The 918,026-nt window shown below is 55.2% G+C and carries 828 protein-coding genes, 5 tRNA genes, 15 pseudogenes, 2 riboswitches and 1 other annotated feature (2 of these 851 cut by a window edge); of the genes and pseudogenes, 386 read left to right on the top strand and 462 right to left on the bottom strand.

Going from position 1 to position 918,026, the window contains the following annotated elements; genetic code table 11:
• A protein-coding gene (locus tag F3J29_RS08165; protein ID WP_166864789.1) for an ABC1 kinase family protein crosses the window boundary here: on the bottom strand, positions 1-1,637 show its 5' portion. The gene continues 4 nt to the left of window position 1, outside the view; the window shows 1,637 of its 1,641 coding nt (coding positions 1-1,637); the start codon lies at positions 1,635-1,637; its stop codon lies beyond the left edge, outside the window.
• 208 nt (positions 1,638-1,845) lie between these two features.
• Positions 1,846-2,973 carry an acyltransferase family protein gene (locus F3J29_RS08160; RefSeq protein WP_166864787.1) on the bottom strand — a complete coding sequence of 376 codons (1,128 nt, stop codon included), beginning with the start codon at positions 2,971-2,973 and terminating at the stop codon, positions 1,846-1,848.
• A 574-nt stretch (positions 2,974-3,547) separates the two neighbouring features.
• Between F3J29_RS08160 and sufA the strand changes: the two genes are divergently transcribed.
• The 7 genes from sufA (at position 3,548) to ldtE (ending at position 10,177) form a co-directional block, all read left to right on the top strand.
• Positions 3,548-3,916, top strand: a complete 369-nt coding sequence (gene sufA, locus F3J29_RS08155) for a Fe-S cluster assembly scaffold SufA (protein ID WP_039292468.1) — start codon at positions 3,548-3,550, stop codon at positions 3,914-3,916.
• Between the two features lie 8 nt (positions 3,917-3,924).
• The gene (gene sufB / locus F3J29_RS08150) at positions 3,925-5,406 is read left to right on the top strand and encodes a Fe-S cluster assembly protein SufB (RefSeq protein WP_061274056.1); all 1,482 of its coding nucleotides are present in this window, start codon (positions 3,925-3,927) and stop codon (positions 5,404-5,406) included.
• 16 nt (positions 5,407-5,422) lie between these two features.
• Positions 5,423-6,169, top strand: coding sequence for a Fe-S cluster assembly ATPase SufC (sufC, locus tag F3J29_RS08145; RefSeq protein ID WP_008456510.1), 747 nt, complete (start codon positions 5,423-5,425; stop codon positions 6,167-6,169).
• The gene (gene sufD, locus F3J29_RS08140; protein WP_166864784.1) at positions 6,144-7,424 is read left to right on the top strand and encodes a Fe-S cluster assembly protein SufD; all 1,281 of its coding nucleotides are present in this window, start codon (positions 6,144-6,146) and stop codon (positions 7,422-7,424) included. Before sufC ends, sufD begins: the two co-directional genes overlap by 26 nt.
• Positions 7,421-8,641, top strand: coding sequence for a cysteine desulfurase SufS (sufS, locus tag F3J29_RS08135; RefSeq protein WP_166864781.1), 1,221 nt, complete (start codon positions 7,421-7,423; stop codon positions 8,639-8,641). Before sufD ends, sufS begins: the two co-directional genes overlap by 4 nt.
• Positions 8,642-8,652: 11 nt before the next feature.
• Complete coding sequence (gene sufE / locus F3J29_RS08130; RefSeq protein WP_166864779.1) at positions 8,653-9,069, top strand: cysteine desulfuration protein SufE; 417 nt, start codon at positions 8,653-8,655, stop codon at positions 9,067-9,069.
• A gap of 109 nt (positions 9,070-9,178) precedes the next feature.
• Complete coding sequence (gene ldtE, locus F3J29_RS08125; RefSeq protein ID WP_166864777.1) at positions 9,179-10,177, top strand: L,D-transpeptidase LdtE; 999 nt, start codon at positions 9,179-9,181, stop codon at positions 10,175-10,177.
• Between the two features lie 65 nt (positions 10,178-10,242).
• Here the strand turns inward: ldtE and F3J29_RS08120 are convergent, their stop codons facing one another.
• From F3J29_RS08120 to F3J29_RS08110, 3 genes are all read right to left on the bottom strand, one after another.
• On the bottom strand, positions 10,243-10,479 hold the full coding sequence (locus F3J29_RS08120) for a major outer membrane lipoprotein (RefSeq protein WP_008456504.1): 237 nt from the start codon (positions 10,477-10,479) through the stop codon (positions 10,243-10,245).
• 309 nt (positions 10,480-10,788) lie between these two features.
• Positions 10,789-12,201, bottom strand: coding sequence for a pyruvate kinase PykF (pykF, locus tag F3J29_RS08115; protein WP_166864774.1), 1,413 nt, complete (start codon positions 12,199-12,201; stop codon positions 10,789-10,791).
• A gap of 371 nt (positions 12,202-12,572) precedes the next feature.
• Positions 12,573-12,649: transfer RNA gene (locus F3J29_RS08110), tRNA-Val, on the bottom strand.
• A gap of 215 nt (positions 12,650-12,864) precedes the next feature.
• On the opposite strand from F3J29_RS08110, the gene F3J29_RS08105 reads away from it, so the two are divergent.
• Positions 12,865-13,974: an FAD-dependent oxidoreductase gene (locus F3J29_RS08105; protein ID WP_166864771.1), complete on the top strand. Its 1,110-nt coding sequence runs from the start codon at positions 12,865-12,867 to the stop codon at positions 13,972-13,974.
• A gap of 7 nt (positions 13,975-13,981) precedes the next feature.
• On the opposite strand, the gene F3J29_RS08100 is transcribed toward F3J29_RS08105, so the two are convergent.
• Positions 13,982-14,923, bottom strand: coding sequence for a LysR family transcriptional regulator (locus F3J29_RS08100; protein WP_166864769.1), 942 nt, complete (start codon positions 14,921-14,923; stop codon positions 13,982-13,984).
• A gap of 72 nt (positions 14,924-14,995) precedes the next feature.
• Here F3J29_RS08100 and F3J29_RS08095 point away from each other — a divergent pair, with 72 nt between their 5' ends.
• Both F3J29_RS08095 and F3J29_RS08090 read left to right on the top strand, forming a co-directional pair.
• A complete protein-coding gene (locus F3J29_RS08095; protein ID WP_166864766.1) occupies positions 14,996-15,928 on the top strand; it encodes an alpha/beta hydrolase in 933 nt (310 codons plus the stop codon).
• Positions 15,929-16,025: 97 nt separating this feature from the next.
• Positions 16,026-16,391 (top strand): RidA family protein, encoded by a 366-nt coding sequence (locus tag F3J29_RS08090; RefSeq protein ID WP_286175190.1) that lies wholly within the window; start codon positions 16,026-16,028, stop codon positions 16,389-16,391.
• Between the two features lie 35 nt (positions 16,392-16,426).
• Here the strand turns inward: F3J29_RS08090 and F3J29_RS08085 are convergent, their stop codons facing one another.
• The 4 genes from F3J29_RS08085 to mdtK form a co-directional block, all read right to left on the bottom strand.
• The gene (locus tag F3J29_RS08085) at positions 16,427-16,567 is read right to left on the bottom strand and encodes a hypothetical protein (protein WP_166864760.1); all 141 of its coding nucleotides are present in this window, start codon (positions 16,565-16,567) and stop codon (positions 16,427-16,429) included.
• 199 nt (positions 16,568-16,766) lie between these two features.
• Positions 16,767-16,843, bottom strand: a tRNA-Val gene (locus F3J29_RS08080).
• Positions 16,844-16,860: 17 nt separating this feature from the next.
• A tRNA-Val gene (locus F3J29_RS08075) sits at positions 16,861-16,937 on the bottom strand.
• Between the two features lie 154 nt (positions 16,938-17,091).
• Complete coding sequence (gene mdtK / locus F3J29_RS08070; protein WP_166864757.1) at positions 17,092-18,465, bottom strand: MdtK family multidrug efflux MATE transporter; 1,374 nt, start codon at positions 18,463-18,465, stop codon at positions 17,092-17,094.
• 237 nt (positions 18,466-18,702) lie between these two features.
• Here mdtK and F3J29_RS08065 point away from each other — a divergent pair, with 237 nt between their 5' ends.
• The gene (locus tag F3J29_RS08065) at positions 18,703-19,347 is read left to right on the top strand and encodes a riboflavin synthase subunit alpha (RefSeq protein WP_166864754.1); all 645 of its coding nucleotides are present in this window, start codon (positions 18,703-18,705) and stop codon (positions 19,345-19,347) included.
• Positions 19,348-19,397: 50 nt separating this feature from the next.
• On the opposite strand, the gene gmuD is transcribed toward F3J29_RS08065, so the two are convergent.
• The 3 genes from gmuD to punC all read right to left on the bottom strand — a co-directional run bounded on the left by gmuD (position 19,398) and on the right by punC (position 23,665).
• Positions 19,398-20,789: a 6-phospho-beta-glucosidase GmuD gene (gmuD, locus tag F3J29_RS08060; RefSeq protein ID WP_166864751.1), complete on the bottom strand. Its 1,392-nt coding sequence runs from the start codon at positions 20,787-20,789 to the stop codon at positions 19,398-19,400.
• A gap of 226 nt (positions 20,790-21,015) precedes the next feature.
• Positions 21,016-22,164, bottom strand: coding sequence for a cyclopropane fatty acyl phospholipid synthase (gene cfa / locus F3J29_RS08055; RefSeq protein ID WP_166864748.1), 1,149 nt, complete (start codon positions 22,162-22,164; stop codon positions 21,016-21,018).
• A 298-nt stretch (positions 22,165-22,462) separates the two neighbouring features.
• Positions 22,463-23,665, bottom strand: a complete 1,203-nt coding sequence (gene punC, locus F3J29_RS08050; RefSeq protein ID WP_166864745.1) for a purine nucleoside transporter PunC — start codon at positions 23,663-23,665, stop codon at positions 22,463-22,465.
• A 114-nt stretch (positions 23,666-23,779) separates the two neighbouring features.
• Between punC and punR the strand changes: the two genes are divergently transcribed.
• A complete protein-coding gene (gene punR, locus F3J29_RS08045; RefSeq protein ID WP_166864742.1) occupies positions 23,780-24,718 on the top strand; it encodes a DNA-binding transcriptional activator PunR in 939 nt (312 codons plus the stop codon).
• Here the strand turns inward: punR and purR are convergent.
• Positions 24,715-25,740, bottom strand: coding sequence for an HTH-type transcriptional repressor PurR (gene purR, locus F3J29_RS08040; RefSeq protein ID WP_166864740.1), 1,026 nt, complete (start codon positions 25,738-25,740; stop codon positions 24,715-24,717). The two genes, punR and purR, sit on opposite strands and share 4 nt — an antisense overlap.
• A 292-nt stretch (positions 25,741-26,032) precedes the next feature.
• Here purR and cydH point away from each other — a divergent pair, with 292 nt between their 5' ends.
• Positions 26,033-26,122 carry a cytochrome bd-I oxidase subunit CydH gene (gene cydH / locus F3J29_RS08035; RefSeq protein WP_008456477.1) on the top strand — a complete coding sequence of 30 codons (90 nt, stop codon included), beginning with the start codon at positions 26,033-26,035 and terminating at the stop codon, positions 26,120-26,122.
• A gap of 89 nt (positions 26,123-26,211) precedes the next feature.
• Here cydH and sodB read toward each other — a convergent pair whose 3' ends face one another.
• Complete coding sequence (gene sodB / locus F3J29_RS08030) at positions 26,212-26,793, bottom strand: superoxide dismutase [Fe] (protein ID WP_166864736.1); 582 nt, start codon at positions 26,791-26,793, stop codon at positions 26,212-26,214.
• Positions 26,794-26,952: 159 nt separating this feature from the next.
• Complete coding sequence (locus F3J29_RS08025; RefSeq protein WP_166864733.1) at positions 26,953-27,798, bottom strand: C40 family peptidase; 846 nt, start codon at positions 27,796-27,798, stop codon at positions 26,953-26,955.
• Positions 27,799-28,160: 362 nt separating this feature from the next.
• Here F3J29_RS08025 and F3J29_RS08020 point away from each other — a divergent pair, with 362 nt between their 5' ends.
• On the top strand, positions 28,161-28,505 hold the full coding sequence (locus F3J29_RS08020) for a Grx4 family monothiol glutaredoxin (protein WP_008456474.1): 345 nt from the start codon (positions 28,161-28,163) through the stop codon (positions 28,503-28,505).
• A gap of 41 nt (positions 28,506-28,546) precedes the next feature.
• On the opposite strand, the gene rnt is transcribed toward F3J29_RS08020, so the two are convergent.
• From rnt to F3J29_RS07995, 5 genes and pseudogenes are all read right to left on the bottom strand, one after another.
• Positions 28,547-29,206: a ribonuclease T gene (rnt, locus tag F3J29_RS08015; protein WP_008456473.1), complete on the bottom strand. Its 660-nt coding sequence runs from the start codon at positions 29,204-29,206 to the stop codon at positions 28,547-28,549.
• 275 nt (positions 29,207-29,481) lie between these two features.
• Complete coding sequence (gloA, locus tag F3J29_RS08010) at positions 29,482-29,889, bottom strand: lactoylglutathione lyase (RefSeq protein WP_166864730.1); 408 nt, start codon at positions 29,887-29,889, stop codon at positions 29,482-29,484.
• Positions 29,890-29,977: 88 nt separating this feature from the next.
• Positions 29,978-31,075: an alkene reductase gene (locus F3J29_RS08005; RefSeq protein WP_166864727.1), complete on the bottom strand. Its 1,098-nt coding sequence runs from the start codon at positions 31,073-31,075 to the stop codon at positions 29,978-29,980.
• A 53-nt stretch (positions 31,076-31,128) separates the two neighbouring features.
• Positions 31,129-31,728, bottom strand: a complete 600-nt coding sequence (locus F3J29_RS08000) for a TetR/AcrR family transcriptional regulator (protein ID WP_008456467.1) — start codon at positions 31,726-31,728, stop codon at positions 31,129-31,131.
• Between the two features lie 75 nt (positions 31,729-31,803).
• Positions 31,804-32,442 (bottom strand): annotated as a pseudogene (locus tag F3J29_RS07995) (phosphoethanolamine transferase domain-containing protein); the annotation flags it as partial.
• Positions 32,443-32,609: 167 nt separating this feature from the next.
• Here F3J29_RS07995 and F3J29_RS07990 point away from each other — a divergent pair.
• Both F3J29_RS07990 and F3J29_RS07985 read left to right on the top strand, forming a co-directional pair.
• Positions 32,610-32,849 carry a DUF1289 domain-containing protein gene (locus F3J29_RS07990; protein WP_008456463.1) on the top strand — a complete coding sequence of 80 codons (240 nt, stop codon included), beginning with the start codon at positions 32,610-32,612 and terminating at the stop codon, positions 32,847-32,849.
• A 55-nt stretch (positions 32,850-32,904) separates the two neighbouring features.
• Complete coding sequence (locus F3J29_RS07985) at positions 32,905-33,801, top strand: aldo/keto reductase (protein ID WP_166864725.1); 897 nt, start codon at positions 32,905-32,907, stop codon at positions 33,799-33,801.
• 3 nt (positions 33,802-33,804) lie between these two features.
• Here the strand turns inward: F3J29_RS07985 and F3J29_RS07980 are convergent, their stop codons facing one another.
• From F3J29_RS07980 to F3J29_RS07970, 3 genes are read right to left on the bottom strand one after another with little or no spacing between them, the layout of a single operon-like run.
• Positions 33,805-35,826: an FUSC family protein gene (locus tag F3J29_RS07980; protein ID WP_166864723.1), complete on the bottom strand. Its 2,022-nt coding sequence runs from the start codon at positions 35,824-35,826 to the stop codon at positions 33,805-33,807.
• Positions 35,826-36,683 (bottom strand): efflux RND transporter periplasmic adaptor subunit, encoded by an 858-nt coding sequence (locus F3J29_RS07975; RefSeq protein WP_166864719.1) that lies wholly within the window; start codon positions 36,681-36,683, stop codon positions 35,826-35,828. Before F3J29_RS07975 ends, F3J29_RS07980 begins: the two co-directional genes overlap by 1 nt.
• 4 nt (positions 36,684-36,687) lie before the next feature.
• Positions 36,688-36,924 carry a DUF1656 domain-containing protein gene (locus F3J29_RS07970; RefSeq protein WP_008456455.1) on the bottom strand — a complete coding sequence of 79 codons (237 nt, stop codon included), beginning with the start codon at positions 36,922-36,924 and terminating at the stop codon, positions 36,688-36,690.
• A 176-nt stretch (positions 36,925-37,100) separates the two neighbouring features.
• Between F3J29_RS07970 and slyA the strand changes: the two genes are divergently transcribed.
• The 9 genes from slyA to F3J29_RS07930 all read left to right on the top strand — a co-directional run bounded on the left by slyA (position 37,101) and on the right by F3J29_RS07930 (position 45,305).
• Complete coding sequence (slyA, locus tag F3J29_RS07965) at positions 37,101-37,547, top strand: transcriptional regulator SlyA (RefSeq protein WP_039292504.1); 447 nt, start codon at positions 37,101-37,103, stop codon at positions 37,545-37,547.
• A gap of 219 nt (positions 37,548-37,766) precedes the next feature.
• Complete coding sequence (locus F3J29_RS07960) at positions 37,767-38,768, top strand: MsnO8 family LLM class oxidoreductase (protein WP_166864716.1); 1,002 nt, start codon at positions 37,767-37,769, stop codon at positions 38,766-38,768.
• A complete protein-coding gene (locus F3J29_RS07955; RefSeq protein WP_166864712.1) occupies positions 38,765-39,886 on the top strand; it encodes an amidohydrolase in 1,122 nt (373 codons plus the stop codon). The genes F3J29_RS07960 and F3J29_RS07955 overlap by 4 nt, the downstream gene beginning before the upstream one ends.
• A gap of 46 nt (positions 39,887-39,932) precedes the next feature.
• Positions 39,933-41,246 (top strand): LLM class flavin-dependent oxidoreductase, encoded by a 1,314-nt coding sequence (locus tag F3J29_RS22935; protein ID WP_502706551.1) that lies wholly within the window; start codon positions 39,933-39,935, stop codon positions 41,244-41,246.
• Between the two features lie 18 nt (positions 41,247-41,264).
• Positions 41,265-42,197: an ABC transporter substrate-binding protein gene (locus F3J29_RS22930; RefSeq protein ID WP_502706550.1), complete on the top strand. Its 933-nt coding sequence runs from the start codon at positions 41,265-41,267 to the stop codon at positions 42,195-42,197.
• Between the two features lie 10 nt (positions 42,198-42,207).
• Positions 42,208-42,717, top strand: a complete 510-nt coding sequence (locus F3J29_RS07945; RefSeq protein WP_166864710.1) for a GNAT family N-acetyltransferase — start codon at positions 42,208-42,210, stop codon at positions 42,715-42,717.
• 9 nt (positions 42,718-42,726) lie between these two features.
• Entirely contained in the window at positions 42,727-43,653 is a 927-nt protein-coding gene (locus F3J29_RS07940; protein ID WP_166864707.1) for an amino acid ABC transporter permease, read from the top strand.
• Positions 43,637-44,410 carry an amino acid ABC transporter ATP-binding protein gene (locus tag F3J29_RS07935; RefSeq protein ID WP_166864705.1) on the top strand — a complete coding sequence of 258 codons (774 nt, stop codon included), beginning with the start codon at positions 43,637-43,639 and terminating at the stop codon, positions 44,408-44,410. Before F3J29_RS07940 ends, F3J29_RS07935 begins: the two co-directional genes overlap by 17 nt.
• 1 nt (position 44,411) lies before the next feature.
• Positions 44,412-45,305 carry a transporter substrate-binding domain-containing protein gene (locus tag F3J29_RS07930; RefSeq protein WP_166864702.1) on the top strand — a complete coding sequence of 298 codons (894 nt, stop codon included), beginning with the start codon at positions 44,412-44,414 and terminating at the stop codon, positions 45,303-45,305.
• Positions 45,306-45,493: 188 nt separating this feature from the next.
• On the opposite strand, the gene F3J29_RS07925 is transcribed toward F3J29_RS07930, so the two are convergent.
• Positions 45,494-45,958, bottom strand: coding sequence for an outer membrane lipoprotein (locus tag F3J29_RS07925; protein WP_008456437.1), 465 nt, complete (start codon positions 45,956-45,958; stop codon positions 45,494-45,496).
• 291 nt (positions 45,959-46,249) lie between these two features.
• Between F3J29_RS07925 and anmK the strand changes: the two genes are divergently transcribed.
• The 5 genes from anmK (at position 46,250) to pdxY (ending at position 50,981) form a co-directional block, all read left to right on the top strand.
• Positions 46,250-47,374: an anhydro-N-acetylmuramic acid kinase gene (gene anmK / locus F3J29_RS07920; RefSeq protein WP_166864699.1), complete on the top strand. Its 1,125-nt coding sequence runs from the start codon at positions 46,250-46,252 to the stop codon at positions 47,372-47,374.
• 91 nt (positions 47,375-47,465) lie between these two features.
• Complete coding sequence (gene mliC, locus F3J29_RS07915; protein WP_166864697.1) at positions 47,466-47,789, top strand: C-type lysozyme inhibitor; 324 nt, start codon at positions 47,466-47,468, stop codon at positions 47,787-47,789.
• A 57-nt stretch (positions 47,790-47,846) separates the two neighbouring features.
• The gene (pdxH, locus tag F3J29_RS07910) at positions 47,847-48,503 is read left to right on the top strand and encodes a pyridoxamine 5'-phosphate oxidase (RefSeq protein ID WP_166864694.1); all 657 of its coding nucleotides are present in this window, start codon (positions 47,847-47,849) and stop codon (positions 48,501-48,503) included.
• A 264-nt stretch (positions 48,504-48,767) separates the two neighbouring features.
• Positions 48,768-50,042 carry a tyrosine--tRNA ligase gene (gene tyrS, locus F3J29_RS07905; RefSeq protein WP_085541816.1) on the top strand — a complete coding sequence of 425 codons (1,275 nt, stop codon included), beginning with the start codon at positions 48,768-48,770 and terminating at the stop codon, positions 50,040-50,042.
• A 78-nt stretch (positions 50,043-50,120) separates the two neighbouring features.
• Positions 50,121-50,981, top strand: a complete 861-nt coding sequence (gene pdxY, locus F3J29_RS07900; RefSeq protein ID WP_166864691.1) for a pyridoxal kinase PdxY — start codon at positions 50,121-50,123, stop codon at positions 50,979-50,981.
• A 171-nt stretch (positions 50,982-51,152) separates the two neighbouring features.
• Here the strand turns inward: pdxY and gstA are convergent, their stop codons facing one another.
• From gstA to ydgT, 11 genes are all read right to left on the bottom strand, one after another.
• Positions 51,153-51,755: a glutathione transferase GstA gene (gstA, locus tag F3J29_RS07895; RefSeq protein ID WP_166864688.1), complete on the bottom strand. Its 603-nt coding sequence runs from the start codon at positions 51,753-51,755 to the stop codon at positions 51,153-51,155.
• Positions 51,756-51,864: 109 nt separating this feature from the next.
• Positions 51,865-53,370 carry a dipeptide/tripeptide permease DtpA gene (dtpA, locus tag F3J29_RS07890; protein ID WP_166864686.1) on the bottom strand — a complete coding sequence of 502 codons (1,506 nt, stop codon included), beginning with the start codon at positions 53,368-53,370 and terminating at the stop codon, positions 51,865-51,867.
• 607 nt (positions 53,371-53,977) lie between these two features.
• Positions 53,978-54,613 (bottom strand): endonuclease III, encoded by a 636-nt coding sequence (gene nth, locus F3J29_RS07885; RefSeq protein WP_166864683.1) that lies wholly within the window; start codon positions 54,611-54,613, stop codon positions 53,978-53,980.
• Positions 54,613-55,302 (bottom strand): electron transport complex subunit E, encoded by a 690-nt coding sequence (locus tag F3J29_RS07880; RefSeq protein WP_166864680.1) that lies wholly within the window; start codon positions 55,300-55,302, stop codon positions 54,613-54,615. Before F3J29_RS07880 ends, nth begins: the two co-directional genes overlap by 1 nt.
• Positions 55,299-55,925 (bottom strand): electron transport complex subunit RsxG, encoded by a 627-nt coding sequence (rsxG, locus tag F3J29_RS07875; protein WP_166864678.1) that lies wholly within the window; start codon positions 55,923-55,925, stop codon positions 55,299-55,301. Before rsxG ends, F3J29_RS07880 begins: the two co-directional genes overlap by 4 nt.
• A 9-nt stretch (positions 55,926-55,934) precedes the next feature.
• The gene (gene rsxD, locus F3J29_RS07870; RefSeq protein ID WP_166864675.1) at positions 55,935-56,987 is read right to left on the bottom strand and encodes an electron transport complex subunit RsxD; all 1,053 of its coding nucleotides are present in this window, start codon (positions 56,985-56,987) and stop codon (positions 55,935-55,937) included.
• On the bottom strand, positions 56,988-58,943 hold the full coding sequence (gene rsxC, locus F3J29_RS07865; RefSeq protein WP_166864672.1) for an electron transport complex subunit RsxC: 1,956 nt from the start codon (positions 58,941-58,943) through the stop codon (positions 56,988-56,990).
• Positions 58,936-59,514, bottom strand: a complete 579-nt coding sequence (gene rsxB / locus F3J29_RS07860) for an electron transport complex subunit RsxB (protein ID WP_166864668.1) — start codon at positions 59,512-59,514, stop codon at positions 58,936-58,938. The genes rsxC and rsxB overlap by 8 nt, the downstream gene beginning before the upstream one ends.
• Entirely contained in the window at positions 59,514-60,095 is a 582-nt protein-coding gene (gene rsxA / locus F3J29_RS07855) for an electron transport complex subunit RsxA (RefSeq protein WP_008456422.1), read from the bottom strand. The genes rsxB and rsxA overlap by 1 nt, the downstream gene beginning before the upstream one ends.
• A gap of 77 nt (positions 60,096-60,172) precedes the next feature.
• A complete protein-coding gene (locus F3J29_RS07850) occupies positions 60,173-60,613 on the bottom strand; it encodes a DUF2569 family protein (RefSeq protein ID WP_039302439.1) in 441 nt (146 codons plus the stop codon).
• Positions 60,614-60,691: 78 nt separating this feature from the next.
• The gene (gene ydgT / locus F3J29_RS07845) at positions 60,692-60,925 is read right to left on the bottom strand and encodes a transcription modulator YdgT (RefSeq protein ID WP_166864665.1); all 234 of its coding nucleotides are present in this window, start codon (positions 60,923-60,925) and stop codon (positions 60,692-60,694) included.
• A gap of 339 nt (positions 60,926-61,264) precedes the next feature.
• Between ydgT and F3J29_RS07840 the strand changes: the two genes are divergently transcribed.
• A complete protein-coding gene (locus F3J29_RS07840) occupies positions 61,265-62,305 on the top strand; it encodes an oxidoreductase (RefSeq protein WP_166864662.1) in 1,041 nt (346 codons plus the stop codon).
• Positions 62,306-62,340: 35 nt separating this feature from the next.
• Here the strand turns inward: F3J29_RS07840 and F3J29_RS07835 are convergent, their stop codons facing one another.
• Positions 62,341-64,056, bottom strand: coding sequence for a ShlB/FhaC/HecB family hemolysin secretion/activation protein (locus F3J29_RS07835; RefSeq protein ID WP_166864659.1), 1,716 nt, complete (start codon positions 64,054-64,056; stop codon positions 62,341-62,343).
• An 88-nt stretch (positions 64,057-64,144) separates the two neighbouring features.
• Entirely contained in the window at positions 64,145-65,395 is a 1,251-nt protein-coding gene (locus tag F3J29_RS07830) for a collagen-like triple helix repeat-containing protein (protein WP_205246658.1), read from the bottom strand.
• A gap of 445 nt (positions 65,396-65,840) precedes the next feature.
• Here F3J29_RS07830 and F3J29_RS07825 point away from each other — a divergent pair, with 445 nt between their 5' ends.
• Positions 65,841-66,839, top strand: coding sequence for a bile acid:sodium symporter family protein (locus F3J29_RS07825; protein WP_166864656.1), 999 nt, complete (start codon positions 65,841-65,843; stop codon positions 66,837-66,839).
• Between the two features lie 18 nt (positions 66,840-66,857).
• Here the strand turns inward: F3J29_RS07825 and add are convergent, their stop codons facing one another.
• From add to malX, 10 genes are all read right to left on the bottom strand, one after another.
• Positions 66,858-67,859: an adenosine deaminase gene (add, locus tag F3J29_RS07820; RefSeq protein WP_166864654.1), complete on the bottom strand. Its 1,002-nt coding sequence runs from the start codon at positions 67,857-67,859 to the stop codon at positions 66,858-66,860.
• A 120-nt stretch (positions 67,860-67,979) separates the two neighbouring features.
• On the bottom strand, positions 67,980-68,441 hold the full coding sequence (locus F3J29_RS07815) for a GNAT family N-acetyltransferase (protein WP_166864652.1): 462 nt from the start codon (positions 68,439-68,441) through the stop codon (positions 67,980-67,982).
• 134 nt (positions 68,442-68,575) lie between these two features.
• Positions 68,576-69,403, bottom strand: coding sequence for a class I SAM-dependent methyltransferase (locus F3J29_RS07810; RefSeq protein ID WP_166864650.1), 828 nt, complete (start codon positions 69,401-69,403; stop codon positions 68,576-68,578).
• Positions 69,404-69,688: 285 nt separating this feature from the next.
• On the bottom strand, positions 69,689-70,747 hold the full coding sequence (locus F3J29_RS07805; protein WP_166864647.1) for a terpene synthase family protein: 1,059 nt from the start codon (positions 70,745-70,747) through the stop codon (positions 69,689-69,691).
• Between the two features lie 26 nt (positions 70,748-70,773).
• Positions 70,774-71,325: an isopentenyl-diphosphate Delta-isomerase gene (idi, locus tag F3J29_RS07800; protein ID WP_166864645.1), complete on the bottom strand. Its 552-nt coding sequence runs from the start codon at positions 71,323-71,325 to the stop codon at positions 70,774-70,776.
• Positions 71,326-71,374: 49 nt separating this feature from the next.
• Complete coding sequence (locus tag F3J29_RS07795) at positions 71,375-72,442, bottom strand: methyltransferase (protein WP_166864643.1); 1,068 nt, start codon at positions 72,440-72,442, stop codon at positions 71,375-71,377.
• A gap of 375 nt (positions 72,443-72,817) precedes the next feature.
• Entirely contained in the window at positions 72,818-74,293 is a 1,476-nt protein-coding gene (locus F3J29_RS07790) for a peptide MFS transporter (protein ID WP_166864640.1), read from the bottom strand.
• A 190-nt stretch (positions 74,294-74,483) separates the two neighbouring features.
• Positions 74,484-75,914: a CehA/McbA family metallohydrolase gene (locus tag F3J29_RS07785; RefSeq protein WP_166864638.1), complete on the bottom strand. Its 1,431-nt coding sequence runs from the start codon at positions 75,912-75,914 to the stop codon at positions 74,484-74,486.
• Between the two features lie 131 nt (positions 75,915-76,045).
• Entirely contained in the window at positions 76,046-77,218 is a 1,173-nt protein-coding gene (locus F3J29_RS07780; RefSeq protein WP_166864635.1) for a MalY/PatB family protein, read from the bottom strand.
• A gap of 64 nt (positions 77,219-77,282) precedes the next feature.
• Entirely contained in the window at positions 77,283-78,872 is a 1,590-nt protein-coding gene (gene malX / locus F3J29_RS07775) for a maltose/glucose-specific PTS transporter subunit IIBC (protein WP_008456400.1), read from the bottom strand.
• 185 nt (positions 78,873-79,057) lie between these two features.
• Between malX and F3J29_RS07770 the strand changes: the two genes are divergently transcribed.
• Positions 79,058-80,092, top strand: coding sequence for a Mal regulon transcriptional regulator MalI (locus F3J29_RS07770; protein WP_166864632.1), 1,035 nt, complete (start codon positions 79,058-79,060; stop codon positions 80,090-80,092).
• A gap of 662 nt (positions 80,093-80,754) precedes the next feature.
• On the opposite strand, the gene F3J29_RS07765 is transcribed toward F3J29_RS07770, so the two are convergent.
• Positions 80,755-82,338 carry a YdgA family protein gene (locus tag F3J29_RS07765; protein WP_166864629.1) on the bottom strand — a complete coding sequence of 528 codons (1,584 nt, stop codon included), beginning with the start codon at positions 82,336-82,338 and terminating at the stop codon, positions 80,755-80,757.
• Positions 82,339-82,464: 126 nt separating this feature from the next.
• Entirely contained in the window at positions 82,465-83,640 is a 1,176-nt protein-coding gene (manA, locus tag F3J29_RS07760; RefSeq protein ID WP_166864626.1) for a mannose-6-phosphate isomerase, read from the bottom strand.
• 206 nt (positions 83,641-83,846) lie between these two features.
• Here manA and fumA point away from each other — a divergent pair, with 206 nt between their 5' ends.
• A complete protein-coding gene (gene fumA, locus F3J29_RS07755; RefSeq protein ID WP_008456390.1) occupies positions 83,847-85,493 on the top strand; it encodes a class I fumarate hydratase FumA in 1,647 nt (548 codons plus the stop codon).
• 53 nt (positions 85,494-85,546) lie between these two features.
• A complete protein-coding gene (fumC, locus tag F3J29_RS07750; RefSeq protein ID WP_166864623.1) occupies positions 85,547-86,944 on the top strand; it encodes a class II fumarate hydratase in 1,398 nt (465 codons plus the stop codon).
• 3 nt (positions 86,945-86,947) lie between these two features.
• On the opposite strand, the gene tus is transcribed toward fumC, so the two are convergent.
• From tus to ydgH, 6 genes are all read right to left on the bottom strand, one after another.
• Positions 86,948-87,877 (bottom strand): DNA replication terminus site-binding protein, encoded by a 930-nt coding sequence (tus, locus tag F3J29_RS07745; protein WP_166864621.1) that lies wholly within the window; start codon positions 87,875-87,877, stop codon positions 86,948-86,950.
• Positions 87,878-88,004: 127 nt separating this feature from the next.
• The gene (gene rstB, locus F3J29_RS07740; protein WP_166864618.1) at positions 88,005-89,300 is read right to left on the bottom strand and encodes a two-component system sensor histidine kinase RstB; all 1,296 of its coding nucleotides are present in this window, start codon (positions 89,298-89,300) and stop codon (positions 88,005-88,007) included.
• Between the two features lie 28 nt (positions 89,301-89,328).
• The gene (gene rstA, locus F3J29_RS07735) at positions 89,329-90,057 is read right to left on the bottom strand and encodes a two-component system response regulator RstA (protein WP_008456384.1); all 729 of its coding nucleotides are present in this window, start codon (positions 90,055-90,057) and stop codon (positions 89,329-89,331) included.
• A 77-nt stretch (positions 90,058-90,134) separates the two neighbouring features.
• Positions 90,135-90,866, bottom strand: coding sequence for a dihydromonapterin reductase (folM, locus tag F3J29_RS07730; RefSeq protein ID WP_166864615.1), 732 nt, complete (start codon positions 90,864-90,866; stop codon positions 90,135-90,137).
• A 24-nt stretch (positions 90,867-90,890) separates the two neighbouring features.
• Entirely contained in the window at positions 90,891-92,273 is a 1,383-nt protein-coding gene (locus F3J29_RS07725) for an amino acid permease (protein WP_008456382.1), read from the bottom strand.
• Between the two features lie 188 nt (positions 92,274-92,461).
• The gene (ydgH, locus tag F3J29_RS07720; protein WP_166864612.1) at positions 92,462-93,406 is read right to left on the bottom strand and encodes a DUF1471 family protein YdgH; all 945 of its coding nucleotides are present in this window, start codon (positions 93,404-93,406) and stop codon (positions 92,462-92,464) included.
• A gap of 544 nt (positions 93,407-93,950) precedes the next feature.
• Between ydgH and pntA the strand changes: the two genes are divergently transcribed.
• The 4 genes from pntA (at position 93,951) to potE (ending at position 101,138) form a co-directional block, all read left to right on the top strand.
• The gene (pntA, locus tag F3J29_RS07715) at positions 93,951-95,480 is read left to right on the top strand and encodes a Re/Si-specific NAD(P)(+) transhydrogenase subunit alpha (RefSeq protein ID WP_166864609.1); all 1,530 of its coding nucleotides are present in this window, start codon (positions 93,951-93,953) and stop codon (positions 95,478-95,480) included.
• 10 nt (positions 95,481-95,490) lie between these two features.
• Complete coding sequence (gene pntB / locus F3J29_RS07710) at positions 95,491-96,879, top strand: Re/Si-specific NAD(P)(+) transhydrogenase subunit beta (RefSeq protein WP_166864606.1); 1,389 nt, start codon at positions 95,491-95,493, stop codon at positions 96,877-96,879.
• A gap of 499 nt (positions 96,880-97,378) precedes the next feature.
• The gene (locus F3J29_RS07705) at positions 97,379-99,682 is read left to right on the top strand and encodes an Orn/Lys/Arg family decarboxylase (RefSeq protein WP_166864604.1); all 2,304 of its coding nucleotides are present in this window, start codon (positions 97,379-97,381) and stop codon (positions 99,680-99,682) included.
• A 31-nt stretch (positions 99,683-99,713) separates the two neighbouring features.
• Positions 99,714-101,138, top strand: coding sequence for a putrescine-ornithine antiporter (potE, locus tag F3J29_RS07700; protein ID WP_166864601.1), 1,425 nt, complete (start codon positions 99,714-99,716; stop codon positions 101,136-101,138).
• Between the two features lie 111 nt (positions 101,139-101,249).
• Here potE and uspE read toward each other — a convergent pair whose 3' ends face one another.
• From uspE to ogt, 3 genes are all read right to left on the bottom strand, one after another.
• The gene (uspE, locus tag F3J29_RS07695) at positions 101,250-102,200 is read right to left on the bottom strand and encodes a universal stress protein UspE (RefSeq protein ID WP_166864598.1); all 951 of its coding nucleotides are present in this window, start codon (positions 102,198-102,200) and stop codon (positions 101,250-101,252) included.
• Between the two features lie 133 nt (positions 102,201-102,333).
• Positions 102,334-103,086 carry a fumarate/nitrate reduction transcriptional regulator Fnr gene (gene fnr, locus F3J29_RS07690; protein WP_008456375.1) on the bottom strand — a complete coding sequence of 251 codons (753 nt, stop codon included), beginning with the start codon at positions 103,084-103,086 and terminating at the stop codon, positions 102,334-102,336.
• A 192-nt stretch (positions 103,087-103,278) separates the two neighbouring features.
• Positions 103,279-103,794 carry a methylated-DNA--[protein]-cysteine S-methyltransferase gene (gene ogt, locus F3J29_RS07685; RefSeq protein ID WP_166864595.1) on the bottom strand — a complete coding sequence of 172 codons (516 nt, stop codon included), beginning with the start codon at positions 103,792-103,794 and terminating at the stop codon, positions 103,279-103,281.
• A 435-nt stretch (positions 103,795-104,229) separates the two neighbouring features.
• Here ogt and smrA point away from each other — a divergent pair, with 435 nt between their 5' ends.
• Complete coding sequence (smrA, locus tag F3J29_RS07680) at positions 104,230-104,793, top strand: DNA endonuclease SmrA (protein WP_166864593.1); 564 nt, start codon at positions 104,230-104,232, stop codon at positions 104,791-104,793.
• Positions 104,794-104,817: 24 nt separating this feature from the next.
• Here the strand turns inward: smrA and F3J29_RS07675 are convergent, their stop codons facing one another.
• Positions 104,818-105,741, bottom strand: coding sequence for a LysR substrate-binding domain-containing protein (locus tag F3J29_RS07675; protein WP_205246656.1), 924 nt, complete (start codon positions 105,739-105,741; stop codon positions 104,818-104,820).
• A 379-nt stretch (positions 105,742-106,120) separates the two neighbouring features.
• Here F3J29_RS07675 and hglS point away from each other — a divergent pair, with 379 nt between their 5' ends.
• Together hglS and F3J29_RS07665 are read left to right on the top strand one after the other, a co-directional pair.
• On the top strand, positions 106,121-107,464 hold the full coding sequence (hglS, locus tag F3J29_RS07670; protein WP_166865051.1) for a 2-oxoadipate dioxygenase/decarboxylase HglS: 1,344 nt from the start codon (positions 106,121-106,123) through the stop codon (positions 107,462-107,464).
• 41 nt (positions 107,465-107,505) lie between these two features.
• A complete protein-coding gene (locus F3J29_RS07665; protein ID WP_166864587.1) occupies positions 107,506-109,008 on the top strand; it encodes a carboxylesterase/lipase family protein in 1,503 nt (500 codons plus the stop codon).
• Here F3J29_RS07665 and F3J29_RS07660 read toward each other — a convergent pair.
• Positions 108,995-109,849: a LysR family transcriptional regulator gene (locus tag F3J29_RS07660; RefSeq protein WP_166864584.1), complete on the bottom strand. Its 855-nt coding sequence runs from the start codon at positions 109,847-109,849 to the stop codon at positions 108,995-108,997. The genes F3J29_RS07665 and F3J29_RS07660 overlap by 14 nt on opposite strands.
• Before the next feature lie 118 nt (positions 109,850-109,967).
• Between F3J29_RS07660 and F3J29_RS07655 the strand changes: the two genes are divergently transcribed.
• The 4 genes from F3J29_RS07655 (at position 109,968) to rimL (ending at position 114,586) form a co-directional block, all read left to right on the top strand.
• Positions 109,968-111,137, top strand: coding sequence for a pyridoxal phosphate-dependent aminotransferase (locus F3J29_RS07655; RefSeq protein ID WP_166864581.1), 1,170 nt, complete (start codon positions 109,968-109,970; stop codon positions 111,135-111,137).
• A 12-nt stretch (positions 111,138-111,149) separates the two neighbouring features.
• Entirely contained in the window at positions 111,150-111,926 is a 777-nt protein-coding gene (locus tag F3J29_RS07650) for a transporter substrate-binding domain-containing protein (protein ID WP_039292649.1), read from the top strand.
• Between the two features lie 254 nt (positions 111,927-112,180).
• Positions 112,181-113,836 carry a glucan biosynthesis protein D gene (locus F3J29_RS07645; protein WP_166864578.1) on the top strand — a complete coding sequence of 552 codons (1,656 nt, stop codon included), beginning with the start codon at positions 112,181-112,183 and terminating at the stop codon, positions 113,834-113,836.
• Positions 113,837-114,031: 195 nt separating this feature from the next.
• Complete coding sequence (gene rimL / locus F3J29_RS07640) at positions 114,032-114,586, top strand: 50S ribosomal protein L7/L12-serine acetyltransferase (protein WP_166864575.1); 555 nt, start codon at positions 114,032-114,034, stop codon at positions 114,584-114,586.
• On the opposite strand, the gene ydcK is transcribed toward rimL, so the two are convergent.
• A complete protein-coding gene (ydcK, locus tag F3J29_RS07635; protein ID WP_205246655.1) occupies positions 114,583-115,509 on the bottom strand; it encodes a YdcK family protein in 927 nt (308 codons plus the stop codon). The two genes, rimL and ydcK, sit on opposite strands and share 4 nt — an antisense overlap.
• A gap of 113 nt (positions 115,510-115,622) precedes the next feature.
• On the opposite strand from ydcK, the gene tehA reads away from it, so the two are divergent.
• Both tehA and tehB read left to right on the top strand, forming a co-directional pair.
• Positions 115,623-116,615, top strand: coding sequence for a dicarboxylate transporter/tellurite-resistance protein TehA (tehA, locus tag F3J29_RS07630; protein WP_166864571.1), 993 nt, complete (start codon positions 115,623-115,625; stop codon positions 116,613-116,615).
• Complete coding sequence (gene tehB, locus F3J29_RS07625; protein ID WP_166864568.1) at positions 116,612-117,205, top strand: tellurite resistance methyltransferase TehB; 594 nt, start codon at positions 116,612-116,614, stop codon at positions 117,203-117,205. The genes tehA and tehB overlap by 4 nt, the downstream gene beginning before the upstream one ends.
• Before the next feature lie 174 nt (positions 117,206-117,379).
• Here the strand turns inward: tehB and pepT are convergent, their stop codons facing one another.
• The gene (gene pepT, locus F3J29_RS07620) at positions 117,380-118,609 is read right to left on the bottom strand and encodes a peptidase T (RefSeq protein ID WP_166864565.1); all 1,230 of its coding nucleotides are present in this window, start codon (positions 118,607-118,609) and stop codon (positions 117,380-117,382) included.
• 119 nt (positions 118,610-118,728) lie between these two features.
• On the opposite strand from pepT, the gene F3J29_RS07615 reads away from it, so the two are divergent.
• Positions 118,729-120,324, top strand: coding sequence for an ABC transporter substrate-binding protein (locus F3J29_RS07615; protein ID WP_166864560.1), 1,596 nt, complete (start codon positions 118,729-118,731; stop codon positions 120,322-120,324).
• 127 nt (positions 120,325-120,451) lie between these two features.
• Here the strand turns inward: F3J29_RS07615 and celB are convergent, their stop codons facing one another.
• The 3 genes from celB to F3J29_RS07600 all read right to left on the bottom strand — a co-directional run bounded on the left by celB (position 120,452) and on the right by F3J29_RS07600 (position 123,534).
• Positions 120,452-121,819 carry a PTS cellobiose transporter subunit IIC gene (gene celB / locus F3J29_RS07610; RefSeq protein WP_166864557.1) on the bottom strand — a complete coding sequence of 456 codons (1,368 nt, stop codon included), beginning with the start codon at positions 121,817-121,819 and terminating at the stop codon, positions 120,452-120,454.
• Between the two features lie 91 nt (positions 121,820-121,910).
• Positions 121,911-123,212, bottom strand: coding sequence for a 6-phospho-beta-glucosidase (locus F3J29_RS07605; RefSeq protein ID WP_166864554.1), 1,302 nt, complete (start codon positions 123,210-123,212; stop codon positions 121,911-121,913).
• A 16-nt stretch (positions 123,213-123,228) separates the two neighbouring features.
• Positions 123,229-123,534 carry a PTS sugar transporter subunit IIB gene (locus F3J29_RS07600; RefSeq protein ID WP_166864551.1) on the bottom strand — a complete coding sequence of 102 codons (306 nt, stop codon included), beginning with the start codon at positions 123,532-123,534 and terminating at the stop codon, positions 123,229-123,231.
• A gap of 250 nt (positions 123,535-123,784) precedes the next feature.
• Between F3J29_RS07600 and F3J29_RS07595 the strand changes: the two genes are divergently transcribed.
• Both F3J29_RS07595 and F3J29_RS07590 read left to right on the top strand, forming a co-directional pair.
• On the top strand, positions 123,785-124,900 hold the full coding sequence (locus tag F3J29_RS07595) for a MurR/RpiR family transcriptional regulator (RefSeq protein WP_166864549.1): 1,116 nt from the start codon (positions 123,785-123,787) through the stop codon (positions 124,898-124,900).
• An 88-nt stretch (positions 124,901-124,988) separates the two neighbouring features.
• Positions 124,989-125,657 carry a DUF3313 domain-containing protein gene (locus tag F3J29_RS07590; protein WP_166864547.1) on the top strand — a complete coding sequence of 223 codons (669 nt, stop codon included), beginning with the start codon at positions 124,989-124,991 and terminating at the stop codon, positions 125,655-125,657.
• A 48-nt stretch (positions 125,658-125,705) separates the two neighbouring features.
• Here the strand turns inward: F3J29_RS07590 and F3J29_RS07585 are convergent, their stop codons facing one another.
• On the bottom strand, positions 125,706-126,605 hold the full coding sequence (locus tag F3J29_RS07585; protein ID WP_166864543.1) for a DMT family transporter: 900 nt from the start codon (positions 126,603-126,605) through the stop codon (positions 125,706-125,708).
• A 172-nt stretch (positions 126,606-126,777) separates the two neighbouring features.
• Here F3J29_RS07585 and F3J29_RS07580 point away from each other — a divergent pair, with 172 nt between their 5' ends.
• Positions 126,778-127,650, top strand: a complete 873-nt coding sequence (locus tag F3J29_RS07580) for a helix-turn-helix domain-containing protein (RefSeq protein ID WP_166864540.1) — start codon at positions 126,778-126,780, stop codon at positions 127,648-127,650.
• Here the strand turns inward: F3J29_RS07580 and F3J29_RS07575 are convergent.
• Positions 127,630-128,796 (bottom strand): benzoate/H(+) symporter BenE family transporter, encoded by a 1,167-nt coding sequence (locus tag F3J29_RS07575; RefSeq protein WP_286175186.1) that lies wholly within the window; start codon positions 128,794-128,796, stop codon positions 127,630-127,632. The two genes, F3J29_RS07580 and F3J29_RS07575, sit on opposite strands and share 21 nt — an antisense overlap.
• A gap of 94 nt (positions 128,797-128,890) precedes the next feature.
• Here F3J29_RS07575 and F3J29_RS07570 point away from each other — a divergent pair, with 94 nt between their 5' ends.
• The 11 genes from F3J29_RS07570 (at position 128,891) to F3J29_RS07520 (ending at position 140,094) form a co-directional block, all read left to right on the top strand.
• Complete coding sequence (locus tag F3J29_RS07570; protein ID WP_166864534.1) at positions 128,891-129,430, top strand: helix-turn-helix domain-containing protein; 540 nt, start codon at positions 128,891-128,893, stop codon at positions 129,428-129,430.
• Positions 129,431-129,501: 71 nt separating this feature from the next.
• A complete protein-coding gene (locus F3J29_RS07565) occupies positions 129,502-131,466 on the top strand; it encodes a peptidase U32 family protein (protein WP_166864531.1) in 1,965 nt (654 codons plus the stop codon).
• Between the two features lie 368 nt (positions 131,467-131,834).
• Entirely contained in the window at positions 131,835-132,974 is a 1,140-nt protein-coding gene (gene arnB, locus F3J29_RS07560; RefSeq protein ID WP_085541763.1) for a UDP-4-amino-4-deoxy-L-arabinose aminotransferase, read from the top strand.
• Between the two features lies 1 nt (position 132,975).
• Positions 132,976-133,956 (top strand): undecaprenyl-phosphate 4-deoxy-4-formamido-L-arabinose transferase, encoded by a 981-nt coding sequence (gene arnC / locus F3J29_RS07555; protein WP_166864527.1) that lies wholly within the window; start codon positions 132,976-132,978, stop codon positions 133,954-133,956.
• Positions 133,956-135,938: a bifunctional UDP-4-amino-4-deoxy-L-arabinose formyltransferase/UDP-glucuronic acid oxidase ArnA gene (gene arnA, locus F3J29_RS07550; protein ID WP_166864523.1), complete on the top strand. Its 1,983-nt coding sequence runs from the start codon at positions 133,956-133,958 to the stop codon at positions 135,936-135,938. Before arnC ends, arnA begins: the two co-directional genes overlap by 1 nt.
• The gene (gene arnD / locus F3J29_RS07545; protein WP_166864520.1) at positions 135,935-136,831 is read left to right on the top strand and encodes a 4-deoxy-4-formamido-L-arabinose-phosphoundecaprenol deformylase; all 897 of its coding nucleotides are present in this window, start codon (positions 135,935-135,937) and stop codon (positions 136,829-136,831) included. Before arnA ends, arnD begins: the two co-directional genes overlap by 4 nt.
• Positions 136,832-136,835: 4 nt before the next feature.
• Entirely contained in the window at positions 136,836-138,497 is a 1,662-nt protein-coding gene (gene arnT, locus F3J29_RS07540) for a lipid IV(A) 4-amino-4-deoxy-L-arabinosyltransferase (protein WP_166864517.1), read from the top strand.
• Positions 138,494-138,817 (top strand): 4-amino-4-deoxy-L-arabinose-phosphoundecaprenol flippase subunit ArnE, encoded by a 324-nt coding sequence (arnE, locus tag F3J29_RS07535; protein WP_166864514.1) that lies wholly within the window; start codon positions 138,494-138,496, stop codon positions 138,815-138,817. The genes arnT and arnE overlap by 4 nt, the downstream gene beginning before the upstream one ends.
• Entirely contained in the window at positions 138,817-139,212 is a 396-nt protein-coding gene (gene arnF, locus F3J29_RS07530) for a 4-amino-4-deoxy-L-arabinose-phosphoundecaprenol flippase subunit ArnF (protein WP_205246654.1), read from the top strand. Before arnE ends, arnF begins: the two co-directional genes overlap by 1 nt.
• Positions 139,213-139,267: 55 nt before the next feature.
• Positions 139,268-139,855, top strand: a complete 588-nt coding sequence (locus tag F3J29_RS07525) for a flavin reductase family protein (RefSeq protein WP_166864511.1) — start codon at positions 139,268-139,270, stop codon at positions 139,853-139,855.
• Positions 139,852-140,094 carry a DUF2164 domain-containing protein gene (locus F3J29_RS07520; RefSeq protein ID WP_166864508.1) on the top strand — a complete coding sequence of 81 codons (243 nt, stop codon included), beginning with the start codon at positions 139,852-139,854 and terminating at the stop codon, positions 140,092-140,094. Before F3J29_RS07525 ends, F3J29_RS07520 begins: the two co-directional genes overlap by 4 nt.
• A gap of 28 nt (positions 140,095-140,122) precedes the next feature.
• On the opposite strand, the gene F3J29_RS07515 is transcribed toward F3J29_RS07520, so the two are convergent.
• Both F3J29_RS07515 and F3J29_RS07510 read right to left on the bottom strand, forming a co-directional pair.
• The gene (locus tag F3J29_RS07515) at positions 140,123-140,662 is read right to left on the bottom strand and encodes a shikimate kinase (RefSeq protein WP_166864503.1); all 540 of its coding nucleotides are present in this window, start codon (positions 140,660-140,662) and stop codon (positions 140,123-140,125) included.
• A gap of 10 nt (positions 140,663-140,672) precedes the next feature.
• Positions 140,673-141,593, bottom strand: a complete 921-nt coding sequence (locus tag F3J29_RS07510) for a LysR family transcriptional regulator (protein ID WP_166864500.1) — start codon at positions 141,591-141,593, stop codon at positions 140,673-140,675.
• Between the two features lie 148 nt (positions 141,594-141,741).
• Here F3J29_RS07510 and F3J29_RS07505 point away from each other — a divergent pair, with 148 nt between their 5' ends.
• Genes F3J29_RS07505 through F3J29_RS07495 form a run of 3 tightly spaced genes read left to right on the top strand, consistent with a single transcriptional unit; the run spans position 141,742 to position 144,872 of the window.
• Entirely contained in the window at positions 141,742-143,277 is a 1,536-nt protein-coding gene (locus F3J29_RS07505) for an MFS transporter (RefSeq protein ID WP_286175184.1), read from the top strand.
• A 33-nt stretch (positions 143,278-143,310) separates the two neighbouring features.
• Positions 143,311-144,426, top strand: coding sequence for an alkene reductase (locus F3J29_RS07500; protein ID WP_166864497.1), 1,116 nt, complete (start codon positions 143,311-143,313; stop codon positions 144,424-144,426).
• A gap of 17 nt (positions 144,427-144,443) precedes the next feature.
• Positions 144,444-144,872 (top strand): hypothetical protein, encoded by a 429-nt coding sequence (locus F3J29_RS07495; protein WP_166864495.1) that lies wholly within the window; start codon positions 144,444-144,446, stop codon positions 144,870-144,872.
• Between the two features lie 32 nt (positions 144,873-144,904).
• On the opposite strand, the gene F3J29_RS07490 is transcribed toward F3J29_RS07495, so the two are convergent.
• From F3J29_RS07490 to F3J29_RS07480, 3 genes are all read right to left on the bottom strand, one after another.
• A complete protein-coding gene (locus F3J29_RS07490) occupies positions 144,905-145,720 on the bottom strand; it encodes a MetQ/NlpA family ABC transporter substrate-binding protein (protein WP_166864493.1) in 816 nt (271 codons plus the stop codon).
• A gap of 95 nt (positions 145,721-145,815) precedes the next feature.
• On the bottom strand, positions 145,816-146,484 hold the full coding sequence (locus F3J29_RS07485) for a methionine ABC transporter permease (protein ID WP_166864491.1): 669 nt from the start codon (positions 146,482-146,484) through the stop codon (positions 145,816-145,818).
• Positions 146,477-147,499: a methionine ABC transporter ATP-binding protein gene (locus F3J29_RS07480; protein WP_166864488.1), complete on the bottom strand. Its 1,023-nt coding sequence runs from the start codon at positions 147,497-147,499 to the stop codon at positions 146,477-146,479. The genes F3J29_RS07485 and F3J29_RS07480 overlap by 8 nt, the downstream gene beginning before the upstream one ends.
• Positions 147,500-148,009: 510 nt before the next feature.
• On the opposite strand from F3J29_RS07480, the gene F3J29_RS07475 reads away from it, so the two are divergent.
• Positions 148,010-149,698 (top strand): sensor histidine kinase, encoded by a 1,689-nt coding sequence (locus tag F3J29_RS07475; RefSeq protein ID WP_166864485.1) that lies wholly within the window; start codon positions 148,010-148,012, stop codon positions 149,696-149,698.
• On the top strand, positions 149,692-150,411 hold the full coding sequence (gene btsR / locus F3J29_RS07470) for a two-component system response regulator BtsR (protein WP_166864482.1): 720 nt from the start codon (positions 149,692-149,694) through the stop codon (positions 150,409-150,411). Before F3J29_RS07475 ends, btsR begins: the two co-directional genes overlap by 7 nt.
• A 10-nt stretch (positions 150,412-150,421) precedes the next feature.
• Here the strand turns inward: btsR and yjiA are convergent, their stop codons facing one another.
• The 3 genes from yjiA to F3J29_RS07455 are packed head-to-tail and all read right to left on the bottom strand — an operon-like array spanning position 150,422 to position 153,814.
• Entirely contained in the window at positions 150,422-151,387 is a 966-nt protein-coding gene (gene yjiA / locus F3J29_RS07465) for a GTPase (RefSeq protein WP_166864479.1), read from the bottom strand.
• Positions 151,388-151,400: 13 nt separating this feature from the next.
• Positions 151,401-151,604 (bottom strand): YbdD/YjiX family protein, encoded by a 204-nt coding sequence (locus F3J29_RS07460; protein WP_008460696.1) that lies wholly within the window; start codon positions 151,602-151,604, stop codon positions 151,401-151,403.
• Between the two features lie 56 nt (positions 151,605-151,660).
• Entirely contained in the window at positions 151,661-153,814 is a 2,154-nt protein-coding gene (locus F3J29_RS07455) for a carbon starvation CstA family protein (protein WP_166864476.1), read from the bottom strand.
• A 465-nt stretch (positions 153,815-154,279) separates the two neighbouring features.
• Between F3J29_RS07455 and cueP the strand changes: the two genes are divergently transcribed.
• Complete coding sequence (gene cueP / locus F3J29_RS07450; protein ID WP_166864473.1) at positions 154,280-154,834, top strand: copper-binding periplasmic metallochaperone CueP; 555 nt, start codon at positions 154,280-154,282, stop codon at positions 154,832-154,834.
• Between the two features lie 42 nt (positions 154,835-154,876).
• On the opposite strand, the gene F3J29_RS07445 is transcribed toward cueP, so the two are convergent.
• A complete protein-coding gene (locus tag F3J29_RS07445; RefSeq protein WP_166864470.1) occupies positions 154,877-155,440 on the bottom strand; it encodes a helix-turn-helix transcriptional regulator in 564 nt (187 codons plus the stop codon).
• 692 nt (positions 155,441-156,132) lie between these two features.
• Between F3J29_RS07445 and pgaA the strand changes: the two genes are divergently transcribed.
• From pgaA to pgaD, 4 genes are read left to right on the top strand one after another with little or no spacing between them, the layout of a single operon-like run.
• Complete coding sequence (gene pgaA / locus F3J29_RS07440) at positions 156,133-158,574, top strand: poly-beta-1,6 N-acetyl-D-glucosamine export porin PgaA (protein WP_166864468.1); 2,442 nt, start codon at positions 156,133-156,135, stop codon at positions 158,572-158,574.
• A gap of 8 nt (positions 158,575-158,582) precedes the next feature.
• Positions 158,583-160,598, top strand: a complete 2,016-nt coding sequence (gene pgaB, locus F3J29_RS07435) for a poly-beta-1,6-N-acetyl-D-glucosamine N-deacetylase PgaB (protein WP_166864465.1) — start codon at positions 158,583-158,585, stop codon at positions 160,596-160,598.
• Positions 160,591-161,919 (top strand): poly-beta-1,6-N-acetyl-D-glucosamine synthase, encoded by a 1,329-nt coding sequence (gene pgaC, locus F3J29_RS07430; RefSeq protein ID WP_166864463.1) that lies wholly within the window; start codon positions 160,591-160,593, stop codon positions 161,917-161,919. Before pgaB ends, pgaC begins: the two co-directional genes overlap by 8 nt.
• On the top strand, positions 161,919-162,374 hold the full coding sequence (pgaD, locus tag F3J29_RS07425) for a poly-beta-1,6-N-acetyl-D-glucosamine biosynthesis protein PgaD (protein ID WP_166865041.1): 456 nt from the start codon (positions 161,919-161,921) through the stop codon (positions 162,372-162,374). Before pgaC ends, pgaD begins: the two co-directional genes overlap by 1 nt.
• Before the next feature lie 45 nt (positions 162,375-162,419).
• Here the strand turns inward: pgaD and F3J29_RS07420 are convergent, their stop codons facing one another.
• Positions 162,420-163,325 carry a LysR substrate-binding domain-containing protein gene (locus tag F3J29_RS07420; protein ID WP_166864460.1) on the bottom strand — a complete coding sequence of 302 codons (906 nt, stop codon included), beginning with the start codon at positions 163,323-163,325 and terminating at the stop codon, positions 162,420-162,422.
• A 117-nt stretch (positions 163,326-163,442) separates the two neighbouring features.
• On the opposite strand from F3J29_RS07420, the gene F3J29_RS07415 reads away from it, so the two are divergent.
• Positions 163,443-164,060, top strand: a complete 618-nt coding sequence (locus F3J29_RS07415; protein ID WP_166864457.1) for a LysE family translocator — start codon at positions 163,443-163,445, stop codon at positions 164,058-164,060.
• A gap of 7 nt (positions 164,061-164,067) precedes the next feature.
• Here F3J29_RS07415 and F3J29_RS07410 read toward each other — a convergent pair whose 3' ends face one another.
• Entirely contained in the window at positions 164,068-165,156 is a 1,089-nt protein-coding gene (locus tag F3J29_RS07410) for an AbrB family transcriptional regulator (RefSeq protein WP_166864454.1), read from the bottom strand.
• A gap of 191 nt (positions 165,157-165,347) precedes the next feature.
• Between F3J29_RS07410 and F3J29_RS07405 the strand changes: the two genes are divergently transcribed.
• Positions 165,348-165,956, top strand: coding sequence for a TetR/AcrR family transcriptional regulator (locus tag F3J29_RS07405; RefSeq protein ID WP_166864452.1), 609 nt, complete (start codon positions 165,348-165,350; stop codon positions 165,954-165,956).
• Between the two features lie 7 nt (positions 165,957-165,963).
• Here F3J29_RS07405 and F3J29_RS07400 read toward each other — a convergent pair whose 3' ends face one another.
• The gene (locus F3J29_RS07400) at positions 165,964-167,103 is read right to left on the bottom strand and encodes a DSD1 family PLP-dependent enzyme (RefSeq protein ID WP_166864449.1); all 1,140 of its coding nucleotides are present in this window, start codon (positions 167,101-167,103) and stop codon (positions 165,964-165,966) included.
• A 93-nt stretch (positions 167,104-167,196) separates the two neighbouring features.
• Between F3J29_RS07400 and F3J29_RS07395 the strand changes: the two genes are divergently transcribed.
• Positions 167,197-168,102 carry a LysR family transcriptional regulator gene (locus F3J29_RS07395; RefSeq protein WP_166864447.1) on the top strand — a complete coding sequence of 302 codons (906 nt, stop codon included), beginning with the start codon at positions 167,197-167,199 and terminating at the stop codon, positions 168,100-168,102.
• Between the two features lie 2 nt (positions 168,103-168,104).
• Here F3J29_RS07395 and F3J29_RS07390 read toward each other — a convergent pair whose 3' ends face one another.
• Positions 168,105-168,956, bottom strand: a complete 852-nt coding sequence (locus F3J29_RS07390; RefSeq protein ID WP_166864444.1) for an MBL fold metallo-hydrolase — start codon at positions 168,954-168,956, stop codon at positions 168,105-168,107.
• Positions 168,957-169,193: 237 nt separating this feature from the next.
• On the opposite strand from F3J29_RS07390, the gene F3J29_RS07385 reads away from it, so the two are divergent.
• The 3 genes from F3J29_RS07385 (at position 169,194) to F3J29_RS07375 (ending at position 171,776) form a co-directional block, all read left to right on the top strand.
• Positions 169,194-170,096, top strand: coding sequence for a LysR substrate-binding domain-containing protein (locus tag F3J29_RS07385; protein ID WP_166864441.1), 903 nt, complete (start codon positions 169,194-169,196; stop codon positions 170,094-170,096).
• A 42-nt stretch (positions 170,097-170,138) separates the two neighbouring features.
• Positions 170,139-171,101 (top strand): D-2-hydroxyacid dehydrogenase family protein, encoded by a 963-nt coding sequence (locus tag F3J29_RS07380; RefSeq protein ID WP_166864438.1) that lies wholly within the window; start codon positions 170,139-170,141, stop codon positions 171,099-171,101.
• 192 nt (positions 171,102-171,293) lie between these two features.
• A complete protein-coding gene (locus F3J29_RS07375; RefSeq protein WP_166864436.1) occupies positions 171,294-171,776 on the top strand; it encodes a glutathione peroxidase in 483 nt (160 codons plus the stop codon).
• A 207-nt stretch (positions 171,777-171,983) separates the two neighbouring features.
• Here F3J29_RS07375 and F3J29_RS07370 read toward each other — a convergent pair whose 3' ends face one another.
• The 9 genes from F3J29_RS07370 to F3J29_RS07330 all read right to left on the bottom strand — a co-directional run bounded on the left by F3J29_RS07370 (position 171,984) and on the right by F3J29_RS07330 (position 181,915).
• Entirely contained in the window at positions 171,984-172,541 is a 558-nt protein-coding gene (locus F3J29_RS07370) for an Imm63 family immunity protein (RefSeq protein WP_353620537.1), read from the bottom strand.
• A 15-nt stretch (positions 172,542-172,556) separates the two neighbouring features.
• Complete coding sequence (locus tag F3J29_RS07365; protein ID WP_166864433.1) at positions 172,557-172,979, bottom strand: hypothetical protein; 423 nt, start codon at positions 172,977-172,979, stop codon at positions 172,557-172,559.
• A gap of 354 nt (positions 172,980-173,333) precedes the next feature.
• Positions 173,334-173,627: a YciI family protein gene (locus tag F3J29_RS07360; RefSeq protein WP_166865036.1), complete on the bottom strand. Its 294-nt coding sequence runs from the start codon at positions 173,625-173,627 to the stop codon at positions 173,334-173,336.
• A 173-nt stretch (positions 173,628-173,800) separates the two neighbouring features.
• Positions 173,801-174,832 (bottom strand): methionine synthase, encoded by a 1,032-nt coding sequence (locus F3J29_RS07355; RefSeq protein WP_008459294.1) that lies wholly within the window; start codon positions 174,830-174,832, stop codon positions 173,801-173,803.
• A 25-nt stretch (positions 174,833-174,857) separates the two neighbouring features.
• A complete protein-coding gene (locus F3J29_RS07350) occupies positions 174,858-175,835 on the bottom strand; it encodes a DUF1852 domain-containing protein (RefSeq protein WP_008459291.1) in 978 nt (325 codons plus the stop codon).
• A gap of 243 nt (positions 175,836-176,078) precedes the next feature.
• Positions 176,079-179,147, bottom strand: a complete 3,069-nt coding sequence (locus tag F3J29_RS07345) for an efflux RND transporter permease subunit (protein WP_166864431.1) — start codon at positions 179,145-179,147, stop codon at positions 176,079-176,081.
• Positions 179,147-180,259 (bottom strand): efflux RND transporter periplasmic adaptor subunit, encoded by a 1,113-nt coding sequence (locus F3J29_RS07340; protein WP_166864426.1) that lies wholly within the window; start codon positions 180,257-180,259, stop codon positions 179,147-179,149. The genes F3J29_RS07345 and F3J29_RS07340 overlap by 1 nt, the downstream gene beginning before the upstream one ends.
• A 78-nt stretch (positions 180,260-180,337) precedes the next feature.
• Positions 180,338-180,955 carry a TetR/AcrR family transcriptional regulator gene (locus F3J29_RS07335; RefSeq protein ID WP_166864424.1) on the bottom strand — a complete coding sequence of 206 codons (618 nt, stop codon included), beginning with the start codon at positions 180,953-180,955 and terminating at the stop codon, positions 180,338-180,340.
• A gap of 81 nt (positions 180,956-181,036) precedes the next feature.
• Complete coding sequence (locus tag F3J29_RS07330; RefSeq protein WP_166864420.1) at positions 181,037-181,915, bottom strand: LysR family transcriptional regulator; 879 nt, start codon at positions 181,913-181,915, stop codon at positions 181,037-181,039.
• Positions 181,916-182,022: 107 nt separating this feature from the next.
• On the opposite strand from F3J29_RS07330, the gene budA reads away from it, so the two are divergent.
• The 4 genes from budA to F3J29_RS07310 all read left to right on the top strand — a co-directional run bounded on the left by budA (position 182,023) and on the right by F3J29_RS07310 (position 187,331).
• Positions 182,023-182,802, top strand: coding sequence for an acetolactate decarboxylase (gene budA / locus F3J29_RS07325; RefSeq protein ID WP_166864416.1), 780 nt, complete (start codon positions 182,023-182,025; stop codon positions 182,800-182,802).
• A gap of 23 nt (positions 182,803-182,825) precedes the next feature.
• Entirely contained in the window at positions 182,826-184,505 is a 1,680-nt protein-coding gene (gene alsS / locus F3J29_RS07320) for an acetolactate synthase AlsS (protein WP_166864413.1), read from the top strand.
• A 19-nt stretch (positions 184,506-184,524) separates the two neighbouring features.
• Positions 184,525-185,295 (top strand): (S)-acetoin forming diacetyl reductase, encoded by a 771-nt coding sequence (locus tag F3J29_RS07315; protein WP_166864410.1) that lies wholly within the window; start codon positions 184,525-184,527, stop codon positions 185,293-185,295.
• A gap of 143 nt (positions 185,296-185,438) precedes the next feature.
• Complete coding sequence (locus tag F3J29_RS07310) at positions 185,439-187,331, top strand: potassium transporter Kup (protein WP_166864407.1); 1,893 nt, start codon at positions 185,439-185,441, stop codon at positions 187,329-187,331.
• Here the strand turns inward: F3J29_RS07310 and F3J29_RS07305 are convergent.
• Positions 187,328-187,909, bottom strand: coding sequence for a TetR/AcrR family transcriptional regulator (locus F3J29_RS07305; RefSeq protein WP_166864404.1), 582 nt, complete (start codon positions 187,907-187,909; stop codon positions 187,328-187,330). The genes F3J29_RS07310 and F3J29_RS07305 overlap by 4 nt on opposite strands.
• Positions 187,910-187,950: 41 nt before the next feature.
• Entirely contained in the window at positions 187,951-189,456 is a 1,506-nt protein-coding gene (locus F3J29_RS07300) for an MFS transporter (protein ID WP_166864403.1), read from the bottom strand.
• 187 nt (positions 189,457-189,643) lie between these two features.
• On the opposite strand from F3J29_RS07300, the gene F3J29_RS07295 reads away from it, so the two are divergent.
• Complete coding sequence (locus F3J29_RS07295; RefSeq protein WP_166864400.1) at positions 189,644-190,258, top strand: alpha/beta hydrolase; 615 nt, start codon at positions 189,644-189,646, stop codon at positions 190,256-190,258.
• 49 nt (positions 190,259-190,307) lie between these two features.
• Here the strand turns inward: F3J29_RS07295 and F3J29_RS07290 are convergent, their stop codons facing one another.
• Positions 190,308-191,342, bottom strand: coding sequence for an AI-2E family transporter (locus F3J29_RS07290; RefSeq protein ID WP_166864397.1), 1,035 nt, complete (start codon positions 191,340-191,342; stop codon positions 190,308-190,310).
• 254 nt (positions 191,343-191,596) lie between these two features.
• Here F3J29_RS07290 and F3J29_RS22925 point away from each other — a divergent pair, with 254 nt between their 5' ends.
• The 6 genes from F3J29_RS22925 (at position 191,597) to mrdB (ending at position 196,864) form a co-directional block, all read left to right on the top strand.
• On the top strand, positions 191,597-191,695 hold the full coding sequence (locus F3J29_RS22925) for a protein YdgV (RefSeq protein ID WP_502706549.1): 99 nt from the start codon (positions 191,597-191,599) through the stop codon (positions 191,693-191,695).
• Between the two features lie 107 nt (positions 191,696-191,802).
• Entirely contained in the window at positions 191,803-192,177 is a 375-nt protein-coding gene (mdtJ, locus tag F3J29_RS07285) for a multidrug/spermidine efflux SMR transporter subunit MdtJ (RefSeq protein WP_166864394.1), read from the top strand.
• Positions 192,164-192,493: a multidrug/spermidine efflux SMR transporter subunit MdtI gene (mdtI, locus tag F3J29_RS07280; protein WP_166864392.1), complete on the top strand. Its 330-nt coding sequence runs from the start codon at positions 192,164-192,166 to the stop codon at positions 192,491-192,493. Before mdtJ ends, mdtI begins: the two co-directional genes overlap by 14 nt.
• A 133-nt stretch (positions 192,494-192,626) precedes the next feature.
• Entirely contained in the window at positions 192,627-194,780 is a 2,154-nt protein-coding gene (locus F3J29_RS07275) for a bifunctional diguanylate cyclase/phosphodiesterase (protein WP_166864389.1), read from the top strand.
• A 194-nt stretch (positions 194,781-194,974) separates the two neighbouring features.
• Positions 194,975-195,616, top strand: coding sequence for an ATP-dependent Clp protease proteolytic subunit (locus F3J29_RS07270; protein WP_166864386.1), 642 nt, complete (start codon positions 194,975-194,977; stop codon positions 195,614-195,616).
• 135 nt (positions 195,617-195,751) lie between these two features.
• Entirely contained in the window at positions 195,752-196,864 is a 1,113-nt protein-coding gene (mrdB, locus tag F3J29_RS07265; protein WP_166864383.1) for a peptidoglycan glycosyltransferase MrdB, read from the top strand.
• A gap of 51 nt (positions 196,865-196,915) precedes the next feature.
• On the opposite strand, the gene F3J29_RS07260 is transcribed toward mrdB, so the two are convergent.
• From F3J29_RS07260 to ynfM, 5 genes are all read right to left on the bottom strand, one after another.
• Positions 196,916-197,722: a trypsin-like serine peptidase gene (locus F3J29_RS07260; protein ID WP_166864380.1), complete on the bottom strand. Its 807-nt coding sequence runs from the start codon at positions 197,720-197,722 to the stop codon at positions 196,916-196,918.
• Positions 197,723-197,820: 98 nt separating this feature from the next.
• Positions 197,821-197,901, bottom strand: a complete 81-nt coding sequence (ydgU, locus tag F3J29_RS22920; protein WP_483862443.1) for a small membrane protein YdgU — start codon at positions 197,899-197,901, stop codon at positions 197,821-197,823.
• Between the two features lie 115 nt (positions 197,902-198,016).
• On the bottom strand, positions 198,017-198,442 hold the full coding sequence (gene asr / locus F3J29_RS07255) for an acid resistance repetitive basic protein Asr (RefSeq protein WP_008459254.1): 426 nt from the start codon (positions 198,440-198,442) through the stop codon (positions 198,017-198,019).
• Positions 198,443-198,594: 152 nt separating this feature from the next.
• Entirely contained in the window at positions 198,595-200,079 is a 1,485-nt protein-coding gene (locus tag F3J29_RS07250; protein WP_166864377.1) for a carboxypeptidase M32, read from the bottom strand.
• Positions 200,080-200,153: 74 nt separating this feature from the next.
• A complete protein-coding gene (gene ynfM, locus F3J29_RS07245; protein WP_166864374.1) occupies positions 200,154-201,404 on the bottom strand; it encodes a multidrug efflux MFS transporter YnfM/SxtP(Kp) in 1,251 nt (416 codons plus the stop codon).
• 99 nt (positions 201,405-201,503) lie between these two features.
• Between ynfM and ynfL the strand changes: the two genes are divergently transcribed.
• The 3 genes from ynfL to bioD all read left to right on the top strand — a co-directional run bounded on the left by ynfL (position 201,504) and on the right by bioD (position 204,568).
• Entirely contained in the window at positions 201,504-202,406 is a 903-nt protein-coding gene (gene ynfL, locus F3J29_RS07240) for a multidrug efflux transcriptional activator YnfL/SxtR(Kp) (protein ID WP_166864372.1), read from the top strand.
• 125 nt (positions 202,407-202,531) lie between these two features.
• Positions 202,532-203,749 carry a sugar metabolism global transcriptional regulator Mlc gene (gene mlc / locus F3J29_RS07235; protein ID WP_166864369.1) on the top strand — a complete coding sequence of 406 codons (1,218 nt, stop codon included), beginning with the start codon at positions 202,532-202,534 and terminating at the stop codon, positions 203,747-203,749.
• 123 nt (positions 203,750-203,872) lie between these two features.
• Complete coding sequence (gene bioD / locus F3J29_RS07230; RefSeq protein ID WP_166864366.1) at positions 203,873-204,568, top strand: dethiobiotin synthase; 696 nt, start codon at positions 203,873-203,875, stop codon at positions 204,566-204,568.
• Here bioD and clcB read toward each other — a convergent pair.
• The 9 genes from clcB to F3J29_RS07185 all read right to left on the bottom strand — a co-directional run bounded on the left by clcB (position 204,521) and on the right by F3J29_RS07185 (position 213,538).
• Complete coding sequence (gene clcB, locus F3J29_RS07225; protein WP_166864363.1) at positions 204,521-205,813, bottom strand: voltage-gated ClC-type chloride channel ClcB; 1,293 nt, start codon at positions 205,811-205,813, stop codon at positions 204,521-204,523. The two genes, bioD and clcB, sit on opposite strands and share 48 nt — an antisense overlap.
• A 96-nt stretch (positions 205,814-205,909) precedes the next feature.
• A complete protein-coding gene (osmV, locus tag F3J29_RS07220; protein ID WP_166864360.1) occupies positions 205,910-207,055 on the bottom strand; it encodes an osmoprotectant ABC transporter ATP-binding protein OsmV in 1,146 nt (381 codons plus the stop codon).
• 33 nt (positions 207,056-207,088) lie between these two features.
• A complete protein-coding gene (locus F3J29_RS07215; RefSeq protein WP_166864357.1) occupies positions 207,089-207,286 on the bottom strand; it encodes a hypothetical protein in 198 nt (65 codons plus the stop codon).
• A gap of 11 nt (positions 207,287-207,297) precedes the next feature.
• A complete protein-coding gene (gene osmW, locus F3J29_RS07210; RefSeq protein ID WP_008459235.1) occupies positions 207,298-207,936 on the bottom strand; it encodes an osmoprotectant ABC transporter permease OsmW in 639 nt (212 codons plus the stop codon).
• A 9-nt stretch (positions 207,937-207,945) separates the two neighbouring features.
• Positions 207,946-208,851 (bottom strand): glycine betaine ABC transporter substrate-binding protein, encoded by a 906-nt coding sequence (locus F3J29_RS07205; protein ID WP_166864354.1) that lies wholly within the window; start codon positions 208,849-208,851, stop codon positions 207,946-207,948.
• 18 nt (positions 208,852-208,869) lie between these two features.
• Positions 208,870-209,586: an osmoprotectant ABC transporter permease OsmY gene (gene osmY / locus F3J29_RS07200; RefSeq protein ID WP_166864351.1), complete on the bottom strand. Its 717-nt coding sequence runs from the start codon at positions 209,584-209,586 to the stop codon at positions 208,870-208,872.
• Between the two features lie 312 nt (positions 209,587-209,898).
• Complete coding sequence (dmsD, locus tag F3J29_RS07195) at positions 209,899-210,525, bottom strand: Tat proofreading chaperone DmsD (protein ID WP_166864348.1); 627 nt, start codon at positions 210,523-210,525, stop codon at positions 209,899-209,901.
• A gap of 90 nt (positions 210,526-210,615) precedes the next feature.
• Positions 210,616-213,057 carry a selenate/tellurate reductase subunit YnfE gene (gene ynfE, locus F3J29_RS07190; RefSeq protein WP_166864346.1) on the bottom strand — a complete coding sequence of 814 codons (2,442 nt, stop codon included), beginning with the start codon at positions 213,055-213,057 and terminating at the stop codon, positions 210,616-210,618.
• 208 nt (positions 213,058-213,265) lie between these two features.
• The gene (locus F3J29_RS07185; RefSeq protein WP_166864343.1) at positions 213,266-213,538 is read right to left on the bottom strand and encodes a DUF1161 domain-containing protein; all 273 of its coding nucleotides are present in this window, start codon (positions 213,536-213,538) and stop codon (positions 213,266-213,268) included.
• Between the two features lie 106 nt (positions 213,539-213,644).
• On the opposite strand from F3J29_RS07185, the gene F3J29_RS07180 reads away from it, so the two are divergent.
• From F3J29_RS07180 to F3J29_RS22645, 8 genes are all read left to right on the top strand, one after another.
• A complete protein-coding gene (locus F3J29_RS07180; RefSeq protein WP_166864339.1) occupies positions 213,645-214,355 on the top strand; it encodes a YnfC family lipoprotein in 711 nt (236 codons plus the stop codon).
• Between the two features lie 171 nt (positions 214,356-214,526).
• Complete coding sequence (locus tag F3J29_RS07175) at positions 214,527-215,924, top strand: ATP-binding protein (protein WP_166864337.1); 1,398 nt, start codon at positions 214,527-214,529, stop codon at positions 215,922-215,924.
• Complete coding sequence (locus F3J29_RS07170; protein ID WP_166864335.1) at positions 215,911-216,573, top strand: response regulator transcription factor; 663 nt, start codon at positions 215,911-215,913, stop codon at positions 216,571-216,573. Before F3J29_RS07175 ends, F3J29_RS07170 begins: the two co-directional genes overlap by 14 nt.
• The gene (locus tag F3J29_RS07165; RefSeq protein WP_166864332.1) at positions 216,570-217,388 is read left to right on the top strand and encodes a DUF2861 family protein; all 819 of its coding nucleotides are present in this window, start codon (positions 216,570-216,572) and stop codon (positions 217,386-217,388) included. Before F3J29_RS07170 ends, F3J29_RS07165 begins: the two co-directional genes overlap by 4 nt.
• Before the next feature lie 89 nt (positions 217,389-217,477).
• A complete protein-coding gene (locus F3J29_RS07160; protein ID WP_166864330.1) occupies positions 217,478-218,665 on the top strand; it encodes a glycoside hydrolase family 5 protein in 1,188 nt (395 codons plus the stop codon).
• Between the two features lie 126 nt (positions 218,666-218,791).
• Complete coding sequence (paaX, locus tag F3J29_RS07155) at positions 218,792-219,718, top strand: phenylacetic acid degradation operon negative regulatory protein PaaX (RefSeq protein ID WP_166864327.1); 927 nt, start codon at positions 218,792-218,794, stop codon at positions 219,716-219,718.
• 14 nt (positions 219,719-219,732) lie between these two features.
• Positions 219,733-220,329 (top strand): phenylacetic acid degradation protein PaaY, encoded by a 597-nt coding sequence (gene paaY, locus F3J29_RS07150; protein WP_166864325.1) that lies wholly within the window; start codon positions 219,733-219,735, stop codon positions 220,327-220,329.
• A gap of 49 nt (positions 220,330-220,378) precedes the next feature.
• Positions 220,379-220,690, top strand: a complete 312-nt coding sequence (locus F3J29_RS22645) for a hypothetical protein (protein WP_205246652.1) — start codon at positions 220,379-220,381, stop codon at positions 220,688-220,690.
• Between the two features lie 25 nt (positions 220,691-220,715).
• Here the strand turns inward: F3J29_RS22645 and azoR are convergent, their stop codons facing one another.
• Entirely contained in the window at positions 220,716-221,321 is a 606-nt protein-coding gene (gene azoR, locus F3J29_RS07145; RefSeq protein WP_166864322.1) for an FMN-dependent NADH-azoreductase, read from the bottom strand.
• Between the two features lie 213 nt (positions 221,322-221,534).
• On the opposite strand from azoR, the gene hrpA reads away from it, so the two are divergent.
• Entirely contained in the window at positions 221,535-225,434 is a 3,900-nt protein-coding gene (hrpA, locus tag F3J29_RS07140) for an ATP-dependent RNA helicase HrpA (RefSeq protein ID WP_166864319.1), read from the top strand.
• 33 nt (positions 225,435-225,467) lie between these two features.
• Here hrpA and F3J29_RS07135 read toward each other — a convergent pair whose 3' ends face one another.
• On the bottom strand, positions 225,468-226,124 hold the full coding sequence (locus tag F3J29_RS07135; protein WP_166864315.1) for an O-methyltransferase: 657 nt from the start codon (positions 226,122-226,124) through the stop codon (positions 225,468-225,470).
• Between the two features lie 67 nt (positions 226,125-226,191).
• The gene (locus F3J29_RS07130) at positions 226,192-228,489 is read right to left on the bottom strand and encodes an FdhF/YdeP family oxidoreductase (RefSeq protein ID WP_166864312.1); all 2,298 of its coding nucleotides are present in this window, start codon (positions 228,487-228,489) and stop codon (positions 226,192-226,194) included.
• Positions 228,490-228,675: 186 nt separating this feature from the next.
• On the opposite strand from F3J29_RS07130, the gene F3J29_RS07125 reads away from it, so the two are divergent.
• Positions 228,676-229,218, top strand: a complete 543-nt coding sequence (locus F3J29_RS07125) for a GNAT family N-acetyltransferase (protein WP_166864309.1) — start codon at positions 228,676-228,678, stop codon at positions 229,216-229,218.
• On the opposite strand, the gene F3J29_RS07120 is transcribed toward F3J29_RS07125, so the two are convergent.
• On the bottom strand, positions 229,174-229,389 hold the full coding sequence (locus F3J29_RS07120) for a hypothetical protein (protein ID WP_166864306.1): 216 nt from the start codon (positions 229,387-229,389) through the stop codon (positions 229,174-229,176). The genes F3J29_RS07125 and F3J29_RS07120 overlap by 45 nt on opposite strands.
• Before the next feature lie 226 nt (positions 229,390-229,615).
• Here F3J29_RS07120 and F3J29_RS07115 point away from each other — a divergent pair, with 226 nt between their 5' ends.
• The 8 genes and pseudogenes from F3J29_RS07115 to cybB all read left to right on the top strand — a co-directional run bounded on the left by F3J29_RS07115 (position 229,616) and on the right by cybB (position 236,438).
• Positions 229,616-229,867 (top strand): HTH domain-containing protein, encoded by a 252-nt coding sequence (locus F3J29_RS07115; RefSeq protein WP_045782434.1) that lies wholly within the window; start codon positions 229,616-229,618, stop codon positions 229,865-229,867.
• 105 nt (positions 229,868-229,972) lie between these two features.
• Entirely contained in the window at positions 229,973-231,622 is a 1,650-nt protein-coding gene (locus F3J29_RS07110) for a putative bifunctional diguanylate cyclase/phosphodiesterase (protein WP_166864303.1), read from the top strand.
• A gap of 164 nt (positions 231,623-231,786) precedes the next feature.
• On the top strand, positions 231,787-233,481 hold the full coding sequence (locus F3J29_RS07105) for a methyl-accepting chemotaxis protein (protein WP_166864300.1): 1,695 nt from the start codon (positions 231,787-231,789) through the stop codon (positions 233,479-233,481).
• A gap of 127 nt (positions 233,482-233,608) precedes the next feature.
• Positions 233,609-233,887 (top strand): VF530 family protein, encoded by a 279-nt coding sequence (locus F3J29_RS07100; RefSeq protein ID WP_166864297.1) that lies wholly within the window; start codon positions 233,609-233,611, stop codon positions 233,885-233,887.
• A 2-nt stretch (positions 233,888-233,889) separates the two neighbouring features.
• Positions 233,890-234,288, top strand: a pseudogene (gene fos / locus F3J29_RS22640) (fosfomycin resistance glutathione transferase); the annotation flags it as partial.
• Positions 234,280-234,735 carry a GNAT family N-acetyltransferase gene (locus F3J29_RS07095; protein ID WP_166865033.1) on the top strand — a complete coding sequence of 152 codons (456 nt, stop codon included), beginning with the start codon at positions 234,280-234,282 and terminating at the stop codon, positions 234,733-234,735. The pseudogene fos and the gene F3J29_RS07095, both read left to right, overlap by 9 nt.
• An 86-nt stretch (positions 234,736-234,821) precedes the next feature.
• Positions 234,822-235,616 carry a YdcF family protein gene (locus F3J29_RS07090; protein ID WP_166864294.1) on the top strand — a complete coding sequence of 265 codons (795 nt, stop codon included), beginning with the start codon at positions 234,822-234,824 and terminating at the stop codon, positions 235,614-235,616.
• A 285-nt stretch (positions 235,617-235,901) separates the two neighbouring features.
• Positions 235,902-236,438 carry a cytochrome b561 gene (gene cybB / locus F3J29_RS07085; protein WP_166864291.1) on the top strand — a complete coding sequence of 179 codons (537 nt, stop codon included), beginning with the start codon at positions 235,902-235,904 and terminating at the stop codon, positions 236,436-236,438.
• A gap of 10 nt (positions 236,439-236,448) precedes the next feature.
• Here cybB and F3J29_RS07080 read toward each other — a convergent pair whose 3' ends face one another.
• Positions 236,449-237,345 (bottom strand): AraC family transcriptional regulator, encoded by an 897-nt coding sequence (locus F3J29_RS07080; protein ID WP_166864289.1) that lies wholly within the window; start codon positions 237,343-237,345, stop codon positions 236,449-236,451.
• A gap of 124 nt (positions 237,346-237,469) precedes the next feature.
• Here F3J29_RS07080 and F3J29_RS07075 point away from each other — a divergent pair, with 124 nt between their 5' ends.
• On the top strand, positions 237,470-238,357 hold the full coding sequence (locus tag F3J29_RS07075) for an SDR family oxidoreductase (RefSeq protein ID WP_166865031.1): 888 nt from the start codon (positions 237,470-237,472) through the stop codon (positions 238,355-238,357).
• 41 nt (positions 238,358-238,398) lie between these two features.
• Here F3J29_RS07075 and F3J29_RS07070 read toward each other — a convergent pair whose 3' ends face one another.
• From F3J29_RS07070 to F3J29_RS07050, 5 genes are all read right to left on the bottom strand, one after another.
• Positions 238,399-240,666, bottom strand: a complete 2,268-nt coding sequence (locus tag F3J29_RS07070; protein WP_166864286.1) for a TonB-dependent receptor domain-containing protein — start codon at positions 240,664-240,666, stop codon at positions 238,399-238,401.
• 91 nt (positions 240,667-240,757) lie between these two features.
• A complete protein-coding gene (locus tag F3J29_RS07065) occupies positions 240,758-242,866 on the bottom strand; it encodes a S9 family peptidase (RefSeq protein WP_205246651.1) in 2,109 nt (702 codons plus the stop codon).
• A gap of 81 nt (positions 242,867-242,947) precedes the next feature.
• Complete coding sequence (tolA, locus tag F3J29_RS07060) at positions 242,948-243,736, bottom strand: cell envelope integrity protein TolA (protein ID WP_166865025.1); 789 nt, start codon at positions 243,734-243,736, stop codon at positions 242,948-242,950.
• A gap of 7 nt (positions 243,737-243,743) precedes the next feature.
• Positions 243,744-244,616 (bottom strand): ChaN family lipoprotein, encoded by an 873-nt coding sequence (locus F3J29_RS07055; protein WP_166864283.1) that lies wholly within the window; start codon positions 244,614-244,616, stop codon positions 243,744-243,746.
• A 209-nt stretch (positions 244,617-244,825) separates the two neighbouring features.
• On the bottom strand, positions 244,826-245,623 hold the full coding sequence (locus F3J29_RS07050) for an SDR family NAD(P)-dependent oxidoreductase (protein ID WP_166864281.1): 798 nt from the start codon (positions 245,621-245,623) through the stop codon (positions 244,826-244,828).
• A 116-nt stretch (positions 245,624-245,739) separates the two neighbouring features.
• Here F3J29_RS07050 and F3J29_RS07045 point away from each other — a divergent pair, with 116 nt between their 5' ends.
• Positions 245,740-246,684, top strand: a complete 945-nt coding sequence (locus F3J29_RS07045; protein WP_166864278.1) for a GlxA family transcriptional regulator — start codon at positions 245,740-245,742, stop codon at positions 246,682-246,684.
• Between the two features lie 71 nt (positions 246,685-246,755).
• Positions 246,756-247,295: a dihydrofolate reductase family protein gene (locus F3J29_RS07040; RefSeq protein WP_166864275.1), complete on the top strand. Its 540-nt coding sequence runs from the start codon at positions 246,756-246,758 to the stop codon at positions 247,293-247,295.
• 98 nt (positions 247,296-247,393) lie between these two features.
• Here the strand turns inward: F3J29_RS07040 and F3J29_RS07035 are convergent, their stop codons facing one another.
• The 3 genes from F3J29_RS07035 to F3J29_RS07025 form a co-directional block, all read right to left on the bottom strand.
• Positions 247,394-247,780, bottom strand: coding sequence for a hypothetical protein (locus F3J29_RS07035; RefSeq protein ID WP_166864272.1), 387 nt, complete (start codon positions 247,778-247,780; stop codon positions 247,394-247,396).
• 81 nt (positions 247,781-247,861) lie between these two features.
• A complete protein-coding gene (locus F3J29_RS07030) occupies positions 247,862-249,229 on the bottom strand; it encodes a PepSY-associated TM helix domain-containing protein (protein WP_166864269.1) in 1,368 nt (455 codons plus the stop codon).
• Between the two features lie 77 nt (positions 249,230-249,306).
• Positions 249,307-249,684, bottom strand: coding sequence for a DUF2946 domain-containing protein (locus tag F3J29_RS07025; RefSeq protein ID WP_166864266.1), 378 nt, complete (start codon positions 249,682-249,684; stop codon positions 249,307-249,309).
• 261 nt (positions 249,685-249,945) lie between these two features.
• Here F3J29_RS07025 and F3J29_RS07020 point away from each other — a divergent pair, with 261 nt between their 5' ends.
• Together F3J29_RS07020 and F3J29_RS07015 are read left to right on the top strand one after the other, a co-directional pair.
• Entirely contained in the window at positions 249,946-250,221 is a 276-nt protein-coding gene (locus F3J29_RS07020) for a metal/formaldehyde-sensitive transcriptional repressor (RefSeq protein ID WP_166864264.1), read from the top strand.
• Positions 250,222-250,249: 28 nt separating this feature from the next.
• Positions 250,250-251,368, top strand: coding sequence for an S-(hydroxymethyl)glutathione dehydrogenase/class III alcohol dehydrogenase (locus F3J29_RS07015; protein ID WP_166864261.1), 1,119 nt, complete (start codon positions 250,250-250,252; stop codon positions 251,366-251,368).
• 72 nt (positions 251,369-251,440) lie between these two features.
• On the opposite strand, the gene katG is transcribed toward F3J29_RS07015, so the two are convergent.
• From katG to F3J29_RS07000, 3 genes are all read right to left on the bottom strand, one after another.
• The gene (katG, locus tag F3J29_RS07010; RefSeq protein ID WP_166864258.1) at positions 251,441-253,615 is read right to left on the bottom strand and encodes a catalase/peroxidase HPI; all 2,175 of its coding nucleotides are present in this window, start codon (positions 253,613-253,615) and stop codon (positions 251,441-251,443) included.
• Between the two features lie 264 nt (positions 253,616-253,879).
• Positions 253,880-254,437: a spermidine N1-acetyltransferase gene (speG, locus tag F3J29_RS07005; protein WP_008459155.1), complete on the bottom strand. Its 558-nt coding sequence runs from the start codon at positions 254,435-254,437 to the stop codon at positions 253,880-253,882.
• 65 nt (positions 254,438-254,502) lie between these two features.
• Entirely contained in the window at positions 254,503-254,901 is a 399-nt protein-coding gene (locus F3J29_RS07000) for a DUF1283 domain-containing protein (RefSeq protein WP_008459153.1), read from the bottom strand.
• Positions 254,902-255,004: 103 nt separating this feature from the next.
• Between F3J29_RS07000 and F3J29_RS06995 the strand changes: the two genes are divergently transcribed.
• A complete protein-coding gene (locus F3J29_RS06995) occupies positions 255,005-255,331 on the top strand; it encodes a YnfA family protein (protein ID WP_166864255.1) in 327 nt (108 codons plus the stop codon).
• A gap of 67 nt (positions 255,332-255,398) precedes the next feature.
• Here the strand turns inward: F3J29_RS06995 and ydfG are convergent, their stop codons facing one another.
• Complete coding sequence (ydfG, locus tag F3J29_RS06990; protein WP_166864252.1) at positions 255,399-256,148, bottom strand: bifunctional NADP-dependent 3-hydroxy acid dehydrogenase/3-hydroxypropionate dehydrogenase YdfG; 750 nt, start codon at positions 256,146-256,148, stop codon at positions 255,399-255,401.
• A gap of 135 nt (positions 256,149-256,283) precedes the next feature.
• On the opposite strand from ydfG, the gene dcp reads away from it, so the two are divergent.
• Complete coding sequence (dcp, locus tag F3J29_RS06985; RefSeq protein WP_166864248.1) at positions 256,284-258,332, top strand: peptidyl-dipeptidase Dcp; 2,049 nt, start codon at positions 256,284-256,286, stop codon at positions 258,330-258,332.
• Between the two features lie 233 nt (positions 258,333-258,565).
• Here dcp and F3J29_RS06980 read toward each other — a convergent pair whose 3' ends face one another.
• Both F3J29_RS06980 and F3J29_RS06975 read right to left on the bottom strand, forming a co-directional pair.
• The gene (locus F3J29_RS06980; protein ID WP_166864245.1) at positions 258,566-259,222 is read right to left on the bottom strand and encodes a class I SAM-dependent methyltransferase; all 657 of its coding nucleotides are present in this window, start codon (positions 259,220-259,222) and stop codon (positions 258,566-258,568) included.
• A gap of 98 nt (positions 259,223-259,320) precedes the next feature.
• Positions 259,321-259,989 (bottom strand): epoxyqueuosine reductase QueH, encoded by a 669-nt coding sequence (locus F3J29_RS06975; protein ID WP_008459139.1) that lies wholly within the window; start codon positions 259,987-259,989, stop codon positions 259,321-259,323.
• A gap of 102 nt (positions 259,990-260,091) precedes the next feature.
• Between F3J29_RS06975 and F3J29_RS06970 the strand changes: the two genes are divergently transcribed.
• Positions 260,092-260,643: an AAA family ATPase gene (locus tag F3J29_RS06970; protein WP_166864242.1), complete on the top strand. Its 552-nt coding sequence runs from the start codon at positions 260,092-260,094 to the stop codon at positions 260,641-260,643.
• 32 nt (positions 260,644-260,675) lie between these two features.
• Here F3J29_RS06970 and F3J29_RS06965 read toward each other — a convergent pair whose 3' ends face one another.
• Positions 260,676-261,065, bottom strand: a complete 390-nt coding sequence (locus F3J29_RS06965; RefSeq protein ID WP_008459134.1) for an acyl-CoA thioesterase — start codon at positions 261,063-261,065, stop codon at positions 260,676-260,678.
• Between the two features lie 117 nt (positions 261,066-261,182).
• Between F3J29_RS06965 and F3J29_RS06960 the strand changes: the two genes are divergently transcribed.
• Positions 261,183-261,371 carry a YdiH family protein gene (locus tag F3J29_RS06960; protein WP_008459131.1) on the top strand — a complete coding sequence of 63 codons (189 nt, stop codon included), beginning with the start codon at positions 261,183-261,185 and terminating at the stop codon, positions 261,369-261,371.
• A 43-nt stretch (positions 261,372-261,414) separates the two neighbouring features.
• On the opposite strand, the gene F3J29_RS06955 is transcribed toward F3J29_RS06960, so the two are convergent.
• Both F3J29_RS06955 and F3J29_RS06950 read right to left on the bottom strand, forming a co-directional pair.
• Positions 261,415-262,038 (bottom strand): LysE family translocator, encoded by a 624-nt coding sequence (locus F3J29_RS06955; RefSeq protein ID WP_166864239.1) that lies wholly within the window; start codon positions 262,036-262,038, stop codon positions 261,415-261,417.
• A gap of 79 nt (positions 262,039-262,117) precedes the next feature.
• Positions 262,118-262,981 (bottom strand): LysR family transcriptional regulator, encoded by an 864-nt coding sequence (locus tag F3J29_RS06950; protein WP_166864236.1) that lies wholly within the window; start codon positions 262,979-262,981, stop codon positions 262,118-262,120.
• 88 nt (positions 262,982-263,069) lie between these two features.
• Between F3J29_RS06950 and F3J29_RS06945 the strand changes: the two genes are divergently transcribed.
• The 3 genes from F3J29_RS06945 to F3J29_RS06935 all read left to right on the top strand — a co-directional run bounded on the left by F3J29_RS06945 (position 263,070) and on the right by F3J29_RS06935 (position 265,976).
• Positions 263,070-263,525, top strand: a complete 456-nt coding sequence (locus F3J29_RS06945) for a multidrug/biocide efflux PACE transporter (RefSeq protein WP_166864233.1) — start codon at positions 263,070-263,072, stop codon at positions 263,523-263,525.
• Between the two features lie 101 nt (positions 263,526-263,626).
• Positions 263,627-265,045: an aldehyde dehydrogenase family protein gene (locus F3J29_RS06940; RefSeq protein WP_166864230.1), complete on the top strand. Its 1,419-nt coding sequence runs from the start codon at positions 263,627-263,629 to the stop codon at positions 265,043-265,045.
• Position 265,046: 1 nt separating this feature from the next.
• Positions 265,047-265,976, top strand: coding sequence for an AraC family transcriptional regulator (locus tag F3J29_RS06935; protein ID WP_166864227.1), 930 nt, complete (start codon positions 265,047-265,049; stop codon positions 265,974-265,976).
• On the opposite strand, the gene tam is transcribed toward F3J29_RS06935, so the two are convergent.
• Positions 265,973-266,731 (bottom strand): trans-aconitate 2-methyltransferase, encoded by a 759-nt coding sequence (gene tam / locus F3J29_RS06930; protein WP_166864224.1) that lies wholly within the window; start codon positions 266,729-266,731, stop codon positions 265,973-265,975. The genes F3J29_RS06935 and tam overlap by 4 nt on opposite strands.
• 66 nt (positions 266,732-266,797) lie before the next feature.
• Here tam and F3J29_RS06925 point away from each other — a divergent pair, with 66 nt between their 5' ends.
• On the top strand, positions 266,798-267,088 hold the full coding sequence (locus F3J29_RS06925) for a hypothetical protein (protein ID WP_166864221.1): 291 nt from the start codon (positions 266,798-266,800) through the stop codon (positions 267,086-267,088).
• Between the two features lie 39 nt (positions 267,089-267,127).
• On the opposite strand, the gene ydfZ is transcribed toward F3J29_RS06925, so the two are convergent.
• Complete coding sequence (ydfZ, locus tag F3J29_RS06920) at positions 267,128-267,331, bottom strand: putative selenium delivery protein YdfZ (protein ID WP_039296773.1); 204 nt, start codon at positions 267,329-267,331, stop codon at positions 267,128-267,130.
• A 270-nt stretch (positions 267,332-267,601) separates the two neighbouring features.
• Here ydfZ and F3J29_RS06915 point away from each other — a divergent pair, with 270 nt between their 5' ends.
• Positions 267,602-268,504 (top strand): alpha/beta hydrolase, encoded by a 903-nt coding sequence (locus F3J29_RS06915; protein ID WP_166864218.1) that lies wholly within the window; start codon positions 267,602-267,604, stop codon positions 268,502-268,504.
• Between the two features lie 148 nt (positions 268,505-268,652).
• Positions 268,653-268,910, top strand: coding sequence for a MafI family immunity protein (locus F3J29_RS06910; RefSeq protein ID WP_166864215.1), 258 nt, complete (start codon positions 268,653-268,655; stop codon positions 268,908-268,910).
• 45 nt (positions 268,911-268,955) lie between these two features.
• On the opposite strand, the gene F3J29_RS06905 is transcribed toward F3J29_RS06910, so the two are convergent.
• From F3J29_RS06905 to ftrA, 3 genes are all read right to left on the bottom strand, one after another.
• Complete coding sequence (locus tag F3J29_RS06905; protein WP_166864211.1) at positions 268,956-269,315, bottom strand: RcnB family protein; 360 nt, start codon at positions 269,313-269,315, stop codon at positions 268,956-268,958.
• A gap of 192 nt (positions 269,316-269,507) precedes the next feature.
• Complete coding sequence (gene mgtS / locus F3J29_RS06900; protein WP_008459108.1) at positions 269,508-269,603, bottom strand: protein MgtS; 96 nt, start codon at positions 269,601-269,603, stop codon at positions 269,508-269,510.
• A 121-nt stretch (positions 269,604-269,724) separates the two neighbouring features.
• Positions 269,725-270,729: a transcriptional regulator FtrA gene (gene ftrA, locus F3J29_RS06895; RefSeq protein ID WP_166864208.1), complete on the bottom strand. Its 1,005-nt coding sequence runs from the start codon at positions 270,727-270,729 to the stop codon at positions 269,725-269,727.
• A gap of 65 nt (positions 270,730-270,794) precedes the next feature.
• Here ftrA and F3J29_RS06890 point away from each other — a divergent pair, with 65 nt between their 5' ends.
• The gene (locus F3J29_RS06890; protein WP_166864205.1) at positions 270,795-271,184 is read left to right on the top strand and encodes a rhodanese-like domain-containing protein; all 390 of its coding nucleotides are present in this window, start codon (positions 270,795-270,797) and stop codon (positions 271,182-271,184) included.
• Here the strand turns inward: F3J29_RS06890 and F3J29_RS06885 are convergent.
• Positions 271,181-271,924: a sulfite exporter TauE/SafE family protein gene (locus F3J29_RS06885; protein WP_166864202.1), complete on the bottom strand. Its 744-nt coding sequence runs from the start codon at positions 271,922-271,924 to the stop codon at positions 271,181-271,183. The genes F3J29_RS06890 and F3J29_RS06885 overlap by 4 nt on opposite strands.
• Positions 271,917-272,276, bottom strand: coding sequence for an antibiotic biosynthesis monooxygenase family protein (locus F3J29_RS06880; protein WP_166864199.1), 360 nt, complete (start codon positions 272,274-272,276; stop codon positions 271,917-271,919). The genes F3J29_RS06885 and F3J29_RS06880 overlap by 8 nt, the downstream gene beginning before the upstream one ends.
• A gap of 75 nt (positions 272,277-272,351) precedes the next feature.
• Between F3J29_RS06880 and F3J29_RS06875 the strand changes: the two genes are divergently transcribed.
• Positions 272,352-273,032, top strand: coding sequence for an ArsR/SmtB family transcription factor (locus F3J29_RS06875; protein WP_166864196.1), 681 nt, complete (start codon positions 272,352-272,354; stop codon positions 273,030-273,032).
• Positions 273,033-273,136: 104 nt separating this feature from the next.
• On the opposite strand, the gene F3J29_RS06870 is transcribed toward F3J29_RS06875, so the two are convergent.
• Complete coding sequence (locus F3J29_RS06870) at positions 273,137-274,054, bottom strand: bestrophin family protein (RefSeq protein ID WP_166864193.1); 918 nt, start codon at positions 274,052-274,054, stop codon at positions 273,137-273,139.
• A gap of 124 nt (positions 274,055-274,178) precedes the next feature.
• Positions 274,179-275,717 (bottom strand): methyl-accepting chemotaxis protein, encoded by a 1,539-nt coding sequence (locus tag F3J29_RS06865; protein WP_166864191.1) that lies wholly within the window; start codon positions 275,715-275,717, stop codon positions 274,179-274,181.
• Between the two features lie 195 nt (positions 275,718-275,912).
• Between F3J29_RS06865 and F3J29_RS06860 the strand changes: the two genes are divergently transcribed.
• Complete coding sequence (locus F3J29_RS06860) at positions 275,913-277,250, top strand: esterase-like activity of phytase family protein (RefSeq protein ID WP_166864188.1); 1,338 nt, start codon at positions 275,913-275,915, stop codon at positions 277,248-277,250.
• 143 nt (positions 277,251-277,393) lie between these two features.
• Positions 277,394-278,152 carry an alpha/beta fold hydrolase gene (locus tag F3J29_RS06855; RefSeq protein WP_166865022.1) on the top strand — a complete coding sequence of 253 codons (759 nt, stop codon included), beginning with the start codon at positions 277,394-277,396 and terminating at the stop codon, positions 278,150-278,152.
• Between the two features lie 195 nt (positions 278,153-278,347).
• Here F3J29_RS06855 and F3J29_RS06850 read toward each other — a convergent pair whose 3' ends face one another.
• The 4 genes from F3J29_RS06850 to F3J29_RS06835 all read right to left on the bottom strand — a co-directional run bounded on the left by F3J29_RS06850 (position 278,348) and on the right by F3J29_RS06835 (position 287,048).
• Positions 278,348-280,078: an ABC-F family ATP-binding cassette domain-containing protein gene (locus F3J29_RS06850; RefSeq protein ID WP_166864185.1), complete on the bottom strand. Its 1,731-nt coding sequence runs from the start codon at positions 280,076-280,078 to the stop codon at positions 278,348-278,350.
• A 480-nt stretch (positions 280,079-280,558) separates the two neighbouring features.
• Positions 280,559-282,700, bottom strand: a complete 2,142-nt coding sequence (locus F3J29_RS06845; RefSeq protein ID WP_166864182.1) for a virulence factor SrfC family protein — start codon at positions 282,698-282,700, stop codon at positions 280,559-280,561.
• Positions 282,697-285,669 (bottom strand): virulence factor SrfB, encoded by a 2,973-nt coding sequence (locus F3J29_RS06840; protein ID WP_166864179.1) that lies wholly within the window; start codon positions 285,667-285,669, stop codon positions 282,697-282,699. The genes F3J29_RS06845 and F3J29_RS06840 overlap by 4 nt, the downstream gene beginning before the upstream one ends.
• 2 nt (positions 285,670-285,671) lie before the next feature.
• A complete protein-coding gene (locus tag F3J29_RS06835; protein WP_166864176.1) occupies positions 285,672-287,048 on the bottom strand; it encodes an SrfA family protein in 1,377 nt (458 codons plus the stop codon).
• Positions 287,049-287,327: 279 nt separating this feature from the next.
• Here F3J29_RS06835 and F3J29_RS06830 point away from each other — a divergent pair, with 279 nt between their 5' ends.
• From F3J29_RS06830 to F3J29_RS06815, 4 genes are all read left to right on the top strand, one after another.
• Positions 287,328-287,879 (top strand): flavodoxin family protein, encoded by a 552-nt coding sequence (locus F3J29_RS06830; RefSeq protein WP_166864174.1) that lies wholly within the window; start codon positions 287,328-287,330, stop codon positions 287,877-287,879.
• Positions 287,880-288,026: 147 nt separating this feature from the next.
• Positions 288,027-288,485, top strand: coding sequence for a MarR family winged helix-turn-helix transcriptional regulator (locus F3J29_RS06825; RefSeq protein WP_166864171.1), 459 nt, complete (start codon positions 288,027-288,029; stop codon positions 288,483-288,485).
• A gap of 48 nt (positions 288,486-288,533) precedes the next feature.
• Positions 288,534-289,595 (top strand): HlyD family secretion protein, encoded by a 1,062-nt coding sequence (locus tag F3J29_RS06820; RefSeq protein WP_085540814.1) that lies wholly within the window; start codon positions 288,534-288,536, stop codon positions 289,593-289,595.
• Positions 289,585-290,646 carry a DUF2955 domain-containing protein gene (locus F3J29_RS06815; protein ID WP_052050320.1) on the top strand — a complete coding sequence of 354 codons (1,062 nt, stop codon included), beginning with the start codon at positions 289,585-289,587 and terminating at the stop codon, positions 290,644-290,646. Before F3J29_RS06820 ends, F3J29_RS06815 begins: the two co-directional genes overlap by 11 nt.
• A gap of 2 nt (positions 290,647-290,648) precedes the next feature.
• On the opposite strand, the gene F3J29_RS06810 is transcribed toward F3J29_RS06815, so the two are convergent.
• Complete coding sequence (locus F3J29_RS06810; protein ID WP_166864168.1) at positions 290,649-291,167, bottom strand: Lrp/AsnC family transcriptional regulator; 519 nt, start codon at positions 291,165-291,167, stop codon at positions 290,649-290,651.
• A gap of 100 nt (positions 291,168-291,267) precedes the next feature.
• Between F3J29_RS06810 and F3J29_RS06805 the strand changes: the two genes are divergently transcribed.
• From F3J29_RS06805 to F3J29_RS22845, 12 genes are all read left to right on the top strand, one after another.
• A complete protein-coding gene (locus tag F3J29_RS06805; RefSeq protein WP_166864166.1) occupies positions 291,268-292,467 on the top strand; it encodes an MFS transporter in 1,200 nt (399 codons plus the stop codon).
• Positions 292,468-292,615: 148 nt separating this feature from the next.
• The gene (locus F3J29_RS06800) at positions 292,616-294,214 is read left to right on the top strand and encodes an ABC transporter substrate-binding protein (RefSeq protein WP_166864163.1); all 1,599 of its coding nucleotides are present in this window, start codon (positions 292,616-292,618) and stop codon (positions 294,212-294,214) included.
• 259 nt (positions 294,215-294,473) lie between these two features.
• Positions 294,474-294,746, top strand: a complete 273-nt coding sequence (locus F3J29_RS06795) for a DUF2526 family protein (RefSeq protein ID WP_166864160.1) — start codon at positions 294,474-294,476, stop codon at positions 294,744-294,746.
• Positions 294,747-294,887: 141 nt separating this feature from the next.
• Positions 294,888-296,684 (top strand): allophanate hydrolase, encoded by a 1,797-nt coding sequence (gene atzF / locus F3J29_RS06790; RefSeq protein ID WP_166864157.1) that lies wholly within the window; start codon positions 294,888-294,890, stop codon positions 296,682-296,684.
• 11 nt (positions 296,685-296,695) lie between these two features.
• Entirely contained in the window at positions 296,696-300,316 is a 3,621-nt protein-coding gene (gene uca / locus F3J29_RS06785; RefSeq protein ID WP_166864154.1) for an urea carboxylase, read from the top strand.
• 4 nt (positions 300,317-300,320) lie between these two features.
• On the top strand, positions 300,321-301,001 hold the full coding sequence (locus F3J29_RS06780; protein WP_166864151.1) for a GntR family transcriptional regulator: 681 nt from the start codon (positions 300,321-300,323) through the stop codon (positions 300,999-301,001).
• A gap of 32 nt (positions 301,002-301,033) precedes the next feature.
• Complete coding sequence (gene urtA, locus F3J29_RS06775) at positions 301,034-302,305, top strand: urea ABC transporter substrate-binding protein (protein ID WP_166864148.1); 1,272 nt, start codon at positions 301,034-301,036, stop codon at positions 302,303-302,305.
• Between the two features lie 168 nt (positions 302,306-302,473).
• A complete protein-coding gene (gene urtB, locus F3J29_RS06770; RefSeq protein WP_166864146.1) occupies positions 302,474-304,045 on the top strand; it encodes an urea ABC transporter permease subunit UrtB in 1,572 nt (523 codons plus the stop codon).
• Positions 304,045-305,118 carry an urea ABC transporter permease subunit UrtC gene (urtC, locus tag F3J29_RS06765; RefSeq protein ID WP_166864143.1) on the top strand — a complete coding sequence of 358 codons (1,074 nt, stop codon included), beginning with the start codon at positions 304,045-304,047 and terminating at the stop codon, positions 305,116-305,118. Before urtB ends, urtC begins: the two co-directional genes overlap by 1 nt.
• The gene (urtD, locus tag F3J29_RS06760) at positions 305,118-305,915 is read left to right on the top strand and encodes an urea ABC transporter ATP-binding protein UrtD (protein WP_166865019.1); all 798 of its coding nucleotides are present in this window, start codon (positions 305,118-305,120) and stop codon (positions 305,913-305,915) included. The genes urtC and urtD overlap by 1 nt, the downstream gene beginning before the upstream one ends.
• 9 nt (positions 305,916-305,924) lie before the next feature.
• On the top strand, positions 305,925-306,623 hold the full coding sequence (gene urtE / locus F3J29_RS06755) for an urea ABC transporter ATP-binding subunit UrtE (RefSeq protein ID WP_166864140.1): 699 nt from the start codon (positions 305,925-305,927) through the stop codon (positions 306,621-306,623).
• Positions 306,624-306,717: 94 nt separating this feature from the next.
• A complete protein-coding gene (locus tag F3J29_RS22845) occupies positions 306,718-307,896 on the top strand; it encodes a GNAT family N-acetyltransferase (RefSeq protein ID WP_166864137.1) in 1,179 nt (392 codons plus the stop codon).
• A 14-nt stretch (positions 307,897-307,910) separates the two neighbouring features.
• On the opposite strand, the gene F3J29_RS06745 is transcribed toward F3J29_RS22845, so the two are convergent.
• Positions 307,911-309,122: an MFS transporter gene (locus F3J29_RS06745; RefSeq protein ID WP_166864134.1), complete on the bottom strand. Its 1,212-nt coding sequence runs from the start codon at positions 309,120-309,122 to the stop codon at positions 307,911-307,913.
• 199 nt (positions 309,123-309,321) lie between these two features.
• Between F3J29_RS06745 and eamA the strand changes: the two genes are divergently transcribed.
• A complete protein-coding gene (gene eamA, locus F3J29_RS06740; protein ID WP_166864130.1) occupies positions 309,322-310,224 on the top strand; it encodes an O-acetylserine/cysteine exporter in 903 nt (300 codons plus the stop codon).
• A gap of 43 nt (positions 310,225-310,267) precedes the next feature.
• Here the strand turns inward: eamA and marB are convergent, their stop codons facing one another.
• Genes marB through marR form a run of 3 tightly spaced genes read right to left on the bottom strand, consistent with a single transcriptional unit; the run spans position 310,268 to position 311,366 of the window.
• Positions 310,268-310,480, bottom strand: coding sequence for a multiple antibiotic resistance regulatory protein MarB (gene marB, locus F3J29_RS06735; RefSeq protein ID WP_166864127.1), 213 nt, complete (start codon positions 310,478-310,480; stop codon positions 310,268-310,270).
• A 38-nt stretch (positions 310,481-310,518) separates the two neighbouring features.
• Positions 310,519-310,911, bottom strand: coding sequence for an MDR efflux pump AcrAB transcriptional activator MarA (gene marA, locus F3J29_RS06730; protein ID WP_008459033.1), 393 nt, complete (start codon positions 310,909-310,911; stop codon positions 310,519-310,521).
• 20 nt (positions 310,912-310,931) lie between these two features.
• The gene (gene marR, locus F3J29_RS06725) at positions 310,932-311,366 is read right to left on the bottom strand and encodes a multiple antibiotic resistance transcriptional regulator MarR (protein ID WP_008459031.1); all 435 of its coding nucleotides are present in this window, start codon (positions 311,364-311,366) and stop codon (positions 310,932-310,934) included.
• A gap of 187 nt (positions 311,367-311,553) precedes the next feature.
• Here marR and F3J29_RS06720 point away from each other — a divergent pair, with 187 nt between their 5' ends.
• On the top strand, positions 311,554-312,222 hold the full coding sequence (locus tag F3J29_RS06720) for a MarC family NAAT transporter (RefSeq protein WP_166864123.1): 669 nt from the start codon (positions 311,554-311,556) through the stop codon (positions 312,220-312,222).
• A 47-nt stretch (positions 312,223-312,269) separates the two neighbouring features.
• Here the strand turns inward: F3J29_RS06720 and F3J29_RS06715 are convergent, their stop codons facing one another.
• Positions 312,270-313,469: a sugar transporter gene (locus F3J29_RS06715; RefSeq protein WP_166864120.1), complete on the bottom strand. Its 1,200-nt coding sequence runs from the start codon at positions 313,467-313,469 to the stop codon at positions 312,270-312,272.
• Between the two features lie 196 nt (positions 313,470-313,665).
• Here F3J29_RS06715 and F3J29_RS06710 point away from each other — a divergent pair, with 196 nt between their 5' ends.
• Complete coding sequence (locus F3J29_RS06710) at positions 313,666-314,457, top strand: PhzF family phenazine biosynthesis protein (RefSeq protein WP_166864117.1); 792 nt, start codon at positions 313,666-313,668, stop codon at positions 314,455-314,457.
• 139 nt (positions 314,458-314,596) lie between these two features.
• Here F3J29_RS06710 and ptrR read toward each other — a convergent pair whose 3' ends face one another.
• A complete protein-coding gene (gene ptrR, locus F3J29_RS06705) occupies positions 314,597-315,466 on the bottom strand; it encodes a putrescine utilization regulator PtrR (protein ID WP_166864115.1) in 870 nt (289 codons plus the stop codon).
• Positions 315,467-315,567: 101 nt separating this feature from the next.
• Here ptrR and sad point away from each other — a divergent pair, with 101 nt between their 5' ends.
• The 3 genes from sad (at position 315,568) to glsB (ending at position 319,759) form a co-directional block, all read left to right on the top strand.
• On the top strand, positions 315,568-316,959 hold the full coding sequence (gene sad, locus F3J29_RS06700; protein ID WP_166864112.1) for a succinate-semialdehyde dehydrogenase: 1,392 nt from the start codon (positions 315,568-315,570) through the stop codon (positions 316,957-316,959).
• 202 nt (positions 316,960-317,161) lie between these two features.
• Complete coding sequence (locus F3J29_RS06695; protein ID WP_166864109.1) at positions 317,162-318,763, top strand: methyl-accepting chemotaxis protein; 1,602 nt, start codon at positions 317,162-317,164, stop codon at positions 318,761-318,763.
• 69 nt (positions 318,764-318,832) lie between these two features.
• Positions 318,833-319,759: a glutaminase B gene (glsB, locus tag F3J29_RS06690; protein WP_166864106.1), complete on the top strand. Its 927-nt coding sequence runs from the start codon at positions 318,833-318,835 to the stop codon at positions 319,757-319,759.
• Positions 319,760-319,768: 9 nt separating this feature from the next.
• Here glsB and F3J29_RS22725 read toward each other — a convergent pair whose 3' ends face one another.
• Positions 319,769-319,891: a hypothetical protein gene (locus F3J29_RS22725; protein WP_286175181.1), complete on the bottom strand. Its 123-nt coding sequence runs from the start codon at positions 319,889-319,891 to the stop codon at positions 319,769-319,771.
• 316 nt (positions 319,892-320,207) lie between these two features.
• On the opposite strand from F3J29_RS22725, the gene F3J29_RS06685 reads away from it, so the two are divergent.
• The 7 genes from F3J29_RS06685 to F3J29_RS06655 all read left to right on the top strand — a co-directional run bounded on the left by F3J29_RS06685 (position 320,208) and on the right by F3J29_RS06655 (position 326,850).
• A complete protein-coding gene (locus F3J29_RS06685; RefSeq protein ID WP_166864104.1) occupies positions 320,208-321,689 on the top strand; it encodes a GGDEF domain-containing protein in 1,482 nt (493 codons plus the stop codon).
• 84 nt (positions 321,690-321,773) lie between these two features.
• Positions 321,774-322,826, top strand: coding sequence for a diguanylate cyclase (locus F3J29_RS06680; RefSeq protein WP_205246648.1), 1,053 nt, complete (start codon positions 321,774-321,776; stop codon positions 322,824-322,826).
• Between the two features lie 57 nt (positions 322,827-322,883).
• Positions 322,884-323,363, top strand: a complete 480-nt coding sequence (locus F3J29_RS06675) for a GGDEF domain-containing protein (RefSeq protein ID WP_166864101.1) — start codon at positions 322,884-322,886, stop codon at positions 323,361-323,363.
• A gap of 247 nt (positions 323,364-323,610) precedes the next feature.
• Complete coding sequence (locus tag F3J29_RS06670; protein ID WP_166864099.1) at positions 323,611-324,006, top strand: CesT family type III secretion system chaperone; 396 nt, start codon at positions 323,611-323,613, stop codon at positions 324,004-324,006.
• A gap of 12 nt (positions 324,007-324,018) precedes the next feature.
• On the top strand, positions 324,019-324,960 hold the full coding sequence (locus tag F3J29_RS06665) for a hypothetical protein (protein ID WP_166864096.1): 942 nt from the start codon (positions 324,019-324,021) through the stop codon (positions 324,958-324,960).
• A gap of 337 nt (positions 324,961-325,297) precedes the next feature.
• Complete coding sequence (locus F3J29_RS06660; protein ID WP_166864094.1) at positions 325,298-325,822, top strand: GNAT family N-acetyltransferase; 525 nt, start codon at positions 325,298-325,300, stop codon at positions 325,820-325,822.
• A 92-nt stretch (positions 325,823-325,914) separates the two neighbouring features.
• On the top strand, positions 325,915-326,850 hold the full coding sequence (locus F3J29_RS06655; RefSeq protein WP_166864091.1) for a zinc-dependent alcohol dehydrogenase family protein: 936 nt from the start codon (positions 325,915-325,917) through the stop codon (positions 326,848-326,850).
• Positions 326,851-326,853: 3 nt separating this feature from the next.
• On the opposite strand, the gene dsbG is transcribed toward F3J29_RS06655, so the two are convergent.
• On the bottom strand, positions 326,854-327,600 hold the full coding sequence (gene dsbG, locus F3J29_RS06650) for a thiol:disulfide interchange protein DsbG (protein ID WP_502706555.1): 747 nt from the start codon (positions 327,598-327,600) through the stop codon (positions 326,854-326,856).
• Between the two features lie 128 nt (positions 327,601-327,728).
• On the opposite strand from dsbG, the gene F3J29_RS06645 reads away from it, so the two are divergent.
• The 3 genes from F3J29_RS06645 to F3J29_RS06635 are packed head-to-tail and all read left to right on the top strand — an operon-like array spanning position 327,729 to position 329,317.
• A complete protein-coding gene (locus F3J29_RS06645; RefSeq protein WP_166864085.1) occupies positions 327,729-328,211 on the top strand; it encodes a GNAT family N-acetyltransferase in 483 nt (160 codons plus the stop codon).
• A gap of 11 nt (positions 328,212-328,222) precedes the next feature.
• Positions 328,223-328,864 (top strand): ECs1377 family protein, encoded by a 642-nt coding sequence (locus F3J29_RS06640; RefSeq protein ID WP_166864083.1) that lies wholly within the window; start codon positions 328,223-328,225, stop codon positions 328,862-328,864.
• A 60-nt stretch (positions 328,865-328,924) separates the two neighbouring features.
• Positions 328,925-329,317, top strand: a complete 393-nt coding sequence (locus F3J29_RS06635; protein WP_166865014.1) for a VOC family protein — start codon at positions 328,925-328,927, stop codon at positions 329,315-329,317.
• A gap of 9 nt (positions 329,318-329,326) precedes the next feature.
• Here the strand turns inward: F3J29_RS06635 and F3J29_RS06630 are convergent, their stop codons facing one another.
• A complete protein-coding gene (locus F3J29_RS06630; RefSeq protein WP_166864080.1) occupies positions 329,327-330,736 on the bottom strand; it encodes an MFS transporter in 1,410 nt (469 codons plus the stop codon).
• A 140-nt stretch (positions 330,737-330,876) separates the two neighbouring features.
• Here F3J29_RS06630 and F3J29_RS06625 point away from each other — a divergent pair, with 140 nt between their 5' ends.
• Both F3J29_RS06625 and F3J29_RS06620 read left to right on the top strand, forming a co-directional pair.
• Positions 330,877-331,818, top strand: a complete 942-nt coding sequence (locus F3J29_RS06625; RefSeq protein ID WP_166864077.1) for a LysR family transcriptional regulator — start codon at positions 330,877-330,879, stop codon at positions 331,816-331,818.
• Positions 331,819-331,988: 170 nt separating this feature from the next.
• Positions 331,989-332,375 (top strand): VOC family protein, encoded by a 387-nt coding sequence (locus tag F3J29_RS06620; protein ID WP_286175179.1) that lies wholly within the window; start codon positions 331,989-331,991, stop codon positions 332,373-332,375.
• 98 nt (positions 332,376-332,473) lie between these two features.
• Here F3J29_RS06620 and F3J29_RS06615 read toward each other — a convergent pair whose 3' ends face one another.
• Positions 332,474-332,644 (bottom strand): hypothetical protein, encoded by a 171-nt coding sequence (locus F3J29_RS06615; protein ID WP_166864072.1) that lies wholly within the window; start codon positions 332,642-332,644, stop codon positions 332,474-332,476.
• A 179-nt stretch (positions 332,645-332,823) separates the two neighbouring features.
• Between F3J29_RS06615 and F3J29_RS06610 the strand changes: the two genes are divergently transcribed.
• A complete protein-coding gene (locus F3J29_RS06610) occupies positions 332,824-333,273 on the top strand; it encodes a hypothetical protein (RefSeq protein WP_166864069.1) in 450 nt (149 codons plus the stop codon).
• Between the two features lie 38 nt (positions 333,274-333,311).
• On the opposite strand, the gene F3J29_RS06605 is transcribed toward F3J29_RS06610, so the two are convergent.
• The 3 genes from F3J29_RS06605 to F3J29_RS06595 all read right to left on the bottom strand — a co-directional run bounded on the left by F3J29_RS06605 (position 333,312) and on the right by F3J29_RS06595 (position 336,868).
• The gene (locus tag F3J29_RS06605; RefSeq protein ID WP_166864066.1) at positions 333,312-334,322 is read right to left on the bottom strand and encodes a glycosyltransferase family 9 protein; all 1,011 of its coding nucleotides are present in this window, start codon (positions 334,320-334,322) and stop codon (positions 333,312-333,314) included.
• A 288-nt stretch (positions 334,323-334,610) separates the two neighbouring features.
• The gene (locus tag F3J29_RS06600) at positions 334,611-335,270 is read right to left on the bottom strand and encodes a DUF1345 domain-containing protein (protein ID WP_166864063.1); all 660 of its coding nucleotides are present in this window, start codon (positions 335,268-335,270) and stop codon (positions 334,611-334,613) included.
• A 287-nt stretch (positions 335,271-335,557) separates the two neighbouring features.
• Positions 335,558-336,868, bottom strand: coding sequence for a serine hydrolase domain-containing protein (locus F3J29_RS06595; RefSeq protein WP_166864060.1), 1,311 nt, complete (start codon positions 336,866-336,868; stop codon positions 335,558-335,560).
• Between the two features lie 142 nt (positions 336,869-337,010).
• Between F3J29_RS06595 and F3J29_RS06590 the strand changes: the two genes are divergently transcribed.
• Positions 337,011-337,922, top strand: a complete 912-nt coding sequence (locus F3J29_RS06590; protein WP_166864057.1) for a LysR family transcriptional regulator — start codon at positions 337,011-337,013, stop codon at positions 337,920-337,922.
• 428 nt (positions 337,923-338,350) lie between these two features.
• Positions 338,351-338,884, top strand: a complete 534-nt coding sequence (locus F3J29_RS06585) for a hypothetical protein (protein WP_166864054.1) — start codon at positions 338,351-338,353, stop codon at positions 338,882-338,884.
• An 85-nt stretch (positions 338,885-338,969) separates the two neighbouring features.
• Here F3J29_RS06585 and F3J29_RS06580 read toward each other — a convergent pair whose 3' ends face one another.
• On the bottom strand, positions 338,970-339,569 hold the full coding sequence (locus F3J29_RS06580; protein ID WP_166864051.1) for a helix-turn-helix domain-containing protein: 600 nt from the start codon (positions 339,567-339,569) through the stop codon (positions 338,970-338,972).
• 247 nt (positions 339,570-339,816) lie between these two features.
• Between F3J29_RS06580 and F3J29_RS06575 the strand changes: the two genes are divergently transcribed.
• Positions 339,817-340,443 carry a response regulator gene (locus tag F3J29_RS06575; protein WP_166864047.1) on the top strand — a complete coding sequence of 209 codons (627 nt, stop codon included), beginning with the start codon at positions 339,817-339,819 and terminating at the stop codon, positions 340,441-340,443.
• An 82-nt stretch (positions 340,444-340,525) separates the two neighbouring features.
• Complete coding sequence (locus F3J29_RS06570; protein WP_286175178.1) at positions 340,526-344,050, top strand: ATP-binding protein; 3,525 nt, start codon at positions 340,526-340,528, stop codon at positions 344,048-344,050.
• A gap of 30 nt (positions 344,051-344,080) precedes the next feature.
• On the opposite strand, the gene F3J29_RS06565 is transcribed toward F3J29_RS06570, so the two are convergent.
• From F3J29_RS06565 to F3J29_RS06535, 7 genes are read right to left on the bottom strand one after another with little or no spacing between them, the layout of a single operon-like run.
• Positions 344,081-345,220: a hypothetical protein gene (locus tag F3J29_RS06565; protein ID WP_166864043.1), complete on the bottom strand. Its 1,140-nt coding sequence runs from the start codon at positions 345,218-345,220 to the stop codon at positions 344,081-344,083.
• 14 nt (positions 345,221-345,234) lie between these two features.
• Positions 345,235-347,802, bottom strand: a complete 2,568-nt coding sequence (locus F3J29_RS06560; RefSeq protein ID WP_166864041.1) for a fimbria/pilus outer membrane usher protein — start codon at positions 347,800-347,802, stop codon at positions 345,235-345,237.
• 32 nt (positions 347,803-347,834) lie between these two features.
• Positions 347,835-348,590 carry a fimbrial biogenesis chaperone gene (locus F3J29_RS06555; protein ID WP_166864038.1) on the bottom strand — a complete coding sequence of 252 codons (756 nt, stop codon included), beginning with the start codon at positions 348,588-348,590 and terminating at the stop codon, positions 347,835-347,837.
• Positions 348,587-349,309, bottom strand: coding sequence for a fimbrial biogenesis chaperone (locus F3J29_RS06550; protein ID WP_166864035.1), 723 nt, complete (start codon positions 349,307-349,309; stop codon positions 348,587-348,589). Before F3J29_RS06550 ends, F3J29_RS06555 begins: the two co-directional genes overlap by 4 nt.
• 4 nt (positions 349,310-349,313) lie before the next feature.
• Positions 349,314-349,877: a fimbrial protein gene (locus F3J29_RS06545; RefSeq protein ID WP_166864032.1), complete on the bottom strand. Its 564-nt coding sequence runs from the start codon at positions 349,875-349,877 to the stop codon at positions 349,314-349,316.
• On the bottom strand, positions 349,852-350,553 hold the full coding sequence (locus F3J29_RS06540; RefSeq protein ID WP_166864030.1) for a fimbrial biogenesis chaperone: 702 nt from the start codon (positions 350,551-350,553) through the stop codon (positions 349,852-349,854). The genes F3J29_RS06545 and F3J29_RS06540 overlap by 26 nt, the downstream gene beginning before the upstream one ends.
• Before the next feature lie 55 nt (positions 350,554-350,608).
• Positions 350,609-351,157 (bottom strand): fimbrial protein, encoded by a 549-nt coding sequence (locus F3J29_RS06535; protein WP_166864027.1) that lies wholly within the window; start codon positions 351,155-351,157, stop codon positions 350,609-350,611.
• A gap of 464 nt (positions 351,158-351,621) precedes the next feature.
• Between F3J29_RS06535 and F3J29_RS06530 the strand changes: the two genes are divergently transcribed.
• From F3J29_RS06530 to F3J29_RS06520, 3 genes are read left to right on the top strand one after another with little or no spacing between them, the layout of a single operon-like run.
• Entirely contained in the window at positions 351,622-352,758 is a 1,137-nt protein-coding gene (locus F3J29_RS06530; protein ID WP_166864023.1) for a polysaccharide export protein, read from the top strand.
• A complete protein-coding gene (locus tag F3J29_RS06525) occupies positions 352,752-353,192 on the top strand; it encodes an arsenate reductase/protein-tyrosine-phosphatase family protein (protein WP_166864020.1) in 441 nt (146 codons plus the stop codon). Before F3J29_RS06530 ends, F3J29_RS06525 begins: the two co-directional genes overlap by 7 nt.
• A gap of 12 nt (positions 353,193-353,204) precedes the next feature.
• Entirely contained in the window at positions 353,205-355,400 is a 2,196-nt protein-coding gene (locus F3J29_RS06520; protein WP_166864017.1) for a polysaccharide biosynthesis tyrosine autokinase, read from the top strand.
• A gap of 25 nt (positions 355,401-355,425) precedes the next feature.
• Here the strand turns inward: F3J29_RS06520 and F3J29_RS06515 are convergent, their stop codons facing one another.
• Together F3J29_RS06515 and F3J29_RS06510 are read right to left on the bottom strand one after the other, a co-directional pair.
• Positions 355,426-359,037, bottom strand: coding sequence for an ATP-binding protein (locus F3J29_RS06515; RefSeq protein ID WP_166864014.1), 3,612 nt, complete (start codon positions 359,035-359,037; stop codon positions 355,426-355,428).
• 7 nt (positions 359,038-359,044) lie between these two features.
• Positions 359,045-359,668 (bottom strand): response regulator, encoded by a 624-nt coding sequence (locus F3J29_RS06510; protein WP_166864011.1) that lies wholly within the window; start codon positions 359,666-359,668, stop codon positions 359,045-359,047.
• Between the two features lie 507 nt (positions 359,669-360,175).
• Here F3J29_RS06510 and F3J29_RS06500 point away from each other — a divergent pair.
• The 3 genes from F3J29_RS06500 (at position 360,176) to F3J29_RS06490 (ending at position 363,888) form a co-directional block, all read left to right on the top strand.
• Positions 360,176-360,784 (top strand): nucleotidyltransferase domain-containing protein, encoded by a 609-nt coding sequence (locus F3J29_RS06500; RefSeq protein ID WP_166864009.1) that lies wholly within the window; start codon positions 360,176-360,178, stop codon positions 360,782-360,784.
• 642 nt (positions 360,785-361,426) lie between these two features.
• The gene (locus tag F3J29_RS06495; RefSeq protein ID WP_112959230.1) at positions 361,427-363,031 is read left to right on the top strand and encodes an AAA family ATPase; all 1,605 of its coding nucleotides are present in this window, start codon (positions 361,427-361,429) and stop codon (positions 363,029-363,031) included.
• Positions 363,028-363,888 carry a hypothetical protein gene (locus tag F3J29_RS06490; protein ID WP_166864006.1) on the top strand — a complete coding sequence of 287 codons (861 nt, stop codon included), beginning with the start codon at positions 363,028-363,030 and terminating at the stop codon, positions 363,886-363,888. The genes F3J29_RS06495 and F3J29_RS06490 overlap by 4 nt, the downstream gene beginning before the upstream one ends.
• 128 nt (positions 363,889-364,016) lie before the next feature.
• Here F3J29_RS06490 and F3J29_RS06485 read toward each other — a convergent pair.
• Positions 364,017-364,942: pseudogene (locus F3J29_RS06485) on the bottom strand (IS630 family transposase).
• Between the two features lie 217 nt (positions 364,943-365,159).
• Between F3J29_RS06485 and F3J29_RS06480 the strand changes: the two are divergent.
• Positions 365,160-370,928: an AAA family ATPase gene (locus F3J29_RS06480; protein WP_166864003.1), complete on the top strand. Its 5,769-nt coding sequence runs from the start codon at positions 365,160-365,162 to the stop codon at positions 370,926-370,928.
• Between the two features lie 163 nt (positions 370,929-371,091).
• Here the strand turns inward: F3J29_RS06480 and F3J29_RS06475 are convergent.
• Both F3J29_RS06475 and F3J29_RS06470 read right to left on the bottom strand, forming a co-directional pair.
• Positions 371,092-372,323: pseudogene (locus F3J29_RS06475) on the bottom strand (IS3-like element IS150 family transposase); the annotation flags it as partial.
• A 573-nt stretch (positions 372,324-372,896) separates the two neighbouring features.
• A complete protein-coding gene (locus tag F3J29_RS06470; protein ID WP_166864000.1) occupies positions 372,897-373,457 on the bottom strand; it encodes a hypothetical protein in 561 nt (186 codons plus the stop codon).
• Positions 373,458-373,553: 96 nt separating this feature from the next.
• Between F3J29_RS06470 and F3J29_RS06465 the strand changes: the two genes are divergently transcribed.
• Positions 373,554-373,886, top strand: a complete 333-nt coding sequence (locus F3J29_RS06465) for a helix-turn-helix domain-containing protein (RefSeq protein WP_001300511.1) — start codon at positions 373,554-373,556, stop codon at positions 373,884-373,886.
• Complete coding sequence (locus F3J29_RS06460) at positions 373,870-374,064, top strand: MbcA/ParS/Xre antitoxin family protein (RefSeq protein WP_001300905.1); 195 nt, start codon at positions 373,870-373,872, stop codon at positions 374,062-374,064. The genes F3J29_RS06465 and F3J29_RS06460 overlap by 17 nt, the downstream gene beginning before the upstream one ends.
• Positions 374,065-374,094: 30 nt before the next feature.
• Here F3J29_RS06460 and F3J29_RS06455 read toward each other — a convergent pair whose 3' ends face one another.
• The 9 genes from F3J29_RS06455 to leuC form a co-directional block, all read right to left on the bottom strand.
• Complete coding sequence (locus F3J29_RS06455; protein ID WP_001214167.1) at positions 374,095-374,538, bottom strand: hypothetical protein; 444 nt, start codon at positions 374,536-374,538, stop codon at positions 374,095-374,097.
• Entirely contained in the window at positions 374,538-376,901 is a 2,364-nt protein-coding gene (locus F3J29_RS06450; RefSeq protein ID WP_166863997.1) for a hypothetical protein, read from the bottom strand. Before F3J29_RS06450 ends, F3J29_RS06455 begins: the two co-directional genes overlap by 1 nt.
• The gene (locus F3J29_RS06445) at positions 376,898-378,406 is read right to left on the bottom strand and encodes a tyrosine-type recombinase/integrase (RefSeq protein WP_240746246.1); all 1,509 of its coding nucleotides are present in this window, start codon (positions 378,404-378,406) and stop codon (positions 376,898-376,900) included. Before F3J29_RS06445 ends, F3J29_RS06450 begins: the two co-directional genes overlap by 4 nt.
• A gap of 31 nt (positions 378,407-378,437) precedes the next feature.
• Positions 378,438-379,757 (bottom strand): site-specific integrase, encoded by a 1,320-nt coding sequence (locus F3J29_RS06440; RefSeq protein ID WP_166863994.1) that lies wholly within the window; start codon positions 379,755-379,757, stop codon positions 378,438-378,440.
• Between the two features lie 772 nt (positions 379,758-380,529).
• Complete coding sequence (locus F3J29_RS06435; protein ID WP_166865008.1) at positions 380,530-381,252, bottom strand: CDP-diacylglycerol pyrophosphatase; 723 nt, start codon at positions 381,250-381,252, stop codon at positions 380,530-380,532.
• Positions 381,253-381,669: 417 nt separating this feature from the next.
• Positions 381,670-382,605 carry a LysR substrate-binding domain-containing protein gene (locus F3J29_RS06425; RefSeq protein ID WP_166863991.1) on the bottom strand — a complete coding sequence of 312 codons (936 nt, stop codon included), beginning with the start codon at positions 382,603-382,605 and terminating at the stop codon, positions 381,670-381,672.
• Between the two features lie 19 nt (positions 382,606-382,624).
• Entirely contained in the window at positions 382,625-383,548 is a 924-nt protein-coding gene (locus tag F3J29_RS06420) for an alpha/beta fold hydrolase (RefSeq protein WP_166863988.1), read from the bottom strand.
• 6 nt (positions 383,549-383,554) lie between these two features.
• Positions 383,555-384,169 carry a 3-isopropylmalate dehydratase small subunit gene (leuD, locus tag F3J29_RS06415; protein WP_166863985.1) on the bottom strand — a complete coding sequence of 205 codons (615 nt, stop codon included), beginning with the start codon at positions 384,167-384,169 and terminating at the stop codon, positions 383,555-383,557.
• On the bottom strand, positions 384,170-385,594 hold the full coding sequence (gene leuC, locus F3J29_RS06410; protein WP_166863982.1) for a 3-isopropylmalate dehydratase large subunit: 1,425 nt from the start codon (positions 385,592-385,594) through the stop codon (positions 384,170-384,172).
• 303 nt (positions 385,595-385,897) lie between these two features.
• Here leuC and F3J29_RS06405 point away from each other — a divergent pair, with 303 nt between their 5' ends.
• Entirely contained in the window at positions 385,898-387,223 is a 1,326-nt protein-coding gene (locus F3J29_RS06405; protein ID WP_166865005.1) for a glycoside hydrolase family 10-like protein, read from the top strand.
• A gap of 50 nt (positions 387,224-387,273) precedes the next feature.
• On the opposite strand, the gene F3J29_RS06400 is transcribed toward F3J29_RS06405, so the two are convergent.
• The 3 genes from F3J29_RS06400 to F3J29_RS06390 form a co-directional block, all read right to left on the bottom strand.
• Positions 387,274-387,834, bottom strand: a complete 561-nt coding sequence (locus tag F3J29_RS06400) for an RNA polymerase sigma factor (protein ID WP_166865002.1) — start codon at positions 387,832-387,834, stop codon at positions 387,274-387,276.
• Positions 387,835-387,839: 5 nt separating this feature from the next.
• Positions 387,840-388,301 (bottom strand): hypothetical protein, encoded by a 462-nt coding sequence (locus tag F3J29_RS06395; RefSeq protein WP_166863979.1) that lies wholly within the window; start codon positions 388,299-388,301, stop codon positions 387,840-387,842.
• Between the two features lie 79 nt (positions 388,302-388,380).
• Positions 388,381-388,935, bottom strand: coding sequence for an NAD(P)H-dependent oxidoreductase (locus tag F3J29_RS06390; RefSeq protein ID WP_166863976.1), 555 nt, complete (start codon positions 388,933-388,935; stop codon positions 388,381-388,383).
• Positions 388,936-389,023: 88 nt separating this feature from the next.
• Here F3J29_RS06390 and F3J29_RS06385 point away from each other — a divergent pair, with 88 nt between their 5' ends.
• The gene (locus F3J29_RS06385; protein WP_166863973.1) at positions 389,024-389,911 is read left to right on the top strand and encodes a LysR family transcriptional regulator; all 888 of its coding nucleotides are present in this window, start codon (positions 389,024-389,026) and stop codon (positions 389,909-389,911) included.
• A 7-nt stretch (positions 389,912-389,918) separates the two neighbouring features.
• On the opposite strand, the gene F3J29_RS06380 is transcribed toward F3J29_RS06385, so the two are convergent.
• Positions 389,919-390,974: an NAD(P)H-dependent flavin oxidoreductase gene (locus tag F3J29_RS06380; RefSeq protein WP_166863970.1), complete on the bottom strand. Its 1,056-nt coding sequence runs from the start codon at positions 390,972-390,974 to the stop codon at positions 389,919-389,921.
• Positions 390,975-391,065: 91 nt separating this feature from the next.
• Here F3J29_RS06380 and F3J29_RS06375 point away from each other — a divergent pair, with 91 nt between their 5' ends.
• Complete coding sequence (locus tag F3J29_RS06375; RefSeq protein ID WP_166863968.1) at positions 391,066-391,914, top strand: LysR family transcriptional regulator; 849 nt, start codon at positions 391,066-391,068, stop codon at positions 391,912-391,914.
• On the opposite strand, the gene F3J29_RS06370 is transcribed toward F3J29_RS06375, so the two are convergent.
• Both F3J29_RS06370 and F3J29_RS06365 read right to left on the bottom strand, forming a co-directional pair.
• On the bottom strand, positions 391,897-393,072 hold the full coding sequence (locus tag F3J29_RS06370) for a YbfB/YjiJ family MFS transporter (RefSeq protein WP_166863965.1): 1,176 nt from the start codon (positions 393,070-393,072) through the stop codon (positions 391,897-391,899). The two genes, F3J29_RS06375 and F3J29_RS06370, sit on opposite strands and share 18 nt — an antisense overlap.
• 122 nt (positions 393,073-393,194) lie before the next feature.
• Positions 393,195-395,879, bottom strand: coding sequence for an ATP-binding protein (locus F3J29_RS06365; protein WP_166863962.1), 2,685 nt, complete (start codon positions 395,877-395,879; stop codon positions 393,195-393,197).
• Positions 395,880-395,987: 108 nt separating this feature from the next.
• On the opposite strand from F3J29_RS06365, the gene F3J29_RS06360 reads away from it, so the two are divergent.
• Positions 395,988-397,199: an MFS transporter gene (locus F3J29_RS06360; protein ID WP_166863958.1), complete on the top strand. Its 1,212-nt coding sequence runs from the start codon at positions 395,988-395,990 to the stop codon at positions 397,197-397,199.
• 48 nt (positions 397,200-397,247) lie between these two features.
• Here the strand turns inward: F3J29_RS06360 and F3J29_RS06355 are convergent, their stop codons facing one another.
• Positions 397,248-398,267, bottom strand: a complete 1,020-nt coding sequence (locus F3J29_RS06355; RefSeq protein WP_166863955.1) for a Ppx/GppA phosphatase family protein — start codon at positions 398,265-398,267, stop codon at positions 397,248-397,250.
• 177 nt (positions 398,268-398,444) lie between these two features.
• Here F3J29_RS06355 and F3J29_RS06350 point away from each other — a divergent pair, with 177 nt between their 5' ends.
• The gene (locus F3J29_RS06350) at positions 398,445-399,251 is read left to right on the top strand and encodes a 5'-nucleotidase, lipoprotein e(P4) family (protein WP_166863952.1); all 807 of its coding nucleotides are present in this window, start codon (positions 398,445-398,447) and stop codon (positions 399,249-399,251) included.
• Positions 399,252-399,357: 106 nt separating this feature from the next.
• Here the strand turns inward: F3J29_RS06350 and F3J29_RS06345 are convergent, their stop codons facing one another.
• Positions 399,358-399,993, bottom strand: coding sequence for a DUF421 domain-containing protein (locus F3J29_RS06345; protein WP_166863951.1), 636 nt, complete (start codon positions 399,991-399,993; stop codon positions 399,358-399,360).
• 9 nt (positions 399,994-400,002) lie between these two features.
• Positions 400,003-400,449 (bottom strand): DUF3290 domain-containing protein, encoded by a 447-nt coding sequence (locus tag F3J29_RS06340; RefSeq protein ID WP_166863949.1) that lies wholly within the window; start codon positions 400,447-400,449, stop codon positions 400,003-400,005.
• A 208-nt stretch (positions 400,450-400,657) separates the two neighbouring features.
• Here F3J29_RS06340 and F3J29_RS06335 point away from each other — a divergent pair, with 208 nt between their 5' ends.
• Genes F3J29_RS06335 through F3J29_RS06320 form a run of 4 tightly spaced genes read left to right on the top strand, consistent with a single transcriptional unit; the run spans position 400,658 to position 403,688 of the window.
• Positions 400,658-401,047, top strand: coding sequence for a RidA family protein (locus tag F3J29_RS06335; RefSeq protein WP_166863947.1), 390 nt, complete (start codon positions 400,658-400,660; stop codon positions 401,045-401,047).
• A gap of 23 nt (positions 401,048-401,070) precedes the next feature.
• Positions 401,071-402,045 carry a threo-3-hydroxy-L-aspartate ammonia-lyase gene (locus F3J29_RS06330; RefSeq protein ID WP_166863944.1) on the top strand — a complete coding sequence of 325 codons (975 nt, stop codon included), beginning with the start codon at positions 401,071-401,073 and terminating at the stop codon, positions 402,043-402,045.
• Positions 402,046-402,062: 17 nt separating this feature from the next.
• Positions 402,063-402,710: a helix-turn-helix transcriptional regulator gene (locus tag F3J29_RS06325; RefSeq protein WP_166863941.1), complete on the top strand. Its 648-nt coding sequence runs from the start codon at positions 402,063-402,065 to the stop codon at positions 402,708-402,710.
• Positions 402,711-402,743: 33 nt separating this feature from the next.
• Positions 402,744-403,688 carry a dienelactone hydrolase family protein gene (locus F3J29_RS06320; protein WP_205246645.1) on the top strand — a complete coding sequence of 315 codons (945 nt, stop codon included), beginning with the start codon at positions 402,744-402,746 and terminating at the stop codon, positions 403,686-403,688.
• Here F3J29_RS06320 and F3J29_RS06315 read toward each other — a convergent pair.
• The 3 genes from F3J29_RS06315 to F3J29_RS06305 all read right to left on the bottom strand — a co-directional run bounded on the left by F3J29_RS06315 (position 403,681) and on the right by F3J29_RS06305 (position 406,055).
• A complete protein-coding gene (locus F3J29_RS06315) occupies positions 403,681-404,364 on the bottom strand; it encodes a helix-turn-helix transcriptional regulator (protein ID WP_353620535.1) in 684 nt (227 codons plus the stop codon). The two genes, F3J29_RS06320 and F3J29_RS06315, sit on opposite strands and share 8 nt — an antisense overlap.
• A 115-nt stretch (positions 404,365-404,479) precedes the next feature.
• A complete protein-coding gene (locus F3J29_RS06310; protein ID WP_166863935.1) occupies positions 404,480-405,049 on the bottom strand; it encodes a YbhB/YbcL family Raf kinase inhibitor-like protein in 570 nt (189 codons plus the stop codon).
• Positions 405,050-405,140: 91 nt separating this feature from the next.
• Complete coding sequence (locus F3J29_RS06305) at positions 405,141-406,055, bottom strand: LysR family transcriptional regulator (protein ID WP_166863932.1); 915 nt, start codon at positions 406,053-406,055, stop codon at positions 405,141-405,143.
• Between the two features lie 124 nt (positions 406,056-406,179).
• On the opposite strand from F3J29_RS06305, the gene F3J29_RS06300 reads away from it, so the two are divergent.
• From F3J29_RS06300 to F3J29_RS06290, 3 genes are read left to right on the top strand one after another with little or no spacing between them, the layout of a single operon-like run.
• A complete protein-coding gene (locus F3J29_RS06300) occupies positions 406,180-406,917 on the top strand; it encodes an SDR family oxidoreductase (RefSeq protein ID WP_008458914.1) in 738 nt (245 codons plus the stop codon).
• Positions 406,918-406,942: 25 nt separating this feature from the next.
• The gene (locus tag F3J29_RS06295) at positions 406,943-407,839 is read left to right on the top strand and encodes an SDR family NAD(P)-dependent oxidoreductase (protein ID WP_166863930.1); all 897 of its coding nucleotides are present in this window, start codon (positions 406,943-406,945) and stop codon (positions 407,837-407,839) included.
• Between the two features lie 60 nt (positions 407,840-407,899).
• On the top strand, positions 407,900-408,160 hold the full coding sequence (locus F3J29_RS06290; protein ID WP_166863928.1) for a hypothetical protein: 261 nt from the start codon (positions 407,900-407,902) through the stop codon (positions 408,158-408,160).
• Positions 408,161-408,262: 102 nt separating this feature from the next.
• Here F3J29_RS06290 and F3J29_RS06285 read toward each other — a convergent pair whose 3' ends face one another.
• The 3 genes from F3J29_RS06285 to F3J29_RS06275 form a co-directional block, all read right to left on the bottom strand.
• The gene (locus F3J29_RS06285) at positions 408,263-408,784 is read right to left on the bottom strand and encodes a phospholipase D family nuclease (protein ID WP_166863926.1); all 522 of its coding nucleotides are present in this window, start codon (positions 408,782-408,784) and stop codon (positions 408,263-408,265) included.
• A 173-nt stretch (positions 408,785-408,957) separates the two neighbouring features.
• Entirely contained in the window at positions 408,958-409,506 is a 549-nt protein-coding gene (locus F3J29_RS06280; protein WP_166863925.1) for a GNAT family N-acetyltransferase, read from the bottom strand.
• A gap of 49 nt (positions 409,507-409,555) precedes the next feature.
• Positions 409,556-410,464 (bottom strand): LysR family transcriptional regulator, encoded by a 909-nt coding sequence (locus tag F3J29_RS06275; protein WP_166863922.1) that lies wholly within the window; start codon positions 410,462-410,464, stop codon positions 409,556-409,558.
• Positions 410,465-410,574: 110 nt separating this feature from the next.
• Between F3J29_RS06275 and F3J29_RS06270 the strand changes: the two genes are divergently transcribed.
• The 5 genes from F3J29_RS06270 (at position 410,575) to F3J29_RS06250 (ending at position 415,778) form a co-directional block, all read left to right on the top strand.
• Positions 410,575-411,810, top strand: coding sequence for an MFS transporter (locus F3J29_RS06270; RefSeq protein WP_166863920.1), 1,236 nt, complete (start codon positions 410,575-410,577; stop codon positions 411,808-411,810).
• A 10-nt stretch (positions 411,811-411,820) separates the two neighbouring features.
• Entirely contained in the window at positions 411,821-412,687 is an 867-nt protein-coding gene (locus F3J29_RS06265) for an NAD(P)-dependent oxidoreductase (protein ID WP_166863918.1), read from the top strand.
• Positions 412,688-412,857: 170 nt separating this feature from the next.
• Positions 412,858-413,637 (top strand): alpha/beta fold hydrolase, encoded by a 780-nt coding sequence (locus tag F3J29_RS06260; protein WP_166863916.1) that lies wholly within the window; start codon positions 412,858-412,860, stop codon positions 413,635-413,637.
• A gap of 75 nt (positions 413,638-413,712) precedes the next feature.
• Positions 413,713-414,390 (top strand): heavy metal response regulator transcription factor, encoded by a 678-nt coding sequence (locus F3J29_RS06255; RefSeq protein ID WP_008458900.1) that lies wholly within the window; start codon positions 413,713-413,715, stop codon positions 414,388-414,390.
• Positions 414,387-415,778, top strand: coding sequence for a heavy metal sensor histidine kinase (locus tag F3J29_RS06250; RefSeq protein WP_166863914.1), 1,392 nt, complete (start codon positions 414,387-414,389; stop codon positions 415,776-415,778). Before F3J29_RS06255 ends, F3J29_RS06250 begins: the two co-directional genes overlap by 4 nt.
• 9 nt (positions 415,779-415,787) lie before the next feature.
• Here F3J29_RS06250 and F3J29_RS06245 read toward each other — a convergent pair whose 3' ends face one another.
• From F3J29_RS06245 to cscK, 6 genes are all read right to left on the bottom strand, one after another.
• Positions 415,788-416,396 (bottom strand): GNAT family N-acetyltransferase, encoded by a 609-nt coding sequence (locus F3J29_RS06245; protein ID WP_205246644.1) that lies wholly within the window; start codon positions 416,394-416,396, stop codon positions 415,788-415,790.
• A gap of 38 nt (positions 416,397-416,434) precedes the next feature.
• Positions 416,435-417,442 (bottom strand): LacI family DNA-binding transcriptional regulator, encoded by a 1,008-nt coding sequence (locus tag F3J29_RS06240; protein ID WP_166863912.1) that lies wholly within the window; start codon positions 417,440-417,442, stop codon positions 416,435-416,437.
• 30 nt (positions 417,443-417,472) lie between these two features.
• Positions 417,473-418,882 (bottom strand): sucrose-6-phosphate hydrolase, encoded by a 1,410-nt coding sequence (locus F3J29_RS06235; RefSeq protein ID WP_166863910.1) that lies wholly within the window; start codon positions 418,880-418,882, stop codon positions 417,473-417,475.
• Positions 418,879-420,252, bottom strand: coding sequence for a sucrose-specific PTS transporter subunit IIBC (locus F3J29_RS06230; RefSeq protein WP_166863908.1), 1,374 nt, complete (start codon positions 420,250-420,252; stop codon positions 418,879-418,881). The genes F3J29_RS06235 and F3J29_RS06230 overlap by 4 nt, the downstream gene beginning before the upstream one ends.
• A 63-nt stretch (positions 420,253-420,315) precedes the next feature.
• Positions 420,316-421,833, bottom strand: a complete 1,518-nt coding sequence (locus tag F3J29_RS06225) for a carbohydrate porin (protein ID WP_166863906.1) — start codon at positions 421,831-421,833, stop codon at positions 420,316-420,318.
• 155 nt (positions 421,834-421,988) lie between these two features.
• Positions 421,989-422,912, bottom strand: coding sequence for a fructokinase (gene cscK, locus F3J29_RS06220; protein WP_166863904.1), 924 nt, complete (start codon positions 422,910-422,912; stop codon positions 421,989-421,991).
• A gap of 220 nt (positions 422,913-423,132) precedes the next feature.
• Between cscK and F3J29_RS06215 the strand changes: the two genes are divergently transcribed.
• A complete protein-coding gene (locus tag F3J29_RS06215; RefSeq protein WP_166863902.1) occupies positions 423,133-424,830 on the top strand; it encodes an NAD-dependent malic enzyme in 1,698 nt (565 codons plus the stop codon).
• Positions 424,831-424,876: 46 nt separating this feature from the next.
• Here the strand turns inward: F3J29_RS06215 and F3J29_RS06210 are convergent, their stop codons facing one another.
• On the bottom strand, positions 424,877-425,770 hold the full coding sequence (locus F3J29_RS06210; protein ID WP_166863900.1) for a LysR family transcriptional regulator: 894 nt from the start codon (positions 425,768-425,770) through the stop codon (positions 424,877-424,879).
• A gap of 109 nt (positions 425,771-425,879) precedes the next feature.
• Between F3J29_RS06210 and F3J29_RS06205 the strand changes: the two genes are divergently transcribed.
• Together F3J29_RS06205 and F3J29_RS06200 are read left to right on the top strand one after the other, a co-directional pair.
• Positions 425,880-426,857 carry an NAD(P)-binding domain-containing protein gene (locus tag F3J29_RS06205; protein ID WP_166863898.1) on the top strand — a complete coding sequence of 326 codons (978 nt, stop codon included), beginning with the start codon at positions 425,880-425,882 and terminating at the stop codon, positions 426,855-426,857.
• 190 nt (positions 426,858-427,047) lie between these two features.
• The gene (locus F3J29_RS06200) at positions 427,048-427,500 is read left to right on the top strand and encodes an SgcJ/EcaC family oxidoreductase (protein ID WP_166863896.1); all 453 of its coding nucleotides are present in this window, start codon (positions 427,048-427,050) and stop codon (positions 427,498-427,500) included.
• Positions 427,501-427,597: 97 nt separating this feature from the next.
• Here the strand turns inward: F3J29_RS06200 and F3J29_RS06195 are convergent, their stop codons facing one another.
• Positions 427,598-428,707 carry an ABC transporter substrate-binding protein gene (locus tag F3J29_RS06195; protein WP_166863894.1) on the bottom strand — a complete coding sequence of 370 codons (1,110 nt, stop codon included), beginning with the start codon at positions 428,705-428,707 and terminating at the stop codon, positions 427,598-427,600.
• Positions 428,708-428,953: 246 nt separating this feature from the next.
• On the opposite strand from F3J29_RS06195, the gene tyrP reads away from it, so the two are divergent.
• The 4 genes from tyrP to F3J29_RS06175 all read left to right on the top strand — a co-directional run bounded on the left by tyrP (position 428,954) and on the right by F3J29_RS06175 (position 434,198).
• Complete coding sequence (tyrP, locus tag F3J29_RS06190) at positions 428,954-430,165, top strand: tyrosine transporter TyrP (RefSeq protein WP_166863892.1); 1,212 nt, start codon at positions 428,954-428,956, stop codon at positions 430,163-430,165.
• A 191-nt stretch (positions 430,166-430,356) separates the two neighbouring features.
• A complete protein-coding gene (locus F3J29_RS06185; protein ID WP_205246643.1) occupies positions 430,357-432,498 on the top strand; it encodes a TonB-dependent siderophore receptor in 2,142 nt (713 codons plus the stop codon).
• A gap of 1 nt (position 432,499) precedes the next feature.
• Complete coding sequence (locus tag F3J29_RS06180; RefSeq protein WP_166863889.1) at positions 432,500-433,597, top strand: ABC transporter substrate-binding protein; 1,098 nt, start codon at positions 432,500-432,502, stop codon at positions 433,595-433,597.
• 103 nt (positions 433,598-433,700) lie between these two features.
• Positions 433,701-434,198: a P-loop nucleotide/nucleoside kinase family protein gene (locus F3J29_RS06175; RefSeq protein ID WP_166863887.1), complete on the top strand. Its 498-nt coding sequence runs from the start codon at positions 433,701-433,703 to the stop codon at positions 434,196-434,198.
• 28 nt (positions 434,199-434,226) lie between these two features.
• Here the strand turns inward: F3J29_RS06175 and pptA are convergent, their stop codons facing one another.
• The 4 genes from pptA to betI form a co-directional block, all read right to left on the bottom strand.
• Positions 434,227-434,457: a tautomerase PptA gene (pptA, locus tag F3J29_RS06170; protein ID WP_039293536.1), complete on the bottom strand. Its 231-nt coding sequence runs from the start codon at positions 434,455-434,457 to the stop codon at positions 434,227-434,229.
• A gap of 102 nt (positions 434,458-434,559) precedes the next feature.
• A complete protein-coding gene (gene betA / locus F3J29_RS06165) occupies positions 434,560-436,245 on the bottom strand; it encodes a choline dehydrogenase (protein WP_166863884.1) in 1,686 nt (561 codons plus the stop codon).
• A 19-nt stretch (positions 436,246-436,264) separates the two neighbouring features.
• Positions 436,265-437,737, bottom strand: coding sequence for a betaine-aldehyde dehydrogenase (betB, locus tag F3J29_RS06160; protein ID WP_166863882.1), 1,473 nt, complete (start codon positions 437,735-437,737; stop codon positions 436,265-436,267).
• A 17-nt stretch (positions 437,738-437,754) separates the two neighbouring features.
• Entirely contained in the window at positions 437,755-438,348 is a 594-nt protein-coding gene (gene betI / locus F3J29_RS06155; protein WP_166863880.1) for a transcriptional regulator BetI, read from the bottom strand.
• 291 nt (positions 438,349-438,639) lie between these two features.
• Here betI and F3J29_RS06150 point away from each other — a divergent pair, with 291 nt between their 5' ends.
• Complete coding sequence (locus F3J29_RS06150) at positions 438,640-440,682, top strand: choline transporter (RefSeq protein WP_166863878.1); 2,043 nt, start codon at positions 438,640-438,642, stop codon at positions 440,680-440,682.
• A gap of 3 nt (positions 440,683-440,685) precedes the next feature.
• On the opposite strand, the gene F3J29_RS06145 is transcribed toward F3J29_RS06150, so the two are convergent.
• Positions 440,686-441,639: a GlxA family transcriptional regulator gene (locus tag F3J29_RS06145; RefSeq protein ID WP_166863876.1), complete on the bottom strand. Its 954-nt coding sequence runs from the start codon at positions 441,637-441,639 to the stop codon at positions 440,686-440,688.
• Positions 441,640-441,752: 113 nt separating this feature from the next.
• On the opposite strand from F3J29_RS06145, the gene F3J29_RS06140 reads away from it, so the two are divergent.
• Positions 441,753-442,394, top strand: coding sequence for an HD domain-containing protein (locus tag F3J29_RS06140; protein ID WP_166863874.1), 642 nt, complete (start codon positions 441,753-441,755; stop codon positions 442,392-442,394).
• Positions 442,395-442,808: 414 nt separating this feature from the next.
• Here F3J29_RS06140 and F3J29_RS06135 read toward each other — a convergent pair whose 3' ends face one another.
• Both F3J29_RS06135 and F3J29_RS06130 read right to left on the bottom strand, forming a co-directional pair.
• Positions 442,809-443,621 carry an arylamine N-acetyltransferase family protein gene (locus F3J29_RS06135; RefSeq protein WP_166863872.1) on the bottom strand — a complete coding sequence of 271 codons (813 nt, stop codon included), beginning with the start codon at positions 443,619-443,621 and terminating at the stop codon, positions 442,809-442,811.
• A gap of 75 nt (positions 443,622-443,696) precedes the next feature.
• Positions 443,697-444,314 carry a glutathione S-transferase family protein gene (locus F3J29_RS06130; protein WP_166863870.1) on the bottom strand — a complete coding sequence of 206 codons (618 nt, stop codon included), beginning with the start codon at positions 444,312-444,314 and terminating at the stop codon, positions 443,697-443,699.
• A 71-nt stretch (positions 444,315-444,385) separates the two neighbouring features.
• Between F3J29_RS06130 and F3J29_RS06125 the strand changes: the two genes are divergently transcribed.
• A complete protein-coding gene (locus F3J29_RS06125) occupies positions 444,386-445,465 on the top strand; it encodes a LacI family DNA-binding transcriptional regulator (protein ID WP_166863868.1) in 1,080 nt (359 codons plus the stop codon).
• A gap of 110 nt (positions 445,466-445,575) precedes the next feature.
• Entirely contained in the window at positions 445,576-448,647 is a 3,072-nt protein-coding gene (locus F3J29_RS06120; RefSeq protein ID WP_166863866.1) for a beta-galactosidase, read from the top strand.
• A gap of 97 nt (positions 448,648-448,744) precedes the next feature.
• On the opposite strand, the gene kduD is transcribed toward F3J29_RS06120, so the two are convergent.
• The 4 genes from kduD to F3J29_RS06100 form a co-directional block, all read right to left on the bottom strand.
• Positions 448,745-449,506 (bottom strand): 2-dehydro-3-deoxy-D-gluconate 5-dehydrogenase KduD, encoded by a 762-nt coding sequence (gene kduD / locus F3J29_RS06115; RefSeq protein WP_166863863.1) that lies wholly within the window; start codon positions 449,504-449,506, stop codon positions 448,745-448,747.
• Between the two features lie 27 nt (positions 449,507-449,533).
• Positions 449,534-450,370, bottom strand: coding sequence for a 5-dehydro-4-deoxy-D-glucuronate isomerase (gene kduI / locus F3J29_RS06110; protein WP_166863861.1), 837 nt, complete (start codon positions 450,368-450,370; stop codon positions 449,534-449,536).
• Positions 450,371-450,491: 121 nt separating this feature from the next.
• Entirely contained in the window at positions 450,492-451,484 is a 993-nt protein-coding gene (gene kdgT / locus F3J29_RS06105; RefSeq protein ID WP_166863859.1) for a 2-keto-3-deoxygluconate transporter, read from the bottom strand.
• 112 nt (positions 451,485-451,596) lie between these two features.
• The gene (locus F3J29_RS06100; RefSeq protein WP_166863857.1) at positions 451,597-452,394 is read right to left on the bottom strand and encodes an IclR family transcriptional regulator; all 798 of its coding nucleotides are present in this window, start codon (positions 452,392-452,394) and stop codon (positions 451,597-451,599) included.
• Positions 452,395-452,699: 305 nt separating this feature from the next.
• Between F3J29_RS06100 and F3J29_RS06095 the strand changes: the two genes are divergently transcribed.
• Positions 452,700-453,170 (top strand): NanQ anomerase/TabA/YiaL family protein, encoded by a 471-nt coding sequence (locus F3J29_RS06095; protein ID WP_166863855.1) that lies wholly within the window; start codon positions 452,700-452,702, stop codon positions 453,168-453,170.
• Positions 453,171-453,217: 47 nt separating this feature from the next.
• Here the strand turns inward: F3J29_RS06095 and F3J29_RS06090 are convergent, their stop codons facing one another.
• The 12 genes and pseudogenes from F3J29_RS06090 to F3J29_RS06045 form a co-directional block, all read right to left on the bottom strand.
• On the bottom strand, positions 453,218-453,568 hold the full coding sequence (locus F3J29_RS06090; RefSeq protein ID WP_166863853.1) for an MmcQ/YjbR family DNA-binding protein: 351 nt from the start codon (positions 453,566-453,568) through the stop codon (positions 453,218-453,220).
• 30 nt (positions 453,569-453,598) lie between these two features.
• Positions 453,599-453,832 (bottom strand): annotated as a pseudogene (locus F3J29_RS22715) (hypothetical protein); the annotation flags it as partial.
• A 223-nt stretch (positions 453,833-454,055) separates the two neighbouring features.
• Positions 454,056-454,319, bottom strand: coding sequence for a hypothetical protein (locus tag F3J29_RS06085; RefSeq protein ID WP_166863851.1), 264 nt, complete (start codon positions 454,317-454,319; stop codon positions 454,056-454,058).
• Positions 454,309-454,779, bottom strand: a complete 471-nt coding sequence (locus tag F3J29_RS06080) for a hypothetical protein (RefSeq protein WP_166863849.1) — start codon at positions 454,777-454,779, stop codon at positions 454,309-454,311. The genes F3J29_RS06085 and F3J29_RS06080 overlap by 11 nt, the downstream gene beginning before the upstream one ends.
• Positions 454,780-455,367: 588 nt before the next feature.
• Positions 455,368-455,451 (bottom strand): annotated as a pseudogene (locus tag F3J29_RS22710) (hypothetical protein); the annotation flags it as partial.
• Positions 455,452-455,586: 135 nt separating this feature from the next.
• Entirely contained in the window at positions 455,587-456,957 is a 1,371-nt protein-coding gene (gene etsC / locus F3J29_RS06075) for a macrolide efflux RND transporter outer membrane subunit EtsC (protein WP_166863847.1), read from the bottom strand.
• Positions 456,958-456,960: 3 nt separating this feature from the next.
• Entirely contained in the window at positions 456,961-458,901 is a 1,941-nt protein-coding gene (locus F3J29_RS06070) for a MacB family efflux pump subunit (RefSeq protein WP_166863845.1), read from the bottom strand.
• Positions 458,898-460,085, bottom strand: coding sequence for a macrolide efflux RND transporter periplasmic adaptor subunit EtsA (etsA, locus tag F3J29_RS06065; RefSeq protein WP_166863843.1), 1,188 nt, complete (start codon positions 460,083-460,085; stop codon positions 458,898-458,900). The genes F3J29_RS06070 and etsA overlap by 4 nt, the downstream gene beginning before the upstream one ends.
• 191 nt (positions 460,086-460,276) lie before the next feature.
• Positions 460,277-461,680 (bottom strand): heavy metal sensor histidine kinase, encoded by a 1,404-nt coding sequence (locus F3J29_RS06060; protein WP_166863840.1) that lies wholly within the window; start codon positions 461,678-461,680, stop codon positions 460,277-460,279.
• Entirely contained in the window at positions 461,677-462,363 is a 687-nt protein-coding gene (locus F3J29_RS06055) for a heavy metal response regulator transcription factor (RefSeq protein ID WP_166863838.1), read from the bottom strand. Before F3J29_RS06055 ends, F3J29_RS06060 begins: the two co-directional genes overlap by 4 nt.
• Positions 462,364-462,365: 2 nt before the next feature.
• Entirely contained in the window at positions 462,366-465,422 is a 3,057-nt protein-coding gene (locus tag F3J29_RS06050; RefSeq protein WP_166863836.1) for an efflux RND transporter permease subunit, read from the bottom strand.
• Complete coding sequence (locus F3J29_RS06045) at positions 465,419-466,546, bottom strand: efflux RND transporter periplasmic adaptor subunit (protein WP_166863833.1); 1,128 nt, start codon at positions 466,544-466,546, stop codon at positions 465,419-465,421. Before F3J29_RS06045 ends, F3J29_RS06050 begins: the two co-directional genes overlap by 4 nt.
• Before the next feature lie 210 nt (positions 466,547-466,756).
• On the opposite strand from F3J29_RS06045, the gene ansP reads away from it, so the two are divergent.
• Entirely contained in the window at positions 466,757-468,205 is a 1,449-nt protein-coding gene (ansP, locus tag F3J29_RS06040; protein ID WP_166863830.1) for an L-asparagine permease, read from the top strand.
• Positions 468,206-468,297: 92 nt separating this feature from the next.
• On the opposite strand, the gene F3J29_RS06035 is transcribed toward ansP, so the two are convergent.
• Genes F3J29_RS06035 through F3J29_RS06025 form a run of 3 tightly spaced genes read right to left on the bottom strand, consistent with a single transcriptional unit; the run spans position 468,298 to position 470,112 of the window.
• Positions 468,298-468,957, bottom strand: coding sequence for an anti-sigma factor (locus tag F3J29_RS06035; protein WP_166863828.1), 660 nt, complete (start codon positions 468,955-468,957; stop codon positions 468,298-468,300).
• A complete protein-coding gene (locus F3J29_RS06030) occupies positions 468,954-469,508 on the bottom strand; it encodes an RNA polymerase sigma factor (RefSeq protein WP_166863826.1) in 555 nt (184 codons plus the stop codon). The genes F3J29_RS06035 and F3J29_RS06030 overlap by 4 nt, the downstream gene beginning before the upstream one ends.
• A gap of 43 nt (positions 469,509-469,551) precedes the next feature.
• Positions 469,552-470,112, bottom strand: a complete 561-nt coding sequence (locus F3J29_RS06025) for a fasciclin domain-containing protein (RefSeq protein ID WP_166863824.1) — start codon at positions 470,110-470,112, stop codon at positions 469,552-469,554.
• A gap of 227 nt (positions 470,113-470,339) precedes the next feature.
• On the opposite strand from F3J29_RS06025, the gene pqqU reads away from it, so the two are divergent.
• Both pqqU and F3J29_RS06015 read left to right on the top strand, forming a co-directional pair.
• The gene (gene pqqU / locus F3J29_RS06020) at positions 470,340-472,487 is read left to right on the top strand and encodes a TonB-dependent receptor PqqU (RefSeq protein ID WP_166863822.1); all 2,148 of its coding nucleotides are present in this window, start codon (positions 470,340-470,342) and stop codon (positions 472,485-472,487) included.
• 43 nt (positions 472,488-472,530) lie between these two features.
• A complete protein-coding gene (locus F3J29_RS06015) occupies positions 472,531-472,986 on the top strand; it encodes a GNAT family N-acetyltransferase (protein ID WP_166863820.1) in 456 nt (151 codons plus the stop codon).
• On the opposite strand, the gene F3J29_RS06010 is transcribed toward F3J29_RS06015, so the two are convergent.
• Entirely contained in the window at positions 472,963-473,862 is a 900-nt protein-coding gene (locus F3J29_RS06010) for a LysR family transcriptional regulator (RefSeq protein WP_166863818.1), read from the bottom strand. The two genes, F3J29_RS06015 and F3J29_RS06010, sit on opposite strands and share 24 nt — an antisense overlap.
• Before the next feature lie 114 nt (positions 473,863-473,976).
• Here F3J29_RS06010 and F3J29_RS06005 point away from each other — a divergent pair, with 114 nt between their 5' ends.
• From F3J29_RS06005 to yidZ, 3 genes are all read left to right on the top strand, one after another.
• Positions 473,977-474,489 carry an SRPBCC family protein gene (locus F3J29_RS06005; protein ID WP_166863816.1) on the top strand — a complete coding sequence of 171 codons (513 nt, stop codon included), beginning with the start codon at positions 473,977-473,979 and terminating at the stop codon, positions 474,487-474,489.
• 204 nt (positions 474,490-474,693) lie between these two features.
• Entirely contained in the window at positions 474,694-475,878 is a 1,185-nt protein-coding gene (locus tag F3J29_RS06000) for an MFS transporter (protein WP_166863814.1), read from the top strand.
• Complete coding sequence (yidZ, locus tag F3J29_RS05995) at positions 475,847-476,827, top strand: HTH-type transcriptional regulator YidZ (protein WP_166863812.1); 981 nt, start codon at positions 475,847-475,849, stop codon at positions 476,825-476,827. The genes F3J29_RS06000 and yidZ overlap by 32 nt, the downstream gene beginning before the upstream one ends.
• Positions 476,828-476,902: 75 nt before the next feature.
• Here the strand turns inward: yidZ and F3J29_RS05990 are convergent, their stop codons facing one another.
• Positions 476,903-477,478, bottom strand: coding sequence for a PadR family transcriptional regulator (locus tag F3J29_RS05990; protein WP_166863811.1), 576 nt, complete (start codon positions 477,476-477,478; stop codon positions 476,903-476,905).
• Between the two features lie 11 nt (positions 477,479-477,489).
• A complete protein-coding gene (locus F3J29_RS05985) occupies positions 477,490-478,254 on the bottom strand; it encodes a siderophore-interacting protein (RefSeq protein ID WP_166863809.1) in 765 nt (254 codons plus the stop codon).
• A gap of 261 nt (positions 478,255-478,515) precedes the next feature.
• Between F3J29_RS05985 and F3J29_RS05980 the strand changes: the two genes are divergently transcribed.
• Positions 478,516-478,737 carry an HP1242/YdcH family protein gene (locus F3J29_RS05980; protein ID WP_166863807.1) on the top strand — a complete coding sequence of 74 codons (222 nt, stop codon included), beginning with the start codon at positions 478,516-478,518 and terminating at the stop codon, positions 478,735-478,737.
• 50 nt (positions 478,738-478,787) lie between these two features.
• Here F3J29_RS05980 and F3J29_RS05975 read toward each other — a convergent pair whose 3' ends face one another.
• The 3 genes from F3J29_RS05975 to F3J29_RS05965 all read right to left on the bottom strand — a co-directional run bounded on the left by F3J29_RS05975 (position 478,788) and on the right by F3J29_RS05965 (position 481,836).
• On the bottom strand, positions 478,788-480,176 hold the full coding sequence (locus tag F3J29_RS05975; RefSeq protein WP_166863805.1) for a hypothetical protein: 1,389 nt from the start codon (positions 480,174-480,176) through the stop codon (positions 478,788-478,790).
• A 106-nt stretch (positions 480,177-480,282) separates the two neighbouring features.
• Positions 480,283-480,594: a N(4)-acetylcytidine aminohydrolase gene (gene yqfB / locus F3J29_RS05970; protein WP_166863802.1), complete on the bottom strand. Its 312-nt coding sequence runs from the start codon at positions 480,592-480,594 to the stop codon at positions 480,283-480,285.
• 39 nt (positions 480,595-480,633) lie between these two features.
• A complete protein-coding gene (locus F3J29_RS05965) occupies positions 480,634-481,836 on the bottom strand; it encodes an NAD(P)/FAD-dependent oxidoreductase (protein ID WP_166863800.1) in 1,203 nt (400 codons plus the stop codon).
• A gap of 172 nt (positions 481,837-482,008) precedes the next feature.
• Here F3J29_RS05965 and F3J29_RS05960 point away from each other — a divergent pair, with 172 nt between their 5' ends.
• The 3 genes and pseudogenes from F3J29_RS05960 to F3J29_RS05950 all read left to right on the top strand — a co-directional run bounded on the left by F3J29_RS05960 (position 482,009) and on the right by F3J29_RS05950 (position 484,905).
• Positions 482,009-482,515, top strand: coding sequence for an RrF2 family transcriptional regulator (locus F3J29_RS05960; RefSeq protein ID WP_166863798.1), 507 nt, complete (start codon positions 482,009-482,011; stop codon positions 482,513-482,515).
• 265 nt (positions 482,516-482,780) lie between these two features.
• Positions 482,781-483,740 (top strand): annotated as a pseudogene (locus F3J29_RS05955) (PLP-dependent cysteine synthase family protein); the annotation flags it as partial.
• A 22-nt stretch (positions 483,741-483,762) separates the two neighbouring features.
• Positions 483,763-484,905: a trans-sulfuration enzyme family protein gene (locus tag F3J29_RS05950; RefSeq protein ID WP_166863794.1), complete on the top strand. Its 1,143-nt coding sequence runs from the start codon at positions 483,763-483,765 to the stop codon at positions 484,903-484,905.
• Positions 484,906-485,028: 123 nt separating this feature from the next.
• Here F3J29_RS05950 and F3J29_RS05945 read toward each other — a convergent pair whose 3' ends face one another.
• Entirely contained in the window at positions 485,029-485,685 is a 657-nt protein-coding gene (locus F3J29_RS05945; RefSeq protein WP_166863791.1) for a GntR family transcriptional regulator, read from the bottom strand.
• A 184-nt stretch (positions 485,686-485,869) separates the two neighbouring features.
• Between F3J29_RS05945 and F3J29_RS05940 the strand changes: the two genes are divergently transcribed.
• From F3J29_RS05940 to F3J29_RS05910, 7 genes are read left to right on the top strand one after another with little or no spacing between them, the layout of a single operon-like run.
• Positions 485,870-487,363, top strand: a complete 1,494-nt coding sequence (locus F3J29_RS05940) for an ABC transporter substrate-binding protein (RefSeq protein WP_039293428.1) — start codon at positions 485,870-485,872, stop codon at positions 487,361-487,363.
• On the top strand, positions 487,360-488,220 hold the full coding sequence (locus F3J29_RS05935; RefSeq protein ID WP_166863789.1) for an ABC transporter permease: 861 nt from the start codon (positions 487,360-487,362) through the stop codon (positions 488,218-488,220). Before F3J29_RS05940 ends, F3J29_RS05935 begins: the two co-directional genes overlap by 4 nt.
• Positions 488,220-489,134, top strand: a complete 915-nt coding sequence (locus F3J29_RS05930) for an ABC transporter permease (RefSeq protein WP_166863787.1) — start codon at positions 488,220-488,222, stop codon at positions 489,132-489,134. The genes F3J29_RS05935 and F3J29_RS05930 overlap by 1 nt, the downstream gene beginning before the upstream one ends.
• A complete protein-coding gene (locus F3J29_RS05925) occupies positions 489,131-490,465 on the top strand; it encodes a M20 family metallopeptidase (protein WP_166863785.1) in 1,335 nt (444 codons plus the stop codon). Before F3J29_RS05930 ends, F3J29_RS05925 begins: the two co-directional genes overlap by 4 nt.
• A gap of 36 nt (positions 490,466-490,501) precedes the next feature.
• The gene (locus F3J29_RS05920) at positions 490,502-491,500 is read left to right on the top strand and encodes a 1-aminocyclopropane-1-carboxylate deaminase/D-cysteine desulfhydrase (protein WP_166863782.1); all 999 of its coding nucleotides are present in this window, start codon (positions 490,502-490,504) and stop codon (positions 491,498-491,500) included.
• 1 nt (position 491,501) lies between these two features.
• Entirely contained in the window at positions 491,502-492,497 is a 996-nt protein-coding gene (locus tag F3J29_RS05915; RefSeq protein WP_166863780.1) for an ornithine cyclodeaminase, read from the top strand.
• Positions 492,487-493,305, top strand: a complete 819-nt coding sequence (locus F3J29_RS05910) for a sulfurtransferase (RefSeq protein WP_166863779.1) — start codon at positions 492,487-492,489, stop codon at positions 493,303-493,305. Before F3J29_RS05915 ends, F3J29_RS05910 begins: the two co-directional genes overlap by 11 nt.
• A 269-nt stretch (positions 493,306-493,574) precedes the next feature.
• Here F3J29_RS05910 and F3J29_RS05905 read toward each other — a convergent pair whose 3' ends face one another.
• The 6 genes and pseudogenes from F3J29_RS05905 to F3J29_RS05885 form a co-directional block, all read right to left on the bottom strand.
• A complete protein-coding gene (locus F3J29_RS05905; protein WP_166863777.1) occupies positions 493,575-493,844 on the bottom strand; it encodes a hypothetical protein in 270 nt (89 codons plus the stop codon).
• A 287-nt stretch (positions 493,845-494,131) separates the two neighbouring features.
• Positions 494,132-494,539: a hypothetical protein gene (locus F3J29_RS05900; RefSeq protein ID WP_166863775.1), complete on the bottom strand. Its 408-nt coding sequence runs from the start codon at positions 494,537-494,539 to the stop codon at positions 494,132-494,134.
• Between the two features lie 47 nt (positions 494,540-494,586).
• Positions 494,587-495,120 carry a DUF2514 family protein gene (locus F3J29_RS05895; RefSeq protein ID WP_166863773.1) on the bottom strand — a complete coding sequence of 178 codons (534 nt, stop codon included), beginning with the start codon at positions 495,118-495,120 and terminating at the stop codon, positions 494,587-494,589.
• Between the two features lie 838 nt (positions 495,121-495,958).
• A complete protein-coding gene (locus tag F3J29_RS22835) occupies positions 495,959-496,315 on the bottom strand; it encodes a DNA gyrase (RefSeq protein WP_353620543.1) in 357 nt (118 codons plus the stop codon).
• Between the two features lie 237 nt (positions 496,316-496,552).
• Positions 496,553-496,870, bottom strand: a pseudogene (locus tag F3J29_RS22830) (anthrax toxin-like adenylyl cyclase domain-containing protein); the annotation flags it as partial.
• Between the two features lie 611 nt (positions 496,871-497,481).
• Entirely contained in the window at positions 497,482-499,110 is a 1,629-nt protein-coding gene (locus F3J29_RS05885) for a dipeptide ABC transporter ATP-binding protein (RefSeq protein WP_166863769.1), read from the bottom strand.
• Positions 499,111-499,261: 151 nt separating this feature from the next.
• Here F3J29_RS05885 and F3J29_RS05880 point away from each other — a divergent pair, with 151 nt between their 5' ends.
• Positions 499,262-500,245: a nickel/cobalt transporter gene (locus F3J29_RS05880; RefSeq protein WP_166863767.1), complete on the top strand. Its 984-nt coding sequence runs from the start codon at positions 499,262-499,264 to the stop codon at positions 500,243-500,245.
• Positions 500,246-500,254: 9 nt separating this feature from the next.
• Here F3J29_RS05880 and F3J29_RS05875 read toward each other — a convergent pair whose 3' ends face one another.
• From F3J29_RS05875 to patD, 4 genes are all read right to left on the bottom strand, one after another.
• Positions 500,255-500,428 (bottom strand): GhoT/OrtT family toxin, encoded by a 174-nt coding sequence (locus tag F3J29_RS05875; protein ID WP_008461495.1) that lies wholly within the window; start codon positions 500,426-500,428, stop codon positions 500,255-500,257.
• Between the two features lie 82 nt (positions 500,429-500,510).
• The gene (locus F3J29_RS05870) at positions 500,511-501,239 is read right to left on the bottom strand and encodes a YnfC family lipoprotein (RefSeq protein ID WP_166863765.1); all 729 of its coding nucleotides are present in this window, start codon (positions 501,237-501,239) and stop codon (positions 500,511-500,513) included.
• Between the two features lie 131 nt (positions 501,240-501,370).
• Positions 501,371-501,817 (bottom strand): peptidoglycan-binding protein LysM, encoded by a 447-nt coding sequence (gene lysM / locus F3J29_RS05865; RefSeq protein ID WP_008461492.1) that lies wholly within the window; start codon positions 501,815-501,817, stop codon positions 501,371-501,373.
• A 69-nt stretch (positions 501,818-501,886) separates the two neighbouring features.
• Entirely contained in the window at positions 501,887-503,320 is a 1,434-nt protein-coding gene (patD, locus tag F3J29_RS05860; protein WP_166863763.1) for an aminobutyraldehyde dehydrogenase, read from the bottom strand.
• A gap of 281 nt (positions 503,321-503,601) precedes the next feature.
• On the opposite strand from patD, the gene F3J29_RS05855 reads away from it, so the two are divergent.
• Entirely contained in the window at positions 503,602-504,030 is a 429-nt protein-coding gene (locus tag F3J29_RS05855; protein WP_166863761.1) for a TOBE domain-containing protein, read from the top strand.
• 45 nt (positions 504,031-504,075) lie between these two features.
• Here the strand turns inward: F3J29_RS05855 and F3J29_RS05850 are convergent, their stop codons facing one another.
• Positions 504,076-504,867, bottom strand: coding sequence for a polysaccharide lyase family 7 protein (locus F3J29_RS05850; protein ID WP_166863759.1), 792 nt, complete (start codon positions 504,865-504,867; stop codon positions 504,076-504,078).
• A gap of 143 nt (positions 504,868-505,010) precedes the next feature.
• On the opposite strand from F3J29_RS05850, the gene F3J29_RS05845 reads away from it, so the two are divergent.
• Positions 505,011-505,883: an MBL fold metallo-hydrolase gene (locus tag F3J29_RS05845; protein ID WP_166863757.1), complete on the top strand. Its 873-nt coding sequence runs from the start codon at positions 505,011-505,013 to the stop codon at positions 505,881-505,883.
• A gap of 27 nt (positions 505,884-505,910) precedes the next feature.
• Here the strand turns inward: F3J29_RS05845 and F3J29_RS05840 are convergent.
• From F3J29_RS05840 to F3J29_RS05785, 12 genes and pseudogenes are all read right to left on the bottom strand, one after another.
• A pseudogene (locus F3J29_RS05840) lies at positions 505,911-506,441 on the bottom strand (GNAT family N-acetyltransferase).
• Positions 506,428-507,855, bottom strand: coding sequence for an aminotransferase-like domain-containing protein (locus tag F3J29_RS05835; protein WP_166863755.1), 1,428 nt, complete (start codon positions 507,853-507,855; stop codon positions 506,428-506,430). The pseudogene F3J29_RS05840 and the gene F3J29_RS05835 overlap by 14 nt, the downstream one beginning before the upstream one ends.
• Before the next feature lie 131 nt (positions 507,856-507,986).
• Positions 507,987-509,294, bottom strand: a complete 1,308-nt coding sequence (locus tag F3J29_RS05830; RefSeq protein ID WP_166864989.1) for an ABC transporter substrate-binding protein — start codon at positions 509,292-509,294, stop codon at positions 507,987-507,989.
• A gap of 7 nt (positions 509,295-509,301) precedes the next feature.
• Complete coding sequence (locus F3J29_RS05825) at positions 509,302-510,375, bottom strand: ABC transporter ATP-binding protein (protein ID WP_166863753.1); 1,074 nt, start codon at positions 510,373-510,375, stop codon at positions 509,302-509,304.
• Positions 510,376-510,380: 5 nt separating this feature from the next.
• Positions 510,381-511,205, bottom strand: coding sequence for a glycerophosphodiester phosphodiesterase GpdQ (gpdQ, locus tag F3J29_RS05820; protein ID WP_166864986.1), 825 nt, complete (start codon positions 511,203-511,205; stop codon positions 510,381-510,383).
• Between the two features lie 11 nt (positions 511,206-511,216).
• Complete coding sequence (locus tag F3J29_RS05815) at positions 511,217-512,104, bottom strand: carbohydrate ABC transporter permease (protein WP_166863751.1); 888 nt, start codon at positions 512,102-512,104, stop codon at positions 511,217-511,219.
• Positions 512,094-512,969, bottom strand: a complete 876-nt coding sequence (locus F3J29_RS05810) for a carbohydrate ABC transporter permease (protein WP_502706548.1) — start codon at positions 512,967-512,969, stop codon at positions 512,094-512,096. The genes F3J29_RS05815 and F3J29_RS05810 overlap by 11 nt, the downstream gene beginning before the upstream one ends.
• A 182-nt stretch (positions 512,970-513,151) precedes the next feature.
• Positions 513,152-513,454, bottom strand: coding sequence for a hypothetical protein (locus F3J29_RS05805; protein WP_052045593.1), 303 nt, complete (start codon positions 513,452-513,454; stop codon positions 513,152-513,154).
• Positions 513,455-513,559: 105 nt separating this feature from the next.
• Complete coding sequence (locus F3J29_RS05800; protein ID WP_166863747.1) at positions 513,560-514,375, bottom strand: ABC transporter permease; 816 nt, start codon at positions 514,373-514,375, stop codon at positions 513,560-513,562.
• Positions 514,372-515,205, bottom strand: a complete 834-nt coding sequence (locus tag F3J29_RS05795; protein ID WP_166863745.1) for an ABC transporter permease — start codon at positions 515,203-515,205, stop codon at positions 514,372-514,374. Before F3J29_RS05795 ends, F3J29_RS05800 begins: the two co-directional genes overlap by 4 nt.
• A 56-nt stretch (positions 515,206-515,261) precedes the next feature.
• Positions 515,262-516,401, bottom strand: coding sequence for an ABC transporter substrate-binding protein (locus tag F3J29_RS05790; protein ID WP_166863743.1), 1,140 nt, complete (start codon positions 516,399-516,401; stop codon positions 515,262-515,264).
• Between the two features lie 27 nt (positions 516,402-516,428).
• Positions 516,429-517,457: an ABC transporter ATP-binding protein gene (locus tag F3J29_RS05785; RefSeq protein ID WP_166864983.1), complete on the bottom strand. Its 1,029-nt coding sequence runs from the start codon at positions 517,455-517,457 to the stop codon at positions 516,429-516,431.
• A gap of 161 nt (positions 517,458-517,618) precedes the next feature.
• Between F3J29_RS05785 and F3J29_RS05780 the strand changes: the two genes are divergently transcribed.
• From F3J29_RS05780 to F3J29_RS05770, 3 genes are read left to right on the top strand one after another with little or no spacing between them, the layout of a single operon-like run.
• Positions 517,619-518,389 carry an MBL fold metallo-hydrolase gene (locus F3J29_RS05780; protein ID WP_166863741.1) on the top strand — a complete coding sequence of 257 codons (771 nt, stop codon included), beginning with the start codon at positions 517,619-517,621 and terminating at the stop codon, positions 518,387-518,389.
• An 8-nt stretch (positions 518,390-518,397) separates the two neighbouring features.
• Complete coding sequence (locus F3J29_RS05775) at positions 518,398-519,405, top strand: LacI family DNA-binding transcriptional regulator (RefSeq protein WP_502706547.1); 1,008 nt, start codon at positions 518,398-518,400, stop codon at positions 519,403-519,405.
• A 9-nt stretch (positions 519,406-519,414) separates the two neighbouring features.
• Positions 519,415-520,185, top strand: coding sequence for an inositol monophosphatase family protein (locus F3J29_RS05770; RefSeq protein WP_166863737.1), 771 nt, complete (start codon positions 519,415-519,417; stop codon positions 520,183-520,185).
• Positions 520,186-520,205: 20 nt separating this feature from the next.
• Here F3J29_RS05770 and F3J29_RS05765 read toward each other — a convergent pair whose 3' ends face one another.
• From F3J29_RS05765 to F3J29_RS05755, 3 genes are all read right to left on the bottom strand, one after another.
• Complete coding sequence (locus F3J29_RS05765; RefSeq protein WP_353620532.1) at positions 520,206-520,622, bottom strand: SH3 domain-containing protein; 417 nt, start codon at positions 520,620-520,622, stop codon at positions 520,206-520,208.
• A gap of 49 nt (positions 520,623-520,671) precedes the next feature.
• Positions 520,672-521,457, bottom strand: a complete 786-nt coding sequence (locus tag F3J29_RS05760) for a chitosanase (protein WP_286175168.1) — start codon at positions 521,455-521,457, stop codon at positions 520,672-520,674.
• Between the two features lie 181 nt (positions 521,458-521,638).
• Positions 521,639-523,804 carry a C10 family peptidase gene (locus tag F3J29_RS05755; RefSeq protein ID WP_166863735.1) on the bottom strand — a complete coding sequence of 722 codons (2,166 nt, stop codon included), beginning with the start codon at positions 523,802-523,804 and terminating at the stop codon, positions 521,639-521,641.
• Between the two features lie 508 nt (positions 523,805-524,312).
• Between F3J29_RS05755 and F3J29_RS05750 the strand changes: the two genes are divergently transcribed.
• The 8 genes from F3J29_RS05750 (at position 524,313) to F3J29_RS05715 (ending at position 531,684) form a co-directional block, all read left to right on the top strand.
• Positions 524,313-524,735 carry a GIY-YIG nuclease family protein gene (locus F3J29_RS05750; RefSeq protein WP_166863733.1) on the top strand — a complete coding sequence of 141 codons (423 nt, stop codon included), beginning with the start codon at positions 524,313-524,315 and terminating at the stop codon, positions 524,733-524,735.
• Positions 524,736-525,246: 511 nt separating this feature from the next.
• Positions 525,247-525,603, top strand: coding sequence for a hypothetical protein (locus F3J29_RS05745; protein ID WP_166863731.1), 357 nt, complete (start codon positions 525,247-525,249; stop codon positions 525,601-525,603).
• 542 nt (positions 525,604-526,145) lie between these two features.
• Complete coding sequence (locus F3J29_RS05740) at positions 526,146-526,376, top strand: hypothetical protein (protein ID WP_166863730.1); 231 nt, start codon at positions 526,146-526,148, stop codon at positions 526,374-526,376.
• 170 nt (positions 526,377-526,546) lie between these two features.
• The gene (locus tag F3J29_RS05735) at positions 526,547-527,773 is read left to right on the top strand and encodes a M12 family metallo-peptidase (RefSeq protein ID WP_166863728.1); all 1,227 of its coding nucleotides are present in this window, start codon (positions 526,547-526,549) and stop codon (positions 527,771-527,773) included.
• A gap of 924 nt (positions 527,774-528,697) precedes the next feature.
• Positions 528,698-530,092, top strand: coding sequence for a cytochrome ubiquinol oxidase subunit I (locus F3J29_RS05730; protein WP_166863726.1), 1,395 nt, complete (start codon positions 528,698-528,700; stop codon positions 530,090-530,092).
• Positions 530,092-531,105, top strand: a complete 1,014-nt coding sequence (gene cydB / locus F3J29_RS05725; RefSeq protein WP_166863723.1) for a cytochrome d ubiquinol oxidase subunit II — start codon at positions 530,092-530,094, stop codon at positions 531,103-531,105. Before F3J29_RS05730 ends, cydB begins: the two co-directional genes overlap by 1 nt.
• Complete coding sequence (locus tag F3J29_RS05720; RefSeq protein ID WP_166863721.1) at positions 531,105-531,227, top strand: DUF2474 domain-containing protein; 123 nt, start codon at positions 531,105-531,107, stop codon at positions 531,225-531,227. Before cydB ends, F3J29_RS05720 begins: the two co-directional genes overlap by 1 nt.
• 169 nt (positions 531,228-531,396) lie before the next feature.
• Positions 531,397-531,684 carry a YdgH/BhsA/McbA family protein gene (locus F3J29_RS05715; RefSeq protein ID WP_008461440.1) on the top strand — a complete coding sequence of 96 codons (288 nt, stop codon included), beginning with the start codon at positions 531,397-531,399 and terminating at the stop codon, positions 531,682-531,684.
• Between the two features lie 38 nt (positions 531,685-531,722).
• On the opposite strand, the gene F3J29_RS05710 is transcribed toward F3J29_RS05715, so the two are convergent.
• Genes F3J29_RS05710 through nfrB form a run of 3 tightly spaced genes read right to left on the bottom strand, consistent with a single transcriptional unit; the run spans position 531,723 to position 537,243 of the window.
• A complete protein-coding gene (locus tag F3J29_RS05710) occupies positions 531,723-532,637 on the bottom strand; it encodes a DUF4434 domain-containing protein (protein ID WP_166863719.1) in 915 nt (304 codons plus the stop codon).
• Positions 532,637-535,021: an NfrA family protein gene (locus F3J29_RS05705; RefSeq protein WP_166863716.1), complete on the bottom strand. Its 2,385-nt coding sequence runs from the start codon at positions 535,019-535,021 to the stop codon at positions 532,637-532,639. The genes F3J29_RS05710 and F3J29_RS05705 overlap by 1 nt, the downstream gene beginning before the upstream one ends.
• Positions 535,018-537,243, bottom strand: coding sequence for a cyclic di-3',5'-guanylate-activated glycosyltransferase NfrB (nfrB, locus tag F3J29_RS05700; protein ID WP_166863714.1), 2,226 nt, complete (start codon positions 537,241-537,243; stop codon positions 535,018-535,020). Before nfrB ends, F3J29_RS05705 begins: the two co-directional genes overlap by 4 nt.
• Before the next feature lie 316 nt (positions 537,244-537,559).
• On the opposite strand from nfrB, the gene F3J29_RS05695 reads away from it, so the two are divergent.
• Positions 537,560-537,889 carry an SMR family transporter gene (locus F3J29_RS05695; protein WP_008461433.1) on the top strand — a complete coding sequence of 110 codons (330 nt, stop codon included), beginning with the start codon at positions 537,560-537,562 and terminating at the stop codon, positions 537,887-537,889.
• A 38-nt stretch (positions 537,890-537,927) separates the two neighbouring features.
• Here F3J29_RS05695 and F3J29_RS05690 read toward each other — a convergent pair whose 3' ends face one another.
• Positions 537,928-538,476 (bottom strand): helix-turn-helix domain-containing protein, encoded by a 549-nt coding sequence (locus F3J29_RS05690; protein ID WP_166863712.1) that lies wholly within the window; start codon positions 538,474-538,476, stop codon positions 537,928-537,930.
• A gap of 106 nt (positions 538,477-538,582) precedes the next feature.
• Between F3J29_RS05690 and F3J29_RS05685 the strand changes: the two genes are divergently transcribed.
• The 9 genes from F3J29_RS05685 (at position 538,583) to F3J29_RS05645 (ending at position 547,587) form a co-directional block, all read left to right on the top strand.
• Positions 538,583-539,242 (top strand): AzlC family ABC transporter permease, encoded by a 660-nt coding sequence (locus F3J29_RS05685; RefSeq protein ID WP_166864975.1) that lies wholly within the window; start codon positions 538,583-538,585, stop codon positions 539,240-539,242.
• Positions 539,242-539,565, top strand: coding sequence for an AzlD domain-containing protein (locus F3J29_RS05680; protein ID WP_166863710.1), 324 nt, complete (start codon positions 539,242-539,244; stop codon positions 539,563-539,565). Before F3J29_RS05685 ends, F3J29_RS05680 begins: the two co-directional genes overlap by 1 nt.
• Positions 539,566-540,045: 480 nt before the next feature.
• Positions 540,046-540,285 (top strand): DUF2554 family protein, encoded by a 240-nt coding sequence (locus tag F3J29_RS05675; protein ID WP_039302993.1) that lies wholly within the window; start codon positions 540,046-540,048, stop codon positions 540,283-540,285.
• Positions 540,286-540,403: 118 nt separating this feature from the next.
• Positions 540,404-542,029, top strand: a complete 1,626-nt coding sequence (locus tag F3J29_RS05670) for a TIGR04028 family ABC transporter substrate-binding protein (protein ID WP_166863708.1) — start codon at positions 540,404-540,406, stop codon at positions 542,027-542,029.
• A 9-nt stretch (positions 542,030-542,038) separates the two neighbouring features.
• Complete coding sequence (locus F3J29_RS05665; protein WP_166863706.1) at positions 542,039-542,983, top strand: ABC transporter permease; 945 nt, start codon at positions 542,039-542,041, stop codon at positions 542,981-542,983.
• A complete protein-coding gene (locus F3J29_RS05660; RefSeq protein WP_166863704.1) occupies positions 542,980-543,840 on the top strand; it encodes an ABC transporter permease in 861 nt (286 codons plus the stop codon). Before F3J29_RS05665 ends, F3J29_RS05660 begins: the two co-directional genes overlap by 4 nt.
• Positions 543,837-545,456 (top strand): dipeptide ABC transporter ATP-binding protein, encoded by a 1,620-nt coding sequence (locus F3J29_RS05655; protein ID WP_166863702.1) that lies wholly within the window; start codon positions 543,837-543,839, stop codon positions 545,454-545,456. The genes F3J29_RS05660 and F3J29_RS05655 overlap by 4 nt, the downstream gene beginning before the upstream one ends.
• Complete coding sequence (locus F3J29_RS05650) at positions 545,453-546,499, top strand: putative FMN-dependent luciferase-like monooxygenase (protein WP_166863700.1); 1,047 nt, start codon at positions 545,453-545,455, stop codon at positions 546,497-546,499. Before F3J29_RS05655 ends, F3J29_RS05650 begins: the two co-directional genes overlap by 4 nt.
• Positions 546,496-547,587, top strand: a complete 1,092-nt coding sequence (locus F3J29_RS05645) for an alkylhydroperoxidase domain protein (RefSeq protein ID WP_166863698.1) — start codon at positions 546,496-546,498, stop codon at positions 547,585-547,587. Before F3J29_RS05650 ends, F3J29_RS05645 begins: the two co-directional genes overlap by 4 nt.
• A gap of 69 nt (positions 547,588-547,656) precedes the next feature.
• Here the strand turns inward: F3J29_RS05645 and paaK are convergent, their stop codons facing one another.
• The 11 genes from paaK to paaA are packed head-to-tail and all read right to left on the bottom strand — an operon-like array spanning position 547,657 to position 557,171.
• A complete protein-coding gene (paaK, locus tag F3J29_RS05640; RefSeq protein WP_166863696.1) occupies positions 547,657-548,973 on the bottom strand; it encodes a phenylacetate--CoA ligase PaaK in 1,317 nt (438 codons plus the stop codon).
• 23 nt (positions 548,974-548,996) lie between these two features.
• Positions 548,997-550,205, bottom strand: a complete 1,209-nt coding sequence (gene pcaF / locus F3J29_RS05635) for a 3-oxoadipyl-CoA thiolase (RefSeq protein WP_166863694.1) — start codon at positions 550,203-550,205, stop codon at positions 548,997-548,999.
• The gene (paaI, locus tag F3J29_RS05630) at positions 550,202-550,627 is read right to left on the bottom strand and encodes a hydroxyphenylacetyl-CoA thioesterase PaaI (RefSeq protein WP_166863692.1); all 426 of its coding nucleotides are present in this window, start codon (positions 550,625-550,627) and stop codon (positions 550,202-550,204) included. Before paaI ends, pcaF begins: the two co-directional genes overlap by 4 nt.
• On the bottom strand, positions 550,617-552,041 hold the full coding sequence (locus F3J29_RS05625) for a 3-hydroxyacyl-CoA dehydrogenase (RefSeq protein ID WP_166863690.1): 1,425 nt from the start codon (positions 552,039-552,041) through the stop codon (positions 550,617-550,619). The genes paaI and F3J29_RS05625 overlap by 11 nt, the downstream gene beginning before the upstream one ends.
• Before the next feature lie 2 nt (positions 552,042-552,043).
• Entirely contained in the window at positions 552,044-552,832 is a 789-nt protein-coding gene (paaG, locus tag F3J29_RS05620; protein WP_166864972.1) for a 2-(1,2-epoxy-1,2-dihydrophenyl)acetyl-CoA isomerase PaaG, read from the bottom strand.
• On the bottom strand, positions 552,832-553,599 hold the full coding sequence (gene paaF / locus F3J29_RS05615; RefSeq protein WP_166863688.1) for a 2,3-dehydroadipyl-CoA hydratase PaaF: 768 nt from the start codon (positions 553,597-553,599) through the stop codon (positions 552,832-552,834). The genes paaG and paaF overlap by 1 nt, the downstream gene beginning before the upstream one ends.
• Complete coding sequence (gene paaE, locus F3J29_RS05610; RefSeq protein ID WP_166863686.1) at positions 553,599-554,666, bottom strand: 1,2-phenylacetyl-CoA epoxidase subunit PaaE; 1,068 nt, start codon at positions 554,664-554,666, stop codon at positions 553,599-553,601. The genes paaF and paaE overlap by 1 nt, the downstream gene beginning before the upstream one ends.
• Before the next feature lie 7 nt (positions 554,667-554,673).
• A complete protein-coding gene (gene paaD, locus F3J29_RS05605; RefSeq protein ID WP_166863685.1) occupies positions 554,674-555,168 on the bottom strand; it encodes a 1,2-phenylacetyl-CoA epoxidase subunit PaaD in 495 nt (164 codons plus the stop codon).
• A 10-nt stretch (positions 555,169-555,178) separates the two neighbouring features.
• Complete coding sequence (gene paaC / locus F3J29_RS05600) at positions 555,179-555,934, bottom strand: 1,2-phenylacetyl-CoA epoxidase subunit PaaC (protein WP_166863683.1); 756 nt, start codon at positions 555,932-555,934, stop codon at positions 555,179-555,181.
• Positions 555,935-555,942: 8 nt separating this feature from the next.
• Complete coding sequence (gene paaB, locus F3J29_RS05595) at positions 555,943-556,230, bottom strand: 1,2-phenylacetyl-CoA epoxidase subunit PaaB (protein ID WP_166863681.1); 288 nt, start codon at positions 556,228-556,230, stop codon at positions 555,943-555,945.
• Between the two features lie 11 nt (positions 556,231-556,241).
• Complete coding sequence (gene paaA / locus F3J29_RS05590; protein WP_166863679.1) at positions 556,242-557,171, bottom strand: 1,2-phenylacetyl-CoA epoxidase subunit PaaA; 930 nt, start codon at positions 557,169-557,171, stop codon at positions 556,242-556,244.
• Between the two features lie 284 nt (positions 557,172-557,455).
• Between paaA and paaZ the strand changes: the two genes are divergently transcribed.
• Together paaZ and tynA are read left to right on the top strand one after the other, a co-directional pair.
• Complete coding sequence (gene paaZ / locus F3J29_RS05585) at positions 557,456-559,501, top strand: phenylacetic acid degradation bifunctional protein PaaZ (protein ID WP_166863677.1); 2,046 nt, start codon at positions 557,456-557,458, stop codon at positions 559,499-559,501.
• A 472-nt stretch (positions 559,502-559,973) separates the two neighbouring features.
• Positions 559,974-562,247, top strand: a complete 2,274-nt coding sequence (gene tynA, locus F3J29_RS05580) for a primary-amine oxidase (RefSeq protein ID WP_166863675.1) — start codon at positions 559,974-559,976, stop codon at positions 562,245-562,247.
• A gap of 71 nt (positions 562,248-562,318) precedes the next feature.
• On the opposite strand, the gene F3J29_RS05575 is transcribed toward tynA, so the two are convergent.
• Both F3J29_RS05575 and F3J29_RS05570 read right to left on the bottom strand, forming a co-directional pair.
• Positions 562,319-562,921 carry a hypothetical protein gene (locus F3J29_RS05575; RefSeq protein ID WP_166863673.1) on the bottom strand — a complete coding sequence of 201 codons (603 nt, stop codon included), beginning with the start codon at positions 562,919-562,921 and terminating at the stop codon, positions 562,319-562,321.
• A 297-nt stretch (positions 562,922-563,218) separates the two neighbouring features.
• Positions 563,219-563,908, bottom strand: a complete 690-nt coding sequence (locus tag F3J29_RS05570) for a class I SAM-dependent methyltransferase (protein WP_166863671.1) — start codon at positions 563,906-563,908, stop codon at positions 563,219-563,221.
• Between the two features lie 450 nt (positions 563,909-564,358).
• On the opposite strand from F3J29_RS05570, the gene F3J29_RS05565 reads away from it, so the two are divergent.
• The gene (locus tag F3J29_RS05565; RefSeq protein WP_166863669.1) at positions 564,359-565,210 is read left to right on the top strand and encodes a hypothetical protein; all 852 of its coding nucleotides are present in this window, start codon (positions 564,359-564,361) and stop codon (positions 565,208-565,210) included.
• Between the two features lie 34 nt (positions 565,211-565,244).
• On the opposite strand, the gene F3J29_RS05560 is transcribed toward F3J29_RS05565, so the two are convergent.
• The 5 genes from F3J29_RS05560 to F3J29_RS05540 all read right to left on the bottom strand — a co-directional run bounded on the left by F3J29_RS05560 (position 565,245) and on the right by F3J29_RS05540 (position 588,797).
• A complete protein-coding gene (locus F3J29_RS05560) occupies positions 565,245-566,420 on the bottom strand; it encodes an HlyD family type I secretion periplasmic adaptor subunit (RefSeq protein ID WP_166863667.1) in 1,176 nt (391 codons plus the stop codon).
• Entirely contained in the window at positions 566,417-568,597 is a 2,181-nt protein-coding gene (locus F3J29_RS05555) for a type I secretion system permease/ATPase (RefSeq protein WP_166863665.1), read from the bottom strand. The genes F3J29_RS05560 and F3J29_RS05555 overlap by 4 nt, the downstream gene beginning before the upstream one ends.
• Positions 568,598-568,737: 140 nt before the next feature.
• On the bottom strand, positions 568,738-584,970 hold the full coding sequence (locus F3J29_RS05550; protein ID WP_166863663.1) for an Ig-like domain-containing protein: 16,233 nt from the start codon (positions 584,968-584,970) through the stop codon (positions 568,738-568,740).
• 136 nt (positions 584,971-585,106) lie between these two features.
• On the bottom strand, positions 585,107-586,450 hold the full coding sequence (locus tag F3J29_RS05545; RefSeq protein WP_166863661.1) for a TolC family outer membrane protein: 1,344 nt from the start codon (positions 586,448-586,450) through the stop codon (positions 585,107-585,109).
• Positions 586,451-587,294: 844 nt separating this feature from the next.
• Complete coding sequence (locus F3J29_RS05540; protein ID WP_166863659.1) at positions 587,295-588,797, bottom strand: aldehyde dehydrogenase family protein; 1,503 nt, start codon at positions 588,795-588,797, stop codon at positions 587,295-587,297.
• A 190-nt stretch (positions 588,798-588,987) separates the two neighbouring features.
• Here F3J29_RS05540 and feaR point away from each other — a divergent pair.
• Positions 588,988-589,902, top strand: a pseudogene (feaR, locus tag F3J29_RS05535) (transcriptional regulator FeaR).
• Positions 589,903-589,973: 71 nt separating this feature from the next.
• Here the strand turns inward: feaR and F3J29_RS05530 are convergent.
• Genes F3J29_RS05530 through F3J29_RS05520 form a run of 3 tightly spaced genes read right to left on the bottom strand, consistent with a single transcriptional unit; the run spans position 589,974 to position 593,145 of the window.
• The gene (locus F3J29_RS05530) at positions 589,974-590,297 is read right to left on the bottom strand and encodes a YdbL family probable chaperone protein (RefSeq protein WP_166863657.1); all 324 of its coding nucleotides are present in this window, start codon (positions 590,295-590,297) and stop codon (positions 589,974-589,976) included.
• A 14-nt stretch (positions 590,298-590,311) separates the two neighbouring features.
• The gene (locus F3J29_RS05525; RefSeq protein WP_008461390.1) at positions 590,312-590,503 is read right to left on the bottom strand and encodes a YnbE family lipoprotein; all 192 of its coding nucleotides are present in this window, start codon (positions 590,501-590,503) and stop codon (positions 590,312-590,314) included.
• The gene (locus tag F3J29_RS05520) at positions 590,500-593,145 is read right to left on the bottom strand and encodes a YdbH family protein (RefSeq protein ID WP_166863655.1); all 2,646 of its coding nucleotides are present in this window, start codon (positions 593,143-593,145) and stop codon (positions 590,500-590,502) included. Before F3J29_RS05520 ends, F3J29_RS05525 begins: the two co-directional genes overlap by 4 nt.
• 212 nt (positions 593,146-593,357) lie before the next feature.
• On the opposite strand from F3J29_RS05520, the gene F3J29_RS05515 reads away from it, so the two are divergent.
• A complete protein-coding gene (locus tag F3J29_RS05515; protein ID WP_166863653.1) occupies positions 593,358-594,347 on the top strand; it encodes a 2-hydroxyacid dehydrogenase in 990 nt (329 codons plus the stop codon).
• A 120-nt stretch (positions 594,348-594,467) separates the two neighbouring features.
• A complete protein-coding gene (gene hslJ / locus F3J29_RS05510; RefSeq protein ID WP_008461387.1) occupies positions 594,468-594,905 on the top strand; it encodes a heat shock protein HslJ in 438 nt (145 codons plus the stop codon).
• Here the strand turns inward: hslJ and F3J29_RS05505 are convergent, their stop codons facing one another.
• On the bottom strand, positions 594,906-595,172 hold the full coding sequence (locus F3J29_RS05505; protein WP_008461385.1) for a putative hemolysin: 267 nt from the start codon (positions 595,170-595,172) through the stop codon (positions 594,906-594,908).
• 335 nt (positions 595,173-595,507) lie between these two features.
• On the opposite strand from F3J29_RS05505, the gene nifJ reads away from it, so the two are divergent.
• Complete coding sequence (nifJ, locus tag F3J29_RS05500; protein ID WP_166863651.1) at positions 595,508-599,035, top strand: pyruvate:ferredoxin (flavodoxin) oxidoreductase; 3,528 nt, start codon at positions 595,508-595,510, stop codon at positions 599,033-599,035.
• Between the two features lie 283 nt (positions 599,036-599,318).
• Here nifJ and dbpA read toward each other — a convergent pair whose 3' ends face one another.
• Together dbpA and F3J29_RS05490 are read right to left on the bottom strand one after the other, a co-directional pair.
• Entirely contained in the window at positions 599,319-600,692 is a 1,374-nt protein-coding gene (dbpA, locus tag F3J29_RS05495; RefSeq protein ID WP_166863649.1) for an ATP-dependent RNA helicase DbpA, read from the bottom strand.
• 152 nt (positions 600,693-600,844) lie between these two features.
• Positions 600,845-601,348 carry a DUF1543 domain-containing protein gene (locus tag F3J29_RS05490; protein WP_166863647.1) on the bottom strand — a complete coding sequence of 168 codons (504 nt, stop codon included), beginning with the start codon at positions 601,346-601,348 and terminating at the stop codon, positions 600,845-600,847.
• A gap of 177 nt (positions 601,349-601,525) precedes the next feature.
• Here F3J29_RS05490 and F3J29_RS05485 point away from each other — a divergent pair, with 177 nt between their 5' ends.
• Positions 601,526-601,945, top strand: coding sequence for a DUF2000 domain-containing protein (locus F3J29_RS05485; protein WP_166863645.1), 420 nt, complete (start codon positions 601,526-601,528; stop codon positions 601,943-601,945).
• 39 nt (positions 601,946-601,984) lie between these two features.
• On the opposite strand, the gene F3J29_RS05480 is transcribed toward F3J29_RS05485, so the two are convergent.
• Positions 601,985-602,212 (bottom strand): hypothetical protein, encoded by a 228-nt coding sequence (locus F3J29_RS05480; protein ID WP_166862033.1) that lies wholly within the window; start codon positions 602,210-602,212, stop codon positions 601,985-601,987.
• A gap of 87 nt (positions 602,213-602,299) precedes the next feature.
• Between F3J29_RS05480 and F3J29_RS05475 the strand changes: the two genes are divergently transcribed.
• Entirely contained in the window at positions 602,300-602,830 is a 531-nt protein-coding gene (locus F3J29_RS05475; RefSeq protein ID WP_166863643.1) for an RES family NAD+ phosphorylase, read from the top strand.
• Between the two features lie 11 nt (positions 602,831-602,841).
• Here the strand turns inward: F3J29_RS05475 and umuC are convergent, their stop codons facing one another.
• Together umuC and umuD are read right to left on the bottom strand one after the other, a co-directional pair.
• A complete protein-coding gene (umuC, locus tag F3J29_RS05470; RefSeq protein WP_166863641.1) occupies positions 602,842-604,113 on the bottom strand; it encodes a translesion error-prone DNA polymerase V subunit UmuC in 1,272 nt (423 codons plus the stop codon).
• Between the two features lie 2 nt (positions 604,114-604,115).
• Entirely contained in the window at positions 604,116-604,535 is a 420-nt protein-coding gene (gene umuD / locus F3J29_RS05465; RefSeq protein ID WP_166863639.1) for a translesion error-prone DNA polymerase V autoproteolytic subunit, read from the bottom strand.
• Between the two features lie 211 nt (positions 604,536-604,746).
• On the opposite strand from umuD, the gene F3J29_RS05460 reads away from it, so the two are divergent.
• Both F3J29_RS05460 and F3J29_RS05455 read left to right on the top strand, forming a co-directional pair.
• The gene (locus F3J29_RS05460; protein WP_166863638.1) at positions 604,747-606,783 is read left to right on the top strand and encodes a prolyl oligopeptidase family serine peptidase; all 2,037 of its coding nucleotides are present in this window, start codon (positions 604,747-604,749) and stop codon (positions 606,781-606,783) included.
• A 130-nt stretch (positions 606,784-606,913) separates the two neighbouring features.
• Positions 606,914-607,312 carry an ACT domain-containing protein gene (locus F3J29_RS05455; protein WP_166863636.1) on the top strand — a complete coding sequence of 133 codons (399 nt, stop codon included), beginning with the start codon at positions 606,914-606,916 and terminating at the stop codon, positions 607,310-607,312.
• Positions 607,313-607,356: 44 nt separating this feature from the next.
• Here the strand turns inward: F3J29_RS05455 and F3J29_RS05450 are convergent, their stop codons facing one another.
• On the bottom strand, positions 607,357-608,193 hold the full coding sequence (locus F3J29_RS05450; protein WP_166863634.1) for an alpha/beta fold hydrolase: 837 nt from the start codon (positions 608,191-608,193) through the stop codon (positions 607,357-607,359).
• A 424-nt stretch (positions 608,194-608,617) separates the two neighbouring features.
• Positions 608,618-609,706, bottom strand: a complete 1,089-nt coding sequence (locus tag F3J29_RS05445; protein WP_166863632.1) for an acyltransferase family protein — start codon at positions 609,704-609,706, stop codon at positions 608,618-608,620.
• A gap of 334 nt (positions 609,707-610,040) precedes the next feature.
• Between F3J29_RS05445 and F3J29_RS05440 the strand changes: the two are divergent.
• Positions 610,041-610,322 (top strand): annotated as a pseudogene (locus F3J29_RS05440) (tyrosine-type recombinase/integrase); the annotation flags it as partial.
• 48 nt (positions 610,323-610,370) lie between these two features.
• Entirely contained in the window at positions 610,371-611,306 is a 936-nt protein-coding gene (ttcA, locus tag F3J29_RS05435) for a tRNA 2-thiocytidine(32) synthetase TtcA (RefSeq protein ID WP_166863631.1), read from the top strand.
• Between the two features lie 34 nt (positions 611,307-611,340).
• Here ttcA and ynaL read toward each other — a convergent pair whose 3' ends face one another.
• From ynaL to F3J29_RS05420, 4 genes are all read right to left on the bottom strand, one after another.
• Positions 611,341-611,499, bottom strand: coding sequence for a proline-rich small protein YnaL (ynaL, locus tag F3J29_RS22915; protein WP_269320697.1), 159 nt, complete (start codon positions 611,497-611,499; stop codon positions 611,341-611,343).
• A 268-nt stretch (positions 611,500-611,767) separates the two neighbouring features.
• The gene (gene zntB, locus F3J29_RS05430) at positions 611,768-612,751 is read right to left on the bottom strand and encodes a zinc transporter ZntB (protein ID WP_085540792.1); all 984 of its coding nucleotides are present in this window, start codon (positions 612,749-612,751) and stop codon (positions 611,768-611,770) included.
• Between the two features lie 159 nt (positions 612,752-612,910).
• On the bottom strand, positions 612,911-613,177 hold the full coding sequence (locus F3J29_RS05425; protein ID WP_166863628.1) for a DksA/TraR family C4-type zinc finger protein: 267 nt from the start codon (positions 613,175-613,177) through the stop codon (positions 612,911-612,913).
• Between the two features lie 72 nt (positions 613,178-613,249).
• Entirely contained in the window at positions 613,250-614,869 is a 1,620-nt protein-coding gene (locus tag F3J29_RS05420; RefSeq protein ID WP_166863626.1) for a peptide ABC transporter substrate-binding protein, read from the bottom strand.
• Positions 614,870-615,037: 168 nt separating this feature from the next.
• On the opposite strand from F3J29_RS05420, the gene mpaA reads away from it, so the two are divergent.
• On the top strand, positions 615,038-615,745 hold the full coding sequence (gene mpaA / locus F3J29_RS05415) for a murein tripeptide amidase MpaA (RefSeq protein ID WP_008461364.1): 708 nt from the start codon (positions 615,038-615,040) through the stop codon (positions 615,743-615,745).
• 5 nt (positions 615,746-615,750) lie between these two features.
• Here the strand turns inward: mpaA and ycjG are convergent, their stop codons facing one another.
• Entirely contained in the window at positions 615,751-616,716 is a 966-nt protein-coding gene (gene ycjG, locus F3J29_RS05410) for an L-Ala-D/L-Glu epimerase (protein ID WP_166863624.1), read from the bottom strand.
• A 138-nt stretch (positions 616,717-616,854) separates the two neighbouring features.
• Between ycjG and tpx the strand changes: the two genes are divergently transcribed.
• Positions 616,855-617,361 carry a thiol peroxidase gene (tpx, locus tag F3J29_RS05405; protein WP_008461361.1) on the top strand — a complete coding sequence of 169 codons (507 nt, stop codon included), beginning with the start codon at positions 616,855-616,857 and terminating at the stop codon, positions 617,359-617,361.
• A 51-nt stretch (positions 617,362-617,412) separates the two neighbouring features.
• On the opposite strand, the gene tyrR is transcribed toward tpx, so the two are convergent.
• The 7 genes from tyrR to pspA form a co-directional block, all read right to left on the bottom strand.
• A complete protein-coding gene (gene tyrR / locus F3J29_RS05400; RefSeq protein ID WP_008461360.1) occupies positions 617,413-618,975 on the bottom strand; it encodes a transcriptional regulator TyrR in 1,563 nt (520 codons plus the stop codon).
• A gap of 226 nt (positions 618,976-619,201) precedes the next feature.
• Positions 619,202-620,269, bottom strand: a complete 1,068-nt coding sequence (locus F3J29_RS05395; protein ID WP_166863622.1) for a YcjF family protein — start codon at positions 620,267-620,269, stop codon at positions 619,202-619,204.
• Positions 620,266-621,663 (bottom strand): YcjX family GTP-binding protein, encoded by a 1,398-nt coding sequence (locus F3J29_RS05390; protein ID WP_166863620.1) that lies wholly within the window; start codon positions 621,661-621,663, stop codon positions 620,266-620,268. Before F3J29_RS05390 ends, F3J29_RS05395 begins: the two co-directional genes overlap by 4 nt.
• A 111-nt stretch (positions 621,664-621,774) precedes the next feature.
• Entirely contained in the window at positions 621,775-622,005 is a 231-nt protein-coding gene (gene pspD, locus F3J29_RS05385) for a phage shock protein PspD (RefSeq protein ID WP_085539994.1), read from the bottom strand.
• 211 nt (positions 622,006-622,216) lie between these two features.
• Entirely contained in the window at positions 622,217-622,576 is a 360-nt protein-coding gene (gene pspC, locus F3J29_RS05380) for an envelope stress response membrane protein PspC (RefSeq protein WP_166863618.1), read from the bottom strand.
• Positions 622,576-622,800: an envelope stress response membrane protein PspB gene (gene pspB, locus F3J29_RS05375; protein WP_045782743.1), complete on the bottom strand. Its 225-nt coding sequence runs from the start codon at positions 622,798-622,800 to the stop codon at positions 622,576-622,578. Before pspB ends, pspC begins: the two co-directional genes overlap by 1 nt.
• Before the next feature lie 61 nt (positions 622,801-622,861).
• Positions 622,862-623,530 carry a phage shock protein PspA gene (pspA, locus tag F3J29_RS05370; RefSeq protein ID WP_038471992.1) on the bottom strand — a complete coding sequence of 223 codons (669 nt, stop codon included), beginning with the start codon at positions 623,528-623,530 and terminating at the stop codon, positions 622,862-622,864.
• 172 nt (positions 623,531-623,702) lie between these two features.
• Here pspA and pspF point away from each other — a divergent pair, with 172 nt between their 5' ends.
• From pspF to pdeR, 10 genes are all read left to right on the top strand, one after another.
• Positions 623,703-624,701, top strand: a complete 999-nt coding sequence (pspF, locus tag F3J29_RS05365; protein WP_166863616.1) for a phage shock protein operon transcriptional activator — start codon at positions 623,703-623,705, stop codon at positions 624,699-624,701.
• Between the two features lie 114 nt (positions 624,702-624,815).
• On the top strand, positions 624,816-626,456 hold the full coding sequence (sapA, locus tag F3J29_RS05360) for an ABC transporter substrate-binding protein SapA (protein ID WP_166863614.1): 1,641 nt from the start codon (positions 624,816-624,818) through the stop codon (positions 626,454-626,456).
• Positions 626,453-627,418: a putrescine export ABC transporter permease SapB gene (sapB, locus tag F3J29_RS05355; RefSeq protein WP_166863612.1), complete on the top strand. Its 966-nt coding sequence runs from the start codon at positions 626,453-626,455 to the stop codon at positions 627,416-627,418. Before sapA ends, sapB begins: the two co-directional genes overlap by 4 nt.
• Positions 627,405-628,295 (top strand): putrescine export ABC transporter permease SapC, encoded by an 891-nt coding sequence (sapC, locus tag F3J29_RS05350; protein ID WP_008461347.1) that lies wholly within the window; start codon positions 627,405-627,407, stop codon positions 628,293-628,295. Before sapB ends, sapC begins: the two co-directional genes overlap by 14 nt.
• Positions 628,295-629,287, top strand: a complete 993-nt coding sequence (sapD, locus tag F3J29_RS05345) for a putrescine export ABC transporter ATP-binding protein SapD (RefSeq protein WP_166863610.1) — start codon at positions 628,295-628,297, stop codon at positions 629,285-629,287. Before sapC ends, sapD begins: the two co-directional genes overlap by 1 nt.
• Complete coding sequence (sapF, locus tag F3J29_RS05340) at positions 629,287-630,093, top strand: putrescine export ABC transporter ATP-binding protein SapF (RefSeq protein WP_166863608.1); 807 nt, start codon at positions 629,287-629,289, stop codon at positions 630,091-630,093. Before sapD ends, sapF begins: the two co-directional genes overlap by 1 nt.
• Positions 630,094-630,369: 276 nt before the next feature.
• Positions 630,370-631,161 carry an enoyl-ACP reductase FabI gene (fabI, locus tag F3J29_RS05335; protein WP_039294025.1) on the top strand — a complete coding sequence of 264 codons (792 nt, stop codon included), beginning with the start codon at positions 630,370-630,372 and terminating at the stop codon, positions 631,159-631,161.
• A 211-nt stretch (positions 631,162-631,372) separates the two neighbouring features.
• A complete protein-coding gene (locus F3J29_RS05330) occupies positions 631,373-632,548 on the top strand; it encodes a CMD domain-containing protein (protein ID WP_166863606.1) in 1,176 nt (391 codons plus the stop codon).
• Positions 632,549-632,633: 85 nt separating this feature from the next.
• Positions 632,634-634,568 (top strand): exoribonuclease II, encoded by a 1,935-nt coding sequence (locus tag F3J29_RS05325; RefSeq protein WP_166863604.1) that lies wholly within the window; start codon positions 632,634-632,636, stop codon positions 634,566-634,568.
• A 195-nt stretch (positions 634,569-634,763) separates the two neighbouring features.
• Complete coding sequence (pdeR, locus tag F3J29_RS05320; RefSeq protein WP_166863602.1) at positions 634,764-636,755, top strand: cyclic di-GMP phosphodiesterase; 1,992 nt, start codon at positions 634,764-634,766, stop codon at positions 636,753-636,755.
• Here the strand turns inward: pdeR and F3J29_RS05315 are convergent.
• Complete coding sequence (locus F3J29_RS05315; protein WP_166863601.1) at positions 636,752-637,621, bottom strand: crotonase/enoyl-CoA hydratase family protein; 870 nt, start codon at positions 637,619-637,621, stop codon at positions 636,752-636,754. The genes pdeR and F3J29_RS05315 overlap by 4 nt on opposite strands.
• A gap of 222 nt (positions 637,622-637,843) precedes the next feature.
• On the opposite strand from F3J29_RS05315, the gene yciZ reads away from it, so the two are divergent.
• Positions 637,844-638,026 carry a protein YciZ/DeoL gene (gene yciZ, locus F3J29_RS05310; protein ID WP_166863599.1) on the top strand — a complete coding sequence of 61 codons (183 nt, stop codon included), beginning with the start codon at positions 637,844-637,846 and terminating at the stop codon, positions 638,024-638,026.
• A 298-nt stretch (positions 638,027-638,324) separates the two neighbouring features.
• Here the strand turns inward: yciZ and fsa are convergent, their stop codons facing one another.
• Positions 638,325-638,987 (bottom strand): fructose-6-phosphate aldolase, encoded by a 663-nt coding sequence (fsa, locus tag F3J29_RS05305; protein ID WP_166863597.1) that lies wholly within the window; start codon positions 638,985-638,987, stop codon positions 638,325-638,327.
• Positions 638,988-639,123: 136 nt separating this feature from the next.
• On the opposite strand from fsa, the gene F3J29_RS05300 reads away from it, so the two are divergent.
• The 4 genes from F3J29_RS05300 to osmB all read left to right on the top strand — a co-directional run bounded on the left by F3J29_RS05300 (position 639,124) and on the right by osmB (position 643,738).
• On the top strand, positions 639,124-640,023 hold the full coding sequence (locus F3J29_RS05300; protein ID WP_166863595.1) for a glycyl-radical enzyme activating protein: 900 nt from the start codon (positions 639,124-639,126) through the stop codon (positions 640,021-640,023).
• Between the two features lie 5 nt (positions 640,024-640,028).
• Positions 640,029-642,461, top strand: coding sequence for a formate C-acetyltransferase/glycerol dehydratase family glycyl radical enzyme (locus F3J29_RS05295; protein WP_166863593.1), 2,433 nt, complete (start codon positions 640,029-640,031; stop codon positions 642,459-642,461).
• Between the two features lie 43 nt (positions 642,462-642,504).
• On the top strand, positions 642,505-643,263 hold the full coding sequence (yciT, locus tag F3J29_RS05290) for a DNA-binding transcriptional regulator YciT (protein ID WP_166863591.1): 759 nt from the start codon (positions 642,505-642,507) through the stop codon (positions 643,261-643,263).
• A gap of 256 nt (positions 643,264-643,519) precedes the next feature.
• Positions 643,520-643,738 (top strand): osmotically-inducible lipoprotein OsmB, encoded by a 219-nt coding sequence (gene osmB, locus F3J29_RS05285; RefSeq protein WP_008461331.1) that lies wholly within the window; start codon positions 643,520-643,522, stop codon positions 643,736-643,738.
• Between the two features lie 129 nt (positions 643,739-643,867).
• Here osmB and yciH read toward each other — a convergent pair whose 3' ends face one another.
• The 5 genes from yciH to pgpB all read right to left on the bottom strand — a co-directional run bounded on the left by yciH (position 643,868) and on the right by pgpB (position 647,511).
• On the bottom strand, positions 643,868-644,194 hold the full coding sequence (gene yciH, locus F3J29_RS05280) for a stress response translation initiation inhibitor YciH (protein ID WP_166863589.1): 327 nt from the start codon (positions 644,192-644,194) through the stop codon (positions 643,868-643,870).
• Positions 644,194-644,931, bottom strand: a complete 738-nt coding sequence (pyrF, locus tag F3J29_RS05275) for an orotidine-5'-phosphate decarboxylase (protein WP_166863587.1) — start codon at positions 644,929-644,931, stop codon at positions 644,194-644,196. Before pyrF ends, yciH begins: the two co-directional genes overlap by 1 nt.
• A 193-nt stretch (positions 644,932-645,124) precedes the next feature.
• Positions 645,125-646,294 (bottom strand): lipopolysaccharide assembly protein LapB, encoded by a 1,170-nt coding sequence (gene lapB / locus F3J29_RS05270; RefSeq protein WP_166863585.1) that lies wholly within the window; start codon positions 646,292-646,294, stop codon positions 645,125-645,127.
• Positions 646,295-646,300: 6 nt separating this feature from the next.
• Complete coding sequence (locus F3J29_RS05265) at positions 646,301-646,606, bottom strand: LapA family protein (RefSeq protein ID WP_166863583.1); 306 nt, start codon at positions 646,604-646,606, stop codon at positions 646,301-646,303.
• 149 nt (positions 646,607-646,755) lie between these two features.
• A complete protein-coding gene (gene pgpB, locus F3J29_RS05260; RefSeq protein WP_166863581.1) occupies positions 646,756-647,511 on the bottom strand; it encodes a phosphatidylglycerophosphatase B in 756 nt (251 codons plus the stop codon).
• Positions 647,512-647,717: 206 nt separating this feature from the next.
• Here pgpB and ribA point away from each other — a divergent pair, with 206 nt between their 5' ends.
• On the top strand, positions 647,718-648,308 hold the full coding sequence (gene ribA, locus F3J29_RS05255) for a GTP cyclohydrolase II (RefSeq protein ID WP_166863579.1): 591 nt from the start codon (positions 647,718-647,720) through the stop codon (positions 648,306-648,308).
• A 49-nt stretch (positions 648,309-648,357) separates the two neighbouring features.
• On the opposite strand, the gene acnA is transcribed toward ribA, so the two are convergent.
• From acnA to topA, 6 genes are all read right to left on the bottom strand, one after another.
• Positions 648,358-651,033, bottom strand: a complete 2,676-nt coding sequence (gene acnA, locus F3J29_RS05250; protein ID WP_166863577.1) for an aconitate hydratase AcnA — start codon at positions 651,031-651,033, stop codon at positions 648,358-648,360.
• Between the two features lie 228 nt (positions 651,034-651,261).
• Positions 651,262-651,360 carry a small membrane protein YmiC gene (gene ymiC, locus F3J29_RS22700; RefSeq protein ID WP_273969969.1) on the bottom strand — a complete coding sequence of 33 codons (99 nt, stop codon included), beginning with the start codon at positions 651,358-651,360 and terminating at the stop codon, positions 651,262-651,264.
• A gap of 157 nt (positions 651,361-651,517) precedes the next feature.
• Positions 651,518-651,688 carry a YciX family protein gene (locus F3J29_RS05245; protein ID WP_166863575.1) on the bottom strand — a complete coding sequence of 57 codons (171 nt, stop codon included), beginning with the start codon at positions 651,686-651,688 and terminating at the stop codon, positions 651,518-651,520.
• 2 nt (positions 651,689-651,690) lie between these two features.
• Complete coding sequence (locus F3J29_RS05240; protein ID WP_500784344.1) at positions 651,691-651,849, bottom strand: YmiA family putative membrane protein; 159 nt, start codon at positions 651,847-651,849, stop codon at positions 651,691-651,693.
• Positions 651,850-652,162: 313 nt separating this feature from the next.
• Complete coding sequence (gene cysB / locus F3J29_RS05235) at positions 652,163-653,137, bottom strand: HTH-type transcriptional regulator CysB (RefSeq protein ID WP_166863573.1); 975 nt, start codon at positions 653,135-653,137, stop codon at positions 652,163-652,165.
• A 198-nt stretch (positions 653,138-653,335) separates the two neighbouring features.
• Positions 653,336-655,933, bottom strand: a complete 2,598-nt coding sequence (gene topA / locus F3J29_RS05230; protein WP_166863571.1) for a type I DNA topoisomerase — start codon at positions 655,931-655,933, stop codon at positions 653,336-653,338.
• Positions 655,934-656,333: 400 nt separating this feature from the next.
• On the opposite strand from topA, the gene F3J29_RS05225 reads away from it, so the two are divergent.
• Positions 656,334-656,585, top strand: coding sequence for a YciN family protein (locus F3J29_RS05225; protein WP_166863569.1), 252 nt, complete (start codon positions 656,334-656,336; stop codon positions 656,583-656,585).
• Positions 656,586-656,637: 52 nt separating this feature from the next.
• Here F3J29_RS05225 and sohB read toward each other — a convergent pair whose 3' ends face one another.
• Positions 656,638-657,687 carry a protease SohB gene (gene sohB, locus F3J29_RS05220; RefSeq protein ID WP_166863567.1) on the bottom strand — a complete coding sequence of 350 codons (1,050 nt, stop codon included), beginning with the start codon at positions 657,685-657,687 and terminating at the stop codon, positions 656,638-656,640.
• A gap of 256 nt (positions 657,688-657,943) precedes the next feature.
• Between sohB and F3J29_RS05215 the strand changes: the two genes are divergently transcribed.
• Together F3J29_RS05215 and cobO are read left to right on the top strand one after the other, a co-directional pair.
• A complete protein-coding gene (locus tag F3J29_RS05215; RefSeq protein ID WP_166863565.1) occupies positions 657,944-658,705 on the top strand; it encodes a YciK family oxidoreductase in 762 nt (253 codons plus the stop codon).
• Positions 658,702-659,292: a cob(I)yrinic acid a,c-diamide adenosyltransferase gene (cobO, locus tag F3J29_RS05210; protein WP_166863563.1), complete on the top strand. Its 591-nt coding sequence runs from the start codon at positions 658,702-658,704 to the stop codon at positions 659,290-659,292. The genes F3J29_RS05215 and cobO overlap by 4 nt, the downstream gene beginning before the upstream one ends.
• Before the next feature lie 189 nt (positions 659,293-659,481).
• Here the strand turns inward: cobO and rluB are convergent, their stop codons facing one another.
• The 8 genes from rluB to rnm all read right to left on the bottom strand — a co-directional run bounded on the left by rluB (position 659,482) and on the right by rnm (position 666,151).
• The gene (rluB, locus tag F3J29_RS05205; RefSeq protein WP_166863560.1) at positions 659,482-660,369 is read right to left on the bottom strand and encodes a 23S rRNA pseudouridine(2605) synthase RluB; all 888 of its coding nucleotides are present in this window, start codon (positions 660,367-660,369) and stop codon (positions 659,482-659,484) included.
• A gap of 130 nt (positions 660,370-660,499) precedes the next feature.
• Positions 660,500-661,165, bottom strand: a complete 666-nt coding sequence (locus F3J29_RS05200; RefSeq protein ID WP_166863558.1) for an amino acid ABC transporter permease — start codon at positions 661,163-661,165, stop codon at positions 660,500-660,502.
• Positions 661,158-661,889 (bottom strand): amino acid ABC transporter ATP-binding protein, encoded by a 732-nt coding sequence (locus F3J29_RS05195; RefSeq protein ID WP_166863556.1) that lies wholly within the window; start codon positions 661,887-661,889, stop codon positions 661,158-661,160. Before F3J29_RS05195 ends, F3J29_RS05200 begins: the two co-directional genes overlap by 8 nt.
• A gap of 14 nt (positions 661,890-661,903) precedes the next feature.
• Complete coding sequence (locus F3J29_RS05190) at positions 661,904-662,551, bottom strand: amino acid ABC transporter permease (protein WP_166863554.1); 648 nt, start codon at positions 662,549-662,551, stop codon at positions 661,904-661,906.
• A gap of 3 nt (positions 662,552-662,554) precedes the next feature.
• The gene (locus F3J29_RS05185; protein ID WP_166863552.1) at positions 662,555-663,319 is read right to left on the bottom strand and encodes a transporter substrate-binding domain-containing protein; all 765 of its coding nucleotides are present in this window, start codon (positions 663,317-663,319) and stop codon (positions 662,555-662,557) included.
• Positions 663,320-663,835: 516 nt separating this feature from the next.
• Positions 663,836-664,624 (bottom strand): MerR family transcriptional regulator, encoded by a 789-nt coding sequence (locus F3J29_RS05180; RefSeq protein ID WP_286175158.1) that lies wholly within the window; start codon positions 664,622-664,624, stop codon positions 663,836-663,838.
• Between the two features lie 10 nt (positions 664,625-664,634).
• Entirely contained in the window at positions 664,635-665,255 is a 621-nt protein-coding gene (locus F3J29_RS05175) for an L-threonylcarbamoyladenylate synthase (protein ID WP_166863550.1), read from the bottom strand.
• Complete coding sequence (rnm, locus tag F3J29_RS05170) at positions 665,252-666,151, bottom strand: RNase RNM (protein ID WP_502706554.1); 900 nt, start codon at positions 666,149-666,151, stop codon at positions 665,252-665,254. Before rnm ends, F3J29_RS05175 begins: the two co-directional genes overlap by 4 nt.
• 138 nt (positions 666,152-666,289) lie before the next feature.
• Positions 666,290-666,387, top strand: a sequence feature (Trp leader region).
• A 21-nt stretch (positions 666,388-666,408) separates the two neighbouring features.
• On the opposite strand from rnm, the gene F3J29_RS05165 reads away from it, so the two are divergent.
• The 6 genes from F3J29_RS05165 to F3J29_RS05140 all read left to right on the top strand — a co-directional run bounded on the left by F3J29_RS05165 (position 666,409) and on the right by F3J29_RS05140 (position 674,359).
• Positions 666,409-667,971 carry an anthranilate synthase component 1 gene (locus F3J29_RS05165; protein ID WP_166863546.1) on the top strand — a complete coding sequence of 521 codons (1,563 nt, stop codon included), beginning with the start codon at positions 666,409-666,411 and terminating at the stop codon, positions 667,969-667,971.
• Positions 667,971-669,566 carry a bifunctional anthranilate synthase glutamate amidotransferase component TrpG/anthranilate phosphoribosyltransferase TrpD gene (gene trpD / locus F3J29_RS05160; protein WP_166863544.1) on the top strand — a complete coding sequence of 532 codons (1,596 nt, stop codon included), beginning with the start codon at positions 667,971-667,973 and terminating at the stop codon, positions 669,564-669,566. Before F3J29_RS05165 ends, trpD begins: the two co-directional genes overlap by 1 nt.
• A gap of 4 nt (positions 669,567-669,570) precedes the next feature.
• A complete protein-coding gene (gene trpCF, locus F3J29_RS05155; protein ID WP_166864969.1) occupies positions 669,571-670,932 on the top strand; it encodes a bifunctional indole-3-glycerol-phosphate synthase TrpC/phosphoribosylanthranilate isomerase TrpF in 1,362 nt (453 codons plus the stop codon).
• A gap of 12 nt (positions 670,933-670,944) precedes the next feature.
• Positions 670,945-672,135 (top strand): tryptophan synthase subunit beta, encoded by a 1,191-nt coding sequence (gene trpB, locus F3J29_RS05150; protein WP_008454293.1) that lies wholly within the window; start codon positions 670,945-670,947, stop codon positions 672,133-672,135.
• Positions 672,135-672,941 carry a tryptophan synthase subunit alpha gene (trpA, locus tag F3J29_RS05145; RefSeq protein ID WP_166863541.1) on the top strand — a complete coding sequence of 269 codons (807 nt, stop codon included), beginning with the start codon at positions 672,135-672,137 and terminating at the stop codon, positions 672,939-672,941. The genes trpB and trpA overlap by 1 nt, the downstream gene beginning before the upstream one ends.
• 368 nt (positions 672,942-673,309) lie before the next feature.
• Positions 673,310-674,359 carry a hypothetical protein gene (locus F3J29_RS05140; RefSeq protein ID WP_166863539.1) on the top strand — a complete coding sequence of 350 codons (1,050 nt, stop codon included), beginning with the start codon at positions 673,310-673,312 and terminating at the stop codon, positions 674,357-674,359.
• An 84-nt stretch (positions 674,360-674,443) separates the two neighbouring features.
• Here F3J29_RS05140 and ompW read toward each other — a convergent pair whose 3' ends face one another.
• Positions 674,444-675,076, bottom strand: coding sequence for an outer membrane protein OmpW (ompW, locus tag F3J29_RS05135; RefSeq protein WP_166863537.1), 633 nt, complete (start codon positions 675,074-675,076; stop codon positions 674,444-674,446).
• Positions 675,077-675,363: 287 nt separating this feature from the next.
• Between ompW and F3J29_RS05130 the strand changes: the two genes are divergently transcribed.
• The 4 genes from F3J29_RS05130 to yciA are packed head-to-tail and all read left to right on the top strand — an operon-like array spanning position 675,364 to position 677,537.
• The gene (locus F3J29_RS05130) at positions 675,364-675,774 is read left to right on the top strand and encodes a YkgJ family cysteine cluster protein (RefSeq protein ID WP_166863535.1); all 411 of its coding nucleotides are present in this window, start codon (positions 675,364-675,366) and stop codon (positions 675,772-675,774) included.
• A gap of 28 nt (positions 675,775-675,802) precedes the next feature.
• Positions 675,803-676,546, top strand: a complete 744-nt coding sequence (locus F3J29_RS05125; protein WP_039294109.1) for a YciC family protein — start codon at positions 675,803-675,805, stop codon at positions 676,544-676,546.
• 59 nt (positions 676,547-676,605) lie between these two features.
• On the top strand, positions 676,606-677,142 hold the full coding sequence (locus tag F3J29_RS05120) for a septation protein A (RefSeq protein WP_166863533.1): 537 nt from the start codon (positions 676,606-676,608) through the stop codon (positions 677,140-677,142).
• Positions 677,142-677,537: an acyl-CoA thioester hydrolase YciA gene (gene yciA, locus F3J29_RS05115; protein WP_008454281.1), complete on the top strand. Its 396-nt coding sequence runs from the start codon at positions 677,142-677,144 to the stop codon at positions 677,535-677,537. Before F3J29_RS05120 ends, yciA begins: the two co-directional genes overlap by 1 nt.
• A gap of 38 nt (positions 677,538-677,575) precedes the next feature.
• Here yciA and F3J29_RS05110 read toward each other — a convergent pair whose 3' ends face one another.
• The gene (locus F3J29_RS05110) at positions 677,576-678,502 is read right to left on the bottom strand and encodes a LysR family transcriptional regulator (RefSeq protein ID WP_166863531.1); all 927 of its coding nucleotides are present in this window, start codon (positions 678,500-678,502) and stop codon (positions 677,576-677,578) included.
• A gap of 78 nt (positions 678,503-678,580) precedes the next feature.
• Here F3J29_RS05110 and F3J29_RS05105 point away from each other — a divergent pair, with 78 nt between their 5' ends.
• Complete coding sequence (locus tag F3J29_RS05105) at positions 678,581-679,234, top strand: SDR family oxidoreductase (RefSeq protein WP_166863529.1); 654 nt, start codon at positions 678,581-678,583, stop codon at positions 679,232-679,234.
• A gap of 268 nt (positions 679,235-679,502) precedes the next feature.
• On the opposite strand, the gene tonB is transcribed toward F3J29_RS05105, so the two are convergent.
• Complete coding sequence (tonB, locus tag F3J29_RS05100) at positions 679,503-680,228, bottom strand: TonB system transport protein TonB (protein ID WP_166864966.1); 726 nt, start codon at positions 680,226-680,228, stop codon at positions 679,503-679,505.
• Positions 680,229-680,452: 224 nt separating this feature from the next.
• Between tonB and F3J29_RS05095 the strand changes: the two genes are divergently transcribed.
• On the top strand, positions 680,453-680,749 hold the full coding sequence (locus tag F3J29_RS05095; protein ID WP_166863527.1) for a YciI family protein: 297 nt from the start codon (positions 680,453-680,455) through the stop codon (positions 680,747-680,749).
• A gap of 85 nt (positions 680,750-680,834) precedes the next feature.
• On the opposite strand, the gene F3J29_RS05090 is transcribed toward F3J29_RS05095, so the two are convergent.
• Entirely contained in the window at positions 680,835-681,014 is a 180-nt protein-coding gene (locus F3J29_RS05090) for a YciY family protein (protein ID WP_008454259.1), read from the bottom strand.
• Positions 681,015-681,160: 146 nt separating this feature from the next.
• Here F3J29_RS05090 and cls point away from each other — a divergent pair, with 146 nt between their 5' ends.
• Positions 681,161-682,621 (top strand): cardiolipin synthase, encoded by a 1,461-nt coding sequence (gene cls / locus F3J29_RS05085; protein WP_166863525.1) that lies wholly within the window; start codon positions 681,161-681,163, stop codon positions 682,619-682,621.
• A 37-nt stretch (positions 682,622-682,658) separates the two neighbouring features.
• A complete protein-coding gene (locus tag F3J29_RS05080) occupies positions 682,659-682,988 on the top strand; it encodes an HI1450 family dsDNA-mimic protein (protein ID WP_008454257.1) in 330 nt (109 codons plus the stop codon).
• A 33-nt stretch (positions 682,989-683,021) separates the two neighbouring features.
• Here the strand turns inward: F3J29_RS05080 and F3J29_RS05075 are convergent, their stop codons facing one another.
• From F3J29_RS05075 to F3J29_RS05045, 7 genes are all read right to left on the bottom strand, one after another.
• The gene (locus F3J29_RS05075) at positions 683,022-683,867 is read right to left on the bottom strand and encodes an ion transporter (protein ID WP_166863523.1); all 846 of its coding nucleotides are present in this window, start codon (positions 683,865-683,867) and stop codon (positions 683,022-683,024) included.
• A gap of 51 nt (positions 683,868-683,918) precedes the next feature.
• Positions 683,919-684,923, bottom strand: a complete 1,005-nt coding sequence (gene oppF / locus F3J29_RS05070; protein WP_039294149.1) for a murein tripeptide/oligopeptide ABC transporter ATP binding protein OppF — start codon at positions 684,921-684,923, stop codon at positions 683,919-683,921.
• The gene (locus F3J29_RS05065) at positions 684,920-685,933 is read right to left on the bottom strand and encodes an ABC transporter ATP-binding protein (RefSeq protein ID WP_039303721.1); all 1,014 of its coding nucleotides are present in this window, start codon (positions 685,931-685,933) and stop codon (positions 684,920-684,922) included. Before F3J29_RS05065 ends, oppF begins: the two co-directional genes overlap by 4 nt.
• Positions 685,934-685,943: 10 nt before the next feature.
• Positions 685,944-686,852 carry an oligopeptide ABC transporter permease OppC gene (gene oppC, locus F3J29_RS05060; RefSeq protein WP_085540125.1) on the bottom strand — a complete coding sequence of 303 codons (909 nt, stop codon included), beginning with the start codon at positions 686,850-686,852 and terminating at the stop codon, positions 685,944-685,946.
• A 12-nt stretch (positions 686,853-686,864) separates the two neighbouring features.
• Complete coding sequence (gene oppB, locus F3J29_RS05055) at positions 686,865-687,785, bottom strand: oligopeptide ABC transporter permease OppB (protein ID WP_008454251.1); 921 nt, start codon at positions 687,783-687,785, stop codon at positions 686,865-686,867.
• 108 nt (positions 687,786-687,893) lie between these two features.
• Positions 687,894-689,525, bottom strand: coding sequence for an oligopeptide ABC transporter substrate-binding protein OppA (oppA, locus tag F3J29_RS05050; RefSeq protein WP_166863521.1), 1,632 nt, complete (start codon positions 689,523-689,525; stop codon positions 687,894-687,896).
• A gap of 803 nt (positions 689,526-690,328) precedes the next feature.
• Positions 690,329-690,976 carry a YchE family NAAT transporter gene (locus tag F3J29_RS05045; protein WP_008454247.1) on the bottom strand — a complete coding sequence of 216 codons (648 nt, stop codon included), beginning with the start codon at positions 690,974-690,976 and terminating at the stop codon, positions 690,329-690,331.
• 476 nt (positions 690,977-691,452) lie between these two features.
• Between F3J29_RS05045 and adhE the strand changes: the two genes are divergently transcribed.
• Positions 691,453-694,125: a bifunctional acetaldehyde-CoA/alcohol dehydrogenase gene (gene adhE / locus F3J29_RS05040; protein ID WP_166863519.1), complete on the top strand. Its 2,673-nt coding sequence runs from the start codon at positions 691,453-691,455 to the stop codon at positions 694,123-694,125.
• A gap of 119 nt (positions 694,126-694,244) precedes the next feature.
• Here the strand turns inward: adhE and tdk are convergent, their stop codons facing one another.
• Positions 694,245-694,850 carry a thymidine kinase gene (tdk, locus tag F3J29_RS05035; protein ID WP_166863517.1) on the bottom strand — a complete coding sequence of 202 codons (606 nt, stop codon included), beginning with the start codon at positions 694,848-694,850 and terminating at the stop codon, positions 694,245-694,247.
• A 555-nt stretch (positions 694,851-695,405) separates the two neighbouring features.
• Between tdk and hns the strand changes: the two genes are divergently transcribed.
• Entirely contained in the window at positions 695,406-695,813 is a 408-nt protein-coding gene (gene hns / locus F3J29_RS05030) for a histone-like nucleoid-structuring protein H-NS (RefSeq protein WP_008454242.1), read from the top strand.
• 755 nt (positions 695,814-696,568) lie between these two features.
• Here the strand turns inward: hns and F3J29_RS05025 are convergent.
• The 4 genes from F3J29_RS05025 to rssA form a co-directional block, all read right to left on the bottom strand.
• Positions 696,569-697,909 carry a UDP-glucose dehydrogenase family protein gene (locus tag F3J29_RS05025; protein WP_166863515.1) on the bottom strand — a complete coding sequence of 447 codons (1,341 nt, stop codon included), beginning with the start codon at positions 697,907-697,909 and terminating at the stop codon, positions 696,569-696,571.
• A gap of 24 nt (positions 697,910-697,933) precedes the next feature.
• Positions 697,934-698,842 (bottom strand): UTP--glucose-1-phosphate uridylyltransferase GalU, encoded by a 909-nt coding sequence (gene galU, locus F3J29_RS05020; RefSeq protein ID WP_166863513.1) that lies wholly within the window; start codon positions 698,840-698,842, stop codon positions 697,934-697,936.
• Between the two features lie 202 nt (positions 698,843-699,044).
• Complete coding sequence (gene rssB / locus F3J29_RS05015) at positions 699,045-700,058, bottom strand: two-component system response regulator RssB (RefSeq protein ID WP_166863511.1); 1,014 nt, start codon at positions 700,056-700,058, stop codon at positions 699,045-699,047.
• A 102-nt stretch (positions 700,059-700,160) separates the two neighbouring features.
• A complete protein-coding gene (rssA, locus tag F3J29_RS05010) occupies positions 700,161-701,069 on the bottom strand; it encodes a patatin-like phospholipase RssA (RefSeq protein WP_166863509.1) in 909 nt (302 codons plus the stop codon).
• Between the two features lie 114 nt (positions 701,070-701,183).
• Here rssA and F3J29_RS05005 point away from each other — a divergent pair, with 114 nt between their 5' ends.
• The 4 genes from F3J29_RS05005 to F3J29_RS04990 all read left to right on the top strand — a co-directional run bounded on the left by F3J29_RS05005 (position 701,184) and on the right by F3J29_RS04990 (position 703,001).
• Entirely contained in the window at positions 701,184-701,639 is a 456-nt protein-coding gene (locus tag F3J29_RS05005; RefSeq protein WP_166863507.1) for a YchJ family protein, read from the top strand.
• A 63-nt stretch (positions 701,640-701,702) separates the two neighbouring features.
• On the top strand, positions 701,703-702,545 hold the full coding sequence (purU, locus tag F3J29_RS05000; protein WP_166863504.1) for a formyltetrahydrofolate deformylase: 843 nt from the start codon (positions 701,703-701,705) through the stop codon (positions 702,543-702,545).
• Between the two features lie 157 nt (positions 702,546-702,702).
• A tRNA-Tyr gene (locus F3J29_RS04995) sits at positions 702,703-702,787 on the top strand.
• A gap of 129 nt (positions 702,788-702,916) precedes the next feature.
• Positions 702,917-703,001: transfer RNA gene (locus F3J29_RS04990), tRNA-Tyr, on the top strand.
• Positions 703,002-703,230: 229 nt separating this feature from the next.
• Here the strand turns inward: F3J29_RS04990 and crcB are convergent.
• The 12 genes from crcB to F3J29_RS04930 form a co-directional block, all read right to left on the bottom strand.
• Entirely contained in the window at positions 703,231-703,608 is a 378-nt protein-coding gene (crcB, locus tag F3J29_RS04985) for a fluoride efflux transporter CrcB (protein ID WP_166863503.1), read from the bottom strand.
• Positions 703,609-703,662: 54 nt separating this feature from the next.
• The gene (eno, locus tag F3J29_RS04980; RefSeq protein ID WP_166863501.1) at positions 703,663-704,952 is read right to left on the bottom strand and encodes a phosphopyruvate hydratase; all 1,290 of its coding nucleotides are present in this window, start codon (positions 704,950-704,952) and stop codon (positions 703,663-703,665) included.
• Positions 704,953-704,962: 10 nt separating this feature from the next.
• The gene (locus F3J29_RS04975; protein ID WP_166863499.1) at positions 704,963-705,394 is read right to left on the bottom strand and encodes a universal stress protein; all 432 of its coding nucleotides are present in this window, start codon (positions 705,392-705,394) and stop codon (positions 704,963-704,965) included.
• The gene (locus F3J29_RS04970; RefSeq protein WP_166863497.1) at positions 705,391-706,302 is read right to left on the bottom strand and encodes a DHH family phosphoesterase; all 912 of its coding nucleotides are present in this window, start codon (positions 706,300-706,302) and stop codon (positions 705,391-705,393) included. The genes F3J29_RS04975 and F3J29_RS04970 overlap by 4 nt, the downstream gene beginning before the upstream one ends.
• A 79-nt stretch (positions 706,303-706,381) precedes the next feature.
• Positions 706,382-706,451, bottom strand: a riboswitch (Fluoride riboswitch).
• Positions 706,452-706,487: 36 nt separating this feature from the next.
• Entirely contained in the window at positions 706,488-706,916 is a 429-nt protein-coding gene (gene arsC / locus F3J29_RS04965; RefSeq protein ID WP_166863495.1) for a glutaredoxin-dependent arsenate reductase, read from the bottom strand.
• Between the two features lie 10 nt (positions 706,917-706,926).
• Positions 706,927-708,216 (bottom strand): arsenic transporter, encoded by a 1,290-nt coding sequence (locus F3J29_RS04960; RefSeq protein ID WP_166863493.1) that lies wholly within the window; start codon positions 708,214-708,216, stop codon positions 706,927-706,929.
• A gap of 69 nt (positions 708,217-708,285) precedes the next feature.
• Complete coding sequence (locus F3J29_RS04955) at positions 708,286-708,627, bottom strand: metalloregulator ArsR/SmtB family transcription factor (RefSeq protein ID WP_166863491.1); 342 nt, start codon at positions 708,625-708,627, stop codon at positions 708,286-708,288.
• Between the two features lie 133 nt (positions 708,628-708,760).
• The gene (gene narI, locus F3J29_RS04950) at positions 708,761-709,438 is read right to left on the bottom strand and encodes a respiratory nitrate reductase subunit gamma (protein ID WP_166863489.1); all 678 of its coding nucleotides are present in this window, start codon (positions 709,436-709,438) and stop codon (positions 708,761-708,763) included.
• Complete coding sequence (gene narJ, locus F3J29_RS04945; protein WP_166863487.1) at positions 709,438-710,142, bottom strand: nitrate reductase molybdenum cofactor assembly chaperone; 705 nt, start codon at positions 710,140-710,142, stop codon at positions 709,438-709,440. Before narJ ends, narI begins: the two co-directional genes overlap by 1 nt.
• Positions 710,139-711,677: a nitrate reductase subunit beta gene (gene narH / locus F3J29_RS04940; RefSeq protein WP_166863485.1), complete on the bottom strand. Its 1,539-nt coding sequence runs from the start codon at positions 711,675-711,677 to the stop codon at positions 710,139-710,141. Before narH ends, narJ begins: the two co-directional genes overlap by 4 nt.
• Positions 711,674-715,420 carry a nitrate reductase subunit alpha gene (locus F3J29_RS04935; RefSeq protein ID WP_166863483.1) on the bottom strand — a complete coding sequence of 1,249 codons (3,747 nt, stop codon included), beginning with the start codon at positions 715,418-715,420 and terminating at the stop codon, positions 711,674-711,676. Before F3J29_RS04935 ends, narH begins: the two co-directional genes overlap by 4 nt.
• 346 nt (positions 715,421-715,766) lie before the next feature.
• Positions 715,767-717,158: a NarK family nitrate/nitrite MFS transporter gene (locus F3J29_RS04930; protein ID WP_166863481.1), complete on the bottom strand. Its 1,392-nt coding sequence runs from the start codon at positions 717,156-717,158 to the stop codon at positions 715,767-715,769.
• 308 nt (positions 717,159-717,466) lie between these two features.
• On the opposite strand from F3J29_RS04930, the gene narX reads away from it, so the two are divergent.
• Together narX and narL are read left to right on the top strand one after the other, a co-directional pair.
• Positions 717,467-719,260: a nitrate/nitrite two-component system sensor histidine kinase NarX gene (narX, locus tag F3J29_RS04925; RefSeq protein ID WP_166863479.1), complete on the top strand. Its 1,794-nt coding sequence runs from the start codon at positions 717,467-717,469 to the stop codon at positions 719,258-719,260.
• Positions 719,257-719,907 (top strand): two-component system response regulator NarL, encoded by a 651-nt coding sequence (gene narL, locus F3J29_RS04920; RefSeq protein ID WP_166863477.1) that lies wholly within the window; start codon positions 719,257-719,259, stop codon positions 719,905-719,907. The genes narX and narL overlap by 4 nt, the downstream gene beginning before the upstream one ends.
• A gap of 6 nt (positions 719,908-719,913) precedes the next feature.
• Here narL and F3J29_RS04915 read toward each other — a convergent pair whose 3' ends face one another.
• A complete protein-coding gene (locus F3J29_RS04915) occupies positions 719,914-721,314 on the bottom strand; it encodes a YchO/YchP family invasin (protein WP_166863475.1) in 1,401 nt (466 codons plus the stop codon).
• Between the two features lie 161 nt (positions 721,315-721,475).
• Here F3J29_RS04915 and F3J29_RS04910 point away from each other — a divergent pair, with 161 nt between their 5' ends.
• From F3J29_RS04910 to F3J29_RS04900, 3 genes are all read left to right on the top strand, one after another.
• Complete coding sequence (locus F3J29_RS04910) at positions 721,476-721,829, top strand: DsrE/DsrF/TusD sulfur relay family protein (protein ID WP_166863473.1); 354 nt, start codon at positions 721,476-721,478, stop codon at positions 721,827-721,829.
• Positions 721,830-721,939: 110 nt separating this feature from the next.
• Complete coding sequence (locus tag F3J29_RS04905; protein WP_166863471.1) at positions 721,940-723,727, top strand: methyl-accepting chemotaxis protein; 1,788 nt, start codon at positions 721,940-721,942, stop codon at positions 723,725-723,727.
• 223 nt (positions 723,728-723,950) lie between these two features.
• Positions 723,951-724,196: a DUF1883 domain-containing protein gene (locus tag F3J29_RS04900; RefSeq protein ID WP_166863468.1), complete on the top strand. Its 246-nt coding sequence runs from the start codon at positions 723,951-723,953 to the stop codon at positions 724,194-724,196.
• 32 nt (positions 724,197-724,228) lie between these two features.
• Here F3J29_RS04900 and F3J29_RS04895 read toward each other — a convergent pair whose 3' ends face one another.
• On the bottom strand, positions 724,229-724,924 hold the full coding sequence (locus F3J29_RS04895) for a gamma-glutamylcyclotransferase (RefSeq protein ID WP_166863466.1): 696 nt from the start codon (positions 724,922-724,924) through the stop codon (positions 724,229-724,231).
• A 572-nt stretch (positions 724,925-725,496) separates the two neighbouring features.
• Here F3J29_RS04895 and chaA point away from each other — a divergent pair.
• The gene (chaA, locus tag F3J29_RS04890; RefSeq protein ID WP_166863464.1) at positions 725,497-726,600 is read left to right on the top strand and encodes a sodium-potassium/proton antiporter ChaA; all 1,104 of its coding nucleotides are present in this window, start codon (positions 725,497-725,499) and stop codon (positions 726,598-726,600) included.
• Positions 726,601-726,760: 160 nt separating this feature from the next.
• Here chaA and kdsA read toward each other — a convergent pair whose 3' ends face one another.
• The 6 genes from kdsA to hemA are packed head-to-tail and all read right to left on the bottom strand — an operon-like array spanning position 726,761 to position 732,067.
• Complete coding sequence (kdsA, locus tag F3J29_RS04885; protein WP_166863463.1) at positions 726,761-727,615, bottom strand: 3-deoxy-8-phosphooctulonate synthase; 855 nt, start codon at positions 727,613-727,615, stop codon at positions 726,761-726,763.
• A gap of 24 nt (positions 727,616-727,639) precedes the next feature.
• Complete coding sequence (gene sirB1, locus F3J29_RS04880) at positions 727,640-728,449, bottom strand: invasion regulator SirB1 (protein WP_166863460.1); 810 nt, start codon at positions 728,447-728,449, stop codon at positions 727,640-727,642.
• A gap of 2 nt (positions 728,450-728,451) precedes the next feature.
• Complete coding sequence (locus F3J29_RS04875) at positions 728,452-728,841, bottom strand: SirB2 family protein (RefSeq protein ID WP_008454190.1); 390 nt, start codon at positions 728,839-728,841, stop codon at positions 728,452-728,454.
• Between the two features lie 20 nt (positions 728,842-728,861).
• Positions 728,862-729,692: a peptide chain release factor N(5)-glutamine methyltransferase gene (gene prmC, locus F3J29_RS04870; protein WP_166863458.1), complete on the bottom strand. Its 831-nt coding sequence runs from the start codon at positions 729,690-729,692 to the stop codon at positions 728,862-728,864.
• Positions 729,692-730,774, bottom strand: coding sequence for a peptide chain release factor 1 (gene prfA / locus F3J29_RS04865; protein WP_166863456.1), 1,083 nt, complete (start codon positions 730,772-730,774; stop codon positions 729,692-729,694). The genes prmC and prfA overlap by 1 nt, the downstream gene beginning before the upstream one ends.
• A 36-nt stretch (positions 730,775-730,810) precedes the next feature.
• Positions 730,811-732,067, bottom strand: a complete 1,257-nt coding sequence (gene hemA / locus F3J29_RS04860) for a glutamyl-tRNA reductase (protein WP_166863454.1) — start codon at positions 732,065-732,067, stop codon at positions 730,811-730,813.
• A gap of 202 nt (positions 732,068-732,269) precedes the next feature.
• Here hemA and lolB point away from each other — a divergent pair, with 202 nt between their 5' ends.
• The 4 genes from lolB to dauA all read left to right on the top strand — a co-directional run bounded on the left by lolB (position 732,270) and on the right by dauA (position 736,634).
• Positions 732,270-732,893 (top strand): lipoprotein insertase outer membrane protein LolB, encoded by a 624-nt coding sequence (lolB, locus tag F3J29_RS04855; protein WP_166863452.1) that lies wholly within the window; start codon positions 732,270-732,272, stop codon positions 732,891-732,893.
• 2 nt (positions 732,894-732,895) lie between these two features.
• Entirely contained in the window at positions 732,896-733,762 is an 867-nt protein-coding gene (ispE, locus tag F3J29_RS04850; RefSeq protein ID WP_166864963.1) for a 4-(cytidine 5'-diphospho)-2-C-methyl-D-erythritol kinase, read from the top strand.
• 125 nt (positions 733,763-733,887) lie between these two features.
• Entirely contained in the window at positions 733,888-734,835 is a 948-nt protein-coding gene (prs, locus tag F3J29_RS04845) for a ribose-phosphate diphosphokinase (RefSeq protein ID WP_008454180.1), read from the top strand.
• 116 nt (positions 734,836-734,951) lie between these two features.
• Positions 734,952-736,634: a C4-dicarboxylic acid transporter DauA gene (gene dauA / locus F3J29_RS04840; protein ID WP_166863450.1), complete on the top strand. Its 1,683-nt coding sequence runs from the start codon at positions 734,952-734,954 to the stop codon at positions 736,632-736,634.
• A gap of 15 nt (positions 736,635-736,649) precedes the next feature.
• On the opposite strand, the gene F3J29_RS04835 is transcribed toward dauA, so the two are convergent.
• Both F3J29_RS04835 and F3J29_RS04830 read right to left on the bottom strand, forming a co-directional pair.
• Complete coding sequence (locus tag F3J29_RS04835; protein WP_353620542.1) at positions 736,650-736,940, bottom strand: tautomerase family protein; 291 nt, start codon at positions 736,938-736,940, stop codon at positions 736,650-736,652.
• Positions 736,876-737,616 (bottom strand): SDR family NAD(P)-dependent oxidoreductase, encoded by a 741-nt coding sequence (locus F3J29_RS04830; protein WP_166863448.1) that lies wholly within the window; start codon positions 737,614-737,616, stop codon positions 736,876-736,878. The genes F3J29_RS04835 and F3J29_RS04830 overlap by 65 nt, the downstream gene beginning before the upstream one ends.
• A 117-nt stretch (positions 737,617-737,733) precedes the next feature.
• Between F3J29_RS04830 and F3J29_RS04825 the strand changes: the two genes are divergently transcribed.
• The gene (locus tag F3J29_RS04825; RefSeq protein ID WP_166863446.1) at positions 737,734-738,645 is read left to right on the top strand and encodes a LysR family transcriptional regulator; all 912 of its coding nucleotides are present in this window, start codon (positions 737,734-737,736) and stop codon (positions 738,643-738,645) included.
• On the opposite strand, the gene F3J29_RS04820 is transcribed toward F3J29_RS04825, so the two are convergent.
• Both F3J29_RS04820 and ychH read right to left on the bottom strand, forming a co-directional pair.
• On the bottom strand, positions 738,602-739,654 hold the full coding sequence (locus F3J29_RS04820; protein ID WP_166863444.1) for a MerR family transcriptional regulator: 1,053 nt from the start codon (positions 739,652-739,654) through the stop codon (positions 738,602-738,604). The two genes, F3J29_RS04825 and F3J29_RS04820, sit on opposite strands and share 44 nt — an antisense overlap.
• 123 nt (positions 739,655-739,777) lie before the next feature.
• Positions 739,778-740,056 (bottom strand): stress-induced protein YchH, encoded by a 279-nt coding sequence (gene ychH, locus F3J29_RS04815; protein WP_008454166.1) that lies wholly within the window; start codon positions 740,054-740,056, stop codon positions 739,778-739,780.
• A 274-nt stretch (positions 740,057-740,330) separates the two neighbouring features.
• Between ychH and pth the strand changes: the two genes are divergently transcribed.
• From pth to F3J29_RS04795, 4 genes and pseudogenes are all read left to right on the top strand, one after another.
• Complete coding sequence (pth, locus tag F3J29_RS04810) at positions 740,331-740,915, top strand: aminoacyl-tRNA hydrolase (RefSeq protein WP_166863443.1); 585 nt, start codon at positions 740,331-740,333, stop codon at positions 740,913-740,915.
• Positions 740,916-741,054: 139 nt separating this feature from the next.
• Entirely contained in the window at positions 741,055-742,149 is a 1,095-nt protein-coding gene (ychF, locus tag F3J29_RS04805; RefSeq protein ID WP_166863441.1) for a redox-regulated ATPase YchF, read from the top strand.
• A 212-nt stretch (positions 742,150-742,361) separates the two neighbouring features.
• Positions 742,362-742,654: pseudogene (locus F3J29_RS04800) on the top strand (Arm DNA-binding domain-containing protein); the annotation flags it as partial.
• A 226-nt stretch (positions 742,655-742,880) separates the two neighbouring features.
• Positions 742,881-743,831: a hypothetical protein gene (locus tag F3J29_RS04795; protein WP_166863439.1), complete on the top strand. Its 951-nt coding sequence runs from the start codon at positions 742,881-742,883 to the stop codon at positions 743,829-743,831.
• 180 nt (positions 743,832-744,011) lie between these two features.
• On the opposite strand, the pseudogene F3J29_RS22910 reads toward F3J29_RS04795, so the two are convergent.
• Positions 744,012-744,193: pseudogene (locus F3J29_RS22910) on the bottom strand (IS91 family transposase); the annotation flags it as partial.
• Positions 744,194-744,315: 122 nt separating this feature from the next.
• Here F3J29_RS22910 and F3J29_RS04790 point away from each other — a divergent pair.
• Positions 744,316-744,657, top strand: a pseudogene (locus F3J29_RS04790) (ArsC/Spx/MgsR family protein); the annotation flags it as partial.
• 524 nt (positions 744,658-745,181) lie between these two features.
• On the opposite strand, the gene F3J29_RS04785 reads toward F3J29_RS04790, so the two are convergent.
• From F3J29_RS04785 to F3J29_RS04755, 7 genes are all read right to left on the bottom strand, one after another.
• Complete coding sequence (locus tag F3J29_RS04785) at positions 745,182-746,618, bottom strand: purine-cytosine permease family protein (protein ID WP_166863438.1); 1,437 nt, start codon at positions 746,616-746,618, stop codon at positions 745,182-745,184.
• 328 nt (positions 746,619-746,946) lie between these two features.
• Entirely contained in the window at positions 746,947-747,348 is a 402-nt protein-coding gene (locus F3J29_RS04780) for a DUF6515 family protein (protein WP_166863436.1), read from the bottom strand.
• Positions 747,349-747,553: 205 nt separating this feature from the next.
• On the bottom strand, positions 747,554-748,189 hold the full coding sequence (locus F3J29_RS04775) for a carbonic anhydrase (protein ID WP_008454155.1): 636 nt from the start codon (positions 748,187-748,189) through the stop codon (positions 747,554-747,556).
• 156 nt (positions 748,190-748,345) lie between these two features.
• Positions 748,346-748,930, bottom strand: coding sequence for a cycle-inhibiting factor (locus F3J29_RS04770; RefSeq protein WP_166863434.1), 585 nt, complete (start codon positions 748,928-748,930; stop codon positions 748,346-748,348).
• 207 nt (positions 748,931-749,137) lie between these two features.
• Positions 749,138-750,598: a hypothetical protein gene (locus F3J29_RS04765; RefSeq protein ID WP_166863432.1), complete on the bottom strand. Its 1,461-nt coding sequence runs from the start codon at positions 750,596-750,598 to the stop codon at positions 749,138-749,140.
• Positions 750,599-750,685: 87 nt separating this feature from the next.
• Entirely contained in the window at positions 750,686-751,393 is a 708-nt protein-coding gene (locus F3J29_RS04760) for an SDR family oxidoreductase (RefSeq protein ID WP_166863430.1), read from the bottom strand.
• A gap of 92 nt (positions 751,394-751,485) precedes the next feature.
• Entirely contained in the window at positions 751,486-752,853 is a 1,368-nt protein-coding gene (locus F3J29_RS04755; RefSeq protein ID WP_166863428.1) for a formimidoylglutamate deiminase, read from the bottom strand.
• Between the two features lie 107 nt (positions 752,854-752,960).
• Here F3J29_RS04755 and hutC point away from each other — a divergent pair, with 107 nt between their 5' ends.
• A complete protein-coding gene (gene hutC, locus F3J29_RS04750; RefSeq protein WP_166863426.1) occupies positions 752,961-753,722 on the top strand; it encodes a histidine utilization transcriptional repressor HutC in 762 nt (253 codons plus the stop codon).
• Complete coding sequence (locus F3J29_RS04745) at positions 753,719-754,273, top strand: HutD/Ves family protein (RefSeq protein WP_166863424.1); 555 nt, start codon at positions 753,719-753,721, stop codon at positions 754,271-754,273. Before hutC ends, F3J29_RS04745 begins: the two co-directional genes overlap by 4 nt.
• A 42-nt stretch (positions 754,274-754,315) precedes the next feature.
• On the opposite strand, the gene F3J29_RS04740 is transcribed toward F3J29_RS04745, so the two are convergent.
• From F3J29_RS04740 to F3J29_RS04705, 8 genes are read right to left on the bottom strand one after another with little or no spacing between them, the layout of a single operon-like run.
• Positions 754,316-755,077: an enoyl-CoA hydratase-related protein gene (locus tag F3J29_RS04740; RefSeq protein ID WP_166863422.1), complete on the bottom strand. Its 762-nt coding sequence runs from the start codon at positions 755,075-755,077 to the stop codon at positions 754,316-754,318.
• Positions 755,070-755,963, bottom strand: a complete 894-nt coding sequence (locus F3J29_RS04735) for a 3-hydroxyacyl-CoA dehydrogenase family protein (protein ID WP_166863419.1) — start codon at positions 755,961-755,963, stop codon at positions 755,070-755,072. Before F3J29_RS04735 ends, F3J29_RS04740 begins: the two co-directional genes overlap by 8 nt.
• A gap of 16 nt (positions 755,964-755,979) precedes the next feature.
• On the bottom strand, positions 755,980-757,176 hold the full coding sequence (locus tag F3J29_RS04730; protein WP_166863416.1) for a CaiB/BaiF CoA transferase family protein: 1,197 nt from the start codon (positions 757,174-757,176) through the stop codon (positions 755,980-755,982).
• Positions 757,169-758,728, bottom strand: coding sequence for an HAL/PAL/TAL family ammonia-lyase (locus F3J29_RS04725; protein WP_166863414.1), 1,560 nt, complete (start codon positions 758,726-758,728; stop codon positions 757,169-757,171). Before F3J29_RS04725 ends, F3J29_RS04730 begins: the two co-directional genes overlap by 8 nt.
• Before the next feature lie 9 nt (positions 758,729-758,737).
• Positions 758,738-759,622, bottom strand: coding sequence for an ABC transporter substrate-binding protein (locus F3J29_RS04720; RefSeq protein ID WP_008454135.1), 885 nt, complete (start codon positions 759,620-759,622; stop codon positions 758,738-758,740).
• A 33-nt stretch (positions 759,623-759,655) separates the two neighbouring features.
• The gene (locus F3J29_RS04715; protein WP_039303879.1) at positions 759,656-760,336 is read right to left on the bottom strand and encodes an ABC transporter permease; all 681 of its coding nucleotides are present in this window, start codon (positions 760,334-760,336) and stop codon (positions 759,656-759,658) included.
• 3 nt (positions 760,337-760,339) lie between these two features.
• A complete protein-coding gene (locus F3J29_RS04710) occupies positions 760,340-760,984 on the bottom strand; it encodes an ABC transporter permease (protein WP_166863412.1) in 645 nt (214 codons plus the stop codon).
• The gene (locus F3J29_RS04705; protein ID WP_166863410.1) at positions 760,981-762,078 is read right to left on the bottom strand and encodes an ABC transporter ATP-binding protein; all 1,098 of its coding nucleotides are present in this window, start codon (positions 762,076-762,078) and stop codon (positions 760,981-760,983) included. Before F3J29_RS04705 ends, F3J29_RS04710 begins: the two co-directional genes overlap by 4 nt.
• Before the next feature lie 495 nt (positions 762,079-762,573).
• Here F3J29_RS04705 and hutU point away from each other — a divergent pair, with 495 nt between their 5' ends.
• The 5 genes from hutU (at position 762,574) to gap (ending at position 768,413) form a co-directional block, all read left to right on the top strand.
• The gene (gene hutU, locus F3J29_RS04700; RefSeq protein ID WP_166863408.1) at positions 762,574-764,250 is read left to right on the top strand and encodes a urocanate hydratase; all 1,677 of its coding nucleotides are present in this window, start codon (positions 762,574-762,576) and stop codon (positions 764,248-764,250) included.
• Between the two features lie 54 nt (positions 764,251-764,304).
• Positions 764,305-765,513 (top strand): imidazolonepropionase, encoded by a 1,209-nt coding sequence (hutI, locus tag F3J29_RS04695; protein ID WP_166863406.1) that lies wholly within the window; start codon positions 764,305-764,307, stop codon positions 765,511-765,513.
• Positions 765,506-766,312, top strand: a complete 807-nt coding sequence (gene hutG, locus F3J29_RS04690; protein WP_166863404.1) for an N-formylglutamate deformylase — start codon at positions 765,506-765,508, stop codon at positions 766,310-766,312. Before hutI ends, hutG begins: the two co-directional genes overlap by 8 nt.
• A gap of 31 nt (positions 766,313-766,343) precedes the next feature.
• On the top strand, positions 766,344-767,324 hold the full coding sequence (locus F3J29_RS04685; RefSeq protein ID WP_166863402.1) for a GlxA family transcriptional regulator: 981 nt from the start codon (positions 766,344-766,346) through the stop codon (positions 767,322-767,324).
• Positions 767,325-767,402: 78 nt separating this feature from the next.
• The gene (gap, locus tag F3J29_RS04680) at positions 767,403-768,413 is read left to right on the top strand and encodes a type I glyceraldehyde-3-phosphate dehydrogenase (RefSeq protein WP_166863400.1); all 1,011 of its coding nucleotides are present in this window, start codon (positions 767,403-767,405) and stop codon (positions 768,411-768,413) included.
• An 86-nt stretch (positions 768,414-768,499) separates the two neighbouring features.
• Here the strand turns inward: gap and mqo are convergent, their stop codons facing one another.
• Positions 768,500-770,158, bottom strand: a complete 1,659-nt coding sequence (gene mqo, locus F3J29_RS04675) for a malate dehydrogenase (quinone) (protein WP_205246635.1) — start codon at positions 770,156-770,158, stop codon at positions 768,500-768,502.
• Between the two features lie 301 nt (positions 770,159-770,459).
• Positions 770,460-771,020: an NADPH-dependent FMN reductase gene (locus F3J29_RS04670; protein ID WP_166863398.1), complete on the bottom strand. Its 561-nt coding sequence runs from the start codon at positions 771,018-771,020 to the stop codon at positions 770,460-770,462.
• A 96-nt stretch (positions 771,021-771,116) separates the two neighbouring features.
• Here F3J29_RS04670 and F3J29_RS04665 point away from each other — a divergent pair, with 96 nt between their 5' ends.
• Complete coding sequence (locus F3J29_RS04665; protein ID WP_166863396.1) at positions 771,117-771,887, top strand: helix-turn-helix domain-containing protein; 771 nt, start codon at positions 771,117-771,119, stop codon at positions 771,885-771,887.
• Here the strand turns inward: F3J29_RS04665 and F3J29_RS04660 are convergent.
• Positions 771,851-773,272, bottom strand: coding sequence for an MFS transporter (locus F3J29_RS04660; RefSeq protein ID WP_166863394.1), 1,422 nt, complete (start codon positions 773,270-773,272; stop codon positions 771,851-771,853). The genes F3J29_RS04665 and F3J29_RS04660 overlap by 37 nt on opposite strands.
• Before the next feature lie 108 nt (positions 773,273-773,380).
• Here F3J29_RS04660 and F3J29_RS04655 point away from each other — a divergent pair, with 108 nt between their 5' ends.
• The 9 genes from F3J29_RS04655 to F3J29_RS04615 all read left to right on the top strand — a co-directional run bounded on the left by F3J29_RS04655 (position 773,381) and on the right by F3J29_RS04615 (position 786,258).
• Positions 773,381-774,259: a helix-turn-helix transcriptional regulator gene (locus tag F3J29_RS04655; RefSeq protein ID WP_502706546.1), complete on the top strand. Its 879-nt coding sequence runs from the start codon at positions 773,381-773,383 to the stop codon at positions 774,257-774,259.
• Positions 774,260-774,743: 484 nt separating this feature from the next.
• Positions 774,744-775,238 carry an SH3 domain-containing protein gene (locus F3J29_RS04650; protein WP_166863392.1) on the top strand — a complete coding sequence of 165 codons (495 nt, stop codon included), beginning with the start codon at positions 774,744-774,746 and terminating at the stop codon, positions 775,236-775,238.
• A gap of 120 nt (positions 775,239-775,358) precedes the next feature.
• Positions 775,359-776,318 (top strand): hypothetical protein, encoded by a 960-nt coding sequence (locus F3J29_RS04645; protein ID WP_166863390.1) that lies wholly within the window; start codon positions 775,359-775,361, stop codon positions 776,316-776,318.
• Positions 776,319-776,356: 38 nt separating this feature from the next.
• Positions 776,357-777,739, top strand: coding sequence for a serine/threonine protein kinase (locus F3J29_RS04640; protein ID WP_166863388.1), 1,383 nt, complete (start codon positions 776,357-776,359; stop codon positions 777,737-777,739).
• Between the two features lie 64 nt (positions 777,740-777,803).
• Complete coding sequence (locus tag F3J29_RS04635; protein ID WP_286175149.1) at positions 777,804-778,964, top strand: merozoite surface protein 3b; 1,161 nt, start codon at positions 777,804-777,806, stop codon at positions 778,962-778,964.
• A gap of 54 nt (positions 778,965-779,018) precedes the next feature.
• Complete coding sequence (locus F3J29_RS04630; protein ID WP_166863386.1) at positions 779,019-780,479, top strand: coiled-coil domain-containing protein; 1,461 nt, start codon at positions 779,019-779,021, stop codon at positions 780,477-780,479.
• Positions 780,479-781,879, top strand: coding sequence for a DUF6384 family protein (locus F3J29_RS04625; RefSeq protein ID WP_166863384.1), 1,401 nt, complete (start codon positions 780,479-780,481; stop codon positions 781,877-781,879). The genes F3J29_RS04630 and F3J29_RS04625 overlap by 1 nt, the downstream gene beginning before the upstream one ends.
• A gap of 202 nt (positions 781,880-782,081) precedes the next feature.
• Positions 782,082-783,839, top strand: coding sequence for an alpha,alpha-trehalase TreA (treA, locus tag F3J29_RS04620; RefSeq protein ID WP_166864950.1), 1,758 nt, complete (start codon positions 782,082-782,084; stop codon positions 783,837-783,839).
• A 241-nt stretch (positions 783,840-784,080) separates the two neighbouring features.
• Positions 784,081-786,258, top strand: coding sequence for a TonB-dependent siderophore receptor (locus F3J29_RS04615; protein ID WP_166863382.1), 2,178 nt, complete (start codon positions 784,081-784,083; stop codon positions 786,256-786,258).
• 64 nt (positions 786,259-786,322) lie between these two features.
• Here the strand turns inward: F3J29_RS04615 and F3J29_RS04610 are convergent, their stop codons facing one another.
• The gene (locus tag F3J29_RS04610) at positions 786,323-786,574 is read right to left on the bottom strand and encodes a GlsB/YeaQ/YmgE family stress response membrane protein (protein ID WP_016536859.1); all 252 of its coding nucleotides are present in this window, start codon (positions 786,572-786,574) and stop codon (positions 786,323-786,325) included.
• 236 nt (positions 786,575-786,810) lie between these two features.
• On the opposite strand from F3J29_RS04610, the gene ycgR reads away from it, so the two are divergent.
• Entirely contained in the window at positions 786,811-787,542 is a 732-nt protein-coding gene (gene ycgR / locus F3J29_RS04605) for a flagellar brake protein YcgR (RefSeq protein ID WP_166863380.1), read from the top strand.
• 1 nt (position 787,543) lies between these two features.
• Here ycgR and emtA read toward each other — a convergent pair whose 3' ends face one another.
• Positions 787,544-788,155 carry a membrane-bound lytic murein transglycosylase EmtA gene (emtA, locus tag F3J29_RS04600; RefSeq protein WP_166863378.1) on the bottom strand — a complete coding sequence of 204 codons (612 nt, stop codon included), beginning with the start codon at positions 788,153-788,155 and terminating at the stop codon, positions 787,544-787,546.
• 95 nt (positions 788,156-788,250) lie between these two features.
• Here emtA and ldcA point away from each other — a divergent pair, with 95 nt between their 5' ends.
• Positions 788,251-789,162, top strand: a complete 912-nt coding sequence (gene ldcA / locus F3J29_RS04595; RefSeq protein ID WP_166863376.1) for a muramoyltetrapeptide carboxypeptidase — start codon at positions 788,251-788,253, stop codon at positions 789,160-789,162.
• 83 nt (positions 789,163-789,245) lie between these two features.
• Positions 789,246-790,916 (top strand): annotated as a pseudogene (locus F3J29_RS04590) (potassium/proton antiporter); the annotation flags it as partial.
• A 247-nt stretch (positions 790,917-791,163) separates the two neighbouring features.
• On the opposite strand, the gene dadX reads toward F3J29_RS04590, so the two are convergent.
• Together dadX and F3J29_RS04580 are read right to left on the bottom strand one after the other, a co-directional pair.
• The gene (dadX, locus tag F3J29_RS04585; RefSeq protein ID WP_166863374.1) at positions 791,164-792,234 is read right to left on the bottom strand and encodes a catabolic alanine racemase DadX; all 1,071 of its coding nucleotides are present in this window, start codon (positions 792,232-792,234) and stop codon (positions 791,164-791,166) included.
• Between the two features lie 11 nt (positions 792,235-792,245).
• A complete protein-coding gene (locus F3J29_RS04580; RefSeq protein ID WP_166863372.1) occupies positions 792,246-793,544 on the bottom strand; it encodes a D-amino acid dehydrogenase in 1,299 nt (432 codons plus the stop codon).
• 325 nt (positions 793,545-793,869) lie between these two features.
• Between F3J29_RS04580 and F3J29_RS04575 the strand changes: the two genes are divergently transcribed.
• Positions 793,870-795,402: a SpoVR family protein gene (locus F3J29_RS04575; RefSeq protein WP_166863370.1), complete on the top strand. Its 1,533-nt coding sequence runs from the start codon at positions 793,870-793,872 to the stop codon at positions 795,400-795,402.
• A gap of 207 nt (positions 795,403-795,609) precedes the next feature.
• Here the strand turns inward: F3J29_RS04575 and fadR are convergent, their stop codons facing one another.
• Positions 795,610-796,329 carry a fatty acid metabolism transcriptional regulator FadR gene (gene fadR, locus F3J29_RS04570; RefSeq protein WP_039303942.1) on the bottom strand — a complete coding sequence of 240 codons (720 nt, stop codon included), beginning with the start codon at positions 796,327-796,329 and terminating at the stop codon, positions 795,610-795,612.
• Between the two features lie 228 nt (positions 796,330-796,557).
• Here fadR and nhaB point away from each other — a divergent pair, with 228 nt between their 5' ends.
• The gene (gene nhaB, locus F3J29_RS04565) at positions 796,558-798,123 is read left to right on the top strand and encodes a sodium/proton antiporter NhaB (protein WP_166863368.1); all 1,566 of its coding nucleotides are present in this window, start codon (positions 796,558-796,560) and stop codon (positions 798,121-798,123) included.
• A gap of 145 nt (positions 798,124-798,268) precedes the next feature.
• Positions 798,269-798,799, top strand: a complete 531-nt coding sequence (gene dsbB / locus F3J29_RS04560; protein ID WP_166863366.1) for a disulfide bond formation protein DsbB — start codon at positions 798,269-798,271, stop codon at positions 798,797-798,799.
• A gap of 49 nt (positions 798,800-798,848) precedes the next feature.
• Here the strand turns inward: dsbB and F3J29_RS04555 are convergent, their stop codons facing one another.
• The 6 genes from F3J29_RS04555 to F3J29_RS04535 form a co-directional block, all read right to left on the bottom strand.
• Complete coding sequence (locus F3J29_RS04555; RefSeq protein WP_166863364.1) at positions 798,849-799,088, bottom strand: putative hemolysin; 240 nt, start codon at positions 799,086-799,088, stop codon at positions 798,849-798,851.
• Between the two features lie 24 nt (positions 799,089-799,112).
• The gene (gene ymcF / locus F3J29_RS22905; RefSeq protein ID WP_502706553.1) at positions 799,113-799,322 is read right to left on the bottom strand and encodes a cold shock small protein YmcF; all 210 of its coding nucleotides are present in this window, start codon (positions 799,320-799,322) and stop codon (positions 799,113-799,115) included.
• Between the two features lie 98 nt (positions 799,323-799,420).
• On the bottom strand, positions 799,421-799,867 hold the full coding sequence (gene ycgN / locus F3J29_RS04550; RefSeq protein ID WP_008454079.1) for a cysteine cluster protein YcgN: 447 nt from the start codon (positions 799,865-799,867) through the stop codon (positions 799,421-799,423).
• 89 nt (positions 799,868-799,956) lie between these two features.
• Complete coding sequence (locus F3J29_RS04545; RefSeq protein ID WP_085540087.1) at positions 799,957-800,616, bottom strand: fumarylacetoacetate hydrolase family protein; 660 nt, start codon at positions 800,614-800,616, stop codon at positions 799,957-799,959.
• Between the two features lie 90 nt (positions 800,617-800,706).
• Entirely contained in the window at positions 800,707-801,768 is a 1,062-nt protein-coding gene (locus F3J29_RS04540; protein WP_166864944.1) for a lytic murein transglycosylase, read from the bottom strand.
• A 75-nt stretch (positions 801,769-801,843) separates the two neighbouring features.
• Positions 801,844-802,119: a YcgL domain-containing protein gene (locus tag F3J29_RS04535; RefSeq protein ID WP_166863362.1), complete on the bottom strand. Its 276-nt coding sequence runs from the start codon at positions 802,117-802,119 to the stop codon at positions 801,844-801,846.
• A gap of 126 nt (positions 802,120-802,245) precedes the next feature.
• Between F3J29_RS04535 and minC the strand changes: the two genes are divergently transcribed.
• Genes minC through minE form a run of 3 tightly spaced genes read left to right on the top strand, consistent with a single transcriptional unit; the run spans position 802,246 to position 804,072 of the window.
• Positions 802,246-802,956 carry a septum site-determining protein MinC gene (gene minC / locus F3J29_RS04530; protein WP_061272282.1) on the top strand — a complete coding sequence of 237 codons (711 nt, stop codon included), beginning with the start codon at positions 802,246-802,248 and terminating at the stop codon, positions 802,954-802,956.
• Positions 802,957-802,980: 24 nt separating this feature from the next.
• Positions 802,981-803,793 (top strand): septum site-determining protein MinD, encoded by an 813-nt coding sequence (minD, locus tag F3J29_RS04525; protein WP_008454070.1) that lies wholly within the window; start codon positions 802,981-802,983, stop codon positions 803,791-803,793.
• Between the two features lie 3 nt (positions 803,794-803,796).
• Entirely contained in the window at positions 803,797-804,072 is a 276-nt protein-coding gene (gene minE, locus F3J29_RS04520; protein WP_008454068.1) for a cell division topological specificity factor MinE, read from the top strand.
• 140 nt (positions 804,073-804,212) lie between these two features.
• Here the strand turns inward: minE and rnd are convergent, their stop codons facing one another.
• From rnd to yoaA, 5 genes are all read right to left on the bottom strand, one after another.
• Positions 804,213-805,334, bottom strand: a complete 1,122-nt coding sequence (gene rnd / locus F3J29_RS04515) for a ribonuclease D (RefSeq protein ID WP_166863360.1) — start codon at positions 805,332-805,334, stop codon at positions 804,213-804,215.
• A gap of 69 nt (positions 805,335-805,403) precedes the next feature.
• On the bottom strand, positions 805,404-807,089 hold the full coding sequence (fadD, locus tag F3J29_RS04510; protein WP_166863357.1) for a long-chain-fatty-acid--CoA ligase FadD: 1,686 nt from the start codon (positions 807,087-807,089) through the stop codon (positions 805,404-805,406).
• 201 nt (positions 807,090-807,290) lie between these two features.
• Positions 807,291-807,884, bottom strand: a complete 594-nt coding sequence (locus F3J29_RS04505; protein ID WP_166863355.1) for a Slp family lipoprotein — start codon at positions 807,882-807,884, stop codon at positions 807,291-807,293.
• Between the two features lie 42 nt (positions 807,885-807,926).
• Positions 807,927-808,622 (bottom strand): tRNA (adenosine(37)-N6)-threonylcarbamoyltransferase complex dimerization subunit type 1 TsaB, encoded by a 696-nt coding sequence (tsaB, locus tag F3J29_RS04500; RefSeq protein WP_166863353.1) that lies wholly within the window; start codon positions 808,620-808,622, stop codon positions 807,927-807,929.
• 68 nt (positions 808,623-808,690) lie between these two features.
• Positions 808,691-810,601, bottom strand: a complete 1,911-nt coding sequence (gene yoaA, locus F3J29_RS04495) for a DNA repair helicase YoaA (RefSeq protein ID WP_166863351.1) — start codon at positions 810,599-810,601, stop codon at positions 808,691-808,693.
• A 128-nt stretch (positions 810,602-810,729) separates the two neighbouring features.
• Between yoaA and F3J29_RS04490 the strand changes: the two genes are divergently transcribed.
• Entirely contained in the window at positions 810,730-811,074 is a 345-nt protein-coding gene (locus F3J29_RS04490) for a RidA family protein (RefSeq protein ID WP_039294440.1), read from the top strand.
• A 21-nt stretch (positions 811,075-811,095) separates the two neighbouring features.
• Here F3J29_RS04490 and F3J29_RS04485 read toward each other — a convergent pair whose 3' ends face one another.
• Positions 811,096-811,296: a YoaH family protein gene (locus F3J29_RS04485; protein WP_166863349.1), complete on the bottom strand. Its 201-nt coding sequence runs from the start codon at positions 811,294-811,296 to the stop codon at positions 811,096-811,098.
• Between the two features lie 62 nt (positions 811,297-811,358).
• Here F3J29_RS04485 and pabB point away from each other — a divergent pair, with 62 nt between their 5' ends.
• The 3 genes from pabB (at position 811,359) to sdaA (ending at position 814,874) form a co-directional block, all read left to right on the top strand.
• Positions 811,359-812,726: an aminodeoxychorismate synthase component 1 gene (pabB, locus tag F3J29_RS04480; RefSeq protein WP_166863347.1), complete on the top strand. Its 1,368-nt coding sequence runs from the start codon at positions 811,359-811,361 to the stop codon at positions 812,724-812,726.
• Between the two features lie 3 nt (positions 812,727-812,729).
• Entirely contained in the window at positions 812,730-813,326 is a 597-nt protein-coding gene (locus F3J29_RS04475; RefSeq protein WP_166863345.1) for a CoA pyrophosphatase, read from the top strand.
• Between the two features lie 183 nt (positions 813,327-813,509).
• A complete protein-coding gene (gene sdaA / locus F3J29_RS04470) occupies positions 813,510-814,874 on the top strand; it encodes an L-serine ammonia-lyase (RefSeq protein WP_166863343.1) in 1,365 nt (454 codons plus the stop codon).
• A 110-nt stretch (positions 814,875-814,984) separates the two neighbouring features.
• On the opposite strand, the gene F3J29_RS04465 is transcribed toward sdaA, so the two are convergent.
• Complete coding sequence (locus F3J29_RS04465; RefSeq protein ID WP_166863340.1) at positions 814,985-815,845, bottom strand: LysR family transcriptional regulator; 861 nt, start codon at positions 815,843-815,845, stop codon at positions 814,985-814,987.
• Positions 815,846-815,940: 95 nt separating this feature from the next.
• Here F3J29_RS04465 and F3J29_RS04460 point away from each other — a divergent pair, with 95 nt between their 5' ends.
• On the top strand, positions 815,941-816,945 hold the full coding sequence (locus tag F3J29_RS04460) for a nitrilase family protein (RefSeq protein WP_166863338.1): 1,005 nt from the start codon (positions 815,941-815,943) through the stop codon (positions 816,943-816,945).
• 210 nt (positions 816,946-817,155) lie between these two features.
• The gene (gene pdeD / locus F3J29_RS04455; RefSeq protein WP_166863336.1) at positions 817,156-818,754 is read left to right on the top strand and encodes a cyclic di-3',5'-guanosine monophosphate phosphodiesterase PdeD; all 1,599 of its coding nucleotides are present in this window, start codon (positions 817,156-817,158) and stop codon (positions 818,752-818,754) included.
• Position 818,755: 1 nt separating this feature from the next.
• On the opposite strand, the gene yoaE is transcribed toward pdeD, so the two are convergent.
• Positions 818,756-820,318 carry a CNNM family cation transport protein YoaE gene (yoaE, locus tag F3J29_RS04450; protein WP_039304001.1) on the bottom strand — a complete coding sequence of 521 codons (1,563 nt, stop codon included), beginning with the start codon at positions 820,316-820,318 and terminating at the stop codon, positions 818,756-818,758.
• Between the two features lie 474 nt (positions 820,319-820,792).
• On the opposite strand from yoaE, the gene manX reads away from it, so the two are divergent.
• The 5 genes from manX to mntP all read left to right on the top strand — a co-directional run bounded on the left by manX (position 820,793) and on the right by mntP (position 824,969).
• Positions 820,793-821,758 carry a PTS mannose transporter subunit IIAB gene (manX, locus tag F3J29_RS04445; RefSeq protein WP_166863334.1) on the top strand — a complete coding sequence of 322 codons (966 nt, stop codon included), beginning with the start codon at positions 820,793-820,795 and terminating at the stop codon, positions 821,756-821,758.
• Positions 821,759-821,821: 63 nt separating this feature from the next.
• Positions 821,822-822,622 (top strand): PTS mannose transporter subunit IIC, encoded by an 801-nt coding sequence (gene manY / locus F3J29_RS04440; protein WP_166863332.1) that lies wholly within the window; start codon positions 821,822-821,824, stop codon positions 822,620-822,622.
• 12 nt (positions 822,623-822,634) lie between these two features.
• On the top strand, positions 822,635-823,486 hold the full coding sequence (locus F3J29_RS04435; RefSeq protein WP_008454033.1) for a PTS mannose transporter subunit IID: 852 nt from the start codon (positions 822,635-822,637) through the stop codon (positions 823,484-823,486).
• A gap of 59 nt (positions 823,487-823,545) precedes the next feature.
• The gene (locus F3J29_RS04430; protein WP_166863330.1) at positions 823,546-824,004 is read left to right on the top strand and encodes a DUF986 family protein; all 459 of its coding nucleotides are present in this window, start codon (positions 823,546-823,548) and stop codon (positions 824,002-824,004) included.
• Positions 824,005-824,202: 198 nt separating this feature from the next.
• Positions 824,203-824,390, top strand: a riboswitch (yybP-ykoY riboswitch).
• A gap of 6 nt (positions 824,391-824,396) precedes the next feature.
• The gene (gene mntP / locus F3J29_RS04425; protein WP_166863328.1) at positions 824,397-824,969 is read left to right on the top strand and encodes a manganese efflux pump MntP; all 573 of its coding nucleotides are present in this window, start codon (positions 824,397-824,399) and stop codon (positions 824,967-824,969) included.
• On the opposite strand, the gene rlmA is transcribed toward mntP, so the two are convergent.
• From rlmA to mgrB, 7 genes are all read right to left on the bottom strand, one after another.
• Positions 824,970-825,773 carry a 23S rRNA (guanine(745)-N(1))-methyltransferase gene (rlmA, locus tag F3J29_RS04420; protein WP_166863326.1) on the bottom strand — a complete coding sequence of 268 codons (804 nt, stop codon included), beginning with the start codon at positions 825,771-825,773 and terminating at the stop codon, positions 824,970-824,972.
• Between the two features lie 55 nt (positions 825,774-825,828).
• Positions 825,829-827,574 carry a peptidoglycan DD-transpeptidase FtsI2/PBP3(PARA) gene (ftsI2, locus tag F3J29_RS04415; RefSeq protein ID WP_166863324.1) on the bottom strand — a complete coding sequence of 582 codons (1,746 nt, stop codon included), beginning with the start codon at positions 827,572-827,574 and terminating at the stop codon, positions 825,829-825,831.
• Between the two features lie 231 nt (positions 827,575-827,805).
• Positions 827,806-828,015 carry a transcription antiterminator/RNA stability regulator CspE gene (gene cspE / locus F3J29_RS04410; RefSeq protein WP_001062678.1) on the bottom strand — a complete coding sequence of 70 codons (210 nt, stop codon included), beginning with the start codon at positions 828,013-828,015 and terminating at the stop codon, positions 827,806-827,808.
• A gap of 12 nt (positions 828,016-828,027) precedes the next feature.
• The gene (locus F3J29_RS04405) at positions 828,028-828,171 is read right to left on the bottom strand and encodes a DUF2627 domain-containing protein (RefSeq protein WP_008454022.1); all 144 of its coding nucleotides are present in this window, start codon (positions 828,169-828,171) and stop codon (positions 828,028-828,030) included.
• 543 nt (positions 828,172-828,714) lie between these two features.
• Positions 828,715-829,716 (bottom strand): MBL fold metallo-hydrolase, encoded by a 1,002-nt coding sequence (locus F3J29_RS04400; protein ID WP_166863322.1) that lies wholly within the window; start codon positions 829,714-829,716, stop codon positions 828,715-828,717.
• Between the two features lie 16 nt (positions 829,717-829,732).
• Positions 829,733-830,014, bottom strand: a complete 282-nt coding sequence (locus F3J29_RS04395; RefSeq protein ID WP_166863320.1) for a YebO family protein — start codon at positions 830,012-830,014, stop codon at positions 829,733-829,735.
• A gap of 54 nt (positions 830,015-830,068) precedes the next feature.
• Positions 830,069-830,212: a PhoP/PhoQ regulatory lipoprotein MgrB gene (gene mgrB, locus F3J29_RS04390; protein ID WP_008454016.1), complete on the bottom strand. Its 144-nt coding sequence runs from the start codon at positions 830,210-830,212 to the stop codon at positions 830,069-830,071.
• Positions 830,213-830,371: 159 nt separating this feature from the next.
• Here mgrB and F3J29_RS04385 point away from each other — a divergent pair, with 159 nt between their 5' ends.
• Entirely contained in the window at positions 830,372-830,611 is a 240-nt protein-coding gene (locus tag F3J29_RS04385; RefSeq protein WP_166864940.1) for a YobH family protein, read from the top strand.
• A 42-nt stretch (positions 830,612-830,653) separates the two neighbouring features.
• Here the strand turns inward: F3J29_RS04385 and kdgR are convergent, their stop codons facing one another.
• On the bottom strand, positions 830,654-831,445 hold the full coding sequence (kdgR, locus tag F3J29_RS04380) for a DNA-binding transcriptional regulator KdgR (protein WP_166863317.1): 792 nt from the start codon (positions 831,443-831,445) through the stop codon (positions 830,654-830,656).
• Between the two features lie 175 nt (positions 831,446-831,620).
• On the opposite strand from kdgR, the gene F3J29_RS04375 reads away from it, so the two are divergent.
• Positions 831,621-832,994 carry an MFS transporter gene (locus tag F3J29_RS04375; RefSeq protein WP_166863315.1) on the top strand — a complete coding sequence of 458 codons (1,374 nt, stop codon included), beginning with the start codon at positions 831,621-831,623 and terminating at the stop codon, positions 832,992-832,994.
• A 45-nt stretch (positions 832,995-833,039) separates the two neighbouring features.
• Here F3J29_RS04375 and htpX read toward each other — a convergent pair whose 3' ends face one another.
• The 4 genes from htpX to msrC form a co-directional block, all read right to left on the bottom strand.
• The gene (gene htpX / locus F3J29_RS04370) at positions 833,040-833,921 is read right to left on the bottom strand and encodes a protease HtpX (protein ID WP_045784648.1); all 882 of its coding nucleotides are present in this window, start codon (positions 833,919-833,921) and stop codon (positions 833,040-833,042) included.
• A gap of 191 nt (positions 833,922-834,112) precedes the next feature.
• Positions 834,113-836,158, bottom strand: a complete 2,046-nt coding sequence (prc, locus tag F3J29_RS04365) for a carboxy terminal-processing peptidase (protein ID WP_166863313.1) — start codon at positions 836,156-836,158, stop codon at positions 834,113-834,115.
• A gap of 20 nt (positions 836,159-836,178) precedes the next feature.
• On the bottom strand, positions 836,179-836,862 hold the full coding sequence (gene proQ, locus F3J29_RS04360) for an RNA chaperone ProQ (protein ID WP_039294493.1): 684 nt from the start codon (positions 836,860-836,862) through the stop codon (positions 836,179-836,181).
• 104 nt (positions 836,863-836,966) lie between these two features.
• Positions 836,967-837,455: a free L-methionine (R)-S-oxide reductase MsrC gene (gene msrC / locus F3J29_RS04355; RefSeq protein ID WP_166864937.1), complete on the bottom strand. Its 489-nt coding sequence runs from the start codon at positions 837,453-837,455 to the stop codon at positions 836,967-836,969.
• A 146-nt stretch (positions 837,456-837,601) separates the two neighbouring features.
• Between msrC and yebS the strand changes: the two genes are divergently transcribed.
• The 5 genes from yebS to F3J29_RS04330 all read left to right on the top strand — a co-directional run bounded on the left by yebS (position 837,602) and on the right by F3J29_RS04330 (position 843,752).
• Positions 837,602-838,846 (top strand): membrane integrity lipid transport subunit YebS, encoded by a 1,245-nt coding sequence (yebS, locus tag F3J29_RS04350; protein ID WP_502706545.1) that lies wholly within the window; start codon positions 837,602-837,604, stop codon positions 838,844-838,846.
• On the top strand, positions 838,815-841,448 hold the full coding sequence (locus tag F3J29_RS04345) for a PqiB family protein (protein ID WP_166863309.1): 2,634 nt from the start codon (positions 838,815-838,817) through the stop codon (positions 841,446-841,448). The genes yebS and F3J29_RS04345 overlap by 32 nt, the downstream gene beginning before the upstream one ends.
• A gap of 78 nt (positions 841,449-841,526) precedes the next feature.
• Entirely contained in the window at positions 841,527-842,984 is a 1,458-nt protein-coding gene (gene rsmF / locus F3J29_RS04340; protein WP_166863307.1) for a 16S rRNA (cytosine(1407)-C(5))-methyltransferase RsmF, read from the top strand.
• Between the two features lie 96 nt (positions 842,985-843,080).
• On the top strand, positions 843,081-843,320 hold the full coding sequence (locus tag F3J29_RS04335; RefSeq protein WP_008453991.1) for a YebV family protein: 240 nt from the start codon (positions 843,081-843,083) through the stop codon (positions 843,318-843,320).
• A gap of 240 nt (positions 843,321-843,560) precedes the next feature.
• A complete protein-coding gene (locus tag F3J29_RS04330) occupies positions 843,561-843,752 on the top strand; it encodes a YdfD/YebW family protein (protein WP_166863305.1) in 192 nt (63 codons plus the stop codon).
• 16 nt (positions 843,753-843,768) lie between these two features.
• Here the strand turns inward: F3J29_RS04330 and F3J29_RS04325 are convergent, their stop codons facing one another.
• From F3J29_RS04325 to yobA, 6 genes are all read right to left on the bottom strand, one after another.
• Complete coding sequence (locus F3J29_RS04325) at positions 843,769-844,302, bottom strand: GNAT family N-acetyltransferase (protein WP_205246633.1); 534 nt, start codon at positions 844,300-844,302, stop codon at positions 843,769-843,771.
• Positions 844,303-844,316: 14 nt separating this feature from the next.
• Positions 844,317-845,564: an MFS transporter gene (locus F3J29_RS04320; RefSeq protein ID WP_166863303.1), complete on the bottom strand. Its 1,248-nt coding sequence runs from the start codon at positions 845,562-845,564 to the stop codon at positions 844,317-844,319.
• A gap of 258 nt (positions 845,565-845,822) precedes the next feature.
• On the bottom strand, positions 845,823-847,319 hold the full coding sequence (locus F3J29_RS04315) for a SulP family inorganic anion transporter (protein ID WP_166863301.1): 1,497 nt from the start codon (positions 847,317-847,319) through the stop codon (positions 845,823-845,825).
• Between the two features lie 544 nt (positions 847,320-847,863).
• Positions 847,864-848,208, bottom strand: coding sequence for a YebY family protein (locus F3J29_RS04310; RefSeq protein WP_008453983.1), 345 nt, complete (start codon positions 848,206-848,208; stop codon positions 847,864-847,866).
• 28 nt (positions 848,209-848,236) lie between these two features.
• On the bottom strand, positions 848,237-849,112 hold the full coding sequence (gene copD / locus F3J29_RS04305) for a copper homeostasis membrane protein CopD (protein ID WP_166863299.1): 876 nt from the start codon (positions 849,110-849,112) through the stop codon (positions 848,237-848,239).
• 5 nt (positions 849,113-849,117) lie between these two features.
• Entirely contained in the window at positions 849,118-849,492 is a 375-nt protein-coding gene (gene yobA / locus F3J29_RS04300) for a CopC domain-containing protein YobA (protein ID WP_166863297.1), read from the bottom strand.
• A 141-nt stretch (positions 849,493-849,633) separates the two neighbouring features.
• Between yobA and F3J29_RS04295 the strand changes: the two genes are divergently transcribed.
• The 3 genes from F3J29_RS04295 to exoX all read left to right on the top strand — a co-directional run bounded on the left by F3J29_RS04295 (position 849,634) and on the right by exoX (position 851,423).
• Positions 849,634-849,864: a DNA polymerase III subunit theta gene (locus F3J29_RS04295; protein WP_166863295.1), complete on the top strand. Its 231-nt coding sequence runs from the start codon at positions 849,634-849,636 to the stop codon at positions 849,862-849,864.
• A 129-nt stretch (positions 849,865-849,993) separates the two neighbouring features.
• Positions 849,994-850,722 carry a carbon-nitrogen hydrolase family protein gene (locus F3J29_RS04290; protein WP_166863293.1) on the top strand — a complete coding sequence of 243 codons (729 nt, stop codon included), beginning with the start codon at positions 849,994-849,996 and terminating at the stop codon, positions 850,720-850,722.
• 29 nt (positions 850,723-850,751) lie between these two features.
• Positions 850,752-851,423: an exodeoxyribonuclease X gene (gene exoX / locus F3J29_RS04285; RefSeq protein ID WP_166863291.1), complete on the top strand. Its 672-nt coding sequence runs from the start codon at positions 850,752-850,754 to the stop codon at positions 851,421-851,423.
• Here exoX and ptrB read toward each other — a convergent pair.
• The 3 genes from ptrB to F3J29_RS04270 all read right to left on the bottom strand — a co-directional run bounded on the left by ptrB (position 851,420) and on the right by F3J29_RS04270 (position 854,750).
• On the bottom strand, positions 851,420-853,477 hold the full coding sequence (gene ptrB / locus F3J29_RS04280) for an oligopeptidase B (protein WP_166864931.1): 2,058 nt from the start codon (positions 853,475-853,477) through the stop codon (positions 851,420-851,422). The genes exoX and ptrB overlap by 4 nt on opposite strands.
• 124 nt (positions 853,478-853,601) lie before the next feature.
• Positions 853,602-854,276, bottom strand: coding sequence for a tellurite resistance TerB family protein (locus tag F3J29_RS04275; protein ID WP_166863290.1), 675 nt, complete (start codon positions 854,274-854,276; stop codon positions 853,602-853,604).
• 123 nt (positions 854,277-854,399) lie between these two features.
• Positions 854,400-854,750 (bottom strand): YebG family protein, encoded by a 351-nt coding sequence (locus F3J29_RS04270; RefSeq protein ID WP_166863289.1) that lies wholly within the window; start codon positions 854,748-854,750, stop codon positions 854,400-854,402.
• A gap of 136 nt (positions 854,751-854,886) precedes the next feature.
• Between F3J29_RS04270 and purT the strand changes: the two genes are divergently transcribed.
• Complete coding sequence (gene purT, locus F3J29_RS04265; RefSeq protein ID WP_166863287.1) at positions 854,887-856,065, top strand: formate-dependent phosphoribosylglycinamide formyltransferase; 1,179 nt, start codon at positions 854,887-854,889, stop codon at positions 856,063-856,065.
• Positions 856,066-856,132: 67 nt separating this feature from the next.
• On the opposite strand, the gene kdgA is transcribed toward purT, so the two are convergent.
• From kdgA to zwf, 3 genes are all read right to left on the bottom strand, one after another.
• Positions 856,133-856,774 carry a bifunctional 4-hydroxy-2-oxoglutarate aldolase/2-dehydro-3-deoxy-phosphogluconate aldolase gene (gene kdgA, locus F3J29_RS04260; protein WP_039294543.1) on the bottom strand — a complete coding sequence of 214 codons (642 nt, stop codon included), beginning with the start codon at positions 856,772-856,774 and terminating at the stop codon, positions 856,133-856,135.
• Between the two features lie 52 nt (positions 856,775-856,826).
• The gene (gene edd / locus F3J29_RS04255; RefSeq protein WP_166863285.1) at positions 856,827-858,638 is read right to left on the bottom strand and encodes a phosphogluconate dehydratase; all 1,812 of its coding nucleotides are present in this window, start codon (positions 858,636-858,638) and stop codon (positions 856,827-856,829) included.
• A 256-nt stretch (positions 858,639-858,894) separates the two neighbouring features.
• On the bottom strand, positions 858,895-860,370 hold the full coding sequence (zwf, locus tag F3J29_RS04250) for a glucose-6-phosphate dehydrogenase (RefSeq protein WP_008453964.1): 1,476 nt from the start codon (positions 860,368-860,370) through the stop codon (positions 858,895-858,897).
• A gap of 376 nt (positions 860,371-860,746) precedes the next feature.
• On the opposite strand from zwf, the gene F3J29_RS04245 reads away from it, so the two are divergent.
• The 8 genes from F3J29_RS04245 to msrA all read left to right on the top strand — a co-directional run bounded on the left by F3J29_RS04245 (position 860,747) and on the right by msrA (position 870,913).
• Positions 860,747-861,616: a MurR/RpiR family transcriptional regulator gene (locus F3J29_RS04245; RefSeq protein WP_166863283.1), complete on the top strand. Its 870-nt coding sequence runs from the start codon at positions 860,747-860,749 to the stop codon at positions 861,614-861,616.
• 127 nt (positions 861,617-861,743) lie between these two features.
• Positions 861,744-863,186 carry a pyruvate kinase gene (gene pyk, locus F3J29_RS04240; RefSeq protein ID WP_008453961.1) on the top strand — a complete coding sequence of 481 codons (1,443 nt, stop codon included), beginning with the start codon at positions 861,744-861,746 and terminating at the stop codon, positions 863,184-863,186.
• 220 nt (positions 863,187-863,406) lie between these two features.
• Positions 863,407-865,509 (top strand): TonB-dependent siderophore receptor, encoded by a 2,103-nt coding sequence (locus F3J29_RS04235; RefSeq protein WP_166863282.1) that lies wholly within the window; start codon positions 863,407-863,409, stop codon positions 865,507-865,509.
• A gap of 41 nt (positions 865,510-865,550) precedes the next feature.
• A complete protein-coding gene (locus tag F3J29_RS04230; RefSeq protein ID WP_286175145.1) occupies positions 865,551-866,480 on the top strand; it encodes an ABC transporter substrate-binding protein in 930 nt (309 codons plus the stop codon).
• Entirely contained in the window at positions 866,473-867,228 is a 756-nt protein-coding gene (locus F3J29_RS04225) for a class I SAM-dependent methyltransferase (RefSeq protein ID WP_166863278.1), read from the top strand. The genes F3J29_RS04230 and F3J29_RS04225 overlap by 8 nt, the downstream gene beginning before the upstream one ends.
• Positions 867,229-867,232: 4 nt before the next feature.
• Complete coding sequence (locus tag F3J29_RS04220; protein ID WP_166863276.1) at positions 867,233-868,228, top strand: FecCD family ABC transporter permease; 996 nt, start codon at positions 867,233-867,235, stop codon at positions 868,226-868,228.
• Positions 868,229-868,417: 189 nt separating this feature from the next.
• A complete protein-coding gene (locus F3J29_RS04215; RefSeq protein ID WP_286175144.1) occupies positions 868,418-870,178 on the top strand; it encodes a cytochrome c biogenesis protein DipZ in 1,761 nt (586 codons plus the stop codon).
• Between the two features lie 15 nt (positions 870,179-870,193).
• Positions 870,194-870,913, top strand: a complete 720-nt coding sequence (msrA, locus tag F3J29_RS04210; protein WP_166863274.1) for a peptide-methionine (S)-S-oxide reductase MsrA — start codon at positions 870,194-870,196, stop codon at positions 870,911-870,913.
• Positions 870,914-870,967: 54 nt separating this feature from the next.
• On the opposite strand, the gene lpxM is transcribed toward msrA, so the two are convergent.
• The 3 genes from lpxM to znuA all read right to left on the bottom strand — a co-directional run bounded on the left by lpxM (position 870,968) and on the right by znuA (position 874,354).
• Positions 870,968-871,948, bottom strand: coding sequence for a lauroyl-Kdo(2)-lipid IV(A) myristoyltransferase (gene lpxM, locus F3J29_RS04205; protein ID WP_166863272.1), 981 nt, complete (start codon positions 871,946-871,948; stop codon positions 870,968-870,970).
• 123 nt (positions 871,949-872,071) lie between these two features.
• Positions 872,072-873,394 (bottom strand): murein DD-endopeptidase MepM, encoded by a 1,323-nt coding sequence (mepM, locus tag F3J29_RS04200; RefSeq protein ID WP_008453947.1) that lies wholly within the window; start codon positions 873,392-873,394, stop codon positions 872,072-872,074.
• Between the two features lie 15 nt (positions 873,395-873,409).
• Entirely contained in the window at positions 873,410-874,354 is a 945-nt protein-coding gene (gene znuA / locus F3J29_RS04195; RefSeq protein WP_166863270.1) for a zinc ABC transporter substrate-binding protein ZnuA, read from the bottom strand.
• A gap of 79 nt (positions 874,355-874,433) precedes the next feature.
• Here znuA and znuC point away from each other — a divergent pair, with 79 nt between their 5' ends.
• Together znuC and znuB are read left to right on the top strand one after the other, a co-directional pair.
• A complete protein-coding gene (znuC, locus tag F3J29_RS04190) occupies positions 874,434-875,186 on the top strand; it encodes a zinc ABC transporter ATP-binding protein ZnuC (protein WP_166863268.1) in 753 nt (250 codons plus the stop codon).
• Positions 875,186-875,971: a zinc ABC transporter permease subunit ZnuB gene (znuB, locus tag F3J29_RS04185; RefSeq protein ID WP_166863266.1), complete on the top strand. Its 786-nt coding sequence runs from the start codon at positions 875,186-875,188 to the stop codon at positions 875,969-875,971. Before znuC ends, znuB begins: the two co-directional genes overlap by 1 nt.
• A 55-nt stretch (positions 875,972-876,026) precedes the next feature.
• On the opposite strand, the gene ruvB is transcribed toward znuB, so the two are convergent.
• The 6 genes from ruvB to aspS all read right to left on the bottom strand — a co-directional run bounded on the left by ruvB (position 876,027) and on the right by aspS (position 881,281).
• Complete coding sequence (gene ruvB, locus F3J29_RS04180) at positions 876,027-877,037, bottom strand: Holliday junction branch migration DNA helicase RuvB (RefSeq protein WP_166863264.1); 1,011 nt, start codon at positions 877,035-877,037, stop codon at positions 876,027-876,029.
• Between the two features lie 8 nt (positions 877,038-877,045).
• Complete coding sequence (ruvA, locus tag F3J29_RS04175) at positions 877,046-877,657, bottom strand: Holliday junction branch migration protein RuvA (protein ID WP_008453936.1); 612 nt, start codon at positions 877,655-877,657, stop codon at positions 877,046-877,048.
• A gap of 82 nt (positions 877,658-877,739) precedes the next feature.
• The gene (gene ruvC, locus F3J29_RS04170) at positions 877,740-878,261 is read right to left on the bottom strand and encodes a crossover junction endodeoxyribonuclease RuvC (RefSeq protein WP_166863262.1); all 522 of its coding nucleotides are present in this window, start codon (positions 878,259-878,261) and stop codon (positions 877,740-877,742) included.
• Between the two features lie 40 nt (positions 878,262-878,301).
• Positions 878,302-879,042, bottom strand: coding sequence for a YebC/PmpR family DNA-binding transcriptional regulator (locus F3J29_RS04165; protein ID WP_166863260.1), 741 nt, complete (start codon positions 879,040-879,042; stop codon positions 878,302-878,304).
• Positions 879,043-879,065: 23 nt separating this feature from the next.
• Positions 879,066-879,509 carry a dihydroneopterin triphosphate diphosphatase gene (gene nudB, locus F3J29_RS04160; protein WP_008453929.1) on the bottom strand — a complete coding sequence of 148 codons (444 nt, stop codon included), beginning with the start codon at positions 879,507-879,509 and terminating at the stop codon, positions 879,066-879,068.
• Positions 879,509-881,281, bottom strand: a complete 1,773-nt coding sequence (aspS, locus tag F3J29_RS04155) for an aspartate--tRNA ligase (protein WP_166863258.1) — start codon at positions 881,279-881,281, stop codon at positions 879,509-879,511. The genes nudB and aspS overlap by 1 nt, the downstream gene beginning before the upstream one ends.
• Positions 881,282-881,549: 268 nt before the next feature.
• On the opposite strand from aspS, the gene F3J29_RS04150 reads away from it, so the two are divergent.
• The 5 genes from F3J29_RS04150 (at position 881,550) to cmoB (ending at position 885,148) form a co-directional block, all read left to right on the top strand.
• The gene (locus F3J29_RS04150; RefSeq protein ID WP_166863256.1) at positions 881,550-882,116 is read left to right on the top strand and encodes a hydrolase; all 567 of its coding nucleotides are present in this window, start codon (positions 881,550-881,552) and stop codon (positions 882,114-882,116) included.
• Positions 882,113-882,931, top strand: a complete 819-nt coding sequence (locus tag F3J29_RS04145; protein WP_166863254.1) for a DUF72 domain-containing protein — start codon at positions 882,113-882,115, stop codon at positions 882,929-882,931. Before F3J29_RS04150 ends, F3J29_RS04145 begins: the two co-directional genes overlap by 4 nt.
• 70 nt (positions 882,932-883,001) lie before the next feature.
• A complete protein-coding gene (locus F3J29_RS04140) occupies positions 883,002-883,397 on the top strand; it encodes an MAPEG family protein (RefSeq protein WP_008453920.1) in 396 nt (131 codons plus the stop codon).
• Between the two features lie 39 nt (positions 883,398-883,436).
• The gene (cmoA, locus tag F3J29_RS04135; protein ID WP_166863252.1) at positions 883,437-884,180 is read left to right on the top strand and encodes a carboxy-S-adenosyl-L-methionine synthase CmoA; all 744 of its coding nucleotides are present in this window, start codon (positions 883,437-883,439) and stop codon (positions 884,178-884,180) included.
• Complete coding sequence (gene cmoB / locus F3J29_RS04130) at positions 884,177-885,148, top strand: tRNA 5-methoxyuridine(34)/uridine 5-oxyacetic acid(34) synthase CmoB (protein ID WP_166863250.1); 972 nt, start codon at positions 884,177-884,179, stop codon at positions 885,146-885,148. The genes cmoA and cmoB overlap by 4 nt, the downstream gene beginning before the upstream one ends.
• Before the next feature lie 47 nt (positions 885,149-885,195).
• Here the strand turns inward: cmoB and F3J29_RS04125 are convergent, their stop codons facing one another.
• Positions 885,196-885,474, bottom strand: a complete 279-nt coding sequence (locus F3J29_RS04125) for a YdgH/BhsA/McbA-like domain containing protein (RefSeq protein ID WP_166863248.1) — start codon at positions 885,472-885,474, stop codon at positions 885,196-885,198.
• Positions 885,475-885,699: 225 nt separating this feature from the next.
• Positions 885,700-886,449, bottom strand: a complete 750-nt coding sequence (gene cutC / locus F3J29_RS04120; protein WP_166863246.1) for a copper homeostasis protein CutC — start codon at positions 886,447-886,449, stop codon at positions 885,700-885,702.
• A 91-nt stretch (positions 886,450-886,540) separates the two neighbouring features.
• Here cutC and F3J29_RS04115 point away from each other — a divergent pair, with 91 nt between their 5' ends.
• On the top strand, positions 886,541-887,680 hold the full coding sequence (locus F3J29_RS04115; protein ID WP_166863244.1) for a MalY/PatB family protein: 1,140 nt from the start codon (positions 886,541-886,543) through the stop codon (positions 887,678-887,680).
• Here the strand turns inward: F3J29_RS04115 and F3J29_RS04110 are convergent, their stop codons facing one another.
• Entirely contained in the window at positions 887,681-888,247 is a 567-nt protein-coding gene (locus F3J29_RS04110) for a VOC family protein (protein WP_166863242.1), read from the bottom strand. It abuts the gene before it with no gap.
• Positions 888,248-888,491: 244 nt separating this feature from the next.
• Here F3J29_RS04110 and argS point away from each other — a divergent pair, with 244 nt between their 5' ends.
• Positions 888,492-890,225 (top strand): arginine--tRNA ligase, encoded by a 1,734-nt coding sequence (argS, locus tag F3J29_RS04105; RefSeq protein ID WP_166863240.1) that lies wholly within the window; start codon positions 888,492-888,494, stop codon positions 890,223-890,225.
• Positions 890,226-890,284: 59 nt separating this feature from the next.
• Here the strand turns inward: argS and bglB are convergent, their stop codons facing one another.
• The 15 genes from bglB to F3J29_RS04030 form a co-directional block, all read right to left on the bottom strand.
• Positions 890,285-891,424 carry a beta-galactosidase BglB gene (gene bglB, locus F3J29_RS04100; protein ID WP_166863238.1) on the bottom strand — a complete coding sequence of 380 codons (1,140 nt, stop codon included), beginning with the start codon at positions 891,422-891,424 and terminating at the stop codon, positions 890,285-890,287.
• Between the two features lie 4 nt (positions 891,425-891,428).
• Complete coding sequence (locus F3J29_RS04095) at positions 891,429-893,012, bottom strand: MFS transporter (RefSeq protein ID WP_166863236.1); 1,584 nt, start codon at positions 893,010-893,012, stop codon at positions 891,429-891,431.
• Between the two features lie 249 nt (positions 893,013-893,261).
• Positions 893,262-893,657, bottom strand: a complete 396-nt coding sequence (flhE, locus tag F3J29_RS04090) for a flagellar protein FlhE (protein WP_166863234.1) — start codon at positions 893,655-893,657, stop codon at positions 893,262-893,264.
• Positions 893,658-893,660: 3 nt separating this feature from the next.
• Positions 893,661-895,739, bottom strand: coding sequence for a flagellar biosynthesis protein FlhA (flhA, locus tag F3J29_RS04085; protein WP_039304164.1), 2,079 nt, complete (start codon positions 895,737-895,739; stop codon positions 893,661-893,663).
• A complete protein-coding gene (flhB, locus tag F3J29_RS04080; RefSeq protein ID WP_008453902.1) occupies positions 895,732-896,883 on the bottom strand; it encodes a flagellar biosynthesis protein FlhB in 1,152 nt (383 codons plus the stop codon). The genes flhA and flhB overlap by 8 nt, the downstream gene beginning before the upstream one ends.
• 143 nt (positions 896,884-897,026) lie before the next feature.
• Positions 897,027-897,677, bottom strand: coding sequence for a protein phosphatase CheZ (gene cheZ / locus F3J29_RS04075; RefSeq protein WP_008453901.1), 651 nt, complete (start codon positions 897,675-897,677; stop codon positions 897,027-897,029).
• A gap of 10 nt (positions 897,678-897,687) precedes the next feature.
• Complete coding sequence (gene cheY / locus F3J29_RS04070; protein WP_008453900.1) at positions 897,688-898,077, bottom strand: chemotaxis response regulator CheY; 390 nt, start codon at positions 898,075-898,077, stop codon at positions 897,688-897,690.
• Positions 898,078-898,096: 19 nt separating this feature from the next.
• The gene (locus F3J29_RS04065; RefSeq protein WP_039294605.1) at positions 898,097-899,146 is read right to left on the bottom strand and encodes a protein-glutamate methylesterase/protein-glutamine glutaminase; all 1,050 of its coding nucleotides are present in this window, start codon (positions 899,144-899,146) and stop codon (positions 898,097-898,099) included.
• Positions 899,143-900,009: a protein-glutamate O-methyltransferase CheR gene (cheR, locus tag F3J29_RS04060; protein ID WP_166863232.1), complete on the bottom strand. Its 867-nt coding sequence runs from the start codon at positions 900,007-900,009 to the stop codon at positions 899,143-899,145. The genes F3J29_RS04065 and cheR overlap by 4 nt, the downstream gene beginning before the upstream one ends.
• Positions 900,010-900,028: 19 nt before the next feature.
• Positions 900,029-901,633 (bottom strand): methyl-accepting chemotaxis protein, encoded by a 1,605-nt coding sequence (locus F3J29_RS04055; protein ID WP_166863230.1) that lies wholly within the window; start codon positions 901,631-901,633, stop codon positions 900,029-900,031.
• A 42-nt stretch (positions 901,634-901,675) separates the two neighbouring features.
• Positions 901,676-903,343 (bottom strand): methyl-accepting chemotaxis protein II, encoded by a 1,668-nt coding sequence (gene tar, locus F3J29_RS04050; RefSeq protein WP_166863228.1) that lies wholly within the window; start codon positions 903,341-903,343, stop codon positions 901,676-901,678.
• A gap of 126 nt (positions 903,344-903,469) precedes the next feature.
• Positions 903,470-904,426, bottom strand: coding sequence for a Csu type fimbrial protein (locus F3J29_RS04045; RefSeq protein ID WP_166863226.1), 957 nt, complete (start codon positions 904,424-904,426; stop codon positions 903,470-903,472).
• Positions 904,427-904,461: 35 nt separating this feature from the next.
• A complete protein-coding gene (locus F3J29_RS04040) occupies positions 904,462-906,741 on the bottom strand; it encodes a fimbria/pilus outer membrane usher protein (RefSeq protein ID WP_166863225.1) in 2,280 nt (759 codons plus the stop codon).
• A 55-nt stretch (positions 906,742-906,796) separates the two neighbouring features.
• A complete protein-coding gene (locus F3J29_RS04035) occupies positions 906,797-907,516 on the bottom strand; it encodes a fimbrial biogenesis chaperone (protein WP_166863222.1) in 720 nt (239 codons plus the stop codon).
• A 14-nt stretch (positions 907,517-907,530) separates the two neighbouring features.
• Positions 907,531-908,061, bottom strand: coding sequence for a Csu type fimbrial protein (locus F3J29_RS04030; protein WP_166863220.1), 531 nt, complete (start codon positions 908,059-908,061; stop codon positions 907,531-907,533).
• Positions 908,062-908,717: 656 nt separating this feature from the next.
• Here F3J29_RS04030 and F3J29_RS04025 point away from each other — a divergent pair.
• The gene (locus F3J29_RS04025; RefSeq protein WP_166863218.1) at positions 908,718-909,983 is read left to right on the top strand and encodes a dicarboxylate/amino acid:cation symporter; all 1,266 of its coding nucleotides are present in this window, start codon (positions 908,718-908,720) and stop codon (positions 909,981-909,983) included.
• Positions 909,984-910,192: 209 nt separating this feature from the next.
• Here the strand turns inward: F3J29_RS04025 and cheW are convergent, their stop codons facing one another.
• The 6 genes from cheW to flhD form a co-directional block, all read right to left on the bottom strand.
• Positions 910,193-910,687, bottom strand: a complete 495-nt coding sequence (gene cheW, locus F3J29_RS04020) for a chemotaxis protein CheW (RefSeq protein WP_008453882.1) — start codon at positions 910,685-910,687, stop codon at positions 910,193-910,195.
• Positions 910,688-910,715: 28 nt separating this feature from the next.
• Positions 910,716-912,740, bottom strand: a complete 2,025-nt coding sequence (cheA, locus tag F3J29_RS04015; RefSeq protein WP_166864925.1) for a chemotaxis protein CheA — start codon at positions 912,738-912,740, stop codon at positions 910,716-910,718.
• Between the two features lie 10 nt (positions 912,741-912,750).
• A complete protein-coding gene (motB, locus tag F3J29_RS04010; protein ID WP_166863216.1) occupies positions 912,751-913,680 on the bottom strand; it encodes a flagellar motor protein MotB in 930 nt (309 codons plus the stop codon).
• Positions 913,677-914,567, bottom strand: a complete 891-nt coding sequence (gene motA / locus F3J29_RS04005; RefSeq protein WP_008453872.1) for a flagellar motor stator protein MotA — start codon at positions 914,565-914,567, stop codon at positions 913,677-913,679. Before motA ends, motB begins: the two co-directional genes overlap by 4 nt.
• A gap of 125 nt (positions 914,568-914,692) precedes the next feature.
• A complete protein-coding gene (gene flhC, locus F3J29_RS04000) occupies positions 914,693-915,271 on the bottom strand; it encodes a flagellar transcriptional regulator FlhC (protein WP_039294634.1) in 579 nt (192 codons plus the stop codon).
• Positions 915,272-915,274: 3 nt separating this feature from the next.
• Positions 915,275-915,625, bottom strand: a complete 351-nt coding sequence (gene flhD, locus F3J29_RS03995; RefSeq protein ID WP_205246632.1) for a flagellar transcriptional regulator FlhD — start codon at positions 915,623-915,625, stop codon at positions 915,275-915,277.
• A 938-nt stretch (positions 915,626-916,563) separates the two neighbouring features.
• Between flhD and uspC the strand changes: the two genes are divergently transcribed.
• A complete protein-coding gene (uspC, locus tag F3J29_RS03990) occupies positions 916,564-916,983 on the top strand; it encodes a universal stress protein UspC (RefSeq protein WP_166863213.1) in 420 nt (139 codons plus the stop codon).
• An 816-nt stretch (positions 916,984-917,799) separates the two neighbouring features.
• A protein-coding gene (locus F3J29_RS03985) for a non-heme ferritin-like protein (RefSeq protein WP_166863210.1) crosses the window boundary here: on the top strand, positions 917,800-918,026 show its 5' end (the start). 277 nt of this gene lie beyond the right edge of the window; 227 of the gene's 504 nt are visible here — the first part of the coding sequence; it begins with the start codon at positions 917,800-917,802; its stop codon lies beyond the right edge, outside the window.

The following is a 918,026-nucleotide window of genomic DNA, read 5'->3' as shown; positions in this document are numbered from 1 at the left end:
CGCTTTAACAACCGAATAATCAGCCATGCGCTGCCCGCGACGGCACACAGCAAGCCGAGCACAGGGAAAACTGGGATACCGAACAGCGTCCAGTTCAGCCCGAACAGCCACGGCGTGACCACGACCGTCAGGGCGGCTAAAACAATAGCGAGAGCCAACGTGGAAGCGGCCCGTTCAAGCGACTTTCCGAGCTGGTTAATATTCTCTACGTTAATGTCTGCGTGTAATTTACCGTGCCGTAGCCTGTGCATCACAAGGCGCAGGGTTTGCGGTAGCGCATCGCTAGTTTCCAGAAGCTGGTTGCCAAGTTTAAGCAGGCGCCTGCGGCTCCCGAGGCGGGTATAGCGGTTTAACATCTCCCGCTTAATCACCGGGCGAAGAATGCGGATAATGTCGAACTGCGGATCCATTTTCAGCAATACGCCGTCCGCGGTGATCAGCGCCTTAAACAACAAAACTAAATCAGGCGGCAGCGCCAGCTGGAATTCCCGGGCGGTGGAAAGCATATCGGTCAGTGCTTTCCCCAGCTGTAGCGGGAGGTTGCCCTGTTTTTGCAGAAAATAGCTGGCTGCAAGTTCCAGTTCGGTAAGAGCTAATGCATCCTGGCCACACCACGCGATGAGGGCATCGACAATACCGCTGGCGTCACGCTCGCTGATGGCATAAATCAACGATAACAGCTCGTCGCGCCGCTCCGGGCTCAGGCTTCCTACCATGCCGAAATCGATAAAGCCGACCCGGTTACCTGGCAGAGCCATAACGTTGCCGGGATGCGGATCGGCGTGGTAAGCCCGCAGTTTAAAGAGCATATTGATAAACGCCGTCGCGCCTTTATGCGCCAGTAGCGGGCCGTCGAACCCGGCGGCGGCAAGCTGCTGCCCGTCAACCGGCGCCACGCCGGGTAAAAATGCCTGCACCATCAGCGTGGGGTGACACCACTCCCAATAAATCCTCGGGATGGCGACGTCGTCAGAGTCGGCGAAAAACTGATAAATCTTTTCCCCGTTGGCCGCCTCGTGGCAAAAATCCAGCTCCTGATTCAGGGCGTTTTCCAGATACCGCACCAGCATCACCGGCTGAAAGCGAGCCAGCCCCGCGCTCTGCTGCTCCAGACTTTCCGCCAGGTAGCGCAGTAAACGCAGGTCGGCCTTGAGAGGCGTTTCAATGCCGGGGCGCTGAATTTTGACGATAACCTCGTCGCCGTTTTTTAGCGTGGCCCGGTGAATTTGTGCTATCGAACCGCTGGCCAGCGGGGTTTCATCGAAGGCGGCGAAAACCTCCGCAGGCGAAGCCCCGAGCGTCGCCACGACGAAGGGTTCAAGCTTTGGCCAGGTCAGAGGGCTGGCGCCTGAATTTAACTGGCTAAGCGCTTCCGTCCATGCGGGTTCAAGCAGGTCGCTGCGGGTCGAGAGGATTTGCCCGAGTTTAACGAACGTCGGACCCAGTTCTTCCAGCGCTGCGCACAGGCGCTGCGGCATCGGTAAAGCATCGTGTTGGCTGCCGCCACGTATTTTGTCATGCAGCGAGGCCAGACCCAGAAAACGCACAATGTCCTGCAATCCATAGCGGAGTAAAACGCCGGTGATTTCCTGCAGCCTCACGCGATCGCGGGCGGTAACCATAATCATTTTCAGCATCAGGCTAAGCTCCTTTTTTCTTAACAGGAGAATAGTTGATAAATCAGAAGAGGGAATTGCGCCGGGGATACAACAAATGCTGTGACTGAAGTAAACCGGATGAGCGAAAAGCCTGAGTTGTATCTGAAGTTTGCTCAGGGTACTGCCACTGATGTGGCAGTACTTATTGATTTGGCGTCACCAGGAGAAAGTGACTCCATTTTCTATTTCAAGGATTTATAGTAGATGATGTGTAAGTTGTATCTCGGTGTTTTCCATAAAGTAGGGATACAATTTTTTTACCAATAGCAATTGAAGGTTTTTCAACAAAGTAATAAACCGGTATGGCAAAAGCAATCGATACTGATAGCAATAACAGGAATCGTGGAACGCCCAAAGACTCCGGATAGATAGTAAGAACGGAAGAGTTATTGTCGAATATCCCTATTGCAATAACGTGAGTGAGATAAAGTGAGTACGATATTTCACCCAGGAAAAGCAGTGTCTTATTTATCGTCGGTGATGTTAGTTCATAGGCGAGACATCCCGTTATAAGTATTATCGCCCAAAAACCGTACCCGGAAAGCCCAATGCCAGACTTATAGCCTGACAGGAATAATACGGTATATAAACTACTGCAAACAAAAAACACATAAAGGCAAAGGTTTTTGTTTATCGCTATATTACTGTTTCTGATTGCATCATAAATACTGTAAATCCACATGCCGCATACAAACAGAAGCATCATTGGTGAGCCAAGGGTGTAGCCAATTACCGTCATAACACTGCGGTCTGTTTGGGTGACAGGAATGATGCCGGAAAGATTTATGCCACCAGTTTGTAATATCGTAGAATATAGATAGATAGAAATTATTATTGCTGAACAGATTTTGACTCTGTGCTTGTGTGATGCTGCCAGAGCTACCGTGAATAATGCGTAGAATGTGACTTCAAAAAGAAGTGTCCAGGCAGGGAAAAGTAAATTATATCCGAAGTAAGGGGCGCTTCCGCTGTAGTCGCGCGGCAGAAGAAATGCCGAGCGAACAAATGCATCAATGTGAAATTCAGGAAATACAAATAGTTGATACGCAATAAGCGAGACAAAGAATAATGGGTAGACTCTGAATAATCTGCGAATTGCAAATTTCCCAACTTTATTTTCTTCGTTTTTTTTAGAAGAGAGGCAAATTATAAATCCGCTTATAACAAAGAACAGATCTACGCCAGCAGGGCCGCTTAAGAAAAGCAAATCTCCGAGATTACTTTGCGCATAAACTCCATTAAGCGTACCTCTGATGTGAAACATCACGACAATAAGCGCAGCGATGCCCCTAAGCATCTGAATTGTGAGAACCATGAAAATTAACCTTCGAAAAATTTAATGAATGATAACAGTTCATTTACGAGCTGGTAACGGACAAAATTGATAGGTCATCCATGGGTAAAAAAGTTAGCGAAAAGCAAATTAAAATTTATATGCCATTGATTTTTATTGATTTAATTTTATTTTTCGAGGCGGAGGAGGCGACTTTTTTGGGGGCGCTATAGAGACATTCGGAGGCCTGGAGGCACAAAAAAGGCTCTATTACTTCTTATTTGTCTTAAGGCGAAGCTTTCTAACCCCCCCGTTCTGTATCTAAGTACCAGATTTTAAGCTTTTCGAGCCTCCAATCACATAAATAGATATTTTCTATACATCTTTTCCCTTGCCTGACTCAGTCGTTTTTCATCTTTGATATTTCCTTTTACACCAGTGGCTTAAACAGCTCTTTTCGCCATCTGCAAGAGTTTCGTGACGGTCTATCCTTAGTAAAGACGCCCAAAAAACCAGCGTTTCGCGAATACCCCTGTTTTCATAACGTTGTATTGATAATTGTTATCATTAACATAAGGGTATCGGCCTTCGGGCGCAGAGAATGATGAGGTGAAGAATGGATGTGCAAACCGGTTCCTTTGACCCTAATGATTTTGCCTGGCAGGGGCTAACCCTGACCCCGGCCGCCAGCGCGCATATTCGCGATCTGGCCGCAAAACAACCCGAGCTCAAGGGCATCCGCCTGAGTATCAAGCAGACGGGCTGCGCTGGCTTTGGCTACGTGCTGGATACCGTCACCGAGCCGAAGCCGGACGATCTGGTCTATGAGTTTGACGGTGCCCGTCTGTGGGTGCCCCTTTCCGCCATGCCTTTTATCGACGGCACGGAAGTGGATTACGTGCGTGAAGGCCTGAATCAGATTTTTAAATTTAATAACCCGAAAGCGCAGCACGAATGCGGCTGCGGCGAAAGCTTTGGGGTATAGGCGGTACTATGTCTCGTAATACTGAAGCAACTGACGATGTCAAAACCTGGACCGGCAACCTCAATTATAAAGAGGGCTTTTTCACCGAGCTGCAGACCGAGCAGCTGGCGAAGGGCATAAATGAAGAGGTGGTTCGGGCAATCTCTGCCCGTCGTAACGAGCCAGACTGGATGCTCGAGTTTCGTCTCAACGCCTTCCATGCATGGTTAAAAATGGAAGAGCCGCACTGGCTCAAGGCGAACTACGACAAACTGAATTACCAGGATTACAGCTATTACTCTGCGCCATCCTGCGGGAGCTGCGACGACACCTGTGCGTCCCAGCCCGGCGCCGTGCAGCAGCCGCCTAACGCTTTCCTGACAAACGAAGTCGAAGACGCGTTCAAGCAACTGGGCGTGCCGGTGCGCGAAGGCAGCGAAGTGGCGGTTGACGCCATTTTTGACTCCGTTTCGGTCGCAACCACTTACCGTGAAAAACTCTCTGAACAGGGCATTATTTTCTGCTCCTTCGGCGAGGCGATTCACGATTACCCTGAACTGGTCAAAAAATACCTGGGTACCGTGGTGCCGTCTAACGATAACTTCTTCGCCGCGCTTAATGCCGCGGTGGCCTCCGACGGCACCTTTATTTACATCCCGAAAGGCGTGCGCTGCCCGATGGAGCTGTCCACCTATTTCCGGATCAATGCGGAAAAAACCGGCCAGTTCGAACGCACGATTCTGGTGGCGGATGAAGGTAGCTATGTGAGCTACATCGAAGGTTGCTCCGCGCCGGTGCGCGACAGCTATCAGCTTCACGCTGCGGTGGTGGAAGTGATTATTCACCGCGATGCGGAAGTGAAATACTCCACGGTGCAAAACTGGTTCCCGGGGGATAACAACACCGGCGGCATTCTGAACTTCGTCACCAAACGCGCCCTGTGCGAAGGTGAGAACAGCAAGATGTCCTGGACGCAGTCGGAAACCGGCTCCGCCATCACCTGGAAGTATCCGAGCGTGATCCTGCGGGGCGATAACTCCATCGGCGAGTTTTTCTCCGTGGCGCTAACCTCCGGTCATCAGCAGGCGGATACCGGCACCAAAATGATCCACATCGGCAAGAACACCAAATCGACGATCATTTCGAAGGGGATCTCCGCCGGCCATAGCCAGAACAGCTATCGTGGCCTGGTGAAGATCATGCCCACCGCGACCAACGCCCGTAACTTCACCCAGTGCGACTCGATGTTGATCGGGCCGGACAGCGGGGCGCACACCTTCCCGTACGTGGAGTGCCGCAACAACACGGCGCAGCTGGAGCACGAAGCCACCACGTCGCGCATTGGTGAAGATCAGCTGTTCTACTGTCTGCAGCGCGGTATCAGTGAAGATGACGCCATCTCGATGATCGTCAACGGGTTCTGCAAAGACGTGTTCTCAGAGTTACCGCTCGAATTCGCGGTGGAAGCACAAAAATTATTAGCCATCAGCCTCGAACACAGCGTCGGTTAAGGATTAAGGGAAAACTATGTTAAGCATTAAAGATTTACAGGTCAGCGTTGAGGATAAAGAGATCCTGCGTGGCTTAAACCTCGAAGTGAAGCCGGGCGAAGTCCACGCCATTATGGGGCCAAACGGCTCCGGCAAAAGTACCTTATCCGCCACGCTTGCCGGGCGCGAAGACTATGAAGTGACCGGCGGTTCGGTGCAGTTCAACGGCAAAGACTTGCTGGAACTGTCGCCGGAAGACCGCTCCGGCGAAGGTATTTTTATGGCCTTCCAGTACCCGGTGGAAATTCCCGGCGTCAGTAACCAGTTCTTCCTGCAAACCGCGCTGAATGCGGTGCGGGAATACCGGGGTCTTGAGTCGCTGGATCGCTTTGATTTTCAGGATTTGATGGAAGAGAAAATCAAGCTGCTGCAAATGCCGGAAGATTTACTCACCCGTTCGGTGAACGTCGGCTTCTCCGGCGGTGAGAAAAAGCGTAACGACATCCTGCAAATGGCGGTGCTGGAGCCCGAGCTATGCATCCTCGATGAAACCGACTCCGGGCTGGATATTGATGCGCTTAAAATTGTTGCCGAAGGCGTTAACTCGCTGCGCGACGGAAAGCGTTCATTTATCGTGGTTACCCACTACCAGCGCATTCTGGACTACATCAAGCCGGACTTTGTTCACGTGCTGTATCAGGGGCGCATCGTGAAATCTGGCGATTTCAGCCTGGTGAAACAACTGGAGGAGCAGGGTTATGGCTGGCTTACCGAACAGCAGTAACGGCAACGCGCTCCAGCAGTGGCATCATCTGTTTGAAGCTCAGGGAACCGGCCGTTCGCAGGTGGCTCAGCAGCATATGCAGCAGCTGTTGCGTCTGGGGTTACCGACGCGCAAGCATGAAAACTGGAAGTACACGCCGCTCGATGGGTTACTGAACAACCAGTTTGTACTTGCGCCTCAGTCGCCTATAAGTGCACAACAGCGTGACGAGCTTGCCCTGCCTGTAGACGCGCTGCGGCTGGTGTTTGTGGACGGACATTTCAGCGCAGAACTGAGTGATGACATCGCTGACAGCGGTTTTGTGATTAGCATTGATGATAACCGCCAGACGCTGCCCGCGCCCGTTCAGGGAGAAGTCTTCCTGCATCTGACGGAAAGCCTGGCGGAGACCGTGACGCATATCCGCGTGGCGCGTAACACGCAGCCTGAAAAAGCGCTGTTGCTGATGCACGTCACGCGCGGTAGCGCGGCGCAGGAGATGGCGACGGCGCATTACCGCCACCACCTGACCCTTGAGCAGGGCGCTCAGGCCACGGTGATTGAGCACTTTGTCAGCCTTGACGAGGCGGCGCATTTTACCGGCGCACGGTTTACCGCCGAAGTGGCCGCCAACGCGCAGCTCAGCCACTACAAGCTGGCGTTTGAAAATGCCGCCAGCTACCACTTTGCGCACAACGATCTGCTGATTGAGCAGGACTCAACGGTAAGCAGCAACAGCTTCCTGTTAGGGGCCGCAGTGCTGCGCCACAACACCAGCACGCAGCTTAACGGCGAAAACAACCAGTTGCATATCAATAGCCTGGCGCTGCCGGTGAACAACGAAGTGTGCGATACCCGAACCTGGCTTGAGCATAACAAAGGCTACTGCAACAGCCGCCAGCTGCATAAAACCATCGTGCGTGATAAAGGCCGGGCGGTGTTTAACGGCATGATCAAAGTGGCACAGCACGCGATCAAAACTGACGGACAGATGACCAACAACAACCTGTTGCTTGGCCGCCTGGCGGAAGTGGACACCAAGCCACAGCTGGAAATCTACGCCGATGACGTGAAGTGCAGCCATGGCGCGACCATTGGGCGCATTGATGACGAACAGATGTTCTACCTGCGCTCCCGCGGCATCAGCGAACAGGCTGCGCAGCAGATGATAATTTTCGCCTTTGCCGCAGAGCTTACTGAAAGTATTCGCGACGAGGCCTTAAAACAGCAGGTGCTGGCGCGTATCGCTCAGCGATTTGCAGGGGGCCAGGCATGAGTTTTTCTATTGAGCAGGTCAGGGCCGATTTCCCGATTCTGAGCCGCGAGGTCAACGGGCAACCGCTTGCCTATCTGGACAGCGCGGCCAGCGCGCAGAAGCCGCAGATTGTTATCGACGCCGAGCTTGAATTTTATCGTAATGGGTATGCCGCAGTGCACCGGGGCATTCACACGCTGAGCGCGGAAGCAACCACGCTGATGGAAAACGTGCGCAGCCAGGCAGCGCAGTTTATCAACGCCGCTAAGCCGGAAGAGATCGTCTTTGTGCGTGGCACCACCGAGGGGATAAACCTCGTGGCCAACAGCTGGGGCAATGCTAACGTGCAGGCCGGGGATAACATCATCATCAGTGCCATGGAGCACCACGCGAACATCGTGCCGTGGCAGATGCTGTGTGAGCGTACCGGCGCAGAGTTGCGCGTCATTCCGCTGAATCAGGACGGCACGCTGCAGCTTGATGTCTTCCCGACGCTGATTGACGATCGCACAAAACTGCTGGCGATTGCCCATGTTTCTAACGTGCTTGGCACCGAAAACCCGGTGAAAGAGATGATCGCCACTGCGCATCAGGCGGGCGTCAAAGTCCTCGTGGATGGTGCTCAGGCGGTGATGCACCACGCCACCGATGTTGCGGCGCTGGACTGCGATTTTTATCTTTTCTCCGGGCACAAAATTTACGGGCCAACGGGGATTGGCGTGCTGTACGTGAAAGAAGCCATTCTGCAGGATATGCCGCCGTGGGAAGGCGGTGGGTCGATGATTGCTACCGTCAGCCTGACCGCGGGGACGACTTACGCCGCCGCCCCGTGGCGCTTTGAAGCTGGGACGCCAAACACGGCTGGCATTATCGGCCTTGGGGCAGCGTTGAGCTACGTTGAAGGGCTGGGCATGGACGCGATTGGCGAGTATGAGCGCAACCTGATGCGCTATGCTCAACACGCGCTGCAGGCCGTGCCTGATTTGACCATCTATGGCCCGGCGGAGCGCCGTGGTGTGTTGGCGTTTAATCTCGGGAAACATCATGCCTATGACGTCGGCAGCTTCCTCGACAACTACGGCATTGCGGTTCGCACCGGACACCATTGCGCCATGCCGCTGATGGCGTTCTATAGCGTACCGGCCATGTGCCGCGCCTCCTTTGCCATGTACAATACCGAACAAGAAGTGGATCGCCTGGTCGCCGGCCTGCAGCGCATCCACAGCCTGTTAGGATAACGGAGACGGTCATGGCCACGCTGCCGGATAAAGACAAACTGCTAAAAAACTTCAGCCGCTGCGCGAACTGGGAAGAGAAGTATCTCTACATAATTGAACTGGGCAGCCGCCTGCCGGAGCTGGCGGCGGAGCAGCACAAGCCTGAGCATATTATTCAGGGCTGCCAGAGTCAGGTGTGGATAGTCATGCACCAGCAGCCCGATGGAGTGATTACCCTTGAAGGTGACAGCGACGCCGCTATTGTTAAAGGGCTGATCGCCATCGTATTTATTCTCTATCAGCAGATGACGCCGCAGGATATCGTGGCGTTTGATGTGCGCCCGTGGTTTGAAAAAATGGCGCTCACCCAGCATCTGACCACCTCACGCTCTCAGGGGCTGGAAGCGATGATTCGCGCAATTCGCAACCAAGCCACCAATCTTCTTTAAGTTAGCTAAACTTAATCATACCTATGGTCCTGTTTTGCGAGGCGGTTTTCTGCCTCGCTTGTCTTTCAGCCTGCTGGTGCCCGCCAGCGCGACTACAGGAATAAAAAGTATGAAATACGCGTCTTTACTCACACTAGCCATTATCGGCGCACTGAGCGCCATTCAGCCCGCTTTAGCCCTTGATTATCCCTTACCGCCGGAAGACAGCCGCCTGATTGGTCAAAACCAGACTTATACCGTGCAGGCAGGGGATCGTAACCTGCAGGCTATTGCCCGGCGTTTTGACACTGGCGCTATGCTGCTGTTGGAGGCCAATAACACTATTGCGCCTGTGCCAAAACCCGGCACGGTGCTGACCATCCCCAGCCAGCTACTGCTGCCGGACGTGCCGCGCGAGGGGATTGTGGTGAATCTTGCTGAGCTGCGGCTGTATTACTTCCCGCCGGGCCAAAACATTGTGCAGGTTTATCCGATTGGTATTGGTCTGCAGGGGCTGGAAACGCCGCTGATGACCACCAGGATTGGGCAAAAGATCCCGAACCCGACCTGGACACCTACCGCCGGCATTCGCCAGCGATCCCTGGAGAAAGGGATCAAGCTGCCGCCTGTCGTGCCTGCCGGGCCGAATAACCCGCTGGGGAGATTCGCCATGCGGCTGGCCTACGGCAATGGTGAATATCTGATTCACGGCACGAGCGCGCCGGATAGCGTGGGGCTGCGCGTTAGCTCAGGCTGTATCAGGATGAATGCCCCCGATATTAAAGCGCTGTTTGAGCAAACGAGAACCGGCACCACTGTGCGGGTAATTAACGATCCGGTGAAATTCTCCGTTGAGCCAAACGGCGTTCGTTATGTCGAAGTTCATCGACCTCTTTCTCAGGATGAGCAGCAGAACACGCAAACTATGCCTTACGTGCTCCCCGCTGGTTTTAGCGAGTTCCGGGCTGGTAACGGTGTGGAGAAGGCGTTAGTAGAGCAGGCGCTTTACAGGCGCGCAGGGTACCCGGTGGTAGTTTCTGCGGGGCAAACACCTGCGGCAACGACGGCGGTGCAGTCTGCCAGGAATGGCGTGGTAAATGCTGAAGAGGCTACGAGCGCGACGCAGTAGCAGGTGGGATAAATGACAGGCAAAAAAAATGGCGCACATTGTGCGCCATTTTATACCAGTGACTCTTACTTACGGTAAGAGTGAGCCTGGTTGTCCAGACGCTGGTTAGCGCGAGCGGCGTCGTCTTTAGCAGCCTGAACGTCAGAACGCACTGCGTTCACGTCGTTGCTCAGCTGATCAACTTTAGCGTTCAGAGTCTGAACGTCAGAAGACAGTTGATCGATTTTAGCGTTAGAAGAACAACCTGCCAGCATAGTAGAAGCCAGGATTACCGCGCCCAGTACCAGTTTAGTACGATTCATTATTAATACCCTCTAGATTGAGTTAATCTCCATGTAGCGTTACAAGTATTACACAAACTTTTTTGTGATGAGAATAATTTTTTGTCGGGAATACCCCTAAATTTGATCGTTCGCTCAAAGAAGCACCGAACGGAGCTGGAAAGTTAAAAAAAAGAGAGAAAACAGGGGAATTTCATCGGATTCATCTTAATTAAGAGTAAGCTTAAATAGTAAAATCCGATTTGCATTTTTATTAAGATCTGACTGCAAGTGATATAAAAAAAGCGCCCTAAGGCGCTTTTTTGGCAATTAAACTTGTTAACAAGTCAATTACAGAACGTGTACCGAGGCGGTGTTAGTGGTGCCGCTTGGAACCAGCGCACCGGAAACCATCACCACGATGTCGCCTTTACGAGCCAGGCCACTTTCCAGCGCGACTTCTTTACCCAGGCGGTAGAAGTCGTCGGTGGAGGCGATTTCTTTCACCATCTGGGTGACAACGCCTTTGCTCAACACCAGCTGACGCGCGGTCACTTCGTTGGTGGTCAGCGCCAGAATGGTCGCGTTCGGGAAGTATTTACGTACGGCTTTAGCGGATTTGCCGCCCTGGGTTGCAACCACGATCAGCGGTGCTTCCAGTTTTTCTGCAGTTTCAACCGCGCCACGGCAAACGGCTTCGGTGATGCGCAGTTTACGGCTGTCGTTGCTGTTGTCCAGGCGGCTGGTCATCACGCGGTCGGTACGCTCGCAGATAGTTGCCATGATGGTCACGGCTTCCAGCGGGTATTTACCTTTTGCAGACTCACCGGACAGCATCACTGCGTCGGTGCCGTCGATGATGGCGTTAGCAACGTCACCGGCTTCCGCACGGGTAGGGCGCGGGTTTTTGATCATGGAGTCGAGCATCTGGGTTGCGGTGATAACCACTTTACGTGCACGAACGCATTTCTCGATCATCATCTTCTGCGCGAAGATAACTTCTTCCACCGGGATTTCAACGCCCAGGTCGCCACGAGCAACCATGATGCCGTCAGACGCTTCGAGGATCTCGTCGAAGTTGTTCAGGCCTTCCTGGTTTTCGATTTTGGAGATGATCTGGATCTTCTCGCCGCCGTGGGCTTTCAGGTGCTCACGGATTTCAACCACGTCAGAACGTTTACGGATAAAGGAAGCTGCCACGAAGTCAACGCCCTGCTCGCAGCCGAAGATCAGATCCTGTTTGTCTTTCTCAGCCAGCGCCGGCAGCGCGATGGACACGCCCGGCAGGTTAACCCCTTTGTTCTCGCCGAGGTCGCCGTTGTTCAGCACTTTACAGATAACTTTGTTGCCTTCGATAGCGGTAACTTCCATGCCGATCAGGCCATCGTCCACCAGAACGGTGTTGCCAACGGTCAGATCATTGGTGAAGCCTTCGTAGGTCACTGCCACGATTTCGCTGTTGCCAACCACGGATTTGTCGGTGGTGAAGGTGAAGGTCTGGCCAGCTTTCAGGGAGACGTCGTTACCGCCTTCCAGCTTGATGGTACGGATTTCTGGCCCTTTGGTGTCCAGCAGGATAGCGGCTTTTTTACCGGTTTTAGCAACCACATTGCGCAGGTTTTTAATGCGCTGGCCGTGTTCTTCATAGTCACCGTGGGAGAAGTTCAGACGCATAACGTTCATGCCCGCGTCGAGCATTTTAGTCAGCATCTCTTCGGATTCGGTTTTTGGACCGATGGTGCAAACGATTTTAGTCTTTTTCATGACAGTCTTATCTATAAGTTGAGGAGGATTGTTGAAATCGTGTTCCGGGAGACCGGGCTGCCGGAGCTTAAAAGAATACTGTGGTGTTGAAAGTGGCACCTGGTAAGGATAGGTGACAGAAATAAAGCGTGCAGAGGAAAGTGTGCTTGTGGTTCAGCAGGGGAGAGCGTTAGACGATGTTGTTGTATAAAAAAGGAGTCCAATGAGCTGAAACCATTCAAGTTAAGAACGGGCGTAGTATAGATAAATCTGGCTGGAAAAGGAATCAAAACCGTTGATTCAGCGACGGAGTGCACAGTTTTACAGCGAGTTGTTATAGGCGCGTTGCCAGATGTTTGAGAGTTTTGAGAAATGATGAAAACAAAAAGAAATGGTGCGTTCAATTGGACTCGAACCAACGACCCCCACCATGTCAAGGTGGTGCTCTAACCAACTGAGCTATGAACGCATTTAACACGATTGATAAAACGATAACCGACTGAATTGATTATTGTTTTAACTTCTTAAGCGAGAAGTGACAACATTATGACGGGCGATCGGGATGTTGACAAGCCCCGCAGATACCGTCTGATGAATGTTTGAGCTTTTTATGCTTGTTCTGGCTGGCGTTTCAATCTGGCTGCTGATAAAACCGTTTCTTCTCCGACAGTCAGAGGCATTTTTATGATAACCATTATTGGCGCTGGTGTAGCGGGGCCGCTGCTGGCTTACATGTTGCACCGCCAGGGTATTGCGGTCTGTATTCTTGAGGCTGATGCTTCTCTCGATTCACGCCATCAGGGTGGCATGCTCAATCTGAACGAAGGCACGGGGAAACCTGCACTTCGAGCGGCGGGATTGTATGAAGCCGCAATGGCTCTGGTGTTGGAGGGGGCGGATGCAACTCTGATGCGTGATAAAAACGGCCATATCTTGTATCAGGATGAAGGTGATGGCTCCCGCCCGGAAGTTGACCGCGGCGCGTTGCGCAAACTGGTGGTAGAGGCGTTGCCCAAGGGGATCATCCGTTGGAACAGCCGGGTAACGTCAGTCGAACGACAGGGCACAGGCTTTCTTCTCCAGCTAGAGAACGGCAGTACGCATGTTTGTGATGCCCTGGTAGGCGCCGATGGTGCGTGGTCGAAAGTCAGGTCTTTGTTAACGGGACAGAAACCGCTTTATTCCGGAATAACCTTTGTTGAGCTGCGTTACCCGAACGTAAGCCAGCAATATCCTGCGGTGAAAGCGCTGGTGGGCAAGGGGTCGCTGTTTGCTCTGAGTGAAGGTCGGGGCATCATGGCGCACTGTGAACCCGGTGACGAGGTTTCAGCCTATGCCGCCATTCCGGTGCCGGAAGCGCAATCTCGCGGGGGCTTTTCCCATGATGAACTGGTTGAACACTTCCGCGAATGGGGCGAATGTTACCGCGAGATGTTAGTGCAAAGTGAGGGGCCGATGGTTACCAGGCCAATCTATGTGCTACCCACCGGGGAGTTCTGGGCGGCAAAGGGAAACGTAACCCTAATTGGCGACGCCGCGCATGTCATGTCGCCTTTTGCCGGGGAGGGCGTGAATCTGGCCATGGCAGATGCGGTCGATCTCGCCCATGCTGTTGCTGCCCGGCCCACGAATCTGCCCGCCGCATTCAGGGCGTATCAGGAGGCAATGGCCGCGCGAACCGAGCGCTTTCAGCGGGAGTCTGCGGCGAATTTTGCGATGGGGTTCGCGGCTGATGCTCCCCGGGAGCTGCTGGCGTTGTTCACCGGGTTAGCATCGCAGGAGGCTGAGCAATAATCCCCAATCAGCCGCCAGGATGTTGTGAAGGGGCCAGATACTCCACCAGGCTGTCGATAAACAGCCTGACTTTGGCCGCCAGATGTTTTCGATTAGGGTATACCACGTTCACGCTCAGAGGTTCGCCGCCAGATTCAGGCAGTACAGGCGCCAGCTTGCCCTCGGCGACATATCCGGCCACCAGAAAAGCGGGCAGAAAAGCAATGCCCAGGCCTTCAACGGCGGCGGCACAAATGGCTTCTCCGCTGTCGAAGCGTATCCTGCTGTGCCCTTCTATCACCACGCTTTCATGGCTGGCCGTAAACACCGTCCACTCTGCCGTCTGCGGGCTCAGGCCGTATATCAGCCGCTGGTGATGGCGAAGATCTTCCGGCACGATGGGTACACCTGAGCGGGCAAGATAGTCCGGAGAAGCAAACAGATGAGGGCGGATGCGCTGTACGGTTCGCGCAATAAGCTGCGAATCTTTCGGTAAATCACCCAATCTGAGGCTGAGATCGAACCCCTCCGCGATGAGATCCACCACGCGGTCGGTGAAATTGACTTCTATATCGAGCCCCGGCCACGCCGCCATAATCTGTTTTAGAAAGGGCAGCAGTACGACTTTGCCCCATGTTTCCGGGACGCTGAGCCGGAGCACGCCGCCGGGGCTGGAAAAATTCGGCCGCACGCTGGCTGCTGCTTCTTCAATATCCTGCAAAATCTGCACACAGCGTTCATAAAAAACGTAGCCATCCCGGGTCAGGGCGACGCTTCGCGTTGTGCGGTTAAATAACCGTGTTTCCAGCTGGGCTTCAAGACGTGCAATCGCTTTACCCGCGGCGGAACGGGTTAATCCCAGCGCCTTTCCTGCGGCAACAAAGCTCCCGCTTTGCGCAATGGCCACGAAAATACGGAGGCTGCCGAGATCGAGGTCTGGATGGTTTTTGGTGCCTGAGCGAATCGGCATTGGAGAACCTCTTTCGTCAAATTATCAAGCATAATTCTTTTTGTTTAATAAAAGTAGACAATGGAGAAAGGTATGCTGCCTGATAACGCGCAAACTGTACTTGAGGGCTGGATAAAAGCCGCCGGGCCTGTTGTGAACAAGGTATACGGCCAGTCTGGTGCTGACTGGAAAGACGTTCGGGCTGACTACGTGAAGCAGCTTGATACGTTGTTCCCTGCGGTGGAGGGCGTAACCTACGCTGAGGCCGACCTGGGCGGCAGCGGCGCAATGTTGGTCACGCCGGAGGAGGCTATTGATGGCCGGGTGATGCTTTATATTCACGGTGGTGGCTACGTTCACGGTGGGGTAGATGCCTATCGGGGATTAACCGGGCGTTATGCTTACGCCTTGAAGGCTAAAGTGTATGCGGTAGATTATCGTCAGGCTCCGGAATTTCCGTTCCCGACGCCGATCGATGATGTATTCCAGGCCTACCGAAGCTTACTCGAACAGGGCGTTAACCCGCGCTCACTGATTATCTCGGGAGATTCCGCGGGGGGCGCGATGGTTGTCACGCTGATGCGCAAAGCGCGAAATGCTGGCCTTGCGCTACCTGCCGCCGCAGTAGCTATTTCTCCATGGGCTGATTTAACGCACAGCGGCGCATCTGCAAAGACGCGGGACGGGTTGGATCCTTTATGCAGCGTAGCGTTCCTGAATCAACTGGCACGAAGTTTCCTTGCCGGAGAGCTGCCCACGCATCCGGATGCCTCTCCGGTCTTTGCCGATGTACACGGGCTTTCTCCCACGCTGATACAGGTTGGGGAAAACGAGGTGATGCTAAGCGACGCCATCCGCCTTGCGTCCCATATGAGTGAAAGCCGGGTTCGCACCACGCTGGAAGTTTGGCCGGAAATGTTTCACGTCTGGCATTTGTTTGCCGGGATATTACCGGAGGCAGACCAGGCGCTGAGAAACGCGATAAGATTCCTTGAAGATGCGCTGGCACCAACCAACATCGATTGAGATAAAAAAGACGTATCTGCTGGCGAGTAAATTGTGCGCCTTTAAATAGTTGGGAGAGACAGTCGTGTCAGACAGAGAAATTATTATGCCCCCTGCTATGCAAGTACTTGCTGAGCATGCGGGTTATGCGCCTGCGGTTGTCGTTGGCAACACGGTGTATTGTGCCGGGCAAGTGGGGCGCACGTCTGATTTACAGGTTATCGCTGACCCAAGAGCTCAGTTTACTGCCTGCTGGGAAAATCTGCGTCTGGTCCTTCAGGCTGCGGGCTGCGGCTTTGAAGACGTTGTGGAAATGACCACCTATCACGTAGACATGAAGGAACATATGGATGTTTTTCGGGAGGTAAAAGACGCTATGTTTCCGAGGGGGTACTGTGCCTGGACCTGCGTCGGCGTGTCTGAACTGGCGCGCCCGGGACTGTTGGTGGAAGTGAAGTGTATTGCCGTGAGAAGAACGGCGTAACGTAAAAAAGCCGGCTGAATAAGCCGGCTTTTTTATCAGATTTTGCAGGCGTCGCCGCAGTCATCATCGGCTACAACGGCCTCAGCTTTTTTGTCTGCGTCTTCCTGGCGCTCGGCGTTGCGCGCTGCGGCTTCATCTAACCCGGAAAACACCAGATTCTCGAGATCGATTTCCATAAGTCACCTGTCGTGGTTTAGTGAATAACTCGCTTTATGATATGCAACCTTTAGGGCTTTCGCATCTCAAAACACCGTCTGACGCTCAAAACGCTAAAATTGACGTTTCACGCACTACAGACTGGCGTGTAAAAAATGAAATTTGGAATTTATCAAATTTAAGAAAAGCGAATAAAGAAGGGAACTGCTTTAGCAAATATGGTGCGTCCGAGTGGACTCGAACCACCGACCCCCACCATGTCAAGGTGGTGCTCTAACCAACTGAGCTACGGACGCACTGATATATTTGAAAATGGTGCGTTCAATTGGACTCGAACCAACGACCCCCACCATGTCAAGGTGGTGCTCTAACCAACTGAGCTATGAACGCATTGTTGTCTTGGCGACAGCGGGGACGAATATTAGCGATACACCTCGGGGCTTGCAAGGGGAAACTCGCAATTTTATTCCAGATTTCACGCGATTGCCGAGCATCTGCGCAGAATGGGGAGAAAGTAGCCGCTTATGCGGCTACGGTTGTTTAATTAACGTGCTGCGCGCTGCAGGATAGTAACGGACGGCTGACGCTGCAGCCAGCGCATGCGCAACATCATCAGAATCGCGGCGGAGGTCAGGCCGATAATAAAGCCGATCCAGAACCCAGCCGGGCCCATCGGTTCAACGATCCAGTCGGTTAATCCCAGAATATAGCCGCTTGGCAGGCCCAGCACCCAGTACGCGATGAACGTAATAAAGAAGATCGAGCGCGTATCTTTGTAGCCACGCAGAACGCCGCTGCCAATCACCTGGATTGAGTCGGAGATCTGGTAAATGGCCGCCAGCAGCATCAGATGTGCCGCCAGCGCGACAACTGCCGGATTGTCGTTGTACAGCAGGGCAATGTGCTCCCGGAAAATAACGGTAAACAACGCGGTGCACATCGCCAGACAAATGGCCACGCCAACCCCGGTGCGGGCGGCGATTTGTGCATCCAGAGTTGAGCCCTGCCCAAGACGGAAACCGACGCGAATCGTTACCGCAGCCCCTAAAGAGAGCGGCAGCACAAACATCAGCGAGCTGAAGTTGAGGGCAATCTGGTGCCCGGCAACGTCGGTGATACCCAGCGGGGAAACCAGCAGGGCGACAACGGCAAACAGCGTAACTTCGAAGAATAACGCCAGTGCAATCGGCAGCCCGAGCTGGCTCAGGCGCTTAACCACCGCCCAGTCCGGCTTGCTGAAACCTTCCGGGTTTTTGATGTCGCGCATCGAGCGGGCTTTTTTAATGTAAGACAGCATGCTGAAGAACATCACCCAGTACACCGCCGCCGTTGCCACGCCGCAGCCCACGCCGCCCAGTTCTGGCATACCGAAATGGCCATAAATAAAGATGTAGTTAACAGGAATATTGACCAGCAGGCCGATAAAGCCCATCACCATGCCCGGTTTGGTTTTAGCCAGGCCTTCGCACTGGTTGCGTCCCACCTGGAAGAACAGGTAACCCGGTGCCCCCCAAAGTAGCGCGCGGAGATAGCGGACGGCTTTATCCGCCAGCTCAGGGTCGATATTGTGCATCGCGTGAATGATATGGCCTGCGTTCCACAGCACCACCATCACTAGTACGGAAACCATACCCGCCAGCCAGAACCCCTGGCGAACCTGGTGCGCAATGCGATCGCGTCGCGCCGAACCATTGAGTTGCGCAACGGTTGGCGTTAAGGCCAATAGCAGCCCGTGGCCGAACAGAATTGCGGGCAGCCAAATGGAGGTGCCGATAGCCACGGCGGCCATATCGGTGGCGCTGTAGCCGCCGGCCATCACGGTATCGACGAATCCCATTGCAGTTTGAGCGACCTGCGCGATGATGACAGGTATCGCCAGGGCAAGGAGCTGGCGAGCTTCGGTGAGGTACTTCTGCATGTTTACACCTGATTATTTTTATATGTATGAGAGACTAAAAAAGCCGCCAAAACAGGCAGCAAGAAGATTAACTGGGGAAATAGCCAGTCTATTGTAGCGGGAGTTTATTTATACGCCAGTCAAAAATAAAGCCAGCGCACGCCCCGCACTGGCAAGCTGATTTTCCAACTGTTAAAGTGCGAAAATGTCTGTTGATGGCGGTAGCGTTACCGTCTGCGAATTGCCAGGAGTTTTGAGATGTTTACAGGTATTGTGCAGGGCACGGCGACCCTGGTTTCTATTGATGAAAAACCGAATTTCCGTACTCACGTCATTGATATGCCGAATGAAATGCTGCCCGGTCTCGAAACCGGAGCTTCGGTGGCGCATAACGGCTGCTGCCTGACCGTAACCGAAATCGACGGCAATCGCGTCAGCTTTGATTTGATGAAAGAGACGCTTCGAATCACCAATCTCGGTGAGCTCAGCGTGGGCGACAGCGTGAACGTTGAGCGTGCGGCCAAATTCAACGATGAAATTGGCGGGCATTTAATGTCGGGCCATATTATGACTACGGCCGAAATATCAAAAATTCTGACTTCGGAAAATAACCGTCAGATCTGGTTTAAGATTCAGGATAAGACCCTGATGAAATATATCCTTTATAAAGGTTATGTGGGCATCGACGGGATCAGCCTGACGGTGGGCGAGGTGACCGCCACGCGTTTTTGCGTGCATCTGATCCCTGAAACGCTTGAGCGCACTACGCTTGGTGCTAAAAAACTGGGGCAGCGCGTGAACATTGAAATTGATCCGCAAACCCAGGCGATTGTCGATACGGTTGAACGCGTGCTGGCGAGCCGTGAAGCGGCTATGGTGGCGGCAGTGCCTGCCAGTGAATAAGCGCTCTTAAGCCAAATAAAGACGGGGCCTTATGGCCCCGTCTTTATTGGCTAATCCTGCTCGTTAAACCCGTTTTCGGCTGCGGTTCTCATAAACCACTCGCCGCTTTTCTTAATTGTGCGCTGCTGGGTATTAAGATCCAGCGACACAAAACCATAGCGGTTTTTGTAGGCGTTGCACCACGACCAGTTATCGATAAAGGTCCACATGTGGTAGCCAAGGCAGTTGCTGCCCTCGCTGATGCCCTTATGCAGCCACTTCAGGTGGTCACGGACGAAGTCAATCCGGTAATCATCGTTGATTTGGCCGTTGTCGATAAAGCGCTGTTCGTTTTCAACACCCATGCCATTTTCTGAAATATAGCAGGCCGGATTGCCGTAATTTTCACGCAGATTGGTGAGAATATCGTAGATCCCGCGCTCGTAGATTTCCCAGCCACGATAAGGGTTCATTTTGCGACCCGGCATTTCGTAGGACTCAAAGAACCACTCCGGCATAAATGGACTTTCCGGATTCACCAGCGTGTCGCGGCACTTAATGCGGCGCGGCTGGTAGTAGTTAATCCCCAGCAAATCTACGACGCCCGCAGCGAGCAGGGCTTTGTCCTCAGGCTGACAGGCCGGCAGTTTCTCGTGCTCTTTCAGGAACGCGACCAGCTCAGCGGGGTATTCACCGCGCAGTGCCGGGTCGAGGAAACTGCGGTTAAACATCAGGTCGGCCAGGTTGGCGGCCTTTACGTCAGCCGGATTTTGTGAACGAGGGTAAGATGGCGTCAGGTTGAGAATGATGCCAATTTGGCCGTCATCGTTACGGGCATGGTAAGCCTTGACCGCCTTAGCATGGGCAAGCATGGTGTGATAGGCGACGGTCACCGCGCGGTTGAAATCCACCACGTTAGGGTAGTGGTAGTCATAGAGGTAGCCGCATTCAACCGGAACAACCGGCTCATTAAAGGTAAACCAGTGCTTCACCCGGTCGCCGAACAGTTCGAAACAGGTATTGGCGTAGGCCGCGTAAGCGTCAACTACTTCACGGTTTTCCCAGCCACCTTTTTCCTGCATCACCATCGGCATATCAAAGTGGTACAGATTAATAAATGGCTTAATACCCTGAGCCAAAAGTTCGTCAATCACCTGGGTATAGAACTCAACCGCCAGCGGGTTGACTTCCCCCGTGCCGTCGGGAATCAAACGTGCCCAGGAAATGGAGGTACGAAAAGTATTGTGATTGAGCTTTTTCAGCAGGGCGATGTCCTGCTTCCAGCGCTGATAAAAGGTTGAGGTGTTTTGCGGCCCGACGCCGTGGTGGAAACGGTTAGGCTGCTCGGCGAACCATCGGTCCCAGATGGTTTCAGATTTGCCAAAGCTCAGCGCTTCACCCTCAGTTTGTGGGCCTGAAGCAGCGCTGCCCCACCAGAAATGCTCAGGAAATGCGTATTTCATCGTTGTCCTCACGGTCTGACCTGCCATCTCCGACAGGCAATCATTGATACGGCTAATGTTCAGATTGTCTGTGATTGATGAAACCGGTTTCTATCATGGGAAATGATATCTGTTAAGCAGATCAAGCCGCTAAGCGCAGACAGGGCTAAACCTGTGAGGTTGATCACATTGGTGCGCAAAGAGAGACAATTGAAAAGAAGAAAACCCGGCATTCACCGGGTCTGTTTTAACGTGGGACTCGCAGGCCGTGCTCAATACCCCGGCTGAAAACAACCTGCCAGAGCTGAATGTCACGCGCCCGGAAAGCGCCGGCGCAGGCATTCAGGTAGTAGCTAAACATCCTTTTAAAGCGCTCAGAATAGTTACCTTCGATTTCGGGCCAGGTTGCCAGAAAACGCTCATGCCAGGCCATCAGCGTTTTGTCATAGTCGGCGCCGAAGTTGTGCCAGTCTTCCATCACAAAATGCGGCTCGCTGGCGTCGGCAATCTGCCGCACCGACGGCAGGCAACCGTTCGGGAAAATGTACTTATTAATCCATGGATCGACATTATTGTCGGTCTTTTTAGAACCTATTGTGTGTAGCAGGAAAATGCCGTCCGGCTTGAGGTTGCGGTCGGCAACATCGAAGTAGGTGGCATAATTTTTGGGTCCGACGTGCTCAAACATCCCGACGGACACAATGCGGTCAAATTGTTCGTTCAGGTCGCGGTAGTCCTGCAACAGGATGGTGACATCCAGGCCTTTGCAGCGCGCCTGCGCCATTTTTTGCTGTTCCGCGGAAATTGTGACGCCAAAGACGGATACGCCATAGTTACGTGCAGCAAATTCGGCCAGACCGCCCCAGCCGCAGCCGATATCCAGCAGCTTCATACCGGGTTTCAGCTGCAGTTTTTCGCAGATCATTTTGAGCTTGGCATCCTGCGCGTCGCTGAGATTTGTCGCTTCTTTCCAGTAACCGCAGGAGTATTGCATGTGCTTGTCCAGCATCCGGCTGAACAGATCGTTGCCAAGATCGTAATGCTCTTTACCGACTATCCATGCGCGTTTCTTAGACTGCAGGTTAACCAGCCTTGCCGCCGCAATACGCAGGGTATCTTTGAAATGGTGGGGGAGCTGGTTTTCCAGCCCGGCACGCAGGACTTTTGTGAAAAAGATATCCAGCCGTTCGCATTCCCACCAGCCGTCCATATAGCTTTCGCCAAGGCCGAGAGAACCTTCCTGCAGAACGCGTTTAAAAAAGTTCGGGTTTTTGACCTGAATATCAAAGGGGTTTGGGCCGTTGAGGGTGATGCCTGCCCGGCCCAGCATTTCATTTGCGATACGATACCATTCGTTATCTCGTACGCTCACTTCTTCTATACACGATGAACTCATAGCTTCTCCATCACCTTGTTGTGATCAGAACCTTAAAACAGCGTAGACGCTATTCACGGCTTGTGAGAACTCTCACGGAAAATTCCGCGTGCCTGATATCCGACGTAGAACAGAGAAAGGGGGGATTCTCCCTTACTGAAAGGCCATCCATGGAAAAACGGAAGCGCTCCGGCTTCCGCAAAAAATAAAATTGATAAGGCTTATAGTAGAACCGCAATTACTATAAGCCCGTTTTATTGATGGTTCAATGGAATATTGTTAGCAAGCTAATCACACAACATTCACATTATCATGCAGGTTACTGTGCCTGGGGCAGTTCGCTGTGACCCGTGTTTTGCACTTTGCGTTGGGTCGTGTGCTGCAGCGCATAGCCAAGGCCAGCAAGCAGGACTGTCGCCAGCATCACGCTGGTGGTGGTCAGCAGCGGCGTCGTGACCAGCCAGGAAACCATCAGGCTGGCCAGGAAGCAAAGGCCTAGCTGCAGGGTGTTTTGCAGGGCTGCGGCTTTCCCGGTTGCCTGTGGGAAAGGCAGCAGGGCAGAGGCAACCACGATAGGGTAGATGGCGCCGTTCGCCGCGGCCATTACGCAGAACGGTATAAGCAGCAGCGTCAGATCAGCATGGCCGCTCACCGCCACGCCCCAGGTCGCTATCACGCTCAGGGCATACAGGGCCAGCAGCCACGGCAGCAGCTGTTTGCCGCTCCACTTTTGCAGCGCACTGCGGCAGCCATAGCCACCGACCAGGAAAGCGACAGTCTGTGGCATATAGCTCAGGCCAATCGCCGCGGGGCTGTAACCCATCTCATTCAGGATAAACGGCGAGCCGGTGAGCCAGGCGAAAAAGCTGGCGGAGCAGGCGGCATAAATCAGCACGTTGCCGCCGTAAACGCGGGAACGTAATAAGGAGAAGAAGCTGACCTTATTGTCTTCGGTTTGCTCGTGGCGCTGAGTCCGGGGCTTGAGGCGCAGCGTGGGGATCATCAGCAGCAAAGCAACGGCGAACAGCACGGCGAAAATGGCCTGCCATTCAAAATGGTTCAGCAGCCAGCTGCCGAGCAGCGGAGCCAGCGCCGGAGAAAGCCCGACCAGCGGCATGATGGTGGCAAAAATGCGGCCAGCGCGGTTGGCGGGGTAATAGTCAGTCACCAGGGCCTGCCAGCTAACTGCGGCCGAGCAGACGCCCACGGCCTGAACAAAGCGCAGCACCAGCAGCGAGGTGGCATCCTGCACCCAAAGCATCCCGATACAGCCGACGGCAAACATGGCCAGGCCAATCAACAGCACAGGTTTACGCCCGAAACGGTCGGAAAGCGGGCCCCAGATTAGCTGGGCAAAAGCAAAGCCGGCGAGGAACAGACTCAGGCTGGCACTCACGGCGGAAGCGGTAGTGCCCAGATCTTGCTGAATGGCGGCGAAGGCGGGCAGGTACATGTCGGTGGCCAGGAAACCCAGCACGCTCAGTCCCGCAAGCCAGATAAGAAATCCCTTGGATGGTTGCATATTTCACTCTTGATTTTGATAGCAGGTTAACGGGGCAGGAGTCTACGGAGTGCAAAACCGCTTGTGAAACGCTAATATTTGCAAATTGCATTCAAATTTTTTGCAGGCAGAAATATGTGGTCTGAGTATTCGCTGGAAGTGGTTGATGCCGTGGCGCGAAACGGTAGCTTTAGCGGTGCGGCCCAGGAGCTGCATCGCGTGCCTTCTGCCATCAGCTACACGGTGCGTCAGCTTGAAGAATGGCTTGCCGTGCCGCTGTTTGAACGGCGTCACAGGGACGTTGAGCTGACCGCCGCCGGGGCGTTTTTTCTCAAAGAAGGTCGTTCTGTTATCAAAAAAATGATGGCAACGCGCCAGCAGTGCCAACAGATAGCCAACGGCTGGCGTGGGCACTTGTCCATTGCGGTAGACAATATTGTTAAACCTGAACGTACCCGCCAGCTGGTGCTGGATTTTTATCGTCACTTTCCGGATATCGAATTACGTGTCTCCCAGGAAGTGTTCAACGGCGTGTGGGACGCGCTGGCAGACGGGCGAGTTGAGGCGGCGATTGGCGCCACGCAGGCAATCCCGGTCGGGGGGCGCTACGCGTTTCGGGATATGGGGGCGCTGAGCTGGCGCTGCGTGGTCTCTGCTGACCATCCGCTTGCGCAACGGGAAGGCATCATTCTGGATGATGACATCCGTCCCTGGCCATCCCTTGTGCTGGAAGATACTTCCCGTTCGTTACCCAAACGGATCACCTGGCTGCTGGACAACCAGCGTCGCGTAGTCGTGCCGGACTGGGCTTCCGGGGCGGATTGCCTGACGGCGGGATTATGCATTGGTATGGTGCCGACGCACATTGCGCAGCCGTGGCTCGTCAGGGGGGACTGGAAAGAGCTGATGCTGGAGAATCCGTTCCCGGACGCGGCCTGTTGCCTGACCTGGCGGCAGGATGATGCCTCGCCCGCGCTAAGCTGGCTGCTGGACTACCTGGGTGACAGTGAGACGATGAATCAGGAGTGGCTGCAGGAGCCGGGTAATCTATTCCCGGCTCCCGAAAAGGCTTAGCGGCGGTAATCGCGGAACGGGCCGTCGGCCACCGAGCGACGTTCAATCAGACGCGGATGGACTTCAATCGTCTGCGACTCTTCTCGCTTATTAATGATACGGTCGAGCAGCATGTTAAACGCCGTTTCGCCCAGGCGCTCTTTCGGCTGGTGAATGGTGGTCAGCGCCGGAGAGAAATAGCGGGCGTTGCGCACGTTATCGTAGCCGATGATAGAAATGTCCTGCGGCACGCGCAGCCCCATTTCGTCCGCGGCACAAATCGCACCCATGGCCATAATATCGCCGCCGCAGAAAACAGCCGTAGGGCGATGAGGCTGGTTAAGCAGTTGCTGCATGGCGCGATAACCGGACTCCGGTTCGAAATCACCCTGAACCACCCAGTTATCCGGCACCTTAATATTGGCTTCATCGAGCGCTTTCAGGAACCCGGCATGGCGGCCGCCGCCGGTATTACGCTCCAGCTGGCCCGGTATAGCACCGATATCTCGATGGCCACGTTCAATCAGATACCGTCCCGCCAGGTAGCCACCGTGGAAGGCATTATCGACCACAGAGTCGGTAAAGTCGGCACGGGCTTCGCCCCAGTCCATGACCACCATCGGAATATGGCGGTACTCTTCCAGAGTTGAAAGCAGCGTGTCAGGGTATTCGGAGCACATGACCAGCAGCCCGTCCACGCGTTTTTGCGCCATCATGGACAGGTAAGCGCGCTGCTTTTCAAAGTTATTGTGCGCGTTGCCCAGAATCAGCGTGTAGCCTTTGGCGAAACAGCTGTTCTCAACGGATTCTATAATTTCCGCAAAATATGGGGCTTCGCTTGAGGTGGCGAGCAGGCCGATAGATTTGGTGTGGTTGACCTTCAGGCTGCGCGCCACGGCGCTCGGCGAATAGTGCAGCTCTTTGATGGCTGCCCAGACGGCGTTGCGCGTCTCTTCCGCCACAAAACGGGTCTTGTTAATGACATGTGACACAGTGGTAGTGGAAACGTTTGCGCGCTTCGCTACGTCCTTAATCGTTGCCATTAGATGTCACTCCAGACCATATCGTAAACTCCTGATAACTCATGTGTTAAACGTTTGCCTTCGCTAACTCCTGGGGCAACACGTTGGTTGCAGGCCTGTCGGGGATGCGACATACAGCGGGAGGAGGGCGTTGCCGGGCGATACGCGGTAAATTAGCGAAGGATTTTGGCTTATCCCGGGGCAAAGTGGAAGAGGGAAAACCGATATCTGTGCAAATCCAGCAGGATTTTTATCGCTAATTGTGGGAAAATCACCCCACATACACTTTGTAGGGAAATAAAAGGAGCTTACGATGAGTACCGATCTGAAATTTTCCGTGGTGACGACGGTTATCGTCCTGAGTCTGATTGTTGCCGGGGCGCTAACGGCTGTTCTGCACTGATTTAATAAGGGCCGCGAAAAGCGGCCCTTCTCTTATGTCACTAAAGAAGATAAACCTCGTTTTCCTCCTTCGTGACTAACCGCTAAAAATTAGCCCGCCAGATTTTGCGCAACAAAGTTCCAGTTAACCAGCGCCCAGAAATGGTCGAGATAAACCGGGCGCGCGTTGCGGTAATCAATGTAGTAAGCGTGTTCCCAGACGTCCACGGTCAACAGCGGTTTCGCTCCGGCTGTGAGCGGAGTCCCTGCGTTAGAAGTCGAAACGATAGCCAGGCTGCCGTCGCTATTCTGCACAAGCCAGGTCCAGCCGGAGCCAAAGTTTTTAATAGCCGCTTCGGTGAATTGTTTTTTAAAGGCTTCCACGCTGCCAAAGGCCTGATTGATCGCGGCCAGCACCTCACCGGTTGGCTCTCCACCCGCATTGGGTGCCAGACAGTGCCAGTAAAACGTATGGTTCCAGACCTGAGCCGCGTTATTGAAGATACCGCCGTCGGACTCTCGCACGATCTCTTCCAGCGTTTTACCTTCAAACGGGCTGCCTTTGATCAAATTATTCAGGTTAGTGACGTAGGTTTGGTGGTGTTTGCCGTAATGGTATTCGAGGGTTTCGGCTGAGATATGCGGTGCCAGCGCATCTTTAGCATAGGGCAGGGCGGGTAGTTCGAACGACATGGCTTCACTCCTTGTTATTTTGCTTCACAATATAACTACAATTTGTGTGGTTATAAGGTTAGCAAATTACGAGGATGCAAAAAAGCGAAATGAAACAGCCCGTTGCCGGGCTGTTAACATTTTAATCAGTCTGCCTGCCCCAAAAGGGCGCGGATAAGATTAACGAATAGTTTTTGGCGTCATTACCCGGCGGGCACCCACGTAGTGGCGCTGCCAGTAATCTTCGCTCAGGGAGGTGATCTGAATATCACGGCCGCTGCGAGGGGACTGAATAAACTTCCCGTTTCCAACGTAGACGCCAACGTGATCGGCGGTGCCACGGCCCTGGGTGCGGAAGAACACCAGATCGCCGCTCTCCAGTTCGCCGCGGTCAACGGAAGAGGCATCACGCAGGTGATACATTTCATTGGCAGTGCGTGGAATGCGGATATTCACCAGATCCTTATAAGCGTAATAAATCAGCCCGCTGCAGTCGAAACCTGTGCGTGGGGAAGTCCCCCCCCAGCGATACGGTTTTCCAATTTGCCCCATCAGCTTGTTCATGGCCGTTTTTTGCGCTTTCTGCACGCGCACTTTATGCGCCTGCGCGATAGTCAGATTTTTTTCCGACTTCACTTTAACGCACTGCTTTTTATGCCCTTTACGATGAGTGCATTTTTCAGTGTAGGCGAGGGTGGAAACGGTTGGCTGTACGGCTATTTTCTGAGAGGTTTTTTTGCTGCTAGTTTTAGCGAGGGTGCTGCTTTTGCCTGAGGTGGTGTGTTTTGCCACTTTGGCTTTCGCCGGTGAGGTTGTTTTTTTACCGGACTTCTTTGTGGAGGCTGTGCTGACCTTCGGTTTTGCTTTCTCTTTACCCTTGTTGCTTTTACTGGTTGTTGTCTTGGCCGAATGGCCTTTTTGTGCAACAGGATGGCGGGCGTGCTCGGACGCCTGCGCCAATGGAGTATAGGGCAAAGCAAATAGCAGAGCACATAGCGTGATAGAGATTTTATTTATCCGCGCCACTCGTCAATCCCCTGATAAATGAAGACAAGATGCTAACCATCATGCCTGCGTATGATTTTTGCGAAACCCGACGATTCTAATGCATAAAAGCCGATAATGTTAATAGGCAAATACTATTTAACGGTCAAAAGTGGAAGCTATAGCTAAAAAATTAGCCATTCCAGGGTGTTATCCGCTGTTTAATTGATCTCGAATGAAGCAAATTGCTCATTTTCGCGCGCCGTAAAAGTGTTATTCTTAAGGTATGTTTGCGCGCCAGGCGGGGGAAAGAGAAACCCTGATAAAAATGGTGTTTTATGCCCGGGGCGCAACTGGCTACAATGGCAGGCTATTGCCGTATTAAGGTTTGAGGAAGCAAGACAATGAGCACTATTGAAAAAATTCAACGCCAGATCGCTGAGAACCCGATTCTTCTCTATATGAAAGGTTCCCCGAAGCTGCCGAGCTGCGGCTTCTCCGCTCAGGCCGTTCAGGCGCTGTCCGCCTGCGGCGAGCGTTTCGCCTATGTGGATATTCTACAGAACCCGGACATTCGTGCTGAGCTGCCAAAATACGCTAACTGGCCAACGTTCCCGCAGCTGTGGGTGGACGGTGAGCTGGTCGGCGGCTGCGACATCATCATCGAGATGTACCAGCGCGGCGAACTGCAGGCGCTGATTAAAGAGACCGCAGAGAAGCACAAATCTGAAGAGCCGGGCGCAGAATAATTTCGCCAGCCAGTAAAAAAGCGACCCTAAGGTCGCTTTTTTTATGCTTCAGATTCCGGTTCGTCGGCCAGCGGCAGCGGCCAGCCGCCGAGGCGCTTCCAACGGTTGACGATTTCGCAGAATAGCAGGGCGGTTTGCTCGGTGTCGTACAGGGCGGAGTGGGCCTGCGAGCTGTCAAACTTTTGGCCGGCGGCGATGCAGGCTTTGGCCAGCACGGTTTGCCCCAGCACGAGGCCGCTCAGGGCCGCGGTATCAAACGTCACAAACGGGTGGAACGGGTTGCGTTTCAGAGAGGCTCGCTCTGCCGCTGCCATCATAAAGCTGTGGTCGAACGTGGCGTTGTGCGCCACCATAATCGCCCGGCTACAGCCGCTGTCTTTAATGCCTTTTCGCACGGTTTTGAAAATCGCGTGCAGGGCATCGTATTCGCTGACGGCACCACGCAGGGGGTTATGCGGGTCAATACCGTTGAACGCCAGGGCCTCAGGCTGCAGGTTCGCGCCCTCAAACGGATCGACATGGAAGTGCAGCGTTTCGTCGGGGGATAACCAGCCGTCTTCATCCATCTTCAGGGTAACGGCGGCGATTTCCAGTAACGCATCGGTTTTAGCGTTAAAACCTGCGGTTTCAACGTCGATAACTACCGGATAAAAACCACGAAAACGGTCGCACAGGCCATGCAATTGCGTGTTGTCTGACATCAGCTTCTCTTAATACGGGGAAAATGCAGCGCGCATTATGGCAAATTTCGGGGAGTGTTGCAGTAAAGGCCGCACAACGTGCGCCTTCAGGGTATGAATAACTCACCAACAATAGGAGAGGCGGCCCGAAGTCATTATGAAATAAACCAGAAAAATCAATTCATTGATTTTCATCTGTTAACCACAAAGAGGGAAAAACCACGCCTTTTCCCTCTTTGTGAGCAACCTTCAGGGCGCACAGCACGCCCCTTGGTTTGACGCTAATCGCCTGAAAATCAGTTACCCAGGCCTTTACCCGCGTGCTTCTCTTCGATCAGCTCGATTTTGTAACCGTCCGGATCTTCAACAAAAGCGATGACGGTGGTACCGCCTTTTACCGGGCCGGCTTCACGGGTGACGTTGCCGCCGTTATTGCGAATGCGTTCGCAGGCTTCTGCGGCGTTATCCACGCTCAGCGCGATGTGGCCGTAAGCCGTGCCCAGGTCATAGCTGTCCACGCCCCAGTTATAGGTCAGCTCGATAACAGCCGTGTCGCTTTCATCGCCATAGCCGACAAACGCGAGAGAGTATTTGTACTCGGTGTTTTCGCTGGTACGCAGCAGTTTCATGCCCAGCACTTTGGTGTAGAACTCGATGGAGCGTTGCAGGTCGCCAACGCGCAGCATGGTATGAAGTAGACGCATAAAATCCTCGTCGAATGAGACAGTTATTTCTGGAGTCGTTGAGTATAGCGGCGTTTGTGCGCCGCTATCAATGAAAGGTACTGCGGAGTTACAGCGTTGGGTAGTCGGTGTAGCCTTCCGCGCCGCCGCCATAGAAGGACTCAGGACGCTGTGGGTTCAGCTCGGCATTTTTGTGCAGGCGAGCGACCAGGTCCGGGTTGGCGATGAAGGAGCGGCCGAACGCCACTGCGTCGATCAGGCCTTTGCCGATCAGATCTTCCGCTTTTTCCGGGGTATAGGCACCAGCGCCAACGATCACACCGCTAAAGCGCTCACGGACTTTGGCACGGAATGCTTCGGTGTACGGTTCGCCACCGGCCCAGTCCGGCTCGGACATATGCAGATAAGCAATGTCGCGTTTGCCCAGCTCTTCAATCAGGTACAGCGCGTCAGCCTCTTCGTCCGGCCCGTTGTCCACGTTCTGGAAGGAGCCAATCGGTGATACGCGGATCCCGATGCGGTCGGCACCCCATTCTTTGATCCCGGCATCAACCACTTCCAGCACCAGGCGAGCGCGGTTCTCGCGGCTGCCGCCGTATTCGTCGGTACGGTGGTTAGAAGAAGGAGACAGGAACTGATGCAGCAGATAGCCGTGGGCAGAGTGCAGCTCAACCAGGTCAAAACCGGCGTCACGTGCATTGCCAATTGCCTTGCGGAAGTCATCCACGATGCCCGGAATTTCGTTCAGTTCCAGCGCGCGAGGCATGGAAGTATCTTCGCGAACGGCGTTGCCGTTTTCGTCACGCAGCGAGGTACGGGTCCCGGCACTCAGCGCGGAAGGCGCGACCGGAGCCTGCTGTCCTGGCTGAAGGGTAAAGTGGGAAATACGGCCGGTGTGCCACAGCTGCACCGCCATGTGGCCTTTTTCAGCGTGTACGCCCGCGGTGATTTTTTTCCACGCGGCGACTTGCTCTTCGCTGTGCAGACCCGGAGCGCCGGCGTAGCCTTTAGCCTGGGCGGACATCTGGGTTGCTTCGCTGATGATAAGCCCGGCGCTGGCGCGCTGGCGGTAATATTCACCCATCAGCGGGGTTGGGATATCGCCTGGCTCAATACTGCGCAGGCGCGTCAGCGGAGCCATAAAGATACGGTTTGGTACGGTAATAGCGCCAACTTTGAGCGGCGTAAACAATTTATCTGCTGACATGGTGTTTCCTCAAGTAGACCGGTCGTCTAGTAATTCAGTAAATAAAAAACCTGTCAGGCGACAGGTTCTGCCAATAGGATTCTTACGTGTGCTAGCGCGCTTTCCAGCGGCAGCGCGCTGCGGGAAATTTTTGCCTGCAGGCTGGCGCCTACCCACAGCGAGTACAGCACCATGGCCTGCTCCAGCGCTTCGCCTTCAAAGCGCAGGCTTTTTTCGCTGCGGCCTTTCTCCAGGGCATCAGCAAGTAGAGAGATTAGCTGTGAGCCGCCGTTATTCAGCGCGCCACGCATATCTTCCGAAAGATCACAAACTTCTGCTGAGAGTTTCACTATCAGGCAGTTACTCAGGTTTCCGCTCTGGCAGAAGTAGCTCAGCATATCCTGGTACCACTTCAGCAGACGCTGGCGATAATTGCCTTCGCCGTGCGAAAAGTGTTCCGCCACGCGCAGATTAGAAGCCTGGTAATAGCGCTCCAGCATTGCCACGCCAAACGCTTCTTTTGAGCGGAAGTAGTGGTAGAAAGAGCCTTTGGGCACTTCTGCGGTGCGCAACAATTCGCTTAACCCCATGCCGGTAAAGCCCCGGGCAAGGCACAGCCGCTCGCCAATGGCGAGGAGATGTTCGCGAGTGTCGTGTTCAGGATGTCGATTCATGCGCTCAAATGTAGTAGACCAGTCAGTCTAATGCAAGGGGAGGCGGCCAATTTTTTTAAGACAACGGGTGCATCAGCCCTTATGGGCGTCGGCCAACCAGCGTTCTTTGCTGTAGCGGCTAATGGCGCTGATGTAGTTTGCGGGCGTCACCATTTTCACCACGCTTTTATTGTTCCGGAACAGCGAAGCGTAGTCTTTGTAAAACACGGCGGCGACGAGGATTATCACCAGCAAGCCGGCGAGAATACCGACCAGGCGAGTCAGCGCGATATGCCACCAGCGCGCCGGCTGGACCTTCACCACGGCAAGCAGCAGGGCGGGGATAATGCCCAGCAAGGCCAGCCAGCTGAACAGTTGCGGCGTCACCAGCGCCGCGGCTTTGTGAGAGTCTGTTTCAAACACGCTGACCATCATTTTTTTATCAATGACGGCGCCGTAGGTGAACATAAAATAGTTGCTGGCAGCGCAGCCGATAACCAGCAGCACCAGCACGGGCTTACGCAGCCAGGGCAGGTTAACCACGCTGAAAATCATTAGCCAGCCGCAGAACAGCACCACCGGCACCGAAGCGGCAAACAGCCAGCTATGGAGAGAATCCGGGGCAATTAGCTGCCAGCTGCGATGAATAAAAAGAGAATTGATCAGCGTGAAGAAAAAGGCGCAGCAAAGATTAAATTGCGTATCGTTACACTGTAACTTTTTCAAAAGGTTCATATAAGCCGTGAATGCAAAACAGAATATTCTCTATCCTGGAGAGAGAAGATTAGTTGAACCTTAATTTTCAGCCGCTTTCCGCCGGGGGGCTATTTTTTAGCCGTCCCGCTTGCATCCAGGACAGAGTCAGGCTTCAATTGATGCAAAGTCGTTAATGAGGTGGGTTAGTGTCTGAGCAGCTAGAGTTCTTCCCCATTCAAAGCCCCTGCCGCGGGATCTGCCAGTCGGATGAACGCGGGTTCTGCCGTGGCTGTATGCGCAGCCGGGACGAGCGTTTCCAGTGGCAGCAAATGAGCGACGCCCAAAAGCAGGACGTGCTGCGCCTGTGCCGCCAGCGCTTATTGCGCAAGTTACGAGCAAACAAGCCAAATTCTCCTGAAGAACCCGAGCAGCCCTCACTGTTTTAATCATTTCACGCCGCTATACTCGGGGCAGTTTTTTCCCTTTTTGAGGTTATTTTTTATGGTACAGCGTATTACGATCGCCCCTCAGGGCCCGGAGTTTTCACGCCTGGTCATGGGCTACTGGCGTTTGATGGAATGGAACATGTCCCCGCGTGAGCTGGCGAGCTTTATTGAAGAGCACGTTGAGATGGGGATCACCACGGCGGATCACGCCGATATTTACGGCGGTTACGCTTGTGAAGCGGCCTTCGGCGAAGCTATGCGCCTGGTGCCGCACCTGCGCAGCAAAATGGAGATTGTCACCAAGTGTGGCATTGCCACCACCGCGAAGCCAGAAAACGCCCTTGGCCACTACATTACCGATCGCGATTACATCATCAGCAGCGCAGAAGGCTCGCTGAAAAAACTGGCCACCGACTACCTGGATTTGCTGCTGATCCACCGTCCGGATCCGCTGATGGACGCTGACGAAGTGGCAGAAGCCTTTACCGCGCTGCATCACAGCGGCAAAGTTCGCCATTTCGGCGTCTCCAACTTTACGCCGGCGCAGTTCTCCCTGCTGCAGTCCCGCCTGCCGTTCACCCTGGCAACAAACCAGGTTGAACTTTCGCCGGTGCATCAGCCGCTGCTGCTGGACGGTACGCTGGATCAGCTTCAGCAGCTGCGTATTCGCCCGATGGCGTGGTCCTGCCTTGGCGGCGGCCGTCTGTTTAACGACGATGAATTCCAGCCGCTGCGCGCCGAACTGCAGAAAGTGGCGGAAGAGCTGGGGGCTGACACCATCGAGCAGGTGGTTTATGCCTGGGTGATGCGCCTGCCATCTTCCCCGCTGCCGATCATCGGCTCCGGCAAAATCGAACGTGTGCGCTCAGCCATCCATTCGCTGTCTCTGGAAATGACTCGCCAGCAGTGGTTCCGCATCCGTAAGGCCGCGCTCGGCTACGACGTGCCTTAATCGTTACTGACCGCCTGCCAGAGTTCCGGCAGGCGGTGCCTGTTCCAGCTGCGACAGCGAGCAGTAAAGCCGCCAGATAATTCCCGCCAGTTCCCGCGCCGCCGGGTCGTGATGATGCGACAGCGTGTCGCACATTCTTTGCAGTTCTTTCAGTGATTCCGCCAGCGGTCTTTGCAGTACACCCCGTTCACTCATCACGTCCCGTAGCGTGTGCAGGCAAACGTCCCTGACCACCGACAGCGGGTCGGATCGCGTTTCCCAGCCGCGCAGCTGCCAGACCACGTGCGAGCAGTTGAGCAGTACTACGCCCCAGCGCAGAAGCCAGCGGCGGGCCGCTTCTTCTTTGCTGCTGCTAAGCTGGCTGATGTGGTGGTACACCAGCGACTCAAACTGGCTCTCGCTGTGCTGCGGTTTGCGGCTGAGCTGGTCGATAAACCCGCGCCGCAGCGCCCGAATATGGCGGCGGCTTCGGCGAGTGTCGGAGCTGGGGCGTAGCACCGAAAAAGCCAGCCATGAAATGCCCACGCCGAGGACTTTGGCGAGGTTGTCATTCATAAACCCGGCAAAGTCGTACACCGGCGGATTGCTGACCGACAGAAACGATCCCATAAAGACAATGAGCTGCCCCCAAAGCGCAGCGCGCTTTGCCTGCTGGAGCTTAAGTAATTGCATGGTGAGCAACAGCGGCAGCAGAAAAATAAGGAACTGCCACAGCTGGGTGACCTGAATCATCAGGCCAAATTTCACCAGAAAACTGAACAGAGACAGCCAAAGCAGAGTGCGCATTAGCAGCGTGAGGGAGCCGAGCGGCGAGGCGACCGAAGAGTAGAGCACACAGCTAATAGCGGCGAGGGACAGCGCCCCGCCGCCGGACGCCCACTGGGTACCGATGCACCAGGCGCCGGTCAGGGTAATCGTCGCGAAAGTGCGCACGGCACTCCACAGCGCTTCGGCATTGTCGGTATGGCGCGCCAGCGGCGGGGCTTCTGGCGGCGTAATCACCGACACCGGCGTGGCGTTTTCCAGCTCTCTTAGCCAGCGGCTGCTATTGAGATAAAGCCAGCAGAAGTAGCGCAGGCGGTGCCAGAATGCCTGATGGCGATAATCGTCCTGTGAATGGGGGGCAATTTGTTGCAGTAGCCTGGCGACGGTGTACTTATCGGCGTTGGGTTTTGCCAGCTCCCGCAGCAGGCTATCCAGCACCGACCAGATATGAGTGGGTGCTTCCGGCCAGTTGAGCAGCATCCGGCGCAGGCTGGATATCACGCTGGTCAGCCGCAGCTGCTGGTGGAGCAGGTAGTTCAGCAGGTTGTTCTGGCGGCGGAAGCGGTAGTGGCTCCAGAATGCCTGAATGCGCAGCAGGTTCATGGTCAGGATCTGGCCGATAATCCCTTCATGTGCGGTGCGAATGGCGTCGGTGGTTTCCGGCTGCCAGAGCAGGCTGGCGTGCTCAAGTAGCCGGGCGTGCATGTTCTTCAGGGCGCTAACCAAAGCGCTGCCGTCCGAGGTGCTTGGCAGCACCATCATCATAAAGCCGCCGCACAAGATCCCGACCACAACTTCGCACACGCGGGCCTGGGCGATGTCCCATAGCTCCGTCGCTTCCACGGTATTGATCATCGGGAAGGCGATGATGGCGGCGGTGTACCCGGCGAGCATGAACGCGTAGGCCACGTTATTTTGAAAATGGCTGGAGGCCCAGGTACAAAGCGCCAGCCAGCTTGCCATGGCGAAGGTAAACAGCCAGGGATCGTTCAGTGCGTTACCGGCAATCATTAACGAGGCCGCGGCCCCAATAAAACTGCCGGCAATCCGCCCCAGACTTTTGCTTATCACACCGCCAACGGTGGGGAAGCTCACCACGGCGGCGGAGGTCATCGCCCAATAAGGCTCGTCCAGATTCAGGCCGTAGGCAATCGCCAGCGCCATACCCATGGCAATGGCGTTGCGCAGCGCATAGCGCCATTGCCCGCCGGTGGCTTTTCCCCACGGCGTGTTATGCCACGCCAGAAAGCTGAGATTCATCAGGGCTGAACGCTAACGGTGCAGGTGGTGCCCGACACCAGTGTCACGCCTTCAGGAATGGCATCCAGGCTAATACGCACCGGCACCCGCTGCGCAAGGCGAACCCACGGCACGTTCGGCTTAATATCCGGAACCAGGTCGCTGTCGCTTTCTATGCTTTGGTCGTAGATCGCGCGGCCAATACTTTCTACTTTGCCGCTCAGCTTTTGGTTGCCGTTGTACAGCACTATCTGCACCGCGTTACCCGGCTGAATGCGGCGCAGCTTGGTCTCTTCGAAATAGCCCACAACGTAAAACGAGTGGCTGTCCACCAGCGCGAAAACCGGCTTGCCTTCGCTGGCGTAATTCCCGACGCGGGAGGTCAGGTTGGTGACCCAGCCGTCCACCGGAGCAGTGACCGTAGTTTGCGAAAGCTGCCACTGCGCCTGCTCAAGCGTGGCCTGGGCGACTTTCACCGCCGCCTGCATCGCTTTGACGTTAATGTTGGCGGTGTCCATGTCTTCGGCAGAAATGTAATTGCGCGGCAGATTCTGGCGGCGGTTTGCCTCGTTGCTGGCTTTGGCCAGATCGGACTGAGCCTTAGCCAGCTGCGCCTCTGCGTTCAGCACCGCAATGTGATAAGGCGTCGCGTCGAGGGTGAATAGCGAAGTGCCTTTACTCACAAACTGGTTGTCTTTCACGTTCAGGGTCACGATGGTGCCGGAAACCTGTGGCGTGATGCTGACCTGTTCGGCGCGCACTTTGCCGTCACGCGTCCAGGGCGACTGCATGTAATAGTTCCATAATAGCCAGCCTGCCAGCAGCGCGGCGGCAAAAACGATGAGGGTAGAAAAATATTTTATTGTTTTGATATTCATTGCGTTACCACATCACCAAAAGAGCCATGCCGGCGCTGACGGACAGCGCGAAAAGGGATAAGTCCATCAACGTGGGGTGCCAGATCTCGCCGGAGTATATCCAGTCGCGCAGCAAACGGTGGACGATAAGCCAGATAAAAAAGCCGACAAACACGGCCTTGAACAGCGGGGGAAAGTAGACAGAGGCCCCGACCACAAGATCCTGAAGCGGGAAGCCGGACGGGCTAAAAGTGAGACTCACGTAGTGATAATCCTTTAAAAAACGGGGGTGGCTGCCGTTTCCCCTCACTTAGATGTAGAATAAAAGTATAGCTGGTTGCATAACTTCAGTGAAAGTAAGGGATTTGTTTTTAACAATTAATGCCTGCACAATAGTCTAAAATCAGTATAATAAGTTAGCAAGCTAATTATAAGGAGATGAAATTGGAATCGCCATCGCCATTAGGTTCGGATCTGGCTCGCCTGGTACGCATCTGGCGTGCGCTGATTGACCATCGCCTGAAACCTCTGGAATTGACACAGACACACTGGGTAACGCTGCATAATATTCATCAGCTGCCGCCAGATCAGTCACAGATTCAGTTGGCTAAAGCGATCGGCATTGAGCAGCCATCACTGGTTCGTACGCTCGATCAACTCGAAGAAAAAGGGTTAATCTCGCGCAAAACCTGTGCAAACGACCGTCGGGCAAAACGAATTAAATTGACCGAGCAGGCTGCGCCTATCATTGAAAAGATGGAAGGCGTGATAAACGAAACGCGAGGAGAAATCCTGTCGGGCATTACTCGCGAAGAGCAGGCGCTGCTAAGCAGCCTGATTAGTCGGCTTGAGCAAAATATTATTGAACTGCAGAACCGGGATTAATCCCCCAGGTTGAACCAAAGCCTCACTGGTTATCCGGCGGGGCTTTTTTTTGCCTGACGATCCGCTGACGGGGAAAATATCCCCCTGGTAGCAAATTGCTGAGCGAGCGTATGAGTTTGTTTATCTCTATTTCAGAAGTCTAAATGTAAATTAATTGTTTCTCACCGCCGTCCCCGGCTTTTAATAATGCAGGCATGTTTATAACAATGAGCCTGCATTATGTCTTATCGCATCAGTATCCTGGATAAAAGCCCGCTTGCGCCCAACGACAGCGCGACCGATGCCCTGGCCCGTACGCTGCATCTCGCGCAGCAGGCAGAAACCTGGGGCTATCACCGCTTCTGGCTGGCCGAGCACCACAACACGCCCCAGCTTGCCAGCCCTTCGCCGGAAGTGCTGATTGCGTGGATTGTCGGACAGACTCGCCGGATTCGCGTGGGCTCCGGCGGCGTGATGCTCCAGCACTACAGCCCTTACAAAGTGGCCGAAAACTTCAATCTGCTGTCGTCCCTCGCGCCAGGCCGCATCGATCTCGGCGTCGGTAAAGCGCCGGGCGGCCTGCCGCTGTCGACGCAGGCGCTGCAGCACGGGCAATCGCCGGCGGCAAAAGGCAGCTTTGATGAACAACTCACGCAGCTTGACGACTGGCTCTCACGACGCGAACCCGCGACGGACGAAAGCGTTCGCGCCACGCCATTACCGGCTCAGCGCCCGGAAGGGTTTTTGCTGGGCGCAAGTTTGCAAAGCGCCCGGCTGGCCGCCAGCCTGGACTGGAACTTTGTCTTTGCCGCCCATTTAAACGGCGATAAAACACTGCTGCGCGACGTAGTGACCGACTGGAAAAAAAACAGTCGCCGCGACGTGCTGGTGGCCGTGCAGGCTATCGTGGCACGGGATGCCGGGCGTGCGGAAGATCTTGCCCGGCAGGTGGAAATCTGGGGCGTGGAGCTGGAAAACGGCCAGCGCGTGAGCGTGGCAAGCGAAGAGCAGGCCCACAGCTTTGCCCGCCAGTCAGGCAGCGCGCTGCGTAGCCTGACGCGGCGTGAACCTTCGCTGTTGAAAGGCACGCCTGAAGCGGTGCGGGAAGCGCTGCAGGCGCTGCACGAAGAGTACGGCATCGATGAATTTATTATTGATACGCCGGTGGCAGAAGGAGCAGAGCGTCTGGCTTCGCTGCAGCTGCTGGCAGAGGCCCACGCGGTTGCGGAGGTGGCTGTATGACGTTTGCTCAGCAACTGATCGACTGGCGCCGGGAACTACATCGGTTCCCGGAATTATCTCTTGAAGAGGTGGCAACCACTTCGCGCATCCGCGACTGGCTGCAAAGCGCGGGTATCCGCCTGCTGCCGTATTCGCTTCACACTGGCCTGGTGGCTGAAATTGGCGAAGGCGAGAACGCCATTGCGCTGCGGGCCGATATCGACGCGCTGCCCATTGAAGAAGCCAGCGGCGTGGCCTTTAGTTCGCAAAATTCGGGCGTGATGCACGCCTGCGGGCATGACGTTCACAGCAGCGTGATGCTGGGTGCGGCGCTGCTGCTTAAGCAGAACGAAGCGCAGCTTAACGGCCGGGTTCGCATTCTCTTTCAGCCCGCGGAGGAGCGTTTCGGCGGGGCAACCACGCTGGTCAAGGCCGGCGTGCTGGAAGGGATCTCTGCCATTTTTGGCATGCACAATGAGCCAGGCCTGCCGGTCGGGGCGTTTGCCACTCGCGGCGGCCCGTTCTATGCCAACGTTGATCGGCTGGTCATTCAGGTTCGGGGCAAAGGGGCACATGCGGCGCGCCCGCATGAAGGGAGAGACGCGATATTGCTTGCCAGCCAATTAGTTACCCTGCTGCAAAGCATCACCAGCCGGGAGGTCAACACGCTGGATTCGGCCGTGCTGAGCATTACCCGTATTGCGGGCGGAAATACCTGGAACGTGCTGCCAGAAAGCGTTGAGCTGGAAGGCACGCTGCGTACCCACAGCGCCAGCGTAAGGGAAGCGATCAAAGTGCGCGTTGTTGAGATTGCTTCTGGTCTTGCCCGCGCTTTTGGGGCGGAAATCGACGTCACCTGGCATTTGGGACCAGATGCGCTGGTTAACGATGCGCGCTGGGCAGCATTTGCCAGCGAAGTGGCCGTCGCGGAAGGTTACGCCACGCATCATGCCGATCTGCATCTGGGCGGCGAGGATTTTGCGGTTTATCTCCAGCATATTCCCGGCGCGTTTGTCAGCATCGGCAGCGACAGCCGTTATGGGCTTCATCATCCGGCCTTTAACCCCGATGAAAGGCTCATTGAACCCGCAGCCCGTTATTTCGCCCGGTTAGCACAATCGGCGCTACAACAACTTTAACTCTAATTAGCGATGGCGGATTTGAACATTCGCATAAGGATAAGGCATGTCTGTAAAACGACAATTACGACTGGGTACGATATTACATGGCGCGTCGGGAAATATGTCGGCCTGGCGTCATCCTGCTGCGGTAGCCGACGCCAGTATTAATTTTGAGTTCGTCAAACAAACGGCATTCAAAGCGGAAGAGGGGAAGCTGGATTTTATCTTTGTGGCGGACGGACTTTATATTAACGAAAAATCTATCCCGCACTTTTTAAATCGTTTTGAGCCGCTGACGGTATTATCCGCCCTGGCGAGCGTGACACAGCATTTGGGCCTGGTGGGAACATTGTCGACGTCCTATAGCGACCCTTTTACCACGGCGCGCCAGTTTGCGAGCCTCGATCATCTGAGCAACGGTCGCGCGGGCTGGAACGTGGTCACCTCTCCGCTGGAAGGATCGGCTAAAAACTTCTCCAGAACCCAACATCCGGAACATGCGCTGCGCTATCGCATCGCCGATGAATATCTGGACGTCGTGAAAGGGCTCTGGGATTCATGGGAAGAAGATGCTTTTGTGCGCAATAAAGAAAGCGGGCAGTTCTTCGCCCCTGAAAAGCTACACGCGCTCAATCATCAGGGCGATTTTTTCCAGGTCGCCGGGCCGCTGAACATTGGCCGCACGCCGCAGGGCAGGCCCGTTCTGTTCCAGGCTGGCGCTTCGGAAGACGGCAAAAAGCTGGCGGCTAAACATGCCGATGCCATCTTTACTCATCATGAATCGCTCAGTGAGGCGAAAGCCTTTTACCGGGATGTGAAAAACCAATTGGAAGGACAAGGCCGCGTGGCCGACTCGCTGCACATCTTCCAGGGCGTGAGCGTCATCGTCGGAAAAGATGCAGAGGACGCCGAACAGCAGTACCAGACCACCGCCGCGCTGGTCTCCGTCAGCGATGCCCTGAACTATCTCGGCCGCTATTTCGAACACCATGATTTTAGCCAGTATCCGCTGGACGAGGCTTTTCCCGATATCGGCGACCTGGGCCAGAACAGCTTCCGCAGCACCACCGACGAGATCAAACGCAGCGCCCGCGAGCGTGGGTTAACCCTGCGCCAGGTCGCGCTTGAAGCCGCCAGCCCAAGGCCGCGTTTTTCGGGGGCGCCTGAGCAGGTGGCGGACGGTCTGCAACAGTGGTTTGACGAACGAGCGGCCGACGGATTCATTATCCAGGGCGGCACGCCGGACACCTTCCCGCGTTTTGTGGAGCAGGTTGTGCCTGTACTTCAGGCTCGAGGTCTTTTCCGCACGGAATACCCCGGCACAACGCTGCGCGAGAGTTTTGACCTTGCGCAACCCGAAAATCGCTACGGCAAATAAAAAATAAAGAGAAAAACTATGCGAAAAACATCCCTGTTGCTGGCTATCGCGCTGGCATGGACGCCGCTGACCTGGGCAAATGACGTGACGATTAACGGCACCGGCGTGAGCCTGGAAGCCAACAAAGCGCCGATCAATACCGCTAAAAATCCTCAGGCCATCGCGCAGTTACCCAAAGATTATCGATTTGCCGTGCCCGGTAAATTTACCGTGGCAGTGGCCGCGCTCAATTCGCCGCCGCTGACGGTTTTTTCTGATGACAATAAAACCCTGCTCGGCAGTGAAGTAGACATTGCTCGTCTGGTCGCCGACAGCCTTGGGCTGGAACTGAACGTGGTCCCGACGTCATGGGAAGACTGGCCGCTCGGCGTGGCTTCCGGGAAATATGATGCCGCGATCAGCAATATTACCGTCACCAAAGAACGCAAAGAGAAGTTCGATTTCGCCACCTACCGCAAAGACTCGCTGGGCTTCTACGTGAAGTCCAGCAGCCCGATTAAATCGCTTACCCACGCGGAAGATATCGCCGGGTTACGCATCGTCGTTGGATCCGGCACTAATCAGGAAGCGATTCTGCTGGCGTGGAATGCTGAAAACGAAAAGAAAGGGCTGAAGCCGTTTACGCCGGTGTACACCAAAGATGATGCGGCGCTCACGCTGGCGCTTCAGTCCGGGCGGGCCGATGCCTGGTTTGGACCGAACGTGACCGGGGCATGGAAAGCGGCGCTGACCGGCAAAACGAAGCTGGTGGGCAGCGTGGACGGTGGCTGGCCGAAAGCGGCACACATTGCGGTGACGCTGAAAAAAGGCGGTGGCCTGGTGGAACCGGTGCAGACGGCGCTCAACGGCGCGATTCAACAGGGCGATTACGACAAAGTTTTAAAGCGCTGGGGCGAGGGCGTGGAGCGTATTCCTGCCTCGGAAGTTAATCCCGCCGGCTTAGGCGACTGAGGAGACGCATATGAGCGAATATTTTCGCGTTTTGTCCCCGGAAGCGCCGGAGCTTCAGCCGATCATTAGCGGCCTGTTTGGCGAATATGCCGCCCGCTACGGGGATTTTTTCTCCCGAGATGCCGAAGTGGAGCTAACCGAGTGGTATCTGCCGCCTCAGGGTATTTTTATCGTGCTGGAGCGCGAGGGTGAAATTATTGCCACCGGGGCCTATAAGCCCTACGACCAGAAAACCGCCGAGATCAAACGTATCTGGACGAAAAGTACGCTGCGCAAGCAGGGCCTGGCCGGACGAGTGGTTCGCGAGCTGGAGCGACTGGCCCTTCAGGCTGGCTACAGCCGCATTTATCTTACTACCGGCTTTCGTCAGCCGGAGGCCGTCAGGCTTTATCTGAGCGAAGGCTACGATCCGCAGTTCAGCCTGGAGGTTGACCCCGAAACGTTCAGCCTGCCGCCCTACGACGGGCGGCTACGGTTCACTAAAATCTTAGCGCTGGAAAGCCTGAGTCAAACGGCCTGAGGAGTGACGATGAAAACGTCTGAAACCATTAAAGTGGTGCCCGCGCGTTACCCGCTGCGTACCGTGGGGGCAGTGATTGCGCTGTTTGTGCTGGCGGTGGTGGTGCAATCCGTCGCGTTTAACCCTCGCTGGGAGTGGGGCGTTTTTGCCCACTGGTTTTTTGACCCGGTCATTCTGGAGGGGCTCGGGCAAACGCTATTATTAACGCTGCTGGGCACGGCGCTGAGCGTGGTACTCGGTGGATTGCTCGCGCTGGCAAGGCTCTCTTCTTCCTGGCTGTTGAGCAGCCTCGCCTGGAGTTACATCTGGCTGTTTCGCTCCCTGCCGCTGATTGTCGTGCTGATCGTGCTCTACAACTTCTCTTACCTGTACGACACGCTGTCGATTGGGGTGCCGTTCACCAGCATCGTCTGGGGCAGCTACGACACGATTAACGTGCTGGGGCAGTTTTCTACGGCGGTGGTGGGGCTGACGCTGGTGCAAAGTGCCTACACCGCAGAGATTGTTCGCGGTGGTTTTCTGGGCGTGGATCACGGGCAATACGAAGCCGCCGCGGCGTTAGGTCTGCCCGCGTGGCGACGCACCGTGAGGATTATTCTGCCGCAGGCGCTGCGCACGATCCTGCCCGCCGGGTTCAACGAAATTATCAGCCTCGCCAAAGGCACGGCGATGGTTTACGTGCTGGCGATGCCGGAGCTGTTTTACACCATCCAGATGATCTACAACCGCACGCAGCAGGTGATCCCGCTGCTGATGGTGGCGGCCGTCTGGTATCTGGTGATCACCAGCGTACTGTCGCTGATTCAGTACCTGGTTGAACGCTCGCTGGCCCGCAGCGAACGCCGCTCCGCCATCAACCAAACGCGCACCGCCCGCAGCGCTGCGCCGTCCACAGCCCCCGTTGCCCAGGAGCCGGTCCATGCCAACCTCTCATAACGGCCATATTTCCATTACCGGCGTCAGCAAATATTTTGGTCGCCATAAGGCGCTGGATGATGTCTCGCTTGAGATCCCGCCGGGCACGGTGACGGTGATCCTCGGGCCATCCGGTTCCGGTAAATCTACGCTGTTGCGCACCATCAACCACCTTGAGCGGGTGGACGAAGGCTTTATCCAGATTGACGGCGATTACATTGGTTACCGCCTGAAAGGCGACAAACTTTACGAACTGAAAGAAAAGGAGATCCTGCGCCAGCGGGCCAACGTGGGCTATGTCTTTCAGAACTTCAATCTGTTTCCCCACATGACGGTGCTCGAAAACCTGATTGAAGCACCGATGGCCCATAAACAGCTGAGCCGCAAAGAGGCGGTGGAACGTGCGTATGAGCTGTTGGACGTCGTCGGGCTGCGCAACAAGGCGGATGCCTGGTCGCGGCACTTATCCGGCGGGCAGCAGCAGCGTATTGCCATTGCCCGCGCGCTGGCGTTGAGCCCACGGGTGATGCTGTTTGATGAGCCAACGTCAGCGCTCGATCCTGAGCTGGTCGGCGAAGTGCTGGACGTGATTAAAAGACTGGCTCGTTCGGGCACGACGCTGGTGGTCGTCACGCATGAAATCGGCTTTGCGCGGGAAGTGGCCGATCAGGTGGTGTTTATGGTGGACGGTAAAATTGTCGAGCAGGGAAGCAGCGACGAAGTATTAAATCGCCCGCAGCATCCGCGCACCCGCCAGTTCTTATCGAAGGTGCTGTGAGATGAAATATGGATTTATCGCGCTGCTGGTCTCTTTTTCCGCTTTGTCCGCGCAGACGAATATTGACCTTGTTGCCAATGAAAAGCCTTTGAGCGTGGCGCGGGATGAAAAGGCGATTGCCAAAATCCCCGCAGGCTACAGGTTTGTCGAACCCGGTACATTGACGGTGGCTATCTCCGCGCTTAACTCTCCGCCGCTGGCGCTGCTGGCCAGCGATAATCGCACGCGCATAGGCAGTGACCCGGACATAGCCCGTCTGCTGGCCGGTAGCCTGGGTCTGAAACTGAAGCTGGTGCCGACCGCGTGGGAAGACTGGCCGCTGGGCATTACCTCCGGGCGCTATGATGTGGCGCTGGTAAACATTGCCGTGACGGAACAGCGGAAGGAGAAATATGATTTTGCCACCTATCGCGTGGACTCGCTCTCTTTTGCGGTGAAGGCCAGCAGCCCGATTCAGTCTATCGCTAAGGCAGAAGATCTCGCCGGGCGGAAGGTTATCGTCGGGTCAGGCACAAATCAGGAACGTATTCTGCTCGGCTGGAATGCAGAAAACGAAGGTGCCGGGCGCGAGCCTGCCTTGCCGGTGTATGTGACCGACGATGCCTCCGCCAACCTTTATATTCAGTCTGGCCGGGCCGACGTATTTTTTGGGCCGCAGTCAATCACCGCCTATAAAGCCGCGTTAACCGGCACCACGCGCGTGGTCGGGCTGGGGCCGAAAAAGGCCTATGTGGCGACGACAACGAAAAAGGGCAACGGGCTGGTGTACGCCCTGCAGGCGGCGCTGGATGGCGCTATTCAGCGGGGAGAGTATCAGCAGGTGCTTGCGCGGTGGGGGGAGCAGGGAGAGGAAGTGGCCCAGTCGGAGGTGAATCCGCCCGGCATTACTTACTAATGGATAAGGCAGACGGCTGACTTATCTCTGGTGAGAGAAAAAGTTCCAGACTGTTAGTTTAAAAAACAGGAAAATCAGGTTATTGATTTTCGGCTGATAAACACAAAGAGGGAAAAAACACGCTTTTCCCTCTTTGGCAGCAAGTTAAGGCCCGCAATGCGGGCCTTAACTCATTTGGCGATGTTGTCTTAGCGAGGCGCAACGGTGATGTTGTTGCCGCTGCCGGAGATGGCTACGCGCTGGCCAACGGAGTAACGGGTGTCACCCTGTTTTTGCACGGCGATGATGGTCTGGCCGTCATCTTTACGGATTTCCAGCTCAACGCCTTTGCTGTTGCCCATTGCGCCGCCGACGGCATCACCCGCCAGGCCACCGGCTACAGCGCCGCCTGCGGTTGCCAGAGTACGTCCGGTGCCACCGCCGACGGTGTTACCCAACAGGCCACCCAGTACCGCACCGCCGATAGCCCCGATAGTGCTATTGCTGTCGCTGCCTTTGATGGTCACCGCGCGAACGTGGGTAATGGTACCGTAGGTTACGGTTCTTACCTGTTTCGCTTCAGACGCGTTGTACACATCGCCGGACAGCCCTTCGTTGGCGCAGCCAGCAAGGGTGAAAGCAACCAGTGAAACTGCCAAAATACGTGAAATCATTTGTACCTCTCCTGTGAACCATCAACGCTCGGTGAGCATCCGTTATGACTAAATTATATGGCAATTCCTGGCCATAGTTCATGTTTGTTCTACAACAATCCTGTAAAAATAGTAAATCAAATGTCTTTAACAACAATTAAACCGCCGCGCTGTGCGAGTTTTGCTTAAATGCCGTACCGCTTTCTGCCGCGACTGACACAGATTATTAATTAAAATTATTAATAAATCATAATATTGCGTGCTAGTTTAACCACATCAATTTACCGCCCCGGCGAGAATAAGGAGTGACGGATGAAGTCAGGTCGTTATATAGGCGTGATGTCAGGCACCAGTCTGGATGGTATCGATGTGGTGCTGGCTGCTATCGACGAACATCTGGTCGTTCAGCAGGCGAGCTACAGCCACCCGATGCCGCTGGCCATCAAAAACGCGGTTCTTGCCGTTTGCCAGGGACAGCAACTCACGCTGTCCCAGCTAGGCCAATTGGACAACCGGCTGGGTAAATTGTTCGCCGAGGCGGTACAAATCCTTATTAAGCGCGAAGGGCTACGGCCAGAAGACGTCACGGCCATTGGCTGTCACGGGCAGACCGTGTGGCATGAGCCGCAGGGTGAGGCCGCCCACACTATGCAAATTGGCGACAACAATCAAATTGCGGCGCTGACCGGCATTTCCGTCGTCGGCGATTTTCGCCGCCGCGATATGGCGCTTGGCGGGCAGGGCGCCCCGCTGGTGCCGGCGTTTCACCAGGCGCTGCTGGCGCATCCGGTTGAGCGCCGGATGGTCCTGAACATCGGCGGCATTGCCAACCTTTCTTTGCTGATCCCAGACCAGCCGGTCAGGGGCTACGACACCGGGCCTGGCAATATGCTGATGGATGCGTGGATCTGGCGCCAGCGAGGGAAAGGCTATGATAAAGACGCCGAATGGGCGAGCCAGGGTAAAGTCATTCTTCCTTTATTGCAGCAAATGCTGAGCGATCCTTACTTCGCCGCGCCAGCCCCCAAAAGTACGGGCCGCGAATACTTTAACTATGGCTGGCTTGAGCGCCAGCTTGCGGTGTTCCCGGCGCTTGCCGGAGAAGATGTGCAGGCCACGCTCGCTGAACTGACGGCGACAACTATCGCCGAGCAGGTACTCCTGAGCGGTGGCTGTGAACGTCTCATGGTGTGCGGCGGGGGCAGCCGTAACCCGCTGCTGATGGCGCGCCTCGCTGCGCTGCTGCCGGGTACGGAAGTGACGACGACCGATGAGGCCGGGATCAGCGGGGACGATATGGAAGCGCTGGCGTTTGCCTGGCTGGCCTACCGGACAATGTCCGGCCTGCCGGGCAACCTGCCTTCGGTGACCGGTGCCTCTGAGGCCACCATCCTCGGCGCTATTTATCCTGCTAATCTGCGCCATAATCAGAGTTAACTGAAATTATCTTCATCCCACTGCCGCTAAACTGCTAGCGTTAAGGAGGGCGCAGGCCCTCCAGGGATAACAAGATCTTCAGGATACTCAGATGAAAAAACTGCTCGTTGCCACCGTGCCAATGCTGCTCGCCGGCTGTAGTTACTACAACGCTTTTCTCGAAAAAATGCATACCGATACCCTGGCGTATCAGTGCGATGAACAACCGCTCACCGTGAAGCTGAATAACGACAAACAGCAGGTTAGCTTTGTCTACGATAACCAGATGCTGAACCTGACGCAGGGGCTTTCCGCGTCCGGCGCGCGTTATACCGACGGCGTTTACGTCTTCTGGTCGAAGGGCGACAGCGCAACCGTCTACCGTAAAGATACTATCGTGCTGAATAATTGCCAGCTACAGACGGCCAAACGTTGAGATTTCTCAGGGTGGAGAGCACAATAGCTTCACCCGAGGATAGCCTGATGTAACGCCATGTCTGATAACGACTCTTTGCAACAGATTGCGCATTTGCGCCGCGAATACACCAAAGGTGGCCTGCGCCGCCACGATCTCACCGACACGCCGATGCCGCTGTTTGAACGCTGGCTGGCTCAGGCCTGCGAGGCCAAACTTGCCGACCCGACCGCCATGGTCGTGGCCACGGTTGACGAAAACGGGCAGCCGTATCAGCGCATCGTCCTGTTGAAGCATTTTGATGAAAAAGGGCTGGTGTTTTACACCAACCTGGGCTCCCGCAAGGCGCACCACATCGAACACAACCCCTGCGTCAGCCTGCATTTCCCGTGGCATATGCTTGAGCGCCAGGTGATGGTGCTGGGCACCGCCGAGCGTCTGTCCACCATTGAAGTGTTGAAATATTTCCACAGCCGCCCGAAGGACAGTCAGATAGGCGCCTGGGTATCGAAGCAATCGAGCCGCATATCCGCGCGCGGCGTGCTGGAAAGCAAGTTCCTTGAGCTGAAACAGAAGTTCCAGCAGGGCGAAGTGCCGCTGCCGAGTTTTTGGGGCGGCTACCGCGTCAGCATTGATCAAATGGAGTTCTGGCAGGGCGGTGAACACCGTCTGCACGACCGCTTCCTCTACCAGCGTGACGGAGCTGCCTGGAAAATAGACCGCCTCGCGCCGTAATGTCAGGATTTTCAGCTTAAGGGCTGGTGCTAACTGCGCCAGCCCTTTATTCTATGTGCCCCGTAATACTTCAAGCTGCAGATGCGTTAACTGCACTCGCTTACCCCAGCCACTTATTTAAGTAAGCTCCCGGGGATAACTGAGCTTGTCGCCTTTCTGCAACGCGAATTATTTAGGGGCGGACACTCAAAATGAATTCTTTCGCCAGTGGGCGAAAAGCCGTGTACCGGCAAAGGTGCAGTCGTATTAGAGATGGAGAATTTGATGTCGAACATCAATTTGATCAAACAATTGCAAGAGCGGGGCCTGGTGGCCCAGGTGACGGATGAGGATGCGTTAGCAGAGCGACTGGCGCAAGGGCCAATTGCACTCTATTGCGGCTTCGATCCGACCGCCGACAGCTTGCATTTGGGCCATCTGGTTCCACTGCTGTGCCTGAAACGCTTTCAGGAAGCAGGCCATAAGCCGGTTGCCCTCGTGGGCGGCGCCACCGGTCTTATCGGCGACCCAAGCTTCAAAGCCGTTGAGCGTAAGCTGAACACCGAAGATACCGTGCAGGAGTGGGTGGAAAAAATCCGCCGTCAGGTTGCGCCGTTCCTCGACTTTAACTGCGGTGATAATTCTGCCGTCGCCGCAAACAACTACGACTGGTTTGGCAGCATGAACGTGCTGACCTTCCTGCGTGATATCGGCAAGCACTTCTCTGTTAACCAGATGATTAACAAAGAAGCGGTAAAACAGCGTCTGAACCGCGACGACGTGGGGATCTCTTTCACCGAGTTCTCTTACAACCTGCTGCAGGGTTACGACTTCGCCTGCCTGAACAAACTGCACGGCGTGGTGCTGCAGATTGGCGGTTCTGACCAGTGGGGCAACATTACCTCCGGTATCGACCTGACCCGTCGTCTGCATCAGCAGCAGGCTTTCGGCCTGACCGTGCCGCTGATCACTAAATCCGACGGCACCAAATTCGGTAAAACCGAAGGCGGCGCGGTCTGGCTTGATCCGAAGAAAACCAGTCCGTACAAGTTCTACCAGTTCTGGATCAACACCGCGGATGCCGATGTGTATCGCTTCCTGAAGTTCTTCACCTTTATGGACATTGCAGAGATCAATGCCCTGGAAGAAGAAGACAAAAACAGCGGGGCTGCACCTCGCGCCCAGTACGTGCTGGCCGAGCAGGTCACCCGTCTGGTGCACGGTGAAGAAGGTCTGACCGCGGCCAAGCGCATTACCGCCAGCCTGTTTAACGGCAACCTGAGCGAACTGAGCGAAGCCGACTTTGAGCAGCTGGCTCAGGACGGCGTACCGATGGTTGAAATGGATCGCGGTGCCGACCTGCAGCAGGCGCTGGTGGATTCCGAGCTGCAGCCATCCCGTGGCCAGGCGCGTAAAACCATCTCGCAGAACGCAATCACCATCAACGGTGAAAAACAGTCTGACCCGGAATACACCTTCACCGAAGGCGACATTCTGTTTAACCGTTACACCCTGCTGCGCCGCGGTAAAAAGAACTACTGCCTCGTCTGCTGGAAATAAGTTATCGGAATAGAAAAGCACGGCTTATGCCGTGCTTTTTTTTAGCAAGCACAACACCTGGCGATACCTGAGTCGAAAATGAAAAACATTCTTGCCATCCAGTCCCACGTGGTATTTGGTCACGCCGGTAACAGCGCCGCCGAATTCCCGATGCGCCGCCTGGGCGCCAACGTCTGGCCGTTGAACACGGTGCAGTTCTCCAACCACACGCAATACGGGCAATGGACCGGTACGGTGATGCCCGCCAGCCACCTGAGCGAGATTGTGCAGGGGATTGCGAATATCGGCCAACTGGAGCGCTGTGATGCGGTTCTGAGCGGATATCTGGGCTCGGCTGAGCAGGGCGAACATATTCTTTCCATTGTGCGTCAGGTAAAAGCGGCTAACCCGAAGGCAAAATACTTCTGTGACCCGGTGATGGGCCACCCGGAGAAAGGCTGTATCGTGGCGCCTGGCGTGGCGGAATACCACACGCGCTACGCCATGCCTGCCAGCGATATCATCGCGCCGAACCTGATTGAGCTGGAAATTCTCAGCGGCCACAGCGTAAACAACGTGGACGAAGCCGTGGCGACGGCCCGGGAGCTGATTGCTCAAGGGCCGGAAATTGTGCTGGTGAAGCACCTGGCGCGCGCAGGCTACCAGCAGGATCGTTTTGAAATGCTGCTGGTGACGGCGGACGAAGCCTGGCACATCCATCGCCCGCTGGTGGACTTTGGCGAGCGCCAGCCGGTTGGCGTGGGTGACGTGACCAGCGGCCTGCTGCTGGTTAAGCTGCTGCAGGGGGCAACGCTGCGTGAAGCGCTGGAGCACGTTACGGCGGCGGTGTACGACATTATGGTCGTCACCAAACGCATGGCCGAGTACGAACTGCAGCTGGTTGCGGCTCAGGACGGCATTGCCAAACCCGAGCATTACTTCACGTCGGTGAAGCTCTGAAATAAAAAACGCCCTCAGCAGAGGGCGTTTAGTTTCTGACAAAGAGGAAAAAAACGTGGTTTTTCCCTCTTTGTCGTTATCAGCCGAAAATCAATGACTTGATTTTCCTATTCTTTTACCGAACTGACCGGTATCACTTCTCTCGCCGACGTTTTGCTATCCAGGCCTGATTTAAATGCCTTCGGCGGTGAGCGCCGCAGACACCGCCGGGCGCGCCTTCATGCGTTCAATGTAAGCTTCAATATTCGTCAACCCTGTCAGATCCAGCTTCAGACCATAGGCCCAGCGCAGCACGGTAAACAGGTAGGCATCCACCACGGTGAAGCGAGTCCCCATCAGCCACTGCTTGTCCTGCAGCGACTCGTTCACATAGTGGAATTTCTTCTCCATCTGCTTGCGAACCACGGCCTTGAACTCTTCGGGAGTCGCCGGGTTGAACAGCGGAGAGAAGCCTTTATGCAGCTCGGTTGCCACATAGTTCAGCCACTCCAGCGTGTGGTAGCGAGTCATGCTGCCCGCCGGGGCCAGCAGCTGGCGGTCAGGCACCTTATCCGCCAGGTATTGCACGATAGCCACGCCCTCGGTCAGCAGGGAGCCGTCATCCAGCACCAGCGCAGGTACCTGCCCTTTGGGGTTAATGGCGAGAAAATCGTCACCGTTTTCGGTGCGTTTGGTCGCGAGGTCAACTTTCACCAGCGAAAAGTCCAGGCCAGATTCACGCAGGATAATGTGTGGGGAGAGGGAACAGGCACCGGGCTTGAAATACAGTTTCATGACGAACTCCTTTAGGGCGCTAAGATAACTTATGTTAGTGCGGTCGCCGGGAAAAAAAAAGCCGCCAGCTGTGAGGCCGACGGCTAAATAATCATTTTTCCTGGAGAAATTACGCGGTAGCGGTTTCGTTAACCTTTTCGGTTTTGTCTTCGCTCAGCGTCATGCGGTTCAGCTTCGGCGCGGTCAGGAGCATCAGCACGGCAATCACGCCGGTGACGATACCGATCTGCATAAAGACACGGCCGTACACTTCCAGAGACTGCAGCGGATCGGTCACGTTTTCCGGTACCGCCATCAGGCCTGCAACTTTACCGGCGATGATTGCTGCCCCAGCAGTCGTCAGGAACCAGCTGCCCATGATGAAGCCCATCAGGCGTTGTGGTACCAGCTGTGCCACCATTGCGAGGCCCAGGCCGGAGATCATCAGCTCACCAATACTCTGCAGCGCATAGCTCAGAATCAGCCAGTTTACGGACACAATACCCGCTTCGTTAGCGAACTTCGCGCCAACCGGCAGAACCAGGAAGGCGAAGGAGCACAGCACCATCCCGATGGCGAACTTGTGCGGCATCGGCAGGCGGTCGCCCATTTTGTTGTAGATAGCGGCGAGAATCGGGCTACCAATCATGATCCAGAACGGGTTCAGCGCCTGGAACTGCTCGGCTTCGAAAGTGATGCCCAGAATTTCGTGGCCCACGTTGCGAATAGCGAAGAAGTTCAGGGAGGTTGGCATCTGGCTATAAAGCACGAAGAAGACGATAGCTTCAACCATCAGGATGAAGGCCACGATCATCTTGCGGCGAGCCGCGCCTTTCATTGCAAAAGCTTCTTTCGCGAAGATCAGAACGATACCCAGAGCCACAACGCCCAGTACGGCGCGAGCAATGCCCTGGTTGTGCAGCAGCCAGGTTGCCACGGCAATCAGCACCACAACGCCTGCGATGGTGGCCATCAGCTTACCGAAGTGCACCGGTGCGAAGTCAGGCTTAGAGCCATAGTTCTTCACCCACTTCTTACAGAAGATGAAGTTCACCAGGGTAATCAGCATACCCACGAAGCTCAGGGAGAACGCAGTGCTCCAGCCATACTGCGCCGCAAGCCATGGCGTGGCGAGCATAGAGAAGAAGGAGCCGATGTTAATGGACATGTAGTACATGGTGAATGCACCGTCCAGACGCGGGTCGTCTTTCTCATAGCAGGTTGACAGCAGCGCGGAAGGGTTAGCCTTGAACAGGCCGTTACCTACGGCGATGGTTGCCATACCGATATACACCACGCTCACGTCGTGGCCGGAGTAGGCCACAAGGGCGTAGCCGATAGCCAGTACGACGGTACCAAGCATGATAACGCGTTTGGTGCCGAGGACTTTATCGCCCAGCCAGCCGCCAATCGCGACCAGGCCATAAACAAGGGCGCTAAAGGAGGAGAACAGCGTGATGGAGTCCGCTTCGGACATGCCCAGCATTTTGACCAGGTAAACGGCCATGATGCCTTGCAGGCCGTAATAGCCGAAACGCTCCCAGAGTTCGATAGAGAAAATCAGGTAGAACGATTTAGGTTGCTTAAAGGCGTTTAGACTAACGCTTTCTGCTGGTTCTTTGTTTGCAGTCGACACATATACCTCTTTTTTTACATCCCGCTTTAATTAAGGGGCTTGCTTATGTCTTACCGCATGGGTAAGCATTTTTCTTGTTATTAGGAAGGAAAAACGGGGGGTAATGTTCACTATCCAGGGGTTGCAGGCAAGTGGTTTGTAATAATCTGTTACATATATCCCAGGCGAGATAATGCGCCATTAGATGAATTGTTATTCAGCGTTAAATTTTACCAATTCATTTATTAACGATTTTTTGTCTTTTTTCAAAGCGATTTTTTAACATTATAGTTATATGTTCTGCTTTAAAAGCCTAAATGCAGTGTTAATGACCACAATATTCAATATGTCTGGCCTATTGTATTACCGTAGATCCATTATTGCTAACGATAGCAAGGCCTTAATGGTGTTTTCGTTACCATTCTGCAACCTCAAGTTATCAAAGTGATGCAGATCACAAATTTATAGAAATTTCTTATCGCAAAAAAACGATTAACCTGGTGAGCCGATTATTGAGCGGACAATATAAAATCATCCCGCGTTATTTCCGGCATAAAAGTGTGCAAAAAGGGCGTTTATAAGGCGGGGAGGTACAAAGGAAGCCCGAGGCTGGCCCCGGGCGAAGCGATCAGGCGTCAACCTTCTCTTTGAATTCACAGAGATCTTCGATAATGCACGAGCCACAGCGCGGCTTGCGTGCGATGCAGGTGTAGCGGCCGTGGAGAATAAGCCAGTGATGGCAGTCCACCTTAAATTCTGCCGGAACCACCTTCAGCAGTTTTTCCTCTACCTGCTCGACGTTTTTCCCGGCAGCAAACTGAGTGCGGTTACACACCCGAAAGATATGCGTATCGACGGCAATTGTCGGCCAGCCAAAGGCCGTATTCAGCACGACGTTGGCGGTTTTACGGCCTACCCCCGGCAGCGCCTCAAGCGCCGCACGATCCTCTGGAACTTCGCCACCGTGCAGGTCAAGCAGCATGCGACAGGTTTTGATCACATTCTCTGCCTTGCTGTTAAACAGACCGATGGTTTTGATGTACTCCTTTACGCCCTCCACGCCAAGCGCCAGCATCGCCGCCGGGGTATTGGCGACAGGGTAGAGCTTTGCCGTCGCCTTGTTCACGCTGACGTCGGTGGCCTGAGCCGAAAGCAGAACCGCAATCAGCAGCTCAAAAGGGCTGCTGAAGTTGAGTTCGGTTGTTGGGTGGGGATTGTTGTCTCTCAGGCGGGTGAGGATCTCAACGCGCTTGCTGTTATTCATTAAGCCTTCTCTGCATTGCCTGCTACGGCGGCGGCGCTTTCGCGAGCCCGACGTGCCTTCATTTTTTCATCAATGAGGTATTTTATCGCCAACAGCATACCCAGGCCAATAAAGGCGCCCGGCGGTAGCATGGCGAGCAGGAAAGGCGTGTCGGTATGGAAGACTTCAATGCGCAGCACTTTCGCCCAGTTGCCAAGCAGGCCGTCTGCGCCGTCAAACAGGGTACCGTTACCAATGATCTCGCGAATAGAGCCTAAAACAAACATTGCGCTGGTGGCGCCCAGCCCGGTGGCAAATCCATCCAGCGCGGCATAAGGCACGCTGGCCTTTGCCGCATAGGCTTCGGCTCGCCCGACGACAATACAGTTGGTGACGATGAGGGGGATAAAGATCCCCAGCGACTGGTAGAGCCCAAAGGCATAAGCGTTGATCAGCATCTGCACGATACTGACCACCGAGGCGATGATCAGCACGTACACCGGAATACGAATCTCTGCGGGCACCCAGCGGCGCAGGGCGGAAATTGTCCCGTTGGTCAGCGTCAGTACCAGCGTGGTTGCCAGCCCAAGCCCCAGGGCGTTGGTGGCGGTGGAGGTGACGGCCAGCAACGGGCAAAGGCCCAGCAGCTGAACCAGCGCCGAGTTATTTTTCCACAGCCCGTTTATCAGGACGCGTTTTGTTTCGCTCATTGTTGTTCTCCACAGGCCGGCAATTCATTGAGCTGCGCAGGCAGGGTTTCTGCAAACAGGCCCGCGCGCTTAACGGCATTGACTACCGCGCGCGGGGTAATGGTTGCCCCGGTAAATTGCGTGAACTGCCCGCCGTCTTTTTGGACCGCCCAGCTCGGATCGTTACTGCCCTGAATGCGTTTGTTCGCAAAGTGGGTGATCCAGTCGCTCAGGCGCAGTTCTATTTTATCCCCAAGCCCCGGCGTTTCGTGGTGTTCCGTTACGCGGGTGCCGAGAATGGTGCCGTTAAAATCGGCGGCAACCAGAATCTGTATAGCACCAGAATAGCCGTCCGGCGCGGTGGCTTCCATCACTACGGCAACGGGCTTGTCGCCTTTACGCGCCACGTAAATATGTCGGGCGCCTTTGCCGAGCGGGGAATCCTTCACCAGCAGGCAGCTGTCCTGAATAGGGTTATCGTAGACATCATCCGCAATCACCTGGTCAAACAACATTTTTTGCTGTAGCGCCGATTGCCGGGCGATTGTCGGTTTGGTGAGTTCGTTGACCAGCGCCGTCAACCCGGTAAACAGAGCGGCAAACAGCGCCAGGGCTACGCCATGCTTTTGCATTGTTTTAAACATAGCGTCTCCTTAGCGGTGGCCGTACGCGCGAGGGCGGGTGTAGTAGTCGATCAGCGGCACGGTAATATTACCCAGCAGCACGGCGAATGCCACGCCATCCGGGTAACCGCCATAAGTGCGAATCAGCCAGACCAGCAGGCCAACCAGCGCCCCGAAAATCAGCCGGCCACGGTTGGTCGTTGAGGCGGTAACCGGATCGGTCAGGATAAAGAACGCGCCGAGCATGGTCGCGCCGGAGAACAGATGCACCATCGGCGACAGGCATTTTTCCGGGGCAATAACCCAGCCGAGCGTGGCGCAGACGGCCAAAGCCGCCAGGAAGCCCGCCGGGATATGCCAGCGGATGGTGCCGCGCCACAGCAGGAACAGGCCGCCGGCCAGGTAAGCCAGGTTAACCCACTGCCAGCCGAGGCCCGCCAGCGCGCCGCCATAGATTGGCGCACTCAGAAGTTGCTCCGCGGAGTGCCCCGCATGCAGGCCGGTTTTGAAGGTGTCCAGCGGCGTGGCCTGGCTGATGCCGTCAACGCCCATGCGCAGCGTATCCATGGTTCCGCCCGTAGCGGTTGCGCCGTGGAAAATCACCTGCAGGCTGTCAACAAAACCCGGCACGTTGGCGGCGATGGACTGCGGCGGCAGCCACGAGGTCATTTGCACCGGGAAAGCAATCAACAGCACAACGTAACCAATCATCGCCGGGTTAAACGGGTTATTGCCGAGGCCGCCATAAAGCTGCTTGGCAATGATGATGGCAAACACCATCCCGACAACCACCATCCACCATGGCGCGAGAGGCGGAATACTGATCCCCAGCAACAGGCCGGTGAGCAGCGCCGAGTTATCGGCAAGGTGGTTTTGTACGGATTTTTTGCGCAGACGCAGCACCAGCGCTTCGGCGGCCATAGCGCTGACGATCCCCAGCACAACCTGAATCAGCGTTCCCCAGCCAAACCAGTACCACTGCATCGCGATGCCGGGCAGGGCGGCGAGACAAACCAGCATCATAATCCGCGCGGTGCTGCGCTGATTATGGGTAAACGGGGAGCTTGCGATTTTAAAAACCATTTATTCCTCTGGAGACATCTGAGCGGCTTTACGCGCCTGAACGCGGGCAATTGCCGCCGCCACTGCAGCTTTGCGTGGATCTTGTTCTTCTTGTGGGGCGGATTGTTCGCTGTCCGCTTTCTGCGCCGCCTTGCGCGCTTTGGCGCGGGCGATGGCCGCTTCGACGGCGGCCTTACGCGGATCAACGGCTTCTTGCTCACCGGCAGTTGGCTCAGCGCTTTCCGCGTTTTGCGCCGCCTTGCGCGCTTTGGCACGGGCGATCGCGGCTTCAACGGCAGCCTTACGCGGATCGGTTTCGGTGCTGCTCGCCGATTCTGCCTGTTGCGCTTTCTCTGCCTGGCGCGCGCGCGCTTCAGCTTTACGGGCTTCTCGGGCGGCAATCATGTCGCTATTGTCCGGCGTACTGCCGGCTTTCACCACTATAGGTTCGTCGCTGGCCTGCGCTTTTTTGCTTTTTACGCGGGCAAGGGCGGCCTGAATGGCATCATTGTCTTTCTCAGTCGGCTGAACCGCGGCATTTTTATGGCGCTCAAGGCGAGCGGCTTTCTCACGCTCCAGCCTTTCCTGACGTGCCTCAAAGCGAGCCTTAGCCTCAACGGTGCGTTTGGCTTCCAGCTCAATCTCACGGATTTCGGCCTTTTCCTGGCGGAAGTACTGCACCAGCGGAATATTGCTTGGGCAAACGTAGGCGCAGGCCCCGCATTCGATACAGTCAGACAGGTTGTAGGCGGTGGCTTTGTCATGCTGCTGGCCTTTGCTGAACCAGTACAGCTGCTGCGGCAGTAAATCGGCCGGGCAGGAGTCCGCGCAGGCGCTGCAGCGAATACAGCCTTGTTCTTCTTCCTGCTCCCCCATTTCAGCCGGCGACGGAGCCAACAGACAGTTAGTGATTTTCACTACCGGGACATCAAGCCAGGGCAGAGTGAAGCCCATTAGCGGCCCGCCCATAATCACTTTTTGATCCTGTCCTGGCCGGAAGCCTGCAAAGCTGAGCAGGTGGCTGACCGGCGTGCCCAGACGCGCCCAGACGTTGCCCGGCTGAGTTACTGATTCGCCGGTTAAGGTGACGACACGCTCGGTCAGCGGTTCGCCGTCGATGACCGCACGTTTAATGGCATACGCGGTGCCGACGTTCTGCATCAGAATGCCGATGTCGGACGAACGGCCCCCGTGTGGCACCTGCTTGCCGGTTAAAATCTGCGTCAGCTGCTTGGCGCCGCCGGACGGGTATTTCGTCGGGATGACCCGCAGCTGCATATCGTGGCTATTAGCCAGCACCGCCCGCATCATGGAGATCGCCTGCGGCTTGTTGTCCTCGATGCCAATAAGAATGCGCTGTGGCTTAAGAATATGGGCCAGAATACGCACGCCTTCGATAATTTGCGCGGCGCAATCCTGCATCAGGCGGTCGTCAGCGGTAATGTAGGGCTCGCATTCGGCGGCGTTAACGATCAGCGTGTCAATTTTATCGCCGCCGCCCTGCAGTTTGCTACCGGTTGGGAACCCGGCGCCCCCGAGCCCGGCCACGCCGAACTGGTGAATGCGTTCAATCAAGGCCTCGCGGCTCTGGCTGCGGTAGTCGCTCCAGCCCTCTAACTCAATCCAGCGGTCTTCACCGTCAGCATCAAGAATGACGCTAAGTTCGGCGAGGGCAGAGGGGTGCGCCGTTGAGTGCGGCTCAATAGCCTTAATGGTGCCGGAGGTTGGAGCGTGTACCGGCAGCATACGCCCACGCCCACGGGTCAGAGGCTGGCCGCGCAGCACATAATCACCGGGTTTGACGCACAGTTCACCTTCCGCGCCGATGTGCTGCTTCAGCGGAATCACGAGCTGGGAGGGCAGCGGAACCTGGCGCAGCGGCGTGCCGTTGGACTGGGTTTTCATCTCCGGCGGGTGAATCCCCCCGTCAAAGTCCCAAATTCTGTCTTTTTTAAAGCGATTGAAGATATTAAGCATGGTTATCCGCCGGGATCATACGCACCGGGATGGTCTGCAAATCCCATTTCCAGCTTTCGGTCGTCGGGCTGACGGGGATCAGGTCGATGCAGCGGGTAGGGCAAGGGTCGACGCAAAGGTTACAGCCTGTGCACTGGTCGGCGATCACGGTATGCATGGCGCGGGTCGCGCCTACAATCGCGTCAACGGGGCAGGCCTGAATGCATTTTGTGCAGCCGATGCAGTTTGCTTCGTCAATCACGGCGAGCATGCGCACTGGCTCTGCGGCGGTGGCGTCGCCGTCAATCGGCTGGGGCTCCACGTTCAGGGCGCTGGCTATCTTCAGCATTACGGCTTCGCCGCCCGGCGCGCAAAGGTTGATTTTCGCGCCCTGGTTGCCCACGGCCTCTGCGTAAGGACGGCAGCCTGGGTAACCGCACTGGCCGCACTGGCTCTGGGGCAGCAGTTCGTCAATGCGGTCAACAATCGGATCTTCTTCTACTTCAAAGCGGCGAGAGGCATAGCCCAGGATCAGGCCGAACAGCAGCCCCATCAGCGTGACCGAAATAATGGCCATCCACAACGTTGTCATCAGAACTTCACCAGCCCGCTAAAGCCCATAAAGGCGAGGGCCATCAGGCCTGCGGTCACCAGCGCGATAGCGTTGCCGCGAAACGGGGCTGGAATATCGGCTACAACCATACGCTCGCGAATGGCCGCGAACAGCACCATCACCAGCGAGAAACCCAGGGCGGCGGAAAAACCGTACACCGCCGACTGCAGGAAGTTATGGCCCAGGTTGATGTTGAGCAATGCCACGCCGAGTACGGCGCAGTTGGTGGTGATCAGCGGCAGGAAGATCCCCAGCAGGCGATAAAGCGCGGGGCTGGTTTTACGCACCACCATTTCGGTGAACTGCACGACAACTGCGATAACCAGGATAAACGCCAGGGTGCGCAGGTAGATCAGGTCCAGCGGCACCAGGATAAGTTCGTCAATGATCCACGCAAAAATAGAGGCGAGCGTCATCACGAAGGTGGTCGCCAGCCCCATGCCGATGGCGCTTTCCAGTTTTTTGGAAACCCCCATAAACGGACACAGACCAAGGAACTTCACCAGCACGAAGTTATTGACCAGCACGGTACCCACAAAGAGCAGCAAATAATCTGACATGATTCGACCTGAAACAAAAAAAGCCGCCTATTATCGACGAATCGGCGGGCGGCGACAACGGGCTATCTATAGGGTTATTACGGGTTAATGAAGGTCTGCTTCACTCGCTTCGAGCGCTTCAAGTAGGGCACCAGTAACGCAGCCGCAAGCAGAGAAGGCAGCAGCAACTGAACCGCGACCTTGTCGCTGACCGGCGAAAATGCGAAGGATTTAATTGCCAGCAGCACGGTGAGCAGCAGCCACAAAATATAATGACGAACCACATTCTGGCGGCGTTTAAAGAACGCGATAGTCAGCCAGAGAGTATAAGCCCACATTGCCATCGCGCAGCCAACGGACAGGCTGAACAACAGCGTTGTTTTGGCGTCTGCGCTGCCCAGCGCCTCGCGCGCTGCCGGGGACAAAATCATCATCAGGAAACTTAACAGCGCCACCGAGCTGCTGAGCAACGACATCAGTAGCCAGGCCAAAGGGGCAAGGAGCCAGCCAGCAATGCGCGGGGGTTGGGGCGTCGTCATGTGTCCTCCCGATTTTAAATAAGGTGAATAAAGCGGGGGGATTATAAGGGATTTTACCGCTAATGCTACCGGCAGCGGCTATACAACGTAACGCCAGACCGTTTTCGGCACGCATCCGAGGTCAAACAGGCGCCCGCCGGAAGCCAGTTCGGCCCTGCGGTGATCGGCCGCACGGTACATATTCATGATTTCCTGGCTGTCGGTCAGGGTGTAATTCAGGTGGTCAAAAAGCTTTTCCAGATTTTCCTGCGAGCTTATTTTGCGGAATTTCATCAGGTAGTCCAGGGCACTAAGGGATGTTGCATTTTCCATGGCGGGTATCAATTAATCACGGTCGGCGGATTGAGTGGCGATGATAATCGCAAACGCGGTCGCGGCTTAGCGCTATTATTACTCGACGGAACAATTAGGAGTTTTCTTTGCAATGGCCAGGAATATCGCGCTTTGGACGACATAAAATCACCTCAGTTTTAATGTTCCCAGGCCGTACTGGCGAAATGAAGACAGTGATTTAAAAGCCATAATAACTGTCAGGATGATTAGCAATAATGGCGGTCTCCCGCCTGGGTAATACGCAATCCAGAAACTTGCGGTTGTCGCCCGCCGGGGGATAGGGTGAAATGCCGGAGTTCATTAAAGAGAGGAAAACACATGAGTGATACCATCCGCGTCGGGCTTATCGGTTACGGCTATGCCAGTAAGACGTTTCATGCGCCGCTGATTTCCGGTACGCCAGGAATGATCCTCGCCGCAGTTTCCAGTAGCGATGCTGAAAAAGTGCACGCTGACTGGCCGGGAATGAAGGTCGTATCCGATCCTCAGCACCTGTTTAAAGATCCCGCCATCGATCTGATTGTCATTCCTACTCCAAATGATACCCACTTCCCGCTGGCCAAAGCGGCGCTAGAGGCGGGAAAACACGTCGTCGTTGATAAGCCTTTCACCGTCACGCTATCCCAGGCGCGGGAGCTGGATGCGCTGGCTAAAAAGCTTGGCCTGCTGCTGTCCGTGTTCCACAACCGCCGTTGGGATAGCGATTTTCTGACGGTGAAAAATTTGCTGGCGGAAGGGACGCTCGGCGAAGTGGCCTATTTTGAATCCCACTTTGACCGCTACCGCCCGCAGGTACGTAACCGCTGGCGTGAACAGGCGGGCGTTGGAAGCGGTATTTGGTACGATCTTGGACCGCATCTGCTTGACCAGGCCATCACCCTGTTTGGGCTGCCAGTCAGCCTGACCGTGGACCTCGCGCAGCTTCGTTCCGGGGCGCAGGCGACAGACTACTTCCATGCCGTGCTGGCTTATCCGCAGCGTCGTGTTGTGCTGCATGGTACGCTGCTGGCGGCGGCGGAAACTGCGCGTTACATCGTGCACGGCACGCGCGGCAGCTACATTAAGTACGGTCTGGATCCGCAGGAAGATCGCCTGAAAGCGGGTGAGCTGCTGCCTCAGGAAGACTGGGGTTACGATATGCGTGATGGCGTGCTAACGCTTGCCCAGGGCGAGCTAATGGACGAGCAGACGCTGCTGACCGTGCCGGGGAACTATCCGGCTTATTATGCGGGAGTGCGTGATGCTCTGGCCGGTAAAAGTGAGAATCCTGTCCCGGCAGCCCAGGCGATTCAGGTCATGGAGCTGATTGAGTTGGGCATCGAGTCCGCTAAAAAACGCGCGACGCTGAACCTTGCCTGAGAATAACCCTCACCGGGAACGGTGAGGGTTTATCCCTAGTGCAGATTATTGAAGTTGTAGGTAAACGTCAGGCTGAAGCGCACGTCCCGACGACTGCTGTCGCTGGGTAAATCAGCCAGCGGCCTGGCCGCCTCAACGGAGACGGAATAATGGCGGCTGTCGCCCACCGTTACCCCGGTTGCAATCGAGGCCAGTCTCTGGTGACGAAAGCCCGGCTGGTTGAACCAGGTCTGGGCGGTGTCGGCCACGACATAGGGCTGTACCGTGTTAATCCAGACGCCTTGATCGAGGCTATGAAGATAGCGCATTTCAACCTGCCCGCCGTAGCCGTAATCCCCGCTGGCCTCGCCGTCGGGATATCCCCGACCAAAACGCTGTGCACCGAAGCTTACGCGCTCGGCTTCGGGCAAATTATTGTTCGACCAGTCCCCCTCCAGCGACGTACTCAATCGCCATTTTGGCGCGACCAGCCACGCGGCATCGACGTTGCCCTTCCAGCGCGTAAAGTTGAGATTCGTGTTTAAGCCCGGCGTGACGCTGGCCCCAAAGGCATCAATACCTTTACGCAGGGTCAGGCGAGCACTCCAGTTGGCGGTGTCGTACTCGCGGTAGCCCCAGGCTGAAAACTCTGCCGCCGGGTAGCGAGCACGCTGGCTGACGCCGGGCAAATCAATGGTATTGCCGAAGCCGTTGGCCCGAAGCGCATAATCGTCGCGCTTATCGACATAATCCAGCCCGCCGCTGACCGAAAACTGCTTCTTGCGCTCAAGCAGCAGCGGGTAGCTGAAGGCTATTCCCCCGGTGTACTGGGTGGTTTTTTCCTTTGCGTCGATAGAAATGTTCTGCGGCAAATAAAGCAGCGGCGTGTAGTCGCTGGGATTTTCTCGATAGAAACTGCCTTTCAGCTGCATCAGCAGGCCGTTATCCATGAGGTATTGCTGATAGTTGGCCCCAAAGTAGGTCTTTTTCGTGCTGCTATCCAGCGGCACCAGCGTGGCAAGCCCCAGCTGATCGCCGTGGCTGGTAAGGTTGCTAAGCGTGCCGTTAATCAGCGCCAGATTTGAGCCTTTGCGCGTGTCTATCGTGGAGGAAATATCCCAGATATGAGGCTGGGTGGCGTCGACTTTCATATCCGCCGCACCGTAAATGTTATTGGGCAACGCGGCATTGGCTTCCACTTTTGTCGCCGGCGTGCGCTGCATCAGCAGGCTGTAGCGGTCAAACGTCGCCTGACTGAGGGGTTTTTCATTCATCATTAGCGCCGACAAGCGGCTTAAGCGTTCGCCCGTATTCGCGTTATCGCTTTTGATGTTGCTGTGCGCGATATAGCCTTCAACCAGCACAATACGCACCGTGCCATCATGGAAATTGTCGCTCGGCAGGTAAGCGTAGGACAGCGGCAGGCCATCCTGCTGATAGCGCTGGGTGATGGCGTTGGTTAACGTTATCAGCTGGGCCAGCGGGACTGTTTTGCCGACCAGCGGCATAAACGGCTGAGCCAGCGAGTCAAGTTTATAGCGCGTGCCGCCAATAAACTGCAGATGTTTCACCGCGATCGGCGTCTGCGGGGTTAGCTGCGGCACCGGTAGCGCGGTTTTCACCTCTGCCCGTTTTTGCGGGGCGGCCGGTATTGCAAGAGAACGTGCGGCTTTAGCGGGGTTATTGGGGTCGATAAGCGTGGGTGACATATCGGCGTAGCTGATACTCAGTGTGGCTCCGTACAGCAGCAGTATACCCAGACGATTGTCCATGATGAGCTCCCTTAACTGCGCAGCGAAGAAAATGCTGTGAAAAAAGTGCTCCCGCCGTTACCACGGGAGCACATGTGCCCGACAGGCACTATTTGGTTTTCAAAAGCCCGCCGACCGCGCCGGTAAGCCCGACCTGCTGCCCTGAGCTGGTGTTACTTCCCGTGGCGCTGGCGTTAACGTTGGTGGTTAACGAAGACGTCAGCCCGCTAACGGTGGTACCAAGGTTGGTTACCAGGCCGTTACCTCCGACGCCGACCGAGCCGGAAGCACCCGCTGAAACTGAGCCTGAGCTCCCGCTCCCGCTGGTTTGCACCGGTTTCACCAGCGCGCCGCTGTCCGTCACAACCTGCCCGGTATTCTGGACTACCTGCCCGACGCCACCCAGAGATGGGTTGCTGCCGCTTATATTCGAGCCCAGACCGCTAACGGCTCCCCCTGTGGTGGTCAGCAGGTTACTCACAGGCGTACCCAGCCCGGTGGCGCCGCCCACGGCCTGGGTGGCTTTCTGCGTATCTGAAAGGGTGGTGTTAACCAGCCCCGTTGCGCCAGTTGTCAGGTTGGCTACCCCAGGGCTTTGCACCGTCTGGGTGAGGGCATTCCCCGTACCGGTTACGACTTGCCCCGCAGTATTAACCAGTCCACCTGCTGCGCCGGTTAGCCCGCTGGCGGGGGTATTGGCCGTGGAGCTTGCCAGATTTGATCCAACGGCCGAGACCGTGGTTCCCAGGCCCGATACGGCATTCGTCGCGCCAGTTACCGTGGTGCCCACCCCATTAGGGTTGTTCGCATTGCCAAGGCCGTTTACTACGCCATTACCGACGGTTGAAATGGCGCTGCCGGTACCGCCCGCGGCTACGGCAACCGTCGAGGTGACCGGATTGTTCACCGGCAACTGAGAAGCCACGCCGCTGACCGTGCTGCCAACGCCGCTCACGACGCCGCCGGCATCACCGATAATGTTATTACCCGCACTATTCGCGACGGTTGTTCCGCCACCCGTACCGCCACCAGTACCCGTTCCTCCGCCAGTGCCGGTGCCTGTCCCGCCACCCGTACCCGTTCCTCCGCCAGTGCCGGTGCCTGTCCCGCCACCTGTGCCCGTTCCTCCGCCAGCGCCCGTGTCTGTACCACCTCCCGAGCCCGTTCCTCCTCCGGAACCATTACTGCCTGAGCCGCTACCGCCGTTGCTTGCGGTGTCTGTGCCGGTGGTACCGGCAGACCCGGCCGTTTTCGCCGTATTGTGCGAACTCCCGCCGCCGCCGCTACAGGCGGACAGGGAGAAGGCAAGAAGTACCGCCATCGCAATAGCGCTGAGGCGGCCAATGTTATTTGAGCGCATAGCAATACTCCACTATTAGCACGCCGGACGGCGTATTAATAAGTGTATGGCGTATTTTAATCACCGCCACATCACGGGGCTTATAATATGGATTTAAATTTCCAAATGGGATTTTTGTCGTGTTTTTAGATTTTTAAATCGAATGTCACTGCTATTAATGTTTTTATTATCATTAGGTTATGTTTTTACCAAAAGGTAAAAACATTTTTATGGGAATTGGCTTGATTTACCCGAAATTGTCTTCTTTAAATAGCTTTAAAATTAAGCCGTGCTGTATTCATATTTTCGTTTTAGTTACGCTTAATTGATGCCGTTTCGCTTTAAGAAAAAACGATGTAAACCCATTGTGCATTTTTTAGAAGTTTGCAGAATTGTTAACTCGCCAGCGCGGCCGATTTGTTGCAAAGTAACAGCCATATTGATGTCTGGCAGGTAGAGGAACGGGATGGGTTGGCTACAAAAACTAAAAATTGATAATTTTTTACTGATAATGATTGGCGTGGTGATCGTTGCGTCGCTGTTCCCGTGCGAAGGGATAGTGAAAACCGGGTTTGAATACCTGACGACGTTTGCCATCGCGCTGCTGTTCTTTATGCATGGGGCGAAACTCTCCCGCGATGCCATTGTGGCGGGCATGGGGCACTGGAAACTTCACCTGGTGGTGTTTCTCAGTACGTTTGCGCTGTTCCCGCTGCTGGGGCTGGCAATGGGCTTTCTCTCTCCGGCTATTCTGAGTCAGCCGCTGTATATGGGCTTCCTCTATCTTTGTGCACTCCCTGCGACTGTGCAGTCGGCCATCGCCTTTACTTCCGTTGCCGGAGGCAATGTGGCGGCGGCGGTGTGTAGCGCTTCTGCATCCAGCATCCTGGGGATCTTCCTCTCGCCGGTTCTGGTCGGGGCGCTGATGCAGACTCAGGAGGGAGCCACCGACACGCTGCATGCTATTGGCAAAATCATTATGCAACTGATGGTGCCGTTTGTTATCGGGCACCTTTCCCGACCGCTGATTGGCAAATGGGTGGATCGTCATAAAAAGCTGATTGGCCTGACCGACAGATCGTCTATTCTGCTGGTGGTCTATGTGGCGTTTAGCGAAGCGGTCGTCGAAGGCATTTGGCATCAGGTTAACGGTTTCTCGCTGCTGATGGTGCTGGTTTGCTCTCTGGTGCTGCTGACGATTGTGCTGGTGGTGAATACGCTGGCGTCGCGGCTGCTGGGCTTTAATACGGCTGACGAAATTACCATAGTGTTCTGCGGGTCGAAGAAAAGTCTGGCTAACGGCGTGCCGATGGCCAATGTGCTGTTTCCCGCCAGCGCGGTGGGGATGATGGTGCTGCCATTAATGATTTTCCACCAAATCCAGCTGATGGTTTGTGCCGTCCTGGCTCAGCGCTATGCCCGCAAAACTGCGGAACAAAAACGACAGCTGGAATCCGCGTCCTGACGCCAGCTGCCGGTATTTTTACGCCGCCTTAACCTTAGCGACAAGCGCCTGTTTTTCGGCTTCGCTCAGGAACGCAATCTTCAGGCCATTTTCCTGCGCGGTGCGAATGTGCGCCGCGCTGAGGCCGGCCTGAGGTGCCGCGACGTTATACTCATGAATAATATCGATGCCCTGAACCGCCGGGTCATCGGTATTGATCGTGGCCAGCACGCCGCGATCGAGGAAGGCGATCAGCGGGTGTTTGTCCAGGGCCGCAACGGTGCTGGTCTGAATATTCGACGTCAGGCAGGATTCAATGCCGATTTTATGCTCGGCCAGGAAATCCATCAGCGCCGGATCTTCAACCGCTTTTACGCCGTGGCCGATACGCTCGGCGCCCAGCTCGCGGATAGCCTGCCAGATGCTTTCTGGCCCGGCAGCTTCCCCGGCATGCACGGTGATCCGCCAGCCAGCGTCCCGCGCACGATTAAAGTGATTCAGGAACAGGCTGCCCGGGAAACCGAGTTCGTCTCCGGCTAAGTCCAGGGCGGTAATGCTGTCGCGATGGGCGAGCAGGGCATTCAGTTCTGCTTCACAGGCCGCTTCACCAAAGGTACGGCTCATAATGCCGATCAGACGGGCTTCAACGCCAAAGTCCCGACAGCCCTGGCGTACACCTTCAATGACGGCTTCAACCACGCCGGCGACCGGCAGGTTATGGCTCATCGCCATATAGCCCGGCGAGAAGCGCAGTTCCACATAGTGCAGGCCGTTGCGGGCGGCATCTTCAATATTTTCCCAGGCGACGCGACGGCAGGCTTCGAGAGAGCCCAGTACTTTCACGCCCCAGTCCAGCTTCTGCAGGAAGCTGACCAGATCGGGTGCAGTTTCAACGACCTGAACGTGAGGGCGCAGGGTTTCGAGGGTGTTGGCAGGTAAAGATAAATTAAACTGGCGGCCGAGATCGAGGATGGTTTGCGCACGAATATTGCCATCAAGGTGGCGGTGCAAATCGGTTAACGGCAGGGTGGTATCAATCATGGTCGCACTCTTTTTTTGATTAAAGTGCGACGTATTATAAAAAGAAATGGAGGGCAATTGCTACGGCTGTCAGCATTTTGTTGCGCAAACGTCCCTGTCGCGCTGTTCACCGACAAATACTTATTGCAGGGTCAGTTTGTAGCCCAGATGACTGGCCTCAAAACCCAGATGGTCATAAAAACGGTGCGCATCCGTGCGTGTTTTATCGGTTGTGAGCTGCACGAGGTGGCAGCCTCGTTTCTGGCACTGTTCTACAGCCCAGGTAAACATCTGTTTGCCAAATCCTGTGCCTCTGTGCGAGCGCGCAATACGCACCGCTTCAATTTGTCCTCGCCATGCCCCTTTCCGCGCTAAGCCTTGAATAAAGGTCAGCTGTAGCGTCCCGATCACCTCATCTCCCGATACCGCCACGGCAAGCAGCTGATTTGGATCGGCATCGATCGAATGAAAAGCAGCAATATAACGCTGATCTAAGGGCTGACTGGGATCCTCTCTCAGGCGACCCAGGACGTCGTCGGCTAACAGGGCGATAATGGCGGGCACGTCGGCAAGCTGCGCTTTTCGAAAGAGTATTTCGGTCATTGACTGGCTTCCATCAGGAGAGGGAGAAACGCTTGAGCCGGTAAATATTATCACAGCCAGCTTTCGGGGCTGGCTGTTTTTTGTCCCTATAACGATTTGTTTGTAAGCATATTTAAATAAATAATCTCGTTTTATCAGCCGGTTTCGCGCAAGGAGGCTTCGCCTTGTTTTATTGCGCAGGTGGCGATAAACGTCGGCATAAACCGATCAATTAAGAAACGCGGGTTGGGTTGTTTATCTTCATAAAATCCTGTGAGCAGGAAGCCCGCCTCAAGCTGGCCGCCGATCTGTTCGTCCAGAGAGTGGCCAAAGACGACGGCTTCCCCCCGCGCCCGTTTCGCCGCCAGCTCTTCAGGCGTTAAATCATCGACGTCGGAATAGGGCAGACTGAATCTGGGGCGAATAACCCCCTGTTCAGCGTAGTGTGCCGCGCGATCGCCAATAAAAACGACCGGATTAAAAAAGCTGGATATCAGTTTTCCGCCTTTCGCTAAAATCCGGTAGCAGCCGCGCCAGACGGGGCGAATATCTGGCACGTACTGGTTTGATATTGGGTGGATAATGTAGTCAAAGCTTTCATCAGCGAAACGGGAGAGATCGCGCATATCTCCCTGGGCGAAAGTCAGCGTCAGATTGTCCCGTCGCGCAACAAACCGGTCTTTATTGAGCTGCTCCTGAGAGAGGTCAAATACGGTTACGTCCGCCCCGGCAGCGGCGAGCACAGGCGCCTGCTGGCCCCCGGCCGATGCCAGGCAGAGAATACGTTTCCCCTGCACGTTTGGCAGCCAGCTGGCGGGCAGCCTGCCTGGGGTTAAATGAATCTGCCACTCGCTGCGGCGAGCTTGAGCGATGATGTCGCTGCCGACAGGCTGCGACCATTCGCACTGCTGGCGGGCAAGGGCATCCCATGCGGCGCGGTTGTGCGCGAGTATGTCGGAAGAAGGGGTAAAAGTATCAGGCATCTTATTTTCCTCTTGGGAGTGAAAAGCAGAGCCAGGGAATACCGAACGGCGGCAAGATGTGTGGCAGAAACCACAGCCGAAACTGCAAAAATAAACAGCAATGCGTATTCACACTGGCATAAGTCAGTAAGCGAGCGCATTAGTTGTTCATTTCGTTGCAAACCTCGGGAAGGATTTAACAGGAATTTGAGTCTAGCCCCCGTCGCCAGGGCTGTCAACGGGCCGACCGCCGGGGGCCAGACTACTCACCTTCAGGCTCTGGAGCCGTCGCCCCTGAGCCGGGACTTAATCCCTGCGCAATGGGGCCTGAAACAACTCATGCTGCATGGCGCTGATATTTTCTACCCAACTCAGCGGCTGCCCCTGCCGGCTGTCTTCAATGTCCGCATAGCGCGGCGTTGAGAGCGAAAAGTCGAGATTGGCTCGCATCCAGTGGGCCATGCCTTCAACGTACCGGCGAATGGTTTCCCGCTGGGCCTGCTTGAGCGGGGACTCTTCCAGCAGGGTTTCAAGCCGCTGGCGCGTGGCAATAAAGAGATTCTGCCTGTCGAGAACAAACCGATAAATACTGGCCACCGCTTCCTCACGGCTGCAGCCCACATTTTCCTGCCAGACCAGCACCAGGTTATTCACGTCGCCTCGTGACCGCTCCTTCTCGAAGGAGAAGAGGTCATTACTCATGCAGATGACGTCGATAGTGCAATTTTTTAGCAATTGCAATTCGAGGCTGTCGGCAACGATGGCCGGAATTTCGTCGTTGAGGCAAAACTCAATGATGTCCAGCACCACGCGCACGGCCCCGGTATCGCGGCGAATCTCAATAAAAGTCAGCACGCCGGGTAAAGCCTCTTCGCTTCTGGCCGTGACCTCCCAGCGCAACGAACTGAGATAGTTACGAATATTCTGGCTAAAGCGCCGCCGCTGCTCCGCGCTCAGGCGTCGGGCATATTCCTGCCAGAGCGAGACAAAAGCGCGTTCGACCGGGCTTTGAGGCAGGATTTTCGCTTCCTCGTCCGAAAGGGCAAGCTTCAGCAGGCGGTCGAGAATAAAATCGGCCTGCGCTTTCTGGTGCCCCAGGCAGCACTCATCCAGCTGATCGTCAAATAAAAAGAGCCATACCAGCCAGTTAATGGCGATCTTAAGGTCGTACGGCGTTGCGTTGGGGTAAGCCCTGGCGGTGAGCTGTGAAAACCCTGAGCGATCAAGGCGCTCGATGGCCTGTTCCCCCTGGACTAAGCCCATCTCCAGTAGCCAGCGGCGGGATTCCGCCCAGCTGCTATCGTGGCTGAGGTTCAGATGGGTGGTAAAAGGACAATAAAATTCGGGCAGGCGAAGTGCGCTCATCGTTATTTTCTCAAAAACAGTCGGGATCAGGATACGGAAGAGAGGAGTTGGTTATGCCAGCTTTCGGGGCGTAACGAGCGGGACTTTTCCATGATAGTGATAAACCAGGCCGCGAACGTTTCTGGCCGTCTGGCAAGCTGCCGCTGAATACTTTCCAGCCTCAGCCACTGCCAGCTTTCCACTTCCGCCGGGTTAGCGCGCGGCTGCCCGCTAAATAGCCCGATGTAGAGATGATCAAATTCATGCTCCACCATCGTGGGGGAAACCGCTACGCGATAGGTAATATTCCCGACCGGGAGCAGGGCGCAGTCAAACCCCATCTCCTCTTTTAATCTGCGCCGCGCGCCGTCTACGCTCGTTTCTCCCGGGCGGGGATGACCACAGCAGGTGTTGGCCCACAGGCCCCCCGAATGATATTTACTTTTTGCCCGACGCTGGAGCAGCAGCTCTCCCGCCGGGTTAAAAATAAAAACTGAAAAAGCACGATGCAGGAGCCCCTCAAGATGGGTGGCTATCTTTTCGCCTTCCCCTATTGGCCTGTCCTGGCTGTCCACCAGGATCATTTTCTCTGTCGACATCTATTTATCTTCCTTTCAGCCCCTTTCGGGGCCGGCGTGTTTCTCGAGGCTAGCGGGGCTTAACGACCAGCAGGGTATGGAATCCCGGCGTTTTAATTCGCTGCTCAAGGCGTAAATCCGCCTGTTCAAGCAAATGCCGATACTCCGCCTCGCTGCGCTCGCGCCCGTTAAGGAAGGTTAGCATTACCAGGTCCAGGAATTTTGCATAGTCGGGCTGGTTATCGCCGGCAAGCAAATGTTCGAAGATCAACAGTTGTGCGTCGGCATGCATCGCCCGGCGGCAGTTACGCAGGATCTGCAGGGCCTGTTCGTCTGACCAGTCATGCAGGACATGGCGCAGAATATAGGTATCCGCTCCGGCAGGGATGCCACTAAAAAAGTCTCCTGCCTGCCAGGTCAGGCGAGGATTAAGTCCGCCGGTTTGCCTGTCGATCTGAGTAATTACCTCGGGCAAATCAAACAGCGTGCCGGTCAGGTGTGGATTTGCATCGAGAATTCCGGACAAAAACTTACCCAGTCCGCTGCCTATGTCGAACAGTTGTCCAGAGGCACTGAAATCAAAGGCCGCGAGCGCATCGTCAAGGCCCGAAGCCGAATAGGAGGTCATGGCACGGGCAAAAATATCTCTGGCCTCCGCGTCCTGGCCCAGGTAATCAAAAAAGGGCTGGCCATAGATTTTATCGAATACGGGGCCGTCCGCCGCCAGGGCCACATCCAGTTGCTCAAAACAGCGGTTAACCTGCGCCGATCCCATAAAGCAGGCCCAGCCGTGCAAAGAGTCCGGCCGCTCGCTGTGCAGCGTGGCGCTCAGCGGCGTGTTGCGATATCCCTCTTCGGTTTCAAAAAAAATCCCGCAGCTGGCAAGGGCCCGCAGCAAACGTTTTAGCGCCTGGGGCCGGCAGCCGCTTTGCCGGGCAAGCACTTCCAGACTCAGGGTCTGTTCACCCAGAGTATCGGCCAGCTTCAGCCGGGCTGCGGCGGTGATGGCATGGACCAGCAGAGATTGCATCCCCAGCAGAGCTAACAGACTGTTCCGTGGCGTGTTATGCATAGGATCGTGGTGCTGCTCTGGCGACGGGTTGCCGGCGGCGAGAGTGGGAGTAAGCGTGTGGCTCATACAGAATAGACCTGACAGCGTGCAATAATCGTGGGGGAATGGCCGGCTAATGACAAAATGCATTAATCCGGGCCGTATTATCGGCTTATCCTTGCGGGGTACGGATCCTGACTGCAGACTGCGCCGCGATAAAAACAATTTAAAAAGAGTTGGTTACAGGGCTTTGTCGGCGCTGGAGACAAGCTATATCAGGCCTTATCGGGCAGGTAATAGCGTTTGTTTATGGCTTGAGGTAAGTCGCAGAATTGCGCAGGAAGTTCCGGTTAGATGAACATAAAACATTCATCAACACCGGTTCAGGCGGGAAAAGCAAGGCGTGGTTCGGGTAATGATAAGCAATAAAACCTGGCGCGAGTCAAACCCGCGCCTTATTTGTTAAGCGTGTGCGGCGCGTTTTTCTTCTATCAGGCGGCGTAGCAGCGGGATTAGCAACAGCAAAATAACGCCGGTAGCGACGGAGCCCCAGCCCAACTGGCTAAACACTTTGCTGTAACCCGGGTCGGTCAGCAGCGGCGTGCTGCCGCTGTTTTGCGGCATGCGGCCAGAAACATACCCCGCCAGTACGGACGCCACGCCCGTGACCATCATCCAGCAGCCCATCATCAGGCCCTGCAGGTTAGCCGGAGCCAGTTTGCCAATCATCGAGTAGCCCACCGGGGAAATCAGTAGCTCGCCGATGCTCTGCAAAATGTAGCTCAGCACAATCCATTTTAGCGCCACCATACCGTCCGCACCCGCCAGGGAAATACCCAGCGGTAGTAACAGCATGCCAACGCCCATACAGAACAGCGAGGAAGCAAACTGGGCGGGTATATCGATACGCACGCCGCGATCGCGCAGGCGTTTGAACAGCCAGGCCATCAGCGGGCCACCGATCACGATGACGACAGTGTTGATGTTTTGCAGCCACTGAGGGGAAACGTTCCAGCCGAAAGCGCGCAGGGTAACGTTATGCTCGGCAAACAGCGTCAGCCCCATGGGTGCCAGCTGGTACAGCGACCAAAACACCAGCGAACCGGCGGCCAGCAGCAGGTAAGCTGCCATGCGGCGACGTTCGTGCTTGCGAGGATGGCGGGCGGTCATGACGCACAGCGACAGGAAGACCAGGGCACCCAGCACGATGACGAACGTGCTGCTGAATTCGGTATGGCCTAGCAGCAGGCGCAGAACGGGAACCAGAAGAATCAGGATCAGCAGGCCAAAAGCCATGCGCAGATAAAACCCTTTCCCTTTGATGTGCTGCAGCGGCGTGCTGATATCTGCCAGCACCGGCCAGCGTAGCAGGGTAATGACCACGGCGGCGACGTTGCCGAGGGTGGCAAACAGGAACAGCGCCCGGTAGCTTTCGGTCAGCTGGTAGTAGCCCGCCACGGTAAAGCCGATAAAGAAGCCCAGGTTCATCCCGGCGTAGTTCCACAGGAAGGCGGCTTCGCGGCGATCGTCATCCGGCGCAAAGCGCTGGGTCAGCATCATGTTCAGGCAGGTCACGTTCAGCCCGCTGCCGCTCAGGAACATCGCCAGCCCCCACCAAAGGCCCGTCAGGCCCGCGTCGGCAATCAGATAGCAGCCCGCAACCTGCAGCAGCATTCCCAGCACAAACAGATTCCGGTTACTCAGATAGCGCCCACCGAGGCAGCCGCCAAACAGGTGCAGCCCGTAGTTGAATGCGCCGAAGATCCCCATCATGGCATCGGCCTGGCCTTCGCTAAAGCCCAGTCGCTTGGTGACGTACAGCACCAGCGTGGAGTAAAGCACCGCAAAGCCCAGGGTGGCGAACATCTGAATAAAGAACAACGCGCCCGAGCCGGGAGGAATGGCCTGATGCGAGGCGTGGCCGGAAGATAAACTCATATTGTCTCTCTCAACAACAAAAAAACCCGGGAAGCGGGGCGTCACCGGGTCTTAATTTCTATGACTATGATGAGGGAGCATTTTCGTCGCTTTTAGCGGTTTTATGCAAAGCAGAACGACTAAATATTCACATTAAATAATTTCAAAATTTTACAAACCAAAAAGATAACCAGACGAAAGTGCTTAAAAATCACTCCGAATCGGTGCTGCGGGGAAATTCAAGGTGGCCGGTCACCTCGCCCCAGGTTGCGCCGACAGGCGAGAGAAACAGCGGATGCTGAGCGCAGTAAACCGGATTGATCATCCCCTCCAGCGTGCCGTCCTCACGGCGAATATCCCAGCGAATCCACGCATGTTGGATCATATCAGCGTGGATATCTTGCGGCGTGTTTTCCAGGGGATATTCAGCCAGAATACCCGCTTCCGATACGACCTGGAGCGTGTAGCGCCGTTCACTATCTTTTACCGCCACGGTCAATACGATCTGTTTGCCATCGGCAGCGTCGCCCGGCAGCAGCGCGCCGTCATTCAGGCTGAACGTCAGGCCGCAGCGGCGCTCGAAGTAACAATGCCCGCTTTTGATGGCGGCAAGAATGGCCTCTCCGCTGAGCGCCCCGGCATAAACCCAGGTTGCCGGGTCGCCGTAAATAGACGGCTCTGTTGCCTGCGGATAGCGCTCGTGGGGCTGCATATGGCAGTCGCTGCCCCCGACGGCATATACCCGGTGCCCCGCGTTCCACAGCGTGGTGAAGATCTCGACCACCTGCTCGTTCGCGGTGGTGGCGTTTTTCCAGGTTGGGTCGTTGAGCACTTCCAGGACGTCGATATCCGCCATCGGCATGTCGTTATACAGCCAGCTCCACGGGTGCAGCATGGCGTGGTTTACGCTCAGTACGCTTTCTGGCCGCTTGAGCGCAATACCCTGCGTCAGCAGACCGCGGCTGCTGTAATCGGCCTGGAACATATTCAGCGTTGCGGCGGGGCCGTGAACGTTCAGGTGGCCTTTGTCGGCGGTGACTTCAATGCTCGGCAGCAACAGCACGCTATCGTGCTTCGGAAGGCAGGCGTGGGTCAAGTTGTGTTCCGTCAGGAAGAAGAAATCCAGCCCCTGCGAGGCCATAATCTCCAGCGCCTCAGGTAGCGTGTTATTCCCGTCGGACAGCGTTGTATGGCCGTGGAGGTCGCCGCGGTACCAGCCGGGGCGGTCGCTGAGCGAGCGCTGATAGTCAAAAATGACCCGATGGTCCGGGCCCAGCACGTCTTGTTTTTCAAAATCGACGGGGGAGGCCAGCGCGTCAAAGCTGATGTCCAGCCGGTAACTCATTGGCTGCGGCGAGCGGCTTTCGCCAATCACGTTATAGATATGCAATTGCCATTCTCCGGCGGGAAGTTCGCCCGGCAGAGCACCGACCGAAGCCCAGTCCGCGCAGACTGTCAGCACCTTTTCCGGTTTTTGCAGCATCACCGAGGCTCTTAGCTGCTGGCGGCTGTCGTAAAGGTAGCAGTAGAGGTGCCCGGTACGCAGCGTCGTGCCCGTCAGGCTAATTGCCGGGGTATTTTCTGCGACAGGGAAGGTGTGGACGGCATGACCGAAGGGAATTTCACCGGAAAAAACGTGCATGATTTGCTCCTGTTTTTAATGGTGAGGAGCATACCGGGGACGGGTGAAGATTGTGTGTCGGTTGGGTGTCGGAAACATGACGGGAAGGTGAATGCGGCAGAAGAAAAGGGGAGCGCGCTCCCCTGAAATGATTATTGCAGCGAGCGAATGCCGGCGATAAGCCGCTCGACGCCGGCCTCAAGTTTGACTCGCGGACATCCGGCGTTGAGGCGTACAAAACCGTTACCCTCTTCACCGTAGGTATAGCCCGGCATAATGGCGACCTTCTGCTCTTCAATAAGCACTTTCTGCAGCGCTCTGTCGTCCAGCCCCAGCGGGCGTAAATCAATCCAGGCCAGATAGGTTGACTGCGGCGGCTGCCAGTTCAGCTCCGGGAACGCCTGGTTCAGCCTGTCGGCCACGAACTGTAGATTGCTTTGCAGGTAGTCCCGCAGCGCATCCAGCCAGGGCTGACCTTCGCGGTAGGCGGCGATATGAGCCACTATTGCCAGCACCGCCGGAGAGGAAAGGCCGTCCTGCCCTTTGAGTACGTTCAGGTATTGCTGGCGGTCGTCCGCATTATGTATCAGGCCATAAGCGCCAGTGAGCGCGGGGATGTTGAAGCTTTTAGAGCCGGAGGTGAACAGCGCCCAGCCGTCGTGCCCGACGTCGCACCACGGAATATGGCGGTTTTCGCCCCACACCATATCCATATGGATCTCATCGCTGATAACCCGCACGCCGTGGCGTGTGCAGAGTTCAGCCAGGGTTTGCAGCTCTGTCCGCGTCCAGACTTTGCCTGTCGGATTATGCGGGCTGCAAAGCAGCATGATTTTACATTCAGGCCTGGCGAGCAGGGTTTCCAGCTCCGCCATATCGCAGTGCCAGCCTTGTGCCGTTTTTTGCAGCGGCGCGCTCAGAACCTGACGCTGGTTGCCTTCAATTGCTTTGTAGAACGCATCGTACGCGGGGGTATGAATCAGCATGCCGTCGCCCGGCTGCGACCACTGGCGTATAAGCTGCGAAACCATGTAAATCACTGAAGGACCGTAGACTACGCTCTCCGGGTCGATGCTGCTGCCGAAACGCTGCTGATACCAGTGGGCGATGGCGGAGAGAAAATCGTCGTTCTTCCAGCGGCTATAGCCGAGCACGCCGTGTGCCAGCCGTTTTTGCAGGGCATCAAGAATGCAGGGCGCGGTGGGGAAATCCATGTCGGAGATGGTGAAGGGCAGCAGGTCGGCCGCGCCAAAGCGGTCAGCGACATAGTCCCACTGGGTGCACCAGGTGCCGTGGCGATCTACCGGAACAGAAAAATCAAACATAAAACCTCACAGCTTTTTCCCTTTTAGTCAGCAATCAAAGAGCGCCGAAGCGCTCTTTGTTCCATTAAGCCTCGACGGTTCGCATCAGGCCGACCATTTCATCTTTCACCGACTGAACCTGAGGGCCGATAACCACCTGCAGGTTGTGCTCGTTGAGCTTCACCACGCCGATGGCGCGGTTGGCCTTCAGCGCTGCGGTATCCACCAGCGACATATCTTTAACCGACAGGCGCAGGCGAGTGATGCAGTTATCCAGCGTCGAAATGTTATCGCTGCCGCCCAGCGCCGCCAGAATAGCCGGCACGTTATAGCCGGATTTCCCCGTGTGGCCGCCAACCGGTTTTTCTGCGGTAGTGGTTTCAATATCACGCCCTGGGGTTTTGATATTGAAGCGGGTAATGGCGAAGCGGAAGATAGCATAGTAGCCAGCGAACCACACCGCGGCCACAACCGGCACCATATACCATTTGGTGGACAGGCCGTGCAGCACGCCGAAGACGAAGAAGTCAATAATGTTGCCGTCGGTGTTGCCGATAGTCACGCCCAGCACGGACATCATGGTGAAGCCAATCCCGGTCAGCACGGCGTGAATCAGGTATAGCACCGGCGCGACGAACAGGAACAGGAACTCGATAGGCTCGGTAGTGCCACCCACCACGCAGGCAATCACGCCGGAGATCAACAGCCCTTTAATTTTATGGCGATTTTCCGGGCGGGCGCAGTGGTACATCGCCAGCGCGGCACCCGGCAGACCGCCGAGGAAGGCTGGCATTTTACCCTGAGACAGGAACTGCGTTGCGCTTTCAGAGAAGCCGTGGGTGGTCGGGCAGCTCAGCTGCGCCTGGAAGATAGTCAGCGCGCCGCTCACGGTGTGACCGCACACGTCCATGGTGCCGCCCGCTTCGGTGAAGCGAATCAGAGCCACCAGAATGTGCTGCAGGCCGAACGGCAGCAGCAGGCGTTCCCCGGTACCGAAGATCATTGGCCCGAAGATACCTGCACTGTGGATCATGTAGCCCAGGGCGTTGATTCCGGCGGCAAAAATTGGCCAGATCAGCGGGATAACCAGGCCAACCAGCCCCATCACCAGGGTGGTAATAATGGGCACAAAGCGGGTGCCGCCGAAGAACGCTAACGCGTCCGGTAGGCGGATATTGTGAAAACGCTCGTGCAGCAGATAAACAATAATCCCGGCAATGACTGCGCCGAGAATACCGGTATCAATAGACTGAACGCCGAGCACGCTTTGAATGTTGTTGGCTTTGAGGATTGCCGCATCGGTCGTTGGCAGGATGCCTTTGGCGGTCAGCCAGAAGTTTACCGCGAGGTTCATCACCATATAGCCGACAAAGCCGGCGAAGGCGGCCACGCCTTTATTTTCACGCGCCAGGCCCAGCGGGATGGCGATACAGAACATCACCGGCAGGAAGCTGAACGCGAATGAGCCCATTTTGCTCATCCAGGTAAAGATCAGCTGTAAAACCGGGTTACCCAACCACGGGATCTCGGTAACAACGTCATGGCTGCTCAGCGAGCTGCCGATCCCCAGCATGATGCCGCAGAACGACAGCAGCGCCACCGGCAGCATAAAAGTCTTGCCGAGGTTTTGGAAAAACTCCCAAAGCGATTTTTTTTGTGGTGTATTAGCCGCCATCACGACTCCTTGACCCGGTTAAAATGAGGTGTTGTGTAGTAAAGTTTGAAAATGATAAAACGTTTTACCCAATTTTATCGTGAGGACGATCGCAGAATTACCGCGCATAATGAAGTTGAATGTGCCAGCATTAGTAAAACGTTTTATCTTTATATTTATCGATTCACGGAGGATCTGACTTAACGATGTCGACGCTGACCAAAAGAATCACTATCAACGAGGTTGCCGAGGCCGCAGGTGTCTCGGTGACCACGGTATCGCTGGTGCTTAGCGGTAAGGGGAGGATCTCCACCGCCACCGGTCAGCGGGTGAATGAGGCTATCGAAAAGTTAGGTTTTGTCCGTAATCGCCAGGCCGCTTCGCTGCGCGGTGGCCAGAGCGGGGTGATTGGCCTGATTGTCCGCGACCTCTGTAATCCTTTTTATGCGGAGTTAACCGCCGGGTTAACGGAAGCGCTGGAGCAACAGGGGCAGCTTCTGTTTCTCACCCAGAGCGGTAGTCAGGGGCAGCACATGCAGCGTTGTTTCGACACGCTGGTGGCCCAGGGCGTGGACGGCATTATTATCGCCGGCGCGGCAGGCCAGGGCGCGGATCTACGGGATATGGCGATACAAAATAAAGTGCCGCTGGTCTTTGCCTCACGAGCGAGCTATCTCGATGAGGTTGATATTATCCGCCCGGATAATATGCAGGCGGCGCAAATGGTGACCGAGCATCTGATTAAACGCGGGCATCAGCGTATTGCCTGGCTGGGCGGGCGTAGCTCGTCGTTAACGCGTGCTGAGCGGCTGGGCGGCTTTTGCGCCACCCTGATGCAGCATGGGTTACCTTTCCACAGCGACTGGATCCTTGAGTGCGAGCCGAGCCAGAAGCAGGCGGCGGATGCCATCACCGAACTGCTGCACAACTTCCCGACCATCAGCGCGGTGGTTTGCCACAACAGCACCGTGGCGATGGGGGCCTGGTTCGGCCTGACCCGTGCGGGCTGGCAGATGGGCGGCGGCAGCGTGGACAGTTATTACGACCGGCACATCGCGCTAGCAGGCTTTGCCGAAGTCACAGAGGATGACCTGGACGACGTGCCGATGACCTGGGTGACGACGCCTGCGAGAGAAATTGGCCGCAGCGCGGCACAGCGTATTCTCCAGCGAGCCCAGGAAAGCGACGTCGTGTTCAGCAATCAGATTATGCCCGCCCGGTTAATTACCATTAAAAACTAACTTTTTCAGGAACAGCATGAATTAATCATGCCGATAGCGCATCTGTCGCTTATACAGATTTTCCTTTGAAATCTTACGGGAGATATCTTTCGCTTCGCAGTGATTCCGTTCACCCGTAGATCAATTTCCCATGTACGTTCAGAGCACGGTGAACGTGTCAGGGGGCATTACGCCATGCCCCCTGACAACCCCCAGCGCCCGGCAAGCTCATCGCCGCAGAAGCGGTAAACCCACCGGCTATCACCCAAACATTCGGGGTCGTTCGCGATGCGTTCCCGACGATCGCTCTCTTTCGCTGTTCCCGACAGCTCAACCCCGCCTGAGTTGGGTCATCACCGGGGGCGATGAGAGCCGGGGACAAATCTCCCCTCACCCCAGCCCTCTCCCCAAAGGGGCGAGGGAGAAAACAAAATCTACGGGAAACATTGTGTATTCCCTCTCCCTTCCAGGGAGAGGGTTAGGGTGAGGGTAAAAGAAGCCGAGACGTTGTGGCCGAGAGCGTCGGGAACGCATCTCAGCCGACCCAGGACTGGAAGTGAACGGAACTTTAGCCGCTTCACCATAGAACGTATTTGTGGCTAAGGGCTTGCTTGGGGATGAAGGATTTACTGTTGACCCGACAGAAACTAAAAAACCCGCCATCTGGCGGGTTTTTGTAGGGTTTATTGCAGTGGTGCCGGGGCGGCGTCCGGAGAAGCATCGTCTCCCGGCGCTTCGTCCTGTGGCTGCGGGACGGCATCGCTGTCGTTATCCTGCAGCGCCGGTCCACCCATGCCTGCCGGCAGCGCGAACATGCTGAACAGCTCGCCCAGCGACATCTGTTCGCCGTTCAGGGAGGCTTTGCCATTACCGTATTGCAGGCTGGTGGTGATGTTATCGCCGTCAACTTTGGTGACGCGGAACATCTGGCCCATGGCGGCGAGGCCCTTGATCTGCTGGCTGGCGAGTTTGTCTGACTCTTCCGGGCTATAGCCTTCCAGCTGTGCAACCTGGGCCATCAGCCCCGTGGCCATCGGCATGGGGATAACCAGTTTTGCGTCGAGAGATTTCACGTAGCGATCCAGCTGCTCTTCAGCCGAATTGGCCGGGCCGGTTGCGCCCTGTGGATCTTTCATAAACAGGGACAGGTTAAAGGTTGATTCGCCTTTCGTGTTCTTCCAGCTCAGCGGGGCGACGGTAATGATTGGGTTGCCCTTCAGCAGCAGAGGCAGATTGGCGCTAATCAGCTCCACGGACTTTTGCTGATAGAGCTCAGGGTTTTGCTGCAGCGCCGGGTCGGCCATCAGCTGCTGTACGCCAGCGTTGTATTTCTGCGTAAATTCGCGTAGTGCGGCGGCATCAATATTGCCAAGCTTAAGCGTCAGCTTGCCGCTGCCCATATTTTGATTCTGGACTTTCAGTGCATCAAGGCTATAGTCGAACTGCCCGGTAAAGTGCTTTTTATCGTCCTGTAAGTCAGACTTTGCGTTCAGGTTAAAGCCTTCAACGACGGCAATTTCTTTGCCATCCACCACCATGGACAGCTTATCAATACTTGCTTTCTGCGAGCCTACGCGCTGGTCAAACAGGCTACGTTTGCTGTCGCCGTCGGTTTTGATCCCGTTGAAAGAGAGCTGTACGCGCTGGCCGTATTCGTTAACGGTGTTCACAAGGCCGCTGTCGGCCGAGCCGGACAGGGCGATTTCATTGCCTGCGCCGTCCACATCGGCGGTGAACTTGCCGCCGCTAAAGCTGAACTTGTCTTCCCCCTCGGTGGCATCAATGGCCGCCAGAGCGATATCCGAAGACGTTGCCCCGCTGTAGCCCACGCGGGTTTCCACGCCGATAAGCGGTTTATCTTTGGTCAGCGTGAAAAGATGTTTGGTCACGTCGTTATTCACCAGTTCGGTGTGGATCGACGCCATGCTCGGGATCAGGTTGAATTTCTTCAGCTGCGCGAACGGGAAAGGACCATGGTCGATGGTTTCGTTGAATAACACGCTTTGGTCCGGCGTGAGCAGGGCGTTTTTGGTCCCGGCAGCCTGTTTAACAACCAGCTGTACCGAACTGTGGAAAAGTCCACGTTTGTAGTCCTGATAACTGAGGACCAGCCCTGATTCCGGCGCCGAGTTTTTAATTTCAGCATTGGCGTTATCAATCATTTCGGCCATACGGCCTTCGAGCTGCTTACCCGTAAACCAGGCCCCGCCGGTCCATACCACGCCCAGCGCAACAATTACCCCAACCGCAACCAGAGATTTTTTCATCGTGTCATTATCCATGTATAGAAGCCGGCAGCCGTCCCCCACCGGGCGAAAGAAAAACGCCCGTTACCAGGCGTTTTCGTCAACGTGCTTACTAGCTTAGCAATACGCGCTAAAAAGATCAGTAAGTTAAAGTTTATTAAACACTCTTGCTACCCGGCCAACGCCGCTGACGGCGATTGGCGATTCGGCGGCGCTAATAAACGCAGACTCCCCCGGCTTCAGCTCCAGACGCTGCTCGTCTTTAGTCAGCACCGCTTCTCCTTCAACGCAGAACACAATGGCGGCACTTTGCTGTGCCAGCGTGGCTTCCTGCGTGCTCAGGTCGTGCAAAGAAAAGGCAAAGTCATCCACAGGAATAGGGAAGTCCAGCTCGCTGCCGTTTTTCTGCGGCTGGGTAAGCAGCTGGTTGGCCGGTTTTGGCTCAAATTTGACGTTGGCTACCAGTTCAGGAATGTCGATGTACTTCGGCGTCAGCCCGGCACGCAGCACGTTGTCAGAGTTGGCCATCACTTCCAGCGCCACGCCGTTCAGGTAGGCGTGTGGGGTTTCGGCGAACAGGAACATTGCCTCGCCCGGCTCAAGCTTAACCACGTTCAGCAGCAGCGGGGAGAAGAGACCGCTGTCATCTGGGTAAAACGCGGAGATCGCGCGAATGGTCTCCCACGGCTCGCCCTGCTGGCTGTTCAGGGCCGCTTTTAGCACGCCGAGCGCCAGAGATTTCTCTTCACCCTGCATATTCAGCAGACCAGCAAACAGCTGCGCCAGGCTTTCGGCCCCTGGCTGCTGGAGGAAATGGGCAATCAGCGGATGTGCGCCAGAAACCGGCTGCAGCAAAGAAACAATGTCAGAGAATTCGCGGAAAGCGTTCATCGCGAGGAACGGCGTCAGGGCAAAGACCAGTTCAGGTTTATGGTTAGGATCTTTGTAGTTACGTTCTGCGGCATCAAGCGGAATACCCGCTGCATTTTCTTTGGCAAAACCGATTTCAGAGGCTTTTTTGTTCGGATGAACCTGGATGGAAAGCGGCTGGGCGGCGCAAAGGACTTTGAACAGGAAAGGCAGCTCGCCAAAACGCCCGGCAACGGATTTCCCCAACAGCGCTTGTTTGTCGGCGTCAATCACATCGCGCAATGCGTGCGGTTGCCCGTTGGCATCGAGCACTTTTGAACTACTCTTTGGGTGAGCGCCCATCCACAGTTCGGCCATGGGCTTATGCTGCGGGTTGGCGATGCCGTACAGTTCCGTTAGCGCCGTTTCACTTCCCCAGGCATAATTTTGTACCGCATTGATCAATTTTTGCATCTCAGGTCCCTGTCATCATTGAATCGAAGTTTCAGTTATTAAACCAATTATCCGCGGGGAAGTAACCAGGGCAACAAAAAGTCGTATTAGTCTCAGTTTCTGTTAAAAAATTGTGTAGCATGTTATGACTTGTTTTTGGAACGCAGCGTAAGATCCTGCGCTGAAATATAAAAATTAACGTTACTGTTGTCGCAAGTGAGAGAAATATGTCGAATAAACCCTTCCATTACCAGGAGCCTTTTCCGCTCCAGAAAGACCCGACCGAATATTACCTCCTGAGCTCAGACTATGTTTCCGTCGCCGAGTTTGACGGCCAGCAAATCCTCAAGGTTGACCCTCAGGCACTGACGCTGCTGGCTCAGCATGCCTTCCACGACGCTTCGTTTATGCTGCGCCCGGCGCACCAGCAGCAGGTGGCGGACATTCTGAGCGATCCGGAAGCCAGCGAGAACGATAAATACGTTGCGCTGCAGTTCCTGCGTAACTCAGATATTGCCGCCAAAGGTATTCTGCCGACCTGCCAGGACACCGGCACCGCCATCATCATGGGTAAAAAGGGGCAGCGCGTCTGGACCGGCGGCGGCGACGAAGAAGCGCTGTCTCGCGGCGTCTACAACACCTTTATTGAAGATAACCTGCGCTACTCCCAGAACGCCGCGCTGGATATGTACAAAGAGGTGAATACCGGCACCAACCTGCCGGCGCAGATTGATCTCTACAGCGTGGACGGCGACGAGTACAAATTCCTGTGCATCGCCAAAGGCGGCGGTTCGGCTAACAAAACCTATCTCTATCAGGAAACCAAAGCGCTGATCACCCCGGCGAAGCTGAAAGATTACCTGGTGGAGAAAATGCGCACCCTGGGCACCGCAGCCTGCCCGCCGTATCACGTGGCGTTTGTTATCGGCGGTACCTCTGCCGAAGCGACGCTGAAAACCGTGAAGCTGGCGTCAACCAAGTACTACGACGGCCTGCCAACCGAAGGTAACGAATACGGTCAGGCGTTCCGCGACGTGCAGCTGGAAGAAGAGTTGCTGAAAGAAGCGCAGAATCTTGGCCTGGGCGCGCAATTCGGCGGCAAATACTTTGCCCACGACATCCGCGTCGTTCGTCTGCCGCGCCACGGCGCATCCTGCCCGGTTGGCATGGGCGTGTCCTGCTCCGCTGACCGCAACATTAAAGCCAAAATCAACAAAGACGGTATCTGGCTTGAAAAGCTCGAGCACAATCCGGGCAAGTACATCCCGGAAGAGCTGCGTCAGGCCGGGGAAGGGGAAGCCGTGAAGGTCAACCTGAACCGTCCGATGAAAGAGATCCTCGCCCAGCTGTCCGACTTCCCGGTGTCCACCCGTCTGTCGTTAACCGGTACCATTATTGTGGCGCGTGACATCGCTCACGCTAAACTGAAAGAACGTCTCGACAACGGCGAAGACCTGCCGCAGTACGTGAAAGATCACCCGATTTATTACGCAGGCCCGGCTAAAACGCCGGACGGCTACGCCTCCGGCTCCCTGGGGCCAACCACGGCGGGCCGCATGGACTCCTACGTGGATCAGCTGCAGGCCAACGGCGGCAGCATGATCATGCTGGCCAAAGGCAACCGCAGTCAGCAGGTGACCGATGCCTGTCACAAACACGGCGGATTCTACCTGGGCAGTATCGGTGGGCCGGCGGCGGTGCTGGCGCAAAATAGCATCAAGAGCCTGGAGTGTGTGGAGTACCCGGAACTGGGTATGGAAGCCATCTGGAAAATCGAAGTGGAAGACTTCCCGGCGTTCATCCTGGTGGATGACAAAGGCAACGACTTCTTCCAGAAAATTCAGGCCTCACAGTGCTCTCGATGCGTTAAGTAATACTCAAGCCGCCGCCTATAGTGGCGGCTTTTTTTATCGCAAAGGAGAAAGGCATGACATCCAGTCGCAGTGAAAAAGACTCAATGGGCCCGATCGACGTCCCGGCAGATAAACTGTGGGGGGCGCAGACCCAGCGTTCACTTGAGCACTTCCGCATCTCTACCGAGAAAATGCCGACCGAGCTGATTCGGGCGCTGGCGCTTACCAAGCGCGCGGCGGCGAAGGTCAACGTTGACCTCGGCCTGCTGCCCGCCGAGCGCGGCACGGCCATTATCGCGGCCGCAGATGAAGTGCTGGCAGGAAAGCATCCCGGTGAGTTCCCGCTGGCTATCTGGCAGACCGGCTCTGGCACCCAAAGCAACATGAACATGAATGAAGTGCTGGCGAACCGCGCCAGTGAAATTCTGGGTGGCGTACGTGGGATGGAGCGACTGGTGCACCCGAACGACGACGTGAACAAAAGTCAGAGTTCGAACGACGTTTTCCCGACCGCCATGCACGTGGCGGCCATTATCGCGGTACGTGAACACCTGCTGCCGCAGCTAAACGTGCTCAGGCAAACGCTGGCCAAAAAGGCCGAAGCCTTTAAAGATATCGTTAAAATCGGCCGTACCCATCTGCAGGACGCCACGCCGCTGACGTTGGGGCAGGAGATCTCCGGCTGGGTGGCGATGCTTGAGCATAACCTGAAGCACATCGACCATAGCCTGCCGCATCTGGCGGAGCTGGCGCTGGGGGGTACGGCGGTGGGCACTGGGCTGAATACCCACCCTGAATACGCGGTGCGCGTGGCAAAAGAGCTGGCTGACTTCACGAAGCAGCCTTTCGTCACGGCGCCAAACAAATTTGAAGCACTCGCCACCTGCGATGCTCTGGTTCACGCGCATGGCGCGCTAAAAGGGCTGGCCTCGTCGATGATGAAAATTGCCAACGACGTTCGCTGGCTGGCTTCCGGCCCGCGCTGCGGGATTGGCGAGCTGTCGATTCCTGAGAACGAGCCGGGAAGCTCTATCATGCCGGGCAAAGTGAACCCGACCCAGTGTGAGGCCGTTACCATGCTGTGCTGCCAGGTGCTGGGGAACGACGTGGCGGTGAACATCGGCGGTGCGTCCGGTAACTTCGAGCTGAACGTTTATCGCCCGATGGTAATCCATAACTTCCTGCAGTCCGTTCGCCTGCTGGCCGACGGCATGGAAAGCTTCAACGACCACTGCGCGGTGGGCATTGAGCCTAATCGCGATCGCATCAGCCAGTTGTTGAACGAGTCGCTGATGCTGGTGACCGCACTTAATACCCATATCGGCTATGACAAAGCGGCAGAAATTGCCAAAAAGGCGCATAAAGAGGGGCTGACCCTTAAAGCATCGGCACTGAAGCTCGGCTATCTGACCGAGGAAGAGTTCGACGCCTGGGTTCGCCCTGAGGATATGGTCGGCAGCATGAAGCCGTAAGTTTTACGTTTCGCAGTACAGATGCAGCCGCGGGATAATCAGTCTCAGCGGCTGCGCTTTAGGCTTATAGCGGTGCTGAATGTTTTCGGCATCGTAATTCAGCAGCTCTCCTAAATCGGGTGGGGTTTCACCGTTTTCCTGTTTACACAACACAATCAGCGGAGAAGGGCAGGCATACTGCACCTGCTTTTGCTGCGCCTGGTACCACACGCGAGCCACGGGCTGAACCTTCACCGGGCGCTTGATTTTCAGCCGTGTGTTTTCCGGCAGTCGTTGCACTTCATCCATTTCCTGCCTCACGCGCTCGGCCCACTGCTCCTTCGTCCACGGCGGCACGGCTCGACCGGCATTCAGGCTTTTTTCCAGCATCTCCAGCACCTGCTGGCGGCTAAGGTTTTTGACAATCTGTTTATTCGCCCAGCCAAAACGCACGGTGTCCGGCGTTTCAAGCAGGGTAATGGCGCGGTAGGCGTTCAGGGTAAGCAGGCCGGGAATATGGCGATGAACCCATTCAAAACGCTGAGCTGAGGGGAGTTCCGACTCGACGCTGATCATCTGCTCCAGCGCGTATTTCAGCTGGTTAATGCTTTCCAGGAGGTCGGAAGTTTGTTGGTGCTGTTCTTCGCTGACCGAATAACAGAGCGCGCCGGGTAAACGCACGGCGGCCTTGGTGCTGATTTTTTCTGACTGCTGCTGGATAAACAGCCGCGTAAAATGGGCGACGGCGGCGTGATGCGCCTCCAGACCGACGCGCTGGGTGACTTCGATCTTCCGGAGCGGATCGTGCTCTTTGCTTTTTTCTATTTCCGGCAGCGTAAATACGCGCCCGCTGAGCAGCCGGAGCTGACCGAGCTCTGCCCTGAGCACCGCCAGGCGCTGCTCCAGTTCCCGGAAGGTTGACGTTAAGCGTTCAATAAGGTCGTAGCGTGGCATAGCGACTCACATTAGTTACAACATACTTATAAACTGTAGCAACAGGACGCGGCATCAGCAACTGTGAACTTTGCGCTTAGCAGGGAGAAATTGCCCGGCAAGGGAACCGGGCGGGTGGATTCAGACGTCAGGAAAGGTATGTGGTATTGACCGGCCACGAAAAACAGAAGCTGGCGCCGCCTAGAGGACTGCTTTCAATGGTGACGTGCCCCCCCATCGCCACGGCAATAGAGTGGACTATCGCCAGGCCGAGGCCGCAGCCGCCGGTTGCTCTGTCCCGGCTGGGATCGAGCCGAACGAAGGGTTCGAATACGCGAGCGCGCTCTTCCTCGGGAATACCGGGGCCATCATCTTCTACCTGTAAATGAGCGATGTCGTCTTCGCGCCACAGGCTGATACGCAGCTGCTGTTGGCTGTAACGCAGGGCGTTATTGATCAGGTTATCCGTGACTCGCTCCATGAGGCGCAGATCCAGCGCGCCATAGTCAATGGCGTTGACGGTGTCTGTCTCCAGCGTAATCCGGCGCTGACGGTGAATGAGCTGTACGTCGGCAATATGCGTTTCCATCCAGCTGGCAAATTTAACGTGTGCCAGATGAAGCTCGGTTTGCGGGCGGTCGAGGCGCGCGTAGGTCAGCAGTTCGTCAATCAGCGCTTCCAACTGGCCAATATCCCGATTGAGCGCCAGAGATTCTTCTTCGCTAAGGTTATCGCTCATTTCAAGGCGATAACGCAGGCGAACGAGCGGGGTACGCAGCTCGTGGGCAATGCCGTCAATCAGCTGTTTCTTACTGGCAATCAGGGCGTTGATGTTATCGGCCATTTGGTTAAAGGCGATGCCCAGCCGTTCAAAGCTTGAGGCGTTATCAAAATGGATGTGCTCATCGAGATGCCCTTTACCAAATCGCTGGGCAGCGCTTTCCAGTTTGAGCATGTCCTGCCAGTGTGGCCGCATCCAGATGAACACCGGGAAGGCGAGCGAGATGGCGATAAATGCGATCAGGCCAATATCCAGTAGCCGCATCTGGTGCAGATAAAACAGATACGGAATAGGGCCAACGGCCAACACGTAGTGGCTGCGTGGGATGCGCTGGATGAATGTATATTCTTCGTCCAGCGCCACGATTTCGCCTTCCCGGAGGTGGCGCGCGGCAACGTCATCGAGTTTGAACTTGCTCATCGGCTCAATATTGAGCTTAAAAGAGAGGTTCAGGTCGAGATCGTTGATCGTTTTATTCCAGTCCCGGGGTGGAATTTCACGTAGCTCGCTGCGCATCAGGTACAGCGAGCTTTTCATTAAATCATCCAGCGACTGGCGTCCCGCCCGCTCGGCGGTGAACTTATACACCAGCCCGACCAGCATGGTCATCACCAGGAAGCAGACAAACAACAAAAGATAAAACTGTACAAACAGCTTTTTCATTGCTCGTTACCGTCCAGTCCGTATTTCATCAAGCTTCGCTTTCCCAGGCGTGAGGAGCAAATAAATAGCCTTTGTTGCGCACGGTTTTGATGCGGAAGGGTTCAGTCGCATTATCCAGCAGCTTTTTACGCAGGCGGGAGATGGCCACATCCACGCTGCGATCCATGCCGTCATAGGTCACACCACGCAGATTTTTTAATAAGGCATCACGATCCATTATCTGACCGGCGTGCGTGGCAAGTTCCCACAGCAGATCGAAATCCGCAGTCGACAGCACGACGTTTTCATCCCCAAGCGTTACCTGGCGGTTTAGCGGGTCAATGCACAGCGTGCCAAAACGTATCGCTTTATGCGGCTTGAGGTTGCTGGCCGTTGTGTCTGCAGTTTGTTGCGCGGAAACACGCTGGCGAAGGTGTAACCGTAAACGCGCCAGCAGCACCGCAGGCGGCGTTGTTTTTAAAATGTAGTCATTTGCGCCCATTTCCAGCGACAGAATATGATTCATATCGCTGTCCAGGGATGTCAGCAGAACAATCGGGCCATCCCACTGCGGGCGTAGGTCGCGGCATAGCGTCATCCCGTCTTTCCCCGGCAGCATAATATCCAGCAGCACTAAATCCGGCTGCTGTTGCTGGATAACCGCTTCGGCGCGGTCACCGCGGGTTTCAACGATAACGTCAATGTCATGTTTCCCGAGATAGGCGGCTATCAGGCCGCCAACTTCCGGGTCGTCTTCCACGTAAACTATTTTGCTCATAATCCGCCGCGTCGGCTTTTAAAATTTGAACATACAATGATGCAATAGATTACACCATTAATGGTTGGTAAACAGCGTTAGCGTAGGTGCCGGCCTCCGTCAACGGCATGACTTCTGCCGGTGACATAGCGGCTGGCCAACAGATACTCAACCAGACGCACAATTTCCTGTTCACCCGGGGCGATTTTCATTAACGATTTGTTAAGAGAGCGCTGGCGATAATCGGCATCGTCGTCGGTATTAAACATGATCAGGGCAGGTGCGATGGCGTTGACCTTGACTTCCGGGGCCAGTTTAAGCGCAAAAGAGAGCGTCATGTTTTCAAGCGCCGCTTTACTGGCGGCGTAAGCGATATGTTTGTCGCTGCCGCGCTCCGCCACGTAATCAGTCAGATGGATGATATCGCTCCCCGCCTGACCGTGTCCGCGCAGCAAACTCTCCAGCTCATGGTTAAGTAAGTAGGGCGTGGCAACATGAATCTGCATCATTGCCTGGAGCGTATCGCACAGGGCCGTGTCGCGGGTTTCTGGTTTCCATTCGCTGGCATTATGAATGATGGCGCGCAGCGCGGGCGTGAGCGACTTCACCCGTTCAGCGAATTCAAGGATACCTTCATTCGTTGAAAAGTCGGCGTACAGGCAAGTAGCACCGGCCTGCTCAAGTTTGTCGACAGCGGGATGGCGAGTGCGATAGCTGACAATTACCGGCTGAGATTTAGCCAGAAAATGCTGGGCCAGTGCCAGGCCAATACGCTGGCCTGCACCGGTGATAAGAATGGGTCGGTTAATAACTTGGTTCCCCTTATCCACAATAGCCGCCGGGGAAAGGATTCGTTACCCCACCAGCATCCACGTTGCCGGAAATGCTGCCAGCAGCATCAGGCAAATCATCGTTCTTTCTTTTAAATTTAGCGACTTTTCGTGCGTATGGGTACGACGCGCGTAAATAAAGACTAACAAACCAGGCGCATACAATACGACTGAAAGCAGCAGGTGCATCGGGCCCGACGCGTAAAGCAGCCACAAACCGTAAAGGCAGGCTCCAAAACCAATCGCCTTGTGCAGAGGGCGGGTCGCGATTTTCAGCAGGTATGCACCCACCAGGAAATAAGGCACCAGAATCATTTCTGAGGCGATGGTTAGCAGCGTGTTGTAGTCCGACCCGGTCAGCCAGATCAGCACGAGGCACACCTGCACGCTAATATTCGTCAGCCAAAGGGAAGCCGACGGTGCGTTGTTTTTGTTCTGACGGGCAAACATTTTGGGGAAAGCTTTATGGGTTGCCGCCAGCAATGGCACTTCTGCAGCCATAATTGTCCAGCTCAGGTACGCGCCGCACACGGAAACAATCAATCCGGCAGCAATAATCACTTCCCCCCACGGGCCCATCATTTCGACCATCAGGCCAGCCATCGACGGATTGCGCATTGCAGCAAGCTCAGGGCGAGCAACTACGCCGAGTGAAAGTAGGGTGACCAGCAGGTAGACGCTGAGTGCGGCAATGACAGCCAGAAGCGTTGCTCTGCCAACGTCTTTTTTATTTCTTGCTCGTGCGGATACCACCACGGCCCCTTCCACGCCGATAAAGACCCAAAGGGTAATCAGCATGGTGTTTTTCACCTGTTCCCAGACGGGAACGCCGAGTTTAATACCGGTAAAATCGAGAGAGAAGGTAGATAGCTTAAAAGCAACTGCCGCCAGTACCACAAACATCCCCAAAGGCAGCAGCTTCGCAAGCGTTGCGACCAGGTTGATGCTGGCCGCCGTTTGTACGCCTCGCAGCACCAGCCAGTGCACCATCCATAACAGCACTGATGCGCCAACGATGGATTGCCAGGTATTGCCGTCACCAAACAGGCGCAGCTCAGGCGTGTCGGTAAAGAAGCTCAGGGCGGAGAAAACAATGACCAGGTAAGAAACGTTGGCGATTACCGCACACAGCCAGTAACCCCAGGCAGAGAAAAAGCCAATAAGCTCCCCAAAACCCTCACGCGCGTAGGTGAATATTCCGCCGTCTAAATCCGGTCGTAATCGGGTAAGCACCAGCATCGCCAAAGCCAGAAGGAGAATGCCTACGCCAGTGATCGCCCAACCGATCAGTAACGCAGCCGGACTCGCAACGCTTGCCATATTTTGCGGCAGGCTAAACACGCCCGCGCCGAGCATGGAGCTTAATACCAGCGCGGTGAGCGCTGCGAGGCCAAGTTTCTTTTCCATACGCATCCTGTTGAGGTCAGAAGTGTTCCAGCATAATTATTTTGCTTTTTCGCATATAAATGGAGGATCACGCTAAGGCGCGGGATTTTACGGAGTGTGCACACTGCTTGCAATGCGCGTGGTGCGATAAAATGATTTGAGTGCACAAAAAAGGGCAGCGGAAGCTGCCCTTTGATGAATAGTGTATCTTATTTAAACAGGTCTGCGCTGACGGTTAAGTTGTTACCTTGTTCCTGCCACTGGCGAGTGATGTGGTAGAACTTAGCGCCTTTATCGGCTGCACGCTTCGCAACCTGGTAGGAAACTTCGGTCATGCTGCTGAAGTTACCGGTGAACTTAATACTGTCAAACGGCACCATCTGGGCAGCCGTTATCTTGTTTACTTCCTGTACTTTGGTGCCGTTTGGAAGTGTTACGGTATAACGTGTGCCCTGAGATGACTGGGTTTCAAAGAAACGGCCCACGTCGGAAGAAGGCGTTTCTGAAGAAGCCACGCCTGGGATTTCCACATTTTTGGCAGCAGCACCGCCCGCAGCGAGCGCGGCTTTACCGGCTTCGGAGTTTGCTGGCAGCAGATCCGGACTTTGAACAACACGTTTTTTAGCGTCAGCTTTATAGATAAACGCCGTTACGCGCTGGTTGCCGCCCTGGTTTGTATCGACCTGACGGACAATAAAGAAGGAGGCCGCCCCTTTTTCGCGTGCGGCTTTAGTAATGGCATCGTTAACGTCCGGTTGGGTACGGAAGAACCCTTGAACGGTGACGGTATCAAAAGGTTCAAGACCATAAGCCTGGTCTTTCGGCAGTTCCATCACGCCATTGATGACACGGTTCTTCGGCGCATCGGCTTTAGGTGCATCATTCTTATAAACATCAGCCACGACGCGGGAGTTGCCGCTTTCGCCCATTGCGCTGGTGTCCAGCACGTAGAAAGAGGCGGCCCCGATAGCGTCTGCGCGGCGAGAAACGGCGGCAACAGCATCGCCGATAGCATTAAAGCGGCCTGTGATAGTGATTCGATCGTACGGCTTAAGTGCGGCCGCCTGCTCTGGTGTCAGTTCGGTCGCCGCCTGAGCGGACAGCGAGGTGACGGAAATAAGAGCTGACGCCAGAAGGGTGTTCTTGAGATTCATAAAAATAATCCTTCGCCTTGCGCAAAATGAATACAGGTACTTCTCTGATTAAGACCGATTAGCTGCCGATTATGGCTTGAAATAACGTCCTTGTCTGCGGCATTTTTCGCGCCTTGTGCCTTCCCGGCGATGAATAACCGTGACAAACGTTATTAAGTTAAAAAAAGAGGCACTCACCGCTAAAACTGATAAAGCTTATGACTTTTTTGGTTAAAATGTTGTTAAAAATGATTTTTATTACGGCGTAGAATCATGTCTTACCGTCCAGGCTAAGCGTATTATCAGGCCTCGGCGTGTAAATAAAGATTAAAACAGCTGTCTGAGTGCATGATGACTGAATTTTTGCGATAAAAATAGAAATACCAGGATACGGATGTAGATCACAGTCGTTATTTTCAGTAGGTTATAAAAAGTTTGTTACAGATGTATTTTTTGTTGAAGTGGTAATGGAACAGATATCTGCCTGTGCATGCGGGCGGATGCTTGCGTCTGGCCATGGCAAGGTCTGGCAAACCATCATCAAAAACAGATGGAAGGGAATACTATGCGTATTGGTGTACCAACAGAGCGGTTGGCCAATGAAACCCGTGTAGCAGCCACGCCGAAAACGGTAGAGCAGCTGATTAAACTGGGGTTCACTGTCGCCGTTGAAAGCGATGCGGGAAAACTGGCAAGCTTCGACGACGAAGCTTTTGAGCGCGCAGGCGCGATCGTTGCCAGCGCTGATGATGTCTGGCAGTCGGACATTATCCTTAAAGTTAATGCTCCGCTGGATAATGAAATTGAACTTGCCCGTGAAGGTTCGACGCTTGTCAGCTTTATCTGGCCGGCGCAAAACCCGGAGCTGCTTGAAAAACTGGCAGCAAGGAACATCACCGTTATGGCGATGGACTCAGTGCCGCGTATTTCACGTGCGCAGTCGCTGGATGCGCTTAGCTCTATGGCTAACATCGCCGGTTACCGTGCGATTGTGGAAGCCGCGCATGAATTTGGCAGGTTCTTCACCGGGCAAATCACCGCTGCCGGTAAAGTCCCGCCGGCGAAAGTGATGGTTATCGGTGCGGGTGTTGCGGGTCTGGCGGCGATTGGCGCGGCCAATAGCCTTGGGGCAATTGTTCGCGCGTTTGATACCCGCCCGGAAGTGAAAGAACAGGTGCAAAGCATGGGCGCCGAATTCCTCGAGCTGGACTTCAAAGAAGAAGCAGGCAGCGGGGATGGCTATGCGAAGGTGATGTCCGAAGCCTTTATCAAAGCCGAAATGGCGCTGTTTGCTGCCCAGGCGAAAGAGGTGGATATTATTGTGACCACCGCACTGATTCCGGGCAAACCTGCGCCGACGTTGATTACCCGTGAAATGGTGGATTCCATGCAGCCGGGCAGCGTGATTGTCGATCTCGCGGCTCAAAACGGCGGCAACTGCGAATACACCGTTGCGAACCAGGTCACCGTGACCCCGAACGGGGTGAAGGTCATTGGTTATACCGATCTGCCGGGCCGTTTGCCGACCCAGTCCTCCCAGCTTTACGGCACTAACCTCGTGAACCTGCTCAAGCTGCTGTGCAAGGAAAAAGACGGCAATATCACCGTCGATTTTGATGATGTTGTCGTGCGCGGCGTGACCGTTATTCGCGAAGGTGAAGTCACCTGGCCTGCGCCGCCGATTCAGGTGTCAGTCCAGCCTCAGGCCGCAGCAAAACCAGCCGCGGAGCCGGTCGAAGAGAAAAAACCAACGTCTCCATGGTTTAAATATGGCCTGATGGCGCTGGCGATTATTCTGTTTGGCTGGTTCGCGAGCGTGGCGCCAAAAGAGTTCCTTGGTCACTTCACCGTCTTTGCGCTGGCCTGCGTGGTGGGCTACTACGTGGTATGGAACGTTTCCCATGCTTTGCATACGCCGCTGATGTCGGTAACTAACGCCATTTCGGGGATAATCGTGGTGGGCGCGCTGCTGCAAATCGGTCACGGCGGCTGGGTCAGCTTCCTGAGCTTCATTGCGGTACTGATCGCCAGTATCAATATTTTTGGTGGTTTCACCGTCACTCAGCGCATGCTGAAAATGTTCCGGAAGAACTAAGGGGTAACATATGTCTGGTGGATTAGTTACAGCTGCATACATTGTTGCCGCGATCCTGTTTATTTTTAGCCTGGCTGGCCTGTCCAAACACGAAACCTCAAAGCAGGGCAACCTGTTCGGTATCGCGGGGATGGCGATTGCGCTGGTGGCGACCATTTTTGGCCCGGAAACCGGCAACGTCGTGTGGATTATCATCGCGATGGTCATCGGCGGGGCGATTGGTATTCACCTGGCGAAGAAAGTCGAAATGACCGAAATGCCGGAGCTGGTTGCCGTGCTGCACAGCTTTGTGGGCCTGGCGGCGGTGCTGGTTGGCTTTAACAGCTACCTCGATCACGGTCCTGGCCTTGAGCCGATCATGGAGAATATCCACTTAACGGAAGTCTTCATCGGGATCTTCATCGGGGCAGTGACCTTTACCGGGTCTATTGTCGCCTTCGGCAAGCTGCGCGGTAAAATTTCGTCTAAACCGCTGATGCTGCCAAATCGTCATAAGCTCAATCTGGCGGCGCTGGTGGTTTCCTTCGCGCTGCTGCTGGTGTTTGTGCGTACAGAAAGCGTTGGCCTGCAGGTTCTGGCCGTGCTGGTGATGACTATCATTGCGCTGGCGTTTGGCTGGCATCTGGTGGCGTCCATCGGCGGGGCAGACATGCCGGTTGTGGTGTCGATGCTTAACTCGTATTCCGGCTGGGCCGCAGCGGCTGCGGGCTTTATGCTCAGCAATGACCTGCTTATTGTCACTGGTGCGCTGGTGGGGTCTTCTGGTGCCATCCTGTCCTACATTATGTGTAAGGCGATGAATCGCTCGTTTATCAGCGTGATTGCCGGCGGTTTCGGTACCGACGGTTCTTCAACCGGTGAAACGGAAGAAGCGGGTGAACACCGTGAAATCAGCGCGGAAGAAACGGCTGAAATGCTGAAGAATTCCACGTCGGTGATCATCACCCCAGGCTACGGCATGGCGGTGGCACAGGCGCAGTATCCGGTGGCAGAAATCACCGAGAAGCTTCGTGCTCGCGGGGTAAAAGTGCGCTTTGGGATTCACCCCGTTGCAGGGCGTTTGCCTGGCCACATGAACGTTTTGCTGGCTGAAGCGCGAGTGCCATACGATGTGGTGCTGGAAATGGACGAGATCAACGACGATTTCGCCGATACCGACACCGTGCTGGTTATCGGGGCGAACGACACCGTGAACCCGGCTGCTCAGGACGATCCGCGTAGCCCAATCGCCGGTATGCCGGTGCTGGAAGTGTGGAAAGCGCAGAACGTGATAGTGTTTAAGCGCTCGATGAATACCGGTTACGCAGGCGTACAGAACCCGCTGTTCTTTAAAGAGAACACCCAGATGCTGTTTGGTGATGCCAAAGCCAGTGTCGAAGCGATTCTGAAAGCGCTGTAAGCGTTAGCCGTCTTGTGAATGCCGCCCAAATGGGCGGCTTTTTTTTGGGGTATGGATCAGGAACGAAAACGCACGTTCAGGCGCAATCAGAGCGAAGTCGCAGCGTGTGATATTTTACAAAACAAGCAGATCTGGAGGAAGAAGGTATTGAAAGGATCTCAAGAAGATTTTTTTAGTTCTAGAAATAAACAATCACGCCATTTGTCATCATCCTGTAAAAATATTGATTTCAGCGCATTGGGTTATCATCGGGAAAAATCGTCTGTATATCCTGAAAGCCACTAAATTTATTCAGGCCTTTCTCTGAGGCTGTTAAACATCCCATAGCTGTAGATGTAAAAATACGCAAGAAATGATTTAAAGATTTCTGTTAACGCTATCTGATACAGCATGGTCTATATTGGAGAGTGGTATACGATAAAGGTGATTCAACATTTCATTTTGAATATAAATTGTCTGTTTTTATTGAAAATAAAATCGCACAATCCCGGAGGTTACTATGGATATTCGCAGTGAAAGGATAATATCGCTCAAGGCGTTAATTGTTCATAATTCCGCCTGTCATGTTAGCGTAGTCAATGATTCTATTTCTAATCTTATTAATGCGTTAAACAGTAAGGATGTCGCCACTGTTTTTGCCGATTCTGCTGATGACGCTGCCGCGGTTTTAAATAATGATGAAACCATTGAGCTCGTACTCCTCGATTGGGTAATGAGTGATAGTGAACAGAATAATGAATCGGCAAAGAGAGTAATACAATCTCTTCGACGTAAAAATCAGTCCATCCCTTTATTTCTATTATTAGATAATCGACAGGCTGAGAATTTAAATCATGAAATAATGCGTGAAACTGATGAATTAATTTGGGTTCAAGAAGATACACCTTTTTTCCTGGCAGGTAGGATTCATTCGGCTATTTTAGCTTATCGGGATAAAATTGTTCCGCCGCTGACTCGTGCAATTTTTGAGTTTGCGGAAAAATATGAATATTCATGGCATACCCCAGGCCATGCCGGAGGGACGGCATTCATGAAATCGGCCGTTGGCCGGGCATTTCATGATTATTTTGGGGAAAATCTTTTGCGCTCCGATCTTTCTATTTCCGTCGGAGAATTAGGGTCTCTGCTGGATCATAGCGGTCCGATTGGTGATAGCGAAAAGTTCTGCGCTCGGGTATTTGGCGCGGACAGGGCCTATACCGTTACCAATGGTTCTTCCATGTCCAACAGAGTCATTATGATGTCTTCCGTAGCCCGTGACGACTATGCCCTGTGCGACCGTAACGCCCATAAATCTACGGAACAGGCCCTGACGATGACGGGCGTCATCCCAACGTATTTGATGCCTTCGAGAAACTACCTCGGCATTATTGGGCCGGTATATGCCCGTCAACTGAGTGGAGATGCAGTTAAAGAAGCTATCGCTTCAAATCCTCTCGCCACAGATAAGAATAAAAAACCGCTGCACAGCATTATCACAAATTCGACCTATGATGGCCTGACCTACCATGTGCCTACGGTTATTAAGCAGCTCAACAGCAGCGTCGATCGTATTCATTTTGATGAGGCATGGTACGGCTATGCGCGATTTAACCCGCTCTATGCAGAACGGTTTGGCATGTATGGGGAACCCGATGATTATCCAAGGGATTTGCCCACAATTTTCACTACAACCTCAACGCACAAGCTGTTAGCTGCACTTTCGCAGGCCTCGCTGATTGGAGTGCGGGATGGACGAAATTCGGTTCCTCATGAACGCTTCAACGAAGCTTATATGATGCATGCCTCGACGTCGCCGCTGTATCCGATAATTATGGCTAACGAAGTTTCGGCAGAAATGATGCGGGGGCAAAGTGGTCAGCACCTTACTACAGAATCAATTACTGAAGCGGTTCGTTTTCGCCAGGCCGTCAGGCGTATTCGAAGAGAACTTCAGGAAAATGACGACTGGTTTTTCTCCACCTGGAATGCAGACTTTGTCCCCGACCCGGAGTCCGGAAAGAAAATTTCTTTTGAAGATGCGCCCCTGTCTCTTTTAGTTACCGACCCGCGTTGCTGGGAATTGCGAGAGGGTGATATATGGCACGGTTTTAAGGGAATCGAAGACGGCTACTGTATGCTGGATCCGATAAAAGTATCCGTCGTGATGCCTGGCGTGGCGACGGATGGCTCACTTGAGAACGCCGGCATTCCTGCTTCACTGGTGACTGCTTTTCTGAGCCAGAAAGGCATTCAAGTTGAAAAGACCACTGATTTCACCATTCTGTTTCTTTTTTCCCTTGGTATTACCAAAGGGAAATACGGAACATTGATCAATGCATTACTCAAATTTAAAGATGCATACGATAACAATATTCCGGTCAAACACCTCCTTTATGCACATGAAAACGAATGCCCTGAAGCGTTCAAAAATAAAGGATTGAAAGATCTTGCGAATGAAATGTTCCTCTTTTTCAAAGAAACAGATCTCATAAAGGTTCAGGAGAAAGCTTTCACCATATTACCGAAGCCGATACTCACCCCAGCTGAGGCTTATATCAGACTCGTACACAACGATATTGAAACAGTTAGCGTGGATGATCTTTACAACCGCACTCTTGCGACCGGTGTTGTTCCTTATCCGCCGGGCATTCCAATGATCATGCCAGGCGAGAACGCGGGAGATAAAGATAGCCCATACATCAGATATTTGCAGATTCTGCAATTATGGGATCGGCGATTCCCAGGTTTTGGCCATGATATCCATGGTGTAGAGAATAAAAATGGGGTTTATTACGTTCAATGCCTAAAAGAAAGCATCTAACGGTAACCCAGTTAGCTGCAGGAGAGTGAATATGGCAATTAAGAAAATGAGTGTCACTCAGCTAACCATGTTGACTGCCATCAACATGTTAGGATCGGGAATAATATTACTACCGACTAAGCTGGCTCAAGTCGGGAATATTTCGATAGTATCCTGGGTGATTACTGCCGTGGGTTCAATGGCGCTGGCCTGGGCTTTTGCCTGCTGCGGTACGATGAGTAATAAGCTTGGTGGCATGGGCGGTTACGCTGAGTATGCCTTTGGTAAGGCGGGGAATTACATTGCAAACTACACCTATGGCGTTGCGATCGTCATTGGTAACGTCGCGATATCCATCACCGCCGTGGGTTATATTATTGGGCTATTCAATATTGATCCTAATCCTCTGCAAATTGGATTAATGACGATAGGGCTCTTATGGTTAACCACGTTTGCTAATTTTGGTGGGGCCAGCATAACCGGTAAAATTGGTGGCGTCACCGTTTGGGGGGTGATCGCGCCGGTCGTGGTGGTATCGACGGTTGGATGGTTCTGGTTTAAACCCGAAATATATGCCGCAGGCTGGAACCCTCATAACAGCACGCTACTTGATGCCGCAGGCTCTTCTGTAGCCATCACGCTGTGGGCCTTTCTTGGGCTCGAATCAGCCTGCGCGAACAGTGATGCAGTGGATAATCCTAAAAAGAATGTACCCATCGCCGTGCTCTTCGGGACATTGGGCTCTGCGGTTATCTATATCGTGTCGACCAACGTCATTGGCGGCATTATTCCCAACGCTGAACTTGCCAGTTCAAACGCGCCGTTTGGCCTGGTATTCGCCACGATGTTTACTCCCATGGTAGGGAATATCATCACGGGTCTGATGATTATCGCCTGCATCGGTTCCTTACTTGGCTGGCAGTTCACTACTGCACAAGTCTTCAAGAGTTCTGCGGAAGTGGGCTATTTTGTGCGAATTTTCGCTAAATGTAATAAGAGTGGAACCCCCATCGCAGGAATGCTGATTCTGTTGGGGATTCAAACCATTCTGGGTTGGTTTTCAATTCCCGCCAGCCCTGACGGGACTCGCTACGGCTGGATTCATCATGTAGCCAGCGGTAATCTGGGTGTCTCTGACCAATTTTCAACGGTAGTTGACCTGTCGGTCGTCACGAATCTTATTCCCTATATCCTGTCTATGGCGGCCCTGGTAACCATTCAGGAAATCAACCGGGTACCGAGCCGTAAGGCTCTGTTGAATAACGCAATCGCAGGGATTGGGGCTGCGTACAGCTACTTTGCGTTAGTGAATTCTGGTGATAAGGCTTTGATGTACGGGGGCGTAGCCACCATTCTTGGCTTTACATTGTTTGGCGCCGTCAGTGCCAGATTTGTGAAGGGGGAACAACTTGTACATCCGGACCGGGTTATCACTGGTGAAGAGGATGTGCCGGCTATTCCGTACCGGGATAAGTAAAAGGCCCGTGCTCGGGCAGAATAGCGGGAACGTATTCGGCTCCAAGCACTGACCAATAAAAACCCCGCAGGTAAATGGACTGCGGGGTTTTTACTTGAATGGATGGCGACATCAGTCGTCTTCCGGGTCGTCCATTTCGACCGGCGTCTGGTAATCGTCCGGTTTTATTACCAATAAATCACAGCGCAAATGGTCGATAACCTGTTCTGCGGTGTTGCCCAGAAACGCTGCGGAAAGTCCCGTTCGCCCAACGGTGCCGAGTACCACAATCCCGGCCTGAAGGTGTTCGGCCAGATCCGGGATCACCTCTTCCGGCAGCCCTTTCTCAACGTGCGTCATCTTTTCATCAATGCCGTATTTCTGACGCAGCGCCTTCATGGCAACAAGATGCTGGCCGCGAATGGCGTCGTTATAAACGCTCGGATCAAAATCAGGCAGCTCAATGGCAATGTTGATGGGGGTAACCGGATACGCGCCAATCAGGTGAACTTCGGTATGGTTGACATCATCCGCCAGCTTCAGCGTCTCTCTCACCAGTTTTTCATTCAGCGCGTTGTGGTAAAGCTCTTCGCTGGCAAGGTTCACCGCCACCAGCGCCTTACCGCCTTCCGGCCACGGCTGGTCTTTGACCATCCACACCGGGCAGGGGCATTTACGCAGCAAATGCCAGTCGGTTGGAGTGAAGATCACGGCTTCCAGTTTGTCATGCTGGTGCGCCATTTTTAGCAGCAGATCGTGCCCGCCGGCGATCACTTCCTGGATGATGGCTTCGAACGGGCGGTTATGCCACACCACCTTGATATCAATGGGGATACCGGCTTCGATGTAGTAATGCGCCTGTTGTTTAATCCAGGCCGTTCGCTGGCTGATAACCCCTTTGCGCATCGCGGTGCGTTCATCGGGCGACAGAAGCGTGGTCATTTCGTAGGAAAAATCATAGATAGGCAGGAAGGCTTTGATCCTGCCGCCAATCCGTTGATGCAAATAAACAGCACGCCGCAGGGCAGGTTGATCGTCCTGGTTAGGATCAATCGCGACTAGCATGTTTTGGTAGTTTGCCATACAGGTCTCCTTACAACTGCTTAACCACAGTCTGTGAAGTAAGATTAACCCATAAGAAAGGAATGAAACAGGTGGAGAGCCCTTGCCGGATCAATAAAAGGGATAAAAGCCGATCCGGCAAAGGGAATGGTTATCAGGCAACACTGCGCGACTGGCCCGCGAGGTCGGATAACAGATCGATATTCTCGATAGTGATGTACTTGCCTTTCACCGCCAGCATACCGTTTTTCTGGAAGCGACCCAGCAGGCGGCTGATGGTTTCTACCGTCAGACCCAGATAGTTACCGATGTCGCCGCGGGTCATGGTCAGGCGGAACTCACGCGGTGAGAAACCACGCTGCGCAAAGCGGCGAGAAAGATTGTAGATAAACGCCGCCAGGCGCTCTTCGGCATTCTTTTTCGACAGCAGTAAAATCATGTCCTGGTCGCCTTTAATTTCGCCGCTCATCAGGCGCATCATCTGCTGGCGCAGACTCGGCATTTTACCGGACAAATCGTCAAGCGTTTCAAACGGGATTTCACAAACCATCGACGTTTCGAGTGCCTGAGCAAAGCTCGGGTGATGGCCAGTGCCGATGGCGTCGAAGCCGACCAGGTCGCCCGCGAGGTGGAAACCGGTGATTTGCTCATCGCCTTGCTCGGTAATCGTGTAGCTTTTGATGGTGCCGGAGCGAATAGCGTACAGCGATTTCAGTTCATCACCTGCTTTAAACAGGGTTTGACCCTTTTGAATCGGCTTTTTACGCTCGATGATATTATCAAGCTGATCGAGTTCATGCTCATTAAGCGTGAAGGGGATGCATAATTGACTGATGCTGCAATCCTGGCAATGGATAGCACAACCGCCAGACTGAATTCGTCGAATAATACGCTTTTCAGGGATCATAGATATGCTCGGACCGTAATTGATATTGGTCAATTTTAACATCTTTTTCGCGATCAGGTAAGTCTGGCAGAACGTTATCCGGACAATAATAAAGGAAGGGAGTTAAAAAAGGACCTTCATCTTGTTGAATTCCCTGAAACATTAAAATGCAGCTACTCTGTTTTGGAATAAATAGCCGCACTTTTGGCACCATTACAGCAATAAATAACCTTCATGGCGCAGCAGCCACTCTTTTCGCGCCACGCCGCCCGCGTAACCGGTCATCGTGCCGTTTCGACCAATGACGCGATGGCAAGGCACCACAATACTCACCGGGTTTGAGCCGTTCGCGGCGCCGACTGCGCGGGCGGCGCCAGGGCGGCCTAGCTGTTCCGCCAGCTCGCCATAATGCATCACTCGCCCGCAGGGAATATCGCGCAGGGCCTGCCAAACCTGGCGCTGGAAATCCGTACCTGCCGTCGCCGTGGGCAGAGTATCAATCACCGCCAAATCCCCAGCAAAATAGTCACTTAGCCTGTCGCTAAGGCCTCCGGGGTTACGGCTGCTGACGCGTTGAAACCCTTGTTTCCCATAGTGAATATTCAGCAACTGTGCCATGCGGTCGCTGTGTTCTTCCCATTCCACGGCCCGAAGCCTGAACTGCTCGTCGCAAAGGATCCACAGCGCCCCAAGCGGGGTGTCAATCTTATCTTCCAGTATTGTCAGCACGGTATTACTCCGTTTTTTGTCAGGCCTGAACGAGTGCGCGGCCCATTTTGAGGCTGAAAAGATAACATGCCCGTAACGGCGTCAGCCAGACCTCAAAAGGATTATCACCCTGTCTGGATCCCCTGACGAAAACGGTAGAGAGTGAAAATAATGGCCGGACGTGGAGAAAAAAGTTTGATAACTTCCCTGGCGCATCACCCGAAATAGTTATCACCTCCTGTCTGCTTTTGGCGATGATTATTTCCGGGGTGAAAAGGATAATAATTTATTTTATTTACCTTTCTTTAACGTAAATGCAAACTTTATATTTTCATTTTAAAGAGTCGGTGACATAAATAATTTGCCAACTATTCTGGAATATCTCCCACGGCTGTCCCGTTGAGCCTCAGACAGGGCGGGGTTATAGTAGCGGCAGCTAACTCAGGAGGATTGACCGTGAACCTTGACGACAAATCGCTTTTTCTTGACGCCATGGAGGATGTCAAACCGCTGAAAAACTGTGCGAACAGCCAGTGGATCAAACCTCAGAAAGAGAGCATTGGCGTAAAGCCAGATCCTGTCCAGCTTGATAACTTTCTCACCACCGATTTTCTGGACATCATTCCTCTCGACATGCCGCTGGAGTACAAACGTGAAGGGCTGCAGAGCGGCGTGCTGGACAAGCTCCGGCTCGGAAAATACAGCCAGCAGGCAAGCCTGAATCTGCTCCGCCAGCCCGTAGAGCGCTGCCGGCAGATGCTGTTTGCCTACATTATGCAGGCAAAGCAGGATGGCCTGCGTAATCTGCTGATCGTGCACGGCAAAGGGCGAGAAGATAAATCCCATGCCAACGTGGTGCGGAGCTTCCTTGGGCGGTGGCTGGCCGAGTTTGACGAAGTCCAGGCTTTTTGCGTGGCGATGCCGCATCACGGCGGCAGCGGGGCCTGCTATGTTGCTTTAAAAAAATCAGAGCAGGCCAAACTGGAAACCTGGGAGAAACACGCCAAACGAAGCCGTTGAGCGGCGGGATGGGGGCTATTTCCCTCAGGACGGCATTGATTTACGAATTGAAGAAAGCAAAATTTGCGCCGCCGTTGAGAGCTGGGTGTCCACCCGCGTAAGGATCCCGATAGGTTCCCCGACGCCCGGAATCGGGACAGGAAGCGCGGTCAGCGTACCCTGGCGCAAATCGTCCTTCACCGCGCCAGAAGGGACAAACCAGACATAGTTGTAGTCTACGGTCAGCTGTCGGGAGAGCGAGGCCGACAGCGTTTCGATGCAGGTTGAAGGCAGCTTGCAGCCCTGTGAAGCGAGCAAAGATTCCGCGTTGTCGCGCGGCACGGTGCCCTGGGGGGAAACCACCGCTGGCCATTCCATCACCCGGCTAAGGGTAATATTTTCATGCAGCAGCGGGTGATTAGGGCGAACAACCAGCTTGAGAGACTCAAGGAACAGCAGTTCATAGTTCAGGCCCGTCATCAGCTCAGGGTCGGACATGCGCCCAATCCCTAAATCCAGTTCTCCTGACTTCAGCCCCGCCAGCAGCATGGTGTTATTCATGGTGCCAACCTGCAGGGTAACGTCGCTCTGTTGCTTATGAAACTCGCCGATCACCGTCGGTAAAATGCCCAGCGCGGCGGTAGGCAGGGCGCCAATCCGTATCACATCAGAAGGTCGGTTTTCCCGGCGAACAAACGACTGCCCGGCATGATTCAGGGCATCAAGCACTTTTACCGCATGGGTTAAAAACTGCTCGCCGGTGAGCGTGAGCTGCGCGCCTAACCGCCCGCGTTCGAACAGGCGCGTACCGGTGAGCTGCTCCAGTTCATTGAGGGTTTTGGAGAGCGCCGGCTGGCTCAGGTTAAGAGTTTCAGCCGCGCGACCCAGTGTTCCCTGCTGTGCGACGGCTACGAAAGTATGTAAATGGCGCAAGCGAATGCGCTGACTGAAGAGACCATTTTTTTCCATAAGCGATGTTAAAAACAGTCCGGCTTCGCTGACAAGCCCTGGTGTTGAATTTTGATAACTTGATTGCAAAATATTATTAACATTTAGCTATGACCAGGCAGATAACCGATTTAATTCAGAGCAGATTATTTCGACAAAGTGGAGGCTAATTTGCTGAAAAGTGACGCGAGTCTACAGATTTTAACACGGCCTGTTTTAGTTAATTTTTTGTTAATTTATACTCTTTGTTATGGCCATTCTTCATAACGCAGTGTTATGTAATGCGCTGAAAAAATTACTTTTTAGGCGCTGCAAAGCAGATCACAAAATGGAAATTCTTCCTGATAAGTGATCTACCAGGTTCTACGCTTTCAGCACTATCCACTGGAGGCATGACATGATGGCGAACACCCTTACGGCCGATGAGATTCGGGACAAATTTTCGCAAGCTATGTCGGCGATGTACCAGCAAGAAGTTCCGCAATACGGCACGCTGTTAGAACTTGTGGCGGATGTAAACCTGGCGGTGCTGGAACACGATCCTGAGCTGCACCAGCAACTCGAAAATGCCGACGAGCTGGCAAGATTAAATGTGGAACGCCACGGCGCAATTCGAGTAGGTAAGGCCGGGGAACTTGCCGTGCTGAAGCGAATTTTCGCGGTGATGGGCATGCACCCGGTGGGCTACTACGATCTTTCCCAGGCCGGCGTGCCGGTGCATTCCACGGCGTTCCGCCCGATTGACGACCAGGCGCTGGCGCGGAATCCCTTCCGCGTGTTTACCTCTTTATTGCGTCTCGAGCTTATCGATAACCCGACGCTCAGGGCGCGTGCTGCCGCCATTCTCGACAAACGCGACATCTTCACTCCCCGCTGCCGCGAAATGCTCGATCTCCACGACAGTCAGGGCGGTTTTAGCGAGACAGAAGCGAACATCTTTGTGGCCGAAGCGCTGGAAACCTTCCGCTGGCATCAGCATGCCACGGTTGACGCCGACACTTACCGCGCCCTGCACGACGAACATCGCCTGATTGCCGATGTGGTTTGTTTCCGTGGCTGCCATATCAACCATCTCACGCCGCGCACGCTGGATATTGACCGCGTTCAGGCGCTGATGCCCGAGCGGGGCATTTCGCCCAAAGCCATTATTGAAGGGCCACCTCGCCGTGAGCGCCCCATTTTGCTGCGTCAGACCAGTTTTAAAGCGCTGGAAGAGCCTATTTTGTTTGCCGGTGAGCATCACGGCACGCACACCGCCCGTTTTGGTGAGATTGAACAGCGCGGCGTGGCGCTGACGCCTAAAGGCCGCGCGCTGTATGATGAATTATTGCTCGAAGCGGGTAACGGCACGGACAATCTAAGCCATCAGCAGCATTTGCATGAGGTGTTCAGCCGCTTCCCGGACAGCGACGCGCTGCTTCGTCGACAGGGGCTGGCCTATTTCCGCTATCGCCTGACGCCGGTAGGGGACATGCATCGGCAGTCCATCAAACCGGGCGACGATCCGCAGTTGCTGATCGAGCGCGGCTGGCTCATCGCCCAGCCTATCATCTATGAAGATTTCCTGCCGGTTAGCGCCGCGGGCATCTTCCAGTCGAATTTAGGCAGCGACGGCGGGCAGCGGCAGCACGGGCACGCCAGCCGCAGCGAGTTCGAAACGGCGCTTGGCGAGACGGTGGCCGATGAGTTCAGCCTTTATCAACAGGCGGAGGATCGCAGCAAACGTCGTTGCGGTTTACTGTAAACGCGTTACCCTGCTGGAATGTCAGCCACAAGGAACAGCAGATGGAACACGTTGTTAACGTCGCTCAGGGTCAACTGAGCGGCGTCCTTCAGGGGGATATTGCGGTGTATCGCGGTATTCCTTTTGCCATGCCTCCCATTGAAAACCTGCGCTGGTGCGCGCCTCAGCCGCCAGAAAACTGGCAAGGTATTCGCGTTGCCGACACTTTCGCTCCGGCCTGCTGGCAAAGCCTGGAATACTGCAAAGCCGTCGGCGGCGGCGATCCGGGGCAGTTCTCAGAAGACTGCCTTTATCTCAATATCTGGACACCCGCCCGGCGAACAGACCAGCCTTTGCCGGTAATGGTCTGGCTGCACGGAGGCGGCTTTACCATCGGCGCGGGTTCTCTACCTCCGTATGATGGCGCCGCGCTGGCCTCGCGGGGCGTGGTGTTAGTGACGGTGAACTACCGGCTCGGGCATCTGGGCTTTTTTGCTCATCCCGCGCTGGACGAAGAAAACCCGGACGGGCCGATTCACAACTTTGCCTTGCTCGATCAGATAGCCGCCCTGAAGTGGGTGCGGAACAACATCGCGGCCTTTGGCGGTGATGCCGGCAACGTCACGCTGTTTGGCGAGTCAGCAGGTGCTCGCAGCGTGCTTTCTCTGCTGGCGTCGCCTTTAGCCAGCGGCCTGTTCCACAAAGGGATTATACAAAGTGCCTATACGCTGCCGGATGTCGATCGTCGTAAAGCATTGAAGCGCGGCGTGGCGGTGGCAGAACATTTTGGGTTGAAAAATGCAGACGCAAAAGCGCTGCGTTCCCTTCCCGCCAGTGAGTTATGGGCGCTTGAAGCCCCGTTAAATATCGGACCGACGCCCATCAGCGGCGATATTGTTTTGCCTGAACCAATGCTGGAGACGTTTTTTGCCGCGCGGCAGCACCGCATGCCGCTGATGGTAGGCAGCAATAGCGATGAAGCCAGCGTGCTGAGCTACTTCGGGATAGATCCCGCCGGGCAGGTTGAGCTTCTGCGTCGGGAAAAGCGTCTTGGTTTGGGGCTTATCAAGCTGCTGTATCCTGGCGTTAAAGGCGACGCTGAGCTGGGGCGTCAGGTGTGCCGGGATATGGCGTTTACCACGCTGGGTTTTGTGGTGATGCAGGCGCAGCAGCGCGCAGGCCAGCCCTGCTGGCGGTATTATTTTGACTACGTGGCGGAGGCCGAGCGTGAAACCTACGCCAACGGCACCTGGCACGGCAACGAAGTGGCTTATGTCTTTAACACGCTGCAACTTTCCCCGCCCGCAAATGAATATGTGACTGAGCGAGACCTGCAGTTTGCCGCTCAAATTGGCGATTATTGGGTCAGCTTCGCCCGCAGCGCCAGGGCGCACAGTAAAGCGCTACCCGGGCCGATAAGCTGGCCCGCCAGCACCAAAGGGCGGGACCGCACGCTGCGGCTGGGCGTGCATCTACGGGCGCAGTTTAAGGTAGAAAATCGCTTTATGCGGCTGAGAATGCAGTTATTTAAGCGAGTGATGAAACACCATGTCAGCCTGGACTGAGTAACGCATTGCAAAATGCCTCCAGCCCGGCGGCGCCTTCGCTGCCGGGCTTCACCGCCAGCCTGTAGCTGGCCCCGGTTTTTACGCTCCCGGCAAAAGGCCGGACTAACCGCCCGGTAAGAAGATCTTCGGCCACCAGCGTTTCATCTGCGATGGCTATCCCAAACCCCTGAATGGCGGCGCTGATCGCCAGATCCATAGTGTCGAAATGCTGATTTTTCTGCATCGACTGCCGCGGTGGCGAAGGGTTATTTGCAAGCCATAATGACCAGTCGGTGCGATCGCGAGTCGGGTGCAGAAAGGTCAGACGCTCCCAGTTGCTCGTCTCCGGCAGCAGCAGCGCCGGACTGATAACCGGCGTCAGGCTTTCTTCAAACAGCAGCGCGCCGCTTTTGGCCTGCTGCCCGAACACGATGGCGGCATCAAACGGCTCGTTTTTGAAATTGACGCCGTGCTCCACGGTCGTGGTCAACGCGACCTGGATCTCCGGCATACGCTGCTCAAGCTGAATCAGCTTCGGCACCAGCCAGCGCATGGCGCAGGTGGGGGCCTTAAGACGAAGAATCTCAGGCCTGTGACAGGCTCTGTCGGCCACGTCCAGCAGCGTGTTAAAGGCGCTCTGGAGATCGGGCAGCAGGGCGCTACCTTGCGGCGTGAGGCGTAACCCGCGTGCATGGCGCTCAAAAAGTGCGAATCCCAGCCACTGCTCCAGCGCCGCAATTTTTCGGCTGACGGCGCCCTGCGTCAGGCAAAGCTCTTTTGCCGCCCGGGTGAGGTTCAGGTGCCTGGCCGTGACCAGAAAAGCATCGAGAGTATTAAGGGGAAAATTACGCCGGGTCATGATGCTCTCCGCTGAGCTATGCATTTTTTGCATGGCTATTATGACAACAATTCGATTGTCGTGGCAATGGCAGCAAGATTGAATAGTTATGCAAATCGCATCATGTTCAGGAGCCGCTATGGCCATACAAACCCCGGTACAACAACGTTCAAAATTGCCGGACGTCGGAACCACGATTTTTACGGTGATCGGCCAGCTTTCCGCGCAGTACAAGGCGATAAATCTTTCTCAGGGGGCCCCCAATTTCCCCTGCGACCCGAAACTGATTGCCGGCGTCACCAAAGCTATGCAGGAAGGGCATAACCAGTACGCCCCGATGACCGGCCTGGCGTCCCTGAAACAGCTGATTGCCGACAAAGTGGCTAGCCTCTACGGGTCGGTTTATGATCCTGTCGACGAGGTTCTGGTCACCGCCAGCGCCAGCGAGGGGCTGTATTCCGCTATCAGCGGCCTGGTTCATCCCGGCGATGAAGTTATCTATTTTGAGCCTTCTTTCGACAGCTACGCGCCGATTGTCCGCCTGCAGGGCGCCAAACCGGTGGCGCTCAAGCTAAGCCTGCCGGATTTCACCGTTGACTGGGACGAAGTGCGGGCGGTGATTACGCCCCGCACGCGGATGATCATCGTGAACACGCCGCATAACCCAAGCGGGCAGGTATTTAGCGCCCATGACCTCGAAATGCTGGCGGCGGTAACCCGCGACACCGACATTGTGATCCTGTCCGATGAAGTCTATGAACACATCGTCTTTGACGGCAAAAACCACCACGGCATGGCGACACACCCGCAGCTTGCCGAACGCAGCGTGATTGTCTCGTCATTCGGCAAAACCTTTCACGTCACGGGCTGGCGGGTCGGGTATTGCCTGGCCCCGGCGGCGCTGATGGATGAAATCTGCAAGGTGCATCAGTTCCTGATGTTCTCCGCCGACACGCCGATGCAGTATGCGTTCGCCGACTATATGAGCGATCCGCAAACGTATCTTTCACTGGCGGCGTTTTATCAGCGCAAGCGTGATTTAATGCAGTCTTTGCTGGCCGATTCGCCGTTTGAACTGCTGCCGAGCGGGGGATCGTTCTTCCTGCTGGCCCGCTTCGGGCACTTCAGCGATGAGTCCGACAGCGAGATGGTGAAGCGGTTAATCACCGATTACGGCGTGGCGACCATTCCGCTCTCCGCGTTTTATACCGACGGTACCGACAATAAAATTATCCGGCTTTCATTTGCCAAAGATGAAGCCACATTACGGGCGGGCGCTGAGGCGCTGTGCCGGGTTAAGCCACGCTGATAAGGGGTCATGATGAAAAAAGTGTATGCGCTGAGTTTGCTGCTTGGGCTGTGTTCTTCGTTTTCGGCGCTGGCCGCCGGCGAGCTGCGCTATGGCCTCGAAGCGGAGTATCCCCCGTTTGAAAGCCGCAACAGCGCGGGGGAGCTGGAAGGGTTTGACGTCGAGCTGGGGAAAGCCATTTGCCAGGCGGCCAGCCTGAAATGTACCTGGGTAGAAACGTCGTTCGATTCGCTGATCCCGGGGCTGGTGGCGAAGAAGTTTGACGCCATCAACTCGGCAATGAACATCACCGAGCAGCGTCGTAAAAGCATTGACTTTACCCAGCCCATCTACCGTATTCCGTCTCAGCTGGTGGGCAAAGAAGGCAGCGGCCTTGAAGCCACGGCGGAAGGGCTAAAAGGCAAAACCATCGGCGTGCTCCAGGGCTCCATTCAGGAAACCTATGCCAAAGAGCACTGGGAAAAGCAGGGCGTCAACGTTGTGTCTTACAAAGACCAGAACATGGCCTGGGCTGACTTGCTGAATGGCCGTATTGATGCCTCGCTGGTGATGTCCGCGGCGGGTCAGGCGGGCTTCCTCAGCACGCCGCAGGGCAAGGGCTTTGGCTTTATCGGCAAACCGGTCAGCGACGACACCATTCTCGGCAGCGGGATTGGCTTTGGTCTGCGTAAAGGTGACACTGTCACTAAAAAAGAGCTGGATGCGGCCATTGATAAGGTAAAAGCCGATGGCACCGTGACGAAGCTTGCGCAGAAGTTCTTCCCCGGCATCGACGTCAGCGTAAAGTAAGCTTTAACAGGGCTCGTCGGCACGCTGGCTGACGAGCCTTTAACGCTTTTTTCGCCAGGCAATGGTGAATTTTTCGGTGATATCTGGTTTCCTGAAAAAAAACCTTCGTTCCTCCCCCAAACGTCTTCTCCGCCCATTGGATTCACTGTGAATTTTGTCTAGAGTGTGCGGTCGTACAGGTAGCAGTCTCTTGCCGCTGTTCTTCCCGCCGGGAGGAGCAAAACACATCGACACATAAGGACGATTTCTCAGGCATGAATCGCAGACGTTTTATCCAGGCCTCTATGGCTCTCGCCGCTGCCTGCGGCACGCCAACCCTTGCCACGCTGTTCTCCCGAAGCGCCTTTGCCGCCGAATCCGGCATTGCCGACGGGCACTCAACCGCCTTCGATTTTGCGGTGCTTCAGGGCATGGCGCACGACCTGTCGAAAAAACCGTGGGGCGGTGCACCGCGCGCGCTGCCCAACACCCTGGCTAACCTGACGCCTCAGGCCTATAACGCCATTCAGTACGACGCCGATCATTCGCTGTGGAACAACATCGAAAACCGCCAGCTTGACGTGCAATTTTTCCACGTCGGCATGGGGTTCCGCCGCCGCGTCAGAATGTTCTCGCTTGATTCCGCCACCCACCAGGCGCGCGAAATCCACTTCCGCCCGGAATTGTTTAACTACAACAATGCCGGCGTAGACACCAAACAGCTCGAAGGCCAGACGGATCTCGGCTTTGCCGGCCTGAAAGTCTTCAAGGCACCGGAACTGGCGCGCCGTGACGTGGTCTCCTTCCTGGGGGCGAGCTACTTCCGTGCCGTAGACAGCACCTATCAGTACGGCCTTTCCGCCCGTGGCCTCGCGGTGGACACCTTTACCGATACGCCGGAAGAGTTCCCGGACTTCACCTCGTTCTGGTTTGAAACGCCGAAAGCTTCCGACACCACCTTTGTGGTGTACGCCTTACTCGACAGCCCAAGCGTGACCGGTGCGTATAAATTTATTATCAGCTGCGAAGCCGAGCGCGTGGTGATGGAGGTGGATAACCACCTTTATGCCCGGAAAGACGTCAAGCAGCTGGGCATCGCGCCGATGACCAGCATGTTTGCCTGCGGTACCAACGAACGCCGCACCTGCGACACCATTCACCCGCAAATTCATGACTCCGACCGCCTGGCCATGTGGCGCGGTAACGGCGAGTGGATTTGTCGCCCGCTGAATAACCCGCAAAAACTGCAGTTCAACGCCTTTATGGACGAGAACCCGAAAGGCTTTGGCCTGCTGCAGCTGGATCACGACTTTGCCAGCTACCAGGACATCATGGGCTGGTACAACAAGCGTCCGAGCCTGTGGGTGGAGCCGCGTAACAAGTGGGGCAAAGGCACCGTTGGCCTGATGGAAATCCCGACCACCGGTGAAACGCTCGACAATATTGTCTGCTTCTGGCAGCCGGAAAAACCGGTCAAAGCCGGGGACGAGTTCGAGTTTAAATATCGCCTCTACTGGAGCGGTCTGCCGCCGGTGACGACGGATCTGGCCCGCGTTTACGCCACCCGCACAGGCATGGGCAGTTTCCCGGAAGGCTGGGCGCCGGGCGAACACTTCCCGGATAAATGGTCTCGCCGCTTTGCCATTGATTTTATCGGGGGCGATTTGAAAGCCGCCGCGCCGAAGGGGATTGAGCCGGTGATTACGCTCTCCAACGGCGAAGCGAAGCAGGTTGAGATCCTCTACGTCGAACCGTTTGACGGCTACCGCATTCTGTTTGACTGGTACCCGACCAACGACGCCACCGACCCGGTTGAGATGCGTATGTTCCTGCGCTGCCAGGGCAAAGCCATCAGTGAAACCTGGCTGTACCAGTACTTCCCGCCGCCGCCGGACAAACGTAAATACGTCGACGACCGGGAAATGCGTTAATGACCCCAGCCCCGCCGCGTAAAAGCCGCGGGGCTTTTTTATGCCCGTTTCACCATCTCGTCCTCTTATTGCATAAATACGCTTTCATAATGAATTTATATATCCTCGATCCTGAATGCATTTTAAATTCCGTGCGTTGGCTCAAAAAAGTGACATAAGATAACTGTCACCTTCTAATAAAAGCAGGAGTCGCGTGTGGAACAGCAGCAGGTCTGGCAGGATGAAGTGATTACGGTTAATGATGACATTGAACTGCATTCGGTGAATGAGCGGTTCGTGAAGGACGTTTTTGCCCTGGTTCAGCGCAATAAAAGCTGGCTGCAGAAGGCGATGAACTGGCCGCAGTATGTTGTTTCCGAGGACGATACCCGCAAAACGCTGCAGGGGAACTATGTGCTCCACCATAAGGGCTACGCGAAGATGTTTATGATCCTCTATCGCGGCGAGCTGGCGGGCGTCTTTTCCTTTAACCAGATAGTCCCGACCGACAAAACGGCCTACATCGGCTACTGGCTAAGCGAGGACCGGCAGGGCAAGGGGATCGTTTCCGCCGTGATTGAGGCGGCGATCGGCAAGTATGCGGGGGAAGGGACCCTACGCCGGTTTGTCATCAAATGCATCGTCACTAACCGGGCCAGCAACCGGGTGGCCCAGCGCAATGGCTTCGCCCTTGAAGGCTGCCTGAAACAGGCCGAGTTTCTGAACGACGAGTTCCACGACCAGAATATTTACGGGCGCATTGCTGATTAAAAAATGCCATAAAACGGCGTGCGGGTAATTCGCTGTGCGCCGTTAATATCCTTCATGCCGCGAAGATGAATCAGTTCGCCGCCAAAGCCTTCCACCGCTGCCTCATCATAGATTTGCACGTTATTTTCGATGAGCACGTTACCCATCACTTTCGCCTCGCCATACACCTGCACATTGTTGTCCAGCAAAACGGGGCCGCCGATGAGCGCCGCATTCCCGTAAACCTGGACGCGGTGCTTGAGCACGCAATCGCCTTCGATGAGGGCGTTGCCGTAAACTTTAGAAGAGTAGCGGATGGTCGGGATCTGGCTGTCGCCGCTGCCGGCGATGATGCGTGCATTGCCTGAGATTTGGGCGCAGTCGCAGACCCAGACATTGTTCTCTGCATTGCCTTCAATAACGGCGTTATCGAAAATGGCCGAACGGTGTTCAACAAAGGCATTGTTCACTCGTGCGTGGCCATAGATTTGTGCCTGATGGACGATGCGTGAGGCCAGCACCGTAGCGCTCCCGTAGATTTGCAGCCGCATTTCCGTATCTTCTGTTAGCCCCAGCACGGCAATCACCTGGCTCTGCTGCAACACGCGGGCCGAGCCCGAGATAAAGCATTCGCCGCTGATGCGGGAATCTTCGACCTGCGCCTTACCTCCCACTTTTGCACGATGGCATATTTCGGATTCTCCGAGGATTTTCGCATCATCTTCAACGCGTGCACCTTTCCAGACCAGGGCGTCAGGCTCAAGCCAGCAGGTTCCCGCGTGGCTCAAATTCGCCTCTTCTTCAATCCAGCCACCGCATTGCCCGGCCTCAATATCGCCAAAGGCGTAAAGCGCCTCAATTTGCCAGAGCCGAACTTGCCGCTGTTCGCCCTCGTGGTGATAATCATGAAGGCGCGAAACGTCCGTGAGCCGGTATTTTTTCATGGTAATTTCTCGCTGTGCACTGCTGATAAACGTAGCAGGTAATTCACTGATGTAGCGTTTGATGGCGCAATCGCATAAAATGCATTTAAAATACATTTTAAAAAATAAACAAAATGAATAAACCGACCGCCGGTAGCTTTATCAATCTCCCCGCAGGCTACTTCGGCATGGTGCTGGGTATCATCGGCATGGGATTTGCGTGGCGCTATGCCGCCACAATTTGGCCAGTGCCATCATTCGTGGGTGAAGTACTGGTGGCGCTAGCCGCAGGCATCTGGTTGCTGCTGGCGTTGGCTTTCCTCGCGAGGCTGGTACGCTACCCGCACAGCGTGATTGCAGAAATCCATCATCCTTTAATGAGCAGCTTCGTGAGCCTGTTCCCGGCGACAACCATGCTGGTGGCCATCGGCGTGGCGCCTTATCTGCGCCCGCTCGCTGCAGTGATGTTTGGCTTTGGTGCCGTGGTGCAGCTTTGTTATGCCGCCTGGCAATCGGCGGGATTATGGCGGGGTACACACCCGCAGGATGCCACAACGCCCGGGCTGTATTTGCCCACCGTCGCCAATAACTTTATCAGCGCGATGGCCTGCGGCGCCCTCGGGTATCACGACCTTGGGATCCTGTTCCTTGGGGCCGGTGTTTTTTCCTGGCTCAGCCTGGAACCGGCGATTTTGCACCGTATGCGCAGCGCCGGGGAACTGCCCACGCCGGTACGCACCTCGCTGGGCATTCAGCTTGCCCCTGCGCTGGTGGCCTGTAGCGCTTACCTTGCCGTGAACGGCGGCGTGACGGATTTCTTTGCCAAAATGCTGTTTGGTTACGGCCTGCTGCAACTGCTCTTCATGCTGCGCCTGATGCCCTGGTACCTGGCCCAGCCGTTTAATGCCTCCTTCTGGAGCTTCTCATTCGGCATTTCGGCACTGGCCACCACGGCGCTCCATCTGAGCGTGGGCAGCGGGGACGGGCTGTTTCACGTCATTGCCGTGCCGCTGTTTATTTTTACCAATGTGATTATCGGCCTGCTGCTGGCCCGCACTTTCATCCTGCTCATTCAGGGGAAGCTTATTGTGCGTGCCGCCCTGCCGCCAAAAAAGGATCTGTCATGACCGAGAAGTCTGAAAGCTACTACAGCGAAAAATACGGCTTAACCGCTACACACTCTGACGTGCTGAACGCCGTGAAAAACGTTGCGCCCGGTAAAACGCTGGATCTTGGCTGCGGCGGCGGGCGCAACAGTCTGTACCTGAACCAGAAAGGGTTTGACGTTACCGCCTGGGATAAAAACCCGATGAGCATCGCCAGGCTGAATCAGATTATCGAGACGGAAGGGCTGAAAAACATTGCCACCGCCGAGGTGGATCTGAACCAACTGAGCTTTGACGGCGACTACGACTTCATTCTCTCTACCGTGGTGATGATGTTCCTTGAGCGCAGCACGATCCCAGGGCTTATCGCCAATATGCAGCGCTGCACCAAACCCGGCGGCTACAACCTGATTGTGGCGGCCATGGATACCGAGGATTTCCCGTGCACGGTCGGTTTCCCGTTTGCCTTTAAAGAGGGTGAACTGCGGAACTACTATGAAGGTTGGGACCTGATTAAATACAACGAGGACGTGGGGCAGTTGCACAAGACCGATGAGCACGGCAACCGCATCAAGCTGCGTTTTGCCACGATGCTGGCACGTAAGAACTAAATGTAAAAATTAACCCTCACCCCGGCCCTCTCCCTGAAAGGGAGAGGGGGAAATCAGAGCTATACAAGAAAATTGTGCTGTTTCTTTCACCGCAAATCGCGGGAGTGAAGCTAAGTGGGATTTCTGTCCTGATTCCCTCTCCCCTTAGGGGAGAGGGTTAGGGTGAGGGGCAAATTACTTCGCCGCCAGCAGGCAAAGCTTCAGCGCCACATTGTAAGACGCCTCAAACGCCCGCAGCGGTAAAAACTCAAATCGAGAATGGAAATTGTGCGCGCCAGTAAAGAAGTTCGGCGTCAGCAAGCCTTTAGCCGAAAGCGCAGCGCCATCCGTGCCGCCGCGCATGGGGATCACCTTCGGCTCAATCCCCAGCTCATCCAGGGCGGCAAAAATCAAATCAATGGCCCGGCGATCGTCGGTAATGGCGTTACTGATGTTGCTGTAGGTATCGCTGAGGCTGAACTCCACGCGTGCGGTCGGGTACTGCGCGGCAATCTTCTGCGCCACTTCGCCAATTTGCTGTTTGCGGCGTTCAAAGTTGGCCAAATCGAAGTCGCGAATATTGGCCTTCAGCAGCGCTTCGCTTTGTGAAGCCTGCATCCCGTTAAACCAGACGTAGCCTTCACGCCCTTCGGTGTGCTCAGGCGTTTGTTGGCGGTCAAAATGGCTAATGTAGTCCATCGCCATCAGCAGCGGGTTAACCAGCACGCCTTTGGAGGACATCGGGTGGCTGGTCACGCCGGTGAATTTCAGCTCCGCGTGGGCGGCGTTGAAGTTTTCATACACCACTTCGCCCAACTCGCAGCAGTCAATGGTCCAGGCGAAGTCCACGTCAAAACGCGCCAAATCCAGCGCTTTGGCGCCACACAGGCCAATTTCTTCATCCGGGACGAAGGCCACCACGATGTCACCGTGCTGGTGCTCCGGCGCCAGGTTTTCCAGCAGCGTCATCACCACCGTGACGGCGGCTTTGTTGTCCGCGCCCAGCACGCTGGTGCCGTCGCTGAAGATAATCTCTTCGCCAGGATAGGCGTTGATTTCCGGGTGCTCCGCCGTGCGCAGCCAGATGTTCTCTTTGGCGTTCAGGCATAAATCCTCCCCGGTGAAGCGCAGGATTTGCGGATGGATATCCGGGGAAAGGCCAACGTCAACGGTATCAATGTGCGTAATAAACCCCACGCGTGGTGCGCCGGCCACGTTGCCTTTCTTCACGGCGGTAACCGTGGCGTGCTCATCAATCACAATATTTTCAAGGCCCAGCGTGCGCAGTTCTTCCGCGAGCAGGCTGGCCATTTCGTGTTGCCCTGGGGTACTGGGCAGGCTGCTGACGCGCGGATCGCTTTGGCTGGTCACCGCCAGATAACGAAAGAAGCGCCGGGTGAGCTGCTCGCGGAGCGACGAAGGCATAGTGTTTCCTTATTGTTCGATGTTGTTTGTTGGCAATGTAAATTTAATGTTATTTATTAAGGCGCTTTGCACAAGCTTTATTCATTCAGGGTCAGGACAAACACCACAGGAAGACAGCGATGAAAACAAAGATTACAACGCTTGCACTTGCCGTAGCGGCGCTCTCCATCAGTACCAGCGTGGCGGCCAGCACGCTGGTTTATTGCTCCGAAGGCTCACCGGAAAACTTCAACCCGCAGCTTTACACCTCGGGCACCAGCGTGGATGCCAGCGCGGTGCCGGTGTATAACCGGCTGGTAGACTTTAAAGTCGGCACCACGGAACTGCAGCCCAGCCTGGCAGAGAGCTGGGACGTCAGCGAAGACGGAAAAGTCTATACCTTCCACCTGCGCAAAGGCGTTAAGTTCCAGAGCAACAAATACTTTAAGCCCACCAGGGACTTCAACGCGGACGACGTCATTTTCTCGTTTATGCGCCAGAAAGACCCTAAGCATCCGTACCATAACGTTTCCAACGGCAACTATTCCAATTTTGAAAGCCTGGAGTTTGGCAAGCTGATCACAGCGATTGATAAAGTGGATGACAACACCGTGCGCTTCACGCTGGCGCACCCGGAAGCGCCGTTTGTCGCGGATTTGGGCTGGTATTTTGCCTCGATTCTCTCTGCCGAATACGCCGATGCCATGATGAAGGCCGGCACGCCGGAGCGCGTTGATTCTGACCCTGTCGGCACCGGGCCGTTTGAGCTGAAGCAGTACCAGAAAGACTCCCGCATTCTCTATACCGCTTTCCCGGATTACTGGCAGGGCAAATCAAAAATCGACCGTTTAGTGTTCTCCATCACGCCGGACGCGTCGATCCGCTACGCCAAACTTGAGAAAAATGAATGCCAGGTAATGCCGTTCCCGAACCCGGCGGATTTGCCGCGCATGAAGGAAAACAAAGACATCACCCTGATGCAAAAAGCGGGACTGAACACCGGTTTTCTTGCCTTTAATACCCAAAAATCGCCGTTCGATAACGTGAAAGTGCGCCAGGCGCTGGCCATGGCGATTAACAAACCTGCCATCATCGAAGCGGTGTTCCACGGCACGGGCATCGAGGCGAAAAACCTGCTGCCGCCGGGCGTGTGGAGCGCGGACGATAAGCTCAAGGATTACGATTACGATCCTGAAAAAGCGAAAGCGCTGCTTAAAGAAGCCGGGTTCGCCAACGGCATGAGCATTGATTTGTGGGCGATGCCGGTTCAGCGTCCGTATAACCCGAACGCGAAACGTATGGCAGAGATGATTCAGGCCGACTGGGCGAAAGTTGGCGTGACGGCGAAAATCGTCACCTACGAATGGGGCGAATACCTCAAGCGAGTGAAGGGCGGGGAGCACCAGGCCGCGCTGATGGGCTGGACGACGGCCACCGGCGACCCGGACAACTTCTTCGGGCCGCTGTTTACCTGCACGTCGGCCAACGGCGGGTCTAACTCATCCAAATGGTGTTACCAGCCGTTTGATAAGCTGATTCTTGAAGCGCGTGCCGAGGGGAACCACGATAAGCGCGTCGAACTCTACAAAGAAGCGCAGCAAATGATGCACGACCAGATGCCTGCGGTGATGATTGCCCACTCCACGATTTTCGAGCCGGTGCGTAAAGAGGTGACCGGGTATGAAATTGACCCGTTCGGGAAGCATATTTTCTATCAGGTGGATGTGAAGAAGTAGCTGGACTGAAGGTCCCTCTCCCAGAGGGAGAGGGAATAAAGAAGATAACATGTCGTTTTTCCGCCCTCTCCCATTTGGGGTGAGGGCCGGGGTGAGGGCTTTTCCTCTTTCGGACACAAATAAACCGCTACACCGGACTACGCTCGCTCACCGCCTCCACTGGCGCAGTTGCCGTCGCCTGATTCGCCTGTTGCTCTTCGCGGAACTTCAGGTTATCCCAGACCCGGAAGAACGGGTAATACATCACCAGCGAGATAGCCAGGTTCACAATCTGCAGAATCGAACCGGAAACATGGCCGCCTGTCGCTAAATAGCCGCTGACGATAATCGGCGTGGTGAACGGAAGTGCAATCCCGGCAGGCGGCGCTACCAGACCCGTTGCCATCGCCGTGTAGGAGACAATCACCAGCACTACTGGCGTCAAAATAAACGGCACCACCAGGTAAGGGTTCATCACCAGCGGAATGCCAAACACCATCGGTTCGCTGATATTAAACAGGCTGCCCGGCGCGGCAATTTTACCCAGTTGCTTCATTTGCACGCTGCGGCTGCGGATCAGCATAAAAATCACCAGGCCCAACAGCGCACCAGTCCCGCCGGGAGCGATCCACAGGTCGTAGAATTGCTGCGTGATGATGTGCGGGATTGGCAGACCGTTCTGGAACGCCGCCAGGTTCTCGGACATATTGGTCAGCCAGACCGGGCGGATAAACACCAGCACGATGGTGTCGCCGTGCAGGCCGAGCGTCCACAGAATGCCAATCAGGATCACCGACACGATCATCCCCGGTAACGAGCCGCCAATGTGGCTCATCGGAATGCCGACCAGATCGGTGATCATGGTGTTAATGTCACCAAACGGCGTGGCCTCCACCAGCAGGCGAAGCGCCAGCACCACGGCCAACACGCAGAAACCCGGCACCAGCGCGAGGAACGATTTTGCCACCGCAGGCGGCACACCCTCCGGCATGCGGATCACCAGATTACGGTTGCTGATAAAACGGTAAATTTCGGTAGAAAGCAGGGCGATCAGAATCGCGACAAACAGCCCCTGGCTACCAATTTGCCCCATCGGCAGCACGCCTTTTACAAACTCAGCGGGCCCGCCGGACGGCGGAGTGAACATAATGTTCTGCGGGATGGTCATGATAAAAGCGACCAGCGACACCGCCCCGGCGGTGAGCGGGTCGATGGTGCGGTATTTTTCGGCCAGGCGATAGGCGATACCGAAACTCGAAATAATCGCCATGATGTCATAGGTCGCTTTAACCGGATAAAGCAGCTTGCTTTGCCACGTCGCGCCGAATAAGTCGGTCATTAGCTGGGGGTAACCCGGCACCGGCAGATAAGCGAAAATCAGGAAGAACGAGCCAATCAGCATGAACGGCATGTTCAGAATGATCCCGTCGCGAACGGAAAGCACGTGCTTTTGCCCGGCGATTTTCAGCGCCACCGGCAGCACATATTTTTCAAGAAACGATTTCTTTGCGGACACGGTTACCCCTGTCCCGGCGCATGGCCGGGCATTATTGTTATTGATTTCTGTTGTGGGGTGAGCGTAAAGCATCGCCCACCGGTAAGCGGCGCTAATTAAACTGCGGCAGCCACGCCTTGTTGCTTGCAAGCACTTCGTCGAGCAACGCCTGAGCGATATTCACGTCAGCCACCAGCGGGTTCGCTATCAGGGCCAGGAGCGCCTGCTGCTTATCGCCGTGGACCGCCGCTTCAATCGTCAGCCGTTCAAAGTCTTTCACCTGCTGGGTCAGGCCATTCATCAGAGGAGGAAGTTTGCCGAAGGCCAGAGGATGAGCCCCCAGCGCGTCGATCACGCAGTTGGTTTCAATCACCGCATCGTCCGGCAGCCCCTGAATAGCACCGTTGTTGGCGGTATTCACCACCATTTGCTTGCCGAGGTTATTGTGCAGGGCGTCGATAAGCTCCAGAGCCACTTCCGAATAGAACGAGCCGCCGCGCTGGCTAAGCTGCTCCGGCTTTTTGTCGAGCTGTGGGCTGGCGTACAGCTCAAACAGCTCGGCCTCGACTTTCATCACCTGCTCGGCGCGGGTGCCTTTCCCGTTAGCCGCATCCGCCAGCTCGTCTTTGAGCATGGTGCGGGTTTGCCAGAAGTAACGATGGTACGGGCAAGGGATGGCTTTCAGGGCGCGCAGCAGGGCGGGCGGCCACGGAATCGCTTTGATGTTGTTCATGGAAAGCTGCTCGCCGTCGCACAACATTTCAATTACCTCGGCGGTTGCATCCCGGCCATCGGCAATCACTTCGTGCACCCATACCATGTGGTTGAGCCCGGCGAAACGCAGCGTGACTTTGTCGTAAGGCAGCTGGAGCATGTCGGCGATGGTGTGGTGCATGGTCACCGGCACGTTGCACAGGCCAACAATGTTGGCGGAGCTGTAGCGGGACACTGCCTCGGTGACGATCCCCGCCGGGTTGGTGAAATTAATAATCCACGCATTCGGAGCCAGGCGCTCAACGCGTTTAGCAATGTCCAGCATCACCGGAATGGTTCGCAGCGCTTTTGCAAAACCGCCGACGCCGGTGGTCTCCTGGCCCAGCAGCTCGTGGCTGAGGCCCAGTCGTTCATCGGCGGCGCGAGCGGGCAGTTGCCCCACGCGCAGCTGGGTTAGCACAAAGCTGGACCCGGCAATCGCGGCGTCCGGCTCGTAATGCACCGTCACGTTGACCTGCTCCAGCCCTTTGCTGTCGAACATGCGGCGAGCCAGCGCGGCGATGATGTCAACCTTCTGGCGGCCCGCCTCTACATCCACCAGCGCCAGCTCGGTCATCGGTAGGGCGGCATGGCGCAGAATCAGGCCTTCAATCAGTTCCGGGGTATAGCTGCTGCCCCCGCCCACAACGGTAATTTTCATTGGTTTCTCCCGGTTGTCAGGCCATCAGAGTAATGGCTTTATCCAGTACGCGGTCGCCGCGCATCGTGCCGTAATCCATCATGTCGATCACCGCAACCGGCTTGCCGAGAGGCGCCGATAGCTCGGAAAGCCGGGCCAGCTCGAACTGCACCTGAGGGCCAAGCAACACCACGTCGGCGCTCTGGAGGTGGCTTTCAATTTCGGCGACAGAGACGGCGTCAATTTGAACGTCCAGGGCGCGTTTCGTGGCCTCGGTGCGCATTTTCTGCACCAGCATGCTGGTGGACATTCCCGCGGCACAACACAACATGATCTTTTTCATTACCTTTATCCTTCAAATTGAAAACGTGTTTCAAACAACAGCGCGTTAATTCAGCATGTATGAAAATTATTTTCATGACCGTGATCTGCGTTGGATTATTGGTTTCCCGAATGTTAAAGGAATAACAAGACTTTTACGGCGAAGGGAGAAACAGCGGGAAAGGTATCGTGGCAAAGTTAATTGAAAAATAATTTCAACGGATTATGATGATTTATCCGCCTGCGACGCAGACACAAGGAACCTTTTAGCGATGGATATTGTGTATCACCTGGTTCATGGGTTAGCCGATTCTTCTCCCCAGGAAACGCGGCTGGCCCGCTTTTTTCTGGAGAATTTCTTCCAGCTACCGGACGCGACCATGGAGCAACTGGCGGCGCGCGCGGGTGTCAGTCAGGCCACGCTCCAGCAGTTCGCGCGCACCATTGGCTGCAGCGACATGAATGATTTCCTCGGCCAGGTTCGTCACCAGCAGCACGACAGTCGGGTACAGGATTTGCTGGCAGCGCCCTCTCAAATGCTGGGGGATGCCGCCTGGGTGGACAACGACACGCTGCAGTTTCTGGCCAACCGGGGCGGCGTGGCTAAAGATGTGCTGGAGCGCTTTTCTCATTCCATCGGGCGGGATACGGAGGGCGACATTATCAGCCGTATCCGCCAGCGGCTGGCGGAGTTCAGCCAGCAGGAAGCGAGAGTTGCGCAGGCCATTCTGCACGATCCCGCCTTTGCGTCGTCGGCGACAATCGACCAGCTTGCCCAGGCGGCGGGCGTCAGTCCGGCCACGATTACGCGCTTTGCCAGAGCCGCAGGCTGCGATGATATCCGTGATTTACGCATGAAGCTGGCGCAGGCCAGCACGGCCATGCCGGGCAGTGAGCTGCCCGCGTCCTGGCAGCGGCAGTTGAGCGGCATTCAGCAGTCGCTCACTCAGCAACTGGAAACGCTTCCGGAAACCAATGTTTCGCGCGCCATTTCGCTTTTGAAGCGAGCGAAAGCGATTCATATCTTTAGTGCGGGGGCGGCAGACACGCCTTTTTCCAGCCTTTTGCAGTACCGGCTGCTAACGCAGGGCCAGCCCGCCAGCGTTTGTTATGATCCTGCGCTAATGAGCTTTACCGCCTCAATGCTGAATCGCGAACAGGCGATGATCGTCTTTGCCAGCTCGGCACCGGACAACGCACTGCAGGCTGCAGTGCAGCAGGCCCGGCGGCAGGGCGCAGCCATCGTTATGGTGACAAAAGATCCCGCCAGCGCAGTACATGCCGGGGATGTCTGGCTGACGCCCGGTGAAGGGCGCTATGGCGCGTTATTGATTATCGACCTGCTCTGCGATGGCCTTGCCGCCGCCGGCGATGAGCGCGAGATCTGAGTTTTGACATCAAGACGGCTTAACCCCCACACAATGTATCGTTTTTTGCTATACCTGAATGGCTTATACCCACAAACAGGATCAAACGATGCGGAGCAAAACGTATTTTAAAGTGGCTTGTCTGGTCGGTTTATTCGCGCTGGCGGGGTGTGCTTCAAAAACCACCGCGCCGGAAAAATACTCTGGGTTTCTAAAAGATTACTCCGGTCTGCAGGAGACAAAATCAGCTACCGGTAAAACCGTTATGCGCTGGGTTGACCCGAACTTCAAACCCGGCAACTACGACAGCCTGGTCTACAATCCGGTGGTCTACTATCCGACGCCAAGGCCGACGACCCAAATAGGTCAGAACACGCTGGATGGCCTGCTGGCGTACACCAACACAAAGCTAAAGGCCGCGGCGGCGCAGCGTAAACAGCTGGTCACGACGCCAGGCTCGCACAGCCTTATTTTCCGGGGCGCGATAACCGGCGTGGACAGCAGCAAAGAAGGGCTGCAGTTCTATGAGGTGATCCCGATTGCGATGGTTGTCGCGGGCACGCAAATGGCCACCGGGCACCGCACCATGAATACCGATCTCTATTTCGAAGGCGAACTGATTGATGCGGCGACCAATAAGCCCGTTTTACGCGTGGTGCGTAAAGGCGAAGGGAAAACGCTCAGCAACGAAAATGCCAAAGTCACCGTCGATACCCTGAAACAGGTGGTGGATGATTTGGCCACCGACGCTACGATGTTTGACGTGCCGAATAAATAACCTTTTTTGCAAACAAAAACCGCAGCCATGAAAAGCTGCGGTTTTTTATTATGCCAGTTTTCTCCGCCGCGGCAGCCACTGTTCCGGCTTAGCGAACATCACCAGGTTGCCCAGCAGAATCATCACCAGCCCCAGCACGGCGTTAGCGTGCCAGACGTAACCTTCGTAAAGCGTCGACAGCGTCAGCGCCACCAGCGGGAAGAGTAGCGTACTGTAGGCGGCCTGGCTCGCCCCGATGCGGCCAACCAGGGTGAAGTAGGCGCCAAAGGCAATCACCGACCCAAAAATCGCCAGATAAAGCAGGGAGCCAATGTAGCGCACGGTGAAATCCGGCATAAACGATTCCCCGCTCGCCAGCGCCACCACGCCCATAATTGCGGTGCCGTAAAACATCGCATAGGTATTGGTGGATAGCGTTTCCAGGCCCCGGCTTTGGTGACGGGCACTGATCATATTCCCCAAAGAGAAGCCAAAGGTGCCGAGCGCGCTAAGGCCGATGCCGATCAGCAGCGAAGGCGCCATTTGTGTGGCCGCAAGATCGTGCCAGAACAGGGCGATAATTCCGGCAATCCCCAGCGCGGCGGCGGGCAATACGCGGGGAGACGGTTTCTTGCGGAAGAACAGAAAATTGTTGAAGGCGTTGAACAGTACCGCCATCGAGAAGATCACCGACTCCAGGCCGGAGCTGATATAGGCCGCCGCGTGGTAGAAGCAGAAGAAGTTGAAGCCGAACACGCACGCGCCCTGCAGGACGCAAAACAGATGGTCTTTTAGGCCGATACGTTTGAGGCGGCCCAGCGCGAGCAGCACCACGAGCATCACCACCGCCGCCACGGCAAAGCGCCAGAAAATAGACACGGGGACGGAAACGACCCCCTGTTGCATGTAAATGGCTATCCAGGTCGTTCCCCAAATCACCACCACCAGAATATAAAGCAAAGCGTTCATTGTTGTTCTCGTCAGTCAAAGCCAGATGATGAGTCTGCTTTTTTTCCGCCGCGGCGGCTTTCATCCTGGCCGGCGACTTGCATATTCTTGCGGTTTTTTTTCGCGGCGGCAGTGGCGACGGCGGCGCGCAGTCCTTACACTAGCCATTATGTTCCAGAAGCCGATTCCTGCTATGACCGCGCCATACCACGCCTTTGAAAACCTGCAGCAGCATAAAGCCCGCCTGAACGGCAGCGTTCAGCTTGGCTCAGGGATTCAGCTTGCCGCCTGGTCAAACGGAAATGACTGCATTACCCAGCGCTGCGATCACCACACGCTGAGCCTGTACGTGACCGAAGGGTACGAAACGTATCAAAAAACGAGCTCAGGCTGGCGCAACGGCGGCGGGCCGGATCGCTTCTGCATTATGCCGGAAGACAGCGAATCAACCTGGGACGTGCGGGATGACTTCTCGTTTGTGCACCTGTACTGCACCGACGAGCATTTGAAAGAGATTGCCGCGCAGATTTGGGACCGCGGCCCGGCGGCCATCAACCTTGATGAAAAAACCTTCGCCGACGACCCGCGCATAACCCAGCTTTATCGCCATTTCCTGTTGAGCAGCGACTGGCAGCAGCGGGCGAATCACCTAACGTTAAGCACGGCTTCTACGCTGCTGTTGACGCATCTGGTGCAGCATTACAGCAGCGTGCAGTGGAAACTGCCGACGGTGCGTGGCGGACTGGCACCCGCGGTACTGCGTAATGCCCAGGCGTATATCGAGCAGAACCTGAGCGAGGCGCTGACCCTGGGCGAACTTGCCCGACTGGCGGATCTCAGTGAATATCACTTTGCGAGAATGTTTAAACAGTCCACCGGCCTGGCGCCACACCAGTACGTGATGCAGCGCAGAATGGCGAAGGCGGAAATGCTGGTTCGCCAGGGAAAACTGCCGCTGACGGAGATCGCTATGGCCTGCGGATTCAGCTCGCCGAGCCACTTCAGTAACCGCTTTAAAAGCGTCTTTGGCGCAACGCCCTCGCAGCTACGCGCGCTTCAGCCTTGAAAGCGCGGTGTAGCAAATCCCCCCGGCGATCACCCCCCAAAATGCAGAGCTGACGCCGAGCAGATTGACGCCTGAGGCGGTCACCAGGAATGTCACGATGGCGGCGTCCCTGTCGCGTTCGTGGTTCAGTGCCTGGTGCAGGCTTCCGGCAATGGTGCCCAGCAGGGCAAGCCCGGCGAGAGTATGGATCCAGGCGAGCGGCAGCGCCGTCAGCAGCGTCGAAATCGCCCCGCCAAACACGCCGGCCAGTAAATAAAATACCCCCGCAGCGGCGGCGGCAAGCCAGCGTTTGTCCTTGTCCGGATGGGCTTCCGCACTCTGGCAAATGGCGGCGGTAATGGCGGCGATGCAAACCGAAAATACCCCGAACGGTGCCAGCAGCAGGGCCATTAACGCCGTTACGACAATCAGCGGTGAAACCGGGACTTTGTAGCCGGAGGCCGCCAGCGTGGCGACGCCGGGGGCATTTTGCGAGGCCATCGTCACCAGGAAGAAGGGTACGCCGATGCCCAGCAGGCTGGCGAGGCTAAATGAGGGGGCGATGAATTCAGGCGTCACGACAGAAACCGGAACGCTTCCGGCGTGAAGTTCGCCGCTGATAAAGCAAATCAGCAGGCCAGCCAGCATGGCGACAACGACGGCATAGCGCGGGGCAAACACTTTTGCCAGCAGCCAGCCGGCCAGCATACTGATGCACAGCAAAAAGTGACCCTGTAACGATGTAAAGGTGTCGAGACCAAACCGGAGCAAAACCCCGGCCAGCATGGCAGCGGAGAGCGTAGGGGGGATCAGGCGCATCAGCCTGGCGAACAGCCCGGTGAGGCCACAAATCAGGATCAGCCCAGAAGCGAATATAAAAATGCCCACCGCGTCGTTCAGGCTGTAGCCCGGCAGGCTGGTGGCCAGCAGCGCCGCGCCCGGCGTGGACCAGGCTGTGAGGATCGGCGCGCGATACCACAGCGTTAACCCCAGCGTACTGATGCCCATTGCCAGGCCCAGCATTGTCAGCCAGCCGGCAATTTGGTGCGGGTTAGCGCCTGCGGCATCTGCCGCCTGCCAGATAATGGCGGCGGAACTGGCATAGCCGACCAGGACGGCCACAAAACCGGCGAGAACGGTGGGAAACGGGGGAAGATAAAGGCGCATAGTGGGCTCGTTGTGCGTTATAGCGTCCGGGGAATATAGCATCGTGCGTTATAGCGCACAAGGCGCTATACTGCGCCCTCAACGGGAGGAAAGAATGGACATAGCGCAACATCTGGCGAACACCCTGAAAAGCCTGCGTCAGGCCAGAGGCTGGAGCCTGACCTTCGCGGCGGAACAAACCGGCGTGTCGAAAGCGATGCTCGGGCAGATCGAGCGCAACGAATCCAGCCCGACCGTCGCCACATTATGGAAGATTGCCACCGGCTTTAACGTGCCGTTTTCGGTGTTCCTTGAAGCCGGTTCCGCGCCCGTACGCCCGGTCTTTGACCCGCAGCACCGGGAAATGGTGGTGGTGCCGCTCTTTCCTTACGATCCACGCCTGCGTTTTGACCACTTTTCTATTCGTCTCGCCCCCGGCGCGCTCAGCGAATCGTCGGCGCACGATAGCGGCGTCATTGAGCATGTGGTGGTCATAAGCGGCGCGCTGGACATGAATATTGACGGAGAATGGCAGACGTTGCTGGCCGGGGCGGGCTTAAAATTTCACGGCGATCGTCCCCACGCTTACCGTAATTCAGGGGCCGATGAGACGCATTTTCATTCGCTGATTCACTATCCGCTCACGACGGCATAATCCCTCTGTTTTTGCGCGGGGGAAGTGACTACAATAGCCGCCTTTCGCCCTTACAGAACACGACAAATTTTATGCGCCTGCACGCAAATCAACTTGAATTACTCAGTCCTGCCCGTGATACCGCCATCGCCCGCGAAGCCATTCTCCATGGTGCGGATGCGGTTTACATCGGTGGGCCTGGCTTTGGCGCTCGCCACAACGCCGGCAACAGCCTGCAAGATCTGGCCGAACTGGTGCCGTTTGCCCACCGCTACGGGGCGAAAATTTTTGTTACCCTGAACACCATTCTGCATGACGACGAACTGGAGCCCGCGCGCTCGATGATTGTCGACCTGTACGAAGCCGGGGTTGATGCGCTGATCGTGCAGGATATGGGCGTGCTGGAAATGGATCTGCCGCCGATTGAGCTGCACGCCAGTACCCAATGCGACATCCGTAGCGTGGAAAAAGCGAAGTTTCTGTCCGATGCAGGTTTCTCGCAAATCGTGCTGGCGCGCGAGCTGAACCTGCAGCAAATTGCCGCCATTCACCAGAATGTTGACGCGACGATTGAATTCTTCATTCACGGCGCGCTGTGCGTGGCCTATTCCGGGCAGTGTAATATTTCCCACGCCCAGACCGGGCGCAGCGCCAACCGCGGCGACTGCTCACAGGCCTGCCGCCTGCCGTACACCCTGAAAGACGATCAGGGCCGCGTCGTGGCCTATGAAAAACACCTGCTATCGATGAAAGACAACGACCAGAGCGCCAACCTGGCGGCGCTGGTCGAGGCGGGCGTGCGCTCCTTCAAAATTGAAGGGCGTTATAAAGACATGAGCTACGTGAAAAACATCACCGCGTACTACCGCCAGCTGCTGGACGAGCTGATGGAGGGGCGCAGCGATCTGACCCGCGCATCTTCCGGCGTAACATCGCACTACTTTATTCCGTCCCCGGATAAAACGTTCCACCGCGGCAGCACTGATTATTTCGTGAACGAGCGCAAAATAGACATCGGTGCGTTTGACTCACCGAAATTCGTTGGCCTGCCGGTAGGCGAAGTGCTGAAAGTGAGCAAAGACCACCTCGACGTGACCACCACCGACACATTGACCAACGGTGACGGCCTGAACGTGCTTATCAAGCGTGAAATTGTCGGCTTCCGCGCTAATACGGTGGAAAAAACCGGAAAAAATCAGTATCGCGTCTGGCCAAACGAAATGCCGGAAACGCTGAAAAAGGTGCGCCCGAACCACCCGCTGAACCGTAATCTGGATCACAACTGGCAGCAGGCGCTGCTGAAAACTTCCAGCGAGCGCCGCGTGGCGGTGGATATCGAATTGAGCGGCAGCCAGCAGCAGCTGGTGATGAAAGCCACCAGCGAAGAGGGCGTCAGCGTCAGTCAAACGCTTGTCGGTCAGTTTGACGTTGCCAATAACCCGCAGAAAGCGTTCGACAGCCTGCGCGATGGCCTGACCAAGCTGGGCCAGACCATGTACTCCGCGCGGAAAGTGAACATCTTGCTGGAAGAAGCTTTATTTGTGCCAAACGCCCAGCTTAACCAGCTGCGCCGTGATGCCATTGAGTCCCTGACCGAAGCGCGTCTGCAAAACTACCAGCGCGGAACGCGAAAAGCGGTGAGCGTGCCGCCGCCGGTCTACCCGGACAGCCATTTAAGCTTCCTGGCGAACGTGTATAACCATAAAGCGCGCGAGTTTTATCACCGCTACGGCGTGCAGCTGATTGACGCTGCGTATGAGGCGCATGAAGAGAAAGGCGAAGTGCCGGTGATGATCACCAAACACTGCCTGCGCTTTGCGTTTAACCTCTGCCCGAAACAGGCGAAGGGGAATATTAAAAGCTGGAAGGCAACCCCAATGCAGCTGGTGCACGGCGACGAAGTGCTGACGCTGAAATTTGACTGCCGCCCGTGCGAAATGCACGTCATCGGCAAAATGAAGAACCATATCCTGAAGATGCCGCTGCCGGGGAGCGTGGTGGCATCCATCAGCCCGGACGATTTGATGAAAACGCTGCCGGGGAAAGCGAAGCGTTAATTTCACAGCTTATTATTTAAAACCGCCTGCTTCAGGCGGTTTTTTTAACCACTCAGGGAGGATGCATTATTATTTGTCACTTACGGAATTATTCCGCTATTCAACAAACATGCCTTAACCATGATATTCAGATGACAAGCTGGGGTTGTGAAGGGCATATGCCCGTCAGCCGATGCTTAACGTCACGATTTTTCGTTATATCTCATTTTCTTAATACTGTTCTAAGATTTCTTTGTTAAATTCTTTTCATTGAATAGTCGTTTAGCTAAAAATGCTGTACTTCCTGAGTGTTGTACTTTTATTTAATTAGCCTGATTCATTATCCCGTCAGCTTTTGGCGTTTAGCGATTTAATAAGGAATCCACGTAATGAGTGATTTTCTGCCTTTTTCACGCCCGGCGTTAGGTGCGGAAGAAATTGCAGCGGTAACGGAAGTCATGCAATCCGGCTGGATCACGACCGGGCCGAAAAACCAGGCGCTTGAGAAGGCATTTTGCGACTTAACCGGCAATAAACATGCCATTGCGGTAAGCTCGGCCACCGGCGGGATGCACGTTACCCTCATGGCACTGGGGCTGCAGGCAGGTGACGAAGTGATTACACCTTCACTGACCTGGGTCTCCACGCTCAACATGATTGTGCTGCTGGGCGCCGAACCGGTGATGATTGACGTCGATCGCGACACTCTGATGGTCACGCCTGAAGCCATTGAAGCGGCCATTACCCCTCGCACCAAAGCGATTATCCCCGTGCATTACGCTGGCGCACCTGCCGACATAGATGCTATTCGCGCGATCGGTGAACGCCACGGCATTCCGGTGATTGAAGATGCTGCTCACGCAGCGGGCACCGAATACAAAGGCAAGCACGTTGGCGGCAAGGGCACGGCTATCTTCTCTTTCCACGCCATCAAGAACATGACCTGCGCCGAAGGCGGCCTGATCGTCACCGACGACGACCAGTTTGCTAACCGCATTCGTAGCCTGAAATTCCACGGTCTGGGCGTAGACGCCTTTGACCGCCAGACGCATGGCCGCGCGCCGCAGGCCGAAGTGATTTCTCCGGGGTTCAAATACAACCTCGCGGACATTAACGCGGCTATCGCGCTGGTGCAGCTGGGCAAACTGGAACAGATCAATATTCGTCGTCAGGAAATCGCCGAACGCTACCTCAAAGAGCTGGCCGACACGCCATTCCTGCCGCTTGCCACGCCGACCTGGCAGCACCGCCATGCCTGGCACCTGTTTATTATTCGCGTGGATGAAGCCACCTGCGGTATTTCCCGCAGCGGCCTGATGGAAGCGCTGAAAGAGCGCGGCATCGGCACCGGCCTGCATTTCCGCGCGGCGCACACCCAGAAGTATTACCGCGAGCGCTATCCGCAGCTTCAGCTGCCGAACAGCGACTGGAACAGCGAGCGTATTTGCTCTATTCCTCTGTTCCCAACCATGACCGACGATGACACTTCCCGCGTCATTACCGCCTTACGTGAAATAGCAGGACTTTAAGATGATGACCCCGGAACCGATCAAGAAAGTTTCCGTTGTGATCCCGGTGTACAACGAACAGGACAGCCTGCCTGAACTGCTGCGTCGTACCACTGAAGCTTGTCAAAAGCTGAACCGCGATTACGAAATACTCCTCGTTGATGATGGCAGCAGCGATGACTCTGCCGCCATGCTGACCCGCGCGGCAGAAGCCCCGGACAGCCATATCGTCGCGGTACTGCTGAACCGTAACTATGGCCAGCACTCGGCTATCATGGCGGGCTTTAGCCACGTCACCGGCGATCTTATCGTCACCCTGGATGCTGACCTGCAAAACCCGCCGGAAGAGATCCCACGCCTGGTTGAGAAGGCCGATGAAGGCTATGACGTGGTGGGCACCGTGCGCCAGAACCGTCAGGACAGCTGGTTCCGCAAGCGTGCGTCAAAAATGATCAACCACCTGATCCAGCGTACTACCGGTAAAGCCATGGGCGACTACGGCTGTATGCTGCGCGCCTACCGCCGCCACATCATCGACGCGATGCTGCACTGCCACGAACGCAGCACCTTTATCCCGATTCTGGCCAACACCTTTGCCCGTCGTGCCATCGAGATCCCGGTGCACCACGACGAGCGTCAGTTTGGCGACTCGAAGTACAGCTTCATGCGCCTGATCAACCTGATGTATGACCTGATCACCTGCCTGACCACAACGCCGCTGCGTTTACTTAGCGTCGTCGGCAGCATTATCGCACTGTCCGGCTTTGCCCTCGCGGTACTGCTGGTGGTGTTACGTCTTGCTCTTGGCCCGCAGTGGGCGGCGGACGGGGTGTTTATGCTCTTCGCCGTCCTGTTCACCTTTATTGGTGCCCAGTTCATCGGAATGGGGCTGCTGGGTGAGTACATTGGCCGTATCTATAACGACGTGCGTGCTCGCCCTCGTTACTTTATTCAACGCGTAGTTAGCAGTGAAACCGCTTTATCTTCAGAGGAAAATCAATAATGAAAGCAGTTGTTTTCGCCTATCACGATATGGGCTGTGTGGGTGTTCGTGCCCTGGTTGAAGCAGGCTATGACATTGCAGCAATTTATACTCACCCGGATAACGCCGCTGAGAATAACTTCTTTGGTTCGGTGGCCCGCACGGCGGCAGAATTCGGCATCCCGGTTTTTGCGCCTGAAGATGTGAACCACCCGCTGTGGGTCGACCGCATTAAAGACGCGCAGCCTGAAGTGATTTTCTCCTTCTACTACCGCAATCTGCTGAGCGAAGAGATTCTGGACTGCGCTTCCGTCGGGGCATTTAACCTCCACGGCTCTCTGCTGCCTAAATTCCGTGGCCGCGCGCCGCTGAACTGGGTGCTGGTGAAAGGTGAAACCGAAACGGGCGTTACCCTGCATCGCATGGTGAAACGCGCGGATGCGGGCGACATCGTTGCTCAGGAACGCGTGGCGATTGCCGCAGAAGATACCGCCCTGACTCTGCACCACAAACTGTGCGAAACCGCGAAATCCCTGCTGGCGAAAAGCCTGCCGGTGATCAAAACCGGTCACTTCCCGCAGACCGCTCAGGATGAATCCAGGGCGACCTATTTCGGCGGCCGTTCACCAAAAGATGGCGCGATCAGCTGGGAAGGCTCTGCTGCAGAAGCCAACAACCTGGTACGTGCGGTGACCGAACCGTGGCCGGGCGCGTTCAGCTACGTGGGCGGCGGCAAATTTATTATCTGGAAAAGCCGCGTACTGGAAAGCAACAACGGCGCGAAAGCGGGCACCGTTATCTCCGTTAATCCATTGGTGATCGCCTGCGGCACCGGTGCTCTGGAAGTGGTGACCGGTCAGGCTGAAAACGGCGTGTACATGCAGGGCTCCCAGCTTGCACAGTCTCTGGGCCTGGTCAGCGGCGCAATTCTGAGCAGCAAACCTGTTTCCGCTATCAAACGTCGTACCCGCGTGCTGATCCTGGGCGTAAACGGCTTTATCGGTAACCACCTGACCGAACGCCTGCTGCGCGATGACAACTTCGAGATCTTCGGTCTGGACATCGGTTCCGACGCTATCTCCCGCTTCATCGGTAACGATCGTTTCCACTTTGTGGAAGGTGACATCAGCATTCACTCCGAGTGGATCGAATACCACATCAAGAAGTGTGACGTTGTTCTGCCGCTGGTAGCCATCGCGACGCCAATCGAATACACCCGTAACCCGCTGCGCGTGTTCGAACTCGACTTCGAAGAGAACCTGAAGATCATCCGCGACTGCGTGAAATACAAAAAACGCATTATCTTCCCGTCTACCTCCGAAGTGTACGGCATGTGCACCGACGCCTCGTTTGACGAAGATAACTCCCCGCTGATCGTTGGGCCAATCAACAAACAGCGCTGGATCTATTCCGTGTCCAAGCAGCTGCTTGACCGTGTTATCTGGGCATACGGCGAAAAAGAAGGGCTGCGTTTCACGCTGTTCCGTCCGTTTAACTGGATGGGCCCACGTCTGGACAACCTGAACGCCGCGCGTATCGGTAGCTCCCGTGCCATTACCCAGCTGATCCTCAACCTGGTTGAAGGTTCTCCGATCAAGCTTATCGACGGCGGCAAGCAGAAACGCTGCTTCACCGACATCGGCGACGGCATCGAAGCGCTGTTCCGCATTATTGAAAACAAAAACAGTAACTGCGACGGCCAGATCATCAACATCGGTAATCCGGACAACGAAGCAAGCATCAAACAGCTGGCAGAAATGCTGCTGGAAAGCTTCGAACGTCACCCGCTGCGCGACCAGTTCCCGCCGTTTGCCGGTTTCCGCGAAGTGGAAAGCAGCGCGTACTACGGCAAAGGCTATCAGGACGTTGAGCACCGTAAGCCAAGCATCCGCAACGCCCAGCGCCTGCTGGACTGGACGCCTGAAGTGCACATGGAGAAAACCATCGACGAAACGCTGGACTTCTTCCTGAAAACCGTTGAGCTGACGGACCCTGCTTCATGAGAAAAGTCGGCCTGCGTATTGATGTCGACACCTGGCGAGGCACCCGTGAAGGGGTGCCAAACCTTCTGGAGACGCTAAGTCTACACTCGACTCAGGCAACCTTTTTCTTCAGCGTTGGGCCAGACAACATGGGGCGCCATCTGTGGCGCCTGATCAAGCCTAAATTCCTGTGGAAGATGCTGCGCTCCAACGCAGCATCGCTGTATGGCTGGGATATTCTGCTGGCGGGTACCGCGTGGCCGGGGCGCGTGATTGGCGCGGGCAATGCAGTGGTTATCGCGGCGGCGGCGGACCACCATGAGGTGGGCCTCCACGCCTGGGATCACCATGCCTGGCAGGCCTGGGCGGGCGTCTGGGAACAGGACAAGCTCGAACAGCAAATTCGTCTTGGTCTGGATGCGCTGCAGAAAATTGTAGGGCAACCCGTAAGCTGCTCGGCGGTGGCGGGCTGGCGTGCTGACCAGCGCGTGGTGCAAGCCAAAGCCGCTTTCCCGTTCCAGTACAACAGCGACTGTCGCGGTACCGCGCCGTTTATCCCTGTTCTGCCTGATGGCCGCGAGGCTGCGGTACAAATCCCCGTGACGTTGCCCACATGGGACGAAGTGATTGGTACTGAAGTCAGTAAAGATAACTTTAACCGTTTTATCCTGGATAAAATTCACCAGGACAGCGGCACACCGGTTTACACCATCCATGCCGAAGTCGAAGGGATGGTGATGCGAGATTCCTTTAGTGAATTGCTGGCGATGGCTGCCGCCGAGGGGGTTCAGTTCTGCCCGCTTAGCGAGCTTCTGCCGGACGATTTATCCACGCTGCCGAGAGGCAAAATTGTGCGCGGGACAATTCCAGGCCGCGAAGGCTGGCTGGGTTGCCAACAACTTATAGAGTCGTGAACCGATGAAATCTGCAAAATATGGAATGACCCTTCTGGTCTGTTTTGCCTTGCTTTACCTTGTCCCTCTGGAGTTTCGTCACCTGTGGCAGCCGGATGAGACGCGCTATGCGGAAATCAGCCGTGAAATGCTGCTGTCTGGCAACTGGATCGTTCCTCATTTCCTTGATCTGCGCTATTTCGAAAAGCCGGTGGCGGGGTACTGGATCAACAACATCAGCCAATTCATCTTCGGTCATAACAATTTTGCCGTGCGTTTTGGTTCCGTGTTTTCGGTGACCCTGAGCGCGCTGCTGACCTACTGGCTGGCGTTCCGCCTGTGGCGCGATAAAACGGTCGCGGTGCTGGCCGGGGTTATTTTCCTCACCTGTCTGTTGGTCTACGGCATCGGCACTTATTCCGTGCTCGACCCGATGATCACCCTGTGGCTGACGGCGGCGATGTGCAGCTTCTGGCTGGCCAGTACCGCACAGACCACCGGCGGTAAGATTGGCGGTTACGTGCTGCTGGGCCTGGCCTGCGGCATGGGCGTGATGACCAAAGGGTTCCTGGCGCTGGCGGTGCCGGTGATTGGCGTCCTGCCGTGGGTGATTGCACAGAAACGTTGGAAAGAAGTACTGCTGTTCGGGCCGCTGGCGGTGTTGAGCGCCGTGCTGATCACGCTGCCGTGGGCGATTGCTATCGCTAAAGCCGAGCCTGACTTCTGGCACTACTTCTTCTGGGTGGAGCACATTCAGCGCTTTGCGGAGAAAGACGCGCAGCATAAAGCCCCGTTCTGGTACTACATTCCGTTCCTGATAGCGGGCTCACTGCCATGGCTGGCGCTGCTGCCGGGGGCGCTGAAAAGCGGCTGGAAAAGCCGGGGTGAGCAGGGCGGAGCATTCTATCTGCTGGGCTGGGTTGTGATGCCGTTGCTGTTTTTCAGTATCGCAAAAGGCAAGCTGCCGACCTATATCCTACCGTGTTTTGCACCGCTGGCTATTCTGATGGCGCGCCACGCGGTTGAGCTGGCGAAAAACGGTTCCGCTATTTTACGCGTCAACGGCTGGATTAACCTGCTGTTCGGGTCGGTCTGCGTTATTACCGTCGCCTTCTTCCTCGCACCGTGGGGCCTGGCAAGACATCCTGTCTATGCCGCCAATGAAACGCTGAAAGTGGTACTGGCGTGCGTGGCATTTGCTGTCTGGGCGCTGTTCGGTCTTCTGACCCTGAGCCAGACGGCTAAACGCTGGTACTGGGCGGCGCTGTGTCCGCTGGGCCTGGCGCTGCTGGTGGGCGTGGTGATTCCATCCAAAGTGGAAAATTCCAAGCAGCCGCAGGCGTTTATCCATGAGATGCGCCCGCAGCTGGAAGACAGCCGCTACATCTTCACCAACAACGTCGGCGTTGCCGCCGGGGTGGCCTGGGAGCTGAAGCGCAGCTACATCAATCTTTATAATAATGCGGGCGAGCTGCGCTACGGCCTTGACTATCCGGATGTGTCCAATCGCTATGTGAGCGGCGATGAGTTCGCCTCCTGGCTGGCGGAACACCGTAAACAGGGCAAAGTGTCGCTGATGCTGCTGGTATCGAATAACACCGATCTGAATGACCTGAAGCTGCCGGAGCCGGACCATCGGGCCAACAGCGGGCGATTCGTGCTGTTTGAGTACGACGCGCAGCCATGAATATTGCGTTGATTATTCTGGCCAGTTTGCTCAGCTGCGGCGGGCAGCTGTGCCAGAAGCAGGCGGCTCAGGGGGCGGGGCGCCGCCACCTGATACTGTGGCTTGGGTTAAGCGTGATGCTATTAGGGCTGGGGATGCTCGTCTGGCTGCTGGTACTTCAGCACGTGGAAGTGAGCATCGCTTACCCCATGCTTAGTCTCAATTTTATCTTTATCACCCTTGCCGCACGCTGGATCTGGAAAGAGCGGATTTCCGCACACCACTGGCTGGGCGTGATGCTGATTATTCTGGGGATTATCGCGCTGGGAGGACACGCCTGATGGGCTATATCTGGGCGTTAATGAGCGTGCTGCTGGTCAGCGGGGCGCAGCTCAGCATGAAATGGGCGATGATACAGTTTCCTCCCGCTGCACCGAGCCTTGAGTTTATTAAGGCCGTGCTGTTCGGCGGCTATGGGCTTCTGGCGCTGATAGGTGGCCTGGCGGCTTATGCGTTTTCCATGGGCTGCTGGTACATGGCGCTGAAGCGCATTCCTCTCAGCAAAGCGTATCCACTTTTAAGTCTGAGCTATGTGCTGGTGTGGTTCGCGGCTATAAACCTGCCGTGGCTCAACGAAGCGTTCAGCCCGGGAAAACTTCTCGGCGTGGCGGCAATTTTCGTCGGCCTGGTGCTGATTTGCCTGCCTCATCAGCTACGTCACAAAAAGGAAAAGTAATGCGCTAATTGTTCAGGCAAACTGACGGCAACCTGATGAAAACCGGATGTGAAGTATGAACCCACATATCATTGAAGTGCCGTTAGAAAAGTCTTACCGCCTGATCAACCACGGCCCAACCGTGCTGGTGTCTGCCCACCATAATGGCGTGGACGATGTGATGACCGCCGCCTGGGCCTGTGCGCTGGATTTTACCCCATCCAAGCTGATGGTGGTGCTGGATAAAATCACCGCCACCCGCACGCTTATCGAAAACAGCGGCACCTTTGTGATTCAGGTGCCCTGCGCCGCCCAGCTCAAAATGACCCATTTCCTGGGCACCCACAGCCTGAAAGAGATGCCCGACAAGCTCGAACAATCCGGCGTGGAGCTGTTCCGCGCCCCTGGCCACAGCGTGCCGCTGGTAGCAGGCTGCACGGCCTGGATGGTTTGCAAGCTGATCCCCGAACCGCATAATCATCAGGCTCACGACCTGTTTATCGGTGAAATTATTGCTGCCTGGGCTGACGATCGCGTTTTCCAGAACGGCCACTGGTCGTTTGAGACCTCACCGCCGGAATACCGCAGCCTGCATTACATTGCCGGCGGCCAGTTCTACGCCATCGGTGAATCGCTGGTGGTGCCGGGCGTGGCGGCGTCATGAAAAAGATTGAATTATCCGCCGAGGAGTATCGCCAGCTGAGCGACTTCATCACCGACTGGCTGGACGACAAGCACGACCTGCAGATCGGCCAGTTTGAAGCCGAATTCTTCCTTGATGAACTGGTGAAAAAAATGGCTCCAGCGCTTTACAACAAAGGGCTGGACGATGCGCTGGCGGTAGCCCAAAGCAACATGCTAACGCTGGAAGAGCTGCTGGATTTAGAAAAGATCGTCGATTAGTTTTACCTGGGGCAAGCGGGAGCTTGCCTTAGTGCTTCCGCTCTGCCAGCCGTTGGGCAATAAGGTTGGCAATCACATCCGGGGCTGCGGTCGAGAAAATCTGAATATCGCCCTGTGACATGTAAGGCGCAAAACGCTGGCTTAGCTTCTCTGTTTCTCCCGCTTTTTTCAGGTCAAACCCCCGTTTTAGCTGCCGTGCAACAAGGGTGTTTAGCGTCTCCTGATAGTCGCGTGAGGGCATCAGCAGTACTGAAGTGCCCGACTGCTGTACTCGCTTTTTGTTGGCCTCCACGATATCTGCCCGGATATCGGTCGCCAGAAACCCCGAAGAAAGAATAAAGACTGTGCTGGCGTGGGCTTCTTTGAGCAACGTATCCAGCAATTTTGCATTCTCTTCAAGATAGCTTTCATAACCCTGCGAGGAGATAAAGGCGCGAATATTCATGTGGCGAAGACAGAACTCATCATCAAGATCTCTCGCGTCATAGCCGAGCTTCAGGGCAAGTCTGGCACCCACCGTGCTTTTACCGGCTCCGCCAGGACCAATAAGAAAGATAAAGTCAGGCATTTTTTCTCGTTTATTCTTCGCTATTCAGGCCGATATTTTGCCGCTGTGCCAGAATAAAATCGCTGATAAAGTCGACAAAAACGCGGATCTTCGACGAAAGCTGTTTCCCCGCAGTCCAGACCATCTGGAACTGTCCTGGTGCTTTCAAATAGTCACCCAGCAGCGGCTGCAAAATGCCGCTCGACAACGGCTGTTCAATCATAAAGTCAGGCACGGCCCCGATGCCCAGGCCATTAATGATCGCGCTGCGCACTATTTCCATGTTGTTCGAACTGAATACGGTGCGGGTGCGAACGTCCGCCAGTTCAGATAAGTCACGGAGCGGCCAGGGCTGCAGCTTGCCGGTGTTCACATAGCGGAAACGAATTCCGCAATGCCCCTCCAGTTCCCGGGGCGATTGCGGCACGCCATGCCGGGCAAGATAGGCTGGGGAAGCACAGAGGATAAGCTGCAAAGAGGGCAGCGCGCGACGCATCAAGCGAGAGTCCGGGAGTTCGCCGGTTCGGATGGCGATGTCCATGTCCTCGTCAATCAAGTTTACCAGCCTGTCGCTGAAATCCAGGTCGAGATCGATGTCCGGATAACGGCGAACGAAAGCGATAATTGCCGCTTCAAACAGGCTGTGGCTGGCGGCGGGCAAGCTAACGCGCAGGCGGCCCTGGGGCGTTTCACTGGCATGGGAGAGCAGGGCATCCGCCTCATCCAAATCCTGCAGAATGTGCCGGCAGCGCTCAAAGTAAACCCTGCCTTCGGACGTCATCTGCAGGCTGCGGGTGGTGCGGTGAAAAAGCCGCACCCCAAGCTGTTCTTCAAGCCTCGTAATCCCTTTTCCCACCGCCGAAGCGGAAAGCCCCAGAGCTTGTCCGGCGCGGACAAAACTGCCCAACTCTGCGGTGCGGACAAAATAGATCAGGCTGGACAGGCGATCCATAGTGATACCTCTATTCGAGCGTTTTAGTCCGTAATGTTCGGACGTTTTATCATTTTTGTCACAGAAAAACACCCGCTACTCTGCAGACTATCCCACCTGCTTACTGCAGGCCCAATTCCTGGATTGTGACTTTCCGCTAAGGATATGAATGATGGCCGTTACCCGTTCTCACCCGTCGCAAGAACAGCTCCTGACGCTGGTCGCCGTGTGTCTTGCCTCGATCACTATGCCTTTTAATTTTACCGCCGCTGCCGTGGCCTTACCCGCTATCGGGCAAAGCTTCCACGGCTCGAGCATGGCGGTTAACTGGGTAGCTAATGCGTTTATGTTGACCTTTGGCAGTTGCCTGATGCTGGCGGGCGCGCTTGCCGACAGCTACGGGCGTAAACGCATGTTTGCCGGGGGGATTGCGGCCTTTGCGTTACTGTCAGCCGCGCTGCTTGCCGCGCCAAACTTGTTTGTTTTCGACCTGCTGCGTGGGGCGCAAGGGATTGCCGCCGCTATCGCGTTTTCCGGCGGGATGTCGGCACTGGCGCAGGTTTTTGACGGGACCACCAGGATGCGTGCCTTCAGCTTCGTCGGCTGCAGTTTTGGTATTGGTCTGGCGTTTGGCCCCGTGGCTGCGGCGGTAATGATAGATCTCTTCAGCTGGTCAATTGTCTTTATTCTACTGACCCTGGTGGCAGGCATTGCCTGTTTTCTGGCCTGTCGCTATATGCCTGAATCCCGCAATCCAGCGGCAAACGGTATCGATTGGGCCGGGGCCGTGGTGTTTACGTGGACGCTGGGTGTTTTCACTTATGCCGTTCTGCGCGTGCCGGAGGTTGGTTGGGGGGATGCCTTCAACCTGGCGCTGTTTGCGGTGACCACGATTTCACTGCTGGTATTTATTCGCATTGAACTGCGCGTTCAGCAGCCGATGCTCGACCTGACTTTATTCAAGTTTCCCCGTTTCGTTGGCGTTCAGCTCCTCGCTGCTGCTCCGGCCTATTCCTTTGTTGTTCTGCTTCTGCTCTTACCGCTGCGCTTTGTTGGCGTGGAGGGAATGCCGGTGCTTGAGGCCGGACGGTTAATGATTGCGCTCTCTGCGCCTCTGTTGTTCCTGCCGATTATTGCCGGTTACCTGACCCGCTGGTTCTCTGCTTCCATCCTGTGCGGAGTAGGGTTGCTGGTTTGCGCGGCCGGATTATTGTGGCTCAGCCGTATTCCGGGCGGGGCATCTGCGTGGCAGTTTGCCCTGCCGATGTGGACGATCGGCTGCGGGATAAGCCTGCCCTGGGGATTGATGGATGGCCTGGCGGTGAGTGTGGTGCCCCGCGAGAGGGCGGGCATGGCAACGGGTATTTTCAGTACCACGCGGGTGGCCGGGGAAGGGATTGCGATGGCAATTGTGAGCGCGCTGCTCTCTTCACTGATGGCAGATAACCTGCACCAGGCGGTGTCCGCTAGCCCTCAACGGTTGGCACATGTCGCGCAAAGCGTTGTTACCGGTGATGTCGCGACCGCAGCGACATCGCTGCAGGGCGTGACGTATAAAGCGATTGCCGCCAGCTACGACGCGGCGTTCAGCGACCTGTTGCTGCTGTTGATGAGCATCACATTGCTGGTCGCACTGGTGGTGTTTTTATTTCTGGACAAAAAACAAACCGGGGATGAAACCCGGCCACAAGCGACGGCGAGTTGATCGCCATTTTAAGTCAATAGTGAGAATGCAACGATGACCACACATGTCAAAGATCTGTTCAGCCCGCTGCGGGCCGGCAGGCTCAGTTTACAACATCGGGTTGTGATGGCGCCGCTAACCAGAATGCGTGCCTCCGGGCCAGAAGGCGCGCCAGATGCGCTTAACGCCGAATACTACGGCCAGCGCGCCAGCGAAGGCGGCCTGATTATTACCGAGGCGACGAATATTTCGCTGCAGGGGAAAGGCTTTCCGCAAACGCCGGGCATCTATAGCGAATGTCAGCTGGCAGGCTGGAAAAAGGTTGTGGAGGCCGTGCATCAAAAGGGCGGCGTTATTTACCTCCAGCTCTGGCACACGGGGCGTATTTCTCATCGCAGTCACCACCCAGAAGTCCCGTCGATTGCTCCCTCTGCTATTCGCCCTGCAGGTGAAGCTCTGGATGCTAACTTCACACCTCAGCCGTTTGCTACACCGGCAGCCCTTGAACTCTCGGCCATTCCTGCGGTGATTGAGGAGTATCTCGAGGCGGCACGGAGAGCGAAAGCTGCGGGTTTCGACGGCGTGGAGTTGCATGCGGCGAACGGTTTTCTCATCGATCAGTTTTTGCAGGACAAAACCAATCAGCGCACGGACGAATATGGCGGCAGCGTGGCAAACCGAATGCGTTTCATGCGCGAAGCGCTTGCGGCGCTGCGGGAGGTTTATTCCGCCGGAGAAATCGGCGTCAGGCTTTCCCCGTTCGGCAAGCTGGGAGACATAGGCGACAGTAACCCGCTGGCGCTGTTTACGGATATTGTCACCTGGCTTTCAGAACAGCAGATTGGTTATTTGCATCTGTTGGAGCCGCGAGCCAACACCGGGCTAAATGAAGAGCAGGATATGACGCAGCCAGCCTCTGTTGCCGCACTGCTACGGCCCTATTTTGACGGCGCTATTATTGCTTCAGGCGGTTTTAGCCGCGACTCAGCGAATGCGCTTATTGCCGCAGGAGATGCGGATGCCGTGGCCTTCGGGCGGGCGTTTATTGCTAACCCTGATTTGCCTTATCGCCTGCGGATCGGAGCCCCTTTAAATGCCTATGACCGTTCCACGTTTTACGCCGGAGATGCCCGCGGTTATACCGATTACCCGGCTTTGTCACATGACTGATCAATCAGGAGAGTCTTATGTTATTTAACGACACCGCATCCCCCATTCCTGACGTGCAGGGGCCGCCACCCTGGCTGGCAATACTCGCCGATGAGGCGACTCTGCAAGGTGTGGTGCTGAAAGCGCCTGTTCACGGTAAAACGGCAATACTGGAAATCCTGAAAACGGCCATTCCGCTGTATGACTTCCAGCGTTTTACTTACCGGGATTATGTCAACGAACGGTTATTTATGGAGTCTTACCGCGCAAGCGTCGACGGCGTAGCCGTGGAGTGCGCCGTTTGGGTGCATATCAATGAGCAAGGGCAGGCAGATTCGCTGATGATTCACCATCATCCGCTGCCTGCGGCGCTCTATTTTTCCCAGCGGATGTGGCAGCAGGTTGATGACAAGTACCGCGAACTTTACCTCAGCCCGGAGGAGTACGCGGCGCTAACGCGCGGGTAGGAAGAGGGGCGCATTGCGCCCCTTTTGCCGTATTACTGGCTAACAGGCACAACCGCGCCGTGATATTTCTCGTTGATCCAGTCCTGAATCTGCTTAGAGTGCAGGACTTTCACCAGTTCGACGATGTCATGCTTTTTCACGTCGGCGCGGTGCACGGTAATGATGTTGGCATACGGGTTGCCTTCACTGCTTTCGACGGCAATGGGATCTTTGATCGGGTTCAGGCCTGCATCCAGCGCGTAGTTGGCGTTGATCACTACCGCATCGCCTTCGTTGTTGGCGTACATTTGCGGCAGCAGGGCGGCTTCAATATCCGCTTTAAACTGCAGGTTTTTCGGGTTGCTGGCGATGTCGCTGATGCGCGCGTTAACCGGCTTCACGCCAGGTTTCAGGGTGATGACGCCTTCGTGCTGGAAGATGGCCAGAATGCGGCCTTCTTCGGCCACCGAATCACGGAGAATGATTTTGCCGTTCTGCGGCAGATCCTTCAGGCTTTTATATTTCTTCGAATAGATGCCGATAGGCTCCACGTGGATGGCGCCGGCGCTGACGAAATCGTAGTTTTTATCGCCTTTATGATCCTGCAGCACCGAATCCAGATAGGGCTGATGCTGGAAGTAGTTGGCGTCAATTTCATGTTCGGCCAGCGCAGTATTCGGCAGGATGTAGTCCTGGAAGGTTTTGATCTCAAGATCGATGCCTTCTTTCGCCAGAATCGGCTTCGCCTGTTCGAGAATTTCCGCGTGCGGGACGTTGGAGGCGCCCACAATCAGTTTTTCAGCGGCGCTAGCGTGAAGACTTAACGCGGTTAAAGAAGCCAGAGCTAACATCATAAACTGTTTTTTCATTATTTCGTCCAGTCGTGATTAGTGATTAAAAGTGCATTGCCGTGGAATTCCAGGCGGCAGAGTGCGTCTCTGTCGCCCGAAAGGTGTAAAAGCCGTTAGCGTTTATCGAGCAGGCTGGTGATGCGGTCGCCGATAAACTGAATAATGAAAACGATCGCTAAAATAGTGGCCGTGGCCACCAGCGTGACGTCATTATGGTTACGCTGGAACCCTTCCAGATAGGCGAGGTTGCCTAAGCCGCCGGCGCCGATAACCCCGGCCATGGCGCTGTAGCTCACCAGCGCAATCAACGTGACGGTCATCCCGGACACCAGCGCCGGAGAGGATTCCGGCAGCAGCACGCGGAAAATCAGCGTGTGGGTTTTGGCCCCCATCGAGCGCGTGGCTTCGATAACGCCTTTATCGACCTCGCGCAGCGCAATTTCCACCAGGCGAGCGTAGAAGGGGGCGGCTCCGACAATCAGCGCCGGAAGCGCGGCGTTGGTGCCGAGAATGGTGCCAACCAGCGTTTTTGTGAATGGGATCAGCAGGACGATCAAAATGATGAACGGGATCGAGCGGAAGACGTTGACCAGCACGGTCACCACCGAGTAAACCAGCCGATTCTGCAGCAGTTGACCGCGAGAAGTGAGAAACAGCAGCACGCCGAGGGCGATGCCAAACGCTAAGGTTGCCACTCCCGACCAGGCCGTCATGTAGAGCGTTTCGCCCGTGGCGGCCCACAGCCTGTCGAGTTTTAAATGCGGGAAGTATTGCTCAAGCATGTCTAATAACCTCAGTCTCTACCCGCTTGTGATTCAGGTATTGCACAATATTGTCTAGCTGGCTGGCGTCATCCATATGGACGTACAGTTCGCCAAACTCGCCGTCTACCGTCTGGGTGATGTTGCCGTGCAGGATATTCAGCGCGACGTTGAAGCGCTGAATAACATCGGCAATGACCGGCTGCCGGGCTTCGCCGCCCGGGAAAATAAGCTTCACAATGCTGCCGCTGACGCCCTGAACCCAGAGCGGATTGAACGGTTCTGCGGGCGTATTTTGCCCCGCGATCTGACGCACAAAAGTTTGCGTAATAGGCTGCTTCGGGTGGGTGAAAATATCCAGCACCGGGCCTTCTTCAACGATTCTGCCGTTTTCCATCACCGCCACGCGCTGGCAAATTTTGCGCACCACATGCATCTCATGAGTAATGAGTACGATGGTTAAGTTGAGCTGGCGGTTAATGTCGAGCAGCAGATCGAGAATCGCGTCAGTCGTTTGCGGATCCAGCGCCGAAGTGGCTTCGTCGCACAGTAAAACATCCGGGTTATTGGCCAGCGCGCGGGCAATGCCGACTCGCTGTTTTTGGCCGCCGCTAAGCTGAGCAGGCCAGGCGTTTTCGCGCCCCTCCAGCCCCACCAGCTTAATCAGTTCGTTAACGCGGTGCTGAATCTGGTTTTTATTAACACCGGCAATTTGCAGGGGAAAGGCAATATTCTCGGCAACGGTCCGGGACCACAGCAGATTAAAGTGCTGAAAGACCATGCTGACTTTTAGACGAGCCTGACGGAGCTGTTCGCCTCTGGCCTGGGCAATATCCTGCCCGGCGACAACGATCGATCCTGACGTGGGTTTTTCAAGCCCATTTAATAATCTGATTAACGTGCTTTTACCCGCGCCGCTGTAGCCGATAATGCCGTAAATCTGCCCTTTATTGACGTTGAGATTAATATTATCGACGGCGGTAATTACGCCACGTTTGCTGGCAAATATTTTTGATACGCCCGAAAGAACGATCATTATTCTGATCCTTAACTGCTGAAAATTTTCGCAACGCAACAGCATGATATGCTGATGGCTGGCTGGCGTGCGCGCGCCGCGTTATGGGCGTTGAGCCATGGTTATCTGGCTGATACTACCTGCTAATACCGTTGGGCAGAAGAATATAAAAATATGACTTATAGCTGTAGGAAATATAAGTAAGTTAAGATTCTATTCCGATTGGGACTAATGCTCTTTAGCAAAAATATGGCATTGCTTATTGTCAAATTGGTTAATTAGATGCGTTCAAATATTACTCAAAAGAGGGCGAAAGTGATAAATAATGAACTGACTATGAACAGGCTTTATTAACGATCCGTGGGTGGTTGATAATTGCTCTATTTGATTTTTTTAGTTTTATATCTGTACTCGTTGCTACTGTTTTCACCGTTATTTTTCGTCCCAAATTTAACAAATCTGCGCCATGCCCCGGAAATTCTAGTCTCATCAAGGTATCTTTCCCGCCTCGAGAGCGGAGATTGTCTGAAGATGTACGAATTCAATTTAGTCCTGCTGCTTCTGCAGCAGATGTGCGTGTTTCTGGTCATAGCCTGGTTAATGAGTAAAACCAGACTGTTTATCCCTCTGATGCAGGTGACCGTGCGCCTGCCGCACAAGCTGCTGTGCTACATCACCTTCTCGGTTTTTTGCATTATGGGTACCTATTTTGGCCTGCATATCGAAGGTTCCATTGCCAATACGCGCGCCATTGGTGCCGTGATGGGCGGCCTGTTAGGCGGGCCGGTGGTGGGCGGGCTGGTGGGGCTAACCGGCGGGCTGCATCGCTACTCTCTCGGTGGAATGACGGCGCTGAGCTGCATGATCTCCACCATTGCGGAAGGACTGATTGGCGGGTTAATCCACAGCGTTTTAATCCGCCGGGGCAGGACGGACAAACTGTTTAGCCCGCTGGTTGCCGGCGCGACGAGCTTTGTTGCCGAACTGGTGCAGATGATCATCATCCTGCTGATCGCGAGACCTTTTCAGGACGCTCTTCACCTGGTGGAAAGCATTGCCGCGCCCATGATGGTCACCAACACGCTGGGTGCCGCCATGTTTATGCGCATCCTGCTGGATAAACGCGCGATGTTTGAGAAATACACTTCCGCGTTCTCCGCCACCGCGCTAAAGGTCGCGGCCTCAACCGAGGGGATTCTCCGGCAGGGTTTCAACGAACAAAATAGCCTGAAGGTGGCGAAGGTGCTGCACCAGGAGCTGGACATCAGCGCCGTGGCGATCACCGACCGGGAAAGACTGCTGGCGTTTATTGGCACCGGGGCGGATCACCATCTGGCGGGCAAGCCCATTTCGTCGAGGTATACCTGGCAGGCCATCGAGAATAACGAAGTGGTTTACGCCGACGGCAATGAGGTGCCTTATCGCTGCTCGCTGCATCCTAACTGCAAGCTGGGGTCGACGCTGGTTATCCCGCTGCGGGGAGAAAACCAGCGGGTGATTGGTACCATAAAGCTCTACGAGGCGCGCAACCGGCTGTTTAGCTCGATCAACCGCACGCTCGGCGAAGGGATTGCGCAGCTGCTGTCGGCGCAAATCCTTGCCGGGAAATATGAGCAGCAAAAAGCGCTGCTGGCGCAGTCCGAGATCAAGCTGCTGCATGCCCAGGTGAACCCGCATTTCTTATTTAACGCACTGAACACGCTGAAAGCGGTGATCCGCCACGACGGCGACAAAGCAGGGCAGCTTGTGCAGTATCTCTCGACGTTTTTCCGCAAAAATCTCAAGCGCCCGTCTGAAGTCGTCACCCTTTCCGATGAAATTGAGCATGTGAATGCCTATCTGCAGATTGAGCTGGCGCGTTTCCAGACGCAGCTGGCGGTGAACTGGCAGGTGCCAGACGAGCTGGCAAATCAGCGTTTGCCGGCCTTTACGCTACAGCCGATTGTTGAAAACGCCATTAAACACGGCACTTCCCAGCAGCTAGGCAACGGCATGATTACCATTCGTGCCCGTACTGAGGGAAAAGACGTGCTGGTGGATGTTGAGGATAACGCCGGGTTGTACCGGCCAAATGAGAACGGTAACGGGCTGGGAATGAATCTGGTGGACAAGCGACTGCGGGCGAAGTTTGGGGAGGATTATGGCCTGGCCGTGAGCTGCGAATCCGATCGTTTTACCTGTATCACCGTGCGCCTGCCCGCCGAGGAGTTGGTATGTTAAGAGTATTGATTGTGGATGATGAACCGCTGGCGCGTGAGAACCTGCGCGTCCTGCTTGAGAACGACGGTGAGATTGAGATAGTCGGGGAGTGCGCCAACGCGATAGAGGCGATCGGTGCGGTGAATAAGCTGCGCCCGGACGTGCTGTTTCTTGATATCCAGATGCCGCGCATCAGCGGGCTGGAAATGGTGGGCATGCTCGATGAGCGGCACCGGCCGCGAATTGTGTTTCTCACCGCTTTTGATGAGTACGCGGTGCAGGCTTTTGAAGAGTGCGCTTTTGACTATCTTCTCAAACCTATTGAAGCGCAGCGGCTGCAAAAAACGCTGGCTCGCCTGCATCAGGAGAGCGAAGCGCAGGATGTTTCCCGCCTGCCGGAAAGCCAGCAATTGCTGAAATTTATCCCGTGCAGCGGCCACAGCCGCATCTGGCTGCTGCAGATGGAAGAGGTGGCCTACGTCAGCAGCCGGCTGAGCGGGGTGTATGTCACCAGCCGGGATGGCAAAGAAGGCTTTACCGAATTAACACTTCGCACGCTGGAAAGCCGCACGCCGCTGCTGCGCTGCCACCGGCAATATCTGGTGAACATGAATTATTTGCAGGAGATCCGCCTGGAAGATAACAGCCAGGCAGAGCTGCTGCTGCGGGATGGCCGCACCGTGCCGGTGAGCCGCCGCTATTTAAAGTCACTGAAAGAGGCGGTGGGGCTTTAAGGGGAGTCCTCTATGCGCCAGGTTTTAATCCGGCAAAAGCGTCGCGGATTTCGGCCTCCGGGAGCGAGACGCCGATGAACACCAGCGTGCTTTCCGGCGTTTCGTCCGGCTGCCACTCGCGGTCCCAGTCGGCGCTGTAAAGGCGCTGTACGCCCTGGAACAGCAGGCGGCAGGGCTGGTCTTCGATCCACAGCATCCCTTTGTAGCGGAGCAGGTTGTTGGCGAAGCCGGACAGCAGGTTCTCCATCACGGAAGACACTGCGGACAGCGCAACCGGGTAGTCCAGGGTCACCACAATGGATGAGACCTCATTTTGCTGCGGAGCAATACGGTGGAAGCGAGGCTTCGTCGCCACGACGTTTTCTTCCAGCATAAAGCCGCGGGTGTTAAACAGCAGCGCAAGGTCAATATTGCCGTGCAGGATAGGGTAAACCGGCGCTCGCGCATTAATGCGCTGCAGGCGCTCAATGAGTTCCGCTGATTCACCGGCCACATCAGTTTTAGTCAGTAAAATGCGATCGGCGTAGCCGATTTGTGACTGGGCGAGCGGGAACTGATCCAGCTGAGAGCCGGCATGTACCGCGTCAACCAGGGTGATGACGCCGTCGAGCAGGTAGCGCTCGCAGATGATTTCATGGGCGAAAAAGGCCTGCAGGATAGGGCCGGGATCGGCCATGCCCGTGCATTCGACGATCAGCCTGTCGAAATCAATTTCACCTTTGTCCCGGCTATCAAGCAGGTCCAGCAGGGCATCTTCCAGCTCGCTCGACCGCGTACAGCAAATGCAGCCGTTGCTTAGGGTGGTAATGCGGGTGGCGCGATCGCCAATCAGCTGGCTGTCGATAGGCGTTTCGCCAAATTCATTTTCAATAACGGCGATTTTCTCGTCCTGCTGGGTATGCAGGATATGGCGTAACAGGGTGGTTTTCCCTGCGCCAAGAAAGCCGGTTAATACGGTTACTGCAATCGGTGTCATCGCGTCCTTCCTGTTAACAGCAGCGCATGCCGCCTTTACCATCTCCGCCGTAGCGCGCCTGCTGGCGTTCCCGGAAGAATTCTTTGTAGGTCATGGGCGGCTGGTCCGGGTGGTTCGTCTGCATATGCAGCACGTAGGTGTCGTAGTCCGGGATGCCAACAAGCATCCTCGCCGCCTGGCCGAGGTATTTTTTTGCAGCGCCTAAGTTATCAAACATTCGTCGCTCCTTTAGTGATTTAAGCCCCGCTAATGCGGGGCTGTCATATGAAGCGATCAGTGTCCGGAAGAAATCTTAATGCCTTCTTTCGGCACCGGCTGGTAAGGCGTTTCTTTGTCCGTCGGCTGGTCGGATTTACCTGCCTCTTTCCAGGCCTTAATGCCGTAGAAAATGATGCTGTAAACCACCACCAGGAACAGAATGCTCAGGCCCGCATTGGTGTAGTTATTGACGACAATGTGGTTCATGTTGGCGATGTCTTGTGCCGTCAAATCTGCCCCACCGGCGGCGATACGCGCCTTATACTGGTTGGCCATGAAGAAGAAGCCTTCCATCTGCGGGTTGCTGCTGAACAGCTTCAGGCCCAGCGCCCAGGTGGTGCAGATAAGCAACCAGACCGCAGGCACCACGGTGACCCAAATGTACTGGGTACGCTTCATCTTCACCAGCACCACGGTGGCCAGCACTAATGCCACGGCCGCCAGCATCTGGTTGGAGATGCCGAACAGCGGCCACAGGCTCTTCACGCCGCCCAGCGGATCGACCACGCCCTGATACAGCAGGTAGCCCCAAAGTCCCACGCAGCCAGCGGTACCGATGATACCGGCCACCAGCGAATCGGTTTTCTTCAGGAACGGGATAAAGTTGCCCAGCAGATCCTGCAGCATAAAGCGGCCAGAACGGGTGCCGGCATCCAGCGCGGTCAGGATAAACAGTGCTTCAAACAGAATACCGAAGTGGTACCAGAAGCCCATGTCGGCGACCGGCACAATTTTGTGGAACACATGCGCAATCCCGACGGCAAGCGTAGGCGCGCCGCCTGCGCGGTTAAGCACGGAAGGTTCACCGATATCTTTTGCCGTTTGCAGGATCTGCTCAGGCGAAATCACGAAGCCCCAGGAACTGACGGTGGCGGCCGCGTGCGCGGTCACTTCCTTCAGCTGCGCCATAATCATCGGCGCGTTTTCCCCGCCCAGCTCGTGCAGGTTTGGCATGGTAAAGCCCAGGCCCGCCGGCGGTGTGTTCATGGCAAAGTAAAGACCTGGCTCAATAATAGACGCAGCCACCAGGGCCATCACGGCCACAAATGACTCCATCAGCATCGCGCCGTAGCCGATAAAGCGAGCGTCGGTTTCACAGGCCAGCAGTTTTGGCGTGGTGCCGGACGCGATAAGCGCGTGGAAACCGGATACGGCCCCGCAGGCAATGGTGATAAACAGGAACGGGAACAGCGCGCCTTTCCACAGCGGGCCGGTACCATCCACGTACTGGGTAATCGCCGGCATTTTCAGCTCTGGATTCAGGATAACGATACCAATCGCCAGGCCGACGATAACGCCGATTTTCAGGAAGGTCGCCAGGTAGTCGCGCGGGGCGAGGATCAGCCAGACCGGCAGCAGGGCGGAGACAAAGGCATAGCCGATGAGCGTAAAGGTAATGGTGGTATCTTTAAAGGTCAGCGCCGGGCCCCAGTAAGGGTCGTGGGCAATCACGCCCCCGAAGTAAATCGAGGCGACCAGCAGCACAATCCCGATAACGGACACTTCACCGACCCGGCCCGGGCGAATAAAGCGCATATAAATGCCCATAAACAGGGCAATCGGCACCGTCGAGCAAACGGTAAATACGCCCCACGGGCTTTCAGCCAGCGCTTTCACCACGATAAGAGCCAGCACGGCCAGGATAATTATCATGATCAGGAAGCAGCCAAACAGGGCAATCGTCCCCGGCACGGGCCCCATCTCTTCTTTGATCATCTCGCCAAGGGAAGCCCCGTTTCGGCGCGAGGAGATAAACAGCACCATAAAGTCCTGAACCGCCCCGGCCAGTACAACGCCTGCCAGTAGCCAGAGAACACCGGGCAGATAGCCCATCTGCGCCGCCAGCACCGGGCCCACCAGAGGCCCGGCCCCGGCTATCGCCGCGAAGTGGTGGCCAAACAGAACGTTACGGTTGGTTGGGACATAGTTCAGTCCGTCGTTATTGATCACGGCAGGCGTGGCGCGCGTAGGATCCAGCTTCATCACTTTCTGGGCGATGTAGAGGCTGTAGTAGCGGTAAGCCACCAGATAGACCGACACCGAGGCGACAACTATCCACAGGGCGCTGATGTGTTCCCCCCGTCGCAAGGCGACGACGGCCAGACAGCAGGCCCCGATGATACCCAGAATCACCCAGGGTATGTGTTTGAAAAATTTATTTTTATTCATAATTCATCCGTTTGTCAGCCCCGGCGTGATGCCTGTTCGCCGTCTGGCCGAACCTGGTTGTTGTAAAAGAAGGGCATAAAAATAGCCCAGCTATAGCGTGACGATTTTTGCCGCAAGAGAGGAAAAAGAGTGGCCGAGTGGTCGTATTCAGGCGTAAGCGGTTGTGGGGCAGGCTAAGCGGTTTTTACCTGAAGCTAACTTGCTGAAAAGTGTGATTTAGATCCCATACAGAGGCGCTGACGGTGAAGTCATGGGGCAACCCATGCGCTCACCAGGATAAGCGTCAGCATGATGGCGCTTTTCTTCCGTCGGAAAGGCCGGGAGAACTTGATAGAAATCAATTAAAGTATAATAAATACATTGCTTTACTTTTCTTTTCCGTCAGGCCTTTGACCTTCCCCCTGGGGGAAGGTGTAACGTCCGCGCCAGTGATTTCAGGCCCCTTACTTTCTAAAAGGAAATAGAATGAAAACTCACGCGATAACGACGTTGCTGACGCTGACGCTGACGCTCAGTGGCACCGCTCTGGCGTCAACCCCGGAAGCCAATGCTTTCCTGGCCAGACACGGGCTGGTGGGAAAAACCGTTGAGCAGATGGTGGAGGCTATCGACCAGTCTCCGCAGGCTCGTCCGCTGGGCTACAGCGCCGGGATCACCGGCCGCGAGCTGGTGCTTTCTGACGGGCAGCAGAAGTTTAGCTACCCGCTGGGAGATAAGTTTTATCTGTCGTTTGCGCCTTATCTGCGGCAAACGCACCCTTGTTTTAATCACAGCCTCTCCGGCTGCCAGGGGGAGCTGGCCAATACGGCTTTCGACGTCAAAATTACCGACAAAGCGGGTAACGTCATTCTGAATAAAACCCTTACCAGCCAGCCGAACGGATTTATCGGCGTGTGGCTGCCGCGTAATACCGAAGGAACGGTCAGCGTCAGCTATCAGGGCCGGACTGCGCATTCCGCTTTTGCTACTTTTAATGACAGCCAGACCTGCATGACCACGCTGCCGCTGCTGCAATCCTAAGTCCGACGGGCGGCGGCTATCCCGACGTAACCGCCGCCTGAATCACGGATAGTTGTTTTCTTCGTCGGTATAAATCAGCAGGCAGGCCTCGTTGAAGTTAGCCAGCCCCAGTCTTCCGTAAAGCTCATTCCGCCTGCGATAGAGACTTTTTAGAGATGTGTTGAGTTTTTCCGCCACGGTTTCCATGGGCAGTCCCTGCCTGAGCCACGCCATCATCACTCGCTCCTCCCGACTCAGGCGCATGGCATAAAACCATTCCCCCGCCTGGCGGTCGAGCTTCACTTTTTGCAGCACCCAGAACAGGGCTTCAACGTCACGGTGCGGTATCGACATATCAACGCTCCACTTTTGCCTGAGCGGGAAAAGTTCAGTGTGGCGCATATCCAGCACTATGCAGCGCACCGGTGCCTCAGCCTTCTCTGCGCTGGTGATGATGTTTTCCCACTGCGCCAGCGGTAACCGGCTATCCACCAGGATAGCGTACTCTTTGTAGCCGTAGCTAAAACTCCTTCTGCCCACGGAGTGCAGCAGAATGACGTCGGGGAAATAATTTTTTATTCCCTGGTAAAGATAGCGATCTTGTGTGATCAAAATGGTGGCACCCATCGCAGCGTATCCCTTCAATATTGCTCGAATCCAAATGCCCGATCATGGAAACCATGTGCGCGGCGCTTCTCTCTATTTCATGATAAATAAGCTAACTTACCTCCAGGTAAGTTAGGCGGTATTTCAACTTATTGTTGGGCAAGATGTTAGGGGCGCGAAACTATCCTTCTTTATTTCTGATGTGTAAAATTATAAATAAAAAGAAATAAGAGAGAAGTAACCGGTTTTTAAATTAGGATTCTTTGCCAGGAAATCTCTTGATTAATACATTGAATTTCCCCTGAACCTATCATCACAAACATCGTTCGTAACACGGTTTTATTTTTATTTTTATAAATTAATTATTTAAATCAGTATATTATGATTTTTGTGTTGTGAGGTGGTTTGTACATTCCAAAGCGGATACAGAGTATTCTTAAAAGTATCTCTTTGGCCTTCAGAGCGTGTTCACAAAATTATTCATGGTGACTTATCATTCCTGCTGTCTGACCTAATGTGTAATCAACGTTATTTTGAGTTTGTTCCTAATGCCTGGTGCAGGGAAAAACGTTAGACCAGAGATGCCTGTGCAAATAAATGTTCCGGGTCTCAATAGGATTTTACCGTGTGAATTTCATCCGCTAATGCCGATATCAGGTATTCAAAATGCGGCGGATAAACCATGCTCATTCATAATGGAATAATAGATATTTATGGAACAGCGGCTGAGTATCAATAAGTTATTCTTTTATCGCGGCGTAAAGCTCTCGTTATTTTTAATCATGCCGGGATTGCTTCCAGCGCAAGGGATGGGGGCAACATCGCGCTATGACAGCCAGGTATTACAGGCGCGAAACGGGGATTATCAACCTCTGCTTGCTGCGTTAGAGCACGAGGCGCAGCAAAGGGCGCTCAACCCGGGACAGGTGGCTGACTGGCTGCAGGTCGCCTCCTGGGCGGGGCGTGATAACGAGGTGGTCAGCGTCTGGCAGCGTTACCGTGGCCAGACGGCAATACCTGCCAGGGGGGTTGCCGCCGCAGCGCAATCCCTGCGGAATCTTCATCGCTGGACAGAATCACTTTCCCTGTGGGAGCAGGCGCTTCGGCTTTCTCCCGCTAACGATGACTACCGCACAGGGAGAATCAAAACGCTGGCCGACGGGCAAAAAGCCTGGCAGGCCAGAGATGAAGCCCTGCGTTTAGTCGAAGAAAAACCGACGCTGGCGCATTGGCAGACGCTTTCTTATGTCTATCTGCGGCAGGGCAAGACCTGGGACCAGTTGCTTAGCGACACGCGAGCCCTCGCGCTTGCCCCGGCGGATAAAATTGCGCTGCAAAATTTGATATCCAGCCTGACCGTGAACAGGGTGAATACGCCGGCGCTTGCGTTAGCCAGGCAAGCGCACCTTCCGGCAAATGAGCGCCGAACTCTGGAACTTAACGCGTTGGCCGAAAAGGTGCGCATGGCTGAAATCTCTCCGGGAGAGGAAAAAGCGCGCTTTACCGTCGCGCAGCGCGCGTTGGATCGTTACGACGCCTTGCTCGCCAGGTGGCGCGGCAATCCTCAGGCCAGGCAGGACGTCACCAGAGCGCGAATAGACCGGCTTGGTGCGCTCTATGCCCATAATTATTACCCAAAAGTCATTCAGGAATATGAAGCCCTGGCTTCAGAAAACGTGCGTGTCCCGCCCTGGGCTTTGCGCTGGGTTATCGCGGCTTACCTGGCAGAAAAGCAGATAGAAAGCGCGCAGGCGCTGACGCCGGATCTGTTCAGCGGCGCGGCGAATGAGAACGAGCAGGCGATGTTTTATGCCTTGCTGGACAGTGGACAGTACGACGCTGCCGCTCGTTATCTGCAAAACCTGACTCAGACAACGCCTTATCGTCGCTACGTGCCGGGTTTCCCGAATCCCGTACCGAACGATCGCTGGCTGGAAGCCAAAACGCTCTCTCTGCAATACCTCTTATCAACCAATGCGCTGCCGGAAGCACAAACGTTGTCCCGGCGACTGGCCAATACCGCGCCGGGTAATCAGGGATTACGTATTGATTATGCCAGAGTTTTGCAGGCTTGCGGGCTGCCGCAGGCCGCTGAACGAGAGCTAAAAAAGGCGGAGGTGCTTGAGCCGTCCAGCCTGGAGCTGGAGCGGCAGCAGGCTTATGTCGCACAGGATCTGCACGAGTGGCGGCAAATGGATTTGCTGACCGACGATGTGATGCTGCGCTCTTCGTGGGATATCGGTTCTCAGCGGCTGAAGCGCATGCGCGATGTGCATCGAATGTCCGAGCTGCGTGTTAACGGCCAGCAGGGGCTCCACTCTGATACGCCCGTTAGCGGCGCGCACGATTTTAGCTGGGATATGGCGATTTACGGCCCACCGGTAGCCGACAGCTGGCGGCTGTTTGGCGGTAACCGCTTTAACAGCGGGCGTTTTGAAGAGGGAAAGGGATCCAGCCGCAGCATGTTCGGAGGCATCGAGTGGCGGCCGCGCAATAGCTGGGTCGAACTTGAACTGGCGAACAACAACTTTAACGGCGGCAATAAGCCCGGTGGGCGCGCCTCGGCCTGGCACAGCTTCAGCGACAGCTGGCGAGTCGGTGGGGAGGTTGAACGTCTGGCCCGGGCAACGCCGCTGCGGGCGTTGCGCAACGGGGTAAGTGCGAATCAGGCCAACCTGTGGGTACGCTGGCACCAGAATGAACGCCGTGAATATCAGGTTACTACCGCGACCAGTTGGTTTTCAGACCATAACCACCGCCAGGAATACACTTTCCAGGGCCGGGAACGACTGTGGCAGACGCCGCGGATCGCGCTCGACCTGCAGCCCGGCGTGGCATACAGCAGCAACAGCAAGACCGACACGGCGTATTACAGCCCTAAATGGGACTTATCCGCCGCGCCGACGCTCGCCGTTAATCACGTGATGTACCAGCGCTATGACACCGTCTGGAGCCAGCAGATTAGCGCCGGAGCGGGCGTTTACCGGCAAAGAAATTACGGGGCGGGGGCGATGACAACCCTGGGGTATGGCCAGCGTATCCAGTGGAACAACGTCCTCGACACCGGGGCCATGCTGAACTGGGAAAAGCGCCCCTGGGACGGCAAGCGGGAAACGCATCTCGCCGTCGCTTTTGATGCCAATTTACGATTTTAAGGACACACATGCTGACCAACAGTTTTCGCCTCGGCCTGATCGTTTTGGGCTGGTTATTGACCTTTTCTGGCCTGGGCGCGCAGGAGATCCATTTTCTGCCGCCAAACGAGCGGCCGCAGCCTGAAGCCAGCCGGCCCTGGCCGAAGAACCATTTTTTGGTATTGGCTTACCATGACGTCGAAGACAGCGACCCCGATCAACGCTATCTGGCTGTGCGCACCAGCGCCCTCAACGAGCAAATCAGCTGGCTGCTGCAAAACGGCTATCGCGCGGTAAGCGTGCAGGCGATTCTGGACGCCCACCGGGGCGGAACGCCACTGCCGCCGAAGGCATTTTTACTGACCTTTGATGACGGTTACAGCAGCTTTTACACCCGCGTCTGGCCGCTGCTCAAAGCTTATGATGTGCCCGCGCTTTGGGCACCGGTGGGCAGTTGGGTGGACACGCCGCCAGGGAAAAAAGTGGATTTTGGCGGGTTGATGACCGCCCGCGATAAGTTTGCCACCTGGGATATGGTGCGTGAGCTTAGCCAGTCCCCGCTGGTTGAGATTGGGTCGCACACCTGGGCTTCACATTACGGTATTCAGGCGAATCCACAGGGCAGCCGCGAGCCTGCCGTGGCTAACCGGGCGTGGAATAAAGTCACCGGTCAGTATGAAAGCGACGAGCAATTCATCCGGCGTATTGACGACGACGTGCACCAAATCAGCCGTAAAATTGAGCAGGTCAGCGGGAAAGCGCCTCGCGCCTGGGTCTGGCCCTATGGCGCGGCCAACGGCACCTCGCTTGGCGTGCTCAAAAAGCAGGGGTATCAGATGGCGTTCACGCTGAACGATGGTCTCGCCGACGCCCGCGACCTGGATAACATCCCGCGCGTGCTGATCTCGGGCAACCCGACGCTTAAAGCGTTCGCCAGCATAGTGAGCCGAGTGCGGGAGCCCGATCCGGTGCGCGTTATGCATGTGGATCTCGACTACGTCTACGACCCGAACCCGGTACAACAGGCGAAGAATATTGATGCGCTGGTGCAGCGTGTGTATGACATGAAAATCAGCCATGTCTTTTTGCAGGCGTTCTCGGACCCGCTCGGCGACGGCAATATCAAATCGCTCTTTTTTCCCAACCGCTGGCTGCCGATGCGCGCCGACCTGTTTAACTTCGTTGCCTGGCAGCTACGTACCAGAGGCGATGCCAAAGTGTTTGCCTGGCTGCCGGTGCTCTCTTTTGATCTGAACGCCGCGCTGCCCAGGGTACAACGCTGGGACGCCGCCAGCGGGAAGGCTCAGCGGGCCACCAGCCCTTATCTGCGGCTTTCTCCATGGAACCGGCAGGTTCGCCACCAGATAGTCGATATCTACGAAGATCTCGCCCGACATGCAGTGTTTGACGGCATTCTTTTCCACGATGACGCACTGCTCACCGACTTTGAAGATGCCGGGCCGGACGCCATGACCGCGTACCGGCAGGCAGGATTCCAGGGCAGTATCGGCGACATTCATCAAAACCCTGCCGAACTGCGGAGCTGGACGCGTTTTAAAAGCCAGACGCTGATCGCCTTCACGCGCACGCTGACCGATGCGGTACGAAATATTCGTGGCCCGCAGATAAAAACTGCCCGAAATATCTTTGCGCTGCCGATTCTGGAACCAGAGAGCGAGACCTGGTTCGCCCAGAACATTGACGATTTCCTTGCCGCTTACGACTGGACGGTGCCGATGGCGATGCCGCTGATGGAGTCCGTGCCGCTGGAAGAGAGCAACAGCTGGCTGGAGCGGCTAATTAAAGCCGTCGCGGCGAAGCCTTCGGGAATGAATAAAACCATTTTTGAGCTTCAGGCGCGCGACTGGAAACACCCGACGCAGAAAGGCATTGCCGACAAACAGCTGGTGGAATGGATGCAGCTGCTGCAGCTGAACGGCGTGAAGCATTACGGCTACTACCCGGACGACTTCATCAATAACCAGCCTGATATTTCACATATCAGACCTGAAATTTCCTCTTACTGGTACCCAAACAATGACTGATCGTCTTCTTTCCTTGCTGATTCTGGGCCTGGTTTTTGGGCTGCCGCTCGGTATGGCGGCGGTGTTTACCGGGAAAATCCTGCTGGACTTCGTGTTCTTCTGGCCACTGTTCATGTCGGTGCTGTGGATGACCGGCGGGCTCTATTTCTGGTACCGGCTGGAACGCCACTGGCCGTGGGGCAAAGACGTTCCGCCGCCGCAGCTGGAAGGTAATCCGCTGATTTCTATTCTGATCCCGTGCTTTAACGAAGGTAAAAATGCCCGGGAAACGATCGAAGCCGCGCTGGGACAGCGCTATACCAACATCGAAGTCATCGCCATCAACGACGGCTCTCGGGATAACACCGCCGGGATCCTGAACCAGCTTGCGGGGGAATACCCAAAACTACGAGTGATTCACCTGGCGGCGAATCAGGGCAAAGCTGTGGCACTCAAAGCCGGGGCCGCCGCCGCACGCGGGGATCTGCTGGTGTGCATTGACGGGGACGCCTTACTGGAGCGGGACACGGCGGCTTACCTGGTGATGCCGCTGATTCGCCACCCTAACGTGGGCGCCGTGACCGGGAACCCGCGGATCCGCACCCGCTCGAACCTGATTGGGCGCATCCAGGTCGGCGAGTTTTCTTCGATAATCGGGCTGATTAAACGCACCCAGCGTATTTATGGCCGTGTCTTTACCGTTTCCGGCGTGATAGCTGCTTTTCGCCGCCAGGCGCTGGCGGACGTGGGTTACTGGAGCCCGGACATGATCACCGAGGACATTGATATCAGTTGGAAACTGCAGTTGCATCACTGGACGCTCTATTTTGAGCCGCGCGCGCTGTGTTGGATCCTGATGCCGGAAACGCTCAAAGGGCTTTGGAAACAGCGACTGCGCTGGGCGCAGGGTGGGGCGGAAGTGTTTCTGGTCAACCTGCGTCGTCTGTTCCGCTGGGAGCACCGGCGGATGTGGCCGCTGTTTATGGAGTACGTGCTGTCGACGGTCTGGGCCTTCGCCTATGCGATAACCATCCTGCTGTTTATTGCCAGCCACCTGACCACGCTGCCGGCAAACCTGGTGGTTGAAACGCTCTTCCCGCCGGCGTTTACCGGGCTGCTGCTGGGCGTGATGTGCCTGATGCAGTTCCTGATCAGCCTGTTCATTGAGCGGCGCTATGAAAAGCGGATTGCCGGGTCGTTGTTCTGGATTGTCTGGTTCCCGCTGATGTACTGGATGATCGGTCTGTTCACCACCCTGGTGTCATTCCCGAAAGTGATGCTTAAACGCCGCCGCGCCCGCGCGCGCTGGGTAAGTCCTGACCGTGGAAAAGGAAGAATATGATGCAGACCAACACGCTGATTTTGACCGAAGAGCGGCTGGGGCCGAGGCTGTTCGATGGCCTGATAACCGCTATTGCCTGGGCCGGGTTTCTGTACTTTGTGTGGAAAAACTTGCTGCTGCAGCTGATGTTATTGCCCGACCAGCGCGGGGAAATCGTCGCGCAGTCGCTCAATTCCGTGCTGCTGTACCTGCTGATTGCCGCCATCAATGGCTGGCTGCTGATCCTCTGGTATCAGTACAGCCTGCGCAGGTACAGCGACCGATACCTCGATGGACACAAACCGTTTCAGCCTGGCGACCTGGCCCGCAGCTTTAACTTGTCGACGCAGCTGGTTTCCGAAATGAGCCGCTATAACCAGTTAACGGTTTATCACGACCAGATTGGGCAGATTATCGATCTTAAAAATAATCGGGCGGAGAGCGAGGCGGATCTTCCGGAAAAGCGGTCTGTATAGACCTTCGTCAGATGGGGGTTCTTAGAGCCCTTCTGCCGGAAGCCTTCAGCGCAGCAGCGTCAATGTATCTGGCAACCGCCTGGGAACAGCTTCTTTTAGGGCATCGCCCAGCAGCGTTATCTGGGCTACACGCGCCGAGTGCTTCGGCCAGACCAGCCAGTAGCCTTCCCCGCTGGCAATCGCTTCGCCAAAAGGCAGCGCGAGCTGGCCGCTTTCGATTGCCGCCTGGCATAACAACGCATCGCCGATTGAAACACCGTGGCCGCTGATGGCCGCCCGAATGCCCTGTTCCAGCGTGTCGAATACCGCGCCACGTGCAATATTCAGCTCGCTGAATCTTCCGGTATGTTTTAGCCATCTTCGCCAGTCACGGCGGTCGGGAGAGGGATGGATCAGCTCGCAGCGAGAAATGTCCATCCGGGCCTGTTCAACCAGGGTCGGTGCGCAGACCGGCACCAGCCACTCGTCGAACAGCAGGCGGGCGTCCGTCCCTGCACCAAACCGGCCGTCACCCAGCAGAATAGCGCAGTCATACGGCTCGCGCGTAAAGTCCACGCTATCGGTATCCATCCACACGCTGGTCATTTCAATTTCAGGCGTAGCGTGCCGCTGGCGGAAGGCGCTTAGCACATCCAGCAGCCAGCGCATGGTCAGCGTTGACGGTGATTTTAAGCGCAGTTTACGGTTGCCGCTGCGAAATGCATGGCAGGCCTGATCCAGCCGATGAAAGCCCTCCGAGAGCTGCATCGCCAGCGCGTTACCGGCGGCGGTAACCTCGACTTTGGGGCCATTACGGTGAAACAGCTCGCATTCGAACCAGGCTTCAAGCGTGCGGATATGTCTGCTGACCGCGCCGGGTGTGACGTTTAATTGCGCGGCGGCTTTGCTGAACGAACCTGACCGGGCGGCAACCTCAAACGCACGCAGCGCGTACAGCGGGGGCAGCGTCATAATAGCGCCTCTATTGTGAGTATTACTCACATTGAATCGCAGTTTTTTCCGTTTTTCAACTCCCGAAACAGAGGGTTTAATGCATCACAATGAAAACGATTGTGAGAATTTTGCACTATGAATCTTCCCCTGCTGGGCGCCTATACGCTCGCTGTCTTTATGCTGATCCTGACGCCGGGACCGGTTGTTGCCCTGGTGACCGGCACGGCGGCACGACACGGCAGCAAAAAAGCGTTTCTGACCGTCCTCGGGACCAACAGCGCTTCGCTGGTGCTGATTGCCTTTGCGGCCATGGTGCTGGCGGGCATTGTTTCTCTCTCGCCGCTGCACCTGTCTTTGTTGGGCCTGGCGGGCTCGGTGTTTATTGGTTGGGGGGCTATCGCCAGTCTGAAAAGCAGGCATGAAGGAGGCGGTGAAAAAACGGCAATAAGCGATGGGGGAGGACTCTTAAAAGGCTTTGTGGTTGGCGTTTCTAACCCGAAAGACATTCTGTTTTTTGTCTCTTTTTTCCCTCAGTTTATGGCGGTTACCCAGGATTTTAGCGCCAGTATTCTGACCCTCTCCCTGGTGTGGATTGCGCTTGATTTTGCCATCCTGGCGCTTTATATCCTCACCGTGCAGCGCTGGGGGCCTGAGCGGCACGGTAAGTTGCTCGACCGTCTGTCAGCGCTGTTTCTGCTCGCCGTGGCGCTGTTTGGCCTGGTCTACAATGCCCGGGCGCTGCTCTCGTTTTGAGAACGATTCATCTCCTCGCCTGTCGCTGCATGATATTACCAATGATCGGCCCGAAAGCGACCAGAATGAGGAACCGGGTCATCTGCATCGACATCACGAAGGCGATGTCGATGTGCTTGCTGGAGGCGGCGATAATCGCCACGGAATCCGCGCCGCCGGGGCTCATGGCTAAATAAGCGGTGAGCGGGTCGATATCGGCCACGACCACCAATCCCGCCGCCATCAGGCCGCAAAGGGCAATCAAAATCACAATGCTGACCGCGATGCGCGGCAGTACCTGGGCGGCATGTTTTAACAGCGGACGCGTAAATTTCAGCCCAATGCGCCAGCCGACGATGGTGTATGCCAGCACCAGTACCCACTGCGGCAGCGCGATCTCTATCCAGTTATTCTGCGAGAGCACCACGCCGGCCACCAGCGTAATCAACAGCGCTCCGGCAGGCAAACGCAGCAGTTTGGCCGCAATACAGCCGAAGGCAATAAGCCCGAAAGTTTCAGCCATCGCAACGTAAGAGCCGTGTGCAAAAAGATCGATCGTCGCAGATGTGGCAGGGACGTGCTCACCTGAGACTTTCATCAGCACGGAAGCGACGCTTGCTACCATAATCACCCGCAGATATTGCATGGCGGCGACAAGCTGCGTGTCGGCGCCGTTGGCTTCGGCCATCAGCGTCATGGCCGTGGCGGCGCCGGGGCTTAATCCCCAGAGTGCGGTGGTGCCGGGCAGGATACGCATGCGGGTCATTATCCAGCCGAGCAGCATACAGATAAAAATCACTGAAAAGACGCAGACAATAAACAGCAGCCAGTGAGCGCCGAAGGTATCGGCGAGGCTGCGGGGCATTTTGCTGGCAATCATGCAGCCGATGATGCCCTGCGCAATGAGAAACAGCGTACCGTTGGGCTGAATTTTTGCGCCGTTCAGGGAGACGACAATCCCGGCGGCCATCGGCCCGAGCAGCAGGGCGGCAGGAATATTCAGCCAGGTAAGCAGCCCGCCGAAAAGCGCGGTGGCAATAATCAGCGTGCTCCACTGCATACGCTGCGGTGACAGCAGGCGATAACCGTTAGGTGTGGCAGGATCTTGTTTCTTCATCGTTGTATAGCCGCCCGCAGCGCGGAAGAATATTCGGTTTAAGCTGGCTCACGCCGGAGTCGTGGCTTACACTCTGGGAGAGTTAAGTTATGCGAGGTTGTCCTCGCATAAATCAGATTCTAGAGGATGCCCTCGCATATCTCAATGGGCGTTATGCGAATAAATGTTAGCGGATTGATGCGAAATATTTTATGACGAAACCAGCGCCCTTAGCGGCAAACCAGCCTAAACGCCTGCGTGGCCATCTTCGCGTGGCGGCGATAACCGAAGCGGCCACACGACTCTTCGGCGAGAAGGGCTTTGACGCCGTGACCATGACCGAAATCGCCGCCAGCTCCGGCACGGCCATTGGCTCGCTGTACCGGTTTTTTCCGAACAAAGAGTCGCTGGCCGACGCGCTGCTGCTGGAGTACACCCGCGAAGTGATCGACCGGCTGGAAGTGCTGGAAGCCAGCGTTGCCGGGGTCGACATTCCCACCGCGGCGGATCTGTTCACTCGCTTTGTGCTTTCGCTGCAGTCACAGCGAACCTTTGCCCTGAGGCTGGTGGAAGAGCGTGGCGAGCATGAAGCGGCCCGGCTCCAGTTCAGGGACGCCATGCGCGGCGGGTTCTCCACCGCGCTGCAGGTTGTGCTCCCCAGTTTATCCGCCGACCGTGCTGGGCTGATGACCGTCGTCATTCTGCAAATGCTCAAAGGTGCGGCGGCGGCCAATCTGCAGAATGACGCAGAGCGTAAAGCGGTGCTCAACGAAGCGCAGGCGCTGCTGGAGCTGTACCTTTTAACGGAACAGGCGAAGTAGAGGCAGGTTACCAGCCCACGATCCGCGACCAGACCTCTTGCCCCAGACTATCTTCGCTCAGAACCTGATACCGCTGGTGCATAGCGGCGGTGGCGCAGGCGTGGTTGGGCAGAATGCGCACCCGGCTGCCGACGGGGAAATCATCGACGGCATAGGCTGAACTGTCCGGCAGGGCAATGATGCCGTGTTCCTGGTTGGTGGTGGTGACCAGCAGGTTTTCGTAAGGATCGCCGTTCAGGCTGCAGACCTGGCCGTAAGCGTAGTCCTGACTTTGCGCCGCCGTGCCTCTGTCGCGGGAAAGCGCCATCCATCCGGCATCAATAAATATCCAGCCTTTCTCTCTGTTATGGCCAATAATCGTGGCGACAACGCTAAGCGCAATATCCTCCAGGCGGCAGACGCCGACGTTTTTCATCACCAGGTCGAAGGTGGTAAACACCCCGGCTCTGACTTCATTTATGCCGGTGAGATCGTCCGCAAAATGGGCTGTCGGCGTGGCGCCTACGCTTAATACGGGACAGGCATAGCCCTGCGCACGCAGGCGGTTTCCGGCGGTTTTAATCGCGGCACATTCGGCTCTGGCGGCCGCGAGAATAGCTTCGTCCGTGCGGCAGCTATAGGATTCCCCGGCGTGAGCCAGCAGCCCGGTCAGCGTCGAGCCGCTTGCCTCAATGATGCGGGCCAGGGTCAAAAGAGCGTCACTGTGCGGCGGCAATCCGCCCCGGTGGCCGTCGCAATCCACCTCAATAAATACCGAAAACTTGAGGCCGTACGCCCGGCTGTATTCGGCCACGGCGCTAGCCTGCGGTTCGCTGTCGAGCAGAATGTGCAGGTTCACACCTTTAGCCATCAGCGCCGCCACGCGGGGAAGTTTATGGGGCGCGATGCCGACGGCGTAAAGCAGGTTGGTGTATCCCGGGGCGGCAAACGCTTCCGCCTCGGCGAGCGTGGAAACCGTGGCCGGGGAATCGCTTTGCTTCAGCAGGTAGCGGGCGGCCTCAATGGAGCGCAGCGTTTTCAGGTGCGGCCGGACCTCGCCGCCTAAAGCCTGAATCCGGGAGTAAAGCCGCTTAATATTGCGCAGGTATTTGTGTTTCTCGATCAGCAAAAAAGGGGTTTCAAGGGTAGTTATCCAGTCGGCGGACATAGCGGGTCTCCTGTGGGGTGAGGCTGCATCTTGTCATCCGGCTGGTTAGGTATAAATTAATATAAAATCAATTAATGATTAGGCCTAAACTTAATGATAAACAGCGACGATCTGGCTTTCTTCCGTACTATCGCCAGCCACGGCACGCTGGCCGCCGCCGCAAGGGCGATGAACGTCACGCCGCCCTCCGTTACGCAGCGGCTGCGCGGGCTGGAACAAAAGCTTGGCGTCGACCTTATTCTGCGCCCCTCGCGGCAGGTTTCACTCACCGATGAAGGCTCGCTGCTGCTGAGCCGGGCAGAAAAAATACTCACTGAGCTGGCTGGCCTGCAGTCTGCCCTGGACGACAGGCGGCAGCAGGTCAGAGGCAAGCTGCGCGTGCTGGCCCCGCTGGGATTCGGTAACGACTATATTGCGCCGCTGCTGGGGGAATACGCCGCGCGGCATGAAAGCCTTGAAGTGGAGTTGACGCTTTCCGACGACCCGCACTGGGCCACGCTGCACAAATGGGATCTGGTGATTTTCATCGGTGAGCTACGCGACTCCAGCATGCACTGCATTAAGCTTGCGCCCAACCAACGCTTTATCTGCGCTTCCCCGGCATATCTGAACCGGAGAGGGACGCCGCTTTCGCCGGAACAGCTGGTGGAGCACGACTGCATTGCGCTGCGGGAAAACAGCGAAGACGCCACGCTGTGGCGTTTTTCCGGCCCACAAGGGGACTGCCCGCAGCGGATCTCGCCCAGGTTGTCCAGCAACGAAGGGCGAGTAGTCAAAGAATGGGCGCTGGCGGGCAGGGGGATCATCATGCGCTCCGAATGGGATGTACTGCCGCAAATTCACAGCGGCGAGCTGGTGAGACTGTTGCCGGAATACACGCTGCCGGATGCGGATATCGTGGCGCTGAGCGGTACTCCGCAGGCAGAACGAAGCCCCCGGGCGCAAAAGTTTATCGAGCTGCTTAAGGCGCGGTTAGCGGCGAGGCCCTGGGGGGAATAGGCTCAGGCGATTGGCGCCAGGGTATAGGAAATAGCATCTCCATCATCAACCATGCCAAGGGTAGCAAAGCCTGCCCGGTCCAGATGCATGCCTGCAATCAGCAGTTTTTCCCTTGCGGCTTGTTTCAGCACTTTTTTCCGCGTTTGTTCGGCTTGCACCGGATCAACGTCAAAGAGAATAGAGGCGCCAGGCAGCGCAGATTGAATGTGGGGATAATGAACGATGTCTCCCCATATGAGTAAGCTTTTATCATCCGCATCAATGCGAAAGCCGGTGTGGCCCGGCGTGTGACCCGGTAACCAAACCGGGAGGACACCCGCTGTGATTTCACGCTGGCTAAAAAAATGTAGGTTCTGGGCATAGGCCTCTAATGTTTGACGTGCCAGCCTGAAGTTAAGCTTGCCCCGTTCGTTGGCGCCTGTTTGTTTTTCATCATCCCACCAATATTCTGCTTCCAGAGGGTGCAAATAAAGTTCCGCCTGTTTATATACAGGGTTTCCTTCAGCATCCAGCAGGCCGCCAATATGGTCAGGATGACAGTGACTCAATAAAACCATGTCCACGTCATCAGGCCCGACGCCCAGGGCGGCAAGATTTGCTCTCAATTGCCCACCAACGTTATTCCGTCCCCCCGTACCTGTATCCACCAGCAGGGTTAGACCCTGCCCGCGAATCAGGTAAGCGTTAATGTGAATATTACCGGGCTCAGCCAGGCCTGCGCTCTGCTGGATGGCTTCTGCTTCTGCGATGTCGATGCCAGAGAGTAAATCCAGACTAGCGGGCATAGAGCCATCACTTAAGGCGGTAACCAGAAAATCGCCAATCTGGCAGGACGGAAAAGATGAATAATTCATAAAGACCTCAGGGGGAGTTCAGGAGAGAGACCCGGTTTTTATGCCTGACGGCGGTGGAGCAAAATCATTCGACGCTTGCTCACTTCCAGAAACATGACATCGACAAATTTCCGCAGGCGTAAATCAGCTTAATGATTTTTTGTCATGCTACTGGCTATGCTTCGGCAAATGAATCGACAATATTTCATTGATCAGTGATATTTAGTCACTGATTGTTCATTGTCTGTCTGGAGGCGTATGCGTAGAAAAATTCCCAGCAGTACATCTCTGCAAGCTTTTGAAGCGGCGGCCCGGCACGGTAACTTTGCCCGGGCCGCCGAGGAGCTTTCGCTGACGGAAGGGGCCATTAGTCGCCAGATTGCACGCCTTGAATCGTTACTGGATTGTCGACTATTTGACCGGACAGGGAGCCGAGTGAAACTCAACCCTGTCGGGACGCGTTATGCCTCTCATGTTCGCGAAACGCTTAAGCGAATGGAAAGAGACACTCAGTACATCATGGGGATGCCCAGGGACAGCAGGAGTCTGGATATTGCCGCCCCGCCGACATTTTCGAGCCGGTGGCTTATCCCCCGGCTGAGCCGTTTTGCCGCTTTGCATCCGGATATCACGTTAAATATTGCCGCCAGAACCGATCCTTTTGTTTTGAGCGGCAGCGGTTTTGATGCCGTAGTGCATTTTGAACATGCCGCGTGGGCCGGGATGCGCGTGCAATTTCTCTTTGAGGAAAAACTGGTTCCCGTATGCCACCCGGGTTTGTTAACAGATCATGAGGGAAAGGGGCAGTTGAAGGATTTACCAAGAATTCACCGACGACTGAACCCGGATGCCTGGCATCACTATGCCCGTGCAACGGGCATAAGCCTTGATAATCTGGCGCAGGGGGTCCGGTACGATCTTCATGAAATGGCCATTGCTGCCGCCCTGGCTGGGCAAGGCGTTGCCCTGGTACCACGTATGTACGTTGCACAAGAACTCGATAGCGGAAGGCTGGTCGCTCCCTGGCCGGAATCAGACTCGTTGAGTAAAAAATTCTGTTTAGTTAAACCGGTGGAAACGGGAATAAACGAATCTGCATTAAGCGATTTTGAGCGCTGGCTACTGGGCGAAATAAATACGCAAACAGGGACATTCCGCTAATATAGTGACGCAGCCTATAGCGTAATACCATTAAGGTGAATAATGACTATTCAGGTTTTAATTCCAGATGATTATCAGCTTGCCACTCAGGCACTCACTTTTCTCCGCAGCCATGATAAGTTCCGCTGCACGTCACTGGGGGATTTAACGAAAGCCGCTCAGGCAGACGAGGCGCTTTTGAATGCTCAGGCATTAATCCTTATTCGTGAAAGAACCGTGGTCGATGAGGCATTTTTACGCCGGACTCCGAATCTAAAGCTGATCAGCCAAACGGGTAAATTAGCAAGAAATGTTGATATTGAAGCCTGTACACGGGCAGGTGTTGCGCTGGTTGAAGGGGTGGGTTCTCCGGTGGCTCCGGCAGAATTAGCCTGGTTATTGATTATGGCCTCGAGGCGTAAACTGGTCTCCTCAGTGAATGCGATGAGAGAAGGGCGATGGCAAACGGAAATAGGATCTGCGGTTAGTCAGCAAGTCATCGGTATTCTTGGGTTCGGCAAGATAGGTAAACGCCTTGCAAGTTATGCGCAGGCATTTGATATGCAGGTTCAGGTTTGGGGAAGTGAACGGGCTAAGGAGGAGGCGCGGTCTGCCGGATTTCTGGTGCCGGAAAATCGTGAACAGTTTTTTGCTACATCCGATATTGTCACCGTGCACCAGCGTTTAGTGGCGCAAACAGAAGGTAATATTACCTTTGCCGACCTGTCTGCGATGAAAGCCGACGCCTTGTTCGTTAATACCAGTCGTGCGGAGCTGGTTGCGGAAGGGGCACTTTACGAAGCGCTAAAACAGGGGCGCCCTGGCTATGCTGCGCTGGATGTTTACGAGGATGAACCTGTTTATAACACAACTCACCCTTATTTAAGTATGCCGAATGTATTGTGTACTCCTCATCTTGGCTATGTAGAACAGGCCAGTTACGATTTATATTTCAAAGTGGCGTTTGATAATGTCATTAGATATTTCGAAGGGGATAGATCACAGGTGATAAATTTATCCTTTTGATAATCGATGGCGTGCAAAATAGATAAAGTTAGATGTCACTGGAGTGCTGGCTAATTTGCACTCCTCTCTGTGAATAATGTGGTAACCGGGGGGGGGTATAGGTGAAGATGATATTTGATTTCATTTTTCTCTCTGGTTGCCCACGCTGTTTTTATTGAAAGCATCGAGTAAGCGAGTGCTAAGGAACCCAACATGCAGCCTTTTCATCAGCTGACGGCCACCAGCCTGACTGGCCAGCAGGTCGCTTTGTCCGATTACGCCGGTAAGCTGGTGCTGGTGGTCAATACGGCCAGCCAGTGCGGCTTCACGCCACAGTACGCAGGCCTTGAGGCGCTCTATAAGAAGTACGCCGCGCAGGGGCTGGTGGTGCTTGGTTTCCCCTGCAACCAGTTTGGTAAACAGGAACCCGGTGACGCCGACGAAATCTCGCAGACCTGCCATATTAATTACGGTGTCAGCTTCCCGATGTTCGCAAAGGTCGAGGTCAACGGCACCGCAGCGCATCCCGTGTTTCGTTATCTGAAGAAAGAATTGCCTGGCGTGCTGGGCGGGCGGATCAAGTGGAACTTCACAAAGTTCCTGATTGGCCGGGACGGAAAACCGCTGAAGCGTTTTGCTCCGTTCACTACCCCGGAGAAAATGGAAGCTATAATCGTGGCGGCACTTAAAATCTGAGGTGCCCGTCATTGGAAAAGTAATGCTATCTGTGCGACGTGAAAGGGCTAAGTGAAGAACAGGGTGATGCAAAAAACTGGCGATCTCTCAATCAGGTGCTGCGGATATACGTTGCACAAGAGCTTGGCCTCGGAAGGCTTGTCGGCCCCTGGCCGGAAGCAGCCTATAGAGTAATACCATTAAGGTGAATAATGACTATTCCAGAGGTTATACGTGAAGATGAGATTTGATTTCATTTTTCTCTCTGGTTGCCCACGCTGTTTTTATTGAAAGCATCAAGTAAAATCGCTTTCTAAAATACGCCGTCCTGAACTCTTCATCAGGCGAGGCGTGTGTAGCAGCGTAACTTGAAGCTAACGCATTGACGCCGCAACTAGTAAACCAATAAAGAATTTCCTCATCACTTGGCGTTACCTTTCGTGTGATCTCCATACCTCGCTCGTTCACCACAAAATGATATTCCTGGTCATGAATCTCCAGGTAGGGTGTCGCGAAATAGTCAGGCTTATCAGGAATAATAAAGTAATGGTTTGGCCTGACGCCGCCCCCGAGTTGCTCGCCAATAGCCAGAAGCTCAGCTCTCAGCGTTTCGATAGTTTTCATTGTGCGATGTTCAACATGTCGGTTCTCCCTCACTCCAGGCTGGGTGTTTAAGTTTTTTATTAATACACCAGTGTTCAATGAAAGTTTGAAGTCTACCCATCCACCAGGAGGATCCCATTCTCCCCGAGCAGAAATGATATCGCCATCAATATCATCTATCACTACGCCATCAATAGCCTATGAAAATGTTACCTGCATTTCTGGTTGAGATTTAGCCCATTCGATAACCTCGTCTGAGGGCACTGTTTTTCCAGAACAGAAATCGACGAGATAACCCTCGGATAATTTTGTCAGGCAGCTTGCAGCTGCGAGTGTAGCAACGGCTCCAGAGGCAGGTGCCCTGGCGCAAAATGTGATATCGAAGTTCAGGGATCTGGATAAGTTAAGTTCATTGAGCACCTCGTTATCCAGGTCGCTGGCGTAATATTCGAAGCCAGAAATTACGCCGTTAACTGAACAGCGCAGGAATCCACTGAACGTTAGTAAGGCGATATCGCTGTCAAGCTCACAGGGAAACCCTTGCTGTAATATCTCTTCTTTCCACTCTTCTGGCGTCGGTAGGTTGTGCGTGTGTAAATAAACACCGAAATCACGAGACATATTTAACTTGCCCTGATTTGAACTTAGTTTTTCGACGAAAAATAGGAGCGTGCCGAACCGCAGATAACGAAAGCGATAATGATGCTGATCAACCAGGGGATCTTCGAACCATAAAAGAAACGATTGCCAATCTCGTTTCCCAGAGTAAAACACGTAAATATCGTAGCACCTGAGTACCAGGCTCGGATAAAGTCTCTTTTCTTGAGCATCTTATAACTTCTCGAATGTCGAATACCAGGATGCTACTGCTGACGCGGGTAAAAAATCAATGACCACAACCTGACAATATTGGTAGTTATCAAACGTTATGCGCAATTATGTTTGGCATCGCTGGAATGCTGATTCGGACTTAAGTTAAAAAACAACGTCCAGTAACTGCGTTTTCATTGTGGCTTCAAAGGGCAGAATTTCAGCTGTAGCAATGTTGAGTTTCTGGAATGGATCCTGGCTAAGGCGGGCTTCCAGAGACTCAATGCTGTCACATTTTGCAAGAATCACGCCGCCATTACGGGGAATTCGCCTGCCTGACGCAAGAAATACTCCCTCTGCGTAACCTTTCTTCAGCCACTCAACATGAGCAGGAATTTGAGCGTCAACTTCTTCTAACGGTTTTATATAAGTGAGAACAACAACGTAAATGATGCTCATCATAAGATCCTGATGTAAGAAACCGCGGGTTTGTGAGTCATTTATAAATGGACAGACGTACGAATGCAAAGCCCGGCAGGTTGCTCGTTTTAAGCTATGAGAGTAGACGCTATCGTACGGAATAAAAAACCTGGCGATCTCTCAATCGCCAGGCGGGTTGCAAAGACTTTAGGTTATTTACCCAGAATCTCTCTGCGCACGATCTCTGCCCCGGCACTCAGGGCGTGCAGTTTGCCTCTGGCCACATGGCGCGGCAGCGGAGCCATACCGCAGTTGGTAGAAGGGTAGAGATTTTCGGCATCAACGAACTGCAGCGCTTTGCGCAGGGTGTTGGCCACTTCTTCCGGGGTTTCAATGGCGTGGTTGGCCACGTCGATGGCGCCCACCATCACTTTCTTGCCGCGAATCAGCTCGAGCAGATCCATCGGCACGTGGGAGTTGTGGCACTCCAGCGAAATGATGTCGATGTTTGAGGTTTGCAGCTTTGGAAACGCCTCTTCGTACTGGCGCCACTCGGAACCCAGCGTTTTTTTCCAGTCGGTGTTGGCTTTGATGCCGTAACCGTAGCAGATGTGCACCGCGGTTTCGCACTTCAGCCCTTCGATGGCGCGCTCCAGCGTGGCGATGCCCCATTCGTTCACTTCGTCGAAGAAGACGTTGAAGGCTGGCTCATCGAACTGAATGATGTCCACGCCGGCGGCTTCCAGCTCTTTCGCTTCCTGGTTCAGGATCTTGGCGAATTCCCAGGCCAGTTTTTCGCGGCTTTTGTAGTGGTTGTCATACAGCGTGTCGATCATGGTCATCGGGCCAGGCAGCGCCCATTTGATTGGCCGATCGGTCTGTTTGCGTAGGAACTTCGCATCTTCCACAAACACCGGTTTTTGACGAGCCACGGCGCCGACCACGGTCGGGACGCTGGCATCGTAGCGGTTACGAATGCGCACGGTTTCGCGTTTCTCGAAATCCACGCCGTCCAGGTGTTCGATAAAAGTGGTCACGAAGTGCTGGCGAGTCTGCTCGCCGTCGCTGACGATGTCGATATCGGCCAGCTGTTGTTCGTGCAGCGCCAGGCGCAGGGCGTCCTGTTTACCCTCAATAAGTTCCTGATCCTGCAGCTTCCACGGCGACCACAGCGTTTCAGGCTGAGCCAGCCAGGACGGTTTTGGCAGGCTGCCGGCAGTGGACGTAGGCAATAATCTTTTCATGTCGAATAACCTTGTATTTGGTGTCTCAAAGAGGGTAGTTAGCAGACCACTGCTCTAAAATTGTTTGGTACGGTTTGATGAAGTGCTCTTCAGTAAACTTCCCTTGTTCGATGGCCAACCGGCTGCGTTCTTCACGATCGTAAACAATTTGAGTAAATGAATGATCCTGGTGGTTCAGGCTTGGCTGGAAGCACAGCCCGGCCGGAGAATTCGCGTTGTAAATCTCAGGGCGGTAGATCTTCTGGAACGTCTCCATGGTGCTGATGGTGCTGATAAGCTCGAGGTTCGAGTAGTCATTCACCAGGTCGCCCGTGTGGTAGAAGGCAAACGGCGCCACGCTGTTGGGCGGCATGAAATAACGAGCCTTCAGCCCCATTTTGTTGAAGTAGAGATCGGTCAGGGAAGATGAATCCTGTTCATATTCAATGCCCAGCACCGGGTGGCGGTTCCCGGTCTGGCGGTAAACGTTTTTGCTGGAAACGCTCAGGCAAATCACCGGCGCTTTATTGAAATTTTCTTTGTAGGTGTCTGAGCCAACGAAGTGTCTGAACAAGTTCCCGTGCAGCACGCCGTAATCTTCCGGGATGGTGAATTCTGCGCGATCCTGGTTGTACGCTGGCAGCAGGACGCTGAAATCATAGTCGCGAACGTAGGAAGAGAAGTTGTTCCCGACAATGCCTTCGATGCGCTGGCCGGTTTTCTTATCCAGCACGTGAGTTTTTAAAATCTCAATCGCCGGGAAGGTCTTGCCGTTGCCTTCGACATCCAGCTCAACGGAAATAATTTCAAGTTCAACGCCGTAGCGGTCGGAAGTGGGGTTGTCCCAGTTCGCCAGGGAGTTGAAGCGGTTATCAATCATGATCAACGCGTTACGCAGGTTCTCCTGACGCTTCTCGCCGCGGGCCAGGTTGGCAAAATTGGTTGTGATGCGCGTATTCCCTGACGGGTTGTAATTCTCATCAAAAACAATGCTCTTAAGAGTAAAAGTAAACGCTTTAGTCATGGTAATCCGGCACCTTAGTTCTGTTTTTTGCCTGTATCTACTGCTTGATTTCTCACAGATAACCTTTAGTTAGCTGTGGTTTTACCTGTCAGTAATCTTCACATTGCATGTCGTTAACAATATTGCATCTTTTATGCCTGAGTCACAGTTTTAGTAAAAGTGATTTAATTTCATTAGAACATGAGCGGTGTTCATGATTTGGAATATGGCCCGGAGAGGAGTCCTCCGGGCCTGATGAATCGGTCAGTTATCAACCTTTGGCGGGCGAATTTTAAACCAAATCGCATACATGGCGGGCAGGAACAACAGCGTCATAAAGGTGCCGCCAAACGTCCCGCCGATAAGTGTGTAAGCCAGCGCCCCCCAGAATACGGAATGGGTCAGGGGAATAAACGCCAGAATCGCCGCCAGGGCGGTGAGCAGCACCGGGCGGGAACGCTGGATAGTGGCTTCAACCACGGCATCAAAAGACGTCAGCCCCGCCTGCTCGTTATGCTTAATCTGGCCGATGAGGATCAGCGTGTTGCGCATCAAAATGCCTGAAAGCGCAATCAGCCCCACCAGGGCGTTGATGCCGAACGGCTGATTGAAAATCAGCAGCGTCGGCACCACGCCGATAAGCCCCAGCGGGCTGGTGGCAAACACCATCAGCATGGCTGAGATCGACCGAACCTGAAGAATAATCACCAGCAGCGTCAGGGCTATCATGATCGGGAACAGCGGAGCCATTGCCGTCGTGGCCTTGCCGGACTCCTCAATGGCGCCCGCTTCTTCAAGGCGGTATCCCGCCGGGAGTTCAGCCACAATCGGTTGAATTTGTTTCATGATAGCCGTCGACACATCCGGCGGCTGGAGGCCATCGGCCACATCGCCGCGCACGGTAATGGTTGGCGTCCTGTCGCGACGCCGGAGCACCGGATCTTCCATCACAACCTCAACTTTACCGATTTGCGAGAGCGGCACTTTTTGCCCGTTTGCGCCGATGAGCGTTAAGGCGGCGAGCTGCGCCGGATCGTCCCTGACGCTGCCGCGCGCCCGGCCCGTGACCTGCACAGAGCGAATATCTTCCCGCACTTCGGTCAACGGCGCGCCGGAAAGCAGGAACTGTAATTGCTGCGAGACGGAAGCGGTGGTTAAGCCCACGGCGTAAAGCCGGTCCTGGTTCAGGGTAAAATGTAGCGTAGGCACCCGAGAGCCCCAGTCGATGTTCACGGTGCGCATCAGACCGCTTTGATTCATCACTTTTTCAACCCGTGAAGAAATCGTTCTGAGCACGTCCGGATCTGGCCCCATCACGCGAAATGCCACCGGGTAGGGCGTATAAGGCCCGAAGACCAGTTGGGTGACGCGCACCTGCGCCTCCGGTGCCAGGCCGTTGCTGATGGCCTGCCGCAGCCGCATTTTCAACGCTTCTCGCGCATCGGGATCGGGCGTGAGGATCACGATTTTTGCAAACGAAGGATCGGGCAGCTCGGGCGCCATGGCCAGGTAGAAACGCGGCGCGCCCTGGCCAATGTAGGAGGTGACGATTTTTGACTCTTTCTGCGCGCTCAGCCATTTCTCAATGCGTTCGGTAGTCTTCGTCGTTTGCTCGATAGACGTCCCGTAAGGCAGCTGAACTTCCACCAGCACTTCCGGGCGGTCTGAGATCGGGAAGAATTGTTTCTTTACCACGGCCATTCCGGCTATCGCCAGTACAAACAGGCCGATGACCGAACCGGCGGTCAGCCACTTGCGGGCGATGACTTTTTTGAGTAACGCGCGAAAGCGATTGTAGTTTTTGCTGGTGTACAGCGCGTGTTCTGCCAGCGCGGCTTTGTGCATATCCGGGAGCAATTTGACGCCGAGGTAGGGCGTGAACACTACGGCCACCAGCCAGGATGCTATCAGCGCGATGCCCACAATCCAGAACATGTTGCTGGTGTACTCCCCGGCGGTAGAGTGGGCGAAGCCGTTCGGCATAAAGCCGATGGCGGTTACCAGCGTGCCCGCCAGCATGGGCGCGGCGGTGTGGCTCCAGGCATAGGCAGAGGCCTTCACGCGGCTATAGCCTTCCTCCATTTTCACCACCATCATTTCAATGGCGATGATAGCGTCGTCCACCAGCAGGCCCAGCGCCAGAATAAGCGAGCCTAAGGTTATCCTGTCGAAGTTTTTATCGGTGGCGGCCATGACGATAAACACCACCGCCAGCGTCAGCGGCACGGCGGCGGCAACCACGATGCCTACTCGCCAGCCCATGCTGATAAAGCAGACCACCATTACCACCAGCAGGGCGACAAAAAACTTCACCATAAACTCATCCACGGCGGAGCTGATGTTCACTGACTGATCGCTGACTTTACTGAAGCTCATGCCGAGCGGCATCGTGTCGTTGATTTTACGGGTTTCCTGATCCAGGGCTTTGCCCAGATCAAGCCCGTTCCAGCCGTCACGCATGACCACGCCGAGCAGCAGGGCCGGCTCGCCGTTGTTTCTGACGAGGAACGTGGCCGGATCTTCATACCCGCGCTCGACGTCGGCGACATCGGAGAGTTTCAGCGTTTTCCCCTGAGCCACGATGGGGGTATCGCGGATTTTTGAGAGCTGATCCAGCGCGCCATCCACGCGGATAAACACCTGCGGGCCAGCGGTTTCGATTGAGCCTGCAGGGGTGAGCAGGTTCTGGTTGCTCAGCGCCTGAAAGATGTCCAGCGGCGAAACACCAAGCGTGGCAAGCCTGTCATGAGAGAACGAAACAAAAATGCGTTCAGCCTGTTCACCGATAATATTTACTTTTTTCACGCCGGGGACGTGCAGCAATTGCTGGCGCAGGTTCTCGGCGTCACGCACCAGCAGACGCTGCGGCTCGCCTTTTGCTTTCAGGGCAAAGAGCGCGAAGGTCACGTCCGAAAATTCGTCATTCACCAGCGGGCCAATCACGCCATCAGGCAGATTTTTGGCCTCATCGCTGATTTTTTTCCGCGCCTGGTAAAACGCCTCCGGTACGTTGGCGGGCAGCGTACTGTCTTTTAGAGAGACCACGCTGTAGGCAAGGCCCGGGCGGGTATAGGTTTCCGTGCGGTCGTAGTCGTCCAGCTCCTGCATTCTTTTTTCAAGTGGCTCGGCCACCAGATCCTGCATTTGCTGCGCGGTTGCTCCCGGCCAGGCGGTGATCACGGTCAGCTGTTTCACCGTAAAAGGCGGGTCCTCGGCTCGGCCCAGTTTAAAGAACGCGATGATCCCGGCCAGCGTGATGAGCAGGATCAGGAACAGCGTGACTGATTTTTCACGCACCGCGAGGGCCGAAAGGTTAAAGCGAGAATCGCTCATTAGGGTGCTCCCGCCAGATCGGTGGTGCTCTGTGCGAGCGGCCTGACTTCTTCGCCTTCGTGCAGCAGGTGTGCGCCGAGGGCGACGATGCTGGCGTGGCTGTCAATATCGGTTGCAACAATGGCGGATTCATCGGTGATGCGGCGGATGCTCACCGGGTGCCAGCTAACTTTGGCCGGTTTACCGCTTACCACCCAAATGCCGGTGCCTTTCTCTTTCCCTGCGTCATAGAGCGAGGCCAAAGGCACAATCACGTTTTGCGACGGGGAGCCCGCATCCGGGATGGCGACCGTGACGGTGCTGCCGAGCGGGGCCTGGGCAAGTGCGCCAGCGAGCACAAACTTCGCTTCAAATGTGCGGGTTTGAGGGTCGGCGGCGTTGGAAAGCTGACGTAAGGTAGCGGCCACGGGAGCGCTATCTGAACCGTAAAGATGAGCCTGAGCTACGGTGCCCAGCGCCGGGCGCAGCGTTTCCGGCAAATCGACGACCGCTTCACGCTGGCCCGCCCGGGCCAGGCGAATCACTGCTTGCCCGGCGGCGACAACCTGGCCCGGCTCGGCCAATGTGTCCACGATCACGCCGTCAGAATCTGCCGTCAGCACCGCATAATTCATGGCGTTTTTAGCCACGTTGGCCTGCGCAATCGCTGCCTGCAGATCCGCTCTGGCGCTGTCGGCCTGGGCTTTGATTTGATCGTACTGCGAGGCAGAAATTGCGCCACTGCCGACGATGCTTCTGTAGCGAGCTTCATCGGCGGCGGCCTGTTTAGCGCGGGCTTTGGCGGCAGTCACGGCCTGATCCTGCGCTTTAGCCTGCAGGCTTAAGTCCTGCGGATCCAGCCGGAGCAGAGGCTGGCCGTTTTTCACCGTCTGGCCCTTGTCCACCAGGCGCTCAAGGATTTTGCCCGGCACGCGAAAACCGAGGTCGCTTTGAATTCGGGAGGCGACAATGCCGGTAAAAGCGCGGGCGTTGTCGCTGGCGGACTGAACCGCGACCACGCGAACCAGCGGCGGCTGAGTGCGCGGATCCGCTGGCTGAGATGAGTCACCGCAGGCGGTGAGCGCCGAGCACAATAGCGCCACGGCGGCCGGAAAAGGCTTAAGACGAAACATACGTTCCCTTATAAACGCGGAGCAGGAACGCAGATAATTATTCAAGTGACCAATTTAGTCAATGGTCACAAGGTGCGATCAGGGCATCAAACTTTTGATGATAAGCGCGGGCAAAAGCAGTTCAGCCTGTTTAGCCAGCTCGAGGTTGTATTGCAGCTGTATCGGGCTGATATACGGCAGCATGACGAGAAAAACGGCGTTAACGGTATCATCCATCGGGCTGCGGCGCTCAAATTCGCCGGACTGACGGCCTGCATGAATAATGGTGGTTAGCACTTCCCGCAGCTGTAGCTTGTAGCGTTCGGCCGAAGGCCAGTTTTCCAGGCACGAGACAATGGCGATGTCGTGCAGTTTCCGGTCATAGAAGAACAGATCGCTGCCCGCGGCGATTAAGGCGCAGAACATCGCCCGTAGCTTAGCCGATGCACCGGGGGTGTCATCCACCGCCTGGCTGACGATTTCCATCATTTTTGTCAGGCGGTTGTCGCAGATAACTTCGCCAATTTCCTGCTTGGATTTAAAAAACTTGTAGATATAAGCCTTGGAATAGCCGATGGCTTTGGCCAGGTCGGAAACCGTTGTTTTTTCAAATCCGTAGTGGCCGAAGAATTCGGTCGCCGCCTCGATAATCTGTTCCCTGACGCTGTGTTCCGCAGGCCCTCTGGTTTCCCCGCCCTGGACGTGAGTTTCAGACATACTTTCTCCCTGTGTTCGGATTTGTGAATGGTGACTATTGTAGCATCAGGTCACTCAGGGAGCGATGTCATTGCGGCCAGGCTAGTGGGCGAACAGCTGAATAAAGCGTTTCACCGACGGGGAACGTTCAAACTGTCGCCAGGCCAGCGCAATGTCCGTTTTCACCTGATCACCGCGAATTGCGTGGAAGGTGACGTTCGGGCAGGCGATGCAGGTCATCGATTGGGGAACCAGGGCGAAGCCGAAGCCTGCCGAGACCATGCTTAACGAGGATGAGATTTGGGATGCCTGGCGAGCGCTTTTCAGATCGATACCCGCCCGCAGGCAGGCGTTATACATCAGTTCATACAATCCGGGAGCCACTTCTTCCGGGAAAAGCACCGGCGGGACATCGGCCAGCGCCTGGAGCGCCAGTTCTTTCTCCCCTGAAAGAGGATGATCCTTGTGCAGGGCAATCATCATTGGCTCTTCGTCAATCAGCTTAAGGCTAAACCGCTTGCTGCTTTCGCAGGGCAGGCGCACAAACGCCACGTCCAGCAAGCCATCATCCAACTCCTGCATCAGACCCGCCATATTGGTTTCCCGCTGACGTAGTTCGATGGCCGGATAGTGCGCCTGAAACTGACGCAGCAGAGAAAAAATCTTTGGATTAAACGCATTTGAACTGGTTATTCCGAGCGACAGCTTGCCGTTAATACCCCGGGCAATGCCGCGGGCTTTCTCCAGCGCCGCATCGCTGTGGGCCAGAATCTGGCAGGCATCCTGATAAAACGCTTCTCCCGCATCCGTCAGCTCCACGCCTCTGGTCAAGCGGTGCAGCAGGGGCGTACCCACTTCACGTTCCAGCCGCTGAATTTGTTGGCTAAGGGGAGGTTGTGAAATACCCAGCAGTTCGGCTGCGCGGGTGAAGTTGTGCGTCTGGGCGACGGCGACAAAATAGCGGAGATAGCGAAGTTCCATATCAAAAACGTCTCAAACCAGAAGGGCTTTTATATTGGAACTGTGAGCTGGATCACGTCAACATTTAATTAAAGTTTCTTAACCTTTAGCCAGAGGGAATGAAAGCCATGAGCGATCTAACTCTATGTTCCTGCGAAGAAAGTCTTTTAGAGATGGTCGAGACCTTTGCCTCAGCCAATAAAGAAAACATGATATATCAGACTTCATTGATGAGCGCATTGCTGAGCGGCGTCTATGAAGGGGAAACCACCATGGCCGACCTGCTTAAGCACGGTGACTTTGGCCTGGGGACCTTTAACGAGCTGGACGGCGAGATGATTGCCTTTAACAGTAACGTGTATCAATTACGGGCGGACGGCAGCGCGAGAGCAGCCAGCCCGCAGCAGAAAACCCCGTTTGCGGTGATGACCTGGTTTAAACCTCAGTACCGCTTGCGCATCAATAGCCTGACCAGCCGCCAAAAACTGCACGAGATTATCGACGCAAAAATTCCCTCCGATAACCTGTTTTGTGCCCTGCGCATCGACGGTCATTTCCACCACGCACATACCCGCACGGTACCGCGCCAGAAGCCGCCATATCGCGCGATGACAGACGTGCTGGACGACCAGCCGGTGTTCCGCTTTAACGGCCGTAAAGGCGTGCTGGTTGGGTTCCGCACCCCACAGCATATGCAGGGCATCAACGTGGCGGGCTATCACGAACACTTTATTACTGATGACCGCCAGGGCGGCGGGCATCTGCTCGATTATCAGCTGGAGCAAGGCGAGCTGACCTTCGGTGAGATCCACAAGCTGATGATCGATCTTCCGGCAGACAGTGCATTTCTTAACGCCAACCTGCACCCCGAAAATCTCGACGCGGCTATCCGCGCGGTTGAAAACTAGCGTTCCCTGAGGAGATGTGAGCCATGAATAATAAAAAACCTTTGCGCCAGTGGGCGCACGGCGCTGACATGGTAGTCAGCCAGCTTGAAGCTCAGGGCGTGAAGCACGTCTTTGGGATCCCAGGGGCGAAGATTGATAAGGTCTTTGATTCGCTGAACGACTCGCCGATTGAACTTATTCCGGTCCGCCACGAAGCCAATGCGGCCTTTATGGCGGCGGCGGTGGGGCGCATCACCGGGAAAGCGGGCGTAGCGCTGGTGACCTCCGGCCCTGGCTGCTCAAACCTGATAACCGGCATGGCAACCGCCAACAGCGAAGGTGACCCGGTTGTGGCGCTGGGTGGCGCGGTGAAACGTTCCGATAAAGCCAAACTCGTACACCAAAGTATGGACACCGTGGCGATGTTTAGCCCGGTGACGAAATATTCGGTAGAAGTGCCTTCTTCGGACGCCATTGCGGAGGTGGTTTCAAACGCTTTCCGCGCCGCCGAGCATGGTCGTCCCGGTAGTGCCTTTGTCAGCCTGCCGCAGGACATCAGCGACGGCCCGGCAACCGGGAATATTCTGCCTGCCAACGGGGCGGTGAAAGCCGGTGCAGCGCCTGACGCCGCTATTAACGATGTGGCGAAACTTATCTCGCAGGCCAAAAATCCTGTATTCCTGCTTGGGCTGATGGCAAGCCAGCAGGAAAACAGCGCGGCGCTGTTCCATCTGCTGGAAAAAAGCCATATCCCGGTCACCAGCACCTATCAGGCCGCAGGTGCCGTGAATCAACAGCACTTTTCTCGTTTTGCCGGGCGCGTGGGGCTGTTTAATAACCAGGCCGGCGATCGCCTGTTACAGCTTGCCGATCTGGTTATCTGTATCGGCTACAGCCCGGTGGAATATGAGCCAGCGATGTGGAATACCGGTGATGCCACGCTGGTGCATATCGACGTTCTACCTGCTTATGAAGAACGTAACTACGTGCCGGACGTCGAGCTGGTGGGCGATATCGCCAGCACGCTGGACAAGCTCACCGCCCGCATAGAAAAACCGCTGATCCTTAGCCCGCGTGCGTCAGAAATCCTGGTGGACAGGCAGCACCAGCGTGAACTGCTGAGCCGCCGGGGCGCACAGCTGAATCAGTTTGCACTCCATCCGTTGCGCATCGTCCGGGCGATGCAGGACATCGTCAACGACGACGTGACCCTGACCGTCGATATGGGCAGTTTCCACATCTGGATTGCCCGGTACCTGTATAGCTTCCGCGCGCGCCAGCTGATGATCTCCAACGGGCAGCAAACCATGGGCGTAGCGCTGCCGTGGGCCATTGGCGCGTGGCTGGTGAATCCGGACCGCAAGGTGGTTTCGGTGTCCGGCGACGGCGGGTTCCTGCAGTCCAGCATGGAGCTGGAAACGGCGGTGCGCCTGGGTGCTAACGTGCTGCACATCATTTGGGTGGATAACGCCTACAACATGGTGGCTATTCAGGAAGAGAAAAAATATCAGCGTTTATCTGGCGTGAACTTCGGGCCGGTGGACTTCAAAGCTTACGCGGATGCTTTCGGTGCACGGGGCTTCGCGGTGGAAAGTGCGGAAGCGCTGGAGCCGACTTTACGCGCCGCCATGGATGTGAAGGGTCCTGCGGTGGTCGCCATTCCGGTTGATTACAGCGACAACCATTTGCTGATGAGTCAGCTGCACCTCAGCCAAATTCTTTAAACTACAGAAGGATATTGTGATGAAAAAAGTAGCATTGGTTACCGGAGCCGGTCAGGGGATCGGGAAAGCTATCGCGCTGCGCCTGGCCAAAGACGGCTTTGCCGTCGCCGTGGCGGACTACAACGCCAAAACCGCAAAAGCAGTGGCGGACGAAATTAACCGCAACGGCGGCCGCGCGCTGGAAGTGACTGCGGACGTGTCCGACCGCGATCAGGTCTTCGCCGCCGTTGAGGCTGCCCGCAAAGGACTGGGCGGGTTTGATGTCATCGTCAACAACGCTGGTGTAGCCCCTTCTACGCCTATCGAGGAGATCACCCCGGAAATCGTCGATAAGGTCTATAACATCAACGTGAAGGGCGTAATTTGGGGTATTCAGGCCGCGGTTAAAGCCTTTAAAGCCGAAGGCCACGGCGGGAAAATCATTAACGCCTGTTCCCAGGCGGGGCACGTGGGTAACCCCGAGCTGGCGGTTTACAGCTCCAGCAAATTTGCCGTGCGCGGCCTGACCCAAACCGCTGCGCGTGACCTGGCCCCGCTGGGCATCACCGTGAACGGCTACTGCCCGGGGATTGTCAAAACGCCGATGTGGGCCGAAATCGACCGCCAGGTGTCTGAAGCGGCGGGTAAACCGCTGGGCTACGGCACCGCCGAGTTCGCGAAACGCATCACCCTGGGCCGTCTTTCTGAACCAGAAGATGTGGCTGCCTGCGTCTCTTACCTGGCCAGCGCGGATTCCGATTATATGACCGGCCAGTCGCTGCTCATCGACGGCGGGATGGTCTTTAATTAAAAAAAGGTTTTAATGTGGAGTACCTTTTGGCCCGGCGGGGAACCGCTGGGCCTTTTTTATTTACCCCTGTTTATCTTCAGTTTTTTATCCACCTCTATACTTTGTCATGGCAACGGCCAGAAAAATCACAGAAAGGACTGGACATGACAAACCTGTCGCAGGCGGACGGCGCGGAAGCCGCCGGGACAACGCCGCATAAATTTATCCTCGCAGGAAGCGCCCTCGGCGTGGTGTTTGGCGATATCGGCACCAGCCCGCTGTATACCCTGAAAACGGTGCTGCTGTTATCCGGCAACGATCCGACCCCGTCGGTTATTCTGGGGCTGCTGTCGCTGATTATCTGGACGCTGATCCTCATCACCTCGGTGAAGTATGCGATGTTTGCGATGCGCATCGACAACCACGGTGAAGGCGGCATTATGGCGCTGATGTCGCTGCTGGTGGCGAGAGACAAAGGCTCGCGCTGGGTGGTGCTGGCGGCTTTATTGGGCGCGGCGCTGATCTACGGTGACGGAGCGATTACGCCCGCGATTTCAGTACTCTCCGCCATTGAAGGGCTGAATATTATCCTGCCGGAGGCTGAAACCTGGGTGCTGCCAATTGCGGTGACGATTCTGGTGCTGCTGTTTGCCGTGCAGCCTTTTGGCACGGCTAAGATAGGTAAAGTTTTCGGGCCGATTATGACGCTGTGGTTTATTTCTATCGCCGGGCTTGGGATTTGGGGTATCGCGCAGCATCCGGCCGTGCTGCAGGCTATCAATCCCTGGTACGGCCTGCAGTTTCTCGTCTCTAATGGTTTTGTCAGTTTTATGGTGCTGGGCGGCGTGTTTTTGTGCGTCACCGGGGCGGAAGCGCTGTATGCCGACATGGGACATTTCGGGAAAAAACCTATCTGGATGGCATGGTACGGCGTGGTCTTCCCAAGCCTGCTGCTGAACTATGCGGGGCAGTCGGCGCTGATCCTTTCCGGGGCCGATATCACCCAGAATATCTTCTTCCGACTTTGCCCGCCGGCACTGCTGATCCCGCTGGTGATCCTTGCCACGCTGGCCACCATTATTGCCAGCCAGGCAATTATCACCGGGGCATTTTCGATGACCCGGCAGGCAATACAGCTGGGCTGGCTGCCGCGCCTGCGTATTCGCCAGACGGCGGCGGAAAGCTACGGGCAAATTTATATCGGCGTGATCAACTGGCTGCTGATGGGCGTCACGCTGTTCCTGACGGTGTTCTTCAGGTCGTCTGAGAACCTGGCGGCGGCTTACGGGATTGCGGTGTCTCTTACCATGCTGATGACCTCCGGGCTGCTGTACGTGGCGATGCGTCACATCTGGCAGTGGCGACGGCTGACCAGCGCGCTGGTGGCGGGGGGCTTTTTGATTGTCGATACCAGCTTCCTGATCGCTAATCTGATCAAGGTGCTGGAGGGCGGCTATATTCCGCTGCTGCTGGCGGCGATCGTCTGTACGACAATGCTGGTCTGGCACCGTGGCGCGGCGGCGGCGTCCAACGCTGTGAATGAAAAGGTTATCGATGTGAATACCTTCTTCGCCGCGCTGAAAGAGCGGGGCGTTCCGCGCGTGCAGGGCTCTGCGGTATTTCTGACCAAAACGCGCAACGGTATTCCGCCGGTGATGCGGTGGCATGTGGCACGCAACCACGCGCTTCAGGAGCAAGTGCTTTCGCTCACCATTTCAATCATGAATGTGCCGCGCGTCCCGGCTGGAGAAAGGCTGGTGATCGTGGAACAGGCACCGAATTACTGGCGCGGTATCGCCCAGTACGGCTTTATGGAAAGACCACACATTCCTGAACTTATGGCGAGACTGGGAGAGATGGCGTGTGCCTTCCGCGTGGAGGACGTGACCTATTATCTGGGCCATGAAACTATTGTGGCCCGGGAGGACGGGCAGGGCATGCCGGGCTGGCAGCGTAAGTGCTTCGCGTTTATGGTGAGAAACGCCACGCACGTGACGCACTATTACCGCCTGCCGAGCGACAGCGTGGTAGAAATCAGCCGCCGGATAGCGATTTAGCCGGCACCCAGGACCAGGCGAATAAAACTGTCGATGTCGTCCAGCGCCAGCTGCCTGTCGGCGGGGGCTGAGGCGACCAGCAGTTTGTCGGCGTAGCCGTTGAGCAGGGCGCTGAACTGGCGCGTGGCTCTGGCAGCATCCACCGCTTTGAACACGCCGGCCGTAATGCCTTCATCGACGATATCGGCCAGCACCTTTTCCCATTTTTGCGTCATCACCAGCGCAAGTTCGGCCCATACGTTGCTGTGCGCCGCCTGGTGCCAGAGAGCGCCATAAAGCTGCCAGACGGCGTCCGGCGCGTGTGGGAGATAGGTGTGGATCAACCGTTGCAGCTTATCTTCCGGGGAAAGCGTGTTGGTTTCATCGGTAAACGTGTGCAGATCGGCCATCAAAAACGCCGTCATGGCTTCAACGCAAAGCGTTTGCCAGTCGCTGAAATAGTGGTAAATGTGGCTCCGTGAAATACCCACCCGCTCGGTAAGTTCGCGGGTGGTCACTTTCTCAATACCTTTCTCAATGAACAGCTCAATGGCCCCGCTCAGGATTTTGCTTCTTAGCGTGTCCGGTGCTTCTTTCATGACGTTTCCACGGTTATCTGAATGGCTGATGGCGCATCTTATCAGTTTTTAACTCGCTGGCTGGACAGCTTTTCCGGCTGGCGCAGCACATATTTCAAGATCGCGGTGCTGACGGCGACCAGCACCGCGGCGCAGATAATCACCGTCAGATAGGCGTGGCCGAAGGCGTTTCGCGCCAGCTCTTTCAGCAGGTCGGCGCTGGCTGTGCTCATCGATCCGGCAAGGTGCAGCGCTTCATCCAGGCTGTCGTACGCGCTGTTTCCTGCGACCAGGCCCTCAGGCAACACCAGGCTTGCGCTGTAGACCGCGGTCATCAGGCCGCCCAGCAACGTCACGCCAAGTACGCCGCCCATTTCCCATGAGACATCCTCAATCGCGGCGACCATGCCGGCTTTTTCTTCCGGGGCGTTTAGCATGATAGATGTTGATGCGGCGGTAAACGCCACGCCCAGCCCAAGCCCGATGACAAACAGCGCGGCGAGCTGTGGCGTCAGACTGTAATCGGCCAGCAAAGCCATACCCGTCATACCCATCGCTGTCACCAGCAGGCCGAAGACCATAAGTTTGGCGCCGCCCCAGCGCGGCAGCACGATACCCGCCAGCGGTGAAGCGAGGGCCGAGCCAATCGGGATTGGCAGAATCGACAGCCCCGCTAACAGCGGCGTCAGGCCCAGAACAAGCTGCAGCCGCTGAGTCAGCACCAGCTCGATGCCGGTGAGCGCAATCATAGTAATGATGGCGACGCTAATGCCGCTGGCGAACATACGGTTGCGGAACAGCGAAAAATCGATCATCGGATGCTCAGCCCGCTGCTGGCGGCGGACAAACAGCGTTAAAAAGAGCACGCCAGCCAGCAAAGAACCGGCCACGATCGGCCACGAGGCGTCCATCTTGCTGAGTTCTTTGAGCGCGTAAATCACGCCCACAAGCCCCAGCATAATCAGCAGCGATGCGGTGAAATCACAGGGACGGCTGGCGTTTCCCGCATCCCGTGGGATCAGGAACCAGGCAAAAACGATAACCAATAGGACGACCGGTACGTTAATCAGGAAGACCGATCCCCACCAGAAGTATTCCAGCAGCACGCCGCCAATAACCGGGCCAAGCGCCGCGGCGGCAGAAGCCACGGCAGACCAAATGCCGATGGCCAACGCCCGCTCGCGCTCGTTGGTAAAGACCTGGCGCACGATGGCAAGCGTGGCTGGCATCATCATCGTTGCACCAATAGCCAGAAACACGCGCGAAGCGATCAGCAGTTCAGCCGTGGGCGAATAAGCCGCGCACAGTGAAGCGAGGCCGAAAACGGGGAGTCCGGACATAAACAGCAGCTTGTGACCAAGTCGGTCGCTCAGCATGCCCGCGCCGGGAAGCAGTCCCGCCGCCACGAGCGGATAGGCGTTAATGATCCACAGTTTTTCAGACGCCGTAGCGTTTAAGGCCTGGGTGAGCCTGGGCAGGGCTGTATAAAGCACCGTCATATCAATAATGATCAGGAAAAGCGTGCTGGTCAGGATCGCCAGAATCAGCCAGCGGTTACTGAAGCGCATGGTAAATGCCTCTAAAAAGCTAAATTTGAGCGGTTGCTCAAGCGCGAAATATACTTGAGCACTTGCTCAAAAACAAGCGCGACATTGCCGCGTATTTAGCGGCGGTTGACTTGTTGTAGAGGGGGCGAACGCGATAAGGTAGCCGCCTGCGAGGATATTTATTCAGGTTTGAGCACAGGGCAGGGAAATGAAAAAACTGATTGTGATGTTACATGGGGTAGGGAGTTCCGGGGCCGATCTCGAGGGACTGGGGCTTTTCGTCCAGCAGGTGATGCCGGAAGTGTTATTTGCTTCACCGAACGGCAGCGAACCTTTTGACGGCGGCGGCGACGCCTGGCAGTGGTTCAGCCTTGACGGTGTGACTGTACAAAATCGACCGCAGCGTGTTGTCGAGGCCCGCGCTGCGTTTGATGCGAAGCTGGAGGCTATTTTTAAGCAGCATGACGTGACGCCGGGCAAAGATCAGGTGATCCTGCTGGGGTTCTCCCAGGGTTCTATTATGGCCCTGGATGTGCTGGCCACCTCCCGTTACCCACTGGCTGGCGTGGTCGCGTTTTCCGGACGCCTTGCGTCACCCAAGCCGTATCACGTGGCGGCAGATGCGTCGGCGCTGTTGATTCATGGCATGGCGGATCAGGTGATTCCGTGGGCTGAGAGTGAAGCGGCAGCCGCTGCGCTAATTGAAGCCGGGGCGGAAGTCGAAACGCTGTTTGAACCCGGCGTGGTGCATACCATTAGTGCGGATGGGGTGTCGCAGGCGTTGGGGTATATTGCGGAGCGTTTTGAGTTAGATCCGGAGTGATTTTTCCCTCTCCCTAACCCTCTCCCAAAGGGAGAGGGAATAAAAATCTTCAGGACTTGCTCATATCACTCAGCAGCACCGCAATACTTTTCCCACCTTCCGTTTGCTCCAGAGCAATCTTCACCGCAATCGTCAGCGGTACAGACAGCAGCATACCGACCGGGCCAAGCAGCCAGCCCCAGAAGATAAGCGACAGGAAGACCACCAGCGTGGAGAGTCCAAGCCCCCGGCCCATCATGCGCGGCTCCAGGATATTGCCAAACACCAGGTTAATCAGAAGATAACCCGCCACAATAATCAGCGCTTCATACAGCCCATTAAACACCAGCACTTGTACCACCGGCGGAATAGCCGCCAGCACTGAGCCGATGTTTGGAATATAGTTGAGTGCGAAGGCCAGCAGCCCCCAGATAAAGGCAAAGCGGACGTCAAGGGCGGCAAGCATGCCCCAGACGACAAGGCCGGTGACGATGCTGATGGCCGTTTTTAGCACCAAATAGTGGCTGACGCTATCCAGCGCACGCTGAATGGCGCCCATGCCTTCTTCCGGACGAGCCATTAGCTGCTGCAGCTTGCGCGGCAGCTGTGGAACCTCAATCAGCATAAATACCACGGTCAGCAGCAGTAAAAAAATAGACGTCATTGCGTTGGAAAGCTGCGTCAGCAGACCGGTAACCAGCGTCATCAGGGCATTAGGATCGACATACTTCATTAACTCATCGACAGAAACAGAGATCCCCGCGCGCTGCAGCCAGGGTTCAAGGGTTTTTAACGGTACTACCAATGAAGAGCGATACTGCGGCAGGGTGCGCGCAAGTTCGTTTAGCGAAGTGCCGAGATAGGCCAGCAGCAGCACCATGCTCAGAATAATGACGACAATCACCAGGCTGATGGCCAACACGCGCGGCACTCTCAGCCGCTCAAGGCGACGAATCAACGGGTTGAGAATAACGGCAATAAATAACGCCAGAATAAATGGCACGATGATGTCGGCGGCCGCTTTAATACCCACCAGAATAATGACCAGCATGCCCAGCATAATCACGGCTTTCAGTGCGTTGAGTGTAATGATTGGTTTTGCCATTGTGGCTGGTTCTCCAGTGTGCGGGCGGGGGAAATAATACACCACCGTTAAAATAGTCATCCCTTTATTACGTTATTTTAAACGTTAAAAACAGTTTATTACATCGTGTTTTTACTGCCACGTTGCGTAAAGGAGTGTAAAGGTCAGGCGCTAACATACCGATTTATGGTATAAAATCGGCGTGTTTAACTACTGAGGACAATTTTCTATCCGCAACTGATGAGAAGCAACACCGCGGGTAAGTTGGAAATATTATGGACAATACGTTCAGCACTTCATTCAATCAGCATCCTGTTTTTATCACGTCTACATCTTCACTCTCTGGTGAGCAGCACTGGCGCAACGCGCTATAGTCCCTTTCTTCTGACATTTTTTCTGTTTCTTTTATTTGCCCTTGCTCGTCGCACGACGTGACTTGTTGGTTTTTTGCATCTTTATTTTCTCTGTCAGGAGAGAAATCATGATTTATTGGATTTTATTGGGCTTAGCCATCGCTGCCGAAATTACCGGTACCTTGTCAATGAAATGGTCAAGCGTTAACGAAAGTAATATGGGGTATATTTTCATGCTGGTCATGATCGCGATATCCTATATTTTTCTGGCGTTTTCGGTTAAAAAAATCGCCCTTGGTGTGGCATATGCTATGTGGGAAGGCATCGGTATTCTGTTTATTACGCTCTTCAGCGTCATGCTATTTGATGAGCCCATTTCACCGCTAAAAATACTCGGCTTGACCACGCTGGTTATTGGTATTGCGCTGATTAAGTCGGGTACGCGAGATAAAAAATCACGCCCGGTGATGTCAAAGAAAGGGGATCATCATGCAGTCGTTTGAGTGGGTACACGCTCTGTGGCTAACCTTAGCCATTATTCTGGAAATCGTCGCCAATATCTTTTTAAAACAATCTGATGGTTTCAAACGCCCGGTTTACGGCGTGCTGTCTCTGCTGGCCGTGCTTGCCGCGTTTAGTGCCCTGGCTCAGGCCGTTAAAGGCATCGAGTTATCCGTCGCCTATGCGCTCTGGGGCGGATTTGGTATCGCCGCCACCGTGGCCGCGGGCTGGATCCTCTTCGGCCAGCGCCTTAACCGCAAAGGTTGGATTGGCCTGAGTTTGTTGCTGGTAGGGATGATTATTATCAAAATTGCCTGATCCATCACGCTGCCCGTTAATTATTCGGGCAGCGCTTTCCTCAGGGTGTATTACGCTTATTTTACGGCAAAAGCACTTCTCTAAATCAAAAGCCAGAAACCTTCACGTTATTTCACTTAGAAGAGAGCTGAAATTGCGTAATCCTCTTAGCTGGAAAAGCACGCCCGTTGCTGGAGCCCTGTTTGCTATGGTGTTTATGGCCGGCATCGGGCTGATCGTGTCTATTATCGCGCTCCTCTACCTTTCACTTCACCTTATCAGCAGTAAAACCAACGAGATAGATGAGCATCGAAGCGCACTGTCGGTACAAGGGGCCATACAGACCTCGGTAAACCGCGTGTGGGCGTTGGTGATTGATAATGCGGTCTGGGACGATGCCGTCAATCAAGTTTATCGCCCTGAGCTGAACGTTAACTGGCTGTATAACACCTGGGGCGCGGGTTACAAAATCAATAACCTCTATGACGGCGTGTATGTGCTGGATGAAGGGTTCAATGTGCTCTGGGGCTCGTTTCGTGGGCAACGCGTGACGGGGCAACATATTTCTCAACTTGGGAAAGGATTTGAGTCCCTCGTTTACCAGAACGCGCAAACGCTGAGAGATGACAAAAAAATTTTTGCCGGGATCACGCAAACTGAGAGCGGCATTTCGTTTATCGGCATCGGGCTGATTCGACCTATGCTGGGACGGCTGGAGGTTCACGACGCCACGCGTCGTTACCTGGTGATTGGCCGTCAGATTAATAACGCGATGCTAAAAGAGTTGGGGAACACCTTTCAGATTGAAAATCTGCGCCTGACGCCTACGCCATCTGATTCTTCAAGTGTCCCGCTGAGCAGCGCCTCCGGTGAAACTCTGGGGTATCTAAGCTGGCAGCCAAGACAACCCGGGGCCGAGGCAGCCCACGCCGCTTCGGCGGACATCATACGCATAGCGGTGCTGGCGGCGGTGTTAATACTGGTCTTTATCACCATCAGTAGCCTGGGACTCTATAAGCTGGCGCGGGGTGAAAAGCAGGCGAGAAATATCGCGTTGACCGACTGGCTCAGCCATTTACCCAACCGACGAGCGCTCATCGAGCGGCTGGCAACCATCAGTAAACGGGGCGATAGCGACGAAAAAAGTGTGGTATTTATCGATCTCGATGGTTTTAAGGACGTGAATGATATTTACGGGCATGACAAAGGCGATCAGTTAATCGTGACCATTGCCGATGCGCTTCGCGATCGCGTGCCGCAAAACGGCATGCTGGTGCGTATGGGAGGGGATGAATTTGCCATGATGATTGGCGGAGCGCGCGCCGGGGAACACTCGGCGGCTTTTGCGGGTGCAGTCCTGGATTTCCTGAGCCAGCCCGTCCCCGTGGGGGAAAGCACTCTTCATATTAGCGCCAGCATAGGGATTGCTTCGGGCTCGCTGGTGGATTGCAGCAGCTCGGAGCTGTTCCGCCGCGCCGATATCGCTATGTATCACTCTAAAATAACCGGAAAGGGGCGCACGACTTATTATGATGCGGCGTTAAATAACGTGCGCGAGCGCCGCTTAACCATCGAGAATGACATTCGCGCGGGCCTTGTACGGGATGAGTTTGAGGTCTGGTACCAGCCGATTATTGACGCACGTAGCCAGGCGATGGCCGGTGTGGAAGCGCTGGTGCGCTGGCCGCGCCGCCCCGGCGGAGAGCTATTGCCAGATGAGTTTATTCCGGTGGCTGAAACGAGCGGTCTTATCTATTCGCTCGGACTGTTTGTGCTCCGCCGGGCGTGCTGTGATTTGGTGCCCCACGAGAATCTACGGCTGTCGGTTAACATTTCTCCGGCGCAGTTCCGCGACCCGGAATTTGAAGACAAGGTCGCCCGGGTACTTCAGGAAACTGCGTTCCCTGCGCAACGGCTCGAACTGGAGGTGACGGAAAGCTATGTGCTGGAAAACCCGGAGCGTGCCCTCGCGGCAATTCGCAATCTTAAGTCTCAGGGGACGGCGGTGGCGCTGGACGATTTCGGCAACGGCTATTCGAGCATCGGCTATTTGCGCCGTTTTAACTTTGACACCATCAAAATAGACAAGTCCCTGGCCGGCCTGGTGGACAGCGATGAACAAGCCCTGGCGCTGGTGAACGGAACGGTTCGCATTGCCACTGCACTGGGTATGGCGGTGACGGCAGAAGGCGTGGAAAACCAATCCCAACTGAAGCTGCTTTGCCTGGCGGGCTGTGACCGACTGCAGGGCTATTATTTCAGCCCGCCGAAGCCGCTGGCGGTCATTTTGGCGCGACGCCCGGCGTAGTGGTCTATTAAATTATTGGTTAATATTACCTGCTATTACAGAGGGTTATTTTATTTTTTATGTTGTTGGTTTTTTTTCTTTTCTATATTAACTCTTTGTTTAATTTCTGGTTATAAATCACCTTGTTTTTGCAATCCCATGTTATAAGCTATGAAGAAATGGAATGTTAAATTGAGTTTATCAAGGAGAGACATGTGAAAGCCGCAATACACCTGATCATTACAGTGTTAATTTCGTATTCTTCATTTGCTGCAGCGCAGCCAGTGGAAGATAAAAATAAAATAGCCAAAATTTATTATACCGGGGAAATGCAACCTTCGGCCGTATCGAGGCTGGTCAGCGTTTTTGATGAAGTTAATAAAAATAATGATGTAGAAAGAATTTATCTCTACATCAATAGCTATGGCGGCGATATGGATGCGGGCTTGATGGCCGCTGCTGCCGTCAGAAGCTCTGCTATCCCCGTAACAACCGTGGCTATGTCCACCGTCGGCTCTTCAGCAACGATCATGTTTTGCGCCGCAGACGACAGGCGTTCATTGCCTGAAGGCAGCCTGTTCCTGCACCCGGCCTCTATCTCACATCAGGGAGATGTCAGGCCAGCAGATGTGGCTTATCTTGAAAAAGAAACACGTCGTTTCAATGAGATGTTTAAAAAAACGTATCGGGCATGTACAAAACTTGATGATGCCAAAATAGCCGAGATATTGCATAGCGAGTATAACCTTACAAACTATTCTCCCAGTGAAGCAATGGCCGTAGGGTTAATATCTTCCGTAGATAAAAAAATAATACCAGCCACCTACAGCTACGCTATCACCAGCAGCGCGAATTAATAGTCGAATATTACCGGGTAAACTATCGGGTCATGACCTGGATATGGAAATAACGCTGAGGGCAATCCACTAGTTTGTCCCGGAAAATATATCAGGAACCATGCCTGAATTACCTTATGGTGGCAGGGGTATTACATGGAAAATATTCATCAGAAAAGAATGTTTTGGCTAAAGATTCATCTTGATGCCTCGCTGCTGCTGTTGATTATGCTGCTGCTTGCCTACAGCGCGTTTGTAATGTGGAGCGCCAGCGGCCAGGATCCTGGGATGATGGAGCGCAAAGCCGGGCAGATTGCGATGGGGCTTATCGTGATGATCGCCATGGCGCAAATCCCTCCTCGCTTCTATGAACGATCCGCCCCCTGGCTCTTTGCCCTGTGCGTTATTTTACTGCTGCTGGTGGATAGCATCGGGCAAATCAGTAAAGGGGCTCAGCGCTGGCTGGATCTCGGCGTTATTCGTTTCCAGCCTTCTGAAATCGCAAAGATTGCCGTCCCGCTGATGGTGGCGCGGTTTATCAATCAAAATCCCTGTCCTCCATCGCTGAAACATACCGCCATCGCCCTGGCGCTGATCTTTGTTCCCACCTTGCTTATTGCGATGCAGCCCGATCTCGGGACCGCCGTTCTGGTGGCCACATCCGGTCTTTTCGTGTTGTTCCTGTCCGGCATTAGCTGGCGGATTATCGCCGCTGCTGCCGCGCTGATTGCGGTGTTTATTCCGGTGCTGTGGTTCTTTCTTATGCATGACTATCAGCGTGAACGCATCATGATGCTGTTGGATCCGACCCGCGATCCGCGTGGGGCGGGCTATCACATTATTCAGTCAAAAATTGCTATTGGTTCCGGCGGTCTGGTAGGGAAAGGCTGGCTGCACGGCACACAGTCGCAGCTGGAGTTTTTACCGGAGCGGCACACCGACTTTGTGTTTGCCGTTCTGGCGGAAGAGCTGGGCTTTATCGGCATTTTAGTGCTGTTGGCGTTGTATCTGCTGTTGATTATGCGTGGGTTGATCATCGCCGCTCAGGCTCAGACGCTTTTTGGCCGCATGGTTGTCGGCAGCCTGATACTGATTTTGTTCGTTTATGTGTTTGTGAACATCGGTATGGTGAGCGGAATCTTGCCGGTAGTAGGTGTTCCGCTGCCGTTAATAAGCTACGGAGGCTCGGCGCTGATCGTGCTAATGGCCGGGTTTGGCATCATTATGTCAATACATACGCACCGCAAGATGATGTCAAAAAATGTTTAGCCGCCGGGCAACCGTTATTGCTACGGTGCCCGACGGTATCGGGTTGAGCGCTTATTGTGCCAGCGCTTCCAGCCTGTCGCGGAAGCCGGTGACTGAAATGGCGCGGTTGTCAGCTCTGTATCTGTCTTTGGCTGCCGGGGCGGAACTTTGCACCGCAATCAGCTGCCAGCCCTGATCGGTTTTCAGCAACAGCGGTGAACCGCTATCGCCGGGGAGGGTATCGCACTGGTGCGACAGCACGGATGCCTGCGCCCAGCCCGTCACCAGGCAGTTACTGTGGGTATACAGGTCGTCGAGATGATCCAGCGGGTAGCCAGACTGCGTCACTTTGCGATCCTGCGTCTTTAATGCTTCGGTTAGCGCGTCTTTGTCGCCGGTGAACAGCGGTAGCGGCGTGATGCCCGAAGGCGGATTGCGGATAATAATCAGGCCAAAATCATAAGGTGCCGCGCCAGAGGGAACCAGCCATCCGTCACCGTCCGCCTTAAGGCGGCGACCGAGGGATTTATCTACGCGGCCTTCGATATCATGGATTTCATAGCGCCATTGCCCTTTATGGGAAATAAAGCGCAGGGCGATGGCTTTGTCTGCCTTGCCACGCGGCGGCTGCAGCAGGCAGTGCCCGGCAGTTAAGGCCAGATGAGGTGAAATAAGGGTGGCGGTACATAAGTTGCCGCTGGCGGTTTCCAACTGGCCAATGGCATCCCAGGGGGCATCCTCAGGATTGGTCACGCGAATACGGTCATCTTTGCCGAAGAACAGCGTTTTAACGTTCGCCGGGCTGTCGTCTTCGTCCGCGTGAGCGAGTTGAGGTAAAAGGATCAATGCTCCTAAAAACAACACAACACTTTTGCGCATAGCTCTCTCTGAAGGGGCTAATAATTATGGTTTTTATAGATGCAGTAACTATAGTCGGAACGGACCGAAAGTGGGAGTGAAAACAGCAGACTACGCTATCAGAGCCAGAAGCTCAGCGTAATAATACCGCAGATGATCAGCAGGGCGAGGATTAACTCGAAACTGTAGCGTCGCAACATTATCCGCACTCCAGAAATAAGTACGTGCTAAAGGCTGTGCCTTATTCCTAATAAAACACCCGGCAAGCCGGGTGTTTATGTAAACGCTTCAAGCTAACGGGTCGCCCCGTTTAACTTATGCTGCTGGCTGTGCAGCTGGTTTAGCAGCGGCTTTGTGATGTTTTTTCACGTGTTTTTTAGCAGCCTGAGCTTTCTGTGCAGCTGGTTTTACTGCTTTTTTGTGGTGTTTTTTAGCAGCCTGTGCTTTCTGAGCAGCGGGTTTGGTTGCTTTTTTGTGGTGCTTTTTAGCAGCCTGAGCTTTCTGCTCGGTCGCTGGTTTAGCGGCTTTTTTGTGTTTCTTTTTAGCAGCCTGAGCTTTCTGAGCGGCAGCTTTTTTGTGTTTCTTGTGATGCGTTACTTTTGCAGCTGGCGCTTTAGCAGCAGGAGCAGCAGCGGTGGTTGCTGGAGCAGCAGCTGGAGCGGTAGCGGTGGTGTCAGCAGCGAAAGCGGCAGAAGACAGACCCATAGCAGCGGCAACAACCAGAGCTAATACTTTTTTCATTTCGACATCCTCGAATTTGTTTGTGTGTCAACCCCACTGCGGGGCCGTTGAAATGAACTATAGGCTGGGGAATCAAAGTGTTCAGTGAGTGATTGGTATCGGCATGTAACGTAATGTACAACGCCGGGTACAGGCGACCCGGCGTGAGGGCATTAAAGGTAACGAGACTCTAAATGTTTACGGAAATACAATGGGTTAAGGTCTTCCCCGGTCGCGTTGGTTATCAGCTGTGAAGTGGTGAAACGGCTGCCGTGCTGCCAGATGTTTTGCTTTAACCAGTCAAATAATGCGGTGAAATTCCCACTGGCGATCGCCTGGTCCAGATCCGGCAGCGCGCGTGATGCCGCGCTAAAGAGTTGCGCCGCGTACATCGCGCCCAGCGTGTAGGACGGGAAGTAGCCGAAAGCCCCATCGGTCCAGTGAATATCCTGCATACAGCCATTACGGTAATTGCCTTCGGTGGAGAGGCCCAGCCAGGACTGCATCTTCTCATTCCACAGCGCCGGAATGTCATCCACCTCGATATCACCGTCGATCAGCGCCCGTTCAATTTCATACCGCAGCACAACATGCGCAGGGTAGCTGACCTCGTCGGCATCGACACGAATATAGCCGCGCTCCACCTGCTGATTAACATTGATAAAGTTGTTCAGCTCGAACGCCGGCTGCGGCCCAAAACGCTCAATCACTTTAGGTAACAGCAGTTTCAGGAACGGCGCGCTGCGCCCAAGCTGCATTTCAAAGAACAGGCTTTGGGATTCATGAATGGCGGTAGAACGCGCCAGGGCAACGGGCTGGCCGAGCCATTCCCGTGGCAGGTTTTGCTCATAGCGGGCGTGGCCGGTTTCATGAATCACGCCAAACAACGAGCTGAACATCTCGTCTTCGTTATAGCGAGTCGTGATTCGCACATCTTGCGGCACGCCGCCGCAGAAAGGATGCGCGCTGACGTCAAGGCGGCCGCCGTTAAAGTCAAAGCCCAGCAGCGCCATGGTATCCAGCCCAAGCTGGCGCTGGGTTTCGGTGGCGAAAGGCCCCTGTGGCGTCAGCATGTTTTCTTTGGCCTGTTTATCAACCACCTTCTGGAGCAGATCCGGCAGCCAGCCGCGCAGATCGCCAAACAGCACGTCGAGTTTGGCGCTGGTCATGCCGGGCTCATAGATGTCCAGCAGCGCATCGTAGCGGGAAATGCCTTTTGCCTCTGCGCGCAGACGTGCCTCTTCGCGGCTGACCCGCACGACTTCCTTCAGGTTCGTGGAGAACCCCTGCCAGTCGTTGGCCGGGCGCTGGGTTCGCCAGCCGTGTTCGCAGCGCGTACCGACCAGCGATTTCTCTTCTACTAATGCATCCGGGAGCAGCACCGCTTCCTGGTAGTGACGAGTCATTTCACGCAGGTTGGCACGCTCCACATCGTTCAGATCTTCCTGAGCTGCGGCCTGGAGCAGGGTGGCAATTTTCTTGTCGGTCAGGATCTGGTGCTTAAGCACGCTGAGTTCAGCGAGAGCCTCGCCGCGCGCCTGGCTACCGTTAGCGGGCATCATGGTGGACATGTCCCAGCCGGCAATGGCTGACAGATGATCAAACCGGGACAGACGCTGGAAGGTACGGGTCAGGTGATTATAGTTTTGCTTTTCCATATGGCCTCGTGAACAGGTTGTTAACACTAAAGAAAATAGCATTAAGCGTACCTGAACACGAGAGCGGCAGCAGGTTAGTGCGCCTTATGGTGCAAGCGGGTGGCAACCAGCAGGGCGAGCAGCAGCAGCGAGCCGATAAACGCCGCCACGCCGCTCCAGCCAAACTGGTGCCAGAACACGCCGCCAAGAGTACCCGCGAGGCTGGAGCCAAGGTAGTAGCTGAACAAATACAGTGATGAAGCCTGGCCTTTGGCCCGGCGTGCGCGTGGCCCAATCCAGCTGCTGGCCACCGAATGGGCGGCAAAGAAACCGGCGGAGAACAGCAGCATCCCGGCAAAAATGACAATCAGCGAGGAGAAAACGGTCAGTGCCAGGCCAAGGAACATAATGGCCGTGAAGCCAATCAATACGGGGCCGCGGCCATATTTCGCGGTCATTGCGCCCGCTTTAGGTGAACTCCATGTCCCGGTCAGGTAGGCGACGGAAAGCAGGCCCACCACCGCCTGGCTCAGAAACCACGGGGCTTCCATCATGCGGTAGCCAATGTAGTTAAAGAGGGTGACAAACGCCCCCATCAGCAGAAAGCCTTCCGCAAACAGTAGCGGCAAACCCGGGTCCCGCCAGTGCAGGCGGAAGTTAATAAACAGCGTTTTGGGGCGCAGACTGGAGGCGCGAAAATGCTGCGACTGCGGCAGAATCTTCCAGAACATCAGCGCTGAGGCAAGGGCAAAACAGCCGATAGCCGCGACGGCAATGCGCCAGGTAAAGAAGTCGGTGAGTACCCCGGCGATCAGGCGGCCGCTCATTCCGCCAATCGAGTTCCCGCTGATGTACAGGCCCATCGAAAATGCCACCACGCTCGGGTGCATCTCCTCGCTGAGGTAAGTCATGCCCACGGCGGCGACACCGCTAAGGGACAAGCCGATGAGCGCGCGCATGATCAAAATGCCGTGCCAGCTGGTCATCAGCGTCGACAGTAAAGTACAGCAGGAAGCCAGCAGCAGAGCCGTAACCATGACCTGTTTACGCCCAATGGCGTCCGACAGCGGGCCGGTAAACAACAGCCCGATAGCCAGCATCGCAGTGGAAACCGAAAGCGAAATACTGCTGCTTGCCGGACTGACGCCAAATTCATGAGAGAGCACCGGTAAAATGGGCTGGACACAATAGAGCAGGGCAAAGGTAGCCAGCCCGGCGGAAAACAGCGCCAGCGTGACGCGCATAAATTGAGGGGTACCGCGTTTGATATAGCTGACAGAAGGGGCAGACCGGCTTTCGTCAGCATCCTCTGTCGGGACAGGGCTGACGGTAGTTGTACGACTCAAGGGAGATCCTTACGCAGGTGTTAACTTATTTTTTACAGAGTAGAAAAGTGTAAATGTTATGTCTAATATATTAATAATCTCAAATGATACTTTAAACATATGAATATCGAGTTACGCCATCTGCGCTACTTCATCGCCGTTGCCGAAGAGCTGCATTTTGGCCGGGCGGCCGCGAGGCTGAGGATCTCCCAGCCTCCACTTAGCCAACAAATTCAGATCCTTGAAGAGCAAATCGGCGCTCGCCTGCTGGCGCGAACGAACCGCAGCGTTAACCTCACCGCGGCGGGTCAGCAGTTTCTCGCCGACGCCAGGCAAATTCTCGGCCAGGTGGATGCCGCAGCCGCGCGTGCGGCCCGGCTGCATCAGGGGGAGACCGGTGAGCTGCGCATTGGCTTTACCTCCTCCGCACCGTTTATTAAGGCCGTTTCTGACAGCCTTTCCCGCTTTCGGCAGCGCTATCCTGACGTGCATCTCCAGATGCGGGAAGTGAACACCCGGGAGCAAATTACTCCCCTGAATGAGGGCGAGCTGGAGCTGGGATTGATGCGTAATACGCGCCTGCCGGATACCCTGAACTGGACGCTTATCCTGCGTGAACCCCTGCTGGCGATGGTGCATCGCGATCATCCCCTGGCCTGCAGTCGTTCGGTATCGCTGACGCAGCTTGCGCAGGAGCCGTTTGTTTTCTTTGATCCGCACGTAGGCACCGGGCTGTACGACGATATTATCGGGCTGCTTCGCCGGTATAATATTGTGCCGTACATTACCCAGGAAGTGGGCGAGGCAATGACGATCATTGGGTTAGTGTCCGCCGGGCTGGGGGTTTCCATTCTGCCAGCTTCATTCCAGCGCATTCGCCTGACTGATGTGGTATGGCTGCCCATTGACGAGCCAGAGGCGCAGTCTGAGCTGTGGCTGGTCTGGCCGAAGCATCGGGAATTATCGGAAGCGGCGAAGCGCATCTCGGCGCTGCTGACCGAGGCCTCCTGGGCGTTAAAATAGACCAAATGTGGCGGTAATATGTGCGGTAAATCACAACCCTACGTAAATATTTGACGACCCCACTTGAAGTGTTTCACCATAGCCTAAAAGTTTATTTCGAAGCGCGAAAATAAAGGGAGTACCACGTGGTTGCTGATAGTCAACCGGGCCATATCGATCAGATAAAACAAACCAATGCTGGGGTTGTTTATCGCTTGATTGATACCCACGGTCCGGTGTCGCGTATCGATCTTTCCCGCCTGGCGCAGCTGGCTCCGGCCAGTATCACCAAGATTGTGCGGGAAATGCTTGAGGCGCATCTGGTACAGGAAACGGAGATTCAGGACCCCGGCAGCCGTGGCCGCCCCGCGGTGGGCTTAATGCTTGAAACAGAAGCCTGGCATTACCTCTCAATTCGCCTGAGCCGCGGTGAAATTTCACTGGGACTGCGCGACCTCAGCAGCAAGCTGGTGGTGGAGGACACGGTGGCGTTGCCGACCGACGATCCGCAGCCTTTGCTGGAGCGCATCATATTCCAGGTCGATCAATTTTTTATTCGCCATCAGCAAAAGCTCGAGCGCCTCACCGCCATCGCCATTACGCTCCCGGGCATCATTGATACCGTTCGCGGCGTGATTCACCGCATGCCGTTCTACGATGTCTGCGATATGCCGCTGGGCGAGGTCCTGGGCAATCACACCGGCGTTCCGGTCTTTATCCAGCACGATATTAGCGCCTGGACCATGGCCGAAGGGCTGTTTGGTGCCTCTCAGGGCGCAAGAGATGTGATTCAGGTGGTGATTGATCACAACGTTGGCGCAGGCGTTATCACCGATGGGCGTTTGCTTCACGCGGGCAGCAGCAGCCTGGTGGAAATTGGCCACACGCAGGTCGACCCTTACGGCAAGCGCTGCTACTGCGGCAACCACGGCTGCCTGGAAACCATTGCCAGCGTCGAAAGCGTGCTGGAACTGGCGCAGCAGCGTATGAGTCAGTCAATGGGCTCGATGCTGCACGGGCAACCGCTGAGCGTTGAATCCCTGTGTGATGCCGCGCTGAGCGGAGATCTGCTGGCCAAAGATATTATTATCGGCGTCGGGCAAAACGTGGGCCGCATTCTGGCCATCATGGTTAACCTGTTTAATCCGCAAAAAATTCTTATCGGTTCGCCGCTTAACCGCGCCGCCGCCATCCTTCACCCAGCGATTACCGACTGCATTCGCCAGCAGGCATTGCCCGCCTATAGCCGACACACCGTTGTGGAAGGTACGCAGTTTGATAACCGCGGCACCATGGCCGGGGCGGCGCTGGTAAAAGATGCAATGTATAACGGCTCTTTATTAATTCGTCTTCTGCAGGGCTAATCTTCGGCCCTGATTCACCAAAAATTGCGCTATCTCAATCTGGCTACAGCCCCATTCTTTTAGACTTTCCCGCGTTAGTTTTTCTCTTTATTTATCTGGCTAGCATTACCTCGGGAGACAGTCATGCTTAAGCGTTTCTTTATAACGGGTACGGATACTGCCGTAGGGAAGACGGTGGTGTCACGAGCCTTACTGCAGGCGTTGTCGGCCAGCGGGAAAAGCGTCGTCGGCTACAAGCCGGTCGCTAAGGGCAGTAAAGAGACGCCAGACGGGCTGCGCAATAAAGATGCGCTGGTACTGCAAAGCGTCTCCACGATTAAACTGCCCTATGAAGCGATCAATCCTATCGCGTTAAGCGAAGAAGAGAGCAGCATCAGCCATCACGGGCCAATCAACTATTCTCTGCTGTCGGGCGGCCTGCAAAGGCTGGCCGATCAAATGGACCACGTTGTCGTCGAAGGGACCGGCGGCTGGCGCAGCCTGATGAACGATCTTCGTCCGCTGTCGGACTGGGTGGTACAGGAACAGCTGCCGGTACTGCTGGTGGTGGGGATTCAGGAAGGGTGCATTAACCATGCGTTGCTGACGGCGCAGGCCATTGCCAACGACGGGCTGCCGTTTATTGGCTGGGTGGCGAACCGCATCAATCCGGGCCTGGCGCATTACGCGGAAATTATCGACGTGTTGAGCAAAAAACTGCCGGGGCCGCTGGTCGGTGAACTGCCGTACCTGCCCCGGGCCGAACAGCGCGAGCTGGGAGCCTATATCGACCTAGCCCGGCTGCGTAGCGCTCTGACGGTAGACCGACTGCGGGCGTAGCCAGCGCGAAAGCGTGGAGGCAATCACGCAGGTCAGCAGCAGGCCGGGGAGCAGCGTAAACTCCCCGGTCATTTCACAAATCATCAGCGTTGCCATAATCGGCGCGTGCGTCGTGGCCGCCAGCAAAGACGCCATTCCCGTCAGCCCCAGCAGTATCATCAGCGGCTCTCCGCCGCCCCACAGGCCACAAACCTGGCCAAACAGCATGCCCAGCGCCGCCCCCATAAACAGCGTGGGCGTAAATACGCCACCCGGCGCGCCGGAGCCGCTGCTTGCCATCACCGCCAGCAGTTTGCACAGCAATACTCCACCGACAAACAGCAGCGCGGGCGGGCTGGAAAGAAACGACTGCACCACGCTGTAGCCGTTGCCCCAGGCCGTCGGAGTCACCAGCGATAGCAGGCCGACAACCAGCCCGCCGAGCGCCAGTTGCAGCGGTGGCGAAAGCTTAAGTGAACGAAACAGCGCGCTGCTTTGCGCCAGCAGCCACAGAATCAGCGGCCCGAGAACGCCCGCGGTTAACCCCAGCAGCGCCATTAGCCCATAATGCGATGGCTGCGGTGGGGCAAGAAGCGTCACGATATACAGCGGCGCCTGCCCGCCGTTCAGCAAATGCGTCATCAGCAGGGCGCTGACGGCGGCAATCACCACCGGCCCCAGCGAGGCAAGCATCAGTGAGCCAAACAAAATTTCCGCAATAAACAGGCTGCCCGCCAGCGGCGCATGATAGGCGCTCGCCATCCCGGCTGCGGCCCCGCAGGCCACCCAAAGCTTCCACTCTTTGTCCGGGGTAAAGCGTTGGGCAAACAGCGAGGCAAAAACCGTGGCCAGAAGAATCATCGCCCCTTCGCGCCCGATTGCACTGCCGCTGGCGACCACGATCAGCGATGCGGCAGATTTCACCAGGCTGGACGGCACGTCCAGACGACCATCGCCGGTTTCGATGGCTTCCATATAGTCGGTGGGGGCAGAAGGGCGCTGGCGAGTGGCTCGTTGCCAGCGCCACAGCAGAAGTCCGGCCAGTAGGCCACCGGCGGCAGGCGTCAGGACGCGTCGCCAGGGCTCGAGTGCGGCAGCGGCAGCAACCAGGCTGCCGCCGTGATCGCCGAGGAAGACGTTTTCAAGCAGATACATGGCCTGCCGAAATAGCCAGACCACCAGCGCGGAAGCCAGGCCAATGAAGACCGCAATCACCAGCCGGCGAAGCATCTCTCTGATGTCGGGAAAGGCTTGTATTCGGTGCATAGCGCATAAGATGGCGAAATAATGGCGCTATTGTGAGGGAGAATGTCGATAAGCTCAAAGGAAAATGCGCCGCCGTAAAGCAGCGCATCAGGTTGATTAACTTTGTTGGATATTCAGCGCCCGACGCGTGCGGCCTGAGCTGAGATAATCGGCAATGTAATCCTGCGAAATTTCTCCGCTGTAGCGGCCCTCTTCATCGGTGATCGGCATCCAGACCATATTGTGCTCATAGAGCTTAGAAAGCACGATGCGTAAGTTTTCCTCCGCGCGGCCGGTGACGCGGAAAGGGTGAAGGAGGTCGGTACAAGTCCCCGTCGCGCCCCGCGCTTCACGCCGCTTAACGAAGCCCAGCGGTTTACCTCCGGCGTCCACGACGGTGATGGAACGCATGTCGTTGTCATCCATGGTGGCGAAAGCTTCCGCCAGCGGCGTAGATTCACGAGCGGTAATCGTGGGCTGCTGGTCGGTCACATCCCCGGCCTGTACCAACAGCAGTCGCTTTAGCGTGCGGTCCTGACCAACAAACGACCCGACGAAGTCGTTGGCCGGTTTCGCCAGCAGCTCGTCCGGGCTGGCACACTGCACAATTTTACCCTGGCGGAAGACCGCAATCCGATCGCCCAGCTTCAGCGCCTCGTCGATGTCGTGGCTGACAAGCATCACTGTTTTTTTAAGCTGACGCTGCATCTCGAGAAACTCGTTCTGAATGGTTTCGCGGTTAATCGGGTCAACCGCGCCAAAAGGTTCATCCATCAGCAGTACCGGAGGATCTGCCGCCAGGGCGCGGATCACGCCGATACGCTGTTGCTGGCCGCCGGACATTTCGCGCGGATAGCGGTTAAGGAAGCGGTTAGGATCGAGGGCAACCATGCTCATCAACTCCTGGGCACGTGTCTTGCAACGGGCTTTGTCCCAGCCCAGCATGCGCGGCACAACGGTGATGTTCTCTTCAATCGTCATGTTCGGGAACAGACCGATTTGCTGAATAACGTAGCCGATATTGCGGCGCAGAGTGACGGTATCGAGATCGTTGGTGTCCTGGCCGTTGATTAAAATCTTGCCGCCGGTGGGTTTTATCAGGCGGTTGATCATTTTCAGCGTGGTGGTTTTTCCGCAGCCGGAGGGGCCGAGCAGCACGCACATTTCACCTTCGGGCACGTTCAGGCTGATATTGTCGACGGCGTTAAAGGTCTGGCCATTTTTCTGCACAAATTGTCGCGTGAGGTTTTCAAGTTTTATCATTATCGAGTCCTCTCTGGCGCTGGTCTCAGCGCCTTAATTCATAAGCTTGTGGCGGGAGTCATCACACTTCTGCTTCAGACGCTGCATCGCGTCCGGCGGCATAGGTGCGGTCATCATATGGCGATAGTTCATGCACTCTGGGGTGTCCTGAGGCGGTTTGGACGCTGGCCGGGAAGCGCAGGCGGTCAGCAGCACCAAAGACGCAAGCATAAAGAGTCGGACGAAATGCATAGCGGCCTCTTTTACCATTTAGTGAAATGCAGCTGCAGGCGATGCAGCAGCCAGTCGAGCACGATGGCTAACAGGCAGATCATCACCGCCCCGGCAATCAGCATGCGGATGTCACTCCCGCCGATGCCGTTAAGCAGCAGCAAGCCCAGACCGCCCGCGCCAATGACGGCGGCAATGGCCATGACGCCAATGTTCATCACCACAGCGGTTCGAATTCCGCCAAAAATTACCGGCAGCGCCATGGGGATTTCCACCCAACGCAGGCGCTGCCAAAACGTCATGCCGATGCCTCGTCCAGCTTCACGTAGCCCCGGCGGCAGGCTATCCAGCGCGGTGTGGGTATTGCGAACAATTGGCAGCAGCGAGTACAGGAACACCGCCGTCACCGCCGGAACGACGCCGATCCCCTGACCGATCAGCGAAAACAGGGGGATCATCAGGCCAAACAGCGCCACGGACGGAATGGTGAGCAAAATAGTGGCAAAGCCGAGTATCGGCGTGGCAAGCCATTTATGGCGCACGATAAGAATGCCCAGCGGCACGCCAATCAGGATTGCCAGACCGACGGCGATCAGCACCAGCCACAGGTGATGCAGGGTGAGTGAGCCAATATACCCCGCGTTATCAATCATATAATGTAACGTTTCCACGATACCTCCTCAGAGCAAGCCTTTCTGCTGCAGGAATTCACGGGCCACCTGCTGCGGGGTTTCATGGTCGATATCAACTTTAGCGTTCAGGGTTGTTATCACCTCATTGTTCAGTTCGGACGAAAGGGTGTTCAGCGCCTCCTCAAGGCCCGGATGCGAGTCCAGCACGTCTTTACGCACCACAGGCGTGACAGCGTAACTTGGGAAGAAGCCCTTATCGTCCACCAGGGCTTTCAGGTCAAAGCCCTTCATGCGCCCGTCGGTGGTGTAGATCAGGCCGGCATCAACGAACCCGTCGCGGATGGCGTTATAGACCAGGCCGGGATCCATCTGGCGGATCTGCGGGCGGTCCAACGGCATGTGGTACACCTGCTGCAGCGGCTTCAGGCCGTCGCTGCGCCCGGCAAACTCCAGATCCAGGCCCAGCATCCAGTTATGTTTTGGGTCGGTCTGGCGCACATGTTCGATGCGCTCCACCAGCTGCGACATCGTGATAATGCCTTCTTTTTCTGCCCGTTCGCGCTTCATGGCAAAGGCGTAAGTGTTGTTCATCTCCGCGGGTTTAAGCCAGACGAGACCCAGCTTTGCATCCAGTTTTTTGACCGTGTTGTACGACTCTTCCGGCGTCATTCGCTGATTAATGTGGTTAAAGATAATCAGCGAGGTGCCGGTGTACTCCCAGGTCATATCAATCTGCTTGTTGATCATCGCATTGCGGGAAATTACGGTGGCAATGTTGGTCTGCGGCGTCACCTGAAAGCCCTTTTTAGCCAGATACTGCGTGGTCATGGCCGACAGAATATGCTGCTCGGTAAAGCTTTTGGTCGCCAGAATCAGCGGTGCGGCCTGAGCCTGGGTGGCGATAAGGGAGGCTGCGGCAAACGCCGTAGTTAGCATCCGTGAAAGCAGTTTCATACACGCTCCTTATTGTTGTTATTGGGCGGTGTGGGGGCTGAGCACCCGCCCCAGGCTGGCAAGCGCTAAGTCGAGGATGAGCGCAAACAGGGCCGTTGCCACGGCGCCGAGTATCAGTGTTGGGAAATCGTTCAGGTAAATCCCCGGGAAAATAAGCTCTCCGTAGCTGCTCGCGCCGATAAGAAAGGCCAGCGGGGCGGTGCCGACGTTGATGGCCGTAGCAATGCGCACGCCGGAGAGGATCACCGGCCAGGCGTTGGGAATTTCAACCTGGCGCAGCCGCTGGAGTTTGGTCATGCCAATTCCGTTGGCGGCTTCTATCAGTGATGGTGGCACGCTGCACAGTCCGGCATAGGTATTACGGACGATGGGAAGCAGTGACGCGAGGAACAGGGCAACGATCGCGGGTTTGTCACCAATGCCGATAATCACCATCGCCAGCGCTAACACCGCCAGCGGCGGCAGCGTGTTGCCGATGTTGAAAATTTGCATCACGTACTCGGCCCAGCGGCGCGCGCCAGGGCGGCTGAGCAATATTCCGCTGGGAATACCGACCAGCAGGGCGAGCGCCATTGAGCTGAACACCAGAATCAGATGCTGCTGCCCGAGATAGAGTAAATCGACCTGCCGGGCTTTAAGGGTGTCGAGGCCGATGCCCCAAACCACCAGAGCAAGCACTAAAATCAGCGCCACCAGCCCAAGTAAGAACCGTGTTGCGAAGGATGCGTTTTGCATTGCAGTGTGTCTCCCTGTGTGCACGCGTTATCGCCGCCGGGGAGGCGGCCTGTTGTTATGCCATGTGTCGGCAGGGTGTCTGGAGCTATAGCAACGCAGCGGGAAGGATTCCAGTTTAAGGGACAATTAAGAGGCTAATGATTCAGTCGATAAACTGATGCTCAGGCCTTATGGCATCTGGCCTGTGGATGAAAAGTAAAGATTTGTCTTAAAAATGTTAACGCAAGGTGACGTTGTCACATTTGATAACTGCAGAAACCCTCGTTTTTTCAGGAAACCGGGTGCATCCGGCTTCCTGAAAATCCAGGATTCTTAGAAATGCAGCTCTTTGCTGGCGACGGGCATCAACATATCGTTTTTCCAGCCGGAGAGCGTCAGTTTTGCAAGTTCACCCAGGCCAATATAGAAATCATTCGCTGCGTTTTCGGTAAGCAGACTCAGATAACGTTCGGCCCAGGGCAGCAGATGCCAGGCCAGCAGTTCATCCAACGGCTGCCGCAGCCCCTGGTCGGCCAGCCAGGCCGCCAGCATCAGCATTAAGCCAAAATGATCTTCAGGTTCGTTTTGTTCCGTTTGCGGGGCAAAGCCCTGTTCGCGCATCCATTGACGAAGCTCCAGCAGTGAGTCGCCAAACAGCACGTTTTCTTTGTCGAGATAGACCGAGCCCCACGGTGGCGCCGGCAGCGCATAAGGGCCAATAAACAGGCGCTGGAACTCTTCGCTTATCGGCGTAGCCTGGTCGGCCTGGCCCGCAGCCATCAGCGGCGCAAGGGACGCCAGCGCTGGGGTCTGGAACGGCCATTCGCGAATCCAGTCCGGTGCGGCAAGCATCGCCATCAGCGCGGCGCTGTCCGGGTGGTTGGGGGCATGATAAAACAGGGCTCCGAGCACCCGGCCGCTAAGCGCTATCGCCGGCAGGCGTTGTTGTTCAGAGAGCATTTTCATTCCTTTTAGTCGGGCACCTGACTCCGCTTTGCGTCGCGGGCGCCAGGCGAAAACAGGCAAAGCGACAAGGCTTTGCCATCACGTTTAAATCTTCTTAATTTCAACCAGATTGGTATGCTGCGGATTGCCTTTCGCCAGCGGCGAAGGGCGGTGCGTAGTCAGTGTATTAATGCAGGCGCCGTGGTCAATGCGGTCCCCGTTCATGTCGGCGTCGTGCCAGGCGCCCTGGCCCATGGCGGCAACGCCAGGCATGATGCGCGGGGTGACCTTCGCCTCAATATGCACTTCACCGCGCCCGTTAAACACGCTGACTTTGTCGCCGTTGGCAATGCCGCGACGTTTTGCGTCGAGCGGATTAATCCAGACTTCCTGACGTGCGGCAGCCTGCAGAACGTCGATATTGCCATAGGTTGAATGGGTTCTGGATTTGTAGTGGAAGCCAAACAGCTGGAGAGGGAACTCGCTGCGCTGCGGAGAGTCCCAGCCTTCAAAGGTGGAGGCATACACCGGCAGCGGGCTGATGGTTTCGTCTTTTTCCAGCTCCCAGCTGGCGGCAATCCCGGCGAGTTTGCTGGAATAAATTTCAATTTTCCCCGACGGGGTTTTGAGCGGATTAGCCTGAAGGTCTTCGCGGAAATTTTTGTAAGCCACAAAATGGCCAGCCGGATCTTTACGCTTGTAAATCCCCATCGCGCGCAGCTCTTCATAGGCAGGCAGCGCCGGATCTTTTGCCAGCATTTTAGCGTACAGATATTGCAGCCACTCGCGCTGGGTTCGCCCTTCCGTGAAGGCCTGATGCACCCCGTCTCCCAGGCGTTTAGCCACTTCGCTCATCATCCAGTAGATAGGCTTGCGCTCAAACTTAGGCGCGGTGGCGGGCTGGATGAAAATCAGGTAGCCCATATTACCGGCGTAATCGTTAGGAATAATGTCCTCCTGCTCAACGGTCATCAGGTCCGGCAGCAGGATATCGGCGTATTTCGCCGACGACGTCATGAAGTTCTCAATCACCACAATCATTTCGCACTGCTTATCGTCCTGCAAAATGGCGTGGGTTTTATTGATGTCGGAATGCTGGTTAATAATCGTGTTGCCGGCATAGTTCCAGATGAACTTGATCGGCACGTCCAGCTTCTCTTTCCCGCGCACGCCGTCTCGTTTGGCCGTCATTTCGGGGCCGCGAGTGATGGCGTCCGTCCAGCTGAAGCAGGAGATCTGCGTTTTGACCGGGTTTTCCAGCACCGGCATACGTTCAATGGTGATGGTATAGGTGGATTCACGCGCGCCGCTGTTGCCGCCGTTGATCCCTACGTTGCCGGTGAGGATCGGCAGCATGGCGATGGCGCGTGAGGTCAACTCGCCGTTGGCCTGGCGCTGCGGCCCCCAGCCCTGGGCAATGTAGGCGGGTTTGGCGCCAGCAATTTCGCGCGCCAGCTTGATGATTCTGTCCACCGGAATGCCGGTAATCGCGGACGCCCACCGTGGTGTTTTCTCTATCCCGTCGTCGCCTTGACCCAGAATATAAGCCTTATAGTGACCGTTGCGTGGGGCATCGGCGGGCAGGGTTGTCTCGTCATAGCCGACGCAGTATTTATCCAGGAAGGTCTGGTCGACCAGATTTTCGCTAATCATGACGTGGGCAAGCCCGGCCACCAGCGCGGCATCCGTTCCGGGGCGAATAGGGATCCATTCATCTTCCCGGCCTGCTGCGGTGTCGGTGTAGCGCGGGTCGATAACGATCATGCGGGCGTTGGAACGTTCGCGAGCCTGTTCAAGGTAATAAGTGATCCCGCCGCCGCTCATACGCGTTTCTGCCGGGTTATTGCCGAACAGGACGACCAGCTTGCTATTTTCGATATCCGAAGTGCTGTTGCCGTCATTGCTGCCGTAGGTGTACGGCATGGCGCAGGCAATTTGGGCGGTGCTGTAGGTGCCGTAGTGGCTCAGAAAACCGCCGTAGCAGTTCATCAGCCTGGCGACCAGCGAGGCGTAAGGGGAAGAGCGGGTGATATTCCCCCCGACAACGCCGGACGAGTAATTAATGTAGACCGCTTCGTTGCCATATTTTTCAACGGTCTGCTTCAGGCTGTGGCTGACTATCTCCAGCGCTTCGTCCCAGCTGATGCGTTCAAATTTACCTTCTCCACGCTTGCCTACGCGCTTCATCGGGTAATTCAGGCGTTCCGGGTGGTTGATCCTGCGGCGGATGGAGCGCCCGCGCAGGCAGGCGCGAACCTGGTGGTCGCCATAGGTGTCCAGTCCGGTATTGTCCGTTTCAACCCAGTAAACTTCTTCGTCGCGAACGTGCAGCCGCAGGGCGCAGCGGCTGCCGCAGTTAACCGAGCAGGCTCCCCAGACAACTTTGTCTTTATTTTCCGGCGACAGGGCGTCAGCAACCGCGGCCGCGGCGCTACGCATACCAAAAGGCAGCGAAATGCCGCCTGCGGCGAGGGCCAGGCCGCCAATGGCTGATGATTTTACCAGGCTGCGGCGGCTAATCCCGCCTGGATGATTGAGGTTCGACATCGCTCTCTCCATGACTTTTTTGTCGTGTGGAAGACGTTATTATTTGAGTTTATTTATTGTTTGGTGATTGCTGAAGCTGCCCGTCAGGGGGCGCTCGGGGGAAGAGTGTTACTTAATTAGGCGTAGACGTTATTAACGCCAGTCAAAGTTGCGGTGGATGAGGGGAAATAGATGAAGGAAAGCAGGGTGCCCGGCACCCTGCAGGGGATTATTGCGGTTCATTTTCCGGCGCAGCGCCGCCCGCGATGCGGGTATAAACGATTTTTTGCGTGTCGTTCGCACAGTGGCCGACGACCTGGCCGCCGGCTTTGTCTGCCTGATCGTTAGGTACGATAGTGAGGGAGAAGCCTGACTCAGGCACGCCGTTATTGACAATTTTCTGCTGAATCTCCGCTTTCACTTTTTCGCAACTGCCCTGTGCGGCCAACGCCGGTGCGGCAGCGATCAGCAGTATCGTGCTTAACCAAACGGTACGTTTCATCATCTCTTCCTTATGTTGAGTTGAACGTTAAGAATAGCGCTTCTAGTGTAAAGTGTTGTATTTGCTTATATCATGTTATGACATAAAAACAGGAGAGCGGCAAAACGTGAAGAAAATCATTACCCTCGGTGCGCTGGTTTTGAGCCTTGTAGGCTGCGATAACTCGACGTCGCCGCAGGCGTACACGCCGGAAATGGCCAGTTTTTCTAACGAATTTGATTTCGATCCGATGCGCGGCCCGGTAAAGGATTTTAGCCAGACGCTGATGAACGACAAAGGCCAGGTTTTGAAAAGGGTCAGCGGTACGCTGTCGGAAGAAGGCTGCTTCGACACGCTGGAATTTCACGACCTGGAGAACAACAGCGGGGCATCGCTGACGCTCGACGCAAACTACTATGTTGACGCTGTTAGCCTTGAAAAACGCGTCCGCCTGCAGGGGAAATGTCAGCTTGCCGAACTCCCTGCCGCGGGCATCAGCTACGACACCGACGACAACGACTTTGTGACCGCCGCCAAAGGCAAAGATGTGCTGGTGACCTATAAGTACGACAGCGAAGGCTATCCGCTGGGGAAAATCACCAAATCGAAAGACAGCGAGCTTGCCATCGTGGCGAAAGCCGGTGTCGATAAAAAGAAAAAGCTGGATTACAGCGCGACAACCAGCCTGAACGGCAAAATCATCGGGGTGGCAAAGCAAAGCTGCGATTATGACCGCCATTTCAACTCGCTGTCCTGCGATCTGGAAATGACGGATGATTCCGTCACGCCGCCAAAGGTGGACCATTACACCATTAAAAATACGGTGGAGTATTATTGATCGCGTCGGTGTTACAAATGCCGGGTGTCCTTCGATCCCCGGCGTATCCACCGGCTGACAAACTTAATCCTTTCTTGCGGCGCAATCGGCGAGATAAACATGCTGCCAGCCAGGCAGCTTTCCACCCGCTCATAAATTAAGGCCTTTCTCGTGACCCGGAGATTTGTCCCGTTGTTTCATTACGCGATGCTCTGGCTGTGTGCTGCCCTTTGGCTGCATGCAGGTTCGGCTCGTGCGACGGAACTCGACGAGGATCTGGCCCGCTTTAGTGCGGCATTAAACCAGTCAACCCCGGCGGCGCAGGTCTCGCTGCAAACCCTTCAGCAGCTTGATGCGGCGCTGCTCAAGCCCGAATCCATGTATCCTCAGTTTCAGGCCTGGCCGCTGCCGGACCTCACGGCGCTTTACCATCTGGATAGGCGCTGTACAAGCGAGGTCGAACTCTCGGCTACGGCGAAATCATTCATTGCAGCGTTATGCCAGGCGAATATACCGCCTGCGTCCTGGTTCATCGCGAATCCGCTCTATCCGCTTGGGGGAAGCAGCGCCTGGCAGTATATCCTGCGCCATCCGGGAGCGGCCGCCGCGCTAAAAAACTCGCTGCATGTACGGGAAAGACCGGACGATCTGGCGGGCATTGGGACGCTGTCCGATGACAATCTTGACGCCTTGCTTGGGGGCCAGCACTGGCTGCTGCAAAACGGTCAACTCTGGCGATTCAGCCAACAGCAATGGCAGCGCTATGAGGCGAAGGTCTGGCAGCCTCTGGCCCGACAGTCCGATATCGAACTGGTTAACGCCGGGGGGCGCTGCGATATGCGAACGGGCGCGCTGTGCGTCAATGCTCGCGAAGCTTACGGGAACGTCTGGCGCTGGCTTTTTGGCCTGCTGGTGCTGTTTACCGCGTCGGGGTTGATATGGATGGCCTGGCAGCGGAGGCAACTGCGTGAGCGTCAGCGGTTTATCACGCAAATGCTGACCCACGAACTGCGCACGCCCATCGCTCAACTGAGCAACGTGGTCGAACATTTTCGCCGTGACTTCGACCGGTTGCCGGAAGGTGCCCAGCTTAATTTTGTGGCTCTGGCCGACACGCTGCAGCGGATGCGGCAGATGGCTGAAACCAGCCAACACTACCTGATAGCGGAGCATCAGCGGGAAGCGCTGGAAACGCCGACTCAGGTCCGGCTCAGCGACTGGCTCGATCACTTGTGTGCGGATCGGGACGGGCTGACGTACTGCCTGGACGAAAACATGATCGTGGGCGTGTCGCTCTACTGGAGCAGCCTGTGTCTGACGAATTTACTGGATAATGCGTTCCGTCACGGAAAGCCTCCCGTGCACCTGACGGTGCATAAAACCAGAACGCACCTTACTTTCCAGGTTAGCGATAGCGGAAATATCACTCAAAACCCGCTGCTGAACAGCCGCCGTTTACGCTGGTCAAACAGCAGTCTTGGCCTTGGATTGACCATTGTTCAGCGCGTTGCTCATCGCCTTCACGGCAAGTTGACGTTCAGCCCCGCGCCAACCACGTTTACCCTGGAGTTGCCGTATGAACCCGACTAAAGCGCATTCTTTGTTGTTAATTGAGGACGATATCGCGTTGGGCGAAGGGCTGGCGGCATTTTTGCAGCAGGAGGGGTTCAGCTGCCGCTGGCTGCGAAACAGCGCGAATGTCCTCGAACATTGGTATCAGGCGGATTTGGCGATTCTCGACCGCCAGCTTCCTGAAGGCGACAGTCTGCGGTTTTTGCCTCAGTGGCTGGCAAAAAAAGCCCTGCCGACGATCGTGCTGACGGCAAAAGTGAGCGTTGAAGAGCGGGTGGCGGGGCTGGAGGCGGGCGCGCGTGACTATCTGAGCAAGCCGTTTGCTCACGTTGAGCTGCTGGCCCGCATCCGGGCACAGCTTCGCCCCCTGGGCGACGGGCTGCTGGTCTGCGGGGAACTCAGCTTACTTCCGGCGCGGCAAATTGCGACCTGGCAGGGAAAAGAGGTCGCGCTGACGGCAACCGAGTTTGCGCTACTGGCGATGCTGATGCAGATGGCGGGGCGCGTGTTTACCCGGGATGAATTGCTCAATCAGGTCTGGGGCTATCAACGTTTTCCGTCAACCAGGACTGTCGATACGCATGTTTTACAGTTACGGCAAAAACTGCCGGGCCTGCCGATTACAAGCGTGCGCGGGATTGGCTATCGGCTGGAGTTAGCGAAATGAAACTGCGACTGTCAGCCCTGCTGACCGTCTCCTCGTTCAGCGTCGGTGCAACGTTGCCCCAAACGCCGCTGGAGCCCGTATATCATCAGCTGTTTAACCAGCAAGACGATCTTGCCAACAGGCAACTGATTGATGTCTGGCCGCGGCTGGGCAGCGAGGCACAGCGGCAGGCCTGGAAAGAGGCGCTTAATGCCGTGGTCAGTCGGCAATGCGGCAAAGATCTTTCCACGGCGGTTCCTGAGTGGCTGGACGACTTAACGCTTACGTTGATGCAGCGTGATATGCCGCTTAACCGAATTTATCGCATAACTTTGAGTGGAAAGAGCCCCCGCCAGGATATTAACGTTGGCCTGATGCTGCCCGATGGCAAAAAAGCGTTCGCCGCAGTGCCGGTGCAATATGAAGCGGAAAGTGAGTTTCGGATCGAAAGCGAAGAGTTTACTCAGCCGCTGAGCGAAGGAGTCTATCTGCTGACCGTGTCGAGCGGCGGGCAGCAATGGCAGCAGCCTCTGGCGTTACAGGGTATTGGCGGGTTAACGCAGATCCAGCTTCACGATCGCGCCATTACGCTCACTACGCCGCAGGTGTCTCCTGCTTGCCCCAAACCCTGGCTTGAGCAAACGCTGCTTAATCGCAGCGACTATAACCAGATTTGGTGGGCAAAAAGCGACCAGCTGACGCTGGTGCCCTGGCCTGCGAAGCCTGCCGAAAGCGTATGGGCCACGGTGGCCGTGGTAAGCGCGGAAAACCGGGGCAGCGTGGCGGTACGAACCGAACACCGCCTCGCCGGCCCGCTGGCGACGATGAAAAACTAAGGCCCACGCCGCTATCCTGACATTCCTCTGACAATCGACGCCCGCTAACCGGCAATACTGCGGCCTCTTTCGTTACTGAGGTATTTGTCATGAAACTCAAAGCACTTTGGGCGGGGCTGGCGCTGCTCTCTGGTTCCGCCTTTGCCATGGACAGCATCGCCTTCTGGAATTCGCCGCAGCACGGCGGCAACAGTTTTAACCGTCTGCCGCCCGATCAAGCCTATTTCACCGCCCTTAAAGGCTATGGCGCCAGCTGGGTACGGCTGTCCTGGGACAAATGGCAGCCGGAACAGCGTGATTATTTGCTGGGGAATGCCGACCACTATCAGGGGCTGATGACGCAGGATCTTCGTACCCTGAAAGAGACGCTGGCACGCGCTCACGCCGCCGGGCTTAAAGTGGTGATTACGCCGCTTTCGCTGCCAGGGATGCGCTGGGCGCAAAACAATGATGGCCGGTTTGATGACCGGCTGTGGCAGGATAAACGTTTCTGGCAGCAAAGCGCCCAGTTCTGGCGTGACCTGGCCGGGCAGCTAAAAGATAATCCGGCGATTGCCGCCTACAACCTGATTAATGAGCCTGCGCCGGAGAAACGGGCCGGCCTGCCGGAACATGCCTCTCTGGAAGAAATGCAAACCTGGTACAAAGCGCACCAGGGCACGGCCAGAGACCTTCCGGCGTTCTATCAAACCGTGATCAACGCGATTCGCGAAGTGGATAAGACAACCCCTATCATGGTGGATAGCGGCTGGTATGCCGCCGCCGACAGCTTTAGCTACTGGCCTGCCGCCCTGAGTGATAACCGCGTGCTTTACAGCTTCCATATGTATGAACCCTACGACGCCACCAGCGCGCCAAACCTCAAACGCCTGAAACCCTATGTCTATCCCGGCGTTGTTCCGTTTGGCGGCAAGCAGGAGAAATGGAACGGGGAGCGCGTGGCCGGGTATCTGCAGCAGCCGTTCTGGTGGGCTAAGCAGCGTGGAGTCGCGCAGAATCGTATGGTGGCGGGGGAGTTTGGCTGTATGCGCCAGCTGGCCGGGTGCCGTCAGTATCTCGAGGATGTTCTCAGCGCGCTGGATAAAACGCAGGCGCACTGGGCATTCTACAGCTTTCGCGAAGATGCCTGGGACGGCATGGATTATGAGCTGGGAAAAAGGAAAGTGCCCTGGTCGTACTGGCAGGCAATGGATGAGCATAAGCCGGATACTTTACCGCGCCATGCCACGCCTGAGTTTGAGCCGATTAGCCGCCGCCTGGGGCCGTCGACGCGTTAAGTTATGCGTTACGTTAAAGTGAGGGGGTTGAGATTTTTTGAATCATAAGGCCTAATTCAATGCCGGTCGCCCGCTTTATTATGCTATGTTTTTTCTCTGAAATTCCCATAGCGGCAATGAGGCAGGATGAGCAGCAAACTCGACACTTTTATTCAGCAGGCCGTCAGCGCGGTGCCCATCAGCGGCACGTCGCTGATTGTCTCTTTGTACGGCGATGCGCTGGCTCATCGAGGCGGCGAAATCTGGCTGGGTAGCCTGGCGGCGATGCTCGAGCCTCTGGGATTCGGCGAACGTTTTGTGCGCACGTCTCTCTTTCGCCTCAATAAAGAGGGCTGGCTGGACGTGGAGCGAGTGGGGCGACGCAGTTTTTATCGCCTGAGCGATATGGGCCAGAGGATGACCCGCCGCGCCGAGTCGAAAATTTATCGCGCCGGGCAGCCGGCCTGGGACGGAAAGTGGCTGCTACTGCTTTCCGAAGGGCTGGAAAAAAACACGTTACAGCAGGTGAAGAAACAGCTTATCTGGCAGGGATTTGGGGCGCTCGCACCGAACCTGATGGCTTCACCCTCGCAAAATCTCGCGGATATCCAAAGCCTGCTGCATGAGGCGGGCGTGGCTGAACAGGTCATCTGTTTTGAGGCTGAATCGCCGCTACAAACGTCCCGCGCGGCACTGAGATCCCGCGTGGAAGAGTGCTGGCTGTTGACCGACAAAAACGAACGTTATGCTGAATTTATCAACTCTTTTCGCCCGCTTTTACCGCTGCTGCGTGAGGCAGAAAGCGATGAACTAACGCCGCAGCGCTGTTTCCACATTCAGCTGCTGCTGATCCACTTCTATCGCCGCGTCGTACTGAAAGATCCGCTGTTGCCGGATGAACTGCTGCCGCCGCACTGGCTGGGGCAGAACGCCCGCCAGCTGTGTATCAATATCTATCAGCGGGTCGCCGCCGGCACGCTTACCTACGTCAGTGAGCTGGGCGAAACCTCGGTGGGCGACTTGCCCGCTCCGGTGAGCGGTTACCAGAAGCGATTCGGTGGACTCACCCCGTAAAATAAGGAGCCCGTATGTCCATTTATCAGATTGATGGCCTGACGCCTGTCGTGCCGGAAGACAGCTATGTTCACCCGACCGCGGTGCTGATCGGCGATGTTATTCTCGGGCACCGCGTTTACATTGGCCCGAATGCCAGCCTGCGCGGGGATTTTGGGCGGATTATCGTCGAAGACGGGGCGAATGTGCAGGACAACTGCGTAATGCACGGTTTTCCTGAACAGGACACCGTTGTTGAACAGGATGGCCACATCGGGCACGGCGCCATTCTGCACGGCTGCCGGATTGGCAAAAATGCGCTGGTGGGCATGAACGCGGTGATCCTGGATGGGGCTCACATTGGCGAGAATTCGATTGTTGGCGCGGCGGCTTTTGTTAAAGGCAAAGCGGAATTCCCGGCGAATACGATGATCATCGGCAGCCCGGCGAAAGCGATACGTGAATTACGGCCTGAAGAGCTGGCCTGGAAGAAACAGGGCACGAAGGAGTACCAGGATTTGGTGATTCGCTGCCAGCAAACGATGCATCAGGTGGAGCCGCTGCGTGAGGTTGAGGCGGGGCGGAGGCGTCTGGTGTTTGAGGATTTGCACCAGCCTAAGACGAGCGGTTAATTCCCCTCACCCCGACCCTCTCCCCAAAGGGGCGAGGGAGAAAACAGGTTTGGAGAATAATGTTTATCCTCTCTCCTCAAGAGGGGGAGAGAAAGCGGACCTGGAGAATATTGTTTATCCTCTCTCCCCAAAAGGGCGAGGGAGAAAACAGGTTTGGAGAATATTGTTTATCCTCTCTCCCCAAAAGGGCGAGGGAGAAAACAGGTTTGGAGAATATTGTTTATCCTCTCTCCTCAAGAGGGGGAGAGAAAGCGGACCTGGAGAATATTGTTTATCCCCTCTCCCCAAAAGGGCGAGGGAAAAAATAGGTTTGGGGAATATTGTTTATCCCCTCTCCCTTTTAGGGAGAGGGTTAGGGTGAGGGTCAGTCACTCAGAGAGCAAATCTTACGCCGTAACGATGCTGTCGATAGCTGCTTTCGCGTCAGTCTGTGCTTTAGCCGCTACTTCAGGGCCATAGCCAAAACCTTCAGCAAACACGTAGTTTACGTCGGTGATCCCAATGAAGCCCAGGAACACGTTCAGGTAAGGCACCAGCAGATCGGTTGGGGTGTCTTTGTGGATCCCGCCGCGGCTGGTCACAACCAGCGCACGCTTACCGGTCACCAGACCTTCAGGGCCTTTCTCGGTGTAGCGGAAGGTCACGCCAGCGCGAGCCACCAGGTCGAAATAGTTTTTCAGCTGGGTAGGGATGTTGAAGTTGTACATTGGCGCGTTGAAGACAATCACGTCGTGCGCTTTCAGTTCGGCAATCAGCTCATCAGACAGGGCCAGAGCTTCCTGCTGACGCGGGGTCAGCGCGGCATCGGAAGGGCGCAGAGCACCGACCAGTTCGCCATCCAGCACTGGAATTGGGTTTGCCGCCAGGTCACGAACGGTAATTTCGTCAGCGCTGTGTTTCTCACGCCATTGTTCAACAAAATAGTCGGACAGCTGGTTGGACTGAGAGTAACCTGCCAGGATGCTGGATTTCAGAACTAATACTTTGCTCATGGGATGATTCCTTAGTGTTTGGTCAGTCGGACAGTGTGCCCGTTCTCTAAGGCTTACTGTATTCACAATCCGATGACAGAGATAGCGCAATATATCGAACCCTATATTCGAATTTATTGAACAAGGCGCTGGAAATCGGGGTGTGATAAAATAGCGGAAATTAACGCCGTGACTTATCCGGTTGTGCCCGGTAGCGAAATAACGATAGATAAAATGGAAATGACAAAACCCTCGCTGTCCTCTTTGTTCGCCCGTCTTGAAGGGCTGATGCTCCGCGACAGACAACGCTTTTCTCGCCGCCTGCACGGCGCGAAGAAAATTAAAAATGCTGACTCTCAGCAGGCCTTATTCGACACGCTGGCCGCAGAAATTGACGCCGCGGCAGGTAAAGTGCTGCTGCGTGAAGCCGCGCGCCCGGCGATTACCTATCCTGAAAATCTTCCGGTTAGCCAGAAGAAACAGGATATTCTGAACGCCGTGCGCGACCACCAGGTAGTGATCGTGGCAGGTGAAACAGGCTCCGGCAAAACCACTCAGCTGCCAAAAATTTGTATGGAGCTGGGGCGCGGTGTAAAAGGGCTGATCGGCCACACTCAGCCTCGTCGTCTGGCGGCGCGTACCGTGGCTAACCGTATTGCGGAAGAGCTGCAAACCGAACCCGGCGGTTGTGTAGGTTACAAGGTGCGGTTCTCCGACCACGTCGGCGACAACACGATGGTCAAGCTGATGACGGACGGGATCCTGCTGGCGGAAATCCAGCAGGACAGGCTGCTGATGCAGTACGACACCATCATCATTGATGAAGCGCACGAACGCAGCCTGAATATCGACTTCCTGCTGGGCTACCTGCGGGAACTGCTGCCGAAGCGGCCCGATCTTAAAATCATCATTACCTCGGCAACCATCGATCCGGAGCGTTTCTCTCGCCACTTCAACAACGCGCCAATTATCGAAGTGTCAGGCCGTACTTACCCGGTGGAAGTGCGCTACCGCCCGATGGTGGAAGATAACGACGATACCGACCGCGATCAGCTGCAGGCTATTTTCGACGCGGTGGATGAGCTGGGCCACGAAAGTTCGGGCGATATCCTGATCTTTATGAGCGGCGAGCGTGAAATTCGCGACACCGCTGATGCGCTAACTAAGCTCAACCTGCCGCATACGGAAATTCTGCCGCTCTATGCGCGCCTGTCTAACAGCGAGCAGAACCGCGTTTTCCAGGCGCACGTTGGGCGACGCATTGTGCTGGCGACCAACGTCGCGGAAACCTCATTGACCGTGCCGGGGATTAAATACGTTATCGACCCAGGTACGGCCCGTATAAGCCGCTACAGCTACCGTACTAAGGTTCAGCGCCTGCCGATCGAGCCGGTGTCTCAGGCTTCGGCCAACCAGCGTAAAGGTCGCTGCGGCCGCGTATCGGAAGGGATCTGTATTCGTCTTTATTCCGAGGATGACTTCCTGTCCCGCCCGGAATTTACCGATCCGGAAATTCTGCGTACCAACCTGGCGTCGGTCATTCTGCAAATGACGGCGCTGGGGCTGGGGGATATTCAGGCATTTCCGTTCGTTGAGGCGCCGGACAAGCGCAACATTCAGGACGGCGTGCGCCTGCTTGAAGAACTGGGCGCCATTACCAGCGATGAAGACCATAGCGTTTATAAACTGACGGCCTCTGGCCGCCAGCTTTCGCAGCTGCCCGTCGATCCGCGCCTTGCCAAAATGGTGCTGGAAGCGCAGAAATTTGGCTGCGTGCGTGAGGTGATGATCATTACCTCTGCGCTCTCCATTCAGGATCCGCGCGAGCGGCCGATGGACAAACAGCAGGCCTCGGACGAGAAACATCGCCGCTTCCACGACAAAGAGTCTGACTTCCTGGCCTACGTGAACCTGTGGAATTACCTGGGCGAGCAGCAAAAAGCCCTCTCTTCGAACCAGTTCCGCCGCCAGTGCAAGCTGGACTTCCTCAACTACCTGCGCGTCCGCGAATGGCAGGATATTTACACCCAGCTGCGCCAGGTGGTGAAAGAGCTTGGCCTGCCGGTGAACAGTGAACCGGGTGACTTCCGCTCGGTGCACTCGGCGCTGCTGACGGGGCTGCTGTCCCATATCGGGCAGAAGGACACGGAAAAGCAGGAGTACACCGGGGCGCGTAACGCCCGTTTTTCTATCTTCCCCGGCTCCGGCTTATTTAAAAAACCACCGAAATGGACGATGGTCGCCGAACTGGTGGAAACCAGCCGCCTGTGGGGGCGTATTGCCGCCCGCATCGACCCGGAGTGGATTGAGCCGCTGGCGCAGCACCTGATTAAGCGCTCCTACAGCGAACCGCACTGGGAGAAAGCCCAGGGCGCGGTGATGGCGCAGGAAAAAGTGACCCTTTACGGCCTGCCGATTGTGGCGGCGCGGAAAGTGAATTATAGCGACATTGATCCGGCGCTGTGCCGCGAGCTGTTTATTCGTCATGCGCTGGTCGAGGGCGACTGGCAGACCCGCCACGCGTTCTTCCGCGACAACCTCAAACTGCGGGCGGAAATCGAAGATCTGGAACATAAATCGCGCCGCCGCGACATTCTGGTGGATGACGAAACGCTGTTTGAGTTTTATGACCAGCGGATTGCTCACGATGTGATTTCTGCGCGCCACTTCGACAGCTGGTGGAAAAAGACCAGCCGCGAAACGCCGGATCTGCTGAATTTTGAAAAAAATATGCTGATCAGGGAAGGCGCGGAGCAGGTCAGCAAGCTGGACTATCCGAACTTCTGGCATCAGGGCAACCTCAAGCTGCGCCTGACCTATCAGTTTGAGCCAGGCGCTGACGCCGACGGCGTGACGGTGCATATCCCGCTGCCGCTGCTGAACCAGGTTGAAGAGTCTGGTTTTGAGTGGCAAATCCCCGGCGTGCGCCGCGAGCTGATTATTGCCCTGATCAAATCGCTGCCGAAGCCGGTGCGCCGCAATTTTGTGCCGGCCCCGAACTACGCGGAGGCGTTTTTAGGCTGGGCTACGCCGCTGGAATTGCCGCTGCTGGACAGCCTTGAGCGCGAATTCCGCCGCATGGCGGGCGTTACCATTGACCGGGAAGACTGGCACTGGGATCAGGTTCCCGATCACCTAAAAATGACCTTCCGCGTGGTGGATGAGCACAACAAAAAGCTGAAAGAAGGCAAAGATCTCAGCGAGCTGAAAGGCGGCCTGAAGGATAAAGTGCAGCAGACGCTTTCCGCCGTGGCGGATGATGGCATCGAGCAGAGCGGGCTGCACATCTGGAGCTTCGGCTCGCTGCCGGAAAGCTATGAGCAGAAACGTGGCAATTACCGGATGAAAGCTTTCCCGGCGCTGGTGGATGAAAAAGAGAGCGTGGCGATTAAGCTGTTTGATAACCCGCTCGAGCAGCAGCAGGCGATGTGGCGCGGGCTGCGCCGTCTGTTGTTGCTGAACATCCCGTCGCCGGTGAAATATCTGCACGAAAAGCTGCCGAACAAAGCCAAGCTGGGTCTTTATTTTAACCCGTACGGCAAGGTGCTGGAGCTTATCGACGACTGCATTTCCTGCGGTATTGATAAACTGATTGCGCAAAACGGCGGGCCGGTCTGGAGCGAAGAAGGGTTTGCCGCGCTGCACGAGAAAGTGCGCGCCGAGCTGAACGACACGGTGGTTGAGATTGCCAAACAGGTGGAGCAGATCCTCACGGCGGTGTTTAACATCAACAAACGGCTGAAAGGGCGCGTGGACATGACCATGGCGCTTGGCCTGTCGGATGTTAAGGCGCAGATGAGCGGCCTGGTTTATCGTGGTTTTGTCACCGGTAACGGCTATAAACGCCTCGGCGATACGCTGCGCTATCTGCAGGCAATCGAAAAACGGCTGGAAAAAATGGCTATCGATCCGCACCGTGACCGCGCGCAGATGCTCAAGGTGGAAAGCGTGCAGCAGGCCTGGCAGCAGTGGCTGAACAAGCTGCCGCCGGCCAGTCGCGAAAACGAAGAGGTGCAGGAGATCCGCTGGATGATCGAGGAGCTGCGCGTCAGTTATTTTGCTCAGCAACTTGGGACCCCGTACCCGATTTCCGATAAGCGTATTTTGCAGGCCATGGAGCAGGTCGCACTTTGAACCCAGGCCCTTTCCTCAGGAAAGGGCCTGGCGCTATTTCACTCTTGCCAGCGTAAAACCATCCCAGCCTTTACTGCCGACCGTTTGGAGTGCGGTGGCAGAAAGGCGCGGGTTGTTGCCCATCAGTTCAATAAAGGTGCGTACACCCTGGACGCGGTCATCAGTGCTTTCGGGGTTGGCAACCTCGCCGTCGCGGACCACGTTATCACCGATGATTAACGTCCCGGGACGCGAATATTTCAATGCCCATTCCAGATAAACCGGGTTGTTCGGCTTATCGGCATCAATAAAAATTACATCGAACGGTGCGTCGTGGCCTAAACCGGCCAGCGTTTCTGCCGCTGGGCCAACATGCAGGTCAATCTGTTTTTCCAGCCCGGCAAGCTGAATGTTCCTTTGCGCAACTTCGGCATGATGAGGGTCGGCTTCAAGGGTGATTAGCTTCCCGTCAGCGGGCAATGCTCTTGCCATCCAGACGGAGCTGTACGCGCCCAGCGTCCCAATTTCCAGAATCTTTCTCGCGCCAGTCATCTCCACCAGCAATTGCAGGAATTTCCCCTGGTTCGGGGCCACATCGTGGGCAGGCAGCCCGGCGGCATGATTATTGGTCAGAATTTGCTGGAAAACAGCATCGGAAGGGATCAGGGAATGAACGAGGTACTCATCAACATCGGACCATTTTTTCTGCATCGCTTACTCCATGTTTAGAGATAACATTTTCCCTCTCGCTTTGCGGGAGAGGGAATGGGATATCCGATCAGGCAATACGCTGCGTATGCTCCGCTTCGCTGCGGGTGATTTTCACCGGCACGGATTTTGACGTCGGCGTGCCCGTACCGTCCCCGACGCTGCCGAGCGGTACCAGCGGATTGGTTTCCGGGTAATAGGCCGCGAGATTTCCGCGCGGGATATCATAGGCCACCAGCTTAAAGCCGCTAACTTTACGGGTGATGCCGTCATGCCAGATGGTTTCTATATCGACCTTATCGCCATCGTTCAGACCGAGTTCACCCATATCATCAGGATGAATAAACAGGATTTCACGCTGGCCGTACACGCCGCGATAACGATCGTCGAGGCCGTAAATCGTGGTGTTGTACTGGTCGTGAGAGCGCAGCGTTTGCAGCGTGAACGGGGCTTCCACACCTTGCCACAGCGAATCCGGCAGCGGGGCATTGCTGAACTCAGCCTTGCCGCTTGGCGTATTAAAGCGCAGTTCTGCCGCCGCGTTGCCGAGGTAGAACCCCCCGGGTTCTTCGCAGCGCTGATTGAAATCTTTAAAGCCAGGTAATGTGGCGGCGATATGATCGCGAATCAGATTGTAGTCGTCGGCCAGCGCCAGCCAGTCCAGTTTGCTTCTGCCCAGAACGGCATCAGCGATGCTGGCCACAATTGCGGTCTCAGACCGCTGGGTGTCCGCAATAGGCTTGCCGATGCCTTCAGAGGCGTGAACCATGCTAAAGGAGTCTTCGACGGTGACAAACTGACGCCCGGAGACCTGCATGTCCTCTTCGGTACGACCAAGCGTCGGCAGGATCAGCGAGGCTTTACCCGGTACCAGGTGGCTGCGGTTCAGCTTGGTGCTGATGAACACGGTCAGGCCGCAGCGGCTGATGGCTTCTTCCGTGCGCGGGCTGTCCGGTGCCGCAGCGGCGAGGTTGCCGCCGAGCGCAATCAGCACTTTGATTTCGTCACGCAGCATCGCGGCCAGGGCTTCAACGGTATTGTGGCCATGTTCGCGCGGAGGCGTAAAATCAAAATGTTTGGCCAGGTTATCGAGCAGGCTTACCGGCGGCTTTTCATCGATCCCCATCGTGCGGTTACCCTGCACGTTGCTGTGGCCGCGCACCGGGCAAAGGCCCGCACCCGGCCGGCCTAAATGGCCGCCCAGCAGCTGCAGGTTGACGATTTCCCGCACGGTATTCAGCGAGTGTTTGTGCTGGGTGATGCCCATAGCCCAGGTAAAAATTACCCGCTTTGAATGCTGCCAGATTGCCGCGGCGTCGCGAAGCTGCAGTTCGCTCAGGCCGGACTGCCGGGTGATTTTTTCCCAGCTGGTTTCATCGATGGCGGTAAACCAGGCCTCAACGCCGTGGGTATGGGCATCAATAAACGTCAGGTCGAACACGCCGTCTTCACCTGCAGTAATCAGGCGGCGATGGGTTTCCAGCAGCGCTTTTGCCATACCGCGAACCGCGGCCATGTCGCCGCCAAGATTTGGCTGGTAATAGTTGGTGCTGATGGTGCCCGCCAGCGGGGTGATGACTTCCAGCGGTTTTTGTGGGTCGGCAAAACGTTCAAGGCCGCGCTCGCGCAGCGTATTGAAAGTGACTATTTGCGCTCCGTTTTCTGCCGCGTGCCGCAGGCTGTGCAGCATTCGCGGGTGGTTGGTGCCGGGATTCTGGCCAAACACAAAAATGGCATCGGCTTTGTCGAAATCATCCAGCCGGATGGTGCCTTTCCCGACGCCGATACTGCGTTTTAGCCCGCTGCCGCTGGCTTCATGGCACATGTTTGAGCAATCAGGGAAATTGTTTGTGCCCAACATGCGGCCAAAAAGTTGATAAAGATAAGAGGCTTCATTGCTGGCGCGGCCTGAGGTGTAAAGCTCAATCTGGTTGGGATTATCCATCGCCTGGATATGTTGCGCAATCAGGCTTAGCGCACTGGCCCAACTGATGGGCTCATAGCGATCGGTTTGTGGATTGTAGCTGAGCGGTTCGGTCAGGCGGCCCTGATATTCGAGGAAGTAGTCGCTTTGCTGATAGAGTTTGCTGACGCTGTGCCGGGCAAAAAATTCGCTGTCGATAAAGCGGCGAGTCGCTTCCCAGGTGACCGCTTTGGCGCCATTTTCGCAGAAGCTGAAGGTGCTTTTGTTATCGTCACCCCAGGCACAGCCCGGGCAATCAAAGCCTTTGGCTTTGTTCATGCGCATCAGGTTGCGCAGGTTTTTCAGAGCATGTTTGCTGTCGATGACGAAGCGGGTGGTCGCTTCGAGAGAACCCCAGCCGCCCGCTGCGGCCTGGTAAGGCTTGATAGCCGATTTGAATTTCATATGGCAGGTGTCACTTGTTATGGTTGATTGCGCAATAACACAGATGAGTTGCTTACCTTTAGTTTACTCCTGATTAACATTTGTGGAAGCGCTAACGTCAATCGGCCATCAACGAAACGGCCAGGACTTACTGAAGCAGGCTGTTAAACTGCGCGGTATTAATGTCAATAAACGAAGGGAATAGTGATGCTGTATGCCAGTGATATTAGGGATATTGAAGAACTGCAGCGCATTGAGACAGCCGCTGCGCGCCGTTTTCTTGCGGTGCCCGAACTGGCTTTTTTAGCCTCCGCTGGGGTAACGCGTCGTGAGGTTCACGCGGCGGCCATCGAAAACAACCTCGCCTGGAAGGTGGCCGGGAGCGACGGCAGGATCCGGGGGTTTTGCTATTGCGAGCGGCACGAGGATTCGCTTTATCTGGCTGAGATATCTACTCACCCGGATTTTCAGCGCCAGGGGATTGGGGCTATGCTGCTGGCTGAAGTCAAACGCAGGGGGCTGGCGCTTGGCGTCAGCCAAATCACGCTGACAACTTACAGGGATGTGAGCTGGAATGGCCCCTGGTATGGACGCCACGGTTTTGTCGTTATCAATGAGGCAGAGTTAACGCCGGCGCTTGCTTGCTGCCTTGCGCACCAGCGCGAAGAAGGCCTGATGATTTTACCCCGTTGCGCAATGCGGTATCTACTCGGGGAGGGGAAGCCCCCGGTCGGTAAACCATTTTTGTAGCCGCGTGAGCTGGCGGATGTGGTAGCCGATGGCCAACTCTTCGTACAGCGTCGACGGTGGCGTCAGCGGCGCGACATCGGGTCTGCCGCTCAGGATGGCCCGTCGGGCCTGATGCCAGGCCCGTTGTTTCATCTCAATTTCATCTGGCCTTGTTACCCGATGTTTACTCACGGTCATAGTCTGCCTGCTTATGGTGAGGCGCGATTATACCCTGCAAAGACGTCAATATGTTGTCCGATCTCCACGGGTGTTAATTTTCGTTCAAAAAAACCTAGCCTTGTCATAATGTTGCGTAATAATTACCCAGCAGACGCGCGATATATTCTGCTAATAGCTGACACGACCTGTCATTTGTTCGCGCTAACATTCCTGACACCGACTTGCAGGAGAAACACTCATGACCCCCCCCGAAAAAAGCACGCTGCTTGCCAACAGAATTGCCGGTATTTTTTGTGAAATGCTGAGCTGCGAGCGCGTGTCCCGTCACCAACTGGCCAGTAAGTTTGGCGTAAGCGAACGGACGATATACCGGGATCTCCGGCGGCTAAGCAACTATGTTTATCATGTGGGGGACGATCAGTACGCCCTCAGCCGGGAAGTCACCCAACAGCTGGAAAGCTACCTGCAGCGGGTAAAACGAGAGAAATGATCTTGTGGCGGCGATAACGCGCTTAAAGCGTCATGGCTACGCCGCCGATAATGCGATAAATTACTCTTTTTCCTAATGAAAAACCACAATCAATCCAAGGGCAAGATGCGTACTGAAAGCTTAACTGATATCGCCTATCGTCACTTTGTGGAGAGCGTAAAAGACTACGCCATCTACATGCTGAACATTGATGGCACCGTAGCCACCTGGAACGAGGGGGCGCTGCGAGCGAAGGGATATCTGCGCGAGGAAATTGTGGGGCAGTTTTTTGGCGTTTTCTACAGTGAGGCGGAGCAAAAAAGCGGGCTGCCCGAGCGTAATCTAAATATCGCGCTAAAAAACGGAAAGTTTGAGGGGGAAGGCTGGCGATACCGGAAGGACGGCAGCCGTTTTTGGGCACATGTGGTCATTGATGCCATCTACGATGAGCATCACACGTTGCTGGGCTATGCCAAAATTACCCGGGATATTAGCGAGCAGAAGGTGGTGATCGACAAAATCTCGTGGCTTGCCCGCTATGATGCGCTGACCGGGCTTCCTAACCGCGTCGAATTCTTCAGCTTTGTGGAGAAACTGTTCACTGAGTCTGACTATAACCACATTGCTATTTGCACCGTTGATCTTGATAAATTCAAAGAGATCAACGATACCGAAGGGCATTTAGTCGGCGACCAGCTTTTGCAGCGAGTTTCATCCTCGGTGCTTAAAGCGATGGAAAAAGATGAGATTGTTGCTCGTTTCGGTGGCGACGAATTTGTTGCAGCCAAACCTTATAATCACGATGACGAGCTGCGGAATTTCACCGAGCGTTTGCACTGTTGTTTTGTCGGCAAACAGATTTTTGCCCACAGCGAAATTACCGTCAGCGCCAGTATCGGCGTGGCGGTTTATCCTGATGACGCTACGGATATCAATACGCTTATCAGCAATTCAGATCTGGCGATGTACCGCGCCAAAGCTAATCTGGATAACAAGATCTGCTGGTATGAAAAAGACATGGACGAAAAAACGCGGCTGCGGAACCTGATGGCCGCGGATATTCGTCGTGGCATTAAAGAAGGGCAGTTCTTCATTCACTACCAGGAAAAACGCTCGCTGAAGGACAAGTCCATTACCGGCTATGAAGCCCTGCTTCGCTGGAACCACCCGGAACAAGGTCTTATCCCGCCGGATGAATTTATCCCCATCGCCGAGGAAAGCGGGGCCATTGTTCCGCTGGGCTATTGGGTGATTGAAACGGTATGCAACGAGTCGCTGGCCAATAAGCTGGACAAAAAAATCTCGATCAATATTTCTCCAGTCCAGCTGCGTAATCTCAGCTTTATCGACAATGTCCGCGACATTTTAATGCGAACCGCGTGGCCCATAACGCTGCTTGAGTTTGAGGTGACGGAGACGGCGTTCATCATTAATAAAAAGCTGACGTTTAATATCCTGCATCAGTTCCAGAAAATGGGGATCAGCATTGCGCTGGACGACTTTGGTACCGGATATTCGTCTTTGAGCACCCTGCGGGAATTCCATTTTGACGTCATCAAGCTGGATCGTAGCTTCCTGACGAACGTGGAAAGTAACTTCCAGGCGCGCTCTTTCGTACGCGCGATAATTTCGCTCGGCAATTCCATCAATACGCCGCTGATTGCCGAAGGTGTAGAAACCAACGAGCAGCTTCGTATTCTGGAAGAAGAGGGATGCACCGAAATTCAGGGTTTCCTGTTTGGTCAGCCGGTAGATATTAAAAATCTTCACCGCTGAAAGCGCGGGCAGAATAGCGGCTGGCACAAACCTGTGATCCACTTAACTCTCCGGGACTTCTTTGAGCTGCATTAACGCAAATCTGTGACGTAGCGCGTAATGTTTTTCCGCGCCGGGGCCGATGACCGTTGAAGGGAATTCCCCATACAAAGAGAGTCACGGACATGTCGATAAAAACTCTGACCCCACAAAACGGCGTGCGCTTCTGGCATCACATCCGGCTGGTGCCGCTGTTTTCCTCTATCCTCGGCGGCATTCTGCTGCTGTTTGCGCTTTGCATCGGTTTCGCCAGCTTTTTTCTTATCCAGGGCGACCGCGCGCTTCAGGACGTCACCGAAGAAATCCAGGTGCGAATGGGGCTGGCGGACAGCGCCAACCATCTGCGTACGGCGCGTATCAACCTGATCAACGCCGGGGCCGCAAGCCGCGTGGCGGATATGGATCAGGTTAAGCAGAACGTGGCCAACGCCGAAGGGCTGATCAAGCAGGCGCAGGCTGGCTTCAGCACCTATATGGCGCGAAAAGTGAAAACGCCGGCTGACCAGGCGCTGGACAAAGGATTGCAGGATGATTTTGCGGCTTATCTCGACAAAGGGATGAAGCCAATGCTGAAGTTTGCAAAGAACGGTATGTTTGAGGCGATCATCACCCATGAAAGCGACGTGGTGCGCAAGCTGGACGCCGATTACGATGCCAAACTGCAGCAGGCCGTCAATATTCGTACCGACCGGGCAAACGCCCTGAGAGAGCTGGCCGACAGCCGCACCCGAACCAGCGTGGCGATGATGGCCGGAGCCTTTGCGATAGCGCTGTTTATGACGGTGTTCACCTTTATCATGCTGCGCCGCGTGGTGATTGGCCCGCTGCAGCGCGCCGCGAAACGCATTGAACACATCTCTGACGGTGATTTGACGCTGCCGGCGGAGGCGACCGGCAACAGCGAAATTGGCAAACTCAGCCAGCACCTGCAGCATATGCAGCAGCAGCTGGTCAGCACCGTCAGCACGGTGCGCGAAGGGGCCGAGGCTATCTATCAGGGTTCGAGTGAAATTTCTGCCGGGAATACCGATCTCTCTTCCCGCACCGAGCAGCAGGCGGCGGCAATCGAACAAACCGCCGCCAGCATGGAGCAGCTGACCGCCACGGTGAAACAGAACGCCGACAACGCGCATCACGCGACGAAGCTGGCGGAAGATGCCTCGCAGAAGGCTACCGACGGCGGCAGTATTGTTTCGGGCGTGGTCAGCACCATGGACAATATCTCGGCCAGCTCGAAGAAAATCTCTGAGATCACCTCGGTGATCAATAGTATCGCTTTCCAGACCAATATTCTGGCGCTGAATGCCGCCGTGGAAGCGGCAAGGGCGGGGGAACAGGGGCGTGGTTTCGCCGTGGTGGCAAGCGAAGTGCGAACGCTGGCACAGCGCAGCGCTCAGGCGGCAAAAGAGATTGAGGGGCTTATCGGCGAATCCGTGTCGCTGATCGACAGCGGCTCCCGCCAGGTGGCGCAGGCCGGTACCACGGTGACCGGGATTGTGGAGGCCGTCCGCCGCGTGACCGATATTATGCTGGAAATTGCTGCCGCTTCGGATGAGCAGAGCCGTGGCATTCAGCAGGTCGGGCAGGCGATACACGAAATGGATAACGTCACGCAGCAAAATGCCTCGCTGGTGGAGGAGGCGTCAGCCGCCGCCGTTTCTCTGGAAGAGCAGGCCGCTCGCCTGACGGAGGCGGTCGGTACCTTCCGGCTGACGACAAGTTTCGCCGCTGCGCCGCAAAAACAGGCCGTCGTTACTTCTCCTGCGTCCTCCACGGTTCGGCCTGCAACGGCCTCTGCCGACAACTGGGAAACATTCTGACCGATCTCTCCCGCGGCTCAGCAATGGGCCGCCTCTCACTTCTTTTCGTTTCGCCTCCGCACCCAGTTGCGCCCTACCTTTAGAATCAGTAAGGTGTGCGCAAATTGACGATATAGCCGGAAAAAACATGAGTTCAAAAGATCCGCTGCACGGCGTGACGCTTGAAGCGTTGCTTAACGCCCTGGTCGAACGTTACGGCTGGGCCGAAATGGCGCGGCAGGTAAATATCAACTGCTTTAAAAGCGATCCCACCGTTAAGTCCAGCCTGAAGTTCCTGCGCCGCACGCCCTGGGCGCGTAAAGAAGTGGAAGAGATGTATATCGCCTCTCTCGACGAGCCTGAGGCCAGACACGACGCACCGGCGGACAGCCCCTGGGCTAACTGGCAGGCAAAAAATAAGGAATAACCATGTTAACCGGCCTGAATCACCTGACGCTTGCGGTGCGCGATCTGGCGCGGAGCCTGGCGTTTTACCAAAGCCTGCCGGGTATCAGGCTCCATGCGCGCTGGGAGGCCGGGGCCTATCTTTCCTGCGGTGATTTATGGCTTTGCCTTTCTCTGGATGCAAAGGCCGGTGAGCGGCCAGTGCATTACACCCACTACGCGTTCAGCGTGAGCGCAGAGGCCTTTCCCCGAACGGTTAAGGCGCTGGAACAGCAGGGCGTCCGCGTATGGAAAGACAATCGCAGCGAAGGGCATTCCTTCTACTTCCTTGACCCGGATAACCACCAGCTTGAGCTGCACGTCGGGGATTTAGCCAGTCGCCTGGCGGCCTGCAGGGTAAAACCCTACTCTGGGATGACATTCCAGGAGGCGGGGATTGCCGTGCGGCAGGCCTCTCTGGAGGAAATCCTCGCGCTTTACCACCGTCTGCCGGAATTTGAAGATTGCAGAAGCGCGGCGGATCTTCAGGCTCGCCTGGCGGGGAACCAAACCAGCCAGCTCATTGCCCGTGTCAACGGCGTTCCCGCCGGGTTTAAGCTCGGCTATGCGCTCGGCGAGACGGAATTTTACAGCTGGCTGGGTGGCGTTTTGCCTGAGTTCAGGCGGGACGGCGTCGCTCAGGCCCTGCTGGTCGAGCAGGAAAAGTGGGCAATCGAGCAGGGTTACCGCACGCTGACCGTGAAAACCCGCAACAAATTTCGCGGCATGCTAATGATGCTGCTTAAAAACGGCTATCAGCTTATTGAGATTGCGCCGAAGGGCGACCCGGACGATTACCGCCTGCTGCTGCGAAAATCGTTCCCTGGCTGAAACAGCGCTTTCAGCCGCATCTGATTGGCGTGTAACCTCGACCGGGTTAGGCTACACGCTGGTTTTTAACCGGGAGGATCCCGCTCATGATGACATCCCCAACCTTGAGTCAGCCGACAATTCAGGCCGTGAATACGCTCGGCCAGTGGCTGGCGCAGAGCGATTTTACAGGCACACCGCAGGCACAGGATGCCGATCTGATTATCCTGGCCGGTAACGCCGTGATCCCAACCCTCGAGGCCGCGTGTGAGTTTGCCGCCAACAGTGAAAAACCGCTGCTCATCACCGGCGGTATAGGGCATTCCACGACCTACCTCTACGCGGAAATCGCCCGCCACCCGCGCTACAACACGATTCCTACCACGGGCCGTGCCGAAGCGGCGATCATCCAGGACATTGCCCACCAGTTCTGGAAAGTCCCGAATGAGAAGATCATCACCGAAGAGAAATCCACCAACTGCGGGGAAAATGCTCGCTTTAGCGTGGACAAAATCGCCGAACTTGGCCTCAGTCCCGGGCGCGTGCTGATAGTCCAGGATCCAACCATGCAGCGCCGGACCGTGGCGACTTTTGCTCGCGTCTGGCAGGGCAACGCGCAGGCGCCGGAATGGCTAAGCTGGCCTGGCGTGATTCCTGAATTAGTCGAGGGAGAGCAGGGCACTGTTTTTGCCGGAGAAGCTGAAGGTTTATGGCCGATTGAGCGCTACGTTTCGCTGGCGCTGGGTGAAATCCCTCGCTTACGTGATGACGCAACCGGCTATGGTCCGCAGGGGCGGGACTTTATCGTTCATGTCGATATCCCGCCGCAGGTGATGGCCGCCTGGCACGCACTCCAGCAGGATATGGCGCTAAGCGCGTTGATTCGCGAGCGGGGGCTGTAATCCCGCTGGCTTTGCTCTGAGTAACGTTAAGGCTAAAAAATTACAGGCTGAAACAAATTAACGGCCATAATATGTTGATGTTCATCATCTTTCTGACAAATTATCTGGTAGTAGAAGAAATACCGGAAGGCTCGTTAAAAACAGGAAAATCAATTCATTGATTTTCGGCTGATAACCACCAAGAGGGAAAAAACGCGTTTTTTTCCTCATTGTCAGCAATTTTATACTCTTTTAATGTTTCTTCGTTATCCTGGCATTCAACGTTATTTCAGGGCAGGGTCTCTCATGCGGACTAAATATACCTCGGTACAGATTTCGATCCACTGGCTGGTTTTTCTGCTGGTGGTGGGGGCTTATTGCGCTATGGAACTGCGTGGTTTTGCCCCGCGTAGCTACCGACCGCTCATTAACTCTATCCATTTCACCTGCGGCATTTCCGTGCTGGTGCTGATGGTGGCCCGCCTGCTGGTGCGCATTAAATACCGCGCGCCGGCCATCGTGCCAAAGCCGCATCCGGCGGTGACCGGTATCTCTCATCTGGTTCACACGATTGTCTATCTGATGTTTATTGCGCTGCCGGTGCTGGGCTTCCTGGCAATGTACTACCGCGGCAGTGACTGGGTGGCCTTTGGGTTACAAATGCCGGTGGCGGCGGTACCGGATGAAGATCTGGAATTCAGCATCAAATCCTGGCATGAGCTGCTCGCCAACACCGGCTATTTCGTGATTGGCCTCCACGCCTTCGGCGCCTTATTTCATCACTACGTCTGGAAAGACAATACGCTGCTGCGGATGATGCCCGGCAAACGCGAGCAGCCCTGACTGCCTGCCGTTAGCCTTTTGCATACTGCCTGGGTGAGCAGCCCATCACCCGCTTGAAAGCCTTTCCGAACGCGCTTTCCGATTCATACCCCAATTCCACAGCAATACGCGCCAGAGAATCACCCGACTGGCGCAACCTGTCGGAAGCCAGCATCATCCGCCAGCGCGTCAGGTAATCGATAGCGGATGCGCCCGTCACCGCTTTAAACCGGGCGGCAAACGCCGACCGCGACATCCCCACGCGCTCCGCCAGTTTTTCCAGCGTCCAGTTGAAAGCGGGCTCTTTATGCATGCAGGTCAGGGCCAGACTGAGCTGTTTATCCGCCAGCGCATACAGCCAGCCGACGGCGGGTTGCTGGGCTAAGTGCAGCCTCAGAGCCTGAATCAGCATCATCCAGGCGAGCTGCTGGACGATAAGCGCGCTGCCGGGGCGAGGCTGGCGGATTTCATCGGTCATTTGATCCAGCGCCCAGCGCATGGCGGCCTTACTTTCAGGCTGCTGAATGCAAACGACCAACGGCAAAGAACTCAGCAGCAGATCGGCCGCTTCCCCGCTCAGCACAAAATGGCCCCCGACCAGGAAACAGCTTTCCTGCTGGCCGGGGACGACGTCAGGCCCCAGCTTCCCTGCCTGGCGCAGCGTGTAGAAATCTACAGGTGCGGTATCAAGCCCGGTCGCCAGGCAAAAAGGCGGCCCCGGCGGCAGAAGATAACAGTCGCCGGCCTGCAGCAGCAGCGGCTCGCTTATACCGTCCACGGAGAGCCAGCAGCGGCCTGACACCACGGCATAACACTTGATGCCGGCATGCTCAGGCCACTGGATGGACATCTCCTGATGCAGCGCCACGCCGCCGGAGGCATAGCTTTGGGGTTTCAACAGCGAAAGCAGTTCAGACAGCGGATCCATAGCAACTCCGGACGATGAGACTAAAAATGACGACTTTTGAACATTGTTCGTCTTGCTTTCTCTGTTTACAGTAAATCCCGTCGGACGGCAACTCAGTCCTCAGTGACGGTTTGGGATAATGACTATGCGTATTTTTGTCACCGGTGCGACCGGTTTTCTTGGCTCGGCCATCGTTCAACAGCTGCTTGCCGCCGGGCATCAGGTTCTGGGGCTAACGCGTTCTCAGCGTGGGGCCGAGGCTTTATCATCCTGGGGCGCAAAAGCACATTATGGCGATCTGGATGACCTCGCCAGTTTGCAGCACGGGGCAGATCTTGCGGATGCAGTGGTTCACACCGCGTTTAATCATGATTTTTCTAACTTTGTCGCCAACTGCGAAGCGGACGGGAAAGTGATTGCCGCTATGGGGGACGCGCTGGTGGGATCGGCCCGCCCGATGGTGATCACCTCTTTTGTCGCTATGGGCGCGACTGAACCGGGTAAACCGGCGACGGAAGAGGGGTATAACCTCCAGACGCCCAATCCGCGTAAGGCCACGGAAGTTGCCGGGGTCAGCCTGCTTGAGCGGGGCGTTAACGCCTCTTTTGTACGCCTGCCGCAGGTGCATGACACCTTCAGGCAGGGGCTAATTACGCCGCTTATTGAGCTGGCTCGCGACAAAGGCGTGGCGGCATATGTTGACGAAGGCAAAAACCGCTGGTCGGCGGTGCACCTGAGTGATGCCGCTCGGCTGTATGTCCAGGCGGTAGAGAGAGGCGTGGCGGGGGAGCGCTACAATGCCGTGGCGGAAGAAGGGATCGCCACGAAAACGATCGCCGAAATGATTGGCCTGGGGCTTGGCGTGCCGGTTCGCAGTATCGGGGCTGACAAAGCCAGCGACCATTTTGGCTGGCTGGGGCGTTTTGCCGTACACGATATGTCGGCCTCAAGCGCAATCACGCAGCAGAGAACCGGCTGGCGGCCAACCGGGCCTGGGCTGATCGAAGATTTGCAGAAGATGAAATACCGCTAATTAACCATCGCCCGGCCTAAAACCGGGCGATGGGCTGACAATCAGAAGCGAATCTCGCCGCCAAAGATCCAGGTTCTCCCGCGCGCGGTGTTTGCCCGGCTGGCGTCATCTCCAGGTCCTGGCATCATATTGAGCTTGTTCAGCGCCTCGGAGTAATCCCGGTTCATCAGGTTTTGGACCGTGAGTTTCAGCATCAGATTACGGTTCACCTCATAAGTGCCGTAGAGATCGATAATGGTCGGGATCTGCGGTAAATCCTCTTTAACGATAGCCCCGGTATGCTCATCGGTTTCAAAATCAGGCGACAGCCGCCGTGCTTTACCGGTGTACTTCACTATCGTCCCCAGGGTCAGAGCCTTATCGAAGAAACGCACCCCGGCATCCAGCGTCATATATTTCCGCGGCAGCTCGGTAATATCCCCCGCGCCGAAATAGGTGCTGGCGATAGAGGTGGGCTGGTCGGTCTGCTGCTGACTGAAGGAGAGGCGGCTAAAGGCGAACCCTGCGTCGTAATCCATCTCCAGCTCCACGCCGTGAGCGGTGACGCCGCTGGCCGAGTTCACGTAAATGTACATATTGTCGCTGTACTCGTCGCTGATGTCCGCCCAGTCATTGCCAAGCACTTCGGTCATGCTGCATTTTCGTCCGCTGGAGCAGACCTGGTAAGATTCGCTGTAAATATAGTTCTGGATCCTGCTGCGGTAGGCCAGCGCCTTAAAGCGCAGCGAGTCCTGCTGAACGAGCAGATCTTTGGTGTCGATATTAAAACCGGCCTGCCAGGTTTCCGCGCGCTCAGGCTTCAAGAACGGGTTCATGGACGCGCCGCCGGAGTTGGAGAAAAACATCTCCTGAATATTTGGCGCACGCATCGATTTACTGTAGCCGACAAAGGGCTGAAGCCACGGCGTAACCTGGGCCGACAGCTGTGCCGATGGGTTGAAGCCGCTTTCTCGCTCATCAACGTCGTAACTTCCCTGGGGGACACAGATAACGCGTTCGTCACAGGGCGGTTTATGGCCGGTGATTCTGTTGCGCGTGTAGTTGAGGTTCAGATCGGCCTGCCAGATACCGCGCGTCACCTGTAGCCCGGTATATAACGCCGAAATATCCTGCCGCCCGGAAGGCGCGAACGGATTGTTTTCGATCGCCTCGTGGTTGGTTTTCTCATCGCCTGCGGCAGCATTAATGAGTTTAGTGTAACGGGTACGCATTAACTTGCTGCCCAGCGTAAACGCCAGATCGTTATCGCCCAGGCTAAAACGGCTGGTGTTGTTTACGTCCAGCGCATCGGAACGGTTTTGCGCGGAGGTGCTGTAAAAAGTAAACAACGAACCATCGCGGTATTTCTGATCGCCGCGGCTGGTGCTGGCCGTGACGTTAAAATCAATCAGCTCAGAGAACGGGGCGTAATGATATTTAATATAATAATCGTCGCTGGTGATATCGCGGCGGGAGAATCTATTTTCATAGGTTCTGGCCGACAGCTCGACGCTATTAAATTCATCAGGCTTAATATCCATTTTATAAAGCTGCGATTTCGGATTCTGCTTCATAAATTTATCGTAACCAAACTCTTCGCTATTGATGCCGGAGCCGTTCGAGAAATTAGAATAAATAGAACTGCCGCTGATGGCGGCCATCGCACCAAAGCTCCCGGTGTCGGTAAAGGCGTCCGTTCTTCCGGCCGCCGCAATCATTCCGCTGCGCCCGATCCCGTTGCTGCCCACCGAGAAGCGCGACCGCACCCCGTAATCATTTCCCTTAAATATCACGTCATCGACGCCGAGGGTGCGCATATTTGCGCTGCCGGCAAGGGCGTTGATTCCCGCGGAACCGCTGCTGTCCCCGCGCGTAACGTCCACGCCGACCAGGAAATTCGGGTCTATAAGCACCCCGGCCTGGTTGTTAGTGGAGCCGTGTACGGTCGTGCCGGACGTGGTGGTGCCATAAAAGCTTTGGGTAATGCCGTCCACCATGGTGTTCACGCGGCCAAAGCCGCTCATCCCGCGAATATTAACGCTCACCGTGCCCTGGCCGGGATCGATTTGGGTATAGGTGCCAGGCATGCTGCGCAGCGTGGCATCCAGAGATTGCAGGTTTTTATCCGTGGCGCGTGAGCTGGTTGCGCCTGGTTTTTCCAGCGCCTCTTGCTCGCGGGTGATATTCCCGGCGGAAACATTAAGTGGGCTAAATACCGCCGAGCCTTTTTTATTCCCGCTGTTTATTTCATTATTGTCTTGTGCCGCCCCGCCGGCGCTGAGCAATAGCATGCCCGAGCCGATAGCAACGGCCAGTTTATTAACGTTCATACGTGTCCTTGAAGTATTATAATAAAATAAAGATTATTTTTATTATTATGTCGCCCGCTAGCAGCCTTCCCGTTAAGGGAAGGCTTCCAGGTTAGCGCTGTTTATCTGCCTCCAGAATAAAACTGTACTCAAGGGCGGTATTTTCCAGACGTTTTATTCGGCCTGATTTACCGCCGTGCCCGGCCTGCATTTCGGTCAGCAGAAGGATTTTGCCAGGCCCCCGCTGGTTTTCACGTAGCTTCGCAACCCATTTTGCAGGCTCCCAGTATTGCACCTGCGAGTCGTTAAGGCCGCTGGTCACCAGCAGATTAGGATAGGACGAAGGCTTAACGTTATCGTAAGGACTCCAGGATTTGAGCCGCAGATAGTCCGTTTTACGGTGCGGATTGCCCCATTCGTCATATTCTCCCACCGTGAGCGGCAGTGATTCGTCCAGCATGGTTGTTACCACGTCGACAAAAGGCACCTGCGCGACCACGGCATTAAACAGCGTGGGTTGCTGGTTAATCACGTTGCCCATCAGCAAGCCTCCGGCGCTTCCGCCCATAGCGTATAGTCTGCCAGCCTGGCCGTAGCCCAGTTCAACCAGCCCGTGGGTCGCATCGAGAAAATCATTGAAGCTGTTGGGCTTGTTTTCCAGCTTCCCCTGTTGATACCACTGCTGGCCCAGTTCACCTCCGCCGCGAACGTGCACGATAGCGAACACAAAACCACGATCGAGCAGGCTGAGCCGGTTGGCGCTGAAGGCCGGATCCATGCTCATTCCGTAGGCACCATAGCCGTAAACCAGCAGCGGGCTGTGGGCCGGTTTAAACATTTTTTTGTTATAAACCAGCGAGACGGGCACCTTCACGCCGTCGCGGGCGGTGATCCAGATCCGCTCGCTGTGATAATTCTGCGGCGAGCTGTTATTGACCTCCTGGCGTTTAAGCAGGGTGCGTTCACCGCTGGCCAGATCCCATTCATAGGTGCTGGTGGGCGTGGTCATCGAAGAGTAGCCATAGCGCAGCTTGCCGGCCTGTGGCTCCGGGTTATAGCCGAGCCAGGCCATATAGCTGGCGTCATCAAACTGCAGCGTCTGCTCACCGTGGTTCAGCCAGTTGATCTTGCGTATCTGGCTCAGCCCGTCCTGGCGTTCTGCCACCACCAGCCAGTCTTTAAACAGGGTGAATCCTTCCACCATTTTATTGGGTTGGGGCGCAACCACTGCCAGCCACTTATCGCCGGGCGCGTGGCTTTTATACAGCCCAAAATTGGCATTTTCCTGGTTCGCTCGCAGGTAGAACTCCCCGGCAAAATGGTCAAGATAATATTCAATCCCCGGTCTGCGGGTGGCGAAAAGCACCGGGGGCTCTTCGGGGTTATCCGCATCGATCAGGCGGGCTTCCGATGAAGTGCTGGCGCTGAGCGTAATAATTAAATAGCGATCCGAAGCCGAACGGGAAAGCCCGAGGTAATAGCCGCCGTCAGCCTCTTGATAGACCAGCACATCCTCGGCGACAGGCGTACCGGGGCGGTGCCGCCAGACCTGCGAGGGCACCAGCGTTTGCGGATTATTGCGGATGTAAAACAGGTAGCGCCCGTCGTTAGACCAGACCATATTCCCGGAGGTGTTTTCGATTGCGTCGGGGAGCCATTGCCCGCTGTTTAAATCCCGCAGCGAGAGGCGGTACTGGCGGCGGCCCGTCGTGTCCTCGGCAATCGCCATCATCTGATTATCCTGGCTGACGACAAGGCCGCTTAGCTGGTAATAGTTCTTGCCTTTGGCGCGCAGGTTGCCGTCCACCAGCGTTTGCCAGTCACCTTCGCCCCCGACGGGCTGTCGCTGGCTGACGGCGTATTCCTGGCCAGCCAGATAAACATCCTGATAGCGATAACCGTTTCGCTGGAAGGGCACAGAGCGGTTTTCCGGGCTCATGCGTGCGACCATTTCCCGATACAGCGTGTCCGTTAACGCTGCGGACGGTTTCAGTACCTCGCGGGCGTAGTTATTTTCCTCCTCAAGGTGACGCCGCACTTTCGCGTCGCTGCGGCTGTCATCCCTGAGCCAAAAATAGTTATCCACGCGGACATCGCCATGCTCAATAAGCGGGTGGGGAATTTTGGGCGTAGCCGGGGGCTGCGGCGCGTCGGCGATAGCCCAGCTGGCAGACAGCGAGCAGACGAGGAGCAGCGGCGTGGCTTTCCATAGTTTTTCCATGTGGCGTCCTTAATGTCGGGCGATGGGGCGCCCTGCCGAATATTCAGCATAAAGTTAACGTTCAGGTTGTGGGGCTTAGCGCTAGCTTCGGCTAAGTTCCGTCAGGTCGAAATTGATTGGCATCGTGACGTTATACACGCCTCCCTTTAAGCGCTCCGCGGGGGGCTTTGGCAGCGGCTGGGCGCGGTCTAAAACGGCCACGGCTTCCCGATCAAGCGAGCGCGTTCCCGACGAACGGGTCAGCGAGCTGGCAACAACTGCTCCACCTGCATCCACGGTAAACGTCACCACCGCCACGCCCGTTCTGGCTCGCTGGCGGGCATCGCCGGGGTAGCGCTTGAAGCGGTTGAGATGGCCTTTGACCCGGCTCTCCCAGCTATCCTGCTGGCTGTGTTGTTTCTCGGCATCGCTGTGGTAAGGCGCAGCAATACGCGAGGACACCACGCTGGGCTGAGGAGCGGCATTGGTCGAGATAGCCGCCTGGCTGCTGTCGCTGGTTTGCTCTTTGACGTTGCGCGGCGGACGCGGTTTTTTCTTCTCGCCTTCGGCGGCTTTTTTTCGACGGGTCATTTCAATCACCGCATCTTTGGCTATCGGCAAAGGCTGTTGTTGCTTGTCTTCGGCCTGCTGCTTTTCCTCTGCCGCCGCTGACTCCTGCTGGGCAATACCTACCGGAAGCGGGACTGGCGTCGGCGGGGCTTCGATATCGTCGGCCCATTGCAGCATCACGGCGGGCGCAGGCTGCAGGGCAGACGGCGTGTCAGAGACTTGCCAGATGAGCGCTAAAAAAAGGCCCCCGTGGAGAAGCAGAGAAAGCGTAAAACCCGCGCCGCCTCTGCCCGCCAGAGATGTATTAAGCGTGTCCGTCATCCACGGTTTACCGTTTTGCCGGAGCAGGGGCGACGAACCAGACATAGTCAGCCTGGTCTGCCGTGATGCTCATGCCTTTTTCCGCCAGCATCAGCACAACCGGCTTCGAGGCGGGAGACAAGTCCTCCATATGCAGCGGCACGCCGATGCTCCTGGACGCATGATATCCGCCTGCGATCAGTAAGGCGGGCGTCGGGGCGCTCAGCAACTGTTGGGCCATATAGCGGTCGCGCTGCTGCTGAATGGCCAGCATCGACGTCAGCTGTTGGCCTTCGATATTGCCCCCGTGCATGGCAACGATCGTTTCTTTCAGCGCGGCCTGTACGGCGGGCGCGGTTGATTTTTTCCCTTCCGGGAAGCGCGGAGTTTTATAGAGGCGCATTACTTCATCGCGGTTGATATTGGCGTTGAGTAAGGGCGAGGGCGCGCGCAGAGCTTCGGTCACGACGCCGCCATACATCGCCCACGGCCAGCCTTTCTGCCAGTGAAGCAGTTCCTGGATTCGGCTGTCCCGCACCTGCGGATCCTCTTTTAGCCAGGCTTTTACCTGGTTGATGCGCGGCTGCTGGCTGGCGGTCAGCATCTCCAGCAAGACGCTGCCCTGAGGGCGCTCTTTTTGCAGATTCTGCAGCAGCCAAAGCTCAATCTGATGATGTTCGGCGTTATCGTGCTTTTCGCCGACGATAAGCCGCTGAGCGCCGGCGAGCTTGACCAGCAGCTGCCGGTCGGTCAGCGGCTCACCGCTGTGTAAATCAATGATTTGCCCCTGCGTGACGTCGACATGGCTTGCCGCTTGAGGAGGGAGAGTGGTTTGGCTGCAGGCGCTGAGGCCCAGGCTGGCTAACGCTATCAAAGACGTAAGGATCAATTTTTTATGCATATCTTTTGCCCGGAGGTAGCCTTCACTGGCTGTTAGTCTTGATGTCGATCAATTTACCGCGGGCAGGATGTTAACAAATAAAACATTTAAATGATACTCATTATCATTTAAATATTCTTACGGGCAGGTGATTTGAGCGACAGTAAGCGTTGATAACAGCAAAAATGCCGCCTGAGGGCGGCATCTGTAGGGCAAAATAGCGTGAGCGGTTAGCGGGCGTAACGCGGCGCTGGCTGAGAAGCGCTCAGATGCGAGCTAATCACCCGGCGTTCAGCCTCCCAGTTATCCCATTCGCGGCCATCCTGTAACGAAGGAATGGTCACCTTCTCACCGGCATCAAGGCCGGCGAGCGCGGCATCCACCATATCTTCCGTGCTCATCACCCAGCTTTGCGGCAGATTTTCGTGGCCGCCCACGCCGGCAATATTCCAGAAATCCGTGGCCGTGGCGCCAGGCAGCACGGCCTGAATACGCACGCCGGACTCCGCCAGCTCCTGCTGCAAAGAGTGGCTGAATGCCAGCACGAACGCTTTACTGGCCCCGTAAACGCCGTTCAGCAATTCAGGGGCAATAGCGACAACCGAAGCAATGTTAATAATGGTGCCGTGGCGGCGGGCGGCCATTGCCGGGGCGGCCGCATAGGTCAGGCGAGTTAACGCAGTCACGTTGAGGTCTATCATCGCGGTCATTTCATCCACGCTGGATTCCAGCACGCTTTCTTTTGAGCCAAAGCCCGCGTTATTTACCAGCAGCGTAATAGACTCGTCGTTTTTTAGCCGCGTTTCGACCTGCAGCAGCTCTGTCGCGTTACCCAGATCGGCGGGAACGACCTCCACCGATTGCCCGCTTTCTTCACGAATGCGCCGGGCGACCTGGTTCAGACGGTCCGTGTTACGAGCCACCAGAATCAGGTTATAACCGCGTTTAGCCAGGCGGGCCGCGTAGACGGCGCCGATCCCGCCGGATGCACCGGTGACGAGGGCTGTGCCCGTAGATGTGTTGCTCATTGTGTAGCTCCTGAAAAGGGGTTAATGGACGAAAGCAACATTAACACTGGCTTTTTGTGTCTCAAATGTCATATAACCGTCTTTTTATGACACCATCAATCACGGCGGTCTGCCACATGCAAAAGGTCGGTTTTGTTGTTACTCCCGGGTATTCCACCATGGGATTCGCCGTCATTACGGCATTTGAAGTGGCTAACCTGATGGCGAGCGAGCCGGTGTACGAGCTGCATTTGCTGTCTGAGCAGGGCGGCGGGGTGCCTACGTCGGCAGGGTTTGAGGTGATGACTGAGTCAATGGCGGATACGCAGTACGATCTCCTGCTGTTTGGCGCCACGATGGAACAGGCTTCCCCCGCGACGATTGATTTTGTTCGCCAGGCGGCGGTCTATGCGCGCCGCGTGGCCGCCGCCTGCCTCGGGACCTTTTTATTGGCCGAAGCCGGGTTGCTGGAGGGCCGGCGGGCCACCACGCACTGGATGTATGCGCGAGATCTGCAGCAGCGTTTTCCGGGCATCAGCGTGGAAGAAGATAAGATTTTTATTTGCGACGGGCCTTACTGGACCTCTGCGGGGATGACGGCGGCCATCGATCTTGCGCTGGCGCTGATTGAAGACGATCTTGGGGCAGACATCGCGCGCACTATCGCCCGGAAGCTGGTGCTCTATCATCGGCGCGCCGGTGGGCAGTCGCAGTTTTCCTCCCTTCTTGAACTGGAACCTAAATCTGATCGTATTCAAAAAGTGATGACTTACGCCCGCGCGCACCTGGAAAACGCCTTGAGCGTGGAAGAGTTAGCGGCAGTAGCAAATTTATCGCCCCGGCAGTTTAGCCGCAGCTTTCAGGCCGAAACCGGGCAGTCGCCCGCTCGCGCGATCGAACACCTGCGCCTGGAGTCCGCCCGGATGCTGCTTGAAACCAGCGCCCGCTCTATCGATGAAGTGGCCCGGCAAACCGGATTTGGCGAGCGGGACAGAATGCGCCGGGCGTTTCTTCGCGCCTACGGCCAGCCGCCGCAGGTGATACGCCGCCAGGCGCGAGGAGATGAAGAACTGCAAGCCTAAATCTGGCAGTGGCGATGTGTGTTTATCTCTGTATTATCAGGCGAATAATTGTCTGACAGAGAGAGAACAGTATGGCCAATTTAGTCTATTACGTCGCCGCGACGCTGGATGGTTACATTGCCGACCAGCAGCATCAGCTGGACTGGTTGATGAATTTCCCGCTGGGGGACGACGCCACGCCATACGATGCGTTCTATCAGACCGTCGGGGCGGTGATTATGGGGGCGGAAACCTACAACTGGATTCTGGAAAACTCGCCAGAGGCCTGGCCCTATGCCGATGTCCCGGCATTTATCGTCACGCATCGTTCGCTCTCGGTGCCCGCAGGGCAAAATATCACGCTGGTGCAGGGTGAAGCCGTCAACATTGCCGCGCAAGCCCGCGAAGCCGCCAAAGGCAAAGATGTCTGGCTGGTAGGCGGAGGTAAAACCGCCGCTATGTTCGCCGAAGCCGGAGCGCTGCAGCGCCTGTTTGTCACCCAGATCCCGGTCGTTATCGGGGCGGGGATCCCGCTGCTGCCGGTGAGTAAGGCGTTGAGTTTCTCTGCAGTGAATCAGCGCGTGCTAAAGAGCGGAGCCATCGAGTTTAATGCTGATGTGAGTAAGGTGTAGAAAACTATTCAGGTGATAGGTTTATTTTTCGCCGCTTACGCCATCTTTGTGAACGATGGCGTAAGGTAGCCAATAACGGTAGCAACCCAGGATGGTTTTTACTTCCGATATAAATTGCCCTGGCCAGACCTCGCTCGCCCCCAGATTTCTTCATCCGTCAGCGTGGTTTCAATTAGCTCGATGGGAGCCCCATTGTCGTTAATGACGGCCACAAAAAAGTCATCAATGGGTTCATACGGCTCCAGGATGACATCCTCTCCTTCGATAGCCTTTGACAGATTATCAACTTTGAACGCCACGTGTGGCACGGTTTTTAGCAGAGGATGCAGCGGTGATTCATCGGTAAATCTGTGCCACTGGACGCGAAATTTACCCGGATTATCGGCGGTATACATCCCGGCTTTTTCACTGTAGGTACCTTCAGTCAGACCATCCTGCAAGGGAATACCAAAATGATGGAAGGTGTAAGTTACGTCAGGCTTCATGCTGCCTCGCTGATTGGTTTCGTCACTGTTTTCGATATAGCCCAGCCATTGAGCTGGCTGGGCTGAATACGCATTTTGCCATTACTCCGTCTGGCGCGCGGCAGAAAAATCGTTGGCCCGGCGCCAGCGAACCACATCGACGCCAATAAACATAAGCAGGCTGACGCCGAGTACCGGCATGGCAACACCGAGCAGAATCGCAATCATCAGAACCGATACTCTTCCACGGAGGGATAAATCGTACCAGCCCTGCGTCAGCGTCAGGAGCGGATTGTACCTGGCAGGCGTGGGGCGACGTATCCACCACAGGCGGTAGCCCATGACAATCATTACGCATAAGCCTGTACCGAAAGTAATCAACAGCAATTGATTAGCCAGGCCAAACAGCACGCCCATGTGAAAGTCCACGCCCCATCGGGTCAGCTTTGCCATCAGGGGAAACGTTTCAAATCTGGTGTGGTCCACGATTCGCATCGTGGCAACATCGATAGCCACAGCGTCGACTTGAGTCGGCCAGCCGCGATCAATTTCTGTCACAGTCCAGGCTTTGTCGTGACTTTTGGCTGGCCTTATCTCGATAGCGTTTGCATCAATCCCGGCGCTTTGTGCTAACTGACGCGTTTTATCAAACAGGGAAAGATCCGGCGACATAGCCATGTTCATGGGCATAGTCATCCCGGCATGATGTTCTGCATGCAGGTCCTGCGCACCGTTTGTGCCGCTGAGTTGCGTTTTAAGCTGAGGGGTTTCCCAGCTGAATGCCGCTCGCAGCAGATCCACATTGCCGCCTGCCCACTGCGACCAGGTTAAACCGGTGGCAGAGAACACCAGCATACCTGCCAGCAGTAACCAGCCGAGGGTCACATGCCGGCGGCGGGTACGCTGGACAAGATTATTCATTCGGCGTTTGGGGCGGGTATAAAACCAAAGTGCGATCCCGCCACAGGCGACAATCCACATCCACGAGGCGGCTAATTCACTGTAAAGTCTGCCTGTTGAGCCTAATAGCAGAGAGCGATGCGCATAATCTATCCATTGACGCAAAGGCAAAATGCCCGAGGTGCCATAGACCGTCATGTCTCCCTTTACGGCCAAAGTGATGGGATCGATGAATATAGCCCGGCTTTCAGAATTCCCCAGGCCCGGCGTGTTAAACATTACGCGGGTTGTCACGCCGGGGAGCATTCCCGGACGAACGGCGTAGAGCGGCAAATGATCGCCCGTGACTTGCCTGGCTACGGCAATCTGTTCAGCAAGAGAGTGAGCTTCACCGCTGGTGTTTGCCGTTAGCGCATCATGATAAATAAACTGCTCCAGTTGAGGCGTGGCAACGTAAAGCGTGCCCGTTAGCGCTGCTATAAAAATAAAAGGCCCTACAAATAAACCAATAGCAAAATGCAAGCGACGCAGAAAATTTATCCAGGCCGCGCGCGGGGTGCAGGTGGTCATACTTTTCCTTAATACAAGCAAAACGAAGTTATGGCGTTAAAACGCCCATATTTTTAGTTTTCAGCAGGTAAAGTCGTTTATGCCGGAGGCGCGCGAGGATGAGGGTAAAGCCAGGCAAAGAAATGCCGTATTTCGAGTAAAGGTGATGAGGGTTGAAAGCCCTGGAGCAAGAAAAGAGTATGAAGTGGGGTAATTAGCTCTGGCTGTATGCCTGGCATATGCGACAGCAGTACACAGTAACCGCAGGCCTCAGCGCGATCGATGGGCATCAAAACCGGTTTATGCCCGGCGTGGTGCTCATCCATTTCCATCATAGAGTGATGCATCATCGCCATTGGCGATTTCTGCAGAGAAATCGAGACGAGCGGCGCCAAAACGATCAGGGCAAGCGCAAACAGCGCCAGCCCTGTGGCGATAACTCTGCTACGACCACGATGAAATCGATTCTCTGCCATTCTTCCCCCAGACTGCCGGAGGAGTGTAAATGATTTGAGGCGGTGAGGTTAACAAATGTTGTTAGTGCTGGCGCTGGCCTGCTGTTTCTTCAGATTAAAAAGAAGGACCGCCCAGGGGATATGGCGGACACATGAACCCCGATAGATTCGCTGAATTTGTTAATTTTCCCACAACCGACTGATAATTAGATAAAATATAAAGTTATCAATAACCTAAAAATTAAGGTACTATACCCCCCTACAGTATCTAAAGGGGCGGTTATGCCACATTCTGCGGAAGACAAAAAACGCATCTTGACCCGCGTCAGGCGCATTCGCGGCCAGGCCGAGGCGCTTGAGCGCGCGCTGGAAAACGGCGATCCGTGCCTCGCCATTTTGCAGCAGATCGCTGCCGTTCGCGGGGCAGCCAACGGCCTGATGGGCGAAATGATGGAAATTCACCTTAAAGACGAGCTGGTGACCGGCGACACCTCCGAAGAGCAGCGTGCGCTGCGGATGGCGGAAGTCGGGAATTTGCTGCGCTCTTATCTAAAATAAAAACACCCTCACCAAAAGGAACAAAACAATGAAATCACGTGCTGCGGTGGCCTTTGGGCCGGGTAAACCTTTAGAAATTGTTGAAATCGACGTTGCGCCCCCGCAAAAAGGTGAGGTGCTGGTGAAAATCACCCACACCGGTGTGTGCCATACCGATGCTTTCACGCTGTCCGGTGACGATCCGGAAGGCGTATTCCCGGCGGTGCTGGGCCACGAAGGCGGCGGCATCGTGGTGGAAGTGGGCGAGGGCGTGACCAGCCTGAAGCCGGGCGACCACGTTATTCCGCTCTACACCGCAGAATGCCGCGAGTGTAAGTTCTGTAAATCCGGCAAAACTAACCTCTGCCAGGCCGTCCGCGCCACGCAGGGCAAAGGCCTGATGCCGGATGGCACTACCCGCTTCTCCTACAACGGCGAGCCAATTTATCACTACATGGGCACCAGCACCTTCAGCGAATACACCGTGGTGGCGGAGATCTCCCTGGCTAAGGTCAACCCTCAGGCACCGCTGGACAAAGTGTGCCTGCTTGGCTGTGGCGTGACCACCGGCATCGGCGCGGTGCACAACACGGCGAAAGTGAAGGAGGGCGATACCGTGGCGGTATTCGGCCTCGGCGGGATTGGTCTGGCGGTGATTCAGGGCGCGGTGCAGGCTAAAGCCGGGCGAATCATTGCCATTGATACCAACCCGGAGAAATTCATCCTCGCGCGTGAAATGGGCGCCACCGACTGCATTAACCCGAAAGATCACGAGCAGCCGATTCAGGATGTGATCGTTGCGCTGACCGACGGCGGCGTGGATTACAGCTTCGAATGCATCGGCAATGTGAACGTGATGCGTTCCGCGCTGGAATGCTGCCACAAAGGCTGGGGTGAGAGCGTGATCATCGGCGTGGCTGGCGCAGGTCAGGAAATTAAAACCCGTCCATTCCAGCTGGTGACAGGCCGCGTCTGGCGCGGTTCAGCGTTCGGGGGCGTTAAAGGCCGTACTCAGCTGCCGGGCATGGTGGAAGAGGCGATGGCGGGTAAAATCAATCTCGATCCGTTCATTACGCACCGTATGCCGCTGGATAAGATTAACGAAGCGTTTGACCTGATGCATGACGGTAAATCCATTCGCACCGTGATCCACTTCGGCGAAGAGTAAGCCGTAAAAAGGGAAGGCGCAGGCCTTCCCTTGTTGAGATAAAAACAGGAGGCCAAAAGCCTCCTTTTTGTTTTACTGCTGCAGGTCGAAACGGTCGAGATTCATCACCTTCGTCCACGCGGCGATAAAGTCTTTGACGAACTTCTCTTCGGCGTCCTGGCTGGCATACACTTCCGCCAGGGAGCGCAGCACGGCGTTAGAGCCAAAGACCAGATCGGCGCGGGTGCCGGTGTATTTCACTTCCCCGCTGAGACGATCGCGGCCCTCAAACACCTCGGAGCCTGCGTCAGCGGCTTTCCATTCGGTGCGCATATCCAGCAGATTGACAAAGAAATCATTCGTCAGCTCACCCGGGCGAGAAGTCAGCACGCCGTGCTGGCTTTCATCGTAGTTAACGCCCAGCGCGCGCAAGCCGCCGATTAAGACCGTTAACTCAGGTGCCGTCAGCGTCAGCTGCTGCGCCTTGTCGATCAGCAGCGCTTCGGTTGAGGTGGCGTTCGCAATGCGGCGATAGTTTCTGAAGCCATCGGCGGCCGGTTTCAGCAGCTCGAAGGACTCGATGTCGGTCTGCTCCTGAGTAGCGTCCACGCGTCCCGGGGTAAACGGTACCTTGCTGTGGCTGGCTTTCTCAATGCCCACCACGCCGGCCAGCACGATGATATCCGCCAGAGACGCCTTACCGGAGGCCTTTTGAATTGCTTCCAGCACCGGCAGAGCACGGGCCGCCACGGCGTTGACTTCCCAGCCGCGCTGTGGAGCAAGAGCCAGTCGCGCCCCGTTGGCACCGCCGCGCTTGTCACCGCCGCGGAAGGTTGAGGCAGAGGCCCAGGCCACCGAAACCAGCTCGCTGACGGATAGGCCGGAATCCGCAATCGCAATTTTCAGCGCGTCGATATCGGCGCTGGACGGCGCGTGGATGGCTTTCGGCAACGGATCCTGCCAAATCAGATCTTCTTTTGGCACTTCCGGGCCGATGTAGCGCGCTTTTGGCCCCATATCGCGGTGCGTCAGTTTATACCAGGCGCGGGCGAAGGCTTCGTTGAAGGCCTGCGGATCGTTCAGGAAGCGGCGAGAAATTTTCTCGAACTCAGGATCGAAACGCAGCGTCAGGTCGGTCACCAGCATCGTTGGTTTACGTTTTTTGGACGGATCAAACGGGTCAGGAATAATATCCGGGCCGTTGGTTGCCTCAAACTGGATGGCACCTGCCGGGCTGCGGGTTTGTACCCAGTCGTAGCCGAACAGGTTTTCGAAGAAATAGTTGCTCCACTGGGTTGGCGTTTGCGTCCAGACGACTTCGAGGCCGGAGGTAATGGCATCCGCGCCGGCGCCGCTCTTGTAGCTGTTTGCCCAGCCAAGACCCTGCGCCTCAAGCGGAGCATCTTCCGGATCTGCACCAACGTGAGTGGCGGCCGCAGAACCGTGGGTTTTGCCGAGCGTGTGGCCCCCGGCGATCAGGGCGACAATCTCTTCGTCGTCCATCCCCATGTTGCCGAAGGTGGCGCGGATAGCTGGCGCCGCGGAAAGCGGGTCGCCGCTGTGCTCAGGGCCTTCCGGGTTGACGTAGATCAAACCCATTTCGGTTGCGCCCAGCGGGGCCTGTGCCAGCGATTCCGGGTGACGGTGCTCAAGCCACTCTTTCTCAGCCCCCCAGTTAACGTCGAGATCTGGTTCCCAGACATCTTCGCGCCCGGCACCAAAGCCGAAGGTGCGGAAGCCCGCATTTTCCAGCGCCACGTTACCGGCGAGAATAATCAGGTCTGCCCAGGAAATTTGCTGACCATATTTTTGTTTAATGGGCCAAAGCAGGCGGCGGGATTTATCGAGGCTGACGTTATCCGGCCAGGAGTTAAGAGGCGCAAAACGCTGTTGACCGCGTCCGGAGCCACCGCGACCGTCGCGGGAGCGATAGGTTCCTGCACTGTGCCACGCCATACGGATAAAGAGACCGATATAGCTGCCCCAGTCGGCAGGCCACCAGGATTGAGAATCCGTTAACAGCGCTTTGATGTCGCCTTTCAGGGCGTAATAATCGAGTTTGCTAAATTCTTTGCGGTAGCTGAAGTTTTCGTCCAGCGGGTTGGAGCGGTTGGAGTGTTGATTCAACAGGTCCACGCGCAGCTGGTGCGGCCACCAGTCCTGGTTGCTGGTTCCCTCGCCGGCGATATCCGTGCTCTGGCCGTGGTTAAATGGGCACTTTCCTGCGCTCGCTGAGGAAGCATTGTGTAAGTCAGTAGAATTGCTCATTTTGCTCTCCGTTATATGTATGCCCGACAACGATAATCTCTACGATCGATAATTAATATCTGGATGGGCCTACGAATTTGATAGCCGTTGCCTTTTAAACGCAAAATTTTACAGCCCTATTATTTTAGTTCTGATTGAGTGGTTTGCAGGAAAAACCCGTCTGATTGTCTGGAAAATAGACGAAGCGGCAAGAAGACTGGTGAGAGAAACAGGGGAAGGACAGATGAACGCTCGCGCAGGGCGGCATTCATCTGTGAAAAGCGGTTACTGAGCCGTCGGCTTCAGCAGGGTTTTTTCCGGGGTTTTCTGCGCCAGGAACTGCTGCTGGAAGATGCACATCCGAATGGCATCGCGGTACTGGCCGTTAATAAAGAACTCGTGGATCAGCTCGCCTTCCACGATAAAGCCCAGCTTTTTGTAGATATGTACCGCTTTTTCGTTCTCTTTATCGACAATCAGGTAGAGCTTATAGAGATTGAGCACGGTAAAGCCGTACTCCATGGCCAGTTTGGCCGCGCGCGAAGCGAGTCCTTTGCCCTGGAACTCCGGCGTGATAATTATCTGAAACTCCGCCCGGCGGTGGATGTGGTCGATTTCGACCAGCTCAACCAGCCCGGCATTCACGCCGTTGCAGTCGATGACAAAGCGGCGCTCGCTCTGATCGTGAATATGTTTGTCATACAGGTCAGACAGCTCCACGAAGGCTTCGTAAGGCTCTTCAAACCAGTAGCGCATGACGCTGGCGTTGTTGTCCAGTTGATGGACGAAACGGAGATCTTCGCGCTCAAGCGGGCGAAGACGAATAGGCAGTTCGTTACTCATAGCAAATCCTTGCGCTGATGATGGTGAGGCTTCTTAAGCAGAAGCCTCGTTTGAGATGGGCACTATTATGGATTGATCGCGCGGCCGGTGCGGCGATCCAGGCAGCGCAGGGTGTTCGGCTCCCAGTAGGCGTTCACGTTGGCGCTCTGCTGGCATTTGTCGAAGGTATCCTGGGCGGCATCTTGTTTGGCCCAGTCTTTGTCTCCGCGCGCCGACTCACGGTCGAACACTTTTTCGTTATGGCGGTTGATCTTCTGGCGCAGGGTACGGGTGTCATTCCACTGCTCTTTTTCTTCCGCTGCGCGCTGGCGGGTCAGGGAGTTCTCCTGACCACCGACGCCGTTCGTTCCGCCCGGAACAACGATCACGTTAGTATCGGCCTGGGTTGGCATAGAAACCATGAATGCAGCTCCCAGCAAGGCTAACGGCATCCATGACAAAGACTTACGAAGGATTGAGTTCATTGCGATTTCCTTTTTAGTTTAATAAAACTAATCATATCATTGAGGCTGATTCGCGCCTAATGTCAGAGTTAGTGGGCATCATTATTACTGAAGAAAAGACAATATGATCAAAACAACGTTGCTATTTTTTGCCACCGCTTTGGCGGAGATTATTGGTTGTTTTCTGCCCTGGCTATGGCTTAAACGCAACGGCTCTCCGTTGTTATTGCTGCCAGCGGCGCTGTCGCTGGCGATTTTTGTCTGGCTTTTGACGCTGCATCCCGCGGCCAGCGGGCGCGTCTATGCGGCCTACGGCGGGATTTATGTGGTGACGGCGTTGCTCTGGCTGCGCGTGGTCGACGGCGTGAAGCTCAGCGTTTACGACTGGACCGGAGCGGCCATTGCTTTCTGCGGGATGCTGATCATCGTTGCTGGCTGGGGCCGGGCCTGATCGCTATGTGATCAGATAAAAAAAACGGGGCTGCAATGGCCCCGTTTCACGATGACTTTCGCCAGAATTACCCTTCGCGATGGACGCTCAGACCGGCAAACGTCTGGCTGACCGGCATCATTTCCAGGGTGTTGATATTGACGTGTTTCGGCAGCGTAGCCACCCACCAGACGGCTTCGGTAACGTCTTCCGGCGTCAGCGCGTTGGCGTTTTCGTAAGTTTTTCCGGCTTTGTCATCGTCGCCCTTAAAGCGAACGTTGGAAAACTCGGTGCCGCCCACCATGCCCGGTTCGATGTCGGTCACGCGAACGGCTGTTTTATGCAGGTCGGTACGCAGGTTCAGGCTGAACTGGCGCACGAAGGCTTTGGTCGCCCCGTAGACGTTGCCCCCGGCGTAAGGCCAGCTGCCCGCCGTAGAACCGATATTAATAATGTGGCCGCGATTGCGCTCGACCATGCCCGGCAGCACGGCGCGGGTCATATAAACCAGGCCTTTGTTGTTGGTGTCGATCATGTTTTCCCAGTCATCGACGTTGGCTTTATGCGCAGGCTCCATGCCCAGCGCCAGCCCGGCGTTATTGACCAGGATATCAATCTGTTGCCAGTCGGCCGGCAGGGACGCCAGCGCTTCTTCTATTGCCGCGCGATTGCGTACATCCAGCTGCAGCGTAACCAGGTTGTCGCCCAGCTCTTCTTTAAGCTCCAGCAGGCGTTCCTGACGGCGGCCGGTGGCAATAACCTTATGGCCATTCTTAACGAAACGGCGGGTAATGCTTTCACCAAAGCCCGCGGTAGCACCCGTAACCAGTACAATCATCTCTCTGTTCCTCAACGCTTTTGTCTGGCACTACCTTAGCACGCTAACGGGCCACGGTAATCTTAGTTTTTCTTTTAAAATACGAGTCTAAATGCGCTATAACTACCCCCACATTCAGGTCACCGGGAGTAGAGGATGTTGCAGAGCAACCCGTTTTTCCAGCCGAGTTTATTGCCTTATCAGGCCCCACATTTCGATGAGATAACTAACGAACATTATCGACCGGCTTTCGATGAAGGTAAGCGCATCAAGCGCGAAGAAGTTGCGGCCATTGCCGCTGATCCGGCGGCGGCGACGTTTGAAAATACCTACCTGGCGCTGGAGAAAACCGGCGCGATGTTGGGCCGAGTGACCACCGTGTTCTACGCCATGACGTCGGCACATACCAGCGATTTCCTCCAGCAGCTTGATGAAGAATTCTCCACCGAACTGGCTGAGCTTGCCGATGAAATTCGCCTGAACGACACCTTATTCGCCCGGCTGAATCGCGTTTATCAGCAGCGCCACGACCTCAATCTGGATGCGGAATCCCTGCGGCTGGTGGAGGTGACCTGGCAGTCGTTCAAGCTCGCGGGTGCCACGTTAAGCCAGCAGGATAAAACGCAGTTGAAAGCGCTAAACAAAGAAAGCGCTCAGCTCACCAGCCAGTTCAACAATCGTCTTCATGCGGCGGATAAAGCCGGCGGGCTGGTTGTGGACCAGGCTGAGTCGCTTCAGGGTCTTAGCAGGGCGGAAATTGCGGCGGCGGCACAGGCGGCGGCTGACAAAAACCTGCCGGGGAAATGGCTGCTTCCTCTGCTGAATTTCACCCAACAGCCCGCTTTACAAAGTCTGAGCAACCGCGCCACGCGAGAAGCGCTTTTTGAGGCTGGCTGGATGCGTGCCCAGCGCAACGATGCGAACGATACCCGTTCTATCGTTGCTCGTCTGGCTACGCTGCGGGCTGCTCAGGCTCAGCTTTTGGGCTTTGAAAACTATGCGGCATGGAAAATGGCCGACCAGATGGCGAAAACCCCTGATGCGGCGCTGCGCTTTATGCGGAATATTGTTCCTGCGGCCACCGGGCGCGCCCGACGCGAGCTGAAAGATATTCAGGACGTGATTGATGCGCAAAATGGAGGATTCCAGGCCAGGGCATGGGACTGGCAGTTTTACGCTGAGCAGGTGCGTAGCGCGAAGTACGATCTCGATGAAGGGCAGATCAAACCGTATTTTGAACTCAACGGCGTGCTGACCAACGGTGTGTTCTGGGCCGCCAGCCGGCTCTTCGGGCTGCGTTTTGTGGAACGTTTTGATATCCCGACTTACCACCCGGATGTTCGCACCTGGGAGATTTTTGATAACGACGGGCGCGGCATGGCGCTATTCTACGGTGATTTCTTCGCCCGCGACAGCAAAGGCGGCGGGGCGTGGATGGGGAACTTTGTTGAGCAATCCACGTTGTTTGACGCCATGCCGGTTATCTACAACGTTTGCAACTACACCAAACCGGCCAGCGGCGAGGCCGCGCTAATTTCCTGGGACGATGTCATCACGCTGTTCCACGAGTTTGGCCACACGCTGCATGGCCTGTTTGCTACCCAGCGCTATGCGAGCCTTTCAGGGACCAACACGCCGCGAGACTTTGTGGAGTTCCCTTCGCAAATTAACGAGCACTGGGCAAGCCATCCCGAGGTGTTTGCTAATTACGCGCGGCATCACCAGACCGGCGAGCCAATGCCGGAGTCGCTGCGCAGTAAACTTTTCCGCGCCGCGCAGTTCAACAAAGGCTACGACATGACCGAACTGCTGGCGGCGGCGCTGCTGGACATGAACTGGCACAGCCTGGCGCCAGACACGGCCATCGACGACGTGGCGCGTTTCGAAGCTGAAGCGCTGGAAAAAGAGCACATCAATCTGGCCGAAGTACCGCCTCGCTATCGCAGCAGCTATTTTGCCCATATTTTTGGTGGCGGCTACGCGGCGGGTTACTACGCCTATATCTGGACGCAAATGTTAGCGGACGACGGCTATCAGTGGTTTGTCGAGCAGGGTGGGCTCAGCGCCGAAAACGGCCAGCGCTTCCGGGAAGCGATTCTCTCAAGGGGCAACAGCAGCGATCTGGAAGCGTTGTACCGCGGCTGGCGAGGGCACGATCCGCACAGCGAGCCGATGCTGAAAAACCGCGGGCTGGCGGAGCAATAACATTGAAGAAAGCGCTCTCACTAGTGTAGCCGCAGTGAAATCGCACTTAACGCAAACTGCAAAGCCCTGATTTGCGTTAAGTGCCTTAAAAATCAAACAGAATATATCCGTGCAATTTACAAGGTTGCTGGCTATAAATTGCAAACCTGCTCGGGAAAAAGCAGGGTACTTCTGGGTTATTTTGAACGATTACGGGGCCTGATCGATGTCGGCAGGCTCCCGGATTTTCCCTCTTAATCGCGGCGTCCGCTGGCGGTAAATAACGCGACTGTTCCTTCAATTTTTACGTCGACCCGTTCGAATCTCGCGGTCAAAACATCCTTTAGCAGCCCTGCTGAATCTGGCCGATTAGAAAAGATCCCTTTCTTGTTATAAACGTTCATTAGTTTGCGGCCAAAAGCATTGTGCGCCACGCCTTCACCCAGAATCGTCGCGCCAAAGAGCGTACCTTCTGTTTTAAGCGCACGGGCGATGTTATCTATCGCCAGCGCTTTGTCATTGAGCGAACCTGGCAGGCAGTGCAGCAAATAGAAAAGTGAAATGGAGTCAAAACGATCGTGCCAGCTCTGCGGCAGGGGCTTAAAAACGTCATGCTGCAGATGGTCTTTGACTCTGTGGCCCGCTTTTGCCGAGGCCGCCTGCAGGCTGCTGGCGTTCAAATCCATCAGGGAAAGTTCAACGGTGGCAGGCAGGTGAGGCAGGTAATAGCCCGTTCCCACGCCGATATCCAGATGATTGTCGCCGGCGTGGGCCTTGAAATGCGGGAGAAGAACGGTGTCCGTCGGGCAACGCCAGGCGTACTGATTTGAGATCTTTAACACCCACCAGTCGTAAAGTTTTAGCGTGACGGGATTGTAAGCCCTGGCGCCAGCGTCAGTATTATTTTGCATAGTTCCCTCTGGTAATAATTCAAAGAGGAAATTAAAACAGCTGCCCTTATTACGGGCAACCGTTAATTAATGCAAAAATGTGTCAGTCATTCAGCGGGTTAAGCCTGAGATGACTCATCGTCTTTGCCGTAGAACAGCTTGCCGATTTTAATCATCGGACGGTTATTGGCTTTCCGGTGCAGGTTTGTGTCGCGCAGGGAATAGACGCAGCCGCAGTATTCCTGCTGGTAGAACTGTTCGCGCTTGCTGATTTCAATCATCCGAGCGGAGCCACCCTGTTTGCGCCAGTTGTAATCCCAATAGCTCATGCCTTCATAAGGCGCGGCGGCGCGGTGCCCGCAGTCGTTAATCTGCTGCATGTTTTTCCAGCGGGAAATCCCCAGCGAACTGCTGATGACATTAAATCCGTGCTCATGGGCGTAAAGTGCGGTACGCTCGAAACGCATATCAAAGCACATGGTGCATCTCACTCCACGCTCCGGCTCCCACTCCATCCCTTTCGCACGCTCAAACCAATTATCGGTATCGTAATCCGCATCCACAAACGGCACGCCGTGCTGTTCCGCAAAGCGAATGTTTTCATCCTTGCGCAGTAAATACTCTTTCTGCGGGTGAATGTTTGGGTTGTAGAAGAACACGGTGTATTCGATACCGGACGCGTGTATGGCCTCCATGACTTCACCCGAGCAGGGGGCGCAGCAGGAGTGCAGCAGCAGTTTCTTCTCGTTGTTAGGCAGGTTCAAAACCGGCCGGATAAATTCTTGCATGCGGGTGATCCTAAGTCTTATTCACTTTTTTGCCAGAGGGTAGCAGGAACGAGGGCGTGGAATCACCATAAATCAGTAAAGAAAATAATGTTTGGGAGGTTTATGAACAATATTCAGGTGAAACGCGTGGTGCTTACCGGCGGGCCAGGTTCCGGGAAAAGTACTCTTATTAATGAGCTCAAGCGCCGGGGTTTTGATTGTCAGCCGGAGGCCGGGAGGAGCATTATTCAGCACCAGCAGCAAATTGGCGGGCACGCCTTACCCTGGCAGGATCCTGCGGCATTTGCTGAGCAGATGCTTGGGTGGGAAATGCGCTCCTGGTATGGCGCAGACGAAAAACAGACTTATTGTTTTTACGATCGCGGCGTGCCGGACATCCTGGGTTATCTCACCCTGATGCAGTTGCCCATTCCGGATCATCTGTTGGAAGCCGTTAGACGGTTTCCCTACCATTCTGATATTTTCCTGGCGCCGCCCTGGAAGGCTATTTATGCCGGGGATGCAGAAAGAAAGCAGAGCTGGGAAGAGGCGGTGCAGACGGCTGCAATCATGGCTGACACTTACGGCAAGCTAGGGTATCGGTTAATCGTGTTGCCGGAGGGGAGCGTGGAGTGGAGAACAGATTACATCCTCCAGGCGCTGGAGGAAGGTTAGCGAAGAGCGCGGTTGCCCTTCGCTAATCGATGTTAAAGCTGTTCCAGTGCGTTCAGAACGGCTTCCGGCATGGAAGGGCGGCCATTGGCCAGGCAGGTGGCGACAAACGTCGCTTCGGCATAGACCACACCGTCAACTTTGATCTGTTGGGCAAAGTTGACGCGATTGCGTTTTTCGTTGCGTTCAAGCTGGCAGGTGACTTCAACGTTGTCGCCTTTCTGCAGGCTTTTACGAAAACGCAGGGAGTACTCCAGCACCATGTAGAGCTTGCCCTGGCGAAACTCTTCCTCGATATCAATGCCGAGCGCCTCGCGCATGTAGGCGTGGCGCGTCCACTCCATGTAAAACGGATAGTACAGGCCGTCGACTACGCCCTGAAAATCAATATGGCTTTCATCCACTTCATAATGCTTAGAAAACATGTTTCAGTCCTGATGTTGTTATGTCAGTTGTGCGCCAGAAATCCGGCATTGGCTGTTTTTTGCACAGCGCGTTAGTGGTACAATAGTGTCGATTTCACAACCCAACAGAGGATTACCATGGACACCGAGATAACCCCAACCACCTTAGCGTTTGAATTTCTTCGCCGTGAACAAGAGCAGTTAACCCCCGCGCAATTCCTGATCCGCCTGCAGCAGCTCAAGCTGGAGTTTGCCGATCTGCTGGGTTTAACTCACCTTGAGCTGCGTGAAGAGATTTTCCATGCGCACCGGTTGGGGATTCACTGATCCCTCTCTGTCTGAGCCACCGCAAGCGGTGGCTTTCTGTTTTTTAGCGTGAGAAGAAAATCAGCTTCAGCCCCAAAATCCCCATCACGCCGCCCGCTAAGCGGTCAATCACGGTTTTAAAACGCAGGTAAGCATTGCGCGGCTTCTCTGAAGACAGCACCAGCGTGACAATCGAATACCATCCCGCATCAATCACAAAGCACAGCACCGGCAGCACGACGTAGTAAAACGCCGGGATCTCGCGCGGCAGCAGCGCGGTAAAAATACTGGCGAATACGACGGCGGTTTTGGGGTTGCTCAACTGCGTGAATAGCCCATCGCGGAAGGTTGCCACCATGCTTTTATCGCTTTTGCCCACCGCACCCACGTGCAGCGGTTCGCGCGAGTGTTTGATTATCTTATAAGCCAGCCACAGCAGATAAAGCCCGCCGGCTATCTTGATCCCGGTATAAGCCACCGGTACCGCCAGCAGAAAAGCCTGCAGACCCAGCAGCGCCATCAGCGAAAATGCCGCCGCCCCGACGCCGGTACCCAGCGCGGTCACCAGCCCATGCGCGCGTGAACGCGCTACGGCATTTTGGGCGACATAAACAAAGCTTGGGCCGGGGCTCATGGCGCCCAGCGCGATGGTGGCGGTAATAGCAAAAAGGGGAGTGATAACGCTCATTTACGGGATCCTGTTGGTGGAATAATGTTTTTTAACCTGAAATCCGTGTGGGTGACAACCGCAAGTGTGTGCCGAGTTATTACCGCCGCTCGCGCAGCCGGTCTATCAGCCAGCGGCCAGCTGGCCCAGGCGGCGTTTTGTTCGACCAGGCGACATCCACCTCAAGATTTTGCGGCCAGCCTTCCACCTTCAGCGGCTTAAGCACGCCGTGTCCAAACTGGTTAACCAGCCAGCTCGGCAAAATTCCCCAGCCAAAACCCTGTTCCGCCATTTCAAGCAGCAGAAGTAAAGATGGGGACGACCAGATAGGGCCGCGTGCGGCGACCTTGCCGGGACGCACAAAGGTCTTAAGCACCAGCTGCCGCACGGTATGTAGCTCATCCATTCGCACCTCTGCCTGCTTCGCCAGCGGATGATCGCGATGGATGAAAATGGTCATTTCTGCGCCGACCTGAAGGCGGGCGACGGTGATATCCGGCGGGTAACTTTCCTGAACCCGCAGGACGCCGACGTGGGCGCGGCCAATCTGCAGGCTATCAATCACGTCTTCATCCTCAGCAATAATGCATTCAAATTCGATGTCCGGGTAACGCCCGGAAAACTGCTGCAGGATGGATTCGTGGTGGGCGGTTTGCCACATGTCGGAAAGCACAAACGTCAGGCGCGGTTCGACGTTGTCGGCCAGCCTGACGGAAACTTCATCCAGCCGCTCGCTGGCGGCAAAAATAGCCTGTACATAGGGCAAAACTCGCTGCCCGTGCGGGGTAAGCGTGGGCTGCCTGGCGTGGCGATCGAATAGCGTCACGCCGAGGTCAGCTTCCAGGTTGGCAATAGCGCTGCTAATAGTGGACTGGCTCTTTTTCAGCTTGCGTGCGGCGGCGGAAAAAGAACCCGTTTCAACGGCCTGTAAAAAGGCTTCCAGTGATTCCGGGGAGTAACGCATAAACTATCGCTTTTATCGATGGCTGTTAGCTATATCATATCAATAATTACGATGATAATGGCGACCTTGTGAAAAAGGAGTCATCAAAATGAAATCGCAAAACAACAGAAGCCTGTCTGAGCGCATTGTGCATGCCGTCGGCTTCGAGGCTATCGCCATCGGTATCTGTGCGCCAACCGCCGCCTGGCTAATGAACAAACCGCTTTTCCAGATGGGTGCGCTGGCTATCATGCTGTCCACCGTCGCGATGGTCTGGAACATTATTTACAACGCCGGGTTTGATAAATTTTACCCGCCGTCACTCAAGCGTGGTATGGGCTTGCGCGTTGCGCACGCGCTGGGCTTCGAAGGGGGTTTTATTCTGATTGGCCTGCCGCTTGCCGCCTGGATGCTGAATGTCACGCTGCTGCAGGCGCTGATGGTAGAGATTGGTTTCTTCCTGTTCTTCCTGCCGTACACCGTGGCTTATAACTGGTGTTACGACTGGCTGCGCGCCAAACGTTTTCAGAACGTGGCCAGCAGAGAGATGAAAAAACAGTCCTGATTTGCAGGATTGTGCAAGCATCAAACAGGATTGCGCTACAGGAAAACGGGCGTGTTCGACGACACTTTAAGCGTCAGACACAACCCCCTGGAGCGCAATAAATGAGAACCATCGATACCCTCTATATTAACGGTCAGCACGTCACGCCCCACGGCACTGAGGTGCTGACCTTAATTCATCCCGTCAGCGAACAACCTGTCGCTCAGGTTCGCCTGGCAGACGAAGAAGACACCCGCCTCGCCATTGCTGCGGCAAAAGCCGCATTTCCGCAAATGCGCCTTTCCAGCCGCGAACAAAGAATGATTTGGCTCCAGCTGCTGCACGACGCCGTAAAAGCCCGTGAAGACGAGCTGGTGGAGACCATGGTGGATGAATACGGCTGCCCGGTCGCTTTCGCCCAAAGCACCGTGGCGCGGTCCTACAACAGCTTCCTGCAGGCAATCGATCTGCTGAAAGACTACGCTTTTGAATCACAGGCGGGGATGGCGAAAGTGGTCATGGAGCCGCTGGGCGTGGTTGGGCTCATTACTCCCTGGAACGCTAACTACGGCTTTATCGCCGGCAAACTGTCGATGGTGATTGCTTCCGGCAGCACCGCCGTTATCAAGCCCAGCGAGCTCAGCGCCCGGCAAACGGCGATAATGACGGAATGCCTGCATGCCGCCGGGCTGCCCGACGGCGTGATTAATATCGTTACCGGCCTGGGTAATGTGGTTGGCGCGGAAATCACGCGCCACCCGGATGTGGCTAAAATCTCGTTCACTGGCTCAACGGCGGTGGGCAAAACGATTGCCCGTGACGGGGCGGCAACCATGAAGCGCGTCACCCTTGAACTGGGCGGCAAATCTGCCAACGTGCTGCTGGACGATGCCGACCTCGATACCGCCATTCCGCTGGCGCTGCAGGTGATGAGCTGGAACAGCGGCCAGGCCTGTATCGCAGGGACTCGCCTGCTGGTTCCGGAAAGCAGGCTGGCAGAGGTCAAAGCGCAAATTCTCAAACACCTGCCTGGTCTGGTACCCGGCAACCCGCGGGATCCGAAAACCAACATCGGTGCCGCCGTGACCGCCCGCCAGTACCAGCGCGTGCAGGAGTATATTCGCAGCGGGGTTGCCGAAGGGGCGGAACTGCTTTGCGGCGGAGAAGGGCGTCCCGAAGGGCTGGCAAGCGGTTACTTTGTGAAACCGACGGTGTTTGTGAACGTGCGCAACGACATGACCATTGCCCAGCAGGAAATTTTTGGCCCGGTGCTGTCGGTAATTACCTACCGCGATGACGCAGAGGCGGTGCAGATAGCCAACGATACGGTTTACGGCCTGCAGGCCTACGTGAGCGGGAAAAATGCTGAACGCACGGCAGCGGTTGCCAGCCAGCTCATCGCCGGGCGCGTATTCGTCAACGGTGTTTATGATGAACCGCTCGCGCCGTTCGGCGGGTTTAAACAGTCCGGACTTGGCCGCGAATTTGGCACTTACGGGCTGGCGGCGTATCTTGAACCCAAAGCCATCATGGGGCAGTAATATGCAATCAACCGAGCGGCCTTCGGGCCGCATTATTGAAGAACTCCACCAGCGTGTAGCCCGTCGTTATCCGGCGGGCGGCAGCGGGATGAAAGAGCTGGGCTGCGCGCTGCCGTGGCTCAGCTTTATTCGCATCGAACAGCCGACATTGCTCAATCGCGGGATGCTTTCCCCGTCCATGTGTATGGTGTTGCAGGGCAGCAAAAAGATGCTTATTGGTGACAACGTCACGGAATATGGCCCCGGCAGCTATTCGCTGGCCGCCGTGGATATGCCGGTCTCCGGGCAGGTGACCCGCGCCAGTGAAGCAGAGCCTTACTACGGCGTGCGCATCGACCTTGACGGGAAAGAAATTGCCGACCTGATCATGAACATGAACGTGGTGCTGCCGGACGGCAATGGGGAGAAAACCGGGGCCTGGGTCGCCGCCGCGGAAGAAGAGCTCCAGGGTGCTTTTCTGCGCCTGGTCAGGCTGCTGGACACCCCGCAGCATCTGCATGCCCTCGCGCCGCTCATCAAGCAAGAAATTCTCTACAGGCTGGTCATCGCGCCCGCCGGCGCATCGTTCTGGAAACAGGCGCTGGGCTGGGCGCAGGGCAAAGGCGTAGGGGAAGCCATTAACTGGATCAAACAGAATTATGCCGAGCCGCTGGTCATTGATGAGCTGGCGAAGCGCGTCGGCATGAGCGCTTCCAGCCTGCATCACCGTTTTAAAGCTCTGACCATCATGAGCCCGCTGCAGTACCAAAAACAGCTTCGCCTGCTGGAGGCACGACGCCGTTTATTGAGCTGCGAAGGCGATGTGGCAAGCGTCGCCTGGAAGGTGGGCTATGATTCCCCCTCCCAGTTTAACCGGGAGTATCGCCGGGCATTTGGCGCGTCGCCGCTGCAGGACATTGATGCCCTGCGCCAACAGGGCACTTCATTCTAGGCCGTTTTCCGCGCCACAATAAACAGGCGGGGAAACGGCATCAGCACGTTGCCGTCATGCTGTTTGCGATAGGCGCGCTGCAGCAACTGGTGGTAGCGCTCAAGAAACGCCTCCTGCTGAATGGCGTCCAGCCCGTGCAGGTAAGGGCGCAGGCCCGTCGAGCTTAACCACTCGATGATGGCGCGGGCGGACGGCATGACGTGGAAATACGTCGTGCGCCAGATATCCACCGTGCAGCCGCTTTCGGCCAGCAGATCGTAATACTCCTGAGCCGTCAGTAAAGCTTCGCGGCTCGAGCGTGAGATCCCCAGCTCATCCGCAACCTGGCGCATCAGGGTATGCGTGGGTTCCTGCCAGTTATCGGGCATTTGTACCGCCAGCACGCCGCTGTCTGCCAGCTGTGCGGCGAGATGTGGGAAGACCTGTTTATGGTTGGCTATCCACTGCAGCGATGCATTGGCGAAAATCACATCCTGCTTCACGGCGGGCTGCCAGCTGGCAATATCCGCTTCTTCAAAGCGGCAGTCGGGCAGCGCGGTACTGGCTTTGGCGAGCATCGCGGGAGAGTTATCCAGCCCGGTGATCGTGGCCTTTGGCGCCAGATTACGCAGCAGTGCCGTGGAGTTGCCTGGGCCGCAGCCTAAATCGGTATAGGTGTTTGCGCCAGGGTGGTTAATTCGGGCAACCAACTCAGCGGCCGGGCGGGTACGTTCAGCTTCAAACTGCAAATAGAGCGCGGGGTTCCAGTCCTGCATCGTTTTATCCTCGTTGCTTTGCTAACATTGCCGACAAATTATTTTATACGCTATTGAAGGTAACGCATGGCTAAACATCCGGTTGGCAAATATTTGAGACTAGAGCTCACCCATAACGACAATGACCTGCTGATTTATGTGGTGAAGGGCAGCCGCATCGAAGATATGCCGCCTGACGAAGATGAGGATTACCCGGGGGAAATGCATCTGGCGATGCCGAAAATGAACCGGGAGCTGGACGCCGAGCTGGCACGTTTGCTGGATGAAGCATCCGGTGGCGACGTTATCGTCATTATCTGTGCCGCCGACAGCGTGTTTGAGCACGGATTTTCGCAGGTCAGAGCGCGGCGCAAATAACATCCGTTACCCGGCGGCAGGCCGGGTAATTTTTAGCAATCAGTGTAAGCCCAGGCGGAATAATTCCGTCGGTTCAAATTGCCCTTCACAACCTTCCACTTCCACGCATTTACTGCGGCGAATTTGCTCGGCATTTTTACCTTCACCGTGAATGGCTTTAATCAGCCCGGTTTTGCCCGTGCCGTTAATCAAAACGCGGCTGCCGGTGGTAATGGCATTTCGGTTGCGGTCCCAGGTCATCATCATGTAGAGCACTCCTCTTAACGAATGAAACAGTTTGACCGGAGACTATTTAAGGCCGATGCGCGGCAGGATTCATTAATCAAAATCAAATTGTATGATGAACTGGTTATTATTTTGTGATGCATAAAGTGGACAGAAAGATTTCCACCAGGTGGTATTTCTCCATAATTAGCGCAAGCGAAACGGCTGGTTACGTATTGCTGGTTTAGAATATGATTTCAGACACACTCTTTTGGCATAGTGATTAACCTGTGTTGTCAGGAGCTTACTATGGATCGTCGCCATTTTATTACCTGTGTTACCGCGGGTTTGCTCGCGGCTAAAGCGGGCGTTTCTTTTGCTGCATCGGGCGTGAAGCGTTCGGCTATTCCGCTGTGGAAAGGCACGCCACCGGGCGGGGGTGGGCCGGCAGGGAGTATTCAGACGTCGGCGCGCGGGGCGCAGAGCAATATTGCGCTCCCGACTCTGACCGTGATTGAACCCGAATCCCCTAATGGCCAGGCCGTGCTGGTGGCTGCGGGTGGGGGATATAAGCGTATTGAAATGGGATCAGAAGCCTGGCCTGCGGCGGAATGGCTGGTGGCGCGAGGGTATACCGCGTATGTGCTGAGCTACCGTTTGCCTTCGGAAGGATGGGCTGACGGCAATCTGGTTGCTTTCCAGGATGCACAGCGCGCGTTAAGAATCGTGCGCGATCGTGAACATAACGTCAGCGTGCTGGGCTTTTCCGCCGGTGGGCATCTGCTTGGCCTGGCCGCCACGCGACCCGATTACCGCTCGTATACAAAGCAGGATCGTTTAGACGAGAAACCCGCCTTTGCCGACCGTGCGGCGTTAATTTATCCGGTCATTACGCTGGAAAAACCTTACGAGCATACCTCTACGCATAAAATTCTGGTCGGCAAAGATGCTTCATCAGCCGAGAACGCCGCCTGGTCCGTGCAGAATTATGTCACCCCGCATTCGCCGCCGTTTTTCCTGGTCCAGGCCGAAGACGACCCAATTTCCGACCCGCAGAATACGCTGATTATGGCGGCGGCCTGCGAGCAGCAGCATGTGCCGGTAGAAATGCACCGCTACAGCAGCGGCGGCCACGGTTTCGGCATGGGGAAACCCGGCACACCGACCGTGAAATGGCCCGATCATTACGCGAAATGGTTGGCGAAAAGTTAGTGTCGGATCGTTATCTGAAATAAGTATTACGCACGCCTCTCAAGAAATTTCCCCGCAATCCGATATCCATAGGGATGTATTTCGGCAGGATGCCGTTTCCCATTCCCAATGATGGCACGCAAATAACAATTAACTTTACGTGGTCAATATGGATATCAACGAAAAAATCAAAACCTTTGGTGAGGCTCTTAAAAACCGGCTCGATTCGTCACTCATTGACTTCGCGCTGGAATATATCGACTTCGCAGAAAATGTACTGGCTTTTGAAACGCTGTGCGGACATATCGCAAATTATCAGGTGCGTATTAGCCCTGATGAGTACAGGCAGGTACTGGATATTGCGGGACTCCTGGAGATCGATAATCAATATACTGAAATCGATCCCCTGAGAAATTTATTAAATTAAACCCTTTCGGTGTTAAGGATATCCAGCCTCAGGGTTGGATTATCCTTAGTGCTGATAAAATATATCGCCAGCCATTGCCTGAAGGATCTTTCCTTCGGCGTCGGTAATTAAGACATAATTGCCGCCCATGTAGGTCCAGTGGCTACCGGCCTGTGGCGCAGGGAGATGGCGAAGCTGCCAGCTTTTGATGTTATAGGGTTCGGTCCGGTAGATGTCGGGTGCAATGTCGCCGATCTTGTACATTTTGAAATCTGAGGAGAATTCTTTCAGTTCATAGGACTGTGCCGACGTGCCCGGTGCCGTCGCCTTTAGCTGCTTATCACCTGAATAGGCAAAGGCCAGAGTGGGCAGCGCGCCCGCGAGCCATACCGCTGTTAATACCGCTACTTTTGTTGACTTGCGCATAAATTCTCCAGAGTGAATCCAGTCTGCTTTTGTTGATTCCGTATAGGAAGACAACAAATTGTGCCGATTTACTCATTACGCGCTGTATTTTTTTGTTAGCAAATCCTCCACCGCAGTGGAGCAGAAATGAAAACGCCTCCCGGAAAGTTTATTTCGCGAGAGGCGTCGTAGGTGGGGGAAGGTCACCGTTCATTAGTCATCCCATTTGTGGCTAAACCAGGCGGCAAGAAAACCGGAAAATAAGATGAATCCCAGTACTGCCATAAATACGTTCATGTTCCCTAACATAGTTAATCCTCCAGATTACTGCATTTCTATAGAAATACCTCGCGTGATAAAAAAGGGTTTACTCAGATGAGTGGAGCTATCATACCGTACACAACTTAAACAATCCCTAACCGCAGGTAAATTATTCGTTTTGTGAAGTAAATGAGTTTCTGTATGTGCCGGGGGATGTCCGAAGATGTTTCCGGAAGTGGTGACGCAGCGTCGCCGCCGAGCCAAATCCCGTCTGTTCGGCAATATGTTCTATCGGCTGCGTACTGTTTTCCAGCAACTCCCGGCAGCGTTTAAGGCGGGTTTGCAGCAGCCATGCGGCAGGGGTGATGCCCGTCGCGGCTTCGAAGCGGCGTAAAAAAGTCCGCGGGCTCATGCCGACAAAGGCGGCCAGGCTTGCCACCGAGTGCCGTTCGCTTAAATGGCGCTGCAGGTGATCAAACAGCGGCGCAAACCGCTCACCTTCGTACTCTACGGGGACTGCTTGTTCGATAAACTGCGCCTGGCCGCCCTCGCGATGAGGCTGCACGACTAAGCGCCGGGCAACGCTGTTGGCCGCTGCGGCACCAAAATCCCGGCGCACCAGATGCAGGCCGAGATCGATGCCCGCCGCGCTGCCCGCCGAGGTCAAAACATCCCCGTTATCCAGGTAAAGTACGTCAGGGATCACCTCGATCTTCGGGTATCGCGCCTGCAGTGCTTCCGTGTAGCGCCAGTGCGTGGTTGCTCGTTTGCCATCAAGCAGGCCTGTTGCCGCCAGCACAAACACGCCGGAACAAATGGACATCAGGCGGGTGCCGCGCGCATGTGCCGCCCGCAATGCCGCAATAAGCGATTCCGGTACGGGCTCATTGATGCCGCGCCAGCCAGGAACCACAATCAAACTGGCTTCAGCCAGCAAATCCAGCCCGCCATCAACCGCCAGACGAATTCCGCCTGTAGCCCGCAGCTCGCCGGGCTCAATGCCGGCGACGGCAAAGCGATACCAGTTAGCGCCCAGCTCGGGGCGCGGCAGGCCGAAAATTTCTACGGCAACGCCGAATTCGAACGTGCAAAGGCCGTCGTAAGCCAGCGCAACGACAAGAGGATTGTTAGGCAAGGCGAGTGTTTTTGTCATGATATTTACGCTAATCGTCATTTGTGCCAGCTGTCAAGGTTCAGTCACTGCGTCAGAATCACAGCACACACCAAAAGGAGATAAACATGAGCTACGTGACTGATTACCCTGCGGCTGACCCGGAAACCGTCGCCGCCCATTACCTGCACAAGCTGTCGCTTGAAACCGACTGTGCCGACGTCAACGCGGCGATCCAGAGCGGCGAACCAGATTTTGTGCTGCTGCACGTGGTGGGTTCTGATGAAACATTTGCCCGACGGCACCTGCCGGGGGCTATTCATTTACCCCATCGGCTTATCACCGAATCCCGCATGGCCGAATGGCCAGACGACACGCTGTTTGTGGTGTACTGCGCCGGGCCGCATTGCAACGGTGCCGACCGGGCGGCTCTGAAACTGGCGCAGCTCGGCAGACGAGTGAAGGTGATGCCCGGCGGCATCACCGGCTGGGAAGATGAAGGTTTGCCTTTCGCCTAAATCAGCGCGCGGAGCACCATATCACCGCCAAGCAGAACGAGGCAGATCAGGAAGCCACGTTTGAAGGCCAGTGGGCTGATGCGCTTGCGAATACGCTGCCCGGCAAACAGGCCAATAAGCGAGGCGACAACCGCCATGACGGATGTGCTAATGGCTATTTCCTGCAGCGCGCCGTGCCACCAAAGTCCGGCGGCCAAAGCCAGCGTGGAGAACGTAAAGGACAGCCCGAGCGCCTGCACCAGTTCATCGCGCTCAAGCCCCAGCGACTGAATATAGGGCACGGCGGGGATCACAAATACGCCCGTGCCACCGGTCAATAAGCCGGTGAGGAGACCAATCAGCGGCGAAAGCCAGCGTTCGTGGCGGACCGGGATATGCAGTGGCCTGGCAAAAAGTGTCCATAAGGCATAGACGATGAGGGCTATGCCCAGGGCAACGGTGGTTGCGTAGCTGCTGCCCGAAGCCAATAAACTGCTGCTGCCCAGAGTGCCCAACACAATGGTTAGCATCATCGGCCACAGGCGTTGCAGCAATGCGGCCAGATTGCCCCCTTCATAAAGCTGGAAGATATTGGTCAGGAAAGAGGGTAAAAGCAGCATGCCAGCCGCCGCCACCGGAGAAATCAGCGATCCTAAAATCCCCATGGCGACGGTAGGCAACCCCATGCCCGTGACGCCCTTGACGGTGCCTGCGAGAACAAAAGTAGCGGCAATGGCCAGGCTCAGGCTGAGATCATTCATTCGTGCTTTCCTTATGTGCGTTGCGGCTGTCCTGCGGAGCCTGCTCGCGCTCAAACATGCCGTAATCCCGGATCACGCCCGCCACCCTGAGCCGGTAATCGCTAAAGATCGAGTCACGTCCCTGGCGCTGAACGCTGCGGTGTAATTCTTGATTGCGCCATTGCAGCACGGCGGCCTCATCGCGCCAGAACGAAAGCGACAGGATTTTTCCAGGTTCGCTAAGGCTTTGAAAACGTTCAATGGAAATAAACCCATCAATATCGGCAAGCAGGGGTTTTAGCTCTGCCGCCAGTTCAAGATAGCGGCTATAGTGTCCTTCTGCAGGCAGGACTTCAAAGATTACGGCGATCATCAGGTTGCTCCTTATTGTTATCTCCTGCTAACCCTAATCCATCGTCAGACAGGACGCTTCGCTGAGCATCGAAATATGGAAACAGATTTTCTCGAAACCCGGCTTGCCGCCGTTGCCGCCGCCATTGCGGATAAAACCCGGGCCAGTATGCTGTGCGCGTTAATGGATGGCCGGGCCTGGACGGCAACCGAACTGAGCATCATGGCTAATGTGGCACCGTCCACGGCCAGCAGCCATCTGGCAAAGTTAATGGAGCAATCGCTGATTGCCAGCGTGCAGCAGGGGCGACATCGTTACTACCGGCTTCACAGCAGCCAAATTGCCGGGGCGCTGGAAGGATTAATGGGGCTGGTTGGCCGCGATGACGCGACTATGCGCACCAAAACGCCGGGTAATCTTCGCTACGCCAGAACCTGCTATGACCATATGGCGGGAGAGATCGCCGTGGCACTCCATGACGCACTCTTTCGCCTTAACTGGCTGGAGGGTGAAGAGTATGTGGTCACCGCCAGGGGGAAAGAACAATTGCTGCTTCTGGGCGTAAACGTGGAAAGTGGGGCCTCGCGCCGGCGCTACGCCTGCGGCTGTCTGGACTGGAGCGAAAGACGCGAACATCTGGGTGGGCAGCTAGGCAAAGCGTTGCTGCACACCTGCGAACAAAAAGGGTGGATGCGGCGGGATCTGGTCAGTCGTGAGCTGCACGTGTCCGAGAGCGGGAAGCGCAAGCTGGCAGGATTGTTTGGAGTGGCGTTTTGACAGAGTTTTCACCTCTGCCCAATGGGAAAAGGGAGAAGATAGCCGACGGGAAGCATAATTGATCCCCTCTCCCTGAAAGGGAGAGGGTTAGGGTGAGGGTAAAATCAGCTCAGCCTATAATACCGGTTAGGCTGCAGCGCCTCCGGCTTCTCCGCCTCATCGTTCATATCCCGTAAATCACGCTCAATCGCCACGCAAATAGCATCCAGCGGCAGGTCGTTGTCCTCGGTACCAAACGGATCTTCCAGCTCTTCGGCCAGCGAGTCGAGGGAAATAAAGGTATACGACACAAACACGGAAACAAACGGCGTCATGTAGTGCAGATCGGTCACCAGAGCAAACGGCAGCATAATGCAGAAGATATACACCGTGCGGTGCTGAATCAGGCTGTAAGCGAAGGGCATCGGCGTAGAGATAATGCGCTCGCAGCCGCCGGACACCGCCGACAGTTCGTTCAGGTGATTGTCCAGGCTGCGCCATAGCACGTCGGAAATCACGCCTTGCTCGCGCTGCTGGTTCAGCCAACTGCCCATCAGCATCAAAATACGGTTACAGGGCGCATGGCTTGCGCTGACCCAGGCCAGATCCTGCGGGGTCAGGTAACGACTAAGCGTTTCCTGCTGCGGCTTTTTGCGCAGCGACATGCGCAGGCTGTTGCAAAAGGCGACCTGTAAATTCACAAACCGCTGCACCGTTTCGGGCTGATCCCCCGCCAGCGTTTTCACCTCGCGTAACAAAGAGCGCGAGGTGATGGCCAACTGGCCCCACAGCAGACGCGCTTCGTTGAAGCGTGCGTAGCAGGCGCTGTTGCGGAACCCGAGAAAAATGGCGATAGCCACGCCGAGAATGCTGAACGGTGCGATGGTGAGCTTGATCCCGAGGGTTTCGTACCACGGCAGGAAAAAAATAACGCTAATAGAAAGCAGCAGATTCAGCAGCAGGCGGGAATAGATTTTTTCCAGTACCGAGCCGTGCCAGACGAACAGGCGAGCCAACCAGTGTTGATGCGGACGAACGATCATGATGAGTAACAGACTAGTAACAAGAGACTGTATTTAACGGCAGACTGTGACGCAGATCAATCTTTATCGCTACAGAAACTTAACAAAGGCTACCCCAACGCGCGTTGAGGTAACCTCCATATCATCAGGCGAGTTTAAACACCGAGACGGCTTCATTAAGCTGCTGCGACTGATCTTTAAGGGAATGCGCGGCGGCAGAGGCCTGCTCAACCAGCGCGGCATTTTGCTGGGTAACCACGTCCATTTGCAGCACGGCCTGATTAATCTGCTCAATACCGCGGCTCTGCTCGCCGGTAGAGACGGCAATCTCAGCCATCAGCGTGGTGACCTGGGTAATCGAGGCAGAAATGCGCTTCATGCTTTCCCCGGCGCGGTTCACCAGCTCGCTGCCGTTGGTGACCTGCTGGCCGGACAGCTCGATCAGCTCTTTAATTTCTTTTGCCGCCACGGACGAACGCTGGGCGAGATTACGCACCTCGGCTGCAACTACCGCAAAACCACGGCCTTGTTCCCCTGCGCGAGCGGCTTCAACCGCCGCGTTAAGGGCAAGAATATTGGTCTGGAAGGCGATGTCTTCGATGATGGAAATAATGCTGTCGATTTTGCCGGAACTGGTTTCGATATTGCGCATAGAGCCGATGACCTGGTCGACGATTTGCTGACCTTCGCTGGCCGCCGCGCGCATACCGTTAGCCAGCGTATTGGCCTGATGCGAGCTTTCTGACGTCCGTTTAACCGTGACGGTCAACTGCTCCATGCTGGCCGCCGTTTCACCCAGCGACGCCGCCTGCTCTTCGGTGCGGGCGGACAGGTCGGTATTGCCCGCCGCAATCTCTTCTGATGCGTAACCAACGGTGGCGCTGGATTCGCGTACCTGGCTGATGATTTCGGTGAGCGAGAGGCGCATTTGCTCGAGGCTGTGCATCATCTGGCCGATTTCATCATTGGATTTGATATCAATGGTACGGTGCAGCAGGCCGTTGGCAATTTCAGCGCAGTGGGCCTTCGCGGTGTCCAGCTCTTTGAGGACGCGAACTTTCAGCAAAACAAACACGGCGGCAAGAATCGCGATAAACAGCGCGGCAAACAGGCCGATGGCGACAAAACTCGACTGAAAACCTGCCTGTGCGTCGGCGTTAAGCTGGTGTGCGTGTTGCTCCCGGAATGCCAGCAGCTTATCCAGCGTGATTTCGAACCCCCGATCGAGCGCCGGGATGCTGCCCGTGACCAGTTCCGCGCTGCGGGCTTTGTCATTGGCCTGGGCGGCCTCTAACAGAGGCTGCAGCCCACCGTCACGATAGGCGAGCCAGGCCGCTTTATAGTCATCGGCGAGCGCTTGTTCCCCGGACTGTTTCGTCGCTTCAAGGTAAGCCTTAAAGCTGGTGTCTGCTTTACCCAGCGCTTCTTTTGCCCCAGACAGGCTCTGGCTGGCCTGCTCGGCGTTGCCGGATTCCATCTCCTGAATGGCCTGCATGGCGCGAACGCGCATCGTGCGGCTGTGGTTAATGGGGTCAATGACGGATAACACCACGCGTATTTCGCTGTTGACGTCATTGAGGGCGTGGTTGCTGCGGGTAAGGGACCAAATGTTGGAGGCCGTGCTGGCGAGAAAAATCAGCAACAGCGTGCTGAAAACCAAAATCGAAAAACGCCTGACTGACATACTAAATCCTTAAGTCGGTGAAATATTCTTATCCCAGGCCGCGCTGAAGAGCGTTCAACACCGCTGGCTGTAGGGTTATCGGCAGCAGGAAGGGGATATTTACCGGGCGGGAAATTTAGAGCACGAAGTGTAATCTTACTGTCATCTGGCTATTTTATAACTCCGGTACCTCAACCACCGATATATATAAAAACCATGAAATTAAAAACACTTGCCTTACTTTGCAGTACCGTATTCCCTCTGGCTGGTCACGCTGCGGATGCGCAGGTTGACCGTTACGTTGTCACGTTCCCGCAAGGGGACAGCGTGGCCTACAAAGGTGAATATGCCGCCAACTTCCCGCACGGACTGCCGGTAGGCGTTGGCTCGGGCCTGACCTTTATGGGCAAGCAGGGCGACGACCTGATCTTTACCACCGTGACGGATCGCGGGCCCAATGCTGACTCGCCGAAAGCCGGGAAAAAAGAGTCCAAGATTTTTGCAAATCCTGACTTCACGCCGCTGCTGATGACCATCCGCGTTGGCAACGGCAAAGCCGAAGCCATCGACGCGAAGCCGCTGCATGATGCGCAGGGGCCGATTAGCGGGCTGCCGCTGCCGGAAGGGCTGATTGGCGCAACCAATGAAATTGCCCTGAGCGATACGCTCCAGCAGCTGAAGAGTGACCAGCGCGGGCTGGACACCGAAGGGATCACGCCGGACGGTAAGGGCGGTTACTGGCTGTGCGACGAGTACGGCCCGTTCGTTATCCATGTGGATGCCGACGGCAAAATCCTGAAAAAATATGGCCCGCAGGCCGCGCACGGTGAACAGGGCGTGGCGGGCGGATTGCCGAATATTGTCAAATGGCGCCAGCCTAACCGTGGGTTCGAAGGCATCACCCGCATGCCGGATGGTCGGATTATTGCGGCGGTGCAGAGCACGCTGGATATTGACGGCAAAACCAAAAACAGCGCGCAGTTCACGCGCCTGGTAAGCCTTGACCCGGCGACCGGTAAAACCGAAATGTACGGCTACCCGATCGACGTGGACGTCTATAAAAAAGCGAAAGATGCCAAAATTGGCGACATCGTGGCGCTGGACAACCACCGCCTGCTGCTGATTGAGCAAGGCGGCGACAAAAACAAACAGATGCGCAACCTGGTCTACGTGGTGGATCTCAACGGCGCGTCCGATCTGGCCGGTTTTGATAAGGAAAAAGCCCCAGAGTTTGACGATGCTGAGCAACTGAAGGCGCGCGGCATCAAGCTGGCGAGCAAAAAAGAGGTTGCCGACCTGCGCAAGCTGGGCTGGCAGCAGGAAAAAGCCGAAGGCATGGCGCTGATTGATAATCAGACGATTGCGGTGATCAACGACAACGACTTTGGTCTGCAGGCCGTGCTGGCGAATGCCGATGACTACCAGGTGGACGGCAAAGGTCACCTGCTGAAAGACGGCGCGGAAGTGGCGACCAAAATTGAGCTGAAGCCGCTGGAAAAACCAGAATCACAAAACGATTTCTGGGTGATTAAGCTGCCCGAACCCCTGAAGTAATGTCTGCCCTTGCTCCTTTGTCGCCTGCGGCAAAGGAGCAAGCCCTAAAGCCAGGCCGGCCAGGCGCATTTTAGAGAAAGGAGTGGCAGGAAAATACGGTATACTGTATATAAACACAGTTATTGTAAGAAAAGGGAATGCTGATGCAAAACTTCTTCTCCGCCACGGCGCAATGCCGGGTGCGCTATCTGGATTTACCCGGCGGGGGCGTACCGCTCCTGTTCATTCACGGCCTTGGCTGTGCGTCCTCTTATGACTATCCCCGCGTGGTCAGCGATCCGGCCTGGTGTTCCCGGCGCAGCATTCTCATCGATCTCCCCGGCAGCGGGTACAGCGACAGGCCGCAGTCTTACGGCTACAGCACCCGTGAACAGGCAAGCGTTGTGGCCGATCTGGTGGAGCATTTAGGACTAAATCGCTTCTTTATCTATGGTCACAGTATGGGCGGCAGCATCGCGATTGAAGTGGCCGCCGCCATGCCGGGGAAAATCGCGGGATTGATGGTGTCGGAACCTAATTTTCGCGCCGGCGGCGGGATGTATAGCCGCATGATTGCCGCGCAGACCGAAGACGAATTCGTGGCTGATGGCTACCAAAAAGCAATCGCGGCTAACGCGGAAAATCCGTGGTCGGGCAGCTTGCAAAATAGCGATCCCAGGGCTGTATGGCGCGCCGCCGTTAGCCTGGTAAGCGGCATCGAACCGGACTGGTATCAGCTTTTTGCTCAGCTAAAAATCCCCAAAACGCTTATTTTCGGTGAGCTTTCGCTGCCGGATGACGATTTCACCGCTTTCCAGCAGGCCGGGGTGACGACCGCCATCGTACCGAGCGCCGGGCATTCCATGTCGTGGGATAACCCGGCCGGGCTGGCGCGGGTGCTGGCCGAGCAGTGCAGAGCGTAATAAAAAAGCCATCCCGAAGGATGGCTTTTGGTGACAGACGAAGAGGAAAAAAGCGTGGTTTTTCCCTCTTCGTGGTTATCAGGCCGAAAATCAATGACTTGATTTTCCTGTTTCTTTTGACGGATCGTCTGGTATTTCTTCTATTGATAGAGGTTTGTCAGCGGCCTGAAGCCATCCCGAAGGATGGCTTCAGGTTTAAATCGCTAATTTTTTATTTAACGTCTCAATCTCTGCCCGCCACTGCTTTTGCAGCGCAGGTTTCTGGTGCTTTTCCTTGCGCGCCACGTCCTCCGCCAGCTTTTCTTCCAGTTCGATAAGCCGCTCCAGCAGCGCATCGCTTTCTCGCCGGGGCTGAGCCACGGCCTGCTCTGGCTGTGGTTTTGCACCGGCCACCGGCTGCCCGGTTTCCCCGGCGGTCAGCAGGGCGTAAAGCGCGTCCAGGTCGTGCCATTCGCTCAACGTGCCGTTATCCACCAGCCAGAAGCGATTACAGCCTTTGGCGATCAGCTCGCGGTCGTGCGTCACCAGCAGCACGCCACCTTCAAAGGTTTGCAGCGTTTCCGCCAGCGCCTCTTTGCCTTCCATGTCAAGGTGGTTGGTTGGCTCGTCCAGCATCAGCAGGGAGTAGCGGGCCAGCGTCAGGCCAACAAACAGCAGCCGTGAGCGTTCGCCGCCGCTCAGTGTACTGACGGTTTGCTGGTGCCGCAGCCACGGGAATCCGGCGCTGATTAACGCCATTTTCCTGTCCTGCTCGCTGAGTGGGGCAAAAGGTTCCAGCGCCGCCAGCAGCGAATCACCGTCGTTAAGCTGGTGCAGCGTCTGGTCGTAATACCCCAGATGCACCCGAGGATGCAGGCGAATAGCGTCCTCACGCTCTGACTGCTGGTACTGCTGCCAAAGCAGGCGCAGCAGAGACGACTTGCCACAGCCGTTCCGGCCTATCACCGCCACGCGGTCGCCGCTTTTCACTCGCTGTAACGGCAGCGTGAATAGAGGTTCACACTCCGGCGCAGGCCGAACGTTTAGCGCTTCCAGCTCCAGGAGTCTGTCGGCAATCAGCGCTTCGCCTTTCAGCTTAAGCTGCCACTGGCTGCCCGCCGTGAGCTCAGTTTGCTCGTCCTTCAGCCGGTCAATGCGCTTTTCCATCTGCTTGGCTTTTCGGGAAAGATCTTCGTTGTCGTAGACCCGGCCCCAAATTGCCAGCCGTTTGGCGCTGGCGGTGATGCGGTCGATTTCCTTTTGCTCCGCCTGATGGCGGTGGGCATCGGTTCTGTCCCGTTCCTCCAGCGCACTGCGCGCCTGAGAACACGGTAGCGCAAAGAAATGCAGCGAACGATCGCGCAAAATCCAACTGCCGTTGGTGACGTTATCCAGCAGGCTGCGGTCGTGCGAAACCAGCACGAAGCTGCCGCTCCAGCCGCGCAGGAACTGTTCCAGCCACAGCAGCGTGGGCAAGTCCAGGTGGTTGCTGGGCTCATCCAGCAGCAGTAAATCTGGCTCGCTTATCAGCGCTCGCGCCAGCAGCAGGCGAGTATGCTGGCCGCCGCTCAGCGTGCCGGAAGTCAGCCGCCAGTCCGTTTCGCTAAAGCCCATGCTTGCCAACAGCGCTTCTGCCCGCCAGCGTTCGCTATCTCGCTGGTTATCCTCAATTTGCGCCAGCACGGCATCGAGCATGGTCATCGCGTGGAGGCTTTCCGGCAGATGCTGTTCAACCCTTGCCATCAGGCAGCTAGCCGCACGCGTCACCGAACCACTGGTGGGCGAAAGGGTGCCATCCAGCAGTTTCAGCAGGGTGCTTTTACCGCAGCCGTTATGACCGATCAGGCCAATACGGTCGCCTTTTTTCAGGGTAAAAGTGATGGACTCCAGCAGTGAACCGAAAGCGGTGTCAAGGTGCAGAGATTGGGCGGTTAATAAAGTGCTCATATGTGCTTACTCAAGAGTTATGGCGTGCAAACGCCTCGTCGTATAACGCTGACGATAACCCGGTAAGCCCGAGAGAAGGGATTCAGTAAGTTTCTTCGCTCAAGCCGAAGTTATCGCAGCACGGAACCGATAACGCTTGAGCAGAGACGATCGCCAAAAGTATGCGAACGGTTAAAGCGCTCACAAGACATCATGGGGATCCTCCTTATATATATTGAGTGAATGGGTGGGCGGATTGTAGCGGGAAAGTTAATGGGTTGCCACCTGCCAGAATTTGTTACGAATGCATTTAACGGCGGCGTCGCTGCTTACCCTCACCCTAACCCTCTCCCTGGAAGGGAGAGGGAATAGATGACCTACTGTTTTGACCTGTTGTTTCTCCCTCTCCCTGAGGGAGAGGGAATAACCCCCGTTCCCCGCATCTGTTTTCCCCCTCGCCCCTTTGGGGAGAGGGCCGGGGTGAGGGGCTGGCGCCCCAATTTACCCCAGTAGCTTCACCAGCGTCTGCCGCTGCTTCTCGTTAATATCCAGCGGATTTTGATAGCCGATATTCTCCGTTGCCCGGGTATACAGCGCGACCAGCCAGTCGTAGACGTAGCTGGCGTTGCCGCGCGTTGGCTGCTCGCCCAGCTTTGTCAGACGGCGGCTGATATCCGCCTGGGCGGGTGGGGCAAACACGGCCTGGCCTTTATTGACACGGCTTGCGGGGCGATCGGCAACCGGCACGCTGGCGTAGCCCAGCCAGGCAATAAAATCGCCCAGTACGGTGCTGGCGCGTGAAATATCCAGTTCAAGCCCGGCATCGCCGTTTTGCATGCTGCGTTCCAGCCTCAGTGGGACATCCAGCCGGTAGCTGGCGACGATCAGCGTGTTGCACAGGGCCTGAAGTTGAACGCTGTCCAGGCCAAACTGGTGCGCGGCCTCCCGGCGCTGGCCCAGCAGACGCAGGTGGTTAACCCAAAGCTGATGCACGGCGCGGGCGTAGCTGATGCCTTCGGTTTGAGGCGCGAGGCGCTCGGCCGCGTCGGCAAACAAGTCTATCTCCAGCGCAAAGCCTTCCGGTTTAGGCTGATGCTGCTGTTGGTGCTGCAGCCATATCTGCTGCAGAGCATCCCTGGAGGGCACAAGGCTTGCCAGCAAATCACCGTGCTGGGTCGCTCTGGCCTGCAGGGCACGCACCAGATCTTCCGCCTGCTGGCGAGCCTGTTGTGGCGTGGCCTGCTGCGCGTCAATAAAACGCTGGAACAGCTCGACGGTGTGCGTTTCCAGGTCACCGCGCAGGGCGGCAAGGCGCTGTTCACGGCGGCCAGGATTTAGCGCATCAGTTAACCATTCCAGCAGGCGATGCATGTTTCTGCTGTCGAGCGCCTGCAGCGTGCCCCAGCGCTTGCCCGGGCTACCGATCAGGCGCTGAACGCCGTCATCCAGGCTGGCACCCAGCGTAAAGCGGGCGTCAAACGGCGTAATGGCCCAGACCAGGCCCGGCAGCGAGCTGTGCCCCGGACTTTGGGTGCTGTCTACCCACCGCGCCAGCGCTTTCCCCGTTGCCTGAACTTCACTGCGTTCGCTGACGGCGTTACATACCAGCAGCGTGTCCGGCTGAAGGCGAGTGGTGTACCAGCTTAGCTGACCTGCGGGGATATCCAGTAAATCCACGTTGCTCAGCGCCGGGGGCTGACTGAGGGTGAAAATAACTTCGGCGCACAGTTGCGCGAGGTCGTTCTGCGGCAGGCTGAGGTGTGACCCAGGCTGATTTCCCACCAGCGGGCAAACCATCACATCCGCCTGTTCCGGTGCGTCTTCCGGGCCGGAAGGAATGAGAAAACCTTCGGCAGGCAGCAGGAAACTGTCCACCACGAGGCTTGCCGGAGCCAGAACCTGTTCCACGCAGCCCAAATGTTGCAAGGCCTGCGCCAGCCGCAGCCAGGTTTCCGTCAGGGCGCTATCTTCGCCCCACAGCAGGGCGAACAGCAAGGCGCGATCTTCGGTCGAAAGATAAGGCGCAAGCTCGGCCATTCGGTAAACCAGTCGCTTATCCAGGTGATTCTGGCGGCGCTGGAGGCGATGGTAGCCGTCCAGCAGATCGGCGGTTTGCTCCCGGGTTAATCCTGGCGTAGCTGCGGACAGACGGCGGGATTCAAGTTCGGTCAGCCGCAGGGCAACCGCGCTTGAGGTTGCGAGGCGCGGTGCGTCAGAGGCGTGATACTGGTTGATAAACTGCTGTGCGAGTTCGGCTTCGCTAAACAGCGTCAGCAGCAGCGGATAATTCTCTACCTCAAGGGGCTGTTGGGCGCTGAAACGCACCGCCATCGCCGCTGGCATGTGGCCTGGGTTGATGTGCGTCAGGTAGTCCAGGCGCTTGTCACCGAGCTGAATATCAATGCGGCCATTCGGGCTGCCCTGCAGGGTGTTCAGCAGATGATTTTTGCCGTCCAGGGCGTGACCATAGATCCCCAGCGTCAGCGGGGTGTCCTCCAGCGCGCTGATGCGGCGGTGGCGTTCGCTGAGCTGTTGAAGGCGGGCCAGCAGGGCGTCTGCTTCATTGTCGAGCAGCGGCGAAAAAGTGCGGGTCATCTGAACCCAGTTCACCAGATGGCTGAGCGTGGTAGTTAGCTGCTTCATTTTTGATATACGCTCCCGCTGTCTATCCAGTAATGCGTCGCCCCGCTGTAGCTGCCGGCGAGGGTGTTCAGTTTAAAACTCAGTTGATCGAGCGGGACTTTGCTGCCGTCCGACAGCCAGGCTTCGGCAAGGTGGAACGACTCGGCCTCGCGGGTCTGCTTCAGGCGCACGTTCAGCACGCCGTCTCCGGCGATAGATTTCGCCAGCTGCGGCGAGTTAATCGCCAGCGTGTAGAGCGGCGTGGCTGGCCAGCGGGCGTTATCCAGCTGACGGAAGCCCAGGCAGGCGTTGCCGCGCAGCGGGAAGTGGACTCGGGTGTCCAGGCTTGCCTGCGGGCTGTCGAGATCGATATCCCGGTACCAGACGTTGTCTTCCAGCAGCCGGTCGTTGCCGTCCAGCATGCCCAGGTAGCGCACGGTGGAATAGGCCTGAATATCGGCGGCTTTAAAGTTAAAGCTCGGCAGGCGCAGATCCATCGCCAGGCTGCACAGCATCGCACCCACCGCGGCGGTAGATTTTGGGTTTCCGATTCGGCCCTGCTGGCTGAAGGGATACCATTCGTGCGTCTGGTAGTTATCGAGCCAGACAATGCGGTTAACCGGTACCGGCTGCAGGTGGCGCAGCAGCGCCTGCACGCCCGGCAGGCAGCCCGGCCGCCCCGTGACCAGCAGCACGTCGCAGCAATAATGGTTGATCACTTCGCACAGCGCCTGCAGCGGCGCAGTGAGGGTAAACTGGCCCGCCAGCAGCGCATCCTGCAGCGCGGCAATTTCCGCCTGCAGCGGTACGCTCATGATGTCAAACTGCGGCGCGTCGGCGGGCAGCTCATGCTGCACGGCCTGCTGAACGTAGTTGATCACGTTGCGGGTTGGCTGCAGGGTCAGTAGCTCGCCGAAGGTTGCTTCCAGTACCGCATTCGGCTCTTCCGGGTCGCTCTCTTCCCAGAAAGAAAGCACCGCATGGCCGAGCGGAATAAACAGCTGGAGCGCGGTTTGCTGGCGTAGCGTGGCGCGGGTGTCCATGCGGCCGGATTCCCCAAACAGCGTGGTCATCAGGCCTGGCGCATCGGCGACGCCCGCTTTGTGGATGTGGGCCTGCAACGCAGGCAGGACGCAGCGCTGAATCACATCCAGCAAAATATCGTCCCCGGCGACCTTAAAGCCTTCGCGGAACAGCAGGCGCGGCGCGATTTTCACGTTGCTGCCCACGCCGTCGTCCAGTTGATACTGGGTGATCGCCATATCGGTTGTGCCGCCGCCGATGTCAATCGACGCCACGCGCAGGGTTTTGCCGACGGGTTCGTCCGGCGTCAGGGCGCGGTCAGGCCGGGCGAGGCTTTCAAAGAAGCGCCCGGTTTGCCCGGCGTAGTTCACCAGCGCCTCGTTATACAGCCAGACCAGCTGGCCGCAGGTGGCTTCGTCCCACTCCATCTGCACGTCCGGCACCGGCACGATACTTTTCTTTTTGTCGCGCTCGAGGGTGAAGCCTTCGTCGGTCGGGTGCCAGTCCATCGCTTTCCATACCAGGCCGACGGCCTCCTGCATACGCTGGCGGAACAGCTCACGTTCCGGTTTTGGCATAGCGGAAGGTAAAGTCAGAATCAGGTTGCGCAACTGGCGAGGCGAGGTCGGGTGCCCCATGCTCTGGCGGGAGCCAATACTGTTGATTTGCATCAGCGCCTGGGAGAGCAGCTCGCACAGCATCAGGGTCATCAGCGAGCTGCGGCTGTACTGCGGCGAAAACACCGGCAGGCGTTCGTCCATCGGCAGGGCGTACAGCGGCTGACCGTCGTCGTTCATCAGGTTCATTAGCGGGAATGCGGTCGCCAGCGGCTCACGCTGGGTTTTCACGCCCATCTGGCTGAAGCGCCAGTCCTGGCTGGCCGGCGTGACGTCCCACAGGTAGCGGCGCGGGCTGGAGATCCCGCTGGCGCCTTCGGTGCCCAGTCGAGCGCAGGCCATGCGGCGTGCCTCGTCGCCCACGCGGGCAATCGACGGCCAGACAAAGGCGTCGTCGCGCCCGCTTTCAACGGAAAAGTGCTGCTTGCCGAATTTCGCTTCGCTGAACTCCAGGCGGCTGGTAAACATCGCGTCGTTGATCAGCTGCGGTTCGCTCAGGGAGCGGATCTGCAGCTCGGCGGTCTGGCGCAGGCCATCGTTCTCCTCGCCGTGATCTTCGATCAGCACGCCGCAGGTGTGGGTGTTCCCCACATCCAGCACCAAATCTACGTCAATCGGCGGGGATTGCAGCGTGGCGGTGACGATCTTCACTTCCGGCACGGCCAACTGGTTGCCGATAAGTTCCAGAATGTTCAGGTAGTGAGCCTGGTATTCAAAGGCTTTCATCGCGGCGGCGAGTTCACGCTCGGTGCGCTCTTCCACGCGGGTGGCAAACTGGGTGAAGGTTTCGCGCAGCCAGCCGTCCACCCAGGTCTGATCCAGGAAATCTTTGATCTCGTGGTTGTGCCAGGCCAGCGCAAAACGGGCACCGTTGCGGACGTCATTTTCCGTCGGCGCCAGATGCGCGGCGGGGTGATCGTCCGCGTAAATTTTGCTGTCCAGCGCGAGGCTGATGCGCACCGTATTCCCCGCAGAGTCCGGTGTCTCCAGAACTCGTACCTGCACGCGGGCCCAGTTGTCCGGGCCGCCCACAAAGGTACGCGGCGGGTTAAAGCGCAGGAACGGCAGCGGCAGCCAGGTCTTGTCCATCACCCGCAGGGAATGGCCAAGCGTAATGGTGCTTTCGGGTTTCACCACTTCTGGCGCGGTGCCGTTTTCGCCCGGCAGGGTAAATTTGCCGGGCACAACATCGTAATCAAGGCGTAATAGCGGGCCGTTGGCCGTCTGGCGTACAAAGCGCCCGGCGTGGGCGGCGTTAGTCTGCGGCGCAAGGCCAAAGTCCAGGAACTGAATGCCGCTGTCTTTGATGAGCGTGACGCTCGGCTTGTAGTGAAAAAGGGTCGCCAGCATGATCAGTTACTCACTCTTCGGAAGGTGATCGGTATGACTTTGTCGCCTTCATAGCGGCCGGTGCAAACGGCGGCGCCGTTGCTGCCGGTTTTACAGGTCACTTCCGGCATCGGGTAGCGGCTGCCGTCGCTGCAGCGAGCGCTGCCGCGGGTTTTAATCATCAGCGCGCCGTTCTGGTGCAGGCCAGAAAACATCTCCGCTTTACAGACAATGTTATCGCCGTGCACCAGGCGTACCGTGCCTTTGTTGTTGGCTATCTGGTAGCGCAGGCTTGGCGCTTTACCGGTGATCGGGTCACTGAAATCGATCTGTGCTCGCCAGGTGCCGTTGAGGAATTTAGTGGAGCCAATTTTCACGGCTTCTGCCGGGAGAATTAACGCATTTTTCGGCACGTCTGCGGCAACGGTAATTGGCTCAGGATTTTCTTCCGGCGCGGCAACCGGCGCTGGCTCAGGCTTAGGCGGCACCACAACTTCGGCTGGCGTCAGCGGCAGGGTCGTTTTGGCGACGTCGACGGCCTGTATTGGCGCTGGCGCAATAGGTTTAGGCGGGACTTCGGCCTGGGCGGTTGCCACCGGCGCGGTCTGGTTCCCGCTAAGCAGCAGATAACCCACCGGGGCCGCAATGGCGAAGGCAATCACCGCGGCGACCGGCAGCAGCCAGCGGCGGCGCGGTTTCGCTGCTACAGGGGCAGGTTCCGGGCTCGGGGCCGGTTTTTCTTCTTCGGCTGCGGCTTTTTTCACTGCGGTGAGGCTATAAACCGGAGAATCATCATCCACCTGAACCGCCATCGGGGTTTCAAGCAGCGGCTTTTCTGGCTCGCTAATTTCTACCGGCAGCGGCTCTGGCTCCGGCATCGCTTCCTCAGGGATAAACGTAATTTCAGGCTCGCGCGGCTCCACCACCCGTAGGCATTCCAGCACATCGTCCCGTGCGCCCTGGTTAAGATTCACGAACCCCCAGAAGGTGATCACCGGCTTGCCGTTCACCAGGTAGACGTGCTGGCTGCCGGGGAACTGCAGAGCTTTTTCCAGCAGGGCGCCAAAGAGTCGAATCGAGGTTTTCTCCGCCTGCTGGCAGCGCGCGCTGAGCGAGGCTACGTTGGATAAGCAATTATCCAGATAGCGAAGGGCAGTGCGGCGCTCTTCGTCGCTGGCGGCTGCCCAACTGGTGACGCTGCCTTCCTGAGGCGCATACCAGTCGACGCGGTCGCCTTCGTCGTTGGGCTGGGGAATGGCCAGTGCATCGGCGACGGCCTGCTGTTTACGAAGGCGTAATGTTTCGCGTATTTGAAACGCGGAATCAAACACTGCCTGACCGTTTTCGCCCAGCGCGAGAAAGTCATCCAGGCATCCGCTGCGCAATAATGTTTTTGCCACGTCATCAATCCTGCTGTTAACGGCTCACCCGAGAGCCATCTTCACGCTTTCCAGTTTAACGAAGCGGCCCTAAGTCAAACGGCAGAAGAGACGGCAAAATGGGTAAATTATCTGGCTATTAGACAAATCAGGGCGGTTTGAAGCCGGCGATACTTACCCGGAAGTAAGTCACTTACTGACAGGTAACTTCTTGACCAGAAAGAAAAAGAGAGACACGATGAACCCCGATTTTGCGGCCTTCTGGCCGGGGCTTTCCCTCTAACCATGTCGAGAAAAATTATGGCTAAAATCGTTGTTATTTACTTTTCCGGGTACGGTCACACCAAGCGTGTGGCAGAGCACGTTGCCCAGGGGGCAAACGCCGACCTGGTCGCCGTGGACAGCAACGGCGATATTCAGGAAGCGGACTGGCAAAAACTGAACGACGCCAAAGGGATCATCTTTGGGGCGCCGACCTACATGGGCAACGTGCCGTGGCAGTTCAAGAAGTTTGCCGATGCTTCCTCCAAAGTGTGGTTTACCCGCGGCTGGCAGGACAAAGTGTTCGGCGGCTTCACCAACAGCGCCAGCCTGAACGGCGACAAGCAGGTGAGCCTGCAGTGGATGCAAACCCTGGCCTCTCAGCACGGCGGCATTTGGGTGAGCCTGGGCCAGCTGCCTTCGAATACCCTGGCGGCAACCCGCGAAGACGTGAACAACCTGGGCGGCTCGGTCGGGCTGCTGGTGCAGTCTCCGTCTGACGCAGGCGCCGAACAAATTGCCCAGGGCGACCTGGACACCGCCGTCAAATACGGCGCACGCGTGGCGGATATTGCTGCCCGCCTGAGCTAAAGAATCCCTTCTTTTCTAAAGCGCCTGCGGGCGCTTTTGTCTTTGCCACTTCCTCAGTAATTACCCCTGGTTATTGTCAGTTGTATTCACCAAATAAATACTTATCATGATAATTATCATAGTGACTATATACATGGGGATTATCTGATGCATGACGATAAGTACGACATTGTCGATTTTCCTGACCGCCCTCTGGGGATGCGCCTGGCGATGCTGGTGCGGCTGTGGCGTGGCATCGTGGATGATGCCGTGGCGTTTACCGGCCTGACTCAAAGCAGCTGGACGACGCTGATGCAGCTCAGCGTAGCGGGGCAAAAAATCACCGTCACGGATCTGGCCCGGGCGCAGGGCATCGATCTGCCGCCGCTGACGCGCACGCTGGCACAGCTGGAAAAAGAGGGCTATGTCACCCGCACGCCGGACGAAAAAGACAGACGGGTGAAATTTATCTCCCTCACGCCTGCGGGCCAAAAAGCAATTAAGGCGGTTAGCGAAACGGTGGAGCGCTGCCAGGCCCAGGTTGCACAGGGCATTCCGGCGCAGCAAATAGAACAGTTCAGCCAGACGGTAAACCTGCTGGCCGCCAATATGATCAAAATTCGATAGTTCTTTCACGCCCGGTCTCCCGGCGTGTTTATCATTTAGCGAGTAGTTATGACCCCTGAACAACGATTTACCCGCTGGGTAAAAGTCACGCTGGCGCTGTTTGCCGCCATGTTTTGCTATTTTCTGGCCGCCGACATCTGGGTGCCGCAAACCCCGGACTCCACGGTTATGCGCGTGGTGACCCCGGTTTCATCCCGCGTATCGGGCTACGTGACGCATATCTACGTCAGCAATAACAGCGTGGTGAAGAAAGGGGATGTGCTGTTCGAGATAGACAATAAGCCTTACCAAAATCAGCTCGAACGCGCGGAGATTGCCTATCAACAGGCGATTCTCGACAACCAGCAAATTGACGCCCAAATTAGCGCCGCTCGGGCAAAAATCAAAGCCGCTCAGCTGGATGCCGACAACGCCGGGCGCAGCTATCACCGCTTTAACGGGCTTAGCAGCGGCAACCTGATTTCTAAACAGGATCTGGATGCGGCCTTTACGCGCTGGCAGAGCGCGGTGCAAAACGTCAACAATCTTCAGGCCGCGCTGGCGCAGCTGGTGATTTCGCGGGGGGAACGCGGGGACCAAAACGTCACGCTGCAAAAATACCGTAACCTGCTGAATGACGCCCGGCTAAACCTGGATTACACCCGCGTGGTTGCCAGCAGCGACGGTATTATCAGCAATTTACAGCTGAAAGAGGGCTGGTATGCCGGGGCGGGTTCTCCCGCGCTGGCGCTGGTTAACGACAAGCTCGATATTGTGGCCGACTTCCGGGAAAAAAGCCTGAGCAAAACCCGGCCAGAGACAACGGCGGATATCGTATTCGACGGGCTGCCGGGGCAGGTTTTTAAAGCCAGGGTCACCAGCAAAGATGCGGGCGTTTTGCCGGGGCAGCAGGCCATCAACGGGCAGCTTTCCGCGCCGGAAACTTCAAACCGCTGGGTGAGGGACGCGCAGCGCATGCGCATTCATTTGCTGCTTGAAGACGGGAAAACGCCAGATCTGCCGGCGGGCGCGCGGGCCACGGTGCAGCTCTACAATTCGCCTTCCGCCTTCGCGTCGTTTATCGGCGGGATGCAAATCAGGCTGGTGAGCTACCTGCATTATGTTTATTAAATTTATTCTTGGCCCGCTGAAGCGCAATGCGCCGACGCCGTTCAGCGGCAATGATTTCCGCCATATGCTGCGCATCGTGATGGCGGGCTGCGTGGGGATGTTTGTCTACAGCTGGGTTAACACGCAGTACGGGGTGTTCTACGTGGTTTACCCCATCATGCTCACCGGGCTGGTGCCTGTTTTTAACGGCCATATTGCCCGACAGATGATCGCCAATGCGTTGCTGAACTGCGTGGAAATGACGCTGCTGTTTGCGGTGCTGGCGAATTACCCGCTGCCAATGACGCTGATTGTCTTCCTGATGTACATGACGCGCTTCTACCTGATGAGCCGGGGGCCGCTCTTTCTGTTTGGCTCGATGGGCGTGGTCTGCTTAAGCGTGATGGCTAATTTCCTGAGCTACCCGACCACCGACATGAGCGACCTGATGTTTTCTAACATCATTGGCAGCCTTCTGGCGGTGGGGCTGTCGGCGCTTAGCTGTTATTTGCTGCCGGACGTAGAGCCGCGTAAGCCGCCCCCCGCGATTCAAAAAGACGGGCCACGGGTGATGCATGAAACGCTGCTGGCCTCGTTAACGGCGACCATCTTATTCACCGTGTTCCAGGTCTACACGCTGAATGACTCCCTGGCCGCGCTGATGGCGGGTATTTTTGCGCTGTTCCCCATGCATTTTCGCGGGGCGATTCTTTCGTCCTGGTGGCGCATTGTCGGGGTGATAGCCGGGTGCCTGTACGCGATTCTGGTGCAGCTGGTGATCTACGATTTCAGCCGCCATCTGATTTTGCTGATGCCGCTGATTAGCCTCGGCCTGCTGCTGGCCGCGCGAATTCACGTGTTTGAGAAGGTCGGGCCGGGCGTGGGCTTTTCTATTCTGACCACGCTGGCGCTGATGTTCGGGCAATACATGCACCCTAATCAGGATATCGTTTTTAGCGCGCTGTACCGTATTTCATCGGTGTCGGTGGCGATTGTCGGCACCCTGGCCGTGACCTTTATTATCCATAAGATACTGAATAACTTTGCCTCAACGCGCTATATCGTGAAATGACGCTAGTCCTGTTCCGGCCAGTCGCGGGTAATGCCCGGCTGGACAGGACGTTCAAGATAGGTAGACAACACGATATACGTCCTGGTCGCCACCACGCCGTTGATCTCATACAGATGCGCCAGCAGCGCTTCAAGCGCCCTTGAGTCCTCGGTGCGAACCTTCAGCAGCATGGACGTGTCTCCGGCGACGGAATGGATCTCTTCCACTTCCGGGTAGGCGGAAATTCGCAGCAGATCCGGCGTTTTCCCCCAGCCTTTGGTATCAATGTGAACAAACGCCAGCAGGGATTTGCTGATGGCCTTCGGGTCGAGCAGGGCCGCCGTCTGCCGGATCGCCCCGGAACGCTTCAGGCGTTTGACCCTTTCGTGGACTGCCGGGGCGGAAAGCGCGACCTTTTCGCCGAGTTCGGCGTAGCTGATGGTCGCATCCTCCACCAGCGCGCCTAATATTCTTCGGTCAGCGGCATCGAGAGTTCGCTCTGCTGCACCGTTCTGCTTAATACTGTCTGTTTCTTTTTTCATATTGCCCCTGGCTAATGACGCTGAATTTCATTCGGATAAAATTAGTTTTTATCGAATCTAAGTCAAGCCTAATCCTTACCAGGAAGTAACAGGAAGCAAAATGAAAAACAGCCAGTGTCTGGAACTGCATCCAGAGCCGTCTCTGTCTCCCGCCAAAGCCGTGTATGTGTTGACCGGCTGCGTCGGCGTTATCGGCGCTAACTCAATGGTGCTGGGGCCTATTGCGCCGGCGGTGGCATCCTCTATCGGGACGGGGGTGCCCACGGTGATGATGGCCGCGGCGGCTTTCGGCCTGGGAACGGCTGCGAGCGCACTTTTCCTGGCGCGTTTGATAGACCTGGTCGGGTCTGCGCGAATGCTCAAATTCACCATGATGCTGCTGGGCGCGGCGCTGTTGTTGTGCGCCGCTTCACCTTCCGTGACGGTCTTCATCGCCGCCCAGCTGATTGCCGGGCTGGCGTCAGGGATCGCGCTGCCCGCGATTTACGCCAGCGCGGCCGCCATCGCGGAGCCGGGGCGTGAAAGCCGGACGATCGGCAAGGTGCTGACCGGCTGGACGCTAAGCATGATCGCCGGCGTGTCGTTTTCCGTGGTGCTGACCGAACTGTTCAGCTGGCGCGCGGTGTATGTGTCCGTAAGCTGTCTGGCCGCTCTGGCGCTGATCGCGCTCGTCAGGTTGAACATGCAGGATCGCCCTGCGGCAGGCATTGCGCCTTCACCGCTGTCTGCCCTGGGGCTGCCGGGTATCAAGTCGTTGCTGGTGGTGTGCGGCGCGTTTATGACCGCGTTTTACGGGATTTATGCTTATCTTGGCGATCATCTTCATCAGGATCTCGGCCTGCCGGTGACGGCCAACGGCGGGGTAGCGATTGCCTATGGGGCGGGGTTTGGCTGTGCCGCCTTGCTCAGCGGGATAGTAGATCGGTTTGGCCCCAAACGCCTGATGCCGCCGGTGCTTCTGGTGGCCGCCTTCGTTTACCTGGGCCTGGCGATGCTCGGCGGTTCGCTGGTGGGGGTTATCTGCCTGCTGTTTGTGCTGGGCCTGGTGAACCATTTGGGCGTGAACTTGTTGATTCAGCGCCTGACGGCCATCGACCCGGCCAAACGCGGCACGTTGATGGGATTAAACAGCGCCGTAACATACCTGGCGGTGTTTGCCGGCAGCAGCAGTTACGGGCCACTTTATACCGAAAATGGGTTTACGACGATTTCGCTGGTCTCCCTGGGGTTGATGGTCATCGCGGTGCTGACCTGCCTGTGGCGTGATTTTGCCGGGCAGGGCGTGAAGGTTGTGGGCTGAGCCACTTCGCTGGGCGCCCGCGTTAACCGCCACAATTGTATAGAAAGGAAGGGTTTGTCATTTGCTTGTCGCCCTGGGCTGTGCTGTTATTACTGTGAGAAATAATAAGTAGCTCAACCATTTGGCAAGCAAATAAAAGGCAAACAGTATGTCTAAAGGAAAAACACTGCTCGGCCTGCTGCTGAGCGCGCTCCTCCCGGCAGGAAGCGCGATGGCGGCGGGCAACAGCACGCTGGTCTACTGCTCCGAAGCCTCTCCTGAATCCTTCAACCCACAAATTGCCAGCTCCGGCCCAAGCTTTGTCGCCAGCTCGCAAACGCTGTACAACCGCCTGATTGATTTCAGCCTGACCGACAACACGCCGGTGCCGTCGCTGGCGACGGAATGGAAAATCAGTCCCGATGGCAAAACCTATACCTTCACCCTGCGCAAGGGCGTGAAGTTCAACAGCAACAAGTTCTTTAAGCCGACGCGCGACTTCAACGCAGACGACGTGGTGTTCTCGGTCATGCGCCAGAAAGACGCCAATAATCCGTATCACAAGGTGTCGCAGGCGAACTACGAATACTTTAACGATGTCGGCCTCGACAAGCTCATTGTGGACGTTAAAAAGCTGGATGATTACCACGTCCAGTTTACCCTGAGCGAGCCGAATGCGGCATTTCTCGCCGACTGGGGCATGGACTTTGCCTCTATTTTGTCCGCCGAATACGCGGATGCGATGCTGAAAGCCGGTACGCCGGAGCGCGTGGACAACAACCCGATCGGCACCGGGCCTTACGCGCTGCAGGACTACAAAGTTGATTCCGTGATTCGCTATGTCGCCAACCCGAATTACTGGAAAGGTGAAGTCCCGACCAAACACCTGATTTTCTCCATCACGCCGAACGTGCAAACCCGGCTGGCGAAGCTGCAGAAAAATGAATGCCAGATTATCCCGGCGCCAGCCCCGGTGCAGTTCGATGCCATCAAGGCGGATAAAGACCTGGCGCTGCACAGTATCGACGGCCTGAACGTCGGGTATCTGGCGTTTAACACCAGCAAGAAGCCGTTCGATAACGCGCTGGTGCGCCAGGCACTGAACTACGCGGTGGACAAAAAAGCCATCGTGAACGCCATCTTTATGGGCTCCGGCTCGGTGGCAAAATCGCCAATCCCGCCAACCATGCTGGGCTACGACAAGGATCTGAAAGACTACGGATACGACCCGGAAAAAGCCAAAGCCTTGCTGAAGCAGGCCGGGCTGGAGAAGGGCTTTGATACCGATCTGTGGTCCATGCCGGTGCAGCGTCCGTACAACCCGAACTCGCGCCGTATTGCGGAGATGATCCAGAGCGACTGGGCAAAAGTGGGCGTGAACGCCAAAATTGTCACCTTCGAGTGGGGCGAATATCTGTCCGGGATGCGGAAAGGGGAACACGCCTCGGCGCTGTTTGGCTGGATGTCCGATAACGGCGACCCGGATAACTTTGCCGATACCCTGCTGGGCTGCGGCAGCGTTGCCAGCGGTTCGAACGTCGCCCGCTGGTGTGACAAAAACTACAATTCACTGGTTCAGAAAGCGAAGCTGACCAGCGACCCGGCCGCCCGCGCGAAGCTCTACGTCCAGGCGCAGGAAATTTACTATCAACAGGCGCCGTGGATTGCGCTGGCGAACGGTAAAACCTTCTACGCAACCCGCAGCAACGTGAGCGGCTATACCGTTAGCCTCGCCGGGAGTGACTTCTCCAAAGCGAAGCTGGATTAAATTTTATTAACCCTCACCCCGGCCCTCTCCCTGAAAGGGAGAGGGGGAATAAAGAGGCTGGCTCTTATATTCGCTCGACCAGGCAGGGAGAGAGGAATAAAGAAGCTGTTTTTTTGTTCCCTCGACCTGACAGGGAAAGGGGGAATACAGATGCCAGTTTTTTACCTCCTCTCTCAGGGGAAAAGGGTTTCTCTTTTATTCCCTCTCCCCTTTGGGGAGAGGGTTAGGGTGAGGGGCAAAACATGATAAGGAACACGCCATGACCCATCTTGCAGACGTTATCAGCCGCGTAGACGACGCCATAGCGAAAGACATCATCATTCCTATGAACGAACTGCTGATTGAACTCAGCGACGACGCGGAGCTGACGCGGGAAGACCGCTATGCCCAGCAGCAGCGGCTGCGTATCGCCATTGCCCACAAAGGCAATCACCATAAAGAAGAAACCGAAGAGCGCCGCGAGCAGCTGACCCGCAGCGGTACCATTATCTTCGCCGCCAGATATATCCCCTTAATTATTCATTCGCACTAAAATAACGCCCTGCGACAGTGCCTTAAATATAATAAAAGCTTATTTAAAAATATAAAAACCTTAAAAATCATTAGGTAATTTATGTTGGCATTGTAATTGCTTTAGCTATTCCATCTTGTATACCAGGTGGGATGCCAGCTTATGTCAGTTGCTTTATTGTCGCAGTGGATCGCCGATTACCAGCTGCAGCCGGAAAGGTTGCCCGACGCATACCAGCAATTAATGGCAAATATTTCACGGCAGGATAATGCGTGGATTTATATCGCCAGCGAACAGCAAATTAATGAGCAAATAAAGGCGTTATTGCAGGTCATTAATGAGGGGGAAAAAACGCCGACGGATTTCCCGCTATTTGGCGTGCCGTTTGCGGTTAAAGACAATATTGACGTGGCCGGGATGCCAACCAGCGCCGCCTGCCCGGTATTTACTTATCATCCCGCCAGCGATGCGACGGTGATTGCGCGCCTTCGCGCCGCAGGCGCCGTTGTCGTAGGCAAAACTAACCTCGACCAGTTCGCGACGGGCCTGGTCGGCACCCGATCGCCATATGGCGCGGTGGAGAACAGCTTCAACCCGGACTACGTCAGCGGTGGCTCGAGTTCAGGCTCCGCTTCCGTGGTGGCTCGCGGGCTGGTTTGCTTCTCGTTAGGGACGGACACCGCAGGCTCCGGGCGCGTCCCTGCCGGGTTCAACAACATCGTCGGCTTAAAACCAACCAAAGGCTGGCTCTCGACGACGGGCGTCGTTCCGGCCTGCCGCCTCAATGATTGTGTATCTGTCTTCGCCCACTCGGCGGCGGATGCAGCCCTGGTCGCCCGTGTGGCGGGGGGGTACGATCCGCTCGATCCTTACTCTCGCTGTAATCCCAATACCGCCCCGGCTCGCTTCAGCCCGCGCCTGCGCTTTGCCATTCCAGACCGTCTGACATTCTTTGGCGACAAACTTAGCGAAGAGGCTTTTCAGCTGGCGCTGGAGAGATTAATGGCCATGGGTGCGGAGCTGGTGGCGGTAGATTTCAGTGATTTCACCCGGCTGGCGGAACAGTTGTACAACGGGGCGTGGGTGGCCGAGCGCACCGTCGCGGTGAAAGAGATCCTCGAAAAACACCCCGAGGCGATGGATCCCACCGTGCGCGGGATCGTCGCCAGCGGGCTGAGTTTCACGGCCTGTGATGCCTGGCAGGCGGAATATACCCGGGCCGAGCTTGCCCGCCGCATTCAGCAGCAGCTTGCCGCGTTTGATGCCCTTGTGGTGCCGACATCGCCGACGATTCACACCCTGGCTGAAATGCGCGACGAGCCGGTGGCCTATAACTCGCAGTTTGGTACCTACACCAACTTCACCAACCTGGCTGACCTGAGCGCGCTGGCGCTTCCGGCGGATTTCCGGGCCGACGGCCTACCCGCAGGGATCACGCTGATTGCCCCGGCCTGGCACGATGCCGCGCTCAGCCATTTTGGCGCGCAGTGGCAGGCGCAGCTTGATCTGCCCGCCGGCGCAACGTCCCAGAAATTGCCTGAACAGCAGACCATCACGCCTGCCGGCAGCTTCGTGCGCGTCGCTGTTGTAGGTGCCCATTTGCGAGGGATGCCGCTGAACCACCAGCTCACCGGCCGTAACGCCGTCTTTGTCGAAGAAACCTATACGGCAGAAACCTATCGCCTTTACGCCCTGGCCAACACTCAGCCACCGAAACCGGGCCTGGTACGCGCCGCCGAAGGGCTGCCGATTGCCGTTGAGCTGTGGGATATCCCGCTGGCGCGCTTCGGCGAGTTTGTCGCTGAAATTCCCGCGCCGCTGGGTATCGGCACGCTGATCCTGCAGGACGGGCGCAGCGTGAAGGGCTTCATTTGTGAACCGTGTGCGACAGAAGGCGCCACGGACATTACCGCATGGGGCGGCTGGAAAGCCTGGCTTGCTCGTCAACCTGGCGCTTGAGGAGAGGGATTATGTTTAGCAAGGTTTTGATTGCCAACCGCGGTGAAATTGCCTGCCGCGCCATTCGCACGCTGAAGAAAATGCACATCACCAGCGTGGCCGTTTATTCCGAGGCCGATGCCAGCGCGCAGCACGTGATTGATGCCGATGAGGCGATAGCGCTGGGCGGAGATAAAGCCAGCGACACCTATCTGAATATCGAGAAAATACTGGCGGCGGCTAAAGAGAGCGGCGCGGAGGCGATTTTCCCCGGTTACGGCTTCCTCTCGGAGCGGGCAGAATTTGCCGAGGCCTGTGAAGCGGCAGGGGTTGTTTTTATCGGGCCAACGGCGCGGCAAATCAGTGATTTTGGCCTGAAGCACCGCGCCCGCGAGCTGGCTTCCGGCGTAGATGTGCCGATGACGCCGGGCACCGGGCTGCTGACATCTCTGGCAGAAGCACGGCTGGCGGCCACGGAAATCGGCTATCCGGTGATGCTCAAAACCACGGCAGGCGGGGGCGGGATCGGCCTGACCCGCTGCGACAGCGAACCTGCGCTGCTCGAGGCCTGGGAAAGCGTGAAGCGCATGGGGGCGCAATTTTTCAGCGACGATGGCGTGTTTATCGAGCGTTTTGTCGACAAAGCCCGGCACCTGGAAGTGCAGATCTTTGGCGATGGCAAAGGCAAGGTTGTTGCCCTGGGGGAGCGTGATTGCTCGCTGCAGCGCCGCAACCAAAAAGTGGTCGAGGAAACGCCCGCTCCAAATCTGCCGCAGAGCACGCGCGAAGCGCTGCACCGTGCCGCCGTGGCGCTGGGTGAATCCGTGAATTACCGCAGTGCCGGAACCGTGGAGTTTATCTACGACGCGGCGCGGGATGCCTTTTACTTCCTGGAGGTGAACACGCGCCTGCAGGTTGAACACCCGGTAACCGAATGCGTCACGGGGCTGGATCTGATCGAATGCATGGTTCTGGTGGCGGCAGGCGCGTCGCCGGACTGGCAAAAAATAGCCGAAGCGCCTCAGGGGGCGGCCATTGAAGTCCGCATTTATGCCGAAGACGCGCTGAAAAACTTCCAGCCGTCGCCGGGCGTATTAACCGATGTTTATTTCCCTGAGGGCGTGCGGGTTGACGGCTGGGTCAGCACCGGCAGCGAAGTCAGCGCGTTCTACGATCCGATGATCGCCAAGATCATCGTTCACGGCGAAGACCGCCTGCAGGCGTTAAGTAAACTGAACGCTGCGCTGGACGCCACTCGCCTGCACGGGATCGCCACCAACCTCGATTATCTGCGCCAGATCGTCCGCCTGCCGGAATTTAAGGCCGGCGTAATGTGGACGCGCCTGCTGGATAGCGTGAGTTATCAGGCGCAGGCCGTGGAAGTGCTGGAGCCGGGCACCTGGAGCAGCATTCAGGACAGCCCTGGCCGCCTTGGATATTGGGATATCGGCGTGCCGCCGTCCGGGCCGATGGATGATTTTGCCTTCCGTCTGGCGAACCGCATTGTCGGCAACCATCCGTCGGCCGCCGGGCTGGAATTTACCCTGCAGGGGCCGACGGTGCGCTTCCACAGTGAAGCCACCATCGCGCTGACCGGCGCGCCTTGTCCGGCGACGCTTGATGACCTGCCCGTGACCTTCTGGCAGCCGACGGTGGTCAAAGCCGGGCAGATCCTGACGCTGGGCAGGGCGACCAGCGGCTGCCGGACCTATCTTGCGGTGCGTAACGGTTTTGACGTGCCGGTCTATCTCGGCAGCCGTTCCACTTTTGCCCTTGGCCAGTTTGGCGGCCATGCCGGGCGCACGCTGCGTGTGGCCGATGTGCTGGCTATTTCTCAGCCTTGCCTGCCGGCCTGCACCACGCCCGCGCCGATAAGCCTGCCGCAGACCCCGGAACCCGCGCTGATCCCGCACTATGGCGAATTGTGGGAGATAGGCGTGCTGTACGGGCCGCACGGCGCACCCGACTTCTTCACGCCGGAGTCGATGGAGACCTTTTTCAACGCTGAATGGCAGGTTCACTACAACTCTAACCGCCTCGGTGTACGCCTCGTCGGGCCTAAGCCTGAGTGGACGAGAGCAGACGGCGGCGAGGCTGGGCTGCATCCCTCCAACGTGCACGACTGTGAATATGCCATCGGCGCGGTGAACTTTACCGGCGACTTCCCGGTGATCCTGACGCGCGACGGCCCAAGCCTCGGTGGGTTTGTTTGCCCGGTGACGATTGCCAAAGCGGAATTGTGGAAAGTCGGGCAGGTGAAACCGGGCGACCGCATTCGTTTTCACGCCATCAGCTTTGAACACGCGCAGTCGCTGGAGATTGCTCAACAGGTGGCGGTGACCAATCTGTGCGCCGGAGCAAGCCTGCCGGATCTGCATCCTTCGATTGAACCCGGCGCGACGACCAGCGCGGCGATTCTGGCGGAAATTCCCGCTCAGGCTGCGCTACCGGCGGTGGTTTACCGGCAGGCGGGTGATAACTATGTCCTGATCGAATATGGCGATAACGTACTCGACCTGGCGCTGCGGCTGCGCATTTACCTGCTGATGCAGGCTATTAAGCAGGCGGCGCAGACGGGCATTGAGGAGCTTTCCCCCGGCGTGCGTTCGCTGCAGATCCGCTATGACAGCCAGCATATTTCCCAGAGCCAGCTGCTCACGCTGCTGCTGAGCATTGAAAAGCAGCTGGGCGATGTGACTCAACTGAAAATTCCGTCGCGCATCGTGCATTTGCCGCTGGCCTTTGAGGATAGCGCCACGCTGGCCGCGGTGGAACGCTATCAGCAAACGGTGCGGGAAGAGGCGCCGTGGCTGCCGAACAACGTGGACTTTATTCAGCGCACCAACGGGCTGCGAAGCCGCGACGAGGTGAAACAGATCCTGTTTGACGCCAGCTACCTGGTGCTCGGCCTGGGCGATGTGTATCTCGGCGCACCTTGCGCCGTGCCGCTTGACCCGCGTCATCGCTTGTTGAGTTCGAAGTATAACCCGGCGCGGACGTGGACAGCAGAAGGCACGGTAGGAATTGGCGGGATGTATATGTGTGTCTACGGCATGGATTCGCCGGGGGGCTATCAGCTGGTAGGCCGCACGCTGCCCATCTGGAACAAATTCCTCAAAAACGAACAGTTTGGCGACGAACCGTGGCTGCTCAAGTTCTTCGACCAGGTGCGTTTCTACCCGGTGAGCGAGGAAGATCTAACCGCGTTCCGTACGGCGTTCCGGGAAGGGCGTGCGCAGGTTGCGATCGAAGAAGTTGAATTTGATTTTGCCGAATATAGCCGTTTTCTGGCGGACAACGCCGACGAGATTGCCGCTTTCCGCAGCCGCCAGCAGGAGGCTTTCCTGAGCGAAGTCGCGCACTGGAAAGAGCAGGAAAGCGCGGCGGTCGAGAGCGCGCTGATGGCGGCGGATCAACCGGAGGAGGAGCAGGCCGGGCAGCTCGTCAGCGCCGATCTGAACGGCAATATCTGGAAGATTCTGGTTGAGCCGGGGCAAAGCGTGAAGCAGGGCGAGCCGCTGCTCGTCGTTGAGGCGATGAAAATGGAGCTGCTGGTTAGCGCCCCGTGCGACGGTAAGGTGGTGCGGATCCAGTGTCAGCAGGGTCGACCGGTGGGGCCTGGGGATGCGCTGCTGTGGCTGGAGGCGGTGTAGCACTATGCCAAAGCGACCAGAAGCCGTAGCCGAACGCATCTACCAGCAGCTCAAACAGGAAATCTTCGACTTCCTCCTGCTGCCGGGGGATCGCTTTAGCGAAAACGAAATTGCGGAGCGCATGAGCGCCAGCCGCACGCCGGTTCGCCAGGCGCTTTACGCCCTGCAGCAGGAAGGCTATGTCGACGTTCAGCCCCGCAGCGGCTGGCAGATCCGCGCGGTCGACTTCGATCATCTCGAGGCGCTTTACGATCTGCGCATCGTGCTGGAGCTGGAGGCGGTGAAACGGCTTTGCCTGCGGGCAGACTCCGTTTTCCCGCTGCCGCTGCAGGCGCTGAAACAGTTTTGGCTGGATGACGCGCCGCTGGCTGAGGGAATGAACGTCGCGCCGTACGACGAGGCTTTTCATATGACGCTGGTCTCTGCGGCGGGCAACCCTGAAATGGCGAGGGTTCACCGGGAGATCACCGAAAAAATTCGCATTGTGCGCAGGCTGGACTTTACCCGTAAGACGCGCGTCAGCGCGACGTATGCCGAGCATGGGCAGATCCTGCTCGCCGTTAGCGACCGTAACCTTGAGGAGGCACAAACCCGACTACACGACCACATCGCCGCCAGTCAGAAAGAGGTTCGTCAGATAACGCTTCATATGCTGCACCAGGCCCGGCAATTCAAGCTGAGCTAATCACTTATTGTTTCTTCAGGGGAGTCAGACTTATGCAACGTCGTACCTTTGTTAAAGCTTTCGCGCTTTCCGCTTCGTTTGTCAGCTTCGGATGGGCCTTCGCCGCCCAGGCGGCGGACACCATCAAAGTCGGGATCATGCATTCGCTGTCGGGCACCATGGCTATCTCAGAAACGCCGCTGAAAGACGTGGCGTTAATGACCATCGACGACATTAATGCGAAGGGCGGCGTGCTGGGGAAAAAACTTGAGCCGGTGGTGGTTGATCCGGCGTCTAACTGGCCGCTGTTCGCTGAAAAAGCCCGCCAGCTGCTGAGCCAGGACAAAGTGGCCGTGGTCTTTGGCTGCTGGACGTCCGTGTCGCGCAAATCCGTGCTGCCGGTGTTTGAAGAGCTGAATGGCCTGCTGTTCTATCCGGTGCAGTACGAAGGGGAAGAGATGTCGCCGAACGTGTTTTATACCGGGGCGGCACCTAACCAGCAGGCGATCCCGGCGGTGGAATACCTGATGAGCGAGGACGGCGGGGCGGCTAAACGCTTCTTCCTGCTGGGTACGGACTACGTTTATCCGCGCACCACCAACAAGATCCTGCGCGCCTTCCTGCACTCTAAGGGCGTTCAGGACAAAGATATCGAAGAGGTCTACACGCCGTTTGGCCACAGCGATTACCAGACCATTGTGGCCAATATCAAAAAATTCTCCGCGGGCGGTAAAACGGCGGTGATCTCCACCATCAACGGCGACTCCAACGTGCCGTTCTACAAAGAGCTGGCGAATCAGGGCCTGAAGGCGACCGACGTGCCGGTGGTGGCCTTCTCCGTGGGTGAGGAAGAGCTGCGTGGCATCGACACCAAACCGCTGGTGGGCAACCTCGCAGCATGGAACTACTTCGAGTCCGTCGATAACCCGACCAACAAACAGTTTGTGAGCGAGTGGAAGGCATACGCCAAAGCCCACAACCTGCCAAACGCCAATACCGTAGTGACCAACGACCCAATGGAAGCCACTTATGTCGGCATCCATATGTGGGCGCAGGCCGTAGAGAAAGCGGGCACGACAGACGTGGATAAAGTCCGTGCGGCGATGGCCGGGCAGACCTTCAAAGCACCGTCCGGCTTTACCCTGACGATGGATGCGACCAACCACCATCTGCACAAGCCGGTGATGATTGGTGAGATCGAAAGCAATGGCCAGTTCAACGTGGTGTGGCAGACCGATAAGCCTGTGCGCGCCCAGCCGTGGAGCCCGGTTATTCCGGGGAATGATAAGAAATCTGATCTGCCGGTGAAGACCGTCAGCAACTGATGTTCGACCATCCGGTCATTTTTATCCTCATCCCGGCCCTCTCCCTGGAAGGGAGAGGGGGAAAAGCGTTGATAGCCTCTGCATTTTATTCCCTCTCCCCTTTGGGGAGAGGGTTAGGGTGAGGGGCTGGCCGAGAGGCATCAGGGTGAAACCACTCAGGAGAACGCCATGACATTCGCAACACTGGCCCGGCTGCTGCTGGTTGTGGCCGCAATATTGCCGGGACTAGCCGCCGCCGGGGATACAGAAACGTTTGCGGCGGCAAACCGCACGGCGCAGGCAGACCTGCTTCAAAGCTGGACGCTGGCACCCGATCCGGTTCGTCTGCCGCTGCTCAATGCGCTGCAGCAAGAAACGCTGGTCACCGACGGGCATTCGGCTTTTAACCTGGTGGGTAATGTGCTGACGCCGTTGGGCGACGAAGCGCAACCGCAGGGCGAGACCAAAAAACTTCGTTTGACCAACCGGCTGCGCGTTTTGGTCGGCGGGGCGCTGGCCAGTCATCAATTAATAAGTGACAGTGTCACTACTCGTTTGAGCGCCGCGAAAGCCTTGCAGAAAGAGGCTCCACCGGAATTGCTGCCCGTTTTACAGCAGCGGATGAGCGCAGAAAAAGAGCAAAGCGTGCGGGACGCGCTGGCGCTGGCCGCCGCCCGCCTTGAGCTAGCCAGCCCGCAGGCCGCCGTGCGCCTTGAGGCAGTTAAGCTGCTCGGCAAGTCCACCGATCCGGACACCGAAGCGTGGCTCAAGCCTTTAACCGAGGCGGGCGCTGAGCCGGATGCCAACGTGCGGCAGGCCGCCACTGACGGACTGCGTCAAATCGAACGCCGCCAGATGCTGGGCGATATCCTCGGCCAGGCCTTTATGGGGCTTTCTCTGGGATCGATTTTGCTGCTGGCCGCGCTGGGGCTGGCGATCACCTATGGCCTGCTGGGCGTAATCAACATGGCGCATGGCGAAATGCTGATGCTGGGAGCCTACTCGGCCTGGGGCGTACAGGCCGCCTTTCAGCAGTTTGCTCCAGCGTGGCTGGCGCTCTATCCGCTGGTTGCCCTGCCGGTGGCTTTTGCGATCACCGCCGGGATTGGTATGGCGCTTGAACGCACGATTATCCGCCATTTATATGGCCGCCCGCTGGAGACGCTGCTGGCGACCTGGGGCATCAGCCTGATGCTGATTCAGATAGTGCGTATGCTGTTTGGCGCGCAGAACGTGGAAGTGGCTAACCCCGCCTGGCTGTCCGGCGGGCTGCAGGTACTGCCGAACCTGACCCTGCCGTGGAACCGCCTGGTCGTGCTGGGCTTTGCGCTGCTGGTGCTGCTGTTTACCTGGCTGCTGCTGAATAAAACGCGGCTGGGGATGAACGTGCGAGCTGTGACGCAAAACCGCGCGATGGCGGCCTGCTGCGGCGTTTCGACCGGACGTGTGGATATGCTCGCCTTCGGCCTTGGATCTGGCATTGCCGGGTTGGGCGGCGTGGCGCTGTCTCAGCTGGGTAACGTCGGCCCCGAACTTGGGCAGGGCTACATTATCGACTCCTTCCTGGTGGTGGTGCTGGGCGGCGTCGGGCAGCTAGCCGGAAGCGTGGCGGCGGCGTTCGGGCTGGGCATCTTCAACAAGATCCTCGAGCCGCAAATCGGCGCGGTGCTGGGCAAAATTTTGATTCTGGTGCTGATTGTACTGTTTATTCAGAAACGGCCACAGGGGCTGTTTGCGCTCAAAGGGAGGGTCATTGACTGATGAGTATGCCGCTGACTTTAACGCTCGGGCATAAAGCGCCGCGCCTGACTTTGGTACTGGGTACGCTGCTGGTGGTTTTGCTGCTGGCGCTGCCGTTCCTGACGCTGTTGCCTGCGAACAATCCGCTTAGCCTGTCGACCTACACCATGACATTGATCGGCAAGATCCTCTGTTATGCCGTCGTCGCGGTGGCGCTGGATTTGGTCTGGGGCTACGCCGGGTTGCTTTCTCTCGGGCACGGCCTGTTTTTCGCCCTCGGCGGCTACGCGATGGGGATGTATCTGATGCGCCAGGCCGCAGGCGACGGGCTGCCCGGGTTCATGTCCTTTCTCTCCTGGAGCGAGCTGCCGTGGTACTGGTCCGGCACGCAGTACTTCGCCTGGGCGCTGCTGCTGGCGATGGCGATTCCGGGACTGCTGGCGTTTGCTTTCGGCTACTTCGCCTTTCGCTCAAAGATTAAGGGCGTGTACTTTTCGATCATGACGCAGGCGTTGACTTACGCCGGAATGCTGCTGTTTTTCCGCAATGAGACCGGCTTCGGCGGTAATAACGGGTTTACCGGCTTTACCACGCTGCTGGGGATGCCCGTTACAGCGGTTGGGACGCGTATCGGGCTGTTTATCGCCACCGTGCTGCTTTTAGTGGCGAGCATTGGCCTCGGCTTCTGGCTGGCGCGCAGCAAGTTTGGCCGGATTCTGACGGCGGTGCGCGATGCGGAAAACCGCCTGACGTACTGCGGGTACGATCCCCGTGGCTTCAAGCTGCTGGTGTGGACGCTTTCTGCGGTGCTGTGTGGCTTAGCCGGGGCGCTGTACGTGCCGCAGGTGGGCATCATTAACCCGGGCGAAATGTCGCCGACCAACTCTATTGAGGCCGCCATCTGGGTGGCGCTGGGCGGACGCGGGACGCTGATTGGCCCGGTGCTGGGCGCGGGGCTGGTTAACGGAGCGAAAAGCTATTTCACCATGGCGGTGCCGGAGTACTGGCAGCTGTTTCTCGGCCTGATTTTTATTCTGGTGACGTTGTTTTTACCGCGCGGGGTGATTGGCCTGCTGCGCAAAGGAGAGAAATGATGCAGCCTGCCGAATCTCTGTTTACCCGCCAGTACCCCACGGATCGCTTTCGCGAGCAGACCGACCCGGTGCTGGCGCTGGAAAATATCAACGTTAACTTCGATGGGTTTCAGGCGTTAACCAACCTGTCGCTGAACATTGGCGTGGGGGAGCTGCGCTGCGTGATTGGCCCCAATGGTGCGGGAAAAACCACGCTGATGGACGTGATCACCGGCAAGACCAAACCCCATAGCGGCAAGGCCTTTTACGATCAGTCCATCGATCTGATGCGGCTGGAGCCCATTGAAATCGCCCGACGGGGAATCGGCCGAAAATTTCAAAAGCCTACGGTGTTTGAGGCGCTGACGGTCTTCGAGAACCTTGAGATCGCACAGAAAAACGAGAAATCCGTGTGGGCGAGCCTGCGGGCGAAGCTTAGCGGAGAACAGCGCGATCGTATTGATGACATGCTGGCGACGCTGCGGCTGACCGGGGAGCGCCATCGCCGGGCAGGGCTACTGTCTCACGGGCAAAAGCAGTTCCTCGAAATCGGCATGTTACTGGTGCAGGAACCGCATTTGCTGCTGCTGGACGAGCCTGCGGCGGGCATGACCGATGCGGAAACCGAGTACACGGCGGAGCTGTTTCGCAGCCTGGCGGGGAAACATTCGCTGATGGTGGTTGAGCACGATATGGGCTTTGTGGAAACCATTGCCGACCACGTTACCGTGCTGCATCAGGGGCAGGTGCTGGCGGAAGGTTCCCTGCGCGAAGTGCAGGCGAATGAACAGGTTATTGAGGTCTACCTTGGCCGTTAAGGAGCAAACATGCTGCAGGTGAATGAGCTTAACCAGTATTACGGCGGCAGCCATATTCTGCGCGGCGTCAGTTTTGAGGTGCGCGTGGGGGAAGTGACCTGCCTGCTCGGGCGTAACGGCGTGGGGAAAACCACGCTGCTGAAAAGCCTGATGGGTCTGGTGCCGGTGAAAGGCGGCAGCATTAGCTGGCAGGGGAAAAACATCACCCAGCGCAAGCCGCACCAGCGTGTCCAGGCCGGTATTGCCTACGTGCCGCAGGGGCGTGAAATCTTTCCGCGTCTGACGGTGGAAGAAAACCTGCTGATGGGGCTGTCACGCTTTTCCGGGCGCGAGGCAAAGGCTGTCCCGGACGAGATTTATCAACTTTTTCCGGTACTAAAAGAGATGAAGCTCAGGCGGGGCGGCGATCTCTCCGGCGGGCAGCAGCAGCAGCTGGCGATTGGCCGCGCCCTGGCCTGTAAGCCACAGCTGCTGATTCTGGATGAGCCGACGGAAGGGATCCAGCCGTCAATCATCAAAGAGATAGGCCAGGTGATTCGCCACCTCGCCGGGCGCGGGGATATGGCCATTCTGCTGGTGGAACAGTTTTACGATTTTGCCGCAGAGCTTGCGGACCAGTATCTGGTGATGTCGCGCGGGGAGATAGTCCAGCGCGGGCACGGCAGCGCTATGGAACAGGAAGGCGTCCGGGGGCTGGTGGCGATATAAGTGGTCTGCCAAAATTAAGTGATTGTGGTACTTTTGGCTGAACCTCTGTGCGCCTATAGTTTTCGGCATTCACCATCGAATTCCAGAGGTTAGCATGTCTTTTACCGTCAACAGTTTCCAGCAGCCGATTGGCTTATCTCTTCCTGACTGGCAGCGCCGCCCGCTGCCGGCGCGCGTCACGTTAAACGGGCACTTTTGCCGCCTTGAGCCCCTAAGTGCGGCTCAGCATGGGGCACAGCTTTGGCAGGCCTGGGCTCAGGCTGAAGATGCGCGCGGCTGGACTTATCTCAGCGTCGGGCCGTTCAATACCGAAGTCGATTTTATGCAGTACATTGCCGGGGCAGAAAAAAGCGCCGATCCTTTTCATTTTGCCGTGGTGGATAACGTCAGCGGCCAGGCGCTCGGCACGCTGTCGCTGATGCGCATTGATCCGGCGAACGGCAGTATTGAAGTCGGCTTTGTGGTGTTTTCGCCGTTGCTGCAGCGTACCGCTCTGGCCACGGAAGCCCAGTTTTTGCTGATGAAGTATGCGTTTGAAACGCTGGGCTACCGCCGCTATGAGTGGAAGTGCGACAGCCTGAACGGGCCATCTCGCCGCGCGGCGCTGCGTCTGGGCTTCCGTTTTGAAGGTGTGTTCCGCCAGATGGGCATCTACAAAGGGCGTACCCGCGATACGGCGTGGTTCTCTATCACCGATGGCGAGTGGCCGCTGGTGAAAAGCGCGTTTGAACGCTGGCTTGCCGCGGACAATATGCCTCACGGCGAACAGCGTGCTGGGTTGGCGGCTATTCGTGCCGAACTGAGCAGGCAGACAAACGAACCTGCAGGCCTGGTGGATGTGCGCCCGTTAACGGCGGGCGACCGGGCGCAGTGGCAGGCGCTCTGGCAGGGCTATCTGACCTTTTATGATGCTCATATTTGTGACAGCGTCACGGATTTGACCTGGGAACGTATGCTGGATGCGCAGGAGCCGCTGTGGGGATTCGGGGCTTTTGACGACCAGGGCACGATGCTTGGTTTCACTCACTTTCTCTATCACCGCAGTACCTGGTCAGCAACTAACTACTGCTACCTGGAAGATCTGTTTGCGGCACCGCTTGCCAGGGGCAAAGGCGTTGGCCGGGCGCTGATTGAAGCGGTACGTCAGCATGCTGGAGCCAACAACAGTTCGCGCCTGTACTGGCATACCCATGAAACCAACGCCACGGCGCAGACGCTGTATGACAAAGTGGCGAAGAAATCCGGCTTTATCAAATACGAAAAAGACGTGTAATCACCAGCGCCTCGTCAGGCCGTTATGGGCTGGCGAGGCGGCGTATTCATGCCGATCACGATGGCGTAATAAGCCAGTAAAATTGTCCCCATCAGCACCACAAACAGCATGTAAGGCGGCAGCCAGCTCAACAACAGCCCGGTGACCAGCGGGTTACAGGCCCCGCCAAGCCAGCCGAGCTGCTGGGCGGCAAAGTAGCTTGATTTCATCCCCGACGGCGCGATGTTGTCGACAAGCATGTATTCCCCCGGCGCGTAGATAAGCTCCCCAATGGTAAACACCAGTGAAGACAAGCCCCACAGCCACAGATTAGTGCCAGAAATCATAAAGCCGCCGAGGCCGCAGACGAAAAACAGCGTCCCGTAGAACATCATCTTCTTGATGTTATCGGGGCGAATGTTTTTCCCGAGGAAATACTGAAAAGCGACAACCACAATGGCGTTGACCGACAGCACGACGCTGACCACTTTTTCTGCCAGCCCGGTATCGCCGATAACAATGGAATACTGCGACAGGCAGCCGGCGAACGCGCCGTAAACCATCGAGCCTAAAAATGCCGAGGTCGTGAACCACATCAGCTGTTTGTCGCGCAGCATCATGCGCGGCGAGGGCAGAACTTTGTCTTCCACACCCGTGGCGCTGGTGCTTCCCGGCTGGCTTTGTACGTAGCGGATAATCATCAAAATCGGCAGCAGGGCGGTCATGGCGGAGAGCCAGAACGGCAGATTTGTGCTGTACATCACCACAAAGGTGCCGATCGGCGGGCCAACCGTCCAGCCAACGTTGACGAAGGTGTAGTTGAGGGAGAAGATTTTGGGCTTCAGGCTGATGTCCAGCGTCTCGGAAAACCACGCCTTTACCACCACGGAAAACACGGTGTAAGAGCAGTTGATAATCGAGTAAAACAGCACCACAAGCCCGGCGCTATGCACCAGCGGAATAACGGCAAAACCGCCGAGGAAGATGACGATAGCCAGCAGCATCGCCTTTTTCTTATCAAATTTGTCCGCGAGGATGCCAAACCACAGGCTGAATATCACCCCGGCCACCAGCGCGATAGTAATCGCCAGGCCGATATCTTTCAGCGCCATGTGGTATTCGCGCGAAAGATAAATAGTCATAAACGGCAACGTCAGGCCGCGCCCGATAGTCAGCAGCAGCGACGAAATAAGTAACACAGTTGTTGCAAGTTGTTTGCCTGCAAACAAATTTCTTAGGGCGGTCATGTCAGCCTGTTTTAGTCATGGTGAGGTAAGAGAGCGAGAAAGATTTATCACGAAAAATCAGCCTGGTATAGCAACCAGATTCGGCATAAGCACGATACAACACATCTGTACCCCTGACAAAAAGTGGGATCTGTATCTATTTACTTAGGGCGATAAGGTTTATTTTTTTACAAATTGATAATAAATACAGGACGGGACAATGACGCGTAAAGATGGACTGCTGGCGCTGCTGGTGGTGGTGATTTGGGGCGTGAATTTCGTGGTGATCAAGCTGGGGCTGCACAATATGCCGCCGCTGATGCTGGCTGGGCTGCGTTTTTTGCTGGTGGCATTTCCTGCACTGCTGTTTGTGGCCCGGCCAACGCTGCCGTTCCGGCTGCTGGCCGCCTATGCGCTGACTATCAGCTTCGGGCAGTTTGCCTTCCTGTTTACCGCGATTAAATTCGGTATGCCCGCCGGGCTGGCTTCACTGGTGCTGCAGTCTCAGGCGTTTTTCACCATTATTCTGGGAACGTTTTTCTTTGGCGAGCGGCTGCAGGCTAAGCAGTTGGCCGGGATAACCCTGGCGGTCTTCGGCGTACTGGTACTGATTGAGGGCAGTTTCGAAGGCCAACACGTCGCGCTGCTCGGCTTTATGCTGACGCTGGCGGCGGGGATGAGCTGGGCGTTCGGCAATATTTTTAACAAAATGATCATGCAGCACGAGCAGCGCCCGGCGATCATGTCGCTGATTGTCTGGAGTGCGCTGATCCCCGTGCTGCCGTTTTTTGCGGCAAGCTGGCTGCTGGATGGCCCGGCAACAATGTTGCAAAGTCTGGTGAATATTGATCTTACGACCATCCTGTCGCTGATCTACCTGGCGTTTATCTCCACCATTGTGGGCTACGGTATCTGGGGCACGCTGTTAGGGCGCTATGAAACCTGGCGCGTGGCGCCGCTGTCGCTGCTGGTGCCGGTGGTGGGTATGGCAAGCGCGGCGCTGCTGTTGGATGAAAAACTGACGGTAATGCAGCTGCTGGGGGCGGTATTGATTATGGGCGGGCTGTATATCAACGTCTTTGGGCTGCGGATGGGGCGCTCGGTGAAGCGGGCTTCATCCTGATATTCGCGGCACCCGCCCAGCATCGGGCGGGTCAGCCTTTATCTTACGAACGCGAATGACCGTGGTAGTACGGGGAACCCAGTTCTTCAGAACGTTCAGCGGCGGTTTGCTGCGGGCCTTTAGACAACTGCCCGCCAGAGCAGGTTATCATGTTGCCGTAGTTAGCCTGAGTGGCGTTAAAGCTGCCGGATTGCTCCGCAAGAGCGTGAGTTGATGCCAGCGCCAGAATGAGCGCGGCTGCGGAGATGACTTTCATATTTCCTCGGTTACGTCTGTAAAACAGACGGTGATGCACTAATTACACAAACTGCAATACTGGTTGTACGGGTGCAGATACTTGCCTTCGCCGGCAAGACGGGTTACGCGGTACTTGTGCGGCGGCACCGAGAAGTAGTTCTTGAAGGTGCGGGTTAACGTCTGCTGCGATTCAAAACCGTAGCGCTCGGCCAGATAAAGGATCGGCTCGTTGCTCTCTTTAAGCTTCAGCGCGATTTCGGTCAGCTTACGGTTGCGGATGTACTGGCCCATTGAGTGGCCGGTCTCTTTTTTAAACATCCGCTGCAGATGCCACTTGGAGTAGCCTGAACGCTGAGAAACCTTCTCCAGCGAGAGCGGGGTTTCCAGGTTCTCTTCAATCCACCCCAAAATGCTTTGAATTGTGACCGCATCATTGTTGCGTCTGGACATCGTTTCACCTCTTTGCAGGTTTACGGCAATACCTTTTTCAACAGGCGATAAAGCGTATCGACTTCGTCGTCCGTCAGGTTTTTAGTAAGTTCTTTATGGAGGCTAAGCCCCACCAGGTTTCGGCACTCTTCACACAGCGCCACGCCTTCCGGCGTGAGCCTGATCAGAACGCCGCGCTTATCGTTGGGGTTCGGCAAACGCTCGACCCAGCCTTTGCACAGCAGGCGGTCGAGCATTCGGGTTAATGCGCCGAGGTCAACGGAAAGCACTTTTTTCAGCTCGACTGGGGTAATACACACTTCATAGTGAATGGAGCACAGCACCTTGAACTGGGTCGCGGTGATATCCAGCGGGGAGAGCGAATCGTTTAACAGGCGATCTTTATGCTGATTCACCATGTGGATCAATCGCCCGAGGGGGATCATTTCGTTAAACAGATCACAGGTGCTTTTCACTATGTTTGCCCAGGCAAGTAGATTAGTCACGGCAGATACTATTGCCGAGGCAAGTATAAGTCAACGTGATGATTCAGCCGATGCCACGAAAAGCTAAAACGCTTCATCAGCGGTCAGTAAACTGCGGGCTGCTATAGTCTAACCTGCGCTCTAGCTGCTCAATAAAGGACAAAATAAGGATAAAAATATGATGGATTTACTCAGGGCCATCGGCCTTGGCCTTGTGGTGCTGCTGCCGCTGGCGAACCCGCTCACCACCGTGGCGCTGTTCCTTGGGCTCTCCGGAGACATGAATAGCCGGCAGCGCAACCGCACGGCGCTCATGGCTTCGGTGAATGTGTTTGTCATCATGATGGTGGCGTATTACGCCGGGCAGGTGGTGATGAACACCTTCGGGATTTCGATTCCCGGGCTGCGTATTGCCGGAGGACTGATCGTCGCCTTTATCGGCTTCCGGATGCTGTTCCCGCAGCAGAAAGCGCATGAATCCCCGGAGGCGAGAAGCAAGTCGGAAGAGTTAAGCGAAGAGCCGGAAGCCAATATTGCGTTTGTGCCGCTGGCGATGCCGAGCACGGCGGGGCCAGGTACCATAGCGATGATCATCAGCTCCGCTTCAACCGTGCGGGCAGGCTCCGACTTTCCGGGCTGGGTCATTACCGTTGCGCCACCGCTGATCTTCCTGACCGTGGGCGTGATTCTCTGGGCCAGCCTGCGCAGCTCTGGGGCAATTATGCGTATGGTGGGTAAAAGCGGCATCGAGGCAATTTCCCGCCTGATGGGGTTCCTGCTGGTGTGTATGGGCGTGCAGTTTATTATTAACGGCGTGCTGGAAATTATTAAAACTTACCCGGCGTAATCGCCGCCGGGCAGTGGTACAAAGCCCTCACAATGAGGGCTTTTTTGTCAGTGCGTGGCCCGGGGCTGTTCTTCCAGCGTCACCGGCCAGCGGCGGAACACCAGAATGGACCAGACCAGCGCGATCAGCGCCGGAATCGCGCCAATAAAGCCGATATCAGACATGGAAATATGCAGGCTGACCTGGTTGCCGAGCAGGGCGCCCGCACCAATGCCGATATTAAAGATCCCGGAGAACAGTGACATCGCCACGTCGGTGGCGTCCGGCGCCAGGGCCAGGACTTTAACCTGCATTCCCAGGGCCACTATCATTATCGAAATGCCCCAGAACAGGCTGAGCCCGGCAAGGGTGAGTTCGCTTTGCGCAGCGGGCAGCAAGAGCACCAGGCAAGCGGCCATCAGCGCAATCGCGCCGGACACCAGCCCCGAAGCGTATTTATTCCCCCATTTACCAAACAGCACGCTGCCGATGATCCCCGCGCCGCCAAACAGCAGCAAAAGCAGGGTGGCAAAGTTAGCGCTCAGTCCGGCTATCTGCTGAACGAAAGGTTCAATATAACTGTAGGCGGTGTAATGGGCGGTGACCACCACCGCAATCAAGGCGTAGATATTGACCAGCGCCGGGCGGCGGAACAGTTCAGGCACGCTGGATAGCGACCCGGAATGTTCGCTCGGCAGTTTGGGCAGCAGTTTTATCAGGCAGAACAGCGTGATGGCCGCCACGACGCCAATGACGAAGAAAGTGGTGCGCCAGCCGAAATACTGCCCGACGATGCGCCCGATGGGCAAACCCAGCACCATCGCCAGCGCCGTGCCGGTGGCGAGCAGGCTTAACGCCTGCGCTTTTTTGCCCGCCGGCGCCATGCGAATGGCCAGGGAAGCGGTAATCGACCAGAAAATGGCGTGGGCGAAGGCAATCCCAATGCGGCTTATTACCAGCACGGTAAAGTTCCAGGCCAGGAAAGACAGTACGTGGCTGGCAATAAACAGCAGGAAAATGCCAATCAGCAGGCGGCGGCGTTCAACCTGGCTGGTCATCAGCATAAAAGGCAGCGACATCAGAGCGACTACCCAGGCGTAGATAGTCAGCATGATCCCGACCTGCGCGGTTTCCATGCCAAAACTTTGCGCGATGTCAGACAGCAGGCCGACGGGCACAAATTCGGTGGTGTTAAAAATAAAGGCGGCGACGGCGAGAGTGACGACCCGCAGCCACGCCGTTTTGCGCGAAACGGTAGCAATTGTCATAAGAGAGTATGCAGGTAAATAAAGGGCAGGAATGGCGAGATCATAAAACCATCAGATCGGCGACACAACCCATTTTGTGATTTATGTCTCATTTGGAACCTGCGCCTGGATACGGTAGAAAAAAAGCAGCACAGCGTGGGCGAGTATGTCATGGTAGAGATGAAGAAAATAACAATGAAAAACAGGAGTGACGCCAATGCAAGCAATTGACTTTTATATGGTAGACGCCTTTGCAGACGCAACGTTTGGTGGCAATGCGGCAGCGGTATGCCCGCTCAGCGAATGGCTGCCGGACGAAACGCTGCTGAAAATGTCGCAGCAGCATAATCAGTCGGAAACGGCTTTTTTCGTGACCACGGATGAGGGCTTCGAGCTGCGCTGGTTCACAACCCAGGGGGAGATAAACCTTTGCGGTCACGCCACGCTGGCGGCTTCCCACGTTATTTTCGAGCATCTGGATTACCCGGAAACGACGATCCATTTCAGCACGCGTTTTGTTGGCCCACTGACCGTGACGCGTAACGGCGAGTGGCTGACGCTGGATTTCCCGGCCTGGGAAACGCAGCCGATTGCGCCGCTGCCGGAACTGCTGGCGACGCTTGGTATTAGCGAGTGTAAAGAGATGCGCGTCGGGCGTGATTATATGGTGGTGCTGGAAAGCCAGGCGCAGGTTGAGGCGATTCAACCCGATATCAACGCCATGATCCCGCTGGAAAAAATGGTTTGTATTACCGCCGCAGGTGAAGGCGAGTATGACTTTGTTAGCCGCTTCTTTTGCCCGGGGGAATCGGTGCCGGAAGATCCCGTCACCGGTTCAACCCACAGCATGCTGATCCCTTACTGGGCGGATAAGCTGAATAAAACGCATCTGCTGGCGCGGCAGGTTTCTTATCGCGGCGGCGATCTGCGCTGCCAGTACAAGGGCGACCGGGTGTTGATTGGCGGCAAGGCCGTGACCTATCTGGTGGGTAAAGTGCTGCTGCGCTAACTTTCCGGGCAAAATTCACCGGGATTAATAAATGCACTTCATAAAGGCTGGCACGTCGGAGGCGATTATTAAGCAATCCGTCCGTGCCAGCCTTATTGCATTTGCCCGTTCCTGAACAAAAGCGGCCGATCGCTGTGAATTAAGGCACCTGCGGAGGCGTTTCCAGCAGAGAAATAAAAGCGTCAAGCTGGCGGGTTTTGGCGTCTCTGCGCCACAGCAGCCAGGTATCAAGATAGCGCTTATCCTCCGGCAGCGGCCAGGTGCTCACCTGATGGCTGCCCGGCATACTCTCCAGCATACTCCTGGGCATCAGCGCCAGCCCCGCACCGGCAATCACGCAGGCCAGCATCCCGTGATAAGACTCCATCTCATGAATTTTACCCGGCATCGCACGGCTGTCGTGGAACCAACTCTCAAAGTGGCGGCGGTAGGAGCAGTTGGCCCGGAAGGCATAAATACTCGCGCCGTTAACGTCGGCACCGCTATGAATCGGGGCATGATCGGCGGGCGCGACGACGGTCATCTCTTCGCGATACACCGCCAGGCCCTCAAGGGAAGGATGCAGCACCGGGCCGTCAACAAAGGCGGCGGCGAGGCGGCCTTCGAGCACGCCGTCAATCTGGTCGCCGGAAGGCCCGGTGGTGAGGGAAAGATGGATTTTCGGGTAACGCTGGTTAAAGTTTGCCAGCAGGCCGGGAATGCGCACCGCCGCCGTACTTTCTAACGAACCCAGCGCCAGCGGGCCTTGTGGCTCATCCCCTGAAACAACCATACGCGCCTCATCCACCAGCGCCAGGATGCGCTTGCTGTAGGCCAGGAAGCTGTGGCCGGATGGGGAAAGCCTCAGCCGCTGGTTCTCGCGGATGAACAGCGCCACGCCTAAGTCCGCTTCCAGCTGCTTGATGCGGGTCGTGAGATTCGACGGGACGCGGTGTACCTGCTGCGCGGCGGCGCTGATGCTGCCGGTTTCCGCGACGGCGTTAAACATTTCCAGCTGGGTAAGATCCATAGCTTTCTCAAATCGTGAAGGGTTTGCTTAGTATTATTCATTTTTAAACTTTGCGCCTCAAGGCTACTGTTAACATCTCATTCACCTGTCGAGGCACCACCATGCAATCAGTAACCGGGCAAACCCACGCCATTTCACGCAATCCCGCTACCGGTGAGCGCATTGCGGTTTATCCTTTCGAGAACGCCGCCCAGATTGATGCCGCGCTGGCCCGTAACCAGCAGGCGTTTAGCGCATGGCGCGTCACGCCGCTTAACGAGCGTGCGCAGAAGCTGCGTGATTTGGGCGCGGCGGTACGTAAACACGGCGAAGCGATGGCACAAATGATTACCGCCGAAATGGGCAAACCCATTCTGCAGGCGCGTGCCGAAGTGGCTAAGTCAGCCAATCTCTGCGACTGGTACGCAGAGCATGGTCCGGCGATGTTAGGCGCGGAAGCCACTCAGGTTGAAAACAACAACGCGGTTATTGAGTACCGTCCGCTGGGACCCATTCTGGCGGTGATGCCGTGGAACTTCCCGTTATGGCAGGTGCTGCGCGGGGCGGTGCCGATTCTTCTGGCCGGCAACAGCTATATTCTGAAACATGCGCCAAACGTGATGGGCTGCGCCGAACTTATTCGTCAAATGTTTGTTGATGCGGGTTTCGTGCCTTCTCTGTTCGAACTGCTCAATGTAACCCCAGAAGGGGTCAGCCAGGCGATTAACGACCCGCGCGTGGCCGCCGTCACGGTAACCGGCAGCGGGCGAGCTGGCGCAGCGATAGGCGCGCAGGCTGGAGCCGCTTTGAAAAAATGCGTGCTGGAGCTGGGCGGGTCCGATCCGTTTATCGTGCTGAATGATGCCGATCTCGATGAAGCCGTGAAGGCCGCGGTGGCCGGGCGCTTCCAGAACACCGGGCAGGTTTGTGCCGCCGCGAAACGCTTTATCGTTGAAGCGGGGATTGCCGCAGCCTTTACTGACCGCTTTATTGCCGAGCTGAAAAACTACGAGATTGGCTCGCCGGTGGAAGAAACTAACCGTATCGGGCCGATGGCGCGCTACGATCTGCGTGATGAGCTGCATGAGCAAGTGACAGTGTCACTTAAGCAGGGCGCAAAACTGCTGATCGGCGGGGATAAACTGCCCGGTGAGGGCAACTACTATGCGCCGACCGTGCTCGCTGATGTCACGCCAGCGATGACCGCGTTCCGCCAGGAGCTGTTTGGCCCGGTGGCCGCGATTACCGTTGCCCGCGACAGCGAACATGCCCTTGAGCTGGCAAACGACAGCGATTACGGTCTTTCAGCGACGGTTTATACGACGAATGAGCGGCTTGCGCTGGAGATGGCGGCACGTCTTGAATGCGGCGGCGTGTTTATCAACGGCTATAGCGCCAGCGATCCGCGCGTGGCATTTGGCGGGGTTAAAAAGAGCGGGTTTGGCCGCGAACTTTCCCACTTCGGGCTGCATGAGTTCTGTAATATTCAGACCGTGTGGAAGGATCGCCGTTAGTTTAGCGCGCCTGACGTCCGTTACCCGGGCAGGGATAATGCTTCCTTTCTCCGGTAAGAGCAGATGTTATGCTGGTTTTTTCCCGCGCTGTCAGTAATAAGTAAGGCCGCCGTGAGGGTGGCCTTGTTTGTCATGAGAATGAAATAATTCTGTCATTTTCGCTCAGTACACTCGCGTCATCGTTGTGTTACTGAAGAAAATCATGAACATAAGTCAAATTTTTCGCCGTTTAAATCCCTTCAGATTTGTTGCCCGTCGCCCCCGCGAGTTTGGGCTGCTGAGCGGGGTGGTTGGCGTTATCGCACTCTTTTCCGTGCTGCAAATTCTCTCCACCGTCTCCCTGTCCAACATCCTGCATGAAACCCGCCAGAGCGTGCTTGAAAGTAACCAGCTTCATCAGCAGCAGGTGGTTATGGAGAAGGCGAGAACCTCGCTGCTAATGACCAGCGACCTGCTGAACCGGGCGGGCGTTTACTTCATGCAGGACAAAGAGACCGGGTCGGTCGGCAGCTGGAACAGCCTGGTGGATGAGGCCGACGCCGCTCTGAAAGTCTCTCAGCAAAACTTTGCCGCCTGGCAGCAGCTTCACCCGGCGAACAGTGAGAGCCTGGCCAACAGTTATCAGCTGTTCTTTGGCGGATTAAAAGAACAGCTGGAAGGGATGCAAAAGAAGGCCTCCATTGATGCCTTCTTTGAAGTGCCGATTCAGGCTTTTCAGTCCGATTTCAACGAGCAGTACGCGCGCTATCAGACCGAAGGCGAGAAGCAAACGGCTCAGGCCAGTCATGCGCTGCTGGGCAGCCTGAGCCAGGCGCAAACGTTGTTTATTATCGCGCTGGGTATTTTGCTGGTGGTGGCGATTGCCGTCTGGCTGGGCGTGGCTCGCTGGGTGATTCGTCCTCTGCGCAGTCTTATCGAGCATTTGCACATTCTCGCCGCCGGTGATTTATCGCGGCTACCCGCCGAGCGAAAACTGGTTAACCGCGAGGTGAAACAGTTGCACGGCAGCGTGCTGGAAATGCAGCAGGGCATCCAGCAGCTGGTGCAAGAGGTGCGGGAATCCTCGGCCATCTTGTTAAGTAATATTGGCCAGCTTGCGGAAGGAAATCACGAGCTGTCTACCCACTCCTCTCAGCAGGAGCAAGAGCTGGAGAAAGTTACGCTGCATATTACCGAGCTGGAATCCCGCGTGCAGGAAAACAGCCAGTACGCTATTCAGGCGAACCAGCGCGCGGACGAAGCGCGTGAAATGGTGGCCGGCGGCGACCAGATGATGCACACGGTAAATATGTCGATGCAGGATATTGTGGCCCGCTCCTCTGAGATGCGCGGCATTGTAGCGATGATTGATAACGTGGCTTTCCAGACCAATATCCTGGCGCTAAACGCCGCCATTGAAGCGGCTCATGCGGGCAATCAGGGGCGAGGCTTTGCCGTAGTGGCGCGTGAAGTTGGCCTGCTGGCGAAGCAGAGTAGCCAGTCGACCAGAAATATTCAGTCGTTGATCAATAACTCGCTGCAGGGCATTGAGCAAGGCAGTGAAGCCGTCTCAGAGCTGGAGACGCAGTTGAAAAATGTGATTGCCCTGGTGACGCGTTTAAGCGGGCTGCTGAATGAAATTTCCAGCGCCTCCGTTGACCAGGGCGCCAGCGTGCATCACGTCACGACGCGGATCACCACGCTCAACCAGGCAGTGAGTCAGACTGGACAGCTGATTAAGGCCTCGGCTAACACCTCTAAACGCTTGTTGGATGAGTCTCAACGCCTTGAAAAAGCGGTAGCTCGCTTTCAAATGACCGCCTGAGTTCGTTTTATTATCGGCCCGTGGCTCTGGTATACTTTCGCCGCTTAACATATGCCTCAGGAGCGCACGGTGCCGGTTCAATTAAACAATCAGTTACTGGAAGAGATCCTCGACCAGGTTCGTCCTTTGCTGGGCCAAGGGAAGGTCGCGAATTATATTCCGGCCCTGGAAGAGGTTTCGGGCAATAAACTCGGGATTGCTATTTGTACCGTGGACGGAGAGTTCTTCAGCGCCGGGGATGCGGCAGAGCGTTTTTCTATTCAGTCGATCTCTAAAGTGCTGAGCCTGACGCTGGCGATGGGACGCTATGATGAGGCTGAAATCTGGCAGCGCGTTGGCAAAGAGCCGTCCGGCCAGCCGTTTAACTCTCTTTTACAGCTTGAACTTGAGCAGGGCAAACCCCGCAATCCGTTTATTAACGCCGGGGCGCTGGTGGTGTGCGACATGCTGCAAACCCGCCTCAGCGCGCCTAAACAGCGTATGCTGGAGGTCGTTCGTGTGCTCTCCGGCGCCGACGATTTAGTCTATAACACGCGCGTGGCGCGGTCTGAATTTGAGCATTCGGCACGTAATGCCGCGATTGCCTGGCTGATGAAGTCATTTGGTAACTTCGAGAATGATGTTATTACGGTGCTGCAAACCTATTTCCATTACTGCGCGCTGGAAATGAGTTGCCTTGAATTAGCCAAAACGTTTTTATTTCTGGCCAGGCAGGGGCGGGCTCTACACATTGATGAGCCGGTGATCTCCGCTCAGCACGCGCGGCAGATAAATGCGCTGATGATCACCAGCGGCATGTATGACGGTGCCGGGGAATTTGCCTATCGGGTTGGGTTACCCGGGAAATCTGGCGTGGGGGGCGGAATTATCGCCAACGTACCGAATGAGATGTCTATTGCCGTATGGTGCCCGGAGCTGGATGCTTCCGGTAACTCACTGGCCGGGACGGCCGCGCTGGAAATTCTCTCTCAGCGCATCGGGCGCTCTATTTTTTAACCGATGCGGTTATGACAGTAATAATAATCCCGGTATACGCAGCCATAGCACGCCAACAAGGCTAACGGTGGCCAGCACGGCCAGCATTATGGCGGTGATGATGAGTCGTTCCGCCCAGGGTGTTTTACGCATTTCAGCTCCGGGAAATCCTACTTCTATGGACTATAAGGCAGCCATGTTAAACACCGGTTAAACCTGAGGCTGCTAATTATTCCCCGGCAATAAGTCTGAATTTTTAGCCACAAAGCCTGCCGCGGGTAAAAAGCGGCGGAGAAGCTGGCGAAAATTTAACTTATGGCTGATAGTTCATGCGGAACGCTGGCGAGTTGAGTGAATTTTCTTCTTTCTCTCAATGCCCTGGATTGTTAACGGGGCAAACATGCTAAGCTAATGTTTATTTTCGCAATCACCTGATGGCGCTATTTATTTTCAGCGGTGATGAATAGATATGAACCAGGATAGCATGGTTAATCGACCTAAGTTTTCATTCTTTTCCCCCGATAAAATACTGTTAAATGCGATCGGTGTTTTTGCGCTTACCACGCTATTTTACTTCTTTGGCGCTTCGCTGCGGCTGGTTAACGATCTTTCGCTATTCTGGCCGCTGAATGCGGTACTTGCCGCTATTTTTGTTCGTAATCCGTGGCTGAACAATGCGCTCTATTATTCTATTTGCTATGCGGCAATGCTGATTTATGACGCCTTTACGACTCAGTGGGGCTGGCAGTCGACGATTATCAACTTTTCAAACATGGTGTTTATTGTCACCGCCGCCCGTTTATTGCTGCGCTATTCGCGCAATATGGATGAGAGTAACTGGGCGCTAAATGCGTTTAATATTTTTAACTTTTCACTGATTGCCGCCATATTATCTTCATTATTTGGCGCGGTAGGATCGCTGGGGATAAGCGGCGATTACCATGAAAAGTTTATGCCGCTCTATGCTGACTGGGTGAGCGAGCAGTTTTCAACCGGCGTGCTGATGCTGCCCTGTTTGCTGACCGCCAGCTGGCCTTCCTGGCGGAAACTGACCGGTATCGTGCCGTCAGACATGTATCCGTTTTTTTCCGTGGTGATTGCAGTCTGCACGGCGATGATTATCGGCGGGGCGGGCAGCCTGGCGTTTCCGCTCCCTGCGCTTATCTGGTGCGCCATTCGCTACCCCCTCCCGGTTACCGCGCTGCTGACGCTGATTACCGGCGGGGTGGAAATTGTGCTGGTGGCCCACGCGGCAATTAATCTCCATTCCGAACAGCCGCTGCTGCTGGTCGATCAGATGTTCTCGGCGCGCCTGGGCATTGCCACTATCGCGATTTGCCCCCTAATTGTTTCCATCAGCGTGGATGCCATTAATCAGCTGATTAAGCAGACTTCGCTGCGTGCCGACTATGATTACCTGACGGGCGTTTATTCCCGCTCCGGCCTGTTTGAAGCGCTTAAGCGAAGCGGACGGCACCAACCCAATCCGCAAGAACCGCTGCTGTGCGTGATGCTGCTGGATATTGATTTTTTCAAAAGGATCAATGACAGCTGGGGTCACGAATGCGGGGATACCGTGCTGGCCTCTTTCGCCAGCAGAGTGCTGGATACTGTAGGTGAGCGAGGAATGGTGGCGCGCATCGGCGGGGAAGAGTTTGTGGTGGTGTGCCGGGTTCGGAATAACCTGCAGGGTTTTGAAATTGCCGAGCAGATCCGCCAGACGATTGAAGCCGGTACTTTTCACTATGAACAACAGTCGCTGTTCATCACCGTCAGTATTGGCCTGGCAGAGGCGGCTCTGGGCAATAACACGCTGGAAGCCACCTTTAATCAGCTTATTCCGGAGGCGGATAAGTATTTGTATTTGTCTAAGCGGCAGGGGCGCAATAAGACCAGCGCGAGTCACTGCCACGCCGAAGCGTTTCCGGCGTCGCACATGCGCGATTCTTAATAGCCATGTTCACTTTGAATCCTTTATTATCGCGCAGTATGCCCGTGCAGTTTGTCGTTGCTGGTTCGTTTGCCTGAGATATTTATGCGTACACCCGATCCTCACAAAATTGCCAGAACGCACGGCTCTCGCTTCGTTAATCGCATGTATATCATGCGTATGCTGGGGACGTTTCTGTGCTTCTTGCCCCTCTTTTCGGTGCTGAATGAGCAGCAGTCCTCTTTCCCTGTGGTGGTACTGCTGGTGGTTAACGCTTTTGTCTGGCCGCACGTGGCGCTGTTAAAAGCGCGCTTTTCTGCCTCTCCCGTTAACAGTGAAAAACAAAACCTGGTCATCGACGCGGCGGCCGGAGGCTTCTGGATTGCCATGATATCGCTCAGCGCGTTACCGTCGGTGGTGATTGTCACTATTCTGGTTTCCGACCGGCTGGCCGCCGGGGGAAAACCGCTGATGAAGCGGGCGATGGTGGCGATGGGGCTGGCGTTTGCGCTGACCTGGATAAGCCACGGGATGCCGTTTAGCCCGGCGGTTTCTGCCCGGACAATGTATGCCACGCTGCCGCTGATTGCGGTTTACACCATCGCCCTGAGCATGCTGACGGCTTCAATAGCGCTGAAGCTGCGGGCAAAGAGCCGCGAACTGGAAAGCATAGCCATGATGGATCCCCTGCTGGGGATTGCCAACCGCCGCCTGCTGGAGCGAAAAATCAGCAATGAGCTGGCGCGGCTGCGCATTGCCTGCGGCAGTTCGGCGCTGATGTTTATCGACATAGATAATTTCAAAGAGGTGAACGATCGTTTCGGGCATAAAGTGGGGGATGCTATTTTGATGGCGGTGTCCGACGTGCTGCGGATAGTCACTCGCTCCAGCGACACGCCGGCACGCCTCGGTGGGGACGAGTTCGTGGTCCTGATGCCGAATACTTCCCTTGAGGAAGCAGAAGCTATTGCCCGGCGGATCCTGCTGGAGTCCATTAATGTTCGTGTCCTGCCTGAAAAGAATGCTTTCTGCACCCTGAGTATCGGCATTGCCTGCGCGACAAAACAGATGCCGGATGCCACCGAATGGTTAAAAGCGGCGGATGATGCGCTTTATAACGCCAAACGCGCCGGAAAAAACCGCATTTACGCCGCCTGAGTAATGTTCATCTAAACTGTAAGCAGATCCTATGATGAGTCTGCGCCGGAGGATGAGATGCTCGATCCCACAATGACCGACGAGTTGACGGGCCTGCTGAACCGTCAAGGCCTTATGTTTCTGTGGCAATACGCCACGAGTAGCGCTAACCGCCGGGCTGAACCGCTTTCTCTGGTGTTGCTCCACCTTAACGGGGTTCGACAGCTTCACGACAGTTTGGGTCATGAGCAGGCCGATCGTGCGCTGCTCGCTTTCTCAGAATTAATGCGTTCTTCTTTCCGTGAAACGGATCTGATCGCCAGACAGGGCGGCGCTGAGTTTGTTTTGCTTTTTAACGGAACGAATGAAGAAGGGGCATTTATCGCCATGCAGCACCTGCTGGGTAAAGTGGCCGATTTTAATCAGCGAGCGGATAATCGCTGGACGCTCTCTTTCAGCTGGGGAAGCGTGGAGTACGACCCGCAGCGGCATCTCAGCCTTGAGGATGTGATAGCCGCAGCGGAACGGGCTAAATCATCGAGGGAAGAAAAGCTATAGATAAGCTGCACTAGCTCTGAGCCAGCTTCAGATGCCGGGTTTGTTCAAAATCGGAGTCATCATACTGCCGTTCAGCAATATCCAGAGAGTCTGCTGACCGAATGCGTTTTCCAGGCGCGAGGGCAAAAACGTCAATGGATGTATCGACACATAGTCCGGGAACCAAGGCGGAAATCCAGACACTCACGGGGGATACTCAGAACCGATTGTTCTGGAAATAACTATCCCTTATCCCCAGGAGCTTGTTATGCCCCACCATTTCAGCGACGCAATTGCCCCGTTGTTTCGCTACTTAGCTGTTGCCCCGGAATCGAATAGCGGCGAGGAGGCTTTCGAATTAACAATGAAAGCTGGAAATGCTATTCAGTTGCATCACTATCCGGCTGGTGCCATTACATTCAGCAGCGTGCTGCCTTTGACAATCAATGATGAACAAAAGGCGCCGCTGTTATGGGCGTTAATGCAGACAAATTTAATGAACGAGCTTTCGCCCCCGGTTGTGGTGGCCGCTAGTGCAACCAGCGAAGAAATCGTGATCTGGACAAGAATTGATCAAGCTCAGGCCGCGCCGGAAACGCTAATCGCGTTGTACGAGCGCTTTGCTCACTATACCGCCACGCTCTCAAAGTGGCTTGTCGCTTAATTGAAGGACTCGATGATGAACAGGAACGGTGTCTCTTCCAGCAGCCAGGCGCATAATGCGAGTATGCTGGCGGTGCATGATTATCTCCCCCCGGACAGCTTACGCCTCTCCGGACAATATCAGAAACAGGTGATTAATGTTTCACCCCGGACTATGGGAAACCTCAATCTTGCCGCTCAAACTCAGGATGAAGTGGTTCGCCGTATGCCCCACGGAGCGGGGAATCAGTGGCTGTCCGTGGTGGGCAGTAAAGGGGAAAGCTACCTGCGAGCCCATCTGGCGCGAGAAGACAAAAAAGCGATGCGTGATGCCCTTCGGACGCAGGTGCCGAACATGGACCGAACCTATGCTTCTGCTCGCACAGCCGCGACTTTACAAGGAGGTAACTGCCAGGAGTTTAGCGACCTCGCCTATACTTTGTTGGCGGGCAGAGGTTCCAGCGCCCCCATCTCCAGCGCGATGTACAGAAACGACCATGTGTTAACCATGATTGGTGACCCGCGTGAAAGCAATAAAGTCGCGATGGTGGATGCCTGGCAGCATATCCCCGTAGCCACTTTGCTCAGCAACACATCGCTAAACCCGAACGATTTGGTTGTCAAAAAGCAGTACAACAGCCGTCAGGGCGATCCGGATGCGCAATATGCACTCAGCAACATTACGCCATTGCCAAGAAATGTGATTGAAGAACGGATGGCCAAACAGGGCTTTTATGGTGTGGGGACCGCATTGGTGCAAGATCTTGCTGAGGGGCTCAAAGAGCAGAAGCAGCTGCTGTACGATGTGAGAACATTGGCTGCCGACCCAAGTCAGCGGTATAACGACGGGCAGGTGGTAAAATCTTTTGACTCCATGCGGAGCGATCAGATGACAAAAAAAATCGAAAGCATGAACCAGTACAGTCAGCTGGCATCACGCCAGCCGGCACTTTTCGCGCCGTCGAAAACGCTTTAATTTTCCCACTTCTGTTCGTGGCGCAGCCGGGTTCACTCCTGGCCCGGCAGTCATTCACGCGGTGACCCGTCTTTTACAGCCTCACCATGATAAATTGTACTAGCATAATTCCTTATGGAAGAGGTGATTAACACCCTGTGAGGATATATTCCCCGGACGCTATTTCCTTCGCTATGGCCGGGGGACATTTGCTCTTTGAGCGGATTGCTCGTCACCCCCCAAACGACTCATCCATACATTTCCTGAATAGTTGGATCCGGGATTACCGGGTAAGCTGGCCTATTCTTATGCCTGGTAATATTCCGACATAACTTTTAACTACTGTGCAGGAGTCGCCGTGCCCGAGTATCGTATTCGCTCCCTGAAGGCCTGTGAATTTGCTGATGCAACCGCATCATTAACGGATGTACTGATTGATTGCGTGGCTGGTGGGGCTTCAGTCAGCTTTTTGCATCCTTTGGCGCCGGAAAAAGCCGCGGCGTTTTGGGGGGAGGTTGGCCAGAGCGTGGCGCGGGGAGAACGCACGCTGATTGTGGCGGAAGATGGGCAGGGGCGGATTGTTGGTACCGTGCAACTGATCGTCAGTCAGCCGGAAAATCAGCCGCACCTTGCCGATGTGGCTAAACTTCTGGTTCATCGCGCGGCGCGGCGCAAAGGCATTGCCCAGCGCCTGATGGCTTATCTGGAAGCCGTTGCCACCACGCAGGGAAAAACGGTGCTGGTACTGGATACTGCCACCGGCAGCGATGCGGAGATCTTCTACCAGGGCATGGGCTGGCAGCGCGTGGGCGATCTCCCGCACTATGCGTTAATGCCGGACGGCAGCCCGTGCTCAACGACGTTCTACTACCGTAATTTATGATGGAATAAGTGACGATGTCACTTATTCGGCGCGTTATATGCTGATTAAGGCGTGATATAGTGCCTGCAATATGGCAGTTGCAGGCATTCAGTATGGAAAACGCAGCCCTCTGGTTCCGGCAGTTTGGTGAACCTGAGCAGATCTTAACCCTCGAACACACGCCAATGGTGCCGTTTATCCCCGGCACGCTCCGCGTCAGAATGCGCTACGCGCCCGTCAATCCCTCAGATCTTATTCCCATTACCGGGGCTTACCGCCATCGGGTCTTTCCGCCTCGCGTTGCCGGGTACGAAGGCGTCGGCATTGTTGAGCAGGCGGATTCTCCGGAGTGGATTGGCAGGCGTGTGCTGCCTCTGCGCGGGGATGGCACCTGGCAGCGATGGGTTGACTGCCCGATTCAGTGGGCCGTCCCCGTGCCGGACAGCGTGCCGGATGAGCTTGCGGCGCGCGGATATATCAATCCTCTGGCCGCCTGGTTGATGCTGAAAAAGTGGCCCGTGGCGGGAAAAAGCGTGCTGGTCACGGCGGCAGGATCAACGTGTGCTGGTTTACTGGCGGAGTGGGCCAAAAGGCAGGGTGCCACGGAAGTTTATGGCGTTTACCGTTCGGCACAACATCTGCCGGCGCTGCTCGAGTCGGGCATTATCCCCCTGAGCGGGGATGACAGGCAGGGGATCGCCGAAGCTGCTGGAAAAGTTGACGTGGTGTATGACGCCGTGGGCGGTGCGTTAGCCACATTGATGCTCGATCATCTCAATCCGAATGCCGCGCTGGTTTCTTACGGTTTGCTGAGTGGGCAGGCGTTTTCTCCGCGCGGGCAGCACATCACCGCCCAGCGATTTCATTTACGAGATACGCTGGCGGTCACGCCGGCTGCAGAGTGGCAGGGCTGGTTTATCTCACTCTGGGAACTGCTGCTACAAACGCAGCAGCCCGGCGTGGCGGTTTACGCGCTGGAGGAGTGGCGGCAGGCGCTGGCGCTGTTCCGTGAACCTGGCCGCCAGCGTAAACCGTTGCTGAAACTGTAGGCGTTATTTATCCCCGAGGATGGTATTCAGCGTTTCAGCATCCGGCATGCCCTGATGCTGCTGCAGGCGGCCTTCGGCGTTCAGGTAATAAATTGACGGCGTGGCGTTGCCGCCGAGGTCGTCCATTAGCGTCAGGTTATCTTTTAAGGCTTCACCGATAACCGGATCTATTTTTTCCGGTTTTTGCAGCGCCAGCTTACCTTTGCTGTTTTCATAGTCGGCGAGCGTTTTGGCCGGATCTTTCGACATCAGAATTGCCGCTGCTTTTTGCCCGCTGTCGGGGCGTAGCATACCGACGAGCAGCACCCGGAGCTGAACCTTACCTGACTTCAGCCAGGGCTGAGCCTGTTCCCAGAACTGGGTGCAGTACGGGCAGTATGGATCGGCAAACACGTAGACAATGCGCGGGGCTTTTTCGCTTCCGGCGGCTATCCAGCGGTGTTTCTCCAGGTTTTGCCACATGGCTTTGGCCATTGGCGCATAGACAAACTTCTCCACTTCCGCGTCGCTGAGGTTTTTCCCTCCGGCATCGACCATGTTGCCCATAATGGCGTGCTGTTTATCCGGCGTCAGGTATACGATGGTGCCTTGTCCCTGATACTGCATGGCATAAGCCTGCAGGTCGCCCGGTGCTTTAAATTCCCCTTTCAGCTCGAAGCCTTGCTTTTCCAGAGCGGCTATCGGCGCAGGCAGTTCAGCGCCAGCGGCAAAGGCCGAAGCGTTAAAAAGCAGGGCCAGCGAAACGGACAGGGCAGATATTTTTTTCATCGAGCGGTCCTTAATTAAATGCTATTTTCTTCAAAGGGTAACATTCCTTTTTGCGTTAAGTCATCAGACTCATTTTCCTTTACGTAACGGAGCATTTCGGAGGTCAGAGAATGACGGTCAGACGAGCCACGCTCAATGAAGCTCAGGCGCTGTGGACAATAAGAAACGAGGCCATTCGCTTTGGCTGTCGGGAAACTTATCCAGAAGATGTGCTGGCCGCATGGACGCCAGATGAGATGCCCGAGGGTTACCGAAATGAAATCGTTAATAATCCTTTTTTTGTGGCGGATAATGAAAACGGCGAGCCGGTCGCCACGGGATTTTTGGATTTGAAAAACGGTTCGGTTGAGGCCATTTTTACCCTGCCGGCCTGGACGGGCCGGGGGCTGGCCAAACAGATCCTTCAGGCCATCAAACAGGAAGCGAGATCGAGGGGAATGAGCAGGCTGACGCTTTCCTCCACGCCAAACGCCCGTGATTTTTACCTGACGCAGGGATTTCGCGTGGTGAAAGAGGGGCTTTATCCTATGTCGCGCAGCGGCACGTTGCTGCGCTGCTATGAGATGGTCTGTGAGCTGGATCCTGACATGTGAAAGGTGCCTGAATGAACGAACGCATCGATTACCAGATTGAAAAGTACAGTTTCACCGAAATAGAAGAGCCGCCCCGCCTGAGTCGTCAGTGGGAGGAAGTCAGGCAGGAGTTCCAGAGAGAGCCTCAGGACGCGGAGCAGCGTCTGCGGCTGGCGTTGCTGAACGTGGATTACGTAACGAGTTTCGAACTGCCTTTTAGGCTGCTGCTTCTGCGAGCGCCTCAGCTGATCGACAAGCTGCGCGGTGAGCTTCAACTGAGCCAGAAAACCGTGGTTATCAACGACAACAAGCGCGGAGAAGTCTACAGCATAAAAGACGATCTCAGTGCCGTGCCGGACGCCTTCCGCTATCGTTTCTCGAATCGTATACGCAGAATCGATCCGGGCGGTACGCCCGCGACGGCCTGGCAGCAGATCGCGCTGCAGGTCAGAAACCCGAGGGATCGGCTGAAAGTCGCCCTGGAGGGAGGGCTTCAGGTCAATGCCCTCGACGGTTTGTTTTGGTTTGGACTGCAGCGCATTGCCGCCGATATCTCAGTGCTGAGGCAGTCCGGGATGCCGATTATCACGACAGAACGCACGGTCTTCGACAGCCTGACGGGAACGACTCGCTCAATTCCTGCCTACCGTTTGTCGCCTGAAATCGCACAGTGAGGAAAATGATGATAAAGCAATACCTTTAAGGTTGAGCGAACATCAGAACAGGAAAAAATGATGCACTTCAGCCATATGCGTATTGCCCGTCCGGTGAGCAGTCTTGAAAGAAGCCGGGAGCTGTACTGCGCGGGACTTGGTCTTCAGCAAATAGCGCAATTTAGCGATCACCAGGGGTTCAGCGGCGTGATGCTGGGTGGGCCATTGCTGGGCTGGCACCTGGAATTTACGGTCTGCCAGCATCATCTCATTACCCCACGACCTACCGAAGATGACTTACTGGTGCTTTATGTGCCCGATCGTGTCGAATGGGAAGCCTTCTGCGCCAGAATGGTGGCAGCCGGTTTTACCCGGCTGGATGCATTCAACCCTTATTGGGACGTGAAGGGGGCTACTTTTATCGATCCCGATGGTTATCGGGTGGTATTGCAAAATAGCGACTGGTCGCTATAGCCGGCAGCATCAACGCCTCATATTTTGCTGCTGTAGCTGCCGGGTACGCAGGCCGCTTAAGCCTACAGCCAGCAACGTCGTTCCGGCGGCCAGCCAAAGATTGAGGGTAATGGCCTGCGACTCAAACGAGACGGCATTTCCGTAAATAGCCAGCACAATACCGACGATGGCCGCCCCCAGACACTGGCCGAAAGTTCGCATAATGGCCAGTATGCCTGAGGCGTAGCCGCTATTTTCTCGTGAGGCGTTAGCCATCATCTCCCTGTTGTTAGGGCTCTGGAAAATACCGAAGCCAATGCCGCACACCAGACTGCGTAAACCGATGTCCCATGCCTGAGCGTGGGCGGGCAACAGGGCTAAAAGTATCAGGCCAACCGCAAACACGCCTAAGCCGGTGGTGGCGATCAGCGCCGGAGAATGTTTGTCGGCCAGTCGCCCGGCCCGGGGCGCTGCGAGCATTATTCCCACGGGCCAGGGCGTAAAGAGCAGGGCCGAAGCAAAGGCGCTGTAGCCATAAACGTTCTGGAATAAAAACGGCAGGGCGACAAATGTGATCCCTTGCCCGATAAACGAAATCAGAGACGTCAGGGCCGCCAGCGAAAATCGCGCGGAGGCGAACAGCGTCAGCGGCAGCAGGGGCTGAGCGGCGCGGCGCTCTCGCCAGATAAATGCCGCGCCCGCTAACAATGCCGTCAGGCTATAAGCCACCGCCTGGGCAATATCTTCGCTTTTAGTAAAGCTGTCGGCGGCCACGATCAGCGCGCCCAGCAGCAGAGCAGACAGAAACGCACCGGCGTAGTCAAAGGGCTTGGAATGGGAGACCTTTTCCCCCGGCAGGACGCGGAGGCTGAGCCAAAGCGCCACAATGCCTAACGGTAAATTAACCGCAAAAAGCCATTCCCAGCCTAAGGTCGAAAGAAGCGTTCCCCCAAGGAGCGGCGCTATGGCCGTACTGGTGGCGATTAAGAAGGCGTTCAGCCCGAGGATCCTGCCCAGCAGGCGGGTGGGGAAAACCGAACGCAGGATTGCCGGGGAAATGCTCAGTACCGCCGCGCCGCCGATGCCCTGCAATATCCGCATCAAAACCAACATCTCGAGCGAGGTGGAAAGCGCACAGCCCGCGGATGCCAGCGTAAACAGGCTCAGCCCAAAGACAAAAATTTGCCTGAATCCCAGCCGGGTCGCCAGCGCGGCAAAAATCGCCAGCGTCATGGCGGCGGCCAGCAGATAGCCATTCGCGACCCAAACCGCGTCGCTGGCGGAAACGCCGAGCGCACGGGCGATATTTGGCAGCGCGATGTTCACCATTGAGCCATCGAACACCGCCATTGTGACCGTTGTCATCACGGCAAGCATCGCCATCAGACGCGGGCGGCCCGGCAGGCCGTCATCCCCCGGCTGGTTTGAAAATAATTCCATCGTTGTTCCTTCCCGCTGCGCGGTCATCAGTCTCAAGTTGTCAGTGCTGCAAATATAGTGATACTTAAAGAGAGGCGGAAGACGCATCATATGCAGATAATAGTTGCACCAGACGCCATATCTTTTTACAGGATGCCTGAATGAATGACCCCGATCTGAATTTACTGCTGGCGCTGGATACCTTTCTGGCGGAAGGCAGCGTGGCCGGCGCCGCCCGACGTCTGGGACTCAGCGCGTCGGCGATGAGCCGTACGCTAAGCCGCCTGCGGGCGGCAACCGGCGATCCGCTGCTGGTCAGAGCGGGCAGAAATATGGTGCTGACGCCCTATGCCGAAGCGATTCGCGAGCGGGCGAGAAACGCGGCGCTGGAGGCTCGCGCTTTGCTGAGCCCGTCCACGGCAGAGCTAACGCTTTCAACCCTGGAATGCACGTTTATCCTCCGGGCCAACGATGGATTTATTGAAGCCTTTGCGCCTGCGCTTATCACCGCTGCGGCAGCTGTAGCGCCGCGGGTGCAGCTGTGCTTCACCTCCAAACCTGAAAAAGGTCCCCGGCATCTGCGTGAAGGCCTGGTCGATCTCGAAATCGGCGTGGTGGGCGAAATGGGGCCAGAAATACGGCTCCAGGCGCTATTCCGCGATCGGTTTGTTGGCGTGGTGCGCGCCGGTCATCCTCTGGCCGCTCTGCCCGAGGTTACCGTCGCGCAGTATCTCTCGTACGGGCACGTGGTGGCCTCCCGGCGGATCCGGTCAACTCGCGGGCCCGTAGACGATGCCCTCGATGAAAGAGGGTTGACGCGCAAAATTGCCGCCATAGTGCCGTCATTTCCTGCGTCGCTAAAGGTCGCGCAGGCGTCCGATCTTATTGCGCTGGTGCCAGCTTCTTTCCTGCTGAATCAGCCGGTTTTGGCGGTTGAGGGAGAGAACGCGAGGCTGGCCATGTTTGAGCTGCCGGTGAAAACGAAATCCATAACCGTCTCTCAAATGTGGCACCCGCGTTCAGAGGCGGACCTCGCGCACCGCTGGCTGCGGCAGCTGGTACTAAACGTCTGCCGACAAAGGGCAGGCGATCTGTCGCCATAGGGGGAACGCCGCGTTTGTCCGCGACATTATTCTCATTAGCGAACGCTGGCGCAGGGTGAGGCTGGCGTTTATGATAAGGGCTACTCTGGCACCGTCCGGCATCAACACAGAAACGCATGGCTGCGGCACCGTCTGCACGATGGGCTCGTTTCTTAAATATAAGGATGATTATGCCTTCAGCAGTTGGATTTGGCCGCATTGCAGCGACGTTGCCTGTCAAAAATATGCCTGCCGCACTGGCGTTTTACGTGGGCGTTTTAGGCTTTACGAAGCGTTTCGAGAACGGCGAACCCGTTGGGTTTGTCATTCTCCGGCAGGGGGAAAGCGAGCTGCATCTTACGCTCCAGCCACAGCATCGGGCCGCACATTTTCCGGTGGCCCATCTTCTGGTCGATGACATCGGGGCGCTGTTTGCTCTCTGTCAGCAGGCAGGCGCCAGGATCGTGAAGGGGCTTCAGGATAAAGATTACGGCCTGCGGACGTTTGTGTTTGCCGACCCGGATGGGAACCGGATAGACGTCGGGCAGAGAGTCGGTAAGCCAGGTTCGGGGGAATAGCCTGAATCAGTCATAAAAAAAGCCGCTGCGGGAGACCGTCAGCGGCTTTTTAATGGGAGCGGATGTGCATCCGGGGCACGACTTGATGAATGAAAACCCTACCATTCATTAACGATCATCACCGTATCTGCTGAAAGTTTAATTTTAGTCACTTTAGGCGGCATCGGCTTGGGGAGAATAGTCATTCTCACGTCGAAAGTCCCGCTGACCGAAGCCATAGACATTTTGAATGGGGTTAAAAGGCACAGCGCCAGGAAAAGTTGTTTCATATTAATACAATTTGTTTACTTTTAATTAAAATCAATGGATTGGTCAAAATTATATCATATATGATGCCGCCGAGGGAACGCCTGCCGCTTTATTAACACTTAAAGCGTGTTTCAGACTGAAAAGTTAAAATTCTATAAATACGATAATTCAATGATATTTAAGGCAAGAGGTGGTTTATATGAGGTTTATGTCGCTACTCGCCAGGCTGTGTCTGGCTTCCTCCCTGATCTGGTCTGGCACCCTGTGGGCCGCCACCGACCAGGCAATGGACGCGAATTTAGATAAGTTATTCAGCTCGCATGAAAACTATCATGCGTTTTTTGATAATTTTAAAACGCAGATTGCCGCGCAGAATAAAGCGGAAGTGGCAAAGCTAATTTCCTATCCGATAAAGATCGCGCTGGCGGGTAAAAAAGTGCAGATCAAAACGCCGCAGCAGTTCATTAAAAACTATGACGCCATTTTTACGCCGGATCTGGTGGCGGCAGTTAACGCGCAGAAATATCAGGATCTTTTTGCGAATTATCAGGGGCTGGCGATCGGCAAAGGGCAGATTTGGTTCTCCGGTATTTGCCAGGATAATCAATGTAAAAAATCAACCGTGCTGGTTATTGGCATCAATAAATAGCGCAGGCTGGCCGCCAGTGTGCGGCCAGTTTCTCAGGGTTATACGGCGGCAAGATAGCGTCGATAATTATCCTCTATCGCTTTTAGCAACTCGCTATCTTCACTTTGGTGCAGCGGGGCGGATCGCTCAGTTCCCATGTCCACACTTTCGCACAGCGGGTAATAGCTGGCCCGCAGGGCCGGTTTGATGGCGTTGAAGTAGCCCGTCGTGGGCACGTCAAACGCGGCGGCAATGTGCAGCGCCGATGAGTCACAGGTATAGAGCTTACTGGCATGGCGAATAATGGCGATAAAGTCGGCGGTTGTTTTCGACCGCGCAGAAAGATCGATGTACTGCGGGTGTTCTATTTTGCCAAAGCCTGCCACGGGCAGACCGTGCTGCCGGGAAATGTACTCTATAAAGTCGACGAGCACGGCATCAGGGATGTTGCGGAGTCGGGTGCTGGCCCGATGATTGAACAGGACGTAACGACCTTGCAGGGGGGAAGTTTGCTCTGGCATTCCGTCGCGTAGCCAGCGGTTAGCTTTTATCTCTTCGGGTACAGTCTCAGGGGCAATCCCCAGGTGGCGTAAGAAGAAATCGTGCATTTCCTGAGTGGCAAAGTCCGCCCGGAACAGCTGGTTCCCCGCGTCAATCAGCGCATCATATCCCTCCAGTGAAGCCAGTTCCTGAGGCATGAAATGCAGCTCGTCAATCACGTTCCCGGCCAGCTGATAAATCTCTTCGACCCAGGCCGGGCATGTGTGTGGCCGCAGGACCGTCAGATGAATATTCGGGTTGATGGTTTTGATGGCGTGCAGCGCCGAGATACCGATCAGTGAATCACCCAGCGTGACGCCCATACCGTTGATAATACAGAGCCGTTGGATCTGACGAAAGTCGAGAGAAAAGGGGCGTAAGGCGTAGTTATAAATGCCGGGCTGCCGTAAAGCCTGCAGATGAAGACTGCGCTTCAATTCAAAAGGCAAAGACTCAAGATCGTAAGAGGCGACGAGCGTTTTCTCATCCTGAAGCAAACTTCCGGTAAACGTTTGAAGCGAAGGGATCATGGGGTTCCTGGGACTCGGCCTGCACGGCGTAAAATATCCCTCTCACCTTAATGAGATTCGACCTGCTGTCAATTTCCTGCCATCGTTTTTTTTCAGCAAACCACCGGCATATAAAGCGCATTACCAGGGAATCAGTCCCATTTCATGTAATGCACCCAGAATCAGCGCGATAGCCATGCAGGCATCGAAAGGATTAGGCATCGTGTTTCACCTTTACACTCAGCGTCACTGGTTAAATTATAGCCTGTTTTGTGGGCTGTTCATGCGATGACCGCCGGTCCCGGCTTATTAACTCAACAACCCAGCGCCCACGTTAACGGAAAGCCCCAGAATCGCCAGGTTGAAGATAAAAGAAATAACTGACTGCAGCAGGGTTATTTTACGCATGCCGGTTGTGCCGGTTGCCACATCGGCCGTTTGTGCGGCCACGGCGATGGTGAAAGAGTAATACAGGAAATCCCAGTAATCCGGATCTTTCGGTTTATCAGGAAAGATCATCGGGGTGATCTCTTTGCTGCGATGCAAATAATGCTGATGGGCGTAGTGCATCGCGAAGACGCTGGGCAGCAAGATCCAGGAGACCAGCAGCGTCATGGCCGTCAGAACAATATGCAGCGCGAGCGGCGGGCCGGACAGCGACCGCAGCGACGGCAGTTCGCTCAGAATTGCCACAATGCTGGCCAGGCAGGCAAAGATCATCAGACTTAACACGAGCGCCGCGCTTTGGTCCTGTATTCTGGCTATTCGTGGAATATCGCTGACTTCCGTGCGCAGCATCCGTGCCCAGATAAAAATCAGATAAAGCCAGGCTAAAACATTCCAGCCGATCAACAGCCGCTGCAGCGTGCCAAGCTGAGCGGGAAGGGCGAAGTAACAAACGACGCCGGCAGCCACTGAAATCAATAACCGAAGGCGGGCGAACAGGTGAGTCCTTAACGAAAAGCTCATGGGGTGATTTATTCGATGAGAATTAGATAAGTTAACTGTAGACGAGGCTAAAGCCATGATGGTCTGCAAGGGCTGATAAGTAGCGATTTCTTGACCATCCATTTGCATTACCTGCGTGAATTCAGACGCACTGGGATGCTGTCAAAAAAGGAATACGGCTTAGACAATCTTCACTTAGCCAACTGAAAAGATGTTGGGCGGTATCCTTTCCCTCCAGAGGATACCCTTATCCCTCACTGAAAACGCCAGAGCTTAAGGTACATTTCTGGCGTGGTTATCTCCGATGATTAATGCAATGCCTTCGCAATAGCGCTGAACATCAGCGAAGCTTCCAGCGGCTGGGCGCTGAACGACGGTTCCGCCTGCGGCCAGGTTGACCACTGGACGATCACCAGATTTTCCGCACGGTTGACCATGATCATCTGCCCATAAATCCCCAGCGCCCACATGGAGCCTTTCAGCGAATCCTGCGGCGTTGGTTCCACGTTTTTAGCGTTGGCAGGCACTTCGTTATTCCACCACTGATAGCCATACAGCCCCTGTGGATGCGCCGCAGAGACGGAGTTTTTCGCTCTGTTCCAGTCGGCCGACTGGGCAACCCAGTTCTCCGGCAGAATCTGCTTACCGTTCGGCAGGCGGCCATTGTTCAGTACGAATTCGCCGAAACGTCCCCAATCTTCCAGCGTGGCGTTAAAGCCGTGTGCGCCAACATCATGCTGGTTTTTGGTATAGGCATGCCATACACCATCGTTTGCCATACCGTACGGCCGCCAGATATTGTTCTCAAGGTAGGTAGCAAGCGTCATACCCGTTGCACGCTCCAGCACATCGCCCAGCAGCCATGCACCGCCGGAGGAGTAAGACCACACTTCACCCGCTGGGTGGGCGCGTTTCAGACCAGAAACCAGCGAGCGGACGCAGTCATAGGTACCCGCGTGCGCTTCACACTGCGTGAGTTTGGCGAAGTCAGACTGCGGATTGGCGTAATCTTCATTCCACGCCACGCCAGAGGTGTGTTGAATCAACTGTTTCAGCGTCACGCCGTTCCAGGCGGTGCCTTTCAAATCAGGTTCATACTGCGTGACCAGATCGTCCATTGAGTGGATTTTTCCCTCTTTTAAGGCCACACCCACGAGTGTAGACACCACCGATTTCCCTACAGAACGAGAGGTCCAGAGTGTGGTGTCGGTATTGCCTTCACCAAGATATTTCCAGGCAACTTTACCGTCCTTCAGTACCAGCATACCGCTGACGTTCTGGCGTTTAATATAATCCTGTAGCGTCCACAGTTTGCCGTTGACCTGATAGCGAGCCTGCGTCAGTGGTTTTTCAGCCATCGCTAACGGCACGGATTTGCCGTGGTGGAAAACATCGCCCTGATAATTACGGTAATCGTTACGAAAACCGATAACACGCTCGGCTTGATCCCAGCTCAGCATCGTTTTGGTATCGGGAAGTTTTGCATCAAAAGGGGCCGGGCAGGCGGTGAGTTCGGTGCCTTCACAAGCCGCCATTACGGGAGAGGAGAGGAATGCACCAGCCACCAGACCTGCCAGAAGGCAGTACTTTGCAGGCAAGGATTTATGTTTATTAATCATAGCGTTCTCTATTTAAGTTAAACCCATAGACATGTTGTCCCGGCGGGATGACGGGATGGATGCAGTATAAAAATGACGGCACTATAATAAAAAACGCGTAATGGGGGATAATCCCCCATAAACACGGCAAAAGGAGCCCAACGTGCCGTCATTGTCTTACTCTTTTTCTCAACTTGAAGCCTTCACTGCCGTTGCGGAACACGGCAGTCTGATGAAAGCTGCGATGAAGCTGGAGAAAGATCGCACCACGCTGCGCGATCTTATCGATCTGCTGGAAGATAGCTTTGGCTACCCGCTGTTTGCCCGCCAGGGGCGATCGCTGCAGCTGACAGCAGAAGGCGAACAGCTTCATCGCCAGGCGCACCTGCTGTTGCGTCAGGCAAGAGCATTCGATCAGTTTGCTCGTCGGGTGCCGTCAACGGAGGTTCAGGAGCTGGGCGTCGCCTACGACCCCTTTACACCCCGCCGTTTTTTGAAGGCATTAATTACGCGGATGGCGACGCGGGGGATCCGTCTGAGTCTGAGATGCACCTCGCGCGCGGAAGGCGAAAAAGCGCTGGCGAGCGGGGAGGTCGATCTGGGCTTCTTTCAGGCCAACAATCACAGCGTCGGCAGCGACATGGAGTGGCGTGCGCTCGGGGCCATCGACATGGATTTTTACGCCGCAGAGCCGCTGTTTGAAGAGGCCAAACGTCCGTGTTCACTGCTTGACCTTTCTTTGACGCCACAGGTGGTGATGCACTCCACAAGCGACGTACCAATGGCGCGGCGGCTGCAAATCTCCGGGAATATCATTGTGGCCAATGAGCTTGAAATGCTGCGTAGCCTGATGGAAGCCGGGTGTGGATGGGGATTTTTACCGACTCATTTTGAGGCGGTGCGTTGGAAAAATGTTATGGCTATTCCCACGGTGGTGGGCAATGAAGGTATTAGCCAGACTATGGTGACGATTTGGCGGCCTGGGAGCGAAAAGCGGATGCTGATCGATGATTCGCTGACCTGGTTATCTGCGCTGTGGCGAAAGGTGAGCACGCACAAGGAGTGCGACGTGTAACTTTGAATGGTTCCGGCATCTGAGCCAGGCTCAGCGCTTAACGGTAAAGCAGTACCTAACGTAAGAAAAGGGAGGTATCTCAAAAATCACAATATGCTGATTGCCGTGGCGGCACCACAGAACCACCAAGTAATAGACCCATGGATTGAATTTAACTCTTTTGCGACTGTCGGTTCATGAACTTGACGTTCTAATTTCATGATAAATGTCACGTTTTTCTTTAGGTCTGCTTATCGCTCGCAGCGGACCTTCAGCTCAGGTATCGACGGAAGAGACCCTCCGGAAATTAGTAGTTATGGCAGTAACCTGTTGATTTACATAACGCAAAGAGTATTGTACTGCCGCCATGGTAGGGAAGGATATGTTCCCTAATATTGACTGAAAATATTCTCATTTTTTCTGAAACAGTGGGATCAGGATATAAAATAATGAAGTTGAGTCTCAAGAAATGTGTGATTACCGTTATCGCCGTCTGCTCACTTACGGCTTGTGCCACCATTGATAAATCAAAAATGTACGCGGGAAGCGATGCATCAGCGATATATCTGTATGACGATAACACTCACCAAAATGCGCTTGTCACCTATATTCGTAACGATAAAGACAAGTGCTATGAAAAAGTAAATGACGAGCAGCTGACCATCCTGAGATGGTTTTGGAAGAGTGAAACACTTGGTATGAATAAATTCACGTTAAAACCGGGGAAGACATATGCCTTACGATCTGTCCGCGCTGATATCTCGGGGACGACATATATACAATCTGTGGCATTTATCCCGGAAGCCAATAAAAGCTATTACCTTCGCTATGATCGTGTACTTGAGATCCCCAATAATGCGGATGCAGAGTATTTGAACAAACTTTATACCAAGAGGCCGGGGGAAGAAATCAGTCTACCTCAGGCTAAAGGCTGGCCTATTAAAAATAATACCTGTAGTAATTTCCTGACCGGCAGTCTGTAGTGAAGGACGGTCAAGCCGTACAAGGATGTGCGGCGTATTATCCGATCAGATGAATACTGACGTCATCCAACTTTCTCCGACCCGTTTATGCAGACAAAATCTGATTAATGCTTTTCAGCCCGGCTCTGCGTAGCGCGGTATGTTTATAGCGGCTAACCGACCGATAGGGGATCCCCATGTTACGCGCGATGAGCGCTAACCGCTCGCCGTTGAGCAGCGCGCCGAGAATATAGCGTTCTTCCGGGAGGTAAAATCGGGCATTTCTGCGGATGTTTCCACTGGATGGATTAACCAGGGCTTGCCGAAGGACGCCGGTCAGCTTGCGCAGCGGCATGCTTTTATCGATCACGGCATAAAACCCGGCCGTTTGTAGCGCCCGGCTCAGGGCCACTGATTCGGCGTCCGTGAGCAAAACATACCTGCACGATGGATAATAAGGCATGTTCAGCAGCTGCGGCAGAACATTGGCCCGAGGGTCAATGCCGCAAATCACCATATCTGGTTTCGATTCAATCATCGTTTCCAGGAAGTGTGGCAGAGTCTGGGGAGTGCCAATCACCTGGCTCTCTAATTCGCTTTCGCACAGTCTGGCCAGACCGAGAGCGGCATACCCGCAGGGGGCGAAGATTAAAACGCGCGGGTTACTTTTCGCGGTAGCCATACCTTCGGCTATATTTTTTTCCATAAGCTATTTCCAGCCAAATTAGCCGCTCTAAGGCGAGCGGGAATATAAGTTCTTACAGGGTAATGAGGAAAAGATTAGGGCTGTATCAGTCGGCGCTGGATTGCGCGTAGGAATAAGATAGAAAGGGTGTAGGGAAAGTATGACAGTGTCGGCAATTGCTTAGGCGTGAAACTCCTATTACACTGATAATTAAAGCGAACTGACAACGTGACTTTGGCTTTTCTTCCCCAGCCCAACAGGATAATAAATGAAAAACGTACTGATTGTTGATGACCATCCTGTCGCCAGGCTGGCGGTAAGAATGGTACTGGAGAAGGAAAACCTGACCGTTATTGCCGAAACTGATGATGGCCTGCAGGCCATTCAGCTGGTCAGGAAAAATACCCCGGATTTGGTGATCGTCGATATTGATATTCCCTCTGTCAACGGCATTGACGTGGTGCAGAGAATGCGCCGCGACGGATTTAGCGGCGGGATCCTCGTACTCACCGGCAAAGAGGGCGATCACTACATTCGCCGCTGTGCCAGCGCCGGCGCGGACGGGTTTGTCAGCAAAAAGAATAATCTTTCCGAACTCAGCGACGCCGTGCGCGCGATCCGCAGCGGCTATGGCTATTTCCCCCGGCATCTGGCCAGGAGCGATGTTGTCGCCGGTGATGCGGCGGCAGATAAAGACAAACTGGGCGAGCTGTCGGCGAAGGAGCTGGATGTCCTGCGCCATTTGGCTAAAGGCGTGAAGGTGGTCGATATTGCCCGCCAGATGAACATCAGCGACAAAACCGTGAGTACCTATAAAAGCCGCCTGATGGCCAAGCTCGGCCTGAAAACGATGATCGAACTGTACGATTTTACCCAAAAACATAACCTGGACTGACGCCGTGATGCGCGCCTTGCTGCTTTGCTGTTTTTTATTGAGCTTGCCTCTGGGCGCCCTGCGGGCGGAAGAGCCGAAGTCAATGACCCTTCATAGTCGGGAAACCGTCGCCCCGCTGAAATTCACGCTGAGCGACAGCGACTGGCGCTGGTTAGGGGAAAAGCGCCTCGTCAATATCGCCATTTATCAGCCCGCCACCCCGCCTTTTAACATGTCTCCGGACGAGCAGACCTACGAAGGCATCTCCGCCGACTACGTGCTGCTGGTGATGCGCTACCTGGGCGTGCGGTTTCAAATCCTGAATTACGCCAGCCGTGATGCGGCGCTGGAGGCCGTGCGCCAGGGCAAGGTGGATATGCTGGTGGATGACGGCGTCGGGCAGATAACTGCCCCGCAAGGGCTGGCGTACAGTCAGCCGTTTATTCCCGATCGCCCGGTGCTGGTTTCGCGCCAGGCGGACATTGCCGCGCCGGTCAAGCTGTCAAAAGGGGCTCGCATTGCGGTGGCAGAAGGCTGCCTGTGTGAAGCCTGGGTCAAACAGCGGTACCCGGGCGTCACTGTAACGGCATTCCCGTCGGCGCCAAACGGCATGTCTTCGGTGGCCTTCGGCGAAAATGATTACTACATCGGCGGATTTACCCTGTCGAGCTTCCTGATAGAGCGTAACTTCATCAACACCCTGTCCATCGTCGATATTCTGCCCGACCGAAACAACGGCGCGCGCTTTATTTTCAAACAGGACAACAGCGTGCTGATGCGGGCGGTCAATACCGTGCTGGGGGCGCTTACGCCGGTGGAGCACAAGGTTATATTCCGCCACTGGAGTCAGGGGCCAAACCTGTGGCTGTTTGAATCCACGCTGCCGCTGAGCGAGCGCGAGACGCAGTGGCTGGCGCAGAACAAAGATCTGCGCGTGGTGATCAATCCGCTGGACGCGCCGTTTACTCAGCTAAATGCCCGGCAAGAGTTTCAGGGCATTGCCGCGGACGTGCTGCGGCTAATCCATCTGCGAACCGGGCTGAACTTCACCGCCGTGGCGGCAGACAACATGCCGGATATGCTGGCCACAGTGGCAAAGCACAGGGCCAGCCTGTTCGCCGCCGTGAGCTTCAGCCAGGATCGCGATAAACAGCTGCTGATGACGCGCCCCTATGTGCAGCCGGAATTCGTGCTGGTCGTCAAAGAGAGTCCCGCCGCTCCGGCTAACATTAGCGGAGCCAAAACGGTGGCCATCACGCCGGACAACGTGCTGCGCGGGCAGCTTGAAAAGCAGTACCCGCAAATACACTTCATCGACGCGAAGAGCGCCAGCGTGGCGATGAAAATGGTGGCCGACGGCAAGGCTGATGGGGCGGTGCATAACCTGATCGGCGCCCGCTACATGATTGAAAATGTCTTCCCCGGCCAGCTCAAAATTGCGGCAAGGGTCGCCGATAAACCCGCGTTGATTGGTTTTGCCGTCGGGCGCGACAGCCCTGAGCTTTACTCGATTTTGAACAAGGCGCTGGCGGATATTCCGCCACGGGATATTTCTCTTATCGTCAATAAATGGCAGACGACGCCCAACGTTAAGCTGGATACCTGGTCTGAGTACCGGCACGAATTCTACTGGCTGGCCGCCATCTTCTCGGCGCTGGTGCTCACCTCGCTGGTATGGGTGTATTACCTGCAGCGCGCCAACCGCTCGCGCAAAGAGGCTCAGGCCCGGCTGCAGGAGCAGGCCACGTTTCTGGCAACGCTGTTTAACGGCACGGCGGTGCCGGTGTACGTCATCGGGCGAGATGGCCGCATTATCAACAGCAATGCCGCGTTTGCACGCTTTTTTGACCGCATACCGGGTAACCTTCTGCAGCAGCCGCTGAGCGAGGATAAACACCCGCTGGCTGCGGTCTGGCAGCAGCTTGAGCCGGGGCTCGATTCTCCCGAAGGGCTGGCGGCGTCGCCCCAGCGTTTTCTGGTCAATAACGGCGCTGAAGCGCGGGCTATCCTGCACCAGGCCGTGGCCTTTCGGGATAAAAACCAGCGTGTCGCCGGGCTGATATGCAGCTGGCAGGATATGACGGAACACGATCGGCTGCTGATGGAAACCTCCCGCTCCCGCGAACAGGCGGAGCAGGCCAACCGCAGTAAAAGCACCTTCCTTGCCACCATGAGCCATGAAATCCGCACCCCAATTGCCGCCATTATTGGTCTACTGGAGCTGGCGGTTACCAGCAAAGGGCCGCGGGAGAACGAGGCCGAAGCCGTGCGCGTGGCTTACGAATCAGCCCAGTCGTTGCTGGGCCTGATTGGCGATATTCTCGATATGGCGAAAATCGAGTCCGGCAAACTTGAGCTTACCCCGGAATGGGTCCGGTTTGATTCTCTGGCCGCGCCGATTGTCAGGGTGTTTGAGGGCCTGGCGCGACAGAAAGGGCTCCAGCTAAGCTGCCATGTCGATCCGCTCCATCCCGATGAAATTTGGATAGATCCGATGCGCCTGCGGCAGATCCTGTCCAATCTCGTCAGCAACGCGATTAAGTTTACGCCTCAGGGTTCGGTGGCCGTGCAGGTCAGCTGCCCGGCTGATGGCGGCGAGGGGCAGCTGGTCTTCTCCGTGTCGGACACCGGCATCGGCATTCCTCAGCCGGAACAGGCCACCATTTTTGACCCTTACGTCCAGTCAGAAGAGGGAAAAAAACAGAGCGGCACCGGCCTCGGGCTGGCTATCTGCCAGCAGCTGGTCACCATGATGGGCGGGACCATTACCCTGCACAGCCAGGCCGGGAAGGGCACGCGGATCGAAGTTTGCGTGCCGGTTCACTCCCGGGACGGCGAAGAGGTGCAGGCCGGTGAGAATGAGGCGCAGGTCAGCGCTCTGCCGCCGCTTAATATTCTGACGGTGGACGATCACCCGGCCAACCGCCTGCTGTTAAAACAGCAGCTTCTGCGCCTGGGGCACCGGGTCACCGAGGCTGAAAACGGGGCGCAGGCGCTGGAACTTTACCAGGCCGGGGAATTTGAACTGGCGATCACCGACTGCAGTATGCCGGTCATGGACGGCCTGGAGCTCACCCGCCGCCTCCGGGCCGGGCAGCGCAGCCCGCTGGTTATTCTTGGCCTGACAGCCAACGCTCAGCCGGAAGAGCGCAAACGCTGCATAGAGGCCGGGATGGATGACTGCCTGTTCAAACCGCTCCGGCTCCCGCAGCTTGAAGCGGTGTTAAACCGCATTCCCCGGCAGGAAACCAGTGCCCAGGTCGAGGATCTCGAGCTGGAGACGCTGGTGGATTTACCGGCGCTAAGGGCGCTGGCCAGTCATGACGCAGAGCTGCTCCGTGGGTTACTCAAAGCAACTTATGATGAAAACCAGCGTGACGCCGGTCGCGCCCGGCAGCAGCTGGATCGGGGTGACCTGGAGGGGCTGGCGCAGAGCCTGCACCGCCTGGCGGGCAGCGCCCGGATCGTCGGGGCGAACGATGTGGCCGAGGCGTGCCACGCCCTGGAACAGCGATGTGCGGAAGAACCCGAGCGCGAAGCGATAAACGCAGGGTTTGCAGAGATGACCCAAAAACTTAGCACTCTGAACCGGGCGATTGCCCGGTTTATCGGCATCGAAGTGGCGTAACGGTTCTTTGTTGGCTCGTTACGCCAACAGTTAATTGAAGGTCACCAGCAGCTCGGCGGAGGCTTTGATCTCTCCTGTCTGTAATTTGTCGCCGCCGGAGCAAAGCCGCCACGTCATCTTATTGGGGAAGCGTTTGATGGTGTCGGTCGCACCCATTATGCCTATATCTAGTGGCGTGGTATCAAATTTCACGCCATTCGCTGTACCGCAGAAGCCTTCCGGCTCGCCGGATAAAGTCCCGGTCAGATAGGCACCGTTAGGATCGCCGAAAGCCAGTTTATTGATTTCTGACGTTTTATACAGGCCGCTAAGCGCGTTAAAGCGGACCTCTATATTGGTGTCTTCGGTGTCCACATCCTGAGTGCAGTCCACATTAAAGTTCACCGTTTGTACCTTTAGCTCTGCGTCACGGTTTATATTCCGCGGCACATCACCAAAATTAATATCTCTGGGGGTATCAATATTGCACTCTAACGTGGAAATGCGCAGCGTGGTACCCGGCGGGAACCAGGGTTCCCTTAAATTCCCTGTGCCTCCCCACGTGTATGAGGCGGCATAGATTTGCGGGAATGGGATCCCTCGCTGCTGGGATTGATTTCCGTCAGCCACAATGACCCAATGTCCATCAAATTGAATGTGGCGGGCGCGGCTGGGATCAAGAATATCGGTTCCATAATCATAGGAGTAAAGCGTAAAGCACCACTGCCGAGGGGATCTTTTATCGCGTACCAACGGCAATACCTGAGTCTGTGATAAGCCTGCGCCGTCAATTTGGGCGGAACCGCCCTCTGTCGTAAAACTCCCGGAAATATTGCCATTGCCGCCACCAAAGGCGGCCGAGCGTGGCCAGTCAGAGTAAAAACTTATGCGGGGAGCAATGCCCACGCCAGGGGCGATTTCTAACGCTAATACCCCGGCGATTTCTTTGAGTCGGCTGGCTTCTATGCACTCCCCGGCCTGGTCGGAAAGTGAGGCGTACCCGTGGGGTGAAACGCTGGTTCCTTCATTCAGGTCGCCGTAAAGTGAGATCCCCCGCTGAAAACCAGCCCATAAAATTCCGGAGCCTTTGCCAATGGTGATGGTGTCTTTGGCCTGTGCGGTGGGCGCGTCAGAGAGCAAAAGCGCTGCCGCAACAAGAACCAGGGGGTTAATCCGTAATCGTTTCATCATCTGTCATTATCTCGTTACTGGCAGACAGCCGTCAGGCTGCGGACCGGGTTCGCCGCGGAAGGCTGCTGGTTTTTAAGGTTAAAGCTGGCCCGGCACTGCTGGGTCGCCTGCTGGCCCCATTTCAGTAACAGGCTGCCTTGTTCCGGCAGGCCGCTCATATAGACCTGCCCGGCGTCGCCGACGATGCCGGTAATCGGTTCACCTTCGGCGGTGTTAACCAGCGTGGCCGTGGTGCCAAAGGGCACCGCTGCGCCCGCGTGCTGCAGGGTGATTAACGCCTGGTAGCCCAGGCGGGTATTGAACTTTGACATGACTACCGCCCCTTTGGTGGGGTAGACGGTATTGCTGGAGTGGGTGAGGTCGACATCATCGGGCAGCGTCGACGGGTCGAGGCTGATGTTGTTCGCCTGATAGTCAGATAAATAAGGCACTACGGCATAGCCGAAGCCGTCAATGGCCGTGCCGCCTACGCCCGCGCGAGTGCCTTCCGCGCCCGGGGCATGGACAATGGCTACCGAACTGCCGAGCGACCGGCTGAGCGTCACGCCGCCCGGATGGATAACCAGGCCGCCGCTGCCGGACAGGTTCAGCGAACGGGTGCCGCTGGTCTGGCTGTAGCCCGCCGATACCGAGCCTTTACTGCCGGACCAGGCGCCGTTTAGCGAGGTACTGTCGCTCTGGGTCCGCTGGTTGCTCCACCCCTGGCGCACGCCCCAGGAGAGGCTGGAGTCCAGCGCGCTGCCGCTCAGGCCGGCCATCTGCTGCACCTGGCCGCTGTTGTTGCGGGTGGTCTGGTAGGTGGCATAGACCCGGTTCAGGGCGGAAGAGGCGTTGAACAGGCTGAAGGGCACCATCATGTTGAAGGCCAGCTGGCGGTTTTCCGGCCAGTTACCGTCGCCGCGGGTTCTGTCGATGGTGTAGGCCAGGCCGTAGCTGACGCCGCGGTAGCTGCCGTTATAGCCGGTGGAGAGCGTATTCATGACCCTGCTTTTGCCCCAGTAGTCGTTGCGGGCGGCCGATACGAACACCGATCCCAGGCCACCCAGCTGCTGGCTCATGTAAAGCTGAAAGGTAGATCGCGCCCGGGCCAGCGCCCACGGCTGGGTCTCTTTTTTCAGCTGATAGCCGAGGCTGTTGTAGTCTGAAAAGCTGTAATAGTCGCTGGTCGAGTAGCGGTAGGCGGCCAGGTCAATGGTGGTGCCAGTGCTGAGCATGCTTTTGGCGTAGCGCAAGCGGTAAGACTCGCCTTTTTGCTGCGCTTCCATACCGGGTATTTTGGCGCGCGAGGCCGTGACGTCAGCCGAGACGGCGCCCAGTTTCCCCAGCGAGACGCCCGCGCCGCTCACCAGCGAGAAATAATCCCGCGCCGTGAGCGCCCCGCCGTAGAGGGTAAAATCATAGGGCAGGCCGACGATGGCGGTGCCCTGCACAAACTCCGCCTCACGCGAGCCCACGGTAATGCCGCCGTTATAGCGGCCCGCGGTCACTTCATATTTTACGCTGCCCGGGCGGCGCATCACCGGCACCGAAGAGATGGCGATCGTCTGGCTGTGAACCGTGCCGTCGGCTTCGGTGACATACAGCGTCAGCTCTCCGGCCTGGCCGGTCTGGTTCAGATCGTCAATACGGAAAGGCCCCGGGGCGACGTAGGTCTGATAGATGATCGAACCGTTTTGCGTCACCGTGACGCGGGCGTTACTTTGTGCGATGCCCTCAATGACCGGCGCAAAGCCGCGCTGCACATAGGGCAGCATTTCATCGGACGAACTTAGCTTTACCCCCCGGAACGGAATGCTGTCGAGCACGTCCCCGGAGGTGCTGCTTTCCCCCGCCAGCAGCTCCGATCGCCATGCCGCAATATCTCGCATCAGATAAGTATTGGAAAAATCCGTGTGTTGGTAACGTTGCCCCGCCTGGCCCGGCGAGGTTTGCACGCTACGTGTCCAGTAGGCGTTGCTGCGCAGCCGCCAGGCGTGCAGGTTGGCGCCCAGACTCGTGCTGGCATACAAATTGGTGTTTTCACTGTCGCCCGGCTGGCTGCTGCGGCTGCCGTTGAGGCTGTAATTAAACAGCAGCGCCGGCACGCCGTGGTCCCACAATTCCGGGTCAACCACGCCGCGCGAACTCGGCTGCATGGCGACCTGCGGAATGCTCAGCTCAAGCTCCAGTTTGGCAAAGTTAAACCGGGCGCTGGCGTGCTCGATCAGATCGCCAATCGGCGGGGTAGCCTTGTCATCCTCAAGGCTGCGAAACACCTCCAGCCCCTGGGTATTCACCCCGACTTCGCGTAAAAAGGCGGGCGTCAGCTGTGGCACCACGCTGCCCTGAGCATCCTCGGCAAAATCAATGGCGTGCTGACCCATGTCGGTGCGGTTAACTTTCACCGTCACAACGTAATTGCCCGGCGGCACCTTGCCCGAGGTTGAGAAAACGCTTAAGTCGATGGACTGCGCGGGCACGCCGTTTAAGGTTAAGAACGCCGGGTCAAAATAGTCCTCGGCGAACGCGGGCGACAGCGGGGCCAGTAGCGCAAGGCTGACCAGCCTTGAGAGCAATTTGGGGCTCGGTTTTTTTTGTTTCATTATTTTGGTTTCCATTGCGTCTTCGGCCCCGGCTAGCCCTGCTTCAGCGGCTCGGTATGCCAGCCGTCTTCATCAATCAGCTGCCACTCAATCTGGCCAGCGGCGCCCTGTGGGAAGCGGTAGGTCTGCTCGCCTTTCGGCGGTACCATCAGCCGGAGCTGCGCTTTATCCAGGGTATTTTTGCCCACGCTCAGGCGGGCAAAGGTCAGCCAGTAGGGCGTGGGGTTTTTGGCAATCAGGGCGTCTCCCTGCCGGGTAAAACTCAGCTTCGCGGCAACATCTTCGATGGCATACTTTTCCAGCCCTTCGGGGCGATAAAAGACCTTCATGCTGTTCACGACCGCCAGCACGACCTTGTTTTCATTCTGTTGTTTTGCGTCCGTTTTTTCGGCAGGAATGGCTTTCATGGCGATAAAAAAGACCGATTCGCGATCCTGAGGCAGCGGCTCCGCATTGCGGCGAATGCGCACGGTCAGCTCGCCGTTGGCCTCCAGGCGTTCCAGCGGCGGGGTGACGATAAAAGGCGCATTAATGTGGCGCGCGTTATGGATATCAATGCTGCCGGTGGTCGGGTCGACCGGACGAATAAAGGATTGCACCAGCCACGACCGGCTGGTTTTGTTGTGCGCCGTGAGCGTGACGCCTTTTTTCTCTGCCGCCGGGTAAACCACGCGGGTGACGTAATAAGTCAGGCCCTTGCCGGCGCGGCCCGGCTCAGCGCTGGCCAATGCAGGCTGTAGCAGAGCGAACAGCGTCAGCAGGCAGGAGAAGGTGTGGCTTATCTTCATGGTAACTCCGTAGGGGCCGCGTCGGCCTTGCAGAGCGGGGCCAGCCCGCCGCGATCGTCCACCGCCTGCCATGTCACATGGCGTGTGGGTCCCGCCGCGTCTAAAACCTGCCTGCCGAAAGGCGGCAGCATCAGCGGGGAGGCGTCGGCCTGGTGGGGTTGACCGTCCAGGGTTAGCGCCCCAAGGGTGATAAAGTAGGGCGAGGGATTACGCACGCTCAGCCCATCCCCGCTACGGGAATAACGCAAATTGCAGACAGGTAATTCATTGTCGAGCTTCAGCTTTGCCGGGCGATAAAGCAGCTTGAGGTTAAAACGCAGGCCCGCCGAGACCTGGGCCGCCGCGTCGCTTTGCTGGCTGGCCGGAATCGCTTTAATTGAGAGATAAAACAGCGACTCCCGATCTTGTTCAGGCGGCTGCTCTTTGCGCAAAACCCGCAGGGTTTGTTCTTTCCCTGCGGCCAGGCGAAACAGCGGCGGGGTGACAATAAACGGCGTGCCGGCGTCATCTCCATCCAGCGCGGTCAGGCTCCGGCTGTGGATAAGCCAGGCTCTGTCGCTGTTGTTTTTGACGATCAGGGTTTGCGTTTTCTCGGCTGCGTTGAACACCAGTCGCGTTTTGGTCAGCGCAATTCCGCCGCCGTCGGCCTGAGCGACCAGCGGCAACAGAAGGCCCGCCACGCCCGAAGCACGGCTTAAAAGACTCAGCAATTTCATCATGACCTCAGGGGTGGTTCAGGGTGAACTCGATGGTGGCGTTAACTTCGCCCAGCGTAGCCGCCCGGCAGTTGGCAGTGGTGCCGCAGATCAGCCCGGCATAAAAGGTCAGGGTCTGATCGGGGACCACCGCGCCGGACGTGTCTAAGGTGACTTTCCCGCCATTGGGTAGTGCCGGATGGCTGTAATCCGGCGGGGTATCGCTTCTCACCAGCATCACGCCGATATTGTTAGCCGTGGAGGTTGCGTCATCGCGAAAGGCCCATTTCCCGAGGTTTTGCCCGTTACCGCTGACGCTGATAAACGGCCTGAGCGAGGTAGAGACATTGCAGTTTGAAATCTGCAGTTCCACTTTTTTGGCGCCAATAAGCCTGGAAGCTATAAGCTCTGCAGGCCGCACCGGATCCAGCAGCAGCTTAGGAATATCAAGTTCAAAATCGCAGCTGCCGGGCACCAGGTTGGCGGAAAAATTGATCACGGTTAACGAGCCGTGGGAAGGATTTAGCCCGGAGAAAGCCAGCAGCAACAGCAGGCCCGCCGACGCTTCAAGGCAGCTTCTGGCTAAACGCATTGTCACCCCCGTGGTCGTCGATAGTTACCCACTTCACCGTGCCCTTCGCAGCAGGCAGCGGCCAGGTATAGCTGGCAAACGGGGCGATCATTTTAGCGTCCGCTTTATCCAGCGGCAGATTTTTCCCCTCCAGGCTGAGATGGGCAAAGCTCACGTGATAGGGCGAGGTATTGGTGACTTTTAAGCCTTGGTTCACTCGGGAGAACTGCAGGTTTTTTTGCGCATCCAGCGCGGTGCCCGGCAAGCCTTTTGGCCGGTAGAACAGCTTGATGCTGTTGCCGATGCCAAAGCGGACCAGATGATTGTCGCTTTCACCGGTGCCCGGTTTGCTACCCGGAATGGCGCTGGCGCGGAAATAGAACACGGATTCACGGTCTGCTGGCAGGGAGGAACTATTCTCCAGAATACGCAGATTATGCTTACTATTCGGCTCCAGACGCACCAGAGGCGGAATCACGGTAAAAGGTGCCGGTTCAGCGTGGGATGACACCCGGCTAACCGCCGACTGCGCCAGCATCGGCGCGGCGCTGCCGTTCCTCAGGGTGACGTTGATACTTCCTGCGCCCTGGGGATATACCAGCCGGGTGGTATTAATCCCAAAGCCTTCAGCCTGAGAGACGGCTGTCACTGAGAGCAAGGCGGTGGCAAGCGATATATGCAGGAAATAACGAGTCATTGAGTTAACCTTTATTGAGCGGCGGGCCAACGGCTCCCGCCAAATATGAGTGGAATCAGTTGTAGTCAAACTGGAAGGTAATTGGCGCGAGAATGCTTCCCTTGGTGGTTGGGTTGTTAATGGCGCTGGTCAGACTAATATCAAAGCTTTTATTGAGCGCTTCTAAATCAGCTTTTGTCGGATTGTCAGTTTCTGAAGTGAAGTCTTTCAGCAGCACTTTATCCCCGGCTTTAACTATTGTTGGGCCGTCTTTTACCAGCGCGCCGATATCTGAGGTTGAAACACTATTAAATACCGCTGAATTACTGGCGGTGGTGGCACCGGTAACAATAAAGTTGGCCACATTTTTGCTGGTCGGCGTGCTGCAGTTTTTTAGAGAAACATCGACCTTTTGAGTATTTACCGGAGTCATTGCCGTGGCTAACTCAGCCGAGGTAAAACTGCCCAACTCCAGCGCCGGTGAACCGAGTACCACGTCACAGGTTGCTGCGGTAATGTTCGCGGTAACTGTCAGAGTGGCGTTCTTGCCCGCGGCCTGAGCCGGAGTCATCGCGGCCATCATCAGCAGAGCGGCAGGGGCCAGAGTGTAGAAAGATTTACGCATATCAAAATTCCTTTATCTTTAATTAAATGTTTTACCGTCACTCAAACCGAGTGAAAGGGGCTGTGTTGTCCGGCGTTAATAATCACTTGCGTAGCCTGGGGCAAACAAAAGCTATTACTGATGGCGGACATCTGCTTTATTCGCAAGGTGATGCTGTCTTGCGTTGAAATATAATAGGGGGCGGTGAATAACAGAAATAGTCAGCGGGCGATGTGTTACCTGTAGTCTCTCCATGGTGATAATGTAGGGGGACGACTACATGGCAAAGGCTTAAATGTTTATGCCTTCTCCAGCGGCGGGTAATAATAGATATTGGCAAACGGATACCTGTCATCCCTTCAGCTAAGGCTGACGCCAATGTCATCCAGGGATTACAAAAGTTAAAGCGGGCGATGATATTAATCGTAGGGCAGCCCGGTGATACTCGATTGAACTGCTCACATTATTATTCGATATTGCCTGAAATGAAAAAACAAGTACGTATTATCCCGACGGCCACCTTATGGATGGCTTTAACCGGCTGCACTCTGGTGCCAGGCCAGACGCTATCGCTGCCCGGCGACCCGGCGTCAGACGCAGAAATTAAGCAGCTTCATCAGCGGGTCAACGTTTATACCCTGACCCCGACGCTAATCGACCGGCTGCGCCCGGCAAAGGTCGCCGCCCGGGTTAATCCCGGGCTGGACAGGCAGCTCAATGAGTATGAATACCGCATCGGAAAAGGTGATGTACTGACGGTGACCGTATGGTCGCATCCGGAACTAACGACGCCGGCGGGCCAGTACCGCAGCGCCAGTGACTCCGGGAACTGGGTTGGCGCGGACGGAACCATTTTTTACCCCTACATTGGCCGCCTCAAAGTGGCGGGAAAAACGCTGGCCCAGGTCCGGGCGCTGATTACCGGCCAGTTGGATAAGGTGATTGAAAGCCCGCAGGTGGACGTCAGCATCGCCGCGTTTCGCTCACAAAAAGTCTATGTTACCGGCGAGGTGGCGCAGTCCGGCCAGCAGCCGCTCACCAATATTCCGCTGACGGTGATGGACGCGGTTAATGCCGCCGGCGGCCTGACGGCGGATGCCGACTGGCACAACGTGGTACTCACCCGCAACGGCCAGGAGAGCCGCCTTTCTCTCCACGCCCTGCTGCAGCGAGGCGATCTGTCGCAAAACCGGATGCTGTCCGCCGGCGATATCCTGTTTATTCCCCGCAATGACGCCCTGAAGGTGTTTGTTATGGGGGAGGTCGGGAAGCAAAGCACGCTGAAGATGGACCGCAGCGGGATGACCCTCACGGAAGCGCTGGGCAACGCCGAAGGGCTGCGCCAGGAGGTGGCCGACGCCAGCGGCATATTCGTTATTCGCCCGCTGAAGCAGGGCGCGGGTGGCAAAATCGCCGACGTTTATCAGCTCAACGCCCGGGACGCGCTGGCGATGACCCTCGGCACCGAATTCTGGCTCGAGCCCTACGATCTGGTCTGGGTCACCACCGCGCCGGTTGCCCGCTGGAATCGGGTGATTTCGCAAATGCTGCCGTCGGTCGTCGGCCTGCGCGATCTGACCGAGACGGGACGCCTGCTGAAGCCCGGAGTGGATAAATGGTGAGATCCGTGCTGGTGATTTGCAGCGGAAACCTTTGCCGCTCGCCGATTGCCGAGCGCTTGTTGCGCCGCGACTGCATCGGGCTTGCCGTCGACTCGGCGGGCACGCTTGAGGTTCCGGCGCATCTGGCCGATCCGCTGGCCGCCAGCCTCTGCTCCGGCAGCGGGCTTACCCTGGCCGGTCACTCGCCGCGAAAGCTCACCGTTGAAATGGCCCGGCAGTATGACCTGCTGCTGGCGATGGAGCCGCACCACATTAGCGAGATAGTCGCCCTTGCGCCCTGGGCCCGGGGGAAAACGCTGCTTTTTGGCCACTGGTCCCGACGCCGGGCGATCCCGGATCCCTGGCGGCGCGGCCCGGCATTTTTTGAACATGTCTTTGGCCTGCTGGAGCAGGATGCCCGGGAGTGGGCGCTCCGGCTCAATTCTCATGAATAAAAGGTATTTTTTATGTTTGCAGAGGAAAGCGCGCGTTTAACCCGCCGTCCCCCCGTCGAAGAAATTGACTTAGTGCATCTGCTACACAAACTACTCAGCGGCTGGAAGCTGATGACCGCCGTCACCTTAACCGCTTCGCTGGCGGGGCTGTTAATCGCGCAATCTTCACCGCCTCGCTTTAGTACAGACGTGCTTATTCAGGTTGAAAAAAAACAGGCAGGGCTTTTGCCGGGCGGGCTGACCCGCCTGATGCCGGAACAAGCGTCAGGCACTGAGCCTGAGGTGGAGATCCTTCAGTCGCGGATGCTGTTGGGGAAAACCGTACGTGACGTCGGGCTACAAACTGTTATCACCCCGGTCTACTTTCCCATTTTAGGCAGTCGATGGGCGCAGTTCACGGGAACGGTTCCTCCTTTGCCGGACATCGGGGCTTTTTCTATTGCCGACGGTAAAACCGCCACGCTGCTTGTGGGAGACGCGCATCACTACACCCTTGAACTGGACGGCGACCGGCTGGCAGGCAAAGTGGGGCAGACGCTGCGTGGGAAAGGGGTAAGCCTCGCGGTTAACGCCCTGAATGCTGCCCCAGGAAGCCGGTTTGTGCTAAGCGGAGTCACGGAGCAGCAGGCCATCCAGACGTTGAAAAAGGCACTCAGCGTGACGACCAGGGGGAGCGAAAGCGGGATGCTGCACCTTAGCCTCAGCGGCACCCATCCGCATCAGCTGGCGCGTACTCTTAATCTTCTGGCGGATAATTACCTGCTGCAAAATGTTGCCCGGCAGACGGATAAAGAGGCGAAAAGTCTCGAGTTTCTCAATCAACTGCTGGCGGAAGTGCGCGCCACGCTTAACGACGCGGAGGGCAGGCTCAACCTGGCCCGGCAGAGTAATGACTCGGTCGATCTTAATCTGGAAACCAAAGCCGTACTGGAGCAGCTGGCCGCCGTAGATAGCCAACTGAATACGCTCACGTTTGAAGAGGCTGAGATAGCCCAGCTTTATAAAAAGGAGCACCCGACATACCGCGCGCTTGCCGGGAAACGGCTCACGCTGGAAAAAGAGAAACTACGTCTGAATCAGCGCGTGGCCAATATGCCAGCCATTCAGCAGGAGATCTTCCGGCTGAGCAGAGAAGTCGACTCCGGCCAGGAAGTGTATATGCAGCTGTTAACCCGGCAGCAGGAGCTGGGCATTACCCGGTCCGGCATCACTGGCAATGTGCGTATTATTGACACCGCCCCCGTGCCCGTTGAGCCAGTGTCCCCTAAAAAAGGCTTTATTATTGCCCTCTCAACCCTGCTGGGGTTGCTGGCCGCCTGTGGGTTTATTCTTGGCCGTGGTTTGCTCATTCAGCGTATTGAGACGCCCGGGCAGCTGGAAGCGCAGGGGCTGAACGTCTATACCACTCTGCCTCACTCCGCCTGGCAGGCGTTGCATTCGCGTAAACCGCGCGGCGGCCTGTGGCCCGATAAAAAGATAAGCCCGGCCAGCGCTCCGGCATTGCTTTGCCTGGCCAACCCCACCGACCTCTGCGTCGAGGCTATCCGGGGGCTAAGAACCAGCCTCTGGTTTGACACGATGGAGACAGGCCGCAACGTGGTGATCATTTGTGGCGCAACCGAAAACAGCGGCAAAACCTTTGTCAGTACATCGCTGGCTACGCTGGTGGCGCAGGCCGGGCAGAAGGTGCTTTTTATTGACGCGGATATGCGTCGGGGCGATGCCCATAGAATGTTTGGTCTGGATCGCGGGGAAGGTCTGTCGGCCTTGCTGAACGGGGATGTATCCAGTCAGCAAGCGGTAAGCCGCTTCCACGCTGGAGGATTCGACGTTATTACGCGGGGGAGATCCCGGCAGGATCCCATCCCATTGCTGGTGGGAGAAAGTTTCCCGGCTTTACTGGCCTGGGCGAAAGAGACTTATGACATGGTTATTGTCGATACTCCGCCCGTGCTGGCCGTAAGCGACGCGGCGATAATCAGTAAATCCGTTGCGAGCCTGACGCTGCTGGTGACAAGGGCAAGGCTTAACAGCCTGAAGGAAACCACCCAGAGTATTACCCGGCTGGAGCGAGAAGGCGTTCAGGTTAAAGGGATAGTGCTCAACGGCGCGGTCTCAAATGCGATGACGGAGTACTGTTCCGGTTACCGAAGCGCGGGATATCGCTATCAGTCTGAGGATGAAAGCGCCGAAAGAAATCGGGCATAAGAGAACCCGGCGGGGGAGCCAGCTCTCACCGCCTTTTCATCGTTGGCTGCGCCGCGATAAAATTATCTATCGCCTGGTTCAGCGTCTGTACCTCCCCGAGCACGGCATCCAGCGTTTGTGCCTCAATGGCATAGCCCCCAGGTTGCCCGCAGCGCTTTTCCAGGTTAGCGCACAGGGTCGCAACCTTTATTGCCCCAATGATCCGCGCTGAACCCGCCATCCGGTGTAAACTGCGGGTCATCCCCGGCAGGTCATCTTCATCGAAACAGAGTCCCGCCACCTGAATATCACGCAGATTTTCGTCACGCGTGGTACACAGTAATCGGGTTAACATCTCGTCATCATCATGCACAAGTTCGCGCAGGGCGCGTATATCCAGCAGCGTACTCAGGGTATCCGGCTGCCACTGAGCTGCGCCCGAAAGGCGAGGGATCCCGGCAAGTAACGCTTCCAGCTGAGGCAAACGCAACGGTTTAAACAGGCATTTGTCCATGCCGGCCGCCAGGCAGCGGACGCGTTCCTCCGGCTGAGCGTTGGCCGTTAGCCCCATGATAGTCAGGCCGCCAGGCTGCTGATTACGAAGCCGCCGCGTCAGTTCAAACCCGTCCATCACCGGCATATTACAGTCGGTGATCACCAGCTGAATATTGTGCTGGTGCCAGAGCGTGAGGGCCTGTTCGCCGTTTTCAGCTTCAATCACGGTGTGTCCCAGCCGCGTTAACTGGCGTTTCAGCAGCAGGCGGTTCGCCGGGTGATCGTCTACCGTCAGAATGGTCAACGGCAGAGAGCTGTTTCCCGGCAGCGGCGCGTTTTGCCCTGGCAGGATTTTCGTCTCTCGGGTCAGAACCGGAATACGCACGCAGATGCGGGTACCGCGTTTAGGCTTACTGCGCAGCTGTATCGTCCCGTTCATCATCGCTACCAGCTGCTCGCAAATAGCCAGACCCAGTCCGGTACCGCTCTGTTTTTTGCCCGCCTCTGACTGTTCGTAGGGGTTGAAGATCAGCCGCTGTTCCGCCTCGCTAATGCCAATCCCGGTATCGGTCACCACCATTTCGAGTATCGCCTGCTCGTGCCGCCCGGGTAAACAATGCACCTGTACCTCAACGGAGCCGTGGCTGGTGAATTTAATGGCGTTGCCGATCAGATTGGAGAGAATTTGCCGCAAACGCATCGGATCCAGCAGCAGTTCGTCCGGGTGCAGGATATCAACCTGGTGATGCAGGCGGAGTCCTTTTTGCCGCGACAGTCCCTCAAAAACCCGAACAACCGGCGCGGTGAGCGCATCAAACCGCACCCACTCCGGGGACAGTTCCAGCTTGCCGGACTCAATTTTAGCCATATCCAGAATGTCGCCAATCAGCCCCATCAGCGACAGCGAGGATTCATAAGCCACCCGCACCGACTCGTGATCTTCTTGCCGGTGATGCTGGGTCACCGCCAGCTCCAGCAGGCCAATAATAGCGCTGATCGGGGTTCGAATTTCGTGGCTCATGGTGGCGAGGAAGGTACTTTTCGTTCGATTTGCCTGTTCGGCATGCTCGCGGGCCAGGGAGAGGTCGGCCAGCAGCCGCTGGTGGTCGGTAATATCCTGCCAGCTGCAAATTAGCCCGGTTATGCTGCCGCGCGCGTCGCAAAAAGCCTCAAACTGATAGATCACGTCGCGATCTTCTACACCGTTATTGATCTTCCCGCGCTGAGGAACCAGACAGTATCCGCCGTCGCCTGATTGCGCCGCCTGTGTCTGATAAATGGTGTGCAGAGGATGGCCAGCGGAGGAGGGCTGCAGCGCGTGGACAGCGTCCGCGTTATGACGGAAGAACTGTTCCCAGGCGGGGTTGTGGTTGATCAGCTTCCCGGCCGTATTAATCACGCAGACGGGCACCGGCGTACCGTTAAATAAGGTTTCAAGAAACGTGGCCTGTTGCTGGAGGCTCACCTGAGCCTCTTTTCGCAGGCGCACCGCCCGGTGCAGGTGGTAATTCCAGAATGCCGACGTAAGCCCCAGAAGGGCTAATATCCCGGCCAGCCAGTAAAACTCACGCCGGTAGGTGAGCCAGGTTTCAAGCTTGATATCCGGCGTCCCCTGCCATTTGGTGGCCAGCTGCGAGATATCCCGGGGAGGGATCGCCGCCAGCGCCTTATTTAAAATACTCAGTAACTCGGGGTTATCCCGCGCTACGCCAAAGGCAATACGGGCCGGCTCTTCCCCCAGTCGGGTGGCTATTGTGAGCCGGCCCCGGAAATAGCGATCAATCATATAGCGGGCGGCAATCAAATTATTCACCGCGCCATCCACGCGCCCTTCATCAACCATTTGCAGGGCAATGCTGGTATTTTCAACGACGATCAGTTTGATTTTTGGGTAATTTTTACTTAGCCAGGTGGTCAGGGCGTGGTCAGGGGTAATGGCCAGGGTCCGGGTGGCCGCCAGCGTCATTGGGGTCGTCAGCGTGTTCTGGCTGACCATCACATAAGGCGGGCGGGCGTAGGGCCGGGTAAAAAGCACTTTGTCTTCCCGCCCGGGGCTGAAGGGCAGGGAGCCGATAAAATCGGCTTCATGATGCTGAACCATGGCCACCATTCCGCTCAGCGTAGCGGCTTCAACCATCGTGAAGTTGATGCCAGTGCGTAAATGGATCAAACGCAAAAGGTCGGCCGCCATGCCGTTAAACCGGTTTCGGCTGTCGCTGAGGGTGAAAGGGGCTTCCATGGAATTGACCACCACGCGTAGCGCTTTATGCTGGTCAAGCCAGCGTCGCTCTTTGTCCGTGAGCTGAAGCCGGGCGGCAGGTTTCCATACCCCAAGACCCTGGCTCCAGTGGGCAAAGATTAGCTCGTGCTGCCGCGGTGTCATCGCGTCCAGGGCGGTGTCAATACTCCGCTGGAGGGGGGCATTGTCCGCTGAAAAAATAAAGCGTGGGCCGGTGTTTTGATCTTTAAAGACATTGACGACCGACAGCGTAGAGGCATAGTTGCGTTCAATGAGATAGCTGGCGGATATCAGATTGCCAATAAAGTAATCATTCTCGCCAAAGGCGACTGAGGCCAGCGCGCTTTGGGCCGAGGGAAAACGCATGATGCGGATTCCCGGATAGCTGGCTTCAACCCAGCTGTCGCTCAGATAGCCATCGGCCATGGCTATTTTGCTTCCGGCGGGCAGCGGATCAAGATCCGACATCGAGGTTTCCCGGGATACCAGCACCGGATGATCGGCCACAAACTGGCGGCTTTGTAATAGAGCGTGGTCCGGCTGGCGCTGACCCCCTCCGTCATCGATGAGCAAATCGCTTTCGCCGTTGGACAGGGCGTTTAGCGCGTGCGCTCTGTCGGCGTAATAGACAATCTGGAAACGCAGGCCAAGAGACTGGAGGATCAGCGCGGTATAATCGCTGGAAAGGCCTTCCAGCGTGTCGTTATCCACCACCAGGCCAAAAGGCGGGTTCTCTGGCCCATAGACACCTACCTTTAACTCTCTTTTTTCCCCGAGCCAACGCCAGTCGCTGTCTGCGAGAGAGAAGGTTAACGCCGTCCAGGGTTCCCTGCTGTGCAGGCGCATGGGGGAGGCCGTCTCGGCCCGGAGACCGGCAAAGTTAAGGCCGAGAAACAGCGCAAATAAAACGAGTAAACGGGGCATGAGGGTATTAGTCGATATTATTCCGCTGGGTAAATTCGTAGAGTTCAATCATGTTTTCTAATTCCAGCTTTTCTAATACCCGGCTCTTATAGGTGCTGACTGTTTTATCGCTGATATTCATCACCTTCGAAATATCAACCACCTTCATACCGCGGGCCAGTAAAGTTAATACCTGCAGCTCCCGGGTAGAGAGGCTGGACATTTTTTGCTGATCGCTAAGTTCCCCGCCGGCCGAGCTCTGACGTCCACGATTGAGCGGGAAAAAGCCATACCCACCTTTAATGGCGCGCACCGCGTCCTGCAGCTCCGTCAGGTTATTGCGTTTACTGATAAAACCGTCGGCACCGGCATTGACACAGCGCTTCACATAATGTTCGAGATCTTTGCCGCTTAATACCAGAATCCCGCCCGTGAAGCCGTTATTGCGAAGGCGTAAAACGAGATCTATCCCATTCAGGGAGGGCATATCGATATCCAGAATAATCAGCTCAGGCGAGTATTTTCTGGTGAGCGCCAGCGCCTCCAGACCGTCGTCCGTCTCTGCGCAAACTACCATATTGTCTTTTTCAAGCAGCAGCCTGACCGCCATGCGAACAACCGGATGGTCATCAACAATAAGAACATCCTTCATAATATAATCCTGTGAGTTTATTTACGGCTGATAATGCGATCCAATCATTTAATTATTTTCAAAATAATAGAGTGATAAGTGCTTGTTGGCAATGTTTAATTTAGTCAGGATCCCCCTACATAAATTATATCCTTTGACTACAGTAAAATCGCTGCCCCCTGATATTGGAATAATAATTTGTGATTTATAATAAAACGAAGAGGTGTATTCTCAGTGAGTGTCGGCGGATAAAAGGAAAAGTGTAATTTATTTTTTAAATGAAATATTATTCTGCGCCGATAACTATTTTCAATTCCCTGCGGATAAATAGCTGAATCCGATTGGGGATGCTATTTACCCGGCGAGCGAGATTATGAAGCCAGGCGTATTGTTAGCCAAATTCATGCCTAAGGGACTCAATGAAACTTCTTATTTTAACCGTGGGCCTGAGCCCCGCCGGCAGCAATATATGCATAGGCCGACTCGGGCAATCATACTCAGGCAGAACCTGCACAAGGTGGCCTTTAAATGAATGATAAAAAGTCTATTCCGAACCAGAACTGCTGGGAGTCCTGGAACCCTGACGAGCTAGCGTGTAGGCTCGGCTATGTTTCAAAGCCCTGGTGCGTAGTCGGCGGGTGGGCGCTGGATCTCTGGCACGGCGCAAAGACTCGTGAGCATGAAGATATCGAGTTTACAATTTTACGCGAGGATTTCTCTGTTTTCCGGCAGGCACTCGCAGGTATGGAATTTTTCTCCGTGAATGACGGTGTACTCACCAGGCTGGCTGAGGGCCTGGCACCTGGAGTGTATATCTCTCAAATCTGGTGTTTTGATCGGTCCGCAGGATACTGGCGCGCAGATATGATGCTGGAACCGGGCACGCCAGAAAACTGGGTCTACAAACGCGATCGTCAAATCAAACGTCACAGGGACGAAATGGTTGGCGTGACGACTACCGGCATACCTTACCTGAATCCTTCCGCGGTACTGCTGTTTAAAGCAAAGTACAGTCGTGCGAAAGATAAAGTGGATTTCTTCAGGGCTGCACCGAGACTGTCGCCGTCGGAGTGTTTATGGCTGCAGAGCTGCCTTGAGCATCAGCACCTGGACCATGTGTGGCTGACAAAGCTGTGATGCAAATCGGGGAGGGTATACAAGTATTCTGAGGATAATGCATAGGTCTGTGGCTGTGGTGTGTGAAGTCGCACACTTACAAATTTAATTTAACTTATGTTTAGTAAAAATCCAGTTCATGAGGTGATGACTCATATCAAATTGTTTTAATTGTGTTTTTTTAGAAAAAAATGAATTAATCTCCAAAAGCATTTATGAACTAACAGGGAATGCGCGTCTTATGAGCATTTCCTAGCAGCTTACTCGGCTTCACCATTTTCCACCTTAATCGCGTAACCAAGCACATGAGTATTTAGGGGGCATCTGATTGTTTACTTGAGTAATTTATGATTTTCTGTAACATTTAGATGCACCACAAAAGCTAATCAGAACTAATTCATCTGAGGGCGGTAGCGTTGTCAAGGTTGGTTCGCCTTGTCTGAGGCGTTTTAGTCCAGCAAGATAGTTCTATCTATTTGAATGAGATCTAAGTAGACCGAGTTGTGTGAAGCGAGCGCCAATTCAATTTATCTATAAAGAACTTAGACATTGTGATGAAACTTTTCATCTCAAAATAGGGGTTAATATAAGAGGCTAACAATTACCTTGTTAAATGAGATTTTCAATCTTCTGCCTGGCCAATAAAACATAAAGGTATAAATAATGGATGCAGTAGAGTTAATATTCTGTAAATCAATTAATTACTTTGATTATACTTCAGTTAACCCAAAGAAAACCAATTACATATTAATATCGCCAAGTGACGATAATTTTAATGACTTTGGGAAAATCACCTCGGTTTTAATACGTGCACAATTTGAAGATGATAAGGTTGAGTTCCGTACAAAACTAGCAATTCTCGACGTAAAAGGAAGCAATCAAGAACTTACTCTAGTAGAGTATTTTAACAAAACAAATAATAATGACACTCTAATATATCCAAATGATGACGTGCTTTATTTTTCGCAATGCCAGTCCCTAGAGACTTACAGATATTTGCATCGATGTGTTGGAAAAGAAAAGTCAGACATTATTCTGACTAAAATTAATGACCTGAGCACTATACGGAATAAGAAAAAGTATCTAAATAAATTTAGGCTATTTATTAAAAGCAAAATATTTCAAACGTCCTTAATAAGGACCTCGGAGAGTTATTACGCCTTCAAAAACTCAAATTTTATAAGTGGTGAAATAGAATCACAAGAAATAAAAAATAATGAATTAGAATTCTCGGTTGATATTGATGACGGAGAGTTAAACAGGATAAATCTTGGCTTTAATTTTTCTTATAAAAAAAAACACCCTCGAAACATAATAACTATTATTGGCAGTAATGGTAACGGGAAAAGTAGGACGTTAAGTAATATTGCAAAAATGGCTCTGAGTGGCTCTAAATCTTATGGAGATAGAATAGAAGTAAACCGGATTTTATTATTCGCACCTAGACATGAGTTGCGCTCATTCCCATCCGAACATTGGAAAAATCCGGCAACGTACTATAGAACATTTCCAACAACAAGATCATATCAAACGCGAAGTAAAAAAACCACAACTGAAACCATTTTAGACATTGTCCGAAGCGAAGAAACTATTGCTGGCAGGTCACGATGGGAAATTTTCTCTGAATCTTTGAATGGGCTAACTAATCACGGTGAAATTTATCTAAAAGGAAGTTCACCCAAGGAGTATTATTCTCTTAAATTCTTAAACGATCAAAAAGAAAATAATAGCCTCCTGGGTTGGGGTACTGTTCAAGAAGATCTTGAACCAATTCGACTTATTCAAGGTAATGAGTTTAAATTAAGTAGTGGTGAGATTAGCTTTCTAAAAATAATCACCAATATGACGATGCACATCGAGAATGGGAGTCTCTTACTGATAGATGAGCCTGAAACTCATTTACATCCTAACTTCATATCGCTAATAATATCTGCTTTACATAAAATATTGACAGCCACAGGTTCATATTCAATAATATCAACACACTCTGTTTATATTGTACGAGAGGTCCCTCAAGACCAAGTGATTATTCTAGAGAGGGATGAAAAAAACAATGTTGTCCAAAAAACAACAGGAATGACTACATTAGGTGCAAACTTAGGTTCATTATCATCATTTATATTTGGAGAAAATAGTCGCTCTAAGCTTGTTAATGAAATAGCCAAAAAGGTAATTAGAGAACACAGATCTTTTGAAGAAATTGAGGGCTTATATAGAGATTCTTTTTCAATTGAAATGCTTTCACTTATAAGAGGCATGATGAAATGAAGTATTTCAATCAACCTCTTGAAAATGATATAGATAAAATCACAAAAATTGCGAATGCAAATTATTCCGGTTCAAAGCTGATTGAAAATAATCTGAACATTTTCATCGAGAGATATAAAGAATATTATTCATGCAAAGGCGCTGCGCTAAGTATTAATGGTATGCTTGGACTAAATGACGCAAGAGAAAGCATAAAAAAGTTATACAAGAGCAAAGGAGAACAATTATCTTTCATAAAAGAATTGCGAAATAAAAATACAGGAAAATGTTGTTCAATGTGTGGGGCTAATTTAAGTACCCAAATAGATCATTTTCTTCCCCAAGAATTTTTTCCGGAATATTCTATATTAAGTGCTAATTTAATTCCGATTTGCAAATGCAATCAAAAAAAAGGAAAATTTACTGTAGGGGGTAATATTGACGAAATATTATTACATCCTAGATATGAAAAAAAACTTTCCAAACGGATTATCACGGCTAAAATAAGAAATCATGATGGTGCAATTGAAATACATCTTGAATTCAATCCTCCAAAGAAAATATCGAATGCTAAAGGCTTAGCTTTTCATTATGAAAAGATTGTTGACTCTGATTTATTGATTACTACTATCAGAGAGCGGTTTTATGAAATGAAGCGCGCACCAAGTTCGGTAGTATATACTCTTGCAGATCGAATCAATAGTCCGCAAGAACTGAGGAATATTCTATTTTCCCACCTACGGTCATTTGATAAGCGGCATCAAAGTCAAAACAATTGGGAGTCCATATTTATTCATGCATTGCTTGAGAAAAGAACTTTTAATTGGATATGGAGGAAAATATCAGCGCCCGACCGAAAGTATGATGAATCTTTTTAAAAAGCTCTTTCGCGTCAATAGTGGCAATATTGTTTTTTTATCATTGTTCTCTTTCTACTGACATAATGATTGTCCGACAGTGGAGCCAATCGAAATTGTTGACAGCTAAATAACTGATCCTAATACCGCTACACTTTAGCCAGCCCATGTTTCCCACCGGGGAATGGGCTGACAGTATCCATAAAGTGACGAACCTTTTTCAACAGTTGCCACATTGAACGGCATTGGTGATTTCGGGTTACTGTCTCATGAAGCGCCTGCCATAACCGTTCGACATGATTGACCTAATCGTTTTTGCCGGCCGGTATGTCGCTTTCAGGTGTTTTAACAGACTGATAAATAAGGACGAACCTTTACTGTTCCCACCAACGTAGCTGACTTTTCCCGTACCGCTGTGCAGCGCACCGGCAAGATAGTACTTTTCATTCTGACCCGGCGTGACAACGCGCTTTTGCTGCCCACGTAGCTGCCAGTCTGCACCAATTTTGGGATTGAGGTGAATATCCACTTCATCTTCGTAAAACACGGGGTTTTTCGCACAGCATTTCGCCAGTGCTTCAAGAATAGCGACCATTTTTTCTTCTTTGTGTGGGTCACGGATACGCAGTGTCGGCGCGGCTCTCCGCCATACCAGTCCGGCAGTAGGCAACCATCGACGGATGGTTGAAGCATGTAGCGGACAACCGGTGACATCACGGATTTTTATCGCCAGCAGTTCGGTACTCCAGCGGGAACGCTGATAACCGAAATCACCGGGAGAATGCTTAACAAGCTCACGCAGCAATGCGCAAATATGTTCGAACGGCCAGCGTCTCCCACGTCCTGACGGTAATGATTTCAGACCTTCTGCGCCAGACTGCGTGAACCAGTTAATCTAGCGACCAATGGATGAGCGGGCGCAGCAGAGCGTTCTGGCAACATGACAGACGGTGTCACCACGATGCAGCATCAGCATGGCGGTGAGTCGCCGGGCGTGGTTTTTGTCCTTTGTTTTATGGATAGTTTTCTGCATCAGACGTCGTTCGGTTCTGGGTATTGGTGCTATGATCGGCATTGCTCAGTCCGGCTGGTGATTTGGGATATTCAGCGATTGATCAGATCGCATAAACCGGGCTGAGTTCCCCCTGAGTGATCTACTATTCCGAGCAGTTAATTAGCAGTAAGAAACCTATTAATTTCCGCCAAAGTGCGGGCAAGGTACAGCGAGACAACGACTCAGGAGTGTCTAGATTATCCGTGACGATTCAATTCAAGGAGTGTTTTCGAGTCTTATGAAAGTTAAAAATTCTGCGATTATCTATACAGGTTATGATTATCAGACTCTGCAGGGAGTAAAGCTACTTGCTGAATGGCTTCATAGTCCGACTCAGTATGATAGGGTGGCATTTGAAGCCGACACGGATAGTAATGAAACGCCTGAAGGTATAGACGATATTGTCTGTGAACGACCAGATGGTGTTAGAGATTATTGGCAAGTAAAATTCACCCCCTCCCCGGAGAAGGATGAAAACCGCCTCACGTGGGAATGGTTGTTGAAGATCTCAGGTAAAACAGCAAGGTCTCGTTCCATTCTTAAAAAGCTCTATGATGCTATTAGTGCTGTGTCTGCTGAAAAACTCGGGGATGTTATTCTTTTGACCAACAAACGGCCGGACAGAGCTATGGAATCCTGCCTGCTCGGTTCGAAAATAGACTTTAGTCAAATTGATGATAACTCACAGCTTGAGATTACTCGCCAACTAGGAAATAAAGAAGCTGCCATTTTTCTTTTTTCGAAATTGACTGTCCAGCATAGTGATGGTGACTATCTTGCGATAAAACGTAGTCTTCGGGCTGAGCTTCTGAAATTTTCCGACGATACAGGCGTCGAACGGCTTGTAGCAAGAGCACGTGAATGGGCAATGTTTAAGGACAATCCACCAGAGCAAGGTTGGATTTATCTTCATCATGTTAGAGAGGTCTTATCACCCAAAAGACCAGAGCCTATACCTGAAATTTTTTCTGTGCCCGAAGACTACTGCCTCCCCGATTCAGACTTTCACAAACATCTACTTGCTCAAATTAACCGCTCAAATGGGGAAGTCATTACTCTAACAGGTAAACCTGGTGTAGGAAAAAGTACATATCTTTCGTACTTGTGTCAAAAGCTGGAAGAGCATGGAGTCCCGTTAATACGTCACCACTATTTTTTATCTCTTGGAGACGCAACTGAAGACAGATTAAGCCCAAGAGTTGTTGCGGAGTCCCTGTTGCATCAAATCAATAGCTTTCATAAAGAGTCAAATGCCAACACATCTCAACCGGAAAATTTACGTGATGCACTCATAACCTGCGCAAATTACTACAAAGGTAAGGGGAAACCATTTGTTGTGTTGATTGATGGGCTGGATCATGTTTGGCGAGATAATGCTAAAAATAAAAAACCATTGGATGAAACTTTTAGGCAATTACTTCCTGCAACAGACAACTTAGTGGTGCTTGTCGGAACGCAACCAGTTGATAATGAATTGCTTCCTTGCACACTGCTTACTCACTCTCCTAAGAATGAATGGCATTGGTTGCCTGAAATGTCTGGAAATTCAATATACGAATTTTTAAAACTTAATATCGAATCTGGTCGGTTGTACTTAAATTGTCATGAAAATCAAGTTGATGAAGAGATTCAGAACAGTGCTGGCGCTTTATTAGAAATTACAAATGGCTACCCTTTGCATGTAATTTACTCATCTGAGTATCTGTCTCATCATGGATTAGCACTTTCTTCTTGGCAAATTGAAAAGCTTCCTCCGTGCTCCGATGGCAATATTACTACTTACTATTCTGAACTTTGGCGTAACCTCAATTATAGACAAAAAGATGTTCTTCACCTATGCAGTGGCTTTCAGTTTGCGTGGCCGAGACAGGCGATCGGTGTCGTTGTAAAAGACAATCATGAATATGCACCGAGTGTAGATGCGGTTGCACATATGCTCTCGGAGGGAATTTGTGGCGTAAGACCTTTCCACGAAAGCCTAGTAGTATTTGTTCGAAATCAGGAAGAGCACCAAGAGCGAATAAATGCTTTGTTACCACCTGTATGTGAATGGCTTAGTTTTAGCGCCCCAACACATCTCAAGGATAATTGGCTTTGGTCTAGTTTGGCTCGAGGTGGCGACTCTTCCAAGTTGCGACAGGGGGTTACTCGAGATTGGGTGCTTGATAGGCTTATAATTGGCATGCCTGTTAGATCATGTATTCGACTGTTATCTGAGGCTGAAACTTATGCTTTCCAGGCGCTTGATTATGCGGAGGCATATCGACATAGAGCTCTAAAAACTAGGCTTATCAATGGCCCTGAATTTCAGACATGGGACTCCATTAACTTGGAGATGCTCTCGCTACTGATCGCTGATGAGCAGTCTCTGAACGAAATAATCTCAGGACAAAACGAGTATTCACCAACCAAGTTATCTATATTGGCAATTGCATTATGGTATAGAGGGGCGGTTGCTCAAGCAGAGCTATTATCGCAGAAGGCAATTGATCGATATCGGGCTAAAACCAAACTCTTGTCTTCACGACACTCTCAAGATAATGAAGCTGAAGCAACTGCATTGATAAAAGCAGGAGTATTAACTGACAGTCTTAACTATGATGCGATTTTTGAAGAAGGAAAATTCTCTAATTGGCCTGATGGATATGTGGCTAGCTTTAGACATGCATGTCGCACAAAAAAAGAACTTGGTCTGCTCTTCAGGGCTTGGCAGTGCTTGCCCCCTGATTCAAATCATATTGGTCAAATCGAACTTGATGCAATTAGATTAAGCATAATAGAGGGTGCTGATATTACCTGTAGGCCAGAATATGGCTCTTTTTCCTCGCAGCAGCTATCTAAGTTCATAGATATCTTTTCTAAGAAAATCTTCACCAATATTGAGACTCATTATTTTTATGGTCAGTCGGCGAAAGTCTTCAAAGTTGAAGCTACAGGCAGCTACCATTGCTGGTTTTTTTCTTCACTTTGTATCAGGTTAAATGCAGAAGGTGACTATTCTTGGTTACCAGTAAGTGCAACCTCAGACAGAGCGGATGTATCAGCTCATTATGATTTACTCAATGAGTTGGCAGATTTAGTCGCAAATGAACTTATCGCAGGAAATAAACTAAACTTTGACGTGGTTTGTGCGATGTTTCCGCTTGTTCCAATATTAGATGAGATCCAATGGGAAACACGGAGAGCCGACATAGTTTTAACGCGCGATTGGATTGAAATTGCAGCTGATTGTCACCTGATAACAACCAAATCTGAAATTTCGCGTGATGAACTAAGGCAAACAGTTGATGATGGTTTATTTAGAATTGACTGGCTAAGGCTATGGTATAAGGACGCAGGGCTTAAGCTATTAGACGATGATGCCGCAGAGCTACTTATCAAGCTTGAAGATAATCGACAATTAAATGAGTTAGAGCAAACAATTGAGAATTCTAATGCTTATCTTGAGCTAGCGCAAATAGCATTTCAACATGATAAATTAGCTCTTTTTGAAAAATATTTGAGAAAGACATGGGACTTTGTGCTTGGTTATGGGCATCACAAAGACCCCACCATCTTTGATGTATTGAAAGCTGTGGAATACCTTTCTGAATCTGACCCAAGTTCTGCCTTGGAAATATTAGAACGAATATCACCGATAGTTTTCAATATATCCAACTTTACTGATGGGGATGAAACTAGGCACTCTAAGCATTCCATATCTTCATTATTAGCAAAATTAAACCCGCAAACAGCTGCTTCAGTTTATGAGCAAGAGCTTAGCGATGGCGAATGGTATTATGCTGAAGAGACAATTTCTAGGTTGCTTGAAAGGTGTGACTTTGCTTCGCCGATTACAAAACATTTATATCTTACAGGTTTGCACTCTAGCTGCTACCGAGTGCTCAGAGAAAATATTGAGAAAGGAGAACCCCATGCCATTTGTATTGCCGATGAAATAGAGAGCCTTCTGGGTATTAATGTTCAAAATATATCTGAAGAAAAACATTCATCAACTGATAAATCTGATGGAAAAGTTTTGTTACAGCCATCGGATTATCCGCCTGAAAAGTTCGAAGAACTGACTGTATTGCTCAAAGAAAAATATAGCATTAGTGAATTTTGGAAAAACTGGTACACATATTGGTGTACCCAAGGTAAGGAGCCTGAGTTATTGCAACTGCTAATTCCACAGGTGTCGAAGCTTATTGATTGTTTTGATGATAAACGATACTTGTTAGATCTTCTTTTTTTCAGTGTTAAAAAATTACACGGTAAAACGAAAGCCTTTGATCTTTTGGTTGCAGCTCACAAGGCAATGAGAGGATGGTCTGATTGGTATGAGCGTTCAGAAAATAGCCTCAATCGGCTTAAGATAGTGGCAGAGCAATACCCTCAAAAAATTGACGAATTTATTAAATTAACAACATCACAACCGGATAATTGGAAAGATAAGTTTGGCAACTTAATTATTCCGAATGACAAGCTAGTTTTTTTGCTTTCTCATGGTGACAGGAAAGATGAGGCGCTTAAGCTAACGTTAGAGATGGTTACAAGCTTGGAAGAAAGCGTCCGCAATCTTCAACTTGCAAAACCGGTATGGGATTGGCGTCATGATGATTCTCTCGAGGATGCAATTCTCAAGACGTTAGTTTCGAGGCTAAAGCTACCTATACCCTCTGTAAAATTGTGGGTAGTAGAACAGCTTTCACGACTTTTAATAGCTCAACACCCAAGAGTTGAAGAATTACTAAAGGAAGACTTAGCAAGTAGGAAGCAAGAGTCTGAGTGCGTAGAAGTGTTATGTGTATTTTTTATTGCGAAATCTAAGGGTTATGTCTGCCCAAATGATCTGGGGCACTACATAAGAGCAAGGTCCACACTGTCAGATATAATACTCACAGAGCTAGCACCTCAACCAAAATACTTTGGCGAATACGCATATTTATTTACACCCTTTGTCTGCATGGCACATGATAATAATCGATTCGAATACTATCAGGGGAGGGATGTGCCTTTACTTTATAATACATTGTTGGAAAAAGAAGAGAGACGAACGGGTATACCTTTTACCGATTATTTTCAGTCTGAATGGAATAGTACATTCGAATACCAGCCTTCTACAGCAACAAATGTTGATTACTTCTTTAGCGGTGATCGATATAGATCTACCGGCCAATTTTATACACAAGCGAGCCATCGTGGTCGTTCCGCATATTTAAGAACAATAGAGCTGGCCAAAGAATTTTTCGGCATGCCGGATTCTTACGCGGGACATTTATCGATACCAGCACTACCTATCGAACCTGCGTATATAGAGCTTCGCCCTCAAAAACCTAAATGGTTACCTGTTTGGAGTGGTAACGACTCTCCTAATGAAGATAATTTAATCAGCTATGTTAAAGAAGGATTATCCAACTTTTCACAAACAGATGACAGTAATGACCTTTTAGCTTTTTCATTACCCATCAAGATTGATGACAATAACTGGATTGATTTGACTGTTGCAAAAGTGAACACTGAAATTGAGTTAACGCCTGACATGCAGATAATAGAGCGTTCCGGTTGTTTGTCTATTGGTAATCTTCTGGATAAGGAGCTGTCTTATGAGTTTGGTGAGAGTCAGATGCCCAGAGTTCCTACACTGGCTGGCACTTCGTATCCAGTTATGAGATATGGGCACTGGCACTCCGATCTCGAATCACGAGGGTTCTATATTCCCAAATGTCCCATTGATAATAAAAAGATTGTCGGTTCATCTTCCGATGGTTTGTTTAGTTACTCTATCGATGGATCTCAAGTTGGTTTTTCATCGTTCTGGTATAATGATTGGCAACCTATTCATCCCAAAGGAATTCGTTCTTTTTGTGGATCTTATACCGTAGTCAGCAAGGAAAGAATTGAGGAATGGCATCGCTCAAGTGGAGCAGAGCGTAAGAGCTATTACTTGTGCAAAGCCATTGTGCTTACAGCTGAAGATAACTTTAGGGAATTTAATGTACAAGAGATTGAGTTTTTTATACGTTGATTTATATGCCTCATTTCGTATATCCGCCCGATACTGAGTTTTCGCGACTATAATGGCCGAGTTGCTTAAATTATAGCCGGCGTCAGGTGAATACTATCTCCATACACCCAGTGTTTGTGATCCTGAAGGCCCAGGATTGTACTGACCCCAAAAAGTTGGACAGTTAAACACGAGGCATATAGGTCTGATTCCGATATTCAATTGGAGTCAGACCTTTTAATTTCAGGCTAATTCTTCTGCTGTTGTAGTATTCAATATATTCCGTAACAGCATCCTTCAGTTCGCTTATATTACTGAACTCATCAAGATAAAAACACTCCGACTTTAAGGTTCCAAAGAAACACTCCACCACAGCATTATCCAGACAATTGCCTTTTCTGGACATGCTTTGTTTAACACCATGTTCTTTAAGGATATTTTGATATCTTCTCATACGATACTGCCATCCCTGGTCAGAGTGCAGAACAGGATGCTCGTGAGGATTAAGCTTTTTGAATGCCTGATCGAGCATATTCTCAACCATGTTCATCACTGGTCTTTCCGAAAGGCTGTAAGAAATAACTTCGTTGTTGAAGAGATCTATTACTGGAGACAAATACAGCTTGCGCCCATTGACTGCAAATTCAGTAACATCGGTAACCCACTTCTCGTTTGGCCGCGTAGCCTTGAAATCTCTTTGGAGAACATTAGGGGCGGTTTGCCCTACCTCTCCTCTGTAAGAGCGGTATCGCTTGACCTTAATCGCTGCTTTAAGTGAGAGGGTTCCCATCAGGCGCTGAACAGCTTTATGGTTAATCTGTTTCCCTTCTCGATGAAGAGACAGCGTTACCCTACGGTATCCGTATCGGCCTCTATTCTCGTGATAAATCTCACCAATACGCTTTTTAACGTCCGCATACTTGTCAGGCTTGCTGAGAGCCTTTAGATGATAATAAAACGTACTGCGCGGTATCTCCGCAGCCCTGAGATGCTCATCAAGAGGATAAAACTGCCTTAGCTCGTTGAGTACTTTGACTTTTTCGTGGGATGAGCTAAGGCTTTCAGCTTTTTTAGATACATAAGCCGCGTTTCAAGAAATCGAACTTGCCTTTCAAGATCCTCAATGCGTCGGTCTTTTGACAGCTCCAATGCTGATGCCGCTTTTTCTGGATCAACTGATATTGCAATGTTTCTTTTGATGCCAATCTTGAGCGCGCGTAAACCAGCTTCTCCGCGCTCTTCATAGACCTTCAGCCACCTGGCTACAGAACCACTACCAGCAAGCATAAAGTGAGCCGCAGCCTGATTAAGGGACATGTGCTGCTCGATCACAGCTTTCACGACCTTAATACGCAACTCTGGATCAGCACTAACGCCTTTAGGTTTGGGAATTAAACCTTTTTCTCCATGTTTTTCATCTTCGAAGTCCACGAGCTGGGCTTTGTAGCCGGGGTTCTGTTCTACAAGCCGGGACAGCTTCGAAAGTGCCTCTTCTGACGCCTGTCTTTTGGCCACTATATTGGGTAGTTCATCTAACGGCCTGTTCAGAGCATCAACCTGAGTCGCAATATCGACCATGTATGCACCCTACCGGACGCATTTGATTCTGTACTTGCAAAACGGAAGTAGTCCATAGATGTAGTAGGTGGTTTCAGAAATACCGGCCTCCCGGCAGACATCTTTAACAGTTCATCCGGCTTCAACCGACTTAATCACAGCGATGATCTGATGCTCAGCAAAACGGGCTTTACGCATAGCGATTTCCTTCGCTGGCTGATTGATTATGCCGAATGATCTCTAAACGTGAATGGCACGATTATGCAGGATACTTACAGTTGCATCTGAGCCTGGCTGAGGTTATATTGATTTGTGTCTAGCATATAGTGGTACTCGCTGTTAATCATCATTTTAATGATGGCATATCAGTGCATGAAGGGAGAGGGCGAGGCTTTACCCTCTCCTTTCATGATTTCAAATAGTTGTAAAAATTCATTGCCTTATTGCAACAGATTGATTAATAATTCCAATTAATGTATTTATTTTTTCATTTATCTTGATGTGTTTTTTCTCTTGTTCAAGAGAAAGCTTCCTGAATTCATTTTCCCTGCTCGGCACAGCAACTATCAATTCTTCATAAATCTCCTTTGCTCCTGATACTTTCGCCAACTCACTGCTGTATTTTTCAATAAGAGACTTTATTTGGATATTTACATTTCTGTGTTCATGGTTGGTAGCACTTGAAACAAGTTGACAGGAAGACTTTGGGGTTGCCTCAATTAATTCCACGCATTCTGTTGCGATATTAAATTCTGATGTGACTGAGTATAAATATTGATACACGCCTGTTTTTCTTACTTTGTTTAATAATCCTTTTCTAACCAGGGATTGAATTTGGTTATAAGCAAAAGCTTTTGCCTTTAAATAATTTTTCGGAAGTGAAAATCGCTCGATAAGAATTTTTGCTACTTCGTTACTGGTGAAGTTATCTTTGCCAATTAAGATGATTGCAGAAAATATGTACGACTCAGGGTTGGTTACTCGACTATTCATATGACAAAACAAGGCTGTTAACTTAGGATTGCTAAGTATACAACAATGACAGATACTTAGACAATCTAAGCATTCGAGGCCAATGAAGATGAATCAGTGTCTGAAAAAAATCCAATACCAGAACGACTTAAGGAAGCGAGATGCAGGGCGGGTTTATCACAGCGCTCTCTGGGTCTCCTTGTTGGCTTTGATCCCGCATCGGCTAGCAGTCGTATGAATCATTATGAGAAAGGACGCCATGTCCCCGATATTGATACGCTTCGACGAATGGCGGCAGAGTTAAACGTACCGTTGAACTATTTTTTTTGTGATGATCAGACAACAGCAGAACTTGCATTACTCATCTCCCGAATGACAGAGGAAGAGCGAAGTAACCTTATCGAAGCACTAAAAACGTCTTCAGGTGTAAAATATGCTGACAAAAAATGATGTTATACAAAAGGCTATTGATCTTTTTGAAGGTAACGAAAGTGCAGCATTAAACTGGTGCAATGAACCAAACAGAGCATTACAGTGGAAAATGCCCTCTGAAATAATGGACTCAGAAGAGGGGGTATTGAAAGTTGCCATGCTCATTTTTCGAATAGAGCAAGGCGTTTATTCATGACTTTGTTGTACAAATATAGCGCTATACCTATCATTGATTTTTTTTCCTTTCGTGTAGCTCCATGATCAAGTGCGGAGCAAGAAGGCTTTCTACCGGTATAACCGTATTGATTTTTACCGCTTTGACAATTTCAATTAATGACAAGGTATTCTGTGCTAGCTGTTCGCGCAGCTCTTTGTTCTCTTCCTGAAGCTGCTGATTACGACCAAGCAAAGCCTGACGGGTCTTACGATTCACATACTGCTGCTTTTCTTTGGGGCGAAGATTTAGGGGAGATAGCTGTTGATCGACATAGGCTGCAATAAGACGTTTTCGTTCAATGCTACTTAATGTACTTAAGCCGCCATTGATGATGCCTTTTGACTTAAGTCTGGCGTGTAAGCTTTTAGCTGAAATTGGAGATTTATCAAACCCTTCAATCAACATAAGCTGGAGCTCATGCTCAATCTGAGTATCCAATTCTTTACCGCGCATCAGTCTTCTCCTTGTTTGATTTTTTGGTACTCGAGGGCAAATAGTTGAGCCAGAGTACGAATTTCACCTTCTACTTTTATCTCTCCGGACAGGACCACCTGAGAGGGGATTGCTTCCAGCGAGTTTGAGCGGCTGCGTAATTGCTTAGTTAAGGCATCTAGTTGTGCTAGATTTTCTTCGATATTGCCCTGCATTAGCTGGTTATCCGGAAAGGTCGCGGTATACTGTTCAAAAGCAAACGTAGCCTCGTTTAATGCACGACCTTTGGCTTCAATTGTGGAGTATTCATCAATACGACCTGTTAACGTGAAATGCTCACAGGGCTTCAATGCCTGACACTTCATTCGATAAGGGCATCCCCACAAGTTTACGTCTCTCATGCAGGAGCCCAATTTCAATGGATGCAGCACCGCGTGCCTATGCACCATTTCAGTCGCTTGCGATGGCCCTTCATTTTTACTGATATCTTCGAACGCAGCGGCTATGTCTTCGAATAATCCATCGTCTAACGACGCCTCAATGAATCCTGCAACATCGTCACGATTATCGAAGGTATGTAGGTTCGCCTTTATGTTGGTTTCCAGATTCTTCGTACTGCTAAATATCATCATACCACTTTGTTTTACCGCATCGAGCGGTGTATCAGCGTCAATAGTAATTGGTGTTGTCTGCTCCTGTATGATCGGAACTAACGGAATAAGAGAAGCAGCCTTTCGGCGCTCCTTAAGAGCCAGATGCTGGTAATGTTTATTTTGAGTAATATCAACACGCCCCATCAACATGGCTTGTAAGTGGTCTGAAATTTCAGCAATAGCGAGAAAAGTGTTTATATTGTGACGAGGAATATGAGTGCGAAGCTGGGTAGGGCGACCGTCATCTTCGAGAAGTCTGTATTTACTGAAGACCGAAGCATAGCCATCAACGTTACCGAGAAACTTGTTTACGCCAGCATTACTCAGTGGTAAAGGTGTTGCTTTTAGCCCCAATGCTCTCTTTAACGTCATAGACCCTTTGGGGTAAAGGAACAATAAATCCTCATACATAATCTCAAATCTTTTGCCGTTTTCTACCCATGAGTGAGTACAGGGGGTATTTGCGCTGCTATCACCAAATTCATTTTTAAGGTAAAGACTAAGGTCTGATTTTGAATAATATTTCCTTTTTTCATTACCTGGAAAAAGAATGACTTCAGTCGGAATACAGCCTCGTTTCGCTAACGCTTTTGATGCTTTATCACGTAATCCCGCACGCCCCCGAAGCTCTGATGAGGATTGAGCTATGTGTTCTACAATATCATCAAGTTCAACAAGTTCACCTACAATATCACTGACCGCCTCCGGTAAATAATCAACAAATCCTTTTGAACGTAAGTATTTGAGATGCTTTCGTAACTCAAATGTTAGCGACTTAACCGATTTGAATATGTTTTCAACTAAAGGAACAGCTAAGGGCTCCACCCAATGTGTTCGCTCGCCAGCTCCCTTAACACCAATGTAGCGAATGCCAAGAAAATAATCCGGCAACCCTTTATCACGTAGACGTCTGCTGATGTCAGAGTTATCTATCTTTCGTTTGACCAACGCATCCTGTCTGAGATTGAATGCTTCAACTGAACGAAAACCCGTGATGATGAGTAGCAGAAGGCAATTAAGCGCTATCTTTTCAGTGCCGTTTTCTACACGCTGGATAAGTGACACGATATTGAGGAATCCTCGAATTGTAATAAGTGTATCGTCACCATCAGTGGCTGTATCATCCAGCCTGTCCTTGTGTTTGAGGGCTATTGTTTCCAGGGCTTTCCGGGTCAAATTGGTCCGGTTAGTGTAATTTTCGTCGGACACATATTGTAGTGTTACCAATGTGAAAGCGTGATGATTTACTAATTTTTGAATCTTAACGCAACGCCCCTTGTAGTTGGCTATGTTAGGATCACCTGGTCTGGATGCTGCACTCATAATATCCATCGCACTACGTATAACATCTGTAGTCAGATAGATGGGATGAGTTTGCCCGGTTAATTTAATCAGCGCGCAGTACCAGCGTTTCAAAATAACCAGAGTTGCAATAGCAACTGCAGGGGAAATGCTGCGATTTCTGCCTCGATAGACGAGTACCAGCATGGCTTTCATAAATAACTGATAAGTATCGGATACAGTATGGTGTTCGTCGATTCCTTTTAGCCGGTTAATCTCATCAAATCGCAGTACATTAACACCATTGCCACGTAACCAGCCGGAACCTTTTTTCCCACATATCCAGACAAGACTATCCCATGATTCTGCAAAATCTGCTGCCAGATTTTCTTCGAACCAAACTTTCTGTTCTACGATAAAAGTGTCAAAGTTCTCTATATTTTTTTTCATTTCCCACAACCTTTGACGTTATGCAAATGACAACGGGCAATCACTGACTTGATTTCTATTTGCGTCGTCTCGTGGATAGAAATTAGTGGATTGTGAGCATTACCGACACTATCTGACACCGCTATCAGCTCATCGACTTCTTTAGAGATGCTATCTAATACATCCTGGTGGTGACCATCAAGGAAAGGGCGGTAATATAAGCAACCATAGCAGCAACGGACTTCACTGAAAGGGCATTCGTCATCGGTTCTCGCACAACCACCAATCTCATAGTGTAATCGATCTCCAACCATGCCAACTACACGTCGACCAAGCCATTCCTTTGAAGGAACCAACTTACCTGTCAGCATCATAGCTACCATATTTTGCCATACGGGGTTAGAGCCTAGTGCTTTCGCGCGGATCAATGCCAAGGCAGGTGTCGCCAAGATGTAGTGCTTTGCTACAACCAGAGATGAATGACCAAGAATGTGAGCAATCTCCTCAGCACTTGCTCCTTGCATAGCCAGTGAGTGACCAACGTTGTGGCGTAAATCAGTTGGTGTGATTGATGGGAGAGCGGCTTCTCCGCGAGCAACGGCAGTTTGATAATCAGGGGGGCTGAAGTTTAAAATGGTTTGTCTAATAGACTGAGAGACAAAAGCAGGGGCGGACACCCCCATGTCGAACATTTTGTCATTAGATAATAACTGAGCTCTGTCTACATAATGCTTGATTAACGCACCAATTTCCGGCGGGATAGCCAGCAGTAAACGCTCGGTCGTAAGGCGTCTCTGTTTGACGTAGGGTAGTAGAATACTATATCGAATTAGCCCAGTATTAGTATTACATGTATCAATACGCAAATCTCGAACAGCTAGCTTTGCCAACTGTACAGGACGAGCCCCAGTAACATAACTTAACCCGAGTATTGCGGCATGTTTTAACTCTCTAATATCATAAGACTTACCCCTGGCCAATGCTGTTGCCATTTCAAATAAACCTTTGCTTATCATGTTTTTTGCAAAAAGCTCGAGGAGATTGTCAATGTCCTGATAAATCTCCCAGTTATATGCATTTGGTCTAGGTATAAACTCAAGATCCTCATAGTCTTCCAAAGTAAATCCAGGGAACTCTTCAGAACAAAGAATCTTCAAGCCAAATAATATAGAATAGAAGGCCCTGGCATCGAGGTCATTACTTTCTATATACTGTCGCAATATAAGTAATGTAAAACCGCCATTTCCTCTGCAGTAACTGAATGCTTGTGTCCAATGATGTGACAGTATTGGTAAGGCTGTTGGGAACATCGTTGAAGCATATTTGAAACAAAAATACTTCAAGAGCGTATTTGTTAACTCATCAAGCTTAAAATAAACATACCGCTTACTTCCTGAGTAATAAAAAAGCCATTCATCTCCCTCATTATGAATATGCTTATCATCAAAATCGCTGCAGGATTTCAAAAAAATAATTCCGGGAATAACTAAAGATTTTAATTTTGAAGAGAGATTCTGATCATACATTCCAGAACCTTGCAAGAGAAGTGTGTTAGGCTTAATCTCCATTTAACAACTCCTTTATTAAGCAATCGAAATCAGAGTCATGTTGCAATAATCGCTGGATGTTTGCTGCATTAGCTTGCTCAGATAAAAATCTTTTGGCGTAAAGATCAGGCATTTGGCTTTTTATGCTCCAACCGCCAAGCAAACGGAGAGCCTCTTTTGCCTCATCCATCCCCCCCATTGAGAGTGAGTTTTTGGCGAGATTATTACCAGAGCCATTGAATCTTTTATTTTTCAAATGATATAGTTTCTTTATAGTTAAGTAAGCCCATGTATGTCGTGTAATATGAGGTGTAAATTTCATTAGAGCATCAAAGCGTTCTGCTGATTTGCATTCAGGATAGTTAAGTGAAAAAACCTTATCTACCTCAGAGAAAATCAAATGTACTGCATTATAGGATAAAGGGCTTTCAGGGTTTTGGCTCGATGCAAATATGAAGTTATGAGTCGTTGATTTTTTTCGTATTTTTTGCATATAAATCATGAGAAATTCATAATCTACTTTGTCTAGTTCCAAAACTCGATGTGAGTACTCATTTTTTAATGATGGGGCATGTATTCTTGGATCTGTCATATTACGAGGCATACTAATGATTAAGCTAAATTTATCTCCTTTGATACTAGCTTTTACCGACACGCATTCTAGCAATAACAGCTCACCAACACGCAGTCCATAGTTGAGCATTAACCGCATAATTAAATAATTGCGAAACTGAATGAATCCAGAAGGGAAGGGGTTTAGAAAATTATTTTTATGTTTTGAACTTGGTACGACTATGCGATATACATTTTCAACCATATCACCAGTCATACTCTGAAATCCTTGAGTGACTCGAGAATAATACCGCTGATTGCTTCTTTCCAGAGTTTTAAACTCATCTTTGCATATCAGCAAGCGAGTATTGAGACGGGATGCATAACGAGACAATTCTTTGGGCGTTTCATTTCGATAGTACGGAGATACATAGGTAGCGATTAGGTAGCCTATGAATCTAATCACGGCACGTACTCTAGAGGCATTTGTCATGCAGCTAGAATGTTTAAATGGCAGTGCTCGTGGTGCGAAGCTGACTAGGCGACCATTTTCTAAATATTGAAAAAAGTCAGTCATCTCATGAATAGCGATTGCAGGGTCATGTCCGGAGAAGTAAAAGCTATAGCAGAATGTAGTTCTGTGCTTGATGAACCAAAAATCATAAAAAAACTTAATTGCTTGGAGGGAGGCTGATTGAGTCGAGGGTGAGCGATACTCCAGATGGTCAACTACATACCTTAACGGATAAAGTGCGGGTAAACAGATGGTTACATCCATCAGAATCCAGCGCCGTCGGCCCTTTGAACTTACAATCTGGGAAAGTGAGTACATAGAAACACCCAACATTCAGAATGAGGTGAAGTAAATGTACGATAGACCTAACGCAATAAAAGGGAGGTATGTCAAAATTCCCAACATGTTGATTTTTGTAGCTGAGCCAGTGAATCATGAAGTAATAGACCTATGGAGGTTATTTAACATAATATACATTATGCGCACCAATATACGGTATGGTGAAATCTGGGTCTCTGGCCAGCATGAATGGCTTCAGTCAAAGCTCGCTGACTGTGCGCTGTCTTCCTTTGTCGGCAGCCGTGCGTTGGGTCTGCAATGTACACAACAATCCCTGACACGATCCCGATCTTGAGTGTTTCTACATTTTGTATTGATAGCTTCTTGATACCCCTCTGTCATGCTGGGTGAAATTTTAGCGTGAGGTATGAATGGTGTGTATCTGTAGAAAATTGGCGTGCGGATTATTTTTGTTATGTTCTGTGGCTGCACTAAGCGGCTGTGTTTCGCTTTTTTAGATAGCTGAGCGACGAATGAAACTGTTAATCATACTGGCCGTATATTCATCTATTTTTGCACTTTCCGGATGCTTGTCCGTGGGCACCCATCTGTTTACTTGATAGCCGCCACGGCGCTGACGAACTTCTCCGAATGGGATCGAATTATCATGATCCCATTTTCAAACCTGAATTCGGGTTGTCCGATCCAAACATTACTCAATAGTTCACGTCCGAAAAACGGCTGAATATATGGCGCTTCAGCGGGAAGATATAGGCGGTAAAATGGCACACTCTTTATCCAGCAACGCTTCCACCGAGGCCCGATTATTGCGATCCCAGCCGCGTTTGGTGGTCAGCAAAATAAACCCTTTCCGATCGCCGTAAACGGTTGGAATAACGGCCACGCCCCACTCTGCCAGCTGTTCTGGCGTTAAATGAAAATAGCTGGCGACGCTGTGAATGGGGTCAATTCCCATCACCGTCGGCTGCATCACCCGTCGCGCATACCAGGTGTAACGCAGGAGTTTATCGGGCAATGGCCGCCATTCCTCCGTGATAAAGGGACGTTCAGCCAGCATTTGTCGCCTGACGTCTTCCCGCAGGCAGGTCAGATGAATGTGCAGCTGGTTTTGGCTGCGGCCATAGGCCGAGTTAAGCGCCAGACCAAGCTTGTCGTCAGGCACCGGAGCGCCGTACTGCCAGGCTAAAAGACGGCGCATGAGCCAGGCATAGCCGAAATAGTCCGTGCGCCCCGCGGCTGCCAGCGCCGGGCTTTCGATACCGGTCATCTTCGCCGTGGGAACCAGAATAAAATGGTAGGGGTAACGCGGGTTCTGAATAACGCTAAAGCCGTGAGCCTTCCCTTCAGGCATGTAGATCTGCTGGCACGGCGCCGGGCTGCTGGTTTGCTGATAGTTAGTCATGCATACCTTATCGACCACGCCCCATAGCGCGTCCGAACGCGCGCAGCCCACCAGCATAAAGATCCCTGTCAGGATTGCACCTTGTTTGAAGCCGGCAGAAACCAGAGCCGCGATCCCGCTTCTTTTCATTAATTCTGCATCCTTACCGGTGAACGACGGAGAGTTACGTTTATCCATAAAGCATAATCGGACACACACCTGAGTGAATATGTTTTATTTTACAGAAATCTATACCCTCAGTACGTATTCATCTTTCATTCCTGGAGGTTATCAATGGCAAGGATTTTTATTACTGGCTCGGCCGATGGTCTGGGGAAAATGGCCGCTCAGCGTTTAGTTGCCCAGGGGCATCAGCAACGCGGTTAAAGACGCCTCCGATCTCGTTCTTCAACAGCGTTTATTTGCCGCTTGCGCGCAGTATTCCGGCATTGAGATCGCGTAATCACTGAGGTTGATTTTCCATGGTTCACTATTTTAATGCCCTGCCACCGGCGGGAAACGCTGAAAATAATCCACCAGAAAATCAATGCAAACCTTTAGCTTCGCCGAGCCACTGGTACGGTTAGAATAAACCGCCCAAATATTGGCGGGCTGGTGCCACGCCGGCAAAATTTGCACCAGCTCGTCGCGGGCAATGTGACGCTGCACTTCCCATTGAGAACGCAAAATAATGCCGTGGCCCTTCAGCGCCCAGCTTAATGCCACGCTGCCGTTATTGGAGGAAAGCTGGCTGCTGACGTGAACCTGTACGCTCTCCTCACCGTTGGTTAAAGGCCACATGCCGAACTGGGCGCTGCGTTCCTGAATAACGAGGCATTTATGGGATTTAAGATCGGCGATTTTTTCCGGCGTCCCGTATTTTGCCAGGTAGGCAGGTGACGCGCACAATACGCGGTTGTTGGTGGAGAGCTGCCGGGTGATATACAGGTCTTTGATATCGTCACCCACGCGAATCTCTATATCAACGCCCTCTTCTGGCAAATCAACGACTCTGTCCGTCAGCGTTAGCTTGATATTCAGCGCCGGATAGCGTTCCGCCAGCGCTGAAAGTGCATCCGGCATATACGTTGAGCCAAAACCAAACGAGCAGCTCATCTGAATATTGCCTTCGAGAGTGTCCCGCCAGGCGGCAAGCCCCGAAACAAAATCGCCCATGCTCTCCAGAACCGCAAGCGCCCCACTCAGCGCTTTATGGCCGTCGGTGGTTAAATGAATCGACCGGGCGCTGCGGTGGAACAGCCGCATCCCCAGGCTCTTTTCCAGCAGCGCGATGCGTTTACTGACATAAGACGGAGAAAGCCCCAGCTCCGCCGCCGCGTTGGCAAAGCTTTCTTTGCGAACCACGGTGATAAAGACATTCAAATCTTCAATCAGCGGCCAGGCGGCGCGAGGGTTTTCGTTAGGGCTCATCGGGATGCCATCTTCCGGGTCAGGTTAAGAAAGGCATAATAGCGCTCAGCAGCTCATCAGGACACTCCTCTTGTGGACTGTGCCCGCAGGGCATGGCTCGCCCGCGAACGTCCAGCGCTTTTTCCCGCCAGGTTGCGGGCACATCATAAAGCTGGCCTACGGTGCCTTTCTCTCCCCACAGCACCAGCAAAGGGGGGGTAATGCGCAGATGCTTGTCGGCTTCATCATCTTCAAGGTCGATGGTAGCCGAGGCGCGGTAATCTTCGCAGATGGCGTGCAGCGTATCTGGATCCTGGTAACAGCGCAGGTACTCGGCAAACACTTCGGGTTCCGTTGCGCCCGGGGTTTTAAGCTGGCCATCAATATGTTTACGCAGGAAAAATGCCGGATCGGCAGCGATCATTTTTTCCGGCACGGGCGAAGGCTGGATCAGGAAAAACCACCAGAAATAGCGGGTAGCAAAGGTTTTGTCCGTCCGCGCATACATGGTTGCCGTCGGGGCGATATCAATAAAAATGCTGCGCTTAACCTGCGCCGGGTAATCCAGCGCCAGGCGATGCCCGACCCGCGCCCCGCGATCGTGCCCCATAAAAGCAAAACCGTCCTGGAAACCGAGCCGCGCCACCAGCAGGACAATATCTTTCGCCATCTCTCGTTTGGAATAGCGGCGGTGAACTTCGTCGCTGGCGGGCTTAGCGCTGTCGCCATAGCCGCGGATGTCCGGCATGATGACGGTGAAATGCTGTGCCAGAACTGGCGCGATTTTACGCCAGGTCACGTGGTTCTGCGGGTGGCCATGCAGTAAAACTAACGGTTCTCCCTGCCCGCCCACGGCGGCGCGCAGGGTTATCCCGTTTTCCAGCGCTACGTCCATCAGCTGGAAACCCGGAATAAAAGGCGACTCGCCCCTGTCGCAAATAAATTCAGCGTTCTCTTTCATCATTGAAAATTAATCCTGAGTCAGTAGCCACGGATGGGCGGCAAAATGGCGCTGTTCAAACTCGCGAATCTCTTGCTGATATTGCAGCGTATAGCTGATGGCATCGTGGCCTTCCAGCAGCATGTGCTTTTTCAGCTCGTCGACCGTAAAGGCAATATCTTTGCCCTCCACGCTTATCTGCTGCCGGGCGAGATCGACGGTAATGCGGTTAGCTTCAGGATTGTTTGCTGCCTGCGCCAGCCGCTCGATATCCTCCGCTGGCAGCGTCAGGGTCAGCACGCCGTTGCGCTGGCAGTTGTCATTAAATATTCCGGCGAAGCTGGTGCCGATCAGCGCCCGTATGCCAAGTTGACGTAACCCCCAAACCGCATGTTCGCGGCTGGAGCCGCAGCCAAAGTTCGGGCCGACGATAAGAAACTGTGTGCCCTGCCACGCGGACTTGTTGAGGATAAACTCCGGGTTTGGCGAGCCGTCGGCCAGAAAACGCTGGTCAAAGAAAACGCCTCGGTCGAGATTGTTACGATCGATACCTTTCAAAAACTGCTTCGGCATGATCACATCGGTATCTATGTTGGCAGCCAGCATCGGTGCGGCCACGCCGGTGACACGGTTAAAGGGTTCCATTTACGCTTCCCCCTGCTGTAAATACGGACGGACATCGGTCAGATGGCCTGCCACTGCCGCCGCAGCGACCATTGCCGGACTCATTAAATGCGTTCTCGCCCCGGCGCCCTGCCGGCCGGCAAAGTTACGGTTGGTGCTGGAGGCGCAGCGGTCACCCGGCTGCAGCACATCTTCGTTCATCGCCAGGCACATGGAGCAGCCTGACTGCCGCCATTCAAATCCGGCGTCGATAAATATTTGGGCTAACCCTTCTTGCTCGGCACGGGCGCGAACCTGCGTTGAACCCGGCACGATAATTCCCCTTACGCCCGGCGCAATTTTTCTGTCCCGCAGCACCTCGGCAACCGCCCTGAGATCTTCAATTCGCCCGTTAGTACACGAGCCAATAAACGCATGAGTAATCGGGATCTGGCTCAGCGGCGTGCCGGGCGTGAGTCCCATATATCTCAGCGCATTTTCAATGTCACGACGTTTGGCTGCACTGGACTCCCTGGCAGGATCGGGCACCTGGTCAGTAATGCTGCCGCCCTGGTCCGGGCTGGTACCCCACGTCACGCGCGGCGTTAAGTTGGCGCAGTCGAGCACCACTTCTTTATCAAACACCGCGTCAGCATCGCTGGAGAGCGTTCGCCAGTATTTCAGCGCCTGTTCCCACATCTCGCCTTTGGGCACGCGCGGTGCTGGTTTGATGTAGGCATAAACTTTTTCATCCGGTGCCATAAAAGCGCCGCGGGCTCCGGCTTCGACCGCCATATTGCAAATGGTCATCCGCCCTTCCACGCTAAGCGCATCAATGGCGCTGCCGCAGAACTCGATAGCAAAACCGGTCGCACCGTCGGCACCAATTTCTGCGATCAGCAGCATGACAATATCTTTTGCCGTCGCGGCAAACGGCAGCTCACCGTTCACCGTCACTCGCAGCGTTTTGAGCTTTTTGTAGGCCAGCGTCTGCGTTGCCAGCATATGTTCAATTTCTGAGGTGCCGATACCGAACCCAAACGCGCCGAAAGCACCGTAAGTGGTGGTATGGCTGTCGCCTGCGGCAATCACCATGCCCGGCAGCACGATCCCCTGTTCATGGGCGACAACGTGTTCAATGCCCTGGCGTGGATCCATTACGTCGAACAGCTCAAGGCCAAAATCACGGCTGTTGGACTCAAAGTAGCGCACCTGCAGCTCGCCGCCCGGATCGGTCATCTCCGGCGTACGCTCTGGCCGCGTCGGGTTAACGTGGTCCACGTTAAGCAGGATACTGTTTGGCTGCCAGACCTTGCGGTTGGCGTCACGCAGGCCGCTGAATGCCTGCGGGCTGGTGTATTCGTTGAGGATGGAACGGTCGATATACAGCAGGACATTGCCCTGATCGTCCAGAGGGCGGATGACGTGGCTATCGATGATTTTATCGTACAGCGTTTTAGGCTTCATGACGGGTCACCTTGTTGCTCTCACAGCATAAAATAACGGCGTGCTGGCACGCAGATAAAAAATGAACAATTTCTACAGGGATAGTAGCAACCGGGTGATTAGGCTGTCAGTAAAGGTATGATGCACAAGCGTAATAGGATAAAACACGAAATGTGTTTCATTTATTGTGATGATAAATAAGGATTTTGATCGTAAGCAAGGTTAGTCCGCATCTGCTTGACTTCACGGCGTTAGAGATTGACTTGATGTCGAATAGTATGAAAATGCTTGTTGTTCACCGACTGGCAAAATCTGGAGCACATCATCGCCACTTCAAGCCGCTTCTTCTCTGCCGCCAGGGTCAAAAAACCTGGCGCGATACTTGCCGCCGCGCTGCTTCTGGCGAGCTGCGCCTCTAAACCGCCGGTTTCTCTCGTCACGCCCTTGCCGGGCACTCAGCCAAATGTCACAACCCCTTCACAGCACAACCAGCCAATGCGCGGCGTCTGGCTGGCAACGGTTTCCCGTCTGGACTGGCCGCCAGTTTCTTCCGTTAACGGCAGCAGCGCCGCCGTGCGTATCAGCCAGCAGCAGCAGGCGTTAAAAGACAAGCTGGACAAGCTGAAGTCATTGGGCATCAACACGGTGTTTTTCCAGGTGAAACCCGACGCCACCGCGCTGTGGCCTTCGAAGATTTTGCCGTGGTCAGATATGCTGACGGGAAAAATTGGCGAAGATCCTGGCTACGATCCGCTACAGTTTATGCTTGATGAGGCGCATAAGCGCGGCATGAAGGTCCACGCGTGGTTTAACCCCTACCGGGTTTCTACCAATATCACGCCAGGCACAGTTACCGCCCTGAACCGCACGCTTTCTCTGCAGCCCGCCAGCGTTTATGTATTACATCGCGACTGGATAAGAACGTCCGGCGACCGCTTCGTGCTTGATCCCGGCATTCCGGAAGTGCGCGACTGGATAACCAGCATCGTCGCCGAAGTTGTTTCAAACTACGCCATCGACGGCGTGCAGTTTGATGATTACTTCTATACCGAATCACCGGGCTCTACGCTCAACGACACGCAGACGTACAAAATCTACGGCCAGGGCTACGCGTCCAAAGCCGACTGGCGGCGGCACAATACTGAGCAACTTATCGCGCAAGTCTCACGCACCATCAAACAGCTTAAGCCCGGCGTTGAGTTTGGCGTGAGTCCGGCAGGCGTCTGGCGTAATATCTCCCACGATCCGGCCGGGTCTGAAACGCGCGGTGCAGCAGCCTATGACGAGTCCTATGCAGACACGCGTCTTTGGGTGCAAAAAGGCCTGCTGGACTACATTGCCCCGCAGATCTACTGGCCCTTCTCACGCAGTGCCGCCCGCTACGATGTGCTGGCAAAATGGTGGGCAAACGTTGTGAAGCCGACCAACACGCGCCTTTATATTGGGATTGCGCTGTATAAGGTCGGGGAGCCTTCGAAGAATGAGCCCGACTGGACGGTGAGCGGCGGCGTACCGGAGCTGAAAAAGCAGCTCGATTTGAACGACGCCGTGCCGCAAATTAACGGCACCATTTTGTTCCGGGAAAATTACCTCAACCAGCCGCAGACCCAGCAGGCGGTGAATTACATCAAGGAGCGTTGGGGGGAATGACAGGCTAAAAAAACCGGATCGCCCTTCCCTGAGCAGATCCGGGGGCTGTCTTACTGACCAGCCAGGTCGTCATACACATTGCGCAGCCGGGTGCGCAGATACAGAACGGCTTTGTGTTTGCGGGAGAGCAGCGCCTGCACGGTGTCGCCGCTCTCTGCCGCCAGTTCCTTCACGCTATAGTCTTGCAGCTCGGTTTTGATAAACACCTCACGCTGCGGCGCAGGCAGTTCCGACAGGGCCGTCTCCAGTTCCTCCCAAAGCAGCTGCCTCAGGTATTCGTCCTCCGGCGTTTGCGGGGTACCGAACAGCGTTTCGGCCAGCTCATCTTCCGGGTAATCGTCCTCGTCATCGCCGCCAAACCAGCTGGCCAAAGGCAGCTCGCGTTTTTTCCTTGCCCGGTCGGTCATTTCGTTCCGGGCGGCGCGGAACAGCCAGGCGGCGACGTTCTCCACCGGCTGTTCAACCTTCATTAGCTGGTAGCTGACCTCCTGCAGGATATCGTCGGCGTCTTCATGCCCGGCGGTTCTCCCGCGAATAAACGCTTTCAGTCGGGTACGGCAGCCGTTTAACGCTGCCATCAGCAGAGATTCCCCCACTATTCCGGCTTTCATGGTCGTCACTCAGCGTCCGGTTTTTTAGCGCCGTTTTCATCTGGCTGTACCGGCGGCTGAGGCTGAGGGCGCGGATCCATTTTCTCATCCCAGCGGGAATGCCAGCCGCAGCGATCGCGGTGACCAAAGCCAAATTTCTCGCGGCGATGCCGCATAAACGCTTCGCGCTGCTCCGGCGTCATTTGCATCCAGCGTTCGTGCATGCGGCGACGGGCTTTGCCAAACATGCCGGGGCGGAAGCCCAGGCCACCGAACAGAATGCGGCACAGCGCCAGCAGGCCTAAAGACTGCCAGAAGCCAATCTCTTTCACGCCCAGCAGGCCGGGCAGCACTGCATTCCACAGCGTCATCACGATCAGGCCGAGTGCGACAAACAATGCCACGCAGAGCAAAATCGGCTTGCCCATGCGGTGGCCACAGAATCCACGGCGGCGGTGTTCATGTCGGTGCATATCAAAATCTCTCATTATGTTTACCTCAGTAAAGTCACGGCTAATCACTTGTGATGAGGTAGACGAATCAGCGCGAGAAATATTGCTAAAAAATTCAAAATTTGTTTTCACGCCACCGGGTAAGCGCCTGCGCATACGCTTCTGCCTTCGTTTTCAGCCCCGCAGCGTCAAGCTTATCGGCAGTGTAGACCACAAACGGGGCATGCCAGGTCAGGCCGCAGCGGTTGGCCGTGGCTCGAAGGGGGGCTAACAGAGATTCGAGGGTAAAAAGATTCCGGCCTCCGGGGCGATAAGCCTCCTCCACGTTACCGGCGGTGACCGCCACATACAGCGGCGTGCCTTCCAGCTTTCGCCCCTCCTCCTCGTAATGCAGGTAGAACATTCGCGTCAGCACCGCGTCCTGCCACTGGCGCATAATGGCCGGCATGGAATACCAGTGAATCGGGAACTGCAGCACAATGCGGTCGGCGGCGAGTAGCCGGGCTGCTTCACGCTCGCCGTCGCGGTAAATGTCGATCCCGGCAGGGTAAAGTGCCTGGACATCGACCAGCTCGACGTTTTGAAGTTTCGCAGCTTCTTGCGCCAGCGCCGCATTGGCACTGGAACGGGACAAATCCGGGTGAAAAAGTAAAATCAGGGTTTTGTTCATGGGGCGTCTCCTTGGGTTGATGAGACGATAATGGCGAGGCACAGAAAATTACTCCAACAGATAATCAAGATAATCTATTATCTACAACATGAATTTAAGAACGCTGGATCTCAACCTACTGGTGGTGCTGGACGCCCTGCTCGACGAGGCGCACGTCACCCGTGCCGCCGACAGACTTTGCCTGTCGCAGTCGGCTACGTCTGCGGCCCTTGCCCGCTGCCGCGATCTTTTCCACGACGAACTGCTGGAGCGCGGCAGAGGCACCATGCGGCTGACGCCCCTTGCGCAGTCTCTTCGTGCTCCGCTGAAATCCGTGCTGGGCGGTATTACTGAACTTATCGATCCGCCGGCGATCCCGCTGCATCAAATTAAGCAAAAGCTGCGGATAACGATGGCGGATTTCCCGGCGCTGTTCGTGCTGGTGCCAATGATGCAAAAACTTCAGCAGTCTGCCCCGGGAATTGATCCCATCGTTCAGGGCTGGACTGGCGCAGAACAGGCAGAGACCGCATTACTTAACGGGACAACGGACATCGCCATTTCGGTCTTTCCTCAGCCTGCCGCAGACATTCACAGCGAACTGCTGATGGACGAGCACTATGTTGTGGCGATGCGTGAAGGGCATCCTGCCGCATCCGGGCTCAGTCTTGAGCGCTGGCTCGCCTGGCCGCACATTATCACCTCCGGGAAAGGGGAAAGCGCCACTCCGGTGGATGCGGAACTCTCCAGGTTGGGATTACGCCGCCGCGTAGGGCTGGTATTGCCGAATTTCCAGATGGTGCCGCAGCTGCTGCTGGCGTCGGATATGCTGGCCCTGCTGCCTTCCCGGGTCATACCTTTTACTGAAGGGCTCGTCGCCTTCCCTGCCCCTGTCGCTCTGCCGGGGTTTTCACTGCACCTGACCTGGCATAAACGCCGAAGCCAGGATGTAGCCCTGCAGCACGTGGCCGCGATTTTAATGGCGTTGTTGAAGTAACCCTGTTTTATAGCCCGGCTTCGCAGACCAGCGTTTGCAGTAATTCAGCGGCCGGCATTTCGCGGATAAGGTTCACGCCCTGCCCGGCCCAGTGCGCGCTGTAGCCCAGATGGCCGTTGCCTTTTGCGATACTGGCGAGGGCTTTACCAATATCGTAGGCTACCGGGTAAGCCGGGACGGCATGCTGGCCAGCAGTCCGCCCGTGGCGGCAATAATCGTTTTCCAGGCTTCTGGCTGCCCTGCCTGAGATAGCGTGGGTCATTTCCGTCTGGTGCAATCGGCTGGATTTCAGCCGCTGCCGGTAGCCTGCATCGGCGGCTGACTCAGGGCAAAGCAGAAACGCGGTACCCAGCTGTACTGCATCCGCCCCCACGCTTAGCATGGCGTGAATACCGGCCCCGTCCATGATCCCGCCAGCGGCAACAATGGGCAGATCCACCTGTGTTTTCAGCAGCTGTACCAGCGCGAAGGTGCTGAGCTGTGTATCGTGAGCCTTCTCGTCGAACATCCCGCGATGCCCGCCCGCTTCAAAACCCTGCGCTACAATCACATCCACGCCGTTTGCCTGAATCTGCAACGCCTCCTCAGGCCGGGTGGCGGTGGCGAGCGTCACAATTCCTCTTTCGTGGAAGGCCTGCACAACGTCGCGATCGGGCACACCAAAATGGAAGCTGACCGCGGCCGGAGCCGTCTCCAGCAGCATCTCCAGCATTGCTTCGTGGCCAATAAAGCTTTGATAAATTTCGCGGAGCGTTTCCGGCGGCGTGCCGCCAAACTCAGCGAACAGCGGCCGCAGGCTATCAATCCATGTGCGCTCCAGCGCCTCATCCCGTTTGGCAGGCTGATGGCAAAACAGATTCACGCTGAACGGACGCGAGGTTAAGGCCTGCGTTTTCAGGATGGCTGTCCTGGCCTGTACAACGTCGCTCGCGCCAACGCCCAGCGAACCAAGGCCGCCGGCATTGCTGACCGCCGCCGCCAGTTCCGGGGTGGAGACGCCCGCCATAGGGGCCTGTATGATGGGATGGTCTATCGCGAGCAGTTGTGAAAGGCTACGAAACATGGCGCTACCTCAGGAAATGAGAGATTGAAGGCTTAACATCTTATTTGAAGATGTTAAGATCAAGATCATTATCATATTGAGAATGAAAAATATGAACCACACCACACTGCAGATGTTCAAAATCGTTGCCGAAGAACAAAGCGTGACGAAAGCCGCCCAAAGGCTTGGCCGCGTGCAGTCGAACATCACCACCCGCATTCAGCAACTGGAAGACGATCTTGGCGTCGCGTTGTTCGTGCGCGACAGCAAGAAAATGATCCTGTCGCCAGAAGGCGAAAGTTTTCTCTGCTACACCAAAAAAATACTTAGCCTGGCGGAAGAAGCCCGACAGGCGCTGCATCCGGGTAAGCCTGCAGGCGCACTGAATATGGGCTCGATGGAGGCCACCGCGGTCAGCCGCCTGATGCCGGTGTTCCAGCAATTTCACCATCAGTACCCTGATGTCTCCCTCACCTTAACCACCCAGCCGACGCAGCAGCTGCTGGAGCAGCTTCGCCACGCTTCACTGGACTGCGCGCTGGTGAGCCTGTTACCGGAAGCAGGGGGACAGGTTCACTGCCCCGAAGATCTTGAGTCCATGGATGTGTTCACTGAACGCCTGATGCTGCTCGTGCCGGAAACCGCCAGCGGCAATCATCCTCGTCTTGCCGCTTTTCCGCGCGGATGTTCCTATCGGGCGCGCGGTGAGGCTTTGCTCAACGCACAAACTCTGGTGGAAGTACAGGACGTCAGCTCTTATCACTCGATGATCGCTTCCGTTGCCGCAGGACGCTGCAGCGGCGTGCTCCCGGAAAGCGTCGCGGCGACGCTGGCTTTACCGGAAGGCACGCAGCAACGGTTTGTGGCCGACGCCCTCACTCAGCTAGTCTGGCGTAAGGGCTATCGCTCCACCGCGCTTGAAGCGATGAAGCAGATACTCGCCTCAGCCAGCAACCTTTGAACGCCCCGTTAGCACCAGCCCGCCGGCCAGCAGCAATGCGCTGGCTGCGGCCGCTAATGAGCCGTTAAAACTGCCCGTTATACCGTACAGCTCCCCGGCAACCAACGGCCCAACAATCTGCCCGATGCCGTAAATAGCGGTCATCGCCGCGATCATATTGAAGCGTACCAGATGCGCCAGCCTCCTGGCTTCCGGTAAGGCTATCGTCACCGTGCCGGTGAAGGTAAAGCCCACCAGCACAGCGCTTAACAGGCAAAAAAGCAGCGAGTGGCTAAAGGCCGGAAGCACTACGCCAGCGGCTTGAACCAGAAGATTGGCGGCAAAAGCGCGGCGATAACCATACTTCAAGACGATTTGATGCCAGACAAAACAGGACGGTATCGCGGCCAGGCCAAAGATAGCCCAAAGCTGCACCGGATCCAGCGTACTAAGTGACCCGGAAAGAAAAAGCGGTAAATAGGTGGCCGTAATGATATACCCGAAGCCCGCCAGGCCGTAGATAGCCAGCAGTTTCCACGCCGCTTTAGCATTCTCTGCCGCCGGCTGAAGCTGACTGGACGCCTGCCTTTGGTCGTCGATCAGATAATCCGGTGGGCTAAGCAGCAGTTTAAACACCAGCACAAACAATAGCAGCGCAGCGATCCCGCACAGCAGCCAGATTTGCTGACTGGTATAGCCATAAGCTTTACCCAGCGCGATAAATTCCGCGGATAAAAAGATCCCCAGCCCAACCCCGGCATACAGCACCGGCGCGCCGGTATGGTGCTTCATGTGCTGCAGGAGCCACAGTGAAGCCGCAATCAGCGACACCGCGCTCAACAGGCCGGCAACCCCCCGAACCGCTACCACCGCCCACGGCGATTTCGTCCATGCCAGCAGAAGCAGGCAGCCAATGGTTAATCCGACGGAGACCATGTTTAACCGCCGCGCGTCGGCGGGCTTAGCTTTCGCCAGCAGTAAGGCACCAATAAGATAACCTGCGTAGTTAGCCGATGCGGCGAGGTTGCCCTGATGCAGCGACAGCAGCCCTTCTTTCAGCATCACCGGCAGAATGCCGGTATAGGAAAAACGCCCGTAGCCCATACCTATCGCCAGCACCACTGCACCCGCAAGCGCCAGCTGCAGCGCACGAATTTCTGGCCTGAAATGCATTGTCATTACCCTCACCGTTTTAATCTCTAAATATGAATGTTGTTTTTATTTAAATCTTATTTTGAGATTAATATCGGCAAGAGCAACAAGCAAGCGGCTTTTCTGCCGCTTTGCATTTCATCGGAAGATCACAGCTGACGCAGATCGGTTTCTATGCGCTGGATCCAGCCTTTGGCCGTCTGGGTTTGTGCCAGCAGCAGCGCAGACTGCAGCGCCATGCTGAACTCCAGGCCACATTCTGGTTGGCTGCCGTAACGAATGTGCGCCTGAACCCGCATCAGCTCGGGCAGGTTCCAGAGTGACTGGTTGACGTCCAGCCCGGACAGCCGCCCGGCGATCAGCGCTTCGGCTACCTCGGGCTGGCCTTTTTGCGCCAGCGCGGCGGCGAAATCAGAGAGAAAAAGTGAATAAGCGGGATCGAAACCATTGGCCCGCAGCCGGGTAAGCATGGCGAGGATCTGTTGGGGAAGTATCGTTTCAGGCTGCTGGCGTAGCCTGCCCCAGAAGATAAAAGCGGCCGCATAAAGGCGCCAGAAGCCCAGACCGTGCTCCAGGGCGATGGCGTCAATCTGTGCGGCAACTTGCAGCACGCCAGCGGTATCTCCGGTTAAGGCCGCCAGCGTGCAGGTGCCTTCCGCGAGAGCGGCACACAGCGAACAGGCGTGATCCAGCGCCCGGGCTTCTTCTACCGCCAGCTGCGCCGCTCTTCTGGCTTTCGCCACATCGCCAGTCACCCATAGCGCCCGCACCAGAAAAGCCCAGCCCGCCACGCGCTGATCCAGCCCAAAGCGGAAAGGCGCTCTCTGGCTGTCATCATCCACTGTACGATCCAGCAAAGCCTGAATTTCGCTGAGTGCGGCCTGTTGCTCGCCGGAAAAATGCAGCGCGGTGCCCACAAGGCGACGGGCGGTTAATAGCGCGCCGTAATCACCGGTTTGCGTCGCCAGTTCAGCCATTTTTTTGCCGTTCTCTGCGGCCTGCTCATAACGGCCACTGCGCAGGTGATACAGCCACAGCCCGTACTCGGCCTGTAATTGCATTTCTCCGTCGCCAAGCGCGCTGGCAAGCTCTCCGGCCCGCCGCCAGGCCTGGCCATTTTCTTCAATGGGCCCTTGCGCCCAGCCCAGCGCCGAGCCTAACGCCGCCTGCATTAGCATCTCTTCGCGCGGCGTAGCCTGGCCATTGTGCGGGTCGTTAATCGCGGCGGTAATCCGCTGACGGCACTCGCCGTGCAGTGAAAGCTGGATCCAGAACGGCGTGGCGTTAGCGAGAATACTGCGTCCCAGCGGGGCGTTTTGACCCACTCCAAAACACCAGTCCGCCGCCGCCCTGAGATCGTCGATTAAGTAGCCATACTGACGCCGCCACTGCGGACTGGACTCTTCGGCCCAGGCAACTCTGGCCCGTGCCATGCTGTCGGCCACGAGTTGCGCATGGCGGAGAAAAATCTGGGGGCTATTTTGGGCCAGCGTCCGGCGAGCGTACGTGCGCACAATGTTGAGATAGCGATACCTGGCCGGGCGGGTGCCCGCCTGCAAAACCAAAAGCGATTTCGCCACCATGCTGGCCACCACGTCGCTGACCTCTTCCTGCGGCAGCAATCCTTTCGCGGCGGCAAGGTCAAATTCTCCGGGAAACACCGCCAGGGCATGAAACACTCGCTGCTCCTCAGCCGTAAGTAACCGGTAACTCCAGTCCAGCGCCTCGGTGAGCGTTCTGTGCCGGGAAGCCGTGAGTCCCGGCGTTTCGGGGAGCGTCTCCCGCCCGCTCAGGTCGGCCAGCACGACATCCGGGCCCAGGCTGGCAACGCGCGCAGCCACAATTTCCAGCGCCAGCGGTACGGCGTCCAGCAAACGGCAAAGCGCCAGGATCGGGCCGAGGTTCTCTTCACTCAGGCGGAACGCGTAATCTACCGCCTGAATGCGCTGGACCAGAAACTCAACCGCGCTAAAGCTTTGCGCCTCGCTGGCGGCCAGTTGCGCGGGCGGCAAAGTCAGCGGCCCAACGCGGTAAACCTGCTCCCCTTCAAGCCCCAGCGGAGACTGGCTGGTGAGCAAAATGCTCAGTAATTCGTTTCTCTGTAGTAGAGGCTCAATTTCCCTGGCGCAGGCGGCCAAAACATGCTCACAGTTATCAATCACCAGCAGCGTCGGGCGAGGCTGTGACTGCCCCGCGCCACGAATACCGGCCAGCGCGGCGCGCAAAACAGGGGCGGGATCTGACCCGCTGTTCAGGCCGGACAAATCGGCAAAAAAGACGCCATCGGGAAAAAGGCTGGCGGACTCCCGCGCCACTTCCAGCAACAGCCTGGTTTTACCGATGCCCGCCGGGCCCGCCAGCGTACAAATAGTATGCTCGATCAGCCGTTTTCTGATGTCGCCCAGTTCCTTTTCGCGCCCTATCAGCGGTGAACGGGGGCGAGGCAATGCCGTAGCCGGAGCGGTGGCCGGCAGCGAGGACGTCGCCGCCTGCAGCTTATTCACCGTGGCGGTAAAGCAGTAGCCCCGGCCAAACACCGTGGTGATCAAATTGCGATCGGGACCAAAAATTTTGCGCAAAGCGGAGATTTGCGCCTGCAGGTTATTCTCTTCGACGATCTCTTTCGGCCAGACGGTGGCCAGCAGCGTCTCTTTGGTCACCACCTGCCCGGCTTCGCTGACCAGCAGCCGGAGCACGGCCATTGCCCGCTCGCCCGGCTCCAGCCGAACGCCGTCCCTGAGCAGCAGTCCCAAATCAGGAAACAGCTGATAGCGGCCAAAGACCACCATGTCGTCATCTCTTTCTGAACGGAGTTGGGTCTCGTCGGCAGGCATAAGAACGGTCGCTTTTCAGATGATTTCAGAAGTCTGAAATTTTAGGGCAAAGATTGCGGGCGGACAATCGTTCAGCATCAGGACTCGTCATTCCCAGAGAGAAAAATCATGTCGGAGAATCCCCTGAGCATCACCCTGAATCGTCCGCCCGAGGCGGAAAAGAATTCGCCTTTAACCTCCACTCTGCTGCTGATCATGGCGCTGGCCTGCGGGGTTTTTGTCGCCAATGTCTACTACAACCAGCCGCTTCTGGAACTGCTTCAGCAGGCGTTTCCCGGCCAGCTCGCGCTGGTCAGCCTTGCGCCGACGGCAACCCAGCTTGGTTTTGCCTTTGGTTTGTTCTTACTTGTGCCGCTGGGTGACAAGATTAACCGCCGCACGTTGATCCTTTGCCAGTCTGCGGGGCTGGCAGTGGCGCTGGCGTGCCTGGCCTTAGCGCCCAATGTTGTCACAATTATTATTGCCTCCGCTGCAGTGGGCGTGACGGGATCCGTGGCCCAGCAAATAGTGCCGTTCGCCGCCGAGCTGGCTAAACCCGAACGCCGTGGACAGGTGGTCGGCACGGTCATGAGCGGCGTGCTGTGCGGGATATTGCTTGGCCGGGCCGTCGGCGGTTTTAGCGGCGACCACTGGGGATGGCGCGCCACCTTTTGGTTGGGCGCGGTGGCAACCACGTTCGGCTGGCTGATGCTGTTCTTTACCCTGCCGCACCATACGTCGGGCAATAAACAGCGCTATATGACCCTGATGCGCTCGCTGGTTTCTCTGTGGCGTGAAGAACCCCTGCTGCGCCGGGCGACCTGGATTCAGGCCGCGCTGTTTGGCTCGTTCATCGGCCTGTGGACCATTCTGGCCTTGCAGCTCCATGCCGCGTTTCATCTTGGCGCAGACGTCGCCGGTCTGATGGGTATTGTGGGCGCCGTAGGCATCCTGATTGCGCCGCTTGCCGGGCGAATTGCCGACCGCCGGGGACCCTATACCGTTATCGGGCTTGGGGCGCTGGTGATGGTTATCTCGTTTGCGGTGCTGGGATTGTGGACTTCGCTCACCGGGCTGGTGATTGGCATCATCCTGATGGATCTGGGCGAGCAGTCGGCGCTGATCTCTAACCAGCACGTGATCTATGCCCTGAGGCCGGAAGCCCGCAGCCGTATCAATACGGTCTTTATGAGCGGGATGTTTATCGGCGGCGCGCTGGGCTCGTGGGGCGCGAGCCTGATGTGGCGGCTGGGGGGCTGGGAACTGGCGTCGATGCTGGGCGGTGGGCTTAGCCTTATCGGGCTAATCATTCATCTGATCGGGCAACGAAAACGCGGGTAGTACCCCAGGCGGCGGCAGGAAAATCGTCGCCGCCTGAAGCATGAGACGTTACTGAATCAGCACGCCTTGAACGAGGTTGGCCTTCACCACAGTCACCTGAGGGATTTTCAGGGCTTCCATATAGCCCTGAACCAGCAGCAGGTTGCTGACGTCGGTCGCCCGGTAATCACCGCGCAGCTCTGAATCCCCTTTCCACACCTGGCTGGCGGACGCTTTTTGCAGATCGGCAAGGGTGTAAACCTTTTCATTGAGCTGCTTGCTGACGGAGAAGTCATGCACCCCGCCGATACCCACGACGGTACGCTTAGCCAGCGCCTGTTTCATCTCCGGGCTGACGTGAGTGGTGGCATAGAAGCGAACAAAACGCAGCACGCCGTCACGCAGGGAACCAATCGGGTTGGGGGAGCTAACGTCATGCAGATCTTTGTTTTTCACCACGTCAATGATGTAGTTCTTCAGCGTGACGGAGGCCAGCTTGCCCTGGTAAATCTCCGGCTGCCATTTGTCGTGTTTTTGCAGCCAGGTCGTCATTTGCATCGACCCGCCGCCAATGTCCCAGACCACCATCTGGTCGTCTGCCAGCGGTACCGGCATCGAGGCTTTGGCGGACAGGAAGCCCAGCTCGGCCTCTTGTTCCTGAGTAATAATTTTCAAATTCACCGGAGCAGCCCGGTTGAAGGCATCAATCGTCTGCCCGGCGTTAGACGCGCTGCGGAAAACGGCGGTAGCCACGCCGTTAAAGCGGGCGGGATGATAGCGGGCAGCCTCTGCGGCTAGCTCGCGCAGCGCCGCCTGCCCCCGCTGTTGAATGGCCGGGCTGAGCGTGTTGTCCGCAGATTTAGACAAATCTTCGTTAAAACCGATGGGACGCTGATCTTCGAACAGCACTTTGTTGATGCGCCGCTGGCAGGTATCTACTTTGGCAACCACCAGCTTGGTGGTGCCGGAGCCCATGTCGATGCCCGCCCGCGTCTCTTCACAGCCAGCGGCGTGGGCCGGAACGCTCGCGCCGGGTAAGGCCGCTACCACCATCAGGGAAAAAAAATTGCGTCGAAATATTTTTGTCATATTGAGTATCCACTGTCGATCCATTAAAAAGCTATTGATAACGTAGCTTTAATATTCGGTAAAACACTTTTTAACAATACCTGCTGATTTTGTTAGAAAAAGTGCCGGCATTGTTCAGTGCAGGGGCCGGCAGGTATCAATGGCGTTAATGATAAAAGCAAGGGTAAGGACATAAAAATGAAGAAAAGTTTAGTGTGTGGCGCAGTAGCGCTGGTGCTGGTCAGCCTGACGGGTTGTGCCAATCAGCAGCAGGCGGCGGATCAAAAACTGGCGAGCCAGACGGTGATGGCGGTGGACTGGTTCCAGCAATCCGGCGAATACCGTGCGCTGGCGTACCAGTCATTTAACAGCGCTCGCGCCGCGTGGGATCAGTCCGCTAAGCAGGGCCACGCTAAGCGTGCCGTTATCGTGGATCTGGACGAAACCATGCTCGACAACAGCGCCTACAGCGCGTGGCAGGCCAAAAACAACAAAGCGTTTGACGACAAAACCTGGTCCCAGTGGACTCAGGCTCGCCAGGCGCTGGCCGTCCCGGGCGCGGTGGATTTTGCTAACTACGTGAACAGCCACGGCGGCACGATGTTCTATGTGTCCAACCGCGACAGCAAAGACTTCGACGCCACCGTCGCCAACATGAAAGCCCTGGGCTTTACCGGCGTGAGCGACAAAACCGTGCGCCTGAAAACCGACAGCTCTAACAAACAGGCCCGTTTCGATGCGATCAAGGCCGAAGGCTATGACGTGGTGATGTACATCGGCGACAACCTGAATGACTTTGGCAAAGCGACTTACCACAAGGACCAGTCCCAGCGCCAGCAGTTTGCCAGCGATAACCGCAGCAAGTTTGGCACCCAGTTCATCGTGCTGCCAAACCCAATGTACGGCGACTGGGAAGGTGCTTTGGCGCCAGACTACTACAAGCTCAATACGGCCCAACAGGCTGAAGCCCGTGAAAACGCGCTGCGTACCTGGTCTGGTAAATAACGGGTCTCGCCCCACCCGTGCGGTGGGGTTTTTATCGTGACAGTTAAACGATGAAACACATTTACTTTATCTATAATCCAGTAGGTAAAGCGCTTTATTTTAGCTATTACTTTTCATATCCGTATAAATTGATTCTACCCGAGAGATACTCGCCCAAATAGACTTCGCTGATTTTGTTGAAGCCTTGCTTGGTAACTTCGTTTTCTAACCAGGCGTTGTCCTTGTTAAGTATTTCGAGAAGATCATGGTTAGCTAAACCATCAACTATAATTGGATAGCGTATGTTTTCATCACCGCTTTGTATAATGGTTAATTGCCCATTTTGCTCGAGAACCACTCGCTTCAATTGTTCTATTTCATATATGCCATTCGCTCTTAATTTGAACATCAAATCATTCGCGGAAACACCATTACGTAAACACTCTTTGACATTAACACTGCCATTATGTACCAGAGTAATAGGTTTGCCATCAATGATTCTTTTAACCAGTCGATTATTCTCTTTTAAAAACTTAAGAACAAAGACAAGGAAGGTCCATATAATCAATACCAACACAAATTGCAGTACCGTTATCGATTCATTGTAGATGACGCCACCGATAATTCCGCCGAGCACATAGTTCTGAACCTGATCCATTGCGGATGAAGGCGCCAGATTCCCCTTCCCCATAAGATTGATTTGAACAATTAAACACAGTATCCCCAGACCCAGCTTTATCATGATAGGTGTATAAATTATCATTGCCATTCCTCAGTTTTTTATAATTTCTATATCCGGGTTTACTAACGAAACTTCAGCCAGGTTGTATGTTTTTTGATCCTGGCTTAAATTAACGCGATAATAAAGGTCATTCATTTTGACAATAATGCCATCCGAGAGTTGTACTGAACTTGAAAAAATAGAGTTCACATTTACTTCTTTTTCTTTTGATAACAATTTGACAAAGTTAACCATTTGGGATGATTGAGAGTGTATATTTTGACTGTCAGTATAATCTGCATACTGAACACCAGAAATGAAGAGTAAAAATAAAAATACTATAATTGTTAGATCTCGATATTTAGTTTGTAAGCGATGACGCATGTACAGACTAAAAAAAACGATCAGGATAAATAAAGCGCTAAATATAATGATGTATTTTAAATAATCATTAATATTAGACTGCGTTTGTAGATAATCTATGCCATAAAATCTCATACCGTTATAATCCCTAAACCCTTCAGATCCCATTTTTATTATAGTAACACATTGCCATTTCCTGCTCTAACAACCGCGCTACGGGCTCTCTCCTCCCTGCCGCCTCACCGCCGTCTCCCCTTGTTGCTTTCCCGGTTGAAAACCTCTTGATCAACATTTAGTCCAGATATAGATTATTCGTCTAAACCTGACTGAGTTGAGAGGATACATGGCCCCGGACATTACGCTGCGCAATATCGAACAAGTTCCTCCCCCCGTGGGGCACTATTCCCATACCGCTACCGCAGGCGGTTTGGTGTTTATTTCCGGTCAGCTTCCCGTGGCGGCGGACGGCACGCCTCGCTGCGAAGCGCCGTTCGAAGAACAGGCCCAGCTGGTGCTGCAGAATATTGAGTCTTGCCTGGCCTGCGCGGGCGTGACAAAACAACATCTTGTCTCCGTGCGGGTGTACATCACTGATATCAATCTCTGGCCGCTGTTTAACAGCATTTATGCGGCGTGGATCGGTCAGCATCGCCCTTCCCGCGCGGTGGCCGGCGTGGCACAACTCCATTACGGCGCGGCGCTTGAAATTGAAGCCGTGGCGCTCTCTGAATAAGACAACCGTTTAAAGGTGGCAAAATGAGTGAATTAGTTCTCCCCGTTTATGAGGATGTGGTCGCGGCGGCCCAGCGCATTGCAGGCCATGCCAACCGCACCCCGGTCATGACATCCCGTACCGTGAATGAAGAGTTTGGCGCCGACGTCTTTTTCAAGTGCGAAAACTACCAGCGAATGGGGGCGTTTAAGTTCCGTGGGGCCATGAACGCGCTTGCTCAGTTTACGCCGGAGCAAAAAAAAGCGGGCGTGGTGGCCTTCTCCTCCGGGAACCACGCCCAGGCGATTGCGCTCTCCGCAAGGCTGCTGGGGATCCCGGCCGCCATCGTGATGCCGGAAGATGCCCCGGCGGCAAAAATTGCCGCCACGCGCGAATACGGTGGCAAAGTCATTCTCTATAACCGCTACACCGAAGACCGCCAGCAAATCGGCAAAGATCTGGCTAACAAATATGGCCTGACGCTGATCCCGCCTTACGATCACCCGCACGTCATTGCCGGCCAGGGCACCGCGGCGAAAGAGCTGTTTGACGAAGTTGGCGAGCTGGACGCGCTGTTTGTCTGCCTGGGCGGCGGCGGATTGATTTCCGGCTGCGCGCTGGCGGCGCGACACCTTTCCCCCAGCTGTAAAGTGTACGGCGTGGAGCCGGAAGCCGGGAACGATGCCCAGCAGTCACTCAGGCGTCGCCAAATTGTGCGGATTGATACGCCCAAAACCATCGCCGACGGCGCACAAACCACCTTCCTCGGGGACTACACCTTCCAGATGATTTGCCAGAACGTGGACGACATTTTCACCGCCACTGATGAAGCGCTGATCGATTCGATGAAGTTTTTCGCCGAGCGGATGAAAATGGTGGTCGAGCCGACGGGCTGCCTTGGCTTTGCCGCCGCGCGCGGAATGAAAGAGAGCCTGCGCGGGAAGCGAATCGGGATTATCATCAGCGGCGGCAACGTCGATATCAGCCGCTACGCTGAGTACCTCGCCGGCCCGCGTTAATTAACAGGAGAAATAGAGTGTCAAAATCAGAAAACAGTGCCCTGCTCGACCAGCTCGAAAACATCGCCCAGGGGTTGAGTGAAACCTTCGCGCCTTTTTGCGAGGTGGTGGTGCACGACCTGACGCAGCCCGAGCACTCTATTCTCTCCATCCACAACAACCTGTCTGGCCGCGAGGTTGGCCAGGGCGCCACGGAAATGGGGCTGGCGCGCATCGCCTCCCCAGATTTCCCGACGGTGATCGCCAATTATGCCAACCAGTTTGCCGACGGAAGACCGGTAAAAAGCACCTCTATTGGGCTGAAAGATGACGCCGGGAACTATGTTGCCGCCCTTTGCCTGAATCTGGATATGACCTTGTTCCGAGGAATGCAAAGCGCGCTTGCCCGCTTCACTGACACCAGCCCAGGCCCCGTGGAGGAACATATCGAGCCCGCAGGGTCCGAAGCCATCAGGCTAAGAATCGATCGTTATGCGGCGGGTATAGCCACGACGCCGCGCGCGCTGAAAACTTCGGAAAGAATTGCGCTGTTGCAGACGCTGAAAAAAGAAGGATTACTGGATATCCGTAAGTCGATGGAAACCGTGGCGCAGCATCTGGGCGTCTCCCGGGCATCGGTTTATTTGTATGCAAAACAACAGCCGTCCGTTGACGACACGGCATAATTCAACCGCAGTATTTTTTGTCAGGGTAAACAGATGGGTTCCATAAAGTGGCTGATAGCACCTCTATTTCAGGAGCCACAGCGCTCCGGTTCTTTGTTTCATCTCTTCACCGGGCTGCCGGTTGCGGCACTTCTTCTCAGCGTCAGCGGCTGCAGTTCCGCCGGAAACTACTCGTCTTCATCCCCGCCAATGGCTCGCCAGCTCAATGAGCAGGTGGTTATGCTGCCGGTACAGGTTGAGGGTAAAACCGTTGAGCTGGAAACCACGCTCTATAAACCGCCGGGTGACGGTCCTTTTCCGCTGCTGGTGATGAATCACGGTAAAAACCCTGGCAATGCCCGCCTGCAGCCTCGCGCCAGGCATCTTCAAATTGCCTCAGTATTTGTTCATCGGGGATTTGCGGTCGCGATTCCGATGCGGGAAGGTTTTGCGGCCTCCGGCGGCGACTACCCGAAAGACGGTTGCGATGTGCGTCGTCACGCGTTTGATGAAGCAGATGGCGTGGCTGCCGCCCTCAAAGAACTGGTCAAACTGCCCTACGTTGACCGCTCACGCATTGTGATTGCCGGCCAGTCTGACGGCGGGCTGGTGACGATGGCGCTGAGTACACATCCCCTTCCCGGCGTGCTGGGCGTGATTAATTTCTCGGGCGGTCTGCGCCAGCCAAAATGTGAAGGCTGGCAGCAAAATCTGGTACGCACCTATGGCGCGATAGGCAAACAGGCTCGCTACCCGTCGGTGTGGTTCTATGGCGATAACGACCAGCTCTGGCCGCAGCCGATGCCGGAACAAATGTTTAATGCCTACACCGGCAACGCGGAAGGCGACGCCGGGCATGCCCGAATGATCGATATCGGCACCTTCGGCAAAAACTCCCATGACTTTGCCGACAGCAAAGCGGGCGTGAAGCTGTGGTATCCGCAGGTTAAAGCATTTGTCGAGTCTCTGGGGCTGCCGTTCCAGCCTGTCTCTATTTAGGGCCGTGAATCGCTTTCCTTAGCGCGCCAGGCGTTAAGCTATAGCGAAGGCGAAACCGACTGATAAAACGGGACAGCGAGGCGTAGCCGACCTGTTCCGCTATTCTCCCCAGGGGCGTATCGGTGGTTTGCACATATTCCATAGCAAGGGAAAGCCGGACGTCCTCCTGGATCTGACGAAAGCTCTGCCCCTCCGCTTTGATTCGCCGGTTCAGCGTTGAAAGACTCAGGCCAAGCCGCTGGGCAAAGTGTTCCAGAGTATGAGGCACGGCGGGATCTTCGGCGATGTGGGCCGTTATCTGCTGGCTGAGTGTGGATAACGGCGCTTTGGCTGCAACGCTATAGCCGGCTAGCGCCAGGCGCAGCAGCATCCCTTCTAAATGATAATTCAACAGCGGGGCGGGCTCTCCGGCGGACGCGGCGCGGATCAGCCGCTGCCAGGCTTCGTGGATGTCTGGGCTAAGCGGCACTGGAGCCGTGGTGGTTATTAGTCTACAGGCCGCGGTGACCTCCCTGTAGCGGGCGTTAAACTCAGCCAGTGCCGGAGCGGAAAACGAGACAACAATAGCCTCGTAACCTGAATCATCCGGAATGTGCTGCATGGGAATATGCTCATGCGGGGCATAAAAGATCAGGCTGTTGCTGCTCGCACTGCATTTCCCGCCGGGCAGATCCATGATCTTTGTGCCCCGGAGCACCAGGCAAAAACCGGGGCGCAAGAAAGTCATATTTCGCAGCGCGTGACGTTGATGGGCATGGTAGCGAGTGAGCTCTATGCCCTTGTCTTGTTGCTTATTTTTTACCGGGAGTACCATACACCGGACGTAGCTCCGCTTTGGCTAATACATGGGCATTAAGCTGATAGCCGACCAGTGCCCCACTGCTTTCGGCAGTCACGGGTAACGTCGGGGTATCCAGAGCCCAGATAGTAAACAAATACGGGTGTGACTTAAAGCCTGGCGGTGGGCAAGCCCCGCCGAAACTGGCGGAACCGTAGTCGTTGCGCCCCTGTACGGCCCCGGCAGGCAGATTCTGGCCCGACACATTCCCGGCATCGGTTTTCAGCGCGTGAACGTCGGCGGGAATGTTGACCAGCGTCCAGTGCCACCAGCCGCTGACTGACGGCGCAGACGGATCGTAAACCGTAATGGCGAAGCTGCGGGTACCTTTAGGTGCGCCTTGCCAGGAAAGATCGGGGGAAACGTTGTTCCCGTGGCAGCCAAATGCGTTAAAAACCTGCGCCGGTTTCAGCATCTCGCCGTCAGCAATGGTATGGCTCAGCAGACGAAAGTCGCTGGCCTGTGACTGGGCGGTAAATAAGAGCGTGCTAACGATAAGTGAAGTGCTAAGACATTTGAACATAACCGTTCTCCTGATGTGTTGAGGAGACGAAGCATAGCCCCGGCAGCGCGGGAACGATGTGCGGCAAAATTCAATGTTTGTGCAGAAAATGTCACGCTCTGTTTTCCGGCGGAAAACGCGCGCTGTAAATCTCCTTCAGCCAGTCGATAAACACCCTCACCCGCGGCGACAGCTGCCGGTTTTGCGTGTACACCGCGGATACCGCGATGGCCGGGCTTTGCCAGTCAGTCATCACTTCTACCAGCCGACCTTCGTTCAGTGCCTGTTCAACGTGGTAGCGCGGGAGCTGAACCAGGCCGCAGCCGCGTAGCGCACAGATCACGTAATTCTCAGCTTCGTTGACCGTCACCCAGCCTTTCGGCGAATAAGCCCGTCGCTCGTTATCGATAATGAATTCAAAGGGGTAATTCAGGCCGCCGGTCGTCGAGAAAAAGTTCACGCACTGGTGCTGGTCAAGATCGTCCGGATGCGCAGGCACGCCAAACGCCGCCAGATAATCCGGGCTGGCACATACAATTTGCGGCAGATCAGCCAGATGACGGGCAACCAGCGAAGAGTCCTGTAATTTACCGGCGCGCACCACGCAATCTATCCCCTCGCGGACTAAATCCACCAGTCTGTCGCCGCTGCTTATAATCAACTCAATATCCGGATAACGGCGATGAAACTCGTCCAGCCGCGGCAGAACGATGTGCGAGGCATGCGTTCCCTGCAGGTCAATACGCAGGATACCGCGAGGCCGGGCCACAACCGGGCGCAGCGCGGCTTCGGCATCATTCAGCTCGGCCAAAATATAGACGCAGCGCTGATAGTAGGCCTGGCCATCGAGAGAGACGCGTACGTGCCGGGTGGTGCGCTCCAGCAAACGGCAGCCAAGCTGGCTTTCCAGGTCTTTAATCGCATTACTCGCCGTGGCTCTCGGGATGCCAAGCTGGTCGGCGGCCTGGCCAAAGCTCCCCAGCTCAACGATGCGGGTAAACAGCTGCAAGGTGTCAAATTTATCCATCTGCTATTATTAACCAAAACGGAATTATCTAATCAAATTAGCACCATTTATCCCGAAATCAAAAACATTAACAATGCACCCACGCCCACTCGGGGCGATTCACTCACCGCATCTGGAGAACAACATGACGACTGCAAAGAAAACTGCCCTGGTGACCGGCGCTTCCCGTGGAATTGGCCGGGCAATTGCCGAAAGACTGGCCCGCGACGGCTTCACCGTCGTGGTGAACTACGCCGGAAATAAAGCCAGCGCCGATGAAACGGTCCAGGCGATTAAAAACAACGGCGGGAACGCCGTGGCGATTCAGGCCGATGTCTCCTCTGAAAGCGATGTCACCCGTCTGTTTGCCGAAGCGAAAGCTCTCCACAACCAGCTGGATGTGGTGGTGCACAGCGCGGGCATTATGCCGATGGTGAAAATTACTCCGGCAGGCCTGGCCGAGTTCGACAAAATCATCAATACAAATCTGCGGGGCGCGTTTATGGTGCTGGCCAACGCCGCAGAGTCTCTGCAGGATGGCGGCCGCATTATCGCCCTTTCAACCAGCGTTATTGCCAAATCATTCCCGGCCTATGGCCCCTACATCGCCTCCAAAGCCGGGGTTGAAGGCCTGGTGCATGTCCTGGCCAACGAACTGCGTGGCCGTAATATCACCGTCAACGCCGTTGCACCGGGGCCAACCGGCACCGACCTGTTCCTGAACGGTAAAACCGAAGAGCAAATTCAGGCCATCGCCAGCCTCGCCCCGCTGGGACGCATCGGCACGCCAGAGGAAATCGCCAGTATTGTGGCGACATTAGCTGGCCCTGACGGCAGCTGGGTGAATTCTCAGGTTATCCGCGTTAACGGCGGCTTTGCATAAGACTGGCGACCAACAGGAGACAAACATGCAGCAAATCATACTGATAACCGGCGCATCCAGCGGCTTTGGTGCCTTATCCGCGCGCGCCCTCGCCCATGCCGGGCACACCGTTTACGCCAGTATGCGCGATATTTCAGCTCGCAATGCTCCCCAGGTTGAAAGCCTGCGAGAGTATTCGCGGCAACACGGCGTGGATCTTCGCGCCATCGAGCTGGACGTGCAGTCCGAGGCTTCTGCGGAGGCGGCAGTCGCGCACATCATCGCGGAGCAAGGCCGGCTGGACGTCGTGGTGCACAATGCCGGGCATATGTCCTTCGGCCCCGCCGAGGCATTTCTGCCGGAGCAGTTCAGCCAGCTCTTCGACATTAACGTGCTGGGCACCCAGCGGGTTAACCGGGCGGCGCTGCCTTATCTGCGTCAGCAGAGAAAAGGCCTGGTGCTGTGGGTCGGCAGCAGCAGCACTCGGGGCGGCACTCCGCCTTATCTGGCACCTTATTTTGCCGCCAAAGCCGCAATGGACGCCGTGGCCGTCAGCTATGCCGCCGAACTGAGCCGCTGGGGCATTGAAAGCTCGATTCTGGTGCCGGGGGCTTTTACCAAAGGCACCAACCATTTCCTGCACTCCGGTAAGCCCGCGGACAGCGAACGTGAGCGGGCCTGGACCCAGACAGGCCCAACCGCTGGACTGGAAGATGAAGCCCTGAAAGGCCTGGCCGCCTGTGAGCCAGAGGATGCCGACGTTGCCGACGTGGCGGCGGCGATGGTGGATATTGTGAATGCCCCGTATGGCAAACGCCCGTTCCGCGTGCACGTTGATCCCTCTGACGACGGGGCCGAAGTGGTCAACGCCGTGGCCGACCGTATCCGCAAGGCGTTTTTGCAGCGTATTGGTTTAGGCGACCTGCTGACTCCCCGGCAGTAAATCCCCCGCCTGCGGCTTATCTTGCAAAGTTAAGCCGCAGGCCATTTCCTGGAGTGTTTTATGCGAACGTTGTTATTTCTGCTGAGCGGCTTTTTGCTCGCCAGCGGCTGTTACCTGCTTATCCGTCTGTTTACCCCGGACTACCCGCCGGCTCAGGCGATTATCGCCCGAGGCTTTGCGGTACTGTGGTGCCTGATTGCGGCGGTAAATATGCTGATCGGCGTCATTAAAGTAGGCTATGGCTGGGGCGAAGAACTGACCATTTTTGTCGTTATTTTCGCCCTGCCGGTGGTGTCGCTTTTGTGGATTGTTGAGCACTAACAGGAGGTGGCCCATTCCTCGTTAAGCCTATTGTTTAGGCAAAAATTACCCGGCTGCTTTGAGCGAGATACTGACGTTAAAGGCCGCTAAAGTGAAGAGTGACTAACCCTGTGTTTTAAGTTCGAAGGGTTCAGATATTGCCCACCGGGAAGCAAAATGTTCCTGATACTGAGACACGATGTGGGGCATGTTTTTCATAACGATGACATTCTCGCTGTTATCGTACTCTGCTGATTTTGCATAATTAAATGAACCTGTTTCTACAGTTGAGCCATCAACAATCATCATCTTATCGTGCTGAATATGGTAATGCCCATCAATGCGCAGCTCCACTCCATGGCGAGTAATGTCGCGCATTGCCGCCAGTGATGTACTGCCTTTATTTCGACGTTTATCGATAACGACTTGTACTCTAACGCCTCGTTGTTGGGCTGCATCCAGTGCAGCAGCAATATCGTGGGCCTGAAATGCATATGCAACCATCTCGATAGAGGAGTGCGCTGAATTGATGGTATTTAGTACAAGCTGTTGTGCACTACCTTCCGGAGAAAATCCCACCTCTATTGAAGGGGCTGCAGAAGCTGAACCAGTAATAATGAGCAGTAAAAAGGCCAATTGTTTCATAGCGGCTGTTCCCAATGAGTCTTCGATAACGTTCAGGAGTCCTCATTACCGGGTCTACTGCTGCAGGAATAAGGACATCAATAATACTCCTGACGTCCGCATTTGGCACAAAGCGGACAGCCTTGCTGGGATAAAACCGAAATGAGCGAAGAGCAGACATTTCGTAACTTGCATTAGTCAACCTGACGAGCGTTCCATTCGTCGCGCGTGATTTCCCAGAGTTCGGAATCCAGCAGGCCGCTGACATACTCTTTCTTTTCAGTCCTGATAAGCCGCATGCCGCTACTGTCTGAAATACGTCTGGAACGGCTATTGAGAGCCGCTTTCGGCGCACGCAATACTGTCTTATTTAATGTATTAAACCAGTAATCCGTCGCGGCATTACTGGCCTCACGCATAAAACCCTGCCCCTGATATTCCTGCGCTAGCCAAAATCCACGGTTATTATCCTCAACGTCGTAAAGGCAGACTAAACCCATAAGTTCGTCAGGGGTCTGACGGTGTCTGATAGTCCAGATCCAGGCAATCCCTTTTTCCATATCAGGCAGGGCAACGTTATTGACGTAATTTTCAGCCCCGTTATCCGGATAGGGCCAGGGTACTGAGGAGACCATATAGCGAACGATCTCCCACCGTGGATAAAGCACCTGAATCTGTGAGGCATCTTCGGCGGCTAATGGCTTTAACAGCAAGCGTTCTGTATGGAGTTCTGGTATTTGCATATGCACTTCCTTTCCGACGAAATATCTATTTCAGTTTTGCCTGAGAACGTTAATCTACCAACCCGCTCACAAAATCCAGTAACGTCCGGGTTTTCGCCGGCACATGATGCCGGGACGGATAATACGCATAGAGCGGGAAACGGTGATCTGACCATTCGGGAAACAGCGGCACCAGCCGCCCGGAAGCCACGTATTCCTCGCTGCCAAGTTCGAAGATCTGAGCTACGCCCAGCCCTGCAAGACAGGTGCTGAACGCGGTTTCCGCATCGTTAACCGTTAACATGCCTCCGGGCTGGATCGTCTGCTTTTTCTTCCCCCGGTGAAACTCCCAGGCAAAAGGTTTTCCCGTCAGCGGTTCGCGGAACAATATGCAGCGGTGCGGCTCCCCCTCAAGCTCCGGCGGCGTTTTCGGTTGCCCGAAGCGATGTAAATATTCAGGGGATGCCATAGCAAATACGCGCGTGTCGAACAGCTTTCTGGCTATCAGCGACGAGGACTGAGGATGGCCAAAACGCAGCGCCAGATCGAAGCCATCAGAAATAAGATCCCCCAGTTCATCCCGGCTGCGCAGCTCGATTTCAAGCTCAGGGTGTTTATCCATAAACGCGCCGAGGCGTGGCCCTAGAACCTGGCTGGCAAACAGCGGATCAACGTTTATTCGCAGCTTTCCGCGCAGGGTTTGCCCGTCCCCTGCCGCGCCGCCGGTGACTTCGGCCAGCGCGGCAATCAGCGGCATAACCTGCTCGTAGAACGCCCGCCCCTCATCGGTCAGCCGCACTGAACGCGTGGTTCGGTCAAAAACGCGGATGCAAAGCCGCTTTTCCAGGCGAGCAATCGCCCGGCTGACGCCCGACTGTGACATATCGAGCATTTCGGCGGCCGCGCCAAAGCTTAGCGTATCCACTACCGCAGCCATCACGTCCACGCCTTCCAGCAATTGCGAACTTAATGCTCTCATTATTGACTCTCAGTCATAAGTGATATGCCTTTCATGCTATCGCATTCTGAGCTGCACGACGCCACAATTTCCTCGTCATCTCGACCTGTTCACATTTTCAGGATGGTTTTATGCATTCAAGCAGTACACATATCGCTGCGCCGCAGGGCGCACACGTTTCCCGCGCCCGCAGCATCGCGGCGGTGCTGGCGCTGAGCCTGGGCTGTTTCACTTTTGTCAGTACCGAACTGATGCCGGTCGGCGTGCTGCCGGGTATGGCCTCCGGGCTGAACGTTTCTCTCGGCGTGGCGGGTTATCTGGTCACTATTTTTGCTTTTATGGTGGCGCTCACCGCCGCCCCGCTGACCGGACTGCTGGGGCACATTAATCGCAAAGCGCTCATGTCTGGCCTGCTGGCCGCCTGCTTTGCGGGCAACCTGATTACCTGGCTGGCGTCGGACTATTTTGTGGTCTTTGTAGGCCGTATCCTGGTGGCTGCCGCTATCGGGGTGTTCTGGTCGACGGCGGTGGTGACCGCCGTGCATCTGGTGGCGTCACGTAACGCCGTGCGGGCGACGTCCATTGTGTTTGGCGGCGTTTCTCTGGCCACGGTACTCGGCGTACCTGCGGGCACCATGCTGGGAGACTTTTACGGCTGGCGGGCGGTTTTTGCCGCGCTTTGCTTCCTTTGCCTGGCCGTTTTCACGCTCATTGTCTGGTCCGTTCCGGCGGTGAGGATCGCCCGGTCCGCTAAGCGCGGAGCGATTTCAGCCGTGTTTAAAAACGGCGCATTGCTGGCCATTTTTGGCATCACCGCGCTGGTCGTCTCCGGTAATTTCCTGGCTTACACCTATATCACGCCTTTTCTCGAACACGTTGCCGGCCAAAGCAGCGGGCAAATTAGCATGTTGCTGCTGGCGTATGGTGCCGCGGGCGTGGTGACTAATTTTGCCGTGGGACCTTTTGCCGCTCGCGCTCCGCGCACAAGTCTGGGGATTGTGGCCGCATTGTTTGCCGCAAGCCTTGCCTGTCTGAACGTAGCCGCCGTAAGCCACGCATCGATCTTTACGGCCATCGCGCTATGGGGGGCGGCCTACGGCGCGCTGCCGGTGCTGCTGCAAACCCTGGTGTTCAGGGAAGCGTCTCGCATGGAGGGCGGCGCGGATGCGGCTACCTCGGTCAACGTGTCGGTGTTTAACGCGGCAATTGGCTTAGGCTCCCTGATTGGCGGCGTGCTGATAAACCTGACCGGGCCTCGCCCTATTCCCTACGTGGCCGCCGCTTTTGCGCTGGCCGGTCTGCTGGCGGTGATAGTGACCCGTGAAAGCAAATCCCGCCGCAGCACAAATCCGTCCCCGACAATTTAAAGGAGTCATTATGAGCAATATTACCGTTCTTGGCCTGGGGGCGATGGGCTCCCGGATGGCAACTCGGCTGCTGACGGCAGGACATTCCGTCACGGTATGGAACCGTACCGGTCAGGCAACAGAAGCCTTAGCCAGCCAGGGCGCTACGGTGGCACCCACGCCAAAATCCGCGGTGGCCGATGCGGAGTTTGTCATCGCCATGGTGCGTGACGACGCCGCCTCTCGCCGGATCTGGCTGGATGAGGAGCAGGGTGCTCTGTCCGGCATGGCCGCTGCTGCGGTGGCCATTGAAAGCTCTACGCTGACGCCGGGCTGGGTGAAAACACTCGGCTCGCAAATGCAGCGGCATGACATTGCTTTTTTGGAAGCCCCCGTCTCCGGCTCACGCGTGCAGGTGGACTCAGGCCAGCTCGCCTACCTGCTAGGGGGAGATCCGTTTGTGGTTGAGCGCTGCCTGCCGGTTTTAAAAGCAATGGGGTCGGCTTTCCATCACGTCGGTGAGCTGGGTGAAGGGACGCTGGCAAAACTCGCCACCAACGCCTTAATGGCGGTACAGGTGACCGGCCTGGCGGAGATTATTGGCTTTCTGAAGCGCAGCGGCGCGGATGCCAACCGGGTACTGTCGGCCATGGCCGGGACGTCAGTGTGGCCCGCCGTCGCCGGCTACCTTTCAGGCAGCATGCTGAGCGAGAATTTTGCGCCCCAGTTCCCGGTAGAACTTATCGAGAAGGATCTGGGCTACACGCTACAAGAGATGGGATCCTCGCAGCTTGCCCCCATGATTGACGCCGCTCGTGGAGTATTTTTACACGCCATTGATGAGGGACTGGCCGAAAGTAACATGACCAGCGTCATCCGGCTTTACGACAAACTCTGAGACATCCGCAATAGAGAGCCGGGCCTTGCGTCCGGCTTTTTCTGTTTATCCTGCCCCAAAGACAATACCTGCTCCGTTTGTCATTTTTTTGTCATTTCCACGTCAGCAGTTTGTTGGCGCCCGGACGCTAAATTGGCCCTGACCCCCTTGTTGAATCCTGAGGATAGATCATGAAATTACGCCATATCTCTGCGCTTGCCACCCTTATGCTGGCCGCTTTTAGTACCACGGCTGCTCGTGCCGACACCACGCCTGCTCCGCAGGAAGTGAAAAACATCGTACTGGTGCACGGCCTGTTTGCCGATGGCTCAAGCTGGGGCAAAGTGATCCCGCTGCTGCAGGCCAAAGGCTTACACGTCACGGCGGTACAGAACCCGACAACGTCATTAGATAACGATGTTGCCGCGGTGAAACGCGCCCTGGCGCAGCAAAACGGCCCGGTGATTCTGGTGGCGCACTCCTACGGCGGGATGGTGATTAGCCAGGCGGGCGATGAGCCAGAAGTCAAAGGCCTGGTGTATATCGCCGCCCGTGCCCCGGAAGCCGGTGAAGACTACCCGGCACTGACCAAAAAATACCCTGCGGCACCAGCTTCCGCGGGCCTGAAATGGAATGACGATGGCTACGGCGCGCTGAGCGAGTCGGCATTTATCCACGATTTCGCCGGCGATCTGCCGGAAAGCGAAGCCAAAGCCTATTACGCCGTGCAGCAGCCGATCGGCAAAGCCATAACTATGGCGAAAACCACGGTTGCCGCCTGGCATGACAAACCGACCTGGTACGCGGTATCGACCGAAGACCGCACGATCAACCCGGATCTGGAACGGTTTATGGCGAAGCGGATGCACGCGCAAACCATCGAGCTTAAATCCAGCCACGTTTCACTGATTTCACAGCCTGAAGCGGTGGCCAACCTGATCATGAAAGCGGCGCACGTGCCTGGCTACTGAGGTTCACGCCTCTTATAATGACGAGACTGGGGCGGTCTCCACGCCCTTTTCTCTCTTTTCGACGGGATCCGCTGCTTGAAAATCCTCATTATTGAAGACGAAGCGAAAACCGCCGCCTACCTGGTGAGCGGACTGAACGAAGCGGGCTATACCGCAGACTGGGCGGCTAACGGCATTGACGGCCTGCATCTGGCCCGGGAAGAAAATTATGACCTGATTCTGCTGGACGTCATGCTGCCGGAAATGAACGGCTGGACGGTGATGGAGCGTTTACGCGCCCACAGCCAGACGCCGGTGCTGTTTCTGAGCGCGCGCGGCACGCTGGAGGACCGTTTACGCGGGCTTGGTCTGGGTGCCGATGAATACCTCGTCAAGCCTTTCTCCTTTGCCGAACTGCTGGCCAGGATCCGCATTATTTTGCGCCGCGGCCAGCCGCAGGCCGAAGCCGAAGAAGTGCTGACGATGGCAGACCTGCTGGTGGATGTCGCCAAGTTTCGCTGCGAGCGCGAAGGCAAGCGCATCACGCTGACCAATAAAGAGTTCAAGCTGCTGGTGTGCTTTCTCCAGCATCCGGGGCAGGTTTTGTCGCGAACGTTTCTGGCTTCCCGCGTGTGGGACATGAATTTCGACAGCGACACTAACGTGGTGGACGTCGCGGTGCGCAGGCTGCGGCAAAAAGTGGACGATCCCTTCCCGGTGCGCCTGATTCATACCGTGCATGGCGTAGGCTACCGCTGTGAGCCAGAGTCATGAAGCGTACTTCGTTAACCTTCCGCCTTGCCGTGTTGCTGGCCGCCTTTTCCTTTGTGGCGTTTACCGTCATGGGCAGCGCGCTCTATTACGCCCTGCGCCAGCAGCTTTCTATCCGTGATGACGCGGCGCTGGTTTCCCGCGTGGACCAGATCAGTACGCTGCTGCGGGATCTGGATGCGCGGCAGCTGATCCGTGAAAAGCCCCATTTGTTTGCCAATATGCTGGGCAATACGGAATCCCTGCTTATCATTCGCTATGTCGGCGGCGCTACCTTGCTGGAAGTTAACCCCATGCAGCGCGCGATTCCCGCCGTGACGCCGGTTGCCGCTAACCATCAGCTGACGCTTGAGGCCGTGCATCACGCCAACAATGCGGACGGCACGCCGATGGTTTACATGGCCGCCATTAGCCCTTCGGCCAATAATTTACCGCCGCTGGAGATCGTGTCGGCGCGGGTGCTGAGCGACAGAACTCATATTCTCGAAGAGTACCGCAACAAGATTATTCTCTTTGCCTCAATGATGGCGGCTATCTCGGTCGTGCTGGCAGTGATCTTTGCCCGCCGTGGCATTTCGCCCTTACGTCGCCTGGCCGCTCGCACGGCCACCATCGGCACCCAAACGCTCTCATCAAGGCTGGATAAGCAGGATGTGCCGATGGAGCTTGATGCACTGATTGACCAAATCAACGCGATGCTCGAGCGACTGGAGCGTGGGTTCCAGCAGTTAAAGCAGGTCAGTGCCGATATGGCCCACGACCTGCGCACGCCCATCACCACCCTGCTCGGCCAGACGGAAGTTGGCCTCGGTGCGGCCCGGGATAGCGCCTATTATCAGCGCCTGCTTGGCTCGAACTTTGAAGAGTTACAGCGCATGTCGCGGATGATAGACAACATGCTGTTCCTGGCCCAGGCGGAACAGCCTGACCAGGAGATCCAGCGGCGTGATATTGACATTGTTGAAGAGACTCACCGCCTCGGTGAGTATTTTGAGGATCTGGCCGCCGAGCGTGAGGTGACGATTCAAACCGATGCCAGCGGCACGGTGAATGCGGATGCCCTGCTGCTGCGCCGGGCGCTGGCGAACCTGCTGTCTAACGCGGTGCGCTATGCCGAGCCCGGCAGTGAGATTGAGATTGCTGCCAGGCCTGAAGCGGAAGGTATGTCCATCGTGGTGATGAACCGGGGGGAGACCATTTCCCCGGCGCACCAGGAAAGGCTTTTCGACCGGTTCTACCGGGCTGATCCTTCCCGCAACGACTCGGCGCACTCCAGCGGGCTCGGATTATCCATCGTGCATTCCATCATGCAGTTGCATCAGGGGCGCTGCTGGGTGGAAAGCCAGGCCGGAGTGACCCGCTTTGGCTTATGGTTCCCTTACCGGCGCTAGTCCAGTATCTCAGGCGTTCTGGTCAGTCGCCAGCAGCCCAAACAGCGCGGAGTCTGAAATTACGCCGTTAATTTCCCAGCGCTGCCGCAGCAGCCCTTCCTGAGCAAAGCCCAGCTTTTTCAGGGCGGCGGCAGAAGCCTGGTTATCTGGATCGATTTCAGCTTCGATGCGACGCAGATGAAGCACCTTAAAGGCATAGCTAATCAGCGCCTCGGCGGCTTCGTTAACCAGTCCCTTCCCCCAATGTTCACGGCCCAGACCAAACCCGAGCTCGGCGCGGTGGGAATGTACGTCAAAGCTGAAAAGCATACATTTTCCCGCCAGCTGGCCCGACTGTTTATCCCGAATACACAGCGTCAGGGCGGAACCGTCCTTCATATCTGCCGTGCTGCGGTCGATAAAACGCAGGGCATCATCAAGGGAACGCCAGGGCGCGGTGTTCCAGTATTTCATCACCTGTGGATCGGAAAAAATGCTGAGCAGCGCCGGGGCATCTTCCGGCGAAGGTGGCGAGAGTATCAGACGCGGAGTTTCAATCACCACGCTGAACGGCGAGGCGTGTTCAGCCCGATCTTCATCGGTAAGAAGCGTTCCGGCCGGGTAGCAAAAAGTTTGCATGACGTTATTTCCCTATAGCGATGATGGCAGGCGGTTTGTTATGGATGTCGACGTAATATTTTGGCCGGAAGATAGCGCTGCAGCGGCGTGGGCGACTGCCCGTCAATCAGTTTGCTGATCAGGTCATAGCAATGAAAAGCCAGCTGACGGTTGTCCTGCTGAATGGTGTCGATGCGCACCGACAGCGAGTCATAGAGGTAGTGGTCGTCAAAACTGGCCAGGTGAATGTCGCTCTCCAGCAGGTTGTGCTGGCTCATGTAGCGCAGCACGCCCTCAAGCAGGCCACAGGCGGCGGTAAACAGCGCTTTCGGCGGGCGGCCAAGCTGTGCACATAGCGCGGCAAAGGACTCATAGCCCGAGCTCGGATGATAGTTGCCGTGAATGATCCACTCCGGGCGCAGCGTGACGCCCGCCTGAGCCAGCCCCTGGGTAAACCCTTCCAGCCGATCCCGCGTGGGAGAAAGCCTCGGCTGGCCGCCTAAGAAATAGAATTCATCCGCATGCTGGCGGGCAATCGGGGCGATCAGCTCGGCGGTGGGCTGCACGGAGTCGGTGGCAACCAGCGGCAGCGTGGTGTCATTCATGTGCCGGTCGAACAGCACCACCGGCAGCTGTTCACTCAGTTTGTGGTAATCCGCCGCGGTTAACATGCTAGAGGCGACAATCAGGCCGTCAACCTGGCGCGCAATCATGTTGCTGACCACCATGTTTTCCTGACCTGGATTTTCGTCGGTGCAGGAGATAAGCAGCTGAACGCCCGCTTCACGGCAGAGCATTTCCAGCTCGTGGGAGAAAACGGCGAACCCGTAGTTGGTGATTTCCGGGACCACAAGCCCAATAGTATGGCTGCGGTCATCCCGCAGCGAGCGAGCGTGAATGCTCGGCTGGTAGTGTTGCTGTTGCGCAATCGTCATGATGCGTTCGCGGGTGGCCTGGGCTACCCTCAGCTCTTTGCCCCGGCCATTGAGGACCAGGCTGGCGGTCGCCTTTGAGACGCCCGCCAGTTCGGCAATATCTTTAATCGTGACGCGTTTGGTTTTTTTCACAGCGCAACCGTGGCAATGAGTCGAAAACCCTCATTCTATCATGCAGGAACGCAGCGACCAGTAGCGTAACGTGACCGCCGACTCACCGTTGAAAGAGAGCCGCTCCGAAGGCTGTGGAAAATAGCGGCTGCTCATCACGCCTTCTCCCTGATTGATAAAGATCTCAACGCTTGAACTGTCGCAGAGGATCTGCAGCGAGGCAACGGCGCCATGCCAGTAACGGTGAAGCGGTTCGCCCGTCGCCAGGCCTGGCCGCTCAAGCACAACGCCCAGGTCAGTAACGGCCAGCGTCAGGCCGCCGCCAAAGTGGAGGCTGAAGTTACCCGTGGCCGCTATCTGGAGTTCGAGCCGTTTTGCATCCAGCGCCGGAGCCTGGCTGGCGGGTCCTTCCCAGCGCTGCTCTTCTTCACGCAGCGAAGCCAGTTCCGCTATCGGATTTTGATAAAGCTTACCGTTGTTAAGCGTGAGCTCCCGCAGGCAGGTCATCTGGTGGATCCAGCCCTGCTCGCGGGTTGGCTGCAGCATCTCCTCCCCGTCCGGCACGCCCATCCAGCCGACGAGCAAACGCCGCCCGTCCGGCGACAGCGCCGTTTGCGGGGCATAGAATTCAAATCCTGCATCCAGTTCGTTCAAGTCGTCGTGTCTGAATGTCGCCGTGGCGTAATCAAAGTCGCCAACCAGATACGCCGCAGGGTAGACGTTAAGAAAGCGTTGATTCTGGTGAGCCAGCCCCTGCGGGCAGCAGAGCAGCACATGTTTATCGTCAAGAGGGAAAAGATCGGGGCATTCCCACATATAGCCTGCTTCAGCCAGCCCGTGAACGCCGTTCCCGGCAATTTCACCTCTGTTTTCCCAGTCGCGCATATTCGGCGAAGAAAACAGCAACACCTTGCCCCGCTGGTGAAGATCCTGCGCGCCCAGCACCATGTACCAGACGCCTTCATGTTGCCAGACCTTCGGGTCACGCACATGTCCCGTGTAGCCCGCAGGCAGCGGCAAAATCGGCCCCGTTTTGTCAAAACCACCGGCGCTGTTTTCCACCGCAAGGCATTGCCACGCCGTACGGCTCCCGTCGTCAAACTTAACGTTGCCGGTGTAGCACAGCGTCAGCCTGCCTTCGAAGTCAACGGCGCTGCCGGAGTAACAGCCGCTGCGGTCGTATTCTTCATCCGGCATCAGCGCCAGCGGCTCGTGCCGCCACTGGACTAAATCAGCCGAACTCCAGTGGCCCCAGCACTTGTATGTATGGTCCGCCGCCAGCGGGTTCCACTGATAAAACAGGTGCCAGCGCCCGGCAAACCAGGTAAACCCGTTCGGGTCATTCATTAACCCTGTCACCGGGGCGTGATGCCACTGCGGATAGTGTTTATCCTGCAGGGCTTTGGGCTGGCCTGTCATCACGGCCTGCAAAATGGCCGGTAACCGGGAAGCAAGCGTCATGCTTCAGACTCCGCTTTGTATTTCAGCAACAGGGAGAGGATGAACGCCACGCCAAAGGCGATAACCATCCCGATGATGTAGTTCACCAGCGAACTGGCCTGCACAATCGCCATCCCCGGCAGCGCGGTTAAGCCGACCGCCGTCATGTAAACATGGACGGAGACTACCCAGGCTCCGCCCACTGCGCCGCCAATCAGCGCCGCGATAAAGGGTTTAACAAATCGAAGGTTGATGCCGAAGATTGCCGCCTCGGTGATCCCCAGCATGGCCGAAAACCCCGAAGGCAGCGCGATCGCTTTGATTTTCGCATCCCGGGTTTTAAACCATACCGCCAGGCAGGCTCCGCCCTGCGCGACGTTGGCCATGGCCCAAATAGGCAGCAGGAAATTGACGCCAATGGCCGGGTTGCCAAGCAGCCCGGCCTCAATAGCGTGGAAGCTATGGTGAACGCCCGTGATGACAATCACCGAATACAGCCCGCCGAAGAGCAGCCCCGCAAGCCAGCCCGCGTGGGCAATAAGCGTGCTGAGCACGAATGAGATGCCGTCCCCCAGTGCGCGCCCGGCCGGGCCGATGATCAGCAGCGCAATAAAGCCGGAAATGATGACCGTCAGGAACGGCGTCAGGATAAGATCCAGCGCATCCGGGATCACCCGACGTAACTGCTTCTCCACAAGACTCATAAACCACACCGCCAGCAGCACCGGGAAAACCGTGCCCTGATAGCCGATCATCGCCACTTCCAGCCCAAAGAAGTTCATGGTGTGGAACCCGGCCGCCACGCCCCAGGCGTTGGTTAACGCCGGATGGGTTAAAATTCCGCCGAGCGTCGCGCCCAGATAAGGGTTGCCGCCGAACTCACGGGCGGCGGTGAAGCCAATCAGAATAGGCAGAATAATAAACGCCGCGGAGCTGCACATATCCAGCATGATATAGAGCGCGTTATCCGGATTTACCCAGCCATAGGTTTTCACCATCCCGAGCAGCCCCATCAGTAAACCTGAGGCAACAATGGCAGGAATGATCGGCACAAAAATGTTCGACAGCAGACGGGCAATGCGCTGGAACGGGTTTAGCTTTTTCGCCGCAAGGTCTGCAGCTTCGGACTTGCTTGACTCTGCAATGCCTGCGGCCTGAATAAAGGCGGCATACATTTTATTCACCACGCCTGTGCCAAAGATGATTTGCATCTGCCCTGCGTTACGAAAACACCCTTTTACACCGTCTACTTTGCCAATCGCCTGCTGGTCCGCCAGCGCATCATCCACCAGAACCAGGCGCAGCCTCGTGGCGCAGTGGGCCGCGCTGGCGATGTTTTCTTTGCCACCCAGCAGAGGAATCAACTCGCGGGCAATGTGATTGAAATCCATAGTGACCTCTAAACGCTTTCTTGTTATGTCGTGGCACTCCCGCCGGAGCGGGAGGCCAGTTCGTTAAAACCAGGTTTCCATCTGCACGCCAAAGTTCCATTCCCCACCGGCGTTAAAGCCGCTGCTGCCGAAGGCGTCATTGCTGGCGTATTTGTCCAGCTTGCTGCTCCAGTCCATCCAGGTGGCAAACAGGCGCAGTTCCGGGCGGCTGAAGAAGTCGCCGATGCTGCCAGCCTTCAAGGTCGGGGCAAAGGTCAGTTTGTAGAAGCTGCCGTTGACCGCATTACGGTCTTTATAGCCTTCCGGCCGCAGATCCATGTACTGATAGCTGCCCTCGAACGCCAGAGCAAAGTTCTGGGTGACTTCTTTGATAAGCCGCGCATTGACCGTGGCCCATTCGTAGCTGTCCCCCTTCACGTAGCGATCTTTACTGCTTTGCGCCAGCAACGCCGGAGCAATGTGCCAGCCGCCGCCGATCGGCGTCACGCCAAAGCTTGCAAAGCGCCAGGTATTCGCCTGCGACAGCAGCGCGCCGTCCGACCCGATCCCTTTCACTTCTGCGCCAAGACCGTGGCCGTAGAGCAACGCGGTTTTAGCGCTGCCCTCGCGCAGGCCGTAGAAGCTGTCATTATGCAGCCCCACCAGAGTATGTACGCCGGTATTAGCGGCCTCTTTTTGAATCAGGTCGCCATTCGCATCTTTCCGGTCGTCGTTATCCTTCGCACGCAGCCCGGTAACCATCAGTTGGAAAGGCCCGGCAAAGTGATTCATGGTCAGCATATAGTTCTGGACGGTGTTGCCGGTGTCTTCGAGGTTGCCAAAATTGCGGCCATAGACCGCAAAGTTACTGCGCAATCCGTCGTTCCATTTCACGTCATACACGCCGCCGCCGGTGCCGGCGAGAAATACCACGTCGGAGTCCAGCCAGTGAATGTCGAAATTGTCGCGATCGAAGCGCTTGCCTGCCCACCAGGTGCTGCCTTTTAACGGGCCATCAAAACCGGGGAGATTGCCCAGTTCGGCGAAAGCCTGACGAATATTCAGGTCGCTGCTGTCCGCCGACCAGTCGTTATAGGTCTTTTGCCCGTCCGCAAGCATCGCTTTAAAGCGGGTGGTGGTGCCGTTATCCAGCGTCTGACGGTGCTCCAGGTTTAGCTCAACGTAAGTGTCTGCTTCGTTACCCAGACGCCCTACTGCCCCCCCGGTTTCCCCGGCGGGCGTTAAATAAGGCCCGCTTTTACTGCTGGACGCAGAATCATTCATTAACAGGCCGGAACGCGCGTAGCCGTGGAACTCAAAGCCGGTTTGCTTATCTGCTTTTGATTCCAGGCGAGCGGTACGGTCGGCCACCGCCTGCGTGGTGGCCTGAGTTTGCTGTTGCTGGGTGGCGAGCAGTTGCGCTTTGCTTTCGGCGGCGCTGGCGCGTTGTTCTGCGGCCTGAGCCCTGCTTTCTGCATCCTGCAAGCGCTTCTCCATCGCGGCAAGGCGTGATTCGATGCTGTTCAAATCCGTTGCGGCCTGCGCGGTTGCCGTGCCGACCAGCAAGGCTATCATCACCGCCAGTTTGTTTTTCTTATACATGTTCGTCGTGTCCCTGAGAGGCTAATATCACTTGTTTAGCTAAACCGGTTTAGTATAAAAAGAGTAACCAGGGCGAAATCCCGAAGGCAACGAATTTTGCTAAACCGATTTAGTAAATGTGACAGGCACGACAATCAGAATATATTTTTGTCGTATTACCGCGACAGCTCGACCTCTTCCCGGTGAGGCAAGGCGGTCATCGCCCCTTTTGCCGTCGTGGCCAGCGCGCCGCAAAGCTGAGCCTGAGCGACAATACCGGCCAGGGCTTCTTCGCTGTCGGGCAAACCGTTGGCAGCAAGGCCGCTGAGCAAGCCGGCAACAAAGGCATCACCTGCGCCGGTGGTATCCACGCAGACCACCGGCCTCGCATCATAGTGGTAGATCTGACCGTGGTAATACACCAGCACCCCTTCCTTGCCTTGGGTGACCAGCAAAAGCCGCATATCAAAGCGGCTGACCAGCTTTTTAATGCCCTCATGGAGATGGGTTTTCCCGCTGATAAAAATCAGCTCTTCGACGGAGAGTTTCACCACATCAGCCAGCAGCAGCGCTCTGGTCAGGCAAGCCTGCAACTCTGCAACGTCATGCCAGAGATCGAGACGGATATTGGGGTCAAAGCTGACCTGGCCCCCGGCTTTTTTTACCTGCTCCATGGCAGAGAAGGTCGTGCTGCGGCTGGGTTCCGCGCTTAAGGCTATCGAGCAGACATGCAGCCACTGGCCGTGGCGGAAGGACGGAATATCATCGTGTTGCAGGAACAAATCTGCACTGGGGCGAACCATAAAGGTGAACGTGCGTTCGCCGTGTTCATCCAGATCTACCACTACGGTGGAGGTTCTCTGGTGAGCGTCCAGACGCATGAAATCGGTATTTACCTTTTCTTCCTGCAGCGTTCGCCGCATGAAGCGGCCAAAAGGATCGTTCCCCACCCGGCCAATAAAACCGCTGCTGCCGCCGAGGCGGGAAATCCCAACGGCAACATTGGCCGGAGCCCCACCGGGGCATTGCAGTAACCGGCCCAGGCCGTCCGGAAGAAGATCGACGACGGCATCGCCCAGAACCCAAATTTGTACGCTCATGGTGTCTCCATTCTTAAGCTAAATATTGCTAAACTGATTTAGCTATTTAAGCACACTCACGGAACGCGCTGAAACAAAATTCCTGCGGATTTGAGGACTTGTGTAACCAAAGTTCTTGGCCTGACGGTGTCGGATGCAAAATCGCTGTGCCATAATATCGCGCGAAACTTACCGAATGAGCCTTACTGGCAAGACGTTACGTCGAAAAAAGAGTATGCACATGGACATCAAACCAAAAAAACATCGTTCGCTTTATATCCCTTATGCCGGACCCGTGTTACTTGAATTCCCCCTGTTAAATAAAGGCAGCGCTTTCAGCATCGAAGAGCGCCGCAATTTCAACCTGCTCGGCCTGCTGCCAGAAGTGGTTGAAACCATCGAAGAGCAGGCGGAACGCGCCTGGATTCAGTATCAGGGCTTCAAAACCGAAATCGACAAGCACATTTACCTGCGCAACATCCAGGACACCAACGAAACGCTGTTCTATCGCCTGGTTGAAAATCATCTGGAAGAGATGATGCCGGTGATCTACACCCCAACCGTGGGTGCCGCCTGTGAGCGCTTCTCAGAAATTTATCGTCGCTCTCGCGGGGTGTTCATCAACTATGAAAATCGTCACCACATGGACGATATTCTGCAGAACGTGCCGAACCACAACATCAAAGTCATCGTGGTGACCGACGGTGAACGTATTCTCGGCCTGGGCGACCAGGGCATTGGCGGGATGGGCATTCCTATCGGTAAGCTGTCGCTGTACACCGCCTGTGGCGGAATCAGCCCGGCTTACACCCTGCCGGTGGTGCTGGACGTCGGCACCAACAACCAGCAATTACTGAACGATCCGCTGTATATGGGCTCTCGTCACCCACGTATTACCGGTGACGATTACTACGAGTTCGTGGACGAGTTTATTCAAGCCGTGCGCCACCGCTGGCCGGATGTTCTGCTGCAGTTCGAAGACTTCGCGCAGAAAAACGCCATGCCGCTGCTGACCCGTTACCGCGACGAGATTTGCTCCTTTAACGATGACATTCAGGGCACCGCCGCCGTGACCGTCGGGACGCTGATCGCCGCCAGCCGTGCGGCAGGCAGCCAGCTCAACCAGCAGAAAATCGTCTTCCTGGGCGCAGGCTCTGCGGGCTGCGGTATTGCCGAGCAGATCATTGCCCAGATGCAGCGCGAAGGGCTGAGCGAAGAAGCCGCCCGCGGCAACGTCTTCATGGTTGACCGTTTTGGCCTGCTCACCGACAACATGCCTAACCTGCTCTCCTTCCAGACCAAACTGGTGCAGAGCCGCGAAAGCCTGGCGGAGTGGGATCTGGAGAACGAAGCGATTTCCCTGCTGGACGTGGTGCGCAACGCGAAGCCAAACATTCTTATCGGCGTTTCCGGCCAGACCGGCCTGTTCACCGAAGAGATCATTCGCGAAATGCACAAGCACTGCGCTCGCCCAATCGTGATGCCGCTGTCTAACCCGACTTCCCGCGTGGAAGCCACGCCGCAGGACATCATCACCTGGACCGACGGCGCCGCGCTGGTGGCCACCGGCAGCCCGTTTGATCCGGTGACCTGGAAAGATAAAACGTACCCTATCGCCCAGTGCAATAACGCCTATATCTTCCCTGGCATTGGCCTCGGGGTGATTGCCTCCGGCGCGTCGCGCATTACCGACGAAATGCTGATGGCGGCGAGCGAGTCGCTGGCGCAGCACTCCCCGCTGCTGAACAATGGGGAAGGCATGGTGCTGCCAGAGTTGAAGGATATTCAGAAAGTGTCCCGCGCTATCGCCTTTGCCGTAGCGAAAATCGCCCAGCAGCAAGGCGTGGCGGTGGTCACCTCTGCTGAAGCCCTGAAGCAGGCCATCGACGACAACTTCTGGCTGCCGGAATACCGCGATTATCGCCGGACGTCCATCTAACGACGCTTTTGTGGTACGCATTTAAACCCGCCTTTTGGCGGGTTTTTTACTTTTGATTCCGCGTTTTAATGAAATCCAGAAAAGCGCGAAAAGCGGCGGACGGATGTTTGCGATTCGGGAAATAGAGGTGAAAACCCGGCAGCTCCGGCAGCCAGTCATCCAGGACGGAAATCAGTTTCCCGCGCTGAAGGTGTGGTTCGGCCATTTCTCGCAGCACATAGGCCAGCCCCACGCCGCTAAGCGCCATGTCCAGGGCAAGATCCAGGTCGTCTACGACGAGCGGCCCGTTAACAACAATTTCCTCGCGGTGTTCAGCTTGTTCAAAATACCAGCCAAAAGCTTTCCCGCTGGGGTAACGGAATTGAATGCATTTGTGTTCAGTTAACCGTTGTGGCTCTACCGGGATCCCATGCTGAGCAAAATATGCCGGCGTGGCGACAACCGCGTAGCGTACCGGCGGACCCAGAGGGATCGCCTTCATGTCCTTCTCTATAACCCGGTTTAGCCTCACGCCGGCATCAAGCTGCGCCTTGACGATATCCACCAGCCGGTCATCCATCTGTACTTCAACCTGAATGTCAGGGTACTGACGGGTAAAGTCGGCTATCAACGGCGCAAGCTGAAGTCTGCCGCCCTGGCGCACGACATTGAGCCGAATGACGCCCATCGGCGTATCACGATAAAGGTTGAGTTCGTCGAGCGTGAGGCTGATATCGTCAAACGCCGGGGCAACCTTGTCATAAAGTTTTCTTCCCGCCTCGGTAAGCGACACGCTGCGCGTCGTCCGGTTGAACAGCCTGACTTTGAGCCGTTCCTCCAGCTGGCGAATGGAATGGCTGACGGCCGAGGGCGTGAGTCCGACCTCTTCCGCCGCCTGACGGAAACTGCGGTACTTCGCCACCAGCACGAAATAGCTGAAATCCACCAGTTTGATGCTCATTAGTGAATAATCCTCACTTCCCCATGAAAATTCATGATCTTTATTACACATCAGACGGGAGGTAAAGTCTCGCCATTGCATTATTTACCCCTGATGACGAGGTTTTAAGATGAAAAATATCCAGTTAGATAAAGTCTTTATCGCCGGCGGCTACGGCATGATTGGAGCGGCGATCGCCCGCCAGATTCGTGAGCATTTTCCCGCAGTTGAACTGGTGATTGCAGGCCGCAATCCGGCAAAAGGCGCGAAGTTAATTGAGCAACTGGGGTTCGCGCAACCGGCGTGTATCGATCTTACCGGAACGGAAGTGCCTGAGCACGCCGCTGACGCGCAGCTTATTATTGCCGCCGTGCCGGACCCTAAGAACCTGCTGGCGGAGTTTGCTATCAAAAATCACATCGCCTTCATCAATATTACCCAGGCAACCGGTGACGATATTTTGCCATTGCTGAATTTAACTCAGCGATATCGGCCGACTCAGCCCGTCGTGCCGCTGGGCTATTACGAAGCGAGTCTGTTTTTACCGCTGGTTAGCCTGCTTGCCGCTGATTTTAGCGTTATTGATAGCGTGCAGCTTTCGGCACTTCACGATCCGGCCGATCCGCTGGGAGAACTGTCCAGCAGCGAATTAGGCAATGAACTTGCTCCGGCTCTGATTCGGGAGTCAGGAAGCTGGATGCATTCATCCACTCCCCGGGATATCACTCTCCAGAATGGCGAAGTGGTTCAGGGCGTGCCGTTCAGCATACTCGATACCACCGCGGTGGCCGCTATGACCAGCGCGAATTCCGTCAGGCTGGATATCGCGGCGGGCACCTCACTGGGCATGCTCCAGCGTGGCAAGCCGTCTATTGATCTGTATGTTGATATTGCCGGCACGGATTACGCCGGCAAGCCTGCCAGAAAGCGCGTGATTGTCTCTGACCCACACGGGCAGGCGCATATGACCGCTTTTGGCGTACTGACGGTGATTAAGGCGATGCTGAAAAGTGAAAAAGGTGGCCTGGTTGCCGCTGAAATGCTGCTGGATATGGCTGCGGCGCTGCAGCAAATGAAAGACGCCGGGATCGCCATTTACCGCGAATAAGAAAAATATCAATGCAGGTTTCTGCATGATATTCATCACGTTAATGAAGAAAGACTCACGTATAAAACGATTCAGGCCACGGGTATCAATATAAGTAAATATATGTAACTATATACAATGATCATTGTTGCGAATAGGAATTATTGATACTTTCCCGGCAGTTTAACCACACTCAAAAAAGGGAAATATTATGAGGAAAGTGTCAGCTTTTATCGGCTCATTACTGCTGGTTTCTGGTTCCACATGGGCCGCGCCCGCTAAGGATTGTGTGAAAGTGGACAAAGCCGCGATAGAAGGATTATTCGATCGCTGGAATGACTCGCTCCAGACTGGAGAGGCTAAAAAAGTCGCTGATACCTATCTTACCGATGCGGTGTTATTGCCTACGGTGTCAAACCAGGTACGTCTGACGGACGCCGAACGCGTGGATTATTTTGAACATTTTCTGGCGAAAAAGCCCGTGGGTAAAATTGACAGCAGAACGGTTAGAATTGGCTGCAATAAAGCGATTGATGTAGGGACCTATACCTTTACCTTTGAGGATAAAACGACGGTTTCTGCTCGATACACTTTCACCTACGCCTGGGATGGCAGCGACTGGAAAATCTCTTCACACCACTCTTCCGCGATGCCTGAAGTTTAATTAATTAAGGCGGTGACGTTTGTCACCGCCTTTATTGGCTTGTCTGAATACCAACAGGGCCACTTTAATCGTGCGCGTTTCGTTTGTTAAAAAGCGATTATGGCTTTTTGTAGGCGTAGCTCAGCAGAATAGGATCGTCAGGAATCTGGGTGAACTGCGTGATTATCTGGTGGTAATCCGCCGTAGGGTCAAGATCCTGTAATTTTTGCGGGTACAGGTCTTTGGCCAGGATTTCCATTCCGATAATGTTGTACGGGTGATTATAGAAGTGGTGATACACGCCGTAGATCTTGCCTTCTTTCACCGGCTCGATGTTCTGGAAGGTGTTGCGAGCCAGCAGTTTACTGAAGGTCGCGTTCACTTCCTGCGGCGTGCCGCCGTAGCCAAACGGCAACACGCTCGGGTTCGGGCGTTTAGAGCCGGACATAATATAGACGTCAGGCTTCATGGCGATGATCTGCTCCATCGACACAAACCCGGCGCTGCCCGGCAGCAGTTTAGAACCAATGTTCTTCCCGCCTACCGCTTCCACCAGCGCACCCCAGCCGTTATGCCCGTGGGTAAAGCAGCAGTTCTCGGTGTTACCGGCGATCGGCTCAATAAACACCGTAGGTTTGTTTTTCACCTCCTCAGCAACCTGCTTTATGCGGGCCAGATGCTGCTGGTAATAGTCGGTGTACTCTTTGGCACGTTGTTCCTGATTAAGCACGGTGCCCAGCAGCTTCACGCTGTTGGCGGTGTTCTCCACCGGGTGCAGTTCATAGTCAACAAACACCACCGGAATATTGAGTTTTTTAAGGGACTTAATCACGCCGGTTTGCTCCAGCGCAGGCTTGGCCCGCAGTTGCGCAATCATGATGTCCGGCTGCTGCGCCAGCACGCTCTCAAGGTTGACTTCGCCCTGATCGCTAAAGCCCATATCAATAATTTTGGTGGCTTCGGGCCATTTGCCCTTCAGCACATCCCAGGTTTGGGTGTCCTGTTTTTTCGGCAGGTTATTCCAGGCTACAACGCGTTTGAACGGATCTTCACGGTCAAGCAGCGCAAGCGACAAAATGTCTCGCCCATCCTGCAGGATCACATGCTGAGGTTCTTTTTCGATAGTAATACGCTGGTTATCCATGTCGGTAACCGTGATGGGATAAGTGGTTGCGCCGCAGCCCGCCGAAGCGAGCAGTAACCCTGTCAGGACCAAATTTGCTTTCATTGATTGATGCTCTCCATGAGAAAGAGATTAGTTATTATTACTATTTATATTAATAAAGCCTTAATTTCCCGCGGTATGGCAAGCAATGATTGGTTTAATTTTATTACGTGACAATGTCACAAAAACTTAAGCAAAATCGTAAATATATCGATACACCTCCCGTAACCCTCATTTGACGCATCTACGCTTTTCCCTTACCCTGCGCGGCATAAATGTATACAGCTCTTCGTAAATGCAGAGGAAAGCGTGAAGAACAGGACTCTTGGCAGTGTTTTTATCGTGGCGGGAACCACCATTGGCGCAGGCATGCTGGCGATGCCGCTGGCATCTGCTGGCGTAGGGTTTAGCGTCACGCTGCTGATGCTCGTCGGCCTTTGGGGATTAATGTGTTACACCGCACTGCTGCTGGTTGAAGTGTATCAGCACGTTCCGGCGGATACCGGACTTGGCACCCTCGCCCGGCGCTATCTTGGCCGCCCCGGGCAGTGGTTAACGGGGTTCAGTATGCTGTTCCTGATGTATGCCCTGACGGCGGCCTACATTAGCGGCGCCGGTGAACTGCTGGCGGCAAGCCTTAGCCAGTGGCTGTCCACTTCTATCTCCGCTACCTCCGGCGTGCTGCTCTTTACCGTTGTGGCGGGTGGGATTGTCTGCATCGGCACCCATATGGTCGATATGTTTAACCGCGTACTGTTCAGCGCCAAAATCATTCTGCTGGTGGTAATGCTCGCCCTGATGATGCCGCATATCCACCACACCAACCTGCTCACGCTGCCGATTGAGAAAGGCCTGGCGCTTTCCGCCATCCCGGTCATCTTTACCTCGTTTGGCTTCCACGGCAGCGTACCGAGCATTGTCAGCTACATGAACGGCAATATTCGCAAGCTGCGCTGGGTGTTTATCGTCGGCAGCGCTATTCCTCTGGTGGCCTATATCTTCTGGCAACTCGCCACCCTCGGCGCCATTGACTCGCCAACCTTTACCGGGCTGATGGCGGAACATTCCGGGCTGAACGGCTTCCTGCAGGTGGTGCGTCAGGTGGTGGCCACCCCTCACGTTGAGCTGGCGATTCATCTGTTCGCCGACTTTGCGCTGGCGACCTCGTTCCTCGGGGTTTCGCTGGGCTTATTCGACTACCTGGGCGATCTCTTTGCCCGTAACCGGAAAGCCTCTGGCCGCCTGCAAACGGGCCTGATGACCTTCCTGCCGCCGCTGGTATTTGCGCTGTTCTATCCGCAGGGGTTTGTGATGGCGCTGGGCTATGCGGGCGTTGCGCTGGCGGTGCTTGCCCTGCTGGTGCCGTCGATGCTGGTGTGGCAAAGCCGCAAACAGCATGCGGAGGCAACGTGGCGCGTGACGGGCGGCAAACCACTGCTGGGGCTGGTCTTTGCCTGCGGGATCGCCGTCATTGTTATTCAGTTCTTAATTACCGTCGGCCTGCTGCCGGAAGTCGGTTAACGCTTTTAACATTCACGCGGGGCATTCGTCCCGCGTTCTTCATTTTTTCTGCTAATTCCCCGCTAAATCATCAGGATTTTGGACATAAAACCAGTAATTATGTAAGCAGAGTTAATATTGTAAATGCTAATTATTGTTATTATCATCTCAATTCCTATTATAAAATCGCTTCAGTTCAGATAAACAACATCATGAATCGCATTCCTTTTGGTTCTACTTTCGTTCGCCAGGCACTTGTTAATTCAAAATTATTAATCATTTCAACCTTCATCGTTGGTGCTCCGGCTTTCGCCGCCGACAAACCGAAGGAAGACACCTTAACCGTGGTCGCTACCGCTAACCCGGACGGTTCACCAACCAGCTATACCCAGGATGACTCCTCTATCGCCTCCCGGAGCAAGACGCCGCGCAGCGAAATCCCGCAGTCCGTTAGCGTGGTCACGCCGCAGGTGATTGACGACTACGCGGTAACCTCGGTCAATGACGCAATGAAGTTCGTCAGCGGCGTCACGCAGAGTAATACGCTCGGCGGCATCGAGGATGGTTTCGTTAAACGCGGGTTCGGCTCGAACAGCGATGGCTCGGTGTTTATTGACGGGGTGCGCAGCAACCAGGGCCTGGCGATGGATTCCAGCATCGACCATGTTGAGGTGCTGAAAGGCTCGGCCTCCCTGCTCTACGGCATCCTGAATCCCGGCGGCGTGATTAACCTCGTCAGCAAGAAACCGCAGTACACCTGGAACACCCACGTCAGCGGCACCAGCAGCAGCAACGGCGGCGGTTCCGGCATGGTTGACGTCACCGGCCCGCTCGGCAACGGCTTCGCCTTCCGCCTGGTCGCCGAGCGTCAGCATGAGGATTACTGGCGGAATTTCGGCACCGATGAACACACGCTGATTGCCCCGTCGCTCAGCTGGTACGGCGATAAAGCTTCTTTCAATATCAGCTACGTCGAATATAAGTTTGATATCCCGTATGACCGCGGCACGGCGTTTATCAACGGCAAACCGCTCAACATTCCCTACGACCGCCGCATTGACGATTACGCCAACCATGCCTGGGGTAAAAACAAACGCCTGACGACCAACTACTCGTACAAGCTGGATGACACCTGGGAAACGAACCTGAACTACGCCTGGATGCAGCGCCGCTACGACAGTAACGAAGTGCGTGCCACGGCGGTCGATCCTAACAGCGGCCTGGTTTCCCGCCGCGCGGACGCGAACCGTGGCTTTAACCACCAGACGGATTACGCGTCCTGGGACATCAGCGGCAGCCCTGAACTGCTGGGCATGACCCACGACATCACGCTGGGCGCGGATTACGAACAGAACGAAACCTACAAGAAGTATTCGTACCGCGGGAAGGTGACGAAAACCTTCAATATGTATAACCCGGTATACGGCGTCTCGCCGGTCACCAACGGCAGCACCTATAGCGATTCCAACAGTAACCTGCGCACTAATCTCTACAGTCGCTCCGTGTTTGCGAAAGACAGCATTCACCTGACCGACCAGTGGATTGCCGTGCTGGGTGGCCGCCTGCAGCGCTACACCCAGACTTCCAGCGCCGGGTGGGTAAATCCGCAAACCACGCTGGAAGACCGGGGTAATGCTTTCCTGCCGCAGCTGGGCCTGGTGTACAAAATTGTGCCTGATGTGTCGCTGTACGGCAGCTACAGCAAGTCGTTCACCCCTTCCACGCAAACGGACGACAACGGTAACGTAGCGTCCACCGAAAAAGGCACCACCTGGGAAGTGGGCGCGAAATGGCAGATGGCCCCTCGCCTGACCAGCAGCCTGGCGCTTTACCGCATTGATGAAAAAGACATGTCGGTGTTTATCAACGGCGTGACGCGCAATATCCCGAAAGCGCGTTCTACCGGCGCGGAATTAGAGCTTAACGGCGAAATTGCGCAGGACTGGAATCTGACGGCGAACTACAGCTATGACAAAACTGAGATCGTGGAAGATAACGTCAATCCGGTGAACGTCGGCAACCGTCTGGTAAATGCCCCGACGACCATGGGCGGACTTTACCTCAGCCACACCCTGCGTTTCTCCTGGCTGCCGGGTGAATTACGCCTGGGCGGCGGCGGGCGTTACGTCGGCAGCCGCGCGGGTGACCCGGAAAACAGCTTCACCATGCCGGCTTACACCGTGGCGGATGCGTTTGTGGCCTGGGACAGCAAGCTGCTGGGCAAAAATACCGAGCTGAAGCTGAACGTCAAAAACCTGTTCAACCGCGAGTACTATGAATCCAGCGCCGGTAACCTGCGCGTTATCGAAGGTGAACCGCGCACCGCTTATCTCTCCGCCAGCGTGGACTTCTGAGATGAAAAAGTCGCTGTTGCTCGCGGCCCTGCTGGCGCTTAGCGCCGGCAGTCAGGCCAAAACGATTACCGATATTCTGCAGCGGAAAGTTGAGGTTCCGGATAACCCGCAGCGCCTGGTCGTCGGCGAAAGCCGGATGATTTACACCCTCGCCCTGGTGGAGGACGGTAACCCGGCGAAGCGCGTGGTCGGCTGGCCTGCGGATCTGCAGCGTCTGGATCCGCAGACCTGGAACCGCTACACCGAAGCGTTCCCGGCTATCAAAGATATCCCGATTATCGGCAACAATAACTTCTCGCAGATAAGCGTGGAGAAGGTTATCGCCTTGCGTCCGGACCTGGTGATTCTGCCGATCTACGCCAAAAAAGAGAGCAATCACGACAGCTTTCTTACCCAGCTCACGCAGGCGCATATTCCGGTGATTTACGTTGATTTCCGCGTCGATCAGCTGAATAACACCGTTCCCAGCCTGCGTATTCTGGGCGAAGCGCTAAACGACCAGCCGAAAACGGAAAAGTTTATCGCCTTCTATCAGCAGCACATGGCGAAAATTGCCCAACGCCTGGCTGAGGCTAAACCCGTGAAGCCGACGGTAATGCTGCAGCTGCATTTAGGGGATAAAAGCGACTGCTGCACCACCGTCGGGCGCGGCAACCTGGCGGATCTGCTGGCTTTTGCCGGCGGGGATAACATTGCCGTGAGCCGCTTCCCCGGCGTGTATGGCAAGATTTCCCCGGAAGCGCTGCTGACGGTAAACCCGGATATTTACATCGCCACCGGCAGCGCCGGGCCGGATCAAACGGGCCGGTTGAAGTTGGGGTCGGAAGTGACAGCCACTCAGGCGCAGCAAAGCTTTTCCCAGGTGCTTAGCCAGCAGAAAGTCATTTCGAACCTGAACGCTATCCAGAACGACAAAGCCTGGGCGGTATGGCATAACTTCTACCTCTCGCCGTGGCATTTACTGGACGTTGAGTTCTTTGCCAAAACCTTCCACCCGCAGCTGTTTGCGGATATGGATCCCCAGCAAACGCTGGATGAGATGAACCAGCAGTTTCTGGCGGTGAAAGAAACCGGCACTTACTGGACGAAACTGAAGTAGCCTGTGTGCGGGTCAGGTGCTCTGACCCGCCAATTTTACTGGTTGTATCTTTCATCCCTCAGGTAGACAGTAGTGAAAACTTGTCTTCTTTCATGAGGTGATCATGTCTACCACGTCCCCCGTTCAGCCCACGCTTCATCTCCTCTGCGGCAAAATTGCGGCCGGTAAATCCACCCTGAGCGCAAAGCTGATGGAAACGCCCAACACGATTCTGGTGAGTGAAGACAGCTGGCTCGCGGCGCTTTACGGCGAGCAAATGCAAAGCGTGGCGGATTATGTCGCCTGCTCAGGCAAACTGAAAAACGCGCTAACGCCGCATCTTGTTTCCCTGCTGAGGAACGGGCTTTCGGTAGTGCTGGATTTCCCTGCCAATACGCTGGCGAACCGCCAGTGGATGAAGTCGATTGCGGATGAAGCCGGGGCAGATAATCGCCTGCACTATCTGGACGTGCCCGATGACGTTTGCCGGGAGAGATTACGCGCCCGCAACAGCAGCGGAACTCATGATTTTGCCGCTACGGACGCGCAGTTTGATTTGATTACCCGCTACTTCGTTGCGCCCGATGAGCGCGAAGGGTTGACGATAGTTCGCTACAGCTAAGGTGACATTGTCACCTTTTTAACGTTGATTAAAGACTGTAACCCGGCTTTTTCAGCAGCGAGTCCATTTCAGGCGCAATCTGCGTATCCCACACTTCGGCTTTCCAGTTTGCCTGATCGATCATTTTCAGCGCCACGGACAGCGACTCGTCCTTCGAGCCGAAGTGCTTTTTCAACACGTCACACATTTCACTGGCAACGGCCTGTTTTTGCTCTTCGGTCAGCTCACGGGGGAAACATTTGATTTCGATATGCGGCACGGTGATTCTCCTTTTTGTTGTTGAACAGTAGTTTTACTGCTTCAAGAGGGGATCGGGCAAGCGGCGGGTAAAAGAAAGGCCAGTTTGACTGGCCTTGAAGGGTTACTGGATTTTTCGCGCCGGCGATTTTCTGACCGGCGACTGTTCCGCTTTGTAATAGCTGGCGGTACTGCGCGGCAGCGGCGCTTTGCCGCGAATGGCATCGGCAATTTTTTCACCGATCATAATGGTGGTGGCGTTCAGGTTGCCGGTAATAATCTGCGGCATGATGGAAGCATCCACCACGCGCAGCCCCTGCAGGCCGTGAACCCGGCCCTGCTCATCCACCACGGCCATGTCATCGTGTCCCATCTTGCAACTGCCGCAGGGATGGAAAGCAGTTTCCGCATGATTACGCACAAACTCATCCAGCTGTTCGTCCGTCTGGCAGTCAACGCCGGGGCTGATTTCGCGGCCACGGTATTTATCCAGGGCGGGCTGCTGCATGATCTCGCGAGTAATACGAATCGCGTCGCGGAACTCCTGCCAGTCCTGTTCGTGGGACATATAGTTGAACAGAATACTCGGGTGCGCGTGCGGGTTGCGCGAGTTCAGCTTTATTCGGCCCCGGCTTGGGGAACGCATAGATCCCACATGACACTGGAAACCGTGCTCTTTCACCGCGTTTGAGCCGTTGTAGTTAATCGCCACCGGCAGGAAGTGGTACTGAATGTTCGGCCAGCTAAATTCTTCGCGGCTGCGGATAAAGCCCCCCGCTTCAAACTGGTTACTCGCGCCTACGCCGGTGCCGTTGAACAGCCACTCTGCACCGATTTTTGGCTGGTTGTACCATTGCAGCGCCGGGTAAAGCGACACGGGCTCTTTGCACTCGTATTGCAGGTACATTTCCAGATGATCCTGCAGGTTTTCGCCCACGCCCGGCAGGTCACGAACAACAGGGATCTCAAGGCTTGCCAGGAATTCTGCATCGCCCACCCCAGAGCGCTGCAGAATTTGTGGCGAAGCAATCGCGCCGGCGCTCAGCAAAACTTCTTTGCGCGCTTTGGCCACGGAATGCACCGGGCTGTCGTTCACCAGGTATTCCACCCCAACCGCCCGCAAATTATCAAAGATAATGCGGTCAGTGGTTGCATGGGTCACGATGGTCAGGTTTTCCCGGCGCTTTGCCTCGTCAAGATAGCCACGAGCGGTGCTGGCGCGGCGCCCTTTTGGCGTCACGGTGCGGTCCATCGGGCCAAAGCCTTCCTGCTGATAGCCGTTCAGATCGTCCGTTCGCGGATACCCGGCTTCCACGCCAGCCTCAATCATCGCGTGAAACAGCGGATTGTTCCCCTGCTTCGGCGTCGTAACGGACACCGGGCCTTCGCCGCCGTGGTAATCGTTCGGGCCAATGTCGCGGGTTTCCGCTTTGCGGTAGTACGGCAGGCAGTCCAGATAGCTCCAGTTCTCAAGACCCGGCATCGACGCCCAGTTATCGAGATCCATCGCGTTTCCACGGATGTAACACATGCCGTTAATCAGGGATGAGCCGCCCAGCCCTTTGCCTCGCCCGCACTCCATCCGGCGGTTGTTCATATACGGCTCGGGGTCGGTTTCATAGGCCCAGTTGTAGCGCTTGCCCTGCAGCGGGAACGCCAGCGCAGCTGGCATTTGGGTGCGGAAATCAAAGCGGTAGTCCGGGCCGCCTGCCTCAAGCAGCAGGACGGTGGTATCGGGATCTTCCGTTAAACGTGCAGCTAAAACATTACCTGCGGAACCCGCTCCAATAATGATGTAATCAAATTCCATTCATCCTCCTCAGGTGGGATTAAAAGATTGACTGATAGGTGCCCATCTCCAGTTGGATTGACTTAACTTGCGTATAGCTTTGCAGCGTCATCAGGCCATTTTCGCGACCAATGCCGGAATGCTTATAGCCGCCCACCGGCATTTCTGCTGCAGATTCGCCCCAGGTGTTAATCCAGCAAATCCCGGCCTCAAGCTGGTGAATTACGCGGTGCGCACGAGTGAGGTCGTTCGTGACTACGCCCGCCGCCAGGCCATAATCCGTGTCGTTAGCGCGGCGAATCACCTCCTCTTCTGTTTCGTAGCTGAGGATCGACATTACCGGCCCGAAGATTTCTTCGCGGACGATAGTCATCTCATCGCGGCAGTCGGTGAACACCGTGGGCGCAACCCAGGCGCCGCGATCAAACCCTTCTCCGCGCAGCTTGTCGCCGCCGCACAGCAGCGTCGCGCCTTCTTCACGACCGGACTTGATGTAGCGCAGCACGTTTTCGCGGTGCGGGAAGCTGACCAGCGGGCCAAAGTTTGTGCGTGGGTCCATCACGTCGCCGGCGCGAATGCGGCCTACGCGCGCCACAATTTTCTTCTCAAATTCTGCTTTCAGCGCCGCAGGAATAAATACGCGAGTGCCGTTGGTGCAGACCTGGCCAGAGCTGTAGAAGTTGGCCATCATCGCGATGTCTGCCGCCAGATTGAGATCGGCGTCATCAAAGATAACCAGCGGAGATTTACCGCCCAGCTCCATCGTGACCTGTTTCAGCGTTGAACCAGCAGCGTTGGCCATCACCTTTTTGCCGCTGGCAACGCCGCCGGTGAAAGAGACTTTGGCGATGCCTGGGTGTTCCGTCAGCAGTTGGCCCGTTTCTGCGCCAACGCCCGGTAGCACGCTAAAGACGCCGTCCGGCAGCCCGGCTTCGGTATAAATTTCTGCCAGCTTAAGCGCGCTAAGCGGCGTCACTTCGCTCGGTTTGAAGATCATCGCATTGCCTGCGGCCAGCGCGGGCGCGGACTTCCATAGCGCAATCTGAATCGGGTAATTCCACGCGCCAATCCCGGCCACAACGCCCAGCGGTTCCCGGCGTGTGTAGACGAATGAGCTCTCCCGCAGAGGAATTTGCTGGCCTTCCAGAGTGGTTGTCAGCCCGGCGTAATACTCCAGTACGTCTGCACCAGTGACGATGTCGACGGTGGAGGTTTCGCTGAAGGCTTTGCCAGTGTCTAGCGTTTCCAGCTCGGCCAGCTCATCGTTACGCTCGCGCAGAATGTCGACCGCCCGGCGTAAAATGCGTGCACGTTCAACGGGCGTTTTTGCTGCCCATATTTTCTGCCCCTTCTTCGCGGCAGCAACGGCGCGGTCAACGTCTTCCCGGCCAGCGGCCTGAACGACCGCCAGCACTTCGCCGTTAGCCGGGTTGATGGTTTCGAACGTCTTGCCGCTGAGCGCATTCACGTAAGCGCCGTCGATATAAAGCTGTTGTTCACCCAATCGGGACATGATTTCTCCTCGCTAGATTAGCTTTTCACCGCAGTAAGATGCTGGTTGATGAATTGCGTGGTCAGTACGCTCGCCGCTTTGCGGTCAAACGGTTTGCCGCTTAGGGCCGCCCGCAGCCAAAGGCCGTCTATCAGCGCCGCGAGACCATAACCTGCCAGCCTGGCTTCCTCCTGCGGCAGCTCGCGCCTGAACTCGGCGGTGAGCGTGGACAGCAGGCGACGGCTGCTTACCTGCTGTAATCGGTAGAGCATCGGCTGGTGCATACTGCTGGCCCAGAATGCCAGCCAGGCTTTCATCGCCGCGCTGTGCGTTTGCGTCTCATCAAAATTTCCGTCGACGATGGCGCACAGTCGCCGTTCGGCAGACGCGCCCGGTAAAGCTTTCAGTCGCCCCACGACCGCATCGCGAAGCTGGGCGGTGACGTCCCGCATGGTGGCCTCCAGCAGGCCGTTTTTATCCTGAAAGTAATGGCTGATGATGCCGGTTGAGACCCCGGCCCGGCGGGCAATTTGCGCCACCGTAGCATCATGCATACCGACCTCATTTATGGCGTTTAATGTGGCGTCGATCAGCTGTCTTCGCCTTATCGGCTGCATACCTTTTTTTGGCATCGCCCTGCTCCAATCATCAGTAATTGTTATCTATTTAAGCGTTTATTGATTGAACGTTCAATATAAAATGTGTATTAATTGTTACGCAAAGGCAAGAAAGCAGCGAAATATTCGCATTCTAAAAAATTAAAAAGAGGATTTTATTTGAATAAATTCAATGCATTAAACTTAATCATCAATTTAAGACCATAAATTGATTATGGAATTGTTAAAAAACAATCTCACCTGCATTCACAAGAAAAACTTAACTGCTCATCTGAGTAGTCACCGTTACTTAACCTGAGGTAATCGATGACGAAGCCCGTTACTGCTCCTGCTACCAGTGAAAAAGACAAAATCAACCCGGTGGTGTTCTACACCTCCGCCGGGCTGATTTTGTGCTTTTCCCTGATGACCATCTTCTACAGTGATTTTTCCGCTAATCTGATTAGCCATACCCTAAGCTGGGTCTCCTCCCGCTTCGGCTGGTACTACCTGCTTGCCGCCACGCTCTACATTGTGTTTGTGGTGTTTATCGCCTGCTCGCGCTTCGGCTCTATTAAGCTCGGGCCGGAACAGTCCAAGCCCGAATTTAGCGTGCTGAGCTGGGCGGCGATGCTGTTTGCTGCCGGAATAGGCATCGACCTGATGTTCTTCTCCGTCGCCGAACCGGTAACGCAATATATGCAGCCGCCGGAGGGCGCCGGGCAAACCATCGAAGCTGCCCGTCAGGCGATGGTCTGGACGCTGTTCCACTACGGCCTGACCGGCTGGTCGATGTATGCGCTGATGGGCATCGCGCTGGGCTATTTCAGCTACCGCTACAACCTGCCGCTGACGATTCGCTCGGCGCTGTACCCCATCTTTGGCAAGAAAATTAATGGCCCGATTGGCCATACGGTGGATATCGCGGCGGTGATCGGCACGATTTTCGGCATTGCCACCACGCTGGGGATCGGCGTCGTGCAGCTGAACTACGGGCTGAGCGTGCTGTTTGATATCCCGGACAGTCTGGGGGCTAAAGCGGCATTGATCGTTCTGTCGGTGATTATCGCCACTATTTCGGTCACCTCCGGCGTGGATAAAGGTATTCGCGTGCTTTCCGAACTGAACGTGGCGCTGGCGCTGGGCCTGATCCTGTTCGTGCTGTTTATGGGCAATACCGAATTCCTGCTCAACGCGCTGGTGCTGAACGTGGGCGATTACATCAATCGCTTTATGGGCATGACGCTAAACAGCTTTGCGTTCGACCGCCCGGTGGAATGGATGAACAACTGGACGCTATTCTTCTGGGCCTGGTGGGTGGCGTGGTCGCCGTTTGTCGGCCTGTTCCTGGCGCGTATTTCACGTGGCCGTACCATTCGTGAGTTCGTGTTAGGCACGCTGATTATTCCGTTCACCTTTACCCTGCTGTGGCTTTCGGTGTTCGGCAACAGCGCGCTGTACGAAATCATTCACGGTGACGGGACATTTGCCCAGGAAGCGATGGCGCACCCGGAACGGGGCTTCTACAGCCTGCTGGCGCAATATCCCGGCTTCACCTTCAGCGCTTCGGTGGCGACGATTACCGGCCTGTTGTTCTACGTCACGTCGGCGGATTCCGGCGCGCTGGTGCTGGGGAACTTCACCTCTAAGCTGAAGGATATCAACAGCGATGCGCCCAACTGGCTGCGTATTTTCTGGTCCATTGCTATCGGCCTGCTGACCATGGGTATGCTGATGACCAACGGCATTTCCGCGCTGCAGAACATGACGGTGATTATGGGCCTGCCGTTCAGCTTTGTGATCTTCTTCGTGATGGCCGGGCTGTATAAGTCGCTGAAAATTGAAGATTACCGCCGGGTGAGCGCCAGCCGCGATACCGCGCCGTATATGATGACCGCGCAGGATCGTCTGGGCTGGAAAAAACGCTTGTCCCGCCTGATGAACTACCCCGGCACGCGGTACACGCAGAAGATGATGGACACCGTTTGTTACCCGGCGATGGAAGAGGTTTCTCAGGAGCTGGAACTGCGCGGTGCGAAGGTTCAGCTTTCCGTTGAGCCGCCGCTGCCGGATGAGAAGCTGGGGCACCTTGAGCTGCGGGTGCATATGGGCGACGAGCAAAACTTTGTCTACCAGATTTGGCCGCAGAAGTATTCGGTGCCGGGCTTTACCTACCGCGCCCGCAGCGGTAAATCCACCTATTACCGGCTGGAAACCTTCCTGCTCGAAGGCAGCCAGGGTAACGATCTGATGGACTACAGCAAAGAGCAGGTGATCATCGACATTCTGGATCAGTATGAGCGCCACCTGAACTTTATCCACCTGCACCGCGAAGCGCCGGGGAACAGCATTACGTTCCCGAATGTGTAGCGGTTAGCACATCTTCTTATACGCGGCGGGCGTAATGCCCATACGACGCACGAAGGCCCGCCGCAGCGTATCCACTCCGGAAAACCCGCTGGCGGCGGGTATCGCCTTCACCGGCAGCTCGCCGGATTCCAGCAACTGCCTCGCCTTTGCCACTTTTTCGGCCTCCAGCCACTCGCCCGGCGCGATCTGTATTTCCTGATGAAACAGGCGCGTTAAATGCCGCACGCTGAGGTGAATATGTGCCGCCATCTGCTGCACGGTGGTCACCTCCGCTATGTTGGCTATTGTCCAGCGCTGGAGATCCTGGAGCGCGCTGCGGCCGTTAAGCGAAGTTTTCTGCTCCCGGATAAAGTGGGTTTGGTTCACAGGCCGCTTGAAGAACATCACCAGCCTGGCGGCGACGTCCTGCGCGGCTTCCCGGCCGAGATCCTCTTCCACCAGCCTTAACGCGAGATCCAGCCCGGAAGTGACGCCTGCCGCCGTGCGTAATGCCCCATCCATGACGTAAAGCGCATCGGCTGTTACTTCCGTTTCGGGGTAACGGGCGGCTAAAAGCGGTGCAGCTGACCAGTGGGTAGTGACTTTCCTGCCCTGTAATAAGCCGGTTTGTGCCAGCAAAAGTGCGCCGGTGCAGACGGAGCCAAAGCGCCGACTCCGGGCACAAAGCGCGGTTATTTTTTCACACTGTTCGCTGCTAAGCGTTCTGTCTGCCGCATCCGGCGCACCGGCAATCAGAAATGTGGTTTCCCGCCCGCCGGCCGCGCTTTCAAGCAGATCGTCTGCCAGCATTTTCACGCCGGACGAAGCGACAATAGTCGGGGCTTCCAGCGCAATAATTCGTGATTGATACACCTCCCGGCACAGCACACGGTTTGCCTCGGCAAACACATCCAGCGGCCCGGAAACATCCAGCAGCTGCACGCCCGGCACCGCCAGGATCAGGATTTGATGCGCCATTCTTTTCTCCACGTCACGAACTGCGGCATAAGTCTTAAATCGTCGCAACACGACCATTTAAGACATTTTAACTGTGGCCTATGCTACTGCAACACCAACGTGAGGAGAAAGAGATGAGCTTAAAAATTAACGGCATTAGCATTCCGGACACCAAAATGGCGCGTGAAGCCACCCAACTGGTGCGCGACACGGAATCAGATTTACTGTTCCATCACTCCAGCCGGGTTTACTACTGGGCGGCGCTGGCCGGGCAGCGGCGTGAACTGAAGGTTGACCACGAGCTGCTGTATGTCGGCTGTATGTTCCACGACATGGGGCTGACACACGATCACTGCAGCTGCGACAAGCGTTTTGAAGTGGACGGCGCGTTTGCCGCACGGGATTTTATGCGCCAGTACGGCGTAAACCAGGCCGATATCGACAAAGTGTGGACGGCGATTGCCCTGCATACCACGCCGGGCATTCCTGAGTTTATGGCGCCGGAAATTGCGCTGGTCACGGCCGGCGTTGAAATGGATGTTTTGGGGATTGATTACGACAAATTCAGCGACGAACAGCGTGAGCAGGTGGTGAAACTGCACCCTCGCCCGGCGGCGTTTAAAGAAGAAATTATTCAGGCGTTTTACGACGGGATTAAAAACAAACCGGCCACCACGTTTGGCAACGTAAAGGCCGATGTCATTCAGGATAAAGAACCCGGGTTCGAACCCCTGAACTTCTGCAGCATTATTCGCGCTTCCCGCTGGGCGGGTTAAGCAACGTCAGGCGGGTGGCTTAACTGTCACCTGCCCTGCACGGCGGCGAGAGCATCAAGCCCGGTACCCGGCTGTGGATCGTGAGCAAAAGCGCCAATAACCATAAGAGAAAGGAGAATTGCCAGAAAGATGTTTTTCATAACCTGTGTTAACCGCTGTGCCGCCTGATGAGAACCGCCGATATGCTAAAAGAAAAAGGCTCAAATTGATAAAGGAAATTTTCAAATAAATGTCAATTTTTGAATATTCCTCAGATTATTCGGTCTGTTACCCTTGCACTGGCTTTGAAACAAGATATATCCACTATCTACGCGCGTACTCTTGCTATTTTATTTCGGTTTTTTGAGTGTGATTTTACGATCGGGGCGGATCGCCGCGGCCTGCCGGCACAAACTGCGGCGTTTAAACGGAAGGTCAGGCTGCTTTTATCACGCCAATACGGATCAGCATCGCTGAAAACTCTTCGAGGCTGATGCCGTGGCGCGGATGGTCGAAGCGCAAATTGAAGTTTTTCTGCAGCAGGTCATAAACGTCTTGCGCATGAGTAAAGACCGGTGCATTTTCCCCGGCGCTATAGAGCGTATTCTTTTCCCCTGTAGCTTTGTACAAACTCAGCGTCAGGCAATGGCGGAAGTGCGATTGCGGCCACGTTGCCACGTAGTGGTTTCCAGCTTCGTAATCAGAGTCGTACTGCGGTTCAAGGCTAAAGCGATAGAGGTTGGTCACCTTCTCAGCATCATGGAATTTCAGCAACCAGTCCTGCTCAACCCGCTCGAAACTGTACACGCCATGCGTTGTTTGCTGCATTTCACCTGCTACCAAGCGAACAGGTTCGGGCAGCGTTTTACCGCCGAAACCAACGTCAGCGATCCAGGCCTGGCCGTCGACGGTAACCTTCGTCAGGCGGTGCGTCCTCGCGGGCATCTGCGGCGGGTTGGCCAGCAATACGCGAGCCGCTAAGTTTTCCACCTCAAAGCCAAGCCCGGCAAGAACATTGCGGAACAGGCCATTTTGCTCAAAACACCAGCCGCCGCGCCCGGCCACGACCAGCTTTTCAAAGACGCTTTCGTCGTCGATATGGAGCGTTCTGCCGAGCAAAACGTCCAGATTCTCAAACGGAATAGCGCAGGCGTGCGCCAGATGCAACGCACGTAAAGTATCCACCGTTGCGCTGCGCGACCCGTGGTAGTTAATACGGTCGAAATAAAGCCCCAGATCTAATGCCATTTTTCTGATTCCCTGCTGCGAATGAATGGCCTCACTATAAATGCGGCGGCCTGCAGGCAGATGATCGTTAGTGCTTTAGAGCATACCGTTTCTGCCCAACACTTTGTTGAGCTGCGGCAGCGCGCGAACCCGATTAGCCACGGCGGCAAGCTTAGGTGTGTGTTGATCAAACCAGGCCTGACGCGGGCGCCAGCGGGTCATCGCCGGCAGATACAAATCCAGCAGCGTCAGGCGCTCGCCAAAAATATAGGGACCAGCGCTTAGCTGCGTTTCAAACCACAGCCACAGCGTCTCACGGTAGCGGTAAAGGTTTTCGGTTAACACCGTGGCTTCCTCTTCTACCCAGCGTTCGCCGTAATCGCCGTAGGTGAAGGTGGGGTAAACGTTGGCCACAATCCAGATAAGCAGGCGGTAAAACTGCTGCCGCTCAGGTGTGCCAATGGGCGGGGCATATTGTGGGTGCCTGTCCAGGATCCAGAGCGCGATGGCCGCGCTTTCGGTCAGTACCTCTCCGTTTTCCAGCACAAGCGTTGGCACCTGCGCCAGCGGGTTAATCGCCAGCAGCCGATCCCGCATTGGCCCTGCGGTGTCAAACCCGTCCACGTCGATGAATTTGTAAGGTTCCTCAACCAGCGTTAGCATCAATTCAGTAATGGCCGACCCAAAACTCGACACGCCATACAGTTTGTACATAAGTTTCTCCCGGCTTTCGCGTTATGTGTAGAATAGCCGCCCTACCAGCATCTGCGAGAAGGAAGCCTGCAATGAAAGCGAAATCTGTGACACTGTACGATGTTGCCGAGTCGGCAGGCGTGTCGTATCAAACCGTTTCGCGAGTGATTAACCAGGCTTCGCACGTTTCGGCGAAAACGCGGCAAAAGGTAGAAGTCGCGATGAAAACGCTGAACTATGTGCCGAATCGTGTGGCTCAGCAGCTGGCGGGTAAACTCAGCCAGACGCTTGGCCTGGCGACCACCACCCTTTCCCTGCATGCCCCTTCGCAGATCGCGGCGGCAATAAAATCTAAAGCCGGTGAGCTGCAGTTCAACGTGATGATTTCGATGGTTGAACGGCCCGGTGTAGATGCGGCGCTCGTCGCCGTTAGTAGCCTGCTTGCCCAGCGCGTTGACGGGCTAATTGTGAACATTCCGCTGGAAACGGCGGAGGTGGAAGCCGTTCAGGCGGCCTGCGGTGATGTTCCCGCGTTGTTCCTTGATGTCTCCCCGGAAGTGAAGGCCAATCGCATCGTGACCGACGCCGCGTCAGGCGCGAGCCTTGCGGTTGAACATCTTGTCACGATAGGGCATCGCCATATCGCGCTGCTCTCCGGGCCAGAAAACTCGGTCTCCGCCCGGCTGCGGCTTGAGGGCTGGCAGCGAACGCTGGCGGAGCACCAGCTCGCGCCAGTGGCGTTTATGCGTGGGGACTGGAGTTCCCTTTCGGGCTACCAGCACGTTAGCCAGCTGTTACGTGACGGGCAGACGCCGTCGGCAATCCTTGTGGCTAACGATCAGATGGCGCTGGGCGCGCTACGTGCCATTCACGAAGCCGGGTTCGCGGTGCCGCAGGACATTTCCGTTATTGGTTTTGATGACACCGAAGATAGTGCCTGTTTTCATCCCCCGCTGACGACCATCCGGCAGGACTTCCGGCGGCTAGGCGAAGCGAGCGTGGACGGCATGGTGACGCTTATTCAGCGCGGGGGCGAATTAGCGGCATTGCACCCGGTCAGCCTTGTGGAGCGTAAAACGACCGCCGCGCCGGGTAGCCTGATACAGCCCACCGCGGCGCAGCTGGCCGACGAGCTTTCTCGCCTTGCGCAGCAGATTTCGCGCCTGAAATAAAACCGCAGTTCTTTGTGAGGCTCATCACCGAATACGGCGCGATAGCTTTACTCCTCAACAACTCGCGTTAGATTGTGAGCGAATAACAATTATCTCGCAGGTGCATCACTATGACCAATATTTCACCTTCGCTCCATGCCACGCTGGCCCGCCGCGACTGGGAATCTCCCGGCGTGACCCGGCTTAACTCGCTGGCGGCTCATCCCCCGTTTTCCAGCTGGCGTTCGCTGGAAGATGCCAGGGATGATAAGCGCTCACCGTCGCGGCAATCCCTTAACGGCGAATGGGCGTTTAGCTATTTTCCTTGCCCCGAAGCGGTGCCGGAGAGCTGGCTCAGCGAAGATCTCCCCGCGGCACAGGCAATACCCGTCCCGTCGAACTGGCAAATGCTTGGCTATGATGCGCCCATTTATACCAACATTACTTACCCGATCCCGGTCAATCCCCCTTTTGTGCCACAGGAGAATCCCACTGGTTGTTACTCGCTCACATTTAATGTCGATGAAACCTGGCTGGCGAGCGGGCAAACGCGGATTATTTTTAATGGCGTAAACTCCGCCTTTCATCTGTGGTGCAACGGCACCTGGATTGGCTACGCCCAGGACAGCCGCCTGCCCGCCGAATTCGATCTCAGCGCGGGGCTAAAAACCGGCAGCAACCGCATTGCGGTGATGGTGCTTCGCTGGAGCGACGGCACTTATCTGGAAGACCAGGATATGTGGCGCATGAGCGGCATTTTCAGGGATGTTTCGCTGCTGCATAAGCCGGACACACGCCTTGCCGACGTGCAGTTGCAGACCGATCTTAACGAGGATTTTTCACGCGGCGAGCTGCGGGCGTTAGTCAAACTTGAAGGTCAGAACATCAGCGCCTGCGAAGTGATGGTGCAGCTCTGGCGCGGCGAGACATTGCTGGCGGCGAAACAGCAGGCTATCGGCAGTGAGATTATTGACGAACGCGGGGCTTATCACGACCGCACTACTCTGCATCTGCCGGTTGAACAGCCGCTGCTGTGGAGCGCAGAAGTGCCGAATCTCTATCGGGCCGTGGTTGTCCTGCAGCAAGGCAATGCGCTTATCGAAGCCGAAAGCTATGACGTCGGTTTCCGCAAAGTGGAGATTACCGGCGGGCTGCTGAAGCTCAACGGCAAACCGCTGCTTTTGCGCGGCGCGAACCGGCACGAGCATCATCCGTTAAATGGCCAGGTGATGGATGAAGAAACAATGCGGCGGGATATCCTGCTGATGAAACAGAATAATTTCAACGCCGTGCGCTGTTCCCACTACCCCAATCATCCGCTGTGGTACAGGCTGTGCGATTTTTACGGCCTGTACGTTGTCGATGAAGCCAATATCGAGACCCACGGCATGGTGCCGATGAACCGTCTGAGCGACGATCCGACCTGGCTACCCGCGATGGCCGAGCGCGTGACGCGCATGGTGCAGCGCGATCGCAACCATCCGTCCATTATCATTTGGTCTCTGGGCAACGAGTCCGGGCACGGCAGCAATCACGATGCGCTCTACCGCTGGATAAAATCCAACGATCCCACCCGGCCAGTACAGTATGAAGGCGGCGGCGCGGACACCGCAGCCACCGATATCATCTGCCCGATGTACGCCCGCGTCGATCAGGATCAGCCCTTCCCACAGGTGCCGAAGTGGTCAATTAAAAAATGGCTGGGGCTGCCTGAAGAACACCGGCCGCTTATTCTGTGCGAGTACGCCCACGCGATGGGCAATAGCCTCGGCGGGTTCAGCAAATACTGGGAGGCATTTCGCCAGCATCCACGGCTGCAGGGCGGTTTTGTCTGGGACTGGGTCGACCAGTCGCTGGTGAAATATGACGAAAACGGCCAGCCCTGGGCCGCCTATGGCGGTGATTTTGGCGACACGCCAAACGATCGTCAGTTCTGCATGAACGGCCTGGTCTTCGCCGACCGCACGCCGCACCCGGCTCTGCATGAAGCGAAACAGGCGCAGCAGTTCTTCCAGTTCCGCCTGTTGCCGGACAACGGACTGGAAGTCACCAGCGAGTACCTGTTCCGCCCCAGCGACAACGAACGGCTGGCCTGGACGCTGAAACACGAGGGCGAAGTGCTGGCCAGCGGTGAACTGACGCTGGACCTGGCGGCAGAACAATCCCGCGTGCTTCAGCTTCCGCTGCCGGCGATGACTCGCCCCGGCGATCTCTGGCTGAATGTCGAAGTCCGGCAGATAAAGGCAACCGTATGGAGTGAGGCCGGGCATTGTTGCGCTCGGGCGCAGTGGCAGTTGCCGTCCGCGTTAGCGCAGCCCGCAACCCTCCCCGGCGGTTCAGCGCCGTTGCTGCAAATGGACGACAGACACGTTGATGTGTTCCACGGCGATCAGCACTGGCGTTTTGAGAGAAGAAGCGGCCTGCTCAGCCAGTGGTTTAGCCATCAGCAGCCTACGCTACTCCAGCCGCTACGGGATAACTTCACTCGTGCGCCGCTGGATAATGACATCGGCATCAGTGAAGCCGCGCATATCGACCCTAACGCCTGGGTGGAACGCTGGAAGGCGGCAGGCATGTACGACCTGACATCGGAACTGCTGAGTTTCGACGCGGACAGGCTGGGCAATGCGGCGCTGGTTCGCACCGCTCATCGCTGGCAGGGGAACGGTAAAACGCTGTTCATTAGCCGTAAAAATTACCTTATCGACAGCGAGGGTGAGCTGCATATTACGGTGGATGTGGACGTTGCCTTCGGCACGCCCGCCCCGGCGCGGATTGGTCTTTGCTGCCAGCTTGTGGATATTGAATCAGAGGTAACCTGGTTTGGACGCGGGCCGCACGAGAACTATCCGGACCGCAAAAGCTCGGCGCTGTTTGACCGATGGACGCTGCCGCTGGCGGACATGTACACGCCCTACGTTTTCCCGAGTGAAAATGGCCTGCGCTGTGATGCTTCGTCGCTGGAGTATGGCAGCCACCGCTGGCGCGGAGCGTTTCACTTCAACATCGGCCGATACGGCCAGAAACAGCTGCGGGAAGCCACGCACCGGCATTTATTGCAGGAAGAAGAAGGCTGCTGGCTGAATATCGACGGCTATCATATGGGCGTCGGCGGGGATGATTCCTGGAGCCCGAGCGTCTCGCCGGCGTTTTTGCTGTCCGGGTCGCATTATCACTACGCGGTTAGCTGGCAGAAACGGTAATTGAAAAAGCCGCCTGTTATCCAGGCGGCCTTTCATTGGTTTCGGCTCACTACCACCAAAAGGAAAAAACCACGCTTTTCCCTCTTCGTCAGCAACTTTAACGTGCCAGCCAGCCGCCGTCGACGGCAACGGTGTAGCCGTTCACGTAGTCCGACGCCGGTGAAGCCAGGAACACGACCGGCCCCATCAGATCCGATGGAAACCCCCAGCGCCCCGCAGGAATGCGATCCAGGATCTCGCTGCTGCGCGCCGCATCCGCTCTTAGCTGCTCGGTGTTGTTGGTGGACATATAGCCCGGCGCAATCGCATTGACGTTGATATTGTGTTTCGCCCATTCATTCGCCATCAGGCGGGTGATGCCCATAACGCCGCTTTTAGACGCGGTGTAAGAAGGCACGCGGATCCCGCCCTGGAAGGAGAGCATCGACGCAATATTGATGATTTTCCCTCCGGTTTCCTGCTTAATAAACTGCTTCGCCACCGTCTGAGAAAGGAAGAAAACCGTTTTGAGGTTCACATTCATCACGTCGTCCCAGTCCTGCTCCGAAAACTCGAGCGCATCCTGGCGACGAATGATCCCGGCATTGTTCACCAGAATGTCTATGCGCCCAAAAACGGCGGCGGCGTCGTCGGCCACGTTTTGCAGATTCTCATAGCGGCTCAGGTCGGCAGAGATATTCACAAAACGCCGCCCCAGCGCTTCAATTTGCTGGCGGGTTTCCGCCGGTTCTGCAATGTTAACGCCAATAATGTCGCAGCCCGCCTGCGCCAGGCCAACCGCCATGCCCTGCCCCAGTCCGGTATTACAGCCGGTCACCAGCGCCACTTTTCCTGTTAAAGCAAATTGATCTAAAACCATGGTGTACTCCTTGCGTGCGTTAGTGATTTAGCGAATATCTTTCATGGCGATGTGGTCCATATCGTCGAACGTTAAGTTTTCGCCGATCATGCCCCAAATGAAGGTGTAGCGTTTGGTCCCGACGCCAGAGTGAATGGACCAGCTCGGCGAGATCACCGCCTGTTCGTTGTGCATGACAACGTGGCGTGTTTCCTGTGGTTTGCCCATCATATGGAAGACAATGGTGTCTTCATCCATGTCGAAGTAGAAATAAACCTCCATGCGGCGTTCATGAGTGTGGCTGGGCATCGAGTTCCAGTTGCTGCCCTCCTCCAGCCTGGTCATGCCCATGCTGAGCTGGCAGGTGTCGAGTACCTCCGGCACCAGATACTTGCGAATGGTGCGCTTGTTGCAGCTTTCCAGGCTACCTAACGCCGAAGCCACGGTATCTGCGGCGGTGATTGTTCTCGTTGGATACGCGTGGTGGGCCGGCGCGCTGTTGTAATAGAGTTTGGCCGGCGTTGCGCTGTCCACGCTGGCGAACGTTACCTCCCGGGAGCCTTTACCGATATACATCGCTTCTTCTTTTTCTACGCGATATTCGGTGCCATCGACGGTAATCACGGCGGCACCACCGATATTAATCAACCCCAGCTCACGGCGTTCGAGGAAATAGTTCACGCCGAACTGTTTGCCCACTTCCTCGCTAATTGAAACGCTTTTATTTACCGGCATAATGCCGCCAATCACGATGCGATCAATATGGCTGTAAACCATCGTGTATTTATCGGCCTCAAAAATCTTTTCAACTAAAAATTCTTTTCTAATCCCGGCGGTGTCGAGCGTTTTAGCGTGATCGCTGTGAATACTTTGTCTGATATCCATGTATAACTCCTTAGTCTGTGGTCATTTCAATGCGAGCGTGTCCCTGGCGGGTATATGCCATTAAGGGAATAGATTATTTAATTTGAATGTCAGGTATATCTTTAGGTGTTTAGATGAATACTTAAGGTGCAGATTGTTTGACGACAACAACCTTCTGGCCGGTCTTCTCTTTTTTAACCTGTTTTGCCCAGAGTGCGGTAAGAATCGGGACCAGGATAGACGTGACAATCACACTGGTGGCCACCAGGGCCGTAGCTGCCGGTGCCGCAGGCGCAAATTCTGGCACCATCTGAGCAATTAATACCGGCGTGGCCACCGCGGCACCTGCGGTACTTGAGGCCGCTATGCCCGCCGTGCCATCGCCGCCGCCGAGGAGTTTATCGGCAAGAATCAGTGGGATCCCGGTGACCACAATCACCAGGATGCCCAGCAGGATCCCGGCCAGACCGGTTTCGAAAATGACCTGCAGCTTAATGGTATTGCCGAGCGCAAAGGCGAAGAATGGAATCAGGGTTTGTACCGCCCCGCCAAACATTTTCCGCAGGTCGGGATCGAGGTTACCCAGCACAAATCCGACCAGGAAAGGCAGCACCGCCCCCACAAACAGCTGCGGCTCGAAAGAAGCAATCCCGGCGGTGCCCAGTATCACCATCGTCATCAGCGGCCCGGACTCCAGCGACATCAGCACAAAGGCGCCGGACTCTTCTTTGGAGCCGTACTGATTCATCAGCGCGGCATATAGCCCGCCGTTTGTCATGTCCATTGCCGCAACCAGCGCCAGGGTGGAGATGCCTGCAAAGAGTCCGGCTTCAACGCCGCTCAGCGGCAGAAATGATCCGACGACCATCGCCACAACCCACGCGGTAGCAATCTTGGTCACCACCAGTACGCCGGATTTTTTCAGCATCGTCCCCGTGGCTTTGAGCTCAATCGACGCCCCCATACAAAAGAACCAGACGGCAAGGATCGGCACCGTGCCGGTAATAAGGCCATTGGTAAATGACCCAAGATATTTGCCGGTGCCGGGAGCAAATGTATTACACAGGGCACCTAAAAATAGCGGCACGAGCATTAATCCCCCGGGGATTTTGTCTATTGCCATCTTAATTTGCATCTTTGTTTCCTCGATAAAATAGTTTATAAATGGGGTTTTTATTGCAAAATCCCAGAAGTAAACCTCCGGGAGTGATTCCCGGATAATTTACGGCTTGATTAATACAGATTAACTATTTTGTTATAGGCCTGGACTTCAGGCCAAAGTTTAATGCATTTGATATTCTCTCAGTGGTTGCCAATAAATGACTTAAGTACTCTTCTTTTTTGCCATTAGTAAATTGTGAAACCATTCCCGTCAGCCCGATGGCGCAAAGCACATTGCCTTTGACGTCAAATACCGGGGCGGAAATACAGCGAATTTCATTGATATTTTCACCATCGTCATAGGCCCAACCCTGCTGCTTCACCAGGGCGAGATGCTCGATAAAAAGCGACTTATCGGTGATAGTCGACTCTGTTTTCTTCACGAAAGTGGCCCTGGACAGAATCTGTTCAACCTGTTCGCCAGGGCGCCAGGCCAACAGAATTTTTCCCAATGAGGTGCTGTGCAGCCGAATGCGTTTCCCCTCCCACGAGGTTAATATAATCGCCTGCGGCGACTGAATTTTGCTGAGGAAAAAGGCTTCATCACCTTCCATAATGCCCTGGTGGCAGGTGAGCCCGGTGAGTTCGACCAGCTCGTGCAGGTAAGGAATGGCCTCAAGGCGAATGTCCAGCCCGCTTGCCGCCAGCCCCCCCAGTTCAAACAAATGCAACCCGAGGGCGTAACGCCCGTCGACGCGCAGGCGGAGCATGTGCGTGGCAGACAGAACCTCCAGCAAATGATGGGTGCTGCTTTTCGGGATAGCCAGCTGGGTACTGATTTCGCTAAAACTGGCGCTGCCTTTTTCCGCAATAAAATCAAGAATAGCCACCAGTCTGACGGCTGCCGGCGCTTTACTCTCTTTTAAATCCTCGGGAATATGCATGTTTATTTCCATTCAGAGACTGGTTTTATATATAGAACGATTTTTGTTTTATATATCGAACCTGTTTTAATAACCTGCTTAAATACGTTTTGTTTCATATATAGAACTGCGCAATTCATATGTGAAACAATATACAGAAATTAGCCTAAAAAACGTTATGTGAAGCAACTTATTATCCCGTCAGACTGTTTATGATTTAAATGCGTGAGGAAGATCACATTTCTATATTTTATGAATGTCTTTGCCCTCCGGGAGTGGTTATTTAATTAAAAAGAGCACCTCACATATTGAATAAAGGATGTTATATGATTGTTGGAAATATTAATGAACTGCGGTTAAACCCGTGGCTTCCGTCGAAAATAAACGCGTCTTTGGATTATGTTTTGAAAAATATCAATGCTGACTCTCTGGCAGGGAAATACGAGATTGACGGGGAAAATGCGTGGGTGATGATCATTGAGGGGAATACCAGGCCAGCCGCTGAAGCCCTCCCGGAGTACCATGAGAAATATCTTGATGTGCAAATTGTTTTAACCGGACAGGAAGGCATGGCGTTTAGCCTGAAGCCACCGCATACGGAAGTTATGGAGGATAAACTAGCGGAGAGTGATATTGCTTTTATTAAAACGCCGGATGATGAAACTATGCTGACGATGAATGCCGGTGATTTTATTATTTTCTATCCCGGGGAAGTCCACAAGCCACTCTGCATGCTTAATGACACTGTTTCCTCAGTCAAAAAAGCGGTCATTAAGATCGCGAAAGATTATTTGTAATACGCGCCCGGACAGCCTGTTTGAGGCTATGTCCGGGGGTAATAAAACTAACGCGTCAGGCTAAAGCTTTCGTCGATAAGCCCGAGGATTAATTCATCCGATACTTTCTCAATCAATACCGTTACCCAGTGCTCTTTATTCATATGATAAGCAGGTAAAATACCCGACTGCATTCTCAGTGAACCAACGGCACCGGGCATCACTTTCACGTTGAGGATATCGACGACTTCATCGCTTTCCAGCCCCAGCTTTGCGGCTGAAATACTCAGCACCACGCCAAACCATTTACGCTTATAGCGATGGCGCAGCACGGCGTAATCCTTAAATTTATCCCACGGGTAGTCCGGCTCGACCTGATACTTCTCAAATACCGCCGCGAACAGCGCTTCTCGTTTCATCGTTTTTCCTTAACCGACGACCCGGAAAACTTATCCGGGCCCGCGGCTAGTATAACCACAATTATTCGCAGTCGGTGCCTGGGTTAACTTTTTACTGTGAGCATTCACCAGCCAGACGGAGAAACAAACAATGACTGCCCCGATGATAAACGCTTCGCTGATGGTTTCGTGCAAAATGAGGTAGCCCCACAGCACACCAAACGGTGGAATGAGAAAAGTCACCGTGAGGCTGCGTAATGGCCCGATATCGACAATTGTGACGAAATTTTCTGGGATTCTGGCGTACAACCCCTAATCTATCAGAACAGAGAGGTGTTACCCACAACCTGCCAAATTCATTTATATTGTCACAACCGCCTTGCAATAACTGTACATGAAATATGCAGAATCATATTTATGCCAAGTATACATCATTGCGGCAATATAATGATGTGAACGAGTAGAAAATAACATACAGAAATTGCGCTATCGCAACCCCGCTCTAAAATCAAATGGTTTTTCTGTAAATCTTACGAAATCCTATGATATTTTCATTAAAAATATCAAGTGCTTTACCCTTCCCAACTTGAGTGGTTATTTGGTTACTCTCTTTTTTAAATTTTGCATGTTCATCAACCCAGTCACCTTTTTTAAAAGGTAAGTCAGGGAAGAAGTTTAAGTCTCCTTTATTTGTTACCAATGCAATCTCTCTAATTTTCGCCCATGCCCCAGGTTTTAAAGTGAACTGGACAAGAGTACCATTATATTTCAATGAATAAGCTATTGCGGGAGAAATTGAAGTTTCGGACGTCCCGATTAATTTTTTTCTCGTTTAAAAGATGCTCATAATCAGTCTCAGACATTGTTCTGAAAACCATTTCATTATTATCGGCATCATGCTCTAACACTGGCTGAAACCATTCGCTCTCACCACGAACTGGTACGCCTAAAAGTCCGGATCGCGTGGAATTCATTCCTAGGCCAGAAAAATCTTTAACGTAATCAGCCTGGTAATTTTTAGTACGGTTAGAAATAATATTAGCGAGTTTTGATAGCGTTAAAGGTAATGGCTTTGATTTGTAACTAGAAATACTTTCATCAGCTTTTTGTGTAGCATGAGCATTACGTTGTCCACGTAACTCTCTAATCCCCCCCATAAATTCTATGACATCTTTAGTGTTAAAATAGTTAAAATCTTTCACGGCGTTTTTTGCTATATCCTTTAAGGACATAGGAATATTTTCATCATCATGCGTGCTTTTATCAGACTTTTTTTTGCAGTAAGCGATTCATTTTTGTAAGCGTACATTTTAAACCTCTCGATATCCAGATTAGAAGCTAAGGCTTGGGGACAACGAATGTGTCACCCCTACTAACCGCTACCAGCGCCTGGTCCAGGCCGGATTTTGCCGGTTTGACCCCGTCAACCCTTTATCAAGAAATCTGGTCCGGGGAGACTCCGGGTTTCACCAGCGACTCCTGCTGTGCGGTCAACTACTGTTTGTCGGTAGAGCAACGGGCATAGCCAATGCGTATTTGTGTCAGAAATATGTACTTTTAAGGGGCAATGGAAGAGATTGATACCGTAACAGTGATGTGAAGAACATTAGCAGAGATTTTCTCTAATGCGCAATTTTAATTTTTACTGCCCGCTAAGCGATCCCCTTACGGATATATTTGGTACGAGGGCAGGATGACATCCCATGGAATGGGGATAAAGGCAAAAGGCTCTCTGTTTTAACTGATGCAGAAAAATTCGCACTTTATAGCCTGCCTGGTTTTGACAAAGGCCAGCAAATGGATTATGTGTAGCTCACGGCAAAAGAAGGAGTCTTCATAAAAAGGAAGCTGGCACCCCATGCTGCGGCAAGAAATAACAGCCTGATATAATCTGACACACGCATGTCTTCACCCTTCCCCATAAAATAAACGGTTGTTTATTATTTTGCTGGCTGAACCCCGTTCAGCCAGCAAAACTTTAAACGAGCATCCGCTAAAGAAAAACCGTTTTCTGTTTGGGGAGAATTAGTTAGCAAGATTTAGGGGAAAGTAGACGACCCGCCAAACTCGAGATAAATTTTTGCCAGATTCTGGAACTGGTTGAAACGGTTTTCATCCAGCAACAGTTCTGCCTGGCGGCGTTTTTCCTGGGCATCCAGCCAGAATGAAATACGTGCCGCGCCCTGACGGTAGCGCACTTCATTTAAGCGCTCTGATTTACGCGCCAGCTCAAGCCCTTCCCGGAGCCTTATCTCTTGCGCCAGTAATTGATTGTGCAGGGAGAGTTCGTCTTCAAGGCTGCTCATCGCTTTATAAAGCGACTGTTTAAACGCCAGCACCCGCTGCTCGTAATCGTTTCGGGCAATTTTCACCTCCACGCCCCGCTGCCGCCATTCCAGGAACGGCAGCGTCAGACTTGCGCCAACGGAAGCGAGGGGATTATGCAGCACGTTTAGCAGCGAGCTACTGCCGGTACCAAGCGATCCCGTCAGGGTGAATGCGGGATAGTATTCGGTGCGCCGTATATCAACATTGGCCAGGGCTTCCCGCACCCGCCACTCTTGCGCGCTGATATCGGGCCGATGCATCAGTACGCTGGCAGGAATGTTCGCGTTAACCTGCGGCAGAGGGCCGTTGGGCAATTTTGTAGGCTCAACCACTGAGCTGCCCGGAGCGGTACCCAGCAAAACGGCCTGCTGATTCAGAACCTGCAGGCGCTCTCGCTGCAATCCAGTGAGCCGATTCTCCTGCGCGAGTAAACTTTGCTGCGCGTCCACAACATCCAGCGCGGAAGCACCTCCTGCACGATAACGAGCCCCGGCAAGGCGAAGCGTTTCTTTTGCATAGCCGATGCTCTGTAGGAGGACATTGATTTGTTGGTTCACAAAGCCAATGCGCCAGTAATTATTGCTGGCCTCTGAAAGCAGCGTCAGGCGCGCGGCGCGTAAATCTTCTTCGCTGGCATGACTTGCCCACTCAGCCGCATCGCGCTGACGGGCTATTTTCCCCCAGAGATCAATCTCATAGCTGGTGCTGAGACTCGCGGCGCTGCTTTTTGTCCAGCCGGACGCGTTATTGAGCTGATTTTTCCCGTCTACGCCCAGTGAACCTTTTAGCCCGGGATCGTGGGTGATACCGACGCTTTCCGCGTCGAGTCTCGCCCGGTACACCCGCAGTACGGCAATCGCGACATCGTTATTGCTGGCCATGACCTGGCGCAGCCAGTTATCCAGGTGGGGATCGTTAAACGCTTTCCAGTCAAACGGGGCCAGGTCGCCGGTAGCATCGCCCTTGTCCCAACTGGCGGGATAGCGTACTTCCGGAGCGTGATAGTCGCTTTTAAGCGTATTTGCACAGCCTGCGCTGAGCGCGGCAGAGAGGCACAAAGCCAAAGGTGATAAAATTTTCATAGGTTACTCGCTGGCCAGTGAAACGACCGGGTCCATCCTTGCCGCTTTGCGGGCGGGGAGATAACCGAAGATCATGCCGATTAACGTTGAACAGAAAAACGCGACAGCGGCGGCCTGCCACGAATAAATAGCCGTGAACATCCCGCCTGCCAGGGCGGTAAATAGCGCTCCGGCAGCGTACGACAGCGCAATACCTAACGCGCCGCCAATCAGGCAAACCAGTACGGCTTCAATCATAAACTGCTGCATGATGTCGCTCCGCCGCGCGCCTACCGCCATACGCACGCCGATTTCATGGGTTCGTTCGGTGACCGATACCAGCATGATGTTCATCACGCCGATACTGCCGATCATCAGCGAAATGCAGGCTACCATCAGAATTAAAATGCTGAAGGTCATCGACGTGCGTTCGATTGATTTTCTGATCTGTTCGAAGTTATAGAGCTGGAAATCTTTTACGCCGTGGCGCTGAGTAAGTAGCTGGGAGATAGCGCTCACCGCCGCTTCGTTTGCCACATTGTCTTTTAGCCGGACGCTGATGCTGGTCAGCACCGGTTTGCCTACCATACGGTACATCACCGTGCTGTAGGGCATCCACACGGTAATGCGGTTTGGCGCGTAGCTCCGGTTATTGCTTTGGGCAATGCCCACCACCCTTGCCGGCACGGAACCAAGAAAAACAATTTGCCCCAGCGCCTGTAGTCCGGCAGCGTCAAACAGCGCTTTGCGGGCGTTTTCATCAATAATCACTTCCTGCAGGGCATTACGATCGTCCCTGAAGGTGGACCCTTCCAGAAGCTGAATGCCATTAACGCGGAAGTGATCTCTCCCGACGCCGTTGATAGACGCGGTTGCAGACTTACCCAGAAAACGAATGTTGTCTGAGGCGCTTACCTCCGGGCTTACGCTGTCGACAAATCCCTGCTTTGCCAAAGCCTCTGCGTCAGCCGGCACCAGAGTACGAATGCCCTCAATGCTGTCATCAAAGAAATCTCGTCCGGGATAGATACTCACCACGTTGGTGCCCAGATCTTTAATATTCTCCAGCGTCTTTTGCTTCGCGCCCTCGCCCAGTGCCACGACGGTCACAACGGCGGCAATACCGAAAATGATCCCGGTCATGGTGAGCGTGGTGCGTAAACGATGCGCATTCATCGCTTTGAGCGCCATTTGCAGCGATTCACGCGTGCGGTCGAGCAGACTTTGCCAGCGGCTTTGGCGGGTGCGATTAGGCGGCGGCAAATTTTGCGTGGCGGTGACCTTACTGCCGCTGTCGGCGATGATTTCGCCGTCCCGCAGTTCGATAATGCGCTGAGCGTGCCGGGCCACTTTCATGTCGTGGGTCACCATCACGACCGTATGACCACGCTGGTTAAGTTCGCTCAGGATGGCTAACACCTCCTGACCTGACTGAGAATCCAGCGCGCCGGTCGGCTCATCGGCCAGAATAATCTCCCCGCCATTGATCAACGAGCGGGCAATACTGACGCGCTGCTGCTGGCCGCCAGAAAGCTCGCCGGGCTTATGGTGCTCGCGGCCTTCGAGCCCAAGCCTGCCAAGCAGTGCGGCGGCGCGCAGCCGGCGCTTGTCACGCTCGGTGTTGGCATAAATAGCGGGGATCTCAACGTTGCCCAGCGCGCTAAGGTCAGGCATCAGGTGGTAGCGCTGGAAGATAAAGCCGATATGCTCCCGCCGAACCCGGGCCAGCTCATCCGGCGAAAGCTGGGCGGCGTTTTGCCCGCCAATGTAGTAATCGCCGCTGTCGGGCACGTCGAGACAGCCCATGATATTCATCAGGGTCGACTTACCCGAACCTGATGCACCGATGATCGCCACCATTTCCCCGGCGGCGATGGTCAAATTGATATTTTTCAGGACGGTTAGCGCCTGGCCGCCGTTGCCGTAGGTCCGGCTAATGCCCTTTAGCTCGATGATGTTACTCACAGCACAAACCCTTCCCCAGGCGCTTTCTCACCCGGCTGTGACAGCACGACATTTTCCCCGACGTTTAGCCCTTCGAGGATCTGAATATCGACGCTGTTGGTGATCCCGGTTTTCACCTCTCGGGTCTCCAGCTTGCCGTCAGCGGTCAGCACCTGTACCTCTTGCCTGTTGTTTTCGCCTTTACGTACCGCCTGAATCGGGACCAGCAGCGCATCTTTGGCTTCACCGGCCAGCAGCGTGACCTGTGCCGTCATGGCAATACGCAGCCGATTTTCCGGATTAGGCACGTCGAGCAGCGCGTTGTAGTAAACGGAAGCATTTGAGGTGCCAGACCCTGATGCCGTACTGCTCCCGGCAAGAGAGTCATCTTTCATGACCGATTCCGGCGCCAGCTCAACGGTGCGCAGCGTCGCGTCATAGTGCTTGTCCGGCTCAGAGAAAATCGTGAAACGGGCCTTTTGCCCCGGAGAAATACGGGTAATATCGGCCTCAGAGATCTGTGCTTTGATGGTCATCACATCGAGACGAGCCAGCTTGATAATCGTCGGCGCACTCTGGCTGGAGTTCACCGTCTGCCCCTGCTGCGTGACCACGGCAATAACGACGCCGTCCATTGGCGCAACGACACGGGTATAGCCCAGATCGACGGTTTTCTTATCTACTTCGATTTGCGCCTGGACCAGCCGGGCATTCAGAGACAGCAATTCTGCCCGCGTGGTGGCAAGCGTGGCTTCCGCAGACTCAAAATCTTCGCGCGAACTGGCGTCCTCGCTCAGCATTTGCCGCTGGCGTTTGAACCGCAACTCAGACTGTTTCAGGAGCGCTTGCTTAGCCTGTAGTTCGGCTTTGACCACATTGAGCGCGGCTTCGGCGTTACGCAGGTCGTTACGCTGGGGCACATCATCAATGTCGGCAATGGACTGCCCTTTGGTGACATGGTCGCCCAGCTTCACTTTGAGCGACTTGACCTGGCCTGAAACCTGCGCCCCGACGTTAACGCGTTCGATAGCATCAATTCGCCCGGTGGCCAGGACAGCGTTTTCGATATCGCCCTTGCGTACGGGAGCCGTGACATAGTCGGGTACATCCGGGCTTCTGAGGAAGAAGAACAGAGCGATGATGAGGGCGATGATCGACGCCGCGGCCACGGCAATGGCACGGCGAGATAAGTATTTCGATAACATTGAGCAGGTTTTCCATAACAATAAAAGCGGCGATCCCAGAAACTCATAGTGAACGCCCCAGTCTCTACTGGAGCTAAACACGTTTCATCTGTTTGGATTTTAGTCAGGTCGGCACAAAAGGCTACCTGTTAAGTCACTGAGACTCATGCCGCGTAATATTGTTCCTGCCAAAAGAGATTATTCTGCGTTACTCAGGCTTTGTCGTGCAGCGGCAATGACAGCGTAAACGTGCTGCCGCGCCCGGGCTCGCTGACTACGCTGATTTTGCCGCCGTGCAGTTCCGCAATGGTTTTTACAATCGCCAGCCCCAGCCCGGTGTTTTCCGTGGCGCTGCGGGAGGCTTCTCCCCGGAAAAAGCGATCAAAAATCAGCGGCAAATGTTCAGGTTTGATACCTTCTCCATCATCACTCACGCTTAATACCACCCGTTCATCGGCAATTTTTGCGCTGAGCGTGATATGCCCTTTTTCATGCGTGTGGCGCAGGGCATTAGAGAGCAAATTTGAGAGCGCCCGCTGGATAAGCTGCGGGTCAGCATAGAATGAAACGTCTCCCCGGCTTTCGAGGGCGATCTCTTTTTCTTCCGCCAGAATGTCGTAGAAACCAATCAGCCTGTCGAATTCATGGGCGCTGCTAAGCCATTCGGCATTCAACACTTCGCGGCTGTTATCTGCCCTGGCAAGGAACAGCATGGAGGAGATCATCCGCGAAAGTCGCTCACCCTCTTCAACGATGGCGGCCAGCGTCTCCTGGTACTCCACGGCGCTGCGGTCTTTGGTCTGAATAACGCTGGCGGCCGAGATCAGGTTATTGATCGGCCCGCGCAGCTCGTGGGCAATGTCCGAGGAAAAGCGGTTTAGCTGATGGAACGAGGCTTCAAGGCGCATCATCATGCGGTCAAACGACGCCGCCAGCGCGTTCAGCTCCGGCGGCCAGCGCTGATCCAGGATCCGGGTATGCAGATCGTTGGCGTGAATTTTCTCAATTTCGGTGGTGATGGTGCGCAGCGGCGCTAATCCCCTTCGGGCAAGCCACCAGCCAAAGGCCGCAAATAGCAGGATCGCCAGCGCGGCAAAAAACTGCATTCGCTTGTAATAAGTGTTGATGATTTCATTGTTGCCGGAGACGTTGAGCGCCGCCTGCACCAGCCATTTCTGGTTATTTTTCAGGGTGAACAGCGTGGAGGTAATTAAGTATTTTTGCCGGATATCCCCGGCGCGATAATGCCATTCCCGGTAGCTAAAACCGGGGCCCGGCAGCGGAAAGTCCTGCTCCGGAATAACCATATTGTTGGACTGCGCGTACACCTTGCCTTCCGGGCTGAAGATGCGCAGCGACAGGCGCTCCTGCCGCACCACGGACTCCAGCAGCTCGGTTTGCCACTCCTCCCCGTTGTCCTGCCGCTCGCCAATCGCCGTGGCAATTTCCTGCTGGAACTGGATAGAACTTTGCAGCTCCAGCTCATCTTTATGGTTGAGCTGCTGGCGCATGGTCGAATAAAGCACGCCGGACACGCTATAAAGCACGATGGCCATCGTGACGGAGAAGTAGAGCGTCAGGCGCGCCGTGATCGACAAATGCGACAGTTTTATCATCTGCGTAATTCCAGCACGTACCCCGCGCCGCGCAGGGTGTGGAGTAATTTATCCTCAAAACCGTCGTCAATTTTGTTGCGCAAACGGCGGATCGCAACGTCTATGACGTTCGTTTCCGGGTCAAAATTCATGTCCCACACCTGCTCGGCAATCACCGTGCGGGAGAGTACTTCACCCGAGCGGCGCATCAGCAGGCTTAACAGCAGAAACTCTTTTTGCGTCAGCTCTATTCGCACCCCGGCGCGGGACACTTTATGGCGCAGAAAGTCGAGCTTCAGATCGCCCACCTGCAGCAGATTTTCCTCAAGAATAGCCGTCGGCGGCGCGGAACGGCGCAGAATCACCCTCGCCCGCGCCAGCAGCTCGCTAAAGGAAAAAGGCTTGATCAGATAATCTTCTGCCCCCAGTTCGAGGCCGTGGACTCTGTCCTCCACGTCATCCCTTGCGGTCAGAAACATGATGGGTGTCTGTTTTCCGGCCTGACGCGCCATTTCGATTATCTTCCAGCCGTCAATGCCCGGCAGCATCACGTCGAGGATCGCCAGATCGTAATCCGTCGTCAGGAGATAATGCAGGCCGTCGATACCGTTGCCGGCAACGTCGACCACAAAATCGTTCTCGCGCAGCCCTTTGGCAATGTACTCCGAGGCCATTTTCTGATCTTCCACCAGCAGAATTTTCATCGTCACTCCTTCGTTCCTTGTGGGTTGCCGTCAAACAGCAGGAACAGCACCGGCGTAATAAACAAGGTGATCAGCTGCGAGAACAGCAGCCCCCCGACAATCGCCACGCCCATCGGCTGGCGCAGCTCGGCCCCGGCACCCAGGCCAAGCGCAATGGGGATCGCCCCCATGATGGCGCAAAGCGTGGTCATCATAATCGGGCGGAACCGCTGCAAGCAGGCCTGCATAATGGCATCATGCGGCGTCATGCCATGTTCACGCTGCGCCACTAACGCGAAATCTATCATCATGATAGCGTTCTTTTTGACAATACCTATTAGCAGCAGAATACCAATCATCGCGATAAACGTAAGATCGAGATTAAACAGCCTGAGCGCCAGCAGCGCGCCCACTGCAGCCGACGGCAGGCCAAGCAGAATGGTTAGCGGGTGGATCCAGCTTTCATACAGCACGCCGAGAATCACGTAAATCACCGCCAGCGCCAGCACGATCAGCCAGATCTGGCTGCTCTGGGACTGCTGGAACAGCGCCGCCTGCCCGGCATAAGTGCCAAATACTGAGGACGGCAGATGAATCGCCTGTTGGGCCTGGGCAATGGCCGCCGTCGCATCCGACAGCGATTTCCCCGGCGCAAGATCGAACGAAAGCGTAATCGCCGGGAGCTGCCCCTGATGGTTGACCGCCGTCACGCCCTGGGTGCGGGAAATCGTCGTAAAGGTGGTGATCGGCAGCAGCGCCCCACTTGATGACCGGACATAGATTTTAGACAAGTCGCTTTCGTCCTGTCGGAACGGCTCCTGAACCTCCATGATCACTTCGTAGCTGTCTTCCGGGGCGTAAATCGTCGACACCTGGTAGGTCCCAAAGGCGTCATACAGCGTGTCGCGAATCTGCTGAATATCCACGCCCATCAGCGAGGCTTTGTCTCTGTCGATGACCAACTGCGCCTGTAGCCCGTTGAGCTGGGCGTCGGTATTCAGGCCGACAAACACCCCGCTTTTTTGCATCTCTGCCATCAGCCGGTTGGCCCAGTCGTTGAGGCTGGTATCGCCGCTGCTGACCGCCTGCAGCGTGTACTGGTAGCTGCTTTTCGCACTGCGGCCGCCGACGCGTAGGTTTTGCACCGGACTGAAATAAACTTTTATGCCCGGTAAATAGCCGGTTTCCGAGCGCAGCTGTTTGAGCACGGCATCCAGCGGCGGGCGCTGACTTTGATCTTTTAGCGTCAGGCTTAACTGCGTGGTGTCGTGGTCAACGCGGGTCAGGACGTCGCTGACGCTCGGATCCTTCATCAGCGTTTTACCCAACTGCTGCGCCACGCTCAGCCGACCCAGATAGGACATATCCTGCGGCGCATCAATGCTGGCGGTGATTTGCCCGATATCTTCCTGCGGGAAGAAGCCCTTCGGTGAAAACCAGTACAGGCCGAGAGTCAGCGCAATCGTACTGAGCGCGACACCTATCATAATGACGCGATGAGAAACGGCCCACTCCAGCCCGTTTCCGTACTGGCGGCGCAGCGCTTCGAACCCACGCTCAAAGATCTGGCTCCAGCGCGGTTCCGGTTTGTCCTGCGGCGTGTGCTCGCGGATAAGCTTAGGAACCAGCAGCGGAATAATGGTGAGCGATGCCGCAGCCGAAACCAGAATCGTCAGCGACACCACATACGCAAACTCGTGGAACAGCAGGCCAATCGTCCCCGGCATAAAGAAGATAGGGATAAACACCGCCACCAGGGAAAGCGAAATAGAGATAACGGTGAACGCCACCTCTTTCACCCCTTTCAATGCGGCGCGGTACGGCGTTTCCCCCTCTTCCATGTAGCGCATGATGTTCTCCAGCACCACAATCGCATCGTCCACCACCAGGCCAACGGCAATGGTCAGCCCCATCAGGGAAATGTTGTCGAGGCTCAGGCCAAAGGCATACATCAGACCGAAGGCGCCGAGCAGAGAAATTGGCAGGCTGAGCGCCGGAATGATCGTCGCCCGAATATGGCGCAGAAACATCAGGATCACCATCACCACCAGGGCGATGGTCAACAGCAGCGTCAGAGTAACATCATGAATCGCCGCGCGGATCGACAGCGAACGGTCGTTCAGAAACTTCACGCTCACCGACGACGGCATCTGCGCCTGTAGTTTGGGCATCAGCTGGCGAATGGCGTCAATGGTAGAAACAATGTTTGCACCGGGCTGACGCTGCACGCTGAGTACAATCGCGCGGTTGCCGTTCACGGCGCTGTAGCTCAGCGTATTTTCGATGCTGTCCTGCACGGTAGCGACGTCTGAAAGCCTGACCGGCTGGCCGTTACGCGTGGCAACAATCACTTTGGCGAAGTCCGCCGCGTTGCGCAAATCGCCGCTGGTTTGCAGCATCACCATCTGGCGTTTACCGTCCAGTTCACCGATCGGCGAGTTGTTATTGGCGTTTGCCAGAGCGGTATGCACATCTTCCAGCGTCAGATTTGTGGCCGCCAGCTTGTCCGGGTTCACTTCCACGCGCACGGCATAGCGTTTCTGCCCCAGCACCGTCACCTGCGCTACGCCGTTCAGGGTGGAAAGCGCCGGTGAGATCAGGTCATCCGAGAAGCGGTTCAGGTCAGACAGCGCCATCGACGGCGAGTCGATGCCAATTTGAATGATCGGCGCATCCGCAGGGTTAATTTTGCGGAATGACGGCGGCGTGGTCATTTGCGACGGCAGCTGTTTTAACGCCTGGTACAGCGCGGACTGCACGTCCACCGCCGCCGAATCAATATCCCGGGACGGATCGAACTCAATGACGATCGTCGTGGCGCCCTCGAGGCTGTTGGAGGTCATGTTCACTACGCCGGGAATGGTCGACAGCTTTTTCTCCAGCGGCGTTGCCACGGACGAAGCCATGGTTTCAGGGCTGGCACCGGAAAGCGAAGCGCTGACCTGAATCGTCGGCGTGTCGTAGTTGGGCAGCGCGGCGATGGGCAGTTTAAACCAGCACACCGCGCCGGCGACCATCACCGCCAGCCACAGCAGCATCACGGCAATCGGCCGTTTCAGGCATTGTTCGGCAAATGTCATGATGCAGACCCCGCTGGCGCGTTAACCACCTTCACGACCATGCCAGGGCGCAGGGCGTTGGCCCCCTCCAGCACCACTTTCATACCTGGCTGAATACCGCTCACCACCGCCATTTGCTGCTGGATGCGCAACAGCGTGACCGGTTGCGTCGTGGCGTGCATTTGGGCGTCGATAACGTAGACGAAATGCCCGTCGGGGCCGTCCTGCACGGCCTGAGGAGGGAGAACAACAACATTCGGCGTGCTGCCGGCGCTGACGGTAATGTTCTGCCAGGCACCCGGCCAGAGCTGGTTTTCACCGTTGGCGAAGCGGGCTTTAAAGTTTACCGTGCCGCTGTCCTGGCTGACGGTGTTATCAATAAAACTGAGCGTACCAGTCACCGATTTTCCGCTGGCGTCGGTCACCTGCACTTCGACCGGCCCCTGATGCTGCGCGGCGACCACGGCGTTGAGATCCTGCTCCGGCAGCGTAAATTCTGCGCCAATCGGATCAAACTGATTAATGCTGACCATCGGTAACGTGCTGCCCGGCTGCGCAAGGCTGCCGATATGCACGTTCAATGCGCCTGTTTTGCCGCTAACAGGCGCGTAAATGCGGGTATAAGCGAGCTGCGCCTGGGCGGTGTGAATATCATCCTGGGCGGACTTGTACTGTGCCGCCGCCTGCTGTTGCGCACTGACCAGCGCATCCCAGTCTGAAGACGAAATGTAGTGGGTTTTCAGCAGCGGCTGCCCGCGGCTGAGGTCGCGTTCGGCTTTATCCAGTTCGGCTTTAATCACCCCCAGTTGAGCCTGGGCGTGACCCAGCGCGGCCTGCTCTTCGGCATCATCCAGCACAAACAGCAGCTGCCCTTGCTTAACAAAATCCCCTTCGTGGAAGGCAACCTGGCTTACCGGGCTGGTGATTTGCGCCCGAATATCCACCTCATTGAGCGACACAAGATGCCCCTGGGTGGAGAACGTCAGCGGCAGCGTTTGGCTGGCCGCGGCTATCAGGCTAACTTTCGGCAGCGCCGTTTTCTTTTGCGTTGCCGGCGATGAAGCCTGGGAGTACAGCCAAAGTCCCGCCGCCCCCGCCAGCACGCAGGCCATCGCCAGCCCTTTTTTTGACCATTTTATGTTCATGATGCAGCGCTTCTCTGAGTCCTGGTATAACGGGAATGTTACGCCCGTCACACCAACAGAACGCCGCCACTAAAATGACAAGTTTGTAATTTTGCTTCTCATTCAATTTTCTGCCAGGATTCCTCGCCCTCTTTTTCACGGCCTCCGCAGCCAGAATTAACGGGCGGAAAAGGACGGCGCTTTTTAACTCAAAGGCAGACAGGAATCTCAATGAAAACAAAGACTGAAGCGGAACACCGCGCCGCCAAACGGCGATGGTTGAATTCTCAGGACTCGGGGTATCACCAGGCGATGAGCAATCGCCACGTGCAGATGATTGCTATCGGCGGCGCCATCGGTACCGGCCTGTTCCTCGGCGCAGGTGCGCGCCTGCAGGCAGCAGGGCCAGCGCTGGCGTTAATTTATCTGGTGTGCGGCATTTTCTCTTTCTTCATCCTCCGCGCTTTGGGCGAGCTGGTTATCCATCGCCCTTCCAGCGGCAGTTTCGTCTCCTACACCCGAGAATTCCTCGGCGAAAAAGCCGCCTACGTTTGCGGCTGGATGTATTTCGTTAACTGGGCGATGACCGGCATTGTGGACATCACCGCCGTGGCGCTCTACATGCACTATTGGGGCGCGTTCGGCGACGTGCCGCAGTGGGTCTTCGCCCTCGGCGCGCTGGCCGTGGTCGCGGCGATGAACATGATTGGCGTGAAATGGTTCGCCGAGATGGAGTTCTGGTTTGCGCTGGTTAAAGTGTTAGCTATCGTCGCTTTCCTGATCGTCGGCACCATTTTCCTCGGTACCGGGAAACCGATTGACGGTAACACGACCGGATTCCACCTGATAACCGATAACGGCGGCCTTTTCCCACACGGACTGTTGCCCGCGCTGGTGCTGATTCAGGGCGTAGTGTTCGCCTTTGCCTCTATCGAATTAGTGGGTACCGCCGCCGGGGAATGTAAAGACCCGAAAACCATGGTGCCGAAGGCCATTAACAGCGTGATCTGGCGTATCGGCCTGTTCTATGTCGGCTCCGTAGTACTGCTGGTTCTGCTGCTGCCGTGGAATGCCTATCAGGCAGGCCAGAGCCCGTTCGTCACCTTCTTCTCGAAGCTCGGCGTGCCCTACATCGGCGACGTGATGAACATCGTGGTGTTAACCGCGGCGCTCTCCAGTCTGAATTCCGGCCTGTACTGCACCGGGCGTATTCTGCGGTCGATGTCGATGGGCGGCTCCGCCCCTCAGTTCATGTCGAAAATGAGCAAGAATCAGGTGCCGTATGCCGGGATTCTGGTCACCAGCGGCGTGTACGTACTTGGCGTGTTCCTCAACTATCTGGTGCCTTCCCAGGTGTTTGAGATTGTGCTGAATATGGCGTCCTTAGGCATCATCACCTCCTGGGCATTTATCGTGCTGTGCCAGATTCGCCTGCGCAAAGCGATTAAAGAAGGGAAAGCGGACGACGTGAGCTTCAAGCTGCCGGGCGCACCGTTTACCTCCTGGCTGACGCTGCTGTTCCTGCTCGGCGTGCTGGTCTTGATGGCGATGGATTACCCGAACGGCACCTTTACCATTGCTTCAATTCCGGTGCTGGCGGTTCTGCTGACGCTGGGCTGGTTTGGCGCTCGCAAGCGCGTGCATGAAGTGGCCCAACAGGTTCACGATCACCACGAGTAGTGCCCCTCACCCTGAACCTCTCCCCATCGGGGAGAGGGAATACGCGTCTTCCTCTATCACCTTCCTCGCCATCACATTCGCAGTAAACTTATTCACAACACCCCGCTATACACTACCGGCCCCGTTGGCTGCCCGGTTGGCGAACCACCCTGCGGCTCCAGGCTGATGGCGATCGTCACACCTCGTGACAATGTCACGTTTCCGTTACTCACCTGGGTCACCGATTTACTGTCCAAAAGCCCAAGCGAGACGGGCTTCGCGCCAACCGGGATAGCCCACAGCTGCAGGCTATTGCTGGCGGAGATGGAGGCCGGCTGCAGCGGCGTCAGGCGCAGCGTTTTCCGGTCGCTGTCGGCGCTCACCAGCCACTGCCCCTGCTGACTGGCGCCGTTAAGCACCATAAGTGGCGCCAGCTCCGGCGCTTTGGGGCTGAAGTATGGCACCAGCGCAACCGCAGCAAGCCCGGCGGCAAGCGCCCAGCCGAGATAGTTCCAGTTCCAGCGCGAACGCACCACGACGTTACGCTCGGGCGGCAGGCTAAGCTGAATTTTCTTCCAGACGGTTTCCGGCGGATGCTGCGGTTGGATCTGACTGTCCAGCCCGCCAAGCAGGGTTTGCCAGCGGCCCACGAGCGCGACGAGATCCGGCTCGGTCTGGAGACGTTGTTCGAAGCGCAACCGGGCACCGCCGCGCAGCGTCCCCAGCGCGTATTCAGAGGCCAGGGCATTGTCTGTTTGTTGGCTACTGTTCATAGTCCGACGCAATCCTTAAGGTGATCCAGCGCGCGGCGGATCCAACTTTTCACCGTGCCGAGCGGCTGCTGTAGCCAGTCGGCGATATCGCCGTGAGACATCCCCTGATAGTAGGCCAGCACCACGCTCTGCCGCTGCTCGCTGGTCAAATTGTCCAAACAACCGCGCAGACGCCCTGCCTGCTGTTCGTCGCACCAGCCGTTGTCTTCTTCGCTTTGTCTATCCGCAGCGTTGTCGCTGAGTTCGTCTTCCTGATTTGCCGCCCGGGATTGCCCGCTGCGCAGCCAGTCGATACAGCGGTTGCGAACAATATGGGTCAGCCAGGTTACGGGGGCGCTGATGGCCGGATCGTAACCTGAAGCTTTATTCCATATCGTGAGAAAAGCATCGTGCAGAATCTCTTCGGCCCAGGCCCGGCGTTGCACGGTGCGCAGCGCCACGGCAAACAAATGGGGGGACGTCAGGCGATAGAGTTGTTCGAATGCGCGGCGGTCACCTTCAGCAACCGCCCGCATCAGTTTTACCTGCTGTTCTACCAGAGTTTTATCCATAATTTTCTCGATCGGGCGACGAGCCTGGATCGAGTATAGACACTCACTTCGGCATCAGTACGGTATCAATCACGTCTATCACGCCATTTTTCTGGTTCACGTCATAGGTGCTGATATTGGCGATGTTGCCTTTCCCGTCTTTGATCTGAATATTGTGCGGGCCGTTGTTCATGATCCACAGCGGCTGGCCATTCACCGTTTTTAATTCTGCGCTGCCGCCGCCCTGCTGGATTTTTTTCTCCAGCGCTTTCATATCGTATTTTCCTGCCACCACGTGATAAGTCAGGATGCTGGTCAACGTGGCTTTATTTTCCGGTTTCACCAGGTTGCTGACCGTGCCCGCCGGCAATTTGGCAAAGGCGGCATCGGTTGGGGCAAAGACGGTGAACGGCCCTTTGCTCTCCAGCGTATCGACCAAACCAGCGGCTTTCACCGCCGCAACCAGCGTCGTGTGATCTTTGGAATTCACGGCGTTCTCAACAATATTTTTTGACGGGTACATTGCAGCCCCGCCGACCATCACGGAATCGTTCGTCATTGAGGCAATGCTCAGCGTACTGAAAAAAGCGGAGGCGCACACGGCGGAAGCAAAATACTTGTTCATGTTGAATTCCTCAATTGTAGGGAGCAAGAGAGTTGCTCACAGTCTGATATACGATGGAGGGTGCGCCGCTGGATGCAGAAAAAATTAAAAATATTTCGCCGTTAATTTCCTCAGTCATAACCCATTGTTAACGTTACGTGCGCTAATAATTTTCAAAACTTAAACACAAGAACTAACATATACAGTTCACAATCCTGACAATTGCGCATACCGTAAAACACTCCCCGATGAAGAAACCCCAGAACAAGACGCTCCACACGCATAAAACCGCCCTTTCCCTTCTCCTGATCCCGGCTTTAGCTCCCGGCTTTACGCAAGCCGCTGACACACAGGCCAAAGACGAATCCACGCTGCTGGTCACCGCTAAACCGACAACCGTTTCTGAGCTCGATACGCCAGCCGCGGTCAGCGTGGTGTATGGCGATGATTTGCGCCAGGCTGCTCCCCGGATAAACCTGTCGGAGAACCTCGGCAGCGTGCCGGGACTGCAAATTCAGAATCGCCAAAATTATGCTCAGGATCTGCAGCTTTCCGTGCGCGGCTTTGGCTCGCGCTCGACGTACGGCGTGCGCGGCGTGCGCATGTATGTGGATGGCATCCCGGCCACCATGCCCGATGGCCAGGGGCAAACGTCCAATATCGATTTGAACAGCGTGGACAGCGTGGAAGTGCTTCGCGGCCCGTTCTCCGCGCTCTACGGCAACTCGTCCGGCGGCGTGGTTAACGTCAAAACGGAAACGGGCCGACAGCCGCCAACCGTTGAGGCCAGTAGTTACTACGGCAGCTTTGGCAGCTGGCGCAACAGCGTGAAGGCCACCGGCTCCACCGGCGACGGCACGCAGGCCGGGGATGTGGACTATGCAATTTCCGCCTCGCGCTTTACCACGCACGGCTACCGTGACCACAGCAGCGCGCAGAAGAATCTTGGGAATGCAAAGCTCGGCGTCCGCCTGAACGATGTCAGCAAGCTGACGCTGCTGTTCAATAGCGTGGATATTGACGCCAACGATCCCGGCGGCCTGACCGGGCAGGAGTGGCACGATAACCCAACGCAGGCGCCCCGCGCCGATCAGTACAATACGCGGAAAACAACGAAGCAAACCCAGGGCGGCCTGCGTTACGAGCGCCAGCTCAGCGAGCACGATGACCTAAGCGTGATGATGTACGCGGGCGTGCGCGAAACGACGCAGTTTCAGTCCATTCCCGAATCAGTGCAGAAAAACCCAACGCACCCTGGCGGCGTGATCCAGCTGGCAAGGCATTATCAGGGGATCGATACCCGCTGGACGCACAGCGGTGAACTCGGCGGCGTGCCGGTGAGTTTCACCACCGGGCTCGACTACGAAACAATGACCGAGAAGCGCAAAGGCTACGAGAATTTTGTGACGGTGAACGGCGCCACGGTGCTCGGCGAACAGGGCAATCTGCGCCGGAACGAGCGCAACCTGATGTGGAACCTCGATCCGTACCTGCAAAGCACGTGGCAGCTCACCGACAAACTCAGCCTGGATGCGGGCATGCGCTTCAGCTCGGTCTATTTTGATTCCAACGATTATTACATCGTCGGGAAAAACGGCGACGACAGCGGCAGCGCCAGCTATCACAAGTGGCTGCCTGCCGCCTCGCTGAAATATGCCGTCACCGACGGCTGGAATATTTACACTTCCGCTGGCCGCGGGTTTGAAACGCCGACCATTAACGAGCTTTCTTACCGCAGTGACGACAAGCCGGGGCTTAACTTCGCCCTGCAGCCGTCCACCAGCACCACGGTAGAAGTGGGCAGTAAAAACCGCATTGGCAACGGGCTATTTACCGCCGCCCTGTTCCAGACCGACACCGATAACGAGATCGTATCCGATAAAAACGATGGTGGCCGCGCTACCTATAAAAATGCCGGTGAAACTCGCCGCCGAGGGCTGGAACTTTCCCTCGATCAGCAGTTTGCCGCCGACTGGCGGTTAAAAATGGCCTGGACGTACCTGGACGCGACCTACCGCACCAATGTTTGCAAAACAGGCGACTGCAGCGGCAACCGAATGCCGGGGATCGCCCGCAACATGGGTTACGCGTCGTTGGGCTACGTGCCTGAAGACGGCTGGTATGCGGGCGCGGATGTTCGCTACATGAGCGATATCCAGGCGAATGACCAGAACAGCGCCAAAGCCCCGACCTGGACCACCGTGGGATTGAACACCGGCTACAAGCTTCACGTGCGGCAAAACTGGTTGCTGGACATCTGGGGGCGAGTTGATAATCTGTTCGACCGCGATTATGTCGGCTCGGTGATTGTCAATGAAGGCAGTAGCCGCTATTTCGAGCCAGCGCCGGGCCGCAACTATGGCGTGGGCGTCAACGTCAGCTACAGCTTCCAGTAAGCTTTTCCCTCCGGCTTTTGTCGGGGGATTAAAAAGGAGTTTTATGTCACCTAATCTCACCCTCCGGGATGCCACCCTGGCAGACATCGAGACCATTTTCACCATCCGAACCAGCGTCAAAGAGAATCATCTGTCGCACGAAGAAATGGCCGAAATGGGCATCACACCGCAGACTATTGCCGAGATTATTGCCGAATCGCCGTGTATCTGGCTGGCAGACGTGGACGGTGAGCCGGCCGGTTTCTCGATGGCCATTGCCGAAGAGGCCTGCCTGTTTGCCATGTTCGTTCTGCCTCAGTTTGAAGGCCAGGGCGTTGGCAGACTGCTGCTGGAAAAAGCCGAGGCATTTCTCTTTGCTCAGCAGCCCACTATCTGGCTTGAAACGGCGGCCGCCAGCCGCGCCGCTGCGTTCTATCAGCGCCACGGCTGGCTGGCCGTGGGTGAGCAAGGTGGCGAAGATATTCGCTTCGAAAAATCACGCCCCGCAGCTGCGGAATAACAATTCCCTTACCCATCGGTGCGCGCTGTCGTGATGCGTGCGCTCATGCCAGGCGGCGACCTTGGTAAAGCCGGGGATCGTCAGCGGCGGCTGATGGCTGACGATATTCGCTTGTCCGGCAATCAGTCTCGCGGGTACCACGGCCATCAGATCGCTGGATTTTAAAATCTCGTTTAAGAATAAAAAACTCTGCACGGACAGGCTCACCCGCCGCGTGCGTTTCATTTTCTGCAGGGCACTGTCGGTCACGCCGCTAAACTCTCCGCCGCTCCACGACACCAGCGCATGATCGCAGGCGCAAAACTGATCCAGGGTGATCCGCTGCTGCCTCGCCAGACTATGCTGCAGCCCCAGCGCACAAACGTACTGCTCCTCGTACAGCGTATGAACGTGGAGGTCAGCCGGCAGCGAAAAAGTCGTCATGATGGAAAGGTCCAGCTCGCCGCTTTCCAGCATCGGCTGAAGCTGGCCGTCAACCGGCGGGCGCACCGAGACGCGCATGTTCGGCGCTTCGCGGCGGAGTGCATTAATAAAAGGCAGCACAATGGCCTGCAGCGCGTAGTCCGTGGCCGCGAGGGAAAACGTCAGTGTAGACGTTTTAGGGTCGAACTCGGCCGGGCGCAGCAGGAGTTCAACTTCGTGCAGGATGCGTTTCACCGGCTGCTCGAGCTGTAACGCTCGCTCCGTTGGCACGATGCCCCGCTGGTTGCGGATAAACAGCGGATCGTCGAAGCTTTCACGCAGCCGCGTCAGCATCCCGCTAACGGCAGGCTGCGTCAGGGACAGGCGAGAGGCAGCCCGCGTCACGCTGCGTTCCTGCAGCAGAGCATCGAAGGTTTTCAGTAAGTTAAGATCCAGACTGCGTAAATCGCGCATCGCTTGCCTCCAGATATAAAATTACATTATATCTGAGATTAAATTTGACGATTGGTTTTATATTTAGTGCCCCGCTATTCTCGCCTCACAGCAACGAAACGCGAGGAATCCAACATGCATTCAATTCACTGGCCGCAGGGCTTTGTCCCCGGTTTTAGCGACAACTTCGCTTCAAACGAAATCATTATGACCGGGCTGGACGCCAGCGAAGTCTGGCGCTGGCTGACGCAAACGTCCGCCTGGGAACGCTATTACAGCAACGTGTCCGATATTGTATTTCATGATGCCAGCGGGCCAGCGCTAACGGCAGGTTCGCGCTTCCGCTTCACGACCTTTAGTTTTCCGGTTGAAGCCGAAGTGGTGGAGTTTGTCGCCCCGCAGGGCGAAGTGCCGGGGCGTCTCGCCTGGCACGGCTGGGTTGGCAGCGAAGCGTCCCCAGAGCTGGACGTGCATCACGCCTGGCTGATTGAAAATCTATCGTCTGGCCGGGTGCGCATTTTGACTCAGGAAACACAAAACGGGCAGCCCGCGCGTGACCTGGCGGGCACGTTGCCTAACCCTATGCTAAACGCACATCAGGCGTGGATCTGCGGCCTGGCAAATTATGCTTTGAGCCAGAAGAAATAGCGTTAAGGTTTTTGCCCCGCCGTCTGCGCCGTCGGCCAGCGGTATAAAATACCCACCATGTAGCGCTGTTCCACATCGGCCAGCGCTCACCCCGGCCCTGTCGCGTGCTAATTTCCTGACAGGAAAAGAGTGTTGTCCAGATGGCAATTCGTATCTGCAGGATTCTCCCCTTATGCTGAGCGTCGCTATTACACTGAGGACGCCATGACACGCTTTCTAATCTGCAGTTTTGCCCTGATTTTGCTCTACCCTGCGGGCATTGATATGTATCTGGTCGGGTTACCGCGTATTGCGGCCGATCTTAACGCCAGCGAGGCGCAGCTGCATATTGCCTTCTCCGTTTATCTTGCCGGAATGGCCTGTTCCATGCTTTTTGCTGGCCGCGTGGCGGACCGCTCGGGGCGTAAGCCGGTGGCAATATTCGGTTCGGTAATTTTTATTGCCGCCTCCCTGATATGCGCCTCGGCGCAGCACAGCACGCTGTTTCTGGCGGGCCGGCTGGGACAGGGGATCGGGGCGGGAGCCTGCTACGTGGTCGCTTTTGCAATTCTGCGGGATGCCCTGGATGAGCGACGCAGAACCAAAGTGCTCTCGTTAATGAACGGAATCACCTGCATCGTGCCGGTAATGGCGCCGGTGCTGGGGCATCTGATTATGCTTATTTTCCCGTGGCAAAGTTTGTTCTATACCCTGACCGGAATGGGGCTCGCAGTATTACTGCTTTCCCTGCTGGTACTGAAAGAGACGAGGCCAGCAGCCGACCGCGCCAGCTCATTGGCTACTTTGCCAAAAGCCGAGTCGCTGATTAACCGTTTCTTCCTCAGCCGGCTGGCCATAACAACCCTTAGCGTAACGGTCATCCTCACCTTCGTTAACACTTCCCCCGTGTTATTGATGGAGGGGCTGGGCTTAGCTCGCGGGGAATACGCCACCACAATGGCGCTAACGGCCGTCGTCAGCATGAGCGTTTCATTCTCTACTCCGTTTGCCCTGAGCGTATTTCAGCCCCGCACAATGATGATAACGTCTCAGACGCTGTTTCTGGCGGCTGGCCTGCTACTGAGTATGGCCGATTCAAACCTGCTCACGCTGGCCGGACTCACGCTTGTGTGCACAGGTTTCTCCGTCGGATTTGGCGTGGCCATGAGCCAGGCGCTGGGGCCATTTTCACTCCGGGCAGGGGTAGCCAGCTCAACGCTCGGAGTGGCACAGGTGTGTGGTTCATCATTGTGGATATGGCTGGCCGCCATTTTGCGGATCGATGCGCTGAATATGCTGATCGGAATTCTGATTGGCTGTAGCATTGTCAGTCTTTTACTGATTTTCCTTGTCGCCTCTCCCAGAGCCGTAGTTGAGTATGAAGAAAACAATCAACAGCCTCGATCTTAATTTGCTGCTCTGCCTGCAGTTGCTGATGCAGGAGCGCAGCGTCACCCGCACGGCAAAACGGCTGAGCGTCACGCCTTCGGCGATCAGCAAATCGCTGGCAAAACTGCGGGCGTGGTTTGATGATTCATTATTTGTCAATACTCCTCAGGGACTCGTCCCTACGCCGCTGATGGTGAGCATGGCGCAGGAACTGGCGGACTGGATGCAAATGAGCCATCAGCTGCTGGATAACGCTCACCATGAGACGCCGAGCGGACTGAAGTTTGAGCTTGTGGTTGAATTACCGCTGATGATGATCATGTTCAACGCGCTGTCGCAGCAGATTTATCAGCGCTATCCTCAGGCGTCTATCAGGCTGCATCACTGGGATTACGACGCGCTGGACGCCATTACGAGTGGAAGTGTGGATGTTGGTTTCACCGGCCGTGAGAGCTATCCGCGCTCTCAAGGACAGCTGAATCTGCCGTTGTCTATCGACTGTGAAGTGCTCTTTTATGACTCTCCCTGTGTCTGGCTGAGGGAAGATCATCCGGCTCTCCAGGAAGAGTGGAACCTGGACACTTTTTTGCGCTATCCCCATATCAGCATTTACTGGGAACAAAGCGATACCTGGGCGCTGGATGATATCCTGAGAGAAATGGGGCGCAAGCGGGATATTGCGTTGAGCCTGCCGGGATTCGAGCAGTCTCTGTTTATGGCCGCTCAGCCCGGGCACTCCCTGCTGACGACCGCGCCGGGCTACTGTCGGCATTACGGCCAGCTTCACCACCTGCCGCTGGTCTCCCGCCCGCTGCCGTTTGATGCCGGGCTTCTGCAAAAATTTCGGGCACCCTATATGATGATCTGGCACAAACGTAACCGCCATAACCCGAAAATTATCTGGCTCAGGCAGGCGATTAAGGCGCTTTATGCCGATCTCGTTATCGCCGGTAAAACAGCACATGTCTAAACGTTTTCCAGGTGGGCAAGGCCGATAGAACCCCGGCGCGAGTGAATGTTTCTTTCCCCCGCGCCAGGGCAGGCTCTAGCTGCGTTCGATGTCTTTTGCCGCCTGATCCAGCGTGTCGATAATCTTATACAGCGTCTCTTTCGACAGCTCGGCGCTGCCCAGTTTGGCGTGCAGCGCCGTTTTAAAATTATGAATAGCCCGCTGCACTTCGGGTAAACGGCGGTTGTCGCCGAGAACGCCAAGGGTAGCGAGTCGATTGGTCACCGCTTCCAGCTCTGGCCGCTGCTGTTCAAGCGAGGTTTGTCCTTCCGCCGTCAGCGTGAAGGATTTTTTCCCGCTTTGCCCTTCGCCCACCGTAATAAAGCCCATCTCCTCCATCAGCGTCAGGTTCGGGTAAATAATACCGGGGCTCGGCACATATTCCCCTTTCGCCATCCCTTCGATGGATTTGATCAGCTCATAGCCGTGGGCCGGGCCATTTGCCAGCAGATGCAGGATCAGCAGGCGGATATCGTTGGCGTCAAACAGACGTTCGCGGCGATGGCGAGCGCGCCCCTCCGGGTGGCTTTGTTCATGGCGGCCATGACCGCCCCTGCCGCGATGCTGTTCGTGGCGCTCGCATTTGTGCTGTCTCAGATGATGAATACGCATAATTTGTAACCTTATTTGTCATGCCAGTAGGCGACGGCGCGCACCAGATCGGCGTCCAGGCCGCGGACTTCCAGCAGGTAATCTCCCAGCGCTTTAGCCTCTTTGCCTTCGCCAACAATCCAGATGTAATAGTCGTCGGCAGGGATCTCAATCTGCTTCAGGTACCCGGCGATTTCCGCGTGAGTCAACGCCCGCACATTTACCGCAGGGAATTCGTTCAGATAGCCCAGGCTGTCGGGATCGTGGCAGTTAACCAGGACTTCGACCTGAACATCCTGACTCAGCGACTGCAGACGGCGGCGTACCGCAGGCAGGCCGCTTTCATCGGTGACGTACAGCTGCCAGTGATAATCCGTTGGGGTGACCAGAGAGCCACGCGGGCCACCGATGAACAGCTTGTCGTTCGGCTGCGCGTCTTTCGCCCAGCGGCTGGCTACGCCGCCGTCGTGCAGATAGAAATCCAGGGTTAATTCACCGCGTTCGGCGTTGAAATCCAGCGGCGTATAGTCGCGCGACTGTGGACGAACCCCTTCTCCCCAGACAATGCCTTCAGGCGTGACCTGCGGCGGAGTGAATTCGCCATTTTCAGCCGGGAAGAAGACTTTGATGTGGTCGTCAAATCCCTGGGAAGTGAAATCCGCCAGCTGTGGGCTGGTGAAAACCAGGCGGTAAAACGTATTGGCAATCAGCGTTTTCGTTTTGACCGTTAATTCACGAAACTTCAGTTCGTTACGAACCCGAACCGGCACTTTTTTAGCATTATTTTGCGTTGTCATCGCGTCCCCTTTAGGCGTGTAAGATATATCACAGACATATCTTAGTGTACGGCTTTGCGCCTGTCTTTATCATTTTGCGGCGTTATCATCAGGCTTCAGCAATCAGAATGATATCCATTCCGACAGCGTGCCGCCGGGATCGCAAATTGACAAAACGATGCTTTTTTGTACTTTCCCTTATCGCAAATTCGGTTCTAAACTGAAGTTGGCATCAGCCAGTTGTTAATCCACTCACCAACCTACTGACCAGGGAGGCCTGACATGTTTCCTGAGTACCGTGATTTGATTACCCACCTGAAGTCCGAAAACCCCCGCTTTCTCAGCCTGTTTAATAAGCACAACCGTCTTGATAGCGAAATTACGCGCAAGGAGGGGCCGCAAGGGACGGGATACAACGATGAAGTTGTGCAGATGAAGAAAGAAAAACTGAGGGTAAAACAAGAGCTTTACCAGATGTTGAAACAGGCGAGCCAGCCGGCCTGAGAGTATTGAAACCGGGGAAGGGTTTGCCCTTCCCTTGTTGTCTCCAGAGGTTACAACCCCACACCCAACTCCCGCAGAATGCCAATCATTTTTCCTGCCCCCAAATAATTCAGGTGGTCACCGTCCCGGAAGTCTTCACGCACAAAGGCGGGATGCTCTGAGAGGTCGATAAAACGCGAATGCGCGCCTTCGAGGTCGGCAAAATAACGGCGATGCGTCTCTTTCATCCCGGCATCAAGATTGTTCACGTAGGCCGCCGGGAAAGCCGGCGTGAGCCAGACGGCATGTTTGCCCTGCGCCGCCATCTGGAGGCTCATCCCGGCCACTCGCCGCTTATTTTCAGCAAGGGTTGCCTGGTGTTTCACTGATTTCGAGTGCGAGATCCCCCGCTTTTGGGCTTCCTCTTTCTGCTGTAAGTCCGGGAGTGCATCGCTGCGAGCGAAGATGAGACGCGCGGAGTCGCAAATTTGCGCCCTGGCCTTACTGGCCTCGAGTCCGTGTATCGCCTGTCCCTGCACCGGCGTCGGCATCACCAGCCGGCTAAACGCCTGCATGCCGTCGGCGGTTATCCCTTCTTCCGGCTTTATCCTGTAATGGCTATTGAGCTGGCTCCAGGCATGGATGATTTGCTGATTAAAGTCATCTTTTGTTTTTAGCAGGTCGCTGTACAGATCAAAGAAGCCCAGGCAAAACACAAAGTTTTGTACGTGCGGGTAACGATCAATAATATGCGCCGTTAATTGCTGGGCCTGCTTTAGCCCCAGGCTTTGTGCAGACATATTGACGCTGTTGGTCAGCAACGTCTCCGGAAAGCCAAAAAAGCTGTATGAATTGCCAATGATCGCCGTGCTGACTTGCGGCTTAGCAAGGGATGTATACTGCTGACTCAGCAAATGCGTGTACTGAATGGCTTCGCCGCTGGCGGGAATATAGTTATCAATCAGCAAATCGTAAAACGAAATGCAGCCTATGGCCTGAGGATGTTCAACCGCAAAGGCCAGCTTTAATCCCTGCGGATCGTAGAGAATAAAAGGAGCCGTGCTGGCGGAAAGTTTGTTATGAAATGCGGTGATTTCCTGCTGATTTGTCTCTTCATAACTGAGGTAATAGAGGTTATTGATGGCCGAATCTCTGAAGCGCGATCCGAGCATTTGCAGCTTGTTCAGCTCGCCAAAATAAAAAATATCGATACCGTTGCGCGCCAGCGCGCTCAGCCAGAAAAGATAGAGTGACAGGTAGAGTTGATTCAGGTTTTGCTGTTTACCTTCCAGCCAGTCACTCAGGGCATTGATCAAATCGAGCGTAATATTGCTTTCATCCAGGCACGCCTGGTTTGAGAAAAGATAATCGGCGAGCCGCTGAGGAACCTGAGCCGCCTGTTCAGCGTTTTCTATATCCCTCAGAAAATGCTGGAGCTGTTTTAAAAAATGATTTTGCATAATGTCTGGTTGTATTCGCGCAAGAGGTATCGCTGATTCTACCAGCCACCAATACAAGCAAACGCACGATTATCCCCCTTCCATCATGCTAATCTCGGGCGAAGGATCAGTTCACCAGCCGGAACGAAATCTCGTACAACGCATTTAATCCCGGATAAATTTCACCAATCACCTGTTTGAGCTCTGCCAGCGTCATGTTCTCCTGGCGGGCGTGCTCATCATCTAGATCATCAAGCAACACCGGCGTCACGCTGATGACGTCGATGGTGCAGAAATAGACGTCATCTTCGTAGCGGCCCACGCGCAAACGCTGACCGGGCTGAAAATGGGATTCGCTGCTGTCGCGCAGCGTAATGGTTTTGAGCCCCGCGATAATGTCGTGCTCAAAGCGGCGGAAAAAAGTGATGTCGTTAGCCATGCTGCCTCCTGATATACATTCGGCAGCATGATAAATCCCTTAGACGAACGGCGCTAACGGATCCGCCGTTTCAAAGGCGATTTTTCTGTCCGCCACCGGCGGATAAATCAGTTCCTGAGTAATCGACAACTTAATTTTCTTCGCTTCCTCTCGCACGTGCGTCACTTTTTGCTCCCAGCCCTCGGTGAACACAGCGCCCCAGCCGCCAAGATCGAGGCAGGTGACATAGTTAATCTGGCGGTATGGCAGCGGCGCCACGTCCAGCAAGCTTGCCGCCACGTTATAGCCCACAAACCGGCCCAGCATGATGGCGTGCTGGCAGGTCATTAGCGCGAGGTTACCCTGCTCGTCCGTTTCGGCACGCGCCACATCTCCCGTCGCAAAAATAGCTGGCTGTCCTTCGACCCGCAAAAAAGCATCCACGTGCAGACGGCCTTGTTTATCACGCGGGGCGTCAATCTGCGACGTCAGCGGGCTGGCCTGCACGCCTGCGGTCAGAATCACCGTGCGGGAGGCAATGCGTTCCCCGTCGGCCAGCACAATCCCGCTCGCATCAATTTCACGGACGTCGGTATTCAGCCGCCACTCCACGCCCAGCTCTTCGCTGGCGGTGGCAATCACATCCCGCAGTTCGCGGCTGTAACGGCCGCCGATTTTATCGCCCCGTTCCACCACAATCACGCGGGCACGTGTTTCTGCCCCCAGCACCGCACGTAACCTGCCCGGCAGCTCGGTCGCCATTTCAATGCCGGTAAATCCGCCGCCGCAAACAATAACCGTGTTGCGGGCTTCGCTTTCCGGCTGCTGCGCTAAGGCAGCGATGTGCTGCTCCAGGCGTAAAGCACTCTCTAGCTGGTCGAGGTCGAAAGCATGCTCTGCCGCACCGTCGATCAGGTCACGTTTCAGGTTGCTGCCCGTGGCCAGGACAAGGCGATCGTACTGTCGCGGCGTGCTGTTGCCCTGCTCGTCACGGTACCAGACGCACTGATTGACGCTGTCGATGCGCTGCGCCTCACCTTTCACAAAGGTCACGCCGGTGACGTCGAACAGCGGCTGAAGAGGAGCGACCAGCGAAGCCACCTCGGTTTCGTAAAAACGCGGGCGAACGCGCAGCTCAGGCTGGGGAGCCAGCACGGCGATCTCAACGTCGTCACGGTTGTGCATCGCCGCCAATCTGGCCGCGCTCAGGGCCGCCCACATACCGGCAAAGCCGGCGCCAAGGATCAGGATCTTCTGTTGCATGGTTCTACTCCGGTAAAGGCCCTCAGTGGCCAACGACTGCGACTATACTTGTCGCAGTTAACTACGACAAGATCTTTCGGAGTTTATTTTTAATCCTCTGTTTTCGGGGTTACTGATTGCATCGCGTGAGTAAAATCCCTACATTACCTGGATTAAATGAGTCGGAGGCAGCATGGCGTTTTACAGTTCGGGCGTTGAGTACGGCATTCACAGCCTGATATGCATGGTGGATGGCAAAGGCGAAGGCCGCGAAATGAACGTGCGCGAAATCGCCGAACTGCAGGGCGTGCCCTACGACTACCTCGGTAAAATCTTCACCAAACTGTCCAGAGCGGGACTCGTCATCAGCAGCGAAGGCAAAGGCGGGGGCTTTATCCTTTCCCGTCCACCGGACCAAATCAGCGTGCTGGACATTGTGGCAGCCATCGACGGCGAGAAAAGCATTTTCGACTGCAAGGAGATTCGCCAGCGGCTGGCCGTCTTTGAAGAAACGCCGCCTGAATGGGCCTGCGAAGGGATTTGCGGCGTGCGCGCGGTAATGAATATTGCCCAGCAGCGGATGGAAGAAGCGCTGGCTCAGCATACCGTACTGGATCTGGCCCGCCGCATGTACCGCAAGGCACCGGATGAATTTGTTATCGAAGTGCAGGACTGGATCCGCGACCGGCGGAGCAGTTAGCCTTTTCCTTAGTACAATTTCGCAGATTCAAAGCCAGCCAGCGCATAAGTCGCTGGCTTTTTTGTTTAAAAAACAAGCTTAAACCGATAAAAGTAGGCTGGTTTAGCCATCCCCCATTCCGGACGTCCGAACGGCTTTCCCTCCCTACTTCCAGAACAGCACATTATATTACTTTCCGATCTAAACCACGGGTTTATGTTCTTTAGAAGCACCAGTTCGCCGCCCTATCATTCCATACATGAACACTTTTCATGTTGAGAGAGAAATGATTTCTGACTCCGTCCTGGACCTGATAGGCCACACGCCGCTGCTGCGGCTCAATCGCCTGGATACCGGCAGCTGCGAGTTGCTGCTTAAGCTGGAAAACCAAAACCCTGGCGGCTCAATTAAAGATCGCGTTGCCCTGTCGATGATCGAACACGCCGAGCGCAGCGGCAAGCTGCAGCCGGGAGGAACGATTATTGAAGCCACGGCGGGCAATACTGGGCTGGGGCTGGCGCTGATTGCCACGCAAAAAGGCTACCCGCTGATTCTGGTGGTGCCGGACAAAATGAGCCAGGAAAAGATTTTACATCTTCGCGCGCTCGGCGTGGACGTGCGTCTCACCCGCTCGGACGTAACCAAAGGCCACCCGGAATATTACCAGGATTACGCCTTGCGGCTGGCGGCAGATATTCCGGGCAGTTATTACATCGATCAATTTTCTAACGCCGCAAACCCGCTGGCCCACGCCAGCGGCACGGCCGTTGAGCTTTGGGAGCAAACCGGGGGCCACATTGACGCCATCGTCGTGGGGGTTGGCTCCGGCGGCACGCTGGGCGGTCTGCAGCAATTTTTCCAGCGGCATTCCCCGCAAACCGAGTTTGTGCTGGCCGATCCCTGCGGATCCATTCTTGCCGACGTGGTTGAGCACGGCAGATATGGCGAAGTGGGCAGCTGGCTGGTGGAAGGCATCGGTGAAGACTTTGTGCCATCGCTTGCCGACTTTGAGCGCGTCCAGCACGCATACCGGATCGGCGACCGCGAAGCCTTTTCCACGGCCCGTGAATTGCTAACCCACGAAGGCATCCTGGCGGGTTCTTCAACTGGCACCCTGCTCGCCGCCGCCTTGCGCTATTGCCAGGCACAGAACACGCCGAAACGCGTGGTCACCTTCGCCTGCGACAGCGGCAACAAATATTTGTCGAAAATGTTTAACGATCAATGGCTCAGCCAGCAAAACTTGGCGTAACTATTAAGGATAATTCATGAATAAATTTGCTACCCAGAGTGTGCACAGCGGGACTTTCGAGGATGCACACGGCGCGGTGATGCCGCCGATTTATGCCACATCGACTTTTGCCCAACCGGCACCGGGCCAGCATACCGGTTTTGAATACTCGCGCAGCGGCAACCCCACCCGCCAGGCGCTGGAGACGGCGATTGCCGAACTCGAAGGCGGCCAGCGGGGTTACGCGTTTGCCTCTGGTCTCGCGGCTATCTCAACCGTGCTTGAGCTGCTGGACAGCGGCAGCCATATTATCGCCGTTGACGATGTGTACGGCGGCACCTGGCGGCTGATTGAAAACGTGCGCAAGCGCAGCGCCGCGCTTCAGGTCAGCTGGGTTAAGCCGGACGATCTCGACGGCCTTCAGGCAGCCATTCGCCCTGAAACACGCATGATTTGGGTGGAAACGCCCACCAACCCGCTGCTTAAACTGGCAGACCTGGCCGCTATTGCGGATATCGCCAAACGCCATCACCTGATAAGCGTGGCCGACAACACCTTCGCTTCTCCCGCACTTCAGCGCCCGCTGGCGTCCGGCTTTGATATTGTGGTGCACTCGGCCACCAAGTACCTGAACGGCCATTCTGATGTTGTGGCCGGACTGGCGGTGGTGGGCGCCAATGATGACCTGGCCCAGCAGCTCGGTTATTTGCAGAATGCGGTCGGCGGCGTGCTTGACCCGTTCAGCAGTTTCCTGACGCTGCGGGGCATTCGTACTCTGGCGCTGCGCATGGAGCGCCACAGCAGCAACGCGCTTCAGCTGGCACAGTGGCTCCAGGCACATCCTGAAGTAGAAAAAGTCTATTTCCCGTGGCTGGAGACTCATCCGCAATATCAGCTTGCACGTCAGCAAATGTCGCAGCCTGGCGGCATGATTTCTATTGTGGTTCGCGGGAATGAAAAACGAGCCGAAGAAGTGATCCGCAAGCTGAAGCTGTTTACGCTCGCCGAAAGTCTGGGCGGCGTTGAAAGCCTGGTCAGCCAGCCCTTCAGCATGACCCATGCTTCTATTCCGCTCGAACAGCGTTTAAGTAACGGCATTGTGCCACAGCTCATTCGTTTGTCGGTGGGGATTGAAGATGCCGGAGATTTGCAGGCCGATCTCGCGCAGGCGCTAAGTTAGCCGAACGTTAATTGATGCTGCCATAAATATAAATGATGGCCTTTTGCTGGCTCTGAGCACATCCAGAGTAATACAAAAGGCCATTTATTTGCTGTGCGTTAATAAATTAAAGACGTTTAGTCTTTAACCAAAGTACTGTCGGCGTAAAATATCTGCCCCGTCGTCTATCGCTTTATGAATTGCTTTCACGCTGCGCTTTTCATCTTTTTCGGCCAGTGCTTCCAGCAGATCGTCGTAATTATGATGCCCCTGAGTCATTTCTTCCGACTGTGGGTACAGATAATTAAAGCATGGTCCAATGCGCACCCAAAGCTGCTCAATTAATACGGTGAGCGTTGGCATCTCTGCGTACTCAAACAGCTGGAAACGAAACTCCCGGTTAGCCTGCAGCGCAGCCTCAACGCTGATGTGCTTCGCTTCAAGAAACGCATCACAAAGCTGCTGCAGGCGGGCAAGTTTGGTTTTATCCATATAACGCGCCGCCTGTTCGACCGCCATACCCTCCAGATTTTTACGGATGGTTGTAATTTCGTGGTAGCGCCCCAGAGAAATTTCAGGCACCAAAAAAGCCTGCGCCGGCGTAGCGTCCAGTGCGCCAGAAGAAACAAGACGCAAAAGCGCTTCACGCACCGGCGTTATGCTGGTGCCAAGCTGCTCTGCAATCTCTTTGGTCACTAATCTTGCGCCGGGTTTTAAGGTTCCCACGATCAACGCACTCTTTAACCTGCCCTCAACTTGCATGGTTAAACTCATTCTTTGCGCTTTTTCTAAGTCAAGCATGTTTATTTCCTATAGCAAAATAACTACTTTGTATTTGCAGTTTAATAACTGGCTTGTCATCAATGGAGTATATAGGATATATCATGTACTCTTACCACAAATTTATACCACCATGCGAATTAACCTGACGAAACATTCGATATCCGTCAATAATTTAGACGGTAACGTATAGGGATTGACTACAATGAAAGCATCTGGCCGTAAGCTCGCAACTCTGGCTGTATTAATTAGCCTGGTAACCCCCTTTAGCTACGCAAGTGAATTAGTTATAGCCCAACCTGCTTCCGCCACCGCGATGGATCCAGGTTTTCTTAAAGAAGCCGCCACCCTGGTGGACAATATTTTCGATACGCTGGTCCTGCGCGATAAAAACATGCAGCTTCAGCCCGGCCTCGCAACCTCCTGGAAAGCGCTGGATGACACAACCTGGCAATTTGACCTTCGCCCAGGCGTCACCTTCACTAACGGTGAACCCGTAAACGCCGCGGCGGTGAAATTCTCGATTGACCGCATTCTGGACCCGGCCAACCATGCGCCAACCATCTCTTACATCCGCACCATTAAGTCGGTAGAAGTCACCGGCGACTATCAGGTTCGCATTCACACGGATGGCCCGGACCCGCTGCTGCCCACTCGTATGAGTCGCTATCCAACCTATATCGTGCCACCTGCTTATGTAAGTAAAGTCGGTGCTGCGGAATTTGCACGAAAACCTATTGGTAGTGGAGCATATACATTAAAAGAATTTATACCAGATGAACGTGTAGTTATGCAGGCTAATCCACATTATTGGCGTGGAAAACCCACAATTGACCAGGTGACCTGGCGGCCAATTCCGGAAGCAACCGCGCGTATTACAGCCCTGTTAACAGGTGAAGTACAGCTGGTTGACAGCGTTCCTGCCGACCTCGTTTCAACGCTTAAAAATAAGCCAGGCATTCACCTTGAGCAGGTGAAAGGCGGCGGGCTGACGATTTATCTCGGTCTGAAAAATGGTGAGAAACCTTTAAGTGATGCTCGGGTTCGCCAGGCGCTGTCGCTGGCGCTGAATCGTCAAGCCTATACCACCCAGCTGCTGCACGGTTTTGGTACGCCAACCGGCACCATGGCTGGCGCGAAGGACTTCGGCTACCTCAATGTTCCCGCCCCTGAGCAGGATATCGCTAAAGCTAAAGCCTTGCTTAAGGAAGCGGGTTACCCGGACGGCTTCACGCTGAAATTCCAGGCCCCGCGTCGCTACATCGCGAGTGCCGAAGTGGCGCAGGCGATTGTGCAGGACTTAGCCGCCATTGGCGTGAAGGCGCAGCTTGAAGTACCTGAGTGGTCAGTCTATACCCAGCAGGTAGCTTCCGGTAAACAGGCAGAAATGTACATGCTGGCGTGGGGGTCGACCCAGACCCTGGATGCCGATGCCGCGCTTTACCCTATTCTGCACTCCGGCGAGCCGTACTCCACGGTCAGCAACCCTGAACTGGATAAACTGCTGAACGCCAGCCGCTCGACGGTAGATGCGAAGAAGCGTGAAGTTATCCTGCAGGACATCCAGAAAGTTGTCGCCAAAGAGCAGCCGCTGATCCCGCTGTACCGCGAGGATTCTCTGTATGCCAACAGCGACAGCCTGAACTTTACCGGCCGCGCCGACGCACGTATCCCGCTGTATGATTTGAGGCTGAAATGATTTTTCCCGGACGCGCCCTGACCCGCCGCCCTCGCCGCCTGATTTCAGGTGACGGTGCGCTGGGGGGCTTATTGCTTGGCATCGTGATCCTGCTGGCACTGGTGGCACCGTGGCTACCCTTGCCCGACCCGTTAACCAACAACCTGGCGGATACCTTCCTGCCGCCGGGCAGCGAAACGGCAAGCGGGATGCACTGGCTCGGCACCGATCAGCTCGGGCGCGATTTGCTGGCAAGGATCCTGGCGGGAACCCGTCTTTCCTTGATGGTGGTGTTACTGGCGGCGGCAATTGCCGCCGTTATCGGCACCCTGCTGGGCATGCTGGCAGGCTATGTTGGCGGCTGGCTGGATGCCGTTATTATGCGCCTGATGGACATCCAGCTTGCAGTGCCGTTTATTCTTCTGATTTTACTGGTGATGGCGCTGTTCGGCACCTCGCTGGAAAACATTATTCTGATCATGGGCGTGACCAGCTGGGCTATCTATGCCCGCGTGGCGCGCGCCAAAACCCTTGAGCTTCGCGAGCTGGAATACATCGAAGCCGTTCGCGCCATGGGCTTTTCCACACCGCGTATTCTGCTGCGGCATATTCTGCCTAATCTCGCCACGCCGCTGGTTGTTCTGCTGACGCTGGATATTCCGAGGCTGATTGTGCTCGAAGCCTCCATTGGCTTTCTGGGAATGGGGATCCAGCCGCCCACGCCCACGCTCGGCAACCTGATTGGTGAGGGGCGTTCCTACATGCTGCTGGCGGAATGGCTGGTGCTGTGGCCGGGGCTGATTATCGCGGCGCTGGTGGTCGGCTGTAACCTGCTCGGCGACAGCCTGCTGCGTAAAACCCACACGAGGCTCGACTGATGCTGCGCTACATTCTTTCCCGCTTCGCGCAGGCCGTGCTGGTGATGTTTGGCGTCTCGCTGCTGATCTTTTATAGCCTGCACCTGACCGGTGACCCGGCTGCGGTGATGATGCCGCCTGGCTCTTCCCAGCAAGAAATAGACAACTTTCGCCACGCGATGGGTTTTGACCGCCCGCTGCTCTGGCAATACGGCCATTACCTGACCGGGCTGCTGCACGGCGATCTTGGCCTGTCGCTTCGCTATGACCAGCCGGTGACCGAACTTATCGCCCAGCGCGTGCCAGCCACGCTGTTGCTGGCCATTTCTGCCCTGGCGTGGAGCACCGTAGTTGGCCTGCTGCTTGGCGTGGTGAGCGCGGTCTGGCGCAACAGCGTTTGGGACTTACTCGCCCGTCTGTTTGCCTTTAGCGGCCAGGCCGTGCCGGTATTCTGGCTCGGTCTGTTAATGATTATCTGGTTCAGCCTGCATCTACGCTGGCTGCCCTCCAGCGGCTACGGCACATTCAGCCATCTGATTATGCCGGCCATCAGCCTTGGGGCCTATTACATGAGCGCCATTGCGCGCCTGGTGCGTGCCAGCCTTATCGACGTGCTGGCTCAGGATTACATCCGCACGGCCCAGGCCAAGGGATTAAGCGCCTGGCGAATTCTGATTCGCCACGGCCTGCGCAATGCGCTGATCCCGGTTGTCACCGTGCAGGGAATGTATTTCGCTTCCCTGCTGGGCGGCGCGCTGGTCACCGAAATTATTTTTGCCTGGCCCGGCATTGGCCGTCTTGCGGTGCAGGCCATTCAAAACCGCGACTTCCCGCTGGTGCAGGCGATTGTCCTGCTGGCCGCGCTGGTGTTTGTGGTGGTGAACCTGATCATTGATTTGCTGTACGTGGTACTGAACCCGAGGATCCGGCTATGAAGTCACTCGATGCAACGCTGGATCTCCTGCACCAGTTGACCCCTTTCCGCAGCGTGGCGGGCAATATCGACCAGCAGCGCGACCTGGCGCAGTGGCTTGAACGCTGGCTGGTTGAAGAAACTGACGCCGAAGTGCTGTATCCCATCAGCCAGCAGCTTCAGGACAGCGCGCCCCCGCTGGTGCATGTGCGGATTGATATTGGCTCGCCGCGTACCCTCGTGCTGTACAACATGTACGACGTGATGCCAGCCGAAGAAGATGGCTGGGAGGTCGATCCGTTCGTGGGCGGACTCAAACACTGGTCGGATAAAGGCGATGTGTTTATCTCTCGCGGGGCTGAGAACAACAAAGGCCCGCTGGCAGGCATGCTGATGGTGGTGCGCGATCTCTATCACTCGGGCCGCCTGCATACCAACATTGAGATCCTCCTGGAAGGCGAGGAAGAGATTGGCAGCGGTAATCTACGCCGCTACCTCGCCCGGCAGCCATGCCCGGTAGCCCCGGCAGAAGCGGTGCTTTTCCCTTCCCTGTGCGAATACGGCGGCGGCGCGCCGCGCATTTATCTGGGCTTCACCGGCCGCAGCGGTGGCCGTCTGGTGGTCAAAGGCGGCAGCTGGGGCGGCCCGAAAGCGGCGATCCACGCCAGTAACGCCGCATGGATTGATAACCCCATCTGGCGGCTGGTGCAGGCGTTAAACACGCTTGCGCCACCTCACGTCAACGGCGTGCTCGAAACGAACGAACTGGATGAAGAAGCCAGCTCCATTCTGGATGACCTTGCGCTGGAATTTAATCTGGCAGACGAACTGACTTTCCGCCGCAGCGAAAAATACGCCATCAGCGGCAACAGTTTCAGCCACCTGGCATACCTGCTTGGCAGCGCGGTGCTTAGCGTGTCGGAGATAGCCAGCCTGCCGCGCGGCGCTCAGGGCGTGATCCCGCCTGAAGCCTTCGCGGATCTTGTGTTAAGAACACCGCCCATCGTCGATGGCGAACGCCTGATGCGGCGGATAAAAGAGCAGCTTGCCAGCCCGGAGCTTGCCGGAGCCGTGCTTGAGCCAGGGGACAGCTATCCCGGCTATCGTTTCAGTATTGATGACGCTGGCGTGCTTGAGCTGATGGCGAGCTATCACCAGCAGCAGGCAAAACCGCAAATCTGGCCCTGGGCGCCAGGCTGCGCACCGGCCTACGCCTTCGCCCCTGTGGCACCAGCCTTCCTGATCGGCGGCCTGGGCTACGGCGGCAACGCGCACGGCGTGAACGAATTCGTCACGCTCAGGGGCCTACAACGCTACCAACAATCGCTTAATGACTGGCTACTCGCCTTTTAAATACGGCCCGCATCCGGGAACCAGACAGGATAATGCATGAAAAACGTCAATGATTTTGAACGTGTTACGCTCGGATTCTTCCCCACGCCGCTGGAATCTTTACCCCGCCTGAGCGACACGCTGGGCGTTAACGTAAAAATTAAGCGCGACGACTACAGCGGTTTTGGCGGCGGCGGCAACAAAGTCCGCAAGCTGGAGTACCTGATGGCCGAAGCCTGCCGCGAAGGGGTAAACGTGGTGATTACCACCGGTGGCCACCAGTCTAACCACGCGCGCATGGTTGCGGCGGCCGCGCGTAAATTTGGCATGAAGCCGGTGCTGGTTTTACGCGGCGATGAGCCACAGACTTATCAGGGGAATCTCCTGCTGGACAAACTGTTTGGGGCGGAGCTGCAGTTCCTCGACCCGGAGGGCTATTTCACCCAGATTGAAGGCGCGATGCAGGCCCATGCCGATGCGGCAACGGCGCGCGGCGAAAAGCCGATGATCATTCCCCTCGGCGGTGCCACGGCGCTGGGGGCACTGGGCTACGTTCGCGCCGTTGAGGAGATGGATGCCCAGCTTCGCGCCGCGGGGGAATCTGCCCCGGACGTCATTATCGCCCCAACCGGCTCCGGCGGCACGCTGGCCGGCCTGTATGTCGGCGCTCGCCGTTACTGGCCGAAAACGCAAATTATCGGTATTAGCGTCAGCGCCAAAGCCGACTGGTTCCAGACCCGAATCTCCGCCATGGCCGAGGACTGCGCTCGCCTGCTCGACTGGGATCAAACCTGGCAGCCGCAGGATATCCTGATCGAAGACGGTTTTGTTGGCAGCGCCTACGGCGTGCCTTCTGACGGCGGTATTGAGGCGATTTATCAGGTCGCTCAGCAGGAAGGCGTGCTGCTGGATCCGGTTTACACTGGTAAAGCGATGCACGGTTTGATCACCCTCGCGAAAGAAGGTCGCATTGCCGCCGGCAGCAGCGTGGTGTTCATGCACTGCGGGGGCTCTCCGGCGCTCTATCCGTTCGCTCAAAAACTTCTGGAGCACTGATATGCAGATAGTGAACCGTCAGCAGGTTGCCGACCTGGGGGGAAACGACCCGGTACAAGCACTGCAGGACATCGAGGAGACCGTGCGATTACTGAGGCGCGGCGAGGCAATGATGCCCGCCGAAACCCACGTCAACCTCGATACGCCGCTGGGGAAAGTTTATGCCCTGCCCGCCAGGGTCGGCGGACGGTTCAATGCGACGGGCGTGAAGTGGACGGCTCACCGCCCTCGCGCCAACGACGGCTATCCGCAGGCGATGGCTACCACGCTGCTTAACCGCGCGGACAACGGCTTGCCGATAGGCTTGGTCGAAAGCGGCAGCCTGACCGCGACCCGTACCGCCGCCGTGTCTGCCCTTGTTTTTAAACTGGCGGCACCGCGCCGCCCTTCACGTATTTTATTACTGGGCGCTGGCGTACAGGCTCGCGCTCATCTCGAGATGCTGGCCGCACATTTTCCCGATCTGGACATGGTCTACTGCTGGAATAAAACGCCGGAGCCTCTCGCCAACATGCTCAGCCATGCCGACAAACTCCCCTGGCCCGTTACCCAGTTTGAAACACTAAGCGATGCGCTGCGCCAGCACTGGGACGCGCTGATTACCTGCACCAGCGCCAGCGAGCCGTTTTTGCGTCCCGGCATCTGGCGGACCGGCACCCTGGTGCTACAAATCGGCTATCACGAGGTGGCCTTTGAGACGATTGCCGCCGCCGACAAAGTGGTGGTCGACAGCTGGGGCGACTTCAAGTTGACCAGCGCCAAAAGCCTGTTCCAGATGTACCGCGCCGGGCTTTTCGACGAAAAAAATGTCGCAGCAGATTTAACACATTTACTGGTCGATGGCTGGCGTCCGGCGGAAACGGACAAGGTGTTTTTCTCTTCTTTCGGCCTTAACGTATTTGATATCGCCCTCGCCGCCCGCGTGCTGCGTGCTGCTGCCGAACAGGGTACAGGCAGCAACCTGCCTTTTGGCTGGGAGATCGTCGATGCTGATTAACGCTCCCGATCTGGTAAAACGAATCGAGAACGGCGAGACATTTGCGCTGATCGATGTCCGTGAACGAGAGGCCTGGCAAACGGCCTCCTTACCGGGCGCACTGAATCTTAACGTCTACGACTATTTTGTGTCTGACTCGGGCCCGAAAGGTTACGCCGCGATGGCCGGAGCGTTTGTTCATGCCTGGCATCAGCTCGGTATCGCGAGAGGAGCCACGCCGGTGTTTTTCGAGCAAACCGTCGGGATGCGATCTCCGCGTGGATTGTGGTTCCTGTGGTTTGCGCTGGGTTCAGAAGGGTTGCTTCTGGACGGCGGCGTTGATGCATGGGTTGCTGCCGGCGGAGAGTTAACGCCGGGCAAAGGCCCGGCGGCGATTGTTTCTGACGCCGGCGCCCCTGAACGCCAGCCGGCTATACCTCAGCTGGCCGCCACCCGCGCCGAAGCAATCGACGCCGATCCGGCTATAGCTTTGCTGCTGGATGCCCGCAGGCCAACGGAATATGACGGCAGCTTTGTGCATGAATGCTGCGCGCGAGCGGGACGCATTCCGGGGTCAAGGCTGTTTTTCTGGGAAGATGTGGTCGAGAATGGCCGGTTCAAATCCGCAGCAGAACTGGCGAACCTCGCCGCCGAAGCCGGATTTACACCGTCAAAAAGAGTGATTACCTGGTGCCACCGTGGCGCACGCGCCGCCACGGTTCTGGTGGCACTCAAGCTTGCAGGTTATCAGGACGTGGCCGTTTATGTCGGCTCCTGGCACGAGTGGGCAGGCCACCCTGAACTACCGATGGCCAGCGGCCATTGTTGAGATCATTACAGGGAGCCAGTCTTCAGTTTAGACTGGCACTGCTGTCAGAGATGATTACAAACGCAGCACGTTGTTACTTTTTTACTTAATAACTCTTCTCTTGATGTGAACGTTGCTTCATTTTTACGTTTGATAAGAATGCAGGACACATCGGTTCAGTCCGGCATGTTTACGCTGATGGGTAAATGTTGCCGGATTTAAAAAAAGAGTAACAAAGCAGTATGGAACGCCTTTTAATAGGGCGCCCCATACAAAACAGCGTGTTTGAATCAGGCTCTATCATTCATGCTCATTTTCAAATGAACATCTCCGTCTTTCATTTTTCTAACGTCGAAAACTGCATCGGCTGGGAATAAATACTCATGTTCATTACCATTAGAAAATATATTCGGTATTTTCGTCGCTACGCCTGATACCCGAACGACGTGCGGGTCAAAACTAGCGGCGGTCTCCCTATCCGTAGTGGCAGCAGTGAAGCGGCCAGCGGCATACTGTTTATCCGTTGACAAATCATAACTATTTTCTATTTTCTTCGGCATACCTCTGTATAAAAATGTGTGTTCAGTTCCACTTGAATTGATGTAATCACTCAGCAGCTTTACACCAGCCGACTTCGGGAAATTTGAAAATTGAGTTATTTTCTCCTTTTTATCATCAGCATTTTTATAAAAATCATCACCGTTTGTTCGGAGTATTTCTGATATTATTTTCTTTGTATCGAAATGCTCAGAGCTTCCCTGGGCCCCTTCTTGTAATTGTCTTGAGCCATGATTTGTACTCCATATACCTTTTAATCCATTGATTTTTTTTACTTGTCCGGTCAGATCTACCTGGTTTTTTTAGGAGCAGGCTTAACGACCCTTCTTTTTGATAATGCTGCATTAACAGCATCATTTAATTCGTCCGCTCCCCATGAAATCCTTCCTTTATTTTGGTTTGCAGTGACTTCTTTATATAAATCATTCTCAGACCTTGCCAGTTGCACACCTTTAGCTTCAGCTATCCTGGTTTTTATAAGGAGACCAATCATTTCTTCCAGATATTTATTGCTTTCGGTTTGGCTCCATGCAACCGGGGCTTGTGTTCGTACTGGAGCTGAGGCTGGGGTCGGGGTCGGGGCTTCTGTAGCAGAACGCGAAAATAAATTACGGAACCACCGCCATACTGCACGAAAAAATGCTCGCCAACCATTGTCATTATCTGATACAGGATTGTTGCTGTGCAGGTTGTTCATGGATCTCTCCTGTGATTAATAGATACAGTCGCGAAAATAAACAGCACTCAGTGCGTGCCGGTCACGCCTTTGTAGATGCTTTCGCAGGTCTGGGCTCTGACGCTGACCCGGTCAGCGTATTCCGCCAGTTCTCCCGCTCTTTTGTCAGCGCTTCCGAGCACGTCGGTAAGCAAAATTCCGGTGTCGGCTCCTGCCGCGCCTCCGGCGGCAGCGGCGGAAAGTTTGCTGGTTTCACTGGCTGCAAGTTGCCTGCGGATGGCGGATAAGGTTGTGCGCAGCTGCTCACCAGCCCGCAAAGCACCATCAGCATCAGCACGCGCTTTGGCAAGTTGCGCATTCGCCACATCGGTGGCTTTTGTCGTTTCGTCACGTCGCCTTTTCTCCTCATCTCGCTGTCTGGCCTGCGCGCTGGCCAGCGCCAGCGCATCTGCTGTCTGACGCTTTTCATCCTTAAGCTTCCAGGCTGAATCTGCCGCGTCATATCCCGCCTGGTAACGAATGTGTGAAAACGTCCACAGCGCCAGCAAAATCAGCCCTCCAGCGCTCAGAGGTTTCCAGATTGCCCGGATAATAGTCAGCATGATCAAAATAACGCCGGCTCACGCGGGCGGCGTGGTAATAAAATATCGATCACCGGCAGGGAGACGCCTTTTTGATCCGATTTGTCGGAAATACTGTCAGCCTGATACATTATTAACTCCCGTTCTCAGATAAGCTCGGTTATTCAGATGTGCATATTTTAAAAATAATAAAGTCAGCGGCTCAGAGTAAACACGTAAAAGCGCAGTCAATCACGACACATGGCGCGGGTTGCGGAAACGATATCACCCCTTCTATTTTATTTAATGTAAGACATCAATTTACCGGGTGCGCCACATCATCTGCATTCTCGCAGGCAAAATTGTCGTACATCACTGTTGCCGATACTCATAAATAATTAACTGCCAGAAAAAACCCACAAAATAAATCGTTATAGCGCGCTAATGACAAATGCGCGAAACGGCCAACGGGGTGTTGTTAACTTCCGTTGTGAATAGTTTTTTACCCTGTTTGTTTTATCTAAAAAAAATTATAGGACCAAAAAACAATAAATAATAATAGTTAGTGGATATTATTAAAGCAATCAGCAATAGGTGCAACCTATCTGTTACTGGTCATTCAAATAATCGACGCGGACGATATTTTTAAATAACCCACGGCAATAGTTATAGTGAATTATGTAAGTTATTTGAGCACCCAGAATATAAATAAATCCATCTGCTGTATGGTTAATATTTTAGCGTCCATAATTGAGATCATTGTCTTCCCTGACTGTCTTAAACCTGCGCAAAAACCTGGTCCTCTACGTCTGGATGGCTTTAATTAAAATACTGTGGCAACAGGTAGTTAATACTCCCTAAGAAATGGGCGGTGAATATTCTAAAACCCAAAGGCAGGGCTATATTCCGGCGCATAACCTTCACGCCTAAGTTGCCCATAAAAACATCGTAACTCGCTCAATGAATGAATCTGAATAACATCGCCAACAGGATGTACAAAAATAGGTTTATCAGTAACATCAAATCCAGGACTAAAAGGATTTCCTGTTTCATCATTATGCCATACAAGTTTCCCCCCTCTATATCCCTCGGAAGTAATTTCTATATTTAGGGTATTGATAATTGTTTTGCCGAACAAATGCAAATTACCCATATTGACATCTTCATCCTGACCGGGTAACGCTTTGGGCTTAAGATAATCGAGATTAAAGTTCCCCCTAATAAGCTTTGGGGGCACAGTCAATGGCCTTATGTTAATCGATTGATTTTTCCTTGGGATGATTGAGAATAAATCATAATCCGCTGTTATTGGCTGAGCGTTGACATATTTAACTCCTGACTCTTTGGGATTTGTCATGACTCGCACAGGATTAAATTTAGCATCAAACACCTGTCCATTATCCCTGATAACAAAATATTGTCGACCGCTGGGGTAGTCGGCGAAGTAGCGCCCTCCGCCATAACTTGTGAGATTTCCAGTCTTAATTAATTCATTTATGCGGGATTGACTGATTTTTAAATCAATTGCTTTTGCTCCCTTTTTGACTGAAGAGGTTAAGTAATCACTCTGCTTGCTGTAGGCATATATTGGGACTTTAGAGTAAATGGGATTTTCTGCGATAAAACCTGCAGTAGGGCCTGTAGGACTGGATTTTACTTTCATATGAAAATTCTTCGATGGGTATCCTTCACGTAATAAAGCCTCCCCCAGTGGGTTCGGCGCTCTAATCCCAAGAACAACATTATATCTACGTGATACCCGTTTAAATGCCTCAACATATAACAAATTCATAGAGTAATTGAACTCCTCGCCGTCAAGTGTTCCCGCTAATTGCTGTGTTTCATCTATAAAACTGTCTGTGCCACCTAAAATTTAATAGATGACACCGGGATTTTTTCCACAGGAGGCTAAATCACCTTCACAGGCAGCATCTGCGTCGTACCAGGTAAATGTTGGGTCTCCAGTGAGAGTTTTGCCCCCGCAGGCAGTGCGACCGCTTACCCGGAGGTAATAACCTGTTGCCATAAATCCCTCTATTTATTGTGTATACATTCCGGTAGTCATTTTACAATCAATCGGCATATGCACAACAAAAATGGACTTAAGTTAAATTTATTTAAAAACAGAAAGAAAGATTCTGACTTTGACTGATGTCTTGCACGGGTCATCGACCTCTAGTCAAGGCCGTTATTGGCTGGGTAATCTCACCGCGAATGACGGCTCAGCTGGCATCCGATGCGTTACTGACGATTCTGAACTGGAAAAGGAATGGCGGAGCCCAACAACCTTTATGCGGATTGAATAGCGAGGGGATAAGATAGGGTAAAGACGTGGTCGTTTACGTCGACACCTGGCGCTCGTGGGCAGGCCACGCTGAACTGGCGGTAGCTAGCGGGGAGTAATCACCCCGCCTTACGCAGCTTCAGCGCCTGCTGAATATCCGGCGCGGCGGCAATCAGCTGCCGCGTATATTCATGTCGCGGCCTGTCCAGCACCTGCTTTGTGGCCCCGGTTTCAACAATTTCACCGTGATACAGCACCACCACTCTGTCACACGCCTGGCGCACGGCGCCAAGATCGTGGCTGATAAACAGCACGGTTAACCCCAGACGGTCACGCAGATCGGCGAGCAGGGCGAGGATCTGGCCCCGGACCGAAAGATCCAGCGCCGAAACGGCTTCGTCGGCCACCAGCAGTTCGGGTTCAAGCGCCAGCGCGCGGGCGATGGCAATACGCTGCCGCTGCCCGCCGGAGAAAGCCGACGGCAGGCGATTTGCCGCCTCGGCATCCAGCCCCACCAGCGCCAGCAATTCACGAACGCGGCTTTGAATTTCCCCCGCTGGCCTTAATTTATGCACCCGCAGTGGTTCAGCTATTTGCTCTCCGACGCGCATCTTCGGATCGAGGCTCGCATAGGGATCCTGGAAAATAATCTGCGCCCGGCGGCGCATCCCCTGCTGTTGCTCACGGCTGGCGCGGCGCACGTCCAGACCATCAAAAATAATGGTGCCGCTGTCAGCCGGAATTAAGCCTATGGCCGCCCTGCCGAGCGTCGTTTTACCCGAACCGGACTCGCCGATCAGCCCGACAATTTCACCTCGTTCGATTTCGAGGCTGGTGGGCTTCAGCACGGTCTGGCGGCTGACGGGGAAAAACGGCAGCGCATGCCCCTGCGGGTAGCTTTTGGTGAGCTGCGACAGCTGCACCAGCGGCGAACGGGTAACGTCTTTGCGCCTGGCGGGCTGAGGCTCCGGCTGAGAAGCGGCAATCAGCCGACGGGTGTAGTCGGCCTGCGGGGCGGTCAGCAGCGTTGGCACATCGCCCTGCTCAACAATATTGCCCTGATACAGCACGCAGGCACGGTCTGCATAGCGAGCCACCACGCTTAAATCGTGGGTGATGAACAGAATGCCCATCGCCATTTCCTGCTGCAGTTCCTGTAGCAAAGTCAGGATTTGCGCCTGAATGGTGACGTCCAGCGCGGTGGTGGGTTCGTCGGCAATCAGAAGCGCAGGTTTGCAGCTAATGGCGCTGGCAATCATCACGCGCTGGCGCATGCCGCCGGAAAGCTGATGAATATACTGTTTTGCCCGCTGCTCAGGGTTCACAATCCCGACCCTGTCCAACAACGCGACCGCCTCACGGTGCGCCTGCTTCCAGCTGAGCTTTTGGTGGCGCACCAGCACTTCCGCAATTTGCTCCCCCACTTTCAGCACCGGGTTCATGCTGCTCATCGGCTCCTGAAAAATCGTGGCGATTTGCTGCCCGCGAAGCTCTCGCGGATAGGTTTTCCCAACCGCAGAAACAACCTGCCCGTTAAACGCTACGTCACCGCCCGTTTGCCGCACGCCCCCAGGCAGCAATCCCATAACCGCCAGCGAGGTTAACGTTTTCCCTGAGCCAGATTCACCCACCAGTGCCACAATCTCCCGGCGTGCAACGCTGAATGAAGCGTCTTGCACCAGAGGCTTGCCTTCCAGCGTACTGATACAAAGCGAATTAACGGTTAACAGCGGATTTTGATCGGTCATACGGGTTCCAGACGGGCGCTAACAGCGTGATTTTTGAGACTATAATATCTGCCCCAATGCGACAAGATGAATTGCTGATAGCTTATTCATTTGGTCATACTCTCCGGCGTTATTTATACTTTGGTCATGCCGATCTGATGTGATTTCCGCCATGACAACCCAAACTCTTCCCCGCCGCTGGGCGCTGCCTGCAGGCCTGCTGGCTTTGTTGCTGAGCGCGATGGCGCTGGTCTTTATCAGCCATCACTGGAGCGCGTTTATTCAGTGGTGCCTGAGTATGCAAATCGCTCTGCACCGCTACCTGGTCTTCTATTTACTGCAAATCAACAATCATCAGTACACCGGCGGCGTCTGGCTGCTGGTGGGTAGCTTCTTTTATGGCGTCCTTCACGCCATTGGTCCCGGGCACGGCAAATTTATCGTCACTACCTACCTCAGTACCAACCAGGAAACCCCTCTTGCCGGGCGAGTGGTACCGTTTCTTGGCAGCATGATGCAGGGCGTGAGCGCCATCGTATTTGTCTTTGTGCTGGCGATTGCGCTTAATTTGTCCAGCGGCGATCTCAGCGAAAGCCGCTGGTATGTGGAAAAAATAAGCGCGGTGATGATTGGCTGTTTCGGGATCTTTATTGTGCTGAAAGCGCTGCGACAGCCGGCGCCGCTCAGGATGAAATCCTTCACGCTGATAACCAGTGATGCAACAACGCTGAATCATCATTCACACGATGATCGGTGCGGCTGCGGGCACAACCACGGCGTAGGCTATGATGGCCGGAACGGTAACTGGCTTACGCACCTGGGCGTCATTCTGGCGATTGGCGCTCGGCCCTGCAGCGGGGCGATCATGATTTTGGTGTTTTCGAATGCGCTGGGATTTATTAGCTGGGGCATTGCCGCGGTGATGACGATGGCTCTCGGCACCGCCCTGTCGATTCTCGGGCTGTCCATGCTGGTCACCCGAACCCGCGACTCGGTAGGCAAACTCTGGCTTTCACGAACGCCCACTCAGGTTCGCATTATCACTACCGGGCTGAAAGTTATGGGTGGCTTGCTGATTGTGCTTTTTGCCGTGGTGCTGTTTATCACCACGATTCCCGTGAGCGCCAGCGGCGACTTTATCGCGGCGGGCTGCTAGCGCGGAATATCAGAACAGCGAGAACAGCAGCGCGACCGGGAAACTCATCGGCCAGGTGGCGCCAATCAGCACCGAGCAAAGCAGCTTAATACGTTTGGAGTCTTTGGCGAGCAGCCAGGTGATCCCGGCGCAGATTAACGCCATTACGGCGTAAAAAACCAGCATATGTTGATACAGCGTCATACAAGACATTACTACTTGTTAAAAAATTTTGCAGAATATGCTCTTTTTTATGACGTAGATCAAGTTTAGAAACTTTATTTACTCAGTAATAGCTGATTTCCGTCGTCACCTGCTGCCGCTGGGTTTGCTTCGTTTCTCCAATGCCGGTCACCAGCGTGATGTCGCAGGCGATGGGCGATAAGTGCGCGTCGTAGCGGCAGTGGCTTTCCGCCGTCAGAAACGGCGTTCTCATCGTTTCAGTCACCAGTTTGTAGTCAAACGGACGGCGCTCCGCGTCCTCGTAGCTGACTTTGGTTTGCGAAGCCACTTTGTCATTCAGGTAAAAATCAACCTGCCGGGGAAGCCCGTTGGTATCGTATTCATGATGAGCGATGTGCTGCCCGCCCGGCATGAAAAAAATATCCTTCAGCAGCCCGTCAGGCCAGTAGGCATATTTCACTTCGCCCAGCTCATCTTTCCTCTGTTTCACCAGACACTTTTCATCGAGCCTGAGGGAAAGCGGTTTGCCGTTTTGGGTTCCTGTCAGCGCGTTACCTTCACGGCGAAGCTGCAGCACCATTTTTTGCGCCGAGTCTCGTATATCAAGGCTGGTAACGCATCCGTTGCGGTCCACGCTCAGCCGGTTGTCATAATTTATTTCACCAGAAGGATGCTTCATCACGGTATGCATTTCGCGCACATTGCCCGCCGGGGCATTGAAATCAAACATTGTCGCCAGGTTGGCGATAACCGGGTTTCTTGCCGTTTGGGCATAAGCGAAAGAACAGAATACAAGTTGGATTGCCAGCAGAATGGCTCTTTTGAACGTCATATATCATCCTTGAAAGCAGGCCAACACCTCGTCGGCAAATAGCAGAAAATAAACAGATTAATTCTGAGGTTTAACGTGACACTTTACGCGATTCACTAAACAAAACCCACCGAAGTGGGTTTTTAGGGCACTTACAGCTTAGGAATAATCAGTACCTGTCCGGGATAAATTTTGTCCGGATGACTCAGCATCGGCTTATTCGCTTCAAAGATGGTGTTGTACTTATTGGCATCGCCGTAGACATGCTTAGAAATGGCGCTCAGGGTATCGCCCGATTTCACCGTATAGTAAGTGGCTTCCTGTGCAGCATCCGTCGCCTGAATATTATTTTCAACGCTGCTGATGCCGGCCACGTTACCTACCGCCACCTGAATTTTTTCTTTCAGCGCCTGAGTCAGCCCGTCTCCCCCGGAGATCACCGCTTTGCCGTTTTCTACGGTAACATTCACTTTGTCAGCGCCCGGAATGCCGCTGTTTTTCAAATGCTCCTCAAGCTTGCTGCCCTGCTCGCCTTCGTTCCCCTTCAGCGAGTCCCACAGTTTGGCGCCCGCGTCTTTGACAAAATCAAATAATCCCATGGTCTTTTCTCCTGTTTACTGGTCCCTGTAAGCCTGGCAAAACAAGCCAAAACCGCCAGTTGTTCCTGGTCAGTCCGCTGAATGTTTTATCATCACATGCCGAATAACGGTGTAATCCTCCAGCCCGTACAGCGACATATCTTTGCCGTAGCCGGACAGTTTTTGGCCGCCGTGCGGCATCTCGCTCACCAGCATAAAGTGCGTGTTTATCCAGGTGCAGCCATACTGCAGCCGGGCGCTCAGACGATGCGCCCGGCCCACATCCTGCGTCCATACCGAGGAAGCCAGGCCATAGCTGGAGTCGTTAGCCCAAGCCAGTACCTGCTGCTCATCGTCAAACTTAGTGACGCTGACGACCGGGCCAAACACCTCTTTTTGCACAATGGCATCGCCCTGCTTCGCCCCGGCCAGCAGCGTGGGCCGGTAGTAATAGCCCTCGCCGGCGACTTTACTGCCGCCGGTAATCACCTGGATATGCGGCAGCGCTTTGGCGTCTTCCACGGCCTGGCTGACTCGCTCAAGATGTGCCTTTGAACTCAGCGGCCCCAGCTCGGTGCTTTTGTCCTCAGGTGGCCCGTATTTGAGACTGGCCACGGCTTCGCCAAGCTGCTCAACCAGCCTGTCGTAAATCCCGCTTTGGGCGTAAATCCGGCAGGCGGCGGTGCAGTCCTGCCCGGCGTTGTAATAGCCGAAGGTTCGCACCCCGTCGACCACCGCCTGTAAATCCGCATCATCGAACACGATAACCGGCGCTTTGCCACCCAGCTCCATGTGCGTGCGCTTAATTGACGGGGCGGTGTGGCGAATAATGTGTTCCCCGGTGGCGATAGACCCGGTGAGGGACACCATGCGCACTTTTTCATGCACGGTCAGCGCATCACCGACCGTTTGCCCTCGCCCAAACAGCACGTTAATCACGCCCGCGGGGAAGATATCTTTCGCCAGTTCGGCCAGTTTAAACGCGGTCAGCGGCGTAATTTCGGAAGGCTTGATCACCACGCAGTTCCCGGCGGCCAGCGCCGGAGCCAGTTTCCAGGCCGCCATCATCAGCGGATAGTTCCAGGGCGCAATAGACGCCACCACGCCGACCGGATCGCGGCGGATCATCGAGGTGTGCCCGCTCAGATATTCTCCGGCGGCCAGGCCGCTGAGGCAGCGGCTCGCCCCGGCAAAAAAGCGAAAGACATCCACCACCGCCGGGATCTCATCGTTGAGTACGCAGTGGAAAGGTTTGCCGCAGTTCTGCGACTCCAGCCGGGCAAAGGCTTCCCGGTGTTGTTCGATGGCGTCGGCGAGCGCCAGAAGATGCTCCGCACGCTCTTTCGGCGTCGTCTGCCCCCATGTAACAAACGCGTTATCTGCCGCCAGGACCGCATCGTTAACTTGCTGCCCCGTGGCCTCCGCGACCTCCAGCAGCACCTGCCCCGTAGACGGGTTGTAGACAGGCTGTTTCTCTCCCAGACCATCCACAAGCTGGCCGTTAATCAACAATTGGCTTTGCATCCCGATCTCCTTTCCCGTTCTGATAATCATGGCCCCAGCGGCGCTCTGGCTTAAAAGGACTGAAGTAAAAAGCATAGCGCCGGCTTGATGGTGGCAGCGGTGCCGGGCGGTGATTTTCACCAGGTTGTGATGCACTGCGCAGTAAGTCCGATCCGGCGCTCCCCTTTGGTATAACAGGCCGCGGCGCAAATGAGGTATCTATTGAAAATTAATATGAAAAGAAGGTGGGATCCCCCTATGCTTTAGGCAGCCCTTTTCTTAGTTCACCGCCAGGAGGCACCATGAGTATTTCCGCCCGCAATCAGTTAACCGGCATCATCAGCCACGTCTCTGCCGGCGCCGTTAACGACGAAATAGAATTAACCCTGAACGGCGGCGGCACGCTGGTCGCCGTAGTGACCCGCAGCAGCAAAGAAGCGTTAGGCCTGGTTAACGGCAAAGCAGCGCTGGCCCTGATCAAAGCCCCGTGGGTGGTGCTGGCCAGCGAAGACTGCGGCTATCACTTCTCCGCCCGAAACCAGTTCCCAGGCGCGGTGAAAGCCATCGCGAAAGGCGCGGTGAACACCACCGTGCATATTCAGACCGACGCGGGTTTTGCATTAACCGCCGTAGTGACTAACGACGCGGCTGATGAAATGGTGCTTAAGGTGGGTTCTCGCCTGCTGGCGCTGGTGAAAGCCTCGTCAGTGCTGATTGCGGTGAAAAAATAAGCGCTGACCATCCGGCAACAGCGAAGGCTGCCGGATGTCACTCGCTTACCTGTAACGCACGTCAAGCTTGCTGTAGGCCACCACCGCCTCTGAACCGTCCTTGTTTTTGTCCTGGTTGTAGTTGCCTGCCTTGTAGTACAGCTGGATCCCTTCCCAGCTCTGCTTCGGATAGTCAAAGGTTTGGCTGGCCTTCTTGCCTCCGGCGCTGGTTTCCACCGTCACCTTCATGCCGCTCGCCGTGCCTTTGGCTTTGATGCTGTAATCAATTTTGTCTTTCAGACCGACGCCGGCAAGCAGCGTAGTGCGTTTTTCCGGGTCGCCGTAGTTTTCTTTCACGCCCGCCACTATCGCGCCGTCTTCCCAGCGCAGTTTCAGCATCTCTGAGCCGCCGGGTTTATCGCCGTGAATTTGAGCAAAAATAATCGAGCGCGTGGACGGATTTTTGACGATATACACCGACCCGCGCTGCTCATTCTCAAACTCGCTGCCGTTAACAAAATTGTGGGTGGCCCTTAGCTCGACGCGAGGAAATTCACTGTGCGGTGTAGATCCAAACCCGGACGGGGCTTTAAACATCATCGCCCCCGCCGGGATGGAAGAATCACAACTTTTATCCCCGCCGCAGTTGCTGTAGAAATAGCGGTTATGCAGCCCGGACGTGATCTTCACCTCATTCGGTTTTTCGCTGCCATCAAAGGATTGCAGCAAATAGTCCTTTGTCAGCACCGGATAATTTTCTCCTGGTGCATTCTGGCCGCTTTCAGCCCATGCGCTGCCGCTTAACGCCGCCAAAAACAGGCTGACCGGCAGCCCGTAACTTACTGTTTTACGCCTCATCTTTACCCCAATGCAAAATGTAAACCCGCCATACCAGCTAACCATTAATCAGCGTAGATGCTTTACTTAAAATCTGTTGCTGTGGCATATCAGTAGTAACAACGGATTTCCGGTAATTAACCTGATGCATAAAGGGAACAGTAATGATTAAAAAACTGCTCGTTTCAGTCCTGTTTGCAGCCAGCTACTCCGCCTTCGCGCTGGCGGATAACGCAGGGGCAGCGTTTAAGACGTTTCCGCTCGGCAAGCTTGAGGTCACCGCCCTGCACGATAAAGACAACGCCCTGCCCAACGATGGCAAAGTGATTGGCATCGACGTGGGAGAAAAAGCCGTGGCTGGAGTGCTGTCCGCCGCCGGCGCGCCAACGGACAGTATTAAGCTCAGCGTCGATGCCCTGCTGGTGAAAGACGGCAACAAAGTCATCCTGCTGGATACCGGGCTTGGCCCCAACGCTCAGGGGCAACTGATTGAGAGCCTCGCAAAAGCGGGCTATAAGCCAGAGCAGATAACCGATGTGCTGATCACCCACGTACACGGCGACCATGTTGGTGGCCTGCTGACGGCGGACGGCAAGCAGGCGTTCCCTCACGCCACGGTGCAAATCTCCGCCCCGGACTGGGCATGGCTGCAAACGATGCCGAAGATGAAGGCGCTGGCAGAGGCCATCCGGCCGCAGGTAAAAACCTTTAAACCTGGCGACAAGGTGCTACCGGGGATCGCGTCTGTACCTTTGCCGGGCCATACGCCGGGGCACGTTGGCTACCAGATTGTCTCCGGCAAGCAGCGACTTTTAGACATTGGCGACTCGGCGCACAGCTCGATTGTGTCGCTGACGAAACCCGAATGGGCAATTGCCTATGATAACGATCGCCAGGAAGGCATAGCCAACCGCAAAGCGCTGCTGGCCAAACTGGCCGCCGATCGTGAACTGATTTTTGCCCCGCACTTCCCGTTCCCGGGCGTCGGGCATATTGTGGCGAAGGGCGACCATTACGTTTTTCAACCGACAGAATAGCGGTGACACAAGCCGGTTCGCCGGCTTTTAACCCTCCTGCCGGTGAATCTGATACCAGACATGCCGGAGCAGCGGATGCTGCTCCGGCACCATGGGATGGTCAAACTCTCCGCTTCGGCGCATGCCCAGCTTCTCCATCACCCGCTGAGACGGCAAATTTGGCAGTGCGGTAAAAGCCACAATGCTGTCCAGATCGTATTCGTCGAAACCAATGCGCAGCGCTTCCCTCGCGGCCTCAGGGGCGTACCCTTTGCCCCAAAACGCTTTTCGAAGCCGCCAGCCGACCTCGACACAGGGGCCAAACGGCAGCGAGTAGCCGGGACGATTCAGGCCCACAAACCCGACCAGCTCACTGCTGCGTTGCTCTTCCACCGCCCAGAAGCCAAAGCCGTTTTCCGCCATACGCTGGCGGAATGTCTCCAGATAAGTCCGGCTTTATTCCGGCGTCAGGGGCTGCAAGAAATAGCGCATCACCTCCGGGTCAGCGTTCATGTCGGCAAACGGAACCAAGTCCTCGTCTCGCCACGCTCTCAGCAGCAATCTTTCAGTCTGGTACATGTTGCTCCTCAATCAATGCCGTGATTAAACGTGACAGCGTCACGGCAGCCTGACGCTCTCTTTCGCCCCAGGCCCACGAAGCGTTGAAGCGGAAATAGTTATCCCAGGCCCTGCCGGTCGTGAACATTTTCCCCGGCGCGATACTTATCTTGTGCGCCAGCGCCCTTTCGTTAAGCCGGCTGGCGTCCAGCCCTTCCGGCAGTTCAATCCACAGGAAATAGCCGCTTTCGCTGCGGTGGATTTTGACTTCAGGAGGGAAAAGCTCACTTAGCGTTTGCCAGGCCTGCTGTTTTCGCTCCGCCAGCATCCGGCGCAGCTTTCGCAGGTGGGTGTCATAGCGGCGGGTAGCCAGAAAATCGACCAGCGCCAGCTGCATCGGCGAACTGGTGGACAGGGTGCTCATGAGCTGCAGCTGCTGAATTCGGCGGGCGTGCTTCCCGGCGGCAACCCAGCCAATGCGAAACCCGGCCACCAGGCATTTTGAAAACGAGGAGCAATGCAGAGTCATATCATGCGCATCATACGCCCGGGCAGGCAGCGGCCTTTCACGCCCGTAATAAAGCTCGCTGTACACGTCATCTTCAATCAGCGTGACGTTATGCGCCTGTAACAGCTGCACCAGCTGCGCTTTTTTCTCCGGCGGCAGCGTCACGCCCAGCGGGTTCTGGCTGTTAGTCATTAACCAGCAGGCTTTGACCGGGTATTCCGCCAAAGCCTGCGCCAGCGCATCCAGATCGATCCCGCTTACCGGGTCGGTGGCGACCGATAACGCTTTAAGCCTCAGGCGCTCCAGCGCCTGCAGCGCGCCGTAGAAGCAAGGGTTTTCGACAATCACCCAGTCGCCCGGCTCGGTGACAGCCTGCAGGCTGAGGTTGAGCGCCTCCAGCGCGCCCGCGGTGATAACAATTTCATCCGGTGAAACGTGCATCCCTTGCTGGGCGTAACGCTGGGCAATGGCGTGGCGCAGCGCTTCGTTGCCCGGCGGCAGGCTTTCAATCACGCTGATGGCGGTTGCCGTTTTGCTGACCGCCGCCATTGAACGGTGGAGCGCCTGGAGCGGAAACAGGCGCGGATCCGGGAACGCGGAGCCAAACGGCACCACCGAGGCATCCGTGCTCGCCTGCAGCACGTCAAAAATATAGGTATTGATATCGACGGTTTCCGCGCGGGTCACCTGCACCGCAGGCGGCGCGGTGCGCGCCACGGGCCGGGGCGCAACGTAGTAGCCCGACTGCGGCCTGGCCACAATCGCTCCCTGGCTTTCAAGCATCTGATAGGCGTGGCCGACGGTCATAAAACTCATGCCGCTGTGGCCGACCTGCTCGCGCAGCGACGGTAAACGATCTCCCGGCTGCCAGACGCCGAGGGCAATCTGGTCGAGGATCTGCTGTGCCAGCTGCTGGTACTTTTTCATGCGCTGCTCCCTGTCTATATCACAGCGCTAAAAATACGCTGTTTTGTACAACTGTTATAGTCAGAAAGTGATTTTTTAACACGGAAAAACGGGCGGTAGAACCGCCCGTGAAGAGGTAAAACGTGGGGATTTTACTTCACATCGGCCAGCGCCGTTTTCTCAACGTAAGGCTTCATCAGGCTGTCTGCCGTTTGCTGGGCGGATTTCGCCGCGGCCTCCGGAGTGACTTTTTGATCGTTCACCACCGCCGCCAGCTGGTTTTCCATCGCCTGACGAACGGCAACCGTTTCATAAGTCGAATACCAGGGATGGGCATATTTCAGCTGATCCAGCGCGATTTGCGCCCGCGGATCTTTCTGCAGGTACTCTTTCATTTCTGGCGTGTCGTACGAAGCTTTCAGCGGGGAGAAATACCCGGTAAAGCGGCTCCACGCGCCGTTGACCTGCGGGCTAACCAGATACGTCAGGAACTGATACGCCGCCTTTTTCTGCGCATCGGAAATACCCTTGAAGCTGACCAGGCTCGCGCCGCCGATGGGCACCGCCCGCTGCTCTTTGGCGGGCATCATCGCCACTTCCATATCAAAATCTTTGCTGTTTTCGCGCATAAAGCCCAGCGCGCCGGTGCTCAGCATCGCCATGCCCAGCTTGCCGCTAAAGAAGGCGGCGCTGATCTGCTTGGAGTTAAGCACGCCGGACGGCATCACTTTGTCGCGGTAAACCATATTCTGCCAGAAGCGCAGCGCGCCGATGGTGGTCGGCGAGTCGTAATACACTTCGCCCGGATAGTTTTCGTTAAAGTAGTTGCCGCCGTTGGCGCGTACCAGCGAGGAGAAGATCCAGCCGCCGTAATCGTCGTTGGTGGACGGCAGCATGATGCCCCACTGCCCTTTGCTGGCGTCGGTCAGCTTCTTCGCATCGGCCAGCATTTCGGCCCAGGTCTGCGGCGGCTGCTTGATGCCCGCCTGGTCGAACATCGTTTTGTTGTAGTACAGGATTGGCGTGGAGTTATGGAACGGAATCGCGTACGTCACGCCCATCACCTGGGCGTTCTTGTGCATTGCCGGCCAGAAGTCGTTCATCAGGAAATCGCCTGCCTTACGGTTGCCGTATTTAAACAGCTCGTCCATCGGCAGGATTTCGTCTTTTAGCGCAAGGTCGGTGGTGAAGTTGGCTGACATAATGACCAGCGCCGGCGGCTGCCCGGCTTTCTGCGCGGATTCGGCTTTAATTTTGGTGGTGTCGTAGCTGCCGGTAAAAATACCGCGCACTTCAACATCCTGCTGAGAATCGTTAAACGCCTTGATGACGCGGGTCATCTCCATCGTCAGCTTGCCGTCGACCGGCGCCGGGAACATAAAATCAATTTTCTCTTTTGCCAGCGCTGCGCCGCTCGCGGCCAGTGAACAGCAAACGGCAAGCGCCCGCCATTTATGCATCAGGGGGTTAAACATGGTCAATCTCCTGGTGTAAGTTGTGGTGAAGGTCTGTGTGGAAAAGGTGTATATCCGAAGCGGAAAAACCGAGGGTTAACGTATCGCCTTTTTCTGGTACCACGCCGCGGTGGCGGCGGGTGTAGCGTAACGTTCCCAGGGGCGTGCTGACATGGAGCAGATAATCTGCGCCCATCAGTTCTCGTTGCAGCACCGTCGCCGAAAGCGTCAGGTGCCCGTTCTCTGGCCTGTCGGTGAGATGTTCCGGCCGAATCCCGAACCAGACGCTTTGCGCTTTCTCCGCCGCAGGCGGCAGAGGCAAGTCCAGCGTGGCGGGCAGAATGCGGCCGTTTTCACAAGGCACAGAAATCAAATTCATCGCCGGGGAGCCAATAAAACCGGCGACAAACAGGTTGGCCGGACGGGCATAAAGATGCTCCGGCTTGCCAACCTGCTGCACCACGCCCCCGTTCATCACGACGATGCGATCCGCCATCGACATGGCTTCCGTCTGGTCGTGGGTGACGTAGATGGTGGTCGTTTTGAGCTGATGGTGCAGCGTCATGATACTGTCGCGCACCTCGGTACGTAAGCGAGCATCCAGGTTTGAGAGCGGCTCATCCATCAGGAACAGGCGCGGGTTACGCACAATGGCTCTCGCCATTGCCACACGCTGACGCTGCCCGCCGGACAGTTTGGCCGGTTTGCGATCGAGCATTTCGCGCAGTTCCAGCATTGAGGCCACCTGCTCGAGGCGCGGCTGCCAGCTGGCTTTCTCTTCTTTACGGATCTTCATCCCAAAGGTGATGTTGTCCCGTACCGTCAGGTGCGGAAACAGCGCATAGTTCTGGAAGATCATCGCGAAGTTGCGCTCACGCGGCGACATCGCCGTAATGTTTTCGCCGCCGAGCCAAATCTCGCCGCCGCTAACCTCTTCCAGTCCCGCCAGCATCCGCAGCAGCGTACTTTTGCCGCAGCCGGACGGCCCGACCAGCACCACAAACTCGCCTTCGTCGATGCTGAGCGACAGCGCGTTCAGCGCCGCGACGCCTTCAAACTGCTTGCTTACCTGATTCAGTCTTAACATGGCGATTAATACTCATCCGTCGGGCAACTGATCGCCGCGTCATACAGCCACGGGCCAGCATAGTGCGCCAGCGAATGCTGATAGCTCACCCACTGGTCGCCCACCTGGCGGTGCATCAGGCAGGACGGCGGCGACAGATCGTAATACGGCCGGCTGTCCTCAAAGTGATACGGGACCTGGTGAACCGTGCCGGGAATCGTCGCTATCGTTGCCTGGCGGTATTGGGTCATCGTCAGGCTGTGGTTGTGGCCGCAGAAAATACGCACCAGCGACGGGAAACGGGCGACCAAATCCAGCAGCAGCTGGCCGTTTTCGCAGGCGATTTTGTCCATTTGCGCGTTGCCCAGTGGCAGCGGCGGATGGTGCATAAAGACCGCCGTGGGCTTGTCGCCGCTCGCGGTTAACTCGGCTTCCAGCCAGGCCACGGTGTTGTCGGTCAGCCAGCCTTTGGAATGCCCGGCGAGGCTGGAGTCGATAAACAGCAGCCGGGTAGCGAAGTCGTCCACCGCATAGCGGATATTTTCCGGGTCGTCCCCCAATTGCGGGCAAAGCGGACGCAGGTATTCCAGAAAATGCGCCTTATCGTCATGGTTGCCGGGGATCAAATAAAGCGGCGACTTGATGGTGCCGAGCACCTGGCGCGCGACCTCGTACTCTGAAGGGCGCCCGCAGTTGACGATATCTCCGCTGACGATGACCGCGTCCGGGCGCTCACGCAGCGCGTTCAGCTGCGAGGCTACGTCGGCATTCCCCGCGTTGATGTCGATAAAGCCGTACAGCTTCTGGTTCTGACTGCGGAAATGGGTGTCGGAAATATGGGCCAATAACATCACTCAACTCCTTATTTGATACCTGAAAAACCAAAACTTCGCAGAAACTGCTTCTGGAAGGCGATAAAGGCGAGCATCAGCGGCAGGCAAACCATAATGGTCCCGGCGCTGATAGTGCCCCACTGGCCGCCGGATTCGGCGCCCATAGCAAACGAAACGAGCCCGACCGTCAGCACCTGTTTGTCCGGGTCGTTGAGCATCATTAGCGGCCACAGGTACTCGTTCCAGTGGTAGGTAATACTCACGGTGGCGAAAGCCAGCACCGACGGCCAACACATCGGCAGCAGCACGCGGTAAAGCACCTGCCACCAGCGGCAGCCCTCCATCAGCGCGGCCTCCTCCAGCTCTTTCGGGATGGCGAGGAACGCCTGGCGCATCAGGAACACGCCGAACGCAGAGGTGAAATACGGCATCATCACGCCGGTCAGCGTATTGAGCAGGCCCAGCGCTTTGAGCGTCATCATGTTCGGCACCATCATTACCACCGGCATGATCATCAGCTGCACCAGAAACAGCAGGAACAGCGTCTGCTTGCCGCGAAATTCATGGCAGGCAAAAACGTACCCGGCGGTGGTGATGGTGATGAGCTGCACGAAGAAAGTCCCGAAGCTGAAAATCAGCGTATTGGCGTACAAACTGAGCCAGTCGGCGCTCTGCCACGCATCGCGAAAGTTATCCAGCGTGAGCGGAAAACGCGGCAATATAGAGGCCATGCCTTCCCCAAAGGTGCTGGCGCTAAAAGCGGATGAAAGCATCCAGATAAACGGGCTAACCCACAGCAGGGCCAGGCAGCACATCAGCACGGTGAGCGTAACGCCCTTTGATTTTCTCAGGCGCAACCACAGCGGCTGCGGCACGCTACGCGCGTTGACAACGGACCCAGAAAACTCAACGCTCATGGTGGGCGCCCCTTTCCAGCAGCTTGAGGTTAACGAACGAGAAGACAAACAGCCCGGCCAGCGTCAGGAAGGTGGCGGCAGAGGCTTTGCCTAAATCATGGGTGTCCCAGGCGAGGCTCTGGATGTAATACAGCAGCACGGTGGTGGCGTTATCCGGCCCGCCGCGCGTCATCACCGCCACGTGGTCAATCTGCGTAATCGAGTAGATAAGCGCCGTGGTTACCACAAAGCTCAGCGTCGGGCGCAGCAGCGGTAAAGTGACTTTGAAGAACACCTGCGTAGGGGTCGCTCCTTCCATGATCGCCGCTTCACGCGCCGAGGCTGGCAGGCTTTGTAAGCCGGCGAGGAAGAACAGCATGTAATAGCCCGCGAACTTCCAGACACCAATCAGCGCCAGGGCGTACAGCGCGCTGTTGCTGCGGCCGAGCCAGTTGTTATTCATCGGGCCGAACAGCTTTGCCAGGTAGTAATCCAGCATGCCCATGCCCGGCATAAAGATGAATAGCCACAGCGCAGCTGCGCTGACCATCGGAATAATCATCGGGAAGAAAAACGCCGTTCGCAGCCAGCGATTAACGCGGTGGTTTTCCCACAGCGCAACCGCCAGCAGCAGCGCGAGCGCCACACCGGGGATGACGGTCAGCACGATGTAGAACAGATTATTTAGCAGTGATTTCCAGAAAACCGCGTCGGCAAAAAGGCGAACATAGTTGCCTGCGCCCACATACGCGCCGGCCTCACCGGCCATACGTGTATCAAACAGGCTGTCGTACACCGAGCGGATCAGCGGGAACCAGGTAAAGAGCAGTAGAAAGATCAAAGATGGCGTCAGAATCAGCCACGGAAGCCAGGGACGTTTTGCCATTGTCTGCAAACCTGTCAGGGGTCAGAAGTCAGTCAGTATGGGAGGGATTTATGGCAGAAACGTGACGGGGAAATGGCAGTTTTGCGCCAGATAAAACGGGCAGCTTGCCGACTACGGGATAACTGCCTGTCGTTCAAAGAGATTGTCTTTGCAGGGATATATTCTTTAACCGTGCAAAAACGCTACTGCATCTGTTCCAGACTCGCCTTTTTCGTTTTGCGGTTATACAGGCACAGTTCTTTGCCCGGCACCGGCTGGCTGTTCTTGAATTTGTAGTTGCCTGAAATCACCACCGCCGAGTAACCGACCTCGTCGCTGAAGTCAGTGCGCTTCCCTTCTATCTTTTTCTCCTGCAGGGCGCTGATGGCGAGACAGCTTTTTTGTACGTCTTTGTCCAACTGCTGCCAGGCCGCTTCCGAGGAAGCCAGGCTGCTAAAGGTCGTCAGTAAAACCGGAATTGCGGCGAGAGCATATCGCTTCTTCATGGACACCTCGAAAACAAACGGATAACGGGCTTTCACTCCCCTCAGGCGGATAATCTAAAACATTATCCGCCCGGAATTATCTGTATTGTATAGCCAATGCCTGTATCACTTGCCCAGCTTCGACAGCATTTCCGGCCGCATAAACTTATGGATGACCAGCATAAACAGCAGCGACGGTACCAGCAAAATCAGCGCGGTAATGGACGATACCTGGTAATTCCCGGACATGCTGGCGTTGTAAAGCAGCAGCGGCAGCGTGGTGATATCCGGCGCGCCGACGAAAAAGGTGCCGGTAAACTCATCCAGCGACTCCAGGAACACGAAAATTCCGGCGGCCATGATCCCCGGCAAAGCCTGCGGCAACACAATATGCCAGAAGGTAAACAGCGGCCCTGCCCCTAAATTACGCGAGGCACGCGCCTGCAGCGGATCGACAGCCGAAAATGCGGCGACGCATATCCAGACTGAATACATCAGGCCATGTACGCTGTGCACCAGCACCACGCCAGCCACCGTGCCGTTCAGCCCCCACTGATAGAAAAGCCGGGCGATGTTCATATACACCGTCAGGTTTGGAAACGCCTGCGGGATCAAAAACAGCAGCATAAACATCACCCGGAACGGCATCGCCCGGCGGGAAAGCGCGTAGCCAGCAGGAACGGATATCAGCAGGCAAACCAGCACCGACAGCACGGCAATAAACACGCTGGTCAGCAGCGAGCCGGACACATCGCTGTACGGGCTAAACACCTGATACCAGTACTTTAATCCCCACTGGCTCGGCAAGATATGCGGATAAAACCAGCTTTCCGCCACCGTCCAGACAAGCAGGTTCAGCAGCGGGCCGAACATCGCAAACAGCATAAAGGCCAGCAGCAGTACCTGCAGCGGCAGGCCGAATCGGCCTTTTATCAGGCTCATGCTTCCCCTCCTTTCTGGCGCAGGCTGTGGCGCAGATAAAACCATGACAGCGTCCCGCAAATCAGCAGGGAGATCACCCCCAGCGCGTTCGCTACCGCATAATCGCTGTAGGCGTTAACGCGAAACGCCATATCCACGGTCAGCATCGTTGGCGTCCCGGTGCCGATCATCAGCGGCACGGACAACACGGACATCATGGTCACCGTGGAAAGCACCAGCGCAACGCCAATGGCCGGTAACACCTGCGGTAAAATAATGTCGAACAAAATGCGAACTCGCGAAGCCCCCAGGTTTCTGGCAGCCAGTACCTGCGAAGGCTCCAGCGCCGCCATCGCCCCGCAAATAAGCAAGGTGGCAAACGCCAGCTGTTTCCAGACGAAGGTAATGATGATCCCTCTCCAGCCGAGCCAGGAAATCGTGTCCAGCGGCTGCACCAGATCGCTGGCAACCAGCAGGTTATTCATCAGGCCATTTTTGGCGAGAAACGTGCGCATCATCTGCGCGGCAACGATAAACGGAATAAACAGCGGCAGGCGGTAAAGCATACCCAGCAGCTGAACCACAAGGCGACAGGAAGAGAGCGTAATCACCGCTGAGATCGTAATCGACAACGCGGCCAGCAGCGCAACCGACACCAGCACGATAAACACCGTGAACAGAATATCGTTTGAATAGAGCGCCAGGACTTTAGCAAAGTGTTGCCACGTCAGCGCCCCGCTATCAGACGTAAAGGCGGCCACCAGAGAAAAGCCCAGCGGATAAAGAAACAGCACCACAATCATCAGCGCGGCGGGGCTCACCAGCAGCAGATAGTTAAGCGAAACGCGCATAGCAAACCTTTAAGCTTGAGCGTGGCGCCCGACCTGAACCGGGCGCCAGGAAAGAATTAGTTAGACACCTGGCTTTCGTACCCTTCTTTGATGTCGTCAAAGTAAGGCGCTATCGGGAAGCTTTTGCCGTAATCGGCGAGCGCTTTCGGGGAAATCTCGGCAAACAGTTTGCTCCAGGTTGCGTCATCCAGCTTCGGCTTGACGTACTTAGCGTCAATGCCCGGATACCAGTTAAACTGCTTCACGATCCCGTCAGCCTGCACTTCCGGGCTGGTCGCCAGGGCAATAAACTCGCGCGCCAGCTCAGGCTGTGCCGCTTTAGCCGGCGTGACGTAATACATCGGCTGCCCCGGCATGCCCGGTGAAAGCAAAGCGAGCTTGATGGACGGCGGCAGTTTGCCCTGATCTTTCCAGGTGTAGAACATATCCACCCAGACCGGCCCCATGGCGATTTCCCCGCGGGTCAGCATATCCAGCGTACCGGCGTTGCCCGGCGTAAAGGTCACGTTCTTGTTGAACGCTTTTAGCTTCTCGAACGCCTGCGCCCAGTTTTTTTCTACGCTTTTATCATAAGGCAAAGCGGACAGGCGCTGGGCGTCGGTGCCGTAGGCGTAGATCCAGCCAACGACAAAGCTGACGCCGGACATACCGTTTTTAATGCCGTTGTAGCCGAACGCCTGCGGATGTTTCGCCGCCCACGCAACCAGCTCGTCGTAAGAGGCCGGTGGTGCTTTCATCGTTTCACTGTTCCAGGCGATAGCCGTCTGGCTCAGGAACATCGGCATCACATAGCCGTCCACGTTCACGCCCAGCGCATTTTTAGCGTTATCCGCGGTGACCATGTCGCCCGTTTTAATATGCTGGCGGTATTTTTCCAGCAGCCCTTTTTCCACCAGTTCGCCGCCCGCTTTCTGGTGAACCACGGCCACGTCGATATCCCAGGTTTTAGCCCCGCTCTGCTGCTGAGCGCTCAGTTTTTCGATGATTTTATTTGAGCCTGCGTCCCCCGGCCCGGTGCCGACCACGCGCACCTTCACTCCCGGATGCGCGGCTTCAAACTTTGGCCCCAGCCAGGTTTTGACGTAATCCACCATATTCTGGTCACCTGCGGTGGCCACGTTTAAAACGGTTTCCGCCTGTGCGCCATAACTTAAAAATAACGCCGTGACGGCGGCAAGGCTGGTTTTAGTAAACATAATTACCCCTCAGAGAAATAGACTGGTTCAAGCTGTGTGGGACGGACTAAAAATATGCAGGGCTGACTCAGGCACATGCAGCCTGACTTTTGTATTCAATGGCAAATTATCAACGGAATCGGCGTGAAAAAGACGCTGCTGACAGCGAATGGCGTAGCGGTAGTTGTGGCCAATAAAAGCATTCTGCTCAATCACACCTTCAAGCATTAATCCACTCTCCGGGAAAGAGGCATTGAATAATGATGAAAGCGCGGCGTCAGAGCTTCTGAAATAGATGTCCTGCTCGCCGTTATTATTTAGCGAGGCCAGGCCCAGCGCATCTATTTCTTCCGCCGTAATACGGTTATCGGCCCCCATAAAATCAGCCACAAATGGCGTGGCGGGCTTTTGGTAAATCTCTTCCGGAGTGCCGATTTGCTCGATATGCCCATTATTCAGCACCACGATGCGGTCAGCCATCACCAGCGCTTCCTGCTGATCGTGGGTGACGATCACCGAGGTGAAGCCCAGTTTTTTCTGCAGCTGCTTGATTTCGTGCCGCACGTTAAGCCGGACTTTGGCGTCCAGGTTCGACAACGGTTCATCCAGCACCAGTACGTCTGGCTCAATGGCCAGCGCGCGCGCCAGAGCTACGCGCTGACGCTGTCCGCCGGAAAGTTCGGTAATTTTCGCGCCGGCAAGGCCGGTCAGGTTAACCATCTGCAATAGTTCAAGCACTCGGGCCTGAATCGCGTCCCGCCGCCATCTGCGTAGCTTCAGGCCGTAACCAATATTTTGTTCCACCGTTAAATGCGGCCACAGCGCATAGCTTTGAAATACCATGGTGATATTTCGCTGTTCCGGCGGGCTTTGGGTAATATTATTTCCGGCCACGGTAATGCGGCCCTGCTTAACGGGAATAAATCCACACAGCGCATTTAATAACGTTGTTTTCCCGCAGCCGGACGGGCCCAGCAATGCAATCATCTCGCCTTTCTTCACGGCAAGATTAATCTCTTTTAGCACCACCTTTTCGCCGTAACTGATTTGCAGGTGCGCCATTTCCAGGTAGCTCATAACGGTATCCGACATGTTTATTTACGTCTTTTTTGCTCTGAGTGAACACGTGTTCATTTCGCTGTAAAAAAAATGAAACGCCGCTCAGAGATGATGTGAGCCTACTGTGGCGTGTCTTTGTGACACTTTAATTAACCGCGATAAATTTTTAGCGAGGGGCAATGAAAATCGACGTGCTTGGCTGCGGCAGCGCTTTCTCCCGCTGGCAAAATACTTCCGCGCTGCGGATAGTGGATGACGAAAACCGGCAATGGCTTATCGACTGTGGCCCTACCGTGCCCCGCGCGCTGTGGCAGCGCGGCGGCGGCATCAACGACATCGACGTGCTGTTTTTCACCCACGTGCATCCCGACCACTGCACCGGGTTAACGGCGCTGCTTAATCACTGGAAAAGTTTTGCCCGCCAAAAGCCGCTGGTGATCTACAGCCAGCCGGCGCAGCGCGAAGTACTGATGCAGCTGGCCTCGCTCGCCAACTGGCCGGAACCTTCGCTCTGCTTCCCCATCGAATGGCGCGACAGCCAAGCTGATTTTCACTGGCACCACTGGCGGATCCGCACCGCCCCAACCCGCCATGAAATGGCCAATCTGGCGCTGCGCGTGGATATCCGGGAATATGCTTTGTTCTATAGCGGCGACGGACGGCCAACCGAAGAGTCCATCGCGCTGATGGCCGGTGTGGATCTGGCGTTTCAGGAGTGCGCCTCGCTGTCTGAACTGGCGGAGGACGCTTCCCACGGCGACTTCCCCGGTTGCCTGAAGCTTTTTACTTCTCTGGGGCTGCCGTCGCTGGGGTTGTACCACTGTAACGATGCCATTTTGCCCTCGCTGAAGCTGGCCTGTCGCCCCCACGCCGGGCTGTTCGTCAGCCAGGACGGGCTGCAGTACGACTTCCATCAGCAGCGGTTTTACACTGAGGATTACCTGTCTTGAGTCCGTCCATGCATAAACAAAGCGTGACCGCCGAAGATGTGGCCCGCCGGGCGGGCGTTTCTCGCGCCGTGGTTTCCCGGGCGCTGAGCAACAACGGCAGTATTTCCCCTGCCACGCGGGAACGCGTGCTGCAGGTCGCCGAAGAGCTGGGTTATCAGGTCAATTTTCTTGCCCAGGGGCTTAACCGCCGCCGTAGCCATCTGATTGGCGTCATCGTGTCGCGCATCCACGATCCGTTTCGGAGCAGCCTGCTTGACGGCCTTCTCAGTGAAATTCAGCGCAACGGCTTTCAGGCGCTGGTGACGGAGATCCGCTCTGAGCAGGAGCTGGCGGAAACGCTGCGCCATTTCACGCAATTTCGCGTCTCCGGCGTGATAGTCACCTCCGGCAAACCACCCGAAGCGCTGGTGAACGAGTGCGTGCAGCAGCATATTCCGGTGGTCGGCATCAACCGCCAGCCCGACATTCCGGGCGTGGATTACGTCTGCTCGGATAACGCCGCCGGGGCGGTGCTCGCCGCCGAACAGCTGGTCAACAGCGGATGCAAACATTTTGGCTGGCTTAACAATCACTCTTCTACCTGGGCCGGCAGAATGCGCGGCGAGGCATTCCGCCAGGCGCTGAGCGAGCGTGGCGTAAACATTGAGCAAAACCTGGTTTCGCTGCTTTGTGCGGAAGAAGGCTATGAAGGCGGCTGGCAGGCGGCTGCGGCTGCGGTACAGATCCCCGACGGTATTTTCTGCGCCAACGCTCAGCTGGCCTGTGGCTTTCTCGACGGAATGCGCCAGCACGGTCAATATGCGCCACAGGATTTTCAGCTGATCGGCTTCGATAACACGCCGCAAACGGCGCAGTACAGCTACCGGCTCACCACCCTTAACCAGGACGTGGAAGAGATCTCGCGTCTGGCGCTGGCTCACCTGCTGGAGCGCGCCCGAACGCCTGCACAGCCTTCACGCACCAGTTGGGTGAAGGTCAACATGATTCACCGACACACGTCTATTCCCCTTATTTAAGAGCAAAACATGACCGAACAACAGCTACAGGCATTATGCGCGTTAATCCGCGAAGCGGGCGCCCGCGCCCAGGCACTGCGCGATGCAGGCTTAAGCGTGGAGAAAAAAGGCCGCCAGGATTTCGTCTCACAGGCGGACATTCTGGTTGAGCAAGAGATTAAAAGCTGGCTGCAAACGCATTGCCCGCAGGATGGCTTCCTCGGGGAAGAAAGCGGCCTGGTGGAGGGCGAGCGTGGCGTCTGGGTACTCGACCCGGTTGACGGCACCACTAACTTTATTCTTGGCATGGACTACTGGTGCGTCTCCCTGGCTTACGTCAGGCAGAATGTCATTGAGCTGGGGATTATCTATGCCCCCGATCGCGATGAGTTCTTTTTCGCCCGGCACGGCGCAGGCGCATTCCTGAACGGCAAACCGCTCAAGCTGCACGATCCTTCCCCGGAAAGCGTGGTCATCGGCCTGGGCCGTTCCAGCCGCGCGCCGGTTCCACTCTATGCACGCACTATCGAAGATGTCCTGAACGACGGCATGGAATACCGGCGTTTTGGCGCAGGCGCGCTGATGCTGGCGCACGTTGCCGCGGGCCAGGTACACGCTTACTACGAGGAGCATATGAACAGCTGGGACGCGCTGGCCGGGCTGCTGCTGATCACCGAGGCGGGCGGCAGCAGTAACGCTTTTCTCGCCAACGGCGGCCTGTTGCAAGGTAATCTGGTACTGGCCGGCTGCACCAGCGTGCAGGAAAGGTTAATGGCGCTGCTGGATGGCGAAATGAATTGATTAAGCCCTCTGCAACTCAGCTAATTCTGAAGTAGTGCAACGTTCTCATGGGGTACCCAGCCCCATTCCCCTTCAGATGTTTCTGCCCAGTACCAGCCGTTCAAAGAGCGCTTGACGGTAAGTCTCTCATCCACGTTTACCGTCAGTTCGTGTGCAGTGTAGTCTTCCAGACAGACCGCTTCATGCGGCCCCGACAGGATAAAGATTTGCTGCGGCGCCCAGCCTGACTTGCCGGATGAGAGCGTGACCCACACCCAGCCGCGCCACTCGAGATCGCTGTGGCTAATGGCGACAGTTTCATGGCGTTTGATCTGAATGGGGTTCGGGAAAGCTGAAAGATAATTCTGGGTAACAATCGCGACGCTATTCACAATATGGCCTCCTTTGCTCAGTGAACAGCCAAAGCCTGGCACAACGCTGGTTACTGCGAAAGTCACCTTTGTGCCCTTCGGGCTAAATCGCCCGGAAGGACAAAAAGGTTAGCATTCAATGCTCAATAGCAAAATCTTCATCGTTGGTTCGCCAGCGCAGCGGCGGTGACAGGCTGTAATTCCCTTCCCTGAGAAAACGGCGCTGTTCAAGCTCCACGCGGGAGGTATCTTCGTGGGCTTTTTCTTCTCGCATTATTTTCACTCTTGCGTCCAGGAAAGCATTAAGCCAGGCCTTTTCGCTCCCGCCCTGCGTGGGTGTTTCGGCCACTTTTTTTGCCGCCGCACGAATACCACCGAACGCATCACGTTGCTCACCTGGTCCATGCATCACTAGCGCATCATAATAGATAAACTGCCCCAGAGGACCTAAGCCATCTTTTTTCGCCTGAGCTACGGCGGGTTGAAGGTACTGCTGAGTGAGGATTTGATCCTGTGCCGCCCGGAATGCGGGATCTTTTGCCGCCCGTTTCCAGGCATCAACAAAATCGGGATCTAGCCCAATATGGGCGCTGCTTTCTTCTTCCGCTAGCACTTTTAGCGCAGGGAGATAGCCAGCGAGCGGGTTATCCGCCTGCTGCGAGGTGTAGAGCTCCACAACATCGAGCATATCGCCATTGGCGGAAGTAAAACCGATCAGACCAGCGGTATAGCCGCGATCGTCGTCGATATCTTCTATATAGGCATACTGTTTTCGCCAGTCCAGCGAGGAGTTTTCCGCACTGGAGACCAGCTGCATGGCGATCTCTCTTTTGGCTGGTGAGAGCAAACCTTCAGCAATTGCCTGCGAAGCCAGGCAGAAACCGAATAATAGAAGTAGCCCAAACTTTGGTGACGGCATCATTTTCTCCTGAAAGACCGTTCGCAATATAGACCGATAAGTTGCAGCCTGGTTCCCAGGCAAACTGTTATCCATTTTTGCAGTCCCCCTGTGCCTGCCTTATCCATTTAAAGACTTTGTATAGTAATTTTTGAGATGTAAAAAATGACCATATCATTATGGCCATTTTTTAATTTCAATATTTTTAAGCAATAACAGTGATTATCAGTTCATCAAGTACATTACCATCCAAACCTAATACTTTAGGATTGGATGGGCCTGTCTCATTATAGCCATCAATCGCTTTTAGGAATAAAGTGTAGTCACCAACTGGCAAATCGTCGGGAATTGTACACGACATATATGTTGTTCTGGGGTTGCTTTGATAAGCACCAGCAATCTTTCTACCAATCTCATAAATTTCGTCATCAGGTGCTTTTAGATAAGCAATTAAAGTGACAATCTCTACATTATTGAAAGGATAGTTATCCCCTAATAATATCAACTCACAGGACACATCAAGAGAATCACCATGTTCAATAGTCTGTTTATTGATAACTATAGATTCAGACAATAAAATGTTGTCATAAATATTTCTGTAATGAACGGTGAATTTTGCCGGATTTACAATGCCTGCATCAGCAGGAGTCAGCAATTTCTTTCCCTCCTCAGTGTCAATGATCACTTGCAGCTGATAGTTTTTAGATTGCTCACTTCCATCGAGAGCAAATTTTGGCATATTCAACACAATAGGAATCGATACATCACGCGATGTTGCAAAATAAATAGAGAACCCACTATCAACGACGACATTTTTATCTTCATCAACAATTTGATATCTAAAAACAGGTCCAGCATGAGGTAATTTAATTTCATCAGAAATTCTAAGCTCAAATTCGAAACCATATTTCCCGTCCGCATAATAGTACCTTGACACATCGATTTCAGATGTCAGCAAATAATCCGGAGTATAATCCATTGAAGGATTCGTCACATAAACCACGACTGGATACTGTATATCTGCCGAAGGAATGATCTTTCTATTAGAAAGTATGGTGGCGGTTTCTGATTCGCATAAAATAAGTTTATGTGAAGCTTGTGACTTAACACCACTAAAATCTGCCGCTATTGAATATGATTCATTATCACCAGCGACTAAATCAACTGACTCTTCACCTAACAAAGCGTAGGCGTTGGAATCATTATCTACAGCGATTAAACTAAGGCGAGTATTTTTACTTTGATTACTTTTAATCAAGAAGCCAACACTCGAAATTTCATCACCGGATATCTTTTCTGGCACATTCAAATGTGAAACAAGAAGATCGGCTGACTGTTTTCGCGAAAAACTTACCTTACAAAGCAAGGCAGAGTCACTACTGCTTTTAATAAACACTTTGTCATTATTATCACCAATCCATTCAATGCCAAAATGGCAATCACCAAAAAATATATTACTTGGAATTTTAACATTTAAATCGATAAGACGGTTCTCACCCACCTCTAAACTCAATTCGCATTCCTCTCCCAAATAACCACGCCTAACTTTATTCTCGTCGAAAATAACTACCCTAAGCATACCATTTACATTAGCATCATCATTACTATTATGTAGTGTAAATAAAAGCCTGATATCATCGCCAGGAGAAAATGCCTGAGCATTGGTTGAAAACACATCGCACACTATCCCTGTGTTATAATGCGGTCTTATTCCTATAAAAGCCTGTGTCGGGCGGCATCCGTTTAATCCATCATCAAGAGTATACCAATAAGGCTGTCTACCCCATCCATAATTGAATGAAAACATGCCATCATCACGATATCCATCGCAGACTATAGCATGTCCCGGAATAGATATAAAAACAGGCCTGTTGTTATTCAACTCCTCTTTGACTAAGTCGTGAAATTCATTAATAGAAAAATACTTACTCTCTGGCTCCTTCAAATCTATATGCCCAATATTATCATCATACCCAAAATGAATAGGAAGATTTTTCATCAATTCCAGGGGATATCCGGCTGCGTTTTTCTCAGTTGCCGCTGCCATCCGTGCATGGTAGGACAGCATGGATACAGCATCAATATTTTCCTGCGCTGACCAGGTGGTGAGTTGATCGCTCATTGATGACCAGGAATATTCAAAACTATCAACATCAACTTCTATTTCTTTATACTTATCGTACATAATGCCTTTAGCACGAAGAGGATGCTTGTGATAATTCATTATCTGCGCACCTGCAACCCCAGTACATCCAACAGGAGCGGTGGTTGTGACTTCACCCTCTAATCTGAGCTGGTAGTTATAGGGATGATCTTGATCCCATCGGGTAGTAAGAAGTGAGTTAACACTCGATGATATTTTTTTTAACATATTAAGTCACCTTAAAATGAATTTTTAGCGTTCATTGAAGCCTCTGACTTTATCTTTGACGATAAAAACAATAGTAACCTCATTACATATATATTGAACGCATACCAATATGTGGCTGATATTTTTTTCGCAAAATCAACAACAAATCTAAGATAGATCAACTTAACGGAAAAAACATCACTATATTTGGTAGGTTATTGGCCAATAAATAACAAATGTCATGAAACATATAAAAATAGCAGTGCAAAAACATGATAAAATATCGTAAAGATAAGATGCGCGGAATTTAAATGCGCACGAAAAAAAACAACGATAATTAAAATCGTTAATATTAAATAATGATAGCGGCAAGCCATAAAACCAAAATTAAACCCATGGTAAACAAATGGCTATTTTCGGCAAAGCTGTAAAAACAGTGCGTTAGCATGATCATTCAGCTCTTCCATGTAAGGGCGTGGAAGTTTAATTATGCGAGGGATAGCTGATTACCTCTCATGGAGAAAAAACAATGGCCGGAATTACGGTTAGCCTCAATTTTGAAGGTTACTGGCGTGAAGTATACAAAGAATATGTGCCAGCTCAGTCAGGGATTTATTGTGTCTATGCCTGCACTTTTAATCAGACTGAAAAAAGCGTAAGTATCAGGAAATTAATTTATATCGGTGAGTCTGCAGATGTACGTCATCGCCTGGCTACTCATAATAAATTAGATGACTGGAACAGACACCTTCAAAGAGGTGAAACCCTGTGCTATTCAGTTGCAACAATCCCTGAATCAAACCGGGTAAGGGTTGAGGCCGCACTAATCAGCAAAGTTACGCCGCCTGAAAACAGCGAATACACCGGTGACTATCCTTATCTGAGAACCACCGTGCATCTCACTGGACAACACGCAGGCTTACCAGAATCGTTGTCAGTCGGCAGCCTCTAGAGCCCAGGTTCGTCAATAACTCGTGGTGCATTTAAAGCACCACTTTTCTCACGCGACAAAATTCCGTAACTAACTTAACTATAAACTCTTCGCCACGCTTACCATCAAGGCGCATTTGGCAATTTTATTCGCAATCCCCACCGCCAATCCATTGTCTTTTTCATCATGAAATATCTCATTCACTTTCTGATTGTTGGGTGCCAGAAGACCTCAGGTCTGTATGCCCTGAGCGAGCGGTACAATTCAAAAATGATCATTTGTGCTGCAGTCTCACTTCCTTCCAAACTTGACTCCAGACGGGAAAACTTTAAAAATAAGCCAATTCATAAAAAATTCCACACCTATATTTGGTAGGTTGCAACAACATAAAATAAATATCAAAAATACAGATAGATAACTACCAGCCAACTTCACTGCCAGATATTTACAAATAGAAAAAATGCATAATATGTAGAAGCGTGCTACCGTAAATAACTCACTCTTATGAACCGACCAAGAAAGGATAAATGAGATGAAAGTTATTAAATTGAATTTCAGCAATGGTACTAACTCATTATTTTCTCAACTCTGTATTGATGATCACATAATTTTAGAGGATGGCTCTGAAGAAACTAACTGGGTTTTAGACAGGAAAACAGTCAGAGTCAATGCAAAAAGCCTTGAAGTTAAATCAGGAGAGTTAGGATTACACGAAGGCGTTCAGACTAAAATAGACGAAATGTCAGATAAGTATGAAGTACTGTCCCAGCATGTTCATTCAAAAAATGAACTAAGCGAAAGTGATTTCAATGAGTATGATAGGTTAAACACTATGCATATAAGAAAACAAGTTTTTGAGCAGAGAGGTAAAAATCCTTCTAAAAAATAAAGCTAAAATGCCGGGTTTTCCCGGAATTTTCTTTGACTGTTTACCTCGCCATAAACATCAACAGCCGACACAGACCGTGATGCCATTATTCTTTTGCAGTGTCATACGACCAGTAAGCCACTGACTTCCCTCAGGGATTATACAGCTCGTCTATTGGTTCATTCCCCATGCTTTAAGACGTTGCCACTATTAGTCATACTCTTTCTGAGATGATGTGGTTGTAATCCCCGCGATCTCTTCAGCCCATTTTTATTACCACCTAATTTGGTAGTTGACTATATTTCATCTTATATGACTAGCGACTGCATTCTGATTCATTTCAATAAAGACCACAAAAACCAATAGCAAATAATAACAAAACCAACCGCATGAATTATATTTCACGCGCTCTAAAAATAAAAAAAACAATCTGTGCGATATTTAATATCGTTATAATAAATAACGCCAAAAAAAATCGTCAACACAAAAACGCAAACTATAATAATTTATGAAACAGCGACCACCGCAATATTTAACCAACCATAACCATTGAGGAAAACATAATGAATATTCAAATTATCGTTAATCATGTATCAGAAGGCCAAAGCAATTTCGTAACTTATTATGGTAACTTAGAAACATTCACCCAAATTCAAGTCGGAGATCACTGGCGTTTAGATGACAGGGGCGGCGCAACGCTGTGGACAGTAAGTGAGCGTACAATTGACATTGTAACACATCCAACTACGGGTAATATTGAATTTAGCCAGCTACGCTTCACCTTAACCGCTTAATATAGCATCTTATAAGACACTTATAATATGGCTGTATCAACATCTCAGTCATATTATATTTTAGTGCACATTGATATTCTTTCTACAATCCCATTATTCACATTAGCATTGCCCTTATCAATTTATTTAATTCTCGCCCACCAACAACACCGAAATTATAAGGAGTGAAAATGAATGCACGCATTTTTTTACCACTGCTAGCATCAACATGCTTTATATCTAACGGCTATTGCTCAGAATTATTTGGTAAAGCATCAACAGATATAAATAATGCACAGTCTGAACTCATTAAGGAGTTAAAAGAGTCATCATCAACAATAAACGTATCTATCTTTGATCTATCATTAGCTAAAGAAAATCTCAACAGCGACACATTGACATTAAAGACGACTGAAAACACTCAGGTTATTTATCATAAAAAAAGCCTGACAACCAGCAATGGAAGTAGTGTTTGGATTGGATTTAAAGATAAAAATAACACTAGTGACCTGGCAAATAATATTGTTCTCGTTAACCACAATGGCAGCATAGCTGCTTCTTTTCGCGTTAATGGTCAATTATTCCAGGTATATCCACTCAAAGAGAACAAAGTTGTTGTTATAAAGGTTGATGAAAGTAAAGTCCCGTCAGATAGTGAAATTAATGAAAACATCGAGAATAAAGCCGTAACCTGCCCAACCTACCCGTCTTACAGTGGTGATTCAGGAAAAAAAAGTAATATCAGAGTTGCAATTGTAACTACAAAACAATCAAGAGACCGTCTATCTTCAAGCGATATTTCAGCATTGACTACTTTAGCATTCACAGAGGCCAATCTGGGTGTATCTAATAGTGATGTAGGAATTAACTTCGTATTGGCAGGCATACTGGATGCTGATTATACAGAAACAGGAAACTATAGTAATAACCTATCACAAATGAAAACGTCTAGTGGTTCATCACTAAGCAGTCAACTAAATGATTTTAGAGTAAAAAACAAAGCAAGTCTGGCAGTAATGTTATTAGGAACGTCAGGGGAAGCAGGGACGGCATACAATGACGCCACAGCTTCAACAGCATTTGCCGTAATTCGTTACAGTTATCTTACTGGCACCTATACTTTCGCCCATGAAATGGGACACAATATTGGCGCAAGCCATGATTTAGCCCAGTATGACAATAATCAACCCAAAAGACTCCCATGCTATAGACATGGTTTCAAACATGAGGATTCAAGCGCTATCAATAGCTGGCGCACCATTATGTCTTATAACTGCAGCAACGTTTCTTGCTCAAGAATAAATATGTTTTCAAATCCACGGATGAGCTATAAAGGCATACCGAGTGGCAGCGAAAAATATGAAGACAATTCTCGACGCCTGAATGAACGTAGAGAAACCGTTGCATCATTTTACTAACGGTACATGCCCCTGCATCGGGGCATTAGTTTCGAAAAGTACATCAGCAAAAAAGTTTCGTTTACACAGATAAATCATACCCATAAAAAACATCCGCCAATGTTTAATAACTTATATAGCAGAGGGATTCATCATGGATATAGATAATATTATTGCCGAGCTAAATAAAGACTGGTTTGACAGGTTCACCTTCTCATCAAGCTCAAGAGAAATTGATGGTCTCATCTTTAGACAACGCTACAGTGTAGATTATGAGAACAGGCCTGTTCCAGAGAGCAAATTCATGGTTCATGGCACTGATACAACATGCTAGCGATAAACCATCTGTGCGCTTTTTTTATTCATTTGATACGCCACAATCATGATGCACTGTTTACGTCAATAAGTGATTGCTCATTTTACGAACTAAGTAATAGAATACTTATCGTTAAAAGTGAACTACATTATTCTAAACCCGTGTTCACAAAACAAATTGACGTTGAGTCGGAAATTATTCAATTCAAAGACCGGTTTGAGAAACACAAAATGGTTTTTCTGGATGCAAATGTTTCAATAAATAACGGTCTCCATGAGTTCAGGATGAACGGTGTCATAAACATGCGCGATGAATTGTTTTGATATCCTCCCTTTTTTGAGCACAAATACTCATCACCATTAGTTAATCCAGTGGGGAACTGTCGAATTTATAACTTGTTCTACGCATATGATGGTCTCCAGTTACCTCCCTCTGCTGGCGGCTATACACTCTTTTTGTGTCAGGGATTTTAAATAAATCACTGAAGATTGCCTTTATTTTGGAGAAGGTTGGGGAAGCGTTATTCAGGGTGAGAAACTGTTATCCATTTTTGCAGTCGCTCTGTTCATACAACCCAGACGTGGCGCGGCCTACAATCGAGCCGAATAATTTTCTATGCGGAGTTCTGCATGTTCGGTTTAGACGCTTTTCACCTGGCGAGGATCCAGTTTGCTTTCACTGTCTCCTTCCACATTATTTTCCCGGCCATCACCATTGGGCTTGCCAGCTATCTCGCGGTACTTGAAGGGCTCTGGTTAAAGTCTAAAAACCCGGTTTACCGTTCGCTGTACCACTTCTGGTCGAAGATTTTTGCCGTTAACTTTGGCATGGGCGTGGTCTCCGGGCTGGTCATGGCCTACCAGTTCGGCACCAACTGGAGCGGGTTCTCGCAGTTTGCCGGCAGCATCACCGGCCCGCTGCTGACCTACGAAGTGCTGACCGCTTTCTTCCTTGAAGCTGGTTTTCTGGGCGTGATGCTGTTCGGCTGGAACCGCGTTGGCCCAGGCCTGCACTTCTTCGCCACCTGCATGGTAGCGCTCGGGACAATCATCTCCACTTTCTGGATCCTCGCCTCAAACAGTTGGATGCAAACGCCGCAGGGCTTTGAAATTCACAACGGCCAGGTCGTGCCGGTGGACTGGCTGGCGGTGGTCTTTAACCCGTCATTCCCTTATCGCCTGCTGCATATGTCCGTGGCGGCGTTCCTCAGCAGCGCTTTCTTCGTCGGGGCTTCTGCCGCCTGGCATCTGCTACGGGGTAATAGCACACCGGCCATTCGCACCATGTTTTCAATGGCCCTGTGGATGGCGGTGATTGTCGCCCCAATTCAGGCAATGATTGGGGACATGCACGGCCTGAATACGCTCCAGCATCAGCCGGCTAAAATCGCCGCCATTGAGGGGCACTGGGAAAACCGTCCCGGCGAGCCGACGCCGCTGCTGCTGTTCGGTCTGCCGGATATGGACCAGGAGCGCACCCGCTTTGGCCTGCAAATCCCAGCGCTCGGCAGCCTGATCCTCACCCACAGTCTGGAAAAACAGGTGCCTGCCCTAAAAGAATTCCCGAAAGAGGACCGCCCTAACTCGCCGATTGTCTTTTGGTCGTTCCGCGTGATGGCGGGCTTAGGCATGCTGATGATCCTGCTCGGCGTCGCCAGCCTGTGGCTTCGCTACCGCGACCGGCTGTTTGAGAGCCGCCCGTTCCTGCGCTTTGCGCTGTGGATGGGGCCTTCGGGGCTGATTGCCATTCTCGCCGGGTGGATTACGACGGAAGTTGGCCGCCAGCCCTGGGTCGTTTACGGCCTGCTGCGCACCAAAGATGCCGTGTCTGCCCACGGTACGCTGCAAATGAGCCTCAGCCTGGCCGCTTTCTTTGTGGTGTACATGTCGGTATTTGGCGTCGGCTACGGCTACATGATCCGGCTCATCAAAAAAGGCCCGCAGCCGTTCGACGACCATCCGGCACAAGGCACCCCGGCTCGCCCGCTGTCCGCGGTCGCTGAATCACTCGAGGAGACGCGCTAATGGGCATCGATTTATCCGTTATTTGGTTTGTAATTATCGTTTTCGCCACCCTGATGTATATCGTGATGGACGGTTTCGATCTGGGGATTGGCATTCTGTTTCCGTTTATTCGCGACGCTGAAGACCGCGATGTGATGGTCAACAGCGTGGCACCGGTCTGGGACGGGAACGAAACCTGGCTGGTGCTGGGCGGGGCCGCCCTGTTTGGCGCTTTCCCGCTGGCGTATGCGGTTATCGTCGATGCCCTGACTATTCCGCTCACGCTGATGCTGGTGGGGCTGATTTTCCGCGGCGTCGCCTTCGAGTTCCGCTTTAAAGCCACGCCGGCGCACCGCCCTTTCTGGGATAACGCTTTCCTGGGGGGATCGATTCTGGCGACTTTTTGCCAGGGTATCGCCGTCGGCGCCGTTATCTCAGGCTTTTCAGTCAGCGGGCGGCATTTTGCCGGTAGCCAGCTTGACTGGTTAACGCCGTTCAACCTGTTCTGCGGCCTGGGTCTGGTCATTGCCTACGCCCTGCTGGGTGCCACCTGGCTGGTGATGAAAAGCGAAGATCCACTGCAAAGAAGAATGCGGAGCCTGACCCCGGCATTGCTGCTGGCGCTTTTGGCCGTGATAGCGGTGATAAGCATCTGGACGCCGCTTCGCCACGCGAATATTGCCGAGCGCTGGTTCTCCCTGCCAAATCTGCTGTTCCTGCTGCCGGTCCCGCTGCTTGTGGTGCTGTTCAGCCTGTGGCTCTGGCGCAGCGTGCGGGCAACCGACAGCCTGCACGCCACGCCGTTTGTGCTCACGCTGGGGCTGGTTTTTCTGGGCTTTAGCGGACTGGGCATCAGCATCTGGCCAAACATCATTCCGCCGGACATCACGCTGTGGCAGGCCGCTGCGCCACCGCAAAGCCAGGGCTTTATGCTGGTAGGGGCGCTGTTTATTATTCCGATAATCCTGGTCTACACCTTCTGGAGCTATTACGTATTCCGCGGGAAGGTGCAGCCCGGTGAGGGGTATCACTGATGAAAGAAACCGCCAAACGTCTTATATGGATGGTGATTCTCTGGAGCGCCAGCGTATTAGCGCTGGCCGCAGTGGGGATGGGATTTCGTCTGCTGATGACCGCCGCAGGCTTTAAATCTTAAAGTTCTGAACCGTATGTTGGGGAAGGGATTTTATTCTGTCCTTCCCCATTTTTGCGCCAAAATCACACCGCGATGAAATTGATTTTCTTTAAAACTGTGCTAATTCTTTAATGCGTTAATGAGGAAAAACAGTTAACCATTTCAATGAAACATTCAGAGGATGACAAAGATGAAATATATGCTACCCGCACTGGCTTTAACGCTGTTAGTTTCATCACCTGTTTTTGCGGCAAAACAAATTACCCATGAAGAATCATCTGGTTATACAAAAGTTGGCGATCTTTCCCTGGAACAAGACGGGACCCCGACCGTCGGACACAAGGATTTATCCAAAGAGGTAAATCAAAAGTGTGAAGCGTCCAACGTGAAGCCTGCCGACTGCTTTTATGTGATAATCGCCGCCACCGGCGACGAGTCTAATCATAAAAATATTAATATCGAAGTCTTTAAGAAATAAATAACCAGACGGCCCTAAAACAGGGCCGTCATTCATTTTTATTTCACTTCTGTTTTCACGCTGGCCTGCGGCACATTACGATATTGTAATATTCCAGCGGCAACCTCTAAATAACGCAGCGAAAAATACACTCTGTCCTGCCCCGCTGCGGGTTTGACAGACATTACGCGTTTCTGCTCGGCAGTAGAAACAGGCTCGGCGCTAAAGTGAGCGGTATTTTTATCCTGACGGAAGAGTTCGATCACCTCACCGCTGCTTTGCGTTTGCCGGTACAGCGCTCGCGCAGCAGGCGTTAACACCCCCGTCCCCGCTCCGTCCTGCACCCAGATTTTCACCCCGCTGTGGCTCAGGGTGGTCACCCATTTCTGGTAGCCATCCGGCGACATATTGCCGGCAAAGAAGCTGCTGACGGCAACCGGTTTATCGGCCACCGAGGCAAGAGACTCATGGGTTTTTGTCAGCCATGCCAGCGCGGCCTGCTGCATATCCGGGCTTCGCCAGCGGCGGTCGTCCAGTTCGCTGCTGATGTACCAGCCCGCAATGTTTTCAGCCCCGAGTACCTGCGTCCAGCGCGTGGCAACCGCCACGTCCCGGGCGCGCAGCAGGTTAAAGTAATTTTCCAGCGCCGCGAGCGGCTGATTTTGCCGTTCGAAGAATTTATCGTCCGCGGCCAGGCCCAACACCAGCTTCAGCCCGCTGCTTTTGACCAGACGCGCCTTGCCTTCCAGCCAGTTTTGCGACTCCCCGCCGGCGAAGGCGTCCCCGTAGCGGCTCCACTGAAAGACCAGAGTATCAATGCCCTGTTGCTTCAGCTGCGCCAGCATCGTGGTCCATTGCGGGTCGGTCATCGACATATCACGTAGCTGGGGCTGATACATTACCGCGTTAATGGCAAAGGCAGACGCCGGGCAAAACAGCACGGCCGCCAGCGTTAATGCTGGAGTAAATTTCATTACCAACGCACTCCTATGGTAAGGAACAGACTGTTTTTGGAATCTATATCGCGATTGCGGCCGTCGAATACCCGCTGGTATTCCAGCCCCACGCTCGCCTTGTGGGGATAAGCATCATAGTGTGTTTCGCCAAACCAGGTGTTATAGCGAACGCCTACGCCGCCGAGCCTGTTATCCGCACTGCGTGAATGCCGCGTCTGGTTGTTGTACTGCAGGTGCCAGTAAGGTTCGACCGTCTGTCGATCCGAAACCTTTTGGTGCCAGCTTTGGCGATAGTCGGCCGTGTACAGCTGATAGTCGTATTTCACGAAATGTGCCGCGTCCAGATAGAGGTTCTGCGCAAACCAGCCTTTACCCAGCGGATGCCAGTCATCGCTGTACTCCCCGCCGTTCAGGAACGAAGCGCTGGCTCGCAGCATCATATCCGTCCGGGCATTGGCCGCCTTATCGAGAGGAAGCTGCTGCTCCACCGCCAGATAAATAACCTGCTCACGTAATGGCTTCCAGCGAACGCCCATTCCCACCATCGGCTGGTAGACAGGCGCGATATTACTGTGCCCGGCGCTGCCGCCAAACAGACGGGTGTAAACCGAAAGCTGATCGCCATTCAGAATTTGATTCTGGCCGATCCGGTACTCAGCTTCGGCCTGGCCATAGCTACGGTTGCTTCTATCACGTGAGACGCCGCTGCCCGCGCCCGCTTCATTTTTAGAGGCGGAGGTCAGGCCAAGCGAGCTGTCAAAGGAGAATGTCCAGCGTCGCTGGCTATCTTCGTGCACGCGGCGGAAGGCAAAGCGCTCTTTTTGCTGCGCGTCGGTTAAGCCTTTGGACGGGGTCAGCGTATGGTCGATATCATCCACCACGCGTTCGCTGTAGCGTTTTGTTTGCGGCTTGTCATCCAGCCTCTGGTTGATATAAACCATCTGCCGCAGGATTTCCGGCGAGTCAGGCATGGTTTGCAACGCTTGCTCCAGCTCGCCGCGCGCGCCGGGCATATCGCCCGCTTTAAACAGCGCAAAACCGCGCGTGGCGTGATCCTGCTCCGGCGGGCTCTCAAAGTTCAGCTCCGGCATGGCTCGCTGCCAGGCCACCTGTCTCCAGTAGTCAAGCGCAGCGCTGTCTTTCGCCAGCCAGGCGCTGCGCGCTGCGGCACGAATATCTTCATCGCTAAGCGTTTTAACCGGCACGCTCCGCAGGCTACTTTGCGCCAGCGCGTAGTCTTCTACGGCAAACGCCAGATAAGCCACCTGCCGCGCGTAATAAGGATTAGCATCGCGGGATTGAGCCTGCCGGGCGGCATACAGCGCCATTCCCGGTGCGGTTTGCTGGTAGCATTCCGCAAGGTGCGACCAGCTTTGCGCATCGTACTGCGGCGACATGTCGCCCAGGAGGGTGATGACTTTATCGCACTGGTCTTTAAGCACGCGGGCCTGGGCCATACGGATTTCAGCGGCGGAAAGCGGTTTTGGCTTCACAACCGGCAGCGCCGCCTCAGGTAACTTCATCCCGCCCCACGTCACCATCAGATAGCGCCAGTTATGCTTCTCACTGTCCGTATCAAAGGCAGGCTTGTGGCTGGACAGGTAATTTTCCAGTTCGGGGTGTTTCTTGCGCTCCGCCAGGGACTGCGCGTAGGCCAGCTGCATACCCGGGGTGTTCATGACGCCCTGCTGCTGGAGATCCAGAATACGGCGATCGCGCCCCAGATGAAGCAGGATGGCAAACCACTGCTGATACTGCTCTTCGCTCAGCGTCGCCAGCCTGTCCTGCAGGGCAAAGCCGCGATCGGCCGTTTGCCACTCCTGCAGATAAATAGCGCGCTGAGTCAGGTTGTTAATCAGCGTGTGACCCGAGGGCGAGGTGCGAAACGCATCGTCGTTAAACTGCTGCAGCGCGATATCCAGCGCCCCAAGTTGAACGGCAAAGTTACCCACTTCAGCGCGGCACGACACGGAAGGAGAAGCGTTGCACTCATTATTAAATGCCAGCAGTTGCTCCCGAGTGGTCACATTTTTGGCCGGCCGGGGGATAGCGTCCAGCGCCTGACGGACCTGGGCGTTGCCGGGCATTTTGCGCAACTGCTCATTCAGCAGCGCTATGGCTTTATCGTCATGATGAAAATGGCGATACGCTTCGGCAAGCCAGAGCGTCAGTCGAACGCTATCCGGAGCCAGCTCGCGGGCGTGCTGAAAACTGCTGATGGCACGCTGCTCATCGTTGGCTTTCAGCGCTTTTTGCGCACGTTCAATGTGGGGATACACCTTGAAATAGCGGTAATCGCTCAACCCCAGATCTTCTTTCGAGCCTTCGGTAGCCGCCAGGGAATACCCGGCGATCATCAGGCCGCATGTCAAAACGGCTAACGGTTTAAGGCAGAACTTCATGCTATTTCTCCCGCAAGGCTGGAGATTTGCAGGCTGCTTAACCCGGCTTTATGCATCAGCCCACTCAAAGAAGGCTGGAGTATTTTCTGCTGTTCCAGCGCGTGATCGACCGCGTGTTGATCGACAACCTGTTCCTGCACCAGGAAGTCACCAAACTGCATTTCGCTGCGTTCATAGCGCAGCAGTACCGCTTTCAGGACCGCCTCATCCAGGTGACTTTCCGTAATCAGCACTTCGGCAAACAAAATTTGTCCGGAGACATACTCCTGCCAGATAGCTTCGGCCTGCTCCGGACTTAACATTTCGGTATTTACCGCTCTGCTGAGCAGTTCCGACGGGTCGTTGTCGGCCTGGAGATACCATCGACGTAGCCCCACCACAACTTCACCGCGCGGCACGATAACGTAGCTGACTGGACGCTGAACTTTGCGTCCCAGCGCAGCAAGAGAAACGGGGTCAATGGCGCTTTCGCTCGCAAAAATCAGCGTTTCCTGCTCCTCACGCAGCGGTAGCACCGCGTAGTGCAGCGCCACGTTTGCCGACACCGATTTAACCAGCGACTCATCTAAGCGACGGCTGTCGATGATTTCCATCGGCACGCTTGCCTGTTCCGCCAGGGCACGCGCTAACTGTTGGGACGTAATCACCCCGCGATAAACCAGGCTGCCCCCGAGTTTGAGGCCGGGTATTCTGTTTTGCAGCCCATCCATCAGTTGCTCTTCGCTGATAGCGCCCTGACTGACCAGAATTTCACCCAGCGGACGCAGGGCACGGTTACGGGTATTGACGGTCGGGAAGTCATGGGTTGTTTTATCCCAGGCAACGCGCCTCGGATCACCATGTTGGATCACCTGACGAATCGCACGCCAGTTGGCCATAAAGTTGATTAAATTCCCCCAGAACAGGCGCGGAATGGACATCAGTCCCTGTCCTAAGCCGTAGTAACCGGTGACGAAAATTATTCGCTGTAAAATTCGGTTGGCCATCAGGAAAAAGTTTATCCACAGCAGGGTACTGAGCCATGCGCCGCCGACAAAGATCGACAGAAACTGCCAGGCGCCTTCTACGCTGCGCTGATAGATTAACAGCGCCACCAGCTGCAGCATCACCAGCATGGCGGCAAAACTCAGGAAGTTAGCCACGGCGCCTTTCCGGTCGCGCCACAGGAAGTAGTTAAGTACCCAGTTATTGCTCCAGCGATGCGTCTTAAATCCCTGAAAGACGATCCCGATAATCCAGCGGGATTTTTGGCGCACCGCCGTCGTGTAAGTATCCGGGAAGTACTCACGCACGCAGATCACTTTTGCGGTACGTTTGCGCTGGCCGAAGGGCTTTGCGGCACGATCGGTGTCGTCCACCACCGGAAAACGACAGAATATCTCCTCCATCCCTTTTTGCCGCAGGCGGAAACCGATGTCATAGTCTTCGGTCAGACTTTGCACATCAAAGGCGATACCGTCACCATCTGCAAGGAGCGCCAGCACCGCGCGGCGGCTGAAGCAGGTGCCGACGCCAGCGCTTGGCACCTGGCCTGCCAGCGCTTCACGCACCGGGACATCTTTGCCGTGCAGCTCGGAGAACTCGTCGAGATAGCTCAGGCTGGTGAAATGCGTCCAGCTGCGTTCGAAGGGGTAAACCGGGATTTGAATCAGGTCTTTACGGTCAACGAGATAGTTGAACAGGCGCAGCTCCATCGGGGAGATGACATCCTCTGCATCGTGCAGGATAAACCCAGAAAAGGAGAACCGGGCGTTACGCTCAAACTGCAAAATCGCATCAAGGATGTTATTCAGGCAGTCGGCTTTACTGGTTGGACCCGGGCGGGCGCAAACCACTTTGTGCACGTTAGGGAAACGGGCACACACCTCATCGACGTCGCGCTGCGTGTCCGGATCGTTAGGATACGTGCCGACAAAAATATGGTAGTTCTCGTAGTCGAGCGTGCTTGCCGCAAGGCTCGCCATATTGCCAATGACGCCGGTTTCGTTCCAGGCCGGCACCATAATGGCAAGCGGCTTTTCCTGCGGTTCATACAGCTGCTTATAGCCTAAATGACGATGTCGACGATAGACGGTACAGGCGCGCCAAAGGCGACGGAGCCAGAACACAATATCAATAAACAGATCGTCGATTCCGCTGATAAGCATCAGAATCGCCAACCCAATCGCTATGACCTTCAACCCATACAGATAAGTAGAAAAATAGTCTACTAACCAGTCCATGCCTCACCCCGAGGTTATTTATCGTTAACGACACTACACGACATCGCAGGCGTACGGTCAGCCTCAAATGTTACCGGTATCATAGTTGATCAGGAAAATCTTACAAAGGATAATATTTTGCTATTTTCTTTCCTCAACATTAAAGGCACTACTCATTAACCATATAACCAGCGTAAGATTCTTTAATTAACAAATTAAACAGTTCATAAACATTCGTCTGGATGAATTCACCTTTTTACCTGCCCGTCTTTCGAAAAATACGGCACCAGGTCAAAATAGCGCTCCGCAACCGCCGACCCTCACTGGATATACCGACATGACCTATAGCTGGCTTATTCTCGCCATCGTTGCCGAAGTGATTGCTACCACCGCGTTAAAACTTTCCGATGGTTTCAGCCGCCTGTGGCCAAGCGTTGTCACGATTCTTTTTTATGCCGTCGCATTTTACGCGCTGTCTATTACCATGCGCACTATCCCAACCGGGATCATTTATGCCATTTGGTCCGGTGCCGGCATCGTGCTGATCGGCATGATTGGCTGGCTTTTCCTTGGGCAGAAACTCGACTGGCCTGCGCTGGCGGGGATGGCGCTGATTATACTCGGTGTACTGGTTATTAACCTCTTTTCTAAATCCGTTGCTCATTAATGCTGCCCGGGCTGCCTTATACCGGCAGCCCGAGGCTGTTAATTTTGCTCGGCCACCATGATGGCCATCGTATCCGGCTCCAGCGCCCGGAAAATATGCGGCTGATCTGCCGGGTAGCAAATATAGTCCCCGATGCCCAGCTCCGCGGCAGACTCCGTCAGGCCAACCAGCGCCCGCCCCTGCGTGACAATCATATGCTCCACCGAGCCCGGCGGATGCGGTTCTGATAGCCTTGGCGTACCGGGCTGCGCCTCAACCAGATAGATATCCCGACGCACGCCAGGTGGACAGGTTGCCAGCAGAATAGCGGCATAATTAGCCTGTTCGGCGGCAATCCGGCTGCCCTCGCCCCGGCGAATAATCTGCGTCCGGGCGCTTTGCGGCTCCAGCAGCGTGGCGAACGGAATATTTAACGCCACGCACAGCGCCCAAAGCGTCTCCAGGCTAGGATTACCGTTCCCGGCTTCCAGCTGTGAAAGCGTGGATTTCGCAATTCCGGCCCTGCGGGCGACTTCCGCCAGCGACAGCCCCGTCCGCCCGCGTTCCCGCACCAAACTTTTTGCGATGGTGTCTATTGGCTGGGTCATAAAACTCCCCCACTGTTCGTTAAAATGAACGATTCGTTCGCTTGATATGGTAACAGATTGCGGTCATTATAATGGCGATTTCGTTCGATATGGAAAACATAAGATGATGCGAGAACATCTCCGCACCCTGCCCGGAGACACCAAAAAAGCGATATTTCTGGTCTGCCTGGCCGTCGGCGTCGTGGGCGTCTCCTACGGCTCGCTGGCGATGGCCTACGGGTTCCCACTCTGGCTACCGGTTCTGGCTTCTTTTGTCGTGCTGGCGGGGGCATCCGAATTTATGTTTATCGGCATTATTGCCAGCGGCGGGAATCCTTTTGCCGCCGCGATGGCCGGCCTGCTGGTTAATGCCCGGCATATTCCGTTTGGCGTCGCCGTAAGGGAACTGGTAGGCACGCGGCTGCTAAGCCTGCTGGGCTGCCATATCATGAACGACGAGAGCGTGGTGTTCGGTCTGTCTCAGACCACGCCTGAAAAACGCAAAGCCGCCTACTGGCTCTGCGGGGCTGGCGTCGCGCTCTTCTGGCCCGCAGGAACGCTGCTTGGCGCAGGCGTGGGCAGTCTGCTTCCCTCCCCGGAGGTTATCGGGCTGGATGCCGTTTTCCCGGCGATTCTGCTGGCGTTGGTGATCCCGGCGTTTAAAAGCCGCACCACTTTGGTTCGCGCCTCGACCGGAGCCGCCATTTCCCTTGCCGCCACGCCTTTCGCCCCCGTTGGGCTGCCGGTACTGCTTTCAATGCTGGGCCTGCTGGCGAGGAAAAAATAATGACCAATACATTGACCGTGCTTGCCGCCCTGGCCGTGCTTTCTGCGGGAACCTGGCTAATGCGCTTCAGTGGCGCAAAACTGGGCAGCAAACTGGCGCTCTCCGAACGTTCGCAAAAACTGCTTAACGACGGGGCAACGACCCTGCTGTTTTCGGTGGCGCTGGCAACCACCTTTTTTGAAGGCGCCCACTTCGCCGGATACGCCAGGTTTGCAGGCGTTGCCGTGGCCGTAATCCTTGCCTGGCGCAAAGTACCGCTGATTTTTGTCATTATCGCCGCGGCGCTGGTTACCGCGCTCCTGCGCCTCGCCGGTCTTCACTGATGGGCTGCCGCTTTTGCGCGGCCCTTCGCATATCCCGCCTTAACCGCAGCGCAACAAAACGCCTTCCTTGCTCGTTTTTACCTTGCTGACAAACCTTTAAATCACTTTTGATTTGCCGAATAGTTTCGCCCTGGGATTATCGCTAGAGTAGCCAGGTTCCGTGCTGACACCGCCCCTCACCCCGGCCCTCTCCCCAAAAGGGAGAGGGAGAAAACAGGAACAGCGTCCTCTCCCTTCAGGGCCAGGGAGAAAACAGGAACAGCGCTCTCACTCCGCAGAGGAGAAAACAAACTGCGGTGAATTTTTTGTCCCCTCTCCCCTCAGGAGCCAGGGAAAAAACAGCAAACAGCGTCCTTACTCCGCAGAGGAGAAAACAAACTGCGGTGAATTTTTTTGTCCCCTCTCCCCTCAGGGGAGAGGGTTAGGGTGAGGGGAACAAACAACAATGGCTTAAGAAAAACACCAAAGAGGCGTGGCCAGATGGCAATAAAACAACCACTCAACATTATCCTGTTATTAATTGTTACCGCACTCTTCTCCGGCCAGACCATGGCTGAACGCCACGGACATGAATACTTCGTGGTGAAAGATATGGATATTCAGCTTAGCCACCAGGCAGACAGCGATGAACTGCGCCAGGCGGCAGAAGATTCCGCTGATGATTTTCGCGAACACCATCATGCGGTCACCCACAGGCGGCCAGCCACCTATTTGCGTTAAGTCGATTTTCAGCAATCGTTAGTAAATTTTCTTCGTTCTCATCCTTTATTGCCTGAGTTGTTATGGGTTTCAAGGCGCTGCGCGCGCCGCTAACAATCAGACAATAAAGGATAACACCATGCCATCATCGCTTCGCCAGAACACGATCGCTCGCGGTCTGGCATTAGCAGCGGCCTTTGCTGCTTTTAACACCAGCGCCGCCCCGGTAAAAGGCGGGGAATTGATCTACCTGGAACAACAGGCTCACACCAACCTTTACCCTCCGGCCGGGGGCTTTTACCCGAACGGCGGCATTCTGAACCAAATTACCGACAAACTGACCTGGCAAAACCCAAAAACGCTGGAAGTAGAACCGTGGATTGCCGAATCCTGGACCAGCAATGCCGACAAAACCGAATACACCTTCAAGCTGCGCCCTGGCGTGACTTTCTCCGACGGCACCCCGCTGGACGCCAGTGCAGTCGCCAAAAACTTCGATACCTACGGCCTCGGTAACAAAGCCCTGCGCCTGCCGGTATCGGAGGTGATCAACAACTACGATCATAGCGAGGTTATTGACCCGCTGACCGTCAAATTCTTCTTCAAAAAACCGTCGCCGGGCTTTTTACAGGGCACGGCCACCATCGGCTCCGGCCTGGTTTCCCTGAAAACGCTGTCCCGCACCTTTGACGAACTGGGCGATGCCCGCAATATCATCGGTTCCGGTCCGTTCGTGGTGCAAAACGAAACCCTGGGCCGCGAAGTCGATCTGGTGGCGCGAAAAAACTACCAGTGGGGGCCTAAAAACAGCCCTCAGCAGGGACCCGCTAACCTCGACGGCATTAAGATTCTGGTGACGCCGGAGGACAGCGTGCGCATCGGCGCGCTGCTGGCGGGCCAGGCGGACTTTATTCGTCAGGTGCAGGCTTATGACGAAAAACAGGCCACCGATCAAAAGTTCCCGATCTACGCGGCACCTACCCGGGGCGTGAACGACGGCATAGCGCTACGCCCGGATAACCCGCTGGTGGCTGACGTCAACGTTCGCCAGGCGCTGCTCCACGGCACCAACGCTCAGCAGGTTGTCGACACCCTCTTCTCCGCTAACTACCCGGTTGCCACGTCGGTGATCGCCAGCACCGCAGCGGGCTATGTTGACCTGCGCGATAAGCTGAAATATGACCCGGCGCTGGCCAACAAGCTGCTCGATGAAGCCGGATGGAAAAAAGGCAGCAACGGCGTTCGCCAGAAAGACGGCAAGCCGCTGGCGCTGACCATTTACGAATCCCTGCCGCAGCCGCAGAACAAAGAAGTGCTGCAGCTGGTTGCCCAGCAGTGGAAGCAAATCGGCGTGGGCCTGAGCGTACGCGCCGGGGACGCAGGCAGCCGCGTGCTGGACACCAACAATCCGCAAAAAACCGGAGTAAACGTCATCGAAGTGGGCCGCGCCGACCCGGACGTGATCAAAAGCCAGTTTCACCCGGCCAACCGCGATGCGCTGCTGCAAAAAGGCGGCCTCAGCGCCACCTCGCAGTTCACCGACGACAAGCTGAATGCCCTGCTGGTGGGGATCTCTTCTGAAGTGGATCCACAGAAACGTCTGGCGCTGGCGGGCGATGCCCAGCGCTATCTGATAGACCAGGCCTACGTCATCCCGATCTTTGAAGAGCCGCAGGTTTTTGCCGGTGCGCCGTGGCTGAAAGGCGTGGCATTTGAAGCGGTTGGGCGCCCGTCGTTCTACGCCGCCTGGCTTGAAAAACACTAAGGGGCAACCATGACACGTTATCTGGCCGGGCGCGTGGCCCAGGCATTGCTGGTACTGTGGGCGGCCTATAGCGTGTCGTTCATTCTTTTGCAGCTTTTGCCGGGCGATGCCGTCCTGATCAAATTCCAGAACCCGGATCTCGGCCTCAGCGCCGAACAAATTCAGGAGATGCGGGTGATCTATGGCGAAAGCACCCCGCTCTGGCAGCAATATTTGACGACCCTCGGTCATATGCTGCGAGGGGAGTTTGGCTACTCCATCGAGGCTGGCGTGTCCGTCAGTCAGCTGATTGCCGCCAATCTACCTTCAACGCTGCGCCTTGCCGGACTGGGGTTCGCCGCCGCGATCATTCTCGCCGTGGGCATTTCGGCGGCCTCCACCCTGGCTCCGCTTCGCTGGCTGAGAACGCTATTTGCCAACCTTCCGGCGCTGTTCATTGCCGTGCCGACGTTTTGGCTCGGTATTGCGCTTATCCAGCTGTTTTCTTTCCAGTGGCGGCTGATTCCGGTGATCAATCCCGGTTTCTGGCAGGGGCTGATTTTGCCGGTCGCCACGCTTGCGGTGCCCATTAGCGCCCCGCTGGCCCAGCTTCTGATGCGAAATATCGACCAGGTGCTGACTCAGCCGTACGTCGCCGTGGCCAGGGCAAAAGGCGGCAGCCGCGCCGGCGTACTGTGGCGGCATGTAGCCCGCAACGCCCTGCTGCCGGTGCTGACCGTGGCCGGTTTGCTGCTGGGCGAGCTGATTGCCGGGGCGCTGATCACCGAAACCGTATTTGGCCTTAACGGCCTGGGCCAGCTTACGCAGCGGGCGGTGAATAATCAGGATGTCGCCGTGCTGCAGGCGGTGGTGATGATCTCCGCCCTGAGCTTCGTGGCCATTAATCTGCTAGTGGATGTGCTTTATCCCCTGCTCGATCCGCGCCTTAAATCTATTCGGGGAGTCATCGCATGACGACCGTTGATATTAATACTCCGCTGCCGCGCCGGGCGGTAAGCCGCTTTTCGGGCCTGCGCGCTAACGTTCAGCCCGGTCTTTGGCTGGCCTGGTTAACGCTGATTATTGTCGCGCTTTGGGCGCTGTTCCCGGCGCTATTCACCCAGTGGAGCCCAACCGAAGGCGTCCCGGGCGCGCAGCGCCTTGCGCCTCAGGCCGGACACTGGCTGGGCACCGATCAGCTTGGCCGCGATCTCTACGCGCGAATCGTCTGGGGCGCATCACATTCGCTCTCCGGCGCGCTGGTGGCCGTAGCGCTTGGTTTGGTGGTCGGCACCGCGCTTGGCGTCCTGGCCGGGGCAACCGGCGGTAAAACAGAACACGCGCTCATGCGCGGCGTGGATGTGCTGCTGGCCATTCCCGGCCTGCTGCTGTCGCTTAGCGTGATTATTTTGCTTGGTTTCGGCACCGTAAACGCCGCTATTGCCGTGGGCGTGACGTCTATTGCGAACTTTACCCGCCTCGCCCGCGCAGAAGTGGTTCGCATTCGCCACAGCGATTACGTCGAGGCGGCGGTTGGCAGCGGGGGCACATTCCTGCAGGTGCTTTGGCGGCATATTTTGCCGAATGCTTTGACCTCGGTGTTCGCCTTTGCCGCGCTGCAGTTCGGCTCCGCCATTCTGGCGCTGTCTACCCTGAGTTTTCTGGGCTACGGCACGCCGCCGCCGACGCCGGAATGGGGCCTGTTGATCGCCGAAGGCCGGAACTACCTGGCAACGGCCTGGTGGCTTTCCACCTTCCCCGGCGTGGTTGTCGTGGCCGTCGTGCTTGCCGTCAACCGTCTTAGCCACCATTTTGCCCGGAGATCGTCATGAGTACGCCGCTGCTAAAAATCACCGATCTGAGCATCGCCTGGCGCCAGCGCGACGGTAACAAACGCGTGGTGCATAACGCCTCCTTTAGCCTGAACGCCGGTGAGGTACTGGCGATTGTGGGCGAATCCGGCTCAGGGAAAACCACCCTCGCCCAGTCGATTATTGGGCTGCTGGGCGACAACGGCGTAATTGAATCCGGTGAAATTCAGCTCAACGGGGAAACCATCAGCCGCTGGTCTGAACGCCAGCTCGATACCCTGCGCGGAGCCAGCATCAGCCTGATCCCGCAGGATCCGGGCAGTTCTCTGAATCCGGTAAAAACCATCGGCGAACAAGTGGCAGAGGTGCTAAAACTCCACACCCGACTGCCTAAAGCCGAGCGGGAAAGCCAGGTTGTGGCGCTGCTTGAAAAAGTGGGTCTGAGCCATCCGGCGCAGCGCGCGGGACAATATCCGCACCAGCTTTCTGGCGGGATGAAACAGCGGGTGCTGATCGCCATGGCTATCGCCCTGAAACCCGCGCTGATTATCGCCGATGAGCCGACCAGCGCGCTGGACGTTACGGTGCAGAAACGCATTCTTGATTTGTTGGATACCCTGCGGCGCGAGTCCGGTACGGCGGTGCTGTTTGTGACGCACGACCTGGCGCTGGCCGCCCAGCGTTCCGACCGTATTCTGGTGTTTCGCGACGGACGAATTCAGGAAGCGGGTCCAACGGCAGACGTTGTGAAGCAGCCTAAAAACCCCTATACCCGCCAGCTGTTTGCCGATGCGCCAGGGCTGTCGCGCACGCTCCGAGCCTGGCCTTTACGCGCCCCACAAACGGCGGCCATCGAAATCCGTAATCTCAGCCAGCACTTCTCCCTGGGGAAAGGCAGTGACCAGACGCTCCGGGCTCTGGACAATGTGTCATTTACCGTAGCCAAAGGCACCACCCACGCGCTGGTTGGCGAGTCCGGTTCCGGTAAATCTACGCTGGCGCGCATTCTGCTTGGCTTCCAGAAGCCGGACAGCGGGCAAGTGCTGATCGACGGCATCGACACCACCGATCTCAGCCCGGAAGCACGCCGCCAGCTCCGGCAGAAAATTCAGCTGGTGTACCAGAACCCCTTTGCCTCGCTCGATCCGAGCCAGACGCTCTTTCGCATCATTGAGGAGCCGCTGCTTAACTTCGGCAAGCTGTCGAAGGCCGAACGGCGCGCCAAAGTAGAAGCGATTACCGAACGCGTGGCGCTCCCGCTGGAGGCGTTGACCCGCAAACCTCGGGAGCTTTCCGGCGGGCAGCGGCAGCGAGTGGCTATTGCCCGCGCGCTGATTCTGGAACCGCAAATTCTGGTGCTGGATGAGGCCACCTCTGCGCTGGATGTCACTGTGCAGGCACAGATTCTGCGCCTGCTCGACGATTTGCAGCAGCAGCTCGGCCTCAGCTACCTGTTTATCTCCCACGACCTCGCTACCGTGCGCCAGCTGGCGCACAGCGTTTCGGTGCTGCGCGCCGGAGAACTGGTGGATAACGGCCTGATTGCCGACGTATTTAACGCTCCGGCCAGCGATTACACCTGGCAGTTGCTGAACGCTATTCCCGATATTGGCTTTGACCATAAGGACGTTGCATGACCTTCAAACGACTGGGCTTTTTTACCCGCCTGCTTGACCACGCCCCGGCAGCCGAACGGTACCGGCTGGCAACGGAGCAAATTATTCACGCCGAATGGCACGGGTTTGATACCGCCTGGGTGGCGCAGCACCACTTCCACGAAGCCGAAGGCGGCCTACCCGCCCCGCTAGTGTTTCTGAGCCACGTGGCGGCACACACCCGGCGTATTCGCCTGGGAACGGGGATTATTACCCTGCCGATGGAATCCGCGCTGCGCGTGGCCGAAGACGCGGTTGTCCTGGATCTGCTGAGCGGCGGGCGATTTGAGCTTGGGGTAGGCTCCGGCGGTACGCCGGGCTCCTTTCCGGCATTTGGGTTACAAAGCGCGGACAGGGGCAAAATTTACGCCGACAACCTCGCATCACTGCGCTCAGCTCTGAACGACGAGCCGCTTTCGGGCACGGATAATCATCTTTACCCGGCCTCTTCGCAGTTAAAAAACCGCATCTGGCAGGCGACTTTTTCCGTTGACGGCGGCGCGCGGGCTGGAAAAGCGGGCGACGGGCTGATGCTTTCCCGCACTCAGCCTCGCCAGGCCGGCGCGCTGGATACCCCGCTGGATGAGATACAAAACCCGATCATCGATGCCTATCTGGACGCCTTGCCCGACGGCGTTGAACCTCGCATCCTGGGCTCCAGAACCGGGTTTGTCACCGACGACGGCGAGCTGGCAAGGCAGCTCGCGGCCAAAGGGCTGCGCCAGCAGGCAGAGCAGCACCGGGCGCAGGGGCATCCGGTGCCGGGCGATACCCTGGATAGCCATATTGCCGCGTTTGACGTTCACCTGGGTACGCCGCAGCAGGTCATTGCCTCGCTGACGCGCGACAGCACCCTCCAGCGCGTGACCGACCTTTCGTTCCAGGTACACTCCATCGATCCGCCGCACGCTTACATATTGCGTTCTATTGAATTGCTGGCGCAGCAGGTTGCCCCGGCGCTCGGCTGGGTTCGCAGCAGCGCCCGCCCAACCTCTATATCGTCATTGTCTAAGGAGTCATTATGAGTCATTCGGATTTGCTCAATCATCTGGCGAACGTCATTCCCGGCACCGCGCTTGCAAAAGCGCGGGAAACCCGCGAGGCGGCAACAACCCACGCGCAGGGAAGCTATGAGGCGCTTTTCGGCGAGTCCAGCTCAAGTGGCCTGACGCTGGTAGACAGGCTACATCTCGCCAGGCGAGTGGCGGACTGGCACGACGATGCCCGACTCACGGATCATTATACCCAGCGGCTGGCAGGCAAACCCGCCGGCGAACGCTTCAGCACCTGGCTCAGTCATGCCGAGAAACTGAGTTTCCAGCCGGTGCAGGCTGGCCCCCAGGACGTCAAAGCGCTGATTCAGGCGGGCTTCAGCGAAGAAGAAATTGTGACAGCGTCACAAATTATTGGCTTTGTGGCCTTCCAGAGCCGACTGCTGCGCGGCCTGCGCCTGATTGGCGGCCAACAGGCAAACGGTGAACAGGTTCGCATTCCTGCCGCCGGCGAGTGGCACCGCCAGCCGTTAACCGCCAGCGGCAAATCCGCCCCGGTGACGTTTACCCAGGCCGAGCTTAACTGGGAACCCTGGATAGCCGCCCTGCCTTATGCGGAATTCGCCCCGGACCAGCAGGAAACCCTGAAACGTTTTGGGCACCAGGACTCGGATTATTTCCGCCTGCTGGGCCGCAATCTGCCGGTGCTGGAACAGCGCACGCTTACCGACAAAGGTATTTTCTATACGCCGGGCGGTTTGCCCCGCGCCGAGCGAGAACTCGCCGCCACGGTTGCCAGCAAGATCAACGGCTGCATTTATTGCGCCTCCGTGCACGCCCGCAAGGCCAGTCAGCTGTCAAAACAGAACGACGCGATTGAACGTCTGCTTGCCATCGAGCCGGGTGGGACGCTGAGCGACGGGCAGTCCCCGCGCTGGCAGGCGGAAATTAACTTTTCTGCGGCGCTATCCGCCACTCCGGCGAGCGCCAATACGCAGCAGATACAGGCCCTGAGGGAACGGGGATTAAGCGAGCTTGAGTTGTTGGATTTGGTGCAGTCCACGGCCTTTTTCGCATGGGCCAACCGTCTGATGCTAACATTGGGTGAGCCATTTAACTGATTGCAGGCAGGCAAACGTGCCGGGGAAAGATTATCCACCGGCACGCTTAAGTGAAACCGTCACGGATGATTAATGATTCGCCGCCTGACGAAGATCGCACACCCGGATAGCTTTTCCTTCTGAACGCGGCAGGCTGCCGCAGTTCACAATGGTGATATCCGTTGAAATCCCCACCATCGACTTAATGCGGTGCCGCAGCTCGTGGCAAACCGCGCAGCGCTGCTCGTGACTGAGGTACAGGCTGCTCTCCTTCAGCTCCACCTTGATCGCCAGGGTATCCAGATGGCCGCGACGGTGCACCTCCAGCTGATAATGCGGCGCCAGGTGCTGGAATTTCAGGATCTCCTCTTCCAGCTGGGACGGGAACACATTCACGCCCCGGATAATCAGCATATCGTCTGAACGACCGGTAATCTGATCCATACGGCGCATGGTACGAGCGCTGCCCGGCAGCAGTCGCGTGAGGTCGCGGGTGCGGTAGCGGATCACCGGCAGCGCCTCTTTGGTTAGCGTAGTGAACAGCAGTTCGCCGTGCTCGCCGTCGTCCAGCGGGACACCGCTCTGCGGGTCAACGATTTCCGGGTAGAAATGGTCTTCCCAAATCGTCGGGCCATCGCGGGATTCAAGGCATTCCATCGCCACGCCCGGCCCCATCACTTCCGACAGGCCGTAGATATCCAGCGCGGTAATGCCCAAGCGACGTTCGATTTCCGCCCGCATCGCTTTGGTCCACGGCTCAGCACCAAAGACCCCGACGCGCAAAGAGCAGCCGCTGGCGTCGCCGCCCATCTGGCGTTCCAGCTCTTCAATCAGGTTCAGGCACCAGGACGGCGTGACCATGATCATGTCCGGTTTAAAATCACGGATCAGCTGCGCCTGTTTTTCCGTCTGTCCGCCGGACATCGGAATCACTGTCGCCCCGAGGCGCTCTGCGCCGTAGTGCGCTCCCAGCCCGCCGGTAAATAACCCGTAGCCGTAGGAGACGTGAATTTTATCTTTGGGCGTTCCGCCTGCGGCACGCAGCGAGCGAGCCACGAGGTTAGCCCAGGTATCAATGTCATTTTGGGTGTAACCCACAACCGTGGGTTTTCCGGTAGTGCCGGAGGAGGCATGGATGCGAACAACCTGCTCCATCGGTACCGCAAACGTATCGAAAGGATAGTTATCGCGCAGATCCTGCTTGGTGGTGCACGGGAACAGGCGAATATCTTTCAGCTCTTTAAAATCGTCAGGGTGTACGCCCACGGCGTCAAATTTGCGCTTATACATCGGGACGTTGCTGTAGGCATGGTTCAGCGTCCATTTCAGGCGCTGCGTTTGCAGGGCCTGAAGCTCATCCAGCGATGCGGTTTCAATCGATTCCAGCTTAGTTTCAGAGGTTATCATTATTAGGGTACTCGCAGGTTTGACTAACTCACACGCTCAAGGACCAGGGCAATCCCCTGACCCACACCGATACACATGGTGCAAAGGGCATACCGCCCGCCGCGCCGGTGCAGCTCCAGGCTGGCCGTTAACGCCAGTCTGGCACCGCTCATTCCCAGCGGGTGCCCTAAGGCAATCGCGCCGCCGTTAGGGTTCACATGTGGGGCATCATCCGGGAGCCCCAGCTGGCGAAGCACGCCGAGCGCCTGCGCGGCGAAAGCTTCGTTGAGTTCAATCAGATCCATGTCGTGGATGCTTAAGCCGGTCATCTCCAGCACTTTACGTACCGCAGGCACCGGCCCCAGGCCCATCAGGCGAGGCTCCACGCCCGCCGTCGCCATCGCGACAATGCGTGCCCTGGGCGTCAGGCCATGCTGCAGCGCGGCGGCTTCGCTGGCGATAAGCAGCGCCGCCGCCCCGTCGTTGACGCCGGAAGCATTGCCCGCCGTCACGACACCGTTCGCGCGGAACGGCGTTTTTAGCGCCGCCAGCTGTTCAAGCGTGGTTTCCGCACGCGGGTGTTCGTCTTCCCTTACTTCCGTCACCGCGCCTTTGCGACCGCTTAGCGTGACCGGCACAATCTCTTCGGCCAGAATGCCTTTCTGCTGCGCGAGAGCGGTGCGCTGCTGGCTGCGAAACGCAAACCGATCCTGGTCTTCGCGGCTTATTTTTAACAATTCCGCTACATTCTCTGCCGTTTCCGGCATGCTGTCAGTACCAAATTGTGTTGCCATGAGCGGGTTCACAAAACGCCAGCCAATAGTGGTATCAAACATCTCGGCCTGGCGCTGGAACGGCGAGCTGGCTTTGCCCATCACAAACGGTGCCCGGGACATAGATTCCACGCCGCCCGCCAGCATCAGCTGAGCGTCGCCCGCTTTGATGGCGCGAGCCGCAAAGCCCACGGCATCCAGCCCGGAGCCGCACAGCCGGTTAATCGTGGTGCCCGGTACGCTCTGGGGTAAACCGGCCAGCAGCGTCGCCATGCGCGCCACGTCGCGGTTATCCTCCCCGGCCTGGTTCGCACAGCCAAAAATCACGTCGTCCACCGCGCTCCAGTCGAGTTTTGGGTAGCGCGCCAGTAGCGCCTTTAGCGGCAGCGCGGCCAGGTCATCCGCCCGCACGCCCGAAAGCGCGCCGCCGTAGCGACCAATCGGGGTGCGTACCCCATCGCAAATAAAAGCCTGACTCATAATTTTTCTCCCGCAACCGTCGTCCCGATGCGATGCGCGCGGCCACGAAACAGCGCCAGCGTCTTCTCGTCCTGATTGATTATTTCGATGTCGTAGACGCCGGTCTGCCGTCCCTGCTGTCGCACCCGGGCCACCGCTTTAAGCCGATCCCCGGCCTTACCAGGGCGCAGAAATTCAATGCTGCAGCCGGAGGCCACCGCCGCCAGCCCCTGGCTGTTGCAGGCGTAGGCAAAAGCGGTATCCGCCAGGGTAAACAGCTGCCCGCCGTGGCAGGTCTGGTGCCCGTTAAGCATCGCTTCCGTAATGGTCATGGTAAGCAGCGCGAAACCGTCGCCCATCTCAACCACGTCAATGCCCATCTGTCTGGCGCAGTTGTCCCGCGCGTACATCAGGCGGGCGTTATCCCAGGCGTTAGTGCTCATGTTGGTTCTCCAGCAGCGCGCGCTGGCGCAGTAAAGAGGTCGGGCGGTAGCGTTCTTCGCCGTAATGGCGCTGCAGATTTTCCAGCAGCGTGAGGATGTTTTGCCAGCCCAGCCGGGCTCCCCAGGCCAGCGGCCCGTGCGGATAGTTCACGCCGAGCTGCATGGCAGTATCGATGTCGGCTTCCGCGGCCACGCCTTTTTGCAGCGCGTCCAGCGCCTCGTTGGCGAGCATCGCCACGGTGCGCCAGGCCAGCATGCCGGGATAGTCGTTAATCACCAGCACCTGTTTGCCCTGCTGCTGGAAGTAATGGGTCACCTTCGCCAGTTGCTGCGGCGTAACCGAAGCCGACGGCGCCAACACTTCCAGCGAAGACTCGGCCAGCCTGTCCCGCAGCACCACCGGGCGTTTAAGCCCGGCCGACATGGCGGTGGCGGTAATGCCGCGGGTTATGGCGACAACGATACCGTCAATTTCAAGGTTTTTACCGGACTGAGAGACCTGGTTCGCTGCAAATTCGGCAGGCACTTGAGGCTGAAACTCCGGTTTCGCCTCAAGCGGCCAGCGATAAACGCCCTGCCCGGTTTTCTTGCCCAGCCGCTTACCAAGGACCAGTTCCTGCTGGGTGAGCGAAGGCAGGAAACGGCGCTCCTGCCAGAAGGCGTTAAACACCGAGCAGGTGACGGCGAAGTTGACGTCCTGACCTATCAGATCCGTTAACGCCAGCGGCCCCATCGGGAAGCCTGCCCCGTCGCGTAACGCGGCATCGATAGCCGCCGCCGGGGCAACCTGCTCCTCCAGCGCGCGCCAGGCTTCGGCATAAAAAGGCCGTGCCACGCGGTTAACGATAAAGCCCGGCGTGGAATGGCAGCGCACCGGCTGTTTTCCCCAGCGCAGCGCCAGCTCGCAAAGCCGCTCAGCAATCTCCGGCGAGGTTTCCAGGCCGCTGACCACTTCGACCAGTTTCATCACCGGCGCAGGGTTAAAGAAATGCAGCCCGACCACGCGCGCCGGATGGCTGATGCCGCTGGCGATGGCGGTGATAGAAATGGATGAGGTATTGCTGGCAAAGACGGTATCGGCGCCGCAAACCGCTGCTAATTCACGGAAAATAGCCTGCTTGACGTCAAGTTGTTCGGCGGCAGCCTCAATCACCAGCGCGGCCTGAGCCAAATCTGCCAATGTTTCTGCCGGATGCAGCCGGGCAAGCGTCGACTGGCGAAGCGTATCGTCCAGTTTGCCTTTGGCTACGCGGGCGCTGAGCGCGGTATCAATGCCGTCAATCGCGCGCTTTGCCGCACCGGGCTGAATGTCATACAGCCACACCGCATGGCCCGCGCTGGCGGCTACCTGGGCAATACCTGCGCCCATGGTGCCGCTGCCAATCACCGCAATCACGGCCTCGGGAGTAAACATGCTTATTTCCCCTTAAAGGTGGCCGGACGCTTCGCCAGAAAAGCAGACACCCCTTCGCGGTAATCTTCGCTGCGGCCAGCCAGGCGCTGATAGTCGCGCTCCAGGTCGAGCTGGGCGTCCAGGGTGTTGGTTTCCGAGGCGTAAAGCGCCTGCTTGATAAGCCCCAGCCCAAAGGTCGGCTGAGTAGCAAAATGCTGAGCCAGCTGGCGGGCGGTATCGCTGAGCTGTTCATCATCGACGACTTGCCAGATCATGCCCCAGTCATGTGCCTGTTCCGCGGTTAGCGTGTCGCCGAGCAACGCCAGCCCCATAGCACGCGCCCGCCCGGTCAGGCGGGGTAAGAACCAGGTGCCGCCGCAGTCAGGCACCAGCCCCAACTTGCTGAAAGACATAATGAATTTTGCTGAACGCGCGGCGATAACCATGTCACAGCCCAGCGCCAGCGTAGCCCCGGCTCCCGCCGCCACGCCGTTAACCGCCGCAATCACCGGCTTCGGCAATTTCGCCAGGCGGCGCAGCAGAGGGTTATAAAACGTTTCAACCGAGTAGCCGAGGTCCGGCGCTTCGCCGCTTGGGTCAACGTTACGGTCGTTGAGATCCTGCCCGGCACAGAAGCCGCGCCCTGCGCCGGTGATAAGCAGACAGCGGATGGTGTCATCCCGCTCAGCCTGGGTGAGGATTTCCGCCAGCTGGCGATGCATTTCGTCGTTGAAACTGTTCAGCCGCTCCGGGCGGTTGAGGGTCAGGGTCATCACCCCGCTTTGCACATCGCTGACAATAAAGCTCATGATTAACGTCCTTTGAATTCAGCCGGTCGTTTTTCCAGAAAAGCGGCAATGCCTTCCCGACGATCTTCGGTAGCAGCGAGCAGCGTAAACAGCTGACGCTCCTGAAGCAGCCCCTGACTCAGGCCCGTGTTTTGCGCCTGTTGAAGCGCATTTTTGGCGGCCTGCAGCGCCAGCGGCGCATGACGGGCAATACCGGCGGCAAGCTTCTGCGCATATTCCAGCGTTAGGGCTGCGGGATGCACTTCGGCGACCAGCCCGGCACGTAAAGCCCGATCCGCGTCGATCGCTTCGCCGCTCAGCACCATGCGGTAAGCCAGCGCTTTGCCTACACTACGAATAAGCCGCTGCGTGCCGCCCGCGCCGGGCATAATTCCCAGCGTGATTTCCGGCAGGCCGAAGCGCGCGTTATCCCCGGCGACGATGATGTCGCTCAGCAGCGCCAGCTCGCAGCCAGCCCCAAACGCATAGCCGTTGACGGCAGTAATCAGGGGTTTAGGGAAACGTTCGAGGCGCGCCCAAAGCTGTGGTCGGGGATCGTTAAGCGTGGCGGGCATATCCCGGCTTGCCATCTCTTTCAGATCGGCTCCGGCAGCAAAAAAACGTTCGTTGCCGGTAATGACCACGGCACCGATGGAAGCGTCCTGCTGCGCAGCTTCGAGCGCTTCGGCAATCAGCGCCAGCAGCGCGTTGTTGAGGGCGTTCCGCGCCTGCGGGCGGTTCAGCGTCAGGGTTAACACCCGGCCATTTTGCTGGCTAAGAAGTTCGCTCATCACAGCCCCTGCGCATCAAAATCGAGCACCACGTCGTCGCCCTTCGGCAGCGCCTGGCAGCTCAGCACATAGCCTGCGGCCAGCTGATCCGGCTCCAGGCTGTAGTTGACGCCCATTTCCACTTCCCCCTGCAGCACTTTGCAGCGGCAGGTGGCGCAGACGCCGCCTTTGCAGGCATACGGCAGATCCGCCCCCTGGCGCAGCGCCGCGTCGAGAATGCTTTCGTCCCCGGCGGTCAGGGTAATCTGGCGATCTACGCCGTCCTGGCGCAGGGTGACGGTTTTACCCGCCGCCTGAGCGCGGGAACGGGCACCCGGCGCAATGCCCGGCGTGTTGAAATGTTCGAGGTAGATATCCTGCGGCGCGACGCCCATCTCTTTCAGCGCGGTTTCGGTGGCCTGCATCATGCTTTGCGGGCCGCAGATAAAGGTGCGATCGAAGCCTTTAACGTCCAGCAGATGGTCGCCGAGCTGTTTCACCTTCTCGCCGTCGAGTCGACCGCTAAGCAGGTCACTGTCCGATCTTTCCTGGCTGAACAGGTAAATCAGCTGCAGGCGCTGCGGGTAGCGGTCTTTCAGGTCGGCCAGCGCCTGACGGAACATCATGCTGGCGCTGCTGCGGTTGCCGTAGACCAGGGTCACGCTGCTTTCTGGCTCGGTGGCGAGCGTGGCGCCGATAATAGCCAGCATCGGCGTGATGCCGGAGCCGACGGCGAGCGCCAGATAGTTCCCGCGCGTTTCCGCCTCTGGCTGATAGCCGAACGTCCCCTGCGGCACCATTACCTCAAGCAACATCCCGGCGGCTAAATCGCTGACCGCGTATTGTGAAAAACGGCCGCCTTCAATGGCTTTTACCGCCACGCAGATTTCACCGGGATTGTCAGCGCGGCAGATGGAATAGCAGCGGCGCAGCTCTTCCCCGCCCAGCCGGGCTTTCAGCGTCAAATGCTGGCCTGGGCGGAAGCGATATTGCCCTTGCAGCGCATCCGGCACCGCAAAGGTGATCGCTACCGCCTCAGCGGTTTCGGGTTCGATACGTGCCACTTTCAGGGAATGAAACATTGTCATGGCATCCTCAAATACATTTAAAGTAATCAAAGGGTTCCCGGCAGCTGTTGCAGCGATAAAGCGCTTTACAGGCCGTGGATCCGAATTCACTGATGAGCGACGTGTGTTCGCTCCCGCAGCGTGGGCAAGTCACCTGGGCGGCGACCGTCGCGTGGCAGGCATGTCCCTGCGGTGGGCTGATGCCGTATTCGCGCAGCCGGGCTTTAGCCTCCGGCGACATCCAGTCCGTCGTCCAGGCGGGATGCAACACTTGCCTGATATGCACCGGACTTAGCTTTGCGCCTTCCAGCGTTTCCCGGATAGCGGCCAGTAAAAATTCAGTGGCTGGGCAGCCGGAATAGGTTGGCGTAAAACCGATGTGCCAGCCGTCCTGACGGTGCTCAACGCTGCGCACCATGCCGAGATCGGTGATGGTCAGCACCGGGATTTCCGGGTCACTGATTTCACTCAGCAGACGCCAGACGTCGCGGACGGCAGCGGGCTGAAGCGTGGCGGTTTGCATCCTCTCCTCCTTACCACTGCTGGTTCGGGTACGCGCGCTGCAGATACTGCATTTCAGCCAGCAGCGGGCCGAGGTGTTCGGTGTGTAAGCCTTGCTTACCGCCGGTGCGGTATGGCTGCTCTGCCGGTGCCTGCAGCGAGGCATCGCTCAGCCCGGCGGTCACTTCTTGTATCCACTCGCCTTTGAGGCTGAGCGGATCGACGGCGATCCCCTGCGCCACCAGCCCGGCCTCCAGCTCATCGGCAACAAACATTTCGCCGCTGAAGCGCCACAGCTTGTTCAAAGCACTTTGCGTTTTTGCCTGCGAAAGCTCAGTGCCGTTGCCCAGGCGAACCAGCCAGCCGCGGCTGAAGCGCAGGTGATAGCGCACTTCTTTAATGGCTTTGGCTGCGATGGCCGCCAGCTGCGGATCTTTGCTTTCTACCAGGCGGCTGAACAGCGAGACGTGCCACGCGTCCAGCAGGTACTGACGCACCAGCGTTTCGGCGAAATCACCGTTAGGCTGTTCCGCCAGCAGCAGGTTGCGGTACTCGCGCTCGTCGCGGCCAAAGGCCAGCCTGTCTTCGTCGAGGTGCTCGCCTTCGCGTTCGGCGGCGTAGGTCAGGAAGTTGCGCGCCTGGCCGAGCAGGTCGAGGCCAATGTTGGCCAGCGCCAGATCAATCTCCAGCTCCGGCGCATGGCCGCACCAGGCGCTCAGGCGCTGGGCCAGCACAAGGCAGGTGTCGCCGAGGCGCAGGCTGTAGGTCGCTACAGGATCGAGTGTCATCGGCGGCCTCACATGTGCTCGATGCCGTCAGGCAGCGTGTAAAACGTTGGGTGGCGGTAGACTTTGCTGTCTGCCGGGTCAAAAAATTCCGGGCGTTCTTCCGGCTGGGAGGCGACGATTTCGCTCGCTTTCACCACCCAGATGGAGCAGCCTTCGCTGCGGCGGGTGTAGGCGTCGCGGGCATTTTCCAGCGCCATCTGGTCGTCGGCGGCGTGCAGGCTGCCAACGTGGCGATGGGACAGCCCTTTTTTATTGCGAATAAAGACTTCGTACAGCGGCCAGTAAATTTGGCTCATCTCTGACTCCTTCAGGCGGCGGTGCGGGCCTGTTGTTTTTCGGCATACGCAAGGGCGGCTTCGCGCACCCATGCCCCCTCTTCCCAGGCTTTACGCTTGGCGGCGAGGCGCTCTTCGTTGCATAAGCCGCGCCCGGCCACTACTTCGTTGAACTCCTGCCAGTCGATGTCGCCAAAGCGGTAATGGCCCGTGGCTTCATCGAAATACAGATCGAGATCCGGCACGGTCATGCCCAGCAACGCAACCTGCGGCACGGTATTGTCGACAAAGCGCTGGCGCAGCTCGTCATTCCCGAAGCGTTTGATTTTCCAGGCGAGACTTTGGGCACTGTTCGGCGAGTTGTCGTCGTTGGGGCCGAACATCATCAGCGCCGGCCACCAGAAGCGGTTAATGGCGTCCTGCAGCATCTGGCGCTGTTCGGGGCTGCCGTTCGCCAGCACGGTGCAGGCTTCGAACCCCTGCCGCTGGTGGAAGCTTTCTTCTTTGCAGATTTTTACCATCGCCCGGGCATACGGCCCGTAAGAAGTTCGGCACAGCGCGACCTGGTTAACGATGGCGGCCCCGTCCACTAGCCAGCCAATCACGCCGATGTCGGCCCAGTTGAGCGTCGGATAGTTAAAGATGGAGGAGTACTTCATCTTGCCGTCGAGCATCTTCTGGTAGATATCTTCCCGGGCGCAGCCGAGGGTTTCCGCCGCGCTGTAGAGATACAACCCGTGCCCGGCTTCATCCTGCACTTTGGCCAGCAGAATAGCCTTGCGGCGCAGGCTGGGGGCGCGAGTTATCCAGTTACCTTCCGGCAGCATGCCGACGATTTCCGAGTGCGCATGCTGGCCTATCTGGCGGATCAGCGTTTTACGGTAAGCCTCCGGCATCCAGTCCTGTGGTTCGATGGCGGTTTCCTGCTGGATGCGCTCATCAAAGCGTTCTTGTTCTGTCACGGCATCACCTTATGATTCAATCTAACTCAACAAAATGCGATATTGCGAATCACTTCATGATTAAAAGTTACAGATAAGTTAACGAAGATCGCAAAGATTACACAGCATGTTTGTGAGACTTATCACGTTAAATATCGTAAATATCATAATTATCATTGATATAAATCAATACCAAAAATCAAAAACGATCTTGATGTTAACAATTTATTAAATTACAGCTTGATTTTTATGATTCATAAAACCAACACTGTAATGATTGTATGCAGCATTTAATGGAGGGTGAGATGCAACAGTTAACCAGCTATCTGTCCGGGACGTGGTTTAGCGGCCAGGGAAAAGAAAGAACTATTTTTCATGCCGTTAGCGGCGAACCGCTGTGGCAGGTGACCAGCGAAGGGGCGGATATGGCGGCGGCAAAGCACTTCGCCATTGCGCAAGGTGGCAAAGCGCTGCAGGCGATGACGTTTATTCAGCGTGCCGCGATGTTAAAAGCGGTGGCTAAGCACCTGCTGGCGCAGAAAGAAACTTTCTACGACGTCTCTTATCAAACCGGCGCTACCCGCGCCGACAGCTGGGTAGACATTGAAGGCGGCATCAGCACGCTGTTTGCCTACGCCGGAATGGGCAACCGCGAGCTGCCGGACGACACGCTGTGGCCGGAAGACGAATTGATTCCTCTGTCAAAACAAGGCGGGTTTGCGGCTCGCCACGTGCTCACCTCTAAATCCGGCGTGGCGCTGCATATCAACGCGTTTAACTTTCCCTGTTGGGGCATGCTCGAGAAACTGGCGCCAACCTGGCTGGCCGGGATGCCCGCGATTATCAAGCCCGGCACGGCGAGCGCGCAGTTAACTCAGGTGATGGTGAAAGCGATTGTGGAATCAGGGCTGGTGCCGGACGGAGCGATAAGTCTCATCTGCGGCGGCGTGGGCGATCTTTTCGAGCAGCTGGATGAACAGGACGTGGTGACGTTCACGGGTTCAGCCAGCACCGGACAAAAGTTACGTTGTCACTCAAATATTGTTGCCCGTTCGATTCCTTTTACCATGGAAGCAGATTCTCTGAACTGCTGCGTACTGGCGGAAGACGTCACGCCGGAGCAGCCTGAGTTTGCGCTGTTCGTGCGGGAAGTCGTGCGCGAGATGACCGCCAAAGCCGGGCAAAAATGTACCGCCATTCGCCGGATCATCGTGCCGCAGAGCCGACTGGGTTCGGTAATTGAAGCGCTGAAAGCAAAACTGGAAAAAATACAGCCCGGCGATCCGGCACTAGAAGGCGTGCGCATGGGGGCGCTGGTCAGCCTTGAGCAGCGGGATGACGTGCAGCGGAAAGTCGACCAACTGGTTGCCGCCGGCTGTGATGTCCTGCTGGGCGGCAAGGCCGATACTGCCCGGCCGGGCGCGTTCTTCCCGCCGACACTGCTGCTTTGCCAGCAGCCGGACGAAACGCCCGCTGTGCATCAGCTTGAGGCCTTCGGCCCGGTGGCAACCGTGATGCCATATAGAGATGCTGAACATGCTATGACGCTGGCTCGCGCCGGCCAGGGCAGCCTGGCGGGTACGCTGGTGACCGCCGATGAGCAAACGGCCCGCCGCTTTATTCTCGGCGCGGCGCGCGCCCACGGACGCATTCAGGTGCTGAACCAGGAGTCTGCAGTGGAGTCAACCGGGCACGGTTCTCCGCTGCCGATGCTGGTGCACGGCGGCCCCGGCCGTGCCGGCGGCGGCGAAGAACTCGGCGGCCTGCGCGCGGTGAAGCACTATATGCAGCGCACCGCCATTCAGGGCAGTCCGACGATGCTCGCCGCCGTTAGCGGGCAATGGAACTACGGCGCTAAAGTACACGAGGACGCCGTGCACCCGTTCCGCAAGCATTTTGAGGAGCTGCGCATCGGGGAAAGTCTTCTGACCGCCCGCCGCACCGTCACCGAGGCCGATATCGCCAACTTCGCCAACCTGAGCGGCGACAGGTTCTATGCCCATACCGACAAAATTGGCGCGGCGGAGTCGTTCTTCGGCGAGCGCGTGGCGCACGGTTACTTTGTGGTGTCTGCCGCCGCCGGGCTATTTGTTGACCCAGGCGTCGGGCCGGTCATTGCCAACTACGGTATGGAAAACCTGCGTTTTATCGAGCCGGTAAAAATCGACGATACGATTCAGGTGCGCCTGACCTGCAAACGTAAAACCGCCAAACCGCAGAAGACGGCGGAAGATAAGCCGGTTGGCGTGGTGGAATGGGCGGTGGATATCACCAACCAGCATCAACAGATTGTTGCGCGCTATTCAATCCTGACGCTGGTTGCCCGTCTGCACGGTGATGTTGCCTGTTAGGCCTTAAACGTGAGTACGGCCAGGCATCGCGTCTGGTTTTTACCCTCACCCTAACCCTCTCCCTGGCAGGGAGAGTGAATAAACAACGAGTTCCATCGTTTCCCTCTCTGCCACGAAGGGAGAGGGAATAAATAACGAGTCCCATTGTTTCCCTCTCTGCCACGAAGGGAGAGGGAATAAATAACGAGTCCCATCGTTTCCTCCTCTGCCACGAAGGGAGAGGGAAGAAATAAATCCCCGAAGGTTGTCTTCCCCCTCTCCCTCTGGGAGAGGGCCGGGGTGAGGGCTGAATTTAACCCGACGCTCATCGACCCCGAGTCACAATCCTCCCCAATCCCACATTCTGGCAACCTCAGCAAAACACTTGGCAGGGAGCGCAAGGGAAGCCCCCGCGGAAGTTGTTATGTTGAATCCAACAGTCTTTATCCAGCACGCACATAACAACACAACGCACTTTTAAGGTGAGAAAGCGATGACAATGAAAACTGGAAAAAAAGCGCTGGCGCTGGCTATTGCGCTCCTGACCTCTGTGGGGGTTAACGCCCCTGCTTTTGCCCACGGCGGCGAGGCACATATGGTGCCGATGCAAAAAACGCTCGCGGATTTTGGCGCCGACGTCCAGTGGGACGATTATGCGCAGATGTTCACCCTCGTAAAAGACGGTGCCTATGTGAAGGTGAAGCCTAATGCCACCTCCGCCATCGTTAACGGCAAAACGCTGAAGCTTGAAGTGCCGGTGATCTTTAAAGGCAAAACGGCGTTTATCTCCGAAGGGTTTATCAATGAAGTCTTCCAGTCCGGGCTGGATCAAACCTTTGCCGTCGAGAAAAAGCCGCATCCGCTTAACTCGCTGAGCGCGGATGAAATCAACAAAACCGTGGCGGTTATTAAAAACGCGCGGGAATATAAACCCAATATTCGCTTTACCGAAATATCACTACGCGAGCCGCCTAAAGAGCAGGTCTGGAGGTTTGTGATGGACGGCACCAGCGTCAGCCAGCCGCGCGAGGCAGGCGTCATCATGCTGGATGGCCGCCATATTATTGAATCCACGGTAGATCTCGCCGCAGGAACGGTAAAAAGCTGGAAACCCATCCAGGGCGCACAGGGCATGGTGCTGCTGGACGATTTTGCCAGCGTGCAGTCAATCATCAACAACAGCAAAGAATTCGCTGAAGCGGTGAAAAAACGCGGTATCAGCGATCCCTCGAAAGTCGTCACCACGCCGCTAACCGTCGGCTATTTCGACGGTAAGGACGGCCTGAAGCAGGATCAGCGCCTGCTGAAAGTGGTGAGCTACCTTGACGTTGGTGACGGCAACTACTGGGCGCATCCGATTGAAAACCTGGTGGCGGTGGTTGATCTCGAGCAGAAAAAAATCATCAAAATTGAGGAAGGCCCGGTCATTCCCGTGCCGATGACGCCCCGCCCTTATGATGGCCGCGACCGGCAGGCCGCCAACCTCAAGCCGCTGGATATCATTGAGCCGGAAGGGAAAAATTACACCATTACCGGCGACACGATTCGCTGGCAAAACTGGGATTTGCACCTGCGCCTGAATTCCCGCGTGGGCCCGATGATTTCCACCGTGACCTACAACGACAACGGCACTAAACGGAAGATCATGTATGAAGGGTCGCTCGGTGGAATGATTGTGCCGTATGGCGACCCGGATATCGGCTGGTATTTTAAGGCCTATCTCGACGCCGGAGATTACGGCATGGGCACGCTCACGTCCCCTATCGTGCGCGGGAAAGATGCGCCGGCTAACGCGGTCCTGCTGGACGAAACCCTGGCCGATTACACCGGCAAACCCACCACGATTCCGCGCGCTATTGCCATTTTCGAGCGCTACGCCGGGCCGGAATACAAGCATCAGGAAATGGGCCAGCCGAACGTCAGCCGCGAACGCCGCGAGCTGGTGATCCGCTGGATAAGCACCGTCGGCAACTACGACTACATCTTTGACTGGGTCTTCCACGAGAACGGCACCATTGGCATTGACGCAGGCGCGACGGGCATCGAGGCGGTGAAAGGCGTGAAGTCAAAAACCATGCACGATGCCACCGCGAAAGAAGACACCCGCTACGGGACGCTGATCGACCACAATATTGTCGGCACAACGCATCAGCACATTTATAACTTCCGTCTGGACCTGGACGTGGACGGCGAAAACAACAGTCTGACCGCCATTGACCCGGTGGTGAAACCAAATGCCAGCGGCGGCCCGCGCACCAGCACCATGCAAACCAATGAATATGCGATCAAAAATGAGCAGGACGCAGCCCAGAAATTTGATCCTGGCACCGTCCGCCTGCTGAGCAATCCGAACAAAGAGAACCGCATGGGCAACCCGGTGTCCTACCAGTTGATTCCCTACGCGGGGGGCACTCATCCGGTGGCCACCGGCGCGAAGTTTGCCCCGGACGAGTGGATTTATCATCGCCTGAGCTTTATGGATAAGCAGCTGTGGGTGACGCGCTACAACCCGGATGAGCGCTATTCCGAAGGGAAATACCCAAATCGCTCCGCACACGACACCGGTTTAGGTGCATACAGCAAAGACAATCAGTCGCTTGAAAACACGGACAACGTGGTCTGGTTAACCACCGGCACCACGCATATCGCCCGTGCCGAAGAGTGGCCAATTATGCCAACCGAGTGGGTACATGCCCTGCTGAAACCCTGGAATTTCTTTAACGAAACGCCAACGCTTGTGAAGCCTGAGAATACAGAAAGTAAATAGTACAATAAACGGCGCACTATTTCGGTGCGCCGTTTTTAATAAAAAATATATATTGAGGTTGTTTATCTCCTTCACCTCAGGTAATACCGACGATCGGGTTCAATTAATTTAGCCTTCAGGTGTTTTCCCTTTACATTACGAACAACATCCACTTTATTTATGATATGTGGCAGCCCACCAAGAACAAAACGCACTTCCTCATACTCGCCATATGCCCATATTTTTCTTTGCGTAATATTAGCCAATTCTTGTGCGGCACTGAGTTTGCCTGAGGCCGGTTCAGCCGCCCCCGAATAACAAGCAACTAAATGCAAAGGTCTTTTATCTTTGGCTAAGTCCAGTGAGTGCCTGCGAATAAGATAATAATAGAACTCCCTGGGCGTCAAATGGGTACTACGTACTCCAGAACCAACCTTTCTGACGCCTTCGGTAACGATTTTTAACCTTCCATCCATACTACCATGAACCATAATCCCGGGTTCACCCGTACCCAAAAAGTCACTGACATATCCATGTGAGTCTTTAAAGCATTTATTTACTTCAATAAAAAATGATTTATAGTGAACAACTGGTTTTGCATTATCAGGATTTAAATTTATCTGTAAATTTTTTTTCAAATCCACCAGATTTAAATTCCCTTGGTGCTGTGACACATTCTTTTTAAAAAAACTCATGATACTCCTCGGCTTATCTAACTCAAGCGAACCGAGAAAAATATTGAACCGTGAGATAAAACGCCATATATAACACATTAATTAAGATGTCAGCCTGACTAAAAGCAATCTGAAACCGAAGTTTTTATTCACTGCGAAAGTCCTAAAAAGTGGCCAATTATGTCCACCAGGTGCGTGCATGCCCTGCTTCAACCATGGAATCTCTTTAACGAAACGCCATCGCGTCTTAAGTCAGCGGAAATGACCAGTAAATAAATGAGTTGCGGCACGCGACTTCAGCGCGCCGTTTATTTAAGACTAAGGCCTGACTGCCTGCCAGCCGTGAATCAGCAGCGACTGGAAGAACGACGTTGCGCTGGCAAATCCTGCTTCGCGCAGCAGCGCCTCGGTTTGGCCTGGCGGCAACAAGAGCAACCGCTGGTTGAGCTCAGCTTTCACCTCAGAAATATCCCTCTGCCGTTGGGTATAAGCCTGCTGCAGCGCGACCCAGTTTCTTAATTGCCCGTCAAAATCGGGATCCGCCATATCTCCCGCTATTTCAGCGGTAATCAGCTGCCCGGCTGGTTTAAGTCTGTCTCCAATCTGCCGGTAGATCCCATCCCGCTGCGGATGTTGAATAAAATGCGCGACCAGCAAACAGAGTGCAGCATCAAATTTATCCTGTTCGGGAACGTCTTTGACGTGACCTTCAATCAGCCTGCAGCGGTCGCGCAGCCCTTCCCGCTCAAGCTTCTCTGCGCAGACGGCCAGCATATCGGGGGAAGGATCGACCCCGGTAAAACGCCACTCGGGATGCTGCTTTCCCAGCCGGACGATTTCGGTGCCGGTACCTACGCCAACACAAAGCACTTTCGCCTCCGCCGGAAGATCCCTGAGAAGCAGAGACAGTAAGGCGTACAGGTTGTTAGAGATGTCTTTCAGACGTTCGCTGCTGGCATCGTACTGGCGGGAAAACTCTGCATTAAAAATGTCATTTGTGTCGGTCATGATTTCACCTTCTGAAGAGATTCTGGTCGAACATCGGCGATCCGTGAATGAAAACGAAGTAAAAACCGCCATATCATGTAACTTACAATATAACATGATATCGCTAATGGAAAGACATTCCGGTCTCCGCTGCAACCTCCCGCGCGCTTGTTTTTCACCCAATACATCCCCATGCAGCAAGGCAATAATATTTCCTCTCCACGGAAGTATTATTTCCGCAGACAGTAGAAAAAACAAATGAGGTAATTAAGCACTTTTAGTTAATAAAAAATCAAAAACAAGAAAAATCAGGATGATGTTTTTTATTTCAAACTACAAATGATATACTCTAAAACGAATTGAACTTGCCATCACCCAATAAAAAGCACGTATAACGTGTATTTTATCTCTGCCTTTAGCACTCGTTTTGTGGGGCATTTGCGCCATAGCTGAATACCGAGAAAAAACAATATGACACGACACAAACTTCAAGACACCATCGAAAAATACAGCCACCAAGTTAAAAAACATCCTCGTTTTCGAGAAGCCATACAACATCATTATGATCACCTGCTAATCACCTATAAAAAACAACCTCTTTTTTATAAAACCATTCTGCAAAGCTCGCGCTTTCATGTGGTTCTGGCCCTGCTCTGTTTTCACTACGGTGACCGCCAGGCGGTGCTCGCAGACATCAAAGAGTTTTGCGTAAAAATGGGGTTGACCAGCCTGAATACCGTGAATTCTCTGGTCACGCTCCTGCGCATCACCGGCAGAATGACGCTTGAAAAAAGTGAGGATGACCGCCGGGTCCTGTTGTATTCCCCGAGCGCAAAGGGCCTCAATGAAACCCGCAGCTATATGCAAATATCCATCCCTTCATTGAAATTTTTGCTACCGGAAAATGCTCTGTCGTTAAACGCCCTGGAGGATGAAAACACATTTGCAAATTTTTTCCGGCGCAGCGCCAACCTTCTTTTTGACGAAGTTATTTTAAGTCGACTGGTACCCAACAGCGCTATGTTTGTTGACAAAGATGCCGGACATATCATTATGTTGCGAATATTCCTGGGTGCAAAACAGGATGATGATGGCCGCTGGTGGCTGAAGCCTAATTATAATAAAACGTCCAAAGATCTTTTTGTCTCGAGAATGCATCTGAGACGCATTGTTAATTGCGGTATTATGGCCGGATTATTCAGTGAAGACAGTGAGGGCAAGCTCGAAATACACCGTGCCTTTATGGAGACGGCTGAGTCTTATTTTGGATATTATTTTTCCTTTATCATGTACGGTCTGGATATCGACCCGACGATATTTTAAACAACATCAAGCCGGCATTCGCCGGCTTTTTTGATTATCGTTCTCTGAGCGCTTCCTTTGCTTTATTCAGCGGTTTCAGCAGGTAATCGAGTACCGATTTGCTACCGGTTTTGATATCCACGGTGGCAATCATCCCCGGAAATATCGGAAACGTTTTGCCGTCCCTGTTTGCCAGTTGGCTGACATCGGTGCGGATGTAAACCCGATAGTAGTAAACATCACGTTTGACCTCATCCTGAATCGTATCCGGTGAAATCGTGGTCACCACGCCCTTTAACCCGCCATAAATCGAGTAGTCATAGGCGGTGATTTTTACCAGTGCCTTTTGGCCGGGATGAATAAACGCCACGTCACGAGGTGAAATTTTTGCCTCAATCAGCATTTGATCGTCGAGCGGAACCAACGTCATGAGTTTTCCGTTTGGCGGGATGACGCCGCCCACCGTTGTGACCTCAATGCCCTTCACTATCGCCCTGACCGGCGCGGTAAATTTGAGCCGGGTTAACGAATCCTCCCGCCCGCGCATCACTGACCGCTGGGTTTCAATTTCTTCGTTAGTTTTTGCCAGCTCTTCGCGCGCGCGCACGTAATACTGGTTCTGCATTTCGGTAATTTTGTTTTCCAGCTCGTTTTTTTGTCTCTGCAGGCGCAGAACCTCCACGCTGCTTGCCGCGCCCTGCTTAACCAGCGGCTGTGTCATCGCCAGCTCGCGCTGAACCAGCGAGATGGCTTCCCGCAGCCCGGCAACGCCTTTTTCGAGACTGCTCCGGCGCGAGTTATAAAGCGCGGTTTCCTGGCGAACGAGCTCGCTCTCTCCGGGGAGCATCTCGGGAAAAACCAACGGCGTGCCGCTCACTTCAGCCTTCAGTCGTGCGGCGGTAGCCATCGCGGCATGTAGCCTGGATTCACTTTCCTGCACGCCGGACTCGGTTTTGGTGCGATCGAGCTGCGCGAGAACCTGCCCCTTCTCTACAATATCCCCTTCCCGAACGTCCAGTTTGTAAAGGATCCCGCCTTCCAGGGACTGAATAACCTGTTCGCGAGAGGACGGCACAACTTTGCCAGCCCCGGTCGTCACTTCATCCAGAGTGAAAAAATTTGCCCACAAAACAAAAGTGAGCAGCATCACGCCAAGCGCCCACGCCACCAGGCTTGCTCGCGGAAGCGCCGGCTCTTTGAGTCGGCTGTTATAACGCGTGATGTCATTCATACCCGTGCCTCCGTGCTATCAGCCGGTTTTAAGGTCGCGGTCCTGCGAGGGGTTGATTTTTTTTCCATCAGGCCGTGCTGCTGTAAGATTTGGTCCCTTGGACCATCCATCACAATGCGCCCGTTATCCAGCACGATGATGCGGTTAACCAGCTGCAAAATAGGGATCCGGTGCGTGGCCACCACTAGCGTGCGGTTGCCGAGCCACGGACCAAGCTGCTGGATAAGCTGCTGTTCACTGACTTCATCCAGCCACGCTGTAGGTTCATCCAGTAATAAGATTTGCGGCTGCAGGATCAGCGTTCTGGCCAGCAAAAGTGCCTGCCGCTGGCCCCCCGATAACCCACAGCCGCCTTCGCTGATCGTATAGTTGAGACCATTTTTCTGTTTTTGCACAAATTCCAGCGCCCCGCTTAGCGCCAGCGCCCGGTGGATTTCTTCATCCGTGGCTAACGGGCGCCCCATGGTGAGGTTGTCGCGTATTGAGCCGAAGAAGAGTCTCGCCTGCTGACTGAGCAGGTTCATGTCACGTCTCAAATCGGCAGTATCGATTTGCCCGAGGCTGGTGTCGTCCAGCAAAATCTGGCCGTGCTGGGGCGTTTGCATCCCCGCTAAAAGCTGAAGCAGCGTGCTTTTACCCGAGCCGTTTCGCCCGAGCAGCGCAATTTTTTCCCCGGCGCGGATAGTCAGGCTGGCAATGTCCAGATCGTTGACCTTCTCTTCTTCATCGTAATAAAACGCCGCGTAGTTGAGTTGGTAGTTCCCCTGCAGGTGGGCTTTATGCACTTTCTTGCCCTGTTCAGGATCGTCCAGCGGGCGCTGCATCAGGTCGTCCAGCCCTTTGCGCGCCACCTTCGCCTGCTGCCAGCGCGAAAGCACGCCGGAAATCTGCGCCAGCGGCGCGATGGTGCGTGAGGCCAGAATGGAAGTCCCCACCAGGGCGCCGGTGGTCATGTCGCCGTTAATCACCAGGTAACAGCCGACGAGCAGCACCACGGCGTAAACGATGGACTGCACTTCCTGCGTCCAGGTCATGAGCAGGCTGGTCAGCCAGCGCTGTTTCATCCCGACCGCCGCTGCAACGTCGTTGGTGTTGTTCCACTGGTTCTGGAACCGCTGTTCGGCGCGCAGCAGTTTAATGTCTTCGATGGACTGGACGGCTTCTACCAGCGTGGCATTGCGAATGGCCGACTCGCGCATCCCCTCATTCGAAAGGTGCGCCAGCGGGCGCTGCACCAGTAAACCGGGGATCAGCAGCAGCGGGATCGCCAGCAGCACAACGAACACCAGCGGGCCGCCTATTAGCCAGAGAATAAAAACAAACAGCAGGAAGAACGGAATGTCCGATACGGTACTGATGGTGGTGGAGGTGATCAGTTCGCGCACCGACTCCAGCTCGCGAATTTGCGAGATAAAGGAGCCGGTGGATTTTGGCCGGGCGCTATTTTTAATGCGTAACGCCCTGGCAAATACCCGGTCGGAGATGCGCAGGTCGGCCCTTTTACCGACCACATCGGCAATATGCACGCGCAGCATACGCATAGTAAATTCAAAGAGGATGGCCAGCATGACGCCGCCAAACAGCACCCACAACGTCGGGACCGACTGCGACGGCACCACGCGGTCATACACCTGCATGGAGAAAATCATCCCGGCCAGCGCCAGCACGTTGGCCGCCATCGCTACCAGCATGATGTCGCCGTAGCGTTTCCAGTCTTTCAGCGCCAGCGTCCAGAACCAGTTTTTCTGATAGGGCTTCACGTAATCATCGACGCGCGCATCGGGAATCGAATTCAGCGGGCGCAGCACAACCAGGCTTTTTAGCCTTTTGGCCAGTACATCCCGAGCGACAACCGTTTCCAGACCGCCATCGCCGCTAAGCTGCAGGCTTAGCTGCCCGTGGTTATCCATCTGGGTAACCACCGCTATCTGGCCCCCCTCAAGCTCGGCCACCAGCGGCAAGCGCCACGGGTCGATTAGCGAGACATCAGCCGGAGCGCGACGCATCGCCAGGCCAAGCTGACGAGCCATATCCTCCAGCACCAGCTGCTGCGGGCTTTGGTTTTCCTGATTCACCACCACGCGGACGTGCTCTTCCGAGAAATCCAGCCGATAGTGGCGCGCGACAGCCAGCATGGCCTGCAGCCAGGGTTCATAGCTTGTATTCGTTGAAGTCATGGTCTTTCACATCCTGCGAAAAGGGCAAAAAATGCCTGTGTCATCCTTTCCGCGGCTTGTTTCATAAACATGTTTTATACCGGGTAATAAAAGTTAAGCGGCTGATATTCCGCCGGACTCAATGCCCGGCGGAATAAGGGCTAGATAACTAACAGTTGGTGATTGGCCAGCAGCGTGGCGAGGTCGGTTTGAACCCCGTTAAGCGTGACCACCGTGGTCGGGTCAAAGGCACCGCCCTTGCCGTCGCGGTCAATTTGAATCTCTGTGTTGCTGCCGTTCTGCACCACTTTGATGTAGTCCCCGATATTGCCGGCTCCGGCGCCCAGTTGAGCTACGCCATTGATGTAATGCGCAGACGCGTCCCCTGCGTAGCCGCTGCCCTGCAGCAGCTCACGCAGGTCAATACGGTCGCTGTCCGCCGTGCCTTCCCAGGTCCCCACGCTGAAGCCGTTCACCACATCATGGCCGTTGCCTCCGGTGGCATCCGAACTGTTCAGCAGCTTGTAGAGCAACGTATCGTGGCCGCCGCTGCCGATGTTGAAGGTGTCGTTCCCGCCGCCGCCTTCGAAGGTGTTGTTCCCGCTATTGCCGGTGATCACATCGTCATGGCTGGAGCCGACGATCCCTTCGATGTTGGTAAAGGTTGCCGTATTGAAGCCGGTGTTCTGCGCCCCGGTTTTGCCCAGATCAACGGTGACGCCTACCCCCGAGTTACGGAAGTCGACCACGTCCAGGCCGCCCGTCGCGCTCCAGGTCTGGTGATCGGATGAAGTTTCCCAGCCGCCGCCGCCGTTATAGACGTAGGTTCCCTGCTCGGCGATAAAGGTATCGTTATAGCCCGTTCCGTTCAGCGTACCGCCGTGAACGCCGGTGGCGGCCTCCGCCGTCAGGGCATAGCTTTCTTTTCCGTCTCCGGCGGTTAGCCCATTCCAGGTCACATTGCTGGTGACGCCGTTAATCGCTCTGACCAGCTCGGCATGGTAGGTTTCATTCGGGTTGAGGCCGTAGAAGCTCACCAGCGCCGACGCGTCGTTCGCCCCAATGCCCGACTGGGCATTGATAATTTGCGTTGAAACCAGCTTCCCGGCAGAGTCATACAGCCGGACGGTATTGCCGTAAAAGACGTTGATCCCTTCACTGTCGACAATGCGCAGGTGCATCGCGGTACCCGGGGCGATGGTGTTGGTGTTGGCCACCAATACCACTTTCCCGTTTTGCTGAGAAACCAGCAGATCCTGAGTGCCGTTCCAGTCATAGTCAGCCACCGCAACGCCCGTGACGTTGACCAGCCCTTTGGCCAGCTGGCTTTCGGTCCAGTTCTTACCGGTGCCGTCGTTGCTGAACAGACGTGCCGTCTGGCTAGTGCCGTAGGTGGAAAACTTAACAATGTCCATGTCGCCATCGCCGTCCCAGTCCACGGCCACGGACATATAGCCCGCGTTAGCCGCCGTGGACGTTGACTCCACGCTGGTGTAGTTGCTGTTCAGCTGGCCATTGCCATCGTTATAGAAAATCTTCCCGCTGTAATTCACCGTCGCAGAGGTCACGCTCCGACCGGTGGCGATATAGAGATCCAGGTAGCCATCGCCGTTGAAGTCGGCCCACGTCATGGAGGCAGCGGTCGTCGTGTTCGCCGCGTTATCGACAAACACGTTGGCAATAGACTGCAGGGTCGTCAGCTTGCTGCCGTTGTTAGAAATCACGCTCAGCGCGCTGGTACCGTTGCTGTTGGTATGCTGAACAATATCGATGTTACCGTCATTGTTGATGTCCACACCGGACAGTTCGCGGTAGCTGACGCCGGTCAAGCCGCCGTTGCCATTGGTCCCGTCGGCTACCATGCTACCCTTGTTGTTAATCAGGTAGGTTCTGGAGTCGCCCCCGGCGTCACCGTAGGCCAGGTCGACATAACCATCGCCGTTTTTGTCATAGGCGATAACGCCGCCGTACCAGATCGTGGTGCCGTTGGCCTGGGTACTGGTGGTATAAGTGCCATTGGCGTTGGCGATCCACATGGTCTGTACCGCGTTTCCGTAAGTGGTTTCCGTGCCGTAGATATCAACGGTGCCGTTACGGTCAAAATCCAGCGCGGTGTAGCTGACAGTATTCGCACGCGTATTAGGTAGCGACGTCTGGGTGTAACTGTTCAGATCCGTGCCGTTGTATACCGAGGTATTGGTCACCAGCGTCCACAGGCCGTTATTGTTGAGCATTAACGTGCTGGCGCTGTTGTTCGCATTGCCCGCCGCGCTCGCCCAGCTGGTGTCATTGGCCGTTTCGGCATGCACGACCAGCGATCCGGTCTGGATCCCGGTGTTGTTGCCGTTACCTGCACTGCTCTTAACTTGAGCGGTGACGTTGTAGCTGTTCAGCCCCAACAGGTCGCTGTCAGGAATTTGCAGATACCAGCGGTTGGATGAAGGATCGACCACCACCGGACCTCCGCGCTCGGAGCTGTAGGTTTTGCCATTGACGGTCACGACCACAAATTCGCCATTCACCAGTTGGGCACTGACATCCCCGGTAAGGATCGGCGTGGTATCTGAAGTCGATACCGCATCTACGTGGGCAATAGTCTTCGGTACCGAGGTATCCACCGTTAGCGTAAAGTCGTTTGACTCGGTGTAGTTCCCCGCTTTGTCCGTCACGCGCAGTACATAATGGTAATTCCCGTCCAGCAGGCCAGAATCCGCAAAGGTCCAGCTTGTGCCGCCGGTAATGGTCACCTTGCCCACCAGCACGCCATCGCGGAAGATCTGGGCAATTTCACCGGCGGCCAGCGCATGGTTCAGCGTACCGTTCAGGACCGGTGATGTATCGTCGGTGGCGTAGCTGCTGTCGAAATTACCGGTACGCTCGCCGTCATTATCCGTATAGCTTACGATAGTGCCGACGGTATCCGGCGCCACGGTATCAACGGTGACAACCTGGGCTGCGGTTGAACCCACGTTTCCGGCCTGATCGATAATCCGCACCTGATAAAGATGGTCGCCGTCCGGCAAAGTACGTCCATCCACGTAATGCCACGCCGTGCCGTTCACCACGGCATCCACCCAGCTCTGACCGCCGTCCAGGCTGATTTGCACGCGTTCGTCGCTGGCAAGGGCGTGGCCCAGGGTGCCGTTCAGCGTCAGCGTGGTATCCATCGTGATAAAGTCGCTGGCGCTCTGCCCGGTATCATCCGAAATACTGTCGATGGTGATGCCGTAGGTTGGCGCGACGGTATCTACCGTTACCGTCTGGCTGGTGGTTGCTCCCACGTTTCCGGCAAGGTCGACGATGCGAACCTGCCAGGTGTGGTTACCGTCCGCAAGCTGGCGGCCATCGGTGTAGCTCCAGCTTGTCCCGTTGACGGACGTGGCGTTAACCCAGCTGGCTCCGCCGTCGAAGCTCACCTGAACATATTCATTTTTGCCCAGCACAGCGCCAAGTGAGCCGTTCAGCGTCAGCGTGTTATCGTTGGTGATAAAGTCGCTGTTGCTGAAGCCGCTGTCGGTGGTGATGCTGTCCACGGTAACGGTGATAGCCGCATCCGGCGGCGTGGTGTCTACCGTTACCGTCTGAGAAGCGCTCTGCCCGACATTACCCGCAGTGTCGACCACGCGGACATAGTATTGATACGTGCCGTCGGTTAACGTTCGCCCGTCGGTAAAGTACCAGGTTGTGCCTACCGTGGTGACCGTTTTCCACGTGAGGCCGCCGTCCATGCTTATCTGCACATATTCGCCGTCCAGCAGTGAAGCGCCCAGAGAACCGTGGATAGTCAGCGAGGTGTCGCTGGTGACAAAGTCGCTATTACTCAGCCCTGTATCGTCGGCAATGCGGTCAATGGTGACGGATTTGCTCGCATCCGGTGCCACGGTATCAACGGTGACCAATTGGCTGGTGGTTGCCCCGATATTGCCCGCATCATCAATCACGCGCAGTTGATAGAGATAATCTCCGTCAGCCAGCGTGCGGCTATCGATGTAGCTCCATGTGGTGCCGCTGATACTCACGTCAACCCAGGTTTTTCCGCCATCAATACTGATCTGGGCATGTTCACCGGCCGCCAGCATTCCCCCTAATTTGCCGCTAATGGTCAGCGTATTGTCACTGGTAATAAAGTCGTGCGCATCGAGGCCCGTATCCTGGGTAATGGCCTCCACGGTAATGGTTTTACTGGCATCCGGCGCAACAGTATCAATAGTTACGTTTTGCGTTGCCGTCGAGCCCACGTTGCCGGCATTGTCGATGACGCGCACGTTATAGGTCACGGTACCGTCCGGCAGCGTGCGCCCGTCGGCATAGCGCCAGGATTTGCCGTTAACCACAAGGTCAATCCAGCTGGATCCCCCGTCGAGGCTTATCTGCGCTTTTTCGTTATTGCCGAGCGCCGCACTCAGGGAACCTTTCACCACCACCTTGTTATCGGCGGTAATAAAGTCGGTCTTGCTCAGCCCGGTGTCGTTTTGTAAAGCGTCAATGGTAATGGTCATCTGCGGCGGCGTAGTGTCCACCGTGACGGTGCGATCTGCTCCCGCACTGTTGCCGATGCTGTTATTGACGCTGGCATGAATCACATACGAACCGCCATCAACCAGCGCGGAAACCGCACCGCTGCCGAGGGTGTAGCTCCAGGTGCCGTCGCCGTTGACCGTGGTGGTATAGCTCTGGTTATTCAGGGTGATGGTCACCGTCTGGCCCGCAGGCGCGTTGGTCACGCCGCTTATCACCAGCGGCGTGCCGTGTTCTGCGGCGCTGACAATGTTGTCTTGCGCGAAGTCATTGACGCTGATGGTCGGCACCTCGCCGCTCAGGGTCACCTGCTTATTCGCACTCGTGCTGTTCCCGGCTTTATCGCTAACGCTGGCGGAAATCTGGTAACTGCCGTCCGTCGCGCCCAGGAAGTCCTGCGCCGGGACGGTCACAGACCATGTCCCGGTGTCGCTCACCACCGCCTTATAGGCGTGATTATTGAAGGTGACGGTCACCGTCTGCCCAGGCTGAGCGTCGGTGGTGCCGCTAATCACCTGGCCGGCCTGCTGCTCGGCGCTGTTGATGATGTCGTCCCCCGCCACCTTGTTAAAGGTGATGCCTGGCGGGGTCGTGTCCACCGTTAAAGTACGATCCGCACTGCCCGGATTCCCTGCTTTATCCTGAACGGAGGCGCTAACATTGAAATCACCGTCGGTAAGCTTCGCCAGGTCGTCCGCGGCAACGGTCACGCTCCAGGAGCCGTCCGCCTGAACCGTAGCGTCGTAGCTCCCGCTTCCCAGCTTAACGGTCACTTTTTGCCCGGCTTCCGCGCTGCTGGTGCCGCGAATGGTTAACGGCAGCTGCTGTTCCGCCGCGTTGAGCACGTTATCACCGGAGATATCAGCGAGGGTGATGACCGGCGCCGCGGTGTCGATGGTGATGTTATGGCTTGCCGAAGTGGCGTTATTTGCGCCGTCCGTCGCCGATGCCACAACCGTGTAGCCGTTACCGTGCACCAGGTTTTGTACCTGATTCGCCGGCACGGTCACGCTCCAGCCGCCGCCTTGTTGAACAGTGGTGTGGTACTGTACGCCGTTCAGCGTAACGGTCACCTGAGTGCCCACCGCCAGTTCAGTGCTGCCGCCGCCGATAACCAAATCCTGCTGAGATTCTGCGGCGTTAATCACGTCGTCATCGCTGATAGTTCCGATGGTTAGCCCGACACGGACGGCGTTAACCTCAACCGTATGGCTGTTAGTGCCCTCGTTGCCGGCGCTGTCGGTGAGCATGGCGGTAATCGTTGCCGTGCCGTTTTTCAGCGATGAAATCGCCGAAGCCGGGACGCCTATGCTCCAGTTGCCGTTGGCATCTATCTGGGTGACATACTGAGTGCCGTTGAGGGTAATAACAATTTTATTCCCTGCCGCTGCGCCGCTGCTGGAGCCAGAGATAATCTGCGCCTGAGCGTGCTCTTCAAAGTTGATGATGTCGTCACCCGCCACGACGTTAAAGCCGATCGTCGGCGCGGTGGTGTCTAGCGTTATCGTTTTGCTGCTGGTTGATCCGTTGCCCGCCGCATCGCTGACGCTCGCACTAAGCTGATAGTTGTTATCTGCCAGGCTCCCCAGAGCTGTAGCATCAAGCGTTACGCTCCAGGTGCCGTCCGCTTTCACTACGCCAGTATAGGTTTTTCCGTCCAGGGTCAGCGTGACCGTCTGCCCGGCTTCCGCGTTTGACGTTCCGGTGACGACGACGCCCGCGCCTGCTTCTGCGGCATTAATCACGTTGTCCGTGGCAATGGGGTCAATGGCAAGCCCCGGCGGCGTGGCATCCACGCTGAACTCACGCTCTGCGCTGGCTCCGTTGCCGTTCACGTTAGTCACGCTAGCTTTTACTGACGCATCGCCATCCTTCAGCCCGGCCATATCGCCTGCTGGCACGGTGTAACTCCAGCTCCCGTCGGCCGCAACCTGCGCCGTATAGGTGTGCCCGCCGAAGAGAAGAGTGACGTTTTGCCCGGCCTCAACGTTCTGGGTCTTACCTGAAAGAACCAGATCGGCCCCTTTCTCAGCCGCGTTAAGCACGTTATCTGCTGTGATAGCGTCAACGCTGACCGCAACCGGACTGAGGTCGACGTTCACCATGCGATCGATAGAGATCGGGTTCCCCGCGCTACTGCTGCCCGCGGCGGTAACAGTAACATTGCCTGCCGCCCACTGGCTGACATCTTCCGCAGGTACGGCGGCCGACCAGGTTCCGCTGGCGCTCACCGTTGCCAGGTAGCCTTTGCCGTTGATGGTGACGGTCACGGTACTGCCTGCGCTCATGCCGCTGGCGCTACCGCTAACAATCAGGTTCTGATTGTGTTCAATGGCGTTGATCACATCGTCCCCCGCCACGGTGTGGATCCGAAGACCCGGCAGGCTGGCATCAATGGTAAATTCACGTTCTGCCGTGCCGCTGTTGCCGTGCCCGTTAGTGACCGAGGCCGTGGCGGTGAGTTTGCCGTTACCCAGGGCGGTAAGCACGCTAGCAGGCAGGTCGAGGCTCCAGCTCAGATCGCTCTGTACCGTCGCGGCGTAGGTTTTCCCCCCCAGATTGATCGTGACCGTGTCGCCGGCTGCCGCATTGCTGACTTTTCCACTCAAAGTCTGGCCTGCTGCGATTTCAGACGCGTTAAGGACGTTGTCTGCGGTCACTGGATTAATCGTGACGCCCGGCGCGGCGGTGTCTACCAACAAATTGGCGTGAGTGCTGGCACTGTTGCCGATAGCGCTTGTTGCGGTAGCGGTCAGCGTATAGTTGGCTTCGCCCAGCCCGGCCAGATCGCCCGGCTGAACGTCAACGCTCCAGTTACCGCTGGCGTCGGTGGTGGCGGTATAATTTTTGCCGTTCAGCGTGACAATAACCGCGGTGCCCGGGGCCAGGTTAGCGCTGGTCCCGCTCAGGGTTAATGTTTCCCCTTTTTCACTGGCGTTAAGCACGTTGTCACCGCTTAACGGATTGAAGCTGAGCGACGGTAAACCGGTATTGACCACAACGTCATGGCTACCGGTCCCCGTATTACCTGCTGCATCCGTCAGGCTGGCGTGAATAGTGACGGTGCCGTCCGCCAGCTGGCTGACGACGCTGGCCGGGACGCCGATGCTCCAGTTGCCCGCAGCGTCCACGGTGGTGGTCCAGCTGTTGGAGCCAATGGTCACGGTAATTTTATCCCCTGCCGCAGCGCCGCTGCTGGAACCGGAGATAATTTGTGCCTGCCCGTGCTCGGCGAGGTTAATCACATCGTCGCCCGCAACCACACCAAACGAGATGGTCGGCACGGTGACGTCCACGCTGAAGTTATGGTTTGCGGAGGTGTGGTTGCCTGCGGCATCGCTGACGCTGGCTTCCACGGAATAGACGCCGTCGCCAAGCGCAGAAGCTTTCTCCGCCGGAACGGTTATGCTCCAGGTTCCGTCAGCCTGCACGGTACCGGTATACGTTTCATTGTTCAGCTTCACGGTCACGGTCTGACCCGGCTCCGCATTGCTGGCACCGTTAATGACCAGCGGCTGTCCGGCCTCGGCTGCATTGAGCACGTCATCCCCGGCGATAGTGTTGATTTGCAGGGTCGGGGCTGCGGTATCCACGCTGATTTCACGCCCGGCCGATGCTCCGTTGCCGCTCACGTTAGCGACGCTAACTTCCACAGAAGTCTCGCCGTCTTTCAGCCCTTTCATATCATTAGCCGGTACGGTAAATGTCCAGCTACCGTCGCTTGCTACCTGAGTAGTGTAGGTGTGCCCGGCAAAGGTAATGGTGATGGTCTGCCCGGCCTCCACATTCTGTGTTGCCCCGGACAGCAATAAATCAGCGCCCTTTTCGGCTGCGTTCAGCACGTCGTCCCCGGCAATCTGGCCGATGGTTATCGCCACCGCGCTGAGATCAACATTGACGGTGTGATCGATGGACACCGGGTTGCCTGAGCTGCTGGTTCCGCCTGCCGAAACGGTAATATCGCCGGCCTGCCACTGGCTGACTTCGTTTCCTGGCACCACGGTCTGCCAACTGCCGTCGGCACGTACCGTCGCGGCATAGTCTTTACCGTTGATGGTCACGGTTACCGCACTGCCTTCGCTCAGGCCGCGGCTGGTGCCGTTGATGATCAGGTTCAGGCCATGCTCAATGGCGTTGATAACGTCATCGCCCGCAATGGTATTAATCCGGATGCCCGGCAGGGCCGCGTCAATAGTGACTTCGCGAGAACCGGTACCGGTGTTGCCCGCGCCGTCCGTCACGGACGCATTAATTTTAAGCGAGCCGTCGCCCAGCGCGGTCAGCACATCCTGGCTAAGGGCCAGGCTCCAGGTGAGATCGCTTTGCACCTTCGCGGTATAGTTGACGCCGCCGATATTAATGGTCACGTCTGCGCCGGCCTGCACGCCGGTCACGCGCCCGGTAATCGTCTGGCCAGCGGCCAGCTCGGAGGCATTGATAATGTCGTCGATCGCCACGGCATTGATAATCACGCCCGGCAGCGTAGAGGCGACTTCCAGCGTGCTGCTCTGGCTGCCAGCGTTGCCCACGCCGTTGCTGGCGCTGACGGAAACCTCATAGAAGGCCTCGCCAAGTTTGCCCACGTCGCCTGCGGGTACGGTGGTGGACCATTTGCCGTCGTCGCCCACGGTAGCGGCATAGTTTTTACCGTTCAGATGTACAGTGACGGCGCTCCCGCTCGCCAGCCCGGTAGAGGAACCGCTGATGATGACATCCCCGGTTTTCTCATCGGCATTGAGGATGTTGTCCCCCGCAATAATGTCGATAGTCAGGGTTGGTGCCGCGGTATCGACCTTGACGCTATGAACCGCATCGCCGGTATTGCCCGCTTTGTCGGTAATGGAGGCCGTCACGGTGTAGGTGTTATCGCCCAGCGCGCTGATATCCGCCCGCGGGACGCCGACGCTCCAGTTCCCGCTCGCGTCCACTACGCCGGTATAGCTTTTACCGCCCAGCTTAACGGTAACAATATCGCCAGCCTGCGCGCCGGTGCTGGTACCGGAGATCACCTGCGCCTGACCGTGTTCGGTCTGGTTAATCACATCGTCAGTAGCGACGGTGCCGATGGTCACTTCAGGCACGGTTTTATCCACCAGCACGTCGCGGCTGGCGCTGCCCGGGTTACCCGCGCGGTCTTCCACGCTTGCGGTGACGGTGATGTTACCCTCAACCAGTTTGCCGACGTCCGATGCAGGTACGGTCAGGCTCCAGCTTCCGTCTGCTTTTACCGCTGCCTGATAGCTTTCGCCGTTCAGCTGCACGGTCACGGTCTGGCCCGCCTCTGCGGTACTGGTTCCGCTGATAATCAGATCCTGCTTAGCCTCTGCGGCATTCAGCAGGTTATCCTGGCTGACAGGATCCACGGTCAGGGTCGGCGCAAGGCTGTCGACGCTGACGTTTTGCGCCGCTTCTGTGCTGTTGCCATTTTTGTTGGTCACGCTCACCTGAACGGTGGTGTCACCCTCTTTCAGGTTCACCATATCCGCCGCCGGGACGGTGTACTTCCAGCTGCCGTCCGCCTGCACCGTGGCGGTGTAGGTGTGCCCGGCAAAGGTAATGCTGACGGTTTGCCCCGGCTCTACGTTTTGCGTCGTGCCGGAGAGTTCGAGGTTGGCGCTCTTTTCGGCGGCGTTCAATACATTATCGCCGGTTATGGCGTTAATGCCGATCACCACTTCGCTGAGATCGACGGTAACCTGATGCTGGATAGCCACATCATTTCCCGCGCCGCTGCTGCCCTTCACCTCAATGGTGACGGCACCTTCTGCCCAGCGAGCGACATCTTCTCCCGGTACGGCGGCCTGCCAGCTGCCGTCCGCGCGAACGGTTGCCGCGTAGTCTTTACCGTTAATCGTTACGGTTACCGCGCTGCCCGCGCTGAGGCCGGTGCTGGTACCGTTGATAATCAGGTTCTGGTTATGCTCGATGGCGTTAATCACGTCATCGCCCGCGACGGTGCCCACGCGCAGCCCCGGCAGGTTCGCGTCGATAACAATATCGCGACTGCCGCTGCCGGTGTTGCCGTGTCCGTTGGTCACAGACGCGGTAATGGTCAGATCGCCGTTGCCCAGCGCGGTGAGGATCTCTTTGGAAACCGACAGGCTCCAGCTTAAATCGTCCTGGACGGTCGCCTGATACAGCTTGCCGCCGAGATTAATAGTGACAATGTCACCTTTTGCCGCACCGGTGACGAGGCCGCTGAGCGTCTGGCCGCTGGCGATTTCCGTGATATTGAGAATATTGTCGCTGGTGACGTTGTTGATAGTGACGGTAGGCAAGGCGCTATCGACCTGCACGCTGTGGCTGTCGCTATTGCTATTGCCGTGGGCGTCGGTTACCGCCGCGGTCACCGTGTAATTAGCTTCACCCAGCTTGCTGACGGCAGAAGCCGGAATCGTTGTGCTCCAGCTGCCGTCGGTTCCGGCCACGGCCTGGTAATTAATCTCGTTCAGGGTGACGGTGATGAGGGTGCCAGCGGGCTGGTTGCTGGTTCCGGAAAGCACAAGATCCTGCCCCTTTTCCGTCGCGTTAATAACGTCATCCACCGCAATGGCGGCAATCGAGATCGCCGGCAGAGCGGTGTTGACCCCCAGCGCGCGATCGGCGCTGCCGCTGTTGCCAGCCGCATCGGTGACGCTGGCGGTGATGGTGTAGCTGCCGTCCGCCAGGCCATTAATGACCGACGCCGGGATGCCGACATTCCAGTTCCCCCTGGCGTCAAGCGTTGTGGTGAAGGTGAACGACGTTCCCTGCCCGTTGGTCACCACGACGGTAACCACATCCCCCGCAGCAGCTCCGGTACTGGTGCCGCTCACGGTGTGGGCCTGGTTATGCTCACTGGCATTAATGATGTCATCGCCTGCCACGGTATCGATAGTCAGCTTCGGCTCGGTAATATCAACCAGCATGCCGCGATCGGCGTTTGCCGGGTTTCCTGCTTTGTCAGCCACGGAGGCGCTGACGGTGATGATGCCGTCCTTGAGTGCGGCTAAATCATTGGCCGGAACGCTGACGCTCCAGCGGCCATCGGCGCCGACGGTCGCGGTATAGTTGACGTTATTCAGCGTCACCGTAACGTTCTGCCCTGGCTCTGCGCTGCTGCTGCCGCTGACAATCAGCGGCTGCTTCGCTTCTGCGGCGTTAAGCAGGTTATCCCCGCTCAGCGGATCGATAAGTAGCGTTGGCGCGCTGGCGTCCACGCTGTATTCCTGGGCGGCGTTTGCCGGGTTACCGTTCACGTTGCTGACGCTGACGGTCACCTGGGCATCACCGTCTTTCAGTTTTGCCATGTCGGCGGCTGGTACGGTATAGCGCCAGCTCCCGTCGTCATTAACGGAAGTGGTATAGCGGTGTCCCGCAAACGTAATGGTGACGGTCTGGCCCGGTTCAACGTTAGTGGTCAAGCCGGAAAGCACCAGATCGCTGCCTTTTTCTGCCGCGTTCAGCACGTTATCGGCCGTGACGCTATTCACGCTGATGGACACCGGCGCTAAATCGACGTCCACGATACCGTCGATGCTGACCGGGTTTTGGGCGCCATCCTCTGCTTTTGCGGTTACCGTTAGCACGCCGTCAGGCCAGCGGCTAACGTCGCTTCCCGGTACGGCGGCGCCCCAGGTGCCGTCGGCGTTTACCGTTGCCAGATAGTCTTTGCCGTTCAGCGTCACGGTCACCACGCTGCCCGCGCTGAGGCCGATGCTGGTACCGCTGACAATGAGATCCTGGCTATGCTCCGCGAGGTTGATCACGTCATCACCCGCGATGGTATTGATACGCAGGCCCGGCAGCTGGGCTGCGATCGTGATGTCATGATCCGTGCTGCCGGTGTTACCGCGCCCGTTGGTGACGGAGGCGTGAACGGTAAGCTCTCCATCGCCCAGCGCGGTGAGCATCTCTTTGCTCAGCGGCAAACTCCAGCTCAGGTCGCTCTGGACGGTAACCGTATAGCTTTTACCGCCAAGAATGACGGTAACTTTATCACCTGCCACCGCGTTGAACGCGCTGCCGCTGAGCACCTGTCCGGCGTTAACCTCCGCCAGGTTGATGATATTGTCGCCCGCGACGGTATTAATAGTGATGACCGGCAGAGAGCTGTCGACCAGCACGCTGTGACTGGCAGAATTGCTGTTACCGCTGGCATCCGTGACCGATGCGTTAACGGTATAGCTAGCTTCACCCAGTTTTGCGACGTCCGGCGCCGGGATCTTAACGCTCCAGGCACTGCCGTTGACGACGGCAGCATAGTCAACGCCGTTCAGATTCACGGTGATTTGTGTCCCGTCCGGCTGGTTGCTGGTCCCGCTAATGGTGACTTCCGCGCTCTTTTCTACTGCGTTAATCACGTCATCCTGCGCGATGGCATTGATAGTGATTTGCGGCAGTCCGGTAGCAACATCAAACGCCAGCGAGCTGCCGCCGACGTTGCCTGCTTTATCCGTCACCGCGACCGTGGCGGTATATTTGCCGTCTGCCAGACCGCTTATCACCTCTGCGGGCAGGCCAATGCTCCAGTTTCCACCGGCATCCAGCACCGTAGAATACTCGACGCCGTTAACGGTGACTTTTACGCTGTCGCCCACGGCCGCGCCGGTGGCTTTACCGGACAAGACCTGCGCCTGGGAATGTTCGGTGCGGTTTACGATGTTATCGCCAGCGAAAACATTGATAGTGACCACCGGCACGGTGGTATCGACCAGCATACCGTGGTTGGTGCTGACCGGGTTGCCTGCTATATCGCTGACGCTGGCGCTGATAGACCAGTTACCGTCGGTAAGATTAGCCAGATCGGCAACCGGCACGGTAACGCTCCAGGTGCCGTCGGCCAGAACCTGCCCGGTGTAGCGTTGGTTATTGAGGCTCACGGTGACCGTTTGCCCCGGCTGTGCGGTGCTGGTACCGGTGATGACCAGATCCTGTGCCGCTTCGGCATGATTAAGAATATTGTCAGCCGTGACGCTGTGGAGCGTGATTGACGGTGGCTGGGTATCAACCAGCACTTCCCTTGCGCCGCTGGCGCTGTTGCCGCTGGCATTGGTGACGCTCACGGACACTTCTGCACGGCCATCAATCATGTCGCGCATATCCGCCGCTGGCACGGTATAGGTCCAGTCACCGTTTTCGTTAACGGTTGTGGTGTAGATGTGCCCGGCAAATTTAATGACTACAGTTTGCCCGGCTTCTACGCCCTGCGTTTTCCCGCCCAGGGTAAGATCTGCCGCCTTCTCAACCGCATTCAGCATGTCATCGCTGGTCACGCTGTTGATGGAGATAGCGACGGCGTTCAGGTCAACGTCCACCGGGCGGGAGGCCGCAACCGGGTTGCCCCATTCATCGGCAGAGCTGGCGCTAATGTCCAGCTTACCGTTCGGCCAGCTGGCCAGATCGCTTGCCGGGATCCCTATTTGCCAGGTGCCGGTGGCGCTTACGGCCGCCGGATAATCCACGCCATTCACGCGTACGGTAATAATTGTCCCGGCGTTGAGGTGTGCGCTGGTGCCGCTCACCGTCAAATCCTGATGCTGCTCGATGGCGTTAATCACGTCATCCCCGGACACGGTATTGATGCGCAGCCCCGGGAGCTGAGCGTTGATATTAAAGCTGCTGTCGCCCCGGCCGGTATTGCCGTGACCGTTGGTCACGGAGGCGACGATGGAAACATCACCATCGCCCAGCGCCTGCAGGTCGCCCGCAGAAACAGTGATGCTCCAGGTCAAATCGCTTTGTACTTTGGTGGTGTAGTTTTTTCCGCCTACGTTAAGGGTAACCGTGTCGCCTTCATGCGCGCCGGTGACTCGCCCGCTCAGCGTCTGGTCGTTAGCGATTTCGCTGTTATTGATGCGGTTGTCGCCCGCGAAGGTCGAGACCACGACCGTAGGCAGTGCCGTATCAACCAGCAGCGTCGCGTTCGCCGTCCCCGTATTTCCCGTACTGTCCGTGCCGCTGACGCTCAGCGTGTAAGTGGTGTCGCCCAGCTTGACGACATCCTCAACGGGTACCTGAAGCTGCCAGACACCGCCCTGAACGTCCGCGGTATAATTGACGTTATTCAGCCTGACGGTGACGGTGCTGCCGTCCGGCAAATTGCTGGTACCGCTCAGCGTTAACGGCTGAGTCGCCTCAATGGCGTTCAGCACGTTGTCCTGGCTTATCGGATGGAAGGCAACCGCTGGCGGCGTGGAGCTGACGGTGATGTCATGCTCTACACGGCCACTGTTTCCCGCCGCATCGGTGATGGTCACGGTCACGGTATTTGTGCCTTCCGGCAGCGATGAAATAACTTCTTTGGGTACGCCCACGCTCCAGCTGCCGTCCTGCTGCACGGTGGTTTGCCAGGTTTTTCCACCAATAGAAACGGTGACCTTGTCTCCAGGGGCTGCGCCACGGCTGGTGCCAGAAATGATCTGCGCCTGACCCTGTTCGCTGACGCTGAGAATATCATCCCCGGCCACGGTATTGACGCTGGCTTCCGGCGGCGTGGTGTCTACCAGCAGGGACGCGTTAGTGGTGGTGGTGTTGCCCGCTTTATCGCTGACGCTGAAGTTCAGCGTGTAGCTATTGTCCGCCATAGTCTGCACATCATCCGCCGGCACGGCCATGCTCCAGCTGCCGTCTGCGTTCACCGTTGCGGTATAGGTTTTGCCGTTCAGCTTAAGCGTGACCACCTGCCCGGCTTCGGCGTCGGTTTTACCGCCGATGATGACCGCCGCGCCGTGTTCTGCCGCATTAATGATGTTGTCGTCGGCGATGGCATTTACCGTTAGCCCAGGCGCTTTGGTGTCCACCACCAGCGTTTCGCTGGCAGAGACATTGTTGCCTGCGGCATCCTTGCCGCTCACGGCTACCGGCCAGCTCCCGTCCGCCAGGTTTTTGGCGTCGGCTGCAGGCACGGTTACGCTCCAGCTGCCGTCGCTACCTACGGTTGTGCTGTAAGTTTTCCCGTTCAGGGTGAGGGTTAACGCCGTGCCGCTGGCCAGCGCCTGCGAACTGCCGCTGATAACAACGTCGTTTGCCTGCTCCGCCGCGTTGAGCATATTGTCGCCTGCCGTCGTCGCGACGGTCAGAGAAGCCTGGGTGGTAACAACATTGAGGGTAATATCGCCCGCAGAGGTGATTTTATTCCCGTCGATTTGCACCACGCTCCAGGTGTGCGTCCCGTCCGGCTGTTCGCTCAGCAGCACTTTCCAGTTGCCGTTGCTGTCGACCATGGTGCTGGCAATGGTGTTGCCGTTGCTGTCTTTGACCTGAATGGTGGCCCCCGGCTGCCCGGAGCCGCTGAAGGTTGGCGTTGCGTCATCGGTCACGGCGTTGCTGCTCAGCAGCCCTTTGCTGTCGCCTTTGTTGTCGGTAACCGTGAACGTTGGCCGGGCGCTTTCGACCTCTTTGGTATTGTCGATAACGGTGGTGTGTGACTTCCCGCCGCCGTGTGCCAGCAGCGCCCCGATACCCGCGCCCCCGGCCACGGCACCAGCAACCCAGCCCCACGGCACATCGCCGAGCGCAGAGCCGTCCATGAATGGCTCAATGGATTCGATGGGGACGGAGGTTGCCGTTAAAGCCGTGCCCTGGGTGCCAACCGCGACGCCCGCTTCGTCGAAAGTGATATGCGTCAGTGCCTTGCCGTCATCAAACACCAGTTCTGAATGGTGCCCCGACCGCCCTTCTTCCTCCACAAAATAGCCATTGCAGCGAATAACGCTGCCATCTTTCATGTATACCAGCAGATCGTTGCCCTGACGCAGATAGTGCGCCACATCTTTCGCGCTGCCGTGAATCTGAATGATAGAGGGGGATGAAAGCGACACAGAGAGATTCCCATCGCCTGTTACCAGGGTTTTCTCTGCGTCCTTGCGGGAAATAACTTCAAGAATCTTACTCATAGCACTTCTCCTTATATATGCCGGAACGAGGCATACGGTATTAATTTTTGGATGTGGACACCCCTGAGAAATCCGGATCTCATTTCACATCAACTTATTTTTATGTGGCGGGGCTAAGCCACTACTTTCACGCCATTTATTTCAAATCCGGTAATTTCGAGGCGGCATTTTTCTCGACGCCTGTCAGGGGCAATAAATTATCAACGGCGGCAGCGTAATTTACCGCCGCCTGCCAGCCGTCGAAGTCCGCATTAATTTGTGCATAGGCCGCCTGGAACACATCCTGCTCCACGCTTAATAAGTCGTTGAGGCTGCGTTTGCTTAATTTATATTCATTTTTATAAACTTCCCGCGCGCGTCGGGCATTTTCCAGCTGGAGTTTTCCCGCGGTTTCACGGCCTCTGGCCCCGTTCCAGTCAGCCATTGCCACAGACGCTTTTTGCAGCACGTCGAATTTCGCCTGCTCAACCTGAGAAGCCGCAATACGTCTGGCTCCCTGAGCCTGCTCGACCTGGGCTGAGACCGCCCCGCCCTGATAGATAGGCGCGTCCACGCTCAGCTGAATCTGGTCGTCCCAGTACGCGCTGTTGTTGGACTGATAACGCGTGCGCCCGCCCTTCAGGCTTAATGTTGGCCAGTGGCCCGATTTCGCTTTCTCTACGGCATACCCTGAGGACTCACGCATGGCTTCCGCCGCCAGCACGCTCGGGATCAGCGAGTAATCAATGTTGTCGAGCGGTTCCTGTTCAAGCGCCAGGCGTACCGGCATGGCCTGATATTGCGCGGCACTGACTCCGGTTAATACCGCCAGTCTCGCTTTCGCGCTTTGTAGCGCCGCCTGATATTGTTCAAGCGTTGAGCGCATACCGGCAATCCGAGTTTGAGTTTGCAGCACGTCCGAACTCGAACTCAGCCCGGCATCCGCCCGCAGCTTTGCCATGGTGTTGACGTTTTGCAGCGCGGCAATACTCTCTGCCGTTGCCGCGATCAGCGCCTGGTTACGCTTCACATCGACATAGGCCTGCGCCGTTTTTTCTGCCACACCGGTCAACGTCGCCATAAGCTGGTAGCGATAGCTCTCGCGCTGGCTCTCCTGCTGACTAATGTTGCTGCTGGTTTTCCCAAAGTCATACACCAGCTGCGTCAGGCTAAGCCCGTAGGCAGCCGAGTTCTTGAGGGAGCCGCTGGAGTCCGTGGTACGCGAATGCCCGGTGCTGCCGCTGAGGGCGATCTGCGGCATCCAGGCGCTTCGGGCTTGATCAATCTGCGCCTGACCAATCCCGAACTGAGCGGCCTGCTGAGAAACGGCAGGATCGCGGTCAAGTGCGAACAGAATACTTTCGTTCAGCGTGAGGGTTGCCGTTTGCGCGATGCCGGGTGCTGTGGCCCAGGCCGGCGCTGGTGCGGCATTCACCCGCATGCCGCTGCCGAAAAAAATAACGGCAAGCATCGCGACCGGCAGGGAATAAGACTGAAGCATAAACGGCAATATCCTTATCCATTAAATAATCAGGATGATGTTGCTCCTTCCTGTATTGGGAATAAACAGGCACGGATGAGTAGCTGATGTATTTAAACGACTGTAATGGTTGAATTAAAACGCCCACATTATGGCGCCCCGTTTATTTCTGGAGCGAGACGTTGTGACTATAAAGAGGTAGAAAGCTGTCGACCGCTTTCATGTCTTCTTAATAAATGAAGGTCATGATTTCACGCTGCCTCTTTATATAAAGGCGTTACGCAATATGACTTATTTAGTCCTGCGGAGCAAATCACTTAGATCCTTTTTCCGAATCATCCTTAAGAAAAATCCTACCAAATAAAAATTAACCTCACCAATCATTTATTGTTAAGAGTATGTTACTCAAAAGGAAAGGCTCTGGAAAAACAGATCGATTGATCTCGTGAATAGAGACATCGTGATAAATAGCTAATAGTTATAATTCATAAGGTTATGGCATAAGCATTGATTTACATCAATTTTACATTCCAGTGAAATTCTTCAATAAATCCGGGCTGCTCATTTTTGGTTGTTTTTCCATAAATGTTACATTGTCGCAAGTTCTACACAAAATAAGGGCGCTGGACAGATGTTAACCCAGGGAGATCGTCACGGAAAAAAATCATTTCATGACTAAAATAACGTCTTCTTGACAAAAAAATGCAAAAAAAAGACCGGGGGAAACCCGGTCTGAAGGTAGCAACATTTCTTATCAAGATTAATGGTCAAGATCGGACAACGATCTTCCCTCGCGGGAGGGGACCTGCAGATTACCAGCGCCAACTTATTCCGGGACGTGATAAGTACCGAAATGTGCCAACGTTCAGTAACGCACGCACACGGTTTTGGTTTCGGTATAGGCCTCAAGCCAGTCCGGGCCAAAATCACGCCCGTAGCCCGACTGCTTCATGCCGCCAAACGGCATATTAGCGTCGATTAGCGTATGGCTGTTCACCCAGACCGTGCCCGCCTGTATGCGGCCGGTGTACTGCATCGCCGCCTGCAGGTTGTTGGTCCACAGGCTTGCCGTCAGGCCGTAGTCGCTGTCGTTGGCCTGTCGCAAGGCTTCTTCCGCATCCGCCACGCGCACGAGGTTAACCACCGGGCCAAACACCTCTTCTCTGGCAAGGCGCAGCGAGGCGGCAGGGTTCACCACCAGCGTTGGGGCAATATAGTAGCCGCTGCCCTGCGGGCCTGAATTCCCAGAGATTAGCTCCGCGCGCTGCTCTTGCGCCTGCGCCAGATATCCGGCCACTTTTTCCTGCTGCACTTTTGATACCAGCGGGTTGATGTGGGCCGCTGGGTTCATGCCCGCCCCCACCTGCAGCGACTTCACCGCTTGCTCAAAGCCGTTCACCAGCGTGTCAAACAGCGGGGCTTCGATATAGATCCGCGAACTGGCGGCGCACACCTGCCCCTGGTTAAGGAAACTGCCCGCCATCAAGCCTGCAATCACCCTCTCCGGGTCGGCATCTTTCAACACGATTGCCGGGTTTTTCCCCCCCAGCTCCAGCGTGACGCGCGTTAGCCTGTCCGCTGCAGATTTGGCAATGCCTTTGCCCGTCGCCGTCGAACCGGTGAAGCTCACTTTGGCAATCAGCGGATGTTCGGTCAGGGCTTTACCACAGCCGGATCCGCTGCCGGTGACGACGTTAAATACGCCGTCCGGCACGCCTGCTTCTGTAGCCAGTTCGGCCATACGCAGCAGCGTTAGCGGCGTAGTTTCTGATGGTTTAATGACTATCGAGCACCCTGCCGCCAGCGCCGGCATCACTTTCCACATGCCAATCAGCAGCGGGAAGTTCCACGGTACGATCCCGGCCACGACCCCCACGGGTTCTTTACGCGTCCAGGCCTGATAGCGCGCCCCTTCCGGCATCGGGATCGAGACATCCAGCGTCCGGCCGCTGATTTTCGTTGTCATGCCTGCGGTATAGCGCATCCAGTTCAGCGTGCAGCCCACTTCAAATGCGCGAGAGATGTTAATGGACTTGCCCTGCTCCAGTGTCTCAAGCTGCGCCAGTTCTTCCGTGTTTTGCTCAAGCAGGTCGGCAAACCGCAGCAGGATACGCTCCCGCCCGGCAGGCAGCATGTTTTCCCAAACGCCGCTGCTGAAGGCACGCCAGGCTGACGTTACCGCGCGATCCACATCGGAAGCGGTGGCGTCGGCGCTGCTGGAAATTTGCTGCCCGTCCGCCGGGTTAAAGACCGGCAGCCGCGTTTCGCTGTCTGACGCCTGCCAGCGGCCGTCAATGTACAGCCCATGTGAACGCTGAAGAAACTGGCGCACACAGCCCAGCACGCTTACCGTTTCAGGCTCGGTCATAGCATCTCCTTATCGAGGTCATTATCGTGTAGCCCACCTTCATTCTAGGCGCTATGTTGAGGTTAGGGTTTTCTGCGGCTGACATTCGCTTTGCTGGCTGTGACACGCTACACAAATGTCGATGATGATTCTTTTTTTGAATCACGTTTACCTATAGTTATTGGCTTCCGGCGGCGAAAAGTGAGGATGTATGGCAGAAAAACAGTGCAACGAGCGATTCGAAAAATGGCTTGAGCAGGTTAATCGCGCATGTGGTCGTTTTTCAGGTGCGGCGCTGGAGAGCGGGTTTCACGGCAGCCTGAGTGAACACCTGGCCCACGCCATTAAGCTTAGCGTCGTGGAGATCAACCAGGCTTGTCTGGTGAGAACCCGGCATGAAGTTACCCAAAGCAACGACGCCTGGTTTTATACCGTCTTTCAGCTGGAGGGCGAAGCCGTCATGGAGCAAGGCGACCGCCAGGCCTTACTTTCCCGGGGGGACATCACGCTGATTGATGCCGCTCGCCCCAGCTGTTTTACCTATACCCACGGGGCGAAACAGGTTTCGCTTTTACTGCCGCGCCATCTGCTGGAATAGCACCTGCGCCAGGGCGAAGTGCCTTGTGCACAAAGACTCTCCGCAGAAATGCCCGTTGTACGCCTGAGCCACGGTTTGCTGCGTGAAAGTATGGGCAGCGAGGGGCTCAGTGGCGGAGAAAGTGAAGCCACGCTCGAGGCTATCGCCTGCCTGCTTGCGCCGGCGCTGATTCAGCACAGCCTGCCGGGCTCAAAGCGCGACCGCCACCTGCAGAAAGTCATGTCGCTGATTGATGACCATATTCAGTCCGAAACGCTGCGCCCGGAGTGGATCGCCGCCGAGTCGGGGATGTCGGTGCGCAGTCTTTACCGACTGTTTGCCGATAAAGGCCTGGTTGTGGCGCAATACATTAAGAATCGCCGACTGGATCTCTGCGCCCAGGCGCTGCGCACGGCCAGCCACAGTGAAAAACTGGCGGGGATTGGCTACAGCTGGGGATTTGCCGATCACAGCCATTTTTCAACGGCGTTTAAGGGCAGGTTTGGCGTGTCGCCGGGGGAGTATCGCAAGCGTTTTCAATCAGCCTGAAAGGCAACCCTCCCCCCGGCCCTCTCCCAAGGGGAGAGAGGGAACACAAATGAGGGGGAATAGACATAAAGCTACTTCTTCATCCACTGCCCGTTCAGCCCGCGGACGTATTCTCCGGCAGGCGCTCTGTCCACCAGTTTCTGCCCGGCCAGGCGAGCAACCTCATTGAGCGAGACATTGTTGGTGTCCGCCAGCTGCTGATAGTGCTGGGCACGACCTTCATTGATGCTTTGTACCAGTGCCAGCGTCTCCGGATCCTGCTTGATGGGCGCAATATAGCCGCTTAGCGTTTCGCCCACCCGCCCCTGCTCACGCGCTTCGTTTAGGGTCAGCGCCATCACGGATGTGCTGAACAACAGGCCAGCCAGCAGCACGCCTTTAATCATAGAGTTCATCGCCGTTCCCCTTCTCAGAACAGATCGCTACGGTTTTTAAGCAGGCTTTCAACGTCTTTATCCACTTTGATGTGGATTTCGTGTTCGATTTTGACGTTCATATTGATGGTGATCGGCTCTTTAGGGGCGGCCACTTCAATGCGCGGCGTGCAGCCTGTCAGCATCAGCGCCGCCGATGCCAGCAGCACAGGGGTAAAATAGTTCATTTGGGTTCCTCACAGGCTTCACCGGGCTGGGTGCAGCGAGCCTTTGGCAGCGCGGCGTTCTCTTCCAGCCAGGTTTGTAAATTATCGCCAAAGCGCAAACTGCGCCACAGGGTAAACAGGTTTTCCTGATGGGTATAGTTGAGATTGACGGTGTTAGTTTTTCCCTCCACGTGGCTGATGCCGGTCACGCTGGAGCGCATCCTGACCACGCCGAGGTTATCGAGGTCGATTTGTGTCCAGGATCGCGAGATTTCCATGTAGCGTAGCCAGTTGATTGCCGCCCCGGCCGCCATGTTGTTGTTCACGATGGCATCCGCCATGTCTTTGTCCATGCGGAACGTCATTGAGCCTGGGTTAGTCAGCCAGCCGTCTTTGATAATCCACTGCGGGTGGTTGAGCCACAGCGGCAGCGCGCCGTTGAAGCGCCCGGACATACTGAACTGTTTAGGATTGATGGCGGTAACGAGCTGGCTGGAGGACAGCCCCTGCAGCCGCAAGAGCGCCGCGTCCCGCTGGGGCATGCGCAATTGCTGCATAGAGATCTTGCCGCCCAGCACATCCGCATTGACGTTGGTCAGCAGCAGCGGCTGCTGCTCGCTCCACGGATACCAGCCTTGCAGGTCGGCGGTAATGTTTTGCGCCGCTATCTGGTTGCGAACTTCAGCAATGCGAAGCGTCACCGGCCCGCGAGTACCGAGATGCCAGGTCGAATCGCTAAAGCGGAACGGCAGCACAAAGTCGACGCCGTTAATCTGATTATCCGGCATCCACACGCTGCCGCTTTTGACCACGCCGTGCCCCCCGGCTTCAAAGCCCTGCCCGGCCGCCGCGGAGAAGGCTACCTGGGCGTAGAGGTCGCCCCCTTTAAGCTCCATTTTCCAGTCGGCGGGCAGCAGCGGCTGGAACACGGTGAGCGTTTGTTTTGGCCACCACGCGTTGCCCCTCAGACGTTCCCCGTCCCAGCGTCCAACCACACGCACCGGGCCAATTTTCCCGGCATGTAAATTGCCTTTGAACAGGAAAGCGGTTGGGTTTTGCCCGTCCACGCTGAATTTAAGGGTCGATGGCGGTAAGGTACTGCCGCCGCTAAAAGTGGTCGCCCCCGCATCCAGTGAGAAATCACCGGTGAAGACCTCTTTCTCTTCGTCCCGTTCCCAGCGCAGCGGGTTGTCCAGGCTAAGGCGGGGCTTCGACATCAGCATCGAGCCGTACTGAAGCTTGTCGAAACCGGTGGACAGCGAACTCAGTTCAATGGCGCTGTCACGCCATTCCCCCACGCCGCGAACGTCCCATTTTGCCTGCATCGGCGTAAAGCTGCCTTTACCCCAGTAGCGCCATTGCCACAGCCCGGCGTCCGGCAGGAAGTCACTGGCCTTACCGTCCAGATGCAGTTCAACGGCACCCATTTCATTATCATGGGCGCGCAGGATGGCCTGCAGCCTGCCGTCGATGCCTTTACTGGAGACGCGTACCCCGGCCAGCGGCAAGCGCACATCGTCAATATTCAGCGTTTCAATCATCCGGCCACGGGAACGCAGCAGAGCCCCCGGATGGAACAGCAGCGTCGGGTCGGTCAATGTCCCGGTCAGTTCCCCGGGCAGCGCCGCATAGAAAATCAGCTGGTCCTGCTTCGCCTCTCCGGTGAGCTGCAGCGGCAAAGCGCTGTTGGTCAGGCTGAGCTTGCCGGGGCCGATGTTAAGCACAGCGTTGCCCTTCCCGGCGTCGCCCTGAGTCAGCACATTCAGCCGCCCGGTGAAAATGGCGTTATCCAGCCCGGCCTGCCAGTTATCCACCTTCAGCGACACTCCGCCACCCAGCGGGAAACCTTCATAAGGCCAGCGCCACTGCCCGGCGTTAATTTCAAGGGCGTTTTCGCTCAGGTGCCAGGGAATGCTCAGCAGCGGGGGCTCATCGCCTGACAGCTTTTTCACCGTCAGCGTGCCAGCGTTGGTATGCCAGTTCAGGGCCACGTTCAGCCTGTCCGGCTCCTGCGGAATTTGCACCTGCGTGGCCACTTGCCCATCCGTCGGCAGGCCATCCGGCACCAGCGGGAGCGTTAAGTCACCCACCAGTTCAAGCGGCGGAAGCCCTTCGAATGCCCCGACTTTTAGATCGCTAATTTTCAGGTTTTGCCCTTTAAGCGTGGCGGAAAGCGTGAGCAATTTCCCCTGATAATCCAGCTGCTGCTGCTGCGGGATCAAAGAGAGATGCAGCGCGCCCGCATACTGCAGCCACGGTGAGACGTTAAGCTGGTCGATAGTCAGCCAGGTGTTCGGCAGCATTTTCTGCCATTCTTCAAGGGTACGTGGTGCGGCGGGAGCCACATCATCGGCGGGGATCTGGCTGATGCAATCTGGATTGAGATTCAGCTCCGCGAGGTGCAGCCGCCAGCGGCTCGGGTGGCTGAGGCTTGCATCTTTGAGGCTGGCAAGCTCGCACTCCCCGGCGAGATAACGAAGATCGGGGATAATAATCGCCCCGTTGTGCAGACGCGGGCTGGCCTCCAGCGCAATACGCGTGCCCTGCGGCAGCCAGATCCCGGCGAGCGTCGGCAGCCAGTACGCCACCGTGAGCAGCAGCGACAGCGGCAGCAGAATCAATGCAAGTATCAGCGCAAGCGCGGCTTTATATTTACCCTTCATGGGTGGTTAATATCCTGATTCAGCGACAATTTAAGCCGAAATATGTCATTATTCTGGCACGATTCAGGCCGGGCGTGAAGGCGGCGGCACTAGTAAGCATAGTCTGCCCGGGAAGTGAAATAGTCACCTGCCGTTAAAATTTCAGTTTATAAATTGTATGATTATTTTAAGCATGATAGTTTTGGAACCAACCCTTTCTGGAGATAAGTCTTATGAAACTTGCGGTTTATAGCACAAAACAGTACGACAAAAAGTATCTGGAGCAGGTTAACCAGGAATATGGCTTTGATCTTGAATTTTTTGACTTCCTGCTGAGCGAAAAAACCGCCAAAACGGCCAACGGCTGCGACGGCGTATGTATTTTCGTTAATGATGATGGTAGTCGCCCGGTGCTGGAAGAGCTAAAAAAACACGGCGTTAAGTTTATCGCGCTGCGCTGTGCCGGCTTTAACAACGTCGATTTAGAGGCGGCGAAAGAGCTTGGCATGCCGGTGGTTCGCGTCCCTGCCTACTCGCCGGAAGCCGTGGCTGAACACGCTATCGGGATGATGATGTGCCTTAATCGTCGCATTCATCGCGCCTACCAGCGCACACGTGACGCCAACTTTTCGCTCGAAGGCTTAACCGGTTTTACTATGCACGGCAAAACGGCAGGCGTGATCGGTACAGGGAAAATTGGCGTTGCCGCGCTGCGTATTCTGAAAGGGTTCGGCCTGCGCCTGCTGGCGTTTGACCCGTATCCGAGCGCAGCGGCGCTGGATTTAGGCGTGGAATATGTCGATCTCGAAACGCTGTTTGCGCAGTCCGACATTATTTCCCTGCACTGCCCGCTCACCCCGGAAAACTATCACCTGCTGAACCAGACCGCTTTTGATCAAATGAAAGACGGCGTGATGGTGATTAACACCAGCCGCGGCGGACTGATTGATTCCCAGGCCGCCATCGACGCGCTCAAGCACCAGAAAATCGGCGCGCTGGGTATGGATGTGTATGAGAACGAACGCGATCTGTTCTTTGAAGATAAGTCTAACGACGTTATTCAGGACGACGTGTTCCGTCGCCTTTCCGCCTGCCACAACGTGTTGTTTACCGGCCACCAGGCGTTTTTGACGGCGGAGGCGCTGACCAGCATTTCCGAAACGACGCTTGAAAACCTGCGTCAGCTGGAAAAAGGCGAGCCTTGCCCGAACCAGTTGAATTGATTTTCCGCCCGCCTCTCGCAGGAGGCGGTTAATTTTAAGAGTATCCTTACTGATTCATGCGCCACATCCTGCGAAAGTGGCGCGCTTTCATTGATGACTGATAAAACTTAGGGAGAAGAAATGAAAAAGTTCGCTTCACTGATGCTGGCAAGCGTAGTGCTGGCAGGTTGCGCCCAGCCGTCAGATTCAGATAAAGGTGCCGTGACCGCACAAGATTTGCAGCACCATCGCTTTGTGCTGGAGAGCGTAGACGGTAAGCCTCTGGACGTGAAAAACAGCAAACGCGCGCCTGAGCTTAGCTTCGGTGAAAACATGCAGATTTATGGTCAGATGTGTAACCGCTTTATGGGCCAGGCAACCCTGGAACACAACACGCTGAAGGCGAAAGGCGTGGGCATGACGATGATGCTTTGCAGCGACCCGCTGTTGAACGACCTGGATCACCGTATCAATGACATGCTGACCAGCGGGGCCAAAGTTTCTCTGGCTAACCAGCAGCTGGTGCTGAAGAGCGGCCAGCATACGCTGACGTACAAACTGGCCGATCTCGTTAATTAATCAGTAGCTTCCACAGGTGCCAGCGGCAAGCGAGTTTTCGTTACAGCGCTTGCCGTTCGGCATGGCACACATGCCAATCGCACTGCCGTCCAGCTGACGCGCAACGCTCATCGTACCGCCAATCATCGCACAGTTCGCTTCGCCCTGGCTGGACATTGCCGCCCTGAGGCCCGGAGGAACGTGGGCCGCAGTGGCCTGTTGAGGGGGTTCATTACTGCATGCTGATAATAACAGTGCGGCACAACCGGCTAAAAACGCAGCGCGCATGGCTTCTTTCTCCCGTCTGAATATGCAAAACCTTTGCATAATGGCGCATGGTTCCCGCTGCGTCGAGAGCATAAGGCAATAAAATGTGTTGATTTTTGTGCCGCAGATCACCTTTCAAGCCAAAACATCGGAGTTTTCTGAACATCCTTCATTCCTTTTATGATTCAGCGCAGTACGTCCCCAGGTTATTTCACTGTTAATCGTGGATCAATTTGTGCACTCGGCAGGCCCATAACTTCTAATGGCCAGGGTGGACACACTATAATTGAGGAATTACAACGGGGCTCCAGGCTTTCAGGCGAGTCCCTTTATTTTGCGCAATGTAAGGGTGTCTTATGATCACTATCGACGGCAACGGTGCAGTCGCCTCCGTGGCGTTTCGTGCCAGCGAAGTAATTGCCATCTACCCGATTACTCCCAGCTCGACAATGGCGGAGCAGGCAGATGCCTGGTCGGGCGACGGCAGGAAGAACGTGTGGGGAGATGTTCCTCGCGTAGTCGAGATGCAGTCTGAAGCAGGCGCGATTGGGGCGGTGCACGGGGCGCTGCAAACCGGGGCGCTTTCCACATCGTTTACGTCATCGCAGGGCCTACTGCTGATGATCCCAACGCTGTACAAGCTTGCGGGCCAGCTGACGCCATTTGTTCTTCACGTTGCCGCGCGCACCGTGGCCACCCACGCGCTTTCCATTTTTGGCGATCATTCCGACGTGATGGCCGTGCGCCAAACCGGCTGCGCCATGCTGTGCGCCAGCAGCGTCCAGGAAGCACAAGACTTCGCGCTGATTTCCCATATTGCGACCCTGAAAAGCCGGGTGCCGTTTATTCACTTTTTCGACGGCTTCCGCACTTCCCATGAAATCAACAAAATTGTGCCGCTGGCGGACGATACTCTTCGCAGCCTGCTGCCGCAAAAAGAGATCGATGAGCATCGGGCCCGCGCCCTGAATCCGGAGCATCCGGTGATTCGCGGCACGTCGGCTAACCCGGACACTTACTTCCAGTCCCGCGAGGCAACCAACCCGTGGTACAACGCGGTTTACGCGCACGTTGAACAGGCGATGAACGACTTTGCCACCACCACAGGCCGCAGCTACCGCCCGTTTGAGTATTACGGCCACCCTGAGGCGGAGCGCGTGATTATCGTGATGGGCTCCGCCGTCGGCACCTGCGAAGAAGTCGTGGATGAGCTTCTGACCCGCGGCGAAAAAGTCGGCGTGCTGAAAGTTCGCCTGTTCCGCCCCTTCTCCGCCGAACATTTGCTGGAAATTCTGCCTCAGAGCGCGCGCCAGGTGGCGGTGCTTGACCGCACCAAAGAGCCGGGAGCTCTTGCTGAACCGCTGTATCTCGACGTGATGACCGCGCTTGCCGAGGCCGTGAGCCGGGGCGATCGCGAAACGCTGCCTCGCGTGATTGGGGGCCGCTACGGGCTGTCATCCAAAGAGTTCGGTCCGGAATGCGTCCTGGCTATTTTCAACGAGCTACGCGAAGTTAAACCGCGCCCGCGCTTTACCGTCGGCATTTACGACGATGTCACCAACCTGTCGCTGCCGTTGCCGGAAAACACCCTGCCGAACCGCGCCAAACTCGAAGCGCTGTTTTATGGCCTGGGCAGCGACGGCAGCGTGTCTGCCACCAAAAACAACATCAAAATTATCGGTAACTCCACGCCGTGGTTTACCCAGGGTTATTTCGTTTATGACTCCAAAAAGGCCGGGGGGCTGACGGTTTCTCACCTGCGCGTGAGCGAACAGCCGATCAACTCCACCTACCTGATTGAGAAAGCCGATTTCGTTGGCTGCCACCAGCTGCAGTTTATCGACAAGTACCAGATGGCCGAGCGCCTGAAGCCCGGCGGTATTTTCCTGCTGAATACGCCCTACGCCGCCGACGAGGTGTGGAGCCGCCTGCCGCAGGAAGTTCAGGCGGTGCTCAACCAGAAACAGGCTCGCCTGTACGTCATTAACGCGGCGAAGATCGCCCGTGAATGTCATCTTGGCGCCCGTATCAACACCGTGATGCAGATGGCATTCTTCCACCTGACGCAGATCTTGCCGGGCGACACCGCGCTGGCCGAGCTGCAGGGCGCGATTGCCAAAAGCTACAGCAGTAAAGGGACGGAAATCGTCGAGCGTAACTGGCAGGCGCTGGCGCTGGCTCGTGACTCCCTCGCCGAAGTGCCTCTGCAGGACGTTAACCCGGCAAGCGCGATGCGTCCGCCGGTCGTCTCCGACGCCGCGCCTGATTTTGTGAAAACCGTTACCGCCGCGATGCTCGCTGGTCTCGGCGATGCCCTGCCGGTTTCCGCCCTGCCGCCGGACGGGACCTGGCCGATGGGTACGACCCGCTGGGAAAAACGCAACATCGCCGAAGAAATTCCCATCTGGAAGCCGGATATTTGCACCCAGTGCAACCACTGCGTCGCCGCCTGCCCGCATTCGGCTATTCGGGCCAAAGTGGTTCAGCCTGAGGCAATGGAAGGCGCCCCGGAAGCCCTGCAGTCGCTGGACGTGAAGTCCCGGGATATGCGCGGCCAGAAATACGTGCTGCAGGTAGCGCCGGAAGATTGCACCGGCTGTAACCTTTGCGTAGAAGTTTGCCCGGCCAAAGATCGCCAGAACCCGGAAATCAAGGCGATTAATATGCTGTCTCGCCTTGAACACGTTGAAGAAGAGAAAGAGAACTATAACTTCTTCCTCGCGCTGCCGGAAATCGATCGCACCAGCCTGGAGCGCATCGATATCCGTACCTCGCAGCTGTTAACCCCGCTGTTTGAATACTCTGGAGCCTGCTCCGGCTGCGGCGAAACCCCGTACATTAAAATTCTGACCCAGCTGTTCGGCGACCGCATGCTGATCGCTAACGCCACCGGCTGTTCGTCTATTTACGGCGGTAATCTGCCATCCACGCCGTACACCACCGACGCAAACGGCCGCGGGCCAGCGTGGGCTAACTCGCTGTTTGAGGATAACGCCGAGTTTGGGCTGGGCTTCCGCCTGACGGTGGATCAGCACCGCGCCCGCGTCATGCGTTTACTGGGCCAGTTTGCCGATAAACTTCCGGCCGAGCTTAATGAGCAGCTTCACGCGGAAGCGACACCGGAAGTCCGCCGTGAACAGGTTGCCGAGCTGCGTAAACATCTGGCGAACATTGACGATGCTGATGCCCGTCAGCTGGTCACCGATGCCGACGCGCTGGTGGAGAAATCTATCTGGCTGATTGGCGGTGACGGCTGGGCCTATGACATCGGTTTTGGTGGCCTCGACCACGTGCTGAGCCTGACCGAAAACGTCAACATTCTGGTGCTGGATACGCAGTGTTACTCCAACACCGGCGGCCAGGCGTCTAAAGCCACGCCGCTGGGCGCCGTCACCAAGTTTGGCGAGCACGGCAAGCGTAAAGCACGTAAAGATCTGGGCGTCAGCATGATGATGTACGGCCATGTGTACGTCGCGCAGATTTCGCTGGGGGCACAGCTGAACCAGACGATGAAGGCCATTCAGGAGGCGGAGGCTTATCCTGGCCCGTCGTTGATCATCGCCTACAGCCCTTGCGAAGAGCACGGCTACGACCTGGCGCTGAGCCACGATCAGATGCGCCAGCTGACCGCCACGGGCTTCTGGCCGCTCTACCGCTTCGACCCGCGTCGGGCAGATGAAGGCAAGGTGCCGCTGGCGCTGGATTCCCGTCCACCGTCCGATGCGCTGGCCGATACGCTAATGAAGGAGCAGCGTTTCCGTCGCCTGAACGCCCAGCAGCCGGAAGTCGCCGAGCAGCTGTGGAAAGATGCCGCCGCCGATTTGCAGAAGCGATACGACTTCCTGGCGCAGCTGGCGGGTAAAGCGGAGAAGGTTAGCGAGTAATCGGGGGAATGACCCTCACCCCGGCCCTCTCCCTGGAAGGGAGAGGGGGAAAACATAGACTGGCGCTCTTTTATTCCCTCTCCCCATAAAGAGAGGGGGAAAACATAGATTGCCGTTCTTTTATTCCCTCTCTCCCATAAAGAGAGGGGGAAAACATAGACTGGCGTCTTTTTATTCCCTCTCCCCCATGGGGAGAGGGTTAGGGTGAGGGGAAAACACGCATACCCCGTTTCAGATACCTTCGCCCCTGTGGGAAGAAGGTCAGGCGGAGGAGAAAACGCGTCTACTTCAGCAGGCGAACCTTCACTGACTTACCCTTGATTTTGCCCTGCTGCAGCTGTTTCCACGCGTGACGCGCCACGGACTGGCGCACCGCCACGTAAACATGGATTGGGTGGACGTCGATTTTGCCGATGTCCGCACCTTCCAGCCCCATATCCCCGGTTAACGCCCCCAGAATATCGCCTGGACGCATTTTGGCCTTCTTGCCGCCGTCAATGCACAGCGTCGCCATTTCCGCTTCCAGCGGCTTCACGGAAACGCCGGACGGCACCTGCTGCCATTTCAGCGAAAGATTCAGCATTTCCGCCAGCACGCTGGCGCGCTGCGCTTCTTCCGGGGCGCAGAAGCTGATAGCCAGCCCGCTTTGCCCGGCTCGCGCGGTACGGCCAATGCGGTGAACGTGCACTTCCGGGTCCCACGACAGTTCGTAGTTAATGACCATTTCCAGCGCTTTAATATCCAGCCCACGTGCGGCGACATCCGTTGCCACCAGTACGCGGCTGCTGCCGTTGGCGAAACGTACCAGCGTCTGGTCGCGATCGCGCTGTTCCATATCGCCATGCAGCGCCAGCGCGCTTTGGTGACGCTCGTTCAGCGCATCACACACGGCCTGGCAATCTTTTTTAGTATTGCAGAAGACAACACAGGATGCAGGCTGGTGCTTGCTGAGCAGCGCCAGCAGCAGGCCGATTTTGCCCCCGCGGGAGATTTCATAGAACTGCTGTTCAACGGACGGCAGCTCATCAACGGTATCAATCTCAATAGTCTGCGGGTCGCGCTGAATTCGCCCGCTGATAGCGGCAATGGCTGCGGGCCAGGTGGCGGAGAAAAGCAGCGTCTGGCGTTTGGTCGGCGCATGGGCAATAACTTCGTCTATAGCATCGGCAAAACCCATATCCAGCATGCGGTCGGCTTCGTCCAGCACCAGCGTTTGCAAGGCACCCAGCTTCACCGTTTCTTTTTGCAGGTGATCTAACAGGCGGCCCGGCGTGGCGACGATAATGTGCGGCGCATGCTGTAACGAGTCGCGCTGGACGCCAAACGGCTGGCCACCGCACAGGGTTAAAATTTTAATATTTGGCATGTAGCGGGCCAGGCGACGCAGCTCTTTGGCGACCTGGTCGGCCAGCTCCCGCGTTGGGCACAGCACCAGCGACTGGGTTAAAAACTGGCTGGCATCAATGTGCTGCAGCAGGCCAAGGCCGAAAGCTGCGGTTTTTCCGCTGCCGGTTTTGGCCTGCGCACGGACGTCTTTTCCGGCCAGAATGGCGGGCAAGGCCGCTTCCTGAACGGGCGTCATTTCGTGATACCCCAGTTCGCTAAGATTGGCGAGTTGTGCTTCAGGTAAAGCGTTCAGTGCGGAAAAAGCGGTCACAATGGTCATCTCTTAATAATAACGGGCAGGCGCGTATGCTAGCAGATTCGCGTGGTTCAGGCGTGAGTTTATCAATTTTGCTGCGTTAGCGGGTGAAACAGTAAAAACGGCACCTTTCGTTCAGGCGCCGTTTTCCATTGAGAAGAATAGCGCTATTCGCTAATCGGCAAATAACCCTGCCATTCCGGCATGAAACGTTCGCCCTGCTCCGCTTTTTCCAGATGGATAAAATAATCCCCCACGCTTTCTAACAGCAGGCAGTCATCGACGTCTTTCAGGTTGTCTTTGTGCTGCTGATAGCTTGCGACCAGCAGGCTGGCAATCGCCTTCTCTTTTGCCTGCGCCGGATTTTCAGCCACGAAGAAATCAAAGTCATGTAGCTCCGCCAGCGTTTTCGGGCTGTAGCCGCCGACGTTGACAAAAAAGAGCTTTGGCGTTTGTTCAGCGGGTTTATCTGAAAGGCTAATGCGGTAGCCGTCGGCCCAGCGCAGCTTGCCGTAACCGTCGATATGGATTTTATCTTTGTCACCAAACCATGCAGCTCTCAGCGCGGGCCATGCGTCCTCTGGCTTCTCTGCAGCCACAAACTGGACGTCATGCACTTCAATATTGGATTTTCCGGCATTGCCGCCCACATAAAAAACGTAAAGTTCCATCTGCTCTCCTTATTAATCGTTATATAAAATAATATATAACGATTAATATTTGAATGACTTTCATGTGCCTGAAAAATTGATCGCAAGCAGGAAGATGAATAAAAAAACGATTAGTATGCTTAAATATCGCCCCTAAGCTAAATCAACGGCAGAGGCTTAAACAGATAAGGAGCCAGAATGTTTGAAGATAATGACTATAAGCTGTATGTCATCGTGAACCGCAACGCCGACGTCAGCGTGCAAATGAATGCCGTGGGCCACCTGTGCGGCGGCATTATGCTTAAAGTCGATGAGCCTGTATTTCATGACTATCCCAACCAGGATAGCGGCTTAAGCGCCTGGATGAACCATTATCCGGTGGTTGTGCTTCAGTCTAAAAACAGTAGCCAGCTGGCAACCGCGCTGGAGAAATGCAGGGAAGAAGGCGTGCTGTATAATTTCTTTACCACCACCATGCTGTCGCACTCTTCTGAGCAGCAGATAAAGGATACGCGCGACACGCCCTTTGCTGAGCTCGATTTTATTGGCATTGCGCTGTACGGCGAAACCGAAAAACTCAAACCGCTGACCAAAAAATTTTCCGTCTTTAAAGGTTAAATAAGTCGGGTAATGGTGTCTTGCGCAGTTATCCAACCCTTACCCTTCGTCTCCGGCGTAAAAATTGATGATATCATCTTCAAACCAGCAGCCCACTTTGTAGTACATCGCACAGCCAATCAAAAAGCTGGCAATGAGTATTAATGCTGTCAACAATCCTTTCACTTCGAAACGCTCTCCCATGATGCTTGCTGTGATATTGACAGGCCAGGTGAAAAAAAGTTCAGCGACGAAACTATTCTGCCCCAGCCATTTTCCGATAATCACTGACGCTTCGGTCTTTGCGATGGCAATTCTGTCACAACATTCTGGTTAACTAAGGCTGCCAATTTTCTGAGTAAACCAGGCGCCATTGTGTCCGATAACCCTCTTCATTTCAAAAATGTCAGCGGTTTCTTTTTCCGTGCTGTCCCGGTGGAATTTCTCGGCAGCGTGCTGTCACGCAGCCGGCCCGATACCCCAGGACGTTATCATCGCCCGGGGCAAACAATTCTTTATATGAGTCCGGAGCGCGAGTGGGCCAGGCTCGCGGTTGCTGCCCATATGCAAAAAGACGGCAAACCGCGGGCGCTAATCCCTCTGTATGTCGAAGGCGCACAGGTGCTGGACCAGCGAGATGAATATTCATGCCTGGCCTTAGGCATCAACCGCGATTTGTCTAATCACTGCTGGCTCAGCGCCCTGCAGCAAAATATCGAACCGCCTTCCTGGCAAAATGCCGATCGGGCTCGCCTCTCCAATGCCGATGGCATTATCGACCGGTCCCGAAGTATTCCCGACGGCTGGCACCTGAATCTATTCCGCTGGAACGAACTTGGCGGCCCACGCGTCACGGTGTGCGGGGAGCCGATCGCGGTTCCGCTTCCCGAAAAAGTGAATGTGTAACGGCGGCACGCTCAGCACACCCGCGCCTGCGGCAGATCGGCATAGCGAGTGGTATAACGCGGCGACAGCATTTCGCGCTTCATCGCCCACGGCTGCTGTATTCCCTGCCCGGCAAAAAAGAGCGTGCCTTTGCCCTGCTTTTGATTCAGGAAGTCCAGCACTGTCATCAACTTTTCGCCGTTAGGCCGTGGAACATTGCTGTCGAACAAATCAAATTGCGCCACGCCCTGACTAAAAAAATCCCCCAGCATAACGCCGGCTTTCTGGTAGCGGTGCCCCGGCTGCCAGATAGCGTCCAGACTCTGCATCGCGGCCTGAATAATATCCCGGCTGTCCTGCGTGGGAATGAGCAGCGAGACGGACGAACAGTTGCCGTAATAAGGTTCGTTCACGGCAAATGGGCTGCTTTTCACAAAGGCAGAAATCACCCGGCAATATTGGTGCTCAGCCCGCAGCTTTTCCGCCGCCCGGCCGGCGTAACTGCCGATCGCCTGGCGCATATCCTCATACTCGGTAATGCGTTCTCCGAACGAGCGGCTGCAGATGATTTCCTGTTTGGCGGCGGAGAACTCATCCATTTCAAGGCAAGACTCGCCGCGCAATTCGCGCACCGTTCTTTCCAGCACCACGCTGAAGTGCCGCCGAATAAAACGAATATCCGCATCGGCAAGCTGTAAAACCGTTTTGATGCCCATAGCGTCGAGCTTTTTCGACAGGCGCCTCCCCACGCCCCAGACTTCGCCCACGGGCAGCTGTGCCATAAGCCAGCGCTGGTGCTTTGGGCGGGATAAATCAACCACGCCGCCGGTTCGCTCTTGCCACGTTTTTGCCGCGAGGTTTGCCAGCTTAGCCAGCGTTTTTGTCGGCGCGATCCCCACGCCCACCGTCAGGCGGGTGCGCTGGCGAATGGTCGAACGGATCGTCTGGCCAAAGGCCTTCAGGTTGTAGCAATTGCTCACGCCCGTTAAATCACAAAATGCCTCGTCGATGGAGTAAGTCTCGACCCTGGGCAACAGCTCTTCAAGCACGCCCATCACCCGCTCGCTCATGTCGGCATACAGCTCGTAGTTGCTGCTAAACGTCAGCACGCCATGCCGCCTGAGCGCCTCTTTCTGTTTAAAGAAAGGTTCTCCCATTTTGACAAAGGGCCGGGCTTCCGCGGAGCGGGCGATGACGCAGCCATCGTTATTGGATAAAACCACCACCGGCTTTCCGGCTAAATCCGGACGGAAAGCCGTTTCACAGGACGCATAAAAGCTATTCACATCCACCAGCGCAAACATGCTTAGCCCGCCGCTTTAATGATAAAAGTGACGATGCCGAAAATATCGAGTGCGGCTTCATCGGGGACGGGAATCGGTGCCCAGGCGCTGTTCATCGGCAATAGCATCACCGTGGGGCGAAGCTGCAGGCGCTTCACGGTGAATGCCCCGTCAATCGCCGCAATCACGATATCGCCCTGTGACGCCGTTCTTGAGCTGTCCACAATCAGCAAGTCTCCTTCGCCGATCCCCCCTTCTACCATCGAATCCCCCGCCGCCTTCACAAAATAGGTCGCGCCGGGATTGCGCACCAGCAGCTTATTGAGATCGATACGTTGCTCAACATAATCCTGGGCCGGGGAAGGAAAGCCGCACTGTACCAGGTCAGCGAAGAGAGGAAAGGAAGCGTCCGGGCAATAGGGTGCAGGTTTGAGAAGGTTCATGATACCGCCAATACAAATACTGTTTATATATACAGTATCAGGTAAAAAAGACACTTCAAGTAGGAAAACACGCACTTTTGCTAAGCCCTTCGTTTTGCAAGCGAAAAAATTCGAGCATGCTGGCAGAAACCACAAAAGCCTTCAGGTGTACTGAAAATAAGCATAATGATATGGTCGGTTGCAGGCCCGTTACCCAACAAAAGGACGCGTGATGACACAGCCAGTGAGTCAGGATTTGCTTAGCCAGCTCGAAACCCCGGAAGATGCCGCGGCGCTAAGCTGGGTGGAAAAACAAAATAAGCGCACCACGGACAGGTTTGCCACGGGAGAGCGCTTCCAGCAGATGCGGGGCGCGATCCTGCAGTCGCTGGACGATAAAACCAACATTCCCTGGGGGAGCCATTACCGCAACGCGGTGTATAACTTCTGGCAGGATGACGAACACCCACGCGGCATCTGGCGCCGCACCACTGAAAGCTCTTACTTTACCGCTGCACCAGAATGGGAAACTGTGCTGGATGTCGATCGCCTGAACGAAGAGGAAGACGCGAACTGGAGCTATCACGGCGCCGATCTCCTCCACCCGGACTATTCCCGGGCGTTAATCTTTTTATCCAGCGGCGGCGATGCCTGTGAAATTCGCGAATTCGATCTGGTGAGCAAAACGTTTATCACCGGGGGATTTTTCCTGCCGGAAAGCAAAAGCTCGGTCAGCTGGCTGGATAAAAACACGCTGCTGCTGGCGCTGGACGCGGGGGAGGATACGCTCACAACTTCCGGTTATCCACGCAGCGTCTATCGCTGGGCTCGGGGCACATCGCCGCAGGATGCGCCGCTGATCTACGCCGGTGAAGCAACGGATATGGCCGTTTCCGCCTGGCATGATGATACCCCCGGTTTTGAGCGGGATGTGGTGCACTGCAGCAAAGACTTTTACCACGGGCAAACCTGGCTTTTGACCGGGCAGAACACCCTGACGCTTATCGCCATTCCGGAAGATGCCTCCTGCGGATTTTTCAAAGACTGGCTGCTGGTGACGCTCACCTCCGACTGGCCAATAGCCGAGACTGTCTGGCCTGCAGGCGCTCTGTTGGCGATTGATTTAGCTGATTTTCAGCGAGGTGAGCGCAATTTCATTTCGCTCTTCACGCCAAATTCGCGCACGACGCTGCAAGGCTACAGCTCAACCCGCGATTACCTTCTGCTGAACCTGAGCCAGGACGCCGTTGAGAAGGTCGAATTTGTGAAAATCGACGGCGGCCAGCGGCACTGCATAAAAACGCTTGAGCTGCCCGATTTCACCAACGTTTCCGCCGGCGGTATCGACGATGAAAGTAACCGCTACCGGCTGGTCAGCCACGGTTTCCTGCAGCCCCACAGTCTCAGCTATGGCGATCTGGACGACGACACGCTAAGCCTCGTGAAACAGGATCCAGCCTGCTTTGACGCGGGAGAATTTAGCGTGACCCAGCACTTTGCCCTTTCGCTGGATGGCACCCGCGTCCCCTACTTCCAGGTGGCCGCCAAAGCGCTGGCGCTGTCCGGTGATAACCCGACGCTGCTGTACGGTTACGGCGGATTCGAGGTCTCTTTAACGCCGCATTATCTCGGTGCCAAAGGGGCGACATGGCTGCAAAAAGGCGGAGTTTACGTCGTCGCTAATATTCGCGGCGGCGGTGAATATGGCCCTGCATGGCACCAGGCTGCGCTCAAACAGCACCGTCATCGCGCCTGGGAAGACTTTACCGCTGTTGCGACCGACCTTGCGGCGCGAAAAGTCACCTGTGCCGCAAAACTTGCCGCTCAGGGTGGCAGCAACGGCGGTCTGCTGATCGGCAATATGCTCACCGACTACCCGGAATTATTCGGCGCGCTGGTGTGTGAAGTCCCGCTGCTGGATATGCTGAACTATCCCCGCTGGCTCGCGGGAGCCTCCTGGATTGCCGAGTACGGCGATCCGGATATTGCCGAAGAGCGAGAGTGGCTGCGGCGTTATTCTCCGTTCGACAAGGTGTCAGCCGGGGTGGATTACCCACCGACGCTATTCACCACCGGTACCCAGGATGATCGGGTTAGCCCGGCCCACGCCCGTCGAATGGTGGCGCGTATGCAGCAGCAAGGGCACGAGAACGTCTGGCTGTATGAGGAAACCGATGCCGGCCACGGCAGCGCGCCGGAGAATAGCCAGATTGCGTCCCATCAGGCCATGATCGAGGAGTTTGTCTGGCAAATGCTAACCGGGAAATAAGCATGGGCGGTGCGTAAAAAGCGCACCGCCTCATCATTAGCACATCTAATGCAATAGCATATTTTTTAATTTTTATTTATTGCTCAAACGCTATTTAATTCGACCTCAACCAATGAAAGGAGGCCGATAAATGGCTGGCGAGAATAACCTGGCAATACTGCTGAGCAATGCTGCTCCGGAGCTGAATCCGGGAAAATATGTTTTTTGCACTTTACCCGCACCTTCGGCGGAATTAAAAGATGCCGCCATAGTAACCGTCCGCGAGGCTGAAGGCGTCACGCTGGTTCTGCCGCAGGATCTGGCGGATAAATATGCCGTTAACTACGATTACGTTGCCAGCTGGATCACCCTCAAAATTCACTCATCTCTGGCCGCCGTCGGCCTTACTGCCGCATTTTCACGCGCGCTGGCGAAAAAAGGTATCAGCTGTAATGTGGTGGCAGGCTATTACCACGACCATATTTTCGTGGCGCATAAAGATACCGAAGCAGCCATGTCGGCCTTGTCATCTTTAGCATCAGAGGCATAACCGGGGAAAGGGGAAGCTTTCGGCCTCCCCTGATAACAGCGGTATCAGCTGCGGATAAATTTCAGTATATCCGCATTGATGGTGTCGGCATGCGTGGTATGCATTCCGTGCGGATAGCCGGGGTAGATGTGCAGCGTACTGTTGCTGAGCAGTTTATCCTGCAGGATAGCCGCATTTTTGTACGGCACGACCTGGTCATCATCGCCCTGCAGGACCAGAACCGGCACGGTAATCGCCTTCAGATCTTCTGTCTGATCGGTTTCTGAAAACGCTTTGATCCCTTCATAGTGGGCCTTGGCGCTACCGGCCATGCCCTGCCGCCACCAGTTCCGGATACTTCCCTCAGAAACGTCAGCCCCCTGCCGGTTAAAGCCATAGAACGGGCCAGAGGCAACATCAAGGTAAAACTGCGCGCGATTTGCCGCCAGTGCCTTACGGAAGCCGTCAAACACCTCGCGCGGTGTCCCGCCCGGGTTACTCGCCGTTTTCACCATCAGCGGCGGAACGGCACTGACTAAAACGGCTTTCGCAACGCGCCCCTGAGGCTGGCCGTATTGAGCGACATAGCGAGCCACCTGCCCGCCGCCGGTTGAATGGCCGACGTGCACGGCATTGTTAAGATCCAGATGCTCTACCACCGCCGAGGCATCCGCCGCATAATGATCCATATCGTGCCCGTCGCTGACCTGGTCAGAGCGGCCATGCCCTCGCCTGTCGAACGCGATAACCCGGAAACCTTCACCTAAGAAAAACAGCATCTGGTTATCCCAGTCATCCGCGCTGAGCGGCCAACCGTGATGAAAAACAATCGGTTGAGCCGTTTTCGGCCCCCAGTCTTTATAAAAAATATTGACCCCATCTTTCGTCTTTACGAATGTCATAAGTCTCACTCCTGGTTGCTATGAATTACGTTTAACCTGATAAAGCATAGTCGATGAGTGGAGCGTTACTTTTTTGCAGGTGCCAGGAGTGTGGCAGCGAATCGTTTTACTGACGCGGTGTCTGGCCGCCATCTATAAGTCAATAATTTTCTAAATATTCGATCAACTATCAAAGAGAGCGTTATTTATAATAATATCTCTTGGGGGATTATTAATTTACTGGTAAATGGAACTGCTCGATGGGATCAGATGAAAGATACATTTCCATTCCAAAGCAATACCGATCGCTCGGGCAAGAATTCTTTTAAATCTCTCTCATTCGGTCTATATATCTGCAACCCCAGTCTGCTCATAGCTCAAGCAGTAAGCGAAAAAATCACGTCATAAAATAAAAAACCGGCAAAACACCGGTTTTTTTGCTCTTCTAATCTGCCAGTAATCTTTTCTCAGAGTTACCAAACTTAGAAAGCAAATATTGTTTCAAAGCTTTGGAGGCCTTTACTTCCAAAATTTTGTATGATAAATGAGAGAGTAGCCATGTAAGTATCAATGCAATCAGAACGACCACCGCGCCCTTGTCCGACTTCATTATATATTTTGTTACAATAAGCATTACAGGGTTGTGGAGTAAGTATACAGAAAATGAAATTTCACCCAGATAAAATAAAAACTTCGGAACATAGCTGTCTAACCAATTACAGTTCAACACAATAGCAAGGAAAAGCAGGGCCATAAATAAAGCCGATGATTTTAATCCATGATCATTAAAATTATGGTAAAAGCAATAAAATGAAACGATAGCCAATGAAATAACTAATAAGGGAACGGAAAGCAATTTTGATGGATTGTTAAACCTGGCGTATAGCAGCGCAATCACAACCCCTAAAACAAATTCATACATTATTGGGTTTGTTAAGAATGTCAGAAACTCAGATTTATAAGGATAACCTTCAATTCTTATGCCAGGCGTAAAGCCAGATAAAATCGGAATCACAATTAATACAATTGAAAATATTGCAATAAGCGCCATCACCTTACGTTTAAATAAGAATGATATCGCCATTAACGCATAGAAATACATTTCATAATTCAGCGTCCATCTAACGCCGGTAACATAATTAACGTCTATATAAGAAGGAGCATACTCAGTTGTTACGGGCATAAACAAAAACGACCGAATGAAACTGAGCGTTTTATCTTCGTAGTGGAATATACTCATTGCGCCGCCAATAGCAAAGCCCAAGAGTATGAAAAAGAGATACGCGGGGTAGATTCGTGAAAATCTATTTATTACGAAATTCACTGCCGATGTTTTATTTCTTCCTGAATAGACCATAATAAAACCACTCAGAATAAAGAAAATTGTCACCCCCAGCCCACCAGAGTTAAAAACAGCCGACACAAATTTATTGTTTAAATCCAGGTCAAGTTGCCATTTGTAATGAAACAGAACAACAATAATAGCCGCTAACCCGCGCAAAGCCTGTAGCGATTTAAGTGAATGTGTCGACATAGATGATTCCAATTTTTTCCGGTCGGTAATAATACCCTCCGTGCACATGGTTATCAATAGGCGTAATCTCCGCTTGCTCTCCAAATGGAGACAGTAAACAACTGGTGAATGTTTAAGGGATTGCATGTTTTTTATTGACACTATGTGAATACAATCGCTATTTACAGGTTTTTTAAATTTCATCATTACCGAACTACATTTATTCAGATTGCAACCATGAGCCGCATCATGAATATTCAGCCTGGCAATTGCTTAAACATTCGCCACCCGCCCTCTCAGTTTACTGACATCAACCACCGGCGGCTTTAGCTCAGTGAAAACATTACCCGCTACGCCACGGATGCATGGGAGGGAACAAAAACCATATTACAATGCATAAGGCAAGGGTGAACGACGAGACGCTGCTGTAAAACGTGCTGGAATTCGCCGCCGGAATCCGTACCATACACGCCACACTTACGCATGCTGGTTATTATCGGCCGGTGAGAACCCCTCTTTTATTGCAAGTCAGATGGGGCATGAAAACGCGCAGATGGTTTATGAAGTCTATGCTGCATGGATTGAAGAGCTGAGCGGCGACCAGGTGAATATGCTCAACAGTAAGCTGGCGCTTTGAAAAAGTTTGCCCCTTATGTGCCCCTTTTGGTTTCAGAGACAGTAAATAATGCAATCGAATCAAGAAGCTACAAAGAAAGAACAGTACAACCTGAACAAGTTACAAAAACGCCTGCGCCGTAACGTGGGTGAAGCGATTGCCGATTACAACATGATTGAAGACGGCGACCGCATTATGGTTTGCCTGTCCGGCGGCAAAGACAGCTACACCATGCTGGAAATCCTGCGTAACCTGCAGCAAAGCGCGCCCATCAGCTTTAGCCTCGTGGCGGTAAACCTCGATCAGAAACAGCCGGGGTTCCCTGAGCATGTGCTGCCTGCCTACCTGGAAAGTATCGGCGTTGAATACAAGATTGTGGAAGAGAACACCTACGGCATCGTGAAAGAGAAGATCCCGGAAGGCAAAACCACCTGCTCTTTGTGTTCGCGTCTGCGCCGCGGCATTCTTTACCGCACCGCCACCGAGCTGGGCTGTACCAAAATCGCGCTGGGCCACCACCGCGACGATATTCTGCAGACGCTGTTCCTGAACATGTTCTACGGCGGCAAGATGAAGGGCATGCCACCGAAGCTGATGAGCGACGATGGCAAACATATCGTTATTCGCCCGCTGGCCTACTGTCGCGAGAAAGACATTGAGCGTTTTGCTATCGCCCGCGAATACCCAATTATTCCATGCAACCTGTGCGGCTCGCAGCCAAACCTGCAGCGCCAGGTGATTGCCGACATGCTGCGCGACTGGGACAAACGCTACCCGGGCCGCATTGAGACGATGTTCAGCGCCATGCAGAACGTGGTGCCATCGCATCTCTGTGATACTGAATTGTTTGATTTCGCAGGTATTACTCACGGTTCAGACGTGGTGAACGGCGGCGACCTGGCGTTCGATCGCGAAGAGATCCCTATGCAGCCGGTCGGCTGGCAGCCGGAAGAAGACAACGCTGACGCCCCGCAGCAGCGTCTGGATATTCTGGAAATTAAATAATCCCCAGTCCCTCTCCGCCCGGAGAGGGAAAACTTCAATGGTGTGTCGGCGGGTCGATTATCGGCCTTGGATCCGGGTCTGTCGGCGGATCGGGTATGGGCTGCGGTCTGGGAAGTGGGTCGGGTACCGGCACGGGTTCGGTGGGAAAAGCCGGGTCGCTCATCATCAGGCTGTTGCGATACAGCATCGTCATCTCCTGCGTGGGTGAATCGCCCTTTAAAGCATAGTCTACAAATCGCAGGCAAAAAAAAGCCGACTTTGAAAGCCGGCATTGTATGAATCAATTGTGCTATGCAGTAATTCTAAAAAAAGGAAGTAAGACAATATGGAGCGCAACGCCCATCGCTTGACGTTGCATTCACCTGCAAGAGAGAGTTTGCCCCGGCGTGGCTTTCGGTTTCTTGATTTGGCTCAATAACAGCGCCGTTTTCGCCTACAAAGCCGTGCGAAATCCCGCAATTTTACAGCCATTTACTGCGATGTAACCACCAGGCAACACCACCAATCATAACCACCAACATTATGCAGAACAGCGCGAAGCCGAAGGCCCAGCCGCCGCCGGGAATACCGCCGAGGTTCACACCGAACAGCCCGGTTAAGAACGTGCTGGGTAAAAATACCATCGCCATCAGCGACATGGTGTAGGTCCTGCGGTTTAAGGATTCCTGCATGACCTGGGAGATTTCATCAGTCATCACGCCGGTGCGGGCGATGCAGGCGTCGATTTCGTCCAGCCCCCTGCCCAACCTGTCGGCAATGTCCTGCATGCGGCGGCGCTGGTCGTCGTTCATCCAGCTGAGCCGCTCGCTGGCCAGGCGCGCATAGACGTCACGCTGTGGAGACATATAGCGACGCATGACAATCAGCTGTTTACGCAACAGCGCCAAAGCCCCACGAGGCGGCACCTGCTGGTCGAGCAGGTTGTCTTCGAGGTCGATGATTTTATCGTGCATTTGCTCGATAAATTCGCTGGCGTGGTCGGTGAGCGCATCGCAGGCATCCACCAGCCAGCTGCCGCAGTCGGTCGGGCCGGTGCCTTCATTCAGGTCGTTCACCACATCGTCCAGCGCAAGAACCTGCCGCCTGCGGGTTGAGACAATCAGCCGTTCGTCAATGTAAAGCCGCACGGCCACCAGCTGGTCCGGACGCTCATCGGTGTTGCCGTTGATACAGCGCAGGGTGATAAGCGTGCCGTCACCCACGCGAGAAACACGGGGACGCATGCTTTCACCGGCCAACGCCTCCCTGACATAGTTTGGCAGCAGCGGCGTGTTGGCCAGCCAGTCGGCGCTGTCGGCGTTGGTATAATTCAGGTGCAGCCAGCAGGGATGCTCGCTGTCGATAATTTCATTGCTGTCGAGAGGCCTCACGCCGCCCTTGCCGTCCAGCTGCCAGGCAAACACCGCATCCGGCACGTGCAGCTCGCTGCCTTTAATTACATCCACTGCGCAATCCTCAAGCTGAGTCAGTTCTTTCTGTCAGTCTAGCCATCTCTGATACGAAGGCAACCACCAGAGGTTATCAAACGCGCTGAATTTGCAGAGAAAAGAGTAAATAAAGCTTAACCGGAAACATAAAAAAACCGGGCGATGGCCCGGTTCTTACTAGCGTAACTGGCTGTCTTTCGATCCGCGGCGGTTATAGCCTGAGAACGTGGCCCGGTGCGTATCTTCCGCCTGCTGGCAGCTGATACATAACCGCACGCCCTGAATCGCTTTACGCCGTGCTTCCGGAATGCGCTGGCCGCATTCCTCGCAGTACTCCAGGCTTTCGCCCTTCGGGAGTTCGCTGCGCGCTCTGGCCACGGCGTCGTCCACGGTACTGTCGATTTGCTCCTGGACAGCACCGTCATTGGCCCAACCTGATGCCATTTCGTCACCTCCGCAATCGCTATGCCTGAGGTGACTATAATAACACTTTTTGTGGCTAAATTTTAGCCATGCTTAGTGTTTGATAATATACATCGTGCGGCTGTAGGCCACGTCTTCCGGATTGTTGATCGGATAGCCCTTCAGCCACGGTTTGATCAGGCGGCCATTGGTGTACTGGTAGATTGGCGCGATGGGCGCTTTTTCCTGAATGATTTTTTCGGCGGCGTTGTAATCCGCATTCCGCGCCTTGTCAGTGGTTTCCTGCGCGGCCTGGGACAGCAGTTTGTCGTATTCAGGGGAACTGAAGCGTGAAATATTCCCGCTGTGGGTAGACGTTAGCAGCGACAGGAAAGTAGACGGTTCATTGTAATCCCCTACCCATGACGCACGAATGACGTCGAAATTGCCGGTGTTGCGGCTGTCGATGTAGGTTTTCCACTCCTGGTTTTGCAGCTTCACGTCAACGCCCAGATTTTTCTTCCACATGGAGGCAACGGCAATCGCTATCTTCTGGTGGTTTTCGGAGGTGTTGTACAGCAGCGTTAATTTAAGCGGTTTGGCATCGCCATAGCCGGCGGCACGCAGCAGCATTTTCGCCTGGGCGTTCAGCTCCTGCTGACTCATATCTTCGAAAGGAGAGCGATCCGGCTTAAAGCCCGCGGTAACGTCAGGGGTAAAGCGCCAGGCTGGTTTCTCTCCCGTGCCCAATACTTTATCTGCCATCAGGCGGCGGTCGATAGTCATACTCAAGGCGAGGCGAACGCGGGCATCTGCCGTCGGCCCTTTTTGCGTGTTAAACGCATAATAATAAGTGCCAAGCTGCGGCGGCGTGTAAACCTGCCCCGGAATGTCTTTCAGCAGTTTCTGGTAGAGGTTTTTCGGGAAAGATTCGGTAATGTCGATATCCCCGGCCAGGTAACGCTTGGTGGCCGCCGATTCCTGGTTGATCGGAATAAAGGTCACTTTGGTCAGCACCGTTTTTCCGTTGTCCCAGTAATTTTTATTCGGCACCACAACCAGCTTCTCGTTCACCACGCGGTCCTGCAGCGTAAATGCGCCGTTGCCCACGAGATTGCCGGGTTTCGTCCATTCATTACCTGACTTTTCAACGACCGCTTTAGGCGTAGGATAGAAGGCAAAGTTTGCCGCCAGGCTTGGGAAGAACGGTACAGGTTTATCAAGCTGCACGCGCAGCGTTTTAGCATCTACGGCGGTAACGCCGAGCTTATCAGCCGGCATTTTCCCGTCGATAATGGCCTGGGCGTTGGTGATACCCGCCAGCGCAGCAAACCAGGCAAACGGTGAGGTATTTTTTGGATCAACCAGGCGCTGCCAGCTGTAAACAAAATCCTGCGCGGTGACAGGCGTTCCATCCGACCAGCGGGCGTTATCACGAAGTGTAAACGTCCAGATGCGGTTGTCGTTGCTTTGCCATTTGGTGGCAACACCCGGCACCAGTTCACCCTTTTCATTTTGGTTCACCAGGCCTTCAAATAAATCGCGAATAACCTGAATTTCCGGCAGGCCAACGGCTTTGATAGGATCCAGGCTCGCGGGTTCATCTTTAATATGTCTGACTAACTCCTGACTGCTCGCCAGCTTCGTTCCCGCAGGAACATCCGCCGCCCAGGCGCTTTGCAGCATGGCGGCCACGGCCATCGCACAACAGCTAAAACTGAGGCTTTTTTTCATCGCTTTCCTTCCGTGTTTTTGCATTCAGGAGATGTGTGTAAGTTACTGTAGCGTAATTTATTCTTTTGATTCCAGGAAAAAGCTCACATCTGCGGATTAAGGTGAGTTTTCCTTAAAACATTGCTATTAATGACGTTAATAGCCGCTTTATTCAGTGAGAGGAATATCATGCCCACGACCCGCCCTCGCCCCCAGCGCGGCCATCTGCCGCCGGGCTGTGAACGCTACGGCAAATCGGTATTAGGTGCGCCGCTACTTTATTTCCCCGCCACGCAAACGGAAGAACGCAGCGGGCTTATCATTGCCGGTACTCATGGCGATGAAAACGCCGCGATGGTGGCGCTTTCCTGCGCCTTAAGAACACTTGAGCCACAGTTCAGGCGCCACCATGTGGTGCTGGCGGTGAACCCGGACGGCTGCCAGCTGGGCCTGCGCGCCAACGCGCACGGCGTCGACCTGAACCGCAATTTCCCTGCCGCCAACTGGAAAGCGGGCGATACCGTTTACCGCTGGAACAGCAGCGCGGATAAGCGTGACGTGGTGCTTTCTACCGGGCAAACGCCGGGTTCCGAACCGGAAACCACCGCGTTATGCCAGCTTATTCATCAGCTGCAGCCCGCCTGGGTAGTCTCTTTTCACGATCCGCTGGGCTGCATTGAAGATCCGCACAGCTCCGCGCTGGGACACTGGCTGGCGGAAGCCTTTGCGCTCCCGCTGGTGACCAGCGTTGGCTACGAAACGCCGGGTTCGTTCGGCAGCTGGTGTGCCGATTTAGGCCTGCCGTGCATTACGGCTGAATTCCCGCCGATTTCAGCCGATGAGGCCAGCGAGCGCTACCTGCGGGCGATGACTGACCTTTTACACTGGCACAGGTAAAAGCATTAGGGATAAAGTTTTCCCGTTTCAAAATGCAGCGAGGGCTCCACGTCGACGGCAAGCCAGGTGGGGCCATCGAGGTCGGCAAAGCGTACCTTAGCTGCCAGCGGTAAAGCGGCGGCAATGGCGCGGGATGTGCAGAGCATACAGCCTAGCATGACATCAAAACCCTGTTCCCGCGCGGCCTGAGCCAGCAATAATGCCTCTGTTAAGCCCCCGGTTTTATCGAGCTTAACGTTCACCATGTCATAGCGCCCGACAAGCGCGGGCAGGCTGCTGCGGGTGTGGCAGCTTTCGTCGGCGCAAATAGGCAGCGGGTGAATAAAATTCGCCAGCGCATCATCATCCCCCGCCGGGAGCGGCTGTTCCAGCATCGCCACGTTGAGATCGGCCAGCAGCTGGCAGCGGGCGGCCAGGCCATCGCTCCGCCAGGACTCGTTGGCATCCACAATCAAAATGGCTTCCGGCACCGCCGCCCTGATGGCGACCATTCGTTCGGTGATGAGGCGATCGTCCAGTTTCACCTTGAGCAATCGGGCACCCTTCTGCCAAAGCAAAGCCGCTGAGGCAGCCATTTGTTCCGGGGCGGCAATCGTAACGGTTTGCGCCGTGGTCACCATTTCCGGCAATTCGACGGCGTTCAGGGCCGATATCGTGGTGTGTTTCAGGCGGGCTTCCAGGTCCCAAAGCGCGCTGTCAATGGCGTTTCGCGCCGCCCCGGGCGGAAGAACCTGCTGTAATTCAGCGCGCGTCATACCGCGCTCAAGCTGTGAAAGTACCGTGGTGATTTGCGCCAGTACTGAAGCATCGCTTTCGCCATAGCGTGGATAAGGCGTGCATTCGCCAACGCCTTTTATGCCGTCCTGTTCGATGTCCACCACCACCACAACCGCCTCGCTGCGGGTTCCACGCGATATCACAAATGGCGTATGGAGCGGCCAGGCTTCCTGGTAAACTTTCACTGTTCTCATTATCAGTCTCCCTTGGGGTTATCGCCTGAGTATAGCGAGCCCACGCTTTTGCATGTACTTTCAGTTTTTTATGTTCATCACGGATTTCCTGGAATACACTGTTCCCGGCGTTAATTTTATGTAAAAGGAAGATTAAACATGTCACAAACCGTTCATTTCCAGGGCAACCCGGTCAAGGTTGCAGGTCAGATCCCACAGAAGGGCAGCAAAGCCGCCGCTTTCTCTCTGGTCGCGAAAGATCTTTCTGACGTTGCGCTGAGCCAGTTTGCCGGCAAACGTAAAGTGCTGAATATTTTCCCAAGCATCGACACCGGCGTGTGTGCCGCGTCCGTGCGCAAATTCAACCAGCTGGCTACCGAGCTGGATAACACCGTTGTGCTGTGTATTTCTGCCGACCTGCCGTTCGCGCAGTCCCGTTTCTGCGGCGCTGAAGGCCTGAACAACGTTGTCACCCTGTCCACTCTGCGTAACCCTGAGTTCCAGCAGACTTACGGCGTCAGCATTGCCGAAGGCGCGCTGAAAGGCCTGACCGCACGTGCGGTAGTGGTTATCAATGAAAACGATGAAGTGATCTTCAGCGAGCTGGTGAATGAAATCACCACCGAGCCGGATTACGCTGCGGCACTGGACGTGCTGAAGGCTTAAGCCTCAGACCTGTATGAAAAGAAAACCCCGGATTTCCGGGGTTTTTTGTTTTTACTCTTCGCCCTTCTTCTGGCTCAGTCCGTACTCACGCAGCTTGTTGGCGATCGCGGTATGGGAAACTCCCAGCCGTTTTGCCAGCTTACGCGTGCTTGGATAACTCCGGTAAAGCTGCGTCAATACCGAGCGCTCAAAGCGGCTGGTAATATCGTCCAGCGAGCCTTCCATCGCCTCTTCCCCCACGGCCAGGCTGGCCGAGTCAAAGTCCGGCAGCAGAATGTCCTGCGGGCGCAGCTCGTAACCTTCCAGCTGAGTTAACGCGCGATAAATGGCATTTTTCAGCTGACGCACGTTGCCCGGCCAGCCGTAGCGGGTCAGCACGCTGCTTAAATCGTGTGACAGTTTAGGCCGCGGCACCCCTTGCTCGTCGGCAAAGCGCGCCACAAACAGTTCCGTCAGCGGCATGATATCCTGCGGGCGATCGCGCAGCGGCGGCAGGTTCAGCGTCAGCACGTTGAGGCGATAATAGAGATCCTCGCGGAACTCGCCTTTCTGCACCAGCTCCACCAGATTTTTTTGTGTCGCGCAAATCACGCGGACATCAACATGCACCTCATGCTCTTCGCCGACGCGACGGAACGTGCCGTCGTTCAGGAAGCGCAGCAGTTTGGTCTGCATACGCGGCGACATTTCACCGATTTCATCCAGCAGTACCGACCCGCCGTTGGCCTGCTCAAAGAAGCCTTTTTTGCCTTCGACGGCGTTGGCATAAGCTCCGGCCGCGTGACCAAACAGTTCGCTTTCGATCACATCGTCAGGAATGGAGCCGCAGTTCAGCGCCAGATAAGGTTTTTGCGCTCGCGGGCTGCTCAGGTGGCAGGCATTGGCCAGAAGATCTTTGCCCGTGCCGGTATCGCCCACAATCAGCAACGGGGCATTCAACAGCGACAGTTTGCGCGCCTGCTCAACCACATGACGCATTTTCTGGCTGACGGCGACAATCTGGTCAAAGGCGCTGAAATCGCTGCTGGAGAGGTTTTGCAGCTGGCGTCCCATGCGCACGGTAGAGCGCAGCATAACAACCGCGCCAACCAGCAGCGGCTGATTATCTTCGCCATCCAGATGAACCGGGGTGATCTCCAGCAGGAAGTTTTGCCCGTGGATCACAACATGTTCGGTATGGGAATCGTGCGGTTCGCTCTCCAGCCAGCGGGTAAAGTTAAACCCGCTAATCAACGTGCCCGCATTATGGTTACGCAGACGATCTTCGCTTTGCCCGAACAGCGCGCAGCTTGCCGGATTGGCCAGTTCAACTTTACTGCGCATATCCAGCGACAGCACCGGCTCCGGCAGCGCTTCAAGGAGTGCGCTCAGGGCGCGATGTTCACGTTCGGAAGGCATCCACGGCACTTTACGCACGTCGGTAACGTCAGGGATGCGGCGAATTTCCGCCATCAGGCTGCTGAAAGATTCAAAATCAAGGGAGGAAAAATTAAGGTAAATACGCCCAATCGGGTCAATTTCGATACCGCGCAAATCAATGCCGCGCAGCACTAACAGATCGAGCAGTTCACGAGTGAGACCAAGGCGGTCCTGACAAAAGACTTCCAGACGCATGCAGGTGACCTTATGTTACGGAAAACGGCCTATACGACCTTCAGCCAGGCTGAAGGACCTCATAGAGTTGCAGGGATAATAACGCAGTTAGCCGTTGGCAAGAAGATGCCTGTCATGAAATGTTGACACTAAAAGACAAACCACTGGTCAACAAGCGTGAAATTTATACGTAAGCTGTAAACAACAAAGGGCAGCCGAAGCTACCCTTTAGATCAATCTAACCGATTCAGTTTGCTGGTTTGTTTTTCCCGGAGGCCAGCGTCTCTTTCAGCTGAACCAGCAGCTGTTTGCGGAAATCGCCCAGCCGTGGCTTGTCATCTTCCAGCCAGGGTAGCGGGCGACACAGCTCCATCGCCTTAATGCCCAGACGGGCAGTCAACAGCCCGGCGCCAATACCCTGCGCCGCGCGGGCCGAAAGTCTGGCGGCTATATCCTGTGACATCCAGTCCATACCAACTTCACGCACCAGCTCGCTCGCCCCGGCGAAAGCAATATTCAGCAGCACCAGGCGGAACAGGCGAATACGGCTGAAATAGCCCAGTTCGATACCGTACAGCGTGGCGATGCGGTTGATCAGGCGCAGGTTGCGCCAGGCAATAAATGCCATGTCCACCAGCGCCAGCGGGCTGACGGCGATCATCAGCGTGGATTCGGCGGCCGAGCGGCTAATTTCACGCCGGGCCTGCGCGTCCAGCACCGGCTGAACAAGCTGGGCATAAAGCGCCACGACTTCCCGGTCGTTGTGGGTTTCATGGATCGAGGCATACCAGCGCTGCAGCGCCGGATGGCCTTTGTCCAGCCCGGCCTGGCTGGCCAGTTTTTCGCAGAACGCTCGCCCTCTGCCGGTGCCGTGACTGGCGAGCAGCTCCCGGGCCTCGTCGCGCTCTTCGGCACGCTGGCGCAAACGCCACAGCCGCCGCCATTCGCTGGCAATCGAGCCGACGCCAGCCGCAACGATAAGCCCTCCGGCAACGCCACCGCCAAGCGCGATCCAGTCCTGAGTCACAAAAGCGTTGTGGGTCCACTGTACGCCCTGGGCCACGACGCTGACGCCAAACAGCGCCAGTCCGGCTGTCACCATTTTGCGCCACAGGCTGCGTTTCGGCCTTAAAGCAGCTTCAATAACGGCCTCGGCCTGCCCTTCTTCGTCGGCGAGCGTTTCAACGCGGGTGGTGACCGGGGTAAACTTTTGCGCTTCCGGTTCACTGAACGCGTGTGCCGCTTTCCAGTCCTGCTCTTTTTCCGCCTCCAGCGGCTGCGCAAAATCGATGCGCGGTTTAATAGGATCGCTCATCGCAATTTATCTCCAATTAAAAATTCCAGCGCCGCGTCCAGCCTGATGTGCGGCAGCGGACGGTCAACGTCCATCACCTGCGGGCGGAACTGCTCAAACTGAAAACCCTGATTTTGCCAGAAAGCATTGCCGGGCAGGCGCGAAGGCACCTCCCCCGGATACACCGTCAGCGGCGCACCGTCGCTCAGGCGATTGCCGCGCAGCGCCGGGATTTGCTCCCCCTGCACGTCCACCATGCCGCTTTGCGTCGCCTGCACGGAAGCCAGCCCCATACAGTCCATACTGATGCCTTCGAAGGCCGCATTTTGCCAGGCGTCCTGCACCAGCTGTTGCAGGAGAGAAACCATGTTAGCGTGCTGGTCTACCGTAACATGATCGGCTTTGGTGGCGGCAAACAGCAGCTTATCGATCACCGGGGAAAACAGGCGACGGAACAGCGTGCGCTGCCCGTAGTGGAAGCTTTGCATTAACTGGGTTAACGCCAGCCGCATGTCGTTGAACGCCTGGGGCCCGCTGTTGAGCGGCTGCAGGCAGTCCACCAACACAATCTGCCTGTCAAAGCGCAGGAAGTGGTTCTTGTAGAACCCTTTCACCACCTTTTCACAGTAGTAATCAAAACGCGCGCGCAGCGTACCGATGTTGCTGCCCTTATCCGCCTGGGCAAGCTTCGACTCACCAAAGCTGTCCACGTCCGGCCACGGGAAGAACTGCAGCGCGGGCGCGCCCGCCATGTCTCCGGGCAACACAAAACGCCCCGGCTGAATAAAATGCAGCCCTTCTTTTTTGCAGCGCATCAGGTAGTCGGTCCACGCTTCGGCAATCGCCGCCAGGCGGTTTTCATCGGCGGGAGCGAGAGGATCTAAACCCTCGCAAAGGCGACGCCATTCCGCCGACCACTCGGCACGCTGGCCCTGCAGCAGGCCTGTCATCTGGCGCGACCAGCTCAGGTAATCCTGCGCCAGCATAGGCAGGTCGAGCAGCCACTCCCCCGGATAATCCACAATTTCCAGGTAAAGCGTGGACGTGTCTTTGAAGTGGCGCAGCAGCGAATCGTTGGAGCGGTAGCGAAGCGCAAGGCGCATTTCGCTTACGCCACGAGTCGGCGTCGGCCAGGCCGGAGGCGTCCCAAACAGCTGCGCCATGCCTTCATCATAGGTGAAACGCTGAATGCCCAGATCGCGCTGCGGCACGCGCTTAACGCCGAGCAAACGCTCTTCACGCGCGGCGCTAAGCATTGGCAGCCGTGCGCCGGTGTGAATGCCCAGCAACTGGTTGACCATCGCGGTGATAAATGCGGTTTTACCGCTGCGGCTCAGCCCGGTTACCGCGAGGCGTAAATGACGATCGACGCCCCGGTTTACCAGGGCGTTAAGTTCGTTTTTGAGTCGGTTCATAAGCGTCCTGATTGCCTTCCGCTGCAGAAAATAGCTTTATTGATAATATCAAATGGGGCTGATTACCGAGAATCAAAACATTAAGCAGGAGGGATCCCTGCGCGAGGAGGGTTATTTTGCCATGCGGCGATCGTAACGATCTGAGACGTTACGCAGGATGCGGGTCAGTAACGGCTCCAGCACCACGGCCAGCACCATTTTAAGCGGACGACGGGCAACGGATTTTATCGCCCACGCCGCAAAACCCGCCGGGCCGAACCGCAGCGCGGCAAGTAAAGCAAGCTTCCCGGCAAGTTTCAGGCCTGGTTTAGCTTTCTGGCTGACGGAATGGAATGTAGTCATAGTCTCTCCAAAAGCGGTTAATTGCGTTGTGGGCCAGCCGTTGAGCCTGGTCGCCCTCACCCCGGCCCTCTCCCCCAGGAGAGGGAGAAAACCTGTTTATGCCCTCTCCCTCAATGGCAGAATAGCGCCTGTTTGTCCCCTCTCCCTCAGTGGCAGAATCGCGCCTGTTTGTCCCCTCTCCCTCAGGGAGAGGGTTAGGGTGAGGGTTGTTTTACAGCTGACGAAAACGGCTGCGCAACGTGAAAGTGTCAGACGTAATGTAGCGCTCCATCGAGCGTAAACGCTGCTCACCGGCAGCCAGCTCCGCATCCACCGCATTCAGCAGATCGCGGCTGGTGGGCTGGGCGTTTTTTTCATCTGCACCGTAGGGCATCGGATCCAGCACAAATGTCATCACGATGTAGGCCACCAGCACAAAGAACGACAGGCCAAAGAATATCGATAAAATCGCAATGGCGCGCACCAGCTTCACCGGGACATCAAGATACTGCGCAATGCCCGCGCAAACCCCTTTGATCATCCCTTTTTCAGGGATGCGCCACAGCTTACGACCGGAAAATGAATTCACCATTAGTTGTTTCTCCAGTTCGGGTGTTCGGCATCAAGGATCTGTTCCAGAGACTGAATACGCTCCCGCATTTGTCGCGCCTCATCGGTCAACTGGGCGAGGCGCTGCTGTTCACTCTGTGAAAGCTGCTCCCCGTTAGAACGGTTGCTGTAGTGAAGCCACAGCCAAATCGGCGCCACGAACAGCACAAAGATGGTCAGCGGGATAGCAAGAAAAAGCGCGGTCATGTGTACTCCTTACAGGTCAGGCTTGCGTCGCGGTACGCCCTGCGCACCGCGGCCTGGATTATTATTGACGATCCTGGTTCATTTTTGCTTTCAGCGCCGCTATCTGAGCGCTGATTTCATCATCGGCCTTCAGCTCGGCAAACTGGGTATCCAACGATTTCTGTTTGCCAAACCCGTGGCTTTCCGCCTCGGATTCCATCTGGTCAATGCGGCGCTCGAAAGATTCGAACCGCGCCATCGCTTCATCCAGTTTACCGCTATCCAGCTGACGGCGAACATCGCGCGAAGAAGAGGCAGCCTGATGACGCAGGGTCAGCGCCTGCTGGCGAGCGCGAGTTTCGCTCAGCTTGTTTTCAAGCTCGCCGATCTCTTTTTTCATGCGCGCCAGCGTTTCATCCACGTGCACAACTTCATTTTCCAGCGTGACGATTAAATCTGTCAGCTTCTGTTTTTCAATCAGCGCGGCACGCGCCAGATCTTCTTTCTCTTTACGCAACGCCAGTTCGGCTTTTTCCTGCCATTCGGCCTGCTGTGCGGTCGCCTGCTCGACGCGGCGGCTCAGCTGTTTCTTCTCGGCCAGCGCGCGGGCTGAGGTGGAACGCACTTCCACCAGCGTGTCTTCCATTTCCTGAATCATCAGGCGCACCAGCTTCTGCGGATCTTCCGCTTTCTCCAGCAGGGAGTTGATGTTCGCATTCACGATGTCGGCAAAACGAGAAAAAATACCCATAATTCAATCCTCTTAGTCATTATCTCAGGTGCAAAGCACGCTGCTCTGGCTGAATATTGCAGCATCCGTGCCAACTTTTTATTTCATTGATTAATAAGGATTCATTGAAATTTGACGCTCCAACAAAACCCGCTATAGTGGTTAAATTAACTAACTATTAGGGAATTTAACCATGCCTGAAAATAAGGACAGCCTCATCGGGGAGGCTAATAGCTTCCTGGAGGTGATGGAACAGGTTTCCCGCCTGGCTCCGCTGAATAAGCCGGTGCTGGTTATCGGCGAACGCGGCACAGGGAAAGAACTGATCGCCAACCGCCTGCATTTCCTCTCCCAGCGCTGGCAGGGGCCGTTTATCTCCCTCAACTGCGCGGCGCTGAATGAAAACCTGCTGGACAGCGAGCTGTTTGGCCACGAAGCCGGCGCGTTTACCGGCGCACAAAAGCGCCATCAGGGGCGTTTCGAGCGCGCGGAAGGCGGCACGCTGTTTCTTGATGAGCTGGCCACGGCCCCAATGCTGGTGCAGGAGAAACTGCTGCGGGTGGTGGAATACGGTGAACTTGAGCGCGTGGGCGGCAGCCAGCCGCTGCAGGTGAACACTCGCCTGGTCTGCGCCACCAACGCCGATTTGCCTGAGCTGGCTGAACAAGGAAAATTCCGTGCCGACCTGCTGGACAGGCTGGCGTTTGACGTAGTGATGCTCCCGCCCCTGCGCGAGCGACGCTCGGATATCCTGCTGCTGGCCGATCATTTTGCGATTCAAATGTGCCGGGAACTTAATCTGCCGCTGTTCCCCGGCTTCACCGACCGCGCCTGCGAGACGCTGCTTAACTATGGCTGGCCGGGCAACATCCGCGAGCTGAAAAACGTGGTCGAGCGTTCGGTGTACCGCCACGGCTCAAGCGATGAAGCGCTGGACAACATTATCCTTAACCCTTTCACTCATAAACCTGCCCCGCTACATCAGGCCAGACAAACGGCTCCGACGAGCCTGCCGGGCCTGCCGCTCGATCTGCGAAGCTGGCAAAACGAACAGGAAAAAAAACTGCTGGAACAAAGCCTGAAGCAGGCAACTTTTAACCAGCGCCGGGCTGCAGAACTGCTGGGCGTGAGTTATCATCAGCTACGAGCGATGCTGAAAAAACACCAGTTAAGCAGCCTGACGCCGGACTGAACGGCGTTTTTTTCATCGTCCTGCGCAGAAAATTGCCGATCGTCACCAGTAATTTTGGGGAGAAGGCAAGAGTGCGATACACTTTGCCCATCACTTGAGATAACTCAAAAACTTATGCGCGGAATGCTCTCCTCCCTGTTACTGGGTTTATGCTGCCTGAGCGGCGCGGCAAGTGCCGCTGCAACCGCTGAAAAACCGGCAGATATTCGCCGCAGTGGCTTTGTTTATTGCGTCAACGGGCAGGTCAACACCTTTAACCCGCAGATGACCAGCGGCGGCCTGACCGTTGACACGCTGGCGGCGCAGCTTTATGACCGGCTGCTGGACGTCGATCCTTATACCTATCGCCTGGTGCCTGAACTCGCGGAAAGCTGGGAAGTGCTGGATAACGGTGCCACTTACCGCTTCCACCTGCGCCACAATGTCCAGTTCCAGACGACGGCATGGTTTAAGCCCTCTCGCGCGTTAAACGCCGATGATGTGGTGTTTACCTTTGAGCGTATCTTCGACCGCAACCATCCGTGGCATAACGTTAACGGCGGCAGCTATCCCTATTTTGACAGCCTCCAGTTCCCGGAAACGGTGAAAAGCGTTCGCAAACTGGATGACAACACCGTTGAATTCCGCCTCAACAAGCCGGATGCCTCCTTCCTCTGGCACCTCGCGACCCATTATGCGTCCGTGATGTCTGCCGAATACGCCGCCCAGTTGACCAAAGCTGACCACCAGGAATTGATGGACAGGCAGCCGGTCGGCACCGGACCTTTCCTGCTCAGCGAATACCGCGCCGGGCAGTACATTCGCCTGGCGCGCAACCAGCACTTCTGGCGCGGCGTACCGCTGATGCCGCAGGTGGTGGTCGATCTGGGTTCCGGCGGCACCGGCCGTCTTTCCAAACTGCTCACCGGCGAATGCGACGTGCTGGCCTGGCCTGCGGCAAGCCAGCTAACTATTCTGCGCGACGATCCGCGTCTGCGCCTGACGCTGCGCCCGGGCATGAATATCGCCTATCTGGCGTTTAACACCAACAAGCCGCCGCTGAATAATCCGGCCGTTCGCCACGCGCTGTCCCTGGCCATTAATAATCAGCGCCTGATGCAGTCTATTTATTACGGCACGGCAGAAACGGCCGCATCCATTTTGCCTCGCGCCTCCTGGGCCTACGATAACGACGCAAAAATCACCGAATACAACCCGGCGAAAGCTCGTGAGCAGTTGAAAGCGCTGGGCGTGGATAAACTGGAACTTCGTCTGTGGGTGCCGACCAGTTCTCAGGCCTGGAACCCAAGCCCGTTGAAAACCGCCGAGCTTATTCAGGCTGATATGGCGCAAATTGGCGTGAAAGTGATTATCGTGCCGATGGAGGGCCGTTTCCAGGAGGCCAGGCTAATGGACATGAACCACGATCTAACGCTTGCCGGCTGGGCAACGGACAGTAACGATCCGGACAGCTTCTTCCGCCCGATGTTGAGCTGCGCGGCGATTGGCTCACAAACTAACTATGCCCGCTGGTGCAACCCGCATTTCGATAGCGTGCTGCAAAAAGCCCTCTCTTCACAGCAGCTTTCCGCCCGCATTGAGGCCTATAACGAAGCGCAGGATATTCTGTCCGCCGAGCTACCTGTACTGCCGCTGGCCTCGTCGTTAAGGCTGCAGGCCTACCGCTATGACATGAAAGGTCTGGTGCTTAGCCCGTTCGGCAACGCCTCGTTTGCGGGCGTGTCCAGGGAAAATGAAGAGGCGAAAAAAGAATGATCATCTTTACGCTACGGCGATTATTGCTGCTGCTGATCACCCTGCTGTTTCTGGCGATGGTCGGCTTTAGCCTCAACTATTTTACTCCCCACGCACCGCTGCAGGGGGCTTCGCTGTGGAACGCCTGGGTGTTCTGGTTTGAGAGTCTGCTGCACTGGGATTTTGGCGTTTCCAGCATCAACGGCCAGTCGATTAACGAGCAGCTACGCGACGTGTTCCCGGCGACGATGGAATTGTGCATTCTGGCCTTCGGCCTGGCGCTGCTGATCGGTATTCCGGTCGGAATGCTGGCGGGCATCATGCGCAATAAGTGGCAGGACAGGCTGATCAGCGCCCTGGCGCTGATCGGTTTTTCGATTCCGGTGTTCTGGCTGGCGCTGCTGCTGACGCTGTTTTTCTCGCTGACGCTGGGCTGGTTCCCGGTTTCAGGGCGTTTTGACCTGCTTTATGAGGTCAAGTCCGTCACCGGTTTTGCGCTGGTGGATGCGTGGCTCTCGGACTCACCTTATCGTAACGAAATGATCGTCAGCGCCCTGCGCCATATGGTGCTGCCGGTCGCCGCTCTGGCCGTTGCCCCGACCACCGAAGTGATTCGCCTGATGCGCATCAGCACCATCGAAGTGTTCGATCAGAATTACGTCAAAGCCGCCGCTACGCGCGGGCTTTCCCGTTTCACTATTTTGCATCGCCACGTCCTTCACAACGCGCTGCCGCCGGTGATCCCTCGCCTGGGCCTGCAGTTTTCAACCATGCTGACGCTGGCGATGATCACCGAAGTGGTCTTTAGCTGGCCAGGCCTGGGCCGCTGGCTGATTAACGCCATTCGCCAGCAGGATTACATGGCGATTTCCGCCGGAGTGATGGTGATTGGCTCACTGGTGATTATTGTTAACGTGCTTTCCGATATTTTGGGCGCTATGGCCAACCCACTGAAGCATAAGGAATGGTATGCCTTACGATAGCGTCTACCGCGAAAAGCGACCGCCAAGCACGCTGCGCCTGACGTGGCGAAAGTTTTATGGCGACACCACCGCGATGATTGGCCTCTACGGCTGCGGCGGCCTGGCCATTTTGTGCCTGTTCGGTGGCCTTTTTGCCCCTTATCAGATTGACCAGCAGTTTCTGGGCTACCAGCTTTTGCCGCCGTCCTGGTCCCGCTACGGTGAAGTTTCGTTCTTCCTCGGTACCGACGATCTCGGCCGCGACGTGCTGAGCCGCCTGCTGAGCGGCGCAGCCCCGACGGTGGGCGGCGCGTTTGTCGTCACGCTCGCAGCGACAATCTGCGGCATCGTGCTCGGCGTGATTGCCGGGTCGACCCACGGCCTGCGCTCCGCGGTGCTGAACCACATTCTCGATACGCTGCTGTCGATTCCTTCCCTGCTGCTGGCGATTATTGTAGTCGCCTTTGCCGGGCCGCATCTCAGTCACGCGATGTTTGCCGTCTGGCTGGCGCTGCTGCCGCGCATGGTGCGTTCAGTCTACAGCGCGGTGCACGATGAACTGGAAAAAGAGTACGTGGTCGCCGCCCGCCTGGATGGTGCTTCCACGCTGAATATTCTTTGGTTTGCCGTCATGCCTAATATTACCGCCACGCTGGTAACGGAAATCACGCGAGCGCTGTCGATGGCGATTCTGGACATTGCTGCGCTCGGTTTTCTCGATCTCGGCGCACAGCTCCCTTCCCCAGAATGGGGCGCGATGCTCGGCGATGCGCTGGAGCTGATTTACGTTGCGCCCTGGACGGTCATGCTGCCCGGCGCCGCCATCATGATAAGCGTCCTGCTGGTTAACCTGCTTGGCGACGGCCTGCGCCGCGCGATTAACGCGGGGGTGCAATAATGCCGCTACTTGATATCCGCAACCTGACCATCGAATTCATGACGTCCGAAGGCTGGGTAAAGGCCGTCGATCGCGTGAGTATGACGCTGGCCGAAGGTGAAATTCGCGGCCTGGTCGGCGAATCCGGCTCCGGAAAAAGTCTCATCGCGAAAGCTATCTGTGGCGTCACCAAAGATAACTGGCGGGTCACCGCCGACCGTATGCGCTTTGACGATATCGACCTGCTGCGGCTTTCGCCGCGTGAGCGTCGCCGCCTGGTGGGGCACAACGTGTCGATGATTTTCCAGGAGCCACAGTCCTGTCTGGATCCTTCCGAAAGAATTGGCCGTCAGTTGACTCAGAATATTCCCGGCTGGACTTATAAAGGCCGCTGGTGGCAGCGCTTTGGCTGGCGAAAACGCCGGGCTATAGAACTGCTGCACCGCGTGGGGATTAAAGATCACAAAGACGCCATGGGCAGCTATCCGTACGAACTGACGGAAGGCGAATGCCAGAAGGTGATGATCGCCATCGCGCTGGCAAATCAGCCGCGCCTGCTGATTGCGGATGAACCCACCAACGCCATGGAGCCGACCACGCAGTCGCAGATCTTCCGTTTGCTAACACGACTTAATCAGAACAACAACACCACCATTTTGCTGATTAGCCACGACCTGCAGATGCTAAGCCAGTGGGCGGATAAAATTAACGTGATGTACTGCGGGCAAACTGTGGAGAGCTCCACGAGCGAAGAGCTGGTCGCCACGCCGCACCATCCGTATACCCAGGCGCTGATCCGCGCGATCCCTGATTTTGGTAGCCCGATGCCGCACAAGAGCCGGTTGAACACCATGCCGGGCGCAATTCCGCTGCTGGAGCAATTGCCGATGGGCTGCCGCCTTGGGCCGCGCTGTCCTTATGCCCAGCGTAAATGCATTGAGGCACCGAGGCTCGAAGGGGCCAAAAATCACCTGTATGCCTGTCATTTCCCGCTGAATATGGAGAGTCAGTAATGGTCGAAACGCTGCTGGAAGTCCGCAATTTAAGTAAGACGTTTCGCTACCGTACCGGTTTGTTCCACCGTCAGCACGTCGAAGCGGTAAAGCCGCTGAGCTTTACGCTGCGCGAAAAGCAGACGCTGGCGATTATCGGAGAAAACGGCTCGGGTAAGTCTACGCTGGCAAAAATGCTGGCGGGGATGATTGAGCCGACCACCGGCGAACTGGTGATTGACGATCACCCTCTCCACTTCGGCGATTACTCCTGGCGCAGCCAGCGGATCCGCATGATATTTCAGGATCCCAGTACGTCTCTAAACCCGCGCCAGCGCATCTCGCAGATTCTCGACTTCCCGCTGCGGCTAAACACGGAACTTGAGCCAGAACTGCGGCAAAAGCGCATTCTGGACACCTTACGCATGGTTGGCCTGTTGCCGGACCACGCCAGCTATTACCCGCATATGCTGGCGCCGGGGCAAAAACAGCGTCTGGGTCTGGCCCGCGCGCTGATCCTCAGGCCGAAGGTCATTATTGCCGATGAAGCGCTGGCGTCGCTGGATATGTCCATGCGCTCACAGCTGATTAACCTGATGCTTGAGCTGCAGGAAAAACAAGGCATTTCTTATATTTACGTGACTCAGCACATTGGCATGATGAAGCACATCAGCGACCAGGTGATGGTGATGCACGAAGGCGAAGTGGTAGAGCGCGGCAGCACGGCCGATGTGCTTGCCTCCCCGCTGCATGAATTGACTAAACGGCTGATTAACAGCCACTTCGGCGAGGCCTTAACCGCTGACGCCTGGCGTAGGGATCGTTAATTTAGACTACTTCGCCACGATCATTCTCCCCCAACTTCTACTAGATAATTTGCGTTGCGGGTAGGCGGCAAGAGAGCAGTTTTCAGGAGCTTACTGAAGTAAGTGATTGAGAAGTGGGCGTGCAGCCAACACCCCTGAGGCTCAAATTATGTCGTGGAAAAGTGGTCGGATTAACGCTTACGCGGGAGTCATGTTAGAATCGCCCGGTCTTAACGTCGGCCTGCCTGTTTTTTCACCTGCTGGCCGCCACAACAATGACTATTAAGGATTAAAGCTATGGGTTTTCTTACCGGTAAACGCATTCTGATCACTGGCGTCGCCAGTAAACTCTCCATTGCCTACGGTATTGCACAGGCGATGCACCGCGAAGGCGCCGAGCTGGCATTCACCTACCAGAACGAAAAGCTGAAGGGCCGTGTGGAAGGTTTTGCTGCCGAGCTGGGTTCAAGCATTGTGCTGCCTTGCGATGTAGCTGAAGATGAGAGCATCGAAGCGCTGTTTACCGAACTGGCGAAAAGCTGGCCGAAATTTGACGGTTTCGTTCACTCCATCGGCTTCGCCCCGGGCGACCAGCTGGATGGCGACTATGTGAACGCCGTTACCCGTGAAGGTTTTAAAATTGCCCACGACATCAGCGCATACAGCTTTGTTGCCATGGCAAAAGTTTGCCGTGAAATGCTGAACCCAGGTTCCGCCCTGTTGACCCTGTCCTACCTGGGCGCAGAGCGTGCTATCCCTAACTACAACGTGATGGGCCTGGCCAAAGCGTCTCTGGAAGCTAACGTTCGCTACATGGCTAATGCCATGGGTCCAGAAGGCGTGCGCGTGAACGCCATCTCCGCTGGCCCAATCCGTACTCTGGCGGCGTCCGGTATCAAAGATTTCCGTAAAATGCTGGCTCACTGTGAAGCCGTTACCCCAATTCGTCGCACCGTAACCATCGAAGACGTAGGTAACTCTGCAGCCTTCCTGTGTTCCGACCTGTCTGCCGGTATCTCCGGGGAAGTGGTTCACGTTGACGGCGGCTTCAGCATCGCAGCCATGAACGAGCTGGAACTGAAAGATTAATTTCTGTTCCTGAGCGAAGCGGGCTGCGGCCCGTTTCGCTATTTCCCCCTGCATTCCTCGCCTGAATCCGATTTAGTTATACCTTTCCGATATTTATTATCACCGATCATTCTTTTGTCACCTCCCGAGCTTGCGCCAGGATAAAACAGCGAACCAGGCCCGGCATCCACGTTGTATCCGGGTCTGCAAACTTTTTGACCAAGGAACGACCATGGAACAACGCCGCTTTTCTGGTAAAAGCCACTGGTATCATGAAACCCAGTCCAGTCTGTGCCCGGCGGATGTACTGCCTTTAGTTCCCGAAGCAGCGCAGGTTGAAGACCGCTTTCTGCTTGATGTAGTCCCTTCTGAAGCGCAATTGATGGTTGAAACCCCGTGGCTTAATGCCGCCCGAGCCGCTGCCGACGTGCTGCTGCCGGAAAGTATTAGCGTGACGCGTTTACACACCCTGAGCAGCTACGATCGCCTGAGCACGGCGCTGACCGTCGCGCAGGTCTATGGCGTCCAGCGCCTCTGTAACCACTATGCCGCTCGCCTTGCCCCCCAGCCCGGTCCCGACTCCTCCCGGGAAAGCAATCGTCGTCTGACTCAGATCACCCAGTTTGCCCGCCAGCTTGCCAGCCACCCCACGCTTATCAACGATAGCGCCCTGACACAGCTGGATGAATGCGGTCTCTCGGTGGACGATATTGTCTCCTTCACCCAGATTATCGGCTTCGTTGGCTTCCAGGCGCGCGCCATTGCCGTCTGGCAAGCGCTGCAGGGGCTGCCCGTTCGCTGGCTGCCGGGACTGGGCGGGCAACAGGACGCGGAACCTGCCCTGTTTACGCCGTATCCGGTCAACTGGCTTCCGGGGCTGGCGCCCGTTGAAATGCGCTATGCCCGTCCGGAACAGCTGGAAGTCTTGAGCATCAGCCAGCCGCTGCGCACCCTGCGTGATATTGCCTGGCTGCTTGCCCACGATGAGCGCGCACTTTCTTACCTCAGCCAGCTGACCCGTCTCTTCTGGCAGACCACCGCGCAGCAACCAGACGATGTGATGCTGGTGGTGATGCTGACGTCACGGATTAACGGCAGCGCAGCCTGTTTTAGCGATGCCGCGGCGGCCTGGCGGGGAGATGCTGGATTACCGGATGCGATGCGCAACGGGGAACGGGCACTTAACGCCTGGAGTCACAATCACCCTCGTGAAAAAGCGATTATTCAGGCCGTGCAGCTGTTAACCCGCGCCCCGGACAGATTTAGCGCCGCGCAGCTTCAACCTTTGTATGAGCAAGGTTTTAGCGAGCAGCAGGTGCTGAAATTGCTGGTTAGTGCCGGGCTGGCCGGGTGGATAAATCGCCTGAAAATTGGCCTGGGAAATACCGCTCAAGCGCTGAATCCATAAGCCTTCACGGCAATCAGCGCTTGCCGCAAGGTACGGTTTCGCGTAAAACTGTCAGCCGCTCTTTTGGCCACGAAAACGAAACGATATGCTTCAGGATAACCCGCTGCTCGCGCAGCTAAAACAGCAACTGCATTCTCAGACTCCACGCGCTGAAGGCGTGGTGAAAGGCACGGAAAAAGGGTTCGGCTTCCTCGAAGTCGACGCAAATAAAAGCTACTTTATTCCACCGCCGCAGATGAAAAAAGTGATGCACGGCGACCGTATCAGCGCCGTCATCCACACCGATAAAGACCGTGAGTCCGCAGAGCCGGAAACGCTTATCGAACCCTTCCTGACGCGTTTTGTTGGCCGCGTTCAGAAAAAAGACGACCGCCTGTCGATTGTGCCAGATCACCCGCTGCTGAGAGATGCCATTCAGTGCCGCGCGGCTCGTGACGTGACCCATGACTTCCAGAACGGTGACTGGGCGGTAGCTGAAATGCGCCGTCACCCGCTGAAGGGCGACCGCGGCTTCTACGCCGAGTTAACCCAATTCATCACCTTCGGCGACGATCACCTGGCGCCGTGGTGGGTGACACTGTCACGTCACAATCTTGAACGCGAAGCGCCGGACGGCGTCGCCACCGAGATGCTTGACGACGGTCTGGTGCGCGAAGACTTAACGTCGCTGGATTTTGTCACCATCGACAGCGCCAGCACCGAAGACATGGACGATGCGCTGTACGTTGAAGACCTTGCCGACGGCAAACTGCAGCTTACCGTGGCCATCGCTGACCCAACGGCGTGGATCGCAGAAGGCAGCAAGCTCGACGGCATCGCCAAAATTCGTGCCTTTACCAACTATCTGCCTGGCTTCAACATTCCAATGCTGCCGCGCGAGCTGTCGGACGATCTCTGCTCCCTGCGCGCCAACGTTGTCCGCCCTGTCCTCGCCTGCCGTATGACCATTGAGCAGGACGGCGCTATCGCCAGCGACATTCATTTCTTCGCCGCGAACATCGAGTCCAAAGCCAAACTGGTTTATGACGACGTGTCTGACTGGCTGGAAGAGAAAGGTGGCTGGCAGCCACAGAGCGACGCTATTGCACAGCAAATTCGCCTGCTGCATCGCGTTTGCCTGGCCCGCAGCGAATGGCGTCAAACCCATGCCCTGGTCTTTAAAGACAGGCCGGACTACCGCTTTGTGTTGGGCGAGAAAGGCGAAGTGCTGGATATCGTGGCCGAGCCGCGTCGTATCGCAAACCGGATCGTTGAAGAGTCGATGATTGCGGCGAACGTTTGTGCGGCCATCGTGCTGCGCGAGAAGCTGGGCTTCGGGATTTATAACGTTCATACCGGCTTCGATCCGGCCAATACTGAACAGCTGGCAACCATGCTGCAAACCCACGGCATCACCGTGGACGCGCAGGAAGTCCTGACGCTGGAAGGCTTCTGCAAGCTACGCCGCGAACTGGACGCTCAGCCAACCGGGTTCCTTGACAGCCGCATTCGCCGTTACCAGTCGTTCGCAGAGATCAGCACCGAGCCAGGCCCGCACTTCGGCCTTGGCCTCGAAGCCTATGCCACCTGGACCTCCCCAATCCGTAAATTCGGCGATATGGTTAACCACCGCTTGCTGAAAGCGATTATTAAAGGTGAAACGGCGACCCGTCCGGCGGAAGAAACCACCGTCCAGATGGCGGAACGTCGCCGCCTGAACCGAATGGCCGAGCGTGACGTGGGCGACTGGCTGTACGCCCGCTTCCTGAGCCCGAAAGCCGGCACCGATATCCGCTTCGCAGCAGAGATTATCGACGTCAGCCGCGGCGGGATGCGCGTACGCCTGGTGGACAACGGCGCGGTGGCATTTATCCCTGCACCGTTCATCCACACGGTACGTGATGAACTGGTTTGCAGCCAGGAAAACGGCACCGTGCAGATTAAGGGCGAAGTGGTTTATAAAGTGACCGACGTTATTGACGTGACTATCGCGGAAGTTCGCATGGAAACCCGCAGCGTTATCGCTCGCCCTGCTGCCTGATTCTGATTTTCACCCTATAAAGCCGGGCGCTCTGCCCGGCTTTTTCATTTCTGTCATCTCAATGTGCAGATATATTGCACATCCTCTGCAAAAACAAGATCTTTTCCTCATTACCGGGGCTTTAACATCGGCCGTCTGTTGCTACTATAAATAATAGATTTAGGTGATATTTTCCCCTGAGGCTCAGGAGCACGAATGAAAGACGATTTGGAGCAGAACCTGCTTTATCGTTACCTGGGGACGACCAGCCCCTACTGGCGTTTACCGGCGGACAGCAACGCCCTCCAGCTGGCGGCCAGCGAAGATTCAGACACCGGCCAGGTGGTGGCGCTGGATATGACCCAGGCCGACGAGATTCGCCAGATGACGGTGATCACCTCCAGCCTGACCATGACGCTGTCGCTGTTCGGCATTGAAGTCCCGGTGCATATGGTCGGCCGCAAAGTGTCTAAACGCGAGTGGGCGGGCACCGCCTCGGCCTGGCACGACACCCATTCGGTGGCTCGCGACCTGGTGCAGGGCCTCTCTTTTGCCGAGCAGGTTGTCTCTGAAGCGAATTCCGTCATTGTCATTCTGGATAAACAGGGAAATATCCAGCGCTTCAACCGGTTAAGTGAAGAATACACCGGGATGAAAGAGCATGAGGTCATCGGTCAGAACGTCTTCAAACTGTTTATGAGCCGCAGCGAAGCCGCCGCCTCAAAGCGCAATATCAGCGGATTTTTTCGCAACGGCAGCTCCTATGAGGTTGAGCGTTGGGTCAAAACCCGGAAAGGCCAACGGCTGTTTTTGTTCCGCAACAAGTTTGTCCACAGCGGCAGCGGCAAAAACGAAATCTACCTGATTTGCTCCGGCACCGACATTACCGAAGAGCGCCGCGCGCAGGAGCGACTGCGGGTGCTGGCCAATACCGATACCATCACCGGGCTGCCTAACCGCAACGCCATTTACGATCTGATCACCGATGCCATCGCCAAACGGGGCGACACGCAGGTTGGTATCGTCTATCTGGATCTCGATAACTTTAAAAAAGTGAACGATGCCTACGGCCATATGTTTGGCGATCAGCTGCTGCAGGCCGTGTCGCTGGCGATTTTAAGCTGCCTTGAGGAAGGCCAGGTGCTGGCGCGTCTCGGGGGAGATGAATTTATCGTGCTGGCAACAAACACCTCTCAGGGCTCGCTGGAAGCGATGTCCTCCCGCATTCTGACCCGCCTGAAGCAGCCCTTCAGGATTGGCCTGATTGAGGTCTACAGCGGCTGTTCGCTGGGTATCTCTCTCGCGCCGCAGCACGGAGATGAACGAGAGAATCTGATTCGCAACGCCGACACGGCAATGTACACCGCCAAAGAGAGCGGCCGCGGGAAGTTTTGTGTGTTCTCTCCCGAGATGAACCAGCGGGTATTTGAGTATTTGTGGCTGGACACCAATCTGCGTAAAGCGCTGGATAACGATCAACTGGTGATCCATTATCAGCCGAAAATGACCTGGCGCGGTGAAGTCCGTAGCCTGGAAGCGCTGGTACGCTGGCAGTCGCCGGAGCGGGGCCTGATTCCTCCTCATGGCTTTATTTCCTATGCGGAAGAGTCCGGCCTGATTGTGCCGCTTGGGCGCTGGGTGATGGTTAGCGTCGTGCAGCAGGTGGCGAAATGGCGGGACAAAGGCATTAATTTACGCGTAGCGGTTAACGTGTCCGCCCGCCAGCTTGCCGATCAGACTATTTTTAGCGATCTCAAGCAGGCGCTGAAGGATCTGAATTTTGAATACTGCCCGATTGACGTTGAGCTGACCGAAAGCTGTCTTATTGAGAACGAAGAGCTGGCGCTGTCGGTCATCAAGCAGTTTAGCCAGCTGGGCGCGCAGGTGCACCTGGATGACTTCGGCACGGGGTACTCGTCTTTATCGCAGCTGGCGCGCTTCCCTATCGATGCCATTAAGCTCGATCAGTCCTTTGTGCGTGACGTGCATAAACATTCCGTGTCTCAGTCGCTGGTGAGAGCCATTGTGGCCGTGGCACAGGCACTGAATTTACAGGTCATCGCCGAGGGCGTGGAAAACCAAAAAGAAGACGCCTTTCTTACCAAGAACGGCGTCAACGAACGGCAAGGTTTCTTGTTTGCAAAACCAATGCCCGCAGCCGTGTTCGAGCGTTGGTTTAAGCGGTATCAGGCCAGAACAAAGCGCTAGCCCGCTTTACGCAGAGTCGTCGACGTATGGCGGTTTTGCAGCATGACCAGCCGTTCCATGTAGGCAATGTCCTTGTCCTCAAGGCAGAATGCGGCATCCACCCAGTCTTCGGTGATGTCCATCAGCTCTGAGCGCGGCAGCTGTAACACACGCTGACGCGCGCGCAGCATGGCCTTCACGCCGTTAAGTTTCGGCTGCAGGGTATCGATGAAGGTGCGCGTGGCCAGGTATCCCTGCCCCGGCTCAAACAGCTGATCCACCAGCCCGTGCTGCTGGTACCACTCCGCCGTGTGTGACTCGCCTTTATAAATCAACTCTTCGGCAAGTTTCATGCCCGAGCGGCGAGCAACCAAAGAGTACGCCCCCATCCCGGGAAACAGGTTGAAGGCAATTTCCGGGAATCCCAGCCTGGCATCGCGCTGCGCCAGCAGGAAATGGTGCGCGAGTGCCGCCTCAAATCCGCCGCCAAGGGCACTGCCCTCAACCATCGCCAGGCTGATCGCCCCTGTATCAAAACCGCGAGACGCAGCGTGCACGCAGTCCACACAGGCGCGGGCATAAGCGCGAAGTGCCTCCCGACGCCCATTACGAATAGTTTCCACAAAAAAGCCTAAATCGCCGCCGGTATTGTACATTCCGGGGACCAGCGAGCCGGTAACCCAGAAATCGACTTTAAATCCGGCCTTCTGGACGATATATCCCAGGTTCATTATTTCCTCGATAAGTCCGTGATTGAAGCAGGGACGCGGGCGGGCACGAAGCATCATCCAGACGGTACGGCGTTCTTCTTCGTAATATCCAGACAGTTGAGTAAAACGTGCAGTATCAGTAAAGAGTTTGCAGGTTGGTTGATTGATAACTGTCATAGCCAGATCCTCATTAAATGAATGTGCGGTAATCGCAGGATCAGACTAATCCACGGCCGTAGTTTGATGAATGCAGCGCAAAGATTAATAATTAATGCTTATATGTTGTGCGATAATTTATTGAAGAATAAGGCTAAGAATTCGCCGACTGCCCTTCTCTTTAACGGCTATTTTTTGCATTATGGATAAATGATTCATTCCCTAACACAGACAGGATTAACCATGCCAACACTGAATCCACAGCAGCTTGCCAAACGTATTGATACCGTGCTGGATATTCTGGTTGCCAAAGATTATGCCTCCGCGATAAACAACCTTGAGATCCTCAAAGCGGAATTGCTGAGCATAAATAACGATGAAAACAAGCAGGACGGCGAGCAAAAAAAATCGCCCTGGGAAATTTAAATTTTCTGGCCAAAAAAGCAGCCCAAAATAAAGGCTGCTTTTTTATACGATCGCAATGAAAGCGTTCAGTGAACCAGACCGATCCAGCCCTGGATGGCCATATAAATTCCCATCGCCGCAATCAGGATACTAAAAGTAAGGCGCTCTTCTCGCCACAGTGTTGAATCCGCGCCAGCGTTTTGCCGGGAACTATACGAAGTGAAGCGTGAAGAAGATCTGGATGTGATCCTGAAAGTGCTGGATTCCTGCATTAAATAGGCTTTAGGTGGAAGCCACCGCGAACGGTGGCCGTAACTGATTAGAGCGTTAATGAGCCGAAAGCACCCTGCCAGTCTTTTTCAAACCCGTCTATCGCCGCCGTCACCGCAGGCGTGACCAGCATCTGTTCGACCACATCAATCGGCAGCGTGATCGCTTCGCAGCCGGCCAAAAGACATGACATCGCCTGGTGCGGCGTGCGGAAGCTGGCTGCCAGCACTTTCGCGTCAGGGGCATGCAGCGTCAGAAGCTGCTGGAGATCCTGTACCATCTGAATCCCGTCCCCGCCCTGAGCATCCAGCCGGTTCACATAAGGCGCAACGTATTCAGCGCCCGCCAGCGCGGCCAGTAGCCCCTGCGTCGCGCCATAAACTGCCGTACCCAGCGTTGGGATCCCGAGGACTTTAAGCTGTTTAAGTGCCGCCAGGCCTTCCGGCGTAGTGGGAATCTTAACAACCAGCCCCGGCACCCGCGTGGTTAGCAGCTGTGCCTCTTTCACCATTTCATCAGCCCGGTTCGCAATCACCTGAGCAAACAGCTGACCTTCCCCCCCCAGCGCGTCCTGCAGCGCAGGCAGCACTTCCCACAGGGAAATTCCCGCTTTGGCAACGATGGATGGATTGGTAGTTACGCCCTGCAGCGGCAGAACACGGGCAAGACGCTTAACGGCGGCAACATCTGCGGTATCTAAATACAGTTCCATTACGCTCTCCAGAATTAGAGTCATCTCTCACTGAGCGCATCATAACCCGACTGTCGATTGTTTAGCTGATCAATATCAATATAGCCTTCATTCGAAAGTAATTTAATTTACGAAAGAAACAAAGAAGGAAGATGCCATGCTGTTCAATATTCAGCGTTACTCCACGCACGATGGCCCGGGGATCCGTACGGTCGTCTTCCTGAAAGGATGCTCGCTAGGCTGCCGCTGGTGCCAGAATCCCGAGAGCCGTAGCCGCGAATGCGACGTTTTGCTGGACCGCCGTTTGTGCCTCAACGGATGCGAACTTTGCCAGCAGGCTGCACCGGACGTGATTTCCCGTGTAGACAACGAACTGCTTATTGCCAGGGGCAAACTCGATGCAAACGCGATCAATGCCCTGCGAGCGTGCTGCCCTACCCAGGCGTTGACCGTCTGCGGCGAAGTGAAAACGGCGGATTCTATTATGGCCACCGTGCTGCGCGACAAACCTTTTTATGCCCGAAGCGGCGGCGGCATCACGCTCTCCGGCGGGGAACCTTTTATGCAGCCAGACCTGGCGCGTGAACTGCTCCAGCGCAGCAAAGAAGCCGACCTGCACACCGCCGTGGAATCCTGCCTGCACGTGCCGTGGAAATACATTGAACCTTCATTACCTTTTTTGGATTTGCTGCTGGCGGATCTCAAGCATGTAGACAAAGCGCGCTTTCAGCAGTGGACCGACGGCAACGCCGAACGCGTGATGGATAACTTTCGCAAGCTGGCCGCCCGCGGCGTAGAGATGACCATCCGCGTGCCGTTGATTCCCGATTTTAACGCCGATGAACGTTCCATCCGCGCCATTAGCGATTTCGCCGCCGACGAAATTGGCGCGAAATCCATTCATTTTCTGCCTTATCACACCTTAGGGATTAACAAATACAACCTGCTGGGTCAGCCCTACCTGGCCGCCAGCAGGCCGCTTGATGCACCAGACCTTCTGCACTTCGCCGAACAGTACGCCAGCCAAAAAGGCATGACAGCCTGGATTAGAGGATAATCATCATGACCGAACTGAACCTGAACTTTCTCAGCCCACGTATACAAGCGCACAAAGCGGCGCTGATACATATCGTTAAGCCGCCGGTCTGCACCGAGCGTGCCCGCCACTACACTGCCGTATACCAGCAGCATCAGGATAAACCGCTGCCGGTTCGCCGCGCGATGGCGCTGGCCCATCATCTGGCGGAGAGAACCATCTGGATCAAACACGACGAGCTGATCGTCGGGAATCAGGCCAGCCATGTCCGCGGGGCGCCGTTCTTCCCGGAATATACCGTGGGCTGGATTGAGAGTGAAATCGACGAGCTTGGTGACCGTCCTGGCGCCGGGTTTTCAATTTCCGACGAGGACAAAGCCGTCATGCATGAAATTTGTCCCTGGTGGCGCGGGCAAACGGTGCAGGATCGCTGCTATGGCATGTTTACCGACGAACAAAAGGCGCTGCTGGCGACCGGGATCATAAAAGCAGAAGGCAATATGACTTCAGGTGACGCTCACCTGGCGGTTAATTTCCCGCTTCTGCTCGAGCTGGGTATTCGTGGTCTGCGCGAGAAAGTCGCCGAGCGACGCGGGCGTTTGCAGCTTACCGACTGGGACGACCTGCACAAAGAGCAGTTCCTGAAGGCCATTGATAAAACTTTTGCGGCCCTCAGCGACCATATCCAGCGCTACGCGGCGCTGGCGAAGAAAATGGCGGAAGAAGAGCCACGCGCAACCCGACGGGACGAGCTGTTGGCGATCGCTGAAAACTGCGAACATATCGCCAGTCATCCGCCCGTTACCTTCTGGCAGGCTTTGCAGCTCAGCTATTTCGTTCAGCTTGTGCTGCAAATTGAATCCAACGGGCATTCCGTTTCCTTTGGCCGACTCGATCAGTACCTTTATCCGTGGTACCGCCGGGACGTGGAATTACAGCAAACCACCAGCCGGGAACAGGCCATTGAGCTGCTGCAAAGCTGCTGGCTGAAGCTGCTTGAGGTGAATAAAATTCGCTCCGGTTCGCATTCAAAAGCCTCCGCCGGCAGCCCGCTTTACCAAAACGTCACCATCGGTGGACAAACGCTGGTGCACGGCGTCGCGGTGGATGCCGTGAACCCGCTCTCCTGGGCCATTCTTGAATCCTGCGGTCGTCTGCGCTCAACGCAGCCTAACCTTAGCGTTCGCTATCACGCCGGGATGAGCAGCGACTTCCTCGATGCCTGCGTGCAGGTGATTCGCTGCGGATTCGGCATGCCGGCGTTTAACAATGATGAAATTGTTATCGAGGAATTCATTAAGCTTGGCGTCAGCCGGGAAGATGCCTATGACTATGCGGCTATCGGCTGCATTGAAACCGCCGTCGGCGGAAAATGGGGCTACCGCTGCACCGGCATGAGCTTCATCAACTTTGCCCGCGTGATGCTGGCAAGCCTTGAACATGGCCGGGATGCCACCAGTGGGAACATTTTCCTCCCGCAGCAAAAGGCGCTGTCTGAAGGCAATTTCACTTCGTTTGATGACGTGCTGGAAGCCTGGGACCAGCAAATTCGCTATTACACGCAAAAATCGATCGAGATCGAATGCGTGGTGGATACCGTATTAGAAGAAAACGCACACGATATCCTTTGTTCAGCGCTGGTGGATGATTGCATTGAACGAGGCAAAAGCATTAAGCAAGGGGGCGCGAAATACGACTGGGTTTCAGGGCTTCAGGTCGGGATTGCCAATCTTGGGAATAGCCTTTCTGCCGTGCGAAAACTGGTTTTTGAACAGGGTATCATTGGGCAACAGCAGCTGGCGGATGCTCTGGCCAACGACTTTGCCGGGCTGAGCGGCGAGCAACTTCGCCAGCGATTAATTAACGGCGCGCCAAAATACGGCAACGATGATGACGAAGTCGATATGCTGCTCGCTCGCGCCTACCAGACCTACATCGATGAACTTAAGCGCTACCACAACACGCGCTTTGGCCGCGGCCCCGTTGGCGGGACATACTACGCGGGAACCTCTTCTATCTCTGCAAACGTTCCGTTCGGCGCAGCCACAATGGCAACACCCGATGGCCGGAAAGCACATACCCCTTTGGCAGAAGGAGCCAGTCCCGCGTCCGGGACCGATCATCTGGGTCCAACGGCGGTCATCAGTTCCGTGGGCAAGCTGCCGACCAGTAAAATTCTCGGCGGTGTTTTATTGAACCAAAAACTGAACCCTTCAACGTTAGATAACCCACGCGATCGTGAAAAATTAATGTTTATGCTGCGTACCTTCTTCGAATCGCACAAGGGCTGGCACGTTCAGTACAACATTGTCTCCCGTGAAACACTGCTTGAAGCCAAACAAAATCCTGATAAATATCGAGATTTAGTGGTAAGGGTTGCAGGATACTCGGCCTTCTTTACGGCCTTATCTCCTGACGCACAGGATGATATTATAGCCCGCACGGAACATACTCTTTGACGAGAAGGCGGTGGTTAATCCCACCGCCTGACTACTGGCTGACATGAACTCAAGACAACAAATTATTCTGCAGATGGTTATCGATCAGGGCCGGGTTAGCGTCGCCTCTCTGGCGAAAACAACCGGCGTTTCAGAAGTCACCATCCGCCAGGATTTAAACCTGCTGGAAAAAAATAATTATCTTCGCCGCACGCATGGTTTTGCCGTGCCGCTGGATAGCGATGACGTTGAAACTCGCATGATGAACAACTACACCCTCAAGCTACAGCTTGCGCAATATGCCGCTTCGCTGGTGAATGATGGTGAAACCGTGTTTATCGAAAATGGCAGCAGCAACGCGCTTCTTGCCCGCACGCTGGCGGAACAGAAAAAAGTCACGCTGATCACCGTCAGCAGCTATATCGCTCATTTGCTGAAAGACACGGATTGTGAAGTGATTCTGGTCGGCGGGATTTATCAGAAGAAAAGTGAAAGCATGGTCGGGCCGCTTACCCGCCAGTTTATCCAGCAGCTGCATTTCAGTAAGGCTTTTATCGGCATTGACGGCTTCTTGCCGGAAACCGGCTTTACCGGGCGCGATATGCTGCGTACCGATGTGGTGAATTCTGTGCTGGAGAAAGGCAGTGAGGCCATCGTGCTGACGGACAGCAGTAAGTTTGGCAACGTGCATCCGTATACTTTAGGCCCGATTTCACGTTTCAATCGCGTTATCACCGATGCAGCACTTGGCCAGGAGACGCTGGAGCAACTGAAAGCCGCCCATCTGCAGGTGGACATCGTTGACCCCTACGCCGCCGTCTAAGCCCCTGTTGCCCGCGCGAGCGGGCTTTTTCTCTCTCAGAATATTCCCACGCTGGAATTAAGAGTTTTTACCTGTGTTAATCATCGAGAAAAATTAGAATAGAATTTAGCGATATAACAGGGAGTAATAAGCGCACCTGCCCTTTTCTAAGTTTATATCGCGACATCGTTTCACGAACTGCCCGGTAAAGTGGTGAATTCTTACTATACTTAACTGAGACTGGCTTCCGTGAATCAATTATTCTGGAGAAAGTATGATGACCTTAAATAACAAAAAAGTGGCCGCTGCAATGCTGGCTATTACCCTCGCAATGTCCCTGAGTGCTTGTTCTAACTGGTCTAAGCGTGACCGCAACACGGCAATCGGCGCAGGTGCCGGTGCGCTGGGTGGCGCAGTCCTGACCGACGGCAGCACGCTGGGTACGCTTGGCGGTGCGGCAGTAGGCGGTATTATCGGTCACCAGGTGGGTAAATAAGGCAGGACGCCAGCAAAAGCTAACTTGCTTTGACGAATTCATTACGTGTTAATTTTCAGGTCTGACTAACAGCATTAAAAATAAAAGGCCACGGTATTGCCGTGGCCCAATAATTAATTTTATTCCGAGTTACCCGCCCGCGAGTTTCACTTTCATGCCTTTAGCTTCCAGCAATGATTTTATCAAATCGCGCTTATCGCCCTGGATTTCAATCACGCCGTCTTTGACCGCGCCACCGCAGCCACATTTCTTTTTCAGCTCCGCAGCAATGGCTGCCAGCGTCGCATCGTCGGCATCAATACCAGAAATCAGGCATACGCCCTTCCCTTTGCGGCCGCTGGTCTGCTTTTGAATGCGCACAATGCCGTCGCCTTTTGGGCGCTGGACTTCAGCCTTCGGCTCATCAATACGCCCGGTTTCTGTGGAATAGACCAGTCGACTGTTATTGTCTTTCATTATGCCCCCTGCACCAGCGAGGCGCGGATATCACGTAAAGTCTGCGCGGGATCGCCTGATTGGGTGATCGGACGCCCAATGACCATAAAGTCTACGCCCGCTTGCTGAGCCTGCTGTGGTGTCATGATTCGGCGCTGATCGCCGGCATCGCTACCGAGGGGACGAATGCCCGGTGTAATAAGCTTGAATTCTCGGCCTAAGGCCGCCTTAAAGCGTACCGATTCCTGCGCAGAGCACACTACACCGTCCAGGCCACACTCTTTGGTCAGCGTCGCCAGACGCTCGGCATAATCTGCCGGGCTGGCGGTAATGCCCAGATCGGCCAGGTCGCTGGCTTCCATGCTGGTCAAAACGGTAACGGCAATCAGCAACGGTGCATCTTTCCCAAAAGGGACAAGCGCTTCTTTTGCCGCACGCATCATACGGGCACCGCCCGTAGCATGAACGTTGACCATCCACACGCCCATTTCTGCCGCAGCAGCTACGGCCCGCGCGGTGGTGTTTGGAATATCGTGGAATTTCAGATCGAGGAACACGTCAAAACCGCGCTGTTGCAAATCGCCCACCAGCTGCGGGCCAAACAGGGTAAACATCTCCTTCCCTACTTTCAGGCGGCAGTCGCGCGGGTCTATACGGTCGACAAAGGCCAGGGCGTTATCGCGATTATCATAATCAAGTGCAACGACTATCGGCGATTCGGTGACAACACGGGAGGAGGATGACGCAGTTGAATTCATGGCAAAACCTTCTGACTGTTGGGCACCAGCGCGGCGCAAAAAAGTTAAACGGCAGCATTCTACTCGCCAGCCAGGTAAATTTACAGCCGCGATTGGCCTCTGCCAGGCGAAAGTTGCACGATGCTGAAGCTGGGGACGATGCAATATTTAATAGTATGTTGTAACTAAAATCTGAGCTTTTAAAAAAAGCGGGCTACTGACCGTCCAGCCCGCGGATCGGTTTTACCGTTGACCAGGCGCGGCAGGATGGACAATGCCAGTACATGGTATACGCGGTAAAGCCGCATTTTTGACAGCGATAGCGGGGCTTGGTGCGGATTTGCTCGCCAACCATATCCCTCAGTACCATCAGGCTCTCTTTCGCTCGCCCTTCTTCCGCCTCATGAAGGTGGTAATCCATTAGACGATGGAATACCCGCATTGTTGGGTGGCGTTGCAGCTGACGGTTGATATACATCTGGGCCGTTTCAGCGCCCTCGCGCTGCTCCAGAATACTCGCCAGCATAAGCTCTGCCACCGCCCCGCTGTTTTCTTCCACGCAGCGCTTGAGGAAAGTTTCCCACTCGTCAGGTTTGCCTAGCTGCTGATAGCACACCTGCAGCATCTCCAGCGTTTCGCTGACCAGTTCACTGTCCTGCTCAATCACGCGTTTTAACGAGTCTACCGCTTTGGCATACTCGCCTTTTTCCATGAAAATGCGCCCCATCATGATGGAGACTCTGGCGCAATTTTTATCTGCAGCCGCCCCTTTTTTCAGCAGGGACATCGCCTTGTCCGTGTCGTCATTGCCAATGTTTTGTAGCGCAAGTTCACAGTAGAAATGCGCGATTTCCACACGCTGTTTGTCTTTGCCGAGCTTAACCAGGCGTTCGGCCACGTCGATGGCTTTCTGCCAGTCGCTTGTTGCCTGGTGAATTTGTAACAGTTGCTGCAGCGCGCTGATGCGGAAGTCGGTTTCGTCGATAAGCTGGCTGAACATATCTTCGGCGCGGTCATAAAGGCCGGCGGCCATGTAGTCTTTGCCTAGTTGCTGAACGGCAAGCAGCCGCTGGTCGTAGTTCAGCGACGCACTTTCCATAAGCGACTGGTGGATACGGATGGCCCGGTCAACTTCACCACGCTGGCGGAAAAGATTCCCTAACGTGAGGTGCGCTTCGACGGTGCCTGTGTCTTCTTTAAGCATATCGAGGAACAGGTCAACCGCTTTGTCCTGCTGGTTAGCCAACAGGAAGTTAACCCCGGCGACATAGTCACGAGAAAGGCGGCTGGCCTCCTGCTGTTTGTCTTGCAGCGCACTTCTGCGCCCCATGTACCAACCATAAGCGGCTGCAACGGGTAACAGCAGAAACAGCAGTTCCAACATAAAAGATTATTCCTTCACGGCCGGCACGGCGGGTGCCGAAACATCAGTAGTGGGGCTTACCTGCTGCTCAAGACGTTTAATTTTTCGCTCAGCACGGGCCAGGGAAACACGGACGCGCAGCCAGAACAGACCGCAAATCAGCCATCCAATAATAAACCCTGCCGCAAACAGCGTCGCCAGCAAAGTAGACACGCGGTACTCGCCTTGTGCCAGCAGATAATTAAAGTTTACGACCTGATCGTTTTGCGCCCCTAAAGTGATAGAAACCACAAAGATGGCAAGCACAACTAAGAAAATGAGTAAATATTTCACATGACATCCCGTTATGTGGTCACAGCTGGCTTAGCTATGCCAAAAATGAGTCCCGGAGGTATAAACTACCATTTCAGGCGAAACCGGGGAATCCATTAACCACTCCCAATGCATAAGAAATGGGGGTTAAAACACTATTCTCAACCTTTTTAACGCCGTTCGGCTATTTCCTGGTCTTCTTCTGCCGGTGGAGTCAGCGGCCCACACCAACGCTGTGCAAGCCAGGTCGCCAGAGTAACCAACAAGCCAGAGATAATCGTGGCCACAACCAAATCGCGTGGCCAGTGCATGCCCAGCAGCAGTCGACTTCCCATTACGCCGGTAGCCCATAACAACAATATCACCAGCGTCAACGTCCGCCTGCGCGGCCAAAGCAATCCTACGCCCAGCAGCGCCCAGCTGGCAGCAAACATAGTATGGCCTGAAGGAAAGGCGAAACCGGTTTCGAACTGCCAGTGTTTGCGTAACCAGCCGGGAATCTCCGCTTGCCCTTCCAGCTGTGCTTTAACCAGTTCCGCACGCTGAGTACGCTTTAAAGTGTAGAACTCGTCGGTTGGGATATGGTGAGTTTTTTCCAGCCATACGACAAAAGGTCGGGGTTCCTGCACTTTATTCTTGATAACGGACTTAATGCCCTGACCTATAAGGATAGCGGCAGCGAGGATAGCAAATAACATTAGCGCAGGCTTTAGGCGATAACGCAGGCACCACAGAAACCAGACGCAAAGCACGATATGCGTAATGACACCCCAGGGTTGCGTTACGGTCTCAGTGACCCAATAAAGCATTTTTAACACGCTTTCATTGCCCCCTGGGGCCCATTGCCAGCCGCTGAACCAGACGATTAACGGCATAATTAACAGAAGCATGGTGCCTGTGGTAATGCGTTTTGCTATTGCCTGCATGAAAACCTCATGATAATGAAAGCCTTTAAAGAATAACCGAAAAATGCCTGAAAGGGTTAAACCGCGTGGCCGCCATTGGCAAAAATGGCTTTTTAAACTGCCAATGAAGCGAACGTCCGCGCGTTATGGCAAAATATCTGGCATTAACGTACAGGCCAGACCTCTGGCAGACACCTGGGTGTCAAAATAAGTACCTGGAGAATCACATGCAGCTTAAACGTGTGGCAGAAGCCAAACTGCCAACCCCCTGGGGCGATTTCCTGATGGTGGGTTTTGAAGAAGTGGCAACGGGGCAGGATCATGTTGCTCTGGTTTTCGGTGATATTAGCGGTGAAGTCCCCGTGCTCGCGCGCGTTCACTCCGAATGTCTGACCGGTGACGCGTTGTTCAGCCTGCGCTGTGACTGCGGTTTCCAGCTTGAGGCAGCGTTAACCCATATTGCTGAACAAGGCCGTGGCGTGCTGCTTTACCATCGCCAGGAAGGCCGTAATATCGGGCTGCTGAATAAAATCCGCGCCTATGCGCTGCAGGACAAAGGCTACGATACGGTAGAAGCTAACCATCAGCTCGGTTTTGCCGCCGACGAACGTGACTTTACGCTGTGTGCCGACATGTTCAAGCTGCTGGGCGTTGATGCCGTGCGTTTACTCACCAATAACCCGAAAAAAGTCGAAATTTTGACTGAAGCCGGGATCAATATTGTTGAGCGCGTACCGCTCATCGTTGGACGCAACCCTAAAAATGCGCATTACCTCGACACCAAAGCAGCCAAAATGGGCCATCTGCTGTCGGAGTAAAGGTGCTCACTTCATAAAAAAAGCCCCTTTTCAGGGGCTTTTTCGTTTCTTACTTCAGCATATTCCTGATCACATAATGCAGGATGCCGTCGTGACGGAAATAGGTCAGCTCATTGCCGGTATCAATACGGCAGCGGCAGTCAATCACCTGTTTACGCCCGTCGGCAAAGGTCAGCGTGACGGGGACGCTGGCGCCGGGCTTCAGCTGGTTTAACCCGCTGATATCCAGCTTTTCCTCCCCCGTGAGCCCCAGCGTTTTTCGCGTGACGCCCTGAGGGAACTCCAGGGGTAAAATGCCCATGCCGATAAGATTCGAGCGGTGAATTCGCTCGAACGATTCGGCAATGACCACCCTCACCCCAAGCAAACGAGGGCCTTTGGCCGCCCAGTCGCGGCTTGAGCCGGAGCCATACTCTTTCCCGGCGATCACCGCCAGCGGGGTTCCCCGCTCTTTGTAACGCATTGCGGCGTCATAAATAGACAGGACTTCTTCACCTGGCAGTAACCGCGTCATGCCGCCTTCAACGCCCGGCACCATCTCGTTGCGAATACGAATGTTGGCAAACGTCCCGCGCATCATGACTTCATGGTTACCTCGACGCGAACCGTAGGAGTTAAAGTCCCTGCGCTCTACGCCGTGTCCCTGCAGGTAGCGCCCTGCAGGGCTATCAGGTTTAATGCTTCCCGCCGGGGAAATATGGTCGGTAGTGACAGAATCCCCCAGCATCGCCAGCACGTTAGCCCCGTGAATATCTTCCACTGGTTTGGGTTCAGCGCCCATCTCATCAAAGAACGGCGACAGTCGGATATAGGTTGAGTCATCCTGCCAGCCGTAGGTGGCCGACCGCGCAACTTCAATGCTGCGCCACTCTTCGGTACCTTCAAACACTGCGGCATATTCTTTGTGGAACATCTCGGTAGTCACCTGCGAGACAGCGGCAGCAATTTCCTGGCTACCCGGCCAGATATCTTTCAGGTAAACATCAGCGCCATTTTTATCCTGCCCCAACGGCTCTTTAGTCAGGTCGATGTTCATGTTCCCAGCCAGCGCATAGGCAACGACAAGCGGCGGTGAGGCCAGCCAGTTAGTTTTCACCAGCGGGTGGATGCGCCCTTCGAAGTTGCGGTTGCCGGAAAGCACCGCGCCCACGGTCAGATCGCCTTTTTTAATCGCCTGCTCGATAGGATCCGGCAGCGGGCCAGAGTTACCGATACAGGTAGTACATCCGTAACCCACCAGGTTAAAGCCCAGCTCATCAAGGTATGGCGTTAGCCTGGCTTTCGCCAGATAATCCGAGACCACCTTAGACCCAGGTGCGAGCGAGGCCTTCACCCACGGCTGCGGCTTCAGCCCTAAACTCACGGCTTTTTTAGCCAACAATCCTGCCGCCATCAGCACGCTTGGGTTTGACGTATTGGTACAGGAGGTGATGGCGGCAATCACTACTGCACCATCCGGCAATTGATGCTCTTCGCCCGCCAGCGTGTAGTTGACCGGGTGACGATCTTTGTGGGAGGCGTTGACTTCAAGCTCGTTGCTGGCGGCAAAGGCTTTTGGCACTCCGCCGAGCGGGACACGATCCTGCGGGCGTTTTGGCCCAGCCAGGCTTGCCTCAACGTCATTCATGTTCAAAGAAAGCGTGCTGGTAAACACCGGTTCATCCCCGGCATTGCGCCACATGCCCTGTGCCTTAGCGTAGGCTTCCACCAGGGCTACCTGCTCTTCGCTACGCCCGCTGAGGCGCATATACTCCAGGGTTACGCCGTCAATCGGAAAGAAACCGCAGGTCGCACCGTATTCAGGGGACATATTGGCAATAGTGGCGCGGTCAGCGAGCGGCAGCGAGTCGAGGCCATCGCCATAAAACTCAACAAATTTACCGACTACGCCGTGTTTACGCAGCATCTGGGTGACGGTCAGCACAAGGTCAGTCGCGGTGATACCTTCGCGCAGTTTGCCCTCAAGCTTAAAGCCGACCACATCAGGGATCAGCATGGATACCGGCTGGCCGAGCATCGCCGCTTCAGCTTCAATGCCGCCCACGCCCCAGCCCAGTACTCCAAGACCGTTAATCATCGTGGTGTGCGAATCCGTACCTACCAGAGTATCAGGGTAAGCGACAAGCTCGCCGTCCTGTTCTTCACTCCAGACGGCTTTCCCCAGGTACTCAAGGTTGACCTGGTGGCAAATGCCGGTCCCCGGCGGCACGACGCTGAAGCGGCTAAACGCCTGCTGCCCCCAGCGTAAAAAAACATAGCGCTCGTGGTTGCGCTCCATTTCAAGACGAACGTTCTCCTCGAAGGCATCCTTGTCGCCGAAATGGTCTACGGTCACGGAGTGGTCAATCACCAGATCGACCGGTGAAAGCGGGTTAACTTTGGCGACATCACCGCCGAGACGCTTCACTGCTTCACGCATCGCGGCAAGATCGACCACCGCCGGAACGCCCGTAAAGTCCTGCATCAGTACCCGGGCTGGACGATAGGCAATTTCGCGATCGGCGTGCGCCTGTTTCAGCCAGCCGGCCAGGGCGTGAATATCTTCGCGGGTGACGGAGTCCTCGTCCTGCCAACGCAGCAAGTTCTCCAGTAAAACTTTTAGCGATTTGGGTAACCGGCTGATATCCCCCAGCTCTTTTGCGGCCAGCGGTAAACTGTAGTAGTGCCAGGTTTTATTTAGCGCCCGTAAAGTGTCCTTACTGGCTTCGCGTAGGGTTAACGACATAGCTCCTCCTTTATGACAGGGATAGCGAGTGCCCTGATTATTCGCAGGGTCACAATTAAAGATAACACAATCCTGCCGTAACGATTTGATAACAACCCAAATTGATAAATGAGGCGGAGGGAATAAACCGTGAATAAACAAACGCCCCAACGGAATGTCGGGGCGAGAGGCGAATCAGGAGGATTATTCGAAGCAGTAAGACAGCGGCGATCACCCACTCAACGAAGATTAATTCGCGAAGACACGCAACACTTCTACCCAAAACAAGGCAGACAGCGTGAAAGCACCGATCCATGACCAATATTTCACGGCATTGTGATTATTCATAGAGTTAACTCAATGTGACTATATGCAATAAGACTGCTTAATTAAGCAGTCACCAAAATGTATTGCTGTGTGTAATTATCAGTAAATGATTCGTTGCCCTGCAGTAAATAAAATAAATTCATTAGCAGCAGCAAAAATAAACGATTCAATAACGATTTTATTGTTTTTTGCTATCGTCTTCGGAAAACAAATCAATAAAGGCCTGCTGCTGTTTGGTCAGCGTCCAGCCTTCAGGTGGCGTGCTTTCCTCTTTCTTAACTTCTTTTCGTGGCTTGCCGCTGTTGCGGGCCACAACCTTAGGTGCAGACACCCTATCCCGAGTAGACATAGCTACCCCCAAAAATGCCAGGCAACCAGCGCCACAACCAGCCAGAACAAGGCTGAAACCAAAAACACCGCGATCCATGCCTTGCGTTTCAGGGCCGGATCCTGCTGCGGTTCCTCACTTCCTGATGACATTGCTAGCCTCATACAATCGACACCACTTATCGTAACATTCCAAACAATTGGTATAACTAATCGCCAGTTGGGATTAATCCTAAAGAAACTCTAGCTCAAAAGCCAGAAAAATTGCGCAATAAGCAGGAGAAAAGATTTAATCTTTTGACCTGAAATAAATAATCGAAACGCCAGATTTGCGCAACCAGGAATTATTTACTAGCTGTGTCTCTTAATTGCGACACAATAACCATTAACAGGATGTGGCTTATTTGAGGGGATGGGAATAGACGAAGAAATGCGTTTAATTCTTGTTTAATAATGACTCGGGTATCTCCGGATGCGCCGAAGATACCCTGGGGAATTATTTGGCCGGTAATTTTATATCTTTAAACATCGCTTCAATATCTTCGTTAGAGCGTAATGCTACGGCGGTATCCACCACGTCGCGGGTTAAATGTGGCGCAAAACGCTGAATAAAATCATACATATAACTGCGCAGGAAAGTGCTGCGGCGGAAACCTATTTTCGTGGTGCTGTGGCTAAATACGCCCTGGGCTTCGATACGAACCAGATCCGGGTCTGAAATCGGATCTACCGCCATGCTCGCAATAACCCCCACTCCGAGTCCTAAACGAACGTAGGTTTTAATTACATCGGCATCGGTGGCGGTAAAGACGATCCGCGGCGTTAATCCTGCGCGGTTGAACGCAGTGTCCAACTCAGAACGACCGGTAAAGCCAAAGGTGTAGGTAACCAGCGGATACTGAGCCAGCTCTTCGATGCTAACCGACGCTTTCGAAGCCAGGGGATGATCCGGCGTGACCACAATGGAGCGGTTCCAGTGGTAGCAAGGCAGCATCACCAGGTCGTCATAAAGATGAAGCGCTTCGGTGGCGATAGCAAAATCTGCATTGCCTTTAGAAACCGCCTCTGCAATCTGCGTCGGTGAGCCCTGGTGCATATGCAGTGAAACCCGGGGATAACGCTCAATAAAGCCTTTAATCACGCCTGGCAGCGCATAGCGGGCCTGAGTATGGGTGGTTGCTACATAGAGCGAGCCTTTATCGGGCCAGGTGTGTTCTCCGGCAACGGACTTGATGGCGTCAACTTTCGACAGCACTTCGCGAGCGATACGGATAATTTCCTGCCCCGCCGGCGTGACCTGGGTCAGGTGTTTCCCGCTCCGGGCAAATATTTGTATCCCCAGTTCGTCTTCCAGCATACGAACTTGCTTACTGATCCCCGGCTGAGAGGTATAAAGCCCTTCCGCCGTAGAGGAGACATTCAGATTATGGTTAACGACTTCAACGATATAACGCAGCTGCTGTAATTTCATAGCTTACCGTCCAGGGTCAAAGGCCCCGGCGCAATCGGCGGGGTTAAGACGCAGAAAAAACGAAAATTGACATTGCTTTACTCACTATATCAGTTATAGCTACTTTGTATAGATGGGATGAAAAGATAATAAACGAGTTATATAAAGCACCATAAAAAAACCGGAGACAGGCTCCGGTTTTCTCAGGTTCAGGCAGGATTACTTCTTGCCGACGACCCACTTGCCGTCAACGAAGAACGCCGACCAGCCGGTCGCTTTGCCGTCTTTATCCGAAGCCACGTACTGCTGCTTCGTTTTACGACTGAAGCGAACGAACGCTTTGTTCCCGTCAGGATCTTCCTGAGGGGCGTCGGCCAGGTAGCGTAACTTCTCCGGCAGGCGATCGCGGAAGCGATGTAGCTCTTCTACCAGCGGGGCGCGCGTTTCACGAGATTTCGGGAACGTGTTCGCCGCCAGGAAGACGCCAGCCGCACCGTCTCGCAGAACGAAATACGCGTCCGATTTCTCACACGGCAGTTCCGGCAGCGGGACCGGATCTTCCTTCGGTGGTGCCACTTCGCCGTTACGCAGGATCTTACGGGTGTTTTTACACTCATCGTTGGTACAGGCCATGTATTTGCCAAAACGCCCCATTCTCAGGTGCATTTCTGAGCCACATTTCTCGCACTCAACAATTGGGCCGTCATACCCCTTGATCCGGAACTCACCCTCTTCGATTTCGTAGCCGTCACAGGTCGGGTTATTACCACACACGTGCAGCTTGCGCTTCGGATCGATAAGGTAGCTGTCCATCGCCGTGCCACACTTCTGGCAGCGGCGCTTGGCGCGCAGCGCGTTGGTTTCCGCATCGTCACCTTCCAGCACGTTAAGAACTTCGTTCTCCGGCACCAGGTTGATGGTGGTTTTGCAGCGCTCTTTCGGCGGCAACGCATAGCCAGAACAGCCGAGGAATACCCCGGTGCTCGCGGTACGGATCCCCATTTTACGGCCGCAGGTTGGGCAGTCGATGCTGGTCAGAACCATCTGGTTCGGACGCATACCGCCTTCTTCCGGATCCTGCTCCGCTTTTTCAAGCTGGCCGCTAAAATCGGTGAAGAAGTTGTCCAGCACGCCTTTCCATTCGGCCTGGTTATTGGCCACCTGGTCAAGGCTGTCTTCCATTTGCGCCGTGAAATCGTAATTCATCAGCTCGCGGAAGTTTTCTTCCAGACGATCGGTAACGATTTCACCCATTTTTTCGGCGTAGAAACGGCGGTTCTCAACGCGCACGTAGCCACGATCCTGAATGGTTGAAATGATAGAAGCATAGGTGGATGGCCGGCCAATTCCGCGTTTTTCCAGCTCTTTCACCAGCGACGCTTCGCTGAAACGCGCGGGCGGTTTGGTAAAGTGCTGGGCAGGAAGCAGCTCAACCAGCGTCAGCTCCTCTCCCGGGTTCACCGGCGGTAAAGTACGGTCTTCATCGCCCTTGCGCAGCGCGGGCATCACTTTCGTCCAGCCATCAAAGCGCAGCGTGCGGCCACGCGCCTTCAGGCGGTACTCACCGGCTTCCACCGTCAGCGTGGTGGAGTCGTATTTCGCCGGCGTCATCTGGCAGGCGACGAACTGGCGCCAGATCAGCTGATAAAGCTTCTGGGCATCCGCCTCCATATCCTTTAACGCTTCCGCCTGCACGGACACATCAGAAGGACGAATCGCTTCGTGCGCTTCCTGAGAGTTATCCTTGCTGGCGTATTGGTTAGCATCCGCTGGCAGATATTTCTTGCCGAAGTTTTCTTCGATGTAGCCGCGTACCATGCTCACCGCATCCTGACTCAGGTTGGTGGAGTCAGTACGCATGTAGGTAATGTGGCCCGCTTCATAAAGACGCTGCGCCATCATCATGGTTTTCTTCACGCCGAAACCAAGACGGGTGCTGGCAGCCTGCTGCAGCGTGGAAGTGATGAACGGCGCCCCAGGTTTGCTGCTGGTTGGCTTGTCTTCACGATCCAACACGGTGTAACGCGCTTTTTCAAGCAGGCTTACAGCCGCCATGGTCTGCTCGCGGTTAACCGGACGGAAAGGTTTGTCTTTATGATGACTTACCTGCACCGGCAACGCATCGCCCTTCGGCGTAGACAGATTGGCGTCGATTTCCCAGTACTCTTCCGGCACGAAAGCTTTAATTTCGCGCTCACGTTCCACCACAAGGCGAACCGCTACGGACTGAACGCGCCCGGCAGACAAACCGCGCGCAATCTTTTTCCACAGCAGCGGAGACACCATGTAGCCCACGACGCGGTCCATAAAGCGACGCGCCTGCTGGGCGTTCACACGGTCAATATTCAGTTCACCCGGCTTTTCAAACGCCTGACGAATCGCATTCTTAGTAATTTCGTTAAACACCACGCGGCTGTAGCGAGTGTCGTCGCCCCCGATAACTTCCCGCAGGTGCCAGGCAATGGCTTCCCCTTCGCGGTCAAGGTCGGTTGCGAGATAGATGTGGTCTGCTTTTTCTGCCAGTGATTTCAGCTCGGAGACCACTTTCTCCTTGCCCGGCAGCACTTCGTAATGAGCATCCCAGTTATGCCAGGGATCGACACCCATACGGTTGACGAGCGCTCCGCGTTCATCCTTTTTGACCTTTTTGGTCCCTTTGGCGGCGGCAGAGTCAGCGCTCTTCTTGGTGGTTGATCCACTGGTCGGCAAATCACGGATGTGACCCACGCTGGACTTCACCACGTAGTCATTACCGAGATATTTGTTGATCGTTTTGGCTTTTGCCGGGGACTCAACGATAACGAGAGCTTTACCCATTTTCACCTTTACCTATTTAATTCTTCCAGGAATACGTCGCAAATTTTCACCTTCCACTGGCGACGCGCTTTTTTATATTGCGGCAGCGTAGAAGGAGATCAACTCTTTTTTTCAATAACCTGCAATACCCTCGGCTCACTTATCGGGTATCGAAGGCCAAAAGTCGCAAGCAAGTGGCATAGCACGACGGAAGTTTGGTCGAATGTCAAGCAATTCTGTTGCCAGATTTGCGAAAGCGTCACACTCTACCTGATAAAATATGTTACGCAACTTTATTAGCATGCAATACCGGATCCCGCCAGCACGGTTAACTTTTTTAAGGCCACAGGGTTTACAGGGAAAATTTGCCCTTTTCCCTCAAGCGGACGTAAACTAGCGCCAGTTTTTTAAGGAGAACATCATGCAAGAGACAACTCAGCCTATTGACCGCGAATCCCTCCTCGCAGAGGCGAACAAAATCATTCGTGAACATGAGGATTTCCTGCACGGAATGGAAGCCACCGGCGTGGAACAAAAAAACGGCGTGCTGGTCTTTAGTGGCGAATACTTCCTGGACGAGCAAGGCCTGCCGACGCCGAAGAGCACGGCGGTGTTTAATATGTTTAAACACCTGGCCCACGTTCTGTCAGAGAAGTATTCGCTGCAGGGCTAAACAAAAAGCGAGGCTTAAACGCCTCGCTTTTTTGTTCCAGAAAAGAATGACTTCACAGCAGCGGTTTTTCACCACGCTGCCACCAGCGTAAGAGCAGACGATCTAAGCTGTTCGCCGCGCTACCGGTAAAGCGATCCATCACTTTTTTACGCTGCAGATAACGTACATTAATAGCGTCAAACTCTTTCATCATGCCGAGCAGCAGATCGTCGCTGGTCGCCACGTCATCCACCAGTCCTTTTTCTTTCGCCTGGGTACCGTACCAGTGCTCGCCCGTAGCCACTGATTCAATATCAAGGCCCGGACGCATGCTGCTGACAAACTGCTTGAACAGGTGATGCGTTTCGTTGAGATCTTCCCTGAACTTCTCACGCCCCTGTTCGGTGTTTTCACCCAGCAGGGTTAGCGTACGCTTGTACTGCCCCGCGGTGTGTAGCTCCACGTCGATATCATTACGTTTGAGCAGGCGATGGAAGTTAGGGATTTGCGCGACAACGCCAATCGAGCCGATGATGGAGAATGGCGCGGCCACAATACGCTGGGCCACACACGCCATCATATACCCGCCGCTGGCCGCCACTTTATCCACCGCAATGGTTAAAGGCACTGCTTTGTCCCGCAAGCGCTGGAGCTGTGATGCCGCCAGCCCGTAGCCATGAACCACGCCGCCAGGGCTTTCCAGGCGTAGCAAAACTTCATCCTTGGGTTTCACCACCGATAACACGGCGGTAATTTCTTCGCGGAGCGAGCTGACTTCGTGGGCATCCATGCTGCCTTTAAAATCGAGGACGTAAAGCGTCGGCTTACCCGAGCTGGCCTTTTCACCACGTTTGGCCCGCGCTTTGGCCTGCTTTGCTTCGAACTTAAGTTTTTTCTTTTCTTCTTTAAGCCACAGTTTCTGCTGATGCGGGTCGAGCATAGCGACCTGCATCTCCTGCTGAACATCCTGATACTGCTCGCTGAGATTCGTCAGCCTTAGTTCGCCCCGACCCTGTTTCTTACGTTGCGCAACGTTCACCAGAATAAGGGCAACGGCACCTATTGCCGCCACGATAGTCACCGCTTTAGCCAAAAAAAGTCCATAGTCAGCAATCAGATCCACATTTACCGCCTTTATCACCAAGCATTGTTAATCTCTGCAGTGTACCCGAGCGGGCACACGTTCGTCTGTAAGTAACTATAAAGGCAGCCAGAGCGCTCCCTTAAAAGTTTTAACACGGGGAAATATTTGCAAAATGTTAATCCTTAGCATTGTCTCCGGCTGACTGATTGAAATACTCCCGTCTTTAAGGCATAAAGCCAGGTAACTTAACGAGAAATAAGACGTGAGCATATTGCATCACGCGAGGAGTAAAACCGTGCACTATCAGCCACAAGATAACTTACTGCAAAACCGCATTATTTTAGTCACCGGTGCCAGCGATGGCATCGGCCACGTCGCCGCACTCACCTATGCCAGATTTGGTGCTTCGGTGATTTTGCTGGGGCGCAATGAGCAAAAACTCCGCGCCGTCGCCGGTGAGATCCAGTCTCACGGTTTGCTCCCCGCGCACTGGTTCACGCTTGACCTGGCTACCACCACGTCGGCAGAGTGCCATACGCTGGCCAGCAAAATAGCCACGCTGGTTCCTCGCCTGGATGGCGTCCTGCATAATGCCGGTATTCTTGGCGATGTCGTGCCGATGGATAAGCAGGATCCTGATACCTGGCAGGCCGTCATGCAGGTGAACGTCAATGCGACCTTTTTCCTGACCCAGGCTTTGCTTCCTTTATTACTTAAATCCGAATCCGGCTCTCTGGTGTTTACCACCTCGAGCGTTGGTCGCCAGGGCCGCGCTGGCTGGGGCGCTTATGCCGCGTCGAAGTTTGCGACGGAAGGCATGATGCAGGTGCTGGCGGAAGAGTATAAGCAACACAATCTGCGGGTGAACTGCATTAACCCAGGCGGCACCCGCACCGCCATGCGCGCCAGCGCCTTCCCGACGGAAGATCCGGCCAAACTGAAAACGCCCCGGGATTTAATGCCGCTGTACCTCTGGCTGATGGGCGACGACAGCCGTCGTAAGACCGGCATGAGTTTCGATGCCCAGCCTAACCGTAAACCCGGGATTTCAGAATGAGTGAGGACAGATATCAGCAGCGGCAGCAGCGCCAGAAAGAAAAGGTTGATGCGCGCATTGCAGAAGCCCGGCAAGAGCGCGGGATCCTGATAGTTTTCACCGGCAACGGGAAAGGTAAAACGACCGCCGCATTCGGCACAGCCACGCGCGCCGTAGGCCACGGCCAAAAAGTCGGGGTCATTCAGTTTATCAAGGGCCAGTGGCCGAATGGCGAACGCAATCTGCTGGAGCCGCATGGGGTTGAGTTTCAGGTGATGGCCACCGGCTTTACCTGGGAAACGCAAAACCGGGAGACGGACACCGCCGCCTGCCTTGCGGTGTGGGAGCACGGTAAACGCATGCTGGCGGATGCCACGCTGGATATGGTGATCCTCGACGAACTCACCTACATGGTGGCCTATCATTATTTGCCGCTGGAAGACGTCTTAAGCGCGCTGGCTAACCGGCCAGTGAATCAAACCGTCATTATTACCGGCCGCGGGTGCCACCGCGACATTCTGGAGATGGCCGACACGGTCAGCGAAATTCGCCCGGTTAAGCATGCCTTTGACGCTGGGGTAAAGGCGCAAATTGGGATTGATTACTAATAAAAAACCCCTCATAAGAGGGGTTCCGGACGGCGACAAAATCTTTGATAACCAAAGAAATACAGACCGCACATTAAAAAAAAGGAAAATCAATTTGTTGATTTTCGGCTGATAGTCACAAAGAGGGAAAAACCACGCTTTTTCCCTCTTTGTCAGCAATTTTAAACCCCTCATAAGAGGGGCTTAAGTTTAGCTGCCGCTGCCGTTATTACGGCTGCTGCCGGCGCGGCGGTTGCCGCCGGTCACCTGGGTGTGGCGCTTCACGGCACGGCGGATCTGGTTCGCTTTCATGCGGCGACGATCTTTTTCTACCGCCACTTTACTGCTGGTTTCTTCCGGCAGCTCCACCAGCGTACGCAGGTAGTTTGTCTGCGCCAGGTCAAGCTCGGTATAGCCCCCGCGCGGCAGGCCTTTTGGCAATTTAATATCACCATAGCGCACGCGAATAAGGCGGCTCACCTGGACTCCGACGGCTTCCCACAGGCGGCGAACCTCGCGGTTACGGCCTTCGGTCAGCGTCACGTTGTACCACTGGTTAATGCCTTCACCGCCGGTGAACTTGATGGTTTTGAAAGCCGCCAGACCATCTTCAAGCTGCACACCGCGGGAGAGTTGCCTCACCTTGTCGTCATCCACCTGGCCAAACACGCGCACGGAGTATTCACGCTCCACTTCACGGCTTGGGTGCATCAGGCGGTTTGCCAGTTCCCCGTCGGTGGTAAACAGCAGTAAACCGCAGGTATTCACGTCCAGACGCCCAACGGCAATCCAGCGTGCTCCGCGCAGTTTTGGCAAACGGTCGAATACGGTTGGGCGTCCTTCCGGGTCGCTGCGGGTACACAGCTCGCCTTCCGGCTTGTAATAGGCCAGCACGCGACAGATTTGTTCCGCAGATTCGCGAATTGAGATCAAATGACCATCAATACGAATTTTCAACGCTGGAGTAATTTCAACGCGGTCGCCCAGCGTGGCGATTTTGCCATCAACGCTTACGCGGCCTGCAGAGATAATGGTTTCGATCTCACGACGGGAACCATGGCCAGCGCGAGCCAGCACTTTTTGTAACTTTTCGCTCATTGAGCTTCCTCGGGTGTCGCCTTCACAGGCGTCGATGGAAAGAATATATTTTTCAATTACTTAATTAATTGAAGTGTCAGGCATTATACATGACTTTTGCAACCATGTAACCCGCTAATCACCGTCTGTTTCAGGCCGTTTGCAGGCGCTTTTCAACCCGTTTTGAAAGCATATAAATAACCGTCGCCATGACCACGTAAAAGAGCGCCGTCAGAGAATAGGTTTTAAAAAATTCAAAATTCCCGGCAGCCAGTTCCTGCATGCGGGCAAACAGTTCGGGATACTGCACCAAAAAGGCCAGCGAACTGTCTTTCAGATTGTAGATGACCTGATTGGTCAGCGCCGGAATCGATGTACGTAAAACCTGAGGCAGTATGATCCAGAGGTAGATTTGCGCCGGGCTAAAACCTTGCGCGGCGGCGGCTTCTATCTGCGTTTTGTCCATCCCATTGTAGGCCGTAAGCAGATAAGCGGCATTGTAGGCGGCAATATTCAGCGTAAATCCCAGCAGGGTGACTTCAAATGGCGTCAGCCGGATAGCCAGCTGCGGGAGTCCGTAATACAGAATGTAGATAATGCAGATCAGCGGCGTGCCGATGAAAAAAGATTTGTAGCGCTCAACGAAACGCGCCACCTTTGGGCGGCGGCTAAGGCTAAAGTAAAAAACGACGATACCCAGAAGAAAACCTGTTAGTGACATTGCAACGGTTAATCCTATCGTGGCGCCAATCCCCCGTAAAATGAGCGGCCACTGATCTAAAAAATCATGGTAGAAACTGAGCAGATTGCTAGCCATGACTTGTGTTCCCAAAAAATTTTTCCACCTGTGGCAGGCCACATTTCGCCAGATATTCCACCGCCCCCTGAGCCTGAATCACGCCGCCGCTCATAAATATCACGTTCTTACTAATTTGCCCGGCAAAAGCAATATCGTGCGTGACGCAAACCGTCGTTACCTTACGGTGTGATAGCCGGTTAATCAGCTGAGCTACCTCCTGACTCATCAGCGGGTCCAGCGCGGAGGTAGGCTCATCGAGAATGATAATCTCGGGTTTCATCACCAGGCTTCGCGCCAAAGCGACACGCTGTTTTTGCCCGCCGGAAAGCTGAGCCGGAAACTTTTGCTCATGGGCAGACATATCAAAATAGGCCAGCTCCTCCCGCGCCATCGCATTCGCCTGCGCCCTGCTCTTCCCCTGAAGCTTTCTCAGCGCCAGAGTCAGATTATCGAGCACGCTAAGATGGCGGTATAAAGCAAAGCTCTGAAACACGAAGCCGATTTTGCTGCGCAGTCTCTGAGCGCTCCGTTGATCCTTCAGCAGATTTTCACTCTGGAAACAGATTTCTCCCGCGTCGGGCAGCTCAAGCAGGTTAAGGCAGCGAATTAATGTGGTTTTTCCGCAGCCGGATGGGCCCATGATGACCTGAGTGCAACCCGTCTCTATTTCCAGATTGATGCCGCTAAGCACAACGTTTTCACCGTAGCGCTTGCTGAGATTTTTTACCGTTAGTATCGACATCCCGCCCTCGTAGCTTATTCCACCGCATAGCGGTTCTTAATTTTCGTCAAAACAATCTGAAAAAACTTATAAATGAGGAAGTAAAGCACGCCCGCCAGCATGTAGATGCTCATGCCAAGCATGGTAGATGCGGTCAGTGCTTTTGCCTGCCCGAGGATCTCGGTGACGCCCACGGTGTAGGCAAAGGGCGTGTTTTTCAGGATCGCCGTCAGTTCATTCATCACGCCGGGGACGGAAAAACGCAGCATTTGCGGAAACTCAATAAAGCGTAAAATCTGCAGGGCACTAAAACCGCTGGCGCGTGCAGCCGCCATTTCCTGCTCATCCACCGCTAACAGAGCCCCCCGAAACACTTCGGACAGATAAGCGCCCCCGATTAAGCCCAGGCTCAAATTCATTGCCGCAAGCGGAGGCACGCTAAAGCCGAACCCGGGCAGGCCGAAATAGATCAGGAAGAGCAGTACCAGGACCGGAATAGCGCGCAGAATAAACACCATAAGATCAAGGATCCGCCCCACGCGACTGCCGGTGAGCCGCCGCAGCGCGGCGACTCCCAGCCCCGAAATAAAAGCCGTTGCAAAACAGGACAGTGTGATAACAAAGGTGTCCCCCACGCCATGCAGCAGCAGGCCCGTAATATCGAAGAGCTCTTTAGCCAGCATGGGTTATGATTTCAGCCATTTATCCATAATGGCGGCCAGCTTTTTCGGGCCTAATTGTTTCAGATAAGCGTTGAAGTCGTCGCGAACCGGAGAGCCCTGCTGGAACGCAAAGCCGAGATGATCCACCCCTTTGAAGGAGTAACTGATAGCCAGCGGCATTTTTTGATGGAAGCGATAGTTGTCGTACACCGGCTCTTCGATAAAGGCCAGATCCAGGTTTCCGTTTTTAAGATCGGTCACCGCTTCGTTGTAGGACGGGTAGAGCTTAACATCGGCAACGTTGTAGAAGCCCTTCGGTTCCAGGTCGCTTTTAATCAAATCGGTATACGCCATACCGCGCGGGTAGCCAATACTGTATTTTTTGAGCTGTGCCAGGTCGGTTATTTTCAACTTTTTAGATGCCAGGCTAACAAGGTTGAACGAGTTTTCGTAATAGGAGTCAGAGAAATCCATCACTTTTTTACGCTTATCGGTGATGGAAATGCCGGAGAACGCGACGTCAGCCTGTTTGCTGGCTACGGCACCTAACATGCCGTCCCAGTCATACTCTTTGGTTTCAATTTTGCAGCCGCGAGCCTTGCAATAATCATTGAAAATCTCGAGATCAACGCCCTGTAGCTTCCCGCTCTGGTCTTTAAATAGCATCGGCGGTGAATTAGGTGAAATAGCCACAATCAGCGTTTTACCTTTCACCGGATCGGCGGCGTAAGCCCCTGATGCGGTAATGGCTAATAAAGAGATCAATACCGCTTTTTTGATATTTTTCATATTAATCCTATAGCGTAAAATTAAATGGTTTAAGGTGTATAAATATTCACTTCGGACTTAGCGCTGGGGATGCTACGTAGACGGTAAATTATCGTCAATATGGATAAATTTCTTGCATTGCCGCACCCGGCATTATTAAAAACCAAAGAATTTTGGCAAGTTAGATTTAAATATTGAAGAAAATAAGAACAACAATATCCAATAAGAAATGAGAGCGTGATCCTTGCTCAATTCTGCTAAAAAGTTTCAACATTACTTCGAATGTAACTGTTTATTAACTAAATGATTTTACAGAGCATTGTAAAATGTTAAGCAGGGTATTAATAGCGCAGTAAATTAATTATGAAACCGCTCCCATCAATAAATATTATTATATTTATTGATGGTTTTTTATTATGACGTCAGCAGCTAATTAGCTTATCGACATTAAGGTTATCGCATTGTTTTGACTACTTATGAAGCTTCAGCGCATAAAAAAGAGGCCAGAGGCCTCTTTTTAGTTATCACCGTCAGGGATTAATTCGTAGGTATGCCAGAAAACGATAACCGGGCGTTTTTTCGCTCAATATTCGCGGGCACTCCGGCAAGGAATACCGGCCGCCCTTCGCTTTGCCAAAGATCGTATGCCGTCCGCTGGCTGGCGGTCAGCGTTTTATCAGACCAGATCATGATATGGTCGGCGTCAATGCGGCTGAGATCCGGGCAGGGAATGCCGCGATCCAGAACCTCCACGCAAAAACCGTCGCTGGCAAAACGGATCCCTTCCAGCCAAAGCTCGACGGGATCTTTTAGCGAAAGCGCCAGAATAAACAGACTGCCGCCGGGCCGCTTGCGCCCACTGGCCAGAACAAACGTGGCATATTCAATCAGCGCCGTATCGAGCAGCGCGCGGCTCATCGCCATTTCCTGCTGCACATCGGCGTGGAGCCACAGTCTCAGCGGACGGATAACTTCATCAATGAAAATAACCGGCGGCACCTCGCGGCCATAGCGCCAGATAAGCGCCCTCAACTTCGCCGGCTGCATCGCCTCACACTGCGCCAGCAGCGCTTCCTGAACATCGAGCCATCTGAAAGGCGGGGACATTTCCTCGCCTTTCAGCAGCGCCAGCATATCCGACAGAGCAACCCCTTTCTCAAGCCAGCCGACAATCGCGGCGACCTGCGAACAGTGGGTAAAATCAAAAAAACGGTGCCCGTTCTCATCCACCTGCGGCTTGATCAACCCATAACGCTGCCAGCTACGAATATTGGCGGGCGTCACGCCGCATTGAGAAGCAAGAACATCAATGTTAAATCGGGTCATAGCGATTTCCTTACAGGAAAGGTTTAACGTCCCCGACGCCCTCGCGCATGACAACCGGCGAGTCTTCGGTCAGATCGATAACCGTGGTGGGCTGCTGCCCCAGATAACCACCGTGGATAACCAGATCCACCACTTTCTCGAGGCGGTCTTTAATCTCTTCCGGATCGGACTCGGTAAACTCGCTGCCCGGCAACATCAGCGAGGTCGACAGCATCGGCTCATTCAGCACTTCTAGCAGCGCCAGCGCAATCGGGTTCGACGGCACGCGCAGGCCGATGGTTTTACGTTTTTCCTGCAGCAGACGGCGGGGAACGTCTTTGGTGCCCTTCAGAATAAAGGTGTAATTTCCCGGCGTGTTGTTTTTAATCAGGCGGAATGCCACGTTGTCGACGAAAGCGTAAGTCGACAGTTCCGACAGATCCCGACACATCAGGGTAAAGTTGTGGCCATCGGGGAGCTGACGAATACGACAAATGCGCTCCATGGCGCCCTTATCTTCAATCTTGCAGCCCAGCGCGTAGCCAGAATCGGTAGGATAAACAATGACCCCGCCTTTACGAATAATATCGACGGCCTGGTTAATCAGGCGCGGCTGTGGGTTATCCGGGTGGATATAAAAAAACTGACTCATACTGCCCTCTCTTTAGCGATGCGGCTCTGCTCCCAGTGCTGCCAGACGGGCTCAACGCCCGCCGGTAGCCACAGCTTACGGCCCAGTTCAATCCACGCGCAGGGCAGATGGAAATCAGATCCCTGTGACGCCAGCAGATTAAACTGCTTAGCGTAGCTCGCAAGCTGGGTACGTTCGTTGGGAGCCTGCTGGCACTGCGCAACTTCCATGGCATCGCCACCGTTTTCGGCAAAGTGCGCCAGCAGTCGTTTTAGCCATTTTGCGGTCAGGCCGTAGCGCCCTGGATGCGCCAGCACCGCCTGCCCGCCAGAATGATGAATCACATCAATAGCTTGTTCTATTGTACACCACTGGGGCGGAACGTATCCGGTTTTCCCCTTCGCCAGATATTTTTTGAAAACGTCGCCCATATTGCCGGCTTTTCCCTGCTCAACCAGAAAACGGGCGAAATGCCCGCGGGTAATAGCCCCGCTGCCGGCGTGACGCATTGCCCCTTCCAGCGCACCGGGAATACGCGCTTTATCCAGACGTTCAGCAATCATTACCGCGCGCTGGCTGCGGCGTTCACTTTGCTGTTCAAGAAAAAGCTTAAGCGCCGGGTGCTGTTCATCAATACCCAGGCCAACGATATGGATTTCGTGATTTTCCCAGACGGTGGAGATTTCAACGCCGCTAATTAACTGTAGCGGTAAATTCAGGCGCTGGATTTCAGCCCTTGCGGCAGGCAGACCAGCGACGGTGTCATGATCGGTAATGGCAAGTACCGTGACGCGCATATCTACCGCGCGATTAACCAAAGCTTCAGGAGACAACAGGCCGTCCGAGGCGGTAGTGTGGCTGTGTAAATCGTGGATCGTGGCCAGGGTGGGCTCGCTCAAAATGGCTCCAGAATGGATAAACAGAAATTTAGCGGCCCATGATAGCGATATTCGGCTATTTTAAAAAATCAGTATTGACAACAAAGCCGCGAACCAGTTTACTAGTACGCAAGTTCACATAACGAGGTGTCTGAAATGAAAGCGATGAATTCCCTGCACGGTTGGTGGCGTACTCCCTGAACTCGGGCGGTGCGATCGCGTACGCTGTTTAACAGCACAGATACCAGGCCCGCCAACGATGCGGGCTTTTTTTTGAACAAAATTTGAGAACTAAAATGCAAACACAAAAACCGGCACTTGAACTCCTGAGCAGCGAAGCTGCCTACCGTGAAAACCCAACGGCCCTTTTCCACCAGCTGTGCGGCGCGCGCCCTGCGACGCTGCTGCTGGAGTCCGCGGACATCGACAGTAAAGACGACTTAAAAAGCCTGCTGCTGGTCGATAGCGCCATGCGCATTACGGCTTTAGGTGACACCGTCACCTTACAGGCATTGTCTGCCAACGGCGCTTCCCTGTTACCGCTGCTGGATGCCGCTCTGCCGGCTGGCGTCGAAAACGAGCACTTCCCGGATGGCCGCACCCTGCGCTTTCCGACGGTCAGTACGTTATTAGATGAAGATGCGCGCCTGTGCTCGCTGTCGGTCTTTGACGCATTCCGCATTATGCAGGAGCTGGTCAGCGTACCTGCGGATGAGCGCCATGCAATGTTCTTCGGCGGCCTGTTTGCCTACGATCTGGTGGCCGGCTTTGAGGACCTGCCGCAGCTGAAACAGGACAATCGCTGCCCGGATTACTGCTTCTACCTGGCCGAAACCTTATTGACCATCGATCACCAGAAAAAGCAAACCCGCATTCAGGCCAGCCTCTTTACGCCGTCGGACAGCGAAAAACAGCGCCTGCTGAAACGCACCGAACAGCTGCGCCAGCAAATCAGTGAACAGCCTGCTGCCCTGCCGGTGCAAAAAGTGGAGCACATGAGCTGCGATGTCAATCAGAGCGACGAAGAGTTCGGCGCGGTTGTACGCCAGATGCAAAAAGCCATTCGCATCGGCGAAATTTTCCAGGTTGTGCCGTCCCGCCGCTTCTCGCTGCCTTGCCCGTCACCGCTGGCAGCGTATCAGACGCTGAAGAAGAGCAACCCAAGCCCGTACATGTTCTTTATGCAGGACAACGATTTCACTCTGTTCGGGGCTTCCCCGGAGAGCTCGCTGAAATACGATGCCACCAACCGACAGATTGAGATCTACCCGATTGCCGGCACGCGTCCCCGTGGCCGCCGCGCCGACGGGTCGCTGGATCGCGACCTGGACAGCCGCATTGAGCTGGAAATGCGCACCGACCATAAAGAGCTCTCTGAGCACCTGATGCTGGTTGACCTGGCGCGGAACGATCTCGCCCGCATCTGTACGCCGGGCAGCCGCTACGTGGCGGATTTAACCAAAGTTGACCGTTACTCCTTTGTGATGCACCTGGTATCCCGCGTTGTTGGCGAACTGCGCCACGACCTGGACGTGCTGCACGCCTACCGCGCCTGTATGAATATGGGCACCCTGAGCGGCGCACCGAAAGTGCGTGCGATGCAGTTGATTGCCGGTGCCGAAGGCGTTCGTCGCGGCAGCTACGGCGGCGCGGTGGGTTACTTCACCGCCCACGGCGATCTCGATACCTGCATCGTCATCCGCTCAGCGTACGTTGAAGACGGCATTGCCACCGTGCAGGCTGGCGCTGGCGTTGTCCTTGATTCAGACCCGCAGTCCGAAGCCGACGAAACCCGCAACAAAGCCCGCGCTGTTTTGCGCGCCATTGCTACCGCGCATCACGCCCAGGAGATTTTCTAATGGCTGACATTCTGCTGCTCGATAATATCGACTCATTCACTTATAACCTGGCGGACCAGCTGCGCGCGAACGGCCACAACGTGGTGATTTACCGTAACCACGTGCCGGCCCAGACGCTGATCGAACGCCTGGCCACCATGGACAACCCGGTGCTGATGCTGTCTCCGGGACCGGGTGCCCCAAGCGAAGCGGGCTGTATGCCGGAATTACTGACGCGTATGCGCGGTAAGCTGCCGATTATCGGCATTTGCCTGGGCCACCAGGCCATTGTGGAAGCGTACGGCGGCTACGTCGGCCAGGCGGGCGAAATCCTGCACGGCAAAGCCTCCTCCATTTCCCATGACGGCGAAGCGATGTTTGCCGGGCTGCCTAACCCGCTGCCGGTGGCGCGCTACCACTCCCTGGTGGGCAGCAACATTCCTGCCGGCCTGACCATTAACGCACATTTCGACGGTATGGTGATGGCCGTTCGCCACGAGGCTGACCGGGTCGTCGGCTTCCAGTTCCACCCGGAATCCATCCTCACCAGCCACGGCGCACGCCTGCTGGAGCAGACCCTCGACTGGGCGCTGCAGAAGCTGAAGCAGGCCAATACGCTACAGCCGATCCTCGACAAGCTTTATCAGGCGCAGACCCTGAGCCGCGAAGAGAGCCACCAGCTGTTTTCCGCCATCGTCCGCGGTGAACTGAAGCCAGAGCAGCTGGCGGCCGCGCTGGTCAGCATGAAGGTTCGCGGTGAACACCCGAACGAAATCGCCGGCGCCGCATCTGCCCTGCTTGAGCACGCCGCGCCGTTCCCTAGCCCAAGCTATGAGTTTGCCGATATCGTCGGCACCGGCGGCGACGGCAGCAACAGCATTAACATCTCCACCGCCAGCGCCTTTGTGGCCGCCGCGGTCGGACTAAAAGTCGCCAAACACGGCAACCGCAGCGTTTCCAGCCGTTCGGGCTCCTCCGATCTGCTGGCGGCGTTTGGCATCAACCTGGAAATGAACGCGGATGCCTCCCGCAAAGCGCTGGACGAGCTGGGCGTTTGCTTCCTGTTTGCGCCTAAGTACCACACCGGATTCCGCCACGCGATGCCGGTTCGCCAGCAGTTGAAAACGCGTACCCTGTTCAACGTTTTAGGGCCGCTAATCAACCCGGCGCATCCGCCGCTGGCACTGATCGGCGTCTACAGCCCTGAACTGGTGCTGCCGATTGCAGAAACCCTGCGCGTTCTCGGCTACAAGCGTGCGGCAGTCGTTCACAGCGGCGGCATGGATGAAGTTTCGCTCCACGCGCCAACGCTGGTTGCGGAACTGAATCACGGCGAAATCAAAAGCTATCAGCTGACTGCCGCCGATTTCGACCTCCCGGCCTATCACCAGGAAGCGCTGGCGGGCGGTACGCCGGAAGAAAACCGTGACATTCTGACCCGCCTGCTACAAGGTAAAGGTGAGACCGCGCACGAGTCTGCCGTCGCGGCTAACGTCGCGATGCTGATGCGATTGCACGGTCATGAAGACTTGAAGGCTAACGTCAAAAAAGTGCTGGATGTACTTCACAGCGGAGCCGCATATGACCGCGTCACCGCGCTCGCAGGAAGAGGATAAGGGAATGCAGGAAACCGTTTTAAACCGCATCGTGGCTGATAAGGCGCTGTGGGTCGAAGCCCGCAAACAGCAGCAGCCGCTGGCGAGCTTTCAGAATGAGATTGTGCCAGCCACGCGGAACTTCTACCACGCGCTGCAGGGTGCCCGCACCGTTTTCATTCTTGAGTGCAAAAAGGCATCCCCGTCTAAAGGGACGATCCGCGATGACTTCGACCCGGCTCGTATCGCCGGTGTTTATAAGCATTATGCCTCTGCCGTGTCGGTCCTGACCGACGAGAAATACTTCCAGGGCAGCTTCGATTTTCTGCCGATCGTCAGCGGCATTGTCAGCCAGCCGGTGCTGTGCAAAGACTTTATTATCGACGCTTACCAGATTCATCTGGCGCGCTTTTACCAGGCGGACGCCTGCCTGCTGATGCTTTCGGTGCTGGACGATGAACAGTATCGCCAGCTGGCCGCCGTGGCCCACAGCCTGAACATGGGCGTGCTGACCGAAGTCAGCAACGAAGAAGAGCTGGAGCGCGCCATCGCGCTCGAGGCCAAAGTGGTCGGCATCAACAACCGCGACCTGCGCGATCTGTCCATTGACCTGGACCGCACTCGCCAGCTGGCACCGCGCCTAACCCACGGCGTCACGGTGATCAGCGAATCGGGCATCAATAATTACGCTCAGATTCGTGAACTCAGCCACTTCGCCAACGGATTTCTGATTGGCTCCGCGCTGATGAGTGAAGATGACATGAACGCTGCGGTACGCCGCGTGCTGCTTGGGGAGAACAAAGTCTGCGGCCTGACGCGAGGGGAAGATGCTCGTGCGGCTCAGGAAGCCGGGGCGCTATACGGTGGCCTGATCTTCGTGCCGACTTCACCGCGTTTCGTCACCGACGATAAAGCTGCCGCAGTCATTGCCTCCGCGCCGCTTCGCTACGTGGGTGTATTCAGAAATACGCCGGTAACAGATGTTGTGGAGAAAGTAGAGACGTTCTCGCTGAGCGCAGTTCAGCTTCACGGCGCTGAGACCCAGGCATACATTGATGAGCTGAGAACGCTGCTGCCGGAGAGCACGCAAATCTGGAAAGCGTTGAGCGTGGCTGATTCGCTGCCTGAACGTAATCTACAGCACGTCGATAAATACGTGTTCGATAACGGCCAGGGCGGCACCGGACAAAGCTTTGACTGGCGACTGTTAGCCGGACAAAAGCTGGACAACGTGATTCTGGCGGGCGGCCTCGGAGCGGATAACTGCGTGGAAGCGGCTAAAGCCGGCTGCGCGGGACTGGATTTCAACTCTGGCGTGGAAAGCGCGCCGGGAATAAAAGATGCTAACAAGCTGGCTGCGGTCTTCCGGACCCTGCGGGCTTACTAAGGAAGAGATACCATGACTTTACTGAACCCTTATTTTGGTGAATTTGGCGGGATGTACGTGCCGCAGATCCTGATGCCTGCTTTGCGCCAGCTCGAAGAAGCTTTTGTGGCGGCGCAAAGCGACGCTGAGTTCCAGGCGGAGTTTACCGACCTCCTGAAGAACTACGCGGGCCGTCCAACGGCGCTGACCAAGTGCAAAAACCTCACCGCAGGCACCAACACCACGCTGTACCTCAAACGTGAAGATCTGCTTCACGGCGGCGCGCACAAAACTAACCAGGTGCTGGGCCAGGCACTGCTTGCCAAACGCATGGGCAAAACCGAAATCATCGCCGAAACCGGCGCGGGTCAGCACGGCGTAGCTTCTGCGCTCGCCAGCGCCCTGCTCGGCCTGAAGTGCCGCATTTATATGGGGGCCAAGGACGTCGAGCGCCAGTCGCCAAACGTCTTCCGTATGCGCCTGATGGGGGCCGAAGTCATTCCGGTGCACAGCGGCTCATCCACCCTGAAAGATGCCTGTAACGAGGCGCTGCGCGACTGGTCTGCAAGCTATGAAACCGCGCACTACATGCTCGGCACCGCCGCAGGTCCGCACCCGTTCCCGACTATCGTGCGTGAATTCCAGCGCATGATCGGCGAAGAAACCAAAGCGCAGATTCTGGAAAAAGAAGGTCGCCTGCCTGACGCGGTAATCGCCTGCGTGGGCGGTGGCTCCAACGCTATCGGTATGTTTGCCGACTTTATCGATGAAACCAGCGTGGGCCTGATTGGCGTTGAGCCAGCCGGGCACGGGATTGAAACCGGCGAACACGGCGCCCCGCTGAAGCACGGCCGCGTGGGGATCTACTTCGGTATGAAGTCGCCGATGATGCAAACCGACGAAGGGCAAATCGAAGAGTCGTACTCTATTTCTGCCGGGCTGGACTTCCCCTCCGTGGGGCCGCAGCACGCATATCTGAACAGCACCGGCCGCGCCGATTACGTCTCCATTACCGATGACGAAGCGCTGGATGCCTTTAAAGCGCTGTGCCGCAGCGAAGGGATTATTCCTGCGCTGGAGTCTTCCCACGCCCTCGCCCATGCCTTAAAAATGATGCGCGAGAACCCTGAAAAAGAGCAGCTGTTGGTAGTGAACCTCTCTGGCCGCGGCGACAAAGACATCTTCACCGTCCACGATATTCTGAAAGCACGAGGGGAAATGTAATGGAACGTTATCATCATCTGTTTGAACAGCTGCAGGCCCGCAAGGAAGGCGCATTCGTTCCCTTCGTGACGCTGGGTGACCCGAACCCTGAGCTTTCGCTGAAAATTATTGATGCGCTGGTTGAAGGCGGCGCGGATGCGCTCGAACTGGGCATTCCGTTCTCCGACCCGCTGGCGGATGGCCCAACCATCCAGGGCGCGGCGCTGCGGGCTTTTGCCTCTGACGTAACGCCGACCCAGTGCTTTGAAATGCTGGCGACGATCCGCCAGAAATACCCGGAAATCCCGATCGGCCTGCTGATGTATGCCAACCTGGTCTTTAACCGTGGCATCGACGAGTTTTACGCGCTGTGCGCCAAAGTGGGCGTGGACTCCGTGCTGGTTGCAGACGTGCCGGTGGAAGAGTCCGCTGAATTCCGCCAGGCCGCAATGCGCCACAACGTCGCGCCTATTTTCATCTGCCCGCCAAACGCCGACGACGCGCTGCTGCGCGAAATTTCGACCCATGGCCGGGGTTACACCTACCTGCTTTCCCGCGCAGGCGTTACCGGCACCGAAACGCGCGCCCAGCTTCCGCTGCATCATTTAATTGAGAAACTGGGTGAATATCAGGCCGCGCCGCCTCTGCAGGGCTTCGGCATCTCCGAACCTTCTCAGGTGCGCGATGCCATTGCCGCCGGAGCAGCAGGCGCGATTTCAGGCTCTGCGGTGGTGAAAATCATCGAAAAGAATCTGGCACAGCCTGAGGTGATGCTCGGTGAACTGAAGCAGTTCGTACAGAACATGAAAGCCGCCACGCGCGGGTAAGTAAAATGTAAGGGGTACGCCAGAAGTATCCGAAATATCAGGCATAGTGGTTTTATATAATTATTGATTGCTCATTCTTTTCAATATGATAGCCGCTATGCCTGCGCCTTTCTCCAGACCGTTTTCATCCTCCCCGCCTTCTTTTAGCGGCTGACAGCAAAAACCGCATGCATTGCGACTTTGCTCTTTGTATTTTATCGCCTCTGGGAAACGAGGATCGCAGGAAGACGACCCTGAAGCAGTCAACCCTCTTCTGTCGGGTTTGCACTCACACCAAAAAATTTGGAGCGGAAAGCACGTTCTGACGCTGGCGACAGTCAGCGATAAGAATAAAAACATTTTGCTATGCATACACAGGATCGCACATCGTGCCTGACACCACTCTTTTCACGCAGATTTCCAGAGCCATAACCTGCTTTGCTTTCGTATTATTCTCTTTAACGCTCGGCTTACCTCAGGCATTTGCCCAGGCACTCCCCCGCATAGTCGTGCCCATTCATGCCAAACTGATGGCCAACGATGGCCTGCGTTATAGCGTGACGCTGACCATTGGCGGTAAACCGGTGGAAACCATGCTGGATACCGGTTCGGTCGGCCTCCGCGTGATGCCGGGCGTACTCAACGTCGACAATGTAGAGCGACTCAACAAGCCTGAACACGTGCAATATTCCAGCGGCGTGCAGCTGGATGGTGAGCTTGTCAGGACGCAGGTCGGGTTTGAGGGCGTGAACATACCAACCGTGATTCAGCTGGTTGAATCCGCCCAATGCAATGCCATCCGGCCACATTGCATTGCCTCCAAAGCGCCGATCGATCAATTTCGTATGGGCGGCGACCCCGTTAGCGCTGGCTACAAAGCTATTCTTGGGATCGGCATGACCCGTAACAATGCGCCTAATCCCCTGTTAGCACTGGGTGAGCGCTGGATAGTGATTCTCCCTCGCCCGCATGACAGCGAGCCCGGTAAGCTGATTATTAACCCGCTGAATGCCGAAACCAGTGGGTTCAGACAAATCGCATTATCGGCTCAGCCGCCAAAACCGGGGGATACACATCACTACTGGAAAGATAGCGAGATTGATGGCTGCCTGGAACGGCTTGATACCGGGGAAAAAGTCTGCGGGAAAAACATCATTGATAGCGGCTCCGAAGGCTTTATTTACTTCAGCGCCGATCCACAGGCACAGGACAAATGGCCTGACGGCACGCCTGTGCACTACACGCTAACGCTGGCGGACGGCAGACAATTTGGCCAGCGCTTTAAGGTCGCGAAAGATGGCGGCCGTTACATACACCACATCGTCAATCTGACCAAACACAGCCTGAACACCATCAACGGCGGGATTATCACCTATTTTGATAACTCTGTTTTATACGATCAAACTGCCGGAACGATTGGATTAAAGGCACGGCATTGATACCGGGAGTGATAGCCATTAATCCCTTCCGGGAGGAATAAACCTGACCGGGCGGGTCCGTTGAAGGACTGCCCGGTAACAGCCTTAGAAGCGGTAGCCCGCAGAGAACATAAACACCCACGGGTCGATGCGCGTCTTGATGCTCTGCTGGTCTCCCTCCGCTTTGAATTTCACCGTGGTGTCGATGTCCATATACCAGACGGACATGTTCAGCAGCCAGTCTTCGTTCACCAGATAATCCAGCCCGACCTGACCCGCAGCGCCCCAGGAGTCTTTCACTTTCAGATCGCTCAGGCCCGCGCTTTTGCCGGTGTCGTTGAAGCTTGCATCAAAGAAAGTGGTGTAGTTTACCCCGACGCCCACGTAAGGCCGCACTTTGCTGCCCGCATCGCCAAAGTACCACTGCGCCATCAGCGTAGGCGGCAGCTGGTGCACGGTGGCAAGATCACCGGTTGGCCCAAGCCCAACCTTGTGACGGAACGGCGTCGCCGCCAGCAGCTCAATCCCGATGTTATCGGTGACCATATAGTCGAAGGTCAGCCCCAGCTGCGTATTGTTATCAACTTTAAAGCCACCCATTTTGAGCACATCATCCGAACCCGCAGTGGGTCGAACCGTCGCGGTACCCGCGCGCATAAAGAACTCCCCCGCCTGATGCGCCGACGCCGCACCGGACAGACATCCCATCGCCAGTAATGCCAGTGTGAGTTTTTTCATAGCCCTTCCCTTGTTATGGTTTTTAACAGCGGGCTGAATATACTTAGAAAGAAGTACAAAGTGATCTAACATCGATCACACTTTATCCACTAATTTAACATTCAATGATCTGGATTAATTTTTTGTTGCGCAGCGAAAAACAACAAACCGAAACCAGATCAACTTTGTGAATAATCACATCCTGAAAATTCTTCCCCATCCACCTCTTGCAAAAAAACCTGCCCTGGCTAATTTGGATGCTTTCTCCTCAACCGTTGAAACGTGAAATCAGACGTTGCAGGTGCAAGATGAGCGATAACCCTTGTATGACTTGTGGTGCCTGTTGTGCTTACTTTCGTGTCTCTTTCTACTGGGCTGAAGCCGACGACGCCGGCGGCCTGGTTCCTTCGCATTTAACCGAACCTGTTACCCCTTTTCTGCGCTGCATGAGCGGCACCAACCAGCGCAACAGCCGCTGCGTGGCGCTGGAGGGCGAGCCGGGCCAGCGGGTCAGCTGCGGCATTTATGAAAATCGTCCTTCGCCGTGCCGCGAGTTTGCGATGTCCGGGGAAGACGGCGTCACCAACGATGCCTGCAACCGGGCACGAGCCCGCTACGGCCTGACGCCGCTGTACGGAACTGACGCTATTCAACCGCTTATAGAAAGTCTTTGTGGTGCCACGGCAGCCTCATCCAGGGTACAATTGCCCCCAGATTGATAACCGCTAGCAACATCAAGGAGAGTGCATGTCTATCACGGCAGGTTCCGTATACCGTGACACGGGGAATTTTTTGCGTAATCAGTTTGTTACCATATTGCTGATTGCGTTACTTTGCGCCTTAATTTCGGTGATTATTGGCCGTGCGTTCTCGCCCAGCGAAGAACAAATGGCGATTCTGAGTGAGGGAGATAACCTGGCGGGCAGCGTCGGGCTGTTTGATTTAGTGCAGAATATGTCGCTGGAACAGCAGCAAGTGTTACTGAAAGCGTCTGCGGCCTCCACGTTTTCGGGCCTGATTGGCAACGCTATTCTGGCAGCCAGCATGATGGTGCTGATGCAAATCGTTTCTGCAGGCCAGCGCGTTAGCGCCCTGCGCGCGATTGGTGCCTCTGCTCCCGTGCTGCCAAAAATGTTCATTCTGATCTTCCTGACCACGCTGCTGGTGCAAATCGGCATCATGCTTGTGGTTGTGCCCGGCGTGCTGCTGGCTATCCTGCTCTCGCTTGCTCCGGTGATGCTGGTACAGGATAAAATCGGGATTTTCCGCTCCATGCGCAGCAGCCTGCGCCTTGTGTGGGCGAACATGCGCCTTGTCGCCCCTGCGGTCGTCGCCTGGCTGGCGGCTAAAACGGCGTTACTGCTGCTGGCATCCAGCTTTGCTGCGCTGTCGCCGGAAGCCGGGGCCGTGATTGCGAATACCATAAGCAACCTGATTTCAGCCGTGCTGCTGATCTACTTATTCCGCCTGTACATGTTGATACGTCAATAACCTTCCCCGACTCCTGACCGCGCGTTATAGTCAGGAGTCACCTCTTTACGGAACAGATTATGAAGCAGTTTCTCGACTTCCTGCCCCTGATTGTCTTCTTTGCCTTTTATAAAATGTACGACATTTTTGTCGGCACCTGGGCGCTGATCATCGCCACCGCCCTCGCCCTGGTTTACAGCTGGGTGAAGTACCGCAAGGTGGAAAAGACCACGCTGGTCACCTTCGTGATGGTTGCCGTGTTTGGCGGCCTGACCATTTACTTCCACAATGCCGAATTCATTAAGTGGAAAGTCACGCTGATTTACGGCCTGTTCGCCGCGGCGCTGCTGTTTATGCAGTTCGGCATGAACAAGTTGCTGATTCAGAGCATGCTGGGTAAAGAAATCACTTTGCCAACCGAAGTGTGGTTTCGCCTGAATATCGCCTGGGCGCTGTTCTTCATCGCCTGCGGGTTATTGAATATTTACGTGGCGTTCTGGCTCCCGGAAAGCATCTGGATTAACTTTAAAGTGTTCGGGCTGACCGCCATCACGCTGGTCTTTACCCTGCTGAGCGGCGTCTACATCTACCGTCATATGCCAAAGGAAGAGCAGTAATGCCGAACGAATTACCGCAAGGTGAATTAGTGCTGCGCACCCTGGCGATGCCAGCGGACACCAACGCCAACGGCGATATTTTTGGCGGCTGGCTGATGTCGCAGATGGACATGGGCGGTGCCATTCAGGCCAAAGAGATCGCCCATGGCCGCGTCGTGACCGTACGCGTAGACGGCATGACTTTCCTGAAGCCGGTGGCGGTGGGCGATGTAGTGTGCTGCTACGCCCGCTGCGTTAAGCGCGGGACAACGTCCATCACCATCAATGTGGAAGTCTGGGTGAAAAAGGTCTCTTCCGAGCCTATCGGCCAGCGCTACAAAGCCACCGAGGCGATTTTCATCTACGTAGCCGTGGATAAAGAAGGCAAGCCTCGCGCGATACCTCAGGCCGAGTAACTCTCCTGCCCGGTTACGCCGGGCAGTTTATTTTCCCCTCACGCGACCGACCGGTTTTCCCCCATTTCCTGCAGAAGATAATCAATAAACAGGCGCGTTTTGGCCGGAATCAATCGCCCCGGCGGCATAATGCCGTAGACGCCACCCCGATCCTGGCCTTTCCAGTCGGGCAACACCCGAACCAGCTGCCCGCGATCAATCTCGGCCGTGATAAGCCAGTCGGGCACCAGGGCTATCCCCAATCCATCCACCGCCGCCTGCAACAGGGCTTCTGAGTTGTCCGTCTGCATCGGGCCTTTAATTCGCACGGTGGCTTTGCTGTCGCCGTTCACCAGAATCCAGTCTGGCCAGCTGGCATGACTCACCAGCCCCAGGCAATGATGCTCGCTGAGGTCCGAGGGGGAAGCGATCTCGCGCTGTCCCAGCCAGGCCGGGGAAGCCACTAGCTGGTATTCAAACTGCCCCAGCGTGCGGGCAATCAGCGCGCTGTCGGTCAAACGCCCGACGCGGATGGCCACATCGTAGCCCTCGGCCACCAGATCCACCAGCCTGTCGGTAAACCTGACGTCCAGGTGAATGCCGGGATACTCGGCTAAAAAGGCCGACAGTTTGGGGATAATCCAGCGTCGGCCAAAGGTCAGCGGCAGAGAGATTTTAAGGTTGCCAACCGGGGCAGCCGTGAATTCACTGACTTCCAGCTGAGCATTGCGTAACTCATCCAGGATGCCCCGCACGCGGCGGTAAAAAAGCTCCCCGGCCTCGGTCAGCACAACATGACGCGTGGAACGAGCCAGCAGCCGGGTGCCCAACCGGGATTCAAGGTGCTGAATTCTTCTGGATATCACGGTAGCGTTGCGGTCCAGCACGCGCGCGGCTCCGGCAAAACCGTTGTTTTCCACCACCGCGGCAAAGGCGGCCAGCTCGTCAATTTTAAGATGTTCGCTGAATTCCTGCATATTTTGCATTAAACAATTGCTCCGGTGATGGATTATCTACATTTATGCAGATGATACAGTGCTCGTGAACTTATTGAGGAGTAAATGATGAAAACTTTTCTTAGCATTGGGGCCGGGCCGGGGATCGGCTATGCCACGGCGGAACGCTTCGCCCGTGAAGGTTTTGTGGTGATTTTAGCCGCAAGGAATGCCTCTAAGCTTGGCGAACTTGCGGCGCGCCTCGCCGGTAAAGGTTTCGAGGCGCACAGCAAAGTTGTCGATGCAGCCGATGCCCATGCCGTGGCGGCTTTAATACAAGAGACTGAGACCGAATTTGGCACGCTCGACGTGGTGCACTACAACGCGGCGCATCTGCACCCGGGGTCAGTGATCGACCAGCAGCTCGCCACCTTTAACCCCGACCTTGCGGTCAATATCGGCGGAGCGCTGGCCGCCTCCCAGGGCGCATTGAAAACCATGTTTGCCCGCGGGCGCGGCGCCCTGTTGTTCACCGGCGGCGGCTGGGGAGTGCACCCCAACCCGGAATACATTTCGATCAGCATTGGCAAAGCAGGCGTTCGCGCCCTGACGCTGGGACTCTTCCCATATGCCAGAGCGCATGGCGTGCACGTGGGATCCGTCACGGTAGCGGCGCTGATTGAGCCGGACTCCGCCGAGGCCACCGGCGTGGCCGATACGTTCTGGGCGCTGTACCAGCAGCCCGAAGCCGAATGGGTGGCTGAGATGACGTTTAGCGGGTGAGGTTAGCCTGATTCTGATGGCGGTAAACGCCCCGGCAGCACCGGGCTTTATGCTGCTGGGAAGTAAAGTTCCAGGGCTAGCCTCGCGGAGTTGAGTGCGGGACCACGTCCATCAATATGGAAATTTGGGTGATAAAGGTCTCTTCCGAGCCTATAGGCCAGCGCTAGTTAGCCTAATTTTGTAAAACAACACCCCTGTCAGTTTAAAAAATGCACAAATAAAAAAGGCCACGCAATTTTATGCATGGCCTTTTAAAAACGGATTTTGATTAATCCATACTTGCGCCGCCGCTAATGCGGAATTTGATATTGACGGTAATACCCTGCCCAGGCTTCCCGCTCTCATAGCGCCATTTCTTCATCGCCTGCTTCACTTCACGTTCAAACATATTTGCAGGCTGAGCGGAAAGAATCTCCACGTTATTCACGCGGCCATCGGCATCAACGTCAAACTTCACGCGAACGTTGCCGTCTATGCGCAGAGCGAAAGCGCGGGTTGGGTACTCCGGCTTGCCGCGGCTGATAACGCGCGGCCCGGTATTTACCGACGGAGCTGGCGCTGCGGGAGCCGGTTTCGCCGCCGGCGTTGGCGCTGGCTGCACTGGCGCATTATTTTCAAACGGAGAAGCCTGGCGCGGCTCAACCGGCTTAACTTCACGCTTCGGCTGCTCAACCTTTTTCACCGGCTTTGGCTTCGGTTTTGGCTTCGGCTCAGGCTTGTGAATCACAACGGGCGCCTCTTTCGGCGGCTCGGGGATCGGCTCTGGTTCAGGTTCAGGTTCCGCGACCGGCTGCGGCGGAGGCTGAACAACCTGAGGCTGAGGAGGCTCAAGATCGGCAGGCGCAACCATCGTGACGCTGATCGGCTGCGAGGGTGCTGGGGACTCAATAACCTGATGTACCGAGGCGAAGAGCAACCCGGCCACAACGGCACCATGCATCCCGACGGAGAGAAGAGTCGGCCACGGAAAGCGGCGAGGTAATTCCAGGGTCATTGACGTCATAATGGTTTCAGTGTCTTTCAAGAGACGACAATTTTAAATGCAAATAACAATCATATTCAACAACGCATTGCCTAAAGGCGCACTTTTTCCTGCTGTCTGCGCGAGTTTCCCGCTATTTTCTCAAGGATTTAACATCCTGTTTATCTTTCAATTGCAGTCTGTTCGCGGTTCACTTACCGTGGTTTACAACCCAACATTAAGAAGGAAGTGTGCCCGTGCTGTACGTTATTTATGCCGAAGATATTGCTGATTCCCTGGAAAAGCGCCTGTCCGTTCGCCCTGCTCACCTGGCTCGCCTTCAGGTGCTGCGTGACGAAGGTCGGCTACTGACCGCAGGCCCAATGCCGGCCGTTGACAGTAACGATCCCGGCAGCGCAGGTTTTACCGGCTCAACGGTGATTGCCGAGTTTGCCTCTCTGGCAGAGGCGAAGGCCTGGGCCGATGCAGACCCATATGTGACCGCCGGCGTGTACGCCAGGGTCTCAGTTCAGCCATACAAAAAGGTTTTTTAATCGCAGTCTTTGGCTTTCTTTTGGGTGGTCTGAAGGGACTGGAAAGAAGATTAGCTTGATGGGCACCGCACGCGGTGCCCGAGTCTTATGCCCAGCGATCGTGGATGGCAAACAGCAATGAATTACGCTGCTGGTTAACCAGGCACTTACGAATAGCATGAATGCGCATATTGCGCCGTGACTGGCTTTCCAGCCAACGCGCCCTGCGCTTTTGCGTTTGACGCTGCATACGCCAACGCCCGACTTCCGTTCTGCTACGTCTCATGTCTATAACTCAATTTTCTAAAAAAGACGCGTCATTATAGAACCTTCTGCCGGGCAAACCATCCGTTTTGCGTATACTTTTAGTGTTAAGCAATGAAAGTTCTGCGTACACTCTCAACTCTCCGGTTTCAAAAGGATTTTTAAGGCATGACAACCTTCTATACCGTGGTGAGCTGGCTGGTCATTCTCGGCTACTGGCTGCTTATCGCCGGCGTTACGCTGCGTATATTGATGAAACGCCGCGCCGTCCCTTCGGCAATGGCCTGGCTATTGATTATCTATATTCTGCCGCTGGTCGGGATTATTGCCTATCTCTCGGTGGGGGAGCTGCATCTCGGTAAACGCCGGGCAGAGCGCGCGCGCGCCATGTGGCCTTCTACCGCTAAATGGCTCAAAGAGCTGAAAAACTGTAAGCATATTTTTGCCTCAGAAACCAGCGAGGTTGCCAGCTCGCTGTTCCAGCTCTGCGAACGCCGCCAGGGCATTGCCGGTGTGAAAGGGAATCAACTTCAGCTGCTAACCAGTTCAGATGAGACCATGCAGGCGCTGATCCGTGATATTCAGCTGGCGCGCCATAACATCGAGATGGTGTTTTATATCTGGCAACCCGGCGGCATGGCCGACCAGGTGGCAGAATCCCTGATGGCCGCTGCACGGCGCGGTATTCATTGCCGCTTGATGCTGGACTCCGCGGGCAGCGTCGCCTTCTTCCGCAGCCCGTGGGCCAATATGATGCGCAACGCGGGTATTGAGGTCGTCGAAGCGCTGAAGGTTAACCTGATGCGTGTTTTCCTGCGCCGCATGGACCTGCGCCAGCACCGCAAAATGGTGATGATCGATAACTATATTGCCTATACCGGCAGCATGAACATGGTTGATCCCCGTTTCTTCAAGCAGGATGCGAATGTGGGTCAGTGGGTCGATTTAATGGCGCGTATGGAAGGCCCGGTCGCCACCGCAATGGGCATCGTTTACTCCTGCGACTGGGAGATTGAGACCGGGAAACGTATTCTCCCGCCGCCGCCGGATGAAAACATCATGCCGTTTGAAGAGGCCAGCGGGCACACTATCCACACTATCGCTTCAGGGCCTGGCTTCCCTGAAGACCTGATTCACCAGGCGCTGCTGACCTCCGTTTATGCGGCGCGTGAATACCTGATTATGACGACCCCGTATTTCGTGCCGAGCGATGATTTACTCCATGCGATTTGTACCGCAGCGCAGCGTGGCGTGGACGTGAGCATCATCGTGCCGCGCAAAAACGATTCTTTACTGGTGGGCTGGGCAAGCCGCGCGTTCTTTACTGAACTGCTCGCGGCCGGCGTGAAGATTTACCAGTTTGAAGGCGGGTTACTGCATACTAAAAGCGTGCTGGTTGACGGGCAATTAAGTCTGGTCGGCACGGTTAACCTGGATATGCGCAGCCTGTGGCTGAATTTTGAGATTACGCTGGTCATCGATGATGAAGGTTTTGCCGGTGATTTAGCCGCGGTGCAGGATGACTATATTTCCCGCTCGCGGCTATTAGACGCGCATTTATGGTTAAAACGCCCGCTCTGGCAGCGGATGGCAGAGCGACTGTTTTACTTCTTTAGTCCGTTGCTGTAAAACGTGGCGCATCGGCACTCGATAAGTGGATGTAGAGATGGAAATGGATCTGAATAACCGCCTGACCGAAGACGAGACTTTAGAACAGGCGTACGATATTTTTCTCGAGCTGGCGGGCGATAACCTCGATCCTGCCGACATTATTCTTTTCAATCTGCAGTTCGAGGAGCGCGGCGGTGCGGAGCTGTTTGACCCGGCCGAAGACTGGCAGGAGCACGTCGATTTCGATCTGAACCCTGATTTCTTCGCGGAAGTGGTGATCGGGCTGGCGGATACCGACGGCGGTGAACTGAACGATATTTTTGCTCGTGTCCTGCTGTGCCGTGAGAAAGACCACAAGCTGTGCCACATCCTGTGGCGTGAGTAATCTTTCCTGCGCGGCTCTCAGGCCGCGCTGTGACTATTTCTCATTGGGCGGAAGATGCTCCCCGCAGGTTTTGCAGTAATGCGCGTTGCTGGCATGATCCTGCTGATGGCAGCGCACACACTCCCTCACCGACCGCCTTCTTTGCATATCCTGCGACATCTGCGCCGTTAAAATCCCGGTAGGGATCGCAATCACCGAATAACCAATCAGAATCAGCAGCGAGGCCACGAAACGGCCCAGCGCAGTGTGCGGCACAATGTCACCATAGCCAACGGTTGTCACCGTCACAACGGCCCAGTAGACCGCTACGCCCAGGCTGGTAAAGCCGTTGGCCTTCCCTTCTATACCGTACATCAGCGCACCCGCGGCGACCATCACAATGGCAATAAACGAGTAGAACAGGATCAGCTGATTGCTGGCGTTAATCAGGCTGCGCCAAAGGCTTTTGAGCGCCGGCATGTAGCGCAGGAGTTTAAGAATACGCAGCACGCGAATAGCGCGCATCGCTCGCCAGGCAAAATAGTAGTGGATAGCAAACTCTGGCCACAGCCACAGAACGTACAGCGGCAGCATGGTCGCCAGGTCGATAATGCCCCAGAAGCTAAACACGTAGCGGATGGGCTGCGGCCAGGTCAGGACTCTCAGCAGATATTCACAGGTGAACAGCAGCGTGAAGATGATTTCCAACCAGATAAACAGCTGCCATTCGCCGTAGGTCAGCCGGGGGTCGCTCCCGACGCTGGATTCGGTAAAAACGACGGCAACGCTGAGCAGCGCCAGCAGGCCGCAAAACGCCTCGAACCGGCGCCCTGAGCGAGTATTTTGATCGAACAGAAATCGGTAAAGCAGCGCACGAAGTGATGAAATGTTGCCTGGCACGGTGATCCTCGCAAAAAGAAAGGGCCAGCGCGGTGCTGGCCCCAGGCGAGATTATAGCGGGTCAACCTTCAGACAGGAAACCGCATGGCGGAAACTGCCTTCCAGCACCGGACGCGTTTTCGCACATTCCGGGCCGGCAATCGGGCAGCGGGTACGGAACACGCAGCCTGATGGCGGATTGATGGGCGACGGCAGCTCCCCTTCCAGCAGCTGGATAGTTTTATTCTTTTCCAGATCCGGATCGGGAATCGGCACCGCCGACATCAGCGCTTTGGTATAAGGGTGCAGCGGATTGTGGTACACCTCATCGTAGGTGCCCAGCTCCACCGCATGGCCCAGGTACATGACCAGTACGCGATCGGAGATGTGCTTCACCACCGCGAGATCGTGGGCGATAAAGATCAGCGACAGCCCCATTTCGCGCTGCAGTTTCTGCAACAGGTTAACCACCTGCGCCTGAATGGACACGTCCAGCGCGGAGACCGGCTCATCGCAGATGATGAGTTTTGGCTCAAGAATCAGCGCACGAGCGATACCAATACGCTGGCACTGGCCGCCGGAGAACTCATGCGGGTAGCGGTTGACCAGGTTTGGCAGCAGGCCGACTTTCATCATCATCGCCTTCACGCGGTCGCGAACTTCCTGCTTCGGCATTTTTGGATGATAGGTCAGCAGCGGCTCGGCGATAATATCGCCGATGTTCATGCGCGGGTTCAGAGAAGCCAGCGGATCCTGGAAAATCATCTGAATATCGCTGCGCACGTCGCGCCACTCTTCCGGCTTCATGCCCAGAAGATCTTTCCCCAGCCAGGCCACGCGGCCATCGGTCGCTTTCACCAGGCCAATGATGGCGCGGGCAAAGGTCGATTTACCGCAGCCGGACTCGCCTACCACGCCGAGGGTTTCCCCTTCGTACAGACGCAGCGTCACGCCATCCACGGCTTTCAGGGTTTTGGAGGGCTGCCAGAACCACTGTTTGCCGTCTTTGATGTCAAAATGCACCTTCAGGTCAGCGATTTCTAACAGAACTTTTCTCTCTTCTGCAACGGTGCTCATGCTAATTCCTCCACCGGTCTAAAGCAGGCACGCAGGCGGCCATCACCAAACTGCTCCAGTGGCGGAGCACTATTACACGCTTCCATCGCAAACTGGCAGCGAGGCTGGAACGGACAGCCCTGCGGCAGACGCAGCAGGTTCGGCGGGTTGCCTGGAATGGTCAGCAGGGATTCGCCTTCCGCATCCAGACGCGGCACCGCGTTCAGTAAACCGATTGAGTACGGATGTACCGGCTTGTAGAAGACATCACGTGCGTTGCCGTATTCCATCGTACGCCCGGCGTACATCACCAGCACTTTGTCGCAGATCCCAGCCACAACGCCCAGGTCGTGGGTGATCATGATGATCGCCGTGTTGAATTCGCGCTTCAGCTCGTTCAACAGCGTCATGATCTGCGCCTGAACGGTTACGTCCAGCGCGGTGGTGGGTTCATCAGCAATCAGCAGTTTTGGCCGGCACAGCAGCGCCATAGCAATCATCACGCGCTGGCGCATCCCGCCGGAGAATTCGTGCGGGAACATGCGCATACGCTTACGCGCTTCAGGCATTTTTACCGCATCCAGCATCCGCACTGACTCTTCAAACGCTTCCGCCTTACCGAGTTTTTTGTGCAGCATCAGCACTTCCATCAGCTGATCGCCCACGCGCATGTACGGATTCAGTGATGTCATAGGATCCTGGAAAATCATCGAGATTTGCTCGGCGCGCAGGCGGTTAAGCTGCGATTCCGGCAGGTTCAGGATCTCTTTGCCGTTGAATTTCGCAGAGCCGCCGATACGGCCGTTGGCCGCCAGCAGGCCCATCAGCGCAAAAGCCGTCTGGGATTTGCCCGAGCCGGACTCGCCGACGATGCCGAGGGTTTCACCGGCACGCAGGCTAAAGTTGAGGTCGTTTACTGCCGTGACGTCACCGTCCGGCGTGCCGAAGGTCACGCGCAGGTCTTTAACGTCGAGCAGGACCTCAGATTTGTTCAGTGGAGCGGCCACCGGAGAGGTTTCAATAGTACTCATGGAGGACTCCTTAACGATCTTTCGGGTCGAGGGCATCACGCAGGCCATCGCCGATAAAGTTAAAACAGAACAGCGTAACCACCAGGAAGCCTGCCGGGAACAGCAGAAGCCACGGTGATACCTCCATGGAGTTTGCACCGTCGCTTAACAGTGCTCCCCAGCTGCTCAAAGGCTCCTGCGTGCCGAGGCCCAGGAAGCTCAGGAAAGATTCGAACAGGATCATGCTAGGCACCAGCAGAGAGGCGTACACCACGACCACACCCAGCACGTTCGGCACAATATGGCGCAGAACGATGTTGAGGGTAGAAACACCGCCTACGTGCGCCGCTTCGATGAACTCTTTACGTTTCAGGCTTAGGGTCTGGCCACGCACAATACGCGCCATATCCAGCCAGGACACCATCCCGATAGCCACGAAGATCAGCAGGATGTTTTGCCCGAAGAAGGTCACCAGCAGGATAACGAAGAACATGAACGGGAAGGAGTTCAGGATCTCCAGCAGACGCATCATTACGGAGTCGATTTTGCCGCCGAGATAGCCGGCCAGGCAGCCGTACAGCGTCCCGACAATAACCGCCACCAGCGCAGCAGAAATACCCACCATAAGGGAGATACGTCCCCCAATGGCGACACGCACCAGCAGATCGCGACCGGACGAATCGGTCCCGAAATAGTGACCGGATGCCATATCAGGCGCCGCAGACATCATGCCCCAGTCGGTATCAAAGTAGGTAAACTGCGACAGCACTGGCGCAAAAGCCACGAACAGCGCAATCAGAGCCAGGACAAACAGGCTGGTGATCGCCGCGCGGTTATGGATAAAACGGCGACGCGCATCCTGCCACAGGCTGCGGCCTTCAACTTCCAGTTTTTCACTGAAGTTTTCCAGCGCCTCGCTGTTTTTCTTAGTCAACATTATGGCCACTCCAGCTTAGTAACGGATTTTCGGGTCGATAACGGCATACAGCACGTCAACTACCGCGTTGAACAGAATCGTCAGCGCACCGACCAGAATGGTCAGGCTGAGAACCAGTGAGTAGTCACGGTTCAGCGCCCCGTTAACAAACAGCTGACCGATGCCCGGCAAGCCATAAATTGTTTCAATAACCATGGAGCCCGTGATGATGCCCACAAACGCTGGCCCGAGGTATGACAGGACCGGCAGCAGCGCAGGTTTCAGCGCATGGCGCAGCACAATACGACGCATCGGCAGGCCTTTGGCGCGTGCGGTGCGAATAAAGTTAGAGTGCAGGACTTCAATCATTGAGCCGCGGGTAATACGCGCGATGCTCGCGATGTACGCCAAAGACAGGGCTATCATCGGCAGTATCATGTACTTCGGCGCCCCCCCGTTCCAGCCCCCACCGGGCAGCCATTTAAGGGTGATAGCGAATATCAGTACCAGCAACGGCGCCACCACGAAGCTGGGGATAACCACCCCCGTCATGGCAAAGCCCATTACCGTGTAATCCCATTTAGTGTTTTGATTCAGCGCCGCAACCACGCCCGCCGTCACACCCAGCACAATGGCAAAGATGAAAGCCGCTGCGCCCAATTTTGCGGATACCGGGAAGCTGGACGCCACCAGGTCATTGACCGAATAGTCTTTGTATTTAAATGACGGCCCAAAATCTCCGTGCGCCAGCTGTTTTAAATAGCTGAAGTACTGAGTGGTGATGGGATCGTTAAGGTGATACTTCGCTTCAATGTTCGCCATCACTTCTGGCGGCAGCGTACGCTCGCCGGTAAAAGGACTCCCCGGGGCGAGACGCATCATAAAGAAGGAAATCGTGATAAGAATAAAGAGTGTCGGAATTGCTTCCAGACAACGACGTAGAATAAATTTCAACATTGCCCGTACCTTCTGGCCTGTGCCTTTGCAGTGCGATGTAAATAAGACACGATGGGGCAGACCTTATCCACCGGCCGAAACCGGTGGGCCCTGCCCCACGAATTGCCATTAATGTTTGATAATGTATAAGTCTCTTACGTAGACATTATCCATCGGGTCTTTACCGGTGTAACCACCCACCCACGGCTTAACCAGACGGGCGTTAACGTAGTAGTAAACCGGGACGATGGCTGAGTCTTTATCCAGTTGTTGCTCAGCTTTCTCATACAGCGCGGTACGCTGGGCTTCGTCGGTCACTTTCAGGGTGTCGGCAATAATTTTGTCGAACGCCGGGCTCTTATAGTGCGCGGTGTTGTTAGAGCTGTCGGACAGCATGGTGTTCAGGAAGGAAGTCGGTTCGTTATAGTCCGCACACCAGCCCGCACGCGCCACGTCGAAGGTCCCCTGATGGCGGGTATCCAGGAAGGTTTTCCACTCCTGGTTCTCCAGCTTGACGTTCACGCCCAGGTTTTTCTGCCAGATAGATGCCACGGCAATAGCCAGCTTCTTGTGCAGATCGGAGGTGTTGTACAGCAGGTTGAAAGTCAGCGGCTTGTCTTTGGTGTAACCTGCTTCAGCCAGCAGTTTTCTGGCTTCTTCGTTACGCTTGTCCTGAGACCAGGTGAACCACTCTGGCGGGGTCAGTTTCGCGCCATCGGTATACGGTGGGGTATAACCATAAGCCGGCAGATCGCCCTGGTTTTTCACTTTGTTCACGATGATGTCGCGATCCAGGCCCAGTTTCAGCGCCGCACGAACGCGAGGATCGGTAAATGGTGCTTTCTGGTTGTTGATCTCGTAGTAATAAGTACACAGGTACGGATCGGCGTGAACTTCGGTTGGTATTTCTTTTTTCAGTTTCTGGAACAGCTCAATCGGCAGGTTGTTATACGTCATGTCGATTTCACCGCTGCGGTAGCGGTTAACGTCTGTTACTTCAGAAGAGATTGGCAGGTAGGTCACCTGGTTAATCACGGTTTTCGCGTTATTCCAGTAGTTGGTGTTACGCACCAGAACGATACGCTCGTTCACCACCCAATCTTTTAATTTGTATGCACCGTTGGTCACGATGTTGGCAGGCTGGGTCCATTTGTCGCCGAATTTCTCAACGGTAGCTTTCGGTACCGGAGAAACGGATGGGTGAACCAGCAGTTTGTAGAAGTATGGCACCGGCTCGCTCAGGGTGACTTCCAGAGTGTGGTCATCGATGGCTTTCACGCCCAGATCGCTGGTCGGCTTTTTACCGGCAATGATATCGTCGATATTGGTCAGGTGACCGTACTGCAGGTAGCTGGAATAAGGAGAGGCGGTTTTCGGGTCAGCCAGGCGCTGCCAGCTGTAAACAAAGTCCTGCGCGGTGACAGGTTCGCCGTTGGACCATTTAGCGTCTTTACGCAGATGGAAAGTCCAGACTTTATAATCTTTGTTGTCCCAGGACTCTGCCACGCCCGGAGATGGGTGGCCCTGCAGATCGCTTACCAGCAGACCTTCGAACAGGTCGCGGCTGATATTGGACTCTGGCACGCCTTCGATTTTGTGCGGATCAAGAGATTGAGGTTCTGAGCCGTTGTTACGAACCAGATCTTGTTTCTCTGCCAATTGCACACCCGCCGGAACATCTGCCGCCATCGCGACATTGCCAGCAATCAGCGCAGTTAAAATGCCCGCTGCAATCAGGCTTTTTTTAGTGATATTTGTCATTGTGTTGGTACTCCACTCATTATAATTACCGACCCGAAAGTCGGCCTCTTCCCCTCAGGGGTCCCTTACAGCGCAGGAGCGTTAAACGTCCGTACGGGATACTGCTTTCCTTACTACTTCGCTATCACCGACTTTATTTTCGGGCCGCTCGATTCGGCGACCTCATTACGTCGATTCTTTCTGCCGCCGATTGCGTGGTCGACGGCCATGATTTAGTTATTCGCAGGACATGATTACGCTGCGAAATCATTCTCATCTAGAAAAGAAACATTTTTCAGCGAATTGTTTTGCCCGGAAAGTATCAAAAGCTTCAGATACCCGCCAATACAATTTGCAAATTTGTTAACCATTTCTCTTTTATGGAGAGATTGTGGGGAGCGTTATGCCGGAAGGATGTTTATAAAAACTCAATCATAATCTTTATAATCATGGAGTTAGTATACTACTACCGCATTAGAAGAGAGGTCGATTTATCGCCTGCCTCATCACTCACAAAAAATTAACAATTGATTATTTTTTAGCACATTCCTCTGCGGGAAGGCATGAATTACTAATATCATCTCAATAAACCCGCAGCAAGCCTGATTGCATAACGACAGCTAAATATCATTTCGATCGCCACTTTTCTGTACAGCTTGTTACAAGGTCAACCTCTAATACACGGTTTTCCAAAGCATTTTCTTATGAAAGATTCGCATTTGCTTTTGCAATAATGAGGATAGCGGGCAGGTAAGATTTTCTTCTACTGAAAGAAAAAAAGCAGAATAGAGATTCTGCTTTTTCATTTGAAAGCGGCAGCGGAATTAACTTGTCAGGCCCGGGAAGATAGCCCTGACCCCGGTGACAATAAATTCGATCCCCAGAGACATCAGAAGCAGGCCCATAATACGGGTAATCACGTTGATCCCGGTTTGCCCCAGTATACGCACCAGCCACGGTGCAATGCGGAACAGCAGCCAACAGCAAAATGCAAACAGCGCAATGGCAAGGGAGAATCCCAGCAGATGACCCCAGCTATGATAGCGACTTCCCCAGACAATCGTTGAACTGATGGCACCCGGCCCCGCCATCAACGGTAATGCCAGGGGAACAACCCCCACGCTTTCGCGTATCGCGCTCTCCGACTTCTCTTGCTTGTTCTGTTTGTCTTCACCCAGCTTGCCGCTGATCATTGACATAGCAATCGTCACCACAAGAATGCCGCCGGCAATGCGGAATGAATCAATTGAAATACCAAAAACTTGCAGAATACCGTCACCCAAAAAAAGTGAGGTCCAGAGAATAATCGCCACCGAGAGATTGGCCGTGAGGTTGGTTTTATTTCTTGCTGCGGCACTCTGGTAACTGGTCATACTAATAAATACGGGAATGATCCCTACCGGGTTGACCAGAGCAAACATCCCGATAAAAAACTTAATATAGGTTGGCAGGTCGAAAAAGGATTGAGCCACACAAAACTCCGCAAATGGAAAAAGCAAAAGCAGGCGTAATGTAATGGAAAAGCCCCCCTGCCGCTACGCTATTTCCCTGCTTAATCGACGCCTGCAACAACTTATTTTAGCATCATGGCGAACTGTTACCTGAATGTTGAATTTGCGATACTTTGTTTTGACATTGCTGTGACTAAATTTTTAAAGATTTATCAATCACCTGGATAGTGCTTGCTGAATGGTGTCAGCATCGATTAGTTGTGATTTAGATCACGAAAAACCTACTCAGAAGTGAGTACTCTTGGACACATCTGAAAAGCAGGTTTCTCCACTAACACGGCTTATTCAGATGAGGCTCTTTTAGTAAATCAGCGCATGAATCCAGGTCATTTTTATGACAGTTTTTTGTCTTAAACACGCACTCGGTGGCTGCTGACTATACTGTCGACTCGCGCAGCTTATTTACTAAAAGAGTTTAACATTATCAGGAGAGCATTATGGCTGTAACTAATGTCGCGGAACTGAACGCCCTCGTAGAGCGCGTAAAGAAAGCCCAGCGTGAATATGCCAACTTTACTCAAGAGCAAGTCGATAAGATTTTCCGTGCTGCCGCCCTGGCCGCTGCCGACGCTCGAATCCCCCTGGCTAAATTAGCCGTCGCTGAATCCGGTATGGGTATCGTCGAAGATAAAGTGATTAAAAACCACTTCGCTTCCGAATATATCTATAACGCTTATAAAGATGAGAAAACCTGTGGTGTGCTGTCTGAAGATCATACCTTCGGTACCATTACTATCGCTGAACCTATCGGCATCATCTGCGGGATCGTACCAACCACCAACCCAACGTCTACCGCTATCTTCAAATCTTTAATCAGCCTGAAGACCCGTAACGCAATCATCTTCTCGCCACATCCACGCGCTAAAGATGCGACCAACAAAGCAGCAGATATCGTGCTGCAGGCGGCAATTGCAGCAGGTGCACCAAAAGATCTGATCGGTTGGATCGACCAGCCGTCCGTAGAACTGTCTAACGCCCTGATGCACCACCCGGACATCAACATGATCCTGGCGACCGGTGGCCCAGGCATGGTTAAAGCAGCTTACAGCTCCGGTAAACCTGCTATCGGCGTTGGTGCCGGTAACACCCCGGTTGTGGTTGACGAAACTGCAGACATCAAACGTGCCGTTGCGTCGATTCTGATGTCCAAAACCTTCGATAACGGCGTTATCTGTGCTTCCGAGCAGTCCGTCATCGTTGTTGACTCTGCTTATAACGCAGTGCGTGAACGTTTCGCTACCCACGGCGGCTACCTGCTGCAGGGTAAAGAGCTGAAAGCCGTTCAGGACATCATTCTTAAAAATGGCGCGCTGAACGCCGCTATCGTTGGGCAGCCAGCCACCAAAATTGCTGAACTGGCCGGGTTCACCGTACCGGCAGACACCAAAATCCTGATCGGCGAAGTGTCCGTTGTCGACGAGTCTGAGCCATTCGCTCACGAAAAACTCTCTCCGACGCTGGCCATGTACCGTGCGAAGAACTTCGAAGACGCCGTCATTAAAGCGGAAAAATTGGTTGAGATGGGCGGCATCGGCCACACCTCTTGCCTCTATACTGACCAGGACAACCAGCCTGAGCGCGTTAAGTTCTTCGGCGACAAAATGAAAACCGCACGTATCCTGATTAACACCCCGGCTTCTCAGGGTGGTATCGGTGACCTGTATAACTTCAAGCTGGCGCCATCTCTGACGCTGGGTTGTGGTTCATGGGGCGGTAACTCCATCTCCGAAAACGTGGGTCCTAAGCACCTGATCAACAAGAAAACCGTTGCTAAGCGAGCTGAGAACATGCTGTGGCATAAACTTCCGAAATCTATCTACTTCCGCCGTGGCTCTCTGCCAATTGCGCTGGATGAAGTGATTACTGATGGCCACAAACGTGCGCTAATTGTGACCGACCGTTTCCTGTTCAATAATGGCTATGCCGATCAGATCACCTCCGTGCTGAAGGCCGCTGGCGTTGAAACCGAAGTCTTCTTCGAGGTAGAAGCTGACCCTACCCTGACCGTTGTTCGTAAGGGTGCTGAACTGGCAAATTCCTTCAAACCAGACGTGATCATTGCGCTGGGCGGCGGCTCCCCGATGGATGCAGCCAAAATTATGTGGGTAATGTACGAACACCCGGAAACCCACTTCGAAGAACTGGCGCTGCGCTTTATGGATATCCGTAAACGTATCTACAAGTTCCCGAAAATGGGCGTGAAAGCGAAGATGATTGCGGTGACCACCACCTCCGGCACCGGCTCTGAAGTCACACCGTTTGCGGTTGTTACCGACGATGCAACCGGCCAGAAATACCCGCTGGCTGACTATGCGCTGACCCCGGATATGGCCATTGTTGATGCCAACCTGGTGATGGATATGCCTAAGTCGCTCTGCGCCTTTGGTGGTCTGGATGCCGTGACCCACGCGCTGGAAGCTTACGTTTCCGTGCTGGCAAGCGAATTCTCTGATGGTCAGGCTCTGCAGGCACTCAAACTGCTGAAAGAAAACCTGCCGGCTTCATATAATGAAGGGTCTAAAAACCCGGTTGCCCGTGAGCGCGTTCACAACGCGGCAACTATCGCCGGTATCGCGTTTGCCAACGCCTTCCTGGGCGTGTGTCACTCCATGGCTCACAAGCTGGGGTCTCAGTTCCACATTCCTCACGGTCTGGCAAACGCCCTGCTGATCTCCAACGTTATTCGCTATAACGCGAACGACAACCCAACCAAGCAGACGGCTTTCAGCCAGTATGACCGCCCGCAGGCTCGTCGTCGCTACGCTGAAATCGCCGACCATCTGGGTCTGACCGCAGCGGGCGACCGTACTGCGGCTAAGATTGAGAAACTGCTGGCATGGCTGGAATCAATCAAGGCTGAACTGGGTATTCCTAAGTCCATCCGAGAAGCAGGCGTGCAGGAAGCGGACTTCCTGGCACACGTCGATAAACTGTCTGAAGATGCGTTTGATGACCAGTGCACCGGCGCTAACCCACGCTATCCGCTGATTTCTGAACTGAAACAGATTCTGCTGGATACCTACTACGGCCGTCCGTTTGTTGAAGGTGCTGCGGCCAAAGAAGCTGCACCCGCGGCCAAAGCTGACAAAAAAGCCAAGAAAACGGCTTAATCGCCAGGCCTGAAAATATAAAACCCGCCTTATGGCGGGTTTTTTTCTGTCTGAATACGTCACACAGGCCCGTATATCGCGTTTAATTCAGCAGCCTTGCGGAAGTGCTGGCCGTTGAGTTAGTTGCCCTGAATGGCCTGCAGAGAGCCTTTAAGCAACGCTTCTTTATAATGCTTACGACAGACCGAAACATAGCGTTCGTTCCCACCTATCACAACCTGTTCGCCCTCATTATAAGGCCGACCTTCCTGATCGAGACGCAGTACCATACTGGCTTTACGACCGCAGAAACAAATCGTTTTCAGCTCAACCAATTTGTCTGACAGCGCCAGCAGGTACTGACTGCCGCTAAACAACTCCCCGCGAAAATCCGTTCGCAATCCGTAGCATAAAACAGGAATATCCAGCTCATCGACAACGTCAGATAAAGCATAAACCTGCTCTTTGGATAAGAACTGACTTTCGTCCACCAGAACGCAGTGTACCGGCGCAGATTGCTGTTCGGCACGGATGTCGGCCAGCAGGTCCGTCGTCGGATTATAAAGTCTGGCCGGGGAAGACAGGCCAATTCGCGAACTGACCTTACCCACACCAAAGCGGTTATCAATTTCGGCGGTGTAGACCAGCGTACGCATTCCCCTTTCCTGGTAATTCCAGGATGACTGAAGTAGCGCCGTCGATTTTCCCGCATTCATTGCTGAGTAGTAAAAATAGAGTTGAGCCATTGCACCCGTTGCCTGAATCAAAAGTGTAAATTATGTTTCGGCGGATTGTACCACACTGTAAGTGCGCGGTGGATGGTGGATTACCTTGTTAAACATCAGGGTTAATTACGCCTGACATATTAATAAATCACGCTTATACATTGAGTAATAGCGGTATGTCGGATACATGAAACGACTATGATGCATCACGACTTCAGACGGCTTATCGCCCCTAATGAAATGGTTCATCTGCTCAATTATTATAAATTGTAAACGACCTGTATCCACTCTATGCCTAAATACCAGCGCTTGTTATTTGATGATTAATGCGAAATTTTTATCTTTTCCTCACGATGACAGACCCTTTTGATGGCAGGGTTGTTGTCTAAAAATTGAGTCTTGAAGTGCCATTTCACGTGGTTTCGCGGCCAGGAATTAAGTTAACCGTATTTAAACCGCCACTTATATATCAGCAAATTTTGAATTACTTACATTCACGGCTATTGCAGAACTTAATATAACGCTCTATTATTAGCTCAAACATCACCCCCCAATAATAAGTTTGAGATTACTACAATGAGCGAAGCACTTAAAATTCTGAACAACATCCGTACTCTTCGTGCCCAGGCAAGAGAATGCACCCTGGAAACTCTGGAAGAGATGCTGGAGAAATTAGAAGTTGTCGTTAACGAACGTCGTGAAGAAGAAAACGCGGCGGCCGCTGAAGTTGAAGAGCGTACTCGTAAACTGCAGCAATACCGTGAAATGCTGATTGCTGACGGCATTGACCCTAATGAACTGCTGAACAGCATTGCTGCTGTTAAATCTGCAGGTAAAGCGAAGCGCGCTGCGCGTCCTGCTAAATACCAGTACATCGACGAAAACGGCGAAACTAAAACCTGGACTGGCCAGGGCCGTACTCCAGCAGTTATCAAGAAAGCAATGGATGAGCAAGGTAAGAAACTGGAAGACTTCCTGCTGTAATCCCCCTCAGTGCTGCTTATTAAGATCCCGCTCCGGCGGGATTTTTTATTTGTGACGCACTTCATCTTAATGCCCCAAAGATGAATCACTTCAGTAAAACAATCATATAACAGCTTACGTTTCTTTATTAATGAATCGTGTCTAATATCTTTAGATACAATACCTGTCCTTTAGTACAGTTAATTTCGCCCGCTAATCATCAGGTTAAGCCTGAAGTAGATTAATCTGACGTGAAGATAATCCATTTCCCGGGCCGATATACTCCGAAGCATTATCAACTAAAAATGTGGCACTACTACATATAGTTGAATCACTGTCTTAACCAGGTGGAGAGCCCAGCCTGAAGATCTCATCCAGATAGATTATTGAGTATCCCATAGGCTGCATTTATCTCGCTTACGGCGAGACCGGTTCGCCTCATGTACGTGACTCTAAGTATATTACTGTTACTTTTATCACTAATATTTGCACGGCCCATTGCTCGCTGCGTTTAATCACCCGCTTATCTTTCTGCCTCATAGACATCCTGGTGTTCAAATAACGAGCACACCCGCTTCACTTTGCCGTGTATAACGGTTTTGTCCGTCGAGGACGACGTAATATTGCAGCTACAGGGTTAAATACTCTGTAGAAGGCTTATAGCGGGGATTTTAAATCTCAGGAGTAGAGCGAGAGGGAGAACGTAACCGACAGCGTACAGGCTCTGTGGAGCGCTGTCGTGCCGGTTACGATAAATAACAGCAGATGGACGTTATTTAGACAATATTAACGGAAGCACCGCGACCGATAGCGTAATAAACAAAACCACGCTTATTCAGTCTGTCTGGATCATAAAGATTACGACCATCGAAAATGACCGGCTGCTTAAGGGATTGCTTCATCAGATTGAAATCCGGCGCCTTAAAGCTCTGCCACTCGGTACAAACCACAAGCGCATCAGCGCCCTGTAAGGCCGCTTCTTTGGTTCCCATCAGTCTTAAATCACTGCGGTGACCATAAATACGCTGAGTTTCATCCATAGCTTCCGGATCGTAAGCCTGAATCTCTGCGCCTCGCTCCCACAATGCCTCAATCAGCACCCGACTGGAAGCTTCGCGCATATCATCCGTATTTGGCTTGAAAGAAAGCCCCCAAAGCGCAAAAGTTTTGCCCTTCAGATCCTGACCGAAGTGACGGGTCACAAATTCAGGCAGCTTTTGCTTCTGAGCATAGTTAACCTCTTCGACCGCCTGCAGAATTTTAGGCGTGTAGCCAATCTGCTCTGCGGTGCGAATCAACGCCTGAACATCTTTCGGGAAGCAAGAGCCACCGTAGCCGCAGCCAGGATAGATGAAGCTGTAGCCAATCCGAGAGTCAGACCCGATACCCATCCGCACTTTCTCGATGTCAGCCCCGAGACGTTCGGCAAGGTTAGCGATCTCGTTCATGAAGCTGATTTTGGTCGCCAGCATGCAGTTAGCGGCGTATTTGGTCAGCTCGGCGCTGCGGATATCCATCAGAATCATGCGGTCGTGATTGCGGTTGAACGGCTCGTACAGCTCGCGAAGCAGATCAATCACCTCTTCGTTATCCGTCCCGATGACGATGCGCTCAGGACGCATACAATCGGCAACCGCGGCACCTTCCTTCAGAAATTCCGGGTTAGAAACCACATCAAAGTTGATCTCCAGACCGCGAGATTTCAGGGTTTCCTCCATCACCGCACGTACTTTATCTGCCGTACCAACGGGTACCGTTGACTTGTCGATGACGACTTTATGTGAATCCATATACTGCGCAATGGTACGCGCAACGGCCGTCACATATTTCAGATCAGCGGAGCCGTCTTCATCCGGCGGAGTCCCCACGGCGATATAGTGCATTTCACCATGGTTGACGCCCTCTTCAGCATTGGTGCTGAACTGCAGGCGCCCTTCTTCATAATTTTTCTTCACCAACGGCGCAAGGCCTGGCTCAAAGATAGGGATTTCGCCTTTTTTCAGGTTTTCCACTTTCTTTGTGTCTACGTCGATACACATGACCTCATGCCCAACATCGGCGAGCACGGCGGCCTGGACTAAACCAACGTAGCCAATACCAAATACGGTAACTTTCATCTTACCATCCTGCGTTGAATTAACTTATTTCTTCGCGCCAACGGTGGCTTCAAGCCAGGTTTTAAAGTCTGCACCCAGCGTGTTATGACGAATACCGTACTCCACAAACGCCTGCATATAGCCCAGTTTGTTGCCGCAGTCGTGGCTCACGCCTTTCATGTGGTAGGCTTCAACGGTCTCTTTTTCCATCAGCATGGCAATAGAATCGGTGAGCTGAATTTCATCCCCGGCGCCTGGAGGGGTTTTGGCCAGCAGCGGCCAGATATCCGCGCTCAGCACGTAACGCCCGACAACGGCCAGATTTGATGGCGCGACGTCAGCTTTCGGCTTCTCAACAATCCCAACCATCGGCACGCTGTCACCCGCAGAAAGTGCTGCGCCTTTGCAGTCAACCACGCCGTAGGCGGTTACATCCGCAACAGGTTCAACCATGATTTGGCTGTGTCCGGTCGCGTCAAAACGGCGGATCATTTCGGCCAGGTTATCCTGAGAAAGATCGGACTCGAACTCATCCAGAATCACATCCGGCAGGATCACCGCTACCGGCTCATCACCGACGACAGGATGCGCGCACATCACAGCGTGGCCCAGCCCTTTCGCCAGCCCCTGGCGCACCTGCATAATGGTGACGTGCGGTGGGCAAATAGACTGCACCTCTTCCAAAAGCTGACGCTTAACGCGTTTCTCGAGCATAGCTTCCAGTTCAAAACTGGTGTCGAAGTGGTTTTCGATAGAGTTTTTAGAAGAGTGGGTAACCAGCACAATCTCGGTAATACCGGCAGCGATACACTCATTAACGACATACTGAATCAGCGGCTTATCAACCAGCGGCAGCATCTCTTTTGGAATTGCCTTTGTTGCCGGCAACATACGCGTTCCCAACCCCGCAACCGGGATAACAGCTTTTCTTACTTTAGAATTAATGGCAGCCATTGAAAAAACCTCCAGGACTGTTCAAGTTTCACACTTGTCGTCAATTTAAAAACGCGGTTGAGTATATCAGCTTAAAAACAAAAACCGCCCCTCGTTTACTCCGGCAGCGGCTAATTTAAGACAAATACGATTAGGTTGGTCGCGATATTACCATCGCGCGGGAGCAAGGAAAAAAGCTAAATGTAATCAGTTGTTCCGTTGTTTATTCTGCAGACAGCATCAGCCGTAAACGCCCACCGGAACCCCACACCTGGCATTGCCATGCTTCGCAGCGCTGGCTGATTTGATTGAGGTAGGCATTGCCCAGCGTCCCCAACGGCACGCCGTTGCTGACCTGGATTTGGTGCTCGCCGGTATTTAAGGTTGCATTAAGCCCGGCGGAGACCAGAATGAGGTTTTTTAATCCGCTGTGATAATACCCAACAATGAGCGGAAATTGTCCGTTAAGATTTGCCTGACGCAATAGCTGATTGACCTGTTTCAGTAAATTACCCAGCTCAGGCAAACGCTGCCCTTGATGTGAAAGTTGTTCCTGTAATAATCCGTTGAATAACGCTCTTAGCAACAGCGCGGCTAATACACCGTTATCACCGGCACGAGTAACGTCTAAACAATAAAAAGCCAGGTCATTATCTGAAAGTGGCGCAATATCGAGCACCAGGCCAGGCTGATCGACGGAAATTAACTGGCGATAATTTATTCTGCAGCGCGACATCACCTGCTGAACCGGCGGCTGCAGTTCTTGCAACAGCTTCGAAGCGGCCTGAGGATCTCGCGCCAAGGCATCCCAATCCTGAAAGAGCCGCTCCTCCTCTTCTACCCGAGAATTAAACATTGCAGGGTAGATACAGGACAATACCGTCTCTTTTAATCTATTAAGATCTTTAATGGGTTTCAGCAACACATCCTGCACGCCAAGCCGTAAGGCCTGAGCAATATCGGACATATTTTCAGTCGCCGAAATAACTAAAATGGGGGTTTGATTACCTTCATTCCGGATATGCTCCACCAGCTCAAGACCATTCATTCTTGGCATCGCCAGGTCACAAATCAGCAGGTCTGGCGTAAATTGCCCCAGCTTCTCAAGCGCGTCCATTCCATCCCAGGCAAGCAGCGTCCCTGCGCCTAGCGACGTCAAATAGCTGTCCAGCAGAGAGCGGAAAACGGGCTCGTCTTCAACAATGAGGATCTGTTTTCCTTCCAGCGGGTAACTCATGCGCTTTCCTCTGCCTGACAATATTTCAATAGTGGCACGGTATCGCAACGAGCGCCTGTCAGAAACGGGTTAAGTATTATCTGAAACGGGTTAAGTATTAACTTAATCATGAGTACGAACCAGCGGCAGTAGCTCATCCATTTTTTTCTCAACCGCCAGGCAGCCTGCCGCGATAGCTTCGGACGCACGATGAAAGTCGAGGGTGGAGATTTGCGGGCAAAAGGGCTGCAAAAGAATATCAGGGGGATCGCCCGCCATGCGGTTACGCTTAAGGCGGTTTTCCAACACCTGAATCGAGGTGGTCATAATTTCCATCGCCGTCGGTGTGATATTAGCCCGGCGGTGGGTCATTTTTCCCAAACGTTCCCGTAAACGACTGCGCCAGGACGCAGGCTGCGCCAGATTATCCTCCCCGGCAGGGGTCATATTCACCGACAGCAGATCTTGCTGCATGAGGTGCGCATCGTGCTGCAGGTCCACCGCAATGACGATATCTGCCCCGAGAGCACGAGTGAGCGAAATCGGCACCGGATTCACAATAGCGCCATCCACCAGCCAGTAACCGTTGTGCGCAACGGGAGATAGCAGCCCCGGCATGCTACAGGAAGCGCGAATAGCCTGATGAAGGTCACCGTCGGTAAACCAAAGCTCTCGTCCGGTACTCAGGTTGGTGGCCACGGCACCAAATCTCATGCCACAGCCCTCAATTGCGGTTTCTGGAATGATTTTGCGAATATTATTAAACACGCGCTCACCGCGAAGCAGCCCGCCGCGACGCCAGGAAAGATCCATCAGACGCAGGACATCCCAGTAGCTGAATGACCGCACCCAGCGCTCCATCACCGGCAACCGCTGGCTGGCATAGGCGGCACCGACCAGCGCGCCGACGGAACACCCTGCCACGATATCAATCTGTATCCCTGCTTTTTTTAACGCATTGATAACGCCAATGTGCGCCCATCCTTTTGCCGCACCCGACCCTAATGCCAGGCCGATCTTTACCTGTCTCATCACGCCTCGGTCAATCTTCCCCGGTAATCACTCCGTGACGCCAACGCCACCGCTCAGTTAACATAAGTGCTGCCGTCGTATTATTGGCGTCGTTTATTTTTTCCTGGAGATATTATGTTGCAACTTTGTCCCTGTGGCAGCGGTTTGGAGTATAGCTTATGTTGCCAGCCTTACCTAAGCGCGGCCCGGCATCCGCAACGCCCGTCACAGCTTATGCGCTCTCGTTACACCGCTTTTGTGAAGCAGGATGCGGATTACCTTGTTGCAAGCTGGCATGAGCGCTGCCGTCGCCCGTCGTTAAAATCAGAAATATCCAGCGGCTTCGGCGATACGGAATGGCTCGGCCTGACAATATATGAAGAAGCCGAAGGCAAAGATCCCCACGAAGGATTTGTTAGCTTTGTTGCCCGTTTTCAGGAAAACGGCAAGCAAAGCGTAATAATCGAACGTTCCCGTTTCGTCAGGGAAAACGGTCAATGGTATTATATCGACGGTCTCCGCCCGCAGTTCGGTCGTAATGACCCCTGCCCTTGCGGTTCAGGAAAAAAATATAAAAAATGCTGCGGATGATAGCCTTCATCGCATAACAGCATTATTGTTTCGCAAACACCGTTCAACAGGATTTATCTCTTCATGCAGGTATTACAACGTAAAGTTCTCCGCACAATCTGCCCCGATCGGAAGGGTCTCATCGCGCGAATCACTAACATTTGCTACAAACATGAACTCAATATTGTTCAGAACAACGAATTTGTCGATCATCGTACCGGCCGCTTCTTTATGCGTACCGAGCTTGAAGGCATTTTTAACGACGCCACGCTGATGGCTGACCTGGACAGCGCGCTGCCGGAAGGCTCAATTCGTGAACTGACGCCTGCGGGCCGTCGTCGCATCGTTATTCTGGTCACCAAAGAGGCCCACTGCCTGGGTGATTTGCTCATGAAATCTACCTATGGTGGCCTGGACGTAGAAATCGCTGCCGTCATCGGCAACCACGAAACCCTGCGTACCTTAGTGGAGCGTTTTGATATTCCGTTCCAGTTAGTCAGCCACGAAGGGATGACGCGCGAAGAGCATGACATGCTAATGGCCGATGCCATCGAAGCGCATAAACCAGACTACGTCGTGCTGGCCAAATACATGCGCGTATTAACGCCTGAGTTTGTCGCTCGTTTCCCGAACCAGATAATCAACATTCATCACTCGTTTCTGCCGGCGTTTATTGGCGCACGTCCCTACCACCAGGCCTACGAACGCGGCGTGAAGATTATCGGCGCCACCGCGCATTACGTTAATGATAATCTGGACGAAGGCCCAATCATCATGCAGGACGTGATTCACGTCGATCACACCTACACCGCCGACGACATGATGCGCGCCGGGCGTGACGTAGAGAAGAATGTGTTAAGCCGAGCCCTTTACGAAGTACTGGCCCAGCGCGTCTTCGTCTACGGTAACCGCACGATCATTCTCTAATCACCCGGAAAATGAATTGGTTAGCTTTACGTCACCCAGCGTAAAAAATCGGCAAACGATTCATTTTCCTCTAGTGAATGCTTTACAGCGGCGCTTCATTTGATATGATGCGCCCCGCTTCCGCAGTGAAGCAGGCCAGTAACAAGCATTACCCCGTGGTGGGGTTCCCGAGCGGCCAAAGGGAGCAGACTGTAAATCTGCCGTCATCGACTTCGAAGGTTCGAATCCTTCCCCCACCACCATTATTCACCACAGCGATGTGGTACTACCGATGAGATGAGACAACGTTTTCGCTTATCGGGAAGGGTGAGGAGTGAAGCGACAAATAATCCTTCCCCCACTACCATCTAAAAGCTCAACACATTACCCCTGGCGGGGTTCCCGAGCGGCCAAAGGGAGCAGACTGTAAATCTGCCGTCATCGACTTCGAAGGTTCGAATCCTTCCCCCGCCACCATCTTCCAGAACAACTCCAAACCCTAAAGCTTATACAATCTTCCAGATCCCCGTTGGGGAAAGACGAGAAGCTTCGACTCACGTCAGTGAGCACGCGCTGGCGCGGTTATCCTTCCCCGCATCCTCTTCCTGGCCCCCCGGGCTCATACTCTTATAAAACGCCTTTCGCTGTTGTTTCCTGAGAATAAAAAAGGCGAGCCAAACTCAGGCCCGCCCGTTGTACAGCGCGGTTACATCACCGCATTCATGACGAAGAAACCGACCGCGGTCATTAACAGCGAACCCAGCACATGGGCGAAAACGGACGCCATCGCCCAGGCATAATTCCCCCCCTGCAGCAGCGAAAATAGCTCAACAGAAAAGGTTGAGAAGGTACTCATGCCGCCGCACAGCCCCGTGGTTATCAACAACTTCCAGCCGGGGTCAAGCTGCGGCTGGCGCAGAAAGAAAGCCATTGCGCCACCGATAATCAACCCGGCCAACAGGTTGACCGCCAGCGTGCCGAGGGGCAAATGAGGGAAAAGGCCATTAAGACGTAGCGCAAGGAGCCAGCGAATAACACACCCAGCCGAGCCGCCAACAATAACTGCAAACAGTGGTTTAACCATATTTCCCTCAAAAAGATCTAAACGATACAGTGTTGTTAAATAAGAACTTTGCTTTTAGCTTTTATGAATAAAAGCGCTACGTCCGGCAAAATGCGCATCGGCGCCTAACGCCTGTTCAATTCGCATCAGCTGATTATATTTTTCTACCCTTTCGCCCCGGCAAGGCGCGCCGGTTTTCAGGTGCCCCGCACGCAGGGCAACCGTCATGTCGGCAATAAAGCTGTCCGTCGTTTCACCGCTGCGGTGCGAAATAAACGTTCCCCAGCCGTGCTGCTGGCAAAGTGTCACCGCGTCAAAGGTTTCGCTCAGGGTGCCTATCTGGTTCAGCTTGATCAGCGCCGCGTTAGCCAGGTGCTCTTCTATGCCACGTCGGATGTATTTCACGTTAGTCACGAAAAGATCGTCGCCCACCAGCTCGACCCTGTTGCCCAATTTTTGGTTAAGGTGCTTCCAGCCTGCCCAGTCATTCTCGGCCAGCCCATCTTCAAGCAATACAATCGGAAACTGGCCCAACAGCCCGGCATAATAACCGGTCATCTCTTCGGCGCTAAGCGTGCTCTTTTCCGTTCTTAAGTAGTATTGACCCTCGGTATAGAATTCGCTGGAGGCGGGGTCGATACAGATGCTGATATCTTCCCCGGGCCGGTAGCCGGCTTTCTCAATCGCCTGCACGATAAACTGTAAAGGTTGTTTATTAGAGGACACCGCCGGGGCAAATCCGCCTTCGTCACCCACTGCTGCAGAAAGATTGTTCTCCAGCAGGATCTGGCGAAGCGCCTGATAGACTTCACTCCCCTGGCGCACGGCTTCGCTCAGGCTGGCCGCCCCATGCGGCGCAATCATATATTCCTGAAAATCTGCTCCCTGCCCACGGGCATGCACCCCGCCGTTAACAATATTCATGCAGGGAACCGGTAGCAAATTAGCGCTTAGCCCGCCGAGGTAACGAAACAGCGGCTGACCGGTCACCTGAGCGGCAAGCCGCGCCACGGCCAGAGAAACGCCAAGAATAGCGTTGGCCCCCAGCCGCGCCTTGTTTTCCGTGCCGTCCAGCGCCAGCAGAATGTCATCCACCCTCCGTTGTTCGCGGGCATCAACGCCCACAAGCGCCTGTTGAATCTCGGTGTTGATCGAATGCACGGCATTCTGCACGCCTTTGCCGCTGTAGCGCTGTTGATCGCCATCCCGTCGCTCAATAGCTTCCCTGGAGCCGGTGCTGGCACCGGACGGAACTGAGGCGCGGGCCATAACGCCCTCTGCGGTATAAGCGTCAACTTCAACGGTCGGGTTGCCACGAGAATCCAAAATTTCACGAGCAACAATCTTATCCAGCGTAAAATTCATGGTGATTACCTCATTTTTTGCCATTGATATGTTTAATCAGCACATCAACATTCAGATGATTGATGTATTCCATTGAGTCAGAAGAGAACTGCCCCAGCCAGCGGTTGCGATGCCCGGCCAGGACCAGGTCCACTCCCAGCGATGAGACGCATTTTTCAACGTCTTCAACGCGGTTCAGCGTGACCAGCTCCCGCGTTTTTACCGGCACGTTGACGGAGCGCACCAGCTCGCTAAACATGGCTTTGACCTGAATCAGGTCGGCGGAAACGTGGTCATCCATCAGCGCATCGGAGACGTAATTCATCTCCCGATAGTCTTCGCTGATGTGTACCAGCGTAATTTGGACAGGCAGCACCCCGGCAAGACGAGCGACATGTTGGATCAGCGCCAGTCCGTCGGTCTTGCCCTGAATAAGTACGAGCACGTGAGAATAGAGACTCATAGCGGACTCCAGGCTGAGTTGAGCTGGCTTTGCAGCCAGGGGAGAAGCTGTTTTTTGCGGCTCATCATGCCGGGCATCACGCGGGGTTGTGCCCCGGGCATCAATGAAGAGGTGGAGAAATAGAGTTCAGAAGATCCGGCATTAATGTCGGTCACCATCAACACGATAAGATCGACAGCGGTGCCTGCTGCATGCCGGTTCATTTCTTCCCGCACTGAATCAAGCAGAGGAGCAAGCTGCGTTGGAGAGTAAACTTCGAGCTGCGCGATTTTTAACCGAACACCGTTGATGTCAAAACGCTTGAGATCTTTGTGCAGAAGCTCCCTCGCGCTCAGCCCGGTTACAGAGGTCTTGGCCGCCAGCAGATCGGCAATAAACTCTTCATAATCGATACCGATGCGCCCGGCCAGTTCATCCGCGGCCAGCCTGTCCTCATGTGTGGTCGTGGGCGAACGTAGTGCGACGGTATCACTGAGTAGCGCGCCCAGGAGCAAAATAGCCTCACTGGCAGAGATCCCGGCCTGAAGTCGGGCGTCCATAAGCTGCCAGAGTACCGTGGCCGTGCTGCCCAGGGGTTTGATGCATACTTCAGGTGGCAGCCGGGTTATGAGCCCACCCAAACGGTGATGATCGATAATCCCAACAATATTGCCGCTTATAAGCGAGTCAGGCCCTTGTCCCGGTTCGTTAAAATCCACCAGCCAGAGATCTTTATTGTGCAGAGAAGATGAGAAGAGCCCGGGGAGAGGAAACCCGGCGCGGGAGAAAATCAGTTCAGTTTCGCGGTTAACTTCACCGCAGCGCCACGCCTGTGCCGTGCGGCCCCGCAGCGTTAACCAGCGAGCAACCATCACGGCGCTGCAAACGGCATCGCTGTCGGGATGAAGGTGACCAATAACATGTATCATGGCTCGAGTCCCGTTAAGGGAAGCATGCAGAGCCGGGAGTAAACGTTGACCAGCCTGACATGCCTCTTGGATTAAAAGAGTCATACCAGGCGTCATCAGCCTCCGAACGAGGCGGTTGGGGAAGGTGGAACGCCATCACCTTGCGAAGCATTGTGAACCCTTCCCCTCAGGGTTTCAAGCGGGTTTTACGGTTTCAGGCGCTGGCCCAGCGCATCCACAACCTGCTCGCCGTCCTCTTTGCTGAACGCCCCCTGCTGCGCTTCAGGCAGGATATCCAGCACGCGTTCCGAAGGGCGGCAAAGTCTCGTCCCCCGTTCGGTCACCACAATCGGGCGGTTAATTAACAGCGGGTACTGCACCATCAACGCAATGAGCTGCTCCTCGCTGAACGGCTCTTTCTCAATCCCTAAAGCTTCATAGGGCTCAACGTTTTTGCGCAGCAGTTCACGGGCGCCGATCGCCATGTCGGTCAACAGCCCGGCAAGCTCTTCACGGGACGGTGGCGTCTCGAGGTAATAGATAATCGTGGGCTCCGTGCCGCTGTTGCGGATCATTGCCAGCGTGTTGCGGGACGTGCCGCATTCAGGGTTGTGGTAAATCGTAACGTTGCTCATAGACGGTTACTCAGTGAGAGAAAGAAAGGCGCAGGGCAAGCGCCGCGAGGGTGACGAACAGCACCGGCAGCGTCATCACAATGCCGGTCCGGAAGTAATACCCCCAGCTGATGGTCAACTTTTTCTGGGCAAGCACATGCAGCCAGAGCAATGTGGCAAGGCTTCCGATAGGCGTAATTTTAGGCCCGAGATCGCAGCCGATAACGTTGGCGTAGATCATCGCCTCTTTGACGACGCCGCCGGCGCTGCTGCCCTCAATGGACAAGGCCCCCACCAGCACCGTGGGCATATTGTTCATCACCGACGACAGGAAAGCAGTCATAAATCCCGTCCCAAGCGTCGCCGTCCAAAGCCCGTGCCCTGCCAGCACGTTGAGCAAGCCGGAAAGTTGGTCAGTCAACCCGGCGTTACGCAGGCCATAAACCACCAGATACATCCCGAGAGAGAAAATCACGATCTGCCAGGGCGCGCCGCGCAGTACTTTGCCGGTATCGATCGCCTGCCCTTTTTTCGCCACCGCCAGCAGAATCAACGCCCCTACGGCAGCTATCGCACTGACCGGGATCCCAAGCGGCTCCAGTGCAAAAAAGCCTACCAGCAGCAGGACAAGAACAGCCCAGCCAGCCTTAAACGTGGCCGGATCTTTGATGGCGCTGGCCGGGGTTTTCAACAGTTCAAGATCGTAAACCGGGGGAATATCTTTGCGGAAATACAGATGCAGCATAACAAGCGTGGCGGCGATCGCGGCGAGATCCACCGGCACCATCACCGAGGCATATTCGCTGAACCCAAGCTGGAAGAAGTCAGCGGAAACGATGTTCACCAGATTAGAGACAATCAGCGGCAGACTCGCCGCATCGGCGATAAAGCCCGCGGCCATCACAAAGGCCAGCGTCGCGCCGGGGCTAAAGCCCAGAGCCAACAGCATCGCGATAACAATCGGCGTCAGAATTAGCGCCGCGCCATCATTGGCAAACAGCGCCGCCACGGCGGCCCCAAGCAGCACAACCCAAGTGAACAGCCGCCGCCCGCGCCCCTTTCCCCTGCGGGCAACGTGCAATGCCGCCCACTCAAAAAAGCCAGACTCATCCAGCAGCAGACTAATAATAATCACCGCGATGAAGGTCGCCGTCGCGTTCCAGACAATCGCCCACACCGCAGGAATATCCGCGACCTGAACGACGCCCGTCACCAGTGCCAGCCCCGCCCCCAGCGCTGCACTCCAGCCAATTCCCAGCCCGCGCGGCTGCCAGATAACCAGCCCCAGAGTGAGAAGAAATAGTGCTCCGGCTAAAAACATGTTCACTCCTGCTTCAGGAAAAAAATGATATTCATATATGATAAAACGAATATGTTTGGTTAAATTTTTTTACTGGCAAAGCGCCATCGCCCCGCTCGCCTCGATACGTTTCAAACGCTCCAGCACGGCATGCCCCTGGCTTTGCCAGGCCTGCTCAATCACCACCGCCGCCCACGCGGGCATATGCGGTGAAAGGCGATAATAAACCCATTTCCCCTCTCTTCTGTCCTGCAGCAAACCGCCCTCACGCAGCATAGCCAAATGTCGGGAGACCTTAGGCTGAGGCAGATCCAGCACCGCGGTTAGTTCGCAGACGCAAAGCTCGCTTTTCGCCTTAAGCAGAAGGGTTATCGACAGCCGGGTTTCTTCCGACAGGTGTTTAAAAAGCTGTAAAGGCGTCAGGGCAGTCATATAGCGATCTCTTAAATAGACGCTGCCATAGTAAAGCTCACGGCGTTAAAGTCAATCTTCATATTCGGAAAAACGAATTTGTTTATCGTATAAAAAACCCGGCATATGCCGGGCTTGTGGTCATTCATACCGACTAACGGCGAGCGCGAACAATCTGGTATTTGCGCGTCAGGTATTCCACCGGCGCGCTCCAGATGTGCACGAGGCGCGAGAACGGGAACAACAGGAACAGCGTCATGCCCAGTACCAGATGGACGCGGAAAATAAACGCCACGCCGTCCAGGTATTCCGAGGCGCCGCCGCGGAAAGTCACCACATGCTGCGCCCAGTTCACCAGCTTCATCATTTCGCTGCCGTCCATATGCTGAGCGGAGAACGGGATGGTGCCCAGCCCCAGCGCACACTGGAGCATCAGCAGGCTAAGGATCAGGATATCGGCCCCCGTAGTCGTGGCGCGAACGCGCGGGCTGAACAGGCGACGCTTCAGCAGCAGCAGGCCACCCACCAGCGTCATCACGCCGCTGGCGCCTCCGGCAAACATGGCCATTTTCTGTTTAATTTCCAGCGGTAAAAACGCCTCGTACATCCAGTGCGGCGTCAGCATGCCGAGGAAATGCCCGGCAAAGATCCCAAGAATGCCGAAATGAAACAGGTTTGACGCCAGGTTCATGCCCTTACGATCCAGCATCTGGCTGGACGCCGCACGCCAGGTGTACTGCCCGTAGTCATAGCGAAGCCAGCTGCCAATCAGGAAAACGGCACCACATACGTACGGGTAGATGTCAAAGAAGAAGACGTTGAGAAAATGCATTATTTCCCTCCTGCTATATTCAGGTACTGCGGAGCCACCGCCCCGGCAAAACGACGCTGGTGCGCGGTAATTTCGGTCTCTCCGCAGCTGTCATCGGCCATGAATTTCACCTGCTCCTCTTCCCACACCGCATCCAGCGCCTGGGGCGTGTCGTCGCGCGCTTCGTTAGCAATTTGCCGGCGAACGGTTTCCACGCTGACGTCGCTTTCAGCCAGAGCAATCAGCAGATCAAACAACAGCGCATAGTCGCTCTCACGCTGCTTCAGGCGAGCGCTGAGCAAAGCCAGGATCGGCGCGATGTCCTGCAGCCCGCCCTGTGCTTCCCCAGGCGTGCGCTGGGACAGATATTCCAGGTACAGCGGCAGATGATCCGGCAGCTCGTGGCTGTCAATCTCCAGCCCCGCCTGCTGATACTGGTTCATCAGGTTAACCATCGCCTGGCCGCGGTCGCGCGATTCCCCGTGAACGTGCTCGAACAGCAGCAGCGAAGTGGCCCTGCCCCGGTCAAACAACTCGCTGTAGCTTGATTGCGCGTCCAGCAGCTCCCGGTGACAGAGTGCGTCGATAAATCCATCCAGGCTGGCGCGCTGCACTTCCGTCAAGGCATCGCTCCGGGCCAGCGCCTCATGCAGCTCCTGATGATGCTGCCACAGGGCAGCATCCGGGTACTCCAGCAGGCGGGAGATAATCAGTAGTTCAATCATGGATGCGGCTCCGTTTTGCTCGAGACGTCGATAGCGTCAATCCGGCGGCTGTTGAACAGATTGAATTTGGTGTCGCTGCCGTGACAGCCGTCGCCGAAGCTAAAGCCGCAGCCGCTGTGCTCAGGGAAAGAGTTCTCAGCCAGCTCGCGATGGCTGGTCGGCACCACAAAACGATCTTCGTAGTTAGCGATAGCCAGGTAGCGGTACATCTCCTGCGCCTGAGCTTCGGTTAGCCCCACCTCTTCCAGCGCGCGCGTGTCGATCACGCCTTCAACGGTTTCAGCACGTTTGTAGTGTCGCATCGCCATCATGCGTTTCAGCGCCCGCAGCACCGGCGCGGTGTCCCCGGCAGTCAGCAGGTTGGCCAGGTACTCCACCGGAATACGCAGGCTTTCCACGTCAGGCAGAATGCCGGTGTGCGGCAGCTGGCCTGCATCGCTTGCGGACTGAATCGGCGACAGCGGCGGCACGTACCAGACCATCGGCAGCGTGCGGTATTCCGGATGCAGCGGCAGGGCCAGCTTCCAGTCCATCGCCATTTTGTACACCGGCGACTGCTGAGCCGCCGTAATCACGCCCTGCGGGATCCCGTCTTTCAGCGCCTGCGCAATAACCGCCGGATCGTTCGGATCGAGGAACACATCCAGCTGACGCTGATACAGATCTTTCTCGTTTTCCGTGCTGGCCGCCTGTTCGATCGCATCGGCGTCATACAGCAACACGCCGAGGTAGCGAATACGCCCTACGCAGGTTTCGGAACAAACCGTTGGCATCCCCGCTTCAATGCGCGGGTAACAGAAGATGCACTTCTCGGACTTGCCGCTTTTCCAGTTGAAGTAGATTTTTTTGTATGGGCAGCCGGTGATGCACATCCGCCAGCCGCGACATTTATCCTGGTCAATCAGGACAATGCCGTCTTCCTCACGCTTGTAGATAGCGCCGCTCGGGCAGGTCGCGACGCAGGCCGGGTTCAGGCAGTGTTCGCACAGGCGCGGCAGGTACATCATGAAGGTGTTTTCGAACTGGCCGTACATCGCCTTTTGCATATTGACGAAGTTCTGGTCCTGCGCGCGCTTTTCAAATTCGCCGCCGAGCAGCTCTTCCCAGTTCGGGCCAGCTTCGATTTTATTCATCCGCTGGCCGGTAATCAGCGAGCGAGGCCGGGCAACCGGCTGCGCTTTGCTGCCCTCCGGCGCGGTGTGCAGGTTCTGGTAGTCGTAATCAAACGGCTCGTAATAATCATCGATGCCCGGTAAGTGCGGGTTAGCGAAGATTTTCCCCAGCAGCATCGCGCGGTTGCCCATGCGGGGCTGCAGCTTGCCGTTAATTTTGCGGATCCAGCCGCCCTTCCATTTTTCCTGGTTCTCCCAGTCGTTTGGGTAGCCCAGGCCAGGCTTGGTTTCCACGTTGTTAAACCACGCGTACTCGGTTCCTTCGCGGCTGGTCCAGACGTTTTTGCAGGTCACCGAGCAGGTATGGCAGCCGATGCATTTGTCCAGATTCAGCACCATGCCAATTTGTGAACGAATTTTCATTTTACGCTCTCCTGTACCTGGTCATTGCCTTCGCCGTCTAACCAGTTAATCTCTTTCATCTTGCGAACCACCACGAATTCATCGCGGTTAGAACCGACCGTGCCGTAATAGTTAAAGCTGTAGGCCAGCTGGGCGTAGCCGCCAATCATGTGGGTTGGCTTCAGCGTAATACGGGTCACCGAGTTATGGATGCCGCCGCGCTGGCCGGTGATTTCAGAGCCCGGCAGGTTCATGATGCGTTCCTGCGCGTGGTACATCATCGTCATTCCGGCAGGCACACGCTGGCTCACCACCGCGCGGGCCGTCAGCGCCCCGTTTTTGTTAAACACTTCAACCCAGTCGTTATCCGCGATGCCGATTTCTTTAGCATCGGCTTCGCACAGCCAGATAATTGGCCCCCCGCGCCCCAGCGTCAGCATCAACAGGTTGTCGCTGTAGGTGGAGTGGATGCCCCACTTCTGGTGCGGCGTCAGGAAGTTAAGCGCTTTTTCCGGGTTGCCGTTAGACTTGTGGCCCATCATGCCGTCCACGGAACGGGTATCAATTGGCGGACGGTACACCACCAGGCTTTCGCCAAAGTCGCGCATCCACTGGTGATCCTGATAAAGCTGCTGGCGGCCGGACAGGGTCCGCCACGGGATAAGCTCGTGTACGTTGGTATAGCCCGCGTTGTAGGACACATGTTCATCTTCGAGGCCGGACCAGGTTGGGCTGGAGATGATTTTGCGCGGCTGAACCTGAATGTCGCGGAAGCGAATCTTCTCTTCTTCTTTCGGCAATGCGAGGTGCGTGTGGTCGCGTCCGGTAAATTCACCGAGCGCGGCCCAGGCTTTCACCGCCACCTGGCCGTTGGTTTCCGGCGCAAGGCTGAGCACAACTTCGGCGGCGTCAATGGCCGTGTTGATCATCGGCTGGCCTTTGGCCGGGCCGTCGGTCTTCACATAGTTGAGCTTGCGCAGGAACTCGACTTCTTTCTCGGTATTCCAGCTAATGCCTTTCCCGCCGTTGCCGATTTTTTCCAGCAGCGGCCCCACGGAGGTAAAGCGTTCGTAGGTCGCCGGATAGTCGCGCTCAACCACCATAATATGCGGCGCGGTTTTGCCCGGAATCAGGTCACATTCGCCCTTTTTCCAGTCCATCACGCCATACGGCTGCGCCAGTTCTGCGGCGGAATCGTGCTGAATCGGCAGCGTCACAATATCGGTCTCTTTGCCGAGGTGGCCGACGCAAACTTCCGAGAATTTCTTCGCGATGCCTTTGTAGATCTCCCAGTCGCTTTTCGACTCCCAGCAAGGATCGACGGCAGCGGAGAATGGATGAATAAACGGATGCATATCCGAAGTATTCAGATCTTCTTTCTCGTACCAGGTGGCCGTTGGCAGCACGATATCGGAATACAGGCAGGTGCTCGACAGGCGGAAATCCAGGGTGACAACCAGATCCAGCTTGCCGTCCAGGCCGTTATCAACCCACTCCACCTCTTCCGGCATCAGCCCGCCTTCCTGGCCCAGGTCTTTCCCCTGAATACCGTGCTCGGTGCCCAGCAGGTATTTGAGCATGAACTCATGCCCCTTCCCGGAAGAGCCCAGCAGGTTAGATCGCCAGATAAACATATTGCGCGGGTGGTTATAGCCGGAGTCCGGCTGCTCCGCCGCAAAGCGAATCCCGCCGGATTTAAGCTGTTCAACGGTGTAATCCACCGGCGACATTCCGGCCTCTTTCGCCCGGTCAGCAATACGCAACGGGTTAGTGCCAAGCTGCGGCGCAGACGGCAACCAGCCCATGCGCTCGGCGCGCACGTTGAAATCGATTAAATGGCCGGTATAGCGGGACTTATCCGCCAGCGGTGACAGGAACTCGTCCGCCGTCACCGTCTCGTAGCGCCACTGGCTGGAGTGGTTATAGAAGTAGGAGGTGCTGTTCATGTGGCGCGGCGGGCGCTGCCAGTCGAGGGCAAACGCCAGCGGCATCCAGCCGGTCTGCGGACGCAGTTTTTCCTGACCGACGTAGTGGCCCCATCCGCCGCCGCTCTGCCCGATGCTGCCGCAGAAGATCAGCATATTGATAAGCCCACGGTAGGCCATATCCATATGGAACCAGTGGTTCACGCCCGCGCCAACGATAATCATCGAGCGACCATGGGTTTTGTCTGCGTTATCCGCGAACTCACGGGCAATGCGCACGATATCCTGGCGAGGCACGCCGGTGATCTGCTCGGCCCAGGCTGGCGTGTAGGCCTTCATTTCGTCGTAGCTGCTGGCGCAGTTTTCATCGCTCAGGCCGCGATCCAGGCCGTAGTTGGCCATAGTGAGATCGTAGACCGTTGCCACCAGCACGCTCGAGCCGTCCGCAAGCTGCAGCCGTTTTACCGGCAGCTTATGCAGCAGCACGTCTTTCAGTTTGACGTTTTCGAAATGGGCGGTGCTCTCGCCGCCAAAATACGGGAAGCCCACCTCGGCAACTTCATCATGGCTGCCAAGCAGGCTCAGGCGCAGCGCAGTTTCTTCTCCGGTGCTGCCGTCGCGCTGCTCGAGATTCCACTTGCCCTTCTCGCCCCAGCGGAAACCGATGGACCCGTTCGGGGCGACCAGTTCACCGGACTGTTCAGCCAGCGCGACGGTTTTCCACTGCGGATTATTTTCCTGCCCGAGACTATCAACCAGGTCCGCCGCACGCAGCAGATTCGCTGGCGCATAGAAGCCGTCACGCGCTTCCAGCGTCACCAGCATCGGCATATCGGTGTAGCGGCGAACGTAGTCGGTGAAGTACTGGCTTGGTTTGTCGAGATGGAACTCGCGCAGCATAACGTGGCCCATCGCCATCGCCATCGCAGCATCCGTCCCCTGCTTCGGCGCCAGCCACTGGTCACACAGCTTGGAGATTTCCGCATAGTCCGGCGTTACCGCTACTGTTTTGGTGCCTTTGTAACGAACTTCGGTGAAGAAGTGGGCGTCCGGGGTACGCGTCTGCGGAACGTTAGAGCCCCAGGCGATGATGTAACCGGCGTTGTACCAGTCAGCGGACTCAGGCACGTCAGTCTGCTCGCCCCAGGTTTGCGGAGACGCTGGCGGCAGGTCGCAGTACCAGTCGTAGAAGCTCATGCAGGTGCCGCCGATAAGCGACAGATAGCGGGTGCCTGCGGCGTAAGAAACCATCGACATGGCCGGGATCGGCGAGAAGCCGGTGATGCGGTCCGGGCCGAAAGTTTTCGCGGTGTAAACGTTCGCCGCCGCAATCAGTTCGTTAACCTCTTCCCAGGTCGAGCGAACAAATCCCCCGCGGCCGCGGGCCTGTTTGTAACTTTTGGCTTTGTCGGGATCGTTAATGATCGATGCCCAGGCTTCAACCGGATCGTTATGCTGCGTTTTCGCTTCGCGCCACAGTTTGATCAGGCGTTTACGCATCTGCGGGTACTTCAGACGGTTGGCGCTGTAGAGATACCATGAGTAGCTTGCCCCGCGCGGGCAGCCGCGAGGTTCGTGATTGGGCATATCCGGACGGGTACGCGGGTAGTCCGTTTGCTGGGTTTCCCAGGTCACCAGGCCGCTTTTGACATAAATCTTCCAGCTACAGGAGCCGGTACAGTTCACGCCGTGCGTGGAGCGTACCACTTTGTCATGCTGCCAGCGCTGGCGATACCCTTCTTCCCAGTCGCGATTGGTATCGAGTAGCTGGCCGTGTCCATTGGCAAAGGTTTCGCCCTTTTGCCTGAAATAACGAAACCGGTCGAGGAACTTGCTCATCGGGATACTCCTGATGTGGAGCCTGGTGGCTCTTCTGGTGAAATCGACATTGCTTGATGCCCGAGACGGTAACGCCTCGAAAGCTGGGGATTTTTGATAACGATCAACTGCTCCCGGTGTGGTTTTTGGCTGCCCGTTGGCCTCTACCACCAAAGTGTAACGCCAGCAAGATAATTAACTTGCTGAATATAAAAACAAAAAACCAAAAACCTATCGGAGAAGGAGTAGCGATTAGTCGGGTTTGGGTATTAAGGGGTAGGCGGCGAATTAACCATCGCTGCAAACGTAACGGGCAAAAAAAAGCGCGGGCGAAGCCGCGCAAAGGGATACCAAAAAGGTCAAAGCATTAGCGTGAGGATTTCCGGCCATAAACGGCCCAGGTAATAACCACACACACAATGTAAAAGACGAGGAACAGCTTCATCGCCCCGGCAGGCGAGCCGGTGAGCGCCAGGGAAGTGCCGAAAGCTTTAGGGATAAAGAACCCGCCGATGGCCCCAATAGCCGAAATAAAGCCCAGCGCTGCGGCGGTATCCGTGGCGGCTTCCCGAAGGGCGACTTCCTCGCTGCCACCGGCGGCTTTTACTCTGTCCATTGTCAGCTTGCGGAAAATCACGGAGATCATCTGGAAAGTGGAGCCACTGCCCAGCCCGGCCGTCAGGAACAGCATCAGGAACACGCCGAAGAAGGCGATAAAACTCCCGCCCTGTCCGTTCGTTGGTAATGTGGTGAAAAGCAGCGCGCTGAATATTGCCATCAGGATAAAGTTGTACAGCGAAACGCGCGTCCCGCCCCAGCGGTCGGAAATCGCCCCACCGGCCGAACGCGCCAGGGCGCCAAACAGCGGGCCAAAGAAGGCAAAATGCAGAATATTGACCTCCGGGAACTGGGTTTTAGACAGCATCGCAAACCCGGCAGAAAAACCGATAAACGAGCCAAATGTCGCCAGGTAGAGCAGCCCCAGAATCCAGAGATGGCCGCGTTTGAGCACCGGCAGCTGCTCACGCAGGGAGGCTTTCGACGCCGAAAGATCGTTCATTCCGAACCAGGCTGCCAGGGTGAAAACGGCCAGAAACGGCACCCAGATCCACGCGGCATTTTCCAGAAACAGCATTGTGCCGTCGCCCTGTGCCACGCCTTTACCGCCAAAAACGGCAAACATCGACAGGGAGATGACGAGTGGGGCGACAAGCTGCATCACGCTCACACCCATATTTCCCAGCCCGCCGTTAATCCCCAGCGCACCGCCCTGCTTTGCCTTCGGGAAGAAGAAGCTGATGTTTGCCATGCTGGAGGCAAAGTTCGCCCCGGCAAAACCGCACAGTAGCGAGATACAGATGAAGGTGTTAAACGAGGTGCTGGTGTCCTGCACGGCAAAGCCCAACCAGACACAGGGCACGATCAAGATCCCCGTACTGAATGCCGTCCATCGACGCCCGCCAAAAACAGGCACCATAAACGAATACGGCACGCGCAGCAGCGCGCCGGAAACAGAAGGTAACGCCGTGAGCATAAACAGCTGATCGGTGGTGAACGTAAAGCCGACCTTATTCAAATTCACCGCCACCGCGCTGAACAGCATCCAGACGCAGAACGCCAGCAGCAGGCTTGGGACGGAGATCCACAGGTTGCGGCTGGCGATCCGGTGACCCTTTTGCTGCCAGAACTGCGGGTCTTCCGGCCGCCAGTCGGTAATCAGTGCGCCCGACGACTTCTCGGTAACGGGAGACTGTGACATAAACACCTCATTTCGTGTGAGTAAATGCCGCAACCTTAGGGTTCCTGCGTCGAGATTAGTTGATGTAAATCAAGGGATAATCTATCTCTCCGGCGGGAAAAAATGCCCCCTCATTCTTTGTGAGTAATCTTCCTGTAAAAAAATAACGTGATTTTTCACACCCCTGCGGGACTTGCTGCCGACCGATCCCAACGTTCTGCCACCTTTGACAATTTAGGGGTAATCCTTAGGGGGTATGGGTATACTCCAGGTGTTGGCCGAAAATAGCGCCACTCGTCATCTTCCCCGTTTCAGGAGCCCGTACGCCAATGCTAAAACGCCTGCTTTCTCCGCTTTCGCTGGTCAATCAGCTCGCGCTGGTTGTCATGCTGCTGGCGATTTTAAGCGTGGCGGGAATGGCGATGGCCGGCTGGCTGGCCCAGGGGATTTCGGGCAATGCCCACGCGATCAACAAAACGGGCTCCATGCGCATGCAGAGCTACCGTCTGCTGGCGGCCATACCGCTGACGGAGCAGGACAAGGTATTGCTGCGAGAAATGGAGCAGACCACCTGGAGCGACGATCTCCGCCTTGCCGCCGAGCGCGACGGGCAGCAGGCCAGGCTTCGGCAGCTACAGGATTACTGGCGCATCACGCTTGAACCTGCGCTCATTGCTGCCCAAACGCCTCAGCAGGTAAAACCCGCCGTCGCCCATTTTGTCGCCAGCATTGATGAACTGGTCAGCTCCTTCGACCGCACCACCGAGATGCGTCTGCATCACGTCATTTTGCTGCAGCAGGGTATGGCGGTGTTACTCGGACTATTGATCGTCTTTACCCTGATTTGGTTACGCAAAAGATTACTCCGTCCGTGGCGTCAGCTGCTGGCGATGGCCACGGCCATTGGCCAGCGGGACTTCACCCAGCGCGTGAATGTCCGGGGGCGCGACGAAATGGCCACGCTTGGCAGCGCGCTCAACAGCATGTCCTGCGAGCTGGCGCAAAGCTACGCCGTGCTCGAGCGGCGCGTCAGGGAGAAAACCGCCGGGCTGGAGCTAAAAAACCAGATGCTCACCTTCCTCTATGAGGCGAACCGCCGGCTGCATGCGCAGGCGCCGCTGTGCCAGCGTATTTCCCCCGTACTGAGCGAACTCCAGGTTTTAACCCCGCTGCTGGGCATCGTGCTGCGGGTGTACGAGTACGAAGATGAAGAGAATTATCAGGAATACACGTTCCAGCCGGACGCGCACTGCGATGCCCGGGGCTGCCAGCTGTGTCCGGATGCCGGCGCAGCGCTGCCGCAGGACACCACCACGCTGAAATGGCGTCTCACCGATAATCATCTTCACTACGGCCTGGTGCTGGCCCAGCTTCCGTTGGGCAGAACGCTGACAGAAGACCAGCAGCAGCTTATCGCCACGCTGATGGAGCAGCTCACCGCCACGCTCGCCATGGAGCGCCAGTATGAGCACCAGCAGCAGTTAGTGGTGATGGAGGAGCGATCGGCCATTGCCAGGGAATTGCATGACTCCATTGCCCAGTCGCTTTCCTGTATGAAGATGCAGGTCAGCTGCCTGCAAATGCAGGGCAAAGCGCTGCCGGAGGAGAGCCGGACGCTACTGGAGCAAATTCGCGGCGAGTTAAATACCTCATGGCGGCAGCTGCGTGAGCTGCTCACCACCTTCCGCCTTAAGCTCACGGAGCCTGGCTTACGCCCGGCGCTCGAGGCCAGTTGCCAGGAGTTCAGCGACAAACTGGGCTTCCCGGTGACGCTGGACTACCAGCTCCCGCCGCGCCTGGTCCCCTCCCACCAGGCTATCCATCTCGTGCAGATTGCGCGAGAGGCGCTGAACAACAGCTTGAAACATGCGTCAGCGAGCGCCTGCGGTATTAGCGTCACTCGCCACGGAAATCAGGTTCGCCTTGCGGTGTGGGACAACGGGCGCGGTATTTCCGGCAGCGGCGAGCGCAGCAATCATTACGGCCTTATTATCATGCGCGACCGCGCTCAAACCTTGCAGGGTGACTGCCAGGTTCGCCCCCGCCCCTGCGGCGGCACCGAAGTGGTCGTTAATTTTATCCCCGAAGCACCGCTTTCTTCCGTAACAAGGAGCGAAGAATGAGTCATCAGGAAGCAGCAACCATTTTGCTGATAGACGATCATCCCATGATGCGTACCGGCGTTAAGCAGCTGATCAGCATGGCGCCAGAGCTGGCCGTCGTCGGCGAGGCCGGCAGCGGCGAACAGGGCGTGCAGCTTGCCGAAGCGCTCGATCCAGACCTGATTCTGCTCGACCTCAACATGCCCGGCATGAACGGGCTGGAAACGCTCGACTGCCTGCGCGAAAAAGCGCTGTCAGGCCGCATTGTGGTGTTTACCGTTTCGAATCATGAGGAAGACGTGGTCACCGCCCTTAAGCGCGGCGCGGATGGCTATTTACTGAAAGACATGGAGCCGGAAGACTTGCTCAAAGCCCTGCAGCAGGCCGCGGCGGGGGAAATGGTTCTCAGCGAAGCGCTGACGCCAGTATTAGCCGCAAGCCTGCGCGCCAACCGCGCCACTTCCGACCGCGACATTAATCAGCTTACGCCCCGGGAACGCGATATCCTGAAGCTGATCGCTCAGGGCCTGCCTAACAAGATGATCGCCCGTCGCCTGGATATCACCGAAAGCACGGTGAAGGTGCACGTCAAACACCTGCTGAAAAAAATGAAGCTCAAGTCCCGGGTGGAAGCGGCCGTTTGGGTTCACCAGGATCGTATTTTTTAGCGCCGGTTACTCCCCCGGCAGCAAGTCATAGCGTGGATCGCTTTCGGGGGCAATCAGCAACGGCGCCGCGGGTTTGAGCACAATCTCATTCGACGTGACGCGCTGCCCCTTTTCATCTTCCACGGTGACCGACAGGCGATATTCATTTGCGGCACCTGCCTGCCACGCAGGCAAAATAAGACTCCAGCCGTCGACGCTGAGCGGCTGTGTCGGCGGTGTCAGGCTGAGCGCCTGAGAATCCCCTTGCCATACCAGCCGCCGGATGCCGTGCGTCGCTTTAACCTGCAGCTTAAGCAAAACCGTTTCTCCCGGCTGCAGCTGCCACGGCGGCGTCGCCAGGAATACCGACAGCGTTTTACGCTGGCGGAACTGTATTACCGGGACGGACTCGCGCTCAACGCTATCGTAGCGGCTGCCGCGCAGAGAGCTGGTCGCGGCTACTTCGTCCGCCGAGAGCTGCTTCTGCAGCGGCACGCCGAAACGATAATTCAGCTTGAGTCCCAGGTTTTCCTGCGCGACGCCGCTTTCACCCTGCTTATGCTGGGCCGTGAACGTAATCAGCGGCACGGGCGTGTAGTTGATGCCCATCGTCACCGCGACAGGATTTCGGTACCCGCTATCGCTGTCGAAGAGCGTGACGTTGTCACCAAAGTATTGCTCGAAGCTAAGACTGGTAAAAATATGCCGATAAAACGGCAGCCAGGCCTGCGCCGTGACGTCATAGCCCCGGGCCAGGCGCTGCTCAAGCGTTTCGGTTTGCCCGCGCCAGCCGTTCAGCGGCTGGTAATAATTGGCCGAAAGCCGCAGGTATTCGCCCCAGGCTTCGGCGCCAAATCCCGCCCGCTGGCGCTGCGTTGTCAGCTGGTTATCGTAGAAGGAGTTGTAGCCCAGCAGCCAGCTTCCGGCCACCCAGCGCTGCCCCAGCCCGAGGTTACCGGTGGTGCCATTTTTTTGCTGGCTGAAGCCGAGCTGGCTCCAGGTCAGATAGCGGCTATTGTCCTGCCAGGGCGTGAAAAGCGCGCCATTGCTGCCCTTCCAGCTCCCGTGCTCATCCACCCGTAAGTTGACGCTGGCTTTGCCCCAGGGGGAAAGCAAAGCCTGGGTCTCATCGGTCACTTTGTCGGCCAGTAAATCTCTCAGGCTGGTAAAAGCGAACAGTCGCGCCTGCTCGCCGGTGTCCAGCCCGTTATCCACCATGCTGTCTTCGCCAAACTTCTTCGCCATTGCGGCAATCCGGCGCGCAGCGGCATCGGTTTCAGGTGAAAGCCCCATGTTCGGCAAGTCATCAGCGGGAGAAGAGAAAGAATTTTGGGCCGCGGGAACAACGTTGTTTGAGGTACTCATTGCCCCTCCCGGACGAGGGAGCAAACAACACAAGGTTAAAAGCGGAATGGCAAATCTAGGCATCGATTAATGATAACACACTGGTTTTGCTCTTAACCTGCTCGGGTCGCATACGTGTACGACTCCAGGATTAATCCTGCTTTTACGGGCATAAATCATACCCGGAGATAACTCAGGACGATACACTGCTTCTTACGCTCAGCGTTATCATCAAGGAGAAACCCATGCAGAAGATAGTCATTATTGCCAACGGGGCGGCTTACGGCAGCGAATCGCTTTTTAACAGTTTACGGCTGGCCATCGCCCTGCGCGACCAGGAGCCACAGCCAGAGGTAAGACTGTTCCTGATGTCCGATGCGGTTACCGCTGGCCTGCGCGGTCAAAAGCCAGCGGAGGGATACAACATTCAGCAGATGCTCGAGATTCTCACCGCGCAGGGCGTGCCGGTGAAGCTCTGTAAAACCTGTACCGACGGGCGCGGGATCACCAGCCTGCCGCTCATTGAAGGCGTCGCCATCGGGACGCTCGTTGAGCTTGCCGAATGGACTTTAGCGTCGGACAAAATCCTCACCTTCTAATTATTTCGGCGCGGGAATATTATTTGCTTATACCCTCTCCCGCGCCATCAAGTTACCTGCAGCTGTTGCCGATATTTTGCTTAGGACAACACAGCAGCAGGATAATAATTATGGTTAGATCTCTTCGTACACGTCTTCTTTTAGTCACGGCAATTTGCCTGGTCTCAGCTTTATGTCTCAACACCTTCATTAACTACGCCGTCACCAGCCACGATAACCAACGTGCCATCACCGACACGCTTACCAGCACCAGCCTGAGCCATTCCGTCGCTATCGGCGACTGGGTCAGCGGTAAAATGGCAATCGTCAGCTCTCTGGAAAGCGCCGCGCTAAGCGAAGATCCCATCCCGATCTTTACTCAACTGGCCAAAGCCGGCGGTTTTACCAATATCTACGTAGGCTATGCGAATAAAACCGCAAAATTCTCTGACCCGACGGGAGTCCCGGCCGACTTCGACCCAACCGGACGCCCGTGGTATCAGCAGGTGGTGAAAGACGACGCCCCCGTCGTCACCGTCCCTTATGTGGATGCCGGTACCGGGAAACTGGTCGTGACTTTTGCCGTGCCCATTAAACAGAATGGCAGTCTTAAAGCCGTCGTCGCCGGAGATGTGGCGATGGACAGTGTGGTGGCTAACGTGCGCAGCATTCATCCTACGCCCGCCAGCAGCGGGCTGTTGATCAATAGTGATGGAACGTTGATTGCTGGTCAGGACCCCGCGCTCACGCTGAAGGCCTTTTCTGATGCCGTTCAACAGGCCGACTTAGCCCGGTTGCTCGGCGATACGCATCGTTCCGACGGTATCATCGGCGGAGAAAATAAGCAGCTGATGGCTACGCCGATTGCCGGTACGCACTGGTATCTGGTCGTGGCCCTCGACGAGCATGATGCCACTTCCGGGATGCGTGCATTACTGAAGGCATCCGCCATCGCCCTGCTGGTGTTGGTGCTAATTTCTGGCGCGATTGTGCATCTGCTGATTAGTAAGGTGATGAGCCGCCTCGGGACGATTCGCGACGGGATGCGCGCCATCAGCAACGGCACAAACGATCTGTCGCAGCGATTACCGGAAACGGGTCACGATGAAGTGACGGAGATAGCTCACGCCTTTAACGCCTTCAGCGACAAGCTGGGCGTGGTGATGACCCAGCTCAGGGATTCCAGTGCCTCGGTAAAAGTTGCCGCCAACGAGATTGCCGCAGGGAATCAGGAACTTTCTGCCCGCACGGAGAAGGCGGCATCCAGCCTGCGAGAAACAGCCAGCGCCGTAGAGCAGATCACCGCCTCCGTCGCCAACTCAACGGCCTCAGCCACCCAGGCCAACGCTCAGGCCCACAGCGCCGGTGAGGCCGCCGAACGCGGGGGCGAAGTGGTATCGAAGGTCATTACCACCATGCAGGCCATTGAGCTGGCCTCCGGCAAGATTGGCGATATTACTGGCGTCATTGACAGCATCGCTTTCCAGACCAACATCCTGGCGCTAAATGCCGCCGTTGAGGCCGCCCGGGCCGGTGAACAAGGCCGGGGATTTGCCGTAGTCGCTGGCGAAGTGCGCAACCTCGCCAGCCGCAGCGCACAGGCGGCGAAGGAGATCAAGAGCCTGATCGACTCCACCACCGCAAGCGTTGCCGATGGGTCGCTTTACGTACGTCAGGCCGGTGAGGCGATGGACGACATTGAACGAAGCGTCGGCAGCGTTTTGGTCATCATGCGCGAGATAACCCTTTCGACCGACGAACAGATGAAAGGCATTCAGGAGATTAACCACGCGGTCACCCATCTGGACAATATGGTGCAGCAAAACGCTGAGCTGGTGGTGGAATCCGCGGCGGCGGCGGGTGCCTTGCAAAGTCAGGCGGGAGAGTTAGCGGAAACCGCGGGACATTTCCGTATTTAATGATGCGCCGGCGGGCGTTTGCCAACGAAACGCCCGTCAGCTGAAAGGTTTCAGGAACATTGTGATTATTGTTTAATCGTTGCGGCATTTTTTGATCAGCATCAGCATTTACAACGCCAGGCTCTGGTGTGATGCCATGAGTGATTTGTGAACAACATCACGTACCAGGAGAACACCTTTGGGGGACCAACGGGCCATGTTTGATGCGGAAGTGGAGTGAAAAATGCCTGTAGTAAAAGCCAGTCTAACACTTTTTGGTGGCGATACCGTAGTGGTTCGCTGTTCGAATAACTGTCATATCCATTTGATGTGCGACTCAGACAAGCGAGGTAGCCCGGAGGCCGACGTGCTAAGCGTGCAAAATCGCCAGTCGGCCTATATTGCCGTGCCCTACAGCGGAACCTGGAAGGTGCTGATTGACAGCCACTCGCAGTCGCTGGAGCACTCCATCAGTTTTGTTCCAGCATAAAAAATTGAGGCCACCCTAAGGTGGCCTTCGTTTTATGCGAAACCAGGCTGCAGTCCGCTTTCATCCTCACGCCCGTTCAGCCAGGCTCGCACCTGGTTTGCCAGTTCAGACATACGGTCATCCTTCATCCCGTGCTTTTTCATTTCCTGCTCGAGAGAGAAAAGATACTGCGCATTGGTGCCCAGCGGACCACTGGCAGAAGCGATCAGCGGCGCGATAGTTTCAGCCCGGGTATCCGCCTCATAAAGCGGGTGACGCGGGTCCATGATGAACACCAGCGCGTTGACAGTCCGTCCATCATCCAGCTCGAGTTTGCACCAGGTTGGCAAATAACAGCCGGTGATCATCTCCCGCTTCCAGACCAGCGTTAGCTCGTCCTCCAGGCCTGCCTCCGGCAGCCGGTAAGCCAGCCCGGTTGTTCTGCCGCCCTCTTTGAGCGCGAGCATACGTCCGGGGCGGCAGGCGGTTCCGCGCCCCGCCGTCAACCGCAGGCAAAATGCACGATGCCAGCCCACCAGCATGCCTGGGGCTGACTCTTCAAATTCAAAAGCCGGGTTCCACATCAGTGAACCGTAACCAAAGAGCCATACAGGACTTTGGTCTGGGCGACAAGCGAGCGTGGCGGCCAGAGATGCCGAACGCTGCTCAGGGGACCACAGTAACGATTCCTCAATGGCACCAAAAGCCGTCTTACAATCCGCTTTCATTAAGAAATCACGCGTTAACACGATATACCTCCGCCACTGCTTGCTTCCGTGCGACTGCACACGCTGCGCCTTCCCGGCATTTATTGACAACTTTTGCCTACTAATAGAGCAATATATCAAGACCATAAGCAATTCACCGCGCGCTGGCAAGCATGATAGCGATCACAAAACAGATAAATTGTCATTTTTTCTTGCCAGACTGATGTGTGTTACCCTGTCGTCACTAAATTAGTCACACATAATGGAGGGTTAATTTTCATAACACTTCTTTTTGTAAACAATGTACTCGCCCGTTACTCTATCTCTAACATACTGATTTCGCGCTCAGGTTGTGATTTTCATGCCAATACCCGGAACAAACGCCGTAAAAAACAACGGTTATTTGATTGAATTAAATTCATATCGATATGTTTTATTTAAATTAAATAAAGAATACACGCCGTTTTGGTGCCCCAGACTTAAATTTAAATAAATGCCGTAAAAATAAGTAAATTTTTAACTAAAAGTAACGGTTTTTTGCTAGTTTATATGACTTCAAAAACCTGACTATAATGATCAAAACAGGTTATCGCCTGCAGAGATGGAGAAGTTGAATGACAAAAACACAACATGAGGCGGTAAAAACCCGCCACAAGGAGAGTTCTCTCATTTTCCCGGTACTGGCACTGGCGGTACTGGCGATATGGGGGTCAAGCCAGTCCCTGCCGGTGGTTGTCGGCATCAATATCTTGGCGCTGGTCGCCATTCTGGGCAGTGCCTTTAGCGTTGTTCGCCACGCGGACGTGCTGGCGCACCGTCTGGGTGAACCCTACGGCTCACTGATTTTGAGCCTGTCGGTCGTTATTCTTGAAGTTAGTCTGATTTCCGCGCTGATGGCCACCGGAGATGCTGCCCCGACGCTGATGCGCGACACGCTCTATTCCATCATCATGATTGTGACCGGCGGCCTTGTGGGCTTCTCCCTGCTGATGGGCGGCCGCAAATTTGCCACGCAGTACATGAACCTGTTTGGGATTAAACAGTACCTGATCGCCCTCTTCCCGCTGGCAGTGATCGTGCTGGTGTTCCCGATGGCGCTGCCGGGCGGTAATTTCTCGCTGGGTCAGTCCCTGCTTGTGGCGCTGATTTCTGCCGCCATGTACGGCGTATTCTTGCTGATTCAGACAAAAACGCACCAGAGTCTGTTTGTTTACGAGCACGAAGATGAAGGCGACAGCGATGACCCGCATCACGGTAAGCCGTCCGCACACAGTTCGGCCTGGCATACGGCCTGGCTTATCGTCCACCTGATTGCGGTAATAGCCGTCACCAAGATGAACGCTAATCCGCTGGAGCATCTTCTGGATGCGATGGACGCTCCGGCCCAGTTCACCGGCTTCCTGGTCGCCTTGCTGATTCTGTCTCCGGAAGGTTTGGGCGCGTTAAAAGCGGTGCTGAGCAACCAGGTACAGCGCGCTATGAACCTGTTCTTCGGTTCCGTGCTCGCCACCATTTCCCTGACCGTACCGGCGGTGACGCTGATTGCCTGGTTCACCGGCAACGACCTGATTTTCTCCCTCGGCATGCCGCAGATGGTGGTGATGATGGCGGCGCTGGTCCTGTGTCAGATTTCGTTCTCCACCGGCCGCACCAACGTGCTTAACGGCACCGCGCACCTGGCGCTGTTTGCCGCCTACCTGATGACAATCTTTGCCTGAATAAACGGTAAGACTGCCTGTAAGGGCAGTCTTTGGTGTTTGCGCGCCTTCCGGTCCGAGTGAGGGCATCAGGCCACGACAGACGCATTTCGCTGCCTCCCTCAAGAGCGAAACAACGATAAAAAAACCCGCCGAGGCGGGTTTTCTTTTTTTGCAGCAGTTATTTGCTGGTATCCAGCGGCTCGAAGTTCTTCACCAGATCGTCAATCGCTTTAATCTGGGTCAGGAAAGCTTCCAGCTTCGCCAGCGGCAGCGCGGATGGGCCGTCGCAGCGCGCGTTATCCGGATCCGGGTGCGCTTCAATAAACAGGCCTGCCAGGCCAGTCGCCATGCCGGCGCGAGCCAGTTCCGTTACCTGAGCACGACGACCACTTGACGCAGCACCAAACGGGTCACGGCATTGCAGCGCGTGGGTGACATCGAAAATGACCGGCGCGCCGTTAGAGACCTGCTTCATCACGCTGAAGCCCAGCATGTCGACAACCAGGTTGTCGTAGCCGAACTGCGTGCCGCGATCGCACAGGATGATTTTGTCGTTGCCGCCTTCGGCGAATTTATCCACGATGTTGCCCATTTGGCCTGGGCTAACAAACTGTGGTTTCTTCACGTTGATGACGGCACCGGTTTTGGCCATGGCTTCAACCAGGTCGGTCTGGCGAGCCAGGAATGCGGGCAGCTGAATCACGTCAACCACATCAGCCACAGGCTGAGCCTGGTGAGCTTCATGCACGTCGGTGATGATTTTCACGCCGAAGGTCTGCTTCAGCTCCTGGAAAATCTTCATGCCTTCTTCCAGGCCCGGGCCGCGGTAGGAGTGAATGGATGAACGGTTAGCTTTATCAAAAGAGGCTTTGAACACGTACGGGATACCCAGTTTTTGGGTCACGGTCACGTAGTGTTCGCAGATACGCATCGCCAGATCGCGGGACTCCAGCACGTTCATGCCGCCAAACAGCATAAACGGCAGGTCGTTTGCGACATTGATATCGCCAATGTTAACCACTTTTTGTTTCATATGTTCGCCTTATCAGGTGTGAACTTAATGCAGGGTAATCTGCTTGTGCGCAATCGAATTGATTTGCGCCTTGATCATTTCGCTAATCGGATCTTCCGGGCACTGCTCAACAAAATAGCTCAAGTCGTTGAGCGCTACGTGCTCGCAGTCCAGCTGCGCATAAATCAGGCCGCGGTCGCGAATTTCGTACGGATCTTCCGGATTAAACTGCAGCAGCACTTCGCTGGCGCGCAGCGCCATCTCCATCTGCCGCTCCTCCATCAGCGCGGATTTGAGCGTATCCAGCAGCTTGCGGATCACCTCCGCGTTGTCCGACTCGTCCAGATCTTCGTCGAACAGCTCCGCCGTCGGGTTAATATTGCCTTTAATCCAGACTTCCAGCGTGTGTTCATCCAGCGTATCGCCGTTAAACGGATTGATAAGCCACATTTCGCCGTCCATCCAGTCGGCGCGCAGAATAAGCTGCGTGGGGAAGATCACCGGCATCAGCGGAATATCAAGCTGCTCGGCAAGCCACAGTAAAATTGCCCCAAGGGAAACCGCGCTCCCCTGACGACTTTTTAAAACGTTATCCAGCCACAGGGCGTCGGACAGGCGATACACGCCGCCTGAGTCCTTAAAGCCCCATTCGCCGTAAAAGAGTTCCAGCAGTTTTTCCAGCTGCAGGTCGGGATGCGCCCCCAGACAAATCTCTTCTTTTGCCAGGTTCACCAGCTCCCCGAGCTGGGCTTTAACTTCTGCAGTCGGGAAATCATCCCGAATCAGCTGCGAAACCAGAATCATGCCCTCACAAAGCGGCGCCTGATTAAATTCGAAATCGGCTAACGACTTCATACTTACCCCAATATCGGTATTTTAGTGGTGGCGAGTTTTATGATGATGTAGAGCACCACCAGCCCCAGCAGAAAAGCAAACCAACGAACCTGCTGGCTGCGCGGGCGTTTTCCCAGCGCGATAAAACCTAAAGCGATATAGATGATAACGCCAAACAGCTTTTCAGTCAGCCACGTTCCCTGCGGCGTAAAAGGATAGAAATGCGTAACCATAACCAGCGCAAAACCGCTGATCAATAATAACGTATCATTAACGTGCGGAACGATGCGCACCCAGCGCTTGCCGGACATCACAGACCCGCGATATTGCCACCAGTAGCGTAAAACAAACAGGCTGATTGAAATAACGACGGTGAAAATATGCAGATATTTAAGTGAGAAATAAGTCGCCAAAATGTCTGTTCCTTATTGAGTCAAAGATAGCGTCCTGACGTCAGGCGATCGTTATCGCCATAATCTTTGTAGGTTGCAACCTCGGTAAAACCGGCGTCCCCCAGCAAACGCCGCACGCTTTCGCCCTGCGTCCAGCCATGCTCCAGCACCAGCCAGCCGCCGGGTTCAAGAAAACGGCGTGAATCGTTAACCAGGGTTTCTAAATCGGCCAGGCCATGATTCTCCGCTACCAGCGCGCTTTTCGGTTCAAAGCGAACGTCACCTTCACTGAGGTGCGGATCGGCTTCGTCGATATACGGTGGATTACTGACAATCAGCACAAAGCGCTGAGCATTGAGGGCGTTAAACCAGTGACTTTGCAGCACCCTGACATTGGTTATGCCCAGGTTTTCTGCGTTCGCTTTCGCCAGCGCCACCGCCTCTGGCACCACGTCCAGCGCGGTGACATCGCAGTCAGGACGTTCGCTGGCCAGCGCCAGAGCAATAGCGCCCGTCCCGGTGCCAAGATCCAAAATTGCACACGGTGAGTCCGGCAGCCTGGTTAACGCATGTTCGACGAGGCATTCAGTATCGGGGCGAGGAATCAGCGTCACCGCAGAAACGCGCAGCGGCAGCGACCAGAACTCACGTTCGCCCACCAGGTGTGCAACCGGCTCCCCGCGCTCCCGACGGGCCAGAAGTTCATTAAGCTCGGCTTGCTGGGCTGGCGTGAGAATCGTTTCACCAAAAGCGAGGATAAACGTGCGGGATTTGCCGGTGACAAACCCCAGTAAAATCTCCGCATCCCGCTTTGGGCTTTCGCTATGCGCCAGACGCTGAACGGCCTGGCGAAGCCATGACTGAAACTCCATTAATCCTGCTCGGACAGCGCCGCGAGCTGATCGGCCTGGAACTCCTGCACAATCGGCTCGATCAGGGCGTCGATTTTCCCTTCCATCACTTCATCCAAACGGTAAAGGGTCAGGTTGATGCGGTGGTCGGTCACGCGACCCTGCGGGAAGTTGTAGGTACGGTTGCGATCGGAACGGTCGCCGGAGCCCAGCAGGTTACGGCGAGTGGAAGCTTCTTCCTGCTGACGTTTGGCGACTTCAGCAGCACGAATTCGCGCGCCCAGCACGGAAAGCGCTTTGGCTTTGTTTTTATGCTGAGAACGTTCGTCCTGGCACTCCACCACAATGCCGGTCGGCAAGTGGGTAATACGGATTGCGGAGTCGGTGGTGTTAACGTGCTGCCCACCGGCGCCTGAGGAACGGAAGGTATCGATGCGCAGGTCCGCCGGGTTAATGTCCGGCAGTTCCGCCTCTGGAATTTCCGGCATCACCGCCACGGTACACGCGGAAGTATGAATCCGCCCCTGGGATTCCGTGGCCGGAACACGCTGTACGCGATGGCCACCGGACTCAAATTTCAGGCGGCCATAGACGCCCTCGCCGCTAATTTTAGCGATCACTTCTTTGAAACCGCCGTGCTCGCCTTCGTTGGCGCTGATGATTTCAACGCGCCAGCGGCGGGCTTCAGCATAGCGGCTGTACATGCGGAACAGATCGCCGGCAAACAGCGCGGCTTCGTCCCCGCCGGTGCCGGCGCGAACTTCGACAAACGCATTGCGTTCATCGTCGGGATCTTTTGGCAGCAGCAGTACCTGAAGCTGCTGCTCCAGCTCTTCGCTGCTGGCTTTAGCTTCAGCCAACTCTTCCTGCGCCATTTCGCGCATTTCAGGGTCGCCGAGCATGCTCTCTGCGGTTTCAATGTCTTCCTGTACCTGACGCCATTGCAGGAAACAGCGCGATACATCGCTTAACTGGGCATATTCACGAGACAGGGCGCGAAAGCGGTCCTGATCGGCAATAGTCGAGGCATCGCCAAGCAGGGCCTGAACTTCTTCATGGCGCTCCTGCAAGGCTTCCAGTTTGGCAACAATAGAAGGCTTCATGGGCGGTGGTTCACCTTGTAATAAGAGTTGTGTGTGCTAATCCAGCCCGAGGCTGTTACGCAGGATTTGCAGGCGTTCGTCGTCCCCGTCACGGGCAGCCTGCGTGAGCGATTTGGTTGGGGCATGAATCAGGCGATTGGTCAGTTTCCAGGCCAGATCCTGCAGTACGGATTCCGCGTCGCCGCCCTGCTGCAGGGCGGCCAGCGCTTTGGCAGCCAGGTCGTCTCTCACCTGTTCTGCCTGACTACGGTATTCACGAATGGTCTCGGAGGCGCTTTGCGCGCGCAGCCAGGCCATAAATTCACTGCATTCCTGCGCCACGATAGTTTCAGCCTCAACCGCCGCCGCTTTGCGCTGCGCGAGGTTGCTCTGAATAATGGCCTGCAGGTCGTCCACGCTGTAAAGGTAGGCGTTCGCCAGCTTACCGACTTCGGGTTCAACGTCACGCGGTACGGCGATGTCCACCAGCAGCATCGGCTGATTCCGGCGGGCTTTAAGCGCGCGTTCCATCATGCCTTTGCCGATGATAGGCAGCGGGCTGGCGGTAGAACTGATGATGATATCGGCATCCGCCAGACGCCCGTCGATTTCACTCAGGCTAATCACTTCCGCGCCGACCTCATCGGCCAGCACCTGGGCGCGTTCTCGGGTACGGTTGGCGATAATCATTTTCTCAACTTTATGCTCGCGCAAATGGCGGGCAACCAGTTCGATGGTCTCCCCGGCGCCGACCAGCAGGACGGTAACCGAGGAAAGAGATTCAAAGATTTGCCGCGCAAGCGTACAGGCGGCAAAAGCAACGGAAACGGCGCTGGCGCCAATGTCGGTTTCGGTGCGCACGCGCTTGGCAACGGAGAAGGACTTCTGGAACATGCGCTCCAGCTCGCTGGAAAGCGAGTGGCCTTTTTGGGAGTCGGCAAAGGCTTTTTTCACCTGCCCGAGGATCTGCGGCTCGCCCAGCACCAGTGAATCCAGGCCGCTCGCCACGCGCATCAGATGGCTGACGGCGTCGTTATCGTGGTGCCAGTACAGGCTTTTACGCACTTCCTCTTCGTTGAGATTGTGGTAATCACACAGCCAGCGCACCAGCCCTTCGTGCAGGTTTTCCTGTTGCTCAACGCTCAGATATAACTCGGTTCTGTTGCAGGTCGACAACACTACTCCGCCCTGAACCATAGGCTGTTCCAGCAAACTACCCAACGCCTGGTCGAGCGTGTCTGGCGAAAACGTTACACGTTCTCGCAGCGATACCGGCGCGGTTTTGTGGTTAATTCCTAACGCTAACAGGGTCATGGAGCGGTCTGAGTAATACCGATGTTGATAAGGATTTCTGGTCGCATCATACAGGATGAGCCGAATCAATAAAAGAGAGCTTCCCCTTGTGGAGTAAGTGGATGATTTATGATTTAAGACAACATGCCCGTAGACGCCCTGCCGCCTGCCCGCTAGCATGAACGGTTGACCACAAAAATGAATTTAAGGATTTGCTGCCGCTATGTTGATGCCAAAAGCCCGCCTGATGCGCCTTCTGCCCCTTGCCAGCCTCGTCCTGGCCGCCTGTTCTGTCACCCAGCCGAGTGGTCCGGGCAAGAGTCCTGACTCGCCGCAGTGGTTAGAACACCAGCAACAAGTGCGAAAAATCACCCAGTATCAAACGCGTGGCGCTTTTGCTTATCTCTCCGATAGCCAAAAGGTATATGCCCGCTTTAACTGGCAGCAAACCGCGCCGGACCGCTACCGCCTGCTGCTGACCAACCCGCTCGGCAGCACCGAACTCGAGCTTAACGCTCAGCCGGATCGGGTTCAGCTAACCGACCGCGACGGCAAACGCTACACCGCCACAGATGCGGAAGAGATGATCGGCAAGCTGACCGGGATGCCTATTCCGCTGAACAGCCTTCGCCAGTGGATGCTCGGCCTGCCGGGCGACTCCACGGACTACAAGCTGGACGATCAGTACCGCCTGCGCGAAGTAAACTACACCCAGGGCGGCAAAACCTGGAAAGTGGTGTACAGCGATTACGACAGCAAAACCCAACCTTCCCTGCCTTCCAATATGGAACTGCGCGAAGGCGACCAGCGCATCAAGCTGAAAATGGACAGCTGGACGGTGAAATAATGATTTCGCGCTGGCCTGCTCCCGCAAAACTTAACCTGTTTCTGTACATCACCGGCCGCCGTGCCGACGGCTATCACAATCTGCAGACGCTGTTTCAGTTTCTCGATTATGGCGATACGCTCACCCTCGAACCGCGTCACGACGGCGTGATTCGACTGGTGACGCCCATTTCAGGCGTGCCTGATGAAGAAAACCTGATTGTACGCGCCGCCCGGATGCTGGTGGAATACGCGGCGGAAAAAGGCACCCTGCCCGCGGGCGCAGGGGCGGATCTCGGCGTTGAGAAACGGCTGCCGATGGGCGGTGGACTGGGCGGTGGTTCTTCCAACGCGGCAACCGTGCTGGTGGCGCTGAATCATCTCTGGCAAACCGGCTGTAGCGAAGACGAACTTGCCTCACTGGGCATTCGTCTTGGTGCCGATGTACCGGTCTTTGTCAGGGGCCACGCCGCCTTTGCTGAAGGCGTCGGTGAAATCCTGACGCCGGTTGAACCTGAAGAAAAATGGTACCTGGTTGCCCATCCGGGCGTCAGTATTCCAACGCCGATCATTTTTGGCGATCCTGACCTCCCGCGCGAAACCCCGGTCAGGTCAATTACGACGTTGCTAAAATGTGAATTTGTCAACGATTGTGAGGTTATCGCAAGAAAACGTTTTCGCGAGGTTGATGCCGCGCTTTCCTGGCTGTTAGAATACGCGCCGTCGCGCCTGACCGGCACCGGCGCTTGTGTGTTTGCTGAATTTAACACCGAGCAGGCCGCCCGGCAGGTGCTTGAGCAAGCCCCGGAATGGCTGCATGGGTTTGTTGCGCGAGGCGTTAATAGATCTCCGCTGCATCAGGCCATATCCGGGCAAGCTGGGCATTGGTGACAACGTCACCTCGTTTCAGACGTTGCATCGTGCTCTTTAATACACCGCCTGGATGGGGGCTACCCCGCCCGCACATAATGCGGTAGCAACCATCCGCCACTGGACGCATGCCTGAGGTTCTTCTCGTGCCTGATATGAAGCTTTTTGCTGGTAACGCCACCCCGGAACTAGCACAACGTATTGCCAACCGCCTGTACACCTCCCTTGGTGACGCCGCCGTCGGTCGCTTTAGCGACGGTGAAGTAAGCGTACAAATCAACGAAAATGTACGCGGTGGTGATATTTTCATCATCCAGTCCACCTGTGCCCCAACGAACGACAACCTGATGGAATTGGTTGTTATGGTTGATGCCCTGCGCCGCGCATCTGCAGGTCGTATCACCGCTGTTATCCCTTACTTTGGCTACGCTCGTCAGGATCGCCGCGTGCGCTCCGCTCGTGTACCCATCACTGCGAAAGTCGTTGCTGACTTCCTCTCAAGCGTAGGGGTTGACCGTGTTCTCACCGTGGACCTGCACGCTGAACAAATCCAGGGCTTCTTTGACGTCCCGGTAGACAACGTCTTCGGTAGCCCAATTCTGCTGGAAGATATGCTGCAAATCGGCCTGGAAAACCCAATCGTGGTTTCCCCGGACATCGGCGGCGTGGTACGTGCCCGTGCTATCGCTAAGCTGCTGAACGATACCGATATGGCTATCATCGACAAGCGTCGTCCGCGCGCTAACGTTTCCCAGGTTATGCATATCATCGGTGACGTGTCCGGCCGTGATTGCGTACTGGTTGACGACATGATCGATACCGGCGGTACGCTGTGCAAAGCAGCAGAAGCGCTGAAAGAACGCGGTGCTAAACGCGTATTCGCTTATGCCACTCACCCGATCTTCTCCGGCAACGCGGTGCACAACCTGCGCAACTCGGTGATCGACGAAGTGATTGTGTGCGATACCATTCCGCTGTCTGACGAAATCAAAGCCCTGCCAAACGTCCGTACCCTGACCCTGTCCGGTATGCTGGCAGAAGCCATTCGTCGTATCAGCAACGAAGAATCTATCTCTGCGATGTTCGAACACTGATAGACGTTGCTTTTAAAACCCGCTGCGGCGGGTTTTTTCGTTTTTGCACGACTCTTTTTCAATGCCTCCTTCACCTGCCTGAACGACAGATGATGCGCTCACGGATGGAATCACAAGTGAAAACCGTATCTTCTTCTCACCTAATGCCTTTCCGCGCCCTGATTGATGCCTGCTGGCGCGAAAAGTACACCCTGTCCCGCTTTAGCCGGGATGCCATCGCCGGTGTGACCGTTGGGATCATTGCTATTCCTTTGGCTATGGCGCTGGCCATCGGCAGCGGCGTTGCGCCGCAGTACGGTCTGTATACCGCCGCCGTCGCCGGGATTGTTATCGCCCTTAGCGGCGGCTCACGCTTCAGCGTCTCCGGCCCGACAGCGGCTTTCGTGGTGATCCTCTACCCGGTCGCACAGCAGTTTGGCCTTGCGGGCCTGCTGGTTGCCACGCTGATGTCCGGGATATTCCTGATCCTGTTTGGGCTGGCACGCTTTGGGCGGCTTATCGAATACATTCCGCTGTCGGTGACGTTGGGCTTTACCTCCGGGATAGGCATCACCATTGCGACGATGCAGGTGAAAGACTTTTTCGGCCTGACGCTGGAGCACGTGCCGGAGCACTACCTGAATAAAGTCGCCGCGCTGGCGATGGCGCTGCCTACCACCAATCCAGGCGATGCCGCGATTGGCATCGTCACGCTGGCGGTGCTGATTCTCTGGCCGCGCCTGGGGCTCCGTCTGCCGGGGCATCTGCCCGCGCTGCTGGCGGGCTGCGCCGTAATGGCGATGGTGACTTCGCTGGGCGGGGAAGTTGCTACGATTGGCTCCCGGTTCCACTACGTGCTGGCCGACGGCACCCAGGGCAACGGTATTCCGCAGCTGCTGCCTCAGCTCATGCTCCCGTGGGCAATGCCCAATTCGGACTTTACGCTTAGCTGGGATTCACTCAGCGCCCTGCTGCCTGCGGCGTTCTCTATGGCCATGCTGGGTGCCATCGAATCCCTGCTTTGTGCAGTGGTGCTGGACGGCATGACCGGCACTAAGCACAACGCCAATAGCGAGCTGGTCGGCCAGGGGCTGGGAAATATTATCGCCCCGTTCTTCGGCGGCATTACTGCCACCGCAGCAATTGCCCGCTCCGCCGCCAACGTGCGTGCCGGGGCAACTTCGCCAGTGGCCGCTATTATTCACTCGCTGCTGGTGATCCTTGCCCTGCTGGCACTCGCCCCCCTGCTTTCCTGGCTTCCTCTCTCGGCGATGGCGGCCCTGCTGCTGATGGTAGCGTGGAACATGAGCGAGGCGCACAAAGTCGTCAATCTGCTGCGCCGCGCGCCAAAAGACGACATCATCGTGATGCTGATCTGCATGTCGCTGACCGTGCTGTTTGACATGGTGATTGCCATCAGCGTCGGCATTGTGCTGGCCTCGCTGCTTTTCATGCGCCGGATAGCTCGGATGACCCGCCTCGCCCCGCTTAGTAATGTGGATGTGCCTGAAAATGTGCTGGCGCTCCGCGTCACGGGGCCATTGTTCTTTGCAGCCGCCGAAGGGCTGTTCATTCAGCTGGCCCAGCAGGTGCCGGGGCATCGGGTGGTTATTCTGCAATGGGATGCGGTTCCGGTGCTGGACGCAGGGGGTCTGGATGCCTTCCAGCGCTTTGTAGAGAAAATGCCGGAAGGCTGCGAACTACGGGTGACGAACCTTGAATTCCAGCCGCTGCGCACGCTCGCGCGGGCTGGCGTGAAACCCATTCCCGGCCGCCTTGCGTTCTTCCCGGACGTTCAGGCCGCACTGGCCGCCAATTAGCGGCCAGGTTCGCTCCTACTCCTGCCCGGCTTCGCGTCGCCGCCGGGCGCTCACGCTTTCACGGTTCACGCCCCAGTTGTCGGTTTCAACCTCGTCGATAACCACAAAGGTGTCGGCGGGCTTTTTGTTTAATACCTGCTCCAGCAGGTCGGTGACGCCCTCAATCAGCGCCAGCTTTTGCTCTGCGCTAACACCTTCCCGGGTGACGCGAATATTAACGTATGGCATAGCGGCGCTCCTGTTACCAAACCCCGGCGGTGCTGCCGCCGTCCACGGCCATGACCGTGCCGCTGACGAACTGTGAATCCGTCAGATACAGTACCGCGTTTACCACATCCTGCACGGTGCCTGTCTTTCCGCTCGGCGACAGCGTGCTGAGAAAACCTATTGAACCTGAATAATCCGCGTGCAGTGGCGTTTCGATAATGCCAGGCGCAACGGCGTTAACCCGCACATTATCCGCCGCCAGCTCTAAAGCCAGCGCCCTGGTCGCCTGATTCAGACCGCCCTTCACCATTACCGGCAGCAAAGCCGGCACCTTGACGTTGGGCTGCATGGCCACGCTCGCCGTGATGTTCACAATATGGCCCGCCTTATTCTGGCTCATATGGCTGGCGGCCAGCTGGGACGGGAACAGAAACCCTTTCAGGTTGGTGTTAATCAACGCGTCAATATCCTGCTCGCTGTAGTCGCTCGCCGGTTTGGGGATAAAGATCCCGGCGTTATTGATCAGAATATCCACGCGGCCAAAAGCGGCGATAGCCTGCTTAAACAGCGTTTCTGCGGTGCTCTTCAGCGCAATATCTCCGGCCACCGGCAGGAAATTGGCCGGATTGCCGAGGCTTGCCGCCGCCGTTTCTAAGCGCTTCAGCGTGCGGCCATTGCCGACAACATTGTAGCCGCGCGCCAGATAAGCCTGGGCGATAGCCAGACCGATGCCGCTTGAAGCGCCGGTCACAATAACGGTTGGGGTTGAGTTCATGATTTGCTCCTGTGGGTGAATGTGGAGCTCACTATACTTATGACACAATGACCGATAAATTAGCCATCCGTAACATGACAAGATACCTCATGTAATAAATAGAAAGAGAACATCGGAATGAAACGCCACTTCGAAGAGATGCAGATCGGCACGCTGGAACTGTTTTGCCAGGCCGCGGAACAGCTGAGCTTTAGCGCGGCGGCAAATTTCATGGGGATCACGCCCGCGGCGGTCAGCCGTTCTATCGCCCGCCTGGAAGAACGTTTAGGCGTGCGCCTGTTCGTGCGTACAACCCGCCAGATAAGGCTGACAGAAAGCGGGGAGCGGTATTTCCGCCAGTGCCAGCATGCGCTGCAGCAGCTCAGGGAGGCGGAGCGGGAAGTCACCGGCGCGCAGAGAGAACCCGCCGGGGTGCTGCGAATCAGCCTCCCTACCCCGTATGCACATCATCGAGTGCTGCCGCTGCTGCCGGAATTCAGGCAGCTTTACCCCCGCGTGTCGGTGCAGGTTCACATCAGCAACCGCAACATCGACTTTGCCGATGAAAGTTACGACATTGCCATTCGCGGCCGCTCGCCTCAGGACTCATCGCTGATTGCCCGCAAGCTCGAAGATGCGGAGCTTATCACCGTGGCTTCCCCGGCCTATTTAGCCCGGGCGGGAATGCCGAAAACGCTGGACGACTTAAATCACCACGAGTGCATCCAGTTTGAGCTGCCGAGCACCGGGCGAAAAGTGCCGTGGACGTTTAGCGTCAACGGCAAAGATACCGACATTTTTACCCGCGGCAGCTTTACCTGTGCGGAAGACGTACTGGGGATTGTGACGCTTGCCAGAAGCGGCGCGGGCCTGATTCAGACCTACCGATTCATCCTGGAGCAGGATGTGGCCGACGGGACGCTGGTTGAGGTGCTGCCCGAGTACGGCGGCACCTCACGCCCGTTTATTTTACTCTACCCGCACGCCCGCCATCTCTCCTTACGCGTCAGGAGCCTGGTTGATTTCTTAGTCCAGCGGCTTGGAACATAGCGCCAATCGCCCGCTGCAGCCAGGCCAGCACCTCCGGCGTCATCCAGGTGCCTTTGGCAAGCTCTGGTTCGTTCGCCATCGCGGTACGGAATTTTTGCTGCGTCTGCGGCGACTGACCGGCAAACGACTGAAACAGTTCCAGCCAGCGGCGTGCGAGCGTCTGTGCCTGTTCGGATTCAGGCTGCACGCCTGCCGCATTGGCCTTGCGCACTGCGGCCACCAGCGGCGGCCACTCCTGCATACGGTCGAAATAGTGGCGGCTGGTGAAGGCAAACTCCTCATCGTTGAGATAGCGCCGGTAAATCTTCAGCTTGCTGTGGCCGAATGCGTGCGTTACGAATTCGGTCAGCGCCGGCGAAATCCCGGTCTGGCGGGCCATGTCCGGCTCAGCCTGATGCATTTTGTTCAGGCGAACCAGAAAATCCGGTTCACCCGCCGTGTCACGCTCCAGCATTTCCATCCAGCGCGTAGCCAGACGCTGCGCCCGATCGTCATCTGGCGGAACGCCTTGCGCATGCAGCCCGCCCACCTCGTCTACAAGTTGCTTCCATTCCTCATCACGGCGGCTATCAGCCTGCGCAAAAGGCAGGCGCTCTAATTCTTCTTTTGAAAAATAGCGATCGTACATCGTCATTAACTCCAGGGTAGTCAGCCATTCCTCGAGGTCAGGTTCTGCGCCGCTGCGCAAGGTTTCACGCAGCGTAACCAGCCGCTGGCGCAGCACGGCGATGTCAGCCAGCTGGCCATCCAGCACGGAGATCTGCGAATCCAGGATCTCCTGAAGCGACAGCGCCTGACGCTCGAGACAGTCGCGCACCTCACTCAGGCTCATCCCCATTCGGCTCAGCGCCTGAATATGATGCAGCCTGGCGATATCCAGCCGGTTATACAGCCGATAACCCGCCGCGGTGCGGGCAGAAGGCAGCAACAGGCCTATAGCTTCATAGTGGTGTAGCGTCCGTACCGTGATCCCGGCACGCTTTGCCAGTTCACCTACTTTGAACAACATATCCTGCTCCTTTTGGCTTCTGCTGAGGGGGAGTGTGCAGCCTCACGTTACGTGAGGGTCAATCCGTTAAGCATAAAAAAAACGGCTCCTGAAAAGGAGCCGTTCTTCAAAATCTGCTAAATATTAGCTGTGGCGATGGTGCTCGTCGCGGCGGCAGCGTTTATCGTAATGGCGCACCCACCAGTAACGATCGCACACTTGTTCACGACCACCAATACGTGCCCCGGCGAGCCAAAGTACGGCCCCAACGAAGATGCTCAGCACGGCGCCGTGGGCGAAAAACTGCGGCAGGTTTAGCTGCGGGAGCTGGTTCAGAATTGAATAGCCCACGCCGACCACCATCACAACCAGTCCCAATCCCATGAGGACATTACCGAGTAACGAAGCGTTTCTGCGTTTCATATGTCACCTCCGCACGATTACGGGTCGGTGGGGAACATCCCCTATCCTTGTGACTAAAGTATAGACAATACCCCTAAACAGCGTGTGCGGGAGCGATCACAATTACGAATGAAAGACCTACAAAAGTTTACAAATAAGCGTCTGAGTTACTTGAAATTCTAATGGTTCAGATCGTCAACTATTCAAGAATGTGTCGGTGGGGGGATTGCGCTTTGTCAACGCCGCCCTCGCGCAGTAAACTACGCGGCTGTGAACGGTTTTCAGGAATTTAAACGTGAGCATTAAATTAATTGTCGGCCTGGCCAATCCAGGCGCTGAATATGCAGCGACCCGCCATAATGCCGGGGCCTGGTATGTGGATTTACTGGCCGAGCGCCACAATCAGTCGCTGAAAGAAGAAGCAAAATTCTTTGGCTATACCGCCCGCATTAATCTTGGTGGAGAAGACGTCCGCCTGCTGGTTCCAACCACGTTTATGAACCTCAGCGGAAAAGCAGTTGCCGCCATGGCCACCTTCTTCCGCATCGCCCCGGACGAAATTCTGGTGGCCCACGATGAATTGGATCTCCCGCCGGGTGTGGCAAAATTTAAGCTGGGTGGCGGCCACGGCGGGCACAACGGCCTGAAGGACATTATCAGCAAACTCGGCAATAACCCGAACTTTCACCGGTTACGCGTGGGGATTGGTCATCCGGGCGATAAAAACAAAGTTGTCGGCTTTGTGCTCGGCAAACCGCCGGTCAGCGAACAGAAGCTTATCGACGACGCAGTAGACGAAGCGGCGCGCTGCACCGAAGTCTGGCTGAAAGAAGGCCTGGCCAAAGCAACCAATCGTCTGCACGCCTTTAAAGCACAATAAACCGGCCTTCTCCGCACCGGGAAAGGATTTCCACGCCCGCTGGCGGCGGTTTAAGTGTATAATGCGCAAAGTTATCTACATTTTTTCAATGAAAACAGTTAAATTCATTGATTATCAAGCAATTAAGGTGATTTAAACCATGGGATTCAAATGCGGTATCGTCGGCTTGCCGAACGTTGGTAAATCCACGCTGTTCAACGCCCTGACCAAAGCAGGTATTGAAGCGGCTAACTTCCCGTTCTGTACCATCGAGCCGAACACGGGCGTGGTGCCAATGCCGGACCCGCGTCTGGACAAGCTGGCCGAAATCGTTAAACCGCAGCGTATTCTGCCGACCACCATGGAGTTCGTGGACATCGCCGGCCTGGTGAAAGGCGCATCGAAAGGTGAAGGCCTGGGCAACCAGTTCCTGACCAACATTCGTGAAACCGAAGCTATCGGCCACGTTGTACGCTGCTTCGAGAACGACAACATCATCCACGTAAACAATAAAGTGGATCCGGCTGACGACATCGAGGTTATCAACACCGAGCTGGCGCTGTCTGACCTGGACACCTGCGAGCGCGCGATTCATCGCGTGCAGAAGAAAGCCAAAGGCGGCGACAAAGACGCTAAAGCCGAACTGGCCGCGCTGGAAAAATGCCTGCCGCAGCTGGAAAACGCCGGTATGCTGCGCGCGCTGAAAACGCTGACCGAAGAAGATAAGGCGGCGATCAAATACCTGAGCTTCCTGACCCTGAAGCCAACCATGTACATCGCCAACGTTAACGAAGACGGTTTTGAAAACAACCCGTACCTCGATAAAGTCCGTGAAATCGCCGCGGGCGAAGGTTCCGTTGTGGTTGCCGTGTGCGCCGCCGTAGAGTCCGACATCGCCGAGCTGGACGACGCCGACCGCGAAGAGTTCATGGCCGAGCTGGGCCTGGAAGAGCCGGGCCTGAACCGCGTGATCCGCGCAGGCTACGAGCTGCTGAACCTGCAAACTTACTTCACCGCTGGCGTGAAAGAAGTGCGCGCGTGGACCATCCCTGTCGGCGCTACCGCTCCGCAGGCAGCGGGCAAAATCCACACCGACTTCGAAAAAGGCTTCATCCGCGCGCAAACCATCGCCTATGAAGACTTCATCACTTACAAAGGCGAGCAAGGCGCAAAAGAAGCCGGCAAAATGCGCGCCGAAGGTAAAGACTACGTCGTGAAAGACGGCGACGTGATGAACTTCTTGTTCAACGTCTAAATAAAGTTTGTCGTCTCATGAGGTTTCGCTGAATCTCATGACAACGGTAAAAACCTATAAAATCCACGCAATTGCGTGGATTTTTCATTTCATAATGTCAACTCATCTCGTAAAAACGCTGTCAAAAATGCGTACATGGATGAGTACAACATTCTTCCATCTTCATTTAAAGTGAGTACAAAAACGGTATAATAAATAAACAAGGCTCCGTTATGCCCACCGATACGCAATGCCGCACTGCCAAGCCGTAAGAAAAACTCTATCGACTTAATGATTTTAACGGTCACTACCTCGAAGTGAAACCCAATGGCAAAAAGGCATGGCGCTATCGGTTTAACTCAACGGTAAATCCAGCATGTTTGCGCTGGGTCAGTACCCGACGGTCAAACTTGCCGAAGCTCGCGAAAAATGTGAGCAAGCGCGTGAACAAGTCGCGGATGGAGTTAGCCCGACACAGGCTCGCCAGTTAGACAAGATCCGCAAGGTCAATGACGCATCCAATACTGACGATAATATCAACAGGATAATGCAGACGGTAAAAGGCGTTTCGGATCAGAGACATGGGCAGATAACATCAAAATGAAAACAGCATGTTACCCGACACCGCTTAATGCGACAGAACCGTTAAAACGTAGAATTTGTCAATTAAGACGGAATTAAGACGGTTTATGTTGTCCTCCCCCCCTCAATAATTAACATATATTCTCCATGTGTTAATTATTGAGAGAATCATGTCTAATTTATTTAAAATTAAACTAAAAAAATTTGATGAAAAACTGGACAATAGAAAAATAGCTGAATTCCAGGATGAATATGTTAAAAGGAAAAATAAAGAACTCGAGACCAGGAAGTTATTAACCAACTGGAAACACCGTATTGGCGATGGCGGAGATCTTAAAATCATTCATACGATCAGCGGTTCAGGAAGTGTGAGTTCCATTGGTCGAAATACAATCTCACCCTTTTCACAACGTCGTATTGAGGATGTATTAAGTGGATGGGACGTTATTTCATGTTCCTGTGTTATGAAACGACTTCCAACAGACACACCTCGGAAAGGTGGTGTTGGCGCTCTTAGCATTGAACTGGACTTGGATGTGCCAATTCAGAATATCCTTGGGGTGCATCCGAATGATGTTGCTTTCCCTAACTTTGCAGGTAGAGAAGGAGGTCTTCCTCAAGGGCGGATTTTAAACAGTTATGCATTGGCTGACTCCATATTCCAGGGCAAGGCAAGACCTACTGTATCCAATTATATTATGGATAAGCCTTACAATAGCTTATTGCCTGCCGAGGTTATTTATGACAACCTCATTAACCGCAGGTCAAGATATAATGAAATACTTGTAATTGGTCGTTCAGGTATAAATATACACTCTGGATTTCAACCGACAGAAAAAATAAAATTAAATGGTATTTCTTACCGTCCTAAATATCCAGTAATTGATAAGATTTTCGGTGGTCAAACATATCACCATCAAGAGTTAAGATTAATTTTAGAGGACCTATCATTTATTAAAAAACTATTGCAGATAAATAATCTGGAATACTTTAACTCCAGCTTATCAATAAGAGGCCTCGAAAATAACGCGCGTTTTAATGCAATCCTTCAGAATGCAGGATTTGAGCGACACCACACTAATCCTCAGTTATTTAAAGTTACACGGGATAGTTTCGCTTAATAGTCATACTCTACGGAGTATTATTTCGTTCATTGTTAGGAAACTGAATTATCGCCTTAAAAATCTCCTGACCTTGAATTTTTTTGCCGGAGGTCCTCTTATGGCGTGCGAACGGGCAGGTTATGGTGAAAAATGCGGATTTCGGCTCATTTCAGCCTGAAAACCATTTTTCAGGCGAGCTTACCCTGCTGCCCGTGCCAGAAGCCATCGCTTTCGGGCTATCCCGTGCAGCCTTTCCGACACTAACTCCGACGCGTGCCTACCGACTTGGGCGCTGACAAAGAGCAGCCGGGCTTCTCCGGTTTTTTCCTCGGCTCCATCTGCAGGGCTTCGTACACTTTCGGCAGCAATTCGCTCCGTTTCGAGGTTTGACGCTCAATGGAACGAAAACTCAGGTTCTGTCGCGTTAACGACAGGAATTCAGCAAAAGTTGCGTTGACGGTTTTTAGGCAGCCAGCAAGTAGAATTGTTCCGCGGGTGATAACCGACGATAATTTATTATCTTGATACGCCACCAATCCGTGATGAGCTGATTAAACTTATTTCAGATATGGGAATTACGGTGCGTGCATTACTGCGTAAGAATGTTGAGCCTTATGAACAGTTGGCGCTTGATGAAGAGAAATTTAGTGATGAGCAGTTGATTGATTTCATGCTTCAACATCCGATCCTGATTAATCGGCCGGTAGTCGTTACGCCGCTTGGCACTCGCCTTTGCCGTCCTTCAGAAATAGTGCTGGATATTCTACCGGAAGGTCAGAAAGGAGTGTTTACCAAAGAGGATGGCGAGAAGGTCATTGACGAAACGGGGAAACGGATTAAGTAAGCTACCCACTTCGTAATATCGGACGCCTGTTAACGCTATGCTGGCGTCCGCTCTTCGCTCAAAGCGAAAATGGATCACTTGTCGGATATGCACATCGTGCTCCAATGCGCATATCCCATTTGATTGATAACGTAATACGCCCTTATCCGAGAGCTCAGATAGTTAAATTCAATAAAGTAAGCTAGTCCTTCACCTTCATCGTGAAACCAAACATACCCCGTCTATCTCAAATTTTATTTTCATTTAATTTACTCAACCAGAACAATAAAGTTGAGCACTTCTGATCTCCGTCAACAAGTCACGCTTTACCTTTACGGAGGATAAGCATGCTGAGATTTGCCGCCAACTGGCAGAGCGTAGACAAAGGAATATCCACTCCGGAGAGACGGCGGAAAAATTAGATCAACCCGCAACGATAAATTAATCCAGACATAATAAATAACGCGCCCGCTCGTTCAATAAACGCTTTCTTACTGCCATAAAAAATCCACGCTCAGGCGTGGATTTATTTCAACAAAGAAGAATCAGCGCTCAGCGCTATTCGGGTAAACCGTCGCCGCCGGCAGAACGCGTTTATCCAGGCGGTGCAGGCCATAATAGAGAATGGCGGTGCCGAACCAGCCGATAATCCACGACACATCGTTGCCGTCGAAGATCCACGTCAGCGAGCCGTGAAACAGCGGGTTTTCGATGAACGGCAGCTGAATCAGCACCCCGACGGTATAAACCCCTATGCCAAACAGGTTCCAGCGGCCATAGCGTTTCTCGGCATCAAACAAGGCGGGAATATCTACGGCCCGGGACGAAATAAAAAAGTAATCGGTCAAGCTGATGGCGCTCCATGGCACAAAGAAGGCCAGCAAGAACAGCAGGAAATGGGTGAAGTGTTTCAGGAATGCTGGTTCGCTCAGCAGCGCAATGATGCATGATGCCGCCACCATCAGCACCACAAACAGAATGCGGTTCTTCTGGCTCAGGGTCACCTGCTTGCGGAATCCGGACACAATGGTGGTCAGCGACATAAAGCTGCCGTAGGCGTTCAGCGTGGTAAACGTAATTTTGCCAAAGCAGATAGCAAAATAAATCAGCATTGCCATGGTTTCGGTTTTGCCCAGCCCCACAATGTAGCCAACTTCGTGTCCGGAAAAGGCGCTCCCGGCAATCGCAGCGGTGATAACGCCCAGCGTCATTGAAGCCTGAGTCCCCATTACGGTGCCGCTGAACACCGAGAAAAATACCTTCGGACCAGACACGTCTCGCGGCAGGTAGCGCGAATAATCGGACACATAGGGGCAAAACGCAATTTGCCAGGAAGAAGACAGCGACACCGCCAGCAAAAACATCGGCATGGAGAAATGGTTATTTTGCACAATAGCCGTGAGATCGGTGTTGAACAGCAGGGAGCCAAACAGCCAGGCAAAAGCCAGTACGCCAACGACGCTGGCGACCTTCCCGAGCTTATGGATCACACGATAGCCAAGCACGGCAATGACGATGATAATGGCGCTGAACAAAATCATCCCGCTGACGTCGCTTATCGACAGCAAATGCGCCATCGCCTGCCCCGCCAGCACGGTGCCGCTGGCCGAAAATCCGATATACATAATGCACACCAGCACCAGCGGAATGACCGCCCCATAAACGCCAAACTGCGCCCGGGAGATGATCATCTGCGGCAGGCCAAGACGCGGCCCCTGCAAAGCGTGGAAGGACATGATCGATGCCCCCAGAACCTGCCCCACGAACAGCCCCACCAGCGACCAGACGACGTCGCCGCCCAGCACCACGGCAAGCGCGCCAGTCACAATCGCGGTGATCTGCAAATTGCCGCCAAACCAAAGAGTAAACTGGCTAAAAGGATGCCCGTGGCGTTCCCCGTCCGGAATGTAATCAATAGATCGGCTCTCGCTTAGACGTGAGCTCTTTTTGGACTGTTCTTCTGTGGATGAAAAGGAAGACATAACGACCTCGCTGAACCTGATTAAACACCGGAAAACCCATCGCACATCAAATGATCACTCATGTATATACAAGCAATACGCGCAAACCACACCCTGCTGATAATGAATTTGCGAACCAAGTTGTAGATTTTATGTAACCAAATTGATGTGCGGATGTACCAATATGAAAAACTGATGGTGAACAGGTGCAGGAAGGTCAGCCCGGCATGGATGGACTGGCGTTGAGCAAAAGTGGGAAATTAAGGCGTTAATGAATAGCAAAAGAAACCCACGCTGACGGTGGGTTTCTTATCTTGCTGCCTGCGATACAGGCCGAATAATATTGGAGCTACAGCCCGGCGGGGCGCGGAACTTCAATATAGTTCCCGTCGATATCTTTCTGGTAATAGCTCCCATTGCGCACGTAATAGCGCTTACCGTTGTAATCCAGCACGCTGACGCCAGAATTGATGCTGGACGGCGTCTCTACGCGAATGTATTCCGCGCCCTGACGCTGGTAATAAATCCCGTTGACCACGTAATAGGTCAGGCCGCCTACGATTATGGCCGTGGCAAGTCCCGGCAATACGGTCAAACGCGGTCCGCCATAGAAATAATGCGGCCCCGGATAATAATGCGGACCAGACCAGAACCCCGGGCCATGCCCGAACCAGGGGCCAGGGCGAGCCTGCGCCAGAGACGGCAAGGCAATCAGCGCAGACATTGCCAACACATACAGATACTTTTTCATCTCGAACTCTCCTGACCTGCGGCTGAACGCGAGCTTTGGCCCGCTTTATGTCGATTATAATCCCGCCGCCTCAGGCTTTTCCGTATAGGGAAAGTAAATCCGCGAAATCTCCACAATCCTGCTTCTGGCGTCTTTATTTATCCATAGATGTAAAAAATCCACGCAAAGCGTGGATTGTTTTATCTGCAAGAGCGCTGGCGAGAATTTATTCGAAACAAACGTCAGGGTTATCCGCCAGGGAAACAAAGGATTTGCTGTTTTTATCCAGGGTGCGAATTTCACCGCTTTCGATATCGTAAACCCAGCCGTGCAGGCGCAGGCCATTGTTACGCAGCCCTACCGCGACGGAAGGATGCGTTTTAATGTTGTTCAACTGGGCGATAACGTTTTCTTCTACCATGGCGTTGACCTTATCGGTCTCGTTGTTCCAGGTTTTCTTTTCCACGACCGCTTTTGCCGCATCGGCATAGTGCAGCCAGTGCGCAACGGCAGGCATCGGATCCAGGCACTGGCAGGAGGCAATAGCTTTCATCGCACCGCAGTTAGAGTGCCCGCAAATCACAATATCGGTTACGCCAAGGGCAACAACTGCGTACTCGATGGTTGCAGAAACGCCGCCCGGCTCCGGACCGAAAGAAGGCACGATATTGCCGGCATTACGAATAACGAAGAGCTGCCCCGGTTCCTGCTGTGTTACCAGCTCCGGCACCAGTCGGCTGTCGGAACAGGAAATAAAAAGCGCTTTAGGATTTTGGCTGGACGCCAGGCTGCGAAAGAGCTCTTTGCGCTGCGGGAAAATCTCTTTCTGGAAGTTAAGAAAGCCTTCGATGATATGTTGCATAGCACGTTCTCTTGTTCTGTAGTGACCCCGACATGATAGAGATCACATTGAGTTAGTCCAGCCCCGACTCGCCAAAAGTCCGCTTTTTCTCTGGCGACAAACCGGAATAAATCCACAGTAAACGTGGATTTATTCCCTGCTACCGACGGCAAATACTTAGCCGCATCGGGCTTTAATCGCCGAGACGTTTTTTTCCAGATTCGCCGGGTCGTATTCCGCCAGCTGAAAATTAACACCTTGATTCCTTTGTAGATCCAGACGCTCCGGGCGCAGCATGTTCGGGTTACTGTCGACGTCGAACAGCTTAGCAATATGCCCCGGATCGATTCGCCCGTGCGCCATGTTCATAAAATGCGTATTGATATCGTTCAGCGATACCGGCTGCGCAGCTTTCTTGCTCATCCAGTCGTCAAGACGCAGCGGGCGAGTCGCCCCTTCCCCTAAATCCGACTGATACAGAAACGCATCGCGCCTTGGCTTTGTGCTGGCCGGCAGATCAATCACGTAAGCATGGCCCATGCCTGCGTCATTCACGCGCAAAATAAAGTGTTTGTGGGCGGGTAAATTGGCAAGCTGTTGCTGAAGCTGGGGTAACGACATTGTTCGCCCGTGTTCAAAAGCGTAGCTGAAATGGTCGGTGTCGAGGAAAAGCTTCATCACGTTATTCGCCGTAACGCCGCAAACAGGCTCGTTAATGCGCTTGCTGCTGCCCAGCATCGCCTCAACTTCATGCTTAGGCATCCCCCACTCTCTGGCCGTATTTGAAATATTATCGTCTATCGCTTTGCGCCTGCAGGCGAGGATCGGACTGTGTAGGACGGAAAGTATTAAGGATGTTTCTCATCGGAGGGTATTCCACTCGTTGGGCAATTGAGGCTGAGTGGTAGCGCCGGCGCGCAGGTTCCCCGACAGCGGTAAAAAACCCACGCCGCAGCGTGGGTAGCGGGATTATTTCAGATTCAATGGATTGGTTGATTTCAGATTGACATTATCCGCCAGGAGATTGACCTTCTTCGTCTCTTCCTTATCAAACGGGGTGCGTTTCTCATCGGTCAAACGCGCCGCAACGTAAGTCTGAACATATTCGGCGCTATGGGTCGCGCGGCTGGTTTCCACGCTCGCCAGATTACCCTTTTTGAACGCCAGCGTTGTTTGGGTCGACGTTTCTTCACTCATCACATGATAAGTATAATTTTGTGAGGACTTCAGTCCCGTGAGATCCAATTTTCCGCCCGGGACCAGCGCCTCATGATAGCTGGCCTTGAGGCTCGCCTTCGTGCTCTGAGCCAGTTTGCTCAGGTCACCCCGGGTATCGGTGCTGCCCTGAGTCGTCTGGCTAAAGTCATAGGAAAAACTGTCTTTTTCCTCGGACTTGTAAGGGTTTGAGGCCACGTCCGACTGTTTAAAGGACGCGGTAAAATCAGCCATCCCGCTCAAGTAAGAGCGGGCTTTATCTTCTGCAGAAACAGTGATGCCTTGCTGTATCCCACTGGTTTTCGATTCGTTCGAGCCATAATCGCTGTTCAGCGCGTGGAAGGCGCTTTTAAACAGGGCAAGCTGGGCTTTGTTCGCATGGCCGCGAGATCCGGCTCCATCGAGCTGTTTCTCATAGGCGGAAAGCGCCTGGGCCTGCTGACTTTTGCTGCCCAATGTCCCCGCGTTACTGAGGTCGGTCGTCAGGTTAAACGTGGCGTCGCCGTCTTTATAACTGAGCGTGCGCTGGGCGCTGTCGCTCTGGAAGCTCAGAGACTGGATTGAGCTGCCGGCCTGGCTGACATCGGTGTTTAACTCAACGGACTTGAACAGCCTGCTATCAACGTTGAGCAGTCCGCCAATTTTTATCGCCGGTGGCTGCTGCGACAGGCCATCAAGCACGTTCTGGAAGCCATCCGCCAGGCCCGAGATTGCCGCCACGTCATCGTCGGTCAGATCGCCGCCGCTGGTCTGGACTTGCGCGACCAGGCCTTCAGACTGGCGGGATAACGAAATGCTGACCTTAACGCCGCTCTGTGTCTCGATATTCAGCGCGACCGCGCTGTCTTTGTCCTGCACAGCATCGCCATCTGCGGCGGCCGCAGGCGAGGCAACCGCCAGAGAGAAGCCTTTCGGATTATCTTTCAGCGCCAGCAGAAGCGCTTTACCCAGCCCCTGGAACGAGACAGAACCCGGTTGCGAAAGGGTTGCACCCATCAGCGCGGATAAACTGCTGTTGCCTGCGGGCGTATTCGCCCGAAGCTTTTGGGCACCGAACGAGTAAACGGCGCTGATGCTGTCGCTCGCTCCGCTGAGGGTAACGCGCGTTGAGGCCTGGATCGCCGGGGCGGGGGCCACCGGAGCTTTAACCTTTGCCGCAATATTTGCCCCCATCGAGGGAACAGAAACGCCAATGCTGCCAATCGGACCTGTCATTTAATTCATCCCATATTGTTGGTCTGCAAAAAATATCGGCCCCGGCGAGGTTAACTTGAGTGCAAAAGCACTCACGGACAAACGTGCCTACCGCAGCGTATAGCCGCCATCGCAATAGATAGTGCTGCCGGTAATATTATGATTATCCAGTAAAAAAAGTGCCGTTGCGGCCTGTTCATCTACGTGTCCTGGGCGGCCATTTAACGCCAGACTGTTCCAATATTGGTAGGTCGATTCACGCACTTCAGCCGGTCGACTGCGCCAAAGTTCGCTGTCGGTGGTGCCCGGCGACAGGCAGTTGACTCGCACCGGCTTCAGCTCTACCGCCAGGCCCCGCGCCAGTCCCTCAAGCGCCGCATTGCAGGCGGCATAGGCTGGTGCACCAATGGGACGGGCAGAAGCGGCACCGGACATCAGCACCACGGCAGAAGAAGCATGTAGATTAGGAAGCGCCTCATAGACGGCCCAATATTGTGACCAGAATTTAGCCTGAAACAGCGCTTCGGACGTGGCGGCATCGCCATTGCGGAAATCACCCGTTTGATAAGAGGCCGCCGGGGTAAACACCCCCGCCAGCGGCCCGGCATCCGAAAAGAATGCCCGGAGAGACAGGCGGTCGGTCACGTCCACCGTTTTACCTGCGGCATTTTTGCCAAGCTCAGCTAATGCCGCCCGCAGTTTTTCCCCCGATCGCCCGCCGATAAGTACGCTGTCTCCGCGAGACGTCAGCTTCCGGGCGAGCGCCAGCCCGATACCAGAGCTGCCGCCCAAAATAGCATAACGCGCATTGGCCATGATTTTCTCCTCGTGAACCTGCAGGCCAGCATTAAAACCCGAAAGCCAGGAGGCGGATAGCTCAATAGCGGATATGCATTTTCATCGGGCAACTAACGCGTTAGCTGTTTCAACACCTGCGCGAAGTCCGCTTTGATCTCTGCGTCTTTCTCATGCCGCCCTTCACGGATCACCCATTTCCCGCCGGTCATCACTGCTTTGATCGGGTTAGAAGAGCAGGCAAAAATCCAGCGGTTAAGCAGTTCGCTGTCTTTCGCCGTCGCCAGGAACGGATCGTCCCCGTCCAGCACCAGCCAGTCGGCTCTCGCCCCTGCTGCCAGCTCGCCGATGTTTTGCCCCAGCGCCATGCGCCCACCGCGCAGCGCCCCCTGATACAGCACGTTGCCGACGTAAGGCTCTGTCTCAAGGTGAAGCAAATTACGGCGGCGGTTATTCAGCCGCTGGCCGTATTCGAACCAGCGTAAATCCTCACTCACGCTGACGCTGATATGGCTGTCGGAGCCAATACCCCAGTTGCCGCCCTGCTGTAAAAACGCCTGTCCAGGGAAAATGCCGTCCCCGAGATTCGCTTCGGTTGTCAGGCACAATCCGGCAACTGCGCCAGAGTCAGCAATAAGCCGCGTTTCGCTTTCGGTAATGTGGGTGGCGTGAATCAGGCACCAGCGCTCATCGACGGGCATATTGTCATACAGCCACTCGACGGGACGCAGCCCAGACCAGGCGAGACAGTCCTCTACTTCTTTCCGCTGCTCGGAGATATGAATGTGAACCGGCTGAGGCAGCGGCTGACTGGCCAGCACAAGCCGCATTTGTTCCGGCGTTACGGCGCGCAGCGAATGGAAACACAGCCCGGCGCACTGCATCGGTTCCGGGGCAAGCGCCGTGGCAATGCTGTCGTAAAGCTTCAGGTAGCCGTCGGTATCGTTAATAAAGCGGCGCTGCCCCGACGAGGCAGGCTGCCCCCCGAAGCCGGAGTGCGTGTACAGCACCGGGAGCAGCGTCAGGCCAATACCCACATTTTTTGCAGCCTGAGCTACGCGCAGCGCCAGCTCCGCAGGCTGGGCGTAGGCTTTGCCGTCCACATCGTGATGCAGATAGTGAAATTCGGCCACCGAGGTATAGCCGGCTTTCAGCATTTCGATATACAGATAGCTGGCGATGGTCTCCAGCTGCTCCGGGGTGATTTTACCCACCAGGCGGTACATAAGATCGCGCCACGTCCAGAAGCTGTCTGCCGGATCCCCGACGACCTCCGTCAGCCCCGCCATCGCCCGCTGAAAAGCGTGCGAATGCAGATTCGGCATCCCGGGCACAACAGCGCCCTCCAGGCGGATATCGTTTTGATCCGGCACGCAGTCAGCTGCCACTGAAAGAATAACGCCCTCGGGCGAAACGCCCACTCTGACATTTTCCGCCCAGCCCTGCGGCAGAAGCGCTTTTGCCGCGAAATATACCGCCATATCAGCACCCCGGTTCGATGTTAATCAATTGTATATACATGCATGTATATATACATCCAAATAGGGGTAGAGTAAACTTTAAAGCATACCCGGGCGAGGAATGATGAATGGCACAAAACGACGTTTTTAAAGCAGCGGCAGAGACCGACAATCTGGACCAGCCGGCCCCTTTTTATGAAAGAGTCAAAATCATTATTAAGACCAACATTCATAGCGGGCTGTGGCCGGTAAACTATCGCGTGCCATCGGAAAGTGAACTGGTGAATCAGTTTGGCTACAGCCGCATGACCATCAACCGCGCCCTGCGCGAGCTGACCGCCGAAGGTCTGCTGGTACGTATGCAGGGTATCGGGACTTTCGTCGCCGAAGTGCGCGGGCAATCCGCGCTGCTGGAAATCAATAATATTGCCGACGAAATTGCCAGCCGCGGCCACCGCCATCACGCCCGCGTGCTGGAGCTAACCCAGGTATATGCCGACGCGCAGCAAGCGATGGCCTTCAATTTACCCAAAGGTAGCCGCCTGTTCCATTCGCTGATTTGCCACTACGAAAACGGCGTGCCGGTGATGCTGGAAGACCGCCTGGTGAACTCGCTGATCGTGCCGGATTACTTCCAGCAGGATTTCACCCGTATCACGCCCAACGCCTATCTCTCCTCCATCGCGCCCATCGTTGAGGGCGAGCATATTATTGAGGCGGTAAACGTGCCTCGCGAAGAGTGCGCTTACCTGGAAATCGACGAGCACACGCCTTGCCTGCAGGTCAATCGTCGCACCTGGACCGGCCGCCAGAACAAAAAAATCGTCACCAGCGTGCGCCTGGTTTACCCGGGTTCACGCTACCGCCTCGAAGGAAGCATGCACAAATGATCCAGCTTCTGCCCTACGAGCAGTGCCCGGAAATGCTCTGGAAAAACGGCCAGGGCGTGACGCGGGAAATTTATCGTTTCCCGGCGACGGATAACTACGCCTGGCGCATTTCGGTAGCGACCATCCGCCAGGACGGCCCCTTCTCTCTTTTTTCAGGCTATCTGCGCAATATCAGCGTGCTGGAAGGCGAAGGCATGTATCTCACCGTCGACGGCGAACAAAGCCCGCTTATTCCACCGTTCCAGGCCACGGATTTTAGCGGCGACAGCGAAGTCAGCTGTGCGATTGTCGGCGGGCCACTGCTGGACTTTAACGTCATCTATAAAGCAGAGAGCACGCGAGCCACGGTAAGCTGGCTGCGGGAAGGCACCTGGAAACACCCGCAGGGTACGCAGCTGCTATTTAATGCCGGTGGCGTTCTGGAAATTGAGGTCAACGGCGAACGTCAGGTTTTACAGCACTACGACAGCCTGCTGCTTAGCGCTCCGGCCACGGTCAGCGTGCTTTCCACAGCCTCTTCCCTTTTCGCTCGCGTCACCCTTTCGGCATAAAAAAACCGGCAGACTGGCTGCCGGTTTCAGCGTTATCTCACTTCATCGCCCCTTAAACTCTGGCGATTGCTTATTTTTAAACGCCGCCAGCCCCGCGGCCCGGTCTTCGCTGTCGGCGATTAACGCAGAGAGCGATCGCTCGTAGGCCACACCCGCGCTCAGCGGCATTTCGTAGCTGGCCGCCACGGCTTTTTTGATCATCATCGCGGCAAGCGGCGCGGCTTTTGCCACCTGAGTCGCCAGCGCTAAAGCCTGCTCTTCAAGCGAATCCGTCACGCGGCTGACAAGCCCGGCCTGCAGCGCTTCCTGCGCGTCAATTCTCCTGCCGCTTAACAGCATGTCCATCGCCAGCGATTTGCCCACGGCGCGCACCAGCCGCTGCGTCCCGCCCGCCCCGGGGATAATCCCGATGTGGCTCTCCGGCAGGCCGAAGACGGCGCTGGAATCGGCGATGATAATGTCGCACAGCAGCGCCAGCTCCAGGCCACCGCCCAGAGCGTAGCCAGACACGGCGGCAATCAGCGGCGTTTCAATGCTCGCCACCCGATCCCACTTCTCGCTGAACCCGCTGCGCCATAATGTTGTCGCTGAAGCAGCTGCCAGCGTGCCGGTATCCGCCCCGGCAGAAAACGCCCTGGGGGAGCCAAGCAGAACAATCGCTCTGACGTCCGGTCGCCCGTCCAGCTCGGTTAAGACGCCGAGCAGCTCATCAAGCATTTCAGCCGTGAGCGCGTTGTATTTCTGTGGGCGGTTGAGCGTCACCACCGCAACCGCGCCATCAACGTGAGAAAGGATCTCACTCATGCTTCTCTCCCCCGGTCAGCTGTCTGACAATGTCATCCCGGTGTCGCATTCCGGCGGCGGCGGTCTCTGCGGTCCACGCATAGAAGCCCTCCCCGCTTTTCGCGCCGAGTTTGCCGTCGGCCACTTTAGCTTTTAGCCACGCCGGGAGTTCACGGCTGTTATCCAGTGCGGGCAGTAAAATACCGGCCACTTTCTCTACCGTGTCCAGCCCGGCAAAATCCATTAGCTTCATTGGCCCCATCGCCGCCCAGCGGGGCGCCAGCGTACGCTGCACCGCCCGATCTACGTCCTCCACGGAGCCTATCCCGGCATCCACCAGGTAAAGTGCCTCGCGCAGCATCGCGTACTGCAGCCGGTTGATAATAAAGCCCGGAATATCCTGGTTAACAACGATCGTCTCTTTCCCCAGCTGCTGGCAGATGTCCCGCACGCGCTGGCAGATGTCATCCCCGGTCTGTGCCCCGCGCACAATCTCGATCATCGGCATGGTGTCCGCCGGGTTAAACCAGTGCATACCGATCAGCCGCTGCGGCTGGCTCAAGGCCGAGGCCAGCAGCGTAATAGACACGCTGGAAGTGTTCGTCGTGATAACGCAATGCTCACTCACCAGGCGCTCGACATCTCTCAGCACGCGCTGCTTGAGCGCCACGTCTTCGGCAACGTTCTCGGACACCAGGTCGGCGTCGCTCAGGCAAGCCTCAAAGGAGGTGGTGAACGCTACGGCTTCACCAGCGCCGAGCGATGCCACAATAATCCGCGCTTTATCGAGCGTCGGCTCAGAGCGCGACCACAGGCTAACGCGGTAGCCCGCTCGTGCCATCACCACGGCGATGCGCGCGCCCATCGTTCCGGCCCCGACCACCGCCACTTTCTTTATTTGCACCATTTTCGTTCTCCGCCGGTTAAATGACGCCCTGCGCCTTAAGCTGCGCCAGCGTGGCTTCGTCGATAGCCAGTAATTCTCGCAGCACGCTGGCCGTATGCTCACCCAGTGCAGGCGGCACCAGCGCGGGCTCTGCCTGCATGGCACTCATTTTTACCGGCTGCGGGACAATAGAGATTTTGCCTGCCGTCGGGTGCGTCACCTGCTTAACGAGGTCACGTTCTCTCGCGTACTCGCTGGTGAGAATCTGGTCAAGACGCAGCACGGCTGAGGCCGGGACGCCCGCGTGGTCCAGAATGGCCTGAGCATCGTTCACCGTTTTATCCGCCAGCCAGCGCTCAATTTCTTCCCGCAGCGGCCGCTGGTTCGCCAGCCGCAGCGGATCGGTGAGATACAGCGGATCGCTTGCCAGTTCGGGCCTGTTCATCGCCGAACAAAGCTGGCGAAAAAGCTTATCGTTAGCGACAGCAATCACGATATGGCCATCCTGAGCGGGATAGCTGTCCATCGGGGCGCTGATCGGATGCGCGTTGCCCAGCCGTCCGGCGGAAGGCTGCCCGCCAATCCACTGGGTCAGGGAAACCATTTGCATCGTCACCATCGTGTCGAGCATCGATACATCAAGGTGCTGCCCTTTGCCGTTAATCCCGCGCTGCAGCAGCGCCGCGAGCACGGCCCAGCTGCCGTATAACCCGGCGACAACATCCCCAATGGCATCCCCCACGCGGGTTGGCTCCCCTTCGGCCCAGCCGGTGACCTGCATAATGCCGCCGTAGGCCTGCACGATATGGTCATAGGCAGCTTTGTGTGCCATCGCCCCATTCTGCCCAAACCCGGAAATACTGGCGTAAACCAGCCGGGGATTAATGTCCTGCAGCGTCGAATAATCAATGCCGAGGCGTTTGGTTACGCCCGGACGGAAGTTCTCCACCAGCACATCGGCCTGTGCCACCAGTTGCTTCAGAATGGCTAACCCCTCAGGTGCCTTTAAATCCAGGGTAACGCTTTTTTTGCCGTGGTTAAGCTGCATGAAGTAGCTGCTCTCCCCGCCGATGTGCGGGGTAAAGCTGCGGGAGTCATCCCCGCTGCCCGGCATCTCAATCTTGATGACTTCCGCCCCGAGATCGTTCAGCAGCGAGGCGCACCAGGGACCGGCCAGCACGCGAGATAAATCAAGCACTCTGATGCCTTTCAGCGGCTGCAAAGCTTCACTCATGTTCTGACTCCTCGACCAGGGCAAGCAGCCGCTGGCTCAGCTCACCTTCAGCAATCAAATCGCGCACGGCATGCATATCCGGGTATAGCGCCGTGTCCGTCTCCCGGAACGGCACGCGGGCGCGCACCATGCTCAGCGTTAACTCCGCGCCAACCGAGGCGCGAAGCGGACGGTGAAACTCCAGCGCCTGGCTGGCGCACAACAGTTCGATGGCAACAATATCCACCGCGTTGCTCACCGCCAGCATGGCTTTTCGCGCCGAAGAAACGCCCATGCTGATATGGTCTTCCTGCCCGGCGCAGGTGGTGACGGTATGCACGCTCGACGGCGCGGCCAGGCTACGGTTATCCCCCGCCAGCGCGGCGGCCACGTAAGGCGGGATCATCATCCCGGAGTTCGCGCCGCTTCTGCCCACCAGGAACGCAGGCAGGCCGCTGAGATGCACGTTGGTAATACGATCCGATCGCGCCTGGGACGCCGTGCTGACCTGGGCAATGGCAACGGCCAGAGAATCCAGCGCCAGCGCCAGCGGCGCACCATGGCCGTTGCCGCCGGGCAGGATCGCCAGCGCGTCATTTTCGATAAGGAAGACCGGGTTATCGGTTACCGAATTGAGTTCGATAGTCACAATCTGGCGGCAATGGACGAGCTGGTCGCGCACCGCGCCGTGAATTTGGGGAATGCAGCGCAGGCTGAGCGCATCCTGCACCCGGTGATCGCGATAGCGGGCAAAGATCTCGCTGCCGCTCAGCAGACGGCGAAGAATCGCGGCGGTTTTCTGCTGCCCGTCGTGCGGACGCAGGGCGTGCAGGCGGGCATCATAGCCCCGGGTATTGCCTTTTAATGCTTCCAGGCACATACCGCCGGCCATGTCCGCCACCGGCAGCAGCCGCTCAAAATCATGCACGGCAAGGCACGCCAGGCCGGTGATTTCGTAGGTGCCGCTGATCAGCGCGTGGCCTTCGCGCGGGCCTGGCACTCGGGGAGCAATCCCCGCTTTTGCCAAAGCTTCGGCGGACGGCATAAGCTCGCCCTGATACCAGCACTGCCCCTCGCCAAACAGCGACAGCCCGATATGCGCCGTCGCAATTAAATAGCCGACCGAACCGCTGGCCGGTGACCATGGCGTCACCTGCCGGTTAAGCATTTCGGCCATGCGTGTCGCCAGTTCAGCACTGACGCCGCTGTAGCCCTGTAGCAGCGACTTCAGCATCACCGCCATCATGGCGCGCACTTCACGCCCGGACAAATCTGGCCCCATCCCGCAGGCGTGGCTGCGCAGCATATTGAGCTGCACGCTGGCGATCTGGTCGGCGGAAAGGCGCTCCGTCACCAGGTCGCCCACCCCGGTGGTCAGGCCGTAGATCACCTGCCCTTCATCTATTGCCCGTCTGATATAGCCGCTGACGTGGTCCATATTCGCCAGAGCTTCAGGAGCCAGTTCGACCGGCGCCCCGTCGGCAATGCGTACCAGCTCGTCAATGGTGGTTTGCGCCCTGCCTAAGGTCACGGTTTCATGGCAACGTGCGGTGGAGCCAGTTTGTCTTGTCATCGTTCGCCCTTACTTGCTCAGACCATGTTTAACCAGCCACTGATGCGCCACGTCATCAATGCTGGCAAATTCCGCAAGCTGCCCGTTCATGGCGATCAGATCCGCGGTGGTCAACTGAGCCGAGACTTTATTCAGCGTGCCCTCAATCGTCGGATTCAGCGTGGTAGTGGCCACAATCGGGACGATATTTTGCGCCGCAAACAGGTTTTTCGGATCGGCCAGCGCCACCAGATGGTCTTTCTGAATTTCCGGCGTGGTGGAGGTTAAATCCGCCGCCTGAATTTGGTTGTTCTTCAGCGCGGTCAGCGTCAGCGGGCCCGCCACATCCAGCACTTTGAAGCTTTTGAAGTTCAGGCCATACACTTCTTTCAGCCCCGGCACGCCTTCGTGACGCGTTTTCCATTCGGCCGGGCCGCCCAGAATCAACTCTGCCGCGTGAGGCTTCAGGTCTTCAATGGTCTTGAGGTTGTACTTATCCGCCGTTTTTTTGGTGACGGCGATAACGTCGCTGTTTTGCGCCACGGAGGTATTCAGCATTTTCACTTTGGCCGGCAGCTTCGCCGCCAGCGCGGTCGCCACTTCGTCAGAACTGTGCGCCGTGTTCTTGGCATCCAGGTAGCTCAGCAGCGCGCCGCTGTACTCCGGGATAACGTTAATGGAACCGTCCAGCAGAGCCGGAATGTAAACTTCGCGGCTGCCAATGTTGAGCTTCTTCTCCACCGGGATGTTCTGCGCTTCCAGCGCCCCGGCGTAAATCGTCGCCAGCAGCTGGTTTTCCGGGAAATCAGCCGAGCCAATAATTACCTTCTGCCCCGCATCTGCCGCCCACGCGGAGGAAACAACGGACAGCATCGCGGCACTCAACAGCGTCAAACAACGTTTCTTCATATTCATCGCTTTCACCTTGTGTCATTAACGGGCTCAACATCACTGGGTTTTGATACGTCGGGAAATGCCGTGGGACACCACGTACTTCACCGAAAGGGAAAAGAACACATCCACGAGCAGCGCCAGAATGGCAACCAGCACCGCGCCAGCGGTCATCTGGGCAAAATCGTTCGCCGCACGGCCATCGATAATCAAACGCCCCAGGCCGCCAAGAGAGACATAGGCCGCGATGGTAGCAGTAGAGATAATCTGCAGCGTGGCGCTGCGAATGCCGGACAGAATCAACGGCGTGGCGCAGGGTAACTCCACCTGAGTCAGCACCTGGAACGGCGTCAGGCCGATGCCTTTGGCGGCGTCGTGTACGCTGGGGTCAACGGAGCGAATCCCCGCATGCACGCCCAGCGCTATCGGCGGCAGGGCTAATACCACCAGCACGATGATGCACGGCAGAATAAAGGCCATGTCGGACTCGAAGTAGCCCGCCATCAGAATAACCAGCAGGATAATCAGGCCAAACGACGGCAGGGAGCGCAGCGCGTTGGTGGTGCCAATCAGCAGCGCTTCCCCTTTGCCGGTATGGCCGGTGTAACAGCCCACCGGAAACGCAATGGCTATCGCTATCGCCAGCGCCACCGCGCTGTAGCCGATATGCTGCGCCAGCAGCGGAAGAATACCGTCATCGCCATACCAGTGGCTGAGCGTAAAGAACCAGTCAGACATACTTTATCCCCTTGTTGGCTGCCAGCGGCTTAATGAGCGGGTGACGGCCACAACCACGCAGTCGAGCACGAAAGCCAGCCCGATACACAGCACGATGCCGGCAATAATCGGTGTCAGAAACTGCAGCTGAAACCCCTGGGTAAACAGCGACCCGAGCTGCGGGGCGCCGATCAGCGCGGCAACGGAAACAATACTGACGTTTGAGACCACGGCGACCCGCATCCCCGAGCCAATCACCGGCACCGCCAGCGGCAAATCAACCTGGAAAAACTGGTGCACCGGCCTGTAGCCGAGGGCAAAGGCGGACTGCCGGGTGTCGGTGGGCACCGAATCCAGCCCGTCGCATACGGTTCTGACCAGCAGCGCAAAGCTGTAAATCGTTAGCGCCACCACCACGTTGATCGGGTCGAGGATCTGCGTGCCGAGCAGCGGCGGCAGCAGCACAAACAGCGCCAGAGACGGGATGGTGTACAGCAGCCCGAACAGGTTAAGAATGACGCCCTTTACGCGCGGCATACTGCTCACCAGCCAGCCAGCAGGAATTGCCAGCAGCAGGCCAATCAGGATCGGCGTTACCGAAAGGTAGAGATGCCACAGCAGCAAATGGAAAATTTTGTCGCTCTGCGCCCACAGCCAGTCAAATCTCATACCGCCTCCCGCGCCATCGACTTACAGGCATCCAGGACATGATCCAGCCCCAGCGTCCCCAGCACTTCTGCCCGCTCGCCAATCACCACCGCCCGGTGGCACGGCGAACTGAGCGCGGAGTCAAGCATCTGGCGCAGCGTGCCGGTTTGCGGGAAAAAGGTAGCCCCCAGATTAATGTGCTCGGGCACCACGGCTTCAACCTGCTGATGCGTATCAAACCAGCCGCAGGCTTTGCCTTCGCGGGTGACCAGCAGCCAGCGCTGCACCGCAATATTGCGAGCCATATCGATCGGCGTGCCCACTTCGGCGGTCGGCTCCATCTGCATTGAGGCCAGCGGCCCCGAATTGTAGAAGCTCAGCTTGCGATAGCCGCGGTCGCGGCCAATAAAGTCGGCGACAAAATCACTCTGTGGGGCGTTAAGCAGTTCACCCGGGGATGCCATCTGCCCCAGCTTGCCGCCGGGCTTCAGGACCGCGACCAGATCGCCCAGCTTCATCGCCTCGTCAATATCGTGAGTCACCATAATGATGGTTTTACTCACTTCCTTTTGAATGCGGAGAAACTCTTCCTGCAGCTGGTCGCGCACCACCGGATCCACAGCGCTAAACGGTTCATCCATCAGCATGAACTCAGGGTCTGCGGCCAGGGCCCGGGCAACCCCTACGCGCTGCTGCTGGCCACCGGAAAGCTGCCACGGATAGCGTTTTGCCAGCTGCGGGGCCAGGCCGACGACGTCCAGAAGCTCCCCCGCTCGCGCACGGGCTTTGGCCTTAGGCATACCGTTAAGGATCGCGGTGGTAGCAATGTTGTCGAGGATGTTTCGATGCGGGAACAGGCCCGCATTCTGGATAACGTAGCCAATACGGCGGCGCAGCTGCACCACGTCCATGGCGGAGGTGGATTCGCCGTTAAGCAGAATGTCGCCGGAAGACGGCTCGATCAGCCGATTGATCATGCGCAGTGACGTTGTTTTCCCACAACCGGAAGGGCCTACCAGCACGGTGATCTTGCCGCCGGGTGCGGTGAGATTCAGTCCATCCACCACGACCGTGCCGTCGTCATAAAACTTGGTCACATTGTTGAAAGTAATCATCGCTACGCCTCATGGTCATCTGGCTGCCGAAGAAATGAACGGCTGCGTAAAAAAGCTATGTATAGCATTGTATGTACAATCTGCAAAGCCTGTGCCATAACAAATACGCAACATTAAAAAACAAACAATTTATTGTTTAAAAACAGATAAATAAGTCGTTTATTAAATTTTAAATGTGATCTAACCGTGATTTTTATCAGGATTAAACGGTGCCTTCCGGGGGATTTGCCAGCTGTCTGAACTGCTATTTTTGCCCCAAAAAGGATCAACCTCTTTGTAAAGAGCGCCAAAACGGTGCGCGCGCGGTCTAAAAACAAGCGATATATGATGTAACTATTCAACAATTCATATATAACTTACTAATTTAAAAGAATTATAAAATCAATCTCGCGCCTGGCATCAAATATGCTAATCATGTATATACAAGCAATCGAAAAAATGACATGGTATTTTTCGTGAGCACTTTCCCCGCTATCTCAAAACAAGGTGAACCCCATGAAGAGTGAGTTTTCTCGTTATCGTGATGTTGAAATCAGGGCGCCTCGCGGCACGAAGCTGAACGCTAAAAGCTGGCTGACGGAAGCCCCGCTGCGCATGCTGATGAATAACCTCGATCCGGATGTGGCTGAAAACCCGAAAGAACTGGTGGTTTACGGCGGCATTGGCCGGGCGGCGAGAAACTGGGAGTGCTACGACAAAATGGTCGAAGCGCTTAAAGCCCTGAATGAAGATGAAACCCTGCTGGTACAGTCCGGCAAGCCGGTTGGCGTCTTTAAAACCCACGCCAACGCCCCTCGCGTGCTGATTGCCAACTCTAACCTGGTGCCACACTGGGCTAACTGGGAACACTTCAATGAGCTGGACGCCAAAGGGCTGGCGATGTACGGGCAGATGACCGCCGGATCGTGGATCTACATCGGCAGCCAGGGCATTGTGCAGGGCACCTATGAAACCTTTGTGGAAGCAGGCCGCCAGCACTACAGCGGCTCACTAACCGGGCGCTGGGTGCTCACCGCGGGTCTCGGCGGCATGGGTGGCGCACAGCCTCTGGCCGCGACTCTCGCCGGGGCCTGTTCACTGAACATTGAATGCCAGCAGTCGCGTATCGATTTCCGCCTGCGCACCGGTTATGTGGACGAGCAGGCCAACGATCTGGACGACGCCCTCGCCCGCCTTAAACGCTACACCGGCGAAGGGAAAGCCGTTTCGATCGCCCTGCACGGTAATGCAGCAGAAATTCTGCCTGAACTGGTGAAGCGCGGCGTGCGCCCGGACATGGTCACCGACCAGACCAGCGCCCACGATCCGCTCAACGGCTACCTGCCCGTTGGCTGGAGCTGGGAAGAGTATCGCGAGCGCGCGGCCGTTGAGCCTGCGGTGGTCACTCAGGCGGCGAAAGCGTCCATGGCGGAACACGTGAAAGCGATGCTCGCCTTCCAGCAGCAGGGCATTCCTACCTTTGATTACGGTAACAACATCCGCCAGATGGCCAAAGAGATGGGCGTCAGTAACGCCTTTGATTTCCCGGGGTTTGTGCCGGCCTATATTCGCCCGCTGTTTTGCCGTGGGATCGGGCCTTTCCGCTGGGCGGCGCTGTCCGGTAGCCCGGAGGATATCTACCGCACCGACGCCAAAGTCAAAGAGCTGATCCCGGACGACAAGCACCTGCACCGCTGGCTGGACATGGCCAAAGAGCGCATTAGCTTCCAGGGCCTGCCGGCGCGTATCTGCTGGGTCGGCCTCGGCCAGCGCGCAAAACTGGGCCTGGCGTTTAACGAAATGGTCAGAAGCGGCGAGCTGTCCGCCCCGATCGTCATTGGCCGCGATCACCTTGATTCCGGCTCGGTGGCAAGCCCCAACCGCGAAACCGAATCGATGCAGGATGGCTCCGATGCCGTGTCCGACTGGCCACTGCTGAACGCCCTGCTGAACACGGCCAGCGGCGCGACCTGGGTTTCCCTGCACCACGGCGGCGGCGTCGGCATGGGCTTTTCACAGCACTCCGGCATGGTTATCGTCTGCGACGGTACCGACGAAGCGGCGGAGCGTATTGCCCGCGTGCTGAACAACGATCCGGCCACCGGCGTGATGCGTCACGCGGATGCGGGCTATGATATTGCTATTGAGTGCGCCAAAGAGCACGGCCTGAACCTGCCGATGCTGGCAAAGTAGTTCGTTCCCCCGGGGCGCGGCTCTCGTCGCGCCCGTCCTGATGAGAGAGATCTTATGCGGATTTTATGGCGTAACTGCCGCATCACCACTATGGTCAGCGGGCAGTACAATATTATCGAAGACGCGGCGATGCTCACCGAAGGCGACAAGATTGCCTGGGTTGGTCCCGACAGCCAGCGTCCCAGCCAGCCTTATGACGAAGAGCGCGATCTTCAGGGCAAGCTCGTCACCCCCGGCCTTATCGACTGCCATACCCATAGCGTGTTCGGCGGCAACCGCAGCCAGGAATTTGAGATGCGCCTGAACGGTGCCACCTACGCGGATATCGCCGCGGCGGGCGGCGGGATAGCCAGCACGGTGAAAGCCACGCGTCAGGCCAGCGAAGCCGAATTACTGGCAACCGCCAGCCGCCGTATCAATGCGCTGCGTAAAGACGGCGTGACGACTCTGGAAGTGAAATCGGGCTACGGCCTCAGTTTTGACGATGAGCGCAAAATGCTGCGCGTTGTCCGCCAGCTGGCACAAAGTCTGCCGCTCACGATTTACAGTACCTGCCTGGCAGCCCACGCCCTGCCCCCGGAATACAAAGACCGCAGCGACGATTTTATCACCGACGTTTGCGAACGCTGGTTGCCTGAGTTGCATCGCGAAGGGCTGGTTGACGCCGTCGATGCCTTCTGTGAACACCTGGCCTTTTCCGTGCCGCAGGTTGAGCGCGTCTTTGTCAAAGCCCATGAGCTGGGCCTGCCGGTTAAGCTTCATGCCGAACAGCTTTCGCTGCTGCATGGCGCGGGGCTCGCCGCCCGCCACAATGCGCTTTCCGCTGACCACCTGGAATACCTCTGTGAGGACGATATTACGCTGATGGCAAAACACGGCACGACCGCCGTGCTGCTACCAGGCGCATTTTACTTCCTGCGCGAAACGCAAAAGCCACCGGTGGCGCTGCTGCGTAAACATCACGTGCCGATGGCCATTTCCAGCGACCTGAACCCGGGCACCTCCCCGGTACAATCCCTGCGTTTGATGATGAACATGGCCTGTACGCTATTTGGCCTGACGCCGGAAGAAGCGCTGGCAGGCGTGACGCTGAATGCGGCGCGCGCCCTCGGGATTAGCGAGACAGCGGGCACCCTGGAAGCAGGTAAAGAAGCAAGCTTTGTGGCGTGGGAAATAGACCATCCCGCCGAGCTGAGCTACTGGCTGGGCGGCGCGCTCTCCAAACAGGTTATCTATCAAGGTAAAGAGGTGTGGAATGATTAAGGGCTTTGAGCTTCATCAGGGCAAGCTGCCGCTGCTGATCAGCATGCCGCATCCCGGCACACAGTTAACGCCGGAAGTGGCAAACGGGCTGACGGCGCGTGCCAAAAATCTGGAAGATACCGACTGGCATATTCCCAAACTTTATCAGCCTATACGCGAGATGGGTGCCAGCATACTCAGCGCCAGCTACTCGCGCTACGTAGTCGATTTAAACCGCCCTTCGGACGATAAGCCGCTCTACACCACGGCCACTACCGGACTTTACCCGGACATCTTTTTCGACGGTGAACCGCTGTTCGTGGCGGGAAAATCTCCTGACGAGAAAGCCAGAGCCGACATCCTGACCAACATCTGGCAGCCGTATCACCAGGCGCTTGCCCGGGAGCTGGCCAGGCTGAAAGAAACCTTTGGCTATGCGCTGCTGTGGGACGCGCACTCCATCAAATCCGTGGTACCGCGCCTGTTCGAAGGCCGCCTGCCGGATCTTAATTTTGGCACCGCGGATGGGGCAAGCTGTGACCCTTCCCTGAGCGCGGAATTGCTTGAGGCCAGCGAGGCGTTTGCCGGCTACAGTAAAGTGCTGAACGGGCGCTTCAAGGGCGGATACATCACGCGCCATTACGGTGCGCCACAGCAAAATATCCATGCCGTGCAGCTGGAAGTGGCGCAGTGTTGTTACATGGATGAAGAGAGTTTTGCCTGGTCGGACGATAAAGGTGTCCAATTCCAGCAGGTGCTAGCCCGACTGATTGAAACTGCCCTGGCCTGGGGACAGCGGCATTACGGCCAGCCCACTTGACTTAATTTGTTAAAAGCGTACTTTTCAGGACATGAAAACGATCCTGATAATTGTCCCTGACGGCGGCATGCTGTTCGAAGCCGCCGGTATCGCCGATATTCTGATGCAGGCTAACCGCCTGCATGCGGACGCCTTGAGCGAATCTCGCTACCGCATCAGTATCGCCACCACTCAGCCTCATCACGTCGTACACGGCATGTCCGGCCTGAACCTGCTGGCTGACCACAGGCTGGCCGACCTCGACCCCAATGAGCCCCGCGACACCATCATGATAACCGGGAAAGGCCAGAGCGAGCCTGAAGGCAGCGCGGTGGTCGACTGGCTATGCCGCGCCGCGCCAAATACCCAACGCATTGCCTCCGTGTGCGGCGGCGCCATGCTGCTGGCCCGCGCCGGGCTGCTGGATGGCCGCCGGGCAACCACCCACTGGCGAATGCTGGAAGAGATGCAGGCCCGCTGGCCACAGATCAAAGTGGAAGGCGGCCCTTTGTATATTCAGGACGGCCCGGTGTGGACCTCCGGCGGCGTCAGCTCCGGCTTTGATCTTACCCTGGCGTTGGTTGAGGCGGATTATGGCTTCACCCTCGCGCGGGATGTAGCCCAGGATCTGGTGATGTACCTCCACCGCCCCGGCGGCCAGCTGCAGTTTAGCCGCTATCATCTGCGCCAGGCGGCCAATACCGGGCCGATAAGCCAACTCCAGGACTGGCTGCTGGATAACCTGGCGGACGATTTGTCGGTAGAAAAGCTGGCGGAACGGGTCGCCATGAGCCCACGCAATTTTACCCGCGTCTTTACCCGGGAAACCGGCGTCACGCCCGCCCGCTATGTGGAAGAAGCCCGGCTGGCCGCCGCCCGCCATCATCTTGAGCAGTCGAACGACACCCTGGAGCGGGTCGCCTGCGCCTCGGGCTTTGGCACCGCCATCAACCTGCGCCGCGTCTTTGAGCGCCAGCTTCACCTCACGCCGGGGGAATACCGCGAACGCTTCCACTGCAGGAAGTTGGCATGAATTGATCCTTTTTTGTCATTTACGCCATTTCACTCTGCGCCTACTCTGAAACCAGACATTCAAGAGAAGGAGTGAATCATGGTTAAGGTCGGGATTAATGGTTTTGGCAGAATCGGACGTAATGTCCTGCGCGCTGCCCTGGGTAACCCCAATATTGAGATCGTGGCCATCAACGATCTGACGGACAGCAAAACCCTTGCTCACCTGTTAAAACACGACTCGCTGATGGGCAAACTGCCCGCGCCGGTGCAGGCCTCCGAAGGGCTGCTCCACGTAGACGGCAAGCCGGTTCGCGTTTTCAGCGAAAGAGATCCGGCGCAGATCCCATGGCGTGACGTCGGCGTAGATGTCGTTATCGAGGCCACCGGCTTTTTCACCAGCCGCGAAAAAGCTGAAGTTCACATCACCCACGGCGGGGCAAAACGCGTCATCATTTCGGCCCCTGGCAAAGACGACGATCTGACTATCGTGCTGGGCGTGAACCACGAAAGCTACGATCCGCAGAAACACTTCGTGGTCAGCAACGGCAGCTGTACCACTAACGGCCTGGCCCCTGCCGCGCAGGTGCTGCATCAGGCATTCGGCATTGAACACGGCCTGATGAACACCACTCACGCCTACACCAACAGCCAGGCGCTGCACGACCAGCCGGAAAAAGATTTGCGCGGCGCACGTGCGGCAGCGCTATCGATTGTGCCGTATTCCAGCGGCGCGGCTAAAGCCCTCGGCAAGGTTATCCCCGAACTTGACGGTCGCCTGACCGGCTACTCCCTGCGCGTGCCGGTACCGGTGGTGTCTATCGTCGATTTAACCGTGACGCTAAAACGCGATGTCACGGCGGAAGAAGTGAACGCGGCGTTCCGCAAGGCCGCTGAAGCTGGCCCGCTAAAAGATATTCTGGGCTACAGCGATGAGCCTCTGGTCTCCAGCGATTATCAGGGCGACCCGCGTTCTTCCATTATTGACGGGCTTTCTACCCTGGTGATTGGCGGTAACCTGGTGAAAATTCTGGCCTGGTACGACAACGAATGGGGCTTCTCTAACCGCCTGGTTGACCTTGCCCTGCTGATGGATAAACGCGGCCTGTAACGGCAGCTGAAATAGAAAAGCCAGCCTTGCGGCTGGCTTTTTTTATCATTGCCTCTGTCGTAACAGAGGCTGGCTGAGGCGTTAACTTACAGCGCCATGTCGTGCTGGGTAGCCGCGTCCGCTTTCGCTTCGGCTGGTTTTGCTACCGGGGTTGCGCTCTGGTCGTTCATTTGAATGACCGGCGGTTTGGTCAGCTGCAGCGTGGCCGCGGTGTCATCCCACACTTTCTGCGTCAGCGCCGCGTTGCCGTTCATCTCCTGGCCGTAGCTTGGCACAACGGCGCGGATCTTACTCTGCCATTCAGGCGAGTTGAACTGCTGCGGGAACATCTGCTTCAGCACGTTCAGCGTAATCGGTGCCGCAGTAGACGCGCCTGGGGATGCGCCCAGCAGAGCAGAAATGGTTTTCTGCTGGTCAACAACCACTTCGGTACCGAGCTTCAGCACGCCGCCTTTGTTCTCATCTTTTTTGATGATCTGCACGCGCTGGCCGGCCTGAATCAGTTTCCAGTCTTCTTTACGCGCCTGCGGGTAGTACTCTTTCAGCGCTTCAAAGCGATCTTCATCACTCAGCATCACCTGACCAATCAGGTATTTCACCAGGTCAAAGTTATCCAGACCTACGTCGGTCATCGGCATAAAGTTGCTGGTAGTAGTCGTGCTCAGCAGATCAAAGAAAGAGCCGTTTTTCAGGAACTTGGTAGAGAAGGTCGCGAACGGCCCAAACAGCACTACGCGCTTGCCGTCGATAAAGCGGGCATCAATGTGCGGCACGGACATCGGTGGCGCACCCACGGAGGCCTGACCGTACACTTTTTCAAGATGCTGGCTGGTGACCGCCGGGTTTTCGGTCATCAGGAAGGAGCCGCCCACCGGGAAACCGGCGTAGTTTTTCGATTCCGGAATACCGGTTTCCTGCAGCAGTTTCAGCGCGCCGCCGCCTGCCCCGATAAAGACATATTTCGCGTCGATGGCGTGCTCTTTGCCGCTGGTCACGTCTTTGATGGTAACGTGCCAGGAATTATCGCCGTTGCGTTTGAAGTCGGTGACTTCAGAAGAGGTTTGCAGGGAGAAATTAGGGCTTTTTTTCAGGCTGCCGATCAGCTGGCGGGTAATTTCACCGTAGTTAACGTCGGTTCCCACTGGCGTCCAGGTAGCCGCCACTTTTTGATTCGGGTCGCGCCCTTCCATCACCAGCGGAGCCCACTGTTTAATTTGCTCGTGGTTAGTGGAGAATTTCATGCCCTGGAAAAGCGTGGTTTTCTGCAATGCGTCATAGCGCTTGGTCAGATATTCAACGTTTTTATCACCCCAGACAAAACTCATGTGCGGCGTGGAATTAATAAACGAATGCGGGTCGTTCAAAATACCGCGCTGAATTTGTGCGGACCAGAACTGGCGGGAAATCATAAACTGTTCGTTAATTTCCAGCGCTTTGCTGACATCAATAGAACCGTCCGGGCGCTCCGGCGTATAGTTCAGTTCCATATTTGCCGAGTGCCCGGTACCGGCGTTATTCCAGCCGTTAGAGGACTCAAGCGCCACGCCGTCAAGTTTCTCAACCATGACCTGTTTCCAGTCCGGCTGCAGCTCCTGGAGCCACGTGCCGAGTGAGGCGCTCATAATACCGCCGCCAATCAGCAGGAAATCTGTTTTTTGCGTGGAATCCGCGTTAGCGTAGCTAGCAGAGCTGACGAATAACGCCAGTGTTGTCAGAGAAATAATTGTCTTTTTCATTGCAGGCATAATAATTCTATTGCATCGCAGGTGAATGAAGTACATCTATGTTAACCCACTTTTACGATATTTTAAAATCTCATTCACATCCTGATTAATCCATACAATTAATGCCAATGATTTTTTTAATTAAAAAAACCAAATAAAATCAAATATTATAAAAATAACACCGCCGAATAATACATCCTGTATTCCGGGTATTATTAGCGGTAATCCGCTTAGTTATCGGGATGTTATTGGCAAAAAAAATCCACACACATGTATGGATTTTATCCTTATTTCGTTGCCATAAAAGGCGATAAATCCGTCGTTAACGGTTTGTGCTATTCTGCTCTACCGCCTTAATAAAGACGGCAAGCTGGGTGCGAATAGACGCCACCGTGGCGGAATCAATTAAACGCCCGTTCTCTAATTTCTGATTCGCAAAGCTGACCGCCAGCTCCGGCAACGGCACCATATGGCACAGCATCGAAGCCAGCGTTTCCCGCAGCTGATATTGCGCCCTGACGCCGCCAAGCGCGCCGGTAGACTGCGAAACGAAAAAGACATATTTTCCCAGCATACAGCTGGCTCTGACCGGCCGCGACAGCCAGTCGAGCGCATTCTTGAGTACGCCGGGCATGCCGTGATTGTATTCTGGTACCGTAATGATCACCGCATCGGCCTCAGCCACCAGCCGACGGGCGCTCACCACCGGTTCAGGTAATTCCCCTTTTTCCAGATCCTGGCAATAGTGTTCCATGGCGCCAATATCAAGCACACTAAAATGGCTCTCTTCCGGCAGCATGTCGCCAATGCTGTCCAGTAACGCGCGGGAGGCCGAATCTACCCGTAAGCTGCCGGCGATACCCACAAAGCGTAATGTTTTCATCTTTTTCTCCTCTTATATTTCGATGCAGGCATTATCAGCAAAAGAATGAGATAATTCTTTCGCCAATCCGCCAAAAACATTCGCAGGAGTGCCAACATGCCAGACGCTCTATCCGCGGCTATCGCGGCTTCCGACATGGCGCATCGCCGGGGTGACGACGTGACGTTTCATCGTCATCTGCACGGTCAGTTAAGCGTCACGCTGGAAGGGACCCTCCGACTGCAAACCGAGACGGGCTGGTGGCTGGCTACGCCCGGTAACGGCGTTTGGGTGCCGCCGGGCCAGCTACACCGGGCGCTTTACACCGAGCGTTCGCGGCTGATCAATCTACGTTTCAGGCAAGGATTTGAGCTGCAATTGCCGGTAAACAGCTCGCTTATCGTTGCCTCAAACCTACTCACGGAACTGGCCAAAGAAGCCTTAGCGATTCAACACAGCGTCGATTCGGGCGCACAGCTTGACCTCATTGCACAACTGCTGCACTTCCAGTTACTGAAACAAGTTTTGAAAACCGATCTGTTTGTGCCCGAAGGTAAAGATAAGCGGCTGAGGTTAATCACCAGCCTGCTGCGGGAGGATCCGGGCTGTAGCAAAACGCTGGTGCAGCTGGCTGCTGTCGCCTTCATCAGCCCCAGAACATTAGGCCGCCTCTTCGAAAGTGAAATCGGGATGAGTTTTACTCGCTGGCGGGAAAGGATGAGGATTATCAGTTCGGTGGAACAATTGGTTAACGGCGAGCCGATAACTCAGGTGGCCTATGATATGGGCTATCAAAGCGCCAGCAGCTTTACCACTGCTTTTACCCGAATTATCGGCCAGCCGCCGGGGCGTTATCTTAAGGAGACTTTCGCGCCGGACAAAAGCTGACGGCGGTTCACGGCGGCGACCGCAAGCACCAGCATCATCACTATTTCAGCCGCCAGGAAACCGATCATCGCCACAGAATAATCCCCACTCTGGCGCTGCAGATGCAGGAACAATGCCCCGAGCACCGCCGGGCCGAGCCCCAGCGCAGACTGCTGCAGGGTACTCAATATGGCGCTTGCCGCCCCGGCATCGTTCAGGTCGATATCGCGCATTCCGATGCGGTAGAAGCTGTTCACAATCAGCGCCTGGCCGTAGCCCACCACCAGCGTCGACGGGGCTATCGCCAGCGGGCCTGCGTGGGTACCAAAATGCCAGAGCGTAAATATCAGCCCAAGCAGACCGACCACCTGGATAGCAATCCCGCTCAGCAAAATGGTACTTAGCGAATGGCGCACGATAAGCCGCGGCGCAAACCACGCTGAGACAAAATACGAAATACCCATGGCAATAAAGCTGTTTCCGGACTGCCACGGCGCCATTCCCATGCCCGACTGTAGCGTCAGCGCCATGCAGAACATAAAGCCCGACCAGCAGGTAAAGAACAGCAGCGCAATTAGCAGACCAAACCTTATGCTGCCCAGTTTCAGCAGCCTGGGCGGCAGCAGCGGCTGAAGCCCACGTTGCTGCTGGTTAAGCGCCCCAACACGCATCAGATAGCCGAGCGGCAGCGTGGCTACTAACATCAGCTGCATCGGCCACGGCCAGTGTAGCTCTGGCCCCAGCGCCATCGGGAAAAGCAGGCAACACAGCACCAGCGCGAGCGTGACGGTCCCCTGCCAGTCAATGCGCGAATGGCTTTCGCTGCGCGTTTCAGGAATATAAAACCGGCTCAGTACCAGCACCAACAGGCAGATTGGTACGTTAATAAAGAACGCGTTTCGCCAGCCCAGGCCGGCAATATCCGCCGACACCAGCCAGCCGCCGCCCATTTGACCGATAATAAAAGCAATCCCGCCAATGCCACCATACAGACTGATGGCGCGGGCGTGGGCGGTGCCTTTGAGCGTCACGTGCAGCGTGGCAAGGATCTGCGGCACGATCAGCGCAGCCCCGACGCCTTGCAGGGTACGAGCCGCCAACAGCTCGGTGACCGAGCCGGAGATCCCACACAGGAAAGAAGCGACACCGAACAGGGCTACGCCCCAGAGCAGCGTTCTGCGGCGGCCGTGGTTATCCCCCAGCTTGCTACCCACCGCCAGGCTGACGGCAAAGGCGACGCCGTAGAGTGCCACAATAAGTTCAAGCTGGGTTGGCGTGGTGCCGAGGGACTGAGTGATCGAGTCCAGCGCCACGTTGGTGATAGATGTGTCGATTAACGGCAGCATCTGGCCCGTCAACAGCAGCACCAGGCCCGCACGGCCGGGTGAAACAGGCGAATTATTCATCAGGGACTCCATTGCATAGTTCGGGATACCGACGTAGGATCCCTGAACATTTAACCGGGTACCAGTTCTTGCTTATACTGGTACTGGCACTACTATTCTGGAGTATTTGTGATGCTCATCACTCAGACTGAACTGCGTCATGGCCCGCTGGACGACAGCCGTAAAATGCTGGCGTTGTTTTTACGCACCCGGCGTGAAAGCCTGGATCCGCAGCGGCTGGGGTTACCGCGCAGCGGGCGTCGCCGTACGCCCGGTCTTCGCCGCGAAGAAGTAGCGCTACTGGCTGACATCGGCGTGACCTGGTATACCTGGCTGGAGCAGGGGCGCGAAGTGAATCCCTCCTCAAGCGCTATGACGGCAATCGCCAGCGCGCTGCAGTGCTCTCCGGCGGAAACCCGTCATTTGTTTATTCTGGCTGGCCTGCCCCCGTCCGAAGCGCCCGCCGCCGCGCAGTGCGAGGGGCTCAGTCCCGCCGCCCGCCGGATGCTGGACGCCCTGATGCCCAACCCCGCCAGCATCCAGAAGCCGAACTTCGACATCCTCGGCTACAACGCACATTTTTGCCAGCTGATGGGGGTCGATCTTGACAATGAACCGCCGGAGCATCGCAACTGCATTTATCAGTATCTGACCAATGAGACCTGGCGCAGCCGGGTAGACTGTAACGAAGATGTGCTGCCTAAATTTGTGGGCTGGTTCCGCGCCGGGATCACCGAGCATCGCGGCGACCCGCGCTGGGAAACGCTACTGGAATCGTTTTTCGCCGCTTCCCCCGCGTTTAAAGCGCTCTGGGAGCAGCGCTATGAAATCCGCAATATCGAAAACCACATAAAACAGTACACGCATCCGCAGATCGGCACCTTCGGTATGCAACAGGTCAACTGGTACTCCGCGCCGAGAGACGGCTCAAGACTGCTGGTTTACCTGCCGATCGATGAAACAGGTGAGCGAGCCCTGCGGCTCTTTTCTCAATCGAGCGGAGCCTGACCCCCTGCCTTCACATCGGGCAGCCTTCACGCGGTCCGATGTTTTTTATTGTTTTAAGAATAACCTCAGGGAAACCCCATAAGACGATTCGCATTGACCACAGAATAAAAATAACGCCGCAGCAAAAATCCTGAATTTATCAAATAAATTCAAAAAATTAGCACCATTTCTCTACTTTTCATTCCTTTTAAGTCGCCAGCCGATTACATTTACATCAGGCCAATTTTTTGCTGCGCTAACCTGGCGTCAAACCTTCATGTACGTAATAGGTTATTCCACTGTTATAACACCATTGAATTGTTAACAGGGCTATGTAAAATCACGCTACTATGCTGAAACCACGCGAATTCCTTGCGCCGGCGAGATACTCAAGCCGCCGTGCCGTTTTGCGTGGGCGTATCTCACGTCGTGGAAAATCTTCCTGTGCGGCGCTCCTTGCTCCCGCGGCGGTTGGGTTTTAACCTTTTTCTCAGGGAACGTCTCAATGAAATTGCGAAGCCTGTTAGTCCTTCTTGTTGTCACCACGGTTGTCGGCTGTAAAGCGCCGCCGCCGAAGATGACCGACGATACCATTGTGACCAGCACGGTAAACGGCGTCACCCTGACTCACCGCTATATCGTTGAAGTACCAAAAGAATTTACACCTGTTGACGCAGACTATCGGGCACTTTACCCGGGCTCTATCATGAGCAAACCCGATTTTGGTGGCAAAGTGCTGGCCCAGCTTGAAAACGGCCAAAGCTATACGGTGTTAGGCGAGGTAGAAAACCACTGGTTCGCTATCGCCGAACAGGATAAACAGGAACTGCTGGGCTATGTGCCGCTAAGGGCGCTGGTAAAAAGCGAACTGTATAACCAGACGCTGAAAAAAGACCGGCCTCGCCCTCGCCGCGCGGCCAAAAAATCCACCTGCGTTGCGGTAGATAATAAAAGCAAAGCCTGCCAGAACGCCGATAACGGAACGTGGATCATTAATTAACACCCCCTTCGGGGGTTTTCTAACCAAAGATTTTGGCATGAGAGCAGCAACGATTTACCCGGCAACCTGTGCAGGCGTTAACGTTACCCTCTCTTTACACACAGGCTAACAAGGATTTTTATGAAACTCTGGCTTTCGGGTATGGCGTTGCTGCTGGCATCCACTACCGTCTGGGCAGGGAACTACCGCATCGTTCAATCGCCGTCCCAAAAGCTGGACGTGTGGATAGACAACATCAAAAGCAATGCCCCGCAAAGCTGGTGCGGAAGTGACCTGCCGGTACGCATTGTGGCAAACGGGGATAAGAATCCCCTTATTCTAAAAACATTCATGCCCCGCCTGGGCGCGCTGCTGGAAAGCCAGTGCAGCGAGATTGCACGAGTTAACTGGCAGCTGGAAGATCCTGAAGGCGCTCCTCTCGCGCGCGGCTCTGCCACCAAAACCAACGACTGGGAAGTCACTATCGAGTCCCCGCTCTCTTCGGTCGCCACCCGCAATGAGCGCCCGGAAGATCTTTCCACGCCTCTCGACCGCACGCCGTGGCTGGAATTTACCTTACAGGATGGCTGCCACTTGCGCACATTCTGGCAGGGCGACGCCTCCAGCAGCTCCCTGTTTATTCCGGGTAAAGAGAATGGCAAATGTGAAAAAGGCGGCTGGCTGAACGGCACCAGCGAAGTGGTTCAGCGCGGCACCGGCGGTGAAAAGCGCATTATGATGACGTTTGTCCACGGTTTCCCGGTCAGCGGACTGAATCCCTCAGCGGACGCCGACAGCCTGCTTATCACCAGCGTGAACAATGAGCGTATGGTCGTCAGCAGTGAACAGGCCCCGCAAAGTTGGCTTATTTTGCCTTACCACCCTGAAATCAACGGCTGGAAAGCCAGCGGTACCGTTGCCGTGGAGGTATCTCGCGATATGGCGCTGGATGAACAACGTCTCCAGACCCGGCTCAATGAGGTACGCAAGCTCTGGTCCGGCTGGGTGACGCCGGGGACGGCCATTACGCTGTTGCTGGTCGAGTCCCTGCACCCGCAGCTGCGTGACCCGGCCGCCGGTGCCTGGCGAGCCCAAAAATAAATACGCCGCATGTTGCATGACTACGCGCAGAGAACATCATGATAGATAACGATTTTATTCCAAAAGTGCCGAACGCTCTGCCGCCTGGCTACCGCTTTGACGAATTTGAAATTCAGGAAGCCGTCGACGCCAGCATGACCAGTATTCTTTACCGGGCGTGGGATCATCAGCTCGAGCGCCTGGTGGCTATTCGTGAATACATGCCTAAAGCTTACGTGATGCGCAATGACGTGATGGAGCTGGTGCTCCATAGCGAACGCGATCACCTGGTCTACACCACCGGCCTGAACAGCTTTATGCAAGAAGCGCGTCAGCTGGCGCACTTTAATCACCCCAATTTGCCCCAGGTGCTGCGCATCTGGAGCGACAATAATACCGCTTACGTGGTGACGCTATTTTATAGCGGCATTACGCTGGATGAACTGCAAAAGCAGCAGCCGTCGCTGATAGATGAAACGTGGATCCGCCGGATGCTGCCAATGCTTTGCGGCGCGCTGGCAACGCTTCACGCAGCGGAGCACCTGCACCGCAATCTGTCGCTGAAGAGCATTCAAATTCAGGATAACGGGCTGCCTATCCTGCTCAATACCGGCGCGCCGCGGCGGGGCCAGGGCTCGCTGGATGAAGGCAATACCCTGCTCCACCCAGGCTTTGCGCCGCTGGAGCAGTACACCGGAGACCTGGCAAGCCAGCTGGGGCCGTGGACCGATATCTATGCCGTCGGCGCCGTGCTGTATACGCTCATTACCGGCCATGCGCCGCCTGCCAGCGTCGCTCGCAGCATTCAGGACAGCTGTATCAGGCTGGCAGAAACCCAGCCCGAGGGCTATTCCCTCAATTTACTGCAAGCGGTTGATAAAGCGCTGGCGCTAAAGCCGGAAGACCGCCCCCAGTCTATTGACGATTTTGCCGTTCTGCTGAACATCCAGCCAGGCGACGTGTGTGAGCCTGTCGGTAATAAAAAAACGGGTACCGCGCTGGTGCCGGTAGAAGAGCCTGACAACGCGGCGACGCGGCCGCTCTGGAAGCGCTATCAACCTGCCCTGCAGATTGGCGCGGGCGTCGTTGCGGGCCTGATTGTGGGCGCGGTACTTTTTGGCCGGGGAAATCCTGCCGTAAGTACGCCGGACCCGGCCCCCACGCCGCTTGCTGCTAATCAAAGCCCGGCGCAGGTAGGTGCGCCCCCGGCAGCCGCAGCGGCTGAAAGCACGCTTGCCCGGGTATATATCCGGATGAACGACGGCGAGCAGCTGGCGATCAACGGTAAAACGCAGAAGCTGGCGCCCGCCGCCAACGGTTTTGCCTCACTTCAGCTCCCGGCAGGAAAATACTTGCTGGCGCTAAGCGGGGGCGAAACGCCCCGTAAGCAAACTATTGTGATAGCGAATTCCGGTACATGGCTGGTGAACCCGCAGGGGTGATTACAGAGGCAAAACATCAGGGTATAGTGCTGGCTGAAATATTTTGACATCAATAAAGGAAGCAATGATGACATCTGCCGTAGCCAGCTATACCACCCGGGCCATACAAAAGTTACAGAAGCTGGGCATCATGCCCGCCCCAGAAGCCGAAACGCCGGTCCTGGTGCTGCTGGATGCGATTATGGACCTGGATACCGACCGAGTGACGGCCATAGGCAGGACGCTGCAGCAGCAAAGCGCCTTCAACGCCGTTGTTCGCGACAATATCTCAAGCATGGACGTTGCCAATCGCCAGACAAAAATCGTCGCCGCTTTCGACTCTATCCGCCAGGATGCAACCCAAATGGTTGACTGGCTGGACGACGGCAAGCTGGACCTGATAGAGCGGATTAAATCCGGCTGGATGACTCTTCGTCGCGGCTCCATTCCGGATCGCTTCAACGCCATCAAAAAAACCTGGATCGAGGTGGCCAAAGCCTCCGATGAACAAATTTCCCGCGAGAAAGTCATTCTCGACGCCTATCAGGATTTCCGCTTTGGGTTGAAAGAGGCCCATGTGGATGCCCTGGCGCTTATGACTCTGGCAGAACAACGTATAGACCAGTGCCGACAAGCCCTACAAAGTGCACAGACCGCCACTGACAGTAGCGATGTCGTTGACAGCGCTGAGCGTTCACGCCGGGAGTTGACCCGGGATGAGGCCCTGCGCACTTTGCAAAAAGAAGATGAACGCTATCAAATTGTTAAAGATCTTACTGACAACCTGCTGATTGCCTACAACGCGGCGGAGGCGGTGTTCGCACGGCTGCAGCAAACTAACGCCATTAAAGAGCGCGTTTACCGCCAGGGCGTGACTTTCTTTGCTACGAACGAAATCGTCTTCACCGCGCTTTCAGCCTCAATGACCTCACTTCAGGGGCTCGACGAAAGTACCAAAACGCTGGAAGCGATGAAGGCTGGCATCAATGACGGGCTTAACACCATTGCTGCCAACGGCACCAAACAGCTGGAGGCCGGACTAAGAGCAGGCTACGGTTCAACGATCAAAGCCGAATCGGTACGTTCATTAGTGAATGCTATCGTCAGTTTCCAGGAGTCCAGCTACAAGATGATTGAAGAGTTGCGCGGCGAAGCCACGAAAAATGCCGAAGCGCTGGCGGCGGTAGTAGAAGACGGTAAACGCCGTTTTACCAGTATTGTCAATAAAGCAGAATTGACTCGCTAATGTCGGGATTTAAACAACGATATACCGGGGCGATTTACGGAGAACTTGTGTTAAATGGAAGCCTATAAACTGGCACGGGCGCTGGCACAAAACACGGCGACCCAGCGCCTGCAACTCTCATCGGTAGAAGCCTCCGTGGCAGAGCTGCGCGGGCAGCAGCTCTCTTTGCAGCAACAGATCGCCTCTCTTTATCAAAAAATGGCGACGGTGCTGTTGCAGGAATCGTCATCCGTGCATGTCGATGAGCAGAACATTCAGACTCTGCTGCTGCAGCTCAACAAAGAAATTGACCTTACCCGTCAACAGCTGGCGGCTGAAGAACAGCGTTTTCAACAGCGCCAGCGAGCTCTCGTGGCACTGGATGAACAAATTGACCAGCATGAAGCTGAACGCGACTCGCAGCTTGCCGCAGATCCGCTGGCAGAACAGGCGCGGGTGGACAAAGAAAATTTCGCCACTGAACTTGAAAAACAAACCGTGCTTCACGCTGAACTTGAGGCTGAAGTTGCGGAGAAAACGGCCGTTTACGGCCAGCAAAAACTGTTCAATTACCTGCTGGACAAAGGCTACGCCACCGAAAAATATCGCGCATGGCGCCTTCGGCGTAATCTCGACAACTGGATTGCCGGACTGTGCCGCTTTAACGAAAACGCTGCCAATTACCGGATGCTTTTTGCTCTGCAAAAAGCATCCGAAACCAAACTGCAGGCGCTGGAGCAGCAAGCTAAGGCGAGGGATGAGCTGTTCAAAGGCTTTGTCAGCCGGGTCGAAAAGGACATCGGTTTGCCCGAGCTGTATCAACGGCTTGAGGCACTGGAAGCCAACCTGACCGTAAGTCAGCAAAAAGTTAGCCAGCTGCAGTTAAAAATAGAGGCCTTTGCCAGCGGAGAAGGTGAGAATTTTCAGCGAATTATGCGACAGCTGTCTGAACAGATGTCCCGTCTGCCTCAGCAAAAACTCAGCGAACTGGTGGCGCGAACCGCCTCGCCTGATGACGATATTATGCTTGAGAGAATACGCACGCTGATTCCGCAGGAGGCAAGTCTCACCGGGCGTATTGCCGCCATTCAAACCGATCGGGAAAATGCCCGGAAAGACCTCGGCCTGGCGGAAGCGCTGGAAAGCGCCTTCCATCGGAATGGCCTTAATAATGACGATCTTGAGTTTAAATGGGGACTGTTCGATAGCGAGGAAAAACAGATCAGACGCTATATGAACGGCGAACAAGGCCTGAGAGAAATTTTGGCGAAAATCTCTGCCGCTTCCCGTAAACGTCCCAGACCAGCCCCGGCCAGCAGCTATAACAACGCTGGCAGCCGCCGCCGTTCCTCTTCCGGCTCGGGATGGACATCTCGTTCATCCTCTGGCACAAGCGCCGGCAGAACATCGTCTGGGGGAGGATTTAGCGCTTCTTCCGGCGGGAGCAGCAGTTCCAGCGGCACATCATCCGGAGGCGGTTTTAGCTCTTCCTCTTCAACGGGTGGTGGCAGCTACCGGACAACGGACAGTTTCTGATGGATAAGATAAAACTGAGCGATCAGTTGGGGGCGATGGCTATCATCGATGCGCTCCATGCCCAACAAATTGCCGTTGACGAGCATTTAGACTTGCCGCTGCTGCGGCAGAAAATCAGCCAGCGCATACGCGATTACTACCAGCAGTCGGGCATGGCCGTGAATGACGAGTTGATTGAAGAAGGTGTGAAAACCTGGTTCACGCACCGTTTGAGCTACCAGTCCCCGGCGTTAACCCTCAGTCAAAGGATTGGCACGAGCCTGTATCTGACAAGCCCTAAGTGGTTGAAGGGTCTAAGTGTTCTGCTACTGTGCATCATGCTGTTTACGGGGTATCGTATTTATGATTCCCATCGTCAGCAGGAAGCGTTGAACAGTAACATCGCAGTGCAAATAAACAGAAGCCACGACCTGACGGGCATTGCCGACTATATAAAAGGCACGCTGGATGTTGCCAATAAGGCGGCACTTGTCTGGGCCACCAGGCCTTTAGCCGACGTCGAAGATAAAGTAAACGGCATGTTGGCTCAGTTTGCGCGCCAGCAGCCACAAACGCTGGCCATAGCGGATGCCCGCGAACAGCGTGAGGCGCAGTTGCAGGCACTGATAGCGCTGAACGACAGGCAAAGAGATCTCCTGCAAAACGCCAGTAGCCTAATCGACGATGTTCCCCGCCTGCTTCGGGCTGACGGCTCACTGCAGAAAATTACCACTGATCCACAGTTCCCCGCTTTGCTGGCCCAATCCGCTGACCTTGCGGCCAAATTCGAGGCAGCTAAACGGGCTATTCTTGAGAATAGCCCAACGATGGAAGCCGCCGTTGCAGAACTCAGCCCCGTCATTGAGCAGCAGAAAAAGCGGGCTGAGCGAGCAGCGCTCTTCGAAGAAAAGAAAAATAAACTTCTCGGGCTTCCCCTGTCCAGTCAAGACAGGAAAACGGTCAGCGATTTTATCGCCGGGCAGGCACGTATCCAGGCCGAAAACGAAGATATGAATGTCGTGGTGCCTACGGAGTGGATAGCGTCCCTTAACCGCCTGGATGAAATGTACGCCTACATTGTGGAGCCTTTAACTTTCATCGTCGTGGATCGCATTGGTGAAAAATCAGGCGTGGAGCGAACTTACGATGAATCAGGCGGCCGCAGCTGGTATCTGATCGCCGAGGCGATCAACAGTCGCGGCGTGCAGCAGGCAGTCTGGATCAAAGACAGTGAAACCGGGCGGGAGCGCAAGACAACCACCTTCGGAATTCGAATCTCCCAGGCCGAATACGAGAAGCTTAAGAAAGATAAACAGGACGATGGGCATATCGATAACTACATTGTGGGCAACAAGCCTGCCAACCAGCTTAATATTCGCTATCAGCGGCCGGTCATGAATGGGCGAATTTTGAGCTGGTAATGATAAAGCCAAGCCTGAATTTTTCAGGCAGCGAATATTGCAAACATCTTCAGCCCCGCTGTGCGGGGCTTTTTTTGGGGTAAATAATCCGGTTTTTCTCTTTTTATCTGCAACGACGCTCGAAATTCGGAAAATTCAACTAAGGTTTTCAGGGAGTTGATCGCAACGTAGCGTGTTGCGTCCCGTCGATGGAGAAGGAATGATGATAAAACCCGTTTTGCGCCGGCCCTATGCACTTTACTTTGCGGCCCAAATGGCCGCTGCCGGTGCCGTATTTGGCCTCGCGCCGCTTGCTTCATTTGCAGCCCAGGAAACCGAATCCCCGCGTCCGCCGGAGCCTCAATCGCCCGACGAACTTTTTGGGCCTTTGTTTATTGATGTCCAGACCGCGAAACTGTTCCCCGACCAGAAAACCTTTGCAGATGCCTTGCCCAAGGGCGATCCGCTGATGATCCTTGCCGATTATCGTATGCAGCGCCGACTCTCGGGGTTCGACTTACGCCATTTTGTTGATGTGAACTTTATCCTGCCCAGGGAAGAGAAAAAGTCTGTGCCGCCGGAAGGGCAAAGCCTGCGGGAGCACATCAACGGACTCTGGCCAGAACTGACCCGTACCGCTAACAGCGACGGCAAATGGGACCCGCTTCTTTCGTTGCCAAAACCTTACGTTGTACCCGGCGGGCGCTTCCAGGAGCTTTACTATTGGGACAGTTATTTCACCCTACTGGGGCTGGCGGAGAGTGGACGCTGGGATGACGTACAAAATATGGTGGACAACTTCGCCCACGAAATAGATACCTGGGGCTACATCCCCAACGGGAACCGCAGCTATTACCTGGGCCGTTCGCAGCCGCCGTTTTTCGCCATGATGGTGGAACTGCTGGCGCAGAATAAAGGCGATAGCGTTTACACCACCTATTTGCCACAGCTGAAGCAGGAATATAGCTGGTGGATGGAGGGCAGTGACGCCCTTAAACCGGGTGAAGCTCATGCCCGCGTGGTGAAACTCAAAAATGGCGCCCTGCTCAACCGTTACTGGGATGAAAAAGACACGCCGCGAACCGAGTCTTACCTGGACGACGTATCCACCGCGAAAAATACCCCGTCGCGTGCGGCCACGGATATTTATCGTGACCTGCGGGCTGCCGCCGCCTCCGGCTGGGACTTCAGCTCCCGCTGGATGGATAATCCGGCCCAGCTAGGCACCATCCGTACCACAAGCATTGTGCCCGTGGACCTTAATGCGCTGCTCTATCAGCTTGAAAAAACATTGGCTCACGCCAGCGAGCTGGCAAAAGACAATGCCGCGGCGGCGCACTATAAGCAAGCCGCGGACGACCGACAGAAAGCAATTGAGCAAAACCTGTGGAACGCCAAAGAAGGCTGGTATGCGGATTACGATCTGAAAAGCCACACGGTTCGAAACCAGCTAACCGCCGCCGCCCTGTTCCCGCTCTATGTTCATGCGGCGGCGCAGGACAGAGCGGACAAAATGGCGAAAGCCACCCGTCAGCATTTGCTCAGCGCGGGTGGGCTGGCCACGACCAGCGTAAAAACCGGCCAGCAATGGGATGCCCCCAACGGCTGGGCACCGCTGCAGTGGGTGGCCACCGAAGGTCTGCAAAATTACGGGCATAAAGATCTCGCGCTGGAAGTCAGCTTCCGCTTCCTGAGCACGGTGCAGAACCTCTACAACAAAGAGCAAAAGCTGGTTGAAAAATACGATGTGACCACCGGAGGTACGGGCGGCGGCGGCGGCGAATATCCGCTTCAGGATGGCTTCGGCTGGACTAACGGCGTCGCGCTGAAAATGCTGGATATGCTCTGTGCAAAAGAAAAACCCTGCGACAATGCGCCAGATAAGCTGCCTTCGGCCACGCCCGGCCCGGTAACGGAAGCGGCCAAACCTGCCGCAGATAAAACGGAGATCTCACCTGCCCCGAGCAAGCCAGCGCCGTAACCTGACCGCGCTGACCACGGCGTTATTGCCGCTTAATCATTTCATTTAAAACAATAAGCCCATGAAATCATCAGCTATTTCATGGGCTTTCATGCATTAAAAAACTTCACACGCCTTGCACTTGATAATAATAACGATAACAATTCTCATTCGAAGCCGCATTTAAAAACCGCGTTTTCCCGTCGCATGCCGGCGGAGGACTTCCATCAGGATGATGATCTCAATACTTCCGGACAAAAAAATGATAAAGGATCTTACCGTAAAGCGCTCCGCTTTACTCTGCGCGCTGGCGCTCATCGCCCCTTTTTCTTCATCGGCTGAAGAAACACTGGTTGTGACCGCCAAACCTGCTGACACCGCAACCTCACCAACAATAGGTTACACCGCCACCACAACCCGTGGCGCGACCAAAACCGACGAGCCGCTGATTACCACCGGGCAAAGCATTTCCGTCGTGACCCGTCAGCAAATGGAGGACCAGGGCGCGCAAACCATTAACAGCGCGCTGAACTATACCCCGGGCGTGTTTACCGGATTCTCCGGCGGCGCAACCCGCTACGATACCGTCGCATTACGGGGTTTCCACGGCGGCGATGTAAATAACATCTTCCTTGATGGCCTCCGCCTGATGAGCGACGCCGGCAGCTTTAACGTAGTCCAGGTCGATCCCTGGTTCCTGGAACGCCTTGACGTCATCAAAGGCCCGTCTTCCGCACTTTACGGCCAGACCGTGCCGGGCGGCCTGGTAATGGAAACGTCGAAACGCCCGCAGTTTGTTGAAGAAGGCCACGTGCGGGCGATATACGGCAACCACAACACCAACGGCACGGCGTTTGATTACACCAACGCGATCAATGACCAGTGGGCCTTTCGTATCACCGGCCTGACCAAAAATAGCGATACCCAGTATGACAACACGCGCGACGAGCGCTACGCCATTTCGCCTTCTCTGCTGTGGCAGCCGGACGATGCAACGTCACTGGTGCTGAGAGCTTACCTGGAAAAAGATCCGTCCGGCGGTTATCACGGTTCCGTTCCGGGCGACGGCAGCCTTTACACCACCACGGGACGCAAGCTGGATACCGGGTTCTCAGACGTACAGCCCGGGGATGACGCCTTTAAGCGCCACCAGCAGATCTACAGCTACGAGTTTGCTCACGCCTTCGACGATGTCTGGTCATTCCGTTCAAACGCCAGCTATACCCACTCAAACGTAGCGCTACGCCAGGCCTATCAAATTGGTTGGGCGGATACCGCACATAACGAACTGTCGCGCTACTACAGCCGCGAAAACTCTTCGCTGGATGCCTGGGCGATCGACAATCAGCTGGAAGCCGACTTCGCGACCGGTGACCTGCAGCATAAAGTGGTGCTCGGCGGGGAATATCACCGTTTCACCAACGATCTGACGGACGGAACGGGCTACACCACCAACCTGAACCCATGGACCGGCGTTTCTGGCGGCGTTGGCGGTTACTATTATTACGATCCGCGTGACTTAAGCTACGCGACAATTAATCAGGGGTTGCTGGTGAAAGCGGGCCGCCGTCAGTACGAACAAACCGGGGCTTATCTGCAGGATGAGATGAAGTGGGACCGCTGGCATATGACGCTGTCTGGCCGCTACGATCATCTGGTGACTAAAAGCCATCTGGTGGCGACGGCTATCGAGAGCGACGTAACGGATAATCGCACGGACAATCATTTTAGCGGCCGCGCTTCCCTGCTTTACGCCTTTGATAACGGTATTTCTCCGTATGTAAGCTATAGCCAGGCCGTCACGCCACAGGTACTTTCCGATGCCGAAGGCAAGCTGCTGAAACCGACAACCGCAGAACAGTACGAAGCTGGCGTAAAATACCAGCCTGCGGGAACCAGCGATCTGTATAGCGCCGCCGTTTACGATTTGACCCAAAAAGATGTGGGCAACCGTAACGTTCAGGGTGGTTATTTTGAGCCGGCAGGCAAAGTGCATTCCCAGGGACTTGAGCTGGAGGCTCGTACTCAGTTGACGACACGTCTGTCGACAATCGCCAGCTACACCCGCAATCGGGTACGCTACAAAGATGCCATTGACGGTAACAACGGCAACACGCCGTACGTCACGCCAAATCAAATGGCGAGCCTGTGGAGCACGTTTAAAGCCGATTATGGCCTCAGCCTGGGCGCAGGGATTCGCTACATCGGCAAACAATGGGCCGACAACGAAAATACCCTGCGTGTCCCTTCCGTAACACTGCTGGATGCCATGGTTCGTGCAGACATGGGCGCATGGACACCGGCGCTGAAAGGCGCGTTTGTGCAGCTCAATGCCACCAACCTGACCGGGCGTGACTATGTGGCGGGCTGCTACGGGACGGGCTATTGCTATTGGGGCGCAGAACGTTCAGTGATTGCAACAGTGGGATATGATTTTTAATCTCGTCATAAAAGCTAAATGTAAAAACGGCCCCGCAGGGCCGTTTTTTGTAATAAATGACTTTCTACCGTCGTACCATCCTGAAAATAGCCAGCACAATAATGGCGCCAATCACCGCCACAAAGAAACTTGGCCAGTTAAAACCGGTTACCGGTCCGCCAAGGTGCAATGCCGTCGCCACCCAGCCGCCGACAACCGCGCCCACGATCCCCAGAATACAGGTGAGGATAATACCGCCGCCGTCTTTGCCAGGCATAATCAACTTAGCGACCACACCCGCGATAAGACCAAAAATAATCCAGGCCAGGATACCCATTTTAGAACGTCCTCTTCTACATTGTGAGCTTTAGCAGGCTCGCCCGAGGCTGTCTGCGCCCCGGTAAGCGACCTGCTGTCAAAAAGAGTATAGTTCGGTTGCAAAAAAACGTGATGAATCTCACCTGGTTATACGCATTTTCAGGCAAAAATAGTCAAAAATTTGTATTAAGTTTTGTGCGGTTTTGCCGATAAGCTTCGTTACCACAACCTGAAAATACAACAAGGACTTGAGCCTTGAGTCACTATAACGATCAGTTCCTGAAGCAGTCTCCTCTGGCAGTATTAGGTGTGTTACGTGATTTACACAGACAGCAGGTTCCCGTCAGGCTGGAATGGTCTAACGGGCAGTTCATCAGCAAAATTCTCGATGTTTCGGCAGAGCGTTTAGTGCTGGACTTTGGCAGCCAGGCGCAGGAGAACCTTTCCGTGCAGAAGGCCAACGATATTGATTTCATCGCTGAAACGCAGGGAGCCAAAGTCGAGTTTTCGCTTTCGGGCCTTAAAGCGACGGAATATCAAAATTTACCGGCATTTACCACGCCGCTGCCGACCTCGCTGTGGTTCGTTCAGCGCCGGGAATATTTCCGCATTACCGCGCCTACGCAGCCCCAGTACTATTGCCGTACCGAGCTTGCCGACGGTTCTCAGTTTGCTTTCCGACTCTGCGACCTGTCTCTGGGTGGAATGGGCGCCCTGGTGGACGGCACGCTCCCACCAGGCCTTGCGCCCGGCCTGCGTTTTGGCCGCGTAGAGATGGATCTCGTGGAATGGGGCAAGTTTTACTTTGATATGCAGCTGGTGATGGTTTCGGAGCGAAAAGTGGTGGACAGTAAAAATGAGACCATTTCTACTCCGCGCCTGAGCTTTCGTTTCTTAAACGTGAATCCGGCGGTCGAGCGCGAACTGCAAAAGATTATTTTCTCGCTGGAGCGGTCGGCCCGGGAAAAGGCCAACCGCGTGAAATAGCTTAAATGGCGTTCATGGCCCGCGTGACCTTATACAGGTAGCGCGGTGCCTGCGGTGCCGGATGGTTAGTCGCCACGTGCTGGTAAAACTCATCCGGGCTCAGACGGTTAATTTTGTCGATCGCGGTCTGCCTGTCAGAATCAAAGGTTCTGAGTAGCGCCCCCGCCCCGTTCACGTAAGAAACAATCAGCGCGTACTGCATCACCTGCGGGTCGTTGATCCCCCGCAAAATGCCGTGTTCCAGAATACTCAGATAAGCCGTACCGATGTCGATATTACGCGCCGGCTCTCTCAGTTCACTGTCCGATGGCTGCCCTCTGAAGCCCTGATTGCGATACACCTCTTTGCCCGCCGTGGAGCCTTTGATCTGCATCAGGCCGATGGCATTAGAGGCGCTAACCAGCTGCGGATTGCCGCCCGACTCTACCGCAATGATCGCCGTTATCAGTCTCGGACTAACGCCCCATTGCTGCCCGGAGAGTTCGGTCAGCGGCATCCAGTTCAGCGCCCGCTGGGTGGGGATCGTCGGATCCCACGGCGCCTGCGGCTGCGGAGAATGGCTGGAACAACCGGCCAGGAATAGCACCAGAATGATAAACCCTCTTAATTTCACGCCTCTATCCTTATTGATGTGGCCAGCCATAACGGCGATGACAAGTGCTCTCGATAGCGGCATGATAACCAATTCATATTCAGCAAGGAAATGCCATGTCTCTGATTCATTTAATCGCCCCGTCCGGCTACTGCATTAATCAACAGGCCGCCGCCAGGGGCATTCGTCGGCTGGAAGAGAACGGGCATCAGGTCGTCAATCAGCAGGCAGTGACCCGGCGTTTTCAGCGTTTTGCCGGCACGGACAGTGAGCGACTGGCTGAACTTAATCAGCTGGCGGCGCTGCCGTCGGAAACGGACATCGTGCTGGCCGTGCGCGGGGGTTACGGCGTGAGCCGCCTGCTTGAGCACATTGATTTTTCACGTCTTGGGGCTTCGCTTCGCGCCCGGCCACAAATTATTTGTGGTCACAGCGACTTCACCGCTTTCCAGATGGCCCTGCTGGCACAGTGCGGAGCCATCACCTTCAGTGGCCCGATGCTGGCCGGAAATTTTGGTGCCGAGGAGATGGATGAATATACCTGGCGCCACTTCTGGCAGGCGCTCAGCGAACCGACGTTCACGCTAAGTTGGGAAAACGATGCGCCCGCGATGCAGGCCAGCGGCACGGTTTGGGGCGGCAATCTCGCAATGCTAATCTCTCTGGTCGGCACGCCGTTTTTGCCGCCAATAGACGGCGGTATTTTGGTTGTGGAGGACATCAATGAACATCCCTTCCGCGTTGAGCGCATGCTGCTGCAGCTTTACCATGCGGGCATTCTTTCGCGCCAGAAAACGATTATTTTAGGAAGTTTTAACGGTACAACCGCAACGGATTACGATGCAGGATATACTTTTGAGGTAATGCGTAAAACGCTGCAACAGCGCCTGAACGTGCCTGTCCTTTCCGGCCTGCCTTTTGGACATGAACCACAAACCGTGACGCTGCCGCTCGGCGCGTTTGGCGAGCTGGCCCACGACGGCGTCACCTCCCGACTGACGTTAAGTGGGCATCCGGTACTTCGCTAAAGAAGCTCGGTTTAAGCGCCCTTTTTGAGCGTTTGGCTAACAGATGACATGTTACAATTCCACAACATAGACAAAGGAGACGAATGATTTTGGACGCTGGGGCGATTGTCAGTCTGTTTATTTTGGGTTCCGTTCTGGTAACTTGCAGCATCTTATTAAGTTCTTTCTCCTCTCGTCTGGGCATTCCCATTCTGGTTATCTTTCTGGCTATCGGCATGCTGGCCGGGATCGATGGCCTTGGCGGTATCCCGTTTGATAATTATCCCTTTGCCTACCTGATCAGTAACCTGGCGCTGGCGGTGATCCTGCTTGACGGCGGGATGCGAACCCAGGCGAGCTCGTTTCGCGTTGCGCTGGGCCCCGCGCTCTCGCTGGCAACCGTCGGTGTATTAATTACCTCCGGGCTGACCGGGATTGCCGCCGCCTGGCTGTTCAACCTGAAACTGATTGACGGCCTGCTTATCGGCGCCATTGTCGGTTCCACCGATGCCGCGGCGGTCTTTTCCCTGCTCGGTGGAAAAGGCCTGAACGAACGCGTGGGCGCAACGCTTGAAATTGAATCGGGCAGCAATGATCCAATGGCGGTGTTTCTCACCATCACGCTGATTGAGATGATTCAGCAGCACCAGACCGGCCTGAGCTGGCTGTTCCTCGTGCATATCATTCAGCAATTTGGCCTGGGAATTATGCTTGGTCTCGGCGGCGGCTATCTGCTGCTGCAAATGATTAACAGGATAACGCTCCCCCACGGGCTTTACCCGATGCTGGCTCTGAGCGGCGGGATTATGGTGTTTGGCGTGACAACGGCGCTGGACGGCAGCGGTATTCTGGCGGTTTATCTGTGCGGCTTTGTGATGGGCAACCGCCCGATTCGCAACCGTTTCGGGATCCTGCAAACCTTCGACGGCCTGGCCTGGATGGCACAAATCGGCATGTTCCTGGTGCTGGGCTTACTGGTGAACCCGTCCGATCTGCTGCCGATTGCAGTACCTGCCCTGCTGCTTTCCGCGTGGATGATCTTCTTTGCTCGTCCGTTGTCGATTTTTGCTGGTTTGTTGCCCTTCCGCGGTTTTAACCTCCGCGAGCGCGTATTTATCAGCTGGGTTGGGCTGCGTGGCGCGGTGCCAATCATTCTGGCGGTGTTCCCGATGATGGCCGGGTTGGATAACGCCCGTCTGTTCTTCAACGTGGCCTTCTTTGTGGTGCTGGTGTCTCTCCTGCTCCAGGGCACGTCGCTGGGCTGGGCCGCAAAAAAAGCCAAAGTCGTGGTGCCGCCGGTCGGCTGGCCTGTTTCCCGCGTGGGTCTGGATATTCATCCTGACAATCCCTGGGAGCAGTTTGTCTACCAGCTAAGTGAAGATAAATGGTGTGTGGGCGCCGCCCTGCGTGACCTGCATATGCCAGAAGAAACGCGCATTGCCGCGCTGTTCCGCGATAACGTGCTGCTTCACCCGACGGGCAGCACTCGCCTGCGGGAAGGCGATGTACTTTGTGTCATTGGCCGGGAGCGCGATCTTCCCGCGCTGGGGAAACTGTTTAGTCAGTCGCCACCGGTGGATTTGGATCAGCGTTTCTTTGGCGACTTTATTCTGGAAGCCAGCGCCCAGTTCTCCGACGTGGCAACCATTTACGGCCTGACGCTGGACGAAGAAGTGGATACTCAACAATCGTTAGGTGATTTTGTGCTGGGAATGCTTGGCGGCGCGCCGGTTGTTGGTGACCAGGTGGAGTTTGCCGGGATGATTTGGACGGTGGCCGAAAAAGAAGACAACCTGGTGCGTAAGATTGGTGTCCGGGTGGCCGAGGAAGAAGAGGAGTAGTTTCCCCTCTCCTCAAAGGGGCGAGGGGGAAAACAAATAGCGGAAACCTTCTTTATCCCCTCTCCCTCTGGGAGAGGGTTAGAGTGAGGGTAAAAAAAACAGAAGCGATTCTGCGGTTAAATTCAGTGCCTGTCATCAAGCAAGATGACAGCGAGACAACATCTCGAGAGAAGCAAAAACGTTAACTCACCACCACCGGCACTCTCGGCGCTAACGCACACATCAGCTCATAGCCAACCGTACCGGCGGCGCTGGCGACATCGTCAATTTTGACGTTTTTGCCCCACAGCTCAACCGGGCTGCCAATACCCGCCTGCGGGCAAGGCGTCAGGTCTACGGCGATCATATCCATCGATACTTTGCCCACCAGGCTGGTCATGACGCCATCCACCATGACCGGCGCGCCATCTGCCGCAATACGTGGGTAACCATCCGCATAGCCACCGGCCACAATGCCGATTCGCTGCTCGCCGCTGGCGGTGTAGCGACTGCCGTAGCCCACGGTATCGCCAGCTTTCAGGTTCTGAATACCAATAATTTCGCTGCTCAACGTCATTACCGGCTGAAGGCCGCTGGTGGCGACATCCTGCCATTGCCCGCTCGGAGAAGCGCCATACAGGATTATCCCAGGGCGAACCCAGTCAAAGTGCGCCTCCGGGTGCCACAGCGTAGCCGCTGAGTTTGACAGGGAACGAGGCGCATCAATCCCCTCCGCCGCCTGCTCAATACGCTTCATTGGCTCAACAATGCCTTCTGGCTGCTCGGCATCGGCAAAATGCGCCATCAGCGTCAGTTCTCCCACATTCGGGATAGAACGAAGCTTTTGCCAGATGCCGTGCACGCGATCGGGCGTAAACCCGAGACGATTCATTCCGCTGTTGATTTTGAGATAAATATCCAGCGGCGCGCTCAGCTTCGCGTTGGCTATCGCCTTCACCTGCCAGTTACTGTGCAAGCTGGTGGTCAGACGGTATTTGTCGAACAGCGCCAGCTCATCGGCATGGAAGAACCCCTCCAGCATCAGGATCGGCCCTTTCCAGCCGCGCTCGCGCAGTAAGATGGCTTCTTCAAGGTTCAGCATGGCAAAACCATCGGTCGCACCTAACGCCGACCAGACCCGGTCGAGACCATGTCCGTATGCATTGGCCTTAACGACCGACCAGACACGTGAATGCGGGGCGGCTCTGCGCACCACGTCAAGATTATTGCGCAGCGCGCTGAGATCCAGCGTCGCTACCACAGGACGGGACATGACGGCTCCTTTTAGTTATGTGCGCCGTGAAGGTGACGGGCGCTCAGTGGCGTAAAGCCAGGCGCGTAGCGTGCGATGCCTAAATCCTCGCTTGGGATAGCCGGGGTACGTCCGGAGATCAGGTCGCTCAGCATCTGGCCCGACCCACATGCCATTGTCCAGCCTAGCGTGCCGTGTCCGGTATTAAGCCAGAGATTTCTGAACGGCGTGCGCCCTACAATTGGCGTCCCGTCCGGCGTCATCGGGCGTAGCCCGGTCCAGAACGTTGCCTGCTCTACGTGCCCACCGCGCGGATAGAGATCCCTGACGACCATTTCCAGCGTTTCGCGGCGCGGCTGCAGCAGTTCAGTGTTAAAACCTACGATTTCAGCCATGCCTCCCACGCGGATGCGGTTGTCAAAGCGGGTAATAGCAATCTTGTAGGTTTCATCCAGAATGGTTGAAACCGGCGCGCCCTGTTCGTCGGCAATAGGAATTGTCAGTGAATATCCTTTTAAAGGATAGACAGGAATATCGGCGATGCCCTTGAGCAGGCCAGTGGAATAGGAACCGAATGCCACGACGTAGGCATCACCCTTCACCACTTCCTGGCCGCACTGTACGCCGCTGATTTGCTGGTTATCGTATAGCAGCCGGTCAACCGGCGTATTAAACCGAAACTCAACGCCCGCTTCCGCCGCCATCCGCGCCAGGTTTTGGGTAAACAGCTGGCAGTCACCGGTTTCATCGTTTGGCAGGCGCAGACCGCCAGTTAGCTTATGGGCCACGTCCGCCAGCGCGGGTTCAACGCGGTTCAGCTGGCTGGCTTCCAGCAGTTCATACGGCACGCCCGCGTCTTTCAATACGGCGATGTCTTTGGCCGCGCTTTCATACTGCTGCCCGGTGCGGAACAGCTGCAGCGTACCGCCCTGCCGGCCTTCATACTGGATGCCGGTACTGTGGCGCAATTCTTTCAGACAATCACGGCTGTATTCAGCCAGACGCACCATGCGGCCTTTGTTTTCCATGTAATGGCGGGTATCGCAGTTGCGCAGCATCTGCCACATCCACTTCAGCTGAAACTGGGTTCCGTCGAGGCTGATGGCCAGCGGCGCGTGACGCTGGAACATCCACTTAATGGCTTTTAACGGCACGCCCGGTGCCGCCCACGGGGCAGCATACCCCGGAGAGATTTGCCCGGCATTGGCCGCGCTGGTTTCCTGCGCCGGCCCTGATTCGCGATCGATGACGGTGACTTCATGCCCGGCCTGACGTAAATACCAGGCGCTCGCCACGCCGACGACACCACTTCCCAGTACCACAACACGCATATCTGCTCCGCAATTAGCTAAAAGAATAATCTTCTGATTACATATTGATAACTCAGTTGAATATGTTATTCAACATATGGCTTTATTATGGTGACTAAACTCACAGAGTTGCCCGTCAGCGCTGGATCGAGATAATTAGCATCTCCTGTACGGGAAAACATTTTCGTCAAAATAAAATGCTGCACGGTGGGCTAAAATCCCGCTATTGAGATCAATAAATCGCGAAGAAAAAATTTTACTTGTCGGCGCTATCTTTCAGGAGTTGTCTATTCTTGAAAGTGAGGCTTTCCATCCAGAGAAAGTTGAAAACAATGAGGGCGCGCTGATGGCTACCGTAACTGATTTCGCCACAAAGGATCCCATCCGTCTGAGTGACGGCCCCGACTGGACGTTTGAGCTACTGGACGTCTACCTGGCCGAAATTGACCGGGTAGCAAAGCTCTACCGGCTGGACACCTATCCCCACCAGATTGAAGTCATTACCTCGGAACAGATGATGGATGCGTATTCCAGCGTAGGGATGCCGATTAACTATCCGCACTGGTCTTTTGGCAAAAAATTCATCGAAACCGAGCGCCTGTACAAGCACGGGCAGCAAGGGCTGGCGTATGAGATTGTCATCAACTCTAACCCCTGCATTGCCTATTTGATGGAAGAGAACACCATCACCATGCAGGCACTGGTTATTGCGCATGCCTGCTACGGGCATAACTCTTTCTTTAAAAACAATTATCTGTTCCGCAGCTGGACGGATGCCAGCTCAATAATTGACTATCTGATTTTCGCCAAAAATTACATCACGCAGTGTGAAGAGCGCTATGGCGTTGATGAAGTGGAACGCCTGCTGGACTCCTGCCATGCGCTGATGAACTACGGCGTAGACCGCTATAAACGCCCGCAGAAGATATCCCTGCAGGAGGAAAAAGCGCGTCAGAAAAGCCGGGAGGAGTATCTGCAAAGCCAGGTGAATACGCTCTGGCGCACGCTGCCGCGTAAGGAAGAGGAAAAGACCGCAGAATCCGCCCACCGCTTCCCTTCGGAGCCACAGGAGAATCTGCTGTATTTTATGGAGAAGAACGCTCCGCTGCTGGAGCCCTGGCAGCGTGAGATCCTGCGTATTGTGCGCAAGGTAAGCCAGTATTTTTATCCGCAAAAGCAGACCCAGGTCATGAACGAGGGCTGGGCCACCTTCTGGCACTACACCATTCTCAACCACCTGTATGACGAGGGCAAAGTCAGCGACCGCTTTATGCTGGAGTTTTTGCACAGCCATACCAATGTGGTGTTCCAGCCACCCTATAACAGCCCGTGGTACAACGGCATTAACCCCTACGCGCTGGGGTTCGCCATGTTCCAGGATATCAAACGTATTTGCCAGTCGCCGACCGAAGAAGACCGATACTGGTTCCCGGATATTGCCGGCAAAGACTGGCTGGAAACGCTGCATTTCGCCATGCGTGACTTCAAGGACGAAAGCTTTATCAGCCAGTTCCTGTCGCCTAAGCTGATGCGCGACTTCCGCCTGTTCACCGTGCTGGACGATGACCGTAATAATTACCTGGAAATCTCAGCCATCCACAACGAAGAGGGTTACCGGGAAATACGCTCGCAGCTGTCGGCCCAGTATAACCTGAGTAACCTCGAGCCGAACATTCAGGTCTGGGATGTAGATTTGCGCGGGGACCGTTCGCTAACGCTGCGCTACATCCCGCACAACCGCGCCCCGCTGGATAAGGGCCGCCGGGAAGTGCTCAAGCATGTGCATCGCCTGTGGGGGTTTGACGTCGTTCTGGAGCAGCAAAACGCGGATGGCAGCGTGGAACTGCTGGAACGCTGCCCCCAGCGAAACCCGCTGTAAGAGTGAAAAAAAACGCTTCCCGAGGGAAGCGTTTAAAGTTGCTGACAAAGAGGGAAAAAGCGTGGTTTTTCCCTCTTTGTGGTTATTAGCCGAAAATCAATGAATTGATTTTCCTGTTTTTTTAACGAGTCCTCTGTTATTTCTTAAATCATCAGAGGTTTGTCAACAGTCTGTAGCGCTTCCTTCTGGAAGCGTTTTTATGCTGACCTAGCGACTGTGCATCGCCAAATCGCCGGGCAGGTTTTTTTGCATACGGTGCCAAATCTCGCCGCTCTCGCGACCGTAGTTACGCACGGTATCAAAGACCTGTTCGTGAAGCCCCTGCTGGCAGATTTCCGCCAGGCGGTGGTAGAAGCCCAGCGCCAGGCTACGGGCTTCAGGATTGGAGAAGTAGTGACGCCCGATGCGGGTGTACAGCCCTTTCATCCCGTTCAGGATCAGCCCATAAATCGGGTTACCAGACGCAAACGCCAGGCCGCGGAAAATGTTGTAATCCAGCTCGGCAAAGGCGTCCGCGTGGTCTTCAACTTTGTTAGCCGTGGCCAGCACTTCCTGCGCTTTATCTGGATACTGACGAATCGCCGTGCGGATAAATATCGTGGAGATATTGGTTCGCACCGAAAGCAGATTATCAATCAGCTGCGGCACGCTGTCGTGATCGAGACGCGCCAGCGTTTCCAGAATGTTTAAGCCTGAGGTTTCCCAGAAATTATTCACCCGGGTTGGCTTCCCGTGCTGAATTGTCAGCCAGCCGTCGCGTGCAAGACGCTGAAGCACTTCACGTAATGTGGTACGCGTGACGCCAATCAGTTCTGAAAGTTCACGCTCTGCCGGCAGGATGGAGCCCGGCGGAAAACGGCTGTTCCAGATACTTTCTATAATATACTCTTCCGCGAAACCCGCTGGGCTCTGCGCCTTAATGACCATAGTAAGATTTCCATTACTCAGGTTTTGCAAATTGGACTCATCATACCAGATGCCATGCGCGCCAGATAGCGGGGGCGACGCGCAAATGCGGGATCGGCGTTGAATTTTGACGATAAATGCCTTAACTCAGGATTTCCTTCGGCTTGATCGCGTGCGCCTTAAACGAGTACCCTGAAGCGTTATCTTTCTAAACATCAACATAATACAACGGATAATGGTAGCTATACGATGGAAATGTCCTTTGGGCGGGCGCTGTACCGCAATTTTCTGGGTCAATCACCTGACTGGTACAAACTGACGCTGCTTCTTTTTTTAGTGGTTAATCCGCTGGTCTTTTGGTTTGTCAGTCCGTTTATCGCGGGTTGGATGCTGGTGGTGGAATTTATTTTTGCCCTGGCGATGGCGCTGAAATGCTACCCGCTGCTGCCGGGCGGCCTGCTGGCCATTGAAGCCGTGCTGGTTGGCATGACCAGTCCCGACCACGTTCGTGCAGAGATCGCGTCGAACCTCGAAGTGCTATTGCTGCTGATGTTTATGGTGGCCGGAATTTATTTCATGAAGCAGCTCCTGCTGCTGTTATTCACCCGCCTGCTGCTGGGGATCCGGTCTAAAACTGCGCTGTCACTGGCTTTTTGCGTCGCCGCCGCATTTCTTTCCGCCTTCCTTGATGCCTTGACGGTCGTGGCCGTTGTGATTAGCGTGGCCGTGGGTTTCTACAGCATCTATCACCGCGTGGCATCCGAGGCACAGGATGACGGCAACGTTCAAGACGACAGCCATATTCGGAGTGACAGCCGCGAGGTTCTTGAGCAGTTCCGCGCTTTCCTGCGCAGCCTGATGATGCACGCCGGCGTCGGCACCGCGCTGGGCGGCGTAATGACCATGGTTGGCGAGCCGCAGAACCTGATCATTGCTAAAAACGCTGGCTGGCACTTCGGCGATTTCTTCCTGCGCATGATGCCGGTGACCGTGCCGGTGCTGATTTGTGGCCTGCTCACCTGCGTTTTACTGGAGCGTTTTAAAGTGTTCGGCTACGGGCAAACGCTGCCGGAAAAAGTGCGCGGGATCCTGTATGACTTTGATGCCCAGAGCACGAAGAAGCGAACAAAGCAGGACCAGATGAAGCTGCTGATCCAGGCGCTGATTGGCGTCTGGCTGATTATCGCTCTGGCCTTCCATCTGGCAGAAGTCGGTCTGATTGGCCTGTCGGTGATTATTCTGGCGACATCGCTGTGCGGGGTTACCGACGAGCATGCTATCGGCAAGGCTTTCACCGAAGCGCTGCCGTTTACCGCCCTGCTGACCGTTTTCTTCACCATCGTGGCGGTTATTATCGACCAGCATCTGTTCAGCCCGATAATTCAGTTCGTGCTCGATGCCTCTCCGCACGCCCAGCTGTCGCTGTTTTATATCTTTAACGGCCTGCTATCCTCGATTTCCGACAACGTCTTTGTCGGCACCGTTTATATCAATGAGGCGAAAACTGCGCTGCAGAATGGTGCCATCAATATGCAGCAGTTCGAACTGCTCGCGGTGGCCATCAATACCGGCACAAACCTGCCCTCGGTGGCAACGCCAAACGGCCAGGCAGCGTTCCTGTTCCTGCTGACCTCTGCGCTGGCGCCGCTGATTCGTCTCTCTTACGGCCGCATGGTTGTGATGGCGCTGCCCTACACGCTGGTGCTGACCCTTGTGGGCTTGCTGTGCGTGGAATATACCCTGACGCCCGCTACGCAGTGGATGCTGGACAGCGGCTGGCTGAATACACCGAACGCTCTGGTTGTACCACACTAAGGCAATTTGACGGGAAGTCCGCTTCCCGTTACAAATTTTTTCCTTATAAACATCCGATTACTGCGTTATTTTCATCTGCGCTACTGGCGCAAAAAGGGAATTGGTTTACACTGCCGATTCTACGCAGGCTGCAGGGAAACTGATTATGTTGCGATATTTAAACCAATGCTCTCTTGGGCGCACCGCCTGGCTGCTTTTGGCCTTTACGGCATTTGCGCTTGAGATGGTGGCATTGTGGTTCCAGCACGTTATGGGGCTGAAACCTTGTGTGATGTGTATTTATGAACGTTGCGCGCTGTTTGGCGTGATGGGGGCAGGCATCGTGGGCGCGATAGCCCCTAAAAGCCCGCTTCGCTATGGCGCCCTGGCCATCTGGCTCTACAGCGCAGGGAAAGGCGTTCAGCTGGCATGGGAGCACACCATGCTGCAGCTTCACCCTTCTCCGTTTGTAACCTGTGATTTCTTCGCTCGCTTCCCAGGCTGGCTGCCGCTGGATAAATGGCTGCCGCAGGTCTTTGTTGCCAACGGTGACTGCTCCGTTCGTCAGTGGGAATTCCTGTCGCTGGATATGGTTCAGTGGCTGCTCGGGATCTTCGCGGTGTTCCTGGTCATCGCGGTGCTGGTGCTGATTGCCCAGTTTTTCAAACCTAAGCGTCGCGATCTGTTTGGCCGTTAATTTCGCGAACGCCCGATAGCAATAACCCACCTTTCGGTGGGTTATTTTTTCAGGAATGATCGCGCCGGTACAAAGCCCATTCATCAATTCTTTCCCCGCCAGGCAGCAGGCAGTCACTTCTTTCGCCCTCAGGCGTTTTCACCATCACAGATTTCCCGCCTTTGGCCTGGCAGTAAACCGAAGCCGGGTTCGCCATGCCTATGCTGTGCGGGGGCTTCGGAGCCTCACGCTCTGCCGTCGCACAGCCGCTGAGCAACAATATGCCCATGATAATTGTTAGCTTTTTCATTTTTCCTCCTTTGAGGAAGGAATCTTAACAGCGCGGCTGGGAAGAAGCCAAAGACTGTTGCCCCTGCGGGCTAAAACCGTAGAAGGTCGCATTTAACGGACGATGAGCGGACGCCTGCATTGCGGATTTGCAAAAGATACAGACTGCGCCATGGGGATTTGATTCTCGGACATCGTAGGGGGAGGTGCGATACTGCGATCCGCCACATGACGGACACTGGAATGTTAAATTCAGGATAAAAACTCTCTTATTTTGGTTATTGAGAGTCTATCCTATCACAACATTGGTTATATAAAGGATTTATTTTCTTTCCCGGCCAGCATCGAAATGCGCTAGTCAGCCCACTCGGGCTTGTTGAGGATATGATCCTGCCAGTCGCGGACCTCTGACTCTTTCACCGCGATATGACGCACGGAAATACGTTCGCCGTGCATGGCGGCTTTTGAGCCAGTGATTAGTGGGTGCCATTCCGGCAGCGGTTTACCTTCGGCCAGCAGGCGGTAAGCGCAGGTATGCGGCAGCCACTCAAAGGTGGGCAGATTGTCGCGGGTGAGTTTGATGCAGTCCGGCTCGTATTCAAAGCGGCGGGCGTAGTTCTTGCACTGACAGGTTTTGATGTTGAGCTGCTTACAGGCGACGTTGGTGAAATAAATCTCGTCGGTGTCTTCGTCCATCAGCTTATGCAGGCAGCACTGGCCGCAGCCGTCGCACAGGGATTCCCACTCGGCGTCGCTCATTTCGTCGAGAGTTTTACTTTGCCAAAAAGGAGTGGGTGTCATAGCGGTTCCTGCATTTAAAAATTAAGCTGCACCTTATAAACAGTCTGACACCCGGATGCAAGTTTTGCCGCCCTGAAGCGGCAAATTGTTTATAAAACGCGCGTTGTCAGGCTGTGACCGGCAAAGCTCACTTCCAGCTCATCGCCGCTAAGCAGCGGGCCTACGCCTTCCGGTGTACCGGTCAGGATCACATCCCCCGCACGCAGGGTGAAGAACTTGCTCATATAGGCAATCAGCGGCACGATCTTGTGGATCATGTCTTCGGTATTGCCCTGCTGTCGAATTTCACCGTTGATCTTCAGCTCCAGCGGGGTGTTTTGCGGGTCGTGAGTGAACTGTGCCGCAGGGATAAACCCGGAGATAGGGCAAGAGTTATCGAAGCCTTTGGCTTTTTCCCACGGCTGGCCAGCTTTTTTCAGTTTGGCCTGCAGATCGCGCAGCGTAAGGTCCAGCGCAACACCATAGCCGGCGATAGCTTTTTGCACGTGCTCTTCGCTTGCCTGCTTAAGCGTTGAGCCGATCAGAATGGCCAGCTCTACCTCATGATGCACGGAGCCGAATTCCTGCGGTAACGCCAGCGGCTGGCGAATATCGCACAGGGCGCTTTCAGGCTTAATAAACACCACCGGCTCGTCCGGTGTCGCACTGCCCATCTCTTTAATATGTTTGGCATAGTTGCTGCCAACACAGACTACTTTGTTTACCGGAAAATCAAGCAGCGCACCCTGCCAGTTATGATGTTGATACATGCCTTTCCTCTGTGTCGTGTGTGTTAACTGCCTTTGATACTAGATAAAAAAATGCCTGCTGAATACCGGGGAAGTGTTTCTAAGCGTGCCTTATTTATCTGCGATGGCATCCGCCATTTTGCCGATGCTAATGGCAAAGTAGTAAGAACGGTTCCAGTGCATCAGGGTGCGGAAGTTGTTATAGACCAGGAACGAACGCTCTAAACCATCGTCTGGCTTCACCAGCCAGGCTTTCTTTGACGACGCTGGAAGATGGGCGCCTTTTGGCAGCGTCACGCCCAGTTTTTTCCACTGGGCCACGGACTTGCCCTGCCCCAGGCTTGTGCCCAGCAGCGAAGTATTAAAACCTGCTGGCAGTTTCACTTCATAGCCCCACGCCCCACCACGCTGCCAGCCCTCTACCGCCAGGTAGTTTGCCGTGGAAGCGAAAACGTCGCGGGTGTTATTCCAGATATCAATTTTGCCGTCGCCATCGCCGTCTTTGCCGTAGCGCAGCAGCGAACTCGGCATAAACTGGTTTTGCCCCATCGCGCCGGCCCATGAGCCTTTCATCTGCGTCGCGCTGACATCACCTCGCTGGATGATTTTCAGCGCCGCCATCAGCTCGTTGGTGAAAAAGGCTTCACGACGCCCCTCAAATGCGAGCGTCGCTAAAGCAGAAATGACATCTTCTTTTCCCTGCAGCTTGCCGAAGTTACTTTCCATTCCCCACAGCGCCACGATATAGCGACTCTGAACGCCACTTTTCGCACTCACCTTTTCCAGCGCGGTACGATGCTGGCGGGCCAGGCTACGCGCCTGTTTGATTTTGGCCGGGGTAAGAACACGGGTTAAATAATCATCCAGCGTTATTTTCTTTTCCAGCTGATTGCGATCGGATTGAATGACCCGATCGACAAAATGAATATTGGCAAAGGCTTTTGCCAGCGTCGCATTGCTGATGCCCTTTGCTCTGGCTTGTTGTTTTAATTTTTCGACATAAGCCGGAAATTCAGCGGGATTTCGCCCTTGTTCAGCGAGCGTGGTAGTTTGACGCGGGCTACTTTGAGGAACTGAGGCGGCCGTGGGAGTCGCCTCAGCATCGGGGAGATAACCGGCCCCGCTGGAAAGAATTAAGGCGCTGAAGGTATAACGCAAAGCTGCATTTTTCATCATCATTTCTTCAATAATGTGTTTCACACATTCTCCGTGTGAAAGCATGGAAAAGATTTACCTTCAGTCCGAAATTTATTTTTTAGGACTCTTTTCCAGGTGCATAGTCAGCAAACTTTCTACCGGAGGTGGGATCTGCAAATAATAGCCCTCAGTTTCCAGCGCCTGTTTCACTTTATCCAAATCGGCATTGGCCAGTTTTTTACTGCCGTCCAGCGGCAACAGCATCGACAGCACCGGTTTGCCAAAGCCTTGCATCAGTTCTTCCGGCACTCGGGAAAAATCGTCTTTTTTTTCGACATAAAGATATGTCTGGTCACGTTTAGTACTTCGGTAGATCACACAAAACATTTTTTTTACTCTATTTTCGCCAGCGAGTGGCTTGCCTGAATATAAGCTGGACTATAACATGCCTGGTGTACTTCGGAATATCGTCCCACAATAGTGGGGATTGAAACTGAATTGAGTAAGGCCAGGATGTCAAACACGCCAATCGAGTTAAAGGGCAGCAGTTTTACCTTATCTGTGGTTCATTTGCATGATGCACAACCTGAGGTTATTCGCCAGGCTCTGGAAGATAAAATCGCCCAGGCTCCCGCATTCTTAAAGAATGCCCCGGTGGTCGTTAACGTCGCCAGTCTCGATGGTTCCGTCAACTGGAAGAAAGTACAACAGGCCGTTACCGCAACCGGCCTGCGTGTTGTAGGTATCAGCGGCTGTAAAGACGAAGCCTTAAAGGCTGAAATTGAGCGCGCTGGCCTGCCCTTGCTTACCGAAGGGAAAGAAAAAGCCGCAAGAACGCCAAAAGCCGCGCCTGCAGAGCCCGTGGTGGTCACTGCGCCAGATGTTACACCGATCACAAAAACGCGTTTAATTGATGCCCCGGTCCGTTCCGGGCAGCGCATTTATGCGCCAAACTGTGACTTGATTGTGACCAATCACGTCAGCGCCGGTGCAGAACTGATAGCAGATGGTAATATTCATATTTACGGCATGATGCGTGGCCGTGCGCTGGCTGGTGCAAGCGGCGATCGTGATGCACAAATATTTTGTACTAACCTGGTAGCAGAGCTTGTCTCTATTGCGGGCGAGTACTGGCTGAGTGAGCAGATCCCAGCCGATTATTATGGAAAAGCGGCTCGCCTGAATCTGGCGAGTGGTGCGCTCTCCGTTCAATCTTTGAATTAAGCCCTTTTAACAAGGAAATCCTTTATGGCACGCATTATTGTTGTTACATCGGGTAAAGGGGGCGTTGGTAAGACCACGTCCAGCGCGGCCATCGCTACGGGGCTGGCCCAAAAGGGAAGAAAAACCGTCGTTATTGATTTCGATATTGGCCTGCGTAACCTTGACCTGATCATGGGCTGCGAGCGCCGGGTTGTATACGATTTCGTTAACGTTATTCAGGGTGATGCTACGCTGAATCAGGCGCTTATCCGCGATAAACGCACCGAACAGCTCTATATCCTGCCTGCTTCACAAACCCGCGATAAAGACGCCCTGACCCGCGAAGGCGTAGCCAAAGTGCTGGAAGACCTGAAAAACATGGACTTCGAGTTTATCGTTTGTGACTCCCCGGCAGGTATCGAAACCGGCGCGCTGATGGCGCTGTACTTCGCGGATGAAGCGGTGATCACCACCAACCCGGAAGTCTCTTCGGTGCGTGACTCAGACCGAATCCTCGGCATTCTGTCGTCTAAATCCCGCCGCGCTGAAAACGGTGAAGAGCCGATTAAAGAGCATTTATTGCTGACCCGCTACAACCCAGGTCGCGTCAATAAAGGCGATATGCTGAGCATGGAAGATGTGCTCGAAATTCTGCGCATTCCGCTGGTTGGCGTTATCCCGGAAGACCAGTCGGTGCTGCGTGCGTCCAACCAGGGCGAGCCGGTGATTCTTGACGGTGAATCGGATGCAGGCAAAGCCTACGCCGATACCGTGGAACGCCTGCTCGGCGAAGAACGCCCTTTCCGCTTCATTGAAGAAGAGAAGAAGGGTTTCCTGAAACGCCTGTTCGGAGGATAAGTTATGGCATTACTCGACTTTTTTCTGTCACGAAAAAAGAACACCGCCAACATCGCGAAAGAGCGTTTACAGATCATCGTAGCTGAGCGTCGCCGTAGCGATGCGGAACCGCATTACCTGCCGCAGCTGCGCAAGGACATTCTCGACGTGATTTGCAAGTACGTGCAAATCGACCCGGAAATGGTCAGCGTCCAGCTTGAGCAGCGTGATGGAGATATTTCGATTCTGGAGCTGAACGTAACGCTCCCGGAAGCGGAAGAAGCCAGTAAGTCGGCATGAATAAAAAACCCCCTGCATTTGTCAGGGGGTTTTATTTTTACGCAGCCACTTAACGTATATTAAGATCCTTCTCGTTGCGGCCCGCAAATATAATTGAACCTGAGAACAATACTGTAATTATTCCCAGGTCATATAAATAATCAGTATTCCGCCAGCAATTTTGCTAAGGCTTCTGCCATTAATTCTGCTCGCCAGCCGCTAATTAATTCCGGCGCCACATTTTGCGGCTTCAATTTCCAGTGCCAGTTTAACAGCTGATTGATCTGGCGGCGGGAGGCCAATAATTCAGCGCTCAGTCCTTTGGCCTCGCTCACGTCCTGCACCAGCGCTTTAATCGCCTTAAACACTTTGCGGTAGCCCGGCATATCCACCAGGTTTTGCAGCGGCTGAGGAAGCTCACTCTCCGGCAGCGCCTGCGCCTCGGCCACCAGGGCGATAAGCGCTTTACCGTGGAAGCGAATTTCACTGCCGCTGAGGCCTAGAGAGTCCAGTTCCCCGAGCGATCCCGGCATGTATCTCGCCACCTGCCACAGATTTTCCTCACGGACGACAAAATTCACCGCCATATCGCGCTCGCGCGCTTTACGCAGGCGCCAGGCCGCCAGCTTCTTAAGGCAGGCCAGCTGACGAGTGCGAAGCTGCCAGGCGTTACCTATTTCGCGCCAGGCCTCCTCCGGATCAAGCTGTTCGCGGCGGCGAGAGCACATCAGATGGCACTCATCGAGAGCCGCGTTTATCCATCCCGCCGCTTCCGTTTCGGCCATCAGCTTCTCAGCAATAGGCAGCAAATAAAGCACGTCTGCCGCCGCATACTCGCACTGCCGCTCTGTTAACGGACGTGCCAGCCAGTCGGTACGGGATTCACTTTTATCCAGCGCAATACCGGTGTAGGACTCAACGATGGTGGCAAAACCACAAGACAGCGGGCGGCCGGTAAACGAAGCCAGAATCTGCGTGTCGATAAACGGCTCGGGAAGTACGCCAAAAGCGTTCAGGAAGACCTCGAGATCTTCGCTGCCGGCGTGCAGATATTTAATGGTATCCGGATCCTGCAAAAGCGCCTTGAACGGCGACCAGTCGCTGATGGCTAAGGGATCGATCAGCGAAGCCTGATGGCCGTCATAAAGCTGGATCAGCCCCAGCTGTGGATAGTAGGTTCGCGTCCGGACAAACTCGGTGTCCAGCGCCAGCGCGGGGAACTGACGAGCGGCCTGGCATACGGCGGCCAGTCCTTCATCGGTAGTAATCATCTGGTAAGTCAAATTCAGTTCTCTTAGGTTGCGCCCATAAAAAATGCCGGCGAACCGGCATCAGGACGAGTGACTTGGAGCTCAGGCGTTATTGTTGCCTGTCTTGCCCGCTTCGTCACGCAGTTCTCGTCGTAAAATTTTCCCGACGTTCGATTTTGGCAGTTCCGTGCGGAATTCAATCAGCTTAGGCACTTTATAACCGGTCAACTGGCGACGGCAGAAGGCGATCAGCGCCTCTTCCGTCAGGGCAGGATCTTTTTTCACCACAAAGATTTTCACCTGCTCACCGCTCACGCCGGCCGGTACGCCGACCGCCGCGACTTCAAGCACGCCTTCGTGCTGCATCACCACATCTTCAATTTCGTTCGGATAAACGTTGAAGCCGGAAACGAGAATCATATCTTTTTTACGGTCAACGATGTTCATAAAGCCTTCTTCGTTGATCACCGCAATATCCCCGGTGCGCAGCCAGCCGTCTTTAAGAATTTCATCCGTTTCTTTTGGACGCTGCCAGTAGCCCAGCATCACCTGTGGACCTTTAACGCACAGTTCGCCGGGCTCACCGGGCGGTACCTCGTTGCCCTGATCGTCGACCAGCTTCACATCGGTGGACGGCACCGGCAGGCCAATAGATCCGCTGTGGTAATCCATATCATGCGGGTTCGCGCTGACCAGCGGTGCGCATTCCGTCAGGCCATAGCCTTCAAGCAGGAAGCGGCCAGTGAGTTTTTCCCAACGTTCCGCAACCGCGTGCTGAACGGGCATACCACCGCCCGCAGAGAGGTGCAGACTTGAAAAATCAAGCTGCTGGAACTCTTTGTTATTCAGTAACGCGTTAAACAACGTATTCACGGCGGTCATGGCGGTGAAAGGATATTTTGCCAGCTCTTTTACCAGCCCAGGAATATCGCGTGGGTTGGTAATTAACAGGTTCTGGCCACCCATGTCGATAAACAGCAGGCAGTTAATGGTCAGGGCAAAAATGTGGTACAGCGGTAGCGGAGTCACCACCAGTTCTTTACCTTCATGCAGCAGCGGGCTGTATGCCGCTCTGACCTGCTCGAGGTTGGCCAGCATGTTGCGGTGCGTCAGCATCGCGCCCTTCGCCACGCCTGTCGTGCCGCCGGTGTACTGCAGGAAGGCTAAATCACCATTGATAATTTCAGGTTTGATGTACTGCATACGGTAGCCACTTTGCAGCGCCCGGCGGAAGGAGATAGCGTTTGGCAGATGGTATTTAGGCACAAGTCGCTTGATGTATTTGACGACAAAGTTAACCAGCGTTCCTTTCGGGCCGGAGATCTGATCGCCCAGGCGGGTCAGGATGACGTGCTTCACCTGGGTTTTATCGACCACCTTTTCCAGGGTGTGGGCAAAGTTCGACACGATGACAATCGCGCTGGCCCCGCTGTCGTTCAACTGATGCTCCAGCTCGCGTGGGGTATAGAGCGGGTTAACGTTAACCACCACCATACCGGCGCGCAGAATGCCGAACAGCGCGACAGGATACTGCAATAGATTTGGCATCATCAGCGCTACGCGGTCGCCTTTTTTCAGGCCCAGCCCCTGCTGAAGGTACGCGGCAAATGCCCGGCTGCGCTCTTCCAGTTTGCGGAAGGTCATTACCTCCCCCATGTTGATAAAAGCCGGTTTGTCAGCGTAGCGAGTGACAGCCTGCTCAAACATATCAACCAGGGATTGATAGCGGTCGGGATTTATTTCAGCCGCAACGTCGGCCGGGTAGCGGTTAAGCCAAACCTTATTCAAGGATCCACCTCTGAAATTATTATTTGTCGTCATCACAACCCCAGGGAATACATTTCGTTAACATAATATTAACTCAGCGTACCAGTTTATTAATTAGCCTGATTAAAGGTTGCGAAGCACATCACTAAATTTTTTCATCCGTCCTGGATAAAAACAAACAGCGGCCAGGCCGCTGTTTGAAAATATTTTAAAAACAACAGATTATTCGGTTACAACGGTTTGCACCTGTGCAGGGCCCGGATTGTACCAGCCGCCGCCCCACATGTCGTAATGGTGGCGATACGGATAAGGCCCGCCCCAGAACCACGGGTCAATCGGCTGCGGCGGCATAACAACCTGCTGTACTACATTCCAGCGTTTGTATCCCGTCGCCTGCATGGTCATGAATTTATAGGGCGTCTGCCCAATCTTACCTTCTGCCGTGCCGGTAATTGGCCCGACGACGGTAACCAGCTGATTGCGGAAATCTACCGGATCAAGGAAGCCATTGACGTCGGCATAAATGCGCCCCTGCGAAGGCTCATTCAATGCCGGACGGGCACCTTCATCGAGGCTGACAGTGGCAATCTCCAGGCGCGTTTTGCCCTTCAGGTTGTCCACGTTCACCACCCGCCCGCCAAAGCGCGCTTCCTGCCCGACATAAAGCTGGGGCGCACTCATCACCGCCGTCAGATCCTGCTGTGGGGTCGCGGAAGTCCCTTTAATCGCATCCGGCACGCTCACGCAGCCACTCAGGGCCAGCGCCGCAGCGGCGGCCAGCAGCCAGCTGCATTTTTTGACATTATAAACAGCCATACCTCATCTCCTTAACCTTCCCACCGTTTAGCGGGGTCGGTCTTACTCTCTGCCAGGTAGCTTTTTCCAGGTGACTTCGTTCCGCAGATAGACGGGCTCAGCCTGCTCGACGGCGACGGTTTTGCCGGCGTTGAACGCCTGCTGCGCCAGAGGAAGCATATCTTCCGCTTCAGGCAGCGTAGTTTCACCGTCCTGCAATAAAAGCCCGCTATCCTTCGCCATATCAGGCCAGGCCTGCCAGCCTGTTCCGACTGTAGCCCAGGTGCCGCTCAGATGCTTCAACCGCCCGGCAACGTCTTCAGGCTTGAGGACGGCTTCGCTTCCTTCACCGTGCCACACGCCCTGCTCGTCACGCTCATATTCGGCCCAATAAACTTCGCCCATGCGGGCATCTATTGCGGCGAGTACGCGGGTGGCGCCCGTTCTGCGCCATGCGCCCTGAGCCATCGTCGCCAGCGTTGAAACACCAATCATTGGCAGCTCAGCGCCCAGCGCCAGCCCCTGCGCAATCCCAATCCCAATGCGCACGCCGGTAAAACTGCCCGGCCCACGCCCGTAGGCAAGTGCGTTCACCTCAGACAAAGTAATCCCGCCCTGGTTCAGGATCTCTTTGACCAGCGGTAAAATTCTTTGCGTGTGCTCACGCGGGCAGAGTTCGAAATGGGCGTAGGACGCCGCATCGTTTTGCAGAGCAACAGAACAGGCTTCTGTTGCGGTATCGATGGCTAAAATTCGCATGGGCTTGCCAACCTCTGGCGGAGATAAGGTCAAAAAACGGCGCGCATCATACCATAGCCTGGCACAAATTACTGCGCACCAGAGGCATTGAGGAACTCAATTGCCCGATTTATATCCCGGGTACGCGGCGTTGGCGGCAGGCTATTCAGGAAAACAGCGCCATAAGGTCGCATCACCAGCCGGTTATCGCAGATAACCAGGACCCCACGGTCTTCCACATCGCGGATCAGGCGACCGACACCCTGCTTAAGGGTGATCACCGCGTCAGGCAGCTGGACATCGTCAAATGGATCGCCCCCGCGAATGCGGCAATCTTCCATGCGAGCCTTGAGCAGCGGATCGTCCGGAGAGGTAAAGGGAAGCTTGTCGATGATAACCAGGGAGAGCGTGTCGCCGCGCACGTCTACGCCTTCCCAGAAGCTACTGGTTGCCACCAGCAGGGCGTTACCGGCCTCAACAAACTGCTGCAACAGCTGGCCTTTGCTGGTTTCCCCCTGCAGCAGCACGGGCAGCGTCATGGTGGCCCGGAACTGTTCCGCCAGGTCACGCATCATCGCGTGTGAGGTACAAAGCATAAAGCAGCGCCCGTTGTTCGCCTCAATGAGCGGGCGCAGCAGGTTAGCCAGGTGACGGCCAGCGTGGGGCTGATTGGGCGTTGGCAGCCCTCTCGGCACGCACAGAAGCGCCTGCTTTGCGTAATCAAACGGGCTGGCAAGCAGCAGCGTTTCCGCCTCGTCGATTCCCAGCCGCTCGGTGAAATGGCTCATATTGTCATTTACCGCAAGCGTGGCCGAGGTAAAGACCCAGCAGCCGGCTTTTTCACGGATGACTTCCTTAAACTTGTCGGCCACGGAGAGCGGCGTCAGGGCCAGCGTGAAGTGGCGGGCGTTGCATTCATACCAGTAGCTGTATCCCGGCTGATTAATTTCTTTCAGCCGTTTGATCCGCCCACGGTAAATCACCGCCCGTTCAAAAGCGGCATCCAGCAGCGCAGAGCGGCCAAGGGAAAGCTTAGCGACGTCGTAACACAGCTCCAGCGCATCATCGAGCAGCAGAAGCGAACGCTGAATATTCGCGTCCGCAAGTAGCTCCCGCAGGTTCCCCCGGTAGCCCGGATCGCCTATTTGCAGGCGAAAATCCTGCGTGCGCTGGGCAAGGCTGTCGGCGCTTTTTTGCAGCTGCTGCGCGTCACGGACTTCCGTGCGGTAGGCAATGGAAATGTCTTTGGCGAGATCGAGCAGCTGCCGACTGGAGATAGACTGGCCAAAATACTGGCTGGCGATATCCGGGATCTGGTGGGCTTCATCGAAAATCGTCACTTGCGCCTCGGGAATAAGCTCCGCGAAACCGCTCTCTTTTACCACCATGTCGGCCAGATACAAGTGATGATTCACCACCACCACGTCGGCATCCATCGCCTTTTTACGGGCCTTGACCACAAAGCAGTCCTGATACTGCGGGCAATCCTGTCCCAGGCAGTTATCGTTGGTGCTGGTAACCATCGGCCAGACGGTGGAGTCTTCGGCGACGGACCCACAGGTGCTGATATCGCCATCCACGGTTTCACTGGCCCAGCCGCGCAGATGCATCACGTCGCTTAACGCCTGCACGGGCAAATCACCGCCCGCCAGCGACTGCTGTTCCAGTCTTTCCAGGCAAAGGTAGTTAGAGCGCCCTTTCAGCAACGCCACGCGGCCGGTAAATTTCAGCGCACGGGAGATCGTTGGCAGATCGCGAGAAAACAGCTGATCCTGCAGCGCCTTCGAGCCGGTAGAGATAATGACTTTTTTGCCAGAACGCAGCGCGGGGGCAAGATAAGCATACGTTTTCCCCGTACCGGTGCCCGCCTCTACCACCAGCTCACCGCCGGCTTTGATCGCCCGGGTTACGGCCTCCGCCATTTCACGCTGCGCCTCACGCGGCCTGAAACCGGGAATGACCTTAGCCAGCTGGCCGTCTGCTGCAAAATCGTCCGTCACAATACCCCCTGGTTAAATTGCCAGTGATTATGTCAGCCCCGGCGAGGTTTATCCAGCCAGGCGGTGGCACCGGGCAGCAGATTGTGGCAGTCTGTGCCGCACATATCGTTTGTTGTTAAGGAGTTGCCATGAGTATTGCGCGTATTAAACCTGAAGCCCGCTGGTCTGATGCGGTTATCCATAACCAGACCGTATACTACACCGGCGTTCCGGAGAATCTGGATGCTGACGCCTATCAACAGACGGCCAACACCCTGCAGCAAATCGACACCCTGCTGGCCGAGCTCGGCAGCGACAAGACCCGCATTCTGGATGCAACGATTTTCCTGCCGGACGGCGAAGATTTTGCGGCGATGAATAAAGCATGGGATGAGTGGGTTGTGGCGGGTAAAGCGCCGGTACGCTGCACCGTACAGGCTAAATTGATGAACCCGCGCTACAAAGTGGAAATCAAAATCATCGCGGCGGTGTAACGCTAAGTTGCTGAGGCCCGGCTAGTCCTGCGGGCCTTCTTCTTCGTCGTCTTCATCTTCAAAGCGTACGGCGACGTTACCCCCGGTATGTGAGGCACGAATCTCACTGGCTACCAGAGCGATGGCTTCGCCGCTGCTCATACCGTCGGCCATCAGTTCGTGAATACGCTCGACGGCTTTTTGCTGCTGCTCGTGGCTAAGCGCCGGTAATCCTGAAATCATGTTTAACTCCTGTTACAGTGCTGAAGCCGCTATTTTACTCTGCTCCTGACGATGCTACCAAGATGAATGTTACAACCTCCCCCGTTTTTCGCGAACTCAGCTGGCAGGCAGATGCCGTTCAGCACTATTTCCGCGCGGTTTCCGCTCAGCCCTGGGCCATGCTGCTTCATTCTGGCTTTGCCGACCATCCGCATAATCGTTTTGATATCATGGTCGCCAGCCCGCTTGCGACGCTGGTCACATGCGGCCGGGAAACCGTGATTGAACGCGACGGCCTTTCATCGCAGCACAACGAATGCCCGCTTGAACTGTTACAGCAAACGCTGGACGGCTTTGGCCTGGCCACCACGTCCACTAGCGATATTCCGTTCTGCGGCGGCGCGCTGGGGCTATTCAGCTACGATCTGGGCCGTCGCTTTGAAAAAATCCCCGCGACGGCAGAACAGGATTTAACCACGCCGGACATGGCCGTCGGCATTTATGACTGGGCGCTGATTGCAGACCATCGTCTGCAGCGCCTGACGCTGGTTTGTCGGGGAGACATTGAAGCTCGTCTGGCGTGGCTGAATGCACTGTCGCCCCGGCATGGGGCGCAACCTTTCCGGCTGACCAGCCAATGGCAGTCCAATATGTCCCGCGAAACCTACGGCGAGAAGTTCCGCCAGATCCAGGCTTATCTCAGCAGCGGAGACTGCTACCAGGTCAACCTGGCTCAGCGATTCAGCGCCCACTTTGAAGGGGATGAATGGCAGGCTTTCGAGCGGCTTAATCAGGCGAACCGCGCGCCGTTCAGCGCTTTTCTTCGGCTGCCGAATAGTTGCATTCTTAGCCTTTCCCCGGAGCGGTTTGTCCTGCTCGAGGATAAGCAAATTCAGACTCGCCCGATTAAAGGCACTCTGCCTCGCCTTGCCGACCCGCAGGCCGACGCAGCGCAAGCTGAACGCCTGGCTAACTCGCCAAAGGACCGTGCTGAAAATCTGATGATCGTTGATTTGCTGCGCAACGATATTGGCCGCGTTGCGGTACCGGGCACGGTGAAAGTACCGGAGCTGTTTGTGGTGGAGCCTTTTCCCGCGGTGCATCACCTGGTGAGCACGATTACCGCCAGGCTGCCTGAGACGCTTAGCGCCTGCGATCTCCTGCGTGCTACCTTCCCCGGAGGTTCAATCACCGGCGCCCCCAAAGTCCGGGCAATGGAAATTATTGAAGAGCTGGAGCCTCAGCGGCGTAACGCATGGTGCGGCAGTATCGGCTACATTAGCTTCTGCGGAAAGATGGATACCAGCATCACCATCCGCACGCTCACTGCCGAAGGCGGGAAATTATATTGTTCTGCCGGCGGCGGGATCGTCGCCGACAGTAACGAAGCGGCGGAATATCAGGAAACTTTTGATAAAGTTAATCGTATCCTGCCCTTACTGGAGAATTAATGCATGCCCGGTTCGCCCCTGACGCTGAATGATTTCCTTACCCGGTTTCAACTGTTACGCCCGGCGGACAGCGGGCCGGTCAGCAACAAACGTCAGGCGGCAGTGCTGGTGCCGATTGTGCGGCGGCCTCAGCCGGGACTTTTGCTCACCCAGCGCTCACTGATGCTGCGCAAACACGCGGGCCAGGTGGCCTTCCCCGGCGGGGCGGTAGATGACACCGACAGCTCTCTGATCGCCGCCGCGCTGCGGGAGGCGCAGGAAGAAGTCGCCATTCCGCCAGAATCCGTCGAGGTTATCGGCACCCTTCCGCCGGTGGACAGCGTGACGGGTTTCCAGGTCACGCCAATTGTCGGCATCATTCCCCCTGATTTGCCGTGGCGCGCCAGCGAAGATGAAGTTTCGGCGGTGTTTGAAATGCCGCTCACCGAGGCGCTGCGTCTGGGGCGCTACCATCCGTTAGATATTCATCGCCGCGGCAACGCACATCGCGTCTGGCTTTCCTGGTATCAACGCTATTTTGTCTGGGGGATGACGGCGGGCATTATTCGTGAACTCTCTTTACAGGTAGATAGCGATCCAGGCGACACTTTAAAACGCTGAAAATGGCTATATTTAAGCAACAGAAAGACCATAAATCATCTGCTATTAGGTGATTTATGGTTAAGCATTAGTTTAATTCATGTGAATAGTTTCCTGGTGGAACCAATAAATTTTTAAACTAGCGCTTAGCCATTTCAAAGCATCATGTTCCATGAAACAGGGTGCTATCAGAGGAGTTTTAGAGTGATTAGCATATTCGACATGTTCAAAGTCGGCATCGGGCCATCCAGCTCCCATACCGTCGGGCCAATGAAGGCCGGGAAACAGTTTGTCGACGCACTGATCGAACAAGGACTGCTGGACAGTACCACCCGCATCGCGGTGGACGTTTACGGTTCTCTTTCCCTGACGGGGAAAGGCCACCACACCGATATCGCGATTATTATGGGCCTGGCCGGCAACCAGCCTGATAACGTCGATATCGACGCTATTCCGGCTTTTATTCGCGACGTGGAAACCCGCGGTCGTCTGCTAATCGCTCAGGGTCGTCATGAGGTCGATTTCCCGCAGGATAACGGCATGCGTTTTCGCAGCGACAACCTGCCGCTGCACGAGAACGGCATGCAGATCCACGCCTATGACGGCGACAAAGAGATCTACAGTAAAACCTATTATTCCATCGGCGGCGGCTTCATCGTCGACGAAGAACACTTTGGTAAAGATGCGGCCAGCGAAGTCACCGTGCCTTATCCATTCCATTCCGCACAGGAAATGCTGCAGCACTGCAAGGACACCGGGCTTTCCGTGTCCGGGATGGTGATGCAGAACGAGCTGGCGCTGCATAGCCGCGAGGAAATCGAAGAGTACTTCGCCAATATCTGGCAAACCATGCGCGCCTGTATTGACCGCGGGATGAATACCGAAGGCGTGCTGCCTGGCCCGCTGCGCGTGCCGCGCCGCGCCTCTGCCCTGCGCCGGATGCTGGTGTCCAGCGACAAGCTGTCCAACGATCCAATGAACGTGGTTGACTGGGTGAACATGTTTGCCCTGGCGGTGAACGAAGAGAACGCCGCAGGTGGCCGCGTTGTGACCGCGCCAACCAACGGCGCCTGCGGGATTGTGCCTGCGGTGTTGGCCTACTACGACCACTTTATCGAGCCGGTCACGCCGGACACCTGGATTCGCTACTTCCTGGCGTCCGGGGCGATTGGCGTGCTGTACAAAATGAACGCCTCTATTTCTGGCGCTGAAGTGGGCTGTCAGGGTGAAGTCGGCGTTGCCTGTTCGATGGCGGCGGCGGGCCTGGCTGAAATTCTGGGCGCAAGCCCGGAGCAGGTTTGCGTTGCGGCGGAAATCGGCATGGAACATAACCTCGGCCTGACCTGTGACCCGGTCGCCGGCCAGGTACAGGTGCCATGTATCGAGCGGAATGCGATTGCTTCGGTGAAGGCTATCAACGCCACCCGTATGGCGATGCGTCGTACCAGCGCCCCGCGAGTTTCGCTCGATAAGGTCATTGAGACCATGTACGAAACCGGTAAAGACATGAACGCCAAATACCGCGAAACATCGCGAGGCGGGCTGGCCATTAAGGTTCAGTGCGATTAAGCCACGTTCGTTATAAAATGAGCGGGAAGTGCCGTAAGGTATTTCCCGCTCAGATCGTTTTGCAGGGCATCCGCTTGTTCTTTCCCCGACATTCAATATCTAAAATTCAATCAGCCGGTCACCATCTGCAGGAAGCGATCTCGCACAGGATCGTTTAACTGTGCATTCCAGGCAATGCCTGTCTGCCAGGTGGTATGCGCGCCTTCAAGCGCCACAAGCCTGATTCCGGCTGGCAGAATATGACTGACTCCCGACGGCAGTAATGCCACCCCTTCTCCGGCAGCAACCAGCGCCAGCAAAGTCTGAATATCATCTGCCGCTGAAACGGTGCGGGGAGCGAGATTATTTCCTGAGAGAAAATGCGATGTCTGTGCCGACAGCCCTTCTCCACGATTGCGGGAAAGCTGAAGCAGTTGACTCATTTGCAGCAACTCTGTTGCAGCAGCTGTTTCCGTATCCACAGCCTGAGCCACGGCAAGAACCAGCCGTTCCTCCGCCAGAATTCGACTTTCCAGCTGCACAGGTGCCGGTAATCTTACAAATCCGACCTGAAGGCTGCCCTCCGTTAACTGCCGAAACTGTTCTGCGGAAGACATATCATTCAGGGATACCTGCACATCTGGAAACTGGCTGCGAAAAATAGCCACCTGTCGAGGGGCCAACTGGAAGGAGGAGATCCCAAAGCCCATGGTCAGTTTTCCTGCCCGCCCTTTTTGAATATCGGCCACTTTGGAACAGAAAAGATCGTGACGGGCAAGAACCTCTGCGGCCCCTGGGAGTAACAGTTCTCCCGCCACGGTCAGCCTTGCCCCGTGACGACCTCGCTGAAACAGCGTCACGCCGGTAAGGGACTCCAGCGTCTGGATCTGCTTGGTCAGTGCAGGTTGCGTGACGCACAGTCTTTCAGCGGCTGAATGATAGGAGCCTGACTGTGAGAGGGTAACGAAAGCGCGCAGCAGTTTTATATCCATTCCGTCTGGTTATCGTATGGGCCGAAATCGTGATTATACACGCGAACCTGCTCTCTGATGGAATAACCTCCGATTCGTTAAATAAGGAGTGAAAAATGGATACCCGTATTCGTACTGCCACGGTTCAGTTCTGCCACCGGGCGGGAGACAAACATTACAATTTATCGGTGATGGAGAAATTCATTATTCAGGCCGCCCGGGAGGAGGTAAAGATTCTGGCCTTCCCTGAAATGTGCATCACCGGATACTGGCATGTGCCGGATCTCAGCCATCAGGCGCTGAATGCTTTGTCTGAGCCGGCGGACAACAGCGATTCATTAGCCCGGATCGCCGCCCTTGCAGAAAAATACCAGATGGCTATTGGGGCCGGGTTCATTGAGAAGAGCAGCGACGAGCAATTGTATAATGCCTATGCCGTCTGCATGCCGGATGGAACGCGGCATGTACACCGGAAAATTCACGCTTTTGAACACTCAGGTATTGCCTCCGGCAATAGTTTTACTGTTTTTGACACGCCGTGGGGAGTGCGTGTGGGGGTGCTTATCTGCTGGGATAATAATCTCGTGGAAAATGCGCGTATTACGGCATTGCTGGGCGCCGACGTTCTTATTGCTCCGCACCAGACCGGGGGAACCCATTCGCGAAGTCCTTTCGGTATGAAACCTATTCCACCCAGCCTGTGGGAAAACAGATATAGCGATCCTCAAGCGCTGGAGGCGGCGTTACGCGGTGACAGTGGCCGGGGCTGGCTGATGCGCTGGCTGCCTTCCCGGGCACATGATAATGGCTTTTTTATTCTGTTCAGTAATGGGGTTGGCCTGGATAACGGAGAGGTTCGGACAGGAAATGCCATGATTATTGACCCCTACGGCAGAATTGTCAGCGAAACAGGTTCCTTCGAAGATACGATAGTGTACGCCGACCTGGATCTGGAATTGCTGGCGATGTCCACCGGCCGCAGGTGGATTCACGGCCGTCGGCCTGAGCTGTACGGTATCCTGGGCGAATATCAGGGCTACGAGCGGGATGCGAGAACAGCTCGATTTTCTGAAGATGTGCCTGGTTTTGCCGGTGATAAATCCAGGCAAGACCGAAAATAAGGCTGAATCAGTTGCCAGATAAGAGGAGAAAAGGAGGCCAATACTCCGCCTCGTAAGAGCCAACGTCAGCGACATGAATAATATAGAACACCGCTTATGCGGTGTTTTTTTATCTTATCTTTTTTTATTTTTTTCGTACTCTGATATCCCGCTACACTTTGATGATAACGTTACGCCTCATTTCTTGCGGCGAGAAACAGGGAAACAGGGATGCAAACGGCACAGCGGATTATTTCTGACTATCGCCGCAGGCGAGTTATTGTCTGCGCTGTACTCGCCATTTTAGTTTTAATCGTTACGCTTAGCGTCAGATATGCGGTGGAGCGAAATCTTAACGAACAGCGCGTCGTCCAGTTTAATCAGCGAATCATTACCACGCTCGATACTCTCCTCGCTCCGCTGAATACCGTCAGCGACGATATTATGCAGCTTATCGGAACCTCCTGCGACGACGCCCAATTAAAAATTCGCGAACACGCCGCCAAAATGCAAACGGTACGCGCCATTGGTTTAATCAAAGATGGCGTGCTGTACTGTTCCAGTATTTACGGCAGCCGCAATGTGGGTATTCATCAGCTCCATACTCGCTTGCCTTCGGATGAGCCGCTGCTGTTTTTATCCCGCGACAGCTCGCTGTTAAAAGGCACGCCGGTACTGATTTTCTGGCGGCCGCAGCAGGGGCAGCCACACGATGGCGTCATGCAGATTATTAATATCCAGATGCTGACCGGCCTGCTGCTTAAGCCGGAGCATCCCTGGGTAACGCGAGCGGTACTGAACGTCGGCGACGATCATCTTGAATACGGTGCCGGCCTGCTGGCAAAAGTCACGCCGAATGAGGAACAGGTTTCTCAGCAAACGGCATCAAAGCGCTATCCCTATTCCATCACCGCCATTGGCCCTTCTGCCGACCAGTTAACGCTGCAAAATTTACCGGCTCAGCTTCCGCTGGCTTTATTGCTTAGCCTGCTGGTGGGCTATATTGCCTGGCTTGCCACCGCCAGCCGTATGAGCTTTTCCTGGGAGATAAACCTCGGCCTCGCCGCCCGGGAATTTGAAGTCTTCTGCCAGCCGCTGGTCAGCGCCCGAAACTTACAGTGCGTTGGCGTCGAGTTGCTGCTGCGCTGGAATAACCCAAGACAGGGCTGGATTTCGCCTGAAGTGTTTATCCCCCTGGCGGAACAGCAACAGCAAATTGCGCCACTCACGCGCTTTGTGCTGGATGAAACCGTGCGTCACCTGGAGATCTTCCCCAAAACGCCCGGGTTTCATATCGGCCTTAACGTTGCTCCCAGCCACTTCCACGACGGCGCGATTATTCGCGACCTGAAACGTTATTGGTTCCCGGCCACGCCTAAGCAAAAGTTGACGCTGGAACTCACCGAACGGAATGCCCTGCCCCCAATGGATCACGGCGTCGTTCAGGAGCTGCACAGGCTCGGTATCGACCTCGCTATTGATGACTTCGGCACAGGCCACAGCTCGCTGGCTTATCTTGAAACGCTGAATCCCAACGTGTTGAAAATCGATAAATCCTTTACCGCCGCCATCGGCACTGATGCGGTGAATTCGACGGTGACGGACATTATTATCGCCCTCGGGCAAAGGCTGGGGATCGATTTGGTGGCTGAAGGGGTGGAAACACAGGAACAGGCAGAATATTTACGACGTAACGGTGTCGATGTGCTGCAGGGCTTTTTGTACGCCAAACCCATGCCGCTGAGAGATTTCTCTCGCTGGCTCGAGGGCAACACGCCGCCGCCCCCTCGCCATGAAGACCGGGCTATCCCGGCCTTCCCTATGCGCTGACTTACTCTTCTTCGTCCTCGTGGGGAGAGCGTTCTTTCTCCACGCGAACTAAATCGACGCGATAATCGTTGGCTTCGACTATCTGAATCCGCAGCGGCGCGACTTCGATCACGTCCCCGACTTTAGGAATATGTCCATTCACCGCAATCACGAGGCCAGCGATAGATGCAATGTCTTCTTCGCTGTGCATCAGGCGATGAATGTCCAGACGCTGCTGAAGCGCGTGCAGATCCGTTGAGCCTTTCACCAGCCAGCCGTCGCCATCGCGAACGATTTCAGGCGTTTCATCCGCATCGGGGAATTCGCCGGCAATGGCTTCCAGCACGTCCAGCGGCGTGACCAGGCCCTGCACCACGCCAAATTCGTTGTTAACGATAACGAAGCTGCCGCGAGCGCGACGCAGCACGCCAAGCAGGTTGATTGGGTCCAGCGTTTCCGGCACAACAATCGCCGGTGACTGCGCGGCAATCGCCGCTACGTCAACGCCTTCGTCCAGGGCAACCAGCAGCTCTTTCGCACGTACGACGCCAATAATTTCATCCAGTTCGCCCCGGCATACCGGGAACAAGCTGTGGGGAGAGGCCAGCAGCTGTTCGCGGATCTCCGGCACGCTCTTCATCGCATCAACCCACGAAATCTCACCGCGCGGCGTCATAATGCTGCGCAATGAGCGCGATGCCAGCGTCAGCACGCCGTTAATCATATAGCGCTCTTCTTCCGCAAAGGATTCCGCCTCGATTGGCGTCATGGCTTTGCTGTCTTCGCTGCTTTGTACACGCTCCTGACGCTTACCGCTCATCATGCGCAGAATCGCATCGGCAGTACGCGCTCGCAGAGGCTGGCGCGACTGATGGCGAATAAAGTTACGACGCGCAATCTGGTTAAACAGTTCGATGATGATTGAGAAACCAATGGCCGCGTACAGGTAGCCTTTTGGAATGTGGAAGCCGAAGCCTTCCGCCACCAGGCTCAAACCAATCATCAGCAGGAAGCTCAGGCAGAGCACAACCACCGTCGGATGTTGGTTAACAAAGTTGGTTAGCGGTTTGGAAGCAAGCAGCATGACGCCCATCGCAATGATGACCGCAGCCATCATCACCGGCAGATGGTTTACCATCCCCACGGCGGTAATCACCGCATCCAGCGAGAAGACGGCATCCAGCACGACAATCTGCAGTACCACCACCCAGAAGCTGGCGTAGCCCTTGCCGTGGCCATCATCATGCTGACGGTTTTCCAGGCGCTCGTGCAGTTCTGTGGTCGCTTTAAACAGCAGGAAAATACCCCCCACCAGCATAATCAGATCGCGGCCTGAGAAGGTGAAATCCGCGATACTGAACAGCGGCGCGGTTAGCGTGACCAGCCACGAAATCAGCGACAGCAGCGCAAGGCGCATAATCAGTGCCAACGACAGACCAATCAATCGAGCCTTGTCGCGCTGCTTAGGCGGCAGTTTATCCGCCAGGATGGCGATAAACACCAGGTTATCAATACCCAGTACGATTTCCAGCACAACAAGCGTGAGTAAACCGGCCCAGATTTGCGGGTCCATTAACAGTTCCATGTCAGACTCCCGTTAAGGGCGCAGCAAGTCGGCATTCCGTAGGTTACGGACGCAGAGCGGCTGGTTAATCGTATTTGCGGGCATAAAACGCCGCTGAGAGGGTGGGATTTAGGCATCCCGGCAGTGAAAAGACGTCGGTGACGGTCCATAGGGTGGGCTACTGCCCGCTACTCCTGAAAGTGAATCGGACGCTAACATTATCAAAGTAAACCAGGGCTTGGCAAAGATTTACCTGAATTTGCAATTTTTTTGCAACTTACGCTGGCCATATTTTACAACGTAATGGCCTGAAATCGCGGCAAAGTTAAATTACGGATCTTCATCACATAAATTATTTTTTCACTGTCTAAAATAATTCCGGCAAATGGTTTGTTCTTTCTTGAACGTGTTATCTGAATCGATTCGCTGAAACGATCCCGATACACCACCGCACCCTTCGAGGGGTGTTGTAATGACAAAAACAGGAGGTAGCAAGTGACTATTGCTATTGTCATAGGCACACATGGCTGGGCAGCGGAACAATTGCTGAAAACCGCCGAAATGCTATTAGGCGAACAAGAGAACGTTGGCTGGATAGATTTCGTCCCGGGTGAAAATGCTGAAACCCTGATCGAGAAATATAACGCTCAGCTGGAGAAACTGGACACCAGCAAAGGCGTGCTATTCCTCGTGGATACCTGGGGTGGCAGTCCATTCAATGCGGCAAGCCGTATCGTTGTGGACAAAGAAAATTACGAAGTGGTTGCCGGGGTGAATATCCCGATGCTGGTCGAAACCCTGATGTCGCGGGACGACAATCCCACTTTCGACGATCTGGTTGCCCACGCCGTAGAAACCGGCCGCGAAGGCGTGAAAGCGCTGAAAGCTAAGCCGATTGAAAAAGCCGCTCCGGCCCCCGTTGCCGCAGCACCGAAAGCCCCTGCACCGGCCAGGCCGATGGGACCAAACGACTACATGAACATCGGTCTGGCACGTATTGACGACCGTTTAATTCATGGTCAGGTCGCCACACGCTGGACGAAAGAAACCAACGTTACCCGCATTATCGTCGTCAGTGATGAAGTCGCGGCAGACACCGTGCGTAAAACGCTGCTGACTCAGGTCGCACCGCCAGGCGTCACCGCCCACGTGGTGGATGTCGCAAAAATGATCCGCGTTTACAACAACCCCAAATACGCGGGTGAACGCGTCATGCTCTTGTTCACCAACCCAACCGACGTGGAGCGCATCGTTGAAGGCGGCGTAAAAATCACCTCCGTCAACATCGGCGGCATGGCTTTCCGCCAGGGCAAAACCCAGGTTAACAACGCCATTTCCGTGGATGAGAAAGATATTGAGGCCTTCAAAAAACTGAATGACCGCGGTATTGAGCTTGAAGCGCGGAAAGTGTCTTCCGATCAAAAACTGAAAATGATGGATCTGATCGCTAAAGTTAAATGATTGTCATCACTAATAATATTGCTCAGATTTCACACATAAGTCATCGTCAATAGGAGAAGTACAATGGAGATTACCACTCTTCAGATTGTGCTGGTGTTTGTCGTAGCCTGTATCGCCGGTATGGAGTCGGTGCTCGATGAATTTCAGTTCCACCGTCCGCTTATCGCCTGTACGTTAATCGGTGCCGTTCTCGGCGACATGAAAACCGGCATCATCATCGGCGGTACGCTGGAAATGATCGCCCTGGGCTGGATGAATATCGGTGCCGCCGTGGCCCCGGATGCCGCCCTCGCTTCAATTATCTCAACCATTCTGGTCATTGCCGGGCACCAAAGTATCGGGGCTGGTATCGCGCTGGCTATTCCACTTGCTGCGGCAGGACAGGTGCTGACCATTATCGTGCGTACTATTACCGTGGGCTTCCAGCACGCGGCGGATAAGGCGGCCAATAACGGCAACCTGACGGCGCTTTCCTGGATCCACGTCTCTTCCCTGTTCCTGCAGGCAATGCGTATCGCTATTCCAGCGGTTATCGTCGCCATTTCCGTAGGCACCAGTGAAGTTCAGAACATGCTGAACGCCATTCCTGAAGTGGTGACCAGCGGCCTGAACATCGCCGGCGGCATGATCGTGGTGGTGGGTTACGCGATGGTCATCAACATGATGCGCGCGGGCTACCTGATGCCGTTCTTCTACCTCGGTTTCGTTACCGCAGCGTTCACCAACTTCAACCTGGTGGCACTGGGCGTGATTGGTGCAGTTATGGCCATTCTCTACATTCAGCTGAGCCCGAAATATAACCGTAGCGCTGGCGCTCCGGCTCAGGCTGCTGGCGCGAACGATCTTGATAACGAACTGGACTAACAGGTGAGCGAAATGGTTGATTCCACTAAATTAACGACTGAGAAGAAAATCACCCAGAGTGATATCCGTGGCGTATTCCTGCGTTCTAACCTGTTCCAGGGCTCATGGAACTTCGAACGTATGCAGGCGTTAGGCTTCTGCTTCTGTATGGTGCCGGTTATCAAGCGCCTGTATCCGGAAAACAACGACGCACGCCGCCAGGCTATCAAGCGCCATCTGGAATTCTTTAACACCCACCCTTACGTTGCCGCCCCGGTGCTTGGCGTAACGCTTGCGATGGAAGAGCAGCGTGCTAACGGTGCTGAAATTGATGACGGTGCAATTAACGGCATCAAAGTTGGCCTGATGGGGCCGCTGGCTGGCGTAGGCGACCCTATCTTTTGGGGTACCGTTCGCCCGGTCTTTGCTGCCCTGGGCGCCGGTATCGCCATGAGCGGTAGCCTGCTTGGCCCGCTGCTGTTCTTTATTCTGTTCAACGCGGTGCGCCTGCTGACCCGCTACTATGGCGTGGCCTATGGCTACCGCAAAGGCGTCGATATCGTTAAGGATATGGGCGGCGGCTTCCTGCAGAAACTGACGGAAGGGGCGTCTATTCTCGGCCTCTTTGTCATGGGAGCGTTGGTTAACAAGTGGACGCACGTTAACATTCCGCTGGTGGTATCAAAAATTACCGACCAGACCGGGGCCGTGAAAGTGACCACCGTGCAAACGATCCTCGACCAGCTGATGCCGGGCCTGGTGCCTTTGCTGCTGACCTTCGCCTGTATGTGGCTGCTGCGCAAAAAAGTCAACGCGCTGTGGATCATTATGGGCTTCTTCGTGATCGGGATTGTGGGTTACGCTATCGGCCTGCTGGGTCTGTAATTTGTTCTGCCAAACGGGGGCATTCAGCCCCCGTTTTTTTATCTCTAAGGGGAGGTTTCATGACGTTAACGGATGTCGTGCTGGTTGTGTTTATCGCGTTGCTGCTGGCTTTTGCCGTTTACGATGAGTTTGTGATGGACAAACTAAAGGGCAAAACCCTGCTCAAAATCCCCCTGCTTCGCCGCAATCGCGTGGACAGCGCCATCTTTGTCTTTCTTGTCGGCATTCTTATCTATAACAATGTGACCTCTCACGGTACCCCGCTAACCACATGGTTATTATCTGCACTGGCGCTGATGGCCATTTATCTTTCCTGGTTCAGGCAGCCTAAGATCGTCTTCAAAAATCATGGTTTTTTCTTCGCCAATGTTTGGGTGGAATATAACCGTATTAAAGAAATGAATTTATCGGAAGATGGCGTGCTGGTGATGCAATTAGAACAGCGGCGCTTATTAATTCGCGTTAAGAATATTGATGACCTCGAAAAAATCTACAAACTAATGGTTTCAACTCAATAAGTTATAATTATAGCAAAGTCTATATTAGTGGGGTATTTTTCACCACTTCAAACATAGCCTTTGCTATTTCATAAGGTTTATACGGTTTTATTTTAACCTTCGCATTACATATCCAGTTAAAATGCAAATAGTTATCAATAAATAATCAGAAAAATAGAATTCAATGATTGTTTTAATTTAAAAAAATATGTTAAGGTTGCGCCCGTCGTTGGGGAGTAGCCGATTTCTGTCACAGGCAGAAATGTACATGTCAACATACTCGTTAATCCGCTCCTGAGATTAACGTGGCATGTACGCCTCAGAGTTCTGAGTAGGCGAGACCATAGGCACGCGCCATCGTAAAGTTGGGGATGGTTTGCGTGTATATGGATATTCCCAACTGAGGCGTCACGATGAATCTCTCCGCAACTATCCTGCTAGCTTTCGGCATGTCCATGGACGCTTTCGCCGCTTCCATCGGCAAGGGTGCCACCCTGCACAAACCTAAATTCTCAGAAGCACTCCGTACCGGTTTGATCTTCGGCGTCATTGAAGCCATTACCCCGCTTATCGGCTGGGGCCTTGGCCTGCTGGCCAGTAAGGTTGTGCTGGAATGGAACCACTGGGTGGCCTTTATCCTGCTGGTGTTCCTCGGCGGGCGTATGGTGCTGGAAGGCTTCCGCGGGGCGACTCAGGAAGAAGCGCCTAAAATTCATCGCCATGGTTTTTGGCTGCTGGTGACCACCGCGATTGCCACCAGCCTTGACGCAATGGCCGTAGGTGTGGGGCTTGCCTTCCTGCAGGTCAATATTATTCAGACTGCGTTAGCCATCGGCTGCGCTACCGCGATCATGTCCACGCTAGGGATGATGGTCGGCCGCTTTATCGGACCTATGCTTGGCAAACGCGCCGAGATCCTCGGCGGTATCGTGCTGATAGGCATCGGCTGCCAGATCATGTACAGCCACTTCGCCCCTTTTAACTGATCAATCGCGCTGCCAGACCCGCACCACAAAATCAGTTTCACAGCTAAACGCCGTTTTTGCCTTCAGTGCGGTCCAGACTTCCGGGCGAGCGCGCCAGGCGAACGGCGTCATTTGTAGCAAAGCGGCAGCTTCATCGCCCCGCAGGTTCATCATCCAGCCAGGCTGGAGCGTCTGTTGCAGCGTAAAGCCCGGCATGGCCTCAACCTCTTCACTGTGCAAGACGATATCCTGATAAATCAATCCCTTTAGCTGCATCAAGTGCCGTGGGCCAGGCGTGGCTGTCACCGCTACGCCGCCACGCTTCACGACCCGGGCAAGCTCTTCAGCCTTACAGGGCGCAAAAATACGCACAATTGAGTCCATACTCTCATCGGCAAACGGCAGGCGATGGCTGGAGGCTACGCAAAATTTAACTTCCCGGTAGCGTTTAGCCGCGTAGCGAATCGCGATTTTTGAGACGTCCAGCCCCCAGGTTTCCCCCCCGTTCTCTGCCACAACCGCCGCAAATCCCGCCGTGTAATACCCTTCCCCACAGCCAATATCCAGTAGCGCCGAGGGTGCTATCTCTTTTAACAGCTGGCAAAGGGTATCGCGGAGAGGCTGATAATGTCCGGCATCGAGGAATGCCCGGCGAGCCTGCATCATTTCCGCGCTGTCACCGGGGTCTTTAGAACGTTTATGCTGAACGGGCAGCAAATTAACGTAGCCTTCTTTGGCGATATCAAATTGATGCCCCTGGGGACAATGATAGCTGTTCGCGCTGGCGCTAAGCACGGAATGGCAGAGTGGACAAAGCCAGGACATAGAAAACTCCGGAAACAACAAAGGGCGCAAGTTTAGCGCCCCTTTTGTCAAACCGCTACATGGCGGCGCGGTCATTCTCCATTTTGTTCAGCACCATCAGGCTGCTATCTCCGGCGGGCAGCCCGTCCGGCTCAATATTTTCCAGCCGCAAAACGTCGCCCATGATCTGGCTAAAAACAGGGGCTGAAACCGCACCACCGTAGTACTTTCCGTTGGAAGGATCGTTGATCACTACCACCAGCGCATAGCGAGGGTTGCTGGCCGGCGCTACGCCCGCCGTGTAGGCAACATACTGATCTACATATTTACCATCGGGGCCGATTTTTTTGGCTGTACCGGTTTTCACCGCCACTCGGTAGCCGTGCACAGCCGCCTTAACACCTCCGCCGCCCGGCAGCGCCACGCTCTCCATCATATGTTCCACTTCATGCACAATCTCTTCCGGCATTACCCTTTTCCCTTCCACCGGCGGATCAACGCGGGTGATGGACAGGGGACGAGAAATACCAAAGCTACCGATAGTCGCGTAAACATGGGCCAGCTGCAGCGGGGTCACCATCAGGCCATAGCCAAAAGCGAAAGTGGCGCGATCCAGTTCCCCCCAGCGCTGCCGCACCGGCAACAGACCGCGGCTTTCACCCGTCAGGCCGATTGCGGTGGGGACACCAAAACCAAATTTATGATAGGTATCCCAAATATTCTGAACAGGCATCGCCAGTGAAAGACGAGACACGCCGGTATCGCTCGATTTTTGCAGCACCCCGGTCAGGGTAAGTTGCGGATAGTACCCGACGTCCCGGATGTGATGCCCGTCCAGTGTAAATGGATGGGTATCTATAACGCTGTCAGGCCGGACAATCCCCTGCTGCAGCGCAGTCATCACTACCATCGGTTTCACCGTCGAGCCGGGTTCGAAGGTGTCACTTATCGCGCGGTTGCGAAAATCGTCAAGCTTTGCATCATCGCGGTTGTTCGGATTAAAGGTCGGATAGTTAGCCATCGCCAGAACTTCACCGGTCTGTACATCAATGACCACCGCGGCACCAGACTCAGCTTTGTTCCAGGATACGGCGTTGCTGAGTGCATCTTCAGTCACGGTTTGCAGCCGCTCATCAATGCTGAGCTGAATATTGTGCGCGGGGCTGGCAGGGTTCTCAGTAATATTTTCTACGACATGGCCGTAGCGGTCTTTACGCACCAGGCGCTCCCCCTCTTTACCGGTGAGCTGCTGGTTAAAACTTTTCTCGATCCCCTCTATGCCCTGATCGTCAATGTTGGTGAATCCAATCAGGTTCGCGCCGACTCGACCTGCGGGATAAAAACGGCGAGATTCATCGCGTAGCGCAATGCCGGGGATATTCAGTTTGTCGATATATTGCGCCTGTTGGGGATCCAACTGGCGGGCTAAGTAGATAAAACGGCCACGCTCGTTGCTGTGAATACGCGCGGCAATCTCGCTCAAAGGGACGTGCAGTGCAGATGCCAGCGCCTGCCAGCGGCTGTTAACCAGTACGCCACCCTTCTCCATGACCGTTTTCGGATCGGCCCATACCGCCTCGACCGGCACGCTGACCGCCAGCGGTTTCCCGTTGCGATCTTCGATCATTCCACGGGGCACCTCAATCGGCTCCTCGCGCAGGGAACGCATATCTTCCTGCTTAACCAGGTTATCCGGGGAGATGATTTGTAGCCAGGCGATACGTCCGAGCAGAAACACCAGACTCCCGGTGATGGCCACGCACAGAAGCCCAAAACGCCACTGGATAAAATTACCGGTTAATACGGGGATACCCTTCTTCACAACTATTCCTTGCTCAGCCTAAGCGATTGAAAGATTTAACCAGATCTCCGGCATTTTGCCGGGAGAACAGTGCTAAAACCTTCGCAGCTTTGCAACAAGAGGCAACAAATGATTCAATTTGTTAATATCTTGAAAAACAGTAGATTAGCGACAGAAATGAAAAAGCCCCGTCGAAACGGGGCTTTTATCTCAATTCGGCGTTATTCGCGCCTGAGCTCTAATCCAGAAGAATTAGATGGCAGTCACGTTAACTGCAGCAGGACCTTTCTGGCCGTCCTGGATTTCGAATTCAACGTTCTGGCCTTCAGCCAGAGTTTTGAAGCCGTTACCCTGGATTGCAGAGAAGTGTACGAATACATCTTTGCTGCCGTCTGCTGGAGTAATGAAACCAAAACCTTTAGACTCGTTGAACCACTTAACTTGACCTTTAATCTTTGCCATTTTGCAAATTCCTTAGATTGTATTCTTCGCCCGCAGGCATAACTTAGATAAAACAGAGACATTACTGCATGAGGCACTAATATAAGGCTCGGCAGAGAAGCGGTATTCAACGACAACGTGTTTACTCAGGTCTTCTTTACTGAAAATGCCACACATAAACAGAACTGTACCTCGTTTAACCCAACGTGTTATCACACACAACGTAAACAATGGCAAGCCATTTTTAAGCATGTGTCGATCTGCCGCACAGATTCAGAAAATTACACGATTACTTTGGGAAAGTAATCCGCGCTTTTTGATATCTATTTTCACCATAAAAAATTGTCGCAACAGATTGTGTTTAAACAACATTCCGACAACTTCTGAACCTTAGCGTAAAGTGTACTTTTCGTCCAGACACACGAACAATAAAATCCTTTTTTTAAGGATATATCTTTATGATTTTTTATGCATATCTATGCACAAATCAACCTAAAGCCAGTCATCGCGCTCAATACCCGGATTGCATCCCTGTATCTTTTACGCCCACAGAATAAAGCCTGTACAGCAGGCTTCATATTTTGCACCAAATTAATGAAAGTTTAATGACATCCTGCCCTAGAATAAGGCAATAAAAACGTTTCGATGGAATTTAAAGCGTGATTATCAGGCGCTAATTTAACCAAATAGAAATAAAGCTCGCCACACCGGCAATAATAATTAATTCTTATTTTTGGTTAAGGGCAAACTTTGACCAATACGCAGGGATGAAAACAGTTCATCGTTTTCCCCTTTTTCACGCAGAGCCGCCAGCAATTCCTGCGGCGGTTTATCGAGAGACTCGTCGGCCAGCTCAAATACGCCCCAGTGAATAGGAATTGTCTTAGGCTTGCCGATTGCTTGCCATAAAGTCACTGCTTGCTGCGGATCCATATGGTGATCGCCCATAAACCAGCGAGGCTCATAAGCACCGATAGGCAATGCAGCCATGTCAAATGGACCCAACCGTTGCGCGATCTCTGCCAGAGAAGAGGTGTAACCCGAATCACCGCTGAACCAGAAGCGTAAACTCCCCTGCTCCACAACCCAGCCACACCAAAGAGAGCGGTTACGATCCCAAAAAGTTCGCATACTCCAGTGTCGGGCAGGCACGGCGGTGAAAACCATGCCGCACCAGTTAAAACTTTGCCACCAATCCAGCTCTGTAACCTGCTCTGTACCGCGCCGGCTGAACCACGTTTTCAGGCCCAGAGGCACAAAAAAATGAACGTCAGGAAAACGTTTGATCAAGCTCCGGACGGTTTTTTTGTCGAGATGGTCGTAGTGGTTATGAGAGATGAGTACCGCATCAAGTCGCGGCAGTTGGTTAAGGTCTAGCGGGATTTCGGTTCGCCGGGCGGGACCGGCAAAAGAAACCGGGGATGCACGGCGGGAGAATACAGGATCGGTCAGCAAAAAATAGCCATTAAGCCGCAATAACAGGCTGGCATGCCCCAGCCACCATACGCGGTCATCGTTGCCGCTCAGATCGGCCTGTTGCCACCAGCGTTCAATAAACGCGGAATAACCGTCACCGGGAGGATTTGGCAGCTTCTGCGCTTTGCGCTCCTGCCGCCATCTTTGGACATCGCCCGGCTGTCGCATCGCGGGCTCCGTATTGCGAAAGCCATCAGGCAGATGGTGGGATAACTGTGGATTGTACCAGGGGTTTTTCCAGCGCATCCCACCTCCAGTCAGATTAGCGTTCCGCTACCAGACGAACAAAGTCGTCGTCATTGTCTTCTTCAACCTTCGTAGCCGGTTTGTGTTCAGGCTCGGGTTCGTTGGCTTCGCACAGGCGGCGTAGCAAAGCATTTTGACGTTTCTGTAAATCAACCAGCTCTTCAAGCAGCGCAATTTGCTCATTTGCACGGCTGCTGGAACGATTGACAAAAAACCACAGGACAAGACCGACAATCAACGTCACCAGCGAGATTGCCAGTGGCATGATACTTAAAGCACTAAAACCCAGTTCGTTCATCTTACCACCTCAAAAAAAACGCATTCTACACCTGAGGCAGAGAGAGACAAATCACTACCAGGGGATAAATTTATTAATGGTACAAATGCCGCTGAAAAATTGCACATCCTGGTCGCACATCACATTTATCATTTGAGTCCATAGCAGCAGGCAGGTAACAACAATCACCAGAACGATCACCCATCTGTACTTTCTCACTACATCGCCACCTCTTGACCATAGAATTTCGCTAATTTAACACTAACCAACTAAACCATAAGTAACGTTTCCTGCTTTTTTATTTCAGAATCATCAGATTGTGACATCAAATAATCAGAGTAAGGTTGATGCAGGATGAGATTGATGTTTGAGGTCAGTATGCGAGCAATTATTCGTACCATTATTGTTATTGCCATCATCTGGATTGCCCTGCTGCTTTCTGGATATGGCGTTTTGATTGGCAGCAAAGAAAATGCCGCCGGATTGGGATTGCAATGCAAGTACCTGACGGCACGTAACACCGTAACAGCACAGTTTATTCACACCGACAGTGGAATTATTGGCCTGACCGACTGCCCGCTGCTGCGTAAGGTCGACACGCCTGTTGATAATGGTTAGACCTCAAGGGCCGCGTGTTCTGCGCGGCCCCCTTTAACAAAATCAGTAAGGATAGTGGTGATAGCCCATTTGCTCTGACAGCGCACGCGCGGCCTGATGAAGAAGACAAACGTATTCAGACAGCCCCTCATCCGAATAGCGAAGCGTTGGAAATGAAATACTCATTCCTGCAATGACGGTACCAAAACGATCAAACACCGGCACCGCCACGCAGCGAATCCCCTCTTCCTGTTCTTCCTTATCTTCGCCGTAGCCCTGCTCACGCACCAGGTCAAGCACGGGGAGAAGCGCTTCAGTGCTGACAATAGTACGTTCCGTGCTGCGGACATATTCTACGTCAGAGAGAATATCCAGAATCTCCGCCCGTGGTCGCCAGGCCAGCAAAACCTTACCTATTGCAGTGCTGTACAACGGATTCCGACGCCCTACGCGGGAATACATGCGTAAATTATAGAGCGAGTCAATTTTATGAATATAGACAATGCTGTCGTCGTCCAGCGCGCCAAGGTGAATCGCCTCTTTGGTCCGCCGGGAGAGCTCTCGCATTTGGATATCTGCACTGCGGATGAGGTCAACGTTTTGCAGCGCCCCGCTGCCCAGCTCAAAAAGCTTCAGCGTCAGGGCATATTTTTCCGACTCTTCTTCCTGAGACACGTAGCCGAGAGACTTCATTGTCTGTAGAAAACGATACACGGTGCTTTTGGACATCATGACGCGCTGAGACAGTTCGGTGATACCAATCTCTTTTTCTTCACCAAGGGCCTGTAAGATGCCGAAAACCTTCAGCACGGAAGAGACTGCATCAGGCTGCTTGTCGGGGTCTGAGAGAGCCATACATCACCTCGGGTATTAGTGTTTTATAAAAATTGGAACCGTTTTTTAGTATATTGATGCCCTACGATCGTCGCAATCAAAGCCTGCTGATTCGTTACAAATCTGCGGCATCAGCGAGATTAATTGATGATAAAATCATTACCCTCCTAACGACTTCAGACAGCCTTTTTAAAGTATGGATAAATCAGTGTCCGATGGCTTACCTACGCCCCAGCGTTATGGTGCCATTTTCACCATCGCGCTCGGTATTATGATGGCCGTGCTGGACGGCGCTATTGCTAACGTTGCCCTGCCTACCATTGCGCACGATTTGAATGCCAGCGCGGCGGAATCGATTTGGGTGGTGAACGCTTATCAAATAGCGATTATTGTTTCGCTGCTGTCGCTTTCGTTTCTCGGCGATATTTTTGGCTACCGCCGAATCTATCAGTGCGGCCTGGTTCTGTTCTGCCTGACCTCACTGTTTTGCGCCGTCTCAACTTCATTGCCAATGCTCACCTTTGCCCGCGTACTGCAAGGCTTTGGCGGCGCGGCGCTGATGAGCGTAAATACCGCCCTGATTCGTCTCATTTATCCTCAGCGTTTTCTTGGCCGCGGAATGGGGGTCAATTCATTTATCGTTGCCGTGTCCTCGGCCGCCGGCCCCACCGTTGCCGCCGCGATTCTTTCGGTGGCCTCCTGGCAGTGGCTGTTTTTAATTAACGTGCCGATTGGCATTGTTTCGCTGATTCTGGCGCTACGCTATTTACCCCCTAATCAGCAAAAATCTCAGGGGCAGCGTTTTGATATCCCAAGTGCGGTGATGAACGCCCTCACCTTCGGTCTACTGATTTCAGCGATCGGCGGTTTTTCACAAGGCCAGCCGGGGGCAGTCATTATCGGTGAGCTGGTTGCGCTTGTCGTGATTGGCTATTTCTTCATCCGCCGCCAGCTTCGTTTACCGTTTCCTCTGCTGCCGGTTGACCTGCTGCGAATCCCGATCTTTTCGCTGTCTATTGGCACATCAATATGTTCGTTCGGCGCTCAAATGCTGGCGCTGGTTTCACTGCCCTTTTTCTTGCAAACCGTCCTGGGCCGCAGTGAGGTTGAAACCGGTCTGCTGTTAACGCCCTGGCCGCTGGCAACGATGGTGATGGCCCCGCTGGCCGGTTATCTTATCGAACGCGTTCATGCGGGCCTGATGGGCGCCGTAGGGCTTTTGGTGATGGCCTGCGGCCTGTTTGCTTTGGCCATGCTCCCGCACGATCCGTCCGACCTGAATATTATCTGGCGTATGGTGCTGTGTGGCGCAGGATTCGGCCTCTTCCAGTCCCCGAATAACCACACCATTATCTCCTCAGCGCCCCGCCATCGCAGCGGGGGGGCAAGCGGAATGCTAGGGACAGCTCGCCTGCTCGGGCAAAGCTGCGGGGCCGCGCTGGTAGCGCTAATGTTTAACTTGTTTGGCAGCGGCGGGACACATGCTGCGCTGATCCTTGCCGGCACATTTGCCACCATTGCCGCCGTCGTTAGTGGACTGCGAATGTCCCAGCCTCGGGCTCAGGTATAAAAAAAGCGTGCCGTCGTGGCACGCTTTTTCACCTCAACCTTCCGGTTACTTCAGGTATTCGCCGCTGCGTAGCGCTTCGATACGTTTGTCCAGCGGCGGGTGCGTCATGAACAACTCGCTCATTGACTTAGCCTTACCGTTAATGCAAAACGCCATCATGCTGCTCGCTTCCTGCGGCTCGTAGCTGGTTTTCAGGCGCTGCAGTGCAGCAATCATCTTCTCGCGGCCCACAAGCTTCGCGGAACCCGCGTCGGCATGGAATTCACGATGGCGTGAGAACCACATGGTGATGATGCTTGCCAGAATGCCAAACACCAGTTCCAGCACCGTAGCCACCGCAAAGTAAATCAGCGGGTTGCCATTGCTGCTTTCGTTATCATCGCGGTTCCCGGACAGGAAGCCGGAAGCGACCTGAGCAATGATGCGGGAGATAAAGATAACGAAGGTGTTCACTACCCCCTGAATCAGCGTCATCGTGACCATGTCGCCATTGGCAATATGGCTGATTTCGTGAGCGATAACCGCTTCCGCTTCGTCACGGCTCATGTTTTGCAGCAGACCCGTGCTGACCGCGACCAGAGAAGCGTCACGGCGCGCTCCGGTGGCGAAAGCATTGATGTCCGGCGCATGGTAAATCGCAACCTGCGGCATGGCGATACCCGCCTGCTGAGACTGCTGGCGCACGGTTTCCATCAACCAATGCTCAGTTTCATTACGAGGTTGCTCAATCACCTCACCGCCTACTGAACGTAATGCCATCCATTTTGACATCAGCAGGGAAATAAAAGAGCCGCCAAAGCCAAACAGCACCGCCATGATCATCAGACCCTGAACGCTGCTCGACTGGATCCCCGTCAGGCTTAGCACCAGCCCGAAAACGACCATTACCGCAAGGTTGGTCAACAGGAAAAGCCCGATACGCATCATAATTTTCTTTTTACCTCGGTTAAAAACACGCTCTTTGCGCTCTCCCACATCGTAGGGGCGCGCCGCCTATTTTCAAGCATCCGGCCCGCCCAAGTGGTTAATAATACATAACTTTACATTTTGTATGCATTTATCTTACATCACGGAGGACGGGCAAAAAAATGGGCACCTGCTGGGTGCCCATCTGGGGGTTATTTTGCCGCCGGCTGTTCAGCCGGCCTGTCTTGCTCCATGCCGGCAAGATCGATGGCAATGTGAACCGTCTCGTCGAGATACGGATCGGGCTCCTGGTAATCCTTCGGTAAATCGTCGAGTTTCTTAATCGGCGCTTTACCTTCCCGCTTGAAGCGATCGTTGATTCTGGCCAGGCGCGTCGCGTCGTCTTCCTGATTCTCTTTTTCGCGTACCGCATAATTCAGCGAAACGGCGTTACGTTTTTCCTTCAGGGCATTAAAACGAGCAATGTCCTTCATGATGTACTGGAATTCAGGGTCTTTGGCGATGCGATCCTGATGCAGCTTCAGCAATTCAGGTTCGAACGGCGTTAGATCGCCAGTTTTCACATAGGTCGCAGCGTTGATGCTGTCCCACGGCAGCGCGTTATCTTCGAACTTCTCGCCGGTCTCAGTTTGCTCAGTCCCGGTTGGCATCATAATGTCCGGAGTCACACCTTTACGCTGAGTACTCCCGCCGTTGATGCGGTAGAACTTCTGAATGGTGTACTGAACCGAACCCAGCGCAGGCCACTCAGGACGCAGCATCTGATCGTAAATACGATTCAGGGAACGATACTGCTGCACGGTGCCTTTCCCGAAAGTCGGCTCGCCGACAATCAGCGCGCGGCCATAATCCTGCATCGCCGCGGCAAAGATCTCAGACGCCGAGGCGCTAAAGCGGTCAACCAGCACCACCAGCGGCCCTTTGTAGTAGACCACGCCGTCGGTATCGCTATCTTCACGGACTTTACCGTTATTATCGCGAACCTGAACAACCGGGCCACTTGGGATAAACAGGCCAGACAGGGATACCGCTTCCGTCAGTGCTCCGCCGCCGTTAGAACGCAGATCGATAATCACGCTCTTCACGTTCTGTTTTTCCAGTTTCTGCAACTGAACCTTCACATCATCAGTAAGACCGACGTAGAAGCCTGGAATATCCAGTACGCCAACTTTGTCTTTGCCGACTGTCTTCACGGACATCTTCACCGCGCGGTCTTCCAGGCGAATACGTTCGCGGGTCAGCGTCACGGTACGCGTCTTAGTGCCTTTGCCCGCTGGCAGGATTTCAAGCCGAACCTTGCTGCCTTTTGGACCTTTAATCAGCGCCACAACGTCGTCCAGACGCCAGCCGATAACGTCAACCATCGGTTTACCCATTTGGCCGACGCCAACGATACGGTCGCCAACGGTAATGGCCTTGCTCTTCGCGGCCGGTCCACCGGCAACCATGGAATTGATCAGCGTATAATCATCATCCATTTGCAGTACCGCCCCGATGCCTTCTAAAGAGAGGCTCATTTCGGTGTTGAACTGTTCGGTGCTGCGCGGAGAGAGATAGTTCGTATGCGGGTCAATCTCATGAGCAAACGCGGTCATCGCCAGCGAGAACACATCTTCACTGTTGCTTTGCGCCAGACGGCGGATCGCAAACTGATAGCGCTTGGTCAGGGTTTCACGAATTTCCTGCTCGGTTTTACCGGTCAGCTTCAGGCTCAGCTCGTCGTATTTAACTTTCGCATCCCAGAGCTTATCCAGCTCATCGACGCTCGTTGGCCACGGCGCCTTGCTGCGATCCAGATTGATGGTGTCGTTACCGGTGAAATCCATCGGCTTCGCCAGCACCTTCAGGGCGTACTGGTAGCGTTCAAAACGGCGCTTCTGACCCAGATTGTAGAGGTCGTAAAAAACATCGAGCTTACCGCTGCGAAGCTCATCGCCAATCTGCCCTTTTTTCGCGGCAAACTGGGCGACGTCGCTGGCCAACAGCACGTTATGGCTGTAATCCAGCAAGTTCAGGTAGCGGTCAAAGATTTTTGCCGAGAAGTTGGCATCCAGATCGAACTGGCGGTAATGCGAGCGCGTAAAACGCGAGGTCACGCGCTCACTCACCGTGGCGTGCTGAGCTTCTTCCTTTAACTGCGGAATTTGATCGGCACGAGTAATGTTGTCCAGGGCCAGGGCACTGCCTGCCACGAACAGCAGGCTGGCGATAGCCGTAAGCTTAAAGAGTTTGTTCATGCCTGAGTCAGGCCTCCGTTTCAGAACTGCAAGTGTTCTGCGCGTACGATCATTGCCATACCAGAAGTCAGCTGTACACGGACGCCATCTTTGGTAATTTCCAGTACGGTAGCATCCATTGCGTTGTTACCGGCTTTGACTTTAATGGCTTGTCCAACCTGCAGAGCAGCAATATCGGTTACCGGAGTACGACGCTCTTCACGAGGTGCCTTAGGTGCCGGTTTTTCAGCGCGAGGTTTACGCTCTGCCCCTTCTTTACGACGAGGTGCTGCTGCCGGGCGAGGTTTACGTTCGCGGCGTGGAGCTTCTTCCGTTACGCCTGCGGCTGCGGCGGCTTCACGTTTCTTCGCCTGCTGCTCGGCGCGCTGTGCCTGAACGCGAGCTTTTGCTTCATCCAGCTGCTGACGAGCATGTTCGACATGCTGTTCGTCCAGCTCACCGCATGGGTTGCCATCAAGGTCAACGCGAGTCGCGCCAGCTTTGATGCCGTACAGGTAGCGCCAGCTTGACGTATAAAGACGCAATGCCGAACGAAGCTGCGTTTTGCTGAGGCTCATTTCGCCTTCAACACGAGAGACTAAATCCTGGAAGATACCAATCTTCAACGGACGAGCTTCACCTTCAGCGCTAAAACATTGAGGGAAACGCTCGGCCAAAAATGCGATAACTTCTTTACTGCTATTCAACTTAGGTTGATTTTCCATGAAATTTCCTGATTACAACGGAATTGCCAATAAGCCGCAGGCATGAACAGGCGACATTATAATGACGCCATCGCTAAATGCCACGTTATCCGTTGCTTATCATGCTATCGAGGGAAGAATTTTTTAAAATCAGTGCCGCTCAGCACGTCTGAAAGCCGCGAAACCAGGGTTTTTAAGCCCATTTCGTCTTCTTCTGAAAAACGGCCATACTCGGTACTGTCGATATCCAGAACGCCAATCGTCTGACCGTCAACCGTCAGCGGCAGCACAATTTCTGAATTGCTGGCCGCATCGCAGGCAATGTGCCCGTCGAAAGCATGCACATCTTCCACACGTTGAGTCGTGCCTGTTGCGACCGCCGTGCCGCATACGCCCTTGCCGACGGGAATTCTTACGCAGGCAATTTTGCCCTGGAAGGGCCCCAGAACTAGCGTTTGGGCTTCAAGAAGGTAGAATCCTGCCCAGTTGACGCCATCAAGGCGTTCAAAGAGCAAAGCACTGGTGTTTGCCAGTGTTGCGAGGAAGCTGGTTTCACCTGCCATTAACGCACTAAAATCGCGGTTCAGATCCGCGTAAAATTGTTCTTTGTTCATTAAATAACCGTTATGTTGTCTTGCTTTACTTTGTAGCATACTAAAATAAGCATTAAATGCACGGTGCCACAAGGTGTATCATTTTATGAATTACGATAGGCTAAATGCATCATTCAGATAACAACGCTCCCGGCTTACGACGCACAATGAAAATACACGCCATCAGTCAGGAATTGCCTCAGGCACGTTATCAGCGTTGTCCCCAATGCGATACCCTTTTCTCTCTGCCCCAGGTTAAATCAACACAAAGTGCCTACTGCCCTTGCTGTGATGCAAGAGTGCACCAGGGCCGTGACTGGTCATTGACGCGCCTGGGGGCAATGGCCGTGGCGATGCTGGTGCTCATGCCCGTCGCCTTTTCCGATCCCCTACTGCGTATCTATCTGCTCGGGTCGAGTATTGATGCCAACGTTATGCAGGGAATTTGGCAAATGGCAAGCCAGGGAGACGTGCTGACCGCCGCCGTAGTCCTTTTTTGCGTTGTCGGCGCGCCAGCCACGCTGGTCGCAGCTATTGCTTACCTCTGCTTTGGCAACATTCTCGGCATGAACCTTCGCCCGGTACTGCTGATGCTGGATAAGCTTAAAGAGTGGGTGATGCTGGATATCTATCTGGTGGGCATTGGCGTGGCCTGCATTAAGGTTCGCGAATACGCGTTTATACAGCCAGGTCCCGGGCTGATTGCGTTTATTGCCCTGGTTATCCTGAGTCTGTTGACCATGATCCACCTCAACATTGAGCAGCTATGGGAGCGTTTTTACCCTCAGCGCCCGGCTCGCGCCTTCAACGCGCAGCTGCGGGTTTGCCTCGGCTGCCATTTTACCGGCGTTCCTGACGAACGAGGCCGTTGTCCCCGCTGCCATATCCCGCTGTACCATCGCCGTAAGCAAAGCTTACAAAAATCCTGGGCAGCACTGGTTGCCTCCCTGATTTTCCTGCTTCCGGCTAACCTGCTGCCGATTTCTATTATTTACGTGAACGGCGCACGTCAGGAGGACACCATTCTTTCGGGCATCATTTCCCTGGCGCACAGCAATATCGCCGTCGCTGCCGTGGTGTTTATTGCCAGTATCCTGGTACCGTTTACTAAAGTTATTGTATTAATTACGCTACTTATCAGCATTCATTTCAACTGCCAGCAGGGGTTACGAACCCGCATATTATTGCTGCGCTTTGTCACCTGGATTGGCCGCTGGTCTATGCTCGATCTGTTCGTCATCGCCTTGATGATGTCACTGGTTAACCGGGATCAGCTGTTAGCCTTTACGATGGGTCCCGCCGCGGTCTTCTTTGGCGCGGCGGTTATATTAACTATTCTTGCCGTCGAATGGCTGGATAGCCGACTACTTTGGGACGCACATGAGTCAGGAAACGCCCGCTTCACCGACTGAAGCGAGAATTAAAACGAAACGCCGGATCTCCCCTTTCTGGTTATTACCAGTTATTGCGTTACTGATTGCCGGCTGGCTGATCTGGACGACTTATCAGGAGCGCGGCAACACCGTGACTATCGACTTTATCTCTGCCGACGGGATAGTCGCTGGCCGCACGCCCGTGCGCTACCAGGGCGTTGAAGTGGGTACTGTGCAAAACATCAGCCTGAGCGATGACCTGCGTAAAATCGAAGTCAAAGTCAGTATCAAAAGCGACATGAAGGATGCGCTACGGGAAGACACGCAATTCTGGCTGGTGACGCCGAAGGCTTCCCTTGCTGGCGTATCCGGGCTTGATGCCCTGGTTGGCGGGAACTACATCGGCATGATGCCGGGTAAAGGCGAGCCGCGCGATCATTTTACCGCGCTCGATACCCAACCCAAATATCGCCTGGATAACGGCGAGCTGATGATTCATCTCCACGCCCCGGATTTAGGCTCTCTGAACAGCGGGTCGCTGGTCTACTTCAGAAAAATCCCTGTTGGCCGCGTGTATGACTATGCCATCAACAAGAACAAACAGGGCGTCACTGTCGACGTGCTTATCGATCGCCGCTTTACCAGCCTGGTGAAAAAAGGCAGCCGCTTCTGGAATGTGTCCGGGGTGAAGGCCGATGTTGGCCTGAGCGGCGCCAAAGTTCAGCTAGAAAGCCTGGCGGCCCTGGTGAATGGCGCGATTGCTTTCGACTCACCTGACGATTCAGAACCCGCCAAAGCGGATGATGAATTCGGCCTGTATGAAGACCTGGCGCACAGCCAGCGCGGCGTCATTATTAACCTCGATCTTCCGAGCGGAGATGGCCTCAAAGCAGGGTCAACAAAGTTGATGTATCAGGGACTGGAAGTGGGTTCTCTGACTAAGTTAAATCTCAATCCGGGCGGCGCTGTTACTGGGGAAATGACCGTTGATCCCGGCGTAGTTAGCCTGATGCGCAGCGGCACGCGCATCGAACTCCGCAGCCCAAAAATCTCGCTGGATAATCCAAGCATCAGCACGTTACTGACGGGCAGCACCTTTGAACTTGTGCCAGGTGACGGCGAACCGCAGGATCGCTTCACCGTGGTCTCCAGCGACCAAACGCCGCTCCAGCAGCCAAATGTGCTCACGCTTTCGCTGACGGCACCTGAAAGCTACGGCATTGATGCCGGGCAACCTGTCATTCTCCACGGAATACAAATCGGCCAGGTGGTCGAGCGGGCACTTTCCGCAAAAGGCGTCACGTTCTCCGTCGCCATTGAACCGCAATATCGCCATCTCCTGCAGGGCGACAGCAAATTTGTGGTCAACAGCCGCATTGATGTGAAGCTCGGCATGGACGGCGTGGAATTCCTGGGTGCCAGCGCTAACGAATGGGTCAACGGCGGTATTCGCGTGCTGCCGGGCAGCAAAGGCGAGATGAAAAGTAGCTATCCCCTTTACGCCAATATGGAAAAAGCGATAGAAAACAGCCTGAGCGACATCCCGACCACCACCCTGACGCTGACGGCATCCAGCCTGCCTGATATCCAGACCGGTTCCGTGGTGCTGTACCGGAAATTCCAGGTGGGCGAAATCATCACCATCCGCCCTCGCGCCGAGAACTTTGATATTGATGTTCACATCAAGCCGGAATATCGCAAGCTGTTGACGCCAAATACCGTGTTTTGGGCTGAAGGTGGCGCCAAAGTTCAGCTCAACGGCAGCGGCCTGACGGTTCAGGCCTCCCCGCTCTCCCGGGCGCTCAAAGGGGCGATTAGCTTTGACAACATGACCGGCGCCAGCGTCGGGCAAATGAAAGGCGATAAACGCGTACTTTATGCCTCTGAAACCGCGGCCAGAGCGGTAGGCAGCCAGATAACCTTGCACACTTTCGATGCCGGAAAACTTTCCGCCGGGATGCCAATTCGCTATCTGGGCATTGATATTGGCCAGCTTGAGTCGCTGAACCTGACGCAATCCCGCAACGAAGTGGAAGCGAAAGCGGTACTTTACCCTGAGTATGTGTCGACCTTCGCACGCGTCGGCACGCGATTCTCCGTGGTCACACCGCAGATCTCTGCGGCGGGTGTCGATCATCTTGATACGATCCTCCAGCCTTACATCAACGTTGAACCGGGTAAAGGCGACCCGCGCCGCGACTTTGAGCTGCAGGAAGCGTCTATCACCGACTCTCGTTACTCTGACGGGGTGAACATCGTGCTGGAAGTGCCAGAAGCCGGCTCGCTAAGCATCGGCACGCCGGTCCTCTTCCGTGGAATTGAAGTCGGCACGGTAACCGGCATGACGCTCGGCAATCTCTCTGACCGCGTGATGGTTGGCCTGCGCATAAGCAAGCGTTACCAGCATCTGGTCCGGGACAACTCCGTCTTCTGGCTGGCCTCCGGCTACAGCCTGGACTTTGGCTTGACCGGCGGCGTGGTGAAAACCGGGACCTTTAATCAGTTTATTCGCGGAGGCATTGCGTTTGCGACCCCGCCGGGGATCCCGCTTTCACCTAAAGCGGAGGCCGGGAAGCACTTCCTGCTGCTGGAAAGTGAGCCAAAAGAGTGGCGCCAGTGGGGAACCGCCCTTCCGCGCTAGAGCGCAAGCCCGGGCGGTACGTCGCCCGGGCAATTCCGTGTTAAACTGCGCCCCTTCATTTTTCCAGGGGCGTTTTTCATGGCTCAATCTACTGCCGTTTATCTTCCTCAACCTTTTCTTGACGCGATTCGGGACGCACTTCCCGCCGATCAGACGCTGGACAGCTTTATCGAATACTGCCAGCAGCCGCTGCGCCGCAGCCTGCGCGTCAATACGCTGAAGATATCCGTGGCTGACTTCCTGACGCTCGTCGCGCCTTATAACTGGCGTTTAACGCCGGTGCCATGGTGTGAAGAGGGTTTCTGGATTGAGCGTGAAGATGAAGAAATCCTGCCGCTGGGCAGCACCGCAGAGCATTTAAGCGGCCTGTTCTATATTCAGGAAGCCAGTTCAATGCTGCCCGTTGCGGCGCTGTTTGCCGACGGCAACCAGCCGCAGCGCGTGATGGACGTCGCGGCAGCTCCGGGCTCAAAAACAACCCAGATTGCCGCCCGCATGAATAACACCGGCGCCATTCTTGCCAATGAATATTCCGCCAGTCGGGTAAAAGTCCTGCATGCCAACATTAGCCGCTGCGGTATCAGCAACGTGGCGCTGACGCACTTTGATGGCCGCGTATTCGGTGCCGCGCTGCCTGAGTCCTTCGACGCAATTCTGCTCGATGCCCCCTGCTCCGGTGAAGGCGTGGTGCGAAAAGATCCCGATGCACTGCGTAACTGGTCGCCTGAAAGCACGGTCGAAATTGCCGACACCCAGCGCGAATTAATTGAGAGTGCTTTTCATGCGCTTCGCCCCGGCGGGACGCTGGTTTACTCGACCTGCACGCTGAATCGCCAGGAAAACCAGGATGTCTGCCAGTGGCTGCTGGATAGCTGGCCGGATGCGGTAGAAATAGCCCCTCTGAATGAACTTTTCCCGGAGGCAAAACGCGCGCTAACTTCGGAAGGTTTTCTGCATGTTTTTCCACAGATTTATGACTGTGAGGGCTTTTTCGTTGCCCGTTTACGCAAAACGGCCTCTATAGAACCGCTCCCGGCCCCGGGCTATAAAGTGGGGAAATTCCCCTTTGCGCCGATGAAAGGCAAAGCCGCTGCCGAACTCACCGCCGCGGCGGCAAAGTCGGGCCTTATCTGGGGCGATGAGCTGAGCTTATGGCAGCGCGACAAAGAGATCTGGCTGTTCCCAACAGAGATTGAGCCGCTTATCGGTAAAGTGCGTTTTTCTCGCATCGGCCTGAAGCTGGCTGAACAGCACAACAAAGGCTTCCGCTGGCAGCATGAAGCCGTGGTCGCGCTGGTCAAAAGTGACAACCCACTTTGCTTCCCGCTGAGCGAGCCCGAAGCCGAAGAGTGGTATCGGGGAAGGGATATCTATCCAGAAGTGACGCCGTCACGAGATGAAGTGATTATCACTTTTCAGGGGCAGCCGCTCGGCCTGGCGCGCAAAGTCGGCTCACGCCTGAAGAACAGCTATCCAAGGGAATTAGTACGCGACGGCAAGCTTTTCGCCGCCCCGCAGGCTGGCTGTAAAAATTAGCACTTTTTAAGTTGGCAATTTGTGCTGCCTTGACTACGCTGAAATTGGGGTGACCTACTGGTCATACCACCTGCCGCAGATAACAAGGAGCCAAAGATGACAAAAACCAACGTTCGGATCGGCATCTTCGAGATCGATGATGCCGAATTACACGGTGAACAACAGGGGGATCGAACGTTAAGCATTCCCTGCAAGTCCGACCCCGACCTGTGCATGCAGCTGGATGCGTGGGATGGTGCAACCTCTATTCCCGCCGTGCTGGACGGCGAACATTCCGTACTCTACCTGCAACATTACGATCGCCAGCGCGATGCCTGGGTTATGCGCCTTGCATAATTCAAGATGAACCCGTCCCTGAGACGGGTTATATAGATGACAAACAGCCGAAAAACGTGGTTTTCTGCTGTTTGGAGTAGACCAGATAACATCATTCATTGTTTTTGTTAGACCCAGGTGCAGTTTTTAAATCAATGATTTTTGCCGGCACTTTCTCCGTCCACGGGACGGATTAATTATTTCCCCCACTCCCTTTGGCTCCCCTACACTTAAATCAAACGAAGCGGTTCTGAGGCGCTCATGTTTGCTTTGGTTTTATTTGTCTGTTACCTGGACGGCGGCTGTGACGATCTGGTGCTGGAAGTCTTCACCAGCGAACGGCAATGTCTGAGTGCGATGAGCGAACAGCGTATGCGCCACGGCGGCTGTTACCCGGTGGAAGCGTTTATCGATGGATTCTGGCAGCCTGCCCAGGAGTACAGCGACTTCTGAGCAGGGCCAGGTGAGATTAGCGATTGTTCGGGCGGAGGAACATGCGTATTTGCTTCCCGTGGTACTCAACGTAGTGCTGGAAAGTAAAGCCGAAGCGCTCTGCCAGGCCAATAGAACGCTGATTATCGTCATCAATAATGCAGCATACCGGCCCGCTGAAATTGTCATCCGCCCAGCTTAATACCGCGTTAAGCGCCTCCGCCGCGTACCCTTTACCGTGTACGGCGGGAATAAGCGACCAGCCCGCCTCCGGGTATGCCAAAGCCGGGCTGAGATTCCGTTTCGCTTCCTGGAAACCAAACGCCCCCACGAAACGCCCGCTCTGTTTTTCAAACAGCGCCCAGTAACCGTAGCCCAGCGCCTGCCAGTGGCCGATATAACGCATCAATCGCGCCCAGCTCATTTCACCATCCTGCGGTTTTCCGCTGCCGATAAACTTCACCATCTCCGGATCAGACCAGCAGGCAACCAGCGCCTCATAGTCGTCCAGCGTAAAGTGGCGCAGGATAAGGCGTTCCGTTTCAAGACGTGGGGCTTCAGTAATCATCATGACTCCGCTCAGTATTACTCTTGTAATCGTTGTTTAAGGCCGGATTTGCAGGCGTAAATGATAGCGCAGAGCAGCAGGCTAAACAGCATGGTTCCCAAAAACACCCCCGCGCCGGTCAGGGTTAACATAACGCCGCCAATCAGCGGCCCCAGCGCAATCCCTAGCGTCGTCAGGGTTGATGCCCCCAGGTACGCACCGCGATGCTCATCCGGTGCCAGCTGATCCAGCAAAATATTCAGGTTCGGCATCAGAATTGCCTCGCCGATGCTAAAAATAACCGTCACGCTCACCCACAGCAGCGGATCAGGCGTGCGGACGGACCAGAACAAAAGCTGTGAAAGCGCAAAGATAGCCCCCCCGAGCAAAATACGGTTAGACAGGCTAACCTGGGCCAAAAAGCGCACCAGGAAAAGCTGGGCAATAAGCACCGTACAGGCATTGGAGACCAGAATCAGCGTGATTAACTTTACGGCGGCCTCAGCGTCGAGCGTCAGCAAATAAAGCGGCACCACGGATTCATAATGTACGAAAACCACGGCGCATAACGTGCTGCACAGCAGCGCCGCGACAAACAGTTTGTCCCGGGCGATAATCAGCATAACGTCACGTAATCTGACCCCGGCTTTATGTTCGCTCTCTTTGGCCACTATCTTGCCTGCAGGAATAAACAATAAGGTGTAAATAAGCAGAGGCAGATAGCTCACGGCGGTGATCACAAAGGTGCCTTTCTGCGAAGTCAGCCCGAACGCTATACCGACCAGCGGCCCGGTGACCGCCGCCACATTCACCAAATAATAGCGAATCTGCAGAGCCAGAGCGCGACGGCGGCGATCGCCCAGTAAGTCACTCATCAGCGCTCGCGTCGGGGGCTCTACCCACGCGAAACAGACGCCAACAATCATCAGACCAATGATAAATAACGCCATACCCGTGGCCAGCCCAAGCAGAGCATACCCAACAAATGACAGCGCACAGCCCAGGGAAAGCACGCCCCGACGGCCTAGCTTATCCGACAGTTGCCCACCATACATTCCCAGCACCACCGCCAGAAGCGCGCTGCTGGTCATCGCCACGCCCACGGATATGGGAGAAAGATGATAGTTGCGGGTCATGATGATTGTCATAAACGGCCAGGCCATAAAATAGCTAAAGCGAATCACCAGGGTAAAAAATAGCAGCGCAATCACCGTGGCCGGGAAGGTTTTGACCGTCGGCCAAAAACCGCGCGCAGCGTCCTCACGGACGGCATCGTTTGTCGTCATAAAGTATCCTGTTATTTATCGTTGTTATAGCGGAGGCGGGGCCGCTTACCCAGAGTAAGCGGTTAAATAGTAATAAGTTATTCCGTATTAACTGGCAACGGAAATGTTACCGAATTGTTTATTTCCCCAGCTTGTCATTTAAACCGTCAGCCAGGCAGCGGAAAGTAGTGAAAAATTGTGACCTGCCGCTCAAAAAATGGCATTTCATGCTGAGAATGTGTGGGGAGAGCCGGCAGCTGAACGCCGCCGGTATAACGGCTAAAGTTTACCGCTCAGGCGCTGATGGAAATCGGCGCTGTGGGTGTCCAGGCCAACAATGTCGACCTGCGTCTGATAACGCTGATAGCGTGTTTCGATGGCATCCAATACGGCAACGGTGGAGGCGTCCCAAATTTGCGCCTGACTCAGATCGATCACTACCCGTACCGGGTCATCAGCATAATGAAAATGCTCGACAAGGTCGTTGCTGCTGGCAAAGAACAGCGGCCCACGAACCCGGTAAGTCACCTCGCTCCCGTCCGCCGCCAGCTGCCGTTCAGCACGCACAACGTGCGCAATACGACGGGCAAACAACATCATAGCGAAGATAGCGCCCCCCAAAACGCCAAGGGCGAGGTTATCGGTATAAACCGTTATAGCGACGGTCGTGAGCATCACCAGCGTTTCCGGCACCGGCATTCGGCGAAGCGTAACTGGAGAGAGGCTATGCCAGTTCAGCGTTTTCACCGCCACAATCATCATGATCCCGGCCAGCACCACCATTGGAATTTTTGCCATCACTTCACTCAGGACGGTGACCAGCAGCAATAGCACCAGCGCAGCCGCCACGGTAGACAGCCGCGTACGCCCTCTTCCCAGTTCAACATTGACGATGGTTTGCCCGATCATGGCACAGCCCGCGATGCCGCCATAAAAACCGGCGAAGATATTAGACACGCCCAGCCCCCAGCATTCGCGCCGCTTGCTGGAAGGCGTATCGGTGAGTTCATCCACCAGTTTGGCCGTTAGCAAAGACTCCATTAAGCCAACAAAAGCGATGCTCAGCGCGCAGGGCCAGACAATGCGCAGCGTCTCAACGTTTAGCGGCACCATGAGTTCCGTTAATCCAGGCAAACCGGCCTTCATCGGCCCGCTGTCGCCTACCGTAGGTAATCCCCATCCCAGGGCGATACTCAGGCCGGTCACCAGAACAATCGCCACCAGCGGCGAAGGCACAGATTTAAGCATTTTCGGCAGCAGCAGGACGATGCCTAACGTCACGGCAAACAGTCCCCAAACCAGCGGCGACTGCCCCCAGACATGAGGCACCTGAGCAAAGAAGATAAGAATGCCCAGCGCATTCACAAACCCCGTCATTACCGAAAGCGGGATATAACGCATCATTCGCGCCAGCCCCGTCACGCCGAACAGGATCTGGATCCCGCCCGCCAGCACCACCGCAGGCAAAATGTAGCCCACGCCGTATTGATGTACCATCGGCGCAATCACCAGCGCGACCGAGCCCGCCGCGGCCGTCACCATTGCCGGGCGGCCGCCCAGGATGGACATAGCCAGACAAAGTACGATAGAGGCAATCAAGCTGACTTTTGGGTCTACGCCCGCAATCAGGGAAAAGGAGATCACTTCGGGGATCAGCGCCAGGGCGGTGACGACCCCGGCCAGCACCTCGCGCTGGATTAAACGCGGAGAGCGAAACACGGCGCGCAGGCTATTCTCACGGGCATGTTGAGCGGCAAGCTCAGTTTGATTTGTCATAATGGAATGTAGGCTTATTGTCATGAACGCCGCATTTCTCAAGGAATGCGGTCAGCGAGGCCGAAAGTGTAGCGTCGTCGCGGCAGTGATGCGAATTTTCGTGACTCACATCACTAACCATAAAGCCTCACCTGTCCAGCCCCCTCGTTTGCGCAACAAAAAATTAACAATCTGAGTAAAAAACGCTGGACGGCAAGCTATCAAGGTGTGGTATGGTTTTAGCGCACAGGCCAAGCCGAAGCGTTATGGGAAACGCTTTACGCGCAAGCAGGCTGGCTGGCTGGTTCCCGAATAAAAAAAAGACCGAACACGATTCCTGTATTCGGTCCAGGGAAATGGCTCTTGGGAGAGAGCCGTGCGCTAAAAGTTGGCATTAATGCAGGCTAAGTCGCCTTGCCTCTTAAGAATAGATTACCGGCGCAGGTTTTCCAGTCCGCAACAAAAGTGGTCAGAAAAAAGCCGCAATAAAGGTGACTATTTATGCAAAAACAGCAATATCCCTTTGAGATTATTGCTGTTTTTTTATGGCAAAAAATGCCTGTTTTTATTCACCACAAAGCTTTTGCGCGCGCTCAATGAAAGGCTCAAGGCTCATCTTCTGGCCAGGATGCTGCGGGTCATCCACCTGAATAACGCTTATTGGCTGCCCGCTCGTTTTACCGCTTTTGATCTGCTGCTCGGCAATGGCGTTCAGCGGGTACTGCATCAGCGTACTTGGGTTGATGGCAAACAGCGCATTTCCCGCTCTGCAGCTCAACATCACCTCTTCGCGGTTGAACGCCCATTTGTCTTTACCCACCTCAAACCGACTCACGGTGATAATTTGCGGGGCAGCCAGCGCAGAGCTCGCGCAGGCCAGCAGCAGTAAAGTCAAAATGCTCTTTTTCATGAATCTCTCATATAACCAGTTTGCGCCGTCAGAACGGCTCCCAGGTAGCATAGATGCTGACTAGCAGCAGTACCCCTACCGATAAAATCACTTCCAGCCACGTAAGCTGAATAAACCTCCGCTGAGCTGTGGCCTGGACGGCGTCGAAACGCGGCACCAGTATATAACGGTTGATCAAGGCCAGCGTGACCATCACGAGCACCAGCCCAACCTTCAGCGCCAGCAATCGAAAATAGCCACTTTCCAGCGGCAGCGACCAGCCCAGGATCAGCAGGCTATTCACCACGCCGGTTACCAGCACCGCAGCCACGGCGAGATGCCCGTAGCGGGAAAAACGCATCATTGCCGTCATCGCCGGAGTACGCCAGCGCGGCTTATGCGCCATGTGCATACAAACCAGCAAAGGCAACAGGCCACCCACCCACCAAGACGCGCTCAGAAGATGAATCGCGTGGTTGATTCGCTGGAAAGCCCCCAGCACGCCGTCGTGCATTGCAGCGTGCCCGACGCCAGCCAGCATAATTAGCTGCGCCGCGGCTAACAGCAGCAATAACCCAGGCATTGCCCGGGGAGCGATCAGCACAGCGGCCAGCGTGGCCAGACCCAGTAATAGCTGCCATATCCATACCGAACCAAAGCGAGTCGTCAGGACCGCCTGCCAGGTATCCGGCGAGAGAGTATCGCGCCAGCCGTCCCCCATTAGCCCGGCCTGAGCCATGAATAACAGGCAGGCGCTGATCAGCGACAGCCAAACGGCAGGCCGCCACTGTGCTCTGAGGCGGCGCACAAGCACAGGCTTAAACTGCTGCGGGGCAAGGAGCGAACAGCAGATGGCGCTGCCGAGCAGCACCATCAATGCAGTGAAATGGATAAAGCGCAGCGCGATGTAAAACGCCGACAGCATGGCGATTACTTCACGGAGAAGTGATAGTTACCTTTGGTTTTATGCCCATCGACCGACACAACGTGCCAATCCACGGAATAAGCGCCCGGCTTCAAGGCTTCTTCAACCGGCACAATCAGCTGTTTGTTGTCGGTCTCAGCAACCTTCACTTTTCCGGTCTTCACGGCTGATTTCTGCGGACCGGTCACGGTCACGCCGCTGAAGCCAGGCTCAACGCCTTCAGAGAAGTTCAGGGTCAATGACTGCGGCGAGGCGGTCACGGCAGAATCTGCCGCCGGAGACTGCTGCTTAAGGTGCGCGTGTGCGAACACGGCTGGAGAAACGGCCATAGCAGCGACAAATGCCGCCACGGTTGCGATGCGGGAGGAGATGAACGCCATATTAACTATTCCTTTTTGTTATGTGTTGAGGCGGCAAGGATAACCCCGCGCCAGTACCAAGTCGAGACGGGAAAAACTATTGTTACTTGTCATCCGGGACGCAAAACAGTAACTTCTGCGCTGACATTGCAGGAGGATATGATGAGCTACAATCTCGCCGATTTACCCCAGGAAGAAATGGATAAAGTGAACGTCGATCTTGCCGCCGCCGGCGTGGCGTTTAAAGAGCGCTATAACATGCCCGTTGTGGCTGAAATGGTGGAGCGTGAGCAACCTGAGCACCTTCGGGCGTGGTTCCGTGAAAAGCTGATTGCTTATCGTCTGGCCTCGGTTAATCTTTCGCGTTTGCCGTATGAACCAAAGCAAAAATAAAAACTTAAGAATTATCTCGCTGATTCAAAACTAGTGCTACTCTCTTCCTTGTTCAGTTGACCGCAAGCTTTGGCTCATCTCTCGCGATTGCAGGATGCAATCGTTGGATGAAAGATTAAGGAAGAACCTATGCCACGCTGGAATGTTGCCGCTGCGCAATACGGTGCCGTTGCCGGGAATTATCAGGCCAACATCGATCACCACCTCGATTTCATTCGCTGTGCCGCCGAACAAGGCATCGATCTTCTTGTTTTCCCTCATCTCTCTTTATCCGGATTACGCCCCGACGACCATCCTCCGGCGTTTACCGATTCGCTGTTCGACCCGCTCAGTGAGGCAGCTCATCGCTACCATATGACCGCGATCGTCGGCATGCCGCTCAGTGACGAGGCGCACAGCGTAGCCGGTATGGTAAGTTTTCTGCCGGACGGCTCGCGTATCGCCTGTTGCAAACGTCCCGCTGAGGCGGCAGATATGAACAGCCAGCCTCCCGTCGCACCACTTCTGGGGCAACGTTCTCGCAATATCGCACTGGCCGTTTGCGCCCAAAGCGATGATGAAGCCTGGCCCCGAAGCGCGGCTGATATCGGGGCAGACCTTTACGCCACCGGCGCCGCAATGACAGAACTAAGCTACCAGCAAGATGAAATGTATATGCAGCGCTGGGCGCACAAATATGGACTCACCATTTTGCAGGCCAATTACGCCTGGTCCGAGGCTGAACTTCGCTCCGCAGGCCGCAGCGCGTGTTGGGATAATTTAGGCCAACTCGTCGTCAGAGCCGATCAGGGTGAATTGCTGGCAATTGGCCGCCGGGATGAGAGAGGTTGGCACGGAGAGGTCATTCCTTTACGCTAGTCACCTGAAGCCTGTAAACGGAGACTGCGATGCTGCGCATTATTGATACGGAAACCTGTGGATTACAGGGAGGCGTGGTGGAGGTTGCGTCGGTCGATATCATCGACGGCAAGATTGTTAACCCGATGAGCGATCTTGTCCGTCCTGACAGACCGATTAGTCACCAGGCGATGGCCATCCATAAAATTACCGAAGAGATGGTGGCCGATAAGCCCTGGATTGAAGACGTTATTCCCCGCTACCTCGGAAGCCCCTATTACGTGGCGCACAACGCCAGTTTCGACAGCCGCATGCTGCCGGAAATGCAGGGCGACTGGATTTGCACGGTGAAGCTGGCGCGTCGCCTGTGGCCGGGCATTAAGTACAGCAATATGGGGCTGTATAAATCGCTGAAGCTGCATGTGGATACGCCCGTCGGGCTGCATCATCACCGCGCCTTGTTCGACTGCTATATTACCGCCGCCCTGCTGCTGAGAATTATGGATGTGTCAGGCTGGAGCGCAGAAGACATGGTCACGATTACCGGGCGTCCGGCGCTGGTCACCACGATGATGTTTGGTAAATACCGGGGAAAACGCATTGCCGAAATAGCCGAAGACGATCCGGGTTATCTTCGCTGGATGCTTAATAACATCAAGGAGCTAACGCCGGATCTCCGCATGACGCTAAAACATTACCTGGCCGCCAGCGCGGCCGATTAATGCACGCGCCCTGGCAGCGTCCCCTGCGCCAGGGCAATCAGGAAAGCAAACTCCAGCGCCACGCCTTCGTAAGATTTAAAGCGCCCCGACTTGCCGCCGTGCCCGGAATCCATGTCGGTACAAAGCAGCAGCAAGGTCTCATCCCGCTTATAGTCGCGTAATTTAGCAACCCACTTCGCCGGCTCCCAATACTGTACCTGCGAATCATGCAGCCCGGTGGTCACTAACAGGTGGGGATAAGCCTGCTCATGAACCTGGTCGTAAGGACTGTATTGCTTCATATAGCGGTAGTATTCTTCATCCTGAGGGTTACCCCACTCTTCAAATTCCCCGGTGGTGAGCGGAATCGACTCATCGAGCATCGTCGTCACCACATCAACGAACGGCACCTGAGCCACTACGCCATGGAATAATTCAGGACGCAGATTGATAGCGGTGCCCATCAGCATCCCACCCGCGCTGCCGCCCATCCCATAAAGCAGTTTAGGATCGCCATATCCCTGCCCGATCAGCTCGTCGCACACGTCCAGATAGTCGTTAAAGGTATTCATCTTTTTCAGATATTTACCGTCTTCATACCATTGTTGACCCAGTTCACCACCGCCGCGCACATGGGCAATGGCGAAGACAAAACCTCTGTCCAGCAGACTTAAACGGCTGCTGCTAAAGTCAGCATCCATACTGCTGCCGTAAGATCCATAGCCATAGACCAACAGCGGATTTTTACCCCGGCGAAAGTGTTTCCGGTGATAAACCAGTGAGACCGGCACCTGAACGCCATCCCGCGCAGTTACCCACAAATGCTCGCTGCGGTAATTGTTAGCGTCAAAACCGGCAACCTGGGTTTGCTTGATAACCCGCCGTTCACCGCTGTCCATATCCAGTTCGAAAAGCGTGTCCGGCGTCGTCATTGAAGAGTAACCGTAGCGCAGGTGTGAGGTCTCCGGCTCGGGGTTGTAGCCAAGCCAGGTGACATAGGCCGGATCGTCAAAAGCGATACCCGTGGACTCACGCGTAAGACGATTAATCTGGCGCAGGCTGGTCAATCCCTGCTGCCGCTCGGCAACCACCAGCCAGTCGCGGAACAGCGTAAAGTCTTCAAGCATGACCTGCTCCCGTGCGGCAATCAGCGTTTCCCACTGTTTTTCATCCCGCACGGCGCTGCGGTAGAGTCCGAAATTTTTACCGTCTTTGTTGGAACGAATGTAGAACCCATGCTGGTAGTGATCGAGCGTGTATTCATGATCTTTCCGGCGTGGGGCAAATACCTGCGGCTCGGCGTCTGCCAGTTCGGCATCCAGCAACAAAGCCTCACTCGTCGTCGCGCTGGCAAGAGAGATGACAACAAAATGCTGCGAGGTTGTTTTATGCACGCTGACGTAAAAAGCGTCATCTTTTTCTTCATACACCAGTTGGTCATCGGCCACCGGGTGGCCCAGCGTGTGCCGCCAGACCTGATAAGGCAGTAAGGTTTTGGGATGCTTACGCACGTAGTAAAGCGTGACAGAGTCATTCGCCCACGTAAAACTGGACGAGACGTTATCCAGCAGCTCAGGATACCAGTTCCCGGTCTTCAAATTACGCAGGCGAATGCCGTACTGACGGCGGGAGAGATAGTCCTCCGCCAGGGCCATCACTCCATTGTCCGGCGTAATGGCGAATCCGCCCATCGTGTAGAATTCGCTCTGGGCTGCACGCTGGTTGGCATCCAGCAAAACGTCCCACTCGCCCCACTCTTCTCTGACCGCAGATTGCCGCTGATAAATCGCGTACTCATTCCCTTTGTCATACACCTGGCGGTAGCGATAGCCGTTCTTCACATACGGGGCGGAAACATCGCGAGGAGGAACGCGAGCGATCATCTCTTTGAGCAACTGATCCTGCAGCGCGCGCTGGCTCTCCATGATCCTTTTCCCGTAATCATTTTCCTGCTCAAGGTAGTTCAGCACATCGGGATCGGCGCGGTCATCATCCCGCAGCCAGTAATAGTCATCCGTGCGGGTATCGCCATGTAGCGTCATAGCGTGGGGAATTTTTTTGGCTTTTGGCGGCATCACTTTCATCATTTTCCGTTTAACACCCCGTAAGGGTGGCAAATTCAGCCGGGCTTGCAAGCGGAACAGGGAGGATTAAAAGAAAATGCCGGGATAAACCCGGCAAATCGGAAAGCTGAGAAGATTAAACCGCGAGCGGTTGTTTTTGCTGCTGAATATCTTGTTCAATACCAGAGCGGACATCCTGCGGTATGTTCAGCGCATCGCCCAGCGCGCTCAGGTAGCTACGTTCCATAAAGTGATCGATATCGATAGCCGTGCAGCTGAGGTAATAAAGCTCCAGCGCTTCCTCCTCATTTCTCACACCTTGTGCAAGCTGGTGAGGATCTAACGGCCTGTCGATCGCCCGTTCGACGAGCGCTTTACCTTCCCCGTCGATACCGACCTCACGCAGCTGTTGCTCAATAAACTGACGCTCTTTTGCATCGATATGGCCGTCGCTTTTCGCCGCAAAAACTAACGCGGTAATTAATCTTTCGGTACGAACATCAACCGACGAGTGCGGCTCACTCCCACCTGCGGAAACGGGCTGGCTCTGACGAACCCGCTCCCTGTATTTGTTCCATAACACGCTCCCCGCCACGGCGCCGCCGCCGACCAAAAGCGCGCTGGTGCCGTATTTTGTTAACAATTTGCGAGAAGATTTACTCGCCAGAAGCAGCCCGGCTAACCCACCCAGCGCCCCCGGCACCAGAAGTTTAGCGATCCCTTCAGGGCCATTACCGGCTGCAGGCTGTGAGGATTGGGGGGAAGTGGATTGCCCCAGGAGAGACTGAAGCTGCTGTAACCAGTTATTCATGACGGAGACCCTCTGTTGACTTAACTCGTCGAGAGTAGGCCACAGGACGTCAAGAAACGTCGGACAGCGCTAAAGATGGGAAAAGAATTGCGCCGGCTACCCGGCGCTTACAGGCGAGCCCTATTACGCGGCTTTGGTGCGTTTACGTCCAGGGTGCTCGCTGACGTTGTCTTCCGCCGCTGGCGATTGCTCAGCCGCCGGGGATTCCGTGTCTGGCACAGACTGGCTTAACTCAGGCTCTGGCAACTTGCCGTTTTTCAGCACGCCCGCCAGCAGATCCTTGTTTTCCGCCATCCACATCGCCAGGGTGTCGCTCTGCCCTTCATCCAGCGCAATCGGGCTTTGCTGCAGCCACTCGCCGAGGACTTCAGCCAGATCCAGCATTTTGTCGTAAGCGTCAGCATCCTTTTTACTGGCAAAGGCCATTTTTTCTTGTCCCTCTCTCACCACAACATATTTAATCTCGACCGCCATTTTGCAGCTCCGTTTTACCTGTTTATTTATCCAGTATATCGCCATTCATTTTATCACACAAGTGGGAAAGCCGCTGCCAACGCAAACGTTTTCGTTTATACTGCAGCGGTCTTTTTCTTTGTTAAGGCTAAATCACATGTCAACGTTGGGAACCGCTCTGCGCCCGGCAGCTACGCGAGTTATGCTGCTGGGTTCCGGTGAATTGGGTAAAGAAGTGGCCATTGAGTGTCAGCGCCTTGGGGTCGAAGTTATCGCCGTCGACCGCTATGCAAATGCGCCGGCAATGCACGTCGCACACCGCAGTCACGTCATCAACATGCTGGATGCCGCGGCGCTAAAAGCGCTTGTCGCCGCCGAAATGCCCGATTTTATCGTTCCTGAAATTGAAGCCATTGCCACCGATGCCCTGCTGGAGCTTGAAGCCCAGGGCCAGCGTGTGGTGCCGTGCGCCCGCGCTACCAAACTCACTATGAACCGCGAAGGGATCCGCCGCCTGGCCGCAGAAGAACTTCAGCTGCCCACTTCCAGCTACCGCTTCGCCGACAGCGAAGACGCTTTCCGCCAGGCCGTGCAGGAGATTGGTTTACCGTGCATTGTTAAACCGGTGATGAGTTCCTCCGGCAAAGGCCAAAGCTTCATCCGCACTGAAGATCAATTGGCGAAAGCCTGGGAATACGCCCAGCTTGGAGGACGGGCGGGCAAAGGCCGCGTTATCGTCGAAGGCGTGGTCAATTTTGATTTTGAAATCACCCTGCTAACCATTAGCGCCGTTGATGGCGTGCATTTTTGCGCGCCGATTGGACACCGCCAGGAAGATGGCGACTACCGTGAATCCTGGCAGCCACAGCAGATGAGCGATATCGCGCTGGCAAGATCGAAAGAGATTGCTGAAAAAGTGGTTACCGCTCTTGGCGGCCACGGCCTGTTTGGCGTTGAGCTGTTTGTCTGCGGCGATGAGGTGATTTTCAGTGAAGTCTCGCCTCGCCCGCACGACACCGGCATGGTGACGTTGATTTCACAGGATCTGTCTGAGTTTGCGCTGCACGTTCGCGCCTTCCTCGGCCTGCCCATCGGCGAAATTCGTCAGTATGGCCCTGCCGCATCGGCCGTGATCCTACCTGAATTGCAAAGCGATAACGTTAAATTCAGTAACGTGGGCGCGGCGCTGGGCGGCGGTTTACAGGTTCGCCTGTTCGGCAAGCCGGAGATTGCAGGTAAACGCCGCATGGGCGTGGCATTGGCAACCGGTAACAGCGTCGATGAAGCAGTTGCCAGAGCCGTGGCGTCAGCCGCACAGGTCAAAGTGGAAGAATAAAAAAACGCCCTCTGCTGAGGGCGATTCAGGCATAGAGCCCCGTTTTTTTACGGGGCTTTTTTATGGCTTACAGCTTAGCGCCTTCTACCGCTTCGCGGGCAAGCTTAGTGATGCGGTCATAATCGCCCGCTTCCAGCGCATCAGCCGGTACCAGCCAGGAGCCACCGATGCACAGCACACTTTTCAGCGCCAGGTAATCGCGGTAGTTAGCCGGAGAGATGCCGCCGGTTGGGCAGAAACGCACCTGAGAGAACGGTCCTGCAATGGCCTGCAGCGCTTTAGTGCCACCGTTAGCTTCCGCCGGGAAGAATTTAAACTCTTTCAGGCCGTAGTCCATCCCCAGCATCAGTTCTGACACGGTGCTGATGCCTGGGATCAACGGAATGGTGCCTTCGGTCGCGGCTTTCAGCAGCGGCTCGGTCAGACCCGGGCTGATGGCAAACTGCGCGCCAGCTTCGGTCACTTCCGCAAGCTGCTGTGGGTTCAGCACGGTACCTGCGCCGATAATAGCCTCAGGCACTTCTTTCGCAATCGCACGAATGGCATCGATCGCACAAGCTGTACGCAGCGTGACTTCCAGCACGCGGACGCCACCGGCCACCAGCGCTTTCGCCATTGGCACCGCATGCTCCAGCTTGTTAACAACAATAACCGGCACAACCGGACCGGTTTTCAGGATCTGTTCTGCTGTAGTTTTCCAATTTTTCATCTGAGCGCCTCTTAGCCACTTTTAATCTGTTCCGGGCATTACTGCCGCGGGCTTAAAATTTAATGCAGGTTGCGCCTTGTTCAGCGCCAGAAAGTTGTTCGCGCAGGGCGCCGAACAGCTCCCGACCGGTCCCTACGCGCTCGGCGCTGAGATCCGGGTGATAAGCAGGGCGCGCCGCAAGTACGGCTTCATCAACCAGCAACGTTAGCTCGCCCGTTTGGCCGTTGACGCGAATCATGTCACCATCCTGCACCTTCGCCAGCAGCCCGCCGTCATACGCTTCCGGAGTAACATGGATTGCGGAAGGCACCTTCCCTGAGGCACCGGACAGTCTTCCATCTGTCACCAGAGCAATTTTGAAACAGCGGTCCAATAATACTCCAAGCGGCGGCATAAGTTTATGCAATTCTGGCATACCGTTCGCTTTAGGCCCCTGATGGCGCACCACAACAACGCAATCACGGTCAAGCTTGCCGGCTTCAAAGGCGGGTAAAACGTCATGCTGGCTTTCAAAAATAACCGCCGGGGCTTCAATCACCTGATTTTCTACCGGCACCGCTGAGGTTTTCATCACCGCCCGGCCCAGATTCCCGCTCAGCACTTTGGTTCCGCCGTGGCGGGAGAATGGTTTTTCCATCGTGGCAATAACGTCGCTATCCAACGGCTGGCTCGCGCCTTCACGCCAGGCAAGCTGACCATTGTCGAGCCACGGCTCCATGGTGTAGTGACGCAGGCCAAAACCGGCCACGGTGTTAACGTCTTCGTGCAGCAGGCCACCTTTCAGCAGCTCACGCAGCAGCACCGGCACACCGCCCGCCGCCTGGAAGTGGTTAATGTCGGCAGGGCCATTCGGGTAGAGGCGCGCCAGCAGCGGCACAATTTCGGAGATCTCGGAGAAGTCGTCCCAGTTAATAACGATCCCGGCAGCGCGAGCCATCGCAACAAGATGCATGGTGTGGTTCGTCGAGCCGCCGGTAGCCAGCAGTGCAACAATGCCGTTGACCACCACTTTCTCATCAATCATTTTCCCGAGAGGCATCCATTCGTTGCCGTTACCGGTCAGGCGCGTGACCTGGCGGGCGGCTGCGTCCGTCAGCGCGTGACGCAATTCGGCATCGGGCTGAACAAACGACGACCCCGGCAACTGCATGCCCATAAACTCAACCACCATCTGGTTGGTATTCGCCGTGCCGTAGAAGGTACAGGTTCCCGGCGCGTGATAAGAGGCAGCTTCTGCTTCCAGCAGCGCAAGACGGTCAACTTTACCTTCCGCGTAAAGCTGGCGAATGCGGACTTTTTCTTTGTTAGGTAAGCCGCTGGCCATCGGGCCTGATGGCACAAAAACCGCCGGGAGATGCCCAAACGACAGCGCGGCCATCGTTAGCCCCGGCACGATTTTGTCGCACACGCCAAGGTAGAGCGCACCGTCAAACATGTTATGGGACAGGCCAACGGCGGTAGACATGGCAATCACTTCGCGGCTCAGCAGCGAAAGCTCCATTCCATCCTGCCCCTGAGTCACCCCGTCGCACATCGCCGGGACGCCGCCGGCAACCTGCCCCACCGCGCCCACCGAGTGCAGCGCCTTACGGATTTGCTCAGGATAATGTTCATACGGCTGATGGGCGGAGAGCATGTCGTTGTAGGAGGTGATAATCGCAATATTGTTACGCAGCATGCTTTTCAGCGCCGCCTTATCGTCCGGCTGGCAGGCAGCGAAACCATGCGCGAGGTTACCGCAGGCAAGTTCCGAGCGGTGAACCGTGTTGCTCCGGGCTTTCTCAATGCGTGCCAGGTAGGCTTCACGCGTTGGGCGGGAGCGTTCGGTAATACGCAATGTTACCCGTAACAAGTTTGGATGCATAGAAGTTCCTCAGAAAGTGGCTGTTCTCCCGCATTGATACCGTCATGTTCAGAGCTGATGAAAGTAACTTTGTAGCCCATCAGACTTGATGTCGGGAGCAAAAACGCTTCAGCTAGTGTAAATAAAAAAGCCCCGCGGGTGAATCCACGCGGGGCTTTTATTCATAAAAAACTATGCCACTTCTGTGTTAGATCATGTTACCGGTAAAATATGAACCCTTTGTTAGCGATTTTTTACCGGCCATGTTCACAGCCTGTTACTCAAACTCGTTCCAGGAGTGGCCATCACGGGTAATCATCGCCACGGAAGCCACTGGCCCCCAGGTTCCAGCCTGATAAGGTTTCGGTGCATCGTTATCCGCAGCCCAGGCTTCGGTAATGGAGTCTACCCATTTCCATGCCTCTTCTACTTCGTCACGACGTACAAACAGCGCCTGAATCCCGCGCATGGTTTCCAGCAGCAGGCGTTCATAAGCATCCGCCAGGTGAGACTCGTTGAAGGTCTCGGAGTAGCTAAGATCCAGCTTGGTGGTTTGCAGGTTATGCTTGTGCTCCAGGCCCGGGACTTTGTTCAGGATCTGGATATCCACGCCTTCATCCGGCTGCAGACGGATAGTCAGCTTGTTCTGCGGCAATTCCTGCCAGGAGTCTTTAAACAGGTTCAGCGCAGGGTTTTTGAAGTAAACCACGACTTCAGAACATTTGGTTGGCAGACGTTTACCGGTACGCAGGTAGAACGGCACGCCGGCCCAACGCCAGTTGTCGATATCTACGCGAATAGCCACGAAGGTTTCGGTGGCGCTGGATTTGTTTGCGCCCTCTTCTTCCAGGTAGCCAGGCACTTTCTTGCCCTGCGCAAAGCCTGCGGTGTACTGACCACGCACGGTTTTATCGCGCACGTTGGTACGGTCAATGCGGCGTAGCGACTGCAGAACCTTCACTTTCTCATCGCGAATGTGGTCCGCGGTCAAATCAGACGGCGGAGACATGGCAATCATGCACAGGATTTGCAACAGGTGGTTTTGGATCATGTCGCGCATCTGCCCGGCCTGATCGAAGTAACCCCACCGGCCTTCAATCCCCACCTCTTCGGCCACGGTAATTTCTACGTGATCGATAGTGCGGTTGTCCCAGTTGTTAGCGAACAGGGAGTTAGCAAAGCGCAGCGCCAGCAGGTTAAGCACCGTTTCTTTACCGAGGTAGTGGTCGATACGGTAAACCTGGCACTCTTCAAAAAATTCGCCCACCTGATCGTTGATCTGCTGGGAAGTTTCGAGGGAAGTCCCCAGCGGTTTTTCCATGACGACGCGAGCAGGCTTGGCGTTAAGCTTCGCTTTACCTAACCCTTTGCAGATAGCGCCAAAGGTGCTTGGCGGCATAGCGAAATAGTTGATGGTGACGCGATTCTGCTGGTCGAGCATTTTCCCCAGCTTGGTAAAAGCAGAGGTGTCGTTGACGTCCAGGTTACAGAAATCCAGACGACCGCTCAGTTTGTCCCACAGGCTCTCGTCAATCTTCTCTTTCATGAAGGTTTCGAGGGCTTCGCGGACAACTTTGGTGTATGCCTCTTTATCCCACTCTGCGCGGCCAACACCCAGAATACGGGTCTCCGGATGGATTTGACCTGCTTTTTCCAGCTGATACAGGGATGGCAACAGTTTCCGGCGCGCCAGGTCGCCTTTTGCACCGAAAATGACCAGGTCGCACGCCTGGGCTGTTTGCGTTACCGCCATGTTTGTCTCCTCGTTTCGGATATCCCGGCTTTTACCGGCCCTCTGGGGCGCGGATAGCATTAAGCCAGGCACGTCTTGTAATTTTATTACGCTGCAATGTACTGCTTTTGCTGAATTGAGGACAACCGTTAACCCCGGTTTGACCGCCTCAATTGCTAACTTTTCCCACAATGCCGCACTAAAGCGTCGTTTGCTGGCGTTTTTTTGTGCGATGTAACCGTTGCCAAAGTTAGACACCGATCATGTAATGAAAAAAAACAACAACATTACCTGGGCGACTCGCCCTATCACATTTTAGCAAGAGTATATTCTTGCTAAATCGGCCCACGATTTCTTCTGTTGCTGAAATCGCTAAAACCCATGAGTGCCCGCCTTTATGAATATGCTGGAAAAAATCCAGTCACAGCTGGAACACCTTAGCAAATCGGAACGTAAAGTCGCAGAAGTGATTCTTGCTGCGCCTCAGGATGCCATTCACTCCAGCATCGCAACGCTTGCCCGCAGCGCGGACGTCAGCGAGCCCACCGTGAACCGTTTCTGCCGTCGCCTTGAAACCAAGGGCTTCCCGGATTTTAAACTGCACTTAGCTCAGAGTCTGGCGAATGGCACGCCGTATGTAAACCGGAATGTTGATGAAGATGATAGCGTCGAGTCCTATACCGGTAAGATATTTGAGTCCGCTATGGCAAGCCTTGACCGGGTACGTCAGTCGCTGGATATGTCCGCGATGAACCGGGCCGTCGATTTACTTACCCAGGCAAAGAAAATTGCCTTTTTTGGGCTCGGTTCTTCCGCCGCCGTCGCTCATGATGCGACCAATAAATTTTTCCGCTTTAATGTCCCGGTGATTTACTCAGATGACGTTGTTATGCAACGTATGAGCTGTATGAATTGTACCGAGCAGGACGTGGTGGTGCTTATCTCACACACCGGCCGGACTAAAAATCTGGTTGAGCTGGCGCAGTTAGCCCGTGAAAACGATGCCATTGTGATCGCTATCACATCGGAAGGCAGCCCGCTTGCCCGTGAGGCGACACTTTCTCTGCTGCTGGATGTGCCAGAAGATACTGACATTTATATGCCGATGGTGTCTCGTCTGGCGCAGTTAACCGTCATTGATGTACTGGCGACGGGTTTTACTTTGCGTCGAGGAGCAAAATTCAGGGATAACTTGAAGCGAGTCAAGGAAGCGCTCAAAGAATCGCGCTTTGATAAAGAACGTCTTCTCTCAGGCGATGAACGTTAATTTTTGATAACAAAGTTGTAACTTATTAGGCTGTTCGGTTACGTTGTCATGGGTGTTCACAGCACACCCTGACCTACCGAGTTTTTGTTCACGCAACACCAAGTTGTTTCAGTCAACGGAGTAATACATGTCCAGACGGCTACGTAGAACCAAAATCGTTACCACCTTAGGCCCGGCAACCGACCGCGATAATAATTTAGAAAAGATTATTGCCGCCGGCGCTAACGTGGTGCGAATGAACTTCTCCCATGGCTCAGCTGAAGATCATCAGCTGCGTGCAGATAAAGTGCGTGAAATTGCCGCAAAACTGGGGCGCCATGTGGCGATCCTCGGCGATTTGCAAGGTCCTAAGATTCGCGTATCTACCTTCAAAGAAGGCAAAGTATTCCTTAACCTGGGCGACAAATTCCTGCTGGACGCCAACCTCGGCAAAGGTGAAGGCGACAAAGAGAAAGTTGGCATCGACTATAAAGGTCTCCCGGCCGACGTTGTGCCGGGCGATATCCTGCTGCTCGACGATGGCCGCGTGCAGCTCAAAGTGCTGGAAGTCCAGGGCCTGAAAGTGTTTACCGAAGTGACCGTAGGCGGCCCGCTGTCCAACAACAAAGGGATCAACAAGCTGGGCGGAGGGCTGTCTGCAGAAGCGCTGACCGACAAAGACAAAGCCGACATTGTTACCGCGGCAAAAATTGGCGTTGATTACCTGGCCGTTTCCTTCCCACGCTGCGGCGAAGATTTGAACTATGCCCGTCGTCTGGCACGTGATGCGGGCTGCGATGCGAAAATTGTGGCGAAAGTAGAACGCGCGGAAGCCGTTTGCGACGAAGCCGCAATGGACGACATTATTCTCGCCTCTGACGTGGTGATGGTAGCCCGCGGTGACCTGGGCGTAGAAATCGGCGACCCGGAGCTGGTTGGCATCCAGAAAACCCTGATTCGCCGTGCGCGTAAGCTGAATCGTGCCGTGATCACCGCCACCCAGATGATGGAGTCGATGATCACCAACCCAATGCCAACCCGTGCGGAAGTCATGGACGTGGCAAACGCCGTACTCGACGGCACCGATGCGGTGATGCTGTCTGCGGAAACGGCGGCAGGTCAATATCCAGCAGAAACCGTAGCGGCGATGGCGCGCGTTTGCCTGGGTGCAGAAAAAATCCCAAGCATCAACGTCTCCAAACACCGTCTCGACGTACAGTTCGATAACGTCGAAGAAGCCATCGCGATGTCGGCGATGTATGCCGCTAACCACCTCAAAGGGGTTACCGCCATCATTTCAATGACCGAGTCCGGGCGTACTGCGCTAATGACGTCTCGCATCAGCTCCGGTTTGCCTATTTTTGCGCTCTCTCGCCATGAGCGTACGCTGAACCTGACGTCGCTCTATCGCGGCGTGACCCCGGTTTACTTTGACAGCGCAAGCGAAGGCGTCGCCGCCGCGAACGATGCGGTAAATCTCCTGCGTGATAAAGGCTACCTGATTTCTGGCGACCTGGTCATCGTTACCCAGGGCGACGTGATGAGCACCATTGGCACCACTAACACCACGCGTATCCTCTGCGTTGAGTAATTCTCGCCCGCTATAAAGCCCGACAGAGCCGCGACACACGTTCGCGGCTTTTTTTATTATCTGCCCCGCTTCCCTGGCCGTAAACCCACACGCAATACAGCGTTTTAATTTCCACATCATTGTGAAATGATATGTTATAACGTAACAATTAATGGCAAAGTAAAGTCTTGCGGCGCCACTTTCTGAACAGGCACGTTCATTCTGAGTTGACACATACACAATGAAAATCAAACGCCCCTTCCCGTATGCCTGCGTCGCATTGACGTTTTTTTCTTCTCCGCTTTTGGCCGCCGGCTGCCCTCCAACTGAGTGTGAAGAAAACATCACCGTAGAAAGCCGAACGCCCGTAGAACTTCGGCCCGCAGGCGGCACGGCGTCACGCCTGGGCCTGACGGATAAAGAAATCCCCCGCTATGTGGAAACCTTTTCACAAAAAGAGATCCGCGTCCGCGGCGACCGTACGCTGGCCGAAACCGTCAGCCATGCAACCGGCATGTCTGGCGTCGCTTCCCCTACGCTCTCCAATAGCTTCTCGCTGCGCGGCTTTATGCCGGTAAGCTGGCTACTGGACGGAATGGAAATGCCGGGCAGCACGCTCCAGTTGGGCAACCCGGCACACTACGGCCAGGTGGATATTTTGCACGGCCCCGGTTCCACCCTGAACGGTTTGAGCGCTACCGCCGGCAGCGTCAATCTTGTGTCACGTCAGCCCAGCTTCGTGGACACACCGGCGATGCTCAACTATCAATTCGGCAGCTACAGCACCCAGGCATTGCAGGGCGGAGCGGGAGGAACGCTGGTGCAGGATAAAATAGCCTGGCGCCTGGATGCTTCAGGCAGCGGCGGTAACAGTCAGGTCCAGCATGAGCGCAATCGACAGTCGAGGGTCAGCGGCTCGCTGCTCTTCCGCCTGACCGACGACACCACCCTGACGCTCTACGGCGACCGGATGAACAACCGGAGCAACAATCCTTACTTCGGGACTCCGTTGATAGAGGGCAAAGCACTGAAGTCACTGCGCGGCCTGAACTACAATAATCTGACCGACGCCACGATTGCCAGCCACGCAACGGCCTTGCAGGCCGTACTGGACAGCACTCTTGCCCCGGGGCTGAGCTTCAATAACCATACCTGGTATTACACCGGCTACCGCGCCTGGCACAACGTGGAACGCTATCGCTACAGCACAGCAGCTCCGGACTTAGTGAATCGCGACTCCTGGGGCGATCTGAGCCATAAGAATACCCTGCTGGCTAACAGGTCGAGTCTGTCCCTGGACGGCCCTCTGCTGGGTTTCGATAACCGCCTGGTGGCCGGAATCGAGCTGCAAACCAGCCGCTTTGATTATCAAAAAAACGGCTTCCCCGGCTCGCAAGATGTGCCCATATTTAACCCGCCGCGTGAGCCTTTCAGTGCCGAAACCGGCGTTACCCGCACGCCCTGGAGTCGGGTCACTCAACGCCAGTCTGCGGCTTTTCTGGAAGATAGCCTGCAGTTGACCCGCAGCCTCAGCCTGCTAAGCCAGCTGCGCTTAACGAAGCTGGATATGGACTGGCGCTACTACACGCCGGCGCGCAGTGAAAGTCAGACCTGGAGCTTCCTGAATTCAGGTCTCGGCCTGAACTGGGATATCACCGACAACACCGCGCTATACGTCAGCTATGCCAACGGCAAAGAGGCTGGAGGCGACATCTTTTTCTTAAGCGCCGACCAGACTCATCTTCCGCTGACCCAGTCACAGCAGTGGGAAACGGGGATCAAGAGCCAGTTCTGGGATAACAAAGTGGCCACCCGGCTTGCTCTCTACCAGCTACGTAAAAATAACCTCTTCACCCCTTCAGCTTCCACGCCGGGGGAGCTTACCGCCGTGGGGCAGCAAACATCTCGGGGAATTGAGTTTTCCACGACCATTCAGCCCAACGAACGCTGGGAGATGGCGGGAAATCTGGCCTGGACTCACGCAAGATTTGACCGTTTTAGCGCGGGTAACCCGCCAGATAATCTGGACGGGAATCAACCGGCTTATGTCCCGACCTGGACCGGTAATCTCGCACTTACCTGGCACCCCATCGCGCCTCTCAGCTTGCGGAGTGACCTGCGCTATGTAGGCAGCAGCTTCAATGACAATCGCAACACCCGCCCGATGGACGATTACATTACCCTGGATCTGGCCGCAGAATACCGGCTGACGCCTAAAGTGACCGTGGGTACGCGGGTGCGCAACCTGACCGACACGTTTTATACCTGGCAGCGGACTTACGACGGCCAGGCGCTGATCGCGCCGTCACGCACCTGGGAAGGTTGGGTGACGGTATGGTTCTGAGGACCGCGCCAGCGGCTTTAATCCTTGTGGCAGCGGGACTTTTGTTTCCCTCAGATCTACGGGCTATTACCCTCAACAATTGTGCTGAACCACAGCGTTTTGCTGCCGTACCGACGCGTATCGTGGTTTACGGCAACCCGGCGCTGGAAAATCTTCTGGCGCTAGGGGCGCAGGAAGAGATTGTTGGCGTCGTGGGCTACGATCCGGCCCACGACCCTCAGCACCTGGCTGACGGCAACGCCCTTTCACTGCCGGTCGTGGCAAAGAAGGGGCTAATTTCTGCTGAAGCGCTGCTGATGCTGCATCCTGACATGGTCTACTCCTCAAGCTGGTACTGGTTCTGGTCACCTGAAGGAGCGACCCGCGACCAGATGACATCCTGGGGGATATCGAGCTGGCTTTCATCAGGCGCCTGCGGAGGCCAGCAAAGCATCCCAGGGAGGAAAATCAGCTTTGATGCGCTGTTTCAGGAAATTGAGGATTTAGCGCAAATCTTACGCCGGGAAAAACAGGGTAAGGCGCTTGTAGACCAAAACCGAAAGTACCTGACAGCCCTGCGCCAGCGTGCGGGCACATTGCCCCCGGCACGTCTCCTCTGGTGGTATTCCGGCACGGATTCACCCTACGTGGCCGGGTGCTGCGGCGCGCCGAATATGCTGAGCATGGCCAGCGGCAGTCAAAATATTTTCTCCGATCTCTCTGCGCTGTGGCCAAACGTTGCCTGGGAAGAGATAGCCCGTCGCGATCCGGACATTTTGGTGCTCGCCGATCTGCCCCGGGGCGGCCCCGGGGATAGTGCCAAAGATAAAATAGCCTTTGTCGAGCATTTCCCTCTCACCGCCGGGCTACGCGCCGTGAAGGAAAAGAAATTCATCATCCTGTCCGGCTATGACATGGATCCCTCGATCCGCTCGCTGGACGCGCTAAACCGGCTCATCGCCTCACTTTCTACCAAGGAAAAACATGACTGACATCACATGGAACACTCTTGTCACGCTCTGGGATCGGCAGCAAAGCGCTTATATCGCCAGCCGGGAAGCACGCTTCGATGCCCTGCTGGACATACTCGCCCTGCAGTTTGACGATGCCTTTTCACTGCTCGAACTCGGGTGTGGGCCGGGTTCCCTCACGAGGCGCATCCTGCAACGCTTCCCTGCTGTGCACGTTACCGCGGTGGATGTTGATCCGGTCATGCTGGCCATCGCCCGTGAAACGCTGCTTCCTTTCGGCGATCGGGTGCGTATTCTTTCGGCCGATCTGGCCACGCCTGACTGGCAGCAAAAAATAGTCGGGACTCGCCCGGAAGCTATTGTTTCAAGCACCGCGTTACACTGGTTAATGCCCGACAGACAGCATGCTCTGCACGGTGAAATTCATAAAATGCTGGCCGATAACGGCGTGTTCCTGAATGCCGATCACCAGCGTTTTAACCCCGCGGACCTCCACAAGAAAGCGATCAGCGAGCGCCACGATGTGCAAACTCAGCAGCGGGCCTGGGCTCACGGCGCCGTAAACTGGGAGACGTGGTTTACCCTCGCTAAAGAGATAGAGGACATCGCCAGGCTGATTCCGGCCCGGGAAGCCGTGTTCGCGGGCCGCCCGGTTCCCCCGCCGACGACGGTGGCCTTTCAGCTGGCAAGCCTGAATCAGGCTGGTTTCAGCGAAACAGGCACGCTGTGGCAGCTTATGGACGATTACCTGATTGCCGGCTGGAAATAAGCGCGTGAAGCCGCTGCGCCTGCTGCTGTGTGCCATCGTCACTTTGCTGGGATTGATTTATAGCCTGCGCTACGGGGCTGTCACATTATCCTTAAGCGAAGTGATTCAGCTCCTGAATCCGCACCCAGTAGAGGATCCCGTTGTGGCCCTGTATCAGAAAATCGTCTGGTCGCTGCGGCTGCCCAGAGCGCTGCTGGCGATGGCCTGCGGCGGTGGGCTGGCGCTGGCTGGCGCGGTGCTACAGACATTAACCCGTAACCCGCTGGCCGATCCGTGGCTGCTCGGCATCTCTTCCGGCGCAGGTCTGGGCGCCGTGCTCATTATTGCGCTCGGCGTCCAGCCGCTGCTCATAGCCATGCCTTCCGGCGCGTTTATCGGGGCGCTGACCGCATTCGCCCTGGTTGTGCTAATGGCTGGCCGGGCCGTGACGCAGCCAGCGCGATTTATGCTATCGGGCGTGGCCGTGGGACAGTTACTGAGCGCCTTCACCTCGCTGATTGTTTTCTGGCAAACGGACGCCACCACCTCACGGGGTTTTACCTTCTGGCTGCTTGGCGCGTTTGGCCAGGCCACCTGGCAGCAGGTGGCGATTTGCAGCGGCGCGCTGTTTGTTATCGGCACATTTTGTCTGGCACTGTCCCCGACGCTAAACGTCTTGCGGCTTGGCAATGTTGCCGCTCAGGGGCTGGGCGTTAACGTAGCCGCGCTGCAAATGTGGCTCTACCTCTCCATGACGGTATTAACCGCCACGATGGTCGCCTTTTGTGGGGCGATTGGCTTTGTCGGTCTGACCGTTCCACACCTGGCAAAGCTGATGTTCGGCCATCGCCATCAGTGGATTTTACCCTCCAGCGTGCTCTTCGGCGCGCTGCTGACGCTGGCTTCCGACACGCTGGCGCGCACGCTATTTGCTCCGAGGGAGCTGCCTCCTGGCGTCATCACGGCGCTGATCGGCGTGCCGGTGTTTCTTCTCGCCCTGCGCCACCGCCCACACCCCTGAACCCTCCGCCTCCAGGCCGTTTCGCGCGAACAGGCTCTTGCCCTCCCGCCACCTCGAGAGTTATCACGAAATTGTTAACTCTTGAGGAGGATTTAGTAAGTATTCTTTTTATAAAGTGCAGGCATAAATACATGAGGAGCCCCGTTCTTTCCGCCCGGCTCTCCGTTCTCACTCTGACACAGGAACATCATGATGCTGGTCATTATTCTTGCTTATCTGGGCGGCCTGTTAACCATCGCCAGCCCTTGTATCCTGCCGGTACTGCCGTTTGTTTTTGCACGATCCGACCAGCCGTTTGTCCGTACCGGGCTGCCGCTTCTGGCGGGCATGGCGTTAACGTTCACGTTATTCGCAACTCTGGCAGCCGTCGGCGGTGGCTGGGTCGTCGCGGCTAACCAGTATGGCCGCGGCGTGGCATTAGTGTTGATGGCGGTGTTTGGTATCACGCTGCTATTTCCTCGCCTGGCTGAGCGCGTCATGCACCCTCTGGTTAACGCGGGCAACTCGCTGTCTAACCGCGTGGCTCCGGGCCAGCCAGCGGGTCCAGGCGCTTCATTTTTACTAGGTATTGCAACCGGGCTGCTTTGGGCACCCTGCGCTGGCCCCATTCTGGGACTGGTGCTGACCGGCGCGGCCCTGCAGGGAGCAAATGTGGGCTCTACGCTGTTGCTGTTGTCTTATGCCGCAGGTGCGGCCACCTCACTGGCGCTGGCGCTTTTGATCGGTGGCAAAGTATTCAGCGCCATGAAACGCTCTCTGGGCGTAGGGGAATGGATCCGTCGAATTCTGGGCGCAGGGATGTTACTGGGCGTCGTCGCTATTTCTTTTGGCTTAGATACCGGCGTCCTGGCCCGACTTTCTACAGCGTCAACCGGCGGCATCGAACAAGCGCTGGTGAAACGCCTCTCTCCAGACAGCACCACGGCCAATGCCCCCGCGCCCGCCTCCGTGGTGAAAACGTCAGATGACGACACCATTCCAACGTTGACCGATGCTGGCGTGATGCCTTCGTTGAGCGGTGCGACGCAGTGGCTAAACTCGCCACCGCTGACGGCTGAATCGCTGAAAGGCAAAGTCGTCCTCGTCGATTTCTGGACTTACTCCTGCATTAACTGCCTGCGTTCTTTGCCTTATGTAAAAGCCTGGGCTGAAAAATACCGCGATCAGGGCCTGGTGGTGATTGGCGTCCACGCGCCGGAGTTTGCCTTTGAGCGCGACGTCAATAACGTGACCAAAGAGGCGAAGAAACTGGGCGTAACTTATCCTGTCGCCATTGATAACGATTACAGCATCTGGCGGGCGTTCAATAACCAGTACTGGCCGGCGCACTACTTTATTGATGCCAGTGGCCATATTCGCTACGAGCACTTTGGCGAAGGCGACTATGCGCAATCCGAACGCGTTATTCAGGAGCTGCTGCGCCAGGCAGGCGCTAAAAATGTTAACAGCGGCATCAGCACCGTTTCTGCCAGCGGCGTAGAACAGGCGGCCAGCGGCCAGAATGACATTTCCCCAGAGACCTATCTCGGCTACATGCGGGCGCAGAACTTTGCCTCCGGCGAAGTCGCTGGCGACAAACCGGCTGATTACCAAAAGCCCTCCGCACTGCCGCTGGACAGCTGGGGGCTGGAGGGTAACTGGACCATTGGCGGGGAGAACATCACGCTTAATCGTCCGAATGGCCGCATTGTTTACCAGTTTCATGCCCGCGATTTGCACCTCGTCCTCGGCCCGGGCGCAGAAGGCAAACCAGTGCGCTTCAAAGTCACTATCGACGGCCAGGCGCCCGGCAGTGTCCACGGTTCAGATATTGCCCCGGACGGCAGCGGTATCGTGACGGAACAGCGCCTTTACCAGCTAATTCGACAGTCGACCGGCAGCGGCGAACACACATTCAGCATTGAGTTTGAAGATCCAGGCGTGAACGCCTATGCCTTCACGTTCGGTTAACCGGGGAGCATTACGATGAAATCAACACTCTTTTCTACCACCAAACGCCGGGGAGCGTTGCTTAGCGCTCCCGTGCTGATTGCCGCGGCACTTGTCTTTCAGAATACGGCCTGGTCCGAGGCCGAGCGTTCGGTGGCTATTCCTGCGCCATTGCAGGACGAATCGCCGACTGGCGCACATCTTGAAACCGCCGTCTTTGCCGGAGGGTGCTTCTGGGGCGTTCAGGGCGTTTTTCAGCATGTAAAAGGCGTGACCAGCGCGATATCTGGCTACACGGGCGGTAAAGCACGGACGGCAAATTATGAGACGGTAAGCATGGGGATGACCGGTCACGCCGAATCCGTGCAGGTTATCTTTGATCCGGCCAAAGTGACCTATGGCCAGCTATTACAGGTCTTCTTTTCCGTCGCCCACAACCCCACGGAGCTAAACCGCCAGGGGCCGGATTACGGGACGCAATATCGTTCTACCGTTTTCCCGCTCAGCGAATCACAGGCGAAAGTGGCCAAAGCGTATATCACGCAGCTCAACGCCAGCCATAAGTTTAGTGGGCCGCTGGTGACCACGATTGAAGAACATGCGCAGTTCTACCCGGCGGAGAAATACCACCAGAATTTCCTGAACGACAACCCAAACTACCCTTACATCGCGATCAACGACATCCCCAAAGTCGAGCAGCTTAAACAACTCTTCCCGGCGTTGTGGAACAAAGATCCGGTGCTGGTGAAAGGGTGAAAAAAAACCGCGCCGGTGAAATACGATGGCGCGGTTTTCTATTACGAGGTAGAGCTATTTTTTCTTTTTCGGGTACAGCTCATCCCGGCAATACGGCTCTATCTCACCCTCTTTACGGGTCTTCAGAAGCTTGAGGATCCAGGTATATTGTTCCGGATGCGGACCCACCAGCAATTCCACCTCTTCGTTCATTCGGCGGGCGATGGTATGGTCATCGGCCTCAAGCAGGTCATCCATCGGCGGGCGGATAAAAATATCCAGTCGGTGAGTGTCGCTGTTATAAACCGGGAACAGCGGGATCACGCGAGCGCGACACACTTTCATCAGGCGGCCAATGGCCGGCAGCGTAGCCTTGTAGGTCGCGAAGAAATCGACAAATTCGCTGTGTTCTGGCCCGTGATCCTGGTCTGGAAGATAGTAACCCCAGTAGCCCTGGCGAACGGAGCTGATAAACGGCTTAATCCCATCATTGCGGGCATGCATCCGGCCGCCAAAACGGCGCCGTACCGTATTCCAGACATAGTCAAACAGCTGATTGCCCTGATTGTGGAACATCGCCGCCATTTTCTGGCCTTCAGAGGCCATCAGCATGGCCGGAATATCGACGGCCCAACCGTGCGGCACGAGGAAAATCACGTTTTCCCCTTTCGCGCGGATCTCGTCCACAATCTCTTTGCCGTGCCAGTCCACGCGAGACATGACCTTTTTCGGGTCACGCAGCCCCAGTTCCGCCATTAGTACCATCGCCTGTGGCGCCGTGGCGAACATGCGATCGATGATTGTTTCACGCTCGGCTTCCGGTAAATCCGGGAAGCAGTAATGCAGGTTAATTTGTGCCCGGCGTCTGGCGCTTTTGCCCAGGCGCCCCGCTAAGCGCCCAATTTTCCCCAGCAAAGGATCCCGGAGCCCCGGAGGAAGAAGCGCCAGCCCAACAAAAGCGCCAACGCCAAGCCATGCTCCCCAGTAACGCGGGTGCAAAAAGGCTTTTTGAAATTCAGGGATAAATTCACTGTGGTTTTTTTTTGCTTTTTCCATGCGGCTCTCAGTAGTTCGCCAGCAATCTGGCGAGACAAATTTATCGTTATTTTAGCGGGGCAGCGGCCGGCAGACAAAAGAAAAAGCCGGTTACAGGAACCGGCTTTTTATCGAAGGGAAAAATCAGTCGATGCGCAGCTGCGGCAGAACGTCTTTTACCTGCGCCAGGTAATCGCTGCGATCGGAGCCGGTCAGGCCCTCAGAACGCGGCAGCTTGGCCGTCAGCGGGTTAACCGCCTGCTGGTTGATCCACACTTCGTAATGCAGGTGCGGGCCGGTAGAACGCCCGGTATTGCCAGACAGTGCAATACGGTCACCGCGCTTCACTTTCTGCCCAGGTTTCACCAGCAGCTTCTTAAGGTGCATGTAACGAGTGGTGTAAGTCCGTCCATGACGGATAGCCACAAAATAACCTGCGGCCCCGCTGCGCTTCGCCATTACCACTTCGCCATCCCCAACGGCCAGCACAGGTGTCCCCTGCGGCATCGCAAAATCAACGCCTTTGTGCGGCGCGACGCGGCCGGTCACCGGGTTAAGACGACGAGGGTTGAAGTTCGAGGAAACGCGGAACTGCTTCACGGTTGGGAAGCGCATGAAACCTTTGGCCAGGCCAGAGCCGTTACGATCGTAGAATTTGCCGTCTTCAGCGCGAATAGCATAGTAATCTTTGCCGTCGCTGCGCAGGCGCACGCCGACCAGCTGGCTCTGCTCACGCTTGCCGTCCAGCATTTCCCGGGACATCAACACCGAGAACTCATCGCCTTTCTTCAGCTTGCGGAAGTCCATCTGCCACTGCATGGCTTTGATAACCGAACTGATTTCTGCGCTGGTCAAACCGGCATCACGCGCGCTGGAAACAAAACTTGCCCCCACCGTGCCCTTCAGCACGCTGTTAACCCAATCGCCCTGCTGGGTTTCGCTGCTCATTTTGAAACCGTTATCAGTGCGATCGTAGGTGCGCGTTTCGCGGCGCGACATTTCCCAGGTCAGACGCTGCAAATCACCGTCTGCGTTAAGCGTCCAGGAAAGCTGCTGACCAATTTTCATGTTTCGCAGATCTTTATCAGCGGAAGCGAGCTGGCTGATGTCACCCATGTCGATGCCGTACTGATTCAGAATGCTGCTTAGCGTATCGCCCGTGGAGACGACATATTCATGAACGCCCGCTTCGCCGGAGGTTTTATCATCCAGTTCATCCTGAGGCAGAGTGTCATCTTCGGCGTCCGGGGACTGGTCAAGAGGTTCGCTTGCTTCCGGCAGCAGCGAATGTATTTCGCTTTTTTGAAGTTCGATAGTTTTGATTATCGGACTGGACTGCGGATGGTAAATTGACGGTCGCCATACCGCGACCGCCAGAGTGAGAACCGTAAGCGACCCCAGCATAACGCGATGGGGCCGAGATAGATTGTCAAATGCCATGGCGACAGAGCGGGCTATCTGTTGCACGTATTCACTTCCTCGTTAATCTCCTTTCAGGCAGCTCGCATACTGGTTCGCAAGTCCGGTCATAAACTGCATATAGCTGTTTTTGCCCAATGCGACTTCAATTCCCAGAGGATCTAAGGTGCCGGAGCGAACATTAGTGCCTCTGGCAACGGCGTTAATTACCGCTGGCCTGAATTGTGGCTCAGCAAAAACGCAAACGGCTTTATGCTCAACCAACTGTGTTCTGATTTCATGTAAACGCTGCGCACCAGGCTGTATTTCAGGGTTAACGGTAAAGTGGCCAAGCGGCGTTAAACCGTAGTGCTTTTCAAAGTAGCCATAGGCGTCATGAAAAACGAAATACCCTTTTCCTTTCAGCGGTGCCAGCACGGAACCCACCTGTTTATCGGCGTCGGCTAAGCCTGACTCGAAATCTTTCAGGTTGGCGTCAAGTTTGGCTCGATTTTCGGGCATAAGTTCCACTAATTTATCGTGGATTGCAACCGCCGACAGCCGCGCCACTTCTGGGGAGAGCCAAATGTGCAAGTTGTATTCACCGTGATGGTGATCTGCGTCACTCTTTGCGCCATGGTCGTGTTCATCGCCGTGCTCATGGTCGTCGTCGTCACCGCCTTTCATTAACAACGGTTTCACGCCGGCAAGCGCCGCCAGCTCTAGCTGTTTTTGCTCGGGGATCTGGCGCACGGACTTTTGCATAAAGGCTTCCATTTCTGGCCCAACCCAAACAACTAAGTCCGCGCCCTGTAAGCGTTTTACATCGGATGGGCGAAGTGCATAATCGTGTTCAGAGGCGCCATCAGGCAGTAATACTTCTGTGCTGGTTACCCCATCGGCAATAGCGGAAGCGATAAAGCCCAGAGGCTTGATGGAAGCCACAACGGCGGCGTTGGCGCCGGTGACGGCAGAGCCCCAGAGGGCAGCGGAAAATGCAGCGAAAAGAAGTGTCTTTTTATGTAACATAATGCAACTTATCATCGTGATAATCAGAATAATTGTGATATTATAACATCCGCTAACTTATGCAACCCCTGAAATTGTCATGACAAATTTGGTTGAACTGGAAAATATCTCGGTCTCTTTCGGCCAGCGCCGCGTGCTGACCGATATCTCACTTGCGCTAAAACCTGGCCGTATTCTTACGCTGTTGGGCCCAAACGGTGCAGGTAAATCTACCTTAGTACGCGTCGTGCTCGGGCTGGTCACACCCGATCAAGGCGTTATTAAACGCGATCGGCATCTGCGTATTGGCTACGTGCCGCAGAAACTTCATTTGGACGCCACGTTACCGCTCACGGTCAGCCGTTTCCTGCGCCTGCGCCCTGGCGTAAAAAAAGCCGACATTCTCCCGGCGCTTAAACGCGTGCAGGCCGCTCATTTGCTGGATGCGCCAATGCAGAAACTCTCCGGAGGTGAAAACCAGCGCGTTCTGCTGGCACGGGCGTTGCTGAATGAGCCTCATCTGCTGGTGCTGGATGAACCCACCCAAGGGGTGGACGTCAACGGCCAGCTCGCGCTTTACAATCTGATCGACCAGCTTCGCCACGAACTAAACTGTGCGGTGCTGATGGTTTCTCATGATCTTCATCTTGTCATGGCCAAAACCGATGAAGTGCTGTGCCTGAACCACCATATTTGCTGTTCAGGTACGCCAGAAGTCGTCTCTACCCATCCTGAGTTTATCTCGATGTTTGGACCCATCGGTGCCGAACAGCTGGGCATTTATCGCCACCATCATAACCACCGTCACGATCTGCAGGGTCGCATCGTTCTGCGCAGAGGGAATGGACAGTAATGCTTGAATTGTTGTTGCCCGGCTGGCTGGCTGGGATTTTGCTCGCCTGTGCGGCGGGGCCGCTGGGCTCTTTTGTGGTCTGGCGCCGGATGTCCTATTTTGGCGATACGCTGGCGCACGCCTCATTGCTGGGCGTCGCGTTTGGTCTGCTGCTCAATGTGAACCCTTTTTATGCCGTTATCGCAGTGACGTTACTGCTTGCTATTGGCCTGGTCTGGCTGGAGAAACGCCCTCACCTCGCCATTGATACTCTGCTGGGTATTATGGCGCACAGCGCCCTGTCGCTCGGTCTGGTGGTGGTCAGCCTGATGTCTAACGTGCGAGTCGACCTGATGGCATACCTGTTCGGTGATTTACTGTCGGTTACGCCGCCGGACATTATCTCGATTGCCGTGGGCGTTGTCATCGTGCTTGGCGTGCTCGCCTGGCAGTGGCGTAGCTTGCTGGCGATGACCATCAGCCCGGATCTTGCCCACGTGGACGGCGTCAATCTTCAGCGAGTGAAAATGCTGTTGATGCTGGTGACCGCCCTTACCATTGGTGTTGCAATGAAATTTGTCGGGGCACTCATCATCACCTCGCTGCTGATAATCCCGGCAGCCACAGCCCGGCGCTTCGCCCGGACGCCTGAACAAATGGCGGGCTTTGCGGTTCTCATCGGTATGATTGCCGTCACCGGGGGGCTGGCTTTCTCGGCGCTATATGATACCCCGGCCGGCCCATCCGTCGTGCTGGCCGCCGCAGGACTCTTTATTCTGAGCATGGCAAAAAAGCAGCCGGTTTAAACCGCTTCCAGACACGTAAAAGGCGCCCTGAGGCGCCTTTTTTATTGCGGAAAATTCAGGGTTGAGCCGGAGGGACAATACCAAAGTGCGTCCAGGCCCGCGGCGTGGCAATACGCCCGCGCGGCGTTCGCTGCAGGAAACCCTGCTGTATCAGGAACGGTTCCAGCACGTCCTCAATGGTTTCTCGCTCTTCGCCGATAGCTGCGGCAAGGTTATCCAGCCCAACCGGGCCACCAAGGAACTTGTCGATCACCGCCAGCAACAGCTTGCGGTCCATATAGTCAAAGCCTTCGCTATCCACATTCAGCATGTCCAGCGCCTGCGCGGCTATTTCGGCAGTAATCGCTCCGTCATGCTTCACTTCGGCAAAGTCACGCACGCGGCGAAGTAAGCGGTTGGCGATACGCGGCGTACCGCGTGCGCGGCGGGCCACTTCCAGAGCACCATCATCGCTCATTTCCAGCCCCAGTACGCTGGCGCTACGCCCGACAATATGCTGCAGATCGGCCACCTGATAAAACTCCAGCCGCTGCACAATGCCGAAACGGTCGCGCAGCGGCGAAGTCAGAGAGCCTGCGCGCGTGGTGGCGCCAATCAGAGTAAACGGCGGCAGATCGATTTTAATCGAACGCGCAGCCGGGCCTTCGCCAATCATGATATCCAGCTGATAGTCTTCCATCGCCGGATACAGCACCTCTTCCACTACCGGGGAAAGGCGGTGGATCTCATCGATAAACAGTACGTCGTGAGGCTCAAGATTGGTTAGCATTGCCGCCAGATCGCCGGCTTTTTCTAACACCGGGCCAGAGGTCGTGCGCAAATTCACGCCCATCTCGTTGGCCACGATGTTAGCCAGCGTGGTTTTCCCCAGCCCGGGCGGGCCAAAAATCAGCAGATGATCGAGTGCATCCCCCCGCAGCTTAGCCGCCTGAATGAAGATTTCCATCTGCGAACGCACGTGCGGCTGCCCGACATACTCTTCGAGCAGCTTAGGGCGGATGGCACGATCGATTAACTCGTCCTGGGTGATATTTCCTGGGGATACCAGGCGGTCTGCTTCAATCATCCTCTACCTCATAGCGCCGCGCGGAGCGCTTCGCGGATCAGGGTTTCGCTGTCGGCGCCGGCACGGCCCACTTTGCTGACCATGCGGCTGGCTTCCTGTGGTTTATAGCCCAGAGAAACGAGAGCAGCAACGGCTTCCTGTTCTGCGTCGTCCGCCTGGCCGTTATCCGGGGAGGTTAGCACCAAGTCGGCCGCCGGCGTAAACAGGTCGCCATGCATGCCTTTGAAGCGGTCTTTCATCTCCACAATCAGGCGTTCGGCAGTTTTCTTACCCACGCCCGGCAGCTTAATGAGGGAGCCAATTTCTTCGCGCTCGACGGCATTCACGAACTGCTGAGCCGACATCCCGGAGAGAATAGCCAGCGCCAGTTTTGGCCCCACGCCGTTCACTTTGATCAGCTCGCGGAACAGCGTCCGTTCCTGCTTATTGTTAAACCCATAGAGTAGCTGAGCGTCTTCACGCACCACGAACTGAGTGAACACCACCGCTTCTTTGCCAATGTCCGGCAGCTCATAGAAGCAGGTCATCGGCATATAAACTTCGTAGCCCACACCGTTGGTTTCCAGCAATACCAATGGGGGCTGCTTTTCCAGAACGATGCCTCTGAGTCGACCTATCACATTGTGCTCCTGCGTATTTACGTTGATGCGCGAAAAAGTAACGCTATGATATAAAAAAGGCTGGATAGATATCCAGCCTTAATTATTTTAATCGCCCCCGCGCCAGGTTGAGCCGCGATTCACTCATCTGGGCCGCATTTTGCGTTACGTGACAATGCGTAATGGCGATAGCCAATGCATCCGCCGCATCCGCCTGGGGATTAGCCGGGAGCTTAAGCAGCGTGCGCACCATGTGCTGCACCTGGCTTTTCTCCGCGCTGCCTATGCCCACCACGGTTTGCTTTACCTGACGTGCTGCGTACTCGAACACCGGCAGATCAGCATTCACGGCAGCCACAATGGCCGCGCCGCGCGCCTGTCCCAGTTTAAGCGCGGAATCCGCGTTTTTCGCCATAAACACCTGCTCGATGGCCAAATACTCGGGCTGGAACTGGGTAATGATTTCGCTCACCCCCGCGTAGATAAGCTTCAGACGCGAGGGCAAGTCGGCGACCTGAGTTCGGATACAGCCGCTGCCCAGATAGGTCAACTGCCGCCCGGTCTGGCGAATAACGCCGTAACCGGTGACGCGTGACCCCGGGTCGATGCCGAGAATAATCGCCATCACGCGTCTCCTGAATGCAGGTCAGATGTTGGCTGCACCATTAAAGGGTAGCCGCCACCTCGTCGGAGATCTCACCGTTGTGGTAAACCTCCTGCACGTCATCACAGTCTTCCAGCATGTCGATCAGACGCATCAGCTTAGGTGCGGTGTCCGCATCCATGTCTGCTTTAGTGGAAGGGATCATTGAAACTTCTGCGTTGTCCGCCTTCAGGCCCGCCGCTTCCAGCGCATCTTTCACCACGCCCATCTCTTCCCACGCGGTGTAAACGTCGATGGCGCCGTCGTCGAAGGTCACAACGTCTTCAGCACCCGCTTCCAGAGCAGCTTCCATAATCTGATCTTCGTCGCCCGCTTCGAAGGAGATAACCCCTTTCTTGCTGAACAGATAAGCTACGGAGCCGTCGGTGCCCAGGTTGCCGCCGCATTTGTTGAACGCGTGACGCACTTCGGCAACGGTACGGTTACGGTTGTCGCTCAGGCATTCCACCATCACGGCAGAGCCGCCAGGGCCGTAACCTTCATAAATGATGGTTTCCATGTTCGCATCATCATCGCCGCCCACGCCGCGTGCAATTGCACGGTTCAGGGTGTCGCGCGTCATGTTGTTCGACAGCGCTTTATCGATAGCCGCGCGCAGACGCGGGTTAGACCCGGCATCGCCGCCGCCCAGGCGGGCAGCCGTCACCAGCTCGCGAATAATTTTGGTGAAAATCTTACCGCGCTTGGCATCCTGTGCTGCTTTGCGGTGTTTCGTGTTGGCCCACTTACTATGACCTGCCATAACAATCTCCAAAAGCGCCTGTATCAGGCGGCATCAATTACAAACTCTTCAATCGCCTGCCGGTTGCTCCATGACTTGGTCATCAGTGCCGCCTCTTCGGCGGGCACCCATTTCCAGGCCAGATGTTCGGTAATCGTAATCTGGCGTTCATGAGGCAGCGCAAGACAGAACCACGATTCCGTATTGCGCGTGATCCCCGGCGCATAGCGATGACGCAAATGAGTGAATATCTCAAACTCCACCCGGCGCTGGCAGTCAACTAACGGCAGCGGCTCATTGAGCACGTCGATAGCGACCTCTTCCTTTACTTCACGCCGGGCGGCATGCAGCGCGCTTTCCCCTTCCTCAAGGCTGCCGGTAACCGACTGCCAAAAATCAGGATCGTCGCGCCGCTGTAACATCAGCACCCGCTTCGTATCTTCTGCGTAAATGACCACCAGAACCGAAACGGGACGCTTATAAGGCATCAGTTTTTCTCTGCCTTTTTGATGACTTCAATCCCCAGCTCGGCAAGCGAAGCCGGGTTAGCGAAGCTTGGCGCTTCGGTCATCAGACAGGCAGCCGCCGTGGTTTTCGGGAAGGCGATAACGTCACGGATGTTGTCGGTGCCGGTCAGCAGCATGGTCAGGCGATCCAGACCAAACGCCAGGCCTGCGTGAGGCGGCGTGCCGTACTTCAGCGCGTCCAGCAGGAAGCCGAATTTCTCGCGCTGTTCCTGCTCGTTAATGCCCAGAATGCCGAACACGGTCTGCTGCATCTGGCCGTTGTGAATACGCACGGAACCACCGCCCACTTCGTAGCCGTTGATAACCATGTCGTAGGCGTTAGCGATCGCGGTTTCCGGCTGAGCCGCCAGTTCTTCCGGCGTCATGTCTTTCGGCGCGGTGAACGGGTGGTGCATCGCGGTCAGGCCGCCTTCGCCGTTGTCTTCAAACATTGGGAAGTCAACCACCCACAGCGGCGCCCATTTTTTCTCATCGGTTAACTGCAGGTCTTTACCGATTTTCAGACGCAGCGCGCCCAGCGCATCGGCAACCACTTTTTTGCTGTCCGCACCGAAGAAGATCATGTCGCCGTCTGCGGCGCCGGTACGTGCCAGAATGGCTTCCACGATGTCTGCATTCAGGAATTTAGCAACCGGGCTGGTAATCCCTTCAATGCCTTTCGCACGCTCGTTAACCTTGATGTATGCCAGGCCGCGAGCGCCATAAATTTCGATGAACTTGCCGTAGTCGTCAATCTGTTTACGGCTGATCTGTGCGCCACCCGGCACACGCAGCGCGGCAACGCGGCCTTTCGGATCATTAGCCGGGGCGGAGAAGACCTTAAACTCAACCTCTTTGACCAGGTCAGCCACATCCACCAGCTCCAGCGGATTACGCAGGTCCGGCTTGTCGGAGCCGTAGCGGCGCTCAGCTTCGGCGAACGTCATCACCGGGAAATCGCCCAGGTCAACGTTGATGGTGTTGATCCACAGTTTGCGCACCAGGTCTTCCATCACTTCACGCACCTGCGGGGCAGTCATGAAGGACGTTTCAACGTCGATCTGAGTGAATTCTGGCTGACGGTCAGCGCGCAGGTCTTCGTCGCGGAAACATTTCACGATCTGATAGTAGCGGTCAAAGCCGGACATCATCAGCAGCTGTTTGAACAGCTGAGGAGACTGCGGCAGCGCGTAGAATTTGCCTTTATGGACGCGGGAAGGCACCAGATAGTCACGCGCACCTTCCGGCGTGGCTTTGGTCAGCATCGGCGTTTCGATGTCCAGGAACCCGTGGTCGTCCATAAAGCGGCGCACGAAGCTGGTAATTTTTGCGCGCGTTTTCAGGCGCTGAGCCATTTCTGGACGGCGGAGATCCAGGTAACGGTACTTCAGGCGCGCTTCTTCGGTATTAACGTGGTTGGAGTCCAGCGGCAGCACGTCTGAACGGTTGATGATGGTCAGTTCGGTGGCAAACACTTCCACTTCGCCGGTGGCCATATCTTTATTAACGTTGCGCTCGTCGCGAGCACGCACGGTGCCAACAACCTGAATACAGAACTCATTACGCAGTTCAGAGGCGAGCTGGAACGCTTCCTGACGGTCCGGGTCGAAAAACACCTGCACGATGCCTTCACGATCGCGCATATCAATAAAGATAAGGCTACCGAGGTCACGGCGACGATTGACCCACCCACTAAGCGTTACTTGCTGTCCCACATGGGATTGATTGAGCTGCCCGCAATATACTGTACGCATGAGATATCCCTTAATCAGCTGCACGCGACCCGCCACCTGCGACGGCAGGCGCTTTGGTGGCAGCTATTTCGACTGTCACAACTGGATGAAAAAAGGGGGCTATTATACTGGAAATAATGGCTGGCGATAACCCCGAAACCGCCGACTGGCGCGAATCACAGCGCCGGTATTGCAGATTCTCACAAAAATTAACAAAATTTGTAAACTCAGCAACCTGGCTTCCAGCGTAAGGTATTGACCCTTAACCCCAATGTTAACCGGAGTCACAATGACACAACTCAACGCATCTCGTACTGCCCTGGTGGTGATTGACCTGCAGGACGGTATTTTACCGTTTGCCGGCGGCCCCCACAGCGCCAGCGACGTCGTGGCTCGTGCAGCGCGCCTGGCGGAGAAATTCCGCGCCAACGGTTCACCGGTGGTGATGGTGCGCGTGGGCTGGTCAGCGGATTACGCCGAAGCCCTGAAACAACCTGTTGATGCAGCCCCTCCGGGCCATGCCCTGCCTGAGAACTGGTGGAGCTACCCGGCCGCGCTCGGTAAGAAAGAGAGCGACCTTGAAGTCACTAAACGCCAGTGGGGCGCGTTTTACGGCACCGACCTGGAGCTCCAGCTGCGCCGCCGCGGCATCGACACTCTCGTCCTTTGCGGTATTTCGACCAATATTGGCGTCGAGTCCACCGCCCGTAACGCCTGGGAAATGGGCTTCTCATTAGTTCTGGCGGAGGATGCCTGTAGCGCAGCCAGCGCCGAGCAGCATAATCACAGCCTGAAGTTCATCTTCCCGCGTATCTCCCGCGTTCGCAGCACCGACGAGATAATCGCTTCGCTATGATTTATATCGGCCTTCCCCAGTGGCAGCACCCGAAATGGAACCGGCTGGGCATCACTTCGCTGGAAGATTATGCCCGCCACTTCAACTGTGTGGAAGGCAACACCACGCTGTACGCTCTGCCGAAAGCGGAAATTGTACAGCGCTGGCGGGAAATGACAGGCGACAGTTTTCGCTTCTGTTTTAAATTTCCCGCCACCATTTCCCATACCGCCGCCCTTCGCCACTGCGGCGATCTCACCGCCGAATTTTTCGATCGTATGTCGCCGCTGGCCGACAGAATCGGCCAATACTGGCTTCAATTGCCGGCCACTTTCGGGCCTGGCGACCTTCCGGCGCTGTGGCATTTTCTGGATGCGTTGCCGGCAGAATTCACCTACGGCGTTGAAGTGCGGCACCCTGCTTTTTTCGACAAAGGTGCCGATGAACAGGCGCTGAACCGTGGTCTGCATGAACGGAACGTGAATCGCGCCATCCTCGACAGCCGCCCTATTCACAACGCCGTGCCGCACAACGAGGCGGTGCGTGAAGCTCAGCGCAAAAAGCCCAAAGTTCCGGTGCATGCCATTGTCACGGCCGGTAATCCCCTGGTACGGTTTATCGGCAGCGACAACATGACGCAAAACGCCGCGCTGTTTGACGTCTGGTTAAAGAAACTGCCTGAATGGGCGACAAAAACAACGCCATACCTTTTTCTCCACACCCCGGATATTGCCCAGGCCCCGGAGCTGGTTCATACCCTGTGGCCCGCGCTGCAGCACGTTTTTCCTGAATTAGGCGCCCCGCCGGCTATCCCGCAGCAGGCCACCCTTTTCTGACCACTAGCGACAGCACTCCGGTTGCGAGCTATCATAGCGGAAGCCGTAACTGTTTCGACATGGAGTTAATATGGTAAGCGCGCTGTATGCGGTGCTGGCTGCTCTGCTGTTAATTAAGTTTTCGTTCGACGTTGTTCGCCTACGAATGCAATACCGGGTCTCCTACGGCGACGGCGGTTTCAGTGAACTCCAAAGCGCCATCCGTATTCACGGCAATGCGGTGGAATATATTCCCATTTCCCTGCTGCTTTTATTGCTGATGGAGATGGACGGCGCCGAAACCTGGATGGTGCATATTTGCGGTATTATGCTGCTGGCCGGACGCCTGCTGCACTACTACGGATATCATCATCGCCTGATCCGCTGGCGCCGCTCCGGCATGAGTGCCACCTGGTGCGCGCTGATGCTAATGGTGCTGGCCAACTTATGGTATATGCCGTGGGAGTTGGTTTTCTCGCTCCATTAACGCAAAATACGCCCCTTTCGAATTTCCGGATTTAACGTTATGTCTGACCGCGATACGCTGTTTTCCGCCCCGATAGCCAAACTGGGCGACTGGACCTTTGATGAACGGGTAGCCGAAGTCTTCCCCGATATGATCCAGCGCTCGGTGCCAGGTTACTCCAATATTATCTCCATGATTGGCATGCTGGCGGAGCGCTTCGTGCAACCCCACAGCCAGGTTTACGACCTCGGCTGCTCTTTGGGCGCGGCAACATTATCGGTCCGACGCAACATTCATCACGATGGCTGCAAAATCATTGCCGTCGATAACTCACCGGCGATGGTCGAACGCTGCCGCCGCCATCTGGATGCGTTCAAGGCGCAAACGCCTGTTGAAGTCATCGAAGGCGATATTCGCCATATCACTCTCGAAAATGCGTCGATGGTGGTGCTGAACTTCACGCTGCAGTTCCTCGAGCCCGACGACCGTCAGCTGCTGCTGAACAATATCTGGCAAGGCCTGAAGCCGGGCGGTGCGCTGGTGCTTTCGGAAAAATTCAGCTTTGAAGATGCCGAAGTCGGCGAGCTGCTGTTTAACATGCACCACGACTTTAAGCGAGCCAACGGTTACAGCGAACTGGAAATCAGCCAGAAGCGCAGCATGCTGGAAAATGTGATGCTGACCGACTCGGTCGAAACCCATAAAAAACGCCTCAAGCAGGCGGGCTTTGAGCACGCCGAACTGTGGTTCCAGTGCTTTAACTTTGGCTCTCTGGTAGCCGTCAAATCCGGAGAAGTCGCGTGATTGATTTCGGTAATTTTTATCAGCTGATTGCAAAAAACCACCTGGCCCCGTGGCTGGAAACCCTGCCCGCGCAAATTGCCAGCTGGCAGCGTGAATCCCTGCACGGCCAGTTCAAGCACTGGTACAACACGGTAAATTACCTGCCTGAGATGACGCCTCATCGTCTCGATCTCCTGCACAGCGTCACCGCGGAGTCCGCCGCGCCGCTGAGCGAAGGCCAGCAGCTTGGCATTGAAAAGCTGCTCCGCAACCTGATGCCCTGGCGCAAAGGGCCCTACTCGCTGTATGGCGTGGATATCGATACCGAATGGCGCTCAGATCTTAAATGGGATCGCGTCTTACCGCACATTTCGCCGCTTGCCGGAAGGACCATTCTCGACGTGGGCTGCGGCAGCGGCTATCACCTGTGGCGCATGATTGGCGCGGGCGCCCAGCTGGCGGTGGGCATCGATCCGATGCAGCTGTTTATTTGCCAGTTCGAGGCGGTGCGCAAGCTGCTTGGGAACGATCAGCGCGCCCACGTACTGCCGCTCGGCATTGAGCAACTTCCGGAACTGAACGCCTTCGATACGGTGTTCTCGATGGGCGTGCTTTACCATCGCCGCTCGCCGCTGGATCATCTCTGGCAGTTAAAGAATCAGCTGGTCAAAGAGGGTGAGCTGGTGCTGGAAACGCTGGTGGTAGAAGGCGATGAAAATACCGTATTAGTGCCGGGTGAGCGCTATGCTCAAATGCGCAACGTTTACTACATTCCGTCCGCGCTGGCGTTGAAAAACTGGCTGGAGAAATGCGGCTTTGTCGACGTGAAGATTGTCGATCATTGCGTCACCACGCAGGAAGAACAGCGCCGCACCTCATGGATGATCACTGAATCGCTGGGCGACTTCCTCGACCCGAACGACAGCAGCAAAACCATTGAAGGTTACCCCGCCCCGCTTCGTGCCGTTTTGGTGGCCCGCAAGCCATAAACAAAAAACCCGGCGCTGATTGCCGGGTTTTTTATCTTCGCCATCGCTTAGCGATACACCTGTGCGGTGCCGCTCCACAGGCTGGAGTCGCCCGGTGTGCCCAGGCCCGTAATGTTAATTTTGCTGCCGCCGATTTTCTCGGCCTTTACCTGAAGTCGGTTGATGGCATCATCGGTGCTGCCGGATACGCCACGAATGGAGACGACGCCAATTTGCTCCTGTCCTGCCGGGCTGCTGTTAAGCACTTCGGGCAGCGGTGCGGCAAAGGCGGTCGATGCAAAAATGGATGACAGAGCCAGGATGACAGTTGCAGTTATTTTTTTCATTTTTAATTCCCTCTAACATAGATAGTTGTCGGAGAGGATTATTCACCCCAGGGTGTTTTGTAACGTAAGTGACTGGCAAACGAAGTTAAACAATGTGTACAAAAAGTGAAGGAAAGGTTACGCGACGCATCGCCGGTTACAAAATAAAAAAAGCCCCAGCAATACGCCGGGGCCTGGTACGAGCAAGCATCATATTGGGCGACATGATGCGCGGTAGAAATCTTTTCAGCGCGGCGGGTTTGCGTCCACCAGCGCGTTTTTCATGGCTGCTACCACGTCTGCATCCACGCAGTAGCGATTAAACTCATCGGCTTGTGCATCGGCGCTCATCGACACGCCCGCTTTGCGATAGCGCATCGGAGAAGGCACCGACCGCCCTGCCGAGCTATGAAGCTCCTCAATGCCGTTTGCAACAAACTTATTGAGGTTGCTAAGACGCACGCCTGCGCCAGCCATAATAATTGGAGCACGGGAATGCTGTTTTAGTTCCCGAAGAAGTGAGATTCCCGTTTCGGCCGTTTGCTGCTGCCCTGAAGTCAGGATCCTTGCTACCCCTAACGCCGCCAGTTGCTCCAGCGCCTGCAGCGGATGATGGCACATATCAAAAGCCCGGTGGAAGGTCACGGCCATGCCTTCAGCCGCCTGCATCACCTGCTCCATTCGCGGTAAATCAATGTTTCCGTCTGCATCAAGCATCCCGATAACAAGCCCGGGGAAACCGAGTTCACGCACAAACGCAATATCCTCAAGCATCGAGGCAAATTCGCCGTCGGTGTAGCAAAAATCACCGCCGCGCGGGCGAATAATCGGGTGCACCGGGATCGACACTTTCTGTCTCACCTGGCGCAGTACGCCCGCGGACGGCGTCAGCCCGCCTTCTTTAGGCGCCGAGCAGAGTTCAATTCTGTCCGCGCCGGCCTGTTCTGCAGTAACAGCACAATCTATTCCATAACAGCATATTTCAAGTAAAGCCATTGATTACTCCTGATAAAACCTGCAGTTCGCCGGTTGTGTCCCCGTCACTGAATGATAATCTTAAATGAGGTCCACAAAAAGGTAGCGTACTATGGCATTCAATTTTGATGAATGGATCGACAGGCGTCACAGCGACAGTTCGAAGTGGAATAAATTTGCTGAAAACGTGCTGCCTATGTGGGTTGCTGACATGGATTTTCGCTCCCCGCCCTGCATCCTTGAGGCACTTCAGGCACGCGTCCGACACGGCGTATTTGGCTACGGCAAACGCCCGCATGAACTGATCGATGTCCTGACCGAAAGACTCGCCAGCCGCTATCAGTGGCGCATCAAACCCGAATGGCTGGTCTTTTTGCCTGGCGTTGTTTCCGGCCTGAATCTCTGCGTTCGAGCCTTTACCGCCGCCTCTGAATCGACGATAGCCCCGGCGCCGATATACCCACCTTTTCGTAAAGCTTCCGAACTTGCCCGGCGTACGCAGATTAATGCGCCGCTCAGGCTGAAAGAACAACGCTGGATTCTCGAGCTTGAGGCATTAACGGCCGGCATGACTGGCAATGAAAAACTGCTGATGCTGTGTAACCCACAGAACCCTGGCGGCACGGTTTACCGCCGCGACGAACTAGAGCAGCATCTGGCCTTTGCGCAGCGGCACAAGTTAATTGTCTGTTCCGACGAAATCCACTGTGACTTATTGCTGGCACCCGGCGTGACGCACATCCCCTTCGCAACGCTAAGTGAAGACGCGGCGCAGCGCTCGGTAACGTTAATCTCCCCGTCCAAAACCTTTAATATTGCCGGGCTTGGTGCCTCGGTGGCCGTTATTCCCAACCCTGAACTGCGCCGCACATTCAAAGCCGCGCGGGCCGGTATCGTTCCGGAGGTGGATATTCTGGCCCTGACGGCGGCGGAAGCAGCATGGCGAGGCGGCGAAGCGTGGCTGCAGGCGCTGCTGGTTTATCTGCGCGCAAACCGGGATCGGCTGACGCAGGCCGTGAATGCCACGCCGGGTTTAACCATGATCCCGCCGGAAGCCACTTATCTCGGCTGGGTTAATGCCGGCGGATTAGGCGTAGAGAATCCGGCGGAATTGTTTTTCAACGCCGGGCTGGGCTTTTCTCCCGGCATAGATTTTGGCGAGCAACAGTTTGTCCGCATCAACTTTGGCTGCACGGCGGCGCTCCTTGAAGAAGCCATCATCCGCCTGCAAACCGCGGTGCAGCGGCGCTAATCAGTCATCCTGTTCGCTGGCGACGATTTGCTCAATGCTCCAGGGATGGAATTTGATGGTCACTTTACCGTCGGTGACCGCAAGCGTCGGGTTGGGCAATCTTTCGCGTTCGCCTTTCGGGGAGCTGGTTTTCACCGAAATTCCCGTTTCACGCAGTCCGGCGTCGGACAACAAGCCCAGCGCCCGCGCGTTAAGCGTTTCCGGCTCGCCCGGCAGCACAATCTCAATGTGTTCCCAGCCTTCATGCGGGTAACGTTTTTCCCCGGGCCAGGGCAACTCTACAACCGTAAACCGCCAGTGTTCGACGCACACCGGCTCGTCGAGCTTGAATAAGCAGATCGGGCGGCCATTGATAATATTTTCACTCAGCAACGTGCCGCATTTTTCCAGTCCTGCACGCCAGCGCTCAGCGGTCACGTTCTGGTGGCAGCGCAAAGAAATGTGATCGGCATCCAGGGGCGCAATCTCCAGCCCAAGTCGGGTGGCAAGTTCTGTTAACGCTTTTGTAAATCTCGGCAGATCTGCCGAAATATCATGCAGTTCATCTACCGTCTGCCAGTGTGCCATGCCGCCATCCTCTTTTTTAGAAAGCGCGTAATCTACCCTGTTCCTGGCAGGCCGCCAACTCCCCGCCGGAGCCAAATACCGATGAATGGTTATTCATTGCGCCGTTAATAATAATTGCGCCGCCTGCAAGCAAGGCTTTTGCTGACGTCAGAGCGTAAATAACGTTATACTCTCGCCCTGTTTCTTTCCCCCTTTTAAGGCAGCCCATGATTCGGCGGCCCAGTACAAATTGTAAGGTATCCCGGTGAATATTCAGTCTCTTCTCTCAGAAAAAGTCAGCCAGGCGCTGATTGCTGCAGGTGCACCCGCGGACTGCGAACCGCAGGTTCGCCAGTCAGCAAAAGTCCAGTTCGGCGACTATCAGGCCAATGGCGTGATGTCCGTTGCTAAAACGCTGGGCATGCCGCCGCGACAGGTTGCAGAGAAGGTCATCGCTAACCTCGATCTGACCGGGATCGCCAGCAAAGTTGAGATTGCCGGACCAGGCTTTATCAACATTTTCCTCGACCCGGCATTTCTGGCGAAAAACATTGATGAGGCCGTGGCGTCCGATCGCGCTGGCGTGAGCGTGTCTGAACCGCAAACTATCGTGGTCGACTACTCGGCGCCAAACGTTGCCAAAGAAATGCACGTGGGCCACATCCGCTCCACCATTATCGGTGACGCGGCCGTGCGTACTCTCGAGTTCCTCGGCCACAAAGTCATTCGCGCCAACCACGTTGGCGACTGGGGCACTCAGTTCGGCATGCTCATCGCGTTCCTGGAAAAACAGCAGCAGGAAAACGCGGGCGAAATGGCGCTGGCCGACCTGGAAGAGTTTTACCGTGCGGCCAAAAAACACTACGACGAAGACGACGTGTTTGCCGAGCGCGCCCGCGGTTACGTGGTTAAGCTGCAGGGCGGCGATGAATACTGCCGTGAGATGTGGCGCAAGCTGGTCGACATCACCATGACGCAGAACCAGAAAACCTACGAGCGCCTCAACGTCACGCTGACCCGCGATGACGTGATGGGGGAAAGCCTCTACAACCCAATGCTGCCTGGCATTGTGGCGGACCTGAAAGAAAAAGGCCTGGCGGTAGAAAGCGAAGGCGCGACCGTCGTGTTCCTGGATGAGTTCAAGAACAAAGACGGCGACCCGATGGGCGTGATCATCCAGAAAAAGGATGGGGGTTACCTGTACACCACCACCGATATCGCCTGTGCAAAATACCGTTACGAAACGCTGCATGCCGACCGCGTGCTCTACTTCATCGACTCCCGTCAGCATCAGCACCTGATGCAGGCCTGGACCATCGTGCGTAAAGCAGGCTACGTGCCGGAGTCCGTCACCCTGGAGCACCAGATGTTCGGCATGATGCTGGGCAAAGACGGCAAACCGTTCAAAACCCGCTCCGGCGGCACCGTGAAGCTGACCGACCTGCTGGATGAGGCAATGGAACGCGCCCGCGGCCTGGTCGCGGCGAAGAACCCGGACATGCCTGCAGACGAACTGGAAAACCTGGCGAAAGCGGTAGGCATTGGCGCGGTAAAATACGCCGACCTGTCCAAGAGTCGTACCACCGACTACATCTTCGACTGGGACAATATGCTGGCCTTCGAAGGGAATACCGCGCCATATATGCAGTACGCCTACACCCGCGTCCTGTCCGTGTTCCGTAAGGCCGACCTCGACGAAGCCGAACTGCTGAAAGCGAAGGTTGTCATTACCGAAGACCGTGAAGCTCAGCTGGCCGCCCGTCTGCTGCAGTTTGAAGAGACGCTGAACGTGGTAGCTCGCGACGGTACGCCGCACGTGATGTGCGCCTACCTGTACGATGTTGCCGGCCTGTTCTCCGGCTTCTACGAGCACTGCCCAATTCTCAGCGCCGCCGATGAAGCAACCCGCAACAGCCGCCTCAAGCTGGCGTTGCTCACCGCGAAAACGCTGAAGCTGGGTCTGGATACGCTGGGTATCAACACCGTAGAACGTATGTAATTCCAGGGCTATACAAACAAAAACCCGGCCACCGTGCCGGGTTTTCTTTTTTAAGCGACTCAGTAATAGCCGCGCAGATATTCCGTCATACACAGAATGGCCATCGCCTGGCCATACGGCATAGACGTCAGCGGTATCTGGCGGTAAAACTCGAGGTCACTGCCCATGCCGGTGCCAAACGACGTTTGTAACAGCTCCCCTTCTGGCGAAATATTAGCCACAATACCGCGCATCGCCCTTTCCCCGACTGCCGCATAGTCCGCGCTGATGTAGCGCTTACGTACCGCCTTAAGAATACCGTAGGCAAAACCGGCCGTCGCCGAGGCTTCCAGGTAAGAGTCAGGATCGTCAAGTAAAGTATGCCAGAGGCCCGTTTCATGCTGACATTTCGCCAGCGCCTCTACCTGCCGGTTCAGCACCTGCAGCAGATAGCGACGTACCGCGCTGGTTTCAGGCAAATCAAGCAGCTCAAGGAAATCCGGGATAACGATGGTCAGCCAGCTGTTACCCCGTGCCCAACGGGCATTAGCGAAGTTGTGGCAGCCGTCATAGCTCCAGCCGTGAAACCACAGCCCGCTCTCCCTGTCCATCAGGTTCTGAACGTGCAGTAAAAACTGGTAGGTCGCCTCCTCCACATACGCTTTGCGCCCAATCAGCTTGCCGATTTTCGCCAGCGGGAGCACCGTCATCATCAGCGTGTCATCCCACATCTGCTGAGGGTTCTCCTCCGCCAGGGTAATGTGCTGCATCCCGCCAAAATCCGTGCGCGGCATCTCATGCATTGCCCATTCGGCCCAGCCTTCAAGCCAGGGCAGATGCGCTGGATTCAGACTTTCTTCATAGCGATAGGCCAGCGTCAGAAACGGTGCCATTGTATTGACGTTTTTAGTGGTTGCTCCTTCGGCAAAGCGCGCGGTAAACCAGTCGTCGATGATATCCCGCATCGAGGTATCTCCCGTCTGGCGGTAATACTGCCAGATACCGTACAGCCCGATCCCGTGCGTCCATTCCCAGCCGGCCCAGCCCTTGGTATCAATCGTCCTGCCATCATCCAGCCGCAGCAAAAACTCACCGCTTGCATCCTGAATATTGACCAGATTATCGGTCACCTTCTCTATCAGCGCTTTCAGTTCGTCCCTGGCAATAAAACGCTCAGGCTGACGTAACAACGGGCTGTGCTTAACGGGCCAAACCTTCATGATATTAACCTCCATGGTATGTTGAATTCGGTGATGCATCGGCCTGAAGCGTTGGCGCAGGGGGCTTGTTGCGGTTGAGGTAGCCAATGTTGTTATTGCCCCAAAGGGCTTCGAACGGCATCCCGGCCAGCATTTCTACCGTCGCTCGAGCTTCCGGAGAGCTGGCCTGTGGAGTTGCGCTATCAGACTCACGCATTTTGGCCGTCTCTTCACGCAGCGTACTGTGGGTTTGTAGGTTGAGCCTGAAACGCAGGGAGACAAGGAACCCACAGGCCAGCACCAGCAGCGTGCCTACGCTCAGGATGACCAGAATGGTGTGGCTAACCTCCTCAGGCTGCGATTTTTGCCCGCTGACAAAGCCGGACATTTGCATCACGATCCCCACCAGCATCACCGCACCTGCCTGCGAAGCTTTACGCGTCAGGGTCATGATCCCGGCAAAAATCCCCTCCCGGCGCTGGCCGGTTATCACCTCATCCACATCGGCAATGTAGGTATAGGTATTCCAGGGAACATAGTTGATGCCTCCGCGCCCCAGTCCGGCGACGGCTGAAACCAACAGCAGCAGTGCATACACATCGCTAAGCCCCGCATAGTAAAGCAGCGCGTAGGCAAGAGAGCTGATGCCAAACAGCACCACAACCATGCGGTAAGACGGTGCGGGCCCAAAGCGGATGCACAGCGGAATCATCGCGATAACCGCAATAAACTGAAAAATCGCCATGGTGCCGAGCAGATTCGAGGCAACAGAGGCCTCCTGCATCAGTACGAAAACCACGTAGTAGGTGAAGACCGCATTAAAGACATCCTGCGCAATATAGCCGCCAAGATACATGCCCAGATGCTGGCGAAAAATCCTTACCCGCAGCGTAGATCCCAGCTCAACAAACAGGCGGTTGAGACTTTGCCCGAGGCTTAGCTGCTGCTTCTCCGCTTCCGCCCGTAGCGCGGCTTCGGTCCATGCCTCGCGCGGGCGCTCCCAGGTAAAACACCAGACAAACGTCAGCATCAGCGCGCACAGTACGGAAAACACCAGGCTTGCATAGAAAAAGGAGATGGCGCTGTCTTTGCCAAACTGGGTCAACAGTATGCCCGGCAGGAAAGAGGCAAGAATCGCCGACATTTGCGCCATAGAAATCCGCGCGCCCGAAAACTTGGTTTTCTGTTTAAAGTCGTCGGTCATTTCCGGCACCAGCGTTTCATACGGCACCAGAATCATGGTGTAGACGACATCAAAGATCAGATAAGTGACCAGGTAGTACCAGAAATCCATGTTGCCTACCCACATCAGCGAATAGCTGAATACGCAGGGAATGCCGAGCAGGATAAAGAACTTTCTTCGTCCGAATCGCTTGCCGAGCCGGGTGGAACCGAAGTTATCGGTAAGAAAGCCCATCAACGGGCTGACCAGCGCATCCAGCACCCTGGCCGCGGCAAAAATAAAGGTGGCCTCAATGGGAGAGAGTCCGCAAAACGTGGTGTAAAAATAGAGCAACCAGGCCGCCGTAAGCGCCGTGGTCCCTGCCCCTAAAAAGTCGCCTGAGCCATAGGCCAGGTAATTCGTGAATCCAATCTTCCGTGTTCTCATCGCCGTCAGCCCTTATGGTTTTTCGGAGACTCCCTGATGACTGCTCCTCGCTCCGGGAGTAAATACACGGTTAAAGGTAAAAGCATCGCGCCAGTGATACCTCTGCGTTTCTGCCACCGGCAAACGGAAAATGGCAAAAATACAAAGGGACCCCGGGCATGAGTCACTGATTGATAAAACAAAAGGGTTTAACGCGGAAAACCAGAGGTCGGCCAGCGGATGAAGCCCGCTGGCCGGGAAGAGAAAGACTTACTGCACGTAGTTAACGATCACCTGATTACTGCGCACCCGCAGCGGCGGGTACAGAGAACCGCCGCCCGGCACTTCCCAGACAAAGCGCAACGGCTGATTTGCATCGGTATTGGTCAGCCCTCGCGTGGTGCCGTTTTCACCCTCGAGCGGGGTGCAATTGGTAGGCGAACAAAGCTTTACGGTCAGCCCGGCAGGCGTCGGGCCATCAAGCGCATAGGTCCAGGCAATCAGCGTCATTCTGCCGCTGACGGGCTGCATCGGTTTCAACGGTCGGGACGAGGCCGACACGCCCCGATTGCTCAGGGTCACGCCGATGCCGCTGTCCTGCCAGGAGCCCTCACCCAACGCCAGCGCACCAAACGGCACCAGCAGCATCAAAAATAACGCTTTCATTCTTTATTTCGCTCCGATTGTAGCCGTCATGCGGATGTTGCGGTTGTCGGACAGTTCCAGGCTCGAGAGCACGACCAGCTGCGGCAAGGTTCTGCGTAAGAAACGCGCCAGCAGCGGACGCAGGGCGTGGTTCACCAACAATACCGGCGGTGCGCCCAGCATTTCCTGGCGCTGCAAGGCATCCTGCGTCTGTTCCAGCAGGCGATCCGCCAGCCCCGGCTCAAGGCCGCCGCCGCCCTGTAGCGCCTGCAGCAGCAAACGCTCAAGCGACGCATCCAGACCGATAACCTGCACTTCACCGGTGCCAGGGAACCATTGCTGGGTGATAGCCCTGCCCAGCGCCACGCGAACCACGGCGGTCAATTCATGCGGATCGCTTTGAATAGGCGCATGCTCCGCCAGCGTTTCGAGAATGGTACGCATATCGCGGATCGGCACTTTCTCTTCAAGCAGATTTTGCAGCACTTTATGCAGCGTGGTCAGCGTCACCACCGCCGGGATAAGATCTTCCGTCAGCTTAGGCATTTCCTGCGTCACCCGGTCAAGCAGCTGCTGCGCTTCCTGGCGGCCAAACAGCTCTGGCGCAAACTGCCCGATAAGATGGTTCAGGTGCGTTGCCACCACGGTACTCGCTTCAACCACGGTGAAGCCCTGAATTTGCGCCTGCTCTTTCAGGGCGCTCTCAATCCAGATCGCGGCCAGGCCAAAGGCTGGGTCGATGGTCGCCTCGCCCGGTAACGTCCCAGCGGCGGTGCCGGGGTTAATCGCCAGCCAGCGGCCAGGGTAGGCATCCCCGCTGCCAATTTCTACGCCCTTCATCAAAATGCGGTAGCGCGCAGGGGGCAGATCCATATTGTCGCGGATATGCACCACCGGCGGCAGGAACCCCATCTCCTGGGCGAATTTTTTACGAATACTGCGAATACGGCCCAGCAGCTCGCCGTCCTGCTGGAAATCCACCATCGGAATCAGGCGGTAGCCGACTTCCATGCCCAGCGGGTCTTCCAGCTGCACGTCATTCCACGTCGCTTCCACGGCCTGATTATTTTCCGGCATTTTCACCGGCTGAGGCGCTTCCGGCGCGGCCATCTGGCGGCCACGCATCCACCAGGCTAAGCCAAGCAGTGCCGCGGTAAACAGCAGGAAAACAAAGTTTGGCATGCCCGGCACCATGCCGAGCAGACCCAGGACGCCAGCGGCCAGCAGCATCACGCGCGGGTTATTGAACAGCTGGGTCACCATCTGTTCACCGACGTCCTGATCGGTCGCCACGCGGGTAACAATCACGCCCGCAGCGGTAGAAATTACCAGCGCCGGGATCTGAGCCACCAGACCATCACCGATAGTCAGCAGCGTATAGCTCTGTGCCGCCGCCCCCATCGCCATATCGTGCTGGATAACGCCGACCATCAGGCCGCCCACCACGTTAATCACCATGATGATAAGCCCGGCCACGGCGTCGCCGCGCACGAACTTACTCGCCCCGTCCATTGAACCGTAAAAGTCAGCTTCCTGGGTCACTTCAGAACGGCGTTTTTTCGCTTCCTCTTCACCAATGATCCCGGCGTTCAGATCGGCATCGATAGCCATCTGTTTACCCGGCATCCCGTCCAGCACAAAACGCGCCCCAACTTCGGCGATACGTCCTGCACCCTTGGTGATAACCATAAAGTTGATGATAACGAGGATGATAAACACCACGATACCAATGGCGAAGTTGCCGCCCACCAGGAAGTGGCCGAAGGCTTCAACCACTTTACCCGCCGCCGCCGCTCCGGTATGCCCTTCCAGCAGAATAATACGGGTAGAAGCGACGTTTAGCGCGAGGCGTAACAAGGTGGTAAACAGCAGAATGGTTGGGAACGCCGCGAAGTCCAGCGTGCGCTGGGTGAACATCGCCACCAGCAACACCATGATCGACAGCGCGATGTTAAAGGTAAACAGCAGGTCGAGGACAAACGGCGGCAGCGGCAGCACCATCATCGACAGAATCAGCAGGATCAGAACCGGTCCCGCAAGAATTTGCCATTGCCCAGATTTCATGTTGCCCGGCAGGCGCAACATCGCAGCCAGATTAGCCATCGGAGTCCTTCTCGTTTGCAAAGTCCAGCGCCTCAGGCACCGGCAGATTTTCAGGTTTCTTCGGAATTAAGCCGCCCGCCACGCGCCAGCGCCTGAGTTGCCAGACCCAGGCCAGCACTTCCGCCACGGCAGAATAAAGCTGGCCGGGGATCTGCTGCCCAATTTCCGCATGTCGGTACAGCGCACGCGCCAGCGGGGGGGCTTCCAGCATCGGGATGCGGTTTTCATTACCAATTTCTTTAATGCGCTGAGCGATCAGCCCGGCGCCTTTCGCCAGGACTTTAGGCGCGCTCATTTTATTTTCGTCGTACTGCAAAGCCACCGCATAGTGGGTCGGGTTGGTCACGATAACGTCAGCTTTTGGCACATCGGCCATCATGCGGCGGCGCGCAATCGCTCTTTGCTGCTGGCGAATACGCCCTTTAATGTGCGGATCGCCTTCGTTCTGTTTGTACTCGTCACGAATATCCTGGCGGGTCATGCGTAACTTTTTAATGTGGCTGTAAATCTGGAAGAAGACGTCAAATCCCACCATCGGGATAAGACCCAGAATCACCAGCAGAGCGCAAAGCGCCACCATGTTGAGCGCGCTGGCAAGGGCGGTGACCGGGGACTCACTCATCAACCGCATCATCGCCGGCCAGTTGTGCCACAAATACCAGGCGGCCACGCAGCCCACCAGCACCGCTTTCAGCAGCGCCTTCAGCAACTCCGCCGCCGTCTGCATGGAAAACATCCGCTTAATGCCGGCAATCGGGTTGAGCTTGCCGAGATTAAACTTGATGGACTTGGCGCTGAAGTTCACGCCCCCCAGCAGCATCGGCGCGGCTATCGCGACAATAACCAGGCCAGAGATCAGCGGCAGCAGCGCCATCACGGCAAGCTTTATCAAGTGGCTGATCTGATTCACGATCAGGCTGGGGTCATTGATGATTTTATGGTCAAAATGCAGGCCATCAGACAGCATTGCACCGAGCATTTTGCCCAGTGACGCCCCGCCCATCCAGATAATGCACAGCCCTACCAGTAACATCAGCAGGGAAGTCAGTTCACGGGAACGCGGGATCTGCCCCTCTTCACGCGCCTTTTCAAGTCGGTGGGCCGTGGGGGCTTCTGTTTTTTCCTGATCGCTATCTTCAGACACCGCAACAATCTCGTGGCCGCATTTTCAAGGACAGCATGCCAGAGCACGGTTGGGCTAATAGAGGAATTACAAACGTTTTTGTACGTTTATTTTGACGTTAACGGACGGCCTCCCCCGCGCACGCGGGAGCGGCCGCCGCGATTTTAAAAGCCTAAGCTGTCCAGCAAATCATCAACCTGATCCTGACTTGCCACCACGCCGGCGGCGCTGGCATCAAGCTGCGGTCCGTTCAGCAAGCCTTCGTTCACGCGTTTGGCGCGAGCGTCCGGCTCCGGCATGTTTTCCAGCAGCACCATCAACAGCTGGCGCTCGATCTCCTGGATAACGTCCATCATACGCTTGATAACCTGGCCGGTGAGGTCCTGGAAATCCTGCGCCATCATGATTTCCAACAGCTGGGCATTGGTGAAGCTGGTGTGCTCCGGGACGCCTGACAGGTAGCTGCGGGTGTCGGTCACCAGTTCACGCGCATCTTTCAGCTCGATCGGATTTTCAAACCATGCATCCCAGCGGCCGCTCAGCGCTTTCGCTTCGCTTTCCAGCTGGTTCTGATGAGGCTGAGACAGCTCCACGCAGTTCAGGGCACGCTCGGCGGCCTGCGCGGTCATCTGCACGACATAGTCCAGACGATCGCGGGCGTCAGGAATAGCTTCAGCCGCTTCAGCAATAGCCTGGTCGAGCCCCAGCTCACGCAGGCTGTCGCGCAGCATGCGGGTCAGGCTGCCGATACGTGCAATGATATCGGTCGGTGAATGCTCGTGTATCTCTGTTGCCGGGTTTGTTGATGAGTGCATTTGCGCCTCCTTACATGCCGAGCTTTTCGAAAATTTTGCCCAGTTTCTCTTCCAGTGTTGCCGCGGTGAATGGCTTAACGACGTAGCCGCTTGCCCCGGCCTGTGCGGCTGCAATGATGTTTTCTTTCTTGGCTTCTGCCGTGACCATCAGCACCGGCATCGCTGACATCGCGCCGTCGGCACGAATCGTTTTCAGCAGTTCCAGACCGTCCATGTTCGGCATGTTCCAGTCAGAAATTACAAAGCCGAAACCACCGGCCTGCAGTTTGTTCAGCGCATCTACGCCGTCTTCTGCTTCTTCAACGTTATTAAAACCCAGCTCTTTGAGCAGGTTACGCACGATGCGGCGCATAGTTGAAAAGTCGTCTACGACCAGAAACTTGAGTTCTTTGTCCGCCATAAAATCCGGGCTCCTTCAGTTAAATACGTATTGCCTGTCCGGCACTAATTTTCGCCAGCATCTGCTGGCTAACCTGGCTTAAATCGACCACTTCGCTGACGCCACCGGAATTGATGGCCTCACGCGGCATGCCGAACACCACACAACTTGCTTCGTTTTGGGCGATGGTCCACGCCCCTGCCTGGTGCATCGCCAGCATCCCGGCGGCACCGTCATTACCCATCCCGGTGAGGATCACGCCCACGGCGTTACGCCCCGCGTGTTTCGCCACCGAATGGAACAGCACATCCACGGCCGGGCGATGCCGGTTCACGGGTGGGCCGTCATGTAATTTGATTTGATAGTTTGCGCCGCTGCGCGCCAGCTCCATGTGCTTATCACCCGGGGCGATATAGGCATGGCCCGGCAGTACGCGCTCGCCGTCCTCGGCCTCTTTAACGCTGATCTGGCACAGCTTGTTCAGCCGCTCGGCGAACGAACGGGTGAAGCCCGGCGGCATATGCTGGGTAATCAACAGCGCCGGGCTGGAAAGCGGCAGCGGCTGCAGCACATGCCGAATCGCTTCGGTGCCGCCGGTTGAAGCCCCAATCGCGATCAGTTTTTCCGAGCTAAGCAGCGGGCCGGCCTTCAGGGTCGCAGGCACGGCAGCTGGCGCATGAGCGGCAATCTTAGCCCTGGCGGCGGTTCTTACCTTTTCAGCAATCATTTCGCTGTAGGCCAGCATCCCTTCGCGGATGCCCAGCTGCGGCTTGGTCACAAAGTCGATAGCCCCCAGCTCCAGCGCGCGCAGCGTCACTTCCGACCCTTTTCCGGTCAGCGAGGAAACCATGACCACCGGCATAGGCCGCAGGCGCATCAGCTTCTCCAGGAAGTCGAGGCCATCCATTCGCGGCATTTCGACATCCAGCGTTAACACATCCGGATTGAACTTTTTAATCAGATCGCGCGCCACCAGCGGGTCCGGGGCGGTAGCAACCATTTCCATATCGCTATGACTATTGATAATTTCCGTCATTATCTGCCGCATCAGCGCAGAGTCATCGACCGATAAGACACGTATTTTCGTCATGTTCTTTCCTTACTCAGGCCATAGACCGTCTGACCACGCAGCCAGAAGTCGCGGCTGAGGTTACTGAAGTTCTCCGAATGCCCGGCAAACAGCAGCCCGCCGGGTTTCAGCAGCGGAACAAAACGCTGCAGAATTGCCTGCTGTGTAGCTTTATCAAAATAAATCATCACGTTGCGGCAAAAAATGGCGTCAAATGGCCCCGGCACCGGCGCCTGCTTGTCCAGCAGGTTTATCGGTGCAAAATCAATATGATTCGACAGTTCACTGCGTACCCGGACCAGCCCTTCATGCGGCCCCGTACCGCGCATGAAGTAGCGCTGCATCTGTACCGGTGAAAGCGTCTTCAGCTCCTCCTGGCGATAAACGCCGCTCTGCGCCTTCTCCAGCACTTGCGTGTCGATGTCGCTGGCAAACACCTTCCAGCGTCCCGCGCCGCCCCCCAGCACATCCGCCAGGGTAATCGCGATGGAATAAGGCTCCTCGCCGGTCGAAGCCGCGGCGCTCCAGACTTTATAGTCCCCGCTGCGTTTGCGGGCATGCTCGGCGAGGATCGGAAAATGGTGTCCTTCGCGAAAGAAAGCGGTCAGGTTAGTGGTCAGCGAGTTGATAAACGCCTGCCATTCGGCGCTGCTGGAGTTGGCCTCCAGCATGCCTAAGTAGCGGCCAAAATCATCCAGACCCAGCAGACGCAGGCGGCGAACCAGTCGGTTATAAACCATGTCCCGTTTATGGTCGGCCAGCACGATACCCGCGCGCTGATAGATCAACTGGCATATCCGACGAAAATGCGCGTCGGACAGCGGCAGACGCTGTGTCATCTGTAGCATTAATGACTGTTGCCCGGTGGGCGTTGATGATGTCATAGCGCCTTCTTTATTCCCTTCAAGATGTTACCCATTCTCCGGCCGCGACAAATTCACTGGCTGCTGGCTCAGCGTCGGTGCCGCTCAGGTTAAATACCGCCACCACGCCGGAAAGATATTCAGCCTGTCCCGCCAGCGCATCGGTGGCGGTGGCGGCTTCTTCAACCAGCGCGGCGTTTTGCTGCGTGACCTGATCCATCTGGCTGACGGCCTGGGCGACTTGCTCAATCCCACGGCGCTGTTCATCTGACGCCGAGGCAATTTCGCCCATAATGTCGTTCACCTGCGTGACCGAACGGACAATCTCAGCCATGGTTGTTGCCGCCGTATCGACCAGCTTCGACCCCTGCTGTACGCGGTCAACGGACTCTTCGATTAACACTTTGATCTCTTTGGCCGCCTGCGCGCTGCGGCTGGCCAGGTTGCGAACTTCCCCGGCAACCACCGCAAAACCACGCCCCTGCTCCCCGGCGCGCGCCGCTTCCACCGCCGCGTTCAGCGCGAGAATATTGGTCTGGAACGCAATACCGTCGATCACGCTAGTAATATCGCTAATTTTCTGCGAGCTGCCGGCAATGTCGCGCATGGTGTTTGCCACATTCGCTGCCTGCTGCCCGCCCTGTTTCGCGGTATCGGCCGCGCTGCGGGAAAGCTGTGCCGCCTGGCGGGCGTTATCGGCGTTCTGCCCGACTGTAGCCGTGAGCTGCTCCATGCTGGCCGCCGTTTCGGCCAGGGAAGCCGCCTGCTGCTCGGTACGTGCAGACAGGTCGCTGTTGCCCGCGGCAATCTCACCGATACCGGCGTGCATGGAGCGGGTGCCGCTGCGCACCTGACTGACCGTCTCTTTTAACGCCGTCTGCATGTTTTTCAGGCTGGCGAATATCTCCGAGATTTCATTGCGCCCGAAGACAGAAATGGGCTTTGCCAGATCCCCGGCGGCGATGCTGTCAAAGTGGCTACGGACAATCGCCAGCGGCTGCACAATCATCTTGCGCGACCAGGCCAGGGAGCCAAGCAACAGCACCACGGCGATGATCGTCACCACGGTGAAAATCACCGCAGAGATATGGTAATTTTTCTGGCTGTCGCCGCTCGCGGTTTGCACAATCTGATTAATGCTCTGCTGCCAGGCATTGAAGTTCGCATCAAAAACGCCCTGCGATTTCTGTACCGGCGCGGTCATAAAGTCAGAAAGCTGATTGTTCTCGAGCCACGTTGCCTGATGCTGGAGATCGTCTCTGAACGCCGCATAGCTCTCTTTCGTCGACGCCAGCATTGTCTCGGCTTCCCCCCCTTTCTGCGGGATCTCGAGAAACTGGTTAAACAGCATATCCGCCTGCTTCAGGCTGCTGCGGGCATCCGCCATCAGCCGTTTGATATCGTCCGGTGGATAGCTGAGCGCCGTCAGCGTGCCCGCCCGGTTTAAGGCATTGCTGGCCTGCAGTAACGCGGCCCGGCTTTGGGTTAACGCATCGCGCTGCTGATTGCTAACCTCAACCCTTTTCAGGTTCTGGAAATCGTCACGAAAAGCCCAAAAAGACAACCCATTACTGCCAATCTGCAAAACGCCGCAGACAATCAAAATCAGGAAAAGCGTGGTCGAGATCCGGATACGGTTTAACATCAAAGCTTCCCTCTGCCGGCCAGCAGGCCGGTATTCATCTGATCAGAAAGTTTCCCAGTTATCGTCATCCCCGGCCCGGGCCGGAGTACGCGGGGCGTGAACCACAGGGCTTTGCGCTACCGGCGCGGCCGCTGCAGGTTTTTTACTACCCGCATTCCCTTGCAAACGGAACGTCGCGACCGATTGAGTCAGGCGGCTGGCCTGCTCCTCCAGCGCGGCGGCCGCGGCAGCAGACTCTTCCACCAGCGAGGCGTTCTGCTGCGTCACTCTGTCCATCTCAGACACGGCCAGGGCGACCTGATCGATACCCCGGCTTTGCTCGTCAGAAGCGGAGGCGATTTCGCCCATGATGTCCGTGACCCGCGTCACCGCGTTCACGATGTCGCTCATGGTTTCCCCTGCGCTTTCCACCAGCACGGATCCCGTGTCCACGCGTGAAACGGAATCTTCAATCAGCAACTTAATTTCTTTCGCCGCCTGGGCGCTGCGGCTGGCTAAATTACGCACTTCTCCCGCGACGACCGCAAAACCACGACCCTGCTCACCGGCACGCGCGGCCTCTACCGCCGCGTTCAGCGCCAGAATGTTGGTCTGGAAAGCAATCCCATCAATTACGCTAATGATGTCGGCAATTTTCTTGGAGGCCCCTGCGATGTCATGCATGGTTTTCACCACGCCATCCACAACCTTGCCGCCGCGCTGCGCGGTTTCGGACGCATTCAGCGCCAGCTGAGAAGCCTGACGCGCGTTTTCGGCGTTCTGTTTAACGGTGGCGGTGAGTTGCTCCATACTGGCGGCAGTTTCTTCCAGGGATGCCGCCTGTTGCTCGGTGCGGGAGGAAAGATCGTTGTTGCCTGCGGCAATTTCGGTGGTGCCGCTGTAAATCGCATCCGACCCTTCGCGCACGCTGCTGACCGTGGTAATCAGCTCCTGCTGCATGTGCTGTACGCTGGAGGCAAGCTGGGTCAGCTCGTTTTTCCCTTCAACGGAAATTTTTTCCGTCAGGTTTCCGGCCGCAATCTCGCGGATATGGCCAATCACCACGTTCAGCGGCTTAAGCAGGATCTGGCGCATACCGACCCAGACCAGCAAAATGACGGCAGCCAGCGCCAGGGCTAAAATGCCAAGCTGCCAGATGGCAAAGGTATAGCCGTCGCGGCTGTCGACGTACGAGGCTTCGTACATGCGATCGTTCAGCGCCAGGTAGCCGTCGTAGGCTTTTTCCAGCGCATTCTGCATGCCCTGGGTCGACTGACCGAAATAGGCATCCATGTTGCCGCTTTCCAGGTAGCCAATCAGCTCCGCCAGCGCCTGATGGTAGGTCTGATAATCACCGTCGATATCTTTCACCACGGTGTTCATTTCTGGGGAAATGGGCGCAACCTGTTTAAAGTTGTTGTAATGCTGCTCCGCGCTGGTAAGGGATTTCTTCGCATTGTTCAGCAGATCGGTTTTGGCTGCGCTCTGGCTATTGGCCGGATCCATCATCATGCGTGCGGCTGAGCGGCTAAGGTTAATGCGCGTGTGCAACATCAGGATCCATGCCTGATTTAATTCGGCCTGCTGCACCCGCAGTTCGCGGGAGATTTTGGAGTTATCATTGTTGTTTTTTAACGAATTAAAGAACATTCCACCGGAAATGATTTGCAGCAGCGCGAACACCACCAGCACCATCATCAGCATGGTGACAACGCGAATACGCTTTAACATAGGACGCCCTTTTAACGACTTGTTCCCGAGGTTATCGGCACGGCACGCGGGAACTTTACGTTAAGTCACAGGGAAATTAACCGGTTGCGCCACGGCAACCGGCTCTGTGCTGGGGGAAGGCAACGATCAATAGGTTACGGTGATGGTCACCGTGTCGGCATAGTCATCCGGCGTGTAGTTGGTGCTGGGAATAGTGACATAGACCGGGAATTGCTGCGTCGCCCCGGTACCGGTGCTGGACGGCATGTTCTGCGCCGTGTTGCCCCATACCGCCCCGGATGTCCCGGTGGCTTGTCGTAGCTGATAAGGCACCTGGTCGGTGTTAGCGCCAGTCCCTTTTAGCGCCCCGGTGCCGCCCGTGTTGCCGTTCGATGGCGTCAGGCCCACGGTATAAAGCGTGCCGTTGGTGCAGGCAATACCGATAGTATTATTCGACGCCACGTTGCTTTGCATCGCCGCTACCTGCCCGAAGCTAACGTTATTGGCGTAGCTGACGTTGCACTGTTTGTTCACGGTGGCCACAACGTTAAAAGGAAAGTTTGCCGCCACGCCCGTGCCGCAGCTTGCGGGCGGCGCCAGCAGGCCGGTATTCATCGTGACCGTGGTCATGCCGCTGGTATAAATATCCTGATAGCTTCCCGGTGCAGCGGAAGTTTGCGGCAGCAACATTTGGGCATAGACCGTCAGGCTGCCGGTGACGGGCGTCAGGTTGAGTAAGTTGAGCTGCACCACCGGAAAAGTTGTTCCCGACTGGAACTGGCTCCCCCACGCCCCTCCGCTTAACGTGCCCTGATACAGCTCATAGCTCAGCGTACTGGCCGGCGGCCCGGCGAAAGACATTTTGTGGTTCCCTACCCCCGCGCCATCGATATTAAAACAAAGCGTTACCCCGGCCAGCAGATCGCCCAGCTGTTTGGTACAGCTGTAATCGAAGGTCATCGAAGTATTGGGCGTCCCCGCCGCCAGCGGGTTGATGGTGCCAAAATTAACGGTTTGCACGTTGCTCACCGAGCAAACGACCGCATGGCTAATCCCGGGGGAAAGCAGGAGCACCGCCAGCAGTAACAGTTGTTTCAATCTCATGCGGGTAACTCCTGTCTTAAAATGCCTCAGATACGCTATCGGCACACGATAGGCCCAATAGTCGGTACGCTTTTCTGATTCTCTGGATAGTCAAACTCAGCCACGCATAGGCCGCTTTCTGTTGTCACCCGGAGTTGATTGTGCAGCTCAAGCGCATCGAAATAGGTCATGCCATCAAACCCGACAACGCTGTTCTGCCCGGCGCCGGTCATCAACCTGACCGGGCTGCCTTCGGCGATGGCTTTACCTTTACCGTCAACCAGGCTTACCTGCGCGGCGCGAACCGGCTTGATATCAAAATTCACCAGCGTTCCGGAGCGATCGGCCGGGGTAGCATTCAGGCTGACGCTGCGGATCCGCATGTTAGCCGGCAGGTTCATCGGATCGATACTGATCAGGTTGTTCTGGTAGCTGTTGAGCGGTGTCACCAACAGCAGGCCGCTGCTGTCGCTGTTGCCCACCAGGTTATGCTGCAGCTTGACCGGCACGTCCGGAATACCGTCCGTCGAAACGACGGCAAAACCGTTGTTGATCTCCCGCGCGGCAAACACGCCGCCGCCCATCATCACCAGAGAACCCGTCGCGCCCGCATAGCCATAGTTATTATCAGGCACGCTGCGGTAGCCAGTGTATACGCGGCCATAGCGCCCCAGGTAACCCACCTCACCCTGGCCGGTTTGCTGCGAACTTTGCTGACTGGCGGCCACATTCCAGCCGATACCGCCTTCCGAAGGTGGGCTCTGGCTGGCATTAAGCTGGTAACCCATCTTGTCACCGGTGCGCTGCACGGTTGCCCCAGCCGTAAGGCTATTGCTGGTACTGACGGTCAGCATCAGGTAAACGCTGCGGTCTCGGGTGTTATCAATATTCTGGTTAACGCTGGCGCTTAAGGAGATGTTTTCCGTGATGGGTTTAAACCAGCTGGCGTTGGCGTAGCGAATAGCGCTTTGGTCAGGATAGCGAAACTGCAGGTAACTCAGACTCAGATTCCCCCCCACGCCAAAGTTATACCCCACCACAGCGCTGCCGCTGAAGGCCGGCGGTGGCGCACCATATCGCGTCGCCACATCGTGATAGTCGCCGGAGGTGGCCGTCGCGCTGGAACTAAAGTTGAAGCGCCCGCCGGACCAGCGGTAGCCGAGACTATACAAAAAGCCGTTCTCCCCGGCATCCGAGCTTGCCGCCAGCGCGGTTGAAATCGTTCCGGACTGGCTCCAGGGGATCCAGTCGCTGCCGAGCCCGCCGTTGACCAGACTGTCGCTGGCTTCCATATGGCCGCCGGCGGTCAGGCTGTTGCTGAACCCCCGCCGCCAGGTGCCGCTGATTGCCGGTTCGCTGGCGTAGTCGAAGGAGGAATAGCCGTAGTTTTTTCTGACGACGCCCAGCTCAAGCGACCAGTCCGTCAACCCTTCCCTCAGCAGAAGCTGATCGTTATAAAAAGAGAAGTTCTGCACGCTGGTTCTGCCCAGGGCATCGGTCATCATCACCTGAGCATTCCCTGCGCCGGTGATATTTGGCAGCGTATTTAGCTGGAAACTGCCCGCCGGAACCTCGCCGTTATAGTATTTAACCCCGTTGACATACAGCTCCACGCTGGAAGGCAGCGTTGCCGAGCCCAAAAACGCGGGCAGCGGGGTCGTCGGCATGTAAGGGTTAAGGCCAAAATCCGTCCCGATTTTCACCCCGGCGATACGGGTCTGCCGGGACCATGAAAGCGAACTGGTGAGCGTATCCCCGAGGGTTACCGCCAGCATTTTATCGGGAAAGGAGGAGCGCCAGCTGGTGTCCAGGCGGCTAAAAGACTGATTGTTATTCTGTGCCGTACTGTAGCGGGTAAGCTGGGTCGAGCTCAGCACGCCTGCCGAATTAAATGCCCGGAACTCACTGAAAGTGTTGAAGTTACTAGTCTTGCCGCTGTCACCGTAGAGGTCGTAATTCAGCAATGCCCCAAAGGCATTGGCGGCCTTCGGCGAGGAGATATCAGACTGATTGAGCTGGGTGGTTTTTAGATCTAACAGGCTCAGCGGCGCGGTCAACGCCAGGGTTTGTTGCTGGACGTTATAGTCCACCTTCACCTGAGCAATATCGTTCAGATAGAACGGCGGCTGGGCTTTTTCCGGCAGGCGAAATCCCAACTGACGCAGGGCCATTGCGTCGCCGTAGAGTTTTCCCTGCGCGTAGCCAAGATGAACCAGACCCACGGCATTCCCGTTCACCGTCGTGTCCAGATATAAATCCACGCCTACAGGCTGGGCTGTGTCATTGCTGGCCGCATTCTGAGGTAAGTCATTATTAGTATTTTGTGCTGCTGTCATGCCTGAAAAAAATAAACCATTAAGCAATACAATATTTACCAAAGAATATGGCCAGTCATAGATTTTGTTCTGTTTTTTGACCATTGATAGTGACTTCAACCTTTCCACTGTGATAAGCATCACTGGCAGACGAAGATATTATCCACCGCATAGTTGAACCGGGAAGAACATAACCTAACAGGCCTGAAGTAATCGTTTTTCGTGCACCATTAGCTGAAATAAACGTCATGGCAGAAAGCTGGGCGTGACTGTTTCCCTGATTACTCACATCAACAAACGTTTTGCCATCGGCTTGTACTAATGCCCATTTAAGTTTCACTGTATTTTCGGCCTGTCCGACAGGCTGCAAAAATACCGGCACGGAATAACGCATAACGAACTGGATGGTATTTTGCTGCAGTTTAGCGGGCGGCAGCTCATCAATAAACAAGCGATAGGCCTGCTCCACCTGATTGGTGGCAGGCGTCGTGCGGATCACGCGGACAAGCTGGCGCTCTCCGGCGGGTAGCGTCACGATAGGCGGGCTAATGACCAGCCCCTGAGAGGTTGACAGCCTGTCGGCATTGCCGCTTTGCTGCCAGTTAAAAACCCGGACCTGCGCGTTGAGCGGCGCTGTTCCTTCATTACTTAACCAGATACCGTCCGCATTTTGTGTGGCGCTCAACGTCAGGTTAACCGGCGATATCTGCAGGCCACCGGCTAGCGCATTTTGTCCCACGGCCAGCGCCAGCAACAGGCACGCGCAGGCCGGGCGTCCGCCTAATTTCATTTTCATCCGTTGTCCTGAAATCAGTAGTTAACGTTGACGGTCACCGTATCCGCATAGCTGTCTGGCGTGTAGTTGGCGCTCGCCGCTGTGGCATAAACCGTATACGTTATAGCCAGACCAGTGCCCACGCCCGCCACGCCGTTACCTACAGCCGTTGTAGTCGCGGTGTTACCCCAAACCGGCCCGGTAGCCGAGGTTTGGTTCAACTGATAAGGGACTTTGTCGGTGTTGGTTGCAGCGTTAAGCACGGATGACATTGCCCCCGAACCGGTGGTGGTTCCTCCGTTGGCCGCAGAAGGCGCAAGCCCGATAAAATAGGGCGTTGCCTTAGAGCAGTTAACGGTGAACGTATTACTTTGCGAGGTGTTTACTGCGCTGGCGGCAACCGACCCGAGGTTAATATTCGATCCCGTACCGGCCGTTACTGCACAGGACTTTGTAATCGTAATGAGGACCTGAAATGTACCGTTTGCCACCGCCGCATTAGCCGACGGTATAATCGCAAAGGCAGTACAAGAGAGAATTAAGCGTGCTGCAGTGGCTGAATTCATATCCTTACCCTCATTCAAATAATTCAATAATGCTTCGCGAATACACAACGAAGCGGTACGGGATGATTTAACGTAAGTCTACATTCCGCTTTAATAAATACTGCGGACACCATAACTTGTCGTTTATATAATTCGTCATGAAGCCAAATGGCTGACTATCTAGTACCGTTCATGCTGCAAAAAAATCATTTCGCCCACAAACAAACCCCAATCGCTCATTTATCAAGCAGGCAAAACCGTTTCCGATCGCAACCTTTATAGACCGTTCGGTAAGAAAAAAATCAGTACGTTACGCCATCACTTAGTTGAAATTTAGTTTAGAGAACGGGAAATAACCAGACCGCGTCAAAAAATTCATTCGCACGATGAATTGACACATTATTTCCAATAAAAACAATAAATTAACCAAGAAACATCCTACATCATTGCAAAGTGAAAAGAATATATCCGTTGTTTTGTGATGTCTATCACAAACAATATTTAAGTGCTGCTTAAATAACAATTAACAGAATTTATAAAAAAGAGTTGTATATCGGCGCAGTTTGATTCAATTTATGCTCCGCACATTTACGGCCCGGAAACAATAATTATATAGGGGTCAGTAAGTTACAAAAAAACACACATTAACTACAGTCAACTACGGGGTTACTAAGTCAGTGGCAAGTTCAAACAAACTCACGCTATTCATCATTCTGTTCATGATAGCGGGGATCTTCACCGGTGCGGCCATCCACGAATACGCCGCCGCCGACGTCATCAAAGGCTACGCCGATAACATCACGCTGTTTACCGATATCTTCCTGCGATTGATCAAAATGGTGATTGCACCGTTGGTCTTTAGCACCCTGACGGTCGGTATCATGAAGCTGGGCGAAACCTCCACCATTGGCCGCGTAGGCGGTAAGGCGATGGTCTGGTTTGTCTCTTCTTCCGTGCTGTCGATTCTGGTCGGCCTGTTTATTGTCACCCTGGAGCAACCGGGTGCGGGCATGAACCTGGAAGTCCCGGCCGAAGCCGTTCAGACCGGCCTGGCCGTCAGCGGGATGACGCTGAAAGCCTTTATTTCCCATACCATCCCAACCAGCATTGCGGGGGCGATGTCGGACAACGAAATCCTGCAGATTGTCGTGTTCTCGATGTTCTTTGGTATTGCCGGCGCGTCTTTGGGCGAGAAATTTAACGCCCCCCTGGTGAGCGCGCTGGACGTTGTCTCCCACATCATGCTGAAAGTGACCGGCTACGTAATGTACGTCGCGCCGCTGGCCATTTTCGCTGCGATCTCTTCGGTGATAGCGACCCAGGGTCTGGGCATTCTGCTCAACTACGCTTCGTTTATCGGCGGCTACTATGTGGCTATCGTGCTGACCTGCATCGTGCTGATTAGCGTCGGCTACATGGTGCTGAAGCGAGATGTGTTCCGCCTGCTGGCGATGCTGAAAGATCCTGTTCTGGTGGCCTTTACCACCAGCAGCTCTGAAGCGGCCTATCCGAAAACGCTGGATCAGCTTACCCGCTTTGGTTGCTCCCGTAACATCGCCTCGTTTGTGCTGCCAATCGGCTACTCCTTTAACCTGGTCGGGTCGATGGTTTACTGCTCCTTCGCCTCCATGTTTATTGCCCAGGCTTACAACGTGCATCTCTCCTTCTCTGAGATTGCCGTGCTGATGCTGACGCTGATGCTGGCGTCGAAAGGTATTGCCGGGGTGCCACGCTCTGCGCTGGTTGTGCTGGCGGCAACCATTCCAAGCTTCAATATTCCGGTAGCGGGTATCCTGCTGCTGATGGGCATTGACCACTTCCTGGATATGGGCCGCTCGGCCATCAACGTCCTGGGTAACGGTGTGGCAACCGCGATGCTGTCCAAGAACGAAGGCATGCTGGAAGATACCGGCACCGTGCCGGCGGAAGAAGTTCAGGCGTAAAAAAAGGGCTACCTTCGGGTAGCCCTTATCGGAGGTCGGCAACATCTGGCCAATGAAGCAATACCAGGTTCCGCCAATAAATAAACTGGAAAATCACTTTGTGATTTTCGGCTGATAACCACACAGAGGGGAAAACCACGCTTTTTCCCTCTTTGTAAAACAAAAAAGGGCTACCTTCGGGTAGCCCTTCTTCTTTCTTATCGCGTCAGTTAAGCGACCGCAGAATCCAGTAGTTCCATCTCTTCGCTGTTCAGCAGTTTTTCAATGTTCACCAGAATCAGCATACGCTCACCCAGCGCGCCCAGGCCCGTCAGGTATTCAGTCGACAGAGTGACCGCGAACTCAGGCGCAGGACGAATCTGATCCGCCGTCAGCGACAGCACATCGGACACGCCGTCCACCACAATCCCGACCACGCGTTTTTCCAGGTTCAGCACGATAACCACGGTATTGTCGTTATATTCCACGCCATCCTGTTCGAACTTCAGGCGCAGGTCGATAATCGGCACAATCACGCCGCGCAGGTTGGTAACACCTTTGATAAACGCAGGCGTGTTCGCGATGCGCGTCACCTGATCGTAACCGCGGATCTCCTGCACCTTCAGGATATCAATGCCGTACTCTTCAGCGCCGAGGGTGAACACCAGAAACTCCTGGCCTACGTTTTCCCCGGTCAGTTTTGTCACATTCGTTAGTGCAGTCATTTGCGTACCTATTCTTTTCAGCGGTTAATCAGGCGACGGTTAGCGCCAGACGTTGTTCACGGTTTAGCCCCTGCAGCGCAGAAACATCGACGATCAGCGCCACGCTGCCGTCACCCAAAATGGTGGCTGCAGAAATACCCGGCACCTTGCGGTAGTTGCTTTCAAGGTTTTTCACCACAACCTGATGCTGACCAATCAGCTGATCGACCAGCAGCGCATAACGGCGTCCGGCGCTTTGCAGGATCACTACGATGCCCTGCGTGGCTTCGGTTTTTGCACCCTGAACGTCAAAGACTTTCCACAGCTCCACCAGCGGCAGATATTCCCCACGCACTTCCAGAACGCGCTCGCCGCCCGCCAGCGGGTGCAGGTCTTCTTCCTGCGGCTGCAGAGATTCCATTACCGCGTTCAGCGGCAGGATAAAGACTTCGTCGCTAACCTTAACCGACATGCCATCGAGGATAGCGAGCGTCAGCGGCAGCAGAATGCGGATCGTCGTCCCTGCCCCGGCCTTCGACTGGATTTCAACGTGGCCGCCCATCTCCTGGATGTTACGTTTCACCACATCCATACCCACGCCACGGCCAGACACGTCGGTGACTTGTTCAGCGGTAGAGAAGCCCGGCGCGAAGATCAGCATTCCAACTTCGTCGTCGGTCATGCTTTCGCTGACCGGCATTCCCTGGGAAATGGCCTTCGCCAGAATGCGTTCGCGGTTAAGCCCAGCGCCGTCGTCGGTCACTTCGATACAGATATTGCCGCCCTGATGTTCCGCAGACAAAATCAGATTGCCGACTTCGGACTTGCCTGCCGCCCGGCGTTTCTCCGGTGACTCGATACCGTGGTCAAGACTGTTACGGACCAGGTGCGTTAACGGGTCGATAATACGCTCGATCAGGCTCTTATCCAGCTCTGTGGAGCTGCCCATCAGCGTCAGCTCCACCTGTTTGTTAAGTTTCCCGGCCAGATCGCGGACCAGACGCGGGAAGCGGCTGAAGACGTATTCCATCGGCATCATGCGGATAGACATCACCGATTCCTGGAGGTCGCGCGCGTTACGCTGCAGCTGCCCCATGCTGGTGATCAAATCCCCGTGGTTGACCGGGTCAAGTTCGTTAGAGCGCTGGGCCAGCATCGACTGGGTGATAACCAGTTCACCCACCAGGTTAATCAGCTGGTCAACTTTCTCTACCGCCACGCGGATGCTGGTCGATTCAGATGCACGAGCGGCAGGTTTATCGCGCTCAACGCGCCCTGTCGCTGGGGTTAACGGCTCAGGCAGGCCGGCTTTTTGCACGGCGACAGCCGTTTGAGCAGCAGCCTCAGGCACCGCCACCGAAGTGGTTTCTGCCACCGCCGGGGCGCTGGCTGCGGCAACCGGCACAAAGCTGATTTGTTCAGGCTCAATCACAAAGCAGAGTACGGCGGTAATATCATCTGCGCTGACGCTGGTTTCCATCGTGGCCGCCACTGAAGCGACGTCTTTAACCACATCGCTCAGGGTACCCAGGTTCCCCAGCTCTTCGAGCATCAGGTCACGTTCAGCCTCTTTCAGGCCATCAATCACCACGCGCAGCCTGCCGCCACTGTCGGCAGGCGCAGACGCTGGTGCAGACTGCTCGGTTTCCACCACAGAGAGTTTGGCCGGCGCCGAGGGTGCCTCGCCTTTGGCTTCCAGGGCCAGCTGACGCAGGGCTTTGCAGATGTAGTCGAAGCTAGCGGCATCCGGCTCTTCAGAGTTTTTATAGGCGTCCAGCTGTTCCTGCATAATATCCTTGGTTTCCAAAAACAGGTTGATGATATCGGTGTTGAGCTGCATCTCACCGCGCCGCGCTTCATCGAGCAGGTTCTCCATCAGGTGGGTCGTTTCCTGCAGGACAGAGAAGCCAAACGTACCGGCGCCACCCTTGATGGAGTGGGCCGCACGGAATATAGCGTTCAACTGTTCAGAATCCGGTGCCTCGGGCACCAAATCCAGGAGATGCTGCTCCATATCGGCCAACAGTTCGTCGGCTTCGTCAAAAAATGTCTGGTAAAAATCGCTAATATCCATGCTCACGCTATCACCTCGTGCCTGGTTGTGGCGCAACTGCGTTATTCGCCGGAGCCGCCGTAGGATCCTGCTGCAGAACGCTGAGAGGCTGGTTCTCGCTCTCGGAGTTCTCGTGCATGATGGCGTCTTCGGTCTGTTTATTAAGCACCAGCAAACTGATGCGACGGTTAATGGCGTCCCCGCCTCCGCGTTTGGAGAGGCTCATCTGTGAGGACATCCCGATGACGCGCAGCACTTTGCCGTCATCGAGGCCGCCGGCCACAAGTTCACGGCGGGAAGCATTCGCGCGGTCGGCGGAAAGCTCCCAGTTACTGTAGCCGCGCTCGCCGTTGGCATAAGGCAGGTCATCGGTATGACCGGACAGGCTGATCTTGTTAGGAATACCGTTCAGCACCGGGGCGATTTTGCGCAGAATGTCGCGCATGTAAGGCTCCACTTCCGCGCTGCCGTTTTTAAACATCGGCCGGTTCTGGCTGTCGATAATCTGAATACGCAGCCCTTCCTGCACCAGGTCGATTTGCAGATGCGGGCGAAGCGCACGCAGTTTAGGGTCGGACTCGATAAGCTGATCCAGATCGCCTTTAATGCGCTTCAGGCGGTTGGCTTCCATGCGCTTGCGCAGCTCTTCAATGTTGGGCTGCTTTTTCACTTCGCCCTGCTGCTGGGTGACGTCATCGCCCCCGCCCGGAATGGGGCTTTCGCTGTCGGCGATACGCTGGCCGCCGGTAATGGCCTGAGCCAGCGGAGTGCGGAAGTAGTCAGCAATCTGCGCCAGCTCTTTCGGGCTGGAGATGGAAATCAGCCACATGACCAGGAAGAAAGCCATCATCGCGGTCATAAAGTCTGCGTAGGCAATTTTCCAGGAGCCGTGGGCCGCCCCGCCGTGTCCCTTGTGCTTGCGGCGCTTTACGACAACGATGGGATGGGCCTGATTCTTCATACTTCTTCTTCCGTCGCACGCTGCGCGTTCGGAGAACGTACCGCTCTGACGTGCTCTTCCAGTTCAATGAACGATGGACGCTCGCTGGAGTAAAGCGTTTTACGGCCAAATTCAACCGCAATTGGCGGCGCATAACCGTTGAGGCTGGAGAGTAAAGTGACCTTCACACACTGCATCATTTTGGTGGTTTCAGCACTTTTTTGGCGCAGTACGCTCGCTAATGGGGAAATAAAACCGTAGGCCAGTAAAATACCGAGGAAAGTACCCACCATAGCGTGAGCAATTAATGCGCCTAATTCCGCAGCGGGACGGTCAGCGGATGCAAGAGCGTGCACAACCCCCATTACCGCAGCAACAATACCGAAGGCGGGTAATGAATCTCCCATTAGCGCAAGGCTGTTGGCCGGTATTTCCGCCTCGCTTTCATGGGTCTCGATTTCCTCATCCATCAGCGCTTCAATTTCGAATGTATTCATATTTCCGCTGATGATTAAACGCAAATAATCGACAATAAAATCAAGCATCATGGTGTCCGCTAAAATACGCGGATAGCTGGCGAAGATTTCGCTTTCTTTTGGGTTTTCAATGTCTCTTTCAAGTGAAAACATGCCCTGCTGACGCGACTTAGCCATCAGACGATAAAGCAATGCCATCAAATCCATATACATGCTTTTGGTATATTTTGACCGTCTGAAGAGCAGCGGCAGCGCTTTTAAGGTGCCCTTAATCGCCTTGCCGTTATTCCCTACGATAAACGCCCCAATACCCGCCCCACCAATGATCACAAATTCAGCAGGTTGATAAAGTGCGCCAAGGTGGCCGCCGGTCAACATGTAACCGCCGAACACTGTCCCTAAAACAACCAGGTAACCTATTAAAATCAGCACGAGATCATCCTTACGCCGTTGAGTGTAGCGAGGATGCCCAGGAGGCAGGTGCAGCGTCGCGTTTGGGCATAAAAAAAGCAGCGGCAATCACTCACCGCTGCTGGAATACGCAAACACAGAATCTGTTACACAGCCTGTTCCACCTGGTCATCCAGCAGTTGTGGAATAATATCGGCAGCATTCTGGGAAAGTTTACGTCTTTTTACCGCCCTTGATGGCGGCTGGCACAGACTGCAGGCAAAGCTGCCGACCGGCTGATGGGCGTGGGTAATAAAATTGCCCCCACAGCAGTTACACTGGCTGAGCTGGAGCATGCCGCTCTCAACAAAACGCACCAGTGTCCAGGCGCGAGTCAGCGCCAATAGCGGGCCATCTGACTGGGAAGGACATTGTTCAAGATAGAGTCGATAGGCCTTAATCACCGCATCAACGCCGGTACAGAGCCCACTACGAAGTAAAAACTGCCAGGCATTGCAGAACATGGAAGCATGAATGTTTTGCTCCCAGGTCATAAACCAATCAGTAGAGAAAGGCAGCATCCCTTTTGGAGGAGGACTTCCACGGAGTTCTTTGTAGAGTTTGATCAGGCGACCACGGCTCAACTGCGTTTCGCTTTCCAGCATTTGCAGTCGGGCACCCAGTGTTATCAGCTCCATAGCAAGCTGAATGTCGCGAGCTTCCTGGACAATACTTTTCTCGCTCATTTGTTATGCCCTTTTTTTCTTAGGTGCCTCGGCGGGCGACGACACCTCATTTAATAAACGGGTAGATAACAAAATACCGGTATGAATTTGCTGTAAATCATCCACACGGGAGTCTTGTGTTAAGCGAGTAATTGCCTGACTTTCGCTGAAACGGAACTGACAAATTAACTGGTTAGTTTCTGCCAATTTCACCATTTGGGGCAACGTAAGTTCCCCTAACGTATTTGCCATATCTTCAGCGATACCCAAGCGAAACATAGCCGAAGCTTTGTCCTGACTAATAAGACGCTGTGCAAGCAATAAGTACGACAAATTGATGTCGTAAATATGTTTTAGCAACTCGGAAGTATGCATTTTTTCCATCCCGAATAACCAACTATTATTGTATGCGGCCCAGCCTAAATATGTCGGATGACAGTAACGTGTCAGCGCGAGTAAATTCTTCAGAAACTTACGGTTGTAAGAATCCGAAGCGCATCTGTCGCGCCATTACTGTTTTCTGAACTATTAGGGGGTTGTTACCGCACCCCGCGATGTCGCCGGGTCGCCCCGGTTAAATTAAAACAATCGTAACGGCCAAAATGCACGGATAAATCTTTAGCCCTGACTAAACCTCTTCGCATCCCACAGAAGAAGCCATTTCCCTGACAGAGCCCGAACGCCTGTTGTCGTTCATCATTTTATTACAAAAAACTAAGATTTTTCCTAATTCGGGCAAACTCTACTCGCAGCCCCTGGCACATACAATGCAGCCACCTGCGATTTTGGAATTTATGTGACGCAGATCACATAAATACATCATCCTTCGGAGTGAAAAGCATCAGAATCGCTTTTCATTTGCTTACTTTTTCATCTGATTGAGAATTTTACCGAAGCCGGCAGACGAATAGTGACACTGAAAGATCACAACTCCATGAGTTGTCATTGCTTTTTATCTGATACTGGCGGCCAGGAATGTCTGAACGATCACACTTTATGAAAGCTGTTCAGAGTAATCTGCTGTTATTCATGGACTTAAGTGAAATTATAGCGGCATTTTAACCGAGCGTTATGATTTCAAAAGCACCGGTTACCGAAAGTTATCACTCGATCCAGGTTCTCAAATTAATCCGTTCGCCTGATGGAAAATTTTCACATTTCGTCTACGAAACAATGTTGCAAATTCGTTTCATAAGAATAACTAAACAATTTCTATGAGTGGCTTCACATTTCGTACCGCGACATGCGTTGCGCCTGAGCCACAACTGGTGTAAGAAAATGTTAACAATGCACACTAAATGTGGAGGGGTTATATGAGCTATCGTCATGTGCTGGTTGCCGTTGCTATCACGCCTGAAAGCCATCGTCTGGTACAAAAGGCCGTCTCCATCGTCAAACCCGTCAACGGAAAAATTACGCTGGTCACGCTCGCGTCCGATCCTGAACTGTATAATCAGCTTGCCGCTCCCATGATGGAGAATCTCCGCGACCTGATGCTGGAAGAAACCCATCTTTTTCTCGCTGAGCTTAAAGAGAAAGCGCAATATCCTGTTGAAAAGGTAATTATTTCCACTGGGGAACTAAGCGAGCACATTCTGGATATCTGTGCAAAGCAGGACGTTGATTTGGTACTTTGCGGTAATCATAATCAGAGTTTCTTTGGCAAGGTTATGTGCTCAGCCAAGGCTGTGGTGGCGTCAAGCCAGGTTGATGTACTGCTGGTTCCGCTTTAATCAGCTCCCCGCCAGAAAGCGGAGCTTGCTCCGCTTTTGATGCCTTAACGTTGCTGCTCATCCCGGTTATTCCACAGCGACTAATCACGCCATTACCTGAAAAACAAAATTTTTATCCTGCGTTTTAGCTAACTTCTTAATTAATAATGTAGATGCTCACGCCTATGGCAAGATTTTTGGATTGCGCTGAGACTGCCGTTTCCTGGTTTATGGCTGGAGATGTTTCTGCCGGGCGATGCAAACGGTGTTTAACCGTACATTAGTTCCCACGGCGCCACCTTCGGCTGCGTCCGGTTAAAAAATCAATTCATTAGCCGCATCAGCGGATCCTGCTGCATCTCTGCCCCTGGATTTGATTACTTTTTATACCGAAGCATTTTTCTTGCACAACAGCGGCCTGGTTGGCGGCAGCCTCTTGCGCTCTGCGAGTACAAATTTTGTTTGAAATCCAGATGAAAAAATTCCCATATCAGAGACAGAAACCACAAACATGACCTCGACACGATCAAACCGACAACATTGAAACCTGCCAAAAACTAAAAAATGATTCACATTAAAAATAATCAACAAGCTGAAAAAACGACATTTCTGATATAAAGCAAAACAGGGATGAGCAGAAAAAGGAGATAGATATATTTTATATCAAATACAGCATGTTACATAAAAACCCAACATGAATAACTTCGTAATTCTTTTATCTTAAAGAAAATCAAAAAAAAATAAAAACAGCCCCACTTAGGACTTTTCTCATCAATGAGAGCGGCGTATGTTTATTACATCTTTTCGTAATAGTGCTCATGAAATAAGGATATTTATATGCCCACTGCCAGCATGATCCAGAAACTTAATGCACAAATTAATCGTGAATTCTATGCCTCTCATCTGTGTCTGCACCTGAGCGCCTGGTGCGCCAAACATAGCCTGACAGGGAGCGCGAATTTTTTACGCAGCCAGGCACAAAACAACGTGACTCACATGATGCGCGTCTTCAATTTTATGAAACAGTCCGGCGGCATGCCCAGCGTCGGCGCCATGCCCCCGCC

It is taken from the genome of Enterobacter sp. Cy-643, from assembly GCF_011752815.1.
In the GTDB taxonomy this organism is placed as follows: Bacteria; Pseudomonadota; Gammaproteobacteria; order Enterobacterales; family Enterobacteriaceae; genus Cedecea.
The sequence above is the reverse complement of the archived record's forward strand: the minus strand, read 5'-3'. Positions and strand labels throughout refer to the sequence as shown.

What these genes read in the sequence shown, in the direction of transcription:
- F3J29_RS08160 (WP_166864787.1), bottom strand. Translation starts at nt 2,973, where the DNA reads ATGGTTCTCACAATTCAGATGCTTAGGGGCATCGCTGCGCTTATTGTC.
- sufA (WP_039292468.1), top strand. Translation starts at nt 3,548, where the DNA reads ATGGATGTGCAAACCGGTTCCTTTGACCCTAATGATTTTGCCTGGCAG.
- sufB (WP_061274056.1), top strand. Translation starts at nt 3,925, where the DNA reads ATGTCTCGTAATACTGAAGCAACTGACGATGTCAAAACCTGGACCGGC.
- sufC (WP_008456510.1), top strand. Translation starts at nt 5,423, where the DNA reads ATGTTAAGCATTAAAGATTTACAGGTCAGCGTTGAGGATAAAGAGATC.
- sufD (WP_166864784.1), top strand. Translation starts at nt 6,144, where the DNA reads ATGGCTGGCTTACCGAACAGCAGTAACGGCAACGCGCTCCAGCAGTGG.
- sufS (WP_166864781.1), top strand. Translation starts at nt 7,421, where the DNA reads ATGAGTTTTTCTATTGAGCAGGTCAGGGCCGATTTCCCGATTCTGAGC.
- sufE (WP_166864779.1), top strand. Translation starts at nt 8,653, where the DNA reads ATGGCCACGCTGCCGGATAAAGACAAACTGCTAAAAAACTTCAGCCGC.
- ldtE (WP_166864777.1), top strand. Translation starts at nt 9,179, where the DNA reads ATGAAATACGCGTCTTTACTCACACTAGCCATTATCGGCGCACTGAGC.
- F3J29_RS08120 (WP_008456504.1), bottom strand. Translation starts at nt 10,479, where the DNA reads ATGAATCGTACTAAACTGGTACTGGGCGCGGTAATCCTGGCTTCTACT.
- pykF (WP_166864774.1), bottom strand. Translation starts at nt 12,201, where the DNA reads ATGAAAAAGACTAAAATCGTTTGCACCATCGGTCCAAAAACCGAATCC.
- F3J29_RS08105 (WP_166864771.1), top strand. Translation starts at nt 12,865, where the DNA reads ATGATAACCATTATTGGCGCTGGTGTAGCGGGGCCGCTGCTGGCTTAC.
- F3J29_RS08100 (WP_166864769.1), bottom strand. Translation starts at nt 14,923, where the DNA reads ATGCCGATTCGCTCAGGCACCAAAAACCATCCAGACCTCGATCTCGGC.
- F3J29_RS08095 (WP_166864766.1), top strand. Translation starts at nt 14,996, where the DNA reads ATGCTGCCTGATAACGCGCAAACTGTACTTGAGGGCTGGATAAAAGCC.
- F3J29_RS08090 (WP_286175190.1), top strand. Translation starts at nt 16,026, where the DNA reads ATGCAAGTACTTGCTGAGCATGCGGGTTATGCGCCTGCGGTTGTCGTT.
- F3J29_RS08085 (WP_166864760.1), bottom strand. Translation starts at nt 16,567, where the DNA reads ATGGAAATCGATCTCGAGAATCTGGTGTTTTCCGGGTTAGATGAAGCC.
- mdtK (WP_166864757.1), bottom strand. Translation starts at nt 18,465, where the DNA reads ATGCAGAAGTACCTCACCGAAGCTCGCCAGCTCCTTGCCCTGGCGATA.
- F3J29_RS08065 (WP_166864754.1), top strand. Translation starts at nt 18,703, where the DNA reads ATGTTTACAGGTATTGTGCAGGGCACGGCGACCCTGGTTTCTATTGAT.
- gmuD (WP_166864751.1), bottom strand. Translation starts at nt 20,789, where the DNA reads ATGAAATACGCATTTCCTGAGCATTTCTGGTGGGGCAGCGCTGCTTCA.
- cfa (WP_166864748.1), bottom strand. Translation starts at nt 22,164, where the DNA reads ATGAGTTCATCGTGTATAGAAGAAGTGAGCGTACGAGATAACGAATGG.
- punC (WP_166864745.1), bottom strand. Translation starts at nt 23,665, where the DNA reads ATGCAACCATCCAAGGGATTTCTTATCTGGCTTGCGGGACTGAGCGTG.
- punR (WP_166864742.1), top strand. Translation starts at nt 23,780, where the DNA reads ATGTGGTCTGAGTATTCGCTGGAAGTGGTTGATGCCGTGGCGCGAAAC.
- purR (WP_166864740.1), bottom strand. Translation starts at nt 25,740, where the DNA reads ATGGCAACGATTAAGGACGTAGCGAAGCGCGCAAACGTTTCCACTACC.
- cydH (WP_008456477.1), top strand. Translation starts at nt 26,033, where the DNA reads ATGAGTACCGATCTGAAATTTTCCGTGGTGACGACGGTTATCGTCCTG.
- sodB (WP_166864736.1), bottom strand. Translation starts at nt 26,793, where the DNA reads ATGTCGTTCGAACTACCCGCCCTGCCCTATGCTAAAGATGCGCTGGCA.
- F3J29_RS08020 (WP_008456474.1), top strand. Translation starts at nt 28,161, where the DNA reads ATGAGCACTATTGAAAAAATTCAACGCCAGATCGCTGAGAACCCGATT.
- rnt (WP_008456473.1), bottom strand. Translation starts at nt 29,206, where the DNA reads ATGTCAGACAACACGCAATTGCATGGCCTGTGCGACCGTTTTCGTGGT.
- gloA (WP_166864730.1), bottom strand. Translation starts at nt 29,889, where the DNA reads ATGCGTCTACTTCATACCATGCTGCGCGTTGGCGACCTGCAACGCTCC.
- F3J29_RS08005 (WP_166864727.1), bottom strand. Translation starts at nt 31,075, where the DNA reads ATGTCAGCAGATAAATTGTTTACGCCGCTCAAAGTTGGCGCTATTACC.
- F3J29_RS08000 (WP_008456467.1), bottom strand. Translation starts at nt 31,728, where the DNA reads ATGAATCGACATCCTGAACACGACACTCGCGAACATCTCCTCGCCATT.
- F3J29_RS07985 (WP_166864725.1), top strand. Translation starts at nt 32,905, where the DNA reads ATGGTACAGCGTATTACGATCGCCCCTCAGGGCCCGGAGTTTTCACGC.
- F3J29_RS07980 (WP_166864723.1), bottom strand. Translation starts at nt 35,826, where the DNA reads ATGAATCTCAGCTTTCTGGCGTGGCATAACACGCCGTGGGGAAAAGCC.
- F3J29_RS07975 (WP_166864719.1), bottom strand. Translation starts at nt 36,683, where the DNA reads ATGAATATCAAAACAATAAAATATTTTTCTACCCTCATCGTTTTTGCC.
- slyA (WP_039292504.1), top strand. Translation starts at nt 37,101, where the DNA reads ATGAAATTGGAATCGCCATCGCCATTAGGTTCGGATCTGGCTCGCCTG.
- F3J29_RS07960 (WP_166864716.1), top strand. Translation starts at nt 37,767, where the DNA reads ATGTCTTATCGCATCAGTATCCTGGATAAAAGCCCGCTTGCGCCCAAC.
- F3J29_RS07955 (WP_166864712.1), top strand. Translation starts at nt 38,765, where the DNA reads ATGACGTTTGCTCAGCAACTGATCGACTGGCGCCGGGAACTACATCGG.
- F3J29_RS22935 (WP_502706551.1), top strand. Translation starts at nt 39,933, where the DNA reads ATGTCTGTAAAACGACAATTACGACTGGGTACGATATTACATGGCGCG.
- F3J29_RS22930 (WP_502706550.1), top strand. Translation starts at nt 41,265, where the DNA reads ATGCGAAAAACATCCCTGTTGCTGGCTATCGCGCTGGCATGGACGCCG.
- F3J29_RS07945 (WP_166864710.1), top strand. Translation starts at nt 42,208, where the DNA reads ATGAGCGAATATTTTCGCGTTTTGTCCCCGGAAGCGCCGGAGCTTCAG.
- F3J29_RS07940 (WP_166864707.1), top strand. Translation starts at nt 42,727, where the DNA reads ATGAAAACGTCTGAAACCATTAAAGTGGTGCCCGCGCGTTACCCGCTG.
- F3J29_RS07935 (WP_166864705.1), top strand. Translation starts at nt 43,637, where the DNA reads ATGCCAACCTCTCATAACGGCCATATTTCCATTACCGGCGTCAGCAAA.
- F3J29_RS07930 (WP_166864702.1), top strand. Translation starts at nt 44,412, where the DNA reads ATGAAATATGGATTTATCGCGCTGCTGGTCTCTTTTTCCGCTTTGTCC.
- F3J29_RS07925 (WP_008456437.1), bottom strand. Translation starts at nt 45,958, where the DNA reads ATGATTTCACGTATTTTGGCAGTTTCACTGGTTGCTTTCACCCTTGCT.
- anmK (WP_166864699.1), top strand. Translation starts at nt 46,250, where the DNA reads ATGAAGTCAGGTCGTTATATAGGCGTGATGTCAGGCACCAGTCTGGAT.
- mliC (WP_166864697.1), top strand. Translation starts at nt 47,466, where the DNA reads ATGAAAAAACTGCTCGTTGCCACCGTGCCAATGCTGCTCGCCGGCTGT.
- pdxH (WP_166864694.1), top strand. Translation starts at nt 47,847, where the DNA reads ATGTCTGATAACGACTCTTTGCAACAGATTGCGCATTTGCGCCGCGAA.
- tyrS (WP_085541816.1), top strand. Translation starts at nt 48,768, where the DNA reads ATGTCGAACATCAATTTGATCAAACAATTGCAAGAGCGGGGCCTGGTG.
- pdxY (WP_166864691.1), top strand. Translation starts at nt 50,121, where the DNA reads ATGAAAAACATTCTTGCCATCCAGTCCCACGTGGTATTTGGTCACGCC.
- gstA (WP_166864688.1), bottom strand. Translation starts at nt 51,755, where the DNA reads ATGAAACTGTATTTCAAGCCCGGTGCCTGTTCCCTCTCCCCACACATT.
- nth (WP_166864683.1), bottom strand. Translation starts at nt 54,613, where the DNA reads ATGAATAACAGCAAGCGCGTTGAGATCCTCACCCGCCTGAGAGACAAC.
- F3J29_RS07880 (WP_166864680.1), bottom strand. Translation starts at nt 55,302, where the DNA reads ATGAGCGAAACAAAACGCGTCCTGATAAACGGGCTGTGGAAAAATAAC.
- rsxG (WP_166864678.1), bottom strand. Translation starts at nt 55,925, where the DNA reads ATGTTTAAAACAATGCAAAAGCATGGCGTAGCCCTGGCGCTGTTTGCC.
- rsxD (WP_166864675.1), bottom strand. Translation starts at nt 56,987, where the DNA reads ATGGTTTTTAAAATCGCAAGCTCCCCGTTTACCCATAATCAGCGCAGC.
- rsxC (WP_166864672.1), bottom strand. Translation starts at nt 58,943, where the DNA reads ATGCTTAATATCTTCAATCGCTTTAAAAAAGACAGAATTTGGGACTTT.
- rsxB (WP_166864668.1), bottom strand. Translation starts at nt 59,514, where the DNA reads ATGACAACGTTGTGGATGGCCATTATTTCGGTCACGCTGATGGGGCTG.
- rsxA (WP_008456422.1), bottom strand. Translation starts at nt 60,095, where the DNA reads ATGTCAGATTATTTGCTGCTCTTTGTGGGTACCGTGCTGGTCAATAAC.
- F3J29_RS07850 (WP_039302439.1), bottom strand. Translation starts at nt 60,613, where the DNA reads ATGACGACGCCCCAACCCCCGCGCATTGCTGGCTGGCTCCTTGCCCCT.
- ydgT (WP_166864665.1), bottom strand. Translation starts at nt 60,925, where the DNA reads ATGGAAAATGCAACATCCCTTAGTGCCCTGGACTACCTGATGAAATTC.
- F3J29_RS07840 (WP_166864662.1), top strand. Translation starts at nt 61,265, where the DNA reads ATGAGTGATACCATCCGCGTCGGGCTTATCGGTTACGGCTATGCCAGT.
- F3J29_RS07835 (WP_166864659.1), bottom strand. Translation starts at nt 64,056, where the DNA reads ATGGACAATCGTCTGGGTATACTGCTGCTGTACGGAGCCACACTGAGT.
- F3J29_RS07830 (WP_205246658.1), bottom strand. Translation starts at nt 65,395, where the DNA reads ATGCGCTCAAATAACATTGGCCGCCTCAGCGCTATTGCGATGGCGGTA.
- F3J29_RS07825 (WP_166864656.1), top strand. Translation starts at nt 65,841, where the DNA reads ATGGGTTGGCTACAAAAACTAAAAATTGATAATTTTTTACTGATAATG.
- add (WP_166864654.1), bottom strand. Translation starts at nt 67,859, where the DNA reads ATGATTGATACCACCCTGCCGTTAACCGATTTGCACCGCCACCTTGAT.
- F3J29_RS07815 (WP_166864652.1), bottom strand. Translation starts at nt 68,441, where the DNA reads ATGACCGAAATACTCTTTCGAAAAGCGCAGCTTGCCGACGTGCCCGCC.
- F3J29_RS07810 (WP_166864650.1), bottom strand. Translation starts at nt 69,403, where the DNA reads ATGCCTGATACTTTTACCCCTTCTTCCGACATACTCGCGCACAACCGC.
- F3J29_RS07805 (WP_166864647.1), bottom strand. Translation starts at nt 70,747, where the DNA reads ATGAGCGCACTTCGCCTGCCCGAATTTTATTGTCCTTTTACCACCCAT.
- idi (WP_166864645.1), bottom strand. Translation starts at nt 71,325, where the DNA reads ATGTCGACAGAGAAAATGATCCTGGTGGACAGCCAGGACAGGCCAATA.
- F3J29_RS07795 (WP_166864643.1), bottom strand. Translation starts at nt 72,442, where the DNA reads ATGAGCCACACGCTTACTCCCACTCTCGCCGCCGGCAACCCGTCGCCA.
- F3J29_RS07790 (WP_166864640.1), bottom strand. Translation starts at nt 74,293, where the DNA reads ATGAGTTTATCTTCCGGCCACGCCTCGCATCAGGCCATTCCTCCCGGC.
- F3J29_RS07785 (WP_166864638.1), bottom strand. Translation starts at nt 75,914, where the DNA reads ATGCACGTTTTTTCCGGTGAAATTCCCTTCGGTCATGCCGTCCACACC.
- F3J29_RS07780 (WP_166864635.1), bottom strand. Translation starts at nt 77,218, where the DNA reads ATGTTTGATTTTTCTGTTCCGGTAGATCGCCACGGCACCTGGTGCACC.
- malX (WP_008456400.1), bottom strand. Translation starts at nt 78,872, where the DNA reads ATGGCGGCTAATACACCACAAAAAAAATCGCTTTGGGAGTTTTTCCAA.
- F3J29_RS07770 (WP_166864632.1), top strand. Translation starts at nt 79,058, where the DNA reads ATGTCGACGCTGACCAAAAGAATCACTATCAACGAGGTTGCCGAGGCC.
- F3J29_RS07765 (WP_166864629.1), bottom strand. Translation starts at nt 82,338, where the DNA reads ATGAAAAAATCTCTGGTTGCGGTTGGGGTAATTGTTGCGCTGGGCGTG.
- manA (WP_166864626.1), bottom strand. Translation starts at nt 83,640, where the DNA reads ATGCAAAAATTGATCAATGCGGTACAAAATTATGCCTGGGGAAGTGAA.
- fumA (WP_008456390.1), top strand. Translation starts at nt 83,847, where the DNA reads ATGTCGAATAAACCCTTCCATTACCAGGAGCCTTTTCCGCTCCAGAAA.
- fumC (WP_166864623.1), top strand. Translation starts at nt 85,547, where the DNA reads ATGACATCCAGTCGCAGTGAAAAAGACTCAATGGGCCCGATCGACGTC.
- tus (WP_166864621.1), bottom strand. Translation starts at nt 87,877, where the DNA reads ATGCCACGCTACGACCTTATTGAACGCTTAACGTCAACCTTCCGGGAA.
- rstB (WP_166864618.1), bottom strand. Translation starts at nt 89,300, where the DNA reads ATGAAAAAGCTGTTTGTACAGTTTTATCTTTTGTTGTTTGTCTGCTTC.
- rstA (WP_008456384.1), bottom strand. Translation starts at nt 90,057, where the DNA reads ATGAGCAAAATAGTTTACGTGGAAGACGACCCGGAAGTTGGCGGCCTG.
- F3J29_RS07725 (WP_008456382.1), bottom strand. Translation starts at nt 92,273, where the DNA reads ATGGAAAAGAAACTTGGCCTCGCAGCGCTCACCGCGCTGGTATTAAGC.
- ydgH (WP_166864612.1), bottom strand. Translation starts at nt 93,406, where the DNA reads ATGAATCTCAAGAACACCCTTCTGGCGTCAGCTCTTATTTCCGTCACC.
- pntA (WP_166864609.1), top strand. Translation starts at nt 93,951, where the DNA reads ATGCGTATTGGTGTACCAACAGAGCGGTTGGCCAATGAAACCCGTGTA.
- pntB (WP_166864606.1), top strand. Translation starts at nt 95,491, where the DNA reads ATGTCTGGTGGATTAGTTACAGCTGCATACATTGTTGCCGCGATCCTG.
- F3J29_RS07705 (WP_166864604.1), top strand. Translation starts at nt 97,379, where the DNA reads ATGGATATTCGCAGTGAAAGGATAATATCGCTCAAGGCGTTAATTGTT.
- potE (WP_166864601.1), top strand. Translation starts at nt 99,714, where the DNA reads ATGGCAATTAAGAAAATGAGTGTCACTCAGCTAACCATGTTGACTGCC.
- uspE (WP_166864598.1), bottom strand. Translation starts at nt 102,200, where the DNA reads ATGGCAAACTACCAAAACATGCTAGTCGCGATTGATCCTAACCAGGAC.
- fnr (WP_008456375.1), bottom strand. Translation starts at nt 103,086, where the DNA reads ATGATCCCTGAAAAGCGTATTATTCGACGAATTCAGTCTGGCGGTTGT.
- F3J29_RS07675 (WP_205246656.1), bottom strand. Translation starts at nt 105,741, where the DNA reads ATGGAAAAAAATGGTCTCTTCAGTCAGCGCATTCGCTTGCGCCATTTA.
- hglS (WP_166865051.1), top strand. Translation starts at nt 106,121, where the DNA reads ATGGCGAACACCCTTACGGCCGATGAGATTCGGGACAAATTTTCGCAA.
- F3J29_RS07665 (WP_166864587.1), top strand. Translation starts at nt 107,506, where the DNA reads ATGGAACACGTTGTTAACGTCGCTCAGGGTCAACTGAGCGGCGTCCTT.
- F3J29_RS07660 (WP_166864584.1), bottom strand. Translation starts at nt 109,849, where the DNA reads ATGACCCGGCGTAATTTTCCCCTTAATACTCTCGATGCTTTTCTGGTC.
- F3J29_RS07655 (WP_166864581.1), top strand. Translation starts at nt 109,968, where the DNA reads ATGGCCATACAAACCCCGGTACAACAACGTTCAAAATTGCCGGACGTC.
- F3J29_RS07650 (WP_039292649.1), top strand. Translation starts at nt 111,150, where the DNA reads ATGAAAAAAGTGTATGCGCTGAGTTTGCTGCTTGGGCTGTGTTCTTCG.
- F3J29_RS07645 (WP_166864578.1), top strand. Translation starts at nt 112,181, where the DNA reads ATGAATCGCAGACGTTTTATCCAGGCCTCTATGGCTCTCGCCGCTGCC.
- ydcK (WP_205246655.1), bottom strand. Translation starts at nt 115,509, where the DNA reads ATGAAAAAATACCGGCTCACGGACGTTTCGCGCCTTCATGATTATCAC.
- tehA (WP_166864571.1), top strand. Translation starts at nt 115,623, where the DNA reads ATGAATAAACCGACCGCCGGTAGCTTTATCAATCTCCCCGCAGGCTAC.
- tehB (WP_166864568.1), top strand. Translation starts at nt 116,612, where the DNA reads ATGACCGAGAAGTCTGAAAGCTACTACAGCGAAAAATACGGCTTAACC.
- pepT (WP_166864565.1), bottom strand. Translation starts at nt 118,609, where the DNA reads ATGCCTTCGTCGCTCCGCGAGCAGCTCACCCGGCGCTTCTTTCGTTAT.
- F3J29_RS07615 (WP_166864560.1), top strand. Translation starts at nt 118,729, where the DNA reads ATGAAAACAAAGATTACAACGCTTGCACTTGCCGTAGCGGCGCTCTCC.
- F3J29_RS07605 (WP_166864554.1), bottom strand. Translation starts at nt 123,212, where the DNA reads ATGAAAATTACCGTTGTGGGCGGGGGCAGCAGCTATACCCCGGAACTG.
- F3J29_RS07600 (WP_166864551.1), bottom strand. Translation starts at nt 123,534, where the DNA reads ATGAAAAAGATCATGTTGTGTTGTGCCGCGGGAATGTCCACCAGCATG.
- F3J29_RS07595 (WP_166864549.1), top strand. Translation starts at nt 123,785, where the DNA reads ATGGATATTGTGTATCACCTGGTTCATGGGTTAGCCGATTCTTCTCCC.
- F3J29_RS07590 (WP_166864547.1), top strand. Translation starts at nt 124,989, where the DNA reads ATGCGGAGCAAAACGTATTTTAAAGTGGCTTGTCTGGTCGGTTTATTC.
- F3J29_RS07585 (WP_166864543.1), bottom strand. Translation starts at nt 126,605, where the DNA reads ATGAACGCTTTGCTTTATATTCTGGTGGTGGTGATTTGGGGAACGACC.
- F3J29_RS07580 (WP_166864540.1), top strand. Translation starts at nt 126,778, where the DNA reads ATGACCGCGCCATACCACGCCTTTGAAAACCTGCAGCAGCATAAAGCC.
- F3J29_RS07575 (WP_286175186.1), bottom strand. Translation starts at nt 128,796, where the DNA reads ATGCGCCTTTATCTTCCCCCGTTTCCCACCGTTCTCGCCGGTTTTGTG.
- F3J29_RS07570 (WP_166864534.1), top strand. Translation starts at nt 128,891, where the DNA reads ATGGACATAGCGCAACATCTGGCGAACACCCTGAAAAGCCTGCGTCAG.
- F3J29_RS07565 (WP_166864531.1), top strand. Translation starts at nt 129,502, where the DNA reads ATGCGCCTGCACGCAAATCAACTTGAATTACTCAGTCCTGCCCGTGAT.
- arnB (WP_085541763.1), top strand. Translation starts at nt 131,835, where the DNA reads ATGAGTGATTTTCTGCCTTTTTCACGCCCGGCGTTAGGTGCGGAAGAA.
- arnC (WP_166864527.1), top strand. Translation starts at nt 132,976, where the DNA reads ATGATGACCCCGGAACCGATCAAGAAAGTTTCCGTTGTGATCCCGGTG.
- arnA (WP_166864523.1), top strand. Translation starts at nt 133,956, where the DNA reads ATGAAAGCAGTTGTTTTCGCCTATCACGATATGGGCTGTGTGGGTGTT.
- arnD (WP_166864520.1), top strand. Translation starts at nt 135,935, where the DNA reads ATGAGAAAAGTCGGCCTGCGTATTGATGTCGACACCTGGCGAGGCACC.
- arnT (WP_166864517.1), top strand. Translation starts at nt 136,836, where the DNA reads ATGAAATCTGCAAAATATGGAATGACCCTTCTGGTCTGTTTTGCCTTG.
- arnE (WP_166864514.1), top strand. Translation starts at nt 138,494, where the DNA reads ATGAATATTGCGTTGATTATTCTGGCCAGTTTGCTCAGCTGCGGCGGG.
- arnF (WP_205246654.1), top strand. Translation starts at nt 138,817, where the DNA reads ATGGGCTATATCTGGGCGTTAATGAGCGTGCTGCTGGTCAGCGGGGCG.
- F3J29_RS07525 (WP_166864511.1), top strand. Translation starts at nt 139,268, where the DNA reads ATGAACCCACATATCATTGAAGTGCCGTTAGAAAAGTCTTACCGCCTG.
- F3J29_RS07520 (WP_166864508.1), top strand. Translation starts at nt 139,852, where the DNA reads ATGAAAAAGATTGAATTATCCGCCGAGGAGTATCGCCAGCTGAGCGAC.
- F3J29_RS07515 (WP_166864503.1), bottom strand. Translation starts at nt 140,662, where the DNA reads ATGCCTGACTTTATCTTTCTTATTGGTCCTGGCGGAGCCGGTAAAAGC.
- F3J29_RS07510 (WP_166864500.1), bottom strand. Translation starts at nt 141,593, where the DNA reads ATGGATCGCCTGTCCAGCCTGATCTATTTTGTCCGCACCGCAGAGTTG.
- F3J29_RS07505 (WP_286175184.1), top strand. Translation starts at nt 141,742, where the DNA reads ATGATGGCCGTTACCCGTTCTCACCCGTCGCAAGAACAGCTCCTGACG.
- F3J29_RS07500 (WP_166864497.1), top strand. Translation starts at nt 143,311, where the DNA reads ATGACCACACATGTCAAAGATCTGTTCAGCCCGCTGCGGGCCGGCAGG.
- F3J29_RS07495 (WP_166864495.1), top strand. Translation starts at nt 144,444, where the DNA reads ATGTTATTTAACGACACCGCATCCCCCATTCCTGACGTGCAGGGGCCG.
- F3J29_RS07490 (WP_166864493.1), bottom strand. Translation starts at nt 145,720, where the DNA reads ATGAAAAAACAGTTTATGATGTTAGCTCTGGCTTCTTTAACCGCGTTA.
- F3J29_RS07485 (WP_166864491.1), bottom strand. Translation starts at nt 146,484, where the DNA reads ATGCTTGAGCAATACTTCCCGCATTTAAAACTCGACAGGCTGTGGGCC.
- F3J29_RS07480 (WP_166864488.1), bottom strand. Translation starts at nt 147,499, where the DNA reads ATGATCGTTCTTTCGGGCGTATCAAAAATATTTGCCAGCAAACGTGGC.
- F3J29_RS07475 (WP_166864485.1), top strand. Translation starts at nt 148,010, where the DNA reads ATGTACGAATTCAATTTAGTCCTGCTGCTTCTGCAGCAGATGTGCGTG.
- btsR (WP_166864482.1), top strand. Translation starts at nt 149,692, where the DNA reads ATGTTAAGAGTATTGATTGTGGATGATGAACCGCTGGCGCGTGAGAAC.
- yjiA (WP_166864479.1), bottom strand. Translation starts at nt 151,387, where the DNA reads ATGACACCGATTGCAGTAACCGTATTAACCGGCTTTCTTGGCGCAGGG.
- F3J29_RS07460 (WP_008460696.1), bottom strand. Translation starts at nt 151,604, where the DNA reads ATGTTTGATAACTTAGGCGCTGCAAAAAAATACCTCGGCCAGGCGGCG.
- F3J29_RS07455 (WP_166864476.1), bottom strand. Translation starts at nt 153,814, where the DNA reads ATGAATAAAAATAAATTTTTCAAACACATACCCTGGGTGATTCTGGGT.
- cueP (WP_166864473.1), top strand. Translation starts at nt 154,280, where the DNA reads ATGAAAACTCACGCGATAACGACGTTGCTGACGCTGACGCTGACGCTC.
- F3J29_RS07445 (WP_166864470.1), bottom strand. Translation starts at nt 155,440, where the DNA reads ATGGGTGCCACCATTTTGATCACACAAGATCGCTATCTTTACCAGGGA.
- pgaA (WP_166864468.1), top strand. Translation starts at nt 156,133, where the DNA reads ATGGAACAGCGGCTGAGTATCAATAAGTTATTCTTTTATCGCGGCGTA.
- pgaB (WP_166864465.1), top strand. Translation starts at nt 158,583, where the DNA reads ATGCTGACCAACAGTTTTCGCCTCGGCCTGATCGTTTTGGGCTGGTTA.
- pgaC (WP_166864463.1), top strand. Translation starts at nt 160,591, where the DNA reads ATGACTGATCGTCTTCTTTCCTTGCTGATTCTGGGCCTGGTTTTTGGG.
- pgaD (WP_166865041.1), top strand. Translation starts at nt 161,919, where the DNA reads ATGCAGACCAACACGCTGATTTTGACCGAAGAGCGGCTGGGGCCGAGG.
- F3J29_RS07420 (WP_166864460.1), bottom strand. Translation starts at nt 163,325, where the DNA reads ATGACGCTGCCCCCGCTGTACGCGCTGCGTGCGTTTGAGGTTGCCGCC.
- F3J29_RS07415 (WP_166864457.1), top strand. Translation starts at nt 163,443, where the DNA reads ATGAATCTTCCCCTGCTGGGCGCCTATACGCTCGCTGTCTTTATGCTG.
- F3J29_RS07410 (WP_166864454.1), bottom strand. Translation starts at nt 165,156, where the DNA reads ATGAAGAAACAAGATCCTGCCACACCTAACGGTTATCGCCTGCTGTCA.
- F3J29_RS07405 (WP_166864452.1), top strand. Translation starts at nt 165,348, where the DNA reads ATGACGAAACCAGCGCCCTTAGCGGCAAACCAGCCTAAACGCCTGCGT.
- F3J29_RS07400 (WP_166864449.1), bottom strand. Translation starts at nt 167,103, where the DNA reads ATGTCCGCCGACTGGATAACTACCCTTGAAACCCCTTTTTTGCTGATC.
- F3J29_RS07395 (WP_166864447.1), top strand. Translation starts at nt 167,197, where the DNA reads ATGATAAACAGCGACGATCTGGCTTTCTTCCGTACTATCGCCAGCCAC.
- F3J29_RS07390 (WP_166864444.1), bottom strand. Translation starts at nt 168,956, where the DNA reads ATGAATTATTCATCTTTTCCGTCCTGCCAGATTGGCGATTTTCTGGTT.
- F3J29_RS07385 (WP_166864441.1), top strand. Translation starts at nt 169,194, where the DNA reads ATGCGTAGAAAAATTCCCAGCAGTACATCTCTGCAAGCTTTTGAAGCG.
- F3J29_RS07380 (WP_166864438.1), top strand. Translation starts at nt 170,139, where the DNA reads ATGACTATTCAGGTTTTAATTCCAGATGATTATCAGCTTGCCACTCAG.
- F3J29_RS07375 (WP_166864436.1), top strand. Translation starts at nt 171,294, where the DNA reads ATGCAGCCTTTTCATCAGCTGACGGCCACCAGCCTGACTGGCCAGCAG.
- F3J29_RS07365 (WP_166864433.1), bottom strand. Translation starts at nt 172,979, where the DNA reads ATGTCTCGTGATTTCGGTGTTTATTTACACACGCACAACCTACCGACG.
- F3J29_RS07360 (WP_166865036.1), bottom strand. Translation starts at nt 173,627, where the DNA reads ATGAGCATCATTTACGTTGTTGTTCTCACTTATATAAAACCGTTAGAA.
- F3J29_RS07355 (WP_008459294.1), bottom strand. Translation starts at nt 174,832, where the DNA reads ATGAAAAGATTATTGCCTACGTCCACTGCCGGCAGCCTGCCAAAACCG.
- F3J29_RS07350 (WP_008459291.1), bottom strand. Translation starts at nt 175,835, where the DNA reads ATGACTAAAGCGTTTACTTTTACTCTTAAGAGCATTGTTTTTGATGAG.
- F3J29_RS07345 (WP_166864431.1), bottom strand. Translation starts at nt 179,147, where the DNA reads ATGAGCGATTCTCGCTTTAACCTTTCGGCCCTCGCGGTGCGTGAAAAA.
- F3J29_RS07340 (WP_166864426.1), bottom strand. Translation starts at nt 180,259, where the DNA reads ATGTTTCGTCTTAAGCCTTTTCCGGCCGCCGTGGCGCTATTGTGCTCG.
- F3J29_RS07335 (WP_166864424.1), bottom strand. Translation starts at nt 180,955, where the DNA reads ATGTCTGAAACTCACGTCCAGGGCGGGGAAACCAGAGGGCCTGCGGAA.
- F3J29_RS07330 (WP_166864420.1), bottom strand. Translation starts at nt 181,915, where the DNA reads ATGGAACTTCGCTATCTCCGCTATTTTGTCGCCGTCGCCCAGACGCAC.
- budA (WP_166864416.1), top strand. Translation starts at nt 182,023, where the DNA reads ATGAGCGATCTAACTCTATGTTCCTGCGAAGAAAGTCTTTTAGAGATG.
- alsS (WP_166864413.1), top strand. Translation starts at nt 182,826, where the DNA reads ATGAATAATAAAAAACCTTTGCGCCAGTGGGCGCACGGCGCTGACATG.
- F3J29_RS07315 (WP_166864410.1), top strand. Translation starts at nt 184,525, where the DNA reads ATGAAAAAAGTAGCATTGGTTACCGGAGCCGGTCAGGGGATCGGGAAA.
- F3J29_RS07310 (WP_166864407.1), top strand. Translation starts at nt 185,439, where the DNA reads ATGACAAACCTGTCGCAGGCGGACGGCGCGGAAGCCGCCGGGACAACG.
- F3J29_RS07305 (WP_166864404.1), bottom strand. Translation starts at nt 187,909, where the DNA reads ATGAAAGAAGCACCGGACACGCTAAGAAGCAAAATCCTGAGCGGGGCC.
- F3J29_RS07300 (WP_166864403.1), bottom strand. Translation starts at nt 189,456, where the DNA reads ATGCGCTTCAGTAACCGCTGGCTGATTCTGGCGATCCTGACCAGCACG.
- F3J29_RS07295 (WP_166864400.1), top strand. Translation starts at nt 189,644, where the DNA reads ATGAAAAAACTGATTGTGATGTTACATGGGGTAGGGAGTTCCGGGGCC.
- F3J29_RS07290 (WP_166864397.1), bottom strand. Translation starts at nt 191,342, where the DNA reads ATGGCAAAACCAATCATTACACTCAACGCACTGAAAGCCGTGATTATG.
- F3J29_RS22925 (WP_502706549.1), top strand. Translation starts at nt 191,597, where the DNA reads ATGGACAATACGTTCAGCACTTCATTCAATCAGCATCCTGTTTTTATC.
- mdtJ (WP_166864394.1), top strand. Translation starts at nt 191,803, where the DNA reads ATGATTTATTGGATTTTATTGGGCTTAGCCATCGCTGCCGAAATTACC.
- mdtI (WP_166864392.1), top strand. Translation starts at nt 192,164, where the DNA reads ATGCAGTCGTTTGAGTGGGTACACGCTCTGTGGCTAACCTTAGCCATT.
- mrdB (WP_166864383.1), top strand. Translation starts at nt 195,752, where the DNA reads ATGGAAAATATTCATCAGAAAAGAATGTTTTGGCTAAAGATTCATCTT.
- F3J29_RS07260 (WP_166864380.1), bottom strand. Translation starts at nt 197,722, where the DNA reads ATGCGCAAAAGTGTTGTGTTGTTTTTAGGAGCATTGATCCTTTTACCT.
- ydgU (WP_483862443.1), bottom strand. Translation starts at nt 197,901, where the DNA reads ATGTTGCGACGCTACAGTTTCGAGTTAATCCTCGCCCTGCTGATCATC.
- asr (WP_008459254.1), bottom strand. Translation starts at nt 198,442, where the DNA reads ATGAAAAAAGTATTAGCTCTGGTTGTTGCCGCTGCTATGGGTCTGTCT.
- F3J29_RS07250 (WP_166864377.1), bottom strand. Translation starts at nt 200,079, where the DNA reads ATGGAAAAGCAAAACTATAATCACCTGACCCGTACCTTCCAGCGTCTG.
- ynfL (WP_166864372.1), top strand. Translation starts at nt 201,504, where the DNA reads ATGAATATCGAGTTACGCCATCTGCGCTACTTCATCGCCGTTGCCGAA.
- bioD (WP_166864366.1), top strand. Translation starts at nt 203,873, where the DNA reads ATGCTTAAGCGTTTCTTTATAACGGGTACGGATACTGCCGTAGGGAAG.
- clcB (WP_166864363.1), bottom strand. Translation starts at nt 205,813, where the DNA reads ATGCACCGAATACAAGCCTTTCCCGACATCAGAGAGATGCTTCGCCGG.
- osmV (WP_166864360.1), bottom strand. Translation starts at nt 207,055, where the DNA reads ATGATAAAACTTGAAAACCTCACGCGACAATTTGTGCAGAAAAATGGC.
- F3J29_RS07215 (WP_166864357.1), bottom strand. Translation starts at nt 207,286, where the DNA reads ATGCATTTCGTCCGACTCTTTATGCTTGCGTCTTTGGTGCTGCTGACC.
- F3J29_RS07205 (WP_166864354.1), bottom strand. Translation starts at nt 208,851, where the DNA reads ATGAAACTGCTTTCACGGATGCTAACTACGGCGTTTGCCGCAGCCTCC.
- osmY (WP_166864351.1), bottom strand. Translation starts at nt 209,586, where the DNA reads ATGCAAAACGCATCCTTCGCAACACGGTTCTTACTTGGGCTGGTGGCG.
- dmsD (WP_166864348.1), bottom strand. Translation starts at nt 210,525, where the DNA reads ATGCTCTCTGAACAACAACGCCTGCCGGCGATAGCGCTTAGCGGCCGG.
- ynfE (WP_166864346.1), bottom strand. Translation starts at nt 213,057, where the DNA reads ATGTCGAACCTCAATCATCCAGGCGGGATTAGCCGCCGCAGCCTGGTA.
- F3J29_RS07185 (WP_166864343.1), bottom strand. Translation starts at nt 213,538, where the DNA reads ATGAAACGTACCGTTTGGTTAAGCACGATACTGCTGATCGCTGCCGCA.
- F3J29_RS07170 (WP_166864335.1), top strand. Translation starts at nt 215,911, where the DNA reads ATGAACCCGACTAAAGCGCATTCTTTGTTGTTAATTGAGGACGATATC.
- F3J29_RS07165 (WP_166864332.1), top strand. Translation starts at nt 216,570, where the DNA reads ATGAAACTGCGACTGTCAGCCCTGCTGACCGTCTCCTCGTTCAGCGTC.
- F3J29_RS07160 (WP_166864330.1), top strand. Translation starts at nt 217,478, where the DNA reads ATGAAACTCAAAGCACTTTGGGCGGGGCTGGCGCTGCTCTCTGGTTCC.
- paaX (WP_166864327.1), top strand. Translation starts at nt 218,792, where the DNA reads ATGAGCAGCAAACTCGACACTTTTATTCAGCAGGCCGTCAGCGCGGTG.
- paaY (WP_166864325.1), top strand. Translation starts at nt 219,733, where the DNA reads ATGTCCATTTATCAGATTGATGGCCTGACGCCTGTCGTGCCGGAAGAC.
- azoR (WP_166864322.1), bottom strand. Translation starts at nt 221,321, where the DNA reads ATGAGCAAAGTATTAGTTCTGAAATCCAGCATCCTGGCAGGTTACTCT.
- hrpA (WP_166864319.1), top strand. Translation starts at nt 221,535, where the DNA reads ATGGAAATGACAAAACCCTCGCTGTCCTCTTTGTTCGCCCGTCTTGAA.
- F3J29_RS07135 (WP_166864315.1), bottom strand. Translation starts at nt 226,124, where the DNA reads ATGCAGAAAAAATGGTCCGATGTTGATGAGTACCTCGTTCATTCCCTG.
- F3J29_RS07130 (WP_166864312.1), bottom strand. Translation starts at nt 228,489, where the DNA reads ATGAAATTCAAATCGGCTATCAAGCCTTACCAGGCCGCAGCGGGCGGC.
- F3J29_RS07125 (WP_166864309.1), top strand. Translation starts at nt 228,676, where the DNA reads ATGCTGTATGCCAGTGATATTAGGGATATTGAAGAACTGCAGCGCATT.
- F3J29_RS07115 (WP_045782434.1), top strand. Translation starts at nt 229,616, where the DNA reads ATGACCCCCCCCGAAAAAAGCACGCTGCTTGCCAACAGAATTGCCGGT.
- F3J29_RS07110 (WP_166864303.1), top strand. Translation starts at nt 229,973, where the DNA reads ATGCGTACTGAAAGCTTAACTGATATCGCCTATCGTCACTTTGTGGAG.
- F3J29_RS07105 (WP_166864300.1), top strand. Translation starts at nt 231,787, where the DNA reads ATGTCGATAAAAACTCTGACCCCACAAAACGGCGTGCGCTTCTGGCAT.
- F3J29_RS07100 (WP_166864297.1), top strand. Translation starts at nt 233,609, where the DNA reads ATGAGTTCAAAAGATCCGCTGCACGGCGTGACGCTTGAAGCGTTGCTT.
- F3J29_RS07095 (WP_166865033.1), top strand. Translation starts at nt 234,280, where the DNA reads ATGACATTCCAGGAGGCGGGGATTGCCGTGCGGCAGGCCTCTCTGGAG.
- F3J29_RS07090 (WP_166864294.1), top strand. Translation starts at nt 234,822, where the DNA reads ATGATGACATCCCCAACCTTGAGTCAGCCGACAATTCAGGCCGTGAAT.
- cybB (WP_166864291.1), top strand. Translation starts at nt 235,902, where the DNA reads ATGCGGACTAAATATACCTCGGTACAGATTTCGATCCACTGGCTGGTT.
- F3J29_RS07080 (WP_166864289.1), bottom strand. Translation starts at nt 237,345, where the DNA reads ATGGATCCGCTGTCTGAACTGCTTTCGCTGTTGAAACCCCAAAGCTAT.
- F3J29_RS07075 (WP_166865031.1), top strand. Translation starts at nt 237,470, where the DNA reads ATGCGTATTTTTGTCACCGGTGCGACCGGTTTTCTTGGCTCGGCCATC.
- F3J29_RS07070 (WP_166864286.1), bottom strand. Translation starts at nt 240,666, where the DNA reads ATGAACGTTAATAAACTGGCCGTTGCTATCGGCTCGGGCATGCTATTG.
- F3J29_RS07065 (WP_205246651.1), bottom strand. Translation starts at nt 242,866, where the DNA reads ATGGAAAAACTATGGAAAGCCACGCCGCTGCTCCTCGTCTGCTCGCTG.
- tolA (WP_166865025.1), bottom strand. Translation starts at nt 243,736, where the DNA reads ATGACGGACACGCTTAATACATCTCTGGCGGGCAGAGGCGGCGCGGGT.
- F3J29_RS07055 (WP_166864283.1), bottom strand. Translation starts at nt 244,616, where the DNA reads ATGCATAAAAAATTGATCCTTACGTCTTTGATAGCGTTAGCCAGCCTG.
- F3J29_RS07050 (WP_166864281.1), bottom strand. Translation starts at nt 245,623, where the DNA reads ATGAGCAACACATCTACGGGCACAGCCCTCGTCACCGGTGCATCCGGC.
- F3J29_RS07045 (WP_166864278.1), top strand. Translation starts at nt 245,740, where the DNA reads ATGCAAAAGGTCGGTTTTGTTGTTACTCCCGGGTATTCCACCATGGGA.
- F3J29_RS07040 (WP_166864275.1), top strand. Translation starts at nt 246,756, where the DNA reads ATGGCCAATTTAGTCTATTACGTCGCCGCGACGCTGGATGGTTACATT.
- F3J29_RS07035 (WP_166864272.1), bottom strand. Translation starts at nt 247,780, where the DNA reads ATGAAGCCTGACGTAACTTACACCTTCCATCATTTTGGTATTCCCTTG.
- F3J29_RS07030 (WP_166864269.1), bottom strand. Translation starts at nt 249,229, where the DNA reads ATGACCACCTGCACCCCGCGCGCGGCCTGGATAAATTTTCTGCGTCGC.
- F3J29_RS07025 (WP_166864266.1), bottom strand. Translation starts at nt 249,684, where the DNA reads ATGGCAGAGAATCGATTTCATCGTGGTCGTAGCAGAGTTATCGCCACA.
- F3J29_RS07020 (WP_166864264.1), top strand. Translation starts at nt 249,946, where the DNA reads ATGCCACATTCTGCGGAAGACAAAAAACGCATCTTGACCCGCGTCAGG.
- F3J29_RS07015 (WP_166864261.1), top strand. Translation starts at nt 250,250, where the DNA reads ATGAAATCACGTGCTGCGGTGGCCTTTGGGCCGGGTAAACCTTTAGAA.
- katG (WP_166864258.1), bottom strand. Translation starts at nt 253,615, where the DNA reads ATGAGCAATTCTACTGACTTACACAATGCTTCCTCAGCGAGCGCAGGA.
- speG (WP_008459155.1), bottom strand. Translation starts at nt 254,437, where the DNA reads ATGAGTAACGAACTGCCTATTCGTCTTCGCCCGCTTGAGCGCGAAGAT.
- F3J29_RS07000 (WP_008459153.1), bottom strand. Translation starts at nt 254,901, where the DNA reads ATGAACTCAATCCTTCGTAAGTCTTTGTCATGGATGCCGTTAGCCTTG.
- F3J29_RS06995 (WP_166864255.1), top strand. Translation starts at nt 255,005, where the DNA reads ATGATCAAAACAACGTTGCTATTTTTTGCCACCGCTTTGGCGGAGATT.
- ydfG (WP_166864252.1), bottom strand. Translation starts at nt 256,148, where the DNA reads ATGATTGTACTGGTTACGGGTGCTACCGCGGGCTTTGGTGAAAGCATT.
- dcp (WP_166864248.1), top strand. Translation starts at nt 256,284, where the DNA reads ATGTTGCAGAGCAACCCGTTTTTCCAGCCGAGTTTATTGCCTTATCAG.
- F3J29_RS06980 (WP_166864245.1), bottom strand. Translation starts at nt 259,222, where the DNA reads ATGCAAAATAATACTGACGCTGGCGCCAGGGCTTACAATCCCGTCACG.
- F3J29_RS06975 (WP_008459139.1), bottom strand. Translation starts at nt 259,989, where the DNA reads ATGCAAGAATTTATCCGGCCGGTTTTGAACCTGCCTAACAACGAGAAG.
- F3J29_RS06970 (WP_166864242.1), top strand. Translation starts at nt 260,092, where the DNA reads ATGAACAATATTCAGGTGAAACGCGTGGTGCTTACCGGCGGGCCAGGT.
- F3J29_RS06965 (WP_008459134.1), bottom strand. Translation starts at nt 261,065, where the DNA reads ATGTTTTCTAAGCATTATGAAGTGGATGAAAGCCATATTGATTTTCAG.
- F3J29_RS06960 (WP_008459131.1), top strand. Translation starts at nt 261,183, where the DNA reads ATGGACACCGAGATAACCCCAACCACCTTAGCGTTTGAATTTCTTCGC.
- F3J29_RS06955 (WP_166864239.1), bottom strand. Translation starts at nt 262,038, where the DNA reads ATGAGCGTTATCACTCCCCTTTTTGCTATTACCGCCACCATCGCGCTG.
- F3J29_RS06950 (WP_166864236.1), bottom strand. Translation starts at nt 262,981, where the DNA reads ATGCGTTACTCCCCGGAATCACTGGAAGCCTTTTTACAGGCCGTTGAA.
- F3J29_RS06945 (WP_166864233.1), top strand. Translation starts at nt 263,070, where the DNA reads ATGAAATCGCAAAACAACAGAAGCCTGTCTGAGCGCATTGTGCATGCC.
- F3J29_RS06940 (WP_166864230.1), top strand. Translation starts at nt 263,627, where the DNA reads ATGAGAACCATCGATACCCTCTATATTAACGGTCAGCACGTCACGCCC.
- F3J29_RS06935 (WP_166864227.1), top strand. Translation starts at nt 265,047, where the DNA reads ATGCAATCAACCGAGCGGCCTTCGGGCCGCATTATTGAAGAACTCCAC.
- tam (WP_166864224.1), bottom strand. Translation starts at nt 266,731, where the DNA reads ATGCAGGACTGGAACCCCGCGCTCTATTTGCAGTTTGAAGCTGAACGT.
- F3J29_RS06925 (WP_166864221.1), top strand. Translation starts at nt 266,798, where the DNA reads ATGGCTAAACATCCGGTTGGCAAATATTTGAGACTAGAGCTCACCCAT.
- ydfZ (WP_039296773.1), bottom strand. Translation starts at nt 267,331, where the DNA reads ATGATGACCTGGGACCGCAACCGAAATGCCATTACCACCGGCAGCCGC.
- F3J29_RS06915 (WP_166864218.1), top strand. Translation starts at nt 267,602, where the DNA reads ATGGATCGTCGCCATTTTATTACCTGTGTTACCGCGGGTTTGCTCGCG.
- F3J29_RS06910 (WP_166864215.1), top strand. Translation starts at nt 268,653, where the DNA reads ATGGATATCAACGAAAAAATCAAAACCTTTGGTGAGGCTCTTAAAAAC.
- F3J29_RS06905 (WP_166864211.1), bottom strand. Translation starts at nt 269,315, where the DNA reads ATGCGCAAGTCAACAAAAGTAGCGGTATTAACAGCGGTATGGCTCGCG.
- mgtS (WP_008459108.1), bottom strand. Translation starts at nt 269,603, where the DNA reads ATGTTAGGGAACATGAACGTATTTATGGCAGTACTGGGATTCATCTTA.
- ftrA (WP_166864208.1), bottom strand. Translation starts at nt 270,729, where the DNA reads ATGACGATTAGCGTAAATATCATGACAAAAACACTCGCCTTGCCTAAC.
- F3J29_RS06890 (WP_166864205.1), top strand. Translation starts at nt 270,795, where the DNA reads ATGAGCTACGTGACTGATTACCCTGCGGCTGACCCGGAAACCGTCGCC.
- F3J29_RS06885 (WP_166864202.1), bottom strand. Translation starts at nt 271,924, where the DNA reads ATGAATGATCTCAGCCTGAGCCTGGCCATTGCCGCTACTTTTGTTCTC.
- F3J29_RS06880 (WP_166864199.1), bottom strand. Translation starts at nt 272,276, where the DNA reads ATGATCGCCGTAATCTTTGAAGTCCTGCCTGCAGAAGGACACTATAGC.
- F3J29_RS06875 (WP_166864196.1), top strand. Translation starts at nt 272,352, where the DNA reads ATGGAAACAGATTTTCTCGAAACCCGGCTTGCCGCCGTTGCCGCCGCC.
- F3J29_RS06870 (WP_166864193.1), bottom strand. Translation starts at nt 274,054, where the DNA reads ATGATCGTTCGTCCGCATCAACACTGGTTGGCTCGCCTGTTCGTCTGG.
- F3J29_RS06865 (WP_166864191.1), bottom strand. Translation starts at nt 275,717, where the DNA reads ATGTCAGTCAGGCGTTTTTCGATTTTGGTTTTCAGCACGCTGTTGCTG.
- F3J29_RS06860 (WP_166864188.1), top strand. Translation starts at nt 275,913, where the DNA reads ATGAAATTAAAAACACTTGCCTTACTTTGCAGTACCGTATTCCCTCTG.
- F3J29_RS06855 (WP_166865022.1), top strand. Translation starts at nt 277,394, where the DNA reads ATGCAAAACTTCTTCTCCGCCACGGCGCAATGCCGGGTGCGCTATCTG.
- F3J29_RS06850 (WP_166864185.1), bottom strand. Translation starts at nt 280,078, where the DNA reads ATGAGCACTTTATTAACCGCCCAATCTCTGCACCTTGACACCGCTTTC.
- F3J29_RS06845 (WP_166864182.1), bottom strand. Translation starts at nt 282,700, where the DNA reads ATGAAGCAGCTAACTACCACGCTCAGCCATCTGGTGAACTGGGTTCAG.
- F3J29_RS06840 (WP_166864179.1), bottom strand. Translation starts at nt 285,669, where the DNA reads ATGCTGGCGACCCTTTTTCACTACAAGCCGAGCGTCACGCTCATCAAA.
- F3J29_RS06830 (WP_166864174.1), top strand. Translation starts at nt 287,328, where the DNA reads ATGGCTAAAATCGTTGTTATTTACTTTTCCGGGTACGGTCACACCAAG.
- F3J29_RS06825 (WP_166864171.1), top strand. Translation starts at nt 288,027, where the DNA reads ATGCATGACGATAAGTACGACATTGTCGATTTTCCTGACCGCCCTCTG.
- F3J29_RS06820 (WP_085540814.1), top strand. Translation starts at nt 288,534, where the DNA reads ATGACCCCTGAACAACGATTTACCCGCTGGGTAAAAGTCACGCTGGCG.
- F3J29_RS06815 (WP_052050320.1), top strand. Translation starts at nt 289,585, where the DNA reads ATGTTTATTAAATTTATTCTTGGCCCGCTGAAGCGCAATGCGCCGACG.
- F3J29_RS06810 (WP_166864168.1), bottom strand. Translation starts at nt 291,167, where the DNA reads ATGAAAAAAGAAACAGACAGTATTAAGCAGAACGGTGCAGCAGAGCGA.
- F3J29_RS06805 (WP_166864166.1), top strand. Translation starts at nt 291,268, where the DNA reads ATGAAAAACAGCCAGTGTCTGGAACTGCATCCAGAGCCGTCTCTGTCT.
- F3J29_RS06800 (WP_166864163.1), top strand. Translation starts at nt 292,616, where the DNA reads ATGTCTAAAGGAAAAACACTGCTCGGCCTGCTGCTGAGCGCGCTCCTC.
- F3J29_RS06795 (WP_166864160.1), top strand. Translation starts at nt 294,474, where the DNA reads ATGACCCATCTTGCAGACGTTATCAGCCGCGTAGACGACGCCATAGCG.
- atzF (WP_166864157.1), top strand. Translation starts at nt 294,888, where the DNA reads ATGTCAGTTGCTTTATTGTCGCAGTGGATCGCCGATTACCAGCTGCAG.
- uca (WP_166864154.1), top strand. Translation starts at nt 296,696, where the DNA reads ATGTTTAGCAAGGTTTTGATTGCCAACCGCGGTGAAATTGCCTGCCGC.
- F3J29_RS06780 (WP_166864151.1), top strand. Translation starts at nt 300,321, where the DNA reads ATGCCAAAGCGACCAGAAGCCGTAGCCGAACGCATCTACCAGCAGCTC.
- urtA (WP_166864148.1), top strand. Translation starts at nt 301,034, where the DNA reads ATGCAACGTCGTACCTTTGTTAAAGCTTTCGCGCTTTCCGCTTCGTTT.
- urtB (WP_166864146.1), top strand. Translation starts at nt 302,474, where the DNA reads ATGACATTCGCAACACTGGCCCGGCTGCTGCTGGTTGTGGCCGCAATA.
- urtC (WP_166864143.1), top strand. Translation starts at nt 304,045, where the DNA reads ATGAGTATGCCGCTGACTTTAACGCTCGGGCATAAAGCGCCGCGCCTG.
- urtD (WP_166865019.1), top strand. Translation starts at nt 305,118, where the DNA reads ATGCAGCCTGCCGAATCTCTGTTTACCCGCCAGTACCCCACGGATCGC.
- urtE (WP_166864140.1), top strand. Translation starts at nt 305,925, where the DNA reads ATGCTGCAGGTGAATGAGCTTAACCAGTATTACGGCGGCAGCCATATT.
- F3J29_RS22845 (WP_166864137.1), top strand. Translation starts at nt 306,718, where the DNA reads ATGTCTTTTACCGTCAACAGTTTCCAGCAGCCGATTGGCTTATCTCTT.
- F3J29_RS06745 (WP_166864134.1), bottom strand. Translation starts at nt 309,122, where the DNA reads ATGACCGCCCTAAGAAATTTGTTTGCAGGCAAACAACTTGCAACAACT.
- eamA (WP_166864130.1), top strand. Translation starts at nt 309,322, where the DNA reads ATGACGCGTAAAGATGGACTGCTGGCGCTGCTGGTGGTGGTGATTTGG.
- marB (WP_166864127.1), bottom strand. Translation starts at nt 310,480, where the DNA reads ATGAAAGTCATCTCCGCAGCCGCGCTCATTCTGGCGCTGGCATCAACT.
- marA (WP_008459033.1), bottom strand. Translation starts at nt 310,911, where the DNA reads ATGTCCAGACGCAACAATGATGCGGTCACAATTCAAAGCATTTTGGGG.
- F3J29_RS06720 (WP_166864123.1), top strand. Translation starts at nt 311,554, where the DNA reads ATGATGGATTTACTCAGGGCCATCGGCCTTGGCCTTGTGGTGCTGCTG.
- F3J29_RS06715 (WP_166864120.1), bottom strand. Translation starts at nt 313,469, where the DNA reads ATGACAATTGCTACCGTTTCGCGCAAAACGGCGTGGCTGCGGGTCGTC.
- F3J29_RS06710 (WP_166864117.1), top strand. Translation starts at nt 313,666, where the DNA reads ATGCAAGCAATTGACTTTTATATGGTAGACGCCTTTGCAGACGCAACG.
- ptrR (WP_166864115.1), bottom strand. Translation starts at nt 315,466, where the DNA reads ATGGATCTTACCCAGCTGGAAATGTTTAACGCCGTCGCGGAAACCGGC.
- sad (WP_166864112.1), top strand. Translation starts at nt 315,568, where the DNA reads ATGCAATCAGTAACCGGGCAAACCCACGCCATTTCACGCAATCCCGCT.
- F3J29_RS06695 (WP_166864109.1), top strand. Translation starts at nt 317,162, where the DNA reads ATGAACATAAGTCAAATTTTTCGCCGTTTAAATCCCTTCAGATTTGTT.
- F3J29_RS22725 (WP_286175181.1), bottom strand. Translation starts at nt 319,891, where the DNA reads ATGCGTAAAACACCCTGGGCGGAACGACTCATCATCACCGCCATAATG.
- F3J29_RS06685 (WP_166864104.1), top strand. Translation starts at nt 320,208, where the DNA reads ATGAACCAGGATAGCATGGTTAATCGACCTAAGTTTTCATTCTTTTCC.
- F3J29_RS06680 (WP_205246648.1), top strand. Translation starts at nt 321,774, where the DNA reads ATGCGTACACCCGATCCTCACAAAATTGCCAGAACGCACGGCTCTCGC.
- F3J29_RS06675 (WP_166864101.1), top strand. Translation starts at nt 322,884, where the DNA reads ATGCTCGATCCCACAATGACCGACGAGTTGACGGGCCTGCTGAACCGT.
- F3J29_RS06670 (WP_166864099.1), top strand. Translation starts at nt 323,611, where the DNA reads ATGCCCCACCATTTCAGCGACGCAATTGCCCCGTTGTTTCGCTACTTA.
- F3J29_RS06665 (WP_166864096.1), top strand. Translation starts at nt 324,019, where the DNA reads ATGATGAACAGGAACGGTGTCTCTTCCAGCAGCCAGGCGCATAATGCG.
- F3J29_RS06655 (WP_166864091.1), top strand. Translation starts at nt 325,915, where the DNA reads ATGGAAAACGCAGCCCTCTGGTTCCGGCAGTTTGGTGAACCTGAGCAG.
- F3J29_RS06645 (WP_166864085.1), top strand. Translation starts at nt 327,729, where the DNA reads ATGACGGTCAGACGAGCCACGCTCAATGAAGCTCAGGCGCTGTGGACA.
- F3J29_RS06640 (WP_166864083.1), top strand. Translation starts at nt 328,223, where the DNA reads ATGAACGAACGCATCGATTACCAGATTGAAAAGTACAGTTTCACCGAA.
- F3J29_RS06635 (WP_166865014.1), top strand. Translation starts at nt 328,925, where the DNA reads ATGCACTTCAGCCATATGCGTATTGCCCGTCCGGTGAGCAGTCTTGAA.
- F3J29_RS06630 (WP_166864080.1), bottom strand. Translation starts at nt 330,736, where the DNA reads ATGGAATTATTTTCAAACCAGCCGGGGGATGACGGCCTGCCGGGCCGC.
- F3J29_RS06625 (WP_166864077.1), top strand. Translation starts at nt 330,877, where the DNA reads ATGAATGACCCCGATCTGAATTTACTGCTGGCGCTGGATACCTTTCTG.
- F3J29_RS06620 (WP_286175179.1), top strand. Translation starts at nt 331,989, where the DNA reads ATGCCTTCAGCAGTTGGATTTGGCCGCATTGCAGCGACGTTGCCTGTC.
- F3J29_RS06615 (WP_166864072.1), bottom strand. Translation starts at nt 332,644, where the DNA reads ATGAAACAACTTTTCCTGGCGCTGTGCCTTTTAACCCCATTCAAAATG.
- F3J29_RS06610 (WP_166864069.1), top strand. Translation starts at nt 332,824, where the DNA reads ATGAGGTTTATGTCGCTACTCGCCAGGCTGTGTCTGGCTTCCTCCCTG.
- F3J29_RS06605 (WP_166864066.1), bottom strand. Translation starts at nt 334,322, where the DNA reads ATGATCCCTTCGCTTCAAACGTTTACCGGAAGTTTGCTTCAGGATGAG.
- F3J29_RS06600 (WP_166864063.1), bottom strand. Translation starts at nt 335,270, where the DNA reads ATGAGCTTTTCGTTAAGGACTCACCTGTTCGCCCGCCTTCGGTTATTG.
- F3J29_RS06595 (WP_166864060.1), bottom strand. Translation starts at nt 336,868, where the DNA reads ATGATTAATAAACATAAATCCTTGCCTGCAAAGTACTGCCTTCTGGCA.
- F3J29_RS06585 (WP_166864054.1), top strand. Translation starts at nt 338,351, where the DNA reads ATGAAGTTGAGTCTCAAGAAATGTGTGATTACCGTTATCGCCGTCTGC.
- F3J29_RS06580 (WP_166864051.1), bottom strand. Translation starts at nt 339,569, where the DNA reads ATGGAAAAAAATATAGCCGAAGGTATGGCTACCGCGAAAAGTAACCCG.
- F3J29_RS06575 (WP_166864047.1), top strand. Translation starts at nt 339,817, where the DNA reads ATGAAAAACGTACTGATTGTTGATGACCATCCTGTCGCCAGGCTGGCG.
- F3J29_RS06570 (WP_286175178.1), top strand. Translation starts at nt 340,526, where the DNA reads ATGACCCTTCATAGTCGGGAAACCGTCGCCCCGCTGAAATTCACGCTG.
- F3J29_RS06565 (WP_166864043.1), bottom strand. Translation starts at nt 345,220, where the DNA reads ATGATGAAACGATTACGGATTAACCCCCTGGTTCTTGTTGCGGCAGCG.
- F3J29_RS06560 (WP_166864041.1), bottom strand. Translation starts at nt 347,802, where the DNA reads ATGAAACAAAAAAAACCGAGCCCCAAATTGCTCTCAAGGCTGGTCAGC.
- F3J29_RS06555 (WP_166864038.1), bottom strand. Translation starts at nt 348,590, where the DNA reads ATGAAGATAAGCCACACCTTCTCCTGCCTGCTGACGCTGTTCGCTCTG.
- F3J29_RS06550 (WP_166864035.1), bottom strand. Translation starts at nt 349,309, where the DNA reads ATGATGAAATTGCTGAGTCTTTTAAGCCGTGCTTCGGGCGTGGCGGGC.
- F3J29_RS06545 (WP_166864032.1), bottom strand. Translation starts at nt 349,877, where the DNA reads ATGCGTTTAGCCAGAAGCTGCCTTGAAGCGTCGGCGGGCCTGCTGTTG.
- F3J29_RS06540 (WP_166864030.1), bottom strand. Translation starts at nt 350,553, where the DNA reads ATGACTCGTTATTTCCTGCATATATCGCTTGCCACCGCCTTGCTCTCA.
- F3J29_RS06535 (WP_166864027.1), bottom strand. Translation starts at nt 351,157, where the DNA reads ATGCGTAAATCTTTCTACACTCTGGCCCCTGCCGCTCTGCTGATGATG.
- F3J29_RS06530 (WP_166864023.1), top strand. Translation starts at nt 351,622, where the DNA reads ATGAAAAAACAAGTACGTATTATCCCGACGGCCACCTTATGGATGGCT.
- F3J29_RS06525 (WP_166864020.1), top strand. Translation starts at nt 352,752, where the DNA reads ATGGTGAGATCCGTGCTGGTGATTTGCAGCGGAAACCTTTGCCGCTCG.
- F3J29_RS06520 (WP_166864017.1), top strand. Translation starts at nt 353,205, where the DNA reads ATGTTTGCAGAGGAAAGCGCGCGTTTAACCCGCCGTCCCCCCGTCGAA.
- F3J29_RS06515 (WP_166864014.1), bottom strand. Translation starts at nt 359,037, where the DNA reads ATGCCCCGTTTACTCGTTTTATTTGCGCTGTTTCTCGGCCTTAACTTT.
- F3J29_RS06510 (WP_166864011.1), bottom strand. Translation starts at nt 359,668, where the DNA reads ATGAAGGATGTTCTTATTGTTGATGACCATCCGGTTGTTCGCATGGCG.
- F3J29_RS06500 (WP_166864009.1), top strand. Translation starts at nt 360,176, where the DNA reads ATGAATGATAAAAAGTCTATTCCGAACCAGAACTGCTGGGAGTCCTGG.
- F3J29_RS06495 (WP_112959230.1), top strand. Translation starts at nt 361,427, where the DNA reads ATGGATGCAGTAGAGTTAATATTCTGTAAATCAATTAATTACTTTGAT.
- F3J29_RS06490 (WP_166864006.1), top strand. Translation starts at nt 363,028, where the DNA reads ATGAAGTATTTCAATCAACCTCTTGAAAATGATATAGATAAAATCACA.
- F3J29_RS06480 (WP_166864003.1), top strand. Translation starts at nt 365,160, where the DNA reads ATGAAAGTTAAAAATTCTGCGATTATCTATACAGGTTATGATTATCAG.
- F3J29_RS06470 (WP_166864000.1), bottom strand. Translation starts at nt 373,457, where the DNA reads ATGAATAGTCGAGTAACCAACCCTGAGTCGTACATATTTTCTGCAATC.
- F3J29_RS06460 (WP_001300905.1), top strand. Translation starts at nt 373,870, where the DNA reads ATGCTGACAAAAAATGATGTTATACAAAAGGCTATTGATCTTTTTGAA.
- F3J29_RS06455 (WP_001214167.1), bottom strand. Translation starts at nt 374,538, where the DNA reads ATGCGCGGTAAAGAATTGGATACTCAGATTGAGCATGAGCTCCAGCTT.
- F3J29_RS06450 (WP_166863997.1), bottom strand. Translation starts at nt 376,901, where the DNA reads ATGAAAAAAAATATAGAGAACTTTGACACTTTTATCGTAGAACAGAAA.
- F3J29_RS06445 (WP_240746246.1), bottom strand. Translation starts at nt 378,406, where the DNA reads ATGTATGATCAGAATCTCTCTTCAAAATTAAAATCTTTAGTTATTCCC.
- F3J29_RS06440 (WP_166863994.1), bottom strand. Translation starts at nt 379,757, where the DNA reads ATGGATGTAACCATCTGTTTACCCGCACTTTATCCGTTAAGGTATGTA.
- F3J29_RS06435 (WP_166865008.1), bottom strand. Translation starts at nt 381,252, where the DNA reads ATGCTGGTGGGCTGCGCGCGTTCGGACGCGCTATGGGGCGTGGTCGAT.
- F3J29_RS06425 (WP_166863991.1), bottom strand. Translation starts at nt 382,605, where the DNA reads ATGAGCCCTAACGAAAACCCTCGCGCCGCCTGGCCGCTGATTGAAGAT.
- F3J29_RS06420 (WP_166863988.1), bottom strand. Translation starts at nt 383,548, where the DNA reads ATGATGAAAGAGAACGCTGAATTTATTTGCGACAGGGGCGAGTCGCCT.
- leuD (WP_166863985.1), bottom strand. Translation starts at nt 384,169, where the DNA reads ATGGAACCCTTTAACCGTGTCACCGGCGTGGCCGCACCGATGCTGGCT.
- leuC (WP_166863982.1), bottom strand. Translation starts at nt 385,594, where the DNA reads ATGAAGCCTAAAACGCTGTACGATAAAATCATCGATAGCCACGTCATC.
- F3J29_RS06400 (WP_166865002.1), bottom strand. Translation starts at nt 387,834, where the DNA reads ATGAAAGCCGGAATAGTGGGGGAATCTCTGCTGATGGCAGCGTTAAAC.
- F3J29_RS06395 (WP_166863979.1), bottom strand. Translation starts at nt 388,301, where the DNA reads ATGAGAGATTTTGATATGCACCGACATGAACACCGCCGCCGTGGATTC.
- F3J29_RS06390 (WP_166863976.1), bottom strand. Translation starts at nt 388,935, where the DNA reads ATGAACAAAACCCTGATTTTACTTTTTCACCCGGATTTGTCCCGTTCC.
- F3J29_RS06385 (WP_166863973.1), top strand. Translation starts at nt 389,024, where the DNA reads ATGAATTTAAGAACGCTGGATCTCAACCTACTGGTGGTGCTGGACGCC.
- F3J29_RS06380 (WP_166863970.1), bottom strand. Translation starts at nt 390,974, where the DNA reads ATGTTTCGTAGCCTTTCACAACTGCTCGCGATAGACCATCCCATCATA.
- F3J29_RS06375 (WP_166863968.1), top strand. Translation starts at nt 391,066, where the DNA reads ATGAACCACACCACACTGCAGATGTTCAAAATCGTTGCCGAAGAACAA.
- F3J29_RS06370 (WP_166863965.1), bottom strand. Translation starts at nt 393,072, where the DNA reads ATGACAATGCATTTCAGGCCAGAAATTCGTGCGCTGCAGCTGGCGCTT.
- F3J29_RS06365 (WP_166863962.1), bottom strand. Translation starts at nt 395,879, where the DNA reads ATGCCTGCCGACGAGACCCAACTCCGTTCAGAAAGAGATGACGACATG.
- F3J29_RS06360 (WP_166863958.1), top strand. Translation starts at nt 395,988, where the DNA reads ATGTCGGAGAATCCCCTGAGCATCACCCTGAATCGTCCGCCCGAGGCG.
- F3J29_RS06355 (WP_166863955.1), bottom strand. Translation starts at nt 398,267, where the DNA reads ATGACAAAAATATTTCGACGCAATTTTTTTTCCCTGATGGTGGTAGCG.
- F3J29_RS06350 (WP_166863952.1), top strand. Translation starts at nt 398,445, where the DNA reads ATGAAGAAAAGTTTAGTGTGTGGCGCAGTAGCGCTGGTGCTGGTCAGC.
- F3J29_RS06345 (WP_166863951.1), bottom strand. Translation starts at nt 399,993, where the DNA reads ATGATAATTTATACACCTATCATGATAAAGCTGGGTCTGGGGATACTG.
- F3J29_RS06340 (WP_166863949.1), bottom strand. Translation starts at nt 400,449, where the DNA reads ATGAGATTTTATGGCATAGATTATCTACAAACGCAGTCTAATATTAAT.
- F3J29_RS06335 (WP_166863947.1), top strand. Translation starts at nt 400,658, where the DNA reads ATGGCCCCGGACATTACGCTGCGCAATATCGAACAAGTTCCTCCCCCC.
- F3J29_RS06330 (WP_166863944.1), top strand. Translation starts at nt 401,071, where the DNA reads ATGAGTGAATTAGTTCTCCCCGTTTATGAGGATGTGGTCGCGGCGGCC.
- F3J29_RS06320 (WP_205246645.1), top strand. Translation starts at nt 402,744, where the DNA reads ATGGGTTCCATAAAGTGGCTGATAGCACCTCTATTTCAGGAGCCACAG.
- F3J29_RS06315 (WP_353620535.1), bottom strand. Translation starts at nt 404,364, where the DNA reads ATGGATCTGCCCGGCGGGAAATGCAGTGCGAGCAGCAACAGCCTGATC.
- F3J29_RS06310 (WP_166863935.1), bottom strand. Translation starts at nt 405,049, where the DNA reads ATGTTCAAATGTCTTAGCACTTCACTTATCGTTAGCACGCTCTTATTT.
- F3J29_RS06305 (WP_166863932.1), bottom strand. Translation starts at nt 406,055, where the DNA reads ATGGATAAATTTGACACCTTGCAGCTGTTTACCCGCATCGTTGAGCTG.
- F3J29_RS06300 (WP_008458914.1), top strand. Translation starts at nt 406,180, where the DNA reads ATGACGACTGCAAAGAAAACTGCCCTGGTGACCGGCGCTTCCCGTGGA.
- F3J29_RS06295 (WP_166863930.1), top strand. Translation starts at nt 406,943, where the DNA reads ATGCAGCAAATCATACTGATAACCGGCGCATCCAGCGGCTTTGGTGCC.
- F3J29_RS06290 (WP_166863928.1), top strand. Translation starts at nt 407,900, where the DNA reads ATGCGAACGTTGTTATTTCTGCTGAGCGGCTTTTTGCTCGCCAGCGGC.
- F3J29_RS06285 (WP_166863926.1), bottom strand. Translation starts at nt 408,784, where the DNA reads ATGAAACAATTGGCCTTTTTACTGCTCATTATTACTGGTTCAGCTTCT.
- F3J29_RS06280 (WP_166863925.1), bottom strand. Translation starts at nt 409,506, where the DNA reads ATGCAAATACCAGAACTCCATACAGAACGCTTGCTGTTAAAGCCATTA.
- F3J29_RS06275 (WP_166863922.1), bottom strand. Translation starts at nt 410,464, where the DNA reads ATGAGAGCATTAAGTTCGCAATTGCTGGAAGGCGTGGACGTGATGGCT.
- F3J29_RS06270 (WP_166863920.1), top strand. Translation starts at nt 410,575, where the DNA reads ATGCATTCAAGCAGTACACATATCGCTGCGCCGCAGGGCGCACACGTT.
- F3J29_RS06265 (WP_166863918.1), top strand. Translation starts at nt 411,821, where the DNA reads ATGAGCAATATTACCGTTCTTGGCCTGGGGGCGATGGGCTCCCGGATG.
- F3J29_RS06260 (WP_166863916.1), top strand. Translation starts at nt 412,858, where the DNA reads ATGAAATTACGCCATATCTCTGCGCTTGCCACCCTTATGCTGGCCGCT.
- F3J29_RS06250 (WP_166863914.1), top strand. Translation starts at nt 414,387, where the DNA reads ATGAAGCGTACTTCGTTAACCTTCCGCCTTGCCGTGTTGCTGGCCGCC.
- F3J29_RS06245 (WP_205246644.1), bottom strand. Translation starts at nt 416,396, where the DNA reads ATGCAAACTTTTTGCTACCCGGCCGGAACGCTTCTTACCGATGAAGAT.
- F3J29_RS06235 (WP_166863910.1), bottom strand. Translation starts at nt 418,882, where the DNA reads ATGACGCTTGCTTCCCGGTTACCGGCCATTTTGCAGGCCGTGATGACA.
- F3J29_RS06230 (WP_166863908.1), bottom strand. Translation starts at nt 420,252, where the DNA reads ATGGATTTCAATCACATTGCCCGCGAGTTGATTCCTCTGCTGGGTGGC.
- F3J29_RS06225 (WP_166863906.1), bottom strand. Translation starts at nt 421,833, where the DNA reads ATGTATAAGAAAAACAAACTGGCGGTGATGATAGCCTTGCTGGTCGGC.
- cscK (WP_166863904.1), bottom strand. Translation starts at nt 422,912, where the DNA reads ATGAGCGTACAAATTTGGGTTCTGGGCGATGCCGTCGTCGATCTTCTT.
- F3J29_RS06215 (WP_166863902.1), top strand. Translation starts at nt 423,133, where the DNA reads ATGGACATCAAACCAAAAAAACATCGTTCGCTTTATATCCCTTATGCC.
- F3J29_RS06210 (WP_166863900.1), bottom strand. Translation starts at nt 425,770, where the DNA reads ATGAGCATCAAACTGGTGGATTTCAGCTATTTCGTGCTGGTGGCGAAG.
- F3J29_RS06205 (WP_166863898.1), top strand. Translation starts at nt 425,880, where the DNA reads ATGAAAAATATCCAGTTAGATAAAGTCTTTATCGCCGGCGGCTACGGC.
- F3J29_RS06200 (WP_166863896.1), top strand. Translation starts at nt 427,048, where the DNA reads ATGAGGAAAGTGTCAGCTTTTATCGGCTCATTACTGCTGGTTTCTGGT.
- F3J29_RS06195 (WP_166863894.1), bottom strand. Translation starts at nt 428,707, where the DNA reads ATGAAAGCAAATTTGGTCCTGACAGGGTTACTGCTCGCTTCGGCGGGC.
- F3J29_RS06185 (WP_205246643.1), top strand. Translation starts at nt 430,357, where the DNA reads ATGAATCGCATTCCTTTTGGTTCTACTTTCGTTCGCCAGGCACTTGTT.
- F3J29_RS06180 (WP_166863889.1), top strand. Translation starts at nt 432,500, where the DNA reads ATGAAAAAGTCGCTGTTGCTCGCGGCCCTGCTGGCGCTTAGCGCCGGC.
- F3J29_RS06175 (WP_166863887.1), top strand. Translation starts at nt 433,701, where the DNA reads ATGTCTACCACGTCCCCCGTTCAGCCCACGCTTCATCTCCTCTGCGGC.
- betA (WP_166863884.1), bottom strand. Translation starts at nt 436,245, where the DNA reads ATGGAATTTGATTACATCATTATTGGAGCGGGTTCCGCAGGTAATGTT.
- betB (WP_166863882.1), bottom strand. Translation starts at nt 437,737, where the DNA reads ATGTCCCGATTGGGTGAACAACAGCTTTATATCGACGGCGCTTACGTG.
- betI (WP_166863880.1), bottom strand. Translation starts at nt 438,348, where the DNA reads ATGCCAAAAAAAGGTATGCAGCCGATAAGGCGAAGACAGCTGATCGAC.
- F3J29_RS06150 (WP_166863878.1), top strand. Translation starts at nt 438,640, where the DNA reads ATGACGAAGCCCGTTACTGCTCCTGCTACCAGTGAAAAAGACAAAATC.
- F3J29_RS06145 (WP_166863876.1), bottom strand. Translation starts at nt 441,639, where the DNA reads ATGGCGCATCAAATCCTGATCCTGGCGGTGCCGGGCGTGCAGCTGCTG.
- F3J29_RS06140 (WP_166863874.1), top strand. Translation starts at nt 441,753, where the DNA reads ATGAGCTTAAAAATTAACGGCATTAGCATTCCGGACACCAAAATGGCG.
- F3J29_RS06135 (WP_166863872.1), bottom strand. Translation starts at nt 443,621, where the DNA reads ATGGCATTAGATCTGGGGCTTTATTTCGACCGTATTAACTACCACGGG.
- F3J29_RS06130 (WP_166863870.1), bottom strand. Translation starts at nt 444,314, where the DNA reads ATGTACAAACTGTATGGCGTGTCGAGTTTTGGGTCGGCCATTACTGAA.
- F3J29_RS06125 (WP_166863868.1), top strand. Translation starts at nt 444,386, where the DNA reads ATGAAAGCGAAATCTGTGACACTGTACGATGTTGCCGAGTCGGCAGGC.
- F3J29_RS06120 (WP_166863866.1), top strand. Translation starts at nt 445,576, where the DNA reads ATGACCAATATTTCACCTTCGCTCCATGCCACGCTGGCCCGCCGCGAC.
- kduD (WP_166863863.1), bottom strand. Translation starts at nt 449,506, where the DNA reads ATGGTTTTAGATCAATTTGCTTTAACAGGAAAAGTGGCGCTGGTGACC.
- kduI (WP_166863861.1), bottom strand. Translation starts at nt 450,370, where the DNA reads ATGGATATCAGACAAAGTATTCACAGCGATCACGCTAAAACGCTCGAC.
- kdgT (WP_166863859.1), bottom strand. Translation starts at nt 451,484, where the DNA reads ATGCAAATTAAGATGGCAATAGACAAAATCCCCGGGGGATTAATGCTC.
- F3J29_RS06100 (WP_166863857.1), bottom strand. Translation starts at nt 452,394, where the DNA reads ATGCATATTCCCGAGGATTTAAAAGAGAGTAAAGCGCCGGCAGCCGTC.
- F3J29_RS06095 (WP_166863855.1), top strand. Translation starts at nt 452,700, where the DNA reads ATGATTGTTGGAAATATTAATGAACTGCGGTTAAACCCGTGGCTTCCG.
- F3J29_RS06090 (WP_166863853.1), bottom strand. Translation starts at nt 453,568, where the DNA reads ATGAAACGAGAAGCGCTGTTCGCGGCGGTATTTGAGAAGTATCAGGTC.
- F3J29_RS06080 (WP_166863849.1), bottom strand. Translation starts at nt 454,779, where the DNA reads ATGTCCTTAAAGGATATAGCAAAAAACGCCGTGAAAGATTTTAACTAT.
- etsC (WP_166863847.1), bottom strand. Translation starts at nt 456,957, where the DNA reads ATGAAAATTTTATCACCTTTGGCTTTGTGCCTCTCTGCCGCGCTCAGC.
- etsA (WP_166863843.1), bottom strand. Translation starts at nt 460,085, where the DNA reads ATGTTATCGAAATACTTATCTCGCCGTGCCATTGCCGTGGCCGCGGCG.
- F3J29_RS06060 (WP_166863840.1), bottom strand. Translation starts at nt 461,680, where the DNA reads ATGATAAAACTGTCGCATTTGTCGATCACGGCGCGCCTGACGCTCTAC.
- F3J29_RS06055 (WP_166863838.1), bottom strand. Translation starts at nt 462,363, where the DNA reads ATGAAAATTCTGCTGGTGGAAGATCAGAAAATGGCCTCGGAGTACATT.
- F3J29_RS06050 (WP_166863836.1), bottom strand. Translation starts at nt 465,422, where the DNA reads ATGACATTTGCCGAACAATGCCTGAAACGGCCGATTGCCGTGATGCTG.
- F3J29_RS06045 (WP_166863833.1), bottom strand. Translation starts at nt 466,546, where the DNA reads ATGAACATAAAATGGTCAAAAAAAGGGCTGGCGATGGCCTGCGTGCTG.
- ansP (WP_166863830.1), top strand. Translation starts at nt 466,757, where the DNA reads ATGAAAACAAAGACTGAAGCGGAACACCGCGCCGCCAAACGGCGATGG.
- F3J29_RS06035 (WP_166863828.1), bottom strand. Translation starts at nt 468,957, where the DNA reads ATGAACAGTAGCCAACAAACAGACAATGCCCTGGCCTCTGAATACGCG.
- F3J29_RS06030 (WP_166863826.1), bottom strand. Translation starts at nt 469,508, where the DNA reads ATGGATAAAACTCTGGTAGAACAGCAGGTAAAACTGATGCGGGCGGTT.
- F3J29_RS06025 (WP_166863824.1), bottom strand. Translation starts at nt 470,112, where the DNA reads ATGAACAAGTATTTTGCTTCCGCCGTGTGCGCCTCCGCTTTTTTCAGT.
- pqqU (WP_166863822.1), top strand. Translation starts at nt 470,340, where the DNA reads ATGAAGAAACCCCAGAACAAGACGCTCCACACGCATAAAACCGCCCTT.
- F3J29_RS06015 (WP_166863820.1), top strand. Translation starts at nt 472,531, where the DNA reads ATGTCACCTAATCTCACCCTCCGGGATGCCACCCTGGCAGACATCGAG.
- F3J29_RS06010 (WP_166863818.1), bottom strand. Translation starts at nt 473,862, where the DNA reads ATGCGCGATTTACGCAGTCTGGATCTTAACTTACTGAAAACCTTCGAT.
- F3J29_RS06005 (WP_166863816.1), top strand. Translation starts at nt 473,977, where the DNA reads ATGCATTCAATTCACTGGCCGCAGGGCTTTGTCCCCGGTTTTAGCGAC.
- F3J29_RS06000 (WP_166863814.1), top strand. Translation starts at nt 474,694, where the DNA reads ATGACACGCTTTCTAATCTGCAGTTTTGCCCTGATTTTGCTCTACCCT.
- yidZ (WP_166863812.1), top strand. Translation starts at nt 475,847, where the DNA reads ATGAAGAAAACAATCAACAGCCTCGATCTTAATTTGCTGCTCTGCCTG.
- F3J29_RS05990 (WP_166863811.1), bottom strand. Translation starts at nt 477,478, where the DNA reads ATGCGTATTCATCATCTGAGACAGCACAAATGCGAGCGCCACGAACAG.
- F3J29_RS05985 (WP_166863809.1), bottom strand. Translation starts at nt 478,254, where the DNA reads ATGACAACGCAAAATAATGCTAAAAAAGTGCCGGTTCGGGTTCGTAAC.
- F3J29_RS05980 (WP_166863807.1), top strand. Translation starts at nt 478,516, where the DNA reads ATGTTTCCTGAGTACCGTGATTTGATTACCCACCTGAAGTCCGAAAAC.
- F3J29_RS05975 (WP_166863805.1), bottom strand. Translation starts at nt 480,176, where the DNA reads ATGCAAAATCATTTTTTAAAACAGCTCCAGCATTTTCTGAGGGATATA.
- yqfB (WP_166863802.1), bottom strand. Translation starts at nt 480,594, where the DNA reads ATGGCTAACGACATCACTTTTTTCCGCCGCTTTGAGCACGACATTATC.
- F3J29_RS05965 (WP_166863800.1), bottom strand. Translation starts at nt 481,836, where the DNA reads ATGCAACAGAAGATCCTGATCCTTGGCGCCGGCTTTGCCGGTATGTGG.
- F3J29_RS05960 (WP_166863798.1), top strand. Translation starts at nt 482,009, where the DNA reads ATGGCGTTTTACAGTTCGGGCGTTGAGTACGGCATTCACAGCCTGATA.
- F3J29_RS05950 (WP_166863794.1), top strand. Translation starts at nt 483,763, where the DNA reads ATGAATAAATTTGCTACCCAGAGTGTGCACAGCGGGACTTTCGAGGAT.
- F3J29_RS05945 (WP_166863791.1), bottom strand. Translation starts at nt 485,685, where the DNA reads ATGCTTGACTTAGAAAAAGCGCAAAGAATGAGTTTAACCATGCAAGTT.
- F3J29_RS05940 (WP_039293428.1), top strand. Translation starts at nt 485,870, where the DNA reads ATGAAAGCATCTGGCCGTAAGCTCGCAACTCTGGCTGTATTAATTAGC.
- F3J29_RS05935 (WP_166863789.1), top strand. Translation starts at nt 487,360, where the DNA reads ATGATTTTTCCCGGACGCGCCCTGACCCGCCGCCCTCGCCGCCTGATT.
- F3J29_RS05930 (WP_166863787.1), top strand. Translation starts at nt 488,220, where the DNA reads ATGCTGCGCTACATTCTTTCCCGCTTCGCGCAGGCCGTGCTGGTGATG.
- F3J29_RS05925 (WP_166863785.1), top strand. Translation starts at nt 489,131, where the DNA reads ATGAAGTCACTCGATGCAACGCTGGATCTCCTGCACCAGTTGACCCCT.
- F3J29_RS05920 (WP_166863782.1), top strand. Translation starts at nt 490,502, where the DNA reads ATGAAAAACGTCAATGATTTTGAACGTGTTACGCTCGGATTCTTCCCC.
- F3J29_RS05915 (WP_166863780.1), top strand. Translation starts at nt 491,502, where the DNA reads ATGCAGATAGTGAACCGTCAGCAGGTTGCCGACCTGGGGGGAAACGAC.
- F3J29_RS05910 (WP_166863779.1), top strand. Translation starts at nt 492,487, where the DNA reads ATGCTGATTAACGCTCCCGATCTGGTAAAACGAATCGAGAACGGCGAG.
- F3J29_RS05905 (WP_166863777.1), bottom strand. Translation starts at nt 493,844, where the DNA reads ATGCCGAAGAAAATAGAAAATAGTTATGATTTGTCAACGGATAAACAG.
- F3J29_RS05900 (WP_166863775.1), bottom strand. Translation starts at nt 494,539, where the DNA reads ATGAACAACCTGCACAGCAACAATCCTGTATCAGATAATGACAATGGT.
- F3J29_RS05895 (WP_166863773.1), bottom strand. Translation starts at nt 495,120, where the DNA reads ATGCTGACTATTATCCGGGCAATCTGGAAACCTCTGAGCGCTGGAGGG.
- F3J29_RS05885 (WP_166863769.1), bottom strand. Translation starts at nt 499,110, where the DNA reads ATGACCGATCAAAATCCGCTGTTAACCGTTAATTCGCTTTGTATCAGT.
- F3J29_RS05880 (WP_166863767.1), top strand. Translation starts at nt 499,262, where the DNA reads ATGACAACCCAAACTCTTCCCCGCCGCTGGGCGCTGCCTGCAGGCCTG.
- F3J29_RS05875 (WP_008461495.1), bottom strand. Translation starts at nt 500,428, where the DNA reads ATGACGCTGTATCAACATATGCTGGTTTTTTACGCCGTAATGGCGTTA.
- F3J29_RS05870 (WP_166863765.1), bottom strand. Translation starts at nt 501,239, where the DNA reads ATGACGTTCAAAAGAGCCATTCTGCTGGCAATCCAACTTGTATTCTGT.
- lysM (WP_008461492.1), bottom strand. Translation starts at nt 501,817, where the DNA reads ATGGGATTATTTGATTTTGTCAAAGACGCGGGCGCCAAACTGTGGGAC.
- patD (WP_166863763.1), bottom strand. Translation starts at nt 503,320, where the DNA reads ATGCAAAGCCAATTGTTGATTAACGGCCAGCTTGTGGATGGTCTGGGA.
- F3J29_RS05855 (WP_166863761.1), top strand. Translation starts at nt 503,602, where the DNA reads ATGAGTATTTCCGCCCGCAATCAGTTAACCGGCATCATCAGCCACGTC.
- F3J29_RS05850 (WP_166863759.1), bottom strand. Translation starts at nt 504,867, where the DNA reads ATGAGGCGTAAAACAGTAAGTTACGGGCTGCCGGTCAGCCTGTTTTTG.
- F3J29_RS05845 (WP_166863757.1), top strand. Translation starts at nt 505,011, where the DNA reads ATGATTAAAAAACTGCTCGTTTCAGTCCTGTTTGCAGCCAGCTACTCC.
- F3J29_RS05835 (WP_166863755.1), bottom strand. Translation starts at nt 507,855, where the DNA reads ATGAAAAAGTACCAGCAGCTGGCACAGCAGATCCTCGACCAGATTGCC.
- F3J29_RS05830 (WP_166864989.1), bottom strand. Translation starts at nt 509,294, where the DNA reads ATGCATAAATGGCGGGCGCTTGCCGTTTGCTGTTCACTGGCCGCGAGC.
- F3J29_RS05825 (WP_166863753.1), bottom strand. Translation starts at nt 510,375, where the DNA reads ATGTTAAGACTGAATCAGGTAAGCAAGCAGTTTGAAGGCGTCGCGGCG.
- gpdQ (WP_166864986.1), bottom strand. Translation starts at nt 511,205, where the DNA reads ATGTTATTGGCCCATATTTCCGACACCCATTTCCGCAGTCAGAACCAG.
- F3J29_RS05815 (WP_166863751.1), bottom strand. Translation starts at nt 512,104, where the DNA reads ATGAGCGTTGAGTTTTCTGGGTCCGTTGTCAACGCGCGTAGCGTGCCG.
- F3J29_RS05810 (WP_502706548.1), bottom strand. Translation starts at nt 512,969, where the DNA reads ATGGCAAAACGTCCCTGGCTTCCGTGGCTGATTCTGACGCCATCTTTG.
- F3J29_RS05805 (WP_052045593.1), bottom strand. Translation starts at nt 513,454, where the DNA reads ATGAAGAAGCGATATGCTCTCGCCGCAATTCCGGTTTTACTGACGACC.
- F3J29_RS05800 (WP_166863747.1), bottom strand. Translation starts at nt 514,375, where the DNA reads ATGAGCCTGATAAAAGGCCGATTCGGCCTGCCGCTGCAGGTACTGCTG.
- F3J29_RS05795 (WP_166863745.1), bottom strand. Translation starts at nt 515,205, where the DNA reads ATGCGCGTTTCGCTTAACTATCTGCTGCTGGTGAGCCCCGCCGCGCTG.
- F3J29_RS05790 (WP_166863743.1), bottom strand. Translation starts at nt 516,401, where the DNA reads ATGTTTACTAAAACCAGCCTTGCCGCCGTCACGGCGTTATTTTTAAGT.
- F3J29_RS05785 (WP_166864983.1), bottom strand. Translation starts at nt 517,457, where the DNA reads ATGAGCTACCTGGAAATGGCGCACCTGCAAATCAGTTACGGCGAAAAG.
- F3J29_RS05780 (WP_166863741.1), top strand. Translation starts at nt 517,619, where the DNA reads ATGAAAATCGACGTGCTTGGCTGCGGCAGCGCTTTCTCCCGCTGGCAA.
- F3J29_RS05775 (WP_502706547.1), top strand. Translation starts at nt 518,398, where the DNA reads ATGCATAAACAAAGCGTGACCGCCGAAGATGTGGCCCGCCGGGCGGGC.
- F3J29_RS05770 (WP_166863737.1), top strand. Translation starts at nt 519,415, where the DNA reads ATGACCGAACAACAGCTACAGGCATTATGCGCGTTAATCCGCGAAGCG.
- F3J29_RS05760 (WP_286175168.1), bottom strand. Translation starts at nt 521,457, where the DNA reads ATGATGCCGTCACCAAAGTTTGGGCTACTTCTATTATTCGGTTTCTGC.
- F3J29_RS05755 (WP_166863735.1), bottom strand. Translation starts at nt 523,804, where the DNA reads ATGTTAAAAAAAATATCATCGAGTGTTAACTCACTTCTTACTACCCGA.
- F3J29_RS05750 (WP_166863733.1), top strand. Translation starts at nt 524,313, where the DNA reads ATGGCCGGAATTACGGTTAGCCTCAATTTTGAAGGTTACTGGCGTGAA.
- F3J29_RS05745 (WP_166863731.1), top strand. Translation starts at nt 525,247, where the DNA reads ATGAAAGTTATTAAATTGAATTTCAGCAATGGTACTAACTCATTATTT.
- F3J29_RS05740 (WP_166863730.1), top strand. Translation starts at nt 526,146, where the DNA reads ATGAATATTCAAATTATCGTTAATCATGTATCAGAAGGCCAAAGCAAT.
- F3J29_RS05735 (WP_166863728.1), top strand. Translation starts at nt 526,547, where the DNA reads ATGAATGCACGCATTTTTTTACCACTGCTAGCATCAACATGCTTTATA.
- F3J29_RS05730 (WP_166863726.1), top strand. Translation starts at nt 528,698, where the DNA reads ATGTTCGGTTTAGACGCTTTTCACCTGGCGAGGATCCAGTTTGCTTTC.
- cydB (WP_166863723.1), top strand. Translation starts at nt 530,092, where the DNA reads ATGGGCATCGATTTATCCGTTATTTGGTTTGTAATTATCGTTTTCGCC.
- F3J29_RS05720 (WP_166863721.1), top strand. Translation starts at nt 531,105, where the DNA reads ATGAAAGAAACCGCCAAACGTCTTATATGGATGGTGATTCTCTGGAGC.
- F3J29_RS05715 (WP_008461440.1), top strand. Translation starts at nt 531,397, where the DNA reads ATGAAATATATGCTACCCGCACTGGCTTTAACGCTGTTAGTTTCATCA.
- F3J29_RS05710 (WP_166863719.1), bottom strand. Translation starts at nt 532,637, where the DNA reads ATGAAATTTACTCCAGCATTAACGCTGGCGGCCGTGCTGTTTTGCCCG.
- F3J29_RS05705 (WP_166863716.1), bottom strand. Translation starts at nt 535,021, where the DNA reads ATGAAGTTCTGCCTTAAACCGTTAGCCGTTTTGACATGCGGCCTGATG.
- nfrB (WP_166863714.1), bottom strand. Translation starts at nt 537,243, where the DNA reads ATGGACTGGTTAGTAGACTATTTTTCTACTTATCTGTATGGGTTGAAG.
- F3J29_RS05695 (WP_008461433.1), top strand. Translation starts at nt 537,560, where the DNA reads ATGACCTATAGCTGGCTTATTCTCGCCATCGTTGCCGAAGTGATTGCT.
- F3J29_RS05690 (WP_166863712.1), bottom strand. Translation starts at nt 538,476, where the DNA reads ATGACCCAGCCAATAGACACCATCGCAAAAAGTTTGGTGCGGGAACGC.
- F3J29_RS05685 (WP_166864975.1), top strand. Translation starts at nt 538,583, where the DNA reads ATGCGAGAACATCTCCGCACCCTGCCCGGAGACACCAAAAAAGCGATA.
- F3J29_RS05680 (WP_166863710.1), top strand. Translation starts at nt 539,242, where the DNA reads ATGACCAATACATTGACCGTGCTTGCCGCCCTGGCCGTGCTTTCTGCG.
- F3J29_RS05675 (WP_039302993.1), top strand. Translation starts at nt 540,046, where the DNA reads ATGGCAATAAAACAACCACTCAACATTATCCTGTTATTAATTGTTACC.
- F3J29_RS05670 (WP_166863708.1), top strand. Translation starts at nt 540,404, where the DNA reads ATGCCATCATCGCTTCGCCAGAACACGATCGCTCGCGGTCTGGCATTA.
- F3J29_RS05665 (WP_166863706.1), top strand. Translation starts at nt 542,039, where the DNA reads ATGACACGTTATCTGGCCGGGCGCGTGGCCCAGGCATTGCTGGTACTG.
- F3J29_RS05660 (WP_166863704.1), top strand. Translation starts at nt 542,980, where the DNA reads ATGACGACCGTTGATATTAATACTCCGCTGCCGCGCCGGGCGGTAAGC.
- F3J29_RS05655 (WP_166863702.1), top strand. Translation starts at nt 543,837, where the DNA reads ATGAGTACGCCGCTGCTAAAAATCACCGATCTGAGCATCGCCTGGCGC.
- F3J29_RS05650 (WP_166863700.1), top strand. Translation starts at nt 545,453, where the DNA reads ATGACCTTCAAACGACTGGGCTTTTTTACCCGCCTGCTTGACCACGCC.
- F3J29_RS05645 (WP_166863698.1), top strand. Translation starts at nt 546,496, where the DNA reads ATGAGTCATTCGGATTTGCTCAATCATCTGGCGAACGTCATTCCCGGC.
- paaK (WP_166863696.1), bottom strand. Translation starts at nt 548,973, where the DNA reads ATGATAACCTCTGAAACTAAGCTGGAATCGATTGAAACCGCATCGCTG.
- pcaF (WP_166863694.1), bottom strand. Translation starts at nt 550,205, where the DNA reads ATGAGTCAGGCTTTTATTTGCGATGGGGTACGCACCCCGATTGGTCGC.
- paaI (WP_166863692.1), bottom strand. Translation starts at nt 550,627, where the DNA reads ATGAGCACTAACGCCTGGGATAACGCCCGCCTGATGTACGCGCGGGAC.
- F3J29_RS05625 (WP_166863690.1), bottom strand. Translation starts at nt 552,041, where the DNA reads ATGTTTACTCCCGAGGCCGTGATTGCGGTGATTGGCAGCGGCACCATG.
- paaF (WP_166863688.1), bottom strand. Translation starts at nt 553,599, where the DNA reads ATGAGCGAACTTCTTAGCCAGCAAAATGGCCGGGTGTTAACCCTGACG.
- paaE (WP_166863686.1), bottom strand. Translation starts at nt 554,666, where the DNA reads ATGACAATGTTTCATTCCCTGAAAGTGGCACGTATCGAACCCGAAACC.
- paaD (WP_166863685.1), bottom strand. Translation starts at nt 555,168, where the DNA reads ATGCAAACCGCCACGCTTCAGCCCGCTGCCGTCCGCGACGTCTGGCGT.
- paaC (WP_166863683.1), bottom strand. Translation starts at nt 555,934, where the DNA reads ATGACACTCGATCCTGTAGCGACCTACAGCCTGCGCCTCGGCGACACC.
- paaB (WP_166863681.1), bottom strand. Translation starts at nt 556,230, where the DNA reads ATGAGCCAAATTTACTGGCCGCTGTACGAAGTCTTTATTCGCAATAAA.
- paaZ (WP_166863677.1), top strand. Translation starts at nt 557,456, where the DNA reads ATGCAACAGTTAACCAGCTATCTGTCCGGGACGTGGTTTAGCGGCCAG.
- tynA (WP_166863675.1), top strand. Translation starts at nt 559,974, where the DNA reads ATGACAATGAAAACTGGAAAAAAAGCGCTGGCGCTGGCTATTGCGCTC.
- F3J29_RS05575 (WP_166863673.1), bottom strand. Translation starts at nt 562,921, where the DNA reads ATGAGTTTTTTTAAAAAGAATGTGTCACAGCACCAAGGGAATTTAAAT.
- F3J29_RS05570 (WP_166863671.1), bottom strand. Translation starts at nt 563,908, where the DNA reads ATGACCGACACAAATGACATTTTTAATGCAGAGTTTTCCCGCCAGTAC.
- F3J29_RS05565 (WP_166863669.1), top strand. Translation starts at nt 564,359, where the DNA reads ATGACACGACACAAACTTCAAGACACCATCGAAAAATACAGCCACCAA.
- F3J29_RS05560 (WP_166863667.1), bottom strand. Translation starts at nt 566,420, where the DNA reads ATGAATGACATCACGCGTTATAACAGCCGACTCAAAGAGCCGGCGCTT.
- F3J29_RS05555 (WP_166863665.1), bottom strand. Translation starts at nt 568,597, where the DNA reads ATGACTTCAACGAATACAAGCTATGAACCCTGGCTGCAGGCCATGCTG.
- F3J29_RS05550 (WP_166863663.1), bottom strand. Translation starts at nt 584,970, where the DNA reads ATGAGTAAGATTCTTGAAGTTATTTCCCGCAAGGACGCAGAGAAAACC.
- F3J29_RS05545 (WP_166863661.1), bottom strand. Translation starts at nt 586,450, where the DNA reads ATGCTTCAGTCTTATTCCCTGCCGGTCGCGATGCTTGCCGTTATTTTT.
- F3J29_RS05540 (WP_166863659.1), bottom strand. Translation starts at nt 588,797, where the DNA reads ATGACCGAGCCTGAAACGGTAAGCGTGCTGGGCTGTGTGCGCCAGTTT.
- F3J29_RS05530 (WP_166863657.1), bottom strand. Translation starts at nt 590,297, where the DNA reads ATGAACTCTATGATTAAAGGCGTGCTGCTGGCTGGCCTGTTGTTCAGC.
- F3J29_RS05525 (WP_008461390.1), bottom strand. Translation starts at nt 590,503, where the DNA reads ATGAACTATTTTACCCCTGTGCTGCTGGCATCGGCGGCGCTGATGCTG.
- F3J29_RS05520 (WP_166863655.1), bottom strand. Translation starts at nt 593,145, where the DNA reads ATGAAGGGTAAATATAAAGCCGCGCTTGCGCTGATACTTGCATTGATT.
- F3J29_RS05515 (WP_166863653.1), top strand. Translation starts at nt 593,358, where the DNA reads ATGAAACTTGCGGTTTATAGCACAAAACAGTACGACAAAAAGTATCTG.
- hslJ (WP_008461387.1), top strand. Translation starts at nt 594,468, where the DNA reads ATGAAAAAGTTCGCTTCACTGATGCTGGCAAGCGTAGTGCTGGCAGGT.
- F3J29_RS05505 (WP_008461385.1), bottom strand. Translation starts at nt 595,172, where the DNA reads ATGCGCGCTGCGTTTTTAGCCGGTTGTGCCGCACTGTTATTATCAGCA.
- nifJ (WP_166863651.1), top strand. Translation starts at nt 595,508, where the DNA reads ATGATCACTATCGACGGCAACGGTGCAGTCGCCTCCGTGGCGTTTCGT.
- F3J29_RS05490 (WP_166863647.1), bottom strand. Translation starts at nt 601,348, where the DNA reads ATGGAACTTTACGTTTTTTATGTGGGCGGCAATGCCGGAAAATCCAAT.
- F3J29_RS05485 (WP_166863645.1), top strand. Translation starts at nt 601,526, where the DNA reads ATGTTTGAAGATAATGACTATAAGCTGTATGTCATCGTGAACCGCAAC.
- umuC (WP_166863641.1), bottom strand. Translation starts at nt 604,113, where the DNA reads ATGTTTGCGCTGGTGGATGTGAATAGCTTTTATGCGTCCTGTGAAACG.
- umuD (WP_166863639.1), bottom strand. Translation starts at nt 604,535, where the DNA reads ATGAACCTTCTCAAACCTGCACCCTATTGCCCGGACGCTTCCTTTCCT.
- F3J29_RS05460 (WP_166863638.1), top strand. Translation starts at nt 604,747, where the DNA reads ATGACACAGCCAGTGAGTCAGGATTTGCTTAGCCAGCTCGAAACCCCG.
- F3J29_RS05455 (WP_166863636.1), top strand. Translation starts at nt 606,914, where the DNA reads ATGGCTGGCGAGAATAACCTGGCAATACTGCTGAGCAATGCTGCTCCG.
- F3J29_RS05450 (WP_166863634.1), bottom strand. Translation starts at nt 608,193, where the DNA reads ATGACATTCGTAAAGACGAAAGATGGGGTCAATATTTTTTATAAAGAC.
- F3J29_RS05445 (WP_166863632.1), bottom strand. Translation starts at nt 609,706, where the DNA reads ATGTCGACACATTCACTTAAATCGCTACAGGCTTTGCGCGGGTTAGCG.
- ttcA (WP_166863631.1), top strand. Translation starts at nt 610,371, where the DNA reads ATGCAATCGAATCAAGAAGCTACAAAGAAAGAACAGTACAACCTGAAC.
- ynaL (WP_269320697.1), bottom strand. Translation starts at nt 611,499, where the DNA reads ATGACGATGCTGTATCGCAACAGCCTGATGATGAGCGACCCGGCTTTT.
- F3J29_RS05425 (WP_166863628.1), bottom strand. Translation starts at nt 613,177, where the DNA reads ATGGCATCAGGTTGGGCCAATGACGGTGCTGTCCAGGAGCAAATCGAC.
- F3J29_RS05420 (WP_166863626.1), bottom strand. Translation starts at nt 614,869, where the DNA reads ATGAAAAAAAGCCTCAGTTTTAGCTGTTGTGCGATGGCCGTGGCCGCC.
- mpaA (WP_008461364.1), top strand. Translation starts at nt 615,038, where the DNA reads ATGCCCACGACCCGCCCTCGCCCCCAGCGCGGCCATCTGCCGCCGGGC.
- ycjG (WP_166863624.1), bottom strand. Translation starts at nt 616,716, where the DNA reads ATGAGAACAGTGAAAGTTTACCAGGAAGCCTGGCCGCTCCATACGCCA.
- tpx (WP_008461361.1), top strand. Translation starts at nt 616,855, where the DNA reads ATGTCACAAACCGTTCATTTCCAGGGCAACCCGGTCAAGGTTGCAGGT.
- tyrR (WP_008461360.1), bottom strand. Translation starts at nt 618,975, where the DNA reads ATGCGTCTGGAAGTCTTTTGTCAGGACCGCCTTGGTCTCACTCGTGAA.
- F3J29_RS05395 (WP_166863622.1), bottom strand. Translation starts at nt 620,269, where the DNA reads ATGAGCGATCCTATTAAACCGCGCATCGATTTTGCGCAGCCGCTGGAG.
- F3J29_RS05390 (WP_166863620.1), bottom strand. Translation starts at nt 621,663, where the DNA reads ATGAACCGACTCAAAAACGAACTTAACGCCCTGGTAAACCGGGGCGTC.
- pspD (WP_085539994.1), bottom strand. Translation starts at nt 622,005, where the DNA reads ATGACTACATTCCATTCCGTCAGCCAGAAAGCTAAACCAGGCCTGAAA.
- pspC (WP_166863618.1), bottom strand. Translation starts at nt 622,576, where the DNA reads ATGGTGAATTCATTTTCCGGTCGTAAGCTGTGGCGCATCCCTGAAAAA.
- pspB (WP_045782743.1), bottom strand. Translation starts at nt 622,800, where the DNA reads ATGACCGCGCTTTTTCTTGCTATCCCGCTGACCATCTTTGTGCTGTTC.
- pspA (WP_038471992.1), bottom strand. Translation starts at nt 623,530, where the DNA reads ATGGGTATTTTTTCTCGTTTTGCCGACATCGTGAATGCGAACATCAAC.
- pspF (WP_166863616.1), top strand. Translation starts at nt 623,703, where the DNA reads ATGCCTGAAAATAAGGACAGCCTCATCGGGGAGGCTAATAGCTTCCTG.
- sapA (WP_166863614.1), top strand. Translation starts at nt 624,816, where the DNA reads ATGCGCGGAATGCTCTCCTCCCTGTTACTGGGTTTATGCTGCCTGAGC.
- sapB (WP_166863612.1), top strand. Translation starts at nt 626,453, where the DNA reads ATGATCATCTTTACGCTACGGCGATTATTGCTGCTGCTGATCACCCTG.
- sapC (WP_008461347.1), top strand. Translation starts at nt 627,405, where the DNA reads ATGCCTTACGATAGCGTCTACCGCGAAAAGCGACCGCCAAGCACGCTG.
- sapD (WP_166863610.1), top strand. Translation starts at nt 628,295, where the DNA reads ATGCCGCTACTTGATATCCGCAACCTGACCATCGAATTCATGACGTCC.
- sapF (WP_166863608.1), top strand. Translation starts at nt 629,287, where the DNA reads ATGGTCGAAACGCTGCTGGAAGTCCGCAATTTAAGTAAGACGTTTCGC.
- fabI (WP_039294025.1), top strand. Translation starts at nt 630,370, where the DNA reads ATGGGTTTTCTTACCGGTAAACGCATTCTGATCACTGGCGTCGCCAGT.
- F3J29_RS05330 (WP_166863606.1), top strand. Translation starts at nt 631,373, where the DNA reads ATGGAACAACGCCGCTTTTCTGGTAAAAGCCACTGGTATCATGAAACC.
- F3J29_RS05325 (WP_166863604.1), top strand. Translation starts at nt 632,634, where the DNA reads ATGCTTCAGGATAACCCGCTGCTCGCGCAGCTAAAACAGCAACTGCAT.
- pdeR (WP_166863602.1), top strand. Translation starts at nt 634,764, where the DNA reads ATGAAAGACGATTTGGAGCAGAACCTGCTTTATCGTTACCTGGGGACG.
- F3J29_RS05315 (WP_166863601.1), bottom strand. Translation starts at nt 637,621, where the DNA reads ATGACAGTTATCAATCAACCAACCTGCAAACTCTTTACTGATACTGCA.
- yciZ (WP_166863599.1), top strand. Translation starts at nt 637,844, where the DNA reads ATGCCAACACTGAATCCACAGCAGCTTGCCAAACGTATTGATACCGTG.
- fsa (WP_166863597.1), bottom strand. Translation starts at nt 638,987, where the DNA reads ATGGAACTGTATTTAGATACCGCAGATGTTGCCGCCGTTAAGCGTCTT.
- F3J29_RS05300 (WP_166863595.1), top strand. Translation starts at nt 639,124, where the DNA reads ATGCTGTTCAATATTCAGCGTTACTCCACGCACGATGGCCCGGGGATC.
- F3J29_RS05295 (WP_166863593.1), top strand. Translation starts at nt 640,029, where the DNA reads ATGACCGAACTGAACCTGAACTTTCTCAGCCCACGTATACAAGCGCAC.
- yciT (WP_166863591.1), top strand. Translation starts at nt 642,505, where the DNA reads ATGAACTCAAGACAACAAATTATTCTGCAGATGGTTATCGATCAGGGC.
- osmB (WP_008461331.1), top strand. Translation starts at nt 643,520, where the DNA reads ATGACCTTAAATAACAAAAAAGTGGCCGCTGCAATGCTGGCTATTACC.
- yciH (WP_166863589.1), bottom strand. Translation starts at nt 644,194, where the DNA reads ATGAAAGACAATAACAGTCGACTGGTCTATTCCACAGAAACCGGGCGT.
- pyrF (WP_166863587.1), bottom strand. Translation starts at nt 644,931, where the DNA reads ATGAATTCAACTGCGTCATCCTCCTCCCGTGTTGTCACCGAATCGCCG.
- lapB (WP_166863585.1), bottom strand. Translation starts at nt 646,294, where the DNA reads ATGTTGGAACTGCTGTTTCTGCTGTTACCCGTTGCAGCCGCTTATGGT.
- pgpB (WP_166863581.1), bottom strand. Translation starts at nt 647,511, where the DNA reads ATGCAGGCAATAGCAAAACGCATTACCACAGGCACCATGCTTCTGTTA.
- ribA (WP_166863579.1), top strand. Translation starts at nt 647,718, where the DNA reads ATGCAGCTTAAACGTGTGGCAGAAGCCAAACTGCCAACCCCCTGGGGC.
- acnA (WP_166863577.1), bottom strand. Translation starts at nt 651,033, where the DNA reads ATGTCGTTAACCCTACGCGAAGCCAGTAAGGACACTTTACGGGCGCTA.
- ymiC (WP_273969969.1), bottom strand. Translation starts at nt 651,360, where the DNA reads ATGAATAATCACAATGCCGTGAAATATTGGTCATGGATCGGTGCTTTC.
- F3J29_RS05245 (WP_166863575.1), bottom strand. Translation starts at nt 651,688, where the DNA reads ATGTCTACTCGGGATAGGGTGTCTGCACCTAAGGTTGTGGCCCGCAAC.
- cysB (WP_166863573.1), bottom strand. Translation starts at nt 653,137, where the DNA reads ATGAAATTACAGCAGCTGCGTTATATCGTTGAAGTCGTTAACCATAAT.
- topA (WP_166863571.1), bottom strand. Translation starts at nt 655,933, where the DNA reads ATGGGTAAAGCTCTCGTTATCGTTGAGTCCCCGGCAAAAGCCAAAACG.
- F3J29_RS05225 (WP_166863569.1), top strand. Translation starts at nt 656,334, where the DNA reads ATGCAAGAGACAACTCAGCCTATTGACCGCGAATCCCTCCTCGCAGAG.
- cobO (WP_166863563.1), top strand. Translation starts at nt 658,702, where the DNA reads ATGAGTGAGGACAGATATCAGCAGCGGCAGCAGCGCCAGAAAGAAAAG.
- rluB (WP_166863560.1), bottom strand. Translation starts at nt 660,369, where the DNA reads ATGAGCGAAAAGTTACAAAAAGTGCTGGCTCGCGCTGGCCATGGTTCC.
- F3J29_RS05200 (WP_166863558.1), bottom strand. Translation starts at nt 661,165, where the DNA reads ATGGCTAGCAATCTGCTCAGTTTCTACCATGATTTTTTAGATCAGTGG.
- F3J29_RS05195 (WP_166863556.1), bottom strand. Translation starts at nt 661,889, where the DNA reads ATGTCGATACTAACGGTAAAAAATCTCAGCAAGCGCTACGGTGAAAAC.
- F3J29_RS05190 (WP_166863554.1), bottom strand. Translation starts at nt 662,551, where the DNA reads ATGCTGGCTAAAGAGCTCTTCGATATTACGGGCCTGCTGCTGCATGGC.
- F3J29_RS05185 (WP_166863552.1), bottom strand. Translation starts at nt 663,319, where the DNA reads ATGAAAAATATCAAAAAAGCGGTATTGATCTCTTTATTAGCCATTACC.
- F3J29_RS05180 (WP_286175158.1), bottom strand. Translation starts at nt 664,624, where the DNA reads ATGACCCGATTTAACATTGATGTTCTTGCTTCTCAATGCGGCGTGACG.
- F3J29_RS05175 (WP_166863550.1), bottom strand. Translation starts at nt 665,255, where the DNA reads ATGAGTCAGTTTTTTTATATCCACCCGGATAACCCACAGCCGCGCCTG.
- F3J29_RS05165 (WP_166863546.1), top strand. Translation starts at nt 666,409, where the DNA reads ATGCAAACACAAAAACCGGCACTTGAACTCCTGAGCAGCGAAGCTGCC.
- trpD (WP_166863544.1), top strand. Translation starts at nt 667,971, where the DNA reads ATGGCTGACATTCTGCTGCTCGATAATATCGACTCATTCACTTATAAC.
- trpCF (WP_166864969.1), top strand. Translation starts at nt 669,571, where the DNA reads ATGCAGGAAACCGTTTTAAACCGCATCGTGGCTGATAAGGCGCTGTGG.
- trpB (WP_008454293.1), top strand. Translation starts at nt 670,945, where the DNA reads ATGACTTTACTGAACCCTTATTTTGGTGAATTTGGCGGGATGTACGTG.
- trpA (WP_166863541.1), top strand. Translation starts at nt 672,135, where the DNA reads ATGGAACGTTATCATCATCTGTTTGAACAGCTGCAGGCCCGCAAGGAA.
- ompW (WP_166863537.1), bottom strand. Translation starts at nt 675,076, where the DNA reads ATGAAAAAACTCACACTGGCATTACTGGCGATGGGATGTCTGTCCGGT.
- F3J29_RS05130 (WP_166863535.1), top strand. Translation starts at nt 675,364, where the DNA reads ATGAGCGATAACCCTTGTATGACTTGTGGTGCCTGTTGTGCTTACTTT.
- F3J29_RS05125 (WP_039294109.1), top strand. Translation starts at nt 675,803, where the DNA reads ATGTCTATCACGGCAGGTTCCGTATACCGTGACACGGGGAATTTTTTG.
- F3J29_RS05120 (WP_166863533.1), top strand. Translation starts at nt 676,606, where the DNA reads ATGAAGCAGTTTCTCGACTTCCTGCCCCTGATTGTCTTCTTTGCCTTT.
- yciA (WP_008454281.1), top strand. Translation starts at nt 677,142, where the DNA reads ATGCCGAACGAATTACCGCAAGGTGAATTAGTGCTGCGCACCCTGGCG.
- F3J29_RS05110 (WP_166863531.1), bottom strand. Translation starts at nt 678,502, where the DNA reads ATGCAAAATATGCAGGAATTCAGCGAACATCTTAAAATTGACGAGCTG.
- F3J29_RS05105 (WP_166863529.1), top strand. Translation starts at nt 678,581, where the DNA reads ATGAAAACTTTTCTTAGCATTGGGGCCGGGCCGGGGATCGGCTATGCC.
- tonB (WP_166864966.1), bottom strand. Translation starts at nt 680,228, where the DNA reads ATGACCCTGGAATTACCTCGCCGCTTTCCGTGGCCGACTCTTCTCTCC.
- F3J29_RS05090 (WP_008454259.1), bottom strand. Translation starts at nt 681,014, where the DNA reads ATGAGACGTAGCAGAACGGAAGTCGGGCGTTGGCGTATGCAGCGTCAA.
- cls (WP_166863525.1), top strand. Translation starts at nt 681,161, where the DNA reads ATGACAACCTTCTATACCGTGGTGAGCTGGCTGGTCATTCTCGGCTAC.
- F3J29_RS05080 (WP_008454257.1), top strand. Translation starts at nt 682,659, where the DNA reads ATGGAAATGGATCTGAATAACCGCCTGACCGAAGACGAGACTTTAGAA.
- oppF (WP_039294149.1), bottom strand. Translation starts at nt 684,923, where the DNA reads ATGAGCACCGTTGCAGAAGAGAGAAAAGTTCTGTTAGAAATCGCTGAC.
- F3J29_RS05065 (WP_039303721.1), bottom strand. Translation starts at nt 685,933, where the DNA reads ATGAGTACTATTGAAACCTCTCCGGTGGCCGCTCCACTGAACAAATCT.
- oppB (WP_008454251.1), bottom strand. Translation starts at nt 687,785, where the DNA reads ATGTTGAAATTTATTCTACGTCGTTGTCTGGAAGCAATTCCGACACTC.
- oppA (WP_166863521.1), bottom strand. Translation starts at nt 689,525, where the DNA reads ATGACAAATATCACTAAAAAAAGCCTGATTGCAGCGGGCATTTTAACT.
- adhE (WP_166863519.1), top strand. Translation starts at nt 691,453, where the DNA reads ATGGCTGTAACTAATGTCGCGGAACTGAACGCCCTCGTAGAGCGCGTA.
- tdk (WP_166863517.1), bottom strand. Translation starts at nt 694,850, where the DNA reads ATGGCTCAACTCTATTTTTACTACTCAGCAATGAATGCGGGAAAATCG.
- hns (WP_008454242.1), top strand. Translation starts at nt 695,406, where the DNA reads ATGAGCGAAGCACTTAAAATTCTGAACAACATCCGTACTCTTCGTGCC.
- F3J29_RS05025 (WP_166863515.1), bottom strand. Translation starts at nt 697,909, where the DNA reads ATGAAAGTTACCGTATTTGGTATTGGCTACGTTGGTTTAGTCCAGGCC.
- galU (WP_166863513.1), bottom strand. Translation starts at nt 698,842, where the DNA reads ATGGCTGCCATTAATTCTAAAGTAAGAAAAGCTGTTATCCCGGTTGCG.
- rssB (WP_166863511.1), bottom strand. Translation starts at nt 700,058, where the DNA reads ATGAGTTACCCGCTGGAAGGAAAACAGATCCTCATTGTTGAAGACGAG.
- rssA (WP_166863509.1), bottom strand. Translation starts at nt 701,069, where the DNA reads ATGAGACAGGTAAAGATCGGCCTGGCATTAGGGTCGGGTGCGGCAAAA.
- F3J29_RS05005 (WP_166863507.1), top strand. Translation starts at nt 701,184, where the DNA reads ATGTTGCAACTTTGTCCCTGTGGCAGCGGTTTGGAGTATAGCTTATGT.
- purU (WP_166863504.1), top strand. Translation starts at nt 701,703, where the DNA reads ATGCAGGTATTACAACGTAAAGTTCTCCGCACAATCTGCCCCGATCGG.
- crcB (WP_166863503.1), bottom strand. Translation starts at nt 703,608, where the DNA reads ATGGTTAAACCACTGTTTGCAGTTATTGTTGGCGGCTCGGCTGGGTGT.
- eno (WP_166863501.1), bottom strand. Translation starts at nt 704,952, where the DNA reads ATGAATTTTACGCTGGATAAGATTGTTGCTCGTGAAATTTTGGATTCT.
- F3J29_RS04975 (WP_166863499.1), bottom strand. Translation starts at nt 705,394, where the DNA reads ATGAGTCTCTATTCTCACGTGCTCGTACTTATTCAGGGCAAGACCGAC.
- F3J29_RS04970 (WP_166863497.1), bottom strand. Translation starts at nt 706,302, where the DNA reads ATGATACATGTTATTGGTCACCTTCATCCCGACAGCGATGCCGTTTGC.
- arsC (WP_166863495.1), bottom strand. Translation starts at nt 706,916, where the DNA reads ATGAGCAACGTTACGATTTACCACAACCCTGAATGCGGCACGTCCCGC.
- F3J29_RS04960 (WP_166863493.1), bottom strand. Translation starts at nt 708,216, where the DNA reads ATGTTTTTAGCCGGAGCACTATTTCTTCTCACTCTGGGGCTGGTTATC.
- F3J29_RS04955 (WP_166863491.1), bottom strand. Translation starts at nt 708,627, where the DNA reads ATGACTGCCCTGACGCCTTTACAGCTTTTTAAACACCTGTCGGAAGAA.
- narI (WP_166863489.1), bottom strand. Translation starts at nt 709,438, where the DNA reads ATGCATTTTCTCAACGTCTTCTTCTTTGACATCTACCCGTACGTATGT.
- narJ (WP_166863487.1), bottom strand. Translation starts at nt 710,142, where the DNA reads ATGATTGAACTACTGATTATCTCCCGCCTGCTGGAGTACCCGGATGCT.
- narH (WP_166863485.1), bottom strand. Translation starts at nt 711,677, where the DNA reads ATGAAAATTCGTTCACAAATTGGCATGGTGCTGAATCTGGACAAATGC.
- F3J29_RS04935 (WP_166863483.1), bottom strand. Translation starts at nt 715,420, where the DNA reads ATGAGCAAGTTCCTCGACCGGTTTCGTTATTTCAGGCAAAAGGGCGAA.
- F3J29_RS04930 (WP_166863481.1), bottom strand. Translation starts at nt 717,158, where the DNA reads ATGTCACAGTCTCCCGTTACCGAGAAGTCGTCGGGCGCACTGATTACC.
- narX (WP_166863479.1), top strand. Translation starts at nt 717,467, where the DNA reads ATGCTAAAACGCCTGCTTTCTCCGCTTTCGCTGGTCAATCAGCTCGCG.
- narL (WP_166863477.1), top strand. Translation starts at nt 719,257, where the DNA reads ATGAGTCATCAGGAAGCAGCAACCATTTTGCTGATAGACGATCATCCC.
- F3J29_RS04915 (WP_166863475.1), bottom strand. Translation starts at nt 721,314, where the DNA reads ATGCCTAGATTTGCCATTCCGCTTTTAACCTTGTGTTGTTTGCTCCCT.
- F3J29_RS04910 (WP_166863473.1), top strand. Translation starts at nt 721,476, where the DNA reads ATGCAGAAGATAGTCATTATTGCCAACGGGGCGGCTTACGGCAGCGAA.
- F3J29_RS04905 (WP_166863471.1), top strand. Translation starts at nt 721,940, where the DNA reads ATGGTTAGATCTCTTCGTACACGTCTTCTTTTAGTCACGGCAATTTGC.
- F3J29_RS04900 (WP_166863468.1), top strand. Translation starts at nt 723,951, where the DNA reads ATGCCTGTAGTAAAAGCCAGTCTAACACTTTTTGGTGGCGATACCGTA.
- chaA (WP_166863464.1), top strand. Translation starts at nt 725,497, where the DNA reads ATGACAAAAACACAACATGAGGCGGTAAAAACCCGCCACAAGGAGAGT.
- kdsA (WP_166863463.1), bottom strand. Translation starts at nt 727,615, where the DNA reads ATGAAACAAAAAGTGGTTAACATTGGCGATATCAATGTCGCAAACGAC.
- sirB1 (WP_166863460.1), bottom strand. Translation starts at nt 728,449, where the DNA reads ATGAAGTCGTTAGCCGATTTCGAATTTAATCAGGCGCCGCTTTGTGAG.
- prmC (WP_166863458.1), bottom strand. Translation starts at nt 729,692, where the DNA reads ATGGAGTTTCAGTCATGGCTTCGCCAGGCCGTTCAGCGTCTGGCGCAT.
- prfA (WP_166863456.1), bottom strand. Translation starts at nt 730,774, where the DNA reads ATGAAGCCTTCTATTGTTGCCAAACTGGAAGCCTTGCAGGAGCGCCAT.
- hemA (WP_166863454.1), bottom strand. Translation starts at nt 732,067, where the DNA reads ATGACCCTGTTAGCGTTAGGAATTAACCACAAAACCGCGCCGGTATCG.
- lolB (WP_166863452.1), top strand. Translation starts at nt 732,270, where the DNA reads ATGTTGATGCCAAAAGCCCGCCTGATGCGCCTTCTGCCCCTTGCCAGC.
- F3J29_RS04830 (WP_166863448.1), bottom strand. Translation starts at nt 737,616, where the DNA reads ATGAACTCAACCCCAACCGTTATTGTGACCGGCGCTTCAAGCGGCATC.
- F3J29_RS04825 (WP_166863446.1), top strand. Translation starts at nt 737,734, where the DNA reads ATGAAACGCCACTTCGAAGAGATGCAGATCGGCACGCTGGAACTGTTT.
- F3J29_RS04820 (WP_166863444.1), bottom strand. Translation starts at nt 739,654, where the DNA reads ATGTTGTTCAAAGTAGGTGAACTGGCAAAGCGTGCCGGGATCACGGTA.
- ychH (WP_008454166.1), bottom strand. Translation starts at nt 740,056, where the DNA reads ATGAAACGCAGAAACGCTTCGTTACTCGGTAATGTCCTCATGGGATTG.
- ychF (WP_166863441.1), top strand. Translation starts at nt 741,055, where the DNA reads ATGGGATTCAAATGCGGTATCGTCGGCTTGCCGAACGTTGGTAAATCC.
- F3J29_RS04795 (WP_166863439.1), top strand. Translation starts at nt 742,881, where the DNA reads ATGTCTAATTTATTTAAAATTAAACTAAAAAAATTTGATGAAAAACTG.
- F3J29_RS04785 (WP_166863438.1), bottom strand. Translation starts at nt 746,618, where the DNA reads ATGTCTTCCTTTTCATCCACAGAAGAACAGTCCAAAAAGAGCTCACGT.
- F3J29_RS04780 (WP_166863436.1), bottom strand. Translation starts at nt 747,348, where the DNA reads ATGAAAAAGTATCTGTATGTGTTGGCAATGTCTGCGCTGATTGCCTTG.
- F3J29_RS04775 (WP_008454155.1), bottom strand. Translation starts at nt 748,189, where the DNA reads ATGCAACATATCATCGAAGGCTTTCTTAACTTCCAGAAAGAGATTTTC.
- F3J29_RS04770 (WP_166863434.1), bottom strand. Translation starts at nt 748,930, where the DNA reads ATGCCTAAGCATGAAGTTGAGGCGATGCTGGGCAGCAGCAAGCGCATT.
- F3J29_RS04765 (WP_166863432.1), bottom strand. Translation starts at nt 750,598, where the DNA reads ATGACAGGTCCGATTGGCAGCATTGGCGTTTCTGTTCCCTCGATGGGG.
- F3J29_RS04760 (WP_166863430.1), bottom strand. Translation starts at nt 751,393, where the DNA reads ATGGCCAATGCGCGTTATGCTATTTTGGGCGGCAGCTCTGGTATCGGG.
- F3J29_RS04755 (WP_166863428.1), bottom strand. Translation starts at nt 752,853, where the DNA reads ATGGCGGTATATTTCGCGGCAAAAGCGCTTCTGCCGCAGGGCTGGGCG.
- hutC (WP_166863426.1), top strand. Translation starts at nt 752,961, where the DNA reads ATGGCACAAAACGACGTTTTTAAAGCAGCGGCAGAGACCGACAATCTG.
- F3J29_RS04745 (WP_166863424.1), top strand. Translation starts at nt 753,719, where the DNA reads ATGATCCAGCTTCTGCCCTACGAGCAGTGCCCGGAAATGCTCTGGAAA.
- F3J29_RS04740 (WP_166863422.1), bottom strand. Translation starts at nt 755,077, where the DNA reads ATGAGTGAGATCCTTTCTCACGTTGATGGCGCGGTTGCGGTGGTGACG.
- F3J29_RS04735 (WP_166863419.1), bottom strand. Translation starts at nt 755,963, where the DNA reads ATGGTGCAAATAAAGAAAGTGGCGGTGGTCGGGGCCGGAACGATGGGC.
- F3J29_RS04730 (WP_166863416.1), bottom strand. Translation starts at nt 757,176, where the DNA reads ATGAGTGAAGCTTTGCAGCCGCTGAAAGGCATCAGAGTGCTTGATTTA.
- F3J29_RS04725 (WP_166863414.1), bottom strand. Translation starts at nt 758,728, where the DNA reads ATGACAAGACAAACTGGCTCCACCGCACGTTGCCATGAAACCGTGACC.
- F3J29_RS04720 (WP_008454135.1), bottom strand. Translation starts at nt 759,622, where the DNA reads ATGAATATGAAGAAACGTTGTTTGACGCTGTTGAGTGCCGCGATGCTG.
- F3J29_RS04715 (WP_039303879.1), bottom strand. Translation starts at nt 760,336, where the DNA reads ATGTCTGACTGGTTCTTTACGCTCAGCCACTGGTATGGCGATGACGGT.
- F3J29_RS04710 (WP_166863412.1), bottom strand. Translation starts at nt 760,984, where the DNA reads ATGAGATTTGACTGGCTGTGGGCGCAGAGCGACAAAATTTTCCATTTG.
- F3J29_RS04705 (WP_166863410.1), bottom strand. Translation starts at nt 762,078, where the DNA reads ATGATTACTTTCAACAATGTGACCAAGTTTTATGACGACGGCACGGTC.
- hutU (WP_166863408.1), top strand. Translation starts at nt 762,574, where the DNA reads ATGAAGAGTGAGTTTTCTCGTTATCGTGATGTTGAAATCAGGGCGCCT.
- hutI (WP_166863406.1), top strand. Translation starts at nt 764,305, where the DNA reads ATGCGGATTTTATGGCGTAACTGCCGCATCACCACTATGGTCAGCGGG.
- hutG (WP_166863404.1), top strand. Translation starts at nt 765,506, where the DNA reads ATGATTAAGGGCTTTGAGCTTCATCAGGGCAAGCTGCCGCTGCTGATC.
- F3J29_RS04685 (WP_166863402.1), top strand. Translation starts at nt 766,344, where the DNA reads ATGAAAACGATCCTGATAATTGTCCCTGACGGCGGCATGCTGTTCGAA.
- gap (WP_166863400.1), top strand. Translation starts at nt 767,403, where the DNA reads ATGGTTAAGGTCGGGATTAATGGTTTTGGCAGAATCGGACGTAATGTC.
- mqo (WP_205246635.1), bottom strand. Translation starts at nt 770,158, where the DNA reads ATGCCTGCAATGAAAAAGACAATTATTTCTCTGACAACACTGGCGTTA.
- F3J29_RS04670 (WP_166863398.1), bottom strand. Translation starts at nt 771,020, where the DNA reads ATGAAAACATTACGCTTTGTGGGTATCGCCGGCAGCTTACGGGTAGAT.
- F3J29_RS04665 (WP_166863396.1), top strand. Translation starts at nt 771,117, where the DNA reads ATGCCAGACGCTCTATCCGCGGCTATCGCGGCTTCCGACATGGCGCAT.
- F3J29_RS04660 (WP_166863394.1), bottom strand. Translation starts at nt 773,272, where the DNA reads ATGAATAATTCGCCTGTTTCACCCGGCCGTGCGGGCCTGGTGCTGCTG.
- F3J29_RS04650 (WP_166863392.1), top strand. Translation starts at nt 774,744, where the DNA reads ATGAAATTGCGAAGCCTGTTAGTCCTTCTTGTTGTCACCACGGTTGTC.
- F3J29_RS04645 (WP_166863390.1), top strand. Translation starts at nt 775,359, where the DNA reads ATGAAACTCTGGCTTTCGGGTATGGCGTTGCTGCTGGCATCCACTACC.
- F3J29_RS04640 (WP_166863388.1), top strand. Translation starts at nt 776,357, where the DNA reads ATGATAGATAACGATTTTATTCCAAAAGTGCCGAACGCTCTGCCGCCT.
- F3J29_RS04635 (WP_286175149.1), top strand. Translation starts at nt 777,804, where the DNA reads ATGATGACATCTGCCGTAGCCAGCTATACCACCCGGGCCATACAAAAG.
- F3J29_RS04630 (WP_166863386.1), top strand. Translation starts at nt 779,019, where the DNA reads ATGGAAGCCTATAAACTGGCACGGGCGCTGGCACAAAACACGGCGACC.
- F3J29_RS04625 (WP_166863384.1), top strand. Translation starts at nt 780,479, where the DNA reads ATGGATAAGATAAAACTGAGCGATCAGTTGGGGGCGATGGCTATCATC.
- treA (WP_166864950.1), top strand. Translation starts at nt 782,082, where the DNA reads ATGATAAAACCCGTTTTGCGCCGGCCCTATGCACTTTACTTTGCGGCC.
- F3J29_RS04615 (WP_166863382.1), top strand. Translation starts at nt 784,081, where the DNA reads ATGATAAAGGATCTTACCGTAAAGCGCTCCGCTTTACTCTGCGCGCTG.
- F3J29_RS04610 (WP_016536859.1), bottom strand. Translation starts at nt 786,574, where the DNA reads ATGGGTATCCTGGCCTGGATTATTTTTGGTCTTATCGCGGGTGTGGTC.
- ldcA (WP_166863376.1), top strand. Translation starts at nt 788,251, where the DNA reads ATGTCTCTGATTCATTTAATCGCCCCGTCCGGCTACTGCATTAATCAA.
- dadX (WP_166863374.1), bottom strand. Translation starts at nt 792,234, where the DNA reads ATGTCCCGTCCTGTGGTAGCGACGCTGGATCTCAGCGCGCTGCGCAAT.
- F3J29_RS04580 (WP_166863372.1), bottom strand. Translation starts at nt 793,544, where the DNA reads ATGCGTGTTGTGGTACTGGGAAGTGGTGTCGTCGGCGTGGCGAGCGCC.
- F3J29_RS04575 (WP_166863370.1), top strand. Translation starts at nt 793,870, where the DNA reads ATGGCTACCGTAACTGATTTCGCCACAAAGGATCCCATCCGTCTGAGT.
- fadR (WP_039303942.1), bottom strand. Translation starts at nt 796,329, where the DNA reads ATGGTCATTAAGGCGCAGAGCCCAGCGGGTTTCGCGGAAGAGTATATT.
- nhaB (WP_166863368.1), top strand. Translation starts at nt 796,558, where the DNA reads ATGGAAATGTCCTTTGGGCGGGCGCTGTACCGCAATTTTCTGGGTCAA.
- dsbB (WP_166863366.1), top strand. Translation starts at nt 798,269, where the DNA reads ATGTTGCGATATTTAAACCAATGCTCTCTTGGGCGCACCGCCTGGCTG.
- F3J29_RS04555 (WP_166863364.1), bottom strand. Translation starts at nt 799,088, where the DNA reads ATGAAAAAGCTAACAATTATCATGGGCATATTGTTGCTCAGCGGCTGT.
- ycgN (WP_008454079.1), bottom strand. Translation starts at nt 799,867, where the DNA reads ATGACACCCACTCCTTTTTGGCAAAGTAAAACTCTCGACGAAATGAGC.
- F3J29_RS04545 (WP_085540087.1), bottom strand. Translation starts at nt 800,616, where the DNA reads ATGTATCAACATCATAACTGGCAGGGTGCGCTGCTTGATTTTCCGGTA.
- F3J29_RS04540 (WP_166864944.1), bottom strand. Translation starts at nt 801,768, where the DNA reads ATGAAAAATGCAGCTTTGCGTTATACCTTCAGCGCCTTAATTCTTTCC.
- F3J29_RS04535 (WP_166863362.1), bottom strand. Translation starts at nt 802,119, where the DNA reads ATGTTTTGTGTGATCTACCGAAGTACTAAACGTGACCAGACATATCTT.
- minC (WP_061272282.1), top strand. Translation starts at nt 802,246, where the DNA reads ATGTCAAACACGCCAATCGAGTTAAAGGGCAGCAGTTTTACCTTATCT.
- minD (WP_008454070.1), top strand. Translation starts at nt 802,981, where the DNA reads ATGGCACGCATTATTGTTGTTACATCGGGTAAAGGGGGCGTTGGTAAG.
- minE (WP_008454068.1), top strand. Translation starts at nt 803,797, where the DNA reads ATGGCATTACTCGACTTTTTTCTGTCACGAAAAAAGAACACCGCCAAC.
- F3J29_RS04505 (WP_166863355.1), bottom strand. Translation starts at nt 807,884, where the DNA reads ATGGCTGTTTATAATGTCAAAAAATGCAGCTGGCTGCTGGCCGCCGCT.
- tsaB (WP_166863353.1), bottom strand. Translation starts at nt 808,622, where the DNA reads ATGCGAATTTTAGCCATCGATACCGCAACAGAAGCCTGTTCTGTTGCT.
- F3J29_RS04490 (WP_039294440.1), top strand. Translation starts at nt 810,730, where the DNA reads ATGAGTATTGCGCGTATTAAACCTGAAGCCCGCTGGTCTGATGCGGTT.
- F3J29_RS04485 (WP_166863349.1), bottom strand. Translation starts at nt 811,296, where the DNA reads ATGATTTCAGGATTACCGGCGCTTAGCCACGAGCAGCAGCAAAAAGCC.
- pabB (WP_166863347.1), top strand. Translation starts at nt 811,359, where the DNA reads ATGAATGTTACAACCTCCCCCGTTTTTCGCGAACTCAGCTGGCAGGCA.
- F3J29_RS04475 (WP_166863345.1), top strand. Translation starts at nt 812,730, where the DNA reads ATGCCCGGTTCGCCCCTGACGCTGAATGATTTCCTTACCCGGTTTCAA.
- F3J29_RS04465 (WP_166863340.1), bottom strand. Translation starts at nt 815,845, where the DNA reads ATGGATATAAAACTGCTGCGCGCTTTCGTTACCCTCTCACAGTCAGGC.
- F3J29_RS04460 (WP_166863338.1), top strand. Translation starts at nt 815,941, where the DNA reads ATGGATACCCGTATTCGTACTGCCACGGTTCAGTTCTGCCACCGGGCG.
- pdeD (WP_166863336.1), top strand. Translation starts at nt 817,156, where the DNA reads ATGCAAACGGCACAGCGGATTATTTCTGACTATCGCCGCAGGCGAGTT.
- yoaE (WP_039304001.1), bottom strand. Translation starts at nt 820,318, where the DNA reads ATGGAACTGTTAATGGACCCGCAAATCTGGGCCGGTTTACTCACGCTT.
- manY (WP_166863332.1), top strand. Translation starts at nt 821,822, where the DNA reads ATGGAGATTACCACTCTTCAGATTGTGCTGGTGTTTGTCGTAGCCTGT.
- F3J29_RS04435 (WP_008454033.1), top strand. Translation starts at nt 822,635, where the DNA reads ATGGTTGATTCCACTAAATTAACGACTGAGAAGAAAATCACCCAGAGT.
- F3J29_RS04430 (WP_166863330.1), top strand. Translation starts at nt 823,546, where the DNA reads ATGACGTTAACGGATGTCGTGCTGGTTGTGTTTATCGCGTTGCTGCTG.
- mntP (WP_166863328.1), top strand. Translation starts at nt 824,397, where the DNA reads ATGAATCTCTCCGCAACTATCCTGCTAGCTTTCGGCATGTCCATGGAC.
- rlmA (WP_166863326.1), bottom strand. Translation starts at nt 825,773, where the DNA reads ATGTCCTGGCTTTGTCCACTCTGCCATTCCGTGCTTAGCGCCAGCGCG.
- cspE (WP_001062678.1), bottom strand. Translation starts at nt 828,015, where the DNA reads ATGGCAAAGATTAAAGGTCAAGTTAAGTGGTTCAACGAGTCTAAAGGT.
- F3J29_RS04405 (WP_008454022.1), bottom strand. Translation starts at nt 828,171, where the DNA reads ATGTGTGGCATTTTCAGTAAAGAAGACCTGAGTAAACACGTTGTCGTT.
- F3J29_RS04400 (WP_166863322.1), bottom strand. Translation starts at nt 829,716, where the DNA reads ATGCGCTGGAAAAACCCCTGGTACAATCCACAGTTATCCCACCATCTG.
- F3J29_RS04395 (WP_166863320.1), bottom strand. Translation starts at nt 830,014, where the DNA reads ATGAACGAACTGGGTTTTAGTGCTTTAAGTATCATGCCACTGGCAATC.
- F3J29_RS04385 (WP_166864940.1), top strand. Translation starts at nt 830,372, where the DNA reads ATGCGAGCAATTATTCGTACCATTATTGTTATTGCCATCATCTGGATT.
- kdgR (WP_166863317.1), bottom strand. Translation starts at nt 831,445, where the DNA reads ATGGCTCTCTCAGACCCCGACAAGCAGCCTGATGCAGTCTCTTCCGTG.
- F3J29_RS04375 (WP_166863315.1), top strand. Translation starts at nt 831,621, where the DNA reads ATGGATAAATCAGTGTCCGATGGCTTACCTACGCCCCAGCGTTATGGT.
- htpX (WP_045784648.1), bottom strand. Translation starts at nt 833,921, where the DNA reads ATGATGCGTATCGGGCTTTTCCTGTTGACCAACCTTGCGGTAATGGTC.
- prc (WP_166863313.1), bottom strand. Translation starts at nt 836,158, where the DNA reads ATGAACAAACTCTTTAAGCTTACGGCTATCGCCAGCCTGCTGTTCGTG.
- proQ (WP_039294493.1), bottom strand. Translation starts at nt 836,862, where the DNA reads ATGGAAAATCAACCTAAGTTGAATAGCAGTAAAGAAGTTATCGCATTT.
- msrC (WP_166864937.1), bottom strand. Translation starts at nt 837,455, where the DNA reads ATGAACAAAGAACAATTTTACGCGGATCTGAACCGCGATTTTAGTGCG.
- yebS (WP_502706545.1), top strand. Translation starts at nt 837,602, where the DNA reads ATGAAAATACACGCCATCAGTCAGGAATTGCCTCAGGCACGTTATCAG.
- F3J29_RS04345 (WP_166863309.1), top strand. Translation starts at nt 838,815, where the DNA reads ATGAGTCAGGAAACGCCCGCTTCACCGACTGAAGCGAGAATTAAAACG.
- rsmF (WP_166863307.1), top strand. Translation starts at nt 841,527, where the DNA reads ATGGCTCAATCTACTGCCGTTTATCTTCCTCAACCTTTTCTTGACGCG.
- F3J29_RS04335 (WP_008453991.1), top strand. Translation starts at nt 843,081, where the DNA reads ATGACAAAAACCAACGTTCGGATCGGCATCTTCGAGATCGATGATGCC.
- F3J29_RS04330 (WP_166863305.1), top strand. Translation starts at nt 843,561, where the DNA reads ATGTTTGCTTTGGTTTTATTTGTCTGTTACCTGGACGGCGGCTGTGAC.
- F3J29_RS04325 (WP_205246633.1), bottom strand. Translation starts at nt 844,302, where the DNA reads ATGATGATTACTGAAGCCCCACGTCTTGAAACGGAACGCCTTATCCTG.
- F3J29_RS04320 (WP_166863303.1), bottom strand. Translation starts at nt 845,564, where the DNA reads ATGACGACAAACGATGCCGTCCGTGAGGACGCTGCGCGCGGTTTTTGG.
- F3J29_RS04315 (WP_166863301.1), bottom strand. Translation starts at nt 847,319, where the DNA reads ATGACAAATCAAACTGAGCTTGCCGCTCAACATGCCCGTGAGAATAGC.
- F3J29_RS04310 (WP_008453983.1), bottom strand. Translation starts at nt 848,208, where the DNA reads ATGAAAAAGAGCATTTTGACTTTACTGCTGCTGGCCTGCGCGAGCTCT.
- copD (WP_166863299.1), bottom strand. Translation starts at nt 849,112, where the DNA reads ATGCTGTCGGCGTTTTACATCGCGCTGCGCTTTATCCATTTCACTGCA.
- yobA (WP_166863297.1), bottom strand. Translation starts at nt 849,492, where the DNA reads ATGGCGTTCATCTCCTCCCGCATCGCAACCGTGGCGGCATTTGTCGCT.
- F3J29_RS04295 (WP_166863295.1), top strand. Translation starts at nt 849,634, where the DNA reads ATGAGCTACAATCTCGCCGATTTACCCCAGGAAGAAATGGATAAAGTG.
- F3J29_RS04290 (WP_166863293.1), top strand. Translation starts at nt 849,994, where the DNA reads ATGCCACGCTGGAATGTTGCCGCTGCGCAATACGGTGCCGTTGCCGGG.
- exoX (WP_166863291.1), top strand. Translation starts at nt 850,752, where the DNA reads ATGCTGCGCATTATTGATACGGAAACCTGTGGATTACAGGGAGGCGTG.
- ptrB (WP_166864931.1), bottom strand. Translation starts at nt 853,477, where the DNA reads ATGCCGCCAAAAGCCAAAAAAATTCCCCACGCTATGACGCTACATGGC.
- F3J29_RS04275 (WP_166863290.1), bottom strand. Translation starts at nt 854,276, where the DNA reads ATGAATAACTGGTTACAGCAGCTTCAGTCTCTCCTGGGGCAATCCACT.
- F3J29_RS04270 (WP_166863289.1), bottom strand. Translation starts at nt 854,750, where the DNA reads ATGGCGGTCGAGATTAAATATGTTGTGGTGAGAGAGGGACAAGAAAAA.
- purT (WP_166863287.1), top strand. Translation starts at nt 854,887, where the DNA reads ATGTCAACGTTGGGAACCGCTCTGCGCCCGGCAGCTACGCGAGTTATG.
- kdgA (WP_039294543.1), bottom strand. Translation starts at nt 856,774, where the DNA reads ATGAAAAATTGGAAAACTACAGCAGAACAGATCCTGAAAACCGGTCCG.
- edd (WP_166863285.1), bottom strand. Translation starts at nt 858,638, where the DNA reads ATGCATCCAAACTTGTTACGGGTAACATTGCGTATTACCGAACGCTCC.
- zwf (WP_008453964.1), bottom strand. Translation starts at nt 860,370, where the DNA reads ATGGCGGTAACGCAAACAGCCCAGGCGTGCGACCTGGTCATTTTCGGT.
- F3J29_RS04245 (WP_166863283.1), top strand. Translation starts at nt 860,747, where the DNA reads ATGAATATGCTGGAAAAAATCCAGTCACAGCTGGAACACCTTAGCAAA.
- pyk (WP_008453961.1), top strand. Translation starts at nt 861,744, where the DNA reads ATGTCCAGACGGCTACGTAGAACCAAAATCGTTACCACCTTAGGCCCG.
- F3J29_RS04235 (WP_166863282.1), top strand. Translation starts at nt 863,407, where the DNA reads ATGAAAATCAAACGCCCCTTCCCGTATGCCTGCGTCGCATTGACGTTT.
- F3J29_RS04225 (WP_166863278.1), top strand. Translation starts at nt 866,473, where the DNA reads ATGACTGACATCACATGGAACACTCTTGTCACGCTCTGGGATCGGCAG.
- F3J29_RS04215 (WP_286175144.1), top strand. Translation starts at nt 868,418, where the DNA reads ATGATGCTGGTCATTATTCTTGCTTATCTGGGCGGCCTGTTAACCATC.
- msrA (WP_166863274.1), top strand. Translation starts at nt 870,194, where the DNA reads ATGAAATCAACACTCTTTTCTACCACCAAACGCCGGGGAGCGTTGCTT.
- lpxM (WP_166863272.1), bottom strand. Translation starts at nt 871,948, where the DNA reads ATGGAAAAAGCAAAAAAAAACCACAGTGAATTTATCCCTGAATTTCAA.
- znuA (WP_166863270.1), bottom strand. Translation starts at nt 874,354, where the DNA reads ATGTTACATAAAAAGACACTTCTTTTCGCTGCATTTTCCGCTGCCCTC.
- znuC (WP_166863268.1), top strand. Translation starts at nt 874,434, where the DNA reads ATGACAAATTTGGTTGAACTGGAAAATATCTCGGTCTCTTTCGGCCAG.
- znuB (WP_166863266.1), top strand. Translation starts at nt 875,186, where the DNA reads ATGCTTGAATTGTTGTTGCCCGGCTGGCTGGCTGGGATTTTGCTCGCC.
- ruvB (WP_166863264.1), bottom strand. Translation starts at nt 877,037, where the DNA reads ATGATTGAAGCAGACCGCCTGGTATCCCCAGGAAATATCACCCAGGAC.
- ruvC (WP_166863262.1), bottom strand. Translation starts at nt 878,261, where the DNA reads ATGGCGATTATTCTCGGCATCGACCCGGGGTCACGCGTCACCGGTTAC.
- F3J29_RS04165 (WP_166863260.1), bottom strand. Translation starts at nt 879,042, where the DNA reads ATGGCAGGTCATAGTAAGTGGGCCAACACGAAACACCGCAAAGCAGCA.
- nudB (WP_008453929.1), bottom strand. Translation starts at nt 879,509, where the DNA reads ATGCCTTATAAGCGTCCCGTTTCGGTTCTGGTGGTCATTTACGCAGAA.
- aspS (WP_166863258.1), bottom strand. Translation starts at nt 881,281, where the DNA reads ATGCGTACAGTATATTGCGGGCAGCTCAATCAATCCCATGTGGGACAG.
- F3J29_RS04150 (WP_166863256.1), top strand. Translation starts at nt 881,550, where the DNA reads ATGACACAACTCAACGCATCTCGTACTGCCCTGGTGGTGATTGACCTG.
- F3J29_RS04145 (WP_166863254.1), top strand. Translation starts at nt 882,113, where the DNA reads ATGATTTATATCGGCCTTCCCCAGTGGCAGCACCCGAAATGGAACCGG.
- F3J29_RS04140 (WP_008453920.1), top strand. Translation starts at nt 883,002, where the DNA reads ATGGTAAGCGCGCTGTATGCGGTGCTGGCTGCTCTGCTGTTAATTAAG.
- cmoA (WP_166863252.1), top strand. Translation starts at nt 883,437, where the DNA reads ATGTCTGACCGCGATACGCTGTTTTCCGCCCCGATAGCCAAACTGGGC.
- F3J29_RS04125 (WP_166863248.1), bottom strand. Translation starts at nt 885,474, where the DNA reads ATGAAAAAAATAACTGCAACTGTCATCCTGGCTCTGTCATCCATTTTT.
- cutC (WP_166863246.1), bottom strand. Translation starts at nt 886,449, where the DNA reads ATGGCTTTACTTGAAATATGCTGTTATGGAATAGATTGTGCTGTTACT.
- F3J29_RS04115 (WP_166863244.1), top strand. Translation starts at nt 886,541, where the DNA reads ATGGCATTCAATTTTGATGAATGGATCGACAGGCGTCACAGCGACAGT.
- F3J29_RS04110 (WP_166863242.1), bottom strand. Translation starts at nt 888,247, where the DNA reads ATGGCACACTGGCAGACGGTAGATGAACTGCATGATATTTCGGCAGAT.
- bglB (WP_166863238.1), bottom strand. Translation starts at nt 891,424, where the DNA reads ATGAAGGTTTGGCCCGTTAAGCACAGCCCGTTGTTACGTCAGCCTGAG.
- F3J29_RS04095 (WP_166863236.1), bottom strand. Translation starts at nt 893,012, where the DNA reads ATGAGAACACGGAAGATTGGATTCACGAATTACCTGGCCTATGGCTCA.
- flhE (WP_166863234.1), bottom strand. Translation starts at nt 893,657, where the DNA reads ATGAAAGCGTTATTTTTGATGCTGCTGGTGCCGTTTGGTGCGCTGGCG.
- flhA (WP_039304164.1), bottom strand. Translation starts at nt 895,739, where the DNA reads ATGGCTAATCTGGCTGCGATGTTGCGCCTGCCGGGCAACATGAAATCT.
- cheZ (WP_008453901.1), bottom strand. Translation starts at nt 897,677, where the DNA reads ATGCACTCATCAACAAACCCGGCAACAGAGATACACGAGCATTCACCG.
- cheY (WP_008453900.1), bottom strand. Translation starts at nt 898,077, where the DNA reads ATGGCGGACAAAGAACTCAAGTTTCTGGTCGTAGACGACTTTTCAACT.
- F3J29_RS04065 (WP_039294605.1), bottom strand. Translation starts at nt 899,146, where the DNA reads ATGACGAAAATACGTGTCTTATCGGTCGATGACTCTGCGCTGATGCGG.
- cheR (WP_166863232.1), bottom strand. Translation starts at nt 900,009, where the DNA reads ATGACATCATCAACGCCCACCGGGCAACAGTCATTAATGCTACAGATG.
- F3J29_RS04055 (WP_166863230.1), bottom strand. Translation starts at nt 901,633, where the DNA reads ATGTTAAACCGTATCCGGATCTCGACCACGCTTTTCCTGATTTTGATT.
- tar (WP_166863228.1), bottom strand. Translation starts at nt 903,343, where the DNA reads ATGTTAAAGCGTATTCGCGTTGTCACCATGCTGATGATGGTGCTGGTG.
- F3J29_RS04045 (WP_166863226.1), bottom strand. Translation starts at nt 904,426, where the DNA reads ATGAGATTGAAACAACTGTTACTGCTGGCGGTGCTCCTGCTTTCCCCC.
- F3J29_RS04040 (WP_166863225.1), bottom strand. Translation starts at nt 906,741, where the DNA reads ATGACAGCAGCACAAAATACTAATAATGACTTACCTCAGAATGCGGCC.
- F3J29_RS04035 (WP_166863222.1), bottom strand. Translation starts at nt 907,516, where the DNA reads ATGAAAATGAAATTAGGCGGACGCCCGGCCTGCGCGTGCCTGTTGCTG.
- F3J29_RS04030 (WP_166863220.1), bottom strand. Translation starts at nt 908,061, where the DNA reads ATGAATTCAGCCACTGCAGCACGCTTAATTCTCTCTTGTACTGCCTTT.
- cheW (WP_008453882.1), bottom strand. Translation starts at nt 910,687, where the DNA reads ATGACTGCACTAACGAATGTGACAAAACTGACCGGGGAAAACGTAGGC.
- cheA (WP_166864925.1), bottom strand. Translation starts at nt 912,740, where the DNA reads ATGGATATTAGCGATTTTTACCAGACATTTTTTGACGAAGCCGACGAA.
- motB (WP_166863216.1), bottom strand. Translation starts at nt 913,680, where the DNA reads ATGAAGAATCAGGCCCATCCCATCGTTGTCGTAAAGCGCCGCAAGCAC.
- flhC (WP_039294634.1), bottom strand. Translation starts at nt 915,271, where the DNA reads ATGAGCGAGAAAAGTATTGTCCAGGAAGCTCGCGACATTCAGCTTGCT.
- flhD (WP_205246632.1), bottom strand. Translation starts at nt 915,625, where the DNA reads ATGCATACTTCCGAGTTGCTAAAACATATTTACGACATCAATTTGTCG.
- uspC (WP_166863213.1), top strand. Translation starts at nt 916,564, where the DNA reads ATGAGCTATCGTCATGTGCTGGTTGCCGTTGCTATCACGCCTGAAAGC.